908 protein-coding genes, 16 tRNA genes, 1 other RNA gene, 4 pseudogenes and 2 riboswitches (2 of these 931 cut by a window edge) are annotated in these 913776 nt (G+C 60.2%); of the genes and pseudogenes, 444 read left to right on the top strand and 485 right to left on the bottom strand.

The window, feature by feature from the left end; translation table 11 throughout:
- From GAL_RS08510 to GAL_RS08555, 11 genes are all read right to left on the bottom strand, one after another.
- A protein-coding gene (locus GAL_RS08510) for a hypothetical protein (RefSeq protein ID WP_024097177.1) crosses the window boundary here: on the bottom strand, positions 1–716 show its 5' portion. 16 nt of this gene lie to the left of the window's left edge; 716 of the gene's 732 nt are visible here — the first part of the coding sequence; it begins with the start codon at positions 714–716; its stop codon lies beyond the left edge, outside the window.
- A 40-nt stretch (positions 717–756) separates the two neighbouring features.
- Positions 757–903: a hypothetical protein gene (locus GAL_RS22475; protein WP_024097178.1), complete on the bottom strand. Its 147-nt coding sequence runs from the start codon at positions 901–903 to the stop codon at positions 757–759.
- Between the two features lie 56 nt (positions 904–959).
- The gene (locus GAL_RS08515) at positions 960–1349 is read right to left on the bottom strand and encodes a hypothetical protein (RefSeq protein WP_024097179.1); all 390 of its coding nucleotides are present in this window, start codon (positions 1347–1349) and stop codon (positions 960–962) included.
- A gap of 24 nt (positions 1350–1373) precedes the next feature.
- The gene (locus GAL_RS08520; protein ID WP_024097180.1) at positions 1374–2108 is read right to left on the bottom strand and encodes a DNA-methyltransferase; all 735 of its coding nucleotides are present in this window, start codon (positions 2106–2108) and stop codon (positions 1374–1376) included.
- Between the two features lie 42 nt (positions 2109–2150).
- On the bottom strand, positions 2151–2924 hold the full coding sequence (locus tag GAL_RS08525; protein WP_024097181.1) for a hypothetical protein: 774 nt from the start codon (positions 2922–2924) through the stop codon (positions 2151–2153).
- 148 nt (positions 2925–3072) lie between these two features.
- The gene (locus GAL_RS21930; RefSeq protein WP_024097182.1) at positions 3073–3402 is read right to left on the bottom strand and encodes a hypothetical protein; all 330 of its coding nucleotides are present in this window, start codon (positions 3400–3402) and stop codon (positions 3073–3075) included.
- A complete protein-coding gene (locus GAL_RS08535) occupies positions 3402–3641 on the bottom strand; it encodes a hypothetical protein (RefSeq protein ID WP_024097183.1) in 240 nt (79 codons plus the stop codon). The genes GAL_RS21930 and GAL_RS08535 overlap by 1 nt, the downstream gene beginning before the upstream one ends.
- Entirely contained in the window at positions 3638–3952 is a 315-nt protein-coding gene (locus GAL_RS08540; RefSeq protein ID WP_024097184.1) for a hypothetical protein, read from the bottom strand. Before GAL_RS08540 ends, GAL_RS08535 begins: the two co-directional genes overlap by 4 nt.
- A 196-nt stretch (positions 3953–4148) precedes the next feature.
- Positions 4149–4634 carry an ABC-2 family transporter protein gene (locus GAL_RS08545; protein ID WP_024097185.1) on the bottom strand — a complete coding sequence of 162 codons (486 nt, stop codon included), beginning with the start codon at positions 4632–4634 and terminating at the stop codon, positions 4149–4151.
- A 9-nt stretch (positions 4635–4643) separates the two neighbouring features.
- Positions 4644–5561, bottom strand: coding sequence for a hypothetical protein (locus GAL_RS08550; RefSeq protein WP_145958761.1), 918 nt, complete (start codon positions 5559–5561; stop codon positions 4644–4646).
- A gap of 84 nt (positions 5562–5645) precedes the next feature.
- Complete coding sequence (locus GAL_RS08555; RefSeq protein WP_024097187.1) at positions 5646–6467, bottom strand: XRE family transcriptional regulator; 822 nt, start codon at positions 6465–6467, stop codon at positions 5646–5648.
- Between the two features lie 254 nt (positions 6468–6721).
- Between GAL_RS08555 and GAL_RS08565 the strand changes: the two genes are divergently transcribed.
- Together GAL_RS08565 and GAL_RS22480 are read left to right on the top strand one after the other, a co-directional pair.
- Complete coding sequence (locus tag GAL_RS08565) at positions 6722–7162, top strand: hypothetical protein (protein WP_024097189.1); 441 nt, start codon at positions 6722–6724, stop codon at positions 7160–7162.
- Positions 7159–7326 carry a winged helix-turn-helix transcriptional regulator gene (locus GAL_RS22480; protein ID WP_024097190.1) on the top strand — a complete coding sequence of 56 codons (168 nt, stop codon included), beginning with the start codon at positions 7159–7161 and terminating at the stop codon, positions 7324–7326. The genes GAL_RS08565 and GAL_RS22480 overlap by 4 nt, the downstream gene beginning before the upstream one ends.
- Before the next feature lie 43 nt (positions 7327–7369).
- Here the strand turns inward: GAL_RS22480 and GAL_RS08570 are convergent, their stop codons facing one another.
- Positions 7370–7696, bottom strand: coding sequence for a hypothetical protein (locus tag GAL_RS08570; protein ID WP_043939781.1), 327 nt, complete (start codon positions 7694–7696; stop codon positions 7370–7372).
- Between the two features lie 278 nt (positions 7697–7974).
- On the opposite strand from GAL_RS08570, the gene GAL_RS08575 reads away from it, so the two are divergent.
- The 9 genes and pseudogenes from GAL_RS08575 (at position 7975) to nusG (GAL_RS08610) (ending at position 13576) form a co-directional block, all read left to right on the top strand.
- Positions 7975–8568: an SAM-dependent methyltransferase gene (locus GAL_RS08575; RefSeq protein ID WP_024097192.1), complete on the top strand. Its 594-nt coding sequence runs from the start codon at positions 7975–7977 to the stop codon at positions 8566–8568.
- The gene (locus GAL_RS22200) at positions 8565–9476 is read left to right on the top strand and encodes a helix-turn-helix domain-containing protein (RefSeq protein WP_024097193.1); all 912 of its coding nucleotides are present in this window, start codon (positions 8565–8567) and stop codon (positions 9474–9476) included. Before GAL_RS08575 ends, GAL_RS22200 begins: the two co-directional genes overlap by 4 nt.
- Positions 9476–9790 carry a hypothetical protein gene (locus tag GAL_RS08585; RefSeq protein ID WP_024097194.1) on the top strand — a complete coding sequence of 105 codons (315 nt, stop codon included), beginning with the start codon at positions 9476–9478 and terminating at the stop codon, positions 9788–9790. The genes GAL_RS22200 and GAL_RS08585 overlap by 1 nt, the downstream gene beginning before the upstream one ends.
- Positions 9783–9992, top strand: a pseudogene (locus tag GAL_RS22890) (DNA translocase FtsK); the annotation flags it as partial. The gene GAL_RS08585 and the pseudogene GAL_RS22890, both read left to right, overlap by 8 nt.
- A 177-nt stretch (positions 9993–10169) precedes the next feature.
- Positions 10170–10445 (top strand): DUF2312 domain-containing protein, encoded by a 276-nt coding sequence (locus tag GAL_RS22655; protein ID WP_040104037.1) that lies wholly within the window; start codon positions 10170–10172, stop codon positions 10443–10445.
- 9 nt (positions 10446–10454) lie between these two features.
- On the top strand, positions 10455–10871 hold the full coding sequence (locus tag GAL_RS08595) for a DUF1064 domain-containing protein (protein WP_024097196.1): 417 nt from the start codon (positions 10455–10457) through the stop codon (positions 10869–10871).
- A gap of 68 nt (positions 10872–10939) precedes the next feature.
- Positions 10940–11320 carry a hypothetical protein gene (locus tag GAL_RS08600; protein WP_024097197.1) on the top strand — a complete coding sequence of 127 codons (381 nt, stop codon included), beginning with the start codon at positions 10940–10942 and terminating at the stop codon, positions 11318–11320.
- A complete protein-coding gene (locus GAL_RS08605) occupies positions 11320–13008 on the top strand; it encodes an SNF2-related protein (RefSeq protein WP_024097198.1) in 1689 nt (562 codons plus the stop codon). Before GAL_RS08600 ends, GAL_RS08605 begins: the two co-directional genes overlap by 1 nt.
- The gene (gene nusG / locus GAL_RS08610) at positions 12998–13576 is read left to right on the top strand and encodes a transcription termination/antitermination protein NusG (RefSeq protein ID WP_024097199.1); all 579 of its coding nucleotides are present in this window, start codon (positions 12998–13000) and stop codon (positions 13574–13576) included. The genes GAL_RS08605 and nusG (GAL_RS08610) overlap by 11 nt, the downstream gene beginning before the upstream one ends.
- Before the next feature lie 157 nt (positions 13577–13733).
- On the opposite strand, the gene GAL_RS23040 is transcribed toward nusG (GAL_RS08610), so the two are convergent.
- Positions 13734–14201, bottom strand: a complete 468-nt coding sequence (locus GAL_RS23040; RefSeq protein WP_244462747.1) for a hypothetical protein — start codon at positions 14199–14201, stop codon at positions 13734–13736.
- A 77-nt stretch (positions 14202–14278) separates the two neighbouring features.
- Here GAL_RS23040 and GAL_RS22985 point away from each other — a divergent pair, with 77 nt between their 5' ends.
- The 27 genes from GAL_RS22985 to GAL_RS08745 all read left to right on the top strand — a co-directional run bounded on the left by GAL_RS22985 (position 14279) and on the right by GAL_RS08745 (position 33740).
- Positions 14279–14512, top strand: a complete 234-nt coding sequence (locus GAL_RS22985) for an HNH endonuclease (RefSeq protein ID WP_024097201.1) — start codon at positions 14279–14281, stop codon at positions 14510–14512.
- A 175-nt stretch (positions 14513–14687) separates the two neighbouring features.
- Entirely contained in the window at positions 14688–15095 is a 408-nt protein-coding gene (locus GAL_RS08625) for a P27 family phage terminase small subunit (protein WP_024097202.1), read from the top strand.
- Positions 15073–16851: a terminase large subunit gene (locus tag GAL_RS08630; RefSeq protein WP_024097203.1), complete on the top strand. Its 1779-nt coding sequence runs from the start codon at positions 15073–15075 to the stop codon at positions 16849–16851. Before GAL_RS08625 ends, GAL_RS08630 begins: the two co-directional genes overlap by 23 nt.
- A gap of 7 nt (positions 16852–16858) precedes the next feature.
- Positions 16859–18109 (top strand): phage portal protein, encoded by a 1251-nt coding sequence (locus tag GAL_RS08635; protein ID WP_024097204.1) that lies wholly within the window; start codon positions 16859–16861, stop codon positions 18107–18109.
- Positions 18087–18923 carry a head maturation protease, ClpP-related gene (locus GAL_RS08640; RefSeq protein WP_024097205.1) on the top strand — a complete coding sequence of 279 codons (837 nt, stop codon included), beginning with the start codon at positions 18087–18089 and terminating at the stop codon, positions 18921–18923. Before GAL_RS08635 ends, GAL_RS08640 begins: the two co-directional genes overlap by 23 nt.
- 16 nt (positions 18924–18939) lie before the next feature.
- Positions 18940–20178, top strand: a complete 1239-nt coding sequence (locus GAL_RS08645; RefSeq protein WP_024097206.1) for a phage major capsid protein — start codon at positions 18940–18942, stop codon at positions 20176–20178.
- Positions 20179–20238: 60 nt separating this feature from the next.
- Entirely contained in the window at positions 20239–20379 is a 141-nt protein-coding gene (locus tag GAL_RS22485) for a hypothetical protein (protein WP_024097207.1), read from the top strand.
- Between the two features lie 6 nt (positions 20380–20385).
- Positions 20386–20955 carry a head-tail connector protein gene (locus tag GAL_RS08650; RefSeq protein WP_024097208.1) on the top strand — a complete coding sequence of 190 codons (570 nt, stop codon included), beginning with the start codon at positions 20386–20388 and terminating at the stop codon, positions 20953–20955.
- Positions 20955–21281 carry a head-tail adaptor protein gene (locus tag GAL_RS08655; protein ID WP_024097209.1) on the top strand — a complete coding sequence of 109 codons (327 nt, stop codon included), beginning with the start codon at positions 20955–20957 and terminating at the stop codon, positions 21279–21281. The genes GAL_RS08650 and GAL_RS08655 overlap by 1 nt, the downstream gene beginning before the upstream one ends.
- Entirely contained in the window at positions 21278–21733 is a 456-nt protein-coding gene (locus GAL_RS08660) for a hypothetical protein (RefSeq protein WP_024097210.1), read from the top strand. Before GAL_RS08655 ends, GAL_RS08660 begins: the two co-directional genes overlap by 4 nt.
- Positions 21733–22086, top strand: a complete 354-nt coding sequence (locus GAL_RS21935; RefSeq protein WP_024097211.1) for a tail completion protein gp17 — start codon at positions 21733–21735, stop codon at positions 22084–22086. Before GAL_RS08660 ends, GAL_RS21935 begins: the two co-directional genes overlap by 1 nt.
- Positions 22087–22130: 44 nt before the next feature.
- Positions 22131–22418: a hypothetical protein gene (locus GAL_RS08670; RefSeq protein ID WP_024097212.1), complete on the top strand. Its 288-nt coding sequence runs from the start codon at positions 22131–22133 to the stop codon at positions 22416–22418.
- A 60-nt stretch (positions 22419–22478) separates the two neighbouring features.
- On the top strand, positions 22479–22925 hold the full coding sequence (locus tag GAL_RS08675) for a hypothetical protein (RefSeq protein WP_024097213.1): 447 nt from the start codon (positions 22479–22481) through the stop codon (positions 22923–22925).
- A 96-nt stretch (positions 22926–23021) separates the two neighbouring features.
- Entirely contained in the window at positions 23022–23483 is a 462-nt protein-coding gene (locus tag GAL_RS08680) for a hypothetical protein (RefSeq protein ID WP_024097214.1), read from the top strand.
- Between the two features lie 116 nt (positions 23484–23599).
- A complete protein-coding gene (locus tag GAL_RS08685) occupies positions 23600–23917 on the top strand; it encodes a hypothetical protein (protein ID WP_244462749.1) in 318 nt (105 codons plus the stop codon).
- A 396-nt stretch (positions 23918–24313) separates the two neighbouring features.
- Positions 24314–28639, top strand: coding sequence for a coiled-coil domain-containing protein (locus tag GAL_RS08690; protein WP_024097216.1), 4326 nt, complete (start codon positions 24314–24316; stop codon positions 28637–28639).
- Positions 28636–29520, top strand: coding sequence for a hypothetical protein (locus GAL_RS08695; RefSeq protein ID WP_024097217.1), 885 nt, complete (start codon positions 28636–28638; stop codon positions 29518–29520). Before GAL_RS08690 ends, GAL_RS08695 begins: the two co-directional genes overlap by 4 nt.
- Positions 29520–29948: a hypothetical protein gene (locus tag GAL_RS08700; RefSeq protein ID WP_024097218.1), complete on the top strand. Its 429-nt coding sequence runs from the start codon at positions 29520–29522 to the stop codon at positions 29946–29948. The genes GAL_RS08695 and GAL_RS08700 overlap by 1 nt, the downstream gene beginning before the upstream one ends.
- Before the next feature lie 3 nt (positions 29949–29951).
- Positions 29952–30278 (top strand): hypothetical protein, encoded by a 327-nt coding sequence (locus GAL_RS08705; RefSeq protein WP_024097219.1) that lies wholly within the window; start codon positions 29952–29954, stop codon positions 30276–30278.
- Positions 30278–31096, top strand: coding sequence for a hypothetical protein (locus GAL_RS08710; RefSeq protein WP_024097220.1), 819 nt, complete (start codon positions 30278–30280; stop codon positions 31094–31096). Before GAL_RS08705 ends, GAL_RS08710 begins: the two co-directional genes overlap by 1 nt.
- Positions 31093–31566 carry a hypothetical protein gene (locus GAL_RS21940; RefSeq protein WP_024097221.1) on the top strand — a complete coding sequence of 158 codons (474 nt, stop codon included), beginning with the start codon at positions 31093–31095 and terminating at the stop codon, positions 31564–31566. Before GAL_RS08710 ends, GAL_RS21940 begins: the two co-directional genes overlap by 4 nt.
- The gene (locus tag GAL_RS08720) at positions 31547–31891 is read left to right on the top strand and encodes a DUF1353 domain-containing protein (protein WP_024097222.1); all 345 of its coding nucleotides are present in this window, start codon (positions 31547–31549) and stop codon (positions 31889–31891) included. Before GAL_RS21940 ends, GAL_RS08720 begins: the two co-directional genes overlap by 20 nt.
- A gap of 9 nt (positions 31892–31900) precedes the next feature.
- The gene (locus GAL_RS08725; protein WP_024097223.1) at positions 31901–32197 is read left to right on the top strand and encodes a hypothetical protein; all 297 of its coding nucleotides are present in this window, start codon (positions 31901–31903) and stop codon (positions 32195–32197) included.
- Positions 32194–32628, top strand: coding sequence for a hypothetical protein (locus GAL_RS08730; protein WP_024097224.1), 435 nt, complete (start codon positions 32194–32196; stop codon positions 32626–32628). The genes GAL_RS08725 and GAL_RS08730 overlap by 4 nt, the downstream gene beginning before the upstream one ends.
- The gene (locus GAL_RS08735) at positions 32625–33302 is read left to right on the top strand and encodes an NlpC/P60 family protein (protein ID WP_024097225.1); all 678 of its coding nucleotides are present in this window, start codon (positions 32625–32627) and stop codon (positions 33300–33302) included. The genes GAL_RS08730 and GAL_RS08735 overlap by 4 nt, the downstream gene beginning before the upstream one ends.
- A 1-nt stretch (position 33303) precedes the next feature.
- Positions 33304–33516, top strand: coding sequence for a hypothetical protein (locus tag GAL_RS08740; RefSeq protein WP_024097226.1), 213 nt, complete (start codon positions 33304–33306; stop codon positions 33514–33516).
- Positions 33513–33740, top strand: a complete 228-nt coding sequence (locus tag GAL_RS08745) for a hypothetical protein (RefSeq protein WP_024097227.1) — start codon at positions 33513–33515, stop codon at positions 33738–33740. Before GAL_RS08740 ends, GAL_RS08745 begins: the two co-directional genes overlap by 4 nt.
- Positions 33741–34087: 347 nt before the next feature.
- Here GAL_RS08745 and GAL_RS21945 read toward each other — a convergent pair whose 3' ends face one another.
- Positions 34088–35122, bottom strand: a complete 1035-nt coding sequence (locus GAL_RS21945; protein ID WP_052331594.1) for a restriction endonuclease — start codon at positions 35120–35122, stop codon at positions 34088–34090.
- Positions 35123–35165: 43 nt separating this feature from the next.
- Between GAL_RS21945 and GAL_RS22215 the strand changes: the two are divergent.
- Positions 35166–35407, top strand: a pseudogene (locus tag GAL_RS22215) (transposase); the annotation flags it as partial.
- A 44-nt stretch (positions 35408–35451) separates the two neighbouring features.
- Here the strand turns inward: GAL_RS22215 and GAL_RS08760 are convergent.
- The 4 genes from GAL_RS08760 to GAL_RS08780 form a co-directional block, all read right to left on the bottom strand.
- Positions 35452–36177 (bottom strand): hypothetical protein, encoded by a 726-nt coding sequence (locus GAL_RS08760; RefSeq protein WP_145957932.1) that lies wholly within the window; start codon positions 36175–36177, stop codon positions 35452–35454.
- 642 nt (positions 36178–36819) lie between these two features.
- Positions 36820–37512, bottom strand: a complete 693-nt coding sequence (locus GAL_RS08770; RefSeq protein WP_024097231.1) for an SOS response-associated peptidase — start codon at positions 37510–37512, stop codon at positions 36820–36822.
- A gap of 251 nt (positions 37513–37763) precedes the next feature.
- A tRNA-Arg gene (locus GAL_RS08775) sits at positions 37764–37840 on the bottom strand.
- Positions 37841–38080: 240 nt separating this feature from the next.
- Positions 38081–38650 (bottom strand): YcbK family protein, encoded by a 570-nt coding sequence (locus GAL_RS08780; RefSeq protein ID WP_024097232.1) that lies wholly within the window; start codon positions 38648–38650, stop codon positions 38081–38083.
- 374 nt (positions 38651–39024) lie between these two features.
- Between GAL_RS08780 and GAL_RS08785 the strand changes: the two genes are divergently transcribed.
- The 4 genes from GAL_RS08785 to GAL_RS08800 are packed head-to-tail and all read left to right on the top strand — an operon-like array spanning position 39025 to position 43311.
- Positions 39025–40659: a L,D-transpeptidase family protein gene (locus tag GAL_RS08785; RefSeq protein WP_024097233.1), complete on the top strand. Its 1635-nt coding sequence runs from the start codon at positions 39025–39027 to the stop codon at positions 40657–40659.
- Positions 40660–40697: 38 nt separating this feature from the next.
- On the top strand, positions 40698–41771 hold the full coding sequence (gene lpxD / locus GAL_RS08790; RefSeq protein WP_024097234.1) for a UDP-3-O-(3-hydroxymyristoyl)glucosamine N-acyltransferase: 1074 nt from the start codon (positions 40698–40700) through the stop codon (positions 41769–41771).
- A gap of 48 nt (positions 41772–41819) precedes the next feature.
- Positions 41820–42074 carry an acyl carrier protein gene (locus GAL_RS08795; protein ID WP_024097235.1) on the top strand — a complete coding sequence of 85 codons (255 nt, stop codon included), beginning with the start codon at positions 41820–41822 and terminating at the stop codon, positions 42072–42074.
- A 28-nt stretch (positions 42075–42102) separates the two neighbouring features.
- A complete protein-coding gene (locus GAL_RS08800; RefSeq protein ID WP_024097236.1) occupies positions 42103–43311 on the top strand; it encodes a beta-ketoacyl-[acyl-carrier-protein] synthase family protein in 1209 nt (402 codons plus the stop codon).
- Positions 43312–43406: 95 nt separating this feature from the next.
- Here the strand turns inward: GAL_RS08800 and GAL_RS08805 are convergent, their stop codons facing one another.
- Positions 43407–44048: an invasion associated locus B family protein gene (locus GAL_RS08805; RefSeq protein WP_024097237.1), complete on the bottom strand. Its 642-nt coding sequence runs from the start codon at positions 44046–44048 to the stop codon at positions 43407–43409.
- A gap of 543 nt (positions 44049–44591) precedes the next feature.
- On the opposite strand from GAL_RS08805, the gene GAL_RS08810 reads away from it, so the two are divergent.
- Entirely contained in the window at positions 44592–46136 is a 1545-nt protein-coding gene (locus GAL_RS08810) for a helicase HerA-like domain-containing protein (protein WP_024097238.1), read from the top strand.
- Between the two features lie 104 nt (positions 46137–46240).
- On the opposite strand, the gene GAL_RS08815 is transcribed toward GAL_RS08810, so the two are convergent.
- The 6 genes from GAL_RS08815 to GAL_RS08840 form a co-directional block, all read right to left on the bottom strand.
- A complete protein-coding gene (locus GAL_RS08815) occupies positions 46241–47563 on the bottom strand; it encodes a branched-chain amino acid ABC transporter permease (RefSeq protein ID WP_024097239.1) in 1323 nt (440 codons plus the stop codon).
- Positions 47560–48570: a branched-chain amino acid ABC transporter permease gene (locus tag GAL_RS08820; RefSeq protein ID WP_024097240.1), complete on the bottom strand. Its 1011-nt coding sequence runs from the start codon at positions 48568–48570 to the stop codon at positions 47560–47562. Before GAL_RS08820 ends, GAL_RS08815 begins: the two co-directional genes overlap by 4 nt.
- Positions 48570–48842, bottom strand: coding sequence for a hypothetical protein (locus tag GAL_RS08825; protein ID WP_040104026.1), 273 nt, complete (start codon positions 48840–48842; stop codon positions 48570–48572). The genes GAL_RS08820 and GAL_RS08825 overlap by 1 nt, the downstream gene beginning before the upstream one ends.
- Before the next feature lie 216 nt (positions 48843–49058).
- Entirely contained in the window at positions 49059–49889 is an 831-nt protein-coding gene (locus GAL_RS08830) for an ABC transporter ATP-binding protein (protein ID WP_024097242.1), read from the bottom strand.
- Entirely contained in the window at positions 49886–50674 is a 789-nt protein-coding gene (locus tag GAL_RS08835; RefSeq protein ID WP_024097243.1) for an ABC transporter ATP-binding protein, read from the bottom strand. The genes GAL_RS08830 and GAL_RS08835 overlap by 4 nt, the downstream gene beginning before the upstream one ends.
- Positions 50675–50773: 99 nt before the next feature.
- Entirely contained in the window at positions 50774–51967 is a 1194-nt protein-coding gene (locus GAL_RS08840; RefSeq protein WP_024097244.1) for an ABC transporter substrate-binding protein, read from the bottom strand.
- Positions 51968–52447: 480 nt separating this feature from the next.
- On the opposite strand from GAL_RS08840, the gene GAL_RS08845 reads away from it, so the two are divergent.
- Positions 52448–53551 carry a PQQ-dependent sugar dehydrogenase gene (locus GAL_RS08845; RefSeq protein WP_040104027.1) on the top strand — a complete coding sequence of 368 codons (1104 nt, stop codon included), beginning with the start codon at positions 52448–52450 and terminating at the stop codon, positions 53549–53551.
- Between the two features lie 31 nt (positions 53552–53582).
- Here GAL_RS08845 and GAL_RS08850 read toward each other — a convergent pair whose 3' ends face one another.
- Entirely contained in the window at positions 53583–54587 is a 1005-nt protein-coding gene (locus tag GAL_RS08850) for a GlxA family transcriptional regulator (RefSeq protein WP_024097246.1), read from the bottom strand.
- A gap of 180 nt (positions 54588–54767) precedes the next feature.
- Between GAL_RS08850 and GAL_RS08855 the strand changes: the two genes are divergently transcribed.
- A complete protein-coding gene (locus GAL_RS08855; protein WP_024097247.1) occupies positions 54768–56138 on the top strand; it encodes a class II 3-deoxy-7-phosphoheptulonate synthase in 1371 nt (456 codons plus the stop codon).
- A 294-nt stretch (positions 56139–56432) separates the two neighbouring features.
- On the opposite strand, the gene GAL_RS08860 is transcribed toward GAL_RS08855, so the two are convergent.
- Positions 56433–57302, bottom strand: coding sequence for a PAS domain-containing protein (locus tag GAL_RS08860; RefSeq protein WP_024097248.1), 870 nt, complete (start codon positions 57300–57302; stop codon positions 56433–56435).
- Between the two features lie 245 nt (positions 57303–57547).
- Here GAL_RS08860 and GAL_RS08865 point away from each other — a divergent pair, with 245 nt between their 5' ends.
- The 11 genes from GAL_RS08865 (at position 57548) to phoB (ending at position 68455) form a co-directional block, all read left to right on the top strand.
- Positions 57548–58444: a YicC/YloC family endoribonuclease gene (locus GAL_RS08865; RefSeq protein ID WP_024097249.1), complete on the top strand. Its 897-nt coding sequence runs from the start codon at positions 57548–57550 to the stop codon at positions 58442–58444.
- Between the two features lie 41 nt (positions 58445–58485).
- Positions 58486–59127 carry a guanylate kinase gene (gmk, locus tag GAL_RS08870; protein WP_024097250.1) on the top strand — a complete coding sequence of 214 codons (642 nt, stop codon included), beginning with the start codon at positions 58486–58488 and terminating at the stop codon, positions 59125–59127.
- The gene (locus tag GAL_RS08875; protein ID WP_024097251.1) at positions 59124–59645 is read left to right on the top strand and encodes a gamma carbonic anhydrase family protein; all 522 of its coding nucleotides are present in this window, start codon (positions 59124–59126) and stop codon (positions 59643–59645) included. Before gmk ends, GAL_RS08875 begins: the two co-directional genes overlap by 4 nt.
- A gap of 27 nt (positions 59646–59672) precedes the next feature.
- Positions 59673–60830: a trans-sulfuration enzyme family protein gene (locus tag GAL_RS08880; RefSeq protein WP_040104028.1), complete on the top strand. Its 1158-nt coding sequence runs from the start codon at positions 59673–59675 to the stop codon at positions 60828–60830.
- Between the two features lie 49 nt (positions 60831–60879).
- A complete protein-coding gene (locus GAL_RS08885; RefSeq protein ID WP_024097253.1) occupies positions 60880–61920 on the top strand; it encodes a sensor histidine kinase in 1041 nt (346 codons plus the stop codon).
- A 259-nt stretch (positions 61921–62179) separates the two neighbouring features.
- Positions 62180–63235 (top strand): substrate-binding domain-containing protein, encoded by a 1056-nt coding sequence (locus GAL_RS08890; RefSeq protein WP_024097254.1) that lies wholly within the window; start codon positions 62180–62182, stop codon positions 63233–63235.
- A 143-nt stretch (positions 63236–63378) separates the two neighbouring features.
- Positions 63379–64857 (top strand): phosphate ABC transporter permease subunit PstC, encoded by a 1479-nt coding sequence (gene pstC / locus GAL_RS08895; protein WP_024097255.1) that lies wholly within the window; start codon positions 63379–63381, stop codon positions 64855–64857.
- Positions 64857–66227, top strand: a complete 1371-nt coding sequence (pstA, locus tag GAL_RS08900) for a phosphate ABC transporter permease PstA (protein WP_024097256.1) — start codon at positions 64857–64859, stop codon at positions 66225–66227. Before pstC ends, pstA begins: the two co-directional genes overlap by 1 nt.
- Before the next feature lie 13 nt (positions 66228–66240).
- A complete protein-coding gene (gene pstB, locus GAL_RS08905; protein WP_024097257.1) occupies positions 66241–67038 on the top strand; it encodes a phosphate ABC transporter ATP-binding protein PstB in 798 nt (265 codons plus the stop codon).
- 14 nt (positions 67039–67052) lie between these two features.
- A complete protein-coding gene (gene phoU, locus GAL_RS08910; protein ID WP_014874683.1) occupies positions 67053–67763 on the top strand; it encodes a phosphate signaling complex protein PhoU in 711 nt (236 codons plus the stop codon).
- 2 nt (positions 67764–67765) lie between these two features.
- A complete protein-coding gene (phoB, locus tag GAL_RS08915) occupies positions 67766–68455 on the top strand; it encodes a phosphate regulon transcriptional regulator PhoB (RefSeq protein WP_024097258.1) in 690 nt (229 codons plus the stop codon).
- A gap of 61 nt (positions 68456–68516) precedes the next feature.
- Here phoB and GAL_RS08920 read toward each other — a convergent pair whose 3' ends face one another.
- A complete protein-coding gene (locus GAL_RS08920; RefSeq protein ID WP_024097259.1) occupies positions 68517–69428 on the bottom strand; it encodes a LysR substrate-binding domain-containing protein in 912 nt (303 codons plus the stop codon).
- A gap of 101 nt (positions 69429–69529) precedes the next feature.
- Between GAL_RS08920 and GAL_RS08925 the strand changes: the two genes are divergently transcribed.
- Entirely contained in the window at positions 69530–70750 is a 1221-nt protein-coding gene (locus tag GAL_RS08925) for an acyl-CoA dehydrogenase (protein WP_024097260.1), read from the top strand.
- 761 nt (positions 70751–71511) lie between these two features.
- Positions 71512–72288: an SDR family NAD(P)-dependent oxidoreductase gene (locus GAL_RS08930; RefSeq protein ID WP_024097261.1), complete on the top strand. Its 777-nt coding sequence runs from the start codon at positions 71512–71514 to the stop codon at positions 72286–72288.
- 36 nt (positions 72289–72324) lie between these two features.
- Here the strand turns inward: GAL_RS08930 and GAL_RS08935 are convergent, their stop codons facing one another.
- The 6 genes from GAL_RS08935 to GAL_RS08960 all read right to left on the bottom strand — a co-directional run bounded on the left by GAL_RS08935 (position 72325) and on the right by GAL_RS08960 (position 78344).
- Positions 72325–73191, bottom strand: coding sequence for an acyl-CoA thioesterase (locus GAL_RS08935; RefSeq protein ID WP_024097262.1), 867 nt, complete (start codon positions 73189–73191; stop codon positions 72325–72327).
- Positions 73192–73291: 100 nt separating this feature from the next.
- On the bottom strand, positions 73292–74503 hold the full coding sequence (locus tag GAL_RS08940; protein ID WP_024097263.1) for a serine hydrolase domain-containing protein: 1212 nt from the start codon (positions 74501–74503) through the stop codon (positions 73292–73294).
- Positions 74504–74533: 30 nt separating this feature from the next.
- Complete coding sequence (locus GAL_RS08945) at positions 74534–75286, bottom strand: enoyl-CoA hydratase/isomerase family protein (protein ID WP_024097264.1); 753 nt, start codon at positions 75284–75286, stop codon at positions 74534–74536.
- 140 nt (positions 75287–75426) lie between these two features.
- A complete protein-coding gene (locus tag GAL_RS08950) occupies positions 75427–76221 on the bottom strand; it encodes an IclR family transcriptional regulator (protein ID WP_024097265.1) in 795 nt (264 codons plus the stop codon).
- A 24-nt stretch (positions 76222–76245) separates the two neighbouring features.
- Positions 76246–77322, bottom strand: coding sequence for a phosphotransferase family protein (locus tag GAL_RS08955; protein ID WP_024097266.1), 1077 nt, complete (start codon positions 77320–77322; stop codon positions 76246–76248).
- Positions 77322–78344 carry an NAD(P)H-dependent flavin oxidoreductase gene (locus tag GAL_RS08960; protein ID WP_024097267.1) on the bottom strand — a complete coding sequence of 341 codons (1023 nt, stop codon included), beginning with the start codon at positions 78342–78344 and terminating at the stop codon, positions 77322–77324. Before GAL_RS08960 ends, GAL_RS08955 begins: the two co-directional genes overlap by 1 nt.
- 163 nt (positions 78345–78507) lie before the next feature.
- Here GAL_RS08960 and GAL_RS08965 point away from each other — a divergent pair, with 163 nt between their 5' ends.
- From GAL_RS08965 to GAL_RS08975, 3 genes are all read left to right on the top strand, one after another.
- Positions 78508–79509 (top strand): NADPH:quinone oxidoreductase family protein, encoded by a 1002-nt coding sequence (locus GAL_RS08965; RefSeq protein ID WP_024097268.1) that lies wholly within the window; start codon positions 78508–78510, stop codon positions 79507–79509.
- A 243-nt stretch (positions 79510–79752) separates the two neighbouring features.
- Entirely contained in the window at positions 79753–80202 is a 450-nt protein-coding gene (aroQ, locus tag GAL_RS08970; protein ID WP_024097269.1) for a type II 3-dehydroquinate dehydratase, read from the top strand.
- The gene (locus GAL_RS08975; protein ID WP_024097270.1) at positions 80199–80954 is read left to right on the top strand and encodes a LuxR family transcriptional regulator; all 756 of its coding nucleotides are present in this window, start codon (positions 80199–80201) and stop codon (positions 80952–80954) included. Before aroQ ends, GAL_RS08975 begins: the two co-directional genes overlap by 4 nt.
- 452 nt (positions 80955–81406) lie before the next feature.
- Here GAL_RS08975 and tsf read toward each other — a convergent pair whose 3' ends face one another.
- The 5 genes from tsf to GAL_RS09000 form a co-directional block, all read right to left on the bottom strand.
- Positions 81407–82282, bottom strand: a complete 876-nt coding sequence (gene tsf, locus GAL_RS08980; protein WP_024097271.1) for a translation elongation factor Ts — start codon at positions 82280–82282, stop codon at positions 81407–81409.
- A gap of 79 nt (positions 82283–82361) precedes the next feature.
- A complete protein-coding gene (rpsB, locus tag GAL_RS08985; protein ID WP_024097272.1) occupies positions 82362–83135 on the bottom strand; it encodes a 30S ribosomal protein S2 in 774 nt (257 codons plus the stop codon).
- 185 nt (positions 83136–83320) lie between these two features.
- Positions 83321–84184: a lysophospholipid acyltransferase family protein gene (locus tag GAL_RS08990; protein ID WP_024097273.1), complete on the bottom strand. Its 864-nt coding sequence runs from the start codon at positions 84182–84184 to the stop codon at positions 83321–83323.
- Entirely contained in the window at positions 84181–84942 is a 762-nt protein-coding gene (locus GAL_RS08995; protein WP_024097274.1) for a GNAT family N-acetyltransferase, read from the bottom strand. The genes GAL_RS08990 and GAL_RS08995 overlap by 4 nt, the downstream gene beginning before the upstream one ends.
- 105 nt (positions 84943–85047) lie before the next feature.
- The gene (locus tag GAL_RS09000; RefSeq protein ID WP_024097275.1) at positions 85048–85233 is read right to left on the bottom strand and encodes a DUF3553 domain-containing protein; all 186 of its coding nucleotides are present in this window, start codon (positions 85231–85233) and stop codon (positions 85048–85050) included.
- A 28-nt stretch (positions 85234–85261) separates the two neighbouring features.
- Between GAL_RS09000 and GAL_RS09005 the strand changes: the two genes are divergently transcribed.
- A complete protein-coding gene (locus GAL_RS09005; protein WP_024097276.1) occupies positions 85262–85858 on the top strand; it encodes a histidine phosphotransferase family protein in 597 nt (198 codons plus the stop codon).
- Positions 85859–85948: 90 nt separating this feature from the next.
- On the opposite strand, the gene GAL_RS09010 is transcribed toward GAL_RS09005, so the two are convergent.
- From GAL_RS09010 to GAL_RS09040, 7 genes and pseudogenes are all read right to left on the bottom strand, one after another.
- On the bottom strand, positions 85949–87214 hold the full coding sequence (locus GAL_RS09010; RefSeq protein ID WP_024097277.1) for a glutamate-5-semialdehyde dehydrogenase: 1266 nt from the start codon (positions 87212–87214) through the stop codon (positions 85949–85951).
- A gap of 74 nt (positions 87215–87288) precedes the next feature.
- Positions 87289–88395 (bottom strand): glutamate 5-kinase, encoded by a 1107-nt coding sequence (gene proB, locus GAL_RS09015; protein WP_024097278.1) that lies wholly within the window; start codon positions 88393–88395, stop codon positions 87289–87291.
- Positions 88383–89417: a GTPase ObgE gene (gene obgE / locus GAL_RS09020; protein WP_024097279.1), complete on the bottom strand. Its 1035-nt coding sequence runs from the start codon at positions 89415–89417 to the stop codon at positions 88383–88385. Before obgE ends, proB begins: the two co-directional genes overlap by 13 nt.
- A 110-nt stretch (positions 89418–89527) precedes the next feature.
- Positions 89528–90067, bottom strand: a complete 540-nt coding sequence (locus GAL_RS09025; protein ID WP_024097280.1) for a GNAT family N-acetyltransferase — start codon at positions 90065–90067, stop codon at positions 89528–89530.
- Between the two features lie 194 nt (positions 90068–90261).
- Complete coding sequence (gene rpmA / locus GAL_RS09030; RefSeq protein WP_014874659.1) at positions 90262–90531, bottom strand: 50S ribosomal protein L27; 270 nt, start codon at positions 90529–90531, stop codon at positions 90262–90264.
- 11 nt (positions 90532–90542) lie between these two features.
- Positions 90543–91134, bottom strand: a pseudogene (locus GAL_RS09035) (50S ribosomal protein L21).
- A gap of 252 nt (positions 91135–91386) precedes the next feature.
- On the bottom strand, positions 91387–92238 hold the full coding sequence (locus tag GAL_RS09040) for a DUF2059 domain-containing protein (protein ID WP_024097283.1): 852 nt from the start codon (positions 92236–92238) through the stop codon (positions 91387–91389).
- Between the two features lie 120 nt (positions 92239–92358).
- Here GAL_RS09040 and GAL_RS09045 point away from each other — a divergent pair.
- Both GAL_RS09045 and GAL_RS09050 read left to right on the top strand, forming a co-directional pair.
- Positions 92359–92448: transfer RNA gene (locus GAL_RS09045), tRNA-Ser, on the top strand.
- A 169-nt stretch (positions 92449–92617) separates the two neighbouring features.
- The gene (locus tag GAL_RS09050) at positions 92618–94276 is read left to right on the top strand and encodes an O-linked N-acetylglucosamine transferase, SPINDLY family protein (protein WP_024097284.1); all 1659 of its coding nucleotides are present in this window, start codon (positions 92618–92620) and stop codon (positions 94274–94276) included.
- Between the two features lie 158 nt (positions 94277–94434).
- Here GAL_RS09050 and GAL_RS09055 read toward each other — a convergent pair whose 3' ends face one another.
- The 10 genes from GAL_RS09055 to iscR form a co-directional block, all read right to left on the bottom strand.
- A complete protein-coding gene (locus tag GAL_RS09055; protein ID WP_024097285.1) occupies positions 94435–95655 on the bottom strand; it encodes a cysteine desulfurase in 1221 nt (406 codons plus the stop codon).
- On the bottom strand, positions 95648–96229 hold the full coding sequence (locus GAL_RS09060) for a YIP1 family protein (RefSeq protein ID WP_024097286.1): 582 nt from the start codon (positions 96227–96229) through the stop codon (positions 95648–95650). Before GAL_RS09060 ends, GAL_RS09055 begins: the two co-directional genes overlap by 8 nt.
- Entirely contained in the window at positions 96226–96711 is a 486-nt protein-coding gene (locus GAL_RS09065; protein ID WP_024097287.1) for a hypothetical protein, read from the bottom strand. The genes GAL_RS09060 and GAL_RS09065 overlap by 4 nt, the downstream gene beginning before the upstream one ends.
- Positions 96711–97991, bottom strand: coding sequence for a SufB/SufD family protein (locus tag GAL_RS09070; protein ID WP_024097288.1), 1281 nt, complete (start codon positions 97989–97991; stop codon positions 96711–96713). The genes GAL_RS09065 and GAL_RS09070 overlap by 1 nt, the downstream gene beginning before the upstream one ends.
- Entirely contained in the window at positions 97992–98747 is a 756-nt protein-coding gene (gene sufC / locus GAL_RS09075) for a Fe-S cluster assembly ATPase SufC (protein WP_024097289.1), read from the bottom strand.
- A 66-nt stretch (positions 98748–98813) separates the two neighbouring features.
- Positions 98814–99128, bottom strand: a complete 315-nt coding sequence (locus GAL_RS09080) for a heavy metal-binding domain-containing protein (protein ID WP_014879981.1) — start codon at positions 99126–99128, stop codon at positions 98814–98816.
- Positions 99125–99499, bottom strand: a complete 375-nt coding sequence (locus GAL_RS09085; RefSeq protein ID WP_040104029.1) for a hypothetical protein — start codon at positions 99497–99499, stop codon at positions 99125–99127. Before GAL_RS09085 ends, GAL_RS09080 begins: the two co-directional genes overlap by 4 nt.
- Before the next feature lie 8 nt (positions 99500–99507).
- On the bottom strand, positions 99508–101031 hold the full coding sequence (sufB, locus tag GAL_RS09090) for a Fe-S cluster assembly protein SufB (RefSeq protein ID WP_024097291.1): 1524 nt from the start codon (positions 101029–101031) through the stop codon (positions 99508–99510).
- A 15-nt stretch (positions 101032–101046) separates the two neighbouring features.
- Positions 101047–102090 carry a cysteine desulfurase family protein gene (locus tag GAL_RS09095; RefSeq protein ID WP_024097292.1) on the bottom strand — a complete coding sequence of 348 codons (1044 nt, stop codon included), beginning with the start codon at positions 102088–102090 and terminating at the stop codon, positions 101047–101049.
- Positions 102091–102207: 117 nt separating this feature from the next.
- Entirely contained in the window at positions 102208–102666 is a 459-nt protein-coding gene (gene iscR, locus GAL_RS09100) for a Fe-S cluster assembly transcriptional regulator IscR (protein WP_024097293.1), read from the bottom strand.
- A gap of 188 nt (positions 102667–102854) precedes the next feature.
- Here iscR and GAL_RS09105 point away from each other — a divergent pair, with 188 nt between their 5' ends.
- The 5 genes from GAL_RS09105 (at position 102855) to typA (ending at position 107271) form a co-directional block, all read left to right on the top strand.
- Positions 102855–103508, top strand: coding sequence for an alpha/beta hydrolase (locus tag GAL_RS09105; RefSeq protein ID WP_024097294.1), 654 nt, complete (start codon positions 102855–102857; stop codon positions 103506–103508).
- Positions 103508–103756 (top strand): hypothetical protein, encoded by a 249-nt coding sequence (locus GAL_RS09110; RefSeq protein ID WP_024097295.1) that lies wholly within the window; start codon positions 103508–103510, stop codon positions 103754–103756. The genes GAL_RS09105 and GAL_RS09110 overlap by 1 nt, the downstream gene beginning before the upstream one ends.
- Positions 103749–104921, top strand: coding sequence for an HD domain-containing protein (locus GAL_RS09115; protein WP_024097296.1), 1173 nt, complete (start codon positions 103749–103751; stop codon positions 104919–104921). The genes GAL_RS09110 and GAL_RS09115 overlap by 8 nt, the downstream gene beginning before the upstream one ends.
- Before the next feature lie 45 nt (positions 104922–104966).
- Positions 104967–105302 (top strand): DMT family transporter, encoded by a 336-nt coding sequence (locus GAL_RS09120; protein WP_024097297.1) that lies wholly within the window; start codon positions 104967–104969, stop codon positions 105300–105302.
- 148 nt (positions 105303–105450) lie between these two features.
- Entirely contained in the window at positions 105451–107271 is a 1821-nt protein-coding gene (gene typA, locus GAL_RS09125) for a translational GTPase TypA (RefSeq protein ID WP_024097298.1), read from the top strand.
- 54 nt (positions 107272–107325) lie between these two features.
- Here typA and GAL_RS09130 read toward each other — a convergent pair whose 3' ends face one another.
- The 4 genes from GAL_RS09130 to recA form a co-directional block, all read right to left on the bottom strand.
- A complete protein-coding gene (locus GAL_RS09130; RefSeq protein WP_040104030.1) occupies positions 107326–107586 on the bottom strand; it encodes a hypothetical protein in 261 nt (86 codons plus the stop codon).
- 359 nt (positions 107587–107945) lie between these two features.
- The gene (locus GAL_RS09135; protein ID WP_024097300.1) at positions 107946–108233 is read right to left on the bottom strand and encodes a DUF1330 domain-containing protein; all 288 of its coding nucleotides are present in this window, start codon (positions 108231–108233) and stop codon (positions 107946–107948) included.
- 78 nt (positions 108234–108311) lie between these two features.
- Positions 108312–110963, bottom strand: a complete 2652-nt coding sequence (gene alaS, locus GAL_RS09140; RefSeq protein WP_024097301.1) for an alanine--tRNA ligase — start codon at positions 110961–110963, stop codon at positions 108312–108314.
- 224 nt (positions 110964–111187) lie between these two features.
- Positions 111188–112255, bottom strand: a complete 1068-nt coding sequence (gene recA / locus GAL_RS09145) for a recombinase RecA (RefSeq protein ID WP_024097302.1) — start codon at positions 112253–112255, stop codon at positions 111188–111190.
- 204 nt (positions 112256–112459) lie between these two features.
- Here recA and GAL_RS09150 point away from each other — a divergent pair, with 204 nt between their 5' ends.
- Positions 112460–113053 (top strand): hypothetical protein, encoded by a 594-nt coding sequence (locus GAL_RS09150; RefSeq protein WP_024097303.1) that lies wholly within the window; start codon positions 112460–112462, stop codon positions 113051–113053.
- 63 nt (positions 113054–113116) lie between these two features.
- Here the strand turns inward: GAL_RS09150 and GAL_RS09155 are convergent, their stop codons facing one another.
- From GAL_RS09155 to guaB, 3 genes are all read right to left on the bottom strand, one after another.
- Positions 113117–115432 (bottom strand): ATP-binding response regulator, encoded by a 2316-nt coding sequence (locus GAL_RS09155; protein ID WP_024097304.1) that lies wholly within the window; start codon positions 115430–115432, stop codon positions 113117–113119.
- A gap of 93 nt (positions 115433–115525) precedes the next feature.
- Positions 115526–116737 carry an RsmB/NOP family class I SAM-dependent RNA methyltransferase gene (locus GAL_RS09160; protein ID WP_024097305.1) on the bottom strand — a complete coding sequence of 404 codons (1212 nt, stop codon included), beginning with the start codon at positions 116735–116737 and terminating at the stop codon, positions 115526–115528.
- 50 nt (positions 116738–116787) lie between these two features.
- Complete coding sequence (guaB, locus tag GAL_RS09165; RefSeq protein WP_024097306.1) at positions 116788–118236, bottom strand: IMP dehydrogenase; 1449 nt, start codon at positions 118234–118236, stop codon at positions 116788–116790.
- Positions 118237–118499: 263 nt separating this feature from the next.
- Between guaB and GAL_RS09170 the strand changes: the two genes are divergently transcribed.
- The 4 genes from GAL_RS09170 to GAL_RS09185 all read left to right on the top strand — a co-directional run bounded on the left by GAL_RS09170 (position 118500) and on the right by GAL_RS09185 (position 122706).
- Positions 118500–119675 carry a CaiB/BaiF CoA transferase family protein gene (locus GAL_RS09170; RefSeq protein WP_024097307.1) on the top strand — a complete coding sequence of 392 codons (1176 nt, stop codon included), beginning with the start codon at positions 118500–118502 and terminating at the stop codon, positions 119673–119675.
- 161 nt (positions 119676–119836) lie between these two features.
- Complete coding sequence (locus GAL_RS09175; RefSeq protein ID WP_024097308.1) at positions 119837–121933, top strand: ASKHA domain-containing protein; 2097 nt, start codon at positions 119837–119839, stop codon at positions 121931–121933.
- Positions 121934–122008: 75 nt separating this feature from the next.
- Positions 122009–122082: transfer RNA gene (locus GAL_RS09180), tRNA-Gly, on the top strand.
- Positions 122083–122229: 147 nt separating this feature from the next.
- A complete protein-coding gene (locus GAL_RS09185) occupies positions 122230–122706 on the top strand; it encodes an acyl-CoA thioesterase (protein ID WP_040104031.1) in 477 nt (158 codons plus the stop codon).
- A 21-nt stretch (positions 122707–122727) separates the two neighbouring features.
- Here GAL_RS09185 and pgl read toward each other — a convergent pair whose 3' ends face one another.
- The 3 genes from pgl to GAL_RS09200 form a co-directional block, all read right to left on the bottom strand.
- A complete protein-coding gene (pgl, locus tag GAL_RS09190) occupies positions 122728–123399 on the bottom strand; it encodes a 6-phosphogluconolactonase (RefSeq protein ID WP_024097310.1) in 672 nt (223 codons plus the stop codon).
- On the bottom strand, positions 123396–124880 hold the full coding sequence (gene zwf, locus GAL_RS09195) for a glucose-6-phosphate dehydrogenase (RefSeq protein ID WP_024097311.1): 1485 nt from the start codon (positions 124878–124880) through the stop codon (positions 123396–123398). Before zwf ends, pgl begins: the two co-directional genes overlap by 4 nt.
- 292 nt (positions 124881–125172) lie before the next feature.
- The gene (locus GAL_RS09200; protein WP_024097312.1) at positions 125173–125442 is read right to left on the bottom strand and encodes an usg protein; all 270 of its coding nucleotides are present in this window, start codon (positions 125440–125442) and stop codon (positions 125173–125175) included.
- Between the two features lie 193 nt (positions 125443–125635).
- Here GAL_RS09200 and gyrA point away from each other — a divergent pair, with 193 nt between their 5' ends.
- Together gyrA and GAL_RS09210 are read left to right on the top strand one after the other, a co-directional pair.
- Positions 125636–128386 (top strand): DNA gyrase subunit A, encoded by a 2751-nt coding sequence (gene gyrA, locus GAL_RS09205; protein ID WP_040104032.1) that lies wholly within the window; start codon positions 125636–125638, stop codon positions 128384–128386.
- Between the two features lie 129 nt (positions 128387–128515).
- Positions 128516–128866, top strand: a complete 351-nt coding sequence (locus tag GAL_RS09210; protein WP_014874626.1) for a DUF6614 family protein — start codon at positions 128516–128518, stop codon at positions 128864–128866.
- Between the two features lie 93 nt (positions 128867–128959).
- On the opposite strand, the gene GAL_RS09215 is transcribed toward GAL_RS09210, so the two are convergent.
- The 3 genes from GAL_RS09215 to GAL_RS09225 form a co-directional block, all read right to left on the bottom strand.
- Entirely contained in the window at positions 128960–130429 is a 1470-nt protein-coding gene (locus GAL_RS09215; RefSeq protein WP_024097314.1) for a carboxypeptidase M32, read from the bottom strand.
- Between the two features lie 2 nt (positions 130430–130431).
- A complete protein-coding gene (gene ctaA, locus GAL_RS09220) occupies positions 130432–131580 on the bottom strand; it encodes a heme A synthase (protein ID WP_024097315.1) in 1149 nt (382 codons plus the stop codon).
- A 91-nt stretch (positions 131581–131671) separates the two neighbouring features.
- Entirely contained in the window at positions 131672–132418 is a 747-nt protein-coding gene (locus GAL_RS09225) for an RNA methyltransferase (protein ID WP_024097316.1), read from the bottom strand.
- A gap of 207 nt (positions 132419–132625) precedes the next feature.
- Between GAL_RS09225 and GAL_RS09230 the strand changes: the two genes are divergently transcribed.
- On the top strand, positions 132626–133261 hold the full coding sequence (locus GAL_RS09230; RefSeq protein WP_024097317.1) for a thiamine phosphate synthase: 636 nt from the start codon (positions 132626–132628) through the stop codon (positions 133259–133261).
- A gap of 70 nt (positions 133262–133331) precedes the next feature.
- On the opposite strand, the gene GAL_RS09235 is transcribed toward GAL_RS09230, so the two are convergent.
- A complete protein-coding gene (locus GAL_RS09235; RefSeq protein WP_040104033.1) occupies positions 133332–134540 on the bottom strand; it encodes a HupE/UreJ family protein in 1209 nt (402 codons plus the stop codon).
- Here GAL_RS09235 and GAL_RS09240 point away from each other — a divergent pair.
- The 4 genes from GAL_RS09240 (at position 134539) to GAL_RS09255 (ending at position 138079) form a co-directional block, all read left to right on the top strand.
- Positions 134539–135384 (top strand): DUF4198 domain-containing protein, encoded by an 846-nt coding sequence (locus GAL_RS09240; RefSeq protein ID WP_024097319.1) that lies wholly within the window; start codon positions 134539–134541, stop codon positions 135382–135384. The two genes, GAL_RS09235 and GAL_RS09240, sit on opposite strands and share 2 nt — an antisense overlap.
- A gap of 48 nt (positions 135385–135432) precedes the next feature.
- Positions 135433–136392 carry a PfkB family carbohydrate kinase gene (locus tag GAL_RS09245; protein WP_024097320.1) on the top strand — a complete coding sequence of 320 codons (960 nt, stop codon included), beginning with the start codon at positions 135433–135435 and terminating at the stop codon, positions 136390–136392.
- A complete protein-coding gene (locus GAL_RS09250; protein WP_024097321.1) occupies positions 136389–137303 on the top strand; it encodes a pseudouridine-5'-phosphate glycosidase in 915 nt (304 codons plus the stop codon). The genes GAL_RS09245 and GAL_RS09250 overlap by 4 nt, the downstream gene beginning before the upstream one ends.
- Before the next feature lie 83 nt (positions 137304–137386).
- Positions 137387–138079 carry a DUF502 domain-containing protein gene (locus tag GAL_RS09255; RefSeq protein WP_024097322.1) on the top strand — a complete coding sequence of 231 codons (693 nt, stop codon included), beginning with the start codon at positions 137387–137389 and terminating at the stop codon, positions 138077–138079.
- A gap of 46 nt (positions 138080–138125) precedes the next feature.
- Here GAL_RS09255 and GAL_RS09260 read toward each other — a convergent pair whose 3' ends face one another.
- Together GAL_RS09260 and GAL_RS09265 are read right to left on the bottom strand one after the other, a co-directional pair.
- A complete protein-coding gene (locus tag GAL_RS09260; protein WP_024097323.1) occupies positions 138126–139154 on the bottom strand; it encodes a patatin-like phospholipase family protein in 1029 nt (342 codons plus the stop codon).
- 134 nt (positions 139155–139288) lie between these two features.
- Positions 139289–140062 (bottom strand): 3-hydroxybutyrate dehydrogenase, encoded by a 774-nt coding sequence (locus GAL_RS09265; protein ID WP_040104045.1) that lies wholly within the window; start codon positions 140060–140062, stop codon positions 139289–139291.
- 392 nt (positions 140063–140454) lie between these two features.
- Between GAL_RS09265 and GAL_RS09270 the strand changes: the two genes are divergently transcribed.
- The 5 genes from GAL_RS09270 to GAL_RS09290 all read left to right on the top strand — a co-directional run bounded on the left by GAL_RS09270 (position 140455) and on the right by GAL_RS09290 (position 144742).
- Complete coding sequence (locus tag GAL_RS09270; protein ID WP_040104046.1) at positions 140455–142281, top strand: extracellular solute-binding protein; 1827 nt, start codon at positions 140455–140457, stop codon at positions 142279–142281.
- Positions 142282–142392: 111 nt separating this feature from the next.
- Positions 142393–143226, top strand: coding sequence for an arsenate reductase/protein-tyrosine-phosphatase family protein (locus tag GAL_RS09275; protein WP_024097326.1), 834 nt, complete (start codon positions 142393–142395; stop codon positions 143224–143226).
- 20 nt (positions 143227–143246) lie between these two features.
- Positions 143247–143723: an arsenate reductase ArsC gene (locus GAL_RS09280; RefSeq protein ID WP_024097327.1), complete on the top strand. Its 477-nt coding sequence runs from the start codon at positions 143247–143249 to the stop codon at positions 143721–143723.
- Positions 143720–144376: an aquaporin gene (locus GAL_RS09285; protein WP_024097328.1), complete on the top strand. Its 657-nt coding sequence runs from the start codon at positions 143720–143722 to the stop codon at positions 144374–144376. The genes GAL_RS09280 and GAL_RS09285 overlap by 4 nt, the downstream gene beginning before the upstream one ends.
- 135 nt (positions 144377–144511) lie before the next feature.
- Entirely contained in the window at positions 144512–144742 is a 231-nt protein-coding gene (locus GAL_RS09290) for a hypothetical protein (protein WP_014874610.1), read from the top strand.
- Between the two features lie 148 nt (positions 144743–144890).
- Here GAL_RS09290 and GAL_RS09295 read toward each other — a convergent pair whose 3' ends face one another.
- On the bottom strand, positions 144891–145514 hold the full coding sequence (locus GAL_RS09295; RefSeq protein WP_024097329.1) for a helix-turn-helix domain-containing protein: 624 nt from the start codon (positions 145512–145514) through the stop codon (positions 144891–144893).
- A 65-nt stretch (positions 145515–145579) separates the two neighbouring features.
- Here GAL_RS09295 and GAL_RS09300 point away from each other — a divergent pair, with 65 nt between their 5' ends.
- The 3 genes from GAL_RS09300 (at position 145580) to GAL_RS09310 (ending at position 149292) form a co-directional block, all read left to right on the top strand.
- Positions 145580–147187 carry a class I adenylate-forming enzyme family protein gene (locus GAL_RS09300; RefSeq protein WP_024097330.1) on the top strand — a complete coding sequence of 536 codons (1608 nt, stop codon included), beginning with the start codon at positions 145580–145582 and terminating at the stop codon, positions 147185–147187.
- Entirely contained in the window at positions 147184–147855 is a 672-nt protein-coding gene (locus GAL_RS09305) for a DsbA family oxidoreductase (RefSeq protein WP_024097331.1), read from the top strand. The genes GAL_RS09300 and GAL_RS09305 overlap by 4 nt, the downstream gene beginning before the upstream one ends.
- 213 nt (positions 147856–148068) lie before the next feature.
- Positions 148069–149292, top strand: coding sequence for an MFS transporter (locus GAL_RS09310; protein WP_024097332.1), 1224 nt, complete (start codon positions 148069–148071; stop codon positions 149290–149292).
- A gap of 80 nt (positions 149293–149372) precedes the next feature.
- On the opposite strand, the gene mfd is transcribed toward GAL_RS09310, so the two are convergent.
- Both mfd and GAL_RS09320 read right to left on the bottom strand, forming a co-directional pair.
- Positions 149373–152840 (bottom strand): transcription-repair coupling factor, encoded by a 3468-nt coding sequence (gene mfd / locus GAL_RS09315; protein WP_024097333.1) that lies wholly within the window; start codon positions 152838–152840, stop codon positions 149373–149375.
- A gap of 34 nt (positions 152841–152874) precedes the next feature.
- On the bottom strand, positions 152875–153399 hold the full coding sequence (locus tag GAL_RS09320) for a hypothetical protein (protein ID WP_024097334.1): 525 nt from the start codon (positions 153397–153399) through the stop codon (positions 152875–152877).
- Positions 153400–153597: 198 nt separating this feature from the next.
- Here GAL_RS09320 and hemB point away from each other — a divergent pair, with 198 nt between their 5' ends.
- Together hemB and GAL_RS09335 are read left to right on the top strand one after the other, a co-directional pair.
- On the top strand, positions 153598–154596 hold the full coding sequence (hemB, locus tag GAL_RS09325) for a porphobilinogen synthase (protein ID WP_024097335.1): 999 nt from the start codon (positions 153598–153600) through the stop codon (positions 154594–154596).
- A 210-nt stretch (positions 154597–154806) separates the two neighbouring features.
- Positions 154807–155382, top strand: coding sequence for a lipid-binding SYLF domain-containing protein (locus tag GAL_RS09335; RefSeq protein WP_024097336.1), 576 nt, complete (start codon positions 154807–154809; stop codon positions 155380–155382).
- A gap of 111 nt (positions 155383–155493) precedes the next feature.
- On the opposite strand, the gene GAL_RS09340 is transcribed toward GAL_RS09335, so the two are convergent.
- Positions 155494–156366 (bottom strand): NAD(P)-dependent oxidoreductase, encoded by an 873-nt coding sequence (locus tag GAL_RS09340; protein WP_024097337.1) that lies wholly within the window; start codon positions 156364–156366, stop codon positions 155494–155496.
- Between the two features lie 136 nt (positions 156367–156502).
- Between GAL_RS09340 and GAL_RS09345 the strand changes: the two genes are divergently transcribed.
- Positions 156503–158992, top strand: a complete 2490-nt coding sequence (locus tag GAL_RS09345) for a penicillin acylase family protein (protein ID WP_024097338.1) — start codon at positions 156503–156505, stop codon at positions 158990–158992.
- A 97-nt stretch (positions 158993–159089) separates the two neighbouring features.
- Here GAL_RS09345 and hflX read toward each other — a convergent pair whose 3' ends face one another.
- The 4 genes from hflX to trkA all read right to left on the bottom strand — a co-directional run bounded on the left by hflX (position 159090) and on the right by trkA (position 163654).
- On the bottom strand, positions 159090–160361 hold the full coding sequence (gene hflX / locus GAL_RS09350) for a GTPase HflX (protein ID WP_024097339.1): 1272 nt from the start codon (positions 160359–160361) through the stop codon (positions 159090–159092).
- Positions 160361–160600 carry an RNA chaperone Hfq gene (gene hfq, locus GAL_RS09355; RefSeq protein WP_008204623.1) on the bottom strand — a complete coding sequence of 80 codons (240 nt, stop codon included), beginning with the start codon at positions 160598–160600 and terminating at the stop codon, positions 160361–160363. The genes hflX and hfq overlap by 1 nt, the downstream gene beginning before the upstream one ends.
- 128 nt (positions 160601–160728) lie before the next feature.
- Positions 160729–162276 carry a TrkH family potassium uptake protein gene (locus GAL_RS09360; RefSeq protein ID WP_024097340.1) on the bottom strand — a complete coding sequence of 516 codons (1548 nt, stop codon included), beginning with the start codon at positions 162274–162276 and terminating at the stop codon, positions 160729–160731.
- 1 nt (position 162277) lies between these two features.
- Positions 162278–163654: a Trk system potassium transporter TrkA gene (gene trkA, locus GAL_RS09365; protein WP_024097341.1), complete on the bottom strand. Its 1377-nt coding sequence runs from the start codon at positions 163652–163654 to the stop codon at positions 162278–162280.
- 111 nt (positions 163655–163765) lie between these two features.
- Here trkA and GAL_RS09370 point away from each other — a divergent pair, with 111 nt between their 5' ends.
- Positions 163766–164245 (top strand): hypothetical protein, encoded by a 480-nt coding sequence (locus GAL_RS09370; RefSeq protein WP_244462752.1) that lies wholly within the window; start codon positions 163766–163768, stop codon positions 164243–164245.
- Positions 164246–164313: 68 nt separating this feature from the next.
- On the opposite strand, the gene ntrX is transcribed toward GAL_RS09370, so the two are convergent.
- The 5 genes from ntrX to dusB form a co-directional block, all read right to left on the bottom strand.
- Complete coding sequence (gene ntrX / locus GAL_RS09375) at positions 164314–165729, bottom strand: nitrogen assimilation response regulator NtrX (RefSeq protein WP_024097343.1); 1416 nt, start codon at positions 165727–165729, stop codon at positions 164314–164316.
- Entirely contained in the window at positions 165726–168005 is a 2280-nt protein-coding gene (locus GAL_RS09380; protein WP_024097344.1) for a sensor histidine kinase NtrY-like, read from the bottom strand. Before GAL_RS09380 ends, ntrX begins: the two co-directional genes overlap by 4 nt.
- Before the next feature lie 99 nt (positions 168006–168104).
- The gene (locus tag GAL_RS09385) at positions 168105–169517 is read right to left on the bottom strand and encodes a sigma-54-dependent Fis family transcriptional regulator (protein WP_024097345.1); all 1413 of its coding nucleotides are present in this window, start codon (positions 169515–169517) and stop codon (positions 168105–168107) included.
- 6 nt (positions 169518–169523) lie between these two features.
- Complete coding sequence (locus tag GAL_RS09390; protein WP_024097346.1) at positions 169524–170669, bottom strand: two-component system sensor histidine kinase NtrB; 1146 nt, start codon at positions 170667–170669, stop codon at positions 169524–169526.
- Positions 170666–171679 (bottom strand): tRNA dihydrouridine synthase DusB, encoded by a 1014-nt coding sequence (gene dusB / locus GAL_RS09395; RefSeq protein WP_024097347.1) that lies wholly within the window; start codon positions 171677–171679, stop codon positions 170666–170668. Before dusB ends, GAL_RS09390 begins: the two co-directional genes overlap by 4 nt.
- A 190-nt stretch (positions 171680–171869) precedes the next feature.
- Between dusB and GAL_RS09400 the strand changes: the two genes are divergently transcribed.
- The 4 genes from GAL_RS09400 (at position 171870) to GAL_RS09415 (ending at position 175453) form a co-directional block, all read left to right on the top strand.
- Complete coding sequence (locus GAL_RS09400; RefSeq protein ID WP_024097348.1) at positions 171870–173063, top strand: bifunctional 2-C-methyl-D-erythritol 4-phosphate cytidylyltransferase/2-C-methyl-D-erythritol 2,4-cyclodiphosphate synthase; 1194 nt, start codon at positions 171870–171872, stop codon at positions 173061–173063.
- Positions 173060–173566 carry a phosphatidylglycerophosphatase A family protein gene (locus GAL_RS09405; protein ID WP_024097349.1) on the top strand — a complete coding sequence of 169 codons (507 nt, stop codon included), beginning with the start codon at positions 173060–173062 and terminating at the stop codon, positions 173564–173566. The genes GAL_RS09400 and GAL_RS09405 overlap by 4 nt, the downstream gene beginning before the upstream one ends.
- A 17-nt stretch (positions 173567–173583) precedes the next feature.
- On the top strand, positions 173584–174066 hold the full coding sequence (locus GAL_RS09410; protein ID WP_024097350.1) for a CinA family protein: 483 nt from the start codon (positions 173584–173586) through the stop codon (positions 174064–174066).
- A gap of 205 nt (positions 174067–174271) precedes the next feature.
- A complete protein-coding gene (locus tag GAL_RS09415) occupies positions 174272–175453 on the top strand; it encodes an ammonium transporter (RefSeq protein ID WP_024097351.1) in 1182 nt (393 codons plus the stop codon).
- Positions 175454–175531: 78 nt separating this feature from the next.
- On the opposite strand, the gene GAL_RS09420 is transcribed toward GAL_RS09415, so the two are convergent.
- A complete protein-coding gene (locus tag GAL_RS09420; protein ID WP_024097352.1) occupies positions 175532–175978 on the bottom strand; it encodes a type II toxin-antitoxin system RatA family toxin in 447 nt (148 codons plus the stop codon).
- Between the two features lie 73 nt (positions 175979–176051).
- On the opposite strand from GAL_RS09420, the gene hpt reads away from it, so the two are divergent.
- Both hpt and GAL_RS09430 read left to right on the top strand, forming a co-directional pair.
- Positions 176052–176597, top strand: coding sequence for a hypoxanthine phosphoribosyltransferase (hpt, locus tag GAL_RS09425; RefSeq protein WP_024097353.1), 546 nt, complete (start codon positions 176052–176054; stop codon positions 176595–176597).
- 214 nt (positions 176598–176811) lie between these two features.
- Complete coding sequence (locus GAL_RS09430; RefSeq protein WP_024097354.1) at positions 176812–177138, top strand: hypothetical protein; 327 nt, start codon at positions 176812–176814, stop codon at positions 177136–177138.
- A 47-nt stretch (positions 177139–177185) separates the two neighbouring features.
- Here GAL_RS09430 and GAL_RS09435 read toward each other — a convergent pair whose 3' ends face one another.
- A complete protein-coding gene (locus GAL_RS09435) occupies positions 177186–178328 on the bottom strand; it encodes an amidohydrolase (protein ID WP_024097355.1) in 1143 nt (380 codons plus the stop codon).
- Entirely contained in the window at positions 178325–179275 is a 951-nt protein-coding gene (gene lipA / locus GAL_RS09440; RefSeq protein WP_040104125.1) for a lipoyl synthase, read from the bottom strand. The genes GAL_RS09435 and lipA overlap by 4 nt, the downstream gene beginning before the upstream one ends.
- Before the next feature lie 393 nt (positions 179276–179668).
- Between lipA and GAL_RS09445 the strand changes: the two genes are divergently transcribed.
- A complete protein-coding gene (locus GAL_RS09445) occupies positions 179669–180217 on the top strand; it encodes a peroxiredoxin (RefSeq protein WP_014874581.1) in 549 nt (182 codons plus the stop codon).
- 116 nt (positions 180218–180333) lie between these two features.
- Here GAL_RS09445 and GAL_RS09450 read toward each other — a convergent pair whose 3' ends face one another.
- Positions 180334–181407, bottom strand: coding sequence for a DUF6456 domain-containing protein (locus tag GAL_RS09450; RefSeq protein WP_024097357.1), 1074 nt, complete (start codon positions 181405–181407; stop codon positions 180334–180336).
- A 239-nt stretch (positions 181408–181646) separates the two neighbouring features.
- Here GAL_RS09450 and GAL_RS09455 point away from each other — a divergent pair, with 239 nt between their 5' ends.
- A complete protein-coding gene (locus tag GAL_RS09455) occupies positions 181647–181943 on the top strand; it encodes a DUF6477 family protein (RefSeq protein ID WP_024097358.1) in 297 nt (98 codons plus the stop codon).
- Between the two features lie 101 nt (positions 181944–182044).
- Here GAL_RS09455 and GAL_RS09460 read toward each other — a convergent pair whose 3' ends face one another.
- Positions 182045–183598 carry a trimethylamine--corrinoid methyltransferase gene (locus tag GAL_RS09460; protein WP_024097359.1) on the bottom strand — a complete coding sequence of 518 codons (1554 nt, stop codon included), beginning with the start codon at positions 183596–183598 and terminating at the stop codon, positions 182045–182047.
- 239 nt (positions 183599–183837) lie between these two features.
- Here GAL_RS09460 and guaA point away from each other — a divergent pair, with 239 nt between their 5' ends.
- The 9 genes from guaA to GAL_RS09505 all read left to right on the top strand — a co-directional run bounded on the left by guaA (position 183838) and on the right by GAL_RS09505 (position 193977).
- Positions 183838–185406 carry a glutamine-hydrolyzing GMP synthase gene (gene guaA / locus GAL_RS09465; protein ID WP_024097360.1) on the top strand — a complete coding sequence of 523 codons (1569 nt, stop codon included), beginning with the start codon at positions 183838–183840 and terminating at the stop codon, positions 185404–185406.
- 144 nt (positions 185407–185550) lie between these two features.
- Entirely contained in the window at positions 185551–187131 is a 1581-nt protein-coding gene (locus tag GAL_RS09470; RefSeq protein ID WP_024097361.1) for a sulfotransferase family protein, read from the top strand.
- 108 nt (positions 187132–187239) lie between these two features.
- Complete coding sequence (locus tag GAL_RS09475; protein ID WP_024097362.1) at positions 187240–188142, top strand: DMT family transporter; 903 nt, start codon at positions 187240–187242, stop codon at positions 188140–188142.
- Positions 188143–188249: 107 nt separating this feature from the next.
- Positions 188250–189377: an OmpP1/FadL family transporter gene (locus GAL_RS09480; RefSeq protein ID WP_024097363.1), complete on the top strand. Its 1128-nt coding sequence runs from the start codon at positions 188250–188252 to the stop codon at positions 189375–189377.
- Between the two features lie 199 nt (positions 189378–189576).
- A complete protein-coding gene (locus tag GAL_RS09485) occupies positions 189577–190440 on the top strand; it encodes a hypothetical protein (protein ID WP_024097364.1) in 864 nt (287 codons plus the stop codon).
- Between the two features lie 96 nt (positions 190441–190536).
- Positions 190537–191454 (top strand): homoserine O-acetyltransferase MetA, encoded by a 918-nt coding sequence (metA, locus tag GAL_RS09490; RefSeq protein ID WP_024097365.1) that lies wholly within the window; start codon positions 190537–190539, stop codon positions 191452–191454.
- Entirely contained in the window at positions 191405–192436 is a 1032-nt protein-coding gene (locus tag GAL_RS09495; RefSeq protein WP_024097366.1) for an alpha/beta fold hydrolase, read from the top strand. The genes metA and GAL_RS09495 overlap by 50 nt, the downstream gene beginning before the upstream one ends.
- A gap of 61 nt (positions 192437–192497) precedes the next feature.
- Positions 192498–193367 (top strand): polyphosphate kinase 2, encoded by an 870-nt coding sequence (ppk2, locus tag GAL_RS09500; protein ID WP_024097367.1) that lies wholly within the window; start codon positions 192498–192500, stop codon positions 193365–193367.
- Positions 193360–193977 (top strand): TetR/AcrR family transcriptional regulator, encoded by a 618-nt coding sequence (locus GAL_RS09505; RefSeq protein WP_024097368.1) that lies wholly within the window; start codon positions 193360–193362, stop codon positions 193975–193977. The genes ppk2 and GAL_RS09505 overlap by 8 nt, the downstream gene beginning before the upstream one ends.
- A 111-nt stretch (positions 193978–194088) precedes the next feature.
- Here GAL_RS09505 and rpsI read toward each other — a convergent pair whose 3' ends face one another.
- Complete coding sequence (gene rpsI / locus GAL_RS09510) at positions 194089–194574, bottom strand: 30S ribosomal protein S9 (RefSeq protein WP_024097369.1); 486 nt, start codon at positions 194572–194574, stop codon at positions 194089–194091.
- A 5-nt stretch (positions 194575–194579) separates the two neighbouring features.
- Entirely contained in the window at positions 194580–195038 is a 459-nt protein-coding gene (rplM, locus tag GAL_RS09515) for a 50S ribosomal protein L13 (RefSeq protein ID WP_014874569.1), read from the bottom strand.
- 296 nt (positions 195039–195334) lie between these two features.
- Between rplM and GAL_RS09520 the strand changes: the two genes are divergently transcribed.
- Entirely contained in the window at positions 195335–195859 is a 525-nt protein-coding gene (locus tag GAL_RS09520) for a hypothetical protein (protein WP_024097370.1), read from the top strand.
- A 95-nt stretch (positions 195860–195954) separates the two neighbouring features.
- Here GAL_RS09520 and GAL_RS09525 read toward each other — a convergent pair whose 3' ends face one another.
- On the bottom strand, positions 195955–197370 hold the full coding sequence (locus GAL_RS09525) for an aminotransferase-like domain-containing protein (protein ID WP_024097371.1): 1416 nt from the start codon (positions 197368–197370) through the stop codon (positions 195955–195957).
- Between the two features lie 91 nt (positions 197371–197461).
- Here GAL_RS09525 and GAL_RS09530 point away from each other — a divergent pair, with 91 nt between their 5' ends.
- From GAL_RS09530 to asd, 4 genes are all read left to right on the top strand, one after another.
- Positions 197462–197695: a DUF1127 domain-containing protein gene (locus GAL_RS09530; protein WP_024097372.1), complete on the top strand. Its 234-nt coding sequence runs from the start codon at positions 197462–197464 to the stop codon at positions 197693–197695.
- A gap of 212 nt (positions 197696–197907) precedes the next feature.
- Entirely contained in the window at positions 197908–198429 is a 522-nt protein-coding gene (gene speD, locus GAL_RS09535) for an adenosylmethionine decarboxylase (RefSeq protein WP_024097373.1), read from the top strand.
- On the top strand, positions 198426–199280 hold the full coding sequence (gene speE, locus GAL_RS09540; protein ID WP_024097374.1) for a polyamine aminopropyltransferase: 855 nt from the start codon (positions 198426–198428) through the stop codon (positions 199278–199280). Before speD ends, speE begins: the two co-directional genes overlap by 4 nt.
- 240 nt (positions 199281–199520) lie before the next feature.
- Positions 199521–200411, top strand: coding sequence for an archaetidylserine decarboxylase (gene asd / locus GAL_RS09545; RefSeq protein ID WP_024097375.1), 891 nt, complete (start codon positions 199521–199523; stop codon positions 200409–200411).
- A gap of 18 nt (positions 200412–200429) precedes the next feature.
- On the opposite strand, the gene GAL_RS09550 is transcribed toward asd, so the two are convergent.
- A complete protein-coding gene (locus GAL_RS09550) occupies positions 200430–200852 on the bottom strand; it encodes a PaaI family thioesterase (RefSeq protein WP_024097376.1) in 423 nt (140 codons plus the stop codon).
- 135 nt (positions 200853–200987) lie between these two features.
- Here GAL_RS09550 and GAL_RS09555 point away from each other — a divergent pair, with 135 nt between their 5' ends.
- From GAL_RS09555 to gluQRS, 4 genes are all read left to right on the top strand, one after another.
- Complete coding sequence (locus GAL_RS09555) at positions 200988–201776, top strand: enoyl-CoA hydratase (protein ID WP_024097377.1); 789 nt, start codon at positions 200988–200990, stop codon at positions 201774–201776.
- Between the two features lie 367 nt (positions 201777–202143).
- On the top strand, positions 202144–203487 hold the full coding sequence (trmFO, locus tag GAL_RS09560) for a methylenetetrahydrofolate--tRNA-(uracil(54)-C(5))-methyltransferase (FADH(2)-oxidizing) TrmFO (RefSeq protein ID WP_040104049.1): 1344 nt from the start codon (positions 202144–202146) through the stop codon (positions 203485–203487).
- Positions 203488–203520: 33 nt separating this feature from the next.
- On the top strand, positions 203521–204135 hold the full coding sequence (locus GAL_RS09565; protein WP_024097379.1) for a class I SAM-dependent DNA methyltransferase: 615 nt from the start codon (positions 203521–203523) through the stop codon (positions 204133–204135).
- A complete protein-coding gene (gluQRS, locus tag GAL_RS09570) occupies positions 204132–205007 on the top strand; it encodes a tRNA glutamyl-Q(34) synthetase GluQRS (protein WP_040104050.1) in 876 nt (291 codons plus the stop codon). Before GAL_RS09565 ends, gluQRS begins: the two co-directional genes overlap by 4 nt.
- A 68-nt stretch (positions 205008–205075) precedes the next feature.
- On the opposite strand, the gene hisI is transcribed toward gluQRS, so the two are convergent.
- On the bottom strand, positions 205076–205453 hold the full coding sequence (gene hisI, locus GAL_RS09575) for a phosphoribosyl-AMP cyclohydrolase (protein WP_024097381.1): 378 nt from the start codon (positions 205451–205453) through the stop codon (positions 205076–205078).
- Between the two features lie 59 nt (positions 205454–205512).
- Between hisI and GAL_RS09580 the strand changes: the two genes are divergently transcribed.
- On the top strand, positions 205513–205965 hold the full coding sequence (locus tag GAL_RS09580) for an iron-sulfur cluster assembly scaffold protein (RefSeq protein WP_024097382.1): 453 nt from the start codon (positions 205513–205515) through the stop codon (positions 205963–205965).
- Positions 205966–206271: 306 nt separating this feature from the next.
- On the opposite strand, the gene GAL_RS22895 is transcribed toward GAL_RS09580, so the two are convergent.
- The 5 genes from GAL_RS22895 to sciP form a co-directional block, all read right to left on the bottom strand.
- A complete protein-coding gene (locus tag GAL_RS22895) occupies positions 206272–206394 on the bottom strand; it encodes a hypothetical protein (protein WP_024097384.1) in 123 nt (40 codons plus the stop codon).
- A 191-nt stretch (positions 206395–206585) separates the two neighbouring features.
- Positions 206586–208676: an ATP-dependent DNA helicase RecG gene (gene recG, locus GAL_RS09585; protein ID WP_024097385.1), complete on the bottom strand. Its 2091-nt coding sequence runs from the start codon at positions 208674–208676 to the stop codon at positions 206586–206588.
- Positions 208673–210931 carry an NAD-dependent DNA ligase LigA gene (gene ligA, locus GAL_RS09590; protein WP_024097386.1) on the bottom strand — a complete coding sequence of 753 codons (2259 nt, stop codon included), beginning with the start codon at positions 210929–210931 and terminating at the stop codon, positions 208673–208675. Before ligA ends, recG begins: the two co-directional genes overlap by 4 nt.
- Positions 210932–211070: 139 nt before the next feature.
- On the bottom strand, positions 211071–211790 hold the full coding sequence (gene ctrA, locus GAL_RS09595; protein ID WP_014874550.1) for a response regulator transcription factor CtrA: 720 nt from the start codon (positions 211788–211790) through the stop codon (positions 211071–211073).
- A 125-nt stretch (positions 211791–211915) separates the two neighbouring features.
- A complete protein-coding gene (gene sciP, locus GAL_RS09600; RefSeq protein WP_040104126.1) occupies positions 211916–212194 on the bottom strand; it encodes a CtrA inhibitor SciP in 279 nt (92 codons plus the stop codon).
- A 147-nt stretch (positions 212195–212341) separates the two neighbouring features.
- On the opposite strand from sciP, the gene mnmA reads away from it, so the two are divergent.
- Positions 212342–213487, top strand: a complete 1146-nt coding sequence (mnmA, locus tag GAL_RS09605) for a tRNA 2-thiouridine(34) synthase MnmA (RefSeq protein WP_024097388.1) — start codon at positions 212342–212344, stop codon at positions 213485–213487.
- Between the two features lie 155 nt (positions 213488–213642).
- On the opposite strand, the gene lpxB is transcribed toward mnmA, so the two are convergent.
- The 13 genes from lpxB to pyrH form a co-directional block, all read right to left on the bottom strand.
- Positions 213643–214806 carry a lipid-A-disaccharide synthase gene (gene lpxB, locus GAL_RS09610; protein WP_024097389.1) on the bottom strand — a complete coding sequence of 388 codons (1164 nt, stop codon included), beginning with the start codon at positions 214804–214806 and terminating at the stop codon, positions 213643–213645.
- Complete coding sequence (locus GAL_RS09615) at positions 214803–215591, bottom strand: LpxI family protein (RefSeq protein ID WP_024097390.1); 789 nt, start codon at positions 215589–215591, stop codon at positions 214803–214805. The genes lpxB and GAL_RS09615 overlap by 4 nt, the downstream gene beginning before the upstream one ends.
- 4 nt (positions 215592–215595) lie before the next feature.
- Complete coding sequence (gene lpxA / locus GAL_RS09620) at positions 215596–216381, bottom strand: acyl-ACP--UDP-N-acetylglucosamine O-acyltransferase (RefSeq protein WP_024097391.1); 786 nt, start codon at positions 216379–216381, stop codon at positions 215596–215598.
- A gap of 5 nt (positions 216382–216386) precedes the next feature.
- Positions 216387–216851, bottom strand: a complete 465-nt coding sequence (gene fabZ, locus GAL_RS09625) for a 3-hydroxyacyl-ACP dehydratase FabZ (RefSeq protein ID WP_024097392.1) — start codon at positions 216849–216851, stop codon at positions 216387–216389.
- Between the two features lie 114 nt (positions 216852–216965).
- A complete protein-coding gene (locus GAL_RS09630; RefSeq protein ID WP_024097393.1) occupies positions 216966–217616 on the bottom strand; it encodes an OmpH family outer membrane protein in 651 nt (216 codons plus the stop codon).
- A 5-nt stretch (positions 217617–217621) separates the two neighbouring features.
- Positions 217622–220018, bottom strand: a complete 2397-nt coding sequence (gene bamA / locus GAL_RS09635) for an outer membrane protein assembly factor BamA (protein WP_024097394.1) — start codon at positions 220016–220018, stop codon at positions 217622–217624.
- Between the two features lie 125 nt (positions 220019–220143).
- Positions 220144–220269 carry a hypothetical protein gene (locus GAL_RS22900; protein WP_024097395.1) on the bottom strand — a complete coding sequence of 42 codons (126 nt, stop codon included), beginning with the start codon at positions 220267–220269 and terminating at the stop codon, positions 220144–220146.
- A 188-nt stretch (positions 220270–220457) separates the two neighbouring features.
- Positions 220458–221807 carry an RIP metalloprotease RseP gene (gene rseP / locus GAL_RS09640; protein ID WP_024097396.1) on the bottom strand — a complete coding sequence of 450 codons (1350 nt, stop codon included), beginning with the start codon at positions 221805–221807 and terminating at the stop codon, positions 220458–220460.
- Between the two features lie 4 nt (positions 221808–221811).
- On the bottom strand, positions 221812–222984 hold the full coding sequence (dxr, locus tag GAL_RS09645; protein ID WP_024097397.1) for a 1-deoxy-D-xylulose-5-phosphate reductoisomerase: 1173 nt from the start codon (positions 222982–222984) through the stop codon (positions 221812–221814).
- The gene (locus GAL_RS09650; RefSeq protein ID WP_024097398.1) at positions 222984–223775 is read right to left on the bottom strand and encodes a phosphatidate cytidylyltransferase; all 792 of its coding nucleotides are present in this window, start codon (positions 223773–223775) and stop codon (positions 222984–222986) included. The genes dxr and GAL_RS09650 overlap by 1 nt, the downstream gene beginning before the upstream one ends.
- Positions 223772–224530: an isoprenyl transferase gene (locus GAL_RS09655; protein ID WP_024097399.1), complete on the bottom strand. Its 759-nt coding sequence runs from the start codon at positions 224528–224530 to the stop codon at positions 223772–223774. Before GAL_RS09655 ends, GAL_RS09650 begins: the two co-directional genes overlap by 4 nt.
- Positions 224531–224539: 9 nt before the next feature.
- Entirely contained in the window at positions 224540–225103 is a 564-nt protein-coding gene (gene frr / locus GAL_RS09660) for a ribosome recycling factor (protein ID WP_014874537.1), read from the bottom strand.
- A gap of 266 nt (positions 225104–225369) precedes the next feature.
- The gene (gene pyrH / locus GAL_RS09665; RefSeq protein WP_024097400.1) at positions 225370–226119 is read right to left on the bottom strand and encodes a UMP kinase; all 750 of its coding nucleotides are present in this window, start codon (positions 226117–226119) and stop codon (positions 225370–225372) included.
- 147 nt (positions 226120–226266) lie between these two features.
- On the opposite strand from pyrH, the gene miaA reads away from it, so the two are divergent.
- From miaA to GAL_RS09695, 6 genes are all read left to right on the top strand, one after another.
- Entirely contained in the window at positions 226267–227139 is an 873-nt protein-coding gene (gene miaA / locus GAL_RS09670; protein WP_024097401.1) for a tRNA (adenosine(37)-N6)-dimethylallyltransferase MiaA, read from the top strand.
- A gap of 287 nt (positions 227140–227426) precedes the next feature.
- Positions 227427–228251, top strand: coding sequence for an AraC family transcriptional regulator (locus GAL_RS09675; protein ID WP_024097402.1), 825 nt, complete (start codon positions 227427–227429; stop codon positions 228249–228251).
- A 423-nt stretch (positions 228252–228674) separates the two neighbouring features.
- Positions 228675–230339, top strand: coding sequence for an ABC transporter substrate-binding protein (locus GAL_RS09680; RefSeq protein WP_024097403.1), 1665 nt, complete (start codon positions 228675–228677; stop codon positions 230337–230339).
- Positions 230340–230495: 156 nt separating this feature from the next.
- Positions 230496–231548, top strand: coding sequence for an ABC transporter permease (locus GAL_RS09685; RefSeq protein WP_024097404.1), 1053 nt, complete (start codon positions 230496–230498; stop codon positions 231546–231548).
- A 14-nt stretch (positions 231549–231562) separates the two neighbouring features.
- Positions 231563–233005, top strand: a complete 1443-nt coding sequence (locus GAL_RS09690) for an ABC transporter permease (RefSeq protein ID WP_024097405.1) — start codon at positions 231563–231565, stop codon at positions 233003–233005.
- A gap of 96 nt (positions 233006–233101) precedes the next feature.
- Positions 233102–235189 (top strand): dipeptide ABC transporter ATP-binding protein, encoded by a 2088-nt coding sequence (locus tag GAL_RS09695; protein WP_024097406.1) that lies wholly within the window; start codon positions 233102–233104, stop codon positions 235187–235189.
- Positions 235190–235235: 46 nt separating this feature from the next.
- On the opposite strand, the gene GAL_RS09700 is transcribed toward GAL_RS09695, so the two are convergent.
- Positions 235236–235610, bottom strand: a complete 375-nt coding sequence (locus GAL_RS09700) for a hypothetical protein (protein ID WP_024097407.1) — start codon at positions 235608–235610, stop codon at positions 235236–235238.
- 284 nt (positions 235611–235894) lie between these two features.
- Positions 235895–236479 (bottom strand): lytic transglycosylase domain-containing protein, encoded by a 585-nt coding sequence (locus tag GAL_RS09705; RefSeq protein ID WP_024097408.1) that lies wholly within the window; start codon positions 236477–236479, stop codon positions 235895–235897.
- Positions 236480–236823: 344 nt separating this feature from the next.
- On the opposite strand from GAL_RS09705, the gene ssb (GAL_RS09710) reads away from it, so the two are divergent.
- Positions 236824–237354, top strand: coding sequence for a single-stranded DNA-binding protein (gene ssb, locus GAL_RS09710; protein ID WP_024097409.1), 531 nt, complete (start codon positions 236824–236826; stop codon positions 237352–237354).
- Between the two features lie 274 nt (positions 237355–237628).
- Positions 237629–239860, top strand: a complete 2232-nt coding sequence (locus GAL_RS09715) for a methyl-accepting chemotaxis protein (protein ID WP_024097410.1) — start codon at positions 237629–237631, stop codon at positions 239858–239860.
- Positions 239861–240007: 147 nt separating this feature from the next.
- On the opposite strand, the gene aroB is transcribed toward GAL_RS09715, so the two are convergent.
- Together aroB and GAL_RS09725 are read right to left on the bottom strand one after the other, a co-directional pair.
- Positions 240008–241120, bottom strand: a complete 1113-nt coding sequence (aroB, locus tag GAL_RS09720; protein WP_040104128.1) for a 3-dehydroquinate synthase — start codon at positions 241118–241120, stop codon at positions 240008–240010.
- 28 nt (positions 241121–241148) lie between these two features.
- Positions 241149–241739 (bottom strand): shikimate kinase, encoded by a 591-nt coding sequence (locus GAL_RS09725; RefSeq protein WP_024097412.1) that lies wholly within the window; start codon positions 241737–241739, stop codon positions 241149–241151.
- A gap of 81 nt (positions 241740–241820) precedes the next feature.
- On the opposite strand from GAL_RS09725, the gene GAL_RS22660 reads away from it, so the two are divergent.
- The 6 genes from GAL_RS22660 to GAL_RS09750 all read left to right on the top strand — a co-directional run bounded on the left by GAL_RS22660 (position 241821) and on the right by GAL_RS09750 (position 249632).
- Positions 241821–241970 carry a hypothetical protein gene (locus GAL_RS22660; protein ID WP_024097413.1) on the top strand — a complete coding sequence of 50 codons (150 nt, stop codon included), beginning with the start codon at positions 241821–241823 and terminating at the stop codon, positions 241968–241970.
- Positions 241960–243693, top strand: a complete 1734-nt coding sequence (locus GAL_RS09730; protein WP_024097414.1) for a hypothetical protein — start codon at positions 241960–241962, stop codon at positions 243691–243693. The genes GAL_RS22660 and GAL_RS09730 overlap by 11 nt, the downstream gene beginning before the upstream one ends.
- Positions 243694–243721: 28 nt before the next feature.
- Positions 243722–244735: a site-specific tyrosine recombinase XerD gene (locus tag GAL_RS09735; RefSeq protein WP_024097415.1), complete on the top strand. Its 1014-nt coding sequence runs from the start codon at positions 243722–243724 to the stop codon at positions 244733–244735.
- A gap of 109 nt (positions 244736–244844) precedes the next feature.
- On the top strand, positions 244845–246155 hold the full coding sequence (locus GAL_RS09740; protein ID WP_024097416.1) for an HlyC/CorC family transporter: 1311 nt from the start codon (positions 244845–244847) through the stop codon (positions 246153–246155).
- A gap of 186 nt (positions 246156–246341) precedes the next feature.
- Complete coding sequence (locus GAL_RS09745) at positions 246342–248759, top strand: GcvT family protein (protein WP_024097417.1); 2418 nt, start codon at positions 246342–246344, stop codon at positions 248757–248759.
- 246 nt (positions 248760–249005) lie between these two features.
- Positions 249006–249632, top strand: coding sequence for a nucleotidyltransferase family protein (locus GAL_RS09750; protein WP_024097418.1), 627 nt, complete (start codon positions 249006–249008; stop codon positions 249630–249632).
- A 13-nt stretch (positions 249633–249645) separates the two neighbouring features.
- On the opposite strand, the gene GAL_RS09755 is transcribed toward GAL_RS09750, so the two are convergent.
- From GAL_RS09755 to GAL_RS09815, 13 genes are all read right to left on the bottom strand, one after another.
- A complete protein-coding gene (locus GAL_RS09755) occupies positions 249646–250233 on the bottom strand; it encodes a Hint domain-containing protein (protein WP_244462753.1) in 588 nt (195 codons plus the stop codon).
- Between the two features lie 524 nt (positions 250234–250757).
- On the bottom strand, positions 250758–252200 hold the full coding sequence (gene xylB / locus GAL_RS09760; protein ID WP_024097420.1) for a xylulokinase: 1443 nt from the start codon (positions 252198–252200) through the stop codon (positions 250758–250760).
- 41 nt (positions 252201–252241) lie between these two features.
- Complete coding sequence (xylA, locus tag GAL_RS09765) at positions 252242–253546, bottom strand: xylose isomerase (protein WP_024097421.1); 1305 nt, start codon at positions 253544–253546, stop codon at positions 252242–252244.
- Positions 253547–253548: 2 nt separating this feature from the next.
- The gene (locus tag GAL_RS09770; protein WP_024097422.1) at positions 253549–254613 is read right to left on the bottom strand and encodes a LacI family DNA-binding transcriptional regulator; all 1065 of its coding nucleotides are present in this window, start codon (positions 254611–254613) and stop codon (positions 253549–253551) included.
- A 195-nt stretch (positions 254614–254808) separates the two neighbouring features.
- Positions 254809–254898 (bottom strand) — tRNA-Ser (locus GAL_RS09775).
- A 92-nt stretch (positions 254899–254990) separates the two neighbouring features.
- A complete protein-coding gene (locus GAL_RS09780) occupies positions 254991–255722 on the bottom strand; it encodes an alanyl-tRNA editing protein (RefSeq protein ID WP_024097423.1) in 732 nt (243 codons plus the stop codon).
- A complete protein-coding gene (locus tag GAL_RS09785; protein WP_024097424.1) occupies positions 255719–258214 on the bottom strand; it encodes a DUF3772 domain-containing protein in 2496 nt (831 codons plus the stop codon). Before GAL_RS09785 ends, GAL_RS09780 begins: the two co-directional genes overlap by 4 nt.
- Positions 258211–259245, bottom strand: a complete 1035-nt coding sequence (locus GAL_RS09790) for a cysteine synthase A (RefSeq protein WP_024097425.1) — start codon at positions 259243–259245, stop codon at positions 258211–258213. The genes GAL_RS09785 and GAL_RS09790 overlap by 4 nt, the downstream gene beginning before the upstream one ends.
- A 93-nt stretch (positions 259246–259338) precedes the next feature.
- Positions 259339–260466 (bottom strand): NUDIX domain-containing protein, encoded by a 1128-nt coding sequence (locus GAL_RS09795; RefSeq protein ID WP_024097426.1) that lies wholly within the window; start codon positions 260464–260466, stop codon positions 259339–259341.
- A 29-nt stretch (positions 260467–260495) separates the two neighbouring features.
- Positions 260496–260936 carry a TrgA family protein gene (locus GAL_RS09800; RefSeq protein ID WP_024097427.1) on the bottom strand — a complete coding sequence of 147 codons (441 nt, stop codon included), beginning with the start codon at positions 260934–260936 and terminating at the stop codon, positions 260496–260498.
- Positions 260937–260951: 15 nt separating this feature from the next.
- Positions 260952–262157 (bottom strand): SAM-dependent methyltransferase, encoded by a 1206-nt coding sequence (locus tag GAL_RS09805; protein WP_024097428.1) that lies wholly within the window; start codon positions 262155–262157, stop codon positions 260952–260954.
- 68 nt (positions 262158–262225) lie between these two features.
- The gene (locus tag GAL_RS09810) at positions 262226–263665 is read right to left on the bottom strand and encodes a cryptochrome/photolyase family protein (RefSeq protein WP_024097429.1); all 1440 of its coding nucleotides are present in this window, start codon (positions 263663–263665) and stop codon (positions 262226–262228) included.
- Between the two features lie 24 nt (positions 263666–263689).
- Positions 263690–264919: an aminotransferase class V-fold PLP-dependent enzyme gene (locus GAL_RS09815; RefSeq protein WP_024097430.1), complete on the bottom strand. Its 1230-nt coding sequence runs from the start codon at positions 264917–264919 to the stop codon at positions 263690–263692.
- 160 nt (positions 264920–265079) lie between these two features.
- On the opposite strand from GAL_RS09815, the gene GAL_RS09820 reads away from it, so the two are divergent.
- Positions 265080–265463 (top strand): VOC family protein, encoded by a 384-nt coding sequence (locus GAL_RS09820; protein ID WP_024097431.1) that lies wholly within the window; start codon positions 265080–265082, stop codon positions 265461–265463.
- A gap of 81 nt (positions 265464–265544) precedes the next feature.
- Here GAL_RS09820 and GAL_RS09825 read toward each other — a convergent pair whose 3' ends face one another.
- Together GAL_RS09825 and acuI are read right to left on the bottom strand one after the other, a co-directional pair.
- Positions 265545–267182, bottom strand: coding sequence for a BCCT family transporter (locus GAL_RS09825; protein ID WP_024097432.1), 1638 nt, complete (start codon positions 267180–267182; stop codon positions 265545–265547).
- 380 nt (positions 267183–267562) lie between these two features.
- The gene (gene acuI, locus GAL_RS09830) at positions 267563–268555 is read right to left on the bottom strand and encodes an acrylyl-CoA reductase (NADPH) (protein WP_024097433.1); all 993 of its coding nucleotides are present in this window, start codon (positions 268553–268555) and stop codon (positions 267563–267565) included.
- Between the two features lie 173 nt (positions 268556–268728).
- Between acuI and GAL_RS09835 the strand changes: the two genes are divergently transcribed.
- The 3 genes from GAL_RS09835 to ssrA all read left to right on the top strand — a co-directional run bounded on the left by GAL_RS09835 (position 268729) and on the right by ssrA (position 270668).
- The gene (locus GAL_RS09835) at positions 268729–269463 is read left to right on the top strand and encodes a FadR/GntR family transcriptional regulator (protein WP_024097434.1); all 735 of its coding nucleotides are present in this window, start codon (positions 268729–268731) and stop codon (positions 269461–269463) included.
- A 411-nt stretch (positions 269464–269874) separates the two neighbouring features.
- On the top strand, positions 269875–270309 hold the full coding sequence (locus tag GAL_RS09840) for an ester cyclase (RefSeq protein ID WP_040104051.1): 435 nt from the start codon (positions 269875–269877) through the stop codon (positions 270307–270309).
- An 8-nt stretch (positions 270310–270317) separates the two neighbouring features.
- Positions 270318–270668, top strand: a transfer-messenger RNA (tmRNA) gene (gene ssrA / locus GAL_RS21875).
- Between the two features lie 146 nt (positions 270669–270814).
- On the opposite strand, the gene GAL_RS09845 is transcribed toward ssrA, so the two are convergent.
- The 26 genes from GAL_RS09845 to GAL_RS09975 all read right to left on the bottom strand — a co-directional run bounded on the left by GAL_RS09845 (position 270815) and on the right by GAL_RS09975 (position 299273).
- Entirely contained in the window at positions 270815–271879 is a 1065-nt protein-coding gene (locus GAL_RS09845; protein WP_024097436.1) for a helix-turn-helix domain-containing protein, read from the bottom strand.
- 554 nt (positions 271880–272433) lie between these two features.
- Positions 272434–273024 carry a hypothetical protein gene (locus tag GAL_RS09855; RefSeq protein ID WP_024097438.1) on the bottom strand — a complete coding sequence of 197 codons (591 nt, stop codon included), beginning with the start codon at positions 273022–273024 and terminating at the stop codon, positions 272434–272436.
- A gap of 212 nt (positions 273025–273236) precedes the next feature.
- Positions 273237–273947, bottom strand: coding sequence for a 4'-phosphopantetheinyl transferase family protein (locus tag GAL_RS09860; protein WP_244462754.1), 711 nt, complete (start codon positions 273945–273947; stop codon positions 273237–273239).
- A gap of 8 nt (positions 273948–273955) precedes the next feature.
- Positions 273956–275137 (bottom strand): acyl-CoA dehydrogenase family protein, encoded by a 1182-nt coding sequence (locus GAL_RS09865; protein ID WP_024097440.1) that lies wholly within the window; start codon positions 275135–275137, stop codon positions 273956–273958.
- Positions 275138–275146: 9 nt separating this feature from the next.
- The gene (locus tag GAL_RS09870; protein WP_024097441.1) at positions 275147–276139 is read right to left on the bottom strand and encodes an LLM class flavin-dependent oxidoreductase; all 993 of its coding nucleotides are present in this window, start codon (positions 276137–276139) and stop codon (positions 275147–275149) included.
- A 35-nt stretch (positions 276140–276174) separates the two neighbouring features.
- A complete protein-coding gene (locus tag GAL_RS09875) occupies positions 276175–277584 on the bottom strand; it encodes a hypothetical protein (RefSeq protein ID WP_024097442.1) in 1410 nt (469 codons plus the stop codon).
- Positions 277581–279152: an AMP-binding protein gene (locus tag GAL_RS09880; protein WP_024097443.1), complete on the bottom strand. Its 1572-nt coding sequence runs from the start codon at positions 279150–279152 to the stop codon at positions 277581–277583. Before GAL_RS09880 ends, GAL_RS09875 begins: the two co-directional genes overlap by 4 nt.
- Before the next feature lie 41 nt (positions 279153–279193).
- Positions 279194–280552 (bottom strand): cytochrome P450, encoded by a 1359-nt coding sequence (locus GAL_RS09885; RefSeq protein ID WP_024097444.1) that lies wholly within the window; start codon positions 280550–280552, stop codon positions 279194–279196.
- A complete protein-coding gene (locus GAL_RS09890; RefSeq protein ID WP_024097445.1) occupies positions 280549–282150 on the bottom strand; it encodes an AMP-binding protein in 1602 nt (533 codons plus the stop codon). The genes GAL_RS09885 and GAL_RS09890 overlap by 4 nt, the downstream gene beginning before the upstream one ends.
- On the bottom strand, positions 282147–282410 hold the full coding sequence (locus GAL_RS09895; RefSeq protein WP_024097446.1) for an acyl carrier protein: 264 nt from the start codon (positions 282408–282410) through the stop codon (positions 282147–282149). Before GAL_RS09895 ends, GAL_RS09890 begins: the two co-directional genes overlap by 4 nt.
- A 69-nt stretch (positions 282411–282479) precedes the next feature.
- Positions 282480–284087, bottom strand: a complete 1608-nt coding sequence (locus GAL_RS09900) for a class I adenylate-forming enzyme family protein (RefSeq protein WP_024097447.1) — start codon at positions 284085–284087, stop codon at positions 282480–282482.
- A complete protein-coding gene (locus tag GAL_RS09905) occupies positions 284071–285084 on the bottom strand; it encodes a beta-ketoacyl-[acyl-carrier-protein] synthase family protein (protein ID WP_024097448.1) in 1014 nt (337 codons plus the stop codon). The genes GAL_RS09900 and GAL_RS09905 overlap by 17 nt, the downstream gene beginning before the upstream one ends.
- On the bottom strand, positions 285081–285962 hold the full coding sequence (locus tag GAL_RS09910) for a hypothetical protein (protein ID WP_024097449.1): 882 nt from the start codon (positions 285960–285962) through the stop codon (positions 285081–285083). The genes GAL_RS09905 and GAL_RS09910 overlap by 4 nt, the downstream gene beginning before the upstream one ends.
- The gene (locus tag GAL_RS09915; protein WP_024097450.1) at positions 285959–288427 is read right to left on the bottom strand and encodes an acyl-CoA dehydrogenase family protein; all 2469 of its coding nucleotides are present in this window, start codon (positions 288425–288427) and stop codon (positions 285959–285961) included. Before GAL_RS09915 ends, GAL_RS09910 begins: the two co-directional genes overlap by 4 nt.
- Before the next feature lie 3 nt (positions 288428–288430).
- Positions 288431–288712 (bottom strand): hypothetical protein, encoded by a 282-nt coding sequence (locus GAL_RS09920; RefSeq protein ID WP_024097451.1) that lies wholly within the window; start codon positions 288710–288712, stop codon positions 288431–288433.
- Between the two features lie 33 nt (positions 288713–288745).
- The gene (locus GAL_RS09925) at positions 288746–289672 is read right to left on the bottom strand and encodes a 3-oxoacyl-[acyl-carrier-protein] synthase III C-terminal domain-containing protein (RefSeq protein WP_024097452.1); all 927 of its coding nucleotides are present in this window, start codon (positions 289670–289672) and stop codon (positions 288746–288748) included.
- Positions 289656–290642 carry an alpha/beta fold hydrolase gene (locus GAL_RS09930; RefSeq protein WP_024097453.1) on the bottom strand — a complete coding sequence of 329 codons (987 nt, stop codon included), beginning with the start codon at positions 290640–290642 and terminating at the stop codon, positions 289656–289658. The genes GAL_RS09925 and GAL_RS09930 overlap by 17 nt, the downstream gene beginning before the upstream one ends.
- Positions 290632–292008: an MATE family efflux transporter gene (locus GAL_RS09935; RefSeq protein WP_024097454.1), complete on the bottom strand. Its 1377-nt coding sequence runs from the start codon at positions 292006–292008 to the stop codon at positions 290632–290634. The genes GAL_RS09930 and GAL_RS09935 overlap by 11 nt, the downstream gene beginning before the upstream one ends.
- A gap of 15 nt (positions 292009–292023) precedes the next feature.
- Entirely contained in the window at positions 292024–292506 is a 483-nt protein-coding gene (locus GAL_RS09940) for a hypothetical protein (RefSeq protein ID WP_024097455.1), read from the bottom strand.
- 5 nt (positions 292507–292511) lie between these two features.
- On the bottom strand, positions 292512–293204 hold the full coding sequence (locus GAL_RS09945) for a hypothetical protein (protein ID WP_024097456.1): 693 nt from the start codon (positions 293202–293204) through the stop codon (positions 292512–292514).
- On the bottom strand, positions 293197–293457 hold the full coding sequence (locus tag GAL_RS09950) for a phosphopantetheine-binding protein (protein ID WP_024097457.1): 261 nt from the start codon (positions 293455–293457) through the stop codon (positions 293197–293199). Before GAL_RS09950 ends, GAL_RS09945 begins: the two co-directional genes overlap by 8 nt.
- Before the next feature lie 24 nt (positions 293458–293481).
- Complete coding sequence (locus GAL_RS09955) at positions 293482–294417, bottom strand: 3-Oxoacyl-[acyl-carrier-protein (ACP)] synthase III (protein WP_024097458.1); 936 nt, start codon at positions 294415–294417, stop codon at positions 293482–293484.
- A gap of 650 nt (positions 294418–295067) precedes the next feature.
- A complete protein-coding gene (locus tag GAL_RS09960) occupies positions 295068–296258 on the bottom strand; it encodes an ABC transporter permease (protein ID WP_244462755.1) in 1191 nt (396 codons plus the stop codon).
- A 16-nt stretch (positions 296259–296274) separates the two neighbouring features.
- On the bottom strand, positions 296275–297417 hold the full coding sequence (locus GAL_RS09965; RefSeq protein WP_024097460.1) for an ABC transporter permease: 1143 nt from the start codon (positions 297415–297417) through the stop codon (positions 296275–296277).
- Positions 297414–298121, bottom strand: a complete 708-nt coding sequence (locus GAL_RS09970; protein WP_024097461.1) for an ABC transporter ATP-binding protein — start codon at positions 298119–298121, stop codon at positions 297414–297416. Before GAL_RS09970 ends, GAL_RS09965 begins: the two co-directional genes overlap by 4 nt.
- Before the next feature lie 27 nt (positions 298122–298148).
- Positions 298149–299273: an efflux RND transporter periplasmic adaptor subunit gene (locus tag GAL_RS09975; protein WP_024097462.1), complete on the bottom strand. Its 1125-nt coding sequence runs from the start codon at positions 299271–299273 to the stop codon at positions 298149–298151.
- 363 nt (positions 299274–299636) lie between these two features.
- On the opposite strand from GAL_RS09975, the gene GAL_RS09980 reads away from it, so the two are divergent.
- The 3 genes from GAL_RS09980 (at position 299637) to GAL_RS09990 (ending at position 302134) form a co-directional block, all read left to right on the top strand.
- Positions 299637–300077, top strand: coding sequence for a nuclear transport factor 2 family protein (locus GAL_RS09980; protein ID WP_024097463.1), 441 nt, complete (start codon positions 299637–299639; stop codon positions 300075–300077).
- 146 nt (positions 300078–300223) lie between these two features.
- On the top strand, positions 300224–301522 hold the full coding sequence (gene chrA, locus GAL_RS09985; RefSeq protein WP_024097464.1) for a chromate efflux transporter: 1299 nt from the start codon (positions 300224–300226) through the stop codon (positions 301520–301522).
- Positions 301523–301657: 135 nt separating this feature from the next.
- Positions 301658–302134 (top strand): SspB family protein, encoded by a 477-nt coding sequence (locus tag GAL_RS09990; protein WP_024097465.1) that lies wholly within the window; start codon positions 301658–301660, stop codon positions 302132–302134.
- Positions 302135–302286: 152 nt separating this feature from the next.
- On the opposite strand, the gene GAL_RS09995 is transcribed toward GAL_RS09990, so the two are convergent.
- Entirely contained in the window at positions 302287–302928 is a 642-nt protein-coding gene (locus GAL_RS09995; RefSeq protein ID WP_024097466.1) for a hypothetical protein, read from the bottom strand.
- A gap of 215 nt (positions 302929–303143) precedes the next feature.
- On the opposite strand from GAL_RS09995, the gene fumC reads away from it, so the two are divergent.
- Genes fumC through GAL_RS10010 form a run of 3 tightly spaced genes read left to right on the top strand, consistent with a single transcriptional unit; the run spans position 303144 to position 304955 of the window.
- On the top strand, positions 303144–304538 hold the full coding sequence (gene fumC, locus GAL_RS10000) for a class II fumarate hydratase (RefSeq protein ID WP_024097467.1): 1395 nt from the start codon (positions 303144–303146) through the stop codon (positions 304536–304538).
- Positions 304538–304744, top strand: a complete 207-nt coding sequence (locus tag GAL_RS10005) for a DUF4169 family protein (RefSeq protein ID WP_024097468.1) — start codon at positions 304538–304540, stop codon at positions 304742–304744. Before fumC ends, GAL_RS10005 begins: the two co-directional genes overlap by 1 nt.
- Complete coding sequence (locus tag GAL_RS10010) at positions 304737–304955, top strand: ribbon-helix-helix domain-containing protein (RefSeq protein WP_024097469.1); 219 nt, start codon at positions 304737–304739, stop codon at positions 304953–304955. Before GAL_RS10005 ends, GAL_RS10010 begins: the two co-directional genes overlap by 8 nt.
- 140 nt (positions 304956–305095) lie before the next feature.
- Here the strand turns inward: GAL_RS10010 and GAL_RS10015 are convergent, their stop codons facing one another.
- From GAL_RS10015 to GAL_RS10025, 3 genes are all read right to left on the bottom strand, one after another.
- Positions 305096–306526, bottom strand: a complete 1431-nt coding sequence (locus GAL_RS10015; protein ID WP_081731445.1) for a cytochrome P450 — start codon at positions 306524–306526, stop codon at positions 305096–305098.
- Positions 306526–307860, bottom strand: a complete 1335-nt coding sequence (locus GAL_RS10020) for a hypothetical protein (RefSeq protein ID WP_244462756.1) — start codon at positions 307858–307860, stop codon at positions 306526–306528. Before GAL_RS10020 ends, GAL_RS10015 begins: the two co-directional genes overlap by 1 nt.
- A 131-nt stretch (positions 307861–307991) precedes the next feature.
- Positions 307992–308744: a cytochrome c biogenesis CcdA family protein gene (locus GAL_RS10025; RefSeq protein ID WP_024097472.1), complete on the bottom strand. Its 753-nt coding sequence runs from the start codon at positions 308742–308744 to the stop codon at positions 307992–307994.
- 66 nt (positions 308745–308810) lie between these two features.
- On the opposite strand from GAL_RS10025, the gene GAL_RS10030 reads away from it, so the two are divergent.
- The gene (locus GAL_RS10030; protein ID WP_024097473.1) at positions 308811–309071 is read left to right on the top strand and encodes a sulfurtransferase TusA family protein; all 261 of its coding nucleotides are present in this window, start codon (positions 308811–308813) and stop codon (positions 309069–309071) included.
- A 2-nt stretch (positions 309072–309073) separates the two neighbouring features.
- Here the strand turns inward: GAL_RS10030 and GAL_RS10035 are convergent, their stop codons facing one another.
- The 7 genes from GAL_RS10035 to purC all read right to left on the bottom strand — a co-directional run bounded on the left by GAL_RS10035 (position 309074) and on the right by purC (position 318012).
- Positions 309074–309511 (bottom strand): nuclear transport factor 2 family protein, encoded by a 438-nt coding sequence (locus GAL_RS10035; protein WP_024097474.1) that lies wholly within the window; start codon positions 309509–309511, stop codon positions 309074–309076.
- 76 nt (positions 309512–309587) lie between these two features.
- Positions 309588–312512, bottom strand: a complete 2925-nt coding sequence (locus tag GAL_RS10040) for an Rne/Rng family ribonuclease (protein WP_040104055.1) — start codon at positions 312510–312512, stop codon at positions 309588–309590.
- A 563-nt stretch (positions 312513–313075) separates the two neighbouring features.
- Positions 313076–314413, bottom strand: coding sequence for a sigma-54-dependent transcriptional regulator (locus tag GAL_RS10045; protein WP_014879832.1), 1338 nt, complete (start codon positions 314411–314413; stop codon positions 313076–313078).
- A 29-nt stretch (positions 314414–314442) separates the two neighbouring features.
- Complete coding sequence (locus GAL_RS10050) at positions 314443–316212, bottom strand: ATP-binding protein (RefSeq protein WP_024097476.1); 1770 nt, start codon at positions 316210–316212, stop codon at positions 314443–314445.
- Between the two features lie 37 nt (positions 316213–316249).
- Entirely contained in the window at positions 316250–316918 is a 669-nt protein-coding gene (purQ, locus tag GAL_RS10055) for a phosphoribosylformylglycinamidine synthase subunit PurQ (protein ID WP_024097477.1), read from the bottom strand.
- Entirely contained in the window at positions 316915–317148 is a 234-nt protein-coding gene (gene purS, locus GAL_RS10060; protein ID WP_024097478.1) for a phosphoribosylformylglycinamidine synthase subunit PurS, read from the bottom strand. The genes purQ and purS overlap by 4 nt, the downstream gene beginning before the upstream one ends.
- A gap of 102 nt (positions 317149–317250) precedes the next feature.
- Entirely contained in the window at positions 317251–318012 is a 762-nt protein-coding gene (gene purC, locus GAL_RS10065) for a phosphoribosylaminoimidazolesuccinocarboxamide synthase (RefSeq protein WP_024097479.1), read from the bottom strand.
- Between the two features lie 339 nt (positions 318013–318351).
- On the opposite strand from purC, the gene GAL_RS10070 reads away from it, so the two are divergent.
- The 3 genes from GAL_RS10070 to bmt all read left to right on the top strand — a co-directional run bounded on the left by GAL_RS10070 (position 318352) and on the right by bmt (position 322043).
- Positions 318352–318669, top strand: a complete 318-nt coding sequence (locus GAL_RS10070) for a DUF1476 domain-containing protein (protein WP_024097480.1) — start codon at positions 318352–318354, stop codon at positions 318667–318669.
- A 125-nt stretch (positions 318670–318794) separates the two neighbouring features.
- On the top strand, positions 318795–320936 hold the full coding sequence (locus GAL_RS10075; RefSeq protein ID WP_024097481.1) for a phosphatidylglycerol lysyltransferase domain-containing protein: 2142 nt from the start codon (positions 318795–318797) through the stop codon (positions 320934–320936).
- A 90-nt stretch (positions 320937–321026) separates the two neighbouring features.
- Complete coding sequence (bmt, locus tag GAL_RS10080) at positions 321027–322043, top strand: betaine--homocysteine S-methyltransferase (RefSeq protein ID WP_024097482.1); 1017 nt, start codon at positions 321027–321029, stop codon at positions 322041–322043.
- Between the two features lie 76 nt (positions 322044–322119).
- On the opposite strand, the gene GAL_RS10085 is transcribed toward bmt, so the two are convergent.
- Entirely contained in the window at positions 322120–323226 is a 1107-nt protein-coding gene (locus GAL_RS10085) for a PA0069 family radical SAM protein (RefSeq protein ID WP_024097483.1), read from the bottom strand.
- Positions 323227–323447: 221 nt separating this feature from the next.
- On the opposite strand from GAL_RS10085, the gene GAL_RS10090 reads away from it, so the two are divergent.
- Complete coding sequence (locus GAL_RS10090) at positions 323448–324149, top strand: corrinoid protein (RefSeq protein WP_024097484.1); 702 nt, start codon at positions 323448–323450, stop codon at positions 324147–324149.
- A gap of 1 nt (position 324150) precedes the next feature.
- Positions 324151–324873 carry a DUF1638 domain-containing protein gene (locus tag GAL_RS10095; RefSeq protein WP_024097485.1) on the top strand — a complete coding sequence of 241 codons (723 nt, stop codon included), beginning with the start codon at positions 324151–324153 and terminating at the stop codon, positions 324871–324873.
- A 30-nt stretch (positions 324874–324903) separates the two neighbouring features.
- Here the strand turns inward: GAL_RS10095 and GAL_RS10100 are convergent, their stop codons facing one another.
- Positions 324904–325533 (bottom strand): glutathione S-transferase family protein, encoded by a 630-nt coding sequence (locus tag GAL_RS10100; protein ID WP_024097486.1) that lies wholly within the window; start codon positions 325531–325533, stop codon positions 324904–324906.
- A gap of 95 nt (positions 325534–325628) precedes the next feature.
- On the opposite strand from GAL_RS10100, the gene GAL_RS10105 reads away from it, so the two are divergent.
- The gene (locus GAL_RS10105; RefSeq protein WP_040104056.1) at positions 325629–326339 is read left to right on the top strand and encodes a helix-turn-helix transcriptional regulator; all 711 of its coding nucleotides are present in this window, start codon (positions 325629–325631) and stop codon (positions 326337–326339) included.
- A gap of 12 nt (positions 326340–326351) precedes the next feature.
- Here GAL_RS10105 and GAL_RS10110 read toward each other — a convergent pair whose 3' ends face one another.
- Positions 326352–326765, bottom strand: a complete 414-nt coding sequence (locus GAL_RS10110) for a SufE family protein (protein WP_024097488.1) — start codon at positions 326763–326765, stop codon at positions 326352–326354.
- A 136-nt stretch (positions 326766–326901) separates the two neighbouring features.
- On the opposite strand from GAL_RS10110, the gene GAL_RS10115 reads away from it, so the two are divergent.
- Positions 326902–327429, top strand: coding sequence for a hypothetical protein (locus GAL_RS10115; protein ID WP_024097489.1), 528 nt, complete (start codon positions 326902–326904; stop codon positions 327427–327429).
- A gap of 93 nt (positions 327430–327522) precedes the next feature.
- Here the strand turns inward: GAL_RS10115 and rnd are convergent, their stop codons facing one another.
- Complete coding sequence (gene rnd / locus GAL_RS10120; RefSeq protein ID WP_024097490.1) at positions 327523–328680, bottom strand: ribonuclease D; 1158 nt, start codon at positions 328678–328680, stop codon at positions 327523–327525.
- 229 nt (positions 328681–328909) lie between these two features.
- Here rnd and GAL_RS10125 point away from each other — a divergent pair, with 229 nt between their 5' ends.
- Entirely contained in the window at positions 328910–329095 is a 186-nt protein-coding gene (locus tag GAL_RS10125; protein WP_024097491.1) for a hypothetical protein, read from the top strand.
- A 10-nt stretch (positions 329096–329105) separates the two neighbouring features.
- Here the strand turns inward: GAL_RS10125 and purN are convergent, their stop codons facing one another.
- The 3 genes from purN to GAL_RS10140 all read right to left on the bottom strand — a co-directional run bounded on the left by purN (position 329106) and on the right by GAL_RS10140 (position 331869).
- Positions 329106–329702, bottom strand: a complete 597-nt coding sequence (gene purN, locus GAL_RS10130) for a phosphoribosylglycinamide formyltransferase (protein WP_024097492.1) — start codon at positions 329700–329702, stop codon at positions 329106–329108.
- On the bottom strand, positions 329699–330745 hold the full coding sequence (purM, locus tag GAL_RS10135; protein ID WP_024097493.1) for a phosphoribosylformylglycinamidine cyclo-ligase: 1047 nt from the start codon (positions 330743–330745) through the stop codon (positions 329699–329701). Before purM ends, purN begins: the two co-directional genes overlap by 4 nt.
- A gap of 137 nt (positions 330746–330882) precedes the next feature.
- The gene (locus GAL_RS10140; RefSeq protein WP_024097494.1) at positions 330883–331869 is read right to left on the bottom strand and encodes an MBL fold metallo-hydrolase; all 987 of its coding nucleotides are present in this window, start codon (positions 331867–331869) and stop codon (positions 330883–330885) included.
- Positions 331870–331992: 123 nt separating this feature from the next.
- Between GAL_RS10140 and GAL_RS10145 the strand changes: the two genes are divergently transcribed.
- The 9 genes from GAL_RS10145 to GAL_RS10185 all read left to right on the top strand — a co-directional run bounded on the left by GAL_RS10145 (position 331993) and on the right by GAL_RS10185 (position 340738).
- Positions 331993–332952 carry a LysR family transcriptional regulator gene (locus GAL_RS10145; protein ID WP_024097495.1) on the top strand — a complete coding sequence of 320 codons (960 nt, stop codon included), beginning with the start codon at positions 331993–331995 and terminating at the stop codon, positions 332950–332952.
- A gap of 12 nt (positions 332953–332964) precedes the next feature.
- Positions 332965–333040, top strand: a tRNA-Ile gene (locus GAL_RS10150).
- 145 nt (positions 333041–333185) lie between these two features.
- Positions 333186–334217, top strand: coding sequence for a LacI family DNA-binding transcriptional regulator (locus tag GAL_RS10155; RefSeq protein WP_024097496.1), 1032 nt, complete (start codon positions 333186–333188; stop codon positions 334215–334217).
- Positions 334218–334331: 114 nt separating this feature from the next.
- Complete coding sequence (locus tag GAL_RS10160) at positions 334332–335633, top strand: ABC transporter substrate-binding protein (protein ID WP_024097497.1); 1302 nt, start codon at positions 334332–334334, stop codon at positions 335631–335633.
- A gap of 116 nt (positions 335634–335749) precedes the next feature.
- Entirely contained in the window at positions 335750–336616 is an 867-nt protein-coding gene (locus GAL_RS10165) for a carbohydrate ABC transporter permease (protein WP_014874442.1), read from the top strand.
- A 9-nt stretch (positions 336617–336625) separates the two neighbouring features.
- Positions 336626–337456 carry a carbohydrate ABC transporter permease gene (locus tag GAL_RS10170; protein ID WP_024097498.1) on the top strand — a complete coding sequence of 277 codons (831 nt, stop codon included), beginning with the start codon at positions 336626–336628 and terminating at the stop codon, positions 337454–337456.
- Between the two features lie 11 nt (positions 337457–337467).
- Complete coding sequence (locus tag GAL_RS10175; protein ID WP_024097499.1) at positions 337468–338472, top strand: ABC transporter ATP-binding protein; 1005 nt, start codon at positions 337468–337470, stop codon at positions 338470–338472.
- On the top strand, positions 338469–339242 hold the full coding sequence (locus GAL_RS10180) for an L-iditol 2-dehydrogenase (protein ID WP_024097500.1): 774 nt from the start codon (positions 338469–338471) through the stop codon (positions 339240–339242). Before GAL_RS10175 ends, GAL_RS10180 begins: the two co-directional genes overlap by 4 nt.
- Positions 339243–339271: 29 nt before the next feature.
- Positions 339272–340738 (top strand): mannitol dehydrogenase family protein, encoded by a 1467-nt coding sequence (locus GAL_RS10185; RefSeq protein ID WP_024097501.1) that lies wholly within the window; start codon positions 339272–339274, stop codon positions 340736–340738.
- A 51-nt stretch (positions 340739–340789) separates the two neighbouring features.
- Here the strand turns inward: GAL_RS10185 and GAL_RS10190 are convergent, their stop codons facing one another.
- The gene (locus tag GAL_RS10190) at positions 340790–342109 is read right to left on the bottom strand and encodes a cytochrome-c peroxidase (RefSeq protein WP_024097502.1); all 1320 of its coding nucleotides are present in this window, start codon (positions 342107–342109) and stop codon (positions 340790–340792) included.
- A gap of 63 nt (positions 342110–342172) precedes the next feature.
- On the opposite strand from GAL_RS10190, the gene GAL_RS10195 reads away from it, so the two are divergent.
- Complete coding sequence (locus tag GAL_RS10195) at positions 342173–342634, top strand: tetratricopeptide repeat protein (protein ID WP_040104133.1); 462 nt, start codon at positions 342173–342175, stop codon at positions 342632–342634.
- A gap of 58 nt (positions 342635–342692) precedes the next feature.
- Here GAL_RS10195 and GAL_RS10200 read toward each other — a convergent pair whose 3' ends face one another.
- From GAL_RS10200 to GAL_RS10225, 6 genes are read right to left on the bottom strand one after another with little or no spacing between them, the layout of a single operon-like run.
- Positions 342693–343751 (bottom strand): TRAP transporter substrate-binding protein, encoded by a 1059-nt coding sequence (locus tag GAL_RS10200; RefSeq protein WP_024097504.1) that lies wholly within the window; start codon positions 343749–343751, stop codon positions 342693–342695.
- Between the two features lie 47 nt (positions 343752–343798).
- On the bottom strand, positions 343799–345274 hold the full coding sequence (locus GAL_RS10205) for a TRAP transporter large permease (protein ID WP_024097505.1): 1476 nt from the start codon (positions 345272–345274) through the stop codon (positions 343799–343801).
- The gene (locus tag GAL_RS10210) at positions 345274–345864 is read right to left on the bottom strand and encodes a TRAP transporter small permease (RefSeq protein WP_024097506.1); all 591 of its coding nucleotides are present in this window, start codon (positions 345862–345864) and stop codon (positions 345274–345276) included. Before GAL_RS10210 ends, GAL_RS10205 begins: the two co-directional genes overlap by 1 nt.
- Positions 345865–345922: 58 nt before the next feature.
- Positions 345923–346444: a flavin reductase family protein gene (locus GAL_RS10215; protein ID WP_024097507.1), complete on the bottom strand. Its 522-nt coding sequence runs from the start codon at positions 346442–346444 to the stop codon at positions 345923–345925.
- Positions 346444–347334: an aldo/keto reductase gene (locus tag GAL_RS10220; protein WP_024097508.1), complete on the bottom strand. Its 891-nt coding sequence runs from the start codon at positions 347332–347334 to the stop codon at positions 346444–346446. Before GAL_RS10220 ends, GAL_RS10215 begins: the two co-directional genes overlap by 1 nt.
- The gene (locus tag GAL_RS10225; protein ID WP_024097509.1) at positions 347334–348488 is read right to left on the bottom strand and encodes an LLM class flavin-dependent oxidoreductase; all 1155 of its coding nucleotides are present in this window, start codon (positions 348486–348488) and stop codon (positions 347334–347336) included. The genes GAL_RS10220 and GAL_RS10225 overlap by 1 nt, the downstream gene beginning before the upstream one ends.
- 101 nt (positions 348489–348589) lie before the next feature.
- Here GAL_RS10225 and GAL_RS10230 point away from each other — a divergent pair, with 101 nt between their 5' ends.
- Together GAL_RS10230 and GAL_RS10235 are read left to right on the top strand one after the other, a co-directional pair.
- The gene (locus tag GAL_RS10230; protein ID WP_024097510.1) at positions 348590–349300 is read left to right on the top strand and encodes a GntR family transcriptional regulator; all 711 of its coding nucleotides are present in this window, start codon (positions 348590–348592) and stop codon (positions 349298–349300) included.
- An 8-nt stretch (positions 349301–349308) separates the two neighbouring features.
- A complete protein-coding gene (locus tag GAL_RS10235; RefSeq protein WP_024097511.1) occupies positions 349309–350415 on the top strand; it encodes a Gfo/Idh/MocA family protein in 1107 nt (368 codons plus the stop codon).
- A 21-nt stretch (positions 350416–350436) separates the two neighbouring features.
- Here GAL_RS10235 and GAL_RS10240 read toward each other — a convergent pair whose 3' ends face one another.
- Positions 350437–351756: an ATP-binding protein gene (locus GAL_RS10240; RefSeq protein ID WP_024097512.1), complete on the bottom strand. Its 1320-nt coding sequence runs from the start codon at positions 351754–351756 to the stop codon at positions 350437–350439.
- A gap of 84 nt (positions 351757–351840) precedes the next feature.
- Here GAL_RS10240 and GAL_RS10245 point away from each other — a divergent pair, with 84 nt between their 5' ends.
- Positions 351841–352755: an MBL fold metallo-hydrolase gene (locus GAL_RS10245; RefSeq protein ID WP_024097513.1), complete on the top strand. Its 915-nt coding sequence runs from the start codon at positions 351841–351843 to the stop codon at positions 352753–352755.
- An 87-nt stretch (positions 352756–352842) separates the two neighbouring features.
- Positions 352843–352917, top strand: a tRNA-Asn gene (locus tag GAL_RS10250).
- 175 nt (positions 352918–353092) lie between these two features.
- On the opposite strand, the gene GAL_RS10255 is transcribed toward GAL_RS10250, so the two are convergent.
- From GAL_RS10255 to GAL_RS10290, 8 genes are all read right to left on the bottom strand, one after another.
- Complete coding sequence (locus GAL_RS10255) at positions 353093–354307, bottom strand: tetracycline resistance MFS efflux pump (protein ID WP_024097514.1); 1215 nt, start codon at positions 354305–354307, stop codon at positions 353093–353095.
- Between the two features lie 167 nt (positions 354308–354474).
- Positions 354475–355905, bottom strand: a complete 1431-nt coding sequence (locus GAL_RS10260) for a sensor histidine kinase (protein WP_024097515.1) — start codon at positions 355903–355905, stop codon at positions 354475–354477.
- A gap of 25 nt (positions 355906–355930) precedes the next feature.
- On the bottom strand, positions 355931–356608 hold the full coding sequence (locus GAL_RS10265; protein WP_024097516.1) for a response regulator transcription factor: 678 nt from the start codon (positions 356606–356608) through the stop codon (positions 355931–355933).
- 151 nt (positions 356609–356759) lie between these two features.
- On the bottom strand, positions 356760–357128 hold the full coding sequence (locus tag GAL_RS10270) for a glycine zipper domain-containing protein (protein ID WP_014874423.1): 369 nt from the start codon (positions 357126–357128) through the stop codon (positions 356760–356762).
- A 186-nt stretch (positions 357129–357314) separates the two neighbouring features.
- Positions 357315–357785, bottom strand: coding sequence for a PepSY domain-containing protein (locus GAL_RS10275; RefSeq protein ID WP_024097517.1), 471 nt, complete (start codon positions 357783–357785; stop codon positions 357315–357317).
- A gap of 123 nt (positions 357786–357908) precedes the next feature.
- Positions 357909–359309, bottom strand: coding sequence for a TRAP transporter large permease (locus GAL_RS10280; protein ID WP_024097518.1), 1401 nt, complete (start codon positions 359307–359309; stop codon positions 357909–357911).
- An 11-nt stretch (positions 359310–359320) separates the two neighbouring features.
- The gene (locus tag GAL_RS10285) at positions 359321–359971 is read right to left on the bottom strand and encodes a TRAP transporter small permease subunit (protein ID WP_024097519.1); all 651 of its coding nucleotides are present in this window, start codon (positions 359969–359971) and stop codon (positions 359321–359323) included.
- 86 nt (positions 359972–360057) lie between these two features.
- The gene (locus GAL_RS10290) at positions 360058–361074 is read right to left on the bottom strand and encodes a C4-dicarboxylate TRAP transporter substrate-binding protein (protein ID WP_024097520.1); all 1017 of its coding nucleotides are present in this window, start codon (positions 361072–361074) and stop codon (positions 360058–360060) included.
- A gap of 600 nt (positions 361075–361674) precedes the next feature.
- Between GAL_RS10290 and acs the strand changes: the two genes are divergently transcribed.
- From acs to GAL_RS10305, 3 genes are all read left to right on the top strand, one after another.
- Entirely contained in the window at positions 361675–363636 is a 1962-nt protein-coding gene (acs, locus tag GAL_RS10295) for an acetate--CoA ligase (protein ID WP_024097521.1), read from the top strand.
- An 8-nt stretch (positions 363637–363644) separates the two neighbouring features.
- Positions 363645–364328 (top strand): adenylate kinase, encoded by a 684-nt coding sequence (locus tag GAL_RS10300; RefSeq protein ID WP_024097522.1) that lies wholly within the window; start codon positions 363645–363647, stop codon positions 364326–364328.
- A 200-nt stretch (positions 364329–364528) separates the two neighbouring features.
- On the top strand, positions 364529–365029 hold the full coding sequence (locus tag GAL_RS10305) for a flavin reductase family protein (RefSeq protein ID WP_024097523.1): 501 nt from the start codon (positions 364529–364531) through the stop codon (positions 365027–365029).
- A gap of 33 nt (positions 365030–365062) precedes the next feature.
- Here GAL_RS10305 and GAL_RS10310 read toward each other — a convergent pair whose 3' ends face one another.
- From GAL_RS10310 to GAL_RS10345, 8 genes are all read right to left on the bottom strand, one after another.
- Positions 365063–366301, bottom strand: coding sequence for a 4Fe-4S dicluster domain-containing protein (locus tag GAL_RS10310; protein WP_024097524.1), 1239 nt, complete (start codon positions 366299–366301; stop codon positions 365063–365065).
- Positions 366302–366589: 288 nt separating this feature from the next.
- Positions 366590–366808 (bottom strand): DUF6500 family protein, encoded by a 219-nt coding sequence (locus GAL_RS10315; protein WP_024097525.1) that lies wholly within the window; start codon positions 366806–366808, stop codon positions 366590–366592.
- Positions 366809–366943: 135 nt separating this feature from the next.
- The gene (locus GAL_RS10320; protein ID WP_024097526.1) at positions 366944–367930 is read right to left on the bottom strand and encodes an ABC transporter substrate-binding protein; all 987 of its coding nucleotides are present in this window, start codon (positions 367928–367930) and stop codon (positions 366944–366946) included.
- 120 nt (positions 367931–368050) lie between these two features.
- On the bottom strand, positions 368051–368896 hold the full coding sequence (locus tag GAL_RS10325) for an ABC transporter permease (protein ID WP_024097527.1): 846 nt from the start codon (positions 368894–368896) through the stop codon (positions 368051–368053).
- Between the two features lie 85 nt (positions 368897–368981).
- Positions 368982–369899, bottom strand: coding sequence for an ABC transporter permease (locus GAL_RS10330; RefSeq protein WP_024097528.1), 918 nt, complete (start codon positions 369897–369899; stop codon positions 368982–368984).
- Positions 369900–370004: 105 nt separating this feature from the next.
- Positions 370005–370844 carry an ABC transporter ATP-binding protein gene (locus GAL_RS10335; RefSeq protein ID WP_024097529.1) on the bottom strand — a complete coding sequence of 280 codons (840 nt, stop codon included), beginning with the start codon at positions 370842–370844 and terminating at the stop codon, positions 370005–370007.
- A gap of 60 nt (positions 370845–370904) precedes the next feature.
- Positions 370905–372359 (bottom strand): dihydropyrimidinase, encoded by a 1455-nt coding sequence (hydA, locus tag GAL_RS10340; RefSeq protein ID WP_024097530.1) that lies wholly within the window; start codon positions 372357–372359, stop codon positions 370905–370907.
- Between the two features lie 125 nt (positions 372360–372484).
- A complete protein-coding gene (locus tag GAL_RS10345; RefSeq protein WP_024097531.1) occupies positions 372485–373735 on the bottom strand; it encodes a Zn-dependent hydrolase in 1251 nt (416 codons plus the stop codon).
- A 240-nt stretch (positions 373736–373975) separates the two neighbouring features.
- Here GAL_RS10345 and GAL_RS10350 point away from each other — a divergent pair, with 240 nt between their 5' ends.
- The gene (locus GAL_RS10350) at positions 373976–374596 is read left to right on the top strand and encodes a TetR family transcriptional regulator C-terminal domain-containing protein (RefSeq protein ID WP_040104058.1); all 621 of its coding nucleotides are present in this window, start codon (positions 373976–373978) and stop codon (positions 374594–374596) included.
- Positions 374597–374717: 121 nt separating this feature from the next.
- Here the strand turns inward: GAL_RS10350 and preA are convergent, their stop codons facing one another.
- The 4 genes from preA to GAL_RS10370 all read right to left on the bottom strand — a co-directional run bounded on the left by preA (position 374718) and on the right by GAL_RS10370 (position 378566).
- Positions 374718–376022: an NAD-dependent dihydropyrimidine dehydrogenase subunit PreA gene (preA, locus tag GAL_RS10355; RefSeq protein WP_024097533.1), complete on the bottom strand. Its 1305-nt coding sequence runs from the start codon at positions 376020–376022 to the stop codon at positions 374718–374720.
- Positions 376023–376075: 53 nt separating this feature from the next.
- Positions 376076–377410 carry an NAD(P)-dependent oxidoreductase gene (locus GAL_RS10360; protein ID WP_024097534.1) on the bottom strand — a complete coding sequence of 445 codons (1335 nt, stop codon included), beginning with the start codon at positions 377408–377410 and terminating at the stop codon, positions 376076–376078.
- A gap of 325 nt (positions 377411–377735) precedes the next feature.
- Entirely contained in the window at positions 377736–378131 is a 396-nt protein-coding gene (locus GAL_RS10365; RefSeq protein ID WP_024097535.1) for a RidA family protein, read from the bottom strand.
- A gap of 171 nt (positions 378132–378302) precedes the next feature.
- Positions 378303–378566, bottom strand: coding sequence for a DUF2312 domain-containing protein (locus GAL_RS10370; protein WP_014874404.1), 264 nt, complete (start codon positions 378564–378566; stop codon positions 378303–378305).
- A gap of 232 nt (positions 378567–378798) precedes the next feature.
- Here GAL_RS10370 and GAL_RS10375 point away from each other — a divergent pair, with 232 nt between their 5' ends.
- Positions 378799–379020 carry a hypothetical protein gene (locus GAL_RS10375; protein ID WP_024097537.1) on the top strand — a complete coding sequence of 74 codons (222 nt, stop codon included), beginning with the start codon at positions 378799–378801 and terminating at the stop codon, positions 379018–379020.
- Positions 379021–379132: 112 nt separating this feature from the next.
- Here GAL_RS10375 and GAL_RS10380 read toward each other — a convergent pair whose 3' ends face one another.
- Complete coding sequence (locus tag GAL_RS10380; RefSeq protein ID WP_024097538.1) at positions 379133–379363, bottom strand: hypothetical protein; 231 nt, start codon at positions 379361–379363, stop codon at positions 379133–379135.
- A gap of 346 nt (positions 379364–379709) precedes the next feature.
- Between GAL_RS10380 and GAL_RS10385 the strand changes: the two genes are divergently transcribed.
- The 4 genes from GAL_RS10385 (at position 379710) to GAL_RS10400 (ending at position 382022) form a co-directional block, all read left to right on the top strand.
- A complete protein-coding gene (locus tag GAL_RS10385; RefSeq protein WP_024097539.1) occupies positions 379710–380573 on the top strand; it encodes an MBL fold metallo-hydrolase in 864 nt (287 codons plus the stop codon).
- Positions 380574–380692: 119 nt separating this feature from the next.
- On the top strand, positions 380693–381121 hold the full coding sequence (locus GAL_RS10390) for a YeeE/YedE family protein (RefSeq protein WP_024097540.1): 429 nt from the start codon (positions 380693–380695) through the stop codon (positions 381119–381121).
- Complete coding sequence (locus GAL_RS10395) at positions 381121–381552, top strand: DUF6691 family protein (RefSeq protein WP_024097541.1); 432 nt, start codon at positions 381121–381123, stop codon at positions 381550–381552. Before GAL_RS10390 ends, GAL_RS10395 begins: the two co-directional genes overlap by 1 nt.
- An 11-nt stretch (positions 381553–381563) precedes the next feature.
- Positions 381564–382022, top strand: coding sequence for a TIGR01244 family sulfur transferase (locus tag GAL_RS10400; RefSeq protein WP_024097542.1), 459 nt, complete (start codon positions 381564–381566; stop codon positions 382020–382022).
- A gap of 116 nt (positions 382023–382138) precedes the next feature.
- On the opposite strand, the gene GAL_RS10405 is transcribed toward GAL_RS10400, so the two are convergent.
- The 5 genes from GAL_RS10405 to GAL_RS10425 form a co-directional block, all read right to left on the bottom strand.
- Positions 382139–383524, bottom strand: coding sequence for a FliM/FliN family flagellar motor switch protein (locus GAL_RS10405; protein WP_024097543.1), 1386 nt, complete (start codon positions 383522–383524; stop codon positions 382139–382141).
- An 80-nt stretch (positions 383525–383604) separates the two neighbouring features.
- Positions 383605–386283 (bottom strand): ATP-binding protein, encoded by a 2679-nt coding sequence (locus GAL_RS10410; RefSeq protein WP_024097544.1) that lies wholly within the window; start codon positions 386281–386283, stop codon positions 383605–383607.
- Positions 386283–386618 (bottom strand): hypothetical protein, encoded by a 336-nt coding sequence (locus tag GAL_RS10415; RefSeq protein WP_024097545.1) that lies wholly within the window; start codon positions 386616–386618, stop codon positions 386283–386285. Before GAL_RS10415 ends, GAL_RS10410 begins: the two co-directional genes overlap by 1 nt.
- Positions 386615–387058: a response regulator transcription factor gene (locus GAL_RS10420; RefSeq protein ID WP_024097546.1), complete on the bottom strand. Its 444-nt coding sequence runs from the start codon at positions 387056–387058 to the stop codon at positions 386615–386617. The genes GAL_RS10415 and GAL_RS10420 overlap by 4 nt, the downstream gene beginning before the upstream one ends.
- Before the next feature lie 99 nt (positions 387059–387157).
- Complete coding sequence (locus GAL_RS10425; RefSeq protein WP_024097547.1) at positions 387158–388471, bottom strand: XRE family transcriptional regulator; 1314 nt, start codon at positions 388469–388471, stop codon at positions 387158–387160.
- Between the two features lie 232 nt (positions 388472–388703).
- On the opposite strand from GAL_RS10425, the gene GAL_RS10430 reads away from it, so the two are divergent.
- The 9 genes from GAL_RS10430 (at position 388704) to aat (ending at position 397476) form a co-directional block, all read left to right on the top strand.
- Positions 388704–390050, top strand: a complete 1347-nt coding sequence (locus tag GAL_RS10430) for a substrate-binding protein (protein WP_014874393.1) — start codon at positions 388704–388706, stop codon at positions 390048–390050.
- Between the two features lie 152 nt (positions 390051–390202).
- Positions 390203–391225, top strand: coding sequence for a branched-chain amino acid ABC transporter permease (locus GAL_RS10435; RefSeq protein WP_024097548.1), 1023 nt, complete (start codon positions 390203–390205; stop codon positions 391223–391225).
- Positions 391226–391229: 4 nt separating this feature from the next.
- Positions 391230–392432, top strand: a complete 1203-nt coding sequence (locus GAL_RS10440) for a branched-chain amino acid ABC transporter permease (RefSeq protein WP_024097549.1) — start codon at positions 391230–391232, stop codon at positions 392430–392432.
- Positions 392433–392444: 12 nt separating this feature from the next.
- Positions 392445–393200, top strand: coding sequence for an ABC transporter ATP-binding protein (locus GAL_RS10445; RefSeq protein ID WP_024097550.1), 756 nt, complete (start codon positions 392445–392447; stop codon positions 393198–393200).
- A gap of 12 nt (positions 393201–393212) precedes the next feature.
- Positions 393213–393968 carry an ABC transporter ATP-binding protein gene (locus tag GAL_RS10450; RefSeq protein WP_024097551.1) on the top strand — a complete coding sequence of 252 codons (756 nt, stop codon included), beginning with the start codon at positions 393213–393215 and terminating at the stop codon, positions 393966–393968.
- A 195-nt stretch (positions 393969–394163) separates the two neighbouring features.
- On the top strand, positions 394164–394700 hold the full coding sequence (locus GAL_RS10455) for a LuxR C-terminal-related transcriptional regulator (protein WP_024097552.1): 537 nt from the start codon (positions 394164–394166) through the stop codon (positions 394698–394700).
- A gap of 160 nt (positions 394701–394860) precedes the next feature.
- The gene (gene accB / locus GAL_RS10460) at positions 394861–395364 is read left to right on the top strand and encodes an acetyl-CoA carboxylase biotin carboxyl carrier protein (RefSeq protein WP_024097553.1); all 504 of its coding nucleotides are present in this window, start codon (positions 394861–394863) and stop codon (positions 395362–395364) included.
- Between the two features lie 9 nt (positions 395365–395373).
- Positions 395374–396726 (top strand): acetyl-CoA carboxylase biotin carboxylase subunit, encoded by a 1353-nt coding sequence (accC, locus tag GAL_RS10465; protein WP_024097554.1) that lies wholly within the window; start codon positions 395374–395376, stop codon positions 396724–396726.
- A gap of 117 nt (positions 396727–396843) precedes the next feature.
- Positions 396844–397476, top strand: coding sequence for a leucyl/phenylalanyl-tRNA--protein transferase (gene aat, locus GAL_RS10470; protein ID WP_024097555.1), 633 nt, complete (start codon positions 396844–396846; stop codon positions 397474–397476).
- Here the strand turns inward: aat and GAL_RS10475 are convergent.
- From GAL_RS10475 to GAL_RS10485, 3 genes are all read right to left on the bottom strand, one after another.
- The gene (locus GAL_RS10475; RefSeq protein ID WP_024097556.1) at positions 397440–397802 is read right to left on the bottom strand and encodes a DUF2155 domain-containing protein; all 363 of its coding nucleotides are present in this window, start codon (positions 397800–397802) and stop codon (positions 397440–397442) included. The two genes, aat and GAL_RS10475, sit on opposite strands and share 37 nt — an antisense overlap.
- Positions 397802–398254 carry an outer membrane lipid asymmetry maintenance protein MlaD gene (gene mlaD / locus GAL_RS10480; RefSeq protein WP_014874383.1) on the bottom strand — a complete coding sequence of 151 codons (453 nt, stop codon included), beginning with the start codon at positions 398252–398254 and terminating at the stop codon, positions 397802–397804. The genes GAL_RS10475 and mlaD overlap by 1 nt, the downstream gene beginning before the upstream one ends.
- Before the next feature lie 94 nt (positions 398255–398348).
- A complete protein-coding gene (locus GAL_RS10485) occupies positions 398349–398735 on the bottom strand; it encodes an NADH:ubiquinone oxidoreductase subunit NDUFA12 (RefSeq protein ID WP_014874382.1) in 387 nt (128 codons plus the stop codon).
- A gap of 172 nt (positions 398736–398907) precedes the next feature.
- On the opposite strand from GAL_RS10485, the gene GAL_RS10490 reads away from it, so the two are divergent.
- Positions 398908–399195, top strand: coding sequence for a hypothetical protein (locus GAL_RS10490; protein ID WP_024097558.1), 288 nt, complete (start codon positions 398908–398910; stop codon positions 399193–399195).
- A 27-nt stretch (positions 399196–399222) separates the two neighbouring features.
- Here GAL_RS10490 and GAL_RS10495 read toward each other — a convergent pair whose 3' ends face one another.
- The 3 genes from GAL_RS10495 to GAL_RS10505 all read right to left on the bottom strand — a co-directional run bounded on the left by GAL_RS10495 (position 399223) and on the right by GAL_RS10505 (position 401716).
- The gene (locus GAL_RS10495) at positions 399223–399582 is read right to left on the bottom strand and encodes a RidA family protein (protein WP_024097559.1); all 360 of its coding nucleotides are present in this window, start codon (positions 399580–399582) and stop codon (positions 399223–399225) included.
- A gap of 92 nt (positions 399583–399674) precedes the next feature.
- Positions 399675–400943: an ATP-dependent Clp protease ATP-binding subunit ClpX gene (gene clpX, locus GAL_RS10500; protein ID WP_024097560.1), complete on the bottom strand. Its 1269-nt coding sequence runs from the start codon at positions 400941–400943 to the stop codon at positions 399675–399677.
- Between the two features lie 140 nt (positions 400944–401083).
- Positions 401084–401716 (bottom strand): ATP-dependent Clp protease proteolytic subunit, encoded by a 633-nt coding sequence (locus GAL_RS10505; protein WP_024097561.1) that lies wholly within the window; start codon positions 401714–401716, stop codon positions 401084–401086.
- 274 nt (positions 401717–401990) lie between these two features.
- On the opposite strand from GAL_RS10505, the gene GAL_RS10510 reads away from it, so the two are divergent.
- Complete coding sequence (locus GAL_RS10510) at positions 401991–402998, top strand: GlxA family transcriptional regulator (RefSeq protein ID WP_024097562.1); 1008 nt, start codon at positions 401991–401993, stop codon at positions 402996–402998.
- Between the two features lie 35 nt (positions 402999–403033).
- Here GAL_RS10510 and GAL_RS10515 read toward each other — a convergent pair whose 3' ends face one another.
- The 11 genes from GAL_RS10515 to GAL_RS10565 all read right to left on the bottom strand — a co-directional run bounded on the left by GAL_RS10515 (position 403034) and on the right by GAL_RS10565 (position 413444).
- On the bottom strand, positions 403034–403774 hold the full coding sequence (locus GAL_RS10515) for a lytic murein transglycosylase (RefSeq protein WP_244462757.1): 741 nt from the start codon (positions 403772–403774) through the stop codon (positions 403034–403036).
- Positions 403775–404029: 255 nt separating this feature from the next.
- Positions 404030–405280: an Hsp70 family protein gene (locus GAL_RS10520; RefSeq protein ID WP_024097564.1), complete on the bottom strand. Its 1251-nt coding sequence runs from the start codon at positions 405278–405280 to the stop codon at positions 404030–404032.
- Between the two features lie 169 nt (positions 405281–405449).
- On the bottom strand, positions 405450–406499 hold the full coding sequence (locus GAL_RS10525; RefSeq protein WP_024097565.1) for a c-type cytochrome: 1050 nt from the start codon (positions 406497–406499) through the stop codon (positions 405450–405452).
- Positions 406483–407754, bottom strand: a complete 1272-nt coding sequence (gene soxC, locus GAL_RS10530) for a sulfite dehydrogenase (protein ID WP_024097566.1) — start codon at positions 407752–407754, stop codon at positions 406483–406485. Before soxC ends, GAL_RS10525 begins: the two co-directional genes overlap by 17 nt.
- Positions 407755–407829: 75 nt before the next feature.
- Positions 407830–409527 carry a thiosulfohydrolase SoxB gene (soxB, locus tag GAL_RS10535; RefSeq protein ID WP_024097567.1) on the bottom strand — a complete coding sequence of 566 codons (1698 nt, stop codon included), beginning with the start codon at positions 409525–409527 and terminating at the stop codon, positions 407830–407832.
- A gap of 98 nt (positions 409528–409625) precedes the next feature.
- Positions 409626–410477: a sulfur oxidation c-type cytochrome SoxA gene (gene soxA, locus GAL_RS10540; protein ID WP_024097568.1), complete on the bottom strand. Its 852-nt coding sequence runs from the start codon at positions 410475–410477 to the stop codon at positions 409626–409628.
- A gap of 73 nt (positions 410478–410550) precedes the next feature.
- Complete coding sequence (soxZ, locus tag GAL_RS10545; RefSeq protein WP_014874370.1) at positions 410551–410880, bottom strand: thiosulfate oxidation carrier complex protein SoxZ; 330 nt, start codon at positions 410878–410880, stop codon at positions 410551–410553.
- 49 nt (positions 410881–410929) lie between these two features.
- Positions 410930–411346: a thiosulfate oxidation carrier protein SoxY gene (soxY, locus tag GAL_RS10550; protein ID WP_024097569.1), complete on the bottom strand. Its 417-nt coding sequence runs from the start codon at positions 411344–411346 to the stop codon at positions 410930–410932.
- 50 nt (positions 411347–411396) lie between these two features.
- Positions 411397–411873 carry a sulfur oxidation c-type cytochrome SoxX gene (gene soxX, locus GAL_RS10555; RefSeq protein ID WP_024097570.1) on the bottom strand — a complete coding sequence of 159 codons (477 nt, stop codon included), beginning with the start codon at positions 411871–411873 and terminating at the stop codon, positions 411397–411399.
- A gap of 208 nt (positions 411874–412081) precedes the next feature.
- Positions 412082–412657, bottom strand: a complete 576-nt coding sequence (locus GAL_RS10560; protein ID WP_024097571.1) for a thioredoxin family protein — start codon at positions 412655–412657, stop codon at positions 412082–412084.
- A 49-nt stretch (positions 412658–412706) separates the two neighbouring features.
- Positions 412707–413444, bottom strand: a complete 738-nt coding sequence (locus GAL_RS10565; RefSeq protein ID WP_024097572.1) for a cytochrome c biogenesis CcdA family protein — start codon at positions 413442–413444, stop codon at positions 412707–412709.
- A gap of 314 nt (positions 413445–413758) precedes the next feature.
- On the opposite strand from GAL_RS10565, the gene GAL_RS10570 reads away from it, so the two are divergent.
- From GAL_RS10570 to mdoH, 10 genes are all read left to right on the top strand, one after another.
- Positions 413759–414226: a thioredoxin domain-containing protein gene (locus tag GAL_RS10570; protein WP_024097573.1), complete on the top strand. Its 468-nt coding sequence runs from the start codon at positions 413759–413761 to the stop codon at positions 414224–414226.
- Positions 414227–414245: 19 nt separating this feature from the next.
- A complete protein-coding gene (locus GAL_RS10575) occupies positions 414246–414581 on the top strand; it encodes an ArsR/SmtB family transcription factor (RefSeq protein ID WP_014874364.1) in 336 nt (111 codons plus the stop codon).
- Between the two features lie 88 nt (positions 414582–414669).
- Positions 414670–415740 carry a YeeE/YedE family protein gene (locus GAL_RS10580; protein WP_024097574.1) on the top strand — a complete coding sequence of 357 codons (1071 nt, stop codon included), beginning with the start codon at positions 414670–414672 and terminating at the stop codon, positions 415738–415740.
- A 101-nt stretch (positions 415741–415841) separates the two neighbouring features.
- Complete coding sequence (locus GAL_RS10585; protein WP_024097575.1) at positions 415842–416369, top strand: DUF302 domain-containing protein; 528 nt, start codon at positions 415842–415844, stop codon at positions 416367–416369.
- An 81-nt stretch (positions 416370–416450) separates the two neighbouring features.
- Positions 416451–418109, top strand: a complete 1659-nt coding sequence (locus GAL_RS10590) for a thiamine pyrophosphate-binding protein (protein ID WP_024097576.1) — start codon at positions 416451–416453, stop codon at positions 418107–418109.
- Positions 418096–419316, top strand: coding sequence for a CaiB/BaiF CoA transferase family protein (locus GAL_RS10595; protein WP_024097577.1), 1221 nt, complete (start codon positions 418096–418098; stop codon positions 419314–419316). The genes GAL_RS10590 and GAL_RS10595 overlap by 14 nt, the downstream gene beginning before the upstream one ends.
- Before the next feature lie 374 nt (positions 419317–419690).
- Positions 419691–421055, top strand: coding sequence for a tetratricopeptide repeat protein (locus GAL_RS10600; protein WP_024097579.1), 1365 nt, complete (start codon positions 419691–419693; stop codon positions 421053–421055).
- A 23-nt stretch (positions 421056–421078) separates the two neighbouring features.
- Entirely contained in the window at positions 421079–422350 is a 1272-nt protein-coding gene (locus GAL_RS10605; RefSeq protein WP_024097580.1) for an OpgC family protein, read from the top strand.
- Complete coding sequence (locus tag GAL_RS10610) at positions 422347–423870, top strand: glucan biosynthesis protein (protein WP_024097581.1); 1524 nt, start codon at positions 422347–422349, stop codon at positions 423868–423870. The genes GAL_RS10605 and GAL_RS10610 overlap by 4 nt, the downstream gene beginning before the upstream one ends.
- A complete protein-coding gene (gene mdoH / locus GAL_RS10615) occupies positions 423867–425777 on the top strand; it encodes a glucans biosynthesis glucosyltransferase MdoH (RefSeq protein WP_024097582.1) in 1911 nt (636 codons plus the stop codon). The genes GAL_RS10610 and mdoH overlap by 4 nt, the downstream gene beginning before the upstream one ends.
- A 106-nt stretch (positions 425778–425883) precedes the next feature.
- On the opposite strand, the gene GAL_RS10620 is transcribed toward mdoH, so the two are convergent.
- Positions 425884–426744: an alpha/beta hydrolase family esterase gene (locus GAL_RS10620; protein WP_024097583.1), complete on the bottom strand. Its 861-nt coding sequence runs from the start codon at positions 426742–426744 to the stop codon at positions 425884–425886.
- On the bottom strand, positions 426744–427307 hold the full coding sequence (locus GAL_RS10625; RefSeq protein WP_024097584.1) for a rhodanese-like domain-containing protein: 564 nt from the start codon (positions 427305–427307) through the stop codon (positions 426744–426746). The genes GAL_RS10620 and GAL_RS10625 overlap by 1 nt, the downstream gene beginning before the upstream one ends.
- A gap of 264 nt (positions 427308–427571) precedes the next feature.
- Between GAL_RS10625 and GAL_RS10630 the strand changes: the two genes are divergently transcribed.
- The 8 genes and pseudogenes from GAL_RS10630 to selD all read left to right on the top strand — a co-directional run bounded on the left by GAL_RS10630 (position 427572) and on the right by selD (position 435741).
- Complete coding sequence (locus GAL_RS10630) at positions 427572–430433, top strand: monovalent cation/H+ antiporter subunit A (protein ID WP_024097585.1); 2862 nt, start codon at positions 427572–427574, stop codon at positions 430431–430433.
- A 2-nt stretch (positions 430434–430435) separates the two neighbouring features.
- Complete coding sequence (locus GAL_RS10635) at positions 430436–430789, top strand: Na+/H+ antiporter subunit C (RefSeq protein ID WP_024097586.1); 354 nt, start codon at positions 430436–430438, stop codon at positions 430787–430789.
- Positions 430786–432342 carry a monovalent cation/H+ antiporter subunit D gene (locus GAL_RS10640; RefSeq protein WP_024097587.1) on the top strand — a complete coding sequence of 519 codons (1557 nt, stop codon included), beginning with the start codon at positions 430786–430788 and terminating at the stop codon, positions 432340–432342. Before GAL_RS10635 ends, GAL_RS10640 begins: the two co-directional genes overlap by 4 nt.
- Positions 432339–432836 carry a Na+/H+ antiporter subunit E gene (locus tag GAL_RS10645; RefSeq protein ID WP_014879732.1) on the top strand — a complete coding sequence of 166 codons (498 nt, stop codon included), beginning with the start codon at positions 432339–432341 and terminating at the stop codon, positions 432834–432836. Before GAL_RS10640 ends, GAL_RS10645 begins: the two co-directional genes overlap by 4 nt.
- Positions 432833–433102, top strand: coding sequence for a K+/H+ antiporter subunit F (locus GAL_RS10650; RefSeq protein ID WP_014874349.1), 270 nt, complete (start codon positions 432833–432835; stop codon positions 433100–433102). The genes GAL_RS10645 and GAL_RS10650 overlap by 4 nt, the downstream gene beginning before the upstream one ends.
- Before the next feature lie 9 nt (positions 433103–433111).
- Positions 433112–433492 (top strand): Na+/H+ antiporter subunit G, encoded by a 381-nt coding sequence (locus GAL_RS10655; protein ID WP_024097588.1) that lies wholly within the window; start codon positions 433112–433114, stop codon positions 433490–433492.
- Positions 433493–433581: 89 nt separating this feature from the next.
- Positions 433582–434673, top strand: a pseudogene (locus tag GAL_RS23045) (FAD-dependent oxidoreductase); the annotation flags it as partial.
- Positions 434674–434766: 93 nt separating this feature from the next.
- Positions 434767–435741: a selenide, water dikinase SelD gene (gene selD, locus GAL_RS23050; RefSeq protein ID WP_456153953.1), complete on the top strand. Its 975-nt coding sequence runs from the start codon at positions 434767–434769 to the stop codon at positions 435739–435741.
- Between the two features lie 36 nt (positions 435742–435777).
- Here selD and mnmH read toward each other — a convergent pair whose 3' ends face one another.
- A complete protein-coding gene (gene mnmH, locus GAL_RS10665) occupies positions 435778–436839 on the bottom strand; it encodes a tRNA 2-selenouridine(34) synthase MnmH (RefSeq protein WP_040104059.1) in 1062 nt (353 codons plus the stop codon).
- Between the two features lie 166 nt (positions 436840–437005).
- Between mnmH and GAL_RS10670 the strand changes: the two genes are divergently transcribed.
- On the top strand, positions 437006–437497 hold the full coding sequence (locus tag GAL_RS10670; protein WP_024097591.1) for a MarR family winged helix-turn-helix transcriptional regulator: 492 nt from the start codon (positions 437006–437008) through the stop codon (positions 437495–437497).
- A 101-nt stretch (positions 437498–437598) separates the two neighbouring features.
- Here GAL_RS10670 and GAL_RS10675 read toward each other — a convergent pair whose 3' ends face one another.
- Together GAL_RS10675 and GAL_RS10680 are read right to left on the bottom strand one after the other, a co-directional pair.
- The gene (locus GAL_RS10675) at positions 437599–437907 is read right to left on the bottom strand and encodes a DnaJ family domain-containing protein (RefSeq protein WP_024097592.1); all 309 of its coding nucleotides are present in this window, start codon (positions 437905–437907) and stop codon (positions 437599–437601) included.
- Between the two features lie 99 nt (positions 437908–438006).
- Positions 438007–439584, bottom strand: a complete 1578-nt coding sequence (locus GAL_RS10680) for a bifunctional metallophosphatase/5'-nucleotidase (RefSeq protein ID WP_024097593.1) — start codon at positions 439582–439584, stop codon at positions 438007–438009.
- A 152-nt stretch (positions 439585–439736) separates the two neighbouring features.
- On the opposite strand from GAL_RS10680, the gene GAL_RS10685 reads away from it, so the two are divergent.
- The 3 genes from GAL_RS10685 to arsC are packed head-to-tail and all read left to right on the top strand — an operon-like array spanning position 439737 to position 441468.
- Positions 439737–440075 carry a DUF952 domain-containing protein gene (locus GAL_RS10685; RefSeq protein ID WP_024097594.1) on the top strand — a complete coding sequence of 113 codons (339 nt, stop codon included), beginning with the start codon at positions 439737–439739 and terminating at the stop codon, positions 440073–440075.
- Positions 440072–441130 carry a quinone-dependent dihydroorotate dehydrogenase gene (locus tag GAL_RS10690; RefSeq protein WP_024097595.1) on the top strand — a complete coding sequence of 353 codons (1059 nt, stop codon included), beginning with the start codon at positions 440072–440074 and terminating at the stop codon, positions 441128–441130. The genes GAL_RS10685 and GAL_RS10690 overlap by 4 nt, the downstream gene beginning before the upstream one ends.
- Positions 441127–441468 carry an arsenate reductase (glutaredoxin) gene (arsC, locus tag GAL_RS10695; RefSeq protein WP_024097596.1) on the top strand — a complete coding sequence of 114 codons (342 nt, stop codon included), beginning with the start codon at positions 441127–441129 and terminating at the stop codon, positions 441466–441468. Before GAL_RS10690 ends, arsC begins: the two co-directional genes overlap by 4 nt.
- Positions 441469–441502: 34 nt before the next feature.
- On the opposite strand, the gene GAL_RS10700 is transcribed toward arsC, so the two are convergent.
- Genes GAL_RS10700 through GAL_RS10710 form a run of 3 tightly spaced genes read right to left on the bottom strand, consistent with a single transcriptional unit; the run spans position 441503 to position 443825 of the window.
- Positions 441503–442834 (bottom strand): MATE family efflux transporter, encoded by a 1332-nt coding sequence (locus GAL_RS10700; protein ID WP_024097597.1) that lies wholly within the window; start codon positions 442832–442834, stop codon positions 441503–441505.
- A 5-nt stretch (positions 442835–442839) separates the two neighbouring features.
- The gene (locus GAL_RS10705; RefSeq protein ID WP_024097598.1) at positions 442840–443406 is read right to left on the bottom strand and encodes a PaaI family thioesterase; all 567 of its coding nucleotides are present in this window, start codon (positions 443404–443406) and stop codon (positions 442840–442842) included.
- Positions 443403–443825 carry a PaaI family thioesterase gene (locus tag GAL_RS10710; protein ID WP_024097599.1) on the bottom strand — a complete coding sequence of 141 codons (423 nt, stop codon included), beginning with the start codon at positions 443823–443825 and terminating at the stop codon, positions 443403–443405. The genes GAL_RS10705 and GAL_RS10710 overlap by 4 nt, the downstream gene beginning before the upstream one ends.
- A gap of 116 nt (positions 443826–443941) precedes the next feature.
- Between GAL_RS10710 and GAL_RS10715 the strand changes: the two genes are divergently transcribed.
- The 8 genes from GAL_RS10715 (at position 443942) to GAL_RS10750 (ending at position 452890) form a co-directional block, all read left to right on the top strand.
- On the top strand, positions 443942–444319 hold the full coding sequence (locus tag GAL_RS10715; RefSeq protein ID WP_024097600.1) for a MerR family transcriptional regulator: 378 nt from the start codon (positions 443942–443944) through the stop codon (positions 444317–444319).
- 373 nt (positions 444320–444692) lie between these two features.
- Positions 444693–445094, top strand: coding sequence for a MerR family transcriptional regulator (locus tag GAL_RS10720; RefSeq protein ID WP_014874336.1), 402 nt, complete (start codon positions 444693–444695; stop codon positions 445092–445094).
- 80 nt (positions 445095–445174) lie between these two features.
- On the top strand, positions 445175–446956 hold the full coding sequence (locus GAL_RS10725; RefSeq protein WP_024097601.1) for an acyl-CoA dehydrogenase C-terminal domain-containing protein: 1782 nt from the start codon (positions 445175–445177) through the stop codon (positions 446954–446956).
- Between the two features lie 136 nt (positions 446957–447092).
- Positions 447093–447305, top strand: a complete 213-nt coding sequence (locus GAL_RS10730) for a hypothetical protein (RefSeq protein WP_014874334.1) — start codon at positions 447093–447095, stop codon at positions 447303–447305.
- A gap of 66 nt (positions 447306–447371) precedes the next feature.
- Positions 447372–448523 (top strand): acyl-CoA dehydrogenase family protein, encoded by a 1152-nt coding sequence (locus tag GAL_RS10735; protein ID WP_024097602.1) that lies wholly within the window; start codon positions 447372–447374, stop codon positions 448521–448523.
- Positions 448524–448804: 281 nt separating this feature from the next.
- On the top strand, positions 448805–449443 hold the full coding sequence (locus GAL_RS10740) for a glutathione S-transferase family protein (RefSeq protein WP_024097603.1): 639 nt from the start codon (positions 448805–448807) through the stop codon (positions 449441–449443).
- Positions 449444–449453: 10 nt separating this feature from the next.
- On the top strand, positions 449454–450665 hold the full coding sequence (locus GAL_RS10745) for an acetyl-CoA C-acetyltransferase (RefSeq protein ID WP_024097604.1): 1212 nt from the start codon (positions 449454–449456) through the stop codon (positions 450663–450665).
- 23 nt (positions 450666–450688) lie between these two features.
- Positions 450689–452890, top strand: coding sequence for a 3-hydroxyacyl-CoA dehydrogenase NAD-binding domain-containing protein (locus GAL_RS10750; RefSeq protein ID WP_024097605.1), 2202 nt, complete (start codon positions 450689–450691; stop codon positions 452888–452890).
- A gap of 150 nt (positions 452891–453040) precedes the next feature.
- Here GAL_RS10750 and GAL_RS10755 read toward each other — a convergent pair whose 3' ends face one another.
- Positions 453041–453730, bottom strand: a complete 690-nt coding sequence (locus tag GAL_RS10755; protein WP_024097606.1) for a Hint domain-containing protein — start codon at positions 453728–453730, stop codon at positions 453041–453043.
- Between the two features lie 164 nt (positions 453731–453894).
- The gene (locus GAL_RS10760) at positions 453895–454560 is read right to left on the bottom strand and encodes a sulfotransferase family 2 domain-containing protein (RefSeq protein WP_040104060.1); all 666 of its coding nucleotides are present in this window, start codon (positions 454558–454560) and stop codon (positions 453895–453897) included.
- Between the two features lie 138 nt (positions 454561–454698).
- Between GAL_RS10760 and GAL_RS10765 the strand changes: the two genes are divergently transcribed.
- Together GAL_RS10765 and GAL_RS10770 are read left to right on the top strand one after the other, a co-directional pair.
- The gene (locus GAL_RS10765; protein ID WP_024097608.1) at positions 454699–456327 is read left to right on the top strand and encodes an AMP-binding protein; all 1629 of its coding nucleotides are present in this window, start codon (positions 454699–454701) and stop codon (positions 456325–456327) included.
- Between the two features lie 113 nt (positions 456328–456440).
- Positions 456441–457451 (top strand): hypothetical protein, encoded by a 1011-nt coding sequence (locus GAL_RS10770; RefSeq protein WP_024097609.1) that lies wholly within the window; start codon positions 456441–456443, stop codon positions 457449–457451.
- Between the two features lie 89 nt (positions 457452–457540).
- Here the strand turns inward: GAL_RS10770 and GAL_RS10775 are convergent, their stop codons facing one another.
- The 6 genes from GAL_RS10775 to GAL_RS10800 form a co-directional block, all read right to left on the bottom strand.
- The gene (locus GAL_RS10775; protein WP_024097610.1) at positions 457541–458863 is read right to left on the bottom strand and encodes an SPOR domain-containing protein; all 1323 of its coding nucleotides are present in this window, start codon (positions 458861–458863) and stop codon (positions 457541–457543) included.
- A 207-nt stretch (positions 458864–459070) separates the two neighbouring features.
- Entirely contained in the window at positions 459071–459703 is a 633-nt protein-coding gene (upp, locus tag GAL_RS10780; protein ID WP_014874324.1) for a uracil phosphoribosyltransferase, read from the bottom strand.
- 142 nt (positions 459704–459845) lie between these two features.
- The gene (locus GAL_RS10785) at positions 459846–461066 is read right to left on the bottom strand and encodes a phosphopentomutase (protein ID WP_024097611.1); all 1221 of its coding nucleotides are present in this window, start codon (positions 461064–461066) and stop codon (positions 459846–459848) included.
- Positions 461066–462376 (bottom strand): thymidine phosphorylase, encoded by a 1311-nt coding sequence (locus tag GAL_RS10790; protein WP_024097612.1) that lies wholly within the window; start codon positions 462374–462376, stop codon positions 461066–461068. The genes GAL_RS10785 and GAL_RS10790 overlap by 1 nt, the downstream gene beginning before the upstream one ends.
- A 3-nt stretch (positions 462377–462379) precedes the next feature.
- Positions 462380–462772 (bottom strand): cytidine deaminase, encoded by a 393-nt coding sequence (locus GAL_RS10795; protein ID WP_024097613.1) that lies wholly within the window; start codon positions 462770–462772, stop codon positions 462380–462382.
- A gap of 138 nt (positions 462773–462910) precedes the next feature.
- Positions 462911–464008, bottom strand: a complete 1098-nt coding sequence (locus GAL_RS10800) for a cupin domain-containing protein (RefSeq protein ID WP_024097614.1) — start codon at positions 464006–464008, stop codon at positions 462911–462913.
- Positions 464009–464158: 150 nt separating this feature from the next.
- Between GAL_RS10800 and GAL_RS10805 the strand changes: the two genes are divergently transcribed.
- The 3 genes from GAL_RS10805 to GAL_RS10815 all read left to right on the top strand — a co-directional run bounded on the left by GAL_RS10805 (position 464159) and on the right by GAL_RS10815 (position 470235).
- Positions 464159–466447: an NADP-dependent malic enzyme gene (locus tag GAL_RS10805; protein WP_024097615.1), complete on the top strand. Its 2289-nt coding sequence runs from the start codon at positions 464159–464161 to the stop codon at positions 466445–466447.
- Positions 466448–466759: 312 nt separating this feature from the next.
- Positions 466760–468649 (top strand): propionate-CoA ligase PrpE, encoded by a 1890-nt coding sequence (prpE, locus tag GAL_RS10810; protein ID WP_024097616.1) that lies wholly within the window; start codon positions 466760–466762, stop codon positions 468647–468649.
- Between the two features lie 143 nt (positions 468650–468792).
- Positions 468793–470235 (top strand): amidase family protein, encoded by a 1443-nt coding sequence (locus GAL_RS10815; RefSeq protein WP_024097617.1) that lies wholly within the window; start codon positions 468793–468795, stop codon positions 470233–470235.
- Positions 470236–470593: 358 nt separating this feature from the next.
- On the opposite strand, the gene GAL_RS10820 is transcribed toward GAL_RS10815, so the two are convergent.
- Positions 470594–471355 (bottom strand): NAD kinase, encoded by a 762-nt coding sequence (locus GAL_RS10820; protein ID WP_024097618.1) that lies wholly within the window; start codon positions 471353–471355, stop codon positions 470594–470596.
- Between the two features lie 170 nt (positions 471356–471525).
- Here GAL_RS10820 and glyA point away from each other — a divergent pair, with 170 nt between their 5' ends.
- On the top strand, positions 471526–472824 hold the full coding sequence (glyA, locus tag GAL_RS10825) for a serine hydroxymethyltransferase (protein ID WP_024097619.1): 1299 nt from the start codon (positions 471526–471528) through the stop codon (positions 472822–472824).
- A gap of 78 nt (positions 472825–472902) precedes the next feature.
- Here the strand turns inward: glyA and GAL_RS10830 are convergent, their stop codons facing one another.
- The 4 genes from GAL_RS10830 to GAL_RS10845 all read right to left on the bottom strand — a co-directional run bounded on the left by GAL_RS10830 (position 472903) and on the right by GAL_RS10845 (position 475060).
- Complete coding sequence (locus GAL_RS10830) at positions 472903–473187, bottom strand: hypothetical protein (RefSeq protein ID WP_024097620.1); 285 nt, start codon at positions 473185–473187, stop codon at positions 472903–472905.
- Between the two features lie 77 nt (positions 473188–473264).
- Positions 473265–473942 carry a PspA/IM30 family protein gene (locus GAL_RS10835; RefSeq protein WP_024097621.1) on the bottom strand — a complete coding sequence of 226 codons (678 nt, stop codon included), beginning with the start codon at positions 473940–473942 and terminating at the stop codon, positions 473265–473267.
- Between the two features lie 93 nt (positions 473943–474035).
- Positions 474036–474623, bottom strand: a complete 588-nt coding sequence (locus GAL_RS10840) for a TetR/AcrR family transcriptional regulator (RefSeq protein WP_024097622.1) — start codon at positions 474621–474623, stop codon at positions 474036–474038.
- Positions 474624–474694: 71 nt separating this feature from the next.
- Positions 474695–475060 carry a hypothetical protein gene (locus tag GAL_RS10845; RefSeq protein ID WP_024097623.1) on the bottom strand — a complete coding sequence of 122 codons (366 nt, stop codon included), beginning with the start codon at positions 475058–475060 and terminating at the stop codon, positions 474695–474697.
- A gap of 144 nt (positions 475061–475204) precedes the next feature.
- Here GAL_RS10845 and GAL_RS10850 point away from each other — a divergent pair, with 144 nt between their 5' ends.
- On the top strand, positions 475205–475963 hold the full coding sequence (locus GAL_RS10850; RefSeq protein ID WP_024097624.1) for an alpha/beta fold hydrolase: 759 nt from the start codon (positions 475205–475207) through the stop codon (positions 475961–475963).
- Positions 475964–475990: 27 nt separating this feature from the next.
- Here GAL_RS10850 and GAL_RS10855 read toward each other — a convergent pair whose 3' ends face one another.
- A complete protein-coding gene (locus tag GAL_RS10855) occupies positions 475991–476173 on the bottom strand; it encodes a hypothetical protein (protein ID WP_014874309.1) in 183 nt (60 codons plus the stop codon).
- 283 nt (positions 476174–476456) lie between these two features.
- Positions 476457–477830, bottom strand: a complete 1374-nt coding sequence (locus GAL_RS10860; protein ID WP_024097625.1) for a methyl-accepting chemotaxis protein — start codon at positions 477828–477830, stop codon at positions 476457–476459.
- A 454-nt stretch (positions 477831–478284) separates the two neighbouring features.
- Between GAL_RS10860 and GAL_RS10870 the strand changes: the two genes are divergently transcribed.
- Positions 478285–480813, top strand: coding sequence for an ATP-binding protein (locus GAL_RS10870; RefSeq protein ID WP_024097626.1), 2529 nt, complete (start codon positions 478285–478287; stop codon positions 480811–480813).
- Positions 480814–480842: 29 nt separating this feature from the next.
- On the opposite strand, the gene GAL_RS10875 is transcribed toward GAL_RS10870, so the two are convergent.
- Entirely contained in the window at positions 480843–481823 is a 981-nt protein-coding gene (locus GAL_RS10875) for a glycosyltransferase family 2 protein (protein ID WP_024097627.1), read from the bottom strand.
- A gap of 189 nt (positions 481824–482012) precedes the next feature.
- On the opposite strand from GAL_RS10875, the gene GAL_RS10880 reads away from it, so the two are divergent.
- Positions 482013–483215, top strand: a complete 1203-nt coding sequence (locus GAL_RS10880) for a tyrosine-type recombinase/integrase (protein ID WP_024097628.1) — start codon at positions 482013–482015, stop codon at positions 483213–483215.
- 245 nt (positions 483216–483460) lie between these two features.
- Here the strand turns inward: GAL_RS10880 and GAL_RS10885 are convergent, their stop codons facing one another.
- Entirely contained in the window at positions 483461–483688 is a 228-nt protein-coding gene (locus GAL_RS10885; RefSeq protein WP_024097630.1) for a hypothetical protein, read from the bottom strand.
- 133 nt (positions 483689–483821) lie between these two features.
- On the opposite strand from GAL_RS10885, the gene GAL_RS10890 reads away from it, so the two are divergent.
- The 7 genes from GAL_RS10890 to GAL_RS22905 all read left to right on the top strand — a co-directional run bounded on the left by GAL_RS10890 (position 483822) and on the right by GAL_RS22905 (position 486397).
- Positions 483822–484541: a DNA cytosine methyltransferase gene (locus tag GAL_RS10890; protein WP_081731446.1), complete on the top strand. Its 720-nt coding sequence runs from the start codon at positions 483822–483824 to the stop codon at positions 484539–484541.
- A gap of 33 nt (positions 484542–484574) precedes the next feature.
- On the top strand, positions 484575–485210 hold the full coding sequence (locus GAL_RS10895) for a hypothetical protein (protein WP_024097632.1): 636 nt from the start codon (positions 484575–484577) through the stop codon (positions 485208–485210).
- A 38-nt stretch (positions 485211–485248) separates the two neighbouring features.
- Positions 485249–485458, top strand: coding sequence for a hypothetical protein (locus GAL_RS10900; protein WP_024097633.1), 210 nt, complete (start codon positions 485249–485251; stop codon positions 485456–485458).
- Positions 485459–485471: 13 nt separating this feature from the next.
- Entirely contained in the window at positions 485472–485705 is a 234-nt protein-coding gene (locus GAL_RS10905) for a hypothetical protein (RefSeq protein WP_024097634.1), read from the top strand.
- 8 nt (positions 485706–485713) lie between these two features.
- Positions 485714–485790 (top strand) — tRNA-Arg (locus GAL_RS10910).
- A gap of 29 nt (positions 485791–485819) precedes the next feature.
- Positions 485820–486104 (top strand): hypothetical protein, encoded by a 285-nt coding sequence (locus GAL_RS10915; RefSeq protein WP_024097635.1) that lies wholly within the window; start codon positions 485820–485822, stop codon positions 486102–486104.
- A gap of 161 nt (positions 486105–486265) precedes the next feature.
- Positions 486266–486397, top strand: a complete 132-nt coding sequence (locus GAL_RS22905) for a hypothetical protein (protein ID WP_275541792.1) — start codon at positions 486266–486268, stop codon at positions 486395–486397.
- Between the two features lie 177 nt (positions 486398–486574).
- On the opposite strand, the gene GAL_RS10920 is transcribed toward GAL_RS22905, so the two are convergent.
- The 13 genes from GAL_RS10920 to GAL_RS22990 form a co-directional block, all read right to left on the bottom strand.
- Positions 486575–486814, bottom strand: coding sequence for a hypothetical protein (locus tag GAL_RS10920; RefSeq protein ID WP_024097637.1), 240 nt, complete (start codon positions 486812–486814; stop codon positions 486575–486577).
- Positions 486811–486999, bottom strand: a complete 189-nt coding sequence (locus tag GAL_RS10925) for a hypothetical protein (protein WP_024097638.1) — start codon at positions 486997–486999, stop codon at positions 486811–486813. The genes GAL_RS10920 and GAL_RS10925 overlap by 4 nt, the downstream gene beginning before the upstream one ends.
- Positions 486996–487514 carry an N-acetylmuramoyl-L-alanine amidase gene (locus tag GAL_RS10930; RefSeq protein WP_024097639.1) on the bottom strand — a complete coding sequence of 173 codons (519 nt, stop codon included), beginning with the start codon at positions 487512–487514 and terminating at the stop codon, positions 486996–486998. The genes GAL_RS10925 and GAL_RS10930 overlap by 4 nt, the downstream gene beginning before the upstream one ends.
- Positions 487515–487573: 59 nt before the next feature.
- Complete coding sequence (locus tag GAL_RS10935; RefSeq protein WP_024097640.1) at positions 487574–487990, bottom strand: hypothetical protein; 417 nt, start codon at positions 487988–487990, stop codon at positions 487574–487576.
- The gene (locus GAL_RS22490; protein WP_024097641.1) at positions 487983–488153 is read right to left on the bottom strand and encodes a hypothetical protein; all 171 of its coding nucleotides are present in this window, start codon (positions 488151–488153) and stop codon (positions 487983–487985) included. Before GAL_RS22490 ends, GAL_RS10935 begins: the two co-directional genes overlap by 8 nt.
- Positions 488150–488353, bottom strand: a complete 204-nt coding sequence (locus GAL_RS10940) for a hypothetical protein (protein ID WP_024097642.1) — start codon at positions 488351–488353, stop codon at positions 488150–488152. Before GAL_RS10940 ends, GAL_RS22490 begins: the two co-directional genes overlap by 4 nt.
- Positions 488354–488762: 409 nt before the next feature.
- A complete protein-coding gene (locus tag GAL_RS10945; protein WP_024097644.1) occupies positions 488763–490979 on the bottom strand; it encodes a hypothetical protein in 2217 nt (738 codons plus the stop codon).
- 21 nt (positions 490980–491000) lie between these two features.
- Positions 491001–491351, bottom strand: coding sequence for a hypothetical protein (locus GAL_RS10950; protein WP_024097645.1), 351 nt, complete (start codon positions 491349–491351; stop codon positions 491001–491003).
- A 10-nt stretch (positions 491352–491361) separates the two neighbouring features.
- Entirely contained in the window at positions 491362–492198 is an 837-nt protein-coding gene (locus GAL_RS10955; RefSeq protein ID WP_024097646.1) for a hypothetical protein, read from the bottom strand.
- An 86-nt stretch (positions 492199–492284) separates the two neighbouring features.
- On the bottom strand, positions 492285–492647 hold the full coding sequence (locus GAL_RS10960; RefSeq protein ID WP_024097647.1) for a hypothetical protein: 363 nt from the start codon (positions 492645–492647) through the stop codon (positions 492285–492287).
- A complete protein-coding gene (locus GAL_RS10965; RefSeq protein WP_024097648.1) occupies positions 492644–493162 on the bottom strand; it encodes a hypothetical protein in 519 nt (172 codons plus the stop codon). Before GAL_RS10965 ends, GAL_RS10960 begins: the two co-directional genes overlap by 4 nt.
- Entirely contained in the window at positions 493159–493932 is a 774-nt protein-coding gene (locus GAL_RS10970) for a KilA-N domain-containing protein (RefSeq protein WP_024097649.1), read from the bottom strand. The genes GAL_RS10965 and GAL_RS10970 overlap by 4 nt, the downstream gene beginning before the upstream one ends.
- 29 nt (positions 493933–493961) lie before the next feature.
- On the bottom strand, positions 493962–494180 hold the full coding sequence (locus GAL_RS22990) for an Arc family DNA-binding protein (protein ID WP_040104063.1): 219 nt from the start codon (positions 494178–494180) through the stop codon (positions 493962–493964).
- A gap of 103 nt (positions 494181–494283) precedes the next feature.
- Between GAL_RS22990 and GAL_RS21950 the strand changes: the two genes are divergently transcribed.
- The 3 genes from GAL_RS21950 to GAL_RS10990 are packed head-to-tail and all read left to right on the top strand — an operon-like array spanning position 494284 to position 494975.
- A complete protein-coding gene (locus GAL_RS21950) occupies positions 494284–494577 on the top strand; it encodes an Arc family DNA-binding protein (RefSeq protein ID WP_024097650.1) in 294 nt (97 codons plus the stop codon).
- Between the two features lie 32 nt (positions 494578–494609).
- A complete protein-coding gene (locus GAL_RS10985) occupies positions 494610–494792 on the top strand; it encodes a hypothetical protein (RefSeq protein ID WP_024097651.1) in 183 nt (60 codons plus the stop codon).
- The gene (locus GAL_RS10990; RefSeq protein WP_040104064.1) at positions 494793–494975 is read left to right on the top strand and encodes a hypothetical protein; all 183 of its coding nucleotides are present in this window, start codon (positions 494793–494795) and stop codon (positions 494973–494975) included. It abuts the gene before it with no gap.
- Here GAL_RS10990 and GAL_RS10995 read toward each other — a convergent pair.
- From GAL_RS10995 to GAL_RS22225, 27 genes are all read right to left on the bottom strand, one after another.
- Positions 494947–496467 carry a hypothetical protein gene (locus GAL_RS10995; RefSeq protein ID WP_024097652.1) on the bottom strand — a complete coding sequence of 507 codons (1521 nt, stop codon included), beginning with the start codon at positions 496465–496467 and terminating at the stop codon, positions 494947–494949. The two genes, GAL_RS10990 and GAL_RS10995, sit on opposite strands and share 29 nt — an antisense overlap.
- A 2-nt stretch (positions 496468–496469) precedes the next feature.
- Entirely contained in the window at positions 496470–497729 is a 1260-nt protein-coding gene (locus tag GAL_RS11000) for a hypothetical protein (protein ID WP_024097653.1), read from the bottom strand.
- A gap of 9 nt (positions 497730–497738) precedes the next feature.
- A complete protein-coding gene (locus tag GAL_RS11005) occupies positions 497739–498332 on the bottom strand; it encodes a phage tail tip lysozyme (protein ID WP_024097654.1) in 594 nt (197 codons plus the stop codon).
- Between the two features lie 3 nt (positions 498333–498335).
- Complete coding sequence (locus GAL_RS21955; RefSeq protein ID WP_024097655.1) at positions 498336–499220, bottom strand: hypothetical protein; 885 nt, start codon at positions 499218–499220, stop codon at positions 498336–498338.
- Positions 499220–499648, bottom strand: coding sequence for a hypothetical protein (locus GAL_RS11015; protein ID WP_024097656.1), 429 nt, complete (start codon positions 499646–499648; stop codon positions 499220–499222). The genes GAL_RS21955 and GAL_RS11015 overlap by 1 nt, the downstream gene beginning before the upstream one ends.
- On the bottom strand, positions 499645–499797 hold the full coding sequence (locus GAL_RS22495) for a hypothetical protein (RefSeq protein ID WP_024097657.1): 153 nt from the start codon (positions 499795–499797) through the stop codon (positions 499645–499647). Before GAL_RS22495 ends, GAL_RS11015 begins: the two co-directional genes overlap by 4 nt.
- Positions 499794–501230, bottom strand: coding sequence for a hypothetical protein (locus GAL_RS11020; RefSeq protein ID WP_024097658.1), 1437 nt, complete (start codon positions 501228–501230; stop codon positions 499794–499796). Before GAL_RS11020 ends, GAL_RS22495 begins: the two co-directional genes overlap by 4 nt.
- Positions 501231–501234: 4 nt before the next feature.
- On the bottom strand, positions 501235–501633 hold the full coding sequence (locus GAL_RS11025; protein WP_145957931.1) for a hypothetical protein: 399 nt from the start codon (positions 501631–501633) through the stop codon (positions 501235–501237).
- Positions 501630–501773 (bottom strand): hypothetical protein, encoded by a 144-nt coding sequence (locus GAL_RS11030; protein ID WP_024097660.1) that lies wholly within the window; start codon positions 501771–501773, stop codon positions 501630–501632. Before GAL_RS11030 ends, GAL_RS11025 begins: the two co-directional genes overlap by 4 nt.
- 56 nt (positions 501774–501829) lie before the next feature.
- The gene (locus tag GAL_RS11035) at positions 501830–503071 is read right to left on the bottom strand and encodes a P22 phage major capsid protein family protein (protein WP_024097661.1); all 1242 of its coding nucleotides are present in this window, start codon (positions 503069–503071) and stop codon (positions 501830–501832) included.
- 12 nt (positions 503072–503083) lie between these two features.
- Positions 503084–503926, bottom strand: a complete 843-nt coding sequence (locus GAL_RS11040) for an AAA family ATPase (RefSeq protein WP_024097662.1) — start codon at positions 503924–503926, stop codon at positions 503084–503086.
- Between the two features lie 13 nt (positions 503927–503939).
- Complete coding sequence (locus GAL_RS11045; RefSeq protein WP_024097663.1) at positions 503940–505931, bottom strand: portal protein; 1992 nt, start codon at positions 505929–505931, stop codon at positions 503940–503942.
- On the bottom strand, positions 505928–507265 hold the full coding sequence (locus tag GAL_RS11050) for a phage terminase large subunit (RefSeq protein WP_024097664.1): 1338 nt from the start codon (positions 507263–507265) through the stop codon (positions 505928–505930). Before GAL_RS11050 ends, GAL_RS11045 begins: the two co-directional genes overlap by 4 nt.
- Positions 507246–507548, bottom strand: a complete 303-nt coding sequence (locus tag GAL_RS11055; protein ID WP_024097665.1) for a hypothetical protein — start codon at positions 507546–507548, stop codon at positions 507246–507248. The genes GAL_RS11050 and GAL_RS11055 overlap by 20 nt, the downstream gene beginning before the upstream one ends.
- A gap of 627 nt (positions 507549–508175) precedes the next feature.
- A complete protein-coding gene (gene nusG / locus GAL_RS11060; protein WP_024097666.1) occupies positions 508176–508766 on the bottom strand; it encodes a transcription termination/antitermination protein NusG in 591 nt (196 codons plus the stop codon).
- 268 nt (positions 508767–509034) lie between these two features.
- Positions 509035–509421, bottom strand: coding sequence for a hypothetical protein (locus tag GAL_RS11065; protein WP_040104067.1), 387 nt, complete (start codon positions 509419–509421; stop codon positions 509035–509037).
- Between the two features lie 11 nt (positions 509422–509432).
- Positions 509433–509855 carry an HNH endonuclease signature motif containing protein gene (locus GAL_RS11070; protein WP_040104068.1) on the bottom strand — a complete coding sequence of 141 codons (423 nt, stop codon included), beginning with the start codon at positions 509853–509855 and terminating at the stop codon, positions 509433–509435.
- A complete protein-coding gene (ssb, locus tag GAL_RS11075; RefSeq protein WP_024097670.1) occupies positions 509855–510325 on the bottom strand; it encodes a single-stranded DNA-binding protein in 471 nt (156 codons plus the stop codon). Before ssb (GAL_RS11075) ends, GAL_RS11070 begins: the two co-directional genes overlap by 1 nt.
- On the bottom strand, positions 510325–510693 hold the full coding sequence (locus GAL_RS11080) for a helix-turn-helix domain-containing protein (RefSeq protein WP_024097671.1): 369 nt from the start codon (positions 510691–510693) through the stop codon (positions 510325–510327). Before GAL_RS11080 ends, ssb (GAL_RS11075) begins: the two co-directional genes overlap by 1 nt.
- Positions 510690–511058 (bottom strand): hypothetical protein, encoded by a 369-nt coding sequence (locus GAL_RS11085; protein WP_024097672.1) that lies wholly within the window; start codon positions 511056–511058, stop codon positions 510690–510692. Before GAL_RS11085 ends, GAL_RS11080 begins: the two co-directional genes overlap by 4 nt.
- Positions 511045–511755 (bottom strand): hypothetical protein, encoded by a 711-nt coding sequence (locus tag GAL_RS11090; protein ID WP_043939784.1) that lies wholly within the window; start codon positions 511753–511755, stop codon positions 511045–511047. The genes GAL_RS11085 and GAL_RS11090 overlap by 14 nt, the downstream gene beginning before the upstream one ends.
- A gap of 83 nt (positions 511756–511838) precedes the next feature.
- Positions 511839–512372 (bottom strand): GIY-YIG nuclease family protein, encoded by a 534-nt coding sequence (locus tag GAL_RS22220; protein WP_024097674.1) that lies wholly within the window; start codon positions 512370–512372, stop codon positions 511839–511841.
- A complete protein-coding gene (locus GAL_RS11100; protein ID WP_024097675.1) occupies positions 512369–512677 on the bottom strand; it encodes a VRR-NUC domain protein in 309 nt (102 codons plus the stop codon). The genes GAL_RS22220 and GAL_RS11100 overlap by 4 nt, the downstream gene beginning before the upstream one ends.
- A complete protein-coding gene (locus GAL_RS11105; RefSeq protein WP_024097676.1) occupies positions 512677–512979 on the bottom strand; it encodes a hypothetical protein in 303 nt (100 codons plus the stop codon). The genes GAL_RS11100 and GAL_RS11105 overlap by 1 nt, the downstream gene beginning before the upstream one ends.
- Positions 512980–513021: 42 nt before the next feature.
- Complete coding sequence (locus tag GAL_RS11110; RefSeq protein WP_024097677.1) at positions 513022–513204, bottom strand: hypothetical protein; 183 nt, start codon at positions 513202–513204, stop codon at positions 513022–513024.
- A gap of 118 nt (positions 513205–513322) precedes the next feature.
- Complete coding sequence (locus GAL_RS11115) at positions 513323–513646, bottom strand: hypothetical protein (protein ID WP_145957930.1); 324 nt, start codon at positions 513644–513646, stop codon at positions 513323–513325.
- A gap of 33 nt (positions 513647–513679) precedes the next feature.
- Positions 513680–513895 (bottom strand): hypothetical protein, encoded by a 216-nt coding sequence (locus GAL_RS22225; RefSeq protein WP_102892808.1) that lies wholly within the window; start codon positions 513893–513895, stop codon positions 513680–513682.
- Between the two features lie 77 nt (positions 513896–513972).
- On the opposite strand from GAL_RS22225, the gene GAL_RS11125 reads away from it, so the two are divergent.
- The 18 genes from GAL_RS11125 to GAL_RS11210 all read left to right on the top strand — a co-directional run bounded on the left by GAL_RS11125 (position 513973) and on the right by GAL_RS11210 (position 521436).
- Positions 513973–514608 (top strand): XRE family transcriptional regulator, encoded by a 636-nt coding sequence (locus tag GAL_RS11125; RefSeq protein WP_024097681.1) that lies wholly within the window; start codon positions 513973–513975, stop codon positions 514606–514608.
- Entirely contained in the window at positions 514605–514865 is a 261-nt protein-coding gene (locus GAL_RS11130; protein WP_024097682.1) for a hypothetical protein, read from the top strand. The genes GAL_RS11125 and GAL_RS11130 overlap by 4 nt, the downstream gene beginning before the upstream one ends.
- Positions 514858–515142, top strand: coding sequence for a hypothetical protein (locus GAL_RS11135; RefSeq protein WP_024097683.1), 285 nt, complete (start codon positions 514858–514860; stop codon positions 515140–515142). The genes GAL_RS11130 and GAL_RS11135 overlap by 8 nt, the downstream gene beginning before the upstream one ends.
- Before the next feature lie 205 nt (positions 515143–515347).
- Positions 515348–515692, top strand: a complete 345-nt coding sequence (locus GAL_RS11140; RefSeq protein WP_024097684.1) for a hypothetical protein — start codon at positions 515348–515350, stop codon at positions 515690–515692.
- Between the two features lie 5 nt (positions 515693–515697).
- Positions 515698–515994, top strand: coding sequence for a hypothetical protein (locus GAL_RS11145; protein ID WP_024097685.1), 297 nt, complete (start codon positions 515698–515700; stop codon positions 515992–515994).
- Positions 515991–516320 carry a hypothetical protein gene (locus GAL_RS11150; RefSeq protein WP_024097686.1) on the top strand — a complete coding sequence of 110 codons (330 nt, stop codon included), beginning with the start codon at positions 515991–515993 and terminating at the stop codon, positions 516318–516320. The genes GAL_RS11145 and GAL_RS11150 overlap by 4 nt, the downstream gene beginning before the upstream one ends.
- 96 nt (positions 516321–516416) lie before the next feature.
- The gene (locus GAL_RS21960) at positions 516417–517085 is read left to right on the top strand and encodes an ERF family protein (protein ID WP_024097687.1); all 669 of its coding nucleotides are present in this window, start codon (positions 516417–516419) and stop codon (positions 517083–517085) included.
- A complete protein-coding gene (locus tag GAL_RS11160; protein WP_024097688.1) occupies positions 517075–517779 on the top strand; it encodes a 3'-5' exonuclease in 705 nt (234 codons plus the stop codon). Before GAL_RS21960 ends, GAL_RS11160 begins: the two co-directional genes overlap by 11 nt.
- Positions 517779–517967, top strand: coding sequence for a hypothetical protein (locus GAL_RS11165; RefSeq protein WP_024097689.1), 189 nt, complete (start codon positions 517779–517781; stop codon positions 517965–517967). Before GAL_RS11160 ends, GAL_RS11165 begins: the two co-directional genes overlap by 1 nt.
- The gene (locus GAL_RS11170) at positions 517967–518257 is read left to right on the top strand and encodes a hypothetical protein (protein ID WP_024097690.1); all 291 of its coding nucleotides are present in this window, start codon (positions 517967–517969) and stop codon (positions 518255–518257) included. Before GAL_RS11165 ends, GAL_RS11170 begins: the two co-directional genes overlap by 1 nt.
- A gap of 13 nt (positions 518258–518270) precedes the next feature.
- Positions 518271–518726, top strand: coding sequence for a hypothetical protein (locus GAL_RS11175; RefSeq protein ID WP_024097691.1), 456 nt, complete (start codon positions 518271–518273; stop codon positions 518724–518726).
- Complete coding sequence (locus GAL_RS11180) at positions 518723–519100, top strand: DUF1364 domain-containing protein (protein ID WP_024097692.1); 378 nt, start codon at positions 518723–518725, stop codon at positions 519098–519100. Before GAL_RS11175 ends, GAL_RS11180 begins: the two co-directional genes overlap by 4 nt.
- Positions 519101–519121: 21 nt before the next feature.
- Positions 519122–519703, top strand: coding sequence for a hypothetical protein (locus GAL_RS22500; protein ID WP_024097693.1), 582 nt, complete (start codon positions 519122–519124; stop codon positions 519701–519703).
- Positions 519696–520013 (top strand): hypothetical protein, encoded by a 318-nt coding sequence (locus GAL_RS11190; RefSeq protein ID WP_024097694.1) that lies wholly within the window; start codon positions 519696–519698, stop codon positions 520011–520013. The genes GAL_RS22500 and GAL_RS11190 overlap by 8 nt, the downstream gene beginning before the upstream one ends.
- Positions 520013–520252 (top strand): DUF551 domain-containing protein, encoded by a 240-nt coding sequence (locus tag GAL_RS22995; protein ID WP_024097695.1) that lies wholly within the window; start codon positions 520013–520015, stop codon positions 520250–520252. The genes GAL_RS11190 and GAL_RS22995 overlap by 1 nt, the downstream gene beginning before the upstream one ends.
- A complete protein-coding gene (locus tag GAL_RS11195) occupies positions 520249–520713 on the top strand; it encodes a hypothetical protein (protein WP_024097696.1) in 465 nt (154 codons plus the stop codon). The genes GAL_RS22995 and GAL_RS11195 overlap by 4 nt, the downstream gene beginning before the upstream one ends.
- A 214-nt stretch (positions 520714–520927) precedes the next feature.
- Positions 520928–521230, top strand: coding sequence for a hypothetical protein (locus GAL_RS11205; RefSeq protein ID WP_024097698.1), 303 nt, complete (start codon positions 520928–520930; stop codon positions 521228–521230).
- Positions 521230–521436, top strand: a complete 207-nt coding sequence (locus tag GAL_RS11210) for a hypothetical protein (protein ID WP_043939785.1) — start codon at positions 521230–521232, stop codon at positions 521434–521436. The genes GAL_RS11205 and GAL_RS11210 overlap by 1 nt, the downstream gene beginning before the upstream one ends.
- Positions 521437–521503: 67 nt before the next feature.
- Here the strand turns inward: GAL_RS11210 and GAL_RS11215 are convergent.
- From GAL_RS11215 to GAL_RS11225, 3 genes are all read right to left on the bottom strand, one after another.
- Positions 521504–521589, bottom strand: a tRNA-Leu gene (locus tag GAL_RS11215).
- 107 nt (positions 521590–521696) lie between these two features.
- Complete coding sequence (locus GAL_RS11220) at positions 521697–522329, bottom strand: tetratricopeptide repeat protein (RefSeq protein WP_024097700.1); 633 nt, start codon at positions 522327–522329, stop codon at positions 521697–521699.
- A 69-nt stretch (positions 522330–522398) separates the two neighbouring features.
- The gene (locus GAL_RS11225; RefSeq protein ID WP_024097701.1) at positions 522399–522872 is read right to left on the bottom strand and encodes an Lrp/AsnC family transcriptional regulator; all 474 of its coding nucleotides are present in this window, start codon (positions 522870–522872) and stop codon (positions 522399–522401) included.
- A gap of 168 nt (positions 522873–523040) precedes the next feature.
- Between GAL_RS11225 and putA the strand changes: the two genes are divergently transcribed.
- The 3 genes from putA (at position 523041) to GAL_RS11240 (ending at position 527793) form a co-directional block, all read left to right on the top strand.
- Entirely contained in the window at positions 523041–526484 is a 3444-nt protein-coding gene (putA, locus tag GAL_RS11230; protein WP_040104147.1) for a bifunctional proline dehydrogenase/L-glutamate gamma-semialdehyde dehydrogenase PutA, read from the top strand.
- A gap of 63 nt (positions 526485–526547) precedes the next feature.
- Positions 526548–527336, top strand: coding sequence for a rhomboid family intramembrane serine protease (locus tag GAL_RS11235; protein WP_024097703.1), 789 nt, complete (start codon positions 526548–526550; stop codon positions 527334–527336).
- Positions 527337–527376: 40 nt separating this feature from the next.
- The gene (locus GAL_RS11240; RefSeq protein WP_024097704.1) at positions 527377–527793 is read left to right on the top strand and encodes a GFA family protein; all 417 of its coding nucleotides are present in this window, start codon (positions 527377–527379) and stop codon (positions 527791–527793) included.
- A gap of 92 nt (positions 527794–527885) precedes the next feature.
- Here the strand turns inward: GAL_RS11240 and GAL_RS11245 are convergent, their stop codons facing one another.
- Both GAL_RS11245 and GAL_RS11250 read right to left on the bottom strand, forming a co-directional pair.
- Positions 527886–528671, bottom strand: a complete 786-nt coding sequence (locus GAL_RS11245; RefSeq protein WP_024097705.1) for an inositol monophosphatase family protein — start codon at positions 528669–528671, stop codon at positions 527886–527888.
- Between the two features lie 214 nt (positions 528672–528885).
- On the bottom strand, positions 528886–529791 hold the full coding sequence (locus GAL_RS11250; protein WP_024097706.1) for a LysR family transcriptional regulator: 906 nt from the start codon (positions 529789–529791) through the stop codon (positions 528886–528888).
- Positions 529792–529887: 96 nt separating this feature from the next.
- On the opposite strand from GAL_RS11250, the gene metF reads away from it, so the two are divergent.
- Both metF and GAL_RS11260 read left to right on the top strand, forming a co-directional pair.
- Positions 529888–530757: a methylenetetrahydrofolate reductase [NAD(P)H] gene (gene metF / locus GAL_RS11255; protein ID WP_024097707.1), complete on the top strand. Its 870-nt coding sequence runs from the start codon at positions 529888–529890 to the stop codon at positions 530755–530757.
- A gap of 99 nt (positions 530758–530856) precedes the next feature.
- Positions 530857–531390 carry a PaaI family thioesterase gene (locus GAL_RS11260; RefSeq protein ID WP_024097708.1) on the top strand — a complete coding sequence of 178 codons (534 nt, stop codon included), beginning with the start codon at positions 530857–530859 and terminating at the stop codon, positions 531388–531390.
- A gap of 650 nt (positions 531391–532040) precedes the next feature.
- On the opposite strand, the gene GAL_RS11270 is transcribed toward GAL_RS11260, so the two are convergent.
- Positions 532041–533252, bottom strand: coding sequence for an aminomethyltransferase family protein (locus GAL_RS11270; protein WP_024097710.1), 1212 nt, complete (start codon positions 533250–533252; stop codon positions 532041–532043).
- 153 nt (positions 533253–533405) lie between these two features.
- On the opposite strand from GAL_RS11270, the gene GAL_RS11275 reads away from it, so the two are divergent.
- Positions 533406–534290: a LysR substrate-binding domain-containing protein gene (locus tag GAL_RS11275; protein ID WP_024097711.1), complete on the top strand. Its 885-nt coding sequence runs from the start codon at positions 533406–533408 to the stop codon at positions 534288–534290.
- A 52-nt stretch (positions 534291–534342) separates the two neighbouring features.
- Here the strand turns inward: GAL_RS11275 and GAL_RS11280 are convergent, their stop codons facing one another.
- Positions 534343–534945: a hypothetical protein gene (locus GAL_RS11280; RefSeq protein ID WP_024097712.1), complete on the bottom strand. Its 603-nt coding sequence runs from the start codon at positions 534943–534945 to the stop codon at positions 534343–534345.
- Positions 534946–535151: 206 nt separating this feature from the next.
- Between GAL_RS11280 and GAL_RS11285 the strand changes: the two genes are divergently transcribed.
- Positions 535152–536186, top strand: coding sequence for an AraC family transcriptional regulator (locus GAL_RS11285; RefSeq protein WP_024097713.1), 1035 nt, complete (start codon positions 535152–535154; stop codon positions 536184–536186).
- 164 nt (positions 536187–536350) lie between these two features.
- Here GAL_RS11285 and GAL_RS11290 read toward each other — a convergent pair whose 3' ends face one another.
- From GAL_RS11290 to GAL_RS11305, 4 genes are all read right to left on the bottom strand, one after another.
- Positions 536351–536680 (bottom strand): hypothetical protein, encoded by a 330-nt coding sequence (locus tag GAL_RS11290; protein WP_024097714.1) that lies wholly within the window; start codon positions 536678–536680, stop codon positions 536351–536353.
- A gap of 268 nt (positions 536681–536948) precedes the next feature.
- On the bottom strand, positions 536949–537302 hold the full coding sequence (locus tag GAL_RS11295; RefSeq protein WP_024097715.1) for a hypothetical protein: 354 nt from the start codon (positions 537300–537302) through the stop codon (positions 536949–536951).
- Positions 537303–537456: 154 nt separating this feature from the next.
- Positions 537457–538287, bottom strand: a complete 831-nt coding sequence (locus tag GAL_RS11300) for an autotransporter domain-containing protein (protein WP_024097716.1) — start codon at positions 538285–538287, stop codon at positions 537457–537459.
- 401 nt (positions 538288–538688) lie between these two features.
- Entirely contained in the window at positions 538689–539114 is a 426-nt protein-coding gene (locus tag GAL_RS11305; RefSeq protein WP_024097717.1) for a hypothetical protein, read from the bottom strand.
- Between the two features lie 401 nt (positions 539115–539515).
- Here GAL_RS11305 and GAL_RS22800 point away from each other — a divergent pair, with 401 nt between their 5' ends.
- Positions 539516–539986 carry a hypothetical protein gene (locus tag GAL_RS22800; RefSeq protein ID WP_244462758.1) on the top strand — a complete coding sequence of 157 codons (471 nt, stop codon included), beginning with the start codon at positions 539516–539518 and terminating at the stop codon, positions 539984–539986.
- A gap of 481 nt (positions 539987–540467) precedes the next feature.
- On the opposite strand, the gene GAL_RS11320 is transcribed toward GAL_RS22800, so the two are convergent.
- The 3 genes from GAL_RS11320 to GAL_RS11330 form a co-directional block, all read right to left on the bottom strand.
- A complete protein-coding gene (locus GAL_RS11320) occupies positions 540468–541655 on the bottom strand; it encodes a DUF2235 domain-containing protein (protein WP_024097719.1) in 1188 nt (395 codons plus the stop codon).
- Positions 541633–543930: a xanthine dehydrogenase family protein molybdopterin-binding subunit gene (locus tag GAL_RS11325; RefSeq protein WP_024097720.1), complete on the bottom strand. Its 2298-nt coding sequence runs from the start codon at positions 543928–543930 to the stop codon at positions 541633–541635. Before GAL_RS11325 ends, GAL_RS11320 begins: the two co-directional genes overlap by 23 nt.
- Before the next feature lie 122 nt (positions 543931–544052).
- Positions 544053–545204: a type III PLP-dependent enzyme gene (locus GAL_RS11330; protein WP_024097721.1), complete on the bottom strand. Its 1152-nt coding sequence runs from the start codon at positions 545202–545204 to the stop codon at positions 544053–544055.
- Positions 545205–545314: 110 nt separating this feature from the next.
- Here GAL_RS11330 and GAL_RS11335 point away from each other — a divergent pair, with 110 nt between their 5' ends.
- The 19 genes from GAL_RS11335 to GAL_RS11430 all read left to right on the top strand — a co-directional run bounded on the left by GAL_RS11335 (position 545315) and on the right by GAL_RS11430 (position 564714).
- Positions 545315–545752 (top strand): Lrp/AsnC family transcriptional regulator, encoded by a 438-nt coding sequence (locus tag GAL_RS11335; RefSeq protein WP_024097722.1) that lies wholly within the window; start codon positions 545315–545317, stop codon positions 545750–545752.
- 408 nt (positions 545753–546160) lie between these two features.
- The gene (locus GAL_RS11340) at positions 546161–549313 is read left to right on the top strand and encodes a valine--tRNA ligase (RefSeq protein WP_024097723.1); all 3153 of its coding nucleotides are present in this window, start codon (positions 546161–546163) and stop codon (positions 549311–549313) included.
- 216 nt (positions 549314–549529) lie between these two features.
- Positions 549530–549823, top strand: coding sequence for a DUF1330 domain-containing protein (locus GAL_RS11345; RefSeq protein ID WP_024097724.1), 294 nt, complete (start codon positions 549530–549532; stop codon positions 549821–549823).
- 43 nt (positions 549824–549866) lie between these two features.
- Positions 549867–550418: a tellurite resistance TerB family protein gene (locus tag GAL_RS11350; protein ID WP_024097725.1), complete on the top strand. Its 552-nt coding sequence runs from the start codon at positions 549867–549869 to the stop codon at positions 550416–550418.
- The gene (locus GAL_RS11355) at positions 550415–550855 is read left to right on the top strand and encodes a tellurite resistance TerB family protein (RefSeq protein ID WP_024097726.1); all 441 of its coding nucleotides are present in this window, start codon (positions 550415–550417) and stop codon (positions 550853–550855) included. The genes GAL_RS11350 and GAL_RS11355 overlap by 4 nt, the downstream gene beginning before the upstream one ends.
- Positions 550852–551637 carry a phosphate/phosphite/phosphonate ABC transporter substrate-binding protein gene (locus tag GAL_RS11360; RefSeq protein WP_024097727.1) on the top strand — a complete coding sequence of 262 codons (786 nt, stop codon included), beginning with the start codon at positions 550852–550854 and terminating at the stop codon, positions 551635–551637. Before GAL_RS11355 ends, GAL_RS11360 begins: the two co-directional genes overlap by 4 nt.
- 268 nt (positions 551638–551905) lie before the next feature.
- The gene (locus tag GAL_RS11365; protein WP_024097728.1) at positions 551906–552685 is read left to right on the top strand and encodes an ABC transporter ATP-binding protein; all 780 of its coding nucleotides are present in this window, start codon (positions 551906–551908) and stop codon (positions 552683–552685) included.
- A gap of 37 nt (positions 552686–552722) precedes the next feature.
- The gene (locus GAL_RS11370) at positions 552723–553433 is read left to right on the top strand and encodes a transporter substrate-binding domain-containing protein (RefSeq protein WP_024097729.1); all 711 of its coding nucleotides are present in this window, start codon (positions 552723–552725) and stop codon (positions 553431–553433) included.
- A gap of 113 nt (positions 553434–553546) precedes the next feature.
- Positions 553547–554428, top strand: coding sequence for an ABC transporter permease (locus GAL_RS11375; protein ID WP_081731420.1), 882 nt, complete (start codon positions 553547–553549; stop codon positions 554426–554428).
- The gene (locus GAL_RS11380; RefSeq protein ID WP_024097731.1) at positions 554425–555231 is read left to right on the top strand and encodes an ABC transporter permease; all 807 of its coding nucleotides are present in this window, start codon (positions 554425–554427) and stop codon (positions 555229–555231) included. Before GAL_RS11375 ends, GAL_RS11380 begins: the two co-directional genes overlap by 4 nt.
- 160 nt (positions 555232–555391) lie before the next feature.
- Positions 555392–556711 (top strand): glutamine synthetase family protein, encoded by a 1320-nt coding sequence (locus GAL_RS11385; protein WP_024097732.1) that lies wholly within the window; start codon positions 555392–555394, stop codon positions 556709–556711.
- Positions 556712–556804: 93 nt separating this feature from the next.
- On the top strand, positions 556805–557485 hold the full coding sequence (locus GAL_RS11390) for a type 1 glutamine amidotransferase (protein WP_024097733.1): 681 nt from the start codon (positions 556805–556807) through the stop codon (positions 557483–557485).
- A complete protein-coding gene (locus GAL_RS11395; protein ID WP_024097734.1) occupies positions 557485–558843 on the top strand; it encodes a glutamine synthetase family protein in 1359 nt (452 codons plus the stop codon). Before GAL_RS11390 ends, GAL_RS11395 begins: the two co-directional genes overlap by 1 nt.
- 114 nt (positions 558844–558957) lie before the next feature.
- The gene (locus GAL_RS11400; protein ID WP_024097735.1) at positions 558958–560268 is read left to right on the top strand and encodes an NAD(P)/FAD-dependent oxidoreductase; all 1311 of its coding nucleotides are present in this window, start codon (positions 558958–558960) and stop codon (positions 560266–560268) included.
- Positions 560269–560438: 170 nt separating this feature from the next.
- Positions 560439–561659 carry a DegT/DnrJ/EryC1/StrS family aminotransferase gene (locus GAL_RS11405; protein ID WP_024097736.1) on the top strand — a complete coding sequence of 407 codons (1221 nt, stop codon included), beginning with the start codon at positions 560439–560441 and terminating at the stop codon, positions 561657–561659.
- 166 nt (positions 561660–561825) lie between these two features.
- Positions 561826–562767: a nucleoside hydrolase gene (locus GAL_RS11410; protein WP_024097737.1), complete on the top strand. Its 942-nt coding sequence runs from the start codon at positions 561826–561828 to the stop codon at positions 562765–562767.
- A complete protein-coding gene (locus GAL_RS11415) occupies positions 562764–563291 on the top strand; it encodes a GrpB family protein (RefSeq protein ID WP_024097738.1) in 528 nt (175 codons plus the stop codon). The genes GAL_RS11410 and GAL_RS11415 overlap by 4 nt, the downstream gene beginning before the upstream one ends.
- The gene (locus GAL_RS11420) at positions 563288–563737 is read left to right on the top strand and encodes a GNAT family N-acetyltransferase (protein WP_024097739.1); all 450 of its coding nucleotides are present in this window, start codon (positions 563288–563290) and stop codon (positions 563735–563737) included. The genes GAL_RS11415 and GAL_RS11420 overlap by 4 nt, the downstream gene beginning before the upstream one ends.
- A gap of 701 nt (positions 563738–564438) precedes the next feature.
- Entirely contained in the window at positions 564439–564714 is a 276-nt protein-coding gene (locus GAL_RS11430; protein ID WP_024097740.1) for a glycine zipper 2TM domain-containing protein, read from the top strand.
- A 207-nt stretch (positions 564715–564921) separates the two neighbouring features.
- Here the strand turns inward: GAL_RS11430 and GAL_RS11435 are convergent, their stop codons facing one another.
- The 5 genes from GAL_RS11435 to GAL_RS11455 form a co-directional block, all read right to left on the bottom strand.
- Positions 564922–565179 carry a hypothetical protein gene (locus tag GAL_RS11435; protein ID WP_024097741.1) on the bottom strand — a complete coding sequence of 86 codons (258 nt, stop codon included), beginning with the start codon at positions 565177–565179 and terminating at the stop codon, positions 564922–564924.
- 253 nt (positions 565180–565432) lie between these two features.
- Positions 565433–565948 (bottom strand): carboxymuconolactone decarboxylase family protein, encoded by a 516-nt coding sequence (locus GAL_RS11440; protein WP_024097742.1) that lies wholly within the window; start codon positions 565946–565948, stop codon positions 565433–565435.
- 64 nt (positions 565949–566012) lie between these two features.
- Complete coding sequence (gene eno, locus GAL_RS11445; protein ID WP_024097743.1) at positions 566013–567287, bottom strand: phosphopyruvate hydratase; 1275 nt, start codon at positions 567285–567287, stop codon at positions 566013–566015.
- A 174-nt stretch (positions 567288–567461) separates the two neighbouring features.
- Positions 567462–568358 (bottom strand): DMT family transporter, encoded by an 897-nt coding sequence (locus tag GAL_RS11450; RefSeq protein WP_024097744.1) that lies wholly within the window; start codon positions 568356–568358, stop codon positions 567462–567464.
- 258 nt (positions 568359–568616) lie between these two features.
- Positions 568617–569030 (bottom strand): Fur family transcriptional regulator, encoded by a 414-nt coding sequence (locus GAL_RS11455; protein WP_014874254.1) that lies wholly within the window; start codon positions 569028–569030, stop codon positions 568617–568619.
- A gap of 378 nt (positions 569031–569408) precedes the next feature.
- Between GAL_RS11455 and GAL_RS11460 the strand changes: the two genes are divergently transcribed.
- On the top strand, positions 569409–570728 hold the full coding sequence (locus GAL_RS11460) for a DEAD/DEAH box helicase (protein WP_040104151.1): 1320 nt from the start codon (positions 569409–569411) through the stop codon (positions 570726–570728).
- Between the two features lie 155 nt (positions 570729–570883).
- Here the strand turns inward: GAL_RS11460 and GAL_RS11465 are convergent, their stop codons facing one another.
- Positions 570884–571603 (bottom strand): endonuclease/exonuclease/phosphatase family protein, encoded by a 720-nt coding sequence (locus GAL_RS11465; protein WP_040104152.1) that lies wholly within the window; start codon positions 571601–571603, stop codon positions 570884–570886.
- Positions 571604–571762: 159 nt separating this feature from the next.
- Between GAL_RS11465 and GAL_RS11470 the strand changes: the two genes are divergently transcribed.
- Positions 571763–572674, top strand: a complete 912-nt coding sequence (locus tag GAL_RS11470; protein ID WP_024097747.1) for a DMT family transporter — start codon at positions 571763–571765, stop codon at positions 572672–572674.
- A 10-nt stretch (positions 572675–572684) separates the two neighbouring features.
- On the opposite strand, the gene GAL_RS11475 is transcribed toward GAL_RS11470, so the two are convergent.
- The gene (locus GAL_RS11475; protein WP_024097748.1) at positions 572685–574124 is read right to left on the bottom strand and encodes a protein adenylyltransferase SelO; all 1440 of its coding nucleotides are present in this window, start codon (positions 574122–574124) and stop codon (positions 572685–572687) included.
- Positions 574125–574202: 78 nt separating this feature from the next.
- Here GAL_RS11475 and GAL_RS11480 point away from each other — a divergent pair, with 78 nt between their 5' ends.
- Complete coding sequence (locus tag GAL_RS11480) at positions 574203–574634, top strand: cupin domain-containing protein (protein WP_024097749.1); 432 nt, start codon at positions 574203–574205, stop codon at positions 574632–574634.
- A gap of 59 nt (positions 574635–574693) precedes the next feature.
- On the opposite strand, the gene GAL_RS11485 is transcribed toward GAL_RS11480, so the two are convergent.
- A complete protein-coding gene (locus tag GAL_RS11485) occupies positions 574694–575860 on the bottom strand; it encodes an anhydro-N-acetylmuramic acid kinase (protein ID WP_024097750.1) in 1167 nt (388 codons plus the stop codon).
- Positions 575861–576013: 153 nt separating this feature from the next.
- Between GAL_RS11485 and tyrS the strand changes: the two genes are divergently transcribed.
- Positions 576014–577270, top strand: a complete 1257-nt coding sequence (gene tyrS, locus GAL_RS11490; RefSeq protein WP_024097751.1) for a tyrosine--tRNA ligase — start codon at positions 576014–576016, stop codon at positions 577268–577270.
- A 94-nt stretch (positions 577271–577364) separates the two neighbouring features.
- Here tyrS and GAL_RS22665 read toward each other — a convergent pair whose 3' ends face one another.
- Positions 577365–577502: a hypothetical protein gene (locus GAL_RS22665; protein ID WP_162894047.1), complete on the bottom strand. Its 138-nt coding sequence runs from the start codon at positions 577500–577502 to the stop codon at positions 577365–577367.
- 45 nt (positions 577503–577547) lie between these two features.
- Between GAL_RS22665 and GAL_RS11495 the strand changes: the two genes are divergently transcribed.
- From GAL_RS11495 to GAL_RS11510, 4 genes are all read left to right on the top strand, one after another.
- Positions 577548–578492 (top strand): GNAT family N-acetyltransferase, encoded by a 945-nt coding sequence (locus GAL_RS11495; RefSeq protein WP_040104074.1) that lies wholly within the window; start codon positions 577548–577550, stop codon positions 578490–578492.
- A 72-nt stretch (positions 578493–578564) separates the two neighbouring features.
- Positions 578565–579320, top strand: coding sequence for an SDR family NAD(P)-dependent oxidoreductase (locus tag GAL_RS11500; RefSeq protein ID WP_024097753.1), 756 nt, complete (start codon positions 578565–578567; stop codon positions 579318–579320).
- Between the two features lie 157 nt (positions 579321–579477).
- Positions 579478–579972: a GFA family protein gene (locus GAL_RS11505; protein ID WP_024097754.1), complete on the top strand. Its 495-nt coding sequence runs from the start codon at positions 579478–579480 to the stop codon at positions 579970–579972.
- Positions 579969–580523: a sugar O-acetyltransferase gene (locus GAL_RS11510; protein ID WP_024097755.1), complete on the top strand. Its 555-nt coding sequence runs from the start codon at positions 579969–579971 to the stop codon at positions 580521–580523. Before GAL_RS11505 ends, GAL_RS11510 begins: the two co-directional genes overlap by 4 nt.
- A gap of 168 nt (positions 580524–580691) precedes the next feature.
- On the opposite strand, the gene GAL_RS11515 is transcribed toward GAL_RS11510, so the two are convergent.
- From GAL_RS11515 to GAL_RS11525, 3 genes are all read right to left on the bottom strand, one after another.
- Positions 580692–582503: an ATP-binding cassette domain-containing protein gene (locus tag GAL_RS11515; RefSeq protein ID WP_169731156.1), complete on the bottom strand. Its 1812-nt coding sequence runs from the start codon at positions 582501–582503 to the stop codon at positions 580692–580694.
- Positions 582504–582544: 41 nt separating this feature from the next.
- The gene (locus GAL_RS11520) at positions 582545–583363 is read right to left on the bottom strand and encodes a GNAT family N-acetyltransferase (protein ID WP_081731421.1); all 819 of its coding nucleotides are present in this window, start codon (positions 583361–583363) and stop codon (positions 582545–582547) included.
- A gap of 147 nt (positions 583364–583510) precedes the next feature.
- A complete protein-coding gene (locus GAL_RS11525) occupies positions 583511–583978 on the bottom strand; it encodes an outer membrane protein assembly factor BamE (RefSeq protein ID WP_024097758.1) in 468 nt (155 codons plus the stop codon).
- Between the two features lie 87 nt (positions 583979–584065).
- On the opposite strand from GAL_RS11525, the gene GAL_RS11530 reads away from it, so the two are divergent.
- From GAL_RS11530 to GAL_RS11565, 8 genes are all read left to right on the top strand, one after another.
- Positions 584066–584611, top strand: a complete 546-nt coding sequence (locus GAL_RS11530) for a YceD family protein (protein ID WP_024097759.1) — start codon at positions 584066–584068, stop codon at positions 584609–584611.
- A 219-nt stretch (positions 584612–584830) separates the two neighbouring features.
- Complete coding sequence (gene rpmF, locus GAL_RS11535; protein WP_014874239.1) at positions 584831–585037, top strand: 50S ribosomal protein L32; 207 nt, start codon at positions 584831–584833, stop codon at positions 585035–585037.
- A gap of 39 nt (positions 585038–585076) precedes the next feature.
- Positions 585077–586201 carry a phosphate acyltransferase PlsX gene (plsX, locus tag GAL_RS11540; protein ID WP_024097760.1) on the top strand — a complete coding sequence of 375 codons (1125 nt, stop codon included), beginning with the start codon at positions 585077–585079 and terminating at the stop codon, positions 586199–586201.
- A gap of 15 nt (positions 586202–586216) precedes the next feature.
- Positions 586217–587188: a beta-ketoacyl-ACP synthase III gene (locus GAL_RS11545; protein ID WP_024097761.1), complete on the top strand. Its 972-nt coding sequence runs from the start codon at positions 586217–586219 to the stop codon at positions 587186–587188.
- Between the two features lie 119 nt (positions 587189–587307).
- On the top strand, positions 587308–587610 hold the full coding sequence (gene ihfA, locus GAL_RS11550) for an integration host factor subunit alpha (protein WP_014874236.1): 303 nt from the start codon (positions 587308–587310) through the stop codon (positions 587608–587610).
- 29 nt (positions 587611–587639) lie between these two features.
- Complete coding sequence (locus GAL_RS11555; protein WP_024097762.1) at positions 587640–591167, top strand: MerR family transcriptional regulator; 3528 nt, start codon at positions 587640–587642, stop codon at positions 591165–591167.
- A gap of 75 nt (positions 591168–591242) precedes the next feature.
- Positions 591243–591319, top strand: a tRNA-Pro gene (locus GAL_RS11560).
- A 110-nt stretch (positions 591320–591429) separates the two neighbouring features.
- Positions 591430–592539, top strand: a complete 1110-nt coding sequence (locus GAL_RS11565; RefSeq protein ID WP_024097763.1) for a 2'-deoxycytidine 5'-triphosphate deaminase — start codon at positions 591430–591432, stop codon at positions 592537–592539.
- A 23-nt stretch (positions 592540–592562) separates the two neighbouring features.
- Here the strand turns inward: GAL_RS11565 and GAL_RS11570 are convergent, their stop codons facing one another.
- From GAL_RS11570 to GAL_RS11605, 8 genes are all read right to left on the bottom strand, one after another.
- A complete protein-coding gene (locus GAL_RS11570) occupies positions 592563–592781 on the bottom strand; it encodes a hypothetical protein (RefSeq protein WP_024097764.1) in 219 nt (72 codons plus the stop codon).
- Between the two features lie 106 nt (positions 592782–592887).
- The gene (scpB, locus tag GAL_RS11575) at positions 592888–593550 is read right to left on the bottom strand and encodes an SMC-Scp complex subunit ScpB (RefSeq protein WP_024097765.1); all 663 of its coding nucleotides are present in this window, start codon (positions 593548–593550) and stop codon (positions 592888–592890) included.
- Complete coding sequence (locus tag GAL_RS11580; protein WP_024097766.1) at positions 593550–594341, bottom strand: segregation and condensation protein A; 792 nt, start codon at positions 594339–594341, stop codon at positions 593550–593552. The genes scpB and GAL_RS11580 overlap by 1 nt, the downstream gene beginning before the upstream one ends.
- Complete coding sequence (gene nagZ, locus GAL_RS11585; protein WP_024097767.1) at positions 594334–595338, bottom strand: beta-N-acetylhexosaminidase; 1005 nt, start codon at positions 595336–595338, stop codon at positions 594334–594336. Before nagZ ends, GAL_RS11580 begins: the two co-directional genes overlap by 8 nt.
- Before the next feature lie 163 nt (positions 595339–595501).
- Positions 595502–596884, bottom strand: a complete 1383-nt coding sequence (locus tag GAL_RS11590; RefSeq protein ID WP_024097768.1) for an SPOR domain-containing protein — start codon at positions 596882–596884, stop codon at positions 595502–595504.
- A gap of 92 nt (positions 596885–596976) precedes the next feature.
- The gene (argS, locus tag GAL_RS11595; RefSeq protein WP_024097769.1) at positions 596977–598722 is read right to left on the bottom strand and encodes an arginine--tRNA ligase; all 1746 of its coding nucleotides are present in this window, start codon (positions 598720–598722) and stop codon (positions 596977–596979) included.
- Between the two features lie 205 nt (positions 598723–598927).
- Entirely contained in the window at positions 598928–599257 is a 330-nt protein-coding gene (locus tag GAL_RS11600) for a YciI family protein (protein ID WP_024097770.1), read from the bottom strand.
- 112 nt (positions 599258–599369) lie between these two features.
- A complete protein-coding gene (locus GAL_RS11605; protein WP_024097771.1) occupies positions 599370–600551 on the bottom strand; it encodes a deoxyguanosinetriphosphate triphosphohydrolase in 1182 nt (393 codons plus the stop codon).
- Positions 600552–600650: 99 nt separating this feature from the next.
- Between GAL_RS11605 and GAL_RS11610 the strand changes: the two genes are divergently transcribed.
- Positions 600651–600974 carry a HesB/IscA family protein gene (locus GAL_RS11610; RefSeq protein ID WP_014874225.1) on the top strand — a complete coding sequence of 108 codons (324 nt, stop codon included), beginning with the start codon at positions 600651–600653 and terminating at the stop codon, positions 600972–600974.
- Between the two features lie 218 nt (positions 600975–601192).
- The gene (locus tag GAL_RS11615; protein WP_024097772.1) at positions 601193–601711 is read left to right on the top strand and encodes a DUF421 domain-containing protein; all 519 of its coding nucleotides are present in this window, start codon (positions 601193–601195) and stop codon (positions 601709–601711) included.
- Between the two features lie 8 nt (positions 601712–601719).
- Here the strand turns inward: GAL_RS11615 and GAL_RS11620 are convergent, their stop codons facing one another.
- Positions 601720–602982: a DUF6902 family protein gene (locus GAL_RS11620; protein ID WP_024097773.1), complete on the bottom strand. Its 1263-nt coding sequence runs from the start codon at positions 602980–602982 to the stop codon at positions 601720–601722.
- 70 nt (positions 602983–603052) lie between these two features.
- The gene (locus GAL_RS11625) at positions 603053–603289 is read right to left on the bottom strand and encodes a DUF6749 family protein (protein WP_024097774.1); all 237 of its coding nucleotides are present in this window, start codon (positions 603287–603289) and stop codon (positions 603053–603055) included.
- A 386-nt stretch (positions 603290–603675) separates the two neighbouring features.
- On the opposite strand from GAL_RS11625, the gene xth reads away from it, so the two are divergent.
- Positions 603676–604482, top strand: coding sequence for an exodeoxyribonuclease III (gene xth, locus GAL_RS11630; protein ID WP_024097775.1), 807 nt, complete (start codon positions 603676–603678; stop codon positions 604480–604482).
- An 80-nt stretch (positions 604483–604562) separates the two neighbouring features.
- Positions 604563–605384, top strand: a complete 822-nt coding sequence (locus GAL_RS21965; protein WP_024097776.1) for a class I SAM-dependent methyltransferase — start codon at positions 604563–604565, stop codon at positions 605382–605384.
- Between the two features lie 90 nt (positions 605385–605474).
- On the opposite strand, the gene GAL_RS11640 is transcribed toward GAL_RS21965, so the two are convergent.
- On the bottom strand, positions 605475–606701 hold the full coding sequence (locus tag GAL_RS11640; protein ID WP_024097777.1) for an FAD-dependent monooxygenase: 1227 nt from the start codon (positions 606699–606701) through the stop codon (positions 605475–605477).
- Between the two features lie 119 nt (positions 606702–606820).
- The gene (dksA, locus tag GAL_RS11645) at positions 606821–607243 is read right to left on the bottom strand and encodes an RNA polymerase-binding protein DksA (RefSeq protein WP_036767290.1); all 423 of its coding nucleotides are present in this window, start codon (positions 607241–607243) and stop codon (positions 606821–606823) included.
- Between the two features lie 193 nt (positions 607244–607436).
- Between dksA and GAL_RS11650 the strand changes: the two genes are divergently transcribed.
- Positions 607437–608276: an AAA family ATPase gene (locus GAL_RS11650; protein ID WP_024097778.1), complete on the top strand. Its 840-nt coding sequence runs from the start codon at positions 607437–607439 to the stop codon at positions 608274–608276.
- An 86-nt stretch (positions 608277–608362) separates the two neighbouring features.
- On the opposite strand, the gene GAL_RS11655 is transcribed toward GAL_RS11650, so the two are convergent.
- Positions 608363–608965, bottom strand: a complete 603-nt coding sequence (locus tag GAL_RS11655; RefSeq protein WP_024097779.1) for a helix-turn-helix transcriptional regulator — start codon at positions 608963–608965, stop codon at positions 608363–608365.
- 154 nt (positions 608966–609119) lie between these two features.
- Here GAL_RS11655 and GAL_RS11660 point away from each other — a divergent pair, with 154 nt between their 5' ends.
- On the top strand, positions 609120–609905 hold the full coding sequence (locus tag GAL_RS11660; RefSeq protein ID WP_024097780.1) for a MipA/OmpV family protein: 786 nt from the start codon (positions 609120–609122) through the stop codon (positions 609903–609905).
- Between the two features lie 237 nt (positions 609906–610142).
- Here the strand turns inward: GAL_RS11660 and GAL_RS11665 are convergent, their stop codons facing one another.
- Both GAL_RS11665 and GAL_RS11670 read right to left on the bottom strand, forming a co-directional pair.
- Positions 610143–610493, bottom strand: a complete 351-nt coding sequence (locus GAL_RS11665; protein WP_024097781.1) for a helix-turn-helix domain-containing protein — start codon at positions 610491–610493, stop codon at positions 610143–610145.
- 1 nt (position 610494) lies between these two features.
- Positions 610495–610872 carry a hypothetical protein gene (locus GAL_RS11670; protein WP_024097782.1) on the bottom strand — a complete coding sequence of 126 codons (378 nt, stop codon included), beginning with the start codon at positions 610870–610872 and terminating at the stop codon, positions 610495–610497.
- 216 nt (positions 610873–611088) lie between these two features.
- Here GAL_RS11670 and GAL_RS11675 point away from each other — a divergent pair, with 216 nt between their 5' ends.
- The 4 genes from GAL_RS11675 (at position 611089) to rsgA (ending at position 615603) form a co-directional block, all read left to right on the top strand.
- Positions 611089–612504, top strand: a complete 1416-nt coding sequence (locus tag GAL_RS11675; protein ID WP_040104156.1) for a DUF2927 domain-containing protein — start codon at positions 611089–611091, stop codon at positions 612502–612504.
- Between the two features lie 95 nt (positions 612505–612599).
- Positions 612600–612767 (top strand): hypothetical protein, encoded by a 168-nt coding sequence (locus tag GAL_RS22670; protein ID WP_024097784.1) that lies wholly within the window; start codon positions 612600–612602, stop codon positions 612765–612767.
- 53 nt (positions 612768–612820) lie between these two features.
- The gene (locus tag GAL_RS11685; RefSeq protein ID WP_024097785.1) at positions 612821–614005 is read left to right on the top strand and encodes a vWA domain-containing protein; all 1185 of its coding nucleotides are present in this window, start codon (positions 612821–612823) and stop codon (positions 614003–614005) included.
- Between the two features lie 506 nt (positions 614006–614511).
- Positions 614512–615603: a ribosome small subunit-dependent GTPase A gene (gene rsgA / locus GAL_RS11690; RefSeq protein ID WP_024097786.1), complete on the top strand. Its 1092-nt coding sequence runs from the start codon at positions 614512–614514 to the stop codon at positions 615601–615603.
- A gap of 93 nt (positions 615604–615696) precedes the next feature.
- On the opposite strand, the gene GAL_RS11695 is transcribed toward rsgA, so the two are convergent.
- The 3 genes from GAL_RS11695 to GAL_RS11705 form a co-directional block, all read right to left on the bottom strand.
- Positions 615697–617562 (bottom strand): OmpA family protein, encoded by a 1866-nt coding sequence (locus GAL_RS11695; protein ID WP_024097787.1) that lies wholly within the window; start codon positions 617560–617562, stop codon positions 615697–615699.
- Positions 617563–617685: 123 nt separating this feature from the next.
- Complete coding sequence (locus tag GAL_RS11700; RefSeq protein ID WP_024097788.1) at positions 617686–618951, bottom strand: vWA domain-containing protein; 1266 nt, start codon at positions 618949–618951, stop codon at positions 617686–617688.
- 21 nt (positions 618952–618972) lie between these two features.
- On the bottom strand, positions 618973–619962 hold the full coding sequence (locus GAL_RS11705; protein WP_024097789.1) for an AAA family ATPase: 990 nt from the start codon (positions 619960–619962) through the stop codon (positions 618973–618975).
- Positions 619963–620165: 203 nt separating this feature from the next.
- Here GAL_RS11705 and GAL_RS11710 point away from each other — a divergent pair, with 203 nt between their 5' ends.
- The 20 genes from GAL_RS11710 (at position 620166) to GAL_RS11805 (ending at position 640359) form a co-directional block, all read left to right on the top strand.
- Complete coding sequence (locus tag GAL_RS11710; protein WP_024097790.1) at positions 620166–621233, top strand: glycosyltransferase family 2 protein; 1068 nt, start codon at positions 620166–620168, stop codon at positions 621231–621233.
- Between the two features lie 213 nt (positions 621234–621446).
- Positions 621447–622406 carry a hypothetical protein gene (locus tag GAL_RS11715; RefSeq protein WP_024097791.1) on the top strand — a complete coding sequence of 320 codons (960 nt, stop codon included), beginning with the start codon at positions 621447–621449 and terminating at the stop codon, positions 622404–622406.
- Between the two features lie 102 nt (positions 622407–622508).
- Positions 622509–623549 (top strand): dihydroorotase, encoded by a 1041-nt coding sequence (pyrC, locus tag GAL_RS11720; RefSeq protein WP_024097792.1) that lies wholly within the window; start codon positions 622509–622511, stop codon positions 623547–623549.
- Between the two features lie 77 nt (positions 623550–623626).
- Complete coding sequence (locus GAL_RS11725) at positions 623627–624307, top strand: orotate phosphoribosyltransferase (protein ID WP_024097793.1); 681 nt, start codon at positions 623627–623629, stop codon at positions 624305–624307.
- A gap of 277 nt (positions 624308–624584) precedes the next feature.
- On the top strand, positions 624585–626105 hold the full coding sequence (locus GAL_RS11730; RefSeq protein ID WP_024097794.1) for a replicative DNA helicase: 1521 nt from the start codon (positions 624585–624587) through the stop codon (positions 626103–626105).
- Positions 626106–626404: 299 nt separating this feature from the next.
- A complete protein-coding gene (gene alr / locus GAL_RS11735) occupies positions 626405–627442 on the top strand; it encodes an alanine racemase (RefSeq protein WP_024097795.1) in 1038 nt (345 codons plus the stop codon).
- Positions 627439–628239, top strand: coding sequence for an MlaE family ABC transporter permease (locus tag GAL_RS11740; protein WP_024097796.1), 801 nt, complete (start codon positions 627439–627441; stop codon positions 628237–628239). Before alr ends, GAL_RS11740 begins: the two co-directional genes overlap by 4 nt.
- Positions 628236–628982, top strand: coding sequence for an ABC transporter ATP-binding protein (locus GAL_RS11745; RefSeq protein ID WP_024097797.1), 747 nt, complete (start codon positions 628236–628238; stop codon positions 628980–628982). Before GAL_RS11740 ends, GAL_RS11745 begins: the two co-directional genes overlap by 4 nt.
- A gap of 17 nt (positions 628983–628999) precedes the next feature.
- On the top strand, positions 629000–629623 hold the full coding sequence (locus GAL_RS11750; protein WP_024097798.1) for a hypothetical protein: 624 nt from the start codon (positions 629000–629002) through the stop codon (positions 629621–629623).
- Positions 629624–629801: 178 nt separating this feature from the next.
- Positions 629802–630248, top strand: coding sequence for a paraquat-inducible protein A (locus GAL_RS11755; RefSeq protein ID WP_024097799.1), 447 nt, complete (start codon positions 629802–629804; stop codon positions 630246–630248).
- Between the two features lie 175 nt (positions 630249–630423).
- A complete protein-coding gene (gene radA / locus GAL_RS11760) occupies positions 630424–631788 on the top strand; it encodes a DNA repair protein RadA (RefSeq protein ID WP_024097800.1) in 1365 nt (454 codons plus the stop codon).
- A 40-nt stretch (positions 631789–631828) separates the two neighbouring features.
- Positions 631829–632383: a CvpA family protein gene (locus GAL_RS11765; RefSeq protein ID WP_014874198.1), complete on the top strand. Its 555-nt coding sequence runs from the start codon at positions 631829–631831 to the stop codon at positions 632381–632383.
- Between the two features lie 559 nt (positions 632384–632942).
- Entirely contained in the window at positions 632943–633647 is a 705-nt protein-coding gene (locus tag GAL_RS11770) for a Hint domain-containing protein (RefSeq protein WP_024097801.1), read from the top strand.
- Positions 633648–633896: 249 nt separating this feature from the next.
- Entirely contained in the window at positions 633897–635354 is a 1458-nt protein-coding gene (gene purF, locus GAL_RS11775) for an amidophosphoribosyltransferase (protein ID WP_040104158.1), read from the top strand.
- Positions 635355–635477: 123 nt separating this feature from the next.
- A complete protein-coding gene (locus tag GAL_RS11780) occupies positions 635478–636020 on the top strand; it encodes a DUF2199 domain-containing protein (RefSeq protein ID WP_040104076.1) in 543 nt (180 codons plus the stop codon).
- 232 nt (positions 636021–636252) lie between these two features.
- Complete coding sequence (locus tag GAL_RS11785) at positions 636253–636522, top strand: type IV pilus biogenesis protein (protein ID WP_024097804.1); 270 nt, start codon at positions 636253–636255, stop codon at positions 636520–636522.
- Positions 636523–636633: 111 nt separating this feature from the next.
- Positions 636634–637287, top strand: a complete 654-nt coding sequence (locus GAL_RS11790) for an SDR family NAD(P)-dependent oxidoreductase (RefSeq protein WP_024097805.1) — start codon at positions 636634–636636, stop codon at positions 637285–637287.
- Positions 637288–637568: 281 nt separating this feature from the next.
- Positions 637569–638351 (top strand): 5'/3'-nucleotidase SurE, encoded by a 783-nt coding sequence (surE, locus tag GAL_RS11795; protein WP_024097806.1) that lies wholly within the window; start codon positions 637569–637571, stop codon positions 638349–638351.
- Complete coding sequence (locus tag GAL_RS11800; protein WP_024097807.1) at positions 638348–638995, top strand: protein-L-isoaspartate(D-aspartate) O-methyltransferase; 648 nt, start codon at positions 638348–638350, stop codon at positions 638993–638995. Before surE ends, GAL_RS11800 begins: the two co-directional genes overlap by 4 nt.
- Before the next feature lie 137 nt (positions 638996–639132).
- A complete protein-coding gene (locus GAL_RS11805) occupies positions 639133–640359 on the top strand; it encodes a LysM peptidoglycan-binding domain-containing protein (RefSeq protein ID WP_024097808.1) in 1227 nt (408 codons plus the stop codon).
- A 107-nt stretch (positions 640360–640466) separates the two neighbouring features.
- Here GAL_RS11805 and GAL_RS11810 read toward each other — a convergent pair whose 3' ends face one another.
- The 5 genes from GAL_RS11810 to tatA all read right to left on the bottom strand — a co-directional run bounded on the left by GAL_RS11810 (position 640467) and on the right by tatA (position 643612).
- Positions 640467–641309: an ATP-binding protein gene (locus tag GAL_RS11810; RefSeq protein ID WP_024097809.1), complete on the bottom strand. Its 843-nt coding sequence runs from the start codon at positions 641307–641309 to the stop codon at positions 640467–640469.
- A gap of 46 nt (positions 641310–641355) precedes the next feature.
- Positions 641356–641811, bottom strand: coding sequence for a ribose 5-phosphate isomerase B (gene rpiB / locus GAL_RS11815; RefSeq protein ID WP_024097810.1), 456 nt, complete (start codon positions 641809–641811; stop codon positions 641356–641358).
- Positions 641812–641936: 125 nt separating this feature from the next.
- Positions 641937–642905, bottom strand: coding sequence for a twin-arginine translocase subunit TatC (gene tatC / locus GAL_RS11820; protein ID WP_024097811.1), 969 nt, complete (start codon positions 642903–642905; stop codon positions 641937–641939).
- Positions 642902–643387 carry a Sec-independent protein translocase protein TatB gene (gene tatB, locus GAL_RS11825; protein ID WP_024097812.1) on the bottom strand — a complete coding sequence of 162 codons (486 nt, stop codon included), beginning with the start codon at positions 643385–643387 and terminating at the stop codon, positions 642902–642904. Before tatB ends, tatC begins: the two co-directional genes overlap by 4 nt.
- A 6-nt stretch (positions 643388–643393) precedes the next feature.
- Entirely contained in the window at positions 643394–643612 is a 219-nt protein-coding gene (gene tatA / locus GAL_RS11830; RefSeq protein ID WP_024097813.1) for a twin-arginine translocase TatA/TatE family subunit, read from the bottom strand.
- Positions 643613–643834: 222 nt separating this feature from the next.
- Between tatA and GAL_RS11835 the strand changes: the two genes are divergently transcribed.
- Both GAL_RS11835 and GAL_RS11840 read left to right on the top strand, forming a co-directional pair.
- A complete protein-coding gene (locus GAL_RS11835; protein WP_024097814.1) occupies positions 643835–644143 on the top strand; it encodes a hypothetical protein in 309 nt (102 codons plus the stop codon).
- 67 nt (positions 644144–644210) lie between these two features.
- Positions 644211–644900 carry a helix-turn-helix transcriptional regulator gene (locus GAL_RS11840; protein WP_024097815.1) on the top strand — a complete coding sequence of 230 codons (690 nt, stop codon included), beginning with the start codon at positions 644211–644213 and terminating at the stop codon, positions 644898–644900.
- A gap of 9 nt (positions 644901–644909) precedes the next feature.
- Here GAL_RS11840 and GAL_RS11845 read toward each other — a convergent pair whose 3' ends face one another.
- From GAL_RS11845 to GAL_RS11855, 3 genes are all read right to left on the bottom strand, one after another.
- Positions 644910–646037 (bottom strand): ABC transporter ATP-binding protein, encoded by a 1128-nt coding sequence (locus tag GAL_RS11845; RefSeq protein ID WP_024097816.1) that lies wholly within the window; start codon positions 646035–646037, stop codon positions 644910–644912.
- 122 nt (positions 646038–646159) lie between these two features.
- A complete protein-coding gene (locus tag GAL_RS11850; protein ID WP_024097817.1) occupies positions 646160–647284 on the bottom strand; it encodes a DNA alkylation repair enzyme in 1125 nt (374 codons plus the stop codon).
- A gap of 12 nt (positions 647285–647296) precedes the next feature.
- Positions 647297–648076 (bottom strand): SDR family oxidoreductase, encoded by a 780-nt coding sequence (locus GAL_RS11855; RefSeq protein ID WP_024097818.1) that lies wholly within the window; start codon positions 648074–648076, stop codon positions 647297–647299.
- 294 nt (positions 648077–648370) lie between these two features.
- Here GAL_RS11855 and GAL_RS11860 point away from each other — a divergent pair, with 294 nt between their 5' ends.
- The 7 genes from GAL_RS11860 to GAL_RS22675 all read left to right on the top strand — a co-directional run bounded on the left by GAL_RS11860 (position 648371) and on the right by GAL_RS22675 (position 655578).
- A complete protein-coding gene (locus GAL_RS11860; RefSeq protein ID WP_024097819.1) occupies positions 648371–649387 on the top strand; it encodes a Hint domain-containing protein in 1017 nt (338 codons plus the stop codon).
- Between the two features lie 191 nt (positions 649388–649578).
- A complete protein-coding gene (locus tag GAL_RS11865; RefSeq protein ID WP_145957944.1) occupies positions 649579–650010 on the top strand; it encodes a nuclear transport factor 2 family protein in 432 nt (143 codons plus the stop codon).
- Between the two features lie 87 nt (positions 650011–650097).
- Complete coding sequence (locus GAL_RS11870; protein ID WP_024097821.1) at positions 650098–651705, top strand: peptide chain release factor 3; 1608 nt, start codon at positions 650098–650100, stop codon at positions 651703–651705.
- Positions 651706–651743: 38 nt separating this feature from the next.
- Positions 651744–652490, top strand: a complete 747-nt coding sequence (locus GAL_RS11875; protein ID WP_024097822.1) for a hypothetical protein — start codon at positions 651744–651746, stop codon at positions 652488–652490.
- The gene (locus tag GAL_RS11880) at positions 652487–653452 is read left to right on the top strand and encodes a glycosyltransferase family 2 protein (RefSeq protein WP_024097823.1); all 966 of its coding nucleotides are present in this window, start codon (positions 652487–652489) and stop codon (positions 653450–653452) included. Before GAL_RS11875 ends, GAL_RS11880 begins: the two co-directional genes overlap by 4 nt.
- A 180-nt stretch (positions 653453–653632) precedes the next feature.
- Positions 653633–655180, top strand: a complete 1548-nt coding sequence (locus GAL_RS11885) for a DEAD/DEAH box helicase (protein WP_024097824.1) — start codon at positions 653633–653635, stop codon at positions 655178–655180.
- A 224-nt stretch (positions 655181–655404) separates the two neighbouring features.
- Positions 655405–655578 (top strand): RSP_7527 family protein, encoded by a 174-nt coding sequence (locus tag GAL_RS22675; RefSeq protein ID WP_024097825.1) that lies wholly within the window; start codon positions 655405–655407, stop codon positions 655576–655578.
- Between the two features lie 194 nt (positions 655579–655772).
- Here GAL_RS22675 and GAL_RS11890 read toward each other — a convergent pair whose 3' ends face one another.
- From GAL_RS11890 to GAL_RS12025, 28 genes are all read right to left on the bottom strand, one after another.
- Positions 655773–657440, bottom strand: a complete 1668-nt coding sequence (locus GAL_RS11890; RefSeq protein WP_024097826.1) for a ribonuclease J — start codon at positions 657438–657440, stop codon at positions 655773–655775.
- The gene (locus GAL_RS11895; RefSeq protein WP_024097827.1) at positions 657430–658218 is read right to left on the bottom strand and encodes a type III pantothenate kinase; all 789 of its coding nucleotides are present in this window, start codon (positions 658216–658218) and stop codon (positions 657430–657432) included. Before GAL_RS11895 ends, GAL_RS11890 begins: the two co-directional genes overlap by 11 nt.
- 21 nt (positions 658219–658239) lie before the next feature.
- Positions 658240–658989, bottom strand: coding sequence for a biotin--[acetyl-CoA-carboxylase] ligase (locus GAL_RS11900; protein ID WP_024097828.1), 750 nt, complete (start codon positions 658987–658989; stop codon positions 658240–658242).
- A 70-nt stretch (positions 658990–659059) separates the two neighbouring features.
- Entirely contained in the window at positions 659060–660499 is a 1440-nt protein-coding gene (gene nuoN, locus GAL_RS11905; protein WP_024097829.1) for an NADH-quinone oxidoreductase subunit NuoN, read from the bottom strand.
- Between the two features lie 13 nt (positions 660500–660512).
- On the bottom strand, positions 660513–662060 hold the full coding sequence (locus GAL_RS11910; RefSeq protein WP_024097830.1) for an NADH-quinone oxidoreductase subunit M: 1548 nt from the start codon (positions 662058–662060) through the stop codon (positions 660513–660515).
- On the bottom strand, positions 662060–664174 hold the full coding sequence (gene nuoL, locus GAL_RS11915; RefSeq protein WP_024097831.1) for an NADH-quinone oxidoreductase subunit L: 2115 nt from the start codon (positions 664172–664174) through the stop codon (positions 662060–662062). The genes GAL_RS11910 and nuoL overlap by 1 nt, the downstream gene beginning before the upstream one ends.
- Before the next feature lie 6 nt (positions 664175–664180).
- Positions 664181–664486: an NADH-quinone oxidoreductase subunit NuoK gene (nuoK, locus tag GAL_RS11920; protein WP_024097832.1), complete on the bottom strand. Its 306-nt coding sequence runs from the start codon at positions 664484–664486 to the stop codon at positions 664181–664183.
- Positions 664487–664490: 4 nt separating this feature from the next.
- Positions 664491–665093 carry an NADH-quinone oxidoreductase subunit J gene (locus tag GAL_RS11925; RefSeq protein WP_024097833.1) on the bottom strand — a complete coding sequence of 201 codons (603 nt, stop codon included), beginning with the start codon at positions 665091–665093 and terminating at the stop codon, positions 664491–664493.
- Positions 665090–665509, bottom strand: coding sequence for a carboxymuconolactone decarboxylase family protein (locus GAL_RS11930; RefSeq protein WP_024097834.1), 420 nt, complete (start codon positions 665507–665509; stop codon positions 665090–665092). Before GAL_RS11930 ends, GAL_RS11925 begins: the two co-directional genes overlap by 4 nt.
- Positions 665506–666000: an NADH-quinone oxidoreductase subunit NuoI gene (nuoI, locus tag GAL_RS11935; RefSeq protein WP_014879596.1), complete on the bottom strand. Its 495-nt coding sequence runs from the start codon at positions 665998–666000 to the stop codon at positions 665506–665508. Before nuoI ends, GAL_RS11930 begins: the two co-directional genes overlap by 4 nt.
- 3 nt (positions 666001–666003) lie before the next feature.
- On the bottom strand, positions 666004–667041 hold the full coding sequence (nuoH, locus tag GAL_RS11940) for an NADH-quinone oxidoreductase subunit NuoH (RefSeq protein WP_024097835.1): 1038 nt from the start codon (positions 667039–667041) through the stop codon (positions 666004–666006).
- 6 nt (positions 667042–667047) lie between these two features.
- Entirely contained in the window at positions 667048–667434 is a 387-nt protein-coding gene (locus GAL_RS11945) for a hypothetical protein (RefSeq protein ID WP_024097836.1), read from the bottom strand.
- Positions 667431–669449: an NADH-quinone oxidoreductase subunit NuoG gene (gene nuoG, locus GAL_RS11950; protein WP_024097837.1), complete on the bottom strand. Its 2019-nt coding sequence runs from the start codon at positions 669447–669449 to the stop codon at positions 667431–667433. Before nuoG ends, GAL_RS11945 begins: the two co-directional genes overlap by 4 nt.
- Positions 669450–669452: 3 nt before the next feature.
- Positions 669453–669857: a DUF5333 domain-containing protein gene (locus tag GAL_RS11955; RefSeq protein ID WP_024097838.1), complete on the bottom strand. Its 405-nt coding sequence runs from the start codon at positions 669855–669857 to the stop codon at positions 669453–669455.
- 113 nt (positions 669858–669970) lie between these two features.
- Complete coding sequence (locus GAL_RS11960; RefSeq protein WP_024097839.1) at positions 669971–670321, bottom strand: hypothetical protein; 351 nt, start codon at positions 670319–670321, stop codon at positions 669971–669973.
- A gap of 18 nt (positions 670322–670339) precedes the next feature.
- Positions 670340–671638 carry an NADH-quinone oxidoreductase subunit NuoF gene (gene nuoF, locus GAL_RS11965; protein WP_024097840.1) on the bottom strand — a complete coding sequence of 433 codons (1299 nt, stop codon included), beginning with the start codon at positions 671636–671638 and terminating at the stop codon, positions 670340–670342.
- A 6-nt stretch (positions 671639–671644) separates the two neighbouring features.
- Complete coding sequence (locus tag GAL_RS11970) at positions 671645–671872, bottom strand: DUF5337 domain-containing protein (RefSeq protein WP_014874156.1); 228 nt, start codon at positions 671870–671872, stop codon at positions 671645–671647.
- A 52-nt stretch (positions 671873–671924) separates the two neighbouring features.
- On the bottom strand, positions 671925–673118 hold the full coding sequence (locus GAL_RS11975; RefSeq protein ID WP_024097841.1) for an NADH-quinone oxidoreductase subunit E: 1194 nt from the start codon (positions 673116–673118) through the stop codon (positions 671925–671927).
- Positions 673118–674329 (bottom strand): NADH-quinone oxidoreductase subunit D, encoded by a 1212-nt coding sequence (locus GAL_RS11980; RefSeq protein WP_040104077.1) that lies wholly within the window; start codon positions 674327–674329, stop codon positions 673118–673120. Before GAL_RS11980 ends, GAL_RS11975 begins: the two co-directional genes overlap by 1 nt.
- Positions 674329–674934: an NADH-quinone oxidoreductase subunit C gene (locus GAL_RS11985; protein WP_024097843.1), complete on the bottom strand. Its 606-nt coding sequence runs from the start codon at positions 674932–674934 to the stop codon at positions 674329–674331. Before GAL_RS11985 ends, GAL_RS11980 begins: the two co-directional genes overlap by 1 nt.
- 24 nt (positions 674935–674958) lie before the next feature.
- A complete protein-coding gene (locus GAL_RS11990; protein WP_014874152.1) occupies positions 674959–675492 on the bottom strand; it encodes a NuoB/complex I 20 kDa subunit family protein in 534 nt (177 codons plus the stop codon).
- A complete protein-coding gene (locus GAL_RS11995) occupies positions 675483–675848 on the bottom strand; it encodes an NADH-quinone oxidoreductase subunit A (RefSeq protein ID WP_014874151.1) in 366 nt (121 codons plus the stop codon). The genes GAL_RS11990 and GAL_RS11995 overlap by 10 nt, the downstream gene beginning before the upstream one ends.
- A 238-nt stretch (positions 675849–676086) precedes the next feature.
- On the bottom strand, positions 676087–676869 hold the full coding sequence (locus GAL_RS12000; RefSeq protein WP_024097844.1) for a crotonase/enoyl-CoA hydratase family protein: 783 nt from the start codon (positions 676867–676869) through the stop codon (positions 676087–676089).
- 82 nt (positions 676870–676951) lie between these two features.
- Positions 676952–677812, bottom strand: a complete 861-nt coding sequence (locus GAL_RS12005) for a hydroxymethylglutaryl-CoA lyase (protein WP_024097845.1) — start codon at positions 677810–677812, stop codon at positions 676952–676954.
- A gap of 102 nt (positions 677813–677914) precedes the next feature.
- Positions 677915–679852, bottom strand: coding sequence for an acetyl-CoA carboxylase biotin carboxylase subunit (locus tag GAL_RS12010; RefSeq protein ID WP_024097846.1), 1938 nt, complete (start codon positions 679850–679852; stop codon positions 677915–677917).
- A 9-nt stretch (positions 679853–679861) separates the two neighbouring features.
- Entirely contained in the window at positions 679862–681466 is a 1605-nt protein-coding gene (locus tag GAL_RS12015) for a carboxyl transferase domain-containing protein (RefSeq protein ID WP_024097847.1), read from the bottom strand.
- 76 nt (positions 681467–681542) lie between these two features.
- Positions 681543–682046, bottom strand: a complete 504-nt coding sequence (locus GAL_RS12020; RefSeq protein WP_024097848.1) for a hypothetical protein — start codon at positions 682044–682046, stop codon at positions 681543–681545.
- A complete protein-coding gene (locus tag GAL_RS12025) occupies positions 682043–683596 on the bottom strand; it encodes an AMP-binding protein (protein ID WP_024097849.1) in 1554 nt (517 codons plus the stop codon). Before GAL_RS12025 ends, GAL_RS12020 begins: the two co-directional genes overlap by 4 nt.
- A gap of 164 nt (positions 683597–683760) precedes the next feature.
- Between GAL_RS12025 and GAL_RS12030 the strand changes: the two genes are divergently transcribed.
- Positions 683761–684363 (top strand): OmpW/AlkL family protein, encoded by a 603-nt coding sequence (locus GAL_RS12030; RefSeq protein WP_024097850.1) that lies wholly within the window; start codon positions 683761–683763, stop codon positions 684361–684363.
- A gap of 142 nt (positions 684364–684505) precedes the next feature.
- Here GAL_RS12030 and GAL_RS12035 read toward each other — a convergent pair whose 3' ends face one another.
- Positions 684506–685666, bottom strand: a complete 1161-nt coding sequence (locus tag GAL_RS12035; protein WP_024097851.1) for an isovaleryl-CoA dehydrogenase — start codon at positions 685664–685666, stop codon at positions 684506–684508.
- Between the two features lie 202 nt (positions 685667–685868).
- Here GAL_RS12035 and GAL_RS12040 point away from each other — a divergent pair, with 202 nt between their 5' ends.
- A complete protein-coding gene (locus tag GAL_RS12040) occupies positions 685869–686933 on the top strand; it encodes a Hint domain-containing protein (protein ID WP_024097852.1) in 1065 nt (354 codons plus the stop codon).
- Between the two features lie 50 nt (positions 686934–686983).
- Here the strand turns inward: GAL_RS12040 and GAL_RS12045 are convergent, their stop codons facing one another.
- Positions 686984–688192, bottom strand: coding sequence for a DegT/DnrJ/EryC1/StrS family aminotransferase (locus GAL_RS12045; protein WP_024097853.1), 1209 nt, complete (start codon positions 688190–688192; stop codon positions 686984–686986).
- 61 nt (positions 688193–688253) lie between these two features.
- Positions 688254–688919 (bottom strand): HAD-IA family hydrolase, encoded by a 666-nt coding sequence (locus tag GAL_RS12050; protein WP_024097854.1) that lies wholly within the window; start codon positions 688917–688919, stop codon positions 688254–688256.
- A gap of 132 nt (positions 688920–689051) precedes the next feature.
- On the opposite strand from GAL_RS12050, the gene glmU reads away from it, so the two are divergent.
- The 3 genes from glmU to GAL_RS12065 are packed head-to-tail and all read left to right on the top strand — an operon-like array spanning position 689052 to position 692952.
- Positions 689052–690407 (top strand): bifunctional UDP-N-acetylglucosamine diphosphorylase/glucosamine-1-phosphate N-acetyltransferase GlmU, encoded by a 1356-nt coding sequence (glmU, locus tag GAL_RS12055; protein ID WP_024097855.1) that lies wholly within the window; start codon positions 689052–689054, stop codon positions 690405–690407.
- Positions 690407–692215 carry a glutamine--fructose-6-phosphate transaminase (isomerizing) gene (glmS, locus tag GAL_RS12060; protein ID WP_024097856.1) on the top strand — a complete coding sequence of 603 codons (1809 nt, stop codon included), beginning with the start codon at positions 690407–690409 and terminating at the stop codon, positions 692213–692215. The genes glmU and glmS overlap by 1 nt, the downstream gene beginning before the upstream one ends.
- Positions 692212–692952 (top strand): DNA alkylation repair protein, encoded by a 741-nt coding sequence (locus GAL_RS12065; RefSeq protein ID WP_024097857.1) that lies wholly within the window; start codon positions 692212–692214, stop codon positions 692950–692952. The genes glmS and GAL_RS12065 overlap by 4 nt, the downstream gene beginning before the upstream one ends.
- 82 nt (positions 692953–693034) lie before the next feature.
- On the opposite strand, the gene GAL_RS12070 is transcribed toward GAL_RS12065, so the two are convergent.
- Positions 693035–693508: a hypothetical protein gene (locus tag GAL_RS12070; RefSeq protein ID WP_024097858.1), complete on the bottom strand. Its 474-nt coding sequence runs from the start codon at positions 693506–693508 to the stop codon at positions 693035–693037.
- A 102-nt stretch (positions 693509–693610) separates the two neighbouring features.
- On the opposite strand from GAL_RS12070, the gene moaA reads away from it, so the two are divergent.
- From moaA to GAL_RS12085, 3 genes are read left to right on the top strand one after another with little or no spacing between them, the layout of a single operon-like run.
- Entirely contained in the window at positions 693611–694618 is a 1008-nt protein-coding gene (gene moaA / locus GAL_RS12075) for a GTP 3',8-cyclase MoaA (protein WP_024097859.1), read from the top strand.
- Position 694619: 1 nt separating this feature from the next.
- Positions 694620–695963 (top strand): 3-deoxy-D-manno-octulosonic acid transferase, encoded by a 1344-nt coding sequence (locus tag GAL_RS12080; RefSeq protein ID WP_024097860.1) that lies wholly within the window; start codon positions 694620–694622, stop codon positions 695961–695963.
- 13 nt (positions 695964–695976) lie between these two features.
- The gene (locus GAL_RS12085; protein WP_024097861.1) at positions 695977–697020 is read left to right on the top strand and encodes a glycosyltransferase family 4 protein; all 1044 of its coding nucleotides are present in this window, start codon (positions 695977–695979) and stop codon (positions 697018–697020) included.
- Positions 697021–697113: 93 nt separating this feature from the next.
- On the opposite strand, the gene GAL_RS12090 is transcribed toward GAL_RS12085, so the two are convergent.
- The 5 genes from GAL_RS12090 to GAL_RS12110 all read right to left on the bottom strand — a co-directional run bounded on the left by GAL_RS12090 (position 697114) and on the right by GAL_RS12110 (position 703918).
- The gene (locus GAL_RS12090) at positions 697114–698277 is read right to left on the bottom strand and encodes a M20 aminoacylase family protein (protein ID WP_024097862.1); all 1164 of its coding nucleotides are present in this window, start codon (positions 698275–698277) and stop codon (positions 697114–697116) included.
- A gap of 91 nt (positions 698278–698368) precedes the next feature.
- Positions 698369–699532 carry a M20 aminoacylase family protein gene (locus GAL_RS12095; RefSeq protein ID WP_024097863.1) on the bottom strand — a complete coding sequence of 388 codons (1164 nt, stop codon included), beginning with the start codon at positions 699530–699532 and terminating at the stop codon, positions 698369–698371.
- Between the two features lie 10 nt (positions 699533–699542).
- Entirely contained in the window at positions 699543–700709 is a 1167-nt protein-coding gene (locus GAL_RS12100) for a M20 aminoacylase family protein (RefSeq protein WP_024097864.1), read from the bottom strand.
- A gap of 217 nt (positions 700710–700926) precedes the next feature.
- Positions 700927–702093, bottom strand: coding sequence for an acetylornithine deacetylase (argE, locus tag GAL_RS12105; protein ID WP_024097865.1), 1167 nt, complete (start codon positions 702091–702093; stop codon positions 700927–700929).
- Between the two features lie 4 nt (positions 702094–702097).
- Positions 702098–703918 carry an ABC transporter ATP-binding protein gene (locus GAL_RS12110; protein ID WP_040104161.1) on the bottom strand — a complete coding sequence of 607 codons (1821 nt, stop codon included), beginning with the start codon at positions 703916–703918 and terminating at the stop codon, positions 702098–702100.
- Positions 703919–704247: 329 nt separating this feature from the next.
- On the opposite strand from GAL_RS12110, the gene GAL_RS12115 reads away from it, so the two are divergent.
- The 4 genes from GAL_RS12115 to GAL_RS12130 all read left to right on the top strand — a co-directional run bounded on the left by GAL_RS12115 (position 704248) and on the right by GAL_RS12130 (position 709421).
- Complete coding sequence (locus GAL_RS12115) at positions 704248–705948, top strand: peptide ABC transporter substrate-binding protein (RefSeq protein WP_024097867.1); 1701 nt, start codon at positions 704248–704250, stop codon at positions 705946–705948.
- Positions 705949–706097: 149 nt separating this feature from the next.
- On the top strand, positions 706098–707105 hold the full coding sequence (locus tag GAL_RS12120; protein WP_024097868.1) for an ABC transporter permease: 1008 nt from the start codon (positions 706098–706100) through the stop codon (positions 707103–707105).
- Entirely contained in the window at positions 707098–708069 is a 972-nt protein-coding gene (locus GAL_RS12125) for an ABC transporter permease (RefSeq protein WP_024097869.1), read from the top strand. The genes GAL_RS12120 and GAL_RS12125 overlap by 8 nt, the downstream gene beginning before the upstream one ends.
- 278 nt (positions 708070–708347) lie before the next feature.
- Positions 708348–709421, top strand: a complete 1074-nt coding sequence (locus tag GAL_RS12130; protein ID WP_024097870.1) for a YeeE/YedE family protein — start codon at positions 708348–708350, stop codon at positions 709419–709421.
- Here the strand turns inward: GAL_RS12130 and GAL_RS12135 are convergent.
- The 8 genes from GAL_RS12135 to GAL_RS12170 form a co-directional block, all read right to left on the bottom strand.
- Entirely contained in the window at positions 709357–710637 is a 1281-nt protein-coding gene (locus GAL_RS12135) for a DUF3422 family protein (RefSeq protein WP_024097871.1), read from the bottom strand. The two genes, GAL_RS12130 and GAL_RS12135, sit on opposite strands and share 65 nt — an antisense overlap.
- A gap of 131 nt (positions 710638–710768) precedes the next feature.
- Positions 710769–711140 carry a carboxymuconolactone decarboxylase family protein gene (locus GAL_RS12140; protein WP_024097872.1) on the bottom strand — a complete coding sequence of 124 codons (372 nt, stop codon included), beginning with the start codon at positions 711138–711140 and terminating at the stop codon, positions 710769–710771.
- Positions 711133–711501, bottom strand: coding sequence for a MerR family transcriptional regulator (locus GAL_RS12145; protein ID WP_024097873.1), 369 nt, complete (start codon positions 711499–711501; stop codon positions 711133–711135). Before GAL_RS12145 ends, GAL_RS12140 begins: the two co-directional genes overlap by 8 nt.
- 70 nt (positions 711502–711571) lie before the next feature.
- The gene (locus GAL_RS12150; protein ID WP_024097874.1) at positions 711572–711946 is read right to left on the bottom strand and encodes a VOC family protein; all 375 of its coding nucleotides are present in this window, start codon (positions 711944–711946) and stop codon (positions 711572–711574) included.
- A gap of 112 nt (positions 711947–712058) precedes the next feature.
- On the bottom strand, positions 712059–713492 hold the full coding sequence (locus tag GAL_RS12155; protein ID WP_024097875.1) for an NAD(P)(+) transhydrogenase (Re/Si-specific) subunit beta: 1434 nt from the start codon (positions 713490–713492) through the stop codon (positions 712059–712061).
- Positions 713493–713505: 13 nt separating this feature from the next.
- A complete protein-coding gene (locus tag GAL_RS12160) occupies positions 713506–715077 on the bottom strand; it encodes a Re/Si-specific NAD(P)(+) transhydrogenase subunit alpha (protein WP_024097876.1) in 1572 nt (523 codons plus the stop codon).
- Positions 715078–715214: 137 nt separating this feature from the next.
- Positions 715215–715676, bottom strand: a complete 462-nt coding sequence (locus GAL_RS12165; protein WP_024097877.1) for a methyltransferase family protein — start codon at positions 715674–715676, stop codon at positions 715215–715217.
- Between the two features lie 288 nt (positions 715677–715964).
- Positions 715965–716918, bottom strand: a complete 954-nt coding sequence (locus tag GAL_RS12170; protein WP_024097878.1) for an MBL fold metallo-hydrolase — start codon at positions 716916–716918, stop codon at positions 715965–715967.
- Between the two features lie 239 nt (positions 716919–717157).
- Between GAL_RS12170 and GAL_RS12175 the strand changes: the two genes are divergently transcribed.
- From GAL_RS12175 to kynA, 4 genes are all read left to right on the top strand, one after another.
- Positions 717158–717910 (top strand): SDR family NAD(P)-dependent oxidoreductase, encoded by a 753-nt coding sequence (locus GAL_RS12175; RefSeq protein ID WP_024097879.1) that lies wholly within the window; start codon positions 717158–717160, stop codon positions 717908–717910.
- Positions 717910–718308, top strand: coding sequence for an MmcQ/YjbR family DNA-binding protein (locus GAL_RS12180; RefSeq protein ID WP_024097880.1), 399 nt, complete (start codon positions 717910–717912; stop codon positions 718306–718308). Before GAL_RS12175 ends, GAL_RS12180 begins: the two co-directional genes overlap by 1 nt.
- Positions 718309–718407: 99 nt before the next feature.
- Positions 718408–719601, top strand: a complete 1194-nt coding sequence (kynU, locus tag GAL_RS12185) for a kynureninase (protein WP_024097881.1) — start codon at positions 718408–718410, stop codon at positions 719599–719601.
- 152 nt (positions 719602–719753) lie between these two features.
- Positions 719754–720587 (top strand): tryptophan 2,3-dioxygenase, encoded by an 834-nt coding sequence (gene kynA / locus GAL_RS12190; protein ID WP_024097882.1) that lies wholly within the window; start codon positions 719754–719756, stop codon positions 720585–720587.
- Positions 720588–720625: 38 nt separating this feature from the next.
- Here kynA and GAL_RS12195 read toward each other — a convergent pair whose 3' ends face one another.
- Positions 720626–721207 carry a TetR/AcrR family transcriptional regulator gene (locus GAL_RS12195; protein WP_024097883.1) on the bottom strand — a complete coding sequence of 194 codons (582 nt, stop codon included), beginning with the start codon at positions 721205–721207 and terminating at the stop codon, positions 720626–720628.
- Positions 721208–721306: 99 nt separating this feature from the next.
- Here GAL_RS12195 and GAL_RS12200 point away from each other — a divergent pair, with 99 nt between their 5' ends.
- Positions 721307–721771: a (2Fe-2S)-binding protein gene (locus GAL_RS12200; protein ID WP_024097884.1), complete on the top strand. Its 465-nt coding sequence runs from the start codon at positions 721307–721309 to the stop codon at positions 721769–721771.
- 3 nt (positions 721772–721774) lie between these two features.
- On the top strand, positions 721775–724015 hold the full coding sequence (locus tag GAL_RS12205; RefSeq protein WP_024097885.1) for a xanthine dehydrogenase family protein molybdopterin-binding subunit: 2241 nt from the start codon (positions 721775–721777) through the stop codon (positions 724013–724015).
- Between the two features lie 76 nt (positions 724016–724091).
- Here the strand turns inward: GAL_RS12205 and GAL_RS12210 are convergent, their stop codons facing one another.
- The 4 genes from GAL_RS12210 to GAL_RS12225 all read right to left on the bottom strand — a co-directional run bounded on the left by GAL_RS12210 (position 724092) and on the right by GAL_RS12225 (position 728157).
- On the bottom strand, positions 724092–724871 hold the full coding sequence (locus GAL_RS12210) for a gamma-glutamyl-gamma-aminobutyrate hydrolase family protein (RefSeq protein ID WP_024097886.1): 780 nt from the start codon (positions 724869–724871) through the stop codon (positions 724092–724094).
- A 219-nt stretch (positions 724872–725090) separates the two neighbouring features.
- Complete coding sequence (locus tag GAL_RS12215; RefSeq protein WP_024097887.1) at positions 725091–725516, bottom strand: GlcG/HbpS family heme-binding protein; 426 nt, start codon at positions 725514–725516, stop codon at positions 725091–725093.
- Between the two features lie 73 nt (positions 725517–725589).
- Positions 725590–727722, bottom strand: coding sequence for a malate synthase G (locus GAL_RS12220; RefSeq protein WP_024097888.1), 2133 nt, complete (start codon positions 727720–727722; stop codon positions 725590–725592).
- Positions 727723–727956: 234 nt separating this feature from the next.
- Positions 727957–728157: a hypothetical protein gene (locus tag GAL_RS12225; RefSeq protein ID WP_024097889.1), complete on the bottom strand. Its 201-nt coding sequence runs from the start codon at positions 728155–728157 to the stop codon at positions 727957–727959.
- Between the two features lie 121 nt (positions 728158–728278).
- On the opposite strand from GAL_RS12225, the gene pepN reads away from it, so the two are divergent.
- The 3 genes from pepN (at position 728279) to GAL_RS12240 (ending at position 732920) form a co-directional block, all read left to right on the top strand.
- Positions 728279–730843, top strand: a complete 2565-nt coding sequence (gene pepN, locus GAL_RS12230; protein WP_024097890.1) for an aminopeptidase N — start codon at positions 728279–728281, stop codon at positions 730841–730843.
- A 123-nt stretch (positions 730844–730966) separates the two neighbouring features.
- The gene (locus GAL_RS12235) at positions 730967–731419 is read left to right on the top strand and encodes a hypothetical protein (RefSeq protein ID WP_024097891.1); all 453 of its coding nucleotides are present in this window, start codon (positions 730967–730969) and stop codon (positions 731417–731419) included.
- A gap of 166 nt (positions 731420–731585) precedes the next feature.
- The gene (locus GAL_RS12240; RefSeq protein WP_024097892.1) at positions 731586–732920 is read left to right on the top strand and encodes a hypothetical protein; all 1335 of its coding nucleotides are present in this window, start codon (positions 731586–731588) and stop codon (positions 732918–732920) included.
- A 47-nt stretch (positions 732921–732967) separates the two neighbouring features.
- Here the strand turns inward: GAL_RS12240 and GAL_RS12245 are convergent, their stop codons facing one another.
- A complete protein-coding gene (locus GAL_RS12245; RefSeq protein WP_024097893.1) occupies positions 732968–735370 on the bottom strand; it encodes a Tex family protein in 2403 nt (800 codons plus the stop codon).
- A gap of 292 nt (positions 735371–735662) precedes the next feature.
- On the opposite strand from GAL_RS12245, the gene gatB reads away from it, so the two are divergent.
- Positions 735663–737177 carry an Asp-tRNA(Asn)/Glu-tRNA(Gln) amidotransferase subunit GatB gene (gene gatB, locus GAL_RS12250; protein WP_024097894.1) on the top strand — a complete coding sequence of 505 codons (1515 nt, stop codon included), beginning with the start codon at positions 735663–735665 and terminating at the stop codon, positions 737175–737177.
- Between the two features lie 279 nt (positions 737178–737456).
- Positions 737457–738155 (top strand): DUF4177 domain-containing protein, encoded by a 699-nt coding sequence (locus tag GAL_RS12255; RefSeq protein WP_024097895.1) that lies wholly within the window; start codon positions 737457–737459, stop codon positions 738153–738155.
- A 74-nt stretch (positions 738156–738229) separates the two neighbouring features.
- On the opposite strand, the gene GAL_RS12260 is transcribed toward GAL_RS12255, so the two are convergent.
- A complete protein-coding gene (locus GAL_RS12260) occupies positions 738230–738484 on the bottom strand; it encodes a BolA family protein (protein WP_024097896.1) in 255 nt (84 codons plus the stop codon).
- Between the two features lie 118 nt (positions 738485–738602).
- Between GAL_RS12260 and GAL_RS12265 the strand changes: the two genes are divergently transcribed.
- Positions 738603–739226 (top strand): DnaJ domain-containing protein, encoded by a 624-nt coding sequence (locus GAL_RS12265; RefSeq protein ID WP_024097897.1) that lies wholly within the window; start codon positions 738603–738605, stop codon positions 739224–739226.
- Between the two features lie 332 nt (positions 739227–739558).
- Positions 739559–740452, top strand: coding sequence for a class A beta-lactamase (gene bla / locus GAL_RS12270; RefSeq protein WP_024097898.1), 894 nt, complete (start codon positions 739559–739561; stop codon positions 740450–740452).
- Between the two features lie 89 nt (positions 740453–740541).
- Here the strand turns inward: bla and GAL_RS12275 are convergent, their stop codons facing one another.
- Positions 740542–742683 (bottom strand): DEAD/DEAH box helicase, encoded by a 2142-nt coding sequence (locus GAL_RS12275; RefSeq protein WP_040104079.1) that lies wholly within the window; start codon positions 742681–742683, stop codon positions 740542–740544.
- A gap of 426 nt (positions 742684–743109) precedes the next feature.
- Between GAL_RS12275 and cobS the strand changes: the two genes are divergently transcribed.
- From cobS to GAL_RS12295, 4 genes are all read left to right on the top strand, one after another.
- Positions 743110–744096 carry a cobaltochelatase subunit CobS gene (cobS, locus tag GAL_RS12280; protein WP_014879537.1) on the top strand — a complete coding sequence of 329 codons (987 nt, stop codon included), beginning with the start codon at positions 743110–743112 and terminating at the stop codon, positions 744094–744096.
- A 192-nt stretch (positions 744097–744288) separates the two neighbouring features.
- The gene (gene cobT / locus GAL_RS12285) at positions 744289–746166 is read left to right on the top strand and encodes a cobaltochelatase subunit CobT (protein WP_024097900.1); all 1878 of its coding nucleotides are present in this window, start codon (positions 744289–744291) and stop codon (positions 746164–746166) included.
- Positions 746167–746400: 234 nt separating this feature from the next.
- On the top strand, positions 746401–748203 hold the full coding sequence (locus GAL_RS12290) for an aminopeptidase P family protein (RefSeq protein WP_024097901.1): 1803 nt from the start codon (positions 746401–746403) through the stop codon (positions 748201–748203).
- Between the two features lie 62 nt (positions 748204–748265).
- On the top strand, positions 748266–748607 hold the full coding sequence (locus tag GAL_RS12295) for a DUF427 domain-containing protein (protein ID WP_024097902.1): 342 nt from the start codon (positions 748266–748268) through the stop codon (positions 748605–748607).
- A gap of 382 nt (positions 748608–748989) precedes the next feature.
- Here the strand turns inward: GAL_RS12295 and GAL_RS12300 are convergent, their stop codons facing one another.
- The 15 genes from GAL_RS12300 to ftsW form a co-directional block, all read right to left on the bottom strand.
- On the bottom strand, positions 748990–749181 hold the full coding sequence (locus GAL_RS12300; protein WP_014879533.1) for a hypothetical protein: 192 nt from the start codon (positions 749179–749181) through the stop codon (positions 748990–748992).
- A 216-nt stretch (positions 749182–749397) separates the two neighbouring features.
- Complete coding sequence (locus tag GAL_RS12305) at positions 749398–751089, bottom strand: chloride channel protein (RefSeq protein WP_024097903.1); 1692 nt, start codon at positions 751087–751089, stop codon at positions 749398–749400.
- 114 nt (positions 751090–751203) lie between these two features.
- The gene (gene recN / locus GAL_RS12310; protein ID WP_024097904.1) at positions 751204–752850 is read right to left on the bottom strand and encodes a DNA repair protein RecN; all 1647 of its coding nucleotides are present in this window, start codon (positions 752848–752850) and stop codon (positions 751204–751206) included.
- 27 nt (positions 752851–752877) lie between these two features.
- Positions 752878–753726: an outer membrane protein assembly factor BamD gene (locus GAL_RS12315; protein WP_024097905.1), complete on the bottom strand. Its 849-nt coding sequence runs from the start codon at positions 753724–753726 to the stop codon at positions 752878–752880.
- A gap of 574 nt (positions 753727–754300) precedes the next feature.
- On the bottom strand, positions 754301–755236 hold the full coding sequence (gene lpxC / locus GAL_RS12320) for a UDP-3-O-acyl-N-acetylglucosamine deacetylase (protein ID WP_024097906.1): 936 nt from the start codon (positions 755234–755236) through the stop codon (positions 754301–754303).
- 214 nt (positions 755237–755450) lie between these two features.
- Complete coding sequence (gene ftsZ, locus GAL_RS12325) at positions 755451–757250, bottom strand: cell division protein FtsZ (RefSeq protein ID WP_024097907.1); 1800 nt, start codon at positions 757248–757250, stop codon at positions 755451–755453.
- Between the two features lie 449 nt (positions 757251–757699).
- Entirely contained in the window at positions 757700–759034 is a 1335-nt protein-coding gene (gene ftsA / locus GAL_RS12330) for a cell division protein FtsA (RefSeq protein ID WP_024097908.1), read from the bottom strand.
- A 1-nt stretch (position 759035) separates the two neighbouring features.
- Positions 759036–759929: a cell division protein FtsQ/DivIB gene (locus GAL_RS12335; RefSeq protein WP_024097909.1), complete on the bottom strand. Its 894-nt coding sequence runs from the start codon at positions 759927–759929 to the stop codon at positions 759036–759038.
- Positions 759917–760837: a D-alanine--D-alanine ligase gene (locus GAL_RS12340; RefSeq protein ID WP_024097910.1), complete on the bottom strand. Its 921-nt coding sequence runs from the start codon at positions 760835–760837 to the stop codon at positions 759917–759919. Before GAL_RS12340 ends, GAL_RS12335 begins: the two co-directional genes overlap by 13 nt.
- A 286-nt stretch (positions 760838–761123) precedes the next feature.
- Complete coding sequence (murB, locus tag GAL_RS12345) at positions 761124–762047, bottom strand: UDP-N-acetylmuramate dehydrogenase (protein ID WP_024097911.1); 924 nt, start codon at positions 762045–762047, stop codon at positions 761124–761126.
- Between the two features lie 183 nt (positions 762048–762230).
- A complete protein-coding gene (locus GAL_RS12350; RefSeq protein ID WP_024097912.1) occupies positions 762231–762482 on the bottom strand; it encodes a DUF2484 family protein in 252 nt (83 codons plus the stop codon).
- The gene (locus GAL_RS12355) at positions 762479–762733 is read right to left on the bottom strand and encodes a DUF2484 family protein (RefSeq protein WP_024097913.1); all 255 of its coding nucleotides are present in this window, start codon (positions 762731–762733) and stop codon (positions 762479–762481) included. Before GAL_RS12355 ends, GAL_RS12350 begins: the two co-directional genes overlap by 4 nt.
- Before the next feature lie 58 nt (positions 762734–762791).
- Positions 762792–764189, bottom strand: a complete 1398-nt coding sequence (murC, locus tag GAL_RS12360) for a UDP-N-acetylmuramate--L-alanine ligase (RefSeq protein ID WP_024097914.1) — start codon at positions 764187–764189, stop codon at positions 762792–762794.
- A complete protein-coding gene (locus GAL_RS12365; protein ID WP_024097915.1) occupies positions 764186–765283 on the bottom strand; it encodes a UDP-N-acetylglucosamine--N-acetylmuramyl-(pentapeptide) pyrophosphoryl-undecaprenol N-acetylglucosamine transferase in 1098 nt (365 codons plus the stop codon). The genes murC and GAL_RS12365 overlap by 4 nt, the downstream gene beginning before the upstream one ends.
- 19 nt (positions 765284–765302) lie before the next feature.
- Positions 765303–766514, bottom strand: coding sequence for a putative lipid II flippase FtsW (ftsW, locus tag GAL_RS12370; protein WP_024097916.1), 1212 nt, complete (start codon positions 766512–766514; stop codon positions 765303–765305).
- Between the two features lie 132 nt (positions 766515–766646).
- On the opposite strand from ftsW, the gene GAL_RS12375 reads away from it, so the two are divergent.
- The 3 genes from GAL_RS12375 (at position 766647) to GAL_RS12385 (ending at position 768651) form a co-directional block, all read left to right on the top strand.
- On the top strand, positions 766647–767828 hold the full coding sequence (locus tag GAL_RS12375; RefSeq protein ID WP_024097917.1) for a BaiN/RdsA family NAD(P)/FAD-dependent oxidoreductase: 1182 nt from the start codon (positions 766647–766649) through the stop codon (positions 767826–767828).
- 81 nt (positions 767829–767909) lie between these two features.
- Positions 767910–768203 carry a putative quinol monooxygenase gene (locus tag GAL_RS12380; protein ID WP_024097918.1) on the top strand — a complete coding sequence of 98 codons (294 nt, stop codon included), beginning with the start codon at positions 767910–767912 and terminating at the stop codon, positions 768201–768203.
- A gap of 4 nt (positions 768204–768207) precedes the next feature.
- Positions 768208–768651, top strand: a complete 444-nt coding sequence (locus GAL_RS12385; protein ID WP_024097919.1) for a MarR family winged helix-turn-helix transcriptional regulator — start codon at positions 768208–768210, stop codon at positions 768649–768651.
- Positions 768652–768654: 3 nt separating this feature from the next.
- Here the strand turns inward: GAL_RS12385 and murD are convergent, their stop codons facing one another.
- Positions 768655–770052 (bottom strand): UDP-N-acetylmuramoyl-L-alanine--D-glutamate ligase, encoded by a 1398-nt coding sequence (gene murD, locus GAL_RS12390; RefSeq protein ID WP_024097920.1) that lies wholly within the window; start codon positions 770050–770052, stop codon positions 768655–768657.
- Positions 770053–770176: 124 nt separating this feature from the next.
- Here murD and GAL_RS12395 point away from each other — a divergent pair, with 124 nt between their 5' ends.
- Positions 770177–771091 carry a glutaminase gene (locus GAL_RS12395; protein ID WP_024097921.1) on the top strand — a complete coding sequence of 305 codons (915 nt, stop codon included), beginning with the start codon at positions 770177–770179 and terminating at the stop codon, positions 771089–771091.
- A gap of 317 nt (positions 771092–771408) precedes the next feature.
- Here the strand turns inward: GAL_RS12395 and mraY are convergent, their stop codons facing one another.
- The 8 genes from mraY to GAL_RS12435 form a co-directional block, all read right to left on the bottom strand.
- Positions 771409–772491: a phospho-N-acetylmuramoyl-pentapeptide-transferase gene (gene mraY, locus GAL_RS12400; RefSeq protein ID WP_024097922.1), complete on the bottom strand. Its 1083-nt coding sequence runs from the start codon at positions 772489–772491 to the stop codon at positions 771409–771411.
- Positions 772492–772518: 27 nt separating this feature from the next.
- A complete protein-coding gene (locus tag GAL_RS12405; protein ID WP_024097923.1) occupies positions 772519–773931 on the bottom strand; it encodes a UDP-N-acetylmuramoyl-tripeptide--D-alanyl-D-alanine ligase in 1413 nt (470 codons plus the stop codon).
- Positions 773928–775412 carry a UDP-N-acetylmuramoyl-L-alanyl-D-glutamate--2,6-diaminopimelate ligase gene (locus GAL_RS12410; protein WP_024097924.1) on the bottom strand — a complete coding sequence of 495 codons (1485 nt, stop codon included), beginning with the start codon at positions 775410–775412 and terminating at the stop codon, positions 773928–773930. Before GAL_RS12410 ends, GAL_RS12405 begins: the two co-directional genes overlap by 4 nt.
- A gap of 15 nt (positions 775413–775427) precedes the next feature.
- Positions 775428–777215 carry a peptidoglycan D,D-transpeptidase FtsI family protein gene (locus GAL_RS12415; RefSeq protein ID WP_024097925.1) on the bottom strand — a complete coding sequence of 596 codons (1788 nt, stop codon included), beginning with the start codon at positions 777213–777215 and terminating at the stop codon, positions 775428–775430.
- Positions 777212–777586: a cell division protein FtsL gene (gene ftsL, locus GAL_RS12420; RefSeq protein ID WP_014874069.1), complete on the bottom strand. Its 375-nt coding sequence runs from the start codon at positions 777584–777586 to the stop codon at positions 777212–777214. The genes GAL_RS12415 and ftsL overlap by 4 nt, the downstream gene beginning before the upstream one ends.
- Positions 777583–778590, bottom strand: a complete 1008-nt coding sequence (gene rsmH, locus GAL_RS12425) for a 16S rRNA (cytosine(1402)-N(4))-methyltransferase RsmH (RefSeq protein ID WP_024097926.1) — start codon at positions 778588–778590, stop codon at positions 777583–777585. The genes ftsL and rsmH overlap by 4 nt, the downstream gene beginning before the upstream one ends.
- Before the next feature lie 3 nt (positions 778591–778593).
- Positions 778594–779097 carry a division/cell wall cluster transcriptional repressor MraZ gene (gene mraZ / locus GAL_RS12430; RefSeq protein ID WP_024097927.1) on the bottom strand — a complete coding sequence of 168 codons (504 nt, stop codon included), beginning with the start codon at positions 779095–779097 and terminating at the stop codon, positions 778594–778596.
- 788 nt (positions 779098–779885) lie between these two features.
- A complete protein-coding gene (locus tag GAL_RS12435) occupies positions 779886–780956 on the bottom strand; it encodes an Mrp/NBP35 family ATP-binding protein (protein ID WP_024097928.1) in 1071 nt (356 codons plus the stop codon).
- Between the two features lie 319 nt (positions 780957–781275).
- On the opposite strand from GAL_RS12435, the gene GAL_RS12440 reads away from it, so the two are divergent.
- Complete coding sequence (locus GAL_RS12440; protein WP_024097929.1) at positions 781276–781494, top strand: DUF1127 domain-containing protein; 219 nt, start codon at positions 781276–781278, stop codon at positions 781492–781494.
- A gap of 345 nt (positions 781495–781839) precedes the next feature.
- On the opposite strand, the gene GAL_RS12445 is transcribed toward GAL_RS12440, so the two are convergent.
- On the bottom strand, positions 781840–784203 hold the full coding sequence (locus GAL_RS12445; protein ID WP_040104081.1) for an ATP-dependent helicase: 2364 nt from the start codon (positions 784201–784203) through the stop codon (positions 781840–781842).
- Between the two features lie 271 nt (positions 784204–784474).
- On the opposite strand from GAL_RS12445, the gene GAL_RS12450 reads away from it, so the two are divergent.
- From GAL_RS12450 to GAL_RS12460, 3 genes are all read left to right on the top strand, one after another.
- Positions 784475–786271, top strand: a complete 1797-nt coding sequence (locus tag GAL_RS12450) for a sensor domain-containing diguanylate cyclase (RefSeq protein WP_024097931.1) — start codon at positions 784475–784477, stop codon at positions 786269–786271.
- Between the two features lie 469 nt (positions 786272–786740).
- On the top strand, positions 786741–787946 hold the full coding sequence (locus GAL_RS12455) for an alpha-hydroxy acid oxidase (RefSeq protein ID WP_024097932.1): 1206 nt from the start codon (positions 786741–786743) through the stop codon (positions 787944–787946).
- 126 nt (positions 787947–788072) lie between these two features.
- Complete coding sequence (locus tag GAL_RS12460; protein WP_024097933.1) at positions 788073–791513, top strand: pyruvate carboxylase; 3441 nt, start codon at positions 788073–788075, stop codon at positions 791511–791513.
- Positions 791514–791627: 114 nt separating this feature from the next.
- Here the strand turns inward: GAL_RS12460 and GAL_RS12465 are convergent, their stop codons facing one another.
- The gene (locus GAL_RS12465; protein WP_024097934.1) at positions 791628–791834 is read right to left on the bottom strand and encodes a hypothetical protein; all 207 of its coding nucleotides are present in this window, start codon (positions 791832–791834) and stop codon (positions 791628–791630) included.
- Positions 791835–792069: 235 nt separating this feature from the next.
- Here GAL_RS12465 and GAL_RS12470 point away from each other — a divergent pair.
- The 6 genes from GAL_RS12470 to GAL_RS12495 all read left to right on the top strand — a co-directional run bounded on the left by GAL_RS12470 (position 792070) and on the right by GAL_RS12495 (position 796291).
- Positions 792070–792144, top strand: a tRNA-Gly gene (locus GAL_RS12470).
- Positions 792145–792301: 157 nt separating this feature from the next.
- Positions 792302–793276, top strand: a complete 975-nt coding sequence (locus tag GAL_RS12475) for a DNA cytosine methyltransferase (RefSeq protein ID WP_024097935.1) — start codon at positions 792302–792304, stop codon at positions 793274–793276.
- Between the two features lie 102 nt (positions 793277–793378).
- The gene (locus GAL_RS12480; protein WP_024097936.1) at positions 793379–794290 is read left to right on the top strand and encodes a NaeI family type II restriction endonuclease; all 912 of its coding nucleotides are present in this window, start codon (positions 793379–793381) and stop codon (positions 794288–794290) included.
- Positions 794291–794357: 67 nt separating this feature from the next.
- A tRNA-Gly gene (locus GAL_RS12485) sits at positions 794358–794432 on the top strand.
- A 215-nt stretch (positions 794433–794647) separates the two neighbouring features.
- A tRNA-Gly gene (locus GAL_RS12490) sits at positions 794648–794722 on the top strand.
- A gap of 216 nt (positions 794723–794938) precedes the next feature.
- The gene (locus tag GAL_RS12495) at positions 794939–796291 is read left to right on the top strand and encodes an aminotransferase (RefSeq protein ID WP_024097937.1); all 1353 of its coding nucleotides are present in this window, start codon (positions 794939–794941) and stop codon (positions 796289–796291) included.
- Positions 796292–796704: 413 nt separating this feature from the next.
- Here the strand turns inward: GAL_RS12495 and GAL_RS12500 are convergent, their stop codons facing one another.
- On the bottom strand, positions 796705–796944 hold the full coding sequence (locus GAL_RS12500) for an Lrp/AsnC family transcriptional regulator (protein ID WP_024097938.1): 240 nt from the start codon (positions 796942–796944) through the stop codon (positions 796705–796707).
- Between the two features lie 202 nt (positions 796945–797146).
- On the opposite strand from GAL_RS12500, the gene hisB reads away from it, so the two are divergent.
- On the top strand, positions 797147–797734 hold the full coding sequence (hisB, locus tag GAL_RS12505; RefSeq protein ID WP_024097939.1) for an imidazoleglycerol-phosphate dehydratase HisB: 588 nt from the start codon (positions 797147–797149) through the stop codon (positions 797732–797734).
- Between the two features lies 1 nt (position 797735).
- A complete protein-coding gene (hisH, locus tag GAL_RS12510) occupies positions 797736–798374 on the top strand; it encodes an imidazole glycerol phosphate synthase subunit HisH (RefSeq protein WP_024097940.1) in 639 nt (212 codons plus the stop codon).
- Between the two features lie 97 nt (positions 798375–798471).
- Here the strand turns inward: hisH and GAL_RS12515 are convergent, their stop codons facing one another.
- A complete protein-coding gene (locus tag GAL_RS12515) occupies positions 798472–799203 on the bottom strand; it encodes an AraC family transcriptional regulator (RefSeq protein ID WP_024097941.1) in 732 nt (243 codons plus the stop codon).
- 102 nt (positions 799204–799305) lie between these two features.
- Here GAL_RS12515 and GAL_RS12520 point away from each other — a divergent pair, with 102 nt between their 5' ends.
- Both GAL_RS12520 and GAL_RS22805 read left to right on the top strand, forming a co-directional pair.
- Complete coding sequence (locus GAL_RS12520) at positions 799306–799842, top strand: peroxiredoxin-like family protein (RefSeq protein WP_024097942.1); 537 nt, start codon at positions 799306–799308, stop codon at positions 799840–799842.
- A 17-nt stretch (positions 799843–799859) separates the two neighbouring features.
- Positions 799860–800270: a WGR domain-containing protein gene (locus tag GAL_RS22805; RefSeq protein WP_244462759.1), complete on the top strand. Its 411-nt coding sequence runs from the start codon at positions 799860–799862 to the stop codon at positions 800268–800270.
- A 102-nt stretch (positions 800271–800372) separates the two neighbouring features.
- Here the strand turns inward: GAL_RS22805 and GAL_RS12530 are convergent, their stop codons facing one another.
- Entirely contained in the window at positions 800373–800759 is a 387-nt protein-coding gene (locus tag GAL_RS12530) for a DUF2147 domain-containing protein (protein WP_014874050.1), read from the bottom strand.
- A 132-nt stretch (positions 800760–800891) separates the two neighbouring features.
- Here GAL_RS12530 and hisA point away from each other — a divergent pair, with 132 nt between their 5' ends.
- Positions 800892–801614: a 1-(5-phosphoribosyl)-5-[(5-phosphoribosylamino)methylideneamino]imidazole-4-carboxamide isomerase gene (gene hisA / locus GAL_RS12535; protein WP_024097943.1), complete on the top strand. Its 723-nt coding sequence runs from the start codon at positions 800892–800894 to the stop codon at positions 801612–801614.
- A gap of 94 nt (positions 801615–801708) precedes the next feature.
- Here hisA and GAL_RS12540 read toward each other — a convergent pair whose 3' ends face one another.
- Entirely contained in the window at positions 801709–802155 is a 447-nt protein-coding gene (locus GAL_RS12540) for a DUF302 domain-containing protein (RefSeq protein WP_024097944.1), read from the bottom strand.
- A gap of 270 nt (positions 802156–802425) precedes the next feature.
- Here GAL_RS12540 and GAL_RS12545 point away from each other — a divergent pair, with 270 nt between their 5' ends.
- The 3 genes from GAL_RS12545 to GAL_RS12555 are packed head-to-tail and all read left to right on the top strand — an operon-like array spanning position 802426 to position 804018.
- Positions 802426–802908 carry a DUF2867 domain-containing protein gene (locus GAL_RS12545; protein WP_024097945.1) on the top strand — a complete coding sequence of 161 codons (483 nt, stop codon included), beginning with the start codon at positions 802426–802428 and terminating at the stop codon, positions 802906–802908.
- Between the two features lie 34 nt (positions 802909–802942).
- The gene (gene hisF, locus GAL_RS12550; RefSeq protein WP_024097946.1) at positions 802943–803704 is read left to right on the top strand and encodes an imidazole glycerol phosphate synthase subunit HisF; all 762 of its coding nucleotides are present in this window, start codon (positions 802943–802945) and stop codon (positions 803702–803704) included.
- Positions 803701–804018 carry a phosphoribosyl-ATP diphosphatase gene (locus GAL_RS12555; RefSeq protein WP_024097947.1) on the top strand — a complete coding sequence of 106 codons (318 nt, stop codon included), beginning with the start codon at positions 803701–803703 and terminating at the stop codon, positions 804016–804018. Before hisF ends, GAL_RS12555 begins: the two co-directional genes overlap by 4 nt.
- A gap of 131 nt (positions 804019–804149) precedes the next feature.
- Here the strand turns inward: GAL_RS12555 and GAL_RS12560 are convergent, their stop codons facing one another.
- The 3 genes from GAL_RS12560 to rlmB all read right to left on the bottom strand — a co-directional run bounded on the left by GAL_RS12560 (position 804150) and on the right by rlmB (position 806537).
- Complete coding sequence (locus GAL_RS12560) at positions 804150–804620, bottom strand: CoA-binding protein (RefSeq protein WP_024097948.1); 471 nt, start codon at positions 804618–804620, stop codon at positions 804150–804152.
- Positions 804621–805000: 380 nt separating this feature from the next.
- A complete protein-coding gene (locus tag GAL_RS12565) occupies positions 805001–805564 on the bottom strand; it encodes a YHS domain-containing (seleno)protein (protein ID WP_081731424.1) in 564 nt (187 codons plus the stop codon).
- A 196-nt stretch (positions 805565–805760) separates the two neighbouring features.
- Entirely contained in the window at positions 805761–806537 is a 777-nt protein-coding gene (gene rlmB, locus GAL_RS12570) for a 23S rRNA (guanosine(2251)-2'-O)-methyltransferase RlmB (RefSeq protein ID WP_024097950.1), read from the bottom strand.
- 120 nt (positions 806538–806657) lie between these two features.
- On the opposite strand from rlmB, the gene GAL_RS22510 reads away from it, so the two are divergent.
- A tRNA-Tyr gene (locus tag GAL_RS22510) sits at positions 806658–806741 on the top strand.
- A gap of 219 nt (positions 806742–806960) precedes the next feature.
- Here the strand turns inward: GAL_RS22510 and GAL_RS12575 are convergent.
- The 7 genes from GAL_RS12575 to bioB form a co-directional block, all read right to left on the bottom strand.
- Positions 806961–807491 carry a DUF2478 domain-containing protein gene (locus tag GAL_RS12575; RefSeq protein ID WP_024097951.1) on the bottom strand — a complete coding sequence of 177 codons (531 nt, stop codon included), beginning with the start codon at positions 807489–807491 and terminating at the stop codon, positions 806961–806963.
- A gap of 105 nt (positions 807492–807596) precedes the next feature.
- On the bottom strand, positions 807597–808385 hold the full coding sequence (locus GAL_RS12580) for a methyltransferase (RefSeq protein ID WP_024097952.1): 789 nt from the start codon (positions 808383–808385) through the stop codon (positions 807597–807599).
- Positions 808382–809002, bottom strand: a complete 621-nt coding sequence (locus tag GAL_RS12585) for a pimeloyl-ACP methyl esterase BioG family protein (protein WP_024097953.1) — start codon at positions 809000–809002, stop codon at positions 808382–808384. The genes GAL_RS12580 and GAL_RS12585 overlap by 4 nt, the downstream gene beginning before the upstream one ends.
- A gap of 3 nt (positions 809003–809005) precedes the next feature.
- Positions 809006–810304: an adenosylmethionine--8-amino-7-oxononanoate transaminase gene (bioA, locus tag GAL_RS12590; protein WP_024097954.1), complete on the bottom strand. Its 1299-nt coding sequence runs from the start codon at positions 810302–810304 to the stop codon at positions 809006–809008.
- Positions 810301–810942 (bottom strand): dethiobiotin synthase, encoded by a 642-nt coding sequence (gene bioD, locus GAL_RS12595; protein WP_024097955.1) that lies wholly within the window; start codon positions 810940–810942, stop codon positions 810301–810303. Before bioD ends, bioA begins: the two co-directional genes overlap by 4 nt.
- Positions 810939–812078 (bottom strand): 8-amino-7-oxononanoate synthase, encoded by a 1140-nt coding sequence (locus GAL_RS12600; protein WP_024097956.1) that lies wholly within the window; start codon positions 812076–812078, stop codon positions 810939–810941. Before GAL_RS12600 ends, bioD begins: the two co-directional genes overlap by 4 nt.
- Complete coding sequence (gene bioB, locus GAL_RS12605; RefSeq protein WP_024097957.1) at positions 812078–813055, bottom strand: biotin synthase BioB; 978 nt, start codon at positions 813053–813055, stop codon at positions 812078–812080. The genes GAL_RS12600 and bioB overlap by 1 nt, the downstream gene beginning before the upstream one ends.
- Before the next feature lie 209 nt (positions 813056–813264).
- Positions 813265–813394, top strand: a riboswitch (TPP riboswitch).
- A 122-nt stretch (positions 813395–813516) separates the two neighbouring features.
- Between bioB and thiC the strand changes: the two genes are divergently transcribed.
- From thiC to thiD, 7 genes are read left to right on the top strand one after another with little or no spacing between them, the layout of a single operon-like run.
- Positions 813517–815325, top strand: a complete 1809-nt coding sequence (gene thiC, locus GAL_RS12610; protein WP_024097958.1) for a phosphomethylpyrimidine synthase ThiC — start codon at positions 813517–813519, stop codon at positions 815323–815325.
- Complete coding sequence (locus tag GAL_RS12615) at positions 815322–816290, top strand: FAD-dependent oxidoreductase (RefSeq protein WP_024097959.1); 969 nt, start codon at positions 815322–815324, stop codon at positions 816288–816290. The genes thiC and GAL_RS12615 overlap by 4 nt, the downstream gene beginning before the upstream one ends.
- Entirely contained in the window at positions 816259–816456 is a 198-nt protein-coding gene (thiS, locus tag GAL_RS12620; RefSeq protein WP_024097960.1) for a sulfur carrier protein ThiS, read from the top strand. The genes GAL_RS12615 and thiS overlap by 32 nt, the downstream gene beginning before the upstream one ends.
- A gap of 3 nt (positions 816457–816459) precedes the next feature.
- A complete protein-coding gene (locus tag GAL_RS12625) occupies positions 816460–817227 on the top strand; it encodes a thiazole synthase (RefSeq protein ID WP_024097961.1) in 768 nt (255 codons plus the stop codon).
- 23 nt (positions 817228–817250) lie between these two features.
- On the top strand, positions 817251–817844 hold the full coding sequence (locus GAL_RS12630; protein WP_024097962.1) for a thiamine phosphate synthase: 594 nt from the start codon (positions 817251–817253) through the stop codon (positions 817842–817844).
- Entirely contained in the window at positions 817820–818809 is a 990-nt protein-coding gene (locus GAL_RS12635; RefSeq protein ID WP_040104082.1) for a HesA/MoeB/ThiF family protein, read from the top strand. Before GAL_RS12630 ends, GAL_RS12635 begins: the two co-directional genes overlap by 25 nt.
- Positions 818806–819603, top strand: coding sequence for a bifunctional hydroxymethylpyrimidine kinase/phosphomethylpyrimidine kinase (gene thiD, locus GAL_RS12640; protein ID WP_024097964.1), 798 nt, complete (start codon positions 818806–818808; stop codon positions 819601–819603). Before GAL_RS12635 ends, thiD begins: the two co-directional genes overlap by 4 nt.
- Positions 819604–819860: 257 nt before the next feature.
- Here thiD and GAL_RS12645 read toward each other — a convergent pair whose 3' ends face one another.
- The 3 genes from GAL_RS12645 to GAL_RS12655 form a co-directional block, all read right to left on the bottom strand.
- Complete coding sequence (locus GAL_RS12645; protein WP_024097965.1) at positions 819861–821804, bottom strand: methyl-accepting chemotaxis protein; 1944 nt, start codon at positions 821802–821804, stop codon at positions 819861–819863.
- A gap of 260 nt (positions 821805–822064) precedes the next feature.
- The gene (rpoH, locus tag GAL_RS12650) at positions 822065–822961 is read right to left on the bottom strand and encodes an RNA polymerase sigma factor RpoH (RefSeq protein WP_014874008.1); all 897 of its coding nucleotides are present in this window, start codon (positions 822959–822961) and stop codon (positions 822065–822067) included.
- A gap of 221 nt (positions 822962–823182) precedes the next feature.
- Positions 823183–824217, bottom strand: coding sequence for an RluA family pseudouridine synthase (locus GAL_RS12655; RefSeq protein WP_024097966.1), 1035 nt, complete (start codon positions 824215–824217; stop codon positions 823183–823185).
- On the opposite strand from GAL_RS12655, the gene GAL_RS12660 reads away from it, so the two are divergent.
- Positions 824216–824530, top strand: coding sequence for a DUF6476 family protein (locus tag GAL_RS12660; protein ID WP_040104083.1), 315 nt, complete (start codon positions 824216–824218; stop codon positions 824528–824530). The two genes, GAL_RS12655 and GAL_RS12660, sit on opposite strands and share 2 nt — an antisense overlap.
- 119 nt (positions 824531–824649) lie before the next feature.
- Here GAL_RS12660 and GAL_RS12665 read toward each other — a convergent pair.
- Positions 824650–824726 (bottom strand) — tRNA-His (locus tag GAL_RS12665).
- A gap of 206 nt (positions 824727–824932) precedes the next feature.
- On the opposite strand from GAL_RS12665, the gene GAL_RS12670 reads away from it, so the two are divergent.
- Complete coding sequence (locus GAL_RS12670; RefSeq protein ID WP_024097968.1) at positions 824933–825121, top strand: DUF6324 family protein; 189 nt, start codon at positions 824933–824935, stop codon at positions 825119–825121.
- A 21-nt stretch (positions 825122–825142) separates the two neighbouring features.
- Here GAL_RS12670 and GAL_RS12675 read toward each other — a convergent pair whose 3' ends face one another.
- The 6 genes from GAL_RS12675 to GAL_RS12700 all read right to left on the bottom strand — a co-directional run bounded on the left by GAL_RS12675 (position 825143) and on the right by GAL_RS12700 (position 829657).
- On the bottom strand, positions 825143–825598 hold the full coding sequence (locus GAL_RS12675) for an MmcB family DNA repair protein (protein ID WP_024097969.1): 456 nt from the start codon (positions 825596–825598) through the stop codon (positions 825143–825145).
- A gap of 429 nt (positions 825599–826027) precedes the next feature.
- On the bottom strand, positions 826028–826357 hold the full coding sequence (locus GAL_RS12680) for a hypothetical protein (protein ID WP_024097970.1): 330 nt from the start codon (positions 826355–826357) through the stop codon (positions 826028–826030).
- A gap of 235 nt (positions 826358–826592) precedes the next feature.
- Positions 826593–827084, bottom strand: a complete 492-nt coding sequence (gene nusB / locus GAL_RS12685; protein ID WP_024097971.1) for a transcription antitermination factor NusB — start codon at positions 827082–827084, stop codon at positions 826593–826595.
- Positions 827081–827632 carry a 6,7-dimethyl-8-ribityllumazine synthase gene (locus GAL_RS12690; protein WP_024097972.1) on the bottom strand — a complete coding sequence of 184 codons (552 nt, stop codon included), beginning with the start codon at positions 827630–827632 and terminating at the stop codon, positions 827081–827083. Before GAL_RS12690 ends, nusB begins: the two co-directional genes overlap by 4 nt.
- Before the next feature lies 1 nt (position 827633).
- Positions 827634–828755 carry a 3,4-dihydroxy-2-butanone-4-phosphate synthase gene (ribB, locus tag GAL_RS12695; RefSeq protein ID WP_024097973.1) on the bottom strand — a complete coding sequence of 374 codons (1122 nt, stop codon included), beginning with the start codon at positions 828753–828755 and terminating at the stop codon, positions 827634–827636.
- A gap of 308 nt (positions 828756–829063) precedes the next feature.
- Positions 829064–829657: a riboflavin synthase gene (locus GAL_RS12700; protein ID WP_024097974.1), complete on the bottom strand. Its 594-nt coding sequence runs from the start codon at positions 829655–829657 to the stop codon at positions 829064–829066.
- A 245-nt stretch (positions 829658–829902) separates the two neighbouring features.
- Here GAL_RS12700 and GAL_RS12705 point away from each other — a divergent pair, with 245 nt between their 5' ends.
- The 3 genes from GAL_RS12705 to GAL_RS12715 all read left to right on the top strand — a co-directional run bounded on the left by GAL_RS12705 (position 829903) and on the right by GAL_RS12715 (position 834463).
- Positions 829903–831195: a capsule biosynthesis protein gene (locus GAL_RS12705; protein ID WP_024097975.1), complete on the top strand. Its 1293-nt coding sequence runs from the start codon at positions 829903–829905 to the stop codon at positions 831193–831195.
- Positions 831196–831291: 96 nt separating this feature from the next.
- Positions 831292–832428 carry a polysaccharide biosynthesis/export family protein gene (locus tag GAL_RS12710; protein WP_024097976.1) on the top strand — a complete coding sequence of 379 codons (1137 nt, stop codon included), beginning with the start codon at positions 831292–831294 and terminating at the stop codon, positions 832426–832428.
- A 4-nt stretch (positions 832429–832432) separates the two neighbouring features.
- Positions 832433–834463, top strand: a complete 2031-nt coding sequence (locus GAL_RS12715; RefSeq protein WP_024097977.1) for a capsular polysaccharide biosynthesis protein — start codon at positions 832433–832435, stop codon at positions 834461–834463.
- Positions 834464–834497: 34 nt separating this feature from the next.
- Here the strand turns inward: GAL_RS12715 and ribD are convergent, their stop codons facing one another.
- The 5 genes from ribD to GAL_RS12740 all read right to left on the bottom strand — a co-directional run bounded on the left by ribD (position 834498) and on the right by GAL_RS12740 (position 837592).
- A complete protein-coding gene (ribD, locus tag GAL_RS12720) occupies positions 834498–835616 on the bottom strand; it encodes a bifunctional diaminohydroxyphosphoribosylaminopyrimidine deaminase/5-amino-6-(5-phosphoribosylamino)uracil reductase RibD (RefSeq protein ID WP_338107285.1) in 1119 nt (372 codons plus the stop codon).
- Positions 835613–836080 (bottom strand): transcriptional regulator NrdR, encoded by a 468-nt coding sequence (gene nrdR / locus GAL_RS12725; RefSeq protein WP_014873994.1) that lies wholly within the window; start codon positions 836078–836080, stop codon positions 835613–835615. The genes ribD and nrdR overlap by 4 nt, the downstream gene beginning before the upstream one ends.
- Positions 836081–836200: 120 nt before the next feature.
- Positions 836201–836617, bottom strand: a complete 417-nt coding sequence (locus GAL_RS12730; RefSeq protein WP_024097979.1) for a secondary thiamine-phosphate synthase enzyme YjbQ — start codon at positions 836615–836617, stop codon at positions 836201–836203.
- 40 nt (positions 836618–836657) lie between these two features.
- On the bottom strand, positions 836658–837149 hold the full coding sequence (locus GAL_RS12735; protein WP_024097980.1) for a hypothetical protein: 492 nt from the start codon (positions 837147–837149) through the stop codon (positions 836658–836660).
- Between the two features lie 32 nt (positions 837150–837181).
- The gene (locus GAL_RS12740) at positions 837182–837592 is read right to left on the bottom strand and encodes a hypothetical protein (RefSeq protein WP_024097981.1); all 411 of its coding nucleotides are present in this window, start codon (positions 837590–837592) and stop codon (positions 837182–837184) included.
- Between the two features lie 260 nt (positions 837593–837852).
- Here GAL_RS12740 and GAL_RS12745 point away from each other — a divergent pair, with 260 nt between their 5' ends.
- Complete coding sequence (locus GAL_RS12745; RefSeq protein ID WP_024097982.1) at positions 837853–838527, top strand: SDR family oxidoreductase; 675 nt, start codon at positions 837853–837855, stop codon at positions 838525–838527.
- A gap of 106 nt (positions 838528–838633) precedes the next feature.
- Here the strand turns inward: GAL_RS12745 and GAL_RS12750 are convergent, their stop codons facing one another.
- The 9 genes from GAL_RS12750 to GAL_RS12790 form a co-directional block, all read right to left on the bottom strand.
- The gene (locus GAL_RS12750) at positions 838634–838933 is read right to left on the bottom strand and encodes a hypothetical protein (protein WP_024097983.1); all 300 of its coding nucleotides are present in this window, start codon (positions 838931–838933) and stop codon (positions 838634–838636) included.
- A 230-nt stretch (positions 838934–839163) separates the two neighbouring features.
- Positions 839164–841152 (bottom strand): RNA polymerase sigma factor RpoD, encoded by a 1989-nt coding sequence (gene rpoD / locus GAL_RS12755; RefSeq protein ID WP_024097984.1) that lies wholly within the window; start codon positions 841150–841152, stop codon positions 839164–839166.
- Between the two features lie 131 nt (positions 841153–841283).
- Positions 841284–843521: a DNA primase gene (gene dnaG / locus GAL_RS12760; RefSeq protein WP_024097985.1), complete on the bottom strand. Its 2238-nt coding sequence runs from the start codon at positions 843519–843521 to the stop codon at positions 841284–841286.
- Position 843522: 1 nt separating this feature from the next.
- On the bottom strand, positions 843523–843861 hold the full coding sequence (locus GAL_RS12765; protein WP_024097986.1) for a hypothetical protein: 339 nt from the start codon (positions 843859–843861) through the stop codon (positions 843523–843525).
- Between the two features lie 38 nt (positions 843862–843899).
- Positions 843900–844445: a sarcosine oxidase subunit gamma gene (locus tag GAL_RS12770; RefSeq protein WP_024097987.1), complete on the bottom strand. Its 546-nt coding sequence runs from the start codon at positions 844443–844445 to the stop codon at positions 843900–843902.
- On the bottom strand, positions 844438–847359 hold the full coding sequence (locus GAL_RS12775) for a sarcosine oxidase subunit alpha family protein (protein WP_024097988.1): 2922 nt from the start codon (positions 847357–847359) through the stop codon (positions 844438–844440). Before GAL_RS12775 ends, GAL_RS12770 begins: the two co-directional genes overlap by 8 nt.
- Positions 847359–847619, bottom strand: coding sequence for a sarcosine oxidase subunit delta (locus tag GAL_RS12780; protein ID WP_024097989.1), 261 nt, complete (start codon positions 847617–847619; stop codon positions 847359–847361). Before GAL_RS12780 ends, GAL_RS12775 begins: the two co-directional genes overlap by 1 nt.
- A gap of 81 nt (positions 847620–847700) precedes the next feature.
- Positions 847701–848954 (bottom strand): sarcosine oxidase subunit beta family protein, encoded by a 1254-nt coding sequence (locus tag GAL_RS12785; protein WP_024097990.1) that lies wholly within the window; start codon positions 848952–848954, stop codon positions 847701–847703.
- Positions 848955–849260: 306 nt separating this feature from the next.
- Positions 849261–850691, bottom strand: coding sequence for a Glu/Leu/Phe/Val family dehydrogenase (locus GAL_RS12790; protein ID WP_024097991.1), 1431 nt, complete (start codon positions 850689–850691; stop codon positions 849261–849263).
- 357 nt (positions 850692–851048) lie between these two features.
- On the opposite strand from GAL_RS12790, the gene GAL_RS12795 reads away from it, so the two are divergent.
- Genes GAL_RS12795 through GAL_RS12805 form a run of 3 tightly spaced genes read left to right on the top strand, consistent with a single transcriptional unit; the run spans position 851049 to position 853891 of the window.
- On the top strand, positions 851049–852731 hold the full coding sequence (locus GAL_RS12795) for a TadE/TadG family type IV pilus assembly protein (RefSeq protein WP_024097992.1): 1683 nt from the start codon (positions 851049–851051) through the stop codon (positions 852729–852731).
- A complete protein-coding gene (locus GAL_RS12800; RefSeq protein ID WP_024097993.1) occupies positions 852728–853288 on the top strand; it encodes a TadE/TadG family type IV pilus assembly protein in 561 nt (186 codons plus the stop codon). The genes GAL_RS12795 and GAL_RS12800 overlap by 4 nt, the downstream gene beginning before the upstream one ends.
- Positions 853289–853291: 3 nt before the next feature.
- The gene (locus GAL_RS12805; RefSeq protein ID WP_024097994.1) at positions 853292–853891 is read left to right on the top strand and encodes a TadE/TadG family type IV pilus assembly protein; all 600 of its coding nucleotides are present in this window, start codon (positions 853292–853294) and stop codon (positions 853889–853891) included.
- A 101-nt stretch (positions 853892–853992) separates the two neighbouring features.
- Here GAL_RS12805 and GAL_RS12810 read toward each other — a convergent pair whose 3' ends face one another.
- Positions 853993–854508 carry a hypothetical protein gene (locus tag GAL_RS12810; RefSeq protein ID WP_024097995.1) on the bottom strand — a complete coding sequence of 172 codons (516 nt, stop codon included), beginning with the start codon at positions 854506–854508 and terminating at the stop codon, positions 853993–853995.
- Between the two features lie 222 nt (positions 854509–854730).
- Between GAL_RS12810 and GAL_RS12815 the strand changes: the two genes are divergently transcribed.
- Entirely contained in the window at positions 854731–855642 is a 912-nt protein-coding gene (locus GAL_RS12815) for a pirin family protein (RefSeq protein ID WP_024097996.1), read from the top strand.
- An 80-nt stretch (positions 855643–855722) separates the two neighbouring features.
- Here GAL_RS12815 and GAL_RS12820 read toward each other — a convergent pair whose 3' ends face one another.
- Positions 855723–856340, bottom strand: coding sequence for a TetR/AcrR family transcriptional regulator (locus GAL_RS12820; protein WP_024097997.1), 618 nt, complete (start codon positions 856338–856340; stop codon positions 855723–855725).
- Between the two features lie 97 nt (positions 856341–856437).
- Here GAL_RS12820 and GAL_RS12825 point away from each other — a divergent pair, with 97 nt between their 5' ends.
- The 6 genes from GAL_RS12825 (at position 856438) to GAL_RS12850 (ending at position 861876) form a co-directional block, all read left to right on the top strand.
- Complete coding sequence (locus GAL_RS12825) at positions 856438–856767, top strand: hypothetical protein (protein ID WP_024097998.1); 330 nt, start codon at positions 856438–856440, stop codon at positions 856765–856767.
- 200 nt (positions 856768–856967) lie between these two features.
- Positions 856968–858254: a homoserine dehydrogenase gene (locus GAL_RS12830; protein WP_024097999.1), complete on the top strand. Its 1287-nt coding sequence runs from the start codon at positions 856968–856970 to the stop codon at positions 858252–858254.
- 133 nt (positions 858255–858387) lie between these two features.
- Entirely contained in the window at positions 858388–859371 is a 984-nt protein-coding gene (glpX, locus tag GAL_RS12835; RefSeq protein ID WP_024098000.1) for a class II fructose-bisphosphatase, read from the top strand.
- A gap of 134 nt (positions 859372–859505) precedes the next feature.
- Positions 859506–861248: a single-stranded-DNA-specific exonuclease RecJ gene (gene recJ, locus GAL_RS12840; protein WP_024098001.1), complete on the top strand. Its 1743-nt coding sequence runs from the start codon at positions 859506–859508 to the stop codon at positions 861246–861248.
- A gap of 144 nt (positions 861249–861392) precedes the next feature.
- Positions 861393–861467 (top strand) — tRNA-Glu (locus GAL_RS12845).
- A gap of 334 nt (positions 861468–861801) precedes the next feature.
- Positions 861802–861876: transfer RNA gene (locus GAL_RS12850), tRNA-Glu, on the top strand.
- A gap of 248 nt (positions 861877–862124) precedes the next feature.
- Here the strand turns inward: GAL_RS12850 and GAL_RS12855 are convergent.
- The 6 genes from GAL_RS12855 to GAL_RS12880 all read right to left on the bottom strand — a co-directional run bounded on the left by GAL_RS12855 (position 862125) and on the right by GAL_RS12880 (position 868688).
- On the bottom strand, positions 862125–863129 hold the full coding sequence (locus GAL_RS12855; RefSeq protein ID WP_040104164.1) for a GGDEF domain-containing protein: 1005 nt from the start codon (positions 863127–863129) through the stop codon (positions 862125–862127).
- Positions 863129–863716: a heme NO-binding domain-containing protein gene (locus tag GAL_RS12860; protein ID WP_024098003.1), complete on the bottom strand. Its 588-nt coding sequence runs from the start codon at positions 863714–863716 to the stop codon at positions 863129–863131. Before GAL_RS12860 ends, GAL_RS12855 begins: the two co-directional genes overlap by 1 nt.
- Before the next feature lie 94 nt (positions 863717–863810).
- Positions 863811–865601 carry a DUF4153 domain-containing protein gene (locus GAL_RS12865; RefSeq protein ID WP_024098004.1) on the bottom strand — a complete coding sequence of 597 codons (1791 nt, stop codon included), beginning with the start codon at positions 865599–865601 and terminating at the stop codon, positions 863811–863813.
- 93 nt (positions 865602–865694) lie between these two features.
- On the bottom strand, positions 865695–867254 hold the full coding sequence (locus GAL_RS12870; RefSeq protein WP_024098005.1) for a trimethylamine--corrinoid methyltransferase: 1560 nt from the start codon (positions 867252–867254) through the stop codon (positions 865695–865697).
- A 221-nt stretch (positions 867255–867475) separates the two neighbouring features.
- Positions 867476–868165 carry an HAD family hydrolase gene (locus tag GAL_RS12875; RefSeq protein WP_024098006.1) on the bottom strand — a complete coding sequence of 230 codons (690 nt, stop codon included), beginning with the start codon at positions 868163–868165 and terminating at the stop codon, positions 867476–867478.
- Positions 868166–868403: 238 nt separating this feature from the next.
- Complete coding sequence (locus tag GAL_RS12880) at positions 868404–868688, bottom strand: DUF3572 domain-containing protein (protein WP_024098007.1); 285 nt, start codon at positions 868686–868688, stop codon at positions 868404–868406.
- 115 nt (positions 868689–868803) lie between these two features.
- Between GAL_RS12880 and GAL_RS12885 the strand changes: the two genes are divergently transcribed.
- Positions 868804–870234, top strand: coding sequence for a diguanylate cyclase domain-containing protein (locus GAL_RS12885; protein WP_024098008.1), 1431 nt, complete (start codon positions 868804–868806; stop codon positions 870232–870234).
- 258 nt (positions 870235–870492) lie between these two features.
- Here the strand turns inward: GAL_RS12885 and GAL_RS12890 are convergent, their stop codons facing one another.
- The 4 genes from GAL_RS12890 to GAL_RS12905 form a co-directional block, all read right to left on the bottom strand.
- On the bottom strand, positions 870493–870972 hold the full coding sequence (locus GAL_RS12890; protein WP_024098009.1) for a periplasmic heavy metal sensor: 480 nt from the start codon (positions 870970–870972) through the stop codon (positions 870493–870495).
- Entirely contained in the window at positions 870969–871445 is a 477-nt protein-coding gene (locus GAL_RS12895) for a hypothetical protein (protein WP_040104084.1), read from the bottom strand. Before GAL_RS12895 ends, GAL_RS12890 begins: the two co-directional genes overlap by 4 nt.
- A complete protein-coding gene (locus GAL_RS12900; protein WP_024098011.1) occupies positions 871438–872046 on the bottom strand; it encodes an RNA polymerase sigma factor in 609 nt (202 codons plus the stop codon). Before GAL_RS12900 ends, GAL_RS12895 begins: the two co-directional genes overlap by 8 nt.
- Before the next feature lie 64 nt (positions 872047–872110).
- Entirely contained in the window at positions 872111–872614 is a 504-nt protein-coding gene (locus tag GAL_RS12905; protein ID WP_024098012.1) for an EF-hand domain-containing protein, read from the bottom strand.
- Positions 872615–872850: 236 nt separating this feature from the next.
- Here GAL_RS12905 and GAL_RS12910 point away from each other — a divergent pair, with 236 nt between their 5' ends.
- Both GAL_RS12910 and GAL_RS12915 read left to right on the top strand, forming a co-directional pair.
- Positions 872851–873267 carry a DUF983 domain-containing protein gene (locus GAL_RS12910; protein ID WP_024098013.1) on the top strand — a complete coding sequence of 139 codons (417 nt, stop codon included), beginning with the start codon at positions 872851–872853 and terminating at the stop codon, positions 873265–873267.
- A gap of 27 nt (positions 873268–873294) precedes the next feature.
- Positions 873295–874065: an NUDIX hydrolase gene (locus GAL_RS12915; protein WP_024098014.1), complete on the top strand. Its 771-nt coding sequence runs from the start codon at positions 873295–873297 to the stop codon at positions 874063–874065.
- A 29-nt stretch (positions 874066–874094) separates the two neighbouring features.
- On the opposite strand, the gene GAL_RS12920 is transcribed toward GAL_RS12915, so the two are convergent.
- From GAL_RS12920 to GAL_RS12930, 3 genes are read right to left on the bottom strand one after another with little or no spacing between them, the layout of a single operon-like run.
- The gene (locus GAL_RS12920; RefSeq protein WP_024098015.1) at positions 874095–874997 is read right to left on the bottom strand and encodes a DMT family transporter; all 903 of its coding nucleotides are present in this window, start codon (positions 874995–874997) and stop codon (positions 874095–874097) included.
- A 17-nt stretch (positions 874998–875014) separates the two neighbouring features.
- The gene (locus GAL_RS12925; RefSeq protein ID WP_024098016.1) at positions 875015–875971 is read right to left on the bottom strand and encodes a fatty acid desaturase; all 957 of its coding nucleotides are present in this window, start codon (positions 875969–875971) and stop codon (positions 875015–875017) included.
- Positions 875964–876170, bottom strand: a complete 207-nt coding sequence (locus GAL_RS12930; protein WP_014873956.1) for a DUF2061 domain-containing protein — start codon at positions 876168–876170, stop codon at positions 875964–875966. The genes GAL_RS12925 and GAL_RS12930 overlap by 8 nt, the downstream gene beginning before the upstream one ends.
- 109 nt (positions 876171–876279) lie before the next feature.
- Between GAL_RS12930 and GAL_RS12935 the strand changes: the two genes are divergently transcribed.
- Entirely contained in the window at positions 876280–877140 is an 861-nt protein-coding gene (locus tag GAL_RS12935; protein WP_024098017.1) for a helix-turn-helix domain-containing protein, read from the top strand.
- Positions 877141–877288: 148 nt separating this feature from the next.
- Here the strand turns inward: GAL_RS12935 and GAL_RS12940 are convergent, their stop codons facing one another.
- The 4 genes from GAL_RS12940 to GAL_RS12955 form a co-directional block, all read right to left on the bottom strand.
- Positions 877289–877999, bottom strand: a complete 711-nt coding sequence (locus GAL_RS12940; protein WP_024098018.1) for an SDR family oxidoreductase — start codon at positions 877997–877999, stop codon at positions 877289–877291.
- A gap of 59 nt (positions 878000–878058) precedes the next feature.
- Positions 878059–879534: a carnitine 3-dehydrogenase gene (locus tag GAL_RS12945; RefSeq protein WP_024098019.1), complete on the bottom strand. Its 1476-nt coding sequence runs from the start codon at positions 879532–879534 to the stop codon at positions 878059–878061.
- 150 nt (positions 879535–879684) lie between these two features.
- Positions 879685–880017 (bottom strand): hypothetical protein, encoded by a 333-nt coding sequence (locus GAL_RS12950; protein WP_014879437.1) that lies wholly within the window; start codon positions 880015–880017, stop codon positions 879685–879687.
- Positions 880018–880115: 98 nt separating this feature from the next.
- The gene (locus GAL_RS12955; protein ID WP_024098020.1) at positions 880116–881033 is read right to left on the bottom strand and encodes a BKACE family enzyme; all 918 of its coding nucleotides are present in this window, start codon (positions 881031–881033) and stop codon (positions 880116–880118) included.
- Between the two features lie 132 nt (positions 881034–881165).
- On the opposite strand from GAL_RS12955, the gene GAL_RS12960 reads away from it, so the two are divergent.
- Positions 881166–882257, top strand: a complete 1092-nt coding sequence (locus tag GAL_RS12960) for a GlxA family transcriptional regulator (RefSeq protein WP_024098021.1) — start codon at positions 881166–881168, stop codon at positions 882255–882257.
- 97 nt (positions 882258–882354) lie between these two features.
- Here GAL_RS12960 and GAL_RS12965 read toward each other — a convergent pair whose 3' ends face one another.
- Positions 882355–883398, bottom strand: coding sequence for an aldo/keto reductase (locus GAL_RS12965; protein ID WP_024098022.1), 1044 nt, complete (start codon positions 883396–883398; stop codon positions 882355–882357).
- A 206-nt stretch (positions 883399–883604) separates the two neighbouring features.
- Between GAL_RS12965 and GAL_RS12970 the strand changes: the two genes are divergently transcribed.
- From GAL_RS12970 to metG, 3 genes are all read left to right on the top strand, one after another.
- Positions 883605–884006, top strand: coding sequence for a rhodanese-like domain-containing protein (locus tag GAL_RS12970; protein WP_024098023.1), 402 nt, complete (start codon positions 883605–883607; stop codon positions 884004–884006).
- 144 nt (positions 884007–884150) lie between these two features.
- The gene (locus GAL_RS12975; RefSeq protein ID WP_024098024.1) at positions 884151–885374 is read left to right on the top strand and encodes an MFS transporter; all 1224 of its coding nucleotides are present in this window, start codon (positions 884151–884153) and stop codon (positions 885372–885374) included.
- A 114-nt stretch (positions 885375–885488) separates the two neighbouring features.
- Complete coding sequence (metG, locus tag GAL_RS12980; RefSeq protein WP_024098025.1) at positions 885489–887207, top strand: methionine--tRNA ligase; 1719 nt, start codon at positions 885489–885491, stop codon at positions 887205–887207.
- 63 nt (positions 887208–887270) lie between these two features.
- Here metG and GAL_RS12985 read toward each other — a convergent pair whose 3' ends face one another.
- A complete protein-coding gene (locus tag GAL_RS12985; protein ID WP_024098026.1) occupies positions 887271–888182 on the bottom strand; it encodes an MBL fold metallo-hydrolase in 912 nt (303 codons plus the stop codon).
- Between the two features lie 93 nt (positions 888183–888275).
- Between GAL_RS12985 and GAL_RS12990 the strand changes: the two genes are divergently transcribed.
- The 9 genes from GAL_RS12990 to glpD all read left to right on the top strand — a co-directional run bounded on the left by GAL_RS12990 (position 888276) and on the right by glpD (position 897996).
- Entirely contained in the window at positions 888276–889097 is an 822-nt protein-coding gene (locus GAL_RS12990) for a LysR family transcriptional regulator (protein WP_024098027.1), read from the top strand.
- Positions 889098–889431: 334 nt separating this feature from the next.
- Entirely contained in the window at positions 889432–889596 is a 165-nt protein-coding gene (gene hemP / locus GAL_RS12995; RefSeq protein WP_407674850.1) for a hemin uptake protein HemP, read from the top strand.
- A complete protein-coding gene (locus GAL_RS13000; RefSeq protein ID WP_024098029.1) occupies positions 889593–890099 on the top strand; it encodes a hypothetical protein in 507 nt (168 codons plus the stop codon). Before hemP ends, GAL_RS13000 begins: the two co-directional genes overlap by 4 nt.
- An 82-nt stretch (positions 890100–890181) precedes the next feature.
- Entirely contained in the window at positions 890182–891450 is a 1269-nt protein-coding gene (locus GAL_RS13005) for an imelysin family protein (RefSeq protein WP_024098030.1), read from the top strand.
- 226 nt (positions 891451–891676) lie between these two features.
- A complete protein-coding gene (locus tag GAL_RS13010; RefSeq protein WP_024098031.1) occupies positions 891677–893317 on the top strand; it encodes a di-heme oxidoreductase family protein in 1641 nt (546 codons plus the stop codon).
- Complete coding sequence (locus GAL_RS13015) at positions 893317–894435, top strand: imelysin family protein (RefSeq protein WP_024098032.1); 1119 nt, start codon at positions 893317–893319, stop codon at positions 894433–894435. The genes GAL_RS13010 and GAL_RS13015 overlap by 1 nt, the downstream gene beginning before the upstream one ends.
- Before the next feature lie 4 nt (positions 894436–894439).
- Positions 894440–895534, top strand: coding sequence for a DUF1513 domain-containing protein (locus GAL_RS13020; protein WP_024098033.1), 1095 nt, complete (start codon positions 894440–894442; stop codon positions 895532–895534).
- Positions 895535–895628: 94 nt separating this feature from the next.
- The gene (locus tag GAL_RS13025) at positions 895629–896414 is read left to right on the top strand and encodes a DeoR/GlpR family DNA-binding transcription regulator (RefSeq protein ID WP_024098034.1); all 786 of its coding nucleotides are present in this window, start codon (positions 895629–895631) and stop codon (positions 896412–896414) included.
- Positions 896407–897996, top strand: coding sequence for a glycerol-3-phosphate dehydrogenase (gene glpD / locus GAL_RS13030; RefSeq protein WP_024098035.1), 1590 nt, complete (start codon positions 896407–896409; stop codon positions 897994–897996). The genes GAL_RS13025 and glpD overlap by 8 nt, the downstream gene beginning before the upstream one ends.
- Positions 897997–898238: 242 nt before the next feature.
- On the opposite strand, the gene GAL_RS13035 is transcribed toward glpD, so the two are convergent.
- Complete coding sequence (locus tag GAL_RS13035) at positions 898239–898784, bottom strand: winged helix-turn-helix transcriptional regulator (protein WP_024098036.1); 546 nt, start codon at positions 898782–898784, stop codon at positions 898239–898241.
- Positions 898785–898823: 39 nt separating this feature from the next.
- Between GAL_RS13035 and GAL_RS13040 the strand changes: the two genes are divergently transcribed.
- Both GAL_RS13040 and GAL_RS13045 read left to right on the top strand, forming a co-directional pair.
- Positions 898824–899201, top strand: coding sequence for a VOC family protein (locus tag GAL_RS13040; RefSeq protein WP_024098037.1), 378 nt, complete (start codon positions 898824–898826; stop codon positions 899199–899201).
- The gene (locus tag GAL_RS13045) at positions 899198–899611 is read left to right on the top strand and encodes a VOC family protein (RefSeq protein ID WP_024098038.1); all 414 of its coding nucleotides are present in this window, start codon (positions 899198–899200) and stop codon (positions 899609–899611) included. Before GAL_RS13040 ends, GAL_RS13045 begins: the two co-directional genes overlap by 4 nt.
- A 98-nt stretch (positions 899612–899709) precedes the next feature.
- Here the strand turns inward: GAL_RS13045 and cobO are convergent, their stop codons facing one another.
- Positions 899710–900345, bottom strand: a complete 636-nt coding sequence (cobO, locus tag GAL_RS13050; RefSeq protein ID WP_024098039.1) for a cob(I)yrinic acid a,c-diamide adenosyltransferase — start codon at positions 900343–900345, stop codon at positions 899710–899712.
- A gap of 50 nt (positions 900346–900395) precedes the next feature.
- Positions 900396–900610: riboswitch (cobalamin riboswitch) on the top strand.
- Between the two features lie 99 nt (positions 900611–900709).
- Here cobO and GAL_RS13060 point away from each other — a divergent pair.
- From GAL_RS13060 to cobJ, 7 genes are all read left to right on the top strand, one after another.
- Positions 900710–901111: a DUF1636 family protein gene (locus tag GAL_RS13060; protein ID WP_024098041.1), complete on the top strand. Its 402-nt coding sequence runs from the start codon at positions 900710–900712 to the stop codon at positions 901109–901111.
- A 4-nt stretch (positions 901112–901115) separates the two neighbouring features.
- Positions 901116–902186 carry a cobalamin biosynthesis protein CobW gene (cobW, locus tag GAL_RS13065; protein ID WP_024098042.1) on the top strand — a complete coding sequence of 357 codons (1071 nt, stop codon included), beginning with the start codon at positions 901116–901118 and terminating at the stop codon, positions 902184–902186.
- Positions 902187–902367: 181 nt separating this feature from the next.
- The gene (gene cobN, locus GAL_RS13070; protein WP_024098043.1) at positions 902368–905613 is read left to right on the top strand and encodes a cobaltochelatase subunit CobN; all 3246 of its coding nucleotides are present in this window, start codon (positions 902368–902370) and stop codon (positions 905611–905613) included.
- A complete protein-coding gene (gene cobG / locus GAL_RS13075) occupies positions 905610–906794 on the top strand; it encodes a precorrin-3B synthase (protein WP_024098044.1) in 1185 nt (394 codons plus the stop codon). Before cobN ends, cobG begins: the two co-directional genes overlap by 4 nt.
- Position 906795: 1 nt before the next feature.
- A complete protein-coding gene (locus tag GAL_RS13080; protein WP_024098045.1) occupies positions 906796–907425 on the top strand; it encodes a precorrin-8X methylmutase in 630 nt (209 codons plus the stop codon).
- A gap of 2 nt (positions 907426–907427) precedes the next feature.
- Positions 907428–908144 carry a precorrin-2 C(20)-methyltransferase gene (cobI, locus tag GAL_RS13085; protein WP_024098046.1) on the top strand — a complete coding sequence of 239 codons (717 nt, stop codon included), beginning with the start codon at positions 907428–907430 and terminating at the stop codon, positions 908142–908144.
- Positions 908141–908905, top strand: coding sequence for a precorrin-3B C(17)-methyltransferase (gene cobJ / locus GAL_RS13090; protein ID WP_024098047.1), 765 nt, complete (start codon positions 908141–908143; stop codon positions 908903–908905). The genes cobI and cobJ overlap by 4 nt, the downstream gene beginning before the upstream one ends.
- On the opposite strand, the gene GAL_RS13095 is transcribed toward cobJ, so the two are convergent.
- Positions 908887–909630: a cobalt-precorrin-6A reductase gene (locus GAL_RS13095; protein ID WP_040104089.1), complete on the bottom strand. Its 744-nt coding sequence runs from the start codon at positions 909628–909630 to the stop codon at positions 908887–908889. The genes cobJ and GAL_RS13095 overlap by 19 nt on opposite strands.
- On the opposite strand from GAL_RS13095, the gene GAL_RS13100 reads away from it, so the two are divergent.
- The 5 genes in view from GAL_RS13100 to cobA are tightly spaced (at most 4 nt apart) and all read left to right on the top strand, a layout consistent with a single transcriptional unit that may run on beyond the window.
- Positions 909629–910828 carry a bifunctional cobalt-precorrin-7 (C(5))-methyltransferase/cobalt-precorrin-6B (C(15))-methyltransferase gene (locus tag GAL_RS13100; protein ID WP_024098049.1) on the top strand — a complete coding sequence of 400 codons (1200 nt, stop codon included), beginning with the start codon at positions 909629–909631 and terminating at the stop codon, positions 910826–910828. The two genes, GAL_RS13095 and GAL_RS13100, sit on opposite strands and share 2 nt — an antisense overlap.
- Complete coding sequence (locus GAL_RS13105) at positions 910825–911202, top strand: cobalamin biosynthesis protein (RefSeq protein WP_024098050.1); 378 nt, start codon at positions 910825–910827, stop codon at positions 911200–911202. Before GAL_RS13100 ends, GAL_RS13105 begins: the two co-directional genes overlap by 4 nt.
- The gene (gene cobM / locus GAL_RS13110; protein WP_024098051.1) at positions 911199–911993 is read left to right on the top strand and encodes a precorrin-4 C(11)-methyltransferase; all 795 of its coding nucleotides are present in this window, start codon (positions 911199–911201) and stop codon (positions 911991–911993) included. The genes GAL_RS13105 and cobM overlap by 4 nt, the downstream gene beginning before the upstream one ends.
- A gap of 4 nt (positions 911994–911997) precedes the next feature.
- Entirely contained in the window at positions 911998–913317 is a 1320-nt protein-coding gene (locus tag GAL_RS13115) for a cobyrinate a,c-diamide synthase (protein ID WP_040104168.1), read from the top strand.
- Positions 913314–913776, top strand: partial view of a uroporphyrinogen-III C-methyltransferase gene (gene cobA / locus GAL_RS13120; RefSeq protein ID WP_024098053.1) — the 5' portion only. It continues 302 nt past the right edge of the window; only the first 463 of its 765 coding nucleotides appear in the window; its start codon is at positions 913314–913316; its stop codon lies off the right edge, out of view. The genes GAL_RS13115 and cobA overlap by 4 nt, the downstream gene beginning before the upstream one ends.

Consider the following 913776-nt stretch of genomic DNA (forward strand, 5'->3'; position numbering starts at 1 on the left):
ATCTGGTCGATGTTGCAGAAATAGGGAGTGAAGGTGATGGCCATCACCCAGGGGTTTGACGCCCAGCTTATGTCTGCGCCGCCCGGCTTGCGTGGAGTGCCGTTGATGCTATCCCAAAGTTCACTAAACTTCCTGACCAAGGTTTTGTTGTCGGCTTCCACACCTCGGTCAAATTCTGGATACACTCCAGTGATCCAGTGGTTTAGCTGGCATCCCTCGTTAGCCGAGTCCGGTCCGTCTATGTCCTGGAGGCGCTGAACCCGCACCTCGGTCACGTCCAGTGTGATGCGGCTGGCCCATCGGGGCATGTGCATTGATTGTCGATGCTTGCCCGGTTTGATCATCATGCAGCCGAGTTCGCGAACCATGCTGTCGGCCAGATAGAATACTGGTTCCCCCTTGCTCATGTTTCTGGGCGCAATTCCGTCCATCTGTGAGCAGGCTTTCCAATGCTCTCTTACGAAAAGTCTGTCACCAGACTGCACCGGTAGAAGCTTCATTAGGTCATCGTGCCGGAAGTCTTCCCAGACGTGATCCTTGCGACGAAACGTCCAATCATAACCTCGCGTGTCACTTACGCCGAATTGAAAGAAGCCGGGTTTACCTTTGATCTTTAGGAGGCGGCGGGTCTGGGTCTTTCCGGCCCCAGGGGTGCGGATCTCGCGAAGAATGGCATTCACCATAGGGGCGCTGAAAAGGATAGGGCGGTCGGCCATGGTTCTCTCCATCAAAAGGGTGGGGTTCGGGGTTGGGAGGTTATTCTTCGCCGCGCTCGTGGTGGTAAGCGCTCACAATGGCAAAGCGCAGAGTGTCTCTCAGCTCGCATCGGGGCATTACATCCATGGATTTTCTCAACATCCATTCGCCGAACTTGAAGCGAGCCATCAGGTAGAAATCGATCACGTCGGTCTCCATCAAAGGGGTGTGTTTCGGGGTTGGGGTGGGGTTAGGTGGATTGTTCAAATCTCGACGCTGAAGCCGTGGTGCAGGAACGGGTGGCCGTGATCGGTCATGATCCCGTTCAAGATCAGTTCCCCGCCCTCTGGCCGGTGCAGCGTGACGTGATAAATGCGATCTGATGGCTTGAGGTGGGCGTCGGTTGTCTCAACAGACCACCGGATTTTGTCATCAACCAAGGCAGAGAACCCCGACTCCTCGATCTGTCTTTGCGCGAACCGCACCAGCCGCTTGGCTAGTCCTGCGGTGATCTGCTCCGAGGTCTCAACAAGATGCTTGTTGTAGGCGTTCTTGATCCAGTTGTAGCCGCGTGTCTCGACATTGAAGACGGTCGTGGTGATCATATCAACCTCCGGCGCTACTTCGACCTGTTGGGTGCTTGTGATGTGCATATCTACTCCGGGGATTGTTGGAATTCAGGCTCGCGCGAAGAGGTCGCCGGAAAGGCGTTCTTGCATTGTCGCAAAGTGCTGGTTGTCTGCTTCGATTAAGACGGCTTTTCGTCCTAGGCGGCGGGCAACGTAACCGGTGGTTCCTGAGCCTGCGAATGGATCCAGCACAATCCCGCCTTCGGGGCAGGCATTGCGTATCAGGGGTTCAATGATAGCTTCTGGCTTTTGTGTTGGATGCACGGCTGTGCCGTGCTGTGAGCGTGCATAGATAACGCTCCGCATAATCCGTGGGCCACCCTCTTCGCTTTGGTACTGTGTTTGATTTCGTGCGCCATGAAAGTGGGTTGGTTTAGATTGTCGTGAGACAGATCGCTTTTGGGCGTCCAGTGTGACCACCTTACCTTTGTAAACGTCACTCCATTTGCCGTTATAGAATTGAGCAGCCATTTCGTGTACGCGGCGAAAGCGATCACTTTGGAAACCGGAACCATTGTGCTTTTCCCAAACGATATCTTGTGACAGGTTCCAGCCTTCAAAGTCTGCCCAGTGTTTGGTGAACATGCGAAATGTCCCAAAAACCCACATGGATCCAGTTGGCTTCAAGATGCGGGCCATTTCGGAAGGCCAACCCTTTACCCAATGGTCCCAGTCAAAAGCGGTCTCGCCGTATGGTGGGTCGGTAACGATTGCATCCACGCTATTGTCGGGCAAGCAGTGAATGGCTTTTAGACAGTCGCCGTGGATCAGTTTGCAGGTCATTCTAGGTTCCATCAAAGGGGTGCTAATTCGGGGCTGGTGGGATCAGTAGTCACCGACTGAGGCGCAGACCTCGTCCCCATCGACCTCGATCACGGTCTCGGCGGCGTACATAGCCAAGAGGCGCTGGGCGAGGCCGTAGGGCTTATTGGTGGTGAAACCCTCCCGGCCGCCCTTGCTGGCAATGACGCCGGTGTAATCTCGGATACTGCTGATGGTGCCGGTGTGCAGCTCATCGCTGTCTTGGTTGAAGTCGGCCTTCAAACCATGGCGGATGCGCAGAGTGACGTCGCAGGAGGTCTTTTCCCGGTGTTCATAGTACGCGCTGTCATCAAGGTAGATTGTCCACTCAGGGCCGAAACAGGTGCTGTCACGCGGATCCTCTCGCTCAATGATGCAGGTCACCACCTCACCGTATCCGCCGTCGCTCTCATGCGGCGCTCGCATCTCGTCCACGATCTCAGAGAGCTTTACCGATTTCGGCGCGATCTTGAGCATCTGACCGATGTCTTCTTTCAGGCGCCCCTCAATCAGTTCCGACGCGATGGTCTCCACCTGTTTCAGAACCATGCCGCTAATCAGCGTGTTGTAGCTGGGCAGGTTCAGATCGTAGATTTTGAGGGCCTCAGAAATCTTGCGCTCTAGCTCCTGGCCAAAGGGTGAAAAGCTGCGTGTTGCCTGTTCAATGGCATTTTCGACCGTCTTCGCGATTTGCTTATCCACGATCTCTTTCACTCGCTCTGGCGCCGTGGCACTGGCCAGCGCCTGGGCGGCCAGCTGTGCAATGTCTGTGGTTGGGGTGTCGACTTGGTCTTTCATGATGGCACCTATGATTTGCGATTTCAGCGCTGGGCGCGGCCGGTTTCCGTGAGTGGGATTGCCGCGCCCGGGTGGAGCGGGCGCCACCCCGCATGCGTTGGAAAAGGACCGGGACCGTGGCCCCGGCCAGTTTGTGCCTCAGCAGGTTTCAGGCCTCGGCAACAGGGAGTGAGGGTGGCAACGGCGCTTGCCCGTTGTAGGGGCAGTCAGGTCGCCAATCAGTGGCGCGGCGGGCCGGTGTCAGTCGGCAGGACATGCGGGCGGCGCGGGTCCACGCAGACAACGCGCTGGGCAGGTCAATGCCGTCCACGCTGATGCCCAGAAGATCCACGCGCCAATGCGCCTCATGGGCCGGAACGTCGGGCGTGATCGGGCGCGCTGTGCCGCCAAGCGCGCGCAACAGGGTTGCCCGCCCGAACACGCCGCGATGTTCCATCGCCTGCGCTGCGGCATAGATTTCTTGCACGCTTGCGGGCATCACGCGGCAACCTCGTGAGGCGACACCTTGGCAATCCAATTGCTGATCGCCTCATCCTCGCCGATGCCAGTCGCGCAGACGCCGTGCAGCTGGATCTCCACCAACGCGCGCTTTGGAAAGGGGAATGGGTAGAGGCCACCGGTTTCGATCACCGCGCAGGCCACAGCATCGCGGCGTTCACGGCCCTGCAGCTGGGCAATGGTCTGCGCAAAGCGGGCTGCAGTGGTTGCGGCGCTCATGCTATCGATCCCGCCTTGACGGTTACACCTGCGCGCCCCGCGAGAATGCGGGTCAAGCCATTGGCGAAACGGTGCCGCGCCGGAGCTACCTCGGCAGACCCTGCCAACGCCGCGAGGCGATGGCCCAGCAGCTCACCCGCCATATCGGGGAGCAGATGGCGCGCCATCGCGGCTAGTTCCTCATCGGACAAAGTCGCCAGCGCCGTGGTGGGGGCCATCGATGCGAGGGCACGGAGCTGGCTTGTAGACACGAGGTCGTTGCCGATGGCTGCTGTCTGGTCTGCGCGTTGCTGACGGTGCGAATGCTGCATGTTGATCTCCCTTTGTTGGGAACAACATGTATGCGGTAATATTACCGCTGTCAACACGTTTGCGGTAATATTACCGCAATTCTAATGCTGGTGTATCAGTCTACAGTGCACCTAAATACCAGCGGTATCAGCCTATCGCTGAGGGAGAATTTTTCACGAGAGTTGGAAAATAAGTCTATCGCCATTGAAATCATCACTAGCCCTCAAGGCGAAGCTCGGCATCTCTTTCAAGCTGCGCTGCTACTACAAATGGGAGAAAGCAGGCCAAGAGCAGTGATAGTGTTGACAAGAAGGTGAATACATAGCTTGCGATCTTGGTTGACTGCGAACACGACTGAAAATCAAAAATCACCATAAAAAAAACACCAGAAATCACTGCCGACATGATTAACAAAATTAGATACTTCTGGCGTAGGATAGTACGCCTGTCGTCTTTGGCAGTATTGCGAGCGATCTCATATTTGTCACCTTTTTTGTAAGCAGCACTATTAGAAATTGGAGAAAAAGCTGCGACTATTGCTAAGGTGGAAAGTGACAGCCCAAAGATCACACTTAATGCCGTGATTGTTGTAGGTGCGACTTTCAATATAGTTTGAGGGGCGTTGTAGGCAAAGTGAGCAGAACCCAATGAAAGGCAAACACAAACTAAGAGCAGTGCTATATTTCTAACTATATCTGGCATCACGAATTCCTAGTGCTCCTGCACGACGGACCGGTAAAATTCTAACATTTTCTGATGTGCATCGTCTGCGTTGTAACTGCTGCCACTAGCGGCCACTGATACGACTTCCTCAATAAGAAGACTGCCACTTTTTATGGACTGATTGTTATTGAGGATAATTGTGTAGTTATCGATATCATCATCATCTAACACCGCTTTAGCTACGCTGTCCAGCCAAATGTTCTTATCTTGTTCCTCCAGAGCCACCCCAGGCTTGTAGTGAGTCTGAAACTTCTTGCTCGTCTTTACTGTCAGGGTTGCCGTGTTCTGTCGCTGTCTCTTGAGGGTTTCCGCCTTGCTACTTGATCCAAACAGTCGAGATAACGTCGTATCACCCAGTGCTTTCTCTGCGTCTCCGAGCAGCATTGTCGCATCGATTCTTATTTTCTTAACGCCCCACTTTACAATTTGCTCCCAGGTGTCCTTCCTTGGTATGTGGACGAAGTTGAACGATTGACTGGTGGGCAGAACTCCAGATCTCAAAGCAAGAGAGTGAAGCACGGCAGAAATATAATTCTGTTTTCCGTTGAATGAGCAGCCTATGACAAAATCGTCAATTGCAAGAAGGGAGAAATCTCTGTCAAGAAATTCAGTCCCATCCTGGGCCGGTTGTTGGCTATGGTTGACGCTTTCCGTTGACCCTAGAAAGTTCAACGCGCTGATGCTTGCCCCTGGTTCAAAAGCAGACAAAATAGCCCCTACGCCAGTATTGTTAGGGTGTTGAAGAAATCTAGATAGGATCACATTTTTCGAGGCAGCAGACGGTGCGTGAACCCTATCCTCGTGTCGAGGCAGCTTGTGAGCTATGGCATTTAAAACTTGTTCAAATGTAACATCTGTCTGTTCGCGAAACACCACTCGAAATGCTGTTAGGCGGATATTTCTCATGTCGCTAGGCATTTTAATAGACCTGTTAAAATCGTTTCTAATATCGGTATTTAAAGCGCATATCGTTAGTTCGCTGGCTTTTTTTCACTTATTCCGAACTAAGTCAGCAGGCCAATGCAACCTTACGCGTCCAGCCCATTTTAACTGAACGCCGTACATGGGCGGGACAGTAGTGTTGAGGCTGTGAAGATCGTATGTGCCAATGTCGCGCCCTTCCTTGATCAACTTTACCCACCCCATGCCGTCAACGTCTTCACAAACGCAACGATGGCCAATGACATCAACTGGTACGGTTTCGTGCCCATCGCGTCTATAAAACAGCAGATCCCCGGCTGAATACACCGGCTCCATACTGTCACCCTCGACCTCAACGGCAACAATGCCGTGCGGAGATAGGCCGGGTGGGCACTCAACCTGTGGCCCGCCACCCTTTTCGTAGGCGTCAAACACTGGAACTTGAGCCCCAGCACCGACCTTGCCAGCAATCGAGATGGTCGGATGAGAGGCTTCGCCTATTCCGTGCAGGAGCCACAACTCGGATACGCCGAGTGTAGTTGCGACTTTGCTTATTGAGCTGACGTTAGCACCAGCGTTTTCGTCTCCTGCTTCATGTCGGCGCCGCCAGTTGCGAATTCCATCTTTAGACATGCCAGACTGAACCGCCAGAGCTTGCTCTGACAGTTTGAGGCTCTCACGCCGCTCGGTAATCCGAGCCAGAATTTCACCCATATCCATAGGGGTAATTTTACCGCAGTCGTAGTCGACCTGTGAGCGGTAAGATGACCGTTGACGATGCGGTAAAATAACCGCATATTGCAAATCATGATGACAATTGGATCTCTCTTGCTTGTCGCCGACGCCTACAAGGTCGCGGCTTCGGTTGATCGTGACCGAACTGTGTCTCATCGGGTTTTTGGGGATAGCAAAAAACTATCAGCTCTCCGCTCTGGGGCGGGGATCGACGTCCGCCGTTTCAATAATGCGTTGCGGTGGTTTCTCGACAACTGGCCCGAGGGCCACGAAGCGCCGAAGGATCTTTGCGAGCACGTGAAAGCGGTGACACATGACACTGCCGCCTGATCCTCCATCGGTGAGAGTTTCCACTTCCATAACAACAACCTGAAGGCTGAGCAGCCAAAACCCAAGGAAAAGCCGTTTCCATGTGTGAAACCTACGAGACGCCCGCGCTGCGCAAGACCTTTGCCAGCCTGGTCAAAAAAGCAGGCGGCGGGCCTTCTGTCTGCATGGCCATCAAGGAAACCACCGGGCGCAGTCTGGCCCCCGGCACGCTGTCCAAGATCGCCGATGGGTCCATGCGCTTTGATTGGCAGTTGGCGTTTCAGATTGAGGATATCGCGGAGCAGTTCCCCATCACCGGACGGCTAAAGGCTCGGGTTGATGCGTCCCCGGCGCAGAGTGACCTGCAGCGGCTGGCCTACACCGCGCTAAAGGAGATCGGCGAGGTGCCAGCTGCAGTCTGCAGCTGGGTCGCCACAGGTGAACTGAGCGCGCTGGAAAAGGAGGGGCCCGAGGGATTGGCTGCGCTGGAGGCTTTCCTACAAGCGGTGCGTGTGGTCAAGCAGGGCGAGGGCCAATCATGACCCCTCAGCAAGAGCATGATCGCGACAGCCGTGATCTGAAAATCCTTCGGTTGCTGGATGAGGGGTTATCGCAGCAGCAGGTTGCTGATGCCTGCGGTGTTACGCGCGGACCAATCGCAAAACTTGTGCGTGATATTCGCAAAGATGAGGCCGAGAATGCCTGACCAAGCGCCATTCACCGGAGCTTATGGGCAACCACGCGTCCTGTCAGAGGCCGAACTCCGATCCATCAATGTGGACAACAAAGGCGTGCGTTTTCTTATGTCGTGTCTGGCCTGTGAACTTCAGGAAGCTTCTACCTTTGGCGACGTCACGCATTTGACGGTTAAGGACCAGTTGTCCCTCGTCTTTGGCGAACTCAATCGCAACCTTGGCGACCTGCTTGATATCCGCAGTGTTAGCACAGGAGACGCAGCCAGCCTCGCCAGTCTCAGTATCCGGTTCTCCTATCCACTCTATAGGCTTGTGGCAGAGGCCGCAAAGAACCGGGCGGCTGACATCGTTGACGGTGATTGAAATGTCGTTGTCGCTCATTGATAAATTCCCTTTCGTCCAAATGGTTCGCACCACGGACGATGCAGGCAATCGGAGAGGCGTACAATCTCCGATTGCCAGCCACCCACAAGAACATGCGCTGGGAGACTTCGCCGCTGAACATCACGGGACAGCGGAACACCAAAATCGTGCTGGCATCAGGACCCGGCGCATTCTGAAGGTACATACACGCCTGAGAAGCACGATCACCGGGGCGCGGGCGGGCGCCAGAGGCGGGTTTTCCCGTCACCGTCAGCCATTCCGGAGGTGCGCAGCCCATGGGTAAGCGCAGCACCTTCAAACGCCGCAAGAACGACCTGTACCGCACGCCATGGGATCCGGTGCCGCTGCTGGCGCCCCATCTGCCCACACGGTTCCGATATGCTGAGCCATGCGCCGGAAACGGGCGGCTGATTGATCACCTTCGATGTATCGGCGGCACCTGTACTGAGGCGGTCGATATCAATCCGGGGCGAGGGGACGTCACGCAGGGCAACGCACTGCACTGGACTCCAACGGCTAAGGTAGGCCGTCCGCTCGATTACATCATCACAAACCCGCCCTGGTCGCGGGAAATCCTGCACCCGCTGATCTTGCGCCTGTCAGGTCTGTGCCCGACGTGGCTGCTGTTTGATGCGGACTGGTGCCACACGCTGCAGGCACAGCCGTACCTGCGTCACTGCCGCAAGATCGTCTCGGTCGGGCGGGTGAAGTGGATCGAGGGCAGCAAGCACACCGGAAAAGACAACTGCGCCTGGCATCTGTTCACAGCAGGGAGCCACGGGCGCACCGAGTTCGTCGGCAGGTCAGATGCAGCCAAAAAGACAACGCCCAGCGCTGGGCGCACTACGAGCAGTAGGAGCCAATCATGAGCCACAAGGCAGTCAGCTGGGCGCTTGAGCAACGCCACCTGAAACCGGGGCCATGGATCGTATTGATTCAACTGGCTGACCGGCACAACAAAGACACCCTGCAGTGTGATCCGGATCAGAAGCTGATCGCGGCCGACTGCAATATGTCTCGCGCCACGGTCAACCGACACCTTGAGGACCTTGAACACACGGGGTTGATCCGCCGTATCCCGCGGGTAAATCCTCGCACGAACAAGGCGCTTTCGACATTCTACATATTGGGCCTGAATTTCGACAACCCACCAGAGGTCGAATTTGCTGTGTCTCAAAATGAGACACGGAAACCGAAGGGGCAAAAAGAGAACAAAGGCGCATCCCGTGTCTCAAATTGCGACACGGCCCCGAGTCTCAAAAATGCGGATTCCCGAGTCTCAAAAATCGCGATTCCCGAGTCTCAAATTGAGACACAAACCTTAGTAAATAAACCCGTAAGGGAACATTGCGCGGCTGACGCCCCGCACAATCCTGAGTTTGATTTTGATGGTTTCATGGCTGAGTTCTCGGCTGCCTATCCTCGGATGGGTCTGCCAGAGGCGACCGAGGACGCACTGCGCGCGGCGCTGGGCGAGGGGGCAGACCCGGCGGAGATCCTGGCTGGTGCCCGGGCCTATGCGGTCGAGCAGGATGGCAATGCCCCGCGGTATATGAAGCTCTCCGAGAACTGGATCGCTGAGAAACGCTGGCGCCAGCACGTGACCGCCCCCAAGGCGCAGGCCGATCAATCCGAGGTGCTGGCCTACTGGGCGAAAGAGATCCTTGAGGCCAAGCCCCACATGCACGGTCGTGTGTCGCCGTCCATGGCCCGGGAATGCCTGAGCGCGGGACTGGTGACCGAGCAGGATTGCCGACAGGTCGGGGTGTCGCTGTGATGTCGCCGCATTCGGACCCTGAAACCCACGGCGTGCAGTTTGGCCGGGTGGTGGTGACCGTCGACGCCGCACTGGGCGATTGCATCGTCATCGCCCCGCAGCCCGGCCCGATCTGCACCAGCCCCAAGCGCATGCGCCTGAACAGCCTTGATGAGATCCGTGGGGCCTACCGCACCCAAAGCCGCCTCGCTGCGCGCGTACCGGATCAGCACCCCCACGCCAAAGACATCGCGGCAGCGCTGGAGTTCGCAGGAAAGACGCTGAGCGCCGCACAGGGCGCAAAACACCAACCCAAAGGGCAGAGCAATGCTTGATCAACAGGAACCGTCCAACGCGCAGATAAAGTCCGATGGCGATGCGCTCTATTTTCGCGCTGCGGCAGTTGTCGTCAGTGAAGGGAACGCCAGCACCAGCTTTGTGCAGCGCAAGCTCGCAATTGGGTACAACAAGGCCGCGCGTCTGATCGAACGCATGGAAGAGGCGGGAATCGTTTCTGCACCCAACCATGTGGGTAAGCGCGAGGTGGCGACGATTGAAACGATCCGCACCGCCCTGTCCCTGCAATCCGCCATCCCCGATGACGCAGACCGCGAAACCGTTGTGAAGATGCTGACAGCAGCCTGTGACGATATCGGTGGCCAGCAACTCAAAGCCAAGCACGCGGAGCAACGCAAGGCCTCTGGAAAGCCCCCCATGAAGGCGGACCCGGATTTCGACAATGCCGCAGATACCACATACCGGGTGACAGCGGGTGAGTTGCGCCAGTTCATTGAACGGTTCGAACGCCTGGACGCTGAGAAGAAAGAGCTGGCGGATCAACAGAAAGAGGTCATGGCAGAGGCCAAGGCTCGCGGCTACGACACCAAGGTCATCCGAAAGGTGATCGCCCTGCGTAAGCGCGACAAGGACGATATCGCCGAGGAAGAGGCCGTCCTAGAAATGTACAAAGAAGCGCTGGGCATGGGGTGAGGCAGACACATGGAACGCATGACAGCTGCAGACTACAATAAAGCCCAGCGCGATGAGAAGGGGCAGGGGGAAGACCGGCGCCGGGTGCGCGGCACCAAGCGCACCACGACCGCTGACGGCATCACCCACGACAGCAAGACAGAGGCGGATCGCTGGGAAGAGCTGAAGCTGTTGCAGGCGAGCGGCGCTATCTGCGGTCTGCGTCGGCAGGCCCCGATCCCGCTCATCGGCCGGGATGGTCCGATCATGACGGACAGCGGCAACCAGCAGCGGGTTTACAAGGCGGATTTCGTCTATGTCGACAACGCGCTGGGCGTCACCGTCGTTGAGGATCGCAAGGGGCATGAGACCGACAAATTCAAACTAGTGAAATCAGTTCTGGCGGCTCAGGGCATTGAGCTGCTGATCACCCGCGCAAAGGGGTGATGGATCAAATCTTGCTTCGCGCCAATCAATAGCGCGCAGACCGGAAAACAACATCGGGGGAACCGATAGTGAGCAGAAAATCAAAGCCAATCGACCTGGGGTCCAAGATTGTCCGGATTATTGAAAGCACCCGGATCAGCGTCACATGTGAGGAGGTTGCACAGGACAGCATTCATGTGGCGCTGCGTGATGCTGTTCCGGGCGTGCAAAGGGAGGTGCGGCTGAGCGACCGTGACCGCGTTGACCTTATGGCTGGTCCGGTGGCCATAGAGGTGAAGGTCAAGAAGCGCCAGAGCCGAGCCCAGATCCTGAAGCAGCTGGAACGCTACGCCGAGCACGACGAGGTCAAGGCGGTCATCTTGGCGACTGCCGACGCATGGCCCGGCACGATCTCTGACCTCAACGGCAAGCCCCTCTTGGTTGCCTCTCTGACCAAGGGATGGTTGTGATGAACGGCTTTGTCGATTTTCATGAGGGCAAATGGCGCGTCTCTGATCTGAAACCCCATGTCTCACTCCGGTTCAAGGACGTATTCAAGGGGATACAGTTCGGTGCCACGCCGCCGTTTGACCTGCGTGATCGCCCCAGCTTCGCCGCGGATCTCGACTGGTTTATGCAGCGTTATCCGCTCAGCCTCACAGAGGATGCGCAATCTCGGCTGTCAGATCAGCTGAAAACCTATGCATATCTGCAGGATCGTGTCGCAGAGTTGAAGCGACCGGACTACCGGCCCAGCATCAAGCCCGGGTTCAAGGCCCCAGAGGAGGCCGAGGACTATCAGATCAGGGCGGCGGAGATGCTGCGCAGCACCGGCAGCCTGTTGCTGTTAGATGATGTGGGTCTCGGCAAGACGGTTTCTTTCCTCGCCTCTGTTGCCGATGGTTGGGGGCTGCCTGCCGCGGTTGTGGTGCAGCCGCACCTATCATCGCAGTGGGTTAAGGAATACATTGAGCGCTTCACCCATCTGACAGCGTTCGAGGTCAAGGATCGCAAGGTGCGCGACTTGCCGCCTGCCGATATCTACCTCTTCCGCTATTCCAACATCGCAGCATGGGCAGACTACGCCGCAACGCTGGGCATTAAGACCGTTTGTTTCGATGAAATCCAAGAGTTACGCCATGGTACGGGCAGGCAGCACGGGTCAGGTACGGCAAAGGGACTCGGCGCTCAGGCTTTCTGCGACGCCGCACAGTACCGTATCGGCCTGACCGCAACGCCGATCTACAACTATGGATCTGAGATCTGGAACGTGGTCGAGTTTATCGCCCCCGGATCATTGGGCAGCTGGTATGAGTTCGTGATCAACTGGTGTACTTCGCACGGGACCCATTGGATTGTTAAAGACCCCGCCGCGTTGGGCGCCTTCCTCGTGGATGAGGGCATCGCTCTGCGGCGGACCAATGACGATCCGGAGGTGTCGCGCACCTTGCCGCCTCTGTCCAAGGTGATCACGCAAGTTGGCTGGAATGAGGGTGACGCAGACACAAATCGGGAATTGCAGCAGCGCCTTGCCCAACGGATCCTGGCCGGGTCGTTCCATGAGCGCGGGCAGGCGGCACGCGAGCTGGACGTCATGCTGCGCCAAGAAACCGGCATCGCCAAGGCAAGGGCCGTGGCCGCATATGTGCGGACGCTGGTAGAGGCAGGGGAGCCGGTTCTATTGGCTGGCTGGCATCGTGGCGTTTATGAGATTTGGCAGGACACCTTAAGCGATCTGAACCCGGTCATGTTCACAGGCTCCGAGAGTCAGCCACAGAAACGTTGCGCGAAAGAGGCCTTCCTGACGGGCCAAAGCCCGTTGATGATCATGTCACTGCGTTCAGGCGCCGGTCTGGATGGTCTTCAGCATGTCTGTCGCCACGTCGTCTACGGCGAGCTTGATTGGTCGCCACAGGTCCATACTCAGTTCACCGGCCGGGTGAGGCGCCGGGGGCAGCAGCACCCGGTCACTGCGCACTTCCTGCATGTGGATGGCGGATCAGACCCGGTGGTTATGTCGACACTTGGCCTGAAGGCCTCGCAGTCGCACGGGATCCTGAACCCCTTCGCTGACATGGAAGCCGCCACACCGCTTGATGATACACGAATGCGGAAGCTGGCGAAGGCAGTCTTGGAGGGTAGTCACGATGCACAATGAGTGGAATATCGGCGACCCTTGGCCGTTCAGATCATCGCGCGGGATCGTGGGGAACCCCTGCGAGCCAGTATGGCACGCGCTGATCACGCCCCCACAGAAGGAAGCGGAGACCGCACGCAAGCTTGAGAATGCAGGGTGCGAGGTTCAGTATCCAACCGAGGAGCGCGTACGGCACGTGGCGGGCAAGAAACATGTCCGAATAGCGCCAATCCTCCCCGGCATTATTTATGTAAAATTCAGCTATGAGCCTCATTGGGATGTGATGCGTAGGCGTAAGGTAGTCATCGGCGTTTTCTCTCGCTATGGGCGCCCGGTTGCGTTGAGCGATGATGATGTCATGGGGGTAATGGGCTTACCCACGCAGGCGGAGAAACAACGCGCGGAGGCTTTGGCTGCTGTAATGCCCGCGCCAGGTGGCAGAGCTGTACTGACCTCAGGGCCGTTCAGCGGGTTCATGGTGGATGTGGTAGCTGTCGAGAAAGGCCGTGTCTGGTACGAAATGATCACTGCCATTGGCGTTGTGCGCGGCGAGGATGACAGTGGCATGGTACAACGAGTTGCGCAGTAATACTGCATATGGTATTGCTCACCCATCCGGTCATACGCCGGTGACCCTCCGAGCGTCGTTGAGCGTTAGAGGCGAGCGTACCGCGAGACGGGAAACCGGTGGCCCTCGCGGTGCTGCTGCATTGGCGGGGATGTTTCAGGGAAGTGGCGGCGGTACATCAGTTGCATAAGGCTGTCATTCCGTAGGGGTAGCTTATGAACAGACGTGGATTTCTGAAGACAACGGCCGCCACTGCTTTGGTTTCGTTGCTTCCGTTGCCTACAGTTTCACGCGCATCGGCGCTATCGAATGTTTGTATTTCGATAGCGCCCACGCCGACCGTGTCGGACTTCGCCGGGCTTGATTGGGTGGAGGTCGGCGCTGTCTCGCCAGTGCCCGACCTGATCCACCAGGCGCGGCCATCCATTGGAGATGCATAGGCATGGCAATTCAGATCACTGCGGAAGACTTGGCGCAGGCGTTTTTGCAGGCAGATGATGAACTTCATGGATCGCAGCAGGGCTACTTCGACTTTGACAATCCATCTAGTTGCGCCATCGATGGCGGTTATATCGATCTGGTTCGGATCGCGGATATTTTGAATCAGAAGGTTGCGCAGCGCGAGGGCCAGTGACCCGACACCCATTCTCAGGCCGCAAGGGCAGCGCCGCCCGCGACCGCTTTGCAACTACGCTCTACGCTCAGCAGCGCGGAAAATGCCGGATGTGCTGCCAGCCGATACCGGCAAGCCTCCGGGGTAAGACAGGCAAGCGCGCCGCCGTGGTGGATCACCTCCGCCCATGGCGCCTCCGCCCGGATCTGGCGTTCCAACTTACGAACCTCGCGCTGGTTTGCTCCGGTTGCCACCTCACTCATTGCGCATCAATCGAAGCTGCCCACGCAGGCGATGCTGAGCTGATCGCTCAGGCCAAGGAGCGTATCGGGCAGGAGTGGTGACCGGTAAGGAGTTTTGCCCCCGTGCCGCCCTGTTTTCGGCCTCCCGGCTCTGATCTGAGGCAGGGGGGAGGTCAAAAGTTCAGGCCTCCCTGCTGGAAACCTATCGCCCCTCCTGCGTGCGCAATATCTGCTCGCAAAAAGGGGGGTGTCCCCGTCGTAGGCTGGAGACTGCCCAATGGCCCAAATTCCGCGCCCTCGATACGGTGATATTTTCGCTGGCCACGACGAGGGTGGCAGTATCGCCGAACAGGCTTGCGTTCTCTGGGAGGAGTACAAAGCTGATCTTGAGGCTAGAGGCCTGTGGAATCGGGCGCGGGCTCGTACGCTTGACCGTCTGGTCCGGATGACTGCCGAGTATTTGCACTATCAACCCCTGGCGGTCGCGAACGGGCCGGTTCGCGATAGTAAGGATGGCGGGCAGTATGCCGACATGCTTTGGTCTCAGGTAAAAAATATGGCTGACCAAATCGCCAAGCTGGAAAAATCTTTGACCCTCACGCCTGAGAGCGTCGGCGCAAAGACAGAGGCTCCGTTGAAACCTGCAGCAAAGACACCGGCGGATGAGTTCCTCGGAGCGCATTGATCAGACAACGCAATATGCGCGTGACGTTATTGCAGGAAAAGTCATCGCTGGAGAGTTTGTCAGAGCACAGTGCAAGCGCCATCTAGATGATCTAAAGCAAGCACATAGGCGTGAATTGACTTGGGATGTCGACCAGGCTGAGCGGGCCATTCGTTTTTTCCCGGCGATGCTATCGATCACTGAGGGTGCAAAGGAGGGCGAACCGTTCACCCTGTTGCCGTGGCACCTGTTTGTTGTCGGGTCGATCTTCGGGTGGCGAACGGCGGATGGCTTTATTCGGTTCAGATTTGTGTGGTTAGAGACCGGCAAGGGGCAGGCCAAGTCGCCGTTGATGGCGGCGATTGGAATCTATCTCAGCGGGTTTTATGGGCGCAAGCGCGCTGAGGTTTATTGCATCGGAGAGACCAAAGACACCGCTCGGGTCATGTTTCGCGATGCTGTGGCGATGCTGCGGGCACCAATACCAGGCAAGGAGGGCATGACGCTTGAAGACGCGGCCTACGTGATCCGTGGAACTGGAGATCTCGCCTATAGCGTGGAGCACGCAAAGAGCGGATCCTTCATGCGGCCTATCGCAAACAACGACAGCGTTTCTGGACCAAAGCCGATACTCGTGGCCGGTGACGAAATCCACGAGATGAAGACCAACAAGGCCATCGAGATGTGGCGGGCGGCCGTTACGAAGAAGCACGGCGACAGCATCTTGATGCTTGGCACCAATACCCCAAGTGCAGATCAGCAGGTCGGTACAGACTACAGCGAGTTTTGCCAAAAGGTTGTAACCGGCGATTTCACAGATGACAGTGTCTTCGCATATATCGCCAGAGTCGATGAAGGCGATGACCCTTTGAACGACGAAAGCTGCTGGATTAAGGCGCTGCCAGCTCTGGGCCTGACATACCCCATCGACAATGTGCGCAAGCTGGTCGTTACAGCCAAGCAGCAGATCAGCACGCAACTGACGACCAAGCGCCTTTATTTCGGGATCCCTGTTGGCACGGCAGGATTCTGGACGTCTGAGCAGGCATGGAAGGAAGTTCAAGGCGCCGTTGATGAGAAGGCCATGCGAGGTCGCAAAGCGCATCTGGCGCTTGATCTGTCAGAGAAAAACGACCTGACCGCGCTAACAGCCGCGTGGGAGGGGGAAAAGATCGAGGTCAAGAACTGGTATTGGACGCGTGAATTTGAGGTCGAAGAGCGTTCCACTGCCGATGCAATTCCTTACCGTGAACTGGAAGAAGCGAACCTGATCGAAATCACGCCAGGACGCGTGATTGATTACAGCTTCATCGCGGCCAAGATCATTGAATTCTGTGGCCGCCATGATGTGGTGCAGATGGCAATCGACAGCGCACATATGGAAAAGCTCTGCGAAGCCTTCGACACCGCCGGATTTAGCTACTGGATCGAAGAGGGTGACGACAAGACGGGCTCCGGCCTCAAGGTCGTGCGCCATAAACAGGGTCACAGCGTGAGCTTTGACGCCAAATTTCTCTGCATGCCAACCTCGATCACACAGCTTGAAGACCACATGCTCAAAGGCACAGTAGTCATCGACCGGAACAAATTGACCAGCATTTGCGCCCGCAACGCAATCATCCGCGAAGACGGGTTCAGCAACCGCATGTTCGACAAATCGAGATCGCGGGGCCGGATCGATGGGGTTGTCACCTTGGCAATGGCAGTCGGATCGGCAACGGCGGCGATGAAAGACAAGACCAGCGTCTATGAGGCGCGCGGCATTTTGAGTTTCTGAGGCATATATGGGCATCTTTGACCGTTTCCGCCTCAAGGGCCGGGATCAAGAACGCGGGTTGGACACAAAGGCGATGACAGGCGACGGTATGTCGTTCTCTGGCCTCAATGACCCCGCGTTATACGAGTTCATCCGTGGTGGAACAACTTCGGCTACGGCATCTGGTGTGTCCGTTTCAGCGAAGACGGCTCTCAAAAATACCGCAGTGCTACGGTCCGTTTCTCTTTTGTCGTTCTCCATCGGGATGCTGCCTTTACACCTTAAAGACAAGGTGACCAAGGAAAACGCAGTTCACCCTGTCCACCAGTTATTACACCGCAGGCCGAATGCGTGGCAAACGGCCTATGAGTTTCGAGCGGTTATGCAGCAACGTGCGCTAACCGAGGGCGATGCATTTGCGCTCAAAGTGCGCAGCGGTCGCCGTATTATCCAACTCGTTCCGCTTGTGAACTGCAAACCCACGCAAAACTCTGACTGGTCACTGTCTTACACCGTAACGCGCAAGGATGGCGGGAAGGTCACCTATTCACAGGATGACATTCTACACCTTCGATATGGGCTCTCTGATGACGGCTTCACTGGTCTATCACTGGTCAAGCAGGCGGCAGAGGCAATCGGGCTGGCGCTATCCGCTGAGCGGGCTGCCGCACGGATGTTCAGTAAAGGTATGATCGTTGACGGGGTATTGCGGCACCCGAACCAAATCTCGCCTGAGGTTTTTGAGCGCTTGAAGGCAAGCATGCAGGAAGCTGAAGGTGCCGAGAACGCTCACAAGTGGAAGATCCTGGAAGAAGGCATGGATATGACGCCGTTTCAGGCGCCAGGTCGTGACGCTCAAGGTTTAGAGCAGCGCCAGCACCAGATCGAAGAAATCGCGCGGGTTTTTGGTGTTCCGCGCCCTCTTCTGATGATGGACGAAACCTCATGGGGGTCTGGCATCGATGTTTTGGGTCAGTTCTTCGTCCGTTATTCGCTCAATCCGTGGTTCGAGGCTTGGCAGCAGGCAATTGAGCGCGATCTTCTGACCGAAGCAGAAGCTGATCGATACGAGGCGAAATTCAACGCTGGCGGTCTGCTGCGCGGATCAATGAAAGATCAGGCTGACTTCTTCGCTAAGGGTCTGGGGTCTGGCGGGCATCAGCCCTGGCTGCACCCTGACGAGCCGCGGGCATGGATGGACTTACCGCAACGACACGATTTGCCCGAGCCGATGGGCGCAAAGAAAGGGGCGAGCAATGAGCATTCGCAAACTTCCTGACATCCAGGCCGGTCGTCTACCTAGCGTTTGCGCCTTCGAACCTGACGCAGATGCACTTGAACGCTGGAACGCTGGGCTTTCACCGCAAGCGGCATCGGACAACACAATCACAATCCTCGACGTGATTGGAGAGGATTTTTGGACCGGTGGCGGCGTCACCTCCAAGCGGATTTCGGCGGCCCTGCGGGCAATCGGATCACAAGACGTTGTTGTCGAGATCAACAGCCCAGGTGGCGACTTCTTCGAGGGTGTTGCGATCTACAACGCCCTGCGAGCGCACCCGCACAAGGTCACGGTGCGCATCCTCGGGTTGGCCGCGTCGGCGGCGTCAGTCATTGCCATGGCTGGAGATGAAATCGAGATCGGCAAAGCTGGGTTCCTCATGGTGCATAACGCCTGGGTCGTGGCGATGGGTAACCGTCACGATCTCAAGGAAGCGGCAGAAACCATGGAGCCTTTTGATGACGCTATGGCCACGCTCTATTCTGACCGGGCCGGGGTCGAAAAAACCAAAGCTGCGGAATGGATGGACAATGAAACGTGGTTCAACGGTGAGCAGGCGGTAGATGCTGGCCTCGCTACCGGGTTCCTGCCTGCGGATTCTGTGTCAGAAGACAAGACAAAGGCAGAGGCTGCGAAGGGCGTGAACGCAACGCGCCGCATTGACGCCCGCCTCGCCAAAACTGGAATGCCTCGCTCAGAACGCCGCGCGCTTCTAGCTGATGCAAAGGGGGGCACGCACGACGCTGCCTCGACCGTCACGCACGACGCTGACGAACTAGCGACCCTCGTTTCGGGTCTTTTCAAAGTCTAAAATCAGGAGACTACTCATGTCTAAGCACATGATCCCCGCGAAAGCTCGCGGGATCGTCGCCGTTCGTGCAGATGCAGGCGGTGACGTGACCAAAATTCTTGCCGACCTTCAGCGTGACTGGAAGGCGTTTAAGGACACTCAAGCGGAAAAAGACAAAGAGGTCAAAGCCAAGTTCGATGACGTGGTGACGACAGAGAAAATGGCGCGGATCGACGCCAGCGTCTCTGATATGCAAGCTGCTGTCGATCAGGCAAATGCCAAGCTGGCGGCGATGACTGCGAATGGATCTGGCCCTGTTCAGGTGAAAGATCCGGAGTATTCCGAGGCATTCCGCGCGCACTTCCGCAAGGGCGACGTTCAGGCGAATCTGAACAAAGGCGCCTCCGACGAGGGCGGCTACTTGGCTCCGGTCGAATGGGATCGCACCATCACCGACAAGCTGATCGAAGTTTCAGCCATGCGTCAGATCGCCAGTACACAGTCGATTTCCGGTAACGGCTTCACCAAACTGTTCAACCTGCGCGGCACCGCGTCGGGCTGGGTCGGCGAAACCGCTGCACGCGGCGAGACCGGTACCGCAACCTTTGGCTCCATGACTTTCACTACAGGCGAAATCTACGCCAACCCTGCGGCAACCCAACAGATGCTGGATGATTCCGAGGTGGATCTTGAAGCCTGGATCGCTGGCGAGGTCGAAACCGAGTTCTCCTATCAGGAGGGGTTGGCGTTCATTTCCGGCAACGGCTCCAACAAGCCGAACGGATTCCTTACTTATGTGACCGGCGCTGCCAACGCCGCGGCAAACCCTCTGGGCTCGATTGAGAAGAAATCGGCCGCTGCTGTTGCCATGGTAACTGAAGATGAATTGCTGGATCTAATCTACTCTGTGCCTTCGGCCTACACTGGCAATTGCCGCTTCACGATGAACCGCACCAGTATGGGCATTGTGCGTAAGCTGCGTGACACCGATGGCCGCCAGCTATGGCAGCCTTCCTCTCAGGCCGGTCAGCCGTCGCAGCTGCTCAACTATCCGGTCACCGAAATGCCGGGTATGCCTGATATGGCTGCATCAGCTCTGCCCATCGCCTTCGGTGACTTCCGTCGCGGCTACCTGATTGTTGACCGGACCGGCGTCCGTGTGCTGCGCGACCCGTTCACCAACAAGCCTTATGTGCACTTCTATACCACCAAACGCGTTGGTGGCGGCGTGGTGAACCCGGAGTGCATCAAGGTTATGGAAATGGCCGCTTCCTAAGCGGTGATCTCCTCGGCGGGCTATAATGGCCCGCCTGCAACCCTCTCAGGAGAGAACACTATGGCTGAAAACAAGAATACTGAGACCAAGCAGGTCAAATCGGCGGATGCGAAGCCCGCATCCCGCCAATCGATGACGCCTGAATTGGCAAAAGAGTTGGGGTTGGACCCCGGCCCCTATGGCAAACCGACTAAGAAGTAAGAGCTGATGTTCCGCCCCATTCGCATTGCCGCCCCTGCCGAAAGTCCCGTCACACTCGATGAGGTAAAAGAGCAGGCAATGGTCGATTTTGACGCCGATGATGATCTGCTGACAGGCATGCGCGATGCCGCTGTTGTTCATCTAGATGGATTTCGGGGTGTCTTGGGTCGGGCCATGGTTGCGCAGACGTGGCAATTGCATCGCGCGAATTGGGCGCGGGACATTCGATTGCCGGTGCCTGACGTTGCATCTGTAGTTCTGACCTACCTCGATGAAGATGGCATGGAGCAAAGCGTTGCAGCAGAACACATCTCGATTTTGCCTGTTGTCACTGGCACGCTGGTTTCGTTGGCAGATGCGTTCACCTTTCCTGCGCTGCAGGAGGGTAATCACGCGCCAATCGCAGTGCAGTTCACATGCGGCTTTGGCGCCGCAGTCGATGTACCTGCCAACTTGAAACTAGCTGTAAAGGCGCTTGCTGCGACCTGGTATGAAAACCGGACAGCGCAGCCGGGTGAGGCCCTCCCGATGGGGGTCTCCGCCCTGATCAAGCCCTACCGTTGGATGGCAGTCTGATGCTGCTGACCGAACGCGTGGCTTTCGAAGAACTGGTCGGCACCGATGATGGTTTCGGAGGCAAAGACTGGACTCCTGTCGAGCGCCTCCGGGCTCGCGCTTTTTTTCAGTTCCTGCGCGGCGGTGAGAGTGTTCAAGCAGCGCGTTTGACAGGTCGGCAGACAATTGTTGCGACGATCCGCCAATCACCCCCTGCACTAGCCATAAAAACCAAATGGCAAATGCGAGATATCGGAAAAGGCATCACGTACGACATCCGAGCAATAGAGCCAAACCGGGACAAGCCGCGGCAATATCTGGACATTGTTTGCGAGAGCCTTTCGTGAAAACCCTGCTGAAAATGGAGGGTTTGCGCGAACTCGACAATGATCTCGCCGCATTGCCGAAAGCTGTATCAAAGCCGGTTGTTCGGCGCGCTCTGGCCAAGCAGCTGCAGCCAGTTGCGGAAATGGCGAATTACCTTTGGCCCGGGGCGGACGATAGTGCATTCGCGGTTTCATCGAGGCTCAAAAACGGCCAGCCGCAACCAGATGTCGGTTCCAGCGCGGTCACCATGTTCGTTGGCGCGACCAGATCCGCCCCGCATGCGCATCTACGCGAGTGGGGCACTGAGCCTCGCTACCACAAAAGCGGCAAATATGTGGGTGCTGTGGCCCCGACACCGTCGCTCACCCCGTCGTGGGAGGCCTACAAGGGCGACATCCTTCAGGGCTTGGCCGCTGAGATACGGGGCGAGTTGGAGGCGACACTGTCGCGCCGCGCCAAGAGGGGGCTGTGATGGAGGAGTATCTTCAGAACTTGCTTGAGGCAGCAGTGAGTTGTCCGGTGAAATGGGGCTACTTCGAAGATGGCGAAACCATGCCGTTGGTGTCGATGTCGCGCATGTCTGGCAGGCGATACCACACCCTCAACAGCAAAGGCCTCATGCAAGGCTCGATACAGATCGACTGCTGGGGCCAATCCTACCGTCAGGCGATGAATGCCAGCCGCGAGGTGCGCACCGTGCTCGAAGGCTATAGCGGCGGGACTATTGTCAGCGCGCGTCTGACGGCCGTACGAGACAGTAACAGCACCGATGCCAGTGCTGCCCACAGAGTCTCACTCACGTTTGCGATCACTTATGGCGAATAGCCGCAAATCTGCGGCGGCACACCCCACCTCAAAGGACACACATCATGACCAGCCACAAACCTGCTGTGACGGGCCAAAGATCTGCGGCTAAATCCAACCCGGAACCCGTTGTCGCGACGGGCGTCAAGCTGATCCGCTTGCCGATGGAGCCGAACAAGGAGTCACACCCGGCCGCGCTGTACCGGGGCCCTGAGCCAAAGCCCGGCGAGCTGCTGGAGTTCACTTTGGACAATGGCGTGACCTACCAGGGCAAGGTGGCCGAGGCGACCGAGGCTGATGGCGAAGTGCTGGCCGAGTTCACGGGGCCGCTGAAGGTGATCGCCACGAAATAGGCCAAGGCCTATCTACCCGCGCCCCAAGGCGCTTTCTCTCTATACTGAAAGGAAACAGATATGGCGCACCAGACCGCCTCTGGGGTGACGCTCGGCATTTCTGCCGCCGCGCCCGCAACCCATGACACCGCAGGGTTTGACGCCCTGACCTTCATCCCGGTTGGTGAGATCACCGAAGTGGGCGAATTCGGTAAAGAATGGGCCCTCGTTACCCACAACCCGCTGTCAACCCGGGGCACCAAGAAGGGCAAGGGGAGCTATAACAATGGCAACCTGAACCCGAGCCTTGCACTCGATCCCGACGACGCCGGGCAAACTGCGATGGAAACCGCGCTTGAAAGCGATGATCCGGTTTACATGGCGATCACCCTTCAGGATGGAACGGTCTTCTATCTTGTGGGTTTGGTGATGTCGTTCAAGGCAGGCATCCGCGGCGTGGATGATGTGGTTACGGCCACCACCTCAATTGAGCTGACCCCTGAGCAGATCCTCAAAAAGGCCGCGTAAGAGCTGATCAAGATCCGCTCATTTGAGCGGCAGGGCCGGGTGGAAAGTGGTTCGATCCCCCGGCCCGAATGAACCACGAACTGATAGGATAAGATCATGGATTTCAACCAGTTTGATAGCGTGTCAGCCGCTGAAAGGGGCGCCGACTGCCACCTGAAGCATCCGGCAACCTTGAGGCCGCTGTTTGACAACCCCGATGACCCCACAGTCGATAACGGTAAACCTTGCTTGGTCGTTGTATTGGGGGCCGAGGCGCCATCAGTCCGGGCTGCCTCGCGCGCTCGCCAAAAGGCACGGGCTGAAGCTGACGATGAGAAAGCCGATGACGAGAATACCCTTGAAGCCGTGCATGAGCGCATGGTCGAGGCTATGGTGCCACGTGTTCTCGGTTTCAAAAACGTTCGCAAGGGCAAGGCTCCGGCGACCAAGGCTGATGCGGCCTGGCTTTTTGGCTTGAATCGTATGAACGCACAGGAAGGTGAGATGTCCTTTGCTGAGCAGGTCGCCGCGTTCTCTGCCAAGCGCGGTAACTACTTGGGAAACGCCTCCGCCGACTGACGCTCTATGCCGAGCAGGCCGGGTTTCTATCTGCGCGCCCCGATGAGTGGAAGTCCAACCGGCTGAAGATCTGGCAGAAAGAGGGTATTGACCTTGCTCTGCCAGATGTCGGCGGTGTGGAATACCTGCTCGATATGATGATGCCCGAGGCTCTCGGCTGGTGCAGCTTAGATCAGATGGGCGGCGCCGCACCAATCGCCTGGACGGAGATCAACGCCTTTTCACTGGCAGCAGGGCTGGATCTTGAGCCGTGGGAAGTAAAGCAGCTCCGGGCGATGAGCGCGGCCTATGTGCAGGGTCTAGTGCGCGGTCGAGAGCCGATGAAGGTCTCACCCGCATTTGATGATCGGCCAGATGAGGATCCAGGTGTCAAGATGGAACGTCAGCGGTTGTCTGACAACTTGAACGCCAGCCTGTCAGCGTTGGCAGGGTGACAATCGGTTTTGCAGCACGGACAAGGGGCCGGTGTCATCGGTTGTAGCAGGGCAGCCGCTCCAATTGCCCTGCATACATTCCAGCCACATACTTCGCGTTATCTCGAATAACACTCGCGCTATTCCCAAACTCCCTGCGCAAATCGTTCAGGTTGGAGTTTGCTCGGCTTTTAGAGACTTGAAGTTGCCTCAATAGCTTTCGAGCCTCCGCTTCGCACGAAGGATCATACCGCGCAGGTTCTATAGCTTTTTTAGTGCTCCTGTACGGCCAGTACGCACCAAATCCAAGCACCAAAAGTGCCAAAATTATTGTTGCTGACCTCACGATAGCCCCCCCCAGAGAAAACCCGCCCAACGCTAGTTGGACGGATCAGAACAAGCAATAGGTTTGTCATTATGGCCATTGAAGTTGGGGCGCTGCGGGCGTCTGCATCGCTGGACGCTGCATCGTTCGATACGGGTGCGAAGAAAGCGCGAGCAGCTCTCAAAATGTTGGGGGGCGGGTTTGAAGAAACCTCTCGCGATGCTGTGCGATCAGCTGAGGCGATGGCGCGGGCATATGACATTGGATTTGAAAAAACTGCCACCGCAGCGCAGAAGCAACTTGATGCCCTTCTTGGTGTTGACAAGGCATCGAGGACAGCCTCTGCATCTGCAAAAGCGTGGGTTGGCCAGTTGGATCGGCAATCGCAAGCTTATGACCGATTGAAAGCATCTATTGACCCAGCTTATGCGGCCACCAGGCAGCTTGATGCCGCCACTGAAACGTTGAATGCCACCCACAGAGCTGGACTGATCTCCGACAAGGAAAGGGCCAGCACCCTGCAAATGCTCAAAGATCAGATGCAGGGCATTGGTGGCGCTTCTGCTCGGGCGGGCAAGGGTATGTCGAAATTCGGTCTCGTTGCAAATCAGGTCGGCTTTCAAATCCAAGACGTTTTTGTTTCTGGCCCGATGATTGGTTGGTTTCGCGCAATTTCACAGCAGGCTCCTCAAGCCGCAGGCGCTTTCAGTATGCTCGGCGGCAGCATTGGCACAATACTTCCATGGCTTGGGACAGCGGTGGCGGTTGGTGGGGCGCTGGTGCCAATTTTGTTCGATTTGGGGAGCGCATCGCTTTCGCTGGAAGAAAGATCAAAGCTAAATACCCAGGCCCTCGACAACCTCGTAGGGGCGTTGGATGACTACAGCCGGTACGCTGACGGTGCTCGGGCCAGCACTATGGATCTTGTTGAAGAATTCGGGGCTTTTGCACAAGATGTGAAGGAAACCTACGAATACCTCAGCGGGGTTTCTGTCCGGCGTGCTCTGGATGCTCTTCAAACTGACAACTTTGATCTGTTTGTGGACCTTGGCGAGGCCTCGTCTGCTATTTCTGCGATGGAAGATGCGCTTGATGCGCTCGAGCGGAATACCGCGATGAAGGCCACTTCTGAGCAAATTCAGACGTTTCGCGAGAACTTTGAGAACCTGGAAGATGATGCTTATGCCGCGTCACAAGCCGTGGGCTTGCTGCCCGAACAGGTTACACTCATCAAGAAGGGGTTTGACGAGCTTCGGGGTGCCCAGAGTTTGGAGGATATCCAGCGTGAAGCGAAGGATGCCTTGGATGTCATCCGCGAATTCTATCCCGAAGGTCAAAAGCTACCCTCGGCGCTGGCGGATGCGGTTGTGCAACTCGAAGCGATCATCACCTCATCAAGTCGCTCTGTAGCGAATACGGAGGAAGCGACTTCACAGGCATACATCTGGGCCGGTGCGATGGCCGGTGTGAATGCAGAGATCCAAGCCATCATGTCCTCACTATCTGCCATTGGCGGGGGGTTGATTTCAAATGCTGCTAAGCAAGCTGAGGTCGACGCACTTAAAGCGGGCAAGTCTATCCGTGGAGCAGCTATTGAAGCAGAGCGATTTCGGAAAGAGCTGGAATTTGATGCGCGGCGTGAGGGGGCCACATGGCTGGAACGCCAGGCCATTGATGCAGAGCAGTATCAGTTTGAGCATGGCATTGCCCTAGATGCTGTCTTGGACAAAGAGCGCGAGGCCGCACGCAGTCGTGAGCGCAATCTGAAAAAGACCGGGTCTGCAAGCCGCAAAGCCACCAACCAGCTGAAGAAAGAAGCTGATGCGGTACGCGCGTCCCTAGACCCAATGGCGGCATACAACCATGAGCTGGCAGAATTGGCTAAGCTGCAGGGGCTTTTGTCCAAAGATGAAATGGCCAAAGCTGTTGCGAATTTGAATGTTGAGCTGGCGGATTCCCTGCCTTTAGTGGGTGATTTAACGGACACCCTGACCGAGGGGCTGTTCAACGGTTTTGAAGGCACACTCAAAGATATCGGTCAAACCTTCAAAAATTGGTTGATCCAGATGATCAGCACGGCAGCCAAAAATCGGATCATGCTTTCACTTGGCTTCGGCGGCTCGCTTGCTGGAACCGCCGCCTCAGCCGCAGGCGGGCTTGGTGGTGGCAGTGGCATTCTCGGTGGGGGTGGCGGGGGCCTTATCAACATTGGCGCAAATCTGCTCGGGGGCGGTCAGATCGCGCAGGGTATTATGTCTGGACTTGGTGGCGTCTTCACCGGCGGCGGCCTCACGTCCAGTTTCGCCAATCTCGGCGGGCTGGTCAGCGGGGCTTCCAGCGGTCTCGGCGCATTCGGTGCAGCTCTACCCGCTCTCGGCATTATCGCAGGCGGTATCGCCATTCTGTCCAAAGGCCTCTCGCGTGAATATGACGGCCGCGCTGTCCGAGGCTCTCTGGGTCCGGATGGATTTGACGGTTTTGAATTCGACTTCTGGGACGGTGGCTTTCTGAGAGGAGACAAACAGGTCAACCACACCGCGCGGCCTGAGATCCAAAATATGCTGGATGACGGTGCGTTGGCAGTTCGCAGCAGCGTTGAGGAAATGGCGGCAGCGCTAGGGTTGGCCTCGACAGCTATCGATGACTTCACAGCAGATGGTTTCACGATCTGGCTGACCGGCCCGAATGCAGGGAGTGAAGAACAGATCGCGAAGGCCTTCGAGGACCAGCTGACCCGCCTGGGCGACGGCATGGCGGATCTGGTTCTGGAAACAGAGGATTACGCGAAGGCAGGCGAGGGTGCTTATGACACACTGACACGACTTGGCGGTTCACTGATCACGGCCAATGAGGGCTTTGGCCTGCTGAACCAATCACTGTTCGAGGGCAGCCTCAAGGCGGCTGAAAGCGCATCAGCGCTCATGGATGCCTTTGGCGGAGTGGAGCAATTCACTGTCAGTGTCGGCAGCTACTTCGAGCTTATGTTCACAGATGTCGAGCGGCTGGCCAAGCAGCAGCAGTACGCACAGGAAGCGCTGGACGAAGCTGCGGAAAAATTGAACCTGACCCTGCCAACAACCCATGAGGCCTTTCGCAATTTGGTGGCAGGTCTGGACCGCACGACCGAGGAAGGTCGCGAGGCTTACGTGACGCTGATTGGCCTGTCTGATGAATTTTCCGTTGTCCATGGGACTGCGCAACAGGCAGCAGATGCACTCAACGGGGTTGGCGATGCCCTCTCACAGGCAGAGGCCGAGGCGCGCAGGCTCAAAGAGCAGAACATCCGTGATGCGCTGGCAGAGCTGACAGGGGCCATCAAAGAGGCCGTCGATGAAATGCAGGATCGATTGGGCATTATCAGCGACCGGCTTAAGCTTCGTCTCAAGCGCCTGCAAATCTCGGTCGGCGCTGAGCGGGATTCCATTACCGCCAGCCATACCGCCCTGATGGATCAGTTGGAGGGGCGCCTGGGCACATTGGAGGGCGCGGCAGAGAAATCCCGACAACTGTTCGAAACTCTGGATGATGCCATCCGCGACCGCCGCCGCATCGATGTGGAAGGGCGTGAGGTGGAACGCCGCCGCGCACTGATGTATGTGCAAAACGGCGGTTCTGATCCAGAGCGCCTGTCTGATGCGCTTAGCGTGTTGGGCGAAGATAATTCTGCTGATTTCTCCAACTATGCCGACTATCTGGCAGACTACTATCGCACCTCAAACATTGTATCGGAGCGCGGTGACGCAGCGCAGACCGAAATGACAGCTGCTGACATGGCAGTCAGCGCGCTGGAACAACAGATCACGCTCGCCCAATCGCAGCATGAGGCGGAAATGCAGCGCCTTGACCAAATCCTGGCAGAAGGGCAGCGCACTTATGAACTGGCAATGGGCGAATACATTGCAGCCATCAATGTCGAAAATGCGGTCACGCAGCTCAATCACACCGCGGAGCGATACACGCTCGTGTCTGAGCGGATCGAAACGCGCATGGAAGAGCTGGAAACCATTCGTCTCAATATGGAGCAGATGGTCGCGGCGACCTTGGATCCATCCGCTGGTCTGCCCAGCATCAGCGAAGGTGTTTTTAACGTCGTCGGCGCCGTGAATGCGCTGGGTGGATCCATTGGACAGATGGCAGCTGGTGTGGCCGCGGTTGCCAGCGCGCAAAAGGAGGCCAATCGCATCGCGCAAATCAAGGCGTTGGAGCGCACTCAGATTGTCAACAGTCGCCCGGGTGCAGCACGCGCGGCCGGAGAAAACGGCACAATTGGTGGCGCCCTTGAGGCCGTTGGCGAGATCCGGGCCATGCGTGAAGAGATGGCTGGCTATCTCGGACCAATTTCCAAGGCGACTGGCGCAACTGAACGTTCGCTGAAGCGTGTTGAGCGGGATGGCCTGGCCACCAAGGGGGCAGCATGATCATCATCCAACCAATTGACGTCACCGACGCGAACCTGACCACGAATGTCCCGCTGCCCGAGATCGAATGGACAGCGGGCACCACGCCAGAGGGTGAAGAACGACGCATCGGCAATGACCTCTATCGCGCGGTGATCGAGACCGCTGATGGTCCCGTCACAGGCGTTAATGCGGATCCGCCAACATGGATCCGCATTGGCGTGGTCAATCGGTTTCAGATGTTTGATGAGTTCTACCACTCGCAGACGGTGGCAACTGAGCGGATTGAAGTCACTGTGCAGCCCTCAGAGGTCGTGAATTCAGTCACCTTGCTTAACCTCGACGCGCTGTCCGCACGGGTGACCGTGGATGATGGGGCAGGCGGCACACTCTACGACGAAACCAAGAGCCTGCTGGATAACAGCCAGGTGGTCGACTACTGGGAATACTTCTTCTCGCCTATTCTGAGACGGCGGGATGTGACCTTCATTGATTTGCCGTCGTACTCTCAAGCTGTCACGATCACCGTAACCGGTGCGGCCGGAGCGGAGGTCAGTGTCGGCGGCGCGTTCATCGGGCGTCAGCGCATTATCGGCGAAGCAGTCTATGGGACCCGCCGCGATCTGCTGAATTTCTCCACTAAAGAGCGTGACCAGTTCGGCAGGTTCAACATTGTCTCGCGCAATAAGGCCAAGCTGGTCACCTATGAGGTCGCGGTCGAGACCCGCAACAACGATTACGTTGCAGATTTTCTAGAAGATGTCGCCGACGTGCCATGCATCTACATCGGTGATCCGACGCGCGGCGGCACCATCACCTATGGCTACCCGCGCGACTTCGGTTTTCCGTATGAGACCCCGTCGATTTCCAAACTTTCACTAGAAGTGGAGAGCGTCACCTGATGCCTGTCACCCAAGTTCCCGCATTCACCAAGGTTCCAAGCCGGTCTGACACTCCGGATACCTTTTCCGCCGACGTTGACAGCTTCCTGAGCGAGATCCCGGACCGCGCGCTTGCGAGCAATCAGCAGGCGCAGGAGGTCAACGCTGCGGCAGAGCAGGTGGCCACGCAAGCCGCAACCGTTGCAGAGGCCAGCGCCGCGTTTGAAAGTGGCGTGAACGCGGATCGCTGGGCCGCTGGCGATTACAGCGATGGCGATGCGGTCTGGTCGCCCACGGATGGGCTGACCTACCGCGCCAAGGCCGATTTCACCTCGGTCCTCGATCCCGCCTCAGATCCCGCCAACTGGCACAACCTTAACCCCGTTGAAGAAGCTGGAAAGCTGATATCGGCCCGCGCGCGCCGCTTCGCAACATGGATTGGAGCATAAGACATGACCGACACCGTAGGGCAGGCACTCACCACCAGCTCAGCTGATGTATTCACCGTTCCAGCAGGCAAGGTTCGCCACGTCACCTTGATCCAGGTCTGCAACGTGGACGGCACCAACGCAGCAGACGCCACCATCCAGTGGACCGACGCCAGCAATTCCGACGCTGTAACCCGGCTGGCCTATCAGGTCACAGTTGAGGCGCAGGACAGCCGCACAATGTCCGTTGGCGCCTTGGCTCTCGCGGCTGGCGACAAGCTGCAAGCATTGGCGTCGGCGGCAAGCGATTTGGAGATGACGGTGACCTACTACGACGAGGACGCCGCCTGATGCGCGGGGTTCGTCATCTGGGCGGGCTGGCTTCTGCTGGCGCCAGTCTAAAGGGTGTCGGGAAGGGAGGCGGATCGGACGCTGGAATTGTCAGCCTTCCAACAGGGAGCGGGCAATATACTTGCCCCACGTTCAGCACCCCTTCCAGCAACCCAAGGTCCATTACGGTGGATCCCGCGGGTGGCAATCTGGTCTCCTATGATTTTGCGACCGGCTTGATCTATGTGCACGATGGCCTGACCGGAACCGTGCTGTCGTCATTTGCCTCGCCTGACCCCAGTGCAACCATTGAAGACATGGAGATTGATCCGGCTACCGGAAACCTTCTGCTTATGGGGGGCGGGAATTTACAAATTCAAGACGGAGTTTCCGAGACGGCCCTGACGGAAATCGCAGGTGTTGGCGGCAGCGGGTTCACCGTCCTGAGCGGTAACTTTGTCACCACTTCCGGCCGCACAATTCGAACGCATGACGGCTTCAGTAGCACCGTGACCTCCAGCGTGACAGTTGACAGCAACTTGCCAACACTGGTCGGCCTGACCGTGGACCCAACCGGTCAGTTCCTAGTCTGTGCAGGAAACAACAACACCCATCCTTCGCTGATCTATGTCACCCCAGAAACAGGATCATTCGCGGCAGGTTTCAGAACCTGTCCATCTTGCCATGGCGTTGCCTTCGATCAGGAAGGTCGTGTCGTCACAATGACCCGAACTGGCGATAAGTTCTATGTCCCGGTTATGGAGAATGGGTTTACCGCAGACGGGGTGATCTACGCGGCTCGACCTGAACAATACAGAAGGGATGACAACTACTCATGACCCAGCTTTACCACACCGCCACCACCGCCCCGGCACCTCTGCCGCACCGCATTCGTCTGAGCGACGGGCGCAGCCGCACCGATCCGGCCAGCTTCACAGCCGAGGAAATCGCGGATGCCGGTTACATCGCATCACCGCCGCAGCCTGATCATGATCCTGCAACCCAGCGCCTGACGTGGGACGGGGCCGCTTGGGGCGTTGAGGATATCCCGGTGCCGGATCCGGTCTATCGGGATCTGGATAGCGCTGCGCTCATTTCCCTTCTGGAGACCGCCGGTGGCATGACGCCGGAGCAGGTGGTGCAGTCCAGCAATGATCCGAACCTGACCTACTTCTGGTTGTTGCTGAAAGTTTCGCCGTTCACGAGCCGGGCAAATCCGAAGCTACCCGGCGCCTTGGCAGGGCTTGACGCTCTGGGATACCTGCCCAACGGATCCCAGGCCGTTCTGGATGGCTGGCCAACCGCCTGATTGGTGCGCCCGCAGCGGGACGGGCTATCGCACCACCAAAGCAATCAAATGGGAGATCGGAACCAAGGGGTCCGGTCTCTTTTTGTACGTGCCGGAGGGGTTCCCCTTCGATGTCTCAATTCCCCGCTGGGCCGGGTGGATCTTTGACCGGCACAACCCGCGATACCTGAAAGCCGCAGCGCTGCATGACTACGCCATTCACGTCCTTGGCTGGGGCCGGGTCAGCGCGGCCGCACCGTTTTCCGAAGCCCTCCGCGCCGATGGCGTGGGGCGCATCCGCAGGCTGGCAATGGTGCTGGCCGTCACCATCCACAAATGGAGCTGACATAGGCACATGCGAGACCTGTTGTTTTCACCGGAGTTCTGGCTGGCGATGATCGCAGCCATTCTTCTCAAGCTGCGGGCGTCACCGCAGATTACGATCTTCGGTGCCATCACCACCACGGCGTCAGCGATCAGCTGCGCTTTGGTGTTCACGGAACCGCTGATGGATTGGTTGGAGTTGGACGGGGAGATCTACACCTATGCCGTCTGCGCGCTGATCGCGCTGACGGGTGAGCATATCGCCCGGCAGGTGCTCTCCCTCGGCATTGAGGATGCGGTCCGACTGTTGCGGGGGAATAAGAAATGACTTGGGGCAAGTTCATCATCGCGGCATGGGGGGTGGTGCTTGCGCTGAGCCTCATGACCAGTGCGCTACCGGCCAGCTGGTGGTTTGAACCTGGTGCGGTCAGGGTCTCCGACGCACGACGGGGTGTCTGTGCCAAGATGGATTTTGACCGTGAGATCAACCGGCCCTTCTTCGGGACGTGGAAGGTCACGGTCATGCGAAAATCTAGCGGCGGCAGTTGGTACACCTTCCGCATCTTCTCTGAGGAAAATGACTACCGCCCAGACAACAGCCTTCCCGAGGATTTGAACATCTGCTGGTGGATCTGGGAAGACAGCATTGACCTCCCCCCTGGCGAATATCGCATCAACACGCTTTGGCGGATCTTTCCAACAGCCGGAGGTGTGCGCGAGGTCAGGCGCACCAGCAACACATTTGAGGTGACACCATGAACGCGGAGACACTCTGGCTGCAGGAGCGGCTTTCTCAGCTGGGATTCGACCCCGGCCCGATTGATGGCCTGCGCGGTCCCCGCACAGACGCTGCGGTTGTCGCGTTCAAGCGGTCGGTTGGCCTGCGCGCGCGGCCCTATGTTGGCCCGCTGACCCGCGCGGCGCTGATGCCTGCGGTGCAAGAGCGGTCAGAACTGCCTTGGATGGCCGAAGCGGCCAAGATGCGCGGCCTGCATGAACAGCGCAACACCGCAGCCCTGCGGCGCTGGTTTGACGCCTCTGTGTCGTGGATCGACCCGCGCGACATCCCTTGGTGTGGTGCATTCGTTGCAACCTGTCACCGGGCGGTGGATCCAGACATTGATCTGCCTGGGAACCCGTTGGGTGCCCGCAACTGGCACCCTTGGGGCGATAAGTGCGATCCCGTCTTCGGGGCTACCTTGGTATTCTGGCGGATCAGTCCGAACCATTGGGCCGGTCACGTCGGGTTCTATCACGGCGAAGACGACACGCATTATCACGTTCTCGGCGGCAATCAGGCGAATGCTGTCACCGTCACCCGGATCGCCAAATCCCGCCTGCTGTCGGCGCGCTGGCCGATTGGCGTCCCGGTCACTGGTCGTCGCATTCTTCTGACCCCCGGCGGCACTCCAATTTCCACAAATGAGGCATGACATGAGCAAGCTACGAAACCCCAAGGTGCAGGGGCAGCTGCGCCACCTTCTGACGGCCATCGGGCCGGTGCTTGCTGTGATCCTGGCATCCGATGATCCGGCTGCGTTGGTGCGTTCTCTCATCGGCGGCGCGGGCTGGCCTGCGCTGGTCGCGTTGCTGATGGCCGTGCTGGGGTTCTGGGCGTCATGGGTGGCCCCGGAGAAGGGTAAATGATCTCCGCGATCCTGTCTCGCTTCTGGGGCTATCTGGTGGCCGCTGGGGCGTTCCTCGCGGCTATCTGGGCTTATGGGCGGTCACAGAAAGCAGAGGGCCGCAAGGAAACGTATATTGAGGCAAAGGAGCGAGACCATGCCAAAGCTGATTCCATTCGTGATCGGGTTGAGCGCGCTGATGATGACCAGCTGCGGGAATTCGATGACGCGGGCTATCGAGACTGAGACGGCTGCTGAGGCTGAGATATGCCGGACCATCGGTCAAAAGTTGCCCACGCGATCCCGCCAAGATACGCAGCAGACCAGGGATGAAATTCAAGAAGCGTATCTGAACTTCAAGCTGACCTGCCCACGATGGGCGCACCTAATACCCGCATGACTGCAACGTGTGAGCCCCGCCAGTGAGCGGGTTTTTTGTTTTTTGAAGCTGTAGCTGCGAAGCGCAGAAAGCGGGATTTGCAAAGTCGTGTTCATCTGTACACGGTGAAGGGGCTGCCCAATCGCTAAACCGCGTTTGGCATACCTTTCACAGAGGCTGCGGGGTAAGTCCGTTAAATAACGGGGAAGTTCGCTCAGACCGCGATTTGTGCTGTGCCAATAGACACAACGACGTCAGTGAGTTTTCCCTCCCCTGAGATGGTTCCGTGCAAACTCAAGCTTTGCAGCACCATCGGCTGATTGAGCTTTGCCGTGATACTACCGGAGAAGAAGCTGTTTGGTTCCGCTCTGATACTATTCAGATCTATATGCCAGTGGAATTTGTCTTCGTGGCTTATAATCTCGCCACCAACCTGATCAAAGATAGTCAAATCGGCATTGGGATTGTTGGGCCGTTCAAGAGCACCACGAAATTCGCAATATCCTGTTGGTGAATGTGGAATGTCGATTTGCTGAATTAGCCCGGTGATATCGAATAGGCCAATAGCGTAGCTCTCGCCAGTCGAAGTAAAAATGGGAGGTGGGGCCGCTAGGCTGACGTAAAACTCGCACTCGCCTTTCTGTGCGATTTCGTCGTGTCTCGTGTTCGCAATATAGCGAAGGGCATTTTCTATAGTGCCGTTTTGCGCAAGCTGATTGAGGATTTCTGTTTCACTTATCAAGGGGCGGGTTTCAACCATCAGCCCGACGTTGAATCTTAACTTTGAAAATCGAGCAAACCGGAAGAGCAATTCACATCGAACGCCCCAAGTCAGAACCTCTTGCTCCGAAACCTGTTCAAGTTCCCTAAGTAAAATGCCATGCTTTTCGGCTTTAATCTTCGCCGTATTTGTGTATCCACTTGAAGAGACGGCAATCATCAAGTCGGCTCCAAGACTCACTCGCCTTCCAATCAGCTCCTCCACCCACATTACATCCTGGGGCTGTCTCCGATGCCTGCACTCGACATGGACCAGAGCGTCTGGCCGTCGAATTTCGATGTCAATTTGACGCTGTTGAGTTGGTGCGTCCGGGTCAGGGATGTGTTTGTCCCAAGTGACGGATTTGGCTTTCGCCTCTAGTAGTTGATAAATGCGTGCCACGCGCTGCTCGAACTGTCGCGATGAAATCAAAGTTCGGCTCCTCTTCGCCTCAGAACACATATATATGGTTTTGTCGCACAGATACATTGAAGAGATTCATTTTGGGAATCCAACCTGATAGCCTGGATGCATGAGTAGCTGGATCTCACGAAGTTCAAGGCCACGAAATGGTCGTCCTACGATGACAGCTTGATGCGACGTGGATCGCTGTCGAACTGGTTTGATCTTGATATGGTTAGGACACCCCCTCCGAACTGCCTGCACGGACGACAGTTCCAGATCAGCGACACTGCGATCCAGACTTGCCCAACCATACAGGCGCTGATCAGCATGCTGCTGCGGCAGACTACTGGGTTCGTTGAGAGCCTACTGTGACTTATCGGATTGGGCTGAAAGTAAGTCTTTAAGATGGCTCTCTAACCCCTCAAATACTTCTCTTTGGTGCGTTGTAAAATGAGTGCGAGCCTAGTGGAGAATTTTCGGCCGTCTTTTATCTCAGCAACACAATAGCCTCGCAACATTCCGCTTAGCGGCAGGATAACCCGTGCGGCCTCCTGTATACACTGAATAAATGTGTCCCGCTGTTTGAACGGCCCACTGCGGATTGATTTGGTGCCGTCCCTTTTTAGTTCCAGCCCCCCAGGAGATGGATGGGTTCCAAGTACAGAAAGTGCTTTGTAGTTTTGCTCACGCTTTCGCTCCGTGAAACCATCACGATTATCCAAGTACTTGCGAATGACCACAGGTTTGTACTCTTCCGGGCTTTTCTTAGGGTCCGATAACAACCATGCTTCCGGTCGGCCTCGCTCATCCAAAAGATAACTCAGTAGGAATTGAGTTTCTAGAATATCACGAGCATACATTGCGCTTCCGGTATAGTTGCCCGACATGGCACTGCGCAGACAGTAAGACGCAGCATCGAAAGTACGAAGAAATAGTCCCACTAATGCGACATGTCGATCGCCAGAAGGCCTCATCCTGCGAACAGTTTCAACGCAGTCCATGTAAGCCTCTATCAGTTCAAGATGGTCTTGGAGGTGTTCTTCTGATGCCATCACTTTAGTGGCCCACACCATCATCTCATCTTCTGCAGCCCAGAGACGCGAAAGATTTTCTGGAACTATATAGGTCACTTTCGACAATTAACTTACCTTCGCAGCCGTCTTCCAGCCACATTGCATGCACCGAATTGCCGAGACAATACCCTAAGAGTAAATGACCGCTTCGGGCTGACTGGCGCCATCCGGGTTCGGGTGCCAGGGGGCGAATTTGCCGTGCGTCAGCAGTAGTACCTCGGCAAGGCAGCTTGGAGGCCAAACTACATCATGCTGAACCACGCGCGAACGTCAGATGTCTACCGCAGGCCGTTTCGCTTCTCTCGCAGCTTGACGCACTCGAAATGTTCCCTATTTGTTCGATTCATGTGGGCCATGCGAAAAACGGTAATCGGCGGCGAAGTCAGCGAAGATGATTGGGTGATTGTCTGGAACGGCCGTTCGGTGGGCCGGATAAGTCTGGATGCATTTCCATATAATGATGCCAAGTCCTGGACGTGGGCGACATGGGTCCATCCAGCAGAGCACGGTCGGGTCGACACTATGGAAGAGGCCAGAGAGAAAGTACGAAAGGTAGTATTGCGCGTGTTGGCCAGCGAAGACTAACGCCGCTCCAATTCTAGACCTCTATCGAACCGTATCCGTGCGGAGAACATCTTCCAGACGCTCTGCAGCAGATCGTGGCGCGCCACAGTTGGGGCAGCGGTCTTGGCTGAAACCGGACGCCTGCTAGAACAGCGTTCCGAATGGCTCGATCAGATCCGGCCCATCGTCGTCGCGTCCAAAGGGGGCAACCTTCTGCGCCCTCATGCGTCCGTTCCAAGAGGTCCCTAGGTCTTGTTCTTCGCTGCTCTCTAGGTCTCCTGAGAGCCAAGATATGATCTGATCATCCGCAAGGATCACCGGAGAGCGTGCGTGTATCTCACTGATCTGCGGCAATGCTGATCGCGTCAAAATAGTGCATGTGTGCAGATCATCGCTTAGGCGTGAATAGAGCCCAGCAAAGAACAGGGCGGGGGCGTTGCTATCGGTGGTGATCCACCAGGGTTGTTTGTTGCCCTTCGGTCCTGTCCATTCGTAGTAACCAGCTGCCGGGATGATGCATCGTTGTGACTTCCATGCATTGCGAAAACTTGGCAGGTTGGCAGCGGTCTCAATCTTCGCGTTGAAGGTGGTGCGTTTCCAGGCCTTTACATCGCCGCGATGCCAGCTTGGCACGAACCACCAGCGGGCTGTCGTGCTGAACAGCTTGTCGGCATTCAGATAGGCGATGTCCACCAGTTGGGTGGGCTTTACATTCCAGCTCGCAGATAGCTCAACAGCATTAGGATCGCGCACTGGTATAGGTGGGCCGACGAAACGGCGCTCCATCTCGTATAGCTGTCTCCACGTAAGATCTGGCCTGCCCAATCTCCCGCACATGGTTGATCTACCTCTTACCAAATGGGTCCGGTACCGCACGATAGGCCAACGCTTGAATTTTGCAATTCGTTCTCTCTATGTCTCATCTCGAAGGGGGGGGGAAGGTGAGGTGCCATGCGGGCAAGAAAAGCTCATCAATGGGAATGGGATGAACCTGAAAATCCGAAAAGGCATGAGATGTGAAATAGCCAGGTTTCTGTTACTAGTAACAGAAACAGCAGATCTCAAGAAAATCTAAGTGATTGATTTAATGGCGCACCTGAGAGGATTCGAACCTCTGGCCTCTGCCTTCGGAGGGCAGCGCTCTATCCAGCTGAGCTACAGGTGCCTATACGCGTCGTATAGCCGTCGCAGGGTGGGTCTGCAATGGCAAAAAACACCGGAACCATAATTCAATTCAGGCGTTTGTCATCTGTATGCAGTTGCTTTGGACTATCCATGACACGCCGCGAGTTCTGCAGAAAAATTGCCTTTCGGGCGCCGCGTTCTCGCGCAGCAAAAAACCCATGTTGCGTCACAACATGGGTTTGCAGAGCCTCGGGACAGGCGGTCAGAAATGGTCGCGGTATCAGCCGTTCCAGCTGCGAACGACACCACAGTCCATGTGGACAAAGTTCGACCCACGGTATTTACCGACGCCACCCGCACGGCACGCTTTTGCTGCGTTGGCCATCTGCGTCACCGAGCGAGAGGATAGGCGCAGATCTGCTGCCTGACCACGCATGTGAAGGGAATTCTTCGCAACCCCACGTGACCGGCTGCGCAACATGGCGTTGGTTTTCGGACTGCGATAGCCCGACAGCATCATATAGGGTTCGTTCACATCAAGGAGGTTGTGCGATGCAGCCATAATATCAATGGTGCGCAGATCAATATCCTTGACCTGATCATTGCGCCAATCGCGCATGAAGTGGTTCACTTCTTTCACCGCATCCTTGATGTATTTGCCGTCGATCCAATACACCATATCGATCCGCTCACCGGTGCGGCCTGAGAACATTCGGATCCGCCGAATGTCACCCGCGCCGCGCAAGAATCCCGCTGCATTGGAGAAGGTCGGAGCGGCGACCAAAGTTGTTGCCGCAAACGCACCCAGTAGGGCACGACGGGAGAAACCCGATTTTTCAGTATTAGCCATTGTCACTGCGCTGTCCCGTACGCCTGATGTCTCTGCCTGTGCCCGATGTTACGGACATGGTGTGGTCCTGTTTCCACGCGAGAACTGTATTGCACATACAGAATCGCGCGCCAAGTTTTGAATGTTGCAGCTCGACATGAACTGTGAATTTCGGCAATTTTTTGCGCAAAAGGGAAATAAATGGTTAATTTCCCCTCAATGTGTCGTGGCCGCCACGGGCCGTATGCGTCTTATTGCGGCCCATAAGACGCAGGTGCCTGTTGCCTGTTTGCGCTGATCAAAATGTGAATGGACAGCGAGGGCTGGCGTTTACCAGGATTTCATGTAGGCAACCGCAGACTGTGAAAAGCAATTCATTTGAGGACCGTACCCATATGTCGCCTGTCATTGTGACCCGTGCCATTTCGACTGTTGGCCCGACGCTGAAGGCGGGGCTGTTTGCGCTTGCGCTTGGCGGCTTTGTATTCGGTGCACCGGATGGTGCAACCGCACAGGTGACCGCATTTAAGCAAGCGGTTGCGGAGGCGGCCTCGGCGAGCGATCCGGTGGCACAGTTCTACCGCGAGACGGGGTACACCGCGATCTGGACCGGGAGTGATGATGCCGCCCGTGCCCGTCGCGCCGCACTGTTCCGCGCTCTGGGAGAGGCGCCGATGCACGGGCTTCCGGATCGGACATCGGAAATCAACGCATTGATGGACGTCCTGCGCACAGTCCAGACCACCCGTGATCTGGGTCGGGCGGAGGTGGCGATGAGCCGCGCGTTGGTCGGTTATGCCAGTGACTTGCAAACCGGGCTCCTACAGCCGCGCCAAATTGATGATGGTATCGTCCGCAAGAAGCATCAGCCTGATTTTGCCGCCTATCTCGCTGGCATCCGCGATCAAGCACCGGTTGCCTATCTGCGCAGCCTCGCTCCGCAGAGCGCCCAATATCAGGCGTTGCTGCGTGAAAAGATGCGGCTGGAAGGGCTGCAACGGGCGGGTGGCTGGGGCCCACGGGTCGCTGCCAAGAAACTGGAAAGCGGAGATCAGGGGCCCGCGGTCATCGCGCTGCGCAATCGCCTTATCGCCATGGGCTATCTGCCGCGCAGTGCGGCGCGCAGTTACGACGGCGCGCTGGAACGCGCGGTTCAGGCGTTTCAATCCGATCACGGTCTGACCGCTGATGGGGTTGCCGGTGGCGGCACTCTGGCCGAAATCAACAAACCGGTGTCGGCGCGGCTGAAGTCTGTGCTGGTCGCCATGGAGCGTGAACGCTGGCTGACGCCGGAGCGCGGAACCCGCCATGTTCTGGTAAACCAGACCGACTTCACCGCCAAGATTATCGACAATGGCGAAGTGACCTTTGTGACGCGCTCCGTCATTGGCAAAGACAATGCCGATCGACGCTCGCCGGAGTTCTCCGACGAGATGGAGCATATGGTCATCAACCCCAGCTGGTACGTCCCACGCTCCATCGTGACGAAGGAATACCTGCCCAAGCTGCGCAACAACCCAAATGCGGTCGGCCACATCGAGATCACCGACAGCCGCGGTCGCAAAGTGAATCGCGCCACCGCTGATTTTTCAAAATATACCGCGCGAACCTTCCCTTTTGCGATGCGCCAGCCTCCGAGCCGCAAAAACGCGCTAGGGCTGGTGAAATTCATGTTCCCGAACAAATATAACATCTATCTGCATGACACCCCGCAAAAGAGCCTGTTCCAACGGGAGGTCCGCGCCTTCTCGCATGGCTGTATCCGCCTCGCACAACCCTTTGAATTTGCGTATGCTTTGCTGGCGCGCCAGACCGAGAACCCCAAGGATTTCTTTCACCGCATCCTAAACAGCGGCAAGGAAACCAAGGTCGTTCTCGACCAAAAGGTGCCGGTTCACATCATTTACCGGACGGCGTTTGTGACCCCCAAAGGTCAGCCTGAGTATCGTCGTGACATTTACGGCCGTGACGCCAAGGTATGGGCCGCGCTGGAACGGGCAGGGGTGGTGTTGCCGGGCGTACAAGGGTAATCCTCGGGCCCAAAGGCAACAGACCGGAAGGGCCCGACATGTTTACAGTCCGCGAAATCGCCGCCTCACTCCAGGCAGAGGCCGAGGGAGATCTGGATCTGGTGGTGCAGCGGGCCGCTGAACCTCAGGATGCCGGGCCCGATGATCTCGCCATGGCGATGGCTCCCAAATATGCTGAGAGCCTAGACGAGGGCAGCGCCCGTGCGGCGTTGGTCTGGGAAGGCGCCGACTGGCAAGCCATGGGCCTTCAGGCAGCCATCTTTGCACCGCGCCCCCGCCTGGCCATGGGCGGCATTACCCGGCTTCTGGATCCCGGACAGGGCTTTGGCACGGGTATCCATCCCAGCGCGGTCATCGATCCTGATGCTGATCTGGGCGAGGGCGTTTCGGTTGGCCCGCTGGCGGTGATCGCTGCAGGCGCGCGCATTGGCGCAGGATCTGTCATTGGCCCGCAATGCTATATCGGTACAGATGTCACTATTGGCACTGACGCCCGCCTGCGCGAGGCCGTGAGCATTGGGGCCCGCGCCATCATCGGCGACCGGTTCCGCGCACAACCCGGCGCACGGGTTGGCGGCGACGGGTTTTCTTATGTCACCCCGGAGGTGTCGGGCGTGGAAACCGCCCGCAAAACAATGGGCGATCAGGGCGAAAGCAAAGCGCAAAGCTGGCTGCGTATTCACTCCCTTGGAGCCGTAGAAATTGGTGATGACGTGGAACTTGGCACCAATTGCACCATCGACAACGGCACTATCCGCAGCACCGTGATCGGCAGCGGCAGCAAACTGGATAACCTCGTTCATATCGGCCACAACACCCGTGTCGGCAAGGATTGTCTGTTGTGTGGGCAGACCGGAATTTCCGGCTCCGTCGATATCGGCAACAATGTGGTTCTCGGCGGTCAGACCGGGGTGGCGGACAACCTCTTTATCGGCAACGGAGCGATTGCCGGCGGCGGCACCAAGATCCTGTCCAATGTTCCCGCAGGCCGCGTGGTGATGGGATATCCGGCTGTCAAAATGGAGACACATACCGAGATGTATAAGGGGCAGCGGCGCCTTGGTCGTCTGATGCGCGACATCGAAGCGTTGAAGAAGGCAGTTTTCAAATAACGGCGCAGCCACTACATGACGCAAAATACCATTGATCAGGGGTCCCTTATGAGCACGCAGGACAAGGTCATCGCCATCATTGCCGAACAGGCTGTGCTGGAACCATCGGATGTGACACTCGATAGCACACTGGAGGATCTGGGGATCGACAGCCTCGGCCTCGTTGAGAGCATCTTCGCCATTGAAGAAGAGTTTGATATCACCATTCCCTTCAATGCCAATGAACCGGAGAAAAGCGATTTCGACATCTCCAACGTGGCGGCGATCATCGCGGGTATCGACACGCTGATTTCAGAAAAATGACGATGCGGGATCGGGTTGGAGACGACGGATGAACCGGGTTGTCATCACCGGGATGGGCACGATCAATGCGCTTGGCCATAATGTTGCCGACACACTGTCCTCCATGGCTGAGGGCCGTTGCGGCATCGGCGATCTGGAGTTCCAGGACGTTGATCGCTTGTCCATTCGCATCGGCGGACAGGTGCGCGGGTTTGAGGCCGAAGGACGTTTTAACCGGCAGCAGATGAGCCTCTATGACCGGTTTACCCAGTTCACATTGACCGCCGCCAAAGAGGCGATAGACCAGTCGGGTTTGGAGTTTCACGGCGAGTTGTCGCAGAAATCAGGTGTGGTCCTTGGCACGGCTGGCGGCGGCGTATCGACCTGGGACGATAACTATCGGTCTGTCTATGAGGCGGGGAAGAACCGTGTCCACCCCTTCGTCGTGCCGAAACTGATGAACAACGCCGCAGCCAGCCATGTCTCCATGGAACACAATCTGAAGGGGCCAAGCTTCACGGTATCCACCGCCTGTGCCTCCTCCAATCATGCGATGGCACAGGCGTTCCAGATGGTTCGCTCCGGTATGGCACCCGTGATGATCACAGGTGGATCTGAGTCGATGCTGTGCTTTGGCGGGGTAAAGGCCTGGGAGGGGCTTCGGGTAATGTCGCGCGATGCCTGTCGTCCTTTTAGCGCCAATCGGAACGGTATGGTGCAGGGCGAGGGAGCTGGGGTCTTTGTCTTCGAAGACTACGAACATGCCCGCGCCCGCAGTGCCGATATCATCTGCGAGGTTATCGGCTTTGCCATGTCATCAGATGCCGCCGATATCGTGATGCCCAGCAAACAAGGCGCGGCGCGGGCCATTGCAGGCGCCTTGCAGGATGCAGGACTGAACCCGGAGGATGTCGGCTATGTCAACGCCCATGGCACGGGGACTGCGGCCAACGACAAAACCGAATGCGCGGCCGTGGCCGATGTCTTTGGTCCGCACGCTGATAATCTGATGATCTCCTCCACCAAATCCATGCACGGCCACCTGATTGGCGGTACGGGCGCGGTGGAACTGCTGGCCTGCATCATGGCTCTGCGCGACGGGGTGGTGGCCCCCACCATCGGCTATGAGGAACCTGATCCGGAATGCGCGCTTGATGTGGTCCCGAATGAGGCGCGGCAAGCTGATGTGACTGTCGCACTCAGCAATGCCTTTGCCTTCGGTGGGTTGAACGCTGTGCTGGCTCTGCGAAAGATCTGAGCGCTCAATCAACACCCAGCAATAGAATATGAAAAACCGCCGCAATCTGACCTTGGATGCGGCGGTTTTCGGTTTAAACGACTTCGCTGGGCGACTTACTGTTCCACCACATCGACAACGTTATAGCCTGCGGTAAAGCCACTCAGTGACAATTCCATATTGATCACCTGATCCGGGGCAGGTGCCGGTCGCAGGCTCAATGTCGCTTTCTTGCCTTTCTTGAAGGCTGAGATATCGGTCTCGGTAAGGCCAATCTGTGCTACACAGCCCATCGGGTTGCAGAACGAGTAGTTATACCGTTTGCCCGGCGCACCATCGATCGAAATGGTCAATGCTGCGGGCAGCAGCGTTTCCAGCGGAACGATGACCGTGGCGCCGGCAACGGCCTGGCTGCCTTCCTGCTTGATCCGGAACATCGAAAACTCCGCCATAGGGTTTCCTGACGTATCGGTCATGATCTGCAGCAGTGAGCAGGGGTCGCTTTCGCCTTCGGTCTTGACGCAGGCCAAGTCCCAATCACCGTGAGTTTCTTTGGAATAGCGCTGGCCCAGTTGCGGGCCATCCTGCACGGGCTGGCCCAGATCCAAGACGTCATCGGCCTTCGGGGCCTCCGTCGTGGCCTCTGCGGCGGGCTGGCTCTCTTCGGTCTCGGCCGCCCCAGCGGTGTCCTGCGCCATCAGGGGCAGCGGCAACGCCATCAGCGCGGCCAGGGTCATCGGGGTCAGGGACTTGATCATGATTGCCTCATCTATCCTGTGTTATTGGCCCGATGTAGCATGCCCTAAACCCGGTGTCAGTCCCATAACCAACTGAGGCCCCAGCACTGGCGGGGAATTGATCGGATTACACGTCAGAGATGGAAGCAGCTGGATTAAAACAAAAAAGGGAGCAAAAATGCCCCCTTTTTCGTATTTTTTCTCCCCGTCGGACTGGCCGACTTAGTTATTGGGAGGACGTTACGAAAGGGTCGGCCATCGGTCAACATGCAAAGAGAAAAAAATGTCGCAGTTGGCAGATTAATTGACGCCTTCGCATAACGCGCGCGCAATGGGCACGCAACATGCCTGATATACGAACCACAGCCACTAGAATGCCTGAAAGCAAGGCACAAAAAAAGGCCGTGCGCGAAGCACGGCCCAGTCTGACAGGGAGGAAATGTCCGCCGAACCAACCGCATGATGGTCGACGGGCAATTATCACTCTCGCATTCAAAGGTTAATTTTGTATTTTCATTTCAGAGAAACCGCAGTGTGCGGGATGACAACAGCCGGGGGCAGATCATGCAGGACAAGTTATTTATCGGGGGCGGGGGTGAAAACTATGCGGATCCACAGGCGCTGACGCTGAAATACGCCAATCGTCACGGGTTGATTGCCGGGGCTACTGGCACCGGCAAAACCGTAACCCTGCAGATCCTGGCCGAGAGTTTCTCCAATGCCGGAGTGCCGGTTATTCTGTCGGATGTAAAAGGGGATCTCTCCGGCCTTGCGAAGTCCGGCAGCGTTACGCACAAACTGCACGACGCCTTTACCAGCCGGGCAGAAAAAATCGGATTTGACGATTACAGCTACCACGCCTGTCCGGTCACCTTCTGGGATCTCTACGGCCAACAGGGGCATCCGGTGCGCACTAATGTCGCAGAAATGGGGCCGCTGCTTCTGGCGCGTTTGCTGGAGCTGAGCGAGGCACAGGAAGGCATTCTGAACATTGCCTTCCGTTTAGCGGATGAGGAAGGGCTGGCGCTGTTGGATCTGAAGGACCTGCAGGCGCTGCTGGTTTGGGTCGGCGAAAACCGTGCCGATCTCTCGCTGCGCTACGGCAATGTCTCCACCGCCTCCATCGGGGCAATCCAGCGTCGATTGCTGGTGCTGGAGAACCAAGGTGGTGCACAGCTCTTTGGCGAACCTGCGCTGGACCTCGCCGATCTGATGCGCTGCACGGCGGACGGGCGGGGTATGGTCAATATTCTCGCCGCTGACAAGCTGATGGCCGCTCCGGGGCTGTATGCGACCTTTCTTTTGTGGCTACTGAGCGAGTTGTTTGAGGAGCTGCCAGAGGTTGGCGATCCTGACAAACCGAAGTTGGTCTTCTTCTTTGACGAGGCGCATCTGCTGTTTGATGACGCCCCCGAGGCACTGATCGACAAGGTGGAGCAAGTGGCCCGTCTGATCCGCTCCAAAGGGGTCGGGATCTACTTTATCACTCAGAACCCGGCTGACGTGCCGGAAGACATCCTTGGCCAGCTTGGCAATCGTATCCAGCACGCCTTGCGTGCCTTCACCGCGCGGGACCGCAAGAACCTGCGGATGGCGGCAGAGACCTATCGCGAGAACCCGCGTTTTTCGACCGAAGAGGCCATCCGCGAGGTCGGCGTCGGCGAGGCGGTGACCTCCATGTTGCAAAAGAAGGGTATTCCCGGTGTCGTCGAACGCACGCTGATCCGCCCGCCCAGTTCTCAGCTGGGACCGATCACTGCAGCGGAGCGGGCGGCGTTCCTGCAGACCTCGGATATGGCTGGGAAGTACGACCAGACCAGCGACCGGCGTTCCGCCTATGAGATCCTCGCCGAACGCGCCGCCAAAGCCGCAGCCGAGGCTGAGGCCGCAGAGGTGGCCGCCGAAGCCGCACCAGAACCGATGGCGCGTGAGTATAACGCCGGGCGGCGCTACTCCGGCAGCCGCGTCAGCCGGTCGTCATCGCGACGGATGAAACCCCGCGACAGCTTTGCATCCGCCATGTCCGAAGCCGTGATCAAGGAGCTGAAAGGCACCACTGGGCGGCGCCTTGTGCGCGGTATCCTTGGTGGGTTGTTCAAGGGACGCTAAGCGCTCATACAACTTACGCATAGAAAACGCCGCCCGGAATATCTCCGGGCGGCGTTCTGGTTTTCTCAAGGCCCGATTGTCAGACCCGCTACGCATCTTCGGCGTTACCGTTCCGGGATCAGTCCACGTGGGCTGAACCGCAAGACCAGCAACAGGATCAGACCCATGGTCAGCAAACGCATATGCGACGCGCTTTCCAGCAGATGCGCCTTAAGCGCGCTGGTGTCCGCCATGCCAGCCGTCAGGGTCTCGATCAGCAGGATGCCCATCGGCTCCACCTTGATCCAGAGGAACCAGATCAGCAGGCCACCCAGCACCGCGCCAAAGTTGTTGCCGGACCCGCCAACAATCACCATCACCCAGATCAGGAAGGTAAAGCGCAAGGGGTTGTAGGTGCCCGGCGTCAGCTGGCTGTCCAGCGTAGTCATCATCGCCCCGGCAATACCGCAGATCGCAGAGCCGAGAATGAAGATCTGAAGATGGCGGCGGGTTACATCCTTGCCCATTGCTTCGGCGGCCACTTCATTGTCGCGGATGGCGCGCATCATTCGGCCCCATGGGCTCTTCAGCGCCATCTGCGCCATCCATAGCAGCGCCAGCAGGACAACAGTGAACAGCAGAGAATAGCCCAGCTTCACATAAAGCGTGGAGGCCAGAACCGGATCCAGGCCATAGTCCGCTGCCTTGGCAACAAAACCGGCGTCGTTCTGCAAATCGACCTCATAGGGCAGGGGCCGGGGCAGGCCGACAACGTTCTTCACGCCGCGCGACAGCCAGTCCTCGTTCTTCAGAACCGAAATGATGATCTCCGCAATCCCCAGCGTCGCAATCGCCAGATAATCCGAGCGCAGACCCAGCGCCGTCTTGCCGATCAGCCAGGCCACGCCAGCGGCCAGCAGGCCACCTGCGGGCCATGCCAACAGCACCGGTAGGCCAAGCCCGCCGAGGTTCCCTTCAAGCGCGGGATTGATCGCTTCGACACCCGCAACCGCCGGATCGAAAATCGCGCGGTAGACCACAAAGCCAAGGATCAGCACCGCCAGCAGCACCGCAATACGCAGCTTGCTAGCAGGCACCATCCGCATGGTGGCAACCGCCGCAACCAGTGTCATCGCCCCCATGGCCAGCGCCATGATTATCCCAACGCCGCCCTGGCTCCAGGCGCCCGGTGTTGGTGCTGTGGATACCAGCACAACTGCCAGACCACCCAGCGCGACAAACCCCATGATGCCAACGTTGAACAGGCCGGCAAAGCCCCACTGAAGGTTGACGCCAATCGCCATGATGGCGGACACCAATCCCATATTGAGGATCACCAGAGCCGAGTTCCAAGACCCGGAGAAGAAGAGGAAGTTGGTGCCGCCCTCAAGCAGGATCAGCACACCAACAAACAGAAACAGCAGGGATGTTTTGACTGTCTCGCTCATACCACTTTTCCTTTGAAAAGGCCCGTGGGCTTGAACAGAAGCACGACCACAAGGATCGCAAAGGACACGGCAAATTTGTAATCCGTGCTCAGAAGCTGGACGAGGCCATCGGGTTTCATCGTCTCAGGCAGGACATAGGTCAGCACCTTTTTCCACGCATAGGTGATTGTCACCTCGGAAAAGGCGATGATGAACCCGCCGGCAATGGCGCCAACGGGGCTGCCCAGACCGCCCACAATCGCCGCCGCAAAAATCGGCAGCAACAGCTGGAAGTAGGTGAAGGGTTTGAAGGATTTGTCCAAACCATACAGCACACCCGCAATGGTCGCGAGGGTCGCAACGATCAGCCAAGTGTACATCACCACACGCTCCGGGTTGATGCCGGACAGCAACGCCAGATCCTCATTATCGGAATAGGCGCGCATCGACTTACCGGTGCGGGTTTTGTTCAGGAACCAGAACAGCAGCGCCACAACCACAACCGCAGTGATCACGGTGATGCCTTGGGTCGTCTTGATCGCCAGCCCTTCACGCAACCCGGTCAGAGCCTTGAAATCCCGTGCGGAAATGATGAACCGCTCGCCATCGGAAAACCGCTGATCCCCCGGCCCGATGATAAATCGCACAAGGCCGTTCATCATGAACATCACGCCAAGGGAGACCATGACAAAGATCACTGGCTTGGCCTTCTGCGCGCGATAAAACCGATAGACGGTGCGATCGGTGACCAGCATCAGCAGCATACATGCCGCAATGCCAAGCGGAAGCGCCAGCAGCGCGGTCGGTAGGGGACCAAAGCTGATGCCCATCGACTGGAACCACCAGGTCACCAGAATGGTGATCATGGTGCCAAAGGCCATGGTGTCACCATGGGCGAAGTTCGAAAACCGCAGTACTGAATAGATCAGTGTCACGCCAAGCGCACCAAGCGCAAGCTGGCTGCCATAGGCGATTGCCGGAACCCCGACAAAATTGGTAAGCGCCACAAGGGCGTTGAGGAAGTCCATTATTTGTCCTCTTGGCAGGTGCCAGTATATTTCACTTGCGAGGGATACCCCGTGGCGCTTCGCTCATCCAGTGAGACATTGTTGCCGGTCATCAGCAGCATCCAGCTGTCGATAGATGTGTCCGCAGGCGGAACTTTCGCAAACATCACGGACGAAGCAAGCCCCACAAACGGAGCAACCGACACGAACTCTTCCGAGTCTCCTTGTGTCCAGGTAAATCGAGCCATGCCGGCACTCGCTTCTTGTGAGAGCATTGCCAGGGTGATTTTCATGTCAATGGGCTCGGCCGGACATCTTTGAACTGTCTTGCAATCAGCGGCATCGTTGGTGGTGCATTCCTGAACGGAAATACACTCAGGTTCCAGGTAACAGCTGAGAGTCGTCTCACCTTGGTCAGAGAGAGCTGCAACAGGGCTAACCGCAATACAAATAGCGAGAACCACACTACGGTTCGTTGCGGCCGTTTTTTTTAACAGAGGCATGTTCTGTCACCCTCCCAGGAAGGATTTGCGCACTTCGGGATCGGCGAGCAGCTCCTGACCGGTGCCGGTATAGGCATTGCGCCCCTGCACCAGCACATAGCCTTTGTCTGCGATCTCAAGCGCTTGTTTGGCGTTTTGTTCAACCATCAGGATCGGCAGCCCGGTACGGGCAACCTCGATAATGCGGTCAAACAACTCATCCATCACGATGGGTGACACACCTGCGGTCGGCTCATCCAGCATCAAAACCTTCGGCTTGGTCATCAGCGCGCGGCCCACGGCCACCTGTTGGCGCTGGCCACCGGACAGTTCACCAGCCGGCTGATTGCGTTTCTCACGCAGGATCGGGAACAGCTCATAGACCTGCTCCATCGTGTCACAGAAATCATCCGTGCGGATGAAGGCGCCCATTTCCAGGTTTTCCTCGACCGTCATCGAGGTGAAGATATTGCTGGTCTGGGGGACAAACCCCATGCCCTTGACCACCCGGTCCTGCGGGGTGAGCTGGGTGATATCTTCACCGTCCAGACGGACAGCGCCAGACCGCACATCCAGCATGCCAAACACCGCTTTCATCGCGGTCGATTTGCCGGCACCGTTGGGCCCCACGATTACTGCGATCTCGCCCTTGTCGACCGCAATCGTGCAGTCGTGCAGGATGTCCGGACCCTTGCCGTAGCCGCCAGTCATGGTGTCGCCAATCAGGAACGGGCCGCCATCGACCTTCGTTGTTGGCCCACTTTTGCTATGCGCTGGTTGCATTGTCCCGGCGCCATGCGGGTTGGTGATCGATGCGTCACGATTGCCATGATCGTTCTGGTAGGGGTTGTCGCTCATGCGCCCGCCTCCAGTTTGTCTTTGTTTTTCAGCCCGGTACCGAGGTAGGCTTCGATCACCTGCTCATTCGCCTTGATCTCGTCCAGAGTGCCCTCGGCCAGTTTCTTGCCTTCAGCCATGCAGATCACCGGATCGCAGAGGCGGCCGATGAATTCCATGTCATGTTCGATCACGACGAAGGTATAGCCGCGCTCCTCGTTGAGGCGCTTGATCGCATCGGCAATGGTATAAAGCAGGGTGCGGTTCACACCGGCACCGACCTCATCCAGAAACACGATCTTGGCGTCCACCATCATGGTACGCCCCAGTTCCAAAAGCTTCTTCTGGCCGCCTGAAACCTGCCCGGCTTTCAGATCCGCGATATGGCTGATGGTCAGGAACTCCAGCACCTCATCCGCCTTGGCCCGCAGCGCGCGTTCCTCGTCAGCGATGCGTTTGCGGCCAAACCAGGTGTTCCACAGGCTTTCCCCCGACTGGGCGCCCGGCACCATCATCAGGTTCTCGCGGCAGGTCATCGAGGCAAACTCATGCGCAATCTGGAACGTGCGCAGCAGTCCTTTATGGAACAGCTCATGCGGCGGCAGGCCGGTGATATCTTCACCATCCATTGTCACCCGTCCAGAGGTGGGTGGCAGAACGCCGGCGATCACATTGAAAAGAGTGGTTTTTCCAGCACCGTTCGGGCCGATCAAACCGGTTATGGAGCCCTTTGCGATTTCCAGCGATGCGCCATCAACCGCATGGAACCCGCCGAAGTGCTTGTGCAAGTCCTCGACGACGATCATGTCATTTTATCCCCCACCGCCTTTTTGACGGCTTTTGAATTTGGAACAGCCCGGGCGGAACCCGGGCTGATCATCTTGGTTTGATCCGGTGTTAAGGGATCAGCGGAATTTCACGGTAGCGTTGGCGCCGTCCTTGACTTCGATTTCACGGTAGGAACCTGCGCTCTCACCCGGGCCAATCAGTTCCACGCCGGTGGCACCCTCATAGTCGATGTCGCCGCCATTCGCGAGGATCTCAAGCGCCTTGCCCAGCTCACCGGGGTTGATTTTCTCACCGGGGGCATTGGCTACCTCAAGGATCTTGGAGCCATAGTCGGCCGGATCTTTGGAGTTTGCCGCCTGCATCGCCAGCATGAACAGCGCTGCTGCATCATAGCTTTCGGGCGCATAAGCGGATGTACCATCGAAACCGGCTTCCTTTGCCATCTCGGCAAAGATCGCAGCGCCTTCGCTGTCGGAGCCTGCAATCTGGCCGAAGGAGCCGTCAAGATCCGAACCGATGTTCTTGGGCAGGGAGTCACCGATCATGCCGCCGGGCAGACCAAAGGTGTCATACGCGCCAGAGTCGAGCGAGGCCTGAATGATTCCCAGACCGCCCTGGTCCAGATAACCAGCCACAACCAGAATATCGCCACCCGCGGAAGCCAGTGCTGCAACCTCTGCGGAGTAGTCGCCTTTGCCATCTTCATGCGCGGTCACGATGGTGACTTCACCACCGACACCCTCGAAGGAGGACTTGATCGCATCGGCCAGACCCTTGCCATAGTCGTTGTTGGTATAGGTCAGAGCGATGGAGTTGATGCCACGCTCTTGCAGGATTTCTGCCATCACTTGACCTTCGCGCGCATCCGAGGGCGAGGTGCGGAAGAACAGATCATTGTCTTCCATTGTGGACAGACCCGGCGAGGTCGCGGACGGCGAGATCATCACCATGCCATTTGGCACAGCAACGTTTTGCAGGATCGCGCCGGTGACGCCGGAGCAGTCACCACCAACGATGCCGTTCACACCATCTGCGACCAGTTTTTCACCGTTGGCGGTGGACAGGCCGTTGTCGATGCAACCGGTGTCAGCACGTACCGAAACGACGGTCGCCGCGTCGAGCAGCTTGCCGGATTTGGTAACCTCTTCCATCGCCAGTTCAGCGCCAGCGCCCATGGCAGGGGCCAGGGATTCAATCGGACCGGTAAAGCCGAGAAGCACACCCAGCTTCACTTCCTTGGCGTGGCCACCCGCAAACGCGGTGCCAGCAGTCAGGGCAGCGGCCGCTGTGGCCATCATCAGTTTTTTCATTTTTGAAACTCCCATTTGTTGGAACTTATTTGTTCAAATCGGACCCTAGGCAAGCACGCCAAAAAAGGAAAGGCCTCTAGCGCCAACACTCGGCAGGTTTTTTGTGTGTTCGGTGACAATAGAATGTTCCCAGCCACATAGGCGGTACAGCGGCTGCGCAGTGCTGTTTGATAGGGCATCAGCCCAGTTTCAGTGATGTCGCAAGTACCTGCGTCAGCGTCGTTTTCCACGCTTGGGCCGCCCGAAATTGGGCCGACTGCAAATCCGTGCTAGTCTTTGTTAGGGCGCCCATTATCAGAATAGCAAGGGCGCGTGCCCGATGGTTTAAACGAGAGGCGACTGAAGATGATAAGGCCCGCTATTCGAATAATCCAAATCTGTCATTCATATTTATATCCCGGGCGGCCTTCTCCAGTCAGGCTGGAGCGTCCATCAATTGCGCTTACCGCACGCAGAGTGCCCAGTTGCGCTGCGGGCGGCATGTCGTGGCTTGCCAAGCTCACCTCTGGTACGGCAGTTCTACTGATGCTTGCAGCAGGGGCATCAGCGGAGGCGCTCAGCAGCAGTCAGGGCGCGCTGCGCATCGAGAAGATGGCGCAAGGACTGGATATTCCTTGGGCTTTTGACTTTCTGCCAGATGGTTCGGTGCTGATCACGGAGCGGGCAGGCAATCTTCTCCTCCTAAGCGACGGCCGCTTAACGCGGATCAAGGGAACCCCGAAGGTGACCGATCAGGGGCAGGGGGGATTGCTTGATGTGATGGTGCCCAGAACCTTCGCCAAAACTCGGCGGATCTATCTCACTTATGCAAAACGGGTTGGTCGCGGTTCCGCCACTGCGGTGGCCACCGGCCAACTGGCCCGGCGCAACACGCAATTGCAGGGGCTGCGGGATATCTTTGTCGCCGCGCCAGCCGCCAGCAGTGGTCGGCATTTTGGATCGCGACTGGCCGATGGGCCCGATGGGCATATCTATGTCACCCTTGGCGATCGCGGTGACCGTCAATCGGCGCAGGTTTTGGCATCACATCAGGGCAGTATTCTGCGGCTAACACCCGAAGGCTCCGTGCCACGCAGCAATCCCCTAATCAAACGCCGCGGCGCCCAACCCGAGATCTGGTCGTATGGACACCGCAATCCGCAGGGCTTGACCTTTGCCGCCGATGGCAGCCTTTGGTCGGTCGAACACGGCGCCCGTGGCGGCGATGAGGTCAACCGTGTCGAAAAGGGAGCCAATTACGGCTGGCCGATTATTTCATACGGGCGTCATTATTCCGGGCTGAAAATCGGCGAAGGCACCGAGAAACCCGGTTTGAAACAGCCAGAGCATTACTGGGACCCTTCAATCGCGCCCTCCAATCTGCTGGTCTACTCCGGCAAGATGTGGCCAGATTGGCGCGGCGACGTCTTCGTTGGTTCGCTCAAATTCGACTACATCGCGCGCCTGTCCGGCGCCCCGCTGAAAGAGGTCGAGCAGATCAAAGGTGAGCAAACTGGCCGTATCCGCGACCTGCGCGAGGCACCGGACGGCAGTATCTGGTTTGCCTCGGAAACCGATGGCGCGATTTACCGCCTGTCACGCTGATAGTCGGCGCCGCGCTAGACACATGGGAGGATCACATGGCAGGCGGTGCTGACTTGCTACCCCGCTCGCGGTATGGCGTAGTATCATAGTGGGCACGATAGCATTTTGAAAAATGCGACGGTGAGGCAAATCCGCAGGCAAGTGCCACGTTGATCACACTCATATCGGTCTGCATCAGCAGGTTGCGTGCCTTTTGCAACCGCAGCTCCATGTAATACCGCTTCGGTGAGCGGTTCAGGTAGCGACGGAACAGCCGCTCAAGCTGACGCGTCGACATGCCCACATTCTGCGCCAGAATCGATGGGCTGATCGGCTCCTCAATATTGGCCTCCATCATCTGGATCACCATGGAGAGTTTGGGGTGCCGCACACCGATCCGCGTGGGAATCGACAGACGCTGCGTGTCTTGATCGGTGCGAATCGACGAATAGATCAGCTGGTCCGCGACGGAATTGGCGATATCCTCCCCATGATCGCTGGCAATCAGCTTCAGCATTAGATCGATGGAGGAGGTCCCGCCCGCCGTGGACATCCGATTGCCATCAATGACAAACACCGACTTCGTCAGCTCAACCTCATCGAATTCCTCATTGAAACTATCGGCATTTTCCCAGTGAATCGTCGCCCGCTTGCCATCCAGCAATCCCGCGCGCGCCAGAGAGTAAGAGGCGGTACACAGCCCCCCGATCTTCAACCCCTTGCGGGCCTCGCGGCGCAGCCAGGACAACAGCTTTTTCGTGGTGGCCTCCTGCACCGAAATGCCGGAACACAACAGAATTGTGTCATCGCGCTGCAACTCCACCAGATCATCATCAACCTGAAAGGAGGTTCCTGCCGAACAACTCACCGTGCGACCTCCCTCAGCCAGCAAAGTCCAGGTGTAGACTTCACGCCCCATCATCCGGTTCGCGATCCGCAGGCATTCCAGCGCGGAGGCAAACGACAGCATGGAAAAACTATCCAGCAAAACAAAGGCGTAGCGCCGGGTGTGAGGGCCAGTGGCCGGGCTTGTCGTGGGCTTGCTTTGCGTCCGCATGGCCAGCGTCCTTATTCAAAATCTCTGTTTTTCGCAAAGCCGGTTTTTGCGAAATTCGGGCACCGTGTTCACAGCTTCGCGGTGTCGTCAAGACTTTGCAAATCTAAACTGGTCAGCGCGGGTGCGATTTCGTATAGATGTCCTTCTTTAACCTAAGACCTCTTATGCGGAGACACAGCTATGAGTGAGTGGCAAAAATCGACCTGGCGCCAGAAACCGCGGGTGCAAATGCCAGAATATACCAACGCCGACGCGCTGTCGGCTGTTGAGGCTCAGCTGTCGAAGTATCCGCCCTTGGTATTTGCGGGTGAGGCACGACGGCTGAAACAGCACCTTGGCGCTGCGGGCCGGGGTGAGGCGTTCCTGCTGCAAGGCGGCGATTGCGCCGAGAGCTTTGATCAATTCAGCGCCGACGCGATCCGCGATACCTTCAAGGTGATGCTGCAGATGGCGATGGTGCTGACCTATGGCGCCAAGGTGCCGGTTATCAAAGTGGGCCGCATGGCGGGCCAGTTCGCCAAGCCGCGCAGTGCCCCCACGGAAACCGTGAACGGTGTGGAACTGCCCAGCTACCGCGGCGATATCATCAACGATCTGGCTTTCACCGAAGCATCGCGCGTGCCTGATCCGCAGCGCATGTTGCAGGCCTATACCCAGGCCGCCGCAACCGTGAACCTGATCCGGGCCTTTTCGACCGGCGGCTATGCGGATGTGAACCAGGTCCACGCATGGACCCTGGGCTTCACCGAGGGCGAGAAGGCCGAAAGCTACCGTGAAATGGCGAATCGGATCACCGATACGCTCGACTTCATGAAGGCCGCGGGCATCAACAATGACACCGCCCACACCTTGCAGTCGGTGGAATTCTACACCAGCCACGAAGGTCTGCTGTTGGAGTATGAAGAGGCGCTGACCCGTCTGGATTCCACCTCCGGCAAATGGCTGGCCGGTTCCGGCCACATGCTGTGGATTGGCGACCGCACCCGTCAGCCTGACGGCGCCCATGTTGAATTCTGTAGCGGCGTTCAGAATCCGATTGGCCTGAAATGTGGCCCGACCACCACCGCCGAAGATCTGAAGGTGCTGATGGCCAAGCTGAACCCCGAAAACGAAGAGGGGCGTCTGACCCTGATCGCGCGGTTCGGTGCAGGCAAGGCCGGTGAACACCTGCCGCGCTTGATCAAGGCGGTTCAGGAGGAGGGCGCCAAGGTAACTTGGGTCTGCGACCCGATGCATGGCAACACCATCAAATCCTCCTCTGGCTACAAGACCCGGCCGTTTGAAAGCGTGCTGCGTGAGGTCCGCGACTTCTTTGCGATCCACACCGCAGAGGGCACAATCCCGGGCGGCGTGCATTTCGAGATGACCGGTCAGGATGTCACTGAATGCACCGGCGGCGTGCGCGCCGTGACCGATGAGGATCTGAGCGATCGCTACCATACCGCCTGCGATCCACGCCTGAACGCCAGCCAGTCCTTGGAACTGGCCTTCCTGGTGGCTGAAGAAGTGTCTCAGCTGCGTGCCCGCACCTCTGAGCGTCAGGCAGGATGATCCTGTAGCTGGCGACAGTCAACGACACAGATCGCCAGTATATGGCGACTATCCCTCATCCCAGTTCGGGGTGAGGGATTTTTTACTTTCAATCACTTACTTCATATACCTCATCTTCACCGCAAGCGTTGGGTGAGATCCAGCAGGCAAAACCAAGGGCGATTCACGGGGCGATTACAGCTCCCCCACAAAACGGGAAACGCCCCGGACTTTCTGTCGCGGGGCGATCGCTTTCTAGCTATGTCCAGTAGCGCGAAAGGAATTCGGAATAAATGTGCTTGGTGCGGACGGACCTCAGTCCTTGCTGACAACCAAACGCAGGTGGCCGCCGCGTTTCTTGGTCTTTTCCTCGGCCTGCTCTGCCGCAGGCGCTGCCGGTGTCTCAGTCGACATCTGCCGACTGCGCTCGATTAGGGCGCGGGCCTCGGTCATAACAGTAGATTCACGTTCAAACCGCGCCTGAGTTTCGGCAAAGCCGGGGTTCGGCGTGTTAACGTCCTTCGCTGCCGGTGCAGGTGTCGGGATCGGGGCCGCAGGTTTCGCGGGTGCAGTCTGATCTGCCACGCGCGGCTTCGCCTTGAAGGGCGCATTGCCGGTCGGGCTGACCTGACGGATCTGCGTTTCTGTCACCGAGAACCGCTGCGAGGTCCCTGTCGGGTTGCCTTCGGAGATGAAGACCCCAAGCGCCCGGCTGACATCGCCCAGATCACTGCGTAGCGGCAGCAGCAACATGCGCGCCTCGCGGGCACCGCGCAGGCGATTGTTCTCGGTCTGCAAGGTCAGCTCGATGATGGCAGGGGTGTCGAACATGGTCTCCAGTGCCGCGCTGACCTGCTTGCGGGCTGCCGGGGTGAAGAAAGCGGTGATGGGCATGCCGCGCACTTCCATACCCGCCATTTCATTAACCCGCTGACCAGCCAGACGGAAACGGGCGATGCCGGGAGCGATACGCTCCAGAATGAAGGTCTGGGGCAGGATGTTTTCCAGCCCGCGCGGATCGATCTGCGACCGGCTGGGAATATCGTCGCCACGGCGCAGAGCGGTCCAATAGGCCTCCGCCTGTCGCATGGGCGACAGCGATCCCGCTGCGCGGAAGCGATCCATTGCCACAACCTTGGTTTGACCTTCGGTCTGATTGTTATCTTTGCGGCCGCCAAAAAACATCGCTGTCATCCTCGCTGGATCCGGCTGGGTCATGCGCCAAGCTAAAGTTGGTTGCCTAACGATTAATGCCGAATTGGTTATCCTGAAGTTAACATGCCACAATCTTATTCAATTTTGGACTATTTCTTTAATCAATGGTTAACACTTTAGGATAGGTCTCCGCGCTTATGGACTTGTCCGCTGGCCGTTTGTAAACCTGTGGCGAGGCGAAACAGCGCCTTCAGTGCTCCGGGAGGCCGCAGACAATGACCATCCATTCCATGACGGGCTTTGCCGCAGGGCAGGGCAGCATAGGGGCGCATAGCTGGTCGTGCGAATTGCGCTCGGTAAATGCCAAGGGGCTGGACCTTCGCTTGCGCATCCCCGACTGGCTGGACGGGCTTGAAACCAACCTGCGCGGGCAATTGAGCAAGGCGCTGTCGCGCGGCAATGTCTCCATGACACTGCGGATCAACCGCAGCGAGGAGGCTGCCGCCGCCCTTCAGATCAACCAAGGGGCCCTGGCAACGCTGCTGACAGCCGTGGCTGAGGTGGAACGACAGGCCGCTGCTGCGGGGATCACCTTGGCTCAGACCTCTGCCACGGATCTTCTGACGCAACGGGGCGTGCTGGAGCAGGCCAGCGGCAGCGACGACCCCGCGCCCATCGTGGCGGCGCTCAGCACTGATTTCGCCGCAATCCTGTCCGACTTCGTTAACATGCGCGCCAGCGAAGGGGCCGCGTTGAAGGCCGTGCTGCTGGATCAGCTCGAACAAATCAGCACCCTGCGCGAGGAAGCCGCGCGCCGCGCAGAGGCCCGCAAACCGGACGTCGCCGCAACCCTGCGCAGCAATCTGGCGTGGGTGCTGGAGAACAGTGAAGGTGTGGATGAAACGCGGCTGGCACAGGAACTGGCACTTCTAGCGGTGAAAGCGGATGTCACCGAGGAGCTGGATCGTCTGACCGCCCATGTTGCAGCTGCGCGGGAATTGCTGTCCAAGGGTGGCGCCGTCGGGCGCAAATTGGATTTTCTGATGCAGGAATTCAACCGAGAGGCCAATACGCTCTGCGCCAAGGCGCAAAACAGCGACCTGACAGCGGTTGGGCTTGAGCTGAAAGCGGTGATCGACCAGATGCGCGAGCAGGTTCAGAACATCGAATAGAAACCAGAATAACAACAAATATAATATAAGGAGAGCATGCCATGGCAGATCGGCGCGGCCTGTTGATTATCCTTTCTTCGCCCTCTGGGGCCGGGAAATCCACATTGGCGAAACGGTTGCGGTCCTGGGATCCCAGCATTGAATTTTCCGTCTCTGCCACCACGCGCAACCCGCGCCCCGGCGAGACGGATGGGCAGGATTACCATTTCATCACCACTGACGCCTTCAAGACCGCCGTGAGTGAAGGCAATATGCTGGAACACGCCCATGTCTTCGGCAATTTCTATGGCTCCCCCAAAGGGCCGGTGAAGGCGGCGATTGATGGCGGGCGCGACGTGCTATTCGATATCGACTGGCAGGGCGCACAGCAGATCCGCAACTCAGACCTGGGTCAGCACACGCTGTCGATCTTCCTTCTGCCGCCCTCGATCGGAGAGTTGCGCCGCCGACTGGAGACCCGCGCACAGGATGATGCCGCGACGATCACCCGCCGAATGGAGAAAAGCTGGGATGAGATCAGCCACTGGGGCAGCTATGATCATGTGCTGATCAATGATGATCTGGATGCCACCGAACTGCAGCTGAAGACCATCATCACCGCGACCCGTCTGCGCCGCATCCAGCAGCCCCATCTGGTGGATCATGTGCGCGGTCTGCAAAGCGAATTTGAGGAGCTGTCATGACCCTTTATGCCCTTGGTGACAAAACCCCTGAACTCCACGCCGATACATGGGTTGCGCCGGATGCCAATCTCATCGGCCTTGTGGTGCTGGAGGAGGGGGCTTCGGTCTGGTTCGGCAGCACCATCCGTGCGGATCACGAGGAGATCCGCATCGGGCGTGGTTCAAACGTGCAGGAAAACTGCGTCATGCATATTGATGCAGGCTATCCGCTCACCATTGGCGAGAATTGCACCATCGGCCACAAGGTTATGCTGCATGGCTGCACCATCGGCGACAACTCCCTGATCGGGATGGGGGCCACGGTGCTGAACGGGGCCAAGATCGGTAAGAACTGCCTGATCGGTGCGGGCGCTCTGATCACAGAGAATAAAGACATCCCAGATAACTCTCTGGTCATGGGCGCACCCGGCAAAATCGTGCGTGATGTGGATGAGGCGCTGGTTCAATCCCTGCGCCAAAGCGCCGAACACTATCAAGAAAACATGCGTCGTTTTCGCGACGAACTGACAGAGGTCTGACACGTGAGAAATTCCAAAGGGTCGCTGATGCGGCCAGATCCCTTGCCCTTCAGCGCGAGCCATCCAGTGGTGACACCGCTCAGCCCTTCGGTTGTCTATGCCAGCGAAACGCCAGATGCGCTGGATGACCAGTATGAGGGTCGGGTGCATGGCTACACCTACTCGCGCGAAGGGCACCCAAATGCCGACGTGGTTGCCAAGCGGCTTGATGCGATGGAAGGCATGCCCGGCGGGGTCGTGACCGGCTCTGGCATGGCGGCGGTTTCGGCTGTACTGTTAGGGCTGCTGAAAACCGGCGATCACGTGATTGGTGGCAATCAACTGTATGGCCGCTCCATGCGCTTGATGGCCGAGGATCTGCCACGTCTGGGCATTGCAACAACGCTGGCCGATCCCGGCGATGTGGCTGCAGTTGAGGCCGCGATCCGCCCCGAAACCAAGATGATCCTGGTCGAGGCCGTCTCAAACCCGACGCTGGCCGTGGCCGATATCGACGGGCTGGCGCAGCTCTGCAAGGATCGCGATATCCTGTTGGTGGTCGACAACACCTTCACCACGCCACGGGGCTTTCGCCCCTTTGATCATGGCGCGGATATCGTCATCCATTCCATTACCAAGCTTTTGGCAGGGCATTCCGATGTGATGCTGGGCTATGTCGTGGCCAAGGATCCTGAGATCAACACGCGTCTCAGCATCTATGTGGTGACCACCGGGATGACCCCCAGCCCGTTTGATTGCTGGCTGGCAGAACGCGGCATGTTGTCGTTTGAGCTGCGGTTTGAGCGCGCGCAGGCCACCGCGGTGATGCTGGCTGATCATCTGGCCGGACTACCCGGGGTGAAGCGGGTGATCTACCCGACCCGCAAGGACCATCCCGACCACGACCGCGCAATGGCGCTGTTGGACGGGAAAGGATGCAATATGGTCAGCTTTGAGCTGGAAGGCGGGCGCGCTGCGGCCAATGCCTTCACCCGTGGGGCCGATGGGCTGAACTTTGCCCCGACACTTGGGGATGTGGGCACCACGCTGTCACATCCCGCTTCCTCCTCACACCGTGCCCTCAGCGCGGAAGATCGCGCCAAACTTGGGTTGAGCGAAGGGTTCTTCCGGATCTCGGTCGGGCTTGAGGATCCGGACACACTCTGCGCTGTCTTCACCGAAGCGGTCGCGGCTGCCACGTCATAGTTACAATCGGTTTGTAACACGGCCGGCACAGCAACAAGGCGAGGGGCAAATGACGCAGGATCTGATTGACGGTTTCATGGAGGCCATCCCCTTGCCAGCGGTACTGGTTGATCAAAGCGAAAGGTTCATCGCCGCAAATGCGGCGGCGACCACTCTGCTGGGCAATAATCTGGTCGGGCGTCATTTCGCCACCATCCTGCGCCAGCCCAATGTGGCGACTGCGATTGAGCGCTGTCTTTATGAACGCAGCGCCAAAACCGCGCGTCACCTGTCCAACGACGGCGCACAGGACACCACATTTGAGGTCGCCTTGCGTTATATTCCCGGCATTGGCGCGGTAAATGGTGGGGCGGCGCTGATCAGCCTCACCGATATCACAGAACGCGAGCAGGCCAGCCAGATGAGGCGTGATTTTGTCGCCAACGTCAGCCATGAGTTGCGCACGCCGCTGACAGCCCTCATGGGGTTCATCGAAACGCTGCGTGGCCCTGCACGTGACGATGCCGCAGCACGGGACAGATTTCTGCAGATCATGCAGGATGAGGCCAATCGCATGAACCGCTTGGTCGGCGATCTCTTGTCGCTGAACCGGGTCGAGAGCGAAGAGCGTGTGCGCCCGCGCGCGCAGCTGGATCTGGGCGCACATCTGGCCTCTACGCTGAAGTCGCTGGAACCGGTGGCCGAGGCTGCGGATGTAGACCTCACACTGGAAATCCCGGAGGAGCCGACGCTGGTGACCGGCGATCCGGATCAGCTGCAGCAGGTCTTCACCAATCTTGTTGAGAATGCCATCAAATATGGTGGCGATCAGGTCACGCTGCGGCTCAGAACCCGCGACCGCGACCCCGCCGTACGTGCCGCCGCCGTCCGGGTTGAGGTGATCGACAATGGCGCAGGGATTGATCCCGTGCATCTGCCCCGGCTTACGGAACGGTTCTACCGCGTCGATACGCACAGATCGCGTGAGCAGGGCGGCACAGGGCTGGGGCTGGCGATCGTCAAACATATCATCAACCGCCATCGTGGCCGGATGCGGGTGGAAAGCGCTGCTGGGACGGGCACGGTGTTCACCGTGATCCTGCCGCGCTGATACGCCGATGAGATTTGGCGCGCTGTATGTGACGACAAGCTGTATGTGACAACAAACTGAGCGCGCGCTGCAAAGTTTGTCGCGAAACGTTAAGAAAACACGCCGCCGCCCAGCTGATTTGTCACAAAAAACGGGGCAACAACCGGGTTTGTCATACAGCTGTTACATAGCCGTCACAAAAGGCACATGCGCCGCCCTTAGGTGAGGGCGCAAGATCATCACGGGATGATCCGGAAAATTGACACCCAAGGAGACACAGATGTCCTTTGTGAAACTCACCGCTTCCGCCCTGGCCATTTCGGCTGTTTCTGCGACTGCTGCGGCAGCGCGCGATCAGGTTCAGGTGGCCGGTTCTTCGACCGTTCTGCCCTATGCCTCAATCGTGGCCGAAGCCTTTGGCGAGAACTTCGACTTCCCGACACCGGTCGTTGAATCCGGTGGCTCCTCTGCCGGTCTTAAGCGGTTCTGCGAAGGTGTGGGTGAAAACACCATCGACGTCGCCAACGCATCGCGCCGCATCAAGGAAAAGGAAATCAAAGCCTGCGCCGAAAACGGCGTGACTGACATCATCGAAGTCCAGATCGGCTATGATGGCATCGTGTTCGCCAATGACATCAAGGGCAACGCCTTTGAATACACACCGACCGACTGGTTCCTGGCCCTGTCCGACGAAATCCTGGTTGATGGCAAAATGGCTGCCAACCCGAACAAGACCTGGGCCGATGTGAACAGCGCGTTTCCGGCACAAGATATCCAGGCCTTCATCCCCGGTACCAAGCACGGCACCCGCGAAGTGTTCGAAGACAAGGTGATCCTGGCAGGCTGCGAAGCCACCGGCGCATTTGAGCACCTGCTGGAACACGCCGAAGGCGACAGCGACAAAGCCAAGAAGAAAGCCGCAGAGAAAGCCTGTATCTCCCTGCGCACTGACGGCAAATCTGTCGACATCGACGGCGATTATACCGAGACCCTCGCCCGCATTGAGAGCAACAAGGACGGCATCGGCGTCTTCGGTCTGGCGTTCTACGAGAACAACACCGACAAGCTGCAGGTTGCGACCATGTCCGGCGTTGTGCCCACCACCGAAAGCATCGCCGAAGGTGAATACCCGGTATCGCGCCCGCTGTTCTTCTATGTGAAGAAAGCCCATATCGGCGTGATCCCTGGCCTCAAAGAATATGCTGAATTCTTCGTCGCAGACGAAGTGGCCGGCCCCGATGGCCCGCTGGCAGAATACGGTCTGGTTGCCGACCCCGAGTTGACCAAGACCCAGGCTGTGGTCTCCGAAGAAGAGGTCATCGGCGGCAACTCCTGATCGCCCGGCCAAAATGACACTGCGGGCCGGGGCATATGAAATTGCCCCGGCCCAATTTATGACCACCCAAGACCCCCTTTGCAATCCGGCATGGTCGGCTCTTGCAGAACCGGATCTCTGATCACACTCAAACGGAGTAGCTGATGCCGACAGTTTGGCTCGTGATTGCCCTTCTTGCCCTCTCCGGGCTGGGCTTTGTGCTGGGGCGCAAGCGCGCGCTTGCCTCGGCAGGAGGGAACGCCAAGGCGTTGCACTCGCTGCCCGCTTACTACGGTCACAACGTGGCCTTCAGCGCGCTGGTGCCGTCATTGGCGGTGCTCGCCATCTGGTCGCTGGCCCAACCGATGGTCATTGAAAACCGGGTTTCTGCAATGATCCCGGCAGAGCTGGTGCCGGAGAACTCCACGCTTGGCCTTGTGATGAGCGACGTGCGCCGTCTTGCCGAAGGGCTCGATCAGGCGGTAGAGCAGGGGGTTCTTTCCCCAGCAGACGCCCGCAACCTCGACAGTGGTGAAACCGATATTCGCGCCCGTCTGGGCGAGATTGGCGTTGCACTTGGCTCCGAGGTGCGCCCGGAGGTGCTGAACGCGGCGCAGAGTTATCGCAGCCTTTCCAACAAGGGTCAGATCATCATGTCGGTGATTGTCGGCCTCTTGGCGATGGTTGGATTTGCCTGGGCTTATGGCCGCACGCATAAGGATTTCCGCGCCCGTAATGTGGTGGAACAGGGGATCATGGCACTGCTCATTCTGGCAGCCAGTCTCGCGATCCTCACCACCGTTGGCATCGTCTTCTCGATGCTGTTTGAAAGCATCAACTTCTTCGGGCTGCACGCCTGGAGCGATTTCTTCTTTGGCACCACATGGGCGCCGAACTTCCGCGGGGACAGCGATCTGTCGATCCTGCCACTGCTGTGGGGGACGCTCTATATCTCAGCCATCGCGTTGCTGGTTGCGGTGCCAGTCGGGCTTTTTGCCGCGATCTACCTCTCTGAATACGCCAGCGGTACAACCCGCGCCTTTGCCAAACCGCTCCTGGAAATCCTCGCCGGGATCCCGACCATTGTTTACGGTCTCTTTGCGCTGCTGACGGTTGGCCCGCTGTTGGTGAAAGTCTTCGGTCAGGGTGAAGACGGCGTCTTGGGAGTTGAATGGATGAGCGGCGCCACCTCAGTCCTGACGGCTGGACTGGTGATGGGCATCATGCTGATCCCCTTTGTGTCATCGCTGTCCGATGACATCATCAACGCGGTGCCACAGTCGATGCGCGATGGTTCACTCGGACTGGGAGCCACCAAATCCGAAACCATCCGTCAGGTGGTGATGCCCGCAGCGCTGCCGGGTATCGTGGGCGCTGTGCTGCTGGCCGCCTCGCGCGCCATTGGTGAGACGATGATTGTGGTGATGGGGGCAGGGGCCATTGCCAAATTCTCTGCCAATCCACTGGAATCGATGACAACGATCACCACACGGATCGTCAGCCAGCTGACCGGCGACACCGACTTTGCCAGCCCCGAGACGCTGGTTGCCTTTGCCCTTGGTCTGACGCTGTTTGTCCTGACCCTCGGGCTTAATGTCCTGGCGCTTTATATCGTGCGCAAATACCGGGAGCAGTACGACTAATGACCGATATCAGCCAAAACACCCCGGGTCCGAACGCCGCCAGATCCGGCGCCCGGCACGCAGGTTCGCTGCTGCAACAATCGGATCGCACGCGCAAACGCAATGCCGCCGAGCGCCGGTTTCGTGGCTACGGTATTGCCGCCATTACGGTTGGCCTTTTGATGCTCGCTGTGCTGGTCTTCACCATTGTGAGCCGGGGCACCGGTGCGTTTCAGCAGACCTTCATCACGCTTGAAGTGGAGCTTCTGGAAAGCAAGCTGGACAAATCCGGCACCCGCGACCTTGAGGCGATCAAGAAGGTGACCACATTCGGCTATGCGCCGCTGATCAAAAACGCGGTGCAGGCGAAGGTTGCGGAGCTGGGGATCGAAACAGATCTGAAGGCCAAGGCGATGGCAGGCATCCTGTCAAAGAACGCCGCCGCGCAGCTGCGGGCCTATGTACTGGAGAACCCGGATCAGATTGGGGAGACAGTAACCTTCCGCTTCCTCGCCTCCAGCCGGGTAGACGGCTACCTGAAGGGCCGGGTGACTCGCGACAGTATCGCCAATGACAAGAACATCTCACCTGACCAGCTGGATCTGGTGGATGCACTGGTTGCGGCGGGCGTCGCGGCGAAGACGTTCAACCTGGACTTCATCACCGGCGCCGATGCATCGGATGCGCGCCCGGAAGCTGCGGGCATGGGCGTCTCGATGATGGGATCGCTCTTCATGATGCTGGTGGTACTGGCGCTGGCGCTGCCCATCGGTGTTGCCGCCTCGATCTATCTCGAGGAATTTGCCCCGAAGAACTGGCTCACTGATGTGATCGAGGTGAATATCTCCAATCTCGCCGCAGTCCCTTCCATCGTGTTTGGTATCCTTGGCCTTGCGGTGTTCATCAACTACATGCACCTACCGATGTCGGCGCCGCTGGTGGGCGGGCTGGTGCTGACGCTGATGACCCTGCCGACAGTGATCATCTCTACCCGCGCCTCGCTCAAATCCGTGCCGCCATCGATCCGCGATGCCGCACTCGGGGTCGGGGCCTCGCGGATGCAGGCGGTGTTTCACCATGTGCTGCCACTGGCCGCGCCTGGCATCCTGACCGGCACCATCATCGGACTGGCGCAGGCATTGGGGGAGACCGCACCGCTGTTGCTGATCGGCATGGTTGGCTTCATCGCCTCCAACGCGCCGGACACCCTGGCTGATGGCCTCCTGGCACCGAACTCAGCCATGCCCGCACAGATCTACGAATGGGCCAAACGTGCCGATCCGGCATTTTACGAACGCGCCTGGGGCGGTATCATCATCTTGTTGATCTTCCTCGTCACCATGAACACAGTGGCCGTGATCCTGCGCCGCCGCTTTGAACGCCGCTGGTAAGAGGGCTGCCGATATGAACCTGATGACTGCATTGGACAAAGACGTGCAAACACAGAAAACCAAAATCGCCGCAAAGAATGTGAATGTCTACTACGGCGAGTCCCACGCGATCAAAGACGTCAACGTCGAGATCGAAGACAATACCGTCACCGCCTTCATCGGCCCGTCGGGCTGTGGCAAATCCACGTTTCTGCGCTGTCTCAATCGGATGAATGACACGATTGATATCTGCCGGGTGACCGGGGATATCTCAATCGATGGGGAAGACATCTATGACAGCCGCGTGGACCCGGTGCAGCTGCGCGCCAAGGTGGGCATGGTGTTTCAGAAGCCCAACCCTTTCCCCAAGTCGATCTATGACAATGTCGCCTATGGCCCACGTATTCACGGCCTTGCCGCCAATAAGGCGGAGCTGGATGAGATCGTCGAGAAATCCCTGCGCCGTGGCGCCATCTGGGATGAGGTGAAGGATCGGCTTGATGCGCCCGGCACTGGCCTATCGGGTGGTCAGCAACAACGCCTGTGCATCGCCCGCGCCGTCGCGACCGAACCAGAAGTGCTGTTGATGGATGAACCCTGTTCCGCACTTGACCCGATCGCCACTGCCCAGATCGAAGAGTTGATCGACGAACTGCGCAACAGCTATTCGGTGGTGATCGTCACCCACTCAATGCAGCAGGCCGCACGTGTGAGCCAGAAAACAGCCTTCTTCCACCTTGGCAATCTGGTGGAATTTGGCGCAACCGGCCAGATCTTCACCAACCCTGAGGATCCGCGCACCGAAAGCTATATCACCGGCCGTATCGGCTGATCGAGGACAGACCCATGGTAGAACAACATATTGCATCCGCATTTGACCGCGACCTCGAAGCCATTCAGGCGCAGATCATGAAAATGGGCGGTCTGGTTGAGGCCGCCATCATGGACGCCGCCCGCGCGCTGGAAACCCGCGATGAGGAACTGGCTCAGCAGGTGCGTCAGGGCGACAAGGCCATCGACGGCCTTGAAGAACTGATCAACGAAGAGGCCGCCCGCGTCATCGCCATCCGTGCGCCCGCTGCTGTTGACCTGAGGCTGGTGCTCTCGGTGATGAAGATCTCCGGCAATCTGGAACGCATCGGCGACTACGCCAAGAATATCGCCAAGCGGACGGCTGTGCTGGCGCAAGGGCCGAATGTCTCCGAGAGCGCGGCTGCCATGCGCCGCATGGCACGTGAAGTGGAACTGATGCTGAAGGACGCGCTGGATTCCTACATTCAGCGCGACGTGGAACTTGCGCAGGATGTGATCGCCCGTGACCGTGATGTCGATCAGATGTACAACGCGCTGTTCCGCGAATTCCTCACCTTCATGATGGAAGATCCCCGCAATATCACCCCCTGTATGCACCTGCATTTCATCGCCAAAAACGTCGAACGTATGGGCGATCATGTGACCTCCATTGCCGAACAGGTGGTCTACTTGGTGACCGGCGACAAGCCCGAGGATGACCGGCAGAAAGCCGACACCACATCGTCCGTGCCGCAGGAGGTCTGACCATGGCTGCCGACCAACCCACCGTTTTGGTGGTCGAGGACGAATTGGCCCAACGCGAGGTGCTGGCCTATAATCTGGAGGCCGACGGCTTTCGCGTGCTGCGCGCCGAACATGGTGAGGAAGCGCTGCTGATCGTCGAAGAGGACATGCCGGATATCATCGTTTTGGACTGGATGATGCCGAACCTCAGCGGGATCGAAGTCTGCCGCCGCCTAAAAACCAGAACCGAAACCCGCAATATCCCGATCATCATGCTCTCGGCTCGCTCCGAGGAGGTGGACAAGGTGCGCGGGCTGGAAACCGGTGCGGATGACTATGTGGTCAAACCCTATTCCGTGATTGAGCTGATGGCCCGTGTGCGGACCCAGCTGCGGCGCGTGCGCCCCTCAACCGTTGGGGTGCGGCTTGAATTCGACGACATCGTCCTGGATGCTGAAACCCATAAAGTCAGCCGGGGCGAGGCGCCGTTGAAGCTTGGGCCAACCGAATTTCGCCTGCTGTCGACCTTTATGGAAAAACCCGGTCGAGTCTGGAGCCGGGAGCAGCTGCTGGACCGCGTCTGGGGGCGGGACATCTATGTCGACACCCGCACTGTGGACGTCCACATCGGTCGTTTGCGCAAGGCGCTGACCCAACACGGCGGATCGGATCCTGTGCGGACAGTTCGCGGTGCAGGGTACGCTTTAGGGTAGGTCTCTACCACATTAATAAAGCTATGAAATTTTGGAAAAGCGAAATCCAACCACCTGAGAGCTACCGTGGCAGCGGATCTTCTGGCTGCGCCTGACCCGCCAACCAACTGCGGAACTTGATCAGGGCAGGGTCCTTGGAGCGGGCCTCAGGCCAGACAAGGTAATAAGCGCCCGGGCTCTCCGTCGCGGTCGGGTGCAAAGCCACCAAACGCCCGGTGGCGAGGTCCTGCTCCACCAGATAGTCCGGCATCAGGGCGACCCCCAACCCGTGCAATGCCGCCTGCGTGATGGTTGCGAACTGATCATACATGGTCCCGGATGATCCATCCGCCATTTTGATATCATGGCTCGCGAACCACTGCTCCCAGGCGCGCGGGCGGGTCTGGATGTGCAACAGGGGCAGAGCGGCAATATCTGCCGCGGTTGTGATCTCTCGGCCCGTCAACAGATCTGGTGCGCAAACCGGCAACATTTGCTCATGCTTCAGCAAAAGTGCCGCCGTCCCGGGCCAATCAGCGGTGCCGAAATGTATCGCAGCATCAAACCCTTCGCTGAGGAAGTTGAACGGCTCAAGTCGCGTCGACATATTGATCGTCACATCCGGATGCAATCGCGCAAATTCCGGCAGCCGTGGCATCAGCCAGCGCATTCCAAAGGCCGGCAGAATGGCCAGATTGAGGCTTCCGGCCAAAGGCGCCGCCTGCACACGCAACGTCGATTGTGCAATCTGGTTCAAGGCCTGCCGGATGTCAGCAGCATAGGTCTGCGCCTCAGATGAGAGAGTTAGCCGTTTCTGATCCCGCCGAACCAAATCCACGCCCAACTGGCGCTCGAGTGCCTGCAATTGGCGGCTGACAGCCCCTTGGGTCAGCGCCAGCTCATCCGCCGCCGCTGAGGCGCTGCCCAAACGGTCCAGCGCTTCCAGCGCGCGCAGCGCCGCAATTGAGGGGAGAAAGCGTCTGGGCGTGGCCATCTATGAGCTATTGTAATGTTTTCTTGTGGTTCTGTCGCTGTCCATCTCCTTACCGCAAGGTTAAGGTCGGCGGCAAGTTTTAGATCAGAAGGTGACGAAAAATGACCGATAAACCTGCATTGCGCGCCAAGGATGCCCCGGATCTGGGTCAGTTCAACTGGGAAGATCCGCTACGGTTGGATGATCAGTTGACTGAGGATGAGCGGATGATTGCGGCATCTGCACGGTCTTATGCCCAGGAAAAACTTCAATCTCGCGTTCTAACTGCTTACGAAAATGAAGAAACAGACCCAGAGATTTTCCGTGAAATGGGTGAGATGGGCCTCCTTGGGACGACCATTCCGGAACAATACGGCGGTCTCGGCGCGGGCTATGTGTCCTATGGGCTGGTTGCGCGTGAGGTCGAGCGCGTCGACAGCGGCTACCGCTCGATGATGTCGGTGCAAAGCTCGCTCGTCATGTATCCCATTTACGCATATGGCAGCGAAGAGCAGCGCCAAAAATACCTGCCGAAACTCTCCTCGGGTGAGTGGATCGGATGTTTCGGCCTCACCGAACCCGATGCGGGATCCGACCCGGCGGGCATGAAAACCCGCGCGGAAAAGACCGAAGGCGGCTACCGATTGACCGGGTCGAAAATGTGGATCTCCAACGCGCCAATCGCAGATGTGTTTGTCGTCTGGGCCAAATCCGAAGCTCATGGTGGCAAGATCCGCGGTTTCATCCTCGACAAAGGCATGAAGGGGCTGTCTGCGCCCAAAATCGCCAATAAGGCTTCGCTACGCGCCTCCATCACCGGTGAGATCGTCATGGACGGCGTTGAGGTCGGCGATGACGCGCTGCTGCCCCATGTGGAAGGTTTGAAAGGCCCGTTCGGCTGCCTGAACCGCGCGCGCTATGGCATCAGCTGGGGCGCGATGGGCGCCGCAGAAGCCTGCTGGCATGCCGCTCGCCAATATGGCCTCGATCGCAAACAATTTGGTCGCCCCCTAGCCAACACCCAGTTGTTCCAGCTGAAGCTCGCCAATATGCAGACCGAAATCACGCTCGGCCTACAGGCCTCCTTGCGCGTGGGGCGTCTGATGGACGACGCCAATGCCGCGCCGGAGATGATCTCCATCGTGAAGCGTAACAACTGCGGCAAGGCGCTGGAGATCGCGCGTAATGCTCGCGATATGCACGGCGGCAACGGCATCAGCCTGGAGTTCGGCGTCATCCGGCACATGGTTAACCTGGAAACTGTGAACACTTATGAGGGGACTCATGATGTTCACGCACTGATCCTCGGGCGCGCGCAGACGGGTCTGCAAGCCTTTTTCTAAGCGCACCCGACCAACAACTGATCAATAAAACCATTAAAAATCGCACTGTTGCCAGACAACGGTGCGATTTTTTGTTAAGATCGTAACCGAGATGTAAATCCATGTGGGGGTTAACACTCCTGACGCCCTCCTCATTTACGCAGATCTGAATTGCATTTTTGCAAAATGCAGTCGCGCCCACAGCGGTGCAAAGAGAAACAGGTAGATCTGACGAGGTTTTCTGTTCCCTTTGGCGGAAAATAGTTAAGGGCGTAAATCTGGACATTCGTGCATTCATTGGAGCGCAGAGGGCGAAGCAAAGCGACATGGTTAATGCCCACATGATCCGGCGCAGCACCGATAGTAGAATGACTGTTCCATACAGAGAGTTCTGCAAAAGGCGCATGCTCACCGCTGAATCTTCCGCTGAGCTGCTAGTTTGCAAAAGAGCGCGAGCCAGGTGCAATCAAATGGCCGAAATGACAGGTTAACCCTGCTGCACAGATGCAAACTACGGCAGCTGAAGCCAACCAAATCATGCGAATTCCCCAAAGCGCAGGCGAACTCCTGCAGGATCGCCGAGGTGTTTTTGCCAGACACATCAACCTCAATAAATGAAAGGTAAATGCGCAAAGGAGCTTATTTAGCTTGGTGGATCTACCTTACGCAAAATTACCTGTAATCAGTATTATGTATAATATTTGTGATGTAGCGTCACTATTGCAGGTCCAGCCTGTACCCGAAACAGTATCATAAATACATCGTCATCAGTTGAGGCCCACATGGATCTGCAAGGCAAAACAATTGTCATAACCGGTGCCGCAACAGGTATCGGGCGTGCATTGGCGATCGCAATGGCTGGGTATAGTCCAAAACATATCGTCTGCGCGGATTTGGACGGACTGGGCGCGCAGTGCACTGCTGATGAAACCGGTGGTCGTGCCTATACCTTGGACGTCGGATCGGACCGCGCCATCGCTGAGATGATTGATGTGATCGAGGATGAAATCGCACCGATCGATGTGTTCTGCTCCAATGCTGGGATCCTTCGGATCGGCGGACTTGAGACCTCGCTCACAGACTGGCAGCAAAGCTGGGATATCAACGTGATGGCCCATGTCTCGGCCGCGCGTCACCTGGTACCGCGAATGATCAAGCGCGGTGGCGGTTACTTTCTCAACATCGCCTCGGCGGCTGGACTGTTGAACCAGATTGGGGCTGCGAGCTATGGGGTGAGCAAACACGCCGCTGTCGGGTTTTCTGAGTGGCTTGCGATTACCCATGGCGATCAAGGGATCGGCGTATCCGTGGCCTGCCCGCAGGCGGTGAAAACCGCCATGACCGAAGGTATGGAGCACAGCGCCGCGGCGGTGGACGGCATGATCTCGGCCGAGGATGTTGCCAATAGCTGCATTGAAGCGATTGAAAGCAATCGATTTCTTGTTCTGCCTCATGCGAAAGTCGAAGGGTATATTCAGGCCAAGGCTGCAGACTATGACCGCTGGATCACTGGCATGCAGAGGCTGCGCGACAAATTCGAGCTTCCAAAAGCTGACTGAATGACTACAGAGCTTTCGGTGCTGCTACAGAGTGTGTCAGGGCTTGGAGATCGGGCGCATCAGCCCTTCCTGTGCAACACTTGCAACCAGCTGGCCGTCCTGTGTGAAGATTGAGCCACGGTTGAACCCGCGCCCGCCACCAGCGAAGGGCGAGTCCATCGTGTACAGATGCCAATTGTCAAATTGCACCGGCGCGTGGAACCACATCGCATGATCAAGGCTGGCGGTCATTGCCTGACCTTTCACAAAACTCAGACCGTGCGGACGCAGCGCTGACCCCAATAGCCCATAGTCGGACACATAGGCCATCAGCACATGCTGCAGCTGCGGCGCAGCGCCTTTTGCCGCTTTCATTCTGACCCACATGTGATTGATGTCGCTACATTCATCCGGATTTATCGGATCGCGTGGCTCGACATCTCGGATTTCGAAAGGACGCTCTCGCGTGAATTCGACGCGCAAACGACCATCCAGTTTCGGAGCAAGCTGGCGTAGAAGAACATCGCGAGACACCAATGTGTCTGGCGCTTGGACCTCGGGGATCTCATGTTGATGCTGCCACCCCGGTTCATCAATATGGAAGGACGCCGCTAAATTGAGGATTTGTTTGCCGTTTTGCAAAGCTGTCACGCGCCGGGTTGTGAAACTGCCGCCGTCGCGCGCAGGATCAACCGCGTAGATCACTGGTTTTGACGGATCACCGGGGCGGATGAAATAGGCGTGCAGCGAATGGCACAGCCTGTCCTCAACTGTGGAATATGCCGCCATCAAAGCCTGCGCAATCACTTGGCCGCCGTAGATCCGTGTCGGAGTTTCACCGCCAGACCCAATCCCGCGATAGAGATTACGATCAAGCTCTTCCAAATCAAGTAAATTGAGCAAAATCTCAGCTGCGTCAGGCATCTATCAATTCCTGTTGATGTGGCATCAGGCGGGTGATGTGGCATCAGGCGGGCCACTGCGGTCAACCGCCCTGCCCTGATGGTCTAGCTGGACAGCAGCCTTAACGAGTTACAGCGCCGTGAACCAGCGCCTTCAGCTCAGCCCGCGATGGATAAGAACTGGATGGGGCAAGCTGAGTAAAAAAGACCACACTCACATCCAGAACCGGATCGACCCAGAAGAAGGTTGAGGCCATCCCCCCCCAGCTGAAATCGCCAACGGATCCAGGACATCTCGCCCGCGCGGGATCCAGAACAACCGCGCCGCCAAGGCCAAACCCCATCCCGTCCATCGGCTGTTCCGCAAAACTTTGCGGTCCCATGGATGCAATGTCACCGGGCAGATGATTTTGGCACATAAAATCAACGATCTGCGGGCTGATCAAATGGTCCTTACCCAATGATCCCCGCAGCCGGATCAGCTCAGCAAAGCGCATATAATCGTCAATCGTGCTCAGAAGACCGCCGCCGCCCGAGTGCATCTCGGCGGTGTCGAAGGGGGTGTCGTCGTACGAGTCAATCAGACGCAGGCTGTCAGCGCCCTGTTGCGCATCATTCAGCGCCATCGCGTCACCGCTCAGCGGAGAATAGAGCGATGCCAATAAGTTGCCGGTTGTTTCCAAACTGCGAAATCCGGTTCTGTCCATGCCCAGAGGATCAAAGATCTCCCGCTTCAGCATGGTGCCAAGACTCTCTCCGGTCACGACTTCAATTACTCGGCCAATCACATCGATACCAACGGAGTATTCCCACCGCTGACCGGGTTCAAAGGCAAGCGGCAGCGCTGCCAGCTCCAGCACCTGTGCCGCAAGCGGGCCTTGGCTGGGCTTAAACATCAAATCCGTCTTCGACATATCTTCAGGCAAAATGCCGGGATTGAACGGATAGCTCAGCCCACTGGTATGGGTCAGCAGTTCATGCAGGGTTGGCGGCCGACAGGGTCTGGTCTGCGCAATATCGGCTGCACCATTAATAAGGCATCGCATACCGTTGAATTCAGGAAGAAATTCAGAAACAGGCATGTCCAGGTGCAACAGGCCACGTTCCAACAACATCATCAAAGCCAGCGAGGTCACCGGCTTGGTCATTGAGTAGATGCGCGTCACGGTATCACGGGTGAACGGCAGGTTTTCCGCAATGTTTCGCTGGCCCGCAGCGTGAAAATAGTGCTCCTCACCGTTGCGATTGATCAGCAGCGAACTGCCGGCATATTTGCGTTGATCCACATAGCGGTGTTGCCATGTCCTGATGTGCTCAAGGCGCGCAGCGTCCATGGAGGCTCCTGTTGTCGGTGATCTGGCAGTTTAGCCGATGATCCTTGTCATCGCCGGGACGGTCTCTTCAGTGAACCAAGGCTGATCCTCAGTCTCTGCGTCCATTGCGGACCTGATCTTTGCTATTGTTTCACCGCGCAGTTGCTGTTTGATCGCTGCATAGGTCCCGGATGGCAGCTCTGCCAGCGCGCGCGCTTCTTTCAGCGCATAGCCCAGCAGATCTTCTGCATCATCCGCAATGATATCCACAATATTGAAGTTCCGCGCCGCGATGGGACCGATGGTTTGCCCCGTCATCATCAGCCGTCGCTGGATGTTCGGGTTCAGCGTCGCGCGGGCGATCTCCAGCGGCGCAATCGGGAAATCAACTCCGGCCTGCACTTCTGCAAGACCAAACTTGGATTTCACCTGGGCAACCCGCACATCACTGCAAAGGACAAAGAACAGCCCACCTGCAATTGCCGCGCCATTCACAGCGGCGACAACCGGTTTTGGGCAGGCATAGAGCCCTAGAAAGGCCTCGTTCAGCCCCCGCACCGCGGCGCGCTGACCGGCCAGATCCAAGTCCCGCGCCACCTTCAGGTCTAGGCCAGCGGAAAACACCTTAAAGGCGCTGGTCAGCAGCAGCGCTCGCACAGTAGAATCTTCGCCTATCCCATTGATAACATGCGCGAAATCCATGAGGAACTCTGGTGATAGCGCATTGACCGGTGCGCGCGCCAGTTTGATTTCGACAACCCCGTCGCCATGTGCGTGCCGGATCAGCCAATCACTCTCAGTCATCTGTGGTCTTCCCTTAGACGCTGACACAGCTGCCAGCCGTTTCGATTATCATGCGCGGTTTGCCCATCAAGGTCGAGTATTTTGACCTACGTAGAACCACGCATGACACCTAACATCGCAGCTTTGGCAAAGCGTTACCGCTACGGTCGCATGCTCAGGGTTTCTGCAGCAGACATCAGCTGATCCGCATAAACCGTCTCCAGCACATCCGGGCTCACATGGAAGGACGGGCCACCAACGTTCAGCCCATAAACGCGCATCCCGTTCAGCGACACCACCGGAACCGCGATCCCGTTCACATCCGGCCGCCAATCTCCGTAGCCGGTACAGAATCCACGGGCAGCATATTCGTCCTGCGCCCGGCCCAGACTGTCCTGACGTGAGAGGCTGTCAGCAGGATCAAGCGCATCCGCAATCCGCAAGCTTTCGGCCCGTTGGTCCGGTGACATACCGGCAAGGATCGCGCGACCCACGGCCGAGTAAAACAGCGGCAACCGCATCCCAACATGCGCCGCCAGCGAGACGTCCTCGCGAGAGCGATGCACCGCAATATAGATAACATCCGCATGATGTGCCTCTCCCAAGGCACTGGTGATATATGAGTTTTCGCCATTTCGCAGATCCCGGAGGATCTGTGACGCGCGGTCGCTGATATCCATCCCGGCCAAGACGCCATAGCCCAGACGCAACACCCCTGCCCCCAAACGGTAATTGCCGGACTGCCCGTCCTGAACAAGATACCCAAGCTGGCACAGCGTATAGGTCAGCCGTGAAACGGTCGGTTTTGGCAGTCCCGTGCGTTCAGCCAGATCGGTGTTGGTCAGCTCCAGCTCATTGCGGCGAAACGCGCGCAGCACATCGAGGCCCCGCGCCAGGGCGGTGACAAAATTTCGATCTTTTTCGCCATCCGCTGACGCTGTGTTGTCACTGTCCATATCAGGTTCCGTCTCAGATGAAGTTCAGTCGAAACTCCGGGACAAGGCCGCGAGCCCGGCGCGCGCGAAGTCCGGCACAAACGCGCCAAGGCGCGCCGCATGTTCGGGGTTTGAGGCGTTGCCATCAAGCCCTCTTTTGCGCACCCCCTGAAGGATTGCCGCCATCCGGAAGAAGCTGAAAGAGAGGTAATAGCCGAAGTTTTCCACGCCCGACAAATTTCTGCGTTGACAATAGCTTGCGATAAATTCCTGATCTGACGGGAGGCCAAGATCGCGCCGGTTGACACCGGCCAACCCACGCCCCTCACGCCCGGGTGGCATCTGCCATTGCATGATCACCCCAGCAAGGTCTGCATAGGGGTGGCCGATGGTGGACAGCTCCCAATCCAGAACCGCCCGACAGTTTGTCCCCTCGGCTGCGTAGATCATATTGTCGATGCGGTAGTCACCATGCACCAACCCGCGCTGACCGTCCTCTGCGGGCATCTGTGCGCCCAATGCCGCGATCAGCTCATCCATCTCTGCATTGGTTTCAACCTCGCTGGCGCGGTATTGCTTGCTCCAGCGACCGTGCTGGCGCTCGAAATAGTTGCCCTCGGGCCCGTAGTCGGCCAGCCCCGCGGTGGCGGCATCCACATCGTGCAGCGCCGCCAGAACACGGCTCATCTCATCCATCACCGCAGCGCGATCACTCGCGGCAAGACCGGGTAATGTCGGATCTGAGAAGTTTCTCCCAACCACATGTTCCATAACATAAAATGGTGATCCGATCACGGTATCATCCTCGCAGAGATGATGCATCTTCGCGACCGGAACCCCGGTTTCCTGTAACGCCATCTGCACGCGAAACTCGCGTTCCACCGCATGGGCTGATTTCAGCAGAATGCCCGGCGGCTTGCGTCGCAGAACATAGGCGCCCGCCTCAGTCTGTAGGAGATAAGTCGGGTTTGACTGGCCGTTCTGAAACTTCCGGGCGGTGATCTCCGTGTCGAACCCGGGCAGACGCCCTTGCATGTACCGCTGAACAGCTCCCAGATTGAGCGCTAGAGGATCCGCCATACCGCTGTCATCTGGGGTTCCGGGGGATGTCTGCGATGCCATCAGCGCGCCCCAGCCAACGTGAACTCAGCAGCCAACCGTCGCCCGGCAGCATCATAATCTGCGGCAATCTCATCTACCAGCGCACCCGCCGGGCGCACATCCCTGATGGCGCCAATGCCCTGACCGGAACCCCAGATTTCCTTCCATGCCTTGGGCTTGGAAGAGCCGCCAGCAAAATTCATCGCGCTTGCGTCCGCACTCTCCAAATTGTCAGGATCAAGTCCTGCGTTCTGGATTGATCCGCGCAGATAGTTCCCAGAAACCCCTGTAAACAAGGATGAATAGACAATGTCATCCGCAGCACTATCGACAATCATCTGCTTGTAGCCCTGCTGTGCATTCGCCTCTTCCGTGGCGATAAACGGGGAGCCCACATAACCGAAATCAGCCCCCAACGCCCGCGCCGCAAGAAGTGACGGACCATTGGCAATCGCGCCGGAAAGCGCAAGCGGCCCCTTAAACCAGCTGCGAATTTCGCTGATCAGTGCAAGCGGAGATTGCTGACCCGCATGGCCACCCGCCCCGGCAGCGACCGCGATCAGACCATCGGCGCCTTTTTCAATCGCCTTCCGGGCAAAACGGTTGTTGATCACATCATGCAGCACAACGCCACCGCAACCATGGGCGGCCTCATTCACCTCGGGCCGCGCCCCGAGTGACGTGATCCAGAGCGGCACCTTCCAGCGGTGACAGATCTCAAGATCCCGCTCCAACCGCGTGTTGGAGCGATGGACGATCTGGTTTACCGCAAACGGTGCCGCAGGACGCTCCGGGTTGTCTTGGTTGTGCCTGTCCAATTCCTCGGTGATCTGCTGTAGCCAGACCTCCAGCAGCGGTGGCTCTCCCTCTGCCTCACGCGCGTTCAATGCGGGAAAAGATCCAACGATGCCGGCCTTGCATTGCGCAATGACCAGCTCTGGTACCGATATGATAAACAGCGGCGCACCGATCATCGGCAGGCGCAGTCTCTGCAGGGCATCAGGCATAGGCTGCCCACCCAATGTGAGGCGAGTCTCTTTCATTTCCAATCCTTTATCCAGCATATTTCACGCCGCTTCCCGGTCGGAAAACAGATCTATCGCAGAGCAGAATTGCATTTCGCAATTTCATTGACAACGTAAGATCCGCACAGAAGACTTGACGTCACAACGCGCCCATTGGGGCATCATGACAGGACACTCAGTTATGCACGCCATGCTTTCAACCGCCCCGGGCGGCCCCGAAACCTTGCAGTGGAGTGCGCAGGAGTGCCCCGAACCCGGCTCGCAGGAGGTGTTGGTCAAAATCCATGCCGCCAGCGTGAACTACCCGGATACGCTGATGATCCAGGATCTATACCAGATCAAACCACCCCGTCCGTTCGCGCCAGGTGGAGAGATCGCGGGGGAGATCATCGCGCTTGGTCATGAGGTTCAGGGCCACAAGATCGGAGATCGGGTGCTGGCACTGACCGGTTATGGCGGCTTCGCCACTCATATTGCGATCCCATCCACCAGCGCGATCCGCATTCCAGATCAGATGCCCTATCTGGACGCCGCCGGGTTCGTTTTCACCTATGGCACCTCTCATCATGCCCTAAAGGACCGTGCCAATCTGCAATCGGGCGAAACCGTGCTGGTCCTCGGCGCCGCCGGTGGCGTTGGATCTGCTGCGGTAGAGCTTGCCAAAGCTGCCGGCGCCCGCGTTATTGCCGCTGTGTCCTCCGCCGAAAAGGCTGCGTTTTGTCAGGAGATTGGTGCAGATGCCACAGTGATCTACGGCCATGCGCCGGATCAGGAAGATCAGATTAGTTTTGGGAAAAATATCAAAGCTCTGGCGGGGAAAGCGGGTGTAGATGTGGTCTATGACGCGGTGGGTGGTTCCTATGCGGAACCAGCGCTTCGTGCCATGGGTTGGCAGGGGCGTTATCTTGTTGTCGGCTTTGCGGCAGGCATCCCGAAAATCCCAATGAATCTGCCGTTGCTGAAAGGGTGCCAGATCGTTGGTGTCTTTTGGGGCGCAGCTGTACAACGGAATCCAGCGCAGCACCTGCGCAATGTGGGAGAGCTGTTCGAGCTTTATGGCAGTGGCAAGATCCGGCCACGTGTTCATGCGTCATATCCGATGGACCAAGCGCCAGCGGCCCTGATGGAGATGCAAAACCGTAATGTGCTGGGAAAGATCATCCTAACAAACACGCCTGAGTGACACAGGAAAACCCATGCAACGTTAGCGATAGCTGGCTTGCATATCATTCTGAAAGATATATGAATATGAGCCAATTACAGGAACCTAACCGCTAGTTATGGATGCTGCCGCCAGTCGCTGTAGACCAGCAGCCTGCTGATCAATCTGAGGCAACGCTGCCAACCCGTCCGTCAGTTCCTGTTAGAGCCGGTACCATGGCGGCCCGCAAAGCCAGGGCATCATTAAGAGCAAGTGGATATCAATATGCACAACATCCTGGTTTTGAACGGACCCAATCTCAACCTCCTTGGAACCCGTCAACCGGAGGTCTATGGCCGCGAGACACTCGCCATGATCGAACAGCGTTGTATCGAACACGGGCAGTCTATTGATCTCACCGTGAGGTGCGAACAATCGAACCACGAAGGAGCGCTGCTAGACGCGTTGCACGGCGCGCGGGGCGTTTACGGCGGTGTAGTCCTCAATGCAGGGGCCTACACACACACCTCTATCGCGCTGATGGATGCAATTTTCTCTATCGAGCTGCCTGTTGTTGAGGTCCACCTATCCAATATTCATGCGCGTGAAGATTTTCGCCACCGCTCCTATCTGTCACGCGCGGCCTTGGGGCAGATCTGCGGGTTTGGCGCTCAGGGTTATATTATGGCACTGGACGCGCTGCGCGCCCACCTGAATAAAGACAGCGCAGGATGAAACTTCGGGCCTATCTCAATTTTCTGTGCGGCGCACGGACACTTGAGGAGCTGTGGCTGGAACATGTCAAACAGATGAAAACCTATCGGTTTGACAGGCTGATCTACGGCTATACGCGCCACAAAACCAAAACATCGCTGGGCGATCCGGAAGATTTCGTCATTCTCTCCAATCACTGCACGGAATACGTGCAGGGGTTCGTCAATTCCGGGCTCTATTTCGACGCCCCCATGCTGCAATGGGCATTAAATAACGAAGGAGCCGGCAGCTGGCGAATGGTGCAGGAGCAGCTGGAACAGCAGACGTTGGCACCTCAAGCGCAGAAAGTTATAGATTTTAACAAGGCTATGGGCGTGCGCGCTGGCTATACGGTAAGTTTCTATTCAACCTCTCAGCGCTTTAAGGGAGCCATTTCACTCGCAGCTGAGGAAGATCTGAGCCAGGATGACGTTGATGAAATCTGGGCGAAAGACGGACATGACATCATATTGATGAACAATGTCGCGCATCTGAAAATCCTGACCATGCCCTACAATCCACCGAACCGCAGTCTGACGAAACGTCAGCGTGAAGCACTACAATGGGTTGGCGACGGCAAAACCACCCAGGACATCGCGTTGCTGATGGGGCTGACGCCCGCAACCGTAGAAAAGCACCTGCGCCTCGCACGCGAGGCCCTCGCCGTCGAAACAACAGCTCATGCGGTCCTCAAAGCCGCCCTTCACAACCAGATGTACGTTATGGAAAATTGATAAAGTCCAAATATACATTCCATGGATTGTTTATGACATAATTTAGCAAGGCCATTAACTTAGTCTTCATAATTGGGTATGGAATTCACTACTTCCAGAATGCGTGAATTACATGCAGAGTTCTACTGTTCCGTGAGTGGGGCTTTGGCCTGGGACGGCGCAGGGCATGACCCTTGGGATTTCAAGGCTCTCTAACCTGTCCGGTTGCTGCGTGTATTGTTCCGCGCCAGCGCCGGGATATTCTGAGGGGCACTGCAACGACAGCAGCGCCCCTCAACACTCTCAACTTCAGATACGTATCAGGATGTTACAGGCCAGATATAGCGGGCTGTGCAGCCCCTCCCCTTAATCGGAAACCGACGACTTGCCTGCGCTTTCGCAAACGAAAAAGCCGATGAAGCGACAACTTCATCGGCCTTTCCATTATTCACAAGAGCAAAGCTCGGACAGGATTAGCCCTGTGCGGCCTTGGCAACCTCAGCGGCGAAGTCTTCTTTTTCGACTTCAATGCCTTCGCCCACTTCCAGACGAACAAAACCAGTGATGGTCGCGCCTGCTTCCTTGGCCGCTTCTTCAACGGTCAGGTCAGGGTTCACAACAAACTGCTGGTTCAACAGGGTTGCTTCAGCGACGAATTTCTTCATCCGGCCGACGATCATCTTCTCAATCACCTGCTCCGGCTTGCCGGATTCGCGGGCGATGTCCATCTGGACCTGCTTTTCTTTCTCGACAACCGAGGCGTCCAGCTCAGCTTCGCTCAGCGCGGCGGGGTTCACAGCGGCGATGTGCATCGCAACCTGTTTGCCAATCGTTTCGTCACCACCGTTCATGGCAACCAGAACACCGATTTTGCCCATGCCAGCGGTCGCAGCGTTGTGCACGTAGGACACAACGGTGTCACCTTCGAGCGACGCCATACGGCGGACGTTCATGTTCTCGCCAATGGTGGCGATTTTGTCGGTCAACGTGTCAGCAACGGTCTTGCCGCCCATGTCAGCCGCGAGCAGTGCGTCAACATCAGCAACGTTCAGAGCCGTCTTGGCGATGCCGGAGACCATTTCCTGGAATTCAGCGTTTTTACCAACAAAGTCGGTTTCCGAGTTCACTTCGACAGCAACACCTTTGTTGCCTTCGACGACCACGGCGACCAGGCCTTCTGCAGCGGTACGGCCGGATTTCTTGGCCGCTTTGGCCAGACCCTTGGTGCGCAGCCAGTCAACGGCGGCTTCCATGTCGCCATTGGTTTCGGTCAACGCCTTCTTGGCGTCCATCATGCCTGCGCCGGTGCTGTCGCGCAGTTCCTTAACCATGGATGCAGTAATTGCCATCTTAGGCTCTCCTCAATTCAAAAACGGATTTGGGGCAGGTGATACCCTGCCCCTCATGTCAGTTCCGTGACGGGACGGATCAGGCTTCGGCAGCAGCTTCTTCAGCAACGGCTTCTTCAACCGGTGCGTCTTCCAGTGCGCCGAGGTCAACGCCTGCCGCACCCAGCTGAGCGGACATGCCGTCCAGAGCTGCGCGCGCAACCAGATCACAGTAGAGCGCAATTGCGCGGGCTGCGTCGTCGTTGCCGGGGATGATGTAATCCACACCATCGGGCGAGCAGTTGGTGTCGACGATGGCCACAACCGGAATACCCAGTTTGTTGGCTTCAGCGATGGCCAGTGCTTCTTTTTTCACGTCGATAACGAACAGCAGGTCAGGAACGCCACCCATTTCACGGATACCGCCGAGCGACGCTTCCAGTTTCAGCTGGTCACGCTCCATGCCCAGACGCTCTTTCTTGGTCAGGCCTTCGGCGCCGGACGCCATTTTCTCGTCGATTTCCTTCAGACGGTTGATCGACTGGGAAACGGTTTTCCAGTTGGTCAGCGTGCCGCCGAGCCAGCGGTGGTTCATGAAGTACTGAGCGGATTTCTCAGCTGCATCTGCGATCGGCTGAGCCGCCTGACGCTTGGTGCCGACGAACAGAACGCGGCCGCCTTTTGCGACAGTGTCACGAACAGCATTCAGAGCTGCGTCGAGCATGGGAACGGTCTGGGTCAGGTCCAGAATGTGGATGCCATTGCGCGAGCCGTAGATGAACGGCGACATGCGCGGGTTCCAGCGCTGGGTTTGGTGACCAAAGTGTACGCCTGCCTCAAGCAGCTGACGCATGGAGAACTCGGGAAGAGCCATGTATCTTTTCCTTTTCCGGTTTCGTGCCTCGGCGGGGGTCTCAGAGCGGATGCTCCAACCGGCGGTCTGCCGGGGATGTCTCCCCCGGTCAGGCCAATCCCCACCTGCGGATTGAATGGCGCGCGTATATGCCAGCCCTGTGGAATGCGCAAGAGCAAAAGTCCGCACGAGGATCCATGCACCGCCTAGGTCGCAGCGGTATCCTGTCCGTTTGCGGGCACGCCACCCGACCGCAGCATAGTATGTCCCGCCCTGACCTGCGCCTCGCAGGCGGCAGCCAATGCCTTGCGATCGGGATAGTCGGACACCCGAAGCGGTTCATGATAGCGCAGTACAACCTCGCCCTGACGCCGCGCCGCAAGGGTTTTTAGCAGATGCGGCCCAAATTCCATATCTCCCCACCAACCGTAGAAACGTGGCTCTTCACCTTTGGGCGGAAGAAACACGACGGACACCGGCTGGATCGAAATATGATCGCGCAGTTCTGGATGGAAAAACGCCGCGAAAAGCGTGGTTTTGAACGGCAAGACCCGCAAACCGTCCGTCGATGTACCCTCCGGGAAGAACAACAGCTTATGCCCCAGAAGCAGTCGTTTTTGAAACAAAGCCGTCTGTTTTTGCGCCTGCCTTGCATCTCGTTTGATAAAGACGGTGCCGGTTGCGCGCGCCAGCCAGCCGATACCAGGCCAGCCAGCGACCTCCGCCTTGGAGACAAAATAGATCCGCTTACGCGCATTCAGGGCGAAGATGTCCAGCCATGATGTGTGGTTTGCCACCACTGCACCTCGATCCGTCATCAAGGCGCCCTTGGTGCGAAATCTCATGCCGAGGACGCGGAATGCATTGCGGCAAACCCATTGCGTGATGAAGGGCGTGACCGGCCGGTTCAAGCCGCAGAGAGGACGTTCGACCAGACGAGCCAACAGCAGGATCAGCAACCCGCCAAAAACCAACATCCCCAGCGCCAATCCACGTGCGGCCACCCGCACCCACCCCATGGTAGTGATCTCAATCGGAGCGGCGGCCTCTCCACCCTTCCAGGTGCTCATGTGGTGCTCCGCCCCGCGCCATAAATCCGTTTTTGCCGCGCATTCATCCGCGCGGTGTCAAGCACGAGGCAGACATCCGTTGTGTTGAACGCATGATCAACAAACGCACCATCTCCGACGCAGCCCCCAAGGCGCAGATAGGCTTTGATCAGGGCTGGGGTGTCCAGCATCGCCTGACGGCGGTCCAAATCATCTACTGCGATCAGCTCCATCGACTGATACTCCCGCGCGACGGGGCGCAACGCCTCAGGCGCCAGATGATTGTGATGGAGCATCGACAGCGCATTGGCCAGCGGCGCGGTATCGGTCCCGTGAAAGCTGGCAACACCAAACAGGATCTCAATCTCATGTGCCGCCACATAGTCTGCCAGAGCGGACCACAGATGGAACATGGCGGTGCCACCGCGGTAATCCGGATGCAGGCAGGATCGCCCCAGTTCCAACAGCTTACGACCCGATGCTGTCAGTTTGGAGAGATCATATTCGCCCTCGGAATAAAATTGCCCCGCCCGCAGGGCCTGATCGCTCTGCAGCAGACGATAGGCACCCACCACCTCATCGCGCTCCAGATCCCAGAGCAACAGGTGGTCACAAAACGCATCAAAATGATCCCGCTCCAAACCGGCATCATGGTCCACCAAAGCACCACCACCGCCCAGTTCGCTGACAAAGACGTCGTACCGAAGCGCCTGCGCCGCGCGTAAATCCGCCGATGTCTGTGCCAGTTTGACCTGAAACGCAGGAGAACTGCCGCCCATGACCTTGCTCAACAATGGTTTGCCTTGCGTGCAGCTAGCCTATAAGGCACGGCATGTGCAAGTTTCGTTCAAATTGGTGAACAGGCGTTAACCGTTCATCAACGCTTATGACGGATCAAAGACTGGAATAAGGGCCGCCTGAGCGCCGTTGAACACCACCTTACCCTGATCGGGGAAATTCACGGTGATCTTGCCGGCAGCATTGGACTGAACCTGCCCGGTGCCCCACTCGGGGTGGTCGGGATGGGTCACGAACATGCCGGGGGCAAGTATAGCGTTAAGGTCGTTCATGTGTGAGGGCCCACTTCGGAGGAAAGATATGTCAGTAGATAACGCTAATCTCGCGGCTTTGATAGGGTCGCGCATTTGCCACGACCTGATCAGCCCGATCGGCGCGATCAACAACGGGCTGGAACTGCTTGGAATGTCTGGAGATATGTCCGGTCCCGAGCTGGAGTTGATCTCCGACAGTGTGGCCAATGCCAATGCCCGCATCCGGTTCTTCCGGATTGCCTTTGGCGCAGCCAGCGATCAGCAGATTAGCCGGGCCGAAGTAGTCTCCGTGCTTGAAGATATCGGCAAAGGGGGCCGGTTGAAATATCAATGGGCTCCACAGGAGGCCTCCAGCCGGACGGAGGTGCGGCTGGCCTTCCTCGCGGCGCTGTGCCTGGAAACCGGCCTGCCCTATGGCGGTACGGTCAAGATCCTCTGTGCCGACGGGAAATGGACCGTCATCGGTGAGGGCAGCAAGCTGAATATTGATGATGAACTCTGGGCGCGCGTCAGCGGCGGCACCTCCTCGGCAACCGTGACACCCGCATTGGTTCAATTCGCCATGCTGCCAGAGGCTGCAAAAGACCTAGGCCGCACAGTCCGTGTGGAACAGACCTTGGAACGAGTCACGGTCCATTTCTAAGCTGTCCATATGTAAGCTGGATCGAATGTCGGATATAATGAAAGCGCTGCAATCACTTGCAGCGCTTTTTTAATGTATGCTCGCCCGCAGTTAGCTGCGTACGGCACCATGGCCACGCACCAGATATTTGAAGCTGGTCAGCTGCGCTGCCCCGACAGGCCCACGTGCGTGCATCTTGCCCGTCGCAATGCCGATCTCCGCTCCCATACCAAATTCGCCGCCATCAGCAAACTGTGTTGAGGCGTTGTGCATCAGGATCGCGCTGTCCAGCTCAGCGAAGAACTGCGCCACAGCACTATCGTTTTCGGTGATGATGCAATCGGTGTGTTGCGAATGATGCGCCCGAATATGAGCAATCGCACCATTGATATCATCAACCTGCTTGGCCGCGATAATCGCATCCAGATATTCGCAGCCCCAATCAGCGCTGGTGGCAGCTGTCATCCCATCTGGCCCCGGCAGACCAGCCTCAGCCCGGATTTCCACCCCTGCTGTCGCCAACGCAGTCAGCACATCCCGGCCGATTGTCTCGGCGATATCGCGGTGGATTAGCAGACATTCTGCCGCGCCACAGATGCCAGTCCTGCGGGTTTTTGCGTTCAGTACGATCTCCAGAGCCTTTTGCGGATCTGCATGTTTGTCGAGGTAGATGTGCACGATTCCCTCCAAATGTGCAAAGACTGGCACCCGGGCCTCCTGCTGCACCAAACCGACCAAGCCCTTACCGCCACGCGGAACAATCACATCAACCGTATCGGTCATGGTGAGCAGTTCCTGCACCGCAGCACGGTCACGCGTCGGCACCAGTTGAACGGCGTCCTCAGGCAGGTTGGCGGCACGCAGACCCGCGGCCAAACAGCCATGAATGGCCTGACTGGAATGAAAACTCTCCGATCCACCTCGCAGGATCACCGCGTTGCCGGACTTGAGGCACAGCGCGCCGGCATCTGCGGTCACATTCGGGCGGCTTTCGTAGATCACGCCGATCACCCCAAGTGGAGTGCGCACACGCTGAATGTCCAACCCGGAGGGTTGCGACCATTCGGCCAAGACCTCTCCAACGGGATCGGGTTGTGCGGCAACCGCGCGCAGCCCAGCGACGATCCCCGAAATCCGGTCTTCATCAAGCGCCAGCCGGTCCATCATCGCAGGCGACAGCCCTTTATTGCGACCAAAATCGAGATCTTTGGCGTTGGCAGCCATGATCTCCACCCGAGCATCCCAAACCGCATCTGCAGCAGCATTCAACGCTGCCGTTTTGCGTTCGGCAGTGGCTGTCGCGAGAATCGTAGCAGCTTGCTTTGCACGTTTGCCAATGTCAGCCATCAGCGTGGCAATATCTTGCGTCTCATTCATCACTGGAAACCCTTTATGGACCCTCTTTGACACATCTGGTGGTCAGGCGGGGTCAGCCCTAACATGGATCACGGTCACAGCGCCATATCATCACGGTGAATGACGGCAGCGCGGCCCGCATAGCCAAGGATTGCCTCAATCTCGACCGATTGGCACCCCTTGATGGCAGAGGCCTCCTCAGCTGTATAGCGGCTGAGCCCCTGCCCCAGTTTGCGCCCGTCTGGGCCGAGGATGGCCAACGGATCACCGCGGCCAAAGTCTCCTTCGATATGTCGAATGCCCGCGGGCAAGAGGCTCTTACCGGAGCCGAGCGCGCGAGCCGCGCCTTCGTCCACAGAAATAACACCGCGCGTCTTCATTGCCGCGATCCAGCGCTTGCGCGCAACCTGCGGATCATCCTGCGCGGTGAACCACGTCGAGGCTGCGCCATTTTCAAGCAACTTCAGTGGATTATCAGGCGAACCTTCGGTAATCGCCATAGCGCAACCCGCCGCCGTCGCCATTTTGGCCGCCAGCAATTTGGTGATCATACCGCCCTTGGAGAGGCCAGAGACACCGTCGCCGGCCATGGCCTCAATCTCAGGTGTGATCTGGTCGATGATATCATAGCGTCGGGCCGCCGCATCCAAAGCCGGGTTGGCAGTGTAGAACCCATCGACATCCGACAGCAGGATGAGGGCATCCGCGCCAACCGTGACCGCCACCTGCGCCGCCAGCCGGTCGTTGTCGCCATAGCGGATCTCATCGGTGGCGATGGTGTCATTTTCGTTGACGATAGGTACCACGCCAAGGCCAATGAGCGTCTCCAACGTCGCGCGGGAATTCAGATACCGACGCCGATCCGCACTGTCTTCCAATGTGACCAACACCTGCGCCGTGGTGATCTGATGCGGGGTCAGCGCCTCCTCATAAGCACCTGCGAGCCGGATTTGGCCGACGGCCGCCGCGGCCTGCGACTGCTCCAACGGCAGCTCCTGTGCCGCCAGCCCCAGCACCCGACGCCCCAACGCGATAGAGCCGGATGAGACAAGGATCACATCCTTGCCCATGGATTTCAGCCAGGCGACATCCGCCGCCAAGGCCCGCAACCAATCCGCCCGCAATGCACCGCTTGTCCGGTCCACCAACAAGGCGGACCCGATTTTGACAACGATACGCTGGGCGTCGGTCAGGGTTGCCACGTGTCCTGCTCCTCTTGGGGTTTCTGGCGCAGGCGATCTTCGTCGATCTGGGTCCGCATGGACCGCAGCACCTCGTTCAGACCTTCACGGCTGACACCTGACATCATGAACACAGGTCCACCCACCGCAGCCTCCAGCGCGGCCTTGGCCTCGGCGCGTTCTTCATCATCAAGGGAGTCGATTTTGTTCAGCGCCGTGATACGGGGCTTCTCCGCCAACTCACCACCATAGGCTTCCAACTCATTGATGATGGTCTGGTAATCTTCAGCGATGGTGTCCGAGGTGCCATCGACCAGATGCAAAAGCACCGCACAGCGCTCGACATGCCCCAGGAACCGGTCGCCAATGCCACGCCCTTCATGAGCGCCAGCAATCAGACCGGGAATATCAGCAACCACAAATTCAACCCCATCAATGCCCACAACGCCGAGGTTGGGATGCAACGTGGTAAAGGGGTAATCAGCAATCTTTGGTCGCGCATTAGAGGTTGCGGACAGGAATGTGGATTTGCCTGCATTCGGCAGGCCCAGCAAGCCAACATCAGCAATCAGCTTCAGACGCAGCCAGATGGTGCGTTCGATCCCGTCCTGACCGGAATTGGCCCGACGCGGTGCCTGATTGGTCGCGCTTTTGAAATGCAGGTTGCCAAAACCGCCATTGCCGCCTTTGGCCAATAGGAAACGCTCGCCCACCTCAGTGAGGTCGGCCAGTACGGTCTCCTGATCTTCATCCATGATCTCGGTACCGACAGGAACCCGCAGCACGATATCATCGCCGTCCTTGCCCGTGCGCTGACGGCCCATGCCAGACTGGCCATTCTTGGCAAAGAAGTGCTGCTGATAGCGGAAGTCAATCAGCGTGTTCAGCCCTTCGGTCACCTCAACCCAGACGGAGCCACCGCGACCACCGTCGCCACCGTCGGGACCGCCGTATTCCATAAACTTTTCACGGCGAAAGCTGACGCAGCCGTTCCCGCCCGCGCCGGAGCGAATGTAGACTTTGGCCAGATCGAGGAATTTCATGTCAGCTCCTTGCTGATAACCTGCCGCCAGGGGCGCAGGAATGAGATGGGGCGTACCGACGGTGCCGGGGCTTGCTGCCCCGACTTAACGCAAACCGCGCAGCGCGCCAATCAGAGTTTTCGGCTGTAGGTCCAGGTTGGCACGGTTGCATCACGTGCCACGGAGAAGGTCTCGGCATCGCCAAGATACTCGAACCCGCAATGGGTCAGCACACGTGCGGAGGCCGGATTGTCCTGAAACGCGCTAGCAAAGAGCGCGTTGCACCCTTGCGGATTGGTCTCGACCAAAGCGCGCAACGCGTCTGAGGCCAGCCCATTATTCCAAAATACCGGGGCAATCCAATAGCCGACTTCGCTCTGGTCGCGATCAAGCCGCTTGAGGCTGATAATGCCCTTCAGCTCCTCGCCACCGTCTGCGGTGCCGTCAATGGCCCAGACATCTTCCTCACGGTCTTCGTCCTGGGCGCGAGCGACAAAGGCCTCAATGGCACCGGGCGGCAGCGGGTGAGGAATAGCGGTGGTCATGCGCGCAACACGTTCGTCGCTGACGTAATGTGCGATCAACCCTTCGTCAGATTTGCGCAACGGGCGCAGAACAAAACGCCCTGTATCGATCACGGGCTGTTCTGCTCTTTTATGATCCAAACTCATGCCCTTGCTCCTCTCGAAGAATACCAACACTCATCTTGCTGCCGGATGAAACCGCGGGGCCTTAACAATCTGTTGCGCCCTGCCCTAACGCAAAGCCGTTGAGAACTGGTTAGGTTTTGCCATAGGGACAAAAATAAAAAAGGGACCGGCGATGTCGCCGATCCCCTGATTGTGTCTCACCTTTCAGGTTCGGCTTATTCAGCGGCCTCCGCCACTGGCAGAACCGAAATAAAGGTGCGGCCCTTGAGGCCTTTGTGGAAGGTCACAGCACCGTCCGTGGTTGCAAAGATCGTGTGATCTTTGCCCAGGCCAACGCCTTCGCCCGGCCAAAACTTGGTGCCGCGCTGACGTACGATGATGTTGCCAGAGATGGCCGCTTGGCCACCATAGAGTTTCACGCCAAGGCGGCGACCGGCTGAGTCGCGGCCGTTACGTGAGGAACCACCAGCTTTCTTATGTGCCATTGTCTATCTCCTTAGCCTTTAGCCAATTCTTTGGCCTGTTCAACCCATTCGGGCTTCACTTTGACCGCGTCGATAGCAGCAATGTCAGCATCCGACAAGGCCGCGATCTGGGCAAAGCTGGTCAGGCCGGCTTCTTCCAGCTTCTTGGCAGCGGCGGGACCAACACCTGTCAGCTCGGTGAGGTTGTCACCGGTGGCAGCAGGCGCAGCCTTTTTTTGCAGCCGGAGCGGCTTTAGCAGCAGGCGCATCGCCCTGACCGCTGGCAGCTTTCACGCCGGACTTGTCAGCGCCGGAGGCCAGGATCTCGGTGATCTTGACCAGAGTCAGCTTCTGACGGTGACCCTTGGTGCGCTTGGAAGAGTGCTTACGACGGCGCTTCACAAAGTGAATGACCTTCTCGCCTTTGATCTGATCGACGACTTCGGCCTGAACCGCAGCACCGTCAACAAAGGGCGCACCCACAACCGGTGCATCACCACCGAGCATCAGGACGTCGTTGAACTGGATTGTTTCGCCAGCATCAGCAGCCAATTTTTCCACGCGCAGCATATCGCCGGCCTGAACTTTGTACTGCTTGCCGCCGGTTTTGAGGACCGCAAACATATGCGTCTTTCCTTTTCTACCCGCGTCCTACGGTCCCTTTCGCATCAGATGCGTCCAGCGTTTCGACCCGAAGGCCACCTCGAACAGCGCGCCCCGTGGGGGCGTATGACAAATAAACCCCGGCACAGAGAATCCGGGCCGGGATGCGGGCTTATGCGGCGAAACGAGGAAGCTGTCAACCCTAGGCGATTATCGCCAACGCAGCGGGAACAGACTTGCGGGCCGATACAGATCGCCGCGGAATAATCGGCCTCAGAGATCCTGCGCCGGTTCCAGATCTTTCAGCCGGTAGGCCAGCACTTCGAAACGGTTGGCCGTGATTTCGAATGTCACCGCATTGAGCAACTCATAGACCCGCTGCATCAACGGATGCTCCAGCGCCACAATATACTCTTCCAGCTCATCATTACTAAAGGCCTGATAGGTATAGGCGTTTGCGGCCATATTTGCCGCCTGCATTGCCATCTGGACTGAGGCTCGCTGATCCTTCATTAAAGCGCGTAACCCATCTGCATCCAGCTGCAGATCAATGACGTCGGCAGCACTGGCCGCCATCAGGAACCGAAACTGGATTTCCTGCACCGCCTTCACACCTGTACCATCGGCGTCGATTGCCTGCCCCATGCGCTGGAACAGCTGCGGGCGCTCACTGCCTTCAGCCACCAAATCAGATATGATGCGCAGCCCTGCCTGCTGCTTGGTTTCATCATCCTCGACCATATGAGAGGCATTCTCCGCCTGCACCAAACGCGCGCCCAGCGGGCTGGCGTAGAACTTAGCAGCGTGGGCCAGCGCATCCTCCTCCAGTGTTTCCTCCAAGATACCAAGGGCAATCTCGCGCATTTCCTGCCGGTCGAAAACATCCTGCGACAACCGCACCCAGGCAGCGCCAAAGTCTCCGGCATCCACCCCCAGCATATCCGGCGCCATCTCTGCCGAGAGGGCTATACTGTCGAGGGCTACATCAAACCCGGTGGTTTCAAGAAAGGCGATCACCCTGTCCCGCTCCGCGCCTTGCGCAGCACTGATTGCGAATAATGATGCAAGAACAAGGCTCAAGAGCGTTTGCATCACGCGGGTTCGGAACGACATAAGCTGTATCATAATCCAAAACCTAAGCGTTTTCCTACGGGAGACAATGAAAAATCCATTTTCCTGCGCAATGCGCCAAATCCCCCCTTGCGCGCCTGCGAATTCCACATTAAACGGCCTCTCACCCCCCGCGGAGAGGTGCCGGAGTGGTCGAACGGGGCGGTCTCGAAAACCGTTGAGCCTTCACGGGTTCCCAGGGTTCGAATCCCTGTCTCTCCGCCATTACTTCCTGAAATTCTGATCACTCCTGACGTCGCCACGCGAATGATTGCGCTGGGTTTTGCCGTTATCTCGGTGACACCGGAGGCAATACCCGCCAAACTAGGCCGATCATCACCTGTCATTAAACAATTTCTGCAAAAACGAGACCGCGCTGATCAGGAGTTGCGGTTTGACTATTGCGTTCCCAAACGGATTTAATTGCCCGCTCTATACGCGCGCGGTTCTTCTTATGCGAAACCGTGACTTCGCAGATGCTGAGCGGGTGATGCGCAGCTCTCTCGCGTATGAGGGTGAGACCGCGCTCAGCTATCATTATCTGGCTGAAATCGTCGCCTCTCTTCCCGGCCGCATTGGCGAGGCAATCGCCCTTCAGGAAACGGCCCTATCCCTGGCCCCGTCAAATTCGGTATTTATTGCCGCTCTGGGGTCGCGACTCAAAGATGGCGGATTTGACAGGCAAGCGCTCATGGCCCTTGAAACCGCTTTATCGATTGATGAGAACAATCCGATCGCACTCCCTCTTATCATGAGACTTCGGCGCAAATTTCTGACATGGGAGAGTACGGCACAAGAACAGCGCTGCCTGGAGAGGATGAAGCAAGCCGGACACATCCCAGACCCGCTGGCGTTGCTGACCTATCTTGACGATCCGCAGATCCAGCTCGACAATGCGCGACTGCGGGCTCCCAAGCCCAAACGAGCCAAACCTTCCCCCCATAATCCTTGCGCCAAAATTAGAATTGGATATTTCTCCAGCGATTTCTATGAACATCCAACGATGCATCTGTTCAGAGGTGCGCTGAAGGCGCATGATAGAGAGACATTCGAATTCTTCGTCTACGATCTGCTGCCAAAAGAACAGTCAGAAGAAAGCGCTTTCGTGCGCGAATTCGCAGACCACTACAGGGATGTCTCAGACCTGACAGCTGAAGCGATTGCTGACTTATCTGTCCGCGACAAGGTCGATATTGCCGTCGACCTCAAAGGCGATACATTCGCCTCAAAGCAAGAGATCTTCGCCCATGGTGCAGCCCCTGCTCAGGTCTCTTTTCTTGGCTTTCCCGGGACAACCGGCATGGACATGATGGACTATATGATCGCCGATCATGTCACCATCCCGGAAGGCTCCGAGCGGTATTACAGCGAAACGATCCTCAGACTGCCCAACTGCTATCAGCCGAACAGCAATTGCCGCCATGTCGCTGAGGACCGCAACACAAGATCTGACTACAACCTGCCACAGGACAAGTTCATTTTTGCCAATCTGAACAACACCTACAAGGTCGGTCCGCGAGAGTTCGCGACATGGATGAAAATACTCAAGAGCACCCCGGACACGGTGCTCCTTTTCTACATGGGCAATGACGATATCTCTGATGTCATCGCTCAAAAGGCCGAAGCCCATGGCGTGGATCCGGGTCGGATCATACCCTGCCGGGCGCTACCACAGGCTGACCACCTGGACCGGATAGCACAGGTCGACCTGTGCTTAGATTGTTTCAGCTATAATGCCCATACGACAGCGTCAGACGCCCTATGGGCCGGGGTTCCGATATTGACACTTGCTGGAAAACAATTCGCTGCCCGTGTCGCCAGCAGCATCCTTAGCGCGGCGCATCTGCCAGAGCTCTCTGTGGAGTCGGAAAACCTCTTCATCGACAAGGCTGTCAGTCTGGCGAAAAACCCCGATGAGATGATGCGGATCAAACACCATCTGAGAGTGCAGCGATCTACGCTGCCGCTATTTGATACCAAATCCTGGACGAAAGATTTCGAGAACGCGCTGCAAAAGATCTATCACGAAACTCAGTCTGTAACTGAAAGCTGAGATCACTGCTCAAACGACAATACTCGAAAACGCACCGATCACAGCCCCCGTGGCACATATGAAGTGGCTTCTGTCAGCACAGCGAAACACTGGCGCCGTGCTGACAGATGATACGTAGGATCAACAACGGCCGAAATTAAGACGTCTACTAGCGCGTGTTAGCCAAACAGCTCGTGGGCCAGCTCCAGCGCATCAATCAGAACATCCACTTCTTCCTTGGTGTTGTACAATCCAAAAGAGGCCCGACAGGTGGCGGCTACGCCGAGATGGTCCATCAAAGGCCCCGCACAGTGCTGACCAGCGCGTACAGCCACGCCCTTTTTATCAAGGATGGTGGAAATATCATGCGCATGGGCGGCGCCCTCAAGGGTGAAGCTGAAAATCGCAGCCTTGTCAGCGGCTTGCCCCTGGACATTCACCCAGTTTAAACCGCTTAACCGCTCGTTGGCATAGGTCGTGATGGCCGTCTCATGGGCGGCGATATTCTCCATGCCGATGTCCATCATGTATTCAAGCGCCACGCCCAGACCGATCATCTGCACGATCCCCGGCGTGCCCGCCTCAAACTTCATCGGCGCATCATTGTAGAGCACCTGATCACGGGCGACTTCCTTGATCATGTCGCCGCCGCCCATGAAGGGGCGCATCTCTGCCATACGCTCGGGCCGAATATAGATCGCACCTGATGAGGACGGCCCGTAGAGTTTGTGACCTGTAATCGCATAGAAATCACAACCGATATCCTGCACATCCACTGGCATATGGACCGCACCTTGCGAGCCGTCGACCAATACCGCAACGCCCTGGTCACGCGCTTCACGGCAGATGGTTTTCACATCCACAATGGTTCCCAACACATTGGAACATTGGGTAATTGCGATCAGCTTGGTCTTGGGGCCGATGGCGTCCAGTACTGCCTGCGGATCAAGACTGCCATCAGCGGCGGTCTCAACCCACTTCAGCACCACGCCCTGACGTTCGCGCAGGAAATGCCAGGGCACAATGTTGGCGTGGTGCTCCATCACGCTCAGAATGATCTCATCCCCGGCTTCCAGCTGCGGCATCGCCCAACCATAGGCCACGGTGTTGATGCCCTCCGTGGTGCCGGAATTCATCACAATCGTATTCTCATCGCCAGCATTCAGGAAACGGGAGATCGTACCGCGCACACTCTCATACTTCTCGGTCGCAAGGTTGGATAGATAATGCAACCCCCTGTGAACATTAGAGTATTCCTCTGAGTATGCGCGGGTAATGGCGTCAATCACCACCTGAGGTTTCTGCGCCGACGCGCCATTGTCCAGGTAGGTTAGCGGCTTACCGTTCACCTGACGGGACAGGATCGGAAAATCAGCGCGAATTTTTTGGACGTCATACATGGTCGGGAAGTCCCAATAGTGCCGGGGCATGCGCCCCCAAAAGCAGAGAGAGAAGGATGACGATCAAAATCGCCGACATCAGAACCGAGCCGATGGCCCGCCAGACAGATGTAAACTGATGCGCTTCTTTGATGAACAGCAGAAAGATCGCCAACATGACGAAATTTGTCACCAGCGCAATCAGCGATGCGGCCAGAGGCAGCACCAAATGGAGCAGTATCACCGCTACCAGAAGCACAATCTGCACCGCATTCAGCCAGACGTTGACCGCAAGTATATCAGTAAAACGTGCCTGCCCACCGATCCATCGACCGGTCCAGGTCAGCAGCGCGGTAATGCACAGATGAAGGGCAAAAACCGCACCAGCATAGGGCAGCGGAGACATACTGGGCAGGAGACTGTTGTCGTTAGGCAGCATCGCATCCGCGACTTCAAGCACCAGAGTGTTCAGCACCGCTGTCAGCAACAAAGCCAGAATGAGCGCCTGACGGGGCCAATCCACCGACAGAAGCACCCGTGCCGCCGCGGTTGGCGCACTGAAGGTCAGGCTTGCAAGTGTCTGGTACCGTATCATTTTCCACCCCAGTAAGACTGCGCCATACCGCTAACCCAGAACCAGAGAAACAGAAGAAACCAGATCCCGCCGACCAGTGTCAGTTCAAGGCCCGACCCTATGAACCCAGCAACGAGCCCGTTTAGAAGCATCAGCGGGCTGGCCGCGAGAAAGGCCCAGAACAACGCCAGACGGGCCTGTGCGCTGCCGCCTGAGCCGCCGACCATCCTGGCCAGCCCATGGGCCAGAAACGCCAGCGCATATAACAGCAGCGGCGCCATAAACAGCAGTGCAAGCAGCGATCCGCCCAGCAGCATGTTCAACTCCTGCCCGGTCAGATGTGCCTCCCGCGCCCGCACTGGCATTTGCGCAATGAACGCAATGGCGCAGCCAGCCATCAGAATGGCAAGCAGCCGGTCTTCATGCAGCCCCATGGCAAGACGCCGCGCAAAAACTCTGCGCGGCCCCTTGTAGGTGGCAACAATGTCCTGACTGACGGACATCAGCGGCGCCGGGCCAACCAGCCTTCCAGCCGGTCCACAACGTTCGCCGCAATATCAGCATCCTCGATCTCGTCCACCGCCTCGGCGAGAAACGCAAGCGTCATGAGATCGGTCGCTTCGGCATGCGGTACACCACGGGAGCGCAGATAGAACAGCCCCTCTTCGTCAATCGCACCTGAGGTTGAACCATGCGAACAGGCCACGTCATCGGCATAGATTTCCAGCTCAGGCTTGGCGAGGAACTGGCTGTCATCATCCAATAGCAGAGACTGTGAAATCTGATATCCATCAGTCTTTTGCGCGCCTTCCTTCACCAGGATCTTGCCTTGGAACACACCGGTCGCCCCGTTGCGCAGAACCTTCTTGAAGACCTGACGGCTCTCACAGTTCACAGCGTCATGAGTGATGAACACAGTGTCGTCGTGATGGAAATCGCCATCACCGACACACGCACCAGCGATATGGGCCACGGCATCATCACCGGTCAGCTCGATCACCGCCTCATTCCGGGTCAGCACGCCATTCACGGTCAGGGTGAAGGATTTGAAAACGGATTCAGTGCCAAGACGCGCAAACAGATGTGTTGCCGCGCGACGCTCGTGGTCGCGGCCTTGTGCACGCACCAAGTGCAGAGAACCGCCGTCGGCGACGTCAATTTCCATGCATTTGTTGAACCGTGAGGCAGCAGGCCCGTTTTCCAGAATGGTCGCGGTGGCCCCGCTTTCGACACGGATCACGTGATGCAGGATCGCATCCGAGTCCTCTGACGCGTGGCGATAGATCAGGCTGACAGGTTTCGAAGGCGTCCCAGTGACGCGGATCGCGACACCATCCCGCGCAAATGCAGTATTAAGTGCGGCCAGTGGCCGCGCAACAGGTGTCTGGCCACGCGCTTCAAGAACACCGTACAAGTCTTTGGCCCAATGGATATCTTTAGCGCAGATATCGGCAATGCGATCAATGCTGATCCCTTCCATCGCCAGTTCATCCGAGGCATCGGCGTCGAAAACACCATCCACGAATACGATCTTGATACGATCAAATTCGCTGAACATCGGAGCCTCACCCGCATCAAATACAGCTGCTGCCGGCGCCTCGGCAGAGGTCAGCGTATCCGGGCGGGTATATTTCCAGTATTCATCGCGACGACCAGGCAGGCCCAGAGTCTGAACGCGGGACAGCGCAGCTTTACGCGCCTCCGCCAGACAACCGCCCTCCGGCATGGTCAGCGTGGCCAGACGCGCCTCTGTTTCACTTTGTTTCCTGTCAGCAAGCGCCATTTACACACCCTCTGCCAGAATATCGGCATAGCCGTTGTTCTCAACTTCCAGCGCCAGCTCAGGACCACCAGTTTTGACGATGCGACCATCTGCCATGATGTGAACCACGTCGGGTTTGATGTGGTCCAGCAGGCGCTGATAGTGGGTGATCACGAGGAAACCGCGGCCTTCGTCGCGCAGGGCATTCACGCCTTCGGAAACCAGTTTCATTGCATCCACATCCAGACCGGAATCGGTCTCATCCAGGATGCACATTTTCGGCTCGAGCATTGCCATCTGGAGGATTTCGTTACGCTTTTTCTCACCACCGGAGAAGCCCACATTGACCGGGCGCTTCAGCATGTCGGCGTCGATCTTCAGCGTCTTCGCCTTGGCGCGGACCTCTTTCAGGAAGTCAGAGGCGCTCAGCTCTTCTTCGCCACGGGCTTTGCGCTGTGCGTTCACTGCAGTGCGCAGGAAGGTCATGTTGCCCACACCGGGGATCTCAACCGGATATTGGAACGCCAGGAAGACGCCTGCGGCGGCGCGCTCTTCCGGTTCCATCTCCAGCAGATCTTCGCTCGCCAGCGAGGCCTCACCATCGGTCACCTCATAGCCATCGCGACCGGACAGCACGTAGGACAGTGTCGATTTACCAGAACCGTTCGGCCCCATGATGGCGTGCACTTTGCCAGCTTCAACGGTGAGGTTGACGCCTTTGAGGATCTGCTTGTCCTCTTCTTCAAGTTTGACGTGCAGGTTTTTGATTTCGAGCATTTTTTCCTCGTTTATATCTCTTCGGGGACAGGCCCCGGTTGTTCCTGTGCCCCGAGGGGCGAATTCTTAGCCGAGCACCACTGCGGTGCCGCTGGCCGACACCATCAGCATGGATTGACCGACCACTTCGTAATCCAGATCAACGCCCACAACGGCGTTTGCGCCCTTGGCGCGGGCGCGATCTTCCAGCTCTGCCAGCGCGGTTTCGCGCGCGTCCTGCAGCTTGCTTTCATAAGCGCCGGAGCGGCCGCCAACGATGTCGGTGATGGAGGCGAAGACATCGCGCACCACATTGGCGCCCATGATGGCCTCGCCCACCACGATGCCTTTGTAGTCGGATATCTGGTAGCCTTCGACGTTTGGTGTGGTTGTGATGATCATGAACGTGCCTCTTGTTGTTTGGGGTACCCTTTACTTTCAAGGTCTTCCGCTCTTTTGCCTGCGTAAGAATAAAGAAAAGCGGCATCTAGCTCTTTGGCGCTTTTCACTTTTTTCTTCAGCCTCAGGCCGTGCAAAAGAGCACAACTAATACTCGTTCCGAACGCGAGAACGAGACCAGTCGCGGAAATGGTCATTCCGAGAGCGCTGGCGACAGGAAAAACCACATAGGGTCCAAACCAGAAAAGCGTGATGAACAAAACCGCACCCCCGAAGGTTGCAACAAGAGCAACTTCAGCACCCACACGGCGCCTCGCCGTGCGAGCAATTTCCTGGCGCTCCCTTAAGGAATATGTCCGTCCGTCAATCATCATTGGTAGGTTCAGCCCACAGACCCTTCCAGCGAGATCGCAACCAGCTGCTGCGCTTCCATGGCGAACTCCATCGGCAGCGCCTGCAGCACGTCCTTGCAGAAGCCATTCACAACCAGAGCAACCGCTTCTTCCTCGTCCATGCCGCGCTGGCGGCAGTAAAACAGCTGGTCGTCATCGACCTTGGAGGTGGTAGCCTCATGCTCCACGCGGGAGGAGTTGTTCTTGACCTCGATGTAGGGAACCGTGTGGGCGCCGCATTTGTCGCCGATCAGCAGGCTGTCGCACTGGGTGTAATTGCGGCTGTCCTTGGCCTTGGGATGCATCGACACCAGACCGCGGTAGGTGTTCTGCGCCTTGCCGGCGGAGATACCTTTGGACACGATGCGCGATTTGGAGTTCTTGCCCAGGTGCACCATTTTGGTTCCGGTGTCGGCCTGCTGCATGTTGTTCGCAATCGCGATCGAGTAAAACTCGCCCTGGCTTTCCTCGCCGCGCAGGATGCAGGAGGGGTACTTCCAGGTGACGGCAGAGCCGGTTTCCACCTGCGTCCACATCACCTTGGAGCGGTCGCCACGGCAATCCGCGCGTTTGGTCACGAAGTTATAGATGCCGCCCTTGCCGTTTTCATCACCCGGATACCAGTTCTGAACGGTGGAATATTTCACCTCGGCGTCTTCTTCGATGATGATTTCCACGACCGCCGCGTGCAGCTGAGCGATATCACGCGCTGGTGCAGTACAACCTTCCAAGTAGCTGACATAGCTGCCTTTATCAGCGATGATCAGGGTGCGTTCGAACTGGCCGGTGTTCTCCGCATTGATGCGGAAATAGGTCGACAGCTCCATCGGGCAGCGCACGCCCGGTGGCACATAGACAAACGAACCATCCGAGAACACAGCCGAGTTCAGCGTTGCGTAGAAATTATCAGACACCGGCACGACAGAACCGAGGTATTTCTTCACAAGTTCGGGGTGCTCGCGGATCGCCTCAGAGATCGAACAGAATATCACGCCCGCTTTTTTCAGCTCTTCCTGGAAGGTTGTGCCAACAGAGACGGAGTCGAACACCGCATCAACCGCGACCTTGCGGCCCTCCGCTGGCATATTCTCCGCGCCTTCTACACCGGCCAGAATCATCTGTTCTTTCAGAGGGATACCCAGCTTTTCGTAGGTCGCCAGCAGCTTGGGATCGACCTCATCCAGCGACTTTGGCTTGACCTCCATCGATTTGGGACGGGCATAGTAGTACTGGTCCTGGAAATCGATTTCCGGATAGTCGACCATCGCCCAAGTCGGTTCTTCCTTCTGCAGCCAGCGGTCATAGGCTTCCAGACGCCAGTTCAGCATCCATTCCGGTTCTTCGTTTTTCTCCGAAATCAGCCGTACGATATCGGTGGTCAGGCCTTTGGGGGCGTATTCCATCTCGATATCGGTTTCCCAGCCGTACTTATAGGCGCCGCCAACCTCGCGGACAGCATCAACCGTTTCCTGGTCAACGCCTTCTTTTACCTGAACATCATCCAATGCTGTCATGGTCATCTCCTGCACTCACGCCACCCGGGCGCGATGTTTCTTCTGTTTGGCGCACCAGCTTTCGGCAAAGCGCAGCACATCCGTTTCTGTTGTGTCCGGCCCAAGCGAAACGCGCACGGCGCTCTGGGCGGTTAACTCGTCATATCCCATGGCGGTCAGCACCGCGCTGGCGCGCACTTTGCCGCTGGAGCAAGCACTGCCTGCGCTGATCGCAAAACCCGAGAGGTCCATTTGCATGACCTGGGTTTCGCCCTTCCAGCCCGGGGTCGCAAAACAGCTGGTGTTGGGAAGGCGTGATGCCGATGTCCCAACAAAAATAGTATCGGCACTGCCAGCTGCAAGGGCCGCTTCCATTGTGTCGCGCAGCATCGCAACGCGCTCCCACACACCATTGGCCAGCGCCTGTGCTGCGGCTTCGGCAGCGGCGCCGAAGCCGGCGATTCCGACAACATTCTCGGTGCCGGACCGACGGCCCATTTCCTGACCGCCCCCTTTGATCTGCGCCGCCAGATCGGTGCCGCGTTTCAGAACAACCGCGCCGATCCCTTTTGGGCCGCCCAACTTATGCGCCGAAATCAGCGCCATGGTTGCGCCCATCCAGTTGAAGGCCACAGGCAGCTTGCCAAAGGCCTGTGTAGCATCAGTCACCGCCAGCCCCTGCGGCAAGGTCTGGACCACACCGGTTTCGGAATTGGCCAGCTGCAGTGCAGAGGCCGCCGGGTCATTCACAAGGACACCGCCCTCAGACGAAACCTGTAAATCCTCAATAGCCCAAGCCCTTACCGCATCATGTTCAACCGATGCGGCATGAAGATTGCGACCACTCATTGCCAAGGCAGCCCCCTCAGTCGACCCGGAGGTGAAGACGATATCGGCACCATCCGCCCCAAAGGCCGAGGCGATTTGCGCCCGCGCCTTCTCAACCAGCGCCTTGGCCGCCCGACCTTCGGCATGTACCGAAGACGGGTTTCCGCAAATCTCCATCGCAGAGATCATCGCAGCCTTCGCAGCATCGCAAAGCGGCGTGGTAGCGTTGTGATCAAGATAGACGCGCAACATATGCAGAGTTGATCCTTGGCTTGGCCCCTCGCGGCCGCTCAATGCAGGCGCGCGATGGTTGATTTCGTCGATACAGCGCACCAGCGCCCGTGTAGATTTCCAAACTTGCGGGTCGGATCAGTCATCCACCACGGAAAACAAGGTCGGAACCGCCGGACAGGGAACCAGATCATTTTCGATCACATCCGACAGGCGGGTCTGATGCAGGAAAACATACACATGCGCGCTCAGCCCTTCCCAAAGACGGTTGGTCAGCGATTGCGCGCGGCTTCCAGATAGCCCGCCAGAGGCGCCTGCGCCCTTGTGCATGGCGTCAACGGTTTCATCCACCGCACTGAGCACATCCACCACCCGTATGTCCGAGGGCTGCTGCGCCAGCCTGTACCCCCCACCGGGGCCACGCACTGACACCACGAGGCCGCTACGGCGCAGCTTCACGAACAGCTGCTCAAGGTACGGGAGCGAGATATCCTGACGTTTGGAGATGTCGCCCAACACCACCAAACTATCCTCCGGCTGCAAGGCAATATCCGCCAAGGCCACCATCGCATACCGCCCTTTGGTCGAAAGTTTCATATTTTCAAATCCTCAGACCGTGACGGCATAGCGAAAAGATTGACCTCGAACGCTGCAATGCGTATCTCAGCGGGACGGCAGCGAAACTTGGCCTCTGCCACCAATTAGAACCGTTCTAAGGTGCCCTACGGAATTCGTCAAGTATTCCCGGCGGCATCCCCGAAAATAAGAGTAGGATTCACCCAAACATGCCTGAGGTCATTTTTCCCGGACCCGAAGGCCGCCTGGAAGGCCGCTATCACCCGCAAAAAGAAAAAGACGCGCCCATCGCCATCGTACTGCATCCGCATCCGCAGTTCGGTGGGACGATGAACAACAAGGTCGTCTACAATCTGCATTATGCGTTCTACAACATGGGCTTCACGGTTCTGCGGTTCAATTTCCGCGGCGTTGGACGGTCCCAGGGCGAATATGATCAGGGCGTTGGCGAATTGTCCGATGCCGCATCGGCACTGGATTACCTTCAGTCGATGAACAACAATTCCAAGCATTGCTGGGTTGCCGGTTTCTCCTTTGGGGCGTGGATCGGTATGCAGCTGCTGATGCGCCGTCCTGAGATCACCGGTTTCATCTCGGTCGCGCCGCCTGCCAATATGTATGATTTCTCGTTCCTAGCGCCCTGCCCCTCCTCCGGTTTGATCATCAACGGGACCGCCGACCGCGTGGCACCGCCTGCGGATACGGTCAATCTGGTGAACAAACTGCATGAGCAGAAGGGCATCACCATCACCCATACCGAAGTCGAAGGCGCAGATCACTTCTTCCAGGATCCTCATATGGACCCGATGATCGACAATGTGTCCGACTACGTCAAACGGCGGCTCACCGAAAGCTCCCGCTAATGGGCACGATTGAGACGCTGGCCCAGAAACTGGCCGCCGACACGCTGAAGGTACAGGACGCCACCGGCGAAGAGCGCCTCTATATGGAGGTGAGCGAGGTTCTGGGGGCGGCGTCTCAATCCCTTGAGGAAGCCTTCCTCACTGAAATGCGGGTGCGCCTTGCCGAGCGTAAGGCGCGCGCCTTCCTCAACAGCAAAATCAGCGCCGCCAAGGCCAAGATTGCATCCAAGGCCCCTGACCATGACTGACACCCCATCGCGGCTTGAAAGCCAGTTCCGTTTCTTGCTGGAGGCGGACAAGCTGCGCCGCGTGGATCGTCAGAACCTGATCCTGGATGGCTCTCGGTGTGAAAACTCTGCTGAGCACAGCTGGCATCTGGCGCTTTATGCACTGGTCCTGGCCCCGTTTGCACCAGCTGACGTTTCGATTGAACGGGTGGTGCAGATGTTGCTGCTGCATGATCTGGTTGAGATCGATGCAGGCGACCATCCGATTGACGGTGATGTGGACTGGGAGGCAGTTGCCAGCGCCGAAGCGGTTGCCGCGACCCGGCTGTTCTCGCTGCTTCCGGCGGATCAATCTGCCTTTCTGCATGGTCTGTGGCGCGAGTTCGAAGCGAGCACAACGCCGGACGCCCAATGGGCCAAGCGCATTGATCACTGTCAGCCAATCTTTCAGACGCTTTACAATGCGGATGTGCCTGCGGCGCATATTGAGGTGGTCCGAGGCAATCTCTATGGCGGGCGTGCTGCAGCACTGAAAGAGGCCTTTCCCGAGGTTTACACCCATGCAGTCACGAAGCTTGAGGGGGGCGACCCACAGGATGTGCTGACCGCGCCCCTTGCCTTCCTCAATGAGGTCGACGCGTTGAAGACCGTTCTGCGCGCAACCACCCTCGGCGATGGCAGCCGCCATGAAAATTCCGCCGAACACAGCTGGCACATTATGCTTTACGCCTGGGTGCTAGCACAGCACAGTCACGCGCCGGTAGACATGGCCAAAGTGCTGCAAATGCTGATGCTGCATGACATTGTCGAAATTGATGCTGGCGATGTGCCGATCCATTCGACCCTGTCGGAGGCCGATCACGCCGCCATCGCCGCAAGTGAACAGGCCGCAGCAGAACGGATTTTCGGACTTTTGCCAGAAGATCAGGGTCAAGCGTTCCGCAGCATCTGGGAAGAATTCGAAGCCGCCGAAAGCGCCGAAGCGGTCTATGCTAAGGCCATTGATCGCGTGCAGCCGGTCTTGCTGAACCTGATGTCCGGGGGCGGCAGCTGGCGGGAATATAACGTCACTCTGGCTCAGCTGGAGGCCCGCGTTGGCCAGAAGGTTGCGCGCGGCGCACCTGCGGTCTGGGAGTATGTCCGGGCCACTGTTGCCCCTTGGTTTGCCGAAAACACCAGCGCCTGATCCTGGCGCTGCGTGGACAAGCAGATCCCTACTGGAAGTCTGAACATGCCGCTTCACTATCTCTATCTGGTCCTGGCAGTTGTCGCAGAGACCGTTGGCACCACCGCCTTGCAGGCCAGCCAGCAATTTACCCGGCTTGGCCCGTCAGTTCTCGTAGTGGTTGGCTATGGGCTGGCATTTTACCTCATGGCGCTCACCCTGCGGCATATGCCTGTGGGGATTGTCTATGCGATCTGGTCCGGCCTTGGCATTTTCCTCATCGCGATCATTGGTTGGGTCGTGTTCGGACAGCGGCTTGATTTACCTGCAGTCCTTGGATTGTTGCTGATCCTGGCAGGCATTCTGGTGATCCATCTGTTTTCCAACACCACCGGACATTGATTGCAATCAGTATGCCCTTGAGACTGGTGTTCCAAACGCCAGAACTCAGGCTTGATCGACGCCACGCGGGCAAAAAGATGCATTTCCTCTGGCCTTTGGTGGCCTATCACGCTATGCGCGCGTCAACTTCCTTACAAAGGCTGACGTCATGGACCTGCGCAACATTGCGATCATTGCTCACGTGGACCACGGGAAAACCACCCTGGTTGACGAGCTTCTGAAACAATCCGGCGCCTTCCGCGAAAACCAGGCTGTGGCGGAACGCGCCATGGACAGCAACGATCTGGAACGCGAGCGGGGCATCACCATTCTGGCCAAGGCCACTTCGGTTGAATGGAACGGCACCCGGATCAATATCGTCGACACCCCCGGCCACGCCGATTTCGGCGGCGAGGTGGAGCGGATCCTCTCCATGGTGGACGGTGTTGTGCTGCTGGTTGACGCTGCAGAAGGCCCGATGCCGCAGACCAAATTCGTGACCTCCAAAGCGCTGGCACTGGGTCTGCGCCCGATTGTGGTCGTGAACAAGGTCGATAAACCCGATGGTGAGCCTGATCGCGCGCTGGACCAGTGTTTTGACCTCTTCGCCAATCTCGGCGCCGATGATGATCAGCTGGACTTCCCGTCCATGTATGCCTCCGGTCGCTCCGGTTGGGCTGATATGGAGCTGGACGGCCCCCGCAAGGATCTCTCTGCCCTGTTCGACCTCATTGTGGATCACGTCCCTGCGCCGAAGCAGATTGAGCACAAAGACGAGCCCTTCCGCATGCTGGCCACCACGCTGGGCGCCGACCCTTTCATGGGGCGCATCCTGACCGGCCGTGTTGAATCCGGTACGCTGAAGGCAGGCGACAATCTCAAAGCGCTGAGCCGCGAGGGTGACCTGATCGAAAACTTCCGCTGCACCAAGGTTCTGGCGTTCCGTGGTCTTGGTCAGCAGGCCATCGACGTGGCAGAGGCCGGCGATATCGTCTCCATCGCGGGGATGACGAAGGCAACCGTGGCCGACTCGCTGGTGAATACCTCCGTCAATGACGCCCTGCCCGCGCAGCCGATTGACCCGCCCACCATCACCGTCACCTTTGGCATCAATGACAGCCCGCTGGCGGGTCGCGATGGCAAGAAAGTTCAGTCCCGCGTCATTCGGGATCGCCTGATGAAGGAAGCCGAATCCAACGTCGCGATTCAGATCTCCGACACTCCCGGCGGCGAAGCCTTCGAGGTTGCAGGTCGCGGCGAACTCCAGATGGGTGTTTTGATCGAGAATATGCGCCGCGAAGGGTTCGAACTGTCGATTTCCCGCCCGCAGGTTCTGTTCAAAGAAGAAGACGGCGTCCGCATGGAGCCGGTTGAGGAAGCCACCATCGACGTCGATGATGAATATTCCGGCGTTGTCATTGAGAAGCTAACCGGTCACCGCAAGGGTGAGCTGGTCGAGATGAAGCCCGCAGGCGTTGGCAAGACCCGCATCATCGCGCATGTCCCCTCCCGTGGCCTGATCGGCTATCACGGCGAGTTCCTGACAGACACCCGCGGCACCGGCGTTCTGAACCGCGTGTTCCACGGCTGGACCCCGCACAAGGGCTCCATTCCCGGCCGTCGCGCGGGTGTTCTCATCTCTATGGAGAACGGCACCTCCGTGGCCTATGCGCTGTGGAACCTCGAAGAGCGCGGCAAGATGATGATCGGCGCCCAGGAAGACGTCTACACCGGCATGATCATTGGCGAGCACAGCCGTGACAATGATCTGGAAGTGAACCCGCTGAAGGGTAAGAAACTGACCAACGTTCGGGCCTCCGGCACCGATGACGCGGTCCGCCTGACCACGCCGATGAAGCTCTCTCTGGAAGAGGCGATCGCCTATATCGACGATGACGAGCTGGTGGAGGTGACTCCGAACTCCGTGCGTCTGCGCAAGCGCTACCTCGATCCGCACGAGCGCAAACGAATGGCCCGCGCCAACGCATAAAACAATAAAGGCCGCTCAACCGAGCGGCCTTTATCTTACCAAGCAACCGGATTCTCAGACCCGGATATCCATCATCGGCTTTGACGCATCATGCCCGGCCTCAGTCAATTGCCGGTTCAGTTCCGTGCGGAACTCATCACTTGAAGATGTGCTGCTCAGAACATCCTCAAGGATTTTGACCGCCTCCTCATTGACGCCAGCTGTTCCTCCCTTTTTGGGTTGCCGGTTCAGTTCAGACTGAAGATCCGTGTTACGGCCCGCCCCGGCGTCCGGCACGGCCAGAACGACCATGGACGCAGCGGAATTGCTGGGCATTTGAGAGGCAGGCTGCGCAGACGACAGCCTCTCCTCAGCACGTTGTGCCTGCTGTGGTTGCTCGGATTGAGGGCCTGGTTGTGGACCCGTCGATAGGTGAATAATCATGACACCGCTTTCATCTTGGGCGGCACGGGCTTTCCTTGGTCGAGGACGCGTCCGCCAGAATTTCACAGAGGAATACTTCCCCTTTGAGCTGGCCATTCTGGTCATCAAACTTCAACATCGATGCGCGCACATCGCCTGGATGCACGAGCTCGAAGCTACTTTCGTTAACAATACCATAAAACCCCCAAACGGCAGAGCGCCGGATGGGGGCAATTTGTTTAAAACTAGGGGTAGATCTCTGCGCTCAGCGTCTACTCGCTGATTTCGACAACCATCAATTCGCGTTCGGAGGCATCGCGGGCGTGGCTCAGCGCTTCCTGATATTCGGGGCTGTTGTAGCAATCAACGGCCGCATCGACGCTGGGAAACCGCGCGACCACATTGCGCGGACGTTCCTTGCCCTCAAGCTGGACAAACCGACCGCCACGGGCAATGAACTGCCCCCCGTGTTTGGCAACTGCGGGACCGGCAAGCTCGGCATATTTGCCGTAGGCTTCGGCATCGGTGACGGTGACATGTGCAATCCAGAGTGCGGGCATCTGAGCCTCCTTTGGGGATGGTCTTTCCGGCAGCTTAGGCAGATCGCCGGAAAGACCAAGTCTTTTTTGACCAAGTGGTCAGCTGGCGAGCAGCGCCTCGGCGGCTTTGATCGCCTCATCCGCACCGGAGAAGTCTTTACCGCCCCCCTGCGCCATATCAGGGCGGCCACCGCCCCCCTTGCCGCCAACAGCCGGAACCGCCGCCTTCAGAACATCCACGGCTGAAATTTCGCCTGTCAGATCATCGGTCACGCCAGCGGCAATAGCGACCTTGCCGTCGTCATTGGCAATCAACAGGATCACACCGGACCCGATCTTCTGCTTATGGGCATCGATCAGACCGCGCAGATCCTTGCCAGAAACACCTTCCAGCGCCTGACCAAGGAAGGTCTTGCCACCAATTTCTTTGGTCTCGGATCCGCCACCAGCGCCGCCGCCCATAGCAACCTGCTGTTTCAGCTGAGAAACCTCGTTTTGAAGCGCCTTCCGCTCGTCCATCATGGCCTTGAGACGATCCATCACCTCGGCTGGCTGAGCCTTCAGAGCGCCTGCAACCTCGGCCATACGGCCTGCTTCACGCTCCAGATGTTCCACCGCAGCCGCACCGGTCAGCGCCTCGATCCGGCGCACACCGGCAGAGGAGGCGCTGTCGCCCAGAATGACAAAAGTGCCGATATCACCGGTTTGCTTCACATGGGTGCCACCACAGAGTTCGATGGAGTAGGTGTCACCATCCTGACCCTTGCCAGTGGCGGCGCGCCCCATGGAAACAACGCGGACCTCTTCGCCATACTTCTCGCCGAACAGCGCCTGAGCGCCCAGTTCACGCGCGTCATCCGGTGTCATGATCCGGGTGGAGACGGGCGTGTTCTGCCGGATGAACTCATTGACTTCCGCGCCGACCGTAGTCAGCTCATCCGCGCTCATCGCCTTGTTATGGCTGAAATCGAAGCGCAGGCGATCTTCTGCATTGAGCGAGCCCTTCTGCGCGACATGTTTCCCAAGGGCATTACGCAAGGCTTCGTGCAGCAGGTGGGTGGCCGAATGATTGGCGCGGATCTTGCTGCGGCGGGAGTGATCCACCTCCATCGCAGCCCCTTTGCCCACGGCAATCTCGCCGTCGGTCACCTCAGCAATGTGCAGAAACAAGCCTTCAACCTTCTTGGTGTCGGTGATGCGGGCCGCGCCACCTTCGACGGTCAAAACGCCGCTATCACCAACCTGACCACCGCTTTCACCATAGAACGGCGTCTGGTTCAGGATGATCTGAACGCTGTCACCCTTGGCCGCAGTCTGCAGCTGAGCGCCATCCTTGACGAGGGCCATGATCTGACCTTCCGCCTTCTCGGTTTCATAGCCGAGGAAGTCTGTCGTTCCCACGGCATCAACGATGTCGAAGTAGATCTTCACATCCGCCGCTTCACCCAGTCCGATGCCGCCTGCACGAGATTTCTCTTTCTGCTCTTTCATCGCGGCATCGAAGCCGTCGGTGTCGACCTCAATCTCCTTGGCGCGCAAAGCGTCCTGCGTCAGATCAAGCGGGAACCCATAAGTGTCATACAGCTTGAATGCGGTCCCACCGGGCAGCACGTCGCCCTGCCCCAGATCGGCAGAGGCATCATCCAGCAGTTTCAAACCACGATCCAGAGTCTTGAGGAACCGGGTTTCCTCCTGCTCGAAGGTCTCTTCGATCAAGGCTTGCCCCTGGCCAAGCTCAGGATAGGCCGCACCCATTTTCTGGACCAGCGACGGCACCAACTTGTGCATCACCGGATCTGTGGCCCCCAAAAGCGAAGCATGGCGCATCGCGCGGCGCATGATCCGGCGCAACACGTAACCGCGCCCTTCGTTCGAGGGCAGCACGCCCTCGGCAATCAGGAAAGAACAGGAGCGCAGATGATCCGCAATCACCCGATGATGTACGTTCTGATCGCCGAAGGGCTCCGTGTTGGTTACCGTTGCCGAGGCTTCGATCAGCGATTTGAAGAGATCGGTTTCATAGTTGTCATGGGTGCCTTGCAGCAGCGCCGCGATCCGCTCCAGCCCCATACCCGTGTCGATGGACTGCATGTCCAGATCGACCATCGAGCCATCCGCGAACTTCTCGTTCTGCATGAAGACGAGGTTCCAGATCTCGATGAACCGGTCACCGTCTTCCTCGGGAGAGCCAGGAGGGCCACCCCAGATATGCTCACCGTGGTCATAAAAGATTTCGGTGCAGGGGCCACAGGGGCCAGTGTCACCCATCTGCCAGAAATTGTCAGAGGTGGCGATGCGGATGATCCGCTCCTCTGGCACGCCCAGTTTTTTCCAGATTTCAAAGGCTTCATCGTCTGTGTGATAGACGGTCGTATAAAGGCGATCCTTCGGAATATCGAATTCCTTGGTGATCAATTCCCAGGCGAAGGGGATCGCCTCATGTTTGAAGTAGTCGCCAAAAGAGAAGTTGCCGAGCATCTCGAAAAACGTGTGGTGACGGGCAGTATAGCCGACGTTATCGAGGTCGTTGTGTTTGCCACCTGCGCGCACACATTTCTGCGAGGAGGTGGCACGTTTGTAGTCGCGGGTCTCCACGCCGGTGAAGCAGTTTTTGAACTGCACCATGCCCGAGTTGGTAAACATCAAGGTCGGGTCGTTGCGCGGCACCAGCGGGCTGGAATCGACCACCTCATGCCCCTGTTTGGCAAAGTAGTTCAGAAAGGTGGAGCGGATATCATTGAGCGTCGGCATAATCGGGATCTCTCGGCTGGTTGTCTCAGCGGTTCGGGAAGATGTATCCGCCCCTCGTCAGCCTGTCCAGCGCTGCGGTGCGGAAAGCCCCTGTGAAACCGACACGAAAAAGGGCGCGGAAAGGTCCGCGCCCTGATTTGATCAGATTTTCCCGGTTTTTTCAGCGTTTATCCTGCAACCTTCCGGGCTCAGCCCCGCAACCAGCATTCGGGTCCGCCTGAATTTCAGGCCTCCAAGATGTCGTCGTCCGCGCCTTCGGGTCGGTCAAACTCAAGCCCATGAGCCGCGCGGATCTTATCTTCGATATCATAGGCGATATGGGCGTTTTCGCGCAGATAGGTCTTGGCGTTTTCACGCCCCTGCCCGATACGCTCATCCCCGTAGGAGAACCAGGCCCCGGATTTTGCAACGACACCCGCCGCTACACCGAGATCCAGAAGCTCACCCATCTTGGAGATGCCTTCACCATACATAATGTCGAACTCCACCTGTTTGAACGGTGGGGCCACCTTGTTCTTGACGACCTTCACGCGGGTAGCGTTGCCGACAACCTCATCCCGATCCTTGATCGCGCCGATGCGGCGAATGTCCAAACGCACGGAAGAATAGAATTTCAACGCGTTACCGCCGGTGGTGGTTTCGGGCGAGCCGAACATGACGCCGATCTTCATCCGGATCTGGTTGATGAAAATCACCATGCAGTTGGAACGGCTGATGGAGCCGGTCAGTTTGCGCATGGCCTGGCTCATCAGACGCGCCTGCACACCAACATTGCTGTCGCCCATGTCGCCTTCCAGCTCCGACTTTGGAGTGAGGGCCGCAACAGAGTCCACGATCACCATGTTCACTGCGCCGGAGCGCACCAGCGTATCGGTGATTTCCAACGCTTGCTCACCGGTATCGGGCTGCGAAATCAGCAACTCGTCCAGATCGACACCCAGCTTGGCCGCATACTGCGGGTCCAGCGCATGTTCCGCATCCACAAAGGCGCAAACGCCGCCTTTTTTCTGCTGCTCCGCAATACAATGCAGCGTCAGCGTGGTCTTACCCGAGCTTTCCGGCCCGTAGATTTCAACGATACGCCCCATCGGCAGGCCACCAATACCAAGTGCGATGTCTAGCCCCAGTGACCCGGTCGAGGAGGCCTCGATCTCGTTCAGGGGGTTGCCATCGCCCAGTTTCATAATGGAGCCCTTGCCGAACTGCCGTTCGATCTGCGCCAGAGCGCTATCCAGCGCTTTTTGTTTGTCGCCGCTCTTCTTATTGTCTTTCATGGTCAAAAGATCCGCCATAGTCCCTTGTCCCTTTCTATGTGTCACACCCGCGAGCGGGCGGCAATCACTGCTTTGTTCGCCTCTTGTTCTATATGAGATCAAAAAGAGAACATTGCAATGAAAATCTGACTTGGCCACTCCTGCCCTGATCTGGTGGCCAAGAGGGTTAAGAGAGTGTTATCCAAGAAAGACCCTTCGTCTTAGTCGCGGATTTTTCACGCTATGCTGATCTTTTTCAAGGAACGACTGGCACTGCTGAGCGTGCCCAAAACCGGCACCACAGCCTATCAGGCGGCACTCAGTGCCCGCGCCGATATGGTCTTTGCCAACCCGCCACAGCTGAAACATGCCCCTGTCTATCGCTATAACCGCTGGATTCGGCCCATGCTGGCGAAGGTCTGCGATGCCGAGATGGAACTGGTCGCGGTTATGCGCGAACCGGTCAGTTGGCTGGGCAGCTGGTATCGGTTTCGTCAGCGCGATGATCTGCGCGGACATGCCAACAGTACGTTAGGGATCAGCTTTGACGACTTTTTGCGGGATGCCTGCAAAGGGAAACCGCCGCTCCATGCCAATGTTGGCAGTCAGGTCAAATTTCTGGAACCCCAACCCAATGGCTGCGCCGTCAGTCATTTATTCCGCTATGAGGATCCAGATGCGCTTCACGGGTTCCTTCAGGAGCGGCTCCAGACTGCCATCGACCTGCCCCGCCTCAACGTCAGCCCACAGGCTGACCTTACTCCCAGCAGCGCTGCGCTGGAGGTTGTCAGACGCAAGCGGGCGGATGAGTTCACACTTTATGCCAGTCTGAGCTGACGCCTGCAGGGTCGCTATCCACCCGGACCGTAGGCGCAACCGTCCCGAGGATCCTGCTGCCTGTTAGTGCAGCTGCTCGTGAACCGTCTCTGTCAGTTGGTTAAGCGAGAAAGGTTTCGGCAGGAACACCGAATTCGGAACCGATGGTTCAGCCTCGCCAAAGGCGCCCTCGGCATAGCCAGAGACGAATACCACGCGCGTATCTGGACGCGTCTTCAACGCCTCACGTACCCAACTCGGCCCATCCATGCCGGGCATCACCACATCAGTGACGAAAACATCAACTGTCAGACCAGGATCTTCGAGCGTGCGCAGCGCATCCTCGGCAGATTCCGCCTCAAGCACCGTATACCCACGCATCCGCAACGCCCGCGACGCAAAGGCCCGTACCGGCGCTTCGTCCTCTACCAGCAGGACAACCCCTTCACCATGCTGAGCGGCAACCGGCTTTGCGGCTGCATCGACGGTGATCGCAGCAGCAGCCTCTGCCTCCACCTGAGTGTTCACCGGGAAGAACAGGGTGAACTGAGTGCCTTGATCCTTGATCGAGTCGACAAAGATATAGCCGCCCGTCTGCTTGATTATGCCATAGGCCGTTGAAAGGCCAAGGCCGGTGCCCTCTCCGGTGCGTTTTGTGGTGTAGAAAGGTTCAAACACCTTCTGCAGCTTATCTGGAGATATCCCGACACCTTCATCGGAAACCTTGACGGTGACCCAGTCACCAGCAGGTACAACCGCGCGATTGCGTTCCAGCGGTTGATCCAGCACCACGGCCTCGGTCTCGATGCGGATCTCTCCGCCCTGCGGCATCGCATCGCGCGCATTCACCACCAGATTCATCAACACCTGTTCCAGCTGACGTTTGTCTGCCCGGATTGACCGCATCACCGGATCATGGCTCAGCGTCAGCGTTACTTTCTCCCCGACCAGTCGGTTCAACAAATGGGTGAGGTCAGACAGGGTGTCGCGCACATCCAGAACTTCAGGCTGCAAAGTCTGCTTGCGCGAGAATGCCAGCAGCTGACTGACAAGAGCCGCCGCGCGGTTGGCGTTCTCATGGATCTGGATCAGATCGCCGAAGTCCTGATCGCCCTGGTCATGGCGCAACAACAGCAGATCGCAATGCCCGGAAATGGCCGTTAGCAGGTTGTTGAAATCATGCGCCACACCGCCCGCCAGCTGACCAATCGCCTGCATCTTCTGGCTCTGCACAAATTGTGCCTCAAGCGTCTTCAGCTCGGTGGCATCGTTCAGCACCGCGATGAGGACGGTTTCGCCCTCCTCAATAACCCGGGTCAGGGTGACCTGCACAAACACTTCCTTGTCACGACGCGTCAGGCGCAGGAACTCGGATTTATGCGAGGCCTGCCCGTCAACGGTGTCGCGCAGCCAGTCCGACATCGGTCGACCAAGACCATCCATCAACTGGCCGATATTGAGGTTGCCGCAGGAACTGATGCCAAGCAGGTGCATCCCCAGCTTGTTGGCCGAGATCAGCGCCCCTTTCGGATCAACCTTAACAAACGGCACCGGCAGACTTTCAAGTGAAGCCTGTCCAACTGAGGTTTCATTGTCATCTAGCTGCAGAAAATACAGCTCGCTCCGACCCTGACTGCGGTTCTTCTCGCAGACCAGAACCTCAACCAGCCCGTCCTTGGTGCTCATGGTGTTGATCTGCCCCGAGAGCACCGGCAATGACGTAAAGAGGCGGTCGGTGGACTTCACCCGTTCGCCAATCAACCCGCGGGCCGCCTCGTTCATGAACAGGACTGCCCCGGTGCGCCCCACCGTCAGCATCGGAATTGGGACTGCATCGGCGCCACGGCTGCTGGTGGGGCGATCCGTGACCTCCTCCACCCGCCACAGAAAGCTACCGCCCTGCATCTGATGCACTGCCAGTCGCACATGGCCACGACGGGTCACGATATCTTCACGCGCAGCACCGTCGACACGGGCGCGGCTTTGCAGGCGGAACAGAACAGCCGAAGGGTTGGCGAGGATGGATCGCAACGTGCCCGCAAGTGTCTCGGTATCGGCATCCGCAAATCGTTTCAGCGCCGCCCCGTTAGAGGCGTGGATCATCCCGTCATCATCGCAGACGAATGTCGCGGTCGCATCCTTGTCGATGAAGCCACTGAGCAGGTCCGCCGCCATTGACCGGGCCCGTAGTCGGGTACGCGCCTGCACCAACATCATCAACGCCACGGCAACCAGTGTCAGGCCGACAGCCACCAGCCCGCGTGTGATCCACTCTGGTGTCTGGAACAGCCACGGCGCAGTGATCACCATGGCCGACAAAAGCAAAACCGCCGCCAGGCGAGCATGTTCCGGCGTGTAGACACGCAACTGAGGAACGGGTGAAGCATGGCGACCGTTCATTGCGGCTCCCTCGATGAATTAATACGCTTATATCGAGACGAATTAGGTTAAAACTGCGTTAAGACTGCAGGATCCGAATTGCCTTAAAGTCAATCAATCGTCGCCGAAACGGGACAGAACAGCAACATAGAAACCATCGGTTCCATCCTGGACCTGCCAGCCGTGATCCTGTTGCAACTGCCACTCCGGGTTCGCAGCGAGGAATGCCGCCACCTGATCACCATTTTCTACATTCAGCATCGAGCAAGTCGCATAGGCCAGCGTTCCACCGGGTCCCACCAACTGACTGGCGTCCTGCAGGATCTGCGCCTGTGTCTGGCACAACTCATCCAACCGCGCCTGCGTCAGGCGCCATTTGCCTTCGGGCGCACGTCGCCAGGAACCAGAGCCGGAACAGGGCGCGTCGCATAGAACCAGATCAAAGGGTGCCTTGGCAGCGACATCATCGGGGGCCAGCACTGTGATGGCAGCCCCTGCCCGATCTGCGCGTGTGGGCAGGTCTTTCATCCTTTGCGGCGCGATATCATGGGCGAAAACTGCAAGCTTGGCGCGCGCCGCAATGGCGAGGCTCTTGCCACCGCCACCGGCACAGTAATCAAGCACCCGCTGGCCATCAGCCAAGGGCAGCGCCTCGATCACCGCCTGACTGGCAGCGTCCTGCAATTCGACCAATCCCGTCAGATAGGCCGAGCTGTTGCGTATCTTACGCGCCCCTTCCGTCACCGACAAAGCCGTGTCTGCTGCGGGGTGCGTCTCGGCAAGGATCCCCTCCTCCGCCAGCGCCGCGATTGCAGTATCGCGGTCTGCTGCGCTGCGGTTCACTCTTAGATGCACCGGTGCGCGTTGCTGCAACGCGCGTGCTGCCACCTCTGCGGCCTCGCCAAGGCTGGCCGCAAACGCAGGCCAGAGCCAGTCCGGCATATCAACGGATTCGGCTTGTGCCATCTCCGGACGGGTTGTCAGCAGCTCCTGCTCCGCAGTCTCAAGCGGTTTCGGCGCATGCCCTACGCCGGTAAAGATATCAGCCGGATCAATATCTTCCGCCCGCAACGCCCCCAACGTCAACTGCCGACCCGTTGTATTGGCATCAGTGACCTTGTTGTCGCCACCACCGCCACCAAGAGCCGCAAAGGACCGCAGACACCGCAAAGCGTCAAAGACGTGATCCCGCACCGCGGCCCGATCCTTGGACCCGGCAAAGCGGCTGCGCCGTGCCCAGGCTGTCAGCTCCTTTTCCGCAGGCTGCCCGGTCAGGATCTGATCCAGGATTTCGATAGCGGCCTGACGCCGGGCAGCCGGGGTCATACCCCGGCCTCATGGTGATGCGTCACAGTCATCCGGCAGCGCTCCTGTCTTTAGCCGATACGGTAATTCGGGCTTTCGCGGGTGATCTGCACATCGTGAACGTGGCTTTCCTTCAAGCCCGCCCCGGTGATGCGGACGAAGTCGCAATTCTTGCGCATCTCATCAACCGTGGCACAGCCGGTGTAGCCCATGGCCGCACGCAGACCGCCAACCAACTGGTGGATCACCGCGCCGGCCGAGCCTTTGTAGGCGACCTGACCTTCGATCCCCTCAGGCACCAGTTTATCGCTGGCGGCGTCTTTCTGGAAATAGCGATCTGCGGAACCGCGCGCCATTGCGCCCAGCGATCCCATGCCGCGATAGGATTTGAACGAACGCCCCTGATAGAGGATCACCTCGCCCGGGCTTTCATCAGTACCGGCAATCATCGAGCCTACCATCGCACAGGAGGCACCCGCTGCGATGGCCTTGGCGAAATCGCCGGAGAATTTGATCCCGCCATCCGCGATGATCGGGATATCATCCGCAGCAGAAGCGCAATCCATAATCGCGGTGAGCTGTGGTACGCCAACACCGGCCACCATACGAGTCGTGCAGATCGACCCCGGACCGATCCCGACCTTCACCGCATCGGCGCCCGCATCGATCAAGGCTTTGGTTGCTGCAGCGGTTGCGACATTGCCCGCCACAACCTGCACACCGGACGACCGCGCCTTGATGCGTTTGACCGCCTCGATCACGCCTTCGGAATGCCCATGAGCGGTGTCCACGACCACGATATCAACACCGGCATCAATCAGCGCTTCGGAGCGGGCAAAGCCGCTGTCCCCAACAGAGCTGGCCGCCGCGACCCGCAAGCGGCCCAGATCATCCTTACAAGCCGTCGGGTTCAGCACCGCCTGTTCGGTATCTTTCAGAGTCAGCAGGCCAGTCAGTTTCCCGTCACCATCGGTCACCAGCAGCTTTTCGATGCGGCGCGCCTTCATCATCGACTTGGCCTCTTCCAGCTCCGCCGGTTCATGCAGCAGTGCGAGATTGTCGGAGGTCATCATCACCGACACAGGCGTGTTGTCATCGGTGGCAAATCGCATGTCGCGGTTGGTCACGATGCCAACCACGCGCCCGTCGGTATCAACAACGGGAAAACCGGTGACGCGGTAGCGCTCTTGCAGGGCCTTGGCATCGGCCAAGGTCTGATCGGCGGTCAGAGTGATCGGGTTATAGACTATGCCGCTCTCAAAGCGTTTGACCCGTCGCACCTGACGGGCCTGCTCTTCCAGATCCAGGTTCTTGTGAATGACCCCCATGCCGCCGGCCTGCGCCATTGCGATGGCCATCCGCGATTCCGTCACCGTGTCCATCGCTGAGCTGAGCAAAGGAATGTTCAGAGAGATGCCACCCGTGACGCGCGTGCGCGTATCAGCGGTGTTCGGCAGAACGCTGGACGCTGCCGGAACCAGAAGAACATCATCGAATGTGAGAGCCTCACGAATCTGCATTTGTCATCCCCATGCATAACCCCGTTTGGCGATGACCCTATGGCACAGAAGCCGAAGGGGGAAAAGAGGTGGCGCCGGAAAAACGGGAGAATTGCGACGGTTTCTCAACCGGTGATGTGATGCGCGCGTCCCCGCCTGCGACACTGGCTATGGACACCACTGCTGACAGCCCGCCCAGCAACACCGAGCTGATCTGCATCAAGGCAGGCCGCCAAGCATTCCGCCACCAAGAGACCGCGAACAGATCAGACAGGAGTCACACCATGATCCGCCCCCTTAGCGATATTGTCGTCCTCGACCTCACCCATGTGCTGGCAGGGCCTTATGCCTCCATGACGTTGCGCGATCTTGGCGCGCGGGTGATCAAGGTCGAACGACCGGGTCTCGGTGATGACACCCGTGCCTTCCCACCCTTCAAAGACGGCGATAGCGCCTATTTCGCCACCATCAACCATGGGAAGGAAAGCATCACACTGGATCTGCGCGCCGAAGAGGATCGCGCCATCTTCGAACAGCTGCTGACGCAGGCCGACGTCATCCTTGAGAATTTTCGCCCCGGCGTGATGGAGCGGCTGGGTTACGGCTGGGAAGCGCTGCACGCACGCTTTCCCAAACTGGTCTACGGCGCGGTCTCAGGCTTTGGTCACACCGGACCCGACCGGTTGCGCCCTGCTTATGACATGGTGGTGCAGGCCCGTGGCGGGGTGATGTCGATTACGGGAGAACGCGACCGCGAACCGGTGCGCGTCGGCGCCTCGATCGGTGATATCGCCGCGGGCATGTTTCTCTGTCAGGGCGTTTTGGCGGCGCTCTATGCTGTGCAAGGTGGCGCGCCGGGTCAAAAGGTGGATATCGCCATGCTCGACAGCCAATTGGCGCTGTTGGAGCACGCGGTGGCGATCACCTCGGTAACGGGCGAACCCCCGCGCCCGTCAGGGGCGCGCCACCCGTCGATCACCCCGTTTGAGACGTTCCACGCCAGCGACGGATTGTTTGTGATCGCGGCCGGTAATGACGCGCTGTTTACGACGCTGTGTACCGCGCTGGACCTGCCGCTGGCCACAGATGCGCGCTTTGCCAGCAATCAGGCCCGCTGCGAAAACGCTCGCCTTCTAAAACGGTTGATTGAGGCTGTGACGCTGGACAAACCCGCATCCTATTGGATCGACCGGCTGCAGCGCGCCGGTGTGCCGACCGGTTCGATCCAGTCTGTCGCCGAGGTGATGCAAGATCCCCAGATCCTCGCCCGCAACATGCTGGTGGATGTCTGTGACCAAGACGGCGCGCCACGGTTCAAGGCGGCAGGCAATCCTGTCAAACTCTCCGCGCTGCCTGACGAGACAACGCGGCCGCCTGCGCCGATGCTCGACGAACACCGCGCTCAAATCCTCCTATGGCTGGGCGAAATAGCGTCAGGATCACCAGACAATGACACTTGAGACGGGCCAAATTTCATCACCGAACCATCACCCGAAGCAGTCTTTTTCTAAAACCGCGCAGAAATGACGCCACGAGACCGCAAAATGACGCGCGCCGCCTTTCCTTGCGCCCAAAACGCCATATGCTCCGCCCAAACCGCGCAAGCAAGATAGGTACAGGAATGGCAAACGATCCCGTCACTGAGATCCCCAGCGAGACCGCGACTGAGTCCACATCCCATCCGCTGGTGGTGTTTACCCCGTCGGGCAAGCGTGGCCGGTTTCCGGTCGGCACACCGGTACTAACTGCGGCACGCCAGCTGGGGGTCGATCTGGATTCCGTCTGCGGCGGGCGTGGCATCTGTTCGAAATGTCAGATCACACCATCCTATGGTGAGTTCTCCAAACATGGCGTAACCGTCGCTGATGACGCCCTGACCGAGTGGAACAAAGTCGAACAGCGCTACAAGGACAAGCGCGGCCTGATCGACGGACGGCGCCTGGGCTGTCAGGCGCAGGTGCAGGGCGATGTGGTGATCGACGTGCCACCGGAAAGCCAGGTTCATCGCCAGGTGGTCCGCAAACGCGCCGAGGCGCGCGACATCACCATGAACCCCTCCACCCGCCTTTATTATGTCGAGGTGGAAGAACCCGACATGCACAAACCCACAGGCGATTTGGAGCGGCTGATCGAGGCGCTGGATGCGCAGTGGGACCTGAAAGATGTCAAAACCGATTTGCACATCCTGAGCGTGCTTCAACCGGCCCTGCGCAAGGGCGGCTGGAAAGTCACCGTGGCCGTGCATCTGGGCGATGAAAACCATCCGCCCAAGATCATGCACATCTGGCCCGGTTTCTACGAAGGCTCGATCTACGGCCTCGCAGTTGACCTCGGCTCCACCACCATCGCCGCGCATCTCTGCGACCTGAAAACCGGCGAGGTTGTGGCCTCCTCTGGCATCATGAACCCGCAGATCCGCTTTGGCGAAGATCTGATGAGCCGGGTGTCCTATTCGATGATGAACAAGGGCGGCGATCAGGAGATGACCCGCGCTGTGCGCGAAGGCATGAATGCGCTGTTCACCCAAATTGCGACAGAAGCAGAAATCGACAAGGCGCTGATCGTGGACGCGGTGTTCGTCTGCAACCCGGTGATGCACCACCTGTTCCTTGGCATTGATCCGTTTGAACTGGGTCAGGCGCCCTTCGCGCTGGCGACCTCCAACGCACTGGCATTGCGCGCCGTAGAGCTGGACCTCAATATTCACCCGGCCGCCCGTGTCTACCTGCTGCCCTGCATTGCCGGCCATGTCGGTGCCGATGCCGCCGCAGTGGCACTGTCGGAAGCACCCGACAAATCCGAGGATCTGGTGCTGGTCGTGGATGTGGGCACCAATGCGGAAATCCTGCTGGGCAACAAAGAAAAGGTGCTGGCCTGTTCCTCCCCCACCGGCCCAGCGTTTGAGGGCGCGCAGATCTCCAGCGGTCAACGGGCGGCCCCCGGTGCCATTGAACGGGTTGAGATCAACCCGGAGACCAAGGAACCGCGCTTTCGGGTGATCGGCTCCGACGTTTGGTCGGATGAAGAAGGTTTTGCCGCCGCAGTCGCCACCACGGGCATCACCGGTATCTGCGGTTCCGGCATTATCGAGGCGATTGCCGAGATGCGGCTTGCTGGTGTGCTGGATGCCTCCGGGCTGATTGGCTCAGCCGAACAGACCGGCAGTGCACGTTGCATCCAGGACGGGCGCACCAATGCCTATCTTCTGTGGAATGGTTCTGCCGAGGGCGGCCCGACCATCACCGTGACCAACCCCGATATCCGCGCGATCCAGATGGCAAAGGCAGCCCTTTATTCTGGGGCGCGCCTCCTGATGGACAAATTTGGCATCGACACCGTCGATCGTGTGGTGCTCGCCGGCGCCTTTGGTGCGCATATCTCCGCGAAACACGCGATGGTCCTTGGGATGATCCCGGATTGTCCGCTCGACAAGGTGACCAGCGCGGGCAATGCCGCAGGCACCGGTGCCCGTATTGCGCTGCTCAACACAAAGGCCCGCACCGAGATTGAAGCCACCGTGCAGCAAATTGAGAAGATCGAAACCGCAGTGGAATCACGGTTTCAGGAGCATTTCGTCAATGCCTCTGCCATCCCGAACTCCGCCGAACCCTTCCCGATCCTCAACAGCATCGTCACCCTGCCGGAGGCGAATTTCAACACAGGAGGCGGCGACGGCAATGAAGAGGGAGGACGCCGTCGGCGGCGGCGGCGCGGATAAGGCATTTTTGCCGTTAGCGGGGGTGGTTGGGCGCTTGACCCTCCCCCTCGAAACCGGTAATCACCCCCTATTGGCGCGGGTATGGTGAAAAGGTATCACGGCAGCTTCCCAAGCTTTAGTTACGAGTTCGATTCTCGTTACCCGCTCCAAAATTCCCAACATTAAAATAACACCGAAATTCATTGAATTTACTGTGTTATTACGCATTCACCTTACGTTGCGAATGCGCCTTGTGAGATATCTTGTTGCGGCGTCCTGACTTGCACCTTGCCGTTAAGTTCTCTACCGACTGCTTTATGGATCTGATCTTTCACACCCCGCTCAGCCCGGATGCCCAACGCCGTCACGGGCTGGAGGTACCGCAACCGCTGGCGATGGCAGATCGGGTGCGGTTTTCCGAGCTGGACATTCTTCACCACGTCAACAACAAAGCCTATCTGAGCTGGTTCGAAACCCTGCGCGTGGCCTACTACGACCGTGTTTTCGCCCCTCATTTCAAAGGCCTGTGCGCACCGCGCAACGTACTGCGAAACGCCAATGTACATTACATGAAAGAGATGGTTCTGGATGAGGACTATATCACCACCGCCCGTGTGGTGTCCTTCCGCCGGACCTCATATGTGATGGAACAACAGATCTGGTCCGGTGACCTGCGCGCGACAATGACTGGCGTCATGGTGTTGCGCACACCGGACGGCCAGTCAGGCTACCCGCTGCCGGACAGTCTGCGCGCCACCCTGATCGAACAGGATGGCGCGGTTGCAGAAGGCTAACAAAAGCCCCAATCACATCATCTATGGCGCCCAATGCACTGTCATTTCAGACAAAACAGCCTGAATGGGCGCGTCCTCAGGTGGCAGGGATTTGGCGATCTCCAATGCCTCGCGCTTGGCATCCCCATAGATCACCAGATGTTTTGCAATGGCCGCATCCAGTACCCGCGCCGAAAGGCTGACGCGTGGCTCCGGCTGACTGTCGGGCCGCATCACGGCCAACACCGGCGCATCCGCCGCCAGCGCTTCAGTCAAACCATCGACGCCGGGAAACAGCGAGGCGGTATGCATATCTTCGCCCATGCCAAGCAGCACCACCGACAGAGGCAACTCAGGCTGGACCTGGCTTTCCACCTCGGCCAGCACATCCTCTGGCGCACGCGCAGGCACATGAAACGGCAGGAACGTCGCCGCCGCCGCACGGTTGACCAGCAGCCGCTCGCGGATCATGCGCGCATTGGAGCGATCACTGTCGACAGGCACCCAGCGTTCATCCGTCGCCATCAGGCGCACCCGCGCCCAGTCGATATCCGCGGCGCAAAGATCGTCAAAAATCGGCGCCGGGGTGGTGCCGCCTGCGACGGCAAAGGACGCGCTGTCATGGTGCAGCAAATGAGTCTTGAGATCGCCGGCCAGTTGATTGGCCACATCGATCGCAAGCATGTCCCGATCTGCATATTCGATAATATTCATGGGTTGATCCCCCGCCATTCCCGTTCGTCGCGCCGCATCAGGAGATCTGCATCTCCCGGTCCGGTGCTACCGCTATCATAGGGTTTTGGCACATCTCCGCGCGATGTCCAGCCCGCAATGATCGGATCCGTCCAGGCCCAGGCGGCCTCCACCTCATCACCCCGCATGAACAGCGTCTGATTGCCCCGGATCACATCGGTGATCAGCCGCTCATAAGCATCGGGCGCACCGTCAATATCCGCACCGAGCGCCTGCGCAAAGCTCATATCCAGCGGCACATCGATCAACCGCATACCGCCGGGTCCGGGCTCCTTGATGGTCACCTTGAGGGTGATCCCCTCATCCGGTTGCAGACGAATGGTCAGAAGATTGGCATGGCGCCCGGCATCGGCGCCAAAGATCGAATGGGGCGCGTCCTTGAAGAAGATATTGATCACAGAGGAGCGTGCCACCAGACGCTTGCCGGTCCTCAGGTAGAAGGGTGTACCCGCCCAACGCCAATTGCTGATATGCGCTTTCAGTGCCACATAGCTTTCGGTGGTGGAGCGCGGATCGCCAACGGTTTCGCGGTAGGATTGATCCTCACCCGGTTCCGCGCCTTCTGCCGCAGAATACTGCCCACGCACGATATGGTGGGGTTCCACTGGCTCCAATGCCCGGATCACCTTCAGTTTTTCATCGCGCACGGCATCCGGATCAAACTTCGCCGGGGGCTCCATCGCAATCAGGCAAAGCAGCTGCATCAGGTGGTTCTGCATCATATCGCGCATTGCACCGGACCTGTCATAATACGATGCCCTGCCGTCAACACCCACCGATTCAGCCACTGTAATTTGGATATGATCCACATACTGACTGTTCCAGAGCGGTTCAAACAGCATATTGCCAAACCGGATCGCCATAAGGTTCTGAACGGTCTCTTTGCCCAGATAGTGGTCGATCCGGTAGATCTGGCTTTCGTCGAAATGACTGGCAAGCGTCCGGTTGAGCGCCTTGGCCGATGCCAGATCGTGACCGAAGGGTTTTTCAACCACAATCCGGGTTTGATCATCCGCCAGATGGTACCTCCAGATCTGTTCCGCAAGCGGAGCAAACAGCGCCGGGCCGACGGAGAAATAAAACACCCGCACTCGATCCGGCATCGGGGTGCCAAGCATCTGCTTAAGCGCGGTCCAGCCATCGCCTGCTTGCGCATCAATCGCCTGATACTCCAGCCGCGCCAGAAACCGCTCTAATTCCGCACCACGCGCAGCAATCTCCGTTCCGCTTAGCTCATTTTGCAAGGCAGCGCGGATCAGATCCCGATAGCCATCGCTGCCAAGCGCCCTCCGCGCCACGCCCACGATCCGCGCATCCTGCGGCAACTGGCCTGCACAATGGCGCCGGAACAGCGCAGGCAGGATTTTGCGCCGCGCCAGATCCCCCGTGCCACCAAATATCACAAGATCAAAGGCCTGAACCGGAATAACGCGGGAAACCATGATGTCTTTCTCTCAGCCAAGAGGGGTCACGTCCCGAGCATATGCGCATCGAACACGTCGTTTCAGGTCAGAAAAAATCACTGCAGCAACATCCCACGCGAGACAGGCCAAACCGCCAACAGATCAATTTGGCAGCAGTATAAGAAGTTGTCGCGGAAAGAAAACCGCTGTCCGGATTCTTGCCGTCCCGCCCTTCCCGATGGAGATACCATCACCACATGGGCGGCTTGTCATCCCCGCTTGCCACCGTTTGGCATTGCCATGCGCCCCATCTGCGATCTGGTCCGCAGGCTCAATGCATATGAAGCACACCCTTTACGTTGCGCCATTCGCCAGGGCTGATCATCTTGCGATGGGTAAATCGGACCGAATGCAACGGGCCGTCTATCTCACGATGCCAGAAATCAATGAATTCAAACAATCGCGGATGGTCTGGCGCCAGATCATACTCCTGCCAGACGAAAGTGTTTAGAACATGGGTGTGATCCGGCATGTGATAGGTCATCTCAGCCGTGGTCAGACCGTAGCCCTTCAGCATCAATTCGGTTTCGCGTGTCTCCATTTCAGGTCTCCCTTACGGATCCCCCCAAAGTAGCTTACCACGGAAAGGGTTAATTCCGAACAAATACAGCCCTTTGGCAGAAAACCTCCGGCACGGGGGCGCTCCGCCGCCCTGCTTGCTTGCGCCTTATATGCCCTGTCTGTTATGGTGCAGACACAATATATAGACCCAATAATAACAACGGGCAGACAACGTGAACGATACGCCGGAAACTCCTGAAAACATGGACGAAAGCAAACCTGAACGGCCCCAATATGACGGCCCAACGGTGTCCATCGAATCCGAGATGCGCACATCGTATCTCGATTATGCGATGTCGGTTATTGTCAGCCGCGCCATTCCTGACCTGCGTGACGGTCTGAAACCGGTTCACCGCCGGATTCTCTACGCCATGCATGAGGTCGGAAACTCGCATGACAAACCCTACCGCAAATCGGCGCGTCCGGTTGGCGATGTCATGGGTAAATACCACCCTCATGGCGACTCCGCGATTTATGACGCCTTGGTGCGGATGGCGCAGGATTTCTCCATGTCGCTGCCGCTGTTGGATGGGCAAGGCAACTTTGGCTCCATGGATGGCGATAACCCAGCCGCCATGCGCTATACCGAGGTGCGGATGGACAAGCCCGCCGCCTCTATCCTCGCCGACATTGAAAAAGACACCGTTGATTTTCAGGACAACTATGATGGCAAGGACCGCGAACCCACGGTTCTGCCCGCCCGTTTCCCGAATATGCTCGTCAATGGCGCGGGCGGTATTGCGGTTGGCATGGCCACCAATATTCCGCCCCATAACTTGGGCGAGGTGATTGATGCCACGCTCGCGCTGATTGAGGACCCGGATCTGACCAGCGAACAGCTGATCGACTTTGTGCCCGGCCCGGACTTTCCGACCGGCGGCGTGATGCTGGGTCGTTCCGGGGCGCGCAAGGCCTATCTGGAAGGACGCGGCAGCGTCGTTATTCGCGCCAAGACCCGCGTTGAGGAGATCCGCAAAGACCGCTACGCCATCGTGGTCGAAGAAATCCCCTATCAGGTCAACAAGGCCGCGATGATCGAAAAGATCGCCGAACAGGTGCGCGAGAAAAAGATTGAGGGTGTCAGCCACGTTCAGGATGAATCCGATCGCAACGGCGTGCGGGTTGTTGTGGAGCTGAAACGCGATGCCACGGCTGAGGTGGTACTGAACCAGCTCTATCGTTTCTCGCCCATGCAGACCCATTTTGGCTGCAACATGCTGGCCCTGAACGGCGGTCGCCCCGAGCAGCTGACGCTGCGCCGGTTCCTGACCTCCTTCCTTGATTTCCGCGAAGACGTGATTGCGCGGCGCACCGCCTATGACCTGCGTAAGGCGCGGGAACGCAGCCATATTCTGTGCGGCTTGGCCGTCGCGGTTTCTAATGTGGACGAGGTGGTCGCGACCATCCGTGCCTCTGCGGATGCAGCCGAAGCCAGACATAAGCTGATGACCCGGCGCTGGCCCGCAACCGACATCGCACCTTATATCCGTCTGATCGACGATCCGACCCACACCATGAATGACGACGGCACCTACAATCTCTCCGAGATTCAGGCCCGCGCCATTCTGGAACTGCGCCTGCAACGTCTCACCCAGATTGGTGTCAAGGAAGTCACCGACGAGCTGGAAGAACTGGCAGGTAAGATCAAGGAATACCTTGAGATCCTGTCCTCGCGCGAGCGGATCCTTGGCATCATATCGGACGAGTTGCGCGAAGTGCGTGATAATTTCGCCGTTCCCCGTCGTACACAGATTGTCGACTGGTCCGGTGACATGGAAGACGAAGACCTGATCGAGCGCGAAGACATGGTCGTGACGATCACCAGCGGCGGCTACATCAAGCGGACCCCGCTGGCCGACTTCCGGGCGCAGAAGCGTGGCGGTAAGGGGCTGTCGGGCATGCAGACGAAGGAAGAGGATGTTGTCACCAACCTCTTTGTGGCCAATACCCATACCCAGCTGTTGTTCTTCACCACTGACGGGATGGTCTACAAGCTGAAGACCTGGCGCCTGCCGCAAGGTGGCCGCACCTCGAAGGGTAAGGCGATTGTCAACATTCTGCCGATCCCGCCGGGCGTCTCCATCGCGGCGATCATGCCGGTCGATGTGCCGGATGACGAATGGGAAAACCTGCAGGTGGTCTTTGCCACCTCGGGCGGGGATGTCCGTCGCAACCGCCTGTCGGATTTCACCAATGTGCGCCGCAACGGCAAGATCGCCATGAAACTGCCGGAAGATGGCTCCGTCAGGCTGGTCAATGCCCGCATCTGCTCCGAAGAGGACGATGTGATGCTGGTGACCAATTCCGGGCGGGCGATCCGGTTCCGTTCGACCGACGTCCGCGTCTTCAACTCCCGTGAATCGACCGGGGTGCGTGGGATCCGGCTGGTGAGCGACGGGGATGAAGTCGTCTCAATGTCGGTGATCCGCCACTTCAGCGCAGAGCCCTGGGAACGCAATGCCTTTATCAAGCGCTTCCGCTCTGAGCTTGGTGGGGATGTTACCGAAGAAGAAAATGGTGAAGAAACCGAAGGGTCGCTTTCCGAGGAGCGGTATCAGGAAATGCTGGCGGCCAATGATCTTCTGGTGACCATCAACCGCACTGGTGTGGGCAATTTGACTTCGGCCCATGACTACCGTGTCAGCGGGCGTGGTGGTCAGGGTGTGGGCGCGATGAAAGGCGGTGCCATCGTCGCGACCTTCCCGGTCGAGCTTGAGGATCAGATCATGCTGGCGACCTCCAAAGGCCAGTCGATCCGTTGCCCTGTCAATGGCATCTCGTTCCGTTCCCGCAGCGCCGGTGGCGTTCGCGTCTTCAACACCGCCAAGGGCGAAGAGGTCGTCTCGGTCGCGTGGATTGCGGAGCGCGACGACGAAGAGGTCCCCGCGTCTGAGGATACCAGCGAAACTGCCGAGGCAACCTGATCTCATCGCGCTATCGCGCTACGACCAACGATAAAACGCCGCCCCTGGGGTGGCGTTTTTTGTTAATCGAAACCTAAGCAGTTTCTGCCAGCCTGAGAGCGATACACGCATCGCCTAGGGAGGCCTCGCATGAACCTCTATCACTGCTCAATCGATCTGCATCACGAGGCGAAGGCCATTGCCTTTGCCAATGCCGTGGACCAATGGATGTCCTACCTGCGCGAGCGGGATGTCATTCAGGGCTGGCGACTGCTGCGCCGCAAACTGAACCTGGCCAGTGACAAGCATCGCGATTTCCTGCTGGAGATCGAGTTTGCGAATATGACTCAGCTGGATCAGGCTTTCCGGGTGCTTGGTGAAATGGACGAAAATGTCGAGCGGCTCTATGCCAATGTGAATGCGCTGATCGCTTCTGCCGATTTCGGCCTGTACCGCCCCTTCCCCGATCCTGAGCGGGCCGAGCGTATGGCGCTGATCTGAACGGACCCGCACCAGCGAGACGCGCGCGGCACCGGAACGGAAAACCCCCGCCAGTGACTGACGCGGGTTTCGTTGATTGTGCGGCGTGACGTCTTACAGACCATATAGCGCGCCGAACTTCTCTTCCAGATAGCTGAGCAGCGGCTCCGGGCTGGGCGCCATCCCGGCGGCATGGGTGATGGTCTCAACCGGGCTGCGCAGCCCCCCATGGGTTTGCAGATTATCGCGCAGCCAGTTGGTTGCGGCGACCGTATCCCCCGCCGCCAGTTGCTTATCCAGATCCGGCACCGCCTGACGCAGCGCCTGATAGAGGCAGCCGGCATAGACATTGCCCAGCGAATAGGTTGGGAAATAGCCAAACAGCCCCACCGACCAATGCACGTCCTGAAGGCAACCATTGGACGGTTTATCGACGCCATAGCCAAAATCAGCTGCAAAACGGTCATTCCAGGCAGCTTCCAGATCCTGCACCTGCAAATCGCCCGACATCAGCGCACGTTCCAGATCAAAGCGCATCATGACATGCAGGTTATACTGCAACTCGTCCGCTTCGGTCCGGATGTAGCCGTTGTGGACCGCGTTCACTGCTGCATAGAAGGCGTCCGCATCCGCAATGCCAAAGTCACCGAACTGCGGCACCATCTGATCGAACAGCCAGCCGGTAAAGGCACGACTGCGGCCCAGCTGGTTCTCATAGATCCGGCTTTGGCTTTCATGCACACCCATCGAGACGCCGCGCCCCAGTGGGGTCAGCAGATAGGCCTGATCAATGTTCTGCTCATAGGCAGCATGGCCGACCTCGTGAATGGTGGAATAGAAACAGTTGAAGGGATCATCGTCGCTGGTCCGCGTGGTCACGCGCACATCCAGACCGCTGCCGGAACAGAAAGGATGCACCGCCTTGTCGACCCGGCCATGGCGCATCTGGTAGCCAAAGGTCTCCGCCAAAGTGGTGGTCAGGGCCATCTGCTTGTCAGCATCGAAATGCCCGCTGACGCCCTTCGGCGCGGGTTTGTCCAAAACGCGCGCCCGCAGATCAACCAGACGCGGGCGCATGGCATCAAACAGGGCTGCGATCTCGGCAGCGGTGGTGCCATGTTCATAGTCGGCGATCATCGCGTCATAGACGTCGCCCCCCGCAGCCAGTGCCTGACCCTCTTCGCGTTTCAGCGCGACCACTTCCTCCAGCACCGGCAGGAAGGCTGCGACGTCCTCAGCGGCACGGGCGGCGGCCCATTTTCCCTGCGCCTCGGAGGTGACGCGGGCGATGCGTTTCGCCAGATCACCCGGCACCTTGACGGCACGCTCATGACTGCGACGGATCTCACGCAGCTGCGCCGCGCTCACCTCATCCGGGGCCTCGGCCCGTGCCAGCCAATCAGCCACCTGCGGGTCGCAGCGACGGGCATGTAGAACAGCCTCAATCGCCGCCATTTCCTCACCCCTCTGGGGGGCGGCACCGCGTGGCATCATGGTTTCCTGATCCCAGCCCAAACGGCCCGCAATCTGGCCAAGCGCCTGGGTGTCCCGCTCATAGGCCATCAAGTCGTCAAATGCGCTCATTCTCAGTGATCCTTAATCGAAGTTGCAATGGGATAACCCGACAGATACCGCGCCCTGAGGATCAGGACCCAGAGGCCGACAGCCATCAATTGGTGCAGGATTGCGACCTGCCAGGGCGCCGCATAAAGCACGGTGACAATACCCAGCAGCATTTGCAACAACAGTGCTGCAAAGACCGCGTTAAAGGCGAAGCGCGTGCGTAGATGGGCGCTGTTACGCCCGCGCAACCAGACCACCACACCAAAGGCCAACAACAGATAACCGCTAATCCGGTGAATGAACTGTACAAGGCCCGGGTTTTCAAAGAAATTGGTCCAAAGTGGTTCTAGCATGAACGGCTCAGGCGGCAGGATCTGCCCGCCCATCAACGGCCAGTCGGTGTAAGACCGGCCTGCATCAATACCCGCAACCAGCGCGCCAAGAATGATCTGCAAAAAGCTGAAGTGCAGCAGACCGGTAGAGAGACCAAACAGCTTGGTCTCCTTAGCCCGGCGCGCCTGCATCAGATCGCGCTCTTCGCGCCCTAGCAGAAACATATACCAGGCGATGAATCCCAAGATGACAAAGGCCAACCCCAGATGGGTCGCCAAGCGATAAGACGCAACCGAAGTCATCCCCTCGCCCTGCGTTACACCGGAGGCCACCATCCACCCGCCGATAGCCCCCTGGACAGCGCCCAGAAGGCCGGGCAATGCCAGCCGCCCGGCCCAACCAACCGGGATCTGCCGTGTGACAGCAAAGCCGAGGAACCCCAGCGCCCAGACCAGGCCGATGAACCGACCCAGCTGACGGTGCCCCCATTCCCACCAATAGATTTCTTTGAAATCCGCCAGCTCCATCCATTGGTTTTCAATGCGCCACTGGTCGATTTCTTTGTACTTGTCGAACTCTGCCTGCCAGTCTGCCTCGCTCAGCGGTGGCATGGCACCGGTCACAGGCCGCCATTCGGTGATCGACAACCCACTGTCGGTCAGCCGGGTCAGCCCACCGACAACAATCATCGCCACCACCAGCGCAAACAGCACTGCCAGCCACGCACGAATTGCGCCCCTTGCGCCACGGCGGGTGCGATCAATACCGCCAGGTGTCGCCTGTGGGCGTTCTTGCGGCTCGTTGCCGGAGACCTCTTCGAAAATGCTGCGCTTGCTCATGCTTGCCTCTTCCAATTTCCCGTCAAGCTAGGCCGCCTGTTCGGCCCCGTCCAGTGGGCGACTGTGGTGCAAAGTCGCCCGAAGTCGCGCCTCAGTCGCGTTTTTCTTTCCAGCGGACCATCTGTCGCATGATCCCATGCAGCATCTGCACATCGGCGCGAGTCAGCGGCATCCGGCTGAACATATTGCGGAACACAGTTTTCATGCTGGGCGCCTTGTCCGGCGGAAAGAAGAACCCGGCCTCGTCCAACCGGTCCTCATAGTGGTTAACCAGCGCATCAACATCCGCATGGCTGGCCCAGTCGGATTTGCCAAGATCGGTCACGACGGGCGCGACCTCAGCCACTTGGCGACGCCATTCATAGGCGGTCAGCAGGACACATTGGCCAAGGTTTAGCGACGCAAACTCAGGATTTACGGGGACCGAGATAATGGCATTGGCCCGGGCGATGTCCTCATTTTCAAGACCCGCACGTTCAGGGCCGAACATCACGGCCACCTTTTGACCGGCGCCAATCTTCTCTGCTGCCAAATTCATCGCCGCTTCGGGGCTGTAGACAGGTTTGGTCAGTTCCCGCGGGCGCGCCGTGGTGGCAAAGACGAAATCGCAATCCTCAAGCGCGCTGGCCAGATCCTCTGCCAGCCGCGCCTCATCCAGCAACCGCCCCGCGCCTGAGGCCATGGCAACGGCCTTGGGGTTGGGCCAGCCATCGCGCGGCGCCACGATGCGCATCCGGTCCAGCCCAAAGTTCCACATCGCGCGGGCGGCGGCGCCGATGTTCTCGCCCATCTGCGGGCGCACGAGGACAAAAGCGGGTTGAGGGGTGTCGCTGGGCATCCGTTTCTCCAAAAAAGCTGCTCTGCTCTAGTCGGCACAGGCGTGATGGGCAAGGCCGCGCGGGGCGACTTCTGCGGGAAACCCGCTATATTCCTGATATATCAGCGCAGCATCACACGGAAATATCCCACTTGGGATGTCGCCAAATCCTTGCGTCCAGTGGCAGATGCGCTAAACACCGACAACCACTGAACAGGAGCCCTCCCCATGGACAGCCCCGCTGATGCCCCCGAAACGCCGCAGATTTATCTGACGACGCCCCCCAGTTTTGAGCTCGGCCGCTTTCCCGACCAACTGGCACGGGTGTTGGATTCGGTGGAAATTGCCTGCGTCCGTCTTGAGCTGGCCAGCCGCGATGAGGATACGCTGAGCCGGGCGGGTGATGCCCTGCGGGCTGTGGCCCACGCCCGCGATGTGGCCATCGTGATTGCCGACCATCAGATCCTGGCAGAGCGTCTGGGTCTTGACGGGGTGCATCTGTCGGACGCGGCCCGCCCGGTTCGAGCAGCGCGCAAGGCGCTTGGCGCCGATGCGATTGTTGGCAGTTTCTGCGCGGCGTCACGTCACGATGGTTTGACCGCCGCCGAAGCGGGTGCCGATTATGTCAGTTTCGGCCCCGTTGGGACCTCCGGTCTGGGCGATGGCAATCAGGCCCAGAAAGAACTCTTTGAGTGGTGGTCCCAGATGATCGAAGTGCCGGTGGTGGCAGAGGGCGGCCTTACACCTGAGCTGATCCGCGATCTGACGCCTTATACGGATTTCTTCGGCATCGGAGATGAAATCTGGCGCGAAGAGGACCCGCTCATGCGCCTACGCAGCCTGCTGGCGGCGATGGAGGGATAAGGTCGTTTGGGGCGCTATGCAAACCTGTGGCAGAACGCCTGAATAGCCCCCTGACCAACCACAATGCCGGTCAGAGAAACAGCCGCTCAACGCACCAGTAGCCACCGATCAGCGCGATGGTGAAACTGGCCGGGATGGCGACCCGGCCCCGATATTTCGGATGCCGCCAGAACCAGAACCCGAGGAGCGCATAGGCCGCCCCGACAACGCTCAGCTGCCCCAGTTCCACGCCAACATTGAACCCTAGCAACGCAGGCAGGAACTGCGCATCCGGCAGGCCAAACTCGGCCAACACCGAGGCGAACCCCAGCCCGTGCAGCAATCCAAAGCCAAAAATCACCAGCGTTCGCCAGCTGTGCAGCTTCCGGGCAAAGATATTCTCAACCGCGACGAATACAATTGATCCGGCAATCAGCGGTTCCACAATGGCAGGGTTGATCTGCACCAGCCCCAGAGCGCCAAGCGCAAGGGTGATGGTATGTGCCACCGTGAAGGCGCTGATCTGCCAGATCAAAGGCCGCAGCCGGGTGCTGAAGAAGAATAAGCCCAGCACAAACAGGATATGATCCAGACCCTTTGGCAGGATGTGGGTGTAGCCCACCGGGATATAGTCGATAAACGCCTCACTCGGCGTCTGCGCCAGCCCGCCTGACAGGGGAATGGTCGGGGTGGTTTCACCGCCCTGTAGATAGCCGGTGTAGGGACCTTCGACACCGTTTTGGCGCAGAACCACACCGCCCGACCCTTTTGGCCAGCCCAGTTTCAGCCCACGTGCGCCGTCCGGGATTGCGCCCGAGAGCCGCAGCAAGGTGCTGCGCGGCAGGGCAATATCCCCCGGCTCAGGGATCTCAATCGCGGTTACCTCCATCGCGATAGCACCGCGTGCCTCCACCTGAAGGCTCTGCAACCAATCTTCGGCAAAGAGCTGCACCATCGGCGCCAGCTCATCCGGGCCAAGCGCGCGCAGGTCGTCATAGTCCTGCGCCTGATCAGCCGTATCAGTATCGACCATGCCATCCAGATCAATACCCGCCACAAAAGCCTCGGCGTTGATCCGCAGATCCATGGTCAGCTGATCGCCGGAAATTTCAAAATCCGCAATCGTCGGCGTGACTTCATGGGCGAAACCGCTAGAGTGTGAGACGCTCCAGAAGAGCAAGACCAGCAGCAGACGCCTCAGGTGATGCCGCCAGCGGGTCAGTCCTCCGCGCGGCATCTGTACCGCGCTCTGCCAACGTCTGCCACTCACCGTCCCAGCCAGAGGTCTCATCTGCGCCATGCGTTTTACCCGCCCTGTTGCTTTTATCCTGCTCGCGCTTGCCGTGAACACCGTCGGTCGCGCTGCCCTTGCCCACGAGTTTTGGATTGCGCCAGAAAAATATCAAGTAAAATTAGGCGCCTCGGTTCAGGCAGATCTGCGCAACGGACAGGTTTTCAGCGGGGCGCGGCTGGCATATTTCGACCGAAACATCGCCCGGTTCGAGATCTGGGATCAGGCGGAGGCCCACCCCTATGGAGGACGCATGGGCGACCTGCCTGCGCTTCAGCTGGAGGCGCCTGCAGAGGGGCTGCTGGTGGTGGCTCACGAGACCACACCGGACCATCTGACCTATGACAGCTGGGAGGATTTCGTAAAATTCGCGGCCCATAAGGACTTCCCTGATATCGAACAGCGCCACAGCGCCCGCAACCTTCCCCGCACAGGGTTTGCCGAGCGTTACACCCGCCACGCAAAATCGCTGATCGCTGTTGGCAGCGGTACGGGGTCGGATCGCGCGATTGGTATGCTCACTGAATTTGTCGCGTTGGCCAACCCCTACAGCGATGATCTGAGCACCGGCCTGCCGGTCGAACTGCGGTTTCAGGACCGCCCGCGCGCCGACGCTCAGGTGGAGGTCTTCGAACGAGCCCCGGATGACACTGTGTCGATCACATTGATCCGCACTGATGCTGATGGCCGCGCCGTGGTGCCTGTGAAATCAGGCCACGTCTATCTCCTGGACGCCGTGGTCCTGCGCCCCGTGAATCCTGAAGCTGCATCCCGGAATGATAGCGCGACCAAAGGCCAGCCTGCGCCGGTCTGGCAGACACACTGGGCTGCCCTGACTTTCGCCGTTCCCTAAGTCTGTTGCCGCTTGCGGGGGGCGAAAAAACGCGGCAATACGGGATTTATGACACAGCCTCCGCATGTTCCCGCCTCGCATCAATCTGACGCCACGCCCTCCTCCGGCGGCACTGCCTCAGCGCAGCCTGATATCCTCTGCATCGGATCGGTGCTCTGGGACATCATTGGGCGTTGCACCGCAGAAATGCAGCGCGGGTCGGATATGCCGGGGCGGATCACCCGCCTACCCGGCGGTGTGGCGATGAACATCGCGATGACCCTGGCCCGTTTTGGCCTGCGCCCTGCCCTCCTGAGCGCGATCGGTCGCGACCCAGAGGGCGACGAACTGGTCCATGCCTGCGCCCATCTTGGCCTGATCACAGACCACCTCTATCGCTCTGAGGATCTGCCTACCGATCGCTATATGGCCGTCGAAGGTGCCAATGGTCTGATTGCCGCCATCGCAGACGCCCATTCGCTGGAAGCCGCAGGTGCGAAGATCCTGCGCCCGCTGATCGATGGCGCCCTTGGCAGCGAGGATGCACCATATAGCGGCCCGGTGGCGCTGGACGGCAATCTGACCTTGTCGCTGCTGGATGACATCACCGCCAATCCAGCCTTTGCGAAGGCAGATCTGCGCGTCGCCCCTGCCTCACCCGGCAAGGCGGAGCGTCTGCGCCCCTTCCTGCTGCGCAGCTGTGGCACGCTTTATGTGAACCTTGAGGAAGCGGGCCTGCTCTGCCAGGACGAATTCACCGACAGCCCCACCGCCGCGCGCGCCATGCTGGATCGCGGTGCCGCACGGGTGTTGGTCACCGATGGCGGCAGCTCCGCCACCGAAGCGGACCACAAGGGGCTGATCACTCAGGCCCCGCCGCGCGTGACCGTCGCGCGCGTGACGGGCGCTGGCGATACCTTCATGGCTGCACATATCGCAGCCGAGGCCCGCGGCGAAGACCGCGAAACCTCCCTTGCATCGGCGCTGAAGGCCGCTGCAACCTATGTTTCAGGAGAACCACCCCTTTGATCGACATGACATTTTCCGCCGAAGTTGCCGCTGCCCGCGCCTCCGGCCAGGCCATCGTTGCGCTTGAAAGCACCATCATCACCCACGGGATGCCCTATCCCCAGAATGTCGAGGTGGCCGCACAGGTCGAGGATGATATCCGCGCCGCGGGCGCCGTTCCGGCCACCATGGCCGTGATCGGCGGCGTGCTGCACATCGGGCTTGAGGCGGACCAACTAAAAGCGCTCGGCCAAGCCAAAGGCGTTGCCAAGATCTCCCGCGCTGATATGCCCGCCTGTATCGCCACCGGCGGCACTGGCGCCACCACCGTGGCCGCCACTATGATCGCAGCGCGACTGGCTGGGATCAGCGTTTTTGCCACTGGCGGCATCGGCGGCGTCCATAAGGGCGCGGAAACCAGCTTTGACATTTCTGCCGACCTTCTGGAACTGGCGCAAACCCCGGTCACCGTGGTAGCCGCAGGCGCTAAGGCGATCCTAGATATCCCCAAAACGCTTGAGGTGCTGGAAACCCAAGGGGTGCCGGTTATCGCCTATGGGCAGGACAGCATTCCGGCGTTCTGGTCGGCGACCTCTGACTTGGCCGCACCCCTGCGCATGGACAGCGCCGCAGAGATCGCCCGTGCCCATGCCACCCGTCAGGCCATGGATCTGCCCGGCGGACAACTGATCGCCAACCCGATCCCAGCGGCAGATCAGATCGCTGCCGAAGATCTGGCACCGGTTCTGGCGCAGGCCCAGTCCGAAGCGGATGCACAGGGCGTCGCGGGCAAAGCGGTAACCCCCTTCCTGCTGCAACGCATCTTCGAGCTGACAGAGGGCCGATCGCTGACCGCCAATATTGCGCTTGTGCGCAACAATGCCCGTCTGGCGGCCGAAATCGCCAAGGAATTGGTCAACTTGAAGCAATAACGGCTTTTTCTGCGCAGCTGCCCATTGCGGTTGCGCAGCTCCCTGCCTAGCTTTCTTACGTTCCTCACCGGTGAAACGCACAGATGACCACGCCTTTTGACGACGAAAACACGCCCCGCCGCCCTGGCCTTTTTGCCCGGCTGCGGTCGTCCTTCTTTACCGGCATCGTGGTCATTGCACCGGTCGGGCTGACCATCTGGCTGTTGTGGACAGTGATGGGCTGGATCGACGGTGTGGTGCTGCCGCTGGTGCCGCATACCGTACGGCCCGAGCAATATATCGGGATCAACCTGCGTGGCGTCGGCCTGATCATCTTCCTGCTGTTCACAATTGTGGTGGGCTGGATCGCCAAAGGCATCATCGGCCGTTCGCTCATCGGCTTTGCCGAAAGCCTGGTGGACCGCATGCCGGTGGTGCGCTCGATCTATTCCGGGATCAAACAGATCTCGGAAACCGTGTTTGCCCAGACCGAACGCAGTTTCGACACCGCCTGCCTGATCCAGTATCCGCGCCGCGGAATCTGGGCCATTGGTTTTGTTTCGACGACTGCTAAGGGAGAAGTGGCAGCACGGGCCGAGACGGGTGGCAACCTGCTGTCGATTTTTGTGCCAACCACGCCGAACCCCACATCCGGGTTTCTGCTTTTCTTTCCTGAGGAAGATGTGATTCCACTGGACATGACTGTGGAAGAGGCTGCCAAACTGGTGATCTCCGCCGGACTGGTCTATCCCAATGCGAAGGATCCGACGAAACCTGCCGAGCTCGTTTCAGACTGAATTCCGGCGCCCTATTTTGGGGCACCATCAGGCCGGGGTTCTTCGCTCAGCCAAACATCTCCGCCAGATCCACCGTCGACCGGAGGCCGATGGCGTCGCTGTCCTGCTCCAGAAACTGTTCCGCAGCTGCACGTCCGGCGGTTTTCAGCTTCGCCAGAATCTGTGGGATCGGGATCAGCTTGGTATTAACGGACAGCTCCCGCATCAGATCGTCATCGGCGATCATATGCACCAACACCCGTTTCATCTCTCCCGCCTCCAGCTGTCCCTCCGCCAGCAAGCGCTGAACAAAGGAAATCGCCCGCAGCTCACGCAGGAGCGATGAGTTGAAGCTGATTTCATTGACCCGGTTCTGGATTTGCTGCGGCGTGCGCGGCAGCTCATCGCGTTCCAAGGGGTTGATGCTCACAATCACCACATCCGATGGCAATTCAGGCCGGTACAGCGGGAACAAGGCTGGGTTGCCGGTATAACCGCCATCCCAATAGGGCTCCAACCGTCCGGACTTCGGGTCCTCAATCTCGATCGCCTGAAACAGATTCGGCAGACAGGCCGAGGCCAGGATCGCGTCCGTTGTGACCTCCTCACCGGAAAACACCCGCACCTTGCCGCTGCGTACTGATGTGGCGCAGATGAACAACTGCGGCCCCTGATCTGCGCAAACCTCAGCAAAGTTGAACCCCTCCACTACGGGTCTGAGCGGATTGCGATAGAACGGCCCATAACTATAAGGCGACAGGATCTGGCCCATGGCCTCACGCGGGGAAAACGGCGCGATCCAGTCCAATGCGCCCAGCAGCGGTGCGGCGTCAAGCCCAGCCAACCAATGGGCAAACCGCATGTCACCCACCGCCCCCATCCGCTGCCAGAGATGATCAAGGCAGGCCCGCGCCCCTGCACGTCCACCCTGCACCAGCCCGGATTTCAGCGCCGCGCCGTTCAGCGCCCCGGCAGAAGTGCCGGTGATGGCGGCAATCTCCAGATCCTCACACTCCAAGAGCCGGTCCAGAACACCCCAGGTAAACGCCCCATGCGCGCCGCCGCCCTGCAGGGCCAGATTGATCCGCTTTGTCACACTCTATCTCCTGACCGGCGGCGCAGATCGGGGCCTGCGCATTTCGCTTTTCACCTTTCCCAAAATACTCCGGGGGTGAATTGTCCCTGATGGGGCAAGAGGGGGCTGGCCCCCTCTCCGTCTCCGCATCGCAATTACAACGCAGTCCAGCCACCGTCGACGCTCAGAGTGGTGCCTCTCATCTGTGCCGCCGCATCAGAACAGAGGAACACCGCCGTGCCGCCCAATTGTTCAACCGTTGCAAACTCGCGCGAGGGCTGGCGCTCCAGCATCACCTTCTTGATCACCTCTTCCCGGCCCATATTGTATTTTTCCATCGTGTCGGGAATCTGCGCCTCCACCAGCGGGGTCAGCACATAGCCCGGGCAGATTGCATTGGCGGTGATCGGCTCCTCTGCGGTTTCAAGGGCCAGCGTCTTGGTCAACCCCACCACGCCATGTTTGGCCGCGACATAGGCCGACTTGTAAGGGGACGCCGTCAAACCATGCGCCGAAGCGATATTGATCACCCGGCCCCAACCTGCGCTGCGCATCATCGGCAGCGCTGCGGCGGCGGTGTGAAAGGCCGACGACAGGTTGATGGCAAGGATCGCATTCCACTTGTCGACCGGGAACTCATCCACTGGCGCGACATGCTGAATGCCCGCATTGTTGATCAAGATATCGCAGCGGCCGGATTTGGTGATCAGGGCGCGACAGGCCTCCGCATCGGACATATCGGCCTGAATATAGCATGCCTCAACACCGAATTCGGCGGCGATCTCGGCGGCCAGCGCATGATCCTCGTCCCGGTCGGTAAAGGAATTCAGAACCACATCTGCCCCGGCACGCGCCATCTCCCGTGCAACCCCAAGACCGATCCCAGAATTCGACCCGGTAATCACCGCACATTTGCCGCTCAACGTCATCTTACTCTTCCCTTCCTCTGCAAAACCTGATTGGTGCAACTGTGGCATGCTGCACCTGCAAAGGAAACGGCAATCACCGCGTGAAAGTTGCAAGAAACCGGTCAGAAAAGAGCACCACCGCAGACTGCTTGCTCGGATCGGGTGACATCCGGGACGATGCCCTGTGGATCTGCACGCGGCAGGAACTTAGATTTATAAGCCAAAAAAAACGCCCGCACGAAGCGGGCGTTAAGTTATTGAGGCAGGTTTCATACAGGCAAGAAACCTATCGAGCAGTGAGACCTTTATAAGCAATTTCCCCCGCTCATCCAAGCTAAAAGTTTGAATTGACCCGACAGCGCCGTTAGCGTTGGTGTTCATGAAAATAAGGCCAGAGCGGGATTGTTGCAAAAGTGCGTCCAGATTTTTTCTTTAGAGTTCGACCGGTCTTGGCCGGAATCATCCTCAGCGCAAGCGCTAATTTTGCACAAGCAGAATCAGCGCATGGCATAGCTATGTATGGAGACCCGACCCTACCACCGGATTTTGTGTCTTTACCCTATGCAAACCCCGATGCGCCCAAAGGCGGTAAGGTGGTCTTTGGCAACACTGGTGGCTTCGATACACTGAACCCTTTTGCTCAGAAAGGCACCCCGCCCTGGCAGATGCGCTTCTGGGGATATGAGAGCCTGATGGGGCGGTCTGCGGACGAGGCGTTCACGCTCTATGGGCTGCTCGCCGAATCGATTGAAGTGCCGGACAATCGCGCATGGGTTGAATTCACGCTGCGCCCGGAGGCCCGATTCTCCGATGGATCACCGGTCACCGTCGCTGATGTCATCTGGTCTTACGAAACCCTCGGACAGGAGGGGCATATCCGCTACCGGCGGTTCTGGAACCAGATCGACAGCATCGAACAAACGGGCGAGCGCAGCCTGCGTATCACGTTTAATGAGGACAATCGTGAACTGGCATTGATTGCTGGCCTGCGCCCGATCCTGAAAAAAGGACAGTGGGAGGGCAAGGACTTTGCCGCCTCCGGCCTTGATGAGGCACCGATCGGCTCCGGGCCCTATACCGTCGCTGATTTCGAGCCCGGACGGTTCATCCGGTTTTCCCGCAATCCTGACTACTGGGGCCGCGATCTGCCCCTCAGACGCGGCACCAATAACTTCGATGAGATCCAACTCGACTTCTACGGCGACCAAACCGTCCTGCTGGAGGCGTTCAAGGCCGGGGAAATTTCTGCAATCCGCGAATTCAACGCCGCCAAATGGGACAAGGCCTATGACTTTCCTGCGATCACCAGTGGCGACGTCATCAAGACTGTGATCCCCAACGGCAAACCCTCCGGCATGACCGGTATCGCGATGAACACCCGCCGGGCGCCCTTCGACGACTGGCGCGTGCGCGAAGCACTGATCCGGGCGTTCAATTTCGAATATATGAACGAGGCTCTGACCGGTGGCAGCCAGCCGCGCATCTCGTCCTATTTCTCCAATTCCTATCTGGCTATGCAGCCCGGCCCCGCCGAGGGTAAGGTACGCACGCTGCTGGCCCCATTTGCAGATAGCCTGCTCCCTGATGTGCTGGACGGCTACAGCCTGCCCGTGAGCGATGGCACTGAGCGCAACCGCAAAAATCTGCGCGCGGCAACCAAACTTCTCGCCGAAGCAGGTTGGACCGTACAGGACGGCATCATGAGCAATGCCAAGGGTGAGCCGCTGGAGTTGCAGGTCCTGCTAACCCCAGGCAATCTCGGTGAAGGGGAAATGCGCTCCGTCGTAGAAATCTACGCCCGCGCTTTGGAGCGCCTTGGTATCTCTCTATCATCGGACATCGTTGACAGCGCCCAGTTTGTGCAGCGTCAGCAGGCATTTGATTATGACATGACCTTCTTCCGCCGGGCGATGTCACTGAGCCCCGGCAACGAACAATATCTCTATTGGGGCAGTGCTGCGGCACAACAGCAAGGGTCGCGCAATCTGATCGGGATTGAGGACCCGGCGGTGGATGCCATGATCGACGCGATGCTGGTCTCGACCAGCAAGGAGGATTTCACCGCTGCGGCACATGCATTGGACCGCCTGTTGACGGCCGGTCGCTATGTGATCCCGGTCTGGCAATATGCCGAGGGGCGCATCGCTCATGTGAAGGAGCTGAAGTTCCCGGACCGGCTGCCAGTCAGCGGTGATGGGATCACCTACATGCCTGAGGTCTGGTGGTATCAGGCCGACTGACGCCACCAACCAACCAGATAATCCTGGCCCGCTCCGTTGTCTCGGGGCCGGCCTTTTCGTGGCCAGATCTGATCATTGACTCCAAGCTATTCATTCTGTTATTCATGAATTATGGAAATAGAAATAACATCGCAACTTGCTGCGTTAGCTCACCCAAATCGGCTGGCACTGTTCCGCCTGCTGATGCGCCGCTATCCTGATGCTGTTCCCGCTGGTGAGATCGCCGGTGCCTTAGCACAGAAGGCCAACACTGTTTCCAGTTACCTCTCAACGCTCAGCTCCGCCGGCTTGATCCGCGCGGAGCGGCAAGGCACGTCGCTGCTCTACCGCGCGCAATTAGACGGGTTGCGAAGTCTGTTCGACGATCTGTTGTCTGACTACTGCCACAATCGTCCGGATATTTGCCCACTAGGCGTGGCGCAAAACCCTTTGCTGCCCGGCCACGACCGCCCCCTCAATGTACTGTTCATCTGCACCGGAAACTCCGCCCGTTCCATCATGGCCGAGGCAATCCTGCAGCGGGAGGGCGATGGACGGTTTCACGCCTATTCTGCAGGCAGTCACCCCTCTCCCGCGCCACGTCCGGAGGTTCTGAGCCTGTTGCGCGCAAACGGACATGAGACCGGCGGGCTTCGCTCAAAGGATCTTAGCGAATTTTCTGGAGATGATGCACCGCCAATGGATTTCATCTTCACCGTTTGCGACCACGCCGCAAATGAAAACTGTCCAAGCTGGCCCGGCCAACCCATGAGCGCTCATTGGGGGCTTCCCGATCCCGTCAAAGCCAAAGGACGAGAGGCCGAAAGACGTCTGGCATATCAACAGACCTATGAGGCGCTGCGCAACCGCATCCGTAACTTTGCCGCGCTCCCCTATGAAACACTTGACCGAATATCATTGCAGCACCGGCTGGATGACATCGGCCGTCATACATCCTCTGAATAACCATCAAACGAGTTCATTAAATGAATATTCTGGTCCTGTGCACTGGCAACTCAGCGCGCTCTATCCTGCTGGAAACTCTCTTGAATAACCATGGAAACGGGCGCGTCAAAGCCTATTCCGCAGGCTCCAAACCGGTTGGGGCTGTTCACCCGCAGTCGCTCGCACTTCTGGCAGAGAAAGGCCACGACACCAGCGCTGTACGGTCTAAAAGTTGGGATGAATTTGCCACCGAGGGCGCACCTCAGATGGATCTGGTGATCACCGTATGTGCCTCCGCCGCGGGCGAAACCTGCCCGATCTGGCCCGGCACCCCGTTGCGCGCCCACTGGGGTGTCGAAGATCCGGCGGCAGCCGCGAAGCCTGACTGGGATGCGGCCTTTCGCCTTGCCTATGACCGGCTGGAGCGACGCGCGCAGGCGTTTCTGGACCTGCCACTAGAAGACCGCGATACCGACACACTACGCCAAGACCTGATCCGGATCGGAGAGCTGCCATGACCACGCAAAAACTGATCGCCGAAGCACTCGGTACAGGTTTTCTGCTGATCGGCGTTGTGGGGTCGGGCATCATGGCCGAAGCCCTGTCAGGTGGAAACATCGCCTTGGCGCTGTTGGCCAATGCGGTGGCGACGGGCGCCATGCTCTATGTGATCATCACGACGCTGGGGCCGATCTCAGGCGCACATTTCAACCCGGCAGTCACGCTGGCCTTTGCATTGCGCGGCGATCACAGCTGGGCTGCGGTACCGCCCTATGTGGCCGCGCAGATCATCGGCGGCATCCTCGGCGTCTGGGCCAGCCATGTGATGTTTGATCTGACCATTCTGCAGACCTCGACCACCATGCACCGGACCGGGGGCGCCCAATGGTTCTCGGAAATCCTCGCAACCTTTGGTCTGTTGTTTGTGATCTTTGGCGGGCTACGCTCCCGTCCTGAGGCTGTTCCTGCCCTTGTCGCCTTTTATATCACCGGGGCCTACTGGTTCACTGCGTCGACCAGTTTTGCCAATCCCGCGGTGACCATTGCGCGCGGGTTCAGCGATACATTTGCGGGCATCTACCCCGGCCATATTCTGATGTTCATTGTCATGCAGTTCATCGGTGTTGGTCTGGCGCATCTGATCCTGCCGCGCCTATTTCGACCCGATTGACTGCGGCCCGACACAGGAGAAATCTCAACCGGACGCCAGGGCCGGGGGCGCTCAGCGTGACGCAGACTTTCTTTTTTTGCAAAAAATGCTAGCATCAATATCCACGCGCAATTCTGACCCGGAGGGAGCCCCCCCATGCCTGTTCAAACAGCCCGCGCCAGCTGGTTCGACAGGATGCCCCGTCTCAAGCAACGGTTTCCGCATCTGCAGACCCGCTCGGCCCCATCCCTGTTCGACGACAAGGATAAGTTTGTCGCCTATCTTGCCCGGACCCATCATCTGACGCTGACCGAGGCCCGCGAGGAAGTGGATGATTTCCTTTATACAGAGAGCCTCCACCGGGAACTGGAGCATCAGCTAAACTGATCATAGGTATCTCTACCACGGTCCTTCCTTCGTTAAGGAGGGCCTTTAGCGATTTCAGAACGATGGTAGGTCGAAAACTGCCCCGTTACGGGCTGTGACTTCGCAGCTAACATTGGACCATAAGAGCTGTCTCGCAAGGCGACCCCCCTCATGACAGGGACGTCACCCAGAGAATGGTCGCATCTTCATCGCTCAGCGAGATCACATTATGCCCCATGGCGGCGTCGTAATAGGCACTGTCGCCACGCCGCATTTCGATCGGTTCGTAGAACTCGGTATAAAGCCGTACCACCCCCGTCAGCACGTAGAGGAATTCCTCACCGTCATGACGCACCCAGCCCTCAAATTCATCCATCGACCTGGCCCGAACGCGGGCGCGATAGGGCAACATCTGTTTGCGCGTCAGGCTGTCAGCCAGAAGTTCATGCTCATAGGTCGTGGTGGCATGGGCAGACCCTTGCCCGGTCTTGGTCACCGTCAGCCGACCATTGACCTGATCCCGTTGCGGCTGGGTAAACAGCTGCGGAACCGAGATCTGCAGCCCCACTGCCAGCTTCTTCAACGCCTCGTAAGTCGGTGACATCTGGCCATTTTCAATCTTTGACAGGGTCGAACGCGCAAGGCCTGCCTGATTGGCAGCATGTTCCAGCGTCCAGTCTCGCGCCTTGCGCAACTCGCGCACCCGAGCGCCCAGATCCAGTGGCTCGGTTTCGGCAGCCTCACCCGATGCACGGGCAATAGTGATAAGCGATTTGGGATCACGAGCGGTCATGCTTTTTCCTATAGGGCGGGGCGCGCCATCTTGCAACGCGTGGTTTGCCCAGTTAGCCAATCAACATGCAATCTGTGTCTGACAGCGGGCTCTTCCCGCCCTGCCCCGCGCCGTTCAATCTGGCCGACCATGTGCTCTACCAGCGCGCACCTGGCTGTACCGCCGATGTGGAGGCGCTGGCGCTTTGCGTGCTTGCGCCGCATGTTCAGCCCAATGACGCGACGCCAGACGATCTGAGGGAGCCACAATCACGGGAGCTGACCTATGGCGCCCTGCGCGCTGCGGTACGTGGGGTCGGTACGGGCCTGCTTGCACAGGGGCTGACCCCCGGTGACCGGGTGCTGCTGCGCCTCGGCAATACGCCGATTTTTCCGATTGCCTATCTGGCCGCGATTGCTGTCGGGCTGGTGCCGGTTCCCACCTCCGCGCAGCTGACCGAGCCTGAGGTGGCACGCATCATAGATGACCTGTCGCCCGCTGCCATCCTGCGCGATCCCGGGATCGCCTCAGCACCACACCCACGCGAGATTGAGCGCGACTCACTTGAGGCCATGCAGCGCTCCGCACCGCCGGAAAACCAGTTTCAAATGCAGCTCGGCGATCCTGATCGACCGGCCTATATCGTCTACACCTCCGGAACCGGCGGAAATCCGCGCGCAGTGGTACATGCTCACCGGGCGATCTGGGCGCGCCAAATGATGATCCGTCATTGGTATGATCTGCGCCCCACAGATCGCCTCCTCCATGCCGGTGCGTTCAACTGGACCTTCACGCTGGGCACCGGGCTGATGGACCCCTGGAGCCTCGGCGCAACCGCACTCATCCCCGAAGACGGCACCCCAATCGCTGCGCTACCCGACCTCTTGCGGCAGTATGATGCCAGCCTCTTTGCCGCAGCGCCCGGCGTCTATCGCAAACTGCTGCAACAGGATCAGACACTCCACCTGCCCGCTCTGCGCTACGGTCTCTGCGCTGGTGAGAAACTCTCCAGCCAGGTGGCGCGGGATTGGCGGACAGCCACCGGTACCGCGCTCTATGAGGCCTTTGGCATGTCGGAATGTTCGACCTTCATCTCGGCCGATCCGGCGCGCCGCCGTGACCCTGAGCAAACAGGCGACACACTGGGCTGGCCGCAGCCGGGACGCCGGTTGGCGATCCTTGATTCCGACGGCAGTCCGGTGCCGCGCAACACCTCCGGCGTCATCGCCATTGATCGCCGCGACCCGGGGTTGATGCTCGGCTATTACAACGCCGCAACCGCCACTGAGGATCGCTATCAGGGGGCGTGGTTTCTAACCGGTGATCTCGGTGAGATGACCGAGGATGGTCAGATCCGCTATCTTGGCCGCAACGACGACATGATGAATGCAGGCGGCTATCGCGTCTCCCCGCTTGAGGTGGAAGCAGCGTTGGCAACCCACCCCGATCTGGAGCAGGTGGCGGTCGCCTCTGTCGAGGTGAAACCCGATACCCATATCATTGTCGCTTTCTATACCAGTGCCAAAGACGTGACCGATGAGGCGCTTTCGGCTTTTGCCAAGGACCGGCTGGCGCGCTACAAACAGCCGCGCGCTTATTTGCGTCTCGACGCGCTGCCCAGTGGTGCCAATGGCAAACTGCTGCGCCGCGCCCTGCCCGATTGCTACATCCGACACCAAAGGACCCCGTCATGAGCCTTGTAAAGCTTGATATCCTGTCCGATCCGATCTGCCCCTGGTGCTATATCGGCAAAACCCATCTGGACAAGGCGCTGGCCGAGGTCGGCGATCACCCGTTTGTCATTGAATGGCACCCGTTCCAGCTCAACCCCGATATGCCGCGCGATGGCATGGACCGGCGCAGCTATCTGGAAGCGAAATTCGGCGGCAAGGACGGCGCAGTAAAAGCCTATGCCCCGGTTGTCGAACACGCCAGCGCCGCCGGGCTTGAGATCAATTTCGAAGCCATGAAGCGCACGCCGAACACGCTGGACGCGCACCGCCTGATCCACTGGGCCGGGATTGAGGGCAAGCAAAGCGCAGTGGTCGATGCGCTGTTTGATGCCTATTTCGTGCAGGCCAAGGATATTGGCGACGCGGAGATCCTCGCCGATATTGCGGAGGCTGCGGGAATGGACCGCGCCGTTACTCTGCGGCTGTTGTCAGGCGACACCGACGCCGAGGAAATCCGCAACCGTGATGCCCATTCGCGCAAGATGGGCGTCACATCGGTGCCAACATTTGTGGTCGCGAACCAACACGCGGTTCCAGGTGCCCAGCAACCGGAACTCTGGAAACAGGTGATTGCCGACATCCAGAGACAGCTGCAGGAAGGTGACGTGGCCGAGACCGACAAAGCCTGAACGCGCGCCTCAGTACGCCTAGCCTTATATTGAAAGTCTGGATCTGCGGCACAGAGCAGTCAGACCTTTGCGGCAGGACCAGACACAAAGATGCACATGAATCTGTGCGTCTAGGCTGCTGGTCCAATCCCGAGAGATATGTTAGCGCGGACAGAGCGCCGCCCAGACAGTACCCGATTACCGGGGCTCCTGATGTGTCGCCTGAGGTTTCAAATGACAAAAGATATACAGATCAGCATGTCCAAAGCTGAGTTCATTGCCCTGATTGCGATGATGTTCGCAACTGTTGCATTTTCCATCGACGCGATGCTGCCTGCGCTGCCTGAAATAGGTCAGACGCTCAGCTCCGACAACCCCAACCGCGCACAGCTGGTCATTGCGACCTTTGCGCTTGGCATGGGGGTCGGCACGTTTTTTACCGGGCCGCTCTCCGACGCCTTTGGCCGCCGGTCGGTCATTTTTGCCGCTGCGGGCCTTTATATCGCAGCTGCGCTGGTGGCCTATGCCAGCTCCTCCATCGAAATGCTGCTATTGAGCCGTGTGGTGATGGGGCTTGGTGCTGCCGGACCGCGCGTCGTGGCACTGGCGATTGTGCGCGACCTCTATTCTGGCCGCGAAATGGCTAGGATGATGTCTATCGCCATGCTGATTTTCACCCTCGTGCCAGCCATCGCTCCGATGATGGGCGCAGGCATTATCCTGCTGACCAGCTGGCGCGGCATCTTCCTGGCCTTTGCGCTGTTTGCCGTCGTCATCGTCCTCTGGATGGGGCTGCGCTTGCCTGAACCATTGCCGATCGAGAACCGCCGCCCGTTCCGCCTGCCAAGCCTCCTTGCAGCTGTGCTTGAGATGTTTCGACATCCGACCGTACGGCTGTCGATGATAGTACAATGCCTGTGTCTGGCGATGCTATTTTGCATGATCACGCTGGTGCAGCCGATCTATGATGTGGTCTTTGATCGCGCTGCCAGCTTTCCGTTCTGGTTTGGCTTCATTGCCATCATGTCAGGCAGCAGCAGCCTGATCAACGCGTCGCTTGTGGTCCGCTTGGGCATGCGGCGCATGGTGACATGGGCGCTGGCCGGACAAATCATCTTCTCCACGCTGATGCTGGGCCTTGAGGTGCTGCCGCTCTCCCGTGATCTTATGTTTGCGTTGTTCGTGGCCTGGCAGACCAGCGTGTTTTTCATGGCCGGTCTGACGCTTGGCAACCTCAATGCAATGGCGATGGAGCCGATGGGCCATATCGCAGGCATGGCCGCCTCCATCGTCGGCGGTGTGTCCACGGTGTTCGCCGCCGCAGCTGCCGCGACGGTGGGGCTGCTGTTTGATGGCTCCATTGCGCCACTCACCGGTGCGATCCTGCTGATGGTGGTCGCAGGCTACGCAACCATGCTTCATATGGCACGGGTCGAAAACCGGGTGGCGGCGGAATAACCCCCCGACATATCGCGATACAAAACAAAGCCCCTCCAAGCAGTTGGAGGGGCTTTTTCATGTCCAGCGCGTCAGCTTGTTCAACCAGATTTCGCCTTTGCCTTGGCTTTCTTCTTTTCGGCAACAACCTTCTCAGCCAGATCCCGCGCGATGGCGAAGGCACCTTTGATCTTGTCGCTGTCTTTCTTCCAATCCCGGCGCACGACAATCTTGTTGTCCTTCACCTTGGCCAGACCATCCTGCGCCTGAATGAACTCCACAAGCCCCTGAGGCGAGGCGAATTTATCATTGTGGAACTGAATGGTTGCGCCTTTTGGTCCACCGTCCAACTTGGCAATCCCGGCCCGTTTGCACATCGCCTTGATCCGCACCACCAGCATCAAAGTGTTGACCTCTTTGGGCAGCGGCCCAAAACGGTCGATCAGTTCTGCGGCAAAACCTTCCAGCTCCACCTTGGTGCTCAGATCCGAGAGCCGACGATAAAGACCCAGACGCACATCCAGATCCGGCACGTAATTCTCCGGGATCAACACTGGTACGCCAAGGTTGATCTGCGGCGCCCATTGGTCATCGCCACCGGTCAGGCCTTCAAGTTCACCGGATTTGATCTTAGCAATCGCCTCTTCCAGCATGGATTGATAAAGCTCATAGCCCACATCACGCATCTGGCCGGATTGCTCTTCACCAAGGAGATTGCCCGCGCCGCGAATATCCAGGTCCTGCGAAGCCAGCGAGAACCCCGCCCCCAGCGTATCCAGCGATCCCAGAACCCGCAGGCGTTTTTCCGCGCCGGGCGTCAGGCGCACACGGGGCTTGGTGGTGAGATAGGCATAAGCGCGCGTCTTTGACCGCCCCACGCGGCCGCGGATCTGATAAAGCTGCGCCAGACCAAACATATCGGCCCGATGCACCACCATCGTGTTGGCAGTTGGAATATCCAAACCGGATTCGACAATTGTTGTCGCCAGCAGCACGTCGAATTTACCATCGTAAAAGGCATTCATCCGGTCATCCAGATCACCCGCCGCCAATTGACCATGCGCCACGACATAAGACAGCTCCGGCAACTGCTCCTTCAAAAAAGCTTCAACGTCCGGCAGATCGGTGATGCGCGGCACCACATAGAAACTCTGCCCACCGCGATAGTGCTCTCGCAGCAGCGCTTCGCGGATGGTGACGGCATCGAACTCGCTCACATATGTGCGGATGGCCAGACGGTCCACCGGCGGGGTGCCGATGATGGAGAGATCGCGCACGCCAGTCAGGCTCAATTGCAGCGTTCGCGGGATCGGCGTTGCGGTCAGCGTCAGCACGTGGATGTCACTGCGCATCTGCTTTAGCCGCTCTTTATGGGCGACACCGAAATGCTGTTCCTCGTCGATGATCAGCAGGCCGAGGTTCTGGAACCGCACGGATTTTGCCAGCAAAGCATGGGTGCCGACGACAATATCAACGGTGCCTTTGGCCATACCCTCGCGGGTTTTGGCGGCGTCCTTTGCAGTAACAAACCGCGACAACTGCCTGACTTCCAAAGGAAACCCGCGAAACCGCTGCGCGAAGGCCGCCGCATGCTGGCGCGCCAGCAACGTGGTGGGCGCAACAATCGCCACCTGCACACCGGACATCGCCGCAATGAAGGCCGCGCGCATCGCAACCTCGGTCTTGCCGAAGCCGACATCGCCGCAGATCAACCGGTCCATGGGAGAGCCGGATTGAAGATCTTCCATCACTTCGCCAATCGCGCGCAGCTGATCATCGGTTTCCTGATAGGGGAAGCGGGCGGAGAACTCTTCCCAGGCATGCGGCGGCGGATCCATCATCGGCGCCTTGCGCAACGCGCGCTCCGCTGCGACCCGGATCAGACGATCCGCCATCTCGCGGATCCGTTCCTTCAGCTTGGCCTTCTTCGCTTGCCACGCCCCGCCTCCTAGCCGATCCAGCAGCCCCTCGTCATGACCGTATTTCGACAGGAGCTCGATATTCTCAACCGGCAGGTACAGCTTCGACTGCTCTGCATATTCCAGCAGAATGCACTCATGCGCAGCGCCTGCGGCGGTGACAACTTCAAGCCCCTTATAGCGACCTATCCCATGGTCCACATGCACCACCAGATCGCCAGGGCTGAGGGATTGTGTCTCGGTCAGGAAATTCTCTGCCTTGCGGCGTTTCTTTGGCGCGCGGATCAGCCGGTCCCCCAGCACATCCTGTTCGGAAATCACCGTCAGATCATCGGTCTCAAACCCATGTTCCAGCGCCCAGACCGCCAAATGCAGACCGGATTTGCCAATTCGGGTGCCGTCGTTGATCGCGATAACCTCCGACAGACCTTCGTCCTCGATCAACCCGGTCAAACGCTCCCGCGCACCCTCGGAATAGGAGGCGACCACAACCGGTCCCACCTGCATCCGCGCTTTAATATGATCCGCCAATGTTTTGAAAAGGCTGACACTCTCCAACTGTCGCTCAGGGGAGAAGTTGCGACCAATCCGGCCACCAGCATCAATCACCCCAGGTCCGCTGGCCTGCGGCAGCGGATGGAACTGGATCACCCGATGATCCTCAATTGCCGCCTCCCAAGACGCATCATCAAGATAAAGCAGACCCGGCGGCACAGGTTTGTAGACCGTGTCCATCCGCCCCTTTTGTGCCATCGCAATCTTGCGGGTCTCATATTGGTCCACGATGCTGTCCCAGCGGGCCAATCGGGCGGGTGTCACCTGATCGTCCAACGTTACCGTTGCACTCGGCAGGTAATCAAACAGGGTCTCCAGCCGATCATGGAAAAACGGCAACCAATGTTCGATCCCTTGGTATTTCCGCCCTGCAGACACCGCCTCATAGAGCGGATCATCCGTGCCCGCCGCACCAAACTCGATCCGGTAATTCTGCCGAAACCTGGTTACAGCGGCCTCATCAAGGATCACCTCGGAAACTGGCGCCAGCTCGACAATCGACAGCTTCTCCGTAGTCCGCTGGGTCGCTGGATCAAAACGGCGCGCCCCATCCAGCACATCGCCAAAGAGATCCAGCCGCACCGGGCCGCTCTGCCCGGGAGGAAAGATATCAATGATCCCGCCCCGCACCGCAAAATCCCCCGGCTCCATCACCGTCGGGCTCTTGGTGAAGCCCATGCGCGTCAGGTAGCCCCGCAGGGCCTCCTCATCGATGCGCCGATCCACCTCGGCAACAAAGGCGGCATCCTTCAGAACCTGTCTGGCAGGAACCCGCTGGGTCGCAGCATTCAGCGTGGTCAGCAGCACAAACTGCCCCGGCATCTGATGCACCAGCGCCGCCAGCGTGGCCATCCGCGCCGCAGCAATGTCCGCATTGGGCGACACCCGGTCATAGGGCAGGCAATCCCAGCCCGGAAAACTGATGACGGGCATATCTGGCGCGAAGAAAGCCAGCGCCGCCCGCGTTGCCTCCATCCGCTTGTCATCGCGCGCAACATGCACCACCGGCGCATTGCTGCTGGCGGCTTCCTTCAGGATCAGCCGCGCATCAAAGCCTTCTGGTGCGCCGCCTGCGGTGATTGCCCGTTGCGCCATCTCTGTCTCTCTTTCGTCGTCTGCCCGCAGGCAATTAGCCTAGGAACCCGATCTGCAGGTTCTGATACATGCCCCAAAGCGCGGTCACAAAGATCGCGACCATACCCACCAGCTGAATGAACAACCGGGTAATGGTCAGTTGCCGGGCCAGGGCTTCCCCCGCCAGCCCCTCACGATTGATCCGGCGCGCCGAGTTCCAGTTAATTAGGCCAACAATTGCCATGGGAAAGGCCAGAAGAAACACCGCTTGGGCAAATTCCACCCCGTAGTAGAATCCCAGCATCCCCAGCATCGCGAGCACAAAGCAGGTCATCCCCAGAACCCAATGGCCCGACACCTCAGTAATATACAACATCCGGTTCACATTGACGCGGGTGATGGCCTCCAGATCCAGCGCCGCCTGCCCGCCCTGCTTGCGCGCGCGGTAAACCATATCAAACGGCACTCCCATCACCCAATGGCTGGCGGAGGACCAGACTACGGCCAGCGCGATCCAGTACCACAGGTTGGAAAAGGACCGCAGATCAATCAGCTCGGTCAAGGTATGAAACAGATCCACTGCGCGGCCCTTCTCTCGTCCAGTCGTTGCGCCCCTATATCCCTCGCGCGGCACTCTGGCACAAGGGGTGGTCCCACTGGCCACAGGATAGGCAGGCTGGCGCGGCGAATCTGTCACTTGTCGCCGCCGCCATTCCATGCGACCCAAGGGATAAACTGCGACCGCTTGCCGGATTGCACCCTGATCTGCGAGGACCCGATGAAGCCGACCGTCGCCCCTTTTCCCGCTGCCCGCCCGCGTCGTTTGCGCAGCGCCCCTGCCCTGCGTAATCTGGTGCGCGAGACCACACTGACCAGCGATGATCTGATCTGGCCGGTGTTTGTACGCGATGGCGACGGGATCGAGGAGCCGATCCCCTCCATGCCCGGCGTTACCCGGCGCAGCATTGACAAGGTGGTGGAGGCCGCGATTGAGGCGCAGGCGCTTGGCATCCCGGCGATCTGCCTGTTTCCCTATACCGACCCCAGTCTCAAAACCGAGGATTGCGCCGAGGCCTGGAGCCCGGACAATCTGGTCAACCGTGCCATCCGTGCCATTAAATCCGCCGCGCCGGATATTGCCGTGATGACCGATGTGGCGCTGGATCCTTATAATATCAATGGTCACGACGGCTATGTGGTTGAGGGTGAGATCATCAATGACGAGACGGTCGAGGCGCTGGTCAAAATGACCGTGGCCCAGGCCGACTCAGGCGCGGATATCATCGGTCCCTCCGATATGATGGATGGCCGGATCGGAGCCATGCGACGCGCGCTGGAGGCCGCAGGCCACCGCAATGTCACTATCCTCTCTTATGCCGCGAAATACGCCTCTGCCTATTATGGCCCGTTCCGCGACGCCGTCGGTGCCTCCGGAGCGCTCAAGGGAGACAAGAAAACCTATCAGATGGACCCCGGCAATACCGATGAGGCCCTGCGCATGATCGAACGCGATCTGGCTGAAGGCGCCGATATGGTGATGATCAAACCCGGTCTTGCCTATCTCGACATCTGCCAGCGGGTGAAATCCACTTTTGGCGCACCTACGTTTGCCTATCAGGTTTCCGGCGAATACGCGATGATCGAGGCCGCCGCCCAAAACGGCTGGATCGACGGCGAGCGCATCATGATGGAGAGTCTCATGGCCTTCAAACGCGCAGGCTGTGATGGGGTGTTGACCTATTACGCACCCGCAGCTGCACGACTGTTGAATGGCTAGGTGACATAGGCGGTACCGCCGGACCCGCGGCGTGAATGATCGCGCAAAATTGCCGGCAGGAAGCCGCTGATTGCGCCTGTCTCAGTGATGACAGGCGGCAGCTTTCCGCGTATACCTTGCCGCAGAGCCAGAAAACTGGCCACAATTGAACAGTGACAGGCCGAGACGACAGCCCCGCGCGGCCCCGGCCCCAGATAACAGGCAAACAAGATGAGCAGTTCTAATTCTTCCCGTTTGACCCGGCGTGGCTTTGCGCTTGGCACGCTGGCTGGTGCTGGTGTCACCGCCGCATGTGGCAATGGTATCGGAAACAGCAACGCCTCCACCATCGATGCCCGCGTCGATGCAACCCTGAGCCAGATGTACAGCCAGTACCCCGGCGCTGTCACCCTGGCTGAGAAATCAACCGGCATGCTGGTGATGCCGCTGGTGACAGAGGCTGGCTTCTTCGTTGGCGGTGCCTTTGGTCGTGGCGCCCTGCGCATTGATGGCGTGACGGTCGACTATTATTCCACGGTAAAGGGCAACGCAGGTCTGCAGATCGGCGCCCAGCAATATGCCCATGTGCTGTTCTTCATGACACAGGACGCACTCTCCAACTTCCGCCGCTCCTCCGGCTGGGCCGCTGGCGCCGATCTGGAGTATGTCATCCGCGACGAGGGCGACTCGTTGGCCGCTGACACCAATACGCTGAACAGCCCGGTTCTTGCCGCTGTCTTCGGTCAGGCGGGCCTGCGCCTGGGGGCCACGCTGGAAGGAACCAAATATACCCGGATCATCCCCTGATCCGCCCTGGCTGCGTGCGGTAATATCCGACTTATCTTCTGGCTGAAAATATCCCCGCCGGAGGCTATGGCCTTTCCAATTGGAAAGGCCATTGTTATTTCTCGCTTCTGCTTACTCAAACGCCTTCAAACGTTTGAACAGGCTGGAAGTATCCCAGCGCCCGCCGCCCAGTTTCTGCACATCCTTGTAGAACTGATCGACCAGTGCGGTCACCGGCAGACTGGCGCCCGTCTCCTCCGCCGCATCAAGGCAGATGCCCAGATCCTTGCGCATCCAGTCAACCGCAAACCCGTGCTCAAAATGGTCATCCAGCATCGTCTCATGCCGGTTGCTCATCTGCCAGCTTCCCGCAGCGCCTTGGCTGATCACCTCGACGACCGCGCGGCCATCCAGCCCGGCCTTGTCTGCAAAATGCAGGGCCTCGCTGAGCCCCTGAACCAACCCGGCAATCGCAATCTGATTGCACATCTTGGTCATCTGACCGGCGCCGCTTTCGCCGATCCGGCGGCAGATCCGTGCGTAAGCTGCGATAATCGGCTCGGCCTTGTCATAGGCCGCCTGATCACCGCCGCACATAACTGAGAGTACACCATTCTCAGCCCCGGCCTGACCGCCGGAAATCGGCGCATCAACGAAGGACAGCCCCAGATCCACAGCGGCGGTGTTCAATTCGCGGGTCACCTTCGCCGACACCGTTGTGTGGTCCACGAAAACCGCGCCCGCAGCCATGTCAGCAAAGGCGCCAGTGTCGCCGAGGCACACGCTGCGCAAATCATCGTCATTGCCGACGCAGGCCATCACGAACTCCGCGCCCGCCACCGCCTCGCGCGGTGTCGCAGCGGCGGCGCCTTCATGCTCCTTTGCCCAGGCTTCCGCCTTTGCTGCGGTGCGGTTGTAGACGGTCACCTCATGTCCAGCCGCAGCCAGATGACCCGCCATCGGATAGCCCATCACTCCCAAACCCAAGAATGCAACCTTCGCCATCTGCTTTCCCCCTGAAGCGTCTTGTCCTATGTTGGCGCCACCCTAACAGCCGCGCCGCCCGGTGCAATCTGCGAGGGCGAGAAACTGCGCCGTAACCGGGCCAATAACGTCAAAAATCTGAGGAAACGCACCACCGATGGGACTTCTCTTTCGCTGGCTCCTGCGCCTTGCCGCCGCTTTGATTCTACTCCTGGTGATGGGACTTGGCCTGGTCTATTTCCTCGCGGCGCAATCACTACCGGACTACAATAAGGAAATCACCCTTCCCGGCCTGCTCGCGCCGGTGGAGATTGTGCGTGATAACGCCAATGTGCCGCATATCTTCGGCAGCTATGGCGCCAGCGATGAAGACGTCTATTTTGGCCTCGGCTATGCCCATGCGCAGGATCGCCTGTGGCAGATGACCACGATGCGACGTACCGCCATGGGCCGCCTGTCAGAGATCTTCGGCAGCCGCACGGTGCAGGTCGACACGCTGATCCGCCGCCTCGATATCTACCGTCTGGCGCAGCAATCCGTCGCCGCCCAGACCCCCGAAACCATGACCGCACTGCGCGCCTATTCCGCTGGGGTCAACGCACGCCTGCAGGAAATCAACGAGGACGCACTGGGGCGCGGCGCGCCGGAGATGTTCCTCTTTAACGTCCCAATGGCGCCATGGCAGCCTGCTGACAGCATCGCGGTGATGAAGCTGATGGGGCTCAAACTCTCTGGTCATATGCAGGAAGAAATCCTGCGCGCCCGTACCTCTCTGGCGTTGCCCGATTCCGACCGGTTGAAGGATATTCTGCCGGATGCGCCAGGCAACGGCGTTGCCGCGCTGCCGGAATATGCGGCGCTGTTTCCAGACCTGCCGCGCCATGCCGGCGCCAGCACGGACATCAGCCAGACCCTGCCCTTCATGCCCATCGCCCCCCGTGGGCTGGCAGGCGCGTCCAATGCCTGGGCCGCCGCCCCCAGCCGGTCTGCGGCGGGGGGGACCCTGTTGGCCAACGATCCGCATCTGGAGCTGACCGCCCCCGGCGTGTGGTATCTGGCGCGGCTGGAACTGGGCACCGGCGGTGTCATCGGCGCCACCATTCCCGGCATCCCCGCCGTCATCTCCGGCCGTTCGGACCTGCTGGGCTGGGGCGTGACCTCCTCTTATATGGATGATCAGGATCTGTTCATCGAACAACTGAACCCCGACAATGCCGAGGAATACAAAACCGCTGATGGATACAAGCGCTTCACCAGCCGCCCCTCGATCATCAATATCAAGGACGAAACCCCGGTCACCCTAACCCTGCGCTGGACCGACAATGGCCCCGTACTACCGCGATCCCTGTTCGATCTTGCAGCCATTACGCCGCCGGGTCACGTTGTCAGCCTTGGCTGGACGGGCCTCAGCGCCGACGATACCTCCATAAGCGCCGCACTGGAGCTGATGCGTGCGAACTCCGTGGCTCAGGCGATTGAGATCAGCGAAGGCTATATCGCCCCCTCGCAGAACCTGACCCTTGCCGACAAGACAACCATCGCCCTGAAAACTGTCGGCGCCATCCCGCAGCGTGACGCCCGCCATCAGAGCCAGGGCCGGATGCCCAGCCAAGGTTGGCGGAGCGAGAACCAATGGCAGGGCCGCGCGCCTTATGCTGCCAACCCTGAGTTTGTCTCCCCTATCGGAGGCATCCTCGGAAACACCAACAACAAGCTCTTGGACCGCCCGTTCCCCAATCACGTCTCTTACACCTGGGGGGATACTCAGCGGATCAATCGCTGGAAGAAGCTGATGCAGGACCGGCAAGTCCACACTCGTGACAGCTTCATCGAGGCACAGCTGGATACCGTGTCTTATACCGCCCGCACGCTCCTGCCTTTGATCGGTGCCGATCTATGGTTCACAGGTGAGGCCGCCGCCGAAGGCACACGCGAGCGTCAGCGCCAGATCGCCCTGTCTCTGTTGTCAGAGTGGAACGGCGAGATGAACGAACATCTGCCAGAGCCCCTGATCTATGCCGCCTGGGTCCGGGCTTTGCAAAAACGTCTGATCACGGACGACCTTGGGCCGCTGACCGCTGAATTCACGCAAGTAGACCCCCTGTTCCTTGAGCGGGTGTTCCGCAATGTTGAGGGCGCATCGGCCTGGTGCGACATCCGCCAAAGCGCGCCCTCAGAAACCTGTAGCGAACTGGCCCGCCTGGCGCTGGACGATGCGCTGATCTGGATCGAAGAGACCTATGGTAACGCCTTGGAATCATTGCGTTGGGGCGATGCGCATCAGGCGACACAGAACCACGAGGTGCTCGGGGATGTACCGCTGCTGCGGGTATTCGTGAACATCCGCCAGTCCACCAGCGGAGGTGACAATACGCTGCAACGGGGGCGCACGTCTGGTGAAGGGAAACACCCGTTCCGCAATGTGCACGCCGCAGGCTATCGCGGAGTCTATGATTTTGCCGATCCCGACAGTTCTGTCTTCATCATCGCCAGCGGACAATCAGGGCACTTCCTGTCACGCTATTACGACGACATGTCCCAGCTCTGGCGGCGAGGAGAATATATCCCGATGTCACTGGATGAGGATCTGGCCCGTGCGGCCTCCGTTGGTGTCACGCGCCTGATCCCGGCAACCGCCACCGAGTGACCGCAGCAGAGACCGCCCCTAACCGCCTGCCGTAAACCAAAAACCCCGCTACCGAATGGGCTGCGGGGGTTTCTTTATGACCTGTCAGAAACGTTGATTAGAGCGCAGCGAAACGATTTTTCTGGGTCTCGGTCCACAGAACCGTCAATTCGAACCCGGTCTCTGTCTGGGTTTCGCTTTGCACCACATCCTGCTCAAATAGCCAGGCACGCTGTTTTCCTTGCGCAAATGTCAGGGTGATCTCATCCTCATGGCGGACCAAGCGCAGCTTGGCGGTGATATCCGCAAGCAGATCCTCCAGCCCCTCGCCACTGATCGCTGAGATCGCGTGGATACCCTCTTCCCGCTCCGCGCGCTGGCGGCGGGCCTCGGCCTGTTCATCGTCCAGCAGATCCAGCTTGTTCCAGACCTCCAGCCGCGCGCGACTGTCATCCACCCCAAGAGAGGTCAGAATGCTCTCGACATCTGCAGCCTGGTTTTGGGTCTCGTCATGGCTGATGTCGCGTACATGCACGACCACATCCGCGGCCAACACCTCTTCCAGCGTGGCGCGGAAGGCCGCGACCAGCTCTGTCGGCAGATCCGAGATAAAACCAACCGTATCCGACAGGATGATTTCCGGCCCATCAGGCAGCTGCACCCGGCGCATGGTTGGGTCCAAAGTGGCAAAGAGCATATCCTTCGCCATCACCTCAGCCCCGGTCAACCGATTGAACAACGTGGACTTTCCGGCGTTGGTATAGCCGACCAGCGCCACAATCGGATAGGGGACCTTCGCCCGTGCCGCACGATGCAGCGTTCGGGTTTTGACCACCTTGTCCAGCTGACGGCGCAAGCGCACCAGCTGTTCGTCGATGGCACGCCGGTCCGCCTCGATCTGGGTTTCGCCGGGACCACCGACAAAGCCAAGTCCGCCCCGCTGACGCTCCAAGTGGGTCCAGGCCCGCACCAATCGCGTCCGCTGATAGCTGAGCGCCGCCATCTCGACCTGCAGCACGCCTTCACGGGTGCGCGCCCGATCCGAGAAAATCTCAAGGATCAGCCCGGTCCGATCCAGGATCTTGACCTTCCAGGCCTTTTCCAGATTGCGCTGCTGCACCGGTGAGACCGGGCCATCAATCAACACCAGTTCCACCTCTTCATCGTGGAACAGCGTTTTCAACTCATCGATTTTACCCGATCCAAACAACATACCCGCATGCGCCTTAGGCAGGCGCACCACATCGGAACCGATCACCTCAATGTCGGGCAGGGCCTCGGCCAAGGACACGCCCTCCGCAAGGGCGGACACCGGGTCACGGCGGTCGCGGTCTGATTTGATATCGGGATGCACCACCCAAGCACGGGTGGGCGTCCTATCATGCTCCATCAAGAGGCGTCTTCACCTTCATAAAGGCTGATCGGCTGGGCAGGCATGATCGTGGAGATCGCATGTTTGTAAACCAGTTGCGACTGCCCGTCCCGACGCAGCAGGACACAGAAATTGTCAAACCATGTGATCACACCCTGCAACTTTACACCGTTGATCAGAAAGATGGTGACCGGAACCTTGGTTTTACGAACGTGGTTCAGGAAGGCATCCTGAAGATTCTGTCTGTCCGAAGCCATTATTATTATCTCGCCTTTGTTCTTGTCGCGCTGCGGACCAGCGCCCTGTTAATGAATACTATGAACGCAGATAGTCGGAGTTTCCACCCGAAAATTACTCATATGACATTCACGGTAACCATGATTGATCAACTGCGCCAGAGGTTTGGTGTCATCAGCGCGATGATCGCCAGAGTTTCCAACCGCCCCAGCACCATGGCAAAGCACAGGATCAGCTTTGCAGTGGCCGTCAGATGGATAAGCGCGATGGGTTCTGACCCCGCGATTTCCGTCAGCGGCCCTGTGGTTGAGAGTGTTGCAATGGTCAGAATCAGCGCCTGTTCAAAATCCGACCCCACAGCGGCCAGGCTGATGCTGATCACTGCCAGCGACAGCGCAAACAGCATAAAAAACACCCAAGCCACGAAGGCGCCATTGCGTTGTAGCCGTCGGTTGCCCTTGCCCTCATTGCTGACAGACGATGGGTGAACCAACCGTTCCATCTCCCGCAACCCATTGAGGTAGAGCGCATAAACGCGCAGCAGCTTCACACCGCCCGCCGTGGTTGCCACGCCACCACCAATCACCGCCAGCCCCAGAAGGATCATGCCGGGCGTATTCAACCCCGACCATTGCCGCGCAGTTTCCCAATCAGCACTTTCAAACCCGGTGGTCGACAGGAATGACAGAACGGTAAACGTCGCCCCCCACCAGGAATGTAGCCCCTGCATCAGATCGCTGGTGGTCGCGACATCAAAACTGGCGATCCAATGGCGCAGGAACAGCAGCAACGGCACGCCAAAAACAATCAGAAGACCAATGCGAAACTCAGGGTCCCTGTCCAGCCGACTATGGCCGCTGGTCACCGTATCAGCGGAAAAAGTCAGCCGCGACAGGGCAAAGAACATGAACAGAAACATCACCATTTCGCCGCCAAGCCCACTGGCACCATTCTCCACCCCGCCAACGGCCGAAATACCGGAGGTGGCCAGAACCGACATCGCATGGCCGAGCGCGACCAAGGCCGTCTCGCCGGTGATAATCAGCAAAATCCACAGCACCAGTGTCAGCCCGGCATAAAGCGGCGCGAGGGTTTTGGTTACCACCACCAACTTGCGACGCGGATCCGCGCGCTGCATGTGCAGGGGTGTTTCGGTACCCCGCCCCGGCTCGCCCCGTGCGGTCACCTCAAACCCGCCCAGCGACAGCGGTGCGAGAATGGCCGAGGCCGCCACCCACATCAGCAGCCCCCCAAGCCAGCCGACCATCGCGCGCCACAAATGTACGCTGGGCGGCAACCGGTTCGGGTCGGCAAATACATCCGCACCCGTTGTTGTTATGGCGCTGACCATGTCGAAATAGGCGTTAAGGTAACTGGTATTTCCCAGCGCATCCTGCACCGGAACCGCCAGAAATGCAGGCAGTACAGCAAAGCTGGCCAGCAGTGAGGTCAACTGTCCGGGCATACTATAGCGCGGCACGCGGTTGCCCATCGACAGCCCGACAAGCACAACCACCATTAGCCCTACGACACCAGAGTAGAAAAAGCTGCGCGAGGTCTGATGATCATCCAGGATCAGCGCATGGATGGCCGGCACCCACATCGCTAGCGCCGCTACCAATAGGATCAGCAGAAACAGCGGCAGGCGCAGGAGGCCCCGTGTCCTCTCCTGCGAGGGTTTGCGGTGCCGCGACATCTTAGAAGAAGTCAATCGAGACCTGCATCAGGCGCTCGACCTCGGGCACATCCGCAGCCATAGCAAAGAGGGCTATCACATCGCCCTCCTCAATCCGCATGCCGCCGGTTGGGCGCATCACCACGCCGTTTTTGCTGACGGCGCCGACCAGCACGCCTTCAGGGAAATCGATATCACGGATCATCTGCCCCGCCATCGGAGAGGTCGACATAACCTCCGCCTCGATCACCTCAGCCTCGGCATCCCCAATGGAATAAACCTGCCGCACCCGGCCATAGCGGATGTGGCGCAAGATTGAGCTTACGGTGGTGGCCCGCGGGTTGATGTAGGCATCAATGCCCAAGGGCGCCATCAGCGGCACCAGTGTCGGGTCATTGATCAGCGCAATGGCCAGTGGGCAGCCCTCGGCCTTCGCGCGCACCGCTGCAAGCATATTGACCTTATCATCGTCGGTCACCGCCAACATGGCGTCAGCGCGGTCGATCCCCGCCTCAATCATCAGACTGCGATCAAGGCCATCGCCATTCAGAACGATCGTTCGTTCCAGTGTCTCCGCAGCACGTTCGGCGCATTTGCGGTTCCGCTCAATCATCTTGGCGCGGGTGCGTCCGGTACGGGATTCCAGCGCCTTCGCCACTTCCAGACCGACATTACCGCCGCCAACGATGACCACGCGGTCCTGACGTTTCTGTTGTTTGCCAAAGACTTCAATCGTGCGGCTCACGTCATCCACATGGGCAAACACATAAGCACTGTCACCGACGAAAAGCTGGTCGCCCGGCTCGGGCGCAAACAGGCTGCCGTCCCGGCGAATACCCACAACGATCGCCCGCAGGGTCGAAAACAGGTCGGTCAACTGACGCAGCGGCGTGTTTACGACAGGACAATCCTCATCGATCTGCACCCCAAGAAGCTGCGCGCCACCCTCCATGAACATCTCAGTATCAAAAGCAGCCGGCGCAGACAGGCGTTGCATCGCTGCGGCGGCCACCTCGCGCTCGGGGCTGATCACCACATCAATCGGCAGATGGTCACGGCGATACAAATCCGAGTAAATCGCTTCCAGATAGCTCTTGGAGCGCAGCCGCGCGATCTTGCGCTGGATGGAAAACACCGAATGCGCCACCTGACAGGTGACCATATTCACTTCATCCGAATGGGTGGCCGCGATGATCATATCCGCGTCCCGCGCGCCCGCCCGGGTCAACACATCCGGATAGGAGGCAAAGCCCGCAATCCCCTGAACATCCAGCGTATCCGTCGCACGTCGCACCAGATCGGGGTTGTTGTCCACCACCGTCACGTCGTTGTGCTCACCCGACAGGTGGCGGGCGATCTGCCAGCCGACCTGACCTGCGCCACAAATAATTACTTTCATGTGCTTGTCCCTCGGGGCGCTGATACGCGCAATCGCCGGTTTTGAATGACAGAAGCCGCAGTAACGGTCAATTCAATTGTCTTGCCGAGGAATTTGCAGCACAATCACAGGATGTTCTTCGCAAAACATACCTTTGTCGCACTCATCCTGGTCTCGGGGCTGGCGGCCTGCGGACCGGTTCCAGTCTATTACCGCGCGGGTGCCGATGTAGCCCGACGCGACGCGGATCTGCTGTCCTGCGAGGTTAGCGCCCTGCGGGATGCGCCTGTCGCGACCCAGATCCGACAGCACCCGCCCATCTATCGCCCTGGCGGTGAAATCTGCCGGAATGGGCGCTGCTATCACCGTGCGGGCTATTGGGAGGATGGCGGCATCTATACCGTCGACGTCAACGCAGATCTGCGCGAGCGGGTGGAGCAGTCCTGCATGGCGTCCAAAGGCTATCAAAGCATCGCCCTAAAACGCTGCCCGCAATCGGTGGCAGATGCAGTGGGCACCCGCCGCGCGTCGTCCCTTCCGGTGCTAACCGAAACGTCCTGTGCAATTGCGCGGCGCGGGCAGCCCCCTCAGATCGTCGCCACGGCTCCCTGACCCCAACCCACATGATTTGCGGGCAGCAAGCCCCTGATATAAAAACTTCTGTAAGGATACGGCCCGGATCAGGCCATATCCTCCTCAGTTTCTTTCTCCACATGAGCAATCCGCGCGCCCGCTTTGTTCGAGGTCACCACCCCCAGCGATTTTAGTTTGCGGTGCAACGCAGACCGTTCCATCCCGACAAAGGACGCGGTGCGGCTGATATTGCCACCAAAGCGGTTGATCTGTGTGAGCAGATACTCCCGCTCAAACGCCTCACGTGCCTCCCGCAATGGCAGGGTTGCAAGCGCGCCGGACAGCACGACACGGCTCTGATCCTCCACCGCTTCTTCTTCACGCGGCAGATCTTTCGGCTCAATCGGGCCGCTGTTTTCACCAAGGATCAGAACACGTTCCACCATGTTCTTCAACTGGCGTACATTGCCCGGCCACAGCATGGTCTGCATCAGCGCGACCGCATCTTCGCTCAGCCTGCGCAGCGGCAGGCCCTGACTCTGGTTGAACTGCGCGATGAAATGATCCGCCAGCAGCGGGATATCCTCGCGCCGGTCCGCCAGTGACGGAACCGGGATCGGCACGACATTCAGGCGATGATAAAGCTCCTGACGGAAGCGATCCGCCTCAATCTCACGCTCAAGATCCTTATTGGTCGCTGAAATAACCCGCAGATCCACCCGCACCTTGTCAGAGCCGCCAACCCTCTGGAACTGCTGGTCAACCAGCACGCGCAGGATCTTTGATTGGGTGCCAAGCGGCATATCCGCAACCTCATCAAAGAACACAACGCCGCCATGTGCCTGCTCCAAGAGGCCCGGCTCAACCCCGCGCTCGGCACTTTCGCGGCCAAACAGCACCTCTTCCATCCGGTCCGGCTCAATGCTGGCGCAGTTCACCGTCACAAAGGGCGCTGAGGCGCGGTTCGACTGGGTATGGATATACCGCGCGGCGATTTCCTTGCCGCTGCCCGCAGGCCCGGTCAGCATCACCCGCCCGTTGGATTTGGTGACCTTGTCCAGTTGGCTGACCAAGGCGCGATAGGCCGCTGATGCACCGATCATCTCGCTGGCGCCGGAGTCCTGACGCTTCAGATCCGTGTTCTCGCGACGCAGCTTTGACGTTTCCATCGCGCGGCGAATAACGACCAGCAACTGATCAATATTAAATGGCTTTTCAATAAAGTCGTAGGCGCCCTGCTTGATCGCCGCGACCGCGATCTCGATGTTGCCATGGCCTGAAATGATCACCACGGGGATTTCCGGATTGTCTCGTTTCACCACTTTCAGAATGTCGATACCGTCCATCTGGCTGTCCTTTAGCCAGATATCCAGCACCATGAGCGCCGGCGGCGCCTCATTCAGCGCGGCCATGCATTCCTCGGAGCTGCCGGCCTTGCGCGTGGCGTAGCCTTCATCCTCCAGGATATCAGAAACCAGCTCACGGATGTCGCGTTCATCGTCAACAATCAGAATGTCACTCATGTCAGACCTGCTTTCACTGTACTCTTAGGATGGTCTGCTGCCTCATGTGCAGCAGGTAGGCGGATCACAGCCATGGCCCCATAGTGGGCCTGACCGTCGAATACTGGTGCATCTTCCAGCGTCAGTGTTCCGCCGTGTTCTTCGATAATTTTCTTGACGATCGGCAGGCCAAGCCCTGTGCCTTCGTCGCGGGTGGTCACATAGGGTTCAAACAACCGGGCGCGGTCTTCTGGCAGACCGATACCATTGTCGGCGATGGTGACCTCATAGCCGGATTTCGTCGGACTTACAGCAATGCGGATTTCCGGATCAAGATCCGCAACAGTACCTTTTTGTTTCAGTGTTTCAACGGCTTCGCCCGCATTCTTGATTAGGTTGGTCAAAGCCTGACCAACCATCGTCGCGTCCAGATCTGTCAGCATCGGTTGCGTTGGCAGATCCGCGACAATGCGCAGATCGGGCTGACCTGCCTTTTGCAGCGTCACCGCCTCGCGCAGCAGCTTCACCAGATCTTCCTCGCGCCGCTCGGGTTCCGGCATGCGGGCAAATTTGGAAAATTCATCAACAATCCGGCGCAAGTCATTGGTTTGACGCACAATCACATCTGTCATGGATTGTAGGAGGTCACTGTTTTCCTCGCCCAATTTCGGCGCAAATTTGCGTTTGATGCGCTCCGCGCTCAACTGGATCGGTGTCAGCGGGTTCTTGATCTCATGGGCGATCCGGCGTGCGACATCGCCCCAGGCCGCCATCCGCTGCGCACTGACCAGATCCGTGACATCGTCAAAGGCCACCACATAGCCCTCAAGCCGGTCTTCCTCGCTCCGCCGGGGGGACATCCGCACCAGGAGGTTCTCCAGCTGCCCTTGACGGGTCACTTTGATCTCGCCCTGCACCACATCAGCGCCAGTTTCGGTTAATTCCTGAAACAACGGTCCGAACTCTGGCACGGCCACTGCCAGAGCCAGCGACTGGCGATCACCGCTCCAGCCCAGCAGCCGCTCCGCAGATCGGTTTACAAAGGTGACGCGCCCCTCGGAATCCAGCCCAACCACGCCAGAGGTCACCGACATCAGCACGGAATCAAACAACCGTCGGCGGCGTTCAATCTGATGGGTGTTTTCCAGCAGCGTGTCGCGTTGTTCTCGCAGCTCCAGCGTCATCTGGTTGAAGTAGCGGCCCAGTTGCGAAATCTCGTCATCGCCATCGTCCTCTGGCACCTGCACATTCAGGTTGCCTGCCCCGACGCGCCGCGCCGCAATGGTCAGACGACCGACCGGGCGTGACAGCCGCTCAGCAAACCACATGCCCAGCCACATCGCCGCCAGGATCAGGATCACAGCAAAGCCAAGATACAGCAGGACAAAGTCAAACAGCACCCGCCCCCGCTCGCTCTCCAGCTGCTGGTAGAGATGCGCAGTTTCCTTGGTGTCATCCAGGAGGCTCAGCAATTCGCCGTCCACATCCCGGCTGACATAGAGAAACCGATCGACAAACGCATCCAGCCGCACCAGTGCGCGCAGTTCGCTGTTGTCCCAGTCCTGGATCAGGGTGGCCCCTTCAAACGAGGCCTGGCTGATATCTGCCGCACGCGGTTCCTCAAAGTCGAACTCATATGACCGTTCACCACGCGCCCGGATGGTACCGGCGCCATCCACCACATAAGCCTCCTGCAAGCCACGCTGGATCTGCAATTGCCCCTGTGTCAGCACCTGGCGCAGCTGCCCGTCACTAATGAAAAAATTGCGGTTGCGGCTGTTGTCGATATAGCGCGCCAGCGCCACAGCATCTTCCGACAGGTCACGCTGCTGCTGCTCCTGATAGGCCTCCGCCGCCGCCAGAGAGCTGCCCACAACCTGCCGCACCCGGTCAGAAAACCAGCCTTCAAGGCCAACATTAACCGTCAGCCCAGCAAAGAGCGCCACAATCACGGTGGGCGTCAGCGCCAGAAAGGCGAAGGCCCCGATCAAACGCAGGTGCAATCTGGAGCCAGCAGATTTGGCCCGGCGCGCCGCGATCAGACGCCCCACCTGCGTCAGCACAAGCGCCGCGACAGCCAGCACATAAATCAGATCCGCAAGCAGGATCAGCCGCAGCGACAGCGACGCCACCCCTTGCGAAAACGGGCCGATGATCAAAAACGTCGAAAGCGCCAGCACCGGGCCCAGAACAACAAGCCCGAGCGCGCCAACATTGCGTGCCCTGCGCGTTCTGCGCCACCGGTCAAGGGCCGCGAATGGCCCATATGCCGAGCGAAGATGTGACCTCTGCGCCACGTACTGCCCTCATCCTAATGTGCGACCCTTCTGGTCGACCGCCATATATCGTGATCATCACCAGCCCAAACGCCGATCTGCCACGGTTCTGTGGCGATATTACATCAGTTTGCGACGGCGTGTCACCTCAATATCAAGATCTGTGATCTTCTTGCGCAGCGTATTGCGGTTAATACCAAGTAAATCCGCACATTTTGCCTGATTTCCACCAGTCATTGCGAGCGATATTTCAATCAACGGGGTCTCCACCTCGCGCATCAGGCGAGCATATAGTCCCGGCGGCGGCAGCATATCGCCGTGCAAATCAAAATAACGCTGGAGATGGCGCGCCACTGATTCCGACAGTTTTTCACTGCTGAGTGCGCCGCCTGCCGCCGCCATCGGCTCACCGCCCGATTGTGCGCCCAGCGCGGCGGTGACTTCATCGAGGCTGATCTCTTCACTGCGGGCTGTCAGCGCCAGACGGCGCACCACGTTTTCCAACTGGCGGACATTGCCCGGCCATGGAAACTGCCGCAGGGGCTCACGTGCGGCCTCGCTCAGCCGTCGGTGCGGCGCGCCCTCGTTCTCAGCACGCGTCAGGAAATGCGCGCACAGCAGAGAAATATCATCAACGCGGGCACGTAGCGCAGGCACTGGCAGCTCGGTTCCGCTGATCCGGTAGTAGAGGTCCTGTCGCAGCGTGCCAGCCTCCATCGCCGCAGTGAGATTCTGCTGACTGGTGGCAATGAACCGGGGCTGATGATCCCCTGGCGCATCCATCATCCGCACCACGCGGGCCTGCGCCTCCTCCGACAGGTCCGCCAGCTCATCCAGCAAAAGCGTCCCTCCACGGACCTCAGCCAGCAACTGTGCCGGACCTTCAAGTGACGCGAGATCGGCCGCCTCCGCCCGGACAAATGGCAAAGTGCGGCGGTCTGACAGATCATGCATCGACCGGGCGATCAGTGATTTTCCGGTGCCGCTTTCACCTGTGATTAGCAAAGGTATATCAGTGTTCATCACCCGGGCGATCAGCCGGTAGAGCGTTTGCATCACCTCAGTGCGCCCGACCAGCGGCAGGTCCTCATGGCTCTCGTTCGCCGTCTCCGCCCCATCCGGCGTGACGCCAGTCTGTGTAACTGCGCGCAATGCCCCCTGCCCGCTCCGCCTTTCGGTCAGCGCCTTCGCCGTTCGCTTCATCAGCTCCGGCAGATCAAAGGGTTTCGGCAAATAATCATAAGCCTCAGCTTCAGCGGCCTTGATCGCGGTCATGATGGTGTTCTGCGCCGAAATCACAATCACCGGCAGCCCGGGCCGGTCATCGGCAATCTTCGGCAGCATTTCCAGCCCGTTGCCATCCGGCATCATCACATCGGAGATCACGACATCGCCTTTGCCCTCTCCCACCCAGCGCATCAGCGTCGTCAGGGAGGAGGTCGCATGAACCTTACATCCGGCGCGCGTCAGAGCCTGGGTCAAGACCGTGCGAATTGTGCGATCGTCATCTGCGACCAGAACGGTGCCGTCCATGATGTGCTACTCCTGCTGTGGGGCGTTTGGGATGGGTACGGGACGCGGTGCGGTCGGCACGCGCGACAGTGACAGTCGAAAAACCGTCTGGCCAGGTTCAGAATTGACTGAGATCCAGCCCTGGTGATCGGCAATGATCTTACTGACCAGCGCCAACCCCAATCCAGTGCCATTCTCCCGCCCAGAGACAAAGGGATCAAAGATATCATCGCGGATCGCGTCAGGCAGGCCGGGGCCATCATCTGAAATCTCAATCTGCAGCGGCAACAGCTTGCCGGACCCGTCACTGCGGCGCAGTCGGAAGGAATGCTCGTAAAACGTACGGATCCGAATGGTTCCGCCCCCCGGATCCGCAGCCTCTGCTGCGTTCTTCAGAAGGTTCAGTACCACCTGCAACAGCTGGTCCCCATCCCCCCAGGCCATCGGGAGGGAGGGATCATAATCCTCGATAATTGTCATCTGCGCGCCAAAACCCAAAAGCGCCGAGCGGCGCGCGCGGTCCAGCACATCGTGAAGATTGACCTCCTGAAAGGCCGGGATGGAGAGATTGCCGAATTGCTCCACCTGCTCCAACAGCTTCACAATACGTCGGCTTTCGCTGACGATCAGATCGGTCAGCTCCAGATCATCGCCCGACAGCCCCATCGACAACAGCTGCGCAGCCCCGGTGATCCCTGCCAGCGGGTTCTTGATCTCATGGGCCAGCATCTCTGCCATACCGATGGCAGATTGCGCGGCGGATTTGGCGGAGTGGTTCTGCGTCAGCCGCCCGGCCAGTTCACGCGGGGAGAGCAGGATCAGCATCCGCCCCTCAACGCCCTGCACCCGCGCCACCTGTACATTGCATTGCAGCGGCGCGCGCCCTGGCGCACCAACATCGATGTCATTGACAAACAGGGGCGTGCCATTGTCGCGGGCACGCGCAACCGCCTCGTCGATGGCGGGGGCAATGATCACATGTTGCCAGATCGTCTTCCCCAGCAGCGCCTTGCGCGAGGTATTGAGAAACCCTTCACCGGCGGAATTCACATCTTCGATCCGGGCCTCCGGATCAATCACAAAGGCCGGCACAGGCAACGAGGCCCAAAGTGCACTATCGGCCCCGGTCCACCCTGTTGCCCCCTCCGGTGTCCCACCCAGATGCCCGGTCATGCTGCCTGCCCTCCCGCAAGGTCGGGGCTGCAATCCGGCCCAGCGCCACCGGCCAGCGCATCAGGCAATAGCTTCAGCACCGCCTTAGGGTCTTTGGCCGTGAGCACCTCGCGGCGCAGCGGCGCCGGAGTGGCCGCTTCATCCATATACCAGCCCAGATGCTTGCGGGCGACCCGCAGACCCAGATCAGTACCATAGAACGCGATCATCGCCTCATAGTGGGCGCTGACCATCTGAACCAGATCCGCACCGGAGGGAATATCGGGGGCGGCGCTGCCCCAGAGGTCATGTGCCACTTCGGCCAGCAGCCAGGGTTTACCCTGCGCGCCACGACCGATCATCACACCATCCGCGCCGGACTGGGCCAGCGCGCGACGTGCGCTTGCCGTATCGACAATATCGCCATTGGCCAGCAGCGGCACGGTCAGCGCCGCCTTCACCCCAGAAATCGCCTCCCAGTCCGCGCTTCCCTTGTAGAACTGACAGCGGGTGCGGCCATGAATGGTGACCATCTGCACGCCCGCATCCTGCGCACGGCGGGCCACATCAGCGGCGTTGAGGCTATCGTCGTCCCAGCCAAGCCGAGTCTTCAGCGTGACCGGCACCGAAACCGCAGTCACCACCGCCTCAATCAGCGACAGCGCGTGGTCTGGCGTCTTCAGCAGGGCAGAACCGGAATAGCCATTGGTCACCTTCTTGGCGGGGCAGCCCATATTGATATCGATGACTTTGGCACCGCGGCTCTCCACCTGCCGCGCGGCCTCAGCCATCCAATAGGCATCGCGCCCGGCAATCTGCACGGCGGTATTCTCAACATCGGCGCTCAGTTCTGCCCGTTCGCGTACGCCGGGCTTGGCCTGTACCATCTCCTGACTGGCGACCATTTCGCTCACCATCAGCCCAACACCAAAGCTGCGCACCAGATCTCGAAAGGGACGATCCGTGATTCCGGCCATCGGCGCGAGCGCGATGGGAGGTGTCAGAGAAGTGGAACCGAGAGTAAAGGACAACTGCCTAATCCTTGTGCATATGAAGCGTTTCTAACCGAAGCGGCCTCTATGCGACAATGAAACCCCCGACGGCAAGGCTGCATCTTTTGGCATATGCCTAAATTTTAGGCACATTATCCAGGGTGATCTGTGTCCATTGCCTCCCCTTGCATCACCTCCTAAACAATTGCGACCCAAGAAAGAGCCGCCCATGCCATCTGATCTGCCCTCTTCAGCCACCGCCCCATCTTCAGGCACCCCTCGGATCGCGGCGCTGATTGTCGCCGCAGGCAAGGGGCTGCGTGCAGGCGGCGGGTTAGCAAAGCAATGGCGCCCGCTGGCGGGGCGCCGGGTGATCGACTGGACATTGGATGCGTTTCTGAGTGCAGGGGTTGACCGGATCGCCCTCGTACTCTCGCCGGAAGACCAGGACCGCTGGCAGGAGTTTTCCAACCGCGATGGGATATTGCTCACCGCCGGTGGGTCCACACGGGCGCAATCGGTGGCCAATGGGCTAGACTTGCTAAGAGATCACAACATCGACCGGGTGCTGATCCATGACGCCGCGCGCCCCTGTGTCTCTGCACGCGTGATCGGTGAGGTGGTGGCCGCGCTTGACACCCATCTGGCCGCCGCCCCGGCGCTGGCCGTGACGGATGCGCTCTGGCGTGGGGGCGATGGCTATGTCACCGGCACAGAAGACCGCAATGGGCTGTTTGCCGCGCAGACACCGCAGGGGTTCCACCTGTCCCATATCCACGCCGCCCATCAGCAGCTTGCGGCAAATGGCGGTGACGCCGCCGATGATGTGGAGGTTGCCCGCCAAGCAGGGATTGACGTTGCCATCATTCCGGGCGACCCAGACAATATCAAAATCACCCGCCCGGAGGATTTCGACCGGGCTGCGCGCAATTTAGGGGGCGACATGGATGTAAGGCTTGGCAATGGCTATGATGTTCACCGGTTTGGGCCGGGGGATGAGGTCGTGCTCTGCGGGGTGCCGGTGGCCCATGATCGCGGCCTTCAGGGCCATTCCGACGCCGATGTCGGGCTGCATGCCATTACCGACGCCCTCTATGGGGCGCTGGCAGAGGGCGACATTGGCCGCCACTTCCCCCCGTCTGACCCGCAGTGGAAAGGCGCGGCCAGCGATATCTTCCTGCGCCACGCCGCAGAGCTGACGCGTTCCAAGGGCTATCAGATTTCCAATGTGGACTGCACGCTGGTCTGCGAATTCCCCAAGATCACCCCCCACGCCCCCGCCATGCGCGCCGCCGTGGCGGAGATCCTGTCGATTGATCTCTCGCGCGTCTCGATCAAGGCGACCACGTCCGAACGGCTCGGATTCACCGGGCGCGGCGAAGGCATTGCCGCCATTGCCACGGCCTGCGTGGTGAAACCATGAAACGGTCGCGCCTCGCCTTTCTGATCGGCACCGTCGGCGGCGTCGGCTACCTGCGCCCTGCCCCCGGCACCTGGGGTTCTCTGGCAGCCCTTCCCTTGGCGTTTGTCCTGCACCAGCTGGGCGGCTTTCTCCTGCTGGCGCTGGCCACTGTCATCTGCATGGTCGTCGGCGTCTGGGCCGCCGAGGCAATGACCCGCAACCGTGACAACATGGACCCCTCCGAATTTGTACTGGATGAGGTCGCAGGCCAATTCGTCGCCCTTTGGGCGATCTCTTACCCCGCTTGGGCCCATGATATTGCGATCACCGCGCTCTGGCCGGGCTGGATTGCGGCCTTTGTGCTGTTCCGGCTGTTCGACATCTGGAAGCCCGGCCCCGTCGGCTGGGCCGACCGCCAGAAGGGCGCCACTGGCGTAATGATGGACGACATTATCGCCGGTATCCTTGCGGCAATCGGCGTGGCCGCCCTTGCAGGCTTTTCTCATGGCGTGCTTGGTCTCTAACCTGAGGAGAGGGTGATTTGGACACGACAGACATTATCCGCAAGGCCAGCGCCAAAGGGCACACCCTTGCCACCGCCGAAAGCTGTACCGCCGGCATGATCGCTGCGGCCCTCACCGATGTGCCCGGATCCTCCGCGGTGGTGGACCGGGGCTATGTCACCTATTCAAATCAGGCCAAGATGGACATGCTGGGGGTCTCCGCCGCCACTCTGGATGCCGTGGGCGCCGTCAGCGAGGAAGTCGCTGTCGAGATGGCCGAAGGTGCGCTGAGCCGCGCGGGCACATCTTTCGCCGTCGCAGTAACCGGCATTGCTGGCCCCGGCGGATCAGAGCACAAGCCCGAAGGCCGCGTCTGTTTTGCCCTCGCAGGCAGAGGCCGCAAAACCCATGTGGAAACCATCGACTTTGGCCCCCTTGGGCGCGACGGTGTGCGCTGTGCCACACGCGACCATGCGCTCAACCTGATCGGACAGGCGCTCTCAGCCCCCCTGTGCGCGTGACGCAAACCACAGCCCAACTGCCGCTATTTCATAGAGCGGGCGGGAATTGAGCAACGCGCCCGCAGGATCGATCATTTTTTCAGCACTTCAATAAAAGCCCGCTTTTCTGGCGCCAAAATGAAAACTGCCGCTTTTTTCAACGCCAGAGTTCCGCTTTGTCAGGATTCAGATCAACACTCAGCCTGAGACGCGGAAGGAACGGCGGATGAACGCAGCCGATACAGCTTGGATTATCGTGGCCACGGCCCTTGTCCTCTTTATGACATTGCCGGGGCTTGCCCTGTTTTACGGCGGCCTTGTCCGTGCCCGAAATGTGCTCAGCGTGTTTATGCAATGTTATGCCATTGCCTGTTTGATGAGCGTTCTGTGGCTCGCCTTTGGCTATTCCATTGCCTTTGGTGGCGGCACTTCAGGTATCTGGGGCGGCCTGGGCAAGATGTTCATGTCCGGCGTCACCGCCGACAGCCTCTCCGGCACACTGCCTGAAGTCCTGTTCTTTGCCTTCCAGATGACCTTCGCCATCATCACGCCCGCGCTGATCGTCGGTGCCTATGTCGAACGGGTCGGCTTTGGCTTTGTGCTGGTGTTCTCCGGTCTCTGGATGCTCCTGTGCTACGCACCCGTCGTACATTGGATCTGGGGCGGCGGCATGCTGGCCGATGGCGGTATCTTTGGTGAAGTCGGCGTGCGCGACTTTGCCGGTGGCATCGTGGTGCATGAAACCGCAGGTCTGGCCGCGCTGATCATCGCGGTCTTCCTTGGCCCACGCAAGAACCGCACCACCCCGCCGCATAACCCCGGCTATGTCTTCATCGGGGCGGCTATGCTCTGGGTTGGGTGGTTCGGCTTCAACGGTGGCTCGCAGCTGGCCGCAGACGGTGGCGCGGCGATGGCGCTGACCGTCACCCATATCTCTGCCGCCACCGCCTCGCTGACCTGGGCGCTGTGGGAGAAGATCAAATACGGCAAGGCGTCCATGGTCGGCCTCGTCACCGGCACCATTGCGGGCCTTGCCTCCATCACGCCAGCCTCCGGTTTTGTCGGCCCGGTCGAGGCGCTGGTGATCGGCGCCGTTGCAGGCATCCTCTGCCAGGAGGCCGTGAACCTTGTGCGCAATGTTCTGAAGATCGACGACACGCTGGATGTCTTTGCGGTGCACGGCGTCGGTGGCATCTTTGGTACCATCATGATCGCGGTCTTTGGTGCAGGTAGCTGGTTCGCACAGCTTGGCGGCCTCGCGATTGTCGGCATCTTTACCGCCGTCGTGACCGTCGTTCTGGTCAAGATCACCGCCGCGATCACCCCGCTGCGCGTCGACCTGGAGACCGAGACGAACGGTCTGGATATCACCGTCCACGGCGAACGCGCCTATGACATGACCAGTTGAGACCACATCATCAGCATCAAAAAAACGGGCCTGCATCGCGGGCCCGTTTGCATTCGACTACTTAGATCTCTGTGTTGATCAGGTATATAGCTCCGCCGCGCGACGTTCAAAGGCACGCACGATCCGCTGCATCGCCTCGTTGAAAACAACACCAATGATGCCCTGCAATACCGCGTTCTTGAATTCAAAATCAACAAAGAACGACACATCACATCCGCCGTCCTCGCGGTCAGCAAAGGCCCAATTGGACTTCATGTAGCGAAACGGACCATCCAGATATTCCGTGTCGATTTTCTTCTCTTCGGCGAACAGCGTAACACGGCTGCCGAAACGTTCACGAAACACCTTGAAGGAGATCACCAGATCCGCCTCCATCACCTCCGCCGCCCCCTGCGGCACCCGGCTGCGAATACGCGCGGCCGCACACCAGGGCAGAAACTTAGGGTAATCCCCGACATCAGCCACCAGATCATACATCTGCTGAGCCGTGTAAGGCATTGGCCGGGTTTCTGAATGGGTAGGCATAAGAGGCGCATTTCCTGCTATGATCGTCTCGCGTCATGTCATATGAACGCGCGGGAAATTCAAGGGGGCACCCATGACACAGCGGCCATATGTCATCGATGTGATGATCTCAGCCAAGGCTATTGCAGCCCGGATCGAAGAGCTTTGCGCCGAGATCCAGAAGGAATTTGAAGGCACCGACAAACTAGTGGTGGTGGGGCTCTTGCGCGGCAGCTTCGTCTTTATCGCCGACCTTGTGCGGGAACTGGATCTGCCGATCGAAGTCGATTTCCTTGAGGCTTCCTCCTACGGGGATGCGATGGAAAGCAGTCGGGAGGTCCGCATTCTCAAAGACTTGCGCGGCGCTATTGAAGGGCGCGACGTGCTGGTGGTTGAGGATATCGTCGACACTGGCCATACGCTGAACCACGTGACGCATCTGTTGCGCAGCCGCCAACCAGCACGGTTGAAATCCATCGCCCTGCTGGACAAACCATCGCGCCGTGAAGTGGATTTCCGCTCTGACTGGATTGGCTTTGAGATCCCGGATGAATTTGTCGTCGGCTATGGAATCGATTACGCGCAGCGCAACCGCAACCTGCCCTTTATCGGCAAGGTCCGCTTTACCGAAGACAGCTGAACCTGCGCCCGGTCCCTCCGGGTCGCTAATATCCGCCGAACAATCCGGCGTCGGGCGCAAACATCCGCGCCCTGCGCCCTGAGGGTTTCAAAACCGGCACCAGCCCGCCGATGACCCGCTGTTGCGTCAGCGTCTTTCAGCGCAGTCCATTTGCCAAATCCCCCGATCCCCGCCAAGCCTCATCCAAGTGTTGAGATCAAGAAGGAGATCGCCGATGAGACTGGCCTATATCGCTGCAGCCTCGCTCGCCCTTTCCCCCGTCGCAGGGGGCGCCGCGCCCCCGAAATGGGCCCCCGGCCACAAAAGCACTGCCGCCCACCATGCCCCCGGTCAGATCAAGAAACAGCACAAACCGCGCCACAAGGGCTTTCAGCAGCTGCGCGGCGACTGGGACTATATTGACGACCACGCCCGTTGGGGGCTAGCGCCGCCTGCACCGGGTCACCGCTATATCCGCAAGGATGACCAAATTTACGAAGTGGTGCGGGACACACTGGCGATTGTCGGTGCAGTGGCACTGGTGGATGCGCTCATCGACTGACGGCAGCCAGCATTAGCTCATTCCGGTAATCACCTCTGAAATCATGGTTATCCCAGAATTTCCTTGAGGGTGGATGCAAAAATGGACACGCCAACCGGGATCGCGTCATCGGGAAAATCATAGTCAGGATTATGAAGTTGCGGCTGCATTTCACCTGATCCGAGCCAGACCATCGCGGCCCGTGCGCTCTTCCCAAACTGGCCAAAATCCTCGGACCAGCGCTGCGGTTGATCACGCAGGGCAACGGGATGCCCTGCCGCGCGGCAGGCCGTCTGCAGGATCGCAACAGCCTCTCCATCATTGGTACAGGCCTCGAACACATCATCAAAGCTGATCTCAACACCCAGGCCACACTCCGCGCAGATCTGACGTATCAGATCATCGGCCTCGGCAATCAGCCTCTCCATCCGCGCATCATTGACGGTGCGCAAGGTCGCCCAGACCTCGCCCTCACCGGGCGCGATGCCAAAAGTTGCCTCGCCCAAGCGCGCATGGGTCAACGTGACCAGCGCATAGTCTGCGCCGAGATCACCCCCGCCGCCAAGCGCCACCAGCCCCGACAGCAGCTGCGCCATGGCCCCCGCCGGTGAAATCCCGTCCTGCGGGGCCGCCGCATGGGACGTCTTTCCCGTTAGTCGGATGCGCATCCCGCGAGACGCACAATTGGCCGCCCCGGAACATAAGGCCACATCGCCAACCCGCCGGCCCGGAAGATTGTGCAAAGAAAACGCATAATCCGGTGCAATCTGAGCAAACCGGGAATCCGCAAGCACCGCCCGTGCGCCCTGCCCCGTCTCTTCCGCCGGCTGGAACAACAGCACCGCACGGCCCCGTGCCGGTCGCCGTGCCGCCAGTTCCTCTGCCAGCGCGGCAACGATGGTCATATGCCCGTCATGCCCACAGAGATGCCCGCGCCCGGCATGGGTAGAGCGATAGGGTTGGTCAGAAATCTCTTCAATCGGCAGTCCGTCCAGCTCACAGCGGATCATCACGGTCGGCCCTTCCGCCACGCCGTCATAGACGGCCGCAACACCGTGCCCACCCAGGCCCGTCAGCAGCTGGTCAGGATCATACCCGCGCAGATAGCCAGTGATGAAGGCCGCAGTCTTTTCCTCGGCGCCCGACACTTCCGGGATCTGGTGCAACGCGTGGCGCAGCTGCATCAGCTGCGCCAGACGGTCCGGCGTCATGCCAGGCCGAGCTTCTTATTGCGGGCGGCGCGCAGCTGGGCGAAATCATCCCCCGCATGGTAGGACGACCGGGTCAGCGGCGTTGCCGAAACCATCAGAAAGCCCTTACCATAGGCGGCTTTCTCATAGCTTTCAAACTCTTCCGGCGTGACGAAGCGATCAACTGCGTGATGCTTGGGCGTTGGCTGGAGATACTGGCCAATGGTCAGGAAATCGATGTCCGCCGCGCGCATGTCGTCCATCACCTGCTTCACCTCCTGCGCATTCTCGCCAAGGCCGACCATGATGCCGGATTTGGTAAAGATCGCCGGCTCCATCTCCTTCACCCGTTGCAGCAACCGCAGCGAGTGGAAATACCGCGCGCCGGGCCGCACACCGGGATAAAGTCCCGGAACAGTTTCCAGATTATGGTTGAAGACATCAGGACGCGCCTCAACCACGGTTTCCAGCACCTCAGGCGCGCATTTCAGGAAGTCCGGCGTCAGGATCTCAATCGTGGTCTTCGGGCTGCGGTGACGCACCGCGCGAATGGTCTGGGCGAAATGCTCCGCGCCGCCATCTTCAAGATCATCGCGATCCACGGAGGTGATCACCACGTGATTCAGCCCCAGCTTCTGCACCGCATGGGCCACCCGCCCCGGCTCAAACGCATCCAAAGTGTCCGGACGCCCGGTGGCGATATTGCAAAAAGTACAACCACGAGTACAGATTTCGCCCATGATCATCATGGTGGCATGACCCTGGCTCCAGCATTCGCCAACATTGGGACAGCCGGCCTCCTCGCAGACGGTAACGAGGTTGTTCTCACGCATGATCTTATGCGTTTCGGCGTAGCCCTTGCCCCCTGGCGCCTTGACCCGGATCCAGCTTGGCTTTTTCGGCTGAGCGTTGTCAGGACGATGGGCCTTTTCCGGGTGGCGTTGCTCGGGGATTTTCAGATCTCGCACGTCGATGTTCCCTTGCGGCAATTGTCTTTTGGTGTTCGTAACATAGTTGCATTCGCTTGACACGACCAGTTCTGCATCCAAACGGGAGGCAGCCTGCGCCAACTTAATACGGCAATATCCTGTTTAAATTAATATATTTACTCAGATTGCAGAAACTGCAACCCCGCCAACCGTTGACATACCATCCATGCGCTATGGCCCGGTCCCGCCGCCGAGTCGCGCGACCGCACGCCGCATATCAATGCACAAATGACGCATCTTCGACCTTATCCCAGCTTCATCCAAACTCACCCTGCAGGATGCGGCATTGCGCCCATGAAATCCCCATTGCGAGTGATTTAGAACTATTATAAGTCCTCGCCCGACGACGTATTTATTACCAAGGAGCTGACGATGAAAGCTGGCGTAAAACTGCCCGACGTGACCTTCCGCACCCGTGTTCGTGACGAGTCTGTAGGCGGTCCGAATCCGTTCCGCTGGGAAGACAAAACCACCGCCGACTATTTTGCCGGCAAGCGCGTTGTGCTGTTCTCCCTGCCAGGCGCCTTCACCCCCACCTGCTCGACCTATCAGTTGCCCGGCTTTGAAAAAGGCTTTGCCGACTTCCAGGCCGAAGGCATTGATGCAATCTACTGCATGTCGGTGAACGACAGCTTTGTGATGAACAAATGGGCCGAATCCCAGAACCTCAAAAACGTCGGCGTGATCCCCGATGGTTCCGGCGAATTCACCCGCCGCATTGGCATGCTGGTGGCCAAGGACAACCTGGGCTTTGGCAATCGCTCCTGGCGCTATGCGGCCATCGTCGACAATGGTGTGGTCGAAGCATGGTTCGAAGAGCCGGGCCTCTGCGACAACCATGGCGAAGACCCATATGGTGTGTCCTCGCCGGAAACTGTTCTGGAGCACCTGAAGACCGCCAAGGCCGAGGTCGCGGCCTGATCCGCAGGAGCTCAGAGACCGGCTGATCCGCTGGATTCCGGTATCAGATAGACTGACGAAGAAGACCAACCCGGTGCCCGATGGCGCCGGGTTTTTTTGCTGCACTCACAATGAGTTCAACCGATTAGCTCATCCTGCGCCTGCTGCGCATCATAGTGTAGTTTCAACTGCTGCAGAGCGATGCGCAGCACCACCTTGCCGGAGCGGGCAGACCAGCCCAGCTGGCGCTCAGCGGCTTCCAGGCCTTCCAGATGGCAACAACAGCGCATCACGATATCACTTAGCCCTTCGCCAAGCGCATTCAGCGCGGCGGCAGCTCGCTTTTTGGCCGCCGATGCGGCCTGTCCCGGCCGTCGGCGCCGGGGCATTGTGGGACCGCAATCGCCCTCGCGGGCCTGGGCCGAGGTCTGCGCCAGATGTTCTGCCACCTGCGCCAGTTCGAAATCCTCGCGCAGGCGCTCTCCCGCGCGCACCAGATCGGTTGTCAGAAACGGTGTGCCATCGCGATCTGTCAGCCGTGCCAACATATGCAGCGGCGTCTCCCCCAAACCGTAGCGGGCACGCCGGGGGCGCCGCCGGTTGCGGTTGGTTTTACGCGTCGCCAGACTGGTGCTTTCCAGCCGCGATCGGGCCCGGTTTTCACGGCTGGCCACAAACTGGCTGAGCGCACTGCGCCCCTCCGGCGTGATGTGATAGCGGCTGAGCCGCCCGGGTGCCGGACAGGCAATCCAGTCGCGCAACGCCAACGCCTCCGCCAGAGTGCGGTCAACGACGACCTTCTTGTCGCCAGCCGCTGCCTCGCGCACCACCACCGCCTTCTCCAGCCCGTCCGCCACGGCAAGGACTGCGCCCTGCGGGTTGAGACAGGTCAGAACTTCGACAGCCTCGCTCTCAAAAGCCTCGGCGCAGGTCGGCACGGTCCCCAGCGCCAGCGCACGGGCTGACATCGGCTGCGGGCCCGGCATGTCTCCGGCATAGTGACAGGCCGCAAGCGACGCCAAGGCCGCATCAACCAGCGGATCATCGCGACGGGTTTCAACACGTCGGACTTGTCGCAGCACAGTAGACGGGTGGCAGCCCGCCTGTTTCGCAAGATTGCGGATCGATCGGCCCGCTTCGGTATGTTCAAGATATCGGCACGCCTCCTCAGGCACCCATTCCGGCAAGCCGGATACAGCCATAGTTTGCATTTTATCACCCCACATGTGATCGTTCGAAACTATCCTTCCACGGGCCATCTACGTGTTATTCACAGACAAAATTCACTCTACTAGCCTGATTTTTCTGAATAGTCTCAGTTTGAACATCATTGGTTTCAAATTTTCATCAATCAATATCGAATAGACCGTTCGCCGAACCACCCCCTTCGGCAACACCCGCATTGGTTGTGTTAAACAGCGCTATCAACAGAGCTGGAAAGGACATGACGATGCAGGATATCTTTGGTCATCTGGCCGCTTTGCGCCGCCCTCGGCTTTTGGTACGGACAGCGAGGATCGGGGCTGGCGACTATAGCCGACAGCGTGATCTGAAAAGGGTGCTCGGGTATGGTACATTGCCCAAACCTGCGGCAGCCGTGATGCGGCTTCTGGACCTGGAACGCGATCACAATCGCAGGCGTGAAGCGGGAGATTCCGGGTATTCGCTGACACGTCACGTCGACGTGTTGATTGCTCTGATGGGCGAAGCAGACGGGCTGCGCCGCCCCGGTCTGAACCTAACCTGACCGACGCGCGCGATGAACACGCAAAACGGCGGCCCGATAGGACCGCCGTCTGTAGCCGACCTATGCCGACCGGTACTCTATGCAGCTAAGGACCACCGCTCCTACATGAACGCGTCAGGCATGGAGGCTTTCTTCTCCGCAACATAGGCTTCAAGCTTGCTCAGGACCTCAGGATCCAGCGGCGGGGCCTCATAGGCGTTCAGCAGTGTCTCCACCCGATTGCTGGCCAGAGCAACCGTATCGCGCGCGCCTTCCTCTTCCCAGGTCTCAAATGGCTTGTAGTCCAGGAGATCGGATTTCCAGAACGCGGTTTTGAAATTGGCCTGCGTGTGTTCGCAGCCCAGATAGTGACCACCCGGACCAACCTCGCGGATCGCGCCCATGGCCAGCGTGTCGTCGTCAACCACGACACCTTTGGCCAGACCATGCAGTGCACCCAGCTGATCGGCGTCCATCACGAATTTCTCGAAGTCCGCAACCAGACCGCCCTCAAGCCAACCACAGGAGTGCAGCTGGAAATTCACGCCGGCCAGCAGACCCATATTGAGCGAGTTGGCCGTTTCATAAGCCGCCTGCGCGTCCGGCAGTTTGGAGCCGCAGAAGGAGCCGGCGGACCGGAACGGCAGGCCCAGACGGCGGGCCAGCTGGCCTGCACCATAAGTGATCTGAGAGGCTTCGGGCGTGCCAAAGGTGGGCGCACCGGAATTCATGTCGATCGAGGTCACCATCGCACCAAAGATCACCGGCGCACCGGGACGGATCAACTGGCTGTAGGCGACACCGGCCAGAACTTCGGCCAGAACCTGCACCAGCGTGCCGGCAACCGACACCGGCGCCATCGCGCCACCGACGATGAAGGGCGAAATAATGCAGGCCTGATTATGCGCCGCATACACCTCCAGCGCGCCCATCATCACATCGTCAAATGTCATCGGTGAGTTGATGTTGATCAGCGAGGTCATCACGGTGTTGTCACGCACGAAGTCCTTACCAAACAGGATTTCGCACATCTCAATCGAATCCTGCGCCCGGCTCGGTTCGGTCACCGACCCCATGAACGGCTTGTCGCTCAGGGTCATATGGGCCATCAGCATGTCGAGGTGACGCTTGTTCACCGGCACATCGGTGGGCTCGCAAACGGTGCCACCAGAGTGGTGCAGCCACTTCGACATATAACCCAGCTTCACGAACTTCTGGAAATCATCCAGCGTCGCGTAACGGCGGCCGCCTTTTGCATCGCGTACAAACGGCGGGCCATAGACTGGTGCCAGAACCATGTTCTTGCCGCCGACAACAACAGATTTTTCCGGGTTGCGCGCATGCTGGGTGAATTCAGACGGGGCGGTTTTGCACAGCTCACGCGCCAGACCACGCGGGATGCGAACCCGTTCCCCATCAATGATGGCGCCAGCTTCACGCCAGCGCTCCAGCGCGGCGGGGTTGTTCACGAAATTGACGCCCACCTCTTCGAGGATGGTTTCGGCGTTGGCTTCGATTGCCTGCAGGGCCTCTTCGCCCAGCACTTCAAAGTTCGGGATGTTCCGCTCAATGTATTTTGCGGTGTCGATCTTGACGCCGGTACGTTCTGCGCGACGGGCGGCACCACCGCCTCCACGTGCGCGGCGGCGCGGTGCTGCTGGAGCTGCTTCTGTCATGGTTTTTCCTCACCACAGGCATTTCGTTGCAGCTGTGATTATATCGCTCAGGCAAAAGGCCGCCGCAGGATTACGGCCATTGAAGTTGAAAAGCGACATTCCCGACAGGTTTCTCGCGAATACGGGCAAGATTTTCACTCTGCCACCGGTGCATTGAGGGCGCGCGGCAGATCGCGCAAACGCGCTCCGAGGCGCGAAAATCCCTTGCGAAATCTGCGCCACTGCCCTATGGCGCGTGCATGACAGAGACATCCCACGACAGCCTTCTCATCATCGACTTTGGCAGCCAGGTGACGCAGCTGATCGCGCGCCGCCTCCGCGAGCTGAATGTCTATTGTGAAATCCATCCCTACCAGAATGTCACTATGGACTTTGTGCGCGAGATGGCGCCCAAGGCGGTGATTTTCTCCGGTGGCCCCGACAGCGTGACCCGCGACGGCAGCCCCCGCGCCCCGCAGGAGATCTTTGATCTTGGCGTGCCGATCCTGGGCATTTGTTACGGCCAGCAAGTGATGATGCATCAGCTGGGCGGCAAGGTGCTGTCCGGCCATGGCACCGCCGAGTTTGGTCGCGCCTATGTGACCCCAACAGTCAGCAGCCTGCCTCTGCTGGATGGTTGGTTTGCCGACGACAGCGACCGTGAACAGGTCTGGATGAGCCACGGCGACCACGTCAGTGAGATTGCACCCGGGTTTGAGGTCTACGGCACCTCCCCCAACGCGCCCTTCGCGATCACCGCAGATGTCAGCCGCAATTTCTACGCGGTGCAATTCCACCCGGAGGTGCACCATACCCCGAATGGTGCCAAGCTCTACGAGAACTTCGTGAAGATCGCTGGCTTCACCGGCGACTGGACGATGGGCGCCTACCGTGAGCAGGCAATCCAGGCAATCCGCGATCAGGTGGGCGACAAGAAGGTCATCTGCGGCCTGTCCGGCGGCGTCGACAGTTCGGTGGCTGCGATCCTCATCCATGAGGCAATCGGCGATCAGCTGACCTGTGTATTTGTGGACCATGGCCTGCTGCGCAAGAATGAGGCAGAAGAGGTCGTCACGATGTTCCGTGACAATTACAACATTCAGCTGATCCACGCGGATGAGCAGGAGTTGTTCCTGGGCGAGCTGGACGGTCAGTCGGACCCCGAAACCAAGCGAAAGATCATCGGCAAGCTGTTCATCGACGTGTTCCAGAAACACGCAAATACTATCGAAGGCGCCGAATTCCTGGCACAGGGCACCCTGTACCCTGATGTGATTGAATCGGTGTCCTTTTCCGGCGGCCCGTCAGTCACCATCAAGAGCCACCACAATGTCGGCGGCCTGCCGGAGAAGATGGGTCTCAGGCTGGTCGAACCGCTGCGCGAGCTGTTCAAGGACGAGGTCCGTGCGCTCGGTCGCGAACTAGGCCTGCCGCAGAGTTTCATCGGTCGCCACCCCTTCCCCGGACCGGGTCTTGCCATCCGCTGTCCCGGTGAGATCACCCGCGAGAAGCTGGAAATCCTGCGCGAAGCCGATGCGATCTATATCGACCAGATTCGCAAGCATGGTCTCTATGATGAGATCTGGCAGGCCTTCGTTGCGATCCTGCCGGTCCGCACCGTGGGTGTGATGGGCGACGGGCGCACCTATGATTATGCCTGCGCCCTGCGCGCGGTGACATCAGTCGACGGCATGACCGCGGATTACTATCCGTTCAGCCACGACTTCCTCGGTGAAACCGCCACCCGGATCATCAACGAGGTGAAGGGCATCAATCGGTGCACCTATGACATCACATCGAAGCCTCCGGGCACCATTGAGTGGGAATAATTCAACATACATGACCCCGGCCAGCGGCCGGGGTTTTTCTTTTCTAGAAAGCCCCGATTTAGCTGTATTTTCGCTCATATTTTAACGATTTAAACAACTCTCTTTGCGAGGTTTCTGTGAACCTCAACCCGGAGCATCTTCAGAATGATCATCTGCCATCCGCTCAAACTTATTTTCATCAAGACAAAGAAGGTTGGCGGAACCTCATTTGAGATCGCACTGTCTAGCTATTGCGACGAAAGCAGCATCATCACACCAATCAGCCCAAAGGATGAAGAGAGCCGGAGGGAGTTGGGCTATCCTGGGCCTCAGAACCATCAATCGCAAATCTGGCCGGATGGAAATGAGGGCAGGCAAGCATTTTTCAACCACATGACCGCCGGGCAGATCCGCGCGGCTGTTCCGCAGGGTATCTGGGAGAGTTACACAAAGATCACGATCTGGCGTGACCCCTGTGATGCGATCATCTCGCGCTATTACTCGGAGGGGATGGACAAGCGCAATATTCCATTCGACCAGTTTGTCGGGCACTTCCGCAGCGTCTTAAGCGAGAACCGTCGCATCGCGCCGCTGAATGGCCCGAACAGCCCCGACATCTTTCTGCGTTACGAGCATCTTGAGGAGGATATCAACGCGCTGGGTATCGACGACCTATGGACGCGGTTCTCAAGCCTGAGCGCGAAGGGCGCGCTTCGTCCCCCAAGCGGCGCCGATCCGGCAACCGTCTTTGCCGCACATCCTGATGCCGCTGATCTGATTGAGCAGGAAGCCGCGGATGAAATTGCCCGCTTCGGCTACGCCCGTCCGGTGGCAACGCCAGATCCAGCGGCACTCAAGCGCACAACGGCCTCTGCATCTGGTGCCATACCCTCAGGCAGCGACACCTCCTCTGATCCTCGGCCTGATTTCATCTTCACCCTCTCTGCCGGGCGCACCGGCACGGCCTGGCTCGCGCGTTTTCTCGGCGAGAACATGAATATTCCATCGGTGCATGAACCCTTTGGCCTAGATGATTATGGCACTCGCCTGCCTAGTATCGGCCATATGCGGCGTTTCAATACCTACGGCATGAACGGACCTGTCTGCAATTTTTGGGAGGGCAGGCTTGGCGAGCTTCAAGCCCCCTACGCCGAAAGCAATCACACCTTGGGAAAATGCGGGCTCATTGAGGCCCTTGTTGACCACGGTCTTGCACCGCGTACAACCATCATCATCCTGCGCCGCAACCTTGCCAAACAAATCGCGAGCTACATCAATCGCAATGATTTTTTCAACATTACAGTGCCTTGGCAATGGTACCTGCATCCGACCTATCCCAACAAAATTGTGGATCCGACCTCTCTGAAACATCTGGGAGACGTTGGCTCAGCGATCTGGTATGCCTTGGAGATGGAGGCGCGATATGCCTACTATAAAAATATTTACGGCAGTCAACTCCACTTTTTGGAAACGACATTAGAAGAAGCCACCACTCCAGATGGCGCGGCGCATTTACTTCGGGCGCTGGGGCATACACGACGCGCAAAACTGCCGCCTAAAACGAATGTATCACCGCAAAGCAATCATATAACTGATACACTTATTGCTGAGGTGGAAACGCTGCTTGCACGGATAAATTTCAACGCGGAAGAGGCTGCCAAGGACTTTATCCAACGCGGGAACCGGCTTGATGTACCAGCCCTGCCAGTCCAAGATGGGACGGCCGGGACGGTTGCTGCCGAATAGCTGTCCCGTCATATTGCTGCTCCAGCACCGGGCCGCACCGCGAACATGGCTTGACCTAAGGAAAAAACTGCCTCCTTCTGCCCCGTAGAATGGCATGTGGGGGCAGCAATGGGACAGAACGACCAACGGATAGGAACAGCTGCGATCTGGATGATCGGGGCGATTGTCTCCTTCTCCTCGATGGCGATTGCCGGACGGGAAGCCGGTTTGAGCCTCGACACATTTGAGATCATGACCTACCGCAGTGCTGTCGGCCTGGTGATCGTCGTCGTGGTTCTGACCGCCACGGGCAGCTGGCGACAGGTGCGCCGCGACCGGCTGGGCCTGCATATCATCCGCAATGCCGCCCATTTCACCGGGCAAAATCTGTGGTTCTTTGCTGTGACCCTGATCCCGCTGGCACAGGTTTTTGCGCTGGAATTCACCTCCCCGCTCTGGGTGCTGATGCTGTCGCCGCTGCTTCTGGGCGAAGCGCTGACAAAACCCCGCGTGCTCGCGGCCGCTCTTGGTTTCATCGGTATCCTGATTGTTGCACGTCCAAGCCCGGAGACCCTGAACCTCGGCGTGATCGCCGCGGCCAGCTCCGCTGTCTTCTTCGCGCTCACCATCATGTTCACCAAGCGGCTGACCCGGCATGAGCCGATCAGCTCGATCCTGCTATGGCTGACCTTGATGCAGCTGGCTATGGGTCTGGCGATATCTGGCTGGGACGGGGCGATTGCAATCCCAAATGCCGCAACGGCACTTTGGTTGCTGGTCATCGGCTGCGCCGGGTTGGCCGCGCATTTTTGCGTGACCAAGGCGCTCGCGATCGCCCCTGCCACCGTTGTTGTGCCCATCGATTTCGCCCGCCTGCCCACCATCGCTGTAGCCGGAATGTTGATTTATGGAGAAGCGCTTAACCTGTGGATCTTGTTGGGCGCGGTAGTGATCTTCTGCGCCAATTACATCAATATTCTCGATGCGGCCGGGCGTTTGCGTGCGCATTCAGAACACGGACGATCAGCCTGATTTTCTTGCCGTTGATTGCCTTTGCGTCAACATTGACCGAAAAATTCCCCCTTGCTAGCGTTTTCCAATGTTAAAACCAGACGCTCAAGTCTGGACAGGGAGGAACAATGAAACGCTATCTTGCAACGTCAGCGGCGCTGGCGCTGGCTTCCGGCTCAGCCATGGCCAGCGGTCTTGACCGGACCGGCCAGCCGATTGGCATCATCTTCGAAGAAGGCACCTACGCCGAGTTTTCCATCGCCACGACGTCGGCTGATGTCTCGGGCAACGATCTGACAACTCTCAATCCTTTCGGGTCTGCGACCGGCGACGTTGGTGACCGCTTCAACATGTTCGGTGCCGGTTACAAGCGGGATATCAACGACCAGCTGTCCTTTGCAGTTGTCTTAGATCAGCCGTGGGGCGTAGACGTGAATTACCCGGTTGGAAGCTCGCTCCTTTTGGGCGGCACCACGGCAGTAGCCGATTCCAACGCAATCACTGCACTTGTTCGTTACAAATTTAACGACAACTTCAGCGTTCATGGCGGCATTCGTTACCAAGAGATCGACGGCGCGATTAACCTAGCGGGCGGCGCCTATTCCTCTATCGGCAGCCAATATAACGTGAAGGTCAACAAGGACGGTGCTTTTGGCTGGGTCGCGGGCGTAGCCTATGAGATCCCAGAAATCGCCCTGCGCGCGGCACTGACCTACAGCTCCGAAATCGAACATGATTTCGACCTGAACGAAACCTTTGCCAACGGCGTCTCAGTAGGAACATCGACGAAGACCAAGACACCGCAGTCGGTCAACCTGGACCTGCAAACAGGTATCGCAGAAGACACGCTGCTGTTTGGTAGCATTCGCTGGGCAGAGCACAGCGTCACCAACTTGGTTGTGCCGGGCCTCAGCGGTCAGGCCGGTCGTTCCGTAGACCTGATCGACCTTGATGACTCGGTCACCTACACGCTTGGCGTAGGTCGCAAATTCAACGAGAACTGGTCTGGTTCGCTTGCAGTAATCTATGCAGATGTTGATGGCGACAACCTCGTGTCACCGCTCGCGCCCACGCACGGCTATGAGGCAATCCGCCTTGGCGTGCAGTACACTCAGGATAAGATGAAGATCTCTGCCGGTATCCGCTATACCAAACTGGGGGACGCAATTGCCGCGCCCGGTGGTGCTGTGGGAGTCGCGAACTTTCGCGACAATGATGCGGTCAGCTTTGGCCTGAAGGTCGGCTACAGCTTCTGATCCTGCGTAAAACCTGCGTGCGCTTACAGGCCGCGCTATAACAAAGACAGGGCCAGGACCAGCTTCGCCCCCGCACCCATGGTGCGGGGGTTTTTCGTGTCACGACTACATCTGAGCAGGTCACCTTCGGGCGCTGCCGATTGACCCACGCGCCATTGGTCAGTAGCAAGGCAAGGAACCAACAGGGACCGGATTTCAAATGCTCTATTCGTCTGCCGAGGCGTGGCGTAAGGCGCCGCATAAACGGGTTTTGTTCTTTGGCATGTCCGGTCTGGGCAAGACCTATATCAGCAATATCCTGCGCGGTGCGGGCAGCTGGTTTCACTATTCCATCGATTACCGCATCGGCACCCGCTACATGGGCGAATATATCGCTGACAACGCCAAAGCCGAGGCCATGAAAGTGCCGTTCTTGCGGGATCTGCTGTTGTCGGATTCGATCTATATCGGCTCCAATATCAGCTTTGAGAACCTGACACCGGTGGCGTCCTATCTGGGCAAACCCGGCAACCCGGCCAAGGGCGGGCTGGCTATGGCGGAATATACCCGCCGTCAGGACCAGTTTCGCACTGCTGAGTTGAACGCGCTGCGTGATACCGGCTATTTCATTGACCGGGCTGAGCGGCTTTATGACTATCCAAACTTCATCTGTGACACCGGCGGCAGCATCTGCGAATGGGTCGACGCAAGCGACCCCAACGACCCGCTGCTGACGGAGCTATCGCAGCATACGCTGATGGTCTGGATCAAGGGCGATGAAGCCCATACCCAAGAGCTGATCCGCCGCTTTGATCGCGCGCCGAAACCCATGGCTTATGAACCAGCGTTCCTTGCACGTGTCTGGCAAGAGTATCTAAAGGAAAACGCCCTATCAGAGGCAGAGGTGGAACCTGACAGTTTCATCCGCTGGACCTATGCGCAGGCGCTGGCCCATCGCCAGCCGCGCTATGCCGCCATGGCACAGAACTGGGGCGTCACGGTGACAGCCGATCAGATATCAGGCATCCGCAGCGAGGCTGATTTCACAGATGTGATCGCAGATGCCCTTGAGGCACGCGGCTAGGCCTTCTACATCACGAGAGCCAGATCCGGGCCATCTCCCGGACGGGCGAATTCCCGACCAGTACGGGCGGGACAAATAGCACCAAAGGACACGGACATGCCGATCAAGATCCCTTCAGACCTCCCCGCCTATGACGTTCTCACGAACGAAGGCGTGATGGTCATGTCGCCGGATCAGGCGGCCCGTCAGGACATTCGCCCCCTACGCATCGGCCTCTTGAACCTGATGCCAAAGAAAATCCAGACCGAGAACCAGTTTGCCCGGCTGATCGGCGCGACGCCCTTGCAGATCGACCTGTCGCTGATCCGCATGACGGAGCATCAGACCCGCAACACCGCCGCTGAACATATGGCCGAGTTCTACCGTCCCTTTCAGGAGATCAAGGACCAGCGCTTTGACGGGTTGATCATCACCGGCGCACCGATTGAGCATCTTGAGTTCGAGGACGTCACCTATTGGGATGAGCTGTGCGAGGTCTTTGACTGGACCCAGACCAATGTGCATTCCACCTTTGGCGTCTGCTGGGGTGGCATGGCGATGATCAACTACTTCCACGGCGTGAAAAAGCACCTCCTGGATCACAAAGTCTTTGGCTGTTTCCGGCATCAGAACCTCGACCCTGCCTCGCCCTATCTGCGAGGGTTTTCGGATGATTGCGTCATTCCGGTTTCACGCTGGACCGAAATTCTCCAGTCCGAAATTGACGCGCGCCCCGGCCTGCGCAGCCTTCTGGGCAGTCAGGATGCGGGCCCCTGCCTGATTGAGGATCCGAGCCACCGGGCACTCTATATCTTCAACCACTTTGAATATGACAGTGATACGTTGAAGCAGGAATATGACCGCGACGTGGCCAGCGGGACGCCGATCAACGTGCCGATGAACTACTACCCGGATGATGATCCCAGCCGCAAACCTCAGAACAGATGGCGCAGCCATGCGCATCTTCTTTATGGTAACTGGATCAATGACATCTACCAATCCACCCCCTTCGACATGGCTGAGATTGGTCGTTAAGGGCATGGTGACCGCCGGGCTGGCTCTGGCGCTTGGCGTTGGCGTGACGCTGTGGCGGGCGAACGCGCGCGAGGCGGAGGCGGTGTCAGCTTACCCGCCGCAGGGCACATTTGTGACCGTTGAAGGGCAGCAGATGCACCTGCTGGATCTGGGACAGCCCGCCGCCCTGCCCGCAGGCACACGCGCGCCGGATCTGGTGCTGATCCACGGCGCCAGCGGTCACATCCGTGATATGAGCTTCCGCCTCGCCCCGGCCCTCAGCGACCGCTACCGGGTGATCATCGTTGACCGGCCCGGATTGGGCTACAGTGACCGCACCCGCGGCAAACAAGCCTCCCTGAGCAAGCAAGCCGCCCTGATCCGTAGTGCCGTTGATGACCTAGGGGCAACGCGCCCCATCGTCTTGGGGCAAAGCTATGGCGGCGGGGTTGCGCTGGCCTGGGCGCTGGATGATCCCGACAGTCTCTCTGCGCTGGTCACCGTGGGTGCGGTCTCTCACCCCTGGCCGACACCGCTCAGCACCTTCTACAAGGTCACCTCCTCACCCTTGGGTCAGCGGCTGGCGGTGCCCCTGCTGACAGCCTATGTTCCGGAGACCACCATTCGCGACACGCTGACAGAGGTTTTTGCCCCGCAGCCTGTCCCAGACGGGTATTTCGAACATTTCGGACCCGGCCTGACCCTGCGCCGCTCCGCGTTGCGGGCCAATGCGCGCCAACGGGCCGATCTGCTAGCTGAAATCAAGACGATGGCCCCGCGCTACGGTGAACTTACCTTACCGATTGAGGCGATACACGGCAGTGCCGACACCACCGTTGGGCTGGATCTGCACGCCCGACAGTTGGCCCGCGATGTGCCCACGCTCAATCTCACGGTGCTGGACGGCATCGGCCATATGCCGCATCAGGTCGCCACCGATGCGGTTGTTGCGGCGGTAGACAGGGCAGCCGCGCGGGCGGCTACGGCAGAGAATTTACGTTAAAACGATTCACATTTCGCTGCAAAGCCCCATATAAGGGACAGAAGACAGAAGGAATTTTCGAATGCCCCTGCCCTTTGACGGTGCCATCAGCGCGTTTTACGAGACCGAAGCCCCGGATGAGATCCGCGCTGCCCTCAAAGGCTCGGACAAGGACGATGTGCTGGATCCGGGCTTTCCCTATGACAAACGGATGAGCCGCAAGCGCTATGACAAAGAGATGAAGCGGCTGCAGATCGAACTGGTGAAAATGCAGTCCTGGGTGCGCGCAACCGGCGCGCGGATTGCCATCATCTTCGAAGGCCGCGATGCGGCTGGTAAAGGCGGCACCATCAAGCGGTTCCGGGAAAACCTGAACCCACGCGGTGCCCGCATTGTGGCCCTGTCCAAACCCAGCGAACGCGAACAGACGCAATGGTATTTCCAGCGCTACATCACCCATCTGCCTGCAGCCGGTGAAATCGTTTTCTTTGATCGCAGCTGGTACAATCGCGGCGTGGTCGAGCCGGTCTTCGGCTTTTGCACCGACGGCCAGCGAGAACGCTTCTTTGATCAGGTCAACGGATTCGAGGAGGCACTGGTTGAGGATGGCATTCAGGTCTTCAAGATCTGGCTCAACGTTGGGCGCGCCGAGCAGCTGCGCCGGTTCCTGTCGCGCGAAACCGATCCTTTGAAGCAATGGAAGCTGAGCCCGATCGACGTAAAGGGGCTAAGCCTCTGGCAGGAATACTCCACCGCGATCGCAGACACATTGACACGCAGCCATTCGGACCATGCGCCTTGGACCATCGTACGCTCAGATGACAAGCGGCGTGCACGGCTGGCCGCCATCCGTCGGGTGCTGCACGCGGTTGATTATGCCAACAAGGATCCCAAGGCGCTTGGCGATCTGGACGGTGCGATCTGTGGCGGACCGGATCTTTGGGATGCCTAAACGCGGATACCACCACGGCAACCTGCGTCAGGCGCTGGTCGAGGCCGCATTGCACCTGGTCGAGGCGAAGGGACCGACCGGGTTTACCCTGTCGGAGGCCGCCAAAAAGGCAGGCGTCACCCCAGCTGCGGTCTACCGTCACTTCGACGGGCGAGAGGATCTGATTGCCGAGGCGGGCCGACAGGGCTACGTCATGTTTGCCGACCTGATGCAGCACGCCTATGAAAAATATCAGCCCTCTGCCCTGGCCGCGTTTGAGGCGACAGGCCGGGCCTATCTCGCCTTTGCGCGCAAACATCCCGGCCATTACATCGCCATGTTTGAAAGCGGCATTTCCGTGAACCGAACGCCAGAGCTGGCCGAGGCCGCCAACCGCGCACGGGCCATTCTGGAACGCGCTGCGGCAGACCTCAGCCAGCATATCCCCGTTGAAAAACGCCCGCCCGCCTCAATGTTTTCAGCCCATATCTTGGCGATGAGCCATGGGGTGGTTGAACTTTACGCGCGGAACTCTCCCGGTGCTGTCTCTCCCTTTCCGCCTGAGGATCTGCTGGAAAGCGGCATTGGCATCTATCTGCGCGGACTAGGTCTGATTGAGCCGGATAGCTGAGACTGATGGCCGGTGGTATCTGCCCTGACTGACGTCGCCTCTAAACAGTCCAAACAACGAAAAAGGCCGCAGATTTCTCTGCGGCCTTTTCCAATCCATCTGATCCAGCGATTAACGCTTGGAGAACTGGAACGAACGACGCGCTTTGCGGCGACCGAATTTCTTACGCTCAACCACACGGCTGTCGCGGGTCAGGAAGCCAGCAGCTTTCAACGCGCCACGCAGGGACGGGTTGTACAGCTGCAGCGCCTTGGAGATGCCGTGCTTGACCGCACCGGCCTGACCGGAGAGGCCACCGCCCTTGACGGTTGCGTAGACGTCGAATTCACCTTCGACACCGGCAACCTGGAACGGCTGGCGCAGGATCATCTGCAGCACAGGGCGTGCAAAATATGCGTTCAGCTCTTTACCGTTGACGGAGACCTTGCCGGAACCCGGCTTGATCCAGACGCGGGCAACCGCGTCCTTCCGCTTACCGGTGGCATAGGCACGGCCCAGCTCGTCACGAACGGGTTCGCGCACGATGGTTTCTTCTGCTACGGTTTCTACGCCTGCAACGGCGCCGAGCTCTTCGAGAGTGTTGATCTGATCAGCCATCGGTCTCAGCTCCGGGTGTTTTTCTTGTTCATGGATTTGACATCCAGAACCTCGGGGGACTGGGCTTCATGCGGGTGCTCGGCACTTGCATAGATGCGCAGGTTGGTCATCTGCTGGCGCGACAGGCGGTTGCCGGGCAGCATGCGCTTCACAGCCTGGTAGACCACGCGCTCAGGGTGCGCGCCTTCCAGAATTTGCTGTTTGGTGCGGGATTTGATGCCACCGGGGTGACCGGTGTGCCAGTAGAAGTGCTCTTCGCGCTTCTTGCCGGTCATCTGGATTTTATCAGCGTTGATCACGATGACATTGTCGCCCATATCCATGTGAGGAGTGAAGGACGGCTTGTGCTTACCACGCAGGCGCATGGCGACGATCGAGGCAAGACGGCCCAGCACCACGCCTTCGGCGTCGATGATGATCCACTTCTTCTCGATGTCTGCCGGAGTAGCAGAGAAGGTTTTCATATCAGGTCAATCCTGTTTGACGTGAAGGGCACACCAAAGCGGTACGCCCGAATTCGATGGACGGGGTTTACGGCAGCCCAATGCGCAGGTCAACACCCGTAAATCAGATTTAATTGTTCAAAAACAATATCTTAAAAAATAGGTATAATAATACCCCAAATTTCAACGCCGCCCGATGCGCTGCTGCCCCGATCAAAAACCGCAACTGCCGACACGGAACAGGCTTACACGTCTTTTCACCCGTTATGTCACACGTTAAAGCTGCATCGGAAAGACGAATTATAGGATCTCATTACATGTTTCGAAAACTTGCTCTGGCTGGCGCCCTGCCGTTGGCCCTTGGTGCCTGCATGCAAAATGCCGAAGTTACCACCCCCCCGGTAACGGTGGCGCTCAAGAATCAAAGTGCGACAGCGCCGCGCATTCAGGGTTATAAAGAACTGACCTTCCGCACGCATATCGTGCTGGACAAGGAGAAGATGAAGGCGACGGGCGGTCAACCCAGCAGCGCCAATATGCGCGAGGTTGTTGGCGCCAGGTGCACAGTCGAAAGCACCGAATTCAAAGCGACATTCATCACCCCGGCAAAAGTCAACGTTCCGGTGCTCAAACGCCGTCCGACCCCGGCTTATGTGCAATGCAACGCAGGCGAACAGTCCGGCCGGACCACGCTTAAGCCGGAGCTGAATGGCACAGTGGTAGGCGGCGCCTCGGCTGCCGGTCTTCTGGCCGCGGCCATTACTGCAGGTATCGCTGCTGGTCGCGACAACTGGTCGTTTATCGGTAACCACGCCTCAGGCGTGTCGGTCATGGTCGAGTAACCGACCCCGTCGATCATCATATCACATATTAAAGGGGCCTGACAGTTCAGGCCCCTTTTCCTTTTCCGGACAGTCCTCCCAGAGCTGACCAACAGTCAAACGCTGATTTGCTCCGGTGGGTTATCCAAGAGGGCGCGCAGACGCAGCATGGCATCTTCAAACTGCTTCGGCGTGACGTGACCGTTCACGGCAATCCGCACCGCATTGGGCGCGCGGCCATCTCGCAGGGCAAACTCATCGGCAGACCGGATCTGCACACCCTCAGCCTCTGCCGCGCGAGTAAAGGCGGCAGCGCGCCAGCCCGAGGGCAGTTTTAGCCATAGAAACGGCACGCTCTGCGACCAGATCAGATCAAACCCACCCAGAGTGTTGACTGCGATCCGTATATAACTGTCCATTTCCCGGCGCACATCGGCGACCAGCTTTCTGGTGCGCGGATCAGACAGCAGGATACGCGTCAGCTCGGCAACCGGCTGCGCAATCCCGAAGTAACTGTATTCCGCCATCCGCCGCAGATCCCGGCCACGCCCCTTGGGGGCCAGCGCAAACCCAACTCGCAGCGATGGTGTCAGGGTCTTGGAAATCGACGAAACATGCCAGGAGAGATCCGGCGCCAGCGCACGGTAGCTTGGCGCGCGGGCTTCACCCATCCGATAACAGTCATCCTCGATGATCTGCACCTCATGGCGGCGCAGCACTTCAAGGATCTGCTGGCGGCGTTCCAGCGGCGTGTAAAGCCCGGTTGGATTATGTACCTCGGGACTGGTGCAGAGCACCATGGCGCCGGTTTTGCGGATGGCCAGTTCCAGAGAGTCGGGCAGAATGCCATGCTCATCCATCGCAACACCCACAACCCGCGCGCGCACCAGTTCCGCCGCGCGCCGGAACCCGGCGTACGAAAGATCTTCGACCAGCACGGTCGGTTGCGGCCCCTTCAGAATGGCCTGCATTACCGTCAGGATGCCGTTCTGCCCACCATGGGTCAGCACCACGTCACGCTCATCCAGTGGGCCCAACGGGTCCTGCGACAACCAATTGACCACAGCTTCGCGGAGCGGGCGATAGGCATCCCTCGTCGGGTAATTCAGGAGTTGCAACGGATCGCCTTGCGAAATCTTGACCAGCGCCTCCCGGATCGCCGCCACCTGCCCAACATCCGCCAACCGAGGGCTGAACAGGCTGACATGACTTGGGTCCTTGGTCTCCTTCAAATGCAGCTGACGCGACCAGACATCATCCTGAACCTTGGTTTCCGGTTCCGCCACGAAAGTGCCGCGCCCCACCTCTGCCTGCAGCAACCCTGCATCCGTCAGCAGAGAGTACGCCCGCGCGACGGTGCCAGGGGTGATTTTCAGCTGGTAAGCCAGCTCCCGCACCGGTGGCAGCTTTGTACCAACACAAAGTGTGCCATCCTCAACCGCGTTTCGGATTGTATCGGCGACCCGCTGATATTTGGGGCCGGATCGGCCAGAAATATCAGTTGGCAGCTCATCTGGCCAAATTGTACCCATTACAATCCTTCCTTGGACATGATGCCTCACAAATTGTACCCAAGCATTGTGATATTAACACAGGATTGTATCAATACAATAGGAAAATGCCATGACACAGAACGCAACACCCCCCTCGCCGGATATGCTCTATCTCTCCAGCCGCCCCGCCCTGCCGGTGCTGGCGGAGGTTGCAGTCTCCTTTGCGGTTCTGGTCACCAAATGGACAGTGCGCCAGCGCACCCGCCAGGCATTGCGCCAATTGCCTCCGGAACTGCTCAAAGATGTTGGGCTGACCCGTGAAGAGGCACGGCATCAAGGAACTCTTCCGTTCTGGCGCCCATGATCCCCGGGCAACGGAACCACCTGACGGCCGGGGCTTGCCCCGGCCTTTTTTATGGGCGGACCACATCCATTTTACAAAAAACCTCTTGATCGAATCCCGCCCCCACCATAGATGCCGCTTCACTTTCGGTACCGATCCCAACCCCGGACTCTTATCCGGGGGGGCGCTAAGGGCCGGCTGGATTGTCATCTACTGGAACGAAGGGGAGTGTCATGACGGACGCCAACCTCTTCCAACTGGGGATCGGTCTGGAGACAGGCGCCCAAGAGGAAGATACCGCCCGCAGTGCAACCACTGCGATCGTAAACTCACTTGTGGATTCGGATCGCGAAGACCATTTCATCCGTCGGGATGGAAAGGTGTTTGCCGGAACCCATCTTATTATCGAGGTCATGAACGGCAGCGGTCTGGATTGCGAAACCCGCATTCAGAACGCCTTCCGCAAATGTGTCGAGGTCTGCGGCGCCACGCTGCTGCATATCCACACGCATAAGTTCTCACCGCAGGGCGTGTCCGGTGTCGCGGTTCTCGCCGAGAGCCATATCTCCGTCCACACTTGGCCCGAGATCGGCTATGGCGCCTTTGACGTCTTCATGTGTGGCGACGCCGAACCATGGAAAGCTGTCGACGTGCTGAAAGAGGCCTTTGACACGCCCACCGTTGAGGTCCGTGAACTGCTGCGCGGTGAGGAATTCCTCGCCAAGGGCATCCCGTCGAAGGAGGCCGCAGCATGAGCGATCAGACCTGGAACACGGAGCGCCTGCACGCGCATTACGCGCAATCCCTACGCGTTGACGAGATGCTCTATGACAGCAACACCGAACATCAGCGCCTGAAGGTGTTTCAGAACGGCCAGTTCGGCCGCATTCTGACACTGGATGACGTGGTGCAGACCACCGAAGGCGACAATTTCATTTATCATGAAATGCTGACTCATGTGCCGATCATGGCGCATGGCAACGCAAAGCGCGTGCTGATCATTGGCGGCGGCGACGGCGGCATGGCCCGCGAGGCGCTGCGCCACACCTCGGTCGAGCATGTGACCATGGTGGAAATTGATGCAGGCGTGGTGGATTTCTCCAAAGAATACCTGCCGATGCTGAGCGACGGCGCCTTTGATGACCCGCGCCTCAATCTGGTGATCAATGACGGCGCGCTCTTCATGAAAGAGAACACCGAGAAGTTCGATGTGATCATCGTCGATTCCACCGATCCGATTGGACCCGGTGAAGTGCTGTTCACCGACACTTTCTATGGCCACGCGGCTCGTTCACTCACTGAGGATGGCATCATCGTCACGCAGAACGGCGTGCCCTTCATGCAGGGCGATGAACTGACCGGCACCCTGCGCGCGTTCCAGGCGCTGTTTGCCGATGCCTCCTGCTATCTGGCAACCGTGCCCACTTATGCTGGTGGACCGATGGCCTTTGGTTGGGGCAGCCACTCGGACAAGGCCCGCAATGTGCGTCTTGAGGATCTTGAGGCGCGCTTCGCCGCGGCTGGGATCGAGACCGGGTACTACAACCCCGAGGTTCACAAGGCGGCATTCGCCTTGCCGAACTACGTGAAAAAACTGTTCCCCTAACGGGCAGCAATCAGGGGGCTTCGGCCCCCTTTTTCTTGGACTGAGTACCAATCCAGCCCGGAGGGCGGGCACGCTTCGCGTACCCGACGCTGCCGCACCCTACGGCCTCAAAAGCTCCACTGGAGCTTTTGCAAAACGGCCTTCGGCCCCTGGACGGTCCCAGGTCATTCAAATCCCCCTTGGCCCGGACCGCGCTTCTTGCTAGGCGCGACAGGAGCGAAACCAAACCGGGCAGATCCCATGCAGCGCGACCCTATCCTAGTTGTTGACCGCGACACCGGCGAAACCTTTGAGGAGGTGGTGCTGGGCGAAAAATGGATCCGCTGGGCCTATCAGAACGCCAGCGCGAAACCGGTGGAAAAACTGCTGTTCCGCTCGGCCCTGATCAGCCGGTTGATGGGCGCGTGGTTCGACTCGCGGTTCTCCAGGGGCAAGATCAGCGCCGTGATCGAGGATCTTTCCATCGACATGAGCGAAGCTACGCGACAGGCTGATAAATATAATACATTCAATGACTTTTTCGCACGCAACCTGAGACCTGAGGCGCGGCCTTTTGATCCTTCCCCCAGCGTGATTGCCAGCCCCGCAGACGGCCGCGTGTTGGTGTTTCCCGAACTGACGGAGGACGTCTTTGTCCCCATAAAGGGTCATCCGATGTCCATTCGCACCATGCTGCCCGGCATCGCGGATCGGTTCATCGGTGGCGCGCTGGCCATCGTGCGGCTCTGTCCTGCGGATTATCACCGCTATCATTTCCCCGCCTCCGGTCGGATCAGCGCCGCAAAGGACCTGCCCGGCGCGCTCCATTCGGTGAACCCGATTGCACTGGGCGCCGGGCCGGATGTCTTTGGCGAGAACAAACGCAGCTGGACCCTGATCGACACGGACACCATTGGCAGCTACGCCTTTGTCGAAGTGGGCGCCTTTGGCGTCGGCTCCATCATCAACACCCGCACCTCAGGCGCGGTCGAGAAGATGGACGAAAAGGGCTACTTCAAATTTGGCGGCTCCACGGTCGTGGTGGTGTTCGAACCGGGCCGCGTGCAGTTCAGCGACGATCTGGTCGCCAACAGCGCCAAGGGTCGCGAGACATTGGTGAAAGTCGGCCAGCCGCTGGCCACAGCTATCTGACGTCTATCGCTCAAGTGCCTATCGTTCTGGCGGGATCGCATAGGTCATGGTGGAGCGTGCCACCGGCCGCGGGTCCCCTTCCGAAAACAACAGCACATCGCCCACCGCAAGCTGGCGACCCAATTTCAACAGCTTGCCCTCCGCCACCAGAGGGATGCCGCCAACCGGCTTGCGCATGAAATCAAAAGAGGCATTGGTGGTTACTGCCAGCGCCTTGCGTCCCAGCCGCGACAGAACCAGCGCATAAACCGTGACATCCGCGAGTCCAAACATTGATGGGCCGGAGATTGTCCCGCCTGGGCGCAGGTGGCGTTCATCCACCAGAAGCCGCATGGTGATACCCTCTTCATCCAACCGGTCGATTGCAAAGTCATTGGCCACCTCTGCAAAGACCTCATGCAGATAGGCATCCAATCCTTCAGCATCAAAAGCCAGCCCCATGCTCGTCCCTCTCCGTCGTTGTCCGCGTTCTTAACAGCCCCTGCGAGCCGATGTCGCATGGGACGATGGCGCAAACCGGCTCCCCCCTTTGTGCAACTTGGTCTAACGTGGCCTCAATCCGGGGAGGGACACAAGATGACAATTTTGGAACGTCACGACAGCAACGGCATCGCCACGCTCTATCTCAACGCGCCTGAGCGGCTGAATGCGCTCTCTGATGCGATGCTGGCCGCCTTGCAGGCGCAGATCGACAGCCTGCGAAACGACCGCGAAACCCGCGTGGTGATCATCGCCGGGCGGGGTAAGGCATTTTGCGCCGGTCATGATCTGCGCGAGATGACCGCGGGCCGTCAGGCAGAAGATGGCGGGCAGGCCTATTTTGCCGATCTCTTCAATCGCTGCACCAAGGTCATGCTGGGATTGCAACAGATCCCGCAGCCAGTGATCGCACAGGTCCACGGCATCGCCACCGCAGCTGGCTGCCAACTGGTCGCCTCCTGCGACATGGCAGTGGCAGCCGAGGATACGCGGTTCGGGGTTAATGGCGTCAATATCGGCCTGTTTTGTTCCACTCCGATGGTGGCGCTGACCCGGAATATCAGCCGCAAACACGCGTTTGAGATGCTGACCACCGGGGACTTCATCAACGCGGCGCGCGCCGAGGAGCTGGGGCTGATCAACCGTGTCGCCGCGCCTGAGGATCTGGAACAGACCACAGATGTCCTCGCCCAAACCGTTGCCGACAAGCTCGGCGCCGCCGTCAAGATCGGCAAACGCGCGTTTTATGACCAGGTTCAGCTGTCCACCGCCGAGGCCTACGCCCATACCGGCGCGGTCATGGTCGAAAATCTGATGCTGGGTGACACCATCGAAGGCATTGATGCCTTCCTCGAAAAACGCGACCCGAACTGGAAAAATCGCTGATCCGCTTAAAAAGTTTAAAAGACGTCGAAAATTTTAGTCTTTGTTTACGATTGGCGATTTATTGTTTCCATGTCGGGTCTTTCAAACAAGGCAAGATCATGGCAAAGATTGGGCAGGGCTTGTGAGACACGGTCACAAACCCCGGCACAATTAGGGTCGCTGATGCGGACCGTCCCTCCACCGGGTCTCTCCCCCGGCCAGACAGTTCCCCAGCGACCCCAATACTCCTCCCGCTTAGACCAATCGACATTGCGACTGATGGCGTTGGGCTAACACAGACCCCCAAAACGCCAGTTTTTCGCACCGATCAGCACAAGCCGCACCGCGCAATATTGCGTGACGGCCCCAGCTGCCCTATGTGGCGGGCATGACAAAAACATTGCATATCGTGGGCGGCGGCATGGCCGGCTCAGAGGCCGCATGGCAGGCCGCACATATGGGCGTAGACGTGGTGCTGCATGAAATGCGCCCCAAGGTGGAGACTTTTGCCCATCAAACCGGCAATCTGGGGGAGATGGTCTGTTCCAACTCCTTCCGTTCGGACGATGATGAGCAGAACGCCGTAGGCCTGTTGCATTGGGAGATGCGGGCGGCAAACGGCCTGATCATGTCCACCGCAGAGCAGCATCGCCTGCCCGCCGGGGGCGCATTGGCTGTGGACCGTGAACCCTTTGCCGAAACCGTGACGGCCCGGCTGAAAGCCCTGCCGAATGTCACCGTTTCCTACGAGGAAATCACTGACCTGCCCACGGACGGCCACTGGATCTTTGCCACCGGTCCGCTGACCTCCGCCAGCCTGGGTCAGGCCATTCAACGGGAAACCGGCGCTGAGGCACTGGCCTTCTTCGATGCCATCGCGCCGATCATCTACGCTGAGAGCATCGACATGTCGAAGGCCTGGATGCAGTCGCGCTATGACAAGGGCGAGACCGAGGAAGAGCGCACAGCCTATCTCAACTGCCCGATGGACAAGGATCAGTACGAGGCCTTCATCGACGCGTTGTTGGCTGCTGATAAAACCGAGTTCCACGAGGGCGAGACCGTCGGCTATTTCGACGGCTGCCTGCCGATCGAGGTGATGGCTGAACGCGGCCGCGAAACCCTGCGTCACGGCCCGATGAAGCCCGTCGGCCTGACCAATCCGCATCAGCCAGAGGTCAAGGCCCATGCCGTTGTCCAGCTGCGTCGCGACAATGCGCTGGGGACGCTGTTCAACATCGTCGGCTTCCAGACCAAAATGAAATACGGCGCTCAAACAGAGGTGCTGCGGATGATTCCGGGGCTGGAAAACGCCAGCTTTGCCCGCCTCGGCGGTATTCACCGCAACACGTTCCTCAACTCGCCCACGCTTCTGGACAATCAGATGCGGCTGAAATCGAAACCCCATTTGCGCTTTGCCGGTCAGATCACCGGGGTTGAGGGCTATGTCGAAAGTGCTGCGATGGGTTTGCTAGCGGGGCGGATGGCAGCGGCAGAGATCCTCGGCCAGGATCTGCCAGAGGTGCCACAAGAAAGCGCCATGGGTGCCCTGATCCACCACATCACCGGCGGGGCTGAGGCGAAGACTTTCCAGCCGATGAACGTGAACTTCGGCCTGTTCCAACCGGTCGACGGCCTCAAGGGCGGCCGCCGTGGCCGCAAGGACCGTTACAAGGCCTATACCGACCGTGCCAAAGTCGCCTGGCAGGAATGGCTGGCAAACTTTTCCTAGACGGGTCGCAGCCGCTGCGCCTAAGCTGATGCCATGAGCGACAAATTTCTCGACAAGGCCTATGGCCTTGAAACCCCGGAAGCGACCCTGGATCACTACAACCAATGGGCCGCTTCCTATGACGCCGAGATTGCTGACAATGGCTATGCAACCCCGGGACGGATTGCCGCAGCACTGGCAGAGGTCCAGCCGGACATGAGCGAACCGGTGCTGGATTTCGGCTGCGGCACGGGCCTTTCGGGGCTCGCACTGCGGCGTCAGGGGTTTGAGATTGTCGACGGGATGGACCCCTCTGCCGATATGCTGGATCAGGCCCGCAGCAAGTCGGCCTATCGCAAGCTCACAGCCATCAGCGTAAGTGACAGCGCGCCGATCCCGCGCGGCAGCTACCGGCGGATCACCGGCTGCGGCGTGCTAGGCACCGGTGCCGCCCCGCCGGAGGTTTTCGACATGATCCTCCACGCTCTGCCTCGCGGCGGATTATTTGCGTTTTCTTATAATGATCACGCATTGGCGGATCCCGCCTATACCGGAAAACTCATCGAATGGGTTGACGTTGGTGCTGCAAGATTGCTCTTTCAGGAACATGGCGACCACCTCCCCGGTATCAACCTTAAGTCTACCGTATATGTGATTGAGAAAGCGTGACATTCACCACCCGTTTTGCGCCCTCGCCAACCGGACCACTGCACCTCGGCCACGCCTATTCCGCGCTATTGGCGCAGGATATGGCTGCTATGGCAGGCGGCAAATTCCTGTTGCGGATCGAGGATATCGACATCTCTCGGTCACGGTCCGAGTGGGAACAGCAGATCTATGATGATCTGCGCTGGCTGGGCCTTAGCTGGCCTGAACCTGTCCTGCGCCAGTCAGAGCGACTGCCCCGCTACCGGGCCGCCTTGGACCAACTCACCGCCATGGGTCTCACCTACCCCTGCCGCTGCAATCGCCGCGACATAGAGGCCGCCGTCGGCGCTCCGCAAGAGGGCGTGCCGCAATTCGGCCCCGACGGACGTATCTACCCCGGCACCTGCAGGAGCCGCCCGATGACGGACGCGGGTCCCAATGATGTGATCCGCCTCAATATGGGAAAAGCCCTCGCTGCCACGCCCCTCCGGTCCTTTATTGAGACAGGCAAGACCTATGAAGGTCTGCATCCGCTGGACCCCGATCAACTGCGCCAAGCGGTCGGCGACATCATTCTGGTGCGCCGCGGCATGGGCAGCGCCTATCACCTTTCCGTGGTGGTGGATGACGCCGATCAAGCCATCAGCCATGTGGTCCGGGGCGAAGACCTATTCGAAGCGACACAGATACATGTGCTGCTACAGGCGCTGCTTGGCCTGCCTACGCCAACATATCACCACCACCATCTGATCCGTGATGATCAAGGCAAGCGCCTTGCCAAGCGTGATGATGCCCGCGCCATCGCCAAATACCGCGCCGAAGGCGTAACAGCGCAAGAGATCCGCGCCATGGTTGGCCTCGGCCACGCCAGCCCTGCCCCATCTTCTGGCTAAAAATATCCCCGCCGGAGGCACGGCCCCTCGGGGCCGTCCACAGCGCGTGGCGCCACGCAGGCCAGTATTCAGGCCATAGGCTTCATCAGCTCGATCTCTTCCCCGTCCCGCACCGCAGTATAGAAACAGGTCCGTCGGTTGGTGTGGCAGGCCGCTCCGGTCTGACGCACCACCGCCAATAGGCAATCGCGGTCGCAATCCACCCGCAGGTCCACCAGTTCCTGGACATGGCCGGAGCTTTCTCCCTTGATCCAGAAGGACTGACGCGAGCGTGACCAATAGGTAACCCTGCCACTCTCCAGCGTCTTCATCACCGCCTCAGCATTCATCCAGGCCATCATCAGGACCTCGCCGCTGTCTTCCTCCTGCGCAATGCAGGGGATCAGACCGGCCTCATTATACTTTAGGCTAAGAGGATCAAACGACATGGCAAAAACCTTTTGCATCTGGGAACTGGCCCCCTATGTATTGGGAACAGCGCGTAAGGGAAAGCCCGAGGTACCCAATGTCCGGCGAGACCGATCTGATAAAACTCTACTCCGCACGGATCTTGGCGCTGGCCGCCGATATTCCGCATCTGGAGCGCCTTGAATCCCCGGATGTGACGGTGAAAAAACGCTCCCCCCTCTGTGGCTCGACGGTGACGGTGGATCTTCAGATCAAGGATGGCGCAATTGCCGCCTTCGGTCAGGACGTCAAAGCCTGCGCACTGGGTCAGGCCTCCGCCGCGGTGGTCGGCGAGGTCATCCTTGGCCGTACCCTGCCTGAGGTCGAGTGCGCGCGTCAGCAACTGAAGGCAATGCTAACGGAGGATGGCCTGGTCCCGGATGCGCCCTTCGACGGGTTTGAGGTACTGATCCCCGCGCGGGAGTTCAAGAACCGCCACGCCTCGATCCTGCTGGCGCTGGATGCCACCTATGAGGCGATGCAGACCCATCAGGAACAGACCTGCGCCTAAGCGGTCTGCGCTCAAGCCTGACCACTGCTGACCCGCAAGTATGCTACGTGGCGCCGACGGTCCCGACATCCGCGCGCGGCTGTCGTCGTATCCATAGTCCACGAACCACACCAAAAAACCGCCGCACACCCAAAGGGTGGCGGCGGCAGTATGCTCTCTCATGCGGGACCCGAACGGGACCTGTTGACCTGAGGCAGGTCGGCCAGACCGGCAGGCAAACCGGGCAGGCTTGGGACAGGCGGCCCCGTCCGGCATAAAGAGTGCGATCAGGAAATCTAAAAACTCACAGCTGGCCGGTCGGTCACATCACAGCAGGCCGGGCAGGTGCAAACCCGCCACCAGCATCACAACCAGAGCCGCCGCGCCGATGGCGTCCTGCAGCAGTGTCGATTGGGCATTCTGAACAGTCGTCTTGATTTGGGTCATCATGGTACGTCCTCCTGTCTGTCTTGCTATCGCTCTCTGGCGTTTTGTTGCTTATTTGTTCTCACATTCAGCGGAACCTGTAAAGAACTTTATAAGAACATTTGCGAACAAGAGGGAACAGAAGACAGAGCAAAGCCACAGAACGCCAGCCGCAAGCCCTACGTTTGCGGCCGTTTCCAGCTCAAAAACAGGTGCTAACCCACCGAAATCAAACGAATGGCCTGATCCTGCTTCATCAGCCACAACAGAACACGCGCCGCCTGCCCTCGTGGACTGGACAGATCAGGGTCAGAGGCCAGCAACGCCCGCGCATCACTTTGCGCCACTGCCATCAGACCGGCCTGCCGATCCAGATCAGCGATACGGAATCGCGGCAAACCCGATTGCGCGGTGCCGATAACGTCCCCCGCACCGCGCATCTCCAGATCGGTCTCAGCAATGCGAAAGCCATCCTCGGTCTCCCGCAAGATCTCCAGGCGTTTCTGCCCGCCCTTGCTGAGCGGCGCTTGGTAGAGCAGAAGGCAGGTCGAGGCCGCCTCCCCGCGTCCGACACGTCCACGCAGCTGGTGCAGCTGCGCCAAGCCAAAGATCTCTGCCCGCTCAATCACCATGATCGAGGCATTGGGCACATTGACCCCCACCTCAATCACCGTGGTCGCGACCAGCACCTTGGTCTCCCCGGCCTGAAACGCCGCCATGGCCGCGTCTTTCTCTGCCGCTGGCATCTGTCCGTGAACCAAGCCCACCACGCCATCACCCAGCACCGCACGCAGTTGCTTGAACCGTTCCTCGGCAGCGGTCAGATCCATCACTTCGGATTCTTCGACCAGAGGGCAGACCCAATAGCATTGCCGCTCTTCGTCAATGGCCCCGCGCAGATGGCTGACAACCTCCTGCATGCGCTCTGTACTGATGACAGCGGTTTTCACCGGCTTGCGCCCGGGTGGCTTTTCATCCAGCACCGACACATCCATATCGCCGTACTGCGTCAGCGCCAACGACCGCGGGATCGGCGTTGCGGTCATCACCAGCACATCCGCGCCCTTGCCCTTCTCCGCCAGTTCCATTCGCTGGCGCACACCGAACCGGTGCTGTTCATCGACAATCGCCAAGCGCAGATCCTGAAACACGACATCTGGCTGGAATACCGCATGGGTGCCCACCAGGATTTGGATATCACCCCGCGCCAGCGCCGCGCATTTTGCGGCCCGTTCCCGGCCTTTGTCACGGCCCGTCAAAATCTCCAGCACCACGCCTGCGGTCTCTGCCAGCGGGCGCAGTGCCTCCAGATGCTGACGGGCCAGAATTTCCGTCGGTGCCATCATCACGCCCTGCCCACCTGCCTCAACTGCGACCAGCAAGGCCATGAAAGCAACCAGAGTTTTCCCGGCACCGACGTCGCCCTGCAACAGCCGGTTCATCCGCGCATCTCGCGCCATATCGGCGCTGATCTCCTCAATCGCGCGGGCCTGCGCGCCGGTGGGGCGATACGGTAAGGCAGCCAATACCCGCGATTGCAGACGGCCATTGCCCAGACTGCTGCGCCCAGGCAGTCCACGATCCCGTAGCCGTGCCAGCGCCAACGTCAGCTGATGGGCAAACAGCTCATCATAGGCCAGTCGCGTCCGCCCCGGCGATTCAGCCGCCAGTGCATCCAGCCCATCAGGGGTATGTGCAGCGACCAAGGCCTCCTGCCACGTCGGCCAGTCCTCCTGTCGGATCTGCGAGGGGTCAGCCCATTCCTGAAGCTCTGGCAGCCGCGACAGCGCGCTTTGCGCCGCCTTGAACATCGTCTTTTGCGAGACCCCATGGGTCAGATGATAGACTGGCTCAAACTCGGGAATATCCCCCGCCTCAGCCACCGGCACCATATGATCGGGATGCACCATCTGGGCGATGCCATCAAACAGCTCCAGCTTGCCCGACACCACCCGGCGCGCGCCCTCCGGCAGCTGCGCCTCAAGGTAGCGGCTACGCCCGTGGAAGAACACCAGCTGGAATTCTTCCTCCGCATCGCTCACATGGATCCGGTAGGCGCCGCCCTTGTTGCGCGCAGGCCGATGTGCACCGATGGTGACCTCCACCGTGGCAACAGTGGGGTAATCAAGCCCACGAATACTGTCGCGACGACGTCGATCCACAATCGAATAAGGCAGCGAATACAACAGGTCGCGCGGCGTCTCTATATCGATCTGCCCGAAATGCTGCGCCGTCTTCGGGCCGATTCCCTGTAGTGTTTCCAACCCGGCAAACAGCGGAAACAGGATCTCTGGTCTGCCGCTCATGTGCCTGCAATCAGCTCCAGCCAGCCGTCCTCATCCAGGATCCGCACCCCCAAATCGCGGGCTTTCTGCTCCTTTGACCCAGCACCCGGGCCTGCCACCAGAATATCGGTTTTCTTCGACACCGATCCGGCGACCTTCGCGCCCAACCCTTCGGCGCGGGCCTTGGCCTCTGCGCGGGTCATCTTCTCCAATGTGCCTGTGAAAACCACCGTCAGCCCGGTGACCGGACTGTCATTCTGAGGCGCCTCTGGCGGGATGATGTTCAGATGGCCGCGCAAGTCATCAAAGGCCGCCCGCTCATCCGCATTGGCAAAGGCATCGGACAGCGACAACCCAAGCGTGGCGCCAATGCCATCAATACCCGTCAGGTCGTCCCAGGCCGCGCGCGCATCAAGCGGCACGTTCAGCGCGGCGATGGCGCGGTCGCGTGCTTCCTTGATCCGGGCGCGGCGCCCCTCCTGCGCGGCAGAGATCCGTTCACGGTCCTCCGCCTCATCCGCCGCCCGCTGCGCCAGCGCCGCTGGGCGCGCTGTGTCCACCGCGGCCGCCATCGCGTCCCAGTCGCCATAATGCAGGGCCAGATCGCGCGCGCCAACCTCGCCCACATGACGAATCCCAAGGCCAAAGATCAGTCGTGCCAGTTCAATCCTGCGCTTTTCCTCGATCGCCGCAAACAGATTGGCGGCGGATGTGTCCCCCCAGCCATCGCGGTTCTTCAACTTGGCCAGCGTCTTTGCATCCCGCGCCTGAAGGGTGAAGATATCGGCAGGGGTTTTGATCGCCAGCACCTCGTCACCGTAGAAGGCTTCGATCTGCTTGGCCCCCAGACCATCGATATCAAAGGCCTTGCGCGAGACGAAATGCTTCAGTTTTTCAACTGCTTGTGCCGGACAAATCAGACCTCCGGTGCAACGGCGCACCGCGTCCCCCTCCTCGCGGACCGCATCACTCCCGCATTCGGGACAAACCCCAGGGAAGGCAAAAGGCACGGCTTCCTCGGGGCGTTTGGAGAGATCGACATCGGCAATCTTGGGAATCACATCGCCCGCGCGATAGACCTGAACCCAATCACCGATCCGGATATCCTTGCCCTCGCGGATTTCTTCGCCTTTGGAATCCAGCCCGGCGATATAATCCTCATTGTGTAGGGTCGCATTCGAGACAACGACGCCGCCCACGGTGACCGGCTGCAACCGGGCCACCGGGCTCAGCGCGCCGGTCCGTCCCACCTGAATGTCGATGCCCTCCAGCCGCGTCCAGGCCAGCTCCGCCGGGAATTTATGCGCGATGGCCCATCGCGGTGTGGTTGAGCGAAAGCCGAGACGCGCCTGCAACGCCAGCGCATCCACCTTGTAGACCACACCGTCGATATCATACCCCAGCGTCGCGCGCTGCGCCTCGATCAGGCGGTACTGCGCAATCAGCGCGTCCGTCGTAGCGCAGTGTTTGGTAAGGGGATTGGTCTGAAATCCCATATCCCGCAGTCGCGCAAGCGCATCAAACTGAGTCTCGGCCAAAGGTTCTGACAACTCACCCCAGCTATAGGCAAAGAAACGCAGGGGCCGCGACCGGGTGATCTCCGCATTCAGCTGGCGCAACGATCCCGCCGCCGCATTACGCGGATTGGCAAATGTCTTGCCGCCCTGCGCAGCGTGGCGATCGTTGAGTGCCGCGAAATCCTCGTGGCTCATATAGACTTCGCCGCGCACCTCCAGCACCGCCGGGGCCGCGTCGATCTGTTGCGGTATATCAGCAATGGTGCGGGCATTCTCGGTCACATTCTCGCCCACGGCCCCGTCACCACGGGTGGCCGCATGGATCAACGTGCCGTTTTCATAGCGCAGCGACAGGGACAACCCGTCGATCTTTGGTTCTGCGGTATAGGCAAGCGGCTCCGAGGCACCAAGACCAAGGTATTTCCGCAGCCCCTTGTCAAAGTCGCGCACATCCTCATCGTCAAAGGCGTTGCCCAGTGACATCATCCGCTGCGCATGGGTGATTTTGCCAAAGCCAGAGGCCACCGGCGCACCAACCGTCTCCAGTTCGGTCGCACTGTCGGCCAGCTCCGGGAATTGCGCAGCAAGCGCGCGATATTCACGTTTCTTGGCATCATAGTCGGCGTCACTGATCTCTGGATCATCGGCCTGATGATAGGCAAGATCGGCCGCGCGCAACTCATCCTGCAGCACCAAAAACCGATTGCGGGCGTCTTCGCTGGTCAAACCGTTAAGATCGTTCTTGCCTGACTGTGTCACGTTTCTCGCCTCGCTTTGTCTTAGCTAGGTGATAGGACGGTGACGCCATCGCGTCCAGCCGCAGCACGGCCTGCAGATGTGAAAAATCCCGCCGCAGCGGGATCGTTCGGGTGTCAGTTTAGAGTCGTCGGGTGCCCTCTCAGGCCCCGACCGCCATCCGGTGGCCACCGGACATCTGGTCGTCCTGCGGATCGCGCAGCACATAGCCCCGGCCCCAGACTGTCTCAATGTAGTTGTCACCACCTGTTGCAGTGCTCAGCTTCTTGCGCAGTTTACAGATGAAGACGTCGATGATTTTCAGCTCTGGTTCATCCATACCGCCATAGAGATGGTTGAGGAACATTTCCTTTGTCAGGGTCGTTCCCTTCCGCAGGCTCAGCAGCTCCAGCATCTGATATTCCTTGCCGGTCAGATGTACGGCTTTGCCGCCCACCTCAACCGTCTTGGCGTCCAGATTAACGGAAATCTTGCCGGTATTGATGATTGATTGCGAATGCCCCTTGGAGCGGCGGATGATGGCGTGAATACGGGCCACCAGTTCCTCGCGATGGAAGGGTTTCGTCAGATAGTCATCCGCCCCAAAGCCAAAGCCCTTGATCTTATTCTCGGTGTCATCGGCACCGGACAGGATCAAGATCGGTGTCTCGATCCGAGCCATCCGCAGCTGCCGCAGCACCTCGTGGCCGTTCATATCGGGCAAATTAAGATCCAGCAAAATCAAATCGTAATCATAAAGCTTGGCCAGATCGATCCCCTCTTCGCCGAGATCGGTCGAATAAACGTTGAGGTTCGCATGAGTCAGCATCAACTCAATGCTCTTCGCCGTTGTTGGATCATCCTCAACAAGAAGAATGCGCATATTATTTTCTCCGCCTGTACACTGTTTCCCTCAGGTCGAATTAACCTTGCTGGAAAAAAGTTAATGGCCCGTTACCATGATGGTTAATTTGCGCGATCACCTCAAGTGTGAATGATTTTTTTGTGTCAGGATTTGCGATAGTCTTTAAGACGGGTGGCTTTCAGGGCGTCCTCGCCAAAGTCTGCGACAGCGGAAACCCAGCTGCGAAACTCCTCCTCGCTCAGGCTGTAGCGGCGCAATGCCTCGCTCTGCGGGATCAAGCCGTAGAGCACACCGCGCACAACTGCCGCCTTGCGCGATGCCACCCAGCGCCGTGTGGTCTTTGGCGGCAGATCCGCGCGTGTCATCACCGTACCATCGGGCAGGGTCACAGCGCGGGGGCCATCGACTTTCTTCAAGAACATCTTCTCTTCCTTCGTTGGATCATCGAAATTGGTCCGTCCCCACATTTCGCGCAAACGCCTTAATGAGGGATGAACCTGCCCCTTGAGGATCATTAGGATTTTCCTATATTCTGCGGTGTCTTTCCTACATATCCGAGGAGTCGCCTGATGGCGCAGGATGCACATCCCCAACTGAATTCGCTTGGCTTTGCCAAACCACCCGCCGAAACTCGGGTGGTCGTGGCCATGTCCGGCGGCGTCGACAGCTCTGTTGTTGCTGCACATTTGGCCGATGAGGGCTATGATGTGGTGGGTGTGACCCTGCAACTTTATGATCACGGTGCGGCGCTTGCAAAGAAGGGCGCCTGCTGTGCCGGCATCGATATTCACGACGCGCGCCGCGTTGCGGAGGAGCGGGGCTTTCCTCATTACGTGCTGGATTATGAGAACATTTTTAAGGATGCGGTCATTGATGAGTTCGCGGACAGCTATTTGGCTGGCGCAACCCCGGTGCCCTGTATCCGCTGTAACGAACGGGTGAAGTTCAAGGATCTGCTGGAAACCGCGAAGGATCTGGAGGCCGACTGCATGGCCACCGGCCATTATATCCAGCGCAAGGACGGGCCAAACGGGGCCGAGCTACACTCCGCCGAGGACGCCAATCGCGACCAGAGCTACTTCCTGTTCTCCACCACCCCGGAGCAGCTGGACTACCTGCGCTTCCCGCTCGGCCATCTGCCGTCCAAGGATGCCACCCGCGAGATGGCGTCTCAATACGGTCTGGCGGTCGCGGACAAGCCCGACAGTCAGGACATTTGCTTTGTCCCGAATGGCGATTACGCCAGCGTGATCGAAAAACTGCGCCCCGGTGCGGCAGACCCCGGCCAGATTGTCCATGCCGATGGGCGCGTGCTGGGCAGCCACGACGGCGTCATTCACTATACCATCGGACAGCGTCGCGGTCTTGGCATCGGCGGGCTGAGCGAACCTCTTTACGTGGTGAAGCTGGATGTTGACACCAAACAGGTCGTGGTCGGCCCCAAGGAGATGCTGGCCACCCGAACCATCCCGGTGCGTGAAATCAACTGGCTGGGGGATGAGGCGTTCACCAGCCGCAAAGAATGGCACCTGAAGGTCAAGGTTCGCTCGACCCGTCCCCCGCGTGACGCCATCATCCGCCCGATTTCAGAGACCGAAGCTGAAGTCGAACTGCTGACCCCCGAGGAAGGCATCTCCCCCGGTCAGGCCTGTGTGTTCTACGCCGGTGAGGGCAGTCGTATTTTCGGCGGCGGCTGGATCTGGCGCGGTTACTGACACGGCGCGCCTGTCAAGGACGGTGCAGCCTCCGCGCGGGACGCACGGCCTGTCCTTGACAGACACCCCAAAAAGCAAACTCGAAATAGCACCTGAGGGCAGACCTGCCCTTAGGCGCGGCTCTGCGTCCGGCACGCGTCGGACCGGGCGGAGGGTTACGTCTGCAGACGATCCAGCACGGCGCGGGCCGCGCGCAGGCCCGGATCTTCGCCGCCCTCACCCAGCCGCTCCATCGTCGTCGCCATGGCAGAGGATTGCGCGGTCGGCTCCGCCTTCACTTTGATCAGCGCCTTTGCGATAGCCTCCGGCGTACACTCTGGGCCAAGGCATTCCGGCACCACACGGGTGTCGCTGACCAGATTGACCAGAGTCACCGTATCAATCAGTGCCATCCGCCGCATGATGTGCCAGGTGAGCCACTGGAATTTATAGGCGATCACCATTGGGGTGTGCGCCGCTGCCAGCTCCAGCGAGACAGTGCCAGAGGCTGCCAATGCCAGATCCGCCGCCGCAAAAGCCGCGCGTTTATGCGCCTTCGCCACCTCAGGCTCCAGCGTATTGGGGTCAATCACCACCGCCGTATCCGACCATTCCGCCAGATGGCTCCGGACCAGATCGGCAACCGGCGCCGCAGCAGGCACCACGATCCGGTATTCTGGATGGCTGTCCTGAAACTGTTTGAGCGCGGCGCCAAACACCGGCGCCAGACGTGTCACCTCAGAGCGACGCGACCCCGGCAGCGCCAGAACAATTGGCGTATCGTCAAGCTGGTAAGCGCTGCGAAAACCGGCAATCTCCTCCGCCGATGCCTGTGGTTCGCCCACAACGGGGTGGCCAACAAAGTCGCACTCCATGCCAGCCGCCTGCATATAGGGCGGCTCAAACGGCAACAGCGCCAGCACATGGTCGATGACCTTGGCCATCTTCTCTGCCCGTTTGGGACGCCAGGCCCAGACCGAGGGCGCCACATAATGTACCGTGCGGATATCACTGGCCTCTTTCACCAAGGCGGCGACCCGCAGGGAGAAATCCGGGCTGTCGATGGTGATCATCACATCCGGCTGCATATCCAGCACAGCCTCCGCGGTTTCGCGAATGCGGCGTTTCAGGTGGCGGTACTTCGGCAGTACCTCCGCCAGCCCCATCACCGAGAGTTCCGACATATCGAAGCGCGAGGCCAGCCCTTGCTCAGCCATCAGCGCGCCGCCCACCCCCTCGAAACTGACATCCGGGCGCAGCTGCCGCAGGCCTTCCATCAAGGCCCCTCCCAGCCGGTCCCCCGAAGGTTCCCCAGCAAGGATGAACACCCGCAGGCTCATGCGTTGCGCAGCCAGAGAAACAGACCAAGGCGATTGCAGGCCGCAACCACCTCATCCTGATTCAGGACAATAACGCCGCCAGCTTCCAGCACGATACCGGAGAGCCCTGCCTTCGCCGCCAGCTCAACCGTCTGCACGCCGATGGTGGGCAGATCCGCGCGACGGTCTTGCCCCGGTTTGGGCGCCTTGAACAACAACCCACCGGTGCCATCCGGGCGTTTTTGTAGTGCGCTCAGCATCCAGTCTGTACCAAAGAGGTTTTCCACCGCAATCGCCTGCCCTCGACGCACGGCGCAGGACTGGCCCACGTCGGCGCGGCTCATGGCGTCAACAACCTCGGCGCCACGCTCTGCATCAGGCTTGTCCAGCTCTCCCGGTTTGACCTCGGTCGGAATGCCCTCTGCCATCAACAGATCCGGCGCCACCTCATGGGCAGCGCGCACGGTCATACCTGCCTGCTCAAAGATGCCGATGATGGCTCGCAGCGCGCCGTCATCGCCGGCGGCCAAAGCGCCCTGAAGCACCGGCACCAGCGGCAGGGTCTCGGCGTCAATCTCGCCGGGTTCAATCGCCGGACGACGCACGGCCCCGGCAAGGCAAATCTCCGCCACACCTGAGGCTGCCAACCGCGCGATAAAGCTGCCGAGTTGCTCCAGACGAAAGGTCAGTTCCGGCTCAATGTGATCCGGTTCCGATCCGCGCATGGCGCAGATCAGAGGTCGATCAGACAAGCGCGCGGCCAGTTCGGCAGGCAAGGCGCCCTGCCCTGCAATCAATGCCAGCATGTGATCAGCCCCCCGGCGTCAGGAAAGAGCGGTCGCTCTCACCGGTGATGAATTCGACGATTTCCTGCACATAGGTGCTGTCGCTTTCGGCGCCCAGACGGCGGGCACGCTCCTGAAAGGTGCCTTCGCCCTGAGCCAGCATCTGAAACGCGGCCCGCAGCGCGGTGATATCAGAGCGTTGCACACCCCGGCGTTTCAGTCCAACCAGGTTCAGCCCGTCCAGCTCCCCGCGCGGAGCCTGCACCAACCCATAGGGAATGACATCATTGGTGACCATGGTGACGGCCCCGACGATGGCGCCATGACCAATACGTACCCACTGGTGGATGCCTGACAGACCGCCGATGATCACATCATCTTCCAGCACGCAATGGCCCGCCACCGCGGCCGAGTTCACAACGATCACCCGGTCCCCAACCTGCGCGTCATGAGCGATGTGACAGCCGGCCATGAACAACCCGTCATCGCCGATTTTAGTGACGCCACCGCCGCCTTCGGTTCCGGCGTTCACCGTCACATGTTCGCGGATGCGGTTGCGCTTGCCGATCACGGTCTTGCAGCGCTCGCCCTTGAACTTCAGATCCTGCGGGATCTCCCCCAGGACGGCGAAGGAAAAGACAACAGTGTCCTCGCCGATCTCGGTATCTCCGGTCACCACAACGTGGGATTTCAGTTCCACCCGATCGCCAAGCACGACATCAGAGCCAATCAGGCAGAACGGGCCAATGATGCAATCCGCACCGATCTTGGCCCCCTCTTCAATCACCGCGCTGGGGTGGATCCGGCTCATCTGGGTCAATCCTTTTGCACGTCGACCATGGCGGAGAATTCCGCCTCCGCCGCCGTTTCACCATCAACAGTCGCGACGCCCTTGAACTTGAAGATCTTGCCGCCGGGCTTGCCACGGGTGGTTTCCACGCGCATTTCCAGTACGTCGCCGGGGATCACCTTGCGGCGGAATTTGCATTTGTCGATGTTCATGAAATAGATCAGCAGCTCGGTGTCGATCATATCCATGCCAACGCCCAGCATCACCCCGGCGGTCTGCGCCATCGCCTCGACGATGGTGACACCCGGCATGATCGGTGTGCCCGGGAAATGGCCCTGAAAATGTGGCTCATTCATGGTGACATTCTTGATGCCACAGGCCGAAGAATAGCCATCGATTTCGACGACCTTATCGACCAGCAAAAACGGGTAACGGTGCGGCAGAATCCGCTGGATCAGGTGAATGTCGGCGCTTTTCAGCTCGGTTGTCATTGCGGTTTTCCCGTTTTCTGAATGTCAGGTATGTCCTAGCAACTGCCTGCAACTTCGGCAAGCCGCCGGGCAGATCCGGGCAGATCTGGCCTCTGCCAGACCCGCGTTCTCAGATCACTCGCTGTCGGCCTCAGACTGACTGTCGCGACCATCACCAAGGACTTCGTTGACCCGCGCAATCGCCAGGTCCGTCACATCAGCGGCATCTGCACTGAGAAACACGCTGGCGTGCTCCAGAATGGCACCGGCGCCTGCTTCCAACATGATCTGCTGTAGCACGGGCAAGGACGCGGTGAAGAAATCGCGCCGCGCATCTTCGCCCATCTGGTTGATATCACGCAGTTTCTGATCCTGATTGCGGCGGGTTTCCTGCACCTTCTTGTCAAAGGCATCTGCCAATGCGCGAAAAGCCTCAGGATCCATACTGCTGCGCCGCTCCGTCAGATCCAGCTCCTCCGCACGCAGCTCTGCCTCAATCTTGCGGTTCTCCGCCGTCAACACCGCGCCTTCGGCGTCCAGCTCCCGCGTGACCCGCTGGCCAAAGGCGCTCTCGGCATAGAGCCGCTCGGAATGGATGGTCAACAGCCCCGTCTGTGGCGCGCCCAGCTGTAGTGTCTCTCCGATGGGAAACCCCGCCGCAGGCACCGTCGCCTCCTGCGCAGAACTGGGCAGGCTCATCAGCGGCAGTACGACAAGAGCGCGCAGAAAAGGCGCCAGCCAATCAGCCAGCGCCCCCCTGTGCCGTGTGTCCACAGCTTGTGTCATTGCGATCAGAACCGCGCCTGAAGTGTCAGGTCAAAGCTCTGCTCCTGGTCGAAGTCTTCTTTCTTCAGCGCCTTGGAGAAGTTGAACCGCAGGGGGCCGAAACCTGTCGTCCAGAGCAGCGAGAAGCCAATAACGTGACGATAAGAACCACCGCGCCCGACGATATTGCCACCGGCTGCGCCGGTATCAGCATTGTTCAAACCCCAGAGGTTGCCAACGTCGTAGAACAAACCACCGCGCAGACCGATCTCTTCGGGCAGGCCCAGCGGGAATTCCGCATCAAAGCGCGCAGCTGCGTAATAGTTGCCGCCGAGGAAGTCGTTGTAATTTCCGCCGCTTCCATTTGGTGACTGATCCCGTGGACCAATGCCGCCGGGCTCAAAACCGCGCAGGATGCTGGGCGACAGAACAAACCGGTCGATGGAGCGGCTGAACCCGTCCCCCTGCCAGCTGAATGCGCCAGCCTCGATTGTCGCTCTAAGCGTTACCTCTTCGTTGAAGACGCGCCGCTGTGCGATGAACTTCGCAGTGCTGCGCAGATATTCGGAATCTCCGCCAAGCCCTGCATAGTCAGCGCCAACCTGAATCAAATACCCTGAATTCGGGTCCAGACCGTTCAACCGGCTGTCCACTGTATAGGTAAAGCCAATGGTGCTGGCGTTGATCGCGCCCTGATTGATCTCGCTTCGGACAACGGGTCCAGCCAGCGGGAAGCCGGAGGAATCGTCGCCGCGGCTGATCATCTCGTCCTGATCCCAAGTATAGCGCACCTGAAGATTGCTATTCTCAGAGGTCTGGAAGGTCAGCGCAGGTGAGAAGAACGCCCGTTTGGTATCATACAGCGCAAAGCTGGAATCCGTCTCCGAAAAGCCCAGATCCAGATCAAACCGCAAGTCTCGGCCCAGAAGATAGGGTTCGGTGAAGCCAAGGGTATATTCCTCAGCATCCTGTGCCGTCGAAATATTGAAAGACAGACGCTGACCACGGCCAAGGAAGTTGTTCTCCGAAAGGCCCAGACTGATACCGAAACCATCGTTAACCGAATACGCCCCGCCAAGGCTCAGCGCGCCTGTTGGTTTCTCCTCGACGTCCACATCGACAACCACCTCACCGGCGCTGCCGCCTTCACGAACATCCACTTCTGCGGTCTCAAAGAACCCAAGCGCCCGGATGCGTTCCGCACTCTCACGGATTTCACGCGGGTTGAACGGGTCGCCTTCCACAGTGCGGAACTGCTGGCGGATCACCCGGTCCAGCGTCGTGGTGTTGCCCTCAATGTCGATCCGCTCAACAAACACGCGCGGTCCGCGCGTCAGAACAAAATCGACATCCAGGGTCAGATCCCGATCATTGCGGCTGATGCGTGGTTCCACCCGCAGGAAATCGATCCCCTTGCGGATGGCAAGGGTTTCAAGTCGCCGGATCGCATTTTCAACAACGCTAGGGGAATAGGTCACGCCGGGGCGTACCTTCAGCACCTTGCGGAACTCATCAGCGTCGGCTTCCGACATTTCGCTGGTGACCGAAATCTCACCGAACTCAAATTGCTGGCCCTCGGTGATATCCACCACCAGGAAGGCGGCATCGCGCTCTTCGGTAACTTCGGCGTTGGTGCTGTTGATACGCACATCCACATAGCCGCGCGAGAGGTAGAAATCGCGCAGAACCTGCTTGTCGAACTCCAGACGGTCTTCAATCAGCGTATCCGCCCGAATGAAAGTTCGCAGCAGGCCCGCCTGTTTGGTTTCCAGCACCCGACGCAGGCGGCGGTCGGAATAGACCCGGTTGCCCACGAAAGACACGCGCTCCACCTCAATGGTGTCGCCTTCGGAAATTTCGAACACCAGATCGACACGGTTGTCACTGCGCCGGATGATGCGCGGTGTCACGGTCGAGGCCAGACGTCCCTGCGCGCCATAAGCTTCCGCAAGGTTGGAGGCATCGCGTTCGGCAACGGTCGGATTGAACACCCGGCGTGGCGCCGATTCGATCAGCGCCAGCATCGCGTCATCCTTGATGCGGCGATTGCCTTCAAAGCTGATCTTGTTAATGGTCGGGAACTCGGTGACCTTGATCACCAGCGTATTGCCCTGCGGCACGATCTCGACGGTTTCAAAAACACCGCTGTCGAGAATACGCTGATAGGCATCATTGAGCTGACCGGCGCTGACGGATTTGCCCCGTTCAATGCCCGTGTAAGCCACAATTGTTGAGGTCTGGATGCGTTGATTGCCCTCGACCTGAACGTTTGTGAAACTGTAACTCTGTGCCACTGCGATCTCTGGCGTCAGGACAAATCCCAAAGCAATTGCCAGCGCCGCGGCAGATACGTTTCTATACAAAATATGGGCACCCAATTTGCGCCCCCCACAGGATATACCCGTGTGCTTCCCCCGAACCATCAGTCAAAACCCGATTTTTTTACAGCTTAATCCGTGCGTATCGGGTTTATCGACGCTTGTCAAAAACAACAAAAAGGCGCGCGGGATCACCCCACGCGCCAGATCGCTTGCAACAGCTTGAAAACTCAGAGACTGCCGATCCAGGCACCAGCAGCAAGCGCGCCCAAAATCGTCGCCACAGACATGGCGCGATCCCAGTTGAGGCGCATAAATAGACCAAATCCAGTATTGGTAATCTGCAGGGTGCTCATGGCTCCACTCTCCCACTATCAATAATGATCCCACATCCGCCGCCGCAACCGCGCCGCGACCCGCGACGCCGCTGCCCACCGGCGGCTTACCAAAGGATTAACAAGGGAATGTGGCGACAGTTGGGCGCAAGCCCTCAAGTGGCAGATCAGCCCACCGACCGGGTCACACCCGGTCGGCAAAAAAGCGCCTAGCAGAAGATGTCGTTAAAGAGTGCAAACATCATCAGGCTGAGAATAGCCGCAATCCCCACGCTCATCAGGATCCGCATCACCATGTCATTGGGAGGCTTCCCGGTGACGGCCTCATAGGCGTAGAACACCAGATGCCCACCATCCAGCGCCGGGATCGGAAACAGGTTCAGCAGCCCGACGGCGGTGGAGAGCACCGCGATAAACCGGATGAAGCTCTCAGCCCCTTGGCTTGCCATCGCGCCTGAGGTTTCAGCAATGCCAATCGGACCAGAGAGGTTACAAGTGCTGATCGCGCCGGTGATCATGTGCCCCAGTCCAGAGAGCGACATTTCAACCACGCCCCAGACCTGCGCTGCACCGCCGCCGAGGGCCTCGCCGACACGAACTGTCTCCGTCGCCGGGTCAAAGGCAAGACCACCGGCAATCCCCATGCGCCAGCGCGTGGCGAATCCGCCCTCGGGCTGTGGCTCATCCACACGCCGTGGTGCCAGCGCCATCTCAAACTCTTCTCCCGCGCGCCAGACCTCCAGCAGCAGGACCTTGCCTTCCGCGCTTTCGACCGCGCGTTTCAGCTGATCGAAGGCAAATATCGGCGTACCATCAACGGCGGTGATCACATCCCCCGGCTGCAGATCGATATCCGCAGCGGCACTGCGCGGCGCCACACCGCGCACATGCGGGGGCCAGGGATACGGGCCTTCGACCTCGACCTCCTGCTCATCCCGCAGCACGGTATAGGTCAGCGGCTGCTGCTCCGGCACCGCATCGCGGAAGGCGGTAAAGGCGGCACTGTCCTCCAGTGAGGGCACATCGACCCCTTCGATCTGCAACAGCGCATCGCCTTCACGCAGCTCCGTTTGCAGCCCCGGCAGCGGCACCAGCCGCTCCACGGTCAGCGGATCGCGCATGGTGCCTTGCAGCATGAACACACCCGCAAAGATCAGCGCCGACATGATAAAGTTGAACACAGGCCCCGCCGCAACCGTTGCCGACCGCGCCCAAAGCGGCGCGCCATGCATGGTCCGGCGCAGGGCGACCGGATCCGCAGCAGCCTCTGCCATCGCATCCGCATCCTTGCCCGAAGCTGCATCGGCATCCCCAAGGAACTTCACGTAACCGCCAAATGGCAGCAGCGCCACCTGCCAGCGGGTGCCGCGTTTGTCGACGCGGGAGAACAACACCGGGCCAAACCCCAGCGAGAACACCTCAGCGTGGATCCCGGACCAGCGGCCAACGATATAGTGGCCATACTCATGCACTGCCACAATCACCGAAAGCGCCACCACAAAGCTGGCAATCACATAGAGATACCCGCCAAGCTGCGGAAGAAAGGAGACGAAATCCAAGGGCTTACCTTACATAGTCTAAAATTGCGTTGTCGGCTTCCATACGGGCGAGATGGTCGGTCCGGCTCACCGTATCAAGGGTCATTGCCTCATCTAGCCCGCGATCCGCACTGTCAAACTGCGCCAGCACCCGCGCGACCACCGCCGCCATATCCAGAAACCCGATGCGTCCGGCGATGAAATGATCCAGCGCGCGTTCCTTGGCGGCGTTGAACACCGCCCCCATCAGGCCGCCCCGGTCCATCACGTCATAGGCCAGTTGCAAGGCCGGATAGCGTGCGGGATCGGGCGCACGGAATGTCAGCTGTGCCAACCGCGCCAGGTCCAGCCGCTCAACCGGCAGCTCCCGCCGCTCCGGCCAGTGCAGCGCATAGCCGATAGCATGGCGCATATCCGGCGCGCCGAGATGCGCCATCAGCGCCCCGTCGCGAAACCCGACCAGCGCGTGCACAATGGATTCAGGATGCACCACGACCTCGATCTGCTCTGGCGCCACGCCAAAGAATTCACGGGTTTCAATAACTTCCAGCGCCTTGTTGAACATGGACGCGCTGTCGATGGTGATCCGCTGCCCCATGTCCCAATTGGGATGGGAGGAGGCCTGCGCCACCGTGGCTGTCTTCAGCTGCTCCTGCGGCCAATCCCGAAATGCCCCGCCAGAGGCGGTGATCACCACCCGCTCCACAGCGGAGATATCCTCACCCACCAGCCCCTGAAATACCGCCGAATGCTCACTATCGACCGGCAACAGCCGCGCGTTGTGGCGCCGCGCTGTCTCCAGCAGCAACGCCCCTGCGCAGACCAGCGATTCCTTGTTGGCCAGCGCCAGTGTGGCACCCTGTTTCAGCGCCTCCAGCCCCGGTGCCAGCCCCGCTGCGCCCACAATCGCAGACATCACCCAATCTGCAGGCCGCGCCGCCGCCTCAGCCAGGGCCGCCTGCCCTGCGGCAGCGGCCACACCTGACCCGGCCAAAGCGGCCTCAAGCGCAGGCAGCTGGTCATCATATGCGGTGACAGCAACATCCGCATTCAGCGCTATCGCATCCTGCGCCAGCCGGGCGATATTGGCCCCGCCACTCAACGCCACCACGTCATAATCGCCGGGCGCCCGCCGGATCAGGTCAATCGTGTTCTGACCAATGGATCCGGTGGCCCCGAAAATCGAGATCTTCCGCATTACATCGTCCCGCCGGGCAGACCCCAAAGGCTGAGCACCAGAAGCACCATCGCCGCCGCCCCCAGCATCCCGTCAAACCGGTCGAACAAGCCGCCGTGACCGGGGATCAGCGCGCTGGAATCCTTGACGCTCATCTTGCGTTTCAGCGCGCTCTCGGCCACATCACCGGCCTGGCTCGCCATGGAGACCAGAACCGACAACACCACCACGCCAACGCCCAGCCCCGCCTGCGCCGCAAAAATCGCGCCTACAAGCGCCGCAGCGATCCAGCCGGCAGAGGTACCGGACCAGGTTTTCTTGGGGCTGACACGGGGCCAGAATTTCGGCCCGCCAAAGGTTTTGCCTGCAAAGTAACCCGCGACATCCGTGGCGACCACCACCGAGATCAGCCAGACCATCCAGTCCAGCCCCAATGTGCTGCGCATCCAGATAAATGCATAGGCCGCAAACAGCACCCAGAGCGCAAAACCCAGATAGAGCCCCCGACGAATATCCAGCACCGCCGCCCCAAGGAGCGCCGGGACCAACAACAGGCTCAGCGCCCAGCTACCCGTCATCAGCGCTGCCGCCAGAACCGCACCCATGGACAACACGCCCAGCGGCAGGGCCAACCCCTGACGGTCGGGCACAACCATGCGCAACAGCTCCCAGATCATGCCGCCGCCCGCCGCCGCGATCAGCAGATCAAAGACCACACCCCCGCGCCAGACGGCCCAGCCGCCCACAAGGATCATCACCACGGCCGAGATCAGCCGTGGCATCAAATCACCCCAACGTCCTCCCCCGCTCATGTTTTCACCGCGCCAAATCGCCGGTCGCGCTGACCGTAGCTGCGGCAGAGCCGCTCCATCTCAGCCGCCGTGAAATCCGGCCAGAGCGTGTCGATGAACTCATATTCGGCATAGGCCGACTGCCAGAGCAGGAAGTTGGAGATCCGTGCCTCACCGCTGGTGCGAATGACCAGATCAGGATCCGGCAGCACATGGGTATCGAGATAACGCGGCAGGGTTTCCTCATCCACATCCGCAGGATCCAGCCGCCCGGCGGCCACATCCTCGGCCAGGCGTTTGGTGGCGCGGGCCACCTCATCTCGGCTGCCATAGTTCAGCGCGATGGTCAGATGGGTGCCATCATTGCTGGCTGTTTCCTGCTCCAGCTGATCCATCAGCGTGACCAGTTTCTTGTCCAGCCGGACCCGGTCGCCGATGAAGCGCACCCGCACATTGCGCTGCGACAGCGCCTTCATCTCCTTGGAGATATAGCGGCGAAACAGGCTCATGAGGCCTGCGACCTCCACCTGCGTGCGCTTCCAGTTCTCGGTCGAGAAGGCAAAGATGGTGAGGTATTTCACCCCCAGCGCCGGGCAGCATTCCACCACCTCGCGCACGCGTTTGGCGCCCGCATGGTGGCCGAACAGCCGCGGACGCCCCCGCGCCTGCGCCCAGCGGCCATTGCCATCCATGATGATGGCCACATGTTTGGGTCCACGCTGAGGTGCGGACCCGCACGCATCCGGCGCCAAGGCGGTGTCTGTGCTCTGTGACATAAGCAGGTGTCAGACCTGCATAATTTCGGCTTGTTTCGTTTCCAGCGCCGCATCGACGACCTTGATCATCTTGTCGGTCAGCTCCTGGACTTCACCTTCCCAGAGCTTCTGGTCGTCCTCGGACATGCCATCAGCCTTGGCTTTCTTGATCTGGTCCATACCGTCGCGACGCACGTTGCGGATCGAGACGCGGGCATGTTCGGCATATTGGCCGGCCACTTTGGTCAGATCCCGGCGGCGCTCCTCGTTCAACTCAGGGATCGGCAGCATGATGATGGTGCCGTTGAGCTGAGGGTTGATCCCCAGACCGGACTCGCGGATCGCTTTTTCGACCTTGCCAACCAGACCCTTGTCCCAGACGTTGATGGTGACCATGCGCGGCTCAGGCACGTTGACGGTGCCCACCTGATTGATCGGCGTCATGGAGCCATAGGCATCCACCATCACAGGCTCCAGCATCGACGCGGAGGCGCGACCGGTCCGCAATGACGCGAATTCGGTCTTGAGGTTGGCCATGGCGCCATCCATGCGGCGCTGTAGATCATCGGTATCGAGAATAAAATCGTCAGACATTCTGCTCTCCCCTGACTTGAGGCGGTGTTTGCATTGCTCATAAGACATTGGCGGGGCGTTGTATAGCGATCTTGCCGCAGTTTTGAAGCGCCGGCCTGCCCCTCTGCATGGCCCGCCGTACTCAGGGATCCGCCATCAAACAGGCCCCCGACGCCAGATCTCAGCCCCCCGGCACAAAAAAGCCGCACGCTGGAGTGGATCCAAACGCACGGCCCATTTATGTCCCAGCCGCAGGCTGTAGAACGCCCTCAAAAAGGGATCAGCGATCAGCCATGCACCTTGGTATAGGTGCCCTGACCCGCCAGAATGCCCTTGAACCCGCCGGGTTCATCCAAGGGGAATACCATCAGCGGCAGGTTATTGTCCCGCGCCAGCGCAATGGCCGAGGCATCCATCACCTTCAGACGCTTGGCAAGCACCTCATCATAGGTGATATCATCATAGCGCACCGCATCATCATGCTGCGCCGGATCCTTGTCGTAGACGCCATCGACGCCGTTCTTGCCCATGAAGATCGCCTCACAGGCCATCTCATTGGCGCGCAGAGTCGCGGCGGTGTCGGTGGTGAAATAGGGGTTGCCGGTCCCGGCGGCAAAGATGCAGACCCGTTTTTTCTCAAGGTGACGCACTGCGCGGCGGCGAATGTAAGGCTCAGCCACCTCATCCATGCGAATGGCGGAAATCACGCGGGTAAACACACCCAGACCTTCCAGCGCCGATTGCATCGCCAGCGCGTTCATCACCGTGGCCAGCATCCCCATGTAATCCGCCGTGGTCCGCTCCATCCCCTGGGCAGAGCCGGACAGACCGCGGAAGATATTGCCGCCGCCGATCACCATGCAGATTTCCACCCCCATATCGCGCACGGATTTCACTTCCTGGGCTATGCGCTGGACGGTGGGCGGATGCAGACCAAACCCCTGGTCCCCCATCAGCGCTTCGCCTGAAATTTTCAGCATGACACGTTTATAGGTTGCCGCCGGCGTGGCCTCCGGCTGATCGTTGGTAAGGGGCATGTTGCGCTCCGGAATATGACGGGGTTACTTTGCGCGCAAAATGAAGCAAATCGGCGGCAGGATCAATGCGGCCTGACATGTTTTTCGGCGCCGCTTTGCTGCTCTGCCCTGCGCGCCGGGGAACATCCGAAGAACAGGACACCCAGCATGACCGATCTGACCGCGCTGCCAGAGATCCCGCCCCATCAGCCGGTGCTGATTGCAGGGCCGACCGCCTCCGGCAAATCCGCACTGGCCCTGCGGATCGCCGAGACACAGGGCGGGGTGATCGTCAATGCCGATGCCAGTCAGGTCTATGACTGCTGGCGGGTGATCACCGCCCGTCCCTCCGCCGAGGAGGAGGCGATGGCGCCGCATCTGCTCTATGGTCACCAGCCCTACGATGCCGACTACTCCGTCGGCCACTGGCTGCGCGAGGTGCTGCCGCTGCTCAGCGACGGCCCGCGCCCGATTATTGTCGGTGGCACCGGGCTGTACTTCGCCGCACTGACACAGGGGCTGGCGGAAATACCCGCCACCCCGGCAGAGGTCCGCCAGCAGGCCGACACGCTGTCGCTTGAGGAAATGCGTGCGGCGCTGGACGCGACCACCGCCGCCCGGATCGACCTGCAAAACCGCGCCCGTGTGCAGCGCGCGTATGAGGTGCTGACCGCAACCGGGCGCGGGTTGGCCGACTGGCAGGCAGACACGCCGCCGCCGCCGCTGCCGCTGGACCACTGCACCGGGATTGTCTTTGACACCGACAAAGACTGGCTCGAGGCCCGCATCCGCCGCCGCTTCGATGCAATGATGGATATGGGGGCCATGGCGGAGATCGCTGCCATGTGGGATCGCTATGATCCCGCCCTGCCCTCCTGCCGCGCCATCGGGGTGCCGGAACTGATGGCCCATCACCTTGGCGACCTGACCGAAGCAGAGGCCAGAGAGCGTGCCGCAGTTGCCACCCGGCAATTTGCCAAACGTCAGCGCACCTGGTTCCGCGCCCGCATGAAGGGCTGGCACTGCCATCGCCCCGGCTAGCGGCCACTCCATGCGCGATACGGTGCCATATCTGATGCCGGTCTGGACTGAGGATCCGGTCGATTGGTGCCAACGGACAAATTGACAGCACCACGCAGATCAACTCTCCGGGCTGAACATATCGCCCGCTGACCGTGCGGTATGCGCGCATTGTTGCTCAAAACCCATGCATAATCTGCAATTCGATTAAATCTCTACGCATTTTTCGGCAAAAACTTGCCAGAATCAGTTTTTCATGGCCATTTGCGCGCACGGAAAATACGAGCAGCACATACCATATCCATCTTATGCCATTTGACCCCACCCATATCGGCGAGATCACTGTCGCACCGCTGTCGCAGCTGACCCCCGATGGACCTTGGCAGGTCGAATTGGCGCATGACCTAGACGAAAACCTACTGATCTGGATCACTCGCGGTCAGGGGCGGGTCTTTCTGAACGGTCAGCAGCGGGGATTTGGTCCCAACAGCGCGATCTTCGTACCAGCAGGCACGTTGTGGTCACTGGAACTGGGCCGTCAGTGTATCGGGCAAGTGATGACAGTTCCGGCTTCGACACCTATGGATTTCCCGGACAGTGCCGACACGCTGCGCATTCCGGACGCGCAGGATCAGGCAGTAATCAACGGCATGTTTCAGGCCATGCAGGCTGAACAGCAGGATCGCCCGGCGCTGTGGTACCGCGCGATGCAGGCGCATGGCGCGCTGATCGCAATCCACGTGCGTCGTCTGATGGCGGCACGCAGCAGCACCATCAGCAAACCCACTGCAGCCCAGAGACTGGCACAGGGCTACTGCGGCCGGATTGTCGAATGCTACGCCCAGCACGCCAGCATGGCGGATCACGCGGCAGCATTGAATGTCACGCCCACCCATCTGACCCGTGTCTGCAAATCCGAAACCGGCAAGACCGCAGGCGCCCTGCTGACTGAGCGTCAATTACATGCCGCGCGCAGCCTGCTGATTACCTCAGAGTTGCCGATGCGCGATATCGCTGCAACTCTTGGCTTTGGCAGCGCGGCCTATTTCACGCGGTTTATCACCCAGCACACTGGTGAAACACCGAGCCGACTGCGCAAACAGGCCCGTGACAAGGTGAAACGCAGCGCCTGATCCGGCTTTTCTTCCGCTGATGATCCAATCCGCACCTGCCCCATCTCATCATCAGGCGCGACAGAAGATCATCTCGGGCCTGCGCTATGCAAAGGGTCGCGGCCAACGGCAAGGCAGACGGCAAGGCAGACGGCGAGTCACCCTGACAACCGAGTCGTGGTGCATGCGCATTACTGGGCACTCATGCCCAGTACTAATCCCTTCGAACCAGTCATTCCGCCCTGAAAATACAAAAACGACATCAAAAATGTCGCAAAATACACACGAAAGGTCGATATCCTACATTGACCTACCCCTCGTTCTGGGGCCGAATGGCCAAACGGGGAAACAATCGTTGAACACAGCACCACAAACGGCATCCGTCGGAAAGACTGACCCGCCATCCCAGAAGAAAAGATCTTGCGGTGCAACAGGGAGAGCCACATGACAAAAGACACCATCACCGGGACCGATCTGCACCCGGCGGCAAAGATGTATGCGACAGAAACCCTTGCTGGGAAGATGGACCGACGCGAATTCATGACCCGCGCCACCGCGCTCGGCGTCAGCGCCTCCGCCGCTTACGGGCTGATCGGTCTCGAAAGCCCGGTCCAGGCCGCAGGTCACATGAAAGAAGGCGGCACCATTCGCTGCCAGATGGAAGTCCGCCCACTGAAAGATCCGCGCACCTATGACTGGTCGCAGATGGGCAACCTGACCCGTGGCACCATGGAGTATTTGGTCGAATACAACAACGATGGCTCCATGCGGGGCATGCTGCTTGACAGCTGGGAAATCAACGATGATGCCACCGTCTACACCCTCAATGTCCGCAAGGGCGTGAAGTGGAACAACGGCGATGACTTCACCGCCGAAGATGTCGCGCGCAATATCGCAGGCTGGTGCGAGAAAGACATGGAAGGCAACTCCATGGCCGGTCGTTTCGGCACACTTGTGGACGGGAACACCAACAAGGCCATTGAGGGCGCAATCGAAGTCGTCGACAGCCACACCGTGCGCCTGAACCTGCCAACCTCCGATATTTCACTGATCCCTGGCATGGCAGACTACCCGGCGGCGATTGTTCACTCCAGCTTCCAAACCGATGACTTCACTGCCAATGTGGGCACCGGTCCCTATGTTCTGAGCGAACTTGAGGTTGGCGTTAAGGCCGCGCTGGATCGCAATCCCGATCACACTTGGTGGGGCGAAGAGGTCTTTGGCCGCCCTGCCCTAGATCGTATCGAATACACCGACTTTGGCACAGATTCTTCCTCCTGGCTGGCCGCGCTGGAATCGGATGAAGTCGACATGCTGTATGAATCGGTTGGTGAATTCATCGACGTGATGGACGGCCTAGGGTATGTGAAGTCCGAAGTGGTCACCATGTCCACCATCGTGGTTCGCCCCAACCAACTGGCGGAAGTGGACGGCAAAAAGCCCTATGCCGACAAGCGCGTGCGCCAGGCCATCGCTATGGCGGTTGACAATAACGTCTGTCTGGAGCTCGGCTATGGCGGTCGCGGCCAGCCTGCGGAAAACCATCACGTTGGTCCGATCCATCCCGAATACGCCGAACTGCCCGCACGTAAGGTCGATGCTGCCGCGGCAAAGGCATTGATGGAAGAAGCCGGCATGATGGATTTCGAGCATGAAATCATCTCCATCGATGATGACTGGCGCAAGAACACCACCGACGCCGTGGCCGCACAGCTGCGCGACGCCGGTTTCAAGGTGAAACGCACCGTTCTGCCCGGCTCCACCTTCTGGAACGATTGGGTGAAATACCCGTTCAGCTCCACCAACTGGAACCACCGCCCTCTGGGCGTGCAGATCCACGCGCTGGCCTATCGCACCGGTGAGGCCTGGAACGAATTCGGCTGGTCCAACGAGGAATTCGACGGGCTGCTGGCCGAAGCACTGTCCATTGCCGATGCCGACAAACGGCGCGAGGTCATGAGCAAGATGGAAGCCATCATCCAGGATGAAGGTGTCACCATCCAGCCCTACTGGCGCTCGCTCTATCGCCACATGCGCGAAGGTGTCAGCGGTGCGGACATGCACATCTCCTTTGAGCATCACCACTACAAATGGGGTTGGTCCGCCTGATCTGTCCGGGTCAAATCAGCCACCGGCCTGCCCCCTTCGGGGCAGGCTGTCAGCCCAAACGCACAGCTGGCCGATAGGGCCAAATCGGCCAAGCAGGCGCAGTATATCTGACTCTCCGCGGCCTTCGCTCTGCGTGACAGACCAACAGGACATTTCATGGGACTCTTCATTCTGCGCCGCACGGGCGTGATGATCCTGACGGCGCTCTGCCTCACCTTCATCGTGTTCACTCTGACCAATCTCTATCCGAACCTCGAAAAACTGGCGAAGACGGAAGGCAACTTCCGTATGTCGGACGAAGCCGTCGCCAGCTGGCTCGACAAGAACGGCTACCTGCAACCGATGCCAGTGAAATACGGCCAGTGGCTGGGCGTGCTGCCGGGCTGGACCACCGTCACCGATGAGGGGATCACCGGGCGCTGCATCACCGGTGCTGCATCCGCTGAGGAGGCCGCCGCCGCTCCGCGTTTCTGTGGCGTGCTGCAAGGGGATTGGGGCTATTCCACCCGGTTCAAGGATGAGGTCTGGAGCATCATCGAAACCCGGCTGGGCAATACCGGCTTCCTGATGATGTGGGTGCTGATCCTGATGGTGCCCTCGGCGCTGCTGATCGGTGTTCTGGCAGGTATGCGCGAAGGCTCTGTCACCGACCGATCCCTTTCCACCGCCTCCATCCTGACCACCGCAACCCCAGAATATGTATCTGGTGTGATCTTCATCGCGGTGTTCACCTCCTCAGCGGTTGGCTTGAAATGGTTCAAGGGCACGGCGACCTCTGCGATGAACGATGCCAATTTTGAGAATTTCTTCCTGCCGGTGCTGACCATCGCCCTTTATGGGATCGGCTATATCGCCCGGATGACCCGCGCCTCCATGACCGAGGTGATGACTGCGCAATATATCCGCACTGCCCGGCTGAAGGGCGTGAGCTTTCCGAAAATTGTCATGCGCCACGCCCTGCGCAACGCATTGATTGCCCCCTTCACCGTGATCATGCTGCAGTTCCCATGGCTGCTGAATGGCGTGGTGATCGTGGAGACGCTGTTCAACTACAAAGGCTTCGGCTGGGCCCTGGTCGAGGCGGCAGGCAACAATGACATCGAACTTCTCCTCGGCATTTCCGTGGTCTCCGTGGTCGTGGTGCTGCTCACTCAGCTGATCTCCGATATCGGCTATGTCTATCTCAACCCCCGTATCCGGATTTCCTGAAGGAGGAACGCACTATGGACCCTCTCAGCTGGACCGGGAGCCTCTCTTTTCTCACCCCTGTGTTGATGCTTGCCCTGGTGGCGCTTGCCGCCTCTGTGGTCGCCTGGCTTGTGCTCAGTATTGTGACCACAAGTCCCACCATGGCAGTGAATGCTCACCGCAGCGCCAGTCTCGCCGCCACGCCCGATGTGCTGGCCGGTGTCGCCGTACGTTACAGTTTTTTCGCGGTGATCGGACTGGTTCTCATCTACATTGTATTTGGCATCGTGTTCGGCGCGTCTGGGGGCATCGTCGGAGCCATGGCGCAGTTGCTATTGCCTGTCTGGATCGCATTGGTCGCGCTTTTTGCCGTCTCTATCACTTACAAGCGGCGGCTTGGTCTCTACGGGAAACTGTTTGACAGCCCCATCGGCATGATCGGCTTTGCGCTGGTGATGTTCTGGGTCTTTACCGGAGTGCTTGGCGCGATGGATCTGATTGCACCACATGACCCGTTGGCGCAGGTTTCCGGCCTCAAGAACAAGCTGCCCGGCACCCCGCTACCCGGCGCCGAGGCCGATGCAGGTATCGCGGCCTGGTATCTTCTGGGTGGCGACAACCTGGCACGTGATGTGTTCAGCCGCCTGATTGATGGCGCCTGGGTGGTGGTGCAGATCGCGCCGCTGGCGACGCTCTTTGCCTTCATGGTGGGGATCACCCTGGGGCTGCCTGCGGGCTACTATGGCGGCCTATGGGACACGGTTCTGTCTTTCCTTGCCAACCTGATCCTGGCCTTCCCGGTGATCCTGCTGTTCTACCTACTGGTCACACCGGAGATCATTGAAACCGGGCTGCCGCAATATATTGCTGTGGTGCTCTTTGCCTTCCCGCTGATCTTCATCGCGGTGCTGATCCATTCGCGCTTTCGCACCCGACCACAGCACAATGTCATCTGGCTAGCCATTGTGCTGGTCCCCGGTCTCCTCGCCTATCTGTCGCTGATCAATGAGGCCGGGTCAAAGATCACCTTCTGGCCACTGGACCTCTTTGACGTGCCGGGCGGTATTCTGGTGGTCTTTGTCTCTGTGGTCTTTGTGAATTCACCGACAGTGTTCCGCATCGTGCGCGGCCTGACCATGGATATCAAAACCCGCGACTATGTCGCCGCCGCCCAGACCCGGGGCGAACGCCCCTGGTACATCATGCTGTGGGAGATCCTGCCCAATGCCCGTGGCCCGCTGATCGTCGATTTCTGCCTGCGCATCGGCTACACCACGATCCTCCTTGGGACCTTGGGGTTCTTCGGGCTGGGGCTGCCGCCGGAAAGCCCGGACTGGGGCAGCACGATCAATGACGGGCGCAAGCTGTTGTCGATCTATCTGCATCCGCCGCTGCCACCGGCGCTGGCGCTGCTGAGCCTCGTTCTGGGCCTCAACCTGCTGGCGGATGGCCTGCGCGAAGAAAGCCTGCGCGACTGATATGACCCTCTCCGGGGGCGCTGCCCCCGGACCCCCGAGATATTTGGAGCCAGAAGATGCCTCTTTGGCATCAACCAGCCCTCCAGGGAGACCAAGATGACCAAACTCGCAGAGTATGACGGCCCGATTCTGGAAATCGACAAACTGTCGATCTCCTTCTTTACCCGGCTGCGGGAAATTCCTGCGGTGATGGATTTCTCCGTCTCGGTGATGCCCGGTGAGGCCGTAGGGCTGGTCGGTGAAAGCGGCTGCGGCAAATCCACCGTGGCGCTGGGTGTGATGCAGGATCTGGGCAAGAACGGCCGCATTGTTGGTGGCTCAATCAAGTTCAAGGGCCGCGATTTGGCGGAGATGTCCGCGGATGAGCTACGCGATGTGCGCGGCAATGAAATCGCGATGATCTATCAGGAGCCGATGGCCTCGCTCAACCCGGCGATGAAGATCGGCAAACAGCTGATGGAAGTGCCGATGATCCATGAGGGTGTCAGCAAGGAAGAGGCCTACCGACGCGCCCTTGAGGTGGTCACCGATGTGCGCCTGCCTGATCCCGAACGGATGCTCAATTCCTTCCCGCATCAGCTGTCCGGCGGCCAACAGCAGCGCATCGTGATCGCCATGGCGCTGATGTCGAAACCCGCTCTGCTGATCCTGGATGAGCCGACCACCGCGCTGGATGTGACAGTCGAGGCCGCCGTGGTCGAGCTGGTCAAGGATCTGGGCAAGAAATACGGCACGTCGATGCTGTTCATCTCCCATAACCTTGGTCTGGTGCTGGAGACCTGCGACCGGCTTTGCGTGATGTATTCTGGTGAAGCGGTGGAACGTGGCTCCATCCATGATGTGTTTGACGAGATGCAGCACCCCTACACACAGGCGCTGTTCCGATCCATCCCCCTGCCTGGCGCGGATAAGAACGCGCGCCCACTGGTTGCAATCCCGGGCAATTTTCCGCTCCCGCATGAGCGCCCACCCGGCTGCAACTTCGGCCCGCGCTGCGATTATTTCGAGGCCGGGCGTTGCGACGCGCAGGACATCCCGATGGTGCCCGTGCATGGCAATGACCGCCATCACACCCGCTGTCTGCGCCATGATGAAGTCGACTGGAACGCGCCAATCACAGCCGGTGAGCAGAAGGAAAAACCCGAGGTTGGCGAGGTTGTTCTTAAAATCGACGATCTGCGCAAATATTATGAGGTCTCGGCCAATGCGCTGTTTGACAGCGGCGCGCGCAAAGTGGTGAAGGCCAATGAAACCCTGAGTTTTGAGGCCCGCGAGAGCGAGACACTCGCCATTGTCGGCGAGTCGGGCTGCGGCAAATCCACCTTCGCCAAGGTGTTGATGGGGCTGGAAACCGCAACCGCCGGTGCCATCCAGCTGGATGGCAAGAACATCGAGGCCACCCCGATTGAGCAGCGCGACACCCGCACCGTCTCTGATGTGCAGATGGTGTTCCAGAACCCGTTTGACACGCTAAATCCGTCGATGACCGTGGGTCGGCAGATCATGCGCGCGCTGGAGATCTTCGGCATCGGTGACAGCACCGCCGCGCGCAAGGAGCGCATGCTGGAGCTGCTGGATCTGGTGAAACTGCCCCGCGCTTTTGCCGACCGGATGCCACGGCAGCTGTCCGGCGGGCAGAAGCAGCGCGTGGGCATTGCCCGCGCCTTTGCCGGTGGCGCGCGCATCGTGGTCGCCGACGAACCCGTCTCGGCGCTGGATGTGTCGGTTCAGGCAGCGGTCACCGATCTGTTGATGGAAATCCAGCGCAAGGAGAAGACAACGCTCCTGTTCATCTCCCATGACCTCAGCATCGTGCGCTACCTGTCAGATCGGGTAATGGTGATGTATCTGGGCCATGTGGTCGAGCTGGGCACCACCGATCAGGTCTTCGCCCCGCCCTATCACCCCTATACCGAGGCGCTGCTGAGCGCGGTGCCGATCGCCGATACCAAGGTGGAGAAACGCCATATCGTTCTGGAGGGCGATATCCCTTCGGCAATGAACCCGCCCTCAGGTTGCCCGTTCCAGACCCGCTGTCGCTGGAAATCCAAAGTGGCAGGTGGACTGTGTGAGCGGGAGGTGCCCCCGGTGCGCACCCTGGAGGGCGGCCATCAGGTGAAATGCCACCTCAGCGATGCCGATCTCGGCCAAATGGAGCCGGTCATTAAAATTGCCGCCGAGTGATCGGCGGCGCGGTTTGACCTGTCATCAATTGTGGGCTGCTCGCGGGTTATCCCAAGAGCAGCATCACGATGATCAGCAGGTTCATTGACGCAAACTGCATCAGGCGCGGCATGTCGTGACGGCGCAGCACGGCATAGGCGGCCAGCGCCAGTGACAGGCCCGCGCCAGCCATGGAGGCGCCGCCAATCAGCAGACCTGTCAGGCCGGTGTTCGGCCCCCAGGGCGCGCCGGGGGTATAAATCCCCTTCAGGCCAACCCCGATCAGGATTCCCAGGATGGCACCGGCCAAGGTGAACTCCACCCCTCGCACCGCCAGTGGCGGACGGTCGGCCATCACACTGTCAACGATCTGTGGCGACGGCCCGGACTGGGGTTGCCACTGCATCTGGGTAAGACGTTCGTCAAAGCGTTTGAAAGACACCGGGATATTCCTCTTCTGAAGCTTCCCACTAGGTGCCAAGAGATTAAGGCAACTTTCTGGCAGACAGGCGGAGTTAACGCGGCATTAAGGAAGATTATCAGCAGATTAACGCCGATCCCCGGCGCAATCGGCAATCTGTCGCCAAAACGACGGTAAAAGATCAGGGATGATCAGAAGAAATACCCGCCACATCAGGACAGATTGCACCGCAGACCGCGTCGCAAGGGATCATATCCTACCCACGAACCATGGTCATGTTTTCGCGACGGTCTCAAGCGCAGATATCAGCTGCCCCAGATCTTCTTCACGTAATTCTGGGTTTCGCGGTAGGGCGGCACGCCGCCGTGTTTACGCACCGCCTCAGGGCCTGCGTTATAGGCCGCCAGCGCCAGACGCCAGGAACCGAACTTGCGATATTGCCGCGCCAGATAGCGCGCGCCACCTTCCAGGTTCTGCTTGGGATCGGAGGCATCCACCCCCAGCGCCTTGGCGGTGGCAGGCATCAGCTGCGCCAGACCCAAAGCCCCCTTGTGAGATTTGGCCGTCGGGTTCCAGCCGCTTTCCTGCTGCACCAATCGCAGGAACAGATCTTCGGGCACGCCATGTTTCTGAGCTGCCGCCCGCGCGACATTCAGATATTTGCCCCGGTATTTGCCACTATAGGGAAGGCTACCGTATTTCGACGGTGTGTGAATGGTCGGCGGCTGCAGGCGGATTGAGTTTTTATACTGCCCAGACGCCCGTTCATCGAGCACCCGCGCCTGCGAGGCAAACAGCTTGCGCTGGCTCTTTGTGCTGAACATATCTGCCGTTGCAACCTGACCCGACAGAACCCCGGTCACCGCAACCCCCACCAACAGTTTACGCATTAAAAACGCCTTGCCCCGTCCCCGGTTTCCCTGTCCTTGATTGCGCGAAACTATAGCCGGATTGGCTAAAAAGAAAAGCACCTTCGCATATTCTCGTCCGCCACCGCCCTGCCCCACGGCGCGCCTGCGCAAAATCTGTGGATGATCCCAGATATCCGGGCCAGCCGACTTTCATGTGGCGACCTTGGGCGGTACTGTGGCCGCCAACCCGGCGCCACCAGATTCGGACCGGAGAGAGTTCATACCCCAACGGGGCACGCTGAAACCGCGGTATGGGATGTCTGGCACCTCCCGCACTGCGGAATTTCGCGCCTCAGTAAAGACCAGACCAAGAGGACAGACCCATGGCAGGCTCAGTCAACAAAGTAATCCTGATCGGCAACCTCGGCCGTGATCCCGAGGTGCGCAGCTTCCAGAACGGCGGCAAGGTCTGCAACCTGCGGATCGCCACCTCGGAAACCTGGAAAGACCGCAACACCGGCGAGCGGCGCGAAAAAACCGAATGGCATTCGGTTGCGATCTTCTCCGAAGGTCTGGTCCGCGTCGCCGAGCAATATCTGCGCAAAGGCTCCAAGGTCTACATCGAAGGCCAGTTGCAGACCCGGAAATGGCAGGACCAGAGTGGCCAGGACCGCTATTCAACCGAAGTCGTCCTGCAGGGAATCGGCGGCACGCTGACCATGCTTGACGGGCGCAATGACGGCGGCCAGGGCGGCGGCGGTGGCAGCTACGGTGGTGGCAGCGGCGGCGGCTATGGTGGCGGCGGTGGTGGCTACGACAGCGGCCAGGGCGGCGGTAATCAGGGCGGTGGATTTGGCGGTGGCAGTCAGGGCGGCGCCTCGCACAACATTGACGATGACGAGATCCCGTTCTAACCGCGAATCGTCTTTTCATCCGGGCAGTAACGCTCCGATACAAACACATCAAAAAAAGTGCAGGACCGCCAGGACCTGCACTTTTTTGATGTAAAGCCCTGTTTTCTAAGAAGGATAGACCCAGCACCTCCCGCTGCGTCACTTACCTTTAAAATAGTCGTATTTTGAATGCATCTTCTATTTTAAACGCTCAAGACTGCTTCAAATACACATTCTATTAGCATCTCAAACTTAGCGTTTTGCGGAGTAATAACGTTACCCCGGAGCTACGAGTATGATCACCCGCCTGTTACAGCAGATGTCCATCCGGACCAAAATCCTGACCCTTGTTGGAGTTCCCCTTCTGATCATCATCGGGATGTCCGGAGCCGTTTTGTACACGCTGAATAAACGCGCCAGCTTTGACACCAGTCTGACGCAGGACATCATGATCACTGTAGAAGAACTCGTCCACAACCTGCAGCTCGAACGCGGCATGTCCTCGGCGTTTCTAACCGGTGATGCGTCTGCCTTCCCGCAGGCGCTGACCGATCAGCGCCAAAAGGCACAGGATCTGCGCATCCACATGCTTGAGGTGATGGAAACCGCAGACCTTTCACAACTGCATGAGAACACCCGTATCTTCGTCGACCTCGCCCATGAGGAGCTGGAAGCCTTGGACGGCGTCCGCACCCAGATCGAAAACCGCAGCATCAGCGCGCCCGAAATGATCGATTTCTACACCGATCTGAACATACATCTTCTGGAAACCGCCCTCGCGTTCGAAGTGCTCGTCCCGGATACTGAGCTGGCAGAGCGCGCAATGGCCTTCACCTATTTTCAGATGGCCAAGGATGCCTATGGCATTCAACGCGCCGTCGGTGCCGAGGGATTTGCGAATGGTTGGAGCGAACAGCTGCGCACCCGCATGACCATATCGTATCTGCAGTCAAAAGAGAGAATGCGCGTGTTCCACGAACTCTCGGACAGCAAGAGCGTACACCTCTTCGATGAACGCGCTGAAGGTGAGATCTATCAAACCTTCGCCAAGATCCGCGAGAAAATCTTCGCCAATGCTGCGCCTGAAAACATCACTTCGGAGCAGTGGTTCAAGATCGCCACTGACGCAATTGCCGTCGTCAAAGACGTCGAGACCCATATCCGCGACGAACTCATAGCCGATTTCCAGGCCTTCGATGCCTACAATAACAACGCTTTCTACCAGACATTGACCGGCCTCTCTGTGGTTCTTGTATTGGTCAGCCTTGCCGCGATGGCAATCGCCCGCGATATCGCCGGCGGTGTACGAATGGTGACGGGCGCGCTGGAGCAGATCAGCTCCGGTGATCTGGACGTCGATATCTCCGGAAAATCCCGCAAGGATGCGATCGGCAATATCGCCCGGCAGGCGGACATCCTGCGCGGGCATGCTGTTGAAAAACGCGCCGCCGACGATCAGCTGGATCGCGCCATGACCGAGCAGAAACAGGTCTCCGACGCCATCGCCAATGCCCTCAACCAGCTCAGTCACAAGGTGCTCATCTACCGACTGGACGATGAATTCCCCGAAGATTTCAAAAGCCTGCGGATGGACTTCAACGATCTAGCTCAATCACTGCAGGACGCGATGGACACCGTGCGCAGCGCTGCCTTGTCGGTGGGGGATGACAGCCAGACGATTGCCGCCAATATGGATGACCTGTCCCGCCGAACGGAATCGCAGGCCGCCGCGCTGGAACGCTCCACCCATGCAATGAATGAAATCACCACCAGCGTCGGCGAATCCGCCCGCAACGCCAAGGACGCCGAGACCATCGCAGGCACCACCCAGGACAAGGTCAACGATTGTGAAGAGATCGTGCAGAAAACAGTGACCGCGATGCAGGAGATCCGCACCTCCTCGGATGAGATTTCCCAGATCACCAAGGTGATTGAGGACATCGCCTTCCAGACCAATCTCCTGGCGCTCAATGCCGGGGTCGAGGCCGCCCGCGCAGGAGAGGCCGGTCGTGGCTTCGCCGTTGTCGCCAGCGAGGTGCAGAGACTGGCGCAGCGCTGCTCCGATGCGGTGTCGCAGATTGACGAAATTACCGCCCGCAGCTCGTCGCAGGTGAATACCGGTTCCACCCTTGTTGGCTCTGCGGGGACGGCAATGGCTGATGTCAGCACCCAGGTGAGCGCGATTTCCGAGCTGATCGTCTCTATCGCCAAGGGTCTGGATGCGCAGTCGTCACAGCTGAGCGAAGTCAATCATGCCGTCGGCGAGATGGAACAGATGACCCAGACAAATGCTGCCATGACCGAAGAAACCACCGCCTCCGCGACCCAGCTGTTCCAGCAGGCACGCGAGCTGAACACCATGATCGGCGCCTTCCAGTTGGACGGTCCCCCCACCTCCTCGACACCGGAAGCGATGGCCAGCGATGCCGAAATGGCCGCACAGATGGCGGGCACCGACGAGGGCGCATCGGATTTCTCCGATGCGGGTAGATTCGACGATCCGGACGACGAATCCTGGGTGGCGTAAAGCCCTCTCATCCCGACCACGATAAACGACAGGAGCCCTCGCATTCTGCGGGGGCTCCTGCCATGTCACGGGGTATAAACTGCTGGCTTGGAAAGACCTTGGCTCCGTCGCTTTCTCAAACTGCGGGGAGCGCTACGGGGTAAGCGACTATTTCACAGCCAATGCGTCCCGCAGCACATCCAGCACCGCCGTCCCCGGCACGTCACCGGTGACAAAGGCCTGACCGATCCCCCGCGCGAGGATAAAGCGCAGCTGACCATCGACCACCTTCTTGTCCTGCCCCATCAGCGCCAGCAGCGCCTCGGCATCCGGCAGCTCACCGGGAATATCGGCCAGATCGGTTTTCATGCCCATCGCCTTCAGATGGGCCCGCACCCGGCTCGGATCTTCCTGACTGCACAGCCCCAGCCGCGCCGACAGCTCAAACGCCAGCGCGCAGCCAATCGCAACGCCCTCGCCATGCAGCAGCCGGTCGCTATAGCCCGTTGCCGCCTCCAGCGCATGACAGAAGGTATGGCCAAGGTTCAAGAGCGCGCGATCCCCCTGCTCGGTCTCATCGCGCACGACAATATCCGCCTTCATCTGCACCGAGCGTGTCACCGCCTCGACCCGTGCAGCCATGTCACCCGCCGCCAGCGCCGGGCCTTGCGCCTCCAGCCAGTCAAAGAAGTCCGCATCGCCAAGCAGCCCGTATTTCACCACCTCGCCGTAGCCAGCGAGAAAATCGCGCGGGGTCAGCGTGCCCAGCAGCGCTGTGTCTGCCAGCACCAGCGAGGGCTGGTGAAAGGCGCCGATCAGGTTCTTGCCCTGCGGCGCATTGATGCCGGTTTTGCCGCCTACGGAACTGTCCACCTGCGCCAGCAGCGACGTCGGGATCTGTACAAACCGCACCCCGCGCCGCAGCACCGCCGCCGCAAAACCTGCAAGATCACCAATCACACCACCGCCAAAGGCGATGACAATATCGCCGCGCTCCACTTTCTGCTCCAGCAGCCATTCCACCGCGCGGCTGAACTGCGGCCAGGCCTTGGTGCTCTCTCCCGGCGGCAGCGCCAGCGCATCCATCTCGATCCCGGCAGTAGCCAGACCTGCGCGCAACCCCTCAAGGTGGTGCGCTGCGACGGTTTCATCGGTCAGCACCGCCACCTTCGGACGGCGCAGCATCGGTTTCAGGCGCGCGCCCGCATCCGCCAACAGATCCGGCCCGATCACCACATCATAGGCGCGCTCTCCCAGCGCCACATGCACGCTGCGTTCCAGCATTGCCTGCTCCATTACACCCACTCCGTCACACCCACTCAAGGACATCCGGGCGGGCGCGCAGCGCCTCGACCACCCGGTCTACCATTTCATCAATCGACGCCTGACCGTCCGACTGCACCGTCAAATCCGCCTGCGCATAATAGGGCACCCGATCATGATAAAGCGCCGACAGCGTTGCGTGGGGATCCTCGGTGCGCAGCAACGGCCGAGTGTCGCGATGTTTCACCCGGTTCCACAGCACTTCAAGGTCGGCATTCAACCAGATCGCCACACCGCGCTCCGAGATGATCTGACGGTTTTCCGCCGCCAGAAACGCGCCGCCGCCCGTAGACAGCACACCGCGTTCCTCATCCAGCAGCCGCCGGATCACCTGACGCTCCTTCTGTCGAAAGAACGGCTCGCCATCGCGGGCAAAGATTTCGGGAATCGTGCGGTTGGCCGCAGCCTCGATTTCATGGTCACTGTCCAGAAACGGGGCCTTCAGACGGGCCGCCAAGGCACGGCCCACCGCCGTCTTCCCTGCCCCCATCATGCCCACCATCACGATGGTTTTTTTCAGCGCACCGGGCACCCGGCGGTCACCCGCGCCACTGAGTGTTTGCTCTTTTTCGCTCATTCTTCAGTGAATGACGTGATATTGCTAAAAAGGCCATATATAACTTGCACAAAAGCCAAAGAAGCAGTGAGCGGGACACCCATGGGGCGATTGATCAAATACTTACTTTATTTAGTTGTTCTGGCAGCGATCGGTCTGGTGATCTATGCCTATGTGGGGCCGTGGTTCGGGGCAGATTTCGACGCACCCACTGCGGAAGTCCGCAAACCGGTGGTTCTGAATGCCGACTAAACAGCGGTGTGGTGAGTCGGCTTGGGCGGCTCCTTCGGCGGATAGCGCCTCTGTCGGCGCAACCTTCTGGCCAAATCGCCTGCTGAAACAAATGCTGGTGCTGGTGCTGGGGCTTGGTGTCGCGACATCCGGCCTTTCTGCTGCAGCCACCGCCCAGACGCCCGCCGCTCCTGCGGCCTCGCCTGTGGTGCAATCCGCGCCGCCCGGCACGGCGACCACCCGCGGCACCCCGCGCGCGGGCAGCGGTGCAGCCAAACCCGACGACCCGCTTGCCGCCATCGACTGGCTGGCCACACCGGCGCCCGATGCAGGGCTGCCCGGCACCGTCCTGCTGGAACCGCCCGTCGCAGGCTCCGCCCGCCGCCCGGAGGTGACCGTCACGCCGCTGGCCAGCCTTGTGGCGCCCATCGGTCTGGTCAAACCAGCCTCCACCGGCCTGCCCGTCGATCTCTGGCGTGGCAGCAACGCCGAGGCGCTCGCCACGCTGCTGGCCTCCGTCCCGGTGCGCAAATCCCCCGCGATGCAGTCGCTGATGTTCACCTTGCTGCTGTCGGAGACCCGCCCACCGGTTGAGGGCGGCGAAACACTGTTGCTGGCGCGGCTGGACCGGCTGATGGATCTGGGCGCGCCGGATCCTGCACAGGCGCTGGCCGAACAGGCCGGCCCCACCCGCAGCAAAGCACGATTCAAACGCTGGTTTGACGCCACCCTGCTGACCGGCGACGAGCAGCAGGCCTGCAGTGCGCTGCAGGATCGGCCGCATCTGGCGCCGGATTATGCCTCCCGGATTTTTTGCGCCGCCCGGCTTGGCGATTGGCCCACCGCCGCGCTGCTGCTGGAGGCCGCTCACGCGCTGGAGCTGGTGGACAGCCGCCAGCTCGACCTTCTCGACCGGTTCCTGAACCCCGATGTGTTTGAGGACGCACCACCGCTGCGCGCGCCAAAATCCCCGGACCCGCTGACCTTCCGCCTCTATGAAACCATCGGAGAGCGCCGCCCGACCAGCAACCTGCCGCGCGCCTTTGCGGCGGCAGATCTGCGCGACATCGCGGGCTGGAAGGCCCAGCTTGAAGCCGCCGAGCGGCTGACCCGGATCGGTGCGCTGAACCCCAATCACCTTCTGGGGCTTTACACCGAACGCAGCCCCGCGGCCTCCGGTGGCATCTGGGACCGGGTTGCAGCACTGCAACGTTTTGAAACTGCACTGGAAACCGGCAGCGCCGAGGCGGTTAGCAAGACCCTGCCCAAAGTCTGGCGTGCCATGCAGAGGGCGCAGATCGAAACCGCCTTTGCCGATCTCTTTGCCGATCAGCTGGCGCGCATCCCGCTGGAGGGTCAGGCGGCCAATCTGGCCTGGCGCGTTCGCCTGCTCGCCCCAACCTATGAAACCGCCTCTCACAGCCCGCCCCCGTCGCACGGCCGCAGCGCCTTTGTTGCCGCCGTGGCGCAGGGGGTACCCACTGCAGAGCTGGCCCGGAACGGTGTCGAACAGGCCATCGCCGCCGCCTTTGCTGCCGACAGTGCTGCTCCGCGCAAATTGCAACGGCTGCTCGACAACGGCCAGCTGGGTGAGTCAATCCTGCGCTCGATGCAGCTCTTTGCGCAGGGGGCGGACGGCAATCTTGGTGATCTGACCGATGCGCTGGCCACTTTCCGCGCCGTCGGGCTGGAAGACACCGCCCGCCGCGCCGCCCTCCAGCTGTTGCTGCTGGACCATCGCTGACGGTCCCCGGTATGAAACGCGCCCAGCCATGACCCCACCCGCCGCCCAGCCAACCAACGGCCCGCAGGATGATCTGCAATGGATTGCCAACTTTCTGGATGCGCAGGCCGCCGACCTTGGTGCGGCGCGCAACACGCTGCTCGCCTATGGTCGCGACCTGAAGGATGTGGCGAACTGGCTTGGGCATAAATCGCTTAGCTTCGGCAGCGCCTCCCGCGACGATATCGAGGCCTATCTGATCGCCTGCGACGCCGAAGGACTGGCCCGCGCCACCCGCGCCCGTCGTCTTTCCGCGATCAAACAGATCTACCGTTTTGCCTTCGACGAGGGTTGGCGCAGCGACAACCCCGCCATCCAGATCAAGGGACCGGGCCGCCAGAAGGCGCTGCCCAAAACGCTGGAAGTGATCGAGGTCGACCGGCTTCTGGATGCGGCCCGTCAATCCGGGCGCAGCACCGCTGACCGTCTGCGCAACACCTGTCTGATGGAGCTGCTCTATGCCACCGGCATGCGGGTGAGCGAACTGGTCGGCCTGCCCGTCGCTGCCGCGCGGGGGGATCCCCGTATGCTGCTGGTGCTGGGCAAGGGCGGCAAGGAACGGATGGTGCCGCTCTCTCCCCCGGCCCGCGATGCGCTGGCAGCCTGGCTCACCACACGCGACGCCGCCGAGGAGGCCGCTGTGGCCAAAGGCGCCGCGCCCTCACGCTTCCTGTTTCCCTCACGCGGGAAATCCGGCCATCTGACCCGGCACCGCTTTTATCTGCTGATCAAAGAATTCGCGGTCACCGGCGGTCTCCCGCCAGAGGCCGTCTCGCCGCACACCCTGCGCCACGCCTTTGCCACGCATCTGCTGACCAACGGCGCTGATCTGCGCGCCATTCAGACGCTGCTCGGCCATGCCGACATCGCCACGACGGAGATCTACACCCATGTACTGGACGCCCGCCTGAGTGAATTGGTGCTGGAACATCACCCGCTGGCCCGCAAAGACATCGGATCAGACAAGCCACCGCAGCCGGGTGACGACGACGCCACGGATTAATTGCCCCCAATAATCGCCTCAAGGTGCGACAGCTCGGCACCTCCCTCTTGCGACAGTGCGACAGGCACCCCATAACCATGGGGATCTCAACATTTCTTTCGGGACTCTGATGGACAGCACCACGACCTTTGTCGATTCTACCTTCTGGACCACCGCCGGCGCGATTGTCTTCCTGCTGGTGCTCTCCGGTTGCTTCTCCGGCTCTGAAACCGCGCTCACCGCCGCCTCACGCGGCAAGCTGCGCAGCCAGGCCGACAAGGGCTCCAACGGCGCCAAACGCGCGCTTGCGGTCACCGAAGACAGCGAACGGCTGATCGGCTCGATCCTTCTGGGCAACAACCTGGTCAATATCCTCGCAACCTCGCTCGCCACGGCGCTGTTCACCCGTGCCCTCGGCGAAAGCGGCGTGGCGCTGGCGACGCTGGTGATGACCCTTCTGGTGCTGATCTTCGCCGAGGTGCTGCCCAAAACCTACGCCATTTCCAACGCCGAAAAAGCCGCCGCTGCGGTTGCGCCTCCGATTGGCATTCTGGTGACAGTGCTGGCACCGGTGGTGGGCGCTGTCCGTCTGCTGGTGCGCGGCGTCCTGCGCCTCTTCGGTGTGCGGATTGACCCCGACAGCCACATCATGGCCGTACGCGAGGAAATTGCCGGTGCGCTGCATCTTGGCCACTCCGAAGGCGTGGTCGAGAAGGAAGACCGGGACCGCATCCTCGGTGCGCTTGATCTCTCCGACCGCTTTGTTGAGGAAATCATGCTGCACCGCTCCAATATCGAGATGATCGACGCAAATCTGGATCCGCAGAAGATCCTCGAACAATGCCTCACCTCGCCCCACACCCGCTTGCCGGTCTACCGGGATGAGCCGGAGAACATCATCGGCGTGCTCCATGCCAAGGATCTCCTGCGTGAGATGTATGCCCAGATCGGCGGCCCCGATGGTGATGCCTCCTTGCTGCGCAACTTCAATATCACCACGGTCACCAAACCGCCCTACTTCGTGCCGGAAACCACCACGCTGGATGATCAGATGCGCCAGTTCCTGCGCGCCCGCACTCATTTTGCGTTGGTGGTTGACGAGTATGGCACCTTGCAGGGGTTGATCACGCTGGAGGACATCCTTGAAGAAATCGTCGGCGAGATCACCGATGAATTCGACCCGGATGAAGAAACCGTGGTCAAGAAGACCAGCGATGGTAACTACCTCATTGATGGCGCCACCACCATTCGCGACCTCAACCGTGCCACTGACTGGTCACTGCCCGATGATGAGGCCAATACGATTGCCGGTCTGGTCATCCACGAGGCCCAGACCATCCCTATCGTCGGACAGGTGTTCTCCTTCCACAACTTCCGCTTTGAGGTCACCGCCCGCGAGGGCAACCGCGTGACCGAGCTGAAAATCCGCCCGCTGCACTGATCCTGCCTCAGCGCCGGACAGATCAAAGGCCGCTGCCCCGCTGGGCGGCGGCCCTGTTGTATTTGCCTCTCGCAATGCGAATTCACCGCCAGAGCACCCATTCCCGACCCTGCGTGTCGCAATTTTACTGGACTACTGAACACATATGTCCAGAATGAAGCGAGATAGCCAGTGAGGGATGAAAAGATGAAGACGACAACACGGGTAGCAGTGATCGGCGGCGGCGTTGTGGGCTGTTCGGTGCTCTATCACCTGACCAAGCTGGGTTGGTCCGATGTGATGCTGCTGGAGCGCTCCGAACTCACTTCTGGCTCCACTTGGCACGCGGCAGGCGGCTTCCATACCCTCAATGGTGACACCAACATGGCCGCCCTTCAGGGCTATACCATCAAGTTATATAAAGAGCTGGAACAGATCACCGGCATGTCCTGCGGCCTCCACCACGTCGGCGGCGTCACCCTGGCCGAAACCCAGGAACGTTTCGATATGCTGAAGGCAGAGCGCGCCAAGCATCGCTTCATGGGGCTGGAAACCGAAATCGTCTCCCCCGAGGAAATCAAGAAGATCGCCCCCGTGACCAATATCGACGGCATTGTCGGCGGTCTGTATGACCCGCTCGACGGTCACCTTGACCCCTCCGGCACCACCCACGCCTATGCCAAGGCCGCGCGCATGGGCGGCGCCACGATTGAAACCCATTGCAAGGTGGTAGAGACCAATCAGCGCCCCGACGGCACCTGGGATGTGGTGACGAACAAGGGCACCGTGCACGCCGAACATGTGGTCAACGCAGGCGGCCTCTGGGCGCGCGAGGTCGGCGCCATGGCGGGCGTCTACTTCCCCCTGCACCCGATGGAACACCAGTATATCGTCACCGATGAGGTGCCGGAGATTGCCGAGATCATCGACGCAGGTGGTGAGCACCCGCATGTGATGGACCCGGCTGGCGAAAGCTACTTGCGGCAAGAGGGGCGCGGCCTCTGCATCGGGTTCTACGAACAGCCCTGCAAGCCTTGGGCCGTCGATGGCACGCCGTGGGAGTTCGGCCATGAACTCCTGCCCGATGACTTTGACAAGATCGAGGACAGCATCGCCTTCGCCTACAACCGTTTCCCGGCACTGGAACGCGCAGGTGTGAAATCGGTGATCCATGGCCCCTTCACCTTCGCCCCGGATGGCAACCCGCTGGTCGGCCCGGTGCCCGGCATGCGCAACTACTGGTCCGCTTGCGCCGTCATGGCCGGCTTCTCCCAGGGCGGCGGCGTCGGGTTGATGCTTGCGCAGTGGATGGTCGAGGGCGAATGCGAACGCGACACCTTCGCGATGGACACCGCCCGCTTCGGCGATTGGATCACCCCGGGCTATACCCGCCCGAAAGTCATAGAAAACTACCAGAAACGCTTTTCCATCGCCTACCCGAACGAGGAGCTGCCCGCGGCCCGCCCGTTCCGAACCACGCCGATGTATGACATCTTCGATGGCATGGGGGCCGTTTGGGGCGCGCAATATGGGCTTGAGGTTCCGAACTACTTCGCGACAGGAGACGAGCCGCGCTATGAGACCCCCTCGTTCCGCCGCTCCAATGCCTTTGACGCCACCGCGCGCGAGGTCAAAGCGGTGCGCGAAAACGTCGGCATCAATGAGGTCCACAATTTCGGCAAATATCTGGTCAAGGGTGCGGGTGCGCGCCAATGGCTCGACCGCATCATGGCCGGCCGGGTGCCCCAGCCAGGCCGCCTGTCGCTGACCCCGATGCTGTCGCCCAAGGGCCGCCTGATCGGGGATTTCACCATTTCCTGCCTCTCTGAGGATGAATTCCAGCTCACCGCCTCCTACGGATCGCAGGCCTACCACATGCGCTGGTTCCTGCAGAATATGGACGACGGCGTCAGCCTTGAAAACATCTCCGACACCCGCAACGGCTTCCAGATCGCAGGCCCCAAGGCGCGGGAGGTGCTGCAGACCTGCACCCGTCAGGACATCTCCGACATGCGGTTCATGGATGTGCGCCGCCTGACGGTGGGCATGGCCGACTGCATCGTGCAGCGCGTCAGCTACACGGGCGATCTGGGCTATGAAATCTACTGCGACCTGCCAAGCCAGCGGTCCCTATGGGACAGCCTTTGGTCTGCGGGCCAAGCGTACGGCATGAAGCCCTTCGGTATGCGGGCGATGATGTCGCTGCGGCTGGATAAATTCTTCGGCTCCTGGCTCAGCGAATTTTCACCAGATTACACCGCCGCCGAAACCGGCCTTGATCGCTTCATTTCCTTCAAGAAAGACGTCGATTTCATCGGCCGCGCCGCAGCCGAGGCCGAGCGCGACGCAGGCCCCGCCCGCACGCTCTGCGCCTTTGAGGTCGCGGCAGAGGACGCCGATGTGGTCGCCTATGAACCCATCTGGCACGCGGGCGCCGTGGTCGGATTCTGCGCCTCCGGCGGCTATTCCCATCACGCGCAGAAATCCATCGCCCTCGCCCTGATCCCCCGCGATCTTGCGCAGGACGGGCTGGAGGTGGAGATCGAAATCCTCGGAAAAATGCGCGCCGCACGGCTGATCACCACGCCGCTGTTTGACTCCGACGGTGCACGGATGCGCGGCTAACGCCCATAGGTGGGTCAGATGAGCTGACCCACCTCACCCCCTGTTGCGCGCCCGGCGCGCGCTGATCCACTGATATCACGCAACACTTAGGGCATATATCGGCCCCAATGTTTCGCACGCGAAACATCCCGTCAGCCTCTCTGACCTTTTGCCACCGCTTTTGCTGGACCCGCCCCCTCTTCTGGCTCAAAATATCCCCGCCGGAGGCATCCAACAGCTTGGGCAAACGCCGGGGAGGCGACAGATATGACCGCCATCGCCATTCTCATCCTCGCCGCCGGGGCTGCCAGACGCATGCGCGGGCGCGACAAGCTGCTGGAACAGATCAACGGCAGACCTCTTCTGGCCCAGATCTGCGCCGCCGCGATCAGCACCGGGCAAGAGGTCCATGTCACCCTGCCAAGCCCCGACCACCCCCGCGCCGAGGTGCTCCGCGACCACTGCAAGGACGCCACACCTGTCTATGTGCCAGACGCCGCTGAGGGCATGGCCGCCTCCATCCGCGCGGGCGTCGGCGCGCTCTCTCGGGATTATGATGCGGTGATGATCATGCCCGCCGACATGCCGGAACTGACAGCTAAAGACCTCATGCAAGTGCTGGCGCGGATCAGGACCTCCCCGGATCAGATCCTGCGCGCCACCGGCGCCGACGGGACATTTGGTCATCCGGTGGTGTTCCCGCGCCGATACTTCACCGCACTCAGCCAATTGACCGGCGATCAGGGCGCGCGCGCAATCCTAAAGGCGGCGCAGCATCAGGGGGAAGTCATCTGCCCAGTCCCCTTGCCCGCGTCCCATGCACTCACCGATCTGGACACCCCAGAGGCCTGGGCCGCCTGGCGCCAAGCCCAGAAATCAACTCCGGCAGGGTAAGAGAGGGTCAGCCTCAGTGGATAAACCACTGCACCCCGCCCTTGCGGTCGCGCTGTGAGTGGGGTGTCGGGCTGGGCATTGATGGCTGCGCCTGCAACTCGGGAAACAGCATCAGCACCTCTTCCCGCTGGGCCCGGTCCAACCCACGCTGAGATTGATCGGCCGGCTGAAAGCACTCGATCCACGCCCCGTCAGCACAAACCACCTCATGGCCCGCGCAGACAAAATGGATGTAATCGATAGACGACGTCTCCACCGCATCCACCCCGGACAGCCCGGTCAGATGTTTCGCTGCGACCAGAATTTCGCGATCCTCAAAATAGAACGCTGTCTTGTCATTGGTGATCAGCACGCGGTGGTTAGGGCTAAGCAGCAGATCCCGCTCCGGCATCCCATTGCCAAGCGCCCCCTCAGCAACCAGAACCGGCTGCAAATGCGCCGCCCCTTGCAAGGCGGTGCGGTCCAGCTGCCGCTGACCAATCCAACGAATAGGCTGCAGACCATTGTCGCGGGTCATCACCCGGTCCCCGACGCTCAGATCCTCGACGGCGCAGGCCCCATAAGGGGTAGCAATGGTTGTTCCGGGCGTCAAGCAGGGCACGTTGCAGTCTCCGTTCCAAAGCGGCACCACCCCGGTCGCAAACTTCGTGCAACCGGCCATCAGCCTGCTTTGGTGTATTTAAAGGGCCGTGCCTATCGGCACAGCGTGGAAGAGAGTGCCACTCATTCTGTGGCAGCATTGAAAGCATCCTACGCAGAGCCCTCTGCCCAAAAAAGAACAAAATCTTAATCAGCATCCGGTCGCCGATCTGCCCAGCACGGGGCACGCAGAGACCTCATGCGTGCAAGGGCACGATTGTTTCCAAGTTAAACCTTGAGTTTGTCCGGATCCGGTCGAAATTGGCCAAGCAAGCTGATGAACACCCGCTCTTTGTTGCATCAATGCGAACAATTAAACAGCAGCAGGTCCAACAGATCGCGGCACAGGTTTTGCACAGCCCGTCAGTTTGGGCCACAGGTTGTCCCGCGACGCGCAACAATATGGAAAATTTAAGGCAACTTATCGTGAAGCGCACCAACGGGTGCGATTCGCTACGATCCAGGCGGTTCGGTCAGCCCGCTAAGCTACCGCAAGGTCAACTCCGCCGCGGATTTGCGAAACGCTGCATAGCCTGCCTCATAGCTGTCGCGCAGCTGCGGATCAGGCGGGACGGTCATCGCACGCTCCGGTGCGGTCAACACCTCGGCCGGGTCCCCGCCGGTGACGGCCAGTCGCGCCAGTCGGGCCGCGCCAAGGGCCGCGCCAAATTCACCATCCTTGGGCAATTGCAGCGGCAGATCCAATATGGTGGCCAGCAGTTTCACCCAATAGGCGGATTTGCTCCCCCCACCGATGACCAGACAGTTGTTGATTTTCGCACCGGTCTCGCGCAATGCCTCAAGACAGTCCCGCAACCCGTATGAAACACCTTCCATCACCGCTATGGCCAAATCCTCAGCCGTGGTGGCGATGGACAGCCCGTCAAACCCGCCGCGCAGGGTCGCTGAATTATGCGGCGTTCGCTCCCCTGACAGATACGGCAGGAAGGTCACCTCGCCCGGTTGGCGCAGCTGATCGCCAAGGTCGGCGGTCAGATCGGCAGGGCTACGCCCGGTGATACGGCCCAGCCAGTTCATGCAATCGGTCGCCGACAGCATAACACCCATCTGATACCAACGCTCTGGGATCGCATGGCAGAAGGTATGCACAGCCGTTGCAGGGTCCGGGTGAAACCCATTGCGCGCCGCCAGCACCACGCCGGAAGTGCCAAGCGAGACAAACCCCTGCCCCTCTGCCATCACCCCCGTGCCGCAGGCGGCAGCCGCGTTATCACCTGCGCCCCCTGCAATCGTGACAGGTCCGGTCAGCCCCCAGCGAGCCGCCAGTTCAGGACGCAAGCGCCCCGCTGCGACACTGCCCTCCACCAGATTTGGCATCTGATCGCGCCGCATCTGTCCGCTGCTGAGCAGATGTTCGGACCAGTCCCGCGCGCCCACATCCAGCCAGGACGTCCCCGCGCTATCTGACATATCCGCCACATATCGCCCCGTGAGATGCAGGTTCAGGTAGGCCGCAGGCAGAAGAACCTTGGCGGTTCTGGCAAAAATATCCGGCTCATGACGCTGCACCCACAGGAGCTTTGGCGCGGTGAAACCGGGGAAGACGATATTGCCGCTGAGGTCACGGACCTGAGCTGTTTCGTCCAGTTCTGCGGCCTCCTCCGCCGAACGGGTATCGTTCCACAGGATGCAAGGCCGCAGCACCTGATCGGCGCCATCCAGCAACACCGCACCATGCATATGACCCGCAACCGCGATGCCGCGAATATCGCTGTATCCGGGGCTGCCCTGCAACTGTGCCACCGCCTGATCCAGCGCGGCGATCCAGGTGCCGGGATCCTGCTCCGACCAACCGGGATGCGGGGTCTGCACATCATACTGCGCCTCTGCCGATGCAACGGGCGTTCCCGTGTCATCCGTCAGCAGGGCGCGCAGCCCCGATGTGCCAAGATCGATACCAAGATACATATCTGTCCCCTCTCCCGTTAGGTACTGCCCGCTCTGCTGCCTCAGACGAAGCGGTTGACCAGCGCCTCCAGCTGTTCCTGTCGGCCAGAGACCGGCTGCGGATTGAGCGCCTTGGCTTCAGCCTGATCGGCGATGGCGTCGAGCGTGGCCCCCTCAGCCAGATAGGCCTGCGCCTCGGCGCCGCTCCAACCGGCATAGCGTTCGCGGCGCTTCATCTCCAGGCTGTCGCTCTCCAGCATGGCGGCAGCAGCGCGCAGGCCGCGCGCACAGACATCCATCGCCCCAACATGGGCGGCAATCAGATCCTCGGCATCCAGTGACTGACGGCGCAGCTTGGCGTCAAAGTTGGTGCCACCCGTCTTCAGCCCGCCACCGCGCAGGATTTCGTAATAGGCCAGCGCCACCTCCGGCACATTGTTGGGGAACTGATCCGTGTCCCAGCCAGACTGATAGTCGTTGCGGTTCATGTCGATGGAGCCAAAGATCCCCAGCGCATTGGCCATGGCAATCTCATGTTCAAAGCTGTGACCGGCCAGGATCGCATGGCCCTGTTCGATGTTGACCTTCACCTCATCCTCAAGACCAAAGCGTTTGAGGAAGCCGTAAACTGTGGCCACGTCGTAGTCATATTGGTGTTTGGTCGGCTCCTGCGGTTTGGGTTCAATCAGGATCGCGCCTTTGAAGCCGATTTTATGTTTATACTCGACCACCATCGACAGGAAACGGCCCATCTGCTCCAGCTCCCGCGACAGATCGGTGTTAAGCAGGGTTTCATAACCCTCGCGCCCGCCCCAGAGCACGTAATTCTCACCGTTCAGACGATGGGTCAGATCCATGCAAGCCCGCACGGTGGAGGCGCAATAGGCAAAGACATCCGGGTCCGGGTTGGTGCTGGCGCCGGACATATAGCGGCGATTGGAGAACATATTTGCCGTCCCCCACAGGAGTTTCGGGCCGCCATCGGCCATCTTCTGTTCCAGCACGTCGCCCATGGTGTTGAGGCGTTTGTGGCTCTCGGCGAGACTGTCGCCCTCTGGCCGGATATCGTGGTCATGGAAACAGTAATACGGCACGCCAAGGATGCGGAACATGTCAAAGGCGGCATCGGCCTTCATACGCGCCAGATCCATCGTGTCGGCGGGGAACCACGGGCGCTGAAACGTCTGGCCGCCAAAGGGGTCGTTCCCCTCCCAGACGAAGTTGTGCCAGTAGCAAACAGCAAAGCGCAGGTGATCCTCCATCCGCTTGCCCATGACGATCTCATCGGGGTTGTAGTGGCGGTAGGCCAGCCCGTCGCTCTCCGGGTTGTAGGTAATTGCCGCAATGTCGTCGAAATAGCCAGCCATGGTCAGGCCCCCTCTTCTGGCCCGACCGCAGACTGCGGGGGCATGTTGTGTTTGAAATGAACGGCCGGGGTGATTTGCCCCGCCAGTGGATCAACAGGCTGCCCGTCACTGAGGGCGACAAGGGCGGCAAGGGCGGCGGTGATTTCCTGCGCCGGTTTCTGATCAATCACCGCATCAATGAGGCCGTTTGCCACCGCATCGCGGGTGGCCGCGCAGAGTTCGTGGCTGATCACCACCGGCTTGTCGCCCGGTTGTGTCGTCGCAAGCGCAGAAATCAGCCCCGGAATACCCGCCCCCAGATTGTAGATGCCGGTGATATCGGGATTGGCGCGCAGGGCGCGGCGCAAGGCCTGTTCGAGGATCTCCGGGTCGTCACCGGTTTCCAGCCGCGGCAGGATGTGCAGATCCGCTGAAACCACATCGCAAAAGCCCGCGTAGCGGTCGGCATGGTCACGGGCATTGAGACTGCCGGTGATGGGCAGGATCTGTCCCAGAGAGGCTGCACCACCGCCGCGATGGGCCAGCCTCATAAGATCCCCAGCCGTGCGCCCGGCACTGCGGTTATCAATGCCCACATAGGCATCGCGAGCCTGTGAGGCGCTGTCGGCAACCAATGTCACCACGGCAACCCCCTGCGCCCGCAATCGGGTCAGGGCGGCTTCAACGCCCGGATCCTCAACCGCGACGAGGCAAATCCCGTCGTAGCCTTCTGCGGCGCAGCTTTCGATGGCGCGGGTCAGCGCTGCCGCATCGAAGGGCGGCACGCGAGTGATCGCGATCTGCTGGCGGCTCCGGGAGCGGGCAGCCACCTCCTGCTCCAGATCACCGTGCAACCGGGCAAAGAAACCTTCGCTGGCGGCAGGCAGCAGAACGGCAAAGCGGTACTGGCGACGGCGTGACAGATTGGCAGCGGTGATATCGCGCTGGTAGCCCAGATCAGCGATCGCCGAGCGCACCCGGTCCTGAGATTTCTTGGCAACCCCGCCCCGGTTGTTCAGCACTCGGTCCGCCGTCGCGTAGCTGACCCCCGCCGCAGCCGCGACATCATGTAATGTGGGTTTTCCCATCCTTGCGGCCCCTCTGCTCCCGTGACTTTTGATAGACGTATATCATTTTTTGATATACGTCTATCATTTTATTGCGCAGGTATCGGCCATCACGATTTTACCGGCGGCATGACGGATCGCAGATCAACGGTGAAAACGCAAAAAGCCACCACATGCGGTGGCGGCTGTCACAAAATCATCTTGGTCTAGATGTTATGGCGGAGAGACAGGGATTCGAACCCTGGAGACGGTCTCCCGCCTACACACTTTCCAGGCGTGCGCCTTCGACCACTCGGCCACCTCTCCGTTGGGCGGACTTTTGACGGATCACGGGGGCAATTGCAAGAGCGAAAACAGCAAAAAACTCACTCTTGCCCAAACTTATTTTCGCGCCCCGTTCAGCCCCCCAAATGCAGGTAGACGCGGCGGTTCTGTTTTCCCTTTTTTTCAACCTTTCCAAGGCGGATAGGCCCAATCTCGGCGGTGCTGCGCACATGGGTCCCACCGCAGGGTTGCAGGTCAATCTGCTCATCAGCGCTGCCAATCCTCACCAGACGGATGCGACCATTGCCCCTAGGCGGCGCCACCGACATGGTTTTCACCAATTCGGGGTTTGCATCCAGCTCCGCCTCGGTGATCCAACGCTCGCTGACCTCAAGGTCGCGGGCGATCAGCGCATTGAGGGCATCTTCCAGCGCTTGCTTGTCCTCAGGCGCCTCCGGCATGTTGAAATCAAGTCGGCCCTTCTCGGCACCGATGGAGCCGCCGGAGACCGGCAGCGGGATCACCACCGACAGAAGATGCAGCGCGGTGTGGACGCGCATATGGCCAAAGCGGCGGTCCCAGTCGAGGGTCTGCACCACCTCTTGACCAACAGCTGGCAGAGGTTGCCCCTCGGCGGGGATCAGGACAATGCGGCCCGCCTCCCCCTTCACCGTGTTGATGATGGGCAGGTCGTGCTCCCCTGCCCCATCCGACCAGCTGAGGCGGCCGGTATCGCCCGGTTGCCCGCCCCCAGTTGCGTAAAAGACGGACTGGTTCAGAACCAGCCCGCCTTCTGTTGTGTGTTCGGTGATTTCTGCCGGGGCCTCTTGTGCATAGGCGTCGGTCAGGAACAATTGTTCGGTCATCGATCGGCGTCTCCGTCTCCGTCTTCGCTGCCTTCCCCGTCGTCGTCGCTGGACAGATCATCAAGATCAGGACGATCCGGGCGTTTCCTGGCCGGGGATGGGGGGGGATTTGAGGCTGTCACCGGGGCCTCAGGGGCCGCGACACCCTGCGCGGCCTCGGTTGCGGCGGTGGCAAGCGCATCGGGATTGCGGATCCAGATATCGCGCTGGGCGAAGGGGATCTCGATCCCGGCCTCCTCAAAGCGGCGGGCAATGTCGTAGTTCATGTCGGATTTCACCGACAAGACCCAGTTCACATCCCGCAGGATGGCACGGATCTCAAAGTCGAGACTATCAGCGCCAAAGCCCTGGAACACCACCGAGGGCGCCGGGTTCATCAGCACCATCGGATGCGCCTTGGCGACCTCCATCAGGATTTCCTCGACCTTGCGCGGGTCGGTGCCGTAGGCCACCCCCACGGGCACAATCACCCGACCAACCGTATTGCCGCGGGTGTAGTTGGTGACGGTGCCGGTGATCAGATCGGAGTTCGGCACGATCACATCGGTGCGATCGAAGGTCTCAATCCGGGTGGAGCGCACGGAGATATCGCGCACATAGCCCATCAGGCCGCCGACCTCGATCCAGTCACCTTTGGACACCGGGCGTTCGACGAGGAGGATAATACCGGAGACGAAGTTCGACACGATGGTTTGCAGACCAAAGCCGATCCCCACAGAGAGTGCGCCAGCGACGATGGCGAGGGAGGACAGGTCCAGTCCCGCCATCGAGATCGCCACCAGCGCCGCCAGGAAGATCCCGACATAGCCCATCCCCGAGGCAATAGCGTTCTGACCACCTACATCAATGCGTGTCTTCGGCAGAAGCGCATTGCGCAAGCTGCCCTGCACCAACCGGGTGAGACCGTAGCCCACGGCAAAAATCGCCACAAAGGTGATGAATGCGGTGGGTGAAATCCGGGTATCCCCGACCTGGAAACCTTCGAGGAAGTTTGACCAGAGTTCTGTCAGGTCGGCGACCCGCGCGCCCCAGATCAGCGCCAGCAACGGCAGCGCCAATAGTGCCAATGCAAAGCCGATCAGCGCAGCAAAGAGCGAGTCGCGCGCGGCCATGCCCTTGCCGCTGACAAACCCATAGAGATCGCTGAGGAACCGGTGCAATACAAACAGCCCAGCCAGCACCGCCAGCGTCAGCATCGACGGGTAAATCACCGACTCGGCCGCATTGAGATAGCCGATGGCAGCCAGCACCGGACCAGCAAAACCAAGCAGATAAATGCTGCGTCGCACCACCGCGATAATCTTGTTCGCACCGGCGGCAATCGCGCCTTCATCGCCGTCTTCGTCGCTCTGTGCCTGACGCTGTTTGGCACCGATCCGATGCAGGCGCAGCAGGATAAGCGCGGCACAACTGATCAGCGGGAAGGCGTATACGGCGGAGCTGCTCTCGGGGATGTTCTCAATCTGCTCAACACTGTCGAAGATGTCCTGAAGCACCAGGACCACCGCCATCATATCGATCAGGAAACGGGTCTCAGCCTGGTTGCCCTCCTGCACCGGCAGCAAATCGTTTTCGATCTGGTTGGCATAGAGCTGCTCGCCCAGCCAGTGAAAGGAGAGAATAATAAAAGCCCAGGCAGGAACGGAATCCAGAATGATACTGCCACGCACGCCAAGAATGCCTGAAAGATCAACTGCTGCCACGACAAAGATCACACCGATCAGTGGCAGAAGCACCTGCAGAAGCGAGACCACGAAGGTCCAGACCCCGGTCCCACGCGCGCCGTAGCGGCGCAGATAATCGCCAGCCCGGTGAGCCCATGACCGGCCGCGCGTGATCAGCAGCAAACCAATGAGCAATACGGCAATCAGCCCAACAAGATCACCGCTGATACGTTCGCTGGTGGTGTCATTGCGCAACTGCGATAAGGTTTCGTTGCCAAGCGCGCGACTGGCGTGGACCAGATCCCGCATCGCACTAGGCCAGTACTCCGGATTGAGCGGTGAAGTGCCACGTTCGAACAAACGTTTGGTCAGGCGCTCACGGACAATCTTGTCAATCTCATTGATGAGACCATCAGCACGGCTATAGGCCTCCTCTGCGACGATACGCGGAACCTTGAGCTGATTGAGCTGCTGGGTCAGGGCCGCACGCAGCTGGGCGATATCTTCCGGTTCTTCCTCGCCCTCACCAGGGGCTGCACCTAACGCATCGAGCTGGCCCTGGAGGGTTTGAATACGCTCGCCATTTTCACCCCGCTTGACCTGAAAGGTCTGCCGGAAATCAGTCAGTTCGCTACGCAACTGTTCCAGCGCGATATTGGACGCGCGGCTGGCGTCGATGACATTCTCAGCCCGATTGGCGGTTCGGAGCCAATCTTGATAATAGGATTTTGCACGCGCATCGAGCTGCGCCAAAGCGGGAAAGGCCAGGCTGATCAGAAGAACCAGCCCGGCCAGACATCTCATAAAACCACGCATGAAGGGGATCATACGTCCTCGAACACGCCGGGGATAGAGGCCGGTGTGTGGGTCATCCAGTCCGGGACCGGCAGGTCTTTTTCACGCAGGAAGTCGGGGTTAAACAGCTTTGACTGGTAGCGGGTGCCATAGTCACAGAGCACGGTGACAATGGTTTTGCCCGGTCCCATTTCTTTGGCCATACGCACGGCACCAGCGATATTGATCGCCGAAGACCCGCCCAGAACCAGACCTTCTTCGTGCAGCAGATCGAAGACATACGGCAGCGCGTCCCGGTCCTGAATCTGATAGCAGAAATCAGGTTTGAACCCTCCGAGGTTCTTGGTGATACGCACCTGCCCGATGCCTTCGGCGATGGAGCCGCCTTCGGTCGCGATCTCACCGGTGGTGTAATAAGAATAAAGCGCGGCGCCCATCGGGTCGGCGAGACCGATCTTCACGCCCTTGGGCTGGAGCGCATCGGCAACACCGGCCAGTGTACCGCCAGAGCCGACAGCGCAGACGAAGCCGTCAACCTTGCCCTCGGTCTGTTCCCAGATCTCCGGTGCTGTTGTCTCAACATGGGCCTGACGGTTGGCCACATTGTCGAACTGATTGGCCCAGATCGCGCCATTGGGTTCGGTCTTGGCCAGCTCCTTGGCCAGACGTTCCGAATAGCGCACGAAGTTGTTGGGATTGCGATAGGGCGCTGCGGGCACCTGCACCAGCTGAGCGCCAGCCAGCCGCAACATGTCCTTTTTCTCTTCGGACTGGGTTTCGGGGATGACGATCACCGTCTTGAACCCCATCGAAGCGCCAACCAGCGCCAGACCGATCCCGGTGTTGCCGGCGGTGCCTTCGACAATGGTGCCGCCCGGTTTCAGATCCCCACGGGCAATCGCATCCTTGATGATATAAAGTGCCGCGCGGTCCTTGACCGACTGGCCGGGGTTCATGAACTCGGCCTTCCCCAGAATCTCACATCCGGTTTCATCGCTGACGCGGTTCAGGCGGATCAGAGGCGTGTGGCCGATCGCGTCGGCCAAGTCATGTGCAATGCGCATGGTATCCCTTTCGATCATTCCCGTTGAGGTGTAGCCAAGGCATTGGACAACCACAAGCCGAGATGCAGATCACATGCCAGGTTGGCTGCCACCTTAGTCCGGTTCGCCTTGCCGCAGCCGTTCACGATGACGTGACAGCCAGAGTGCGGCGGTGACCAGCGGCATGTCCTGATAACTGTGATCATCAACACCGCGCATCAGATCATTATAGGGGATGATCTGGCTGCGAATATCCTCATTCTCGCTCTCCAGCCCGCCGCCGCCTGCAATGTTTTCAAAGTCGCAAACACCGACGAAGATGTGCAAAAACTCGCCCGACGCGCCGCTGGACGGATAGACCCGTGTTACGGTTTCGAGCTGGTCGATGGTGAGACCGGCCTCCTCCATCGCCTCGCGGTGGGCCGCCTGTTCGGGCGTCTCTCCGGGATCGATCAGCCCCGCCACCGGCTCCCACATCCACGGGCGGCGGTTGCCTGCGATATAGGTGGCCGCGCGAAACTGTTCGATCAGCAGCACCGCATCGCGGCGAGGGTCATAAGGCAGGACCACCGCCGCCTGCCCCACCAGCGCCGCGCCCCGGTTCACCACCGGGCTGAGGCTGCCGTCGTAGCGGCGGAATTGCAGGTCCATCTCTTCCATGGCGAAGAAATTCACATAAGCGCGCTTATGCTCATGCACGACGACATCGCGGGTCAGATCGTGATCGGGATCCTCGGGCCGGTTCTGCGCCGCCACCCACGCGGCGGCGCGAATACGGATCGGGCGAAAGCGGGCTGCGACCTCAGCCGGTGTCAGTCGGCCACGGTAGGCCATGACCTCCTCTGCGGCGCGCAGGGACAAGGCGCCCCAGTCAGCCTGCCAAGCGGCCAGATCCCATGGCGCGCCGGTTTGCCAGAGACCGGGGTCCGGAAAGTAGACATCCGCCGGGGCGGTGCCGCCTGCCTCCAGCTCCACCGTGACGCGGCGCAGCGTATAGTCGAACCCACCTTCATAGAAATTCAGCGCGTCGATATCTTCCTGCGTGAGGCCCCGCAACAAGAGCCCCGGTGCGCGATGCCCGGCGCGGGCCTCAATCGCGGGAAAGGGCTGGTCCACCACCGCAAAGGCACCGTGATCCGGCAGATGCGCCGGTGTGGCATCCAGCGCGGCACCCGACCGCCCCAACACCAGTTCAAGCAACGGCAGATGGCGCAGCGTGCCATAGACGAAAAGATCAACCACGGTCTGTATCCTGTTGGAAATATGTCGTTTCAGCGCCAACGTCTTGCGGCGTTCTCGGTCACCAGGCCCGAGAAGATGCCGCCAATCACCAGCGCCAGCAACACATGTGGCACCGCCATCACAAAAAAGAAATCCAATCCGATGACAAAAATAGCCGAAAGCGCCTCAAACGGGCCGTCGTAGCGATTGCGCATGGCAAGGCGGAACATCTCCCATGCGCCCTGAAAGAACAGCCCCCACAGCACCAGAAGCGCGGCACCGGTCAGGCCGTTGTTGATGGCATTGACCACCCCGCGCCCCACATGGCGCCCCACCCAAACCCAACCGATCAGCACGCCAAGGGCAGCATTGAGCGGCACGAAATAGCCAAAATCCGTACCCTCTGGCATCAGCGGCATGATCAGGAAGGAGACGGCGATGGCAACAAGAGCCATGCTGAGGGCGGCAATCAATCGGGCAGCGGTGGGCATGATCGGGGCTTTCGGTCAGCGGTGAGCAAGCGTGATCTGGGTGACGTCACAGGTTTCAGCCTTGAACGCGGCGGCACAGGAGGTGAGGTAGAAATTCCACATTTTCCTGAAGCGATCATCAAATCCCATGGCGGCAATCTCGTCCCAGCGGTTGTTGAATGTGGCGTGCCAGCGCCGCAACGTCTGATCGTAGCTATCACCGAATTCGAGCGATTTCATGACCTGAAGCCCGGCAAGTTCCACCTGTTGCCGCAGGATCTTTGGCGCGGGCAGCATCCCGCCCGGAAAGATATGTTTCTGGATGAAATCGACGCCGCGCTTGTAGACAGTCCAGCGCCGGTCCGCGACGGTGATAATTTGTAAGGTCGCCTGCCCGCCGGGGCGCAGCCGATCGTGGATCATGTTGAAATAGGCGGGCCAGTATTTTTCGCCCACTGCCTCGAACATCTCGATTGAGGCGATGCCGTCGAAGGTGCCCTTGCAGTCGCGGTAGTCCTGCATCCTGAGCTCGACCTGATCAGAAAGCCCTGCCTTTTCAATGCGCTCACGGGCGTATTTCAACTGCTCTGCGCTGATGGTGAGGCTGGTCACCCGCAAGCCCCGTTCGCGGGCGGCATATTCGGCAAAGCCGCCCCAGCCGCAGCCGACCTCCAGCACGTGATCGCCGGGCTGCACTCCCATCTGATCCACCATGGAGGCGTATTTGGCGGTTTGCGCGGCCTCGAGACTTTCCTGTCCGGTTTTGAACAGCGCACTGGAATAGGTCATCGTGTCGTCCAGCCACAACCCGTAGAAAGCATTGCCGAGGTCATAGTGGTAAGAAATATTCGCCTTGGCCTGCGCGCGGTGGTTGCGTTGCAGCCAAAAACGGAACTGCTCATAGGCGCGGATCAGCCCGCGCCCCGGAAAGCCATCGTAGACGGTTTCAGACCCAAGATGGATCAGATCCATGAAGGCCTGCAAATCCGATGTGCTCCACCAGCCATCAAGATAGGCGTCGGAAAATCCCAGATCGCCCTCGCGGATCAGCCGGGCAAAGCAATCAGGATTGTGGATGCGCAGATCCGCCACCGGACCGGGCCTTTGGCCACTGACGCGAAACACCCGCCCGTCTGGCAGGTGGATGTCCAGCTGCCCGACCTCCAGGGCCTGCAACTGGTCAAAAATTGCTGCGAAGTAGCGCGGCAGATCGGCCTGTCCGTCGGTCGTTGTGAGCGCCATTATCTCCTCCCCAAGACGTGCCCGCCCAAAAGGCTAGGCCAAATCAGGCGCTTCTGGCAAGGGATCTGTCAGTCGTCGGGCAGTTCCCGCTGGCCGTAGACCTCCAGCGCGCGGGCGCGGCCCTCCTTCAGATCAAGGAACGGCTCAGCACGTTTGTCCTGCGGGGACAGTTCCCACGACAGGGGTGTGGCGCGGTAGAAATCCAGCGCGGTCTGCGGCGGATTGGGCTGTCCTTCGGCGATCCAGGCGGATTGGTAATGGCCCTTGGCGTCGAATTTCTCCAGCTGACCATCGGGGTTGAAAATCCGAAAGAACGGCGAGGCATCGGGGCCGGAGCCTGCCACCCATTGCCAGCCCATGGCGTTGGAGGCCGGATCCCAGTCCACCAGGCACTCCTCAAACCACTGCTGGCCAATGCGCCAATGGGTGAGCATATGTTTGGTCAGAAAGCTGGCCACGATCATCCGGGCGCGGTTGTGCATCTTGCCGGTCACATAGAGTTCGCGCATGGCGGCATCGACGAAATTATACCCCGTCTGACCGCGTCGCCATGCCTCGACCTTGTCGTCGTCACGCTCCGACCAGTTGAAATGCTCCCACTCCGGCCGCCAGTTGCGGGTCAGGATGTGGGGTGTGTGGAACATCAGGTGATAGGCAAATTCGCGCCAGACAATTTCCTTGAGGAAATGTTCAGCGCCGGATTTTCCTGCGCGGCGCGCCTCCAGCCCATGGTGCCACATGCGGCGCGGACTGATCTCCCCCCAAGCGAGGTTTTCAGACAGGCCCGAGGTGGCATCCATGGCGGGAAAATCGCGATCCTGTTTGTAGTCGGCGACGCGGCTGTCGAGGAACTCTGCCAGCCGCTCCTGCGCTGCATCTTCACCGACGCGGCAGTATTGCGCCACCACATCTGCGCCACGGCGCATCGCGGCAGCCATCTGCCAGTTGTCCAGATCATCAGAGGCCGGCCAGTGCTCCGGCGCCGTGATCCGTGAGGGGGCGGCGATCAGCCCGTCAACATGACGGTCGCGCACTGCCTTCCAATAGGGCGAATAGACCCGGTACATGCCGCCGGTCTTGGTCTCGACTGTCCAGGGTTCAAACAGGAGATGACCACCAAAGGATTTGGCCGCAATCCCCTGCTGTTTCAACTGATCCTTGATGGCAGTGTCGCGCGCGATGGCCTGCGGATCGTAGGCGCGGGTCCAGTGAACTGCGCCCGCACCGGTGTCCGTGATCAGCTGCGTCAGCACCTCCTGCGCAGGTCCGCGGCGCAGGATCAGCTGCGCGCCACGCCGCTCCAGCTCCTTGGCCAGATGCGCCAGCCCCAGCCCCAGTCGGAACCTTGGCGCGGCACCCAGATCCTCATCCAGCGTATCAAGGATAAAGACAGGGATAACCGGAACATCCGCAGCGACAGCCGCCGCCAGCGCCGGGTTATCAGCAAGACGCAGGTCGCGCCGCACCCACCAGATGATCGGGGCGTTGCTCGGTTTCTCGTCGGTCATGAAGGGCCTGTCCTTTGGATCTCGTCACTTGCTCAAGACGCGATCTAGGGCCTCCATCAGCTGTGTCATCTCCTTTTTCGAGGTGTAATGCGTAAAACTGAGCCGCAGCACCCCGTCGCTGGTCGACACGCCCATCGCGTTGAGCGCGCGCAGGGCGTAGAAATCGCCTCCCCCCGCCATGATGCCGTACTCTGCCAGCTCTGCCGCGACCGCCTCGCCGGGGCGGTTCAGCTCCAGTGCTACGGTGGGCGCGCGTCGGGTCGCATCCGAGGGGCCGATCAGGCGCAGGTCATTGCGATCCTTTACCATGTCCAGCAGCGGTTGCAGCAGCTCCACCTCATGGGCGCGCATCAGATCATGGACAAAGGCGCCCTGCGCGGCGCCTTCGGTCAGCGGGCCGCCGTGGTGATGGGCGAGGGTCGCGATATAATCCGCCATCCCGGCACAGGCGGCGACCTGCGCATGGTCAGGGCCTGCGGGGGTGAAACGTTTGTAAAGCGTATCACCATTGAAGAAATGACCCTGATTGGGCAGCAGCTCCCCGAGCGCGCGGCGGATCACCATTAGCCCCTGATGAGGCCCGTAGGTTTTATAGGCGGAGAACAGATAGATGTCGGGCCCCAGCTCACCGACATTGGGCAGGCCATGGGGCGCATAAGAAACCCCATCGACACAGACAAAGGCCCCTGCCGCATGGGCGAGTGCGGTGATCTCGGTGACCGGGTTCAGTTCCCCAACCACGTTGGAGCAATGGGGGAAACAAACCAGGCGGACCTTTTCATCCAGCAGATTTTCCAGATCGCCTGGATCCAGATGGCCGGTCTGAGGGTCGATCTGCCATTCGCGGACCTCAATCCCCGCATCGGCCAGACGCCGCCACGGGCCACTGTTGGCCTCATGGTCCTGATTGGTGACGATAATCGCCTCCCCCGGAGACAGAAAGTCACGAAAAGCCTGCGCCAGCACATAGGTATTCTGGGTGGTAGAGGGACCAAAGCTCAGCTCATCGCGGTCGACCCCGAGAATACCCGCGATCCGGTGGCGCGCCTCGTCCATCTCGGCGCCGGCCAGTGTCGAGGCCTCATAAGGCGCATAGGGCTGTACCTTGCGTTCGGTATAAAACCGGGTGAGCCGGTTGATCACCGGCTGACAGGTATAGGAGCCGCCGGCATTCTCGAAAAACGCCTGACCTTGCAAATTCGCTGCTGCAAATGCCGGAAACTGGCTGCGGACGAAGTCGATATCGAGGGCCATGGTCTCTCCTTATGTCTGTCTTCGAAAGGAGTGCCGATGATGCTGCACGAGGTCAAGCACCGATGGCTATTCCTGTCCGCAACTGCCGCCGCTGCACTGATGACATTTTCTGGCCACAGGAGCGGATAGCAAAGGGCCACATCAGCAGGAAAGGACGCAGATGATGGCATATACTCCGCAGGATTTTCTGGTCTGGGGCGAACTCCCCGTAACCGACATGGACGCCGCGACCCGGTTTTATGAGCATGTGACAGGGGCAGAACTGGAGCTGGTCACTGACGGGCCGAACCCGATGCTGGTGTTTCGCCCCAAGGATCCGGCCACCGGCGTTGCACTGAGTATTTATCCCGGCACGCCCGCCCCCGATGGCATCGGTCCCACCCTGCATCTGGCCGCCGAAGGCGCGCTGGCGGAGGTGATGGCGCGGGTGACGAAGGCCGGAGGACAGGTGGTCTCAGAGGCGATCACACTGCCAAGCGGGCAGTTTTTCTACGCCAAGGATCCCGATGGCAATTCGGTCGGGTTCTATGAGGCGAAGGGCTAAGCGCAAAACCACCGTCCCAAATCGCGAAACGCCCCGGATACTCTCCGGGGCGTTTTGTTGTTTCGTTTGCAGCTGTACGTCTTAGCGCGGCTCGCTTTGCAATCCGCGCAGGATTGCCCAGCACATCAGGAGCAAGACCACCGTGAACGGCAGACCGGTTGAGATCACCATCGCCTGCAGGGCGACCAGACCGCCGCCAAGCAGCAGCACAATCGCGACGGCGCCTTCGAACACGCACCAGAACACCCGCTGCGGCATCGGGGCGTCGACCTTGCCGCCTGCCGTAATGGTATCGATCACCAGCGAGCCGGAGTCCGAGGAGGTGACAAAAAACACAATCACCAGCAGTATCCCGACAAAGGAGGTGATGGACGCCAGCGGCAGCTGGTCCAGCATCTTGAACAGTTTCAGTTCAAGCGCCGCCTCCTGCGCACCGGTGTAGCCATCCGCCACCACCTGATGGATCGCGGTGCCGCCAAAGACGCTCATCCATAGAACACAGACCAGGCTGGGGATCAGCAGGACGCAGATGATGAATTCACGCACCGTGCGGCCCCGGCTGACGCGGGCGATGAACATGCCGACAAAAGGCGACCAGCTGATCCACCACGCCCAGTAAAAGGCGGTCCAGCCTTGGCTGTAGTTGGCATCCTCTCGCCCGAAGGGCATCGAAAGCGCCGGCAGATATTGCACATAGGCCATCAGACTGTCGAAGAACCCGGTGATGATCAGAAGGGTTGGCCCAACCAGCAGCACGAAGATCAGCAGCAGGAAGGCCAGCCCCATATTCAGCTCACTCAGCACCTTCACGCCGCCATCCAGGCCACGCACCACCGACACCAGCGCCACGGCGGTGATCGCGGAAATCAGGATCACTTCGGTGGTGGAGCCAACGGGCACGCCGAAGAGTTCGTTCAGCCCCGCGTTGGCCTGCGTCGCACCGAAACCAAGGGAGGTCGCGAGCCCAAAGAGCGTGGCAAAGACCGCCAGAATATCAATCACATGGCCCGTCCAGCCCCAGACCCGTTCGCCGAAGATCGGATAGAAGGCAGAGCGAATGGTGAGCGGCAACCCCTTATTGTAGGAGAAGAGCGCCAGCGACAGTGCTACGATGGCGTAGATCGCCCAAGGGTGCAGGCCCCAGTGATAGATCGTCGCCGCCATGCCAAGGCGCACGGATTCCGCACTATCCCCGGCAGCGCCACCCAGCGGTGCCCAATCGGTGCGGGCGCCGTTTTCCCCCATGCTCACGCCGCCGAAGGATGTGGAATAGTGGCTCATCGGCTCACTGACGCCATAGAACATCAGGCCGATTCCCATGCCTGCGGCGAACAACATCGCGAACCAGCCGGTATAGGTGTAATCGGGTGCTGCATCCGCCCCGCCCAGGCGTACCTTGCCCCAGGGGGAGACAATGAGGAAGAAACAAAACAGCACGAAGATATTGCCCGCGCTGAGGAAAAACCAATCAAAGGAGCTGGTCACCGCCGGGCGCAGCCAGCCGAAGAAGGCAGCGGCCTGTTCGGGAAGAACCAGCGCGTAGAAGACAAACAGCATGATGCTGATGCCGGAGACCATGAACACGGGGTTGTGGATGTCAAATCCGATCGGCCCCACCGATCCCTCTAAATTATCCTGTCCAATTTCATATTCGGTGTCGATGACGGCGGCCTCACCGTCGGGGGCGGGTATGCCCTGATTGGCCGTTTCGTCTGTCATGCGCGTCCCTGCTTCGTTTTTATGAACGTCCACAGACCCAACCACCCCATGGCTGCGCAGGTTCCCGCCGATTGCAAAAATAAGCAACAAACGGCCTGCGCGCTGTGATCAGCCCTGCTGTGATCCCGTCCTGGCCTGTCCTGCGTGCTGTCCTCCCGCAATGACCGCGGCGGCACCTAGCGCTGAGCCCACGACGCAGCAGCGGCTACGCAGCGATGGATCTATGCCCAGTGTAGCAGAAAACTGCGAAATTGTCGCGTCCCATGGATCCCAGCCCAAGGACCGCGTGAAGGGGCACTGGCGAAACGCAAAAACGCGCAGACCGGCTGCGCGTTTTCTCGTTGGTCGCCGCTAGCTGTCGCAACCACCACGCAAAGTTTTCAGGCATTTACATCCACAACAACGCGGCCCTTTACCTGACCCTTCAGAATGTCAGCGCCAAGCTCTGGCAGATCCGACAGGGAGGCCGGTTCGACCATCGCCTCCAGCTTCTCCATCGGAAGATCAGTGGCAATACGCTGCCAGGCCCGCAGGCGGTTGTCGTAGGGCTGCATCACGCTGTCGATGCCAAGGAGGTTCACCCCGCGCAACAGGAACGGGATCACTGTGGCAGGAAGCCCTGCCCCGCCAGCAAGTCCGACCGCCGCAACCGAGCCGCCGTATTTCATCTGGCCGAGAACGCGCGCCAACATCGCGCCACCCACAGCATCAATACAGCCCGCCCAGTTTTCGCTCTCCAGCGGGCGTTTGACGGTTTCGTTCAGCTCCTCGCGCGGCACGATCTGTGAGGCCCCAAGCGCGGTCAGATAGTCAGAGGTCTCTGGTCGCCCGGTAACCGCTGCCACCTCATAGCCAAGGTTCGACAGGATGGCAGTGGCCACAGAGCCAACACCGCCCGCAGCCCCGGTGACCAGAACCGGACCATGGCCGGGTGTCAGCCCGTGATCCTCCAGCGCCATCACCGACAGCATTGCGGTAAAGCCTGCGGTGCCCACCGCCATAGCCTGCCGCGTGTCGATCCCCTCTGGCAGCGGCACCAACCAATCCGCGCGCACGCGGGCCTTTTGCGCATAGCCGCCCCAATGGGCCTCACCCACACGCCAGCCGGTCAGGACCACCTTGTCGCCGGGCTTGTAGCGGTCATCGTCGGAAGCCTCGACCGTGCCTGCAAAATCGATACCCGGCACATGGGGGTATTTGCGGACCAGTCCGCCGCCCGGGCCGATGCACAACCCGTCTTTATAGTTCACTGTGGAGTAGTCCACCGCCACCGTTACCTCTGCGTCGGGCAGCTGATCCAGGCTGAGCGTCTCAACGGCGGCTGATGTTTTACCGCTGTCTTCGTCCTTGTTCACGACCAAAGCTTTGAACATGATCTGTCCTCCTCTGACATTCATCGGCGCACCGGCGCGCCTAGGTGCGTTGGCTGAGCGAAGATGCCGACGGGCCTCTTCTTCCTCGGCGACGGCGACTCAGCTCTTGCCAATCAAATGTCAGACTTTTAAATGTCTGACAAATGATTTCTCCCGATAGGCGGCGCCAGAGCATGAAGTTGACCCCACGCAGTACAGCGGATCTGTCCGCTCAGATCGCCGAAGCCATTCGTGATGCCATCATCAGTGGGGCGCTGATCGTCGATCAACGGCTGCCCTCCGAGGCGGAGATGGCAGAGCAGTTTCAGGTCTCGCGCCCGACCGTGCGCGAAGCGCTGAAGCGGCTGGCGGCACAATCGCTGATCCGTACCCAGCGCGGGGCCACCGGCGGGGCCTTTGTCAATCGGCTGAGCTTTGAGGAGGCTTATGCGCAGCAGATCACCACATCAACGCTGCTGCTGAGCATGAATGCCGTCAGTTTTGACACCGCCTGTGAGGCCCGCTACGCGTTGGAGCGCGCTTGCGCCCCGCTGGCGGCCACCCGGCGCACGGCGGATCACCTTGCTACCATGCGCGCCGAAATTTTTCGACAGGGCCAGCCCGGTCTCTCCGACGAAGCGTTTTGTGCATCCGATGTGACTTTTCACCGGGCACTGGTGGATGCGGCGGACAATCCGGTTTTGTCCTATCAACTAGCTGGCGCCGTAGAGGCAATGCAGCCCCTGATGAATATGATCACCTTCACCGCGCGGGATCGGGCAGTGATCACTGCACTGCACAGCAATATCGTCGAGGCCATTGAGGCCGGGGATCCAATTGCGACGGCTGAGGGTCTGACACAGCTTGAAAGTGAAACGCTTAAGTTGTCACAAACAGTGTTTTTGAAACGTGCGGAACAGGTCAAATAACCGTTCACGCGCAATCAATAACCGTCCGTAGGGTCAGGACCCATTAATCCTGCACCTCTGGTTTGACTGATTTTGTCTCTGACAAGGAACAGATTCACAGGAATAGTGGTTCTATTTCAAGAAGATGTGACGCAGCTCAGAGGCAAAATCAGCCAAATCCCCGGACGTGCGAACCGCTGCAAAGCAGCGGCTTTGAACGCTTGGAATTGACACCGCCAGTCCCGGCGCGCTCAAAACCACTGCTTTTTTGCCGTTCGCGCGCCAGCGATGCAGGATTAATGGGTCCTGACCCTAGTTCGGCGCGACCGACTGTTTTGCTCTGATAAAAAGCTTGCCCAATATCAAAGCGACCGTAATAACATCATAAATGACGAGTATTGGAGAGTTGCAGTGTACCCCACGCCCAAAGAGATGTTGAATCGCTGGTTTCAGGGCCTCTGGGTGAATGGTGATACGACTGTTCTTGACGAGTTATTTGCAGAGGATACCGAAGCAGTCGGCCTGATCCCGGACATCGCGATGAAAAAGCCGGAATTTGTTGTTCTGGCTGAGGCCGTGCGCGAACTCTGCACCGATATCCAAGTCGAGATCAGCCATGCGGTCGAGGCAGGAGACTGGATTGCCGTACGCATCCAGGTAGAGGCCGTCAGCATAATGCATAACCGGCCCTTCCAGGTGTCCGGGCATATCATGGCGCGCGCTTCTGAGGGAAAGTTCATCGAAATGATCAGTCAGTTCGACTTTCTCACACTTTTTGAGAACCTCGGCCAGATGCCTGAGAACACCCTGCCCGTCTGCCTGACAGGTCAGCAACTGGTCTGGGCTTCAACCGCGTTGGAGTCTTGAGCATTTTCCCCCTTTAACTCTCCCCGTCCCGACCATATATTGGGTCTGTTCTTCGGAACTATGGACATAAACGCGCTCGTAATAAGCGGATCGGACCCGGGGGCGGTACCCGGCGACTCCACCAAACATCCTTCATTTGGGGATCATGGGGTCGAAACAGGATCGACGAACGTCTAAAGGGGTTAGCTTTGTCTCGGCTGTCTGCCACCGTTATCGGCGAAACTTGTACAATTGCAAATGACAATCGTGCTCCGGCAATGGCAGTAGCAGCGTAAGCTGTTAATGTCGCCGAAACTAAGTCCTTGCGCCTAGCCGCGTAAGGCGGGGTTCGCAGGTACCTGGCAACAGAAACCTGCACTTCCTCCCCTGCATTTGTTTTTAAATTCTCGCAACATGGCTGGAGTGCGCTTGTGGCGGGCGTTCATGCGGCCGGGCGATGGGCAGCCATGTCCTGCCACCACCGCCCAATCATGTTGAGCACCATCACGGTTGCTGTAGCATGCCGTCATAGCGGCACGCTATCCGCGTCAGCCACGATTGAGCCACCATCCTCAGCCGGCGTGTATTTCGTGCGCCAGGCCTGCGGCGTCATGCCAGTCACTCGGCGGAACTCCCGGTTGAAGTTGGATTTGGTCTGAAAACCGACATCGAACATGATATCCGTCACCGATCGGCGGGTCGCCTGAAGCAGGTCGCAGGCCTCCGCAATCCGATAGCCGTTGACGTATTGGGAGACATTCATTCCGACCGAACGGTTGATCGCCTGCGAGATCTGTCGGGATGGGATAAGTGCCTTGCGCGCCAGCCGTTCGAGATTGAGGTTTGCATCTCGGTAGACATGGTCGTCATTCATCAGCTCCTCAATCCTCTGGATCGTGGCGGATCCGCTCAGCTCTTCCTCTTCCAGCCGACGCGGCTGCGGCGTTTCCGAGGGCGGCGTTTTACTGGTGCTGGCAAGGGTGGCTGCCAGGCCCAGCATCACCAGTGCTGCAAAATTCGCAAACAGGATCACCGAGGGCACATGTTCGACATGCTGCCAGAAGAAGCTGAGGAACAAAATGGTGTCGATCAGGGCAAAGGACAGCAGCGACAGAGCCGCGAAAAAAATCGCCCGATAGGTGGAATCGGCCCCGTCCAGAGGCGTGATCCCCAAAGCGTCCGTACCAGGCAAAAGCAGGCGCAGAATAACCACCGCATAGGCGAGGAATGTAATGACAACGACAATATCCACCGCCTCGCGCCAGAGAAATGTCAGCCCGATCACCAGCACGGTCGGCATATAATAGACCGCCAGCCGCTGCGCCATCGGCCAGCGGTCACGTTCGATCACGTTCAGAACCCCTGCATAGACCAGAGCCGGTATTAAGGTTGCAAGCACCGGCACGATGTAAGACGTCGCCTCAACATCATACCCCCAGCGCAGCCCCAGCAAGAAGGACTGGATCGCGCTCAGCACGATGAGCAGCAGAAACGGCTTGTTCTTGTTTGCGGTGTCGTCGTTTCTGACAACATGAATGAACAGGAACATCATCTGTGCTGAGAACATAAATTCGATTGGTATGAATATCATTCGTCTAGTGCCTTAGTGGAAACGGTCATCCTGAATCATTGCGGCACAGGCGACAGCGGATGCCACTGCCTGCATTTGTGTCTGCGTCTGACATCCGACCATGTCCGGTTTTGATGACACGATCGTGTCGCTGTCTGTTGCTGGCGTTGCAGGGGCGAGCCATTGGAAGGCAAACCGAGCGGTCTGCCGGTCCTGCGCCTGTCTAAGGGTGGGGTCGCCCTGCGCCTTCAGCCTGCCACTCTCGGGGAAAAGCAATCGGCATGAACACATCGGGCGCTCTTGGATCAGCCGGATCGATATAGGTTGATCTGCGCGCCAGTCGCACCCGTGGGTCATCTTAGGTCCGTGTCGTTCCCTCATGGGCTGCCAAACCACCCATAAGTATATTAATGCCTTTTCAACTCTATAACAGGTTGTGAAGCTCCTGCACAATTAAGTTTGCCGTTTTTTGCGCCTACCCCGAGCAAAGTGATGAGAACAGGGGCCAGACGCAGAACGTCTTTGGCGTATTTTCAGCACAGGCCGTGGTCGCGGCAGGCGGCTGCGCGCCGGTGTTACTTGGCGCGAAATGAGATATGCGACAGGTTCAAGGGCACCTTCACATCCACGTTCTCACGTTTGGTGCCCGGGCCAAAGTCTAGGCGAGAAATCGCCTTTCCACCTGTCAGTTTGAACTCTGATGCATCCCCGGTGAAATTCACAACCGAGTTTTCCGAGGCGATATCGACAGCACCAAAGGTTCCGGTGATATCTGCTACCAGTTTGATCACCTCCACCTTGAGGCCCAGATCCGGCGGCATAGCGATATGCAGTTCCGGCTCACACCACCAGCTGGTTTTCAGACCGGAGCGTGTCAGATGAACTTCGAGCGTGTCGCCATTCTGAGTCACCTGTGCATCCAGCCCGCATCCCACAGCCGTCCCGGTCGAGATTTCGAGCGCCTGCGCCGGACCTGTGCCATTGCTAAGCTTGAGGGTGGTTTCGTCGCCAATCAGTCGCAGGGTAGTGATTGGGGCGGCAAGTTCGGGGATCGGCACGTTTTTGGCAGATACCGCGCTACTGCCAAACCCGAGAGCCGCTATGCAGGCGGCGATGAAACGGGTGAACGATGACCGAAACGGGGGGCGCGTGCGATGGGCAACCATGGGGACCTCTTTGTTGTTCTGTCAGGTCGCAGCCAGTGATGCCACGACCGGTTGATACAAGACATGTCCGAGCCCTGACCGTATCGACCTTGGCTTGAGCATGGCTTTACCCTGCCAGTTCTGAAGAGGGCGCGCGTCCTCAATGGGGATTAAGGACGGACAGAATGCGGTTTACAGGAAAGAGAACCTGATAAGCCCTTGAAATTATTCACTCACAAATCAAGATGACAGATCTGATCGATGGGGGATTTCACGGCCAGCGCCGCGCGATATCCCGGTGCGGGGGTCCAGCCGGACATGCTCCAGTCCGCCGGCGTTTCGTTCTCACAGCGCAATAGCGTCGCCTGCCCGGCCTGAAAGCGGACCGCAAATGCAGTGAGAGGTAGAGCCAACCCCTGCCCGCGTGCCTTGACATAGGCCTCTTTCAGCGCCCAGATCTGGGCGAACTGCGCCGGTCTTGAGCCATCAGAGCAAGCCGCAAGGGCCTCGTTTTCCTCAGGTGCAAAATAGCGCCGGGCCACCGCGTCTGACCGTCGCCCCTGTCGCACCGCTTCGATATCGACGCCAATCGGGTTGCACCGGGTCACTGCGATCAACCACATCCGGTCGGAATGCGAGAGATTGAATTCCAACCCGCCCGCATCAACCAGCGCTGGCTTGCCTCCCGCAACGGTCTTGAAGATAAGCGCCGCGCCCGGACAGCCTGTATAGGTTGCGAGAACCCGGCGCAGCGCCACATGCGAGGCAGCATAGAGCACGCGCGCCTCAGGCCGTGACAGATCGTTCAGGCGCAGATGTTCACTGTGGGACAATAGCGACAGATCGAGATCCGAGATATCGCTGCGACCCAACGCACCCTGCCAGAGATGAACCTCACCGGGCCGTATTGCTGATCGCCGGGCACCGGGGCGATGCGTGCTCACATCCCGCTTCACAGCATATTGGCAAGGCTGCTGCCCACCACATTGCGCAGCACCTCGCTGCTGCCGCCCCAGACGGTTTGGACCGCACTGTCGAGCACATCCTGTGTCGCCCGATCCGGCCCATCCGAACCATCCGAACCATCGTCGCAAAAACCTCGGGCACCGGACAGTTGCAGCTTCGCCGCTGCTGCGGCAGTCAGCAGCTCGGTGCTGCGAAGCTTGGCAATACAGGCATTGCGGTTGTCCAGACGGCCGGCGGTGTGATCGACGATGCAGCTATCGACAAAGGACCGGCTGGTGGCCGCCTCACTGTAAAGATCGGCCAGCCGGAACTGCGTGGCCTGATAGTCCAGCGTGGTTCCCTCTGCCGTGCGGCGTGTGGCACAGAACCGGACTGTTTCGCGAAGCAGCGTTTCCGCCATCGCCTGTGCATAGGTTGCCAGCACCAGCCGTTCGATGCTGAGAAAGCTGACAAGATAGAAAAATCCCATGCCACTGGCCCCCAGACGGTTGCCCTCCGGTACGCGGCAGTTGTCGAAGGTCAGATGGCCGGTGTCCAAGGCAGGCATCCCGGTCTTGTTGATGCGGCGGCGGGTCAACCCCGGCGTTCCTGCCTCCACCAGCAGCATGTCGAACCCTGCTGAGGATGCACCATCACAGCCGGTGGGGCCGGTGCGGGCGGCGACAATGATCAAATCCGCTTCCGAACCGTTTGAAATATGCGTCTTCTCGCCGGTCAGGATGATCTCATCCTGGTTCCGTATGGCCGTGGAGCGCAGCCCGTGCAGATCGGATCCCCCTTGCGGTTCGGTCAGGGCAATGGCCCCGATACGCCGCCCAGAGCACAGGTCGGGCAGATACTCCTGTCGCTGAATATCATTGCCAAGACGATGCAGATAGGGGGCAACAATATCGCTTTGCAGGAAGGTGAGGAGCCCGCAGAGCCGCCGCTTGGCCAGCTCTTCTATGATGACGACTGACTGGCGAAAATCGCCTCCGTGACCGCCGTGGTCCTCCGGGATCGTGCGGCACAAGAGACCAGCCTCCCCCGCCTGCTGCCAAATTCTGCGGGGGGCCTGCCGATTTTCCATCCATTGCGGGTGGTGCGGCACCACCTCGGCGTCCAGAAATTCAGCCACCTGCTGTCGCAGGCATTCATGGTCCGGTTCAAATAAACTGCGCTTGAACATCAGACCCGCTCAGACTGCTGGCTGCTGGCACAGATCAAAGGCGCGCATGGTATGGGCCAGATCCTCCTGCCCCGTTGGCACGTCGAGGATCAGGGTTTCAAACCCGAGCGAGATATAGCTCTGGATATAGTCGGCTACCTCCTCGTAGCTGCCGACAATATACGGGCAGAAGGTTTTGTAATTCTTGATCGGGAACAGCCAATAGGCGCCGGAGCGGGCGTCTTCCAGTTCTTCGGCCACTGCTGAAATCTGCTGATGCCAGATTGAATCCGAGGTGCCCTGCGCCATGCGATGGGCCAGCTGCCCGCGCCGGTCCGCCGGGAAGCGCGCGCGCGCCTCCTCCCAGGCATCGGCGCTGTTGGGGCGGGCAATCACTCCAAAACGCACGCCTAGGTTCTTGCCCGCAACCGCCGCCTGATCGAGCTGTTCACGCGGTTTCGTATAGCTCAGCCGGGTGGCACCTAGCGTGGCCGCCGTGGCCTGACAAGCAGGCGACATGCCGGACACAAACAGGTCCGGCATCAGCGCCGGGTCCAGAGCGGGCTCCAACCGCAGCCCTTCGACCTGATAGTAGTCGCCGCTCAGCGTCACGGTTTCGCCGTGCAAAAGCGCCATCAGGATCTGGCTGTATTCAGTGAGGCGATCATAGCGGGGATCGTGATCTGCCTGATCGCCAAGCTGTTTCAGATCCCGCACAAATCCGCCCGCAACCATATTCAGCGCCAGCTTGCGCCCGTAGAGAAAGCCCAGCGAGGACAGTTTGCGCGCCGCCGCGAGCGGATGCATATAGAGCGGCTGCGTTGCCACCAGCGGCACGAACCGCGAGGTGCGTTCGATGGTGGCCTGGGCGACAGTCCAGGGGTCCATCAGCGAATTGTCGGTATAGATCAACATGCCTTCGACGCCGGCGTCTTCGTGCCAGCGGGCAATATCAGCGATCTGGCTGAGATAGCTACCCGCGCTGAAACGGACAGAGGGCGGAGCCGTGGTGTAGAGTTTCATCGGGCAATTCCTTTCTTCAGGTCAACGCGGGGTGGTCAGGTCAAGGCGGGGGTGGTCTGGCCGGGATCTGCGATTGCCGCCTCCCGCGCGGAGGGCGGAGCGCGGCGGTCCGGCGCGGCGAGAGATGAGAGCGGATCCAGCAGATGCAGTACACGGTCGATCCGGCGCATCCGTTCGGGGCGACCGATTGAGGTGGCAAAGGCCCGGCGCAGGTCCCGGTTCAGCGCCACCGCCGCCTCTGAGGGCTGCCCACGATAGGCCGGATATTCCATATCGTTGGCCTGACCGATCAGCCAGGCCGCCTCCGCTGGTAGAGACGCGCGGGCCAGATAGGGCGCGGCAAGGGCCTGCCGCCAATCGCAGGCGGGATCGGCTGTCATGACCTGCCCAAGCACATCCGAGAGCGCTTGACACTGGAGCGCTGCCACCGACATGCCCTGACCATAAAGCGGGTTAAAGGTAGCGATCCGGTCGCCGAGCGGCAGATACCCCTTCGGCAATGGGCGGGTGGCCTGATCAAACCGATTGAAACGCACGGCGGCGATCCGGTAGCTCTTCAGTTCGCGCACCAAGGTTTCGCCGGTCAGCAGGCTGCTAATTTTGTCATCCGGTAATGCGTCCAGAAACGCCCGAAACTCGGCCTCGGTTGCGGGGGCTTGCATGTCAAAGCGGCAGGTTGCCGTCGCCATCCAGCGCCCGTTCTCCACCGGCGCCAGAACCGCGCCACGCGTCATCGGGGCGGAGGCAAAGTTGAGCCACCCCGCGAGATCTTCTCCTGCTGTGATCCGGCGGGAGAACAGCCCCGAGACATAGCGCACCTCAGGATAGGCGGTTTCAACCGGTGGCGGGGCATACCCCAAGTCGGCCAGCCACTGCGCGCCCTGTTCGGCACGACCTCCGGCATCGACCACCAGATCAGCGGGCAAGTCGCGTTCGCGCCCCTCCTGCAACAGGCGCAGGCCGGTAACCGCGCCGGGGTCCGTCGCATCACTGAGCAGGCCGGTGACCCGGGCCAGCAGCGGACGGATCACCGCATTACCGGCGATCTGCTGTTTGATCAGGTGATCAAGGGCCGGACGGGTCTGCGACAGCACCTGCACCCCGGTATCAACAGGCGGCAACCAACGTCCGGCGCTGAAACTGCGCCAACCGGAACGAACCTTCAGCGGCAGGCTGCCCTGAGCGGTAGCCTCGCGTTCGAAACCGGGAAAGAGGCTCTCCAGCACCGTTTGACCGGAGTGTAGCAGCGCATGGACATGGGCGGCCTGCGGCACGGATTTGCGCAACGCGGGCTTATCCGGGTGGGCGTCGCGGTCGATCAGCCAGACGGTGCCAAAGGTGCGCGCCAGAGCAGCAGCAGCCACCATGCCGGCAAAGCCGGATCCGATCACGGCCGCCGTCTTGTCCGGCCAGAACTGGCGCTTTGCATCATGAGACCGGGTCATTTGACGGCCTCCTTGATGGCTGTCGCCGCAGGGTGCTGCGCCGGTGACATCGACCGATCCGGCTGAGCCCGATCCCCGCCCCCTGCCAGGAGCGCCTGCGTATCCAGTTTGCCATTAGTAGTGACCGGAAACTGCGACACAAAATGCAGCTCACGCGGCAGAACTTGGGCGGCCAGATGTTTGCCCATATGCGCCAGCAGCGCCTGCCGTTCACAGAGCTGTCCCTCCAGCGGCTCCACAAAGAGCTGTAGCCCGGTCACGCGACCGGTTGCATCTTTCTGCGGCAGGCAAACCGCCTTGCGCACCCAAATGCTGCCTTCGGCGATCCGTTCGATCTCGTTCAGCTCAATCCGGTTGCCCAGAAGTTTGACCTGCCGGTCGATCCGCCCGAGCAGCACCAGATGGCCCGCCGCATCAAGCCGGGCAAGATCACCGGTGCGGTAGGTATTGACCCCGTCCGGCTGGCTCAGCGCCGCATTTGCGGGATGGTCTGCGGGCAGATAATGCGTGATGACCTGCGGGCCAGAGAGCACCAGTTCGCCCGCCTCTCCCGCCCCGACCTCTTGCCCGTCGGGGCCAATGATCTGCATCCGGTTTTCCCCGACACAGGCGCCGATTTTCATCGGGCCGGAGGCGAGTGTATCAGCCGCGCTGACCGGGTAGAGATGGGTGGCACAGGTTGCCTCCGACGGGCCGTAGCCATTGAAGATCCGGGCCTTGGGAAAGCGTTGTTGCAGCTCCTGCACCAGCGCTCCTGGCAACATCTCGCCCCCCACTACAAAGAACCGCAGATCCGGCAGCGTTTCGGCGCTGAACTGCGGATCGGTACACATCAGCTGCAACAGCGATGGCGTCGATGCCCAGGAGGCAGGGGTGGTGGCGGCATCCCGCGTCAGATGGCGGATATTGTTGCGTGGCATGATGTTGTTCACATGGTTAAGGAGCTGCACGGGACGCCCCAGTGATAACGTCGGCCAGAGGTCGAACATGCCCATATCAAAGGCCATGCTGGCGTGGTTGACATGGGCACCTTCGGGTCGAACCGCGCCCAGCAAGGGAGCGTACCAGCGGTGCAGCGCCATATAGTTGCCACGGGAAATCGGCACTCCCTTTGGTGTGCCGGTGCTGCCGGAGGTGAAGATCACATAGAACGTGTCCTGTTCCGACAGGTGCGGGGCGATCTCTAACCGAGGCGAGCGTGCGGGTAGGTCTTTCAACATCAGGACCGGCAGCCCCTCAGGCAGCACCTCCTCACCATAGGCGAGAATATGGCTTGCCTCTGCCGTGGCGGCGATCTGCTGCATACGGTCCATCGGGGTTGCGCGATCCGCAAAGGCAAAGGCACGGCCCGAGAACGCGCAGGCGATCATCGCAGCAATACAGGCCGGTTCCTTGTGGCCGACAATCAGGCTCAGGCCCGGCGGCATCTCCGTCAGCGCCTGCAAGATCCCCTCCACCTGCGCGGCCAAGTCAGCGAAGCTGATCACCTGTTCCGATGTGACCAAGGCGGGGTTATCGGCACCCTTCAACAGGGTCTCGCGGAGGTCTGTCATGAATGTCTCAAACATCTGCGGTCTTCCTTTTGTGATTGAACTTGAATGGCCGCGTGTCATTGGGCGGCGTCAGCAAGGGCGCGATCCCCGGTGGTTGCGTCTGCCTGCGCACGAGGGTGGAACACCACCGGCACCGCCCCACGCGGGATCAATGCGGAGCGGAGCAAGGGACGGATATTGCCGCGCGGACAGTCCGGTGCCAGCGCAAATGTCTGTGCGGCGCAGATGGCACGCGCGGCCAGCGTCAGTTGATGCAGCATGAAATTGGCACGCGAGCGGATGCGCGCGCCGACCCCAAAGGGGAAATAATGCGCCCGGTGTCTGCCCTCGTCCAAGAAGCGATCCCCCTGGAAGCGTTTGGGATTGTCCCAGAACCGCGGATCGCGTTGCACCAGCCAGGGTGCAAAAACAACGGTTGCCCCGGATGGAATCACGTAATCGCCAATCGGGACCGCCTCGCTGGTGATGCGGTAGATGAACGGAAGTTCCGGGAACAGCCGCAGCCCTTCCTTCACCGTGGAGAGGGCCAGCGGGCTCTCGGCATCGCGCAGCGTCATTGGATCGCTGCCGTGACATTCAGTGGCGATATCTGCGGCCAGCTGCGGATCCTGCGCCAGCTGCACCAGCGTCCACAGCAGGCTCAGACCGCCGATGTTCAACTTCTCGGTGATCACATGGCCGACGGTGGGCCGCAGAAGATTGAGCCGGTCTGCCTCTGACACGTCCGGCGGAATGACCGTGGCGATCTGCGCAATCAAATTGCGGTCGGATGCGGAACTGTCGTTCAGGGCAGCGGTGATTGCCTTGTCGAGAAAACCACGGGCGGCCTGAAATTCCGGCATCATCTCGTGATCTGCGGTCTCGGACGCGTCTTTGGTGCTCATGGCGAAGTAGAAACCTTCGACATCGGCCACCCCTTGAGCGATTTCAGCCACATCGATATCGGCGCCGAAGATGGCCGGGCAGACGGCGCGGATTGACCAGTCGCGACAGAGATCGCGCAGGTCAACCGCGCTGCCGTCCTGTGGAAGGTCGCGGATCAGCGTTTGCGTGGCCTCTGCCAGTGCGGTTTCGAGCCAACCGTCGAAATCGCGCGCGATGGCCGACATACGGTTGGCGGTGAGCACCCAGATATCGCTCCAGCGCGGGTCCTGAAGTTCATCTCCAAGCAACATGCGGGTGATCGCCTGATTGCTGGCAATATCGCCCAGATCTGTCTGAAAATGCCCTTGATGGCCACGCCAGTAATGAAAACACTCAGGGCTACCCGCAATATAGAGATCGCGGGTCTCGCTGACGCGGATGGCAACGATATCGCCGTGCTGGCGGGTTGCTGTCTCTGCCACTTTCAACAGGCCGATGTTCTGGAACATGGTTGAATTGGCATCGAAGATCGGGATCTCCTTCTGGGTCATGCGGGTTCCTCCTGGGATATCTGGGCGACGCTTGATGGCATATGGATATGGCGCAGACGGGCGTCGGCCGCTGCATTCGCCAGTTTCGAGCGATCAAATTTGGAATTCTGGTTCAGGCCTGCCGGGAAATCGGCGTACCAGTAGCGCGGCACCAGATAGGGCGGTAGCTCAGCCGTCAGCCGCGCCGCCAGATCCGTAAGACCGGTAAGCTGGCGGGGGCCCAGAACATAGGCCGACAAGGCATGCGGCACCCCACGAAGCATCTGCGCCTCGACCACCGCGTCTTCGACCCCCGGTAGGTTGCGCAGATGGGTTTCGATGTCATTGAGGTTGACACGGACGCCCTGAATTTTCACCTCGCGGTCAATGCGCCCGACGAAATGCCACAGCCCGTCAGGGGCCAGATAGCCGCGATCCCCGGTGCGATAGAGGGCAGGTTCAGGAAAAGCCGCCCTGGTCTTCTCCGGCAGGCCAACATAACCGGCCCCCACGCTGGCACCACGGATCAATAGTTCACCTCCCGGCTGCCCGGCCTGCGCAATCCCGCGCTCCAACCGGGTCCCCGGGCGCGGCGCGCCGATGGGCAGATCCCGCTCCGACTGTATATGTTCATCGGTGATGTCGACGGATGTCACCGCAACGGTGCATTCGGTCGGCCCGTAGGTGTTGGTGATCCGGCAGCCCGGGAACCGGTCAAACAAGGCTGCCGCGATTTTCTTGGTCAAGACCTCGCCGCAGAATACGAAGTTGCGCAGATGCGGCAGCTGATCCCCGTTGAAGCGCCGGTTCTTGAGAAACAGCCGTGTGATCGAGGGGGTCGAAACCCAGAGGCTCACCTCATGCTCAGCCAAACGCTCAAGGTAGGTGGTCGAATTGGCAAACTCGGCATGATCAAGCGCCACCAGAGGGCGGCGGCGTGTCCAGGACATCCACAATTCAAACAACGACACATCAAAGCAATGGCGGATCACGCCAGACACAGCGGTCATCGGCATCGCGGACGGGTAGAGCACATCAAGCCAGTCGATAAAATCGACGAGATTAGCATAGGTGATGCCAATACCCTTGGGCTGGCCCAGCGTGCCGGATGAAAACATCAGATAGGCCAGGTCCTGATCTGTGATCACCGGGGCTTCGGAGGGATCGGGCGTGATCTGCGCACAGGGGCTGGATGGATCGGGAACCGGCAGGCAGGCGAGTTGTGCACCCTTCAGCGCGTCGGTGATTTCCCCACTCAGCAGACCTGCGCCGAGCAGCAGCCTCGCCCCGCAGGTTTCCGCAATCTGGCGGATCCGCGCCACCGGCGTTTCCGGCTCCACCGGGATCAGGGCGCGCCCAGCCAGCAGACAGGCCCAATAGGCCACCGGGTAGCGGATATCCTTGTGCCCATAGATCAGCACCGGCCTGCGCAGACTGTCGCCGTGCTGCTGCAACTGATACGCCAACGCACTGGCATGATCGAACAGGGCCGCAAAGCTCAGCTCAGTTTCGGGCGTGCAATAGGCCGGGCGGGTGTCGCCCTCAAAAGCGGCAAAGATCTCTCGCAGCCGTACGTGTGCGCTGATGCTGTCGGCCAGATCGCCGGCAGGTCGGGTCATGCCGTGGCCTCCTCGACCATGCTGTCGCGGACCATCCCGACAAAGCTGCCAACCGTGGTGATGTCATCCGGCTTCATCACCGCCGGATCGAGCACCGCCTGAGGCAGGCTTTCCTCCACCGCCATGAACAGCTCCAGAAGCAGGCCACTGTCGACGCCAAGATCCTCTTGCAGGCGGCTGTCGGTGGAGATCTGGCTGTTATCGGGCATATCCAGCAGCTCGATAAGCGCGTCGGTAATGATCTGTTCGATATTTTGCATGTTGGTACCTCGCTATGGGTCGTGTCAGGACAGGTGTCAGCGCATTGTCTGGGATCAGGACGGGTTTGATCAGGAAGGCAGCGGATCCGCCTCTGGCGATGGCGCGCGCAGTGATGACCTTGCGGGCGGCAGATCCGCTTCGAGCCAATCACGGAGCTGGTGGCGGTCAATCTTGCCATTGCCGTTGCGCGCCAGCGCCTCCACCACCAGAATACGGGCGGGCACCACATGGGCTTCCAGCCGCTCGGCGCACCAGGCTTTGAGCGCCTGCGCCACTTCTTTACTGTTGAGCGCAGGGCCGCTCACCACGGCACAGCATTGCTGGCCATAAACCGGGTGTTCAACGCCCAGCGCGCAGACTTCGCCAACATCCGGGTGCGCGATCAGTGCGGTTTCGACCTCGCTCGGCGCGACCTTTTCACCGGCCACCTTCAGAATGTCGTCAGAGCGGCTGATGAAATAGACAAAACCGTCCTCATCCAGGCGACAGGTATCCCCGGTATAAAGAACCTGCTCCCCCGGCATCGGACCCGAGCGCAGCTTCTCTGCGGTTTTCTCAGGATTGTTCAGATAGCCCTTCATCACGGTTGCCCCGCGAATGACCAACTCTCCAGTGGCATTGCGCCGATGCGGCGTGCCTTCTGCGTCCACCACCCAAAGTTCGGTATTGGGAATTGCCTTGCCGACACTGGTGCGGCGGCGTGTCAGCTCTCCCGGATCAAGATAAGTGCAGCGGTGACATTCAGTGAGCCCATACATGGAAAATACCGTCGCATTCGGAAAAATCGCTTCGAGCTGATCAATGAAGGGCGCGTGGAGGGCTGCGGCTGTGCTGGAAATGCAGCGGACGGAGGAGAAGTCATAGCGCGCGGCAAGAGGCGCGATCAGCGGCACCATGGTTGGCACCACGGGGAAGACGGTTGCCGCACTTTTGGCCAATCGTTGCAGGGCAAAGAGCGGTCGTGCAAAGGAGGGTTCAACCAGCAGACAGGCCCCGGTAAGCGCGGCCATGGTCAGTTGATGCAGCCCATAATCGAAGGTCATGGGAATGGCGCAGAAAATGCGGTCGGAGGCGCGATAGCCGAGGTATTCGGCAACCGAGCGCGCAGCGCTGGTCATATTGAGATGCGACAGCATCACCCCTTTTGGATGTCCCGTGGAGCCGGATGTATAGATGATCGCCGCCAGATCCTGATCCAGTACCGTCGCAGGCTGGGCTGTGCCCGCTCCAAGCTCCCCCGCCCCTTGCAAAGCATCTGCAAAGGCTGTTTCGGCACCTGTGCTGATCAGGGCTGCGTCGCTCTTTGCCTGTTGCCGGGCGGCAGCGGTTTTCTCTGTCTGATCCGTGTCCTGGATGACAGCGGTCGCAGCGCAATCCGCAAGCACGAAGGCCAATTTGGGGAGTTTGGTATCGGTATTGAGGGGCACGGCAACCGCGCCCGCATAAAGCGTGCCCCAGAAGGCGGCGCAGAACCCGATCGAATTGCCCATACACAGAACAACATGATCACCCCGCGCAACCCCCTGCTGTTTCAGCAGCTGTGCCACCCGCAGGGCACGGTCGCGCAGCTTAGCATAGCTGAGCTGGCCGCTGGCGTCTTCAACCGCGGTCGATTGCGGGTGGGTCACGACGGCTTGTTCAAGGAAACTGGTCAATAGATTATGCCGAGAGAGCATGGCTGCTGCTCCTTTGACTGCAAGTGGAAAGAGAGGATGGGACAGCTCTGCGCATCTGGCATCCGGCGGCGTAGCCTCCCATGCCAACAGAGAGCAGCGTGGCAGGTGTGCCCGGATCTCGATTGAGGTTGGAGTCTGGGTCACTAAGTTCCTGCTTCAGCAGCAGAAAGGGGTCGACGGTGTAACAGTGCCCGATATCCGGCAGCAGACCGAGACGAATGCGATCCGTCGCCAGTCCGGTCTCGGTGCAAAAACTTTGCCAGGCCAGCCGGTTGACATTGTGCGGAAGAAGCGGCGAACCGCTGGTCCAGTCAAAGCCGAGGTCCCGCAGCGTTCTGGACACGATCTGCCCATGTGCGGCAAAGAATCTGCCCATCTGCGCAGAACTCCCCTTGTAGCCAAAGGCAAACCGCGGATGGCAGGTCAGCGAGATCCGCCCGACGCGCAGGCCGGTATCTGCGGGCGCATCCGCGTCCGGCACCAGGATAAGCCCGCAAAAGGCATCCCCCATCAGCGTACTGCCGGGCACATAGCGATCCGCCAGACGCAGCCGGTCGTGACCGTCGCCCGCAATCACTGCAACCACCCGGGCCTGCCCCGCCTTCATCAGCGTGCGGGCCAGTTCAAGCGCCCAGATCAACCCAGCACAATTGGTCTGGTCGAGATCGAATTTCTGCCTGACATGCGAGAGAAAAGCGAAATCCCGGCGCAGACGTGGGGCGACAGCTCCCGGCGCACAATCGCGCATCGGCAGACCGCGCACATGGATCAGCGTATCCGGACGTGGGATATCTCCACTCTTTGCTTGCAGATCCTCGATGATGCGGGCGAATTGGTCGTAGCGCGTCTCGCTCTTTGCGCAGCTGGAAACCTGCCCCAGCCCGAACAGCCGCTCAAAGACGCGCGCCTCCGACGGGGAGCCGCCCGCATCGCGAATGATCTGCTCCGCCGCAATGCGCTCTTCGGGGATATGGGTTGTGAGCGCGGTCAGTCTCATGCGGCCAGCCTCGCCTTCTGGTCGGCTCGGAGCATGACCGCAGACAGCGCCTTACGCTCCTGCGTCACCAACAGAAAGGCACGCCCTGCCCCCTCTGCCTCCGCCTGTTGCAAGGCAGCAAAGGGCGCAGCGCTCAGCAACTGTGTGGATTGCGCCAGGACCCGCCCCTTGTGGTCAACCCTGGTCAGCAGATCCGGTGCGGCGATCAGGCAGACACTCTCCGGCGCCTCGCCGAAGTCTGCGCAGAGATTGTGAACGGCCGCTGTCAGGTCGCCCTCATCCCCGGTCAGGGTGACCCGTCGGTAGCCCTCATAGGAGGCGCCGTTTCGGACATCGCGTTCCAGCACCATAGCGGCAGCACTATTGCCGGGGTTCAGCGCTTCGACCACGGGTGAGCGATAGAGCAGATGTTTCTGATCCATCGACAGGATCAGCGCCTTGCGCCGGTCAGCCGTCAGGTAACGCGCAGCGCAGTGCATAGCAAAAAGTGGCGCGGTGAGGCCGCGATCCGAGATCGCAAAGCCAAACCCATCTCTCACTCCAAGATGATGCAGCGCAAAATTGGTGACGGAGGTGCCAAGGTGAATATCCGGCAGCCAATGTGCCATCAACACCAGATCAATGTCCGACAGATCCATCCGGGCCGTCAGCTCATCCAGCAGTTCCCGAGCCATCGCCGCATAGGGCGCGCGGTCGTCAGCGGTCAGCCAGGTCTGCACATTGCTGTCGCCGGGTTGATAGGTCTTGCCATTGGCGCGGAAGAACCGGGTGTTGTAGTCCTCCCAGTAGTCCACCTCCCGAAGCCAGTTCGGATCCGCCGCTTCCAAGCCGCCAAATTCCCGACAGATCAGGCTGCCCGGTACGACACGCAGGGTCATTGGCTCACCCCCGCCGCATAAGAGCGATAGGCGTTCAGCAGGTGAATATTGCTGGTGCCTTCCATATATTCAAAGGCTTTGACGTCTCGGCAGCGACGGCGCAGCTCCGCATCGCAGAGGAACCGCATCGGATCCTGATCAGTGATCCGGCGCACCACCTCGTCAACGAAGCTGACCGCCTGCATCTTGACCCGGCTGATATCCTGAACACGGGGGCGACCGCTTACCTGTGCCTGGATCACCCCGACCAGCTGGACCAGCAAGGCCGTGTGACGGGCCAGCAGATCCTGGTAAGACGGGAGCCGCGCTGGGTCCTCCAACATCAGCTCAATCAGGCCACGGCCCGAGCCCAGCGCCATCGCGGCAACCATGGGGCGGTTGCGTTCGAAGACACCGTTGATGGCCATGAACCCATCACGAAGCGACCGCCCGCCACTGCCGAGGATCATATCCCGTGTCACCGGGAAATCCCGCAGGGTCATCTGGCAGAGATCTGCGCCGCGCAACCCGTTGGTCGAAAGCCGTTCGATCTTCACACACTCCGGCGCATCCGAGGGGCGGATCATCACCAGCCCCATGCGACCGGTCTCTTCGATATGGGCGAAGAACAAGCCGATATCGGCGCGGGCAATGCCACCAACCAGCGTCTTGACGCCATTCAGAACCAGCTGGCCGTTTTTCATGCCCAGCGTGCTGCGCCCGTTGGACGCATCGGACCCCGCATTGGGTTCCGTCACAGCAAAGAATGTTCCCTGCGGGCCAAACCGATACCCATCGAAAAAGCGCGCGATCTGCGCTTCGGTGCCTGTGGCCAGCACAGCGCCACCGGACAATGACGGGCCGGGTAGCGCCAGAATGCAATTGGCATCAAACCGGGCGAGACGTTCGACCATGGCGACATGCAGCCCATAGGGGCAATCGGAGATCCCAAGACCACTGTCGCGCAGAGCAAAGCCGTTGAACTCCTCCGGTACACCAATGGTTGTCAGCGCCCGCACGGTCGGGTTCTCCCAAAGGGCCGTCCAGCTTTCGGGATCGCGGTCCAGCCGCGCCCCGGTTTCACGGAATAGCGGTTGTAAACCGCTGAGCCGCTCCAGACAGGGATGCGCAAAGGCTGTCCCCTCCAGACCGTTCCCCGGCGCTGTGGAATAAAGATCGGCAAGCACGGCAGGGTTTGAGCAGGAGTCGGCGCGCAGGTCCTGTGGGTGCTGGACGGCCAGCCGCGCATCAACCGTGTCCCGGCCACGCACCAGCGTCAGCGATGCCCCGTCGATCATGACCTCCGCCGGGGCGCCAAAACCAAGGAAGTTCACCGGCGAGGCGGTAGGCCCATAGGCGCCGGATTGCCCGATGGAAATCAGGTCACCAACTTTCGGTGCCGCCATCGGGACCGATTTTCCAATCACGTCCTGCGGCGTGCAAAGCGGGCCGGTCAGGGTCCAGGGCTGCACGGCCTCTTCTTGGGGCGTAATCTGCCCATCCCGCAGCAGCCTGATCGGGAAATTCTTGCGCAGGAACCCCTGCCCGGCAGCGGCCACATGCACGTTGGAGCCTCCATCGCAGACCGCAAAGCTCTCGCCCTTGCTATGCTTGATCTGCTGCACGCGTGTCACGAACTGACCGGATGGGCCGGATAGGTAGCGCCCCAGCTCAATCACCACACGGGTTTGCGGATGGCTGGCGGCGAAGCTTTGAACAAGCGGGGTGACCTCCCGGCCCAGAGCGTCCAGATCCAGCTCTTCCTCGCCGTCGTAATACGGGATGCCGAATCCGCCGCCAACATCAACAAAATCCAGCTGGTCCTGAAGGCTCGGCATCAGCTCAGCGGCGAGGTCAAGAATGTTGCGGACATTTGCAACCACGGTGTCATGGGACAGGATCCGCGTCCCCATATAAGCGTGCAGCCCGCATAGCCGCAGATGCGAGCAGTTCTCAACCTGTGTCAGGGCAGCGGGCAGCTCAGCCTGATCAATGCCAAACTGGGTTGGACGGCCGCTCATGTTCAGCTTGGCCCCGCCGGCGTGGAAATCCGGGTTCACCCGCAGTGCAATATCCTGCACGCAACCGCGATCGCCTGCGAGCTGGTTGATCTGGGTGAGCTCATGCGCGGATTCCACAACGATGGCCTTGATCCCAAGTTCGACCGCGCGCCCCAGTTCTGTCTTCGATTTGCCCGGTCCGACCATCAGGATCCGATCCGGGGTGGCCCCGGCCCTCAGGCTGGTCTCAAGCTCAAGCAGCGACGACACTTCGCAGCCCGCACCATGATCATGCAGTACGCCTGCCACCGAAAGGTTCGGGTTAGACTTTAACGAGTAGAAAAAATCGACCGCTGGCAGCGCTGCTCTGAGCGCGTCCAGCCGGGCGCGCAGCACCGAGGCGTCATAAAGATAGAAAGGGGTGCCGACCGACGCCGCGACCTCGTTGAGATGGCGCAGGTCGGTATCTGGGAACAGGTCAGTCATCCCTCATACCCCTTCCGACAGGCACATGCGGCTTTCCAGGAACCCGCAAAGGGAGGTGATGCCGGCAACAACCGTATTGATTTCGCTGCCGCCCGCCGACAGGAATTCAGTGGGATCAATCCGGGTCACCTCGCCCAACGCAGTGACGAACTGGACCAGTTCGAGCGAGTTCAACAGGCCGGAGACCCCGTAGATAGGACTGCCGTTCAGGGCCGCCTCGACACGTTCCGGCCCTAGGCCGATGCCTTGCAGCGCGTCGCGAACAATGGACTGGTGATCTGTCATGGGTCTTCTCCAATACGCGGAATAAAAGGGGGGTCAGTTGACCTGAACCAATGTGCAGGTCGCTGTGGCGCCGAGGCCGATGCTGAACAGAAGCAACCGATCGCCGGAGGCCAGTTTATCCTCCTGGATAAGCTGCATCAGGTTGATGAAGGGATCCGCACCGAAACAATGGCCAAACCGGCCAATGGTTGAGAGACAGATCTTGTGGCGATCAAAGCCAAGGATCTTCGCCAGCATGATCCAGGAGGCCATGTTGACGTTGTGTGGCAGGATGAAACGGACATCCTCCATTCCGATACCAAACTGTTGCAGGGCCTCGCTCAGGGTTCGGCAGGCAAAATCCAGATACATATCCTCGAACCCCTCCAAATAGGGTTCGTCGAGATGCCCGGTGTTCTGCCAGAAACGTGGTTCGTGCTCGGTGTGGCTGTTCAGGATACGCAGGCGGCTTTCCTCGCGGCGGACCAGAACGGCGGCGGCACATTCGCCCATAATGGTGGTGTTTTCGATCAACCGCACATCCGGGTGAAACGCCTTCTCCGCAATCAGCACAAGGCCGGCGTCCTGATCGCCCAGCAGCTGCTCCATCGCCCAAAGCATTGACAGCCCGGTTGCACAATGGTTCATCGTGGCGCTGAAGACCTCCAATCCCCGCTCGGCAAAAGGCGCCAGGATCGAGGAGTGCTCCCCCTCGAAACAGGTGATGGCCGGCAGGGTATGGCAGTGGGAAACGTGGCTCAGTGCCGCCGCGCTTTGCGGATTGCGTGCCAGCAGCCGGTCGATGGCTCCTGACGTCATCTGGTCAAGCGGGGCCTGTTCATCGTAGTGGAAGCTTTCGAACCCGAAGAAACGCGAGAACATCCGCTGCTGGTTGCGGCTCAACGAGAGCTGATCCGACACCGCCTCGAGGGTCTCGGTCCGTTCGGGATGATCCAATTCAAAATCAACGATGTGCAGCATTGCCCACCTCCCGGTCCGAGGTTTGATCAAAAAAGCGCTGCAACAGACCGATCAAATCAGAGTGGCGAAGCACGGTGCGATGATTGCAATTGCGCAGATACTGCGGCGTTAGCCCCTCTTGCGCGGCGCAGATAAGCGGTGCTTCTGAGGCGGGCACCTGCCAATCATGCTGGGCGTGGATCACCAGCATGGGGACATTGGCGGACCGGCATTCGGCAGGGCCGATATCGATCAGCGATCGACCGCATGTGGCCTCATAGCGGCGCATCAGGGCGGTGGCCGTGCGCGTCGGTTGGTCAGTGAAGCGCAGATACAGCGTCATCAACCGGCCGAGGGACGACGGAGAGGAGATCGTCACCAGCCGCTCCGCCTGCAGTCCCAGTCCAAGCGCGATCATGGCGATCAACCCACCTGCGGAATGGCCAATCATCAGATCATAAGGTTTGCCTCGGGACATCGCCCGGCACAAACGGGACGCAACCCCCACGAAACTGCGCACAGACGCAAGCCCTGCCACGCGCGAGTGCCCGGTTCCCGGCAGATCCGGCACCTCCACGCAAAACCCCTGCTTCGCCAACTCCTGCGCCAGCGGCATCATCATGCGACCATCGGCGTTCCAGCCATGAAGCAGCAGGACCCGAGGCCCCTGTGAGGGTCCGATCTGGCGCAGATACAGACCCGCCAGCCGGTGGGATCGGTGGCTCTGGTCTGACTGATCAGCAAAGGGTTCATGGGCGCGCGAAACCGGCTGCGGGGTCTCCGCCTGATTGCGGTGAAACCGGCGCAGGAGCAGCCGCGCAGCCAGCCCAGGCGACAGGCGATCCAGCAGCGCAATTTCGAGGCGGCGCATTCGGCCACGGGCGGCCCTCAGGCGCAATACTGGTTCCTGCGGCGTTGCACGGCGCGCGCTGCGCAGCCAGCGGTAACCGCCCTGAAGCAACAGGCCCGGCAAGGCAAGCTCATACAGCATCGTGACGCCCCTGTTGACGCAGGAGAAAACCGAACTGGACGAGGAACAGGGCAAAGGTCAGCCCGCTGATCACTGACAGCAGCAGGATCGCCATATCCAGATCATGGCCGACATACTGCGCATAAAACACCGCCGCCCCTGTGATGATTTCCGTAACAATGGCGATGACAAGAACCTGCGTCGCCCGGCCCAGCTGCTCCATCACCACCTGAAGCATCGCAGCCCCGGAAACGAAGAAGAACGTCAGTTGCAAGCCCTGCATCACCAGATCGGTCGCGGCGCGCAATTCGCTGGTGTTCTGGCTGGGCGAGACCAGGAGGTTGATCATGTGATTATCCCAGAACGGCAACAGCGCTGTCAGCAGCCCGTAAAAGCCCAGCATCACCGGTACACCAATGCCCAGATATTGCAGTCGCGTGGTCGGATTGCTGTTTTCTGACAGCTGGTTCACAAGAATTGCGATCACCGATCCAATGGCAATGGCCGGGATCATGAAGGACACCCTGAGACGCATGACAACCAGGAAGGCAGAGGCGTATTCGCTACCGAAATCCGCAAGCACTGGAAAGATCACCGCCGCGCTGAGCGAGCTCACCAGGATCGTCAGAGCAATCGGTGTGCCAACAAACATCAACAGCTGTGTTGTCCGCGCCTTGACCTGTTCCTTGAGGTGAGTGACCGCCGCCCCCGCTTCATGCTTGAGCAGCAGAACCATGACCGGAAGCATCGCGAGAGGGCCCGCGAGATTGCCGATCAGCACCGCATCAAAACCCATGTCGTATGCGACAAGAAGCACATAGGTGGTCGACAGGTCGATCAACGCCAGCCCAAGGAATGGCAACAGACTGCGCGCGAGCTTCCCCTGCCCCCGCATGGCCGCATAAAAGATATCAAAGACGACAAATGCGCTGAGGGAGAGAATATAGAGCGGTAGATAGTCGAGGGTCCGACGAAACAACGCGTCCTCTACCGGCACATAAAGCGCGGCCACATAGGCAATTGCGGCAAACAGGCTCAGCCCTGCAACCGCATAGGCCGACATCCGCCAGGACGCAGGAAAGATGGCCGAACGCGGCCAGTTGTTCTTGGATCTGGCGCTGAACACCTGATTGGAGATTGCCAACCCCTCCATCAGGGCGAGAACCAGCAGGAAGGCCGGTTGCAGCATGGATTGCAGTTCCAGCGGTTCCGCCTGAGGTGCGCGTGCAAGAACCGCAACCTTTCCCAGATGGAGCCCTGAAACGATGATCGCCCCGGCCGCAAAAGGGATCGCCATGACAATAATTTCGGAAAGAACCGACCAGACCGAACGGCGCGGCGGCGGCAGCGCATCATCGGCGACGGCTGGAAAGGTAGCTGGTTGCATTATGCGAACTCCGCGCTAGGGGGAAAGGGTGCCAAGTAGGGGCAGACGGGCGGTTAGTGGCGCCGGTTCAAGCTGTTGTTCCTGAGGTGAAACCTCCGGCTCAGCTGAGAGAACACAGATCCTCCGGTCGCCGCCCTGCGCGCCGTCCTCCAGAACAACAATGGTGGGGAATTGCGCCAGCAGCGCCTCGACGAATATGCGTGCAGATCTTAGGGTGGTCACACTGCTGATGCGCAGCGCATGAACCGGGCCGCCATGGTGCCACTCACCAAGAATATCGAGCAGTTTCGGCGAACGCTCGTCCGCGTGGTAGTCCCGATGGAGATAAACCAGTGGAACCTGGCTGTTTGGACCGATTGCCGGAATGGAGCTGCGCTTGGTGGCAATAAGCTGCGCTGAGACATCACACGGAGGAACGCCGGTAGCCCCTGTGGGTAAGACGCCTTTATAAACGACCGTCATTCCATTGATATCGAACAGATAACTACTCGTACACATGGTGCTCAGCCCTGTCCAAATCCGTTAAGATCATCCGCTGTCGCAGCCAGTGCCGGACGGATCAGTGCAAAGAGCACGGCATCTAGCAGTTCCAAACCATGGCACTGCCCTGCAAGTAGGCCGCGCCCGCCCATCAGCTTGGCCGCTTTGCCGAACAGATGGCCAATCTCGCGGTGGGTAGAGCGGTTCATTGCTGCCGTGGTCTGACCCGGCAACTGGTTCTCGGTCAGCAGGCGATCAACGGTGGCGTTGATCTCAGAGAATTGCGCCTTGATCAGCGGCTGATGCAGCAATTGCATGCCAAAACTCTCCCGGCCCTCAAGATAGCCAAAGGCAAGATCAAGGCAGCGCAGCACCCAGCCCAGCCGCAGCGCCACGAATGCACGGTTCATCTCGCCCAGATCTGTCAGCATTCCGGCGTCGCAAGAGGACAGTTGCAGGTCAAAGGCCTGAAGCCCGACGTCCTCCTGCGCCGGGGCGGTCAAGCAAGGTTTGTGGCTGGGTCGGCTCAGGTCGATGATCGCAACACCGGTATCTGCACCATGATCCGTGGCATGAAGCGCCATACCATTCAGAGCCGGATAGGCGGGTACCCCGGTAAGCAGGCGTCCCAACTCAGCCAAGGCCTTTTTTGGGGCATTCCTGCGTGCTGCAACCGTCAGCGACGACAGATCGTTCGATGGGTCCAGATCAAACATGTTCGACCTGCCGTGCGCCAATGCGGTCTTCGATGTGGCTGACAAGGGAGGCCGCGCGGTTGAACTCCTGCTGGCCGATTGCGTCGGGGTCAAACTGCAACCCCTCAATCTGATCTTCCAACGCCAGCAGGAACTGGACGAACATGTAGGAATCCAGATCAAATGCCTTGTCCAGTTCGGTTTCCGGTGTCAGCCCGCTGACCTGCCGTTCCGTTACTTCGGACAGCGCAGTTTCGATCGCCTTGAAAATCATTGCAGTCAATGTTCCATACCTCTGTTAGTTGAAATCTGTTCGTTCCAGCAGACAGGTCGCGAAGGTCACGCCTGTTCCGGCGGCCAGGACGAACAACTGGGTGCCGGGGGAAATCTGATCGGGCTGCGACATCTCGTGAGTGGTCAGATTGACAAAGATATCGGAGCAGTAACCGTGACCAAGGCCCTGAACGTCACCCTGAATACACCGATCCTCCCAGTCGAAGTGACGCAGCAGCGCCCGTGTTACCGGGAGGTTGAGGTTGTGGGGCAAAATGCGGAAATCAGGGCGCAGCGCGTCTGAATAGTCGCGCAGGCAATCCTCGACAAAACCGATCATCCCATCCAGGTAATCGTCCTGAAGCGCACGCCGGTCCTCCGCCGCCATGGCATCCGGGTTCTGGTAGTAACGCGGCATATGCCGCACGCGGGTGTCCAGCAGCATCCATTTGCCCGGGCCAGCATTGAACAGCGCTGCGGTTGGCAGTTCGCCCAAAAGACCCACCGGCAAGCGGGCAACATTGTAGTGAAACGCCTTCTCACCTGTCAGAACGATAACCGGGCCATCTGCATCGCAGGCCTGAATGAACCGCATCGCTGCCAGAGCCGAGGCACAGCTGGTCATGGTCAGGGAATTGACATCCCATCCTTCAAGACCATGTTCATCGGCAAGACAGCGGAGCCAGTCTTCATCTGCAAACCCGTGATGGGTCTGCGTCCGGCAATAGAACAACGTGCCATATTGCGATTTGAGGTCAGGATGATGGGCAAGCACGCCGTCAAGCGCCGCCGCCAGCATGCCATTCAGATCTGCACGGTGCAGGCCCACGCTCTCAAGTTCGAAAAAACGTTGGTACATTTTCACGGCACCTGCGGTCAGGCCATGGCTGGGACCAAGATCCTTGAGCGGGATGCGCGTGATTTCGTCACTTGGAAAACAGATGTGATTGAGCGGCAGCATAACGTGTCCTTTTTGCTGACGCCCCTGTCAAAAACAGGAATTAATCAGCGATTTCACGTTGTAGTCTGTGAATTCCGCACAACCTCAGAACGACCTTTTTCACGATAGTGTACCCTTCAGAACGTATATTCGAACCTTAACCTTCCGTTAGGACAGCTTAAGGAAGCCATTGGGCCGAGCGATGGCACGGTCGCCTCTGCGCGTCCGTGTCACTCCATCAATCATTGGACCGTACAATCCTTGAGCACGAACGACAGGTCGACATAAGACAATCTGAGGTTGTGCATTCAGGTGGCAAATAGCTGGTACATACTCAACCGATTCGTGAATATGCGTGATCTGTGTGCTGCTATACTAAGAAGAGAATAACCTAGCCTGACGGGCGCAGACGATACAGCGCTTGAGCAGCGTGAAAGCGATTCACGATGGCAGCAATCGCTGGCCCGTCGGGTCACGTCAGCTATTGAATTTCGCTGAGGTGGAACCGTCCGAAGAACACTGGTGTTAGAATTTCATCCATGACCGCAAAGGCTGAGAAGATGGTCTGAATCTCCCCAGAGGGGCGACATCCCAGCCAGAAACACATAGTAAAATGCCGACCCCAATCATGGGGCCGGCATGTTCTTTACCGGTCGTGGCGCGTGAGAAGACTAGCCGGCAGATCGCAGAGCAGTTGCCAGTTTTACCCGCGTCGCCGCCAAAGCTGGTAGAGCTCCGCCAATCATCCCGATTGCAACGCCCAGAAGCGCGCCGTCGCGGAGGACATTCATACTCACTTCCAGTTGAAATGCGGTGGTGGTGTTATTCGGTCCAACCGTGCTCGCCTGCCAGCCATGAAATACCAACCAGGAGGCCACCGCGCCGAGGATCGCCCCGAAAATCGACAGCGCAACCGCCTCGACCCAGGTTCCGGCAAAGGCAGACAACCGCGAAAACCCCAGGGTGCGCACCGTGGCAATCTCCATCGCGCGATTGGCGACCGAGGTCATCATTGTGTTGATGGCCCCGATTGTGGCCCCAATCGACATCAGAATAGCCAGCGGCCAACCGAACATGCGGATCAGGGTCGAGGTGCGCGCGGATTGTGCTGACAATAGCTCTACCTCAGTCACTGCGGTCAGCGGTGTTTGCGACAGCGCGGGCAAGGTGGCCTGCAATTGTTCCAACCCGGTTCCGCCCTCCAGCGCTGCGCGCAGAATTTGTACCTGTCCCATCTGGTCAAACGCAGCCTGCACGGCCTCTAACTCGCCCCAGATTTCGGATTCCATGGCACCACCACCGGCCGTGAAATGACCAACCACCTGCCAGTCAACCGCCCCGAGGCGAACACGTTCTCCGATGCCAAACACCCCTGCCCGCGCGGCAAGATCGCGGCCCACTATGATCTCTCGTGTGCCGGGCGCAAAACTGCGACCCACCGCGATGGCCGCATTTGGGCGCAGTGCAATGCCGGTGGCATCCATGCCCCGCAACGCTAGGGTCTGAAGAGACCCGTCGTCGGCAGACTGGATTTCGACCGGTACGACAGTCTCACGGGAGAAAATGACCGCACCGGCGGCGTCGCGTTTAAGACCAAGATCCGCGGAGGTTGCCTGAAGACTGCGGATCACCCCGGCGGGAATATCCGAACTGGTTTCCTGATTGGTTCCCCCGCCGAGGATGACGGCAATCTCGGACGAGCCATTGCCGGCCAGAGCGGTCTCAAACCCCTTGGCCATCGCAAGGAACCCGGTCAGCACCGCAACGACAAGCGCCACGGAAAGCACCATGGACAGTGAAATCCAGATCCGCTGCGGCAAGCTGCGAAGATTGGCGGAAATCATCACCATGACTTGTTTCATCTGTAAAACCATCGGCTTACCTCGCTTTAAACGCGTTGGAGACTGTGGTGCGCATTGCAAGGACAGAAGGCAGTAACCCCGTAACAAGTCCAAGCAGCACGGTGATCACCAGGGATTTCCCAAGAACCGCCCCCGTCAGAACCAGGCCGAGCGCAGGCCCTGCGACCTGAGTTGCAAGCTTTGTCAGAGCGATTCCGATGGCCCCGCCAACGAGAAAGATCAGCAAGGTTTCACAGAGAATGAGAAGGACGATGAACCCGTTCTTGAATCCCAGGGTTTTCAGCACGCCGATTTCAAAGGTCCGTTCCCGCACCGCAAACAACATCGTATTGATAACGATCATCAAAATGGTCACGAAAGCAGCGCCGACGACCAGCGAAACGATCAACTCGACATCTGCAAACTGGCGCAGAAAGGCCTCAAGGAACTGTTTTTCCGTCTGCGTTCGTGTCGGCGCACCGGTGTTTGCAAACTCCGCGTCAATGCGCGAGGCCAGCACACTGGCCGACACATCGGGGTCAGGCTGCACAACAAACCCGTCCACGGTATCCACATTCCGGATGCGCAGGGCGTTTACATACTCATAGTTCGCCAACATGAAATAGGTGTCCGTACTCGCGCTAGCGCCTTCAAAGATGCCGCCGACTTCGAACCGCCAATTCCGGTTACCGCCCTCTTGCATGATATTAAAGGAGGTGACCTCAATCCGCTGCCCGGCCTGCCACCCCTGCGCATCCGCCAGCGCGCGGCCGACCAGAACGCGGTCTCGTCCCTGTTTTAGCGCGGCCAAAAGATCCGGCGTCAGCCCCAGGCTGGTACCGTTGATCCGGGCAAGATCCTCCGGCGACACAGCATTGGCGACCACGACATTGCGCTCAACCTCGCTGAAGCCACGCAGGCGTGACATATAGGTGACCTCTGCCACCCCCTCTACTGAGGCGATCCGGCGCAGGTACGCAATCGGCAACGTCTGGTCCCGACCCGATTTGTTCATCACACCAAGCACATCGTCATTGGCGCCAGCCGATCCCTGGGTGCCGGACAGGAAGCTTGCCGTCAGGCCATAGATCAAAAAGGCCACCGCAATGCAGAAGATCAACAGCAATGTGCGCATCGGTTTACGCCAGGCATTGCGCCTGGCCAGTGTCAGAAAGGTCATGCGGCGGCCTCTTGTCTCTCCATGAACTGCCCCTTGTTCAGATGCAGGGTGCGGCTGGCATGGGTGGCGGCTTCGGGATCATGGGTGACCATGACGATGGTCTTCTTCAATTCGCGATTGAGGAAGCCCAGAACTTCCAGCACTTCATCGGCCGAACGCCTGTCCAGATCCCCCGTCGGTTCGTCACAAAGCAACAGCGGCGGGTCGCTGACAATTGCACGCGCAATCCCGACACGCTGCTGTTGACCCCCGGACATGCTGGAGGGCAGCTGCTTGCCACGCCCGGAGAGTCCCACGAGGTCGATAATCTTCTCCACTCGTGCCCGGCGTTCTGCCCGGCCGATGGGTTTCAGCAGCAGCGGCAGTTCGATGTTTTCTGCGACATTCAGCGTTGGCAGGAGGTTGTAGAACTGAAAGACGATGCCGACATTATGGGCGCGCCAATTGGATTTCTTAGCCTCTCCCATCTGCTCGAGTTTAGAATTACCGATGCGGATGCTGCCGCTGTCCGGTGCGTCGATGCCACTCAACAAGTTGAGCATGGTCGATTTTCCAGACCCTGACGGCCCCATCACCGCGACGAACTCACCTGTATCAATGGACAGGTTCAGGTCCGAGAAGATCTGGATCTTCTCCTTGCTAAAGGAAAACCCTTTTGAGACAGCGTCAAACTGAATGAAGGGCGTGTTCTGGGATGGGGGCATGGAATTACTCCTCTAACGGTAGGATGATCAGGTATCACCAAGGGCGATACGAATGCGGGCGGCCATATTGGGGCGCATGCCCTCAGGCGGGGTATCAAGCGCCAGACGCAGCGAAATCGTGCCTCTTTCGGCGGACACGACCGGTGAGATCCCTGTCACGTGAACCGCGAAGGGCTGATCGGGAAAACCGTCCAAGACGGCCTCTCCGCTAAGACCTACCCGCAGTCGCGAGACATTGGTTTCGGCCACCTCCGCATCGAGATAGACAGAGGTCGTATCGGTAATGACCATCAGGTTGTCGGTGTCTCGAATGGTATCCACCCGTGCCAGAACACTATTGCCAACCCGTGCTGACAGCTGCGTAACAATCCCTGAAACCGGCGCACGAATTATCAGCTCATCCACATGTTCCTGAGCGATCTGAACCTTCAGATCTGCCATGCGCATATCCTGTTCGGCTTGTTTCAGGGCCGTTCTAGCCAGCTCCAATGCCGTGGCGGCGTCCTGTGTCGCACGCTCAGTGACGGTTTCCTTAGCCAACAAGGAATTGATCCTGTCAAAGTCGCGGCTGGTTTGCTCAAGCTCAATACGCCGGGTCTCGAACCGCAGTTCTGCCAGCCCCTGATCAATGAGAGCCGTCTGAAGTGCGAACTGCGCGCCGGGGTCGCTGACCTCCACCAGGATCTGGCCGGTTTGAACGTGATCACCCAATTCGACAAAGAGCTGCGTTATCGTGCCTTCGTATTTGGCAAATACAGACGCGTAGTCCTGTACCGTGACATAGCCGGAGCCGGTAATCTCTGCCGGTCGGGAGAAAACAGGCAGGGCCGCGGGGCTGACGGTCGATGTGGTTGACACAGGCGCAGGGCTAACAGCTGCGGCACTGTTTGCCTGGGACCCAGCGGTTGACGCCTCCGCGTCCAGCAGCCTCCCGGCCCACGTGCTCAGGGCGGCTAGATCTGGCAGATCCGCGCGCCAGTAAACCAGCCCGCCGACAGCCAGCAGCCCGCTCAGCAACAGGATGCGCAGCATTGAAGAACTGCCGCGCTGCCGCTGCCCCTCTTCAGGTGAGTGAACATCCGAAGCGGGCCCGGCAGGAAGCGGGGTCAGTGCCTCGGCAAGATTGCGGTGGGTATCGGTGTGAATGTTCATGATCCATGGATCGACCATTTTCGCCGGGTATCGCGACCTAGAAGCCGCGCGAAACGTACCAAATCGTCATTTGACACCGTATTTTCCTGAAATGAGACCTAAAGATGTGGAAAAGGCCCACACCAATGAGGATCCAAACGCCTGCAAATGATGTGATCAGGCGCATTGGCGACAATTTGTTTTCGCGCGATCCAGAGTATCGGCCAGAATGTCCATTGTAATCTTGTTAAGACCTGTGCTTCAGTTTCATCTCTGAGTGCGATTGTCGCCCATCTCTGGTGTCTTATCTTCTCGAGCCCCGAAGTCGGGAACGGTCGATGGCACCAAGCGAGCCGATGTCTGCTTCCGAAGCTTTGAGGATCTATGAAAAACAGCGAGCGGCTCTTTCAGTGGTTTCATGATGTCTGGGTCAATGGGAACCTGGATCTGGTTGAGCCGATGTTTCACCCCGATTTGGAGGTCAACGGCCCCCTTCACGGCGCAATTGCAATCGCCGCGGATTACCGGGAGGTGGTCGGCACCATTGGCAACGTCATTCACGACCTCGAGCTAACGCTGACCCATGCACTGGACGATGGCGACTTCGCCGCGATACGAATACAGGTAAGAGGCTACGGTCGTAGTGAGGAATATGCACTGGACTACGCAGGTCAGCTGATTGTCCGCATGCAGGACGGCCAGATCCGGGAGTTTCTGTCGAATTTCGATTATATGACGATGTTCGAGCAACTTGGCCAGCTACCGCCGGATTGCCTGCCGATCTGCATGACGGGAGAGCGGCTCATCTGGGCTGATGATACCTGAGGAGCGCGGCAACTGATCAGCCCATCTGATCGCTGCACTATGACATATCTGTAGGTTCAGCGGGTTTCTGTGCCAGCTGGGCAGCTGACCACTGGCGCTGCGCGCACGGGATGATAGAAGGTCATCGACCAGTCAATAGGACGCCTATGACCGAGATATCAGCAAATCGCGAAACCTCATCGAACGGCGACGCGATCGCTATGGCTGATTTGATCCGGGTCTTCGGGCGGATCGGGCTGATGTCCTTTGGTGGGCCGGCGGCGCAGATTGCGCTTATGCATAAGGAGCTGGTCGAGGACCGCCCCTGGCTCAGCGAGGCGGGATTTCTGCGCGCGCTGTCGTTCTGCATGATGCTGCCGGGCCCTGAGGCGATGCAATTGGCCACCTATGCAGGTTGGCGGTTGCGCGGAATGCTTGGCGGTGTTCTGGCCGGACTGTTGTTTGTATTGCCCGGGGCGTTGGTGATTGCGGCTCTGGTGTTTCTTTACGTGAATTTTGGCACACAACCGATTGTGCAGGCTGGATTTCTCGGCATCAAAGCCGCAGTTGTTGCCATTGTTTTGCAGGCCCTCCAGCGGCTGGGTAAGAAGGCGTTGCATGGGGGGACGGATCTGGCACTGGCTGCGTTTGGCTTCCTCGCGTTGTTTCTCTTTGATCTGCCGTTTCCGCTGGTCCTGCTGACCGCTGCGCTTCTCGGCAGTCTGCGTGGGGTTTCGGCGAAGACCGAGCCCGCGGCGCTGACACCCGCAACCGCGGGACCTGTCTGGGTGACGCTGGTGCTCTGGGGCAGCTTGTGGCTCCTGCCCCTCGGCGCGCTGAGCCTGTTTGGTCCACAGCTGCTGGCGGATATTGGCTGGTTTTTTGCCAAGCTGGCCGTGGTCACCTTTGGCGGGGCCTATGCGGTACTGGCCTATATGTCCCAGACCGTGGTCGCGCAGTACCAGTGGATCGAAACCGGTCAGATGATCGATGCACTGGGGCTGGCCGAGACAACACCGGGACCGCTGATCCTGGTGACGCAATTTGTGGCGATGCTCGCTGGCGCGCTGGCCTCTGGCATGTGGATGGCGCTGGCGGCCGGGGTGGTGGCGCTCTGGGCCACATTCATGCCCTGCTTTCTCTGGATTTTTCTCGCCGCCCCTCATGTGGAGCGGATTGCTAGCCATCCCCGGCTGGGCGCCGCATTGCGGGCGATTACCGCCGTTGTGGTGGGGGTTATCCTGAACCTTTCGGTCTGGTTTTTGCTGCATGTGCTGTTTCGCGAGACTGTCACGCTGGAGCTGCCTGCGATTTCGCTGATGCTGCCGGTCATGGCCAGCCTTGATATCTCTACCGCCCTGCTGGTGCTGGCAGCGCCGGTTGTGGCGCTGGCGTGCGGCGGCCGACTGGCCTTGATTTTGCCCGCCATGGCAGGGCTTGGGATCGCGATGGCGCAGATCATCTGAGCCGCGCAATCGCAGCGTAAATGCCACGCGTGATCCCGCTAGTGTCAGAAATTATTTACGAATCCCTAACGAGCAACCCTTTAGTTTCCGGTAGAAATCCGTATTCTGAAATCAAAGAGACTTAAGGGTATCGGAATGTCCCGCGAAATTGACTATGGAAATCTGATGCATTCGGCCATGCGTGGCCTGATCCGTTCGGTTCTGGATGGGGTTGCGGAGCACGGGCTGCCCGGCAACCACCATTTCTTCATCACCTTTGACACCTCACACCCTGATGCGGAGCTAGCCGACTGGCTTTCGGACCGTTACCCTGGCGAAATGACCGTGGTCATGCAGCACTGGTTCGACAATCTGGATGTCGGCGAGGACGGGTTTGCCATCACGCTGAATTTCGGCGACGCACCTGAGCCGCTCTATATTCCTTACGACGCGATCAAGACCTTTGTAGATCCGTCTGTGGAGTTTGGCCTGCGCTTTGAATCCCCAGAGGATGACGACGAGGTTGAGGAAATGGTCGCCGAACTCGACGATGATATCGAGATTGAGGTGGAGGAAGATCCGGCGGACAAGAAACCCGCTGACGTCGTCTCTCTCGACAGTTTCCGCAAGTAACAGAATGTCCAGCTTGGCTGGGTGGGTGCCCACTCAGACAGATGCGCTGCATAGCCTATGCGGCGCATTTTTACATCTGGGGTGATGGCAAGATGAGGTTCACCCCTTAATGCGCTGTTAATAAGCATATTTACAGGCTTCAGACCACGGCATTAACGGCGCTCAAGAAAGGTCTTCAACTCCTTGCGCGGGAAACCGTTGCGATGCGAGGAATAAACAAGATCCAATCCGCCCTCCGCCAATGTGCGATCATACTGCTGCATCTCGTAGTCGCCATTGGGGCCGATAAACATCGAAAACACCGTCAGCGTGTCCCCGATAATCCGGCCCCAGACGTAAGGCTCCCCCTTCATCGGGTCGAGCTGCACAGTATGCCCGAAGACATTGCGCTTCATCGCGGCGGCAAAGATATCAGCCCGTTCGGTTGGCTGGAATTCTACATTGTAAGATTTGGTTTTGCGGCGACCGTCCTTTTTCAGCGAGGTCGTGGTCCATTGAACAAAAAACCCGTCATCACTGTTGGCGAGGGGACCGATCCGAACGGTCGCATCACGCTGTTCCTTGCTACCATCGGGATTAGGCACCTCTAACGAACCCTGATAGCGCCCGAAGAACGGGCGCACATCGGCCGCAATCGCCTGCCCCGCCAGCGTCATGATCATCAACAGCGTTAGAAAACCCGCCTGGACCTGCCACTGTAGCCGCGCCAGAGACAGCACCCTGCCCCGCGCAGGACGCCGATGCCTGCCCTTGGTCGCGGCCTGCTGTGGCGGTTTGGCTTGATATGTCAGCACGGGCAGATCCTTTGGATTGTTGTCTGTCGCGGGTGTATCTGCGCTTAATCTAGCGGTCTTCTGATCTCGTGCAATAACTCATCCTGCAATGGCCCCTATACCTTGGGTTCGGAATGGCTATGCTGCGCGAAACTGCGCAATTGCCTCGTGGCCCGGACCGGGGTAGACGGCATACCGACGCATACATTTAGTCATCATCAGACGGAGAGAGACTTATGTCCGATACCCGCACCGAAACCGACAGCTTCGGTCCGCTTGAGGTCCCCGCCAACAAATACTGGGGCGCCCAGACCCAGCGGTCGATCATGAACTTCCCAATTGGCTGGGAAAAACAGCCCGTCGCCATCGTGCGTGCGCTCGGCGTGATCAAACAGGCCTGCGCCATGGCCAACAAGGCGTCGGGCAAGCTGGACGCCAAGATCGCGGATGCAGTCATCGCAGCGGCGGGCGAGGTGATCGAGGGCAAGTTCGACGACAACTTCCCGCTGGTGGTGTGGCAGACCGGCTCCGGCACCCAGTCCAACATGAACTCCAACGAAGTGATCGCCAACCGCGCGATTGAGATTCTCGGCGGCGTGATCGGCTCCAAGGATCCGGTGCATCCGAATGATCACTGCAACATGGGCCAGTCTTCCAACGACACCTTCCCGACCGCGATGCATATCGCCACCGCCATGTCCGTGCGCGACGTGCTGGTGCCGGGCCTGACCAAACTGGCCGAAGGGCTGGAAGCCAAAGCCGAGGCCTTCAAGGACATCATCAAGATTGGCCGCACCCATACCCAAGACGCCACCCCGCTGACACTGGGACAGGAGTTCGGCGGCTACGCCCATCAGATCCGTCAGGGCCTGGCGCGGGTCGAGGCGGCGATGCCCGGTATCTATGAGCTGGCACAGGGTGGCACCGCTGTTGGCACCGGCCTTAATACCCAAAAAGGCTGGGGTGAAGAAGTCGCAGCCAATATGGCCGAAATCACCGGCCTGCCCTTTGTCACCGCGCCGAACAAGTTCGAAGCGCTGGCGGCACATGACGCCATGGTGTTCCTGTCCGGTGCGCTCGCGACTATTGCGGGCAGCTGCTACAAGATCGCCAATGACATCCGCTTCCTCGGTTCCGGGCCTCGTTCCGGTCTGGGTGAGCTGATCCTGCCGGAGAACGAGCCGGGCTCCTCCATCATGCCGGGCAAGGTGAACCCGACACAGGCAGAGGCGCTGACCCAGGTCGCGGCTCACGTCATGGGCAATGACGCAGCGATCAAATTTGCAGGCTCGCAGGGGCATTTTGAGTTGAACGTCTACAACCCGATGATGTCCTACAACCTGCTTCAGTCGATCCAGCTCTTGGGTGATGCGGCGGACAGCTTCACCGAGCGGATGCTGAACGGCATTGAGGCCAATGAGCCGCGCATCGACAAGCTGATGAAAGAGTCGCTGATGCTGGTCACCGCGCTGGCCCCCACAATCGGCTATGACAATGCCACCAAGGTTGCCAAAACCGCGCATAAGAACGGCACCACGCTGAAGGAAGAGGCCATCGCGCTTGGCTTCGTGGATGAGGCGACGTTTGACGCCGTTGTCCGCCCTGAGCAGATGATCGGCCCGAAAGACTGATGGCTGGTTCCGGTTCAGGCCCGGTTAATCTGAACCGGTATCGCAAGGAAAAGGCGCGGGCCGAGAAAAAGGCCCGCGCTGACCAGAATGCCGTGACCTATGGCCGGACCAAGGCTGAAAAGGATCTGGACAAAGCCCGTAACGCGCAAGACGTCCGGCGACTGGATGGCACGAAGCGCGACGATCCCAAGACCGAAGATGACTAATCGCCCCCGAAAACACTCGCTGACTTTGCGCGGTCATCGGACCTCGGTCTCGCTGGAGGATGAGTTCTGGGAGGCCTTCCGTGAGATTGCGGCTGAAGACGGGCGCGCCATCAATGATCTGGCCGCCGAAATTGACGAGACCAGAGGCGTGGACTGCGGTTTGGCCTCAGCCATTCGTCTGCATGTTCTGCGACACTTAAAGTCACGTTAACCAAGTTTGGCATCTTAGAGAGATGCCGGTCCCTGCCCCCTCACCGCTGATGCCAGGTTGCTGCAATTGTTTCAGTCACAAGCAGCTGCAAGGGACAGCGTTGTGCGTCGTAAATAGCGGAACATTGAACGGCTGCTGGGTTAGCGCGGGATGAGCTGCAACCAGATCCCGTTTTTTGACCGAACTGTCAGATGGGCGACCGGGATTGGCTGTTGGTCTGCAACAGGCTCCACACGAAACCGCTCCAGGATCATCGACAGGATCAGCGGTCCCTCAATCATTGCAAAGCCAGCACCGGTACAGACACGTGGCCCGGCCGAGAACGGAATATAGGCCTCGCGCTGGCAGGTCTTGCCGTTCTCCGTCTGCCACCGCCCCGGATCAAACCCGTCCGGGTTCTCCCAAAGCCGTTCGTGACGGTGCAGGTGCCACGGACTCAGCACCACCTGCGCGCCCTTCGGAACAGCCCGGCCGCGAAACTGCTGTGGGCAGCTGGCCTCGCGGACCATCATCGGCACCGGCGGGTAAAGGCGCAGCGCTTCGCGGAAGACATCGCGGCTGATCCGCAACCTGCCCGCCGCGGCGAACTGGTCGAGCGACAGCGCCGCCGCCTCCGCTGCGATTTTTTCCTGCCAGTCGGGGGCCAAAGCCACCAGATAGAGCGCCCAGGCGAGTGCAGACGCGCTGGTCTCATGCCCGGCCAGAAAGAAGATCGCCACCTGATCAACCATCTCATCCGTCGTGAACAGCTCACCGGTTTCGGGATCTTGCATGGTCATGACCTTCGTGGCGAGATCATCCGGTGCATGACCAGCGTCGATGGCCGCCATCCGCTGCTCTGTGAGACCCTTGATCAGCCCCCGGATCCGGGCCGCATTTCGCCGCGTGGCGGGTCGGTGGAAGCGGGGCAGCCAGCGTGGCAGCGGCACAAAGGCCGCGAGATTGAGAATAGGCTGGCCCTGCTGATAGGCACGAAACCGGTGAAACACCTCTTGTGCTGTTTCGTGATCAATCGGGATTGAGAACAGCGTGCGAAAGATCACGTCCGCCGCAGCGTGGGAGGTTTCCGCTTCAATCTCAATGGGGCGGTCCGGTTGCTGCTCCAATTGAGTCGATAGCCGTGCCACAGCCGCCTCCGCAGCGGCATACATTGCCGGATAGATCTGTCGCAGCCGGCCTCCTTCAAACGCGGGGTCGATGATCCGGCGCTGCCGTTTCCAGACCTCACCATTGGTGAGAAAGACCGAATTCCCAAGCAGCGGGCGCAGCCCCTCACCAATGCGGTTCGATTTCGGAAACAGCTCCGGGCGGTCCTTTAGCACTGTGCGCACCAGATCCGGTTGATTGACCAGAAAAGACCGAAAGAAGGGTGTGCGAAACTCTGCCATCCAGGCACGATAAAGCTTGGCCGGCTGCGCCGAGAGAAGATCCGCGCGAAACAACCTCAGATAACGCCAGAGCGAGACCTTGGCGGCGCGGGAGGCAGGTTTTGGCGGTATGACCGGAGTTCCCTCAGCAGGCGTGACAGGCACGCTGTCAGGCGGACGTTTGGGGTGCGGCAGATCTGTCATCATCCACCAACCGAGGTATATTTAGACGCGGTCACATCAATGCGCGAGCGCGACGGATTGCGGGTGCGATAGCGGCTTTCCAATGTGCGTGGACCTGCCGTGATCTGAAAATAGTCATAGTCTCCCGGCTGATCAAAGGCGCAGAGATACTGGAAATGCAGCCGGAAGAAGCGCCAGCGCAGCGCCGCCCATCGTGCCGGGCTGAGGGTCTGGGTAAAGGCCGCCGAGACGACCAGCGGCCAGCGTTTCTGCGGTGGGGACACCCCCGTGACCGCGACCGGATCACACAGTGCAAAGGCGCAGCCATCCCCCGGTGCGGTGACATCGACCCAACAAAGATCTCCCCGCCCGGAGAGGTCGCGCAGATCACGGCGCAGGCGATGCGCCTCAGGCAGGAAGGAAACCATCGGCACCACCTGCCCCAGGCTCAAAAAACCCAGCACCGCATGGCGCGCCGCCAGCCCGCTGCGCTGCACGTCAGCCAGAACGCTGACACCGACATGCGCCCCGGAAGAATGGCCGACCACTAGCACCTCATCATAGTTTGGATCGCTGAGCGCCACAGCGATTTCCCCTGCGAACTGCGCGATGCGTTCTTCCAGTTCTGGCGCGTAGGCGCCGCGCAACGCCGCCGAATGGGCGTAGTCATGCATCAAGTAGTAGGCAAACAAGCGCCCGTCCTGACGCCGAAACCAGCGCATCAGAGCCGCAGCTGCGACCAAGCCAGCGGCCCAGAACACCAGTGTTGCGAGCGCGGCTCCCCAGCTAGAAGTCAAGCCAAGCCGGGCAAAACCTCCCTGCCCCAGACGTGCAATGACCAGCGCCACGATGAAAGCCAGCATCGCCTGCAGCAACAGCATCCCCACAGGGTACAGGGCGGCAATGACCGGCCCCTTGCGCAGCCACATCAGCCGTCGCAGCGTTCCGGTGGAGATATAGATCCAGGCGGTGCGAAGCATCTGCCAATAGGTCTCGGCAATGGATGGATCCATACTGTCCTGAACGATGTCGGACCAGACCAGCACTTCAATATCGGTGTTGATCTCCTGCCCCTCAATCTCTGCGCGGACCTGCCAGCCAAAACCGCCTGCACCGTCGGTCCCGGTGGCGGTGGCGGTCTGGGGACGCGGCACCAGTGACAGCTGATAGCCAGAAATCTCGGCCTGTGCTGCGCCCTCACTGCGATACAGCTCTCGGTAGCGGCGCGGCGGCATGGGGTCGTAGCCGGGGATATAGAAGACCTTGCGACGACGCACCGGCGGATCCTGCGGCGCGGCGTCCGGATCCGGGTGCAGCCTTCTGGCTGCAGGTGTGTGATTGGTCTGCTCTTGCACGGATTACGCGGTCCGATTTGCCTGTTGTTCTCTGCTCAGCTTAGCCGCGCTGCACCAAAAGCGTAAGCCCCGCCGGTGATTTGCCGAGCGGGGCTTTTGATCCGTGCAAAAGCCGCAGTAGGTCGCGCGGATCAGCCGAGGGTCGCCAGCGCCGGGAAGGTTTCCAACAGCCAGAAAGAGAACTCAGAGAACAGGCCAGTGACAAGCATCACACCGACAAAGATCAGCAGCCCGCCCATGAATTTTTCGATCACACCCATGTAAGGTTTGATCCGGTTCATCAGCACCATGGAGCGGGTGAGGAAGATCGCGGCCAAGAGAAACGGTACCCCCAGCCCCAACGCGTAGATCCCCAGCAGTAAGGTGCCCCGCGCTACCGAGGCTTCGGTTGCGGCCAACGACAAGATTGCGCCGAGTTGAGGGCCGATGCAGGGGGTCCAGCCGAAGGCAAAGGCCAGGCCAAGAATATAGGCGCCAACCGCCGAGCCGCCGGATTGATCGGTTTCCATCCGCGCCTCACGGTCAAGCAACGGAATACGAAACACGGAAAGGAAATGCAGTCCGAAGATAATCACCACAACGCCGGAGACCTGTGCAAAAAGTTCCTGATTCTGCAGCACAAACGCGCCAAAGGCCGAAGCGGTAAAGCCCAGCAGCAGAAACACCGTAGACAGCCCCATGATGAAGAAGAGCGCGGCCACAATTGCCTTCCGCCTGGCCTGCGCCGTGCCTTGGATCTCTCCAATGGATACGCCGCTCATATAGGCCAGATAGGGCGGCACGATGGGCAGCACACAGGGCGACAGAAAACTGACCAATCCAGCCGTCAGCGCCACCAGCATGGCAGGGATCAGCCCTGCGTCGATGATTTCAATTCCAAACATGCCCAACCCTTAGACCAGCCTCTGACAAAGGTCACGGGGGGAGCTGGTCACAACCTTGTGGACAGGATGAAACAACCGGATTATCTGCAAGGTATGACCAATGAGAACGAGATCCTCGACGCCCTCGGGCTGCTCTGCCCTCTGCCCGTACTGAAGGCACGTAAACGTCTGAAACCATTGGCCTCTGGCAAGGTTTTGGAGGTGCATGCCGATGACCCGGCTGCGGTGGTGGACATCCCGCACTTCTGCCAGGAAGCGGGCCATGAGCTACTGGAAATCCGCGACAATCCGCAGCATCAGATCTATCTGATCCGCAAGGGTGGCTGAGATCAGGGGAGCGGATTTTCCACCCCTTCTGGCAGGGCTTCGGTGTCCTGACTGAAGATATTGATCCAGCCGCCATCCTGACGCTGCCAAATCGAACTGACATACATTGCAGCGCCTTCAACCTCTCCCTCTGCCTGCCCCTCTGCCTGCCCCGGACGGGTGTAGCTGGCGCGGTACGCCAGCAGCGCTGTTTCGGGTCCAAGCGGTAGAACGCGCGCATCCTCGATGCTGAACTCTGCCACCGTTGGTCCCTGTGACAGCTGATCGGTATGTTCGTCCCGCCCGGCAAAGCCGCTTGGATAGACGCCCAGAAACTGCGGATGCAATGCCGCGCGGTCCGCTGCCACATCCCCCTGTTGCAATGCAGTCCAGACAGCGGTTTCAGCTGCCAGCAACTCTTGCAACAGCATCTCCGACTGAGAGGTGTTTTCAGTTTGCATCGGTCCTCACATAGCTCCCAGATGGTCCTGACATGAAAAAGGCGGGCCAGATGCCCGCCTTTTCATTCTTTTGCAATCAGCTGCCAACCGACCACCAGCCGCGCCGTTTCGGCTTCGGCGGGCTCGCCGGTTCGGCTTCGGCCGTGGCCAGCTCCGGTTCCGGGGCTGTCTCCACCTCTTCCGTCGGAGCCTCTGCGGCCTGTGGCTCGGCAGCCTCTGGCGCTGTTTCCTCAGCAGCAGGGGTGTCCTGATCTGCGACAACATCCCCAGCGGTGGCCTCATCCGCCACGATCTGGCTCGGTGCGGCCTCCTCTGCCATGGCTGTCTCCGCTTCGGCGGCAGTCGGCACCTCTGTGGCGGCGTCACCATTCAGCGCTGCGGGTTCCGCAGAAGCCTCGGCGGGCGTATCTGCGCTCTCAACAACCGGAACCTCGGCAGGTTTGCTGTCCTCCGCCTTTGCGTCCTCAACCACCTCTTTGACCTCAGCCACAGGCTCTGCCTTGACGTCCGTCTCCGCCGGGGTGTCGGCCTCAGCTGTGACTGTCTCGTCAGTCTTCTTCTTGCGGCTGCGCGAGCGGGTCCGGGTGCGGGTGCGTTTCTTCACCTCACCGTCGCCCTCTTTGGCATCGGTGCTCTCTGCTGGCTCAGCCTTAGCGTCGGCCTCGTTCGCAGCGGCGTCATCCGACGCTGTCTGGTCATCCGCGTTTGCATCAGCCTGCGCCGCATTGCTGCTGTCATCACCGTCCCCACCGGAGGATTTCCGACGACGACGACGGCGACGCTTGCGCTTGGGTTTATTGTCGCCCTCGCCCTCATCACCTGCGGTCCGCACCTCTGCGACGTCGGCGTCATTGGTTTCAGCCTCGGCCTCATCCGCCTCATCGCTCGCCTCATCCGCATCAACCTGATCCATGATCGAGGTATCGACGGAAACCACAGGCGCGGCGGCAACAGGCACCACGCGAGACGCGGTCTTGAACTTCTCAAGCGAGAAATCGGGGCTGACCAGATGCGGGTCCCCTTCGATCCGCACGGAAAGACCGTAGCGGGTTTCGATCTGGGCAATGTGCTCGCGCTTCTGGTTCATCAGATAGTTGGCAATGCTGACCGGGCAACGCACCAGCACCTCGCGGGAGCGACGGCGGGTGCCCTCTTCCTCAATCTGGCGCAGAATCGACAGTGCCAGCGAGTCATCTGAACGGATCAGACCAGTGCCATGGCAATGCGGACAGGGCGCGGTGGTCGCCTCGATCATGCCGGGACGCAAACGCTGACGTGACATTTCCATCAGGCCAAAGCCAGAGATCCGGCCCACCTGAATGCGGGCGCGGTCGGTCTTCAGCTTATCCTTCATCCGCTTCTCGACGGCGGCGTTGTTCTTACGCTCATCCATGTCGATGAAGTCGATAACGATTAGACCAGCAAGGTCGCGCAGACGCAGCTGGCGGGCCACCTCTTCGGCGGCCTCCAGATTGGTCTTCAGCGCGGTTTCCTCGATCGAGCCTTCCTTGGTGGCGCGGCCGGAGTTCACGTCGATGGCCACCAGTGCCTCGGTGACGCCGATCACGATATAGCCACCGGATTTCAGCTGCACCGTCGGGTTGAACATCGCGCCGAGGTAGCTTTCGACCTGAAAGCGCGCGAACAGCGGCAGCTGATCCTGGTAGTTTTTCACGTTCTTGGCGTGGGACGGCATGATCATCTTCATGAAGTCCTTGGCGATGCGGTAGCCGCGTTCGCCCTCAACCAGAACCTCATCAATCTCGCGGCTATAAAGGTCGCGGATCGAACGTTTGATCAGATCGCCTTCTTCATAGATCTTGGCAGGCGCGATAGATTTCAGCGTCAGCTCGCGGATCTGCTCCCACAGGCGCTGCAGATATTCATAATCGCGCTTGATCTCGGACTTGGTACGTTTGGCACCTGCGGTGCGGACAATCAGCCCGGCGCCAGTTGGCACGTCCAGTTCGGTTGCGATGTCCTTCAGCTTCTTACGGTCGGCGGCATTGGTGATCTTGCGGGAGATGCCACCACCACGCGCGGTGTTGGGCATCAGCACGCAGTAGCGGCCAGCCAGCGACAGGTACGTGGTGAGGGCAGCACCTTTGTTGCCGCGTTCCTCTTTCACGACCTGCACAAGCAGGACCTGACGAACCTTGATCACTTCCTGAATTTTGTAGCGACGTGGACGGGGTTTGCGTACCGGGCGAATATCTTCGCTGTCATCCTCATCGGCGACGGATTCGATATTCTCATCCTTCGCCGTCGCATCTGCGCCGGTGTCCTTATCGGCACTGTCATCAGACTCCGCGTCATCTGCGGCCTCGTCCGCCTCAGGTGTCGCCACATCTGCCGCGCCCTCGGCCTCGCCGGATGCGTCCTGCGCCTCAGGGGTGCCCGAGGCCTCTTTGACGGCCTCTTCCACAACCGGCTCGGCGACGGTCGCGTCATCGGCGGCAGCCGCCTCAGTTTGAGCGGTTTCGGGAACCTCCGCCAGCTTGGTATCAGCGGCTGCGACCTCATCGGTCAGGTCGATGGTTTCCATACCCGCGATATCAGCGCCGTTTTCAGCGGTTTCGGGGCTGACGTCCTTGGTCTCGACCACGTCCGCGGATTTTACCTCCGCCGCTTTGGTCCGGCCACGACGCGACCGCGACTGCCGCTTGGCAGGTTTGGCATCCTCTTCGTCATCACGCGCGCGCTGTGCCTCGGCATAAGCGCGCTCCTCCTCCATCAGCTCCTCACGGTCAGCGACCGGGATCTGATAATAGTCGGGATGAATTTCCGAAAAGGCGAGGAAGCCATGGCGATTGCCGCCATAGTCCACAAAAGCTGCCTGCAACGACGGTTCGACGCGGGTTACTTTCGCGAGGTAGATATTGCCAGCAAGCTGGCGTTTGTTTTCAGATTCAAAGTCAAATTCCTCAACCTTGTTTCCATCGACCACCACGACGCGGGTCTCTTCCGCGTGGGTGGCATCAATAAGCATCTTCTTTGCCATGTGTCCTTGGTGCACCTGCCGCGCACGCGCGCATCTGGCCCGTTACCGGGCGGACGTGAACGATCGGGGTGGTGTCTTGTCTGGGCGATGTCTTGTGACGTGCGATTGGCCCATGCAGTACAGCGGTTAGCCCCGGAACATCTGTCCGGCCCTCCTGCCTGTCTGCTGTTCTCTCTCGCGCGCGTCATCGCGTTTCTTCTCCGACAGGTGGGAATATCCGCGCCCTGCCCTGATTATATCCCTGCTGAGAAACCTCAGTCAGGTGCTAAACTGCCCCGGAATACTGCGGGGCCAATCGGTCTGACTTTGCTTTCTCGGATCTTGCCGGACAAAAACAAAGGCAGCGAATCTCATCAAGAGGGGCAGGATCACGAGGGTCCCATCCCCATTTGGACAGCATAAGACCTGTGGATAGGTAATGACAATGGTCATTCGTCACAGCCGCAATCTAAATACTATCTGCTTGGTTCTTAGACGAAAATTGGTGAATAATTCGTTAGCAAGCAGCAAGGGCCGCACTCCGGAGAATGCGGCCCTGCCTGTGAATGCGTGTGGATCTGCGCTCAGGACAGATAGTCGGAGCGTTGCAGGCCGTATTTGGCCATTTTTTCATTCAGCGTCCGGCGCGGCAGGCACAGTTCATCCATGACACTGGCGATGGAGCCTTTGTGGCGGCGCATGGTGTTGTCGATCAGCATCCGTTCGAACGCCTCGACATATTCCTTCAGAGGTTTGCCCTCAGTGGTCATCACCGGTTGCATATCCTCATGATCGGACATCAGGAGCGAGGCAATGGTGCCAGAGCCGCGACGCGACTGAAGCACGGCCCGTTCGGCGATGTTGATCAGCTGACGCACATTGCCCGGCCAGGGCGCCTGCAACAGCTGGGCCGCCTCCTGCGCGCTGACCTGAGGCGCGTCGCAGCCGTATTCCTCGGAGAACTGTTCGCTAAGGCGGGTGAACAGGGTCAGGATATCCTCACCGCGCTGACGTAGCGGTGGCACGGTGATGCGCAGCGCCGCCAGCCGGTAAAACAGGTCCGGGCGCAGCGCGTCCTCGCAGGTCTTACCTGCCTCCTGCAGATTTGAAATCGCCACAATGCGGGTCTCACCGGGGATGCCCTGCTCATTGATCACGCTCAGCAGCTTGGCCTGTAGCGTCTCACTCAGCGCGTCGATGTCTTCCAGCACCAGCGTGCCGCCGCGGGCCTCCTCAATGGCGGGAAGCATGCTGTCTTCGGGCAACATCGGGCCAAACAGGCGTTTGGACAGCGCCTCCTCCTCCAGTGCCGCGCAGGAGACCAGCACGAATTTCTTGCCCGCCCGGCTGCCCACTGCATGTAGCGCGTGCGCCACCAGCGTCTTGCCGGTGCCGGTCTCGCCGTCGATCAGAACATGGCCGTCGGCCTGCCCCAGATCGAGGATATCTTCGCGCAGGCGCTCCATCACCGGGCTGGAGCCGATGAGCTTTTTCATGATGGTGCTGCCATCGGACAGCTCGCGGCGCAGCACCCGGTTGTCCAATGTCAGGCGGCGCGCGCCCGTGGCCCGCTTGGCCAGCTCTGACATACGATCCGGGTTGAAGGGTTTTTCGAGAAAATCGAAGGCCCCGACCCGCATCGCCTCAACCGCCATCGGCACATCGCCGTGACCAGTGATCATGATCACCGGCAGCGCTGAATCGCTGCCCATCAGTTTCTTGAGGAACTGCATCCCGTCCATGCCGGGCATTTTGATATCCGAGATGACGATGCCGGGATAATCCGGCCCCAGCACCTTCAGCGCATCCTCGGCGCTGGCAAAGGTCTCGGTGTCATAGCCAGACAGTGCCAGCCATTGGCTGATCGACTGTCTCATATCCTGTTCATCATCGACGATCGCGATTTTCATGGCCTGTGCCATTCGCGTGCCCTCCATCCAGTGATACCGCGCTATTCTGCGGCCTCGATGCCGTCCACAAGGATCGGCAATTGCATTTCAAATACGGCGCCACCGTTCTGTCCGTTGCGGGCAGTCAGCCGACCGCCTAGGTCGTTCACGATACCGGAGGAGATGGCAAGCCCCAACCCAACCCCGTCGCCCGGCTGCTTGGTGGTGTAGAAGGGCTCAAACAGGCTGCCAAAATCCTTGATCCCCATCCCGTTGTCACGCACCGACAGGGTCGCGGTCTCGCCTGCGGCAAGCAGGATTTCGACCTCAGGATCTGCAACTGACTTTGTAGCATCTAGCGCGTTTCGCAGCAGGTTCACCATAACCTGTTCAATGCGCATCCGGTCCCCCATCACATAGACCGGTTGTTCGGGCAGGATGCGGGCGATTTTAACATGCCGCTGACGCAGCTGCGGCTCCATCATCGACAGCGATGAGGCGAGCGCATCGCCCATATTTACCGGGCTAAACGCGTCACCGCCCTTGCGTGCGTAGGATTTCAGCTGGCGGGTAATGGCGCCCATCCGTTCAATCAGATCATCGATCCGGCCAAAGGAGGCCAGCGCCTCCTCCGGGCGGTTGCGATTGAGCAGCAGACGCGCGCCGGCAAGATAGGTTTTCATAGCGGCCAACGGCTGGTTCAACTCGTGGCTGACGGCTGCCGACATCTCGCCAAGCGCCGCCAGTTTCGAGCTCTGCGCAAGGCTCTGTTCGGCGACCGCAAGCGTCTCCTGCATGCGTTCCCGTTCGGCAATTTCCCGCTGTAGCCGGGCGTTCAATACGCGAAGCTCTGCCGACTCCCGCTGGAACAGGGCCATGCGCAGCGCGGTGCGGCGGCTCAGCGCATAGAAGGCCAGCGCCAGCAGAATGGCGAATCCCATGATTTCCAACGCCAATACCGTGTTCACCCGCTCTCGGATCGACGCATAGGTGGTGAAGGACGTCAGTCGCCAGCCCTGAAACGGGATGCGGGATTCCAGTCGCATCACCGCCTCACCTTGCAGGTAGGCATCCGCTGGCAGGGCGGTCCAGTCGGTGGTGGCGCGGATTGCCCGCTGGATTGCGCCCTCCGGCGTCTGCAGTTGCAGTGCATCCGCCTCCGACAGGCCGCGCCAGCGCGACTCCGTTGCCAGCAGAATGGTGCCGGTGCTGTCGCTGACCATGACCGCATCGGAAATGCCCGCCCAGGCGCGCTCGAATTTCTGAAGATCGACCTCAACCACAATCACCCCAAGGATGCCAGAGGTGTCCACAATGCGGCGCGAATAGGTGAAGCGATAACTGCCCACCTCGGTGCGGATGGCGGAAAATACCGTCGTCTTGGACCGCAACGCATCCACGAAATAGGCCGCATTGCGGTGGGTTTCCCCCAACCGGTTGCGATCCGTCGCAGCAACAGTGCGCCCGTCCTGTGCCATCAGCATGATGGAGGCGGCGCCGATTTCCTCGACAAACGAGATCAACCGCTGGGTGGAGAGCGAGAAGTCGTTGGACTGCAGCGCAGAGATCAGCGCCTGATCCCGCGCCAGGAGCTGTGGCACGATGGCATGGCGCCCCAGCTCACTCACCAGGTTGCCAGAATAAAGCGCCAGACGCAGCTCAGCGCGGTTTCGAGTGCTTTCTGTAAAGCGGTCGGTGAGGGCCCGGTTGGTGACCCAGACCGTCACGGCAGCGACAGACATGAGCACCAGCAACGCAAGACGCACCCGCCACGAGGTCGTGCGGGAACGCGGTTTTTCAGAAGTTGTTGTTGCGTCACGCGCGGCAGTCATAGGCAAAACCTAACGCATGCCGCCGCGCCTTCACAAGTCACGCCGCAGTGACAAGCCCGGCCAATGCGCGGAACACTGCCGCCCCATCGGTACCGCCATGACCCGCATCTGCCGCCCGTTCGGGGTGTGGCATCATGCCCAGAACCCGACGATTTTCCGACAGGATGCCTGCGATATCGGCAACCGACCCATTGGGGTTGTCGACATAGCGGAAGGCGACACGGTCCTGATCCTGCAGCGCTGCCACGGTCTCGGCATCAGCGAAGTAGTTGCCGTCATGATGCGCGATCGGAACGCCGATCACGTCGCCCGCCGTGTAAGCTTCAGTAAAGACACTGTCGGCGGTGGCCACTTGCAGATCCACGGTGCGGCAGATGTATTTCAGACCGGCGTTGCGCAGCAGCGCCCCCGGCAGAACACCGGTTTCGGTCAAGATCTGAAAACCGTTGCACACACCAATCGCATAGCCGCCACGGTTGGCATGATCGACAACCGCCTGGCAGATCGGTGACTGTGCAGCAATGGCACCGCAGCGCAGGTAATCACCATAGGAAAACCCACCCGGCACGCCAACGATATCGATGCCCTCAGGCAACGCGCTGTCCTTGTGCCAGACCATGGAAACCTCACAGCCCGCTTGCTCAAATGCCACCGCCAGATCGCGGTCGCAGTTGGAGCCGGGGAAGACTACAACAGCCGCCTTCATCCCTGCATCTCGATGCTGTAGGATTCGATGACAGTGTTGGCCAGCAGCTTCTCGCACATCGCGGTGACATCGGACTCGGTGGCGTCATCGGCCAGATCGAGGTCGATCACCTTGCCCTGACGCACGCCGTCCACCTTGTCAAAGCCCATCGCGCCAAGCGCGTGGCGCACGGCCTCGCCCTGCGGATCCAAAACCCCGTTTTTCAGCATTACATGCACGCGTGCCTTCATCGCATTTTCCCTCAGGTTTCGATGGCAAAGCCCAAATTTGGGGCCGCTTCGTTAGATAGTCAAAATCCCGCCCCTTTGTCAGGACGGGATCCATGGATCAGATCAGTTCACCAGCGTCGGCTTGCCGCCCGCAGGCGGGTTGTTGGGCATGACGCCCAGACGCCGCGCCACCTCAGTGTAGGCGTCGGTCAGGTTGCCAAGGTCGCGGCGGAACACGTCCTTATCGAGCTTCTGTCCGGTTTTCTGATCCCACAGGCGGCAGCTGTCTGGGCTGATCTCATCAGCAACCACCAGACGCTGGAAATCGCCGTCATAGATGCGACCGATTTCGATCTTGAAATCCACCAGCTTGATCCCGACCGCCAGCATCACGCCGGACAGGAAATCATTGACCCGCAGTGCGAGGCTGAGGATATCATCCATGTCCTGCTGGCTGGCCCAGCCGAAGGCTGCGATATGTTCTTCGGTGACCAGCGGATCACCAAGGCCGTCATCCTTGTAGCAATATTCAACGATCGGGCGCGGCAGCTGGGTGCCCTCGTCAATGCCAAGGCGTTTGGAGATCGACCCAGCGGCATAGTTGCGCACGATCACTTCCAGCGGAATGATCTCACAGCTGCGGACCAGCTGTTCACGCATGTTGATCCGTTTCAGGAAATGCGTCGGCACACCGATCTGGCCCAGACCTTGCATAAAGAATTCGCTCAGCAGGTTGTTGAGCACGCCCTTGCCCTCAATGACATCGCGCTTTTCAGCGTTGAAAGCGGTGGCATCGTCTTTGAAGTACTGAACGATGGTGCCCGGTTCGGGCCCTTCATAAAGTGTCTTCGCCTTGCCTTCGTAAATCTTCTTGCGACGTGCCATGCGGAGCCTTTCGGGATAAAAACGGGAATCTCAAGCCCGGGAACTGCCGCCCTCATAAGGCAAGGGGGGCGCTGCCGCAAGCTTGGTCCCTGCCCGCCGTCCCTTGGCTGGGTTAACGTCTGTGATAAGCTGGAAATACCAAGGTAAAACCGAGGTCGGCGCCGAAGCCGGGGCCGAGGTTCGCCAATGTGCGCCAAACCATTGTGCCAGGATGCCCCAGACCGCAGGCAAAGTGATCACCGCGACAGACCGACAAACCCGCGCTTGGCACTTGCGGGGGCGGTCCTGCGTCCACATATCGTATTGAGAAATAACTATTGTCACGTCAAAGGAGGCCCCATGACCACATTCGACGACCGCGAACACGCGTTTGAGGCAAAATATGCCCATGATGAAGAAATGCAGTTCAAGGCGCAGGCGCGCTGTAACAAGCTGCTGGGGCTTTGGGCAGCAGGCCTGATGGGCAAAACCGGCGCCGATGCCGAAGCTTATGCGCTGGAGGTCATCAAGTCCGATTTTGAGGAAGCCGGGTTCGAAGACGTGCTGCGTAAGGTCAGTGGCGATCTTCAAGGGCGCGCCAGCGCGGATGAAGTGCGGGAAAAGCGCGCCGCTTTTCTGCCAGAAGCCAAGGCGCAGGTCCTAAGCGACAACGGCTGATTTGCGGCTGATTTCGCGACGCCTTCATAGATCGCGAGTTAAGGTGCTGTCGCCGTTAACCCCGTGACAATGCATCGGGCGTAGGATCCGCAGACCGCGACACGCTGTTTGCAACAAGGATCCGAATGCCCCGACGCCCGTCCATCGCCGCCCGCGCCTTAACGCGGGCCGCCACGCGCGCCGCGCGTCTTCTGCTGCCCCTGGTGGTTATGATCGGCTGTCTGGCGCTGTTACAGGCCCATGTTGCGCTGCCTGATCTGGCTCAGGTGCGCAGCATTCTGAGTGACCTCTCTGGCTGGCAATGGGCCGGTGCGCTGATTGCCACGGGGGTCAGTTTCTGGGCGCTCGGACGCTATGACAGTGTTGCGCATCGCCATCTTGGAACCGGGCTGGACGGGCCTCAGGCGCGCCGCGCGGGGATCGTGGCCATCGCGATCTCCCAGACCCTAGGGTTTGGCCTCATTACCGGTGCCTTTGCCCGCTGGCGCATGTTGAAGGGGCTGCGCCCTCTGCGAGCCGCCCAGCTCACCGGTATGGTTGCCATCACGTTCCTGATTGCCCTGGCCGGGATCTGCGGTGCAGCCCTGCTGCTCAGCCCTCCGCCTGTTTCCAGCCCCTGGCTGGGCTTTACCATCCTTCTGGCCACATGTGCGATGATCGCAGCCATGGTGGCTGTGCCGGTGGTGCGTATTGGTCGGATGACCCTGCGCTGGCCCTCGCTGACGGCTATTGCGGCGCTGGGATTCTGGGCAATGATTGACGTGGTCGCCGCAGGCAGCGCCCTGTGGCTTTTGCTGCCCACGGGTGTTGATCTATCGCTCGCTGTACTGCTGCCTGCCTATTTCCTGGCCCTCGGCGTGGCTATACTCTCCTCTGCCCCCGGCGGCGCTGGGGCATTTGAACTGGCGCTCTGTGCAATGCTGCCCACACATGCCACAGCCGAAATTATTGCCGCGATCCTTGCCTTTCGGCTGGTTTATTACCTTCTTCCGGCTGTGCTGGCCGGCCTGTGCCTGTGTTGGCCGGTGCTGACATGTCTGGCGCTAAACGCCACCAAAACAGCCCCCCGCGCTGATGATCCGCAGGCGCTGAGTGGCAGTGCCATGCGACCAGCCTCACATCTGCCGCAGAACCGCCCAATCGCGGAAGCCGCTGTGATCCGGCAGAACGGCGGGCATATCCATGCCTTTGGCCTCAATCAGGTGGCGCTGGTAGACAGTCCGCAGGCCTCAATCGCACTCTTTGGCGTAGTGAGCGGTCATTTGGCGGAGGTGCTGCCGGGGCTGCGTCAGCATGCCAAGCTCCGCAACGCTGTGGCTTGCCTTTATAAATGCACCGCCCGCGATGCAGCCGTCTGCCGTCGTGCCCGCTGGCGGGTGCTGCGGATCGCACAGGAGGCGGTGCTACAGCCTGAAAAATTCAGCGAGAGCGGCTCCAGCCGCCGACAGCTACGCCGCAAACTGAGGCAGGCAGAGAAAGCTGAGGTCCGTGTCCTGCCCGCAGCTCCTGAATTACCGATTGAACAGATGGCTCAGATTGATGCGGCCTGGCAGGCGGCGCATGGAGGCGCCAAGGGCACGACGATGGGGCGGTTTCAGGCAGAATATCTGGCTCAACAACAGGTGTTTATCGCTTGGCACCGGGAGCGCATGATCGGATTTGTCAGCTTTCACGCCATCGCCCATGAATGGTGCCTTGATCTGGTGCGCTTGCTGCCGGATGCCCCGGATGGCACCGGTCATGCTCTGATCCGCGCTGCAATCGCCGAAGCCGCCACACTGCAGGTCCCGCGCCTGTCGCTTGCGGCGGTGCCTGATCACCGCTTCGCCAAACGTCTCGACCCTGGCCTGCGCCGTTTCAAAACCTGTTTTGCTCCGAAGTGGGAGGACCGGTATGTCGCCGCACCCTCTGTTCTGCATTTGGCTATCGCCTTGGGAGAGCTGCTGCGGCTGGTGCATCACCCGGCGCCGCTGCCGCACTGGCCAACACCTGAGGAAAGCAGCCCTGAGGACGACAATCCAGCCACCGACGGGGCAGACACAGCAACAGCTGAAGGCGTTACGCTGACCATTGACAACCCCGGAAGCGCAACCGAAGAGAGTCTGTGGCGAACCTTTGAACGGCGCGCCGCAGCAGCACGTAAACGGCGCAAAGCCACTGCTGACCAGCGTCTGAACAGCGGCGATGACGGCAGCCCCCTGTATCAGCGTGATCTGCCTCATAATGAAGATGAAGAAAATGAAATTGCCCTCACCCGCCGTGCATGACAGACCGGGCCATTACTGATCGCTGATCCGCCCCGCCATAACAGGCAGGTCTCAGCGCAAACACCGACATCACCCCCACAGGAACATCCCATGACCAATACATTCACCACCCTGCTGGAGACCAAGGACGCCCTGCTTGCAGATGGGGCCACCGGTACCAATCTGTTCAACATGGGCCTGCAGTCCGGTGATGCGCCGGAACTTTGGAACGTGGATGAACCAAAGAAAATTACCGCGCTCTATCAGGGGTCGGTTGATGCGGGCAGTGATCTGTTCCTGACCAATACTTTTGGCGGGACAGCTGCGCGGCTGAAGCTGCACGATGCCCACCGCCGCGTCCGTGAGTTGAACGTCGCGGGAGCCGAGTTGGGCCGCAATGTCGCGGACCGATCCGAGCGCAAGATCGCAGTGGCCGGCTCCGTTGGCCCGACCGGCGAAATCATGCAGCCCGTGGGTGAGCTGAGCCACGCGCTTGCCGTGGAAATGTTCCATGAGCAGGCCGAAGCGCTGAAAGAGGGCGGCGTTGATGTTTTGTGGTTGGAGACGATCTCCGCCCCGGAAGAGTACCGCGCCGCCGCCGAAGCGTTCAAGCTTGCGGATATGCCCTGGTGCGGCACCATGAGTTTTGACACCGCCGGACGCACCATGATGGGCGTCACCTCCGCCGATATGGCGCAGCTGGTTGAGGAGTTTGACCCCGCACCGCTGGCCTTTGGCGCCAATTGCGGCACCGGGGCGTCGGACATTCTGCGCACTGTCCTTGGGTTCGCGGCACAAGGGACAACCCGCCCGATAATTTCCAAAGGCAATGCCGGCATCCCGAAATATGTCGATGGCCATATCCACTATGACGGCACGCCGGCCCTGATGGGTGAATATGCGGCCATGGCACGGGATTGCGGCGCCAAGATCATTGGCGGCTGCTGTGGCACCATGCCCGATCACCTGCGCGCCATGCGCGAAGCGCTCGACACCCGCCCCCGTGGCGAGCAGCCAACACTGGAGCAGATCGTCGAGGTTCTTGGACCGTTCACCTCTGACAGTGACGGCACCGGTGAGGACACGGCCCCTGAACGCCGCAGCCGTCGCGGTCGCCGTCGCGGCTGATCGCAGGCGTAACGCCTGGCCAAAGCGATGTGATCGTCGCTTCGGCCGTCGTTTCGCTGGATGCCAGTATCGCGTATTAAAACAGCGCGAGCTGATCCCCGGCCTGGGCCGGTTTTGCAAAGAGATCACAGCGCAAATCAGGTGATTTCTGAAGCAATCCCAGCCGCTTGCACGCTGCCTTGAACCGATTGGCGATAACTTCGGCATAGGGCCCCTCACCGCGCATGCGGTGCCCCCAGCGCGGATCATAGTCCCGCCCGCCGTGCATCTCGCGCAGCCGAGCCATCACTTTCTCGGCGCGCAGCGGCACATGTTCCGCAAGCCATTCCTGCCACAGCTCCGACACCTCACGTGGCAGTCGCAACATGATCCAGCTGGCCGCATCCGCGCCCGCCTCTGCTCCGGCGGCCAGCAGAGCTTCCAGCTCATGATCTGTCAATCCAGGCACAATGGGCGATGTCATGATCCGCACGGGGACACCCGCATCAGACAGGCGGCGAATGGTGGCAAGCCGTCGCGCCGGTGATGGCGCGCGAGGCTCCATCCGGCGTGACAGATCCGCATCCAGCGTGGTGACTGAGATCCCGACCCGCATCAAACCCCGCGTCGCCATGGCCGACAGAATATCCAGATCCCGCTCGATCAGCGTGCCCTTGGTGACGATGGCGACCGGGTGGGAAAAGGCCTCCAGCACCTCAAGACAGGCGCGCGTCAGCCCCAAATCCCGTTCGCAAGGCTGATACGGGTCGGTATTGGTGCCAATGGCAATCGGCGCCACCCGGTAGCGCGGCTGCGACAGCTCACGGCGCAGCACCTCAGCAGCGTTGGGGCGCGCGATCAGCCGGGTTTCAAAATCCAACCCCGGTGACAGACCCAGATAGGCATGGCTGGGCCGAGCGAAACAATAAATGCAGCCATGTTCGCAGCCACGGTAGGTATTGATGGAACGGTCAAACGGCAAATCAGGCGATTTATTGTAGGAAATCAGTGACCGGGCCACCTCATGGCGAATGTCGGTTTCTATCCGGGGGAGGCCCACGCCCTCCTGATCCGGCACCGAATCCCGCAGGGCGCCCCAGCCGTCGTCGATGGCATCGCGAGTCATATCAAACCGCCCTGCCGCATTGCTGAGGCTGGCGCGGGCTTTGCGACGTTGTGGCGGAGGCGTCAAAATCTCGGTCATGGCTCATTCTGCCGCAAGCAGGAGAACAAATAAAGAACAAACGCAAGAAACCGAAGATTTCCATGCGAAATCTTCATTATTATTCCGCTATTTTTGCCCCTATAGGTCGGTTCGGACCAAGGCAATGTCGCAAACATTGCAGTCTCGTAGGGGCAATCTGGACCAATACGAATAAAACAAGGCCAAACCGGGGTCACCCCGCCCAGTCAAGGAATACACCCATGTCGGAAGACGCAGATGACATCATCTTGGCAGACCTCAATGACGAGGATCTCGTGCAGCAGATGTTCGATGACCTCTATGACGGCCTCAAGGAAGAGATCGAAGAGAGCGTAAACATCCTGCTGGAACGTGGTTGGGCGCCTTACAAGATCCTGACCGAAGCGCTGGTGGGCGGTATGACCATTGTTGGCGCCGACTTCCGCGACGGCATCCTGTTCGTCCCTGAAGTGCTGCTGGCGGCCAACGCAATGAAGGGCGGCATGGCCATCCTGAAACCGCTGCTGGCCGAAACCGGCGCTCCGCGCATGGGCTCCATGGTGATCGGCACCGTAAAAGGTGACATCCACGACATCGGCAAGAACCTTGTCTCCATGATGATGGAAGGCGCCGGTTTTGAGGTTGTCGACATTGGCATCAACAACCCCGTGGAAAACTATCTGGAGGCTCTGGAAGAGCATCAGCCGGATATCCTCGGCATGTCGGCGCTGCTGACCACCACCATGCCCTACATGAAGGTCGTGATCGACACGATGGTCGAGCAGGGCAAACGTGATGATTACATCGTCCTGGTCGGCGGCGCGCCGCTGAATGAGGAATTTGGCAAGGCAATCGGCGCTGACGGCTATTGCCGTGACGCCGCTGTGGCGGTGGAAATGGCCAAGGACTTCGTTGCGCGTAAGCACAACCAGATGAGCGCCTGATTTGGCACGCAAAGGACGCGCCGCCCGCCTGACTGAGCGGGCGGCGTTCCAACCGCCCACGGGGCGTACGCTTGAGGAAACCTCCCTCACAGAACGGGGTCTGGCTGCCCCGGAGAAAAAGACCGGCCGTATCCTGTTGATTGCCTGTGGCGCGCTGGCCCGTGAGATCCTGGCGATCAAGGACATCAATAGACTGGATCATATTGATCTGACCTGCCTGCCCGCCAAGCTGCATCTCTATCCTGAACAGATCACCGAAGCGGTTGAAGGTGCCGTTGCCAAACATTCGGCAACCTATGACACCATCCATGTGGTTTATGCGGACTGCGGGACCGGTGGCATCTTGGAGCGCAAATGCGCCGAACTGGGCGTTGAGATGATTGCAGGGCCGCATTGCTATTCGTTTTTCGAAGGCAACGAAACCTTCGCCCGCCATACCGATGGGGGCGAAATCACCGCCTTCTATCTGACGGATTTCCTGGTGAAACAGTTTGATGCTTTTGTCTGGCGTCCGATGGGGCTGGATAAGCATCCGGAGCTGCGCGACATGGTGTTCGGGAATTACACCAAACTGGTCTACCAGTCCCAGATCGATGATCCTGCCTTGGTGGCCAAGGCACGAGACTGCGCCGACCGCATGGGACTGGCGTTTGAGCATCGCCATACCGGCTATGGCGATCTGCAGAGCGCCATGATGCGCTGGGGCGGCGGCGCACGGGACTGACCCCCGCACGCGACCTGTCATTCATAGGGCTCAGGCGTCTTCCAACGTCTTCAGCGTGCTGAGCGCCCGCGCTTCAAACGCGGCAATCGCGTCACCGTCCAGACGGCGCCCCACACGCTCCACCCAGGATTTGATCACCACATTGTCGGGCATAAGATGCGGCGCCCACTGGAAGGGCGACGCCAACAGGATATCCGCGACGCTGAGCGTTGCACCAAGCAGGAAATCCCCCTCGCTCAGCGCGGTTTCGAGCGCTGCGCAGACCTCATCCATGCCACGGTAGGCCCCGGCAAGGGCCGGATGCTCCAACCCTGAAAACGCGGCCACCAGAACCGGGTCCAGGACACCGCCCGAATAGACCATCCAGCTAAGGTAGGCGCCGCGGTCCGGAGCCCCAATCGCAGGGCTCAGCGGTTGGCCGAACAGCTCATCCAGATACATCATGATCGCGGCGCTTTCGCGGATGCCCTGCCCCTCATCGATGACCAGATATGGCACCTTCCCCTCGGGGTGAGGGTTGCGTGGATCGGCACCGCCGCTGCCATCATGGCGCTGCACGTCGACGATCACGATATCAACATCGTCCAGTTTGCCCATCAACATCAGCTGAGCAATGATGCGAGAGGAGCGGCTATTGGGAGAATGATATAGGGTTGGCATATCAATGACCTTTCTGCTTTTTGAGTTGCTGATGGGGAGGATATGCCGCTACACTCCTGCCAATTCCTGTCAGGATGTTGCGGGTATAAATCCTCATGCCAAAAACAGATCGTCTTTTCCGCCTGCTCCACCTCATTCGAGGATTGCGCCCGCCTGTGACCGCCGCGCGGCTTGCCACGGCGATGGAGGTTTCAGAGCGGACTATCTACCGCGACATTGACAGTCTGCGTGCCGCCGGTGCGCGGATCGAGGGGGAGGCAGGTCTGGGATACACAATGATCGAAGACCCGGCGCTGCCACCGCAGACCTTCACCCAGATTGAGCTGGAAGCCCTGACGCTGGGGCTGGCGGATGTGAACCAGCGCGGCGATGCCGATCTGGCGCAGGCCGCCAATGATGCGCTGGTGAAGATCCTCGCCACGCTACCGGAACGTCAGCAAAGACAGGCCATGCATGCCGTCAATCTGGTCCATCGCTTCTACACGCCTGCCACACCCACCATCGACATGACCCTGCTGCGCGAGGCGATGTGGGCGGAGGAGGCTCTGGACATCGGCTACCGTGATCTGAAGGACGCCCGGACGGAGCGACGTATCTACCCGCTGGCGCTGTCATACCACGACCGCAGCGTGATGCTGCTGGCCTGGTGCTGTAAACGGGGAGATTTCCGCAGTTTTCATGTCACGCGGATCGACGGCTACCGCAACACCGGCGAGAGTTTTCGCCCCCGCCGCGTGGCCCTGCTGCGCGCCTTCATCGGGCACCTGGAGTCCAGAGACCGGGCCGCCGAGGTGGCGTCGGTCTGAGATCACATCAGATCACGCGGCCGCCGCTGCTGCGGTCTCGCGAATGCGTTGTACCATCGCGGTCAGCCCGTTGGAGCGCTGCGCAGACAGGTGATCATTGAGACCCAGCCGCGCCAGCTCTACCCGCGCGTCCACCGCCAGCACCTCAGCCACGGTCAGACCATTGTAAAGCGCGCGCAGAACCGCGATCAGCCCCCGCACGATCATGGCGTCACTTTCCCCGTCGAAGTGAAAGACGCCATTCTCGATGGTGGAATGTAGCCAGACCTGACTGGCGCAGCCATCCACCTTCGTGGCCGGCACCTTTAGGGCGTCCTCCAGCGGGTCCATCGCCTTGCCCTGCTCGATGACATGGCGGTAGCGATCTTCCCAATCTTCAAGAAACTCGAAATCCTCGACGATCTCTTCAAAGGCGGCACTGGCCATGACGGTTTTTCCTCATTTGGTTTCTGCCCGGCGTCACAGCTGGACCTAAGCCGCAAACAATGGCTTTTCAACTGCTTTTCAAGTGGCTTGCAATCGGGTAACCACATGCGAGGACTTATCGAACGGGTGGACCATCATGCAAAGATCTCTCGCACTCCTTCTGGTGGGGGCCGTGGCACTGTCTGGCTGCGGGTTTCGTGACTCGCGGGTAAACCCGCTGAACTGGTTTGGCGGCTCCGACGAGGTTGAAGTGGTTGATGAATCCAATGGCGAGCCAGTCAACCCTCTGATCCCGGTCCGGAACCGCGTCAGCGTCTTTGCCCGTCCCGATGCCGTCGACGAAACCGTGCTGGTGCAGAGCGTCACCGACATGCGGGTCGAGCGTACGCCCACGGGCGCCATTGTCTACGCCACCGGCATTGCCGCACGTCAGGGTGCCTATGGGGTAGAGCTTCGTCTTGATGAGGCTGACCGCGACGCTCGCACCCGTGATGCAACGCTCGATTTCACCTTCCGCGCCATTTACCCGGAGAATCCCACCGCCCTCGGCAGTGAGCGGACCCGAACCCTGCGCGCAGCGGCAAGCCTCAGCCAGCAGCAGCTGGCCAGCGTGCGCAGCATTCGCATCGTTGCCGCCCAAAACGCCCGCGAAAGCCGCCGCTGATCGGCGCCGGACAATACCCTCGCAGAATAGAAAAAGGCGCCGGATCTGGCGCCTTTTGTCATTTGTGCAGCCTTTATCCAGACCCGCAGCCAGTCAGAGCGTGACAACCTTCACGTCCTGCCCCTTTGCTGCCAGGGCGATCTCACCATTGCACAGGCGCAGCGCATCAGCGCCGAAGACCTCAAGACGCCAGCCTTTGAGCGCGGGAACATTCCGTTGGCCCGCGGCAATCGCGTCGAGATCCGAGCTGGGCGCAATCAGTTTCGCAGCGACGCCGGAGGCTTCGGTCTTGGCCTTCAACAGCACCCGCAGCAAATCGGCCAGCGCCGGGTTCACCTGTAGCTTTTCACGGCTGCGATCCGGCTGCGGCTGTGATCCCGCTGGGCACTCCACGCCTTTGGCCACGGCCTGAAGGATCCCTTCGGCGATGGCCCCCTTGCGGGCTTCGCGCAGCAGCAGCCGCGAATTTCCAAGATCTGAAGCGTTTTTGGGCTTGGTCGAGGCCAGTTCAACCAGCGCGTCATCCTTGAACACCCGGTTACGTGGCACATTGTTGGTCTTGGCATAGGTTTCGCGGAACGCAGCCAATTCACGCACAACGGCCAGAAACTTGCCAGAGTTGGTGCGGGTTTTCACCCGCCGCCAGGCCTCCTGAGGGTCGACATCGTAAGTCGCCGGATCGGTAAGCACCTGCAATTCTTCCTCAACCCAACGGGCGCGACCCGTGCGCTCCAGCTCGGCGGCGAGATATTCGTAGATCTGGCGCAGATGGGTCACATCCGCCAGCGCATAGGTTTTCTGCGCATCACTCAGCGGGCGACGGGACCAGTCGGTGAAGCGCGACGTCTTGTCCAGCCCCTGTTTGACGATCTTACGCACCAAGGTTTCATAGCCGACCTGCTCACCAAAGCCGCAGACCATGGCCGCAACCTGTGTGTCAAACAGCGGTTTTGGGAAGACCTGTGCATCAACCCAGAAGATTTCCAGATCCTGCCGCGCAGCATGAAAGACCTTCACTACGGTCTCATTGCGAAACAGATCATATAGAGGTTCCAGCGATAGCCCGTCCGCAAGCGGATCCACCAGCACCGCGTTTTCATTTCCGGCGCCAGGATAGGCCAGCTGCACCAGACAGAGTTTGGAATAATATGTCCGTTCTCGCAGAAACTCGGTATCCACCGTGACATAATCATGCTGCGCTGCAGCTTCGCAAAAGGCCTGCAGGTCTTCGGTAGAGGTCAGAGTTTTCATCAATTACGGCTTTTTGGTTATCTGAATTGTTGCGCTGTGATACGCGCTTGTCCCGCTTATTGCAAACACGTGCCGGCGGTGTCAGAGGAAATCAGCTGCGGCGTGGTCCTCAGAGCGCAATGCCGTCACAAGTCATCACATCCTGTGATTTATAAAATATCAAACATTCATTTTGGGAATATTTAAAGCCAGCCTAGGTTGGTGTCATACCTTGATAGGAGACACTGACATGACCATGCTCGATCTCAACCCGACATTCTGCACGCCTGCCGCAGGACGCGGCCCACTGGCATCCATTCTGGTCGCCGCCGCCCTGATCGTTGTTCTCGGTGTGCCTGCCCTGATGGCCCCCGGATCACAGGCGCCGCTGACGGAGTGGCATGGCAACAGCGCCAGCCCAAGCAGCATCCGTTAAAGACCGCGCCTTAGGACAGGTAGACAGGTGTCTTATCACCCGCCGCATAGCGGCGCAGCACGGCGGGATAAAGTTTATGCTCCTCCACCAACACCTTGGCTGCGAGCGTCTCAGGGGTATCTGCGGCATCGACATCGACCCGCGCCTGCCCCAGAATTGGGCCGTCGTCGAGCACGGCCGTCACCTCGTGCACGGTGCAGCCATGCTGGTGGTCGCCCGCCTCCAATGCCCGCGCATGGGTGTTGAGTCCGGTATATTTCGGCAGCAGTGAGGGGTGGATGTTCAGCATCCGCCCCTGAAACTGCGATACGAACCCGTCTGTCAGAACCCGCATGAACCCGGCGAGGCAGACGATATCTGCGCCAGCCTCAAGGATCGGCTTCACCAGCTCAGCCTCAAAAGCCGCGCGATCCTTGCCGTAGGGCTTGTGGTCCACCACGGCGGTCGGGATTCCTGCGGCGGCGGCCTTTGTCAGGCCACCTGCACTGGCAATGTTTGACAACACCAGACAGGGCCGCGCCGGATGATCGCCCGTCATGCTGTCGACCAGCGACACCATATTGGAGCCGCCGCCCGAAATCAGGATCGCGACGCGCTTGTGGCTCACAGCAGCTTGCCCGCGTAGCGCATCCCCGCACCCGCAGTCACAGTGCCCAGACGGGAGACTGTTTCGCCTTCCTCTTCCAGCACCTTGACCAAGTCTTCCGCGCGGTCCGCAGAGACAGAGAGGATCATGCCGATGCCGCAGTTGAAGGTCTTCAGCATTTCCGCCTCAGCGATACCGCCGGTTTCTGCCATCCATTTGAAGACGGGCGGCAGGTCCCATGCGCTCAGGTCAATATCTGCGCCGAGATCTTCGGGCAGAACCCGCGGCAGGTTCTCGGTCAGACCGCCGCCCGTGATATGGGCCAGCGCATGCACGCCCCCAGCCCGCACGGCTGCAAGACATTGTTTGACATAAAGACGGGTTGGCGTCAGCAGCGCCTCCCCGAGGGTGCCCTCGCCGAACGGGCAATCTGCGTCCCAGCCAAGGCCGGAGACCTCAACCAGTTTGCGCACCAAAGAATAACCGTTGGAGTGCACACCATCGGAAGCGAGCCCTAGCAGCACGTCCCCTTCCTGCACATCTGCAGGCAGTGCGGTGCCCCGCTCCATTGCGCCCACGGCAAAGCCCGCGAGATCAAAATCCCCCTTGGGGTACATCCCGGGCATCTCAGCCGTCTCCCCACCGATCAGCGCGCAGCCGGAGCGCACGCAGCCCTCGGCAATGCCTTCGATGATGCGGGCGGCGGTTTCGGTTTCCAGTTTGCCGGTGGCGAAATAGTCGAGGAAGAACAGCGGCTCTGCCCCCTGACAGACCAGATCGTTGACGCACATCGCAACCAGATCGATGCCCACGCCGTCCACGACGCCGGTGTCGATGGCAATGCGCAGCTTGGTACCAACGCCATCGGTGGCCCCAACCAAGATCGGGTCGCTATAGCCTGCGTCCTTCAGATCGAACAACGCGCCAAAGCCTCCAAGGCCACTCATCACACCAGAACGGTTGGTCCGTTTCGCCGCGGGTTTGATGCGGTCCACCAAAGCGTTGCCTGCATCAATATCCACCCCCGCATCCGCGTAGGTCAAACCGTTCTTGCCGCTGGTCATCACAGTGCTCCTTCAAAGACGTTGCGCAGCCTTTAGCGCAAGGCACGACAGAAAGAAACAAAGGAATCTGCCGCACCCCGGAGACCGGGGTGCGACCGCTGGATCCGGGCGTGTTCAGAGCCCGGAATTCGGTGGCTTCAGAGTGAGAACTGCCAGGGGGCCTGATCAAAGCCATAGGCATCGCCATCCCGCTCCACCCGGCCCAGACCGGGGAAATCAAGGTGCATGCCGGTGACCAGCAGCCCTTCGCTGGCGGCACGGTCCAGCATCATGGTGCGGCTCTTCACGGTCTGCTCCGGATCCATGTCAAAGGCCAGTGTCCAGTCGGGGCGGGCAAATTGCAGCGCTGTGCTGTGGATCAGGTCGCCCCAGATCAGCAGCGGAGCCGCGCCGGTCTCCAGCAGGAAACCGCAGTGTCCCGGCGTGTGGCCCGGCAGCGGCACCGAGCGCAGCCCGTTCATAACATCTGCCTCACCCTCGAACATCTTCAGGCGATCCTGATAGGGCGCAACTGCCGCCCGCGCGATATCAAAGAAGCCGCGCGAGTCCTGCGGAACCCCCGCATAGACCGCATCATCATGCCAGAAGTCATACTCGCCCTGCCCCACGATGATCTCAGCATTGGGGAACCGCGCGGTGCCGTCACCCTTCAGCAGGCCGCCGATGTGATCCGGGTGCAGGTGCGTGACGACAACGCTGGTGATCTCTTCCGGTGCGCGGCCAGCCGCACGCAGGGCCGCCTCCAACCCGCCCAGGATCGACCCGAAGAGGTCGGCGGTACCTGCATCAATCAAAGTCACGGCCTCCCCCTGTTCGACCAGATAGCCGTTCACCGGCAGCGACATCTGATCGTCCTTGATGCGATAGAATGTGCCGTCCAGAACCGCGTCAGCCTCGGCCTGATCAAACCCGTTGATCTGGCTGATGTTCAACAGGAAATGCCCGTCCAGCAGCGCCGTCACCTTGGCAGAGCCGATCTGAAAACTGTGATAAGCCACAGGCAACTGGGGCGCGGCGGTTTCGGCGGCGCTATGGCTGGCGGCCTGCAACAGGGTGGGACTGGCAAGGGTTGCCACCGGGGCGGCGACGAGGCCACCAAGAAGATGTCTGCGAGAAAGGGTCATAAGGAACTCCGGTATCCAGTTCAGCAAATATAGCGTGATACAGAACTTAGCGCCCGAATGTCTCTGGCAACAGGCGCCCGCGCGCGATATGAGGTATCAGCCGTGCTTATAAGGATCCTGACAATGGACCGTCTGACGCTTCTGGAGACCTTTGCTATTGCGCTGGACGAAGGCAGCATCAACCGCGCCGCACAGCGCCGGGGTCTGACCCAATCCGCCGCCAGCCAGCAGATCAAATCGCTTGAAACGCTGCTGGGGCACGCGCTGATGCTGCGTACGCCGCGCGGCGTGCGGGCCACCCGCGCCGGGGAACTGGTTTATGCCCATGCGCAAAACCTGCTTGGCGGCTATGATCGCTTAACAGCTGAGTTGGACGCCCAGAGTGATCAGGTCTCAGGGCGGTTCAAGGTGAGCACAAGCCGCTTTATGGCGCAGGCCGTGCTGGGCCCCATGCTGATGGATCTCGATACGCCTTATCCCGACCTCAATATTGTGATGCGGATTGAGGACCGTCTGGTGGATGTGGTGCGCGAGAACTACGATCTTGCCATCCGGACGGGATCGCTTGGTGATACGGATGGCGTCGGACGCAAGATCGCCGAACTGGAAACCGTGCTGTTTGCGACACCGGCCTATCTGGATCGTATCGGTCGCCCCAGTTGCCCGCAGGACATGCAGCGGCTGAAGTATATTCAGCACCACGAAGACCACACGATGGGGTATTTTCCCCTCACCCGTGACGGTGCTGTCCATCAGGCCCCGATCCGGGTTGGCTTCACCGCCGATGATACGGATCTGATCATGCGCGCGGTCAGCAAGGGATCAGGCTATACCCGCGCGCCCCGACTGCTGGTCGAAGAGGCGCTGAGCGCAGGCAAGTTTGAAGAAATCCTGCCGGGCTACACCGCGCCAAACAAAGACATCTTTGCGGTCTACCCCTCGCGCCACGCGCTGGACCGGCGCCACGAAGTTGTGATTGAGGGGTTTCTCGACCATCTGCGCTGCCGCACTTCCGCACAGACGAATGTCGGCGCACCTGATCCGACACGATCACCGCTTGACCTCCTGCCCGCGATTTCCTAACCAACCTGTGGCGGGCCTGTAGCTCAACGGTTAGAGCAGAGCGCTCATAACGCTTTGGTTGCAGGTTCGAATCCTGCCGGGCCTACCATTTTCTGCCACCTTTGCCGGAATGCGCGCTTCACGTTATGTGACCGCCAAATTTGACGCGCGTCAACTATCGTGACACAGTCCGTCTCCCATCTCCCGCTCAAGGGACCGGTTTCCAAGGCCACGGACGACAAGGACATCCCGCGATGAGTGACCCCAAAATTAGGAACATGGATGAATTTGCCTCGGTGAGCGGGATTTCACGACCGACGCTTTCCAAGTTCTTCAATGATCCGGACAGCGTGCGCAAATCAACCCGAGAGCGGATTGAAGAGGCTCTGGAAAAATTCGACTACCGGCCGAATCTCTATGCGATGAATCAGAACCGGCGGCTGACCAAGACCATCGGTATCGTGGTTCCGAACCTCACCGACCCGTTCTTTGCCAAGATCGCCCGCCATATTGAAGACCATGTGATTGCTGCCGGCTACAGGCCGGTGTTACTGGGATCCAATGGCACCCCGGCACAGGAGCTGGAGAACCTCAACAACCTGCGTCTGCTGAAACCGGCCGGCACGTTGCTGGCCCCGTTGGGTCGGGTCTCAGAGACGCCGCAGATCCGGGAATTCTGCAACGAGGTGCCAACAGTGCTGTTTGATGCCAATCTGGACGACACTGGCGAGGCCTTCATCGGCTCCAACAATCAACAAAGCGTCACCACTATCGTAGAGTATCTGTGTCGCACCGGTGACGCCCCAGCCTTCTTTGAAATGAGAACGCCAACCAACCCGAATGCCGTCAAACGGCGCAACGCTTACATCTCCTCTATGGAAAGACTGGGGCACCGGCCCGAACTTATTCAGGTCGATGGCGATGGTTGGGACTTTGAAGAGATTGGGTTTCGCGAAGGCACCCGATTGCTGTCGGGGCCACGCCCCGCGACCAATACGATCCTGTGCAGCAACGACCGCCTTGCCATCGGGCTTCTGTCAGCGGCCTATCAGCTTGGCTTTCGCGTCGGCCTTGGGGATGGATGCGCGTTGCGGGTGGCGGGACACGATGACCATCCGTTCTCCCGTTACACCTGTCCGACCCTGACCACGGTCTCGCAGGATTACACCGCGATTGCCCGCACCAGCGCAGAGACGCTTGTGGCCCGAATCGAGGGCAATGCTCTGGCTGATTCTCGCAGGAACATACTGTTCGACGGGCAACTGGTCATGCGCGGCTCCGCTTAAATCATTCCAGGTATACGATTTTCTTTAAACTTTACGCGCGTTAATTTTAATTTGACGCGCGATGCCATCCTCCGCTATCTTTCCAGAGCAACATCCAATCATGGGAGGATAAGGATGTACCTTAAGAGCGCATTGCGTGCAGCAACGGCATTGACCGTATTTGCCAGCACCGCCGCCTTTGCCGAAACGATCACCATCGCGACCGTGAACAACGGCGATATGATCCGGATGCAGGGCCTGACAGAAGATTTCACGGCTAAAACCGGCCATGAAGTGGAATGGGTCACCCTAGAGGAAAACGTGCTGCGTCAGCGCGTCACCACCGATATTTCGGCCAAAGGTGGTCAGTTCGACATCATGACCATCGGCATGTATGAAACGCCGATCTGGGGCAAAAACGGCTGGCTGGTCCCGCTGAATGATCTGCCTGCCGACTATGATGTGGACGACATTCTGCCTGCGATGCGCGGTGGCCTGTCGCATGACGGCACACTTTTCGCCGCGCCATTCTATGGCGAAAGCTCGATGATCATGTATCGCACCGACCTGATGGAGAAGGCCGGTCTGGAGATGCCCAGCGCCCCGACATGGGAATTTGTCGCGGATGCCGCGCGCCAGATGACCGACAAGGACAATGAAGTCTATGGGATCTGCCTGCGCGGCAAAGCCGGCTGGGGCGAAAACGCAGCCTTCATCACAGCCATGTCCAATTCGTTTGGCGCACGCTGGTTTGATGAAAACTGGGCACCTCAGTTCGACAGTGAAGCCTGGTCGAACACGCTCAACTTCTACATTGATCTGCTGAACGACGCGGGCCCCCCGGGTGCCTCCAACAACGGGTTTAACGAGAATCTGTCGCTGTTCCAGCAGGGCAAATGCGGCATGTGGATCGACGCAACCGTTGCGGCATCGTTCGTGACCAACCCCAATGACTCCACTGTCGCTGACAAGGTCGGCTTCGCACTGGCCCCTGACACCGGCCTCGGCAAGCGCAGCAACTGGCTCTGGGCCTGGGCTCTCGCGATCCCTGCAGGCACCCAGAAAGAGGCTGCTGCGAAGGAGTTCATCCAGTGGGCCACTTCGAAAGACTACATCGAGCTGGTTGCAGAGAACGAAGGCTGGGCGAATGTGCCTCCGGGTGCGCGGACCTCTCTCTATGAGAACGCGAACTACAAGGACATTCCTTTTGCCAAGATGACCCTTGAGAGCATCCTGTCAGCGGACCCGAACAACCCGACGGTTGATCCGGTGCCCTATGTCGGCATCCAGTTTGCCGCCATCCCGGAATTTGCAGGTATTGCAACCCAGGTTGGTCAGGAATTCTCGGCGGCACTCGCCGGACAGCAAACCGCAGAAGAAGCCCTCGCAAAGGCGCAGGCGCTGACAGCGGACGAAATGGAAGCGGCAGGGTACTGACGCCTCCTCCCTCCCAGAGGGCGGTCCGTTAATTCGGCTGCCCTCTGGCCCCTTCTCCCCGAACAAGCCAATATTTGTCACGACGGCTCAAGAACCGGCGACAATGGAGATTTGCCATGGCGACCCAACATTCCCGGTCGGCAGCACGCATCATGATGGCCCCCGCAGTGATCCTGCTTTTGGGTTGGATGCTGGTCCCGCTGACGATGACGCTCTACTTTTCTTTTAAGAAATATTTGCCCCTACGTGGTGGCGACCTAGGCTGGGTGGGCTTTGATAACTACGCCCGCTTCCTGTCCTCCAGCGCCTTCTGGCCAAGTGTACAAGCAACTCTGGTCATCGTTGGTGGCGTCCTTGCGATCACTGTGATCCTCGGTGTGTTTCTTGCCCTGCTGCTCAATCAGCCGATGTGGGGACAGGGGATTGTCCGCATTCTGGTAATCGCGCCGTTCTTCGTGATGCCGACGGTATCCGCGCTGGTCTGGAAAAATATGTTCATGGACCCTGTGAATGGTCTCTTCGCGCACCTGTGGAAAGCCTTCGGCGCGGAACCCGTTTCATGGCTGTCTGAGGCCTCGTTGCAGTCGATCATCCTGATTGTAAGCTGGCAGTGGCTGCCCTTTGCAACGCTGATCCTGCTGACCGCCATTCAGTCGCTGGACAGTGAGCAGTTGGAAGCCGCTGAGATGGACGGCGCGCCGCCGGTGGCACGCTTTGGCTACATCACTCTTCCGCACCTGAGCCGCGCCATCACCGTGGTGGTTCTGATCCAGACGATTTTCCTGCTGTCGATCTTTGCTGAGATCTTCGTCACCACCCAAGGCTCGTTTGGCACCAAGACCCTCACCTACCTGATCTATCAGCGCGTTCTGGAGAGCCAGAACGTCGGATTGGGATCCGCCGGTGGTGTCTACGCCATCATCCTCGCCAATATCGTTGCCATCTTCCTGATGCGCATCGTTGGCAAAAACCTCGACGCATAGGAGGCCACCATGGCACGAGCCGTTACACCAAGACGCAAAGCCATCAACACGGCGCTGGCCTGGGCTGTCGGGATGCTGATCTTCTTTCCGATCCTCTGGACCATTCTCACAAGTTTCAAAACCGAAGCTCAGGCGATCAGTGATCCCCCGGTGTTCCTGTTCTTTGACTGGACATTGGAAAACTACAGTGTCGTGCAGGAACGCTCCGACTATATGCGGTTTCTTTGGAATTCCGTGATCATTGCCGGTGGCTCGACCATTCTTGGTATTATCATCGCGGTGCCTGCTGCTTGGTCGATGGCCTTTGTGCCCTCCAAGCGAACAAAGGATATCCTGCTGTGGATGCTGTCGACCAAGATGCTACCAGCTGTCGGCGTCCTCTACCCGATCTACATCCTGTTCATCAAAATGGGCCTGCTGGACAATCGCTTTGGTCTGGTTGTGGTGCTGATGCTGATCAACCTGCCGATCATTGTCTGGATGCTTTACACCTACTTCAAGGAAATCCCTGGTGAGATCCTTGAGGCGGCGCGCATGGATGGTGCCACGCTAAAGGAAGAGATCCTCTATGTGCTGACCCCAATGGCCATCCCCGGAATCGCCTCCACCCTCCTGCTGAACATCATTCTCGCCTGGAACGAAGCCTTCTGGACACTGAACCTGACCGCAGCCAAGGCCGCACCGCTGACCGCATTCATCGCCAGCTATTCCAGCCCCGAAGGCCTGTTCTACGCCAAGCTGTCAGCAGCTTCGACAATGGCCATCGCGCCGATCCTCATCCTTGGCTGGTTCAGCCAGAAACAACTTGTCAGCGGCCTGACTTTCGGCGCCGTGAAATAAGGAAGACACCCATGGGACAGATCAAACTTGAAAGCGTGACCAAGAATTTTGGCCCCGTTGAGGTCATCCCGCCGCTGGACCTGACCATTGAAGATGGCGAATTCACCGTCTTTGTCGGCCCGTCCGGTTGTGGCAAATCCACGTTGCTGCGCCTGATCGCGGGTCTGGAGGACATCACCTCCGGCACCATCCGCATTGACGGGCAGGATGCAACCGACATCCCCCCGGCGAAACGGGGGCTGGCGATGGTATTTCAATCCTATGCGCTCTATCCGCATATGTCGGTGCGCAAGAACATCGCCTTTCCGATGAAAATGGCCGGTATCCCCGCGGATGAACAGAAACGCAGGATTGATAATGCTGCCGCTGCGCTGAACCTCACCGATTACTTGGATCGCCGCCCGGGCCAGCTGTCGGGTGGCCAGCGCCAGCGGGTCGCAATCGGTCGGGCCATTGTGCGTGAGCCAGCGGCATTCCTGTTTGACGAGCCCCTCTCGAATCTGGATGCCGCCCTGCGCGTTGGAATGCGGCTGGAGATCTCCGAACTGCACAAGCGCCTTGCCACCACCATGATCTACGTGACCCATGATCAGGTCGAGGCGATGACCATGGCGGACAAAATCGTCGTCTTGCAGGCTGGCGTGATCGAACAGGTCGGCAGCCCGATGGAGCTGTATCGCGCGCCACGTAACGTATTTGTCGCGGGCTTTATCGGATCGCCGAAGATGAACCTTCTGACCGGTCCGCAGGCCGCGCAGCACGGCGCGACCACCATCGGCATCCGGCCCGAACATCTCAGCATCTCAGAAACGGACGGCATGTGGGCGGGCACCATTGGTGTCTCCGAACATCTGGGATCCGATACATTTTTCCATGTGCAATGTGACGCCTTTGAGGACCCGCTGACCGTGCGGGCCAGCGGGGAGTTGGATCTGGGCTACGGCGCGCGGGTATTCCTAACGCCCGACATGACACATCTGCATAGGTTTGGTTCCGACGGGCTGCGGATCGAATGAAACGGCTGAATGGAAAACGCGCCCTGATCACAGGCGCCGCCCGAGGTATCGGGGCGGCCTTTGCCGAAGTCTATGCGAATGAGGGCGCACGCGTGGTCATCGCCGATATCGATAGTGCCCGTGCTGAGGCAACTGCGGCGCAAATCGGCGCGGCGGCGATAGCCATAGAGCTGGATGTCACGGATCAGACCAGCATTGACCGCGCCCTCTCCCGCACCGTTGAAAGCTATGGCGGCCTCGACATTCTGATCAACAACGCTGCTGTATTCACGGCTGCGCCACTGGTAGAGGTGACCCGAGGGGACTATCAGCGCACCTTTGATATCAATGTGTCCGGTACGTTGTTCATGATGCAGGCCGCAGCGCAACAGATGATCACGCAGGGCACTGGCGGCAAGATTATCAACATGGCCAGTCAGGCCGGGCGCCGGGGTGAACCGCTGGTGTCCGTCTACTGCGCGACAAAGGCGGCGGTGATCAGCCTCACGCAATCTGCCGGACTGAACCTGATCTCACATGGCATCAATGTGAACGCCATCGCGCCCGGTGTCGTCGACGGTGAACATTGGGACGGCGTCGATGCTTTTTTTGCCAAATATGAGGGCAAAGCCCCTGGCCAGAAAAAGGCAGAGGTCGCGCAATCTGTTCCTTACGGACGAATGGGCACCGCAGCAGATCTGACCGGAATGGCCGTCTTTCTGGCCAGCGACGACGCCGATTATGTTGTGGCTCAGACCTACAACGTCGATGGCGGCCAATGGATGAGCTGATGCGGGAACACAGGTGGGAGGCAGCAGCCATGAAACTCTCGAATGACACATTGAGCCAGCTGCCCCAGACCATTGGGCGGCCCAGCTATGACCGCGCCGAAATCAGCCCCGGCATCGTCCATATCGGGCTTGGCAATTTCCACCGCGCCCATCAGGCATGGTATCTGCATGAGCTGATGCAGCAGGGTCTGGCAATGGACTGGGGCATTATCGGAGCCGGGGTGCGCGCGGCCGATGCAGGAATGCGGGATCGGCTACTGGCGCAGGATTGCCTGACAACCCTAATCGAACTGGACCCCACCGGCCGGTCCGCCGAGGTGATCGGGCCGATGATAGATTTCCTGCCGGTCGAGGATGGCAATGCCAGCCTGATCCGCACCATGGCCAGCCCAGCCATCCGTATCGTTTCGCTGACTGTGACAGAAGGTGGCTATTATCAGGACGCACAGCACAAGGGGCTGGACCTCAACCATGATGATATCCAGCATGACATTACCCGGCCCGACCGCCCGCGCACCGTATTCGGTGCCATTGTGGAGGCGCTAAGGTTGCGCCGGGGTCGTGGCCTGCCCGCCTTTACCGTGCAAAGCTGCGACAACCTTCAGGGTAACGGTAAGATCACCCGCGCTGCAGTGGTGACATTGGCCCAGCAAACCGACCCGGAGCTTGCCGCATGGATTGATCGAACCGGAGCCTTTCCAAATTCCATGGTGGATTGCATTGTGCCCGCCACCGGTCCTGCTGAGATTGCTCTGGCCCAGGGTTACGGGATTGAGGACACCGCCCCCGTGACGCATGAGAACTACCGCCATTGGGTCATCGAGGATGAATTTTGCGCCGGACGCCCTCCTTGGAATCTGGCCGGGGCTATCTTCACCGACAATGTTCACGGCTACGAAAGCATGAAAATCCGCGTGCTGAATGCGGGTCATCAGGTGCTGGCCAACGCGGGGGAGCTTCTGTCGATCGCAACCATCGCCGATTGTATGAAAGACCCCTTGCTGGCCGATTTTTTCCGCAAGGTTCAGACGGCGGAAATTCTACCACATGTGACGGCAGTACCCGAAATGGCGTCGGGAGATTACCTCACCTTGATTGAGGCGCGCTTCTCCAATCCGGAAATCCGCGACACCACGCGACGTGTCGCCTATGACGGCTCATCGCGCCATCCGGGGTTTGTGCTGCCAATCCTGCGCGATGCTGTGCGAAGCAAGGGTGCAATTGACGGGCTTTGCCTTGTGGAGGCCCTCTGGGCGCAGATGTGTACCGGGCAGCGAGAGGATGGCAGCGATATCGCGCCAAACGACCCGGATTGGGAGGCCCGCAATTCCGCAGCGGAGCGCGCCCGGAAAACCCCTGAGACCTGGGTGCAGCAAAGCCAGATCTACGGCGATCTATCAGAGCAGCAAGACGTGGTTGCCCGGTTTTCTCACTGGCTGTCGATGATCCAAGCGCAGGGTTGCCGCGCGGCGCTTCGTGAATATCTAGGGCACTAACAGCCCTATTTCGCCGACGGGCAGCGCGCAGAGTCGCGGCTCATCCAATGTTCAGCGCGTTGCCCCGTCGACCGGCAGGCCGCTGGGAACCGTGGGAGGAACGAACGAGGCCCGCGCGCGTGCTTTTTCGCCTGTCAGCGCCGTGAGAAATGCGACCAGAGCAGCGATATCCTGATCGCTCAGGTCCTGACGCAGATAGATATCGCGGGCCCGCGCCTGACGCGCCATCTCAAACCGGTCCTGCTGCACCACAAAGTCGGTTTTCGCCAGCCATGGCGCCTCGGGCAGTTTCAGATCCTCCCGCGACCACGCTGCACGGCTCGCAGCAGGATCAAGATGATGCCGGATCATCCGTTCAAGCGTCGGGAACGCTCCGTTGTGACCATATGGGCCGGTCAGTTCCACATTCCGCAACATAGGCGTGCGAAACCGGTAGGCGTCCGACAGATCATCGCTTTCTCCCATACGCCCCACATCGCGTGCGTAAGGATCAAACCGACGCGCCCGCCCGGGTCCAAAAGCAGGCAAGCCAAGCGCATAAAACCGCTGATCCGAAAACAGCGCGCCTGCATGGCACCCGCTACATCCAGCAGAGCCAAAGAACAGATCCGCCCCGGCTTTCTGCTGCGCAGTCAGGGCTGCGTCATTCCCTGCCAGATAGGCATCAAACGGGCTGTCGATGGATGTGAAATCCTGCACCATGAACTGGGCCAGCGCCTCGGCAATATCGATGATCTGCACATCTTCGGGCGTGGCAATATGGTCGAAGGCGGCAACGAACGCCTCTCCGTAAGCCCGTACCCCGCGCACCCGTTTTGCGATGATGGGCCAGGCCAGATCAATCCGGTCGCGGGTGGCCCCTATCACCTCATTCTCACCAACATTACCTGCCATTTCCACGCTGGAGGTCATGGGAAATAAGGACTGCGCAGCCAGCAGCGATTGCAACCCTTTGGGCAACCATTCCTCCGCCGGGGTGTTGAAACGATTGCCATAGATAGGATCTTGACTGATCCGCCCGTCATGCATCAGCACACGGAGAGATTTTGCTCCGAGGTTCCAGAGCGCCGGGGCATTGCGCGGCACACGTTTCTGCACCCGGTTTGCGCCGCTACCGGAGAAACGCGCAGGTCCCAGCCCCTCCGCCCCCTCGCCCAATCCCAGTGACAACCCATCGGAGGTGCCGTGACGCGGATGATGACAGGTGCCACAGCTGATATTTCTGTTCCCCGACAGGATCTTGTCATAAAAGAGAAAACGCCCCAGTTCCGCCTTCGCCGGATCTACGGGCAAAAAATCACCAGGTCCGAGAGATGGCGGCAGCTGCGGTTCCTCTGCCAGGGCCGCCCCCGTACAAAGGCCAATGGTCATCACGACACAGGAGAGCACATGCGCAAGAGATGGAAACCGGTTCTGGTCGCAGTGGCGCTGTGCATGACCAGCCTGACGATGACTGCGCCCCTGCCAGCCTGGGCTGAAATCGAACAGGCCCGCGATCTGATGGAGGCCGGGCAGTTTGCGGCGGCGCATGATGCGCTCTGGCCTGCGGCACGATCCGGCAATGCAGATGCGGAAGAGTTGATCGGCGTGATGTACGCCATGGGACTGGGCGTTGAGCAAGACGATGTCCGGGCCTTTGAGTGGTACCTGCGCAGTGCCATGAAGGGACATCCGGGGGCGCAGTCTGGTATCGGGTGGTATTACGAAATCGGCCGTGGCATGCCCGCCCCCGATCTGGTGCGCGCCTATATGTGGTACACGCTGTCGGCCATCGGCGGTGACCCCGATGCGGCCATCAGCCTGGAAGAGGTGGTCAAGAAGATGACCCCGGCAGAGATCGATAAGGCGCATGTTCTGGTCGAGGATTACAAGGTCTGGATGTACCCGTTTCGCTAACCAACGGGGCAGCGGCGCGAGGGGAGCCCGCGCCGCGCTTTGATATCTCAGGATGAACTCAATTCAGATCTGCCGCGCGCGCCGCGTTGACGTCGGCTTCTGCTTCGGCCACGGCCTCCGTCAATGCAGTGAAGATTTCATCACCACGGGTTACATTGGATTTGAACCAGTCGTAGACCGGCGCGGCGGCGGATTTGAAGGCGGCTTTCTGATCAGGCGTCGGCACATAGAGATCGCCGCCACCCGCGACAAAATCCTCATAGGCCTGGATCGACTTGCGCTTGGGTGAAGCAAACGTCGCCTGCTGCAGCGCATAGAACCCGTCCACGACGACCTGACGCATATCCTCCGGCATATCCATGAAGGTCTTGTTCGACATCCACCACAGCGCGCCCATATAGGCATGGCCATCCAGCGTCACATATTGCAGGCCAGCATCCGGGAACTTCATCCCCATGATATCGGTGATTCCGTTTTTGGAGCCTTCCACCACCCCGGTCTGGAATGAGGTGAACAGCTCAGGCCATGGGATCGGGGTTGGGGAGGCCCCAAGCGCTTTCACCAGTTCCTGCGGCAGGTCGGCAACCACGGTACGGATCTTCAGACCTTCCATGTCGGCAGGTTCCGCCACCCGCCGCTTAGTATTCGCAAAGTTCCGCCAGCCGCCGGTGTTGCCGATGGTCATCAGACGGATCGCATCGCCGGAATCCTCCAGCGCCATCTGGCGCATGGCACGGGTAAAATCACCCGAAAGAACGTGTTCGGCGATCCGGTCGTCGGCCATCAGATAGGGCAGATCGAGCACCTGAACATAGGGAAACAGCCCCGATGCCCCGCCAGAGGTAGAGATATAGACGTCAATCGAGCCGTCGGCGACGCCCTGTAAACATTCCGCCCCGTTGGAGCAAAGCTGGGTGCCGATGAACAGCTCAACTTCGATTGCGCCATTGGAGGCGGCCTCGACGTAGTTCTTGAACACCACCAGACCGTCGTAGTCTTCATCGTTCTCGTTGGAATTCGCGGTTGCACGGATCTTGTAGTCTGCCGCATAAGCCGACAGGGCTGTCCCTGCCATCAGGGCTGACAGGGCCACTGTCTTTGCCAATTTCCTGAGCATTCGTTTCTCCTCCTGTTGCTCTTTTTATTCTGGGTATTTGGTAGTCCTTAGTTCAGAAATCCGGTCAATCGCGGAATGGTCAGCGAGATGGCCGGAACAAAGGTGATCAGAAAGATCACCGCTATTTCAATCGCCAGAAACGGCAGGATCGCCTTGGCAATGGTGGTGACACGCTCCTGCGAGACGGCAGCGGCCACAAATAACACCAATCCCATGGGTGGGGTCGCAAGACCGACCGTCAGGTTCACACACATGATGATGGCAAAATGCACCGATTCAACGCCGAGATCCGTGAACACCGGCCCAAGGATTGGACCAAGGATGATGATCGCAGGTCCTGCATCCAGAAACATGCCAACAACAAACAGAAGCAGATTGATCAGGAACAGCAGGATCAGCGGGTTTTCCGACAGCGTCAGAATGAAATCCGCCAGTTGCTCCGGCGCGTGGCTGAGGCTGACGACGGTCTTGAACGACATCGCAGCGCCAACCAGCAGCAGTACCACCGCCGAGGTGAACCCGGCGCGCGAAAACACCTGTGGCAGGTCTGCCAGGCGCATTGATCCTAGTACCAGAAAGCTGATCAACAGCGCGTAAGCGACCGCTACAGCGGCGGCCTCTGTCGGGGTGAAGACGCCCGCGAGAATGCCGCCAAGGATCAGGACTGGCGTTTGTAATGGCACCACGGCCCGTTTGCAGATGGTGCGAAACGCAGGGCTGACAACGCGGCGCAACCCCAGCATCAGCCCATGGGCAAACAGCACCGCCCCAAGGAAGGCAAGCCATTTCATCTGCGCCCCGGCCCCCTCGCCCAGTGGCACAAACTGCATCAGCAGCAGACCAAGGTTCAGCCGCACCAGCCCAAAAGAGAACCAGCGCTCCATCGCCCCAATCTCGACCGTGTCAAACACCACCCGCCGCGCAGCGGGCAGCTCATAGCGATCCGCCATGGCGCGGACCATAACCATCAAGCCAACGCCCACCAGAATACCCGGCACGATGCCCGCCAGGAAAAGCGCCGCGACGCTTTCGCCCATCACATAGGCATAGATGATCATAATGCCTGAGGGTGGAATGATCGGCCCAATCACCGAGCTAGCAGCGGTCACGGCCGCCGCGAATTTCCGGCTGTAGCCCTCGCGCTCCATCGCAGGGATCAGCATTGAGCCAAGCGCCGAGGTATCAGCAACTGCCGACCCTGAAAGTCCGGCAAAAAGGATCGAGGACAGAATATTAACCTGCGCCAGCCCGCCGCGCAGATGCCCCATCAGGGCCTGCGAGAACTCAACCAGCCGTAGAGTGATGCCGCCCCGGTTCATCAGCTCCCCCGCGAGCATGAAGAACGGAATTGCCATCAGGGGAAAGCTGTCCATCCCGTTGTAAAGATTGCGATACAGCAGCGTCAGATCGCGTTCTTGCCCATTCAGCCACAGGAGAGCGCCAGGGGCTGCCAAAAGGCAGAAAAAGACCGGTAAACCAATCAGGAGAAGGAACAGAAACAGCGGCAGGAACCAGATCAACATCACTCAGCCCCTCCGATGCTCATCCCCGGACGCTCCGGCAGGCGATCCCCGTGGCCGAACAACCGCACGATGCGTTCCAGGATCAATTCGATATTGACCAGAATCAGCAGTCCAAGACCCACCAGCAGGGACAACATCATCCAGCTGCGCGGCACCCGGAACCAACTGTCGAGTCCAAGTGAGGTCGGCAGGTAGAGTGAGGCCGTGGCAAAGCGCCCGCCAAGCCCCGTGACCTCCTTGTAGCCGATCTGGAGCCCCACGATCAGCACGGTCAGGCCAATCAGCAATAGCAGCAGCTGCAAGAGATGAAACAGCCAGCCGCGCAAGAGCGAGTCGACAACGTCAATCGCAACAAAGCCGCCGCTGCGCAATGCAGTAGGCGCCATCAGGCCTGTCATCCACAACATGCAGAACCGCGCCGCTTCGTCCGGCCAAGGCAAGGCACTGCCCAGAACATAGCGAAAGAACACTTGAATAAGGATCGCCAGAACCATCAGGCCAATGGCAAAAACGCCCACCCAACGACCGGCTGCAAGCAGGCCGGTGTTGAGCGGGCGCAGTATATTCAGGACAGATAAAACTGCCGTCATCGCGTCTCTCTCCTCCCCTTGTGCCGCCCCGACCTCCCTCGGCGCGGACAACCTACCGCTAGCTTGAGGCGGCGATCTGGCCCATCTGACCCTTGTAGAATGTCAGCGCATCCCCTTCTTCGCGCATGGTTGCGCGGTCCACATGTCCCAGCACGATGGCGTGGTCCCCTCCATCATGGATGGCTGAGCGGGTGCATTCGAAACGCGCCAGACAGTTCTCCAACAGCGGCACACCATCCTCGTTCTGCGAAAGCTGCAAATGGTTCAGCCCAAAAGCATCTTTTGCGACCTGCCAACACAAATCATCCTGATCCGCCGCCAATACATGGATGGCGTAATGGCGGGCTTCCTCAAAATAGGGAAAGCGGCGCGAGTTGCGGTCCGGCGACCACAGCACCAGCGGCGGCGTCAGCGAAACCGAGGTAAAACTGTTGGCGGTGATCGCCACCACGCCCTGCTCGCAGGCTGCCGTCACAATGGTCACGCCCGTCGCGAAGCGACCGAAGGCATCGCGCAGCAGCCGGGTATTGTCAGCCGCCGGGACAAAGCTGTGTTTGCCCTGCCCCGCATGCACAGACATCATGCAACCTCCCGGCCCAATGCCGCCTCATAGAGTTTGAACCAGGTCGGGCGATCCAGCTCGACCTTCAGCGCGTCGGAGGCCTGCTTGATCCGCTCCAGATTATTGGTGCCCAGCACCGGCAGGATTTGCGCCGGATGCCGCAGTAGGAAGGCTATGGCAACCGCGGCGCGGTCCACGCCCTGCGCTGCGGCAATTGCATCCAGCCGTTCGGCCAGTTGGCCACTACCGGTCATTAAGCCTCCGCCACCAAGCGGCGACCAGGCCATCAGCGGATGGCCGTGCCGTTGATGAAACGCCAGGTCCCCATTGGTGAAGGGGTTGATTTCGGACAAAGACAGTTCGATCTGATTGGTCGCCAGCGGCGTCGTCATCGCTGATTGCAGCAACTCCCAATCCCTGGGGCGGAAGTTCGACACCCCCACCGCGCGCAGTTTGCCTGCGGCGACCAGATCATCCAACACTCGACCCGTTTCAACGTGATCCATCAACGGATCCGGGCGGTGGATCAACAGCAGGTCGATGTGGTCAATGCCCATCTCAGACAGCGAGGTTTCCACCGACCGGGTGATATGCGCCGCGGATGTGTCATAGTGTTTGACCTTCGCATCCGCATAGCGCCCCACGGGCGCAACGATATCGCATTTGGTCACGATCTCCATCTGATCCAGCAGTGCCGGATTGGCCTTCAGCGCCTGTCCCAAAATCCCCTCAGCCGTGTACCCGCCATAGATATCCGCCTGATCAAAGGTGGTGATGCCCTGCGCCAGACAGGCCTCGATCTTGGCCTCAACATGAGCGGTCGATGTATCGCTGTCATCGCCCAGACGCCACATGCCATAGACCAGACGGCTGAAATCCAGCCCTTCTGCGATCTTGATACGTTCCATCAACGACGTTCTCCATTCCCTAAGGGTGTTGCCGGGGTCGATTGCGGCACCCGGCCATATTCATGCGGCAGTGAGCAGGTTTTCAGATGTGGCATCACCCGCGCCCCGAAATGCCGCGCTTCCTCCAGATGCGGGTAGCCGGACAAGACAAAGGCGCGAATGCCCATTTTCTGATAGGCTTCCAGCTTGGACATCACCTGATCCGTCGACCCAACCAGAGCCGCACCGCAACCAGACCGCGCACGTCCCACTCCTGTCCAGAGGTTTGGCTCGATAAACCCGAATTCATCGGCGATATCGCGATTCTTCGCCTGATGTGCGACACCCAGAGAGGTGGCATCCAGCGCGCGATCCCGGATGGCCTTGCCCTGCGCATCATCCAGTTTTGAGACGATATGATCAGCATATTCATAGGCCTCAGCCTCGGTGTCGCGCACGATGACATGCACCCGCAGCCCATAGTCCAACGTGCGCCCGTAACGCTCCGCAACACTGTGAACAGCCTGCATCCGACCGGCCAGATCTTCCATCTTTTCCGGCCACATCAGATAAACGTCGCAGTGTTCACCGCAAAGCTCCAGCGCCGACGGAGAGTACCCTCCGAAATACAACAGTGGCCCGCCAGTCTGATAGGGTTTTGCGGGGTCCGTGGTCAGCCCCTCGAACTGATAGACCTCGCCCTTGTGGTTGATGTCATCCCGGGTCCAGGCTTGTTTCAGGATCTCCACCACCTCGCGCGATCTCTGATATCGGAACGCGCTGTCCGCTTTCTCGCCTGGAAAATCAGAGGAGATGATATTCACCGTCAACCGCCCCTCCAGCATGTGGTCCAGTGTCGCCAGGGTGCGTGCCAGCATGATCGGCTGCATCTCACCGCAGCGTACCGCTGCCAGCATATTGATCCTGTCGGTAATCGGAGCGCAGCCCGCCACAAAACTGAGGGTATCCTGTCCCACCTGATAAGACGATGGACAGAGGATGTTGCGAAACCCCTGTGCCTCGGCCTCTTTCACGATATCGGAGCAATGCGCCCAGGACGATCGCAGCCCCCCATCCGGCACGCCAAGAAACTGGTAGTCATCGGAGCAGAGCGCAGCAAACCAAGACACTTCCACCGCATCAAGATCTGCAGATGTTACCGGAACAACGCTCATCACCCTCGCCCTCGCTCTTTGCAACTTAACTCTTGCATAGCTCGCGCCTTGATGTAGATCAATGGTGTATCAATTTTTTCCGCATCGTGACGATTGGCCTCATGCCCACCCCTCGCACCTCAGGCACTGCACTGCCCCTTTACCTCCAGATCAGCGAGGCGCTGACCCGTGAGATTGCGGCTGGGAGGCTCGCGGATGGGGAGCGACTGGCACCAGAACGCCAGTTGGCGCAAACCTATGGAACGACCGTAAGAACTCTGCGCAAATCGCTGTCAGAACTGGAAAAACAAGGAATGCTGGAGCGGATTCAGGGATCTGGAAACTATGTTCGCACAGCCCAAACCACCCCCAGCGTCTATTCCATGTTTCGCCTGGAACTGCCGACAGGTGGCGGACTGCCAACTGCGGATATTCTGTCAGTCACGGAATGCGACAAACCCACGGACCTGCCGACCTTCGGCAGCAGCATGCGCGGCACCCGCATCCGCAGACTGCGCTATCTGGACAGCACGATCATCGCCGTTGAGGAGATCTGGCTGGATGCCGCAGCGGGTCATGTGGATCCCGCGCAACTGTCTGATTCCCTTTACCGCTATTACCGCCTGCAGCTGGGGTTCTGGATCAGTCGCGCCGAGGATCGGGTCTCGCTTGGGACAGTCCCCGACTGGGCGCCGGCGCAGTTTACCAAGCCCCCCGGCACCACGGTTGGGTACATTGAGCGGCTCAGCTGGGCGCAGGATCTGGCCCCGGTTGAGTTTTCACGCACATGGTTTGACACGGAAAGGGCGCTCTACGTACAGCGTCTCACTTAGGAGGAAACATGTCCGGACCCACCACCTATGGAATCATCGGCTGCGGCATGATGGGGCAGGAACATCTTCGCAATATTGCCCTGCTGGACAACACGGCAGTTGGCGCGATCTATGAACCGAACGCCGCCATGCGGGAGATTTCGGCTGAACTGGCGCCAGAGGCCGTGTTCATGGACAGCCTTGAAGCGCTGCTCAACCATCCAGACCTTGATTGCCTGCTGATTGCCAGCCCCAACTTCCGCCACCTGGAACAGCTGGAAGCGCTGGCCGAACGCCGCCCCCTACCGGTATTGGTGGAAAAACCACTGTTCACCAACCTCGCCGATCTTGGGCGGCTGGACGCCTTTGCCACGCGTTATAAGGCGCCGGTCTGGGTGGCGATGGAGTATCGCTACATGCCGCCAATTGCCGCCTTCCTGCGTGATGTCGAAGCAGCCACCGGCGGAATTAAAATGCTAAGCATCCGCGAACATCGGTTCCCATTTCTGGAAAAGGTTGATGACTGGAACCGCTTCGACGCCAAATCCGGCGGCACCTTTGTTGAGAAATGCTGCCATTTCTTCGATCTGATGCGGTTGGCCCTGGGATCAGAGCCAGTCCGAGTGATAGCCAGCGGGGGGCAGGACGTGAACCATCTGGATGAACGCTACAGCGATGGCACCCCCGATATTCTCGACAATGGTTATGTGATTGTGGACTTTAGCTGTGGCGCGCGCGCCATGCTGGAACTCTGCATGTTTGCCGAAGGGGCGGAGTACCAGGAGGAGGTCGCAGCCATTGGCCCACGTGGCAAGATCGAAGCCTTCGTACCCGGCCCGGGCCGGTTCTGGCCCGCCCATCTGGGCGCGCCGCCGCTGCCGAAGCTGGTGACCTCGCCACGCAGCCCCAAAGGTCCCGAAACACAAAAAATCCCGGTTGATCCCACGCTTCTTGAGGCCGGAGATCACAATGGATCCACCTTCTATCAGCATCAGAAGTTTCTTCAGTTGGTGCGCAGGGAACGCAGCTCTGCCGAGGTCAGCCTTCATGACGGGAGAATGGCAGTTCTGATGGGAATCGCGGCACAGATCTCCATCAATGAGCGACGCAGCGTAGAGATATCAGAGCTGATCTGAGCGCGCACCGGTGACAGTGTATTACAGGCCGATCACGATGTCGGCCTGTAACCCTCCCAAGGCAGCACTTTGCTCCAACCGCAGCGTGCCTCCGTGGGCGCGGGCAATATCCGTCACGATAGCAAGGCCAAGACCTACGCCACTGCCCAGATCCTGATTGCGCGCCGGATCCAGCCGGGTGAAGGGACGCGTCGCCTCAGTGCGGTCCGCCTCAGCAATACCGGGGCCATCATCCTCAACCCGGATACGCAGAAATTTCTCGGTCATGGCCACGGATACCCGCGCCCGCGTACCGTAGCGTACTGCGTTGGAGATCAGGTTCTGGACCGCGCGCCGTATCGCAGACCCGCGCAGCATCACCTTGCCCTTGCCGCTCATCTCACCCAGCATCACATCCTTACCCTGACGGCGCCAGCCATCCACAAGTAGCGTGATCATCACATAGGGATCGACCTCCTCAGGCTCACTGGTCGAAACCCCACGCGAAAAATCAAGGAACGCGTCTAAGAGCGCCTGCATCTCATCCACATCCTGCCGCAGTGGCTCGGCCTCCTCATCGTCCAGCATCGAAAGGCCCAGCTTCATCCTTGTGAGCGGTGTGCGCAAGTCATGGCTCACCCCCGAGAGCATCAAAGTCCGCTGCTCCATCTGCCGTTCAATCCGCGCGCGCATGTCCAGAAATGCGCTGCCAGCCGCCCGCACCTCATTCGCGCCGCGCGGCGAGTATGGCTCCGTCCGCCCCCGTCCAAAGGCCTGCGCCGCATCAGCGAGCTGTTTGATAGGGCGCAGCTGATTGCGCATGTAGACAAAAGCGATGATCGTCATCAGAAAACCAAAGGCAATCACTGTCACGATCAGCTGGTGCGGTGCCGCCGCGGTCACCCGGCGACGATCAAACACCAACGCCATCGGACCGTGATCACTCGCAAGGACCAACTGGACCCGACGGGTGTTGGGGAACTGGGCCGAAATGAACTGCGGCGCTGTGGCCTGCAACGTATTACGCACCACCCGCCCGGAAAACTCCAGCAGCCCCATCTGATCCAACGGCACCGGCTCCTCCGGTTCCAGAAACCGGATCTGCATCTGCAGCGGCTGCAACAAAGGCTCTGCCAGCAACAACGCCTCCTGCTGACTGGCAGCCGGTGCCATGGTCTGCTCCAGCAGTCGCAATTCCCGCAGCATTGTCAGCGTCATCTGGACCGTCAGATCCTCAAGATCGCGTTTGATGAACACAACCGAAACCACCAATTGCAGCGTCACGATCGGCACCAGCAGAATAAGCGCCGCCCGCCCGTAGAGGCTGCGCGGCATATAGTGTTTGAGCCATTGAAAGAACATGCGTTACACCTACCCCGCGACCCCGCTGCTGAAAAGCAAAACGCGCATACCTTGCGCCCCGTTTGTCACCAAGGATCAGACCCGATGCAGGCACCCGATGACTTCAATCCCCCCGCCGGGATCGCCGAAACGCTAGAACCAGGGCTGCGCCGGATCCTGGCCCCGAACCCGTCGCCGATGACCTATCGAGGGACCAATACCTATCTGATCGGCACGGCGGATGTTGCGGTGATTGATCCCGGTCCGGCGAGTGAGGCACATCTGCAGGCAGTTCTCGCAGCCCTGGGGCCGGGTCAGCGTATCAGTCACATTCTGGTCAGTCATAGCCATCTGGACCACTCCCCTCTTGCCCGCCCGCTGGCAGAGGCAACCGGCGCACCGGTTTATGCCTTTGGCGACTCCACGGCCGGACGCAGCGCAGTGATGACATCGCTCGCCGAAGCCGGGCTGGCCGGTGGTGGCGAGGGCATTGATATTGGTTTCGCGCCGGACATCTCTTTGCGGGATGGCGAAACCATAACCGGACCCGACTGGCAGCTGGAGGTGATCCATACCCCTGGCCATCTCGGCAACCATGTCGCGTTTGCGTGGCGGGATGCTTGTTTCACCGCCGATCACGTGATGGGCTGGGCCAGCTCTCTGGTCTCGCCTCCTGATGGTGATCTGACCGATTTCATGGCCTCCTGCCAGCGACTGGCCGCCCGCGACTGGCGGGTGTTTTACCCCGGCCATGGGGCCCCGGTGACAGCCCCCGCCGCCCGCCTCGCGTGGCTGATTGAGCATCGCACTGGGCGAGAAGCCGCAATCCTTGCCGAACTCACTGCCGGTCCCGCCACCGTCACCGAGCTGACAGCGCGGATATACACCGAAACTCCGCCCTCCCTGCTTGTTGCGGCTGAACGCAATGTCTTTGCACACCTTGTTGATCTTGCGGGAAAATCCCGGGTTGCAACGGATGGCCCGCTGTCCTTCGGTGCGCGTTTCAGAACTCTGCGCTGACCTTGCCGAAGCCAGGTAATTTTTTTCCAAAAACCGCAAAACGGCTCTGGACGCCACCAGATCGCACCGCTATACGGCACAGACCGTTCCGGCGTAGCTCAGCGGTAGAGCAGTTGACTGTTAATCAATTGGTCGTAGGTTCGATCCCTACCGCCGGAGCCAAAAAATTCAAGGGGTTAGAGGGATTTCTCTCTAACCCCTTTTCTTTTGCCAAATGGCGCTGCGTACTTTTTGACGCGGACATCAGCGCGCCCATACATATTGCAAGCCACAATCTTTGGCCCGCTGATTGCATCACCATGTGCCAAAAAACACCTCAGCCTCAGGCCGAGGATGCTCAGTTTGACGACCGGCTATCATGATCCCTAAGACGCAAAACCAACGGTGCCAATGCCAGAACCAGCACTGCCGCGACCAAGAATGGCGCGCCCGGAAGGTACCATTCGGCTTCACCGACAAATCGTTCGAAGACCCCCGTCAGCACGAGCGGCGCCACAACGGCTGCGACGGATGACAGCGACGCAATCACCCCCTGCACCACCCCTTGCTGGTCTTCACCTACCCGGTTGGCGGCAAAGGCGGTGATCAGCGGTGGCGCCATATCAGACAGGGCCGCAATCGGCAGAAAGACCACCACAACCCAGATTGCGCTGGCGAAACCGAAGCCGACCATAGCGATCACCGCCGCCACCATCGCGATGATCAGGGTTTTAAAATCTCCCAGACGTTTGGTCATCTGCGGCAGGATTCCAGCCTGCACCGCTGCGATCAGGACGCCATAGGCAGACAGCGTCACCCCAATGGTAAACCCATCCCAGCCAAACACCTCACGGCCCCAGAAAGACCAGAGCGTCGGGTAGACCAGATTGGCGAACTCAAAGACGAAGATGCAGATCAATGGGATCGCCAACCCCGGAATAACAAAGGCGCGGATCAGCGTACCAAAGGGGTTGAGATCGCGTTTGCCAAACGGGCGACGGTTTTCAGGTTTCAGGGACTCCGGCAGGATAACAATCCCAAACACCACGTTGAGAGCGGAGAGACCGGCCGCAATCCAGAACGGCGCGCTGATATGCAGGCCCGATGCCAGCCCTCCAAGCGCTGGTCCCAGCACAAACCCAATGCCAAACGCCGCGCCGATCATGCCAAACGCCGCGCTGCGTTCTGTTGGCTTGGCAATGTCGGAAATATAGGCGGTTGCCGTAATATAGGTCGCGCCTGCCATCCCCGCGATGACGCGCCCGACCAGCAGCATCCAGTAGGTCTGCGCCAGCGCCATGATCACATAGTCGATAGTGAGCGTCACAAGTGCAAGGATCAGGACCGGCCTGCGCCCATAGGAATCCGACAGGCTGCCCACAATCGGGCCAAACAGAAACATCGCGGCAGCATAGGCTGACATCATGATACCGCTCCACAAGGCGCCTTCTGCGGTGCTTTGCGCGCCAACCCGCAGCATCAGGTCTGGCATGATCGGGAACACGATGCCAACGCCGATGGCATCGATCATCAAAGTGGCCAGAATAAACAGGAAAGGGCCGGTTAACTTCATATGGGCAGTCTTTATCAATCAGGATTGGTGCGGGCAGCGCCCCTTGGCGCGTTGGTAGCAATGCAAGGCAAGCACCGATAACGCTATTTGCATCGTCCGGTTCGTTTTTTCCGCAATGATACAAAAACACCCCTGCCGAGACGCAAGGCACCGAACCTCCTTCCCCTTCAAGGCTGAGGAAACCGCACCGCAATGCGTAATCCGCGTGCCCCCTGGCCGGATGTCAGCTCCAGTTCAGCCTCGTGGAGTTCAGCGATGGCTTTCACCATCGCCAACCCCAAACCCGCCCCGGCGGTGTTGCGGCTGCGGTCGAGTCGATAGAGCGGGTCCAGCACGCGCCCGCGCTCAGCCTCCGGAATGCCGGGGCCATCGTCCGTCACCGCCAGCCGACTGCCGGACAGATCAATGGCAACCCTCGCCCCCTCCCCTGCGTGGCGAATGGCGTTTTCGATCAGATTGGCCAGCAACTGCATGATAAGGCTACGGTCGGCCTGGATAGTGGCGGCGTCGGTAATCCGACAGGACAGGCTTTGTCCTGCGTCCTGTGCCACCGCCTCATAGATCTCATGCACCTGCTCGACCACCACGCCCAGATCTAATTCCGCAAATCCATCGCGCCGTCCCTGGCTCTGCATTCGGGCAATCCGCTGGATCGCGCCAAAGATGGCTATGATATCATCCATCTGCGCAATTGCCGCCTCCCGGTGCGCAGTCTGGTCCACAGCCTCATCGGCCTGATCCAGATGCAGCCTCAGACGGGTCAGTGGTGTGCGCAGATCATGGGCAATATTGGCCGAGAAATCAGACATCTGCCGAATGGAAGCCTGCAGACGCTCCGTCGCGCCATCAATACGCGCGGCCAGCTCATCAATGTCGTCGCGGATCACCTTTGGTGCCAGTCGCAGGTCCAGCTCACCATCCGCGATACGGTCAAACCCGGCGCCGATCCGATTCAACCGGCGCTGTGCCCGGATGCCAAAGATCAACCCAATAATAAGCGCAGGCAGCGACAGGATGACCACAAAAATCAGGATTACACTGGTCAGATCCGACCCAAAGGCACTGACGCCCGGTGCATAAACGACAAGGCGGCCATCCAGCACCGCGCCGCTGTATATCCGCCAGCCCAGATCCGCCTCACTCTCAAACGCCACATCAAATCCAAGCTGCCCCGCAGCAGCCTCCTCAGCTTCTGGTCCGCTGTCGGTGGCCTGTTCCTCCTCATCCTCGTCGATCAGATCGAAGATCCGGTCGAGCGTCTCAAGCGCCTTGGGTTGAAACAGAGCTTCGGCCTCAAGGATATCAAAACCCTGGCTGTCGAAGGCACCACGCAATACCGGCCCCAGCACTTTGCCATCAGCCCGCAGCACCGCATATCCGACACCACTGTCCGAAAATACTTCGGCGGTCACGACTTCTTCGGGAAACTGCCCCTCCCGCGTCAGTCGGTCGCTGATACGCTGATATTCTTCGCGCAGCGCCTCTTCGGTCTCGGCACGGAATTCTTCGGTGATGACGTCATCCAGAAGCAGCCCGCCAAGCGTCAACAGAACCAAAAAGGCCAGCGACAAGGCAATCGCCTGACGTAGCGCGCTCATCCGAAAAAGGCGCCTGATAAAAGATCTAATCAATGAACATATACCCCGACCCGCGCACGGTTTTGATGAATTCCAGCCCGAACGGTTTTTCGATCTTGTTACGCAGGCGGCTCATATGGGTTTCCACAACACTGGTGGACGGGTCGAAATTGATATCCCAGACCCGCTCCAACAGCATCGCCCGAGTCTGAATCCGTCCCTTGGAGCGCATCAGGACCTCTAGCAGGCGAAATTCCTTGGGGTTCAGCAACACAGTTGTTCCATTGCAGGCGCAGGTCTGACTGAGCAGATCCAGATCAAGCCCGCGATGCGAGAGCCGGGTCGCTGTCTCCGCGGCCTCGCCCCGACCACGACGACAAAGGGCGGTGATCCGGGCTAGAAGCTCGGTCATGGCAAAGGGCTTGCTGAGATAGTCATCCGCGCCAGCCTCTAGCCCCTCGACCCGATCCTCCACAGCACCAAGGGCCGTGAGCAGGATCAGGGGCGTGGTAATCCGCGCCGAGCGCAATGTCTTCAACGCTGACAGCCCGTCCAGATCCGGCGTCATCCGATCGAAAACCAACACATCGTAGTCCCGCGTCGTCGCTGTCAACAGCGCCTCACGACCGTTTTCAATCCAATCAACCACATGGCCTGCAGCCGTGAGGCCCTTGACCGTCCAGGTCCCGATTTCGGGATCATCTTCCAGCAAGAGTATTCGCATCAAGCCACCGCCAGTTTCGGGAGAGCGACCAGAGGGCCGCCGAAACGACCTCCTGGTGCTGAAGTCGGGTCATGCCCGATTTTGACTGATCGCATCCGACCATATGCCCCCCGGCGCCGCAAGCCATACCGGAGCAGCCCGGGACTTGGCGTCATGCCAGAACGCGATGTCCACGTCCCTGCATGCAGCGGATCAGAATGGTGCGCCGCTGTTCATCCCGCTCGCTCTGTCCCTCAAGGGCGCCGACGCCACCGCCAAGAACCGCGCCCACCAGCGCATCATCCGCGCGGTCGCCATCCTTGCTGTCCACGGCACCGATAATACCGCCAATCACCGCACCCGTGACAGCACCGGATTGCAGCGTCTTCTCCGTATGCCCTTCCGCCAAGGCCCGGCATGCCCCCAGATCTGCCTCATATCCCACCTGTTTGGGGCCGTCTGTCAGGAGCGGCTCATCAAAGCTGTTGCTACACGCAGCAACAGTCACAAGCATCGCACAACCTGCAAAAATCATCTTCATCGTCGTCTCTCTCCATCATCGGATTGCCGCACCTCTGAGTGCCTCGGGTATTGGGCAAGTCACTGAGACCGCATCCATCGCGGTCTGAAATCGCATGTCTTATTAAGTCGCTTCTGCCGTCCGGTCGCACCGTCTATCGGGCGCCAAATCTTGCAGCCCGGACAGCAGCTATTTCAGAGCGGTGGCTTAGCCCTTGTCATCCTGCGCAGCGCAGTGGCCGTCGTCGTCGTCATCGTCGTGACGGTCACTGCTGAACAATTCACCATCAATCAAGGCTGCGAATTCCATCACGTCTTCGATGTCTTCTTCGATCAACTGCTGCATCAATTCCGGGGTCGCCGCAGTCTGACGCGCGGTGCTGAGAACAGCCCCATCGTCGGCGCTGATAGTGACTTCCGTCAGGCTGGTGGGCGCGGCGATAGTGGCCTGATAGACCGGCTTGCTGTTAAACTCTTCCATGCTGAGCTCGATCACACGCCCTTTTGCCTGTTCCTTGGCAATAGACATGGCCTGCTCAACGCCGATGGGGGCGTTCAGCATCTGCTCATAGGTCAGATCCGGTTCAAAAATCGTCTCGGCGCGCGCTGTCTGTGCTGCAAAGCCAAAGGCGATCAGCGTAGCCGTCATGACGATACCGGTGGTGGTATTGGTAACCATGGGATGTCCTCTCTTGGTAGGACCGGGGCGATCACTGCGCCCCGGTTGATGAGAGGAACTTGGTGGTTCAGACTTACATGGTCTCTTCCGCTGCCTTACAAATTTGTAAGATAGGTAAAAACGTCAGGCGAGGCTGGGCAGCCACAGCACAATTGACGGGAAGGCCACCAGCAGCGCGATGGTGATCCCATCCGCGATGAAAAACGGCGTCACGCCTTTGAACACATCCTGCACCGTCAGGTCATCGCGCACCCCCGCCACAACAAAACAGTTAAGGCCAATGGGTGGTGTGATCAGACAGAATTCGGCCATTTTGACCACCAGAATACCAAACCAGATCGCGCACATCGGACCCGACATGCCAAAGGTGCTCTCCGCCGCTGAAACATATTCGCCACCGTTGAGCGCCATCACAGCCGGGTAGACCACCGGCAGAGTGAGCAGCAGCATGCCGATGGCATCCATGAACATGCCAAGAACGGCATAGGCCAACAGGATGCAGATCAGGATCAGCATGGGAGAGAGCGTCAGCGAAGTGATCCAGTCGGAAAACGCCGCAGGCAGCTCAGCAAAGCCAAGGAAGCGCACGTAAATCAGCACCCCCCAGATAATGGTGAAGATCATCACCGACAGTTTTGCCGTCTCCAACAGCGCGTCTTTCAGCTCTGCCCACCGCATGCCGCGATAAAGCGCCATCAGAAACACCACAAAGGCCCCGATTGCGCCTCCTTCGGTTGGCGTGCCCCAGGCATCGCCACCAAAGGGATTATAGACAAACAGGATAATGGTCGCGACGACGAAAAGGATCGGCAGCGCAGGCGGCAGGCAAACCAGCCGCTCGCGCCAGGTGAAACCGGTGACCGCAGGGCCGAACCCCTTGATGGTCATCGCCATCCCGATGATCAGCAAACCGTAAACCACCGCTGAGAAGGCACCGGGGATAAAGCCTGCAAGCAGCAGTTTGCCCACGTCCTGCTCAACAATGATCGCATAAATCACCAGAATGGCCGAGGGTGGAATAAGCGAGGCCAACGTGCCCCCTGCCGCAACCACACCCGCCGCAAAGCGTTTGTCATAGCCGATTTTCAGCATCTCCGGGATGGCGATACGCGCAAACACGGCGGAGGTCGCAACCGACGCGCCGGAGACAGCGGCAAAGCCTGCGGTGGCAAAAACGGTAGACACCGCCAGCCCCCCCGGCACCCATGCCAACCAGCGTTTTGCAGCTTCAAACAGCGCCCTGGTGAGGCCCGCGTAATAGGCAAGATAACCGATCAGGATAAAGGTCGGGATAAGGCTGAGCGCCTGACTGGAGACCTTGGAATGCGGGACCTGCCCGGCGGTCTTCACGGCGATTGTCAGCGCCTTGGTAAAACGCTCGGGATCATAGCCAAACTTGGCCCAGAAAATCCACACAAGGCCAACCAGACCGGCAAGACCCGCAGCAAAGGCGACCCGCATCCCCAATAGTACCGTCGCCAGAAGAAAGCCGCTAACCCAGAGGCCGATTTCGATAGGTTCCATTGCCTGCCCCCTTAGTCGCGGTCGCTGACGGAGGTTGACACTCCGCCCAGATGTTCAGCTTCGGCCGCGGCCTGTTCTGCGGCGCTTTGCACCAATGGCACTGCAGCGGGGCGTGCCAGCCCCAGGATCAGCGCCCGGCCGTAGCCCCAAACCTGCAGCAGCAGACGCAGGCACAGCACTGCAAACGCCACCGGCGCCAGCAATTTGGCAGGCCAGATCGGCAAGCCGATATCGATTGAACTGTCGCGGCTCCACAGGGGGGCCGCGAAATCAAAGGAGCGCAGAAAGTGCGACCAACTGCCCCAAAGCAACGCCAGCATGAGCGCAAGGATCAGCAGGACAGAAATAAGTTCAAACAGCCAAAGGGCCCGCCCGCGCAGGGAAGAGATCACCAGATCCATCCGGATATGGCTGCCATCCCGCTGCACAAAAGAAATACCCATGAAAGCAATCAGTGGCATCACCTGCTCGATCCAGTCGACATATCCGGGCAAGGGAGCGTTGAACGCGTTGCGCCCGCCAACCGAGACCACCGCCAGCACCATCAGTGAAAACACTGCAAGGCCACTGATCAACGCCATCACGCGTTCCAACCGCAGCAGTTGCCTATCCCATCTGCTGATCAGGCTGCCATCTTCCAGCACCGCCGCACTGCCCGCCATGCCCTGCTCCCGTTATTTCTACTTCGCATTCACGCAAGAAAGGGCCGGCGCAGAACTGCCCGGCCCCCTTTGCAACTATATAAAGATCAGCTGCCTGACCGCTGATCGCTCAGGGTTTTTTGCACCAGATCATAAAGCTCCTGTGCAGGCAGGCCTTGCGCGCTCATGTCTGCAATCCACTGTTCGCGGATCGGGTCGGCAGCCACTTTGCGGAACTCTGCCAGCTGGTCTTCCGAAATGGTGACCTTTTCGACGCCTTTCTCAGCCAGCACACTGTCCCATTTCTCAAGCAAGGCACCGTAGTTGGCGAGATAATGAGCAATCGCCTCGTCAACAGAACTGTCAAGCGCCTCGCGCTCAGCATCGCTCAGCGCCTCATAGGCATCGGTGTTCACAACAACCGGGCAGTTCACGGTGCCGGGGTTGAGGTTCTCAGTCCACCAGTCAGCCTTGTTGATGGTGCCAAAGCTCAGATGCGCATGCTGGGCGAAGGCGACGGTGTCAACCACGCCGGATTCCATCGCATTATACGCCTCAGTCGCGGTCACCGAGGTTGGCACGGCCCCAACGGCGGAGAAGGCCTTGCCGATGCCGCCCGTGGCGCGCACCCGCATATCCTTGAACTCGCCCAGCTCATCACGGGCCTCACCCGTGCCGACGATATTGTACTGCGGCATGGGCGAGGTCATCAGCAGCTTTGCGTTCCAGCGCGCCAGATCTTTTTGCACCGCGGGATGTGCATAAACCGCATGGCTGACCGCCACCTCTTCCTCAAGGTTCGCAACACCCAGGAATGGCAATTCCAGCACGGTGATTGTCGGGTTCTTGTCCCGGTGATACCCGGCGCAAAACTGCGCCATCTCAAAGGCGCCGATGGAGATCCCGTCGAGATTCTCCTTATTCTTCGACAGGCCACCATAGCTGATGTTCATGGTGAATTCACCGCCGGTCTTCTCTGAGACCAGCTCCGCCAGTTTTTCAACATGTTCGGTAAAGGCGCGCCGTTTCCCCCAGACGGAGACATTCCATTCGGTGGCGGCCGCACTGCCTGCAATGGACAGGCCCGCAATCGCCGCAGTTGCGGCGGTCAGATAAGTGTTCATGAGTTCCTCCCAGTTTGTACTCTTGCCCCGTTACCCCTTGCCAGCCTCTCAATCGCCTGAGCGCTGGCCTGACCACAATCGTCAGATTGAGGCCCGTTATAGGTGCAAAGTGACGAGCATCTGGCACCACGCTAGCGCCAAGCCACGGCGCTGCCAACCCCACACGACCGCCGTGTGGCATGGGCACAAAACCTGCTCACATGATGGGTGTATGGATACTTCTTGACTGCCATGAACGCTCAAACAACGGTCTGACGCCCGACCGCCTGTCACAGTTTGCCGCAGGCGATGGGGCCAGTCGCCACAGGCTGATAGCGCCAGCACTGCGCTGCGCCCGGAATAGCAGCCCCGAAACCCAGGCCAATATTTTACAGCTAACGTCATGATAAATATTATATTACTTCCACACCAACCCATGTGATTTACAGTTGTGCCACCTATGGGGAAATACCTTTACAGGTAAACCCTTATTCCACGGACACTTATTTCCTTATTTTCAAGCTTGGGTATTATCGCTGCGGAGGACGGAAAAAGTTTGACACATCCCGCCGTGCGCTGTGGTGTGCCATTCCGAGAACAGACTGGAGGGAGGGACACAAGATGACCCAGGAGAGCGACAGCAAAGCCTATGCGCCGTCGGAGGAGACGGTAGCACGCGCCCATGTCAACGCCGCACAATATGACGAAATGTACACCGCTTCAATGCAGGATCCAGAAGGGTTCTGGCGTCAGCAGGCGGAGCGGATCGACTGGATCAAACCCTTTACTCAAGTGAAGGACGTGGACTTCACGCTCGGCAATGTCTCAATCAACTGGTACACAGATGGCACGCTGAATGTAGCCGCCAACTGCATCGACCGCCACCTTGACACCCGCGGCAATCAGACCGCAATCATCTGGGAGCCCGACAGCCCGGATGAGGCTGCGCAGCACATCTCTTACAAGCAACTCCACACCCGCGTCTGCCGTATGGCCAATGTGTTGGAAACCATGGGCGTGCGCAAAGGGGACCGGGTGGTGATCTATCTGCCGATGATCCCCGAAGCCGCCTATGCCATGCTGGCCTGCGCCCGGATCGGCGCAATTCACTCCATTGTCTTTGCGGGTTTCTCCCCCGATGCGCTTGCCGCGCGGATCAATGGCTGCGATGCCAAGGTCCTCATCACCGCAGATGAGGCCCCTCGTGGTGGCCGCAAGACACCGCTGAAATCCAACGCCGACGCCGCGCTCCTGCACACCAAGGACACTGTGAAATGTTTGGTGGTGAAACGCACCGGCGGCCAGACGACCTGGGTGGACGGGCGCGACCACGACTACAACGAGATGGCGTTGGAGGCGAATGACTACTCCAAACCCGCAGAGATGAACGCAGAAGATCCGCTGTTCATCCTCTATACCTCCGGCTCCACCGGTCAGCCCAAGGGCGTTGTCCATACCACCGGCGGCTACCTGACCTATGCGGCAATGACACATGAGGTCACCTTTGATTACCATGACGGTGATATCTACTGGTGCACGGCAGATGTCGGCTGGGTGACCGGTCATAGCTATATCGTCTATGGGCCGCTGGCCAATGGTGCCACCACGCTGATGTTTGAAGGCGTGCCAACCTACCCCGATGCGAGCCGGTTCTGGCAGGTCTGCGACAAGCATAAGGTGACGCAGTTCTACACCGCCCCTACTGCGCTGCGCGCCTTGATGGGTCAGGGTAATGAATGGGTCGAAAAATGCGACCTGTCTTCCCTGCGCACCCTTGGCACCGTGGGCGAGCCGATCAATCCCGAGGCTTGGACCTGGTACAATGATGTCATCGGCAAAGGGAAATGCCCGATTGTCGACACTTGGTGGCAGACCGAAACCGGTGGTCACCTGATGACACCCCTGCCCGGTGCCCATGCGACAAAACCCGGTGCGGCGATGAAGCCCTTCTTCGGTGTGGCCCCTGTTGTGCTTGACCCCCAATCAGGCGAAGAGATTGCGGGCAATGGTGTTGAGGGCGTTCTCTGCATCAAGGACAGCTGGCCCGGCCAGATGCGCACCGTCTGGGGCGACCATGAGCGGTTCGAGAAAACCTATTTCTCCGACTACAAGGGCTACTACTTCACCGGCGATGGCTGCCGTCGTGACGCCGATGGCGACTATTGGATCACCGGTCGCGTTGATGATGTGATCAATGTCTCGGGTCACCGGATGGGCACCGCCGAGGTCGAAAGCGCCCTTGTGGCCCACGCCGCCGTGGCCGAAGCCGCTGTGGTCGGATACCCGCATGACATCAAAGGTCAGGGCATTTATTGCTATGTCACCCTGATGAACGACCGCGAACCGTCGGACGAATTGCTAAAGGAGTTGCGCACCTGGGTCCGCACCGAGATTGGCCCGATTGCCTCCCCCGATGTGATCCAATGGGCGCCGGGCCTGCCGAAAACCCGTTCCGGCAAGATCATGCGCCGCATTCTGCGCAAGATTGCGGAGAATGATTTTGGCAGCCTTGGCGACACCTCAACCCTCGCCGATCCGTCGGTGGTGGATGATCTCATCTCAAATCGGGCCAACAAAGGATGACTGCTGACATGGAGACTGCCGTACTCACCCGCCCCGCTGTCTTGATCCTGCTCGGCCCTCCTGGCGCGGGTAAAGGGACGCAAGCGCGCAAACTGGAACAAGGGTTCGGCCTGGTGCAACTGTCGACCGGCGACCTATTGCGGGCGGCCGTAGCTGCTGGCACCCCTGCAGGTCTTGCAGCGAAGGCAGTGATGGAGGCCGGGGAGCTGGTCAGCGATGAGATTGTCATCGACATCCTGCGCGACCGGCTGGCCGAACCAGACTGCGCCAAGGGAGTGATCCTCGACGGGTTCCCCCGCACCACGGTGCAGGCCGAGGCGCTGGACCGGCTGCTGGCGGAATCGGGTCAGCGGATCAATGCCGCCGTCAGCCTTGAGGTGGATGACGCCGCGATGGTGGCCCGCGTGGCCGGGCGCTACACCTGTGGCGGTTGCGGTGAAGGCTATCATGACCAGTTCAAACAGCCACGCGTGGCTGGCACCTGCGATGCGTGTGGCAGCACAGATATGACGCGTCGTGCTGATGACAATGCCGAGACGGTCACCAGTCGGCTGGCCGCCTATCATGCGCAGACGGCCCCGCTGATCAGCTACTATGACAGCAAGGGCGTGTTGAATCGAATCGATGCCATGGGCGAAATCAACCAGATTGCCACCGCGCTGACTGCCGTGGTCAAATCAGCAACCGCCTAAGCGACATACTGAACACCCGAGCCGTCAAGGCGCCACCACAGCGCCCGGCCAGCAACCTATTGAACAGGCCCGCATAAAAATGTGGGCCTGTTTTCAATCCGCTCTGGCTTTTGTCGATGCACGTGCCACATTGGAAGCGGGTAGACATGGGCACCTTCCCATGGCACCCAGCACAGACCTGAAGTGAAAGCGCGCGCGATATGTCCGAAACCAGCTTTATTCCCGGCCCCGACAGCCTGCGGGCCTATCGCGATGCTCTGGGATGCTTCGGCACCGGTGTCACTGTTGTGACCACCCGCACAGACCGGGGTCCGTTGGCGATCACAGCCAACAGTTTCACATCTGTCTCCATGGATCCGCCGCTGTTGCTATGGTGTCCCGCACGGCAGTCCAAGCGTCACGATCCCTTTGTCGCGACCTCCCATTTTGCCATTCATGTGATGGCAGAGGATCAGTTGGACATGGCAATGCATTTTGCCCGCAACGGTGAAGATTTCTCCTGCGTGCCGGAGAACCAGAACGACAATGGTGTGCCCGTGCTGCCCAATGTCATTGCCCGTTTCGATTGCCGCAAGCACGCCTGCCACGATGGCGGTGATCACAGCATCCTGGTGGGGGCTGTTCTGCGCACCACCAGCCGCCCCGGCAAGGGTCTGATTTTCAAACGAGGTCAATATGGTGGGTTTCTGGAACAGGGCTAGCCGCGTGACCTATAATAACGGCCCGATCGCGCCCTAGGACAACTTATCCGCCCGATCAGCTCCAAAGAATGCCAAAATGCGCGCCAGATCCGGCCATGGCCCGCGCCGAAGGTCTGAAATCTGTCGCAGTGTTGGCCGTGTCGCTGGTGCCCGGTCTGTAACTTCCGCCGCCTCTCCTGCCCTACTGCCGGTGCCGCCATTTGGCCAATCATCTGGCCCGTGTTGGTCTTCATCATCCCGGAGAGGATGGTTTTCCGGCGCAGGCGCAATTAGGGGGCCACCCGTTGTCTGCAGGCATTGTTCCTGCACCGGGTCGGCGGCAACAGCATCTGCAGCATTGGGGCCGGACACCCCATCCGACCAGAAAAAATCCTGATGTGTCAGCGATACTGGCATCCGGTTCCGTGACAGCTCCAGCCGTGGCACAAGCCGGATCGCGTTTTGGCGACACACCGACACACATAACCCGCATTGCATGCAATCAGCCTCGAGGAAGTCCAGCCCGCCGCCATTCTCCGCCCCGATCAGTGCATTGGTCGGACACACCCAGGTGCAGGCCTGACAAAAGGTGCAATCACCCGTCAGCTCAATCCCGCCGTAGGGCGCATCCTGCGGCAAGGCGATCACATTCATCTCTGCAGACAGGGTCACGCTTGCAAATAACTGCAAAGCCTCGCGCCGACGGGTTGGTTTGGCCCGGTTCTCATTGTCTATATAGCGGTGTTCCAGGACCGGAAGCTGTGAAATACCTTCGGTTAGCAATTGTTCCAGATGCTCCACAGACTGAAACAGGACAACACGGTCTTCCAGTCCAAGGCAAGCCGCCAGCTCCATCTCACGCAGCTGAGCGAGACGCGCATTCTCTTCTGATGCAGCTTCCAGAAGAACCCAGTCGAAACCGTCGGAGATCGCGTGCAACAAATCCGCATGACCTGCGCGCTCCAGCCCCCGAGTCGACGCTGCAGTGACATCCATGCTGCTCAGCGACACTCGATCTTTCAACCATGCCAATCCAGTCTCGCGCCCCGCATCATACATCACCAGCACTTGATCAGCGCCCCGCATGGACCCGGTGCCCGTGCAAGGCTGCCCCCTGCGCTGCGCCGCCGCCTCACAAAGGTCGGCCAGTGGCCAACGGACGTGGCTCTCCGGATTATAACGCCGGTAGGAGGATCCAGGATGCGACACCCGGACCGTAGTTTTGCGCTCAGCCATATCCTGCAGATCGGGCTGAGAGCGCAGACACAGTTGGACATTTTCCCAGACAGTCATGGTCTCTCCCTTCGGATTGAGAACCAAACCACGGCCAAAACGCTCCATCGTTTGATGAGACGAGGCTACCACGGAATGCCCAGCAGTAACGAGTAATCGAAAATAAGACTCAACTTTTAACTGTCATTTATTCCTAAACACCCACATGCCCGGCGCATACAGTCGAGATCTCTTCAACAAAAGAGAGTGTTTTGCCCGGTCAGACCGCGCCCCGCCGAGTACTCGCCAAACGGCCCTGCATTCAGGACATCAGGCCAAATAACGATGCACACGCGATCGCTGTCCCAGTCAAAGACCGGCTTTCACCATGTCCCTAATCTTTACGGCCTTTTCGAAATGATCCAACTGATGTCGTTTGATCCACCAATCTGCCGCCTCCATCAGCCGCACCGGATCGTCATTCCGATTGGCAAAAAACGCATAAAAAGACAGCCCCACATTTTCTCCCTTTTTGGCTATCTTCTCGTCGCAAACCGTGACGATCTTCCGCCGCAAACTGTCTCTCATCTTACTAACCCATTAAATTTCTGACAATTTCAGTGTCATCAATACGTAAAAAATCAGCACGTTAAACGCATATCTCACGGCAAATAAAAATCCCGCCCGCAGAGGCGGACGGGATGAATTCCACATACGCGAAGCTTAGTTCAGCGCAGCGTCAGTAATCACATGCGTCCAGGCGCCCTCAGGCTCTTTGGTGATCACAGGGCTTGAACCGCCATTCAGAAGCGTCTTCACCGTGCGCTGATAGTCCGCCTCATCCAGCGCACCATTGCTGCCAGCCGTGAGCTTGGCCACCTCAGACATCATCCGCTTCTGGTGCTCCTCGGTCTGGGCGCCGGAAGCATCATTGTCCAGGACAATCTCCGCCGCGTTATCCGGATTTTCCTCGGCCCATTTCCAGCCCTTCATCGAGGCGCGCACGAAACGCTGCATCTTGTCGACAAAGGCCGGATCATTCAGGTTTTCTTCCAGCACATAAAGACCATCTTCAAGCGTTGCCACGCCCTGATCCTCATATTTGAAGGTAATCAGTTCATCCGGGGCCACGCCCGCATCAATCACCTGCCAATATTCATTGTAGGTCATGGTCGAAATGCAATCCGCCTGACGCTGCAACAGCGGGTCGACATTGAAGCCCTGCTTCAGAACCTCGACACCTTTTTCGCCTTTCCCTTCAGTCGAAATACCCAGCTGGCTCATCCAGCTCATGAAAGGGAATTCATTGCCGAAAAACCAGACGCCAAGGGTTCGGTTGGCCAGATCTTCAGGCGCAGCAATACCGGTATCTTTCCAACAGGTCAGCATCATGCCGGAACTCTTGTACGGCTGGGCGATATTGACCAGCGGCAGACCTTTCTCCCGCGCAGCCAACGCCGCAGGCATCCATTCGACGGTTACATCGGCACCACCGCCGGCAATCACCTGGGTCGGCGCAATATCCGGACCACCAGGCAGAATGGTGACATCCAGATCCTCGGCCTCATAGAACCCCTGATCCAACGCGACATAATAGCCTGCAAACTGGGCCTGTGTGACCCATTTCAGCTGCAACTTCACCTCATCGGCGGCTTGCGCCACCGACGCAGCCCCCAGCGCCATGGCGGCGGCGGTCAGCAGTGTTTTCATCTGTCTTCTCCCTGTTGTTATATCTGGTTGTAGTCCTGAATTCTGCGCGAGTTACCCCGCTGTCTCCAAAGGTTTTCTTCCAGTTGGCGCCAACGTCCAAACCGCAGGTCGCATAGCTGCCTATCCCCGTTGCGACGGGTGCCAGAAGGTGAGCGTTTTCTCAATCAGCGCCATCATGCCATAAAATGCCGACCCGGCCAGTGCTGCCACAAGAATCTCGGCCCAGACCATATCCAGTGCCAGCTGCCCAACCGAGGTCGAGATCCGAAACCCCATGCCCACGGTTGGTGAACCGAAAAACTCCGCCACGATGGCCCCAACCAGCGCCAGCGTTGTGGAGATCTTCAGCCCGTTAAAGATAAACGGCAGGGCAGCCGGCAGGCGCAGCTTGAAGAAGCTTTGCCAATAACTGGCCGCATAGGTCTGCATCAGATCGCGTTGCATCGCTGAGGTTTCGCGCAGCCCCGCCACCGTATTCACAAGGACCGGGAAGAACACCATCACCACAACAACCGCCGCTTTGGACTGCCAGTCAAATCCGAACCACATCACGAGAATAGGGGCTGTGCCGACAATGGGCAGCGCGGCAACAAAATTCCCTACTGGCAACAGCCCACGACGTAGGAAACCGCTGCGATCCACCGCAATTGCCATCAGCAACGCAGCACCGCAGCCCATGACATAGCCGGACAGCGCGCCCTTCAGGATTGTCTGCTGAAAGTCCTGCCACAGAACCGGCACGCTTGTGGCAAAGCGCGCAGCGATGACGCTGGGGGCTGGCAGGATTACCAGCGAGACCTCAAGCCCGCGCACCAGCAACTCCCAGACAATCAGCAGGGTTACACCAAAGATGGCCGGAACCAGTAGCTTCACTGCAGAGGTATTTGATGCCGGACTATTGGCCAGTCGGCCATTCAGCCACCAACCGCCACACCAAACAAGCAGTGCCATAGATACCATCACCATTGGCCACGCCTTCCGTTCTTCTGGGCCGGAATATCCCGGCTGAGCCGCAAAACGGCAAAGGCAGCGTCCTCAATCCGACCAATACTCATGCCTGCACCCCCATCCGTTTCAGAACCAGCCGCTCAATCACGCCCAGCAGGGCAACCAATGCGGCGGCCAGAATTGCAGCGGCAAACAGCGCTGACCAGATCTGTACGGTCTGCCCATAGTAGCTGCCTGCCAGAAGCCTTGCGCCCAGCCCCGCGACGGCACCGGTCGGCAACTCCCCGACGATGGCCCCCACCAGCGAAGCTGCGATACCAATTTTCAAAGAGGCAAACAGATAGGGCATCGATGCCGGCAGGCGCAGCTTCCAGAACCCCTGCCCCAGGCTCGCATTATAGGTCTTCAGCAAATCCAGCTGCATCTGATCAGGGCTGCGCAGCCCCTTGACCATACCAACAACAACCGGAAAGAAACTGAGATAGGCCGAAATCACCGCCTTCGGCAGGATCCCCTGCACGCCGATGGAGTACAAAACCACGATGATCATCGGGGCCAGAGCGATAATCGGAATGGTCTGGCTGACAATCGCCCAGGGCATCACCGACATATCCATAACTCGGCTATGCACGATGCCAACCGCGAGCAAAATGCCAAGCCCGGTGCCAATAACAAACCCGAGCAATGTCGCAGAAAGCGTCACCTGCCCGTGGTAGATCAGGCTCCGCTTGGAGGTGAGCTTCTTCTCCACCGTCGTCTCCCACAACTCCGCTGCGACCTGATGCGGCGCTGGCAGTCGGGGCCGGTCCTGTGACCAGACATCACCTATGGCAAAGGAGTTGGCCGCCGCCAAACCAAACGAACCCATGTCCCGACGGTCGCGGGCGGTGGCTGGAACCACCTCTGCACCCCCACGCTCCGCGGCATCCAGGACCCCCTTGATGTTCATCGGAACGCAGGCCGCATACCAGATCACGGCAATTGCCGCGAGGACGCTTAAGACAGCAAGCGCTGTTTTCATGATCCTGCCCCTTTCCACACGATCACATGCGACGCCAATTTTCTCTGAAGAAAACTCACCGGAAAATTCGAATTTTCCGGTGGCGTATCTCTGCCGCTTCGCCGATCAGTCATCCGCATGCCCCGCGCGCAGACCGTCACGGACGCGATGCGCGATCTCGATAAACTCAGCGCTGTCGCGAATGTCCAAAGGCCGTTCTTTCGGCAGCGGGCTGTCGATCACATCGTGAATGCGCCCCGGACGCGGTGACATCACTACGATCTTCGTGGACAGGTAAACCGCCTCCGGAATGGAGTGTGTGACAAAACCGATGGTCTTATTGGTCCGCGCCCACAACTTCAGCAACTGTTCATTCAGGTGATCCCGGACAATCTCATCCAGCGCCCCAAAGGGCTCATCCATCAACAGGATATCCGCATCAAACGCCAATGCCCGCGCAATGCTGGCCCGCTGCTGCATTCCCCCCGACAGCTGCCAGGGGTATTTTCCACCAAACCCCGCCAGTTCCACCAGCTCCAGCACCTGCTCGACCCGCGCGGCCTGCTCAGCCTTGGAATAGCCCATGATTTCAAGCGGCAGTTTGATGTTCTTGGCGATCGTCCGCCAGGGATATAGCCCGGCAGCCTGAAACACATAGCCGTAGGCGCGTTGCCTGCGGGCCTCATCCGGCGTCATTCCATTGACCGTCAGCGCGCCGCCAGTGGGTTGTTCCAACGCCGCGATGCAGCGCAAGAACGTGGTCTTGCCACACCCAGACGGGCCGATGAAGGAGACAAAATCGCCTTTGTTGATCTCTAGGCTCACGTCCTTCAGCGCATGCACCGGGCCGTCACTGGTCTGAAAGGTCAGGTCCAGATTGCGCGCCTCGATAACCGGCGCCTGCGGGGTGATATCGGAAGCGGCGGCCTGGGAATTGAGCGCCTGGGTGGTCGTTTCCATATTCATCTATTCGCCTTGATTTCATACAGGAAAACGGGCCGCCAATACTGGCAGCCCGTCCCTGAATTACACACCTGTCACCGGAATACCCGACCGTTCCACCGGACGCGGCGCCGTCAGATCTTTCCAGGTCGACAACGCCTTGTTCACCGTCGCATTGGCCTCGCGCTCAACGAAGGTGCCATGGCCCTCCTGACAGCGGATCTCACCATCATGAACCGCCACATGGCCACGGGTCAGGGTAAAGCGCGGCAACCCCTTCACCTCATGCCCCTCAAAGACGTTATAGTCGATCGCCGACTGCTGGCTCGCCGCCGAGATTACCTTGGTCTTTTCAGGATCCCAGACCACCAGATCCGCATCCGCCCCGACAAGAACCGCACCTTTCTTGGGGTAGCAATTCAGGATCTTGGCAATATTGGTCGATGTCACGGCAACAAACTCATTCGGTGTCAGCCGGCCTGTGGCCACCCCATGCGTCCACAGCATCGGCATCCGGTCTTCCAACCCGCCGGTGCCATTGGGTATCTTGGTGAAATCACCCACACCAGTGCGTTTCTGCGCCGTGGTAAAGGCACAGTGATCTGTTGCCACAACCGACAGCGAGCCAGATTGCAACCCGTTCCAAAGACTGTCCTGATGCTGCTTGTTGCGGAACGGCGGCGACATCACCCGACGCGCCGCATGATCCCAGTCCTGATTGAAATACTCACTTTCATCCAGCGTCAGATGCTGGATCAACGGCTCACCCCAAACACGTTTGCCCTGCATACGCGCACGTCGGATGGCCTCGTGACTGTCTTCGCAGGACGTATGCACCACATAAAGCGGCACGCCTGCCATATCGGCGATCATGATGGCGCGATTGGTGGCCTCGCCCTCCACCTGCGGCGGACGGGAATAGGCATGCGCCTCGGGACCATTGTTGCCCTCCGCCAAGAGCTTGGCCGACAATTCGGCTACCACATCTCCGTTTTCGGCATGTACCATGGCAATGCCGCCCAGCTCCGACAGCCGCTGAAACGAGGCATAGAGCTCATCATCATTCACCATCAACGCGCCCTTATAGGCCATGAAGTGTTTGAAGGTGTTGATGCCCCGCGTTTCAATGACGGTTTTCATATCGTCAAAGACTTGCTCTCCCCACCAGGTCACCGCCATATGGAACGAGTAGTCGCAGTTGGCACGGGTCGACTTATTGTCCCAGCGCTTCAGCGCGTCCAGCAGGCTTTCACCCGGGTTGGGCAGCGCAAAATCCACCACCATGGTGGTGCCGCCAGCAAGCCCCGCCCGCGTCCCACTCTCAAAATCATCGCTGGAGTATGTCCCCATAAAGGGCATCTCCAAATGCGTATGCGGATCAATGCCGCCCGGCATCACGTAGCAGCCGGTTGCGTCCAGCTCCTCGTCCCCTTTCAGCCCCTGACCAATCTCGGTGATTATACCATTCTCGATCAGCACATCCGCCTTATAGGTCAGATCCGCCGTCACGATGGTGCCGTTCTTGATGACTTTCGCCATGGTCTATCTCCCTGTGAGAGCGCGGTCATTGCCGCATCTTTCTTGTTACCCCCAACGGCACAGGCATCTTCTGGCCCGAAATATCCCGGGGGAGCCGCGCTGGCGCGGCGGGGGCAGCGCCCCCCCTATGCGACGATTTCAGCAGTCTCCAGAACTGCGTGCAACATGACATCTGTGCCAGCTGCCGCCCAGTCCTTGGAGATATCCTCCGCCTCATTGTGACTCAGCCCGTCAACGCAGGGGCACATGATCATTGCGGTCGGGGCCAGATCGTTGATCCAGCAGGCATCATGCCCGGCGCCGGAGACGATATCCATATGGCTATAGCCCAGCCGCTCAGCAGCGGAACGCACAGCACTCACGCAGCCCTCGTCAAAGGTTACGGGATCAAAATGCCCGACCGGCTCGATCTCAAGTCCAAGACCAAGCTCATCAGCAATTTCCTTCGCCTTCACCTCATATTGTGCCCGCATTGAGGTCAGTTTCTCCAGATCAGGCGAGCGAAAATCGACCGTAAACACCACTTTGCCGGGGATCACATTGCGAGAGTTTGGATAGACATCACAGTGACCAACGGCGCCCACCGCATGGGGCTGGTGTGCCATGGCGATCTGATGCGCGGCTTCTGTCATGCGCGCCATACCTAAGCCCGCATTGACCCGCATATTCATCGGAGTGGAGCCGGTATGCGCATCCTTGCCAGTGACGGTGCATTGCAGCCACCACAACCCCTGACCATGAGTGACAACGCCGATATCCTTGTTTTCCGCTTCAAGGATCGGCCCCTGTTCAATGTGCAGCTCAAACATCGCGTGCATCTTGCGGGCGCCGACCTCCTCGTCGCCGATCCAGCCAATACGCTTCAGTTCATCGCCGAATGTTTTACCGTCCGCATCCTCGCGGGAATAGGCCCAATCCTGCGTGTGCTTTCCGGCAAACACACCAGAGGCCAGCATCGCAGGTGCAAACCGCGTGCCCTCCTCATTGGTCCAGTTTGTCACGACAATCGGATGTTTGGTCTTGATGCCAAGATCATTAAGCGTGCGGACAACTTCCAATCCGCCCAGCACCCCAAGCACACCATCGTATTTGCCGCCTGTGGGCTGCGTATCCAGATGCGATCCCATATAGACCGGCAGCGCATCGGGGTCGGTCCCTTCGCGCCGGGCAAACATATTGCCCATCGTGTCCAGCCCCATGGTGCAGCCTGCTGCCTCGCACCACGTCTGAAACAGCGCGCGTCCCTCGGCGTCTGCATCGGTCAGGGTCTGACGGTTGTTACCGCCTGCGACACCGGGGCCGATTTTTGCCATTTCCATCAGGCTGTCCCACAGCCTGTCGCCATTGATCTTCAGATTCTGTCCAAGCGACGTCATCTCAGCTTCCTTCCCTGTTGCCCTGCTTTTTCGCAGGGACGTGCGGCTTTGCGCCTTGTCGGTGGCTTTGAAACGCTGGTCATGATTTGACCAACTGGTCAAACTCAGGCTATCACGGGTGGACATTCAGTCAAGAAATTGCGTCTAACGAAGCAAGAAAACTCCGGCAGGCAGAGCCGGTTGAGTGAAAATCAGGCGCGCAGCGGTGTTGCGGCCCCCAGGAAGAGCCCGAACAGCCCGATGCCCAAGGATCGCAGCCCGACCCGTATTCAGAAAAAGAATCGCGCCACCATTCTGGAAGCCGCCCTTGAGGTGTTTTCCAACAGCGGCTTTCGCGGTGCCACCGTCGACCAGATTGCCCGCGCCGCCGGGTTAAGCAAGCCCAATCTGCTTTATTACTTCCCCTCGAAGGAGGCGATTTTTACCGAACTGCTGTCGGGCCTTCTCGACACATGGCTGGATCCGCTACGCGCCATTGATCCCGAGGGCGATCCGCTGGAAGAATTCTTGGCCTATGTGCAGCGCAAATTGCAGATGAGCCGGGATTTCCCGCGCGAAAGTCGGCTGTTTGCCAATGAAATTGTGCAGGGTGCGCCGCGGATGCTGGAGACCCTATCCAAGGATCTGAAACCTCTGCTGGAAGAAAAAGCGGATCTGATCGAAGGCTGGATGAACGCAGGCAAGCTGAACCCGACCCATCCGAAACACTTGCTGTTCTCGGTCTGGTCACTGACCCAGCATTATGCGGATTTTGATGTTCAGGTGCGAACGTTGATGGGGGATGAGGATCCTTTTGGTGCGGCGCCAGAGCATCTGGATCGAATGTTCAGGCGCATGCTGACACCCGCCAATACCCACTGACACCAGCACTGGCTGAGTGTCGCTCTCTTTATTGATAAGACAAATAAAAAACGGCGCGCCGATCAGGGCGCGCCGTTTCTTATGTCACTCCATCCGACCATGGCAGGCCGGTGACCTCCGCTTACTCCGCAGCGGTCACTGAGGGGTTGTTCGGATGGGTTGTCCAATTGGCATAATCGTCGGAAACAACCTCGCCCGTGCGTTCATCGATCTGCCCGGCGGGCACCTCCTCCATGGTGATGCAGCCTTCGACCGGGCAAACATTGACGCAGAGGTTACAGGCCACGCATTCGTCATCTTTCACGGTGAAGACGCGATCCTCGCTCATGGCGATGGCCTGATGTGACGTGTCCTCGCAGGCGGCAAAGCAGCGGCCACATTTGATGCAATCATCCTGATTGATCTTGGCCTTGGCGACGTAGTTCAGATCCAGATATTGCCAGTCGGTGACATTTGGCACAGCCTTGCCAACAAAATCATCCAGCCGGTCATAGCCTTTGTCGTCCATCCACTGGTTCAGGCCAGAGATCATCTCCTTCACCACATTGAACCCATAGGTCATGGCGGCGGTGCAGACCTGCACATTGCCAGCGCCCATGGTCATGAACTCAGCCGCATCGCGCCAGGTTGTGACGCCACCGATCGCTGAAATCGGCAGACCATGAGTTTGCGGGCAACGGGCAATTTCGGCCACCATATTCAGCGCAATCGGCTTCACCGCTGGGCCGCAATACCCGCCATGTGTACCTTTGTCGCCAATGGTCGGCTCCGGCGCCATGGCATCAAGATTTACTGACACAATGGAGTTAATGGTGTTGATGAGGCTGACCGCATCTGCCCCGCCAGCCTTCGCCGCACGTGCAGGGTGACGAATATCAGTGATATTCGGCGTCAGCTTCACGATCACCGGTTTGGAGTAGTATTTCTTGCACCACTCCGTGACCATCTGGATGTATTCCGGCACCTGCCCCACGGCAGACCCCATGCCGCGCTCCGCCATCCCATGCGGGCAGCCGAAGTTCAGTTCAATGCCATCCGCACCCGTTGCCTCAACGCGCGGGAGGATATCTTTCCACGCCTGCTCCTCGCAGGGCACCATCAGCGATACGATGATGGCACGATCTGGATAGTCCTTCTTCACACGGGTGATTTCTTCGAGGTTCACCTCAAGCGGGCGATCCGTGATCAGCTCAATATTGTTGAGGCCGAGAAGCCGACGATCCGCGCCCCAGATGGCACCATAGCGCGGTCCGTTCACATTGACGACCGGCGGCCCTTCGGAACCAAGGGTCTTCCAGACCACCCCGCCCCAGCCGGCCTCAAAGGCACGGCGCACGTTATATTCTTTGTCCGTTGGCGGCGCAGAGGCGAGCCAGAACGGGTTCGGAGATTTGATCCCCAGGAAATCTGCTGTCAGATCAGCCATTTGTCTGTTCCTTACACTGGCAACACAGGGCCGGGTCTGGCCCCGTGGCTGGCTTAGCCCATCAGGCTGGCGTGGATATCCATAGCGGCGTCGCGACCTTCGGCGACGGCTGTCACGGTGAGATCTTCTCCACCAGAGGCGCAATCCCCCCCGGCCCAGACCCCGGCAAGCGACGTGCGGCCCCGCCCGTCCACCTTGATCTTGCGCCCTTCAAGCGCCAGCGCATCAGGCTGATCCTCCAGCGTCTGTCCAATCGCCTTGTAGATCTGATCCGCTGCTATCCGCACCGTCTCTCCGGTGCCGCTCAACTGGCCGCCCTCGCTTTTGGTATATTCCAGCTCGATTTCAGCACAGGCACCGTTGCCATGCACCGCGACAGGTTGAACATTGAACAACAGGCGCACCCCTTTGGTTGCAGCCAGATCCTGCTCAAAGCGGCTTGCGCCCATGGCGTCACGGCCCCGGCGATAGGCGATGGTCACAGTCTCTGAACCAAGAAGCTTGGATTGCACCGCTGCATCCACTGCCGTCATCCCGCCGCCGATCACAACCACATTGCGCCCAACCGGCAGATTGGTCAGATCCTCGGCCTGGCGCAGCTCCGCGATAAAGTCGACCGCGTCACGCACACCATCCTTGTCCTCGCCCTCCGCACGCAGCGCATTGACGCCGCCAAGACCGATCGACAGGAACACCGCATCATAATCGGCTTTGAGCGCGTCCAAGCTCAGCTCAGCTCCGAGCTTCTTGCCGTATTCCACGGTGATCCCACCGATTTGAAGCAGCCAATCCACTTCACGGCTGGCGAAATTCTCGGTCGATTTATAGGCGGCAATCCCAAATTCGTTGAGGCCACCCGCCTTGGGCCGGGCCTCATAGATGACTACATCATTGCCCAGCATTGCCAGACGGTGCGCCGCTGCCAATCCTGCAGGGCCCGCGCCTACCACAGCGACCCGCTTGCCCGTTGCCGCTGCGCGCGTGAAGGGATGCACGCCCTTCTCCATCAACGTGTCGGTGGCATGGCGCTGCAGGCGACCGATCTCAACCGGCTTGCCCTCAGCCGCCTCGCGGACGCAGGCTTCCTCACAGAGTGTCTCGGTCGGACACACCCGGGCGCACATGCCGCCAAGGATGTTCTGTTCCAGAATAGTCTTCGCTGCCGCTTCCGGATGGCCGGTCTGAATCTCGCGAATGAACTGAGGAATGTCGATGGTGGTGGGACATGCCGTCATGCAGGGCGCATCGTAGCAGAAATAACAGCGATCCGCTGCCACTGCCGCCTCATGCGCCTCATATTGTGGATGCAGGTCTCCAAAGTTATCGGCAATTTCGGAGGCGGACAAACGCCCTGCCTGGATGCCGGATGCCTGATGGCTGGTCGCCATTGGGTGTCTCCCTGGATTTGGTTTTTATGCAAATCAGAGTGCCACAGTTTGATTTTTTATCAACTGGTAAAATTTTTAACCCGTCGATTTTCTAAATCACCCTCTTGAAGGAAGAGCAGCAACACATTGCGATCAAATAATAATACTCCCCTGCTCAAAAGTTGAGCAGCAAAGGGAAAGCCCCCCAATCGGCAGATTTATGCAGATAGCGCACTCGAAATAGGGTCAGCACAGTTGCCCCAAACAAGACAAAAGACGCCCCTCCGCCCGAAACAATCGAACAGAAAGCCGCCTCAACAAGATCTGATTAGATGCGCGGTCCTGGTTAGGCGAGCATCGCGGTGGCTTCAATCTCGATCTTGGCGCGATCTTCTACAAGCCCCGCAACCACCACCATCGTCATTGCAGGAAAATGGTAACCCATGACAGCCCGATAGGCCGCCCCGACCTCACGCTGATGCGCCAGATACTCGGCCTTGTCGGTCACATACCAGGTCAGCCGGGTGATGTCGCTGGCGCTGCCACCAGCTTCCTGCACGACTGCCAGAATATTCTCCAGCGCCTGGCTCATCTGACCGATGAAATCGTCCGTCTCAAAGACCTGATCCGCAGTCCAGCCAATCTGGCCGCCAACAAACAGCACCCGCCCCTCGCCGATCATGCCGTTGGCATAGCCTTTGGCAGGTTTCCAGCCTTCGGGGTGCACATTCACTGTCGGCATGTTTGGCTCCTGTCCTGAGCGCGACGATCCGCGCAACCACTTTCAGGTCCCAATATCCACTAGGATGAAATTTACTTCAAGCTTAAAATATGCAAACTTAAAGAACAAAAAAGCCCTCCGCGAACACGAAGGGCCAAACAGGCTTGCGCCATCATGTAAGGCCATATCGGCTCACATACCGAGCGCTTCCTTGTACATTTCAAGAACCGCTTCTTCTTCGGCGATATCGTCTTTGTCGCGCTTGCGCAGCGCGATCACCTTACGGATCACCTTGGTGTCGTAACCGCGCGCTTTGGCTTCGGCCATGATCTCTTTCTGCTGCTCAGCAAGATCTTTTTTCTCAGCGTCCAGACGCTCAAACCGTTCAATAAACTGGCGCAATTCACCAGCGGTCACACGGTAGCTGTCGCTTTTTTCGTCTTCGGTCATATCCATCGTGGGCTCCGTCGGCAAAGGGTGGAAACTCGGGTCAGCCCTCCAGATACAATCGCGCCCCTTGCTCCGCAAGCGGTGATAGGGAGATCCGACACTCGACCTGCCCGAATAGGCTAAAACGACCACAGTCAGTATACGCACCCGACCACGGCTGGCTTGCCCTGCCTCGGGCAATCAGGTAGGCGCAGGCCGAACACGATCGGCGCAGCGATGCGCGCCACTGGAGAGTGCCATGTACGAGATTATGGTTTGGGCCGGAGCGGCCGTATCTGTAGCAGGTCTGATCGGGCTGATGTGGAGCGTTGTGCGCGTAATGCAAGCCAAACGGCAAAAACTGGACGACGACGCCCTGCGCACGGTGGTTCAGAAGGTGCTACCCTATAATCTTGGCGCGTTATTTCTGTCGGTCATTGGGCTGATGCTCGTCATGCTGGGGCTGACACTGGGCGGCTGATCGCTAACGCAAAACGGCCATGGCTATCGCAGCCGACGACACCTAGATGTGGCCGTCCCAAGACACCTACATCTAGGTCTATCTCCCCATGCAAAACGAGGTCGGCGCGGCTTCAGACGGGCATGTTGTCGAACATTTCCTCGGCCGCTTCCTCACTGAGCATCTGCTCCAACCGCTGCATGCGGCTTGGAACGCGGCCACCCGCGACCCGCAAACGGGTCAGTGTTCGGCTGAACTCAGAATATAAAACTAGCCGATCCAGCCGATGCGCAGCCAGTATTCTGCGTTCCAGCCCTTGTGCTTGCTGCATAAGATTGTCGATCTTCCCGTTATCACTGGTCATTCTGCACTCCTCCCTTGGACCTGCATGTCGGGCCGCATCAGCGACATAGCCCGGATGCTCAGCAGGATTGCCGGAGACTGCACAACAGCCTTCCAACTCCATACCGGCACCCGAATTTTAACGCAGTTCATCGTGGCTCATCACACCGCTGTCGCAATGATAGCAGGAATCCCGCTATCCGACCTTGAGCAAGATCAACCATAGCGGGAAATCACAATCATGCAAGTCAGCGAACCGAACATGGCCGTCTCTTTCGACGGGCTATAGCCATGCAAGTTTTATCGCCTGCGCCCTTGTACATATTCACATTTTAATATATGTAATAAGAAGCAGCAGGAGGTCCCCCATGAAGCCGATCGTCAAAGCGTTTTTTGATGAACAGACAAACACCGTATCTTACGTCGTGCGCGAGCCGGATGGCACCGCCTGCGCCCTGATCGATTCCGTTCTGGATTTCGATCACGCAGCCGGTCGCACCGACACCCGGTCTGCCGATGAGATGATCGCCTGGGTGAAGGCCGAGGGTCTGCGCGTTGAGTGGATCCTTGAAAGCCACGTCCACGCCGACCACCTCTCAGCCGCCCCCTACCTTCAGGAGCATCTGGGGGGTAAAATCGGCATCGGGGCCAATATCACCCTGGTGCAGGATACCTTTGGCAAGGTTTTCAACGAAGGCACGGAATTTCAACGCGATGGCAGCCAGTTTGATGCGCTGTTCCGCGAGGGCGACAGTTTCCACATCGGACAACTGCGCGGTGATGTACTTCACACACCAGGCCACACACCCGCCTGTCTTACCTATGTGATCGGGGATGCTGCATTTGTGGGCGACACACTGTTTATGCCCGACTTTGGCACCGCCCGCTGCGATTTCCCCGGTGGCTCCTCCGAAGCCCTGTTTCAGTCGATCCAGAAAATCCTGACGCTCCCCGATGAGACCCGTATTTTTGTCGGCCATGACTACAAGGCACCGGGTCGAGACGATTATGCCTGGGAAACCACGGTGGGTGAGCAGAAAGCGCTCAACATCCACATTGGTCGGGGCCGCCCGATAGAGGACTTCGTCGCTATGCGGGATGCTCGCGATGCAACACTGTCCATGCCGCGTCTGATCCTGCCATCTCTGCAGGTCAATATGCGCGCAGGCCAGATGCCGGACGCAGATGCAGACGGGAATGTCTACCTGAAGGTGCCGATCAACAAACTCTGATTTCAGAACTTCCGGATGGGGCCGCCCTAACGCCACCCATTTCGCAGACGGCTGCCAGATCCGGTGCGACAAGGGCCCGAGTTCCCAGCCATAGATTGATAGATCACAAGGATTTCACCATGAATATAGACTGGATCTGGGGGCTGATTGGTGGCGTGCTGATCGGCACGGGCGGTGCGGTGTACCTGCTCGGCAATGGGCGTATCATGGGGGCTAGCGGCATTCTTGGCGGCCTGATTGACGGCAGCGGTCGCAACAACGCGGCTGAACGGCTGGCCTTCATTGCAGGCGTAGTTCTGGTCCCGCTGGTCATGTGGCTGACCGTCGCCGAAGCGCCGGATACGCATCTCACCCCGAACACAGCGGTGATTGTCGCCGCCGGACTTCTGGTAGGACTTGGCACGCGGATTGCCAATGGCTGCACGTCCGGTCACGGCGTCTGTGGCATCTCCCGGCTGTCCCTGCGCGGGTTGATCGCAACCATCATCTACATTCTAGCCGGTGCTCTGACACTGGCTCTGTTCCGCCATGTCTGGAGCCTGATCTGATGCGTCTTCTTCTGTCTTTCTTAGCTGGCGGGCTGTTTGGTCTCGGCCTGTTTCTCTCTGGCATGACCGACACGCAAAAGGTTCAGGGCTGGCTTGATATATTCGGCGCGTGGGATCCGACGCTGGCCTTTGTGATGGGCGGGGCCATACTGCCGATGGCGCTGGCCTGGCAATTGACCCGCGGTCGTGCGCCACTGGTCGGCGGCCACTTTCCGTCTCCCCCACGGCAGGAACTGGACCGACGGCTGATCATCGGATCTATCCTGTTTGGCATTGGCTGGGGGCTGGCTGGCCTCTGCCCCGGACCGGCGATTGCCTCTCTCAGCTATGGCGGCACCGGCGGCATCATTTTCATCGCAGCAATGCTCCTCGGTATGATCGCGGCGCCTGCAGTCGCCCTGCGACTGGACCGCGCGGCTGCAAGCGCGTAAAAGGCAGGATCATGGACCCACGCACGTTGACCCCCCGCTACTCCGTCTCGCCGCAAATTTCGGTTGAGGACCTGCCGCAGCTGGCCGCCGCCGGATTCACCATGGTAATCTGCAACCGCCCTGATGCTGAGGTTCCGCCCAGCCATCAGGCCGATGCCATCCGCACCGCTGCCGAGGCGCAGGGATTGCGGTTCAAGGTGCTGCCATTGACCCACCAGACCATGACACCAGAGAATGTCGCCAAGCAGCAAGCGTTTGTTGAGGCTTCGGATGGTCCGGTACTGGCTTATTGCGCATCCGGCACCCGCTGCTCGGTTGTCTGGGCATTGGGCCAAGCGCCGCTTATGCCGGTGGACGAGATCCTCGCCACCACTGCAGAGGCCGGTTATCAGCTTGATGGGCTGCGCCCGACGTTGATGGCGGTGGCCACTCAGGCAGCACAGGCAGCCCCTGCTGAAAACGACATCTGACACGTCAGCTGAAACTCTAGCTGTAGATGAGCTTCACACTGTAAGACGCGGAAATATAATGGCAGTCCGGGTCACGCACTGCCATTAATTCTTCTCGGGTTCTCAGCCTTAAGGGTTCACCCGGTGCCACTGTTCAGCCCGGCAAGATCAGAGATTTCCACCGCAGCGGCGTCCGCGCTGAAATCGCCAAGGCCGTCACCTAGGCCATCCCCGAGGTCATCGCCCATCGGCATCGCACCAAGGTCTGGCAGATCTCCAAGATCGGGTAGATCGCCGGACATGGCGTCACCAAGCCCATCACCCAAACCGTCGCCAAGGCCATCAGGAAGGTCGCCCGCCATCGGCATGCCCGCCAGATCACCACCAAGGTCGCCGCCCAGATCACCTCCGAGGTCACCGCCCAGATCGCCGCCAAAGCCGCCTAGATCGCCCCCGAGATCACCGATCCCATCGCCAAGGCCTCCGGCCATGCCGCCCATGGGATCCTGTAACCCATCAGCCGCGACAGAGAGATCCAAGGTTGGTGGTTCATGTTCCAGCGCACCGGCACCACCGCCCATGTGGGACGAAAACGCACCCTCGTCGGCGGCATTGTCGTTCACCAGTTTCGTACGAGGATCAGTTAGCCTGACAGCGCGGGCGCCATTCATCTGGCCCAGACGCCCCTGAGCGATGGCCTGACCGCTGATAGATATCATTTCCGTCTCATAGAGGTAGGCCTGATCTAGCGGCAGAAGATCTCCTTCCTCAAGCGAGGAAAATTCGTTCGCGGGGACCTTCATCTTGCACAGAACAGCGCGCAGCTCGGCCCGCATGGATCCCATATTGCTTCCCAGCGATGGGCCGGCCTGATGGGCGTTTTGGCCGGCCTCGCCCAGATCCTCGGGCGAAGGCTCAGGCAGGATCAAGGTCAGCCCGCCTTGCATCGCCCCACAGGCAAGATCCAGCGTCAGCTCAATCACCCGGTAGTCTTCCGCCTCAAGCCCCAGAACAAGGCTGCGCACATCCTCGACCTGTGCTCCGAAACGATAGCCGGAGAAAATCGCCTCATCTTTCTGCTGGACCAGCATGGAGACCACCTTGGCAAAGGTGCGCTCAAGAAAATCGGCAACCATGGCGGCGTCTGTCGGGGTGTAGTTCCGCTCGCTCGGCGCCTTACCCAGAACCTGCCCCATGGTCTGCTGTTGAATAAGGGCGGTTACGGTCGGTGCATCCAGCGTGGCGGCCCCAATTCGCCCGTGCGGCCCATCCAACACCACCAACAGATGCTTGTCCGACAAATGTGGTGGCAGGTCTTCGGGAATGCGGTTGGCCTGACGCGCGGCCAGCACCGCCACGGGAAGATCACACAGATCCGCTGCCGCCCGCGCAATCGAACGGCGCAAGGCCTTAAGGGTCAGGGAACTGGTTAGCCCGCCCTTGCCCTCCTTGGTGGCTGCCAGTTTGCGGGCCAAGACCCCGCCGCCACCAGTCGCTGCTGATTCCGATTTCGTTTCAGACATAGGTTGTAAACCTGCCCCTCTCGCACCGCTTTGCCCTAGGTTTATCCAAGAGTGGTTACCAATAACTTTACGCTAAACAGTTAAACCGGGTTTTCCTGACGAAGAGGTAACGAAACCTGAAAGGCACCACCGACCTCCCCCGAAAGATAGGCCACATCGCCGCCAAGACGCTGCATGATCTCACGGCAGATCGCCAAACCGAGGCCCGCGCCGCCTGCCCGTTCCGGGCTAACCCTCGAAAATTTCTCAAAAATAGTGGTCCGAAACTCTGGCGGGATCCCGCTACCATTGTCGATGAAATCTATAAACAACCGATGATCGCTTTGACGGGCGGTGATGCGTAATTCCGGATCCGCTGCCGTACAGTATTTGTCGGCGTTTGCGATCAGATTAATGAACACCTGCGCCAACCGGTCTAGGTCGGAGGAGAGCCGCATATCATCCGTCGCTGCGCTGCGCTCCACCCGCAACCGCGCCGATCCATCGGCCAGCGCAGTGGCCACCGCATGATCCAACACATCCCCCAAACGTCCTGCACTGATGTTGAGGCTCACCTGACCATTTTCCAGCACGCTGAGGTCCAGCAAATCGTTCAGCAGACGGGTCAGCCGCTGCGCCTCATCGTGGATAATGCCCGCATAGCGGCTGTGATCCTGTGACGCGAGGTTTTCGGTATCACGCAAGATTTCGGAAAACGCTCGGATGGAGGTCATCGGCGTGCGCAATTCATGGCTCACCTGGCTGAGGAACGCATCCTTCTGTTGCGACAACTGCGTCAGTTTTTCATTTGTTTCCTGAAGCTTGCGCGCCGTTCTTGACAGTTCTTCGGACTGTGTTTCAAGCCGATTGGAATACTCAAGGATCTGCGCCGTTTCATCCGCCACCGCCAATAGATCCTGCACGGAAACCGATGACCCGCCGACAATCTGCCCGACCATCGCATGGGCCGCCGCCGCCCCGATAGAGGCGCTGAGTTCGCGTTCCAGACGCTCCAGAAACGCTGGGGTCGGCTCGGGCAGCGGGCCACGACCGCCCTGACGCGCCAATTCGCTCTGAAAGAACGTCTGTGCCTCACCCGCCCCCAGGATGCGCTGAGACATGACCATCAGATCCTCGCTCTGCGCCACAGATCCGGTCCAGCCGCGCGGACCCGAAGAATGGTCGAATACATGCACAAATTGCGCGCCCTGAAGGCGCTCCATCGGACTGGGGAAGGTCAGCAGAGATCCAATCAGGAACGCCGCGGTGTTCAATGCCATCGACCACAGGACCGCATGGACCGTAGGATCCAGTCCTTCAATCCCGAAAAGCGCATGAGGGCGCAGCCACGACAGGCCCATCAGCCCATCCGTCAGTACACGCGCAGGCAGCAGTCCGCCGCCCAGTTCTGGCAACAGCATCGTGTAAAGCCAGATTGCAAACCCAACGGACAAGCCCGCAAGTGCGCCGCTTCGGGTCGCGCCACGCCAGAACAGCCCGCCCACAAGACTTGGCAGCATCTGTGAAATACCGGTAAACGAAATCAAACCAATAGCAGCCAGCGCAGCTCCGCCGCCAGACAGCGTGTAGTAGAAATACCCCAGTGCCATGATGCCCGCGATAGACAGCCGCCGTGACAGCAGCACGACGTGTCGCACATCGCCAGAGACGGAGGCACCCACCTCCTGCCAGCGCAGCCAGATCGGCATGACGATATGGTTGGACACCATGGTGGACAGCGCCATCGCCGCAACAATCGCCATGGATGTTGCAGAGGAAAATCCTCCCAGAAAAGACAGCATCGCCAGCCCCTGCTGGCCCTCGGCCAGAGGTAGGGTCAGGACAAACAGATCCGGGTTCGACCCGACCGGCAACAGCTCCAGCCCAATGGCGGCAATCGGCACCACAAAGATCGAGATCAGCAGCAGATAGAGTGGAAAAGCCCAGGCCGCGATGCGCAGATGGCGTTCGTCCTCATTCTCGACCACCATAACCTGAAACATACGCGGCAGGCAGACAAAGGCCGCTGCCGACAGGAAGGTGATCGTCGCCCAGCGTCCGCCATCGACCTGCCATTGACCTATCGCAGAGGCATCAATCCGCGCCATGGTCTCGCCCACGCCGCCTGCAATCCCCCAGACAACGAAGATACCAACCGCCAGCAGCGACACCAGCTTCACCACGGCTTCAAGCGCCACCGCCGTCACCACGCCGTGGTGCCGCTCATTTGCGTTGAGATTGCGCGTGCCGAAGAGAATGGCAAAAGCCGCAAGCCCCGCTGCAACCCAGAACACCGTCTGCGTCTCATTGATACTGCGCAGGGGGTCAGCCTTGGCAAAGATCGAGAAAGACAGGGTAATCGACTGCAATTGCAGCGAGATATATGGCGTCGTGCCAATCACAGCGAGGATCGTGACCCCGATCGCCAGAAGGTTGGATTTCCCATATCGCGCCGACAAAAGATCCGCGATGGAGGTGATCCGCTGGCTGCGACCGATACGGACCAGCTTGCGCAGCCCCCACCACCAGCCGACCATGACCAGCGTCGGGCCAAGATAGATGGTGATATATTCCAACCCCGAACGCGCCGCGTAACCCACCGCCCCGTAAAAGGTCCAGGCTGTGCAATAGATCGACAGCGACAGCGTATAGATCAACGGTGACCGCATCCAGCGAGCAGCGCGCCCATGACTGGCGTGACGGTCCGCGGCGAAAGCCACGATGAACAACAGCGCAACATAGCTCAGACAAACCAGCGCCAAAACATTGAGCGACGCCATCAGTCCGCGTCCCCGCCTCGGCGCGGCTCGCCACCTTCGGTCCAGTGCTCCGCCCAGCGCCTGACCGCCAGCGCGAAGCCAAAGCTCGCCAGAATCAGCCCCGCCCAGACCACGAGGATATAGATCATCGCCTGTGACAGCGGCATGCCTGACATGCTGTCCGGTGCAGGATAGGGGTCTGGGTCGGGCCACATCAGTGGCACAAGCAGCAACAGTGCGCCCAAGACAGGCAACAGGCGCGCTACATCCATCAAACGGCGGCGGCGATAGGTCCGGCGTTCAACAAACGGCGCGCCGGTTTCGCCCTCGCTCTCCGCGCCGTCGCCACGGATCATCCCTGGCGGGCCTGTTCAGTCAGATCAGCAGCCGCACCGCCAGCCTCAGACATACCTGCGCGGTTCTGCGCCGCCTGCGCATGAAGGTCACGGACTGCGGTCAGAACCTCGTTGTTGGAAAACGGTTTGGTCATGAACCGGGTTACCCCGGCCTGCTCTGCCATTTCGCGGTCGCGCAGCTGTCCCCTTGCGGTCAACATCAAAACCGGCAAATCCGGCAGCTGCCCGCTGTCGCGCAATTCACGAATGATCTCCAGCCCGCTTTTGCCGGGCAACATCAGATCCAGGATCACCAGATCCGGCTTCGCCGTGCAGATCACCTCAACCGCATCGCTGCCATCGGCGTGGCTGTCGACCCGCCAGCCGTCGCGGGTCAGCAGAAATCGGATCGCCTCGGTGATATTCGGCTCGTCTTCGACCAGAACAACATGCCTGCCCATTGTGTGGATATTCCTCCCCTACGCCCGATCCTTCGCGAGGTCATTCCCTCAAGGCGTCTCCGTCCCTGCCGCAACAGTAGCGTTGCGGTTGCGCTGCTGTCAAAACTCTTCCTTCAGGATCGACGGTTCACGCCGCGCCACACAGTCGCGGCGCGAACAGATCCGGCAGCTGGCCCCAACCGGCTGTGCCGTTTCAACCACGTCGCCCTTTGGCAGGATCAGCATCACCGCATGATAGAGAGGGTCGCTGTCAAACCCCGGCCTCTGGTGAGGCCAGGACACCGCCAGACAATCAAATCCGACGGCACTCCGCCCCTGCTGCACCACATCCCGGCGCACTGGCTCCTGTGGACGCGACAAAGCCGTATATAGCGGCCAGAGCGGGCATGATGCGCCAAAGCGTGGCAGAGCGAACCCCGTCACGGGCTTGCGAAACAGGATGGAGCCAGAGGCGTCACAGATCACCAGCCCCGCCTCCTGCCCCAGAACCGCAGGCGGCAGCGCCCCAAGACGACGCAGCACAACGGGCAGATCGCATTGAAACGCGCGCGCCAACGCGTCCGGCGCGACCCCCTCGCGGGCGAGCTGTTCGCTCAACGGCTCCAACGGAATCACCTCGGCATCGGCGCAATATTGTTGCAGGGTGGAGCGCGCAATCAGCCCCCCGGCCTCGCTCACCAGATCATCGGCCCCAGCAACCAGCGCATCAATCATTGCCGGGCGTGCAGAGGCCTCAGCGACTTCAAGCTCAGGGAAATGATGTTCATGGGCCGCAAAGAACTGCTCCACCTCCTCCTGCGGGACGCCGCGACGCTCGGCTGAGGTATTGCTCTCGTCCAGAAAATTCACCAGCGCACGGCTGCTCTCTGCCAGACGGAAGGAATCCTCATTGAGGTTCTTGTGGAACCGATCACGCCATTCCGCTTCCAGTTCGCCGGTTTCCGCCAGAATCGACGCAGTGGAACGGATCGCAGCAGCTGTCGACAGCACCTCATGAAGCGAGGCCGCCAGTAACGGATCGTGGGTCAGCCGGTCCGACAGGGTTTGTACCGTGCGCTCCAGACTGGCAATCCGCTGCTGGCTCTGCGCCAGAACCTCGGCCCAGCCCGGGAACCTGCCTGCAAATTCATCCACCCGGTCCAGTTCAGCAACAGGTCTGCGAAGTTCCGCAGCAGCCTCACGCAGGGTCGACAGCAGCGCCACCTCCGCCCCTTCGGTCAACATGGACGGTTCAACCGCCAGCACACGTGCCAGATCAACCAGCAGCTTGCCGCCGATTCTGCGCCGGTTGTGTTCAATCAGGTTCAGATAGGAGGCCGAGATATCGACCTGCCGCGCCAGTTCGGCCTGACGCAGCCCCAGCATCAACCGCCGCTCGCGGATACGACTCCCTGTCAGCGTGTCACGCCCCATGGCGGCATTCCCTTTCAAAAGCATGACGGATCAAGGGCTTTCTGCACCGCAACATAAGTTTCTTTACAGAAAACCCTTAACACCTGTTCATTTGTTTACAGAATAAACCAGCATTTCAAGGGTTTTATTGCGTGATTTTACAAGCCACGCCCATACTGGTTTTGCACGAAAACGTGCAGACGTCAGCGGAAGTGAGGAGCTGTTGCCGTCGTTACACATAAGGGAGGAATACATGTCCAAGACTGACGTATCGCGTCGCGGAGTCCTGAAGACCGGTGCCATCGCGGGTGCCGGCGTGGCGCTTCCGACGATCTTTACCGCATCGTCTGCAGCCGCGTTTACAAATGAGCCAACTGGCAGCACCGTGACGCTGGGCTTCAACGTACCCCAGACTGGCCCCTACGCAGATGAGGGCGCAGACGAACTGCGGGCTTATCAGCTGGCCGTTGAACATCTGAATGGCGGCGGCGACGGCGGCATGATGAACACCTTCTCGTCCAAAGCCCTGCAGGGCAACGGGATCATGGGCAAGGAAGTCAAATTCGTAACCGGCGACACCCAGACAAAATCCGACGCGGCCCGTGCCTCGGCCAAGTCGATGATCGAAAAAGACGGCGCCGTGATGATCACCGGCGGCTCTTCTTCCGGTGTGGCGATTGCTGTACAGGGTCTCTGCCAGGAAGCTGGCGTGATCTTCATGGCGGGCCTTACCCATTCCAACGACACCACTGGCAAAGATAAAAAAGCCAACGGTTTCCGCCACTTCTTCAATGGCTACATGTCTGGTGCTGCACTGGCACCGGTGCTGAAGAACCTCTATGGCACCGACCGTAACGCCTATCACCTGACGGCGGACTACACTTGGGGTTGGACACAGGAAGAATCCATCGCCGCCGCCACTGAGGCGCTGGGCTGGAACACCGTAAACAAGGTTCGCACGCCGCTGGCCGCCACCGACTTCTCGTCCTATATCGCGCCTGTTCTGAACTCCGGTGCCGACGTGCTGGTGCTGAACCACTACGGTGGCAACATGGTGAACTCGCTGACCAACGCAGTGCAGTTTGGCCTGCGTGAGAAGGTCGTTAACGGCAAGAACTTCGAAATCGTTGTTCCGCTGTACTCCCGCCTGATGGCCAAGGGTGCGGGCGCCAACGTGAAGGGCATCCACGGCTCCACCAACTGGCATTGGTCGCTGCAGGACGAAGGCTCACAAGCCTTCGTTCGCTCCTTCGGCTCCAAATATGGCTTCCCGCCGAGCCAGGCGGCACACACCGTTTATTGTCAGACCCTGCTGTATGCAGATGCAGTCGAACGCGCAGGCTCCTTCAACCCCTGCGCTGTTGTTGAGGCCCTCGAAGGGTTTGAATTCGACGGTCTGGGCAACGGCAAGACGCTGTACCGTGCCGAAGATCACCAGTGCTTCAAAGACGTGCTGGTCGTGCGCGGCAAGGAAAACCCGACCTCGGAGTTCGACCTGCTTGAAGTTGTCGAAGTGACCCCGGCGGAACAGGTGACCTACGCGCCGGATCATCCGATGTTCGCAGGCGGTGCCCTTGGCACCTGCAACAGCGGCGCCTAATCACAGACTTAGGGCGGGCGCAAATCATGTGCCCGCCCTGCTAATCTCCCGGCGCCAACCTGCCTGACAATTCACGACGACAGGACCAGCGCCGATGGCGCTGAACAGCCGACTTATGCCAATTCCAGACGGACCAACCGAAGGTGGGGACAATGGACGCAATCCTATTGCAAATCTTAAACGGGCTCGACAAGGGCTCTGCCTATGCGCTGATCGCGCTGGGTCTGACACTCATCTTTGGCACGCTGGGCGTGGTGAACTTTGCCCATGGGGCGCTGTTCATGATCGGCGCCTTCTGTGCGGTCACCGTGCAACGGGTCCTGAGCCTCAGCTTTGAAACCGTAGATGAAACCCAGAAGGATTTTCTGGGCAATCCCCTCAAAGTCAAAACTCCCTATGTCGAAAGTTGGTTCGGCCCCGAGGTGGGCGGCGCCATCATAGACTGGGCGGTGCCACTGGCGATCCTTTTTGCCATCCCGATCATGATCGCGGTTGGCTATGTCATGGAACGCGGGCTGATCAAACATTTCTACAAACGCCCCCACGCGGACCAGATCCTGGTGACCTTTGGCCTCGCCATCGTATTGCAGGAGGTGGTGAAATACTTCTACGGCGCCAACCCGATCCAGACCCCTGCCCCGGATGCCCTGAACGGTGTCGTCAACCTAGGCTCCGTTATCGGGATGGACATCGTCTATCCGGTCTGGCGTGTGGTCTATTTCTTCTTCGCAGTAGTCATCATCGGCGGCATCTTCTCATTCCTGCAATTCACCACATTCGGCATGGTGGTGCGCGCAGGCATGGCGGACCGTGAGACTGTGGGCCTTCTGGGCATCAACATCGACCGCCGCTTCACCATCATGTTTGGTATCGCCGCCGCCGTCGCCGGTCTGGCTGGTGTGATGTACACCCCGATCAACTCACCCAACTATCACATGGGCATGGATTTTCTGGTGCTGAGCTTTGTGGTTGTTGTTGTTGGCGGCATGGGGTCCCTACCCGGCGCCGTGCTAGCTGGCTTTCTTCTCGGCGTGCTCGAAAGCTTCGCGTCGATGAATGAAATCAAATCCCTGATCCCCGGCATCGACCAGATCATCATCTATGTGGTCGCAATCATCATTCTGCTCACCCGCCCGCGGGGCCTGATGGGCCGCAAAGGTGTGATGGAGGACTAAGCACATGTTCGCACTCAACAAAAAAGATAGGACGCTGCTGCTGGTCGTTGCCATCCTGACCCTGTTCGCACCGTTCATCCTGAACCCCTTCCCAACGGGCAGCGCGCTGGCGCAGTTCAACGCGGGCTACCCCGACCTAATGCAACGGTTTGTGATCTTCGGCATCTTTGCCATCGGCTTCAACATCCTCTTTGGCCTCACCGGTTACCTGTCCTTTGGCCATGCGGCCTTCCTCGGTGTAGGGTCCTATTCAGCTGTCTGGATGTTCAAACTGCTGAGCATGAACGTCGTACCGGCGATTGTTTTGTCGGTGATCGTCGCGGGCCTGTTCGCTTTGGTCATTGGCTATGTCAGCCTGCGCCGCTCCGGCATCTACTTTTCAATCCTGACGCTGGCCTTTGCACAGATGTCCTTCAACCTCGCCTATTCGGTGCTGACCCCGATCACCAATGGCGAAACGGGTCTGCAGCTGACACTGGATGATCCTCGTGTTCTGGGTGCCTCTGCCACCGCCGATGGCTCCATCCCGGTAACCAACCTCTTTGGTATGGAGATGCGCTCAACCTTTGAGATGGCCGTCGGCCCTTGGGCATTCCAGTTCAACGCGGGCTACTATCTCTGCGCGCTGATCCTGCTGGCCGCCTTTTACCTCTCGATCCGCATCTTCCGCTCGCCCTTTGGCCTGATGCTGAAGGCCGTGAAGTCGAACCAGCAGCGGATGAACTACACGGGTCTGAACACCCGTCCCTACACGCTGGCGGCCTTTGTTATCTCCGGCATGTATGCCGGTCTGGCTGGCGGCTTGATGGCCTCCATGGACCCGCTGGCTGGTGCTGAGCGGATGCAGTGGACCGCCTCCGGCGAAGTTGTCCTGATGACCATCCTCGGCGGTGCCGGCACGCTGATCGGCCCGGTTCTGGGCGCAGGTTTCATCAAATACTTCGAGAACATCTTCTCCAAGATCAACGACAATGTGCTGCACAGCTGGTTCAGCTTCATGCCCGACGGGATCGAGGACGCGATGGTCTTCATCGTGCACCCCTTCATCGGCAAGGGCTGGCATCTGACCCTCGGCATCCTGTTCATGCTGGTGGTGATCTTCCTGCCCGGCGGCCTGGTCGAAGGCGGACAGAAGCTGCGTGGCTGGATCCAGGGGCGCAAAGCCAAAAAAGACGGCCCCTCGGGCAAAACTGAACCTGCGGAATAAGGAGCAAGACCAATGGGTATCCTTGAAGTTAAAAACGTAGGCAAGCGGTTCGGTGGCCTTCAGGCCCTGTCCGAGGTGAACCTCAGCGTGCGCGAAAACACGGTCCACGCCATCATCGGCCCCAATGGGGCGGGCAAGTCCACGCTGCTGAACTGTCTGGTGGGCAAGCTGATCCCGGACACCGGATCGGTGATGTTCGATGGCAAATCCGTCCTCGGCCGCGCGCCCTATGAGATCAACCAGATGGGCATTTCCCGTGTGTTCCAGACGCCTGAGATCTTTGGCGATCTGTCGGTGCTGGAAAACATGATGATCCCCTGCTTTGCCAAGCGCGACGGCGCCTTTGAAATGAATGCAATCAGCGCCGTCTCCGGCCAACGTGACATTCTGGAGAAGGCAGAGCACATGCTGGAGGAGATGAACATGGCCGACAAACGGCACATGAACGCCGCCTCCATGTCACGTGGGGACAAAAGGCGGCTTGAGATTGGCATGTGCCTTAGCCAGGAACCGCGCCTTCTGCTGCTTGATGAGCCCACGGCGGGCATGGCGCGCGCCGATACCAACAACACCATCGATCTGCTGAAACAGATCAAATCCGAGCGCGATATTACCATCGCGATCATCGAACACGACATGCACGTGGTGTTCTCTCTGGCGGATCGGATCACTGTTCTGGCGCAGGGCACCCCGCTGGTGGAAGACGATCCGCAGAACATCAAAGGCAACCCGAAGGTGCGCGAAGCCTACCTCGGCGAGTCGGCGTAAGGAGATCACAAGATGAACGTCAAACCCGACTTTTCCAAACACGCCAACCATGCGACCACGGCACCGGCCTTTCTGTCGGTCTGGGACATGCATGCCTACTACGGCGAGAGCTATATCGTGCAGGGCATTTCCTTCAACGTGCATGAGGGCGAGATCCTCGCGCTTCTGGGCCGCAACGGTGCCGGCAAAACCTCAACCCTGCGCTCCATCGCGCGCACAGGCTCACCTATGGTGACCAAGGGTGAGATCTGGTTGGACCATCAGCCCCTGCACAAGATGTCCTCGCATGAGGCGTCCGCCGCGGGTCTGGGTCTTGTCCCAGAAGATCGCCGCATCATCCCCGGCCTCACCGTTGAGGAAAACCTGCAGCTGGCGCAGATCGCCCCGCCCATCGGCTGGTCTCTTGAGAGACTCTACGAGCTGTTCCCGCGTCTTGGCGAACGCCGCAAGCAGGAGGGCGTCACGCTTTCCGGTGGCGAACAGCAGATGCTGGCGATTGCCCGCGCATTGGCCCGTGACATCAAGGTGCTGCTGCTGGATGAACCCTATGAAGGCTTGGCCCCCGTTATCGTGGATGAGATCGAAAAGACCCTTGTCCACATCAAACAGCAGGGCATCACCACCGTCATCGTCGAACAGAACGCGGTACGCGCGCTGGAGTTGGCGGATCGCGCGGTGATCCTTGATACCGGTGGTATCGTCTTCGATGGCTCCGCCGCAGAAGTTCTCGAAAACGAAGAACTGCGCGCCGAATACCTGGCCATCTAACCCCAACACTCCCCGTCGGGCCGGTTCATGTGCCGGCCTTGGCACCTCGGGGCTGATGCAGTGGCATCAGCCCCTTTTTTACCCCCTCTGCCGCGGAGGGCCCCGACAGTTTTTAAGGCGCTGCTCAGTACACAGCTATTGATTTGAACACTGAATTCGCTTTGCTTTGCGTCGGAACAGCGGTTATCTGCCCCCATGACCGATCTCGCCTTTGAATTTGCGCCGGTTGGGCTGGCTCTGCTCGACCAACGGGTGATCCAGCGTTGTAACCAGCAGTTTGCCGAAACCTTTGGGGGTGACAGCGGCAGTTATGTCGGCCTGCCCATCGCAGAGCTTTACCCCAGTCAGGAAGACTTCCAGCGGATTGGCGACCGGCTGCAACAGCCCGACGCCCAGTCGGGGCATTATAACGACGAACGGATCATGCGCCGCCGCACCGGAGATCTGTTCTGGTGCCGGGTGCGCGGTCGCTCCCTGACGCCGGATCAGCATTTTCGCAGCGGTGTCTGGAGTTTCGCCGACATCTCGGACGACCGGCCTGTGGTCAGCCTGACGCCACGCGAGCGTGATGTGGCAATTCTGACCTGTCGCGGACTTTCAGCCAAAGAAATCGGCGCTGAGCTGAACCTGTCCTATCGCACAATCGAAACCCACCGGGCGCATCTTCTGGTCAAATTCTCCGCCCGCAAACTGCCCGAACTGGTGGCGAAACTGACCGGAATGCCGCTCTGAACACAGATCCGCACCGCAAGATTGCAAATCAGCTCAAGGGCGCCCATGTTAGCGTCCATATTGTCAGCGCTTTCCTTGTGGTAAAGCATACCCTATAAGCGCCTTCAAATCTTATGCCCGCAGGGTTTTGCGGGCCTGTCGGAACCGGCTGAGGACAAAAATGACAAATAAGACCCACGAAGCAGACGTATCCTTCATCAAAGCGCTGGCGGAACTGCTGCGCGACAATGATCTGACCGAATTGCAGGTGAAGCGTGACTACGGCGAGGATGACAGCCTGAATGTGCGTGTGTCACGCCAGATGATGGCCGCACCTGCCCCCGTGCAGGCATATGCAGCCCCGGCGCCTGTTGCTGCCGCTCCCGCAGCTCCAGCGGCGGCGGCTCCCGCCGCAGCACCTGCCGCCGCCAACGAAGACCCGGCAAGCCATCCCGGCGCCGTGCCCTCCCCGATGGTCGGCACCGTTTACACCCAGCCCGAACCCGGCGCGCCAACCTTTGTAAAGGTAGGTGATCAGGTGGCCGAAGGCGATACGTTGCTGATCGTCGAAGCCATGAAGACCATGAACCACATTCCGGCACCCAAGGCCGGTACCATCAAGCGTATCCTCGTCGAAGACGGCGCAGCGGTCGAATTCGGAACACCGCTGGTCATCATCGAGTAAGGGTCCACCATGTTTGACAAGATCCTGATTGCCAACCGCGGTGAGATCGCCCTGCGCGTGATCCGTGCCTGCCGGGAAATGGGCATCCAGTCGGTTGCCGTACATTCCACCGCAGACGCTGATGCCATGCATGTGCGCATGGCCGACGAATCCGTCTGTATCGGCCCTCCCTCCGGGACACAAAGCTACCTGTCGATCCCCGCGATTATCTCCGCCTGTGAGATCACCGGCGCGCAGGCGATCCACCCCGGCTATGGCTTCCTGTCGGAAAACGCCAACTTCGTGCAGATCGTGGAGGATCACGGCCTCACCTTTATCGGTCCGACCGCCGAACACATCCGCATCATGGGTGACAAGATCACCGCGAAGGACACGATGAAGGATCTGGGCGTCCCTTGTGTACCCGGTTCTGACGGCGGTGTGCCAGATCTGGATACCGCCAAGAAGATTGGCGAAGAGATCGGCTATCCGGTCATCATCAAGGCGACAGCTGGTGGTGGCGGACGCGGCATGAAGGTGGCGAAAACCGCTGCAGACATGGAGCAGGCCTTCATGACCGCGCGCGCCGAGGGCAAGGCTGCCTTTGGCAACGATGAGGTCTATATCGAAAAGTACCTGACCACGCCGCGTCACATCGAGATTCAGGTCTTCGGCGATGGCAAGGGCAAGGCCGTGCATCTGGGGGAACGGGATTGTTCGCTTCAGCGCCGCCATCAGAAGGTGTTCGAGGAGGCCCCCGGCCCCTGCATCACCCCTGAGGAACGTGCACGTATCGGCAAGACCTGCGCCGATGCTGTGGCCAAGATCAACTATATCGGCGCCGGCACCATTGAGTTCCTCTATGAAAACGGTGAGTTCTATTTCATCGAGATGAACACCCGCCTTCAGGTGGAACATCCGGTGACCGAAGGTATCTTTGGTGTCGATCTGGTGCGCGAGCAGATCCGCGTGGCCGAGGGGCTGCCTATGTCCTTCAGCCAGGACGACCTGGAGATCAACGGTCACTCCATCGAAGTGCGGATCAACGCAGAAAAACTGCCGAACTTCGCACCCTGCCCCGGTAAAATCACCCAGTATCACGCCCCCGGCGGGCTGGGCGTGCGCATGGATTCGGCGCTTTACGATGGCTATTCGATCCCGCCCTATTACGACAGCCTGATCGGCAAGCTGATCGTGCATGGTCGCGACCGGCCTGAGGCCTTGGCGCGTCTGAGCCGGGCTCTGGGTGAGCTGATCGTGGATGGTGTCGACACCACCGTACCGCTGTTCCACGCGCTGCTTGAGGAAAAAGACATCCACACCGGTGAGTATAATATTCACTGGTTAGAGCACTGGTTGGAAACCAACCTCGGCAACGCCTAAGAGATCGGGGCGGTCCAATCGGGCCGCCCTCTTTGACTGTTTTTGTCACTGGTCAAACCACGACGCGATGCTTTTTTCCAGTTCCGCCACTGCCCACTCCCGTTTTAGATTAACGCCATGACCCTCACGCCAGACCTGCTGCTGCACGCCTATTCTGTCGGCGTCTTTCCCATGGCTGAAAGCCGGGATGACCCGGAGGTGTTCTGGGTGGATCCCAAGCGGCGTGGCGTCTTCCCCATTGGCGGCTTTCACCTATCACGATCCCTGACCAAAACCCTGCGTCGGGGCGGGTATCAGATCGCAGTAAACCGGGATTTTGCAGCTGTGCTGGACGCTTGCGCAGACCGCGAAGAAACCTGGATCAACCCTGAAATCCGCGCCAGGTACATTGACCTTCACAATCAGAGCAACGCCCATTCGCTTGAGGTCTACCATGCTGGCGTGCTGACGGGCGGCGTTTATGGTGTGGTCCTGGGTGGCGCGTTTTTTGGTGAGAGTATGTTCTCACGGCGGCGGGACGCATCCAAAATCGCACTGGCATATCTGATGGACCGTTTGCAACAGACCGGGTTCATGCTCTGCGATACGCAATTTCTAACGCCACACCTGGCTTCGCTCGGGGCGATCGAAATCACCAGGGCAAGCTACCGCCGTCAATTGCGCGACGCACTGGATATCGCGGCAGACTTCACTGACGCTGAGCTGCCCGATCCTCAGGTGCTGGTGCAGCGCATGACCCAAACGTCATAACGGCTGTGGTCCAGCGCATTCAGCGCCGGGCTTGAGGCGATCATCCAACCGTCAAAATACACTGTGGCATCATTGGGGTTGCGCACGGTCAGATAAGCATAGGCATCACCCGTCGGGTTGTCCGCAGGATAGCGGCATTCCCGCAGACTGACGATCACACCAAAAATTTCCGCGCTGCCACCGACAGGAATTTCCAGATCCTGTGTCTGACCGTTGACCTTGTCGAGACCACGCAGAACAGCCGAACTGCCGGTCTCCGCAGCACCCTGCGCCGAGGCGGTGCCAATGCACAATCCGCATGCCAAGACTGCCGAGAGGAGACGCATCAGCCTTCGTCCCCGCCACCTGCAACGAACTTCACCAGAAGCGAGATCAGACTGACCGCGCCTTGAGTATCTTCCACCGCATCACCTGCTTCAAAGGCAAACGGCGATCCGCCCGGCATTACCTCGACAAAATTGCCACCCAACAGACCTTCGGAAGAAATCACCACCGCGCTGTCATCCGGGATCTCAATCCCATCCTTCACCGAAAACCGCGTGTCCGCACGGAAGGTTTGTGGGTTCAGATCAACCCCGGTCACGGTGCCAATCTTGACACCTGCAAGGCGCACATCAGTGCCGATGCTGACGCCCTCCAGTGAGCGGAAGGAGGCGTTGAGTTCATAGCTTGATCCGGCTCGAGACAGACCCGCAGCCTGCCCCGCATAGACGGCAAATCCGATTGCTGCGGCCAGAACCAGCCCACCTGCCAGAACCTCTGTAGTGTTATGCGACATGCTGTTTCAGCCCCTGCCCTTGGATGGGTCGGCGTTCCTGCCAACCGATCAGCGCCATCTCCCGGCGCTGCTGTCTCACATGGATAGGCCGGACTTATTCCGGCGACCACGCCTCATAGTCGCTGCGTTCCTTCGGGGCGCCTGCGGCCCGGATCGACCCGGCCGGCGCATAGGCCAGCATGGTGCCGGTCAGGTTTTCCTGATGCGGCTTTTCCCAGGATTTATGCGCAAGCGGTTTTTCCGACGGGACTTCGTCAAAGGTGCGGTGTAGCCAGCCGTGCCAATCCGCGCCAATACGGGAGGCCTCAACCTCACCGTTGAACATCACCCAGCGCTTGCTGTCATCGGCATTGCGGTAAAACACGTTGCCCTGATCGTCTTCGCCCACCTTGAGCCCCTTACGGGCGGTGAAAATACGCGTATTCAAGGTCGAGCCGTTCCACCAGGTTACGGCCCGCAAGAGAGAGTTCAGGATTCCCATCGGTTCCTCCGAAAATTTCGCTTCTGATATGGCGCAATTTGCCGCCAAGGTCCAGACACGCCGCACCCGCCCGTGGGGATTGTCGCAAAACTTCTTGGACAATTGCACACTCGGGCCACAATTGCGGCTCATGTTGACCTCGAAATCTTAACATCCGATAGCGAGGCCGCGCGTGCGTTTCATCCTTTCTCTTGTCGCGACCCTTATCGTCACTGTTGCGGTTCTGGATCTCTTGCAAGTGACCAACCTGATGACCCTCGGCAACCGCGTCCACCGGGGGGCAAAGACGATCAGCGTTGCCAAACCCGAAGGAGGAGACTGGCAGCAGATGAGAGACAAAACACTGAAAGCCGCGAAACACATGCTGGGGCTGGATACCGAGCCGGAGAAAAGCGAATTGGAGCAGTTGATGGAGCGACGGCGCAAGGAAACCGCACCGATGCAGACATTTCAATTCTAACACCCCGCTCGCGTGTCAGAGTTCCCCTCAGCCCCGCGCCAGCGCTGTCACTTCGATCTCGATCCGAAATTTGGGGTCGATCAACCCGCATTCAATCATCGTGGCCGCCGGCGGATTGTCACCAAAGGTCTGCGCCAACAACGGCCAGCAGGGTTCGAATTCTGCCCGGTCCGGCAGGTAGTAATTCACCCGCACCACATCGGCGAAACTGCTGCCGGTCTCAGCCAAGGCAGCAGCAACGGTGTCGAGCGCCGATTTGCATTGCGCGACCACGTCATCCCCCTGCCCCACGGTCCCAGCGACATGCACAAACCCGCCCGCGACCACCGCGCGGCAGTAACCAATCTTGGCCTCAAATTCACCACCTGAGGAGATACGTTTGATCATCAAAACTGCCCTTCGACATAGAAAGACGACGCAGGTTTCCCTGCGCCGCCTGAAATCAATCGTCACGTGTTAAACACGTGTCGCCTTTAAGTTCAGCCCGCTGTGGCCGGCTCTTTTTCAGCGTCTGCGTGGATCATCAGCGGCTGCGCATCGGAGGTCACGGCCTCTTCATTCACGACCACTTTTTCGACGCTGTCCATTCCTGGCAACTCAAACATGGTGTTGAGCAGGATATCTTCCAGAATTGAGCGCAGACCGCGCGCACCGGTTTTACGTTCAATCGCTTTGTTCGCAATCGCGCTCAGGGCTTCCTCGGTGAAGTCCAACTCGGTGTCTTCCAGCTCGAACAGACGTTGATACTGTTTGACCAGAGCATTCTTCGGCTTGGTCAAAATGGTGATCAGCGCGTCCTCATCCAGATCTTCCAGCGTTGCCAGTACCGGCAGGCGGCCGACGAATTCCGGGATCAGACCGAATTTCAGCAGATCTTCCGGCTCCAGATCCTTGAAGGTCTCACCAACGCCCGCGTCGCTGTCATCCCGCACATCCGCACCAAAGCCCATAGCAGAGCCTTTACCGCGCTGTTTGATGATCTTGTCCAGACCGGCAAAAGCGCCACCACAGATGAACAAGATATTGGTGGTGTCAACTTGCAGGAATTCCTGCTGCGGATGCTTGCGCCCGCCCTGTGGCGGCACGGAGGCAACGGTGCCCTCCATCAGTTTCAGCAGGGCTTGCTGTACACCCTCGCCCGACACATCGCGGGTGATAGAGGGGTTTTCTGACTTGCGGGTGATCTTGTCGACCTCGTCAATATAGACAATGCCGCGCTGTGCGCGCTCGACGTTATATTCCGACGCCTGCAACAGCTTCAGAATGATGTTCTCCACGTCTTCACCGACATACCCCGCCTCAGTGAGGGTGGTGGCATCGGCCATCGTGAAGGGCACATCCAGGATCCGCGCCAGCGTCTGCGCCAGCAGCGTCTTGCCGCAACCAGTAGGACCGATCAACAAGATATTGGATTTCGACAATTCGATATCCGAACCGGCTTTCTGTGCGTGATTCAGGCGTTTGTAGTGGTTGTGCACCGCAACCGACAGCACCCGCTTGGCCATGGCCTGACCGATCACATAGTCGTCCAGAACTTCGCAGATGTCTTTTGGCGTGGGCACACCGTCGGTGGATTTCAGGCCAGAGGCCTTCGTCTCTTCGCGGATGATGTCCATGCACAATTCGACGCATTCGTCGCAGATGAACACGGTTGGGCCCGCAATTAGCTTGCGCACCTCATGCTGGCTCTTGCCGCAGAAGCTGCAATATAGCGTGTTCTTGCTGTCGCCGCTTGAGTTCGTTGCCATGGTCTACCTTTCCGTCCGGGGCGTGCATGCGCCTCCTGCGCCACCCGTAATATTGGCAGCTTATGCCACCGGCACAGCCGCCACAATCGCAAAGTGTGCCCCGATGATGACAGGGCACACTTGTCAGCTCACACCGTGGATCAGCTGTCCTCTTGGTCCAGCTTGCTGCGGTTTTCGACAATTTCGTCGATCAGACCGAAGTCTTTTGCATCCTCAGGCGACATGAAGTTGTCACGCTCCAGCGCGTCAACGATCTTGTCATATTCCTGACCGGTGTGCTTGACGTAGATCTCATTCAGGCGCTTCTTCAGCTTCAGCGTCTCCTCGGCGTGGATCATTATATCCGTCGCCTGTCCCTGAAAGCCACCTGAGGGCTGGTGTACCATCACGCGGCTGTTGGGCAGCGAGAAGCGCATCCCGGCCTCGCCAGCGGTCAAAAGGAGCGATCCCATGGAGGCCGCCTGACCAATCACCAGCGTCGAAACCTTCGGCTTGATGTACTGCATTGTGTCATAGATCGACAGGCCGGAGGTCACAACGCCGCCGGGGCTGTTGATATACATCGAAATCTCTTTCGACGGGTTTTCCGCTTCAAGGTGCAGCAGCTGTGCAACGATGAGCGAGCTCATCCCGTCGTGGACCGGACCATTCAGAAAAATGATCCGCTCCTTCAGCAGGCGGGAAAAGATATCATAGGCGCGTTCGCCGCGGCTGGTCTGTTCCACCACCATCGGCACCAGCGTGTTCATGTATGTTTCTCTTGGATCGACCATATTGACCTGCCTGCTTTGGATTGTGTCGGCATCATAGCCGACTGAGTATTACCTGAGTCTTAGTGCCGGCACATTTGGGCTGCAAGGGGCGGCGATTGTTTTTGCTTTCCGCTGTGGTCACCCCTGGACGGGCGGCGGCGATGGCGCAAACAGTCCTGTCGGCGTCGAAAACCGCTGTCTCGCCGTCGCAAACCGTTGGATGCAAACCGTAGATCGGAGTTAACTAGCATAGATCACAGACCCAACCGAAACCGGCGTGTTACAGGTTCCCCACATGATCGATGATTATTTTGTGCAAAAAGGGGCTTCGGCCAATCTGACCATCCCTTTTGACGGGGAGCCTCAGGATTTCTATTTCCTGTTGTTACCTAAGGCGACCATGTTGCCCATTGCGGCTGCTGTTGAACCACTGCGCATTGCCAATCAGGTCACCAACACACAGCTCTATCGCTGGTATGTGATGACGCCCGACGGCGCGCCAATCCAATGTTCCAATGGGATGACCATCACCCCCGATCTGCCGATGGGACCGCTGCCGGGGGACGCCCTGGCCTTTGTCTGCTCCGGTGTGGAGCCGCAAAATGCCGCTAGCGACGCGGTGCTGAACTGGCTCAGACGCGAACGCCGTTTTGGCCGCTCCATCGGCGGGATCTGCACCGGCGCCTTTGCTCTGGCGCAGGCTGGACTTCTGGGCGAGCATCGCTTCACCCTCCATTGGGAAAACCAGCCCGGGTTTGTCGAACGCTACCCGGATTTACTGCCCTCCCCACGTATCTTTGAGATCAGCGATACGCTGATGACCTGTGGCGGCGGCAATGCAGCCACGGATATGATGCTGAACCTGATCGAAGACCGCCACGGCAAGCAGTTGGCGATCATCGTGGCCGATATGTGCCTGCATGTGCGCACCGGCGGTCAGAGTACGCCGCAGAAATCCAACTATGCTGTTGCCATTGGCAGCCGCAATCAGCGCTTGTTGAATGCGCTGCAACTGATGCAGGAATCGATTGAGGAACCGCTGTCCATCGGGGAGCTGTGTGATCGGCTGGACATTTCGCGCCGCCAGCTGGAACGGCTGTTTGCCCGTTATCTGGATCAAAGTCCGATGCATGTCTATTTTGACATGCGCCTCAGCCATGCGTTTGCGCTGATGAATGAAACATCGATGTCCGTCACGGAGATCGCGCTGGCGTCCGGGTTCAACAGTGCCACGCATTTTTCGCGCCAGTTCAAACGCAAATTCGGCGCCAGCCCACATTTCTTCCGCAAAGGCTGGAACTAAACAGACCTTGCGGTAACAGCTATTATTTGGCCCAGTCAGCCGTCGATCTTGCGCCCCATGATTGCCAAGGACTGCTGGTAGACCGTCGCCGCATTCCATTGTTTCAGGACCTTATAATTCGGCTCGCCCTGCTGATAGCCACGTCCCGGCTTCCAGCCTTTCTTGCGCAGAAAATAGGCAGTTGAAGCCAGCGCATCGCCCATGTTGTAGAAATCCACACGCCCGTTGCCGTCCCAGTCGACACCATAGTTCAGCGCATTGCCGGGCAAAAACTGAGTATGGCCCAGCTCGCCATGTTTGGCCCCTTTGGTCGCGCCGGTGATCGCGCCACGATCCACCAGTTTCAGCGCGCCAATCGCATGGGGCTTGAAGAACTCGGAGCGGCGGCAATCATAGGTCAGTGTCACGATGGCAGAGACCACCTGACTGTCCCCCATGTAGTTGCCAAAGGCGGTTTCCATACCGTGGATGGCAATCAGAATTCCAGCAGGCACCCCGTATTTGCGTTCCAGTGCGGCAAAGAACTCAGCATTGCGCGCCTTACGCTTGCGCCCCTGCGCGATGATCGTATTGGCACCCCGGATCTGCATGAATTTCTCAAGAGAATACCGAAAGCTCTTCTGGTTGCGGTCGGCGGCGATGGTGCGACGGGCATAGGTTGTGTTGGCCAGCGCGTTCAGCCCGGCTTGGCGCACGCCTGCCCGCTTGGCCTCAACGGCGAAGTCGCGTTTCCAGCTGTCAAATCCGGCAGAGGTATTGCCGCAGGTCGCGGCCATAGCGGTGTACGGCAAACCACACAGTAGCGCCGCAGATAGAGTAGCGGCTAACCGTCGCCCTACCCGCCGCTGCACTGTTTCTTTGCCGGTATTAGCCCTGGCAGAATGTGAGAGAGATCTACGAAACAACTGGAAAATCATAAAAACCGGGGTCCAACGCTTGGGAACTGGGTTTTCAGTCTAGCGGATTTCCGCATCAAAACCAGTCACAGGATTTGCGTTTTTCCCCTTGCGCGTTGATGGCCTTCTCGTCGCTCAGACAAAGGCACTGCCTGCAGCCAGCGCCAGACCATCCGCCACCGCCGTCATCGCATTCTCGGTGTAGAGCTCAGCCTCAGGGCAAAGCTGCTGCATCTGCTGCTGAACCCCTCTCAACAGGGCTGAGCCGCCCACCAGCACCACCCGCGAAACCTGATCTGCGCGTAGATCCGCACGCTGCAGGGTTTCGCGCGCGCAGGCCGCAACCTCGGCAATATCACCGCTCAGGCTTTGCTCAAGATCACTGGTGTTCAACGGCACCGACAGGCCCCGTTCGAGCACTTTCAGATCAATCACTGCGCTGCGCTCACCCGGCTGGTTGACCGCAATCTTGCCCCGCTCGACGGCGAAGGCGAGGTCGTGGCCCAGTTCATCCTCCAGCACAGATACCAAGCGCGCCAGTTTTTCCGGCTCCTCGGCATTGCGCGCCAGATCCTGTGCGGCGCGACGGCTATCCGCAGCATAGAGGAATGGGATCATCTGCCAGGTTGCCAGATCGTTGAACAACCGATTGGGTGCAGGCAGGCTGCCACCGCCGAAGCTGTTGCGAATAGCGCTGCCCCGCCCCAAAAGCGGCATAACGTAATCAATGCTCAGTTGTCGGTCAAAATCTGTTCCCCCAAGGCGCACACCATGGGAGGCCAGAATGCGGGTCGTGCCCTCGGTGGTTTGCTCAAACGCGGTGAAATCCGAGGTGCCGCCGCCGATATCGACAATCAGCCCGATGCCGGATTGTGCGCGGGCCGACCTCAAGGCCGCCTCGGGTTCCAGCATGAAGCGCACATCCTCAAACCCCGCCGCCAGATAACAGGCGCGCAGATCCACCTCTGCCTGCGCGTTGCGGCCCGCATCCTTGCTGTGGAACAACACCGGGCGGCCAGAGAGCGCATGGGTGAAGGTCTGACCGGTGGCGGACTCTGCCCGTGTTTTCAGCTCCGCCAGAAAACGCGCGATCACGGTCACGAAATCGACCAGCTCACCGTTCAGCCGCCGTTTTTCATGCATTAATGGGGTGCCCAGCAGGCTTTTGAGGGCGCGCATGAATCGCCCCTCCTCCCCATTGATCAAGGCGCGCGTGGCCGGACGGCCAATGGTCATCCGGCGTTTGTCGAGGTCAAAGAACACCGCCGTCGGCAGCGTGGTTTCCCCAGGCTCCACCTCAACCAGCCAGGGCCGCCCGTTGACAGCAACGCCCGCCGCCGAATTGGAGGTGCCAAAGTCAATGCCAAGAGTATTTGGATGGGTCATGTCGGGCACCTGTCGCTCAGAAAGAACCGGCGTGAGTATCCGAAAGCAGATCTCAAAACAAGGGCATAGCCGCGGGCAATGGCAATCCTTACCTACCAGACAAGAAAACACCCCCGCACCATCCGGTCGCGGGGGTGTCCATGTCAGGGCGTAGATCCACCCATACGGGTTACTCAGCAGCTGCCGATTTCAGATAGGCAATCACCGCTTCAATCTCGGCCTCTTTCTTCAGGCCGGCAAAGGACATCTTGGTGCCCTTCATGTATTTCTTCGGCTTGGCAAGAAACGCGGCGAGTTCCGCCTCGTCCCAGACCAAGCCATCCTCGGCAGCGGCTTTCATCGCTTTTGAGTAGCGGAACCCCTCAACATGGGCCGCCGGCGCGCCAATGATCCCGTTCAGGATCGGACCGGTTTTCGATTTCGCGCCCTCCCCGATCTGGTGGCAGGACTTGCATTTACGAAAGGTCTTCTCGCCCTTGGCGACCAGTTCCGGGTCCAAGGCAACAACGACTTCGGCAGGGACTTCTGCGGGTTGCTCGGCTGCGGTGTCCTCAACCGGTTCGACGTCGGCGAGTGCTTCGGCCCGATCTTCCTCGGGCGTTACATCCAGCACCATGGCGCGCATGGTGATTTCGACGCTGTCCTTGCAGTTCTCCATGCAAGGCTCCGGGTTCCAGAAATGCTTCTCCGCCTCCAGCCGGTCATCCAAGATGAAGCCCTCCACATTGGGAAGCTCCACATCGGCGAAGGTCGCATCCGACAGCACAAATTCATCATCCACCAGATCGTTGGAATAGAGGATATAGGCCACGATGGCATAGACCTCATCCGGGGTCAGCGACTGCGCATCGCCAAACGGCATAGACCGGTTCACATAGTCCCAGGTGGTCGACAGATAGGGCCAGTAGCTGCCCACGGTTTTCAGCGGGTCATCATGATCAAGGGTGTCCTGCCCACCCGCCAGTTTGGGCCAATTGCCGACACCTTCGGCAAAGTCGCCATGGCAGACCGCGCATTTCTCGGCAAAGACCTCCTCGCCGGTGAAGACATCACCTGAGCCTTTGGGCAGGCCGGTGCCATCGGGCGAGACATCCAGATCCCAGGCCGCGATTTCTTCCGGCAAAGCCGGACGGCCAAGGCCGAATTTTTCCGCAGCAGCAGGGACCGCCAGCGCCAACGCAACCGATGTTGCCGCAATAAACTTAGGAAACTTCGACATTTTCCGCCTCCCCACTTGCCTTGACCCACCAGGTCTGGATGGCATTGTTGTGATAGATTGAATTGAGACCGCGTACCTCGCGCAGCTGCGCCTTGGTCGGCTGCACATAGCCCGACGCATCGCGCGCCCGGCTTTGCAGCAGCATTTCAGAGCCGTCCCAATTGGTATCGAGATAAAACCGCGTCAGCGCCTTGTCAGTGCCGGGAGCCGCCAGACGTGCCTCCTGCCAGCTCTTGCCGCCATCTACCGACACATCAACCCCGGTGATCGCACCACGGCCAGACCAGGCCAGACCAGTGATCACCAGCGGTCCCTTACCGTGTGTAATGGGCGATTGCGGGCTGGGGCTGGTGACAACGGATTTCGCATCCATCTCCCAGGTCCATTTACGGCTGGTACCATCGGCAAGCGTATCGGTGTATTTCGAGGTCTCTTCTCGGCTTTCAACCGGTCCCTCCATCACCTCAATCCGGCGCAGCCATTTGATCCACATATTGCCTTCCCAGCCCGGTACCACGAGGCGGACAGGGTAGCCATGTTCCTTGCGCAGCGCCTCGCCATTGGCCTTGAATGCCACCAACACGTCGTCCATCGCCTTTTCCAGCGGGATGGAACGCCCGTTTGAGGAGGCATCCGCCCCCTCCACATAGACCCATTTGCCCTTTGGATTGACCCCGGCCTCCTCCAACAGGGTGCGCAGAGACACGCCGGAATACTCCATATTGTGGATCATACCGTGGGTGAACTGCGCGCCATTGAGCTGCGCCCCGGCCCATTCCATGCCCGAGTTCGCCGCACACTCACAGAAGTAGACCCGGTTTTCGCGCGGGAACCGTTCGAGATCCGCATAGGTGAACACCAAAGGGGTATCGACCAGCCCATTGATCATCAGCCGGTAGTCTTCCTTGTGCAACTCAATCGCGCCGGAGTGGTGGCGTTCAAAAGCGCAGCCCTGCGGCGTAATCGTGCCGTCCAGCGCGTGAATGGGCGTAAAATTGATTGACGAGATGGTATCCGCTGTCAGCCATTCCACATTGCGGCGCACAACGTCGCTTTCATATTCGATCGGCAGCCCATAGGCGGTGGCATCCACCCCATCGCCCAGCCCGGACGCCCAGTCCTGAACCTCGGTGATCAGCGGATCCGGCGTCACAGCCTCAGCAGGGCGCCCTGCCACAGCCCCTGCCCCAACCGCCGCAGCACCGGCCAGAAACTGGCGACGCGAGGGGCTGGCTTGCTTGGGTTTGTCAGTCATATCTGGTTTCTCCTTACATCGAAAAATTCACTTTCGTGAATTCATCAGCGCAAAAAATTTTGGCGGATGCCGGGCTTAAGCGCCCGACACCTGCACGGATGTATTCGGGGACAAGGTAACGGTGCCCATCTTGCGAATATGGTTTTCAACCACATCCCAGATCTGCGGGCCTTCGGTGCCCTCATTCACACTGGCCCAACCAGCAACGATGTAGGTCTTGGCCGGATCAATCGCCTCGCCGGTTTTCAGCAGCGTCATATTGCTGATCCGCTCGCCCTGGGGCTTGGTAATATCAATGTGGTAGCCCATGCCGCCAACCCGCACCATATCGCCGCCCTGCTGGTAATAGGGATCAGGGTTGAAGATGTTGTCGGCCACGTCTTCCATCACCACCTTGAGGAATTCGCCAGTCATCTCATTGCGATAGGCCGCACCGTAACTCATGGAGGTGACGTTCCAGATATCCTCGCGGGTGATATCATCGCCCGGCAACAAGGACGGCCCCCAGCGCACACCGGGCGACAGGGCGATATCGGCCTCCCGCTCGCTCAACAGGGCATCACAGATCAGATCATCCCATGTGCCGTTGAAGTTGCCGCGCCGATACAAAAGCTCATCAGTCTGGCCGACCACTTCTGCCAGCTCTGACGCATAGGGCGCGCGCTGATCGTCAATCAGCTGGCTGATCACCGGATCGGGCGCAATCACGTCGGAGAACACCGGGATCAGCTTATGCCGCAGCCCCATCAACTGACCGTCACGCACGTCAAGATCAACGCGAGAAACAAATTTCCCGTTGGAGCCAGAGGCGATGATATGGGTCTGACCAATCAGCACCGGCTCCGGCAGCGCATCATGGGTATGACCCGACAGGATCACGTCGATGCCGCTAACCACGCCGGCCATTTTCTTATCTACGTCAAACCCGTTGTGGGACAGCACCACGACAACATCCGCACCTGCGGCACGCACCTCGTCCACCATCTCCTGCATATGCTCATCACGGATCCCGAAGGAGTATTCCGGGAACATCCAGCCGGGGTTTGCAATCGGCATATAGGGGAAGGCCTGACCGATCACGGCGACCTTCGCACCACCACGGTCGAAGAACTTATAAGGTTTGAACAGCTCAGCCGGTTCATCCCATTCCGCATCAAAGATATTCTGGCCAAGGGCCGCGAATGGCAGTCCCTCAACAATCTCATTCACCCGGTCCGAACCCAGCGTGAATTCCCAGTGGAAAGTCATCGCGTCCGGCTTCAGCGCGTTCATCACATTGACCATATCCTGGCCTTCGGTGTGATGACAGGTATAGGAACCATGCCAGGTATCGCCACCATCCAGCAGCAGCGCATCGGGGCGGTCGGCGCGGATCGCATTGATGATGGTGGCCACCCGGTCCAGCCCACCGACCCGGCCATAGCCCTGCGCAAGCGACGCAAAATCATTGTAGGTCAGCGCGTAGGCCGAGGGGCTGCCATCGGCGATCCCATAAACCTTGCGGAAGTCCGCACCAGTGATGTGAGGCACATGGCCCTTGTTCTCGCCAACGCCCAGATTGATCGACGGTTCGCGGAAATAGATCGGCTTCAGCTGCGCATGAATATCGGTGACATGGATCAGGCTGATATTGCCATAGGTGTCAAACTGCAAAAGCTGATCCTGTGTCAGCTTCTGCTGGGCGGCCAACCGCCCCCAATGGCCAAAACCGGAGGCACCAACCAGCGCAGAGGCTGCCATCGAGACCTGCAAGAAATCACGCCGCGAGATCATAGGTTCATCTTCCTACTGAGACATACGACATATTCGCATGTTTGAATAAAATAAGTGAAACCGCGCCCCGTATCATCTCTGACACGGGGCGACGGGGATCAGTTCCGAACGGAAGGCGCCTCAACCGACAGCCCATTGCCACGCGACGCAACATAAAGTTCCAGCGCAACAAATTCCGCTGAGCCCGGCTTGTAAGTCTCGGCGCGGGTATCACGCACACAGCCTTTGAAGCGAGCATGGGCGGTGTTCAACTTGGTGTTCTTCAGGCGGTACACCGGGAAACCATTGATCTGCCCCTGGCTCAAGTGGTCGGCGCGGATCATGTTGCCATAGTTGTCCTCATGGCAATTGGCGCAGGAGAGTTCCAGCTGACCCGTGCGGGTGTAGTAGAGCTCTTTGCCCTGCTCCCAGGTGGACTGGGCGGGACCGTCTATGGCCACATTCACCGGCATGCCACGCGATTGCACTGAAATCAGAGCCTCCATGGCCGCCATTTTACCACCAGTGTATTTCCACGTCTCGGCGCCCATCTGGTTTTCACGGCAGTCATTGATCTGCATCGCAAGGGTGCGGATCTCGCCTGCGTCCTCGTTCCATTTGGGATAGACCGCGCGGACACCCGCCATGCTTTCCTCGACGTCGTCGTGACAGGATGCGCAGGATTTCTCCGCAGTGCCCTCAACCTTGGACCAAGTGTCCATGGCCTGATCGACAAACACCATCGCGGGGTTGTCAAAATCATCCATTTGCAGCGCCTGCGTCTCGTCAGAGCGGAAATGCCAGCCCGACATCACCTCGTCCAACGCGTCAGAGACATGGGCAGGTGCAGCGGCCTTGGTGACCATTTCGATCTCTTCGTTGACGACCAGCGTGTCCTCGTCTGCCTCGGCATAAGCCGCGACAGGCAGCGCCATCACCATGGCAATTGCGGTGATTGCCTTGTTGTTCATGTTGTTTCCTCCCTTGGGTGGTCGTCCCGCCCGGCATCCCGGACGGGGCGTTTGCCTATGGATCCGGAAGGGATCAGCCGATCGCGATCGACTTTTGCTCCGTGTAGACCGACCCGTCGTCGTCATACCAGGTGAAGACGAAATCGCCCGCTTCGGGGACGGTCGCATCAAACTGGAAATACGGGTTGGTGGAAATGGCAGGTTCCATGGTCACATCAACAACACTCTCGCCGTTGAATTCGCAGGTAAAGCGATTGATGATCGACCGTGGAATGACATTGCCTTCCTTGTCTTTGCGCTGGCCACTTTCCATTTTGTGGCTGATCAGCGTCTTGATGGTCACCGCTTCGCCTGCGGCTGCTTTCTTGGGGACTTTGACGCGGGGTTTTACACCGGATGCCATGTCGTAAACTCCTGATATCTATGGGGCGAGCCTGAATGACAGGTCGCGCTTAGCCGCCGCAGCCGCCAATGGTCACCTTGACGGTGGAACTGGCCTTGGCAAAGCTGCCGTCTGCCATCTTGGCCACAGCTACGATGTCCTGCGTGCCTGCAAGGCGGATCCGTGTGGAGGCAGACTGGCTGGCAGCCAGCGGGCCAAAGGCGAAGGTCGCAACGCCCGGTGTGGGGTTACCGGTCGCCAGGATCATGATGGCGGTGGCACCGGGGGCGTCGACCGCAATCGGTACCGTGTTACCATTTTCAGCGATTTCCGGCGCGGTCAGTGTCAGGCCCGTATCGGCCATATCCGCGCCACCGGTGAACTCTGCAATCCGATCCTCGGCTGCAGCTACGACACGCAGGGGCAGCATGGTCATAGCAGCGGCCCCAAGGCCAAGACCAAGTGTGTCGCGACGTGAGAACTCCATCGTATGTCTCCTTTGACGTTGATGGCGCAAAAAGATCCCGGTCTTTTGCGTCAGTCTTCTTTCAGGGTCGCAAGGAATGCGACCACATCTTCGATTTCCTGAGCGGTCAGGATGGGCGGCAGTGGTTCCGCCCCGGCCTTGCCCGTATAGGCGTCGCCTGGACGGGTGAAGCCGTCGACCTTATAGAAGGCCGGCATCATCGTGCCGTCGAATGTCATCTTGGCATTTGCCACAAGGCCACGCAGCTCCGCTTCGCTCCAGCGGCTGCCGGCACCATCAAGCGCGGGGCCGATTTCGCCGTGGAATGGCACATCGGACAGCGCGGTCACCTGATGGCAGGCCACGCAATTGCCCTTGGATTTATCGCCAACCAGCAATGCGCCACTGGCAGCATCCCCGGCAACACCGCTCAGCGATGCGGCAACGGCGCCATCTTCGTCGTAGCCGACGTCTTTCGGCGCGATCTCAGCGGCAAACGCAACTGTCCCGGCCAGACAAGCTGCCAGTGTCAGAGATATTTGCTTCATGTTTCCTCCCATTGGCTCCCACGCGCTTTTGGCGTGCTTCGCTAGCGGTTACCCTAGGCGACCTCACCCCCTTTACGCAACATCAAATTCAGTAATTTGAATTTTATTATGTCGTTTCATATCGCCCGCCCAAGAGAGGCCATAACTCGCACCTGACACGCACCTGCTGCAGGTTGCCTGACATGTCAGGCACAGGGCACGCAGCACCTCAATCGGCAGAGCCGTTATCGCGCTCCTGAATGCGACGGGCATGATAGCGCTGAAAATCCTCTCCATTATCAAGCTCGTAACGCTCTTCCTTAACCCAAGTGAACATATCCAGCGTGGTCCCAACGCCAAAGGCCCCCGGCATGATCGATACAGCCGCCTGAGGGGCCGGAACCGCGGGCACCTCTTGGGGCAAGAACATCATAGTCGGCGTAAAAAGGATGCCCCATTTGCGCGCCATATCCTTCTCGGACAGGGTTTCGCCGTCGAAATCCGTCACTTCCACATCACCATAAAGATTGAGCTGCACAACGAAGAAATTGTCTGCGATGTAGCTGCTGATCTCAGGTTTAGGAAACACCTCCTCGTGCATTTTGGTACAGTAGATGCAGCCTCTCTGCTCAAAGAACAGAACCAGCCGTTTTCCTTCGGCGTTGGCCTCTTCCAGATCCTCGCGCAGATCCTTGAAGGTCTCACGCATCCACGGGGCTTTGTGCAGGCCATCATCGCCCAACTCTGCTGCTACAACGGGCCCGGCGCAGAGCAACCACAGCACGGCAATCCACAATCGTCTCATCTCTCATCCTCCCGTTTAAGTTCACAATAGGCGCCCGGCGCACCGCTGATCAGCCAATGTTCGTAAAGGCCGGAAACCAGCGGATCATCGCCTCGGCAATATAGCGCACGCTGCCGGTCGCGATCAGCACCGCGAAAACGATCAACATGACCCCCATCCCCTTTTCCACCCAGGCAAAGGCCGCCCGGTGGCGCGCCACAAACCCAAGAAAGGGGCGCGCAAACAGGGCTGCGATCACAAAAGGTGCGGTCATCGCGGCACCGTAAACCAGCAGCAAAAGCCCACCACGCCAGATATCCCCCATCCCAGAAGCGATCATCAGGATTGAGGCCAAAGCAGGCCCCACACAGGGCGTCCAGCCAAAGCCGAAAGCCAGCCCCATCAGATAGGCCCCGGCGAAGGTGGCAGGCGATGCACTACTTTCAACGCGGGCCTCGCGGTAGAGCAGCGGAATGCGCACAACCCCCAGGAAATGCAGGCCAAACACCAGCAGCAGGGCCGCCGCCCCATAGGCAAGGATATCAAGATACTGCCCGAACAGCTGCCCCAACGCCGTGGCGCCCATGCCCATCAGCACAAACACGGTGGTCACGCCAGCAGCAAAACAGATCGACGCCAACACCAGCCGGCGCTGCGCGCCCGGCGCGATGTCACCTTCGCTGCGCAACTCGGCCATGGAGAGCCCGCCCATGTAGGACAGGTAAAACGGCACCATTGGCAGCACACAGGGGGTAAAGAAGGACAAAAGCCCAGCAATCACAGCCCCAAACAGGGATATCTCCAGCATATTTTCGGGCCCCTTGCGACCTTATGTGTTCGAGCAGTTCAGACCGCGATCACCGATCTGCGCCCACAGCGATACCCGGCCAGTTACGGACACAAACGAAATCGTCGCAGGTGTCTGGCACACGAGGCGGCGCCCAGTGACGTTATCCAGTGACATTGTCAGGGCACCGTCTGCTCTGTGAAACTTGTACTATTCACATATTCAAATTACGTAGTACATATAGACACCGACCAGACGGGGCCGTCAATGGCCCGACTTTGGCCCATCCACACCGCATCACGGACCCACAGCAGACTGTTGAGACCCATCACATCATGGCCCTCCCCTCTCTGATATCCTTACCGCGCCGCGTTTGCCGCGCTGCTTGCGCGCCTCTGGCGGCGCTGGCTTTTCTGGTGACGACGGGTATTGCGGCCAAGACGGCCGATGCTGCAGAACTGGTGATGGTCGAACAACCCGGCTGTGCCTGGTGCGCGCGTTGGGATGCCGAGATTGCACCGATCTATCCCAAGACCGCCGAAGGTCGCTTTGCCCCGCTGCGCCGCGCTGATCTGCGCGCGATGCCGGAGGATCTGACCCTGTCACGCCGGGTCACATTCACGCCAACCTTCTTGATCGTTGAAGACGGGCATGAGATGGCCAGACTGGAAGGTTATCCGGGAGAGGATTTCTTCTGGCCGTTGATCACTGGGCTCTTGCAAGAACATGCCGGCTTCATACCGACAGGCTCCGCGCCCAGCGCCCCCGACCAGACCACAGCCCCCTTGGCTACCAATGGTTGAACCAGGAGAGAACACCGACATGGCCCTGCCACAGTTTTCCGCCGATATGGATCCCGAAGATCTAGACACGATGGTGGACAATGCCACCCGTGCCTCGAATTTTCTGAAGGCCATCAGCCATGAGGGGCGCCTGATGATCCTGTGTCATCTGGTATCGGGTGAGAAATCGGTCACTGAACTGGAGGAACTGCTGTCCGCGCGGCAAGCGGCTGTCTCACAGCAGTTGTCGCGCCTGCGCCTCGAAGGTCTGGTCATTCCGCGTCGAGAGGGCAAGGCCATCTACTACCGGCTGGCGGATGACCGCCCGCGCCGCATTCTCGAAGTGGTCTATGAACTGTTCTGCAAAGACGACTGACCGCAGCGACCGGCCACTCCGGTTTCGTTTGCGGAGCCGTCGTGACCGGCCATCCCCGCAGACCTGAAACCGGCGGAGCCCGCCTCTGATGCCCGAAGCCCTGACTGATCTCATCAGCGATACCCATCTGACTGCCCTTCTGGGGCTCTTGGGTGGCGTTCTTTTGGGGCTGACTGCGCGGCTGGGTCGTTTCTGCACCTTGGGCGCGATTGAGGATCTGCTCTATGGCGGCTCCTCCTTGCGTATGCGAATGTGGGGCATGGCCATCGGCATGGCAATCCTTGGCAGCTTCGGATTGATTGCACTGGGCTGGCTTGATCCGGTGCAATCGCAATACCTCGCTATCCGCTGGATGCCTCTGGCCTCAATAACGGGCGGGCTCCTCTTTGGCTATGGGATGGCGCTCAGCGGAATGTGTGGGTATGGCGCCATTGCACGTCTCGGCGGCGGCGATCTGCGCAGCTTTGTCATTGTTCTGGTGATGGGGGTATCCACTTTTGTCGTGTTATCAGGCCCCCTCGCCCCCTTTCGCAACCTGATCTTTTTTCAGGACCCCATCACCGACGACCTGCCTGCGGGAATTGCGCATCATCTGGCCGATCAGCTCGGGCTGGCTCTCACGCCCATCGGCTTTGCCATTGGTGGGGCAATCCTGCTGTTGTCCATCTTGGGGCGGGAGGTGCGCGAGACCCCTGCCACCATTGGCTGGGCGGCGCTGGTGGCGCTTGCCATTGTCAGCGGCTGGGCGGGCAGCAGCTATATCGCGCGAACAGGTTTTGACGCGGTTCCAATTGTCTCGCATTCGTTTTCAGCACCGCTGGGAGAGACCATCATGTGGACCATGACCGGCAGCCTGCGCCCAATTAGTTTCGCAGTCGGGTCGGTCAGCGGTGTCTGGCTCGGAGCATTCATCGGCTCCCTGATCAAAGGGCATTTCCGCTGGGAAGCCTGCGATGATCCAAGAGAGCTGCGCCGCCAGATCATCGGTGCCGCAATTATGGGGATTGGCGCCGTGCTGGCCATGGGCTGCACTATTGGTCAGGGGCTGAGCGCGTTCTCCCTGTTGTCGCTGTCGGCGCCGGTGACCTTCCTGTCGATCTTCGCCGGAGCAGCCGTGGGGCTACGCCAGTTGATCACCGGGTTTCGCCGCGCGGCGTGATCTCCGACGCGCTTCGGCACGGGGCGTTGACCCACGACAATGTGACCGAGAGAACGCCTGCAGACGTCATAAGCTGTCAGCAACAGAGGGAGTTCATGGCAATGATTAGGGATCTGATCCGGCTCAGCAGGATGTCTCTGCAGCGCGCTACTGCCGTTCTCATCCTGACAGGCCTCGCACTGCTGCAGACGGCTGTCGTCGCAGCAGGCCCGCTCACCGACCGTCCTGGCTGGGCCGTACATCACACCACCAAACCTTATGCGCAGCTGGTCCGCGACGTGATCACGGCCACTAAGTCACAGGGCCTGACTGTTGTCACCCAAGCAGGCCCGACCAAGGCCGCTGCCGCGCGCGGCATCACCATTCCCGGCAATCGGGTGATCGGTGTCTTCAACAACGATTACGCGGTGCGGGTTCTGCGCCGCTCGACCGCCGCAATGATCGAGGCACCGATCCGCCTGTACGTCACAGAGGACACAGATGCCACGGCAACCCTCTCCTACAAAACCGCCACCCATGTCTTTGCTCCCTACCTGACAGAGGGCGGGCAAGAGCTCGCAGACATCGCGGCGGAGCTGGACCAACATCTTGAGGCCATTGCGCAAAACGCTGTGCAGTCGGCACCTTGACGCTCACACCCCCGTGAGGAGGCTTGCAACCTTGCCCGGTTCCGGCAATTTGGCGAGACAGGTTCACGAAGGGCAGATTTCATGACTGAAACCAATACCGCAGCTGCTGCGACCCCACTGCGTGCAGCGGATGTGCTGGCACAGCGGCTATATGCTGCCGGATGCCGTCATGCCTTTGGCATGCCAGGCGGTGAGGTTCTGACCCTTGTCGACGCGCTGATCAAGGCAGGGATCAGCTTTCACCTCGCCAAGCATGAAAACAGTGCCGGCTTCATGGGCGAAGGTGTGCATCACAGCGATGGCGCGCCGGTTATTCTGGTCGCCACCCTTGGCCCCGGTGCCCTGAACGGGGTGAATGTGGTGGCAAATGCCCATCAGGACCGCGTGCCGATGCTGGTGCTGACCGGCTGCGTCGATGCGGTTGAGGCTGCGACCTATACCCATCAGGTATTGGATCATCAGGCGGTGTTTGCCCCGATCACCAAAGCCAGCTACCGCCTTGATGCCGAGGCCGCCGGAGTGATTGCAGACAAGGCCGTGCGCGTTGCCACTCAGCCACGCAACGGGCCGGTGCATATCGACGTGCCGATTTCTGTCGCTGATGCCCCTGCCGGCACTCACCGCCCCTGCCTCGCGCCTGCCAGAGCCACGCAGCCTCAGCCCGCTGACCTGGCGCAGGCGCGCGCATGGCTGGCGGAGGCAGACCGCCCTCTGGCAGTGATCGGCCTCGATGCCGTTGCCGAAGATGCCGGGACAAGCCTGCAGGCATTTCTTGAACACCACCAGATCCCTTTTGTGACCAGCTACAAAGCGAAGGGCATCCTGCCCGAAGATCATCCTCTGTGTCTTGGCGGTGCCGGATTGTCGCCTCTGGCGGATCGCCACCTGCTACCACTGGTGCAAGAAGCCGACCTGATCCTGGCTCTGGGCTATGACCCGATTGAGATGCGCCCAGGCTGGCGCAATGCCTGGGATTGCAGCCGCCAGCGGGTGATCGACATCTGCGCCGAAGACAACACCCATTACATGCACAGCGCCAACCTGACTGTTGTGGCAGGCCTCGCCCCCAGCCTGCGGGCACTGACCATCGGCGCGCAGCTAACGGATGATGCGGCCCAAGCACACGCGCACTGGCCTGACGGACAGCCGGAGGCCGCTCGCGGCGCCCTTGCTGCGGCATTTGCGGCAGATGCCGACTGGGGGCCCGCCGCGATCATCGCAGAATGTCAGGCCGCCCTGCCCGTCAATACGCTTGCCACGGCGGACAGCGGCGCACATCGGATTTTGCTCTCGCAGATGTGGCGCTGCCATGAACCCCGCGCGCTGATCCAATCCTCAGGTCTTTGCACCATGGGCTGCGCAGTGCCGATGGCCATCGGCCGCAAACTGGCCGAGCCGCAGCGCACGGTTGTCAGCTTCTCCGGCGATGCCGGCTTCCTCATGGTCGCGGGGGAGTTGTCTACTGCTGCTGAACTCGGCGTGGCGCCGATTTTCGTGGTTTTTGTCGATGCGAGTCTGGCGCTCATTGATCTCAAACAACGCCAGCGCCGCCTCGACAATGCCGGTGTTGATTTTGGCCTGCATGATTTTGCCGCCATGGGCCGGGCCTTTGGTGGGAACGGTGCGCGCGTTCGCGACCGAGAGGGCCTGCGCGCCGCCCTGAATGAGGCACAGCAGGCCAAACATTTCACCGTGATCGCCGCAGAATTTGACAGGGAGGCCTATGATGGGCTCATCTGATCCGACCACCGATGGCAAACTGCCCCACGGCCCCCTCACAGGCATCAAGGTGCTGGACCTCTCCCGCATTTTGGCGGGACCAACCTGCACCCAAATGCTGGGCGATCTCGGCGCCAGCGTGCTGAAAGTGGAAAATCCGCAGAGCGGCGGCGATGACACCCGCCAGTGGGGACCGCCCTATGTGGTCGATGCGGAGGGTCAGCAATCCGATCTTTCAGCTTATTTCATGGCCGCAAACCGCAACAAGCGTTCCGTCGAGGTGGATATCTCCACCCCCGAGGGGCAACAGATGATCCGCCGCCTCGCCGCAGACGCCGATATTCTGCTAGAGAACTTCAAACCCGGCGGGCTGGCCAAATACGGGCTTGATTACGACAGCCTGCATGCGGAGTTTCCGCATCTCGTCTATGGGTCCATCTCAGGCTATGGGCAGACCGGCCCCAACGCGCAGAAGCCCGGCTATGATCTGATGGCACAGGGCTACGGCGGGATCATGTCACTGACCGGTGAACCGGAGGGGCGGCCAATGAAGGTCGGTGTCGGCATCGCCGATGTGATGTGCGGCATGTATGCCTGCGTCGGCATATTGGCTGCACTGCGCCACAAGGAGCAGACCGGCGAGGGCCAGCAGGTTGATATCGCGCTTGTTGATGCACAGATCGCCTGGCTGATCAACGAAGGTGTTGCGACCCTCAATACAGGGACCGCCCCGAAACGGCGCGGCAATGAGCATCCGAGCATCGTGCCATATGGACTCTATGAAACCTCCGATGGCCATGTGATCCTGGCGGTGGGCAATGACGCACAATTTGGCCGGTTCTTGTCCTTTCTCGGGCTGGATGGACTGGCGCGGGATCCACGTTTTTCCACCAATCCGGCGCGGTTGCAGAACCGCGATGCGCTGGCTGATATTCTGGTGCCTGCTCTCCGCCAATACAGCACCAACGCAGTGATCGCCGCGATGGAGGCCCGCAAGGTGCCTGCCGGGCCGGTACAAACGCTGGATCAGGTTTTTGCCAGCGATCAGGTTGCGGCGCGCGAGATGACAATTGAGATGACCTCTGCTGCCGGGCCTGTCAGGCTTCTCGGCAACCCGCTGAAATTCTCACGCACCCCGGTCACCTATCGCCACGCGCCACCGACCTGTGGCGACAGCACCGACCTTCTTGCACCGGGGGCGGACCCCTTTGCCGAAGAGAGCCGCTGACACCGATTTAAGCGAGACAGTACCTCTCCACCCTTCATCTGCCTGCGGTGACGCAGGCGGATTCGCGGTGACCTCCGCTCCTATCCCCTTAAGAAACCGCAGAAAACAGTCTCCTCTGGGATTTGCAACCGGCAGGATCTGGCCGAGTGTTACAGAAACTGGCGGTCTTCGGCCAAAGTCTGGCAACGCGGGCTTGCCAGATAGGTAAAAATGCGGGAAATCGCTGCCAATCGACATGGTTGGCTCCTTATTCCTGCGAGATTGCACACGCCACTTCACCAAACCGCGAGCGGGCATCGCGGGACGCGATAGCGTGCTTTAGGCTCGACGACAAAGCGCCACTGCTTTCGTTTTTGACACGGATCGGACAAACGATGATGCAAGATATTTTTGGCCAGGACACCAGCCTGACAGACCCCGCAGCCCTTGAGAACTGGAACGCCGTGCAGATGGGGGTTCTGTCGCATGCCGCCGCTGCGCCGCAACATCTTGGCGCCCTGCTGGAGGCTGCACCCGAATTTGCACTGGCGCAGGCTGCCAAGGGCATGTTCGTATTGTTGCTGGGCCGGGCAGAGCTGATGCAGGCCGCCCATGACGCCTATGCCGCCGCCAAATCCACCGAAGACGGCGCCCTCCCGCGCGAGCGTCACTACATTTCAGCACTCGGAGCGTGGCTGGAGGGACGCCCTTCCGCTGCAATTGCCGAGATGGAGACGGTGCTACGCAGCCATCCGGAGGATGCGCTGGCGATGAAACTGAGCCATGCGATCCGCTTCATCCTGGGTGACAGCACGGGCATGCGCCGGTCCATCGAACGCGTGTTGCCCGCTTATGCGCCTGATCATGCCGGGCGGGGATATCTGCTTGGCTGTCACGCCTTCTCGCTTGAGGAGACGGGCGCTTACGATCTGGCCGAGGCGACTGGTCGACAGGCACTCTGGATGGCCCCGGACGATGCCTGGGGCCTGCACGCCGTGGCCCATGTGCATGACATGACAGGCAATTCGCGCGCCGGGCTGGACTGGCTCACCGGGCGCGAGGAGGCTTGGGCACATTGCAACAATTTCCGCTACCATGTCTGGTGGCACAAAGCGCTAATGCACTTGGACCAAGGCCAAACCGAGCAGGTTCTGGCACTCTATGATCATGAGATCCGCAAAGACAAAACGGATGATTACCGCGATATCTCCAACGCCACCTCACTGCTGATGCGGCTGGAACTGGAAGGCGTAGCCATTGGCGATCGCTGGGAAGAATTGGCCGAGCTTTGCGCCAACAGAACCGAGGATGGCTGTCTGATCTTTGCTGACCTGCATTATCTGCTGGCGCTGGTTGGGGATGATCGCAAACTGGAGACCGACCAGCTGGTGCAACGCATTCATGCCGACGCCCGCCGCGGCGCAAGTGAGAGCGATGCCCGGATGGCAACGCCCGGATGCGGTTTGGCGCTGGGACTGGAGGCGTTTGGTGAAGGCAACTACAGCGAAGCCTTTGGATATCTGGCGACGGGCCGTGGTTCGCTGCAACTGGCCGGTGGCAGCCATGCCCAGCGGGACGTCTTTGAACGCGTAACCATTGATGCAGGCCTCCGGGCGGGCCGGCTGGATGCAGTGGAAGCCATCCTCAATGAACGGCGGGCCCTGCGAGGCGGCGCCGAAGACAGCTATGCCCAGGCGCGCCGCACCCTGATTGCTGCCGGACGTGGTGCGCCAGGCGCACAAAGCGTCCCGGCAGAATAACCGAAGTAAGGACACGACAACCTATGGCGACCATCTCGCCCTTTCCCGGTGCCAAGGGCACCGAGACCACTCCAGTGGCCAATCGCCCGGTTGCCCCGCAATCGGACGTGCAGCCGCGTGCGCCCCGTGATCCACGTCTGGATTTCTACCGGGGCATTGCGATGTTCATCATCCTTTGCGCCCATATCCCCGGCAACCGCTGGACAGGATGGATCCCGGCACGGTTTGGCTTCTCCGACGCAACAGAGATCTTTGTCTTCTGTTCCGGCATGGCCTCAGCCATCGCCTTTGGCGGGACTTTCGGTCGTCAGGGATGGCTGATTGGTAGCGCACGGGTTCTGTTTCGTTGCTGGCAGGTGTTCTGGGCGCATATCGGACTGTTTGTGTTTATCGCGACCAGCATGGCTGCGCTGGATCTCTATGGCAGCTTCGACAAAAGCTATATCGCCTCACTCAATCTGCGCCCGTTCTTTGAAAACCCGGTGCCACAGCTGGTCGGGCTGATGACGCTCAGCTACGTGCCGAACTATTTCGACATCCTGCCGATGTATCTGGTTGTTCTGGCACTGATGCCCCTGATGATGGGACTGGAACGTATCGGGATCTGGGCCGTTGCTGCCGCTTCAATCGGGATCTGGCTGCTCGCCAACCCCTATATGGTTGGTCTCGGGCCTGATGGGCTGTCGCTCTCAGCTGAACCTTGGTCCAGCCGGGAATGGTTCTTCAATCCGTTTGGCTGGCAGCTTTTGTTCTTTACCGGCTTTGCCTTCATGAAGGGCTGGCTGCCTGCACCGCCCGTCTCCCGCGTGCTGATGGTCGTGGCCGCATCCTACCTCATCCTACTGGCCCCCTTCGGGTCCTGGAAGGTCTTTCTCTGGGTCGAGGCCTGGAACCAGGACCTTGCCGACCTCATCCGTCCCACCTGGAAGCAGACGGCGCAATGGCGGGAGAAAACCGACTTTGGCCTGCTGCGCTTTGGGCACTTCCTGTCGCTGGCCTATCTCGGTTGGGTGATCGCAGGTGAAGGCGGTCGACGCCTGATCGCATCGGGCCAGTCAACAGCGGCCCGCGTCTGGGCCGTGCTCCTGTCGCTGATCACCAAGGTCGGTCAGCAATCGCTTGCGGTCTTTGTCTTCTCGATGGCACTGGCACGGCTCCTTGGCTTTGCCATGGATCTGACCGACCGGTCTGTCCTGACAACCGCATTTTTCAACCTCACAGGGTTTGGCCTGATCATTGGCTGCGCCTATATCGCTGCCTGGTTCAAATCGCATCCATGGAAAACCAAGAGATGAGAGCATTTTCGCGACGCACCTTTCTGGCAAAGGCCTTGTCCAGCGCTGCACCCTTTGCGCTTGGAGCGCTGACATCGCCCGCATTGGCGACGGGTGGTCCGGCCTTTTCGCGCGAAACCGTGGTGTCCCTTGCCCGCGATCTCGCAGCCGCCCCCTATGCGCCCCGCGCCAGCGTTCCGCAGGATTGGCAGGAACAAAGCTATGAGGACTATCAGACCCGCTGGTTCCGCAGCCGTGACGCGCTCTGGTCCAAAACGCCGCGCAGCTACAATGTCGATTTTTTCCTGCCGGGGCTTTACTTCCCCCGCCCGGTAGAGATTTTCACCGTTGAAAATGGCCTGGCACAGCCAGTGGCCTTTGATCTGTCGCTGTTTGATAAAACGGATAAGGCGCCTGATCTCAGCATTGACGACAGTCTTGGTTATTCCGGCTTTCGCCTGCGCACCGATCTGAAAGAACCGGGCAAGAAAACCGAGTTCTGCGTCTTTCAGGGGGCGAGCTATTTCCGCGCCATCGGGGCCGTGCACACCTACGGGCTGTCGGCCCGAGGGCTGGCCGTGAACACGGCCACCGCAAAAGGCGAAGAGTTCCCTGAATTCATATCGTTCTGGCTCGAAGCTCCAGTACCGGGCCAGAAAAACATGGTGGTTCACGCACTGATGGATTCCCCATCAGTCACTGGCGCCTACCGGTTCGATATCTTGCCCGGCCAGAACACCGTGATGGAGGTCGAGGCGCGCCTCTTTGCTCGCGAAGAACTGGATAATATCGGGCTTGGACCACTCACGTCGATGTTCCTGTTCGATCAGACCAACCGCAACCGGTTTGATGATTTCCGCCCCGCAGTCCATGACAGCGACGGGTTGCTGGTGGTCAACGGAAATGGCGAAACCCTATGGCGACCGCTGGCCAATCCGAAAACGCTGCAACTGTCTTCCTTTGTCGATGAAAACCCGCGTGGCTTTGGCCTGATGCAACGCCCAAGGCTGCTGTCGGACTACGAGGATCTTGAGGCGCACTATCACCAGCGCCCCGCGCTCTGGGTCGAACCGCAGGGCGATTGGGGCAAAGGCGCCGTCACATTGGTGGAAATCCCGGCCGACAAAGAAATCTACGACAATATCGTCGCCTACTGGCGCCCACGCGAGAGTTACACACCCGGTTCAGAAATCAATATCGACTATCGCCTGACCTGGGGCGATGGACCGGACCTATCTGTGCCACAGGTGATCAACACAGCGGCTGGCGCGCGGATCTTTGGGGATCCCGGTCGCATCATGACCATCGATTTTGCCGCCCATCCAATGTTTGCGGGCGGTGTGGATGACCTTGAGGCGCATATCACCTCTCCCCATGTCACCCCAACCGAAGGCGTATTGCAGGAAAATCCAGAAACCGGGGGGCTGCGGCTGGCGTTTGCCTTTGATCCGGGCGAGCGCGATCATGTCGAACTGCGCGCAGAGTTGCGGAAAGACGGTCAGCCCGCATCGGAAGTCTGGCTATACCGGTGGACCAAATGACCAATTTTTCGCTGACCCCTCCGGAACAGCCACTGGCCATGCCGGAGCAGAACTTCGGTGCCTATTTTCAGGATCAGGCCTGCCCTGCCCTTGGTAACATGGCAGCCAGATCCGCAACGAAAGGCGAGGCCACACAAGGTCAGGTCGCGCTCTGGCGGGTGCTGGCCTTTTCCCCGGCGATGGCGGCAACAGGCTTGCTGACCTGGGGGATGAAGGACTGGTTTTCGGCCGATGGGTTTTCCATCCTGGAAATCGCGCTTCTGGTACTGATTTCTTTCAACTTTTTCTGGATTTGCTTTTCGGTCTCGACTGTTCTTCTAGGCCTTTGGGGTCTTGCGCAACGGCCGCGCGCGCTGGGTCGGGGCCGCCCGCAGCAGATGAAGGTCGCGCTCTTGATGCCGATCTACAATGAGGTGCCCTGGTATGTGCTGGGCAATGCCCAGTCGATGCTGGAAGAACTGCATGCCCGTGGCGGGGTTCATGACTATGCAATGTTCATCCTGTCGGACACCCGCGATGATGCCATCGCCGCCCAGGAACGCGCCAGCGTTGAGACCCTGCGTGCGATGCTGCCTGCCGGAACTCAACTTTACTATCGTCGCCGCGAAGATAACGCCGGCCGCAAGGTTGGCAATATCGCCGATTGGGTGCGCCGCTGGGGCGCGGGCTGGGACGCCATGCTGGTGCTGGATGCCGATAGCCTAATGACAGGACGCGCCATCGCCCATCTGGCGGACGCGCTGGCCCGCGACCCCGGCGCGGGACTGATCCAGAGCTATCCACAGCTGATCGGTGCGCAGTCTGTCTTTGGCCGGATGCAGCAATTTGCCAACGGGGTCTACGGTCTCGCACTCGCCGAAGGGTTGGCCCGCTGGGCCGGGCACGAGGGCAATTATTGGGGTCATAACGCGATCATCCGCACCCGTGCCTTTGCCGCCTGCGCCGGGCTGCCGCCGCTGCGCTCGGTCTTTGGCGGTGAGAAGCTGATCATGAGCCATGACTTCGTCGAAGCGGGCCTTCTGCGGCGCGCAGGCTGGAGTGTTCAGTTCCTGCCGCGTATCCGTGGCTCCTACGAGGAAACACCGCAGACGTTGATCGACCACGTATTACGTGACCGGCGCTGGTGTCAGGGCAACCTGCAGCACCTGAACCTCTTGAATGCCAAAGGCTTTCGCGCGCTGTCGCGGTTTCATCTGCTGCATGGGGCCATCGGCTATCTGATGGCACCGGTCTGGTTCGCGTTGCTGGTGATCTGGGCACTGATCGGACGCGGCGAAGAAGCCTCTGTCCTCACCTACTTCAGCGAAACAAACCCGCTGATGCCGTCTTGGCCTGACATGTCAGAGCCACGCCATGTGCTGGTGATCCTGCTGATCTATGCCATGTTGCTGGCGCCCAAGCTGCTGGCTGTTGTCGCCCTGCCGATGACCGGCAGCCGGTTCTCAGACTATGGTGGCGCGGGCCGGTTTACCCTGTCGCTGTTCGTAGAAATCCTACTTGCGATCCTTTACGCGCCAATCCTGATGGTGCAGCAGATGATTGCTGTGCTCCGCACCACTTTCGGCCTGCAAAAAGGCTGGTCGCCCCAAGCGCGCGACGGTGGCCGCTATTCCTGGCGGACGCTGATAACCTGCCATGCGCTGGAAACTGTCAGTGGCGTTGCCCTCTGGAGCGGTATTCTGGCGGGTGTGGTCTCTGTCTGGCTGTTGCCGATCGCACTGTCGCTGGTGCTTGCGGTGCCGCTGTCAGCGCTCTCTGGTGTGCCGTTGCAGCGCTTTGCCAAGGCCCTTCTGGCAACACGCGAAGTCCACAAAGAACCCCGTATCACCCGCATCGCCCGCGCCCGGCGCAATCGGCTACGCATGGCACTGGAGACCGTGCCGGCACATCGAACTGCAGCTGAGTGAAATCACCGAAATTATGTGGATACGTAAACCCTGAGGAATTTTAAGAAATTTCTCAGGGTATTTTTATTGAAAATAAACAATCAAGTCAGGCGTGAAATCTGTTGCCTCATTGCGACAGTGCGCTGTTCTCGACCCAATCCACCAGCCAATTAGCCCAATCCCGTGGCACCCGGTGACCGCCCGCAAACAGAACCAATTCGATATCGGCGTCCAGTCCACAGTCCCAGCGACGCCGCAGTTGATCTCCATCGGACCAACTGCGGCTCGGCGCATGTGTGTCACATCCATTGGTATCCCGCCACAACTCCAACCCGGCAAAGATATCGCCCTGCTGGAAGCGCCGATTTCCGAGGTAGCGCCCTTCCAACGGCACCACCTCATCCGCCCATCCATGGGTATGCATCAGGCGGATCGGGCCCGCGCAGCTCTCTGGTTGAGGCCGCCAGAAACTGCCCGACACCGTTGCATAGGCAAGGAACTGATCAGGTGACGCACACGCGAGATAGCTGACCATGAAGGCCCCTGCAGAAAATCCTGATAATACAACCGCCTCTCGCTCGATGTTAAACTTCTTTTCAGCATCTTCCAGAACTGCGTCGAAGAAGGCAGATTCGTCACGGCCACCGAAATCTGGCAAAAACGCCCAGGAGCGCGGGCCGCCGGGATTGCGGGGCAGCGCTGTGGGCGCGATGACCGCATAGCCACGCCCGGTCAGCCCATCGACCATCGCCCGATTGCGCAATGCGGCTTCGCCCGAGCCACCATAGCCGTGCAGAAACATCACTGCCGGGATTGCCTCATCCCGTTGCGTGTCAGGCAGGGCGATATGGTAATCCCCTCCCTTGATCTGGCAGGCGTCGGCCTCTGCCCCACATCCAGCCAACGCCACGGGCGCAAGTGAGATCCCAGACAGCGCCATGCCGATACCGAGACACCAGCGACCAACGCGCACAATCGCGGGCCGCATCAGCCCTGCCCCGTCCAGCGGGCGACGGGGAGATTGCTGCGCAGCCAGCCCGGACCGGCGGCAGAACCAAGCATGCCCTCCGGCACATCGGCCACGTTGGAGTAACCCGCCGCATCCAATGCCAGCGTCACACGGGCCGAACGCACACCGCGCGCACAGATCAGCGCCAGAGCCGCATTGCGATTGCCACCGGTCACCTGATCAAGCGCCTCCAGAAAATCCTCGCGCCTCATATCAATCTGATGGCTGCCAACGGGTACGCCACTGGCCCGCCATTCGCGCGGGGTGCGGATATCCACCAGGATCAGCCCATCAGCCTTGGCCTTAGCAAAGGCCTCCTCAACCGTCAGACGCGGCAAATCATGATCTGGAGGCTGGCGGCGCCACCAGACGTATCCACCGACACCCGCAACGGTCAGCCCGCCAAAAGCCAGACCGGCACGCAGAAAATTACGCCGCGAGATCACCGAACCGCCCAGCCCCGACGTGATATGTGGGGTATCGTCTCTGCCTTCGGACTGAGGGTCGGAATTATCTGACCATTTTGATTGAGAATGCGACATCTGGCCTCTCCCCTCACTGAAGGCGCCGTCCTACATGATCCAAGACCTAGCAGGTTCCTGCATAGTGTTCAGCATGAGACATCCCGCATGGTGATCAAGTTCTTGTCAACCTGACACCAGATCGCATCAAACCGGTGCGGTGCGCAAAAAACTAACCTGATCGCCGCTTTTGCAGGGTTTGCAGGCGCGGTCGGGGCTGGCACAGTTGCGAAAAATTGCTTAGGCACCAAACGATCTGGCCCTGTGCATGGAGGAGAACCGCACGTGTCCCTGTTCCTGATTGCAGCCCTGCCCTTTCTGGGCGCGGTTTTCCCCGCGCTATTGATCCGTGCCGGGCGCAATGCCTCGGCATCGGCGGCAGGCCTGACAACATTGCTCGCGTTTGTCGGACTGATGCTGCACGCCCCGGCGGTGATGCGCGGCGAAGTCATTCAGGCGCAATTCGACTGGCTGCCCGCTCTGGGCCTGAACGCCAACTTCTTCCTTGATGGGTTGGGCTTCCTCTTTGCGGGGCTGATCCTGGGTATTGGCCTGCTGATTATCCTCTATGCGCGGTTCTACCTGTCGCGCGAAGATCCAATGGGCAATTTCTACACCTACCTGCTGCTGTTTCAGGGCGCGATGGTGGGGATTGTCACATCCGACAACATCCTTTTGCTGCTGATTTTCTGGGAGCTCACCTCGCTCAGTTCCTTCTTGCTGATCGGCTATTGGAAGCATCTGCCGGAGGGGCGACAGGGCGCACGCATGGCGCTGACCGTTACCGGCGCCGGTGGCCTTGCCATGATTGGGGGGATGCTGATCCTCGGCAATATCGTTGGCTCCTATGATCTAACCGTAATCCTTGGGGCGAAGGAGGTCATTCAGGCCTCGCCGCTTTATCTGCCCGCCTTGATCCTGATCCTGATCGGCGCTTTCACCAAGTCAGCCCAGTTCCCGTTTCATTTCTGGCTGCCGCACGCAATGGCGGCACCCACGCCGGTATCGGCCTATCTGCACTCCGCCACGATGGTGAAGGCAGGTCTGTTCCTGATGGCGCGGATGTGGCCCGTTCTGGCAGGCACGCCTGAGTGGTTCTATATCGTCGCGACAACCGGCCTGATCACCATGGTGCTGGGTGCGATCATTGCCCTGTTCAAGGATGATCTGAAGGCGCTTCTGGCGTTTTCCACCGTCAGCCATCTTGGGTTGATCACCATGCTCTTGGGCTTTGGTACCAAGTTTGCGGCGGTGGCCGCAGTATTCCACATCATCAACCACGCGACCTTCAAGGCCGCGTTGTTTATGAGTGCCGGCATTGTCGACCACGAGGCCCATACCCGTGACATCAAGCGTCTTGGCGGCCTGCGGCATCTGATGCCGATCACTTTTGCCATTGCGACGGTCGCGGCGCTGTCGATGGCCGGTATTCCGCCCTTTAACGGCTTCCTGTCCAAGGAAATGATGCTTGAGGAGACGGTGCATACCGCCTGGGCTGGCTCACATTATCTGGTACCTGGCCTGGCTCTTCTTGGGGCGCTGTTTTCTGCAGCGTATTCGTTCCGGTTTATCGCCCATGTGTTCCTCGGTCCGAAACGAGATGATTATCCGGCGACCCCGCATGATCCGGGTGCCGGTATGTGGTTGGCGCCCGCGTTCCTCGTTGGTCTTGTGATCCTGATCGGCCTGTTCTCGGCTAAAATCGTTGGGCCGCTTGTGGCCACTGCGGCCTCTGCGGTGATTGGTGGCGAGAAGCTGCCCTATTACTCTCTGAAACTCTGGCACGGGTTTACCCCGGCGCTTTATATGTCGATGGCGGCGATTGTCGGCGGTGTGGTGCTGTTGATGCTGCATAAACCGCTCATGCGTCTCTGGGATGCGGCTCCGCGGCCCGAAGCAAAAGTGATTTTCGAGGCGCTGATTGCTGCCCTGACCCGTCTCGCACGCGGAATCACCGACGGGATGCACAATGGTTCCATGCCGCGGTATGGCGGGATCATGATCACCTTCACGGCGGCGCTGTCTTACTACGCCTATCAATCTGGCACATTGGCCGCGCCGACACGAACCATTCAGGATGTGGGCCTAATACCGATCCTCGGTTGGGCCAGCCTGTTGATCGCTACTGGTTTCCTTGTTGCGATGCACCGCAACCGCCTGCTGGCGCTGGTGCTGATCGGGGTCGTGGGCCTCGTGGTTTCCATGGGCTTTAACTACATGTCGGCCCCGGATCTCGCTCTGACACAGATTTCGGTCGAAGTGGTCACCATCATCCTGATGCTGCTGGCGTTGAACTTCATGCCCAAGGAAACCCCGGTCGAAAGCTCCGGCGGTGCCCGTCTGCGCGATATCTCCATCGCGAGCATCTCAGGTCTGGGCGTCGGCGGGTTGATCTACGCCCTCATGACACGTGATTTCATCGGCGAGACGATTTCCGGCTTCCACCTTGAGAACTCCTACAAGGGCGGTGGCGGCACCAATGTGGTCAATGTGATCCTGGTGGATTTCCGGGGCTTTGACACCTTTGGCGAGATCATCGTTTTGGGGATTGCCGCACTGGTGATCTTTGCCCTGACCGAAGCAGTTCTGGGCACCCGCGTGCGGGCCTATCTGCTGAACCGAAAACCGGACCTGCCGCAAGCAGGGGACTCCCATCCGATGATGATGGTGGTGGCGACCCGCGTGATGATGCCACTGGCACTGATGGTGGCGGCCTATATCTTCTTCCGCGGGCACAACCTGCCGGGAGGTGGCTTCATCGCCGGTCTGATCGCAGCGATTGCTGTCATCATGCAATATATGGCGTCGGGCTTTGCCTGGGCGACCGAGCGGCAGCGCTACCCCTATCATGGCATCATCGGATCCGGGGTGCTCATCGCCGCCGCAACTGGGATGGGATCCTGGTTTGGTGGTAAACCGTTCCTGACCAGTGCCTTTGGCTACCTCCATTGGGCACCGCTGGAGGAATTCGAATGGGCCACTGCGGCGCTGTTTGATCTGGGCGTGTTCCTGGCTGTCGTCGGCGCGGTTCTGCTGGCGCTGGAGAGCCTGTCCCGCTTTGCCTGGCAGCCGGGTACCGACAGCACCCATGCGATGGATATCAACCCGGCCCGCGATGATGTGGCCAAGACCGAGAACGAGGGCTGATTATGGAAATTCTAGTCGCTTCGGCCGTGGGTGTTCTGACCGCGGCCGGCATCTACCTGATCCTGCGCCGTCGCAGCTTTCCCGTCATTCTTGGGCTGTCACTGGTGTCCTATGCAGTGAACGTGTTTCTGTTTGCCACGGGCCGCCTGATGACCAACGCGCCTGCGATCCTCAACAAATACGAAGAGGTGCCCTATACCGATCCGCTGCCGCAGGCGCTGGTGCTCACCGCGATTGTGATCTCCTTTGGCATGACTGCCGTTGTCGTGATGATCGCGCTTGGGGCCTATCTGTCGTCGCAGGATGACCGGATCAACCTCAGTGACGACGATGCGACAGCAGGAGAAGACGCATGAACCACCTTGTGATTGCGCCGATTGTCCTGCCGGCCCTTGTCGCGCCCTTCATTATCATGGTCCTGCGCTACCATCTGGACCTGCAACGGATTTTCTCCGTTGCCAGCAGCGTGCTGGTGCTGTGCCTGACGCTGGCACTGGCCGCACAAGCGGCGGACGGCACCGTACAAGTCTATGAATTGGGCGATTGGCCTGCCCCCTTTGGGATCGTCCTGGTGCTGGATCGGTTGTCGGCGATGATGATCGTCCTCACCTCGGTGCTGGCACTGGCGGTTGTACTCTATGCCATTGGCACCGGCTGGGACTCCCGTGGCGCCAATTTCCACGCGCTGTTCCAGTTCCAGATCATGGGCATTCTGGGCGCCTTCATGACCGGCGATGCCTTCAACCTCTTTGTCTTCTTCGAGGTGCTGCTGATTGCCTCCTACGGGCTGATGATCCACGCAGGCGGTGCCAAGCGATTTCAGGCCGGTGTGCAATATGTGGTCTATAACCTCTTGGGCTCCACGCTGTTTCTGTTTGCCCTTGGCACCATCTATGCTGTCACCGGCACGCTCAACATGGCGGATCTGGCGGTCCGTGTGGCCGAGATGTCGGGTGAGGAAACGGCGCTTCTGAGGGTGGGCGCAGTGATGCTGCTTTTGGTCTTTGCGATCAAGGCTGCGGTGCTGCCGCTGCATTTCTGGTTGCCGGCCTCCTACAGCCATGCGCCCCTGCCTGTTGCTGCCCTGTTTGCCATCATGACAAAAGTCGGCGCCTATTCGATCCTGCGTGTCTACACCCTGATCTTCGGCCCGGATGTGGCAATCACCGAAGGTCTGGTCGGCGATTGGCTGCTGCCCGCAGCGCTTTTGACACTGGCGGTCGGGGCGATTGGTGTCCTCGGCTCCCGCGAGATCGGACGTCTGGTTGCCTTTGGCGCGATCACATCGATGGGCACGCTGTTGATTGCCATCGCACTGTTTACCCCAGCCGCCACTGGCGCCGCGCTCTACTATATTGTTCATTCGACGCTGGCGACAGCACTGATGTTCCTGATTGCCGATCAGGTGATGGAGCGTCAGGGCGGCGCGGTTGCCGCGATGGGGTTGATGCCGCAGAGCGGTCTTCTGTCGGTGATGTTCTTTGTTGCCGCAATTGCGCTGGCGGGGATGCCGCCGCTCTCCGGCTTCATCGGCAAGCTGCTGGTGATGGATGCGGCGCGAGATCATGATCTGGTCTGGTGGATCTGGGCGGTGATCCTGATTGGTTCTCTGGTGACGATCATAGGCCTCGCCCGTGCTGGCACACTGATTTTTTGGAAAAGCCATGGCTTGCCGGACAGCGACGCAGACAAAGAGGCTGACAGTGAGGACGTGCTTGCCGGAGAGGCAACCGCCGCCCCTGCCGCAGCGCCGGTGCTCCCGCTTGTGGTCTGTTTTGGTCTGATGGGGGCGATTGTGCTGCTCACCATCTTTGCCGGGCCGATGACTCGCTATGCTGATGCGACGGCTGCCCAGCTCTTTACGCCAACCGCCTATATAGAAACCGTCCTCGGGGGGGGCTCAAAATGAAGCTGATGCGCCGCATACTGCCGCACCCGATCCTGACGCTGGTGCTGACTGTGACCTGGCTCCTGCTGGTCAACGGCTGGTCACTGAACTCCTTGGTCTTTGGCTTCATGCTGGGGGTTTTGATCCCCTTCCTGACGCAACCCTACTGGCCGCAACAGCTGAAGATGAAAGGCCCGATGAAGATCATCGGCTATGTCCTCATCGTGCTCTACGACATCGTGGTTGCAAATCTGGTGGTTGCCAAGATCGTGCTGTTCAAACCCAATTCCCGCCGTCACCCCAATTGGGTGACTGTGCCGCTGGAGCTGCGCACACCTGAAGCGATCACGGTATTGGCCGCAACAATCACCATGACCCCTGGCACCGTGTCAGCCGACCTTTCGGCTGAAGGCCATGCGCTGCTGGTCCACTGCCTTGACGCGCCTGATCCAGAGGCGGTGCGCGACGACATCAAGGACCGCTACGAACGTCGCCTGAAGGAGATTTTCGAATGATCGAAACTGCTGCAATCTTTGCGTTTGTCTGCTTTGCGCTGTCGTTGCTGATGAACCTGTGGAAGGTCGTCTCGGCCGAGGATGTCGCGGACCGGATCCTCGCCCTCGACACCATGTTCATCAACGCCATCGCGCTTATGGTGCTTTATGGCTTGGCGCTTGGAACTGAGATCTTCTTTGAGGCGGCGATGATCATCGCCATGCTCGGCTTCGTCTCTACTGTGGCCTATGCGCGGTTCATCCTGCGCGGCAATATCATTGAGTGAGGAGAGACCATGGACCAATTCTTTGACATCGTCATTGCCGGGTTTCTCATGATCGGCGGGGTATTCGGTATCGTCGGCTCCTTTGGCCTGCTGAAACTCAACGACCGCATGTCGCGACTGCACGCGCCAACGAAGGCTACGACGCTGGGCGTCGGCGGTGTGCTGCTGGCCTCAATGACCCATGCAGCGGTTTATGAGCACCACCTGTCTGTGCATGAGCTGATGATCACGCTGTTCCTGTTTCTGACCGCCCCGATCACGGCAAATTTCATTGCCAAGGTGCATATCCACCGCCATGACACCCCGGAGAGCCTGCCGGACGCGGGCGAGGATAAGATCTGGGCGACCCATAAGAAGCCCGAGAACGAAGTGATCGGCCCAGAGGTCTGACCAAACATCCCCCGCCCCTTTCGGCGGGGGTCTTTCATCCGGAACGCAGCTCGCCCGGGTGATCCTGCGCAGCCCGGTGGACGACAACAATGCATACAGCCCCCCTCCCCCTGACCAAAGACGTGGTATTGATCGGCGGCGGACACACCCATGCATTGGTCCTGCGAAAATGGGGAATGCGCCCGCTCGCCGGGGCACGGCTGACCGTCATTAACCCCGGTCCCACCGCCCCCTACTCCGGGATGCTGCCCGGCTTCGTCGCCGGTCACTATGATCGGGGCGCGCTGGACATTGATCTGGTAAAGCTTGCACGCTTTGCAGGCGCACGGCTGATCCTCGGGGCTGCGGAACATATCGATACAGATGCCCGGCAGGTACATGTCGCAGGCCGCCCGCCTATTGACTACGACGTTGCTGCGATCAATCTGGGCATCACTTCCGCGATGCCGGATATGGCCGGGTTCAACGACCACGCGATCCCGGCCAAACCGCTTGGCCGGTTTGCCTCCAGCTGGGCTACGTATCTGGCGGGCGATGGTCCGGCCCATGTTGCGGTGATCGGCGGTGGCGTGGCCGGGGTGGAACTGATCCTCGCCATGGCCCATGCCCTGCGCCAAGGCGAGCGTTCGATGCAGGCGACGCTGATTGACCGTGGTACCATCCTCAAAGACGCAGGCAACAAAGCCCAGACCCAGCTACGCAAAGCCCTGCATGATTTGGGAGTGACCGTGGTTGAGCAAGCCACAATCACCCAGATTGAAGCCGCCCATGTGGTGCTCGAAGATGGCCGGGCCATCCGCTCCGATTTTACAACAGGCGCGGCGGGCGCCCGCCCGTATTCCTGGCTTTCCAATAGCGGTTTGGACCTGCACCACGGTTTTGTCCGCGTCGACAGCACCCTGCAGACCAGCCAGACTGGTGTTTTTGCCACCGGTGACTGCGCCCATTTCAGCAGGGATCCACGTCCCAAGGCCGGGGTCTACGCGGTGCGTCAGGCGCCGGTGCTTTATCACAATCTGCGCGCCAGCCTGACCAAGGATCCGCTGCGCCAGTATCAACCGCAAAAGGACTATCTAAAACTGATCTCCATGGGCGACAAAAGTGCCGTGGGCGAACGGTTCGGCCAGACCTTCTCTGGCAGTTGGATCTGGCGGTGGAAAGACCACATTGATCAGACCTTCATGGCGCAGTTCCGCGACCTTCCACAGATGGAAACCCCGGATTTGCCTCCCGAACACACCTACGACCTGCCCGAGGTACTAGGAGAAAAACCGATGTGTGGCGGCTGCGGGGCGAAGGTTGGCGCCCGCGCGCTGAAGGCCACGCTCAGTTCAGCACCAGAGGTGCAGCGCGCGGATATCACACCCCTGCCCGGTGATGATGCGGCGCTGTTGATGACCGGCGGGCAACGACAGGTCCTTAGCACCGATCACCTGCGGGCTTTTACTGCGGACCCTGTTGTGATGGCGCGGATCGCGGCGGTACATGCACTTGGCGATATCTGGGCCATGGGCGCCGCCCCTCAGGCCGCCACCGCCAATCTGATCCTGCCGAAACTGTCACCGGAGCTGCAGGCCCGGACCCTGCGCGAAATCATGGTCGCCGCCGGTAAGATCATTCGCGACGCGGGGGCCGATATCGTCGGTGGCCACACCTCTGTCGGGGATGAGTTGACCATCGGGTTTAGTGTCACCGGGCTCTGTCACAGGCAACCCATCACCCTGGCCGGGGCGCAGCCCGGAGATGCGCTGATCCTGACCAAACCGCTTGGCACCGGCGTGATTATGGCCGCCGAAATGACCGGGGCTGCTGATGGGGCGTTCGTGGCGGGGGCTTTGACCTCCATGAGCCAGTTGCAAGGCCAGGCCGCTGAGCTGCTGTGCGGTGCCCATGCGATGACGGATGTGACCGGGTTCGGGCTGCTGGGGCACCTCCTTGGGATATGTGAGGCATCCAAACTCGGCGCTGAGATTCGTCTTGATGCAATCCCCTATCTGACCGGTGCCGCTACTCTAGCAACGCAAGGGATCCGATCCTCTCTGTTTGCGGAAAACGCCGCCCAGCTGCCGGAGATTTCGACCGGTGGCGTGCAGGATCTGTTGTTTGATCCGCAAACGGCCGGCGGCCTGTTGGCAGCACTCCCCATGAGGCAGGCAGAAGCCTTGTTGCCGCAACTGCGCACCCATGCCCCGAATGCCGCCATCATTGGCCGAATGTCAGAGACGGCAGGCGCAATTACTCTCGTCTAAGATGGATGTAGTGTTGCAGGCCTCCCGCACGGGAGGTTACCCGAGCAACAACCGATTAAGTTCATCAAGCAGATTTGCCGCCAGCCGGTCCAGATCTGCCTCTCCAAGATCCCCGGCTCGAAGCGTCGCGACAACATCGGCACCAATGCTCCGGCGCGCAGTCTCATAGGCCGGATCGTAGTGCTGCACCATCAACGCCTCCGTCAGCGCTGGTTTGTCGCCTGCCTCAATCAACTGCAACCAGCCATCAACCACCGCATTGGAGCGATGCGCCCGCAAGCCATCCAGCCGGACACGCAGCATATCACCGTTGGACAGGATATCGTCGTACCCCTCCAACAGGTAACGGCAGCGCGCTGCAATGGAGGCCTCGACCTCAATCCGCGGGGCGCGTTTCATTCCGGACCACAGCCTTGGCGGAATAATCCGCGCACCAATCTTGCTGGACTCCGCCTCCACCAATACAGGGCGATCCGGTGTCATCCGCGCCAACTGTCCGGCGATTTCGGACTCAAACGCCTTCTGGCTCGGCTGCGGCGTCGGATGATCACCCAGCAGTGAGCCACGATGATGCGCCAGCCCCTCCAGATCCAAAACCTGCCCACCAAGGGACTTAACCCGTTTCAGAATTTCAGTTTTCGCGGTGCCAGTATAGCCATCAAGCGCCACGAAACGATGCGGCAGTTCGGTATTGTAGAGATAGTCATTCACCAGGCGGCGGTAGCTTTGATAGCCGCCCTCAACCACATCGGCGCGCCAACCGATCTGTTGTAGCAACCAGGTGAAGCTGCCCGAGCGCTGACCACCCCGCCAGCAATAAACCAGTGGCCGCCAGGAGCCGGGGTGATGGCTGAGGCTTTGCTCGACATGATCAGCGGCATTGCGGAACACTTTGGCCGCACCCACCTTGCGCGCCAAAAACGGGCTCTGCTGAACGTAGATCGTGCCGACTTCCGCGCGTTCCTCATTGTCCAGAACCGGCAGGTTGATGGCACCTGGCCAGTGATCTTCGGCGAATTCGGCGGGACTCCGCACGTCAATGACACAATCGTAGTCCTGATCGAGGATATCGGATAGCGATGTAAAACGAATGGTCATATCTGATGATCTACAGCGCCACGGACGCAAGGAAAAGTCGCATTCCCTTCGCCCTGTAAACATTTTATTATGGCTCAAAGATTCGTTTGAAATTCTATCTATTGTTTCACCGCACCCGGCTCTGTCGGATGTGCAGGGGATTCTTTTGTCCAACGGGAGATAGGACATGTCAGAGCCACCGGTAGATACCTTGCAGTTCCCGGCCCATCTGATCCGGCGATTGCACCAAATTTCTGTAGCGCTGTTTGCGGACCATATGGCGCGTAATGACATTGACCTGACACCTGTTCAGTTTGCCGCCATCGAAGCGGTGGCCCATGAACCCGGTGTAGATCAGGCGACGATTGCCGCCCGCATAGCCTATGATCGCGCGACGCTTGGCAAGGTGATCGACCGGCTGGAAGCCAAGGCGCTGATCCAGCGCGATGTCTCCACGACGGATCGGCGCGCTCGGGTGGTTACGTTGACCGACAGCGGGCACTCTCTGCTGCGCCGCGCCCTACCGATAGTTGAGGAATTGCAGGCCGATATACTGACCGGCCTCACCCCCGCCGAGCAGGTGCAGATGACCTCGCTGCTGACGAAGGCGACGCAGGTCGGCGACCGTTTGCGCCGCGCACCGCACCGTGCCCCGGCAGCCCCGCTGAAAGACGATTAACCGAACTCCCAGAACGCCCAAGGGGCCGAATAATATCGGCCAGTCACGAACGACTGAATGGCCCGACGGGCCCCTACCAGCAAACATCCACCGATGGGGCGCTATTTTCCATATGCCTTACGTGCCAGATCAATGCGGGCCTCAAGCATCGACACCTCTTTCATGATGTCCTGACGCTTTGTCCGGTCGCCTGTGTCGATCAGCTGCTGTCGCAGATCGGCCAGCGTCCGGGACAGGCTGACAAATTCCGGCATCCCGCCACTCTCCTGAACCAAGCGATTGACCAGCGCGTTCTCCGGGTCATCGACGTGGCGCAGCGGTTTGCCTGCTCCTGACAAATTGTCAAAAGCGCCATCTGCCTCCGCTTTCTCGATGCGGGCATTGATAAGGTCAATCAGCGGGTGGTCCATAACCGCCTTATGACCCAACAAAGGCAAAAAACAAAGACCGCGCCATATATATGGCGCGGTCCAGCTTACTTTGATCAGCAGCGCAGCCGCTGCCGCCACTCACTTCTGGCTGATACGGCCGTCGGTGTAGGGTTTATAGGGCGAGTTTTCGACCAGATACTCTGCCATCACGTCAGCGAGATCCGGACCGAAGTCATAGGCGTTCTTGTCATCCCCTGCGAAGACCTTATAGCCGTCACCGCCATTGCGAACATAGTTGTTGGTCACAACCACATAGGTCTTGGCCGGATCAATCGGTGCGAAACTGTCACCTTCGCCAACCATGACATCCTGAATGCGGCCCTCATTAGGGGCAACCGAGGGATCCCAAGTGAACTTCAGACCCGCAACCTGCGGAAAGCGGCCCTTGATCTCTTCAACCTGACTTACCCCGTTCTCCAGCGCCGCAATCACCTCCTCTCCGGTGATTTCAAAGGTCGAGAGCGTGTTCTGGAACGGCAGCACCGTCAGGACTTCGCCCATGGTCACCTCGCCCGGCTCCAGGCTGGCGCGAATGCCGCCAGAGTTGGCGATGGCAATGCTGACGCCCTGATCCTTCACCCGATCAAGCATGGCATCGGCCACCAGATTGCCCATCTGGCATTCCTGAACGCGGCAATTGTTGCGGTCACCGTCAACGGCTTCAGCACTCTCTGCAACAACCTTGTTGCGGATCTCATCCAGCGGTTTAGCCAGTTCAGCGATACGGGCAACGGTGCCTTCGTCTTCCGCGACGGTGCCATCCATCACCAAAGGTTCGCCAACCGCCTCAATGACATTGCCATCATCATCAAAGGTCACGTTCAGCTCACCCAGGAACTTACCATAGGCATAAGCCTGTACGATGGCGACATCATTCACCACGGTCGGATAGGGACCGGCAGCTTTGTCTGAAACATTGGAGAGATAGGTGTTGCTGTGCCCGCCAACGATCACATCCACGCCGGTGGTACCCGCAGCAACCCGCTGGTCCACACCGTAACCAGAATGGCTGAGCACGATGATCTTGTTCACGCCTTCGGCCGTCAGCCTATCGACCTCCCCCTGCACCGCATCTACCGGATTGGTGAAGGTGATATTCTTGCCCGGGCTGGCCAGGTCCGGCGTGTCCTCAGGTGTGAGGCCAATCAGGCCAATTTTCTCACCACCGCGTTCAATCACCGTGGATTTGCGCAGCACATCCGCCAGCACAGGCTCACCGCTGACATCGGCATTGGACATCAGAACCGGGAACTGAACTGAGTCCATGAAACCACGCAGCACTTCGGGGCCATCGTCAAACTCGTGGTTGCCGACAGTCATGCCGTCATAACCCAGCTTGTTCATCATCTCGGCGGCAACTTTGCCCTTGTAGTAGGTATAATAGAGTGAGCCCTGAAACTGATCGCCCCCATCCACAAGAATACTGTTGTTGCTGCGCGCGCGCGCATCGGCAAGCGCAGTCACCAGACGCGCGGATCCCCCAAAGCATTTGCCTTCGGCATTGTCGCCGTCGCGGCAGCCGCTGTCATATTTGCTGATTGGCTCGAACCGCGAGTGGAAGTCATTGGTGTGCAGAATGGTCAGCTTGTAATCCGCTGCGGCGACCCCCGCCATCAGGCCAAGCGCGGCAACAGACGTCAAAAAACGCGTCATCATGATAACATACTCCCTTATTGTTCTATTGGGCGAATGGTGCGGGGAAATGCGGGCGCAGTCAAAGGGGAAAAATCCACCACCCCACTGCCCTTGCGTCAACAGGCAGCATATTCGGCCTTGATTCAGCCGGGCACGCAGGGCATCACCGCGCCATGCTCATCTATAAAATCTTCCGCACCGACGAATGGACCACCCTGCAGACGGAGGGCGAGACCCTCGGCGCTCCGATCGATCTCAGCGATGGCTACATTCACTTCTCCACCGCCGATCAATCCCAGGAGACCGCCGCCAAACATTTTGCAGGAGTGGAGGGGCTGTGGCTTATCGCCGTTGACACCGACAAGCTGGGCGATGACCTGCGCTGGGAAGTCTCGCGCGGCGGGGCCGAGTTCCCGCATCTCTATCGCAAGATGACTATGGAGGACGTGCTCTCGGCCAAGCCGCTGCCGCTGGTCGATGGCACCCATCAATTCCCGGAGGACATGGCGTGAGCCTGACCGAACGTCTCGCCCTTGCGGCGCTGCACCGCTGCGACCCGGAGACTGCCCATAGCCTGTCGATCAAAGCCTTGAAACTGGGGCTGACGCCAACGCCCGGCCCGGTGACCTCTCCCCGGCTTGCCACGCGGATCGCGGGCCTTGATCTGCCCAACCCCGTTGGATTGGCCGCTGGCTTTGACAAAAACGCCGAGGCCCTGCGCCCGCTCAGCCAGGCCGGTTTCGGGTTCATCGAAGTAGGCGCTGCCACACCCCGGCCCCAACCCGGCAACCCCAAGCCCAGATTGTTCCGCCTGACCGAAGATCAGGCCGCGATCAACCGGTTCGGCTTCAACAATGAGGGCATGGCGGTGATCGGCCAGCGCCTTGCGGCCCGTCCGCAGGACGCGGTGATCGGCCTCAACCTTGGCGCCAACAAGGACAGCAGCGACCGCGCGGCAGATTTTGCCAAGGTGCTGGCCCATTGTGGCGCGCATCTGGATTTCGCCACTGTCAATGTCTCCTCGCCCAACACCGAAAAACTGCGTGACCTTCAGGGCAAGGCTGCGCTCTCGGCCCTGCTCACTGGTGTGATTGAAACCCGCGACGGGTTGGATCGGAGGGTTCCTGTGTTTCTGAAAATCGCCCCAGATCTGGATCGCGCCGGGATCGAAGACATTGCCGAGGTGGCGATTGAAACCGGGATTGATGCGGTGATCGCCACCAATACCACCCTTGAGCGGTCAGGGCTGAACAGCGCCCATCGCGATGAAGCGGGCGGGCTGTCTGGTGCACCGCTGTTTGAGAAATCCACCCGCACCCTCGCGCAGCTGTCCGAGCTGCTCGACAGTCGTGTGCCGCTGGTGGGCGTTGGCGGCATCTCCAATGCCGAGCAGGCCTATGCCAAGATCTGCGCCGGCGCCACGGCGGTGCAATTCTATACCGCCATGGTCTATGCGGGCCTGTCACTGGCCGGTGACATTGCGCGCGGATTGGATCACCTGCTGGCGCAGGATGGATTTGCCAATGTCGCTGAGGCCGTTGGCAGCAAAAGAGGAGACTGGCTATGATCACCTATTGGCACAATCCGCGTTGCTCCAAATCCCGCGCGGGCCTTGCCCTGCTGGAAGAGCGCGGCGCAACAGTGACCGTGCGGCTCTATCTCAAAGATGCTCCGTCAGAGGCCGAGTTGACTGCGGTTCAGGCAAAACTTGGTGTTCGCGCAGCCGACATGATGCGCAAGGGTGAGAAGATCTTCAAAGAGCTGAACCTCAGCCCCTCGGATGATGACTCCCGCCTGATTGCAGCGATGGCGACCCACCCGATCCTGATTGAGCGTCCCATTGCAATCACCGAGGAGACCGCAATCATCGGTCGTCCAACCGAGGCCCTGACTGCGATCCTCTGACCACCTGTTGGAGTTGTGAGACAGGTCCGCCGCCCTAGCTGCCGACCTGCGCCTCCAGTCGTGGATAGCGCAGACCAAGCGTGGTACCGCGCGCCAAGTTGAGCACCATCAGCGCCGCCCAGAGCCCGTGATTGCCCAGCATCGGCACCAGTACAACAAGGGCAACGGCATAAATCGCCACCGATTGCAGCATCGCGATCCGCATATCGCGGGTCCAGGTGGCGCCAATGTAGATGCCGTCAAACATATAGCTGGCGACGCTAATCAGCGGCAGAATGGCCGCCCAGATCAAATAATCACGCCCCGCCGCGCGTACCTCCTCAGACGTGGACATAACGTCAATCAACCACCCACCGCCAAGCCAGAAAAGCAGCCCCAGCGCAATTGCGCCGCCAACGCCCCATTGGCTGGCCACAACCGCCGCGCGCCGCAGCTGCATCCGCGCCTTGGCCCCCACTGCGCTGCCGACAAGTGCCTCTGCGGAGAAGGCAAAGCCGTCTAGCGCGAAAGCCGTGATCTCAACAAATTGCAGCAGAACCTGATTGGCCGCCAGCGTGACATCGCCCAGATCGGCCCCGATGAACAGGAAGGTGGTGAAAGACCCCGTCAGCAAGACGGAGCGGATCATAATGTCGCCATTCACCTGCATCATTCGCTTCAGCCGCACCGGGTCAAACACCCGCGCCCAGTTGCGCCACTGGCTGCCTGCAAACGCATCCCGACACAGCCAGAGCCCCAGCGCCAGACCGGTCCATTCCGCAATCAGAGTAGCAACTGCCACCCCCTCAACGCCCCAGCCAAGCGCCAGCACAAACCAAAGATCCAACAGGATATTGAGACCATTCATCCAGATCTGAAGCAGAAAGACACCACGCGTGCGCTCGACCGCGATCAGCCACCCCGTGACGGCATAAAGTGCAATGGTCGCAGGCGCCCCCCAGATGCGGATCTCCAGATAATCGCGCGCCAGCCCCTCGACCTCGGCACTGGCGGGCGCCAGCGCAAAGGCCCCCCAGAACACCGCAACCTGGCCAATGATAAACACCGCACCCGCAGCGAAGGCGAGAAGAATGCCACGTGTCAGCAACGCGCCCGTCTCCGCCGAGTCGCCAGCACCCCGCGCCTGTGCGGCAAGGCCGGTGGTGCCCATCCGCAGAAATCCGAATATCCAATAGATTGTGGCCAGAATGACCGCACCGATGCCCACCGCCCCAATTGGGGCAGCCTGCCCCATCTGGCCAACCACGCCGGTATCAACCGCGCCAAGGATAGGCACGGTGGCATTCGACAGCACGATCGGCAGCGCGATTTTCAACACGCGCCTATGGGTGATCGGTTCCGCCACGTTCTGGCTGGCCACAGACATACCGCTTAGTCCTTGCTGCCCGGCGGAACCTCAGTCACGAATTCGGGCGAAGCCGCAGCCTGCGCCGCAGCCTCCTGCGGCATCAGGAAATGGCCCGTCGCCTGGGCAAACAGCTTGTCCTTGTGATCCTGCCAAGCTGCCACATGGACCGACGCATAACGCCGTCCTGACCGCGAGATCGTGGCGCGTGCATAGGCATCGCGCGGCAGGCCTGACCGCAGGTAGTCGACTGTGAAATCAATGGTCTTGGGCTGGCGGGGCAGCTTGCCAGCAGCCAACTCCTCGACGTCAAGACTGCCGCTTTCGATGCGTTCCCAAAGGTTTGCCCAGGTGAGCGTCATGACCGCCGTCACCTCCAGAAACGCGGCCGTCACGCCACCGTGAATGGCAGGCAGAAATGGGTTCCCAATCAGTTTGTGATCAAAATTCAACTGAGCCGTCAGCTCATCACCCCGGCGGTCAAACGTGATGTTGAGAAAGCGCGCATAAGGCACGGAAGTCACAAGGGCTGCGAGAGCTGCATCGCGGCGCTGTTTCACCACTTGGACGGGTTCGGGACGGGGGCGGCTCAAAACTTGCTCTCCACTGTAAAGGCGCCAACAGCCGTCGCGACTGGGTTTGCCTCGTCCTCATCCATCGCGGTGGCTCGCACAAAGGCAACATTGCGGGTCATATGATGGCAGGTGGCGCGGGTCACGATCCGCTGCCCAGGCGTCGCTGCCCGCATGTAGTCAATGCGCAGATCAATGGTTGCAGTCCCCCCTGGCCCCGAAGGATGGCACATCACAGCAGCGCCGCAACAGGTATCCATCAGCGCCGAAACGGCCCCGCCATGGATCACCCCGGTTTCCGGGTCGCCAATCAGTTTCTCATCATAGGGCATGACAATCTCAGCCGTCCCGTCCCCCAGATCCGTGAGCGTCATCCCCAATTCCTGCGCATGCGGGATGGCTTCGATGAACTGTCGCGCCAGCTGCGTCTTGTCGACCATGGGCTTCCCCGTTTCCTTGTTTTCCTCTTTATCAGCCATACCTTGGCCCAAGAGCAACCCCAGCGGTTGAACCCCCTGCCGGTTGCGCTTAGTTTGCGGGTAAGGGAGAATTGGGAATGACCGAACAAAAATTGTCATTCAAGGAGATGTGCAGCGAATTCGACGTGACCCCGCGCACGCTTCGCTACTACGAGTACATCGAATTGTTGCAACCCGACCGCGAAGGTCGTTCGCGGTTTTATGGTGCCCGTGAGCGCGCCCGGATGAAGCTGATCATGCGCGGACGTAAGTTCGGCTTTCAGTTGGAAGAGATCCGCCAGTGGCTGCTGATCTATGAAAATGAGGGCGATGAGGCGCAAAACCGCGCGTTTGTTGAGATGGCTGATCGCCAGATGGGCGAACTGCGCAAGCAGCGCGAACAGCTGGACGAGGCCTTGCAAGAGCTTCATGACCTGCGCGCCACGACGCTGAGCCTGCTGTCGCAAGACGCCTGACCTTTGCCCCAGTGGGGGAACTTATCATCGAATTTCTACTCGAAACGCCCTGCCAATTTGGTGGGGCGTTTGTTGATTCCCCCCCTACTCACCCCCCTTTTTTACGATTGCAGCGCGACGACTTCAGTCAAATTAATCGAACATAATGGACGTAAAATCCGCGCTAATTATGTTCTTAAATTTTAAAAGACCCTTATTTCTCAGGGCAACCCATCGCAACGAAATCAAGATAACGCTGCGTCACTCGACCGGATCCTACGTCACCCCAAGAAGTGACGCAGCGTTCAACTTACGTCAACGTCAACTAACTGTTGTAAACGCCGGGCAAGCTGCTCACCTTAGTCTCACAACCCAGCAGTTATGAGTTACGACGATGACCGATGAAACCAAGACCATCCGCCAGATGTGCGATGAGTTCGGCGTGACGCCGCGTACATTGCGGTTTTACGAAGCCAAAGAGCTGTTGTTTCCGATCCGCGAGGGTCAAAAACGCCTCTTCACCAAACGCGACCAGGCCCGGCTGAAGCTGATCCTGCGGGGCAAGCGCTTTGGCTTCAGCCTCGAGGAAATCCGGCAACTTCTGAACCTCTATCATATGGGCGACCAGCAGCTGACACAGCTGACCCGCACCTATGACATCGCCTGCGAGCGTCTCGCCGATATGGAGCGTCAGCGCGATGAACTGAACGAGGCGATTGACGACTTGAAAGAGCAACTGCGTTGGGGGGATCGCGTGATCGCCTCAATGACCGCCAAACAAGAAGCCGCGGAATAGATCCCGGCCCCATGCTTGCCTATCCCGATTGCGGGAGAGGCGATCCAGACAGACACCGCAGAACCACAGCGAGGACCGCGATGCCCAGTTATACCGCCCCGATCAAAGACACCCAGTTCATTCTGCACAATGTGCTGAAGATCTCTGAAACCGCCATTCCCGGCTACGACGAGCTGGATGCTGATTTCACCAACGCCGTTCTGGAAGAGGCCGGCAAGATCTCCAGCGAAGTGCTGCACCCGCTGAACACCGTGGGCGATACTGAGGGCTGCCGTCTCGAGAATGGCGTGGTCTATACCCCCACCGGGTTCAAGGCCGCGTTTGAGCAAGTGAAAGAAGGTGGCTGGACCGGCCTCGACATGCCGGAACAATACGGTGGCCAGAACATGCCCTATATCATGGGGACCGCGGTGGGTGAGATGTTCTCTGCCGCAAACCAGGCCTTCACCATGTATCAGGGCCTGACCCATGGAGCGGCGTCCGCAATCCTCGCCCATGGCACCGACGCGCAGAAAGACACCTATCTGCCGAAGATGGTGTCCTGCGAGTGGACCGGCACCATGAACCTGACCGAACCGCATTGCGGCACCGATCTGGGCCTGATGCGCACCAAGGCAGAACCGCAGGATGATGGCAGCTTCAAGATCACCGGCCAGAAGATTTTCATCTCCTCCGGCGATCACGATATGGCCGATAACATCATCCATCTGGTGCTGGCCAAGATCCCCGGCGGCCCCGACGGCATCAAGGGCGTATCCCTGTTCATCGTACCAAAATTCATCGTGAACGAAGACGGCTCGCTGGGTGAGCGGAACGGCGTCTCGGTTGGCAAGATCGAAGAGAAAATGGGCATCCACGGCAACTCGACCTGTGTGATGAACTATGACAGCGCCACCGGTTACCTGCTCGGCACTGAGCATAAAGGCATGCGCGCCATGTTCACCATGATGAACGAGGCCCGTCTCGGCGTAGGCATGCAGGGTCTGGCACAGGCCGAGGCCGCTTACCAGAATGCCTTGGAATACGCCAAGGACCGTCTGCAGGGGCGCGATGTCACCGGCGTGAAAAACCCGGATGGCCCGGCCGATCCGCTGATCGTGCACCCGGACATTCGCCGCAACCTGATGGATCAGAAAAGCTTCGCCGAAGGCGCCCGTGCCTTCATCCTTTGGGGCGCGCAGATGATCGATCAGGCGCACCGTGCCGAGGACAAGGACGCAGATGGGCTGATCTCGCTGCTCACGCCGGTGATCAAAGGTTTCCTGACCGATCAGGGTTACGACATGACCGTTCAGGCCCAGCAGATCTACGGTGGCCACGGCTATATCGAAGAATGGGGTATGTCCCAGTACACCCGCGACGCCCGTATCGCGATGATCTATGAGGGCGCCAATGGTGTTCAGGCACTGGATCTGGTTGGCCGTAAACTGGCGCAGGATGGTGGCAAGCACGTCATGGCGTTCTTTGAAATGGTCAAGGGGTTCTGCAAGGAAAACGGCGATATCTCCGAGACTTACAGCAAGGAGTTCATTGAACCTCTGAAAGCTGCGTCGAAGGATCTGCAGGCCGCTGGCATGTATTTCATGCAAAATGGCATGACCAATCCGAACAACGCGCTCTCCGGCTCTTATGACTTCATGCATATGTTCGGCCATGTCTGCCTCGGTCTGATGTGGGCTGAGATGGCGAAGGCTGCGCAGGCTGAGCTTGACGCCGGGTCTTCTGACGCCGCGTTCTACGAGACAAAAATCGCGACCGGACGCTATTACATGGCACGCCGACTGCCTGCGACCGCGCTGCACCTCAGCCGCATCCAGACCGGTGGCGACACCGTTATGGCGCTGAACGCAGACCAGTTCTGAGCCACGATTTACGCAGATCGGAACCCCTTTTGTCACAGGGGGCTCCGTGAGCCGCCCCGGATATCTGACATCGGGGCCGACATAGCAGACTGGCGCTCCGGACACGTTTCGGGGTGCCGCAATCGGAGGAGAGACCATGCCAAAACGCTTTCGCCTCACACGCCGCCTGCCGGTCGCCATGACCGAAGACGGCTACCGCCGGTTGCGAAAATTCTCGCAGGAGGCTGGCCTCGACGAAGGTGAGGCCCTCTCCTTTCTGTTTGAGAATTTCGACAGTGTGACAGACAGCGACAACCTCACCCATCGGCTGCGGCTCTTCAATGCCGAGCTTGAGGACCGCAAACGATAGGTGGGCATGCACCACCAGCAGACAACAGATGCCACAAGGCACGATACAGACACCAAGGGGAGCCCCATGAGCGCAGAGCAACACTCCAGCTGGATGACCGACGAGCACCAGATGCTGGCTGATATGACAGCGCAGTTCATCACTCGTGAATGGGCGCCAAAATTCGAGACCTGGCGCAAGCAGGGCATGATGGATCGCTCCACCTGGACTGAAGCCGGCGCGCTAGGCCTGCTTTGCCCCTCGGTACCGGAAGAATACGGCGGTGTCGGCGGTGACTTCGGCCATGAGGCCGCAATCCTGATCGAAGGCAGCCGTGCCAATCTTGCCAGTTGGGGACATGGTATCCACTCAGGCATCGTTGCGCATTATGTGCTGGCCTATGGCACCGAAGAGCAAAAACAGCGCTGGCTTCCAAAGATGATCACCGGTGAGCTGGTCGGTGCTTTGGCAATGACAGAACCCTCCACCGGGTCGGATGTTCAGCGCATCAAGACAAAGGCCGTCAAAGACGGCAACGCCTATCGGCTGAGCGGTCAGAAAACCTTCATCACCAATGGCCAGCACGCCAACCTGATCCTGGTTGCCGCCAAAACCGACCCCTCGCAAGGTTCCAAAGGCATCTCCCTGGTGGCTGTGGAAACCGACGGCGCCGATGGCTTCAGCCGTGGCCGCAACCTCGATAAAATCGGCTGCCATGCAGCCGATACCTCGGAATTGTTCTTCGACAACGTGGAAATTGCGCCGGAGAATATTCTGGGCGGGACCGAGGGCCAGGGCTTCTACCAGATGATGCAGCAACTGCCCCAGGAACGGCTGATCATTGCCTGCGGCGCGGTCGGCGCCATGGAAGGTGCGGTGGAACGGACCATCGCCTATTGCAAGGAGCGCGAAGCCTTCGGCGGCCCGCTTACGCAATTTCAGAACACCCGGTTCAAACTGGTCGAATGCCAGACCAAAACCAAGATCGCGCGGGCCTTCTTGGACGAATGTATGGTCGAACATCTTCAGGGTAAGCTGACGGTCGAGAAGGCGGCGATGGCAAAATACTGGATCACCGACACACAGGGCGAAGTACTCGATGAATGCGTTCAGCTGCACGGCGGCTATGGCTTCATGCAGGAATATGCTGTGGCAGAGATGTGGGCAGATGCCCGCGTCCAGCGGATCTATGGCGGCACCAATGAGATCATGAAGGAACTGATTGCGAGGTCCCTGTGACAGTGCTGACGGCATCAAGCGCCGCATCTGAGGGAGGCCTCCGGCGGGAGTATTTGGGGAAAGGTGACAGGATGAGACGCGCCTCCCCCCGAGCTCTCCGCCTAATGGGTCGGCGCGCCGTCACCTTTCACGAGCATCGGCTCTCCAGCCTGTCCCGCACTGCCATCGTCGCGTCACCACTGTTAATGCGGAGTGAACACTCCGTCATCTTTCCACAAATACTCCACGGGGGTGTGGGGGTGTGAAACCCCCATGCGCTCCGGCAACCGGAAGGACATGTCATGAGCATCAAACTCTACTGTTTCGGCGAAAGCGGCCATTCCTACAAGGCAGCACTCGCGCTTGAACTGGGCGGGATCGTCTGGGAACCGGTCTTTGTCGATTTCTTCAGCGGCACCACACGCGGCGAGACCTTTCGCAGCGACGTAAATGACATGGGAGAATGCCCGGTTCTGGTCGACGGTGATCTGACGCTCAGCCAATCGGGTGTCATACAACAGTATCTTTCCGACACTTATGGCAAGTTCGGGGGCACCACCCCCGAAGAAAAGCGCGAGATATTGCGCTGGCAACTGTGGGACAATCACAAACTGTCCTCCAACGCAGGGCTTTGCCGCTTCCTGATGAATTTCCTGCCTGAAGACAAACGCCCGCAGGAGGTAATCGCCTTCCTGCAAGGGCGGCTGAAGGCGGCTTATGCGATCCTGGACAAACACCTTGAGGGACGCAACTGGATCGTGGGCGACGGCCTCACCAACGCCGATCTGACCTGCTGTTCCTACCTCTACTATCCTGAACCCTTCGGCTTCGAACGAGCCGAGTGGCCGAATATCGACGCTTGGCTCTCACGGCTGAGCGCGCAACCGGGCTGGAAAGCCCCCTACGATCTAATGCCCGGCAACCCGTCGGACCGAGCCTGAGGAGACAGATATGACCGAAGCCTATATCTATGACGCCGTGCGCACCCCGCGCGGCAAGGGGCGCAAGGATGGGTCCTTGCATGAAGTGACAGCCGCGCGGCTGTCCGCAGTGGCACTCAACGCTCTGAAAGACCGCAATAACCTCGAAGGCCACGCGGTTGAAGATGTGATCTGGGGCAACGTCACCCAGATTGGTGAGCAAGGCGCCTGCCTAGCGCGGACTGCAGTTCTGGCGTCTGACTTGGATGAATCGATCCCCGGCGTCTCCATCAACCGCTTCTGCGCCTCCGGTCTGGAAGCGGTGAACATGGCCGCCAACCAGGTCCGTGGCCGCGCCGGTCACGCCTATATCGCGGGCGGGGTGGAATCCATGAGCCGCGTGCCTATGGGCATGGACGGTGGCGCCATCGCGGTTGATCCCGCTATCGCGATCGAGAACTATTTTGTCCCACAGGGGATTTCAGCGGATATCATTGCCACCGAGTATGGGTTCTCGCGTGATGACGCTGACGCAATGGCAATGGAATCCCAGCGCCGGGCCAAGGCTGCCTGGGACGACAACCGGTTTGCTGGCAGCGTCGTACCTGTGCGTGACATCAACGGGCTGACCATCCTGGACCACGACGAATACATGCGCCCCGGCACCGATATGCAGTCGCTGGGCGGTCTGAACCCCGCGTTCCAGATGATGGGCGAGCAGATGCCCGGCTTCGACAAGATCGCAATGCTGAAGTATCCGCATCTGGAGCGGATCAATCACATTCACCACGCCGGTAACTCCTCCGGTATCGTGGATGGCGCTGCCGCCGTGCTGATCGGCGATAAGGAATTTGGCGAGGCGATGGGTCTGAAACCCCGTGCCCGCATCAAAGCAACAGCTAAAATCGGCACCGACCCCACCATCATGCTGACCGGCCCCGTGCCCGTCACAGAAAAGATCCTGCGCGACAATGGGATGGAGATCGGCGACATCGACCTGTTTGAGGTCAATGAGGCCTTCGCCAGTGTTGTGATGCGGTTTGAGCAGGCCTTTGGCGTGGATCATGACAAGGTGAACGTCAACGGCGGCTCCATCGCGATGGGCCATCCGCTGGGAGCCACCGGCGCAATGATCCTCGGCGCGCTGCTGGATGAGCTGGAGCGCAGCGACCGGGAAACCGGCCTTGCCACGCTCTGCATCGGGTCCGGCATGGGCGCGGCCACCATCATTGAACGCGTGTAACCCAGGCGGCAGGAGAAGAAGATATGTCTGATTTCACAATGAAAAAAGACGCCGACGGCGTCGCCATCATCACCTGGGACTGCCCCGGCAAGACTATGAACGTGCTGAACGGCCAGGCGATGATCGACCTCGACGGCTTGGTCGACGATGCGCTGGCAGACGACGCGGTCAAGGGCATCGTGATCACCTCTGGCAAGAAAGACTTTGCCGGTGGCATGGACCTCAATGTGCTGGCCAAGATGAAAGAGGATGCCGGTGACGAGCCCGCGCGGGGTCTGTTCGAAGGCATCATGAAAATGCACGAAGGTCTGCGCAAGATCGAACGTGCTGGCATGGATCCCAAGACCAACAAAGGTGGCAAGCCGGTCGCAGCGGCCCTGCCCGGTACTGCCGTTGGCATCGGTCTGGAACTGCCGCTGTCCACGCACCGCATCTTTGCCGCCGATAATCCGAAGGCCAAGATCGGCCTGCCGGAAATCATGGTTGGCATCTTCCCCGGTGCTGGCGGCACCACCCGTCTGGTGCGCAAGATGGGTGCCATGGCGGCGGCCCCTTTCCTGCTGGAAGGCAAGCTGGTTGATCCCAAGAAAGCCAAGGGCGCTGGCATCATCGACGACGTTGTCGAAGATCCGCTGGCCGCTGCGCGCGCCTGGGTTCTGGAGGCAAAAGACGCCGATATCGTCAAACCCTGGGATGCGAAGGGCTACAAGATGCCCGGTGGCGCGCCCTATCACCCTGCGGGCTTCATGACCTTCCTTGGTGCGGCAGCCATGGTACATGGCAAAACCTTTGGTGCCTTCCCGGCGGCCAAGGCTCTGCTGAGTGCCGTCTATGAGGGGGCGCTCGTGCCCTTTGACACCGCGCTGAAGATCGAGGCGCGTTGGTTCACCCATGTTCTGATGAACCCCTCCTCCGAGGCGATGATCCGTTCGCTCTTCCTCAATAAGGAAGCGCTGGAAAAAGGCGCGGTGCGCCCGGCGGGTATCGAGGATCAGTCGGTCAAAAAAATCGGCGTTCTGGGCGCTGGCATGATGGGGGCAGGTATCGCGCTGGTCTCCGCTCAGGCTGGCATGGAGGTTGTGCTGATCGACCGTGATCAGGACGCTGCTGACAAGGGAAAGGCCTATACAGAGAGCTATCTCGACAAGGGCATCAAGCGCGGCAAAGTCACCGCCGAGAAGAAAGAGGCGATGCTATCGCGCATCACCGCAACGCCGGATCTGGACACGCTCAAGGGCTGTGATCTGATCATTGAGGCGGTGTTTGAAGATCCCGGTGTCAAAGCCGAGATGACCAAAAAGGTCGAGGCGATCATTCCTGAGGATTGCATTTTCGCCTCCAACACCTCGACCCTGCCGATCACCGATCTGGCAGAGGCCTCGGTGCGGCCGGAACAGTTCATCGGCATTCACTTCTTCTCACCGGTGGAAAAAATGTTCCTGGTGGAGATCATCAAAGGTGAGAAAACCGGTGATCGCGCGGTGGCCAAAGCGCTGGATTACGTGCGTCAGATCCGCAAAACACCGATCGTGGTCAATGATGCGCGGTTCTTCTACTGCAACCGCTGCATCATCCCTTACGTGAACGAAGGCGCACGGATGATCACCGAGGGCGTTGCCCCGGCGCTGATCGACAATGCCGCACGTCAGCTGGGTTTCCCTGTGGGGCCGATCCAACTGACCGATGAGACCTCGATCGATCTGGGCGCCAAAATTGCCCGCGCCACCAAAGCGGCGATGGGCGATGCTTACCCTGAAAGCGCTGCGGATGATCTGATCTTCTGGATGGAAGAACAGGGGCGTCTGGGCCGCAAATCCAACGCTGGTTTCTTTGACTATGACGACAAGGGTAAGCGTCAGGGCTACTGGAAGGGGATGCAGGAGAAATACCCGCAGGCCGAGGAACAGCCCGATCTGATCGAAGTGCAGGAACGCCTGATGTTTGCGCAGGTTCTGGAAGCTGTGCGGGCGCTGGAAGAGGGGGTTCTGATGGACATCCGCGAAGGCGACGTAGGCGCTATTCTGGCCTGGGGCTTTGCGCCTTGGTCCGGTGGTCCGCTGAGCTGGCTCGACATTATCGGCACGCCCTATGCGGCTGAGCGCTGCGATCAGTTGACCGCGAAATACGGTGAGCGCTTCACCTGCCCGCCGCTGCTGCGCGAGATGGCGGAGAAGGGTCAGACCTTCTACGGTCGCTTTAACCCTGAGGCCGAGAAAGCCGCCTGATCAGGCAACAACAATCCAAACACATCTGAAAGCGGCGCCCTTGGGTGCCGCTTTTTCACGTCAAGGCATCTGATGAAGCATATGTAAACACAACAAAAGCCGCCTCCGGATTGGATGGCGGCTTTGATTTGGTCCTGTGGTTTCCTAAAGTTAGATCACCGCAGCATATTCCGCCGCGCCATGGCCACCGGGCCCGATCGGTAGGGTATTGGCCCAGGCGCTTTCCTCAGTGATCATATCGATCACCAATTCTCGGGCTGTCTCGGGCTGCAGCACGCGATACAGATCCGGCTGCGCGCTTGTGTCGAACGACAGCAGGTCACGCGGTGAGACGCTGAATCCCAGCAGACCCGCCTCCAGATAGATGACTTCGTCCTGTGCGAAGCGCGGCACGACGATCTCCAGCCGGGTCTCTGGTTCCGCGCGGCGGATCCCGCGATAGCCTTCCAGCGCGCAGGCTGGCACCACGACAAAGGGATCACCCTGCCCGTCACAGGCCAGATCGCTTTCGATCAGAATTCCCTGGTTCGGCATCACCCAAAGCGGCGCTCGATTGTTCAGCGCATCCTGCGGAATATAGACCGGACATGTCAGTGGATTGGGGGCACCGCTGGTCAGCAATAGCGTCTCGCGGTGGATATCGACGATGGGCTGCATCCCATGGTCAAAGGTAAGGGCCATATCGCCCACGGCCAGGGCCTCAACCGGGCGCCAACCTAGATGTGAGGCCACATGCGTGCCCGACAGGATCCCACCCTGTCCGGTTGCGACCAACGGGTACTCTGTCGCCAGAGCCTCGGCCATCGGAGAGAGCTTGCGTTTCAGCAGCCAATCCAGCATCGGTTTTCCCTTTCACCAAGGCAGCCATACGTTCTGCATGACCCGTCACGTTACCCGTCCGTCAGGCGACATGAGCCGACCTGCGGGAGAGTTGATCAAAAGCACGGATCGAAGATACCCCGCTTTGGCGAAGGCTTCGGACCACAAATGATTCCATCTCTCGACTACTGGTCTATCGGTGAATCGTTAAAAGAGTATTCAAACTGGGCAAGATCCTCCGCACAGGCCTCTGTCACTGCTCTGCGGGATGCGTCCGTATAGGATTCCTGCCAACTGCGCGGACGATCAGAGATATTGGCCACAGGCAGGTGCAACTCAAACCCCAGATGATCAAACAGAGGTGCAGCGTCCCGCGCGAAATGTTCCAGCCGGATATAGCAGGCGCATTGTTCCACCCCGTCCGCACGCCGCATGTAGGCGCACGCCGGGTTTGCGCGAAACGCTGTCAGCATCTGCGGATGACAGGCAAAATCCTCAAAATTCAGCGCTTTCGCCAGCGGCACGGACGGATGATCAAAACTCTGCATCCGAAGCCAGTGATAAAGGCTCAGCACCCGATCAAAGGGGTTGCGCACCAATGTGAAGGCAAAGAGACGCCGCAGCTGGTCATCCGGCAGCAGACCGTCGATATCGGCCAATGTTGAATGTTTCCACAACCGTCCCCGGGTTTTGACCCCTTGCAAACGCCGCCTGCGTTTGCGCGCTTTGGGCGTATCCCCGAGCATCAGATCATCCGCCATCGCCCGCGCTTCCAGCGCCAGCGACAACGCGGTGCCCCCGGTCTTGGGGATATGCACAAAGACATAGGAACGGCCAGGCGACAGGATCATGCCCGGCAGGCTAAGCACTTTGCAGTACAAAGAAAACCTAAGCGACGCACACAAAAATGTCTTATCTCTTCCCTTGACTGCAACTTTGCGCAATATCTTTTTGCAAAAGCGCATGAATAATCTTGGGAGGAGGCAAGTATGGGCTGGATGTCGGACGAGTCGGGACTGGAGAAAACCGCCGCCAATTATGTGCCACTGACGCCGCTGTCGCATCTGCGCCGCGCCGCCCATGTGTTTGCGGATGTGCCCGCCGTGGTCTACGGCACTCATCGCAAAACCTATGCGGCCTACTATGATCGCTGCACGCGGCTGGCTTCGGCCCTTGCCGGAATGGGAGTCCGACCGGGCGACGTCGTGGCAACACTGATCCCCAATCTTCCCGCTCAGGCCGAGGCGCATTTTGGTGTTCCCGCCTGTGGTGCTGTTCTCAACACCATCAACACCCGCCTTGATGTCAGCACAGTTGCCTATATTTTCGACCATGGCGAGGCCAAGGTGGTGCTGGCGGATAGCCAGTTTCTGCCCCTCGCAGAAGCGGCAAAGGCCGCTTGTGACGGGCCCGGCCCGCTGATCATCGAGGTACCGGATGATCAGGCCGGCCATCCAGCATCAGGCCGCCATCCGATCTATGAGGATATTCTGGCCGCTGCCGCCCATGATTTCGACTGGATCATGCCCCGGGACGAATGGGAAAGCCTTGCGCTGAATTATACTTCCGGCACCACGGGTCGGCCCAAGGGCGTTGTCTATCATCATCGCGGCGCGTACCTCATGACCATGGGTACCGTGATTTCCTGGCGCATGGTGATGCAGCCGAAATATCTCGCCATTGTGCCCCTGTTTCATTGCAACGGCTGGAACCACAGCTGGATGATGCCGGTTCTGGGGGGCACGCTGATCTGTTGTCGTGATATCACCGCGCCTGCAATCTATGATGCCATCGCCGACGAAGGTGTAACCCATTTCGGAGGTGCTCCGATTGTGCTGAACATGCTGGTCAATGCGCCCGAAGAGGAGCGCCGCAGCTTTGATCACACGGTAGAAGTCTTCACCGCAGGCGCCCCGCCCGCGCCCGCAACGCTGGAGAAAATCGAAGCGCTCGGCTTTCATGTCACACAGGTCTACGGGCTTACGGAAACCTACGGCCATGTCACCGAATGCCTGTGGAAAGGCGACAGCTGGGATACGCTGGACCAACAGGGGCGCGCCGCGATCAAAGCCCGTCAGGGCGTCGCCTTCCCGATGATGGATCATATCACGGTCATGTCCGATGAGATGCAGCAGATCGCGATGAACGGGCAAGATCAGGGCGAAATCGTGATGCGCGGCAACTCGGTCATGAAAGGCTATCTGAAGAACCCCGAGGCCACCGCCGAAGCATTCCAAGGCGGATATTTCCACTCAGGCGATATCGCCGTGCAGCACCCGGATGGCTACATCCAGATCGCGGATCGCGCGAAGGATATCATCATCTCCGGCGGCGAGAATATCTCTTCGGTTGAGGTGGAGGGCGTGTTGATGGGGCACCCGGATGTAAACCTTGCAGCTGTGGTTGCCAAACCAGACGAGAAATGGGGCGAGGTGCCCTGCGCCTTTGTCGAACTGAAACCCGGAGCAACCGTGGCCCCCGCCGATCTGATCCGTTTTGCACGCGAAACGCTGGCAGGTTTCAAGGCGCCAAAACAGGTGATCTTTCAAGAACTTCCCAAAACCTCGACCGGGAAAATCCAGAAATTCGAACTGCGCCAACAGGCCAAGTCACTCTGATATGGGTTCATAAAGCACGCGCGGGCGGAACGGTCGCAAAGTCAATTGCTGACGCCCGGATCGCCGTGCTATTTGATCTGTGAACAATTATCAGAAAAGGTGCATCGTTTTTCATGACGGCATTGCGGGAATATCAACGGCTTGAGGCTGCAGCCCTGTGGCGGGCCGCCCCTGATGCGCAGCGGCGCGATGTTATCGTTTCGGTCGGGGACGCGACCCTGACCATCGCCGATATGAACGACCGGCCGCTGGCGCATTGGTCGCTGGCGGCACTCGAGCGTCAGAACCCCGGCGGCTTCCCTGCCCTGTTTCACCCCTTTGGCGACCCCGGTGAAACGCTGGAGATTGCCGAAGATGAAACGGCCATGCTGGATGCGATCAACCGGTTGCAATCCGCCCTCACCCGTGCCCGTGCCCGCCCGGGTCGCCTGCGCGCTGTTACACTGCTCTCGACACTGGCCGTTGCCGCCGGGCTTGCCGTATTCTGGCTGCCGAATGCGCTGCTGTCCCATACGGTCGACGTGGTGCCGGATATCAAGCGCAAGGCGCTGGGGCAGGCCTTGCTCGGCCGGATTGAGCGGGTGTCGGGTCAGGCCTGCAGCACGCTGGAGACCGCGCCCATTCTGGACCGGCTGGCGGAGCGGCTGGATGTACGCCAACTGGTGATCCTGCGCAGCGGTGTGGCCAGCAGCCTCTATCTGCCCGGCGGTATCGTCCTGCTGAACCGTGATCTGGTCGAGGATCACGAAGATCCGGCTGTCGCAGCTGGCGCCGTTCTGGTTGAACGCGCCCGCGCTGTGGAACAGGATCCGCTGGCTGAACTGCTGGCCGCCGGGGGCATCCGGGCGACCTTCAGGATGCTGACAACCGGTGAACTGACCCGCGCGACCTTGGACCGCTATGCCGAAACCGTCATCAGCGCGCCGCGCCCGACCCCGGATGAGACCACGACGCTGGCGGAGTTCGCACGCGCAGCAGTGCCCTCCAGCCCCTACGCCTATGCGCAGGACATCACCGGTGAAACCGTGCTTGGCCTGATTGAGGCTGACCCGATGGCCGGGCGCGAGTTACAGCCTGTGCTGAATGATCGTGACTGGGTTCAATTGCAGAGCATCTGTGGCTGAGCCGACCCAAATTTCTCTCAGGGGCAACCCTTAGACGTCGCAAACCACGCGCCCTTAGCATGCCCTATGCCGGTCTTCTCGCCTTCTGACTAGTTGCTCAACCGCGCTCCGGCAAAGCCTGCTGCGCGTACTTTGGATAGGGCCGACTGCGCAGCCTCCCCACCAACGAAAGGCCCAGCCAGCACCACCTGCAAAGTTTGTCCCTTGCGGTTCACACGTCCCAGACGCACCGGCAGTCCCTTTTGACGCAACCGCTGCGCCACCGCTTCCGCCTGCGTCACATCAGCAAGGGTGGCGGCCCGTACATAGCGAGACTGCGCAACAGGCGCAGACAAGACCGCAGAAGGGTTGCTGCGCGAGGTGGTTCCCGCCGATGGTTGCGAGCGCGTAGACAGACGGGTGACGAGAATATCATCCTCCGCGATATCCGCTGCGGCATCGGCCCGCTGTCTTGCAGAGAGGGTCACAACAGGCCTGTCTACCGGGCGGCGGATCCCCTCGCGCGGGACCGTGCGTGTCCAGATTGCGGTCCCCTGCGGCCCCCGGTTCGGATTGTAACGATCCTGATGGGTAATTCGCACGTACCCTGCTGGCACACCGCCATTGGCGCGCGCCAGAACGCCGCCAAGTGACATTTCGGCACGGCGCGGGTTAAGACGATCATCGCCCCAGGCCCGACGATAGCCCTCAGGCACCTTCAGACCACGGCTCAGCGCGCGTTCCTGATAGACATGTTTGGGAACCACGCGGGTGTTGGGGTCCAGAACCGATGACAAACGGCTGCTGCCCCCCTGCGGTCCACAGCGTACATCGCCGGTCTGGTTGATATATTGCTGGCTCAGCGCCGAAGCACCTGCACAGCGACCATATCCCTGACCGATGATTGTGGGCGCAGCGGCGGGCGGGCGATAGGCGTCATCCAGCAGCGGGCGCGGTCGTGGCGCACGGCCGGTAGAGGCCGCAGTCCGCACCGGCTTGGCCTGCCGAACGGGGCTGCGCTGCGGCTTAGTGGTCGTGACAGTGCGCGGTGCGGTGGATGCGGCGACCGGGGCTGCGCTCTCGTCAGCGACGGTGATCTCAGCGCCATTCGCGCGTTGGTCCGCTGGCAACGTGATCAACTCAGGCGCCGGTGCGGAGGCCGCTTTCGGCGCGCTTGGTGCGGCAGCCACTTGTGTCGGTTCAAAACCACACAGCTGCTTGCGGCTTCGGGTCACGCGCGGCACCCATGTGACATTGCCATCAATACCCGCCCGGATGAAAACACACCCGCGACTGTCGACATATTGCTTGCCCTCAAAGGAGGCAGGCGGAAACTCAGCCGGGGCTTCGGTCGTCCGGGCTGACTGCGCCTCCGCCCCGCCAAAGCTGGCCGCCGCAATCAAGGCACTTGCAATAATTCTAGTAAGCGTCATCCGAAAGCCCCACAAGATATGGCGGTAGGATGCCTGAAAAGCGAATCTGAGTAAAGCAGGGTTTCCGCAAATTAACGAAAGTTCCCAGAGACATCAGACCGCCCGACACGCCCCAGATTGGGCAGGCCCTCTCCCGGAACGCAACAGGGACGCCCGCTATCGGACGCCCCTGTTTCTACGCGCAGCACATGCCGAAAAGGCACGTGCTTACTTGGTCCCGAACATCCGGTCGCCCGCGTCACCTAGTCCCGGCAGGATATACCCCTTCTCATTCAGCTGACGATCAAGAGAGGCCGTCACGATCGGCACATCCGGATGCTTCTCCTTCATCAGTTCCACCCCTTCGGGCGAAGCCAGCAGGCAAAGAAAGCGGATGTCATTGGCACCGGCCTCTTTCAGCAGATCAATCGCCGCTGCAGAGCTGTTGCCAGTGGCGAGCATCGGGTCCACCGCGATCACCAAACGATCCTTCAGCCCCTCCGGTGCCTTGAAGTAATATTGAACCGGCTGCAGGGTTTCCTCATCCCGGTAGAGACCGACAAAGCCGACCCGCGCCGAGGGGATCAGCTCCAGAACGCCATCCAGCATCCCGTTGCCCGCCCGCAGGATTGACACAAGTGCCAGTTTCTTACCCGCAAGGATCGGCGCTTCCATTTCTTCCATCGGTGTGTCGATGGTGGTGGTGGTCAGCGGCATCTCGCGGGTGATCTCATAGGCAAGCAGCTGGGTGATCTCACGCAGCAGGCGCCGGAACCCGGCAGTTGAGGTGCCCTTGTCGCGCATCAGAGTCAGCTTGTGCTGCACCAGCGGGTGATCGACAACGGTCAGGTGATCGGACATTGGGCACTCCTTTCAGGAAAATTCAAACTCTCTTAGTCCTTGCACCGCAGGACAGGCAAGGCGGATTTGGCGCGCATTGGCGCAAATCCCTGCAAACATCGCGGTGGAACAAGGGTACCGGATCCTTCACCGGCCCGCTGCGCTATACCGCAAGTGCTGGCTTACCCGGCCCTTGCGCAGGTACGTTCAGATGCGCGGCAACCGTGGCCGCAACATCCGCGAAACCAATGGTGCCCATAGGGCCGATCCCGGCCCCAGCGATCAGCACCGGCACCTGTTCACGCGTGTGATCGGTCCCCGGCCAGCTGGGATCGTTGCCGTGGTCCGCAGTCAGGATCAGCAGGTCCCCGTCCCGCAGCTGTGACAGCAATCGGCCGATTTCGCCATCGAACCATTCCAGCGCCCTCGCATAGCCCGAGATATCGCGCCGGTGCCCATAGAGACTGTCAAATTCCACAAAATTGGCGAAGGTGAGGCTCCCCTCCTCGGCCTCTGCCACCGCATCGTGTAGATGCTGCATCAGGGTCGCATCGTCGCCTTTCTTCAGTGTATCAATCCCCTGCATAGAGAAAATATCACCAATCTTACCAATGGCATGCACCGGCTGGCCTGCGTCCTGCACCCAATTGGTCAGGATCGGCGCAGGTGGCATGATGGCATAGTCGCGCCTGTTGGTGGTACGCTGGAACCCAACTTCCGGTGTCCCGGTAAAGGGCCGCGCAATGACCCGGCCCACTTTCATCTGATGCAGATAAGGCGCCACCGCCTCGCAGAGCGACAGCAATCTCTCTAGGCCGAAAGTCTCCTCATGCGCCGCGATCTGGAACACGCTGTCAGCAGAGGTATAGCAGATCGGCAAACCCGACTGCATATGCGCGGCGCCATGTTGGGCTATGATCGCAGTGCCCGATGCATGACAATTGCCAAGGATTGCCTCGGTTCCTGCCGCTGCGCAGACATGTGCAACCAGGTCGTCCGGAAAGGCCGGTGTCTGATCCGGGAAGTAACACCAATCCCATGGCACCGGCAGCCCGGCCAGTTCCCAATGGCCCGACGGCGTATCCTTGCCCCGGCTGATCTCACGAGCTGCGCCCCAGCGCCCGGTGATCCCGGCGCCCCCGAGATCAGGACAGGGCACAGCGGACGCCAGCACCACCGCAGCCCCCAAGCCCAACTGATCCAGATTGGGCAGGTGCAGGGGGCCACTGCGCCCCTCCTCCGCCTGTCCCGCAGCGCAGGCCTGGGCGATATGGGCCAGCGTGTTGGCGCCCAGATCAGGCAGATCACCGTTGAAATAGGCCCCGGCATCCGGTGCTCCGCCGATCCCGACCGAGTCCATCACCACAAGAAAGGCGCGCGGCATTATGAAATCCTCTTGTAGATCAGAGGCGGCACCTCCGGTGCGGCCTTCGACAGCTGATAGGCTGCGCGCAGGCGTGCTTCGGCCACATCCGCCGCCGCCTCATTCGCCGCGTGAATGATCCCCAGCTGGTCGCCCACAGATAGTTTCTGGCCCAGCGGCGCCAGTTCCGACAGCCCGACCGCAGGGTCCACCACATCGCTTTCGATCATGCGCCCGCCGCCCAGCTGGACCACCGCCAAACCTAGCGCTTCGCCATCAATGGCACTGACGTAGCCCGCCTGCTCCACCTTTATAACGCGTTGCACCGACGCGGTCGGCAGGGTGCTTTGCCAGCTTTCGGCAAAATCACCCGGTCCGCCCATAGCAGCCACCATCCGGGCAAAGCGCTCAGCGACGGCTCCGCTGGCAATCGCCTTGCGGATCATCTCGGTCCCCGCCTCGGCATCCGCTGCGAGCCCACCATGGGCCAGCAACACACCGCCCTGCGCCGCCGTCAGATCCGCCAATGCACCCTCTTCACCTGACACGCCGGTGAGCACCCGCATGACCTCCGCCACCTCCAGCGCATTGCCCAAGGCAGGCGCCAACGGCTGGTTCATATCGGTGATCAAAGCCGAAGTTCGGCACCCTGCCGCATTGGCAGTCTCACTGAGACTGCGCGCCAGCGCCTCCGCCTCATCAAGCGTTTTCATAAAGGCGCCGGAGCCGATCTTCACATCCAGCACCAGCGCATCTGTGCTGGCCGCCAGTTTCTTCGACAGGATCGACGCGGTGATCAGATCGAGACTGTCCACTGTGGCCGTCACATCGCGGATCGCATATAGCCGCTTGTCCGCCGGAGCGATCTTCGCGGTCGCCCCAACGATGGCACAGCCCACACCCTGCATCATGGCCACCAGATCCTGCTCGGACACCTGGGTGCTGACGCCCGGAATGGCTTCCATCTTGTCGAGCGTGCCGCCGGTATGGCCCAGCCCTCGCCCCGAAATCATCGGAACATACGCCCCGCATTCCGCCAGAGCCGGAGCCAGTAGCAGCGACACACAATCGCCGACGCCGCCGGTGGAGTGTTTATCCAACACCGGCCCGTCCAGATCCCAGCGCAGCACATCACCGCTGTCCCGCATCGCAAGCGTCAGCGCCCGGCGGGCCTCCACGCCCAATCCCTGCAGACACACCACCATGGCAAAGGCGCCGGCCTGCGCGTCGGACACGGTGCCATTGGCCAGCCCTTCAGCGAACCAGCGTAAATCTGCGTCGCTTGGGGTGTTCCCCCGGCGCAGGCTGGCAATAATTGCGCGCGCATCCATATCTTAGCTCCGCTCCATGTGATCCGCGCCAAACGCCCCCGGAAGCAGGTCACCAATGGTGGTTTCACGTTCCAGACCGTCGGTTGTGGCAAGCGTCACCTGAACGTCGGCCGCGCCAAACTCGGCCAGTTTCTGACGGCACCCCCCGCAGGGTGGAATCGGTGCCGGGCAGTCGGCAATCACATAAGCAGCTTCCAGCCGCGTCTCACCGGCGGCCACCATGGCCGCAATTGCGCCCGCCTCAGCGCAGGTCCCCTCAGGGTAGGCAACATTTTCGACATTGCAGCCAACATAGACGGTTCCGGACGCCGCTCTGATCGCCGCGCCGACCTTGAAATTGGAATAGGGCGCGTGTGCGTTTTCACGAACGGCGGTGGCAGCGTCTTTGAGGTTCATGGCGATTCCCTGATTTTTTTGATCACTTGGTCAGAATTGGTGACCCTAGCGGATTTTGCCGAGGGAGTGAAAGCCCCCGGCATCTGCTGGCAAGTGTATCACATCATCCGACCCAAGCCGCCATCCGCAGATCGCGCCTTAGGCCGATGGATCGTCCAATGTGGTGTTGAACACCCCGGGCAGGGTCACTTCAAGCAGCTCCACATCGGCCGACGGCGCGCTCAACCGGGTCTTCATGCCCGGCGGAATGACGAATGCGTCGCCCTGTTCCAGCTGAAACGGCTCTCGCCCCTGCCCTTCAAGCGTCAGCGTGCCATTCATCACAAAGGTGAAGTGAATATCGGTGTCATGGGCCGCCCATTGGGGCGCGCCCTCCCCTCGGCGCACGACCTGCACCCCGGCCACGCCCTTTGTGTTTTCGGCAATTGTGGTGTCGCGGCAGATATATCCTGGCAGGCGGAACGGCACCCATTCGGCCCCCTCGGCCGTGTTGTAGACAAACCGCTGGCCCTGCCATTCGCGCTCTGGCCTCAGATGTGGCGTCGGCAGCGTCATCTCATGATCAATCTCGGTCACATGCTCGGCGGGCACGCCAATTTCGATCACCTGCACATTGTCGCTGGCTTCCAGCACCCGGTGACGGATCTCCGGCGGCTGAATGAAGCAATCGCCCGCCGTCAGCCGCATCTTCTCGCCTTGATCCTCGTAGACCACATCAACCCAGCCATGGATGCAGAAGATCAGCTGAAAGCCGACCTTGTGAAAATGGACCATATCCGGAACCGGGCCCCCATCAGGGATGCGAATATGGCTGGCAATGATTGATCCGCCCAACCGGTCCGGCACCAGATCGCGGTAGTGCATGCCAGCACGGCCAATGATCCAGGGGGCCTGATCCTTTAGTCGGCGCACCACAAAACTGTGAACAGTTTCCGGCATCACCAGTGGCGGATTGCGCTCCTCAATCTCGATTTTGGTGCCATTGGGTGCTGTCAAACGGCGGGCTCCTTCTGCAAACCCGTCAGGATCGTCTGTCAGAATACGAATGGTGCCAGGCGCTTCACTCGCGCCCCGTTCGATCCGCAGCCGCAAACCATGGCCGGAGAACACCCCGATCGCCGGATCATCTGCCGGATAGATGGAATCAAGCTTCATCCCAAGTGTTTTCGTATAAAATGGAATGTCGTCCCGCAGCTCCTGCGTAGGCAATCGCAGCTCCGCAATCGTATCGGTCATTGGTTGCTCCCTTGTCGTCTTTTGCACCACAGTGAGACGAACCGTGTTCAGGTGCAAGCACTTGCCCACCCTGCTGCGGAAGCCATGAATAGCCTGTTTCCCTGACGTCAAAAGTCGTTTAACACTAAACTATAGTCTCTGGAGCGCCTGATGACCAAAAATCCGAAATCCGACACCCAAACCCTGCGCGACGCCGCATTGCATTACCATGCCTATCCCAATCCGGGGAAGCTGGAGATCCGCGCGACCAAGCCGATGGCCAATGGCCGGGATCTGGCGCGCGCATATTCCCCCGGCGTGGCTGAGGCCTGTATCGAGATCAAATCCGATCCGGCGGATGCGGCAAAATACACCTCACGCGGCAATCTGGTTGCAGTGGTTACCAATGGCACGGCGGTTCTGGGTCTGGGCAATATCGGTGCGCTGGCCTCCAAACCGGTGATGGAGGGCAAGGCCGTCCTGTTCAAAAAATTCGCCAGCATCGACTGTTTCGATATTGAGGTGAACGAGAGCGATCCAGAGAAGCTCGCCGATATTGTGTGTGCGCTGGAACCAACCTTCGGCGCTATCAATCTTGAGGACATCAAGGCGCCGGATTGCTTCATCGTTGAGAAGATCTGCCGCGAGCGGATGAACATCCCGGTTTTCCACGACGACCAGCATGGCACAGCGATTGTCGTGGGCGCTGCGGCCAAGAATGCGCTGCATGTGGCTGGGAAGCGGTTTGAGGATATCAAGATCGTATCGACCGGTGGCGGCGCTGCCGGAATTGCCTGCCTCAACATGCTGGTGAAACTCGGCGTCAAGCGCGAGAATATCTGGCTCTGCGATCTGCACGGTCTGGTCTATGAGGGCCGCACCGAGGATATGAACCCGCATAAATCCGCCTTCGCCCAGAAAACCGATCTGCGCACATTGGATCAGGTCATTCACGGCGCCGACCTCTTCCTCGGCCTCTCTGGCCCGAATGTGCTGAAGCCAGAGATGGTCGCCAAGATGACCGATCGGCCGATCATTTTTGCCCTCGCCAACCCCAACCCGGAAATCCTGCCGGATGTGGCACGCGAGGTCTCGCCGAATGCGATCATCGCTACGGGCCGCAGCGACTTTCCCAATCAGGTCAACAACGTCCTTTGCTTTCCCTTCATCTTTCGGGGCGCGTTGGATGTCGGCGCAACAGAGATCAACGACGCCATGCAGATCGCCTGCGTCGAGGGCATTGCTGAAATGGCCCGTATGACCACCTCTGCCGAAGCCGCCGCCGCCTATCAGGGCGAACAGCTGACCTTTGGCGCCGACTATCTTATTCCCAAACCGTTCGATCCACGTCTCGTCGGGGTAGTGTCCTCCGCCGTGGCCAAGGCCGCGATGGAAAGTGGCGTGGCACAGCGGCCCATAGACGATCTTGCAGCCTATCGGGCGAAGCTAAATCAGACCGTGTTCAAATCCGCTCTGTTGATGAAACCCGTATTTGAGGCTGCAAAGGCCGCTGCCCGCCGCATCGTCTTCACCGAGGGCGAAGATGAACGTGTCTTGCGCACCGCCCAGGGCATTCTGGAAGAAACCACCGAAACACCGATCTTGATCGGTCGCCCAGAGGTGATCGAAACCCGCTGCGAACGCCTTGGCCTGCACATTCGGCCCGGCACCGATTTCCAGATCGTGAACCCGGAAAACGATCCGCGCTACTATGATTACTGGACCAGCTATCACCGTGTCATGCAGCGCGAAGGTGTGACCCCTGATCTCGCGAAGGCGATCATGCGCACCAACACCACCGCAATTGGTGCCATCATGGTTCATCGGGGCGAAGCGGACAGCATGATCTGTGGTACCTTTGGTGAGTATCGCTGGCATATGAACTATGTGAACCAGGTCCTTGGTGGCGGCACCTACGAGCCTCATGGTGCGTTGTCACTGGTGATCCTAGAGGACGGGCCACTGTTCATCGGGGACACCCATGTGCGGATTGAACCCACCCCCGAACAGATTGCGCAGACCGTTATCGGTGCCGCGCGCCATGTCCGCCGCTTTGGCCTGGAACCGAAAATTGCACTCTGTTCGCAATCCCAGTTTGGCAACACCCGTTGCGATTCCGGTGCCCGCCTGCGCGCTGCAATCGAGATTTTGGACGAGACGCCCCGCGATTTCATCTACGAGGGCGAGATGAACATCGACACCGCGCTGGATCCCGAGCTGCGCGCCCGCATTTTCCCGAACTCACGGCTGGAGGGCGAGGCCAATGTGCTGATCTTTGCCCATGCCGATGCCGCCAGCGGCGTGCGCAATATCCTGAAGATGCGCGCCGGTGGGCTGGAGGTCGGGCCAATCCTGATGGGCATGGGCAACCGGGCACATATCGTCTCCCCGTCAATCACCGCGCGGGGACTGCTGAACATGGCCGCCATCGCGGGCACCCCGGTCACCCACTACAGCTGACAGCAGATATCCGAGCTGCCGGTCACTTGTCAGCAACAGGCGAAAGGCCCGCAGGCGCACGCATAGAATCACTGCGCCTGCGACCTGATCTCTGCCAGGGGTCCAACGCGCGGTCACCGGCTAAACTTTGCAAACTCACCGCCATCTTGCTGTTAATTCCGCGAACAAGCTCTGTTTGCAAAACTTTGCAACATCGAATTGGCAAAAAATGCAAATTTCTTGCGCCAATCTGACGCGACGTCGCGCAGCACGCTTGCCCGGTGGCGATCCATGCGCCTAACTCACTGCCAAGGATGAGTGAGGAGAAACCGCATGTCGTATTCAGAGGTCTATGAAGGCTGGAAAGCCAATCCGGAACAGTTCTGGATGGAGGCAGCTGAGGCGATCAGCTGGGACCGCGCCCCAACCAAGGCCCTGACCGACAAGGGCGATGACCTTTATGAATGGTTCGCCGATGCCAAGGTGAACACCTGCTACAACGCCGTCGACCGCCATGTTGAGCAGGGGCGTGGCGAGCAAACAGCGATCATCTACGACAGCCCGATCACCCATACGAAGCGCGAAATCTCCTATGTCGAGCTGCGCAACCGTGTCGCCACATTGGCCGGCGCCCTGCGCGCCAAAGGCGTAGAGAAAGGCGACCGCGTCATCATCTACATGCCGATGATCCCCGAGGCACTGGAGGCCATGCTGGCCTGTGCCCGTCTGGGGGCTGTGCATTCCGTGGTCTTTGGTGGATTTGCGGCCAACGAATTGGCCGTGCGCATCGACGACGCCACGCCGAAGGCGATCATCGCTGCCTCCTGCGGGCTGGAGCCGGGCCGCACAGTGCATTACAAACCCCTTCTGGACGGCGCGATTGAGTTGGCCACCCACAAACCGGACTTCTGCGTGATCTTCCAGCGCGAGCAGGAGGTGGCCGAGCTGGTCGAAGGCCGCGATGTGAACTGGCACGGGTTCCAATATGGCGTCGAACCCGCAGACTGCGTCCCGGTTGAGGGCAACCATCCGGCCTACATCCTTTATACTTCCGGCACCACCGGCCAGCCCAAGGGCGTGATCCGCCACACCGCCGGACAGCTGGTTGCGCTCAATTGGACGATGAAGAACATCTACAACGTCGATCCCGGCGATGTGTTCTGGGCGGCCTCAGATGTGGGTTGGGTCGTGGGCCATAGCTACATCTGCTATGCGCCACTCATCCATGGCAACACCACCATCGTGTTTGAGGGCAAACCCATCGGCACACCGGATGCGGGCACGTTCTGGCGGGTGATTTCCGAACATAAGGTCAAGAGCTTCTTCACCGCCCCCACCGCGTTCCGCGCGGTGAAGCGAGAGGACCCCAAGGGCGAATACGTCAAGAAATACGACCTCAGCGGCCTCAAGCAGGTCTATCTGGCCGGTGAGCGCGCCGACCCTGACACCATTACCTGGGCGCAAGAGCAGCTGAACGTTCCGGTAATTGACCACTGGTGGCAGACGGAGACCGGCTGGTCGATTGCCGCCAACCCGCTGGGGATTGAAGAGCTGCCAACCAAACTCGGCTCGCCCGCCGTGCCGATGCCGGGCTATGAGGTCGATATCCTTGACGAGGGCGGCCACCCTGTAGCGCCGGGCGAGCTGGGTGCCATTGCAGTTAAGCTGCCGCTACCGCCGGGCACGTTGCCGACGCTCTGGAATGCGGAAGACCGGTTCAGAAAAAGCTACCTCACCACCTTTCCCGGATATTATGAAACCGGTGATGCAGGCATGAAGGATGAGGATGGCTATCTCTACATCATGGCGCGCACCGATGATGTCATCAATGTCGCGGGCCACCGCCTGTCCACTGGCGCGATGGAGGAGGTTCTGGCAAGCCACCCGGATGTCGCGGAATGCGCGGTGATTGGCGTCGGCGACAGTCTGAAGGGGCAGATGCCCCTCGGCTTCCTCTGCCTCAATTCAGGCTGTGAGACCGCGCATGACGAGGTCGTCGCGCAGGTGGTCAAGCTGGTGCGCGAGAAAATCGGACCCGTTGCCGCCTTTAAGCTGGCCTGTGTGGTGGACCGGCTGCCGAAGACCCGCTCCGGCAAGATCCTTCGTGGCACCATGGTGAACATCGCCGATGGCACCGATTGGAAAATGCCCGCAACCATCGATGATCCCGCTATTCTGGATGAAATCACCACTGCATTGCAGGGGCTTGGCTACGCGAAGTAGCCCGCACCCCGCCGTACTAGGCACCACCATTGTTCTGATACTGAACAGTTGCCGGAAACCTGAACAGGTTTTCGGCTTTTTGCCGTGCGGTTTCCCTTGCAACTCGGATGCCCCCGCCTACCCTGCAGCAAGGAGGCATCGATATGACACAGAGCGACATCTGGCGATTGAGCGCAACAGAACTGAGCCAACGCACCATAGCAGGCGACCTCACGGCGGAGGCGGCGGTCACGGCCTCGCTCGTGCGCATGGCTGCTGTAAACCCTGATCTGAATGCGGTGGTGGAGGATCTGGGCAGCGACGCCCTTGATCGCGCACAACAGCTGGATAAAGCACGCGCTGGCGGCGCGCCCTGTGGCCCGCTGCATGGTGTCCCTGTCACGATCAAGATCAACGTCGATCAGGCGGGTCATGCGACCTCCAATGGGGTCAGCGCGCTGAAGGATCTGATTGCACCGGATGATGCCCCGGTGGTGAAGAATCTGCAGGATGCAGGTGCAGTGGTGATTGGGCGCACCAACACGCCTGAGTTCTCCTTTCGCGCCGATACAGATAACCCGCTACATGGCCGCACGCATAATCCCTGGGGACGGCATATCTCGCCGGGCGGCTCCTCCGGTGGAGCGGGCGCCGCCGTCATGGCCGGGATCGGCGCGCTGGCCCATGGCAATGATATTGGCGGCAGCTTGCGCTTCCCCGCCGCCGCCAATGGCGCGGTGACCGTGAAGCCGGGTCTGGGCCGGGTGCCAGCCTGGAATCCCAGCCAATCGGCAGAACGGGGCATTCTGGCGCAGAGCATGTCCGTCCAGGGGTTGATAACCCGCAGCGCCCGCGACCTGCACCTGTCGATGCCCAGCCTGATTGCGCCAGATCCACGCGACCCGTTCCATGTGCCCATGCCCTGGCGTGGCGACACACCGGACGGCCCGACCCGCGTCGCCTTCTCCAAGGAGACTTACGGCTATGATCTGCACCCCGAGGTCGACGCCGCATTGGAAGAGGCCCGTGTAGCCCTGTTGGATGCGGGATATCAGGTCGAAGAAGTCACCCTGCCTGATGTCTTCGACGCAGGCCGCACCGGCTATCGCGCCCTGATGGGGGAGGTCTATGCCCTCATGAAGGGGGATGTTGATGCCGCTGGTTCAAAGACCGTACGCGATATTTTTTTTGTGTATTTTGAGGAGTTCCCCCCTTTCGCCGGAGCGGAACTCTTGCAGATGATGGCCAAACGCACCCAATACGCGCGGGAGTGGTCACTGTTCATGCAGCGCTACCCGCTTGTCCTGACCCCTTTCCTGCCACAGCCCTTCTTCAAACCGGATCGTGACACGGAAGGTGCCGCGGGTGTGCATGAGGTGCTGGGTTGTGCAGTCTATTCCTATGCGATGAATTTTCTGGGCCTGCCCGCCGCCTCAGTGCCAAGCCGCCTTGCCGAGTTGCCATCCGGGCCACAGCCCATCAATGTGCAGATCGCAGCCCCCCGGTGGCGCGAGGATATGGCCGTGGACGCCTGTATCGCAATCGAGGATCGCCTTGGCCGCATGTGCGACCCGCTGTGGCAACGGATCTCGAATACGAGTGGGTGATGCAAAGAAATCCGGGGCTCGGTATGCGCCGACCCCCGGATATTCCGATACCACCGGATACTCGTTCACGAAAATCATCACACGAAGGATGCGGGACCATCGCCCCGGCGTTTCCCGCCTTCGAGGACCCAAACGCGCGCAGATGGCAACCACCGCACAGTCCGGCTAACGCAAAGTTTAGGTGCTTAAATAAGGGGCCGATGGCCATCCCGGTAGATCGTGCGTCCCTCTTCGGGTACGCTATGCCCCTTGGCTGTCACCGCTGGCATCGGCCTTATGTAGAGTTCGATTATCGCACAAAATCGCGAGATTTGCGTTCACAAACGCGTGATACAACCCTAGGGTGCCACCCCTTTCGTCAGGTGAACTGCTCCGAGATCAACCGCTCCTCCAGTCCATGGCCGGGATCAAACAGGATCTTGTGGCGGATCTTGGTCTGGGTTGCGATCTCCACCCAACGGATATTGGCAAAGGAGACAGAGTCCGCATCGGCCATCACTGGTCGCTTCTCCGGCTCCAGCACGTCAAACCGGACTATGGCATTGCTGGGCAACAACGCGCCACGCCAACGGCGCGGGCGGAACGCTGCGATGGCGGTCAGCGCCAGCACGTCGGATCCGATCGGCAGGATCGGCCCATGGGCGGAATAGTTATAGGCGGTGGACCCCGCAGGTGTTGAGACCAGCGCCCCATCACAGACCAGCTCCGCCATACGTTGCCGCCCGTCGACAGAGATTTTCAGCTTCGCCGCCTGCGGTCCAGCCCGCAGCAAGGACACTTCGTTGATGGCGAGCGCCCGGTGGCTGCGCCCCTCACCATCCATGGCCACCATGGACAGAGGGTTGATGATCTCTTCTTCGGCGGCCTCAAGCCGCGCCAGCAGCCCGCTTGCACTAAATTCATTCATCAAGAAACCAATCGTGCCCCGGTTCATGCCATAGACCGGGGCTGGCAGATCAATCGTTTCATGCAGGGTGTCCAGCATGAAGCCATCACCGCCTAGGGCGACAATCACATCCGCCTCTTCCTTTGGCACATTGCCGTACCGTCTTACCATCTCGGTCTGTGCTGACTGCGCCACCGGAGCCCGGCTGGCCAGAAAGGCGATTCTCATGGTCATCAAATCTGTTTCCGGTGTTACGCAATTCGTTCCGAAACAATCACAGCTTTCCCAAGATTGCCAGTCTTGCCGCTCTCAGCGAGGAATTCGTCGTATTCCGGGCTTTCAGGGCTGTGGTGTTTCCGATAGGAAATCTCTCAAATGGAATGCCAACTCATGGAGCCAGCAACATGACTGAGACCACCTCCCGCGACCCCGGTTTTTTCACCCAATCCCTCGCCGAGCGCGATCCGGAGCTGTTCGGCTCGGTCACGGACGAACTTGGCCGTCAGCGCGACGAGATCGAACTGATCGCATCGGAAAACATCGTCTCCGCCGCCGTGATGGAGGCGCAAGGCAGTGTTCTGACCAACAAATACGCCGAGGGCTACCCCGGTCGTCGTTACTACGGCGGCTGCCAATATGTTGATGTTGCAGAGAACCTTGCCATCGACCGTGCCAAGCAACTGTTTGGTTGTGAGTTCGCCAATGTACAGCCCAATTCCGGCTCGCAGGCGAACCAGGGTGTGTTCCAGGCGCTGATCCAGCCCGGCGACACCATCCTCGGTATGGATCTGGCCTCCGGCGGTCACCTCACTCACGGTGCGCGCCCCAACCAGTCCGGCAAATGGTTCAACGCCGTTCACTACGGTGTGCGCGAAGACGACTGCCTGATTGACTACGATCAGGTCGAGGCCCTCGCGGTCGAACATCAGCCCAAGCTGATCATCGCCGGTGGCTCCGCCATTCCGCGCGTCATCGACTTTGCTCGTTTCCGCGCAATCGCGGATAAGGTTGGCGCCTACCTGCATGTCGACATGGCCCATTTCGCTGGTCTAGTTGCTGCGGGTGAGCACCCCTCACCCTTCCCGCACGCCCATGTGGCCACCACCACCACCCATAAAACCCTGCGCGGCCCGCGCGGTGGCATGATCCTGACCAACGATGCCGATATCGCAAAGAAAGTGAACTCCGCGATCTTCCCCGGTATTCAGGGTGGCCCGCTGATGCATGTGATCGCCGCCAAGGCCGTGGCTTTTGGGGAAGCACTGCGTCCGGAGTTCAAAGACTACCAGAAGCAGGTGCGCGCCAATGCCGTGGCCCTCGCGGATCAGCTGATCAAGGGCGGTCTGGATATCGTCACCGGTGGCACCGATACCCATGTCATGCTGGTCGACCTGCGCCCCAAAGGCGTGACCGGCAACATCGTGGACAAGGCTCTGGGCCGCGCCCATATCACCACCAACAAGAACGGCATCCCGTTCGACCCGGAAAAGCCGACTGTGACCTCGGGCATCCGTCTTGGCACCCCTGCCGGCACCACCCGCGGCTTTGGAGAAGCCGAATTCCGCGAGATCGCGGATCTGATCATCGAAGTTGTCGACGGTCTGGCCGCCAATGGCGAAGATGGCAACGCTGCGGTCGAGGCTTCGGTACGTGAGAAAGTGGCCGCCCTCTGCGCCCGCTTCCCGCTTTACCCAAACCACTAAGCCGTTCGAATTAAAAAAGAACCGCCGCGCACCCTTCGTGCGCGGCGGTTTTCTTATGGGCTGTAACTGCCTGCCGGATCAGAGCTGTTTGGTCTCAGCCAAGGCCTCTTCCAACATCTTCTCATTGCGCGCCTCTTCGATGCGGCGGATACGATCCTCGCTTGAACGGATGTCAAAGCGGTATTTCACAACGTTGATCAGGCTCAGTGTCAGCAGCATGATGCCCATGCCCCAGAAGCCTTTGGTTGCCAGCGGCACCTCGGTCGAAAGCCAGAGCGAAATCCCCAGCATCCCGTAGGCCACGGCCACACCGGCCACATTGAGGGTGATGATCAGGTTGTTGTCGTTGCGTGCATTGGTCATTGGGTCTCTCCCAGTTGGTCGATTTATTGTTCAGATAGTTAAGAAAGTTGCGCCGATTTACAGGCGCGCGTGTTGTGTCAGCGCTTCGCTGAGAGCCGCGCCAGAACATCGGCGGCGGTGCTACGTGTCGGAGCGCCAAACCCTGCGTCCGCCAGATCATCGGCTACCGAGCCATGGCTCAGACCGGTTTCGATCTCCTTCAGGATCTCGCTCTGTTCAAAAGGATCTTCGGCAGACATCACCCGATTGATCAGCGCCTCTGCCTCCCCCAGCGTGTCGCTCGGGCCGGTGTTGCGCGCCATGCCGCTATGTGCCGTTTGTACCTTACGAGTGGCCCGTGCCGCAATCGCACCCTGCTTCAGATCCATCAGACGACGATGACTGGCTTCTACTGACTGGCGTAATTGCAGGCTACGCTGTTCCAGCATATCAACCGTCCGGCGGCGCGTGCCCTCCTCATTCTCAAGCTCGGCAATGGCGGACGCGGCAGTCTGGGCCAGATCTTCACGGCCATCAGCCAAAGCCGCCTGCGCCCGCTCAATCAAATCGGCGATCCGCACAGACACCGCATCCAGTTGCCGCGTCTCCATACGGGATTTCTGGATCAACCCAGCCAGCGCCTGTTTGGCACGGGTCAGATCGGCCTCACTGCTGCGGATCTTCTGATCAATCAGCTCAATCGCATAGGTATCGCTCAACCGCTCTTCTGCACGGGCGTCGGCACCGCGGATCAAGGTCTTTATCGTTGCAAACATGGCTTCCTCCAGATCGCGAACGTTGTTCATGAATCTGGTATAGAAAATTCCTGAACGTCGTTCAAGTAATTTTTTGAACACCGTTCAAAAAAATTACTTGAGCCGCGATAATACTTCAGAAATCATCTTCTCGATCTGGTCGGTCGGCACACCTGAGATCCGGTTTTCCAAACCCAGCAAAACGATTCCATGCACTGCCGAGAACAGCGCCCGCACCATCAGGGCCAGATCCTGGGGAGTTTTGTCGGGAAAAATCTCCGCAACCGGCGCTGCAATATTTGAAAACAGATTCTCCAGCGCAGCGCGGTACCAGTCAGGGACCGCCTCCTCCTCCGCCTGCACATCGAACAACGCGCGCCACAGCCGCGTATTCTCTGCCGCGAATCCCAGATACGCATTGCTCATCAAGATCAGCCGCTCAGTCGGCGCAGCCCCCTCCGCGCCATCGAGAGACTGCCGCACAGCCTGCCCCAACGCCTGAAAAGTCTGCCCGTTCACCGCCATCACAATGGCATTCATATCTTCAAAGGCATTGTAGATAGCACCCACCGCGCACCCCGCATCCGTCGCCAGATCGCGTGCACGCAGCGCCCCTGCCCCATCACGGCGAATACGGATCTCAGCTGCTGCCACCAGTTTTTCACGCAACTCTTGCTTGCGGATTTCGGCCTTACTTGCCATCTGCTCTGCCCTTCAATCTTGAACCACGTTCAAGATACCGGGCCGCGCCCAAAAGTGAAAGGGGTCAAGCCTTAGACAAACCCCCGCCAGCGCAGCACCACCACGAGCAAGATCGCAACCACAATTAACGAGAAGGCCATTGTGGCGACGATATCCAATAGCCGTCCGCGGCGGCGGTCTGCCAGATCAATGGACTTCAGGTGCTTGATCACCTCACGTGCTGCGCGCTGCAACGGTGGCTGTTCTACTGTCAGCCGCAGTTTCGGGTGCGCCAGCAAATGCTGTGCTTCGGCAAGCCGCATGCCCTGTCGATAGATCCGGCGCGGCAACCGGCGTCGCGCATGTTTCAGCGCAGAGGCAAGATCACCGCCAGCCTGTTCGCGGTCTTTCAGCAGCTCCTGAACCTGTTCGATATCGCTGAGAAGTGTATCTGCCATGGATGGTCCGGGATCTGAAAAACTAACGGCACATTAACGACGCTTTGCGGTGCGCTCAATGGCCAGCCGGAGATATAAAAAAGAACAGCAACCCTTCGCGCAAAGGGGCTGGCGAGTGGACGATGCCGACGTTATCACGGGGATATGCTGAACACGATCCGCCATGGCGCCCCGACCGACAAGCCCACCTTGATGATCGCGCATGGGCTCTACGGCTCTGCCCGCAATTGGGGCGCAATTGCCAAGCGGATTTGCGATGACCGTGAGGTCATCGCAATCGATATGCGCAACCATGGCAACAGCCCCTGGACCGAAACACATAGCTACCGCGATCTGGCTGATGATCTGGCCGAGGTGATCCAGTCCCATGGTGCCCCCGTCGATCTGATCGGTCATTCGATGGGCGGTAAAGCGGCGATGACGCTGGCCCTCACTCACCCCCAAACGCTGCGCCGTCTGCTAGTCGCTGATATCGCACCGGTGGCCTACAAGCACAGCCAGATCCAGTACATCCACGCGATGCGTCAGGTTGATCTTGCCAAGGTCGAACGCCGCTCGGACGCTGAAGCGCAGTTGGCCGACCTCGGTGTCGAGAAAGCCCTACAGAGTTTCTTCACGCAGTCCCTTGACCTGCCCAACGGACGCTGGCGCCTGAACTTGGACACTCTGGAACGCGACATGCCCCACATCATGGGCTTTCCCGAGATCGAAGCGCAATGGGACGGCAGCACACTGTTTCTGTCCGGCGCGGCATCGGATTATGTCCTGCCGGAGCATCGCCCCCTGATCAAGGCGCGGTTCAGCCGGTCACATTTTGCCAAACTTCCCGATTGCGGACATTGGCTACATGCCGAAAACCCGCGCGCCTTTGTGGCGACGGCCCGAGGGTTCTTCGACGCCTGAACGGCCCCAGCCCGGGACACGAGGTGATCAGCCCTGATATAGGCGTCGCGCCACCAGATAGGACACCGGCAACCCTGCAACCGCACCAACAGCAGCCGCCATCAGAATAGCAGGAACAGAGACATGCCCGGCCACCAGAACCGCGATCACAGCGGCCCCCGCAAGGCTGCTGCCAATCAGGGAATAGAGGATGGATGCTAGGCGGATCATGGCGGTCACTCCGGTCACGGGTTGGCAAGAATTGGTTATCTGTCACCATAAATCATGGTGTCGGAAGACCGGTCTTTGATCCTGATCAGTTCCATGGCAGCACAGCGCCGAAATGGCCCTTGGTCAGCCCCCTGAAAACGTGGCGATCAAAATACCAACCGCCGCAGCTGCTGGTGCAGTGCGGCGGCCATGTGCTGAGGACATTTCGTACAGATGTTTCCCCAGATCGTTCTTCTGACTGGGAGAGACGGCGCCTCAGATGGACCGCCTTTTGACGCCCCATTCAGCCGGTTGCACGGACACCATAGCCCTGCGCTCCAGTGCCGCCGCTTCCAAATGACACGATGTTCTGGGTGCCTGATCCGGTCTTGAAGATGGAAATCTGGCGGGTCAGTTCGTTGGCGTCATTGGAGAGCGTCTGGCTGGCCGCGGTTGCTTCCTCAACCATGGCTGCATTGTGTTGGGTCACCTGATCCAGCTGGCTGACACCGGTGTTGATCTCCACCAGAGTCACAGATTGTTCTGCAGCGCCGGTTGCAATCTGGCTGACATGCCCAGAAATGGTGCTGACGCTGCCAATGATTTTCTGCAGCTCCTCACCCGCTCGGCTCACCAGTTTCACGCCGTTGCCGACATATTGCGAACTCTCGTTGATCAACTGCTTGATCTCACCCGCCGCGTCAGAGGAGCGCTGCGCTAACGCGCGCACTTCAGAGGCCACAACTGCAAAACCGCGTCCGGCCTCGCCTGCCCGCGCGGCCTCAACACCTGCGTTCAACGCCAGCAGATTGGTCTGAAAGGCGATATCATCGATCACCGAAATAATCTGCGAGATCTTGCCTGAGGATTCTTCGATCTGCGACATGGCGGTCACCGCGCTACTCACAACTTCACCGCTTTCCTCAGCAGTTGTGCGCGCGTTGCTGACGATGTTCTCGACCTCGCGGGCCCCATCAGCGGCAGAGCGCACGGTTGAGGTCAGCTGCTCGATTGCAGCTGCGGTTTCTTCCAGTGTGGCGGCCTGGGTTTCGGTACGATGCGACAGCTCGCTAGAGGATTGGCTGATTTCGGATGCCGTGCTGCCAACCGCCTCGGCGACCACCTTCACCGTTTCAACGGCGCCATTCAGTGTATCCTGCGCATTGTTGAATGCTTCACAGAGAACCTGCATGTCCGGCAGCTCGCATGGTTGCACGCGGTAGCTGAGGTCACCCTTGCTCAAGGCTTCCAACCCGCTTGAGATATCGGTGACACTGTTTTGACGGGCCGTGATATCAGTTGCCAGCTTGATCACCCGAACGGTCTGCCCCTCACTGTCCAGAACCGGGGCATAGGTCGCTTGGATCCAGATCGTCTGGCCTGCCTTGGTGACACGTGGAAACTGGTCCGTAAAAAACTTCCCCGATGCAAGATCCTGCCAGAACGCTTTATACTCCGCGCTGCTTGCGTATTCAGGGTCTACGAACATCGAATGATGGTTGCCCTGGATCTCATTCAGCGCATAGCCAACCGCGCCCAGAAAATTTGCATTGGCTTCTAGAATCGTTCCGTCGGGTTCGAATTGGATCATGGCCTGCGTTCGATCAATCATATCCATGATCGACCGTTCCATTGTCGATTCAGCTTGCTGCTTTTTTGCATCACGTTTGAAAAACATCGTTACCCTCGGCCATACATTGAAAGTTCATAGAAAAATCAATACCGGATGTTCGTTGCCCAAACATTAACCTCGAAGGTGGCCGTGAGCCGAGGTTCGAGCGCGCGCGCTCACCTTTTTCAGAGGGAGTTTCATATTATAATATAGTTACTTACAACCCAGCTATTGCGCCCAGACACGTTCAAAAAACACGCTTTAGGAATGCAGGTTGTTAACACGCTCAACTTAAGATGGCAGATCGACAGCTGGCGGATATCTAAAATCCCACTCATTTTGAGGCTAATAAAAGAGATTATTCTCCTCCAACCCTCACTCACCCCCCCCTTACGTGAGTCGATATCGAGAAAACCCCTCAAAGTGGAAAAATTTGAGCATCGTTAATATTGGTTGAACAGTTTTGCGCCAGGAATGACTGTATATTTACAGTAGACGATAATCACCGGTGTACCCCTTCATGAGATTTCGGCCCAAAGCGTGGATCCAGGCGCTGAACAATCGGACCTATCTGCCAACGCTGGTCGCCTTGATAGTGATCGTCGCCGCGGGCATATCTGCCGAATCCCAGAATGACACCATCTATGAACAAAAGCTGCGAGCCGATGTCCAATACGAGGCGGGGTTAATTCGTGCCCGGATCGAGGGCAACCTGGCGGCTGACATTCAACTGGTCCGCGGACTGCAGGCAGTGCTGTCAACAGAACCCGATATGACACAAAGCCGTTTTGCTGAACTGGCAGCCCATCTGCTTGAAGCCGAAGATAGTCTGCGCAATATCGCTGCAGCGCCCGACCTTGTCATCAAACTGATGCACCCGATTGAAGGCAACGAGGCCGCGATTGGATTGGATTATAACAAAAACGACGCTCAACGCGCCGCCGCCCTCCTGGCACGCGACAGCGGCGAGCTTGTACTGGCAGGACCTGTCGATCTGCTGCAGGGAGGGCGTGGCATGATTGCGCGTTTCCCAATCTTTATTGGGCCACAGGGAGACAAAACCTTCTGGGGCATCCTCTCCTCCGTGATCGATATTGACGCGGTCTACTCAAAAGGAGGGCTGACGGATCCTGATCTGATGATCGACGTTGCCCTCATCGGCAAGGATGGCAAAGGCGCCAGTGGCGCACAGTTTTACGGCGATCCGAGTATTCTACAGGACCGCCCCGTTTTGATGGACATTGTTCTGCCTGTGGGCACCTGGCAGCTTGCCGCGCGCCCGAAGGAGGGTTGGCCCACCCGCGCCGACAACAAATGGCAACTGCGGTTCACAATCCTTCTGGCCGGTGCCTTCATTCTCTTTCCGACCGCGCTGGCGGGTCGGTTGTCTGCGGCCCGACGCTCGGTAATCCAGACACTCAAACGGCGTGAGCGTGAGCTCGAGGCATTGTCACGACGTTTGGAAATGGCGGTTGAAACCTCAAAGATCGGCATCTGGGAAATTGAGGACAACTCAGATATTGCCATCTGGGACCACAGAATGCGGGAACTTTATGGAGATCCGGCCGGTTCAGGCGAGGTGCCGCTGACCGTCTGGAGGTCCTTTTTGCATCCCAATGACCGTGATCGCGTCATCAACGGTTTTCAAGACGCGCTGCGCCAAGTGCGCAGCCACTCTATTGATTTTCGGGTCCGGCTGGAAAACGGCACCCACAAGAATATCCGCGCAATGGGCTGTTCCTTTCGCGACTCGCGGGGACGCAACCGGATGATCGGCGTCGAATGGGATGTGACCCGCGACGTAGACCTCAACAATGAACTGAAACACACCAATCAGCAGCTGACCCACCGCAACGCCCAGCTGACCTACGCAAAACAAGCCGCCGAAAAGGCTGATCAGGCCAAGACAGAGTTTCTTGCCAATATGAGCCATGAGATCCGTACACCTATGAACGGTATCATCGGGATGTCCGATATCCTCGCCGAAAGCTCACTTTCTGCGGAACAGGAGCAATGCGTTGACACGATACGGGACTCCTCTGTCGCTCTGTTGAAAATCATCAATGACATTCTGGATCTGTCCCGTCTGGAGGCGGGTAAGATGGAGATCAGCGCCGTTGATTTCAATCTCCGTAAATGTGTCGATGGAGCCGTCGATGTGCTGCGTCCGAAGCTGCGCGAAAAGGGCCTCACCTTTACCCAGACCTTCGCCCATGAGTTGCCAGAACAGGTTCATGGCGACGACGGTCGGCTGCGCCAGATCCTCGTCAACCTACTCAGCAATGCGGTGAAATTCACCCAGGATGGTAGCGTTTCCCTGCATGTCAGTCACGATGCGCAAGACCCCTATCACTTGTTCATTGATGTTGTGGACACCGGTATAGGTATCTCAGAAGATCAAGCCAGACATGTGTTCGAGCGGTTCTCGCAGGCGGATGCAGCTACGACGCGTCACTATGGCGGCACCGGACTGGGGCTGACCATTTCCAATATTTTGGCACAGCGCATGGGCGGCGGCATCAGCTTGAACTCAATTCAGGGTCAGGGCTCCTGTTTCCGGCTCGAAATTCGGCTGTCTGCCGCCCACACTGCGCCCACCGCCCCGGCACAGATCAGCCCGGAGGCCGCGCAAAGGAAGCTTGGCCCCGGTGTTCTCCTTCTGGCTGATGACAACCGGACCAACCGCCTGCTGATCCGAAAATTTCTTGCCGACACCCCGCTCAAAGTGATCGAGGCTGAAAACGGACGCGAAGCGGTAGATATGTGCCGCGACCATCAGCCCGCCATCATCCTGATGGACATGTCCATGCCAGAGGTCGACGGCCTGACCGCGACCCGCCAGATCCGGGCCAGCGACATGGCTCAGCCCGCAATCATCGCCCTGACGGCCAACGCCTTCGAAAGCGACCGGCGCGCCTGTCTTGACGCCGGGATGGATCGCTTTTTGCAAAAACCCATCCGGAAACCGCTACTACTGGAGACCCTCGCCTCGGTTCAGGCCGAACGTGCCGCGCCGCCGGATCAAACAAAAGACGGCACCAATTCCTGATCTCCTAAGGGGCCAGTCACCGGGCACAATCAGTCTCTTGTGGCCAGACCGGGATTTTCCAGACAATAAGTATAGAGGTCACGGTACGCAGTAGCAGGATCTTCCATCAGCGCGTCAAACCGGCTGCGGTGCAATTCGATCGCCTGGTGCCGCAGGTCAAGCAATCGCCCGCCCGACGCCGCATCCAGTTCCTGCATCCGATCACGAATTGCATCGGTTCTTGCGGCCAGATGCAGATCTTCCTGACTATTGTGGTTGCGCCGCGTCCAGTATTTTCGATCGATGGCGCGATTGGCCTGATGCGCGCTGCCACGGTACGACTTCAGAACAAAACTCGCCGCGTCCTTCGTGATATAGTGATTAATCTGCGCCAAAGCCCGCTGGCCTGGATCTTTGGCCCGAAAATTACGATGCTCGTAGGCGCTGAGCGGCAGGCCGGAGCCGTTGCAGATGCGGATCTGCTCTTCCGGGATTAGTTGCCCCTGCGGCCGGTGGATACCGCAACGCGTATATGCATTTGGATCAAACATTGTCTTGAATGGCGTCAGGCGCGTTTTGACCCGCGCCTCATCCTCGGCCAGCGTGAAGGTTTCAACCACCAGATCCTGCGAGATCCGCGTCTTGCCTGAACCTCCAAAGTGCTTCCAGTTCAACATGATCTGATTGCACTCTGGCATCGCGTCAATGAGGTCCTGCACGGTTCCGCCATCCGCATGGACGACCAGAAACTCGTCAAGATCCAGCGCCAATACCCAGTGTGCATCACGAAACGCGGCCTGACGTGCGGCGCGTTTATAGGCCTTCACCTGATGCCGCCCGCGCTCTGCACGGTTGTAAAAATAAGCAATCTCGCCCATGTCCCTTAGGGTTTTCAAGATCTCATGGGTAAAGTCATCTGAATCGTTCTGATAGATGATGATGGTCTCAAAACCGATCATCTTGTGATAGGCGACCCACTCCAGAATGGTCGGCCCCTCGTTCTTGGCAGTTGCCACCAATGTGTAGCGCATTCACTGTTTCCGATACGACGCCTTCCAAAACTGGTGCGGACGGCGCGCACCAACATTCCGTCCGACTATATCCGTTTTTATTTGCCCGTCCACTGATATCAGGCCATAAATTCCACAGGCTGTCGCATTCTGTACGCCCCTGTCCGATTGCAGCGGGGGCCAGTTTGGGGGCCAGAGTGGGGGCCAAGCATGGCGAGAAACAAGCTGAAGGCGGTAGAAGTCAAAAACGGCAATGGCAAGCTGTTCGACGGCGCAGGTCTGTATTTGCTGAAAAGAGATGCCGACAAAGGCCGCTGGATCTACCGCTACAAGCACCAAGGGCGCAGCCGTGAAATGGGTCTTGGCCCCTACCCTGCCGTCAGTCTCGCGGAGGCGCGCAAGTCTCGTGACACCTGGGAGGCGGCGCTAAGGTCCGGGGAAGACCCGATTGCGACCCGTGACCGGCAGCGGGCGGATCAGCGCGCAGAAGCCAGTCGATCAGACCCGACATTCGCAGAAGCCGCAGAAACCACGTTTGAAGCGAAGAAGGCGGGGCTGCGGCGAGATGGTGCAAGCGGGCGCTGGCTAAGCCCGATCAAGCTTTACATGGTGCCGGCCATCGGGGGCATGAGAATGTCCCAGATCCACCAGACGGACATTCACCGGGCGCTGGCGCCGATCTGGCGGAAAAAGCACCCGACCGCAGAAAAGGCCATTCAGCGCACCAAGATCATATTTGAGCATATGCGGTTCTCAGGCGTGGAATGTGACCCGTTTACGGTGGACATGGCAAAGCACATGCTGGGCGAGGTGCGGCACCAGATCAAGAAAACCCCAGCATCAGCATGGCAGGACATTCCCCGGATCTATGCAGCCTTGAACCGAGATGACGCCTCCCACCTCTGCCTCCGCTTCAAGATCCTGACGCTTGTTCGATCTGCCGGGGTCCGAGATGCACGGTTTGCCGAGATAGACGGCGACGTGTGGACGGTGCCAGAGGATCGAATGAAGGGCAGCGAGGGAAAGGTGTCCGATTTCCGCGTCCCGCTATCATCAGCAGCGCTTGAGGTGGTTGCAAGGGCTGAGAAATGGAAGCGCAGCGCCTATATGTTCCCCGGCGGGCGATCCGGCGGTATATCTGACGTTGCTATCGGGAAGGTGTTCAGGAAGATCGACCCGAACGGGACACCCCATGGCCTGCGCACCAGCTTCAGAACATGGGTTCAGGATACCGACGCCGCGCATTATGACGTTGCTGAGACTGCGCTATCCCACATCATCGGCGGGAAAGTCGAAAGGGCCTATGCCCGATCTGATATGCTGGAACGTCGCCGCTCGCTTATGGAGGCATGGGCGCAGTTCGTGACAGGGGCGAAAGAAAACGTGGTGCCTATTCGGGGCGGGGCGGTGTGATATCCGCCCAATGGGTGGGCTGGAAGGTGCGAGAGAAGCCAGAGGCGGCGCGGCCTGAGAAATTCCACCTGCGGTCGCGATCTGACCAGTAGATAGGGACACACCTGCACCAATCCCCTCCCAACCCATCCAGCGGGAACCAGGCCAAGAAGTTGCTCCCATCGCGAGGTGCTTTTTCCATATCTGAGCGCCATACTATGCCGCTGGTACCTAGGTGCGCCGTCACTTGCTGCATCGCCCCTCTCCTATTCCGGTTTGTCGGTGTCTGACTGGTCAGCTTCATCGCGATCCAGCTTTTCACTGATGGCAGCGCGGACGAACTCCATCCAATGCAGCTCTTGCGCGGCGAGGTGATCGTTCACGCGATCCCACTGCCCCGGCGTAAGCGTAACCTGTTTGGGGCTGCCGAACTTATCCTGCGCTCTCTTAGGTGGTCTGCCCACTGTGGCGGCCTCAACATTTGCTGCGATCATTCGTCCACCTCGCTTTTAGTTTCCGCACGATTTTTTATCCATACAAAAACGCCTCAGTTACAATATGTATATTTACACATGTTTCTATATATGTAAATATAAGTTTGCAAACACCCCTTTGATGGAGAAGGCAATGGTCGCCTACTACAACGAGCACAACTCCACCTCCGCTAAGTGGCTTAGGTTGCTGATTGAGAACGACTTAATTGCGCCTGGCGAGGTGGACGATAGGAGCATTGAAGATGTTACTCCATCAGAACTTTCTGGATATTCTCAACACCATTTCTTTGCCGGTATCGGTGGCTGGTCTCTCGCACTCAGGCTTGCCGGGTGGCCCGATAGTCGCCCAGTCTGGACCGGATCCTGCCCATGCCAACCTTTCAGCGCGGCAGGCAAAAGCCTTGGGTTTGACGACGAGCGCCACCTCTGGCCATCTTTCGAATGGCTCATTCGCCAGTGTCACCCTGCAACTGTCTATGGAGAACAGGTTGCGCGAAAGGCTGGGCGAGAATGGCTCGCCGTGGTGCGGTCTGATCTGGAAGCGACAGGATATGCCATGGGGGCCGCCGATCTCCCGGCTTGCGCGGTCGGGGCGTGGCACGAACGCCCCCGGCATTACTGGGTTGCCCACTCCCTCAGGGTGCAGCAACGGCGGCAAAAACCATGTCGTCGGACGGCTGGACGAATGGGGCGGCTCATCAAATCCGTTTCGTGGGACAGAGGTTGGCAAGAGGCGCTGCGGGAGCTTCGAAGCCTGGATGATGGGCTATCCTATGGTGTGGGCCTCACTGATGGCTTTCGAAATGCAATCGTCCCACCGCTCGCGCAAGCGTACGTAGAATGCACGATGTAAATTCCAACAATCCCCCCCTTGATGGAGAGAGAGATGCCAGTCGTAGACTTCGAACCAAAGAGGCCCAAGGCCGCAATCGAACTAGCGCGATATCTGCGCACGCTGTCTGATCTTATTGAGGCAGGCGAGACAGAAACTGACCCAAGAGCTGCGCTTGTCGTCCTGACAGGGCCGCTACAGCACGAGGTTCTTCATGTCGGTCATGATGCTGATCCAGGGTTTATTCTCGGCGCCCTAAGCGCAGCTGAGGCCGTCTATCGGACAAATTACAAAACGATTGGCGAAAATATTCGCCCTAGAAGCCACCAATATACAGGCGGGAAAAAGCGCAGTGACGTGGTGTCAATCTGTCGCAAGGACCAATCCACCTACCCCCCCAACCCCACCCCTTTGATGGAGAGACCGATGAAGTACGTCGTGACGATGAGAGTAGAGACTAAAGCCGCTCTGGTGATTGAAGCCGACAATGAAGAACACGCCCACGAGGAAGCAATGAAGATTGCGAAAGCTGGTGGCGAAGAAACACTGGATGCCTTTGTCGATCCTCGCGACTTCGTTGAATTTGATTGGTCATCAGATGTCGATGAAATTCAGACTGCCGAGAGCGTGGGCTGGGACAAGCCAAACGTGCAAGCCGTCAACGTGCCGCTTGCACCCCTTAATCCATAATCCCCAACCCCGAAACGCACCAATCACCGGAGGGTGAAATGACCGAAGCCGCCACCTCGATACGCCACCACATCAAGGGACTGGTTCACGCCCAGTCAGAGCTTATCCAGATGCTCGATCACCTTGACCAGCACGGCAAAGTGCTGCGCGGCAAAGGCGGACGGGTGGCCGAAAGTTTGCGTGAAATTGCCGCCGATCTTGATCTCGACATGGCGGCGGCTCCCGCCGTCACTGACGAATCCACCTAACCTCGGAGGCATCATGAGTGCATACAACCAAAGCGAAATCTGGCAACACGTCAAAAGCGGCGGCCTCTACACCGTGATCGGACGCGGGATGATCGAGGCCGATCTAACCCCAGTGACCATTTACCGGAGCCTATGGGATGGCGCGGTGTGGGTCAGTCCGACCGCAGAATTTGAGGATGGAAGGTTCCGAAACATCGCCGTCGATGACGTCGCCGACTGTCGCCCTCAGTCGGATTATTCCACCTAACCCTCTCTCTGCGCGTAGCCCAACAGGACAAGGCACGGAACTTCTATTTCTGAGATTGCGGGTTCGAATCCCGCCGCGAAGTCCAACCCCGAAACGCACCGATCAGGAACAGCAATGACAAAACCTAAATTCACCTTGATGCAGCGCCTGCTAAGGCCGGTGATCAATTGGCTTGTGGAGGGCTGGTTCCCGAAGGGGTGTTTCTACGGGCGCAACTACCTAAACGACTTCAAAGTGCTCGACCAAGGCAAGGATGTCGTCGGCAAGACCGCGGCCATGTACCTGCAGTCGATCATGAGAAAAGCCGACGCAACCTCAATCATCTATGAAATGACAGAGGTCACCGAACGGAACGTTCCAGTCGGCAGCTACAAGCTGACCCTTGAAAAGATCGACTGATCGCCCACCCTGAAACGCACTGGAGATTAAAAGTGGCCCCTTTAACGTTTCGCATCATCGACAGCAGACACAAACACGTTCCACTTTGGCTTGGAGTGCTTAGATGGTCGATTTTCGCATCCATAGTTTTCGCTCCTGGCTTGCTGGTGGAAAGCGACGCAATGCAATGGGCTGGATTTGTTGTGATCCTCGGCGGCGTGCAGATCGCTGTGCTTGGGAGTACCAGCGAGGAGCTTACAATCGAACAGGCCCGCCTGCGCCTGGATGAAATTGAAGCCAAGACTTCCACCTAGCCCCAACCCAACAATCCCCAACCCCGAAACGCAAAAAGCCCCGCTCACTGGCGGGGCTTACACGTTGCTGTCATGCGGGTATCTGTTCGCGTCACCCATGACAGCCAGTTATCCGGTAACACCTCAGGATCACCGGGCATTGTCGCCCGCGCCTCCCCATAGGAACCACATCCCGCATCACCAGCGATCAGAGTTTCGCCGCAGCTGCTCAATGTCATCAGGGCGGCTATTCCCGCGCAGATCTTCCACTGCTTCACGACCGGCCTCCTTTCGTTTTGCGCTGTCTGTCAGCGTCTCGATGTACGTTTCCTTGCGTCCCTCTGCCTTCTGTGACCGCCCATAAGCCCAGATAGCCGCGAGGAACGCCCCAGCGGCCACCAGATAGCCCCAGAAGCGGGACAGGAGGGCCGAGATCACAGGTGCCACCCTTTGCGCTTGGCGAGGGCATATGACGCCTCAACCAGCGCGCCGATCAGCAGCGCGCACACTGCCACGATATCGGGGTCTGCTGCCAGCTGCGCGCCGATCTGGTCCGAACCGAATAACAAGGCCCCCACGACATAGCGCAGGGCGATCCGGGCAAGCGGAGAGAAGTTCATCATTTGCGAAAACCTTTCAGCAGGGAATTGATCAGGGTGAGCCACCAAGGGCGGGCATTGCGCTTGCGCTGGACTTCATCCCACCAACCGGCCGCATCAAATCCGGGGCATTGCGTTGCGGCTCCGGGCATATCCCGATGGCCCCGAACAACTGCGCCGGGGAAGCGTTCCAGCATCTTGTCGATAATCTCGATCATTGCGCGCGTTTGCGCCGGGGTACGGCTGTCAAACCCGGTGTTCATCGCGGCCTTGCGGACCCCGCCTTCAAAGCAGATCCCAACGCTTATGCTGTTCTCGCCTTTGCTGTGGGCGCCTGCCTCAAACCGCCCCGGCTGGCTCATATCGCGGCCCATTTCGATTGAACCGCTCTTGCGGATATACCAGTGGTAGCCGATTTCACGGAACCCGCGCCGCTTGTGCATCCGGTCGATATCCTCAGCGGAAACATCGTCCTCGACCGCCGTAGCTGAATAATGGATCACGATATACTTGACCTGTCCGTCAGGCTTATATGACATGCGTTATCTCCATGCGAAGAAAGCCCGCTGGCGGGCCGTCTGGTTCGATTGTTGGTGGTTTATTTCCGCCGGGACGTAATCCGGGCCAGCACCCTCAGGCATAGCCGCCTGTTGGGGTAGAACGCCATTTCAGTCACAGACCACCGGGCCTGCTCCTCGTCACTCAGGGACTTGTGCATGGCCTTGAGGTGCAGGTATGCCGCCAGAGCGCCGCCGCCCTTGAACAGCAGGTCAAGCCAGTTGCCGACGCCCCTTATTTGCGACACGCTGAGCAAGCCGAAGTTTACAATCGGCTGCCCCAACACCTGCCAGAAAAGCGTGTTGCCAACTGCGGCCATGAAGCCGAAGAAGATTGCGGCCTGTAGCCAGCCGGGCGCGTCGGGATCGGTCCAGCGCGTCGGCCTATAGGCCCACATCACCAGCGAGCCATAGAACAACAGGGCGACACCCGCGCCCCAAGAAACCCAATCACCCATCTGTCTGCTTCGCCCTTTTGCTCTGTTCGATTGTCTTGCGCAGAAGGTCGTGACGGCGCTGCGCCATTTTTTCGCGCAGCTTGTCCGTGCGAAGCTCAGCCCGCGCGAGGGCGGCTTTCTTTGCGGCGGCATCAGCCCCGCGTAGGAACTGGGGCCACTTCATTGCCTCCGCTCCCTGTCGTACTGGTCGATTGTGCGGATCGTCTCCACCAGTTCGGCGCTATGCTCACGCTCCCGGTCCAGCGCCCTATCGGTCTGGTCATTACCCCTACGCCAGAGGTGCCAGACAGCCAGAGAAAGCACGGCAATGACTGCCGCAGGAAGCCCGCCACCGATTTCCTTGATGATTGCTGTGAGGTCCATGGTTAGCGCAGCTCGCAGGCATAGGTTTGGCCTATAGTATATTGAGGCCACGTATCTGGGTTAGGCCATACATCCCAATAGGTGCGCTGGCCCATAAAGACCAATCCGCTTAATGCATATGAAGTGCCATCGACGACAAATGTCGTATAAGATGAAACCAGTGGCCTTACATCGCCTGAAAAGCTAAGCCTCGCATCATTAGTATGGGCACCACTCGTACGGCTGAGCTGCGCATGCAGCACAGCTCCCGGCACAGGCTCATTACTCAATGAGCCGTTATTTGACCTATTTATGAAATAGCCCGGCTCCCCGGGGTACGGCTCCCCCGCCGTCATGCTCCATGTCACGCCTCCCCCGCCTTGGTTCGCCGCCACATAAGCGCGCATGGCATTTGCAAAGAGGCTTCCCATTACGAAACCTCCAAGCCAACGGCATGGGTATTAGAAGACCCAATCCTGTGGAAAGCGAAATCCAGCGTTGCAGTGCCGCTTGCGGGCTGACCGGACCCAGCCCATTTAACGCCACCGCCGGGGATAGTGAAATTGATCATCTGTGAGTTCGGCTCTGCTACAACTACCCGGACATCCTCAGATACAACCAATGCAGACAAATCAATTGTTAGCGTCCCGGTCAGAGGACCGCCAGTAACATTCAGCCCTTGGCCTTTAGTCCGGTCCCACACCACGGTCCCAGAGGTATCATTCACCGAGTGCATCCGGGTGTAGTGTCCGATATCCGCCCCAGCGTTTGATGAAGTATCCCCGGGTGTACCATCGCGGAGGGAGCCATTTTGGGCGCGGAAAAGTTCAAGCTCCGCCGCATCTCCTGCCGCCCCTGTATTCGTGCGCGGCTCAAGCACCAGCCCGCGCACCGGGTTCGCGGCATTGCCAAGTGTCCCCGCCGTTGTCGGCACGAGGTTGTTACCGCTCTCCGACCAGTTTGCCAAGCCAGAGCTGCCCCCATCCAGCGCTGACAGATCCACCGTCAGATCACCACCGACCGACCGTGTGAGCGTTAGAATGTTGGTGCTGCTGTTGAAAGAAACGCCAGTCACAACCCCGTCAGCTGACCCGCCACCGCCCACGGCATAGCTCTGAATGCCGACATACTTGCCGAGGAAGTCAACCCAAAGGAATTCCGTGATCTGGAACGCCCCGCCACCGATCCGGGTACTCCCCACGCAAAGTGAGTTGTTCACCACGTCGATGTATGTGCCGGCATCGGAGCTGAGACAGGCCAGCCAGAACCGGCGCGCTTCCATTTTCTCGACAGTCAAGGTGCAGGCATATCCGGCGGTGTTGACGTAGTAGACGCAGCTTTGTTGAGGGGTAAAGTCGTGCGGCTCGTCAGGCAAGCGAATGCACTCATCGACGCCCACAGGGTACTCCCCGGCAAAGGACGTGGCAGCATCGAGCAAGGACCGCATTGCGCGCGGGTCAGGCTCAAGAGCGACATTCACGATATCGCCATTGCGCATTGAATGGCTGTTGTTCACGTCCTGCGCCGCGCCATATGGCCCCTCAGGCCCGCCGGTACTGACGAACTCGACCGGAACCCCGCGCAGCTCGTTGTCGCCGTTGCGGTTGTTGGCGGCATGGACACGATATTTCAGGGTTCGCGCGCCCGTGGTAGCATCCTTGTAGACTTGGCGGACCCAGATTGACCCCTCAAGGCTATTCAAGGTGCCGTCCAGATCAAGAGTGGTGACAGACGACCATGCGCCGCCGATGGGGTCAGTGGCGGAATGGATCTCAATATTGCGGTTCGCGCTGTTCTTGATGCACATGTACCACGTGTCGTCATCAGCCTGCGTAAGGTCAGGCTCAAGCATCGCAGTCGTGGTGGTGCCAACATTCATCGCGACCGGCGGGCCGAATGTCATCGCGTCGATATCAAGGCACTCAGCAATATATGGCCGGAACGTCGGGGACTGATTGCCGAACCCGTCAGTGTAATCGTCCTGCGTCCGAATGCTGATGGTCAGGTAGACCTTATCCCCGATGTTGTGGAAGCGCGGACCCCACAGCAGATCCGCCGCGCGGGTGGCCCCTGGTAGTGTGGTGCCGCGCACCCCGCCGAAAGCGTTGCTGCCTTGGAGCTGGCATTTGATGTTCACCGGGGTGCCAAGAGCGCTCAGGACATAGACCGAAAAGTCGTATTCCAGGCCCTCGCCTGCGGTTACGGGCATCAACCACGGGTCCATGCGGCGACGGCGCGCCCAGAATGGTTGACTGTCACGCCCGCCGGTTGTCGCATCGCCCGCGCCCCGGATAACAGGGAACTGGTTCAACCGCTTGAGGGTTACGCCATCATTGGACAGGTGAAAATACTGCGCGGTCACATCTTGGTTTTTGAAGGCAGACATCAGAAACAGGTTGTCAAGCTGCCCGCCTTCGCGCCGCAGACCGTCAACGCCGAACCCCCACAGTGCGCTGTCCAGACCTGTTGCGGTACTGTCCACGGTATAGCCCGCACCATTACAGAACACCCGCTGACCGTCGCGTAGGTCGCCGCGCTGGATCGCGCCGCGCAGCTTGTAGATATCGGAAAACTCAGGGCCGATCTCGAACGCCTTAACCCCGCCGATGGTGGTAAGATCTGGGTCAGCTTCAGACGCATCGGTCACGATGTACCGGGTGTTTTCCGTCTAAGCGCTGAGAATAGTCCCGACCGGGTAACTATCTGTCGCGTCCGCGCGCAAATCGGTCCCGTTGGCGAATGACTTGATATCGCCCGCGCCGCCGGTTCCATCAGGCAGGGTCACGGTCGCAAGGTTCCCGGTCAGCTCCACATCGCCGCCAACAACATCGATCGCTGTCGCGGTGCCCAGCGGGTTGCCATCGCTGCGGATCGCAACGCCCTGAACCGCCGACGTGCTGAGAGCGCTGGCCGGAGCGCGGGAGATATCGCCATCAACCTCGACCAGAACAGTGTTCTCAGGGCCAAGCGTATCGACCTGTGGGAGTTCGTTCGCGTTTTTCTGCGGTGTTCTTGTCATGCTCTATCCCTCAGCGAAGCTCAGACCAGTTTGTAAAGCCGCCGGTTGTCCGGTAGAAATGATCCGGCGGAATTGTTACGGAGGCTGCGGTCTCAAACGAACCCGGCGCGCCAAGGGTGGCGATGGGCACCCATGCGCTCCCGTCAGCTGAAACCTGCGCGATGCCACCGCTGGAGCCGTGGACCATCCACTGAATGGGGCGACCAGCGTCGTTCTGATAGGAGATGTTGGCGGTGCGTGATCCGTTCAGGTTCTGCCAATACTGCCCCACCCCCAGCGCTTTACCGTCCACCTCAGTGCCCACAAACGCCTTGACCGACTGCTGGCTGGGCGCGGCGGTTGCGCTGTCGCTTGCCATGTCGTCCTCATCGAGAAAACCGCGTGTGGCCACAGCCCCCAGGCCAAGGGTGGTTCGGGCCGACGCCGCATCAGACGCTGCAATGAGCGACTTCCCATAGGCCGTTACCGCGTTCCAAAGCCCGGTAAGGTTCGCAATCGCCGCCTGCACGTTGGTCGCGCTGTTCCCGGTGATCGGGGTGAACTTCACCAGCCCCGCGCCCGTCTCATCCGTGGTGGTGACGTGCCAATTGTCCGACGGGAACCCCGGCAAGCTGGTGTTCGTTTCAGGATCGCGGATATCCAGTTTCAGAACCTTGTCCGTGAACACGGCAGTGAAGTTGCCCGCGCTGTCCGCCACCAGAGGCGGAGGGACAACAACCGTTCCGGCCTTGTCCGAATAGACCGTCAGAGGGGAAACCGTGCCCTCCTTGTAGAAATACGCCATTGCGCCGGGGACAATGTTGCCATTGCCATCCAGCGCACGGGGCATAAGAACCCTGTTCGCCATGGTGTTCGCCTCTATGTGGGGAATTGGAACGCAAGAGACCCCGCCGAAGCGGGGTTGTGCCTTGCTATTGAAATCAGTGATTTAGATTACGCCGCTGCGTCCAGGGTTGCGGCTATGTTGCGGAACATGCGCTCATCAAGACCGTCGAAAACCCCACCTCTGTAGACTTCCCCAACAAGCCTGTCCTCAAGCGCAAACTGGATCTGCGCGGCAATGCCAGCCAGCGTGGCGGGCATTGTTTCCATTAGATTGCGTTCCAACTCGTCTCCACGCTCAAGGATGCGCTCGGCGGCGTCACTGCCATCTTCATGCAGCAACCAATCCGCCCGCAAGGCCCGCCACTGGTCCAGCCATTCGGGATGTGGGTCCTTTGCGGCAGCGCCTGCGGCGATCCCCACGCCGAGAGCGGGGATGGTGATAGACCCGGTGAGAAAGGAACGGCGCTTCATGCTGCGCCTCCTTTCGGAGGGAAAGGGCCACCAGATTTTGTAGTTTGCGCCACCGTGGCGCAAACCTCCCCGAACTCGGAAAGAGCGCTAAGATGCCGGTCGATTGCGGAGCGTAACTTGCGGCGGGAATAATAGACCTTCTCTTTAGCTTTCATCTTAGCAGTGTATTCACCCTTGGTGGAAGCCATCATCGCCTCATAGTCTGCGCTTCCAGTTTCGATACTGTCCAATCCGTTCATGCGGCGAAAGTCTGCATACGCCTCTGTCAACGTGCGGCTTTCGTTGTTCGCCGCAATCTCAGCACGGCGCAATTGGATAGCGAGGTCGGCAATCAAAACCGCATCAGCGGTCTTTTCGCCCTCAGTCTTTTCGGCAATCCTCGCTGGAGGATGGGGAAAGCCCAGTTTTTCTGACAGCTGCCGAGCGGCCAAAATGCCAAAGGTTTCCCGGCACTCATCGACCATAGCAGTTTTCCAGCCCATTTCTTCGGCGGTCCATTCGCTGAACGGCTTCATTTCGCACCCCCGATCAGCTTGAGTTTGCTTTGACCCATCCGCTCCGAAGCATAGACCTTTGCTTTATGCAGAAGGCCGTTTTTCATGCAGGCGGACGCTTTATCCGGGTCGAACATCCGCGCCCCACGCATCCCAAGCTGGGCCGTGCGGCAGTGCTCGATCTGGCAGCCCATTTCTGCAAGGCGGTTGCCGAGCCAGCGCGGCGCGTTCTTGAGCGGCGGCAGGTTGTGAGAACTCCAGATTTGACCAGAGGTCTTTCCCTCGACGTAAACTCCCGGTGATGACGGCTGAACAACAGTGGCGATTGCGGTAACTGCTGTGGCCATTGTGGCGATCTGCCCCTCAATCGCGGTGACCTTGCCCGAAAGCATCCGAGCAATGCCATTGGTTCGGACGATCTGCTCCAAAACGTCCGCCGGAAGGTGCTGCACTACACCCTCCATTTTCTCGCGAATTGCCTGGTTCCCCCACATATGAAAATCATGGCTCAGATACTTGGCGTAGGCGATCCCGATCTGCCAGTGCGCGAAAGTGCCCCCGTTCTTCCCCCGCTTGGAGGTCAAAACCTGTGCCTCACTCAGGTTTTGGGAAACGGCGACAGCGTCAATGAAGGCCCTACCCTCGAAGCGCGCCCAATTGTACGGCTCCTTGTTCTCAGTCGAGCCTGCCGCCTTCCACATATCGGTGAGCGATAGCATTTCGCCCTTCTCACGAATTGCCACGCCACCGTAGACAAGTTCGCTTCCAGTGATTATCTCATGCTTAGTCATTCAGATGTCCTTTCATCTGCTTGGTTAGACTAACCGCGCGCTAACGCGGTGCTGTTGTCTTCAGCAGCGGGGGCTGTTCCGCCAAGATCGCCCCCCGCTGCCTCTCCCACCACACTCTCAAGCGCGGCGAGAACTTCACTGTTCATAGAGCGGCGGTTTTGTGCTGCTCGGGCTTTGATTGCGTCACGCCATCCATTCGGCAGGCGAATATTGATGCAATCAGCAAGTTGGCTGGGATATTTTTTCAAATTCCTTCTCCATAGTTGCGACTAGCACCTACGTAGCAACTTAAAACCATGATTGCAAGTCGCACCCATTGCTTTTTTGGGTGCAAGTCGCAATTACCTAAATATGAGCGATAATGATTCCAAATACCCGAGCGAGCTTGCCGAGCGTTTTCAGGTACGGCTCCCAGAAGGGATGCGCGACCGCATCAAGGCTGCTGCGGCAGAGAACAACCGTTCCATGAACGCCGAAATTGTTCATGCGCTTCAGCTCTACCTAGACTTCGACTTTGAAAAACACCCATCTGCCACGATGACAGAGGAGCAGAAGGAAGAGATTTCCGAGACCTACCATAGAATTCTCCAAGAGCGTCTGATGGAGAAAATGGTCCAAGCGGGCTGGAAGCAGCCCGAAGACTAGACCCCGCCCCCTTTCGTGATTAGGTTGAGCAGATGGACGATTTCACCACGATTGCTGTAGGTGCTTTCTTTGGCAACGGCTTGTTCGTCGTTTTCCTTTGGGGCTGTCGGCGCTGGATGAGTGATGAGGCGCGAGGGGTGGAACGCATCAGCACAATGGCTCTAGTCGCCATACCGATGGTGCTTTTGATGGCCTATCTCGTCGTGGCAGGGTGAATGTCTGAGGTGTTAGATATCGCCATGGCTGTTTTCTTTGGAAACGGTATGCTTGCCATCTTCCTGTGCGGGTGCAGCCTCTGGCTCAAAGGCGGCGAGAGAGGGGTGGAACGGATCAGCACTTTAGCGATGATCGCTGCTCCCCTGCTGATTGTCATGGCTCATTTGGCGACAATGAACTAACCGCCTCCCCGCCCCTGCCAGCCATCTTTGTCAACAGATCATCAATCGCGTGACGGCGGGCGGCCTCAAGCAACGGGTCTTGGATCTGCGCGCCTGATGCAACCAGCGCCCTCGCAATCTCCGCGTTCTTCACAGTCGCCCGCTCCCCCAGGCGCTGGACTGCGGTTCCGATAACTGGCGCGGCGATCCCGAACTCCTTGAGCGCAAGCATTGCCATCAGGCCGTTGCTCTGCGCGCCCTGACCCACCCCGAACTTGCCCGCCTTCTTGAGCGCGTTTGAGGCGCTGGTCCCTTGGACAACGGCCTCCATCGCCTTCACTTCCTCATCGCCGAACAGACGGCGCTGTTTAGGGTTGTTCAGGATACGGCGAACCTGCACCCGGATACCGTTCTCAAAGCCAGAGGCTGCGTTCTGGGCACGGTACACAGCATCGTCAATAAGCTCTGTGCGCCGCAATTGACCCCACATGCGGCGGGCCAAATCCACCTCACTCGCGGTGTCTGGCGCTGCTTGGCGCAATACATCGTCCAGCCCTTCGACCATCTGAGAGCCGATTGCAGCCTCAACGCGGTTTGAAGCATTGCCAGCCGGGACTTGTGCCTGCCTGCGCAGAATATCCAGATCACGGAAACCCATTTCCGCTCGCGGGTCAGTGGCGGCGTCCATTATGCGGTCATTTGCACGGCTAGCCTGCGGCGTCAGTACGTCGTCCATACCCTGCCGGATCGCCCTGTCCTGCATTGCAGGCGCCGCTTTGGTCAGCGCGCGCCGGTCGAGGTTGGCCTGAGCGTCCGCGCGCTCGAAAATGGCGCTGGCTTTCGTTCTGAGTTCTTCAAGAGAGGGGGCCGACTTGACCATCTCACGGACTTTCCGACCTCTCATCGCCCGACGTGCAACTGTCCCCATCATGCGGCCAACGAGAGGAACGCCAACCCCAAATGCGCCGGACCATTTCGCACCCTCCACTGCATTTTTTCTGCGGCTTGTGAAATCTCCTTCCCCTTCCATGAAGCCATATACGCCACCTGAAACCGCCGCCACACCACCGGCCTTAGCCGCCCTTAGAACCCCACTGCCGGTCCTAAGCGCAGAGAATGCGCCAAGTCCGGGGATTGCTGCGGGTGCCAGTTCGGAAACTATGCTTGAGGCTCGGTTTTCCTTTGCGAATTGCTCTTGCTGCCCGCGATAGTGCTGCAGACGTTCGTCATACCCTCCGCGCCCCAGTGCCGCGTCCGTGGCGGCGGCTGCCTCATCACCAACAAGGCCGAGTGTCAGGCTTTCACCAGCGTTGTTCAGGAAGGTGCCAACCTTTTCGCCAAAATTCTGTGTCGTCGGGTCGTCGTCACCTAGCAGGTTTTCTTTGATGACTTGCCCCACGCCCTTCGGCGTTTTCTGCTCTTTTGCGAGCTGAAGAAAGCGCTTGGCTGCGTGGGTGTCGCCCGCGCCATCCGCACGGCGGGCAGCGTCCATCAGTTGCTCATAGTTTGCCATGTTCACTCCAAGCCATATTTGCGGAATAGCTCGTCATCTGTTGCTGGGGCCGCACGGGATTGCTCGTAAATCTTGTCACCAGCGCTCTTGCCGTGGATGACCCTCAGCAGTGTTTGCTCATAGTTCTCCAAATCCCTTTGGAAATTCGGGCTGGTCGGGTCGAGCGCGCCAGACATATCTTGCAAGAGCTTCAGTTCTTTCTCGGTGACGTTGCCGAGCGCGCCGCCTGTTTTAGACTGCCGACGCATTGCATTCAGGTTCTCAGCGGCTGCCAGCGACTTAAGGGTGTCGGTTTGGCGGATAACCTCTGCGCTATCGGTCCATGGCGCAAGCGCAGCGATGCGCGTACCAGCAGGCCCGAAGTCTTGATTGGACGCCGCTTCACGCGCAAGTGTGGCGGCATTCAAAACAATATCCGTTGCGGTGTCCTTGGCGCTTTGCTGGGCCGCCTCCTGAATGCTTGTGTCCTTTGGGCCGCCAGCAACCGGCGCAGCCATCGGGCGCCCTTGATCGTCCAGCTTGATCGTGCCGTCTGGATTGTACAGGTAGGTGAAACCCTCTCCTAGCTTGCTAAGGCCAGGGACAGGGTTTTGGGAGCCGCTGCTGACATTGACGGTAGTCTGCGGACTGTTGCTAAGCGGGGTGCCTTCCGGCAGCAGCCCAGCAGCGATATCAGCCTGAACCTTGCCGGGGCCTGACATGGGCTTCGGCGGTGCATTCAGTTCCTGAACCGCTTTCAGCTTGTCCAGAACATCGCCATACATCGCGGCAACTGTCGGGAATTCATCAAGGCTTTGCAATGGCTCCTCGCCAACGGTGCCCAGAAGCTGGTTCAGGCCGTCAAGATCCCCACGCTGATAGAACTGCATCCCCTGAGCGATACCCTGTTCCACCCGCGCCGCCTCTGCGGCCCGTTCTTGTGCGCCAAGAGACGCGGCGTAGGCTTCGGCCTCTCGGCCCATTGCAATCCGGCGCTGTTCCATCATCTGCGCGCGCGACTGCATGTTCTGCTGTGCGCTCTGCATCTGAACCGCCTGCATCGGGTCCAGCTGGGCCAGCGCATTCAACGCCTGCGGCTGACCAGCTGCGATATCCGCGCCCTGCGTCTGGAAGAGGTTGCGCAGCGCGTTCTGGCTCTGCACTTGGTTCGCCTGCTTGCGCGCTTGGTGGGTCTGCTGCGCTGCCATCGCAGACTGAGACAGCGCGTTCACGATATCCGGCTGTTGGGCCATAAGGGGCAAGCGGGTGTCGAGTTGGGCCATGTGCTGTCCTCAGGTAAATTTGAGTTTGGCGCGCGGTGCGACCTGCGTCAGGAAGTTGCGCGGGTCAATCTGCTGCATTTGCGGCGGCTGCGGTGGCTGTTGCTGGGCGAGGGCATTCACAGGCGCGCCCTGCTGTCCCATAGGGGCCGAAAGCGCGTTCTGCGGGGGCTGCCCCCCGAAATCACCGCCAGCCAGCGCGTTGGCCGCCTCTATGCGCCGGTCAAGGTGCGGAATACCGGGGCGGAGGAACTGCTGGCTGTAGATCCGCGCCGCCTCTGCCGGGGTTTGGGCTTGGGAAAGTGCCGTCCCCGCCCGTTTCTCGGTGTTTGCCAGCTCCCACATCGTGAAATCAAGCTGAGCGTCCAGATCGTCCAGCGCCACCCCGCGATCTGCGGCGTAGCTCTCGAACTGACGGCGGCGCGGCCCGGTCCACTGGTTCAGCCCATAGCCGCCACGCGATCCGGGCACAACGGGGGCATATTCGTTCACGCCGGTCTGAAACCCGTCGCTCTCTATCTGCATATTCCCGGCAACACCGATTGCGATATGGCGCGGCAACCCCCGCGCGATCAGACCGTTGACGACTTCCTGAGCGCTTGCCATAGCCTACCCCCAGAACCCGCCAGAGGCCCACGGGGCGCTGAGAGCGTTCGCAGGCTGAGGCGTGGCACCGCTGGTCTGGTTCTGGTAGTTCCAGATCCCGACAGTTTGATCCACGCCCTTCGCGAAGGCGTTGCCGACGCCGATTGCGCCTGCCGCCTGCGCGTTACCTATGGCTGAAAGTGCATTTGCACCGCCGCTGGCATAGTTTGCCCCGGCATTGGCCAGATTTGCAGCAGCAGCCTGACCTTGCGCAGCCTGCCCCGTCAGACGGTCAATATAATTTCCATAGAATGCACCAGAAAGGTCATTCGCTCGATCCTGTTGCGCCTTGATGGTCGCGCCGCTGAACAGGCTCCCTTGGCTTGCTGCGCTGCCGTCGATCTGGTCCTGAGACGTCTGGAGGACGTATTTTTGATACGGGGTGGCTTCAAAGCCTCCGTATTCAGTCCCGCCAGTCGGGTTCGCCTTGGCATAGGCATCAGCCGCAGCCCGGTCGCCGAATGTTTGGTCGCCGACCCGATATCGCGTCACATCTCGCGGGCCGTAGTCTCGCACCTGCTCGGTGTATTCGTCCGACCACCCGGCATTATGCACAACGTCCTTCATGGAACCGTCGCCATAGACCTGATCGGTGAACTCAACCACCCTCTGAGGATCGCCACCGACCATGGGCCGATCACCGCCCAGTAGTTCGAAGTTCAGGACGTTCTGATAGTTCAGGCCGCTGTCGTAAAAAGGCTGGAACCGCTCCTTCGTCTCATCGTAAATGCGGCCTTCAAGCTCAAGCTGGCTGTTTGCTGCCCGCTCTTGAGATTTCGCCGCCTTGCGCGATGAGGACGCGCCCAGAAGGGCCGACCCACCGCCGATTGCTGCTGCTGGTCCTGGCATCAGTTCATTTCCTTCCAGAGTTCTTCGGGGGTCTCGGCATACATCCGGTAGATTTCAGGTCCGACCTGAGCCGCCCAGTCATCGCCACCGACAATCCACGCGATGTTGTGGAAGACGCCGTAAATCGCAGCCCTCAGCATATAGGCCTTCGCGACGTCATTCCGGTCGCCGCGCTCCAGCACATTGGCCGCGCGCCATTGCAGATACATATTGAGCATGGCCGGGCGCAGGATGTGGGCGTGATCTGCAAAGAAGGGCGTGTATTCCTTGCCGAACGCCAGCCATGACAGAAGCGCATTATGGTTCGCGCATTTGCCTTCGTCTTCCAAATCGTCCCACTCTTGGGTCGCATGCCAGAGGTGCTCGGCAAAATCGACGGCGGCAGTATCACCCCTGAACCAGCGCGCGAAATGATCCTCAAGCGTCACGGCTGCTGCGCCTCCAACGCCTCGACCTTCGCTTGCAGCTCCCGGATCGCCTGCGCCATCTTCTCAAGCGTGATCTGTGTTTCTATCGTGCTGTGGCCGTCCGGCTTGACCAACGGGACGTTTGCCTGTGGTGTCTCAACGGTAATCATGCCAGCTCAATCTCCCCCACAGCCTCAATCGTCATATCGGTGTTGTCGCTGAGGGTGATTTCAAAATTGGCGTTGCGGAACTGGCCCAGGGATCGCCAGCGCACCACCTTGTCGTATTCGCCCGCGCGGCCCATCGACCGCACCTTGTCCCGCGACCACGTTTTGCCCCGATCCTTTGATGTCCGCAGTGAAACCTTGCTGTCCGTGCTGACTGTGACGTCGTCGCCAGTGGCAAGGGCGGTGTAACCATCCGTCGCCATCATGTACCCGCCGCCGATATGCAGCCCCGGTGAACGCTGCGCCGTTAGCGTGGAATTGCCTACCGCCCCGACCAGCGTCAAACGAGGCACACGGAACCGATTGCCGTTGTTGCGGATCGTGCGAGATACGGCCTTGCCGATCAGCGGCTGGCCATCGTCGCTAGGAATGCGATCAAGGCTGAACATCCGGCCAAAGGCTGAGCCGACAAAATCAGCACCAAAGGCCCGCACCGAATGCGTGGCCGACCACGGCGTCAGGCTTCCACCCTCGGCGCGCTCGTGCCATTCATCCATGACCATGTCATAAACCCACGCCTCGCGGTCAGCGAAGCGGATGACACAGAACTTGTGGCCCTCATCTTGGTAGTAGAGGCAATGGGTGGCGTCCTTCTGCTCCAGCGCCGTCTCAACGCCGCGCGTCGATACAGGCCGCATGGACCCGCCGGAAACCAGATAGGCGATGCCATCGTTGCCGACAAAGAAAGCGCCGTTCGGGAACTTGATAAACAGGCCAAACCGCAACAGTCCGGTGTCCATGTCGCCGCCGCTCATGGGGGCAAGGAAATTCTCCCCGCCGGTCTGGTACCAGCGTTCGATGGACTGTTCTTTGAAGATCCAGTAAATGCCCTGGATCACGGCCCCGCGAATAATGTTGTCGTCCGTGCTTTCTGCCGTCGCAAAGCTAAGCCCGTCGAATGTCTCCGGCTCGGTCACGTCGGACCAGCCGAAGCGCCGGCCATTCAGTTCTGTGACCACAGTGCGCTGGCCAAGAAACTCAACAGAGCCAACGTCGGAGAATGCCCCAGTGTCGGGCTGCGTCAGCGTTTCACCGTCCCAAACGTAGTAATCCCCGCCCGCAGACACGACAGCAGACCCATTGTTGCCTGAAATGGAAACATCCCCGTCAGCGGACACCCGCCCCAGCTGTGAAACCGTGCCGTTGCCGTCGATGCAGGACAGATCCGCGCCGGATACCGCAAACACCTTGCCCGCTTCCTGCTCCATCGCCCGCAGGGGAGCCGATGCCAGATCGACAAAGGGAACCATGCCGGGAACCCGTTTCAGGATGGGCTTATCGCCCGCCTTCTCGCGGTAGATGTTGATCAGCCGCGCCGGATCCGCCTGCTGGTTGTCGCCGTCCTGTCGGCTGCGCCCGATCCACTCAACGCGCATCAGATCAGCTGTCCAAGATGCTGCTGGAATTGCGGCGAGCGGCCTTGCTCGGCACCTCAGTCAGGCCGCGCTCAAAGGAAACGGTGTCGATGACCATATATGCCGCCTGGATTGACCGGAAAAAGTCGTCAGCGTCGAACGATGGCGGCACCACAAAATCCGGTGACAGCCGGGTTGCCAGCATGTAGACCACGCCGTCGTGATACTCCGGCCCCAGTGGGAACACATCCGACAGGCCAGCGTCCGTATGCTCGATATCCACGCTACGGAGCTTCCATTCATGGAGCATGCCGTTCAGCGCCTCAATACCAACTGCGGCTTCGTCGCCGGTCGCCTCGTCATCAAGGGCAACCACGCCGATCTTGCGATACGCGCGGTTGATGATTTCCGCCATTGTGGTCACGCTTTTGCGCCCTTGAGATTGGCGGGGCTATCCACCCAACCCTTGGGCAGCTTCCCATCGGGGAAAATCTCGCCAACAGGTTCACCGTCGGGGCCAGCCTTATAACCCCAGGTCGGGCCTTTTTTCGCCTCATCTGTCATGGTTTTCGCCTCATCTGTCATGGGAAAGGCCGAGGCCATAAGCCCCGGCCAGTCTGTTAGCTAGTCAGGCGCGCACCGAGGCGAGCATCAACGGTTTCGGCCTTGTAAAGGATGTCAAAACGGAAGGTCTGGGCCAGAGTGTTACCGTCAACAAATTCCGTGCAGGAGATTGTGACCTTTTCGCCCGACTTGGTCGTGGTTTTGACACCGGAGCCGTTGGGGATGTCCAAAGGCCGCGTGACAAGCGCAATCGCCTTAGGGTTCAGAAGCATGGACTGCTTGTGGACGCCATTGGCAGAGCCGGTCTTGACGGTAATCGCGGCGTTGTCCGCCGGAGCGGCAGAAACGGTCTGATACGCACCGGAAGTCACAAGGGGCGGTGACAGTTGAACTGTCGCATTGCCAGAGCCGTCAGAGTTCACATCGGCTTTCACCACGAAGGTCTGAAGGCGTCCGGTGTCCTCTTTCGAGACCGGGTTGACCGCGTTCACGCCAGCGATAGTGATGATATCGCCCTTCTTGAGAAGACCTGTGCGAGACGCCGCCCATCCATCAGTGACCAGAGGAGACGAAAAGCTCTGTTTCGCAGCTGCATAAGTCACGTTTTGGGACGCACCGTTCACCAGCGGGGTGCCGCCATGGTTGCCAACAGTGTGCGTCGGCGCGTAGACGGTCTGATAGTTGGTAAAACCGCCGTAACGTCCGATGGTTGCCTCTTCAAAGGCGGTCTTGGCCTTGCCTTGGACATAGACACCCTTCAGCCCATCGGCCAGCTCAAGAGACGCGTCCGTGCCGTGGAACGCAACGCGGCCAGAGTTCGAGACCGCGCCATCGGTGAGGATTGCCCCAACTCGGCCCAAATCCTTAAATGTGGACGGGACGGTGCCAGGAGTGCCGGAGAAGTGATAGAAGTCGGAGTATTTCGACGCGATATGCGCTTCCACCCGATCTTTCATCGTGATCATAGCTGGTTTCAGGATATCCTCAGAAAACCGGTTGAAGTCAAAGGTCCGCTCAAGCGCCCCGATCTGGACCGGGACGGTGTGCGTCTTGTCCAGGGTAATCGGGATCGTGGCCTGCTCGATATCTTCGCGGTAGCCTGTGATGTCGATATCATCCGCTTGGCCCTGGTACTGTGTCGGGCGGCGAATGCTGATCGTGTTGCCGACCTTCTCCGCGCCTCCGGGAGCCTGCCCTTGCAAGTCGGTGTGGACAGCGTTGCCCATGACCAGCTCATTCTCAAGGAGCATGATCGCTTCCTTAAGGATCTTGTCGGTAGTGTAGAAGTCGTTTGCCATTTTTCAGGGTCCTTAGTGGGTTCCACCGGCCTCACGCCAAGCGCGGTACTCCGCTGCCGACATTTTTGAGGGGTCTTTGCTGACACCCGCACCGCCTTTCAGGGGCGTAACCGGGTCCGGTGCTGTGGTTGTGGTGCGGGGCTTTGGCGTCTGCGCCTTCACGGTGCGTTCAAGCATCCGCATGGCCCCTGCGAGTTCGGGCGCTGGCATAGCTGCAAGATCAGCCGCCAATTCCTTGTTGCTGCCAAGGTAATAGGCAACGTCAGCGCCATTGTCGGATAGGCCCATGAAATAGGCCATGTCCTGACTGATCGGCACACTGTTGTCGCGGGCCACGGCGTCAAAGTCTGCATAGCGGGTGCGGGCGTCATCGAATTGGGCAGCCAGATTTCCAAAGGCTTCCTCAACTTGCTTTTGATGCAGTGCCTGCGTCTGCTTTGTGCTTTCCTCGGTCTCGCGCTCAAGATCCTTGACTTGACGGTCTTTCAAGCGTTGCTCAGCCTTGTAGGCCGACAATTCCGCAAGATATTCGTCGTGGTCCTGGAAGTCTTCAGCGTTGGGCCGGTTGCTCTCAACACCTCTGACGCGGTCAAGCTCTGCCTGCAATTTGGCGGCTCGGTCCTGCGCGTCTTTGGCCTCCTGCTTCACGCGGTCCATCTGTGCCTTTCGGCGCTGGTTCCGCGTTGTGCGATCACTCTTATCCTCGGGTTCCGGCTCTGCGCCTTCCACCTCGGCGGGCTGACCCTCAGTCTGCCCTTCTGTGTTTCCCGTCGCTTCCGACGCCTGATCTGCCTCAGGGGTCACGGCTTCTGGGGCTGCCTCCGCTTCGGGGGCAACCTGCGCTTCTTCCGTCATCGCTCATTTTTCCTTAGAAAATGGGGGCTGGCCCCTGCTGCTGTTGCGCCGCCATCATCGACAGCGCCCGCGCGACCTCCGCTTGCACAAGCTGGGATACCGCTGCGTTCAGTTGACCGTTCTTGGCGGCCAATTCGAGTTGTTCGTTCATGACTTCAAACTGCGCTTTCTGAGCGTCGGCCTCAGCCTCGGTGGCCTCGGCTCCCGCCTTGCGCATTTCGATCTGCATCGCGGCCTGTTGAGCCTGCGCCTGTTGCGCTTGTTGCTGCATGGCCGCCTGCATTTGCTGCTGTTCTTCTGGCGTCATATCGTCAGGGTCGCGGAACTGGGGCGGCAGACCCTTCTTCAGGCGCTCGGCAAACTGATCAGCGTTCGGCCAATCCATGGCGTCCGCGATAAGATCCCCTGTGACCTGAGCTGCGCCCGGAACAACGCGGATGAACTCCAGCATGCCCTCAGCGGTTTCCTGACGCTTGGTGGCGTAGTTTGGCCCGACATTGACGCGGATGTCATACTTGCCGACCGTCAAATCATTCACCGGCACTGCGACGGCCTGCCCGTCTGGCGAAAGCGCAATCTGCTGGTCGTTGATTGTCGTCATCTTCTCAGCGTCATCCTTGCCGAGAATACGAACGTTGCGCTTGGTGTCGTAGATCTTGGGGATCATATCGACCAGAATACGACCGGCGGTGGCGATGGCCTCTGCCATGTTGTCGGAATAAATCGAGGTCGAAACGTCGCTTTCCATCTGTCGCTGACGAATTGCGACACCTGATTTCTCGTTGCTCGACTGGCCCAAGGCGCTGTCATAGATACCCGTCGTGGCCTTCATATCCTCAGCCGCGCCCATGACCTGCTCAAGCATGGCCTGAGAGCTGATAGGAGGCGTAGCGCGCTGCGGTGCGCCAGGGGCCTTCTCGTCGGGATTGTAAGGGAGGTATGGCCGGTTCCTTGAATTGGCCTCATTCCAGAACTGTTCAAGGCCTGCAATCTGCTTTGCAGTGACCAGATACGGCGCCTTAGGTTGCATCCCGGCGAACTCTGTTTGAGCTGAACGCCAGTAGTTGTACATCTGCTGCGCGTCTTTGGCGTAGCGGATCACGCTGGACCGGTGAACGCGGTCACCGACGTGCCATTCCTCACCAGTGACGGCGACGACAGGAATGAACCGGGACGGCATCTCCTGCGGCCCCTCTAGGACGTCCTGACCGCTTATCTTGGACCACATGACCTTGTGGGTGTTGACCTTGCGGCGCTTAATTGCGGGCATGGGTGCAACGAAGTCCTCGGCATCAACAACTGAACCATCAGCCAAAAGCACGATCTCGCGGCTGACCGGCTCTTTCCAGAAGTACTCAGCGACGACTACCTTGTCGCCTTCCTGCCAGTGCTCAAGGCCGTCTGTGGTGCCATCGACCTCAACATCAGACGCAGACTTGCCGGGGTATGCCTCGTCAAACTCATCGCGCGCGATCTGCTCTGTGATAAACAGGTAACCGGCATCCTCGCGGGTTGGCAGCTCAGCCTTGGGGTCGCAATAGACGCTGAGGGAGTTGCGAATTCCCTTCAGCTTGATCTCTTGCAGAAAGCTTTCGTCGCTCTCGTATTCCGTCAAGATGCGGAACCAACCGATGGAAGACCCGGCCGCCAGTTCTGCCGACCGTTCATAGATGCGGCTGGCGTTGCTGGCATATTCGATTTGCCGGATCAGGCCTTCGTAGATCTCGGCGGTTTCGCTGCTGGCACCCTCATCGGCGGGCATCACATTGATTGCCGGGTTCATCCGGCGGATATCGCCTGTGACTTGGCGCACAAACTGAGGCATGCGGTTCATGGTCAAACAAGGCTTGCCCTCGGCCTCGCGCTCTTTGCGGATATCATCCGGCCACTGTTTGCCAACCAGCTTTTCCAGATCGTCAAGCGCTTCCTCGCGGTTCTCTCGATCTGCTTCAATCGCCTCGGCCATCCGGCTCCGCGCCAGCTTCAAGATCTTGTCGTTTGTCATGTTGCCAAGAACCCTTTGCCGCCTGCGCTGCTGTAGAATTTGGACACATCAGGCGCAGGGGCCGTATGCTCCTCGTAGGCTATCGCCATCAGGCCGAACGCGTCGGCAGCGTGCGAAGACCAGTCGTGTTCGGGTCCAAGGCCGATATTCCGCGCCTCGTCCCGCTTCTCGTGATACCAGCCGAGCGCGTCCAAGCCGGCTTCGGTGGCTTCTGCGTTGAAGTAGCAGTTGGGCAGAAGGCGACGAACGGCCTCGACCCGCTTGCTTGCGGCACCCTTGCCTTGGTTTGGGATCACTAGGGTTTCAAACTCAGCGTCCTGCAGCGCCTTTTCGTAGGAGGCGTCATGCACTTTGTCCTGCGCGCTGCCATCATGCGGCAAGACGCACATGCAGCCGCCATATCCGTTGTCCCGCAACCAGTTGACATGTGTTGCAAGAGGCTGGCCTTGCGCCTCGTAGTAGTTCAGCACCCTGATTTCACGCCCCACGAACTGAACAATCCAGATCGAGGTCGCGTCCGCCTTTGCCCCGGTGCCACCAATGTCCCAATATGCCCGGACACTCAGCAGCGGATCTGCGTTCACCCGGCCAATACGGCGGTCTGCGCGGGCTTGACTGAGAAGGTGCGCGAAATAGGCGCCGCTGAACACGGTCGCATACCCGCCCCCCCAGATGTGGTCGTATTGATCTGGTGTGTCCCTCAGGCAGTCTTGACGCTCAGCCTCAAGGACGCTGGGAAACCACGGGTTGTGCTTCCAGTTCGCCTGAACCACTGCTGCGCCGGTCGGGAGCGCGGCACCGCGCAGGAGCTGGTCTACAGGGTCAATCTTGCGCCGAGGGTTCCAGCCGAACCAGAGTTCCGATTTCAACCCCCGGCCCGGATCTTCCCAACGGATCGTAGGTCGCAGAAGGCTCATCGAGAACGCAGAAAGAGTTTGCGCCTCCTCCACCCATGCGCGGTGAAATCCCTCAAGGGACTTGATGCTGTCCGCTGTGTGGTCTTGCATCCCCTGAAAGATGATCAGGCCGTCTTTGGGGGTTTTGATTACGTCGTTGTAGGCTTTGAAGCCTTGGCTTTCGTCAAGTCCGTGTTCCCGCAGTTTGCTTTCAATCAGGCTCTTGGCCGAATGCTTTAGTGACTTCTGGACCTCGCGGATGCATACCATCCGAAGCCCCTCGCCCATGTCACCAGGCGCCGCGACTGCATCCTCGACTGCCAGGCCGCCAAAGAACTGCGATTTGCCAGAGCCTCGCCCGCCGTGCGCGCCCTTGTATCGGGCTGCCTCCAGAAGCGGGGTAAAGACCTCCGCCGTGTCAATTGTCAGCTTTGACAATGCGGCGCTCAATCAGAGCAACAGGGATCGGATTGTCACCCTCACCCTTCACCTGCAGCGGCAGGAGCTTGGTGTAAATCTGGCTCCAGAAGATCCGCTCGTTGCCGGGATCTTCCTTGGCCCATGAAACAAGGCGCTCCGTGCCGCCGAGCTTTTCCGCTGCGGCCTCGATAGCGTCCTTGACGGCTACCGTTACCTTGTTTGGGGTGCCTTTCTTGCGCCCGCCTGTCTTCTTGCGCCTTCCAGATCCGTCTACTTTAGAAGTCGCGTTATCGCCGCTCATAGGGGCAACCTCCGCTGATATTGTTGATTTATGGGTATCGAAACGCGCCCAAGCGTGTATTCACCACCGGGCGGCATGTTCCATTTGTGATATTATAAGCCCCGCCGCCCCACATTCAGCACCGTAATGAAAGCTCTCGCTTCCCCGCACATGCCGTTTACGCCTTAGCGCATGATGGGTTCTGACCGGTGACGGGGAGCGCCAGTGACAGAAGCGGTGCAGGAGGTTTTGATATCCGACGCGTACCCAAAGGCAGAGGCGCCGGACAGGTCTGGGACGCATTGCGAACCAGGACTAGCAAGTTGAGCGCGGGCCGGGATCGTCTACGGACATAATGCCCGGTCTTTGCCGCCGCGCTCAGAAAGACGAACCTGCTGACTGATTGCGGCCCCGGCCAGCGTCGGATGCAAATAGGCCTTCGGTTCGTCCGCCAGAAAGCGGCTGTGCGGGTCTTTCCCCGCCTGTCAGCCCTGCGCTGGACCTGCGAAAGGGGCGCGACCCCAATATGCTCTGTATTGCAGTAGCACCCAAGGCCGCTGGGGCTTTGGGTTGCGCTCGCACCTACCGTCTCACCGGGTCTGGCGGTCACCGGCTGGGCCGGATACGGAAAATATACCACCCGAAGTGTCACCCGGCAACCCTTTGCACAAGCCCTTGCGTATCTTCACCAGATACACGCCGGTCACCAAATGTCATCTCATACCAAACCCGACCGGCCTCAACTTTTTTCACATCCACAAAGAAGCCCTTGAACGGCCCGCCGATCAGTTTGGCCGGCTCTCCCGCGCACGGCATGAATGCGCGGATGCGCTCTTGCTCTTGCCGCTCCTGTTCAGTCGGCAGGCCCATTGCTTGATCAACGTCGTCTTGCGTCAACCGTACAGGCTTGTCAGCTATCGAGAACACGCCAGACACGATGCGGCGCTGACGCATAACGTCCCAATGGGGTTCGTAACTGAACTTGGCATAGATGATGCGGGCTATCATCGGCGACACGAATTCCCTATCCTGGCCGTTCACCTTGCGGAACTTGGATACCTCCGGGTAAACGACCTGCACCCCCGCGCCATCAAGGACACGCCCTAGCACCTCCTTGGTGTGGGCCTCTTTCTGCGGGGCGGTGATAAGGGCATGCCATACGGGTTCGCAGGGCTTGCCCACGATGCCGCGTGATGACCGGAACGGCCACGGGTCGCCTTCTTTCAGGTTTAGCGTCATTGGCGCGGCCCCATCAGCCGTGAAATCACGCGATTTGGCCAGCAGAAAAACCGGCAGAGAACCACCCAAGCGCGAGACAGCCCCGCATCAGCGACTGCATTAGGTATTTCGGCATATATCCAATAGACCTCAATACCGTCGTCCTCCAAATTACGGCCTAGCCCTAGGTCAACCTTAACGCACCACTCATGGCGATGGCCTCTGACCCTTATCTCTCCATGCGCTGGATAGTAATCAAGCTGGCTGAATTTCATTGGCTTAACTCTCGTCATTGCTTTCCCCCTGCCTGCTTACGGTGCAGCGAAATGCCCGAACTGATGGTCGTCGCGCTCCTGTTCCCAAACACCTGCGCTATGATCCGTTGCGGGACGCTGTGGTCCTCGGTAAGCACTCGCCAGCACTCGCGGCGCAACGATGTAAGGCCGCAGGAAGGGCTCGCACCGCCGCTGCTGGCGCCTGCGAGGAACTCAGACAGATCAACGCCCCGACAAGCGGCAAACTCTTCGGCGACTTCCATAACCTGCTTTTCGTGCTGCCGATCAGAGATGGCCTGTTTCTTCGGCTTGGTGCGCGACCTGACGCGAACCGGCTCCGCTCCGGAGGCTCGCCAACTCCTGTGCATTGCCAAGTTTTCAGCGCGGGCAAGCTCAATCATTCTGTGCATGCTCATAAGTTAGGCCCTCGATAATCGTCATGCCTATGGGTCAAGGTGGCGCCGAGGTCTCGGGTCTCTCTGTACTTCTTGAAGCCCGGCGCATTGAGGTTCTCTTTTTGTGTTCCCCAAGCGAGATTGTCAGGGCGGTTGTTTGCAGGGTTTTCGTCAAGGTGCATTACCACTGACTTTTCAGATGGGCTCGGGCCGTGGAACGCCTCGCATACAAGCCGATGGACTTTGAAAGTCTTGCCCTTGTAGACGGCGATAAATCGGCAATCCTGCTTGTTCCAAACGCCGAAGTGGGGCTGCCCGCCATATTGACGTTTGCCCCCACGCGGCATCCGCGCCGAGTACGGTTTGACCATTATGCGGCCCTCACTTGAAACAAGATATTGGGGTGCGCTCTCCGGGATTTTCCAAACTTCGCCCATCATTAGAAAGGTATCTCCGTATCATCAATGTTGTGCGAAGACCCGCCCTGGCTCCCGTAGCCGGACCCCTGATCCCCGCAGCCGCCGCTATCCCCGCCACCGCCGGAGCTACTGCCGCCCTGAGCGCTGTCCAGCATGGTCAGCGTCCCGCCGATGCCCTGCAATACGACCTCAGTTGAGTACCGGTCCTGGCCGCTCTGGTCCTGCCATTTTCGGGTCTGCAACTGGCCTTCGATGTAGACCTTGGAGCCTTTGCGAAGGTATTGCTCTGCCACGCGAACCAAGCCCTCGGAGAAGATCGAGACAGAATGCCACTCCGTCTTTTCGCGGCGTTCGCCCGTGTTGCGGTCTTTCCACGTCTCAGAAGTTGCCAAACGCAGGTTGCAGACCTTGCCGCCGTTCTGGAAGCTGCGGACTTCGGGGTCACGGCCCAAATTTCCGATCAACTGGACCTTGTTCAAACTGCCTGCCATCAGCTGGCCTCCAATTCTGCTTTGTGTTTCTGGATGCCTGAAAGGATCGTGGTGTGATGCCGCCCAAAGTGCTGGCCGATCTGCTCAAGGCTGTAACCTCGGCCATGAAGCTCGGCCCAGATCTTCCGACGGGGGATCTTGAAGTGATCGAACCGCGAGGGGCCGCGAAGCTCACTCGGCAAGACCTTGTGCGCCATGGCAACGGTCTCCGTGACCTGCTCCATCAGGCTTGATGGGGTTGCGACGGAACCGGGCTTCATCCGGTCGTGCAGCCCAGCGGTGTAGGCGTCCTGACGGATCTTTTCCACCAGTTCTGCGCGCTCTTTGGCGTGGCGCAGCTCCATTTCTATGAGGCTCTCGGTGGTCATTCTGCGGCCCCCTGCGAAGAGGCTCCAAAGCGGCGAGGCTTGAAACCGATATCGCGCATGATCTGATCCGCGTTGGCCGGATCCCCGCGCCGGGCGCTCGGCTCAGGCTCAGGGCGCGGAAGGCTCTGCACCGCCTTGGCACGGGCCTTGATGATCTCTGCGCGGATATGCCCCTCGTTGGGCATCTTGTTCGGGTTGCTGAGAACAGCGGCGCGGCAAGCGGCCTGAACCTCGGTGAGCGGGAAATCTTGCAGGGCGTTCATCCAGTCGACCAGCATCCGGTCGTGCGCTGCTGATCCTCGGTCGCGCTCCCAGCCGAAACGGTCGAACTTCTTGGCGAGAACTTCAAGCTCAACCGCCACCATAGCCCGATGTTTCGCCAAGTCCTGCGAGCCGAGCGATCTGCTCAAGGGCAGGGTCAGGCCGGTTTTCGGGTCGGCGGGAAGCTGGTGCGTTGCGGGGGTGGACATGGTTTTCGCCTTTCAGAACTTCGGTGATGTAAGGGATCGGGTCGTGGGTTCCGGCCTGCTGCGCGGCCTCAATTGCAAAGAGGACGGCGGGCGGCCCGGCCTCCTTGATCCACTTTCCGATCATCCGGCCGGGGTCTTTGACGCCCATCGCCGCAAGGATTGGCTTGCCAACTTTCCAGACGGCTTGCGTGGATGCGGAAACAACAACGATCTCGCCGCTAGGCTCAGTCGGCGGCGCAGCCGCGCGCTCTCCGTCAGGAGAGGTTGTTTTATTGTTTAATTGTTCTTTATTGGGTTGCTGGCGGGTTGCTGGTGGGTTGGCGCTTGGGTTTCCGGGCGTTTCCTTAGCCTGATATTCCTCATAATTACATATGGTTATGATGGTGCGCCTTTGGGTTGCCTTGCCGGTTACGATTTGGGTTATCGCGCCTTCGGCCTCCAGCAGCCCCAAGAACGTGCGGAGCGCCTGCCGTCCCATGCCGGTTTCAGCTTCCATCTGACGCTGAGAAACGCAGAGTTGCCCGCGCTTCACGTCGATCATCTTGCCGCCGACGTTGAACCGGGTATCCTTCCATGCAGCCTTGTGCAGCATCCAGTGCCACGCGCCGACTCGGTGCGCGGATCCAGAGAAAATGGGGTGGTCCCAAATCTTGCGGTAACTACAGATCCAGCCACTCATGACGCACCCACAATGCGAAGGCTCTTTGCCTCTTGCTGGCGTTTCCTGGCAGCCTCTGCCTGCCTCTCTACAGCTGGGAGGATATCGGCACCTTCGACGTGATAGAGAACATCCACGACCTCCGATGGGTGGAAAGCATCTCTCATGACCTCATACACGGATGGCCTGAGGGCGGAGATGTCCACAAAGTAGTCGGTATCGACAATCGTTTGGTCTGGGATGAACTCGCCCACCAGGCACTCGACCTGCCACCTCAGGTCATTATCCAGGTGCTGCATTACCTCTGAAACCTCGACGCGAAAGAACTCACGGGAGGCATTGACGCGCTGATCATGAAACTTCTCATGTGCGCGCAACTCCATCTCAACGCAATTGGGCGAAAAAACCTCGTATGCGACCTGAAATGGTGTAGGCACTCCCGTCTGCCATAGCTCGTTGGCTCGCTGCGCGACGGACCTTTCCGTCCGGCCTATTTTCAGGATCCCGGGCATGCTCGGGTTTCTCAAAACATAGACGTATCCCTTGCTCATGAGATCTCACCTCGATATTCCACGCCAATCACCGCGAGGGCCTCAGCGACAGTCGATGCCACCGCTTTCTGCCCGCGCCATGTGGCGTGCCATTTCTGTTGATCAGGGGTCAGCTTGCGGGCGCTTGGCGGCTTGCTGCCGTCCTTCACCTCGATCAGGAAGCTTTGCCCGCGAAAGCCGACGGCGAGGTCAGGAAAGCCATCACCAGCGGCGTGTGTGGGTGTGACAGTGGCCCCAGCGGCGCGAAGGGCTGCGACGACCTCACCCTGATTGGCGTCCACCTTGGCTGCGTATCGTCTTGCCATCAGTTCTGCCCCCTTGCGCGGCGCATACGGCGAATGCAGCGGTTCATGATCTTGGTGCGCTCCGCGATGGTGTCTGAGAGGATCTTCTGGCGGCGCATGATACGAGGAGCCAGTTTGGCCAGACGCGCCAGCTCCGCCTCATTGGCGTGTTCCATCCATGGGGCGCCAAGGCCGAATAGGTCGTCCAGAGGCGGCCCGCCGTTGTCGCCAATCGCGGCAGCCCATTCAGCGGCCATGCGGTCTTCTGCGGCCTCTTGCGCTTCAACGAGGCGCAGCAGTCGATCAAGTCCATCATCAAGCATGGCTTATTGCCTCTCTGTGTGTAGTGCAGGTCGGTGTACTGCTCAGCGTGAAATCAGCCGCCCCAGCGCCTTTGACAGGCGGTTGCGAATGCTCTTGGTGGAATTGGATTTGACTGCGCGGCACGGGCACTCAGCCAGCGCCACCATCAGTCCATGAGCCTCTGAGCGCGGCAGGCGGATGACGATTTCGTCACCCTCAGCCCTGACGGTTGGCGCGGCACTCATACCCGCCACCCCATGTGTGTGCGGATGCGCTCTGCGCGGGCTTTGAGGGCTTGATACCTGCGATATGCACGGCGGGATCTGGCCTCGTACCAACGGGCCAAGAGGTGCAAGCGGACACTCATTTCGGCCCCTCTATCTGCTGGAAGACGATCTCAGCGCCAGCGATCAGAAGCACTTTGAGAACAATCGGCCCCGGCGCGTCATTGTGGCAGTTCAGCCAGTTGTTGACCGTGCGGGCGTTGACCTCCAATGCCACCGCCGCGCGCTTGCAGAGGTCATGATCCGAGGTGGCCGGGAACGCGACCCAGAGCATATCCGAGAAAAACCGGCGGGCCGTTTTACGGTTGCTTTGCGGTTTTGCAAGATTTTTCCAGCCGTCGCGCATACGTCTGATGCGTGAGGATGAAACGGGTGTAGCCAAGGAGGATCGTGAATGGGTCATGTGAAGTCCCAAATTCTGATTTTACAGGGAGGGTTAGGCGGCGGAGAGCTGCATGGCTTTACGAAGCTCTTGCATCTTCTCGCGAACCTTGGAGCGCGTCCCTTCGCGCGGCTCCATGCCGCTCCGAAGCCCAGACACAAAGCCTGGATCATTCAGTGCTTCTCGACCCAAACGAGAAGGGGCGACCCCAGTTTCGCTCAGGAACTTTTCAACTTCGGATTTGAACTCAGGTAGCATCATGATTGGCATGATGTAGGATTTATCCCTCACTGTAAAGAGGATTTATCCCATTTGCGGCCATCTGCTGCATGTAGGATAGTCCCTACATGGACACTGGACAGATGATCGCAGAACGAATTGAGAACTTGGTGCAAGCAAAGGGCACCAACCCAAGGGCAGTGTCCTTGGCCGCAGGCATGAGCCCGACCGGTGTTCGTGACATTATCATCCGCAAAACGAAGAACCCAACCTTCGCCAACATACTAAAAATTGCTGAAGTATTGGAGGTGGATGTCACGGAGATTATCGGTGGCAAAGCGCCTCAACGTGACACCATCGCCATAGCCGGTAAAGTCGGCGCCGGGGCGCAGGTTCCTGTATTCGACGTCTACGAAAAGGGCGACGGCCCGCAGGTTGAGTGTCCACCCGGCCTATCACCGCACGGCATTGTTGCTGTTGAGGTCGAAGGCGACAGCATGGAGCCGGTATATTCTGCCGGAGACCTGCTGTTTTACACGCGGGATAGCTCGGAGGGTGTCCCCGGAGACGTCATCGGCCACCGCTGCGTTTGTGAGGATGCTGACGGAATGGGCTGGGTAAAACAGGTCAAGGCTGGGGATGAGCCTGGGCTCTTTCATCTTATTTCATTGAACCCTACAGGTGCAAATATGTGGAATGTGCACCTCAAGTGGGCTGCGCGGGTCAGGCTGCATTGGCCGGTGGAGTTTGTGAGGAAAAAATGACTGAAATCAGCACCGAAACTGAGGCCGGAAGTATTAGCGAACTGGTAGCAAGAGTTGAAGCTCTTGAGCTGGAAACTGCATACCTGAAATCAGCTATCGTTATATTAGCAACCGCCGATCTAAACGCCGCAGCGGTTTCTACGGAGCGATCTTCAAGTTCGAACGGAAAAAGTGAATCATACGACAAAATGCTGGAGCTGCATGAGCGGATGTTTGATCTTCTCTCTATAAAGCCAAAGGACAGCGGCGATGAATAGCACAGTTTCCGATCTGGCCGACTATAAGAAAACCTTGAAATCCAGCGGCGGAGGGGGCACTTATGACCCTATGGAAGTACGCGTTGCAAAGCTTGAGGCTGAACTGCACTCCATCGACAGAAGGCTCGATGGGATTGATCGCCGCCTTGACCGCATTGAGGATAAGATCCCCTCTAAGTGGGACATGGCGCAGGTTATTTTCTACGTAGTTGGGGCCCTGATGGCTGCTGCCATCTTTGGCCCGCGACTACTGGGGTTGATATCCGCAGCAACCTAATTGTAGCTCTATTGTAAATCGACAACCCCGCTTCGGCGGGGTTTTTCTTTGCGCGCTATGCAGTGAGTTTTGAGCTGAGGGGTGGCATCACCCTTGTAGCATCTATGGCGATGGGTGAAAATAAATTGTAGGATTTATCCTCTTTATTTATTGACGTAGGATTTTTCCTACATTATGTTGGTTCTCAAGCAACGGGAGAGCCAACATGCAAGACCGCGTATTCAAGACCATCTACCTCGGCGACGATATCGAGTGCATGGCGCAGGTGTTTTTCACCACCGATTACGACGCGCCTGACGCCTCTGTTGGCTGCGCTGGCGGTCATGGTGTTTACGCCTCAATCGCTGATGCAGTTGTTGAGGACGTCCTGCACTCCCGCGATGAGCTGGCCGAGATCTTCGGCAAGGCGGACGTGACCCGCGCAGAGCAGATCATTGAGGCGCAGCTCACCGAAGCACTGAACGACGGCGAGAGCATCATTGACGATGACGGCGCTGAGTTCGACCCGGCGGATTACGCCGCCCCTATCCATCAAATCGCAGCGGAGTGAGCGCTATGACCATTCACCCTATCCACGTCATTCCTAGCGATGACGGCATTTACAAGACGATAGGCGGCGACCTTGACGTGACCGCACCTCTTGGCACTGGCTTTAGCGACATCTCATCGCTTTCAGATGCTGTGCGGAACTGCTTTGAGGATGCGCACCCTGCGCTGCCTGACCTGATCATCAAGCTTTTTGAGACGGAGGCCGCAGCGATGGAGAAAAAGGCGAAGGGCGAGATCACTCAATTCCACAAGGCTCAAGGCCTCCGCTTTGCAGCCAAGACAATCGCGCAGTCAACGCCATGAATAGCGCCTGCAACGTCCACCGGATCGGCAAGACCATCGAAAAGCTGCGCACTGACTACGCTGCAGCCTCCACCCCGGCGGGGCCTCTGCCCCCGGACCACTCACGGGAGCCCCGCCGGGGGCTGGATACTGGCAATCCCGGCTGTGTCGCTGACGCCTGCGAAACGCTCAATAGCGAAGCTGACCAAGAGCGCTTTCGGGAGAGCCTGAGCGACGCCTTTATCTGGGGCGTCTGGTTCCTCGCGTTCCTCTGTGCAGCTGGCGCGTATCTCGCCGCTGGCCCCATTCTTCGCCTCATCGCGTGGATGGCCGGCGCTGCAATCTGATCCTCCCTGAGCCGCGCACCAAGACGCGCGGCCAACTCTCCCCCGGCGCATCCTGTCCCATACTCGCGCCGGGGGTCTTTTCCGAAAGGTGAGACAATGACCAAACATGAAGCGATCCCCGCTCTAGATACCGCAGTAGGGCACAAGTCAATTGCCTCTGCCCTGTCTGCCGCTCAGATGGAAATGGGCAAGGCCCTCAAGCAAGCGAACAATCCGCATTTCCGCAGCAAATACGCCGACCTCGGCAACGTTATGGATGCCTGCCTTCCTGCCTTGAATAAGAACGGCATCGCGGTTGTGCAGCCGACCACTGACGACGACACCGGGCGTTATGTCAAAACCATACTGATCCACGGCGAGACCGGCGAAACACTGGAATGCCGGGTGCCTCTGATCGTCAGCAAGAACGACATGCAGGGATACGGATCTGCCGTCACCTATGCGCGCCGCTATGGCCTGATGGCGATGGCTGGGATTGCCCCGGAGGACGACGACGGGAACGCTGCCGCGAAGGCAGCCCCGCAAGTGCAGACCGTCTCCGCTGGACAATACACCAAGCTACGGGATCTGGCGCAGGCTGCGGGCGTCACCGAGCAGGATATCTGCGCCAAGGTCGGTGCCCCCAGCCTTGAACAGTTCCCCGCCAACCGGTTCGACGCTGTTGCGAAGGGCTTGCAAAGCAAGATTGACGCGGCCAACCCAAGCCCCGCCGAGCAAATCACAGGCGACGAAATCCCGCATAAGGAGCCTCCACATGCCCCTTGATATGTCCATCATACAAGAAGCCTACGCCGCGCAGCGGTTCGTCTATTTCGACATCGAAACCATCCCCTGCCAGGATGAAAGCTACCTGCATGACCTCGAACGTAAAGTGAAGCCTCCTGCCAACTTGAAAAAGCCGGAAAGCATTGAAAAGTGGTTGGCTGAGAATCGCAAGAGCGCCGCTATTGACGCGCTTGCGAAGACCAGCTTCGACGGCGGGCGCGGCCGTGTTTGCACCATCGCATGGGCGAAAAACGACAGCCCTATCAGTGTGCGTCACGCCAAAACCACCGCTGACGAGCGCGATATTCTCGCAGATTTCTTTGCGGACCTCGACCCGTACCACAGCGAAACACTGGTGGGCCACAATATCGCGGGGTTTGATATCGGCTTTCTCCGCAAGCGGGCGGTTTATCTTGGGGTGCGGATGCCTGCTCCGAACAGCTTCCCCCGTGATCCGAAGCCGTGGGACCGGTCAATCGTGGACACCATGACGGCATGGGCTGGAGGAACCGGCTGGATCAGCATGGACGAACTGTGCCAGATCCTCGGCATTCAGGGTAAAGACGGTTTTGACGGCTCTCAGGTTGCCGCAGCATGGGCGGCAGGCGAACACGACAAGATTGCGGAATACTGCCGCGATGACGTCCACCGCACTCGCGAGATCCACAAGCGCTTTTTGCAGGCCGGTTTCTAATGGCCACTCCAAAGCAAATCCGCAAAACCTATGAGCAGGTAGAAGACGAGGCCAGACGGCTGGTGTCATTTCTCTGCGAGGACACGGTCCAAACGTGTCTTGAGGAAACCGCCACGCGCACTGGTGAGAGCCTGGAACAGGTCAAAGAGGTCATGGCCGCTGAGTGGTCGATGGCGGGGAGTGGGTAATGGGGCGATATGAGCTGCCTGTCAACTATGATCGCCTGCACTGGATGGAGCGCCGCGAAGTCCGCGAGCAGTATGCTCAGGAGCAGGGGGGCAAGTGCCAGCATTGCGGCGCCGACTTGGCCGGACAGCCGGCGAAGCGCATCCTGCGCAAGCGGATCAACTGGGGCCTGTTCCCCAAGAATTTCCGGAAATACCCGGTTCACCTTCATCACAGCCACGAAACCGGAATGACCATTGGTGCAGTGCATAATTACTGCAACGCAGTTCTTTGGCAGTACCACGGCGAATAGGGAGGCGGAACAAATGGCAACGCGCGTCTTAAATTCAAAGGAGGGTATTGGGCCGCTCGCGGACTTTCTTGGCGCGCGAGACAAGTTCCCGCTCACCATTACGATCACGAAGGGGGCCGCTCGGCGGGGCAGGCAGAACCGTCTGGCTCAGCGTTGGTTCACGGACGTTTCACGCCAGAAAGAGGACGAAACCCATGAGGAGGTGCGCGCATACTGCAAGCTGCACTTTGGGGTTCCCATCCTGCGGGCGGAGAACGAGGCGTTCCGGCAAAGTTATGACCGCACCATGCGCCCGCTCGATTACGAAACCAAACTTGCTGCGATGAAGAACCTGGACATTCCCGTAACCCGGCTGATGACCGTGAAGCAAATGACCGCCTTTATGGACGAAATGCAGCGGCACTGGTCCGGCTTGGGCTTTCGACTGACGGACCCGGAAGCGCTTAAGTACGAGGAAGAGTTTGCATGACCGACCTCATGGGACGCGGCCCACTCGGCCTGAAAGGCGCCAAGCCTCCGAAGCCACCCCGCAAGCCGATGAAGGCAAGCGGCCCGAAGACGACCAAGCTGCGCACCGCCGCTAAAGGTCAACCCTGCACACTGCGCCTGCCCTGCTGCAACAGCAACCCTGAGACCACCAGCCTTTCCCACATACGCGCATTTGGCTGGGCCGGGACCGCAGAGAAGCCGATGGATTTCCTCGCGGTCTTCGCCTGCTCTGACTGCCACGACGCGCTGGATCGGCGCAGAAACGGCGAACTCTGGGGCTGGGATGATGTGACCCGCGCCCTTGGGGAAACCCTTATCGCACAACACCGCATGGGCAACCTGATCGTTGCTTGAGCGCCTGAACGGAGAACACACATGACTGAATTGAAATACAACAGCACAACCACGCTCAAGCGCATTCGCGAGGGTAGCCCTGGAAGTGGGCGGGCTTGCGAGGAGGGTTACGCCAAGCTGCTCAAGACCCTCGGCAAGACCAAGGCCGATGATGAGCCGGTCACGCTGCTGCAGGTGCTGGACAGCAATGGCTTTGACGACGCACTTTGGGTTCTGTCCTACGCGATGCCTGACGACCGCCTAGCGCGTCATTTCCAAGCGTGGTGCGCTGAGCAGGTTTTGCATTTGTTTGAGGCCGAGTTCCCGAACGACACGCGTGTGCGCGATCAGATCGCCATGCTGCGGAACGACGACGCCACCGAAGCAGAACGGGCCGCCGCACGGGACGCCGCACGGGACGCCGCACGGGCCGCCGCACGGGACGCCGCATGGGCCGCCGCCGGAGCTGCCGCACGGGACGCCGCATGGGCCGCCGCCGGAGCTGCCACACGGGACGCCGCACGGGACGCCGCACGGGCCGCCGCACGGGACGCCGCATGGGCCGCCGCACGGGCCGCCCAAGAAGCACAGCTGCGCAAGATGCTGGAGAACGCACATGACTGATGCAGGCAAAGAGGCGGTGGCAGGTGGCGACCGCTTGACCCAAATTGAACAGCTTATGCTTTGCGTTGAGAGCGATCTTTCTGAACCGTGCCTAGACACGCTCTGGGAAGAGACCAAACGCCTCCTATCCGAAAACGAAACTCTCCGCGCCCAACTGCAGGCAGGAAGAGCGGATTACGGCTGCCCTGACGATGAGACCGCGCTGAATTACATCGAATCCACATACGGGGATGACATGCGTTGCGCAGTGTCGTGCATGTTTGATGCCATCCGCGCCCTCAAGTCCACCAGCACTGAGGGGGAGGGGTGATGGACTGGCAACCGATTGAGACAGCGCCGAAGGATGGGACGGAAATACTAGCCGTGTATGTTCCTAGTGGTAAATTCTCACCAGATTTTTCTATCGTTGAATGGGATGGAAAATCTTGGGTAGGGAAGTGCGACGGATATAGGTCGATTGAGGCGCAGAGCGATTTTCATACAAATTACCATGAGCCGTTTCTGACCCACTGGATGCCCCTACCTGAACCACCAAAGGACCCCCAATGACCGACCTGATTAAAGCAGCGGATGCGCTGGCGGAGTGCCAAGACGCTAAAGATCTACTGGCCGCTTGCAAAGTAGATCTAGAGAAAGCCGTCGTTGGAAGAACCGCTCAGTCGCAGCTGATGACTATTCATAGGGTGCTGGGATATGTTGAAGAAAATTTATCAGTGATCCACCACACCCTCACCACCTACCGCCAAGCCCGTGAAAGCGCGGATGGGGTGAAGGTCAAGCCGTTGGTGTGGTCAGAGGATGAAGAACATGCGATGGGGTACAGAGAGAACTCTCTTACCCTGATCGGACCCTATTGGGTTGAAGATCACGAAAACAGCGGCGAATGGCGAACTTATTTCGATAGCTTCGCAGGTGATGTCTTCATCTCAGGATCAGATAGTGAGGAAGACGCCAAAGCCGCAGCCCAAGCCGACTACGAAGCCCGCATTAAAGCAGCACTGGAGGACTGAGGATGGAAGCACCTGAACTGAAGCCGTGTCCGTTTTGCGGCTGTGTGGATCTTGAGGAATTGGACCGGCACCAAGTATGCATGAGGTGTGGGGCGAAAGGCCCAAGGATGCCACTTTACCCTGATGATAAGGCTTTTACATGGAACACCCGCTCCGCCACCGACGTGGCAGTGAAGCCGTTGACGGTGGACGCGCTGGCTAAGGGGGACACCTGATGGAACTCCCAGACAGAATTTGGGTTTACTGCAACGGCGGAGAACATGGCGACTGGGGCGTAACGGACGATCCAGAAAACGCGAAGTTCGGAGATATTGAGTATATTCAATTCCCGCGATTCTATGAACTGCTGAACGAAATCGAAGTAAACAGGAGCAGGCACTACGAAGATTGCCTTGAACTGTTGAGAAAAGCCGAGAAGAGAAGAAGTGAAGCCCTAAGGATAATGGCTTTCGCGGGCGCACTCATCATAACAGCCGGTATAATCTTTGCGCTAGATATCATGATTGGGGGCACATGATGGCAGATCAGATCATCACCGACGAAGTGAAGTATGTGACCGCAACGCAGGCCATCAACTCCCCGCGCTGGCCTTTTGGCCGCGACAAGTTCTATCGCATGGTGCAACGGGGCAAGATCACGCCCAGCATTCCGTTTGAAGGGTCACGCAAGGTTTACTCTGTGGCCCAGATCGACGGGCTATTTCAGGCCCCCAGCGAACAATAAAGTGGGGGCCAGAGTGGGGGCCAGAACCCCGAAGCTGGAAAATTATCCAGCAATATCAAAGGGTGATTGGTGCGGACGGCGGGACTCGAACCCGCACGGCCATACGGCCAGGAGATTTTAAGTCTCCGGTGTCTACCATTCCACCACGTCCGCACAGCAGGCAAACCTACTGGTACCACAGACCTACCTAGGACGCCGCAGCGGTACAATGGGGTATCTTACGGATTTGATGAATATTCCGAGCGCAGCGGTGCTAGAGCTTACAGTTCAACCTCCGGCGTGGTGGGGTCTGCCCCTTCAGGAGCCAGTGGTCCACCCGGCGCCACCAGGTGCCGCTCCGGCAGCCAGGGGTTCAACGACAGCGCCTGCTCCAGCGCCACACGCGCCTCGCCCAGACGGGACAACCCATATAGCGACAGCGCGCGACCACTCATCGCCGCCACATGGCGCGGCGACAGCGCAAGCGCCCGATCCAGATCCGTCAGGGCCGCCGCGAAATCCCGCCGCAGATAGTGGACAAAGGCGCGCTGGTTGTAGCCCTCGGCATATTCCGGACAATAGGCGACCAGCCGGTCGAAGGCCTCCAACGCGCCGAGAAAATCAAAGGCTGAGCGCCGGGTCATCCCACGGTCCAGCAGGGCCTGCGCCTGCGCATTGGGCGCATCTGCCCAATATTGCCAGAACTGGTTGGAAATCTGCTGCGCCGACGCCTCATCCCGGGCAGCCTGCACACGACCAATCAACTGGTCGACCGCGCCCTGATGATCCGGAGCCGCCGGGCAGCTTGCAATATCGCCGGATGGCGGCGGCAGCCCTGCCCCCTCCGCCTGCGCGAGGGACGCAGCCGTAGCGAAACCAAAACCAAGAATCGGGGCAATCCAGAACTGTCGCATTCCCCAATCTTGGCGCAAAGCCCTTGCAGGACAAATCACGATTTCGCGCGCATCCGCCCGGCAAAGCAATCACGGCAGCAGGGCGCTGTCCTCAATTACCGCCTGCATCGCCACATAGGTGGAGGTCGACGCCACATGCGGCAACGCCGATATCTTCTCGCCCAGCACCGCGCGATAGGCCGACATCGAACGGGTCCGCACCTTCAGCAAATAGTCGAAATGTGAGGCCATTAAATGCGCCTGCTCGATCTCGGGCACCCGCGCAAGGGCCGCGTTGAATTTTGCCAGGGCTGCCTCGCGGGTGTCCGTCAGCTTCACTTCGACGAACGCCACATGATCCAGCCCCAGCCGAATGGGATCGATCAACGCCCGATAACCGGTGATGATCCCCTCAGCCTCCAGTCGCCGCAACCGCGCCTGTGTCGGGGTCTTTGACAAGCCGATGCGCCGCGCAAGATCCGCAATCGACATGCGCCCGTCCTCGCCCAAGGCGACCAGAATCGCCTGATCGAACCGATCCATTCCCGGAAAGTCCATTTGCATCGAAAAACCGTCTCTTTTTGGCCCATTACACTTCATATTCCACATTTTTGGCCGTTTGTCCCACACGATTCACGATATCATGTGTGAAACGACCAACCTTGGCATCGCCCACGGTTTTTTCGGAGAGTTCCCAACATGACCGCGCCCCAATCCCAGACCACGCCCGCAATGCCTTCCGCGCCGACTCCGGCGCACAGCAACGCCCTGCGCTATCGCATTGATGCAGGCACCTACGCCGATCAGGCCCAGATGCGGGACCAGCTGTTCGCGCTTGCCAATCTGGACGCAACGGACCGCAGCACCATCAGCGCCAATGCCGCGGCACTGGTGCGCGACATCCGCGGCCATTCCTCCCCCGGTCTGATGGAGGTGTTTCTCGCCGAATACGGTCTCTCCACCGATGAAGGCGTTGCCCTGATGTGCCTTGCGGAGGCGCTGCTTCGGGTGCCTGACGCGGACACCATTGACGCCCTGATCGAGGATAAGATCGCGCCGTCGGAATGGGGCAAGCACTTGGGCAAATCCACCTCCTCACTGGTCAATGCTTCCACCTGGGCACTGATGCTGACGGGCAAGGTGCTGGACGAGAAGCGCAGCCCCGTCTCCGCCTTGCGCGGTGCCATCAAACGTCTGGGCGAGCCGGTGATCCGCACCGCTGTCAGCCGCGCGATGAAGGAAATGGGTCGCCAGTTCGTGCTGGGAGAAACCATCGAAAGCGCGATGAAACGCGCCGCCAGCATGGAGGCCAAGGGCTATACCTACTCCTACGACATGCTGGGAGAGGCCGCCCGCACGGAAGCGGACGCCGCCCGCTATCATCTGGCCTATTCACGGGCGATTTCAGCCATCGCGGCAGCCTGCAACAGCGAGGACATTCGCCAGAACCCCGGTATTTCTGTGAAACTCTCGGCCCTGCACCCGCGCTATGAGCTGGCGCAGGAAACCCGCGTCATGGAAGAGCTGGTCCCGCGCCTGCAGGCGCTGGCGCTTCTGGCCAAAGCGGCAGGCATGGGCCTCAATGTTGACGCCGAAGAGGCCGATCGCCTGTCGCTCTCGCTTGAGGTCATTGAGGAGGTGATCTCCGATCCGGCCCTTGCAGGCTGGGACGGCTTCGGTGTGGTGGTTCAGGCCTATGGTCCGCGCACTCGAGCAGCGCTGGATGCGCTTTATGACATGGCGGACCGCTATGACCGCCGCTTGATGGTGCGGCTAGTGAAAGGCGCCTATTGGGACACGGAGGTGAAGCGCGCCCAGGTTGAAGGGGTCGATGGCTTCCCCGTCTACACCCACAAATCGCTGACCGATGTGTCCTACATCGCCAATGCCCGCAAGCTCCTGTCGATGACCGACCGGATCTATCCGCAGTTCGCCACCCATAACGCCCACACCGTCTCCGCGATTCTGCATATGGCGAAGGAGACCGATAATGGCGCCTATGAATTCCAGCGGCTGCATGGCATGGGCGAGACCCTGCATCAGATGGTGCTGGAGCAGAACCGCACCCATTGCCGGATCTATGCGCCGGTTGGGGCGCATCGCGATCTGCTGGCATATCTGGTGCGTCGCCTGCTGGAAAACGGGGCCAATAGCTCCTTTGTGAACCAGATCGTGGACGAGACTGTCCCACCCGAGGTCGTCGCCGCCGATCCCTTTGCACAAGTCGAGGATCTGACCGCAAACCTGCGCAAGGGGCCTGATCTGTTCCAACCGGAGCGGCCCAATTCGATGGGGTTTGATCTGGGCCACGCGCCCACCCTTGCGGCCATCGACGCCGCCCGCACGCCTTGGAAGAGCAACAACTGGACCGCAGAGCCACTGTTGGCCGAGGCGCCCGCGACCACAACCACCACAGATGAGCCAGTGCGCAACCCCGCCGACCTGACCACCGTGGGCCATGTGAAGACGGCCGGTGAGGCCGAGATTGACGCCGCACTCAGCGCCGCAACCCCTTGGAACGCCGGCGCTGAGACCCGCGCGGAGATCCTGAACCGGGCTGCCGACCTCTATGAGAAAAACTACGGTGAGCTGTTCGCGCTGCTGACCCGCGAGGCGGGCAAAAGCCTACCCGATTGCGTGGCCGAACTGCGCGAAGCGGTGGATTTCCTGCGCTACTACGCCGCGCGCATCCCGGCGGAACCGCCGGTTGGTGTCTTCACCTGTATTTCACCCTGGAACTTCCCGCTGGCGATTTTCTCAGGTCAGATTGCCGCCGCACTGGCCGTGGGTAATGCGGTTCTGGCCAAACCCGCCGAACAGACACCATTGATTGCTCACCGTGCCATCTCGCTGTTGCATGAGGCGGGCGTGCCGCGCAGCGCGCTGCAACTGCTGCCGGGCGGAGGCTCCGTTGGTGGCGCCCTCACCTCCGATGCACGTGTCGGCGGCGTGGCCTTTACCGGCTCAACCGCAACCGCGCTCAAGATCCGCGCCGCCATGGCCGAACATCTGCGCCCCGGCGCGCCGCTGATTGCCGAAACAGGTGGGCTGAACGCGATGATCGTGGACAGCACCGCCCTGCCAGAACAGGCTGTGCAATCGGTGATCGAAAGCGCCTTTCAATCCGCAGGTCAGCGCTGCTCAGCTCTGCGCTGCCTCTATCTTCAGGACGACATCGCCGACAATGTGCTGAAAATGCTGAAGGGCGCGATGGATGCGCTGCGGCTTGGCGATCCCTGGAACCTGTCCACCGACAGTGGTCCGGTCATTGACGAGACAGCCCGCAAAGGCATCCTCGCCCATATCGATACCGCCCGCGCCGAGGGTCGGGTGCTGAAGGAAATGACGGCACCGCAGGGCGGTACCTTCGTGGCCCCAACCCTGATCGAAATCACCGGCATTCAGGCACTGGAACAGGAGATCTTTGGCCCGGTTCTGCATGTGGTGCGCTTCAAATCGCAGGATCTGGACCAGATCATCAGTGATATCAACGCCACGGGCTATGGGCTGACCTTTGGCCTGCACACGCGGATTGATGACCGGGTGCAATACATCTGTGACCGGATTCACGCGGGCAACCTCTATGTGAACCGCAACCAGATCGGTGCGATCGTCGGCAGTCAGCCCTTTGGCGGCGAAGGCCTCTCCGGTACCGGACCCAAGGCAGGCGGCCCTTTCTACATGGCGCGCTTCTGCGCGCCGGACCGGCAGTCAGCCGCAACGGATTGGCCGAGTGAGACCGCACCTATGACCAGCCTGCCTGCCCCAACGGGCCAGCCCATGCAGGAGGTCACCACCAGCCTGCCCGGCCCCACCGGTGAATCCAACCGGCTGTCACAGCTCTCCCGCCCGCCCCTCCTGTGCCTTGGGCCGGGACCGGAGGCTGTTGCAGCGCAGGCCCGTGCAGTTCACGCCTTGGGTGGTACCGCGATTGAGGCCACAGGCCCGCTGGACATGGCGTTTCTTCAGACGATGGTGGACACCGGCGGCGTGATCTGGTGGGGGGATGAACCCACCGCCCGCGAGATTGAGCATCAGCTAGCCAAGCACGACGGCCCAATTCTGCCGCTGATCCCCGGCCTGCCGGATATCGCACGGGTACAGGCAGAACGGCATGTCTGTGTCGACACTACCGCTGCGGGCGGCAACGCGGCCCTTCTGGGCGGCATGTCCTGACTGGCACAGGCGACGCGCGGGTAAGCTCTTGACGCTGGGCCATATTCGGCCCAGCGTTCCCCCATGTTTCCGATCCGTGACCACAACCCGTCCGGGCGCACGCCCTATGTCACCTATGCGCTGATGGTGGCGAATATCGCGATTTTTGCGCTGATCTATTTTGGCTATGACAGCCCGCGCCGCCTGACCGCGCTTTACAACGCCTACGCCCTGCTCCCGGCAGAGGTCACATCAGGCTACGACTGGAAAACGCTGCTGACCTCGACCTTCCTACATGGCAGCTGGATGCACCTTGGCGGCAACATGCTGTTTCTGTGGATCTTTGGCGACAACATGGAAGATGAGATGGGCCATTTCACCTTCCTCGCCTTCTACCTTGTCTCCGGCGTCGGCGCCGGGCTGATCCATGTGGCCAGCGCCCCTTATTCACTGGTGCCGCTGGTCGGCGCCTCTGGCGCCATTGCCGGGGTCATGGGCGGCTATCTGTTGCTCTTTCCGCGGGCGCGCGTCGATATCCTGCTGATCCTGATCATCTATTTCCGCGTCTTCTCAATTCCCGCCTTTGTGATGCTGGGTGTGTGGCTGGGCATGCAATTTCTGGGCGGCATCGGCTCTGATCCTCAGGCGGGCGGTGTGGCCTATTGGGCCCATGCGGGCGGTTTTGGCGTCGGGCTGGTGCTGACGATCCCGCTCTGGCTGCGACGGGGCGGACCGACCTATTGGGGCAAGACCCATGGACAGCCGCCCCACCCCAAGGTCAGCTACTCTGCCAGTCGTATCCCCCGCGTGGCACGCAAATCCCCGCGTGATGCCCACAGGAACAGCCGCCGAGATAGCCCGTGGGGCCGATAATGACGCGCCATCTCACATCCCTTAGAAAAGGCCCGCCTCAATGACCTCAGGCACTCCCACAGCCACTACCACTGACGGCCCAACAACCTGCCGTGCCAGCTGCCACTGTGGCGCGGTTGAGATCAGCGCCGACCTACCCCGCGGCCTTGCCTCAGCCAGCCGCTGCAATTGTTCCTTCTGCATCCGCAGGGGCGCCGCCGCTGTCACCGCCCGCACCGACAGCCTGCGCATCCTCAAAGGGGCGGAGAACCTCAGCCTCTACACCTGGGGCAGCCATACGGCGAAGCATTATTTCTGCAAGACCTGCGGCATCTATGTCTATCACCAACGCCGCTCCGACCCGGCGGAATGCGGGATCAACCTCGGTTGCATCGACGGGGGCAACCCGCGCGCACATGCCGAAACCTATGGTGAGATCCCCTGGCACGATGGCGTGAACCACCCGTCGGACCAATAGGCAAAAGCGAAACCGCCAGCTCTCTCAACCAGAGCCGTCAAACAAAAAACGCGACCCAAGGGCCGCGTTTCAAAACCTGCTATCAGACCCGATCAGTCCCGGATCACCTTGGCAAAGGTCTCAAAAATCGCCTCATTGGCGCAGAGCACTTCGCCCGATGACAGGATATCATCCTCTGGGTTCACCGCTTCAATCAGCCCACCGGCCTCCTGCACGATGATGATACCAGCCGCCAGATCCCAGGCATTCAGGCGGCGTTCCCAATACCCTTCGTAGCGGCCTGCCGCCACATAGGCCAGGTCCAGCGCCGCAGCGCCCCAGCGACGCACACCGGCACAGGCAGGCATCAACCGCGCCAGATCCTGCAAGGTTGCAGGCAGATCCGAGCGTCCGGCAAAGGGCAGACCGGTAGCAAAAATCGATTCAATCATGCGGTGACGACCCGAGACACGGATACGGGTGTCATTCATCCAGGCGCCGGCGCCTTTTTCGGCAAAGAACATCTCATCCTTGGCCGCATCATAGACCACACCGGCCACAACTTTGCCCTTGTGCTCCAGCGCGATGGAGATCGCCCAATGCGGCAGACCGTGCAAGAAGTTGGTGGTGCCATCCAGCGGGTCCACAATCCAGCGACGGGTCGGATCTGCGCCTTCCTCTTCGCCACCCTCTTCGGCCAGCCAGCCATAAGTCGGGCGCGCGCCCATCAGTTCCTCTTTCAGGATCTTTTCCGCAGCTATATCGGCCTTGGAGACAAAGTCGCCCGCACCCTTTCTCGACACCTGAAGGTTTTCAACTTCGCGAAAATCCTTGACCAGCGACCGCCCCGCCTTGCGGGCAGCTTTGATCATGATGTTGAGGTTTGCGCTGCCAATCATGCGAAAGACTCCTGAGCAAATAGGGGGAGATGTCGGTCAAACCGTGCCTATACGCGCCTCATTGCCGCTTGCCAAGGCCCAATAGGGGCAGAACCACTCCCCAACGCACATGAGAGCTATGCCGCAGACGCATGTGTGTGGCGGCGGCCCGCAACCGGAACCTGACAGACCAAGGCCAGACACCGGACGGTGGGGCCAATCAATGGCCCGCGCCCTACTGCTGCTGCAGCCTGCGCGCCTCAACCTTGGCCAGTCGGATCAGTTCCTGCATATAAGGTTTTTCCCGGTCCTCAGCGCGGATCGCCGCATAAAGCCTGCGGGTAATCCCCTTGGATGTCAGGGGCCGTGTCACATAGTCAGAGGAGTATTTCACCTCCCGCACCACCCAGTCGGGCAGTACCGAGATGCCCCGGTTCGACGCCACCAGCAGCAGGATCACCGCCGTCAGCTCCACCTGCCGGATATGCGCAGGCTCAACCCCCGCCGGGGTCAGCAACTGGCTGAAAATATCCAAGCGCGACTTCTCCACCGGATAGGTGATCAGGGTCTGGCCGCGAAAATCCTCGGCCTCGATATGAGGCTTCTCAGCCAGCGGATGCAACGCAGAGGCCACAAAAACCGGTTTATAATCAAACAGCTCAATGAACTCGATCCCCGGCAGCACCTCCGGGTCGGAGGAAATCACCAGATCAACCTCCTCCTTTTGCAATGCCGGCAGCGCATCAAAGGCAAGGCCCGGACGAATATCCACATCCACATCGGCCCAATTCTTGCGCAAGCCCTCCAGCACCGGGAACAGCCATTCAAAACAGGCGTGACACTCAATCGCGATATACATCCGCCCGGTGTTGCCATCCCGCAGTGCCGAAAACTCCGCCTGCATCGCCTCCACCTGCGGCAACACCTGATCTGCCAGCCGCAACAGCCGCAGACCCGCCGCCGACAGCTTCATCGGTTTGGAGCGTCGCAGGAACAGCTCGACCCCTGCCTGATCCTCCAGCCCCTTGATCTGATGGCTGAGCGCACTCTGGGTGATATTCAGCTGATCCGCCGCCCGCGCCAACCCGCCTTCCTGGTGAATGGCCTTAATCGTGCGCAGGTGTCGAAATTCGATGTGCATCTATCGCGTCGCTCATGTTGTTCTTGAGTATTATGAAATTGTTTCACAATGGGCGCTATGCAACAAGAGATGAAATCATGCGGAGCGCTTTTTAAAATGACGACCCCTGACATCTCTTTTGAATTCTTCCCGCCGCAGTCTCTGGAGGCCTCATTTCGGCTTTGGGACACGGTGCAGACTCTGGCCCCACTGGCGCCGCGGTTTGTCTCGGTCACCTATGGTGCCGGCGGCACCACCCGTGACCTCACGCGGGAGGCCGTGGCAACCTTGCACAACGCCTCCGGCCTTAATGTCGCCGCGCATCTGACCTGCGTCAACGCCACCAAAGCAGAGACCATGACAATAGCCGATCAGTTTGCCGAAGCAGGCGTGCGCGAAATCGTGGCCCTGCGTGGTGACCCGCCAAAGGGCTCCGCCGGGTTTGAACCCCACCCCGAGGGCTACGCCAATTCGGTTGAGCTGATCGCCGCACTGGCTGAACGCGATCAATTCTCCATCCGCGTCGGCGCCTACCCCGATCGCCATCCCGAAGCCACCAGTGCCCGCGCAGATGTCGAGTGGCTCAAACGCAAGCTGGACGCCGGTGCGGATGAAGCCCTGACTCAGTTCTTCTTTGAGGCCGATACCTTCCTGCGCTTCCGCGATGACTGCGCCAAGGCCGGGATCGACACCAGCCGCATCACCCCCGGCATCCTGCCGATTGAAAACTGGAAGGGCGCGCGCAACTTCGCCAAGCGCTGCGGCACCACCATTCCGGCCTGGATCGACGATGCCTTTGACAAGGCGATCCGCGACGGACGCGAAGATCTGCTCGCCACAGCCCTGTGCACCGAACTTTGCTCCGACCTGATGGACAATGGCGTCGACAAGCTGCATTTCTACACGCTGAACCGCCCAGAGCTGACCCGTGATGTCTGCTTTGCGCTTGGCATCACGCCTGATGTCTCGCTGGAGAACGTGGCGTAGCGCTTGCCCTGCGACCTGCGCGCTCCTAGCCTCCGATCCTGACGCCCCTGCTGTTTCCGGCGGGGGCGTTTTGTTCAGAACTAAGATCAGGATTGCCGCATGACCTCACCGTCGCCCTCATCCATCGCGCCCTCTGCCGCCGCTCACCAACGCCGCGCCACGGGTCCTGCCGATCTGATGAAGCCTGAGGAGATTTCGCGGATTTCCGGGCTGGAGTTCATGCAGTCCATCCTTGACGGCCGCCTGCCCGGTCCGCCCATTGGGGAAACCCTCGGCTACCATCTGCATAGCGTCGAGCCGGGCAAGGTGATGTTCCGTGGCACCCCTGAATTTGCGGTCACCAACCCACTGGGCACCGTTCACGGCGGCTGGTATGGCACCCTGCTGGACAGCGCCATGGCCTGTGCCGTGATGACCCGCGTGCCCAAGGGATCCGTCTATACAACGCTGGAATTCAAGGTGAATATCCTACGATCTATCCCGCTGGGCACCGAAATCGAATGTATTGGCCTCACCGATCACGTCGGGCGCTCCACCGGCGTTGCCCATGGCGAGTTGCGCGGTGTTGCCGACGGCCGTCTCTACGCCACCGGCTCCACCACCTGCATCGTCATGCAGATCTCTGCCAGCTAAGGTTCAAACAGTTTCTCCATCCGGTGCAGGCGCCAGGTGCTGGTTCGAGTTTGGAAAACTCCTTTACAACGATCACCCATACACTGGCACATGACTGACCTTGCTCTCACGTGCGCAGACCACCCAATAACAGCCCTCCGGATCCTCGCGACGAGAGCTAGAAAGCCCTTTCTGCACGAAACGGCGAAAGCAGGCGACGGGCCTAGCAAAGTTGTGCAGGAGATGCCTTGGGCATCCAATGCAGGATTGCCCATTTATGCGGGCGAAAACGCAGGCTTTCATGTCGCTCTTTCGCGCGATGAAACCAGTTATCTGCAAGGTACCTGGATTTGCCGTTGTTGACGGGTCAGGCATCGCGCTCCGCGCGAATCTTGCGAAAACGCAAGACACAGTGCAAATCGGCTAGACCCCCACCCGTGCATCGGGCTGTCCGACGACTGCTATGTGAGTGCACCGACACGGGTCTGATTAGGCCAGGCGCATGATGTTCATGTTCGAGCCTCAATTGTCTGTAGAACGCTTCTATGCTTGTGGACAGAAGTGCTTTGAGAAGACCTTCAGCGATAAAATGTGAGGTGGTTAGAGGCGGCGCCGACCGCCTCTAAGTTGCAGACCTCGGTACTTGTTAACCAAATACCGAGGCATAAGGGTCATTCCGCCGCGATTGGGTTGGTCGGGATATCCAACAGCTTGCCGCGTGGAATGAGCCGGTCCGCATCATACATTGGAAGGGTGCAAAGTTCGCCGCATTGAGTGGTGCCATCGGAGCAAAGCACATCGACATGCGTACCTGGGCCTTGCGCAGGGTCATCCATGCGTACGATGCAGACACCGCAGCCTTGATAGGGCGAGTAACCCGACGAGCAGACCTTGCCCACCACCTTGCCCCCGACGGTCATAACATGACCAAGCCGGGCCACACCGCCAGAGACGCGCATGCCCCAGGTGCGGCAGGATTTATCGGCGGCTTCGAGCGCCTTGTGGCCAATAAAGTCACGGTCATCGAACTCCACAAAAGCCCCCAGGCCCGCCTCGAACGGTGTGGTTTCCGCTCCGAAATCAGACCCGGCGTTGAGCAATCCAGCCTCGATCCGCCGGGCGCGAAATACCGGCGTTCCTGTCAGCAGAATGTCGAAATCCGCGCCGATCTCCATGATCCTGTCGCCAATGGCCGCAACGTCAGTGTCAGGCAGCAGATAGACTTCCCAGCCCAGTTCATTGGTGAAGCCTGAGCGGCTGATCCAACAGGTCTGCCCCGCGATGGAAACTTCGGCACAGTCGAAATAATGGAAGGGATCGGGCATTGGCCCGTCCAGAACAGCGGCCAACAGCTCCAAAGACCGTGGCCCCTGAATTTGGCTTACCCAGACGTTGGGGTCATGGATTTTGACATCCAACCCCTCAGCATGAGCCTTGTACCAGCTGAACAGATCGCCGTCAGCTTGCGCCATCCAGAACCTATCCTGCGACAGCCTCAGCAGCACGCCATCAGTGATCATGCCACCATCGTGATAGCAGGCAAACTGGTAGGAACAGCGACCGGGCTTCACCTTGCTGACGCTGCGGGTGAACACTTTGTTCAGCAGCGTTTCAGCGTCCGGTCCGCTGATCTCAATTGGCAGTTCCCCGGTGTGACGAAAGATGACATTGGTACGCACTGCCCAATACATCTCGTCATCTGTAGCCGTGTCGAGTTTCTCTGGCGTCAGGCGAGAGTTGTAGAGCGTGTATTCGGGGTTATAGGGCAGCTCCATGTAGCTCAGTGGATGCGGTGGCATCGTGCGTGTCAGTTCGCGCGGGCGCTCGCCGTTGTTCTGGAAGGCTTTGACCGCGAAACGCGTATTGGAGAGGTCGGTTGTCATGTGTTTTTACCGTTCAGAGTTGTTAGACGCCTGCGGGTGATCTTCGACAAGAACAGATGAGCGCCACGCATTGACCCGTAGATAGGAGGACATCTGCGCTTGGCGCAAATCTAATGATTTGCACAAGCCGTTCGAAAAAATTAGACAATAGCTATGCGCTTTCGTTCTTATGATACTCTAAAGACTTTTGATGCCGTTGCCCGAAATCTGTCGATGACCAAGGCGGCGGACGAGTTGCATCAGTCGAAAGGGTCGATCAGTTACCAAGTGGGCAAGCTTGAAGCCGAGCTCGGCTTTCGCCTGTTCGAGCGCGCGCACGCAAAACTGGAACTGACGGAAGAAGGGCGCAGGTTGTGGCACGTCTCCCAAACGGCACTGAGCCAGATAGACCGTGAAATCGAAGACCTACGTGGCACAGCCTCAGATGCCGTGACCATTGGCGCATTGACCTATTTCTCCTCGCGCTGGCTGTCGCCAAGGCTCACCCGCTTTTTCGAGGCCAATCCCGGTATCAGCTTGCGGATCGAGCCGATCAACTCCGTAGAAATGTTACGATCTGTCAAAGTCGACATGGCCATACTTTGGGGCATTGGCGGCTGGAGAGGCCATGAAAGTGAGCTTCTGTTGCCCTTACCAGCTGTTCCAACCGCAAATCGCGCAGTTGCCGAGCAGGCCAGGCGGCTTGGATTACCCGATGCGGTCAGGACGCTTCCGCTCTTGGGGGACAGTTCCGGCGATGCCGGTTGGCGGGCCTGGCACAAAACTGCAGGACTGCCTTACGCACCCTGCCGGTCCAACCTGACGATTCCCGACTCAAACAGCCGCGTCCAGGCCGTCGTTGATGGCCAGGTGCTCGCCCTTTGGGATGATCTGGTCGCGCCTGAAATCAATGACGGAACGCTTGTCAGACTGTCTGACATCAAAGTTGAAAACGCGGGTTACTATGTCGTTTTCACAGATCGGCCGATGTCTCAGGGTGCGGAGGCTTTTCTAGATTGGTTGCGGGCTGAAAAAAATCACAACGAGAGGCCTGGCTGAAATCCTGCGGGGGTGCAGTTCATGAACGGCGGGCCCCAACGATGCATACGGCTCAGTCGCTCTGACTTTTCCAGAGTTGGGCAACGTGTGCCGCTGTGACAACTCCGATATGGGTTCCGATCGGCATGTCGGTGGGGTTATCCTGCCATTGCTTGAACTTCAAAACTGCGCCCACGGAAAAAGCAACCACGTTCAAGTAAGGAATTGCAGGCGTTTCTTGAACTTTCTGCTCTGCGCCCCGTTTGATCGTTCCATCACTTTCGCCAGTCAGTGTGCTCGTATCAGTGAAACCGTTGGCATAACTCGTACGGGCAGACAGCAGGTAAGGCACGCCATCAAGATAGGCGTCGTTGTCGGTTCTCGATAACCCGAGCGATTTCGCATTTGCTTCGAGAACTATGTTGCTACCATTCTGCGTCGTACCAAGCGATGAAGTGTTTGTCGTATGGCTCGCCATTTCCCCGGCAACAGTTGTTCCAATATGCGCTGCTTGGCGTGCCGTGGTCCGGGGCATCTCAGGGCGGCCGATCTTGACGCCATGATGAGCAGTGCCGCCAGAGTGTTGTCCCGGCCCAGCCATGACCGATCCTGCGGTCAGTGCGATCACGAGTGCCGGTGCGACGATGAGGTTTTTGATTGTGTTGAAGCGTTGCATTTTTTGTTTCCTTTGTCTTACGGTGATCTCTCCAACCTAGGACCGTGATCCTTTTGAGTATTGTCAGAAGGGGTCAGTCTTTTGTCATTTGCCACCACGCCCCCCTTGATGCGGCTTGGCACGGCTTCATCACCCAGCCTATTGTTGTCTTGAATAGAAAACGACCCAACTCAGGAAGGCGCGCCCATCTCGGGCGATAGATCGGCATGAAAGAAACCCAATCAAATTCGGATGGCGATATTTGGAACGTCCCAGGGTTTGGCGTCCATCACATCGCCAAGCTTCTCGAAAACCGTGGTCTGGATATTGTTGCGCTTCTAAGATCGGCCAACCTACCTGTCGACATTCACGAAACCCCGCCAAATTTTGTTGATGTCCGCAACGAGCTGAGGCTCTTGGAGCTTGCTATCCAGGAAACCGGCGACCCCTTGTTTGCGATCTCAGCTGGAAAAACGTTCAACCCCAGAAAGACGACCCTTCTCAGCTATGTCGTGTTGAACTCTCCGACCGTGGGCGAAGCCATTGAGAAGGCTGTGACCTACGCGCGCTTGGCGCGGGGCTTTGCCAAGCTGTCATTCTATGAGGAAGAACGCGGTATGTTCTTGGAGATCGATTCCGCAGCCCAGCTGGTGCGTGCTGATGGCGCGCATAATGAGTTTCGAACGTCTGCTTTTCTGACCAGTCTTCAAATTGCAGCCGAGACGCCATTGCCGGTCCTCGAGATACGTTTCCCGCATGATTTGACCGAAGAGCTGCAAATACAGATCGCTGATGCTTTGTCGATCAAAATCAAACTAAGGCAACGCGTTCCGGGCATCCTGTTTGACTGGGCAGTGATGGATGTTCCGATCAGAGATGCGGACCCCGCCCTACTGTTGCACCTTGAAACACATGTGCAAACGCTGATGAAGGATCTTCCGCCAGACATCGGTGAAACAAGTTCCTTGGTGCAAAACGAGATCACCTCGCGACTGTCCTTTAGTGCGCCGACACAGGATGACATCGCAAAGACGCTCGGGATGAGTATCAGCACGCTTGGCCGTAAACTGACCAAGGAAGGCACAACCTATAAGCAGCTGCTCAAGGACATCCGAAAACGGCTCGCGGAGCAGTATCTTGATGACCCCAAACTCAGCCTTTCCGAGATAGCTTTTGCGCTGGGGTATTCTGATCAGGCGGCGTTTACCAATGCCTACAAAAACTGGACGGGTCACTCTCCGGGAAGTGTTCGCACTGCGTAGCTGATCTCGGCGTTTACAGATCTGTTAACAAGATGCTGCCGGACCCCGGAGTTGATATCCGGGGCCCGGCATTCGGTGGTGGCACATCGCGATGTCTCAAATTTGATTATATCCGGATTCCCGTATTCGATCACTCGAATAGCGACGCCTCATCCTGGCGAATTTCAGATGCATACATCCCAAGGTTTGACTAGAGGTCTTGGTCCACCACTGTAACCACATGTCCAGCTGGTCCAAGTTTTTTGACCGGTAGAAAGGTGGGGAGACTCGCCGAGTTTGCCGACGGACAGGTTGTCTTGATCCTGACCAAAGCCTTTGTCGGCGTGGTAGGTATGGGCCATCTGGTCCGCGTTATTGAGTGCTTGCGAAACGGTCGAGCGCACATCATGGGCTTTCCCGCTGAAACCGTGGCCATTCAACGGCCCGGCCATGGAGGCTCCGGCGCTCATGAACAGGGCGAATACGGTGGTGGCGGTGATCATTGTCTTTTGCATCTGTCTTCTCCTTTTGGGGGTGAGCGTCTGTCACGCTGTCTGTGCACTCAATCTGGCAGTTTCGGGCACGGGATTATTGCGCTGGCAGGTCAGGGTTTTGCGAAAAGCCATCAAATTGGAGGCCATGCGCCACGTGGTTTGCAAATGGAAGGTGTCAGGTCGGAGCTGGCTTCCTCCCAGGACCCTGAAAGGGGCAGCAGCCAAACGAAACCGGACCCCGGAGTTGATATCCGGGGCCCGGCAGTAGGTGGTGGCACATCGCGATGTCTCAGCGGTGGTGACTCGTTATTTGCGGGAGTGTTTTTAGGATTTTCTGATGATCACCCGTAACCCAATCACTGAGCTTTTTCCCTTCCTGAGGGCGGTTTACCGGAAATGTAATCTTAGCGCTTGAGGATGTCGATTGGGTCGAGGTCAGGTTGTTTTGATCCTGACCAAAGCCAATGTCGGTGCGGTAGGTATGGGCCATCTGATCCGCGTTGCCGATCGCTTGCGATACGGATGAGCGCACAGCATGGGCTTTCCCGCTGAAACCGTGGCCATTCAAAGGTCCCGCCATGGAGGCTCCGGCGCTCATGAACAGGGCGAATACGGTGGTGGCGGTGATCATTGTCTTTTGCATCTGTCTTCTCCTTTTGGGGGGTGAGCGTGTCTTTCACGCTGTCTGTGCATTCAATTTGGCAGTTTGCGGCCTGGGATTATTGCGCTGGCGGGTCAGGGTTTTGCGAAAAGCCATCAAATTGGTGCCGACCTCTCCCTCGCTTCAGCGACCGGCCCTAGAACTGTACCTCAAAGCCGATGTTCCAGCTGAAGGTGTCGTCGCCCGAACTGCTTCCCAATTCGGTCTCGCTGGTAACCTCAGCATAGAGTTGCGAGTGATCTGTCAGGGAGACATTACCACCTATGCTCAGGGCGGCTGTGTTCTGACCAGCGACCAGTGAGGTGTCGCTGTCAAAGGCGTGATAGACATCGATTTGACCATACAGCATCGTATTGCTCTGAAAGGCACGTTCGGCACGCAGTCCGAACCTGGTCATCAACGTATCACCATCCAGCAAGGATCCGATCCGACTGCTCCCGACCCGATCTGCGGCATCATCCATATGGATGTCGCTATATGTGAATTCCATTTGCGGGATGAGCGTCAAACCGTTCTGCAGTGACAAGGGCTTGCCTACTTCAACAGAGACCTCATACCCGCTGCCGCTGACGTCGGCCACGTTCTGACCATTCAGACTAATGCTGCTGTCAAAATGCCCGTAGCGAAGTTGTCCGTCGATATATAGCGCACTGTCCGCAACCCAACGTGCGCCAAGGGTTACATCGTAAGCGTCGGATGAGATATCCGCGCTGATCAAGCGGGTGTTGACGATGGATGAGAGATTGCTGACGCCAAACTCAAGCGTTCCGAACACCTCCCCGCCAGCAAGCTCGCCCAAAGAGAAATCGGTGGAGTATTGCTGGTCATCGCGGTTCGTCGTCAGGTTGAGATCGCCACCTGTATGACTGCCGCACTGGCGCTGGCTACACAGTGGGCCGGCCGAGGACGTTCCTGCACTTGCGACCAGCGCGAACACTGTAGCGAATGTAATGAGTGCTTTTTCCATCTTTGAGCGCCTTTCAACTGAGCGTGTTCGTTACGCTGTGTGTGAAACAAGCATGGCACCCTGCCGCACGGATTTATTGCGCCGGCGCATCATGGTTTTGCGAAAAGACATCAGGTGAACACCCGTTCCCGGCGCATCATGCAGCTGGGCATTCCCTGTCGGGTAAACATGGGTTTTGCGACAATCGCGCTGATACTCTGGCCCGGACCGACATTGATTTCGGGTCACTCTGGACGCAGCGAGAACGTACAGTCTGCTTTCCTCCAGAGACGAGCGCGCCGGGCCCCGGAGTTAGTGGCCGGAACCCACGTCAGATTGTGGCATGTCCTGTATTCTGAGAGGCGGTCAACCGGGGTCAACACCAGGTGCCGCCAAACACCACAGGGTGATCATCTTGGTGTTTATTGTTCCACAGGAATAATTTTGTTTTCTTCGGAACTTGTCAAAGTTGGGTGGATCCACAGGTCGTCGCCAGAATTCTTCATATTTTTGATAGCATCGGAGTCGACATTAATGTCCAGGTGGTATGCAGTTTCGTCGGAGCCGTACAACCCAGTTTGCTGCGAAGTTGCGAGATTCGTTCCACTCAGTGATTGCTTTGATGACAGGAACGGGAACCCCTCACCGACGGCAACACCTTCAGGCCTGATTGTGATTTGTTGGGTATGGGCCATCTGGTCCGCGTTGTTGAGCGCTTGCGATGCGGAGGCGCGCGCACCATGGGCTTTCCCGCCGAAGCCGTGGCCACTCAAGGGCCCGGCCATGGAGGCTCCGGCGCTCATGAGCAGGGCGAATACGGTGGTGGCGGTGATCATTGTCTTTTGCATCTGTCTTCTCCTCTGGGGGGTTGAGCGTGTGTTCCGCTGTCTGTGCAATCAATCTGGCAGTTCACGGCCCGGATTTATTGCGCTGGCAATTCAAGGTTTTGCGAAAAAGCGCCAAGTGACCACCCGTTCGCAACGCCACCTGCACCGGGCCAGCTTCAGTCAAGCCAACACTGGTTTGACGGCAGGTCCCCGCAAAACTGAACTGATCTGCGTTACTTCCGGCAACACGCTGCCCTTGATGCCCAAAGCCAAGGTTCGGCTCGCTGTCGGTGAAACATAGGTGAAAGCCTAAACTATCGTGTGCCGCACGTTGCATGAATGGCAGTATTCTCGATTGGCATCTGGTTTACGGGATGCGATGGCTGAGCTACCCGGATGAGTGTAAACCTGAAGGAGAGGCAGTGCAGTCACGCATGACATTTTGTTGTTTAGGGATACTGGTTCTCTGCGTTACTGTAGCTGGGTCAGCAACATCCGCACAAAACCAGAAACCGATCCACAACGTATTTTTCGGGTTCGACTTTGTTCTGCAACCTTTGACCGTCAAGTGGGCTTGCGGAGGCCAAAAAGATCGAGACTTATCCCAAATTGAAACGCTGGTTATTGCTTTTCCTGAAGATGCGGAACGAGCGGGATTAACATCTATGGTCGCCGCGCTGAGCAAAATGGAAACTGGACCGGAAAGCCTGCAACAGGTTCTTGGCGCTGAGTTGAACGGTCAGCAAGTCGATCAGTTGTGCGCGGTGGCACTGCCGTTGAATATCGATTGGGTTACCCCAGAGCAATTCATCATGGGCGACGAAAGCGATATTCCTGACGCACAAAAAGCGGCATGGGTCGACTTTTTTTCGGTAGTTGAAGGTTTTCAGTAGTTTCTGTTCATATGCCCGGACGGGCATTCAAATTGCTAAAGCCAAAACCCATTTCGTCAGCCCTGTGGACCATTCTACACCCGTAGTGAAGGTCTGGTCTGGACCTGAAACGCTTTTGTGGTTTGGGTCAGGGCTTCATGATGCCGCTTTTGACAGGATGCAGAAAACCCGCCGTATCGGATGGACCTGCGCGGCAGTCCGCATTCCTCCTGTCGACATTCCCAGGCTACCACAATCATAGCCTACCTATGTGCCACAGATAGGATTGGCGGGTGACACAGTTCCCCAGTTACGCACGGGTCCTCCTGCCCGGGGAGCGCGTTAAGCAGCGGCCTATCCGCAGTCCCTGCACTCCGCTCGGTCCAATGGAATAGATATCGGCACACGCAGGTTTAAGGTCCAAGGATTTAGGGCGCGCGCAGCTCGTCGGCAGGTCTGCCATCCCAGTTTTTCAGAGCCCATGGTACGTCGGCCTGCCCCGCTAACGAACCACTTTGGACAGTTCCGATTGCCAATGAGCCTGCCGCTTATCAGTCATATTGGCCCCCACGCTGCTGTGCAGCCGCTCGCTGCTGTCCAACCCGACCCGGCGTTTGCCGCGCAGCAGGAAAATCTTGCCCCAGCCGCGCCACGTTCCGACCGAGGGGGCGGTCGGATCGACCGAAAATCGCATGCGCCAGTCACGCGGCAGCGGTAGCCCGCAGTTTTCCGCCCGTTCCAACATCCAGACCAGCGAGACATTGGACAACGGCCTAGCCTCTTCAAATCCGCCCAGCTGCCCGCCCACATCGCCGTGGCTGCCGCGAAACCAGACCTGTTCAACCTTGCCATCGTGCCCATCAGGGCATTCCCAGAGGACCGGTGCAAAAACCTGCCGGGTCTCATCCAGCGCCAGCGCGTGAAAACCGTTTTTTACGTGTTTGCCCAGCTGATGGTTGTGAAACCCGTGTCGCCGCTCTGCCCAGCGCCACAACAGTGGCAGCCGCAGGCCCAGCGCCTTCACCGTGTCCCAGACGCCAACCATCTCAATCTCTACATCCCGGTGGCAATAACGCTCCGTGAAAGTGGAGGCAACACAGCCCCCGGTTTGCGCTGCCGCCTGCGCGGTGGCGCCCGCGTCATTCGTCTCGCCCGTGTCCGGTCTCTCCGGCGTCAGCCGCGCCTGCGCCGTGCCCGGCCCGCTGGCCGAAGCACCACCGCATTGATAGTGCCGATAGGCGGTGCGGATATTGCGCACGGTCGCATGTTCTGCCTTCAGCAGGCCGACCTCGTCAATAACCCCGGCGAGCGAGCGCACCGCATAGGCGCCCCGCGAATAGCCCATGAGATAAATCCGGTCCCCCGGGCGGTAGCGCGAGGCGAGATAGCCATAGGCGCGACGGATCTGGCGGTTGATGCCCCGCCCGATCATCACATCCGCCGTCTTGCGCCAGCTCTGCCACTGCACCCCCGCCTCATAGAAGACAGAGACCTGCGGCCCGACCTCCTGACACAGCCGGTAGACCATGCCAGCGTGGGTTTCATGCCCCGGTTCCAATGTCGACATGGTGCCATCAAGGATGATCAGATGGGCCTGCGGCCCGCGCAGCTTGGTCTCGGCAGAATGCTCGGAGCGCAGCGGGCGCCCAAGCCATCCCAGGATCCTCTTACTCAGCTGCGTCAGCGACATTCCTCAATGCTTCCCATAGTCTAAGTGGTGTGTACGGCATCTCGATCTGCCTCACGCCGCGCGGATGCACCGCATCCTGAACGGCATTGGCGACCGCTGCCAGCGCCCCCACGGTCCCGGCCTCGCCGCAGCCTTTCATACCCATCGGGTTCTGGGTCGATGGCACCGGCGCAAAGCCTACGTCAATCATCGGCACATCGGCCGCACGCGGCAAGGCGTAGTCCATAAACGATGCTGTGAGCAGTTGCCCATCGGCATCATAGACCACCCGCTCCAGCAGCGCCTGCCCCATCCCCTGCACCACCCCGCCATGCACCTGACCTTCGGCCAGCAGCGGGTTGATCAGGTTACCAAAATCATCGACCACCGTATAGCGGTCCACATGGCTGACGCCTGTTTCGGGGTCGATCACGATCTCGGCAACATGGGCGCCGTTCGGAAACGAGCGCCCCGGCAATTTGGCCCGTGCCGTGTGACGCAGCAACCCGTGACACCCCTGCGCACGGGCCATCTCAGCGGCCTCCACCAGGGTCGGCCGCTGGTTGCTTCCCGGCGCGCTGAACTGCTCACCATCAAAGCTGACAGACTCAGGCTCCACGCCCAATTGCTCCGCCAAAAAGGGAGTGAAGGCGTCGATCATCACATCTACTGTGGCGAGCGTGGCATTGGCCTGAGTGGTCACTGACCGCGATCCACCGGTACCGCCCCCCTGGGCGATGCGGTCGCTATCGCCTTGGATTACCGTGATATCTTCCGCCGGGATGCCGGTCTGGTCCGCCAGAAACTGCGCATAGACCGTCTCATGGCCCTGCCCGTTGCTTTGCGTCCCGACATAGATGCTCACCCGACCCTCCTCTTCAAAGGCGACTTCCGCGCTTTCTGAAGGATCGCCCAAAATACTTTCGATATAGTAACACAGGCCAACGCCCCGTAAATTTCCCTGCAACGCATCAGCCTCACGTCGGGCCGCAAACCCCGCCAGATCCGCCGCCGCTTCGGTGCGGGCCAGCAGCTGATGGAAATCGCCGACATCATAGGTCTCATCCGTTGCGGTCTTGTACGGGAACTGATCCGCACGGATGAAATTCCGCCGCCTCAGCTCCCACGGGTCAACCCCCAGCTCGCGCGCGGCATGATCCATCGCCCGCTCCAGCACATAGATCGCCTCAGGACGTCCAGCCCCGCGATAGGCATCCACCTGCGCGGTATTGGTATAAATCCCCTCCACCCGCAGCCAGGTGGTGTCGATATCATAGACCCCCGCCAGCACCCGGCTGAACAGCTGCGTCTGCACCGGCTGGCCGAAATGGGAATTATACGCCCCCAGATTACACTGTGAGTGAACCCGGTAGCCGGTAATGCGCAGGTCCGCGTCAAAAGCCAGTTCCGCGAGTGAAGTCAGATCCCGCCCGGCATTGTCGCTCAGCATCGCCTCGCTGCGATCCGACATCCACAGCACGGGCCGCCCCAGCAGACGCGCAGCCTGGGCCACGACAAAATACTCAGGATACGGCATCGCCTTCATGCCAAAGCCGCCGCCGACGTCCGGCGTGGTGACATGCACATCCTCGGATGCCAGTCCCAGCTTGTCGCTGAGCTGCTTTTTCATCGCCCAGACGCCCTGCCCGCCATAGGTGAACTGCAAACGGCCCTCGGCCCAATTGGCAAAACAGCCGCGCGGTTCCATCGTGTTGACGATGATCCGGTTGTCCTCAACCTGAAGCGCCACGCGATGCGCCGCCGACGCGAAGGCCGCCTCGGTTGCCGCCTCATCGCCGATGCCCCAGTCAAAGGCCCGGTTGTCCGGCGCCTCCGCGTGCAGCTGTTCGCCGCCCACTGCCAGATCCACCTTGGCCGGCAGGTCGTCGATATCCAACTCAATCATCTCACCCGTATCACGGGCCTGTTCCAGCGTCTGCGCGATCACCACGGCGATTGGTTCCCCCACGAAGCGCACGCGGTCACGGGCCAGCATCGGGCGTTCCGGCGCAGCGGCTTTGCTGCCATCGCGGTTGTCCACCAATGCGCCATCCATACCCACACTGATGCCAGCGGCCTCAAGATCAGCCAGTGTCAGAATGGCCTGCACGCCCTCGGCCTCGCGGGCCATCTCAAGATCCAGATGAGTGATGGTGCCATGGGCCACCGGGCTGCGCAGGACCCAGGCCCGCAATGCCCCTGCCGGAGCAATATCCTCAAGATAACGTCCCTGACCGGTCAGGAACCGCATATCCTCAACCCGCCGCACCGGTTGGCTTTTGCCGAATTTATCCATCTCTGCCCCTGCCCTCACTGATATGCCGGACCTGTTTTGCCGATGGCAAACGCAGAAACGCGGCGCGCAGGTATATGCCCTGCGCACCGCGCCAATTGATCCCGTCAGGAGCGACAGTAGCCTTACGGGCGCGCTTGTCCAGACAGCTCGATCACCGTCGCCACGTCAGACAGACCATAGCCGTTGAACTGCGTGCTCATAGCCGAGGAATAGGCGCCAAGACCGGGGAACAGCACATAGTCACCAATCTGCGTATCGCTTGGCAGCGGCAGCCCATCCGGCAGCCGGTCCAAACTGTCGCAAGTGGGGCCAAAAACCACGCGCGGCTGGGCGTCTGCCTCCCGGCGGGTGCCATCAGCGGCGACCACTTCGACCCGCCCCGGCAGTCCCATGTCACGGATATCCACCAGACCGCCATAGATCCCGTCGTTGAGGAACACCACCTCACCGGCTTTGCGCATTCCCTTGATCCGCGCCGCCAGCGTAAAGCTCTCCGACACCATAGCGCGGCCCGGCTCGCAGATCAGCACCGGTTGCTCAGCACCAAAGGCTGCCTCAGCCGCCGCTGAAATCGCGCCAAAAACCTTCTCCAGATCCGGCGCCACACCATCACGGTTCGCCGCAAAACCACCGCCGACATTCAGCCGCGCGATCTTCACGCCTGCTGCGTCGATAATGCGCTTGGCAGCGTGAACATATTCGACCCAGGCGCTCTCTTCCTCGCACTGCGTTCCGGGGTGGAAGCACAGCGCAGGCGTCCAGCCTTCTGCCGCCACCCGCTTCAGCAACTCCACCGCCAGATCCGGCTCTGCACCGAATTTGCTGCCAAAATCATAGGCCGCGCCCGCCACCGGCAGGGCAAAGCGCACAGCGATTTCACAGCTTTTGGGCACATCGGCCAGCTTGTCCAGCTCGCTCGGCTCATCCACCGACCAGCTGGCCACCCCATGGGCGATACCCGCCGCAATCTCCACGTCCGAGCGGACCGGGTTGTTGTAGTGCATCACCGCATCCGGGCTGGCGGCACGCACCGCATCCATTTCCGCAGGCGAGGCCACATCAAAACCAGTGATCCCCGCCGCCACCAGATTGGACAGCACCGCCGGATGCGGGTTGGCCTTCACCGCGTAGGTCACCAGCCCCGGAAATCCGCGCTGAAACCGGTTGGCCACCTCATGCAGCACCCGCGGCGAAAAATACAGGATCGGGTGATCCGGTGTGCTGCGCGCCAAATGGGTTTCAGGGGAAAGCCAGAGAGGAGGGATCTGCTGCATGGATATCGGCCTTAATTGGATGTTTTTCCCAGTTTCTGCCACTGCGCCGTCGATTTCGTCCGTCACATTGCCTATAGTGACGAAAAATAACGTCATATCGTAGGCTATATATGCAAACCGACGAAATCGACCAAAACCTCCTGACGCTCCTGCGGGAAAACGCCCGCCGCCCGGTGGCCGATCTGGCACGCCGTCTGGGCCTTGCGCGCACCACAGTGCAGGCGCGGATCGAACGATTGGAAACCTCCGGCGTGATCAGCGGCTACACGCTGCGCATCTCGGCACAAGCGCGCCCGCCCTTACAGGCCACCGTGCTGATCTCGATTGAGCCACGCTCCGGCCCTGAGGTTCTGGCCCGACTGCGGGGATTGCCGGGCGTCGAGGTGGTGCATACCACCTCAGGCCGGTTTGATCTCCTGGCGCAGGTGGTCGCGCAGACCACCACCGAACTGGACGAGACGATTGATCGCATCGGCGAGGCACGCGGCGTGCGCTCCTCCGAAAGCCTGATCCATCTGGCCACAAAACTGGACCGCACCGGCCAGTAGATCGCCCGCGCAAGGCGAACCAGCTGCCGCAAAAATCATGTCGCAAAACTCGTGCGCCCGGCCACCCCTGCGGTATCCGCATCAAGGGTGCCCGGGCGGCTTGAAACCAGAGGCATCGGCAAACGGGACCCGAGGGAGATCCCGGTGAAAAAGGCGGCTTGGAACTCCACCCCGGTTGATCAGGTGCGACATCACTCACTGTCATCTGCATCCCGATCCCCCCACCACTTACCGTGCCGGATTAACCTTAAAACGCCGTTATCGCCGGGATCGTTCCCTAATATTTTTGATATTCTCAGGATCCTTGACGCTCCCCCCTTGGCAGGCCCGCCTATGGAGACTTTCCCTTTGCCGCACCATTCGGTATGGGATGAGCCGATCAGACAGATACGCAGGCAGGACATTCCGATGGCGATGGACAAGACATTTAACGCAGCCGAAGCTGAAGCCCGGCTTTCCGAGGCCTGGGAGACAGCAGGCTGTTTCCGCGCAGGCGCAAATGCCAAGCGCAGCGAAACCTACAGCGTTATGATCCCGCCCCCGAATGTCACCGGCGTCCTGCATATGGGCCATGCCTTCAACAACACGCTTCAAGACATCCTGATCCGCTGGAAACGGATGCAGGGCTATGACACGCTCTGGCAGCCCGGCACCGACCACGCCGGCATCGCCACCCAGATGGTGGTGGAGCGTGAGCTGGCAAAAACCCAGCAGCCCTCCCGTGGTGAGCTGGGCCGCGAGAAATTTCTGGAGAAAATCTGGGAATGGAAAGAGCAATCCGGCGGCACCATCATCAATCAGCTAAAACGCCTTGGTGCCTCCTGTGATTATGACCGCACCGCCTTCACCATGGCGGGTGCGCAGGGCGACACCCGCACGGGCCATGAGAATTCCCCCAACTTCCACGACGCCGTGATCAAGGTCTTCGTGGAGATGTACAACAAGGGGCTGATCTACCGCGGCAAACGGCTGGTGAACTGGGACCCGCATTTTGAAACCGCGATCTCCGACCTTGAGGTGGAGAATATCGAGGTTGCGGGCCACATGTGGCACTTCAAATACCCGCTCGCCGGTGGCGCCACCTACACCTATGTCGAGAAGGACGAGGACGGCAACGTCACGCTGGAGGAAGAGCGCGATTATATCTCCATCGCCACCACCCGGCCTGAGACCATGCTGGGCGACGGCGCGGTGGCTGTGCATCCTTCGGACGAACGCTACGCCCCCATCGTGGGCAAGCTGGTCGAAATTCCGGTCGGCCCCAAGGAACACCGCCGCCTGATCCCGATCATCACGGATGAATACCCGGACAAGGATTTCGGCTCTGGTGCCGTGAAGATCACCGGCGCCCATGATTTCAACGACTATCAGGTCGCCAAACGCGGTGGCATTCCGATGTACCGCCTGATGGACACCAAAGGCGCCATGCGCTCAGACGGGGACGCCTATGAGGCCGCCGCGACCATCGCCATGGCTGTCGCCAAAGGGGAGCGCAGCCTGACCGAGGCTGAGACCGACGCCATCAACCTTGTGCCCGATGACCTGCGCGGTCTGGACCGGTTCGAGGCGCGCAAACTGGTGGTCGATCAGATCACCAGCGAAGGTCTTGCCGTGATGACCACCGTTACCACCAAGATAAAGGATGAAGACGGCAACGAGAGCGACATCTCCGAAACCGTGCCCATGGTCGAGAACAAGCCAATCATGCAGCCCTTTGGCGACCGTTCCAAAGTGGTGATCGAGCCGATGCTGACCGACCAGTGGTTCGTGGACGCCGCCAAGATCGTCGGCCCGGCGCTGGACGCCGTGAAAGACGGCACCGTCAAGATCCTGCCGGAGTCGGGCGAGAAGACCTATTACCACTGGCTGGAAAACATCGAACCCTGGTGCATCTCGCGTCAGCTGTGGTGGGGCCACCAGATTCCGGTTTGGTACGGGCCTGTCAAAGAAGATCTACAAGAGATACCCCGAAATACCGGACGGACAGCTCACAACACCAGAACGCCCCGTGAGTTTGTCGGTGCCTCTTTGTCGGAGGTCCGAAAGCAAGCCGCAGAATACTATGGGGCGAACGTCGCAGTCGGCTTTTACTTTGACGGTGTTGACGAATCTCGTGAGGCATCTGATAACATTCCGGCATTCCGATACGGTCGAGGAACGTATCCACTCTACGATGAGAACCGCGATAAGTTCTTTTCCAGCGGCGACCACTATGTTCAACTCACCCGCGACCCAGACGTGCTGGACACCTGGTTCTCCTCCGGTCTCTGGCCGATCGGCACACTCGGCTGGCCGGAGCAGACCGAGGAACTGGCAAAATACTTCCCGACCTCAACCCTGGTCACCGGTCAGGACATTCTGTTCTTCTGGGTTGCCCGGATGATGATGATGCAGCTGGCGGTTCTGGATCAGGATCTGCCGGTTGAAAAACGCATCCCGTTTGACACGGTTTACCTCCATGGCCTCGTCCGCGACGCCAAGGGCAAGAAGATGTCGAAATCCACCGGCAACGTGGTCGATCCGCTGGAGATCATCGACGAATACGGCGCCGATGCGCTGCGCTTCACCAATGCGGCGATGGCCAGCCTTGGTGGCGTGCTGAAGCTCGACATGCAGCGCATTGCAGGCTACCGCAACTTTGGCACCAAACTGTGGAATGCGGTGAACTTCGCCCATTTCAACAACGTCTATGATGCCGAAACCCCGGCCTATGCCTGCCCCGACGCAAAGGCTGCCGTGAACCAATGGATCATCGGTGAGACCGCCAAGGTCCGCGTGGACGTGGACGCCGCTCTTGAGGCCTTCCGTTTCAACGACGCGGCCCTCGGCCTCTACGCCTTTGTCTGGGGTAAGGTCTGCGATTGGTACATCGAACTCAGCAAACCGCTGTTCAACTCCGAGGATGAAGCGGTGATCGCCGAGACCCGCCAGACGCTGGGCTGGGTGCTGGATCAGTGCATGATCCTCCTGCATCCGATCATGCCCTTCATCACCGAGGAACTCTGGGGCAACACGGCCAAGCGCGACACTATGCTGGTGCATGAAGACTGGCCGACCTATGGCACCGAGTTGGTCAACGCCGATGCGGACGCCGAAATGAACTGGGTGATCACCGCCATTGAAAACATCCGCTCCACCCGCGCGCAGATGCATGTGCCCGCCGGAGCCAAGATCCCGATGGTGGTGACAGAATTCTCCGATCAGGCCCGCAATGCCTGGGAGAAGAACGAGGCGATGATCCAGAAACTCGCCCGGATCACCACGCTGGAACAGGTCGAGAGCTTCCCCAGAGGCTGCGCCTCCGTGGCGGCCCCCGGTGCCTCCTTCGGCCTGCCGCTGGCGGATGTGATCGACGTGGACGCTGAAAAGGCGCGTCTGGAGAAAACCCTCGGCAAGCTGGCCAAGGAGCTGGGTGGCCTGCGCGGGCGTCTGAACAACCCCAAATTCGCCGCCTCCGCCCCGGAAGAGGTCGTCGCCGAAGCCCGCGAAAACCTACGCCTGCGCGAGGAAGAAGAAGCCAAGGTCAAAGAGGCGCTGGCGCGTCTGGCCGAAATCGGCTGATCAAACGCAAACGGGGCAAGCCATTGGAAATCAACCCGGCTTGCCCCTCATCTGCGCAGTTCTGGGAAATCCCAACCCTGCGCCGCACACATTGCGAAACGATCCGTCAAATCTTCCGCATAAGGGGAAAAACCGCGCAATGCGGTCATTGCCTTTGGCCCGGTTCTGTATCAGCCTGTGGCAACAGCTTGATATCCGCGCCAGAAAGGACCCCCCATGCCCAAAGGATACTGGGTCGCCCATGTCGACGTTGATGATATGGACCGCTACAAGGACTATGTTGCGGCCAACGCGGCCCCCTTTGCCGAATACGGCGCGAAGTTCCTGATCCGTGGCGGCCCCAAAGAGGTCCGCGAAGGCCAGACCCGCGCCCGCACTGTGGTGATCGAATTCAAGGATTTTGCAACCGCCAAGGCCTGTTACGATTCCGTTGCCTATCAGCAGGCCAAGGCGCTGCGTGATCCGGTTTCAACCGGCGATATGGAAATCATCGAAGGCTACGACGACTAAAGGCCCGCTTGGTCCTGGACGCGCTCAAGGGTAGAATAGTGCCATGCTGAAAAAACTGTTTCAGGTCTTTCGACCTAAAAAGACCCCCGCCCAGCCAGATCCCGATGCCGAGCTGGCGCTCGGCGCGCTTCTTGTGCGGGTGGCGCAATCGGATCGTGACTATCAGCTGGAAGAGATCAGCCTGATCGACCGCATTCTGGCTCGGCTTTATCAGCACGACGCAATTGAGGCCGCAAAGGTCCGCGCCGCCTGCGAAAAACTGCACGCCGCCGCGCCGGAAACCGACACGTTCGGTCGCCTGATCCGCGAAACCACCGGGCTTGAGGAACGGCTCGCAGCGCTGGATGCGCTCTGGGAGGTGGTGCTGGCGGACGGCCATGAACACCCCGGCGAGATGAAGATCGTAGAGGACGCGCGCAAGGCGATGGGCCTCTCCAGGGCCGACAGCGACACGGCCCGCGCCCGCGCGCAGGGCAAACTCCTTGGCCCGGAGCAGGGCGTGGCCGCAGGCCAGCCAACTGCCGAGCGCGCGTTTGCAGGCGCTACCACGGTATCGCCCACCCCCGACCCGTCAGATAAGGAGCCGCAGCCATGATCAAGGAACTGCTTGGACGCCTGCTGGCCCCCGCGCCGGAGCCGCTGGATGATGGCGACGCGCGCCTCGCCCTTTGCGCCCTTCTGGTGCGGATTGCGCGGTCTGATCACAATTATTCCGACGATGAGCGGGACCGGATCGACCGGATTCTGCGGGCGCGCTACGATCTCGATCTGGGCGGCGCCATCCTGCTGCGCGAACAGGCCGAGGCGCTGGAGGCCGAGGCCCCCGACACCGTCCGCTTCACCCGCGCGATCAAGGACGCCGTTGCTTATGAAAACCGCATGGCCGTGATCGAAGCCCTGTGGCAGGTGGTGCTGGCCGATGGCAAGCGTGATGCGGCCGAGGACGCGCTCCTGCGTCTGTCTGCCAGCCTGCTGGGGGTAAGCGATGTCGACAGCGCCCGCGCCCGCCAACGTGCGGAGGCCAGTTCATGATCGCCAGCCTGGCGATGTATGACCGCCCCGAAACCGCCCCTGCCCTTGACGCGCTGTGGCAGGCGATCCGCACTGAGCTGGCCGCTGCTTCCATCGACGCGCCAGAAACCCTCAGCCGCGGCGGCGATCTCTGGTCGATCTGGTCCGATTCGGAGCTGCTGCTGGCGCAGACCTGCGGCCTGCCCTACCGCACCCGTCTCTATGAACAGGTCAATTTGGTCACAACACTGGATCACGGCGTCGCGGATTGCCTGCCGGGGCACTACACCAGCGTCTTCATCGCCCATCGCGACCGCGCAGGGCATAGCCTGCGAGAGATCGCTGGCGGCAGCTTTGCCTATAATGAGGCGCTGTCGCAATCCGGCTGGGCCGCACCGATGCTGCATCTGCGCGACCTATCGCTCCTCCCCGGCAGCCTGTTTCAATCCGGCAGCCACGTCGCCTCCGCCCGTGCGGTGGCTGAAGGAACTGCCGATTTCGCCGCTCTGGACGCTGTCAGCTGGGCCTTGATGCAGGAGCATGACGATTGGGCAAAAGATCTGGTCGAAGTGGCGCGGACACCGCCAACCCCGGGTCTGCCGCTGATCACCGCCAGTACCCGTGATCCGGCCCCCCTCCGTACCGCTGTCGCCCAGGCGGTCGCCAATCTGGATGATGACCACCGAAAAACCCTGCATCTGAAAGGCGTGAGCGAGATCCCTCCGGGCGCCTATCTGGCGGTACCGACACCGCTAGGCCCGGTGCTGACCGAACAATCCATTCGCCAGCAGGCCGCAGGCTGACATGACAGAGGCTTCCGCTCCGGCTGGCCCCGGAGCGGAAACCCCACACATACAACCGCACCACGACCTGGCCGACGCCGATACCCTAACGACAGCACCGGCCCAAAGACCGACAGATGCCCCGCCCGTTAACAGCCCAAGGACAATTTGATCAGATTATCTGCCAAAATGCCAATTTCCTCGCGTGCCTTCTCGGTTTGCACGTTGCATCCGCGCTTTTTTTCGGTCCAATAAGGACGAATTCAACGACAATTGGACGAGAGACACCTTGACCGACACAACGCCAGTTCTGGAAATCCGCGGCCTGCACAAGTCATATGGCGAGCTGGAAGTGATCAAAGGTGTCGATATCACCGCCCACCGCGGCGATGTGGTTTCCCTCATCGGATCCTCCGGGTCGGGCAAGTCCACTCTGCTGCGCTGCTGCAACCTTTTGGAAGACAGCCAGGAGGGGGATATCCTCTTCAAGGGTGAGCCGATCAACTGGTCTGGAACCGGCCTTGCCCGGCGTCCTTCGGATGCAAAACAGGTGCTGCGCATCCGCACCAACCTGTCCATGGTATTCCAGCAGTTCAATCTCTGGGCGCATATGACCATTCTGCAAAACGTGATGGAAGCACCGCTGACCGTGCTCGGCCGCGACCGCGCCGAGGTGGAGGAGGCCGCCCGCAAATACCTGACCAAGGTGGGGATCGGCGACAAATGTGATGCCTATCCTGCGCAGCTCTCCGGCGGCCAGCAGCAGCGCGCAGCCATCGCGCGCGCCCTCTGTATGGAACCTGAGGCACTGCTCTTTGATGAGCCCACCTCCGCCCTCGACCCCGAGCTGGAGCAGGAGGTGGTCAAGGTGATCAAGGATCTCGCCGCTGAAGGCCGCACCATGATCATCGTGACCCACGACATGAACATGGCCGCAGATGTCTCCAGCCACATCGTGTTTCTGCACAAAGGCCTGATCGAAGAAGAAGGCTGCCCGGACGAAGTCTTCGGCAGCACCCGATCCGAGCGACTGCGCGGCTTCCTTGCCTCCACACGGCACGGCAAATAACCACCAACAAAAAACCTAACCAAACGGGAGTAACCTCATGAAATCTCTTATCCTTAGCACCGCTGCACTGGCCCTGACTGCGGGCATCGCGATGGCAGACACCGTGCGTCTGGGCACCGAAGGCGCCTACCCTCCGTACAACTTCCTGAACGATGACGGTCAGGTTGACGGTTTTGAGCGTGAGCTGGGCGATGAGCTGTGCAAACGCGCTGAGCTGGACTGCGAGTGGGTCACCAACGACTGGGATTCGATCATCCCCAACCTGCTGTCCGGCAACTACGACACCATCATCGCCGGCATGTCGATCACGGCCGAACGTAAGGAAGTCGTGAACTTCACCACCGGCTACACCCGCCCGTCGCCCTCCGCTTATGCCGCGATGTCGGCTGATGTGGATGTGAATAGCGCGGTTGTTGCGGCTCAGGCCTCGACCATTCAGGCGGCACATGTTGCCTCCACCGGTGCCACCCTGGTTGAATTCCCCACCCCGGATGAAACCGTCGCCGCTGTGAAAGCAGGCGAAGTGGACGCAGTGATGGCCGACAAGGACTTCCTGATCCCGATCGTGGGCGAAACAGAGATGGAATTCGTCGCAGATGACGTCCTCTTGGGCGACGGCATCGGCATGGCGTTCCGCAAATCCGATGACGAGCTGCGCGGCAAGTTCGACGTGGCCATCGAATCGATGAAAGCAGACGGCTCCCTGAACGCCCTGCTGGAAAAATGGGAAATCGAAGGCCAGTTCTGAGCCCTCGCATCATCCTGATATCAAGGAAGGGGGGCGCCATGCCCCCTTTCGCCCTAGACCGGTCCCGGCCCCGTAGCTGCGCCTGACCCGTCCTTGTCCGAACGAGGCCCACCATTTTCTCCTTTTGCTCTGATCCGGCCAGCCTGGAGGGTTTCCAGTGGCTGAGCTGTTACCTGACCACCGGCAAGCATTTTGCTTTCTACGCCTCCTTTGGGACGGTGCTGCTGCTTCTGGCCGTCACCGCACCGGCAGCACTGGCGTTTGGCTTCGGCGGCGCCATGGCCGCCCGGTCGCATTTCACACCGCTCTCCTGGCTCGGGAAGGCCTATATCGCTGTGGTGCGCGGCGTGCCGGACATCGCATTTTTCCTGTTTTTCGTGATCGCATTGGATCAGGGCATTGAATATCTGCGCCATCAGGTGAAATGCCCCGACTGGGACGCGCCCGTACGGCAGGGCAATGACTTCGTTGTCTGTGACATCGCCAAGATGCCGCTCAGCTCCTCCGATCAGTGGATCCACGAGGTCTACGGCTTCTCGCTTGCGGTCATCACCTTTGCCATCGTGTTCGGCGCCTTTGCAGCCAACGTGCTGTTTGGCGCGATGCGGGCCGTGCCCCGTGCCCAGATTGAGACCGCCGAAGCCTATGGCATGACCCATCGTCAGGCCTTCTGGCGCATTCTGGTGCCGCAGATGTGGACCTATGCGCTGCCCGGCCTGTCCAACCTGTGGATGGTGCTGATCAAGGCCACGCCGCTGCTGTTCCTGCTGGGAGTGGAGGATATCGTCTACTGGGCGCGTGAGCTTGGCGGCTCCAAAACCGCCCGTTTCACCGATTACCCCCATGGCGACTGGCGGATGTGGTATTTCCTCGGCCTGCTGGTGTTCTACCTCGCCTTTACCAAACTCTCCGAAGTCGTGCTCGAACGCATCCGCACCCGGCTCGCCCATGGTCAGGCCACCCTCGCAGGTGAAGCGCAAAGGAAAGCGTCATGAGCTGTATTCAGACCCTTCAGGACTACGGCCTGCGCGCGCTCGGCCTCGGCGAACGCATGTTGCCCCGCAGCGATTTCACCCTCTGCGATCAGTTTGTCCTCATTGGCTCGGGGATGCTGTGGAACATCTACTTTGGCGCCATCGCCGTCGTCATCGGCTTTGTCATCGCCAATGGCGTGGCGCTGGCCAAAAACTCCACCTCCACGCCGCTGCGCAAAACCGCTGAGTGGTTCATCTTCATCTTTCGCGGCTCGCCGCTGTTCATCCAGTTCTTCTTTGCCTACTTCCTGTTCCTGCAACTGAAGTCGGTCTCGCCAATCTTCGACCCGCTGTCGGCGGCCTGGCTTGGCGCGCTGATCGTGCTGATCCTCAATACCGCGGCCTATTCCGCCGAGATCTTCTACGGCGCGCTGCGCTCGATCCCCAAGGGCGATATCGAGGCCGCAGATGCCTATGGGCTGTCCGGCTGGACCCGGTTTCGCCGAATCATGTGGCCAACAATGATGCGGCTGGCCTGGCCCTCCTACACGAACGAGGCGATCTTTCTGTTCCATGCCACCACTCTGGTGTTCTTCTCCGGTTTCCCGGCCTGGCAACAGCGCGGCGATGCACTCTACTACGCCAGCTATTTCGCGGATAAGACGTTCAACCCCTTCGTGCCCTACCCGATCCTGGCCTTCTATTTCATCCTGCTGACACTGGTGGTGATTGGCATCTTTGGCCTCATCAACACCCGGCTGAACGCCCATCTGCCGCAGGAGAAGCGCCGCAAGATCCGCTATAAACCAAATCTGATCCGCTGATCAGATCTCCGGAACCCTGCAACCAAAAGGCGCCCTCAACGGCGCCTTTTTCTTTGCCCTGCCGGTGCCTCTGATCGGGCCAACAAAACTTTTGATCAAATTTTCTTTGCGTCTTGCGGATCCTGCTTTAGTAATGGGGCAATCAACTAGGGAGCCTCCGATGGATCTGTCTCATCTGCGCACTATCCGCATTGCCGCCTGTGACCTGAACGGCCAAATGCGTGGCAAGCGTATGCCCGTGGGGCTGGCAGACAAGCTGGCAGATGGTGCCGCACGGATGCCGATCTCCACTCTCAACGTCGATCTCTGGGGCCGCGATGTGGAAGACAACCCTCTGGTGTTTGAAACGGGCGATGCCGATGGCGTGATGTTCCCGACCGAACGGGGCGCTGTGCCGATGCCCTGGCTGACAAACCCATCAGCGCTGGTTCCGATGGCAATGTACTGGGAAGACGGTCGCCCCTTCATGGGGGATCCGCGCCATGTGCTGGCCGATGTGCTGGCGCGCTACGCAGCGCGCGGCTGGCGCGTTGTCGCCGCCACCGAGATGGAGTTTAGCCTGCTCGATGACAGCGGCGCACAGCCCGCCCCACCCATCGACCCGCTCACAGGCCGGGAGCTGGATCAGCAGTCGGTCCTGTCGGTCGCGGAACTAGATGCCTTCGATGCGTTTTTCACCGACCTCTACGAAGGATCAGAGGCGATGGGCATTCCCGCTCAATCCGCCATCTCGGAGGCGGGTCTGGGCCAGTTCGAAATCAACCTCAACCATCAGGACGCCATGCGCGCCGCTGATGATGCCTGGCTGTTCAAGGCCTTGGTTAAAGGTCTGGCCCGCAAGCATGGGTTTGCCGCGACATTCATGGCAAAACCCTATGCCGAGGAGGCCGGCAATGGCATGCATGTGCATTTCTCGGTCGAGGATGAGGACGGCAACAATATCTTCAACGATGGCACCGAGCGCGGCTCTGATCTGCTGATGAACGCGGTGGCCGGCTGCCTCAAAGCGATGCCCGCCAGCACGCTGATCCTGGCGCCACATGGCAATTCCTACGACCGGCTGGTACCCGGCGCCCATGCCCCCGTCAGCGCCGCCTGGGCCTATGAAAACCGCACCGCCGCGATCCGTATCCCCGGCGGCAGCCCCAAGGCGCGCCGCATCGAACACCGGGTCGCTGGCGGCGACATCAACCCCTATCTGATGCTCTCCGTGGTGCTCGGCGCGGCCCTCGCCGGGATCGAGGACGCCGCCACACCGCCTGCCCCATCCGAAGGCAACATCTATGAGATTGACGGGTTGCCACAGCTGGCCCCCAACTGGAAAGCCGCGGTTGACCTCTTCGACAGCGATCCCCTGATCGCCCGTATTCTCCCGGATCGCGTGATCCGCAATCTGGTGATGATGAAACGCCAAGAGCTGGCAGGCTTCGCCGAGCGTCCAGCGGAGAGCCATTGGCTGTCCTGGCTTGAGGCGGTATGACATCAGCCAATCAAAGCCTACAACGCTCCGCATCAAGCGCTTGCCTGAGTTGCGGTCCTCGGCTAGGCTTAATTTGATCAAATTTGGTGACCCATGAAAATTGGTATTCTGCAAACCGGCCACGCGCCCGAAAACCTGATCGACAGCGCAGGCAACTATGACCAGATGTTCCGCAACCTGCTGGCCGACGGCGAATTTGACTTTGACACCTACGCGGTGGTCGACAACGTCTTTCCCAGCGGTGCCGACGCAGCAGATGGCTGGCTGATCACCGGCTCCAAACACGGCGCCTACGAGGATCATGACTGGATCCCGCCGCTAGAAGACCTGATCCGCGAGATCCACGCCAGCAAACAGCCCTTGGTCGGGATCTGCTTTGGCCACCAGATCATCGCGCAGGCACTTGGCGGCAAGGTTGAGAAATTTGGCGGCGGCTGGGCCGTGGGTCCGGTCACCTATCAGATGGATGGCAAGCCGTTGCGCCTCAATGCGTGGCATCAGGACCAGGTCACCGCCCTGCCCGAGGGCGCGCGGGTGCTGGCCGGCAATGACCACTGCAAGAACGGCATCCTCGCCTATGGCGATCACATCTGGACCCTGCAGCCGCATCCCGAATTCGCCAGCAGCTTTGTCGGTGGCCTGATCGACAGCCGCGGACGCGGCGTGGTGCCGGATGCGATCCTGGATGCCGCCAGCACAGAATTACACCACCCGGTCCAATCGGGTGAAATCGCAACCTTCCTCAACGCCTTCTTCAAGAAAGAGAGGACCTGATGTCAGCCTGGCTCGACACGCTTCCCGATGCAGCAAAAACCTATCTGGAGGGCCGTCGTCTCGACGAGGTTGAATGCATCATCTCGGACCTGCCGGGCATCGCCCGGGGCAAGGCGGTGCCAGCATCCAAATTTGCCAAGCAGGACTATTTCCACCTGCCCGACAGCATCTTCTATCAAACCATCACCGGCGACTGGGCCGAGGCAGCGGACGACGATGGCTGGATCGAAAAGGACATGATCCTGAAACCGGACATGTCCACCGCCACCGCCGCCCCCTGGACCGGTGACTGGACGCTGCAAGTCATTCACGACGCCTATGACCGTGACCACAAGCCAATCCCCTTCAGCCCGCGCAACGTGCTGAAACGGGTGGTGCAGCTCTATCATGATCGCGGCTGGGATCCGGTTGTGGCCCCAGAGATGGAGTTCTTTCTGGTCGCCCGTAACACCGATCCTGCCCGTGGGATCGAACCGATGATGGGCCGCTCCGGCCGTCCTGCCGCCGCCCGACAGGCCTATTCCATGACCGCAGTGGATGAATTCGGGCCAGTGATCGACGATATCTATGATTTCGCCGAACATCAGGGGTTTGAGATTGACGGCATCACCCAGGAAGGCGGCGCCGGGCAGTTGGAAATCAACCTGCGCCACGGCGATCCGGTGAAACTGGCCGATGAGGTCTTCTACTTCAAACGGCTGATCCGCGAGGCCGCGCTGCGCCACGATTGTTTTGCCACTTTCATGGCCAAGCCCATTGCCGACGAACCCGGCTCTGCCATGCATATCCACCATTCGATCATCGACATGGAGAGCGGCGACAATATCTTCTCCGGTCCGCAGGGTGGTGAGACGGATGCGTTTTATCACTTCATCGGCGGGTTGCAGAACCACCTGCCCGCCGGTCTCGCGGTGATGGCGCCTTATGTGAATTCCTATCGCCGCTACGTGAAGGAACAGGCCGCCCCGATCAATCTGGAATGGGCCCGCGACAATCGCACCACCGGCATCCGGGTCCCCCTCTCCGGCCCCGAAGCACGGCGCGTGGAAAACCGCATCGCAGGCATGGACTGCAACCCCTATCTGGGCATCGCGCTGTCCCTGGCCTGTGGTTATCTCGGTCTCACCCGTGAGGAACGCCCCCGCAAGCAATTCAAGGGAGACGCCTACGCCGGCGACGGCGATATCCCACAGGTCATGGGTCAGGCGCTGGATCTCTTTGAGGAAGCCACAGACCTGCATGAGGTGCTGGGGCCGGAGTTCGCCCGCGTCTATTCCATCGTGAAACGCGCCGAATATGACGAGTTCCTGCAGGTGATCTCCCCCTGGGAGCGTGAGCACCTGCTACTCAACGTCTAAACCTGCCAGCGCTGGCGTCCTCAGCGACCTCAGCGCTGGTGAGTATTTATGGAAAGATGACAGGCAGTTGCGCTTCGCCTCATAGGCGGCGCCTGCCGGGGATTGAGGTGTGCCATGGGCCTGAACCTGCTCTATTCGAATGACCAGAAGGGGACCTATCCCAACAGCTGGTATGCGGCCACCGCTACACCGCTTGCGCCCTTTGCCCCCTTGCAAGGAGAGGCCCGCGCCGATGTCTGCGTTGTTGGCGGCGGCTACACCGGCCTCTCCGCCGCATTGCATCTGGCGGAAGCCGGGCGCTCGGTCATCCTGCTGGAGGCAAACCGCGTCGGCTTTGGTGCCTCGGGCCGCAACGGGGGGCAACTGGGCAGTGGCCAGCGCATGGAGCAGGATGGGCTGGAAAAGCTCATGGGGGACGGCGACGCCGCCAAACTCTGGACCCTGGCTCAGGAAGCCAAGGATCTGGTGAAATCTCTGATCACCCGTCACGACATCAATTGCCACCTGAAACCAGGCATCGCCCATGCCTGTTTCTCCAAAGGAGAAGTCGACGACGAACATCGCTATGTGGCGCATCTGCAGGACCGCTATGGCTACGGCGAGATTGAAGCGCTGGATCATGCTGGTTTGCAGGCCGTCTGCCCCTCGCCTGCCTATGTTGGCGGCTCGCTCGATATGGGGGCGGCCCATCTGCATCCGCTGGCCTATGCCCTCGGCCTTGCCCGTGCGGCGGCGGCAGCCGGGGTTCGGATCTGTGAGGGCAGCGAGGTTCTGGATATCGAAGACGGCACGCAGATCCGCCTGCGCACCGCCGAAGGGCAAGTCACCGCCGATCAGCTGGTTCTGGCCTGCAACGGCTATCTCGGCGGCCTCAACCGGCAGGTGGCCACGCGGGTGATGCCAATCAACAATTTCATCGCCGCCACCGAACCCTTGGGCGCCGACGCCGCACGCGTCTTGGCCCGCGATGTGGCGGTGGCTGACAGCAAATTCGTGGTGAACTATTTCCGGCTCAGCCATGACGGGCGGCTACTGTTTGGCGGCGGTGAGAGCTATGGCTATCGCTTCCCCAGCGATATCGCCGCCACCGTGCGCAAGCCAATGACCGAGATTTTCCCACATCTGCGTGATGTAAAAATCGACTACGCCTGGGGCGGCACTTTGGCCATCACCATGAAACGTATGCCCTATCTGGCCCGGCTTGCCCCGAATGTTCTCAGCGCGTCTGGCTATTCCGGCCATGGTGTCGGCACTGCCACACACGCCGGTCAGCTGATGGCGCGCGCCATCGCCGGTGACAGCGACGGGTTTGACACGATGTCCCGCGTGCCCGCCCCCGCCTTCCCCGGCGGCGCGGCCATGCGCAGCCCGCTGCTGGCCTTGGCCATGACCTGGTATTCGCTGCGGGACAGGCTGGGTATCTAAGATCCGGCGAGGCGCCCGCCAACACGGCGCGCCGACCCTGTCCTCGGAGAGGCCCAAAGCAACAGTTTCGTGAAATTCGTCGCCAAAACCCGCCAGTCTGGCCGGGGGTGCTTGGCATTTGCTCACATACCTTTTATATTTTTGAAAAGGTAATTTCAGGATTTTGAAATATGAGCCAGACATCCCCGTCGCAGGTCCCGAATGTCCATCAGGCAGAACCCATCCCGGAGGCCGCGCGCGCCGCGATTGAGGCGCTGATGCAGTCTGGCGATCTGTTTCGCTATACCGCGCGGCAGGATGCGCCCGTCGCCCTGCTGGAAGAAGAATTTGCCCAACTCCTTGGCAGCAAATACGCGCTGGCGGTGTCATCTTGCTCGGCGGCGCTGTTCCTGTCGCTGAAGGCGCTGGACCTGCCCCGTGATGCGCGCGTGCTGATCCCCGGTTTTACCTTTGCAGCGGTCCCCTCCTCCATCGTGCATGCCGATTGCGTAACGGTGCTCTGCGAGGTGGGCGCGAACTACCGCATCGACATGGCCGATTTTGAGGCCAAGCTGGACGATGTGCAGGCGGTGATCATCAGCCATATGCGCGGTCATACCTCCGATATGGATGCGATCATGGCGCTTTGTCAGGCGCGTGACATTCCGGTGATTGAAGACGCCGCCCATTCGCTCGGCACCACCTGGCATGGCCGCAATATCGGCACGCTGGGCGCCATCGGCTGTTTCTCCTTCCAGTCCTACAAGATGATCAACGCCGGCGAAGGGGGCATTCTGGTCACTGATGATGCCGATCTGGTGGCCCGCGCGGTGATCATGTCAGGCGCTTATGAGCATAACTGGAAGAAACACAAAGCCGCTCCCGGCGACAATACCGGCGCACTGGAACAGGCCTTTGCAAAATGGCAAAACCAACTGCCGCTTTATAATCTGCGGATGAGCAACCTTTCCGCCGTGGTGATCCGCCCGCAACTGCCGGAACTGGCCCGCCGGGTCCGTGACGGGCTGAAGAACCACGACTACGTGGCCGATCAGCTGAACCGCTCGCCGCATATCGACGTGCCCGCACCGCTGGCACCGGAGCAGCGCGCCCCGGATTCGATCCAGTTCAATCTGGTTGACATGAGCCATGATGAGATCACCCGCTTTGCCGCCGCAACCGAGGCACGAGGCGTCAAGGTACAGATCTTTGGCCGTTCAGCAGACAATGCCCGCGCCTTCTGGAACTGGCAGTTCCTGCGCGATATCCCGGAGCTGCCACGGACCCGTGCCATGCTGATGCAGGCCTGCGATGTCCGGCTGCCTGTGCGCCTCAGCCGCGACGAACTGGATGTGATCGCGGGTATTCTGCTCTCTGCGATGGATGACACCATGGGCGCAGCTGCCGCCTGATCCTGCTGCACAGGCAGACACACCACTAAGGCGCGCCATATCCGGCGCGCCTTTTCGATCTGCGGGTGGAAGGAAACCGGCGAATTCCCGACCGCAGCCCGCGCCACCGCTGGACATTGCCCGCCACCCTTGCGAGGGTCGGCGCGACGACCAGAAGGACAGCCCCATGAGCGCGCGCAAGATCATCATCGACACCGACCCCGGACAGGACGACGCAGTCGCCATTCTTCTGGCACTGGCCAGCCCTGAAGAGGTTGATCTTCTTGGCATAACCTGTGTTGCTGGCAATGTGCCTCTGGCCCTGACACAGACCAACGCGCGCCGCGTCTGCGAGGTGGCAGGCCGCCCGGATGTCGCCGTGCACGCAGGCTGTGACGCCCCTCTGCAACGGCCCCTGATCACCGCCGAACATGTGCATGGAAAAACCGGTCTGGACGGACCCGAGCTGTGGGAACCGACCATGCCGCTGGCGGAGGCCCACGGCGTTGATTTCATCATCGACACCCTCCGCCACGAAGAACCCGGCACCGTCACACTCTGCCCACTGGGACCGCTGACCAATATCGCCGCCGCCTTTCAGAAGGCCCCCGATATCGTGGACCGCGTGCAGGAAATCGTGTTGATGGGTGGCGCCTATTTCGAGGTCGGCAACATCACCCCGGCGGCAGAATTCAACATCTATGTCGACCCGGAGGCCGCCGCCGCAGTGCTCACATCAGGCGTGCCGGTCACCATGATGCCGCTGGACGTCACCCATAAGGCGCTCGCCACTCGCGCACGTGTCGAAAAGATCCGTGCCCTCGATACCAAAGTGGCGCGTTTCACCGCCGAGATGCTCGATTTCTTTGAACGCTTCGATGTGGAAAAATACGGCTCCGAAGGCGGCCCGCTGCATGACCCTTGCGTCATTGCCTATCTGATCCGGCCAGAACTGTTCTCGGGCCGGAATATCAACGTGGTGGTGGAAACCACGTCGGAGCTGACGCTGGGCATGACCGTGGCCGATTGGTGGGGGGTCACAGACCGCCCGGCCAATGCGCTGTTCATCGGCGATCTAGATGCCGACGGCTTCTTTGATCTCATCACAAGCCGATTGGCACAACTATGAGCCTGGTTGTTGCTCCCGACCCCAACTGGCCGGCACAGGCCAAAGCCGAAGCAGACCGTTGGTGCCACAGCGGGGTATCTGGCTTGGTAACGGTTCATCATATCGGGTCGACCTCGGTGCCTGATCTACCCGCCAAACCCATCATTGACCTCATACCTGTCTTTGAGAGCGAAGCCGCTATGGATGCCGCCCGCTCGAAAATTGAGGCACTTGGCTTCGAATGGCTGGGTGAGTTCGGCCTGCCCGGACGGCGCTACTGCCGCTACGATGATCCAGAAACCGGAAAACGCCGGGTGCAGGCGCATTGTTATGTCGACGGTTCTGACGAGATCACACGCCATATCGCCTTTCGCGATGCTCTGCGAGCCGACCCGGCACTGCGGGCAGGCTATGCCGCGATCAAGGACAAATGCGCCGCGCTGCATCCCGGTGACATGCATGGGTATGGTGACTGCAAATCAGACTGGGTGCAAAAGGCAGAAGCGCACGCGATCAACGCGCTGGCAACAAAGGAAACCTCATGAGTGCCGCATTGCACCTCGCCCGCCCCGAAGATCTGGACCGGGTTCTGGATCTCGCCGCCGCCTTCCACAGCGAAATGGGGATCACCTCTGACGATACGCTGCGCCGCGCCGCGATTGAACCGCTGCTGGAAGGCTTGCCTTATGGCGCGGTCTATCTGATCGGCCCCGCCCGCGCGCCTGTGGGCTATATCGTCGTGACCTTCAGCTGGTCGGTGGAATTCGGCGGCATGGACGGCTTTGTGGATGAGCTGTTCATCCGTCCCCCGGTGCGCGGTCGCGGCATCGCCACAGAGGTGCTGTTTGCGCTGCCCCGCACCCTCGCAGAGGCTGGCATCAAGGCGCTGCACCTGGAGGTGGACAAGACCGATGACACCGCCCGCAACCTCTATGCCCGCGCCCGGTTCGAGCCGCGCGAGAAATACATGCTGATGAGCCGCAAGCTCTGATCCGATCGCAGGGCAAACGGTCCCGACGGGTACAACATGACGGCCAAACCAACAGGTCCAGTCGCCCTGCGCTGCGCCCGCAGCAATTTTTCCACATGTTTTTTTTCACGCGGAGGGAACCCATACACAGGTTGCGCGTTCCTTCTCAGACAGCGCATGGCAGAACCTGACAATGTTCCGCACCGCTGACCGGCATTGAACACACCGTGGGACGTGTGGGAGCGCGCCGCCAGAGAGAGCTTTGGCAGCGCAACTGAGACAGCGGCAGAAGCCGCAGCGCATGATCGCCCACCGGGGCGGTCGCCGTGGCAAAGCCAACGGCATAAACACCAGCACGGGTCCGGCGCATTCCGATGGGATATGCCCCCTCAATAACGGCTTAGGGGAGCCGAGAGGGACCAGATCCAGACTGCTGCGGCCACATCAATGGCCAAACCGGCCGGGGATCAGGGGTGAGACCCGGCCAGCAGACCAGAGCCGCCCCAGGGGTGAGGTGGCTCTGGTCTGCCACAGAATTCAACCGGATCTACCGCGCCCCCCGCGCGGCGTGGCCCCCTGTCTCAGCTCGGACGGGGCCACCCCCAGATCACGCAGCGACCACTCAATATACGGTCGCTCCACGGCGCAAGAATATCATGACCGCAACGACCCTTGCGCGTCCGGATCAACAGAACCGCATATAAGACAGGAAAGGAAACCTCATGAAAACGCATATTCTCGCCGGGCTAAGCGCCGCAACTCTGGCCCTCTCCGCCTGCTCCGACCTCACGCCGGAACAACGCACCGTCGCCGGGGTGGCTGGTGGTGCCGCCGCCGGTCTGATCGCCGCCGATGCGCTCAAGGCAGATGACGACTGGCGCCTCATCGCCGCCCTTGGTGGCGCGGCTGCGGGCACCGTGGTGGCCCAGAACAACCAATCCCGCCAATGCGCCTATTCGCGCGGCGATGGCACCTATTACACAGCGGCCTGCCCCTAAGGCCCAGGTAAACCAGCCACCCCACGTCTGACCGCGATCCAAACGGTCCAAGATGATATCATACAGACGAAAAAGACCCTGAGAGCCAATCGCCCTCAGGGTCTTTCCCATTCGCCAACGGCTGAAAAAGCCGCGCCCCCCGTCGGCGCAGGCCCCCCGGAACAGAGAGAGGGCCCAGATGCTGTCGATCCCCCTTGGCAGCGCGCGTCAAAGCCCCCCGGCAACAGTCGCGCCCTGTGTCATCGACAGGCTAAGAACCGGATCACTCATCCCAACAGTCTGCCCGCTCAGCGGATAGCGCCCAGGCCCCGCGCACCCCGCCAGCAGCGCCACCGCAACAACAACCCCGATCGGCAGCCAGCTTCCTGCACCGGCCGTCGCAAGAGCAGCGCCAACCGGCATTGTTGCGTCAGCCTTGGTTACCGAAACGGTTCGCCGGGGCTTCGGATGTGGTCTTACACGCATGGTCTTCCCCCTCCTCAGCCAGCGCCACCCCCGTAGCGCCTGATCCAGAGACTGCCACAGCCGTTCTCACGCGTCTGTGAACAAAGCCACATACGCGCGCTATTCGCACATATTGGAAAAATGAGCCTTGATTGACACTGGCCAGATGACGGGCCCTTCGCCAGAGCCTCTGCCGACTTGGGTCTTACCTGGGACGAGATTTCGGGAAGGCGCAGACTGAGATCACCGCCCCCACACGAGGGGCGGCCGCGCCTCAGGCCAAGCGGCGCATCAGTTGCAGATCACAGGCTGTGGCATAGCCCATCGCGCGTTTGATACCGGGCAGCATGGCTGCACCGTTCATCGCAAAACTCAACTCAATCAGCCCCGCCTCGCCATAAGCCGCGCGCACCAACTCCCGCGCCTCAGGGTCATCCGTTCGCGCTCCGGCCACGGCCCCGGAGAGCCGCACAACCGCCTCCAGATCTGGCTCAAGCGCGCCTCCTGTCAGGATCGACTGGATCAGCTCCGGCGTCAGCCCTGCGGCTTTTGCGAGGTTGATTTCAGCTTCAACACAGGTGCCACAATCCGCACTCAACGCCCCGGTCAGCCGTGCCGCATGATAGGCAGCCGCCGGCACATGACGGTTGGGATCCAGAAACCCGAAGACCCGATTGTAACGCGTCAGCAGGCCAAAATCGGCATCCGCAATCGCATGAGAGTAATCCAGAGAAACGCCAACCCGGCGCTCCGCTCTGCGAATAAGGAAATGCGCAATCTTCTTAAGCATGGTCAAACACCACAGATACAAACACCAGGTAAAAAGGCCGGAGCAAACGCCCCGGCCTTTTCTCTCATTTCAGGATTGAGCGGCCCGCATATTCGGCCACTTCACCCAGCAGTTCCTCAATCCGGATCAGCTGGTTGTATTTCGCGAGCCGGTCCGACCGCGCCAGCGACCCGGTCTTGATCTGACCGCAGTTGGTGGCGACTGCCAGATCGGCGATAGTGGCGTCCTCGGTCTCCCCCGAACGATGCGACATCACGTTGGTGTAGCGCGCGCGATGCGCCATATCGACCGCCTTCAGCGTCTCGGTCAGGGTGCCGATCTGGTTCACCTTGACCAACATGGAGTTGGCGCAACCGCGTGCAATGCCGTCGGCCAGACGTGCAGGATTGGTCACGAACAGATCGTCGCCAACCAGCTGCACCTTATCGCCCAGCTCGTTCGTCAGCGCTTTCCAGCCATCCCAGTCGTCCTCGCCCATGCCGTCTTCGATAGAGATGATCGGATAGTCCTTCACCAGCGCCGCCAAATAGGCCACGTTCTCATCAGACGACAGGGTCTTCCCCTCGCCGGACAGAACGTATTTGCCGTCCTTGTAGTATTCGGTCGCCGCACAATCGAGCGCCAGATAGATCTCCTCACCGGGCTTATAGCCCGCTTTCTCGATGGACTTCAGAACAAAATCCAGTGCTTCGCGGGTGGAGGCGATATTGGGGGCAAAACCGCCTTCATCGCCGATACCAGTGGAGAGACCCGCCGCCGACAGCTCTTTCTTCAGGGTGTGGAACACTTCGGAGCCCATGCGCACCGCGTCACGGATGTTCTCCGCAGCCACCGGCATGATCATGAATTCCTGGATGTCGATCGGATTGTCGGCGTGCTCGCCGCCATTGATGATATTCATCATCGGCACCGGCAGCATCCGCGCCGAGGTGCCGCCGATATAGCGATAGAGCGGCTGGGTGGTGAAATCAGCGGCGGCTTTGGCAACAGCCATCGACACGCCCAGAATAGCATTCGCACCCAGGCGGCCCTTGTTCTCGGTGCCGTCCAGCTCAATCATCGCCATGTCGACAGCAACCTGCTCAGTCGCGTCAAAGCCGACCAGCTCTTCGGCAATCTCGCCATTCACCGCAGCCACGGCTTCCAGCACGCCTTTGCCCATGTAGCGGGATTTGTCACCGTCGCGCTTTTCCACCGCCTCATAGGCCCCGGTCGAGGCGCCAGATGGCACAGCTGCGCGGCCCATGGTGCCGTCTTCCAGCATGACATCAACCTCGACGGTCGGGTTACCCCGGCTGTCCAGAATTTCACGGGCGTGGATATCGATAATAGTGCTCATCACTCGGGTCCCTGATCTTGGCAAATGGTTGCGGCAATTCTTGCCAGCGTCATAGCATCCACAGGGCAAAAGTAAACCACAGGCGTTATCGCTAACGTGACTTATTTTACGGGGTTAGGGCTAACAGGCACCTGTTTGCGCAACCAATTACCGCGGGTTTTCGCCGCTTACGCTTCAGGCCGCAACTGCCCCCTTCGCCCGCGCCGCCCGTCGCGCCAGACGTCGCTCCCGCAAGAAGGTATACAGCCCCGAGCCAATGATCAGCGCGGACCCCATCAGCGTCATGGCATCCGGTGCCTCGGCAAAGACCACCACGCCGATGAGAGTCGAAAAAACCAGCCGGGAGTAGCGAAACGGCGTGATCACAGCGGCGTTGCCAATCCGGGTCGCAGTAACGATGCCATAGTAACCGAGCACGCCAAAGATCACACCACCCAGCAGCATGCCCCACTGGCCGCCCTGCAGGGCCACAGGCTCTCCGGGCAGGATCAGCAGCATCACCAACCCCGCCGGGATCACCGACCCAAAGGCCTGCGAGCTGACCACGGCAGAGGGCACAGCGCTGTCCATCACCCGCGTCATCAGGTCGCGCGCCGCAACCGCTACCACCGAGATCAGCACCAACAACACACCCGGCTCAAATCCGGCCAGCCCCGGCCGCACGATCATCAACACACCCGCAAAGCCGACAAGGATCGCACTCCAGCGCCGCCATCCGACGTCCTCGCCCAGAAACAGCGCCGCTCCGACCGTGACCGCCAGCGGCATCGCCTGAAACACGGCCGCCACGGTGGAGATATCCACCACCGCAAGGGCCGAGGCAAAGCTGACCGCTGCCAATGCCTCCAGTGAGGCGCGCAATACCGGCTGCCAGCGCCAGTTGCGTGGCGCTAGAACCCGGTGTCCCTGCAACTTGGCCCAGATCACAAACACCGTGCCGCTGCCAAGACCCAGCATCATCAGGATCTGACCGACGGGCACCGATTTGGCGAGCTGTTTGATGAACATATCTTCCAGCGAGAACCCCGCCATCGCGAGGATCACCAACAAAATTCCTGTGACATTGTTCATCGTGATCGTCCCGTGATGGCGGTTTGTGCCCATGATGGTGATTTGTGAACGACCGCGAGGCAGCGGCGCCGACCAATCCGGCCAACAAACATCAGCCAGCGACACCGAACTACTCCGTTTGCGACGTCGCCCCATGACTTCATGTGACCTCTGCCATCACACCCGGTGATGGGCAACCCGCACCAGCCCGGTCGCGCAGCGGAATTTTCCGCAAAATTCCGTCCCGTTTTCTTTGGAAAAGATAACGACCTGCGCCGCTCAGTCCCGCTTACGAGGCACGCCGTAAAGCTCCAGCTTATGCCCCCGCAGTTCATAGCCCAGTTTTTCGGCGATCTTTTCCTGCAAAGCCTCAATCTCAGGGTCGCAGAACTCAATTACTGCGCCGGTGGTCATATCGATCAGGTGGTCATGATGCTCCCGGTCGGCATCTTCATAGCGCGCGCGCCCGTCGCCAAACTCCAGCCGCTCCAGAATGCCTGCCTCGTCAAACAGCTTCACCGTGCGATAGACCGTCGCCAGAGAAATCGCCCCATCCAGGGCACTGGCGCGGGCATAGAGCTCCTCGACATCCGGGTGATCGGCGCTCTCTTGCAGCACGCGGGCAATCACCCGTCGCTGGCCTGTCATCCGCAGACCTATGGCTTCGCAGCGTGCGATAATCGTCTCGCTCATGACCGTCCTCTATGCAGCGTGGCGTCCCTGTTTATACAAAGACGCGGGCCACGCAAACCGGGTTTTTACATTCTTTGGCGCAGAATAAGCCGCAATTGACCATTGACTTTCTTCGCCGACAGGCCCATCTCCCGCTGCAGGCATCCCTCCCTGCCGCGTGAGCAGAGGACGTCGGGCCGCGCCAGATGCGTGCGCAGGCCGCTGAACCGACCCTAAGGATATGCCACCGTTCCCAATATCACGCGTGGGGCACTCGCAGCGACCAGCGGTCTGGCATGATGCCCGTCCGCCCGAGGTCCCTGCCCCAACGACACTCCGCCCGGCATTCGCATGGGCGGCACCGGCCGTGGTATCCGCCCGGCTGTGAAAGGACGAGACGTGACAGAATTTTCAACCATGGGGCTGCCTGAAAAGCTCCTGACCCGCATTGCAGAGCTGGGTTACACAGATCCCACCCCGATTCAGGCGCGCGCCATCCCGCATGCGCTGAACGGCAAGGATGTACTGGGTTTGGCGCAGACCGGCACCGGCAAAACCGCCGCTTTCGGCGTGCCCCTGATTGCCCAGATGATGCAATACGGCCGCAAGCCTGCCGCCAAGACCGTGCGCGGTCTGGTGCTGGCGCCGACCCGCGAGCTGGCCAACCAGATCGCCGCCAACCTCAAGGGCCTGACCGAAGGCACCCCGATCAAAACCGGCCTGGTTGTCGGCGGCGTGTCGATCAACCCGCAGATCAGCCGCCTGTCGCGCGGCACCGATATCCTGATCGCCACGCCCGGCCGTCTTCTCGACATCCTTGACCGTGGCGCGCTGGACCTTGGCTCCTGCGACTTCCTCGTCCTGGACGAGGCGGATCAGATGCTGGACCTCGGCTTCATCCACGCCCTGCGCAAAATCGCAGCACTGCTGCCCGAACAGCGCCAGACCATGCTGTTCTCGGCCACCATGCCCAAGCAGATGAACGAGATCGCCAACTCCTACCTGCAAAGCCCGGTCCGGATTGAGGTGAACCCTCCCGGCAAAGCTGCAGACAAAATCACCCAATCGGTGCATTTCATCGCCAAGGCTGAAAAGCTGTCGCTCCTGAAGGAGCTGCTGGGCGCCCATAAGGATGAGCGTACATTGGTGTTTGGCCGCACCAAACACGGTATGGAAAAACTGATGAAGACGCTGTCCGCAGCAGGCTTCTCAGTGGCGGCAATCCACGGCAACAAATCGCAAGGCCAGCGCGAACGCGCGCTTGCCTCGTTCAAATCCGGCGAGGTGAAGATCCTCGTGGCCACCGATGTGGCGGCCCGTGGTCTGGACATCCCCGACGTGAAATACGTCTACAACTACGAGTTGCCCAACGTCCCGGACGCCTATGTGCACCGCATCGGCCGGACCGCACGCGCTGGCAAGGATGGTCAGGCCGTAGCCTTCTGCGCCCCCGATGAGATGGTCGAGCTGAAGGCCATTCAGAAGACCATGAACCTCAATATCCCGGTGGCTTCTGGCCGTCCGTGGGAGGTGCTGCCCGATGCCAAGGCTCCGACAGGACGTCGCGGTGGCGGCAAACCCGGTGGCGGCAAACCCGGCGGTCATCGTCGGCGGCGCAGCGGTGGCGGCGGCCAGGGCGGCGCGCGCAGCGGTGGTCAGGGTGCAGGCCAAGGTGGCGGACAGGGCAAACCCGGCGGTCAGCGCCGCCGCGCCCAGTAAGCCCGACCGGGTGACCTCAGCGGCCCTCTTCAGGGCCGCACCTGAAACCAGATTGAAAGCCGGGGTCGCAATCCGCGTCTCCGGCTTTTTCTATCCATTCGGCTGTTCTACGTGCCCGTCACCCGCCAATGGCACCGCAATTGCGGATCGACGGCCTAATCCGCTGCCACCAGATCTGCCCAGACCGGCAGATGGTCGGAGGCAATATGCGCGGGCCGCGTCCGGTAAACGCCGCTGTCCACCACCTCCAGCCCCGCGCTCACCGCCATCCGGTCCAGCGCGCCCATGGGGCGCAGCGCCGGAAAACTGGCGCGCGGCGGCACAAACCGCAGCTGCGGGGCCAGATGCTCCAGCACCGGCTGGCGCGACCACTCGTTGAAATCTCCGGCAAAGACCGTCGGCAACTCAGGCTGCTCGGCAATCACCTCGGCCAGATGATGTACCTGCTCATGGCGCGCTCTGGTGGTCAGCCCCAAATGCGCTCCCACCACCCTGAGCGGTCCAAGCCCGGTCTGAAACAGCGCCCAGACCGCGCCGCGCGGCTCCAGCCCCGGCAAGGGGATATGGCCATGGTCCTGTAGTGCGATCCCATCGCCCCGCCAGATCACCGCATTGCCATGCCAGCCCAAGGACCCGGCTCCGCCCAGATCCACGATCTGCCAACCGGCCTCATCCAGAACGAAATGCGGCAAGGCAGCCGGGCGCGGCGGCAACCGCTTGTCCGCCTCCTGCAACAGCACCAGATCAGCGCCCGTCCCCTCGATCACCTGCAAGGTCCGGCGTGGGCGGCGGCGCAGATCTAACCCGACAGACTTCTGGATATTGTAGCTCGCCAAGCGCAGCCGACCTGACTGCGTGCTCCGTTCCTGCGTCATTCCGCCTGCCTTATCTGCTGCCAATCTGATGCGCGATACGCCCCGCAGCATGACCCAAAACCAGATGGCAGGCCAGAGCCCAGCGAGGCACACCCGCAGTGACCTAAACATCTGTTTTGCCACCTTGACTCTGTGATCCCCCGCCCCTCCTCTGGCGCCATGAGTGAAAAACGCACAATGGACGGCCTTGGGGCCGCGATGCTGATCGGCTTCAGCGGGCTAATGGGCTTCAATCAAGTGGTGATCAAGGTCTCCAACGGCGGCTTTGGCCCGGTGTTTCAGGCAGGCTTGCGCTCCCTGATCGGCCTCGGCGTGCTGCTTGCATGGCTCGCCTTTCGCGGCCAGTTGAAACGCGCAAGCCCCCCAGCCCCTGTGCAGACCCCAACACATTGGACCCGCTCCGTCCATCTCTGGGGGCTGGTGTCCGGTCTGTTGTTCACCGCTGAATTTGTCTGTCTTTACATCGCGCTGGACCTGTCATCAGTGTCCCGCGTCACCATTATCTTCAACTCCATGCCGGTCTGGCTGGCGCTGGCAGGCCATCTGCTCCTGCCCGGAGAGCGGCTCAATACCCTGCGCATGCTCGGCCTTGTGCTGGCCATGGGAGGTGTGGTGCTGGCAGTCCTGCACCGGGGCAGCGGCGATGCCTCATTGCTCGGTGATGTCCTGGCACTTGCGGCCACGCTGGCCTGGGCCGGGATCGCCCTGTGCGCGCGCCTCTCGCCCCTGTCCGCAGTGCCGCCCATCCGCCAACTGACCTATCAGCTGGCCACCTCGGCCCTGGTGCTGCTGGCGATCTCGCCGCTGTTCGGTCCGCTTCTGCGCGATCCCAGCGCTCTGCATATTTTCGGTGTGGTCTTTCAGGCCGTGGCCATTGCCAGCCTCGGCTATCTGCTGTGGCTCTGGCTGATCAGCATCTACCGCGCCAATGCGGTCGCCTCCTTCAGCTTCCTATCACCGGTGATCGCCGCCATTCTCGGCTGGCTCCTGCTGGATGAGGTGATCTACCCACAGGTCTGGGCCGCACTGGCACTGGTCGCCGTCGGCATCGTGCTGATCAATCGCAAGTAGCCACGCAGCATCAGGTGCCGCAGAAGGTCGCCTTCACCACCTCGCTCGCCGCCGGAGGGCGGCGCAGATCCTCTGCCCCCTCCTGCACAACATACGGATCCGACAGCACCGTATTCAGCCGCTCAAACGGGGCGAAATCCCCCGCCACAGCCGAGGCGATCATCGCCTCAATCCGGTGATTGCGCGGGATGTAGACCGGGTTTGCCGCTGCCATCACCGCCACAGGGTCTGCCTCCTGCGCCAGTCGTGCGCGCCAGTCTTCTGCCCAGCTGTCAAAACTCTCAGGCGCCAGAAACTGATCCCGTGCCGCGCCAGTGCCCGGCTCAACCTCCTCCAGCAAAGCCCGGAGTGTATTGGTGAAATCCGCCTGCCCTTCCGCCATGCGCGTCAGCAGACCGGTGATCAGCGCCATATCCTCTGGCATTGCCTCAGCAATACCGATCTTGGCTCCGAACCGTCGCAGCCAGGCAGCCTCGGTCAGTGCGGGCATCGCATGAACGATCTCCGTGGCTTCCTCCACCATCGCCTGCGGATCCTCGCTCTGCTGGATCAACGCGGTCGCCAGCTGCGCCAGATTCCAGACCGCAATATCGGGCTGATTGGAATAGGCATAGCGCCCCATGCGGTCGATGGAACTGAACACCGTGCTGGGGTGGTACACATCCATGAAGGCGCACGGCCCATAGTCGATCGTCTCACCGGATATCGACGAATTATCGGTGTTCATCACCCCGTGAATGAACCCCACCGACATCCAGGCCGCTATCAATTCTGCCTGACGATCCCGCACCGCCCGTAACAGCCCCATCGGTCCATCCGCGTCAGGATAGTGGCGCTGGATCGCATATTCCGTCAGCTGACCCAGCGCCGTCTGCTCGCCGCGCGCCGCAAAGACCTGGAACGTCCCAACCCGCAAATGGCTGGAGGCCACCCGCGTCAGCACAGCCCCTGGCAGGCCGCCCTCTTCGCGCCAAACCGTCTCGCCCGATGCCACCGCCGCCAGCGCCCGCGTCGTGGGAATGCCTAAGCTGTGCATTGCTTCACTCACAACATATTCCCGCAGGACCGGCCCCAGCCAGGCCCGCCCGTCACCCCCGCGTGAATAGGGCGTGCGCCCAGATCCCTTCAGCTGGATATCGCGCCGCTTACCCTCCGGACCAACAGCCTCGCCCAGCAGGATCGCGCGCCCGTCGCCCAGCTGCGGATTGTAATTGCCAAACTGATGCCCGGCATAAAGCTGCGCCAGCGGCTCGGCCCCATCGGGAACACGATTGCCAGCAAAGACCTCCGCCATTTCAGCCGTCTCGCCTGCGGTGATACCCAGCTCCGTCCCAAGCGCGGCATTATAGACCAGCAGCTCCGGTGCCTTCACCGGCACAGGGGCCTGTTTCGTGTAGAACACCGGCGGCAGCGCGGCATATGTATTGTCAAAGGGAATGTGCAATGTCATGGCCCAAACATATGCGGCAAATGTCAAATTGCCAGAGCCAAACCTACCCTGTGCCACCAGACCAAACGGAGCAGAGATATGACCGCCGATGAGATCATCGCCAAGCTGAACCTCCAGCCCCATCCCGAAGGCGGCTATTATCGCCAGACATGGATTGCCGAGAACGCCGATAGCCACAACGGCCGCGCCACCGGCACCTGCATCTATTTCCTGCTGAAGGCGGGTGAAAGCAGCCATTGGCACAAGGTCGATGCCACCGAAATCTGGCTCTACCACGCCGGCGCGCCGCTGGTACTGTCACTCTCGGCCAGCGACGATGGCCCGGCACAGGACCACCTGCTGACCCCTGATCTGACAGCGGGCGAACCCCAGCTGATCGTCCCCGAGGGCCACTGGCAGGCCGCCCGCACCACCGGAGACTATACGCTGGTCAGCTGCACCGTCTCGCCGGGGTTCCAGTTCGAAGGCTTTGAACTGGCCGCACCTAGCTTTGACATCCCGCGCGGCTAACGCCCAATTTCTACGCAAAAATTTACCAAGAAACTTCATAGTTTCTTAGCTGCCAAACTTCAGCCATCGCCGCCAGGCACACTCACCACACCACCTCCCACGCAGGCGCGCACGCCGGTGGTGCCGGGACAGGACGTCGGCAGCCCCCGCGCCACCCGCACCGCCAGATGGGCAAAGGCCTGCGCCTCCAGCATATCACCATCCAGCCCGACGCTCTCAATCGGGGCGACCGGGCAATCCAGCGACACCCGCAGCATCTCCATCAGCACCGGATTATGCCGCCCGCCACCGGTGATTAACACAACCTCCGGCGGCTCCGGGCAATGCTCCATTCCTTGTGCTACCGCAGCCGCACACATGCCCGTCAGCGTGGCCGTCGCATCGCTATCGGTCAGCTCGGACACCAGCGTGATCATCTCAGCGAAATCATTCCGGTCCAAAGACTTCGGTGGCATCCGGGCAAAATAAGGCTCCGCCAGAAACAGCTCCAGCGCGCCGGTCTCCACCACACCGCCCCGGGCGATCGCGCCGCCTTCGTCCATCATCTGACCGCAGCGCGCCTGCACCAGATCATTGATCGGCGCATTCGCAGGCCCAGTATCAAACGCCAGCAGCGCACCGGGATCCTCCGCTGCCTCAAACCGTGGATCGACATAGGTGAGGTTGCCCACCCCGCCCAGATTCAGAAAACACAAAGGCCTGTCACGCTTCAGATATTTCGCGCAGGCGAAGTGAAAGAACGGCGCCAGCGGCGCGCCCTCACCGCCCAATCGCACATCATCGCTGCGGAAATCCCAGACCACAGGCGTTGCCAGCTCAGCCGCCAGCGCCGCGCCATCCCCCACCTGCAAAGTGCCCTGCATTCGCGGCGCATGGGCCAGCGTCTGACCGTGAAAGCCGATGACATCTACCGCCCCCTGATCCGTACCCACCTGATCAGACAAAACCTGCGCCAGCAGATCCGCATGGGCGCGGGTGACAATCTCTGCCGCAGCCTCCACCTGCGGCCCCTGCCAGTGCCCCAGCGCGGCGGCCAGCTGCGCGCGCTCCACCGGTTCATAGGCGCGATACGCACTGGCCCCAAAGCCATGAATCGCCACGCCATCCGTCTCGACAATGGCCGCATCCACCCCGTCCAGCGAGGTGCCGCTCATGGTGCCAAGGGCGCGCAACACGCCGGTTTTGGGGATCGCGGAGGACCGCGCCGAAGGATGGGATCTGGTCATGCTGATAAGGCCTGCTGAGATATTGGGCGCATCGCGCCGATTTGACCGCAAGGATACAGCAGCGAATTTCTTCCGCAAAGCCGTTCACACTGCTTTCCCCCGTGCAAATTGCGTTTTATACAGCAGCGCGCAATTCAAAAGCCGAGGCACATCATGACCTACCACCCAAAATCGGATTTCATCGCAGTTATGATGGAACGCGGCTATCTGTCCGACTGTACCGATTATCAGGGCCTGGACGAGGCGCTGATGACCCCCGGCCAATCCGCCTACATCGGCTTTGACGCCACCGCGACCTCACTGCATGTGGGCTCACTCATCCAGATTATGATGCTGCGCTGGTTCCAGAAGACTGGCCACAAACCGATCACCCTGATGGGCGGCGGCACCACCAAGGTGGGCGATCCCTCCTTCCGCGCTGATGAGCGCCCGTTGCTGACCGACGTCCAGATCGACGACAATATCGCGGGCATCAAAAAGGTGTTCGACGCCTATATCGACTATGACAGCGGCGCGGGTAACGCGGCGATGATGCTGAACAATGCCGAATGGCTGGACGATCTGAACTATCTCGCGTTCCTGCGCGACATCGGCCGCCACTTTTCGGTGAACCGAATGCTGTCGTTTGAGAGCGTGAAATCGCGTCTCGACCGCGAACAGTCGCTGTCCTTCCTCGAATTCAACTACATGATCCTTCAGGCCTATGACTTCCTTGAGCTGAACCGCCGCTATGGCTGCGTGTTGCAGATGGGCGGGTCGGACCAATGGGGCAATATCGTTAACGGCATCGATCTGACGCGCCGGGTGCTGGACCATGAAATCTATGGCCTCACCTCGCCGCTGCTGACCACCTCAGACGGCAAGAAGATGGGTAAATCCCAGAACGGCGCGATCTGGCTCAATGGCGATCTGCTCTCTCCGTATGAGTTCTGGCAATTCTGGCGCAACACCACCGACGCCGATGTGGGCCGCTTCCTCAAGCTCTACACCGAGCTGCCCGTGGATGAATGCAACCGTCTCGGCGCGCTCGAAGGCTCTGAGGTGAATGCCGCCAAGGTGATCCTCGCCAATGAGGTGACCACCCTGCTGCACGGCGCAGAGGCCGCTGCCGCCGCCGAGGCCACCGCCCGCGAGGTGTTTGAAAAAGGCGGCATTGGCGACGATCTGCCCACACTCTCGCTGTCATCTTCGGATCTGGGCGATGGCATCTCCATCGTGCAGCTGATCGTGAAATCCGGGCTGGCCAAATCCGGCAAAGACGCAAAGCGCCTGATCTCGGAAAACGGTGCCAAGATCGATGACAAACCGCTGACCGACGCGGGCCTGATGATCGACGCCGCCGCGCTCGCCTCGCCGATCAAACTCTCGGCCGGCAAAAAACGCCACGCGCTGGTGCAGCTAGACGGCTGACCCCGCGCGCATAGATCAAGACGATAATTCAAGGGGGCCAATCGGCCCCCTTTTTCGTCTCAGCCACGGGTCCCACCGCAGCCAACCCGCGCCCTCACAACAGCAGCAGATCCACCAGCAACAGCACCAGCCCAACCGGCAAGGACACGGCCAGCGCTGCCAACAAAGCGGCAGCTTTGGTGATCCTCGGCCCCGGCGCGTGATGATTTCGAATTTTATTCGTATTTTTCATACCACCATTAACCATCATTTAGGTTTCGCTGCGGTTAATGGCGCCATGTTCGATTTCACACCAGCAGATGTCATGCCCCGCCCCATTCTTCGCGACGAAACCATCTCTGCCCTGCCACAATCGGCAGAATTTGCCCGCGCACTTCAGGCCACCGGCAAGGATCCTCTGGTGCTTGGCCAGATGAAGGACACCGTCGTGATGCGCCGCAAACTCTGGGGCCGCATCGATGTTGCCATGGTGAACCGTGCCCGCATCGACAAACCACTGCGTCTGCTGGAACACCTGCAGGAAAATGGCCTGCGCCGCACGCCGGTGATCCTCTCGCCGGAAACCCCCACGCCTGCGCTGGCCCGCCACGGCGCCGTAGCGCTGGTCAGCCCGGCCCATGTCGGGCTGGTGGACCTGACGACTGACCCTGATCAGCGGCGCGCCAACCTGCATCAGAAATGGCGCAACCGGCTGGTCCACGGCGAACAGCAAGGCTTGCGCATCACCCGACAGTCGCTGCCGCAGACACCGGCGCATTGGATCTTTGCCGCCGATGCCGCGCAGCAATCCAGCCGTGGTTATCGCAGCTGGCCCGTGGATCTTACGCTGGCCTACGCCCGTGAAAACAAAGGCATGGCCAAGATTTTCGAGGCCCATGACGGAAAAGACATCGTCGCGGGCATTCTTGTTCTGCGCCATGGGCGCGGCGCGACCTACCACATCGCCCACACCACCGACCGGGGCAAGGCGCTGTCCGCCCATAACCTCCTGATGTGGGAAGCGATGTCCTGGCTTGCCAAACAGGGCTGCGAGCAGCTGGATCTGGGGGTGATCAACACCGAAGACGCCGCAGGTCTGGCCCGGTTCAAACTGGGCACCGGCGCGCGGCTGCACCAGTTGGGCGGCACCTGGGCCTATTGGCCGCCGCTGGGTCGCGTGCTGCGCCCCTTGGCCGCGCTTGACAAACGGCTGATGAATCCCGGGCTCTCTGGACACTGCTAGGGGGACGTGATTATCTGAACGAATGTTCAGATATGAACTCGATAGCACAGACCCCCGGGAGGAGCCCTGCTCATGAAACTGTCGCAAACCGCCGCCGTCATCACCGGCGGCGCCTCTGGCCTTGGTGAGGCCACCGCCCGTCATTTCGCCGCCAATGGCGCCCAGGTCACCCTGTTGGACCGGGACGCCGAACGCGGCGCCGCCGTGGCCGCCGAAATCGGAGGGCATTTTGCCGAAACCGATGTCACCAGCGAAACCTCAGTTGCCGCTGCCATGGCGCTCGCCAGCGAGAAGATGGGCAAGATCAACGCCTGTGTGAACTGCGCGGGCATCGCCCTTGGCATCAAAACCGTGGGCCGTGATGGCGCACATCCCCTTGATGCCTACCAGCGCACCATCGACATCAACCTCGTCGGCACCTTCAACGTGGCCCGGCTGGCGGCTATGGAGATCGCCAAATGTGACGCGGCCGAAGATGGCGGTCGCGGCGTGATCATCAACACCGCTTCCATCGCGGCCTTTGACGGTCAAAAAGGTCAGGCCGCCTATGCCGCCTCCAAAGGCGGTGTTGTGGGCATGTGCCTGCCGATGGCCCGCGATCTGGCCTCTTCGGGCGTGCGGGTGATGACCATCGCGCCGGGGATCTTCATGACCCCAATGCTCGCGGGCCTGCCGGAAGAGGTGCAGCAGCAACTCGCCGCCGATGTGCCCAACCCCGCGCGCCTGGGCGATCCTGCCGAATATGGCCGTCTGGCCGGGTTTATCGTCGAGATGGGGTACCTCAACGGCGAAGTGATCCGCCTCGACGGCGCGCTGCGGATGCGCTGACGCGTCCACGGTTGCACACATTGATACTGACACCTCAAGGGGCACTCCCCCTTGAGGCACCCCCTCCCCCTGACCGACGCGGCACGCGATTGAGCAGCGACAGCCCCCGGAAACTCCGCTAGCCTGTTGCAAAGCCTTACCGATGGGGAGCAGACCCATGACCCAGCCCACCCTGCCGCTGACTGGCGCCTGTCTCTGCGGTGCTGTGCAGCTGCATGTCACCGCCGCCCCGCTGCTGACGCTGGCCTGCCATTGCCGTGATTGTCAGAAACTTGCCGCCAGCGCCTATTCCCTGACCGTCATGTTCCCGGCAGGGGCCGTCACCACCACGGGAGAGCTGGTGCTGGGAGGCCTCCACAGCGCAGAACGCAAGCATTATTACTGCCTGAGCTGCCTCAGCTTCGTCCTCTCCCGCCTGCAGGCGGCACCGGAGCGGGTAAATCTGCGTGCCTCCCTGCTGGATGATCTGACGTGGTTTACTCCCTTCGTCGAGATCATGACGGAGGAGAAACAGCCCTGGGCGCAGGTGCCAGCCACCCACAGCTATGCCCGTTTTCCAACCACGGCGGAGGAGCTGGCAGAGCTCATGGCCGATTACGCCAAAACCATCGCACCACCCCCGCCGCCCTCAACCGGAACAGGCCCGGCATGAGCAGATCCGAACGACAAAAGATGCAGGCAGGCGACTGGTACTGTTGCCTAGACGGCGAACTCTCGGCGTTGCGTCATCAGGCCCGTCTGGCGGTGCATCAGCACAATCACCGCGCCCCGGATCCAAGCGAACCCCTCAGCCCGCCGCTGGCTACGCTCTTTGCAGGCCATGGACAAAACTGCCTGATCGAGGCCCCGTTTCACTGCGCCTATGGACTCAATATCCACCTCGGCGATCAGGTCTACATGAACGCGGGCTGCACCATTCTGGATAGCGCCCCTGTGCGGATTGGAGACCGCACCATGCTGGGGCCAAATGTGCAGATCTACTGCGCCCAACATCACAAAGACAAAGACTTGCGCGCCAAGGGGTTGGAGATCGCCCATCCGGTTACGCTGGGGTGCGATGTCTGGATCGGCGGCGGCGCGATCATCCTGCCCGGTGTCAGCATCGGCGATGGCGCCATCGTCGGCGCTGGTGCGGTGGTGACACGGGATGTGGAAGCCGGGGTGACGGTTGTCGGCAATCCGGCGCGGGCGCTGCCCGGCTGACACCCGCACTGCCAAGACACGGAGCTGTTGCGCAGCAGGCGCGCGCCGCCTTAGTCTTCAATCAGGAAAAGTTTATATTTTACAAACGACTACGGCAGCGTCTTTGACCCAATGTTTCGCACGCGAAACATTGGGTCAATATGACTTACCCAAAAAACCAGACTGGCCTCAGCCCGCAGATTTCTCTTCCAGCTCCAGCCATTCCTCTTCAGCGGCGGAGAGTTTTTCCTGCCGCTCCACCAGCGCATCGGTGGCCTTCTGGAACTTCACCGGCTCGCGGGTGAACAGATCAGGATCGGCCATCAGCTGCTGCAATTTGGCGATCTCCGCCTCCAGCCGCTCGATCTCTCCGGGCAAGGCCTCCAGCCGATGTTTTTCCTTGAAGCTCAGACCGTCCTTCGGCTGCGCTTCCTGCTTGGGTTTCGGCTTGGCTGCCTTGGCTTTCTCCGCCTTTTCCTCCGCCCCGGCCACCGGGCCACGCTGGGCCAGATAATCGCTCCACCCGCCGGCATAGGCCGTGGCCCCGCCACCGCCCTCCATGGCGATGGTGGTGGTGGCCACACGGTCCAGAAAATCCCGGTCGTGGCTCACCAGCAAAACCGTGCCGTCATAGCTGTCCAAAAGCTCCTGCAACAGATCCAGTGTTTCGACATCCAGATCGTTGGTTGGTTCATCCAGCACCAGCAGATTGCTCTGCCGGGCCATCAGCCGGGCCAGCAGCAACCGCGCCTTCTCCCCCCCGGACAGGGACCGCACCGGCGCGCGGGCCTGTGCCTCATCGAACAGGAATTCTTTCAGATAGCCCACCACATGTTTCGGCTGCCCCCGCACCATCACCTGATCCGCCTTGCCGGAAATCCCGAGCAGCGGATCAGAGGTCAGGTTTTCCCAGAGACTGGCATCGCCATCCAGCTGATCGCGGGTCTGATCAAACAGCGCCAGCTCCAGATTGGTGCCCAGCTGTACCGTCCCCGCGTCAGGCTGTTCCAGCCCCAGCAGCATCTTCAGCAGCGTCGTCTTGCCTGCACCATTCGGCCCGACAAAGGCAACCCGATCCCCGCGCTGCACCTTCAGGGAGAAGTCCCGCACAATCGCCTTGTCGCCATAGGATTTCGTCAGCCCTTCGGCCTCGATCACCTTGCGGCCCGATTTCGGGCCGGCGTCCAGTGCCAGTTCAGCGGTGCCTTGCCGTTTGATCTGGCTCGACCGCTCCGCCTTCAGATCCTGAAGCGCGCGCACCCGGCCCATATTGCGTTTGCGCCGGGCCGAGATGCCCTCAACCGCCCAGCGGCTTTCGGATTTGATCAGCCTGTTCAGCTTGTGGCGCTGCTGGTCTTCTTCTTCCCAGATCTTGTCGCGCCAGGCCTCAAAGGCATCAAACCCCTTTTCCTGACGGCGCACCTGCCCCCGGTCCACCCAAAGTGTCGCCCGGGTCAGCGCCCGCAGAAACGCCCGGTCGTGCGAGATCAGCACGAAGGCGGCGCGGGTTGATTTCAGCTCATTCTCAAGCCAGGTGATCGCTTCAATGTCCAGATGGTTGGTCGGCTCATCCAGCAGCATCAGATCCGGTGCCTCGGCCATCAGCTTGGCCAGCGCCGCGCGGCGTTTTTCACCGCCAGAGGCCGTCGCCACCGGGCGGGCCGGGTCGAACTTCAGCCCCTCGCCTGCGCGCTCCACCTTGTACATATCGCCGGGATCCAACTCGGAGGCCGCGAAATCCCCCAGCGTGGCAAAACCCGTCATCTGCGGGTCTTGCTCCATATAACCCACGGATTTTCCAGGCGGCACCACCAGCGAGCCTGTGTCGGCCTCGACCAGACCGGCCATCACCTTCATCAGGGTGGATTTGCCGGAGCCATTGCGCCCGACCAGCGCCACCCGGTCGCCGGGCTGCACCACCAGATCAAGATCCGCGAACACCGGATCGCCCCCAAAGGTGAGGGAGATACCGGACATCTGTAAAAGAGGAATACGTGCCATAGGAGCCAGCTAAACCGGGGCGCGGGGCAGGTCAACGGCTGTCAGCCCCCATCACTGGCGAAGCCACCGGCAACAGCGCGCAGCAGACGTTTGCGCGCTGCGGGAATGGCGGCGATTTCAACACCCGTAAACAGATGCAGCGTGTCGAGATCACGGTCAATCACCACATGGTCACTGACCCATCCCCCCATCATCAGATAGCTGCGCAGCAGCGGCGGCATTTGCTGCAAGGCCTGTTTGCCATCCACGCGGGGCAGATCCATCGCGGCCAGTTCCAGCACCTCTGCCGCACGCACCCCGACCCCCTGCCCCAATGGTGCCTGATGACGCAGGAGCAGCAGGGCCAGTGCCTGAGAGTAAGGTGCCGGATCCGTGCCCCGGAACGACGAACAGCCAAACAGCAGCTCCACGCCATTCTGGTCCACAAATGCCGTCAGAGCGCCCCAGGCCAGTCGCAGGATATCCGCATCCTGCCAATCCGGGTGGATGCAGAACCGCCCCAGCTCCAGCAGCGGGCCACTACGAGACTGCAATGGGGTCAAATCATAGCGCTGAGCTGCGTAGCTGACCCCAAGATGCCCACCATCCGGCAACAGCAGCAACCGGCAGCAACAGACCAAGCGGCCACTGGCCTGATCCTCGACCAACAGATGCCGGCAGCGCGTGTCCAGTGCCTCCGCATCCAGCCCGGGTCGTCCAAAACACAAGCCCCGCAAGCGCTGCGCCTGTTGCAGATCTGCATGGGCCAGCGCCCCCTCCACCCCATCAATGACACGGACACGGTAGCGGCCGCCGTGCAAAACCGTCTCAGGCTCTGCATCACCGGTCATTCCGACCGGATTGATCACATCACGCAACACAGATCTTTCACCAACCAAAGGCTCTCGCACAGCAAACAACTCAGGTCTGCCTAACATGGATCACATCTCAGCCAAATGACGAAAGCCACCCCGGATCGGGATGGCTTTTCAAACATTTCGATATGCAGGCCGATCAGACCAACCCTATCATTCGATCAGACCACCGGGGCCAAAGTTGCCAAGGCTGCCCAGAAGCTGGCGCAGGAATGTCTTGTCCTGAACGTTGGAACTGGTCACGCGGCGTTGCAAGGGAATCACCCGACCCTGTTCCAGACCATAACGTTCAATCCCTGTGACCACCCCCTGATCGTTGAAATTGATCGCCACCAATTCGCGTGAGACCGGCTTTGACGCTGACGGGCCGCGGCGGCGCATCAGGGTGGAAACGTAGTAATACCCGCCATCGGTCAGCACGCCCTCTGCCGCCGGTACACCAACGGTTTCAGCCACGCTATCCTTGGTATCAACGCCTACAACCACCTCGGAGAGCAGCTCCTCGCTGGGAACATATCCATGTTTGCGATACATCGCGCAGCCACTGACCGCGAGCCCCGCAACCAAGAGAACCGTGACCCTCGTCGCCGCCTTCAGCGACCTCATGCGTTTGGATGTCATGCTACTCTCTTGCCCCCCGGCTTGAATACGCCTTTGAACCGGATTACCTAAACCGAGCCTCCGGTTCAAGAAACGAAAGTCCCCCAAATGTCTGAGAGCACCGCTTTTCGGGTCGCTGACCTACCGCAAAACCGCGCAACCACCTTTGAACTGCGCCCTGATGTCGATGTTCTGAAAGCTCTGGCGCAGGACCTCGGCGTCGACGATCTGCGCAAACTGCGCTTTGCCGGAGAGATCCGCGCCCTGGGCAAACGCGACTGGGAGCTGGTGGCAGATCTCGGTGCAACCGTGGTGCAGCCCTGCGTGGTGACACTGGATCCTGTCACCACCCGCATTGATCAGAAGGTGCGCCGCAGCTTTATCGCCGGGATGGTGCATCCCGACAGCGAGGAAGAAGTGGAGATGCCGGAAGATGACAGCAGCGAACCGCTTGGCAGCCATATCTCACCGCAGGAGGTGATGGTGGAGGCGCTGGCTCTGGCGCTGCCGCAATACCCCCGTAAAGATGGCGCCGAACTGGGAGAATCGGTGCATGCCGAACCGGGCGTCGCCCCAATGCGCGATGAGGATACCAAGCCGTTTGCCGGGCTGGCGGCCCTGCGCGATCAGCTTGACGGCGGCGGCGAAGACTGAAAAGAGAGCGACCAGACGATTCCGATTGGTGTTCCTGCGCTGACCGGCCAAAAAACCACTTGCGCCAGCGTCAATTCGCAGTATTTTCGCGCGCTCATCGGAATTTTGGTTGGACATCGGCAAGGCTGAGGCCTAAACGCACGGCAGACCGATCGAAACATTGAATGTGAAACGCGCCGCGGGGACAGCCCCAAGGCCCCAAGTGACAAAGGTTGAGACATGGCTGTCCAACAGAACAAAGTATCCAAGTCGCGTCGCAACAACCGCCGCGCGCACGATGCACTGGTTGCTGCGAACCCGAACGAATGCGGCAACTGCGGCGAGCTGAAGCGCCCGCACCACGTTTGCCCCTCCTGCGGCCACTACGACGAGAAAGAAATCGTCGCAGCCGCTGACGAGATCGACATGGACGAAGACGCGGCCTAAGCCGCGTCTGACCCAGACTTATGTCAGGCAGGCCTTTTCATGGCGGGTAAACCCGATCAGATGCAGAAGAATGCCGGCCGCATAGTCATTTCGGTTGACGCCATGGGCGGAGATGCCGGCCCCGCAGTTGTGGTGGCCGGCATTGCTATGTCCGCCGACAAGAACCCCGATCTGGGGTTCATTCTGCATGGCCCCGAAGACCAGCTGAAACCGCTGGTCGCCAAGAAACGCATTCTCAACGGACGCGTGGAATTTCGCGACGCCCGCGATGTGGTCACCATGGCGGACAAACCCTCCCAGGTGATGCGCAACGGCAAGGGCACCTCCATGTGGTCGGCGCTGGACTCGGTCAAGCAGGGCGAAGCCGCCGGCGCCGTCTCCTGCGGCAACACCGGCGCGCTGATGGCGCTGTCGATGCTGCGCCTGCGCAAACTGCCCGGCGTGAACCGTCCGGCGATTGCGATTCTCTGGCCGTCACGCAATCCGCAGGGCTTCAATGTGATGCTGGATGTCGGCGCTGATGTGCGTGCCGATGCGCAGGATCTGCTGCAATACGCCTTGATGGGCACCTCTTATGTGCGCAATTCGATGGATATTCCCCGCCCCCGCGTGGGCCTGCTGAATGTCGGCACCGAAGAACACAAGGGCCACGCCGATCTGAAAGAAGCCTACGGGCTGATCTCCGATCATTCCGAAAACGGCAGCTTTGATTTTGTCGGCTTTGTTGAGGGCAGCGATATCCCCGGTGATGTGGCCGATGTGATTGTCACCGACGGCTTCACCGGCAATGTGGCGATCAAAACCGGCGAAGGCACTGCCAGCCTGATGCGTGTCGCCCTGCGCGAGGCGTTTGAATACTCCTTCCTGTCGAAGATCGCCGCGCTCTTGGCGATGACCTCGCTGAAGCGGTTGTCCAAACGGCTGGATCCGCGCCGGGTCAATGGCGGCGTGTTCCTTGGCCTCAATGGCACCGTGGTGAAATCCCACGGCGGCGCCGATGCCACCGGGGTTTCGGCTGCGGTCAAACTGGCGTTCCGTCTTGCCCAGCAGGGGTTTGCAGAAAAACTGGCGGCACGGGTTGCATCCTCTGTGGCGCTTACCCAAGATAAAGCAGCGCAAATGGACGAGACAAAAACCGACCAGGCGCCCACCCAAAAAGACTAAAAGGCAGGCCATAGAATGACGCGACGCGCAGTAATTGTCGGGACCGGGCATTATCTCCCTGAACGCGTGGTCGAAAACGCGGAATTCGAAGCAACGCTAGACACCACCGACGAATGGATTCGCAGCCGCTCCGGGATTGAGCGCCGCCATTTCGCCGCCGAGGGTGAGACCACCTCCATGATGGCCACCAAGGCCGCGCAAAATGCACTCGCCGATGCCGGTCTGACGGCCGAAGATATCGACGCCATCGTCGTGGCCACTTCCACCGCCGATCTGACCTTCCCCTCTGCTGCCACTATGGTGCAGGCGCAGCTGGGTATGACGCGTGGCTTTGCCTTTGATGTGCAGGCCGTCTGCGCCGGGTTCGTTTACGCGCTGAGCAATGCCAATGCGTTGGTTTCCTCTGGTCAGGCGGAAAAGGTGCTGGTGATCGGGGCCGAGACCTTTAGCAGAATCATGGACTGGACCGACCGCTCCACCTGTGTGCTGTTTGGTGATGGCGCCGGGGCGCTGGTGTTGGAGGCGCAGGACGGCGCCGGCAGCAGCGAGGATCGCGGCATTCTGGCAACCGATCTCAATTCCGACGGACGCTACAAGGATCTGCTTTACGTGGATGGCGGTGTGTCCACCCAGAACACCGGCCATCTGCGCATGCAAGGCAATCAGGTGTTCCGCCACGCGGTTGAGAAACTGGCCTCCACCGCCCATACCGCGCTGGAGCGTGCCGGTCTTGGTGCGGATGACGTGGACTGGATCGTGCCGCATCAGGCCAATATCCGCATCATTCAGGGCACCGCCAAGAAGATGGGCCTGCCAATGGAGAAGGTTGTCGTGACCGTGCAGGACCACGGCAATACCTCCGCCGCCTCGATCCCGCTGGCGCTGTCCGTGGGCAAATCGCGCGGCCAGATCAAACAGGGCGATCTGGTGGTCACCGAGGCCATTGGCGGCGGTTTGGCCTGGGGATCAGTGGTGCTGCGCTGGTAAGCGGCAAGGCAACGCTCAGATTGCGCGCGATTTTACCGGTCCAACTCCCCGATGCAATTCATTGATATTGACAGGGAAATTCCCCCCGCCCTATGCTTCGACAAACAGCGGGGATAGTCATGGGCGAAAAAACACTAACACGAATGGATTTGAGTGAAGCAGTCTTCCGCGAGGTTGGCCTGTCGCGCAACGAAAGCGCGCAGCTGGTGGAAAGCCTGCTTCAGCATATGTCTGACGCCCTGGTCCGTGGGGAACAGGTCAAAATTTCTTCCTTCGGGACCTTCAGCGTGCGCGATAAATCCGCTCGCGTGGGGCGCAACCCGAAGACTGGCGAAGAGGTGCCCATTCAGCCTCGCCGGGTTTTGACCTTTCGACCATCGCATTTGATGAAGGACCGGGTGGCAGACGGGAACCGTAAATAACGGTCAGTAACCACGGGACACACCACGCGATGTCAAAATCACCAGACGCCTTCCGCACCATCAGCGAAGTTGCGGAGTGGCTGGGGATCCAGGCGCATGTCTTGCGTTTCTGGGAAAGTAAGTTCACCCAGATCAAACCGGTCAAACGCGCAGGCGGACGCCGGTACTATCGGCCTGCCGATGTCGAATTGCTCGGTAGTATCAAGACGTTGCTGCACGACAAGGGGCTGTCCATCAAGGATGTACAGGCGCTGTTGCGCGAACATGGCCCCGCCCATGTTGCCGCCATGGGCGCCGGAGATATCCCTGCCGCTGAGGCAGAGGACGTTAGTCCCGCCCCCTCAACGGGTGAGATGGTGATCGAGGGAGAGGTGAGCCCGCCCGAGGAAGTTGCCGAGGTTCAGGCTCAGGTTCAGGCTGAGCCCCCTGTCGAGGCGGATGGTCCAGCAGATGCACCCCCGCAAGAGGCCCCCGCCGCCACCGAACCGCCGTTGACCGCACCGGCAGAGGCAGAGGCAGCGCAGGTGACAGAGGCACCGGCACAATCCCTGCAAACCGCACAGGCGGAGCCGGTACAGACTCAACCGGGACAGGTCCAACCCGAACCGGTCCAATCCGCGCAGGTTCAACAGGTGCAGACCCAACCGCCGCAGATCCAACCGGCGCAGGCGCAACCGGGACTGGCGGATCCAACACCCGGCGCACCATCTGTCAGCGCCGCTCCCGCTGCGGCCTCCCCCCCGACGAGCACCCCTATTCCTGCGGCTCCTGCGACCCCCAGTGTGGCTGTATCTGCGGCTGTCCCTGCTGCCGACTCAGGTGCCTCTAGCACTCCCGGTGCTGCGGCCGCTGCGCCCGCACCTACCCCAGCTGCGTCAGCACCACTGGCCCCAGCGGACCCGACACCTCTGGTGCCGCCGCAGGGTGAGACGCCTGTTGCAGCGCAGACAGAAACCGCACCCGTGGCCCCGGCAACGCCCGCTGCTGAGGACGAGACCTCTGCCGCCGTGGAACCCGCGTTCGGCGCTACGCCGACATCTCCCTCCATGCCCGCCCCCTCCATGCCCGCCACAGCGCCTCCCGATGGCGGTGTACCTACAGCTGCCGATCCGATGGATACTGCGGTGTCTCAGACCGGGTCTCTCCACCCGCCAGTCGCACCCACCAGCGAAACGGCGATCCCTGCCGCGCCAGTGCCAACGGGCGAGATGACAAGCGAGGTGGTTGGGGAAACACCGATTGGGATGACAGGTGGCACCCCCGGTGATGCGGCGGGCGCGCCTGCCGCGCCACCAGCGACACCAATGGCAACGCCTGCCGCCTCCCCGCCGGAACCATCGCCCCCGCCTTCCACTGCGATGGGTGCTCCCGTGGCCGATACGGCTGCGCCCGCGCCAGAGGCCCCGCCTGAAAGCCCCGCAATGGCAGCCCAGCCGGGTCTGCCGCTGGATGTCGCGGATCAGACGCCCGATGCTGCGGTCACCGCAGGCGAGGATCATGCCACCGCCCCGGCTGAAATCGACCAAGGCCTTGATACAACAACAGATCTTGATGCGCCCACGCCGGAACAGGGACAGTTGTGGGATGCAACACCTGAGGTGTCTGAGGTCGGGGGTGCCGACCCAGTCGCGGCCGTGCCGACTGAGACAGAGCCGGCGGCAGAGGACGTTGATGTTCCCCTCGACGCGGCGGAGCTGATGGCCCCGGCTGCGGAGACCGTCGCCTCGGTCGCTTCCTTGGAAGTTGACGCTGTTGAAGGTGGCGCCGTGGAGGTTGAGGCTGATCCGACGCCCACCGCTCAGCCGAGCCTTGGGCCGGTGGAAGCGGGAACAGACGTGGAGACTGTGGCCGCAGTCAATGAGACCGACGCCGAGAGTGCCTCTCCCTGGAGCGATGAAGATGCCCCGGACCAGCCTGTTATTGATGAGCAGGTGCGTGCTTTGGAGGCTGTTGCATCGCAAGCGCCGGATCTGATCACAGCCCCTGAAACAGCTTCCGCACCTGCTGCGCCCTTGCATGAAGCGCCCCTGCATGATGCGACAGAAACGGTCGAGGCGACAGCACCGGAGACTACGGAACCGGAAATTGCCGATCTTGAGACTGCTGACCCGGAGACGTCGGCTCCTGATGCCGCCTCCGAAGGTAACGTGCCGGACCCGGTGGTTTTTGATCAGGGCGACAGCCCAGCCCCGGTGGTCGAGGCGCTGGACAGTGACCCTGCCCTTGCCGATGTGGTGGCGCCGGAACAGGTTACGGCGGTTGAGGCCGAGCCCCTTGCCGAACCCCCCTCCGATCTGGGAGATACCCTTGCGGAGGCCGAGCCGCTGGACTCAGGCATGGAGGTGCCAGCCGCAGAAGACGAGCAGTTGGCGGATGCCACGGATGCGATGGATGCACAGGCCGACCATCTGGCGGACGACGACGAAGCCCCCTCCCCCGAGGACAATCCGCTGGCCTTTGCCGATGAGGCGGAAGCGGAGACGGAGACGGAGACGCTGGAGCTGCATGCCGAGGTCCCGATGCAAGCGGCAGAGGCACCAGAGCTGCATGCCGAGGAACCGGATCTCGTTGAAACGGTTGGTTTGCCGGGGCCGGATGAGGCCAGCACAGTGGCAGCTGACGATTCGGATCTGGATGCGCCGACGCTGGACGACACCGTGGTCAGCGACCCGGTCCTGAGCGCGCCTGCGGTCTCCGATGATCTTCTGGAGACGCCATTGGCGGAGGACGCCGCGCTGCAGGAACCGGAGCAGGTTGTGGCAGATCTTGCGGATGCAGAAGACGCGCCCCTGCCCGAGCCTGCTGCCGCACCAGCCGCAGAAGAGACGCCGGATGTCATGCCTGAAACGCTGGAACTGGCCGCTCCGGCGGAGCTGGGAGAACCGGCGGAACTGACGGCGCCTGCGGAGATTGGAGCGCCTGCGGAACTGACCGAGACGGCCCCGGACATCACACCACAGGCGGACATTCCGGAGGTCGCGACGGAGGTCACTGCTGAAGAGACGACAACCGCGTTGCAGAGCGATCTGCCAGAGGATGCGGCGCCAGATCCTGAGCTGTCCGCGCTTGGCGTACAGGATGCAGCGACCCCTCAGGTCGCACCGGCAGCGGCAGCTGACATGCCCGAACCGGAACAGGATGTTTCTGAGCTGGACGGTCCCGTATCGGCGGAGGCCGACCTGGGTGACGTGGATGTGTCCGAAGTGGACCTGACGGAACCTGCCCTGGTTGTGGCCGATACGCTGGATCAGGAGAGCGTTGACACGGGCGAGGACCAGGGCGACGCTGATCTGGGCACCCCGGACCTCATCGATCCGGAACTGGTCGCGACGGATCCGGCGGAGGCAGAGCCCCCGATCCCAGATGAGGTTGAACAAAGCCCGGCACCGGAGCCGAAACCGCTGGTGATTGACATCCCAGATGAGGCGGATCTGCACACCCCAAAGGCGTCGGGCGTGCTGGCGCGACTGGCCGGGGTGGACCATCTTCCTGCCGATCACATCGCGGAGGCGCGGGCCTGCATCGAGAGATTGCGCGCGCATCAGGGGGCGGCCTAGAAACTTGCCAGCGGGGCGAAAGAAACTGGTTTTTTCGCTTGCCCCTGCCGGAAAAACGGGTAGAAACCAGCGCAACGGGCTATAGCGCAGCCTGGTAGCGCGTCCGTCTGGGGGACGGAAGGTCGCAGGTTCGAGTCCTGCTAGCCCGACCAAAATACCCCGCCTCGCAAGGGGCTAAAAAACGCCCGCCCCTTTCTGGGGTGGGTGTTTTTGTATCTGCCTTTCGTGCAAGGTGTTGATAATAAAGCGTTGGGAGAATGGGATGACATCTGAGGGACAGACGCGCAGCAGCCTGACACAGGGTGTGCTGTCGGACCGGCAGATCCGGCAGATGATCACTGAGGGCGCGATTGCGGCCTCCTCTCCGATCCTCAACGATCAGATCCAGCCTGCGAGCCTTGATCTGCGGCTGAGCGATTGCGCCTACCGGGTGCGTGCCTCGTTCCTGCCCGGTCTGGGGCGCACTGTAGCGGAGCGGCTGGAAGATCTGACCATGCACCGCGTGGCGCTGACCGGCGGCGCGGTGCTGGAAAAGGGCTGCGTCTATGTAGTGCCGCTGATGGAGCGCATTCGCCTGCCGGAAGGAATGACGGCGGCGGCCAGTGCCAAATCCTCCATCGGGCGGCTGGATGTGATGACGCGGGTGATCACCGATCAGGGCGTGGAGTTCGACCGGGTGCCGGATGGCTATGACGGGCCGCTTTATGCCGAGATCTGCCCGCAGAGCTTCTCAGTCGTGGTGCAGCCGGGGCAGTTGCTGACGCAGATCATCTTTCGTCAGGGGCGTACCTTCCTCAGCGATGCTGATCTGCGGGCCGTGCATGAGGCGACGCCAATTGTCTCTGGTGATCCGGTGATCTCCGACGGGTTGGGCTTCTCCGTCGACCTGCGCCCGGAGAGCGGCGATCTGGTGGGCTACCGTGCCAAACACCATACCGGCGTGGTCGATCTGTCGAAGCTGGGACACTATGATCCCGCCGACTACTGGGAAGAGGTCCGCACCACCAAAGGGCAGATCATTCTGGACCCCGGTGCGTTTTACATTCTGGTGAGCCGCGAGGCGATTGCCATTCCACCAGACTATGCTGCCGAGATGGCGCCCTATTTGGCGATGGTGGGCGAATTCCGGGTGCATTATGCGGGATTCTTCGATCCCGGATTTGGCTATGCTGCTGCTGGCGGTGCTGGATCACGCGGCGTGTTGGAAGTGCGCTGCCATGATGCGCCCTTTGTGCTGGAGCATGGGCAGGTTGTCGGGCGGCTGGTCTATGAGCGGATGTCCGAAGTGCCAGAGCAGCTCTATGGTGTTGATATCGCGTCAAACTACCAGGGTCAGGGGCTGAAGCTGTCAAAGCATTTCAAAACCGCCTGATCCCTGCGCCAAAGGGACGGCCGTTAGAACCGGGGTGGCCGGGTGTTGCGGCGCATCAGGCGGGCCTTCTGGGCTGTGGCCCCGTCCTGAGGAAGTGGGCGGGTGTCCTTATCAGCACCCTTGCCTGCGCCCTGCCCTTTGCCACGTTTTGAGACAGCCTTGATCCCGGCATTAACGCCTGCATTGACCGCGCGGCCCACAAGGCGGCGCAGGATCATATTGATCACGCGTTCAATGTTCATCTGCCTGTCTCCTTCACAGCAAATCGGGATCGCCGGACCACCAGCCCAGCCGTGTTAGTCTGGCACCTCTATGCGGCGGATTTAGGGCGTCTGCCTCCGGTGGCAATCAATCGCCAAAGAGTTCCGGCTGTTCCTCCACCTCGTCGCTGTCGCCGCGTCCGCCCAGGGGCAAGCTGCCCGGTGGCGGGCGGTTTTCCAACAGGCCTGCGGCGCGCAGCTCCTTGAGGCCGGGCAGATCGCGCGCACTTTCCAACCCGAAGTGATCAAGGAACACCGGCGTCACCACAAATGTCACCGGACGGCCCGGCGTCATCTTGCGGCGACCAAGCCGGATCCAGTCCATCTCCAACAGCTGATCAATGGTGCCGCGCGAGACAGAGACGCCGCGCACCTCCTCGATTTCGGCGCGTGTCACGGGCTGATGGTAGGCGATGATAGCAAGGGTTTCGATGGCGGCACGCGAGAGTTTGCGGGTTTCCACCGTTTCCTTCTGCATCAGAAAGCCGAGATCGGAAGCGGTGCGCAGCGCCCAGGCATCGCCGACACGCACGATATTGACGCCGCGCCCCTCGTAGCGTTTGCGCAGGTGCTCCATCGCGGTGCCCGGCTCACAACCATGCGGCATCCGTGCCTCAAGATCGCGCACGGTGACCGGTTCGGCACTGGCAAACAGCACGGCCTCGACCATGCGTTCCTGTTCCGCCATCGGCGGCGCCTCAAACAGGGTTTGGGTTTCCTCCGCAACGGTGTTCTGGCTGTGGTCGTCCATCAGGTATCCTTGTCACGAATGCGCAGCTGAATGGGCGCATAGGTCTCGCTCTGGCGCAGTTCCAGATGGCCTTCCTTTACCAGTTGCAGCGAAGCCGCAAAGGTGGAGGCCGTGGCGGAGCGGCGTTTCATCGGGTCGGAGTGCCAGCCCTCAGGCAGATAGGTGATCATATCGGTCCAGCTGCCGGTGTAGCCGATCAGGTGGCGCATCCGCTCCAGCGCCTCCTCCATGGTAAAGATCGCTTCGCGGTCCAGCACGAAGGGGCGGAAATCATCCCGCGTGCGGATGCGGGCATAGGCCTGCATCAGATCCAGGAGGTTCGCCGAGTAGCTGACGGTGCGGATGCGGGTGACATCCTCGCTCTGGCCACGGGCAAAGAAGTTACGCCCCAGTTGGTCGCGCGCCATCAACCGTGCGGCGCTGTCGCGCATCGCCTGCAACCGCTCCAGCTGGAACGCCAGATGCGCGGCGAGTTCCTCACCGGAGGGGCCTTCTTCGGTCGGGTCCGGGGGCAGCAGCAGGCGGGATTTCAGATAGGCCAGCCAGGCCGCCATCACCAGATAATCCGCAGCCAGTTCGATGCGCAGCTCATGCGCCTTTTCCACAAAGCTGAGATATTGGCGGGCCAGTTCCAGCACCGAAATGCGGCGCAGATCGACCTTTTGCGTGCGCGAGAGCGACAGGAGCACGTCAAGCGGCCCCTCGTAGCCGTCAACGTCCACGATCAATGCTTCGGCCGCAAGCCGGTCCTCGACGCTGAGCGCGTCGTCGTCAAACAGAGTGTCAGCCATATACCTGTCCGCCCATAAGGGCTGATAGTTCGGCCTCAGCCGCCGCTGTGTCAAGCGTGGTGGGCGCATGGCGGGCCGCTTCGGCGCGCGCGGCGCGCGCCTGTGCAGCGTCGGTCATCTCGCCTGCGGCCTCGGCCACGGCAGCGCGCTCATCCAGCGGGGCATTGCAGAACAGGACCACATCGCAGCCGGCAGCGATGGTGTCGCGGGCAATATCCGCGGGGGCGCCGTTCAGCGCCTTCATCGAGATATCGTCGCTCATGATCAGCCCGTCAAAGCCGATGTCGGAACGGATCATCTGCATCACGCGGGGGGACAATGTGGCGGGTTGGCTGTCGAGGGCCTCATAGACCAGATGCGCCGTCATCCCCATCGGCAGGTCGTTCAGCGCAGCAAATGCGGCGAAATCCTCCCGCGCCAGATCGGCGAGCGAGGCGGTGATCCGGGGCAGATCATGGTGGCTGTCCATGCTGGCGCGGCCATGGCCGGGGATGTGTTTCACCACCGGCACCACGCCGCCGTCCAGCAGGCCGTCAGCGGTGGCGCGGGCGCGGTTGACCACAGTGGCGAGGTCGCTGCCATAGCAGCGGTTTTTGAGGAACGGATGCGTCCCCTCGGCTGCCACATCCGCCAGCGGCGCGCAGTTGCTGTCAATGCCGAGATCGCGCAATTCTTCTGCGATCAGCCGCGCGCGCAGATACATGGCACGGTTTGCGCCCTCCCTTGCCGCCTGCGCGTGATCCAATGCGGGCTGCCATTGCCGCGCCAGTGGCGGGCGCAGACGCTGCACCCGGCCTCCCTCCTGATCGATGGTGATCAGACAATCACGGCCCACCGCCTCGCGCAGGTCATTGCAAAGTGCCCGGGTTTGCTCGGCAGTGTCGATATTGCGGGCAAACAGGATGAAGCCAAACGGATTGACCCGCTGAAACAGCGCCTTTTCCGCCGCGCTGAGACGCAGACCTTCGGCATCTAATATGGTGGCTCCGTAACGCATTGCGATCCTCTTTGTGCTGGGGCGCTGATACACCAGTGTCGCGGGCGGCGCCATGGTCCGATGGGGCAAACTGGCAGCAGTTTGCCGGATGATAAACGACGAACGCCCGGCAGGGCCGGGCGCTGAGGTGTCGGGGGAGACCCCATGTCCGGCGAGTGGTGCCCTAGCGGGTGGTCACAGGGATACAATCCGCGTTGCCTGCCACCAGAGCGGAGCAGAACCGACGCGCATCCGACAGATCGGCAAAGCCCATGGCCCGCAGGCGATAGAAGGTGCGCCCGCCGCTTTCGGCCTTCTGGATCACGCGTTTCTTGCCTTCCAGATAATCCGCAAAACGACCGTGAATGCGGTCCCATTCGGCGCGGGCGACTTCGGCGCTTTCATAAGCGCCAAGCTGGGCCAGCCGGGTGCCTGCAGGCAGGCTGTCGGGCGAGACGTCCTGGGTTGTGCGTGCCGCCGGGGTAGCCGCAACCGCACGGGTTGGAGAGAAGCGGGCCGGGCGCGCTGCGGGTCGCAGCGAGACGCGCACGCCGGGGGCATTGCGCAGGGCCGCGTTCGGTGCCGGGGCGACGGCGGCAATGCTCACGGGCTGCAGGGGTTCCGGCTGCACAATCGCTGGGGCAGTGTTTGGCGCGGCAGCTGCGGCGGACAGCTGCTCAGCCCCGTTCAGCGCATCCTGTCCCAGTGGGGTGACGCCGTCAGTCAGCTCTGCCACAAGCGCGTCGATGTCGCCGCCCTGATAGGCGGCCACCGCCTCAGTCGAAAGATCGGAGGTGTCAGTCGCGGAGGCGCGATCCCGCCCGGCGCCAGAGGTGTCGGTTGTCAGGGCCGCCTGCATGGGCTGATCATCTTCGGTCAGCGCCACATCTTCGGGGGCCAAAGTCAGACGGTCGGCGGGGCTTTCAACATTGCCGTTGGCGGCAACCGCGTTGACCGCAAGGCCCTGATGATCGGCTGGCAGACCGCCGGGGTTATCCGGCTGCACCCGCAGCGGGCCTTCGACAGCGCGCACCACGGGCACACCGCTTACGTCGCGAGAAATCAGCTGATAGCCCCAGAGACCAATACCTGCGACCAGCGCCAGCGACGCCACCGCGCCAAAGGCGCTAAACGCCTTCGCCAGCCCGGCACGGCCTGTGCCGGCGGGTTCGGGGGTAAATCCATAGTCGTCGTAGCGGTGCCCCTGATCGGTACCCGGACCGCTATAAGCGTCCTCTGCCGGGTTGCCATAGGTAGCGGCTGCCTGCTGATAGGGGCTGTAGCCCTGCGCGGGCGCCTGCGGCTGATGCTGTGCAAAATACCCACCCGCTTGTGGCTCTTGCCTATGGCCCGCTACAGATTGCGGGCGCGGGGCGGGTGTCTGCGGATCATAGCCGAAAGGGTGTTCCGGCTGCGGATAGGGCGATTGGGCAACGGGATCGCGCAAATGCGCATCAGCGAAAGACGGCTCCTGCCGGATCCCTTGCGATTCTGTGGCAGGGTCCGAAGAACGGTCCCCTCCATTGGAATACGACTGGCCGTGACCTGCCTGCGTAAAATACGCCATTTCCGCCTCACTGCCCGCATACGGTGCGCGATGCGCCGCCCCGGGTTTCTACTTGATGATCTGCCTCGATCCGGCGGCCTGGGCGATTTTAGTTATCGCATCTCCTGCGCCGGTGTGACCCCAAGAATACCAAGACCGGCGGAAATGACAATGGAAACGGCTTTGGCCAGCGCCATTTTCGCATGTGTTGCAGATGGGTTGCTCTCGTTAACAAAACGTAAACCTTCGTTGGTTTTGCCGAGATGGTAGAGTCCGTGCAGCTCAGACGCGAGATCATAGAGGTAGAAGGCGACGCGATGCGGCTCATTGGTGCGGGCAGCAATTTCCACCAGACGCGGCCATTCCGCCAGCTTCTTGGCGACGGTCAACTGGGCGTCGTCCTGCAACAGCGTCAGATCCGCAGCGGCCAGCGTGGCGTCGTCGGTGGCGATCCCCGCCTCCGCCGCCTTGCGCAGGGTCGAGCAGATCCGCGCATTGGCGTATTGTACATAAAAGACCGGGTTGTCCTTGGACTGTTCCAGCGCCTTATCAAGGTCAAAGTCAAAGCCCTGATCGTTCTTGCGGGTGAGCAGCATGAAGCGGGTCACATCCGGCCCCACCGCATCCACCACGTCGCGCAGGGTGACAAAGGTCCCTGCCCGTTTGGACATTTTGAATTCCTGACCGTCCTTGAACAGCTTCACCAGCTGGCAGAGCTTGATATCCAAGGGCACCTTGCCATCAGACAGGGCTGAGACGGCTGCTTTCATCCGCTTCACATAGCCGCCGTGGTCGGCGCCGAAGATGTCGATCAGCATGTCAAAGCCGCGTTCGACCTTGTCATAGTGATAGGCGATATCCGGTGCGAAATAGGTCCAGGCGCCATCGGATTTTTTCACCGGGCGGTCGACGTCATCACCATGTTCGGTGGATTTGAACAGGGTCTGTTCGCGTGGCTCCCAATCGGCAGGCTTCTTGCCCTTCGGCGGCTCTAGCACGCCCTCATAGATCAGGCCCTTATCATCCAGGCTTTTGAGCGCGGATTCGATCAGCCCGGTGCCGTAGAGGGATTTTTCCGAGAAGAACTTGTCCATCTGGATGCCGAGCGAGGCCAGATCGGCGCGGATCAGATCCATCATCGCATCAGTGGCGAAATTGCGGATCTCTTCCAGCCAGACATCCTCCGGCTGGTCCACATAGGCATCGCCAACCTTGTCCTTCAGCGCCTGACCAACCGGGACGAGATAGTCACCGGGGTATGTGCCATCGACAAAAGCGACCTCTTGGCCGTGGGCCTCGAGGTAGCGCAGGTAGACCGAGCGCGCCAACACATCGACCTGACCGCCGCCATCGTTGATGTAATATTCGCGGGTGACGTCATAGCCGACAAAATCCAGCAGGCTGGCCAGCGCATCGCCAAACACGGCACCACGGGTGTGGCCGACATGCAGGGGGCCGGTGGGGTTGGCGGAGACATATTCCACATTGACCCGCTTGCCCGCACCCATGTCGGAGCGGCCGAATTTGATATCCTCCGCCAGAACCGCCCCCAGCACCGATTGCCAGCTGCTGCGATCGAGACGTAGATTGAGGAAACCGGGGCCAGCCACCTCAGCCGAGGTGACGCGCGCGTCCGCGGCCAGTTTCCCTGCCAGCGCATCGGCGATATCGCGCGGCTTCATCTTGGCAGGTTTGGCCAGCACCATCGCCGCATTGGTTGCCATATCCCCATGCGCCGCATCGCGCGGCGGCTCTACCGCGACATTGGCAAAATCGAGCCCTTCGGGCAGCGCGCCTTCAGCAACCATTGCAGCAAGGCAATCAAGCACGAGAGAGCGGATATCGGTAAAGAGGTTCATGTCTGGCGTCCCATCTGTTCACCGTTGCGGATACCGAGGGGCAGCGGCAGGGTCAACAGGCTTGCGGGATGCGGAAGGGTCGCGGGATGTGCCTGTGCGGAAAATTTCAATTTTCCGGTCAATTTTCTGGGTAAGAAAATTGGGCGCGGCAGGCGGATGTGTGCCCGCTGTCCCCTAGGTCAGTAAGGCCCTGCAAGCTGCCGGATCAGGCCACCGGCGCGTCACGCACCGGTAGGCGGCCCCAGCGGGTGATCTGGTAGCGGCGCAGGGAGGCCACGTAGTAGGGATCTTGCAGGATCAACCGTTCAACATCACCGCGCGTTTCAGCCTCCACGTTCCAGATTGCGCCGGGGAAATCCTGCTCGGGCCGCATCGCCAGCGCGCCGCCAATCTGCAACTCGGGATGGGCGCGCACAAAGGCGATATGGGCATCCCGGCGCAGCCGGTCCGCGCGGATCCGCGCCATCTCCGGCGCATCCTGAAAGGTGACGGTCCAATGTGTCAGGCCACTGGTTGTGGTGCCCGTGGGGATCATGGCGCCCTCTTGCGGTTTGCGGCTGTGTCCTGCCTATCAAACCGCATCGCGCCCGCCCGACGATAGTGCCAGTTGGCATCAGCGATACCGCCAGTCGCAGCGCAGCCCGTGCCTATTCCCCCGCGCGCAGGTCGGCAGCAGCGGCGGCGGCCTCAGCCGGGAACAGGCGGCGGTGTTCCTGCAACGCAAAACGGTCGGTCATGCCCGCGATATAATCCGACACGATCCGGGCCAGCGCGGTTTCATCTGCGGCGGCAGCGATATCGCCCTGCCAGCGGGCGGGCATCTCCTCAGGGTGGTTGAGGAAATGAGGAAACAGCGCCTCGACCACCTTGGAGACCTCGGCGCGTTTGCGCATCACGCTGGGCGCGCGATACATGCGGGTAAAGAGGAAGGCGCGGATGTCCTTCAGATCGGCCCAGAGCGCATCGGAGAATACCACCACAGGTGCTCCGAGGGAGCGCACATCCTCGACACTGCGGGCACCACTGGCAGCCAGGCGACGTCGTGCGCCGTCGATCACGTCGCTGACCATCACGCCAAAGACCCGGCGCAGCGCCTCATGCCGGCGGCGGCGCGTATCCAGACCGGGATAGCGACTGTCCACCGCATGATAGGCGGCCCCGATCACCGGCAGGTCCATGATATCCGCATCGGTGAACAATCCGGCGCGCAACCCGTCGTGCAGATCGTGGTTGTTATAGGCGATGTCATCGGCCAGTGCCGCCACCTGTGCCTCCGCACTCGCATGGGTGTGCAGTTCCAGATCCACCGCCGCATTGCATTCGGCCAGCGCCCAAGGCAGATCGCCCACCACCGGGCCATTGTGTTTGGCGATGGCTTCCAGCGTCTCCCAGGTGAGGTTCAGCCCGTCGAACTCAGCATAGTGCCGTTCCAGCGAGGTGACGATGCGAATGGCCTGCGCGTTGTGATCAAAGCCGCCATAGGGCGCCATCAGCGCATGCAGCGCATCCTCACCGGTGTGGCCAAAGGGCGTGTGCCCCAGATCATGGGCCAGCGCCACCGCTTCGGTCAGCTCCTGATTGAGGCCAAGCGCGCCCGCGATGGTGCGGGCCACCTGCCCCACCTCAATGGAATGAGTGAGCCGGGTGCGATAATTGTCGCCCTCATGTTCGACAAAGACCTGTGTCTTGTGTTTCAGCCTGCGAAAGGCGCTGGCGTGGATGATCCGGTCACGGTCGCGCTGGTAAGGGGAGCGGAAGTTGCTTTCCTCTTCCGGGATCTGGCGACCACGGCTGCGGTCCGGCATGGTCGCGTAAGGCGCGTAGGTCACTAATCTTTTCCCCGGTCAATCTTGTCCCTTTGGCGTCACCTTTCTATATTATGGTCTCTGCTGCAACACGGCAGTGATCACCTCATTGGGAGACCAGAGATGCAATTGCCCCCGAAAGTGACTGAGCGTGCCTTTGCCCGGCTGGCCGAGATTGGCGCCGCTGACCAAGGTCAGGCGCTGCGCGTGGCTGTCGAAGGTGGTGGCTGTTCCGGCTTTCAATATGAGATCGCGCTGGATGCCCCGCAGGCCGATGATCTGATCCTTGAAGGTCAGGGCCAGAAAGTTGTGGTGGATGAAGTCTCATTGCCGTTTCTGGAGAACGCAGTGATTGACTTCACCGAAGAGCTGATCGGCGCGCGGTTTGTGATCAACAACCCCAACGCCACCTCCAGCTGCGGCTGCGGCACCTCATTTTCGATGTAGCTTCGATGTAGCGAAACAGACGCTGCAAGGGCGGTGTGCACCCGCTAATGCAACCATCTAACTGTCCGTCAATTGGGAACTTTCTCAGAGATGCGCGCGTTCTTTTGGTGAGCGGGCGTCCACAGATACTATCCGCCCTTCGTCGATCCGGTCCCGCCGTTTCACGATAGCGGCGGGCGCGCCGATCCTGATTGAAGCTCTATCTGGCGAGGTGCGCAGTGTTTGTCGAAGATATTCTGAGTGATTTTCTATTAAGATCGGCGCTCTTGTCGTCCATCGGGATCGTATGGGTGATTGTGGTCGTGAGGCTGGTGGGTCTGCGTGCCTTCTCAAAAATGACTGCGTTTGATTTTGTCGTGACCGTGGCCATCGGTTCCCTTCTGGCCGGGGCGAGCCAGGCGACCTCCTGGACCTCTTTTGGGCAATCGGCACTGTCCATCGGAACGCTGCTTTGCGTGCAATACGTCGTGGCGCGGCTGCGACAATCCTCCGAGAGATTTAAGGCCGCAGTGCAGAACACGCCTGTCATGCTGATGCGCGACGGCGACATCTTATATGGCGCGCTTGCGGCGACACGTGTCTCTGAAGATGATTTGATGGCCAAGCTTCGCGAGGCGAATGTTCTGTCGTTTTCGCAGGTGCGTGCGGTGGTTTTGGAAACCACGGGTGACATTTCAGTTCTGCATGGCGACGCCCTCGAGTCACGGCTGATTGCGGGGGTTGAAGTGCCCTCCTGAGAGCCCTCCTATTGGGCGTGACGCGTCAGGCTGATACCATCGGGCCTGATGCGGCGAGCCGGGTCCGTGGCTTCTCCCCGCCTGCTGAAGATACGCCAGAATGACTCAAACTCAGGCGTGCTCAACTTTAGCTTGAGCAACTGGTCCGCCGCCTCCTGCCCCCAGCACTCCGCTATATGCCTGACAGCGGCCTCCCAATGACCTGCAGCTGATCGATGAGCATCGCTACCATTCTCTATCAACCAAAGAGACAGGGGGCGCAGCAGGCTCTGCACTGGCGGGGCGGCGATATGGATTGCGCCCCCAGCCCCGGCCTGCAAGCTGGCAGTACCCGCTGTCAGCGGCTGCGCTGCTGATGCGCGTATCTGCCACCACCATACTGCGACAAAATACGCATGATAGTCATCCATATGCCCGTAAAACCCATCCGGCGTAGTGACGAAGCCCTCCGAGGCGCGCGTCAGGGCCTGCTCCCACAGGGATGGCGGCGCGACACCGCAATAGCGCAGCGCGATGCAGATTTCAGACAGGAGATCCAGATCCTGATCCAGGCAGGCCAGAAGCCCCGCGTAAGTCAGGCTGCGCTGCACCGCGCCGTCCAGCCCCGGATCGCGGCGACCATAGTCGGAGAGGTAGAACACGATATGGGTCAGCTCATAAGCGGCCTTGCGATTGGGAATAGCGAAGGTCTGGCTACGACGGGCAAACCGGCGCAGCCTGTCATCAAGCCCCGGATCCATCGGCAGCGCAATACCGCGCCGCGCCAAGAGCTGCCGTGCCTCGGCCCGTTGCAGGTCCGACATTTCTGCCTCGACCAGCCCCTGATGGGCCACCCAATGGGTCAGTTCCGCCGCACGTATGTTGGACTCTATGTGACCGGTCCCGATCAGGTCCTCGTAATCGAGACAGATCGACAGGATAAACCGATAGTATTGCGGGAAAAACCGCAGCTGCCGTGCGGCGCGGTCGTAAAACGGGCGCAGGGGAGACAGGGTTGCCTCATCCCAAAAATCCCCTGCGCTCGCGCCTCCCCCGGCCTGCTGCTGCATCACTCGAAGGAGGCTCAACAGCTCCGCATTCTCTTTCAGCCAATAGACATCCTGAGGCTGCCGCCGGTGGCGGGCAAAACTTTCTACCCAGGGGGCAACTGCACCAGCCGCAGAAAGCCCCGGTCCAGTTGGGGGCTGATGTCTGGGGTGCGTGCCAATGCCGGCGCGACGGGCTTTGCTACGGCCCGCTCCGGGATGTGTGAAAGGCAGGATGACAGTCATGGATCTTGCACCAATGCGGGGTTTGCGCCCCGGTCGCAGGGCGCAATCTGGAAGGTCGGTTCGTCGAAGATCAGCTGCCGGAGGAGAACAGCCCGGTTGCAGCACCGCTGGTCATGGCGCGATCCGCGCGGGGCGCTGAGCCGGAGGAAAACAGCGAGGCTCCGGCGCCTTCGATCATGTCACCGCGGCTGTCGTGATTGAGCGAGCCAGAGGAAAACAGCTCGGCCCCATGACCGCTGTGAACGTCGGTCTCTGGCATTGTCAGTTGCGGTGCCACGGTCTGGCGGCGCTGTGTGGATGTGGTCATGGATCGTCTCCCGTTTCTGGTGAAAAACACCCGCCGACGATTGACACGGAAAGCCTGCTCCACAACACGAAAGCACGCCTTTTAGTTGTTTTTACGATGGCGAAACCGATGAGCTTTGCGCGGCAGCCACCTGATCAGGAAGCAAATAAGCCGCTTCTGCACAGGATAACCACAGAGCTGTCCACACCCCCAGCCATACAAAGCCCGGACAGATCGCTTGTCTGTCTCCTTGCAACGCTGCAAACCGGGTGTCGCGCGGCTTTGCGATATGCCGCTTTTCGATGGTGATGATTCGGCAAGACGTCCCGGCGCGCCCTTGCCCCCTCGCCCGGATTGGGCGATAGATCAGGCACCCCACCCCGGGTCACAGAGGCAGGAGACCGGATATGAAAATCGCCACCTTCAACATCAACGGCATCAAGGCCCGTATCAACGCGTTGCCGGAGTGGCTGGATGAGGCGCAGCCTGATGTGGTGGTGCTCCAGGAGATCAAATCCGTTGATGAGGCCTTCCCACGCGAGCTGTTCGAGGACCGGGGGTATAATGTCGAAACCCACGGTCAGAAGAGCTTTAACGGGGTGGCAATCCTGTCGAAACTGCCGCTGGAGGACGTGCGGCGCGGGCTGCCCGGTGATGACAACGACGAACAGGCCCGCTGGATCGAGGCCACGGTGGTGGGAAAGCAGGCAATCCGCATCTGCGGGCTGTACCTGCCCAATGGCAACCCGGTTGAGCTGGACACGGAGGGCCAGCCGGTCGAAGGCGGCAAATACGCCTATAAACTGGCCTGGATGGAGCGGCTGCGGCAGCGGGCAAAAGATCTGCTGGCCGAGGAAATGCCCGCGCTGATGGCCGGGGATTACAACATCATCCCACAGGCCGAAGATGCCAAGACCCCGGAGGCCTGGAAAGACGATGCGCTGCACCGCCCCGAAAGCCGAGCGGCGTTTCAGCGGATCATGGCGCTCGGTTTTACCGAGGCGTTTCGTGCGCGGCATCAGGGGCCGGGGCATTATTCATTCTGGGACTATCAGGCCGGCGCCTGGAATCGCAACAATGGCATCCGCATCGACCATTTCCTGCTCAGCCCGCAGGCCGCCGACCTGCTGCGTGACTGCCAGATCGACAAGGATGTGCGCGGTCGTGACAAGCCATCAGACCACGTGCCGGTCTGGGTCGATCTGGATCTGTGAGGCGCTGGGCAGCATCTCGGCGCTAACAGTTGCCAGACTGCCGGAATTCGTGTTCGCTTACATCATGTAGGGAGATCACGATGGATTACGCGGCTTTCAGGACGGGCGAACGTGATGGCTGGTCATCACGCGCCGGGTTTTACGCGGATGCGACGGCCCGGGCGACGCTTCAGACCATTCCCAAGCTTCTCGACCATGCGCAACTGTTTCCCGGTGCGCGCGTCCTCGATGCGGGCTGCGGCCCTGGCTATGTCGCGGCCAGCGCGAAATTACTAGGTGCAAGAGTAGAGGGCATCGACTTCTCAGAGGGTATGGTTCAGCAGGCCAAAACCCAGTTCCCGGATATTCAATTCTCACTCGCGGATGTAGAGAATTTACCGGCACCAGACGGCAGTTTCGACGCGGTGCTGAGCAATATTGTACTGTTCCATGTTACTGATCCAGCGCGGGCAATGTCCGAGGCCCGGCGAGTTCTCGTACCCGGTGGCCGGTTTGTCTTCAGCCAGTGGCTGGGGCCGGATCGCTCGGAATGCTACCGGCTTTTGTTCGACGTGCTGAGCCGTCATGCCGATATGTCGCGCGCCGATCCCGCCCCAAACGCATATGTTTTATCGGACAAAACACAGGTCACCGAGATGATGGAACAGGCAGGATTTACGGACATCAGAGCCGATGTTGTGCAGAATGTTCTGCATGCCCCCGGCCCCAGTTTCTTTGATTTCTTCATGCGGTTTGGAGTGCGCGTTCCGCTTATATTGGAGCGTCAAGAGCCTGCAATCCAGACCGCAATCCGGCAGGAGATCGACGAGGCGACGGCCCCATACCTAAAGGGCGAAACCTATAAGATACCGATGCCAAGCATCGTATTCTCCGCTCAGACCGGAGCCCTATCTGGGGTTTGACAGACATCAATCCACGGGCTGTGTCTCAGCGAGTATTGCTGACAGTTCCGCCATGGCCTTGCCATAGGTCGCCACCTCAGCGTTGGTATTCTAGGCCAGGGTCTTGATTGATCCGCCTGCGCCGGGGCCCTTGGGGGCTGGGGAGGTTGTGTCGGTGGTGACGTCGTGGCCGTAGATCCAGTCGAACTGCTGCACCATGCGCTGGGGCGCGAGCCGTCCGCTGAGGCGCAGGATCTGATGCGCGGGCCATGCGAGCGGCTGGCGCAGATGGTATTTCCAGGCATTGCCGGTCGCGGCAGCCACCACTTTGGCGGCGCGGTTGCGGCGGCGGCTCTGATAGGTGGCGAGCCCCTCTTCGTCACTGGTAGCGGTGCGCAGAGCATCGACCAGAACCCAGGCATCCTCAAGCGCGAGATTTGCGCCCTGCGCCATGAACGGCAGGGTTGGATGTGCGGCATCGCCCATGATCGCGAGGTTGCCCTGATGCCAGACCTCGGCAACCGGATGGCGAAATAGCCCCCAGAGGGCCACCTGATCGACCTGCGCCAGCAGGTCCGCGGCAGCGCCACCAAACCCTGTGAAAGCGCGGCGCAGTGCCTCCGGGTCATCACGATGATGCCAGCCTTCCTCAGCCCAGGTCTTGCGTTCCTGCACCGCGACGATGTTCATCAGACTGCTGTCGCGCAGCGGATAGGTCACCAGATGGCGACCCGGCCCCATGAAGACCTGTGCCTCCGCCGGGTGATTGTGCAGATTGGCGACAGTCGCGCGCCAGGCCACCTGCCCGGTAAAACGGGGTGTCGCACCCCCATTCAGCGCCGTTCGTGCCTTGGAATGCAGCCCGTCGGCACCAATAACCAGATCCCCGCCACACTGTGCGCCATTGGCCAGATGGACCACCGGGCGGGCACCGCTCGTGATGCGGTCGACCTTTTGCAGCAGGCGCACCTTGACGCCCGATTTGCGCGCAGCATCGGCAAGGAGGTTGATCAGGTCAGCGCGGTGTACGAAGTAGAAATTCTGCCCCGACGCATATTGGTCGAGATCAAGCCGCAGAACCTCGCGGCCCTGCCGGTGGCTGCGCAGGACCACGGCGCGGGCGCGCGGCGCGCTCCAGGCCAGATCATCCGCAAGCCCCAGCGCCCGCAGAACCGCAACGCCGTTGGGGCTGATCTGAATACCAGCGCCAACCTCGGTGATGGCTTCTGCCTGTTCGAGGACCGTGACCTTTGCGCCCTGTCGGCTGAAGGCAAGCGCTGCCGCCAGCCCGCCAATGCCCGCACCGATGATGGTGATTTTCCGGTCTGTCAGTCTCATCTTGTCCCGCTATCTGCGCGCAGGCCGGTCCGCTCTGGCCGCGCGATACCCCCAGATAAACGAAAAACGCCGGAGCAACAGGCCCCGGCGTTATGATTTTTTTCACAAATGCAAGAAAATCAGTCGTCGCGGTGCACTTTTTCCCGGCGCTCGTGGCGTTCCTGTGCCTCAAGGCTCATCGTGGCGATGGGTCGGGCGTCCAGACGCTTGAGCGAGATGGGTTCACCGGTGACTTCGCAGTAGCCATATTCGCCTTCGTCGATGCGGCGGATGGCCGAGTCGATCTTGGCGACCAGTTTACGCTGGCGGTCCCGGGTGCGCAGCTCAAGCGCGCGATCAGTTTCTTCACTGGCACGGTCAGCGACATCGGGGATATTGCGGGTATTGTCCTGCAATCCCTCAATCGTGTCGCGGCTTTCGGCCAGAAGCTCTTGCTTCCATTCATGCAGCTTGCGACGGAAATATTCCTGCTGCCGGTCATTCATGAAGGGTTCATCTTCAGCTGGACGATAATCATCCGGCAGAAACACTTCTTGCTTCATTTCGGTACCTTTGGTTTGCCCCATACTGCCGGTCTTCCTCGGTATTGTTTACAAACACAGCGGCTCCCCCCGCATGCCGCAGCGTTTATCCCCTGCGTCAGCGATTGTCACTACACAATAGTACGCACAAAGGGTTAAAACCTGCATAAGAGCGCCCCCAAGGGTTGCGCAGAGGCAGCAAGGCAGGAAAGAGATGCAGTTTCAGGGCACTAAGGATTACGTCGCGACCGAGGATCTGAAAATTGCGGTCAACGCCGCGGTTACGCTGGAACGGCCGCTGTTGGTCAAAGGCGAGCCGGGCACCGGCAAGACCGAGCTGGCGCGGCAGGTGGCTGATGCGCTGGGGCTGCGAATGATCGAGTGGAATGTGAAATCCACCACCCGCGCCCAGCAGGGGCTTTATGAATACGATGCGGTCAGCCGGTTGCGCGACAGCCAGCTCGGTGATGAGCGGGTGCATGACGTCAAAAACTATATCAAACGCGGCAAGCTCTGGGAGGCCTTTGAGGCGGACGAGAAGGTGGTGCTGCTGATTGACGAGATCGACAAGGCCGATATCGAGTTCCCCAACGACCTGTTACAGGAGCTCGATAAGATGGAGTTCCACGTCTATGAGACCGGTGAGACGATCCGGGCCAAGCAGCGCCCGATCATGATCATCACCTCCAACAATGAAAAGGAACTGCCGGATGCATTTCTGCGCCGCTGTTTCTTTCACTACATCCAGTTCCCCGATGCGGAAACTATGCGCAAGATCGTCGAGGTGCACCACCCCGGCATCAAGGACAGCCTGCTGACCACGGCGCTGACGCAGTTCTACGAAATCCGTGACACGGCCGGGCTGAAGAAGAAACCGTCGACGTCAGAGGTGCTGGATTGGCTGAAGCTGCTGCTGGCAGAGGATCTGAGTGCCGAGGATCTGAAGCGTGACGGTGCCGATGCGCTGCCGAAACTGCATGGTGCATTGTTGAAGAACGAACAGGATGTGCATCTGTTTGAACGGCTCGCCTTCATGGCGCGGGGCCGCCGCTGAGAGCGACAACGTGAAAAGTGAAGAGGCCCGCTCCCCCTGCGGGTCTTCTTCGCGCTGCGATGTATGTCTTAGATAGCCAGCCAACATTAGGAGTTCGCTGGCTGTAACCGATCATTGGTATCGCTGGTCTTCGTCATTAATTCAGCGTCGCCATCTCTCGTGGCTCTGCTGCCTTGCCGATTAGGCGGTAGCAGGTCTTCGAGAAAAAAGGCCGACAAGGCGGTACGACCATTTACATCTGCTTTGGCATAAACGGTCGTGGCTTGCTGGCGTGCGGTTCGTTCGGAGATATGCCGCAGGTCTGCGATCTCCCGCATTGAAAACCCTTTCAACAGCAACAGGGCCACATCCGTTTCAGCGGGTGTGAGGCTCCATTGCTCAAACTGTGCGTCAATATGAATACTCAAGCCGTTCAGTTGTTTGCGCGCGATGTCAGACCAGTATCTGACGTCCGCACTTTTACGCTTTGCTTGCGCGGCCAATCGGTAACTCGCGCGCCAGGCGGTGATTGGCTGAAAATACCAAATGTAAAGAAGCGGTATCGTCTGAAGCAGAAATCCCAGCAGATCAACGAAAAGCATGATCGGACTGTCGCCATTCTGGGCATCTACAACCGTATCTCCCAACGTAAAAACCAATAGTATCAACAAGGCAAGCGATACAAAAATACGCTCGAGTGACTGAAACATAGCTGAGCCTCCATTCAAGCAATAAGGTCATACATCGCGTATTTTGTCATATGTCATATGCCGGATACGCAGAAATATCGCCGTCATCCGCCACATGTCGCATGCGTCGCGCATCGGTTTCGGGTTCTCAGTCGATGGAGAAAAGGAGAACTCTATGAACTACTACTCGGCGATCATCACATCATTATCCGCAGCAACCACACTGACGGCTGCGATGCCTGCAAGCGGCCAAGACAAACCCTGGGAATTTGACATTGAAATCGGCGTCGACCGTGAACCGAGCTATGTAGGTTCGGACGAATACACCACAGAAGCTGATTTTGGGATCCAAGCAACATATACCGCGCCCAACGAAACGCAGTGGTATGTGTCGACAGGCGGTCTTGGCGTTCTTGTTCCCATGGCGCGCGACTATGAACTTACCCTTGAGCTGGAATACGAACCTGGCCGGAGCAATTCGGATGATCCAATCCTGGCTGGTTTCCCCAAAATGGAAAACACCTGGGAGTTTCAAACCATTCTGACGCGCCAGTTCGGGGATTTTACTGTTGGAGCCGGTCTTCAGCAGGATATTCTCGGTAACGGGAAAGGCCTTGTTGGGTTCATCGGCGCCGGATACTCCCGGCAGCTCACCGAACGTTTGCGCGTTAAAACTGCTTTGGATATCAGTTTTGCCAACGCCGAACATATGAACACCGAGGTGGGGATTTCCACCGCGACATCGCAGGCCACGGGTCTGGCCGCGTACAAACCATCGGGAGGATACAAAGGAACATCGCTTTCACTTGGCTTTGATTATGCGGTCTCCCGCAAAACAGCCTTATACGCTGATTTTTCCGTAGAACGCTACGGCTCGGAAATCGCCGATAGCCCATTGGTCAGCACTCATGGAAGCAAAGTAACAACTGAATTGGCTGCCGGGGTTCGCTTCAATTTCTAACGCCTGTGCCTGTCGGGCCCTCTGCTACGCAGATCCATCTGTATGACAGGGGGCCATTCAGAACATAGTGTCGCCCCCGAGGTATCTAGAATGCAAATTTCATGCATATGGTAGCCATTCAGATGGGCAGGTTGAGTGACGGTTTCGTGCGCGATCGCCATTCGGGCATGGCCCGGAGAGCGTATTAACGGGGGGCTGCCGTACAAATCGTATGACGCCTTTAAGCTCCGAAGTTCGTCAATAAGCCTCGCGCAGGAAGCGCTCGACACGCTCGGGGTCGTCTTCGATCATGCGCAGGAGAATGCGGGCGGGGCGTTCCGGCAGGCGGCGGCCCTGCTCCCAGTTGCGCACCGAGCCGAGGCGAAAGCCGAAGTGGCTGCAGAACCGTTCCTGGGACATGCCGAGGGTTTTGCGCAGGCGCACGACATCCACCATCGGCACCTCGCGGCTGGCCATGGTCTCCAGTGGCGTTTTGCCGGAGATATCATCCTGCATCTGCTGCAGCGCCATGGCATCACGCTCCGCCTCGCTTTGCTGGCGGATACGGCCGGTGCCCCTGGCCTGATGGTTTGCCTTATGCTCTGCCATATCAATTATCCTCCTTCAGCAGCGCCTTGATCCGGGATTTCACCACATCCAGCGCCAGATTTCCCACCGCCCGTGCGCCCTGCGCCATCAGGCCGGACAGCCGGGCGTCCTGCTGGCGGCGATAGATCCGAAGCACATAGACCATCATCAGATCAGGACTGGCCTGATGGATGCGGTAGCGTAGCCGCAGATCCCCGGCGATATGGTCGTAATCTTCACCCGTCTTGCGCCCGATGGTGGGGTCGCGCACCAGGGTGGCGATCAGCCGGGCCAGCTCATCCTCGTCGAGATAGGCGTGGATGGCATCTTCGATCGCGACCGGGGTGATGCGATAATCCACCCGCAGGCATTTCTGTGTCTCTTTGCGTATATACGCCATTGGCGTATCCTTTTCAACCGGTCTCTGCGTTTGTCCCTGACCCGGGACGGATGATGCAGCCTCGCCCCACGGCAGGAGAGATGTTGCCGGGGCGCCCTTCTCTTTGCGGCGCTGCTGCGCTATGGCCAGCCATAACATTGATTTTTAACCCTGTCTTGGCACAAGCTGGGGCTGTCCTGTCGCAGGAGAGATCGCTTGTTCACAATCTGGCCCCGTCTGTCGCCCGCTGGCCCCATCGCGAGGCAGCTGCCCATTTTGCGGTGCTGGCGCCGGTTTGCGGCGCTGACGATGGCGGCGGCGCTGGCTGCATGCGGGGCTGAGACGCGGCATACGCCCCCGAGCCGCACCGCTGCAGCACTGGCGCCGTTGGCCCCGGCCAAGAGCTTTGCCCGCGCGCATCCGGTGGCCCCGAAGCGGGCCAATAGCGATATTGCGCGGGACTTCCTTGATCTGCATTTTCAGCTGGAGAGCGGCACCGCCCTGCCCGTCTTTACCCGGTTTGAACACCCGATCACACTGCGCCTGATCGGCCAGCCTACCAAAAGCCTGAACCGGGATCTGGCAGCTTTGCTTCAGCGGTTGCAGCGCGAGGCAGGGCTGGATCTGCGACTGCTGAGCGGGGAGGCAGCAAGCCCTGCTGCCAATATCACCATTGAGGCTGTGCCGCGTAAAGCCATCCGCCGCGCCTCGCCGCGTGCGGCCTGTTTCGTGGTGCCCAACGTCAGTTCGCTGGCGGAATACCGACGCTCCAAGCGAAAACCCCGGACCAATTGGACCAATCTGCGCGCGCGGCAGAGACTGGCGATTTTTGTCCCCAATGATGTGAGCCCGCAGGAAACCCGCGACTGCCTGCACGAGGAGCTGGCACAGGCCATCGGGCCGCTCAACGATCTCTACCGGCTGTCGGATTCGGTGTTCAACGACGACAACGTGCATACGGTGCTGACCGGGTTCGATATGTTGATCCTGCGAGTGGGCTATGCGCCCGAGCTGCGCAGTGGCATGACACGGGCCGAAGTTGCCGCCCGTCTGCCAGCCATTCTGGCGCGGCTGAATCCCGGTGGGGCTGGTCGGGCGGCCCAGCCACTGCCCGCCACATCACGCGACTGGATACAGGCGACGGAGGCGGCATTGACACCGGGCAGCAGCCGGGCAAATCGCCTCAGAGCCGCGCATCGTGGGGCGGCGATTGCCCGTGATCTGGGGTGGCGGGATCATCGGCGGGCCTTCAACCACTATGTGCTGGGGCGCATTCTGCAACGGGACGATCCGAAGCTGGCGCAGCAGCATTTCGAAACTGCGTTGGTCTATTTGCAGGGGCGCTATGACAGCCCGCTACTGCGCGCACAGATTGCCAGTCGCATGGCGGCTTTTGATATCATTCGCGGCGATGGCGCCACGGCACTGGCACGCATACGGCCTGCCCTGCCGATTGCCGCACGGGGCGAAAACGCGGTGTTGCTGTCGAGCCTGATGCTGCTGGAGGCTGAGGCGCTGCTGTTGCAGGGCCAAACTGACGCGGCCTATGTGGTGAGACTGGACAGTCAGGGATGGGCGCGATACGGGTTTGGCCCGGATTGGGCCGTGCGGGGTGCCATGCGCGAAATTGCGGCCTTGGCCCCGCCGCGTTGATCTTGGCTCTGGGCAGGGCCAGCAGCGTCTGAGCTTGACCCGAAACTGAGCGGCCCCACCTGAGACATGAACATTCTTAACAAACGGACATCGGCATGATCGTACTCGGCGCATTGCTTCTTGGCGCACTTCTGGGGGCCCGCACGGCTCAAAAACGCGGCGGCAGCCTGGCAGATAAGCTGCAATATGGCGCTGCATACGCCATGGTTTTTGCTATTCTGGGGCTGTTTGCGACCATTCTTGTCGACCGCATGTGGCTCTGACGCAGCACGCGGAGTGCGAAATCGCCACCTGACCAGCCCTGACGGAGACCCAGATGTTTCAGCCTTTCTTTGAAAACCTGCGCAAGGCGGCGGTTCCGGTGTCCTTGCGGGAATATCTGACCTTTCTTGAGGGGATGAAGGCGGGGCTTGCGACCTATGACATCGACGCGTTCTATTATCTGGCGCGCGCCGCCATGGTGAAGGATGAGCGCAATATCGACAAATTCGACCGCGCCTTTGCTGCGACATTCTCCGGGCTGGAGGCGATCCCCGCTGAGGCGGTGATGGAGGCCGTGGATATCCCCGAAGAGTGGATCCGCAAGATGGCGGAGAAGCACCTCAGCGAGGAAGAGCGCCGCGAAATCGAGGCGCTTGGCGGGTTTGAAAAACTGATGGAGACCCTGAAGGAGCGGCTGAAGGATCAGGAAAGCCGCCATCAGGGGGGCAACAAATGGATCGGTACGGCAGGCACCTCGCCCTTTGGCGCCTATGGCTACAACCCCGAAGGCGTGCGCATCGGCCAGAAGGAAAGCCGCCATCAGCGCGCGGTCAAGGTCTGGGACAAGCGCGAGTTCAAGAACCTGGATGGTGATGTCGAACTGGGCACGCGCAACATCAAGGTGGCGCTGAAACGTCTGCGCCGCTGGGTGCGAGAGGGGGCATCCGAGGAACTGGACCTCTCCGGCACCATCCGCGCCACTGCGGAACACGGCTATCTGGACGTGAAAACCCGCCCCGAACGCCACAATGCAGTGAAGGTGCTGTTGTTTCTGGATGTGGGTGGGTCAATGGATCCGCATATCAAAGTGGTGGAAGAGCTGTTCTCGGCGGCGCGCAGTGAGTTCAAGCATCTGGAGTATTTCTACTTCCACAATTGCCTCTATGAAGGGGTCTGGCGCGACAACCGCCGTCGCTGGGATGCACAAATCCCCACCCATGAGGTGCTGCGCACCTATGGGCCGGACTATAAGTGCATTTTTGTCGGCGATGCGTCGATGTCCCCCTACGAGATTGCCTATCCCGGCGGCGCCAATGAGCACTGGAACCCGGAGGCCGGTCAGGTCTGGCTGGAGCGGGCGCGGGCGCAATGGGCCTCGCACCTGTGGATCAACCCGGTGCCGGAGGCCTATTGGGGGCATACCCATTCGATCCAGATGATCCGGGAGATCTTTGCCGATCAGATGGTGCCGATGACGCTGGCGGGGCTGGAACGCGGGATGCGGGAGTTGACGCGCTAGGGTCAGGACCCATTAATCCTGCATCGCTGGCGCGCGAACGGCAAAAAAGCAGTGGTTTTGAGCGCGCCGGGACTGGCGGTGTCAATTCCAAGCGTTCAAAGCCGCTGCTTTGCAGCGGTTCGCACGTACGGGGATTTGGCTGATTTTGCCTCTGAGCTGCGTCACATCTTCTTGAAATAGAACCACTATTCCTGTGAATCTGTTCCTTGTCAGAAACAAAATCAGTCAAACCAGAGGTGCAGGATTAATGGGTCCTGACCCTAGGCCGGACAGCGCCGCGCGGCGAAAGCTTGCCAAGTCACCCTGCCTCGGGTAGACCAAGCGCCAGAGAATTGGAGAGTTTATGTCCTGGTGAAGAAGGGGCGGCAGAGGCCACCCCGGTTTGCAGATTGCCCCGGAGAATGCCGCCTGCCCCTATTGGCAGGTGTCAGGGAAGATTTGCGCGACATTCATCAGACATACAGATCCGGGCCGACCCCGAGATCGCACCAAGAAAGACATTCCCAATGACAAGGGACTATTCCCAATTCCTGAGCACCCCTGCGCCTAACGATAGCGTCGACAGCACGCGCCCTTTGAGCGCGCTGGAGCACCTCGGCTGGCAGGGATTTTTCTCACAGCAGACCGATCTGGACGAGATGGCCAGTCACCCGCCGGTCCGCATCACCGAAGTAAACCGCAACGGGCTGCGCGCCATGGGCGACAGCATTGATCTGGTGATCCCCCCCGGCCCCGAAGCCACGGTGGGCGATTGGCTGATGCTAGACCGGGAGCTGCCAACGCATAGCCGGGTGCTGGAGCGAAAAAGCCTGATCCGCCGCCGCGCACCGGGCAAGGATCGCAAGATCCAGCTGATTGCCGCCAATATCGACACGATGTTTGTGGTCACCTCCTGCAATGCGGATTTCAATGTCGCGCGACTGGAACGGTTTATTGCCATGGCGTTTGACGCTGAGGTGACGCCGGTGATCCTGCTGACAAAAATCGATCTCTGCGATGATCCGTCCGACTATGTGGCGCAGGCCAAAACCATTTCCGATCTGGTGGAGGTGGTGCCGCTGAACGCCAAAAGTGGGGCTGCGCGCGAGGCGCTGGCACCCTGGGTGCGGGCCGGTCAGACCATTGCCTTCCTCGGCACCTCGGGCGTCGGCAAATCGACGCTGACCAAGGCGCTTGGCGAGGATCTCGATATCGCGACACAGGGCATCCGCGAGGATGACGCGCGGGGACGTCACACCACCACCCGTCGGCAGCTTTATTTCATCGACGGCGGCTGCGGTGTGCTGGATACGCCGGGCATGCGGGAATTGCAGCTGACGGATGCGGCCGAGGGTGTAAGTGATGTCTTTGCCGATCTCGAAGAGCTGGCAACGCAATGCCGGTTCCGCAATTGCGCCCATGAAGGCGAGCCGGGCTGCGCGGTGCAGGCGGGCATTGCCGCCGGTGAGGTTGACGCCAGCCGGTTGGACCGCTGGCGCAAACTGGCCGCCGAAGAAGCCTTCAATTCCGCCTCACTGGCGCAGCGACGCGCCAAGGACAAGAGCTTTGGCAAGATGGTGAAAACGGCGAAAACCATCAAAAAGCGCAGCCGCAAATAGCAGCTATTGCAGAGGTTTTAGATAGGACAGAAGGGCGCCCGATCTGGGCGCCCTTTGATGTGTTGTTCCGGCTTGGATCCGCAAGCAGACCAATCAGCTGCCGCCTTGCAGAAGCGGCGTGATCCGGCGCACGGCGGCGCGGCGATTGGCGCGCTCGGCGCGTTGCGTCACCACCGCCAGATCGGTCTCACCATAGCCCTGGACCACCATATTTTCGGGCGGCACCTTGAAATACTCGGTCAGAGCCAATGCGACACTTTCGGCGCGGCGATCTGACAGTGCGAGGTTAAAGGGGGCGGCACCGACCGCATCCGTGTGGCCTTCGATCAGGAACACCTCCTGCGGGTTCTGCGCGATCATCTCGCGCAGCGCATTGCCCAGCGCCGCCAGTTCTTCGGCCTCTGCTGCGCGGATCACAGACGATCCGGTTTCAAAGTTGATCGACTGCACAGTGATTTCCGGGACCAGTTGGCGCACCGCGTCGATATTGCGGATCTGGCGCAGGGAGAAGCGGCGGCTGATGGCGGGGGCTTCCTTGGCGGCGAGCGCCAGCGCCAGCTCATCTGTGTCAATCGTATCGCTGCTGAAGGCGGACCTGCGCGGGGCGGCGGTGGGCAGTTCGGAGACTACCACATTGTCGGCGCGCTGGGTGTCATCGAACAGCACAACGCTGCTGCCATCGGTGAGCGTGCGGGTGCGGCGCAAGACGCGGCCATCGCGGGCGCGGATGGTTTCAACCTCCGCCCCGTCTTCGCGCACGACAACGGTGCGGGTGGAACCGTCCTTGAACTTATACGTGGTGACATTGCTGCCGGGCTGGCGCAGCAGGGCGTCGTCATTCTTGATCACCCGGTACTGGCCGTTTTGTTCCACCACCGCACGGTCACCGGAGTTGGTCACCACGGTTTCGCCCTGCTTCAGCAGCTGGCCAATGGCAACGGCACCAAGCCCCAGAAGCGCGGCCTTCTGCAGCTTGCTGAGGCCGTCGTCCTCCTCTGCGGCCGGGGCCGCAGCTGCGCTATTCTCCGTCGGCGCAACAGTTTCAGCCTCTGCGGTGGTTTCAGCCTCGGCAGCGGGCGTGTTGACGGCGGTCTCAAACTCCTCATCGGAGCTGCGTGCGGTGTCTTCTGTCACGGTTTCTTCCACCACCTCAGCCTCTCCGGTGGTGTCAGCGCTCGCGGCGGCGGCGGCGCTGTCATCATCGGCCTCATCTTCCGCCAGCGCATCGGCCTGCGCCTGACTGTCGAGCGGTTCGACCTCGGGTTCAGGTTCAGGCTCGGACGCAGGTGCAGCGTCGGTCCCGGCCTCTGCCTCTGCCAGCGCTGCGGCCAGTTCGGTGTCGGAGGTGGTTTCGGCCTCAGTCGTATCCTCTGGCGCGGCGGCGCCTGCCTCGGCGTTGGCCGCTGTGTTCACCCCATCATTGGCGACCGACTCCACCGGAGTCTCTGCCTCTGCGGTGGTTTCATCTGCGTTCTGTTCAGCGGCTGTCTCTGACGTCTCGGCCGGAGCTTCGGTCTGCGCGGTCTGAGATGGGGCAGCCTCTGTGGCGGGTTCTGGGGCCGGGTCAACCGGAGTGGCGGCCTGCTCAGCCTCGGTCGGGGCTGCTGGCTCGGCCTGTTCGCCCGCCGCAGGTGCGGCCTCAGCCTGTTCAGCGCCTGCCATCAGTGCGGAGGACGCAAGGGCAGGATCCAAATCCGCGTCCAATTCACCGGTGACATAGGCTTGGCAGAACTTGGCTTTCGCCCCTTTTCCTTTGCCCTTCAGGATCTCCCCTTCGGGGCTGATGCGCCCATTCTTGAGCCATCGCAGGCAGCGTTGCACCGCCTGGGTGATTTCCTCAGGGGCCATCTGGCTGAGGTCGGTCGGACCCGATTTCGACTGCGCGGGGGCAGCAATCGGAAGACTGAGAGAGATGATGACCGCCAGCGCGGTCGAGGATCTGAGAAGCTGCGAAACCATGCGGTGTTCCTTTCGCTGTGCGGTGCAAAGCCTAGGAACATAACTCGCGCCGGAGCAAATAAGTTGCCTGTGAGCGATGGTTTTCGGCCAGAGCCTGCCGATCAGAGGCCGCCCCTGTATCCGTTATTCACTCGCCAACATCTGCATCAGCCGCCGTTTTTCGCCGCTGTCCTCCGCGCGGGTGAGGACATCCGCCAGATCCTGCAGAGCCGCAATCGAATGGCCCGCGCGAAAGCTGTCCACATGGGGCAACATCGCGCGGATTCCGCGTGCCCTAGGCGCAAACCCGTCGAAGCGCAGTAAGGGGTTTAGCCAGATCAGACGGCGCGCGGAGAGATGCAGCCGCTGCATTTCGGCGCTGAGCTGGTCGGTATCGTCGCGGTCCAGCCCATCGGTGATCAGCAGCACCACCGCGCCCTGCCCCATCACCCGGCGCGACCAGTCGCGGTTGAAATCGTGCAGGCAGGCGCCGATCCTGGTGCCGCCTTCCCAGTCCTGCGCCTCTGCCCCGGCGGCTGCAAGGGCGGCATCAACATCGCGTTGCGCCAGATGGCGGGTGATATTGGTGAGCCTCGTGCCGAAGGTAAAGCCATGCACACGCGCCCAGCCCGGCCCCTTGCGATTGGCGACCGCATGCAGGAAGTGCAGGATCAGGCGGGAATATTGGCTCATTGAGCCGGAGATATCGCAGATCACCACCAGGTTGGGCCAGCGCACCCGGCGCTGAGCCCGCGCGAGAGTGGTCACCTCGCCGCCCTGACGAGCGGCCTGCGCCATGGTGCGTCGCCAGTTGATGCGGTTGCCAGTGGCGGAGGCGATCAGGCGGCGGGACTGGATCGGGCGGATGGGCAGCTGCATCTTGGCCAGCATCCGCTTCGCCTCGGCCACTTCGGCGGTGCTCATCTGCTCAAAGTCGAGCTGCCGCAGCCGTTCCTCTCGCGACATGGTAAGTTCGGCGCTCAGCTCCAGCTGCTCGGGCTGATCCTGATCCGGGGGTGGTTCCGGACGATCTGGGGCCTCGGCCCCGTCCAGCAGGGCTTCAGCGGCGCGTTTCTGGGCGGGTTTGGCGGCGGTCTCTTCCTGCGTGCCCCGGATCGCGGGCAACATCGCCGCCATCATGTGCTCCAGAAAGCGCGGATCGCGCCAATAAAGGCGAAAAATCTGCGCAAAGACCTGACGATGTTCAGGTTTGGAGACAAAGCAAGCGTGCAGTGTCCAGTAGAAATCCTGCTTTGAGGTGAAGCCTGCCGCCGCAACCGCCGCAACCGCTTCGGCCACCCTGCCGGGGCCGATGGGCAGCCCGGCACGGCGTAAGGCACGCGCAAAATGGGTGATATTCTGCGCCAGCCGTGGTGTTTCCGGCAAGGGCAACGGCGGGTATTCAGGCATCAGCGCAGGCCTGCCGCCACATCACGCAGGACCCAGCGTCGCGCGCGCCTGATCCAGAATGCGCTTCGCCTCAGAGCCCTGCAGACGGCTGATATCATCCTGATATTTCAGAATGGCCCCAAGCGTGTCGGCAATCACCTCAGGCGACAGATCAATGACATCCAACGCCAATAGGCAATTGGCCCAATCAATTGTCTCGGCAATGCCGGGATGTTTGAAGAGATCTTCGGTGCGCAAGGCCTGCACGAAGGCCACGACCTCCTGCGACAGCCGCGGTGCCAGACCGGGGGCGCGGGCGGTCAGGATCTCCATCTCGCGGTCGAAATCCGGGTAGTCGACCCAGTGATAGAGGCAGCGCCGTTTCAGCGCGTCATGCACCTCGCGGGTGCGGTTGGAGGTCAGGATCACAATGGGGGGTTCCGGCGCCTTGATGGTGCCGAGTTCGGGGATGGTGACCTGGAAATCGCTGAGCGCCTCCAGCAGGAACGCCTCGAACGGTTCATCGGTACGGTCCAACTCATCAATAAGAAGGATTGGCGCGCCAGCGGGATCGGGCTGCATCGCCTCCAGCAGAGGGCGGCGGATGAGATAGTCATCGCTGAAGAGCTCCGCCTGAAGGGCGGCGCGGTCACGGGGGGCGTCACTACCGGCCTCGGCGGCGCGGATGGCGATCATCTGGGCGGCGAAGTTCCATTCATAGACCGCGCTTGACGCATCCAGCCCTTCGTAGCACTGCAACCGGATCAAGCGACGGCCCAGCGCGGCGGCGAGGGTCTTGGCGATCTCGGTCTTACCCACCCCGGCCTCACCCTCAAGAAACAGGGGCCGACCAAGTCGCAGCGACAGAAATACCACCGTCGCCAGCCCCCGATCCGCAACATACCCGGCCTCCGTCAGTAGCGTTTCCACTGCATCGATGGAGCCAGGTAGATCCCGCGCACCTTCCTGCACATGGGATCTGACAGAGTGACTGGCGATCTCCGGCTGGCTCGTCTTCGTCTGCTGCGACATCTGGCTCCCCTTCGGTTCCGCCCAAGAGGCCACGGCGATGTAAGCGGGTCAAGCGGCTGGTCATGCCACTTTGGTCCCATAGGTCACCCGTGAACGATACTGTGCCCTGTTTCCGGACACATTGACCGGCCTGCGCAGCAATGCGATGACAGAGACACGCCATCGGCCCAGGTGGGTCCGGTACAGACGTGGCAGGAGACAGCATGCGAACACTGGCCGTGACATGTGTGAAGAACGAAGGCGCTTTCCTGCTCGAATGGATTGCCCATCATAAGGCGGTGGGCTTCAGCGATATCCTCGTCCTCTCCAACGACTGCACGGATGGCACCGACCGGATGTTGGACCGTCTGGATGAGCTAGGCCATGTCACCCACCTGCGCAACGATGGCCCCTATGACAAGGGCGGCATCCAGTTCACCGGGCTGAAGAAGGCCGACAAACACCGTCTGATGCGCAAGGCGGACTGGGTGATGGCGCTGGATGTGGATGAGTTTGTCAATATCCATGCAGGCGAGGGTCGGCTGGCGGATCTTCACGCAGCGCTGCCCGATGCGGATGCCATCACCCTGACCTGGCGGTTGTTCGGCAATGGCGAGACGGTGCGCTATCAGGACCAGCCGGTGACGAACAGCTTCACCCGCTGCGCGCCGGAGGTGATCCACTGGCCGTGGCGCGCGGCCATGTTCAAGACGCTCTATCGCAACGATGGCACCTATCGCAAACTGGGGGTGCATCGCCCGCGCAGCCCCGACGACGGCGCCACCCTAGAGGGGTTTCGCTGGTTCGATGGTTCCGGGCGGGAACTGGATCAGGGGTTCAAGACGCAGCGGATCTATTCCGACTACGGGCAGCCGAATTTCGATCTGGTGCAGCTGAACCACTATCCGCTGGGATCAATGGAAAGCTATGTGCTGAAGGCCGAGCGGGGGCGGGTCAACCGTCCGGGTGATCTGGGTATGGATTACTGGGTCGAACGCAATTTCAACACCGATGAAGATGAGAGTATTGCCCGCTATCGCCCTGCCCGCGAGGCCATTGCCGATCTGCTGCGCGAAGATGCCAAACTGTCGAAACTGCATGAGCGCGCCGTGCAGTGGCGTCACGACCGGTTTCGCAGGCTGATGCAGCAGGAAGACTATCGCACGCTGTTCTCGCGCCTGCTGATGACACCGCCCTCACGGCTGATCAGCCCCGGCACCGCGCGCACGCTCACCGGGTTTGCCACGCTGGGTCGCCATGGCGCACCGCAGGGCGGCGGCAAGAGCGACTGATCCAGCGCACTCTGGCGATCAGCCCTACAGGCTAGCCAGTCAGACGGCGGCGCATGGGCCGTGACACTGCCCCTGACAGGCATCTTTTTCAACGAAACCCGCGCCGATGGCCGATAAACCGGCCTTACAATTTCCAATTTTAGCCTTATTTCGCCCTTAGATGTTGCCAGACGCAAATCCGTCCAAACGCGGGCGGGACAAGAGGACGACGCAATGCAGCAGGATACATTGGACACGCTGGACGAGGACCTGTCCGGGCTGAAGCCCGCGCAGTGGCAGGCCCGTATGGCCGCCCTTGCCGAGGAAAACGGCATGTATCAGCCACTGGGCAATCGTCACTTTGCCAGTTTCATTGATCAGGGCAATACGCTGCTGGTCAGTTTTGAGACCATCCAAGGCATCCACAACCTGTCTGATGTGGCGCAGCCACTGGGGTTTGACCTGGTGAAGAACCTCGGCTGGTCGCATCTGTGCATTATCTCCAATGGTGACACCTGGTTCCGCAACGAGCGCATCTACGGGTTCTTCGACCAGCTGGTTGACGACGGGTTCTTTGATGAATTCGACAAGGTGGTGTTCTATGGTGCGGGCCCCTGCGGCTATGCGGCGGCGGCCTTCTCCGTTGCCGCTCCCGGCGCCACTGTCGTGGCGGTGCAACCACAGGCGACGCTGGATCCGCGGCTGACGGATTGGGATGATCGGTTCAGCGAGATGCGCCGCGTTGATTTCACCGACCGTTACGGCTTCGCCCCGGATATGATGGACGCGGCCAAGCAGGGTTTTGTGATCTACGACCCGCGTGAGCGGCTGGATTCGATGCATGCCGCCCTGTTTGCGCGTAAGAATGTGCTGCGGCTGCGCACGCCGCATCTGGGCGACACCGTTCAGACGCGGCTGATCGAGATGGAAATCCTCTATAATATTCTCGCTCTGGCTGGGGCGGACCGGCTGACCGAGCAGCAGTTCTACAAGCTCTATCGGGCCCGACGCAGCAATGGCCCGTACCTGCGCAAGTTGATGGCCCGTCTGGAACAGGATGAACGCCCCTATCTGATGGCGCTGCTGTGCCGCAATGTGACCAGCAGGCTGCGCGCGCCCCGCTTCCGCCGCCGCCTGGAAGCACTGCGTAAAAGCGCCGCTGAAGGCCAGATCAAACTGCCCCCCGAACGGTAAGAGCAGCGCTGCAGCATAAGGTACATAAGCCGGTGTCGCCAATTGCTGTCGCAGGTGATGCCGTTGCTTCCCCTGCGCGCGCCCCTGTGCTAGGCGGGCGCCATGACCGTTCAGCTCACCATCCCCCGCCCCGATGACTGGCATCTGCATCTGCGCGATGGCGCAATGCTAAAGGCCGTTCTGCCTGAAACCGCCCGCGATTTTGCCCGCGCCATCATCATGCCGAATCTGGTGCCGCCGGTGGTGACAGGGGATCAGGCCGCAGCCTACCGCGACCGCATTCTGGCCGCCCTGCCCGATGGCATGGAATTTGAGCCGCTGATGACGCTCTACCTGACTGAGGACACCGACCCGGAGGATGTGGCGGCAGCTCATGCCAGCGGTCTGATCAAAGCCGTGAAGCTCTACCCGGCCGGGGCCACCACCAACTCCGCCTCCGGCGTCAGCAATTTTGACAAGGTGCGCGGCGTGCTGGAAACCATGGCCGACATCGGCCTGCCGCTTTGCACCCATGGTGAGGTGACGGACCACGACATCGACATCTTCGATCGCGAGGCAGTGTTTATCGACCGGGTGCTGGATCCGATCCGCCGCGCAACCCCCAGCCTGCGCGTGGTGATGGAACATATCACCACCAAGAATGCTGCCGATTATGTGAGCAGTCAGGAGCAGGACCTCGGCGCGACGATCACGACCCATCACCTGATCATCAACCGCAATCACATTCTGGCTGGCGGCATCAAGCCGCACTACTATTGCCTGCCTGTGGCCAAGCGCGAGGAGCACCGTCTGGCCCTGCGCGCGGCTGCGACCTCTGGCGACAAGCGGTTCTTCCTCGGGACAGATTCTGCGCCACATACCGACCCCAACAAGCTCAGCGCCTGCGGCTGTGCCGGCTGTTTCACCGCTACCAACACCATGCCGCTGCTGGCGCATGTGTTTGAAGAAGACAGCGCGCTGGACAAGCTGGCAGGCTTTGCCTCTGAAAACGGACCGGAATTCTACCGTCTGCCCGTCAACACCGAGAGCCTCACTCTGAAGAAACAGGACAGCCCGGTTGCCTTCCCCGCACAAATCGAGACCGAAGATGGCCCGGTTACCGTCTTTGATCCCGGTTTTGATGTGTTCTGGAAGGTCGCCTGACCGTATCTTCTGGCCCCAAATATCCCCGCCGGAGGCGTCTGCCGCCGGCGGCTCGCGCCGACCAAAAGGATGATAGAATGATCCCCTCCTCCTACCCCTCCCGCGAAGAAATCGCCCGTCTCTCTGCCCGCATGTTGCTGGAAATCGGCGCGGTGAATTTCAACACCGACACGCCGTATACGCTGGCCTCCGGCCTGCCCTCGCCCAGCTATATCGACTGCCGCAAGCTGATCTCCTTTCCGCGCATCCGCACCACGCTGATGGATTTTCTGACTGTCACGGTGATGCGCAACGCGGGTTTTGAGGCGTTTGACAATATCGCGGGCGGCGAAACCGCAGGCATCCCCTTTGGCGCATTGGTGGCGGAACGCATGGCGCTGCCGATGACCTATGTGCGCAAAAAACCAAAGGGCTATGGCCGCAATGCCCGCATTGAAGGCGTGATGACCGAGGATCAGCGGGTTCTGCTGGTAGAAGACATGACCACCGATGGTGGCTCCAAACTGTCCTTCGTGGACGCGATCCGCGAGACCGGCGCCACCTGCGGCCATACCGCGGTAATCTTCTATTACGACATCTTCCCCGAAACCACCCAGCGCCTCGGCGACCACGGTGTTGAACTGCATTACCTGTGCACCTGGTGGGATGTCCTGGCCGAAGCCAAGGCGCAGAAAAGCTTCAGCGCCGAAACGCTGGATGAGGTGGAAAACTTCCTGAAAGATCCACGGGCCTGGCAGGAAGCGCATAAATCCGCCTGATCACCCTCTAGGTGACGCGCATCTTATCTGGGGCGGCCTGTGGACGGGGCCGCCCCGAATCAACTTGGAAGCAAGCAGATCAGCGCAGATATAGACAGCTTTCCAGAATGCACCGCATCATATAGACTACCCAGACCCCAACCCGGCTTCTGTAGAAACGACACACAGGTCAGCCTGCGGATATCCACAGGCTGTTCACCGCTTATCCTCAGAGTTTTCCAGATAGCCAGACCCGGGTTCGCCCCCCTATAACGCGGGGCCAATGACGAGAGCAGCGATGAACGATATTACGCCATTTGACCCGAACCTACCGGCCGCACCGGAGCCTTCCACCAATGGCGAGGCGACGGGCGACGACGCCAGCATCCTGCCGCACTCCGTTGAGGCTGAACAGCAGCTGCTGGGCGCCATCCTGACCAACAATGATGTCTATGATCGCATCGCCTCGATCATCACCTCGGCGCATTTCTACGACCCGGTACATGCCCGCATCTATGAGATTGCCGCCGCGCGGATTTCCAAGAATGCGCTGGCCTCACCCGTCACGCTGAAGGCCTTCATGGAGGATGACGAAGGCCTGAAGGAGTTGGGCGGCCCGGCCTATCTGGCAAAACTCGCCGGGGCCTCGATCTCGGCCTTTGCGGTGCGCGACTATGCGCAGATGATCTATGATCTGGCGATCCGGCGCGAGCTGATCGCGTTGGGGCGCAGCATTGCGGACAAGGCGCGCCGGGTCGATGTGGCCTCTGAGCCCAAGGAACAGATCGTCGAGGCAGAACAGTCGCTTTATAAACTGGCAGAACAGGGCCAGACCGAAAGCGGTTTTAAATCCTTCCTCAAGGCCGTCACCGAAGCGGTCAATGTCACCAATGAGGCCTATCAGCGTGGCGGCGGCATGGCCGGGATTTCCACCGGGCTGGCCGATCTCGACAAACAGCTGGGCGGTCTGCACCCGTCGGACCTGTTGATCCTGGCGGGGCGTCCCTCGATGGGGAAAACCTCGCTTGCGACCAATATCGCCTTCAACGTCGCCAAAGCCTATAAGCGCGGGCAGAAACCCGATGGCACCGAAGGGGCCGTGGATGGCGGCGTCGTTGGCTTCTTCTCTCTGGAAATGAGTGCCGAGCAGCTGGCAGGTCGTATTCTGGCCGAAGCCTCCGAGATTTCCTCCCATAAGATCCGCCAAGGCGACATGACCGAGGAAGAGTTCCGCCGCTTTGTTCAGGCCGCCAAGGATCTTGAGAGCTGCCCGCTGTTCATCGACGACACCCCCGCCCTGCCAATCTCGCAGCTGGCGGCCCGCGCGCGTCGCCTGAAACGGACCCATGGGCTGGATCTGCTGGTCATCGACTATCTCCAGCTCTGCCGCGGTATGGCCGATAACAGGGTGAATGAAATCGCGGAGATTTCCATGGGGATGAAAGCCATCGCCAAGGAGTTGAACATCCCGGTGGTCGCCCTTTCCCAGCTGTCGCGTCAGGTCGAAAGCCGCGAAGACAAACGCCCGCAGCTGTCGGACCTGCGGGAATCCGGCTCGATCGAGCAGGACGCCGACGTCGTGATGTTCGTATTCCGCGAGGAATACTACAAAGAGCGGGAAAAACCCGGTGATCACGAGCTGGACAAGATGGAAGAGTGGAAGCAGGCGATGGAACGGCTGCACGCCAAGGCCGAGGTTATCGTCGGCAAGCAGCGTCACGGCCCCATCGGCACGGTTGAGCTGGCCTTTGAGGCGCAGTTCACCCGCTTTGGCAACCTCGCCAAGGCGTGGCAGCAGGATCACGCGCCGGAGTATTGATCTGCGTATTGATCTGCGCAGCCGAGCACAGATTGCAGCGCGCCGCCTGAGACACCCGCCAATTGATCCGGCGACTGTATCCGGCGGAGCGCCTTTGAACGCCCCCTAGGGCCTGTCACCTTTCCTTAAATACTCAAAATTCCCGCGTTTGCCCCGCAGACTCATGCTTACAGGGGCTGGCCACGTCGCCCCCTGCCGCAAACGCAAGCCAAGGCGCAAAATCCGCCAACCACCTCCTCGCCGGGGCCAGAATGCGGTTTCCCCCTTGACCCCTGTGCCCCCCGTGTCATGAACAGCGCATGACGACTGCTAGACTGACACTGAACCTGGATGCGCTGGTGACCAACTGGCGCAATCTCGATGCGCTGACCAATTGCGAAACCGCCGCAGTGGTCAAGGCCAACGGCTATGGGCTGGACGCAGGCCGCGTCGGCAAGGCGCTGGCCAAGGCGGGCGCGCGCAATTTCTTCGTGGCGATGGCAGAGGAAGGCGTGGCGCTGCGCCGCGCCATTGGCCCCGGCCCCGGCATTTCGGTGTTTGCCGGCCACATGGAGGGCGACGCAAAGCTGCTGCGCGATTTCCAGCTGACGCCGATGCTGAATTCACTCGACCAGATGCTGCGCCATTTCGAGAGCCTGCCGGGCCATCCCTTTGGAGTGCAGCTTGATACCGGGATGAACCGTCTCGGCATGGAGGCTGCCGAATGGGCCGCTGTCCGCGACATTGCCCTCAGCCAGGGTCCGGTTCTGTTGATGTCGCATCTGGCCTGCGCCGATGAGGCCTCGCACCCGATGAACGCCCAGCAGCTCCAGACATTTGTCCAGATGACCGACGGGCTGGAGCTGCCCCGTTCCCTCGCCGCCACCGGCGGTTTGCTGCTGGGGCGCAACTATCACTTTGACCTCTGTCGTCCGGGCATCGGTCTTTATGGCGGGCAGCCCTATGGCGATGCGCTGCCGGTGGCCACGCTCGACCTGCCGGTGATCCAGATCCGCAGCCTCGATCCCGGTGAAACCGTAGGCTATGGCAACAGCTGGACGGCGCAGCGCCCCAGCCGCATTGCAACCGTCGCCGCAGGCTATGCCGATGGTCTGCACCGCGCACTGGGCAGCGGCCAGATCCAGGTCTACGCAGGCGACACGCCCTGCCCGGTGGTCGGCCGCGTTTCGATGGATCTGATCACCGTCGATGTCACCGACCTTGGCGACGACCCCAGCCACCTCAGCATCCTCAACGAGCGCCAGACCGTGGATACGCTGGCACAGGCTGCGGGCACCATCGGCTATGAAATTCTCACCTCCCTCGGCAGCCGCTACGCACGGAGCTATACCGGATGAGCATGTCCTCGCGTCTTTCGCCCCTCAGCCTGATTGCGCGGCTGGGACAACTGGTGCTGGGGGGACTCGGCGCTGTGGGGCGGGTGACGCTCTTCGGCCTGTCGACATTCAGCCATATGCTGCGCCCCCCCTACTATCCGCGCGAGCTGCTCACTGCGCTGTTGCAGGTGGGCTGGCTGTCGCTGCCGGTGGTGGGCCTCACCGCGATTTTTACAGGTGCCGCACTCGCCTTGCAGATCTATGCGGGCGGCGCACGTTTCAACGCCGAGGCTGTGGTGCCGCAGATCGTCGCCATTGGCATGGTGCGCGAACTCGGGCCGGTGCTGGTCGGTCTGATGATTGCCGCGCGCGTCACCTCCTCCATCGCGGCTGAAATCGCCACTATGAAAGTCACCGAACAGATTGACGCGCTGGTCACACTTTCCACGCATCCGATGAAATACCTGGTGGCGCCCCGCGTTCTGGCCGCGCTGATCACGGTGCCGGTGCTGGTGGCCGTTGGCGACATTATCGGCATCATGGGCGGCTATGTGGTTGCGACGCAGAACCTGGGCTTCAATCCGGCGGCTTACCTGAAGAACACCGTCGATTTCCTTGAGCTGCGCGATATCGTCTCCTCGCTGGTCAAGGGGGCGGCCTTCGGTACCATCGCCGCCACCATGGGCTGCTACTATGGCATGCAATCAGGACGCGGCGCGCAAGGCGTGGGCCGCGCCACCAAAGGGTCGGTTGAGGCCGCAGCCGTCCTGATCCTTGCCGCCAATTTCGTCCTCACAGGGATTTTCTTCTCGCTATGATCCAGATGAATGACGTCCATAAGGCCTTTGGCGACAACCAGGTCCTGCAAGGCATGACGCTTGAGATTCCCAAGGGCAGCTCCATGGTGATCATCGGTGGCTCCGGCACCGGGAAATCGGTCGCACTCAAGAGCATTCTGGGCCTGATCAAGCCGGACAGCGGCGAGATCCTGGTTGATGGCAAGCCCGCTGACAGTGGCGACCGCGATAAGTTTCTTGCACGGTTTGGCATGTTGTTTCAGGGGGCTGCACTGTTTGACTCGCTGCCGGTCTGGCAGAATGTCGCCTTCCGCCTGCTGCGCGGATCATTGAAGCGCCCGGTGGATGAGGCGCGCGAGATCGCTATTGAAAAACTGCGCCGGGTGGGCCTGAAGGCCGATGTGGCGGATCGCCTGCCCGCAGAACTTTCTGGCGGCATGCAGAAACGTGTCGGGCTTGCCCGCGCCATTGCCGCCGAACCTGAAATCATCTTTTTCGACGAGCCGACCACCGGTCTCGACCCGATCATGTCTGGCGTCATCAACGATCTGATCCGCGAGATCGTGGTCGAAATGGGCGCGACGGCCATGACCATCACCCACGATATGACCTCTGTCCGGGCGATTGCCGACAATGTGGCGATGCTGCATGGCGGGGTGATCCAATGGACCGGCCCCGTGGCAGATATGGATGCGTCGGGCGACCCCTATATGGAGCAATTCATCCACGGCCGCGCTGAGGGGCCGATCGAAGCGGTGAGGTGATAAACTAGGAGAGTAATTTGAAAGAAGATTTGCTAAACGAGTTCGAGGCCAGTGTTCAAGCGATGATAGAGGGGGAACTCTCAGTTCGCAAACTAACTGCTTTGCACGCTTACAAATTCGTTTTCGATGATGATCTCTATGACATCTTCGATGATTGTGCGACAAAGCTTCCCAATGCTCGCGCTACTGGTAGCAAGTACAACTATTTGGAAATGCTCCTTGGTATTGCCGACGCACAGAGGATCAGGAATCGAACAAATAATGTTTCTCATGACGTACTTCAGACTTTTGAGCTAAACTCGGACGATAAGTCGAAATTGTTAGCTCTGTGCAGTGAAATGCGAGAACTCAACAATTCAACGCTCGAACTAGACGACAAAACCAAGAACCGTATTGCAAAGCGGATCACAGCAATTGAAGCACAAGTTAGATCGGGACTCGGCATCTTAGATGTTGTCCTTAGCGGTATGGCTGAGGTTGGCGAGGCGGCGGGAAAATTTGGCAGCGATGTAAAGCCACTTGTGGACCGGATGCGTGAAGTTGCTCAAATTGCACGATCAGGCAGCAACGACCAAGACGCGCTTCCTCCACCAGAGGAAGTCAAAAAGCTCCCTAGACCGGAAGGCAAAGAGGAAAGCTAGGTTCGTCTTTTCCAAATACTCCCGCCGTTTTGCCGGAGGCAAACCTGCAGTTTGACGGGGGCGGACGGGCGCTGGCCGGACCGCAAGCGAGCCGGCTGGTGCGCGCGCATCTGTTTTCCCCCTTTCAATCTCCGCGCTGAACGCACATGTCTCAGCGAACCCGAATAATTGAGCCGCCATGACCCTCCGCCTCCTCACCCTGTCGCTGCTGATCCTGTACCCCGTCGCGTGGTTCGCGCCGCTGATGCGGGCGGGGTTGTTGCCGATCTTTGGCCTCAGCGAAATTTCGGTGATCACTGGCCTCCAGAGCCTTTGGGGCAGCGACGTGATCCTTGCGCTGACGGTCACGGCTTTTGCGATCTTTGCGCCGTACCTCAAAACCATCGGGCTGGCGCTGGTGCAATGGGGCCTGCTGGACGCGCGGGTGCAACCGGTGCTGCATGTTTTGGGCAAGCTGGCGATGGCGGATGTGTTCCTCATCGCGCTTTATATCACGCTGGCCAAGGGGATTGGTTACGCGACCATTGAGACCGCCTGGGGGCTTTATCTGTTTACGGGCTGTATTCTGGCGTCAATTGTCCTGTCCCTTCTGACCGCGCGCCATCTTCGCCAGCAGGACGACTAGAAACGGGGCGCTGCCCCCGGCCTTTGGCCTCCCCCGAGATATTTGTCACCAGAAGATGTTCTATGCACCCATCTTCTGACCCTAAATATCCCGGAGCGCGAGGCAGAGCCTCGCATGCCCGGTCTGAGGTGCCGCAACGCTTGAACAAACCAGAAACATCTGCCACAGCTAATGCATGGCTAAGACATCATATTCCTGCTCTGCCTGCGGAGCTTCCTTCTCAAAATGGTCCGGGCGCTGCGATGGCTGCGGCGAGTGGAATTCCATCACCGAAGACAAGGGCCTGTCCAAGGGCGGGCCTGCGTCGAAATCCCTCGGCATGCGGCGGGGCAAGACGATCCCGCTGAGCGATCTGGCAACGGAGGAGACGCCGCCGCCGCGCACCTGCTGTGGTGTGGGAGAGCTGGACCGTGTGTTGGGCGGCGGGCTGGTGCCTGCCTCTGCCATTCTGGTCGGCGGGGATCCGGGGATCGGGAAATCGACGCTGTTGTTGCAGGCGGCGGCGCAATTTGCCCGTTCTGGGTTGAAGACGATCTATGTCAGCGGTGAGGAAGCCAGCGCCCAGGTGCGCATGCGGGCCCAGCGGCTGGGATTGGCCGAGGCACCGGTGAAGCTGGCGGCAGAGACCAACCTGCGCGATATCCTGACCACGCTGGAGGCGGAACGTCCGCAGCTGGCCATTATCGATTCCATCCAGACCATGTGGGCCGATCATGTCGACAGCGCGCCGGGATCCGTGAGCCAGGTGCGCGCCGCAGCGCATGAGCTGACCACATTCGCCAAGACCAATGGTATCTCCATCATCATGGTGGGCCATGTCACCAAGGAAGGGCAGATTGCGGGTCCCCGCGTGGTCGAACATATGGTTGATACCGTGCTGTATTTTGAGGGCGAGCGCGGCCATCAGTTCCGCATCCTGCGCGCTGTCAAAAACCGCTTTGGTCCGGCAGATGAGATCGGCGTTTTTGAGATGACCGGCGGCGGGTTGAGCGAGGTTCGTAACCCCTCTGCCTTGTTTCTGTCAGAGCGCGGCACCCCCTCGCCCGGGTCGGTCGTGTTTTCCGGCATCGAAGGCACTCGCCCGGTTCTGGTGGAGATGCAGGCGCTGGTCGCGCCCTCGCCGCATTCGCAGCCGCGCCGGGCCGTGGTGGGCTGGGACTCCTCGCGTCTGGCGATGATCCTGGCCGTTCTGGAGGCGCGCTGCGGCATCCCGTTTGCGGGGCTTGATGTCTATCTCAATGTTGCGGGCGGGATGAAGATCTCGGAACCGGCGGCGGATCTAGCGGTGGCGGCAGCGCTGCTGAGCGCGCGCGAAGACACCGCTCTGCCCGCCGATACGGTGGTATTTGGAGAAATATCGCTCTCTGGCGCCCTGCGACCGGCCCCTCAGACCGAAAACCGGTTGAAAGAAGCGCAAAAACTTGGTTTCACCGCAGCGATAGCTCCAAGTGGTGGCAAATCCGTCGCGGTCCCCGGACTTGCGGTGCGACAGGCCTCTGATCTCGCCGGTTTTGTTGGCGAATACTTTGGGGCTGGCTAAAGTCGCAAGAATTCTAATCGCAGGTTAACGGGCGAGGGACATGGAAGGTTTCACCATTATCGACGGGGTCGTGGCCCTTGTCATTGTTGTATCAGCGTTGCTGGCCTATTCGCGCGGGTTCGTGCGTGAGGCGATGGCCATCGCTGGTTGGATCGCCGCCGCCATCTTGGCCTTTTTGTTTGCACCGCAGGTCGAGCCGCTAATGGCTGAAATCCCGGTGATCGGGGAGTTCATCGCGGACAGCTGCGAATTGTCGATCATCGCCGCCTTTGCTGCGGTGTTTGCATTGGCGCTGATTGTGGTGTCATTCTTTACGCCGCTATTTTCCTCGCTGGTGCAGCGCTCTGCGCTTGGCGGGCTGGATCAGGGCATCGGGTTCTTCTTTGGGGTGCTGCGCGGTATCCTGTTGGTGGCGATTGCCTTCTTCCTCTACAATGTGGTGATGACCGGTCAGAGCTTCACCATGGTGGATGAGAGCCGCTCTGCCGTGGTGTTTGAGCGGATGATTGGCAAGATCGAGGACCGCAACCCCGAGCAGGCGCTTGGCTGGGTCACCACGCAGTATGAAAGCCTGATCGGCTCCTGCGAGAAGTAAGCGTGTACCGCCACCGCTGATCGCGTATCTGCGGCGGCGGGACATATATCAGTGATTGGAACGGGGCGCCGCTGGCGCCCTTTTTCGTGGCCGGATTGGATCGGTGATCGGTTAAGGTTTGGCAGGGTTGCAAAGCCTGGGATTGACCATCGGACCCCTCGCCATGTGACCGCTCGCGGTGATGGCTATGGCAGAGTTTCCGCACAGACCATTTGTCCAATGACGACATTTCAAGATACAGGCACGTTTACCTTTCCTAACATCAAAAACACCGATTAACACTCTGTTAACCAATTAGAATCGCTGTTTTGAGGCATTCAAACCGGCACCAATCCTTCGGTCACATCAGAACGCAGGCCGATAAAAGTTAACAAATCCTGTGATCCGAGGTGTTTTCGGGCAACAATTCGGTGAATGAGGCAGGATTGACGGCCAAAAACCCCTGAGTTGTCCCAATCGGCCCGATCCTTGCCCCATTTCCGTCCAATTTCGCAGCGCACATTGGTGTCAACAAGACGCCGGACAGAATGTCAGGCATATCGCTCAGAAGGACGACACCATGCTGCTGGACCACTCGACATCGTTTGCTGACTGTCAGCCCGTTGGTCTTCTGCTGGATTTCCCGGCAGCTGTCTCCCCCGCCGCTCCCAGCCGTGCCCGGCCCCGGCCGCGCACTGGTGGTCTGCTGCCGCATGTGATGGTGGAAACGGATCGCGGCTTTGTTCAGGCCCGCGATGTAAAGCCCGGTGACAAGATCTACACGCTGGACGGTGGCGCGCAGGAAGTGACCGGCGTCAAACATGCGGTGCCACGCCTGACCTCCTTGGTGCATGTCCCCGCCGGTGCGCTGGGGAATGATAATGATCTCACCCTGCCTGCGGATCAGAAGGTTGGTCTGGAACTGGCCGCAGTGGAGCGCCTGTTCGACATCCCCACTGCGATGACCAAAGTGGTCTCTCTGATCGGTTACAACGGTATCTCTGCCGCCATGCCGGAGAAGATGGCGCGTATCTATCTCTCCTTTGTTGAGGAAGAAATGATCTGGGCCGAATGTGGCATGCTGGTGCATGTGGCAGGTGAGACCGGTGCAGACGACGACGGCGCGTTTCGCATGCTGACACTGACCGAGACCCGTCAGATCCTGGCCAGCGAAGACGGCCGCGCACTTGCCGATGCAGGCAAAGGCGACGCGAATGAGCGGGATGAGGAAAGCGATGACGTGCTCTCCGCCTTTGATATGCTGCGCGGTCTGCTGGCGGCCTGAGGGCGCGATCACGATCTGCTTCAGCCAAGCTGAGACCCTACACTTCCAAGCCCCTATCGTGCCAAGACACCCGACCTGCGACCGCTCGCAGGTCTTTGTCGTTGTGGAGAGCAATAGCAGCCGAGCGGGGTTTTTCACCCCAACTGTCGTGAAACCGTGATCCTTTGGTGACATGGGCGGGCGGACCCTCTATGTGGGGGGCATCCTGACAACCGGATTCGGAGCCACACCGCCTTGCCGATGCCGCAGATGCCCCCCGCCCACCCGTTTGACGATGACAAGCTGCGCGAAGAATGCGGCATCTTTGGCGTCGTCGGCGTCCAGGACGCCTCCAATTTCGTTGCTCTTGGCCTGCACGCCCTGCAACACCGAGGACAGGAGGCCGGCGGCATTGTCACCCATGATCCTGTCGAAGGGTTCCAGAGTGCCCGCCGGTTTGGCTATGTTCGCGACAACTTCACCTCGCAGGACGTGATGTCCACCCTGCCCGGCCCGATTGGGATTGGCCATGTGCGCTACTCCACCGCCGGGTCCAAAGGTCAGACTGCGATCCGCGACGTGCAGCCGTTTTTTGGCGAGTTTGCCATGGGCGGCGCAGCTATTGCCCACAATGGCAACATCACCAACGCCGATTCCCTGCGCAAAGAGCTGATCGAACGTGGTTCGATCTTCCAGAGCTCATCCGATAGCGAATGTATCATCCACCTGATGGCGCGCTCCCTGCAGCGCAACATCCCCGAGCGGATGGAAGATGCGCTGCGCCGGGTCGAAGGGGCGTTTTCCGTTGTCGCAATGACCCGCACCAAACTGATTGGCGTGCGGGATCCGCTGGGCGTGCGCCCGCTGGTGCTCGGCAAGATCGGCGATGGCTATGCGCTCAGTTCGGAAACCTGCGCACTGGACATCATCGGCGCAGAATTCCTCCGTGAAATCGAGCCGGGCGAGATGGTGGTGATCACCGACAAGGGCGTCGAGAGCCATTTCCCGTTCCGCCGCCAAGCGTCCAAATTCTGCATCTTTGAACATGTCTATTTCTCCCGCCCTGATTCGATCCTTGGCGGGCGTTCTGTTTATGAGACCCGCGAAGCCATTGGTCGCGAGCTGGCCAAAGAAAACCCGGTCGAGGCGGATCTGGTCTGCCCTGTGCCCGACAGCGGCACCCCGGCGGCGATTGGCTATTCGCTAGAATCGGGCATTCCCTATGCGATGGGGATCATCCGCAATCAGTACATGGGCCGGACCTTCATCGAGCCGACCGAACAGATCCGCAACATGGGTGTGCGTCTGAAGCTAAACGTGAACCGCGCACTGATCGAAGGTAAGCGTGTGATCCTGGTGGACGATTCTGTTGTGCGCGGCACAACATCGCGCAAAATCAAGGAGATGATCCTGGATGCCGGGGCCAGTGAGGTGCATTTCCGCATCGCCTCTCCGCCGACCGCCTGGCCCTGTTTCTACGGCGTGGACACACCGGATCGTGACAAGTTGCTGGCGGCAAACATGTCCGAAGATGAGATGGCCAAGCATCTTGCCGTGGACAGCCTTAAGTTCATTTCACTGGACGGGCTTTACCGCGCCGTCGGTCAGGATCAGGGGCGCAACAGCGCCTGCCCGCAGTATTGCGACGCCTGTTTCTCTGGCGAATATCCGGTTGTTCCCACCGATATGGTGGAACGGGGGTTTGAAATGAAAGCCGCAGCAGAGTAAGAGCGCAGCCGATATCAGTTCGACTCATGAGGCGCTGATCACCGGATCGGCGCCTCTTGCCGTTTTGCGACCACCACCGCCCGCCACCGAAAGGCCGACCCTTTGGATCCACATCTCGCCCGCATGCTTGGCTCACAGCGCCAGTGCCGCTGTTGCGGGGCGACCTTTGCCCAGCTCTTGAGCCTCAGCTGTGACCGGCCCGATGTCTGCCCGGAAGATATGTTCGTGCATGACAACAGCGCGATCTCTGCTCAGGCCGGTGATGTGCTGACCGAGGATTTCTGCCGCCTTGGCAAACTGCGCTTCATACGTGCGGTACTGGCGGTGCCATTGGCGGATACCCGTGGTGAGGAGTTCATTCTGGGCACCTGGGCGCGGCTGAGCCAAGAGGATTTCGAGGCCTATCTCGACCGGTTCGAGATGCAGGAGACCGAGGATCTGGGCAGCAAACGCGCCTGGCTGGCCAATGCCATCCCACCGGATGGCAGCGATTCGGTTGAGGCAATGTTGCATATGCGACCTGAGGGGCAATATCCGGAGTTGCAGATCTCCGAGCCGGATCATCCGCTCTACAATTTGCAGATGGTAGGTGCGCAGCTGGAAGAGTTGCTGGGCCTACTTTATGCCTATGGTCACGATCTGCCGTCGCTGATCTACGACGCCTGACCCTAGTGAAGTCCCCCACCTTCGTAGCCTGCTTTCCCCCGCAAACGTTCAAGGGCCTGCGCGCAATTGCGCAGCGTCAGCACGGGCAATGCGCAAGGGCTTGCGCACCAATGGGCGGCCCACCGGCAGTCGCTTGCCACCGCGCGCCGCCCCCTCTGTTCGGCGGAAAGTGAAGCTGATAGCCGACCGGCATCCGCCCTGAGCGCCTCAGAGAAAGAACCAAGTTACCAGAATGGCAAATCGTGATAGCGGCAAGACCCCAGCGAATGTTGCAGGTCATGCCACCCAGAAAGACGCCTTGCGCCGCAACCGCCTCAGCCTGTTGGGACTGTTCGGCGCCAGTAATAACCTCAGCGCCATGGTGCGCATGCCCAGTGGCCGCATGCAGGTGGTGACCCGTGGCAGCCGGCTGTCTGGCGGTGAGGTCATTGCCATTGATGCCGAAGGCCTGATCCTGCAGAAAAACGGCAAGGCTGCGCGGATCGAGATGCCCGGCAGCTGACCCGCCTTGGTGCCTGTCAGAGGACTGACGGAAGGCTGACGGGGAACTGAGACGGAGGCTGCGCCGCTTTGGCCCCTTGACCCGCGCCACGCTGCGCCGCACAAGGCGCCCATGACACAGAAACTTGCTCTCATCACCGGGGCCTCTCGGGGTCTGGGCGCCGCCCTCGCAGAGGCACTGGCGCCGACGCATCACATCGTTGCAGTGGCCCGCACCACGGGCGCGTTGGAAGAGCTGGACGACCGGATCAAATCCGTCGGCGGTTCTGCCACATTGGCGCCGATGGATATCACTGTCCCCGATGCTATGGCCACGCTCTGCCGCGGCATCCATGACCGCTGGGGGCAGCTGGATCTCTGGCTGCACACCGCGATCCATGCTGCGCCGCTAAGCCCTGCCAACTTCGTCGCTGCGAAGGATTGGCAAAAATCCATGGCGATCAATGCCACGGCGACCTCCGTGCTGATCCCCTATGTGGCGCCGCTGCTGGGGCAGACCGGTCAGGCCGTGTTTTTTGACGACCCGCGCGCCGGAGAGAAGTTCTTTGGGGCCTATGGTGCCACCAAAGCGGCCCAGATGTCGCTGGCCAACAGCTGGCAGGTTGAGACCGCAAAGACCGGCCCCAAGGTGCAGGTCCTGACGCCGCAGCCCATGGCAACCGCCGTCCGTGCCCGTTTTTTCCCGGGCGAGGATCGCGACGCGCTGGCCAGTCCGCAGCAGGAAGCGGCCCGGCTGTTGCCCCAGATACTGACCGCCGCCGACTGACCACCGATTGCCCATCGGCTGCATGACGCCTAACCGCAACGCAGACGCGCGATATTCCGCCGACCGGTGTCCGACAGGGGTGCCGGTCGCGTTGGTTTCTAGGTCCGGCAACAAACCTGTGACCTCTGTGCCGCAGGGGCCGCCACCGGGCAGCTTGCGCGCGGTCACAGTGGGGAAACTCTTGCCCCCTTTTGCCCCACATCTTATTCAGGTCGGACACGCGGATCGGCGTGACCGCACCCAAGATACAGCCCGCCAGAGCCAGACGAGAGGCCCAGTTCATGCGAATTCTGATCACCAACGACGATGGCATCAGCGCCCCCGGTCTGGCTGTTCTGGAACAAATCGCCCGCGAGGTGGCAGGCCCCGACGGCGAGGTCTGGACCGTTGCCCCTGCCTTTGAGCAATCAGGCGTCGGCCATTGCATCAGCTACACCCGCCCCTTCATGCTCAGCCAGCTGGGCGAGCGCCGCTTTGCCGCCGAAGGATCCCCTGCGGACTGCGTGCTTGCCGGGCTCCATGTGGTGATGAAGGATCAGCTGCCGGATCTGGTGTTGTCGGGCGTGAACCGGGGCAACAATTCGGCTGAGAACGCGCTCTATTCCGGTACACTGGGTGGCGCGATGGAGGCAGCGTTGCAAGGCATCCCCGCGATGGGGCTTTCGCAGTACTTCGGACCAGAAAACAACCAGCTGGACAACCCGTTTGAAGCCGCCGCCCAACACGGCGCCGATCTCATCCGCTCAATCCTTGACACACAACCCAAGGAAGACGCGGATTACCGCTTGTTTTACAACATAAATTTCCCGCCCGTCCCCGCGGAGAGTGTGAAAGGGCGACGGATCGCACCGCAGGGATTTCGGCGTGGCAGCCATTTCTCCGTCGAGGAACAGACCTCCCCCAACGGGCGACGCTACCTGTGGATCCGGGGCGGCAATCAGCATATCGCTACCGCCGAGGGCACCGATGCGGCGCAGAACCTGGCGGGCTATATCTCGGTCACGCCGATGCGGGCTGATCTGACGGCGACGGACGCGCTGGAGCGCCTGAAGGGCATTGAATGAGCGAGCCGACTGCCGAAACCAAGATGCAGTTTCTGTTTGCCCTGCGCTCACGCGGGGTGACGGATGCGCAGGTGCTGGACGCGATGGAACAGATCGATCGCGGCCCCTTTGTGCGGGGGCTGTTTTCGGCGCGCGCCTATGAGGACATGCCGCTGCCGATTGCCTGCGGTCAGACCATTTCGCAGCCCTCGGTCGTCGGGCTTATGACGCAGGCCTTGCAGGTTTCGCCCCGCGACACGGTTCTGGAGGTCGGCACCGGCTCGGGTTATCAGGCTGCGATCCTGAGCAAGCTGGCGCGGCGTGTCTATACCGTGGACCGCCATGCCCGACTGGTGCGCGAGGCGCGGCAGATCTTTGACCAGCTGCATCTTTCCAATATCACCTCGCTGGTGGGGGATGGCAGTCACGGGCTGCCGGAGCAGGCCCCGTTCGATCGAATCATTGTGACCGCTGCCGCCGAGGATCCGCCCGGCCCGCTCTTGGCCCAGCTCAAGACCGGCGGTATCATGGTGGTGCCCGTGGGGCAGTCGGACACCGTACAGACCCTGATCCGTGTTCAAAAAACCGCCAGCGGTCTGGAATACGACGAATTGCGCCCGGTGCGTTTTGTTCCCCTGCTTGAGGGGATCGGCAAAGACACGTAAGGGAGAGGCAAGACCTGCCCTCCCCCAAAGTTCGGGAAGATCCCGAGCCGGATCACGTGGCTGGCCGACGGACTATTGGCAAGCCCCAGGGATAATGGGGGCCCGCAAGACGGGAACGGCGTTCTGAGGAGAGCGAAATGACAGTGACTGACCCCACCCGCCGCGATCGTGCGACAGGCCGCAAGGTGCTGATGGCGTTGCCTCTGGTGGCCGTGCTGGCCGCTTGCGAGGCGCCGCTAGACTATGATCTGCGCGGCCAGATCGGTGCTTTCAACACCACCAAAGCCGCCCAAACCGCCACCACCAGCCGTCCGAAACCGGATTCCAATGGGCTGATCACCTACCCGTCTTATCAAGTGGCCGTGGCTCGGCGCGGTGATACGCTGAATGACGTGGCTGGGCGCATCGGTCTGCCCGCCAGCGAATTGGCCCGCTTCAACGGCATGAAGACGGACGATCCGCTGCGCCAGGGCGAAATCATCGCCCTGCCCCGTCGTGCGCCTGGCACCGCTTCAAACAGCGCAGGCGGTGTGGATATCGCCTCGCTGGCGGGAGATGCCATCGACAGCGCGCCCTCTACCACGCCAAATGCAGCAAGCACCGTCAACACCACGCCGTTGGCGCCGCAGCCCCCTGCGAGTAAGCCGCAGGTGCAGAGCGGGCCGGAGCCTGTGCGCCACAAGGTGAAACGTGGCGAGACCGCCTATACCGTGTCGCGGCTCTATCAGGTGCCAGTAAAGGCACTGGCGGAATGGAACGGTCTGGGCAGCGATTTTGCCATTCGCGAAGGCCAGTTCCTGCTGATCCCGCTGAAGGACCGCCCGGCACCGCGCAAGGAGGCCTCAGCAGCAACTGTACCTGCGGTCGCAACCGTCACGGCCCCCGGTGAGGGCACCAGCACGCCCACCCCACCCAGCGCCACCAAGCCGCTGCCGCAAGAAACCGTTGCCCCCGCCGCCGAAGCTCCCAAGGATCTGCCAAAGGTCGAAGTTCCCGCCCCCACCCGCAGCTCCAGCAGCGCGATGAGTTATCCAGTCAAAGGCAAGATCACCCGCACCTATGCCAAGGGCAAAAACGACGGCATTGATATCGCGGGGGCTGCGGGCGCGCCGGTGCAGGCCGCCGATGGCGGCACGGTCGCGGCGATCACCAAGGATTCCAACAATATCCCGATTATCGTGATCCGCCATGACGCCAAGCTGCTGACAGTTTACGCCAATGTCGACAAGATTGAGGTGAACAAGGGAGATACCGTATCACGCGGCCAGACGATTGCTGCTCTGCGTGACGGGCCATCCGCCTATGTGCACTTCGAGGTCCGCAATGGTTTCGAAAGCGTCGATCCCCTGCCCTATCTGCAATAAGATCGACCTCACATCACCAGATCAGAAAACGGCGCCCGGGAGATTTTGCGAGCGCCGTTTTTACGTTTTGCCTGCATGATTGTCGGAGAGCTGCACTCACCCGCTGATCAGCTGACTTTTACCCCGTGCCGCCCCGCCAGATCGGTGAAGAACTGCCAGGCGACCCGGCCCGAACGTGCGCCGCGTGTGGCTTGCCATTCGATCGCCTCGGCGCGCAGCTCCTGCTCCGCAACCTCTACGCCGTAAGCCGCGCAATAGCCTGAAATCATGGCGAGATATTCGTCCTGATCACAAGGATGAAAGCCGAGCCACAGCCCGAACCGATCCGAGAGCGAGACCTTTTCCTCAACCGCTTCGGACGGGTTGATGGCGCTGGAGCGCTCATTCTCGATCATGTCGCGCGGCATCAGGTGGCGACGGTTGGAGGTGGCGTAGAACAGCACATTGTCTGGCCGCCCTTCGATGCCGCCATCCAGCACCGCCTTCAGGCTTTTGTAGTGCTGATCATCATGGCCAAAGGAGAGATCATCACAGAACAAGATGAAGCGCTCCGGCGCGGCGCGCAGATGGTTCAGAAGACGTGCCACCGAGGGCAGATCCTCGCGTTGCAATTCCACCAGTTTGAGCGCCGGAAATTCCGGTGACAGCTGGCCATGGATCGCCTTCACCAGACTGGATTTGCCCATGCCACGGGCGCCCCATAGAAGCGCGTTATTGGCCCCGAACCCGGCGGCAAAACGGCGGGTGTTGTCCAACAGGGTATCCCGCGCACGATCGATCCCCAGAAGCAGTTGCAGATCAACGCGATTTACGATGTCCACTGCCTCTAGCCGGTCCGGCACGACATGCCAGACAAACGCGGACGCGGCGGCAAAATCGGGCGCCTCCAAAGGCGCAGGCGCCATCCGCTCCAGCGCATCAGCGATGCGGTTCAGACTTGTCTCATCCATACTGTGGGCCTCCGGTTCCGTGATGGCTGGTCACGGTGTCTCGCGCTTAGCTGTCCTGCGCTTCGATCATGTCCACACGGGTGGCGTGACGGCCGCCCTCGAACTCAGCATTGAGGAAGGCATCGACAATTTCGATGGCGAGGCTGTCGCCCACCACACGCGCCCCGATGGAGAGCATATTGGCGTTGTTGTGCTGGCGGATCATCTTGGCGGAGAAGGTTTCGGAGCAGACCCCGCAGCGGATGCCCTTCACCTTGTTTGCCGCCATCATGATGCCCTGACCGGTTCCGCAAAGGATGATCCCGAGATCGCAGTCGCCCGAGGCCACACGCTCCGCCGCTGCTGCGCCGTGCTTGGGGTAATGGGTGCTTTCGGGGGTGGTGGGGCCAATGTCGACGACCTCCCAGCCGTTTGCGGCGATATGCTCCGCGATGGCCTGACGCAGCTCGATTGCGGCGTGATCGCTGGAAAGCACAACGCGGGTGGGTTTGTTCTGGTCCATGGGGGTCTCCGTCGGTGAGTTACCGGGGTCAAAGCATGTTCCGGCGACGCGGGCAAGAGGGCAGCCGCCAAAGCAAAAAGGCGCGCCGTTGCCAGCGCGCCCGTTCTCATTATTTCCGGTAAGGATTACTTGGCCTTACCGTCGCTATCCTCGTCCTCGTCGAACTCAGCCAGCAGAGGATCGTCTTCGGGATGCATATCCATCTCGTCGTCAAGATCATCCTCGTCGTCATAGTAACCTTCGGCGCGCAGCTTTGCCTCGCGGGTTTTCTCGACCCGGCGCACCAGAAGGATCGACACCTCATAGAGGCCATAAACCACCGAGAAGAGGATGCCTTGCGTGATCACATCCGGCGGGGTCACCAGCGCGGCCAGCACAAGGATCGCGACAACCGCATATTTGCGCACGCTGCCCAGCCCGTCAGCGCTGACCAAACCGGCCTTGCCCATCAGGGTCAGCAGCACTGGCAACTGAAAGCACAGGCCAAAGGCCATGATGAATTTCAGCGTGATATCCAGCGACTCGTTCACCTTGCCAAAGAAGGTAATCCGCACCCCATCTGTGGTTTCCGGCACCACGGCGGCATCGGCAGGCAGGCTGCTGACCGCACCAGACAGGAGGTTGGCAAAGATCGACGACACATCGGCAAAGCCAAGGAAGAAGGCCATCGCCAGCGGTGTCACCACGAAATGCGCAAAGCTCGCCCCCAAGAGGAACATCACCGGCGAGGCAATGAGGAAGGGCAAAAACGCGTTCTTCTCAGTCTTGTATAGACCCGGCGCCACAAAGCGCCAGAGCTGGAAGCCAATGACCGGGAAGGACAGCGCAAAGCCAAATACCATGGAGATGCGGAACAGCGTGAACAGGTATTCCTGCGGGCTGGTGTATTGCAGTGTCGGTGCGGGATCGCCCAGATTGCGCAGGGTTTCCTCAATCGGGCCGAGCAGGAATTGCAGGATCGGTTCCGCCACGGTGAAGGCCAGCACAATCCCCACGATGAACGCGCCCACCGCCCGGATCAGGCGGGTGCGCAGTTCGGCCAGATGCTCAATCAGCGGCGCTGTGCTGTCGTCGATATCTTCTGACGCGCTCATGTTTTGCTCTCACTTTCCGGCGTGTCTGGCGCATCACTGGCCGCGAGTGCTGCCTCCGCCTCAGCCGCCTTGGTCTGGGCCTCTGCCGCCTCGCGCGCCTTGCGGTCTGCCGCCGCACGGGCGGTGGCTGCCTGGATCTTCTTGGCATCTTCCGCCCGTTCAGCCGCCAGTTTCCCGGTTTCGCTGTCAGGGTCGAATTTGGTCGGGTCAATCGACTTAGCCATATCCTGCGCCGCCTGTTTGACGCCATCCATAGCGGTGTTCATCGGATTGGTTGCCGCCTTCAGCCCCTTGGCCATGTCATTGACGCCGGCTTCATCGGCGGCATCATTCATGGCCCGGCTGAATTCGCGCGCCATGCCCTTGGCCTTGCCCACGAACCGCCCGACATTGCGGAACAAAACCGGCAGGTCCTTGGGGCCGACAACAATCAGCGCCACGACGCCGATGACCATGAGTTCGGTCCACCCAAGATCAAACATCGCCGCTTAGACCTTGTCTTTTTCGGTCTCGGGGGTCACGTCGCGCGCGGCCTCAGCGGTGTTGTCTTCTTCCAGTTCCTTGGTGCTGTCATTCACGCCTTTCTTGAAGGCGGTGATGCCTTTGCCCACTTCGCCCATCAGCGAAGAAATTTTACCGCGACCAAACAGGACCAGCACGACAACGGCGATGAGCAGCAGGCCCGGAAGGCCAATATTGTTAAGCATGAAAGGGTCTCCTTCTGCGTGCGGACCGGGGAATGGCCCGCAGATGTCATTTGATGACGGTTTTACGCCCCCGCCCCGGCAGCGCAAAGATCTGAGCCGTATGAGCGACATCGGAAACTGACAAAAAAGCAGATTTATCCGAGGTGACGCCATCCAACTGACAGGTTTATGTCAGTTGGATGGCGCTATTGCCAGAGCATCACACCGAAAAGGAGACAAGTGATGCAAAGACATGTGGCAGAGATCGTAACCTTTCAGCTGAATGACGGGCAGAAGGAGGCGGATTTCATCGCGCTGATGCAGCGCACGGAAGCGTTTGTGCGCGCCCAATCCGGGTTCATGCACCGGCAACTGACCAAAGGCGCAGATGGCAGCTGGACGGATTATGTGGTCTGGCAGGACATGGCGACCGCCCAAGAGGTGGCGCAAAGCTTCATGCAGCAAGAATTCGCGGCAGAGGTGATGGCGGCAATCGCGTCCGATACGGCCAAGATGCGCCATGAGGAAGTGCTCTGGTCCATGGTCAGCTAGGGTCAGGCTCCATACAGGCTCAATGGGTGGTCTTGACCTCATGCCCGCCGCGTATCAAGGCTAGCACATGCGCCGCACCGACCGCCTCTTTGATATTATCCAGATCCTGCGCGATGGAAAACTGCACCGCGCGCAGGACATTGCGGACCGGCTGGAGGTCTCGACCCGCACAATTTACCGCGACATGGACACGTTGGTCGCCAGCGGTGTGCCGGTCGAGGGCGCGCGTGGTGTGGGCTATATGGTGCGCGAGGCGATCACGCTGCCGCCGCTCACCCTCACCAGCGAGGAGCTGGAGGCGCTGAACCTCGGCATGGCGATTGTCGCCGAGGCTGCCGATCCGGACCTGAAAGCTGCCGCCGAAAGTCTTGCTGCGAAGGTGGATGCGGTTCTGCCAGAGGGCACCATTGCCGAAGCTGATGCCTGGAAATTTGCAGTCTACCCCTTCGCCGACGCAGCGCGAGGGTTTACCCAGATGCCGACACTCCGCGCCGCGATCAAGGCGCGTCAGAAGCTACATCTGACCTATCGCCGCATCGATGAGACCCTGACCGAGCGTATCATCCGCCCCTTGCATATGGAGTATTGGGGGCGGGTCTGGACCCTCACGGCCTGGTGCGAGACTCGCGAGGACTTTCGGGTGTTTCGGGTAGACCTGATCGAGGCGGCCGAACCCTTGCCGGAGCTATTCGTGGATGAACCGGGCAAGCGCCTGATGGATTATCAACCTTATGCCGACACGTCCGCACCGGATTGATCCGCCGCGTCAGCCGCCGGTTGGAAAGACGAAACAACGGTTGCGGCGCACAGTCAGCCACATCACCCGCCCGGCGTCCGGCAGGAAGACATTGGGGACCGTCGCCTTCAACACGCTGCCATCGAAATCCATGCGGAACTCAACCAGACTCTCATGCCCGAGGAAGCGGGCCCGTTTGACGACGCCGCGGGCGGCAACCCCGTCGCTGGGCGTCGGGTGCGGGCCGCGCCCGTTGCGGTCAAAATCAATGCGCAGGTGCTGCGGGCGGAACACGATATCCACTGCCGTGCCATCCGGTACGCCCGGTGCCAGAAACTGGCCAAAGGGGGTTTCGGCAAGCGCTCCGTTCACCTCCGCCTGCAGAACGTTGGTATCACTGAAAAAACCAACCGCCGCGCGATCCACCGGCCGGGTGTAGACGTTATAAGGCGCGCCCTGCTGCACGATCTTGCCAGAACGCATCAAAGCGATCTCATCAGCCATCCGCATTGCCTCTTCCGGCTCATGCGTGACCAGCAGGACGGCTGCGTCCTCTTCTTTCAGCAGTGTCAGGGTCTCATCACGAATGCCGTCGCGCAGGCGATTATCGAGCCCGGAAAACGGCTCATCCATCAGCATGATCCGGGGGCGTGGCGCCAGCGCGCGGGCCAAAGCCACGCGCTGCTGTTCACCGCCGGACAGTTGGTGGGGGAATTCGTCGATATATTGCGCGAGCGAGACCTTTTGCAGCAATTCTTCAACGCGGGCGCGTTTCTCGTCTTTGCTGCCCTTCAGCCCGAAGGCAACATTGTCGGCCACGCTCAGATGCGGAAACAGGGCAAAGTCCTGAAACATCAGCCCGATTTCACGGCGTTCTGGCGGCACACGAAACACGGTGTCGCAGATCAGCTTGCCATCGACGTAGATTTCGCCGCTGTCCTGCATCTCCACCCCGGCGATCATCCGCAACGTTGTGGATTTGCCGCATCCCGACGGGCCAAGCAGACAGGTCACCTGCCCGGCCTGGATCTGCAAGGACACATCATCCACCACCGCACGCCCGTCGAAGAATCGCCGCAGATTGCGGATTTCGAGACGCGGCGCAGGCGCCGAGACGCTATCGGTGCCAAGCATCGGATCAGGGGGGGCAGATGTCATGCGACCTCGTTCTTCGTGTCCGACCTAAATGATCGGGATTGGCCTGCAGATATCAACGCCAATGTCTCCATGCAAGGGAGCGCACCAGAGCGCGACATCAAGGGTTGTCAGTGGCAGCATGATCACTGCGGTGGCAACAAAACAAAACTCAACTCAGCGCGCACGCGCCCGTTGACCAGCAGCTCAAGCCGATGGGTTCCCGGCACCAGAGTAAAGGTGCTCGCCCCGGCTTTCAGCGGATGGCGTTTGCTGAGACGCGTGCTACCGCCGTTCAGGACAGTTTGTTTCAGCTTAAAGACCTTGGCCGACACCTTGCCGCCGGGGCGTTGAAAATGCAGGCGATAGTCCACCAGCACCGGGGCGTCCGCTGCTCCATCCAGCTGGCACTCGAACTGCAGGGCGCCGCCAATATGCACAGGATCGTCGCGCAGTGTGATCGTCGCGGCGAGAGGCATGTCCGGGTCATACCCCAGCATCTCCATCGCGCCGCTGTGCCCGGCCTTCACCAACCCACGCAGTGCATGGGAGGTCATCCAGACCAGCTCCTTGCGGCGCTGCTGGCCTGCCGCCTGCCAGCTGCGCAGCCGATCCAGGACCAGCTCCGGATCCTTTTTTGAGATGTCGTTGAGGTGATTGGCCACTGAACGTGTCACATAGCGGGTCGGGTCAGCGTGGAGCTGATCCAGCAAGGGCAAGGGCTGCGCCAATGCGAGGGGAACCGACTGGCCCCAGGGCAGCCTTGGCCGGGTGCCTTCGCTGACCAGCCGCCGAACGTGATAGTTGTCACTTGTCGCCCACCCCTGCATCGCGGCCAATGTCTGATCGGTCCAGCGGGTCAGAAACGGGCGAATGGCCCATTCCATCGAAAACCGCTGGGTGATTTCGGACAGGAGGTCCAGCGACAGTTCCGGGGCCGCCTCCAGCCCGCGCAGTACCGCGAATTCTCCCAAGGGTGCAAAGATGAAGTCGCCGAAGTCATCATCCGACAGGCTGGGGTCCAGAGGCGGCGGCAGCGCCCGTCGTAGAACGGGTGCGGCGGCCTCCAGATCCGCAGGCAGATGGCGGGCCAGCACCTCTGCGATCAAGGTAATGCGCTCCTTCAGCTCCAGATCCGGCAGCTGAGCCATCACCTCAGCCTCAAACGCCGCAGCATCAAATCCGGGGTCCGCCGCCGCGAAAAGGCCCGCAAGGTAGCGGGTCTTCTCCTGATTAAACAGTTGATCCTTAAGCGAGAACCCGGATGCCATCTGCCCGCCCCGTTAAATGGTCATATTGGTGGCGCCACCATCCAGCAGGATGTTCTGACCGATGATGAAACCCGCGTGCTGCGAACAGAGGAAGGCGCAGGTGGCCCCGAACTCCTGCCGCGTGCCATAGCGACCGGCGGGAATGCTGGCGGCGCGCTGCTCGGCAGCCTGCTCAAGGGAAATCCCCTGTTGCTGGGCAACGCCGGTGTCCAATGACACCGCCCGATCCGTGGCGTGGATGCCGGGCAGCAGGTTGTTGATGGTCACGCCTTTCGCGGCAACCTGACGGGAGGTGCCTGCCACATAGCCAGTCAGCCCGGTGCGCGCCGCATTCGAAAGGCCCAGAACCGGGATTGGCGCCTTCACCGATTGTGACGTGATGTTGACCACCCGCCCCCAGCCCCGTTCCATCATTCCCGGCACCAGCGCCTTGATCAGCACAATCGGGGTCAGCATGTTGGCGTCCAGCGCCTTGATAAAATCCTCACGCTCCCAGTCAGACCATAGCCCCGGCGGCGGCCCCCCTGCGTTGGTCACCAGAATATCCACCCCCTCAGCTGCGGCGACGACCTTGGCCTGCCCTTCCTCAGTCGTGACATCAGCCGCGATGGTTTCCACATTAACGCCACAAGCATCGCGGATTGACTGGGCCGAGGCCAGAAGCGCCTCCGCCCCCCGCGCGTTCATCACCAGATCCACCCCGGCCTCAGCCAAGGCCTCTGCGCAACCAAGACCCAGCCCCTTGCTGCTGGCACAGACCAATGCCCGCTTTCCTGCCAATCCCAAATCCATGACATATCTCCTTGTTGCGCCGCGATATATTGCTGCGACCATTCCGTCACAGGCCGCAATCATGCGTCGTTTCTGTCGAAGCGGAGCTTGCACTCTCCTCCCGGTGTTGACCAGCCCAAACACTGCCCGCAGGTCCCGATGCTAACGCAAGACAGCCAGCCCGCTGCACCTCGTCGCCTTCCGGCTCTACTGGCTTCGCAAAACGACCCCCGTCTGGTCCGCATGTCGCCACATTTCCCGCCAAAATGGGAGATCACACGCGCAGGACGCGCGCCGCTATTGGTTAGGTTACCCATGTTGACACAGCTGCATCAGATCCCCGTTGCTGCCCAAACGCTCCCGGTGTTCGCGGCGGCTGATTTCTGCGTCGAAATGGGAGCGAACATGGGGGACAGCCTTGGCGTCTATGATGATCTGCAACTGGACGATGTCTATCAACTGACCCGCAATACCCCGCTCCTCCAGATCGGCCTGACAGCGCGTCCGAACGGGCGCCTTACGCTGGATGAAGGAACCGCGACCGGCACCCCGGGTGCGCGCCTGCATCTGGATTGCCTGCTGACACTGATGCCCGATCTCGGGGCCAATGTTGAGGCTCTGGTTTTGGTCGAGGTGGACGACGACGGGTTGATTGCAGCGATCTATTTGCTTCCGCTTGCGCCACTGCGCCCGCAGACCGGCTATACACTGGTGCGCAAAACGCGCGAGGGCACACGTCAGCGGCTTGCGCAGCTGGCCTGCGTCTCCTTCACGCGCGGCACCCATATTACCCTCGACACTGGCGCGCAGCGGCCGATTGAGGATCTTGTGGTCGGGGATCGGGTTCTGACGCGCGATGACGGCGCCCAGGAGGTACGCTGGATTGGCCAATGCACAAGCCGCGCGGTTGGTGAAATGGCTCCGATCCTGATCCGGGCCGGTGCGCTCAATAACGAAAATGATCTCCTGGTCAGCCCGGACCACCGGTTGTTGGTGCATCCCCGCCGCGACATCCGCCGCAGGGGTCGCCCTGATCACCTGGTTCGGGCGCGAGAGCTGGTGAACGGGATTGATATCTTTGAACAAAGTGGCGGCTTTGTGGATTATTTCCAGCTGCTGTTTGATCGCCATCAGATCATATTCGCCGAAGGAATTGCGGCAGAGAGCCTTCTGCTAAACCCGCTAACCCGTGCTGCTCTGCCACAGGACAACCTGAGCCGGACGCCCGGCCTGTTGCTGGGCCATCAGCGGGTGGCCTCTGGCCTTGATATCCGACCGGCACTTCTGGAACGCAGTCAAGCCGTGGCCGGGTTGAAGCGCCGCGTCATGTGACCGAGCACGTCTGATCTACACGACTCGCAGAAGGCCACCGACACAACGACAGATGTGCATCGGCTCAACAGATGCTGAAAAATTCAGCATCCACGGGTCAGAATTTACGATTTCTGGTGGAAATCCTTGTGATAATTCCAACACATGGGCCGAACGACCCCGATTTGGAATTTATGGAACTTTGCGTGACTATGACGAAACAAGACCTTGTGCAGCGCTGGTTTTCCGAGGTTTGGGAAAATCGCGACATGTCCATATTTGCCCAGATGCTTGCCCCCTCACTGGAGAATACCGAACTGCTGGATGGGCTGACCAACCCCCGCAAGGATTATCCTGTCCTGATTGACGTTGTTCACAAGCTGGCGGGTGAGTTGCGGGTGCAGATGCTGCACTACATGGAAGACGGCGATTGGACCTCGACGCGCTACCTGCTGACGGCGGACGGCCCGGACGGGGTCACACCTGTTCATGCTGAGGGGATCATGATGATTCGTTTTGAAGGCGACAAGATTGCGGAACTGGCGTCCCGCTTTGACGCCTTTACCTTCTTTGAACAGCTGGGGCAGCTGCCCGCAGATGCAATGCCTGCCTGTCTCGCCGGGCAGGCTCTGGTCTGGGATTAAAAAGTCGGCCCCGGTTGTCCGTAAGGCGTAGGGGGCCTGCCCCCTGTTTTTCTTGCCTCGGCGCACCATCCTGATATACGCGCGCTCATGCTCGATACCGTCCCAAACCGCCCCGACCTGCCGGCAGAAATCGCCCGGCGCCGCACCTTTGCGATCATCTCGCATCCGGATGCTGGCAAAACCACGCTGACTGAGAAGTTCCTGCTCTATGGTGGTGCGATCCAGATGGCCGGTCAGGTGCGCGCCAAGGGTGAGGCCCGGCGGACCCGCTCAGACTTCATGCAGATGGAGAAGGATCGCGGCATTTCCGTTTCGGCCTCCGCGATGTCGTTTGACTACGCCAGCTACCGCTTCAACCTGGTGGATACGCCCGGTCACTCCGACTTTTCGGAAGACACCTATCGCACGCTGACCGCCGTTGATGCGGCGGTCATGGTGATTGATGGCGCAAAGGGTGTGGAAAGCCAGACCCAGAAACTGTTTGAGGTCTGTCGTCTGCGGGATTTGCCGATCCTGACCTTCTGTAACAAGATGGACCGCGAAAGCCGCGACACCTTTGAAATTATTGACGAGATCCAGCAGAACCTTGCGATTGATGTGACACCGGCCAGCTGGCCGATCGGCGTCGGTCGCGATTTTATTGGCTGTTACGACATGCTGCGCGACCGTCTGGAACTGATGGACCGGGCTGACCGCAACAAGATCGCCGAGAGCATCGAAATCAACGGTCTGGACGACCCGAAACTGGCGGAGCACGTCCCGGAACATCTGCTGGAGAAGCTGCTGGAAGAAGTCGAGATGGCGCGCGAGCTGCTGCCGACACTTGATCCGCAGTCGGTTCTGGAAGGGCATATGACCCCGATCTGGTTCGGCTCTGCGATCAACTCCTTCGGGGTGAAGGAGTTGATGGACGGCATCAGCACCTATGGCCCCGAACCCCAGCCGCAGACCGCCCAACCGCGCCAGATTGCGCCGGACGAAAAGAAGGTCGCCGGTTTTGTATTTAAGGTGCAGGCCAATATGGATCCCAAGCACCGCGACCGCGTGGCCTTTGTCCGGCTGGCCTCGGGCCATTTCAAACGCGGCATGAAGCTCACCCATGTGCGGTCCAAGAAACCGATGGCGATCTCCAACCCGGTGCTGTTCCTGGCGTCGGACCGCGAATTGGCGGAGGAGGCCTGGGCTGGCGATATCATCGGCATTCCGAACCACGGCCAGCTGCGCATCGGTGATACGCTGACCGAGGGTGAAGCGCTCCGCGTGAGCGGCATCCCGTCCTTCGCACCGGAACTTTTGCAAGGTGTGCGCGCGGGCGACCCGATGAAGGCCAAGCATCTGGAAAAGGCTTTGATGCAGTTCGCCGAAGAAGGTGCCGCCAAGGTGTTCAAACCCTCCATCGGCTCCGGCTTCATTGTTGGCGTGGTGGGGCAGTTGCAATTCGAGGTGCTTGCCAGCCGTATCGAGATGGAATACGGCCTGCCCGTCCGGTTTGAGGCCTCGCAATTCACGTCTGCCCGCTGGGTCAGCGGCGACAAAACCGCGCTCGACAAGTTCATCAACACCAACAAGCAGCACATTGCCCATGATCATGATGGCGATGTGGTCTATCTGACGCGCCTTCAGTGGGACATCGACCGGGTTGAGCGAGACTATCCGGACTTGAAACTGACCGCGACCAAGGAGATGATGGTCTAAGACCCATTTCCCAGATCACCGGTGACACCAGACCCGCCATGGATATCGACAACGAAAACTATCCTGGCGGGTTCTATAAACTGCTGCGGCAGCTCGAAAAGAAAGAGGTGCCGTTTGCGGAGCCGCTGTCGGCCTTGCCGGCAGCGGATGCCGATTTGGCCAGTCTCTTTGGTCCGCTGACAGATCCCGGCCTTATGCCCGCGACGCAGAAGGATCTGCCGATCCATCATATCGCGCATAAATGGCAGTCCCTGCGGGAAGAGTTTGCAGGCGATCCTGAAATCTGGGCGATCCATGCGCTCTGTATTGCGATCTTGCGCCGCCGGGATGCGCCACCGGAAGCGCGAGCGCTATTCCTGCGGATCTGGGCGGAGCATGGGGGCGCACTGGCGGCAGGTCTGCCGACGCGCTGGTTGATTTCAGCGGCGCTTACCTTTGCGGATCATGGGGAAACAATAGACCAGCGGCTTGGCGGGCAAGGGCTACAGATGCTGTTCCACCTGATCAAGCTGCACGACAGTGAACGCAGATTGTCAGGGCGACCGACCGACAGTGGCCTGCCCCGTGTGAAGGGCAAGGAACTCGACGATATCGGCCTTGGCATGACCCCATACCACCTACCCTACGGGGATCTGGACAGGCACATGCTGGCACGGTTGTGGCGGTATGGCGAACAGGATCCGGTACTGCGGCCGCTCGCCGTTAGAATGCTGCGTATGGTGATGGAAGATCCCCGCAGCATTTTCGGGCGCATTCAGCGATACAAGGCGCATCACAAGTCATGACCACGCCGAGTCACCCTAAATGGGGTATTGTCAGCACCATCAAGGCCGACGCCAAATCTATCCTGAACTTTGCCGCCTATCATCTGGATCTGGGCGCGCATCGTTTGCATCTTTATCTTGATGAGAAAAATCCAGAGGCCTATCCGCATCTTAAGGCACATCCGAAGATCCGGGTGACGACCTGCGACGATCGCTACTGGAAGCAGCACAAGGCGTCGCGCCCGAAGATGCATCAGCCCCGCCAGACGATGAACGCGACCCATGCCTACGAGCGCATCCAGACCGACTGGATCGCCCATATCGATGTGGATGAGTTTCTCTGGCCTCATGGTACCGCCGATGATCAAAGCCGGGCAATCACAGAAACGCTCGCCGCCCTGCCGGCTGAGACGGATGTGCTGAGGATGCGCCCGCTGGAAGCGCTGGCCGGGTATACGGATCATTACAAGGCAATGGTCCCCTCTGGTGCTGAGCGTGAGCATGAGGTCAGGGCAATCTATCCGGAGTTTGGTGTTTTTCTCAAAGGCGGCTTTCTCAGCCATACGGCGGGTAAGCTGTTTGCGCGCACCGGGCTGCGCGATATTCAGTACCGAATCCACAATCTGTTCCAGTATGGGGAGAAAAACACCCGCGAGACGGAGCAGGAGGGATTGCAGATCTGTCATCGCCACGCCGCCAACTGGGATGACTGGCAAGGCAGCTACCGCTTCCGACTGACGCGTGGCTCCTACCGGCCGGGTCTGGGTGCAGGCTTTACCGCCAGTCTGGGCGGGTTAAATAAGCATAAGCTGCTGACCATGATCGAACAGGAGCATGGCAAAGATGGGCTGCGACGCTTCTTTGGCGAAATCAATGCGGAGCTGCCTGAGGTCTATGATGCGCTACGCCTGCGGGGTATGATCCATCATTGCCCACTGGATTTAACAGCCAAACGGCGTCAACATTTCCCGCAATTTAACTAAACTGTTTCGGGTTTACCCGCTCCTAGAGCAATAACCCGCGAAAACCCGGCTTTGTTTGACGATTGCAGCGGATTTTGCTATCTCCCGCCGCAAGCCGACCAAGACAGGACGCAAGACCATGCGGAATCGGCCCTGACATACACGCGCGGGCCAGGTCAGTGTCCGCAAAAACGGACGCATATGACAAAATTTTCAGATCTGAACCTGAACCCCAAAGTTCTCAAAGCGATTGAGGAAGCGGGTTACGAATCCCCTACCCCCATTCAGGCAGGGGCAATTCCGCCTGCTCTGGAAGGTCGCGATGTGCTGGGGATCGCACAGACGGGCACCGGCAAAACCGCCTCTTTCACCTTGCCGATGATCACCCTGCTCGCGCGCGGTCGTGCCCGCGCCCGCATGCCGCGCAGTTTGGTACTTTGCCCTACGCGCGAGCTGGCGGCACAGGTGGCGGAGAACTTCGACACCTACACCAAACACCTGAAACTGACTAAGGCGCTGCTGATTGGTGGCGTTTCGTTCAAGGAACAGGACACGCTGATCGACAAAGGTGTGGACGTGCTGATCGCCACGCCTGGTCGTCTGCTCGACCATTTCGAGCGTGGCAAGCTGATCCTCTCTGACGTCAAGGTGATGGTGGTGGACGAAGCCGACCGGATGCTCGACATGGGGTTCATTCCCGATATCGAACGTATCTTTGGCCTTACCCCCTTCACCCGCCAGACGCTGTTTTTCTCCGCCACTATGGCGCCGGAAATTGAGCGGATCACCAATACCTTCCTTTCCGCACCCGAGCGTGTGGAAGTGGCCCGTCAGGCAACGACGTCTGAGAACATCACCCAAGGCGTGGTGCTGTTCAAAGCCTCCCGCCGGGACCGTGAGGGCAGCGAGAAACGCAAGTTGCTGCGCCACCTGATTGATCAGGAAGGTGAGAAATGCACCAATGCGATCATCTTCTGCAATCGTAAGACGGATGTGGATATCGTCGCCAAATCGCTGAAGAAATACGGCTATGATGCGGCTCCGATCCATGGTGACCTTGATCAGAGCCAGCGCACCAAAACGCTTGAGGGCTTCCGCGAAGGGTCATTGCGGTTCCTCGTTGCTTCCGATGTGGCAGCGCGCGGCCTTGATGTGCCCAGCGTCAGCCATGTGTTCAACTTCGATGTGCCCAGCCACGCAGAGGACTATGTCCACCGCATCGGTCGGACTGGTCGTGCGGGGCGTGACGGCACCGCGATGATGATCTGCGTCCCCAAGGACGAGAAGAACCTCGAAGACATCGAACGTCTGGTCCAGAACGAGATCCCCCGCATCGAAAACCCGCTGAAGAAAGCCAAGGCCGAGCCGAAGGCAAAAGACAGCAAGGACGATGCAAGCGGCGAGGCGCCTGAGCGTAAGACCCGCAGCCGCCGCTCCTCCTCCCGCAACTCCACTGCCAAGGGTGTGAACGAGGCGGCAGACGCCCAGCAGGCAAACGATGCTGCGACCGCTGAGGCCGATGCAACTGCGCAGGAGCAGAAGGCCCCTGAGCAGGAAAAGCGTGCGTCTGGCCGTGGCAAATCTGCCGAGAACAAACCCTCCGGACAAAAATCCGGGCAGAAGGGCAACCAGAAGTCAGGTCGTGGCCGTGGCGGCAACGACCGCGGCAATGATCGCAACGTGGTTGGCATGGGCGACCATATGCCCAGCTTTATCGCGCTCAGCTTTGCCGAGCGCCGCGCCGGGTAACATCCTCGGCGACCAATTAGAGAACATCAGGGCTGCCTCTTGGGGCAGCCCTTTTTTATTGCCCCGTGCCGCAGTTCAACAGAAGCTATGCGCCAGCCGTTGGCGCCCCACCTCTGAGCTTTGCACTTGCAGCATGGCGGGATTGCCGATTTTTGCGGATGTAACGCGATCCCGAAAAGCCTATCTGAGGGTCAACAAGACATAAGACATCCATGAGGCCTGCCATGAACAATCTGGAGTTTCCAACCGTGACCGCCGACGAAATCCGCGCCATCGAAGCCCGCGCGCATGAACTGCGTGCCGAGGCAATGGCCTCCTTCCTGCGCAGCCTCGGCCGGGGCATTGCCAGCCTGCCGGGCAAGTTGGCCGCGCTGATCTCGCGCCCCCGTCACGCCTGATCCGGCGCCTGCGCGCGGGCAGTTTAGAACAGACGGTAAGGTCAATCCCTTACCACAGATGAAAGCCCCGGCGCGCTGCTGGGGCTTTTTTCGTTCCAACCCGTCGAAGGTGGGGATACGACCGAAACAACGGATCAAAAAAGCCCGCCACATCAGGTGCAGCGGGCCCTTAAATCAGGTCAAACTGGCCTGGCTCAGCGCATCCGGCTGACCACCACGGTCACCTCGGGTTTCTTGCCGATCTCGTTCTGCGCGGTCTGGCGGGCGACACGGCGAAGGTTTTCTTCCAGCTTGTCATCGTCGCGCAGGGTCTTCGCACCGGCCCGCATGATAAACTGGTTCAGATCCTCTTCCATCACCTCAACCAGTGCGGCATTGGAGCGACCGGTTTCTGCCAAACCTTTGATATCGCACCAGGGTTCGCCGAGTGGTTCGTCTTCTTCATCCAAGATGACGGTGACAACCACATGACCGTTGAGCGCCATGCGGATCCGATCACGGACAACGCCATCCAGCGCGCCATATTTGACCGACCCATCCAGATAGGTACGCCCGGTGTCGACGTAGTCCACCACCTTTGGCGCATCCCCTGTCAGATCAATCATCATACCGTTCACGGCCACTGCACTGGCGATGCCCTTCGCCTCGCCCAGACGGGCGTGCTGGCGCAGATGGCGGTGTTCGCCATGCATCGGAATCAGCATCTGCGGCTTGATAATATCGTGCATCCGCTCAAGATCGGGGCGGTTGGCATGGCCGGACACGTGGTAAAGACCGGAGCTGTCATCCACCACATCCACGCCCTTTTCGGAGAACTGGTTGATGATGCGAATGACGCCGCGTTCATTGCCAGGGATCGTCTTGGAGGAGAACAGGAACAGGTCGCCATCCTTCACCTCGATGCCGCGGTACTTGCCGCGTGCCAATTGGGCAGAGGCCGCGCGGCGCTCCCCCTGGCTGCCGGTCACAACCAACATCAGGTTTTCGCGCGGCAGCTCCTGAGCTGCCTCAACGCTGACCACCTTGGGGAAGTCCTTCAGGACCCCGGTTTCAGTGGCAGCCTCCACCATGCGCTGCATCGCACGCCCCAGCAGGACAACCGAACGCCCGGCGCGCTCACCTGCCTCCGCCAGTGTTTTGACCCGTGCGACGTTGGAGGCAAAAGTGGTGGCAACCACCATGCCCTGCGCCTCGCCCACCAGACGGGTGATCTCCGGGCCGACGTCGATCTCTGAGCGACCGGGGTGCAGGGAGAAGATGTTGGTGGAATCACAAACCAGCGCCTTAACGCCATCCTTGGCGATCTCCGACCACATTTCCGGGTCAAACGCCTCGCCCACAATGGGGGTCGGATCGGTTTTGAAATCACCGGTGTGCACGATACGGCCCGCAGGCGTGTCGATCACCAGACCGCCACTTTCCGGGATGGAATGCGAGATCGGGGCGACACCGATGGTGAAGGGGCCAAGCTTTGTCACCTCAGGCCAAGCGGAAACGGTTTTCACCTCTTCGCTGTCGAGACCAGCCTCATCCATCTTGCGGCGCGCCAGATTGGCGGTGAAGGCACGGGCGTAGATCGGCACGTTCAAATCGCGGTAAAGATGCGCGACCGCGCCGATGTGATCCTCATGGGCATGGGTGATGAACACCCCCTCCAGCTGATCCGCGCGCGCTTTCAGCCAGCGGATATCCGGCATGATCAGATCCACGCCGGGGCTGCTGTCCATGTCCGGGAATGTGACGCCCAGATCCACCAGGATCAGGCGTTCCTTACCCGGCTTGCCGTAGCCATAGACATAGGCGTTCATACCAATTTCGCCCGCCCCACCCAGGGGCAGGTAGATTAAACGTTCAGTGCTCATCCTCGAGACCGTTATCCTTATTATATTTGTGTATGATCTGTAGCCCGTGCATCGTGAGATCATCCTCAAATGCGTCAAACAGATCCGCTGTTTGCTGGAACAAAGGCGCCAGCCCGCCTGTCGAGATTACTTTCATCGGCACGTCACGCTCCGCCTTGATGCGGGCGCAGATTTCACGCACCAGTCCTACGTACCCCCAGAACACACCTGACTGCATACATGCAACCGTATTGGTGCCGATGACAGACTGGGGTTTGGAGATATCCACATGAGGCAAGGCGGCGGCGGCCTGATGCAGGGCTTCAAGACTGAGGTTCACCCCCGGCGCGATCACCCCACCGATATAGGCGCCATCCTCGGCCACCACGTCAAAGGTTGTTGCCGTGCCAAAATCGACCACGATCAGATTGCCACCATATTTGTCAAAGCCAGAGACTGTATTGACCAAACGGTCAGGACCGACATTGGTTCCTTGATCCACGCGCACGGAAACCGGCAGCAGGCAATCGGGCTTCCCCACCACAAGGGGGCGCGTGTTGTAATAGCGATCCGCCAGAACGCGCAGGTTGAAGACCACACGCGGCACGGTGGACGAGATGATCATATCAGTGATATCTGCCTCAATCCCCTGCAACCGCATCAGGGTATCGAGCCAGACATAGTACTGATCTGCCGTGCGCCGCCAATCGGTGGCAGTCCGCCAGGTACCGATGAAATTCTCCCCGTCCCAGATTGAGAAGACGGTGTTGGTATTGCCGCAATCCACTGCCAGAAGCATGACCTGCCCCCTCTCCTATTCCTAGAAAAAGATGTCCGCCGCCGGGATATTCACGCGGCCTTTGGCGGTCTTGAGGACAAGGTTGCCATTGGCGTCCACTGTTTCAAAGGTGCCCTCGGTTTCGGAATTGGAAGTTCGCGCGATGATCACCTCGCCCAGTCGGGCTGCGCGGGCCAGCCAGGCCGTACGGATCGGCTCAAACCCATAAGTGACGAATTGCGTTTCGTAGCGATCATAGGCTGCAGCCAGCTCGGTCAGGAAGTCCTCCGGCGTGACGTGGATCCCGGTTTCCGATAGTAGTGAGACAGGCCAGACAGCACCCGGCTCCAGCCACTCCTGCATCGGTGTCTCGATCAGATTGACCCCGATCCCAATAGACAGATGTGTGACGCCGCCGACCGCCCCTGCGCTCTCCAGAAGAATGCCCGCCAGCTTACCACCATTCAAAAGCACATCATTGGGCCATTTCAATGCCAGACCCGCAGTTTCCCCGCAGAGTGCGACGCAGGCCTCATGCAGGGCCAGGGCCGCAACGAAGCTCCGCAGCGCCACTTGCTCAGGTGCGCCGTCCGGCCGCATCACCAGGGTTGCTGCAAAATTGCCTTTTGGTTCCTTCCACGCACGCCCTCTGCGGCCACGACCCTTGGTCTGGCGCTTGGCCATGATCCATTCCGGGCCGGTCAGCGTCGGCGCGCGGCGCGCGGCTTCATCCAGGGTGCTGTCCACTTCCTCAAGTAGGCTGCGTCCGTATCCCACTGGCCAATCACTCATGATCCTGTCCCTTCAAGGCAAAAAGGCCCGATCCGCAGACCAGGCCTTCGTGTGTTCTGTGTCAGAGCGGTCAGTTGACCAGCGTGGCAGCCGCTGATGCCGCTGCACCTTCGACGCCGAACATGTTGATAATTCCCAGAAGCATCACCGCGGCTGATGCCATCAGGAAACCCCAGAGGATTGGCGAGCGATTGGTTTCCAGCTCCTCGCCTTCTTCGCCGAAATACATGTAGTAGACGATGCGCAGATAGTAGAAAGCCCCGATAACAGAGGCAATCACGCCAGCAATCGCCAGCCATGCCAGACCGGCTTGATAGGCCGCGTTCAGCACGTATAGCTTGCCGAAGAAGCCCAGCATCGGCGGCACGCCTGCCAGCGAGAACAACAGGATCAGCATCGCAAGCGCCTTGCCCGGCTCACGACGGGAATAGAGGTTCAGCGCGCGGATATCGGTGATTGGCTTGCCGTCCTTCTCCATCATCAGGATGAAGGCAAAGGTGCCGATGTTCATCGAGACGTAGATCGCCATATAGACCAGCAGTGCCTGCACACCGTAGGCCGTACCTGCTGCAAGACCCATCAACGCGTAGCCCATGTGGGCGATGGAGGAATAGGCCATCAGACGTTTGATATCGCGCTGACCAATCGCAGCGACAGCACCGACGAACATGGAGAGCAGCGACAGCAGCGCAATGACCTGGCTCCAGTCCTGCACCGCATGGCCGAATGCGTCATGCAGCACGCGGGCGAACAGGCCCATAGCCGCAACCTTCGGCGCCGAGGCGAAGAAGGCTGTGACCGGGGTCGGTGCGCCCTCATAAACGTCAGGCGTCCACATGTGGAACGGAACCGCCGAAACCTTGAACGCCATGCCGGAGATCAGGAAGACGAGACCAAACAGCAGGCCGACCGACACTTCACCGTGCTGAGCAACGGCATAGATACCGGCAAAATCTGTCGTACCGGCAAAGCCATAGACCAACGACGCGCCATACAGGAGCAAACCGGAGGACAGCGCGCCAAGAACGAAATACTTCAGGCCGGCTTCGGTCGATTTCACGCTGTCACGACGCAGGGACGCCACGACATAAAGCGCCAGCGACTGCAATTCGAGGCCCATGTAAAGCGACATCAGGTTGCCGGCGGAGACCATCACCATCATGCCCACCGCGCTGAGCGCGACAAGGATGGGATATTCGAACCGCAGCATACCACGGCGCGACATGTAATCCTGCCCCATGACCAGCACAGCAGACGCTGACAACAGGATTGCGACCTTGGCGAAGCGGGCGAACCCGTCATCGACGAACATGCCGTTGAACGCCTCGCGGCTACCAGACGCGCCTGTCCCGATCCAGATCGCCAGCGCCGACATCAGACCGGCCATCAGCCAGATCAGAGCCGGGGCCAGTTTGTCCTTGCCCGTGTAGACACCCACGAGGAGCGCCGCCATTGCGCTGAGCGCCAGAACAATCTCTGGCAGGATAACGGTGAGATCAGCTGGGATCATCGCCCACGCCCCCTTAGTGCGAAGCCATCTGGGTCGCCGGGGACAGATCCGCAGCGGCCAGAGATTGGTTGAAGTTAGCAATCAGCGCCTCAGTCGACGGGCTGATGATATCGGTGACAACCGCCGGATAGACGCCCAGCAGGATGGTCATGACGACAAGCGGTGCAAAGATAAACCGCTCACGTGCAGTCATATCCTTGATGGTTTTGAGGCTGCCCTTGATGAGGTCGCCAAAGACCACGCGGCGATAAAGCCACAGCGCATATCCCGCCGAGAAGATGACGCCGGTCGCAGCAACGGCTGCCACCCAGGTATTCTTCTGGAACGTGCCCATCAGGGTCAGGAATTCACCGATGAAGCCCGACGTGCCCGGCAGGCCAACATTGCCCATGGTGAAGAACATAAACACCAGTGCATAGGCAGGCATGCGGATGACAAGGCCACCGTAGGCGTCGATGTCACGGGTGTGCATGCGGTCATAGATCACGCCCACGCAGAGGAACAGCGCCGCCGAGATGAAGCCGTGGCTCAGCATCTGAAAGATCGCGCCATCAATACCCTGCTGGTTGGCCGCAAAGATCCCCATGGTCACAAAGCCCATATGCGCCACGGACGAATAAGCGATCAGCTTCTTCATGTCCGACTGCACCAGCGCCACAAGAGAGGTGTAGACCACCGCGATTGCGGACATCCACAGGATCACGTCGGTCATCACATCTGCGCCAACCGGGAACATCGGCAGGGAGAACCGCAGGAAGCCATAGCCGCCCATCTTCAACAGGATCGCCGCCAGGACAACAGAGCCAGCCGTCGGCGCCTGAACGTGCGCATCGGGCAGCCATGTATGGACAGGCCACATCGGCATTTTCACCGCGAAAGAGGCAAAGAAGGCCAGGAACAGCAGCGTCTGCATGCCGCCCACAACATGGATGCCCAGAAGATCGAAGCTACCCGCAGAGAAGCTATGCGTCAGCAGCTGCGCGATATCTGTGGTGCCCGCATCTGCATACATCGCCACCATAGCCACCAGCATCAGCACCGAGCCGAAGAAGGTATAGAGGAAGAATTTGAATGAAGCGTAGATCCGTTCCTTACCGCCCCAGATGCCGATGATCAGGAACATCGGGATCAGGCCTGCCTCAAAGAACAGGTAGAACAGTACCAGGTCCAGCGCCATGAACACGCCCAGCATCAGCGTTTCCAGCAGCAGGAAGGCAATCATATATTCCTTGACCCGCGTGCTGACACCCCAGCTGGCCAGAATGGTCAGCGGCATCACAAAGGTGGTGAGCATCACGAAGAGCACCGAAATGCCGTCCACGCCCATCTTATACTTCAGGCCAAAGATCCACTCGGCCTCTTCGACGAACTGAAAGCCCGTGTTGGAAGGATCGAACTGAAAGTAGATGCCAAGGCTGACCAGGAAGGTGATCGTGGTGGCAAAGAGCGCAACAGATTTGGCGTTGCGTTGCGCCGCCTCATCCTCGCCGCGCAGGAACAGGGCCAGAATGGCCGCCGCAAGCGCCGGGATAAAGGTGACAATAGAAAGGAGATTGTCCATCAGTGCGTTCCTCCGCCGATCGACATCCAGGTAACCAGAGCAGCAATGCCCAGCACCATCCAGAAAGCATAAGTGAAGATGTAACCCGACTGTGCGCGACCGGCGAGGCGGGTGAAGAAGGGAATGATACCCATGGCGATACCGTTCAGGGCACCATCAATGGTCTTGCCATCACCACGCTTCCAGAAGAAGCGGCCGATCATCAGGGCCGGTTTGACAAAGATCGCGTCATAGAGCTCGTCAAAGTACCACTTGTTCTTAAGGAACAGATAAAGCGGCTGCTGCTGCTTGGCCAGGCGGCCTGGCAGGCTCGGGTTCACGATGTAGAACAGGATCGCCAGACTAAGGCCGAGCAGCATCGCGATGAACGGCGACACCTTGACCCATTTCGGGGCAGCGTGGGCGTCGTCCAGCACAGTGTTGTCGGGACCAAAGTACAGCGCCCCCTCACCCGGCTTGCCGGTGAATACATAGTGATGCTCGCCCATGGCCCCTTCACCGTGATCATCTTTGGCTTCGCCGTGGCTGTCTGCACCATGTGCATCGTCGCCATGTGCTTCGCCGTGGCCTTCTGCTGAGGCTTCCGCATAGGGAATGCCATAGAACTTGCCCACTGTATCGGTGTGACCAAAGAAGCTGTTGTACCAGATCATACCGGAGAAGACTGCACCGAGTGCCAGAACACCCAGCGGGATCAGCATGACCATCGGGCTTTCATGCGCGTGATCATGCGTGTGCTTGTCACCGCGCGGCTTGCCGTAGAAGGTCAGGAAAATCAGGCGCCAGCTGTAGAATGAGGTCATCGCGGCAGCAATCACCAGCAGCCAGAACCCGTAGGAGGATCCGCCGGCATAGGCGCTTTCAATGATGGCATCCTTGGACAGGAAACCAGCGAAGCCGAAATGGGTGAGCGGAATACCGACACCGGTGATGGCGAGTGTACCGATCATCATCGCGGCAAAGGTGTAAGGGATCTTTTTGCGCAGACCGCCGTAGTTCATCATGTCCTGCTCGTGGTGCATCGCGTGGATCACGGAGCCCGCGCCAAGGAACAGCATCGCCTTGAAGAAGGCGTGTGTGAACAGGTGGAACATGGCTGCCGAGTACATGCCAACACCAGCAGCAACGAACATGTAACCAAGCTGAGAACAGGTCGAATAGGCGATCACGCGTTTGATGTCAGTCTGAACCAGACCCACGGTCGCAGCGAAGAACGCCGTGGTCGCACCCAGCACGGTGATGAACGTCGTCGCCTCGGGCGCAAATTCCATCAGCGGCGACATGCGGCAAACGAGGAAAACACCTGCGGTCACCATGGTTGCCGCGTGGATCAGGGCTGACACCGGGGTCGGACCTTCCATCGCGTCCGGAAGCCATGTGTGCAGGATCAGCTGGGCCGATTTGCCCATCGCGCCGATGAACAGCAGAACAGCAATCAGGTTGGCTGCGTTCCATTCAGTCCACAGGAAGCTCAGCTGGGTTTCCGCCAGTTGCGGCGCAGCTGCAAAAATATCGTCAAAGTTGATGCTGTCAGTTAGGAAGAACAGCGCAAAGATGCCAAGCGAAAAGCCAAAGTCACCAACACGGTTGACGATGAAGGCTTTCATCGCCGCCGCATTTGCCGAAGGCTTGCGATAGTAGAAGCCGATCAGCAAGTACGAGGCAACGCCCACACCTTCCCAGCCAAAGAACATCTGGACCAGATTGTCGGAGGTCACCAGCATCAGCATGGCGAAGGTAAAGAACGACAGATAGGCAAAGAAGCGCGGCTTGTAGCTCTCGCCGTCTTTCCACTGCGGATCATGGGCCATGTAGCCAAAGGAATAGAGATGCACCAGCGAGGACACGGTGGTCACAACGATCAGCATGATCGCAGTCATCCGGTCCAGACGGATCGCCCAGGATGTCGAGAGCGAACCGCTTTCGATCCAGCGCAGGATCTCAATCGACTGGGTCACCCCGTCAAAGCTGAGGAAGACGATCCACGACAGAAGTGCCGACAGGAACAAAAGCCCCGTCGCAGTCCAGGTCGCTGCGGTCTCGCCGATGAATTTCCAGCCAAAGCCACAGATGATGGCCCCGACCAGAGGGGCAAAGAGAAGGATAGTTTCCATGACGCTTTAGCCCTTCATCAAGTTGATGTCTTCCACGGCGATGGTGCCGCGGTTGCGGAAGAAGCAAACCAGGATCGCAAGGCCGATGGCAGCCTCAGCGGCGGCCACGGTCAGCACGAACAGGGTAAAGACCTGCCCGACCAGATCGCCGAGGAACGACGAGAAGGCCACGAGGTTGATATTCACCGCGAGGAGCATCAGTTCGATGCTCATCAGGAGGATGATGACATTCTTGCGGTTCAGGAAGAGCCCGAAGATGCCGATGACGAACAGCGTCGCCGCGACGGTTAGATAATGCTCGAGTGTGATCATTGTCTCAAAGCCCCTGCCCCGGTTTCACATCCTTGAGTTCCATCGCAGTCGCCGGGTCACGCATCATCTGCGCGACGATGTCCTGACGTTTCACGTCCTGACGATGGCGCAGCGTCAGCACAATCGCGCCGATCATCGCGACCAGCAGGATCAGGCCGGAGAGTTGGAACAGAAGGAAGTATTGATCATAGATGATGAGGCCAAGCGCCTCGGTGTTATGTTGGTCGGCGGGGATCGGCTGGGCCAGCTGCGTGGCAGCCGCTGGTGCGGTTTCCCAAACGCCAAAGGCCATGACGAACTGCATCAGGATGACCAGACCGATGAGCAACGCCAGCGGCATGTAGCGCGCCATCTCGGCCTTCAGCTCGGCAAAGTCCACATCCAGCATCATCACCACAAAAAGGAACAGCACCGCAACCGCGCCCACGTAGACGATGATCAGCAGCATGGCGACAAATTCAGCCCCCAGCAGGACGAACAGCCCGGCCGAGGAAATGAAGGCCAGGATCAGCCACAGCACCGAATGCACCGGCTGACGGCTGATCACCGTGAACAGCCCGCCGGTGATGGCGCTGATGGCAAAGAGGTAAAAGGCAAAAACGCTCATGTTTCATCGTCCCCTTTGGCGTCCATCACCTCTTGCGCCAGCTCCAGCGCGCGGGTCATGGCCGGGATGCCGGCAAAGACCGACATCTGTCCGATCGTTTCAACGATCTCTTGTTTCTTCGCGCCGGCCTCTAGGGCATGGCGCACGGTCTGGCGCACGGCGGAATCTGCCTGTGCGCCCTGCATTGTCAGCCCCGCCAGCGTCAGCAACAGGCGGGTTTTGGCATCCAGACCGCCGGTGTTGACTGTATTGCCGAACATCATTTCCATGACGTCCTTCGGCATTGTCGGCCACAGCGACTCAAACTCCTTGAACGCACCGGTGGGAGAGAAGCTCTCCAACGCGGGGTTCAGGGCTTTGGCCATGTCCTGAGCCTGGGCCATCATGGCCTCAAATGGATTCTTGGCGTCGCTCATCTGTAAGGCGCGTCCAGTTCGAGGTTGCGGGCAATCTCAGCTTCCCAGCGTTCGCCGTTCGACAGCAGTTTATCCTTGTCGTAGAACAGCTCCTCACGGGTCTCGGTGGCGAATTCGAAATTCGGCCCTTCGACAATGGCATCCACCGGGCAGGCTTCCTGGCAGAAACCGCAGTAGATGCATTTGGTCATGTCGATGTCATAGCGCGTGGTGCGGCGGCTGCCGTCTTCGCGCGGTTCCGCGTCGATGGTGATCGCCTGCGCCGGGCAGACCGCCTCGCAGAGTTTACAGGCGATGCAGCGCTCCTCACCGTTGGGGTAACGGCGCAGGGCGTGTTCGCCGCGGAAACGGGGCGACAGCGGGCCCTTCTCATGCGGGTAGTTCAGGGTTGCCTTGGGGGCAAAGAAATACTTCAGCCCCAGTTTGAAGCCGACCCAGAAATCCTGCAGCAGGAAGTATTTGGCGGCGCGGGTGTAGTCGATGTTCGCCATCAGTTAGCCTCCCACGGTCCAGCGGGCGAAGATGCCCCAGAACCAGTCAAATTTTGCAGCAAAGGACACGAAGACCACCCAGGCCAGCGAGAACGGCAGGAACACTTTCCAGCCCAGACGCATCAGCTGATCGTAGCGGTAGCGCGGGGTGATCGCCTTCACCATCGCGAAGAGGAAGAAGAAGAATGCCATTTTGGCAACCATCCACAGCACCCCATCCGGCAGGCCCGGGATCGGGGACAGCCAGCCGCCAAAGAACAGCAGGGTTGTCAGCGAGCACATCAGGAAGATGGCAATATATTCACCAGCCATGAACAAGAGGAACGGGGTTGCCGAGTATTCCACCTGATAGCCCGCAACCAGTTCCGATTCCGCTTCCGGCAGGTCAAACGGCGGGCGGTTGGTTTCTGCCAGCGCCGAGATGAAGAACAGGAAGACCATCGGGAAGTGCGGGATCCAGTACCAGTTCAAGAGACCCAGATCGCCATCCTGCGCGCGCACGATATCGCCAAAGTTCATTGAGCCGGTGGAGATGATCACACCAACGATGATCAAACCGATAGAGACCTCATAGGAGATCATCTGTGCCGCAGAGCGCAAGGAGCCGAGGAACGGGTATTTCGAGTTCGACGCCCAGCCCCCCATGATCACGCCGTAAACCTCAAGCGAGGAGACCGCGAACACATAGAGGATGGCGACGTTGATATCCGAGAGCACCCAGCCGTCGTTGAAGGGGATCACCGCCCAGGCGATCATCGCCAGAACAAAACTGGTCAGCGGTGCCAGAATGAAGACCGCCCGGTCAGAACCGGCCGGGATCACAACTTCCTTGACCACATATTTGAGCGCATCCGCCACCGATTGCAGCAGGCCGTAAACGCCCACCACATTGGGGCCTCTGCGCATCTGGACTGCCGCCCAGATCTTGCGATCCCCGTAAACGAGGAACAGAAGCGAAATCATGACAAAGGCAACAACTGCAAGCACTTGCGCCAGGATCAGTACAGCAATGCCGCCTGGGGTGTTAAAGAATTCAGCCATAGGTCCTCACACCGTGGGTATTCCGTTAGCCTCGCAATCCGCGACCACGACTTCGGCGTCGATGGTGCGCAGTCCGCGCGGGAGGGAAGGCGAGATGGTGTAGACAGCATCTGCGATCTGAACGCCACCCTCTTGTTTCATTTTTGTGCGCACATGACGTGCAAATCCATAACCGCGGATCAGCGCATATTGCGCGGCCGCGCATTCAGCATAATTATCCAGATCGGCACCGTTTCTTGCGCCGGTCATGGCAACGCGGAACTGCACCAGATCCCCGTCCAACAGCCGCGTCTCCACCCCTTTGTAGCCAGGGTTGAAAGGCGTCTGCGATGTCTGCGGGGCCTGCACGCAGGCCGCCAGCAACAACGGCGATATGATGCCCGCCCGGATCACTCCGCCGCGATCTTCTCGGCGCCGCGCGCCTTTGCACCCGCCGACAGTTCTGCCATCAGCTGCGAAGACCGCGCAATCGGGTTGGTCAGGTAGAAATCCTTGACCGCCGGCAGGAAGGCGGCCTTGCCCATTGCCTCAACCTCAAGTGCCGGACCCTCGTTGTCGGCCACCTCGTCGATGCGGGCCAGATGAGGCACCTCTGCGACCAGCGCACTGCGCAGCTGTGCCAGCGAGTCATAGGAAAGCTTGGCGTCCAGCTCAGCACTCAGCGCGCGCAGGATAGCCCAGTTTTCCTTCGCTTCGCCCGGCGCAAAGCTTGCGCGCATAGCCAACTGCGGGCGACCTTCGGTGTTCACGAACAGGCCGTTCTCTTCGGTATAAGCCGCACCCGGGAGAATGATGTCGGCACGATGCGCACCGCGATCCCCATGCGAACCTTGGTAGATCACCGTAGTGCCAGCATCGATTTCGACCTCATCCGCGCCAAGGTTGTAGATCACCTCAGCCCCGTCAATGGCGGCTTCGACGCCGCCTTCGGTGACGGCATTCACATCCATTGCGCCAACACGGGCCGCAGCGGTGTGCAGCACCATCAGCTTGCTTTCGGTCAGCGCCGCATATTTCTGTGCTTGTGCCAGCACCGCCAGGCCATCAGCCTCACGCAGGGCGCCCTGCCCGACGATGACCAGCGTGTCCTTGCCAATCGCGCCTTCGGTTTCACCATTGACCAGCGCCTCAAGTGCTGCGCGGTCGCTGCCGAGATGGGCATAGTCATAGGTGAGATCGACGGGCTGACCAATCAGGCCGATGTTGGCGCCATTGATCCAGGCTTTGCGCAGGCGCGCGTTCAGTACCGGTGCTTCATTGCGCGAGTCGGTGCCGATCAGCATGATTGCCTTGGCGCTGTCGATATCTTCGATGGTTGCGGTGCCAACATAGGCCGCGCGGTTGCCGATGGGCAAACGGGCCTTGTCGGTCCGGCATTCCACCTTGCCGCCCTGCCCTTCGACCAGCTGCTTCAGAGCAAAAGCCGCCTCAACCGGGGCCAGATCACCGATCAGACCGGCAATTTTCTTGCCCTTCATCGCGGTGGCGGCTGCCTCCAGCGCTTCCGGCCAGGTGGCGGGCTTCAACTTGCCATCAACACGCACGTAAGGGCGATCCAAACGCTGGCGGCGCAGCCCGTCCCAGACAAAGCGGGTCTTGTCGCTGATCCACTCCTCGTTCACGCCGTCATGGTTGCGCGGCAGGATCCGCATCACTTCGCGGCCTTTGGTGTCCACGCGGATGTTGGAGCCAAGCGCGTCCATCACGTCGATGGTCTCGGTCTTGGTCAGTTCCCACGGACGCGCGGTGAAGGCGTAGGGTTTCGACGTCAGCGCCCCAACCGGGCAAAGATCGATGATGTTGCCTTGCAGGTTCGAGTCCAGTGTCTCGTTCAGATAGGAGGTGATCTCGCTGTCCTCACCCCGGCCGGTCTGGCCCATCTGGGTGATGCCTGCCACCTCGGTGGTGAAGCGGACGCAGCGGGTGCAGGAAATGCAGCGGGTCATTGCGGTGCCGACCAGCGGCCCCAGATCCAGATCATCAACCGCACGCTTGGCTTCGCGGAAACGCGAGAAGTCCACGCCATAGGCCATAGCCTGATCCTGAAGATCACACTCGCCGCCCTGATCGCAAATCGGGCAGTCCAGCGGGTGGTTGATGAGCAGGAACTCCATCACCCCTTCGCGGGCCTTTTTCACCATGGGTGAATTGGTCTTCACCTGCGGTGCCTGCCCCTCAGGACCGGGGCGCAAATCGCGAACCTGCATCGCACAGGACGCGGCAGGTTTTGGCGGACCGCCAACGACCTCAACCAGGCACATACGGCAATTGCCGGCGATGGACAGACGCTCATGATAGCAGAACCGGGGAATTTCCACCCCGGCCTCTTCACAGGCCTGGATCAGGGTCATCGCCCCATCCACCTCAATCTCGGTTCCGTCAATGTTGATCTTGCGGAGGTCAGACATGGTCTATTTCGCCCTCAGTAAAACGCCGATCGCGCTGTTTTTCTTGATTTCCGCACGACCAAACGCACAGAATGTTTCCGTTTTCTCGTAAGAGACCCCGTTTTGCGCCAGGAAGCGTTCTCCCTTGGCCCGCATCCGGGCTTTTTCCGTGTCCGAGCCGATGTAGGCGCGGATTTCACTATCCGTATAGCCGAGGGCATTGGCGCGCGTGCGCAGGCGGCGCAGCTCTGTCAGCCCTTTGAAATAACGCGCGGATATGCTGTCGCAGTGGTCCGATACTTCCTTAGCCAGCGCGACCGCAAACAGTGGGTCTTCAATCTCCTGCACGTCGCGCAGAGATGGCTTCGCCGCCGCTATAGAAGGCAATACCATCAGGCAGGTGGCACAGGTTGCAATCAGGGTTCGCATGGTTGAACGCTCCTTGGTGGGAAAGCGTTCAGCACGCGCGCAGACAGCGGCGTTATGCAATAACACCGCCGCTGGCGCATCATGCGCAGCCACAGGATATGCGGACGTCATGCTCACGGGGTGCAGGTTCCGCCATAGACCGCAGTGTCGCCATCCAATGGGACCGCGACATCCGTATCAAGCGGGTTGACCTGCCACGCGATGCGCGAGGATCCAAAATTCTCGATGCAGTAGCGGGTGCCTTCGTGGTGCGCAGCCAGCCGCGCGCCCTCAAGCGAACGCGGCGCCTTGGATACCGCAGTGGTGAACACCGCCAGCGTCTCTTTCTTGTTCACAGCCTTCGACTTCGCCTTGAACGGGACACCTGCGTAGGTTGGGCGATCGTTGACGATCCCGTCACACCCCACCAGAACGCCGCCGCAGAGTGCCAGCACGGCCATGGTTTTGCTCACACCTGTGATCATCAACTGCTCCCCCGGACCTTATTCAGCCGCCATGGCGCCCATGCGCCCGGACTTTTGTGCCTTGATGCGATCTTCAATTTCCTCTCGGAAGTTGCGGATCAAACCCTGAATTGGCCAGGCTGCCGCATCACCAAGCGCACAGATAGTGTGGCCCTCAACCTGCTTGGTCACGTCCCACAGCATGTCAATTTCTTCCAGCTCGGCCTCGCCTTTTACCAGGCGATCCATCACCCGCATCATCCAGCCGGTGCCTTCGCGGCAGGGCGTACACTGGCCACAGCTCTCGTGTTTGTAGAACTTGGACAGACGCCAGATCGCCTTGATGATGTCGGTCTGTTTGTCCATCACGATGACCGCTGCGGTGCCAAGACCGGAGCCCAGTTCGCCGCGCAGATAGTCAAAGTCCATGATGGCGTCTTTCATCTTTTCGCCGCGTACGCAGGGAACAGAGGAGCCACCGGGAATGACCGCCAGCAAGTTGTCCCAACCGCCGCGAATACCGCCACAGTGCTTCTCGATCAGCTCCTCAAAGGAGATGCTCATGGCTTCCTCGACAACACAGGGGTTGTTGACGTGGCCAGAGATCGCAAAGAGTTTGGTGCCCGCGTTGTTCTGACGGCCAAAGCCTGCAAACCAATCCGGGCCACGGCGCAGAATGGTCGGTACCACGGCGATGGATTCCACGTTGTTCACCGTGGTCGGGCAGCCATAGAGGCCCGCGCCCGCCGGGAACGGCGGCTTCATCCGTGGCATGCCCTTCTTGCCCTCAAGGCTTTCAATCAGGGCGGTTTCCTCGCCGCAGATATAGGCCCCTGCCCCGTGGTGCAGGAAGACGTCAAAATCCCAGCCGGATCCGGCTGCATTGCGCCCCAGCAGCCCCTGATCATAGCATTCGTCAATCGCGGCCTGCAGCGCCTCGCGCTCACGGACGTATTCGCCGCGCAGGTAGATGTAGCAGGTATGCGCATTCATCGCGAAGGACGCGATCAGCGCCCCCTCGATCAGCGTATGCGGATCATGGCGCATGATCTCGCGGTCTTTGCAGGTGCCCGGTTCGGATTCATCGGCGTTGATGACCAGATAGGAGGGGCGACCGTCGCTCTCCTTCGGCATGAAAGACCATTTCAGGCCGGTCGGGAAGCCCGCACCACCGCGTCCGCGCAGGCCGGAATCCTTCATGTTCTGAATGATCCAGTCCCGCCCTTTTTCGATGATGCCCGCAGTGCCATCCCAATGGCCCCGCTGTTTTGCGCCCGCCAATGTGCGCTCATGCATCCCGTAAAGGTTGGTAAAGATCCGGTCCTGGTCCTTCAGCATGTCTGCCTACCTTTGGCTGTCCTGGCGCATCCGCCAGAGTTGAAAAATGTTGACCGCTGCATAGATGAAGCCCGCAAGGGCCGCGAAATCAAACAGCAGAGCGTAGCGTCCGGCGAGCCCCAGTGCGGGTCCGATGAATAGCGACATCGCCAACCAACCAAGCATGGTTGCGGCAATCACCAACGCGATGTGCCGCCCCTTTGCTGCCAGTGCTTTGTCGTGTTCTACGCTCATATGGTCCTGAATTTTGGCCCCTGCCCCTATGGGCAGCGGCGGTTATCTTGTTTCAGTCGTCTTTGTAGCGATCGTCGGCCTTGGCCTTCTTGGCGAAGTCCGTTTCTTCACCTGCCGCAAGCTGCCGGGACTGTTCGATCCAGCCATCGCGGACGATGCGTCCCTTGAACTTCAACCGGCTGTCGACCCAGGCGACCTGCTCGTCGGTCCAGGCTGCGATCTGGTCGAAGTGGAAGAACCCGAGATCGTTCAGGGTCTGCTCCAGCTTGGGACCGACACCTTTCAACATCTTCAGATCATCTGCACCGCCATCGCGGGCTGCAGTCAGCGTTTCTGGCTTTTCCTCAACACCGGCAGCCGCCTCGGTCGCGGCCCCTTCAGGAGAAGACGGCTCACCAACACCCGCTTTTTTCGGTGCGGCCTTCTTCGGCGCGGCAGGTTTCGCCTTGGCGACCTCAGCCTGCTTCACAGCGGGAAGCGGTGTCTTTGGCGCAGGCGGCGGGGTATCGGCGCTGTCGCGACCTGCCACCTTGCCATCCTTGCCGATCCACGGCGTCAGGATCGGTACTTCAGTACCGTCGATACGCTTGACGGTATCACCGATGTCAGCTGCCAGCTGCACAGAGGCATTGTACTGTGTCTTGCCGCTCTCATATTCGGTCAGCGAGGTCAGTCCAGACTTCGGCTCTGCCGCGTAGCGTCCGTTCTGCGGACCCGGCAGTGGCACCTGGCCAGCCGCCAGATCATCAAGCAGTTTCGCAAAACCTTCGGCGGTCAGATCTTCGTAGTAATCCTTACCAATCTGAGCCATGGGCGCGTTGGTGCAAGCGCCAAGGCATTCGACCTCTTCCCATGTGAACTTGCCATCTGCCGACAAGGTGAAGGGCTTGTTCGCGATCTTCTCCTGACAGACCGCAATCAGATCCTCCGCCCCGCAGATCATGCAGGAGGTGGTGCCGCAAATCTGGACATGTGCAATCGAACCAGTCGGTTGCAGCTGGAACATGAAGTAAAACGACGCCACCTCAAGTGCACGAATATAGGCCATGCCCAACATATCCGCGACATATTCAATCGCAGGCTTGGTCAACCAGCCTTCCTGCTCCTGAGCGCGCCACAGCAGCGGAATGATCGCGCTGGCCTGACGGCCATCGGGGAATTTGGTAATCTGTGCCTCGGCCCACGTCTGGTTGTCAGGCGTGAAAGCAAAGCTCTCGGGTTGTTCGGAATGCAGACGACGAAGCATTAGCGGTCAATCTCTCCAAATACGACGTCCATGGTGCCGATAATGGCAGCGACGTCGGCGAGTTGGTGGCCCTTGGCCACATAATCCATGGCCTGCAGATGCAGGAAGCCAGGCGCGCGCAGCTTGGCGCGGTAGGGTTTGTTGGTACCATCTGCAACCAGATAGACCCCGAATTCCCCCTTAGGCGCCTCAACAGCGGCATAGACCTCACCAGCGGGGACGTGGAACCCTTCGGTGTAGAGCTTGAAGTGGTGGATCAGGCTCTCCATCGAGGTTTTCATATCGCCGCGTTTCGGCGGGGTCAGTTTACCACGGGCCAGAATGTCACCGGGTGTTTCCCGCAGTTTGCCGATACACTGGCGGATGATCGACAGGGACTGGCGCATCTCTTCCATACGGACAAGGTAGCGATCATAGCAGTCACCGTTCTTGCCGACCGGGATCTGGAAATCGAACTCATCATAGCATTCATAAGGCTGCGAACGACGCAGATCCCATGCCAGGCCAGAGCCCCGCACCATGACACCGGAGAAGCCGTAGTTGAGGATATCTTCTTCGGTCACGATACCGATATCGGCGTTACGCTGCTTGAAGATCCGGTTTTCGGTCAACAACCCGTCGATATCATCCATCACCGCCGGGAACGTATGCGTCCAGGCCTCAATATCGTCGATCAGCGCGTCAGGCAGGTCCTGATGAACACCGCCGGGGCGGAAATAGGCCGCGTGCAAGCGCGCGCCACAGGCCCGCTCGTAGAAGATCATCAGCTTTTCGCGCTCTTCAAAGCCCCAGAGCGGCGGGGTCAGCGCGCCAACGTCCATCGCCTGCGTGGTCACGTTCAGCAGATGATTAAGAATCCGGCCAATCTCAGAATAGAGCACACGGATGAGTGACGCGCGACGCGGCACTTCCACGCCGGTCAGCTTTTCAATGGCCAGACACCAGGCATGTTCCTGGTTCATCGGCGCCACATAATCGAGGCGGTCGAAATACGGCAGGTTCTGCAGGTAGGTCCGGCTTTCCATCAGCTTTTCGGTGCCGCGATGCAGCAGGCCGATATGCGGATCACAGCGCTCAACAATCTCGCCGTCCAGCTCCAGCACCAGACGCAAAACACCATGTGCAGCTGGGTGTTGCGGGCCGAAGTTGATGTTGAAGTTACGGATCTTCTGTTCGCCGGTCAAGGCGTCATCCATTTTGGAGCCGTCCATCATTTCGCCCCCTCTCTCTCGTCACCGGGCAGGATGTACTCGGCACCCTCCCACGGGCTCATGAAGTCAAACTGGCGGTATTCCTGCACCAGGCTGACCGGCTCATAGACAACGCGCTTCTGCGCCTCATCATAGCGCACTTCGGTGTAGCCAGTGGTCGGGAAATCCTTGCGTAGCGGATAGCCGCGGAAGCCATAGTCGGTCAGGATGCGGCGCAGATCCGGGTGGCCGGTGAACAGGATGCCGAACATGTCGAACACCTCCCGTTCGAACCAATTGGCCGAGGGGTGAATGCCGACGATCGACGGCAGCATCTCATCCTCGCGGATCGACACACGCAGGCGGATCCGTTGGTTCTGATACATCGACAGAAAATGATAAACCACGTCGAACCGCTTGGGGCGATCCGGGTAGTCGACAGCGGTAATATCAACCAGCGACGAGAACTTGCAGGTCGCGTCCGCTTTCAGAAACTCAACAAAACCAGCGAGGTTTGATGGCGCAACATCCACGTTAAGCTCACCAAAGCTGACATCCCAGCCGATAACGCAATCTGGGCGCTTGGCCGCGATCTGGGTGCCGAGTTCGTTCAGGGCTTCAGTCATATTTGTCTCTCCAACCAAAGCCACTTAGCGCACAAGGGTGCCGGTGCGGCGGATTTTACGCTGCAATTGCATCAGACCGTAAAGCAGAGCCTCCGCCGTGGGCGGACAACCAGGCACATAGACATCCACGGGGACAACCCGGTCACAGCCACGCACCACAGAATAGCTGTAGTGGTAGTAGCCACCGCCGTTGGCGCAGGATCCCATAGAGATCACATAGCGCGGCTCGGGCATCTGGTCATAGACCTTGCGCAAAGCGGGGGCCATCTTGTTGGTCAGCGTGCCTGCCACGATCATCACATCCGACTGACGCGGGGAGGCGCGTGGCGCAATGCCGAAACGTTCCGCATCATAGCGCGGCATCGAGGTGTGCATCATCTCAACCGCGCAGCACGCCAGACCAAAGGTCATCCAGTGCAGTGAACCGGTGCGCGCCCAGTTGATGATGTCTTCGGCAGAGGTCAGCAGAAACCCTTTGTCCTGCAGCTCTGCATTCAGGGCCTGGGTGACAACTTCCTTGTCGACGCCAGCCGTATTGGCTCCGGTCATCACTCCCATTCCAGGGCCCCTTTCTTCCACTCATAGGCAAAACCAATGGTCAGCACAGCGAGGAACACCATCATCGACCAGAAGCCCGCATCGCTCATATCCTTAAAGCCGACGGCCCAAGGGAACAGGAATGCAATTTCCAAATCAAAAATGATGAACAGAATCGACACCAGGTAAAACCGGACATCAAACTTCATCCGCGCGTCGTCGAATGCGTTGAACCCGCATTCGTAAGCGCTGACCTTCTCAGGGTCCGGATTGCGGACGGCCAGCACAACTGCCGCCAAAATAAGAACAATTCCAAGCCCGACCGCTACGGCCAGAAACACCAGAATCGGGAGGTATTCCCGCAACATCTCTTCCACGAGTGGCTCCTTTCCGTGCGCGCGGATTTCTGCGCGCCGTCAATTGGCGTGTTGACTTGGGGCTGTGTCTACTCCCCTGCCCCCTCACCGTCAACCAACGCATCGTTAATGGATAAACCTTCTGTAACCGACGCGGCAGATCAACATCACGGCAGGTAAACCCTATTGTTTTCATAGGATAAGGCGCGCCTCGCAAAAGGCACGCCCTGGTGAATGAAATCCGACATTTTTGACGGAATTACCGCTGCCAGCTGGGCTTTTCCTTGGCAAAAAACGCGGCGATCCCTTCAGGCGCCTCGCTGCCCTCCCAACGGTCCACCAATGCGGCGATGGTCTGGTCAATCACCGCATCGTCGATTTTGGGTCCCAAATCACGGACCAGCGCCTTAGCCGCACCCACCGCTTCGGGCGCACAGCTAAGATATGGGATCACTTCCGCCTCGATTGCGGTGTCCAAATCTGCTGCAGGAACCGACCGCGCGAGAATCCCCAGCTCCACCGCTTCCTGAGCGCCAAACAGCCGCGCCGACATAAAGACACGCCGCGCCCGCGCTTCCCCCATGCGGGCCACCACATAGGGACCGATGGTGGCTGGGATCAGGCCAAGCCGGGTCTCAGTAAGGCCCATCTTGATATGGTCTGCGCCGATCGCGACATCACAGACCGAGGCCATACCGACCCCGCCACCAAAGGCGTTGCCCTGGATGGCGCCGATCACCGGCTGCGGCAGGGTGTTGATCGCCATCAGCATCTCCGCCAGAACCCGCGCCTCGCGCCCACGGGTTTCGGCATCTGCCTCCATCTGCGCCTGCATCCAGCCCAGATCCCCACCGGCACAGAAACTCTTGCCCGCCCCCGTGAGGACGACAACACGAACGGTGCGATCCTTGGCCAGCCCGGCTGCGGCGGTTTTCAGCTCCTGCAACATCTCACCGGACATCGCGTTGTGTTTTTCCGGTCGGTTCAGCGTCAGCGTCGCGACGCCGCGCTCATCCGTCGTGAGCGTGATGGTCTGATACATATCGGGTCTTTCTGCCTGTCGAAGTGGCAGCCCGAAGGCCACGGGCTGTCTATAGTATGATGATGAAGACGACCGCCGAGGCTCAGCTGCCGTCGCTGCGCATCCCCCGCGCCATAGCTGCGGCATCGGTCAGCACATCCCCATCAAGGCCAGTTTCATAGCCCAAACGCGTCAGGTGCTCATGTACCGCCTCGGTCGCAACATTGCCCGCAGCTCCCGGTGCATAGGGGCAGCCCCCCAACCCGCCAACAGCGGCATCAAAGACCCGGACACCCAGCGACAAAGACGCATCAATATTGTCAATCGCCCGCCCGGCCGTGTCGTGGTAATGCCCCGCCAGACGGGTGACCGGCACGCGCTCCCGCACCGCGAGCAACATCCGCGCAATCGAATCCGGTGTCGCCTGACCGACGGTATCGCCCAGCGAGATCTCATAGCAGCCCATGGAGAACAGACGATCCGCCAGCGCCGCAACTGCGTCCGGGTCGGTCGGCCCGTCAAAGGGACACTCAGTCACGCAGGAAATATAGCCCCGGACCGGCATATCGATATGGCGCGCCGCCTCGATGATTGGCGTAAAACGCTCAATCGATTCGGCCACGCTCGCGTTGATATTGGCCTTGGAGAAACCTTCGGAGGCGGAGGCAAAAATCGCGATCTCATCCGCCTTTGCGGTCAGGGCATCCTCATAGCCCCGCATATTGGGCGTGAGCGCAGCATAGCGCACATCAGAACTGCGACGGATCCCTGCGAGCACGTCCCCCGACCCCGCCATTTGCGGCACCCATTTAGGGGAGACAAAGCTCGCCACCTCGATCCGGCGGAACCCGGCATCGGTCAGCCGATCAATAAGGGCGATCTTTTCAGCGACGGGAATGTCGCGCTTTTCATTCTGTAGCCCGTCGCGCGGACCTACTTCGAAAATTTCAACGCTTTCGCTCATGATGCACTTCTCCCCAGGGCTATTTCAGACATCGCTCAATCCACAGACGTTGCTGCGGCGGCAGATGGGGCGCACCTATGGCACCGCCCGATCTGATGCTGTTCAGCTGTCCGCCTCTTCCAGACGGACCAGCGCAGCTCCGGCCTCAACCTGATCACCGGCAGAGGCCAGAACCTCGGCCACCACGCCATCGCGGGCCGCCAGGAGAGAGTGTTCCATTTTCATCGCCTCAAGGATAGCCAGTCTGTCACCTTCTTTGACCTCGGCACCCGCCTCCGCAAACACGGCCTTGACCAAACCTGGCATCGGCGCCTCGATCACGTTGGTATCACCACCGGCGGTTCCGGCCCGATCCAGCGGATCAATGCAGTCAAAAATGCTGCTGATCCGACCAAACACCGTCAGCCGACCACCCGCTTCAGCCACATTCGGCAGGGGATCTCCATTGTGCCGCCAGATCGCGCCATCAAAGGTCACCTCATGACTGCTATCCTCCAGCTGCCAACGCTGCGCCTGCGGCCCGAGAACCTCAACCGAGATATCAAGACACGCCTCGCCATGGCTTAGTTGCACCGCCCGATGGAGCGGCGCCCAGAGGGTAAACCCGCTGTCCTCAGCTGGTTGATGCAGGCCCAACGCCCGCTGGGCGGCAGCAATCCAATGGGCCACAGGAACCTCACCAACCGCCGTCAACGCCTCAAGATCACGGGCGATCAGGCCGGTGTCGACCTCACCTCGGCCAAACCCCTCATGGGCAGCAAGTGCGCCCAGAAAGGCAAGGTTGGTGACGGTGCCTGCAACCTCTGTCCGTTCCAGCGCCCGGCGCAGCTTCGAGAGGGCCACTGCACGGGTGGCACCATGCACGATCACCTTTGAGATCATCGGGTCATACCACGGGCTGATGGTATCGCCTGCCCGCACACCGCTGTCGGCGCGACACTCAGCCGGGAAGGAGAGATGCGTCAGCGTGCCAGTTGCAGGCAGAAACCCCTTCGGCACGTCCTCGGCATAAAGCCGCGCCTCAAACGCGTGGCCAGTGATCGTGAGGTCGTCCTGCTGGGCAGGGAGGCTCTTGCCGGAGGCAACGCGCAGCTGCCAGTCCACCAGATCGACGCCGGTGATCAGTTCCGTCACCGGATGCTCCACCTGCAAGCGGGTGTTCATTTCCATGAACCAGAAGCCATCCGTGCGCAGCCCGTCTGAGCCGTCAACGATGAATTCCACCGTGCCCGCACCCTTGTAACCGATGGCTTCAGCCGCACGCACACCCGCCTGCCCCATGGCCTCGCGCATGTCCGCAGTCATGCCAGGTGCGGGGGCCTCTTCGATCACCTTCTGATGGCGACGCTGCAGAGAACAATCGCGTTCGAACAGATGTACCGCGTGGGTCCCATCACCGAAAACCTGCACCTCGATGTGGCGCGGCTGTTGGATGTATTTCTCAATCAGAACATCCGGGTTACCGAAGGCCGTGGTCGCCTCGCCTTGCGCGCTTTTCAGGGCGTCTGCAAAATCTCCAGGCGCCTCTACCAGTCGCATCCCTTTGCCGCCGCCGCCGGCAACCGCCTTGATCAACACCGGATAGCCGATCTTTTCCGCCTCCCCGGCCAAAAACCCCGGACCCTGATTGGCGCCGTGATAGCCCGGCACGACCGGCACGCCGGCCTCTTCCATCAGCGCCTTGGCGGCGTCTTTCAGACCCATTTTGCGGATCGCATCTGCAGACGGCCCGATAAAGGTGAGGCCTGCGGCCTCGACCGCGTCCACAAACCCTGGGTTTTCCGACAGGAAGCCATAGCCGGGGTGGATCGCCTGCGCGCCACTTTCCTGCGCGACACGGATGATCACATCCCCCTTCAGATAGCTGTCCGCCGGGGCCGGGCCGCCGATGTGCACGGCCTCATCCGCCATCTGCACATGTTTTGCAGCCGCATCGGCGTCGGAATAAACGGCTACAGTCCGCACCCCCATGGCACGGGCGGTTTCCATCACACGGCAGGCGATTTCGCCACGGTTTGCAATCAGGATTTTATCAAACATGGGGGATCCTCACATCCGGAAGACGCCGAAGCGCGTGTCTTCGATCGGGGCATTCAGGGCAGCGCTGAGCGACAGGGCCAGCACGTCGCGGGATTTGCGCGGGTCGATGATGCCGTCATCCCAAAGCCGCGCGGAGGCATAAAGCGGGTGACTCTGCTCCTCGAACATGTCGATGGTTGGCTGCTTGAAGGAGGCTTCCTCCTCCGTGCTCCAGCTGCCGCCCTGACGTTCGATGGCATCGCGTTTCACTGTCGCCAGCACGCCCGCCGCCTGTTCGCCGCCCATCACCGAAATGCGGGAGTTGGGCCAGGTCCACAGGAAGCGCGGGGAATACGCACGCCCCGACATGCCGTAGTTGCCCGCCCCAAAGGAGCCGCCGACCAGCATGGTCACCTTCGGTACGTTGGTGGTCGCCACCGCCGTCACCATCTTGGCGCCATGGCGTGCGATGCCTTCGTTTTCGTATTTGCGGCCGACCATGAAGCCGGTGATATTCTGCAGGAACACCAGCGGAATCTTACGCTGGCTGCACAGTTCGACAAAATGCGCGCCTTTCTGGGCGGCTTCGGAGAACAGCACACCGTTGTTGGCGATAATGCCGATCGGACAGCCCTTGAGGTGGGCAAAGCCAGTGACCAGGGTCTCGCCAAACCGTGGCTTGAACTCGTCGAACCGCGAGCCGTCCACCAAACGCGCGATCACCTCGCGGATGTCATAGGGCGTGCGCAAATCACCCGGCACCACGCCGAGGATTTCCTCCGGGTCATAGGCGGGTTCTTCCGGGCTGGCCCAGTTCACCGTCAGCGGCTTGGTGATGTTCAGCGACTGCACCGCGCGCCGCGCCAGCGCCAGCGCGTGGGCATCATCTTCGGCCAGATAGTCGGCCACGCCAGACAGCCGCGTGTGCACATCACCGCCACCCAGATCCTCGGCGCTGACAACCTCGCCGGTAGCGGCCTTCACCAGCGGCGGGCCGGCCAGGAAGATGGTGCCCTGCTCCTTCACGATGATGGTCACATCCGACATTGCAGGCACATAGGCGCCGCCCGCAGTGCAGGAGCCCATGACCACCGCGATTTGTGGGATGCCCTTGGCTGACATCCGGGCCTGATTGTAGAAGATCCGCCCGAAATGGTCGCGGTCGGGGAAGACCTCATCCTGATTGGGCAAGTTGGCACCGCCTGAGTCGACCAGATAGATGCAGGGAAGGTGGTTTTCCTCGGCAACTTCCTGCGCGCGCAGGTGTTTCTTCACCGTCATCGGGTAGTAGGTGCCACCTTTCACGGTGGCATCGTTGCAGACTACCATGACCTCCTGCCCGTGCACCCGGCCGATGCCCGCGATGACACCCGCCGCAGGCGCAGCACCGTCATACATGGCATGCGCCGCAGTGGCGCCGATCTCCAAAAACGGAGAGCCGGGATCCAAGAGGTTCGCCACCCGGCGGCGCGGCAGCATCTTGCCGCGGCTTTCGTGCCGGGCGCGGGATTTCTCGCCGCCGCCCATGCGCGCGGCCTCCGCCGCCTCGCTGATCTCGGCCAGAGCCTCCAGATGGGCCTTGGTGTTTTGTTTGAAGCCCTCGGAGGAAGGCATTGCCTTGGATGTGAGTTTCATGTCCACTCTCCCGTTATAGGGTTGAGATCTATATTCGCGTTTGGGGCCGCGTGCGCCGGGTAAGCAACACTTTGGATCATTGGCTTGCCTCCCCGATCATATCCTCACTGCGCATCAGAACTCTTAGTTTGAGCCATTCTGAAAGTGCCTCCGAATAGCGGCACACTACTTCGGAAGGCAAATTGGGGTCCGAAATCTTGGTACAATCGGGAGCGTCACCCATAGCAGGCATGGGCAGAGACAGACCTGCAGGCCCGTTGCCATCAAGAACACTTTTGTCGAAGTCGGGCATCTGGCTAACGATGCGCGCTCCATCCGCCTCCAACCACGCCGCGGCGCTTTCAACACAATACTGTAAAGCCTTGTTTTCTTGGCTCATGTTGCACATGCGGACGGCCTGCGAGACGCATTGAGTGTCCATGGGCACCGCAAAGCCAACATCGGGGACAAATCCAGAGCAAGCGCTCAGAAAACCGGCTGTATCAAAAATGGGGGTCTCCTCACCTGCCGCAGTAAGAGGAAAGGACGCGCCCAAAGCGCAAGCACAGGCTGCAAGAACGGAAAGGACCGGCTGTTTCATCCTTCCTCCTCCCCCGCAGCCCGCGCCTTCAATTCCTTGCGGATCACCTTGCCGGTCACGGTCATCGGCAGCGCCTCAACGAACGCCACTTCACGCGGATAGGAATAGCTGGCAAGGCGCTGTTTGACGTGATCCTGAAGCTCTTTCTCGGTGGCCGTGGCGCCGGCTTTCAGCACCACATAGGCTTTCACGATCTCGGTCCGCAACGCGTCGGGTTTGCCGACAACCCCCACCGTCGCCACTGCCGGATGCGTCATCAGGCAGTCTTCGATCTCCGCCGGGCCGATGCGGTAGCCGGCGGAGGTAATAACGTCATCCTCGCGCCCGACAAAACGCAGATAGTCCCCCTCCCAGATGCCACGATCTCCGGTGACCAGCCAATCGCCGCGAAATTTCTCAGCCGTCGCCTCGGGGCGGTTCCAATATTCCAGCATCATCGACGCCGCCCCCCGGCGCACGGCGACATCGCCCTCACCTTTTGTGGGGGTGCCGTCGGTGTCTATCACCTCGACCACACATCCCGGAACCGGCTTGCCGATGCAGCCCGGCCGCACCGGAAAATCTGCGGCACAGGAGGACACCGTCATGTTGCATTCGGTCTGGCCGTAGAACTCGTTGATGGTCACGCCCAGGTGACGCTGGCCCCAGGCGAGCATCTCTGCGCCCAGGGACTCTCCACCGCTGGCAACGGAGCGCAGACCGTCGAGCCCCTGCCCCGCCGCCTTCAGCAGGCGCAACGCGGTGGGCGGGAAAAACACATTGCGCACGTCGCCCCGTGCAACAACCTCGGCGCAGGCTTCCGGCGTGAATTTGTCCAGCCGTGCGGCAACCACCGGCACGCCCAGCGCGAGACCCGGCATCAGCACATCGAACAGGCCGCCGATCCATGCCCAATCCGCAGGGGTCCACAGGCAATCACCCGGCTGGCCCAGATGATCATGGCTGATGGCCACGCCGGGCAAATGGCCAGAAAGCACACGGTGACCATGCAGCGCGCCCTTGGCGCTGCCGGTGGTGCCGGACGTGTAGATGAGCACTGCCGGGGTCTCTGGTGTGGTTTCCGCATAAGGCAGGAGATGGCCGCTGTGATCTGCGCTTGCCGATAGGATATCCGCCACCAGCAGCGGGCGCGCCAGAACTCCCAGTTGCTCCGCGCCTGCGCCATCCGTCAGCACCAGCTCAAGCCCCGCATCGCCAATACGCGAGGCCAGCGCATCGTGTTGGAACAGCTTGAACAACGGCACGGAAATGGCACCGATTTTCCAGATCGCGAGATGTGCCACTGCGCAATCCACAGATTGGCTGAGCAACACACCGACACGGTCGCCGGGCTGCACCCGCCGCATCAGATCGCGCGCTACCATATCGACCATCTGCCGCAACTCACCATAGCGGACGTCGCGCCGGGCCCCAGAGGTCAGATCAATGAGGGCGACCTGCTCCTCCGGATGATCCAGCGCCTGCGCTGCCATGTTCAGACAGGCGGGAAACTGCCAGCCGCCGTCGGCGCGCAATCCAGGATACACTGTATGTCCAGCAACGCCACTCATGCCAAGCCTTTCGCAGAATGCATATCAGATATGCAGTTTTTCCCTGCATTCCCAAAGGGAAAGCACGCCACTTCTTGATCCAGATCAGTGTTCCGTCGCTGCCTGAGGCGCATACGTTCTTTGCAAACAAACGACCCGACCACGATAGAAGAGGGATAGTCCCAATGACCCGTATGGTTTCCGCCCTGGCTCTTAGCACTGCACTGGCAGCACTGGCCGGCCCCGCTCTTGCCCAGTCCCAAGGGGACTGGACCCTTGGCGTCGGTATCGCCAACGTCAATCCGAAGTCCGACAACGGCACCGTTGCCGGCGCGGCGGCGACAATTGACGACGATACCGCTCTGACTTTCACTGCGGAGTATTTCATCCGCGACAACATCGGCATCGAACTTCTGGCCGCCAGCCCGTTCGAACATGATATCTCCTTGAACGGCGCCTACACCGCGACCACCAAGCATCTGCCGCCGACCCTGTCGGTGAACTATCACTTTCCGACCCAGACCAAGTTCAAACCCTTTGTCGGCATCGGCATCAACTACACGACCTTTTTTGAGGAAAGCTCCCCCGCGGGCGTGATCTCGCTTGATGACAGTGTCGGACTGGCGCTGAACCTTGGTGCAGACTGGCAGATCTCTGATCGCGGCGCGTTGCGGGTGAATGTCCGCTACATGGACATCGAAACCGATGTGACCCTCAACGGCACCAAAATCGGCACCGCCGAGATCGATCCGGTCACTGTTGGCTTTGGCTACGTTCACCGCTTCTGATCCTTTTGACGAGTAAAAGACTGAGACGAGTACTTCAGGGAGGGGCGGCGCGCTGGGAGGCGCGCCGCTTTCTCGTTTTGCAGATAATCCGCGCATCATACGCGCAGGCCGCCCTACGGACCCGCCCTAGGCACGAGCGTCGTTACATCTGGCCCATCAATTCGCGGCCAATCAGCATCCGGCGGATTTCCGAAGTACCGGCCCCAATCTCCATCAGTTTGGCATCGCGGAAAATCCGGCCCACCGGGTTGTCCGAGAGATAGCCCGCACCGCCAAAGGCCTGCACCGCCTGATGCGCCTGGGTCATGGCGACCTCAGATGCATAAAGACAGCAAGCGGCAGCATCCTGACGGGTTACCGTGCCCTTGTCGCAAGCCTTCGCGACCTCATAAACATAGGAACGGGCCGTGTTCATCGCAGTGTACATATCGGCGATTTTGCCCTGCATCAGCTGGAAGTTCCCGATGGGCTGACCGAACTGCTTGCGCTCTTTCATATAGGGCATCATCTCATCCATGCAGGCCGCCATGATACCGGTGCCGATCCCGGCCAGCACCACGCGCTCATAGTCTAGACCGGACATAAGGACACGCACGCCCTTACCCTCTTCGCCCAGCACATTTTCAAAGGGGACTTCCACGTCTTCGAAAACCAGCTCGGCGGTGTTGGAGCCACGCATCCCCAGCTTGTCGAAATGCTGCGAGGTGGAGAAGCCCTTCATCTCTTTCTCGATCAGGAAGGCCGTGATCCCTTTTGACCCCGCCTCCGGATCTGTCTTGGCGTAGACCACCAGCGTGTCAGCATCAGGGCCGTTGGTGATCCAATATTTATTGCCATTGAGGCGGTAGTGGTCATTGCGCTTTTCCGCGCGCAACGACATCGAGACGACGTCAGAACCGGCGCCCGCCTCCGACATTGCCAGCGCGCCAACATGCTCACCAGACACCAGGCGCGGTAGATATTTGGCTTTCTGCTCTGCATTGCCGTTCAGTTTGATCTGGTTAACGCAGAGATTCGAATGCGCGCCATAGGAAAGCGATACCGAGGCACTGGCCCGCGCGATTTCCTCAACCGCGACGGTATGGGCCAGATAAGACATGCCAGCGCCGCCGAATTCCTCGGGCACGGTGATACCGAGCAGACCCAGTTCCCCCATCTCCTGCCAGAGTTCTGCCGGAAATTCGTTTTTCTGATCAATCTCCTGCGCCATCGGGCGGACGCGTTCTTGCGCCCAGCGGTGCACCATGTCGCGCAGGGCGTTCACATCTTCGCCCAGATCAAAGGTCATGCTTGCGTTGAACATCGTTTTCTCCCGAAGCCGTCAGTTATTGAACAGTTGTTCATTAACTGACATATCCCTCGCTCACAGTCAACAACGCCGCGTTGCAGACCAAGAATTCTTCGCCACCCGGTCCGCTATCAACAAGCAGCACTAGCAACCGCCACACTCCTGCCTTAGTCAGACGTTAGTAAATCGTTTAGCTTTGAAAGACATGAGACCCCCAATGCGTGACCTGATCATCAACGGCACATTCGACAGTGGCTCCGCAAATTGGGACGGGACCGACCTCGAAACCAGCTACACCGAGAACGCCTATCTCGGGAACGGGTCGTCCAATCGTGTTGCCGAGATGGACGGACAATCCGGTCAGACCACGGTCATGGAGCAATCTTTCACCGTCAACAATCCGATCCAGACCTCACTGACACTGGATGCCGCCCTACGCACGGCATCGCTGAACCAGGCCGGAACCGAAGGGTTCACCGTTGAAATTCTGGATGCCGGCGGGGCCGTTATCGCGTCGATGTCGGTGCTGCCAACCGCCAACAGCTTCACCCAGGCCAGCCTGAATGTCGATTTCCCCAGCGCAGGCCAATACACGCTGCGCCTGACAGAACTGGGCAGCGACAACAGCCTGGGCGCAATCGTCGACAATATTTCGCTGATGGTCTGCTTCTGCAATGGCACGCTGATCGAAACAGCCAGCGGCCCCCGCATGATAGAGACATTGGCGGCAGGCGACATCATCCTGACCGAAAACGGACCGAGGCCGCTGCGCTGGATCGGCAAGCGCAGCGTGTCGCCAGCACAGATGGCAGACAACGCCAAGCTCTGCCCGGTTCGGATCGAAGCAGGCGCGCTTGGCCCCGGACTGCCAAGTCAGCCGCTACAGGTCTCACGCCAGCACCGCATGCTGATCCGCTCGCGCGTGGCGCAACGCATGTTTGGTCAATTCGAAGTGCTGATCCCAGCCATTCGCCTGACCGCCTTGCCCGGTATCTACGTTAACGAAGACCGCGCAGCTGTCACCTACTATCATATGCTGTTTGACAACCACGAGATTGTGTTTGCCAATGGCGCGCCAAGTGAAAGCTTGCTGGTCACCGAACAGTCGCTCGCGGCCTTGTCACCTGGCGCACAAGAAGAACTGACACTGCTTTTCCCAGATCTAATCTGCGGCTCGATGCATGGTACTGCAAGCGCCAGACCCATCCCGCCGCGTGCCAGACAAAAGCAGCTTGTTGCGCGGATCGGCAAGAACAATCGCGCCGCGCTGGATGCCATCTGAGCGGCAACTCTGCGCAGCCAGACCAACCTAAATCTGTCCGTGTTGGGCCTTTAGTTAGGCTTTGCCTGAAACACCGTCGCCACCTCCGCGCGGATGATGCGGGCAATCTGCGCGCAGTCCTCCAGCGAGAATGTCAGCGGAACACGCATATCGATGACGCCGTGCAACACCCGGTCACTTGCGGGCATCTCTGGTGCTTCCGCATAGCGCCAGCTGTCATAGCGAGAGGTAAAGGCCACAGGTTCCGGCGCGCCAAACCACTTCAGCTCAACTCCCCGCGCCGCGCAACGGCTGAGCAGCTCGGTGATTTTCTGCGCCGACCAGTCCAGCAGCAGAAACTGAATGGAAGAGCCGACATAGTGCTCCTGCTGCGGGCGCTCCACCAGTTGCAAACCCGGCGTATCGCGCAGACCAGCCTCGATCTGCTGATATCGGTCGTTCCAGCGCTGCACCTGTTGATCAAGATCCCGCAGCTGCGGGCGCAGGATGGCCGCACGCAGATTGTCCATCCGCCCGGAGATATTCGGGGTTTCGTATTTTATCCGCTCAAACACCTCTGGCCCCGGCGCTGCGCGATGCCGCTCATAGAGCATATACGACCCAGATAGCATGATCGCGCGCGCGGCGATGTCCGGGTCCGAGGTCACCAGCAGACCACCCTCGCCTGAGTTCACATGCTTATACGTCTGGCAGGAGTAGCAACCAACCGCACCATGGCGGCCCGACAGCACCCCATTCCAGCGCGCGCCCATGGTGTGGGCGCAATCCTCGATCACGGTGACTCCAGCGGCGTCGCAGATCACCATCAACCGGTCCATATCACAGAGATGCCCGCGCATATGCGACAGCATCAAAACGCGCGGGTGCCCGTCAACCGAAAGCTGTCGCTCCAGATCCTCCAGATCCAGCGTCAGCGCCTCAGTGACGCCGACATAAACCGGATCTGCGCCCACAGCCGCAATTGACCCCGGCACCGGCGCAAGGGTGAAGGCGTTGGTGAGGACCTTGTCGCCCGGCTTCACCCCGACCGCACGCAGCGCTGTCGCCAGCGCATAGCCACCAGAGGCCACCGCAAGCGCATAGGGCACACCCATCTGTGCTGCGAATTCCTCCTCCAGCAGGGTCACTTCCCCCGCCTCGCCATCAGCCACGTTGTAGCGATGCAATCGCCCGTGGCGCATCACCTCGACGGCGGCGGCGATGGCCTCTTCCGGGATGGGTTCCTGCTGGGTAAAGCTGCCGCTGAAAATCTCTGTCATACTGCGTTTGTCTGCGTCCGACTGCCCAAGGTCAAGCCCCGGCCAGTGGCATACTTCGCGACTAAAGCGGCAATAGACGTGCAGCCAGCGCCGGAAGATCCTCGAACCGCTGCAACAGCGCTTCCGGGCGCAGCGCCTCAAGGTCGCCGCCGGACGGACCAAAGGTGACCAACACCGAGGCAACACCGGCAGCAGCGGAGGTTTTGCGGTCCGTTTCGGTATCACCAATCAGAATGGTCCGCTCCGGGTCGCCGCCAGCCCGGCGCGCGGCCTCGCGCAGGGGCGCGGGATCAGGTTTGCGCACAGGCAGAGTATCGGCCCCGACAAGCGAATGAAACGCATCGCGCACGCCAAGGCTCCGGGTCAGTTTCTCGGCCAAGGCTTCGGGCTTGTTGGTGCAGATGCCCACACGAAACCCGTCCACCTTCAACTGTTCGACCGCCTCCATAGCGCCCGGATACATAAAAGTATGAAGATCAATCGCGTCCCGATACTGCTTCAGCAACACAGGATAATATTCCTCAACCAGATCTTCGCTGTAGCGATCAACCCGCTTCAGCCCCGTCGTCAGCATGCTCTTGCCGCCGCGAAGCGCTACCCCGGCATCCTGCGGCAGGGTGAGCAGATCACCGAGCCCCATCTGACGAAAGCAAGCATTGGCAGCCGCCAACAGATCCCCGGATGTATCCGCCAAAGTGCCATCAAGATCGAAGATAACCGTTCGCATATCTGCCCCCTCTCGGCGCGTTTTCGCCACCGCTTGTTGCAAGCCGCAACCTTGTTTGATGGCGCTTTGCCTTGCGCGCCTGCTGTTAGCGGATAAAACGGGGGCGCTGAAAAGACAAAGAGAAAACATCACATGAGCACCGCCCTCGTCATTCTGGCCGCAGGCAAAGGCACCCGGATGAACTCCGACCTGCCCAAGGTTTTGCATCCCATTGCCCACGCCCCAATGCTGGAACACGCGCTGTCCGCAGGGCGCACGCTTGCCCCGGAGCGCACGATTGTTGTGGCCGGTCACGGGGCAGACTACGTGCGCGCCGTGATGGCCGAAATCGACGAAGAGGCTGAAATTGTTGTTCAGGAAGAACAGCTTGGCACCGCACATGCGGTTGCGCAAGCCCGTGACGCCTTGTCCGATTTCGAGGGTGATATCGTCGTGCTTTATGGCGACACGCCCTTCGTCAGCGCTGAGACACTGCAGCGGATGCTGGCCGCACGACAGAACGCCGATCTGGTGGTGCTTGGCTTCACTGCGGCTGATCCCGCGCGCTACGGCCGATTGGTCATGGAGGGCGACAGCCTTGAGCGGATTGTCGAATATAAAGACGCAACCGAGGCAGAGCGGGCGATTGATTTCTGCAACTCAGGCCTGATGGCAGGCAATGCGGCGCAGATGTTTGCGCTGATCGACCGGGTTGATAGCGCCAATGCCTCGGGTGAATATTATCTCACCGATCTGGTGGAACTGGCACGCACCGATGGGCTGCGGGTCACAGCCGTGTCCTGTGACGAGGGTGAGACTCTTGGCATCAACTCCCGCGCTGATCTGGCCCGTGCGGATCGCGTTTTCCAACAGCGCAAACGCGCCGAGCTGATGGCCGATGGTGTTACGCTGATGGACCCTGAGACCGTCTACCTGGCCTTCGACACGGTTATCGGTCGCGACACGATCATCGAACCCAATGTCGTATTCGGCCCAGAGGTCACGGTGGAAAGCGGTGTGTTTATCCGGGCCTTCTCCCATTTTGAGGGCTGCCATATCTCGCGCGGCTCCAAGGTGGGTCCCTACGCCCGCCTGCGTCCTGGTGCGGAGCTGGCCGAGAACACCCACATCGGCAATTTCGTGGAAATCAAAAACGCCGAAATCGCCGAGGGAGCAAAGGTCAATCACCTGAGTTACATTGGCGATGCCAGCGTGGGCGCAGCGACCAACATCGGCGCGGGCACCATTACCTGCAACTACGACGGCGTGATGAAACATCGCACCGAAATCGGCGCCGGGACCTTTATCGGCTCCAACACCATGCTGGTCGCCCCGGTCCGCATTGGCAATGAAGCCATGACCGCGACAGGTGCTGTCGTCACCAAATCAGTTGAGGACGGCGCGTTGGCCATTGCCCGCACGGAACAACAGAACAAACCCGGCCGCGCGCGCAAGCTGATGGATATGCTGCGCGCCAAGAAAGCCCGCCTGAGCAAAGGAGCCGAATAATGTGTGGCATCGTCGGCGTTCTTGGCAATCACGAAGCAGCCCCCATTCTGGTTGAGGCGCTGAAGCGGCTTGAATATCGCGGCTATGACAGCGCGGGCATCGCCACGGTCAACGGTGGCGCGCTGGACCGTCGCCGCGCCGTTGGCAAACTGGTGAACCTCTCCGATCTGCTGGTGCATGAACCTCTGCCCGGCAAATCCGGCATTGGTCACACCCGCTGGGCCACCCATGGTGCGCCAACAGTCGGCAATGCCCACCCCCACCGGGCCGGTGACGTCGCGGTTGTCCACAATGGCATCATCGAGAATTTCAAGGATCTGCGCGACGAGTTGGCTCAGAAAGGCATCACCTTTCAGACAGATACGGATACCGAAACGGTTGCCCTCCTTTGCGAGGCCCTGATCCGCGATGGCAGGTCTCCGGTGGAGGCCGCGCGTGAAACCGTCGCGCGGCTGGAGGGGGCCTTCGCGCTGGCTTTCCTCTTTGAGGGCGAAGAGGATCTGATGATCGCCACCCGCAAGGGATCGCCCCTGGCAATCGGCCATGGTGACGGTGAGATGTTTGTTGGCTCCGACGCCATTGCGCTCGCGCCCTTCACCGATCAGATCACCTATCTGGAGGAAGGCGATTTTGCCGTCCTGACGCGCCGCAGCCTTGAGATCCGGGATCAGCGCGGCGCCATTGCCAACCGCGAGAAACGCCAGATACAGCTGGCCAATGCCCGCGTCGACAAGGACGGCCACAAGCACTTCATGGCCAAGGAAATCGCCGAGCAGCCGGTGGCCATTGACCGCGCGCTGAAGGCCTACCTGAGCGATGACGGACAGCTGGCGCTCCCGGCAGAACTTGATTTCACCAAGATCGAGCGATTGACAATGGTGGCCTGCGGCACCGCGTTTTATGCCTGCATGGTTGCGAAATACTGGTTCGAACAAATCGCCCGGATGCCGGTTGAGGTCGATGTCGCCTCCGAATTCCGCTACCGCGAGCCTCCCGTTTCAGAGAAGACGCTGGCCCTGTTTGTCTCGCAGTCGGGCGAGACCGCCGACACGCTGGCGGCGCTGCGTTACATGGACGGCAAAGCACAGCAGATCGTCGGGCTGGTCAACGTCCCCGAAAGCTCCATCGCGCGCGAAAGCGATGTGGTGCTGCCGCTGCACGCGGGCCCTGAGATTTCCGTTGCTTCGACCAAGGCGTTCACCTGTCAGCTGTCGATCCTTCTGCTGCTGGCCTTGCGCGCGGCTGAGCAACGTGGCCTACCCCTGCCGGAGGGCATGCCTGCCGATCTGCGCGCCCTGCCCGGGCTGATTCACCAATCGCTGGCAGGAGAGAAGCAAATCACCGCCTCAGCCCGCGGGCTGGCCAAGGCGCAGGACATTATCTTCCTGGGGCGCGGGCAGCTCTATCCGCTGGCGCTGGAAGGCGCGCTGAAACTCAAAGAGCTGAGCTATATCCACGCAGAAGGCTATGCCAGTGGCGAGTTGAAACACGGGCCTATCGCCCTCATCGACGAAAAGGTGCCGGTGGTGGTCCTCGCCCCCCGCGACGCCCTGTTCGACAAGACCGTCTCCAACATGCAGGAGGTGATGGCGCGCGGCGGTAAGGTGATCCTCGTGACGGATGCCGAAGGGGCTAAAATCGCGGGCGATGGCACCCATGAGGTGATCGTAATGCCGCAAGTGCCCGACACGCTGGCGCCGATCCTCTACGCCGTACCGGCACAGCAGATCGCCTATTACACCGCAATAGCCAAGGGCACGGATGTCGACCAGCCACGCAACCTTGCCAAATCGGTGACCGTGGAATGAGCCGGCTGACGATCGAGGTGGCCTTGGCCGCGCTAGAGAACGCCGCAGAGCCTGCGCGCGCAGCCCAGATGACGAGCTACCACAAGCAAAAGCGACGGGTGCTGGGGGTTCCAAATCCCGTCATCAACAGCCTCAGCCAGGAGTGGCGCCAGCAACTGACCGCAGAAGGAGACGGCGTAGCAGCCCGCTGCGCGCTGGCGCAGGAGCTCTGGGCCAGCGATGTGTTCGAAGCCCGGATCGCAGCGGCGAAGCTGCTCACCCAGGCGCGGATCAAGGAAGACGCGGAGGTCTGGGAACTTCTGCAAAGCTGGCTAGCGGATTTTGACAGCTGGGCCATTGCCGACCACGCTGCCTCGGCCATCCAGAAACGGCTTCAGGCGCAGCCTGAGCGGCTGGACACAGTTGAGGGCTGGACGGCCAGCGATCATATGTGGACCCGCCGCGCCGCATTGGTTTCGACCCTGCCATGGGCGAAACTGCCAAACCCGAAAGCCGAAGAACTGGCCACGCGTGAGCGGATCCTCGGCTGGGCAGCGACCTATGTGCCGGATCGCAACTGGTTCATTCAGAAAGCCATCGCCTGGTGGCTCCGTGACCTCAGCAAACATGACGCTGACCGCAGCAGCGCGTTTCTGGCCGAACATGGCGCTGCGATGAAACCCTTTGCCCGCAAGGAAGCTGCGAAATACCTGCCTGCCTCCGAAAGCGATCCAACAGGGGCGCGAGCCGCACAGTAGTTAGCCATACAAGACGGCGACACACAAAACAAAAGGCGCGAGGGCAGACCATCGCGCCTTTTGTTTGCATCCATGCGGTCCGTCAGGCTGCCGGCAGCACCTGCACCTCGACCAGCTCAGTCAGCGGCAATCCAAGCGCCCGCATGGCATCAATCGACAACCGGCTGCCCGCGCCGGTATCGCCACCGATGGGCCGCAGGGTCAGCGTAACTTCAGTGCCGCGCGGCGAACGCACGCGGGCAACCTGCGGGCTATCAACCAGCGGCGTCTCCATCCAGAGCCCCGATTGCGACGGATCGCCGAGGCTGGCAACGGTTGAGGCACGCCCGGTATAGCCAGAGGCGGTCCCCGCAGAGGCCACCTGCTGGCCACCCGTGCCGTCCAACGGGGTTTGCTCGACACCCGGGGCCAGCGGTACGCTCCCCGCCGTATCATCGACCGGATCAGCAACCGGAGCGGCGGAGCGTTGCCCACCCAAGACGGAGGAATTCCACTGCAACGGGCCGCAGGCCCCAAGCAGCACGACAGAAGACAGGATCAAAACAGAATAACGCATAGCGTGACACTAGCTCTGGCCTCACAGCTTTGCCAGCGGCAATCCGACCCTCAGCCAAACTCAGCCCTTGCCGCAAGCCCGCCCCCGCTTTACCTAGTAAGGATGACTGCTCCGCTTATCGATCCCTTCGCCCGCGCCATCACCTACCTGCGTGTCTCGGTCACCGACCGCTGCGATTTTCGCTGCGTTTACTGCATGTCCGAGAACATGACCTTCTTACCTAAGAAGGAGCTGCTGACGCTGGAAGAGCTGGACCGGATGTGCTCAACCTTCGTCAATCTGGGTGTTGAGAAACTGCGCATTACCGGGGGCGAACCGCTGGTGCGTCGGGGCATCATGACCTTCTTCCGCTCCATGACACGCCATCTCGAAAGTGGCGCGCTGAAGGAGCTGACGCTGACCACCAATGGCTCCCAGCTGGAGAAATATGCCCAAGACCTCTACGACGCAGGTGTCCGACGGGTGAATGTTTCGCTTGATACCATTGATGAGGGAAAGTTCGCCGACATCACCCGCTGGGGCCGCCTGCCGCAGGTGCTGCGCGGGATTGATGCCGCCCAAAAGGCCGGTCTGCGGATCAAGATCAACGCCGTCGCCCTTAAAGGCTTCAACGAAGACGAGTTGTCCGCCATTACTCGCTGGTGCGCAGAACGAGATATGGATCTCACCTGGATTGAGGTCATGCCGATGGGCGATATCGGCAATGAAAACCGTCTCGGGCAGTATTGGTCTCTGAAAGATGTGCGCCGCGCCTATGACGACCACTACAACGTCACCGATCTGGCGGAGCGCACGGGCGGACCGGCACGCTATGTCCGGTTGGAAGAAACCGGCCAGAAAATCGGCTTCATCACACCGCTGTCCCATAACTTCTGCGAAAGCTGTAACCGGGTGCGCCTCACCTGCACGGGGGAGCTGTACATGTGTCTGGGCCAGGAAGACATGGCAGACCTGCGTGCCCCGCTGCGCGATCATCCCAAAAATGACCAGGCGCTGGAAGATGCGATCCGTGCCGCGATCACCCTGAAACCCAAAGGTCATGATTTCGACTATTCGCGGCAGAAACTCGACGGGCAAATGCCCCGTCACATGAGCCATACCGGCGGCTGAGATGACCAGCCCCAGGACCAGCGCTCCGTCGCTGCTGTTTCACCTCTATCGCGGCATCACCGCGGCGGTGACGCCTTTTGCCTATCGCAAGGTGGCGGGAAAGCTCGCCAATCACGGTGTCTCACCCGCACGCCAGCGCGAACGGCTGGGCTATGCGAGCCAGCCGCGCCCAACACCACAGACCCCGGATGGCCACCCTGCTCCGCTGATCTGGTTTCACGGGGCCTCCGTCGGCGAAAGCCTCGCAGCGCTGAGCCTGATCGACAAACTGAGCCCACGCTTGCCCGGGGCCGAATTCCTGCTCACGTCTGGCACGGCCAGCTCGGCTGAGATGATGGCGAAACGGATGCCCGGACATTGCCGCCACCAGTTTGCGCCGCTGGACGCCACCGCACCGGTGCGCCGGTTCCTGCGTCACTGGCAGCCCGATGCGGCGCTCTTTGTCGAAAGCGAGCTGTGGCCGGTAACGCTGGACGCGGCCAAACGTTCCGGCGTGCGGCTGGCACTGGTCAATGCCCGGCTTTCGGCCCGCTCCATCGCGCGGTGGAAATCCAAACCGGCAACCGCAGCCTTTGTCATGCAGCATTTCGATGTGTTGCTCAGCCAGAACCCGCAAATGGGCCAGAGCCTGACCGACCTTGGCGCCCCAGCTGATCGCGTTCATCCCAGCGGCAACCTGAAGGCCGGCTCCGCACCGCTGCCTGTCGATCAGACCGTCCTCGCCTCAGTTCAGGCCGAGCTGGGAGCGCGCCCGGTCTGGATCGCAAGCTCCACCCACCGTGGCGAAGAGGAGACCGTGATTGCGGCTCATAAGGCATTGCTGGCCGAGACCCCCAATCTCTGCCTGCTGCTGGCTCCGCGTCACCCGGAGCGCGCTGACGAGATTGCCGCGCTGATCGAAGAGGCCGACCTCAGCGTTGCCCGTCGCAGCGCAGGCGACGCCCTCACCCCTGACACGCAGGTCTATCTGGCCGACACGCTGGGCGAAGTCGGGACTTGGTATGCGCTATCGCCAATCGTGTTTCTAGGCGGCTCTCTTGCCCCCATCGGCGGGCATAATCCCTTTGAAGTGGCGCAGGCCGGCGCCGCCGTGATCACCGGGCCGGGCTATTCCAACTTTGCCGAGACCTACCCGCCGCTGATCGACGCCGGTGGCGCGGTTGAGGTTAGCGACGCCCCAACGTTGGCAGGGGCAGTCCAGCATTGGTTGACGGATGACACCGCCCTTAACACGGCTCGCACTGCTGCGCGCGGGGTGGTCGAGGCACAGGCGGCAGCGCTTGATGGCGTGGTTGATCTGTTGATCAGTCAACTGGCCCTTGCACCGACGCCGCGAGACAACTGATTGGAACCCTCGGATGGCTGACCTCCTTGTCACCAATTTCAATCGCAATTTCACCGGTGTCTCGGCGACCGCTGCAAATGTGATCCGCCAGCAGGCACAGCGCTATGACATGGCGCTGGTCGGACGTCCCCTGCCTGGTTGCCCGGATCCGATCAGCATCTCCGCCGCCCGCGCCGCATCACGCCTACATGACCCGTCCCGCCCTTTTGCCATCTGGCATGTGCGCCGCAACACCGAAATGCGCGCCGCGATCTGGGCGCGCGACGTCCTGCGCCTGCCGGTGCGGATTGTCTTCACCTCGGCGGCGCAACGGCGGCATTCTGCCTTTCCGCGCTGGCTGATCTCGCGCATGGATGCGGTGATTGCCACCACCGAAGCCGCCGCAACCTATGTCCCCCATGTGCGTGCTGTGGTGCCGCATGGGGTCGACACCGATCTCTTTACACCGGCGGAGAACCGCAGCTCGGCGTGGGCCGCACTTGGCTACGGCGGCCAGCAGGGGATTGCCACCGTCGGGCGTATTCGCCCGGAGAAAGGCACCGACCTGTTCGTCGACGCCATGCTGCGCCTCTTGCCGAAACACCCCGGCGCGGTCGCACTGGTGATCGGGCGTGCCGCGCGGGAGCATCAGGGATTTATGAAAGGCTTGCAGGCAAAGATCGCCGCAGCGGGCCTTAGCGAACGCATTCTCTTTCCTGGTGAAATCCCCGCAAGCGATCTGCCACGCGTGATGCGGGCGCTGTCGCTGGTGATGCAGCTGCCCCGCTACGAAGGCTACGGCATGGCCCCGCTGGAGGGGTTGGCCAGTGCTGTGCCCTTTGTCGGCTCGGACACCGGATATTACCGCGCATTTTCAGCGCAGGGCACCGTCGGTACCGTAGTGCCGCTGGAGGCCGCAGAAGCAGCAGCTGACGCCGCTGGTCAGTTTCTGTCGACGCCGGAGAGGCTGTTCCAACAGGGAAAAGCTGGCCGCGATCTGGCGGTCCACGCCTTCAGCGCCCGTGCGGAGGCCGATGGAATCGACGCCGTCTATCAGGACCTCTGGTCCGCAAGCTAAGCGCGAGCAGGCTTTCCCCTAGATAACGCCAAAAAAAATCGCCTGCCCACACCAGGACAGGCGATCCTCTTAACTGGTCTCTCGCCTCAGTGATCAGGCGGCGGGCATCCGCTGTTCGACAATTTCGGCCCACCAGCTGCACCCAGCAGGAATGGCCTCATCGTTGAAGTTGTACTCCGGGTGGTGAACGGCAGCGGTATCGCCATTGCCGACCAGGATATAGGCGCCGGGACGCTCTTCCAGCATGAAGGCGAAATCTTCGCCGCCCATCACAAGGGGCGCATCATCGCAGCCACCAGAGATATCCCGCGCCACCTTTGCGGCAAACTCGGTCTGTTCGTCATGGTTCACCATCACCGGATATCCACGATGATAGGTGACATCCGCCGTGCCGCCAAAGGTCGCGGCAATGCCATCGCAAATCTCATTGATCCGCTTCTCCGCGAGATCACGCATTTCACCCGACATGGTGCGCACAGTTCCCTTGATCTGAACACTCTGCGGGATGACGTTGAACGCCTTGGAGGAGGTCTCAAATGAGGTCACCGAGACAACGATCTGATGCACGGGGTCGGCGTTACGCGAGGCGATGGTCTGCAGTGCAAGTACGGCCTGCGCCGACATCACGGTGGTGTCGATGGTTTCCTGAGGCTTCGCCGCGTGACCGCCGCGTCCTTCAAAGGTGATATCAAACTGATCGGTCGCCGCAAAAAACGCGCCCGGACGGATTGCGAAGGAGCCAACCGGACGGCCCGGCCAGTTGTGCATGCCGTAGACTTCCTGGATGTTCCAGCGATCCATCATACCGTCGTCACACATTTCCTTGCCGCCACCGCCGCCTTCTTCAGCGGGCTGGAAAATCACCACCACGGTGCCATCAAAGTTGCGGGTCTCGGACAGGTATTTGGCCGCCCCCAACAGCATTGCAGTATGGCCATCGTGGCCACAGGCGTGCATCGCGCCATCGGTCTTGGAGGCATAGTCCAGACCGGTCTGTTCGTGGATCGGCAGCGCGTCCATATCGGCGCGCAGGCCGATCACCTTGCCGGAACTGTCAGACTTGCCCTTGATCACCCCCACAACGCCGGTGCGGCCGATGCCGGTGACAATCTCGTCGCAGCCAAACTCTCTCAGCTTCTCCGCAACCAGCGCGCTGGTGCGATGGGTCTCAAACAGAATTTCAGGGTTCTCGTGGATATCACGGCGCCAGGCGGTGACTTCGCCTTGCAGTTCGGCAAAACGGTTTTTCACAGGCATGGTAAGGTCCTTTTTCTCTATCAATGCGCTGACGATCTTGGTCCGCGCTGTTTTCAGTTGAATGACGGTTGATGCAGACAACACTTTCCAATCAGGGCATTGGTAGCCGCTGTTCGATCAGGGTGACGAACCAGCTGCATCCGGCCGGGATGGCATCGTCGTTGAAGTCATAGGCCGGGTGATGCAGACCGGCTGAGGAGCCATTGCCCACGCGGATCATGGCACCGGGGCGTTCCTCCAGCATGAAGGAGAAATCCTCTCCGCCCATGGCAAGTGCCACCTCCTCACAGTCGCCCGCCACCGCCACGGCTGCCTCATGGGCATAATCAGTCGCCGCTGCATCATTGATGGTCACGGGAACCCCGTTCACAAACTCTACCTCCGCAGAGCCGCCAAAACTCTGCGCGATCCCCGCAGTGACCGCACGCAGCCGCTCCGGGATCTGTGCACGAACCTGCGGCGAGTGGGTGCGAATGGTGCCTTTCACCTCCGCCCGGTCTGGGATGACATTATAGGCCTTTGACGATGTCTCAGCCGAGGTTATCGACAAAACGCCCTGCATCACGGGATCGACATTGCGCGACACGATGGTTTGTAGCGCGGTGATCAGTTGGCACATCATCACCGTGGTATCGGCGGTTTCCTGTGGTTTGGCCGCATGGCCACCGCGCCCTTGCAGACGAATGATGAACTCATCAACGGAAGCCAGGATCGGCCCGGAGCGCAGAGCGAATTTGCCGATATCAAGCCCCGGAGAATTGTGGATGGCATAGACCTCGTCAATACCGAAGCGGTCCATCAGACCATCCTTACACATGGCCTCAGCGCCATTGCCGCCCTCTTCGGCGGGCTGAAAAATCACCACCGCCGCGCCGTCAAAGTTGCGGGTCTCTGCCAGGTATTTGGCCGCCCCCAGAAGCATCGCGGTATGGCCGTCATGACCGCAGGCGTGCATCGCCCCCTCATTCTGCGAGGCATGCGGCAGGCCGGTATCCTCTGCCATGGGAAGCGCGTCCATATCCGCACGCAGACCAATCACCCGGTTCTGTGTGTCGCTGCGCCCTCGGATCACCCCGACGACACCGGTCCGGCCGATCCTCGTCACCACCTCGTCACAGCCGAAGGCACGCAGTTTCTCGGCCACCAGCGCGCTGGTGCGATGGGTCTCGTAGAGGATTTCCGGGTGCTGATGGATGTCCCGACGCCAGGCGGTGATTTCAGCGTGCATGTCAGCAAAGCGGTTCTTCACGGGCATCGGCTAATCCTCAGGCTGCGGGCATACGTCGTTCGACCAGTTCGGCGAACCAGCTGCATCCCAGCGGGATCGCCTCATCGTCGAAATCATAGGCCGGGTGGTGGCACATGGCAGTGTCCCCATTGCCAAGGAAGATATAGGCGCCCGGACGCTCTTCCAGCATATAGGCGAAATCCTCTGACGGCATGATCGGGTCAGTATTATCGCTAACCTTCGCCGCCACCGCGCGGGCCGCCTCAACCGCATAGCCGGTCTCGGCCTCGGTATTCACGGTCACCGGATAGCCCGGCGTCCAGGTCACCTCAGCCTGCGCGCCGTAGGCCGACGCGATATCCTGCGCAATACGGCGTACGCGGGTCTCGGCCTGGCTTCGGCATTCCGTGTCGAGGGTGCGCACTGTTCCTTGCAGCCGGGCTGTATGCGCAATCACATTGGAGGCGGTGCTGTCGGTTTCAAAGGTGCCAACAGTCAGGACCACACGTTTCAGCGGATCGATATTGCGCGACACGATAGATTGTAAAGATACCACGATCTGAGATGCCACCAATGTGGTATCAATGGCTTCATGCGGGGTCGCCGCATGTCCCCCCACACCGGTTACCAGAATCTCGAATTCATCGGAGGACGCCAGCAATGGACCGGAGCGGATGGCAAATTCCCCAACCGGAATGCCCGGCGCATTATGAAGGCCATAAACCTCCTCAATACCCCAACGCTCCATCATGCCGTCGTCACACATCGCCTTGCCGCCGGCGCCGCCTTCTTCTGCGGGTTGAAAGATCAACACCGCCCGGCCATCAAAATTGCGGGTCTCAGCAAGATATTTTGCGGTGCCGAGCAGAATAGAAGTGTGGCCATCATGGCCGCAGGCATGCATCAGCCCCGGCGTCTGGGAGGCATAATCCAGCCCCGTCGCCTCAGTAATTGGCAGCGCATCCATATCGGCACGCAGGCCTATCACACGACCAGAGGTGTTGGTCCTACCCTCAATGACAGCGACAACCCCGGTGCGACCGACACCGGTGGTGATATCGCTGATACCAAAACTGCGCAGCTTCTCCTCAACAAATGCCGCCGTCTTGTGCACCTCATACAGCAGCTCCGGCATCTGATGCAGGTGACGCCGCCAGCCGGTGATCTCAGCGTGCATCTCGGACAGGCGGTTTTTGATCGGCATGGGTGTTTCCTCCAAATGGTCCGTCACAACCCCGCCCTTCTATGTGCAATGGTGCAAGGCAGCACAGCAGGGAGATCGTCAGGCGGCAGCGCGAACAGGGGTATCCGCGAGCACTCTCTGACAGAAAACTTGCCTTATCAAGTAACCAGGTGCAAGCAGATCGCCATCGGCCATGATCAGCCCAGGCAGGGCGTCCCAAAACCGCGCCGCCCGGTTCTCAGGTCGCAAGCCGCTCAATCAGCTGCTGCATGAAACGGTGGCCTGCGTTGAACTGCGCCACCTCAACATACTCATTCGGCTGATGCGCCTGCGCGATATCACCGGGACCGCAGATCACAGCGGAATAGCCCGCCTCCTGAAACTGCCCGGCCTCGGTGCCATAGCTCACCACATGAGTGCCGTTGTCCCCGGTGAGCGCACGCACCAGAGTTTCAGCCTCGCCCTCCACCTCAGGAACCAGACCCGGCACGTTGAACTTCTTGCTAACGTCGATACGGGTGTCGGGATGGACCGCCTGCATCTCCGCTTCGACCTCACGCACCTTGGCCAGATAGGCGCTCTCCCACTCCGCCGCAGATTCGCCGGGGACAACCCTGAAATCCATTACGAAACGACAGTCCTTTGCCGTGATATTATGCGCTGTGCCGCCATTGATCATACCGACATGGCAGGTGGTGAAGGGCGGCGTGAATAGCGACGCAACGTCATCTGGCGTCTTGGCCATATTCTCCGCATTGCGCGCATTGGCCCAATCAATCAGTCGCGCACCTTGCATGATAGCACTGACACCCGTGTGCATGAGCGAGCTGTGCACCTCAAAACCCACCAGATGGGTGCTGTAGCCGATACCGCCCTTGTGCCCGGTCACCGGGCGCATCACCGAAGGCTCACCAACGATAACACAAGATCCCTTGGGCAGAACCTCCTGCATCGCGACAATCATCGGAGGCGCGCCGGTGCAGCCCACCTCCTCATCAAAGCTGAGCGCAAGCTGCAAAGGCCGCGCGACACCTCGGTGGTGCGCGGCGACCAATGCCCAGATCGCCAAGGCGTCAAAGCCTTTCATATCGCAGGTGCCGCGCCCAAAATACTTTCCGTCCCGCTCCACCACCGTGAAAGGATCACTGTCCCAGGGCTGCCCCTCAATCGGCACAACATCCGTATGCCCGGACAGGACCACCGCCCCTTCCACATCAGGGCCGACATGGGCAAAAACCGCCGCTTTATGTGGCTGATCCGGATCCACCCATCGGTGCGCAGTGATGCCGTGACTGGCCAGATAGCCCTCAACCCAATCCACCAGCGGCAGGTTGGTTTCGCTGCTGACGGTAGGAAAAGAGATCAGCTTGGTCATGATCTCCAGCGGGCTGAGCTGTTCTGTCATGCGCTTAGTAACCGCTATCAGTGGTCAGAACAAAATGCCCCGGTTCCACCTCAATATACTGCGAGGGCTCGGGCTCGTAGTTCAGATCGTGGATCGGCGACGGAATCGGTTTGAAGTTCAGATCCTTCTCCGATTTGCGCTGGTTGGGGTCAGCGATCGGAACCGCCTTCATCAAGGCCTGTGTATATGCGTGCTGCGGGTTCTCAAACACGCGCGCCCTCGGTCCGAGTTCGACAATGCGGCCCAGATACATCACACCGACCTGATGGCTGACACGTTCAACAACGGCCATATCATGGCTGATAAACAGGAACGACAACCCCAGTTCGGCCTGAAGTTCCATCATCAGGTTCAAGACCTGCGCCTGCACCGACACGTCCAGCGCCGACACCGCCTCATCCGCGACGATCAGTTTCGGATTGAGTGCGAGGGCGCGGGCAATGGCGATACGCTGGCGCTGACCGCCGGACATCTCATGCGGATAGCGGCGCATGAAGCTGCGCGGCAGATGCACCCGGTCAAACAGGTTGGCGACCCGGTCCTGCAGTTCTGAACCAGAAGCCAGACCGTAGTTGCGCATCGGCTCCGCCACCTGGTCCAGCAGCTGCATCTGCGGATTGAGAGAGGCAAAAGGATCCTGAAAGATCATCTGCATATCAAGCCGCGCCTTGTGCAGCTCGCTCTGGTTCAGGCCAAGGATATCGCGGCCTTCGAATTCCACCGCGCCGGATTGCGGCTCCACCAGTCGCAGGATCGACCGCCCAGCAGAGGATTTGCCGCATCCAGATTCACCGACCAGCGACAGGGTCTGCCCTTTGAACACCTTGAAAGACACATCTTCGACCGCATGCACATTGGCCACGGTACGGCGCAGGATGCCCCCCTTCACCGGGAAACGGGTCACCAGGTTGCGCACGTCCAGCAGCACCTCATCGCTGCCCTTGATCGGTGCGATTTCCTGCTGCTCCACGCCCATCAGCTTCATCGGCTCCGGGTAGTCCTTGCCGCGCATCTCGCCCAGCTTGGGAACCGCCGCCAATAGGGCTTTGGTATAGTCATGCTGCGGGTTTTCGAAGATCTCCTTGACGGTGCCTTCTTCGACCTTGTTACCACGGAACATGACAACCACACGGTCTGCCATCTGCGCGACCACCGCCATATCATGGGTGATGAACATCACCGCGGTGCCGGTTTCCCGCTTCAGCCGGTCCATCAGCGCAAGGATTTCGGCCTGAATGGTGACATCCAGCGCGGTTGTTGGTTCGTCCGCGATCAGCAGACGCGGCTCGCAGGCCATCGCCATCGCGATCACCACGCGCTGACGCATTCCGCCCGACAATTCATGCGGGTATTGCTTCAGGCGGCGTTCCGGCTCTGGGATACGGACCTCCCGCAGCAGTTCCAGCGCGCGTGCTTCGGCGTCTTTCTTGCTGAGTTTTTTGTGGATCCGCAACCCTTCGGTCAGCTGACGCCCGACGGTGAACACCGGGTTCAGCGCGGTCATCGGCTCCTGAAAGATCATTCCGATCTCATTGCCGCGAATCTGTTTCATCAGCGCCTGATCGGTTTTGCCGAGATCAACTTCGCCCCCGTCGCGGCGGTCAAACAGCAGCTGCCCCGACGTAATATCGCCGCCACCAAACTCAACCAGACGCATCAGTGACAGCGAGGACACCGATTTACCAGACCCGGATTCGCCAACAATGCAAACGGTTTCGCCGGGATTAACATCAAAGGAGACATCCTTGACGCCCACCACCGGGCCGTCTTTGGTCTGAAACTCCACCCGGAGCCCTTTGATTTGCGCGATTGGTTGATCCAGCACCGTGACGTCCCCTTCGTATTTTTCTTTTTTCGATGGCGTTAACAGAAAGGTGTACGCACCTGCGCTGACCCCGTCAAACCCACGGCCAGAGCCTGCCCAATTTTTTCTCGGCTGCAAGTCTTGCAATTTGGCAGGAGTCTGTATTCGATACTCGCAGTGCAGCCACGCCTGCCTCCGGTTGCAAGCCATGATCGCGGTAACGTGATCGCAGCCACAACCCGGCAGAGACCGCGTGCTCAACCGCACAGACCACAGCGATGTGGCAAATCTCCGGGGTGCAACAAACCCGGTCAAAAGAAGGCACATACGTGTCCGACAAGGAGTGAATTATGAAAATTAAGACCCTTTTGCTGGGTGCAATTGCGTCAGCCGCGCTTGCCCCCGCAGCCTTTGCCGAACGGGGATCGGACGGCCAGGTTAACATTATTTATTGGCAAGCCCCCTCCATCCTGAACCCGTTCCTGTCGGGCGGCACCAAGGATGTGGAATCGGCGTCACTGGTGATCGAACCGCTGGCACGCTACGACCCACAGGGCGAAATGGTTCCGTATCTGGTTGAAGAGATCCCCACTGTCGACAATGGCGGCGTGAGCGAAGATCTCACCTCGATCACCTGGAAGATCAAGCCTGGCCTTCTTTGGTCTGATGGCACGCCTTTCACCTCCAAGGATGTGAAATTCACCGCTGACTACTGTATGCACCCCGAAGGCGGCTGCGCACAGGTCACCAAATTCGAAGGCGTCACCAGCGTCGAAGCGGTCGACGATCTGACCGTCAAGGTCACTTTCGACAAGCCGACCCCCTTCCCCTACGGCCCCTTTGTCGGCGGCGAAAGCCCGATCATCCAGGCTGCGCAGTTTGCTGATTGCGTCGGTGCCAAGGCACCCGAATGCACCACCGCCAACTTCGCCCCCATCGGCACTGGCCCGTTTGTCGTCGATGAGTTCAAGCCTAACGACGTGATCACCATGTCGGCCAACACCAACTACCGTGACCCGGCGAAGCCTGCCTTTGCCAAGGTTCTGTTCAAAGGTGGCGGCGACGCAACCGCAGCAGGTCGTGCCGTTATGGAAACCGGCGAGTTCGACTATGCTTGGAATCTCCAGCTGGCCCCCGAAGTCATCGCGCAGATGGAAACTGGCGGCAAAGGCGTGCCAGTCGCGGGCTTTGGCCCTCTGGTTGAGCGTATCATGCTGAACAACACCAACCCTGATCCGGCGCTTGGCCCGGATGAGCGTTCGGTGATCCGCCCGCATCCGTTCCTCAGCGATCCTGCGGTCTACAAAGCTATGTCACTGGCCATCGACCGTCCGCTGTTGGTGGAAATCGGCTATGGCAAGGCAGGCAAAGTCGGCTGTAACTGGGTTCCTGCCCCTGCAGCCTTTGCGTCGGATACCTTCGATTGCTCCACTCAGGATCTCGCCGCCGCTAACGCGATGCTGGACGAAGCCGGCTACAAGGACACCAACGGTGATGGCGTGCGGGAAACACCCGACGGCAAGCCAATGAAAATCCTGTACCAGACCTCGACCAACGCCGTGCGTCAGGATTTCCAGGCGCTGATCAAACAGTGGTGGAGCGAAATCGGCATTGAGACCGAGTTGCGCAACATCAACTCTTCGGTCTTCTTCGGTGGTGATCCGGGTTCCCCCGACACCTTCCAGAAGTTCTATGCTGACGTCGAAATGTACGCAAACACCTTCAATGGCACCGACCCGCAATCCTATCTGGGCAACGGTCTGTGCGACAAGGCACCGCGTCCTGACAGCCAGTGGCAGGGTGAGAACATCTCCCGCTTCTGCGATGAGGAATTCGACAAGCTGCACGCCGAACTGTCCCAAACGGCTGGTCTGGAAGCGCGCGCGGAAATCGCCAAGCGCCTGAACGATATCATCGTCGAAAAAGGTGGCATGATTCCGCTGGTGCACCGTGGTCGTCTGTCCGCGCGCTCCAACACCCTAGGTGGCGTGGATCTGAACGTCTGGGACACCGAGCTGTGGAACGCAGCTGACTGGTACCGCACCGAGTAAGCGTCTAACGCCTGCAGTGGCCCCGGTAACGCGCCGGGGCCTCTTGCCATTTACGTCCGAATGACGTCATTGCATCGGCCAGAAATGGATCTCAGGCAAAAGACCGCCCAGTTCCACCCCATTCTTCCAATTGCAAAGGCGCCTACTGGATGCTGACCTTTACAATCAGACGCCTTGTTCTGTCGGTTCCGACGCTTCTGTTCATCAGCCTGGTAATTTTCCTGCTGCTTGAACTCGCGCCCGGTGACCCGATGGCTCAGGTTCCTCTGACCGTCCCCCCCGAAGTCAAAGAAAAGATGCGTGAGGCGCTTGGCCTTGGCCAACCCGCGCATATCCGATTCTGGAAATGGATCGTACAGTTCTTCTGGATCGAACCTCAGGTTCTGATCGACCATTATTTAGGCACCAGCTTTTCAGCCGGTGACCTGCGCGTGATCTCCTGGCAGACCCGCTCGCCGGTGATGGACATCGTTGTCCAGCGCATTCCGCAGACCCTGTGGGTCGTGGGCACCGCCTATCTGGTGGCCATTGCCATCGCCCTGCCCATTGGCATCTATTCAGCTTATCGCCAGTACAGCTGGTTCGACCAGGTCGGCACCTTTGTGTCGATGGTCGGCTTTTCGGTGCCGCCGTTCTTCTCAGGCGTTTTGGTGATCGTGATCTTCTCGGTGCAGCTTGGCTGGTTCCCCTCGATCTATGACACCACGCATGTAGTGAATAGTTGGGACTCCTTCGTCAAACAGCTGCAACAGATGGTCATGCCGGTCATGGTTCTGGCGCTGCAAATTACCGCACAGCTCAGCCGGTTCATGCGCGCTTCGATGCTGGACAACCTCAATCAGGATTACGTTCGCACTGCCCGCGCAAAGGGGCTGAGCGAATATGTGGTCGTGATGGTCCATGTGCTGCGCAATTCAATGATCCCCGTGGTTACCGTGATTGCGCTTGGTATTCCTGCCATTTTCGGCGGTGCGATTATCACGGAACAGGTGTTCAAGGTAAATGGTATTGGCCAGCTGCTGATCGGGGCGATTGAGGCCAATGACCTGCCGATGGTGCAGACACTGACCTTTATCTTTGCTGTGCTCATCGTATTGTTCAACCTGATCGCAGACGTGCTCTATGGCATTCTAGACCCGAGGATCCGCTATGACTGATAAGGACCGTCTGGTTCCCGACGAAGGGATTGCGCCTGCCTCCACCGCCCTGCCCGCCGCAGGTGTGATGGAAGAGCTGGACCAACCGCCCCGCAGCCAGTGGTTGGATGTGTGGGATCAGTTCAAATCGCACAAAGGTGCCATGCTTGGCGGCGCGCTGTTTCTGCTGATCGTGTTGACGGTCTATCTTGGACCGTTTTTCTGGGACATTGATGCCACCCGCATCGACATCCGCGCCCGCAATCAGGGTCCCACCTGGGCACATCCCTTTGGGACCGATCAGCTGGGCCGTGACATGCTGGCTCGGATGATGGCGGGCGGGGCGACGTCCGTTTCCGTTGGCTTGACTGCGATGCTGCTGGCGCTGTTCCTCGGCTCGCTGGTGGGTGTATTGGCTGGGTTCTTCAAGCGCCTCGATGGGCCGCTGATGCGGCTGACCGATCTGTTCCTGGCGCTGCCTCTGCTGCCGCTCCTTCTGGTGATGATGCTGCTGTTCCGCGAGCCGCTGAACGCGGCCTTCGGGCCGGAACAGGGGATTTTTATCCTGATCGTGGCCTCCATCGGGATCACCAGCTGGATGCCAACCGCGCGCATCGTGCGCGGCGATGTCCTCGCAATCAAGGAACGTGAATTCGTGTTGGCGGCACGCTCCATCGGGACCACCAACAGCAAGCTGATTTCGCGCCACATCCTGCCCAATGTGCTGTCACCGATCATGGTGTCGGCCACGCTGGGCATTGCGACCGCGATTATCACCGAGTCGGCTTTGTCCTTCCTCGGCCTCGGCTTCCCGCCAGATTTCCCGACTTGGGGACGGCTGCTTTATGATGCGACGGATTATCTGCAGCAGTATCCTGAGCGGGTATTCTGGCCTGGTATGGCGATCTCTCTCACCGTGCTGAGCGTCAACTACCTCGGCGACGGCCTGCGCGACGCGCTGGACCCTCGGATCCGGGGGCGCTGATAGCGAAGACACAGTACGGGGCAAAACACCCCTACACATTCAAATAAAAACATATCAACCGGCCACCTCCTCAGAGTGGCCGGTTTGTTTTTGTCCACTGCAAGCGCGGAGGGACGCATGGTCCAAGCAGATCACCTCTGACGGAATAATTTTCCACTCACAGCGCAATCTCATCTGGGCCTAAAGCTTGCCGACCTCCTGAAAAACCGTCATTTCGGGAAAATATTCCAGAAGCGACGGATCCCGCCGCACCCCTATCGCAGTCATGGAGACCGCATATGTTCGAAACACTTGGCTTTGAAGACACCACCGCCCGTGCGGTTTCGGTCCTGTTTGCCCTGGGTGTCGGGGTCCTCTTTGGCGGGCTGGCGCAGCTGACCCGGTTTTGTTTTCGCCGGGCCCTTGTTGGCGAGGACCGCCGTCAAGCCGCCGGTGTCTGGGCCATGGCGCTCGCGGTTGCAGTTCTCGGCACTCAAGCCGCAGTGGCGCTTGGCTGGATCAACTTTGGTGAACACCGCCTGATGGTGGCCGACCTGCCCATTGCAGCGGTGATCCTTGGCGGTCTGATGTTCGGTGCGGGCATGGTCCTGACGCGCGGCTGTGTCTCCCGGCTGATGGTGCTGACCGGCAGCGGCAATCTGCGCGCGCTGGTTGTTATCGTGACCTTTGCCATCGTCGCTCATGCCACACTCAAGGGCGTACTGGCCCCGCTGCGCGTCTGGATCGGCAGCGCGACAGTGCCCATGGGCGATTACACCTCTCTTGCGGCCTTGGCAGGAGGGCCGCTGGTCGTGGCTGCGCTGATCGCCCTTGCCGCTGTCGCCGTCGCCCTAAAATCCGGGAACCGTGCTCTGCCCCTCCTTGGTGGGGCACTGATCGGCGCACTCGTGCCGTTGGCCTGGGTGGGTACCGGTTATGTACTGTTCGACGAATTTGACCCCATCACGATGGAGAGCCTCTCCTTCACGTCCCCCTCCGCCGAGACTCTGTTCTACACGCTGGCCTCCAGCGCCGTACCGGCTGGCTTTGGTACGGGCCTGGTCGGTGGTGTGCTGATTGGCGCGCTGGCCGCCGCCCTGCTGAGTGGCAGCTTTCAGTGGCAGAGTTTTGAGAGCCCGCGCCAGACCGGCCGCTACCTCAGCGGCGCAGTGCTGATGGGCGTTGGCGGTGTTCTGGCAGGCGGCTGCACAGTTGGCGCAGGCCTTGCCGGTATTCCGACACTCAGCCTTGCTGCAGTGCTGGCGCTGGTGTCAATTGCATCCGGTGGCCTTCTGACCAATGCCTGGCTCAATGCAGCCGCTTCCGGATCTGGCGCAGAGCGAGCCACACCATCAGTACAACCGGCAGAGTAAGTGCTGCCGTCATCATCCCCTTGCTGAGGCCGAGAACCGCGGCAAGGGGGTAGAGCGCGTATGACGCCAGCGACACCGCATAGTAGCTGATCGCGACCACAGACAGCCCCTCCACCGTATGTTGCAGCCGCAGTGCCATATCAGCGCGGCGATCCATGCTTTCCAGCAAGGCCTGGTTCTGTGCGGAGCGTTCTACATCGACGCGGGTCCGCAACAGCTCCCCTGCCCGCCGCGCCCGATCCGCCAACGTGGCCAACCGCGCCTCAGTCGATTTTACGGTCCGCATGGCCGGTTCAAAGCGGCGCAGCATGAATTCGGCAAAGGTCTGATAGCCTTCAAATCGTGCCTCCCGCAGCAGTGCAATGCGCTGATTGACCAGCGCATCATAAGCACCTGTGGCCCCAAAACGGAATGCCGCCTGCGCTGCCATCGCTTCCAACTCAGCCGAGACGATCAACAGCTGTGACAGCGTCTGTTCGGCAGGCATGCGGTCGCCGGTCATCTCCACCATCATCTCACTCAAATGCGTATCAAGCGCCCCGATGGTGGGGCTAAGACCCCGCGCCCGCGAGAACCCCAGCATCGACATGGCGCGGTATGTTTCGATCTCGCAGAGACGCTGCACCACACGGCCAATCCGCTGGGCGCCTGTCTCCTTGTTCGGGAAGACGGCAAACCGCATGTGACCTGCCGGATCGATACGGAAATCCCCAGCCACCACGCAGCTGTCATCTAGCACCCGCGACACAGCGAGGCTTTCAGGCACAAACCAATCAGTCAGCGCCCGGCGCACTTCCGCAACATCGCCGCGCGGCAGGACCCGCAACATCAGTGAGGTGATGCGCTGACCCGGCGCCTCTGACAGCCAATCAGACGGGAACACATCGAAATCCGCAGGATCATAGGGCCGCTCGCTGATGCCATCGAAATACAGCGTGTAGGACACGAACTCGGTATGCTGTTCCCATTTCAAGGTATGGCGCCCCAGCTGCGCGGAATGATGTGTCGCGCCCGGTTTAGGATGCGGTACCCCGTGCCGGTCCAGCAAGACCACCAGATGCGCAAGGTCCAGGCTGCGATCACGATGCACGGCCTCCTGCGGCTGCTTGATCGCAAGATAGATCACCGTCGACGGATTGCTCATGGTCGGGAACGGGCGGGCGTGCAACTCATTCGCCAACTGGTAGCGCAACGGGTGGTCTTGGATCGGCGGCATCTGTGGTCTCCCTGAGCAGCAGACCACAGGTTATCGGAGACGGTCGAACCTGTAAAGAATTACGTTATTTCAATGCCTTAAATGAATACAACCGTATACAATCACGGCCGATCCGACACCAGACCTCGACACTATGCCGCCTCAAACACCTCAATCGCCGCATTCAAACCATTGATGGCCGCAGGCATCCCGCCATAGACCGCCATCTGCCAGATCACCTCAAGAATCTCGGCTTCCGTTGCACCTGCCGCCAGGGTGTGGGTGATGTTTACCTTTAACTGCGGCGCCGTCTGACCGCCCAGCGCCGTCAGCGCGGCAATCGTACACAGCTGGCGGGTTTTGAGGTCCAGCCCCTCGCGCGCGTAGTGGCGCCCATAGGCCCATTCGACCAGGCTCTCCGCCATTCCCGGCAGATGGGCGTCGTAACGCTCGGCCAGTATTGCTTCAAGATTCGGGTTCATCTCTGCCAGCAGCTTGCGACCTTTGGTCAATGCATCAGACATCTGTGCTTTCCTTTTCCAACTCATGGTAGATCGCGACCTTGCGATCCATCAGGGCAAGCGTGTCATGAAGCTGCTCCAGCTGGCGGCGGATCACCTCGCGGTGGGCCTCCAGCATTTCGCGCCGTTCCGCCAGTGTTTCACTCCCCTTTGCGCGCAATCTGGCATAGCGGACGCGGTCCGCCTGCTTCATGCCGGTGGCGTTCAACTGACTCAAGAAACGGATCCAGCCGAGGATCTCACGGTCATAGACCCTCCGCCCAGCCGCATCGCGCGCAGGCGGATCGATCAATCCGATCTTCTCGTAAAACCGCAGGGTATCCACTGTCAGGCCGGTGGCCATGGCCACTTCTGAAATCTTCATGCACGTCTCTCTTGCTGCCCACCCACCATGGGTGAGTCGGAACATCCTAGCGGTTGGAGTACACTCCAGCTCAAGCGGTATCTGCAGCCCGCCCAATCGGTTGCCATAGTTCTATCGGATTGCCTTCCGGGTCATGCAACCGCGCGAAATAGCCAATCTCACCGTCCCACTCCGGCCGCGTCTCAACAGCAATGTCTGCGGCGGTCAGTTGCGCAATCATCGCCGCCAGATCCGTTACCCGGAAATTGATCATCCACTGTTTGCTTGTGTCCCCGAAATAATCGGTGTCCTCAGCAAACGGAGCAAAGACAGTATAGCCGCCTCCCTGCATCCAGGGTGTGCCCCCAACGGGATCAATTCCCAGATGATCATTGTACCATCGGCTGAGCGCTGCGGGGTCTTTGGCGCGGAAAAACACGCCACCTATACCTTGGGCCTTTTCCATATCATCCTCCTCGGCTGCCCTATAATAGCACAGCCCCCAGTCCGTATTGGCCAATAAAAAAGAGCGCCCCGTCTGGAGCGCTCTTTCGGTGTTTGCAGCATCAGGCGAACACTTAGCTGATCATGGTCAGCAGCTTGTCGAGGCTGGCCTTCGCATCGCCATAGAACATCCGCGTGTTTTCCTTAAAGAACAGCGGGTTCTCGATCCCGGAATAGCCGGTGCCCTGACCGCGTTTGGAGACAAAGACCTGCTTTGCCTTCCAGCATTCCAGCACGGGCATACCAGCGATCGGCGAATTGGGGTCTTCCTGTGCCGCCGGGTTCACGATGTCATTGGAACCGATGACGATCGCCACATCCGTTTCCGGGAAGTCCTCGTTGATCTCGTCCATCTCCAGCACGATATCATACGGCACCTTCGCCTCCGCCAAGAGCACGTTCATGTGCCCCGGCAGACGCCCTGCAACCGGGTGGATGGCGAAGCGGACGTTTTTGCCCTTGGCCCGCAGACGACGGGTCAGTTCCGCCACATTCTGCTGCGCCTGCGCAACCGCCATGCCGTAACCTGGGATGATCACTACAGAGTCAGCCTCATCCAGAGCGGTTGCCACGCCGTCGGCTTCGATTGCGATCTGTTCGCCGTCGATTTCCATCGCCGGACCTGCAGTGCCACCAAAGCCACCAAGGATCACCGAGATAAAGCTGCGGTTCATCGCCTTACACATGATGTACGACAGGATCGCACCGGAGGAGCCAACCAGCGCGCCGACCACGATCAACAGATCGTTGCCAAGCGAGAAGCCAATCGCCGCCGCGGCCCAGCCCGAGTAGCTGTTCAGCATCGAGACAACCACCGGCATGTCGGCGCCGCCAATGCCCATGATCAGATGGTAGCCAATAAACAGTGCCGCCAGTGTCATCAGGAACAGCGGGAAGAAACCGCCGGTATTGAAATACCAGATCAGGCAGATCAGCGAGAGCCCGGCCGCACCGGCGTTCAACATATGGCCGCCCGGCAGTTTGGTCGCCGCCGAGGACACTTTACCCGCCAGCTTGCCATAGGCAATCACCGACCCGGTAAAGGTCACAGCCCCGATGAAGACACCAAGAAACAGCTCGCCCCGCAGGATTGCGATCTCAACACCGTCTTTCTTGGCCAGTAGCGCGCCAAAACCTTCAAGCGCCTTCTTGACGGTGTCATCCATCGCCAGAACGCGACCCAGCTCAATATGGGCGATGAAGCCCACAAAAACCGCTGCAAGACCCACCAGCGAGTGCATCGCCGCCACCAACTGGGGCATTTCGGTCATCTGCACGCGTTTGGCGACATAGTAGCCGATGAGGCCGCCTGCGGCGATCAAGACGATCGACAACAGCCACAGACCAGCACCCGGGCCAATCAGGGTTGCCAGTACCGCCAGCGCCATACCCGCAATGCCATACCAGACCGCGCGTTTTGCGCTTTCCTGCCCGCTCAGGCCGCCCAGCGACAGGATGAAAAGAACAGCCGCAACCACATAGGCGGCAGTTGTAAAGCCAAAGTCCATAATCCCGGCCTCCTTAAGATTTCTGGAACATGGCAAGCATGCGCCGGGTGACGAGGAAACCGCCGAAGATATTGATCCCGGCCATGAACACTGACAGCGCCGCAAGGAAGATCACCAGGAACGACCCGGACCCGATCTGCATCAACGCCCCGAGAATGATGATCGAGGAAATCGCGTTGGTGACAGCCATCAGCGGCGTATGCAGTGAGTGGGCAACGCCCCAGATCACCTGGAAGCCCACGAAACAGGCCAGCGCGAAAACGATGAAATGCTGCATGAAGCTGGCAGGCGCAAACAGCCCGACCAGGAGCACCAGCGCACCGCCGACCCCCAGCAAAGTCACCTGCTGTTTGGTCTGCTGTTTGAAGGCTTCGATTTCCTGCTCCCGCTTTTCTTCGGGCGTCAGCTCCTTCACCTCTTTCTTCGGCTGGGCCGCGATGGCCTGCACCTTGGGCGGTGGCGGCGGGAAGGTGATTTCTTTCTCGAAGGTCACGGTCGCGCCACGGATCACGTCGTCTTCCATGTCGTGATTGATCTGACCGTCCTTTTCGGGCGTCAGGTCAGTCATCATGTGGCGAATGTTCGTTGCATAAAGCGTCGAAGCCTGCGCCGCCATGCGGCTGGGGAAATCTGTATAGCCGATGATGGTCACGCCGTTTTCGGTCACGACCTTCTCGTCCATCACCGTGCCTTCGACATTGCCGCCTTTTTCAGCCGCAAGGTCGATGATGACAGACCCAGGCTTCATTGCCGCGACCATATCCGCAAGCCACAGCTTGGGGGCTTCGCGGTTGGGGATCAGCGCGGTGGTGATGACGATATCAACATCAGGGGCCAATTCGCGGAACTTGGCCAGTTGGGCTTCGCGGAACTCGGGGCTGGAGACAGCTGCGTAGCCACCGGTTGCCGCACCGTCTTGCTGGCTTTCCTCAAAATCGAGATAAACGAACTCTGCGCCCATGCTTTCGACCTGCTCGGCCACTTCAGGACGCACGTCAAAGGCATAGGTGATCGCGCCAAGGCTGGTGGAGGCCCCGATGGCGGCCAGACCGGCAACGCCAGCCCCAACAACCAGAACCTTGGCCGGGGGCACCTTGCCCGCCGCCGTAATCTGCCCGGTAAAGAACCGGCCAAAGTTGTTGCCCGCCTCGATCACCGCGCGGTAGCCCGCAATATTGGCCATGGAGGACAGCGCGTCCATCTTCTGAGCGCGGGAAATCCGCGGCACCATTTCCATCGCGATCACATTGGCACCCTTGGAGCGCGCGAGCTCCATACCGGCCTCATTGCCACCCGGGTTAAAGAAGGAAATCAGCGTCTTGCCCGCCGTCATCCGCTTCAGTTCCGTCTCGGTTGGCTGGCGCACCTTGGCGACAATATCGCTGGCCTTCCATAGCGCGGCCGGTGTTTTGACGATCTCGACGCCAACGGCCTCATATGTGGCATCTGCAAATCCCGCCGCTGCCCCTGCGCCGGTCTCAATCGCACAGGTATAGCCCAGCTTTTGCAGCTGAACCGCAGAGTCCGGGGTCATCGCAACCCGCGCCTCGCCCTCAAACACTTCTTTTGGCGTGCCTATTTTCACCTTATCGGTCCCCCTCTTTGTCGCCGCCCCAGATTTACTGAGCACGTATCGCAAATATTTTGACTACATTGCGCAACATTTTTGCGCAACAGTTTCGCTGCGTCGCCGCAACTGATTGCCGCGGTGCCGCAAATCCATCACAACCACCGCCGTGTCTTCTGTTCATACCGCGCCCAGTCCGCGCGGAACTGCCTGCGCAACCGATTTTCTTCCGGCAGAATGAACCGCCACTCCAGCACCCAGACAAAAATTGGCAGCAGCGCCAGCGACAGCACCGCGTCGAACCGCAGGATCAGCCCCAGCAGAAGCAGGCAATCGCCCAGGTAGATTGGATTGCGGCTGCGTTTGAATATACCGGATTGCACCAACTGGCTCGGATCCCCATGGGGGTGAAGCGTCGTGTTCTGGCGCCGCATCTCCACAACGGCCAGCAGCATCAGAACGACACCGGCGCCAATCAACAGCCCGCTGTAAAGCCCGATCACGGCCCCAACTCCGCCATGCGACAACTCCAGCCCCAATGGCAGAAACCGTGCCTGACACCAGGCCAGCACAGCAAAGCCCAGCAACCACACAGGAGGCACGTCGATCCATTTCATTGCAGACGCCACTCCGGGTGATCTTTGTCAGTCTTGATGCGCATCAGCGGCAGTTTTCCCTCAAGCGGACAGAAGGTCCACCCTTCGGAGCGGTGTTCCAAAGGATAAGGACAGATTGCCCAAAATGGTCGTGAAACGGCGAATCCGTTCCGTTTGCGGCATGATCCTGCATAAAATGTTGCGAATGACCACGTATACTTTGGCATGCCAGCATCTTGGTCCGCCCCTCATCCCCCCTCAAGGATCACAATCACGTGCCAGCCGCACAGGAAGGCCGCAAAAGAAGCGTTATTCCCACTCCATCTCCTCATAGACCCGACCTGCATTTTTCGTCGCCAGCTCCTCGAACGTGTCCAGCCCCTTCCAGCGCGCCTGATCCACGTAGTAAGCCGAAGCCAGATCGCCGCCCTCTTCGATATGGGCGCCAATCTTGCTGCGCAGATCCACGAGGTAATCCAGCGTGTAGCGCCGCACTTGATCGAAATTGGTCGGATGGCCATGACCGGGGATCACATAGGTTGGATCCAGTGGTTCCAACTTTTCCTGCCAGGTCTCGATCCAGCAGCTGGTGCAGGTATGTTCAAAAATCGGCAACATCCGCTCATGGAAGGCGATATCTCCGGCAATCAACATGCCCCACTGCGGAATCCAGACCTGAGTATCACCGGGATCATGGGCCGGGCCCAAATGCAGGATCTGGAAATCGACGCCCCCCAGCGACAGATCATAGCGCTCTTCAAAACTGAGGTTGGCAGCCTCCACCCGTGTTTCGCCTGCGCGGTCCTTATTGTAGCTCTGCATGCCCTGCAGGATGAAATGGCCGTTTTCCGTCACCTCTGCCGTGGCGTCCACATGGGCCAGAACATCCACGCCCCGATCGCGCCAATAGCCATTGCCCAGCATCGCATGGCCCTGACCGTTTTCATTGATCACCAGCACCACCGGCTGATCGGTGACTGTCTTGATCTCCGCATGCAGCGCGGCCGCCAGCGCATCCGAGGCCCCCGCGTTGATCACCACCACCCCGGCATCGGTCACTACAAAACTCAGGTTGTTGTTGTGACCTGCGTTTTCATAGGTCGGCGGCGCAGTGGCACCGATGGCGGAAAACACCTGCGGGATCACCTCAACAGGTTTGGCATAAAGCTCGGACTGGGGATATTGATCGGCGATATCCTCGCTTGCCAGCGCAGCTGCGGGCGATATCAGCGCGACCAACAGGCCAAGGGCAAAAGTTCTCATATCATCCTCCATCTGCACGATGACCTATCGCCACCTTCCGTGTGACATTCACACATTGGAATATTTATGTAAACAACCTCTCCGACGTGATCCCAAACGGCAAAATTTCCCTGCCCCTGAAATGCCCGGCAAAGTGACGGGACGGAGATCTTGTCTGCCATCGTGCGCTGGTTAGGCTCCTTGAATAACCGGGTGACAGCCCGGCCAAAAACATCAACACCCAACAGCGGAGCAAGGCCATGACACTCAAGGGAAAACACGCATTGATCACCGGCGGCGGTACCGGCATCGGCCTTGCGATGGCACAGGCGCTTGCCGCAGAAGGTGCAGAGGTCACCATCACCGGCCGTCGCCAAGAGGTTCTGGAGGAGGTCGCAACCGACAGGCTGCACCCTTTGGCCATGGATGTGCGAGACGAAGCCGATGTCATCGCTAAAATTGACGCCGCTACGGCTGCTCGTGGGCCAATCCAGATCTGTGTGCCGAACGCTGGCATCGCCGAGGGCAAGGCCCTGCACAAGATGTCGATGGAGTTCTGGCGCAATATGATGGCGACCAATCTGGACGGCGCCTTCCTGACCATCCGCGAATCCATGAGATCCATGCGCCAGACCGATTGGGGCCGCGTTGTCACCGTCTCCTCCATTGCGGGCCTGCGTGGCCTGCAAGGCGCGCCCTGCTATTCAGCCAGCAAACATGGGCTTATCGGCCTGACCCGATCGCTGAGCGAGGATTATCTGGGCACGCCTTACACGTTCAACGCGCTCTGCCCCGGCTATGTCGATACCCCGATCATCGACCGCAACGTGACGTCCATCTCCCAGCGCGCAGGCGTCAGTGAGGAAGACGCGCTGAAGATCATGGTTTCCGCCAATCGCCACAAACGCCTGATTCTGCCCGATGAGGTGGCCGCAGCGCTGCTGTGGCTCTGCGGTCCCGGCTCGCAGTCGATCAACGGGCAGACCGTAGAAATCGCAGGTGGGCAAACCTGATGAACCGGGAGGAATTCAACAACTTCTGCGCTGGGTTTCCCGCCACCTCCCATGTGGTCCAATGGGGCAATGCCGACGTGTGGAAGGCAGGTGGCAAGGTTTTTGCCATCTGCGGCTGGGCCGATGGCAAGGACGCCTTTACCTTCAAGACCGGCGATATCGCTTTTGAGGTTCTGCAAGAACGCTCAGGGGTCCGCCCCGCTCCCTATCTGGCGTCACGCGGGATGAAATGGCTCCAGCATTTCAGGGATCCCGGCCTGACTGATGCCGAACTGAAAGATCAGATTACCCTTTCCTACAGCCTGGTGACCGCTGGATTGTCAAAACGCAAGCGCACAGAGCTCGGCATTCCTGAACCGCAACTGGATCACAATCCCAACAGGGATCCTGGATCCTAAACTCTGGACAGCCGTGGTGGGATGCGGTAGCACTCCAGAAGCTTTAAGCCTAAAGCAATCTGCAAAAGGTCGCAGATCATCCATTATCACGAGGTTCAGATGACTGATTTTGCCGCAACCAAGGCCATGTTCTCCCTGCCCGAAGGGATGATCTACCTCGATGGCAACTCTCTCGGGCCGATGCCCCGCGCCACTGCCGAACGGGTGCGCGGCACGATTGAGGACGAATGGGGCGAGATGCTGATCACCGGCTGGAACAAGGCCGGGTGGATGCAGAAACCCACCGCCATCGGCGACCGGATTGCTCGTCTGATCGGCGCCGAACCCGGCCATGTCGTGATGGGAGACACCCTGTCGATCAAGGTCTATCAAGCCGTAGCTTCGGCGTTGGAGCTGAACCCAACCCGCAAGGTGATCCTGTCCGACAGCGGCAACTTCCCTTCCGACCTCTATATGGTTGAGGGGCTGGTGAAATCGCTTGGCCCAGACTATGCCCTGCGCGTCGTCGCGCCGGAAGAGGTCAGCGCCCATATCACCGACGACATTGCCGTGTTGATGCTGACCGAAGTGGACTATCGCACCGGGCGCAAACACGACATGAAGGCGCTGACAGAACAGGCCCATGCCGCAGGGGTCGTGACGGTTTGGGATCTGGCCCATTCCGCAGGTGCGCTGCCGGTGGATCTGGCAGGTTGCAAGGCGGATTTTGCCGTTGGCTGCACCTATAAATACCTCAACAGTGGCCCCGGCGGTCCCGCCTTCATCTATGTTGCCCCCCGCCACGCAGATACCGCCCGCCCCGCCCTGTCCGGCTGGCTGGGGCACGCCGCGCCGTTTGAATTTGACCTGAACTACGAACCCGGCACCGGGATTGAACGCATGCGGGTCGGCACCCCGCCTGTCCTGCAACTCGCCGCACTTGAGGCGTCGATGGATATCTGGGACATGGCCGATATGGCCGATGTGCGCGCCAAATCAATCGAACTTTGCGATCTGTTCATCGCCGAAGTCGAAGCCCGCTGCCCCGACCTCACCCTTGCCTCCCCCCGCGATGGGCAGGGCCGTGGCAGTCAGGTCTCATTCCGCTTCCACGAAGGCTACGCCGCCATGCAGGCGCTGATTGCCCGTGGCGTGGTCGGGGACTTCCGCGCGCCTGATATCATGCGCTTCGGCTTTACCCCGCTCTACATCGACGAGGGAGACGTGCGCGCTGCGGTTGATATCATCGAGGACGTGATGACCAACGCCCTCTGGGACCGCCCGGAATACAAAACCCGCAACGCTGTCACCTGATGGGGGCTCTGCCCGCATATCACGTGCCACTGTGCCGTCCGGCCGGCTGGGTCGCCCTGTGGCGGCGGCTGGCCCAATGTGGCACGCTCAATTCGAGAAAGGCTCCTGTTTCCGCAATCTGATACACTTCCGGAACACCAAGGAGCCTTTCCATGTCTACCCCCTATGACCCCGCCAAAGAAGGCGCGCAGATGTCGTTTGATGGACGTATGTCCTATGGCGACTACCTGTCGCTCGACACGTTGCTGACCGCGCAGAAGACCTGGACCAACACCCATGACGAGATGCTGTTCATCATCCAGCATCAGACCTCGGAACTATGGATGCGCCTCGCCATCCATGAGCTGACCGCCGCCCGCGCGCGGCTGCTGGCGGATAAACCGCATGAGGCTTTCAAGATGCTTGCCCGCGTTGCCCGTATCTTTGAGCAGCTCAATTCCGCCTGGGACGTGCTGCGCACCATGACGCCCTCCGATTACACCGCCTTTCGTGATGAGCTGGGGCAAAGCTCCGGCTTTCAGTCGCACCAATACCGCCAGATCGAATTCATGCTCGGCAATCGGAACAAGGCGATGCTGCGCCCCCATGCTCACCGGCCCGACGTTCTGGCCCTTCTGGAGGACGAGCTCAGCCAGCCCTCGCTCTACGATGTGGCGCTACGAACCCTTGGCCAGCGCTTTGACCTGCCGGATGAGGTGCTGAACCGCGACCTGTCAGAGGCCTATACCCCCCATCCGGCGGTTGAGGCCGCCTGGAGCGAAGTCTATCGCAACACTGAGGCCCATTGGGATCTCTATGAGCTGGCCGAAAAACTGGTGGATTTTGAAGATTACTTCCGCCGCTGGCGGTTCAATCACGTAACCACGGTAGAACGCGTCATCGGCTTTAAACGCGGCACAGGCGGCACCGGTGGCGTGAGCTACCTGAAACGGATGCTCGAGGTGGAGCTGTTCCCCGAGCTCTGGCACCTGCGCACTACGCTCTGACATGCGACGCGCTGAGGCAGGCCTGTGCTGGGTCTGTCTCAGCGCGGGGAAAGTCCCGCCGCAAACAGCTGTGCCAGCTGGCCCACCCCGGCCCTATAGGCATCATAATCCGTCGAGGTATGTTTGACCCCTTTCATGGCGCTGCCAAAGACCCGGGCCACCTCCTGCGCCGGACCACTCAGCCGTATCGCACCATCGCGCGCCATCTCATCCAGCCACGCTGCATAGATGTCACGCAAGGCGGCTTCGCCTGCCTCAATATGATCTCCGGCGCTGCTCATACTGGCTTCCAGCACCTCCATGCCATGGGGGGTGTTCAACATCGCCTCGATGGCCGCACCACCCTGCGCCTCAAACGCCGCCAGCAACCGCGCGCGAAGTTCACCATCCGCCGATAGCGCCTCCTGCACCTGTCTGGTGACCTCAGCATAATGCACGTCAATCAACGCCTTCAGAATCGCATCCTTGTTTCTGAAATGCAGGTAGAGCGCAGGCCGTGACATACCTGCCCGCTTGGCAATGTCATCCATTGAGGTCTTGCGATACCCGTAGGTCGCAAATCCCCCCCAGGCCGCTTCAAGAATGGCGCGTTGTTTCGGATCGCTGGCAGAACTGATCATATAACCGCTTCTGACAGTTTGCCTCTATTATGTCAATTGACACTATGACAAAATAATATATTTATGTCAGTACGTCAGTCAGCCAAGAAAGAGCCAGCCATGTCGACCACACTTCGCATCAATGGAACCTCCCATCAGGTGGATCTGCCTGACGACGTGCCGCTTCTCTGGGTGTTGCGCGATGAAGTGGGCCTGACCGGCACCAAATTCGGTTGCGGTGTTGCGGCCTGTGGGGCCTGCACCGTTCATATCGATGGCGAGGCCGTGCGCTCCTGCCAGGTGGCGCTCTCCGACGTCTGGGGCGAGGTCACCACAATCGAAGGGATCGGAACACCCGACACAATGGCCGCCGTGCAAAAAGCCTGGGTCGCCCATCAGGTCGCGCAATGCGGATACTGTCAGTCGGGCCAGATCATGCAGGCCGCCAGCCTCCTCGCTGAAAACCCCTCCCCCAGCGACGCAGATATCGATGACGCAATGCAGGGAAATCTCTGCCGCTGCGGCACCTACCCCCGTATCCGCGCCGCCATCCATGACGCCGCCAAAATGATGAAGGAGGCCTGATCCATGGCCAGCCTCAAGAAAATCGCCCGCCGCAGCTTTCTCATCGGCTCTGCCGCCATCGTCGGCGGGGTGGCCTTTGGCACCTATAAATACCATCAGCCCGCCCCCAACCCGCTCGAAGAAAAAGCCGGGCGTGCGGTGCTCAACCCCTTTGTCTTTGTGGATCAATCCGGCGTCACGCTGATCGCACCACGGGCCGAGATGGGACAGGGGGTGAAATCCACTTGGGCCAGCCTGATCGCCGAGGAGCTGGATGTGGATCCGGCCAAGGTCACGGTCCTGCACGGGCCCGCCGCCAAGGCCTATTACAACAGCGCCATGATGTCCGAAGCCTTGCCCGGTCGCGGCTATGACGCCTCGGAGTTCCAGCACTCTCTGGGTGAAATCGTCGGCCATATGTCGAAGTTTCTTGATCTGCAGGTCACCGGCGGTTCCTCCTCCATGCGCGACGGGTTTGAACGGATGCGCCATGCCGGGGCCAGCGCCCGCGAGACCCTGAAGCAGGCAGCTGCGGATGAACTGGGGTTCAGCCGCGACCAACTCGGCACGCAAGACGGCCATGTGACTGCCCCCGACGGCACCCGCCTGCCCTATGGCGCGCTGGCAGCTGCCGCCGCCACGATTGAGCCGGTGGAGGCAGATCTCCGCCCGGCCTCCAGCTGGCGGCTGATCGGCAAGGAGGTTCCCCGCATCGACATCCTGGCCAAATCCACCGGCACCGCCGAGTTCGGCGTCGATGTCCGTCTGCCGGGCATGAAATTCGCCGCCATCCGTCAAAGCCCCCATTTCGGGGTTGGCAAATCCGCCTTTGACGCCAGTGCAGCCGAGGGGATGCCCGGTGTCGAAAAGGTTCTGGACCTCGGCGATGCCGTCGCAGTTGTGGCCAGCAATACCTGGCTGGCCCAACAGGCTGTAGACGCCATTGATGTGACATGGGAAGTGGCCTCCTACCCGGAAACCACCGATGCCCTGTTTGAGGAGATCGCCCGCAGTTTCAACGATGCACCGAACTCCACAATGCGCGATGATGGTGACGTTGACGCCCTGCCCGATGGCGCCACCGTGATCGAGGCTGAATACCGGCTGCCTTACCTTGCCCATGCCACGATGGAGCCGATGAATGCCACCGCGCTCTACTCCGGTGACGCCTTGCAGATCTGGGCGCCGAACCAGGGCCCGACCATCGTGCAGAAAAAAGCTGCAGCCCTCGCAGGGCTTGAGACCGAGGCGGTTGAGGTCAACACCACCTATCTGGGGGGCGGCTTCGGACGACGGATCGAAACCGACTATACCGACCGCGCAGTGCAGATCGCGCTTCAGATGCAGGGCACGCCCGTGCAACTGACCTGGAGCCGCGAAGAAGACATGTCCCACGATGCCTATCGTCCCGGTGCCATCGCGCGCTACCGCGCCGCCGTCAAGGATGGCAAAGCGGTGATGGTCCACGGCAAAATCGCGGCCCAATCCACCACGGTTGAAGGCGCAGGCCGAATGCTTGGCCTACCAATGAGCGGTCCCGACAAGGGGCATGTGGACGCCGCCTTCAATCAGCCATTCGCGATCCCCAACTTCCGGGTTGAGGGTTATCTGAGCAAACCGATGCTTCCGGTGGGGTTCTGGCGCTCGGTCGGGGCGTCCTTCAACGGATTCTTCTCCGACAGTATCATTGATGAGATGGCCCATGCGGCGGGCCGTGATCCGCTGGACTTCCGGCTGGAACTGGCCCGCGCCGAATGGGACCCCGCCGCCAAAGTGCTGGAGGCAGTGCGTGACATGTCGGGCTGGACTGGCAAAACGCCTGACGGCATCGGGCGCGGAGTGGCCATGGTCTACAGCTTTGGCACGCCGGTCGCTCAAGTGATTGAAGTGGCAGATCAGGATGGTCAGATCCGCATGACAAAGGCCTGGATTGCCGCCGATCTGGGCCGTGTCATCGACCCGCAGAACACCCGTGCGCAGATGTTCGGCGGCATGGTCTACGGCCTGTCAGCCGCCTGTTTTGGCGAGATCACCATTGATGGCGGCGCGGTCGAGCAGGAGAACTTCCCCGACTATGACGCGCTGCGCATGCACACCATGCCAGAGGTTCAGGTGCAGCTGCTGGAAAACCAGCCGCGTATGGGCGGTGCGGGGGAACCCGGCACACCGCCTGCCGCGCCAGCATTGGCCAATGCGCTGTTTGACCTGACCGGCAAACGCGCCCGTCAATTGCCCTTGATGCATGAGTTTGATCTGCTGGTCTGAGAAGGCTTTTCTTAAACGACAATAGGCACCGTCACGGCGGTGCCTATTGATATGAAATTAAGCCGATACAGCGTCTTCAGGCGCTTTGACGATGGCCCCGCGCAGCCGTCCCCTCCGCCCATTCCCGCACCGCATCCCCGAAGGCTGTGAACAAGGGACGTGACACCGGATCATTGGCCGCGTCCCACTCCGGGTGCCACTGCACCGCAAGGGTGAAACCTGGCGCATCTTTCACATAGATCGCCTCAGGCGTGCCGTCAGGGGCGGTACCATCAATCACGATCCGGCTGCCCGCAGCCTTGATGCCCTGCCCATGCAGCGAATTGGTCATCACCTCCGGCGCCCCGAACAATCGGTGGAACACACCACCCTCGCTCAGCTCCACGATATGGCGCATGGCGAATTTCTCCTCCAGCGTACCATCGGGCGGCATCCGGTGGTTCATGCGCCCCGGCAGGTCACGGATCTCCGGGTACAGCGTGCCGCCCATGGCCACATTCACCTCCTGAAACCCCCGGCAGATGCCAAGGAAGGGCTGCCCCCGCTCCACACAGGCCCGCACCAGCGGCAGGGCGATGGCATCACGCGCCCGGTCAAAAGCGCCATGCGCATCGGTTTCCGCTTCGCCATATTCATTTGGATGCACGTTCGGTCGCCCGCCGGTCAGCAGGAAGCCGTCGAAACTCTCCAGCAGCTCCTCAACCGAGAGGAACCGGGGATCGGAGGGGATCAGCAGCGGCATGCAGCCCGCCACCTCGGCCACCGCCTCGGAGTTCATGGTCCCACCGGCATGGGCCGGGTATTCATCGTTGATCAGATAGGAATTGCCAATAATGCCGACTTTGGGGCGTGTCATTCTGTCCTCAGCGGTTTGGGCATCGGTCGCGCGCCCTAACGGGCATCACAACCGGATCGGGACAATCCTACAGCCACGCTAAGGCGAGTGGCAATTCCCCTAAGGGGCGCGACCCGCCGTCAGCCCGTAAAAAGCGGCATATGCGCCGCAGCTTTCACATCTTTCATGTCGTCTTCGGCCTGTTTCCCCGCCCGCCCCCGCTTGGTGGCGGGCGGCCGATTACGCCTCGCCGGTCAACCCGGTGGCCCGAATACCGGCCATCGCGGCCTCCGCGTCATTGTCGGAGGTATCCCCAGTCACGCCCACGGCACCGATCACAGCCCCCGCCTCACTGCGCAGCAAAACGCCGCCCGGAACCGGCACGACCTGCCCGCCGTAGACACCATTCACCGCCGCCATGAAATAGGCCTGTTGCTCAGCCCGCGCCATCTGGGCTGTGCCCGCCATGCCCAGCATCACCGCGCCATACGCCTTCCCATGCGCAATGGCAAAACGCCCCGGAGCAGCACCATCTTCACGTTCAAACGCCAGCACATGGCCACCCGCGTCCAGAACAACGACAGACAAAGGCTTGAGCGTCATCTCGCGGCCCTTCGCTCGGGTATGTTCAATGATGCTGCGGGCCTGATCCAATGTAAGGGTCATTTCAGTGTCCTTGATATGCTTCGCTTTATTCAAAAAAAGAGGCCGGACACAGCGCCCGACCCTATCTGTTCTCTTAGCCTTGCGCCTTCAGCTCAAGGCGACGCGCATGCAGCACCGGCTCGGTATAGCCGGAGGGCTGAATCCGCCCACGAAACACCAGATCGCAGGCCGCCTGAAAGGCAATACCATCAAAGCCGGGTGCCATCGGCGTATAGCTCGGGTCGCTCGCATTCTGTCCGTCCACGACTGCGGCCATTTTCTGCATCGCGGCCATGACCTGCGCCTCATCCACAATGCCGTGATGCAGCCAGTTGGCCAGCGCCTGGCTGGAAATCCGGCAGGTCGCACGATCTTCCATCAGGCCCACATTGTGGATGTCTGGCACTTTGGAACAGCCTACGCCCTGATCGACCCAGCGCACCACATAGCCCAGAATGCCCTGCGCGTTGTTCTCGATCTCCTGCGCGATGTCGGCCTCCGACAGGTTTTCACCCTGCATCACCGGGATGGTCAGCAGATCATCCAACGTGCCTCGCGCGCCGCCCGCTTTCAGCTGATCCTGCACCTGATGAACGTTTACGCGGTGGTAATGCGTGGCATGCAGTGTCGCGGCGGTCGGCGACGGCACCCAAGCGCAGGTCGCACCGGACTTCGGATGGCCGATCTTCGCTTCCAGCATCTCGCCCATACGGTCCGGCATCGCCCACATGCCCTTGCCGATCTGTGCGCGTCCTTTCAGACCACAGGCCAGACCAATATCGACATTGCGATCCTCGTAGGACGCAATCCAGGGCGTCGCTTTCATCTCGCCCTTGCGCATCATCGCGCCCGCTTCCATCGAGGTGTGGATCTCGTCACCGGTGCGATCAAGGAAGCCGGTATTGATGAAGGCAACCCGATTTTTTGCGGCCCGGATACAGGATTTGAGGTTCACCGAGGTGCGACGCTCCTCATCCATGATGCCGATTTTGACGGTGTGGCGCGGCAGGCCCAGCGCGTCTTCAACATGGGCGAAAATCCGGTCTGTAAAGGCCACTTCCTCAGGCCCGTGCATCTTTGGCTTCACCACGTAGACGGATCCATGCAGCGAGTTGCCGCCCTCAGATTGAATGTCATGCATCGCACAGAGAACAGTGACCATCGCGTCGATGAAGCCCTCACCTGCCTCGCGCCCCTCGTTGTCACGCACCGCCGGGTTGGTCATCAGATGGCCGACATTACGCACCAGCAGCAGCGAGCGCCCTTTCAGCACCAGATCCGAGCCATCCGGTGCGGTGAATGCCAGATCGTCATTCAGCACGCGGGTAAAGGTCTTGCCGCCTTTGCTCACCTCCTCCGCAAGATCACGCTTCATCAGGCCCAGCCAATTCGAATAGGCGGTGACCTTTTCCTCGCCATCAACGCAGGCCACGGAATCCTCGCAGTCCATAATGGTGGAGAGCGCCGACTCGAGGACAATATCGTTGATCCCAGCCTGATCGCCCGTGCCGATATTCCCGTTGGCGTCCACCACGATCACCGCGTGCAGGCCATTGTTCCTCAATAGGATCTTTCTTGGCGTGGCCGCGTCGCCCTCATAACCTGCAAACTGCCCGGCATCCTTGAGCGTTGGCACCAGCGCGCCGCCTTCCACAGCCAGACCGGTACAGTCGCTCCACGACCCCTCAGCCAGCGGGAAGGTCTGATCAAGGAACCCGCGACCCCAGGCGATCACCCGCGCGCCGCGCCCGGCATCATAGCCTTTACCCTCAGGAAGATCGCCCATGGCATCAGTGCCATAGAGCGCATCATAGAGGCTTCCCCAACGGGCGTTGGCCGCATTCAGAGCAAAGCGCGCATTGGTGATCGGCACCACCAGCTGCGGCCCCGGCACATTGGCGATCTCATCGTCGACATTCTGCGTCTCGATCTCGAAATCATCGCCCTCAGGCAGCAGATAGCCGATATCGCGCAGAAACGCCTCATAGGCGGTGGCATCATGGGCCTGCCCTTTGCGTTCGATGTGCCAGGCATCAATCTGCCCCTGAAGATCCGCGCGTTTGGCCAGAAGGGCGCGGTTCTCATCGCCCATCCCGTTGACCAGCCCGGACAGACCGGCCCAGAACGCATCCGCTGTCACCCCAGTACCGGGCAGCGCTTTGTCCTCGACAAAGGACACCAGCGTGTCGGCCACCTGCATATCATGACGTTCCTGCATCTCGCTCATGGGGTGATCCTCCTAATAAATGCGCGTGTTACCGACCCGGATACATCAAAAGTTTCCTATCGGCAACGCTGGTGGTAATATTAGTTTACCAATTATCGCGAAGCTGCTTCAAATATTCCCTACAGATATAGTTCATCGCCTACGCCCGGCTCCGACACCCCCGCAAACAAAAAAAACCGGCAGAGCGCTGCCGGGTCCAGTCGGGGAGGAATTTCAAATATTTGGGGGATCGGGTCAGTTGTCCGCGATTGTGGCCTGCACCTCCGCAGCCGTCTGCGGTGCGTCAACGACGTCCTGCTTGCCACCCTTGTTGAACACCCAAAATAGGAAAACGGCGAACATTAGCAGAACCGCCACTACGACGCCCCGGATACCCAGCAGGGCCGGTTTGTGTAGCTTCTCTTCGCGTTCAACATTGGTGTCAGGTGCCGACATGGGTCGCTCCTTTATCTACAAGTTTGCGCGGTTGCTGGCGCGGGGCCGCAGCCGCTGGTACACAGGCTTGTAATAGATACGCTGACCGACCCGCCTGGGTTCCACGGAACAGGAAGAAACCATGAAAGATGCCGCGCCAACCACCGCACCGGAGACATTTTATCTGAAGGATTACAAACCTTTCGGGTTTGAGGTGGAGGCGGTAGAGCTGACGTTTAAACTGGCGCCGAATTCGACCCGCGTGCTGAGTAAGATCCGCTTTTCCCCAAAGAAAAACGCTGCCGATCCCCGGCTTTTCCTGCACGGTGAAGCTCTGAAACTGATCTCTGCCAAAATCGACGGCGCACCAGTGACACCGGATCTGGTTGAAGGCGGTCTGAGCTGCGAGACACCGGACACCCCCTTCACCTGGGAAGCGGAGGTTGAGATTGACCCGGCCGCCAATACCGCGCTGGAGGGGCTTTATATGTCCAGCGGCATGTATTGCACCCAATGTGAGGCGGAAGGCTTCCGCAAGATCACCTATTACCCGGACCGCCCCGATGTGATGTCAACCTTCTCGGTTCGCATCGAAGGCAATGAGACGGTTCTCCTGTCCAATGGTAATCCCACCGGCGCGGGAGAAGGCTGGGCGGAATGGCACGATCCTTGGCCGAAACCAGCCTACCTCTTTGCGCTCGTGGCCGGTGATCTGGTGAACCATCCCGACCGCTTCACCACCCGGTCCGGCAAGGATGTCGAACTCAACATCTGGGTCCGCCCGGGCGATGAGGGCAAATGCGCCTTTGGCATGGAAGCCCTGAAGAAGTCGATGAAATGGGACGAGGATGTCTACGGCCGCGAATATGATCTGGATATTTTCAACATCGTCGCGGTGGATGACTTCAACATGGGCGCGATGGAGAATAAGGGGCTGAACATTTTCAACTCTTCCTGCGTTCTGGCCTCGCCCGAGACCTCCACGGATGCCAATTTCGAACGGATCGAGGCGATCATCGCCCATGAATATTTCCACAACTGGACCGGCAACCGCATCACCTGCCGCGACTGGTTCCAGCTGTGCCTGAAGGAAGGCCTGACTGTCTTCCGCGATGCCCAGTTCACCGCCGACATGCGGTCAGAGCCGGTAAAGCGGATTGAGGATGTGATTGCGCTCCGCGCACGCCAGTTCCCAGAGGATAATGGCCCCCTCGCCCATCCGCCGCGCCCGGAACAGTTCCAAGAGATCAACAACTTCTACACCGCCACCGTCTATGAAAAAGGGGCCGAGGTGATCGGCATGCTGAAGCGCGTTGTGGGCGATGATAATTACGCCGCGGCGCTGGATCTCTATTTTGACCGGCATGATGGTCAGGCCTGTACCATTGAGGACTGGTTGAAGGTGTTCGAGGATGCCACCGGGCGCGACCTCAGCCAGTTCAAACTGTGGTACAGTCAGGCAGGCACCCCGCGGGTTCAGGTCTCCGAGGAATACGCGGACGGCACCTATACCCTCACCTTTGAGCAATCGACGCCGCCCACCCCCGGCCAGCCCGACAAGGCGCCCCGTGTCATCCCACTCGCGGTGGGGCTCCTTTCCCCCAACGGCGATGAGGTGCGGGCAACGGAGGTGCTGGAGCTGACCGAAGCCAAGCAGAGCTTCACCTTTGATGGCCTCGCTGCGAAACCCGTGCCCTCGATCCTGCGCGAATTTTCCGCCCCGGTGATCCTGAAGCGTGAGACCTCCAACGCAGAACGCGCTTTCCTGCTGGCTCATGACACTGATCCCTTCAACCGCTGGGAAGCAGGCAACGCTCTGGCCACCGAAACCCGCGTCACGATGGTGATCGAGGGCGCCGCGCCCGATGCCGCCTATCTGGATGCGTTGGAGACACTGGTGCGCGATGACACGCTTGATCCGGCCTTCCGCGCGCTGGTGCTGTCTCCCCCCAGCCAGTCCGAGATTGCCCAGACCCTGCACGACCGGGATGTCACCCCCGATCCACAGAAAATCTACGACGCGGCGGAGACCTTCGCCCAAACGCTGGCCCAACAATTGGAGACCAGCCTGCCGCGGCTATATGCAGCTACCACTGTAGATGGCCCCTATCAGCCCGATGCCCATGGTGCCGGCCTGCGGGCGTTGAACGGTCGGATTCTGTCCCTGCTGACCCGGCTTGATGGCGGCGAACAGGCGGCACGCCAGTATCAGACCGCTGACAATATGACCCAGCAATATGCCGCCCTCGCCGCGCTGATGAAGGCGGAGAATGGCGAGAGCCAAAGCCAGGCCTTCTTCGATCAATGGCAGGGCGACCGTCTGGTCATGGACAAATGGTTTGCCTTGCAGGTTGCCTGCGCCGCCCCGGAGACCGCCGCCGCTGTGGCCTCGAAACTCACCGATCATGCGCTCTTTGACATGAAGAACCCCAACCGCTTCCGCGCCGTCATGAGCGCGCTCGCAGGCAATCACGCGGGCTTCCACCATACCAGCGGCGCGGGCTATCAGTTACTGGCCGAAAATCTGATCGCATTGGACAGCCTCAATCCGCAGACCACCGCGCGGATGTGCGCAGCCTTCCAGACCTGGAAACGCTACGACAGTGCCAGACAGGCATTGATCCAGGTTGAGCTGGAGCGCATTCTCGCCACAGAGGATCTCAGCCGCGACACCCATGAGATGGTTAGCCGGATCCTGCAGGGATGACGCCAGCCACACGCAGAAAGAGCGGGCGGCCTGACTGCCCGTTCACCTCGATAGCGCCCGAAATTGAGTCGCTCTGCTGTCGGCCTGATTTCTACGACCACCATGTCGCCATAGGCGTGACAGATGCCTGACGGCGAGGCCTCCCCAGCGGTCTATCGCTACAGCCGGGCTGCCCGCACACCGCACCTTGTCATTGCGCTTACCCTATGGGCGGCCGGTATCCTGATCATATCCCTTTATGTCTCCGCAGCCGTCTGGATCGCCGTGGTTCTAGCGCTGCCTCTGCTCCCCGGTCTGTGGGAGCTATGGCGCAACCCTACTGCGATGCTGGCGCTGGACAATAAGGGCCTCAGCTGGCGCAACGCCGCCTCCGGCAGCACAGATATCCCCCTGGATCGGATCAGCCACATCCGGCTCGACAGGCGCTGGGATTTCTCCCATCGTGCCACGGTTTTCACAGACAGCGGCAAACGCCTGCGTATCCCGCCGGATTGCCTGCCGCCGCATCAGCGCTTTGAGCAGGCTCTGATTGCCGCCAACCTGCGGGTTGAGCGACATCATTTTCAGATTCTTTAGCGGTCTGAGCAGCATCTCCACTGCAAACCCAACTCTTAACGCGCGTTAACTGGTCACCGGAATATCCCAATCGTCCTTTTCAATGGCCCGCGCCCGCCATGATTGCGCCCCAAAGCCGGGGCAGTCTGTTTGCAGTGATTTAAGCTGCCAGCACGCGGACATAGATATGCTCAACAAAAACACCCCAGCGCGCCACCTTTTCAGACAGGTTTTTTCTTCGTTTTTATCCGGTGACAGCCGCGCAGCGGCAGCCTCAAGCACAGGGCTACAACCCGGCCAACTGACCTTTCAGGACACCGCATCTCGGCACCAGACGCAGTCCAGCGGCCTCTCCGCAAAAGACGCGACCAAAAACCAGCTGATCGTGCCAATCTGCGAACCGGCACAGGACACCAACAGCGGAGCCTTGCAGGATCAGGGGCAATTCCTCGCCCGTCAGGACCGATGGGGCGAGCTGTCCGCACATATCGCCGAGGCCGACAAGGCCCGCCACAACACGCCCCATGGCCTGCCCGTGGCCGAGCTGCTGGCCCATGGCGCGCGCAGCGATGTGGTCAATGCGGTCGAACATGCTCTCAGCCTTGGCCACGCCGGTGACCGACGCAAGATGATCGAAGGCGTTATGGGGCTTGAGGCGATGTGCGTCGAACACCGAGACGATCCCTATCTGCGCACCCTTGTGGCCCTTGCGCATATTGATGTGGCCTGGATCTGGCGCGGCTATTCCGATGTCCTGTCAATCACCGTCGCCAATGGCCAGCGCTGCGCCGCACATTTCGACCGCGCCGCTGCCCTGCTGCATCCGCTGGATGGTATTGCGCTCGACAGCCCCTTCATTGCCGCCGCCAAAACCGCCCTTCTGGCCGGACAACGCTCTGCCGGAACCACGCAGGTTGCCGATGATTTTGCAGCGCTCATTGATCTTGATCCCGACAACCACCGCCACATGCGCAGTCTGGGCACCCATATGCTGCCGCGCTGGTTCGGCAGCTATACCGCGCTCGAACTGGAGGCCCGCCGCACTGCTGTCCGAACTCAAGCGATCTGGGGCGATGGCGGCTATACTTGGGTCTACTTTGACGCAATTGCACTGGATCCCGAGGCCTGCGCCCGTGTCGACATTGATTTCTTCATGGACGGGCTGCGCGATATCGTTTCCCGCCAGCCGGACCAGGAAATGATCAACCTTCTCGCCTCCTATTGCGCCGTGGCGCTGCGCTACGGCGAAGATACGCCGGAAAACGCCACCCCGCAGCGCGCCGAAATCGTAGACGCCGCAGAATGGCTGATCCGCGATCACCTGCGCGAAATACATCCGCTGATCTGGGCCCATGCAGCCCAGCGATTTGACAACAACCTGCGTGTCACCTCCGCCCGCCGCTTTGCCGACCACGGCCGTCGCGACGCGCTGCGCTTCATCGCCGGCCTGTTTCGCCACGAGATCGAGGCCGGTCAGCGGGTTGAGTTCTCGGCGAAGGGACTGCGTGTCTCACCCGACTGACTGCGAGGTCACCCCCGCAGCCCTGCTCTTCAATGATACTCCACAATTCAGGTCTTCTTGAAGGCATCCATCAGGGCCGCGCCCAGCGCGCCAGTACTCTGGCCTGAGCCCTGATCTCGGCCCTGCCCGCCTTTGGGGCCTGACGTCATCGGCCCCTTGCCACCTTTGCCCTGCCCACGATGAGCGCCCTGGCGACCACCCTGATGGCCTCCCGGCTTGGCGCCACGCTGCGGCCCGCCTCCCTTGGCCGGTCCGCGTGCGTTACGCTCCTCTTTGGCAGAGGCTCCGCCGTCCTTCTTCATGGTCAGCGCGATCCGCTTGCGCGGGACATCCACCTCCGTAACGGTGACCTTGACCACCTGACCGGTCTTCACCACCTCATGCGGGTCTTTCACAAACCGGTCGGCCAGCTGGCTCACATGCACCAGCCCGTCCTGATGCACGCCGATATCCACAAAGGCGCCAAAGGCTGCCACATTGGTCACGGTGCCCTCCAGCACCATCCCCGGCTTCAGATCGGTAATCGTCTCAACCCCATCCTTGAACGAGGCCGTCACAAACGAAGGGCGTGGATCGCGGCCCGGCTTTTCCAATTCCTCGAAAATGTCGCGCACGGTTGGAAGACCCACCTCGCCGCCGACAAACTCTTCCGCCCGCAAGGACTTCAGCGCTGCCCCGTCGCCCATGATCTGCCGGATATCGCGCCCGCAGGCCGCGACGATCTTGCGCGCCACAGCATAGCTTTCGGGGTGAACCGAGGACGCATCCAGCGGCTCCTTGCCGTCGCGGATGCGCAGGAAGCCCGCGCATTGCTCAAACGCCTTGGGGCCAAGACGTGCCACCTTCAGCAGCTCGCGGCGCGAGGCAAACGCCCCGTTCACATCACGGTGCGCCACAATTGCCTCCGCAAGACCCGGACCAAGGCCCGAGACATGGGAGAGCAGCGGCGCCGACGCCATGTTGAGATCCACGCCCACGGCGTTCACCACATCTTCAATCACCGCTTCCAGCGATTTTGACAGTTTGTGCTGGTCCACATCATGCTGGTACTGACCGACGCCAATGCTCTTGGGTTCGATTTTCACCAGTTCCGCCAACGGGTCCTGCAAGCGCCGGGCAATCGACACCGCCCCACGCAAGCTTACGTCCAGATCCGGGAACTCCCGCGCTGCCAGTTCCGACGCGGAATAGACCGAGGCCCCCGCCTCACTCACCACCACCTTGGTCGGAACCTTCACCTTCGCAGGCAGATGTTTCAGCACCTCCGCCACCATCCGCTCGGTTTCGCGGCTGGCGGTGCCATTGCCGATGGCAATCAGTTCCACCCCGTGTTCAGCGATCAATTTTACAATCGACACCTGCGCGCCGCGCAGATCATTCTTCGGCTGAAACGGATACAACGTCTCGGTGGCCACCAATTTCCCGGTGGCATCAACCACCGCCGCCTTGACGCCGGTGCGAATGCCCGGGTCCAGCCCGAGGGTCGGTCGCGCACCGGCTGGCGCGGCAAACAGCAGGTCCTTGAGGTTGCGGGCAAAAACCTGAATGGCATCCTCCTGCGCGCGGCCACGCAGATCACCCATCAGCTCCAGCATCATCGAGAGCGACAGCTTCACCCGCCAGGTCCAGCCGGCGACCTTGCGCAGCCATGTATCGCCGGGACCGTTGCCGCCCGCGCCCAACTCTGCCGCCACCATGCCTTCCGCCCGGGCCACGCCCTGTTCCGGTTCCGGCCCGACGTCTAACGTCAACACGCCTTCGTTCGACCCCCGCAGCATCGCCAGCGCGCGGTGCGAGGGCACATCGGCCCAGCGCTCGGTATGTGCAAAATAGTCGGAAAACTTCGCGCCTTCCTGCTCCTTGCCCTCGACCACCTTGGCGGTGACCACCGCCTCCTTTTGCAGGAACGCCCGCAACCGCCCCAACAGAACGGCATTTTCCGTCAACCGCTCGGTCAGGATATCGCGCGCGCCATTCAGCGCATCCTTCACCGTTTCCACAGCCTCGGTAATATACCCTTCCGCCAGCTTTTCCGGGTCTATGCGGCGGTCGGCCAAAATCGCATCTGCCAGTGGCTCCAACCCGTTTTCGCGCGCAATCATCGCCTTGGTGCGCCGCTTTGGCTTGTAGGGCAGATAGATATCTTCCAGCTGCGCCTTGGTCTCTGCCTTGGCGATTGAAGCCGCCAGACCATCGGTCAGCTTGTCCTGCGATTTCACCGACTCAAGGATCGCCGCCCGCCGCTTCTCCAGCTCACGCAGATATTCCAGCCGCTCCGCCAGGGTCCGCAGCTGGCTGTCATCCAAGCCCCCTGTCGCCTCCTTGCGGTAGCGCGCGACGAAGGGCACGGTGGCCCCGTCGTCCAGCAGCGCGACAGCGGCGCTTACCTGTTTCGCACTGGCGCTGATTTCACCGGCGATGGTCTGGCTGATGCGGGCGGATGTGTCCAAGGCGGCCTCCTGTTGAACTGCTCGGGCTGCCAGTTCTAGCCCTCCTGATGCACCCCGCCAAGAGGCTGAATCAACCCCAGGCAAACCATTGCAAAGGGCAGCGTCCGTCCGAGGGTGGACGCGAAGCGCCCGCCCATGGGTGCGGACGGGCGCTGCCGGGGCTTGCAGCCCGAGCAATTTAAGTGCCTTCCTCGCCGTTCACAGCTTTCCGCGCGACCTGCCCTCTTGCCCCTGCCCGCGCAGACGCCTAGAACGCTTGCCAACTATAGACATTCGGATACGGCGGAAAACCATGCTCGACCTGACATATGAACTCCCCAAGCCCAAAGTGATCGCGGGCGCCAAGCATGACTGGGAACTGGTCATCGGCATGGAGGTGCATGCCCAGGTCAGCTCCAATGCAAAGCTGTTCTCCGGCGCCTCCACCAAGTTTGGGGCTGAGCCAAACTCAAACGTGGCCTTTGTGGACGCGGCGATGCCCGGCATGCTGCCGGTGATCAACGACTATTGCGTTGAACAGGCCGTGCGCACCGGTCTGGGTCTCAAGGCCGATATCAACCTGTGGTCGGCCTTTGACCGCAAGAATTATTTCTACCCCGACCTGCCGCAGGGTTACCAGATTTCTCAGCTTTATCACCCCATCGTGGGCGAAGGCGAAGTGCTGGTGGAACTGGGCGACGGCACCGCACGCAACGTGCGGGTGGAACGCATCCACATGGAGCAGGACGCGGGCAAATCCATCCATGACATGGACCCCAATATGTCTTTCGTGGACCTCAACCGCACCGGCGTCTGCCTGATGGAGATCGTTTCGCGCCCCGACATTCGCGGGCCCGAGGAAGCCGCCGCCTATATCGCCAAACTGCGCCAGATCATGCAGTATCTGGGCACCTGCGATGGCAATATGCAGAACGGCAACCTGCGCGCCGATGTGAACGTCTCGGTCTGCCGTCCGGGTCAGTATGAGAAGTACCAGGAAACCCAGGACTTCTCCCATCTCGGCACCCGCTGCGAGATCAAGAACATGAACTCCATGCGCTTTATCCAGCAGGCCATCGACGTGGAGGCCCGCCGCCAGATCGCCATCATCGAGGCCGGCGGCACCATCGACCAGGAAACCCGGCTCTACGATCCAGACAAGGGCGAAACCCGTTCCATGCGCTCCAAGGAAGAGGCGCATGACTACCGCTATTTCCCTGATCCCGACCTTCTGCCGCTGGAAATCGAACAGGCTTGGGTGGATGATATCGCCGCCAACCTGCCGGAACTGCCAGATGAGAAAAAGGGACGTTTCATCAAGGATTTCGGTCTGTCCGATTATGACGCGTCGGTCCTGACCGCCGACGTGGAATCGGCCACCTTCTTTGAGGAAACCGCCAAGGGTCGCAGCGGTAAGCTGGCCGCCAACTGGGTGATCAACGAACTCTTCGGACGCCTGAAGAAGGATGAGGACAAACAGATCACCGACAGCCCGGTTTCCCCGGCGCAGCTCGGCGGCATCATTGACCTGATTTCTTCGGACGCCATCTCGGGCAAAATCGCCAAGGATCTGTTTGAGATCGTCTATACCGAAGGTGGCGACCCGGCGCAGATCGTCGAAGAACGCGGCATGAAACAGGTCACCGATACTGGCGCCATCGAGGCCGCGCTAGACGAGATCATCGCCGCCAACCCCGCGCAGGTCGAAAAAGCCAAGGTGAACCCCAAACTCGCGGGCTGGTTTGTCGGCCAGGTGATGAAAGCCACCGGCGGCAAGGCCAACCCCAAGGCCGTGAATGAGCTGGTAGCCAAGAAACTGGGCGAGTGAGCGCAACCTACCAATCGCAGATCAAACCCAATTGCAGATTGACCAAGGGCGCCCCGGTGGCGCCCTTTCTTGTGCCTGTTCAGAGTGCACCTCACGCACGCCTGACCGCTTCGTTCTGACATCAGAGCACCTCCTCGCGTCATCAAACTGGAATTCCGCAGTGTAATCTGGTTATACTGCGGGTCGATTTCTCAACGACAGGTCCCCGCCCATGGGGAACGCGGACGCTTGACCCCCCGCACGCTTGCGCTAAACCTGCCGCCGACACAGGAGACGTTTATGCAAGCTTTTGAGTACAAAGTTGTTCCCGCCCCCGCCAAGGGCACCAAGGCCAAAGGGGTCAAAACTGCCGAGGCCCGGTTCGCCAACTCCATCGATATTCTGCTTAATGAGATGGCGGCAGAGGGTTGGGAATATCAGCGCGCGGAGCTTCTGCCATCAGAAGAACGCAGTGGGCTGACCGGCTCGACCACCAACTGGCGCAATGTGCTGATTTTCCGCCGCGCCTTGCCGGCAGCGGCTGAAGCCTCTCAGTCCACAGCCGTCGCCCAACTGGCAGCTCAGCTCAGCGCCCAGATTGCCGCGCAGGGCGCCGCCATCGGTGCCGACACATCGGATGGTGAAACATCTCCCCCTACGGCCGCCGGTTCCGAAACGGAGTCCAAAACCACGTCAGAAATCGCAGCTGTGCCAACACTTGGTCCCGCCACAACCAGCCCCATCGCCCCGCCGACCGCGATTGCTGGCGACCCGGAAGCCCCAGAGGGTGCCGTCGCGGTTCCCGGACGTGGCGCACGCGCGATGATGGCCGATGACGGTGTTGAAGAACTGAGCCCGGTTTCCGGCGTGACCGCCGCACTGAAGGCCCGAGCGACCCTGGCCGCAATTCCAAAAGATGCTGCGGCCAAGCCTACACCGAAGGCCGAGCCAAAGCTGATGAAAGCACAAGTCCCTTCCAAGGATCCGGCAGGGAGCTGACCAGCCCCTTACCGGAATTCCCCGCCGACGTTGCCGCTTGGTCACATAGGCGGGGCTTTGCCTGACTTGCCGCGCTAGGCGCCAATATCCAGCGCCAGCGCGTGGATGCGCGGCACGATATCGCCGAGCGCTCTATGCACCGCACGATGCTGCGCGACGCGGCTCATATCCGCAAAGGCCGCAGCCCGGATATGCACGTTGAAATGGCTCTCGCCGCGCCCGTCGTGACCCGCGTGGCCAATGTGTTGATCGCTCTCATCCTCGACCCGCAGCACGCTTGGCGCAAATTCTGCGCGCAGGCGCGCCTCAATTTCCTCACGAATGCTCATTCTGTCGTGTCCTGCATAAAAATCCCCTTATAAATTTTCCCTGCCCCCTTCAATCTGCCGCCCCTTAGACTAAACTGCTGCCTCCGAGTCGAACAGTTGCGTCTAGAAGGTGCGCCCCATGACCAAGTCAGATCCCTTTGGTTTCGATATGTCCATCCGGTCAGCGAAGAAAAAGAACCCCCGCGGGCGGCGGGCCGCCACCGGCGCGTCCGAGACCTCCCAACGCGTTTGCGACAAGGAAGGCTGCAATGAGCCCGGCAAGTTTCGCGCGCCCAAGGCTCCCGATGTGCTGGATGATTTCTACTGGTTCTGCCAGGAGCACGTGCGCGAATATAACAACAAGTGGAACTTCTTCGAAGGCACCACCGAGGCTGAGTTGAACGCCCAGCAGTCCAAGGACAAGGTCTGGGAACGCCAGACCAAACCCATGGGCGATCCAGAGGCACGCGCTTGGGCGCGGCTTGGCATTGAGGACCCGCATCAGGTGCTGGGCCAGAACGCCACCCGCAATCCCGGCCGCTCCGCCCCTGCCGGGCGCCGCCTGCCGCCGACCGAACGTCGCGCGCTTGAGGTGCTGGAGGCAAAGGACGACTGGAGCAAGGCCGACATTCGCAAGGCCTACAAAAAGCTGATCAAAGTGCTGCACCCCGATATGAACGGGGGCGACCGCAGCCAGGAAGAACAGCTGCAAGAGGTGGTCTGGGCCTGGGATCAGATCAAGGACAGCCGCAGCTTCAAGTAAGCAGCAGCATCTACGTCCCTTCGACTCACCGGCCTCTTAGCCGTTTCGAAACACCGGAAAGCGTCGCGCAAGCGGCGCTTTTTCTTTGTCCTCTGCGCCGCCTCCCGCAGGTTTTCGCCTATCAGCCGGGCGCCCGTTGAACATCGGCTACGGGACTGGCTTCATGCGCGACGTTGGGCGGCCGCATGCAGACCCAGTCCCCGATTGCCAGTCAGGCCCCCATACGGGTCAAATCTACAGGTCAATTCTACTAGCAGACATATAGGGCAGATATTTCACGCCCCCGGCCCAGACAAACCAGATTATTTATCAAGCATAGAAAGCAAAAGACCATGTTTTCGTTTCACCGACAGATTCGCCACGCCGTCAGCGCTCTTGCCTGTGTGGCACTCCTCTCGACCCAAGCGCTCGCCTCAGATCTTGCTGAGACCATCCGCAGTTGGGAGACGGCGCTTGATGCCCGGCTAGGGGTGTTGCTGATTCACCCTGCCACTGGCTGGGAAATCGCCCATAGTGCTGATGACCGATTTCCGCTCAACAGCACATTCAAACCGCTGCTCTGCGCGGCGATCCTGTCGCAGGTCGATCAGGGCACGGAGGATCTCACCGCCCGTGTAGAGATCCGCCGTAAGGATCTGGTCAGCCACTCGCCGGTGACCGAGCGCTATATCGGCACCACGCGCAGTCTTGCCCAACTCTGCGAAGCCACGATCACCCGCAGTGACAACACCGCTGCAAATCTGCTTCTGGAGCGGATTGGCGGGCCGGAGGGGTTCACCGAGTTTATGCAGATCAGCGGCGATCTGATCACCCGTCTGGACCGTTGGGAAACCGGCCTCAACAGCGCCACGCCGGACGACCACCGTGACACCACGACCCCGCGCAGTGTGCTATCCACTTTGCATGTAGCGCTATCGGGAACCATGCTCAGCGGACCCTCGTCCGCGCAGCTGGCCGATTGGATGCAGCGGGATCAGCTCGCCGACGATCTGATCCGCGCCCATCTGCCCGAGGGCTGGACCATCGGCGACAAAACCGGCGCCGGCGGCCACGGCTCGCGTGGGATCATCGCGTTTCTACGGGTTCCGCAGGGCAGCGAATATCTTGCTGCAATCTATATTACAGAAACCGACGCGAATTTCGCTAGGCGCAATCAAGCGATCTCTGACATCGGACGGGCCATGGTTGCCGAAATCCGCCTACACCGGGGATCAGCAGGCGAATGACTAAGAGGGCCGCTCAGCACGCAACATGAAAACTAAAAAAGCCACGGCACATTGGCGCCGTGGCTTCTTCTTTTACAATGATGAGCAGTTCAGCTGCCCTTGCGCTGAGGCCGCGCGTTGCCACCGGCTTTCCCGGCAACGGCTGCACGTGCCTTGTTTTTCTTGCTGTTGGGCTTCCCCTTCGGCGGAGGCGGTCCTTTACGACCCGATTTTCCCGGATTGGACCAATCGCCCTTGGGCTTACCCGGAACCGCAGGTTTGGCAGGCGCCGACGGCGCTGCCCCCCGGTCCGACGATCCGCGTGCGGTCACCGTGGCTTTCCCGCCCTCACCTGTGCGCTTGGGCTTATCGAAACGGGGCTTGTCGCCATAGGCCGGTTTGTCACTGCGCGGTTTATCGCCATAGGGTTTGCTGGCCCGCGGCTTGTCGCCATATGGTTTTTCACCACGTGGCTTGTCACCGTAAGCAGGCTTGTCGCCGCGCGGTTTGTCAAAGCGGGGCTTGTCGCCATAGGGCTTACGCTCCCCCCGTTCGCCACCGCGATCTCCACGATCTCCGCGATCTCCGCGATCTCCGCGATCCTGTCCACGATGGCCGCGTTTGTCATCGCGGAAACCACCGCCTTCACGGCCCTGCGGGCGTGGGGATTTGGGCAGATCCGGCGCTTTATCCAGACGGGTGACATTTGCCCCCTCTTCCAGACCGTCATGTTTCACCGCGCCCCAGAAGCTTTCGGCGCTGCCCTCGCGCACTTCCACGTAGCTTTGGTCAAACTGAACCCGGATCGCGCCGATATCATCCTTGGTTAGCCCTCCGGCATTGCACAGTGCAGGCAGCAGTCGGCGCGGCTCGGCACCGGCCTTGCGGCCACCGCTGACGGCGAACCACACGGACGGACCAAAGGGCGCGCGTTCTTGGCGCTCACGTTTGTCGTGCTGCGGATCGCTCAGCTCCTCAGGCGCGCTGTGGCGATCGTGGAACAGACGCAGATAGGCGGCGGCCAGCTGCTCGGGCGAGAACCGCTCAACCAGCTCTGCCACAGGGGCGGTCTCGTTTTCGCTGACCGGTTCGCTCCAGGCCTTGTCGCCTAGTAGGCGCTCAAAGTCGCGGCTGCGGACATCATCGGCACTGGGGGCCGGGCTGGTCTCTGCCGTGATCTTGGCCGAGCGCAGCAGGCGCAGGGCCTTGCCCTTTGCCTTTGGCGGCACGATCAGCGCGGACACGCCCTGACGCCCGGCACGGCCAGTACGGCCCGACCGGTGCAACAGCGTCTCATGGCTGGATGGCAGATCCGCGTGAATGACCAGATCCAGCTTCGGCAGGTCGATCCCGCGCGCCGCCACATCCGTTGCCACGCAGACACGGGCCCGCCCGTCCCGCAGGGACTGCAGCGCGTTGGACCGCTCCGCCTGGGACAGCTCACCGGACAGGGCAACCACGGAAAACCCGCGATTGCTCAGCCGCGTGGTCATCCGGTTCACCACCGCACGGGTGTTGCAGAACACAATCGCATTGGGCGACTCGTGGAAGCGAAGAACGTTAATGACCGCGTTCTCGACATCCCGCTGCGCCACGGCCAGCATCTGATATTCAATATCCGCATGCTGCGAGGCTTCTGCCACGGTTTTGATCCGCTGGTGATCCTTCAAATAGGTCTCCGCCAGCCGCGCAATGCCCGCAGGCACGGTGGCCGAGAACATCAATGTGCGGCGCTCTTCCGGGGACTCGCCCAGAATGAATTCAAGATCTTCGCGGAAGCCCAGATCGAGCATCTCATCGGCTTCGTCCAACACCACGGCGCGGACCTGCGACAGGTTGAGGGAGCCGCGCATGATGTGGTCGCGCAGCCGGCCCGGTGTCGCCACAACGATATGGGCGCCACGTTCCAGTGCACGCCGCTCATCGCGCATGTCCATACCACCAACGGTAGAGACCACATGTGCCCCGGCTTCGGCATAAAGCCAGCCAAGTTCGCGTTTGACCTGCAACGCCAGTTCACGGGTCGGCGCAATGACCAGTGCCAGCGGCAGATCGGCACGGTCCAGTTTCTCGGCGTCGCCCAACAATGTGGGGGCCATCGCCAGGCCAAAGCCTACGGTTTTGCCGGAACCGGTCTGGGCCGACACCAGAAGGTCGGACTGGTCCAGCTCGGCTGCAGTGACGGCCTCTTGCACGGGTGTCAAATGCTCGTAGCCGCGCGCCTGAAGCGCTTGTTCGAGTGCTGTTTTCAAGATTTCATTTCGCTTGCTGCGGGGCGCGCCACCTTGGCCACGCCGATATCGGGAATGTCCCCGACTGCGCAGGAACGCGGATGTCCTCATCCAAGTGCGCGCTGATATCGGCTTTGGCCCCTTTTGTACAGGGTTCATTTGCCCACCAAGGCGCCACAGACCGCTGACGAACGCAACCCCGCTATGCGTTTGCTGCCGCATCCCATCGCGCTGCAGCCCCCCCGCCGCGACATTAACTGAGCGGATGAAAGATAGTGCATCCACTGGCCGCGACAGCCCCCATAGGGCCAGTTTTGATCCAAACGTCACGACAGCTGGTTAAACCCGACCATGGCCCCTTGCGATTGCAGACAAGATCAGGCACCAATCCAGCGGATTGCCCGCAGCCGACGGACGCTGCGCGGATGAGGATAAGGATCGACTGCGATGACCGACGGTTTGCTGGATATGAACGCGAAACCCACCGAGACCTTTTCGGTGCGCGATGTGTTCGGAATTGATACGGATATGACCGTTAAGGGCTTCGCCGAAGGCTCTGACCGGGTTCCGGCTTTGGACCCCACCTATAAATTCGATCCTGAGACCACACTGGCCATCCTCGCAGGCTTCAGCCACAACCGCCGCGTGATGATCCAGGGATATCACGGCACGGGTAAATCGACCCACATCGAACAGGTTGCCGCCCGTTTGAACTGGCCCTCTGTGCGGGTGAACCTCGACAGCCACATCTCCCGGATCGACCTCATCGGCAAGGACGCGATCAAGCTGCGCGACGGCAAGCAGGTCACCGAATTCCACGAAGGCATCCTGCCCTGGGCGCTGCGCAACCCGGTTGCGATCGTGTTCGACGAATACGACGCAGGCCGCGCCGACGTGATGTTCGTGATCCAGCGTGTTCTGGAACATGACGGCAAGCTGACGCTGCTGGACCAGAATGAGATCATCACGCCGAACCCCTATTTCCGCCTGTTTGCCACCGCCAACACCGTGGGCCTCGGTGATACAACCGGGCTGTATCACGGCACTCAGCAGATCAACCAGGCCCAGATGGACCGCTGGTCGCTGGTGGCGACGCTGAACTACCTCAGCCATGATGCAGAAGCGGCCATCGTGCTGTCCAAGGCGCCGCATTACAACACCGCCGAGGGGCGCAAGACCATCTCCCAGATGGTGACCGTCGCCGACCTCACCCGGACCGCGTTTATGAACGGCGATCTGTCCACCGTGATGTCGCCCCGGACCGTGATCAACTGGGCACAGAACGTCGAGATTTTCCGCGATGTGGGCTATGCTTTCCGCTTGTCGTTCCTGAACAAATGCGACGAGCTGGAGCGCCAGACCGTGGCCGAATTCTACCAGCGCTGCTTTGACGAAGAGCTGCCCGAAAGCGCTGCCAGCGTTTCGCTGGGCTAACTGGTAAACTGCCGCCCGGCCGCAGGCCGGGCAGCGCCCGACCCGCCCCCGTCAAAGCGACGGTTTGCCACCGGCAAAATGGGCGGGCGCGTCTCGCCCACTCCGCCGGGACAGCCGCTGCTTTATCCGCAGCACATGCGCTGGACTTTCAATCGGGCAAGGGCGATGCTGACTAGCGGAAAAGGTGCGACCATGAATAAGCCCAACGACAACCCCGCCGATCCGTTCAAGAAGGCGCTGGCCGAAGCCACCAAGGTGATGGCTGACGATTCTGAGCTGAACGTCTCCTATTCCGTCGACCCCGCAGGGCTCACGGGCGACAATATGCGGCTGCCGCAGGTCTCCCGCCGGATGAGCCGCGAGGAAGTGCTGCTGGCCCGTGGCACCGCCGACGCACTGGCGTTGCGCCACAAATTCCACGACACCGCCACCCATGCCCGCTACGCCCCACCCGGCGATATGGCGCGGGATCTCTACGAGGCGCTGGAGTCCGCCCGCTGCGAGGCGATGGGCGCGCGGCACATGCCCGGCACCGCTTCCAACATTGACGTAAAGATCCAGAACGAGGCCCTGCGCAAGGGCTACGACCAGATCAAATCCGCAACCGAGGCGCCGCTGGCGGTCTCGGCTGGCTATCTGATCCGCCATCTGGCCACTGGCCGCCCAATGCCTGAAGCTGCTGCCAATGTCATGGAACTCTGGCGCGGTTTCATTGAGCAGCAGGCCGGTGAAACACTGGCGAACCTTGATGACACTATCGAGGATCAGGCGACCTTTGCCAAATTTGCCCGTCAGGTGATCACCGATCTTGGCTATGGCGATCAGCTGGGTGAGGACCCGGACCAGCTCGACGATGAGCAGGAAAACGACGCTGAAGAGGACACTGAGGAGCAGCAGGACCCCGACAGCAACGGTCAGGACGATTCTGACGAGGAAGAAGCTGACGCGAACCCCGAGCAGGCTCAGGAGCAGCAGCAGGACGAAAGTCAGGCGCAGGTCTCCATGGATGAGATGGCCGACGAGGAACTGGCCGAAGACACCGAGATGCCCGATGGTGAAGCGCCGCTTGATCCGCCGCCCCCGCCCGCAGTCTCCGAAGCTGATCCTGACTACCAGGTCTTCAACGATGCCCATGACGAGGAAATCGCCGCCGAAGATCTCGCCGAACCGGCCGAGCTGGAGCGTCTGCGCGCCTATCTCGACCAGCAGCTGGAACCCTTGAAGGGGGCCGTCTCGCGGCTGGCCAACAAGTTGCAGCGCCGCCTTCAGGCGCAACAGAACCGCTCTTGGGAGTTTGATCTGGAAGAGGGCATTCTGGATGCCGGTCGTCTGGCCCGTGTGGTCGCGAACCCCACCACGCCCCTGTCCTTCAAACGCGAGAAAGACACCGAATTCCGCGACACTGTGGTGACACTGCTCCTGGATAACTCAGGCTCCATGCGGGGCCGCCCGATCTCTATCGCTGCGATCTGCGCCGATGTTCTGGCCCGCACGCTGGAACGCTGCAACGTGAAGGTCGAAATCCTCGGCTTTACCACCCGCGCCTGGAAAGGCGGCCTGGCCCGCGAAGCCTGGCTCAATGAGGGCCGCCCGCAATTGCCGGGACGCCTGAACGACCTGCGCCACATCATCTACAAAGGTGCCGATGCGCCGATGCGCCGGACCCGTGACAACCTCGGCCTGATGATGAAAGAGGGCCTCCTGAAGGAAAACATCGACGGTGAGGCGCTGGAATGGGCGCATCGTCGCATGGTCGCACGGCAAGAAGCCCGCAAGATCCTGATGGTGATTTCCGACGGCGCGCCGGTGGATGACAGCACCCTGTCGGTGAACCCGGCCAACTATCTGGAAAAACACTTGCGCGATGTGATCGCCATGGTGGAGCGGCGCAAACAGGTGGAACTGCTGGCCATCGGCATCGGCCATGATGTGACCCGCTACTATGATCGCGCCGTCACCATCACCGATGTCGAACAGCTGGCAGGTGCCATGACCGAACAGCTGGCGGCCCTGTTTGACAGTGACCCACGCGCCCGTGCCCGTGTGATGGGCATCAAACGCGCAAGCTGAGAAACTCAGCCGCACTGCTCTGTTCAAAGCCTCGCGCCGCTTCGGTGCGGGGCTTTGTGCTACAGGGGTTGCGGGAAGCCGCCGGATTTGGAACAAGTGTTCGGGACAGAGCGCGCCATGACTGCCGCGTCATTTCCTTGTTCCTGCCGACGTCGCGCAACACCCTCCCAGAAGGGCCGGTCGCTGCGCCCTGACCGACCGTCGCGGACCACCCGAAACAGATGGAGGGAGCCGATGTTCCAGACCTTTGACGTAGCGACCCGCCCGGACCAGGGTCCGCCCCGGCTCAACGCGCTGCGCGCAGAGATGCAACAGGAGGCGCTGGACGGTTTTCTGGTGCCCCGCGCAGATGCCCATCAAGGCGAATATGTTGCCCCCGGCGATGAGCGGCTGGCCTGGCTCACCGGCTTCACCGGCTCAGCCGGCTTCTGCGCCGTGCTGCGGGACATCGCAGGTGTCTTCATCGACGGGCGGTATCGTACGCAGGTGAAACAGCAGGTGGCGGAGGTCTACACCCCGGTCCATTGGCCGGAGGTGCAGCTCGCCGACTGGCTGAAAGAACAGCTGCCAGAGGGCGGACGCATCGGATATGATCCTTGGCTGCATTCCGCCAGCCAGATCAAGACGCTGAAAATATCACTGGGCGACCATGGTTTTGACTTTGTGCAATGCGGCAATCTCGTGGACCGCATCTGGCCTGATCAGCCCGCCCCGCCCATGCAGCCCGTTATCGCCCATCCTGTTGAATACGCAGGCACAACGGCCCTTGCGAAAATCGCCTCTCTGGCCGAGGGGCTGCGCAACGCGGGGCAGAGTGCCGCAGTAATCACCCTGCCTGACAGCATCATGTGGCTGCTGAACATCCGTGGCAGCGATATCGCCCACAACCCCGTCGCCCACGGCTTTGCCATTCTGCAGGCCGACGCGCGGGTGGATCTGTTCATGGCCGCAGAAAAGCTGGCTGACGTCGCCGCACATCTCGGCCCGGACGTGTCAGTGCAGGCGCCTACGGCCTTCCTCCCGGCGGTGGCGGACCTTGCTCAGGGCCAGAACGCAGCCGTCGCCGCTGACCCGACCACCCTGCCCCAGATCGTCGCCGATCAGCTCGGTGATGCGCTGGTCGCAGCCGGTGACCCCTGCGCCTTGCCCAAGGCCCGCAAATGCGCCGCCGAGGTCGAGGGCAGCGCCGCCGCTCATCTGCGCGACGGGGCGGCGGTCGTCGAAACCCTTGCCTGGCTGGACGCTCAGCCCCCCGGTACGGTCACCGAAATCGACGTGGTCAAACGCCTCGAAGCGGAGCGCCGCAAGGATCCCAAACTGCGCGACATCAGCTTTGAGTCCATCTCCGGCACCGGCCCCAATGGCGCCATCATCCACTATCGCGTCAGCGAGGACAGCAATGCCACGCTGGAAAACGGCCACCTCCTGGTGCTGGACAGTGGCGGGCAATATCTGGATGGCACCACAGACATCACCCGTACCCTCGCCGTCGGCACCCCACCGCAGGAGGCCCGAGAGGCCTATACCCGCGTCCTTCAGGGCATGATTGCCATGTCCCGGCTGCGCTGGCCCAAAGGCCTCGCCGGGCGCGACATCGAAGCGGTGGGTCGAATGCCGCTCTGGCTCGCCGGACAGGATTTCAATCATGGGCTGGGGCATGGCGTTGGTGCCTTCCTCAGCGTTCATGAAGGGCCGCAGAGGCTCAGCCGCGCTGGTACCGTTCCGCTGGACCCCGGGATGATCCTCTCCAATGAGCCGGGATATTACCGCGAAGGCGCATTTGGCATTCGCATTGAAAACCTGTTGGTGGTAGAACCGGCGTCTGAGCTGGACAGCGCTGACGCAGACCGTGACATGCTGAGCTGGCGCACCCTGACCTATGCCCCGCTGGACCGGCGACTGATCGTCGCAGAGATGCTCACAACGGCAGAGCGGGACTGGTTGAACATCTATCATGCGGCTGTGGCCGACAAGATTGGACCCAACGTAACAGCCCCGGCGCGACGCTGGCTGGATGCCGCTACGGCACCGCTGTGATACCGCAGTGTTACAACCAAAGACGATATTGATCCGTGACGAACGACGTGAAGGAAAAGACCATGACTAAGATCCAAATTCGCAAGGCAGCAGGCACCTGGGTGGTGCGCTCTGGTGGCGCAGTGCTTGGCGAGAGCAGCAACGCGCTTGAGCTGAGCGAGGGCGATCTGGCGCCCGTCATCTATTTTCCCCGCGGAGACATCGCAACAGCCTTCCTGGACCGCAGTGACAAGACCACCTATTGCGCGGGTAAGGGCGACGCCAGCTACTACTCCATCGTGAACAAATCCTCGGTGACTGAAAACGCCGTCTGGAGCTATGAAGCTCCGCTCGACGCCGTGGCTGAGATCAAGGACCACCTCGCCTTTGTCACCGGGGACTCAGTCAAGGTCGAACAGATCTGAGATCCGAAAATCATCGGCAAGAATACGCCATTCACACTTCACAGGCGCTCCATTCGGGGCGCCTTGTCTATGGATAAGCAAGCTTTCGCCCAGACCTACAAGCCTTCAGAAGCCTCGCACATCAAGTGGCTCCGGGTCTCTGTGAGACCGTGAAAGATCAGGAATGCGCTGGCAAGCTGGGTCTGAAAACGACCCAAAACCACGGGCACAGCCAGCGACACTAGCAACCCCAACGACAGCAAGGCGCACGTATAACGATCAATTCGATCGTTTTATGCTATGCATTACCAGGGCCGTTTATTAGATCCCGTGAAGCGGATCTGAAGAAATAGATAAATACCAATTAAGAAACCAATATAGGCCGACTGAAACGCCGTGACTGTCAGCTGAGGATCGTTTGGCACAGATGCTCACGCGCCGCCTCTACAGACTCGCCTGTGCAGAACATCTGCGCATCCCGTGCGCTTTGAACAACATAGTCGATCAACGCCTCATAAGACGCGCGTTCGTTTTCCTGCTCTACTGCCTTCGCCACGTGTTCAGCCTCTGTTGGGCTGATTTTATTGTGTTGCATGTTTTCACTTCCGAAGAATGATCACCATTACTCTTATGTTAACCATAATTAAACGGCTCCGCCGATAAAGGTTAAAATTACTTAAGGAAAAAACCGAACACCCGTTTCAGAAATATCACATATTCGAGATCGTCTTTTGCGGGTAAACATGTCTTTTAGCGACGCCTTTGTCGGAAATGTCGCAAACTGGCGTTGGGTTGCCGCAGTTTTTAGCAGTCAGCTGTGCTCTTCCGCGGCCGCCGCGGCCAATGCGCGGTTGTAGGCCTTGAGCGAATCAATGTGGTAAAGAGCTCCGATGAGATTCGGCGGATTGTCGCCACCCTCCATCTCGGCCAGCACCGGGAGATACATCAGTTCCGCCCGATCAAAGATCGGCATCGCCGCCTCCAGTGAGGCGGAGGCCCGGATCGACAACCCCTGTTCAATCAGATCCGCGCAATCTTCGGCGCTGGCACAACGCGGATCTCCCATCGGCCGCATCACAGCGCCTGCACGCAACATCGACAGAAGATAGGCCTGCGGGCCTGCAGCACAGTGAATATTGCGCCGCTCCAGCTGGGTGAGGAAAAACGACCGATCCACAATGCGCGAGGCCAGCGCCGTCGACATCGACACCGCCACCATCACCGCCAGGCCAATTTGCCAGTCGCCAGTCAGCTCAAACACAATCAACGTGGTGGAAATCGGCGCGCCCAGAACAGCGGCGGCCACCGCTCCCATTCCGGCAAAGGCATAAAGCGTATGTGTCCCCGAGACATCCGGCAGCACCGCCGTTGCAATCAGCCCGAATGCCAATCCGGTCAGCGCGCCCACCATCAGCGAGGGGGAAAACACCCCGCCCCCCATACGCCCGCCCATGGTGATCGCCACAGCGGCGGTTTTGACCATCGCAAACAGGATTGTCTGATGCAACACCAGCGCGCCTGTCAGCGCGAGAACCGTGGTTTCATAGCCGACACCGATAATATGGGGGAACCAAACCGCAATCACGCCCAGCAGCAGACCCGACGCCGCAGGCCGCAGCCAGCGCGGCAGCTTTAGCCGATCCTGCAGCGCATTACCGAGCTGTTCGGCAAAAAAGATCGAGCGCATCAGCACAACCGCCACCAGCCCACAAATCAGCCCAAGCATCAGAAAGGCCGGCAGTTCGACATAAAACTGCAGCGCACCCGGCGTGATCAGATCAAATTCGGTCACATCGCCGTATTCCAACCGATTGATCACTGTCCCAGCAACCGAGGCAATCACAATTGGCGCAAAGGCATGGACCGCAAAATGCCGCAGCACCACCTCAAGCGCAAACAGCGCCCCGGCGATGGGTGCGTTAAAACTGGCAGAGACCGCAGCCGCCACCGCACACCCAAGCAGGTCACGCCCGGTGATCCCATCCGCCTGAATGCGGTTGCTGACCCAGGTTGAGATGACACCAGCCATATGCACCACCGGCCCCTCTCGCCCGGTTGAGCCTCCGGTGCTCAGCGTCAGGAAGGACGCACAGGCCGATGCCAGTCCCGCGCGCATCTCAACCCGGCCATCCCCCAGGGCTGCCCCTTCAATCACATCGGCAACGGAGCGGACGCGGGCATCAGGGGTAAACCGGTGCAGGATCAGCCCCACCACCAGCCCCCCCAGCGTCGGAATCGCCACCAGCCAATACCACGGCATGCCCTGCGCAAAACTATGCAGAAAATTCACATCCTCCGCGCCGTAGACCCAGGCCTGAAACGCCGTGATCCCCTTGCGAAAGAACAGCGCCGCAAATCCGGCGGCGATCCCAATCAGCAGGGCGATAAACCAGAATTGGATCTGGCTTGGGCCGCGATGCCGCAGAACCCGCCAGACATCCCGCGCTCCGGCAACGCCCTGAGTGAACTGGGCAGAAATAACGGAGCGAATGGTCTGTGGCATGAACCCGATTGTCCCGGTGTCGTTCTTGTCTCTTTCAGCGGCAGACTATCGACAGGGTGGTTAAACCATCGTGAAAACCCAACCGCTTACGGTCGCCAGAGCGACAGTTCTACATCAGCCGGCCAACAGCGCCTTGGCAGCGGCGCGGGCCTCTGGGGTAATTGTATCACCAGAAACCATCCGCGCCAGCTCATCAACGCGTTCGCCCTCATCCAAGGGCACCACCTGCGACAGGGTCTGGCCATCGATCACCTGTTTCTGGACCCGCCAGTGATGCGCACCCTGAGCGGCAACCTGCGGTGAATGTGTCACCACCAGAACCTGACTGCCCTCTGCCAGTGATTTCAGCCGCCGTCCGACAGCATCGGCGGTTGCACCGCCAACACCGCGGTCGATCTCATCGAAGATCATCGTCTGATTGCCGGTCTCACCGCGCAAACACACCTTCAGCGCCAGCAGGAAGCGGCTCAACTCACCGCCTGAGGCGATCTTGTTCAGTGGCCCCGCCGGCGCGCCCGGATTGGTTGCCACGGTAAAGGCAACGGCGTCCTTGCCCTCCGGCCCCGGTTCCGTATCGGTGAGCCGCGTCTCAAACACGGCCCGCTCCATTTTCAGCGGAGCGAGTTCCGCCATCACCGCCGTGTCCAGTGCAGCAGCTGTTTCTCGGCGCGCGGCTGACAGTTGCGCGGCTGCGCCGGCATAGACGGCCTCAGCCTCGGCCAATGCGGCCTCCTGATTGGCCATATCTTGATCGCCCGCATCAACAGCCGCCAGTTTCTGGCGCAACGTCTCGGCATATCCACCCAGATCATCCGGCAGCACATCATGTTTGCGCGCCAATGCCCGGATCGCAAAGAGCCGCTCCTCGCTCTCCTCCAACTCACCTGGGTTGAAATCCAAACCTTCCAGCACCCGCGCCACACCGTCCTGCGCCTCACCCAGCTCAATCATCGCCCTGAGCAGCGCGGCAATTGGCGCATCCAGCGCGTTTTCTGCCTGATCCGAGACCCCTTCCAGCCACCGCTGCGCATCACCCAGTGCCGCCTCGGCGCCTTCTGACAGAATACCCTGCGCGCGCTGAATATCACCGCGAATACGTTCGGCAGACTGCATCTCACGCCGCCGCTGATCCAGCGCGGCATCCTCGCCGGGCTGTGGATCCAGCGCGTCCAGCTCCGCCACCGCATGGCGCAGGAAGTCCTCTTCGGCGCGGATGGCCTCCAGCGCGACACGGGTTTCCTCTACAGCCTTTCGTGCCCGGCTGGCCGTGGCCCAGCGATCACGCACGGTGGCCAACATGTCGCCCAGCCCCGCAAATTCATCCAGCATGGCGCGATGGCCGCGCGGGTTCAGCAGCCCCCGGTCATCATGTTGGCCATGCAACTCCAGCAGAGTCTCCGACAGCGCCCGCAAGACCTCACCGGAACAGCGCCGGTCGTTGACCCAGGCGGTCTTGCGCCCCTCAGCGGTGTTCACACGGCGCAAGAGCAGCGTGTCGCCACCGGGCAACCCGGCCTCAGCCAGTACCGCGTGGGCGGGATGGTCAGGGGGCAGGTCGAACTCGGCCAGAACCTCGCCCTGTTTGGCGCCCTGACGCACCAGTTCCGCACGGCCCCGCCAGCCCAGAACAAACCCAAGCGAATCCAGCAGGATGGACTTACCGGCGCCGGTTTCCCCGGTCAGCACGTTCAATCCCGGCTGAAAATTCAGCTCAAGATGGTCGATAATCAGGATATCGCGGATATCAAGCGCGCGCAGCATGGCCCGGCCCCATTGCGGACGTGGCGATTAAAGCCACTGCCCCTTGATGGACTGACGGTAGATCTGGCTCAGCCAGTTGTTGCCGACATCGCGCATTTTCAGCCCGTTGTCTGTCAGCAGCTTGAAGCTGTCCTCATACCATTCGGTCGATTGATAGTTATGGCCCAGAATAGCACCGGCGGTCTGCGCCTCATTCACCAGTCCCAGCGACAGATAGGCCTCCACCAGACGGTGCAACGCTTCTGCGGTATGGGTGGTGGTCTGGAAATCCTCGACCACGACGCGGAATCGATTCACAGCAGAGGTGTAATGCCCCTTGCGCAGGTAGTAGCGACCGATCTCCATCTCCTTGCCCGCCAGATGGTCAAAGGCGAGGTCGAATTTCAGGATCGCTGAACTGGCATATTCGCTGTCGGGATAGACCTCGATCACGGTGCGCAGCGATTGCAGCGCCTGAAAGGTCAGCCCCTGATCGCGGCCCACTTCGTCGATCTGGTCATAGTAGCTCAATGCCAGCAGATACTGCGCATAAGCGGCATCTTCTTCGGTTGGATAGAAGTCGATATAGCGCTGCGCGGCGGCGCGGCTGTCCTCATAGTCCCGGCCCAGATGGTAGGCGTAGGCCTGCATGATCAGGGCCTGTTTAGCCCAGGACGAATAGGGATAGAGACGTTCAATCTCGGAGAAATAGAAGGCCGCATCCTCGGTCCGGTTGCGCTCCATCTCGAACTCACCACGTTCGTAGATCTGCTCCGGCGTAAAGCCTTCAAGCGGTTGCGAACTCTTGGCCGCGCCCCCATCTCCGCCGCACCCCGAAAGCGCAGCTACGAGTAGAACCGCGCCGATGGTTTTGGCTGCCGCCCCCATGCCGATCATGTCCGCCTAACCTCACCGTCATTTACTTACGGGTGTGAACCCCGGTTCTGCCCGGTCTAGCACATTCAATTGACGCACAAAACGTCTTTAACCGATTTCCAGCCCACTTGGCAGAGAAAGCGCGGCGGGGTCAAGGGTATGAAGCACCCCGACCCCAGCCCTGTCGCAGTAAGACACGGCAAAACAAAGGCCTGTTACTCGGTCAAAATCAGGTGAAACGGACCCGGCACAGCCGCATGTCATGCCCGCCATCGGCCGCGTGTGCCGGTGTGATCTTCGAACCGCCCCGCCCCTCAAGGGTCTGTGCCTAAGAACGGCTCGAAGATCTCCCCCCGGTGCCCTCGGCGCAATATGCTCCGGTCGGGCTGCGCCAACGCATGGGCCTGTATAGAAGCGGACCGAGGTGCAGCCTGTGCCCGGCACGCCTGCTGCTTCGCTCTGTCCGAAAATGACCGAAGTGCTGTCGTTGCAGCGCGCGGTCCGGTTGGCGCCGGGTGCGCCCCGTTTGCCGGGGGAACCCAGATCAAACGTCAGGCCCCCCAGCCGACGTTTCCACCCGATAGCCTCAATTCAGTTACGCAACGCGGCGCGCGTCGGTCGGGATCTCGGCCCAGACCAACCCCTGCCCGGGCAGGCGCGCTGTCATCGCGGTATCGCAGGTCACCTGACGCACGGCGCCGGGCGTTGCAAACACGGCCCGCAGCAACGTGTTGGTCAATGAATGACCGGCACGGTCACCGATATAGTGGCCAAACACAGGGCCACCGGCCAGCGACAGATCACCAAGCGCATCCAGCATCTTGTGGCGTACCGGCTCATCCGCGTGGCGCAGGCCCAGACCGCTTTGGACTTCGTGACCGTCAAACACCACAGCGTTTTCACCGGGAACACCTCCCAGCGCCAGACCATTGGCCTGCATGCTTTCGACGTCGACGCGACGGCAGAAGGTACGGCTGTCACAAAGCTCACGCGCGAAAGCGCCATTGCGCAGATCCAGAGTCTTGCTCTGACGGCCAATCGCCGCCTCGGCAAAATCAATGTGGAATTCAATGGTGAGACGACTGCTGGGCATCAGCGTCGCAGTGGCCCCGTCATGGGTGACGCTGACCGTCTTCAGCACTTGATAGGCGGTGACCGGCGCGGCAAGACGTTGAATACCCGTCTGCATGATGCCGCGGACAAAATGCGCTGACGACCCGTCCATGATCGGCACTTCGGGGCCATCAATATCGATCATCACGTTGTGGATGCCACAGCCTGCCAGCGCTGCCATGATGTGCTCCACGGTGGAGACCGCAACACCGGAGGCATTGACCAGACGTGTGCAGAGCGGCGTCCGCTCGACCCGGTCCCAAAGCGCGGGTACCAGCGTGTTGCCCAAAGCAATGTCAGTGCGCCGGAAGCAGATGCCGTGCCCTGCCGCAGCAGGCTTCAGGATCATGCGAACAGGTTTGCCAGAGTGGAGGCCCACCCCGTCAAATGTCACTGATGCTTTAAGCGTATTCTGCACGTTGGCCTCATTCCGTATGGGAGGGCCGCAGTCTTGGCCCTTGTTGCGGAACAGAGGTAAGGTGTCACTCCGTCAGGCTCAACTCAATCTTTGTAACGGAATGAAACATCCCTGTAACAGATAGGCAAAACACTGCCCAACCGGCAATAAACATCTGATACAAAATGAAAAAAGGCCGCCAGATGGCGACCTTTTTATCTTATATGTGATCAGCTCAGTTGGCTTGACGGCGCAGGAATGCCGGAATTTCGATCCGCTCCTGCTCCGGGTTGGCCTGACGCTGCGGCTGAGCAGCTGGGGCCGCCTGCTGACCCTGATGCGCAACTTGGGGCTGATGCATCGGCGCCTGTTGAACCGGGGACTGCTGCACCGGCGGCTGCTGGCGCGTCGGCTGCTGCGGCTTGGCAGGCTGGCCTTCTGCGGCGCTGCCGGTCATGCGGTGGATCAAGGAGTTGAGGCCAAACCGGCGCTGTTCCTGACCCGCCGCAGCGGGCTGCTGCTGAGGCTGTTGCTGCTGCACCTGCTGAGGCTGCGGCGCACGCGGCTGAACCGCATCAATCGAGGGGCGCTGCTGCATCTGCGGCTGCTGGACCTGTTGCTGCATCGGCTGTTGCGGCTGCGCACGCTGTGCCGCGGCCTGAAGACGCACGATGGCTTCCGGCGAGGGCGTGCCCGGTGCAGGGGCCTTAGGCGCAACAAAGCTCTCGGCCTGAGTGCTGGCCACATCCGCCTGCGGCTGGAATTCCGGCGCGGCTGTACCCTGATATGCAGGTGCCGGCAGGCCATCAGCCCCCAACTGTTCGCTCGCCTCTTCCAGAACCTCTTCGTACTGACCTTCGGCTGCGGTCTGACCGTCGTCGAATTCCGAGAACAGCGACGGTTCTTCCTGCGCTGCGGCAACCGGCTCTGCGGTGGCGGCAGGTGCCTGCTGCTCAACCGGTGTGCTCAGCTCCAGCGGGGCTGCGCTGCGGGTCTCTTCAACGCTCACGGTCTGTTTCAGCGGCGCGGACATCGGACGACGCGGCACCGGAATGTCGGAGTGGACGTCAACCGCATCAATACCGGTGGCAACCACGGAGACGCGCATCTTGCCTTCCATCTCAGTGTCGAGGGTGGAGCCAACGATGATGTTTGCGTTCGGGTCGACCTCTTCGCGAATGCGGTTGGCCGCTTCGTCCAATTCAAACAGGGTCAGATCGTGGGCGCCGGTAATGTTGATCAGAACACCCTTCGCACCCTTGAGGCTGATTTCATCGAGAAGCGGGTTGGCAATGGCTTTCTCGGCAGCCTGCACCGCGCGATCTTCGCCCTCGGCCTCGCCGGTACCCATCATCGCCTTGCCCATCTCGTCCATCACGGCGCGCACATCCGCAAAGTCGAGATTGATAAGACCAGGACGGACCATCAGGTCAGTCACACCCTTAACACCCTGATAAAGAACGTCATCCGCCATGGAGAACGCCTCGGTGAAGGTGGTTTTCTCATTGGCCAGACGGAACAGGTTCTGGTTCGGAATGATGATCAGCGTATCGACAACCTTCTGAAGGGCTTCGACGCCCTCCTCCGCCTGACGCATCCGCTTGTTGCCTTCGAACTGGAACGGCTTGGTGACAACACCAACGGTCAGAACACCCAGTTCACGGGCGGCCTGTGCGATGATCGGCGCAGCCCCAGTGCCGGTGCCGCCGCCCATACCTGCGGTGATGAAGCACATATGCGCCCCCGCGAGGTGATCCACGATCTGTTCGATGCTTTCTTCCGCGGCCGCAGACCCGACCGAAGGGCGCGCGCCCGCACCCAGACCTTCGGTCACTTTGATCCCCAGCTGAACCCGGCTCTTGGAGGCGCTTTGCTGCAGCGCCTGCGCGTCGGTGTTGGCGACGACAAAGTCCACGCCATCCAGCTGTTTGTCGATCATGTTGTTGACGGCATTGCCGCCTGCCCCGCCGACGCCAAACACGGTAATCCGGGGCTTCAGCTCTTCCTGGCCGGGCATCGAAAGGTTCAAGGTCATGCTCGTTCCGCCTGTGTTTATCAGCCCTCCCGCAAGGGCCTATTCCTGTCCATCTTTGCGACAATCCTACCGCGCAGCACGAGTCGCGTCATCCAAAAAAGCGCTATTTTCCACAAAATATAGACATAGTATTGTCTAATTTCGCGACATTTCGCCGATTTTGGCAAATGCTGTGGAAACCCAAGCAAAACACCACAACATGACGTCAGCCCCCGAAAACAAAAGCCCTCGAAAGCACATCTCGTCACTGATACTGGTGGCCACTGCTCGGCCTACATGCGCCGCATGATGCGGTCGTTATCGGAACATTAACGCGGCGGGATTCCGCTGTCACCCGCGAAACCGCCCTGCCAGCGAAGTTTTTCGTTAACATTTGATTAATGAAAGCCCTGCAGCCACAGGTCCCGAGGTGACGGCAGGCCTTTGTCAGCCCTGCCGGACGCCGCCGCCTACCAGTTGTCGCGGAACCATTTCACCGCCCGCTTCAGCGTGCCGCTGGCGTTGCGATCAACCGGCATCTCAAAATCCCACCACTCATCCTGCGGATGGGCAGCAAAGAGGCTGAGACCAACGGCGGAGGCGAAACCGGGACCGGTCGCCGATTGCGGCAGGCCGTGCACGCGCAAAGGCCGGCCAAGCCGCACCTGCTGGCCCAGCACCCGGCTCGCCAGCCCGTCCAGCCCCATGATCTGGCTGGACCCACCGGTCAGCACGATCTGCTGGCTCGGCAGGCTGTCAAACCCCGCTGCATCCAAACGCGCACGGACCTCTTCAAGGATTTCCTCAACACGCGGACGCATGATTCCGATCAACTCGGCCCGGCTGACAGTGCGGCGATCATGTTCCCAATCACCGGTGTCGGCATGGATGTCGATCATCTCGCGATCATCGGCGCCGGTCGCATGCACCCCGCCATGGAAGGTCTTGATCCGCTCCGCATTGGCGGTCGGAACCCCCAGACCCATGGAGATATCGCTGGTGATGTGATCGCCCCCCATGCGCACCGCATCGGCATAGATCATATGTTTCTTCATAAAGACCGAAATCGAAGTCGAGCCGCCGCCCATATCGATACAGGCCGCACCCAATTCCTGCTCATCCTCAACCAGTGCCGCAAAGCCGGAGGCATAGGCAGAGGAAGCAATCCCGGCCAGTTCCAGATCACAGCGCTGGATACAGCGCACGAGGTTCTGCACCGTCAGCGCATCCACCGTCAGCATGTGCATATCTGCCGCCAGCGTCTGCCCCATCTGGCCACGCGGATCGCTCAGCCCCGACCGATTGTCCAACGCAAAATTCACCGGCTGGGCATGCAGCACCTCGCGGCCGGCGCCATATTCCGGCACTTCGCAGGCCGCCAACACACGGGCGATTTCATTCTCGGTCACCACCTGGCCTTCCAGATCGACCTGTGCATCCAGCCCGTAGGAACGCGGATTGGCCCCGGAGAAACAGGCGATCACGTGATCCACCCGCACCTCAGCCATCTTCTGTGCCGCCTGAACCGCGGTGCGAATGGCGCGCTCGGTTTCCTGCATGGCGGTGATTTCGCCAAACTGCACCCCGCGAGAGCGGGTGGTGGCCGCCCCGATCACCCGGAACCCCGACTGTCCGGCCAGCGAACCGATGGAATTGTCATCACTCAGCCGCCCGGTGCCGTCAAAGCGCAGCACCAGACAGGCAATCTTCGAGCTGCCTACATCCAGAATGGCCACAACACCGCGCTGCATGGCCTGACGTCGCATCTGCCGCATCGCGCGCTGGGATTGGTAAAGATCGGTCATATCATAGCCCGCCTGCGTTCAACTGTCGGATCCGCCACCAGTCCTCGACGGCGTTTTCGGTCATTCTTACGGTCGGACGCGCCGCCAGGCGCATGTCCACAGCCGCCACGTCGCGCTCCAGGAGGTCGCGAACTTCGCTGACGGCAATCACCCGCTCCAGCGCGGGCACAGGGTTTTCGGCCGGCAACATGATCCGCTGACCACGGTCCAGAACCAGATCCCAGCGCCGCTCGCCAATACGCACCAACCCGCGCATCCGCGGCCCCAAGGGCTTGGCCACAGCAAACAGCCGCAGCGCTTCCACAATGGCATCATCCGCACTGCGCCCTGCCACCAGCGGCAGGTCCGGGTGCATATTGCGCGCCCCCAGCTCAGCCACATGCACGCCATTGGCATCCAGCAGCGCCAACCCTTCGCGGCTGCGCCAAACAACAGCGGGCTGGCGTTCTTCCACCGTGACCTGAAGCACACCACCAGGACGGATCCGCACATCCGCTGTCTGTACCGGGTCCAGCCCGGTGATCTCATCGCGGATCTGCGTTAGATCCAAGTCAAAGGAGCTGATCGGAAAATCAATTGGCACCACTTCGCGGATATCTTCGGCAACGCTGCGCCCGGCCCCATCAATGGCCATCACATTGACCATGAATTCCGGCCGTTCCTCGATCGACGCCCGCAGGTCGCTGATCATCACCTGCAACCGGTCGCGCCGCGCATCATCCGCCATAAAGGCGGCCCCGGCGACAAAAACCAGACAGAAGGGAATGCCAAACCGCACACCAAAGCGGATGCCCGGCGTCAGCATCCAGCGCTGAATGCGATAGGTCAGCCGCGATGGCGCCGGATCAGGGCGCCCCTCGCGGGGTTTACGGAAACGGTCGATCAACGAGGACATGTCGCATCCTCAACCAGCCAAGAACAAAGCTGCCCGAATGTCATGCCGACATGTTCCGCCTGCTCCGGCGTCAGAGAGGTCGGAGTCATGCCGGGCTGGGTGTTGGTCTCCAGCAGGATCAGCCCCTCAACCCCTCGCGCCTCATCCCAGCGGAAATCGGTCCGACTGATGCCCCGGCACCCCAGCGCATCATGGGCCTTCACCGCATAGTCGAGGCAAAGCGCAAAAATCTCCTCGGGGACATCAGCCGGCAACACATGCCGCGAACCGCCGGGTTTGTATTTCGCATCATAGTCATACCAGCCGTCGGTCAGGATATCGGTCACCGTCAATGGCCGGTCACCCAGTACCGTGGTGGTCAACTCCCGTCCGGGAGCGAAGCTTTCGACCATCACCTCATCGGGCATATCTTCCGACAGCTGCGGCGGGCCATTTGCCACCTCATTCACCAGATAGACGCCAACGCTGGAGCCTTCGTTGTTGGGCTTGACCACATAGGGCGGCACCATCACATGGTCCGCCATCACCTCAGCCTTGGAGTAAATCCCGCTCTCAACAACCGGCAGGCCCGCGGCACGGTAGATGGATTTGGCGCGCTGCTTGTCCATCGCCAACGCCGAAGCCAGCACGCCGGAATGGGTGTAGGGGATGCCGAGCCATTCCAGCAGCCCCTGCACGCAGCCGTCCTCGCCCCAGCGTCCATGCAGCGCGTTGAACACCACGTCCGGGCGATCTGCCTGCAAACGCGCAGCAAGATCCGGACCCGCGTCCAGTTCCGTAACCTGATATCCCTCGCCCCGAAGCGCGGTGGCGCATTCACGCCCAGTGGACAAAGACACCTCGCGCTCAGCCGAGGGGCCACCCATCAATACCGCCACTTTCGGGAGTGTCCTGCTCGACTTACTCACGACAAGCGCCTCAAATGTTCCGGGGCTTTTCGCCCCTTGTTGTGCGATCCCAAATTGACCGCAAATGCTACAGGTCAAAACCTGCTTTTTGATATCGCGAGGCGTGTTCCCCGCACTGCACAGACCTTCGTGGCTCGCTGTCCCCACATTAACGTCACAAACGTTACCGGCCCGTTAACAGTGCCTTTACCAAGATCGCGCTTTTCCAGTTTGCCAGCCGCTGCGATTCCTAAAGCGGCGCCTTGCCGATCAGGAGTAACCTCCTGAAAAACATGGCCTTTGTCGGCTATTTGGAAAGCGGATCCCCCACCCGCATGATTTCCCACTCTAGCGTTATGCCAGAATTGGCGTAAACCTTTTTTCTGACATCTTCCCCCAATCCCTCAAGATCTGCGGCAGATGCGCCACCCGTGTTAATCAAGAAATTGGAATGCTTCTCACTCATCTGCGCGGCCCCGCGCCGCGCGCCGCGCATTCCGGCATCATCAATGACCTTCCAAGCCTTCAGATCATGAACGTCATCCGCTTGCCCGGTGGAGGAAAATCCCGCCGGATTGCGAAAGGTGGATCCGGCAGACCGGTCCTTGGTTGGCTGTGTCGCATCGCGCTTGGCCAGCTGATCCTCCATCCGCGCATGCAGCGCTTCCGGATCACCTTTGGGCCCAAGAAGGGTCGCCGACACCAGCACTGCCCCCTCGGGCAGATCGCTCTGTCGGTAGGCAAAATTCAGGTCTTCCCCGTTCAACGTCACCACCTCACCACTGCGCAGCACCACGGTGGCCGACTGAAACACATCCGCGACATAGCTGCCGTAACAGCCCGCATTCATCCGCACAGCGCCGCCGATGGAACCAGGAATGGTGCGCAGAAATGTCAGATCAATGCCCGCGTCTGCCGCCTTACGCGCCACATGGCTATCCAGCGCGGCAGCCCCCACCACAACCGTGTCGCCCTCAATCTCAATCGAATTGAACCCGCGCCCCAGCCGGACCACCAGCGCCCGCATACCGCCGTCCCGCACGATCAGGTTTGAGCCGACTCCCATCGGAAACACCGGCACCTCTGGATCGAGACTGCGCAGCATATGGCTCAGATCCTCGATATCGGCAGGCTGAAACAGATAATCCGCCGGACCACCAACCTGCAGCCAGGTTAACCCGGATAGATCGCGATTGGGATGAAGCTTGCCACGCAGCCCGTCGATATTCATATGCCCTGCCCCTGCCTGTCGCACCGATGCCCACCGGCGCCATTATGGCCGCCCGGACGCAGAAAGAGACTCACGCGCGTCGGACCAGCCTTGCGTTTACTCCGGTTTTGGTCGGGCACACAATGGCCCAACCCGGTGCCGGTTGCCAAAGGAAGTTCACGAGACAGAAAGAATCGGCAGGGTTCAGCCGCGGCTCAACCGGCTGCGCAGCCAGCGGCCCAGATAGATCACCGGCCAGCGCAGCATCGACATGCCGGCGAACAGCACGCCCAACCCCCACCAGGGGCCGTTTTCATAGGTCACATAACCGACGAGCGGGATACCTGCCACGATCAGCAGATAGGCGCGCGACCAGTGATTGTCGCGGCTGGGCACCATCGCCAACACATTGGCCACCACCACCCAAAGACAGGCAAGGATCAGCGACAGCGTCATTCCTTCACCTCCGGCGCCGGGGCGCGTCGCAGGCGCGACAGCACGTGCAACAACGGGCGGCGGAACATCGACACCAGCGCAAATGTTCCAAAAGCGGCGGCAAACCAGCCGTGATCCCGTCCCAGCAGATAGATCAGGACCGGCGCCACGGCGATCAGTGCAATCCCCGGCCCCCGCTGCCAGCGCAACGGCAATGCGGCCACGCCGGTGGCCACGAACACCCAAAGGATGGCAGCAAGCAAGCTCAGCATGGCGTCACCTCAGCCACCGGGCCAACCGCCCGCGGATATGAGATCACGCCTGTCACCCTCAGCCCCGCAACCGCTCGGGCAGGCCATTGGCCCAGGCGCTGATGGTACCCGCACCGAGGCAGACAACCATATCGCCAGGGCGGGCCTGTTCGCGCACCAGGCGTTCCAGATCCGATTCGTCCAGCAGGGCGCGCGCGTGTCGGTGGCCGTGGCGGATCAGACCGGCCACCAGATCATCGCGACCAGCGCCCTCGATCGGGTCTTCGCCGGCGGCAAAGACCTCGGCGATGGCGACCACATCGGCTTCATTGAAACAGGCGCAGAAATCTTCAAAAAGGCTGGACAGGCGCGAATAGCGGTGCGGCTGATGCACGGCAATTACGCGGCCATCGCAGGCCTGACGCGCCGCTTTCAAAACGGCGGTGATCTCAACCGGGTGGTGGCCGTAATCGTCAATGATGGTCACACCATCCACTTCGCCCACCTTAGTGAAGCGGCGGTTCACCCCGCCAAAGGCGGCCAGCGCGTCGCGAATCTCACTGCTCTTCATGCCCAGATGGCGCGCGACGGCCACTGCGGACAAAGCGTTGGAGACATTGTGATCCCCCGGCATCGGCAGAGTGCAGCCCTCGATCACGCGGTCTTCGGCCTGCAAATGAATGTCGAAATGCGCCACGCCCGCCTTGTAGGTCAGGTTGACCGCCCGCACATCCGCCTGCGCATTGAACCCATAGGTCACAACCCGGCGGTCGGTGATCCGGCCTACCAGCGCTTGTACCTCAGGATGATCGGTGCAGCAGACCGCGACGCCATAAAACGGGATGTTGGAGACAAAGTCATAAAACCCGTCGCGCAGCGTGTCGAAATCCCCCCAATGCTCCATATGCTCCGGGTCGATATTGGTGACAACCGCGATGGTCGCAGGCAGGCGGTTGAATGTGCCGTCGCTCTCATCGGCTTCAACCACCATCCATTCGCCCTGCCCCATCCGCGCGTTGGAGCCATAGGCGTGAATGATCCCGCCATTCACAATGGTCGGATCGAAATGCCCGGCCACCATCAGCTCTGCCATCATGGTGGTGGTCGTCGTCTTGCCGTGGGTGCCCGCAATGGCGATGTTCGATTTCAGGCGCATCAACTCGGCCAGCATCTCCGCCCGGCGCACCACCGGCAGGCCGCGCTGGCGCGCCTCGTCCAGCTCGGGGTTGCCCGGTTTGATCGCCGAGGAAATAACCACAACTGCTGCGTCTTCTAGGTTTTCCGCCGCCTGCCCGACAAAGATCCGCGCCCCCAGCTCTTCCAGCCGGTTGGTGATCTTTGACCCCTTCAGATCCGAGCCCTGCACCACATAGCCGAGATTGAGCAGCACTTCGGCAATCCCGGACATGCCAATGCCGCCGATGCCAACAAAGTGGATCGGGCCGACGTCGCCAGGGAGTTTGGTTGCAGGGGTCATGTCATTCCTTCCTCGGACAGCTGTTCAACAAGTCCCACCAGCCGCTCGGTCGCATCGGGAATGCCCACCTGCAAGGCGGCCCGCGCCATCTGGGTGGCACCATCGGGATTGCTGAGAACCGCGCTCATTTGCTCTGTCAGCGCGGAAACGTCAAGGGCGCTCTCCGGGATCAGGATCGCTGCACCGGCATCCACCAGCCCGCGGGCATTGGCGCTTTGATGATCGCCAGCCGCCGCCGCAAAGGGGATCAGGATCGACGGGCGGCCAATCACTGCGATATCCGCCACCGAAGAGGCACCGGAACGCGAGATCACCAACTGGGCTTCCGACATCCGTGCGGGCACGTCGGTGAAGAAGGGCTGAACATCCGCCGCAATCCCATGTTCGGCATAGAATTGCGTCACCCGCGCAGCATCCTCGTCGCGGGCCTGATGGGACACGCGCAACCGGCTGCGCAGCGCTTCCGGCAGGGCTGCGATTGCACCGGGCACCACATCCGACAGGATCCGGGCGCCCTGGCTGCCCCCCATCACCAACACCGACATCGGGTAATCGCCGGGTGGGATATAACCGGCCCCTGCGCGCTCAAGAACAGCGCCGCGCACCGGGTTGCCGACATGCACGCCATCTACCCCTTCCGGCAGATCCGTGGGCCAGACACCGCAGGCCACCCCGGCCACGCGGGTCGCAAACAGCTGATTGACCCGGCCCAGCACGCCGTTTTGTTCATGGATCATGCGCGGCAGCTTCAGCAGGGTCGCAGCCCCAAGCGCCGGAATCGAGGGGTAGCCGCCAAAGCCGATCACCACATCAGGCCGGTCCCGGCGCATCTGCCGCGCCATGCTCAGCACCCCAGCGGCAATCTTCGGTGCCACCATCGCCTTGGCCAGCAGCCCGCCACGGGCAAAGGTGGCCGAGGACACCTCGGTGATCTCGGTCGTATGGGGATACCCGCCGGTATAGCGCGCCCCGCGCGCATCGGTGGACAGTTTCACCCGCCAGCCACGTCTCAGCATCGCCTCGGCCAGGGCCTGCGCGGGGAACATATGCCCCCCGGTGCCACCTGCCGCCATCAAGAGCAATTTTTGCGCCATCTTAATTCAGGTCTTTCTTCTATCCGCGCCCGTGACCGCGCGCAGGCCCAGTCTGAGGCCCGTGACCCCGTCCGTGCCCACGCAGGAAATCCGCGATCTCCCCCTGCGGACGCGAGCGCGAAAACGCCAGCAGCATACCAACTGCAATGCCGCCCGCAATGAGGGAGGAACCACCATAGCTCACAAACGGCAGGGTCATGCCCTTGGCCGGCAAGAGCCGGACTGCCACGCCCATGTTGATCATCGCCTGCACCCCGAAGGTACAAACCAGACCGGTGCCTGCAAGGCGGATGAACGTGTCGCGCTCCCGCATCAGGCGAAAAAGGGTCCGCGCCACCACAGCGGTGTAGAGCAGGATCAGGATCACCACGAGCACCAGCCCATATTCCTCAGCCGCGACGGCAATGATGAAATCGGTGTGCGCATCCGGCAGCGACCATTTCACTTCGCCTTCGCCGACACCGACCCCAAACAGACCGCCCTCGCGGATGGCGTTGGTGGCATAGCCCATCTGGGTCGTGGGGTCGATTTCAGGGTTCAGGAAGCCATCGATGCGGCGGGCAAAATGCTCTGAGCTGGAATAGGCGACAACGCCCCCCATCACCACCACCGCCGCCATGATCACCAACAGCAGCATCGGCGCGCCGGCTACGAAATACATCACGCCCCAGCCAAACAGCACCAGACAGGCCTGACCAAAGTCAGGCTGCATCACAAGCATCAAGACCACCGTCAGACACAGACCAAAGGACATCAGCGTGCCCGGTGGGCCGTTGATCTGCTGGCTCGCCGCGATCATCCAGGCTGCGACAACGATAAATCCGGGCTTCAGGAATTCTGACGGCTGAAGCGAGGCGAAGCCAAGGCTGTACCAGCGCGTCGCGCCCTTGCCAAAGTCGGTGCCAAACACCGGCAGCAGGGCCAGCGCCACAAAGGCGCAGATAAACCCGACAACCGCCAGCCGCCGCACCAGCGTCGGCGACATCATCGAGGTGATCACCATCGCGACCAGTGCCGTGATGCCAAAAATCGCTTGCCGCTCGACATAGTGGAAGTTGTCAAAACCGTTACGCTCTGCCAGCGGAACCGAGGCCGCAAGCCCCAGCAAAAGCCCGATGACAAACAGCATCAGGACACAGGACATCGTCCATTTGTCCAGCGTCCGCCACCATTTGGGTAGGATCGGCTCTCCCGCCTGTACGGGGAGCGCGCCATAGACCATTTCAGTCATGGATAAACCGCCACTATCTGCCTCGTGATCCGTCCCGTTTTCGGGATCGTTAGGCGAACAGTAACCGGAATCTTTGCATCAGACCACCCTCTTCCTCTTGCCTTTGGCAGTTATCCGCGCCTATGGCCGGGCATGGCTTATGAAACCCTGATCCTTGGCGCTGGCGCGGCTGGCATGATGTGTGCAACGCGTTCCGGCCCCGGCACGCTGGTGATTGATCACGCCAAGGCACCGGGGGAAAAAATCCGCATCTCCGGTGGCGGACGCTGCAATTTCACCAATATGTACGCAAGCCCGGAAAACTACCTGTCGCAGAACCCGCATTTCTGCAAATCCGCCATGGCCCGCTATACCCAGTGGGATTTCATTGAGCTGGTGGACCGTCACGGCATCGCCTGGCACGAGAAGACCCTGGGCCAACTGTTCTGCGATGGCTCCGCCAAGCAGATTGTCGCGATGCTGGTGGAGGAGATGAAATCAGCGGGCGCTGATCTCTGGCTGCAAACCAGCGTAAACTCCGTGACGCGCACCGCCGATGGGTTCCGCGTCGATGTCGCGCGCGAGGGTAAGACGCAGGTGCTGACAGCCCGCAATCTGGTGATCGCAACTGGCGGCAAATCCATCCCCAAGATGGGGGCCACCGGCCTCGCCTATGATCTGGCACGCCAGTTTGATCTGCCTCTGACGGACACCCGCCCCGGTCTGGTGCCTTTCACCTTTTCCGAAGAGCGTTTCAAACCTCTCGCAGGCGTTGCCCTGCCCGCGCGGCTGTCGAATGAGCGCACCAGTTTTGACGAAGCACTGTTGTTCACCCATCGTGGCCTGTCTGGCCCGTCGGTGCTGCAACTGTCATCCTACTGGCGCGAGGGGGAGCAGATCAGCGTCAATCTGATCCCTGAAACACCACTATTTGACCTGTTGCGCAGCCAACGTCAGGAGGCCGGGCGCAAGGCTCTGACCACCGAACTCGCCCGCCACCTGCCCGGTCGGCTGGTCGATTTCCTCGCCCCGGAATTCGGCCTCAACGGACGTCTGGCAGATCAATCCGACGCCGCCTTGCGCGATCTCAGCGACCGTTTGGAAAACTGGCACCTTACCCCCTCCGGCAGCGAAGGGTACCGCACGGCAGAGGTCACGCTGGGCGGCATCGACACCGATGCGCTGTCGTCAAAAACCATGGAAGCCAAAACCGTTCCCGGCCTTTATGCCATTGGTGAAGCGGTTGATGTGACCGGCTGGCTTGGCGGCTATAATTTCCAATGGGCCTGGGCCTCTGGGGTGGCTGCAGGCAGCGCCATCACAGCCCGCAGCTGAGCCAAGCCGCCCGCCTGCGGCTTGACATTCGCGCACGCAAATCTATTTAGTTACTATGATAACTTATTAAGGAGCTTTTTCATGACAACGCAATTTCAACTGATCGCCAAAATCACCCCGAAGCCTGAGCATATGCAGGACGTCCGCGAGAGCCTCACCAACATCCTGGCCCCTACCCGCGCCGAACCCGGCTGCCTGAAGTTCAACCTGCTTGAAGGCCGCAGCGGCGATTGTTTCTATCTAGATGAGGAATGGACCTGCGACGGGGCCCTCGCCGCCCATTACGAGATGGACTACATCAAGCCGATCTTTGCCAAATATGAAAACTGGCTGGCCGCACCGGCTGAGATCCACAAGATGACCGCGCTGGCCTGACCACATGTTCTTCCTCAAGGAACTGCCCTCTCGCCAGATGGTTGAACGCTACGTGGAGGCCTATGGCAGCGACCCGGCGCTTATCAGCGATGCCCTGTTGATGATGCGCCGGGCCAGCCTGCTGATCCGCAAGTTGGAAACCTATTTTGCGGGCCACGGCCTGTCGCAGCTACGGTTTCTGGTGCTGATCGTCATCGACCGGGAACCGGATCGCCAATGGCTCAGCCCAAATGAGATCGCGCAGCGGATTGATGTCTCGAAACCGGTCATGACCCGAACGCTGCAAGCGCTGCAGGCAGACGGGCTGGTTCGCATCACCGCAAGCGAGACCGATGGCCGCTCCAAGGAGGTGACACTGACCCCCGACGGCCATGCCCGGCTACAGGCCACCCTGCCCGAATACTACCAGATCCTATCCAGGGAGATGGCGCAATCCGCACCTCTATAGACCTCAACTCTGCAGCTTCGCCACCTCGGCAATGAAGTCCTCACCGCGCTGTTCGAAGTTGTCGTATTGATCAAAGCTCGCCGCCGCAGGCGCCAGCAGAACGGTATCGCCCACCTCGGCCTCGGCGCTGGCGCGGGCGACGGCCTCGGCCATGGTGATACAGACCTCAGCCTCAACATCCAGCTGCATGGCAAACCCCGCCGCCTCGCGTCCGATTACATAGGCTTTACGCACCTTGCCAGTCTGGCCGCGCAGGGCCTCCAGACCGCCGTCTTTCTCAAGCCCGCCACAGATCCAGCGGATATTGTCGAAGGCGCTCAACGCCTTTGCCGCGCTGTCCAGATTGGTGGCCTTGCTGTCATTCACATAGCGCACGCCTGCTTGGGTCGCGATGGTCTGGCTGCGGTGCGGCAGCCCCGGATAGCTCGCCAGCGCGTCCTCGATCAGACGAGGCGCCAGCCCCAGCGCACGCGCCGCGGCATAGGCCGCACAGGCGTTCTGATGGTTATGCGCGCCGGGCAGCCCCTGCATCTGGCGCAGGTCAATGGACGCCGCCTGCCGCCCCTTGCGGTATTCACTGAGGAACCCCTTGCGGGCAAAGACCTGCCAGCCCGGCCCGGTCAGTTTCCGGCTTGCCGAGATGCGGATCACCCGGTCGTCGCTGGCGGCCTCAGACAGTTGCCCCGCCAGATACAGCCCCTCATCCTCATCTACGCCAATGATGGCCCGGTCCGGTCCGCCTTCGGCAAACAGCCGTCGCTTGGCTGCGAAATAGCCCCCCATACCGGCGTGCCGATCCAGATGATCGAGGCTGAGGTTGGTGAACACCGCCACATCCGGCGTCAGCGCGCGGGCCAGATCGGTCTGATAGCTCGACAGCTCCAGCACCACGATGCCGCCCGATCCCGGCGGATCAATGTCCAGCACGCCCCGACCAATATTGCCCGCCAACTGGCTTTCGCGTCCGGCCTCTTGCAGAATATGATGCAGCAACGCAACCGTGGTGGACTTACCGTTAGAGCCAGTGACCGCCACAATGCGTGGCGCTTGATCGAAACGCTCCCAACCCCGTGTCGCGACCGAGCGGAAGAACAGCCCGATGTCATTGTCCACTGGCACGCCCGCGACCATCGCCGCGCGGATCACCGGGTTGGGTTTGGGGTAGAGATGCGGGATCCCCGGCGAGACAATCAGCGATGCGACATCATCAAAGGCCCCTGATTTCAGCAGATCGCGACAGGTGAACCCTTCGACCTCCGCCCGCGCCCGCGCGCCGGGATTATCGTCCCAGCAGATCGGCTCTGCTCCGCCTTCGCGCAGCGCCCGTGCGGTGGCAAATCCCGACCGGCCCAGCCCCAAAACGGCAACCTTTGCGCCCTCAAAACCTGTGACAGGGATCATCGCCCAACCTCCCGCAAAACCTTTGATCAAATCGCTACCCGATCCATGGAACCAATGCCAGTCCCGTCGCGTTGACAATTGGTCCGGCACGTCTGAAACCTCTGCCAAAGGAAGGGAATATCCGATGGCTACAAAGTTACAGAGCGTTCTTGACGAGATCAGCCAGCAGATGCGGGCCAGCACCGACTGGGGCGAGGTTGCCAGCTATATCCCCGAACTGGGCGAGGTGCGCCCCGATCAATTTGCTATCAGCGTGGCAACGGCGGATGGCGCGCTGTTCAGCGCTGGTGACTTTCAGACACGGTTTTCGGCCCAAAGCATCACCAAAGTGTTCACCCTTGCCATCGCTCTGGGACGTGCGGGGGATCAGCTTTGGCAGCGGGTTGGCCGCGAACCGTCCGGCACGGCCTTCAACTCCATCGTACAGCTGGAACATGAGCAGGGCCGCCCGCGCAACCCCTTCGTCAATGCGGGCGCTATTGTCACCACCGATGAGGTGCTGGCAGGCCGCGAACCCCGCGAGGCGCTGGCGGAATTCCTCGGCTTTGTACGTGCCGCGGCAGAAGATGACGACATTCATATCAACGCCGATGTGGCGCGTTCCGAAACCGCTCATGGGCACCGAAACGCAGCCCATGCCCATTTTCTGGCGTCCTTTGGCAACCTCAAAAACCCGCCGGAAAAGGTGCTGGGCACCTATTTTCATCATTGCGCCACCGAGATGACAACCCAGCAGCTTGCCAAGGCAGGACGTTTCCTGATCGGCACCGGCAGTTACCCCCGGATGGTGTCGCTGGACCGAGTGCGGCGGCTCAATGCGCTGATGCTGACCTGCGGGCATTATGACGGGTCAGGTGAATTTGCCTACCGCGTGGGCCTACCCGCCAAAAGCGGCGTGGGCGGCGGCATCCTCGGTGTTGTGCCGGGACAGGCGAGCATCGCCGTCTGGTCCCCAGGACTAAACCGCAACGGCAATTCCAAATTGGGCACCGAAGCGATGGAGCAACTGGCCCGTGAAATGGACTGGTCAGTCTTCTAGGGGCGCGTTGCCATCCCTGCGTTCGCAGCGCTTATCCTCCGTTCAGGTGACACCGCTAACCTAGCCCCGTTGCAACACCAAGATCAGGAGAGCGTCCCCCATTCCCAGTCCCACCAAGGCTGCGGGGGATCCGCACAGGCCGACAGACGGAGATGATCCCTAGCAAAGGTCATCCACCCTCCGCCTCTCCGGCGGCGCCGCCTTCTTCGCACTGAAAAACCGCCCAAGGCATCCCTGCCCCGAGCGGTTCCATATATCAGACCAGACCGGATCACCCGCCCCGCAAAATAGCCTGCGCGGCGGCAATCCGGTGTGACTTAGCGCACTTTCAGGGTCGCCAGACCAATCATCGCGAGGATCAGCGAGATGATCCAGAAGCGGATCACGATGGTCGGCTCCGCCCAGCCTTTTTTCTCGTAGTGGTGATGGATCGGGGCCATCAGGAACACCCGCTTGCCGGTGCGTTTAAAATAAAGCACCTGAATGATCACCGACAGCGCCTCCACCACAAAGAGGCCGCCAACAATCGCCAGCACCAGTTCGTGTTTGGTGACCACCGCGATGGCCCCTAGTGCGCCACCCAGCGCCAATGAGCCGGTATCCCCCATGAATACCGCTGCTGGCGGAGCGTTGTACCACAGGAAGCCCAGACCACCGCCAAACAGCGCAGCGGCGAAGATCAGGATTTCGCCGGTGCCGGGAACGTAATGCACATCCAGATATTCGGTGAAGTCAACGCGCCCCACCGCATAGGCGATCACGCCCAGCGTGGAGGTGGCAATCATCACCGGCATAATCGCCAGACCATCCAGACCATCAGTCAGGTTCACCGCATTGGCCGCACCGACGATCACGCAGATCGAAAACGGCACATAGAACAGGCCGAGATTGATCAACGTATCCTTGAAGACCGGCAGCGCCAGCTGGTTCTGCAACTCCACCGGATGATAGGCCGAGGCCCAGAGGGCGGCGATCACCGCGATAGTGATCCCCAGCGCCAGCCGCAGCTTGCCCGGCACGCCCGCAGTGTTCTGTTTGGACACCTTGGCATAATCATCCGCGAAACCGATCAGCGCAAAGGACAGCGTCACAAACAGCACCAACCAGACAAAGGGATTGTCCCAACGCGCCCACAAAAGCGTCGCGGTTACCAGCGCGCCGACAATCAGCAAGCCCCCCATCGTCGGGGTGCCGGCCTTCGCCAGATGCCCCTCAGGTCCGTCATCGCGGATCGGCTGGCCCTTGCCCTGCTTGCGGCGCAGCACGTTGATCAGCGGTGGCCCAAACAGGAACCCAAACAGAAGCGCCGTCAGAAACGCCCCGCCCGCGCGGAAGGTGATGTAGCGGAAGAGGTTGAAGAGATCCCCCCCATCCGACAGCGCGGTTAACCAATAGAGCATGTCAGCCGGTCCTCAGTTCATCAAAGTTCAGAAAGTGGTGTCGCCATGACTCAATTCACGGATGCCGTCAACGATCTTGGCCAATGCCATGCTGAGCGACCCCTTGGCCAGCACCACGTCCCCCGCACCGATCTGACCCGCCAGATCCGGCTGCACCTCGGCGCTGGTGGCATAGTGCTCGCCGCGTTTGTCCTCTGGCAGCGCTGCATGGAGCGTGCCCATCAAGGGACCAATGCAATGCACCGCATCCAGATCTGCCATTGCCGGCAGCTCAGCCAGCGCTGCATGCAACTCAACCTCCTGCGGGCCGAGTTCCTTCATATCGCCAAGATAGGCGATGCGGCGTCCTTCGCAGGGGGTTGCCGCCAGCACCGTCAGCGCCGCAGCCACAGACGTGGGGTTGGCGTTGTAGCTATCATCCAGCAGCAGGATCTCGCCCTTACCTTCGCCCAGCGACACTGTTTCCCGCGCCCCCCGACCGGTGACCGGCGACCAGAGCGACAGGCTCTGCACCGCCTTGGTCAGATCCAGTTTCAGCGCCGCGAGACAAGCCAGCGCCCCAAGCGCGTTCATGGCAAAATGGGCGCCAAGCGACTGGATATGCAGACGATGCGTCTGTCCATCCGGCAGCGTGACGTCAGCCTCGGTCTCATCGCCACGCAGGGTCGTTGCGGTCAGCCGCCACGCAGGCGCAATCGGCCCCTCGCCGGTGCCAAACCAGAGCACTTCGCCCGCCTTACCCTGCGCGACCGATTGCAGGATCAGCGCCTCGTCAATATCGGCGTTCAGAACCGCGACACCATCGGGTTCAAGCCCCTCCATGATAGCGGCCTTCTCCGCAGCGATGCCTTCAATGCCGTCAAAAGCCTCAAGATGCACAGGCGCCACCGTTGTCACCATCGCCACATGCGGACACGCCTGTTTTGCCAGAGGGCTGATTTCACCGGGATGGTTCATGCCGATCTCGATCACGGCAAATTCAGTGTCACGCGGCATCCGCGCCAATGTCAGCGGCACGCCCCAATGGTTGTTGTAGCTAGCCACCGCCGCATGGGTACGGCCCTGATCGGACAGCATCCGGGCCAGCATTTCCTTGGTTGAGGTCTTCCCCACAGAGCCGGTGACCGCAATCACTCGCGCATCTGTCCGCGCGCGGCCTGCCCGGCCCAGGGCCTCGAGCCCGGTCTGCACATCGTCAACCAGCAACAGCGGCGCATCCTCGGCGATGCCCTCGGGCCTGCGCGAGACCAGCGCGGCACCGGCGCCTTTCTCCAGAGCTTGCGCCACAAAGTCATGGCCATCACGCGCGGCCTTTAGCGCCACAAACAAATCGCCCTTGGCGATGCTGCGGGTGTCGATGGAAATACCGTTCACCTGCCAGTTGCCAATGGCCTGACCACCGGTGGCGGCGGCGGCCTCCTCAGCTGTCCAAAGGCTCATACCAGCCTCCCGTCAAGCGCTGCGACGGCCATGCTGGCCTGTTCCACATCGTCAAAAGGCAGAACATCACTACCGACAATCTGACCGGTCTCATGTCCCTTGCCGCAGATCAGCAGGGCATCGCCCGCCCCCAGCGCATCAACGCCGCGCAGGATCGCCTCAGCCCGGTCGCCGACCTCCTTTGCGTCCGGCGCACCGCCTTTGACGGCCGCGCGGATCACCGCCGGATCCTCACTGCGGGGGTTGTCGTCGGTGACGATCACCAGATCGGCGTTATCCTGCGCCGCCTGCCCCATCAGCGGGCGTTTGGCGGCATCACGGTCCCCCCCCGCGCCGACAATGGCCACCAAGCGGCCCAGCACATGCGGGCGCAGCGCCCTGATCGCCGTGGCCACCGCATCGGGGGTATGGGCATAATCGACAAAGACCGTCGCGCCGTTTTCCCGCGTGGCCGCCAGTTGCATCCGCCCCCGCACAGTCTGAAGATGCGGCAGCGTCTCAAACACCGCCTGCGGATCCTCGCCGCTGGCAATCACCAGACCGCAGGCCAGCAGAATGTTTTCCGCCTGGAAACCCCCGATGAGGTTCAGCCGCGCCTGATAGGGTTTGTCGTGCCAGGTGAAGCGCATGTCCTGCCCGGAGGCATCATAGCGGGCACCCACAAGGCTCAGATCACCCACACCACGCCCAACGGAGATCACCTCCTGCCCGCGTGCGGCGGCAACTGCGCGCATTTCCGCACCGCGCGGATCGTCGAGATTGATCACCGCAACGCCATCATCTGGCAGCACCCGGCGAAACAAACCTGCCTTGGCGGAAAAATAGGCCTCGAAACTCTCGTGATAATCAAGATGATCCTGGGTGAAATTGGTGAACCCTGCGGCAGCCAGATGCACGCCGTCCAGACGCCGCTGATCCAGCCCGTGAGACGAGGCCTCCATCGCGGCATGGGTGACCCCCGCAACCGCCGCCTGCGACAGCGCATCATGCAGGGTGACCGGTTCCGGTGTGGTGTGATTGAGCGGGTGGCTCCAGACGCCTTCCACGCCGGTGGTGCCAAGGTTCACCGCCTTATGGCCCAGTTCGACCCAGATCTGACGCACAAAGCTCGCTACCGAAGTCTTCCCATTGGTGCCGGTAACCGCCACCATGGTTTCCGGCTGCGCACCGAACCACAGGGCGGCCGCATAGGCCAGCGCCTGACGCGGATCTTCGACCACCACCAGCGCCACGGTCGACTCGCGCAACAGCTCCGCCACGATCTGCGCCCCGGCTGCATCGGTCAGGATCGCCGCCGCCCCATTGCCAAGCGCGGCCGGTGTGAATTTCGCCCCATGCACCTGACTGCCCGGAAGGGCCGCAAACAGCCCGCCTTCGGTGACCTTGCGACTGTCCACGGCGATGCCATGGATCATCGGATCAACCCCACCACGGGCGGTCAGACCCAGCTGGCTCAGAGGACGGTTTTCAATGGTGCTCATAGCAACCCCACCTGTTCAGTTTGAGGTGAGCGTTATAGCAGCAAGCCCATCGGGTTCAACTTGTGGCCTGAGCCCCAAAAGCGGCGCCACGCGACCGATCATTTCACCCGCGACAGGCACGGCTGTCCAGCCTGCGGTACGGCGCTCCTCACCATGAGCGATGACAGAGGGTTCATCCAGCGTCACCACCAGTACATATTTGGGATCATGGGCCGGGAACATGGCAGCAAAGGTGGCGATGACCTTGCTCTCGTAGTAACCGCCACGGGGTTTGGGCTTGTCAGCGGTGCCGGTTTTGCCGCCCACCTGATAGCCGGGCACCTCGCCAAAGCTGGCGGTCCCGCTGGTCACCACCTTGCGCAGCATGGCGCGGGCCTGGCTTGCGGCCTCCGGTGACATGACCCTGTGGCCCAGTTGTGGTCCCTTCTGGCGCAGGATGGTCGGAGCGACATATTGGCCACCATTGGCAATCGCCGCATAGCCCGCCGCCAAATGCATCGGGCTGGTGGACAGCCCATGCCCATAGGAAATCGTGACCGTGCTCAGCTCCCCCCATTTGCGGGGTTTCAGCGGTTTGCCGCCTGCCGCCTCGGCGATCTCAATCGGGGTGGGTTCGAACATGCCCATCGCGCGCAGGAAATCCTGCTGACGCTGCGCGCCGATCTGCAAGGCCAGACGCCCGGTGCCCCGGTTGGAGCTGTTGACGATAATGTCAGCAACACTCAGCTTGCCGTAGTTCTTGTTGTGAAACTCACCAATCGGGAAACGTCCGATCCGCATTGGACCGGAGGTGTCGATAATGGTCTCCGAATTTACAATCCCCAGATTAACCGCCTGTGCTGCCGTGAAAATCTTGAAGGTCGAGCCGAGTTCATAGACCCCCTGCACCGCGCGGTTGAACAGCGGGCTTGTGGAGGGATCAAAGCCGGAGGTGGGCGGACGCGGGCGATCATTGGGATCGAAATCCGGCAGCGACACGACGGAGATCACCTCGCCGGTGTGGACGTCCATCAGGATCGAGGTCGCCCCCTTGGCGTTCATCAGCTTCATGCCACCATAGAGCACCCGTTCGGAGGCAGCCTGTACCGTGAGGTCCAGCGACAATTGAAGGGGACGCCCACCGTTGGCCGGATCGCGCAGGTAATCGTCAAACTGCTTCTCGACACCTGCCACGCCGATCACCTCGGCGGCGCTGACGCCTTCCTTGCCGAAACCGGCCCCACCCAGCACATGCGCCGCGACGCTGCCATTGGGATAAAGCCGCATCTCGCGGGGGCCAAACAGCAGGCCGGGATCACCGATATCATGCACCGCCTGTTTCTGCTCGGGGCTGATTTTCTTCTTGATCCAGACAAACTTACGCTTACCGGTGAAGTCACTGACCAGCCGCTCCAGCTCCAGATCGGGGAAGATTTCAACCAGACGCTGCGCGGCCCCTTCCGGGTCCACCATCTGCGGCGGTTGGGCATAGAGCGAATGGGTTTCGAAGTTGGTCGCCAGAATGCGGCCTTTGCGGTCGACGATATCGGCGCGTTGCATGGCGATGGCGCTGCCCGGCGCGCTGGCGACTGGCTCGACCGGTTCGGAGGTGGCCAGCGTCGCCATACGCGCACCAATCGCGGTGAAGGCACAGAGGAAAAACATGCCCAGCACCAGCAGGCGCCCCTCAGCGCGCTGGCGGGATTGTGTCTGCATCTCCGCATGGCGCTGGCGCAGGTTTTCCCGTTCAATGGCGTCCGGGTTCTCCCCCCGCGCGCGCGCGGTCAGGATCCGGGCCAAGGGGCGCAGTGGCGTGCGGATCATGGCTGCGTCCCTGTTGCGGTCTGTCCATTGGCGCCGAGTGAGGAGACCTCAACCCCGTTGGTGAAATCCAGCAGCTCATCCTCCTGCGGGGGATAGGCGACCTCATCCACACGGCCAAATTGTTCCGGGCGCAGCGGCAGCAGGCTGAGACGATCAAAGTTCAGCTCCGCCAGTTCGCGCAGCCGGTCCGGGCGGTTAAGATAGGCCCATTCGGCGCGCAACACACTGAGCCGGACCTGCGACGCACCGATCTGGCGTTGCAGGCTGCGGGTCTCCTTCAGCACCTGCTGGGTGGTGTAATTCTCGCGGTAAGCCCAGAACGCCAACCCAAAGACAGCCAGGCAGGTGGCGATATAAAGCAGCGTCTTCATGAGCGTTTGTCTCTCCCCTGTGCCTGCTTCAGTTGGGGCATGCCGATATCTTTGGCGCTAATCGCAATCGGCGCCGCCTCGGTGCGGCGTCCGACCCGCAGACGGGCGGAGCGGGAGCGCGGGTTTTCGGCCAGTTCCTCATCATCCGGGCCCACCGCCTTGCGGGTGACCAGTGTGAATTGCGAGGGGGTTTCCTCTACCTCAGGCGCGTAGCGATTGGCGCGGCCTGTCTTACCCGCACGATGCTGGAAGAAGCGCTTAACCATCCGGTCTTCAATGGAATGGAAGGTGACCACGGCCAACAGCCCACCGGGCTTCAGCGCGCGTTCCGCCGCCAGAAGCCCCTCGAACAGCTCTTCATATTCGGCGTTCACCGCGATGCGCAGCCCCTGGAAGCTGCGGGTGGCGGGGTGTGACTGACCGGGTTTGGAGCGCGGCAGGCAACCCTCGATGATGCCAGCCAGTTGCAGCGTGGTGGTGATCGGCGCCTCAGTGCGGGCCTTCACGATGGCGCGGGCGATACGGCGGCTGGCGCGTTCCTCTCCAAAGAGGAACAGGATATCCGCCAGAGCGGCCTCGTCCAGCTCCGCAACCAGATCGGCGGCTGAGGGGCCATCCTGCGACATCCGCATATCCAGCGGTCCATCGCGCATGAAAGAAAAACCGCGTTCGGCCAGATCCAGCTGCATGGAGGAGACGCCAAGGTCTAGCACCACGCCATCGAGATCCTGCGCATAGTCATCCATACGGGAGAAAACACCCTGTTGCAGGCTCAGGCGGCCCGCGTAATCGCCGATCCAGCCTTCGGCCATTTCAAAGGCCAGCGGATCGCGGTCAACGCCAATGACATGATCCGCGCCCGCCTCCAGCAGGCCACGGCTGTAGCCCCCGGCCCCGAAGGTGCCATCAAGCCAGCGCCCGGTGACCGGCGCCACCGCTTTCAACAGCGGACGCAGAAGAACCGGTACGTGAGGACCGGTTGAGGTTGGGCGGTCCGTTGTCATGGATCAAGCGCCTCCGGCGCCGTCGAGGAGTTCCATCGGGTCGAAGTCCTCAGGCAGATCATCCATCCACTCCTCAGATTTCGCCAGCTCTTCCTCTTCATAGGTTTCAGGCTTCCAGATCTGGAAGGTATCGCCAGCGGCAATGAAGAATGCCTCAGCCTCCAGATCGATCTTGTTGCGCAGTTTGGCAGGCAGCACCAGGCGCCCGGTCTCATCCACATTTGTCGGGAAGGACTGACCATGGAACATGCGCTGCAACATTTTGCGCGGCATTGAGCCTCGCGGCAAGGCATCGATTTTGGCGTCTACTTCCTCGATCGCCTCCATCGTGTAACATTCCAGGAAATTGCGGCGCTGGTCGCCATAGACGATGACCAGTTCGGGGTTGCTGCCGGATTGCCAGTTGGGATCGCCCGCTTCCAGAACACGGCGAAAGGAGGCCGGAATCGAGACCCGCCCCTTTGTATCCACCTTGTGGTGGCTTTCACCTCTGAACCTACGGCCCAATCTATCGTCCCTTTTTCAGCGTCCCTCGTGCCGAAGCTACCCCCAGAAGCAAAAGGGGCGGGCTGATCTGCTGCCACTGATCAACCCGCCTCCCTAATCCCGACATGCGGGGTGTCCGACTGCGCGCGCCACCTGGGGGGATGTCTGCTCGCTCGCGCGCCGGATCTCTCTATTTTCGATGAAAGCGAAGGCCTGTATGAAACCTGCTTCTTAGTAGTCTTGGTTGGGGTCGTTTGGTGCCCCTGCTCTTCGTCTCATTCGATGAATTAGGGATACTATGGGAATACATGGGCGACAACTGTTTTTTATAGACCCTCCTGCCGCATATCGATAATGCCGCGCCGATTCTACGGACAAGAATCGATGATATCCCCAGAAGTAGATTAAGATAGCGCAAAACCCACTACATATAGGTGCAATTTTGCACTCCAAAAAAGTACCATGATTTCCCAAAAATTTTGGAAGCGCACCTGAAGAAACAATGCGTTCCCTCTCCGTTCGCGCAACTCTATCCGTGCCGGACATTCAAAACGGCCTGATTTGGCCGATATCACCGAATAACCACACCGTGAGGGCACAGTGATTCGGAACAGCGGTGGCTAAGCGTGCTCACGCTCGCCCATAAACTCCCACAGGCCCCATGAATTCCCATGGCTCCCATAATTTCCCAGACAACCCATGAGCGCCCAACGCCAGCCCGACGATCGGGCTGATGTGAGACCCGACAAAAAGACTTGCGGGTGAAACCGGCCTTCGGCAGGCCGGTCGCTGGGCGGTCAGGTACAGTGTCAGGCCATACCGCCCCGGATCAGCCCTTCGGCCATTTTGGCATAGGCCTGCGCTATGGGCCCCTCACCGGCTGCAATGGGCGTACCATTGTCGCCCGCCAACCGGGTCTCTAGATCAATCGGCAACGCCCCCAACAACGGCACGCCAAGGCGCTCAGCCTCAGCCGCGACGCCACCATGACCGAAGATGTGGTGCTCGCCACCGCAGTCCGGGCAGGCAAAGAAGGACATATTCTCAATGAGACCCAGGACGGGGGTCTTGAGAGTGTTGAACATGTCGAGCGCTTTGCGCGCATCCAGGAGCGCCACATCCTGCGGCGTGGAGACCACGATGGCACCGGACAGTTCTGCCTTGGTGCAGAGGGTCAGCTGCACATCGCCGGTGCCGGGTGGAAGATCCACGATCAGCACGTCGAGTTCACCCCAGTTCACCTGCCCCAGCATCTGCTGCAACGCGCCCATCAGCATCGGGCCGCGCCAGACCACGGCCTTGGCTTCATCCACCATAAACCCAATCGACATCAAGGTGACGCCATGGGCATGCAACGGTTCAATGACTTTGCCGTCGGGGCTGGCGGGGCGGCCACTGGCGCCCATCATGCGCGGCTGGCTCGGTCCATATATATCCGCATCCAGCAGCCCCACCTTGCGGCCCTGCCGCGTCAGGGCCACGGCGAGATTGGCGCTGACTGTGGATTTGCCCACGCCGCCCTTGCCGGAACCGACCGCGAGGATGCGTTTGACACCGCTGGGTTTCAGCGGCCCCTGTTGCGGTTTTGGATGACCGCCCAGCTTCAGGGTCGGTGCCGGTTTGGCTGCCGCATCAGCATGGGCGGTCAGTGCCGCAGAGACACTGTCTACCCCCGGCAAGGCCAGAACAGTGGCCTCAGCCGCGCGGCGCAGCGGCTCCATCTGAGCGGCGATCTGCGGATTGGGGGCCTCGATCACGAAACTGACCCGCCCGCCATCAACCATCACCGCGCGCAGCATGTCGCGCGAGACCAGCGTGCCGCCATCGGGCAGCTGCAGCCGCGCAAGGGCGTCGCGAATCTCTTCCTGGGTGGGGGGCATGGCCGGTCTCCTCATGGTTTCCAGCCATATAAGACCTGCGGCGACCAAGCCCAAGGCCACATTGCGCTGTCAGGCAGAGCCGATTCCGAAAGATGCCACGGCGCGCTGGTTCATTCCTCGCCCGATTTTTCAGCGCCCGGCCCCTCCATGATGCATAACTCAGCAGGATCAACCCCGTTTCCCTTAGGAAACCCATGCATTTGCTGCATAGCAGAAATGCCCCTTTCAGGGATTGTGCGCTCGCAGCATTATCATATTTATGGGGTCAAGCGAGGCCGGGAACGGCCAGACACACACATAGACGTTAAGGACAACACCGATGGCCGCTGTTGATAATATGACAACCCGTAAAGGCGCTCTGGCCTTCAGCCCGCGCGCCGTGTTTGACGAACTGAAAGGCAAGATTGCACGCTACCGCCTGTACCGCCAGACCATCAATGAGCTGTCGACGCTCTCTGGTCGCGAGCTGGCGGATCTGGGGCTGAGCCGCTCCATGCTGCGCAGCGTTGCCTATGAGGCCGCTTACGGCACGAAATAAAGAGTTCAGGCTCTCTTCTCCTCCTCCCTTGAGGGCCTGTAATCGCGGTGACATCCTCCTCCTCCCTGATGTCACCGCACCCTATACCGGCGTTATAGCCGGATCCTGATACACCATGCCTCCTCCTCCCTGATGGTATGGTGTTGCACAGAACGGCGGTGCCCTCCTCCTCCCTGGCACCGCCGTTTTTTGTGCCTGATGCTCTACGCCGCAGTCCCTTCCACTGATCACCGGACGCAAAAAGGGCGCCGACAGAGTGTCGACGCCTGATCTGCTAGTCAGCCCACTCCTGAGGGCGACATATATGTGTGCCCTATGGCTGTAACGGCGCCCCAAATGACCGGGTTAAAAGGGGACATCCTCTGCTGCGGTGACAAAGCGGGCCACGACTTTCTTGGTGCCAGCCTTCTCGAAATCAACCTCCAGCTTGTCCCCCTCTATGCCGCTGATCGCGCCATAGCCAAATTTCTGATGAAACACCCGCTCCCCGACCATGAAGGCGGATGTCGCGGTGAGATCAATGACGCTGGATTTACTTTCCTTGGGCTGTGACAGACCACGCTCACCGGCGCGGGACTGCATGCGCTTCCAGCCGGGTGAGTTATACCCGTCGGCGGCCGCCATGCGATCCTCGATCGTGGAGCGCACCGCCCCACCGCCGCCGCCGGGGGCCGCAGCCCCGTAGCCGCCACCATAAAGACCGGGCGGGGTCAGCACCTCGACATGTTCTTCCGGCAGCTCATCGATAAACCGCGACGGCAGCTGTGATTGCCATTGCCCGAAGACACGGCGGTTGCCGGCAAAGGAGATGGTGCAGATTTCCTCGGCCCGTGTGATGCCGACATAGGCCAGACGGCGCTCCTCCTCGAGGCCCTTCAGGCCGCTTTCGTCCATGGAGCGCTGCGACGGGAACAGGCCATCCTCCCACCCCGGCAGGAACACGGCCGGAAATTCCAACCCTTTGGCGGCGTGCAGCGTCATGATCGACACCTTTTGGGCGGCGTCCTGTTTGTCATTATCCATGATCAGACTGACATGTTCGAGGAAGCCTTGCAGGTTTTCAAACGCCTCCAGCGCTTTCACCAGTTCCTTGAGGTTTTCCAGACGCCCCGGCGAATCCGGGTTTTTGTCGGTCTGCCACATGCTGGTGTAGCCGCTTTCATCCAGAATGGTTTCGGCCAGCTCCATATGGGTCATATCGGCGTCGCCCGCCAGACGCCCCCAGCGGGCAAGGTCAGTGACCAGCTGGCGCAGCGCATTGCCACCCTTGCCCTTGATCTGGCCGGATTCGACCGCAAGCCGCGCGCCTTCTACCAGGGAGACGCCATTGCTGCGCGCCATGGTCTGAATGGTCTGCTGCGCCTTGTCGCCAAGGCCGCGCTTCGGCGTGTTAACGATCCGCTCAAAAGCCAGGTCATCGTCAACACTGACCACCAGCCGGAAATAGGCCATGGCATCGCGAATTTCGAGTCGCTCATAAAAGCGCGGACCACCAATGACCCGGTACGGCAGGCCAATCGTCAGGAACCGATCCTCAAAGGCGCGCATCTGATGGGAGGCCCGGACCAGAATCGCCATATTGTTGAGGTCAACCGGCGCCAGACCACGGGTACCGCGCTGCATCGCCTCGATCTCCTCGCCGATCCAGCGGGCCTCTTCCTCGCCATCCCAATGACCGATCAGGCGCACCTTCTCGCCACCGCGCGCCTCGGTCCACAGTTCCTTGCCCAGACGACCGGAATTGCCACGGATCACACCGGAGGCGGCGCTGAGAATATGTTCGGTCGAGCGGTAGTTCTGTTCCAGACGCACCACATTGGCGCCGGGGAAATCCTTTTCAAACCGCAGGATATTGCCGACCTCCGCGCCGCGCCAGCCATAGATCGACTGATCATCGTCACCGACGCAGCAGATGTTCTTATGCGCGCCCGCCAGCAACCGCAGCCAGAGATACTGCGCCACATTGGTATCCTGATATTCGTCCACCATGATGAAGCGGAACCAGCGTTGGTACTGCTCCAGTACATCCGGGTTATCCTGAAAGATGGTGACCATATGCAGCAGCAGGTCGCCAAAATCGACCGCGTTCAGATCCTTTAGCCGCGCCTGATACTGGGCGTAGAAATCCACGCCGCGATGGTTGTAGGCGCTGGCATCGGAGACCGGCACCTTAGACGGCGTCAGCGCCCGGTTTTTCCAATCGTCAATGACGCCTGCCAGCATGCGCGCAGGCCAGCGTTTGTCATCAATGCCTTCAGCCTTGATCAGCTGTTTCAGCAGGCGGATCTGATCATCAGTATCCAGAATGGTGAAATTGGATTTGAGGCCGACCAGTTCCGCATGGCGGCGCAGCAGTTTCACGCAGATGGAGTGGAAAGTGCCAAGCCAGGGCATCCCCTCAACCGCCTGCCCCAACATGCCTGCAACCCGCTCTTTCATCTCGCGTGCGGCCTTATTGGTAAAGGTCACGGCGAGGATCTCGTTCGGTTTGGCGGTGCCCGTGGTCAGAAGATGCACGATGCGCGCAGTCAGCGCCTTCGTCTTGCCGGTGCCGGCCCCTGCCAGCATCAGCACAGGCCCCTCCAGGCATTCAACTGCGGCCCGCTGTGCCGGGTTCAACCCGTCGAGATAGGGCATCGGCCGCGCAGCCATGGCGCGCGCGGACAGCGAGATCCCCTCATAGGGGTCGATATCGTCAAAACTGCTCATGGGCGCGACATTAGCGCGTTTCAATCCCGGCGAAAAGAGGGCGTTCACAGTCTGTTCCACCCTCGTTGACAGCAAGTCAACTGCATAAACTCCGAAAATCTTCAATAGTTTAAGCTTAGAAAATCGTCAAAATAGCTTACCGGTTAATAGAATTGAAAACTCGATAGGTCACCGTAAGTCTGTTGCCAGGCCAATGTGGATCCGATCCCGACCCAGCCAAGATACAATTCTGGCACATCACAGGCATTATTAATTTGATGGTTACGGCATTATGAAATCCGATCTCAAAACCAGCGTCGCTGAAAAAATTCGCAGCATGTCCCTCCTCTTCGTGCTGTTTGTAGCCGCGGCGGCCTCGGTCTGGGCGGTATTCTCGGTGCCCGCTCCAATCGTGGATCACATGCTTGAGGCAGACGTGCGCAAGCAGGCAGAGCTCTGGCAGCGCCGTATCGTTCTGCATATGCAGGAACCGGGAGAATCATTCGAGGAGGGCGTCATTCAACCCCATGACGCGCATATGCTGTCTCTTTTCACAGAAGAAACCGACGTCTACCGATATCGCCTGCTGACCGCATCGGGGGAGATCTTCTGGTCCTCGCGAAGCGATGAGATCGGCGAGTTTGAAGCAAATGTATTTTTCACCACGCATGTTGCCAAAGGTGAAACTTATTACATGCATGAGACGCTGCCCGCCTATGATGTGGATGGCCTGACCCTGCAAACGGGCACATATGACAGCGACGTCACCCGCGAAGTCGCACAAGTTTACGTCCCCCTCATCCACAATGGACATTTTGACGGGGCGATTGATTTCTACACGGATATCACAGAGTTGCGGGATACCTTTATCAACCGGGTGCAACTGTCACTATTGGTCCTGACCTCCATCGCGCTGCTGGCCATGACGATTGCGGTCTATGTCGTGTTCAAAACAAACCGGTTCCGCATGAACCAGCTGCGCCAACGTAACGAAACTGAACGTGAGATCCTGGATGAGCAACTGCGGCTCGCCCGGGAGGTCCAGTTGCTGGGAGAGCTGAACGAATGGCTGCAATCCAGCCGCTCGCTGGATGAGCTGTTCGACATGGTCGCCCGCTTCATGACACATATTTTACCGACGGCCGAGGGCAGCGTCTATGTCTACTCGAACTCTCGCGATGTGCTGGACGGTTGTGCCAGTTGGAATGGCGGCACTCATAGGGATCACATCCACCCGGAAGAATGCTGGGGGCTGCGCCGGGGCCGCACCTATGAATTCGGCTCTTCGGAGATTGATTTTGTCTGCGAACATGCAGAGCCGCATGACGGTCGCGCCTACTACTGCTTCCCGATTTTGGCCCATGGCGAAACCGTCGGCCTGATGCATCTGCGTGCGCTGAGCGACGCCACTGAAGAGTTTACCCAAAGCAAGAAACTGGCCCAGATGTGTGCGGAGCAAATCTCAATGGCGATCGCCAATGTGCGGATGCGCGACCAGTTGCATGATCAGTCTGTGCGTGACCCGCTGACTGGCCTGTTCAATCGTCGCCATATGACCGAGACCCTGCGAAAGAGCATCGGCAATAGTCAGAAGTCCGGGACCCCGCTCAGCATCATTGCGGTTGATGTGGATCACTTCAAGAAATTCAATGACAACCATGGTCATGATGCCGGGGATATGGTGTTGCGCGCCGTCGGCTCGGTGCTGGAACAGGCCTGCGACGGCGACGAGGTTGCCTGCCGCCCCGGTGGCGAGGAATTCACCCTGATTCTGCCCGGGGCCAGCCAGGAAGATGTCATGACCAAGGCTGAGCTGCTGCGCCAGGCGGTGGAGGCTATCGTGGTGCGCTACGGGGAAAAGGCACTGCCGGGGATTTCGATCTCACTTGGGGTGGCGCACTACCCGCGTCACGGCACCATGCCACAGGATCTGCTTCGGGCATCGGATGAGGCATTGTACGATGCAAAAGCAAAAGGCCGCAATCAGGTCTGTGTCGCCTCGTCAGCCGAACAGGCCCCCCGCGATCCGGGCGCGCAGAAGGGCCCATCTACACTCCACAAGCCCGACGGTCCGATCGCCGCCGAATGAGGCGGCTGCGCGTGGCTCAGAATGCAGGCCATCCCGTCGCCTGAGCCGCAACCCAGTCCCTACCGCCCGATATTCGCGGCGGTCATGTCCACGTCCTGCGCCTCGGACACGAACGCCGCCATAGAGGGATATTTTGGCAGCGGGCAAAAATCCGCGGTGGACGGGAGGTCGCCGAAGCAAAGGGGGCGGCCTGCGATACCCAGATGGCCTCCTTGCACAGGCCCACCTGCCCTCCGCAAGTACACATGTCAGCATGCCCACCGCCCCGCTCCGGCACCTAGCTACATGCAACCAGTATCATGTAAGAATGCCGGAATAGAGGTGCCGACGAACCCGGTGGATTGCACTGTCGCGTGGCCTCGCGCAGCCGCGTGCAGGGGAACCAGACGGAACAGGTCCAGCACGAATAGTTACAAAATTGTTTCAAACCTACACTCCGCACTAGACTTTTGCTGCAAGGCAGCAACAAATGCGCAGCATGGATTTGCATCAGCGTTATCCCGCTCTCAGTGACCTTCGCCAGCGCGCCCGGCGGCGCCTGCCGCGTTTTGTTTGGGAGTATCTGGACAGCGGCACGGGACGGGAGATCACCAAGGCCCGCAACCGTGCTGCGCTGGATTCCGTGGGCTTTGCGCCGTCCATTCTGCATGGTCCGCAGACGCCGGATCTGAGCCGTCGCTTTCTGGGCATTGACCGGCCGCTGCCCTTTGGTGTGGCACCGGTTGGCATGTCGGGGCTGATCTGGCCGGACGCAGAACGCCAGCTCGCACGCTGCGCTGCGGCACATGACATCCCTTATTGTCTCTCCACCGTGGCCAGCCAGTCGCCCGAAGATCTGGCCGGTGATCTGGGGGCCGCGCCGTGGTTCCAGCTCTACCCGCCGAAGGACCCTGACATCCGCCACGATCTGCTGGCGCGCGCCAAGGCCGCCGGCTTTGCCGGGCTGGTACTGACCGTGGATGTGCCCGTCGCCTCCCGGCGGGAACGGCAGACCCGCTCCGGGCTGACGCAGCCGCCGCGGCTCACCCCCCGGCTGCTGGCACAGGTGGCCATGCGACCGACCTGGGCCATGGGCATGGCGCAGCGTGGCCTGCCGCATATGCGGACATTGGACAAATACACCGCTGGCCAGACCGACAGCCTGTCGTCGACCGCCCATGTCGGCTACCTGCTGCGCACCTCGCCCGACTGGGACTATGTGAAATGGTTGCGGGACCATTGGGATGGCCCGTTGATCATCAAGGGCGTTATGCGCGCCGAAGATGCTGCGCCACTGGAGGCCCTTGGCGTAGATGCGCTCTGGGTATCCAATCACGCCGGGCGGCAGTTTGATGCGGCCCTGTCAACGATTGAGACCTTGCCCGGCATTCGCGCCGCCACCCGCCTGCCGCTGATTTTCGACAGCGGAATCGAGGGCGGGCTGGATATCCTGCGGGCGCTGGCATTGGGAGCTGACTTCGTGATGCTAGGCCGCGCCTTCCATTTTGCGCTCGCCGCGCTTGGACCACGGGGACCGGCGCATCTGATCGACATACTGCGTAAGGACCTGGAGGCAAACATGGGCCAACTCGGGATCCCCGATTTGACCAACTTGCCGCAACCGTTGACCCTTCCGCCCCTTAACCCGCCATTCGCGACAAATAGGACCGATACGGACATAAATACACCGCCGTAATCGCAATTTTTGCCGGTTTCTGGCCTCAGGTCAGCGCTATCACGCTGGCCATACCCAGAACTACGTCTATACCGGACCCTAATTTGCGCTTATCACTTCGCCAAACTGCACGACCCCGAGGAAGCCATGACCGACTTCAAGAAAATCCTGATCGCCAACCGCGGCGAGATCGCCATCCGCGTCATGCGGGCAGCCAATGAGATGGGCAAGAAGACGGTGGCCGTCTATGCCGAGGAGGACAAGCTGGGCCTGCACCGGTTCAAGGCGGATGAAGCCTATCGGATCGGCGAAGGGATGGGGCCAGTCGCCGCCTATCTGTCGATTGATGAAATCATTCGTGTCGCGAAGGAATGCGGCGCCGATGCGATTCACCCCGGATACGGCCTGTTGTCCGAGAACCCGGACTTCGTGGATGCCTGCGCGCGCAATGGCATCACCTTCATCGGTCCAAAGGCGGAAACCATGCGCGCCCTTGGCGACAAGGCAAGCGCCCGCCGCGTCGCCATTGAGGCCGATGTGCCCGTGATCCCGGCAACCGAGGTGCTGGGCAATGATATGGACGCGATCCGCAAGGAAGCCGCAGACGTGGGTTACCCGCTGATGCTGAAAGCCTCCTGGGGTGGCGGCGGTCGCGGCATGCGCCCGATCCACAGCGAAGATGAGCTGGAAGAAAAAGTACTGGAAGGCCGCCGCGAAGCGGAAGCCGCCTTTGGCAATGGCGAGGGGTATCTGGAGAAGATGATCACCCGCGCCCGGCACGTTGAGGTTCAGATCCTTGGCGACAAGCACGGCGAGATCTACCATCTCTATGAGCGGGACTGCTCCGTCCAGCGCCGCAATCAGAAAGTGGTCGAACGCGCGCCTGCCCCCTATCTGACAGAGGAGCAGCGCACCGAGATCTGCGATCTGGGCCGCAAGATCTGCCAGCATGTGAACTATGAATGCGCAGGCACCGTCGAATTCCTGATGGATATGAACGACGGCAAATTCTACTTCATCGAGGTGAACCCGCGCGTTCAGGTGGAACATACCGTCACCGAGGAAGTCACCGGTATCGACATCGTGCAGGCGCAAATCCTGATCGCCGAGGGCAAGACCATTGCCGAGGCCACCGGCAAGGCGTCACAGGATGAAATCCGCCTCAATGGCCATGCCTTGCAGACACGGGTGACCACTGAGGACCCCCTGAACAACTTCATTCCCGACTATGGCCGCATCACCGCCTATCGCTCGGCCACCGGCATGGGGATCCGTCTGGATGGTGGCACGGCCTATGCAGGCGGGGTGATCACGCGATACTACGATTCGCTGCTGACCAAGGTGACAGCCAAGGCCCCCACCCCGGAAAAGGCGATTGCGCGGATGGACCGCGCCCTGCGCGAATTCCGGGTGCGCGGTGTCAGCACCAATATCGCCTTTGTCGAGAACCTGCTGAAACACCCGACCTTCCTGTCGAATGAATATACCACCAAATTCATCGACGAGACGCCGGAGCTGTTCCAATTTGCCAAGCGCCGCGACCGCGGCACCAAGGTGCTGACCTATATCGCCGATATTTCGGTCAATGGTCACCCGGAGACCGAAGGCCGCCCGGAACCACATGCAGATCTGAAAGAACCGCGCGCGCCGAAAGCGGATGCCGCAACGCAGCCCTATGGCACCCGGAACCTGCTGGAACAAAAGGGCGCGCAGGCGGTTGCCGACTGGATGAAGGCGCAGCGCCAGCTGTTGCTGACCGATACCACCATGCGCGATGGTCACCAGTCGCTGCTGGCCACCCGGATGCGCAGCCATGACATGATCAAAGTGGCCCCGGCCTATGCGCAGAACCTCAGCCAGCTGTTCTCGGTCGAGTGCTGGGGCGGTGCGACATTCGACGTGGCCTACCGCTTCTTGCAAGAATGCCCTTGGCAGCGCCTGCGTGATCTGCGCGAGCGGATGCCGAACCTGATGACCCAGATGCTGCTGCGCGCCTCCAACGGGGTTGGCTATACCAACTACCCCGACAATGTGGTGCAGAGCTTTGTGAAACAGGCCGCCACGGGCGTTGATGTGTTCCGCGTGTTCGACAGCCTGAACTGGGTTGAAAACATGCGCGTTGCGATGGACGCCGTCGTCGAGAGCGGCAAGATCTGCGAAGGCACCATCTGCTACACCGGTGACATCCTTGATCCGAGCCGGGCCAAATACGACCTCAAGTATTATGTCGGCATGGCTAAGGAGCTGGAAGCCGCAGGCGCGCATATCCTCGGCCTCAAAGATATGGCTGGCCTGTTGAAGCCTGCCGCCGCCCGCCAGTTGGTCAAGGCGCTGAAGGAAGAGGTCGGCCTCCCGGTCCACTTCCACACCCATGATACCTCTGGTGTGGCTGGCGCCACCATTCTGGCGGCAGCGGATGCCGGCGTGGATGCTGTGGATGCGGCGATGGATGCCTTCAGTGGTGGCACCTCGCAGCCTTGCCTCGGCTCCATCGTCGAATCGCTGCGCAACACCGACCGCGACACCGGCATCGACATCGCCGCGGTGCGCGAGATCTCCGGTTACTGGGAGCAGGTGCGGGCGCACTACGTGGCCTTCGAGAGCGGGCTCGCCGCGCCTGCATCCGAGGTTTACCTGCACGAGATGCCCGGTGGTCAGTTCACCAACCTGAAAGCACAGGCCCGGTCGCTGGGTCTGGAAGAGAAATGGTCGGATGTGGCGCAGACCTATGCCGATGTGAACCAGATGTTTGGCGACATTGTGAAGGTGACGCCATCGTCCAAGGTGGTTGGCGACATGGCGCTGATGATGGTCTCCCAAGGCCTGACCCGCGATGATGTCGAGGACCCGAAGAGTGATGTGGCCTTCCCCGACTCGGTGGTGGACATGATGCGCGGCAATCTGGGCCAGCCGCCGGGTGGCTTCCCTGAAGGGATCGTCTCCAAGGTGCTGAAAGGCGATGCCCCCAATCTGGAACGCCCCGGCGCCCATCTGGCGCCTGTGGATCTGGAAGCGACCCGCGCCGAAGTCTCCAAAGAGCTGGAAGGCAAAGAGGTCGATGATGAGGATCTGAACGGCTACCTGATGTATCCCAAGGTGTTCCTCGACTACATGGGTCGCCATCGTCAGTATGGTCCGGTGCGCAGCCTGCCCACCCGCACCTTCTTCTACGGGATGGAACCCGGCGAAGAAATCACTGCCGAAATCGATCCCGGCAAGACGCTGGAAATCCGGCTGCAGGCGATTGGCGACACCGACGACAAGGGTGAGGTCAAAGTCTTCTTTGAACTGAACGGTCAGCCCCGCGTCATTCGCGTCCCGAACCGTCTGGTCAAAGCCACCACCCAAGCCAACCCGAAGGCCGAGCAGGGCAACCCCAACCACATCGGCGCGCCGATGCCGGGTGTTGTGGCCTCCGTTGCGGTGCAGGTTGGTCAGCCGGTGCATGAGGGCGACATGCTCCTGACCATTGAGGCGATGAAGATGGAGACCGGCATCCACGCCGAACGTGATGCGGTGGTGAAAGCCGTGCATGTCCAACCGGGTGGTCAGATCGACGCCAAGGACCTGCTGATCGAGCTGGAGTGATCCTGTCCAAAGCCTGTCACGGATGGCAGGCACCACTAATATAATCTGAAGGCGTCCCTGCAGATCGGGGGCGCCTTTTTCGTCAGATGGAACGTGCTGCCAGATGCGCGGCGGTCAGATCAGCGCCTGTGTCTCAATCGCTGGCGGCAGCATCACCGGGGCCTCGGCGGAATGAAGACCCGCGGCCTGTCCACCGGCGGTGAGTTTGACGCCAATTGCCAGACCAATGGCAACGGTCAGACCAAAAATACGCAAGGCGTCCAGGCGGTCGTCCAAGGATGTGCCCAGCCGGTCGCGCAGCGGTGTGCTTAGCAGTGTCATCAAGCGGCTCCCTCTTTGGTTTCGCAGATCTTTCTGCGGGTTGGCCTGGCTCATTGGTGCACTGTGCTCAGTATAATTTCGACCAGGCTCATGGTGTCATCATAGAGGTAAAACGCAGCAACCAGCGGGTTCCGTCGCTCAAATCGCCGTGACGGTCATTTTTTGCCGACCGCTTTGCGTTTTTCGCTTGCAGCCCCGCCAGTGAATGACTAAATCCCCCTCACCGAATGGCAGCGCGGGCGTAGCTCAGGGGTAGAGCATAACCTTGCCAAGGTTAGGGTCGGGCGTTCGAATCGCCTCGCCCGCTCCATTTGGACAGCAAAAAGGCCACCGCTTGCAGACGCAACGGTGGCCTTTTGTGTTTCTGAAATCCGGCGTAGCCTCTGGCTTGCGCGGAATCACTTCAGCGCCTAAGAACAGAGCAGGAACAGCTGCAACAGCAGCACGAGAACAGGTAATACGGCAGCATGCTCACATCGGTAGAACTCTGCGCAGGGGCAGGCGGTCAGGCGCTCGGGCTTGAGAAGGCCGGATTTGACCACACCGCGCTGGTTGAAATCGACAAACACTGCTGCGCCACCCTGCGCCACAATCGCCCCCAGTGGAACGTGCTTGAGGAAGATGTCCGCGCTTTCAAGGAGGACGCCGACGCCTATCGCGGTATTGATCTGCTGGCTGGCGGACTGCCCTGCCCACCATTTTCCGTCGCTGGCAAACAGCTCGGTGAGAAAGACGAGCGCAATCTCTTTGATGACGCCATCGAAATTGTTGCCGCCACCCGCCCCCGTGCGGTGATGATCGAAAACGTGCGCGGCTTTCTTGATGCGGTCTTCCATGATTACCGCGAGAAGCTGAAGAAGCAGCTCGCCAAGCTTGGCTATGAGACCGACTGGCGGCTCCTGAATGCCTCCGACTACGGCGTACCGCAGCTGCGCCCACGGGTAGCGATTGTTGCCCTGCGCAAGGAATTTTCCGGTCAGTTCAACTGGCCCGATCCCCTGCCGCATAATCCGCGCACCGTGGGTGAGACGCTGCTCGACCTGATGAAGGAACGCGGCTGGCGCGGGGCGGACGACTGGGCCGCCAAGGCCGATGAAATCGCCCCGACCATTGTCGGCGGCTCCAAGAAACACGGCGGGCCGGATCTGGGTCCGACACGGGCGCGGCGCGCCTGGGCAGCCCTGGGCGTTGAGGGGCGCACGATCGCCTATGAGGCGCCAGACCCCTTCCACAACGATATGCCGCGCCTCACGGTGCGGATGGTGGCGCGCATTCAGGGCTTTCCTGACAGCTGGCATTTCACAGGTGCCAAGACCAACGCCTATCGCCAGGTCGGCAATGCTTTCCCGCCCCCGGTGGCGGAGGCGGTCGCGCGGCAAATCCGTCAGGCCATCGCACGCCCCAACCTGACGGTGGTGCGCAGCCCCGCCAGCGGGCGCTGACCGGGGCGTCGTGATGGCGCGGCCCGCATATCTGGCAACCCCTGCCCTGTCACCTTTCCCAAAATACTCACAGCGCCGCCGCATCAAGGCGCCAGTCCCGCGATGAAACAGAAACTGCCGCCCAGCCAGGTCAGCCCCGGTCACGCCGATTACGCCCTACTGTCTGCATTGGCGCAGGACATCACCACCCGCGCGGGCGGGCTGATGGAGTTGACCCGCAGCGTCCCCGCAATGCTGCGCGACTGCATTGACGATGTGATCCTGACTGCCAAAACTGGGCGGCGCGCCTATGAGGATCTGGAAAAGACCGAAAAGACCTATATCGGCACGCGGGTGGAGATTGAGCTGCGCGCGCTGCTGCGGCTGCCGAAGGGGCGGCTGGACACCGAAATCCTCGGCCATGACGTGGATATCAAACACACCATGGGCAGCAATTGGATGATCCCGACCGAAGCGGTGGATCAGCCCTGCATTCTGGTGGCCGCTGATGAGCCACGGGCGCACTGTTATCTGGGGCTGATTGTGGCGCGGCGCGATTATCTGACCGCTGGGCAGAACAAGGACGCCAAACGGTCGATCTCGGCGCAGGGGTTTGAGCATATCCTCTGGCTGCTGTCCGATCAGCCTTACCCGGCTAATTTCTGGCGCCTGCTGCCAGAGGTCACCGTGGAGAACATCTTTGCAGGAGACAGTGGTAATGCGCGGATGGCGACGCTGTTCCGGGAGGTGCAGCGTCAGCCCATTCCGCGGGACGTTGTGGAGGCGGTGGCGGCGCAGAAGGATTTCATGCGGCGGATCCGTTCGGACGGCGGCCATGGCACCCGCGACCTTCTGGCGCGCGATGGCATCGTCATCCTTGAGGGGCGTAAGGATGCGCAGCTGATCCGCGCGCTCGACCTGCCTCATTGCAGTGGATCCGAATTCATCTCCGCGCAGCTGACCACCCTGGCGGAGGCCCGGCTGGTGGCGAGCGCCGGCCACGCGGGCTGCGAAGATTTTTTCGACAAGGCGTAAAAAGCCACCGTTTTCCTATTGCAGCCCTGCGCGCAATTGCCTATTCACCGCATCACCGGATGGCAGCGCGGGCGTAGCTCAGGGGTAGAGCATAACCTTGCCAAGGTTAGGGTCGGGCGTTCGAATCGCCTCGCCCGCTCCATCAGGACAGAAAGGCCGCTCATCTGAGCGGCTTTTTCTTTGTCCAATAAAAACATTACACTAGAAGATAATCGCCGGATCAGCTCAGGCGTCGAAGCGCGAATCTGTCAGCGCCTATGCTGCGCGTGGTTTTTGCTATTTTCTGCCATTGCGGGTCATTTTCCCTCTTGCGGGGGCTGCGGCAATTTCCTAAATACCGCCTCACCAAATGGCAGCGCGGGCGTAGCTCAGGGGTAGAGCATAACCTTGCCAAGGTTAGGGTCGGGCGTTCGAATCGCCTCGCCCGCTCCATTTGGATTGCAAAGGCCGCTCTTCGGAGCGGCCTTTTGCGTTTCTGCCTTTTGCGACGCCCCACATCCGACCTGTGCGGAATTGCTCCGAAGATTTGATCAAATTCCTTTGACCCGACTCTCAAAACCCGCCAATGCTGTGGCCAAAGGGGCTCAAGCCCCATCGCCGACAAGCCGCCGTCACTGCGGCGCGCCAACTCAGGAAGGACAACAGCCCATGGCCCCGGTCATCTATCCCACCACCAATTTCACCGCCACTGAACAGCTTTGCCTTGAGCGGGGCGAAGGCATCTATGTGTTCGACAGCGACGGGCGCAAATATATCGAAGGGCTGGCGGGTCTCTGGTGTACCTCGCTGGGCTACAGCAACACGGAGGTGATGGATGCGATCACCGAGCAACTCCATAGGCTGCCGTTCTCCCATACCTTTGGTGGAAAGACGCATCAGCCGATCCAGGATCTGGCGGATAAGCTGGCGGCAATGGTGCCGGTGGAGGATCCCTATATCTTCTTCGGAAACTCCGGCTCGGATGCCAATGACACCCATTACAAGATGCTGCGCTATTACTTCAACGCCATCGGCAAGCCGGAAAAACGCAAGATCATCACCCGTGAGCGTGGCTATCACGGCGTCACCGTGGCCGCAGGTTCACTGACCTCCCTGCCCGCGAACCTGGCGCATTTTGACGCGCCGCTGGAGGCACTGCATATCCTGCGCGCCGACTCGCCGCATTACTACACCGCCCGGAAGGGCAATGAGACCGAAGCGCAGTTTGTTGAGCGGATCCTGAAAAACCTTGAGGATCAAATCCTTGCTGAGGATCCCGACACGATTGCCGCGATGATCGTGGAGCCGATCACCGGTGCCTCGGGCGTGATCGTGCCGCCGGAGGGGTATTATGAGGGGCTGCAGGCACTGCTGCGCAAATATGGCATCTTGGTCTGGGCGGATGAGGTGATCTGTGGCTTTGGTCGCACCGGTGCGGATTTCGGCTGCACCACCATGGGCATCACGCCGGATCTGATGACCTTCGCCAAGCAGCTGTCGTCCGCCTATTTCCCGATCTCTGCCTCGGTCATTCCGGGCTGGATGTATGAGGCGATGGTGGATCAGACCAATGAGGTGGGCGTGTTTGGGCACGGCTATACCTATTCCGGTCACCCCGCCGCCTGTGCGGCAGCACTGAAGACGCTGGAGATTTACGAGCGCGACAACCTGTTTGACCATGCCGCCGAGGTGGGCGGCTACATGCAGGCGCAGCTGCGGGAGATTTTCACCGATCATCCGCTGGTGGGCGAGGTGCGCGGCAAGGGATTGATCGCGGCGCTGGAGCTGGTGTCGAATAAAACCACCGGCGCGAGCTTTGAAAAAGGTCCCGCGGGGGCAACCGCGCAGCGGTTGTGTCAGGACAATGGGCTGATCCTGCGGGCGGTGGCTGGCAATGCCGTGGCGCTGTGCCCGCCGCTGATCATCACCCGCGAAGAAGTTGACGAGATGCTGACCCGTCTGAAGACTGCGATTGACGCCAGTTACGAGGAGCTGAAGACCGGTGGTCACCTGGCGCATTAATGCGAAGAAACGCGGGACTTAACAGTGTGAGATCCAAGGCAGCGGCGTCAGATTATGGCGCCGCTTTTTCGTGGTCAGCAGGTCTGTTGCAGTGGGTCGGCAGAAGACCCGCGAGATCAGCAATGTCACAATCCTGCGGTTTTTCCCCGTGAATGTACCGTAAATTGCTGCGAGGCTTTGCCTATTCCAAAGGTGTTCCAAACCAGTATTTCAGCACCAGTTGATTATGTGATCCCGCATGGCGCTGCGGTCAGATGGTTTCGGGGGGAACCAGACGGTCGGGGACCTGTGGGATACAGAGCGCCAGTGGATCCGGGGACCACTGTATCCGGTAGGTCGGGGAAACCGGGGCAAGGGAGGTGGCGTGGCATGGACCCGCGCCGCTCCCCCGCTGTCCCGAAGATTGTGGCGGATCAGAACACCTTGAAGGTCATTGTGGTGAGCGATCGCTCAATCCCGGCGATGTCCAGCAGATGATCATTGATATATTTGCCAACATCCTGATCGCTGGGAATGTAGAGCTTCATCAACAGGTCATAGTCGCCGCTGGTGGAGTACAGTTCGGAGTGGATTTCTCGCAAAGCAATCTCTTCGGCGACCTTGTAGGTGGTGCCGGGTTTGCAGCGGATCTGGATAAAAACGCAGGTGGACATGGTGCCCCTCAACTGTTTGGGAATGCGGTATTTGGCCGCCAAGCTGACACGCAGGCGCGGCGGAGGCAATCCCCGGCGCGGCCTCCCGTGGGGGCTGCGCGGTCGAATGGCGCAACAGTTTTGCGCCAATTGCGGCGGCAGGCTTGAGCGCCCCCCCACCCTGCCCCTATAAGCGGCGCAGGATATCAAGGACATGCCGACCATGCGTAGCGCTCAGATCACCCGCAAGACCGCCGAAACCGAGATCACTGTCGAGATCAACCTCGACGGCACCGGTGCCTATGACAACCAGACCGGCGTCGGCTTTTTCGACCATATGCTGGACCAACTGTCGCGTCATTCGCTGATCGATATGACCATCCGCGCCAAGGGGGATTATCACATTGATGATCACCACACCGTCGAGGATACCGGCATCGCGCTGGGTCAGGCTATGGTTGCGGCCCTTGGCGACAAGAAAGGCATCAACCGCTATGGCGAATGCCACCTGCCGATGGATGATGCGCAGGTGCGCTGTGCGCTGGATCTGTCGGCGCGCCCGTTCCTGATCTGGAATGTAGATCTGCCCACCCAGAAAATCGGCACTTTCGACACCGAACTGGTGCGCGAGTTCTTTCAGGCGCTGAGCACGCACGGCGGCATCACCCTGCACATTGATCAGTTGCATGGGTTCAACAGCCACCACATCGCCGAAGCGGCGTTTAAGGCCGTGGCCCGCGCCCTGCGCACGGCGGTAGAAACCGATCCGCGCAAAGGCGATGCCATCCCGTCGACCAAAGGTGCGCTCTAATATGCTGACCGCAATCATCGACTACGAATCCGGGAATCTGCACTCCGCCGAAAAAGCCTTTCAACGCATGGCGCGGGAGGTGGATGGCGGCGAGGTTGTGGTAACTTCGGATGCGGATGTCGTGGCACAGGCCGATCGGCTGGTGCTGCCGGGCGATGGCGCCTTCCCGGCCTGCGCGGAGGAGTTGCGCGGCCATCGCGGCATCTATGAGGCCATGGTGGAAGCCGTCGAACAGAACGGTCGCCCCTTTCTGGGGATCTGTGTCGGCATGCAGTTGATGGCCACCACCGGTCACGAATACCGCGACACCCCCGGCCTTGGCTGGGTTGCGGGTGACGTGGTCAAGATCACGCCCAGCGACAGCACCCTGAAGGTGCCGCATATGGGCTGGAACAATCTGGTGATCGACCATGACCACGCGATCTTTGACGGCATCACGTCCGGCGATCACACGTATTTCGTGCATTCCTATCATTTCCGGGTGACCGACCCCTCCGAACGGCTGGCGCATGTGGAGTACGGCGGCGATGTCACCGCTGTCATTGGCCGGGAGACCATAGTGGGGATGCAGTTCCATCCGGAGAAAAGCCAGGACATTGGCCTGCGGATGATCGGGAATTTCCTGACCTGGGCGCCATAACCCAAGGGTTGGCATATCATGACATCTGAAAGCCATCTGCTGCGCAGATGGCTTTTGTATTTGAGTATTTATGGAAAGATGACAGGCGCGGAGGCGATCAGGCAGCCGCCATACGCAAGGACAGCGGCGCCACGCCATAGGCTTTGCGGAAGGCACGACTGAAACCTTCGGGGCTGCTGTAGGCGTAGCGCCGGGCCACGGCATCAACCCGATCCCCGCGCGACAGATCCTGATGTGCAAGGATCAGCCGCCAGCGGCGCAGGTATCCGATTGGGGTTTCTCCTACCTCCGCAGCGAAAACTTCGGCAAAACGCGACAGGGATAGTCCGGCTATTTCGGCCAGATCGGCATTGCTCCAGATGCGGCCTGGATGATCATGCATAGCGACAATCGCCCGGCTCAGCCGTGGATCCGCCAGCCCGGCAAGCAGCCCCGGCTCGGTCGCACCATTCTGAAGCTGATTGCGCAGAAGATGCACCATCAGCACTTCGCCCAGCCGATTGATCACCGATTGTGCGCCACAGCGACCGGCCTCAGCCTCCCCCCGCATCGCACGCACCAGAGCCTGCACCTCTGGGGCATCGGAGATGTCATAATCGACCTGCGCCGGCAGAGCCGCCAGAAACGGGTTGCGGCGTCCAGACCACTCCACCCGCGCCGCCCACAGCACCGCAGCAGAGGTGCGCATCGGTGAACTCTCAGTCGTATAGTAGCGGATACGCACAGGCTCCCGCTCGGGGCCCGCAAGGGCAACAAGATTCGCCTCCCCCGGCCCTGCAGCGCGCACGCAGAGCTGGAAGCGATCCATCAATGTGGTCAAACGATCCATAAAATCGGATTTTCCATCATATTTTTCGGATTTACGTGATCATAATATGAGGAAAGATGGAAAACAAGTCACCAACACTGCTAGCTGACAAGGACCCTGCTCATGCTGATGCCACGCCAAAAGACACCTGATCTGACCCTGCCGACACTGGACCACGGCACCTTTGACCTCTCCTCAGAGGATGCGACACGGGGCACGGTGATCTGCTTTTACCGCGGATTACACTGCCCGATCTGTGCCAACTACCTGACCGAACTGGAGAAGCGGGTTGCCGATTTTGCCAGCCGCGGCGTGGCCTGTATCGCTGTCAGCAGTGATGGCGAGGAACGGACCCGCGCGATGGCCGATAAGATTGGCGCCGAGGCGCTGCGGTTCGGCTATGACCTGCCGCTGAATGTCGCGTGCCAGTGGGGGCTTTACCTGTCCACCTCGCGCGGGAAGACCTCAATCGGGATCGAGGAACCGGCGCTGTTTTCCGAACCCGGCCTGTTCATGGTGACACCTGAGCAGACGCTTTACTACGGATCGGTGCAGACCATGCCTTTCGTGCGCCCGCATTTCTCGGAACTGGTCTCGGCGCTGGATTTTGCCATCGCCAATGACTACCCCGCGCGCGGCGAATACGACGGCGACGTCTGATCAAGGGCCTCAGGCTGATGACATTGAGGCGTCTGGCCGCAGGGTGCTGTGGCCAGATGGCAACCGGGCGCAGCTTGGGAATGCGAAATCCGGGCGAGAATGGATGGACAGCGGAGACGCACACGGGCATACACCGCAAACCCAGATATCCCCAGTCTTTTGCAGGTCGCCGCCCGGTGCAGATCCGTCTCGAAAAATTCGACTATATTGAAGGTCAGCACCGCTATTGCGTGCTGAACCTGAGCCAGACCCTGTTCGGGGAGTGGTGTGTCGAACAGACCAACGGCCCATTGGGAGAGGCCGGCGGTCAACAGCGGCGCAGCTACTACACATCCCAGGAAACCGCCTTGGCCGCTGCCGAGAAGCATCGCGACCGCCAGATCAAACGCGGCTTTGTGCCGATCCCGGTGCAGTTGGGACTGTTCTAGGGCCCAGGCCCAGTCTCCGCACACCCATCAAAAAAGGGCGCCGACCTGATGCCGCCGCCCCCTTGAGGTACTGATCCACTCACCTGACCTTGAAGGGCGCGCCTACTTCACCCGGCTCCAGGTCTGTTTGGAGCAGATCAATCCACCCGCCACGCAGCCGCGCAGGGCCAGCGATTTACCGGACAGGTTCATCTTGCCGGTATAGATCTTGTTGTTCGAGGGGCGCCAGACCTTGCCCGCGTAAGAGCCATCGCCATTTGCCACCATATCGATCACCAGCGTTTTGCCGATATTGGGCGACTTATACTCGCCCTCGGCATTGAACGTCCGGCTGATCTTGCCACAGACGGCGGCACCGCAGGGCGCCATGGTGACATGCGCATATGAGCCGTCATCAGGCTGGGTTTTCCAGGTACCCAGCACCGGATCAGCCGAGGCCATGCCCGCCAGACCCAATGCACAGGCGATACCAAGTGCCAGTTTTTTCATGTGTCATCCTCCCTTTTGCAGCCAGTCTGGCCGCCAAGGGGCAATTCAGGCAAGCTTGACCTCGGGTCGCGTTGCAATCCGGCGCGGCCTTGTGCAAAAGAGGCCAGCTTAGTTTTATGAAGGACCGGCCGGATGATCCTCTACCCCGCAATCGACCTCAAGGATGGCCAGGCCGTTCGCCTGTTGCATGGCGATATGGAGAAGACCACGGTCTTCAACGACGACCCGGCAGCCCAGGCGCTGGAGTTTGTCGAGGCAGGCTGCGACTGGCTGCATCTCGTGGATCTGAACGGGGCCTTTGCGGGTGAGCCGGTCAATGCCGCGCCGGTCGAAGAGATCCTGAAGCGCTGCAAGGTCCCCGCCCAGCTGGGCGGCGGCATTCGCGACATGGCCACCATCGAACGCTGGATCGACAAAGGTCTGGCGCGGGTGATCCTCGGCACCGTCGCGGTGGAGAACCCCGATCTGGTCCGCGAAGCGGCGCGCGCCTTCCCCGGCAAGGTCGCCGTCGGCATTGATGCCCGCAATGGCCGCGTCGCCACCAAGGGCTGGGCCGAAGAGACCGATGTCATGGTGACCGATCTGGCAAAATCTTTTGAGGATGCCGGTGTGGCCGCGATTATCTACACTGATATTCTGCGCGATGGCGCCATGAAAGGTCCGAACGTTGAGGCCACAGCCGCGCTGGCCAATGCCGTGAGCATTCCGGTGATTGCCTCGGGCGGTGTTTCTTCGCTGGACGATCTGCGGGCGCTCAAGTCCTGCGGCGCGCCTTTGAATGGCGCCATCTCCGGTCGCGCGCTTTATGATGGCGCGATCGACCTTGCCGAGGCGCTGAAGATCCTCAAGAGCTGATCGCCCCTCTTCTGGCTGGAAATATCCCCGGGGTGAATGGGCCGGAGGCCCAGAGGGGGCAGCGCCCCCTCCGCCTGTGCTGAAACCGCCCGCGTTACTTGACCGCGGCACTCGTCAGCTTGCCAAGCGCGCCCTGCATCTTGGCAACAGCCTCCGCATCGGCGGGAACACCCAACCCTGAGAGCATCTCAGCCGGATCTTCATAGGTCAGCCAGACCTGCCCCTCCGCGTCCTGATACGCGAGGATTTTCAGGGGCAGGAACAACCCCGCGCGCGGATCCGCCTGCATCACCGGGGTGCCCAGTTTCGGATTGCCAAAGATCAGCAGCTGCGCGTCACCAAGGGACAGATCCACCTTCTGCGCCCCGGCGGCGTGATCCACACGGGCAAATACCGTGGCGCCTGCCCCCTCAACCGCGGCCTGCAGCGCATCCATGGTCTCAGCCACGGGTTTTTGGCTTGGTATTTTGATCAGGTCAGCAGCGGCAGGAAAGGCAGACATAACAGCAATAGCTCCGGCGAGGGCAAGGGATTTGATCATAACGGCAGCTCCGAATTTGGGAAGGAATGCGCTAAGAACAAGCCAGCACAGCTCTGTGTACAATTCACATTTTTGGCATCGGCAAACCCGTGCCACAGGGCCGGGTCCAACCATTTGCCCACAGTAAGCTCAGTCAGAAATGGCGCCGAGGCCGGCGCCCCGGCCCCTGCGGCACCGCGCCCGCTTCCCATCTGTCGCAAATTTACGTTTATTGCGCCGCAATAGTGCCGTTGATCTCCCCGGTGCGAAGACAGAAATGGAATTCAGCCCATGCCCCGCGTCCGCAAGACCCGCCTCCCCGACAGTGCCCGTTTGTGGCAGATGGTCTCGCCCGGCGATTTCGTCGATGGCTATGCGGTCGAAAGCCCGCTGTCCCCGCGGGAAGCTGCCGATATTGGCCTGTCGATGCCGGGATGGGCCTCCGCGCTTTTGCGCCTGCGCAACGCGATTGTGCGCCCGTTAGGACTGAAAACCGAGGTGAGTGACACCGGCGAAGGCGCGATCTTTCCCGTCACCTTTGAGGACAATCGCGAATTGATCTTGGGCGCAGATGACAGTCATCTGGATTTCCGCATCACCGTTTTACGCCACGACGGGCAGATTTACATGGCCACCTGGGTTCATCGGCATAACCTTCTGGGGCGGATCTATCTAGCGCTGGTGATGCCGTTTCATATCCTGATTGTCCGGGACAGCATGCGCCGCATCGCGCGGCACAGCCCCGCGATTGCATCCCAACCACCCGCGCAGTAAGACAGGGCCATCCGCAGCGGCAAAGGGATCCTCCATGCTGAAAACCCGCATTATCCCCTGTCTCGACGTGGCCGATGGCCGCGTGGTCAAAGGAGTGAACTTCGTTGGCCTGCGCGACGCTGGCGATCCCGTTGAAGCGGCCAAAGCCTATGATGCGGCCGGCGCGGACGAGATCTGCTTTCTCGACATTCATGCGACCCATGAAAACCGTGGCACCATGTTCGATATGGTGCGGCGCACTGCGGAACAGTGTTTTGTGCCGCTCACCGTTGGCGGCGGGGTCCGCACCAGGGAAGATGTGCGTGCCTTGCTCTTGGCCGGGGCCGATAAGGTCTCGTTCAATTCCGCAGCGGTAGCCAACCCGGATGTCATTCGCGAGGCTGCGGACCAGTTCGGCAGCCAGTGCATCGTCTGCGCCATTGACGCCAAAATGGTGGCGCCTGGCAAATGGGAAATCTTCACCCATGGCGGTCGCCGCGAAACCGGCATTGATGCGGTTGAATTTGCCCAGCTTGTGGTGGCCAAAGGTGCGGGAGAGATCCTGCTGACCTCAATGGACCGCGACGGCACCAAATCAGGCTTCAACCTGCCGCTGACCCGCGCGATATCCGATGCCGTTGATGTGCCGGTGATCGCCTCCGGTGGCGTGGGCACGCTGGATCATCTGGCGGAAGGCGTCACCAAAGGCGGTGCCAGCGCGGTTCTGGCGGCCTCCATTTTTCACTTTGGCGAATTCACTGTGCAGGAAGCCAAACAACATATGGCCGCTGCTGGTATTCCGATGAGGCTGACATGACCCTGCTGCACGATCTTGAGAGCACCATACTGTCCCGCAAAGGGGCTGACCCGGACAGCAGCTGGACCGCCAAACTGCTCGACAAGGGGCCTGAAAAATGTGCCGAGAAATTCGGCGAGGAAGCCATTGAAGCCATCATTGAGGCTGTGAAGGACAACAAGACCGGGCTCGCCTCCGAAGGCGCGGATGTGCTCTATCACTTTCTGGTGATGCTGGCGGCGCGTGATGTGGCACTAGACGATGTGCTTCAAGTGCTGGCCGATCGTCAGGGTCTGAGCGGCATTGCCGAGAAGGCCGCCCGGCCCAAGGGCTGAAGACCGAACCGCACCGCGTAGCGGTGCCACCCCCAACTGTGAAAGACGCCCAATGGGCGGCTGAAACGGGCGGGAGCGCCCCGCCTTCTGCAGTGGATAGCACTCCCGACGACAAATCTCAGATGCAAGCGTCAAAGCTTTGACGAAATGATCCCGGTGGCAAATCCGCCCATGCGCAGCTCTCCGAACAGGCGCTGATATTCGATCTTCGGGCAGCGGTTCTGGATCACTGTGACACCGCGCGCCTCCGCTTTTGCGGCGGCCTCGGCATGCTCTACGCCGATCTGCATCCAGATCGTCTGCACCCCTTCGCAGACCTCCAGCGCCTCCTCCACGATGGCGGGCACCGCCTCGGAGCGGCGAAAGATGTCGACCATATCGACCGGCTCGCGAATATCGCTGAGGCTGGCATGAATGGTTTGACCAAACAGGGACTTCCCCGCATGGCCCGGGTTCACCGGCAGCACGCGATAGCCCTTGAGGCCGAGATACCGCGCCACGTAGTAGCTGGGACGGACCGAATTCGTGGAGACGCCAACCACCGCGATGGTTTTGGTGCGTGTCAGCACATCTTTCAGATGCTGGTCGGTATATTCTGGCATCGCTCCCCCGTCTGCGCTGGTCTCACATCGCCCTGCCAAAGTCGTCTGATGAGCGTTGCGTCAATCCTGACCGTATCGTTTGGCGCATTGCGTGCAAGGTCAATTGCGCTCTGCTGCCCTGTCAGAAATCGCACGTTCCCGACAGCGCAAGAAAAAAGCGCCCGGGATCAAGCCCGGGCGCAAGGTATGGAACGAGGGACAGTGAAAAAGATCTGCGAAGGTTCCAATTCGCAGTCTGATAATAATATGGGGTGGGCTGTCGATTTTGAAAGGGAACCTCTCAAATTCGTGACATTTCTCTCGTGCGGCCAGTCACATAGGGATCTGCAAGAAACGCAATTCCGAGCCGACAGCTCTTACAACAGCTCGGTGCTTGCCGATCACTTCCGCAGGATCTTGGGCCAGCGCCCTTCGGCGGCGGAAATCAGCGCCTGCCGCTCGGCCTGCCAGGCGGCCAGCGCAGTTGGATTGTTCAGCAGATAGAGCCGACCGTCAGCAATCACCCAGAGCGCCGGATTGCCGGGCGCCAGATATCCTTTGGAGAGCGCATAAGCGCAATAGCCCCCAAATCGGGGCGCATAGGCACGGGGATTGAGCTCAAACCGCTCCTGATTCTGCGAGGTGGCAAAGCGCCAGACGGCCCCATGCCACAGGATCGCATGAGTCTGCTGGCCCAGCACGGCCGTCCCGTCTTGAAAAAACGCCACCACATCATGGCCACCAACGGCCACCCCTCTCGGTGCGGAAACCAGCGCTGGGTCGGCGCGGGCCGTTTCAGGTGTCAGCACCGCCGCCAATGCAACCACACTGCCGACCCCCAGCACGGCCATTGTAGACCTGACAAATGCAGCCAGACGCCGGACGATCCCTTCCCGCACGCGCGGAATGCGCGGCGTCGAGATCGGGCGGTATTTCTGACTGGGCATGGCAGAGCGGCGGGTCACGGGCAGGCGGTGTCCTTCATGGAGTGGTTCAGTTTTAGGGCGCAGACGGGCACATGCCCGCGACGGTGTCACGATAAGTCTGCCCGGTAGACCGGCACCTGCAAAGAGAGGATACGCATTTGTGATAGACCTGTGAGGGTGCTCTGACATTGTCAGGAGAGCGCCTCACAGGCCTGATCAGGGTCGCTGGCACAGATTAGCGTGGCAGCGAAGCGTAGAGCGCAATCGCCGCCGCATTGGAGACATTCAGCGAGCCAAAGCCACCGGCGGCATCAATCTTGACCAGATGATCTACGGTTTCCTTCGTCTTTTGACGCAGGCCCGGCCCTTCTGCCCCGAGGACCAGAGCAACCGGATCCCCCTTGCGCCCGTCCAGAACTGTTTCGATGGTTTGCTCCGCCTCGCCATCAAGGCCCAGCACCAGAAAGCCCATCCGTTGCAGTTCGACGATTGTGTCCGCAAGGTTGCGCATCCGCAGATAAGGTTGCCGCTCCAGCGCACCGCTCGCGGTTTTAGCAAGCGCTCCGGTCTCTGGCGCGGAGTTGTGTCGCGTGCCAATGACCGCGCTGGCGCCCAGCACCTCTGCCGAGCGCAGGATTGCGCCAACGTTGTGGGGATCCGTCACCCGGTCCAGCAGCAATACGCGCGGAACCTCCGCGCCGATGCAGTTCTCGTCCAACCCGCCCCAGTTCAGCGGCTTCACTTCGAGAGCGGCGCCCTGATGGACCGACTGCTTGTCAATCGGCGGGTTGAATTTGCGCGGGTCAATCACCTCAGCCTCAACCCCCGACTGGGCTATGGCATCGGCCAGCTTTGCCTCGGCGTTCTGGGTCACCATCAAACGCAGTTTTTCACGCTCAGGATTGAGCAGCGCATCGCGCACCGCATGCAGGCCAAACAGCCATACGGTCTCCGCGGAAGCCGCCTTCTTGGCCTGCTCTTTTTCGACGACCCACTTGGGTTTTTTGGACATATTGCTCTCCAGCAGAAAGAAATCAGGACCCGCGTGAAAAACTTGCGTTTTTCCGGTTGACGCCCCTTTGGCCTGCTTGTAATCACGCCTCCACATCAGGTGCAACACGCAACTGATTGTGGGCGACAGGCCGCAAGGTGTGGCAGGGGACTGTAACTCCCTCGCGGAGACGCACGCCTGGTTCGATTCCAGGGTCGCCCACCATCTTCTCTCTTTCAGCAGTGTGAAGCAAGAAGATGGTGGCAGCCGCCGCCGGCGAACACCTGAATTCAACCATTTGATTTATATCATTATTCCCGACTTCGCGTACCGACCGTCTGTTAGTATGGCCCCGGCTCTCTGACATTACCTACAGCACGCACACAAAAAAACCGGCGCGATATCCCGCACCGGTTTGTTAGATCAGTCGTGCGACTGCGGGGATTATCCCCCCTCCTTCGCAGCCTCTTCAACGGCGGAATGGACCCAGTTTACGAGCGCATCAAGATCCGGTTCAGCCTCCTGCGCCAACCCGTCAGAAAAGTTCTGAAACGCCTCGACATTCATCCGGTTGACGCCGGAAACCACCACCGCTCCGCGCGCCAGCGCCTCGCCGATGACGGGGCGCATTCCGCGCCCGTCCGCCTCGTGCTTGCCAAATTTATTCACCAGCAGAACCTGCGGTGCTGGATCCTGCCCCAGCGCCGCCGTGACCTGCCCCACCGCACGCTCTAGTGCTTCGGGATTCAATCGACAACCGCGTGCCTCTGGGCCGAGGGATTGCGAAATACGGATGGTTTCACCGGCCGGCAACACCCGCACATCCATGTCACACAGCGCGTTATCGTAGCATTCAGTATTGGTCTGGACGATCCCGGCCAGTCGCAGCCCATCGGCTTGCAGCCGCTCGGCAAGAGCAGTCAGCAGTTTGTCGGTGGCGCCGCGTTCCTGGGTCATGACATAGGACAGATGCATCGTGGCCTCTTATTCGATGGTTTCGGGCCAAAGGCTAGCGCCAAACCTGCACGACGGCCAGAGGCGCAATCGTCGCGCGACCTGCGACTTTGGCCGCAGGCGTATTCAGACCCGTCGCGCCAGCATCAGCACCGGATCATAGGTAAGACGTACACCGCCCTGATGGGAAAAACGGCTGCAATAAGCGTCTTCAAACGCCTGCAGCCTGCCACGGCTCCAACCGCCGCGCGCCTGGCCGTTCACGCCGGTATCACGCAGGTGGCGCAACACCGCGCGCGGAGTGTCAAACCTGAGGACGATCGGCGCCTGTCGCAGTTCGATCAGCTGCAGACCTTGAGGCAGCACCCCCGCCCATTGGTGATGATCCATATAGTTTGGTGCTGCAGCGTCAGAGCCGAGCGCGACCAATTCGTTAAAATGCGCCGAGCCGAAACCGGAGAGCGCAAGCCAGCCACCGGGGCACAGCGCGGCCTCAAATCGGCGCAGCAGGCCTGGCAGGTCGCTGACCCACTGCACAACAGAAGCCGCTGCGATCAGGTCTAGCCGCTCGGGCAGGCAGATGTCCTCAATCCGGCCTGGCACAAAACTTGCGGATTGGCCGTGGTCTTTCAGGATTGGCAACAGCCCGGCCTCCGCCTCAGGCACCAGATCGTTGAGCGTGAGGCGCGCGACCGAGAGATCCTGCAGCAGCGCGGCGGTCAGATGGCCGGTCCCGGCCCCAAATTCAAACAGATGCGAAAACGGTGTCTGACCCACGTGTTTGGCCAAAAGCGCCGAAAGTTCGGCGGCAATCTGCGCCTGCGCAGACGCCGCACCGTGATAGCTGCCAAGCCCCCGGCGAAAGGCGCGCGCCACGCGGGCAGCATCAACAGCTGGGTGTGTGAGGTCCTTCATGAGATCAGGGCCTGCCAGCTGTCGAAGTGATCAAAGGGAGCATGGGCCACTGTGGGCAGCTCCCGTATTGTCGTGCCTTCCCAGGCCCGGTGCTGATTGGCCGACGGAAAAATTCGATCCCGCCCAGAAATCCAGGCCTGATCGAAGACGACGGCGGGGGCCGCGCCGCGCGCGGCAACCGCATGCAGTTCAGCGCGGCGGGCATCTATGTCGATCACCCGAGGGGGTTGCGGCGCATTGAAGGTCCGGCGCAGGAATTGCACAAAGCTCGCCTCGCTCAACCCTTCCGCCGTTTTGGCCATCACGTCTGGCGGGATACCGTGCGCCGCATCCACCGGCGCAAGGGTTCCGTTGACTGCAACCTTGCGGTCAAAGGGATCGGCGTGCCCCTCCTGCCAATGAGCATAGGCTGCAACGCCAAAGGACCACGCCAGCAGGGTGACATGGTCGCAACCGCTGAGATCCGGCAGATCCGTATCAAGGTTGCGGTAGTCGCTTACAAACAGGACGTCCTGAGGGCCTTTAAGATGATCAAACACATCCGGCCCCACGGCCCAGCCGCCAAAGACCACGATGGCCTCGGCTGCATTGGTCTGCTTGAGCCAGCGGAACTCCATGACTTACAGCTCCTGCCCCAGCCGAAGCATGCCTGCGCTGATCTGGCTCAGCTGATCCGGCGTCGTGATGAAGGGCGGCATCGTGTAGATGTTGGTACCAAACGGGCGCAGGAACACGCCCATTTCATGCGCCCGCGCATGCGCTTCGTCCGCCGATACCCGGTGTGTCATTTCAATGACGCCAATGGCGCCCAAGACCCGCACATCCGCCACATTCGGCAGGTCACGCGCCGGGGCCAGTTCCGCCGCCATCTGCTCACCAATGGCCGCCACCGTCCCGCGCCAGTCCTCCCCAGTCAGCAAGTCCAGCGAGGCCTTGGCCGCAGCACAGGCCAGCGGGTTGGCCATATAGGTCGGCCCGTGCATGAACAGGCCGGGATTGCCGCCGCCGATACCTTCGGCCACGCGGTCATTGGTCATGGTGCAGGCAAAGGAGATATGCCCGCCGGTCAACCCTTTGCCGAGGCAGATTATGTCGGGCTCCACGGAGCAGAAACCGGTGGCAAACAGCTCGCCGGTACGGCCAAAACCGGTGGCGATTTCGTCGAAGATCAGCAGGACACCCAGCTCATCACACAGTGCGCGCGCTTGGTTCAGATACTCCGGGTGATAGAAATACATCCCGCCTGTGCCCTGCACCACGGGCTCCAGGATAAACGCGGCGATCTTGCCGGCGTTGGCCTCCAACACCGCGCGCAATTCCCCCAATCCGTTCTGCGCCGGGTCGTCCACCCACTCCTCATGGATGCGGATCGGCGGGCGGGAGACGAAATGCTGCACGCTCAGCGCGCCCTGGAACAGGTGATGCATGCCGGTGTCCGGGTCGCAGACGCTCATCGCCTTCCAGGTGTCGCCATGATAGCCGGAGCGGATGGTGGCAAACTCCTGGCGGTCCGGCTGGCCGATCGCGTGCTGATACTGCACCGCCATTTTCATCGCCACCTCGACCGAAACAGAACCGCTGTCGCAGTAGAAGATGCGGGTGAGGCTTTCGGGCGTGATCTCCAAGAGCTTGCGGCCCAGGTCGATCGCCGGATCATGGGTCAGCCCGCCGAACATCACATGCGGCAGGGTGTCGAGCTGGTCGTGAATGGCCTTGGTGATCGCCGGGTTTTTATGCCCATGCATCATGCACCACCACGACGACATGGCGTCGATCAGCCGTGTGCCGTCGTCTAGAGTGATGTGGACACCCTCGCTTTCCTTCACCACGAAGGTCGGGCCGGGGTTAGCGACATTGGTGTAAGGGTGCCAGAGGTGCAGCTGATCGAACTCCAGCGGGGTGAGGTCTGCGGCGCTCATGCCGTCTCTCCTTGGGCCAGCGCCTGCTTGATCAGGTCCACCCGGATGCTGGCCTGGAAGGCGACGGCCAGCGCGTCGGAAGTCAGCTCGCCCAGCACCGGCAACCGGCCCAGATGTGCCATCTGCCCGAACTGGCAGATGGTTTCCTCCACTTTCGGCTCGGGGTCGCCGATGAAGGCAACACCAGCGACGCTGCAGCCTGCATCGCGCAAGGCTTTCAGCGACAGGAGCGTGTGGTTGATCGTCCCCAGCTGGGTCCGCGCGCACAGGATCACCGGTGCGCCCCAGCGGGCGAAGAGGTCAAGATACAGCACCTCGCGGTTCAAAGGCACCATCAACCCGCCCGCGCCTTCGACTACCAGCACGCCGTCAACCTCAGGCAAAGACAGCGTATCGGGGTCGATCTCCGCGCCCTCCGCCTCTGCCGACAGATGCGGCGAGGCGGGCTGTTGCAGCAGGTAGCCCTCGGGCAGCGCCGGGCGGCCCGACAAGCGGCAGACGATCTGGCTGTCGGTCTCCTCCTCCAGCCCCGATTGCACCGGTTTCCAATAGGTTGCGCCCAGCGCCTGCACCAGCCCGGCTGAAAAAATGGTCTTGCCGATGCCGGTATCGGTTCCGGTGACGATCAGCGCGCTCATGGGGTAGTCTCCATTTCCCGGGCGAGATCTTCGAACATCGCTGTGATGACCTCTGCCCCCGTATTCAGTGTGATCGACAACCGCAGCCGCGAGGTGCCGCGCGGCACTGTCGGTGGGCGGATGCCGCGGATGTCATAGCCATGGGCCTGCATGGCGGAAGCCAGTGCCATGGTGCGTTTGTCGTCGCCGATCACCACAGGCAGGATCTGGCTTTGGAAGCCCTCCAGCCCGCAGAGCCGTCTGGCCTCGCCTTGGGCATGGGTGATCCCCTGCCATGCTTGTTCACGGCGGGTCGGGTTCTGCTGCAGCTCCCGCAAGGCCGCCCGTACAAGGGCCGCATTCAGCGGCGACGGGGCGGTGGCAAAGATAAATCCGCGCGCTTTGTTGATCAGCGTCTCGATCAGCGCCCGCTGGCCGCAGATCAGCGCGCCTGAGGCCCCCAAAGCCTTGCCGCAGGTGTGCAAGGAAAGAACGTTAGGGCGGTGCGCGATGCCGTGCGCCAGCCCCCGGCCCAGATCACCGAACACTCCAGAGGAATGCGCCTCATCCACAACCAGCACGGCGCGCTCTGCATCCGCCAGCGTCATCAGCGCATCCAGCGGCGCCAAGTCGCCATCCATGGAGTAGACAGCCTCGACAGCAATCCAGACCTGGCCGTCACCGCCTGCCGAGCGCCAGTCTTTCAGCACCCTTGCGGCGTCTTCTGCATCGCTGTGGGCAAAACTGCAGGTCTCGGCCCGGCCCAGCCGCATCCCATCATGGGTGCTGGCATGGATCAGAGCGTCATACAGCACCAGGTCGCCCTGCTGCGGCAGGGTGGAGAAGATCGCCTGATTGGCATTGAAGCCGCCGCCCATGAGCAGTGCCGCCTCAGTGCCGAAGAACTCCGCGGCCTCCGCCTCCAGAAGCTGATGCTCCGCATCATTGCCGCGCAAGAGGCGTGAACCGCCCGCCCCCACCGGCACCCCACGCGCCAGCGCATCAGCAGCGGCGGCGCGCAGCACATCGCTGCCCGCCAGCCCAAGATAGTCGTTGGAGGCAAAGTCATGCCCGTCCCGCGGCATCAGTTGCCGGTAGCGCCCGCGTGTGCGCAGCGCTTCCAGCGATTTCTCGTGCCTCGGGAAGGCGCCCGCCATCAGCGGCTGCCGTCACATCCCACCGCCATCGCGGTGATGCCCAGACGGTCGAACAGCTGCTGGTCCTTGTCCTCCTCGGGGTTGTCAGCCGTCAGCAGCGTGTCGCCCACAAAGATCGAGTTGGCCCCGGCAAAGAAGCACATCGCCTGCATCTCGTCCGACATGTCGGTGCGGCCTGCGGACAGGCGCACATGCGATTTCGGCATCAGGATGCGGGCCAGCGCCACGGAGCGGACAAATTCGATCGGGTCCAGTTTTTCGACATCAGCCAGCGGCGTGTCGGCAATCGGAATCAGCATGTTGACCGGTACCGAATCCGGGTGCACCTCCAGCGTGGCCAGCGCCAGCATCATGTCGATGCGGTCCATCTGCTTCTCACCCATGCCGACAATGCCGCCCGAGCAGACCTTGATTCCCGCTTCGCGCACCCGGTTCAGGGTGTCAATCCGATCAGCAAAGGTGCGGGTGGTGATGATCTCGGAGTAGTAGCGCTCTGAGGTGTCGATGTTGTGGTTGTAATAGTCCAGACCAGCATCGCGCAGGCGGAACACCTGATCCTCGTCCAGCATGCCTAGGGTCATGCAGGTCTCCATTCCGAGATCCTTGACGCCCTGCACCATCGCCTCCAGCGCCGCCATGTCGCGGTCCTTGGGCGAGCGCCAGGCAGCCCCCATGCAATAGCGGGTCGCGCCGCCTTCCTTGGCCTTGCGCGCCTCAGCAATCACCCGCTGCACCTCGATCAGCTTGGAGGCCGATAGCTGCGCGCCGTTGCGGGCCGACTGCGAGCAATAGGCGCAATCCTCGACACAGCCGCCGGTCTTGATGCTGAGGAGCTTGGATTTCTGCACCTGATTGGGATCAAAATACTGCCGGTGCACGCTATGCGCCTGAAACAGCAGATCCATGAACGGTGTGTTATAAATTGCCTCCGCTTCCTCGCGGGTCCAATCGGTGCGGATGGGTGCAGCGTCCAGCATGCTGTCTCCTGTTCTCTCTACCAGATGGCCATACGCGGATGGCGATATGTTTTTATAGATAACTTACCCTTCTGCGATCAAGCACAAAGCTGAGATGCAGAAATATCTCGTAAAGATCATCCGAAATCCAAGTCATATAATTGTTTTTAAACATAAAAAATAATCTATAAAAATATCAATTGACGGCAAGACCCCATCTCCCCTACCCCTAAAGCACGCAGGGGAGTCCCGCCAAGGGGACTGAGAGGCGTTTAGGTGCGGGGTATTCCCGGACCGGCGGCGCGACCCTTTGAACCTGACCCAGTTGATACTGGCGTAGGAAGCTAGGCGCGCATGGCTGCGGGACTTCTACACTCCCGGACGTCTTGCGATGACTGAACAAGGGGGCCCTACGCCCTCTGTTTCCCGAGCCAAACCTCATCTGGTGTCTTTTCCAAGTCTAGGCTTCGAGGAGCACCAAAATGAACGTCCCCAATCCCAAGATCACCACAGGCGCACTGCCTGCCTCGCGCAAGATCTATGTCAGCGGCGAAGTCCACCCGGACATCCGCGTGCCCATGCGCGAAATCGCCACCCACCCCACCGCGGGCGAGGCGCCACTGCCGGTCTATGACAGCTCCGGCCCCTACACCGACCCCGATGTGCTGACCGATATTCGCCAGGGTCTGCCGCAGTTGCGCCGTCAGTGGATCGAAGACCGCGGCGACGTCGAAAGCTATCAAGGCCGTGATGTGAAGCCCGAGGACAACGGATTTGTCGAGGGTGACCGTCTGACCCCGGAATTCCCGGTGAAGCCCGCCCCCTTGCGCGGCAAGAACGGCAAGGCACCAACCCAGCTGGCCTATGCCCGCGCTGGTGTCATCACGCCGGAGATGGAATATGTTGCGATCCGCGAAAACCAGCTGCGCGATCTGTCCCCCTGTCACCGCGACGGCCATGACTGGGGCGCCAATATCCCTGACTATGTGACGCCGGAGTTTGTCCGGTCCGAGATCGCAGCTGGCCGCGCCATCATCCCCGCAAACATCAACCACCCGGAAATCGAACCGATGATCATCGGTCGCAATTTTCTGGTGAAGATCAACGCCAATATGGGCACCTCTGCCGTAACCTCCTCGATGGAGGAAGAGGTGGACAAGCTTGTCTGGGCCATCCGCTGGGGCGCCGACACGGTGATGGACCTGTCGACGGGGCGCAACATCCACAACACCCGCGAATGGATCGTGCGCAATTCGCCCGTCCCGATCGGCACCGTGCCGATCTACCAGGCGTTGGAGAAGGTGAACGGCATCGCCGAGGACCTGACCTGGGAAGTGTTCCGCGACACGCTGATCGAACAGGCGGAACAAGGCGTCGATTATTTCACCATCCACGCGGGCGTGCGACTGCATATGGTGCCGATGACCGTGGAGCGCGTGACCGGCATCGTGTCGCGCGGCGGCTCGATCATGGCGAAGTGGTGCCTGCACCACCACAAGGAAAGCTTCCTGTATGAGCATTTCGAGGATATCTGCGACATCTGCCGTCAGTACGATGTTTCGTTCTCGCTGGGCGACGGGCTTCGCCCCGGCTCCATCGCCGACGCCAATGACGAGGCGCAGTTCGCCGAGCTGGAAACTTTGGGCGAGCTGACCAAAATCGCCTGGGCAAAGGATTGCCAGGTGATGATCGAAGGGCCCGGCCATGTCGCCATGCACAAGATCAAGGAGAATATGGACAAGCAGCTGGAGTGCTGCCACGAGGCGCCGTTTTACACGCTGGGGCCGCTGACCACCGATATTGCGCCGGGTTATGACCACATCACCAGCGGTATCGGGGCAGCGATGATCGGCTGGTTCGGCTGCGCCATGCTGTGCTACGTCACGCCGAAGGAGCACTTGGGCCTACCAGATCGCGACGACGTGAAAACAGGCGTGATCACCTATAAGATCGCCGCCCATGCAGCCGATCTGGCCAAGGGTCTGCCGGGTGCCCAGCGCCGTGACGATGCGCTGAGCCGTGCGCGGTTCGAATTCCGTTGGGAGGATCAGTTCAACCTCTCGCTGGACCCGGATACTGCGCGCGAGTTCCACGACCAGACCCTGCCGAAACAGGCCCATAAGGTCGCGCATTTCTGCTCCATGTGCGGACCGAAGTTCTGCTCCATGCGGATCAGCCACGATATCCGCGCCGAGGCGCAGAAGGAAGGCATGGAGGCGATGGCCGCCAAGTTTCGCGAAGGCGGCGAACTCTATGTGCCAGCGCCCGAGGCTGCGGAACCGGCGGAATGATCACCATCGCAGGGGCAGGCCTCGCGGGCCTCGCCTGCGCCTATGAACTGGCGCAGCGCGGGGCTGCGGTGCGGGTCTATGAGCGCGCGACAAAGATCGGCGCGGGCAGTGTTTCGCGCTATGCAGGCGGCATGCTGGCGCCATGGTGTGAACGCGAAAGCGCCGAGGAGGAGGTGATCACCCTCGGTGGCCGCGCCATCGACTGGTGGGCCAAGATCACGCCCGTCCACAGGCGCGGCACGCTGGTGGTGGTGCCTGCCCGCGACCGGGCAGAGCTGACCCGCTTTGCCCGTCGCACCAGCGGATACAGGCTGGTGGACGGGGCAGAGATCGCGGCGCTGGAACCAGCCCTCAAGGGACGCTTTGCCCAAGGTTTGTTCTTTGAACAGGAGGCGCATCTGGACCCCCGCCGCGCGATCCGGGATCTGGCGGCTGCGGCCGAAGGGCTGGGAGCGGAAATCTGTCTTGGCACGGAGGCCCGGGACCGCGTCACGCTTGATTGCACAGGCATGGCGGCGCCGCTGCCAGATCTGCGCCCCGTGCGCGGCGAGATGGCGATCCTGCATTGCCCGGAGGTGGAGATCAGTCGCACGCTGCGGCTGCTCCATCCACGCCTGCCGCTCTACCTTGTGCCGCGGGGCGACAGCCTCTTCATGATCGGCGGCACGATGATCGAGAGCACATCGGCGCGCGCAATCACACTGCGCTCGCTCAGTGAGTTGCTGAATGCCGCCTTCACGCTACACCCTGCCTTTGCCGAGGCCAGCGTGGTGGAAACCGGCGCAGGCCTGCGCCCCGCCTTCCCCGACAATCTGCCCCGCCTTCATCAGGACGGCGGAGCGCTATTCCTCAATGGGCTGTACCGCCACGGATTTCTGCTGGCGCCCGCCATGGCGCAGCAGGTGGCAAACCGCCTGAGACCGGAGACACAGGATGAAAATCACTGTCAACGCCAAACCGCATGAGGTCCGCGCGGGCACCCTCGACGAGGCTCTGCAACAGCTCGGCTATGCCCAGTCCACAGTTGCAACCGCCGTCAACGGACACTTCGTTGCCCGCCATGCCCGCCCGGAAACTCAACTGGCGGAGGGGGATCGACTGGAGATCCTAACGCCAATGCAAGGGGGCTGAACCATGCAACTCTATGGACAGGACATCACTTCACGTTTGCTGCTGGGAACCGCGCAATACCCGTCTCCCAGTATTTTGAATGCCGCCATCAAAAACAGCGCCAGCGAGATCATCACGGTATCGCTGCGGCGGGAAACGGCGGATGGCACCGGCGCCGGGTTTTGGGATCAGCTACGCACATCAGAGTGTCGTATCCTGCCTAACACAGCCGGGTGCCATTCTGTGCAGGAGGCTTTGACCACCGCCCATATGGCGCGCGAGCTGTTTGACACCCCGTGGATCAAACTGGAGGTGATCGGCCATTCCGACACGCTGCAGCCGGATGTGTTTGCGCTGGTGGAAGCCGCGCGCGTGCTGTCTGATGACGGGTTTCAGGTCTTTCCCTACACGACCGACGATCTGGTGGTGGGAGAGAAGCTATTGGAAGCAGGCTGCGAGGTGTTGATGCCCTGGGGCGCGCCAATTGGATCCGGTCAGGGCCTGCGCAACCCCGATGCGCTGCGCGCAATGCGGGCGCATTTTCCAGACGTGCCGTTGATCGTGGATGCGGGCATCGGCTGCCCGTCTGACGCCACCCAGGCAATGGAACTGGGAATGGACGCGGTGCTGCTGAATACGGCAGTGGCAAAGGCCGGAGACCCTGCCGGCATGGCCCGTGCCATCGCACTTGCGATTGAGGCCGGCCGTGAAGGGTATCTGGCTGACCCCATGGAACGCCGCGATATGGCCGTGCCCTCCACCCCTGTTCTTGGCCTCGCCGCGCTGAGCTGAGCCGCTTCAATCTGGAGACGACAATGGAGCGTTTTTACCTGATCGTTGGCCATGTCAGCCAACTGGAACTGCTGGTGCCCCATGGGGTCCGACTGGTGCAGCTGCGACTGAAGGACCTGCCAGAGCAGGAGGTCCGTCGCCAGATCGCACGGGCGCGGGATTTCTGCGCCGTGCATGGCGCACAGCTGGTGGTCAATGACCATTGGCAAACCGCGCTGGATCTGAATTGCAGGTTTGTACATCTGGGGCAGGAAGATATGGACAGTGCCGACTTTGTCGCGCTGCGTCGTAAGGGCGTACGGTTTGGCCTGTCGACCCATGATGAGGCGGAGCTGGAGCGCGCCCTGTCTCACACGCCGGACTATATCGCCCTTGGCCCGGTCTATGAGACCCTGCTGAAGAAGATGAAATGGGCGCCACAAGGATTGGATCGCCTGCGGCGCTGGAAGGAAATGGCGAGCAACACGCCTCTGGTCGCCATTGGCGGGCTGACGCCCGAACGCCTGCCCGGTGTCTTTGCCGCGGGCGCCGACAGCGCCGCCGTGGTCACCGATATTCTCCAGGCCCCTGATCCGGAGGCGCGCACCCGCGAATGGATCAAGGCCTGCGCCTCATGAGCCGTTTTGACCGCCAGATTGCCCTGCCCGATGTGGGGGCGGAAGGACAGGCAAAGCTCGCTGCCGCCCATGTTCTGGTGGTCGGGGCCGGCGGGTTAGGCAGCCCCGTCCTGCAATATCTCGCCGGGGCTGGACTGGGTGAAATCACGGTGATGGATGGCGACAGTGTGGAGGCCACGAACCTGCCGCGCCAACCCCTGTATACGCCCGCAGATATCGGCCGCTACAAAGTTGACGCCGCCCGCGAAAGGCTGCGCGCCATGGCGCCCGAATTACGCCTGCATCCCCATGCGCGAGATCTCACCCCCGATAATGTCGCTGCTGCGGTGGCACCAGTGGACCTGGTGATCGATGCCGCCGACAGCCACGCGGTGTCTTATACGCTGTCAGATTGTTGCCAGCGGTTGGAGCGGGATCTGATCTCTGCCTCGGCGCTGGCGCAATCGGGCTATGTCGGCGCGTTCTGCGGCGGCGGCCCGTCGCTGCGCGCGGTATTCCCTGACCCGCCCAGCAGTGCCGCCACCTGCGCCAGTTCCGGCATTATGGGGCCGGTTGTCGGCGTGATTGGCGCCTGGCAGGCGCAGCTGGCGCTGAAACTGTTGCTCGACCACCAGCCGACTCCGCGCGGGCGCCTCTTCAGCGTGGACTTCTCAGGGCTGCAGATGGGTGGTTTTGATTTCAGCACTGCAGAGGAGCCATCCCGCCCCCTCCCCTTCATCGGACGGAACGCGATCACCGATGAGGACTACGTTGTTGAGTTGCGCCCCAAGCAAGAAGCCCCGACACCCGCCGTCCGCACGGCTGTCCGTATCCTGCCGGAGGCCTTGCGCGCAAGCGATCTGCCCCGTGATCGCCGCGTGGTGCTGGCCTGTTACAGTGGCCTGCGCGCTTGGCGCATCGCGGCTCAGATTGCCCCGGAGTTTGCCGGAGAACTTGTCCTGCTGGCTGCGGGTCGGCGCGGATGAGCGCGCTTCTGATCATCGCTGGAACCGACAGCAGCGGCGGTGCGGGATTGACCCGAGACATCGCTGCCGCCACTACAATGGCGCAAATGTTGCCGCTGTTTGCACAGCGATCACTCTCGTTGCGGCCGGTGGTGACGGCGATCACAGTCCAGACAGACACGGCGCTGGAGGAAATCCGCCCGACGCCCCCCGAGGTCATCAAGAGCCAGATACGCGCCGCCGCCGCGACCGGGCCGATTTCTGCGGTAAAAATCGGTATGGTCGGCAGCGCAATGGCCGCCGAAGTCATCGCCAAGGCGCTGGCCCACTCCGTGCCCGAAACATGCCCGGTTGTGCTGGATCCCGTGCTGCGCAGCAGTTCCGGTGGCCAGTTGATGCAGGCCGCAGACCTCAAACCGCTAATTGCGCGCGCCACTCTCATCACCCCCAATCTGCAAGAAGTCGCTCAGCTTGCCCCCTGCCCCATCGACCCGCAGCCCGGCAGTTCTGAAAACTGCGATATCGCATCCCAGGCCCGCCAGTTGCAGCAAGCCCATCAGCTGCAGAAGGCGGGCGCCGATGCGGTGCTGATCAAAGGCGGGCATGGCGATGGAGCTATGTCGGTTGACCAGCTCTTTTTTGGCGACACGCATGTTCGCTACGACAGACCACGGCTGCCACGCGGCAGGCGTGGCACCGGCTGCACCCTTGCGACGGCAATTGCCGTTCAACTGATGGCCGGTCAGAATTTAGATCAAGCCTGCGCCCGTGCCGGTGATTGTGTGCATGAATGGCTGAAGGAGGTCGCGACCTGAACAGCCCCGCTCAGGCAGAGCAGATCAGCGCAGCCAATTCTCGCCTTGGGTGCGCCGCGAAAACGGGCTGTGGTCGCGTGCCATCTCGCGCGTCATGGCCTCGGCCTGCTCTTGCGGCTTGGACAACGCCACTCACTGCCGGAGGGCATCTCAGCCGGAACGGGCGGCACGGAAACACCGCGCCGGACTGAACCGGCGCGGTGTTTCAGATGTACGGGCCTCCCAGCCCTGAATTGGGGCTGGGGGCGTTGGCGGGATCAGAAATCCTGCCAGATGTCCTTGGCCGCATTGCCGCTGGTGCTGGCCGCTGCGGAGGCCGGCTGTGGCGTGACGGCCTCGATGTCCCAATCATCGCCATGGGCGCTGGGAGCCGCTGGAGCGGGTTCCTGAACCGCAACTGCTCTTTGGGGTTGGGCTGCTGGAGCCGCTGCAGGTTTGCGGGCCGGGGCCGCAGCCTGCCCACCGCCTGCTGCGACACGGAAATGGGCAACCAGGTCGGCCAGCTTGCTGGCATCCGCATTCAGCATGTGACCGGCGGCGGTGGCCTCCTCAACCATGGCGGCATTCTGCTGGGTGACTTGATCCAGCTGGGTCACGCCGGTGTTGATCTCATGCAGGCCAGTGGATTGCTCGCTCGCCCCGGTTGCGATGCCGGACACCAGTTGCGAGATGTGGCTGACCCGTTCGACAATGCCCTGAAGCGCATCGCCGGTTTTGCCAACCAGATCCACGCCACGCTCCACCTGTTTGGTGCTGTCGCCGATCAGGGTCTTGATCTCCATCGCGGCATCCGAGGAGCGCTGCGCCAAAGCGCGCACTTCGCTGGCGACCACGGCAAAGCCCTTGCCCGCCTCACCGGCGCGTGCGGCTTCCACCCCGGCATTGAGCGCCAGGAGGTTGGTCTGGAAGGCGATATCATCAATCACACTGATGATCTGCGAGATATGGGTCGAGGATTGTTCAATCTCGGTCATGGCGGAAACCGCGCTCTGGACGACTTCACCGCTGGTCTCGGCCTCCTGTTTGGCCTCCTGCATGATGGTTTCGACGCTGCGCGCGCCTTCGGCGGCGGATTTCACGCTGGCCGTCATCTCATCCAGCGCGGCGGCGGTTTCCTCCAGCGTGGCGGCCTGGCTTTCGGTGCGGTTGGACAGATCGTCAGAGGCCTGGCTGATCTCATTTGCGCCACTGCGAATGCTCTCGGCCGTGTCTATCACCTGGGTGACCGTGGAGCCCAAAGTCTCCGCCGTGCGGTTGAAATCACGCTGCAGCTGGGCGTAATCCTCCGGCAGGTTTTCATTGATACGAACAGTCAGGTCCCCCTGCGACAGCGTCGCCAGGCGACTGGAGATAACCTGCACCACATCAGCACGCTCCGCATCGCGGGCCTGCTGATGGCCTTTCATCGCCTCCTGTTGTTCTAGTTTCTCGCGGAACGCTTCCAGCGTGCGGGCCATTTCACCGATTTCGCTACGGGCCTGCGTATAGGGAACATCCGCATGGGTTTCGCCCTCCGCCATGGAGGCCATACGCGCCTTCAGCCCATTGATCGGCCCCGTAACACTGCGCAACAGGACGGTCGAAGCAATCATCAGCAGAACCAGACTTACACCAAGGGTGATCATCGATTCGATCCGCATCTGAGCGAGGTCCGCCTGGATGTCAGACACATAAGACCCGGTGCCGATGATCCAACCCCAGGGTTCAAACGCCTGCACATAGCCGATTTTCTGTTCTGGCGTGGTCTGCCCTGGTTTCTGGAACCAGTAGCGGACAGATCCAGCACCGTCGCTGGCGGCAACCTTGCCGAGTTCCTGGAAAACCTTCATGCCCTTCACGTCTTCGAAACCGGACCGGTCGGTGCCCACCCAATCGGGCACCATCGGATGCGCCCGCACAACCAAGTCCTGGTCGAAGGCAAAGAGATACCCGGACGTCTCAAAGCGAATTTTTTCAATCACTTCACGCCCTTGGGCGCGCGCCTCATCGGCGGTGAGATCACCCGACTGAACTTGCGCCTCAAGATCGGCGAGCAGGCTGATCGACGTGTCGATGATGTTATTCAGCTCACGGTCGCGCATGGCATAGGCGTTATCAACAGCGCGCGACAGCAGCAGGACGGTCAACAGCACGGAAAGTGCAAGCGCCATCGCCACCACTGCGTAGATACGGATGGGAAGACGAAAGAATATGGACGGCATCGGTCACTTGGTCCTTTGAGGAATTACATCCCTCAACACTATGCCGCGGCCCCCTAACAAAGCGTTAGGTCAATGTCCTCAATTGCCCGTTTCGCAACATTATTACGTAGAGTTTCGATTTGTTTTATTAAGGCGTTTTAAACCGCCAAGGCTAGGGCCCTGCCCCGGTGTAACTGCGAATCCGCGCGCCCTGCCAAGCGATGAAAAACGGCCCCAAAGCGGGGCCGTTTCATCACATTTGCAGCGCAGATATGCTGGCGTCACTGGACTGACAACATACCCTTCTCAGACGCCAATTCGCGCATTTTCTTCTGCAATTTTTCAAAGGCGCGCACCTCGATCTGGCGGATTCGCTCGCGGCTGACGCCATATTGCGTGCTGAGATCCTCCAGCGTCTTCGCCTGATCGGCCAGACGGCGCTGGGTCAGAATATCCTTCTCACGGTCATTCAGCACCTCAAGCGCACTGGCCAGAAGTTCACGCCGCGCCTCAAGCTCGTCGCGTGCTTCATAGTCACCGGCCTGATCTGCGTCTTCATCTTCCAGCCAGTCCTGCCACTGCATGGTACCTTCGCCCTCACTGCCAACAGTGGCATTGAGGGAGGCGTCCCCGCCGGACATACGCCGATTCATGGAGATCACCTCGGTCTCGGTCACCCCGAGGTCGGTGGCGATTTTCTTGACGCTGTCCGGGTGCAGATCGCCCTCTTCAAGTGCGCCGATACGGGCCTTGGCCTTGCGCAGGTTAAAGAACAGTTTCTTCTGCGCCGAGGTCGTGCCCAGCTTCACCAGCGACCAAGAGCGCAGGATATATTCCTGAATAGACGCACGGATCCACCACATGGCATAGGTCGCAAGGCGAAAGCCCTTCTCGGGGTCAAACCGTTTGACCGCCTGCATCAGGCCGACATTGGCTTCAGAGATCACCTCGGCCTGCGGCAGGCCGTAGCCGCGATATCCCATCGCGATTTTTGCTGCCAGCCGCAGGTGCGACGTCACCATCTTATGGGCAGAGGCACTGTCCTGCTCTTCTACCCAGCGCTTGGCCAGCATGTATTCTTCTTCCGGTTCCAGCAGCGGAAACTTGCGGATTTCCTGAAGGTACCGATTCAGCCCGCCTTCGGGTGTTGGTGCGGGCAGGTTTGCATAATTCGCCATTCTTTGTGTCCCTCCCAATGTATAAGGACTTAACATCTTGTCATATGGGTTAACGCATAGCCCCGTTCAAGAGTTGCCAAGTTTATCTCTTATAGGAATCGTAAGAAAAGCAGTCTGTGAGAAAGTTCACAGGAATTTGCACATGAGGGAGCCGCGCATCCGAACCGAGCGGGCAGGAATTTACCTATAAAATTCAACGTATTAAAAATAAAGAAGCAAAATTATGCGCCCGCGCTTCCCAGTTTTTGCAGCAAATGCGCCATGTCTTCCGGCAAAGGTGCCTCAAACCGCATGGCGTCGCCTGTGACCGGGTGGAGAAACCCCAGAACCGCGGCATGCAGCGCCTGACGCGGAAAGGTCTGGATGGCAGAAGCGGTGTCTTCCGGCAGCGATTTCGCTGCCAGTTTGCGCTTCCCGCCATAAACCGGATCCCCGACCAGCCCATGGCCCGCATGGGCCATATGCACGCGAATCTGATGGGTGCGCCCGGTTTCCAGCCAGCATTCGATCAAGGCCACCACAGGCGGTGTGCCATAGCTGTCGACGATGCGCGCGCGGGTTATGGCATGGCGCCCGCCCTGAAACAGAACCGCCTGCCGCTGGCGGTCGGTCTTGTGACGGGCCAACTGGGTGGTGAGTTTCAGGATGTTGCCGGGTTCGAAACTGGTGCCTTTGACGCCCCGCAGGCGCGGATCGTTGGCATCAGGCACTCCGTAGCAGATCGCGCGGTAGTAGCGTTCCACTGTGTGTTTCTCAAACTGTGCCGCCAACCCCTGATGGGCAACATCGGATTTGGCCACCACCAGGAGGCCGCTGGTCTCCTTGTCGATGCGATGCACAATGCCGGGACGTTTGACACCGCCCACACCGGAGAGATTATCACCGCAGTGATGCAACAGCGCGTTGACCAAGGTGCCGGAGGGCGTGCCGGGCGCCGGATGTACCACCATACCTGCGGGTTTGTTTATGACGATCAGATCGTCATCTTCATAGATGACCTCAAGCGGGATATCCTCGGGGCCTATGTGGCTGTCTTCGGCCTCCTCCACGGTGATCTCGATCAGCGCGTCAGCCTCGACCTTGGCCTTGGGGTCGCTTACAACCACACCGTTGACCTGTACCTGCCCTGCCTCAATCAGGCGGGCCAGTCGGGTGCGCGACAGGGTGGCTTCCTCTGGCACATCACGCGAAACCGCTTTATCAAGCCGTTTAGGCGGGTTTTCCGCAATGACAAACTCGATCCGGCGGCGGGCCATGACACATCCTTCTGAGACAGATAATCAAAGTGAACCGCCCCAGCTGGTGTTCCTGCGACGGATGGTGACCACATTGACGGTGATCATGATTTGCGGGTTCTTAGTGGTTCTGACACTGCTTGTCATCCGTTTGTCTGCATCCGGTCCTAACCTGCCGGAAACGGTGTCCCTGCCAGATGGGGTCAGCGCCCGCGCCGTGACCTTTGGCGACGGCTGGATTGCGGTGGTGACCGATGAGGATGAAATTCTGATCCTGAACAACCTAAGCGGCACAATCGAACAGCGCGTGACGATCAAGCCCGTCGCCGACTGAGCCTGCCGCCCACCCACGGCATTGGACACCATCAGCATAAACCACTGTATTAACAGTAAAGAACCCAAGACGCGCCGTGCATACACCGGGCCATTCAAACAGCAATCTTTGATGAAGGGTGGTACCACCTCCCCGGCTCGAACGGGGGACCTCCTGATCCACAATCAGGCGCTCTAACCAACTGAGCTAAGGCGGCACTGAGGGCGATTTAATACAGGGGCGATGAGAGCGCAAGAGGAAAGCCGCAAGTTTTTTGCTCTCAATGTCCAGAGATGTACCATCAATCGAACCGGTCGTGTACACGCCCTGAGATGCTCCATCTGGCAGCGGCGCGTCCTTGCCTTTAGAGTGGCAGCAGGCTAGCAGAACCCGTCAACGCCAGCCCTACGACAGGAGTGCCGCATGAGCATCAACACAGAGCGCGACATCGAAGCCAATATGCAGATCGGCCCCACCGATGCTGGCATGGTGCGCATTTTCATCGAAGCGGACGGTATCGAGATCCCGATGGATTTCGACCCGGAAGAGGCCACTGAAATCGCCGAAGAGATCATGGCAGCCGCTCAGGCCGCGCGCAGCCTCAACACCTGAGGACCGGGACCGAACCGGCCCTCAGATACCCCAGCTCCCAGCCGCACCCGGCTGGGGATCACGCAACCGATGCAGGCGGCTGGCCGCATCCATGGCGAATTTCTGGATCAGCTTCTTGCGTCTTGCGGCGGGCAGCTTCTGCTCCGGCGCCATGCGGATGATCTCCGCGTCGTAGTCATCTGCAATGATCAGCCCGCTATCATCCGGCAACAGCTCATTCGGGAACGCCAGATCCACGGCCCAGAAATAGCGGTCACACCATTCCAGATAGCCCTGCCATTTGCTGTCGGACTGAAAATCGGCGCGGCTGGATTTGCATTCAACGACCCACAGCTCCCCCTTGGGGCCAAGCGCCATAACATCAACCCGGAGGCCGCGCACCGGGACGAATTCCTCAACCGTAACAAAGCCAAGCGCCGCCATATGGCGTGCGACACCGCGTGCAAGCCGCTGTCCGGGAGTGAGTTCATGTATCATGCACCCAATGTGAACAATACATGAACAAATAGCAAGCAGCCTGCCTACCGGCGTGTGGGCAAAGGGATGGCCAGACCCTGCGCTGACCTCGCTTCGGTATCTCCACCGAAAAGAGTTTTACCAAGCCCCTTGTCTCCACCCGACCCGCCCCCTAGTTAGAGCGGAGGCGGGTTCTGCCCTTCTCGTGACAGGTAGCATTCCAGTGGCCTTAAGCAATTCCGAGGGAGCTGGCTCTGTTCGGACCCTGGTCCTTTTATCTGGCGCCCACCTGTACATACAGGTCCTCGGGAATCAAAACCGCACGGTTGACTGGTGGTCCCGCCGCATTCCACCACCGCTCTCGCTGACAGAAGAAAAGCCGCGCCTGAGAGAGGCACGGCTGGTCGATTGGGTTACGAGCCCAAGCCACATCGCACTGTGGACAAAGGGTCAGCGATGGGGCAGCTGCCGGGAGGCTTTCTTGGCGGGGACCCGCACCGGGATCATCTCACGTTTCACATCCGGCGTGATGCGCATTCCACCCCGCGGTCCATCGTCCTTCCCTGCCAGTGACATCACCGCATAGCCGAACTGCACCCCGGCAAAAACGATCCCGTTCATGAACCACAGGATGCCAACCGCCAGAAGGCCGCTGTCCGATGTGCTGACCAGATGCCAAAGGTTCATCACATTGAACCACAACAGCATCCCGACAAAGGCCCCAGCGATGGCAAAGCCGATCGCCACATTCTGAATATAGAGTTTCACCAGCTTCGGCATAAAACGCCCTCCTGCTACAGCAAAAACGGTAGCATTCTTTGCAGGGGCGTCCAGCGGCAAATAGCGGATCGGCGGAATTTGACGCATGTTGCCCGGTCTTTGACGGTCGCCTTCAGAAGCAGAAACAAAAAAACGCGCCACTGAGGCACGCTTTCCGACTGTCTTCAGATAACGTTCTATCTTCATCTGGCTTTTTACGTACCGTTATCGAGGGACGCAGTCTGCCAAGCTGGCCTCAAAAGGCTTCAGGCGCTGCCTCGCGGGCCATGTGGTCCAGCACAGCGTTCACGAATTTCGGCTCTTTGCCCTCCGGGAAGAAGGCACGTGCAATATCGACAAACTCGTTGATCACCACCTTGGGCGGGGTTTTACCCGACAGAAACTCCGCACCAGCGGCACGGAACAGGGCACGCAGCGTAGGGTCGATCCGGGCAATCGGCCATTTGGCCACCAGCGCACGGTCGGTCATCTGGTCAATCTTGGCCTGGTCGTTGACTGCGCCCTCGATCAGCTTGCGAAAGCTCTTGGAGTCGCCCTCAGCCATTTCATCACCGTCATAGACTGCACCAAACCGGTGATCCTCAAACTCGACGATGACCTTGTCGAAGGTCAGATTGCTATGTTCCATCTGAAACAGCGCCTGCACGGCATAAAGCCGGGACGCTGATTTCATCTTGTGCTTGTCACTGCCCTTACGAGCGGCGCCCTGGCTGTCCGAAGTGGTCATGCGGTGGTGGGTCCATTATCTGAGTCGGCCAGTCTGATGGCCTCGGAAGGGGCCTTGAAGCCGACTCCCTTGGTTTGGGCGCCCCATTTACGCGTCAGCGCGATCAGATGCAAGGCCGCAGCCGCAGCGCCACCCCCCTTGTTCTGATCCTTGGTATCTGCGCGGACCTCTGCCTGTTTGCGATTTTCCACGGTCAGGATGCCATTGCCGATGCACAGCCCCTGCAAACCCATCAGTTGGATGGCCCGGCTGCTGTCATTGCAGACGGTCTCATAATGGGTGGTTTCGCCCCGGATCACGCAGCCCAACGCCACATAGCCATCAAAGTTCGAACTGCGATCGGCGATTGCAATGGCCGTAGGCACTTCCAACGCACCGGGCACCTCGATCAACTCGCAGGTGCCGCCTGCGGCCTCGATTTCTGCCTGCGCCCCGGCGACCAGATTGTCGGCGATGTCCTTGTAGTAGGGGGCTACGACGATGAGCAGCTTGACCGGTTTGTCGAAGGTCGGGCGGTCAAGTGTGTAGTGGGATTCATGTGCAGCCATATCAAGCGTCCTTCAGCAGAGGTTTGGTGCCAACAATGGTCAGCCCATAGGCATCCAACCCAACATAGGTGGTGGAGGGCGAATCTGTCAGCAGCACGAGCTCCTGCAGCCCCATTTTCGAGAGGATCTGCGCGCCCAGACCGGTCTGTTTGATGGTGCGCGGACCTTCGTCATCCTGCGCATAGAGCGCGCTGCGCGGCTCGCGGAACAGGCAGACCACGCCGCGCCCTTCCGCGGCGATCAACTCCATCGCGCGGGGCAACTGGCGGGCCGACTTGGGACCCAGCCCCAGCAGATCGGTCGCCTCATGCAGCGCGTGGGTGCGGGTCAGCACAGGCTCCGGCGTGGTGATATCGCCCTTGATCATCACCACATGTTCGATGCCATGGGTCTGATCGGTAAAGATCCGCATCTGCCAATCACCACCAATCTCGGCCGTCACAGTTTCGCGCGAGGTTTCCACCACCAGATTGTCATTGCGCGCACGGTAAGCGATCAGATCACTGATCGTGCCAATCTTCAGCCCATGTGTCTTGCCAAAGGTGACCAGCTCCGGCAGGCGTGACATGGTGCCATCGTCGTTCATAATTTCACAGATCACCCCAGACGGGTTCAGCCCAGCAAGCCGCGAGATATCAACCGCAGCCTCGGTATGGCCTGCCCGCACCAGGACCCCGCCCCGCTTGGCCCGCAGCGGAAAGACATGGCCCGGTGTGGCCAGCGATGCCATTGTATTATCTTCATTGATGGCCTCTGCCACGGTGAGGGCGCGATCAGCTGCCGAAATCCCGGTCGAGACGCCTTCGCGCGCTTCAATCGACACGGTGAAGGCCGTCTCATGACGTGAAGAGTTGTTCACAGCCATCATGGGCAGCCCCAGGGTATCAACCCGCTCTGCGGTCATCGGCAAGCAAATCAGACCCCGCCCATGGGTCGCCATAAAGTTGATTGCAGCCGCATCGGCAAATTCAGCTGCGATGACCAGATCACCTTCATTTTCACGATCCTCGTGATCCACGAGGATGAACATCCGCCCCTGGCGGGCCTCTTCGATGATCTCTTCAATAGGGCTGATTGCATCGCGCAGCTGGGCTTCAATCGGCCCCGGTGTTTCAAAGCTCATTCAGGCAACCTTTCGGTGGGCAGTCGTGGACAGCGGTCTATGCGACCTCCACAGCCCCGAGCAAGGCTGTGGATACCAAAGCGGGATAGACCAGCCGCCCCGCAAATACCAGCCCCGCATGCGGCAGACCATAGCCCGGACGCGGCGTCGCCGTCAGCAGTAGGCCTGTCAGCTGGGGTTTGGTTCGCCAGTGCGACAGCGTCCCGATCTGCCAGTCGCTCCGCAGTCAAGCGCTGACGCGCGCCGCATTGGCGGGAACCGTTCGCTTTGCCCAGATGACCATTTCCATTCGGGAGAGTTGATCAGACCTAGCCGACGTCATTCAACCGCGCGACGTAGCGGGCCAATGTGTCGATCTCCAGATTTACCGCATCACCAACCGCAACATCCCCCCAGGTTGTAACCTCTTTGGTGTGCGGGATGAAATTGATGCCGAAATCACAGCCCTGCACATCATTCACCGTCAGCGAGGTCCCGTTGAGCGCAACCGACCCTTTTGGTGCGATGAAGCGTGCCAAATCCTGTGGCGCGCGCAGGGTGACACGGGTGCTGTCACCCTCCTCACGAATATCTACCACTTCGGCGACGCCATCGACGTGGCCCGATACAATATGGCCCCCAAGCTCATCGCCAACCTTTAGCGCACGTTCCAGATTGACCCGCTTGCCAACGGCCCAGCCATTGCCGCCGATATTGGTCTTGGACACGGTCTCGGCCGAGATCTGCACGTCATACCAATCGTCCCCCAGTGCGATCACTGTCAGGCAGACGCCGTCGGAGGCAATGGAGGCGCCAATATCGATGGTCGCGGTATCATAACCGGTCTTAATCCGCGCCCGCAGGTCGCCCTGCTGCTCCAGCTCGGTGATGATGCCGATATCGGTGACGATGCCTGTGAACATGGGCGGGCTCCTGCAAATGCGGTTGTGGCCGTGTTGATCGGCCGGCGCCTCTCTGGTAGCCATTGGACCGCCGCGCGGCAAGCCCCGCTGTTGCCGGATGAACCCGCCCCGCCCTGCAATCGCCCGACACTGATGGCCGCTCTTGCCTTGTGCCACGCCTACGCCCTACCCTAGAGCGTAGATATGGTTAAGCTGAATTAGCGGTTAAGCCATTGTTTGTACAATCGGGATATATTTGACCCATTATGCACAAGACCGACGATCCACAGCGCGCTTTCCTGTTTCTGCAAGGGCCCCACGGGCCGTTCTTTGCCAGCCTGGCAGAGATGCTGCAGGCGGCTGGCTGTGCTGTCTGGCGCGTCGGCTTCAACGCCGGCGACCAGGCATTCTGGCGCGACAAGACCAGCTACCTGCCCTATCGCGGCACACCGGAGGACTGGCCTGCACATCTCGAACAGGTGCTGGGGGATCGTCAGATTACCGATTTGGTGCTTTACGGCGACACCCGACCGATCCACGCGACAGCTGTGTCCGCAGCGCGCGCGCGCGGAATCCGGGTGCATGTGTTTGAGGAAGGCTACCTGCGGCCGTACTGGGTCACTTATGAACGGGAAGGCTCCAACGGGCATTCTCGGCTGATGGACATGCCGGTCACGCAGATGACTGCGGCCCTTGCCCTGTCCGACATGGAGGCCCCGCTGCCACCATCCCATTGGGGCGATACCCGGCAGCATGTCTTCTACGGTGCAGTCTATCATGGCTTTGTCATGCTGCTCAATCGTGGCTACCGCCAGTTCCGCCCCCATCGCGCGCTACCGGTCACCCGCGAATTTCAACTTTATCTGCGCCGCCTGCTGCTGATGCCATTTCAGGCGCTTGAGCGTCGACGCGCCACAAGACGCATCCGCAACGGCGGCTTCCCTTATCACCTGGCCCTTCTACAATTGGAACATGACAGCGCCTTTCAGGAGCATTCGCCATTTGCCAGCCTGACGGACTTCCTGACCGAAGTGTTTCAAGGTTTCGCCGAGGGCGCACCACGTCATCACCACCTCGTCGTCAAGGCGCATCCGCTTGAGGACGGCCGGGTTCCGATCCGGCGCACTGTCCGTCAGCTCGCCAAACGCTATGGGCTGGAACATCGCGTGCATTACGTCCGCGGCGGCAAACTGGCCGCCCTGCTGAACGAGGCCCGCACGGCCGTTACTGTGAATTCAACCGCAGGTCAGCAGGTGCTCTGGCGCGGCATCCCGCTGAAGGTGTTCGGCAAGGCTGTCTATGACAAGCCAGAGTTTGTTTCGACCCAGCCGCTGGCGGACTTCTTTGCCGCACCCGCAAGACCGGACAACCGCGCCTACAAGGACTATCGCCGCTATCTTCTGGAAACCTCGCAACTCCCCGGTGGCTTCTATTCCCGCAAGGGTCGCCGCCAATTGCTGCGGCAGGTGGTAGATATGATGCTCGCGGCAGAAGACCCCTATCAGGCGCTGATGCAGGGGACAGCGGCACCGCGGCAACAGTTGCGTGTGGTGAGCTGAGGCGCCACATCTCTAAGGCTGGATTTTTTCAAGACACTGCGCTAGCTTGGCCCCAAAACTTGAGGCAAAACAATAATAGGTCGAGGAGACCGAGCAGTGAAAACCGTTCCCTTTCAATGGGCGCGACCGGTTGCGATTCTGGCCGCAGTCTCGCTGGCAGCATCCTGTGGCCTTCCCCAGGTCGGCCCGAACAAGCGTCAGATCTACGCCGGTTCCGTGCAAAAAGAAGGCGATGCCTTCATCGTCTCGGTCAATGACCGTGTCACCCGTGCCACCGCTGTTGTGCCCGCGCTTGGATTTTCCGACAGTTTCCGCAGCGCCGGTCGGCTGACCTCCGATGTGATCCGCCCCGGCGATGTTCTTGGCCTTACGGTTTGGGAAAACGTCGACGACGGGTTGCTGGCAGCTGAAACAACCAATGCCACCGTTCTGGAAGAGGTGCAGGTCGATAGTGCTGGCTTCATCTTCGTGCCCTATGCCGGGCGGCTGCGCGCCTCGGGGAATACGCCGGATCAGCTGCGCCGCACCATCACCAAGAAACTGGAAGACCAGACCCCGGACCCGCAGGTTCAGGTGCGCCGCCTTGCGGGCGATGGCGCAACTGTCAGCCTGACCGGGGCGGTAGGTGGACAGGGGGTCTACCCGATTGAACGCCCCACCCGGACGTTGGCGACGATGCTGGCCCGTGCTGGCGGCGTTGCGATTGAGCCTGAAAACGCTCAGATCACCGTCATTCGCGGCGCCGAGCGTGGCACGATCTGGTTCCAGGATCTCTTCAAACATCCAGAGCTGGACATTGCCCTGCGCGGCGGTGACAAAATCCTGGTAGAAGAGGACAGCCGGTCCTTCACCGCACTGGGCGCCACCAGCGCGCAGGCCCGCGTCCCGTTCGAAAGCCAGAACCTCTCCGCGCTTGAAGCGATCGCGCAGGTCGGCGGTCTGGTCTCTACCGCATCGGACCCTACTGGCGTCTTTGTCCTGCGCAATGAACCTGCGGAAATCGCCAATCAGGTCTTGGGGCGCAACGATCTGATCGGCGCGCAGCGGTTGGTCTATGTGCTGAACCTGACCAAACCCAACGGACTGTTTGTGGCGCGCGACTTCGTGATCCGCGATTCCGATACGCTCTACGTTACAGAGGCGCCCTACGCCCAGTGGACCAAGACGATTTCCCTGCTGGCCAGCCCCCTGGCCCCCATCGCCAGCGTCGAAAGTTTGGCCAGCGGCGGCTGATGACATGACGGGACAATACCCGACAACCAAGGCCGGGGGCGCGCGCTCCCGGCTTTTTTATTACAACGCCGGCTTCCTGCGTCAAAAGCGGCTGCGGCGCATCCTGTCGCTGGCAGGGTATGACCTGCGCCTGGGCAAACCAACCGCCGATGATCTGGTCGCGGTCTGGGGCAATGCAGATACCGCCCATCGCGGCCAGGCTGTGGCAGAGGCGCAGGGCTGTGAGCTGTTGCGGGTCGAGGACGCTTTCCTTCGCTCGATCCATCCCGGCCGCGCGGGGGAGCCGCCATTGGGGCTGTTGCTGGACCGCTCCGGGTTGCATTTTGACCCTGCAACCCCCTCCGATCTGGAGCAGCTGCTGGCCTCGCACCCACTGGATGACAGCGCGTTGATGCGACGCGCCCGCCGCGCCATCGCGCGACTGCAGGACGCCCATCTAAGCAAATACAACGCCTATTCGCCGCAGGCACCGGTCCCCGACCCCGGTTACGTGCTCGTAATTGATCAGGCCCGTGGCGATGCCTCTGTCCGCGCCTCGACTCCGTTTGAAGGCACCGATCACGCTCGGTTTCAGGAGATGCTGTATTACGCCCAGGACGAACATCCCGGCGCCCGCACCATCATCAAATCCCACCCGGAAGACCGCGCAGGCCACCGCCCCGGCTACTACAGCGCAGCAGACGCGCAGGGCCGGGTTGAGATCCTTGACGCGCCGGTGTCGCCCTGGGCGCTGCTGGAGGGCGCAATTGCCGTCTATACTGTATCGTCGCAAATGGGGTTTGAGGCGATCCTTTGCGGCCACAAACCCCGTATCTTTGGCCAGCCTTTCTATGCCGGTTGGGGCCTCAGCGAAGATGAATTCCCCGTCACCCGACGCCAGCGCCGCCTGACCCGGGCTCAACTGTTTGCAGCCGCGATGATCCTGTATCCCAAATGGTACAGCCCACACCACGACCGCCTTTGCGAGCTGGAGGAGGTGATCGACGCGCTGGAGGCAGAGACCCGCGCCTGGCAGCAGGACCGCGCTGGCTGGATTGCCTCTGGCATGCGGCTCTGGAAACGTCACCCGCTACAGAATTTCTTTGGCCGCTACCGGCGCCTGCGGTTCAGCAACAGCGCCAAAACGGCAAAGTCCAGCGGGCGCAACTGGATGATCTGGGCCGGGCGCACCAGCACCGGGCAATCTCCGGGCGCTCATCGTGTCGAGGATGGGTTCCTGCGGTCGCGCGGCTTGGGCGCGGATCTGATCCCGCCGCTGTCACTGGTGGTGGACCGGCAGGGGATCTACTACGACCCCCACCAACCCAGCGATCTGGAGGATCTGATCGCGGCCCGCACCATGCTGACGCCGGAGCAGCAGCAGCGCGCAGAGGACCTGACCCAGCGACTGGTGCAAGACAGCCTGTCGAAATACAACCTTGGCGGCACGGTGCCGGACCTGCCGGAAGGACACCGGGTGCTGGTGGTGGGACAGGTGGCCGATGATGCCTCGGTTCGGCTGGGCTGTGAGAAAATCGCCACCAACGCCGATCTTTTGCGCGCCGCCCGTAAGGCAAACCCAGGCGCGGTGCTGATCTACAAACCCCACCCCGATGTGGAGGCCGGACTGCGTGATGGCAGCATCGCCGCAGAGCAGCTGGCGGATGTGGTGGTTCCAGACAGCGATCCGATGGCGCTGTTGGATATGGTGCATGAGGTCTGGACGATGACGTCGCTCATGGGGTTTGAGGCCCTGCTGCGCGGGGTGAAGGTCACGACGGTTGGCGCGCCCTTCTATGCCGGTTGGGGGTTGACCACGGATCTGGGAGCCGTCCCGGTGGCCCGACGCCGTGCACGCCCCGCGCTGATGGGTCTGGTTCATGCCGCACTCATCGACTATCCGCGCTATGTGGATCCTGTCAGCGGCTTGCCCTGTCAGGTGGAACTGGTGGTCGAGCGTCTGGCCAAAGGGGACATCCCCGCACCCGGCACCGCCAACAGAACCCTTGCCAAGCTTCAGGGCCTGCTGGCCACCTACGCCCACCTGTGGCGCTGATCTGCGCGCGCTGCGACCCCGTGGGGCTGTGGCCCTAACGCAGGGAGCGCGTCCAGCGGTGTTGGATATCAGCCCCAACCGGTCGAACATCAAGCAAATCAAAGCGCGGCGCCTCGGCCAATGCGTCCAGCCCGAGACTGCCGATCGAAGACAAGCCATCGCCGCCGATACCCAATCCTGCGGTGAACCCGATCAGCTCATCCACCAAATCCTGCGCCAGAAGCGAGGCCGCAAGCGCACTGCCCCCCTCGCAGAAGACCCGTGTCAGCCCCGCCTGCCCCAGTTGCTGCAACACGTCGCCCGCGTCCAGTTGCAACCCATCCGCCGCGCAGGGCAGCAAGACCGCCCCCAACCCTTCCCAGGCGCGCAGGCGTTCGGTGTCGGCCCCGGCACCGTGGCAGATCCAGACCGGAATGTCGCGCGCGCTGCGCGCCAACTGTCCCATCAATGGCAGATCCAGATGGCGTGAGATCACCACTCGCACCGGCTGATGGGTCACGCCAAGGTCCCGTACAGTCAACGAGGGATCATCTGCCCGCGCGGTGCCGCCGCCCACCATCACCGCATCGTGGCGCGCCCGCATGGCATGTACGGCCCGCCGCGCCTCCGCCCCCGTGATCCATTTGCTTTCACCTGCAGCGGTGGCAATGCGCCCGTCGAAACTGCTTGCCAGTTTCAGGGTCACAAAGGGACGCCCCTGTTCAGTCTTCAGGAAGAACCCGGCATGATCCCGCGCTGCCGCATCGGAACACACCCCGGTGGTGACCGAGATCCCTGAGTCACGCAACATCGCAAACCCATGGCCTGAGACACGCGGATCGCTATCCTCAATCGCGGCGACGACACGCGCCACACCCGCGTCGATCAAGGCCTGCGCGCAGGGCGGTGTCTTGCCGGTGTGAGAGCAAGGTTCAAGCGAGACATAAGCCGTTGCACCGCGCGCCAAGTCTCCGGCCTGCTGCAACGCCTGTGGTTCAGCATGGGGACGCCCACCCGGTTGGGTCCATCCGCGGCCAACAATGCGTCCGTCGCGTACGATCACGCAGCCCACCGCAGGGTTCGGCCAGCAATTCCCCTGCCCGCGCCGCCCCAACGACAATGCCAGCGACATGAACCTCGCATCCTCGGGCCGCGCCCGTTCTGCGGGACTCACTCTTCCGGCGCCACCGGAGGGCGCAGCTCGTGAACGAAATCCTCGAAATCATCCGCCGCCTGGAAATTTTTGTAAACGCTGGCAAAGCGCACATAGGCAACGGTATCGATCCGGGCCAACGCCTCCATCACGATCTCACCAATCTTGCTGGACTGAATATCAGTCTCGCCCATGCTCTCCAGCCGCCGCACGATACCCGAAATCATCTGGTCAATGCGTTCCGGCTCAATCGGGCGTTTCTGCATGGAAATACGGATCGAGCGCTCCAGCTTGTCCCGGTCGAAATCTTCGCGTTTTCCGTTGGTCTTAATCACAACAAGATCACGCAGCTGCACCCGCTCGTAGGTGGTAAAGCGACCGCCGCAAGCCGGACAGAACCGACGTCGGCGGATCGAGACATGATCCTCAGCAGGGCGCGAGTCTTTTACTTGGGTGTCGATATTTCCGCAAAACGGGCAGCGCATCTGCTGTCCCCCCTGTTCCAGTCCGCCGGTGAACGGGACGCCGCTGCGCCCTTATCCACAACTATATGGCAGCCTCTAGGGTTTGGGTAGAGGTGAATTGCCACCACAAGATGCCGGGGCCTAAACCAGATGCGCGATCACCCTGCGGCTGTGTGGCGCGTCGCGATGCTCGAACAGGTAGATACCCTGCCAGATGCCCAAAGCAGGGCGACCACCGGTCACCGGAATAGACAGGCTAACCGGCAACAACGCTGCCTTGATATGGGCGGGCATGTCGTCCGGCCCCTCATAGGTGTGACGCAGATAAGCCATCGACGGATCGGAGGCCGGTGGCACCAAAAGGCACAGATAGGCCAGCAGATCGCCCTGCACTTCCGGGTCAGCGTTCTCCTGTATCAACAGCGAACAGGATGTATGCTGCAAAAAGAGCGTCAGCAGCCCTTGGCTGCGCCCGCTATCCTGCACCCACCCGACGATCTGATCGGTTATCTCATACAGCGCCTGGCCACGGGTTGTGACGGTGAACTCTGCCTGCATAACCTCTGCCCCTGGTCCTGATTGCACTGATCTGGGCGCCTTAGTTGCGACTGCGGAAGGGGAAAATCCAGTCCTCGCATTTTCCATAGGCGGCATTGGCGCGGAACGCATATCCCGGCGTCAGGATATCGCCGGTCCAATTGCCGGTAAAGGGAGTCACCCCGGCGACCGCCGGATCCAGCGTGAAGCGCACGGCAGAGCGGGCACCAGTGATGGTGCTGGCCCCGATACCGTCCACGGCGTAAATCTTCGTCTGCCAGGACAGCCCCAGGGATTTGCGTACATAGTCTCCGGCGGCACACCAATAGTCGGATTTGAGGGCACCGGCGCGGCCAATCACCTCAAACTGGCCCGTCCCGGCGGGCACCACCTCCAGCCGGTTGATGGCGCGAAAGGCGAAGGCCGGTGTCGACAGGGCGACCAGCACCAGCCCCACGCCCACTGTTCCCAGAATGCGCCGCCCACCTGAGGTGGGGATGGTACGACCCGCTACTCTAGTAAGGCGGGAGGTAAATCTGGAAATAAAACGCATGGTCAACCTCCTGGTTCAGGCCACTGTGATCCTCAGAAGCGGGTGAAAGCGGTTGCGCATTGGTGGTCGGCCTGCTGAACACTCAGCCGATCCCCGACGCGATAGGCATTGGTCCGCTTCAGCCAGCTGTCGCCACGCTCGCTCGCAACCGGTGTCAGGGTGAAATGCACGGTGGATTTGCGGTTCACCGCCACCCCGGCGCCCAGGCCACGGGCAACGTAGATGTCCTGCCCCCAGCCCGCGCCCAATGCACGGCGTGCGTAGTCCGCAGCCCCACACCAGAACGCCGAACGGACAGCGCCCTGCGGCGGGGCCACTTCGAATTGACCATCGGGCAGCGCAAAAACCCGCGCCTGATCAGGGGTGACATGGCCTGTCGGTGCGGCTTCGGCACAGGCCGAGAGCGCAAGCGTTGCTGCTAGAAGTAGTGAAGGTAGTCGCATGATGCCAATCCCTGAATAAGTTGAGCTGCCGCGCGTCCAGACAGAAACCCTCAGACCAACGGGGCCGGCGCTGCAATGCCTGTAAAATAGGTCTCTGTCTTGAGATAGGAGGCCACTGGCAGGATTCCAGATACCGAGCGGTGCAACCAGTCACAACTGATCACTTTCACCGGGGCAACGTCACTTTGCCGCGGCGGAGCAACCAAACACCTGGTCACCGCGTTGGGCAGGCAAATACCCGTCAGACAGAGGATACCTCCATGGCCCAGAAAACACTATTCATCACCGGCGCCTCCAGTGGCATTGGCGCTGCAACCGCTCGAGCTGCCCATAAGGCGGGCTGGAATGTCGGATTATTCGCCCGTTCCGAAGACAAATTGAACAGCCTCGCCACGGAACTGGATGATGGCGCCCTGGTCCTACCCGGCGATGCGACGAAATTCGAAGATCAGGTTGCCGCCCTGCAGCATCTTCGCGACAGTTTCGGACAGGTGGACGCCGCTTTTGCCAATGCGGGCACTGGTCTGAACACACCCGGCACGGAGAAGGGGGACCCAGCTGAATGGCACGATTTGGTGCATATCAATATCATGGCCCTGCTCTATACAGCCAAGGCGGCCCTCCCGCATCTGAAACGCCAGAAAGGCCACATGGTGTTGACCGGCTCAGCGGCCGGGCGGGTGCATATCCCCGGCTCAATCTACGGCGCCTCCAAATGGTTCGTCCATGGCTATGGTGGCAATCTTGCGGAGGAGATGAAGGAATGGGGCGGTCGCTGCACGGTGGTTGCACCGGGCATGGTGGACACCGCCTTCTTTGACGAGGCCAAGCCAGACAAGCTGAAACCCGAAGATGTGGCCGATGCCGTCGTCTTTGCGCTGGAGGCTGACCCGCGCAACGCCGTGCGTGAAGTCTTCCTAATGCCTACCGGATGAGCTGACTTTCGGCGGACTGGCTAGGTAGCAAATCATCCGGTCGGGGATTGCACCCCCTTCCGGGTGGTTACGGCGTGTCACTGATGCCCTTGAACTAAGCCGCTGGTCAGTGGCGGCGCTCGGTAGGAAAGGGTATGATTTCAGCGGTTTGCCCTTCGGTCAGGGCCGTTGCCAGCACATCCAGAACATCCGGATCGGCGGTCTCGCCAGCTTCTTCGCCGAAGGTGGCGCAAGCACGATCCATCAGCATTGCGCGGGCAGCCGGAGCCTCCAGTTCCTCCAGCAACGCGCGATCCTTGCGCATGATATCCACCAGAAACGCGTTCGCTTTTGTCAGCGTACTGAGCGATCTAAGCTTGTCATCCAACACGGTGAGTGCGTCCTTCAAATTCGAATAATGCGGCATTGGACCCCCTCCGATATCGCGAAATTAATATATTGGTAACTTAGGTGCTCGCGGGCCGAAAACAATTGTTGACCGTTAGGAATGGTTAACGCACCAACCTACCCGACACCTCAACCGGAGCCTCGTTCAGCACCTCGTATTTCGCTCTGCACCCAGCGCGATCCTAGACACGCGCAAGAAAAAAGGCGCCCCCGTGGGACGCCTTTTTCTTTGGTGCGATTGCTTCAATGTTACTGGTCCAGGAACGACCGCAGTTTGCGCGAGCGGCTCGGGTGCTTCAGCTTTCTGAGCGCCTTTGCCTCGATCTGGCGGATACGTTCGCGGGTCACGCTGAACTGCTGGCCAACTTCCTCCAGCGTGTGGTCGGTGTTCATACCGATACCAAAGCGCATCCGCAGAACCCGTTCCTCACGCGGCGTAAGGGACGCCAGAACCCGGGTGGTGGTTTCCTTGAGGTTTTCCTGAATGGCGCTGTCCAGCGGCAGCACGGCATTCTTGTCCTCGATGAAATCACCCAGCTGACTGTCTTCCTCGTCCCCGATCGGGGTTTCGAGGGAAATCGGCTCCTTGGCGATCTTCATCACCTTGCGGACCTTCTCCAGCGGCATTTGCAGCTTTTCAGCCAGTTCTTCCGGCGTTGGCTCCCGACCGATCTCGTGCAGCATCTGGCGACCGGTACGGACCAGCTTGTTGATGGTCTCGATCATATGGACCGGAATACGGATGGTCCGCGCCTGATCTGCGATGGAACGGGTGATCGCCTGACGGATCCACCAGGTCGCATAGGTCGAGAATTTATAACCGCGACGGTATTCGAACTTATCGACCGCCTTCATCAGGCCGATGTTGCCTTCCTGAATGAGGTCAAGGAACTGCAAACCGCGGTTGGTGTATTTCTTCGCGATGGAGATAACCAGACGCAGGTTCGCCTCGACCATTTCCTTCTTGGCCTGACGGGCTTCTTTCTCACCCTTCTGAACCTGCTGCACGATGCGGCGGAATTCAGAGATATCAAGACCAACATATTGACCAACCTGGGCCATGTCGGCGCGCAGCTCTTCAACCTTCTCGGTCGAGCGTTCGACAAACATCTGCCAGCCGCGACCGGGCTTTTCGCCCATCTCAGCCAGCCAGTTCGGGTCCAGCTCGCGACCGCGATAGGCCTCGACGAACTCACGACGGTTGATACGGGCCTGATCAGCCAGCTTCACCATAGAACTGTCGATCGACATAACCCGACGGTTGATCCCGTAAAGCTGGTCGATCAGCGCTTCAATCCGGTTGTTGTGCAGGTGCAGCTCATTCACCAGCAGCACGATTTCTGCGCGCAGGGACTGGTAGACCTGCTCGTCCCGCTCGCTGAAGGAGCCATCCTCGTTCAGGGTGGCCGAAATCCGGCTGTCCTGCATCTCGCTCAACTGTGCGTAGTCAGAGGAGATCTGCTCCAGCGTGGTCAGCACCTTGTCCTTCAGCGCCGCTTCCATCGCAGCGAGGGACATATTGGCCTGATCGTCCTCGTCATCATCATCGTCCTGAGCAATCGGATTGCCGTCCGCATCCAGCTCTGGACCAGTGTCCTTGGCGGCGGGTTTGTTCGCAGCCACGGCGGAGGTATCCACCACCGGCTCGCTCACCTCACCATCCTCATCCAGCTGATTGCCGAATGTCGCCTCAAGGTCGATCACATCGCGCAGCAGAATGTCTTCAGACAGAAGTTCGTCGTGCCAGATGGTGATCGCCTGGAAGGTCAACGGGCTCTCGCAGAGGCCTGCGATCATCGTGTTGCGACCGGCCTCGATCCGCTTGGCGATGGCAATCTCGCCCTCGCGGCTCAGCAGCTCGACCGAGCCCATCTCGCGCAGGTACATCCGTACGGGATCATCGGTGCGGTCCAGCTTCTCAGCTGCCGCCCCGGCCACGGCCACTTCGCGATTGCTCTCGGTAGTCACCAGTTCGGTCGAGCCTTTCTGCTCTTCCTCTTCGGCTTCCTCATCCTCGATGATGTTGATGCCCATTTCGGAGAGCATCGACATCACATCCTCGATCTGCTCCGAACTCACCTGATCCGGCGGCAGGACCTGATTGAGCTGATCATAGGTGATGTAACCCTTCTCGCGCGCTTCGGCGATCATCTTCTTGACCTGAGCCTGGCTCATGTCGAGAGAGATTTCGGGCTCCTGATCGTCAGGTTTGCGGTCGTCGGTATCTTTGGCGGCCATTCAATGCTCCTCGTAGGGGCTGGGGCGATTCGGTTTCGCGAATCATTATCGCGATCCGCTGATTCGTCACCCGGTTTACCCGTTTTTCTTTCGCTCTTCCTTAGCAAAACGACCTGACTGCGGCGCAGCGGTCACTTCTTGGAGTAGCCAATTCGTTCCAACAGGGCTCCGAAAGCGTCGCGTTCCTCGCGGTTCAGACGCGCTCCGTTCTCCCCCACATCATATTGCGCACGGTCTTCGTTCTCGCTGCGCACCGCCTTGTTACGGGCCTCTGCCGCCTGTCCCAGTCGCCATGTCACGGCTTCATCTGCTAGCCCGTCAAAATCCTCTTCAGCTTCGGCCAGCTCGGCGTCCAGACCACGGCTCGCCTCCAGTTTGGCGAACTCCTCCGCCAGCGTCAGGCTGGCCACTTCCACGTCGCCGGGACGGCGCAGACAGGGGCTGATTGCCACATGGCGAAGCGCAAAGAGGTTTTCAAGGGCATGTGCCCCGGCAGCCTGCGCAATTTCATCTTTCAGTCGTTCGGGTGCATCAACCCCATGGCGCAGCACCAGATCGCGCAGCAGCGCGTGATCTGATCCGACACAGGCCATACGTTCCAGATTAACCTCATATTTGGTGATGACGGCAGGCGTAGTGATCACAGTGGCCAGAATCACCGCCTCGCGAACCCGCACAAGTGACTCCTCACTGCCACCGGCCAGCAGAGAGTTGCGCGTGGTTTCCAGCGGCTGTGGCGGGGCGTTCTTGCCCCGCCAGGGCATCCGCGTGCCATCACGAAACCCGCTGCCTTTGCGAGATTTTCCACCCGCGTAGCCGCTTTGTTTGCCTACATAGCCCTGACCGTCAGATGTGTCTGGCCGACCAGCAGGCGCCGTCCCCGCATCATAGGGTCCGGCGTCATAACCGGGATCAAACCCAGGATCGTAGCCCGCAGGGTCATACCCCGGATCATAGCCAGCGTCGTAATCTGCACTGAAACCGGGATCATCTGCCGGCATCCCTCCCGGATCTAGACCGGGATCAGGCGCGGCATCGAAGCCGAAATCCAGACCGGACCCTGCAGTATCCTCCCGCGGACGCCCCCCGCGAAACAGTTCCCAGCGCAGATCCTGCAAATCTTCGCCATAGTGGCGGCGGATCGACGGATCGCGGATCAGCCGGATTTTGTCGCGCAGCGCCTTGTCCAGTGCCGCCTTGCGTTCCGGGCTGTCAAACACCTTGCCGTCTGTCTCGCGCTGCCACAGCAGCCGCACCATTGGCATCGCTTGATCCAGCACCGCCTGCACCGCCTCACGCCCTTCGGCACGGATCAGATCATCCGGGTCCTTGCCCTCGGGCATCAGCGCAAAGCGCAGGGATTTCCCCGCTTCCAACAGCGGCAGGGCCAGATCGATCAGACGCATCGCTGCGCGCAGGCCCGCAGTATCGCCATCCAGCGCAATGATCGGCTCATCGGCGATCCGCCACAGCATTTGCAGCTGATTTTCGGTAATCGCCGTGCCCAAAGGTGCCACCGACGCCTCGAACCCACCTTCGGCGAGCGCGATCACATCCATGTACCCTTCGGCAACCAGCAGTTGGCCGGATTTCCCCGAGGCGGTGCGCGCAGGCCCGTGATTGTAAAGGCTGCGCCCCTTGTCAAACAGCGCCGTCTCCGGCGAGTTCAGATATTTGGCATTGTCGCGCGGATCCATCGCGCGCCCGCCAAAGGCAATCGCCCGCCCGCGCGCATCGCGGATCGGGAACATGATCCGATTACGGAAGGTGTCATAGGGTTTGCCGCCCTTGTTGGACGGTTTGGCAAGACCTGCCCCCATGATCAAATCTTCCGGCACTCCCTTGCCGCGCAGCGCATCCCAGAGGTTCTGCCACCCCTCAGGCGCAAAGCCAATTTCCCAACGTTCCAGCGCGGGGCCGCTCAGCCCGCGTCGCGCCAGATAGCTGCGCGCAGCCTCTCCTGCACGGGTATTCAGATGCAGACGGAAAAACCGTACGGCCTGTTCCATAACCTCAGCCAGCTGCGCGCGATGATCCTGTTTCTGCTGCGCCCTCGGGTCACGGGCGGGCATCTCCATCCCTGCCTCCTGCGCCAGGATCTGCACCGCCTCCATAAAGCCGACGTTCTCGGTTTCCTGCACAAACTTCAGCGCATCGCCTTTGGCGTGACAGCCAAAGCAGTAGTAAAACCCCTTGCGGTCATCGACATGGAAACTGGCGGATTTCTCGTGGTGAAACGGACAGGGCGCCCACATATCCCCCTTGCCCTGGTTTGATTTGCGCTGGTCCCACAGGACCTTGCGCCCGACAACCTGCGTGAGGCTGACGCGGGTGCGCAATTCGTCAAGGAAACCGGGGGGAAGCGACATCTCAGTTGCTCTGCAGCTGCTTTTTCATCTTCTGGATCTGATCCCAGTTTTCCAGGCACTGCTGTTCCATCAACGCGCCCAGATCCGTATTGCGCAGATCGCGCTTGCGCAGGCTGTAGACATGGGCCGTCAGTTGCGGAATGGCCTTGCTGTACTGGTCCGGCCAGCTGGGATCGCTGTCCAGAATCGTCTGGCTGACCTCCGCCTGCTTCACCCGGTCCAGCCGCGCCTGCTGCACCGCCGCCATGACCTGCCCTTGGTACTTGCAGCTTTTTTCTTTCTTTTCAGCCGCATAGACTGGCGTTGCCAGCAATGCCGCGACAAGGGCAAGACGGATCATACAGATGACTCCCGGAATCAGTTGGTGATCCAGAGAGATTACCCCCGTGCCGCGACAGCTTCCATCGCTGTTTTCAGATCATCCACAAGTGTCTCCGCCATGGAGCGGAACACCATGATCTGCAGGGTCTTTGGCCCGAGCCGCGTAATGGACGCCGCCATGTGTTTAAGCTCACAGCGAACCGTGTGGCCGCGTTTGAACACAGCTGGCCGCAGATCCACCGGGCAGAGCCGCGCCAGCACCGCATCTCCCTGCGCTCCCTCCAGCCGGACAACCGCCCAGCCGTCACTTTGATCAGTCAGTGCCGCATGCTCGACCAGGGCCGGATCCGGGCGGACCCCACTGAGCAGGGCCATCTCGCGCCCAAACCAGATAATCCGCGCGCCCGCCTTGGCATGGCTGCGGTTCGGCGCGGGCCAGCGCAGCCCATGTGCCGCCTCCAAGGCAGCCGACAGCGCATTCTCCTGCCCAGCATAGGGGGCTAGCGTCGTCATCTGTTCCGGCTCTGCCTCGCTCAGGGAGATCTCTCCCACCTGCAAGGCCAACAGCCCTGCGCAAGGCGTCTTTGCACTCAGCTCAACCACGGGCACGCTCCCCTTCCGGGTCAAAGAACACAGGCTCCACAATCTCGCAGAGCGCATCCAGCCCCGCCGTGTGATCCACCATACGGATGGGGTCACCAATCCTGTCCGGGCCCGATTTGATCAGCGCCAGCCCAATCATATGGCCCAATGTCGGCGAATAGCAGACCGAGGTCACATAGCCCTGATCGTGTACCCGCGTGACGGGATCCTCCGGGTCAAACAGATGCGCCCCGGCTGTCAGTTGCTGCACCGCACCGGTGGGTTTGATCCCCACCAGACGCATTCGGGTTTTGTCGACCAACCCTTCGCGCAATGCCATCTCGCGGCCAACGCAAGGCTTGCCGGAACGTAGCATTCCACCAAACCCCAGATCATGCAGCGTCGCTGTGCCATTGATCTCTGCATGGGTGAGAAAGCCCTTCTCAATCCGTAAGACATTCAGGGCTTCCAACCCGTAGGCGCCACCGCCCAGCGCCTCGGCCCGGCGCAGCAACTCGCCAAAGAGGCTCTCACCGTAGCGCGCCGGCACCGCCAGTTCATAAGCCTCCTCACCCGAGAAGGAGATCCGGAACAGCCGCGCCGTCACTCCGTCCAAGGCCACCTCGCCGCAGGCCATGAACGGCCAGTCCTCAGTCACAAAATCCGCGCCAAGCAGATCCTGCAACAACGCGCGCGCCTTGGGGCCCGCAATGGAAAACTGCGCCCATTGCTCGGTCACCGAATTGATCCGCACATCCCAATCGGGGTGCAATGCCTGGGTTACGAACTCCAGATGCGCCATGACCTGCCCGGCAGCGGCGGTGGTTGTGGTCATTACATAGTGGTTCTGCGCCAGGCAGGCGGTGGTGCCATCATCCATCACAAACCCATCTTCGCGCAGCATCAGACCGTAGCGCACCCGACCGGGTTTCAACCTGGCAAAGCCATTGGCATAGACATAATCCAGCAGCCGCGCCGCATCCGGCCCCTGAATATCGATTTTACCAAGCGTGGAGACATCCGCGACCCCAACCGCATTGCGCACATACCCGACCTCCCGGTCACAAGACTGCCGCCAATGGGTCTCGCCGGGTTTGGGGAAATAGCTGGCCCGATACCACAGCCCGACCTCCATCATATGGGCGCCCATATCCTCCGCCAGCCGGTGCGAGGTCAGCAGCCGCCGGGGCGCAAAGCCCTGATCCTCTGCCCCTGCCCCCATCACCCCAATCGGCACTGGCACATAAGGTGGACGGAACGTGGTGGTGCCGGTCTCGGGGATACTGCGCCCCGTGGCTTCTGCCAGAACCGCCAGCGCAACCACGTTTGAGCTTTTGCCCTGATCCGTGGCCATCCCTTGGGTGGTGTAGCGTTTCATATGCTCGACCGAGCGGAAGTTCTCACGGCCGGCCTGACAGATATCCTTGACCGTGACGTCGTTCTGAAAATCAACCCAGGCGCGCCCGCGCCCCGGCACCGACCATAGTGGCGAAACGCGATACTCCGCCTGCTCTGCCTCAGGCACCTCAGCCGCAACCGCCCGCTTGCCCAATGCCTCAAGCGCCCGCGCGCCCGCCTCAGCGCCATCTTGCAAGGCCGCCGCGGTGGAAAACCGCCCGCGACAGGCCCCCACGGGCTCCAACCCCGGGACCGCACCGTCCTGCGGCACAAAACACGCAAGGTCCCGCCGCCAACGGGGCCGCCCGTTCAGATGACAGGTCAGATGCAGTGTCGGATTCCAACCGCCTGACATGGCCAGACAATCGGTCTGCAACTTTTCCTCACCCGAAACCGAGCGCAGGGTCAGGCTCTCCAACCGTTGTCGCCCGGAGGCATTGCAGACCTGTGCCCCCCGGATCACCCGAAAATCAGAGCTCTGCGGGGCGTCATGGCGGCTGTCGATCACCGCTGCCACATGCACCCCCGCTGCCACCAGATCCTGTGCCGTGCGGTGCGCGTCATCGTTATTGGCAAACACGGCCACCCGTTCCCCCGGCGCCACCCCCCAACGATTGAGATAGCTGCGCACGGCCCCAGCCATCATGATCCCCGGCCGGTCATTATTGGCAAAAGCCACAGGCCGCTCCAACGCGCCCGCCGCCAGGATCGCCCGTTTGGCCACCAGCCGCCAGAAACAGGCCCGCGGCGCGGCTCCTGCCTGCGGCGGCGGTGTCTCAAGCGCCCCATATGTGCCCTGATCATAGACGCCGGTCACGGTGGTGCGGGTCATACGGCGGACATTGCCCAGACTGTCCAGCTCTGCCACCGCACTGGCGATCCACTCTCGCGCAGGCAGCCCCGCGATGGTTTCCCGCTCACTCAACAATCTTCCGCCCGGGGTGCTGTCCTCGTCACACAGGATCACATCCGCACCGCCCCGCGCCGCCGTCAGCGCCGCCATCAACCCCGCGGGCCCGGCCCCGATCACCAGAAGATCGCAGAAGCCATAGGCCTTCTCATAGGTCGCATCATCCGGCGCGCCAGACAATGCCCCCAGCCCGGCGGCACGGCGAATGATCGGCTCATAGATCTTTTCCCAGAACGCCGCCGGCCACATGAAGGTCTTGTAGTAGAACCCCGCGCCCAGAAACGGCGCTGCCAGATCATTGAGCGCTATGGCGTCAAAGCCAACCGACGGCCAGCAGTTCTGGCTACGCGCCGCCAGTCCCTCATATAAGGGCAGCGTCGTGGCCCGCAGATTGGGCTCCTGTGCGGCACCCTCCCCCACGGTGACCAGCGCATTCGGCTCCTCACTGCCAGCGGTCAGAATGCCGCGGGGGCGGTGATATTTGAACGACCGCCCCACCAGATGAATGTCGTTGGCCAGTAGCGCCGCCGCCAGCGGCTCCCCTGCGCGCCCCATCAGGCGCCGCCCGTTGAAGCTGAAACCAACCTCGCGCGCCTCCGCTGCGCCTCCCCATCCTGCGATCCGCATCAGCCCCTCTCCCCGGATGTGGTCAACTTGGCCGCGAGCATTTCGTGGCTGGCGGTGTCCCGCCGCACCCGGATCCAGCTACCGCAGCCCTGCTGGTGATACCACCATTCCTCAACCGGACCGGCGGGATTGTCCCGCAGATGAACATGGGCATGCCAGACCTCAGGACTGTCGTCCTCTGCAGGCGCCGCAAGCGCAGCCCCGCGGTAATAGAACTCGCGCCGGTCGCGCTCACCACATAGGGGGCAGGTAATCCTCATGGCTGACGCCCTTTCACCTTTCCAAAAATACTCATCCCCGCCTCTGCGGTGGCCACAGGTGTTCGTTCGGGAATGCTGGGATCAATGCAGATTATGCTGCGCACCGGTCGCCTCCTCATCCATCAGGCCACGGCCCGTTTCAAACCGGTCCAGCCGGAATGCCGCAGCGGCCTCATGAGGGCGATCCGTGGCAATCAGGCGGGCATAACACTGCCCGGAGGCAGGCGTCGCCTTGAAGCCGCCATAGCACCAGCCCGCATTGAGATAGAGCCCCTCAATCGCTGTCCGGTCGATGATGGGTGAGCCATCCGGAGTCATATCCATGATGCCGCCCCAGCTGCGCAGCAGCCGCGCCTTGCCGATGGCGGGCAACATCGCCATGCAGGCCTCCATCGTGTGTTCCACCATCGGCAGATTCCCCCGCGCCGTATAAGACGCATAGAGATCGAGATAGCTGCCAAAGACCAACCCGCCCTTGTCGGACTGACTGATATACAAATGCCCCTCCGCGAAGGTGAGCACATGATCAATGATCGGTTTCAGCCCCTCTGAGACAAACGCCTGCAAGACGTGGCTTTCAATCGGCAAGGTCAGGCCCGCCATCGCGGCCACCTGGCTGGACCGCCCGGCGGCGGCCATTGCCACCTTGCCCGCACGGATTAGCCCACGGGAGGTCTCGACCCCGATGACCTTGCCGCCTTCGGTCCGAATGCCGGTCACCTCACAGTTCTGAAGGATATCAACACCGCGCTGATCCGCGCCCCGCGCAAAGCCCCAGGCCACCGCATCATGGCGCGCCGTGCCCGCCCGGCGCTGCAACAGCGCCCCCTGAATGGGAAAGCGGTTGTTGGCATAGTTCAGCAACGGCACCATCTCGCGCAGCTGGTCGCGGGACAGGATCTCGGCATCATCACCCTGATTGATGATCGCATTCGCGCGCCGAACGGCGCTGTCACGCTGCGCATCATTGTGGAACACGTTCAAGATCCCACGCTGCGACATCATCGCATTGTAGTTCAGATCCTGTTCCAACCCCTCCCACAGCTTCAGGGAATGGGAGTAGAACTCAGAGTTGCCCGGCAGATAATAATTCGCCCGCACGATTGTGGTGTTGCGCCCCACATTGCCGCCGCCGATATAGCCGCGCTCCAGCACGGCGATGTTGGTCATGCCGTGATCCTTGGCCAGATAATAGGCGGTCGCCAGCCCATGGCCGCCGCCGCCGATGATCACCGCATCATACTGCGGCTTCGGATCCGGGTCGCGCCAATGGCTCTGCCAGCCCCGATTGCCTGTCAGCCCTTCGCGCAGCACACGCCAGCCAGAAAATCGCATCCCCGCCCCCTTCGGTCTTTTGCCAGGCGATCAGGCGCGGGCATTCACCGCGCCCTACTGCCAAGGTGTCATCGCTTGCCAGTTTGACCGGATCGCCGCTGGGATACCAGCCCCGTACAGATCAGCCACCCGCTATCAGCAGCACACTCAGAACACATATGTCTAGTACTGAAAACGACAGAGACCATCAGTACCGGGTCGCGTTCACCCTAATATCGCGCACGCAGGCTAGAAAAACGAAAAAAGAGGCGGGACAGGCCGCCTCTTTTCGCATTTCTGAACCACAAGGGCTGACTTATAAAAAGATCAAAGCCCCTTGGCGCGGTAGCTTTTGGCAACCTTGTCAATGGACACCAGATAGGCAGCAGTACGCAGATCAGTCACGTCATTACGGCCATGCCAGACCTCACGCATCGACTGATAGGCCGTGCGCATGGTGTCATCCAAACCCGAGCGTACCAGCTCCAGCTCATCCGCCCCGCGCAGATAGCGTTCGGTAAACTTGGGGTTCAGCGTCCAGGTCTTGCCCAGGCTTTCGGACAGAGCCTCCAGCTCATCCACGACCAGCTGGTGACGCGCCTCTTCCTGACGGCGCTGCATCCGGCCAAAGCGGATATGGCTGAGGTTCTTCACCCATTCGAAGTAGGACACCGTCACACCGCCGGCGTTGGCGTACATGTCGGGAATGATCACGGTCCCTTTGTCGCGCAGGATCTCATCCGCACCGGCAGTGACAGGGCCATTCGCCGCCTCGATGATCAGCCGCGCCTTGATGTTGGCCGCATTGGTGAGGTTGATCACCCCCTCCAGCGCCGCCGGGATCAGGATATCGCAGTCCTCCTCCAGGAGGAGCGGGCCATTTTCAACATACCGCGCATCTGGATAGCCTGTGACACCACCATTGCTGGCGATCCACTGGAACACCGCTTCGATATCAAGACCGTTCTCGTCGATCAGGCCACCGTCGCGTTCGATCACTGCGGTGATCTTGGCGCCGTCTTCCGACATCAGGAACTTCGCCGCGTGATAGCCCACATTGCCGAGGCCCTGAACGATCACTCGCTTGCCGTCCAGTTTGCCGTCCATATTGGCTGCCGCGACATCCTCCGGATTGCGGAAGAACTCACGCAGCGCATATTGCACCCCGCGGCCCGTCGCCTCGACCCGGCCAGCGATACCACCCGCATTCAGCGGTTTGCCGGTCACACAGGCCTTGGCGTTGATATCGGTGGTGTTCATCCGCGCGTATTGGTCAGCAATCCAGGCCATCTCACGCTCACCGGTGCCCATATCGGGGGCCGGTACGTTCTGGGAGGGGTTGATCAGATCGCGTTTGGCCAACTCATAAGCGAAACGGCGGGTGATCAGCTCCAGTTCATGCTCCTCATACTGGCGCGGATCAATGCAAAGCCCGCCTTTGGAGCCACCAAACGGCGCCTCAACCAGCGCACATTTATAGGTCATCAGCGCCGCCAGCGCCTCAACCTCATCCTGGTTCACGCCCATCGCGTAGCGAATGCCGCCCTTCACAGGCTCCATATGTTCGGAATGTACCGAACGATACCCGGTGAAGGTCTGGATCCCCCCCCGCAGCCGCACGCCGAAGCGCACAGTATAGGTCGCGTTGCAAACCCTGATCTTCTCCTCCAGGCCTGGTGGCAGGTCCATCAGGGACACCGCCCTGTTGAACATCAGGTCCACACTCTGGCGAAAACTGGGTTCTGTTGCACTGCTCATCGGCTGTACTCCGTGCTTCTGCGTCGACTCAGTGAGATAGTGTTCGGACACTATGACTCTTGGATTAAGAAGGTGCGACCTTTTTGACCATTTCCGCGCAAAAAGAATCAATTTTAGGCAAATTGAAAACATCGCATGTTTGACTGAGTCGCGCGAAATCGCAGCGACCCCGGATTTGTTCACGTCACTGGAACAACCCTAGCACATGCGCCGCATTACCCCTAAAACCCGCGACAATCCGCGTGATTTGGTCCGGTATACGCCCCAATTCCGCCACCTTCACAAAGCATTAATAAGTGTGAAATTCCATTTCTGATGGCGCTGTGCCGGGGGGTTAAGCGGCTGGGGGTTCGACACATGACTATACGTTTTGACAAGATATCCATCGCGGCACGACAAGCCTGCCTGACCGCCTGCATTCGTGGCGAGGCGCAATTGCGCGCATTTCGGCAGGATGAATCCGGCGTGCTGCTGAAACCCATGGTGGGTTTCCTGCTGTCCATGCTTGCCGTGGGTGGCATCGGCGTCGATCTGATGCGTATGGAACGCGACCGCACCATCCTGCAATATACCCTCGACCGTGCAGTTTTGGCTGCGGCTGATCTCGACCAGCCCCTGCCGCCTGCGGCGGTGGTTCAGGACTATCTCAGCAAGGCGGGGCTCAATAAATATTACACGCCCCCGGTGGCAGAAACCGGGCTCGGGTTCAAAAAGGTGCAAAGCACCATCGACACCACATTTGAAACCCACATGCTGAAATTCTCCAGCGGGCAGGACATGCCGCTTTATGCGACCTCGCGCGCAGAAGAGAGCATCGACGGGCTGGAAATCTCATTGGTGCTGGATGTCTCCGGATCGATGCGCAGCAACAGTCGTCTGGCCAACCTCAAGGTTGCGGCAAAAGATTTCGTCGATACGATGATCGCCAATACCATCGACAACAAGATGTCGATTTCCATCATCCCCTACGCCACACAGGTTAGCCTGCCGACCGAGTTGATGGATCAGTACAACACCACGGATGAGCACGCATATTCCAACTGTGTGAACTTCACCGGCAACCACTTCCAGTCCACGGCATTGTCCACGACGGAAGAACTGAAACGCACGATGCACTTCAGCGTCTGGTCCGGGAGCGATTATCGCGCCAGTTCAGGTCTGGTCGACAGCCCAATTTGTGAAGATCGTGCCGACCGTGAAATCCTACCGTTCCAAAAGGATGCGAACACGCTCAAAGGCTTCATCGATGGCTTGAGCGCAGAAGGCAACACATCGATTGATGTTGGCATGAAATGGGGCACCGCCCTGCTTGATCCAAGTGCGCGTCCTGCCATCAGCGCGCTGGCGTCAGGCGGTGGAGCCATGGTGCCTGCAACATTCAACAATCGCCCGGCAGCGTTCAATGATCACGAGACCGTAAAGGTTATCGTGCTGATGACCGACGGCAGGAATACCAGCCAGTACTATGTCGAATCCGATCACCGCGAAGGTGCCTCCGACGTCTGGTACAACTCTGCCGCCACCGGATCGAACCCGCGCTACTCGCTCTACGATCCGCAACGCGACAAATACTGGTGGGACCGCATGAACCGCTGGGAAGATCACGCCTATGGTCAGGGCAGCTATCGCAAATGTGGTAGCTACAGCTGCTGGTGGCAGGATGAGCAGGGAGAGCCTGCGAATGTCAAACGCTTGAGCTGGGGCGAACTGTTTGGTGAAACCTCGCTGAAGTATCTCTACAAGTACCTCTACGGTGACTGGATGGGCCAGTCATCGGCACGCAGCGTCTGGTACTACGGCGTCTATGACTACTGGAACACCAGCACCAAAAACGCCCGCACCCGCGCTGTCTGCGCCGCGGCCAAGAACCAGGGCATCGTTGTCTATACCATTGGTTTTGAGGCGCCTAGCAGCGGCACCGCGGTGCTGAAGGACTGCGCCAGCTCGGATGCCCATCACTTTGATGTGCGCGGGCTTGAGATCCGCGACGCCTTTGCCTCGATCGCAACGTCGATCCGCCAGCTGAGGCTGACCCAATGACACGCCGCAAGCAATATCGAAGAGCCAGTCGGCTGCGCCGCGCACTGCGCCTGTTTCGCAAGCGCGAGGATGGCAACGCAACAGTTGAGTTCGCCATCGTGATCCCCGCCTTTCTGTTTCTGCTGATGAACACAGTGGAACTGGGTATGATCACCATCCAGCAATCCATGCTGGAACGTGCGCTGGATCAGACCGTGCGGGGCTTGCGTCTCTCGACCGGCGTTCCAAAGCAACACAATGAGATCCGCGACGAGGTTTGCCGCCGCTCCGGCTTTATCCGCAACTGCGGCACGTCGCTGCGGCTCGAAATGGTACAGGTTGATCCCTATGCCTGGACCCCGGTTGACCCGGTTCCAGATTGCATCAACCGGGTTGAGGACGTGCAGCCCGTGCGGAACTTTGTCACCGGCGATTCCAACGAGCTGATGTTCATCCGCGCCTGCATGGCCATGAAACCAGTGTTCCCCCATTGGGGCCTGGCTGACGATATGGACAATGACGCCGACGGCCGGATCCGCCTTTATGCGACCTCAGCCTTTGTTCAGGAGCCTCGGTAAGCCATGTTGACCCGTATCCGCACCCTGTTCCGCCGCTACAAACAAGAGACCGACGGTTCTGTCTCGGTTGAATTCGCTTTCTATATGCCGCTACTGCTCGGTGTATTTGCAGCGATCTACACCTATTTCGACGCCTACCGTCAGGAGGGGGTCAACCTGAAGGCCGCCTACACGATCTCCGACCTCATCTCGCGCGAAACCTCGACCCTGAATGAGGATTACATCGACAGCATGCACGACCTGGCCAAGCTGCTGATCCGTGTCGACTCCTCCATTTCTCTCAGGATCTCGGTAATCCGCTGGGATGAGGATGATAACCGCTACTACGTGGACTGGTCCAAGGTACGTGGTGGCAAATTCACCGAATGGCAGGACGGCAACATTCAAGAGGTCAAGGATGATCTGCCGACCATGCCCGATCAGGAGCGGGTCATTCTGGTCGAGACCAAGAACGACATTGATCCGGCCTTCAACGTTGGCCTGCCCGAGATGGACATCCAGAATTTCGTCTTCACCCGCCCGCGTTTTGCGCCACAGGTGAAATTTGAAGGTCAGGACAGCGGTGGTGGCAGCCACGACGACAATAGCGGCCCCACAGACTAGGGCATTTCGCTTTAGGCCAGCGGCTTAATCAAAGAAGGCGCCTCCGGCATCGGTGGCGCCTTTTCTGTTCAATATTTCTGTTCGACTATACAGAAACCGCCTCAGCCCTGCGACTGCCCCGCCTCACGCCGTGCAATCATGATGGCGAGGATTTCTGCCATGGATTTGCTCTGCGCGCCCGGCGTGACACCCCCAATGCCAATCCGATGCCCCAGTCGCCACCAGAGACCCGGCTGCCAACTGCGCGCGCCTTTGGAGGCTGTTCGGATCAGAAAGCCATTCGACGGTTTGAACGCAAAAACCCCGCGATCCACCGCAACAACATCTGCCACCTTTGCAATCACCGTCCCGTCAGAACTGCGCAGCACCTGGTCGGTCAGTTCAATCCGCAACGCGGTGGCCTGCCACAGACGCATGGCCAGCCACAGGCAAAAGCCGCCGATGGCCAGCAGAAACACCAGCCAATGGGGGGCTGGTGGCGAGGCCAGCGCCACATAGATTGCCAGCGCACCGACCACGATCAGCATCGCCGTTGCCAGCACCCGCCGCGGCGCGGAGGCATCAACAGTTGCCAAAATCTCATCCGTCATTTCGCCCGATCCCGCCTTCTGGCCCATCACTTATGTCCTCACCCTAGTCTTCAGCCCCGTCTGCACCATGGGGCCGGTCCCGGCGGATGTAGCCTGATTGCGTCAAGGGGCATAGCCCCCTGTTGTGACGGTGTCCCGGAAAGACTGATATATGTGCGCCAACGCACACAGGAAGTGAGCAAGCGGGCCTTCCCGACACACTCGCACAGGTCTATCTATGAGGTCATACACAGCAACCGGAGACCCGCCATGTCGATCCGTCCCATCCTGGAAACCCGCCCCGCCACACCGGCGCTTGAAGGCGCAGGTGTCAAACTGCACCGCGCCTTTGGTTTTCACGACCCGAGCGAGCTGGACCCCTTCCTGCTGTTCGACGACTTCCGCAATGACCGCCCCGAAGATTTCGAGGCCGGCTTTCCCTGGCACCCTCACCGGGGGATTGAAACCATCACCTATGTGCTGGACGGGACCGTTCACCATGGCGATTCCTTGGGCAACAACGGCACCTTGGGCGCAGGAGATGTCCAGTGGATGACGGCAGGGTCCGGGATTCTGCATCAGGAAATGCCGAAAGGAAACGCCAACGGCCAGATGCATGGCTTCCAGCTCTGGGGCAACCTGCCCGCCAGCCAGAAGATGACAGCCCCGCGCTATCAGGACATCACCGCCAAGGATATTCCCGAGGTGATTGACGACGATGGTACCCGGGTGAAGGTCATCGTTGGTGATTTCTGGGGCAAACGCGGTCCTGTCGATGGCATCGCTGCTGACCCGCAATATCTGGATGTCTCCGTCCCGCCGGGAGTGAAAAAGACCTTTCGCATCGACACCTACCGGCGCGCCTTTGCCTATGTCTTTGCCGGTCAGGGCGCCTTTGTCGATGCCGCGACACCGCAGGGTGTACTGTTGGAGAAAGAGGTCGCGGGCGAGGAGCTGCAAATCCGCGATATGTCCGGGGATCGCACGCTGGTCCGATTTGGCAGCGGTGAAGAAATCACCGTACAGGCTGGCCCGGAGGGCGTTCGCTTCCTGCTGATCTCAGGCGCTCCGATCGAAGAGCCCGTGGCCTGGCATGGTCCGATTGTCATGAACACAAAGGATGAGTTGCGGCAGGCCTTCAGGGATCTGCGCAATGGTCAGTTCATCCGACCCGCCCATTAGATCCGCCTCAGACAACCTGTCGGCGCCGCGTTGCTGCGCGGCGCCGCCCCTCAACTGTACGGGTTCAGGCGGGCACGGGTTCAGGCCCGCACAGATTTCTGCACCATATCCCAGTAAATCGCCTCGACCTCGTCCAGCGACAGACGCCCCCCACTGCGATACCAAGTCATCACACCGTTTAGCATCGCAATCACTGCCAGAGTTGCGATTTTGGTGTCGGGGATATGAAACACGCCCAGCCGCACCCCATCCTTCAGGATCGTTTCCAGCGCATTCTCATATTCGCGACGCAGGGACTCGATCGCGGTGAAATTGTCTTCCGACAGGTTCCGCAACTCCATATAAGCGATGAAAACCGCGTCAGGTCGTTCCAGATGGAAGCGGATGTGAAACCGGGTAAAGGCCTCAAGCCGTGCCAGGACGTGATCTTCGACACTGCCAACTGATACAGTCTGATCCGGGGTCCGCAGATCCTGCCAGGCCTGCAACAACTCCGTCATATGACCTTCCATCAGGCTGAACAGCAGACTCTGCTTGTCAGGGGTATAGTTATAGAGCGCGCCAGCCTGGACCCCCACTTCGGAAGCGATCTGGCGCATTGAGACCGCCGCATACCCATGCTGGGCAAACAGCTTCAGCGCCGCAGCACGGATGCGCGGACCGGTGATATCGGAATGTGAACCTTGGGTACGTGCCATCTTTCGATTTTATATGAACATTTGTTCATATAAAAGCCCTGCTTGTGCCTTTTCAACAATATGTGCATCAAGGGAATAGTGAACAAGGATGGTTTTGATGCAATCGCCCGCACAGCCCAAAAACCGACCCCCGATGCCCAGCATTTGTGCGATTTCGGCATTGGGCTCCGTCCGTCGGTATTCCCGGCTTTTCCCTCTGTTGGCCGCCGCTGTGCTCGCCTCGGCCTGCGCCCGCGTGCCGGAGCTGGAGGACCAGCTCACACCCGATCTGCGCGGCGCCGACTACCCTGCCCTTGTGCCCTTGGAGGATGCGCTTCAGCCCAGCCCCCCCGCAGCGGAGGAGAGTAAAGCGCTGGAAGACACGCTGGATGCCCGCGCCGCCCGTTTGCAGGCCCGCGCTGATCGCCTGCGCGCCGCGCAACCCTGACGCCGGACGCCCCGCTTAGCAGCCCCGGCAGCCCCCGCAGCCCCCGCAGCCCCCGCAGCCATGAGCAAAGCCGCCTGAAATCGCAGCAACACACACCCTGCATTGGGATTTGTCGGCCACGTATCGCCGCCGCCGTTGCACCGCTGCGCCGAACCCGCTAAGGCGGGGAGACGTCTTTCGGAATTAAAGGATCCCCAGCTATGACAGAGCCGCTTCGCCTTGGTATTGCAGGTTTGGGCACGGTTGGCACCGGCGTGATCAAGATCATCCGCCGTCAGGCAGCCATGCTGGAGGCCCGCACCGGACGCCAGATCCAGATCACAGCGGTGTCCGCGCGGGACGCAAGCAAGGACCGTGGCGTGCCGCTTGGCGATTATGCCTGGGAAACCGACCCCGTGGCGCTGGCCACCCGCGATGACGTCGATGTTTTTGTCGAGCTGATGGGCGGTCATGAAGGCGCAGCCAAGGCTGCGACCGAGGCCGCATTGGAAGCAGGCAAGGACGTTGTCACCGCCAATAAGGCGCTGCTGGCGATCCATGGTCAGGCGCTGGCCGAACAGGCCGAAGCTGCAGGCCGTGTGATCCGCTTTGAAGCCGCTGTTGCCGGTGGCATCCCGGTGATCAAATCCCTGACTGAAGGTCTGGCAGGCAATGAAATCACCCGCGTCATGGGCGTGATGAACGGCACCTGCAACTATATTCTGACTCAGATGGAAGCCACCGGTCAGGGCTACAACGCCCTGTTCGAGGAATGTGGCCGCCTTGGCTATCTTGAGGCTGATCCCAATCTGGATGTGGGCGGCATCGACGCCGGGCACAAACTGGCGATCCTGTCCGCCATCGCCTTTGGCACCAAGCCCGCCTTTGACGATGTGCAGCTGGAAGGCATCCAGCGGATCAGTCTCGATGACATCCGTCACGCCGCCGATATGGGCTACCGGATCAAGCTTCTGGGCGTGGCGCAGCGCACCGGGCGTGGGCTGGAACAGCGCATGTCGCCCTGTCTGGTGCCTGCGAACTCGCCGCTCGGCCAGTTGGAAGGCGGCACCAATATGGTGGTGATCGAAGGCGACGCGGTAGAACAGATCGTCCTGCGCGGCCCCGGCGCCGGCGAAGGCCCGACTGCCAGTGCGGTCCTTGGTGACATCTGCGACCTGGCCCGCGGCAGCCGGTTCGCCACCTTCGGCCAGCCTGCCACCTCGCTTGAGGATGCGCCCGCCGCCCAGACCAGCCTTGCCGCGCCGCATTATCTGCGCCTTGCCCTGCTGGACAAACCCGGCGCATTGGCAAAGGTCGCCGCTGCGCTTGGCAATGCCGGAATCTCCATCGACCGGATGCGGCAGTACGGCCACTCCGAGCCGACCGCGCCAGTGCTGATCGTGACGCATAAATGCACCTCCAGCAGCTTGCAGACGGCGCTGGACGATCTGGCCAAGACCGATGTGGTGGCAGCGGATCCCGTTGCCCTGCGCATCGAAGAGGTCTGATCGCGCCCAGAACAGAAAAACACCGGTAACGGCGCCTGTTGCTAAGGCCCGTTACCGCCAACCGCCCTTGCCCGCGCTGCCAGATGCAGGGTATGCGACGGCACCGACCCGGGATTGAGATAGGACATTGGCTATGACTTCTGACACCAACGACGCCGCATTTAACGACCGCCTGCTGTCGCTCGGACTGGCCCGCGTGGCCGAACAGGCCGCTCTGGCCTCTGCACCGCTGATTGGTCGCGGCGACGAGAAAGCCGCCGATCAGGCCGCCGTCAACGCCATGCGCGAACAGCTGAATCTTCTGGATATCGCAGGCGTCGTGGTCATCGGCGAAGGGGAGCGGGACGAAGCGCCCATGCTCTTTATTGGTGAGGAAGTCGGCACCGGCAAAGGCCCCGGCGTTGATATCGCGCTGGACCCGCTGGAAGGCACCACGCTGACAGCCAAGGATATGCCGAACGCTCTCACCGTGATTGCAATGGGGCCGCGCGGCTCCATGCTGCATGCACCCGACACCTATATGGACAAGCTCGCGGTAGGCCCCGGCCTGCCCGATGGCGTGGTCTCGCTGGACATGAGCCCGCGCGAGCGGGTTGAGGCGCTGGCAAAGGCCAAGGGTTGCCTGCCCACCGACATCACCGTCTGCATTCTGGAACGTCCTCGTCATGAGGCGATGATTGCCGAGGTGCGCGAAACCGGCGCCGCCATCCGCCTGATCACCGATGGCGATGTCGCCGGCGTGATGCATTGCGCCGAATCTGAGATTACCGGCATCGACATGTATATGGGTCAGGGCGGCGCCCCTGAAGGGGTGCTGGCAGCTGCGGCATTGAAATGTATGGGGGGTCAGATCTTCGGCCGCCTGTTGTTCCGCAACGATGATGAGAAAGCCCGCGCTGCCAAGGCCGGCATCACCGATCTGGACCGCGTCTATGCCCGCGATGAGATGGTCACCAGCGATGTGATCTTTGCCGCCACCGGTGTGACCGGCGGCTCTCTGCTGCCAGCGATCAAGCGTCAGCCGGGCTGGGTTGAAACCACCACATTGCTGATGCGCTCCAAGACCGGATCGGTGCGCCGGATGAGCTACCGGACACCGCTCAGCGCCCATCAGTAGGCTCTGAGCGTGCAGCTTGCAGCACAGGTCGGAATTTGAGTATTTGAAGAAAGGTGAAAGGCCGGGTCCGCGCAGATCCGGCCTTTGCCATGACCGGGCCCTGTACAGGCCCCCTCAGGAATAAGGGCGCTGACATGAGTTTTCTGGGAGTTGAGACCTCACTCACCGGGCGTCGCTGGATTGGTCCCGATGTGGAGATCGCCCGCGCCGCCGAGATGATGGAACAGCAGACCGCCCTGCCCGCCGCCGTCTGTCAGGTGCTGGCGCGGCGCGGCGTCCCGGCGCATGAAGCCAGCGGCTTTCTGACCCCACAGCTGAAGGAGCTACTCCCCGATCCCCGGCGGATGAAGGATATGGAACCCGCCGCGGCCCGTTTCCTGCAAGCGGTGGAGCGCCGCGAACGGATCGCGGTCTTTGCCGATTATGATGTTGATGGCGGGTCTTCTGCGGCGTTGCTTCTGGTATGGCTTGATCAGGTCGGTCTTGGGGCCACGCTCTATGTGCCGGACCGTATCGATGAGGGCTATGGCCCTAATGATGCGGCGATGGCCGCTCTGGCCCGCGATCACGATCTGATCGTCTGCGTCGACTGTGGCACGCTGTCCCATGGTCCGATTGCCGCCGCCAAGGGCGCTGATGTGATCGTACTCGACCACCACCTCGGCGGAGAGACCCTGCCGGATTGTGTCGCAGTGGTGAACCCCAACCGCCAGGATGAGGACGGCGACCTGGGCTATTTCTGTGCCGCCGGTGTTGTGTTCCTGATGCTGGTAGAGCTGCGCCGCCAGATGCGGGACAAGGGGCTTGGCACCGGTCCCGACCTGATGGCTTTGCTGGATCTGGTTGCCCTGGCCACCGTCGCCGATGTGGCACCGCTGATTGAGGCCAACCGCGCACTGGTGCGTCAGGGGCTCAAGGTCATGGCCGCCCGGCAGCGGCCCGGACTGGTGGCACTGGCGGATGTGTCGCGCATGGATTCTGCCCCCTCCACCTATCACCTTGGCTTTCTGCTAGGACCACGGGTCAACGCGGGCGGGCGGATTGGCAAGGCCGATCTGGGCGCGCGCCTGTTGGCCACCACCAACCCGGCGGAAGCCGAGGCCATCGCCGCGCGTCTGGATGAGCTGAACAGCGAGCGCCGCGATATCGAAAACGCCGTTCGCGCCGCCGCGCTGGAACAGGCTGAGGCGCGCGGACTGGACGCTCCGCTGGTCTGGGCGGCTGGCGAAGGCTGGCACCCCGGCGTCGTCGGTATCGTGGCCTCCCGCCTGAAAGAAGCCGCAGGCCGCCCGGCGATTGTCATCGGTCTGGACGGGGATGAGGGCAAGGGATCAGGTCGCTCTGTCAGCGGCATTGACCTTGGCGCGTCGATCCAGAAAACCGCCGCCGAGGGCCTGCTGATCAAGGGCGGTGGTCACAAGATGGCCGCTGGTCTGACCGTGGCTCGCGACCAGCTGGAACCCGCTATGGCTCGGCTGAGCGAGTTGCTGGCCAAACAGGGAGCCGGCGACCTTGGCCCCAGCGACCTGAAGCTTGACGGAATGCTGATGCCCGGCGCCGCCACAGTACCGCTGATCGAACAGATCGAACAGGCAGGCCCGTTTGGGGCCGGCGCCCCTGCCCCGCGCTATGGGTTTCCGGATCTTCAGGTGCGCTTTGCCAAACGGGTTGGCGAGAGCCATCTGAAACTCTCGCTCAGTGACGGGTTGAGCAGCGGGATTGATGCCATCTGCTTTGGCGCTTTTGACACCGCTCTGGGAGCGCGCCTGCTGGATCACGGTGGCGCGCGGTTCCATTTTGCCGGTCGGCTTGAAATCAATACCTGGGGGGGGCGCCAGTCCGTACAACTGCGACTGGAGGACGCCGCTGAGGCCTGAGATCCGCCAGCAAAAGTACTGCAGACAAGGGGCCTGTCAGCTGAAAATAGACGCCACCTGCTCACGACAAAATAAATTGCAGTACTGTTGTTTTTTAGCTTGCGGGTTCCCGCCCGAAACACTAAATACCCGCTCACACCAAGTGGCCCGTTCGTCTATCGGTTAGGACGCCAGGTTTTCAACCTGGAAAGAGGGGTTCGATTCCCCTACGGGCTGCCACTTCTCCTCATAATCATGTCCGATTGAGTGTATGTGTCTTGCAGCTGCTGCTAGTGCATATCTGCAGAAGCCATTTCTTACAGCGCAGTTTCGACTGTCCGACGCCTGTTCCACCAAGGGCGCAGATCCGTGAACACCATGCTCCGCGGATTGAGCAGAGACAGGCAGCAATCGCAAAAACACGTCAGATACCACAGACAGAACACCTATTTATTATCATATTTTTCATAAGCTTGCGGGACATCTTGCGAGATTGAAAAAAACTCGCACCGATATCAAAATCCCTCTTGCGCCGGGGCGATGTACTCAGTAAACACGCCCTCACAGAGCAAGTGGCCCGTTCGTCTATCGGTTAGGACGCCAGGTTTTCAACCTGGAAAGAGGGGTTCGATTCCCCTACGGGCTGCCACTTTGTTTTCCCCGAATATTATGACACGCATACTATCGGAAACACCATTCGTGTATGCCTAACTGTGCAGGTATCCGACTGCTGCGGCTGATCCAATTCTGTCCGCTCTCAATAAGCAGCGCCCCTGCGATACGCATACCACATTTGGATCAGACCCGGTTCCATGTGCACACCAAGGATCAATGCACCCGCGTATCAGACTACGTCAAGACGCCAGCGGTACTGCAGAAGCACCGGATGGCTGAGCCCTAGGTCTCAGGATCCTGCTCTTCCATACCAGGTTGGTAGAAGAAGTGGCGCGCCCGGCCTGCGTTTTTCGCGGCATAAAGTGCCACATCCGCCTGATGAAGCAGTGTTACCGCATCCAGCCCTTGCGAAAAAGCTGCAGAAAGTGCGGTCCCGGCACTTGCCGAAATTTTGCAGGTCTTATCGCCGAAGGGGATTGGTTCCTCGATGCTGGAAATCAGTCGGCGAGCAATACCTGAGAGCTGTATCCGGTCAATAAGACCTTCAAATATAAGAACAAACTCATCCCCACCGACCCGCGCGACCGTGTCATTTTGACGGGTGCATTGCACCATCAGCTTGGCCACCCGCTGCAGAACGGTATCCCCCGCCGCATGGCCAAGCGTGTCGTTGACCTCTTTGAAGAAATCGAGATCCACATGCATCAGCGAGAAATCCCGACCCGAGGAGATCAGCCGATTCAAGATGTGATCCATCGCGCGGCGGTTTTTCACACCTGTCAGCGTATCTGTGAAGGCCTGTTCCTCCGCCGCAATTTTTGCCCCCTGCAAGCGCAGATTAAGCTGGCGTGACGCCTCCATTGCGGCGGATTTAGCCTCAACAAGATAGAGCATCTCAATGGTCAGATCCGTTGGGGAAAAATCAGCGCTTGTCAGATCATAGTCGCGCACCGCTTCAAGTACGGAAATGCCGAAAGACAGGTTGATAAAGCCACCCTTACCCTCCGGAAAAGGCGCCAGCACACCTTTCAGACCGGTTTGCGGAGCATCGCGAAAATTGAGGTGCAGTTTTGCGCCGGCTGTCTTGATCAAATCCTCAGTGGATCGGACCCGACGTGGCCGCGCGAGGTCAAAGATCCGAAAGAACCGGCTGCCAATCCAATCGGTATCCGGGCGCAGCTTGCGCAATGTCGGCCCAACCCCGGTGATCCGCCCTTCATGGTTAATGACCACATGCATCGGGCAGATTTCATTGGCGATGGAGGAGATTTCCCGCATGCTCAGCATCATAGTGAATGCGCCCCAAGATCGAAGGCCCGGCCTTCGGCAAATTCAGTTTCAACCAGAGTGATTGCAATCACCTCAGCGTTGTCCTGCGTGCCTGAGTGATCAAGGAAAACCAGATCGCCATAGTCATCTGCCATCGCCCTCAGCACCCCCATCAGAACATGAGCATACCCCGGCAGACCGGGCTGGCAATGCAGTTCAAATTGCCCGGGCGCCTGTTCAATCAGCTCCAGCCCCGGCAGGTTCAAATCGGCCACTGCCAGCCGCGCGCGATCCGGCAGATCATCCAGTGAATGCAGGAATTCCACATAATTGACCCCGCCAAAACGCAGCAATCGACGCAACGCCTCCAGCTGCGGATTCGACACCAAAAATGTGCCCATATCCTCCAGCATTTCTGGCAGCGGGCGTTTCAGAATATTTTCTGCAGTCCGCAACATGATCTGGGATTGCTCATCCGTATAGGTGAGCATCGCTTCGAACTCGCTAAAGCCGAGCTCTGCCGTATCCATGATTGCCTGCCAGCTGTCCTCCCCGAAGGTGGTGCTGACAAACGCCTGGAATGCCCTATTGATCAGACCGTGCATCACTGGCCCCTTGTTACGTGTCTCTACTTTTGGCCCAGCCTGGTTAATAAAGGGCCAACAATTAAAATTGCTACGGTTTTCCCGCAGTCGGATGTCAGGGCCTTACCAGGACCTCCAGCCCTCCCAGTTTCAGCGTATTCTGCCGCGCTGGAGATATCTCAAAACGGTCAGCCTGCGCTGCCGCCAAGGCGGCCTCCACCTGCTCTTTTGTCCATTCATCCACTGGCGTCCCGCGCTCCAGAATCACACGGCCTAGCATATCTGCACCATCCGGGCCAAATCGCAGGGCGAAACTCGCCAGCTTCGCCCCATCGCGACCTTCTCTGAAGAACAGCAACGCCACGTCCGCCGTCTCGTCTGAGGTCGCTCCCAACGCGCCGCGAATAAGCACACAGCCCGCGCTGCCATCCGGCAGCAACCGCTTGCACCCGCGGATCCAGCGCAGCAGCTGATAACGCTTCAGACCTCTGAAATCATCTGCTGTCGCTGTGGCTCCGACGGGCTGTACGGGCAGCAGCTCAATCAGCTCCTTGCGCTGATCATCGGTCACGTCCACCACGTCCTTCGTCATCTGCCAACGGCTCGTAGCGCTGCGCGCCAGTTGCAGGCGGTTGGAGAGATCTGTATCCCCGGTCTCTTCCGCGTGGGCATCCAGCCGCGTCAGCGCGTCAAGCCCGCCCTGACCCCAGTCATGGGCCATCTGCCATAGGGGCAGCTCTTCGGGCTCTGTCTCACCCGCCAGCACCCGCGCCACTTGGTTGTTGGCCGCAATCCGCCCCGCATCCACCAGCGGCGTCAGGGCCAGCGCCAATGCCGCACCAGTCATCAGCGCCAGACCGACACTGGCACGCCGCAACAGAGCCGGCCAATCCGCGCCTCCAATGGCCGCACAGCCGGCATAGACCAACCCGTGCAGCAGTAACGTCATCGCAAACAGCAGCGCATAGATGCGATCCGGCGTCCAACCATATTGCCAGACGCGCATCAGGACCGCCCAGGCTGCCAGACCAGTGACCAGCATCAGACCAATCGCCAGCAGCCGCGCAGCCATGCCGTTCACGCCCTTTGGCTGTTCCTGCCGGGTCAGTGCGACGCAGACCAGTGTCATCATCACCGCTGACATCGCCATCAGTGTCGCAGCCGAGGACAGATGACCAAAGGCGCTGGACAACCCCTGCAGCGGGATCGCGGCCAGAAACAGGCCAACCACCAGCAGCACAGGGATCAGCAGCAGGCTGAGCAATCGAAACAGAAGATGCGGCGCGCTACCGCCCCCCAACTCCTGCACCACCGCCAGGCCCAGACCAAAGACCGCGCCGCTCAGCGTCAGCGCCAGCCAATCCACCTCGGCAATGTCTTCCAGAATGGTGATATTGACCAGATCCAGCAGGGCATTGGACAATAAACCAAGTATCCAGAAGACCGCGACAAATCCGACCCCGCAGGCAAGGCGAAACACGATACCCCAGCTCGCCGCAGACAGTGCCGCAAACCGGGTCCAGTGATCGGACGCGGACAACCGCAGCAACACAAAAGGGCAGGCCATCGCGCCGAGCGTCAGCGCCATCAGCACCAACACCTCATTCTGTAAAAGGTCAGTCGCAACCGGGTAGCGCACCGCCGCCAGAAGCATCAGAGCAGTCATCGGCATCGCAATCCAAAGCGCCCCGCGCAACGCACGCAACAGCGACAGCGGCCCGATCAGGGCCAGTGATGCGCCGCAAAAACTGGACAGAAAGGCAAACATCGCCAAAAACAGGCTCTCAGAGAGACCCGGCTGGTCCCAGTCCCGCGCCAGCAGCCACATCGCGAATCCACTACCCGCGCCCAAAGCCACCATAGGCAGACGGGCGCGCAAAGCAGTTGCAGTATCCGGGTCAGTCATGGCAGCGATTCTCTCGTTAGATCGGCCTGACTTATACACTTGCGTAAAATAATGGCAGAGGTCTGAACGCGCGAAACTTCCCCTCAACTGGCGTTAGAAATCGGTTGGGGCGCCTCCCTCGGATTTGCGGCGCGCAACAAAGTCTGCCAGTTCCTCTTGTCGTGCCACATCCAGCGGTGGCGCTTCAAATCGGGCAATGATCTCCTTGAACAGATTATGCGCCCGTTCCGGTGTCCAGACAGCACCCGCCGCCTCCCAGGCCTCATAGTTGCGCCAATCGCTGAGGTAGGGTTGATAGAACGCGGTGCTATAGCGATCCTGCGTGTGCTGAATACCGAAGAAGTGACCGTCGTTTCCAACCTCGCGAATGGCCTCTAGCGCGATATCCTCGGGACCGGTGCCGATGACTTCCGGCTGCATGTAGCGCTGGATCTGCTGTAGAATCTCGCAATCCATGATGAATTTCTCGGGGCTGGCAATTAGCCCACCCTCCAGCCAGCCCGCCGCATGATAGACCATATTGGTCCCCGATTGCACCGCCGCCCAGAGTGAATTGGAGGTCTCCCACATCGCCTGCCCATCCGGCACATTGGCCGCGCAGACACCGGACGACCGCATCGGCAGCCCATAATAACGCGCCATTTGCCCGGTCATCTGGGTCGAGCGCATATACTCCGGGGTACCAAAGGCCGGCGCGCCGGACTTCATATCCACATTTGAGGTGAAGGTGCCGATCACACAGGGCGTGCCTGGGCGTACATATTGAAACAGCGCAATCGCGGAGAGGGATTCGGCAATAGACTGCGCCACTGCCCCGGACATGGTTACCGGAGCCATCGCCCCTGCCAGCGTGAAAGGCGTGACCACAATCGCCTGCCCCCGCCGTGCCAGCCGCAAACAGCCGTCAATCATCGGCTGGTCGTGTTTCAGCGGCGAGGTGGAGTTGATGTTGGTATACATATGCGGACGGGCCTCGAACTCCTCATGAGTAAGCCCTCCCGCAATCCTCACCATCTCCATCACATCCTCGACCCGCTCCTTGCCCAGCGAATAGGCATGCATCGCCTTATCCGTGAGCGTCAGCTTGTCATAGAGCACATCCAGATGGCGTACTGATGCGTGGATGTCCACCGGCTCCACCGGATAGCCGCCGGCAAAATGGATGCAGTTGAAATACTGGGTCAGCTTCAGCAGGTTCTGGCATTGCTCACGGGTGCCTGCGACCTTCGCATTCAGCGACATATCCCAGTAGTTTGGCGGCGAAGATACATTGCCAAACAGGATATGATCGCCCCCCACCGGCAGGGTACGCTCCGGGTTGCGCGGTGTGATGGTGAACTCCGATGGTGCCTTGGCAACCATCTCCATCACGAACTCCCGGTCCAGATGAACCCGCTCACCCACGACCTTGCAGCCCGCCTCCTTGAAGATCTCAAGCGCCTCATCGTTGAGGAACACGATGCCGATTTCTTCCAGGATCCGCATCGCCCCATCGTGAATGGCTGCCACGCCCTCGGGGCCAAGCGGCTCAATCGGGCGATCAATGTTGCGCGGCACAGACCATGGCATCTGCTCAATCACCGCGTCCCCGCGCCGGGCTGCGGCACCTGCGCGTCCGCCACCGCGTTTTCGGGTTCGTGTCTCGGTTGTCATGGCGGCCCTCCCTGCTGTCAGCTGATCGGTGCGCCCCCTCATGGGGTCGCCCGACCGTTGGCTCATAGCCTCAGCAGGCCCTGTTCGGGCGCAGTCCGAATGCCTGTTCCCGACAGGTTTGGTCGCTTTTCAGCGCCAACCCCGGCCAGATCGCACATTTCTGGGCATATGTGTCTAGTTCATCTGATCCGACAGCTGCCAAACCGCTGTCGGCGACACGGTCAGCGATCCAGCCAGCCGGGGATATGGCCGATATCGGGCAGAACCACATCCGCATGGGTTTCCAGTTCCTCTGCCTCGGCCAATCCGGTCAGCACCCCGATCCGGTGCATCCCAGCCGCCGATCCAGCCTCCAGATCATGCAGGCTGTCGCCCACCATGGCGGTGCGCTCTGGTGCGATACCGGTGGCGGCACAGAAGGCCAGCAGCGGATCGGCGTCCGGCTTGGCCCCGTGACCGCTGTCAAACCCGGCAACAAAGGCAAAGCGATCCAGAACGCCACTGCGGCTCAGCTGTGACTTGGCCGAATGCTCCGCATCATTGGTCATCACCCCCAGCACCTTGCCCCGCGCCAGCAGTTCATCAAGGAAGGCCGCCAGCGGCACCGCCTCGGCCAGGTCCGCCTCACCGGCGCTTTCGGCCATGTATAGTTCCAGCTGATCCAGATCCATCTGTGGCACATGCGGCGCCAGCGCCTCTGCCACCTGCCGGTTGGTGGAGGCAATCACCAAACTACTGGGTAGGATCTTGCCCGTCGCCAGATCAAAATCTATCGCCGCAGCCATCGCCTGCAACCGACCTGCATCACCCTCCGACAGCAGGTCTAGCATCCGGCCAGTCCAACGGTTCCAGGTCTCGGCAAAGTCAAACAGCGTTCCGTCCTTGTCAAAAAGCAGGGCATCAACGGGCATGGGCACTCCTAGATCAGTAATCCGCCCCAAAATAGCGCGCAGGCCGCAGGCGCAAGGGAGCAGACGTGGGGCTGTGGTCCTCGATCCACCGGGGACATCGCCCCGATACATAGGGGATTGAAGACCGCCACACCAGCCAGCCCAGTGCTTTGGGTCTTCAGTCCCAGTAAGGGAGGTTAATCACATCCCTTAACAGTGCCATGGCGCCCATCGATCAGCGCTGCCACATTCGCCAGCCTCAGGTCCAGTGAACCTGTGCCCCGCCCGGCAGCGCCATCCGCGCCTGCAACGGCTGATCATAGGCCAGCCCGGCACTGTCACAGAATTGCATGACCCAGGCGTCATCCATCGTCAGAAAGTCGAGAACCGAGCCCAGAAACTCAGGATTAGCCGCCTGCTCACGCAGATCTGACTCACTCGCGCCGGTTGCGCCTAGAAAAACTGGCAGCAACTCATCGTTGCCTGCCAGCCAGGCAAGCGCTTTTAAGCCCAAAGTCTCGGCTGCATCGGCGGAAAATAGCATATGCGCACACATTCCTGACACTTCACGGTCAAATTGGTGAAAATACGAAAGGGTTTATTAACCAGTCTCATTAAAACTTGAGGCAATTCGAACGCAAGGGGCGAAAGGGCACCACGTGCAGGGCACTATCCTAATTATCGACGGTGTTGCGACGAACCGGATCATGCTGAAGGTACAGCTATCCGCCGCCTATTACCGGGTGGTTCAGGCCGAAACTGTTGCCGATATTGCCAAGACCGCCCTGCGCTGCCGCCCCGATCTGATTCTCAGCGCCATGTCGCTGCCGGACGGCGACGCGGTTGCCGTGAAACAGGCGCTGGCCGCCGATGATCAGCTTGCCGATATTCCGATGATCGCCATTGATCACGACAGTGACGCCGACCGCCGCCTGGCGGCCCTGACTGCTGGGATCGACGATGTGTTGCTGCAGCCGTTGGATGACACCATGTTGCAGGCCCGGATCCGCAGCCTGCTGCGCGCCAGCAGCACTCAGGAAGAGCTCAATCTGCAGCGGGGCAACACTCATGGCTATGCCCTGCCTCTCTCTAGCCCACATATCAGCGCAGGGCTGAGTGGCGCACAGGTGGCTTTGGTCACTGAACAATCCGCCACCGGCGTCTACTGGCAGGCCCAGCTGGCTCCGCGCGTGCCCTACCGGCTGTGCAACCATCAGTTCAATGCGGTCCATCCCCTGATGCGCGAACCGGTGCCTGATGCCATTGTGATCGAACTGGGACGCCATACTCTGGCGCAGGGCCTGCGTCTTCTGGCGGATCTGCGTGCTCGTGCGAGTACCCGCAAATCCGTAGTTATCGCCGTGGTTCACCCCGCCGACCCCGCCATTGCCGCCGAAGCGCTGGATCGGGGGGCACATGATGTTCTTCAGTCCGGCTTCGACGTCGCCGAGCTGGCGCTACGTCTGGACACCCAGCTGCGCAACAAGGCCCGCATTGATCAGCTGCGCGACAACGTTCGTAACGGGCTGCGCGCCGCAGTTGAGGACCCGATGACCGGTCTATTCAACCGCCGCTATGCCAAACCCTTCCTTGAGCGGGTCGCCAGTAGTTCCGCCAAAACCGGCGAGACATTTGCAGTGATGCTTGCCGATCTTGACCACTTCAAACAGATCAATGACCTTTACGGCCACCCGGTCGGCGATGCGGTGCTGATCGAAGCGGCCAAACGCCTGCAAACCGCTCTGCGCCCGGTGGACCTTCTGGCCCGCGTCGGTGGCGAAGAATTCATGATCGTGATGCCCGCAATTGGCGAGGCGATGGCCGAAGCCGCTGCCAGTGATCTCTGCAATCGGATCAACAGCAAGCCGTTTCACATTCCCGGTGTCGACACGCCGATCTATGTGACCATCAGCATCGGTGTTGTCATCGGCGGGCGCGCCGCAACTGAGAACCAGCGCAAGGGTACCGATCTCGTGCCGCAGGATCACGACAGTGCGGTCAGCGCCCTGATCACCAATGCCGACCGCGCGCTCTATGCGGCCAAACATGCAGGCCGCAATCAGGTCTCTCTGGCAGACCTCGCTGCCTGACAAGCCCCCTGCGGCGCACCGTCAACGGCGCAGACAAAGACCACCAGACACGGGACAGTGTCACCGGGCACCAGCTGCCACAGATCGGGACAACCCGGCAGGCATCTGGCGCAACTACAGGCAGGACCGGCCGAGCAGCCATTAGGTCCAGAAACAAGAAACGGGGCAGCGATCCTCTCACTGCCCCGTTCGGTGTTCCAGATACCAATCGCCCCAACTCAGCAGCGATCAAAGCCGGGCCAGTGCCCTTTTCTCCGCTCAACGTCGCCAGTTGCGCCGCTTCGGGTGCTGGATACGCTGCTCAAGCTGGTCAGCATAGGCCGCCCGCTCGTCGGCAGTCATCGCAACGATCTGGTCCAGCCAAGCCGCCTGAACGGAACGCTGGAATTCATGTCGCCGTGTGGCTTGCGCCTCCAACATCCCCCCAAGCGCCGTCGCATCAAAGGGGCTGGCCCGCAGCAACTCAACCACCTTGCCGCCTTCCGCACGTCGCCGCCCCTTGTAGCTGCCATGCTCGCCCTCAGCTGTATTGCGAAGGCCGCGCCGGGTTTCGGCATCAAGATCCCGAAACAGCAGGGCGCCGACCGGAGGTGGCATTCCTGCGCCTCTCTTGTGGTCATTGAACCGCCAGGCCGCCCCGGCGACAACGCCCACCACCGCAAGGTTCAACGCCAGCGACGCCATCAGCAGCCAGCGCAAGCGGCGACCGGGTTTGGATGTGCGGGTTTCGTTGGTCATTCCATCTCCTCGCTCAGCACCATGGCCAAGTCGTAGCTGTCGTAGGGCAGGCTGTCTTCGCTCAGCTCAATCCCTGCAAGGCTTACCGGGTCAGGCAGAAACGCAGGTGGCGCCAACCCGATCCACAGCCCAGCAGCGCTGGCGGTGGCCAATCCGCCAAGGGCGGGCCATCCGCCCAGCCCGGCCATCAGGTCGCGCAACCCGGCAAAAATACCGCTGCCCGCTTCGGTTGACTGCGCGGCTCGATCTGAACCCGCCGCCTGACGCTCCAGGATCGCCGCTTGCATCGCTGCAGCCTCGCTCAGGATCGCCTGCTCCAAAGCCTCCGGGAGCGGAGCCGGGGCAGCGGTCCGCGCGCTGGCAAAAAGATCATCAAGCGCCAGCTCAGCCGCGGCAAGATCCGCCGGATCCAATATATCCTCAGCACCAGCGCCCGCCTGTGTGGGCGCGGTTTTTCCAGTTTTATCAACCATCACTATACCCCAGTTCGGCCCGACGCCCTGCGAGAATTGCGGCCAAGGCCCGCTTCCCCCGCGCGGTCAGACTTTCGACCGCCTCGACGCTGATGTCCATAATCCCGGCAATCTCCGGGTTTGCCAGATCCTCGATGTGGCGCAGCACCACCGCCTGTCGCTGACGCTCCGGCAATTGCATGAGTGCCGCCTGCAGCGCGTCCTGTCGCGCCCCGTCCTGCATCTGCTCCGCCGCAGATTTCGCAGGGTCCGGCGGATCGGGGATGGCGTCCAGATCCACATGCCCCCCCCGCAGCCGGCGCTTATGATCAATACAGAGATTCATCACCACCCGGTAGAGCCAGGTCGAAAGCCGGGCGCGCCCCGGCTCCCAATGTTCGGCCTGCCGCCACAGCCGCACCATCGCCTCCTGCGTGATGTCCTCGGCCTCGGCGCGATTGCCCAGAACCCGCATCGCAACACCCAGCGCCCGTGGCGCCAGCCGCGCCGTCAGCGCAGCCGCCGCCTCAGCATCGCCCGCCGCAAACCGCAGCAACAATGCCCCCTCCGGGTCGTCCACGACACCGCGATCCGGCACCGGCAGGCTGTCGGACGGCGCCATCAGCGGGCCCTGCTCTGGGGCCCGCTCGGCGGTATTGGCAGATATATGCACCTGTCGTATCGGATCAGTTCTGTTCCGTCTCGCTGTCTTGCGCCCCGGCGCGCGGTTTATGGCCGCCACCGAAACGACCCCGGAATTTCGCCCGTGCGCTTTCGAATTCTTCCTTGCTGATAGCACCATCGTCATTGGCATCCACGCGGTCAAACATCTTTCCTGCGCGGCGCGGTTTTGGCAGCTCATCCAGGCTCAACGCGCCATCCTTGTCGGCGTCCATCCGCTCCAACATGGCAGCCGCGCGGGTTTTGGCCCGAGCCTGCGCGGCAGCTTCCATTTCCGCCAATGTCAGCTTGCCATCGCCATTGGCATCCGCAGTGGCAAAACGCGCCTCGCGCAGCCCTTCCATCTCGGCCTTGGTCACCTGACCATCACCATTGGTGTCCATCTCTTCAAAGCTCATGCGCGGACCAAAACCGCCCTTGCCGCCGAACCCCGGCTTGGCAATTGCACCGGTTGCTCCGATGACAGCTCCAACAGCAATAACAGCGGCGATGAATTTGGTATGTTTCATGTCTGCGTTTCCTTTTGCACCAGGCAGCCCCTTGCTGCCAATCACAGAAACAAAACGCAGCCCCGGCAGAGTTCCGTCGCAAAAAAAATCAAAAGCTCAGAAGAAATTTTCGACCGCGCATTGCACCAAAGGTGCGGGCAGCGCACTCTTGCGGCATGCCGACGCACTCCCGCGGACTGCCCCTTTAAACTTGTCGCCAATGCGCTCAAATATGCGGGCAAAAGATAGGATTTGTTATGACCGATTCATCTGCGGCACTTTCAGCCGATCTCAAAACCGATACTCAGGAAGACCGCCCCACCATGCCCGCCGTACTACGCGGCTGGCGGTGCAAATGCCCCAATTGCGGCGAAGGCAAGCTGCTGCATTCATATCTGAAGGTCAACGACAACTGCTCCAACTGCGGTCTCGACCTCACCAGCGCCCGCGCTGATGACGGCCCGGCGTATCTGACCATTCTGCTGGTTGGCCACATTATGGCCCCGCTGCTGCATGTGGTCTATTTCACCTGGCGGCCTGAGCCTTTGGTCACCTTCACCGTGTTTTCGCTGGGTTGCCTGCTGTCTTCGCTGTTTCTCCTGCCCCGGATGAAGGGTATTGTGATCGCCTATCAATGGGCGCGTCGGATGCACGGCTTCGGCAAGGAGAGCTGACGCGCCAGAGTTAAGAAAGACCCAGACATGAGCAAATCGCCCACCCCGGCCAAGGCGGCCATCGACACCGGCTATGCCGATGCTGCCACCGCCCGTCGGGACACCACTCCGATCCGCAATGCAGCGACAATTATCGCGGTGCGCGACCGGATGGGGGACGATCCTCAGGTGCTGATGGGGCAGCGCGGCGCCCGCGCCGCCTTCATGCCCAACAAGGTGGTGTTTCCCGGCGGCGCTGTAGATCCCGGGGACGCCGATGTGCCGCTCGCCAGCCCGCTGCCGTCGCTCTGCCAGGACCGCCTGTCCGAACAATCGAACACAGATCTGCATCACGCCCTCGCTGTCGCTGCCATTCGCGAATTATGGGAGGAAACCGGCCTCATCCTCGGGCAGCCCGGAACATGGGTCACCACGCCTGAGGCAGACTGGGTCGATTTCGCCGCCACCGGCCACTTGCCTGCGGCCGAAACGCTGCAATTTGTCTTTCGCGCCATCACCCCACCGGGCCGCCCGCGCCGGTTCGACGCCCGGTTCTTCCTCGTGGATGCGGCGCATATCAGTAGCGATATCGATGATTTCTCCCGCGCCTCGGATGAGCTGTCGCATCTGCAATGGATCCCCCTCAGCCAGGTCCGCACCTACGATCTGCCGTTCATCACCGAGGTGGTCTTGGCCGAAGTCACCAGACGCATCCGCCAGGATGGCCCGCCGGAAAGCGTGCCGTTCTTTCGCAACGATGATGAATCGAGCCATTTCCTGCGGCTGAAGGGCTATCCGATGCCCACCGCCGACGACTGACCAGTCATCAAAACCGCAGCGCAGGCCACTCAGATTGCCAGCAGCAGCGCCAGGATCGACAGGATCAGCAAGCCCATACCGATAATCTCGCGCCGGGTGATCTGCTCCTTGAAGAACAACACCGACGCAAGCAGCGACAGCAGTAATTCAATCTGTCCCAGCGCCTTCACATAGGCGGCGTTCTGCAGAGTGAAGGCCCAGAACCAGCAGAAAGATCCCGCCATGCTGGTTAGCCCAACCCAGATCGCCACCCGTCGCGCCGCCCAGACCCGCGCGATCTCGCCGGGCTCCCGCCACTTCAGCCAGACCAGCATAAACAGCGTCTGCAAGCTTACGACGATGGCCAGCGTCACCCCGGCGCGAAACGCTGGCGCCAGCGCATCAAGCTCAAGCGACGCCGCGCGATAACTCACCGCTGAGAAGGCAAAAAGCACACCCGACCCCAGCCCCAACAGCGACGCCGGACTGGACAGATGCCGCCACCACGGCCCCTTGCTCTGCGGTGTCTTCGACAGCACCAGCACCGCGCATAGACCAATCACAATCGCCACCCAGCCAAGGGCGGTGATCTGATCCCCCAGCACCACCAGCCCGACCAGCGCGGTCTGGATCACCTCGGTTTTCTTGAACGTAATCCCGACCGCAAAATTGCGCTGCCGGAACAGCGCCACCACACAGACCGTCGCAAGGATCTGCGCGGTGCCGCCAATGGTGGCAAACATCCAGAACCGGGCACTCAGCGCGGGCAACGCCTGCCCCGACAGCGCCAGATAAGCCAGAAGCCCGGCCCAGATCAGTGGCGCGGAATAAACAAACCTCGAAAACGTCGCCCCCGCCGTCGACAGGGTGACGCTGCTCAACACCTTTTGCAGCATAAAGCGGACGGTCTGAAAACTGGCCGCCGCGATGGCGATGGGGATCCATAAGGTCATAGGCCCCTTATGAGGCGCTATTGCCGTTCTGACCAGATCGGATGTGCGACCGGGTCCTTTGCCCGCAACGCATAGCGGCGCAGGACCACACCATAGGAGGGGTAGGTATAGCCGTCATTGCGGGCCAGAAACTGCGCCCGCCGGTCCCGGTAGAGGCGTGGCAACGCGTGCCAGGGCACCCCCGGATGGCAGTGATGCACCACATGCAGGTGATTGTTCAGAAACAAAAATCCAAGGAGACCGCCACGCTCGATAATCACCGTGCGCGCCGCCGGGTCAAGATGGGCGCGATGCTCCAGGAAGGTGCGGATCTTCAAGATCGCCAACCCCAGATAGGCCGCCAAGAGATATGCCCAGAACGGCAGCGCACTCTGCACCACCAGCCACAGCGTCAGCCCCGCGCCAAGGAGATGCAGCAACCAGTCGCGCAGCACCGCCTCATCGCCGTCGCGGATCAGCTGCGCGTCCTCTATCATAAACCGGATCTGCCCCAGCAACGGCCCCAGCAGCACCCGCCCCGCCAGCGTATTGTTGACCCACAGAAGACCCCGCTGAACGGCTCCCATCCGGCGCCACTGCGCCGGATCAAGATAATTGGTCTCAGGGTCGTCGTAGGGGTCGGTCAGCCGCTCGTCATGGTGATGCGCCAGATGGGTGTCCCGAAACCGGCCATAGGGCACCGCCAGATTGAGCGGCAGGAACATCAAGGCCTCATTCAGGACGCGCGACCGGAACGGATGGCCATGCAACGCCTCATGGCTGAGCGAGGACTGTAACGTGATCAGACAGGCCAGAACCGGTACGGCCAGCCAGACAGATACCAACGGTAGCCAAGCCAACGCCGCCCCCCAGGCCGCATAGCACCCCAGCATCAGCGCCAGCGTGCCCCATTCGACACGCCCCAATTGCAGCTGCACCCGGTCCAGCATGGCGCGCTGGCTTGGCACCTGCGGGCTAGCCTGCGGATCAGACATGACGCCGCCCCCAGCGCACCCCGGCCCAGATCCGCTCATAAAGCAGGTAGCACAGAAAGCCGACGCAGGTATTGACCAGCGCCAGCGTCCCGCCAAGCGCAAGTGACCCGGTCAGCAACCAGCCAACCCCCGCCATCATCGCCAGTCCCAGCAGGTTCCAGATCACCGCCTTCACCACTGATCGCGCTCGCGTGTCCATCTGCAGCCTCCTGTTTTTCTTACCTTTCCTCCGGCCTACACGGATCCCACGCGATGCAGAATTCCGAATATGATTAACAAAATTCAGCAAACGTGATAAAAATCATCACATGATTGATATTATGGACAAACGTCTGCGCGCGGAGCAGTTTCGCACCCGTCTCAACCGCGCGCTCAGCGACAGTGGCCTCAGCCAAAGCGCGCTGGCCCGCGCCATTGGGGTGGATCGCTCGACGATCTCGCAGCTTCTGACTGATGCCGGGGCTCGGCTGCCCAACGCCCATGTGGTCGGCGCCTGCGCCGGAGCGCTTGGGGTTTCGGCCGACTGGCTCCTTAGCCTGTCGGACCGGCCAGAGAATGCGGCCGATCTGATCGCCGCCAGCCTGTCGATGACAAAGGCACCCCGCGCCTTGGTGGATGAACGGATTTTCGACTGGCATCAGGAGGCCGAAGGTTACAAGATCCGCCACGTCCCTGCCGCCCTGCCCGACATGCTGAAAACCCGCGCGCTGCTGGAATGGGAATATGCCCCGCATCTCGGGCGCACCGCTGATCAGGCCATCGGCGCCTCAGAGGATCGGCTCTCCTGGATACGCCAGTCGCCGTCGGACTATGAAATCGCACTGCCGCTTTATGAACTGGACAGCTTTGCCCAAGGCGCGGGCTATTACGAAGGCTTGCCGCTGGAAATCCGGTTGGAGCAGCTCGACCAGTTCGAACGTCTCGCCGAACAGCTTTACCCCCGCCTGCGTATCTATCTGTTTGATGCCAAGCGGCTCTATTCCTCACCGATCACCATCTTCGGCCCGCTTTTGTGCGTGTTTTATGCAGGCAGCAACTATCTGGCCTTTCGCGACAAGGAGCGGATCGCCACCTTCACCAGCCATTTCGACAATCTGGTGCGCGAGGCCGATATCACTGCGCGACAATTGCCCGGACGGCTCAGGGCGCTTCGGGCGGCCATATCGTAAACCGGTAGCGTCAAACGCTCAGGGCTGCGCCTGCCTGGGCTGGCGCGAATGCGCCTGCCGGGGGGCAGGCAGGCGCAGCCCGGCCTATCGGTTAGGCGGTACGTTTCATCTGAAGGCGGGCGTTTCCAGACGGTTTCCGAGACGGGCCTCACACCTTGGGATCCGGGTTTTCCGTATGGCCATCCACGGCAATCACCTGCCCTGACACCAGCCGCGCTGCGTCGGACCCGAGGAACACCGCCATATTGGCAATGTCTTTCGCCTCAACGAAGGACCGCATCGATGTTCCCGAGGCATAACCATCGTAAACCTGATCGCGGGTCATGCCCTTGGCCACTGCCTCGCGCGCAAGCACGCCCTCCATCCGCGGCCCCTCCACCGCACCGGGGCAGATCACATTCGCACGAATACCAAAGGGGCCAAGCTCCATCGCCAGCGTCTTCATCAGGCCAATCACTGCCCATTTCGCCGAAGCATAAGGCGCGCGGTTCGGATAGCCATATTGCCCCGCCGTTGATGACGTCACGATGATCGATCCAGCCTTGGCCGCCTTCATCATGGGGGCTGCGTATTTGGCGGCCAGAAAACAGCCCTCTAGATTGACGCTCACACATCTGCGCCAGTCCTCAAGCGCGATGTCCTCAATCCGCGCAGTCGGCCCCGCGATACCAGCATTGGCACAAAGCACATCCAAGCCGCCCCAGACCTCCGACACTTCAGTAAACAGCGCCCTGACCCCAGCCTCATCAGTGGCATCCACCGCCGTGCTGCGCCAGCCCTCCGGCATATCCGCCAGCGCCTCAGCGCTGACATCCGTGACCCAGACCTGATGCCCGGCGGCGGCAAAGCCCTCGGCCATGGCCCGGCCGATCCCTGACCCGCCGGCAGTGACCAGAACCCTGCTTACCCCTTCAGCGCTCACCGCGGCGCACCAATGGCGCGGCCCAGCCCCTCAGGCGCGGGCAGCGCCGCATGGGCCTCTGCCAGCTTCACCAGATTGGCCTCGATATGCGGTGCAGGCGGAGCGGAGCGGCGGGTCGCAAGATCCACATGCAGCAGCATATGTTCGCCAGTCGCCAGCAACCGCTCACCGGAATACATCTCGTGCCACAGATGCATTTTCTTGCCCTGCCCCATGATCACCCGTGTGCGCACCTGAATGGGATCGCCCGCATGGACCTCGTCGATATGGCGGATATGGGTCTCAGCGGTGAAATAGCTGCCGCCACTGGCGATATACTCTGCATCGCAGCCGATGATCATCATCAGCCGGTCGGTGGATTGCGCAAAGGCATCCAGATAGCGGCTCTCGGTCATGTGGCCGTTGTAGTCGGTCCAATCCAAGGGCACGATCCGGCTCTGGGTCAGCACCGGCTGGCTCAAGTCTTCCAGATCATCCAGCGACCGCACCAGCCCGGCATCCCCCTCGCGTCCGACGTCATGCGCATTCTGCAACGCGCCTGCCCCCCAGTCATTGGCGCCCAGCGCCCGCATCATCCCCACAAGGTTGTCATCGCGAATACGCTCCAGCTCGCGGATCGAATGCTGACCGGACTGGTCATCCGACTGGCCTGCAATCAGATCGACCAGCTCATCGGTGAATTCCGGTACGTCCATCAACTTGGTCCAAGGCCATTTCAGCGCCGGGCCAAACTGCGCCATGAAATGCTTCATGCCCGCTTCACCGCCCGCCACACGGTAGGTTTCAAACAGCCCCATCTGCGCCCAGCGGATGCCAAACCCATAGCGGATCGCATTGTCGATCTCTTCGGTGGTGGCGATCCCATCCTTGACCAGCCACAGCGCCTCGCGCCAGACGGCTTCCAGGAACCGGTCGGCCACATGGGCGTCGATTTCCTTCTTCAGATGCAGGGGATACATGCCGATCTCGGTGATGATTGCCTTGGCGCTGTCACTCACGCCTGCCGGGTTGGCCTCGGTCGTGACCAACTCCACCAGCGGCATCAGGTAGACCGGGTTGAACGGATGCGCGACCACGATCTGGGCGGCATTGCTGAACCCATCCTGCAATTGCGACGGTTTATAGCCAGAGGTAGACGAGCCGATAACAGCGTCCGCCGCAACATGCGCCTGCAACGTGCCATAGACCTTCTGTTTCAGCTCCAGCCGCTCCGGCACGCTTTCCTGAATCCAGATTGCCCCGGCTACCGCCTCCTCGATGGTGGCGTGATAGCTGAGGCGGCCCTCCGCAGGCAGCGCCACATTGCCGAGCCCCGGCAAGCTGCGCCGCGCATTGGCCAGAACCTCGCCAATCTTGCGCTCGGCCTCCGGGTCCGGGTCAAACACCCGCACGTTCCAGCCGTTCAGCAGGAACCGCGCGGCCCATCCGCCGCCAATAACCCCGCCACCGATGATTGCTGCTGTTTTTGTCATGACATTGTTCTCCAAAAGACATTGGCCCATGAACCACACGAGCACGTCGCGCGGGTTAAGCGCGCATGGCTTCCTTGCCCGCTGGCAAGCAGGCAGTTTTCATTTTCATTGAATTCAAATGCGCTGGCAGCGCGAAACTGGTGATCTGCTTTAGATGAGGAAAGGCAGAACACTGAAGAACGCAAAACCGCCAAGGAAGGCGGTCCCGGCGATCCGGCCCGGGGACAGGGACTTTCGCAAAATCAGAGCAAGAACTGCTCCCAGACCGATAACCCCGGCACCAAGCCACGCCCCGGCTGCGATCCCCATGGCAGGTGGGGCAATGCTGTTTTCCACTACAGCGTCGGACAGACCGACCGCGACCCCAAACCCGGCCAAAAACAGCACGAGCGCCGCAAGCGGCCCTTTCCACCAAGCGGCCTCGGACTGAAGGAAAGCGGTGAGGGACAGCATCGAGGCAGCGAAGAATGGAAGGAATATCATTCAACCAAGTAATCCAATTCCCTTTAGGGCTTCAACCCTGGATTGCCGCCGCCCTGTGTTACGGGGCACATTTGCCCCGTTTTTTTTTGAAACGCGGATTACTTCGCCACCGGCGCGCGTTTGACCAGCCCCAACTGCGCACGCACCTCATCCGGCCCCATCAGCTTGGCCCCCATATTTTCAATGATGGTGCCCGCGCGTTCGACCAGCTGCCAGTTTTCCGCCAGCTGCCCTTTGCCGAGCCACAGGTTGTCCTCAAGCCCCACCCGCACGTTGCCGCCCGCCAAGACGGAGGCCGCCACATAGGCCATCTGATCGCGTCCCAGCGAGAACGCCGACCAGTCCCAATCGTCCGGCACATTGTTCACCATCGCCATGAAGGTGTTGAGGTCATTGGGCGCGCCCCAAGGCACCCCCATGCACAGCTGCACCAAGGCGGGGCTGGCCAACACGCCTTCCTTCACCAGTTCCTTGGCGAACCACAGATGACCGGTATCAAAGGCCTCGATCTCAGGTTTCACGCCGAGATCCGTCATCATCTGACCCATCGCCCGCAACATGCCTGGCGTGTTGGTCATCACGTAATCTGCCTCGGCAAAGTTCATGGTGCCGCAATCCAGTGTGCAGATCTCCGGCAGGCATTCGGCCACATGCGCCATTCGAGCCGTGGCGCCGATCATGTCGGTGCCCGCCTCATTCAACGGCAGAGGATTTTCGGTATCGCCAAAAACCATGTCGCCGCCCATGCCGGCAGTGAGGTTCAGCACCACGTCAGTGTCGCTCTCGCGGATCCGGTCGGTCACTTCCCGGTAAAGCGCCAGATCGCGCGAGGGCGCGCCGGTCTCGGGGTCGCGCACATGGCAATGCACAATCGCCGCCCCGGCCTTGGCCGCCGCAATGGCGCTCTCGGCGATCGCCTTGGGCGAACGGGGCACATGCGGGCTGCGATCCTGAGTGCCGCCAGAGCCAGTGACAGCACAGGTGATGAAGACGTTTTTGGCCATATTCAGAGGCATTTTGGTTTTCCCCTCGATGTACAGGGTTGTGCCCGAGTTATCCCCAAGCCTGCCCCCAGATTCCTGTTTGTGTTGATCTCAACAGTGCCGCAGCCTTGATGCACCCACTAGTCAACATGCGAATCGAACTTGATGAAATCCGCAAAAAACATCCTCCAGCCCGAGAATCAGCCGCTAAAAACGGCTGTTCTGGTGCTTGATGAGAGCAACACCCTGTCCTTCGCCGCGGCTGTCGATCCCATGCGCGCAGCCAATCGGCTGGCCGGTCGTGGCGCCTTCGACTGGGACTATGTCACCGCCACCAGCGAACCTGCGATGCTGACCAGCGGCCTCAGCGTGCCGGGCATCCCGCTGGCGCGCCTGCAAAGCTGCGAATTACTGATCGTCATTGCCGGCTTCCAGCTCGCACGCCACGCCACCCCCAGCCTGCTGGCTGGCCTGCGCCGTCTGGCGGCGGGTGGGACGACCATTGCGGGCATCGACGGTGGCCCATGGCTGATGGCCGAGGCCGGCCTTCTGGACGATCACCCCGCCACCACCCATTGGGAAGATCTGGACAATTTCGCCAGCCGCTTCCCCGGTGTACAGTGCCGCAACGACCGCTTCACCCTCTCCGAGGGGCGCATGACCTCCGGCGGCGCAACGCCTGCAATTGAGATGATGCTGCACATCATCGGCAGCCGCCATGGCGCGGGCTTTGCCTCCCGCGTGGCAGGGCTGTTCCTCTACGATGGCCCCGGTTCCACCGCACGCCCGCAAAGCCGCCTTGGCAGCTCCAAACATTCGTCGCTCACCGCACGGGCCAATGCCCTGATGGAGGCCGCACTGGATGATCCGAAACCCCTCAGCGAGATTGCCGAGGAACTGGGCACCAGCACCCGCAGCCTGCAACAGCAGTTCCGCCTGCGCCTGAACACGACGCCGCAGGACCACTACCTGCAACTGCGTCTGGCCGAAGCCCGCAGGCTGGTCACTGATACCGACCTGCCGATCATGGAGGTGGCGCTGGCCACCGGCTTCAACTCGCAGTCCAGCTTTGCCCGCGCCTTCCGCACAGCCCATGACATCACCGCCCGTGAGCTGCGCCAGTCAAGCCTTGCAACCGCTGCGGCCAGTCGGCTTACGTCCAGCAAACCACTGTTCAATCAGGCCCCTCTGTCACAAGGGCAAAACACCCTGCGCCAGAGCGGCCCGTTGCCGCGACAGTCTACCGGCTCTTACTGAGCCCAAAGGCTGCAAGGCACATAATGAAAACGGGCGGCCCTTCTGGGTCGCCCGTCTTGCAATGATCACGCGGTCATCCCGTCCCAGATCGCCCTGATCAATAGGGCATCGGATGGGCGCGATGGGCCGCGTCAATCTCCTCCAGCACCTCCTGCGACAGGGTCAGATCCGCCCCCGCCAGCACATGCTCCAGCTGCGCCAGAGTGGTCGCCCCGAAAATGGCCGAGGCCATAAAGGGCCGCGTGTGACACCAGGCCAGCGCCATATGCACCGGATCCAGCCCGTGACGCGCGGCAATCTCCAGATAGGCCGCCACCGCCGGATAAACCCGATCCGTGTCACGCCCGCCCAGCTCCGGGCTCAGCGCCTTGCGCGAGGCCTCCGGCACCGCACCATCCTGATACTTTCCAGTGAGCAAACCAGTGGCCAGCGGCGAAAATGCCAGCAATCCGACGTCTTCGTAGAGGCTCAGCTCCGCCAGATCGGTGTCATAAAGCCTGCACAGCAGTGAATATTCATTCTGGATTGACGCCACCCGTGGCCCGCCATTCTCCTCCGCCAGCCGCAGCCACTGCGTCGTGCCCCAAGCGCTTTCGTTCGACAGCCCAAAGGCGCGGATATTGCCCCTGTCCACCTGCGCCTTCAGCGCCTCCAGACATTCGGCCATATTGTCCAACACCTCGGCCCGGTCATTGCCGCCCGGATCATACTGCCAGTTCTTGCGAAACATATAGCTGCCCCGGTTTGGCCAGTGAAACTGGTAGAGATCGATGTAATCCGTCTTCAGCCGCCTCAGTGATCCTTCGATCGTAGCGGGGATGGTCTTCGCCGTAATCGGCGCGCCCTCCCGCACCGCCTGCAACCCCTCGCCGGAATGTTTGGTGGCCAGGATATACTCTGCCCGCCGCCCCGTGCGCGCATTCCAATTGCCGATGATCGCCTCACTGTCGCCGACCGTCTCCGCGCTGATCGGGTTCACCGGGTACATTTCCGCCGTATCGAGGAAATTCACCCCCGCCGCTAGGGCCGCATCAATCTGCGCATGAGCATCGACCTCATCCGTCTGGGTGCCAAAGGTCATGGTGCCGAGGCAGATCTGCGACACCTCCATTCCGGTGCGGCCAAGCGGGTTCATCTTCATGATCGGGATCCTGTTGTTGCAGCTGCTGGGGGCGCCTGCGCCCCTGTCGGCGCAAACACTAGCGCAGGCCCGGCGTGATGCAACCGGATCGCCACGCCCCGGACCAGCATGACCTGCGCGCCTCTGCCCCCTTGCCAAGCGCTGCGCCCTGCCCCAGCCTGCCGCAGGAACCAGACGACCTCAGCCATCAAACACAGGATCCCGTCATGCCCCAGACCATCACCAAAGGTGTCAAAACCCTCCTTGAGGAGGCCAACGCGGTTATCGACACCATGTCCATCGACACCGCAAAAACCGCGATCCATGACGACGCCTACGCCTTCATCGACCTGCGCGATATCCGCGAGTTGCAAGCCAGCGGCATGATACCGGGCGCGTTTTCCTGCCCGCGCGGAATGCTGGAATTCTGGATCGATCCCGACAGCCCCTACCACAAGCCAGTGTTCAATCAGGACAAAACCTATGTGTTCTACTGCGCCAGCGCCTGGCGTTCTGCCCTTGCAGCCAAGGCTGCGATGGAGATGGGGCTGGGACCGGTGATGCATCTTGAGGGCGGGTTTACTGCCTGGAGCAAAGCAGGCGGCGAGATCGCGCAGCGCGACGACTGAGCCGCCCCCTCGTCCCGATCCATGGCTGGCGGCGCCGCAGATTTGCCGTGCCCGTGACACGCCGGGCACAATACGACACACCAATCGGGAAAATGTCGGAAACACCCGTGCAATCCTCGCGCCCAGCGGTCATCACTGGCCATTATGCGGATGATGATTTCCTTTGCGGCGCTGTTTCTCTCTGTGATCCTGTTGCAGCTTTCGACCGGCGGCGTTGGCCCGCTGGATGCGCTCTCCGGCATTACGCTGGGATTTGACAAGGAACAGATCGGCTTTCTCGGCTCTGCACATTTCGTCGGCTTCTTTCTGGGCTGCTGGTGGGTGCCGCGCCTGATGGGCAATGTCGGCCACAGCCGGGCCTTCGCCGTCTGCACCGCGCTGGGGGCCATGGGGCTGATCGGCCACACGCTGACAGAGGATCCGCTGGCCTGGGCCGCAATGCGGATCGCCTCCGGCCTCTGCGTGGCGGGCTGCTATACGGTGATCGAATCCTGGCTCAACGCCAAGGTCACCAATGAAACCCGTGGCCGCGCCATGGGATCATATCGGATCGTTGATCTCTCGGCCTCGCTGGTGGCGCAGCTGCTGATCGCAGTGCTGCCGCCTGCCGCCTATGTGTCCTATAACCTGTTGGCCATCCTCTGCTGCGCGGCGCTTTTGCCGCTCACCATGACCAAGGTCAGCCAGCCCGACATTCCCGATGCCCCCCGGCTGCGCCCGAAACTGGCCTGGGCCTGCTCACCTCTGGCGGTTGCCGGTGTGATTGTCGCCGCGCTTAGCTCCGCGTCATTCCGCATGGTTGGCCCGATCTACGGCCAGGAGGTCGGGCTGGAGGTCGGGCAGATCGCCTTCTTCTTGGCAACCTTCGTCCTCGGTGGCGCGCTGGCACAATACCCGCTCGGCTGGCTGGCCGACAAATACGACCGTCGCTGGGTGCTGATCTGGCTCTCGGTGGTGGCCATTCTGTCCTGTGGCATCACCATAGCCGCCAGCGGCATGGGAACGCTGGCGGTGATGGCCTCAGCCGCTTTCTTCGGCTTCACCACCATGCCGATCTTCTCGGTCTCCGCCGCCCACGCCAATGATTTTGCCACCTCGCAGCAGCGGATTGAGCTGGCCGCCGCGCTGATGTTCTTCTACGCCCTTGGCGCCATCGCCTCGCCACTGATCACCTCGGCGCTGATCGAAAACTACGGCCCCGGCGCGCTCTTTGCCTTTGTTGCTGTTGGCCACCTCGGACTGATCGTCTTTGGCCTGGCTCGGATGCGCGCCCGCCCCGCGCCCGAGGACCGCACCCGCTACGTCTATGCGCCGCGCACCTCCTTCACCATTGGCCGCCTGCTGAAACGTTCCCGCGAGCGCCGCTAGGCGATCTTCTGCACCGTCAAGGGCGGGGAAATTAGCCACAAGTCCCACAGCGGGGTTTCCGGCGGCAGCGCCATGCGCTAGACGGGCCAGCAAAGCTCTAGTTGGATGGATGATATGGCGCGCTTTCTCATTACCTCGGCGATCCCCTATATCAACGGGATCAAGCATCTGGGCAATCTGGTCGGCAGCCAGCTGCCCGCAGATCTCTATGCTCGCTACCAGCGCGCACGCGGCCATGAGGTGATGTTCCTCTGCGCCACCGATGAACATGGCACCCCTGCCGAGCTGGCCGCCGCCAAGGCAGGCAAGCCGGTGGCCGAATACTGCGCCGAAATGCACGAGGTCCAGGCCGGCATCGCCAAGGGGTTCGGTCTCAGCTTTGACCACTTCGGCCGCTCCTCCAGCCCGCAGAACCACGCGCTCACCCAGCATTTTGCAGGCAAGCTAGCCGAACAAGGGCTGATCCGCGAAGTCACCGAAAAACAGGTCTATTCCCACGCCGATGGCCGCTTTCTGCCCGACCGCTACATTGAGGGCACCTGCCCCAACTGCGGCTATGAGCGCGCCCGCGGCGACCAGTGCGAGGAATGCACCAAGCAGCTGGACCCCACCGATCTGATCGACCCACGCTCCGCGATTTCCGGCTCCACGGATCTGGAAGTGCGAGAGACCAAGCATCTCTACCTCTGCCAGTCGCAACTGAAAGACCAGCTGGACGCCTGGATCGACAGCAAATCCGACTGGCCGGTGCTGACCACCTCCATCGCTAAGAAATGGCTGCATGATGGCGACGGGCTTCAGGACCGGGGCATCACCCGTGATCTCGACTGGGGTGTCCCGGTCAAGAAGGGCGATGCGGACTGGCCCGGCATGGAAGGCAAGGTTTTCTACGTCTGGTTCGACGCCCCCATCGAATACATCGCCGCCTCTCGCGAATGGGCTGACGCCAACGGCAAATCCGACGCCGACTGGCAGCGCTGGTGGCGCACAGACAAGGGCGCCGATGATGTGAAATACGTCCAGTTCATGGGCAAGGATAACGTCCCCTTCCACACGCTCTCCTTCCCGGCCACCATCCTTGGTTCCGGCGAGCCGTGGAAGATGGTCGACCACCTGAAGAGCTTCAACTACCTGAACTATGACGGCGGCCAGTTCTCCACCTCGCAGGGGCGCGGCGTGTTCATGGATCAGGCGCTGGAGATCCTGCCAGCGGACTACTGGCGCTGGTGGCTGCTGTCCCACGCCCCCGAAAGCTCCGACTCCGAATTCACCTGGGAAAATTTCCAGCAATCGGTGAACAAGGATCTGGCGGACGTGCTGGGCAATTTCGTCAGCCGCATCACCAAATTCTGCCGCTCCAAATACGGCGAGGAAGTGCCAGCGGGCAATGACTACGGCGAGGCCGAACAGGCGCTGATTGATGAGATCAGCACCCGCGTCACCGCCTATGAGGGCCATATGGCCGCTATGGACGTGCGCAAATCCGCGCAGGAGCTGCGGGCGATCTGGGTTGCCGGCAATGAATACCTGCAATCCGTGGCACCGTGGTCCGTCTTCAAAACCGACCCCGATCAGGCCGCCGCTCAGGTGCGCCTGGGGCTAAACCTGATCCGCCTTTACGCGGTGCTGTCAGCCCCGTTCATCCCCGATGCGACCGAGCGTCTGCTGGCCGCCCTCCAGACCGAAGATCGCAGCTGGCCCGACGATGTGGCCGCCGCCCTCTCCGCGCTGCCCGCAGGTCACGGCTTCACCGTTCCGGAGGTGCTCTTTGCCAAGATCACCGACGAGCAGCGCGAGGAATGGCAGGAGCGCTTCTCCGGCACGCGCGACTGATTTCAGGGCTCGATCCTCTGACAACTACCAAGGCCGCTCCACCGGGAGCGGCCTTTTTTGCGTTCATAGGCGGATACGCTCCCCTTCCAGCGGTATCCGCAGCTGCCAGCGCGGGGCCAGCTCCGCATGGTGCTGCTGCAACACCTCTGGCCCCTCTTGGTAGAGCGCATAGGTGGAATGATGGATCGGCAGAACAGCCTTTGGCGCCAGCCGCTGCGCAAACTCCGCCGCCTGTGCCCCACCCATGGAGATCTGCCCCAGCGCGCCCTCCCCGCCAACCGCGCCCAGATGCGGGATGAAGACATCAAGCTGGCCTCCCCCTGTAACCTGCACGGCCTTCAGAGCCTGCCAAACCGGTGGCACCAGAAAACTGTCACCTGACCAATAGATTCGCGCTGCGCCAAAGCCGGTCTCCACCTCAATCAGATAGCCGTTGCCCACCCCCAGCAACCGCGCCACCTGCGGGTTTTCCGAATGAACCGCAGGCGTCGCGGTGATCCGCAGCACCCCCTCAGGCCCTTCGATCCGCCGCGTCTCGCCATGGGCCAGCGCGCTGGCGGCAAAGCCTTTCTGTCGCACCGCTGCAAGTTCATGCTGAGGCACCAGCATTGGCAGCTGCGGGTCCAGCCAAGCCTGCGCCGCCTGATCGAAATGATCCTCATGGGCATGGCTCAGCAGTACAAGATCATAGCGGTCGTGGCGCAGCCCCGGAAACGGCGTGAGCCGCGCATGTGGCTTTACGTTCGGCCCGCGCGCGAGGTCGAACATCTCATTCGGATCCCCCATGACAAAGGCCTCCGGCCCCTCTCCCAGACAGGGATCTGTCAGCACCCGAAGCCCCGCAGCCTCGATTTCCAGCATGGCCCCGCCCAACCAACGCAGCGACACACCCGGCTGGGCCGCCCGCGCCACAGCGGGCAAGCCGCTGCTCAGGGTCAGGGCGGCGCCGCTCTTCAACAATTGACGTCTGTTCATTGTGTTCTCCTGTGATATCCGACAGGAGTAAGCGCTCGCATACTGCGGGATAATCGGTTTAATACTGAAGACTTTGAACGGATATTTCGCTTAATGGATCGTCTCCAGAACATAGAAACCTTTGCCGAGGTTGCAGATCAGCTCAGCTTTGCCGCGGCTGCGCGCCGCCTGGGGCTGCCCGCCTCCACAGTCACCAGCCGCATTCGCAGCCTGGAACAAAGCCTGGGCGTGCGCCTGCTGGACCGCACCACCCGGCGCGTGGCGCTGACGCCGGCCGGCGCGCTGTTTCTGGACCGCTGCCGCCGCGCGCTGGACGAGATCGACGCCGCCCGCGATCTGGTTGCAGCGGAGGCCAAGGCCAGCGGTCTGCTGCGCCTCTCCGTGCCCACGGCGCTGCCGATGGCGCCGCTGGCGACGTTGACGTCGGACTTCCTGCGCGATTATCCGCAGATCTCAATCACCATCACCGTGGATGACACCCCGGCCGATTTCATGGCCGATGGCATCGATCTGGCGCTGCGCGGTAACCGTCCGGGCGGCGACAGCCTGATTGCCCGTGTACTGTCTCAGACGCCGGTGGTGCTGGCAGCGCCGCCGGGGCAGCTGGCGAATGAGGATCTGCCGATTCTCGGCCCGCTGGCGCGGCATCTGACGGACCAGCGCGCAGCGGGCCGCATTGCCTGTGAGTCCTTTGCCCTCGCACTAGAACTGGTGCGGTCCGGCGCCGCACGCGGCTGTTTTCCACGCCCGATGTGCGATGCCGACCATACGGCAGGGCAACTGGACCTTGCCCCGCCACCCGTCGGTGTCGAAACTCAGCTTGCGCTATATCTGGTCTACCCGGACCGCCGCCCGCTTCCCCAGCGGCTGCGGCTTTTCATCGATAGGCTGGTCGCCGCTTACACATCACCCTGATCGTCGCCGCCATCAGGCCACGAATAAAGGGCAATCGGCAAAAATCTTAATCTGACTAAAAAAGTCAGGTTGACGATTCTGATTAAATAAGTCAGGTTTAGGGCAGTTCAGCCAACCTGTGATTGTGCAGCCAGCCCGACTGATAGCAAATCAACCGAGATCGTCCAGTGTCGTTTCTTCTGCAATTCTTCTCCCTGCGCCACCGCCCAGCCGATGGCACCCGCACGCCGGTCAGCCTGCACGCCTATGGGCTGCCGCGCGGTGATCAGGGATTTTGCTTGGAATGGTACTTGGATCGGTCGGAAAACCGAAACGGGTGACCCTGATGAACCAGATGACCTTTGACCACGCCACCACTACAACCGCAGCCACTGAGGTCTTCCCGACCTATCACGCCGAGGAACTCGCCCGTGGCGGTAACCAGGCTCGCATCCTGCTGAATGGCCAGATCTACAGCCTGCGGATCACTCGCGCCGGAAAGCTGATCCTGACAAAATGATTTCCAACAGCACATCCGCCGCACCTGCGGCACCACGGGGCGGGGCCACTGTCGGCCTGCTGACAGATTTGCCCGCCCTGGAGGCTATGGCCGTACGCAACCTGCGCCACTGGTTCAATGGCCCGGACAGCCGCATTGCGCTGCGCCAAGACCTGCAAGCCGCTCTTGGTCCGGTGCTGGGCCGTCAGGCCTATGAAAATTTCGGTCGTCTGTGCAATTTCTGCGTTACCGAGGGTCGCCGCCCGCTGGTGCGTCACGGGATGACCTGCACCTGTCTTGGTGCCGATGAAAACTGCTTTGCCAATCTGGTCGGTGCAGCCGCGCATGGCGAATATGAGGATGCCAATCTCTTCGCCGCCCTGATCGTCCAACCACAACAGGCGCAACGCGCCACTGTCCTTGCTGCCAAAATAGGCCTGATTCTGGATCAGCTCAGCGACCACGCGACCAGCCCGGCCGCGCATCCGGCGCAGGTGCAGCCACTCTCAACCACCCTTCACTGACGGTCCCACTGCCAGACAGTCACCGTTCCCCTGTAACCCGTTCACATCACAACGTATCGACTAACCCTTAAGGAACGCTCTAATGACATCGCATTTTCTCGCAGGTACCGCTGTTGCAGCGCTCGCCACAGTTGCGGCTCCCGCTTTCGCGGCAGACAAAGCTGAGGTGCTGACCACCTACGCAAACATTGCGCACGCCAAATATCAGGACAGCCTGGAGACTGCCAAGACTCTGCAGACCGCCGTTGACGCGCTGATCGCTGAACCTTCGGCCGAGGCACTGGAAGCCGCGCGCAAGGCTTGGCTCGCAGCCCGCGTGCCCTATCAGCAGTCCGAAGTCTTCCGCTTTGGCAACGCCATCGTCGATGACTGGGAAGGCAAAGTGAACGCATGGCCGCTGGACGAGGGCCTGATCGATTATGTCGACGCCAGCTACGGTGGTCCGACCGATGAAAACACCCTTGCTGCGCTGAATATCGTTGCCAACCCCAGCTTTGAGCTGTCCGGCAAATCCATCGACGCCAACGCCATCACGCCTGAGCTGCTCGAGGGCACTCTGCACGAAGCCGACGGCGTCGAGGCCAATGTGGCAACCGGCTATCACGCCATCGAATTCCTGCTCTGGGGTCAGGATCTGAACGGCACCGACCACGGCGCCGGCAGCCGCGCTTGGACCGACTACGCAGCAGGGGAAGACTGCACCAATGGCAACTGCGACCGCCGCGGTGAATACCTGAAAGCGGCGACGGATCTGCTGATCTCCGATCTGGAGTGGATGACCGCACAATGGGGCACCGAAGGTGAAGCCCGCGGCACGCTTTTGTCGGATGAAAACGCAGGCATTACCGCCATGCTGACCGGCATGGGCTCGCTCTCCTACGGCGAAACCGCTGGTGAACGTATGCGCCTCGGCCTGATGTTGAACGATCCTGAGGAAGAGCATGATTGCTTCTCCGACAACACCCACAACAGCCATTACTACGATGGTCTGGGCGTGCAGAACGTCTATCTGGGCGAGTACATCCGCACCGACGGCAGCATGGTGTCCGGCGCGTCGCTCTCCGATCTGGTACAGGAGATCGACCCGGCATTGGACGGCGAGATGCGCAGCAAGCTCTCGACCACCATGCGCGCGCTGGGTCAGATCAAGACCGCAGCCGAGGCCGGTTTCTCCTACGATCAGATGCTGGAACAGGGCAATGAAGCAGGCGAAGCGCTGGTCATGGGCGGCGTCAACGGTCTGGTCGATCAGACCCGCTCCATCGAACGCGTGGTGACAGCGCTGGATCTGGAGGGCGTAGCCATCGAAGGCTCCGACTCGCTCGACAACCCGACGGCCGTTTTCCAGTAAGACGAGCCAAGGGCTGCCACGGCAGCAAATATACAGCAGGGGCGGCGCAATGCGTGGCCCCTGCTCTTGGCGTTCTGGTCCGGCCCGTTTGCAGCACCAATTCGCCCGAACAACTCGGACAACCCGGACAAATTGTCCACCCTGCAAGAGTTGATGCCAGCTCCGGATCCTCCTATCCAAGGTCAGGAGGCCCCGCGCCCCGCCAATAGAAGTGATCCCTGCCCACATGCGCGTTTCCCCATCGCCCCACCGCCCGCATCTATCCCAGCTGTTGATGGGCCTCAGCCTGATCACGCTGATCGCACCGGTCCCCACGCTGGCCAACCCGCAAATCACGGCGCTGTCGGAAACTCTGGCAGGGGACGCACCAGAGGGCGATACAGGCCGAGCGCAGACTGCGCCCCCGTATGAAAATCTTGGCGACCCGCATCTCGCGACCCTGCCCCGCACCGACGCGGAACAGACCCGCATCCGCGCGGTCACCCGCCCCGCCACGCAGTTCGCCCAGCCCGAACCTTATGAGGCCCTGCCCGCAGGCGCGGCCACCGTGCGCCCCCGAACCGATGACGAGGCGTTTTCGCAGCACAGTGACAACCTCAGCTTTGAGGAAGAGCTGGAATTCAAACTCGGCAATGGGCTGTTCAAGAAGATCTGGGTGTTCTCCCCCGCCTCCACCCTCGCCTCCGACGGGCTGGGGCCGCTCTATAATGCGCGTTCCTGCCAGCGCTGCCACCTGAAGGACGGGCGCGGCCATGTGCCGGATGGCCCGGATTATGCCTCGACCACGATGTTTCTGCGCGTCTCCATCCCCGGCCCGGTGCCGGACCAGATGCAGGCGATCACCGACTACATTGGCACCGTGCCAGACCCCACCTATGGCGGCCAGATGCAGGATTTCTCCGCCCCCGGTATCGCCCCAGAATACCGCCTTGGCGTCACCTATAGCGAAGAGATCATCGCGCTCGCAGGCGGCGAAACTGCCACCCTGCACCGCCCCAACTACAGCGCTAATACCCTCGGCTACGGCCCACTACACAAGGACGCTATGCTCTCGCCGCGCGTTGCCCCCAGCATGATTGGCCTCGGCCTGTTGGAGGCGATCCCCGCCGCTGATATTCTAGCAGGCGCGGATGAGGACGACCGCGACGGCGATGGCATCTCCGGGCGCGCCAATCTGGTCTGGTCCGTCGAACACGACCAGATCATGCTGGGCCGCTTTGGCTACAAAGCCGGCCAACCCACCGTCCACGAACAATCCGCCGCTGCCTTCTCCGGCGATATCGGCATCTCTACCCCGCTGTTTCCGGCCCATTCCGGCGATTGCACCGCCACCCAGACCGCCTGCAAGAGCGCGCCCCACGGCGGCGGCGATGTCCGCGAGACTGAAATCGACCAGCCCAATATGGATTTGGTCACCTTCTACAGCCGCAACCTCGGCGTGCCTGCCCGTCGCGACCCGGACACCCCCGCCGTTCTGCGCGGCAAGGCGCAGTTCTACGCCGCTGGCTGCACCAGCTGCCACACCCCGAAATTCGTCACCAACCGTCTGGAGGCGCAACCGGCGCAGAGCTTCCAGCTGATCTGGCCCTATAGCGACCTCTTGCTGCACGACATGGGCGACGGTCTTGCCGACAACCGCCCCGAAGCCCGCGCCACCGGGCGCGAATGGCGCACTGCGCCGCTCTGGGGGATCGGGCTGGTGCAGCAAGTGAACCCGCGCGCAGGTTTCCTGCATGATGGTCGCGCCCGCACCCTGCTCGAAGCCATCCTCTGGCATGGCGGCGAAGCCCAATCCGCCCGAGACACCGTGGTGGGCCTTGCGCCCGAAGACCGCGCCGATCTGATCCGCTTTCTGGAGTCGCTCTGATGCCCAATCCCGTTTCCCTGTCACGCCTGCGCCTGGCGCCTGCTGTTGCCCTGACTGTTGCGACCGCTTTGGTTTGCGCCACCCTGCCCCCTCAGGCGGCCCTTGCGCAGTCCGAAACCACGGCTGTTACCGCACCCAATGCACCGCCCCAAACTCTGGCCCCGGCACATCAGCTGGACTGGATTCTCACCAACCACATCCTTCCCGGCTTTGACAGGCTAGCGCAGAGCAGCGCCACCCTGGCTGAGGTTGCCGCCAGCCATTGCACCCCGGATGATCCGGCCCTGCGCGACGCTTTTGCCCGCGCCTTCGACGCTTGGATCTCTGTCAGCCACCTACGCTTTGGCCCAACCGAAACCGACAACCGCGCCTTTGCCCTCGCCTTCTGGCCTGACAGTCGCAACAAAATCCCCGGCACCCTGCGCCGCGCCCTTACCGAGGCCACCCGCGATAGCCTCACCGATGCAGACAGCTTCGCCAGCCAATCTGTGGCTCTGCGCGGCTTCTACGCGTTGGAATATCTCCTCTTCGATGCGGCGATCCAATCCGAAGGCACTGCAGACCAGCGCTGCGCCCTGGTTGCGGCCATCAGCGCCGACATCGCCCGCACCACTGCCGCAATCCGCGATGATTGGCACAACAGCTATGCCGTGACACTGGTGACCCCCGGGCCGGGGAACCGCTACCAATCAGAGGCCGAGATCCGGCAGGAGCTGTTCAAAACCCTGACCACCGGGTTTCAGGTGCTGGTCGATATGCGGCTGGGCCGGCCGCTGGGCCAGTTCGATGCCCCCCGCCCCAAACGCGCCGAGGCCCGCCGCTCCGCCCGCAGCCAGCACCACATCGTGCTGAGCCTCACCGCGATGGAACCGCTCGCCCTTGCCCTTGCGGCAGGCGATCCCGCGCTAGTGCAGGATATCCATGCAGGCTTTGCCAAGGCATTGAAACGCGCCAGCGCGCTGGACGATCCCTCCCTCGCCGGGGTGGCCGACCCCGCCCGCCGCTTCCGCATCGAAGCCGTGCAGCAGGACATCAACGATCTGCGCAGCCTGATCACCACCCGGCTTGGCCCGAAACTCGGCGTTACCGCCGGTTTCAACTCGCTCGACGGGGATTGACGCCATGGCTGGCCCCTCCCGCCGCGGTTTCCTCGCGGGGCTTCTCGCCGCAGGCATGGCCCCGCAGGCCAGTTGGGCGGACCTTGGCCACCCTGCCTATCTCTCGGCTGGCAAAGCCCCCGATGGCAGCTTCCTCCTCGCGGGTCTGGACCGCACCGGCGCCATCCTGTTTCGCCACCCGCTGCCCGCGCGTGGCCATGCCGCAACCGCGCACCCCAGCCGCCCCGAGGCGGTCGCCTTCGCCCGCCGCCCCGGACAGTTCGCGGATGTAATCGACTGCCGTCACGGCACAGCCCTGACCCGGCTGACGCCGCCCAAAGGTCACCATTTTTATGGCCATGGCGTCTTTTCCCCGGACGGTTCCCGCCTGTTCACCACCGAAAACGCCTTTGAAAGCGGCAACGGCCGGATCGGCATCTGGGACGCCAGCGACGGCTACCGCCGGATTGGCGATCATGCCTCCGGCGGCATTGGCCCGCATGATATCCGCCTGCGCACCAGCCCTGACGGCCAGCACAATCTGGTGGTGGCCAACGGCGGCATTCAGACCCATCCCGACAGCGGCCGTGCGAAACTGAACCTCGCCACGATGCAACCCAACCTGAGCTATCTCAGCCTTGAAGGCCCCCTACAGGATCAGCTGATCCTGAACGCCGACATGCGCCTGAACTCGATCCGCCACCTCGCCATCAGCACCACGGGGACCGTTGGTTTCGCAATGCAGTGGCAGGGCGACGCCGGTGCGGATCTGCCCATTATCGGCCTGCACAAGCCCGGCTCCGCCCCCCGCCTGATGGCCGAGGACGATCCCCGCCTGCGCAACCTCAACGGCTATGGCGGCTCCGTCGCCTTCTCCCGCGATGGAACACAGATCGCCGTCACCTCCCCGCGCGGCGGTGTGGTGCAGATCGCCGATTGCACCACCGGCGCGCTGCTGCATGAGATCCGAATGACAGATGTCTGCGGGCTGGCCAGTGATGACGCGGGCTTTATCGTAACAACCGGCGCCGGCCAGGTGAGCACAGTCCGCGACGGCACGCCCACCCATCTGGGCCGGGCCGATCTTGCCTGGGACAATCATCTGATCCCGATTGCTTGACCAGTCAGTCAAGAAAGCAAAACGAAAGCAAAACGAAAATACTCCGTGACTTTTCGCAATCGACGGCCTAGATAGGCCTGCGAAAGGATCCCCCATGGACGCAAGCGACAGACAGGCTGCCATTCTCGACCTCCTGACCCAACAGGACCGGGTGGAGGTCGAAGATCTCGCGCAGCGCTTTGGCGTCTCGCTGCAGACCATCCGCACCGATCTGCGCGATCTGGCCGCCCGTGGCGCGTTGTCCCGTGTCCATGGTGGTGCGGTGCGCAGCAGCAGCGGCGCCAGCCGAGACTATGCCGAACGGCGCAAGCTGAACGCCCGTGGCAAACGCGCCATGGCCGCGCTCGCCGCAGACCTGATCCCCGACAATTGCGCCGTCACCCTCAATATCGGCACCTCCACCGAACAGGTGGCCCGTGCCCTTTCTGGCCATCGCGGCCTCACCGTTCTGTCTAACAATATAAACATTATCAATATGATGATGGAGGATGAGAGTAAGGAGCTGGTGCTTGTCGGCGGGGCCATCCGGCAAAGTGACGGCGCCATCGTCGGCGAAGACGCGCTGGAGTTCATTGCCCGCTACAAGGTTGATATCGCGGTGATCGGTGCCTCGGCCATGGATGCCGACGGCGCCATTCTTGACCATGACCCGCGCGAAGTCTCCGTCGCCCGCGCCATCCTCAAAAACGCCCGAAAGCGCGTGCTCGTTTGCGATGGCAGCAAGTTCGAGCGCACCGCCCCGGTCCGTATCTGCGATATCTCCGATCTCGACGTGGTGGTCACCGACCGTCCCGTTCCGTCCGAATTTTCCCGCGCGGCAAAGGCCGCAGGCACGCAAATCCTCTGGGTTGGCGAAAACGAAAGTAGCGAAAATGTCTAACACAAACGCGCAAGAGCAGATCACCGATCTTTTCATCATCGGCGGCGGCATCAATGGCTGCGGCATCGCCCGTGACGCCGCCGGTCGCGGCCTGTCTGTTGCACTGGCTGAGATGAACGATCTCGCCTCCGCCACCTCCTCCGCCTCGACCAAATTGTTTCACGGCGGGTTGCGCTATCTTGAATACTTTGAGTTCCGGCTGGTGCGTGAGGCGCTGATCGAACGCGAGGTGCTGCTGACGGCGATGCCGCATATCTCCTGGCCGATGCGTTTTGTGCTGCCCTTCCACAAGGACATGCGCTTTGACAACACCACGCCAACCTCAAAACTGCTGACCACGATCATGCCGTGGATGAAGGGCCGACGCCCAGCCTGGCTGATCCGTCTTGGCCTGTTCATGTACGACAGTCTCGGCAAACGCGGCATCCTTCCCGGCACCTCCCAACTGGATCTCGCCAGCGATCCCGCAGGCCGCCCGCTCGACCCGAAGTTCAAGACCGCTTTTGAATACTCCGACTGCTGGATCGAAGATGCGCGGCTGGTGGTGCTGAATGCCCGCGACGCCGAGGCCCGCGGCGCCGAAATCATGACCCGCACCAAAGTGACCGGCGCCACCCGCAACGCGGACCACTGGCTGATTGACCTTGAAGACATCACCACGGGCGCAACCTCGCAGCGCCGTGCCAAGATGTTGGTCAATGCCGGTGGCCCCTGGGTGGCAGATGTTCTGCGTCAGAAACTGGGCCAGAACAGCCGCGAAAGCGTCCGTCTGGTGCGCGGCAGTCATATCGTGGTCCCGAAACTCTATGATCACGGGCGCTGCTACTTCTTTCAAGGCACCGACGGGCGCATCATCTTCGCCATCCCCTATGAGGAAGACTACACGCTGATCGGCACCACCGACGCCGACCACCCCGACCCGCAAACCGCCCCGACCTGCACGCCGGAGGAACAGGATTACCTGATCAATTTCGCCTCGCAGTATTTCGCCAATCCGCTCAGCCGCGACGATATCGTCTGGACCTATTCCGGCGTGCGCCCGCTCTATGACGATGGGGCCAGCTCTGCCACTGCCGCCACCCGCGAATATGTGCTGACCCTGAACGACAGCGCCGCGCCGCTGCTCAATGTCTTTGGCGGCAAGATCACCACCTATCGCAAACTGGCCGAGGCCGCGCTGGAGAAGATCGCCACCGTGTTCCCCGATCTGCCCGCCGACTGGACCGCAGGCGTTGCCCTGCCCGGCGGTGATTTCCCGGTTGGCGACGTGGCAAAACTGACCGCGAAACTGGCGCAGGACTATCCTTTCCTCAGCCCATACGCGACCCGCCGCTTGATCCGCGCCTATGGGACAGAGGCTTGGGACGTGCTGGGCACAGCCTCCACAGCTGCCGATCTCGGCCAGGCCTTCGGCGCCACCATCACCGCCCGTGAACTCGACTGGACCATCGCCCACGAATGGGTTCGCACCGGCGAGGATTACCTGTTGCGCCGCACCAAACTGGCCCTGCGCCTGAGCGAGGAAGAGCGCGCGGCGGTCGACGCATATATCCGCAGCAAGGCCCCAGATCTGGCCGCCTGAGTGCGGTCTCTGGGACGGGGGGTGCCGGGCCGTTTCAGGCCCCGACGCCTTAACCCCTCCGCAACACGTCCACTCCCTATGCGTCCGCCCCCTGCGCAACGCCCATAAAAAGTATCAACCTCCCTGCCCGATTGTTTCGCACGCGAAACATTTGGTCAGAAGGGCTGACATTGTCACCAGTGCTCTTCCGGCGGCCCTGCGGGGGCAACGCTGTCATTCATGATTTCGGAGTGCGGGCGAAGCTATCCGGCAAAGCTGATGTCGCTGGCCGCAACACGACTTATCAAACCACCGGTATTCACCGCATGATAAATTGAGCGTGGGGGCCGGGCAGCCTCATCCACGTGGCGATGCACCCATTGTCGGCCCTCCAGCGTTTTCAGCGACTGAGACAAGGCGCGATCCGTAATCCTGCGCAGATTGCGTTTTATGTCGTTGAAGTGGCTCGGCTCATGCAGAGCCGTCAGAATCGGCAACGTCCACGAGCGCCGCAGCAAATCCCGATCTTCCTCAGCTGTGACACTGTGGATTTTGTTGGCGGTGGCGGCGGCAGAAACGCCCAGCGCGGTCAGCCGAAACTCAGGCCGCAGCGGATGCCCATAGCCGGGATTTCGCTCCAGCAACCCGATCGAGATCAGGTGATCAACGCTTTGCGCAAACGCCGTCCTGCTTGCCCCGGTGGCCGTCAGCAGCGGCGCCTGCCGCCCGGCAACGCCTGCGTGCAGATGGGCCAGAATAGGGATCGCCCAGGCCCTTGAGGTGGTGTTGACAAACGTCTCAATGTCCATAAAGTATAGTTAGTATATTTTCGATCAAAAGGGAAGACCATGGCGCTTATTTCAGTGGAAGAAACCATCACAATCTCGTTTTCGGTCAAGGATCGCCACGCAACTGCGGATTGGTTCAAAACCATGCTTGGGTTTGACACGATCTACCACGCGGATGAGGCCGGGTGGTCGGAGATTCAGACCAAGACACCCGGCGTCACAATCGGTCTGGGTGAGCATACCAAACCCGCCCCCGGCAACTGCGTTCCCGTCTTCGGCATCTCCGATCTGGATACGGCGCGGCAGAAACTGGAACAGGCCAAGGTGAAATTTGACGGCGAAACCGATGTCGTCGAAGGCATGGTCAAAACAGCGACCTTCTACGATCCTGACGGCAACGCGATGATGCTGGCCGAAGATCTGACCGGTGGCGCATGACGATGCGCCGTGTCTGCACAGCATCTCTCGCCCTGCTGCTTGCGGCGGGTGTTGCCTCCGCTGAACCGTTCAAGGAGATCACCGTCGGCGTTCCGGTGGCCTCGATCACCGATGCAGAAGCGTGGTATCTCACCCTGTTTGGCCCTGAGGTTGAAGTGCTGAAGCCCGTTCCCGGTGTTGTCGAATTCAAGGTGGCGCCCGATACGTGGTATCAGATCTTCGAAACCGAAAATCCCCAGCCATCCGGGGCTGTCGTCCGATTTCTGGTGGAGGATATGGCCGCCTCTCAGGCCATATGGGCTGACGCTGGCATCGACACCGGTGAAGCAATCCAAATTCCAGACGTCGTGACCTATTCAGAGTTTACTGACCCTGACGGGAACGCCCTCGGGCTTTATGATCTGCCGTAAGCGCTCAGAACTTCGCGACCAGTCAGACCGGCGCAGTTTCGGCGGAACGCCCCCGCAATGGAGAGCGGGGGCGTTCCATCTCAGATCCTCACAAGAGATCAGAATTCCACGCCCTTCTGGGCTTTGATGCCGTCACGGAAGGGATGTTTGATCTGGCCCATCTCGGTGACCAGATCGGCGATTTCGATCAGCTCTTCCTTGGCGTTGCGGCCGGTCAGAACGACATGAGTCATCGGCGGTTTTTCGGTTTCCAGAAATTCCACCACATCGGCGATGTCGATATAGTCATAGCGCAGGGCGATGTTGATCTCATCCAAGAGCACCATGGTGTTGCGCTCGTCGCGGATCATCTCCTTGGCCTTTTCCCAGCCCTTTTGCGCGGCGGCGATATCGCGGGCCTTGTCCTGTGTTTCCCAGGTAAAGCCTTCGCCCATCGCATAAAACTGACACAAATCGCTGAAGTTTTCTTCGATCAGCGTGCGTTCGCCGGTCTGCCAGGCGCCCTTGATGAACTGCACCACAGCCGAGGGCATACCATGGGCGATGCAGCGCATGATCATGCCAAAGCCAGAGCTGGATTTGCCCTTGCCCGGACCGGTGTGGACGATGATCAGCCCTTTCTCGCCATCCTTGTTCTGCATCATGCGGTCGCGGGCGGCCTTCTTCTTGGCCATCTTCGCCGCGTGGCGTGCCGCTTCTGCTTCGGAAATGTCGGTCTCGGACTTATCGCTCATCGGGGCTCTCCTAGTGGTTCGCCCATGTCTTGACAAAGACAGGGGCAATGGCGCAAGGGGGTTTTGTTGGTTCCTGCCATTTGGCAGGCGAAGAGGGAATGTGACAGTTGGGCCATCCGGGCCAAACCAAGCACAGCCGCCCCCGCGACCGTGACCGGAGAGGTCTCCGATGCCACTGAGGAAACTCGGGAAGGCAGGATGACCGTCAAGGCCCCAGGCCTTGGCATCCGCAAGCCGGGAGACCTGCCAACAAAAGAAATGCAACGGGCGGACGGGGTGTTCCGCGACTGGCTGGGATTCCTGCGCGACCTTCGCGCCCCCGCTGGCCCGCAGCCCCCTCGCTGAAACCAAGTGAAGGGCGCTCATGGCCGAGGTAACACTGACGATCTGCACCACCTGCCGTCGCGGCGAGATCACCGACCCGGAGGCCCCTCGCCCCGGAGCCCGCATGCTCGCGGCCCTGCAAGACGCCGAGCTGCCCGAGGGCGTCAATGTGCGCGGTGTCGAATGCCTCTCCGCCTGCACCCGCGGCTGCTCCATGGTGCTGAGCGGCGGCGATGCACGCTGGAGCTACATCTATGGCGACCTGGACCCCGACGAACATGTGCCCGACATCCTGACCGGCGCTGCCGCCTATGCCGCCACCACGGATGGTCTGGTGCCCTGGCGCGAACGCCCGGTGGTGTTCCGCAAGCAATCCATTGCCCGCATCCCGCCCGCACCTGTGGCGGCGCCTTCCACTCCCCCATCGTTGACCAAGGATTAACCCCATGAGCGACCTGAATAAAATCCCCGTCACCGTCATCACCGGCTTCCTTGGCGCAGGGAAAACCACCCTGATCCGCCACCTGATGCAGAACCCGCAGGGCAAGCGTCTGGCCGTGGTGGTCAATGAGTTTGGCACCGCCGGGGTGGACGGCGAAATTCTGAAATCCTGCGCGGATGAAAACTGCCCGGCGGAAAACATCATGGAGCTGGCCAACGGCTGCATCTGCTGCACCGTGGCGGATGATTTCATCCCGACCATCGAACAGCTGATGGACCTGCCGGAAAAACCCGATCACATTGTGATCGAAACCTCTGGTCTGGCATTGCCGAAGCCCCTGCTGAAAGCCTTCGACTGGCCCGCCATTCGCTCACGCATCACCGTCGATGGCGTGGTTGCGCTGGCCGATGCCGAAGCCGTCGCCAAGGGTCAGTTCGCCACCGATCTGGAGGCGGTTCAGGCGCAGCGCGAGGCCGATGAAGGCATTGATCACGAAACTCCGCTGTCGGAGCTGTTCAAGGACCAGATCTCCTGCGCTGATATCATCCTGTTGTCCAAGGCCGATCTCGCCGGTGAGGACGGTCTGGACAAGGCTCGCAGCATGATCGAAGCGGAAGCGCCGCGCAAATTGCCGATCCTGTCCATGTCCGAAGGTGTGATCGACCCGCGCGTTATTCTGGGGCTTGAGGCCGCCGCCGAAGATGATCTGGACGCGCGCCCCTCGCACCACGAACACCACCATCATCACGACGATGATCATGACCACCATCATGATCATGACCACAGCCATGACGATTTTGATACAATCGTGGTCGAAATGGGCGAAGTCTCCGATCCCGAAACGTTGCAGAATGCCATCGTGAAACTGGCCCGCGAGCGCAATATCCTGCGCGTCAAAGGCTATGTTGCGGTGGAAGGAAAACCGATGCGTATGCTCGTTCAGGCCGTGGGGGAACGCCTGCGCGCACAGTATGACCAGCCCTGGGGCGCACAGGCGCGCAAGACGGTTCTCGTGGTCATCGCCGAGCATGACAATATCGACGCCGAGGCGATCCGCGCCGAGCTGGGGGCGTAAACCGAAATGATGACAGAGAAGCGTAAATTGGGATGCTTCGCCCGGCCGGCAGGCCGGGCAGCGCCCGTCCCGCCCCCGTCAAACCGAAGGTTTGCCTTCGGCAAAACGGGGCGGGCGCTTCTCGCCCTCCCCGCCAGGACGGGCGCCGCCCTTCGTGGCGATCCCAACAGGAACTAAGCCCATGCACGTCGTCTTCCGCGAAAGCCACGGCCTTGACGAGACCGATACCCCGCAGGACCTCGGGCAGACGCCTGCGGATCTGGTGGTGCTGTCGTTTTCCGACAGCGATCTCGGGGCCTTTGCGGCGGGCTGGCATCGCGGCAAGGACCGGCTGCCCTCGCTGCGGCTCGCCAATCTGGTGGCGCTGAAACATCCGCTCTCGGTGGACGTCTACGCCGCGCAGACACTAGAGGGCGCCAAAGGCGTCCTCGTGCGTCTTATCGGCGGTGAAAGCTACTGGTCTTACGGGCTTGCCACCCTGCAGGATCTGGCCCGCCGCAAAGGCATCGCGCTGGCGGTGCTGCCTGCGGACGGGCGCGAGGATCCGCGACTGGATGAGCTGTCGACCCTGCCGGTTTCAACCCTGCGCCGGCTACAACATCTCTGCGATACCGGCGGGGCTGTGGCCGCACAGGCCGCGCTGGCCCAGCTGTCGCTGGCGGCAGGTCTCTATGCCGGTCCGGTGACGGGTCTGAAATCCGTGCCGCAATATGGCTACTACGATCCCCAGAACGGTGTGGTGGCGGACCTGCCCGCGCAGGGCAAACCGCTGGTTCTGGTCAGCTTTTACCGTTCCTATCTGACCGCCGCCGACACCGCCCCCGTGGATGCTCTGATCGCGGAACTGCGTGAACGGGGTTATGCCGCCTATGGCGTCTTTGCCGCCAGCCTCAAGGCACCGGAGGCTGGCGACTGGCTGCGCGGTGCCTTGCCGGATCTGGCCCCGGCTGCGATCATCAACGCCACGGCATTTTCCGCGCAGGGCAGCGATGGCAGCGCCTCGCCGCTGTCGGCCACCGGCTGTCCGGTGTTTCAGGTGGCCCTGTCAACCGCGCGGCGCAGGGACTGGGCCGAGGCCGATCGCGGCCTGTCCCCCGCCGATCTGGCGATGCATGTGGTGCTGCCCGAAGTAGACGGGCGGATCTTTGCCGGGCTGGTCAGCTTCAAGGCGCCGAGCAAGAAAGACCCCGATCTGCAGTATTCCCGCTTTGCCCATCGCGCCGATATGGACCGGATCAAGGCGGCGGTGGACCGGATCGAGGGCTGGCTACATCTCTCCCGCCTGCCCAATCATGACAAACGTCTGGCGCTGGTGCTCTCGACCTATCCGGGACGGGATCATAATCTGGCCCATGCGGTGGGCCTGGACGCGCTAGCCTCCTGCGATGAAATCCTGCGCGAACTCTGGGATCAGGGCTATGCCGTGGAACCGCTGGAAAACACCGGCCTGCGTCTGATGGAGGAGGTGCAAAGCGTCTCCCTCGCCGATTATCATGCGGCTTTGTCTGCCCTACCGCAGGTATTGCAGCAAACATTGACTGAGGCCTGGGGCCAGCCGGAAGAGGATCCCGACTGCCATGAGGGGGCGTTTCATTTCAAGGCCTTGCGTGCTGGCAACGCGCTGATTGCTTTGCAGCCGGAGCGCGGCGAGGTTAAAACCCGCGTCGACGACTACCATGATCTCGACCGCACCCCACGCCATGCCTATGTGGCGTTTTACATGTGGCTGCGGGCGCAGGCCGATGCCCTTGTGCACATCGGCGCCCATGGCACGCTGGAATGGCTGCCCGGGAAATCGGTCGCGCTCTCCGAGGCCTGCTGGCCCGAGGTGCTGACCGGCCCGCTGCCGGTTGCCTATCCGTTTATCGTCAATGACCCCGGCGAGGCGGCCCAGGCCAAACGCCGCATCGGGGCCGTGACCATCGGCCATCTGCCACCGCCACTGGCGCAGACCAATCTGCCGGACGGTATGGCACGGCTGGAAAGCCTGCTGGATGAATATTCCACCGCCGACGGTCTGGACCCCGCCCGCCGCGACCGGCTGATCGACGACATCCGCGCCGAGGCACAGGGCACAGGCGTGGAGGCTGATCTGGGGTTGGCGCCGGACAGCTGCGCCGCCGAAGCGATCACCCGCATCGATGCCTTTGTCTGCGACATCAAGGAAAGCCAATATGGCGAGGGGCTGCATATCTTTGGCACCGGCCAATGTGGGGCGGACGAACGCGCCGGGCTGATCGCGGCCCTCAATGGCCAGATGGTCGCCCCCGGCCCCTCCGGCTCCCCCTTTCGGGGCCGCGCTGATGTGATCCCGACCGGGCGCAACCTTTTTACCACGGACCCCCGCGCGGTGCCGTCGCGGGCGGCGCAGGCCCAAGGTGTCAAACTGGCGGAAGAGCTGCTGCGCCGCCACCTTCAGGACCATGGCGACTGGCCCAAAGGGTTGGTGATTGATCTCTGGGGCTCTGCCACCATGCGCACCGCAGGTGAGGAATTTGCCATGGCGCTGCATCTTGCCGGGCTGGCTCCCAAATGGGATGAGAACTCCGAACGGGTTTCGGGGTTTGAGGTGCTGCCGCTCTCGATGCTGAACCGTCCGCGCATCGATGTGACGCTGCGCGTCTCCGGCCTGTTTCGCGATGTCTTTCCAGGTCTCGCCCAGATGTTCGAGGCCGCCGCAGGCGCGCTTGCTGCGCGTGAGGAAAGTGCTGCCGACAACCCCTATCTGACCGAGACGCCCCGTGTCTTTGGCCCCAAGCCGGGTCAGTACGGCCTGTCGATGAACCCGCATCTGGATGATTACACCGACGAAGCCCGGCAGGCGGCGGGCGAGGCCTGGCTCAATGCCTCTTCGCACGCGATCGACGCCATGGGAGATATCCGCGATGCCCGTGATGCGCTGGAGGCCAGGCTGCAGGGTGCGGATAGTTTCGTGCACCTGCAGGACCTGCCGGAGACCGATCTGCTGGTGGCCTCAGATTACGCCGCGCATGAGGCGGGATTTGCGGCGGCCATGGCGCGACTGGGGCAGTCTGCGCCCGCCCTCTACCATATGGATGCCACCCGCCCGGACAAACCGCAGGCGCGTAGCTTGGGCGAAGAAATCGCCCGTGTCACCCGCGCCCGCGCCGCCAACCGGGACTGGGCGACCTCAATGATGAACCACGGGTTTCGCGGCGCGGCCGAAATCGCGGCGACGCTGGATCACATGGCCGCCTTCGCGCATCTTGCGCAGGTGGTGCAGCCGCATCTCTTTGATCTCTACTTCGAGGCCACGTTGGGCCGCGACGATCTGGTTGAGTTCATGAGCCGTGAAAACCCCGAAGCGCTTCAGGCCATGCGCGACAGGTTTCAGGCCCTGATGGAAGCAGGTCTCTGGAGCACCCGGCGCAACTCCATCGTCGCCGAGCTGGGCGTCGTAGTATGACCTCCGCCCGCCCCACCCAACCTAAGGTCTATGGCTGGTGCCCCGGTGCGCTGCGCCCGATGATGTCGGGTGACGGGCTGGTGGTGCGGGTGCGCGCGCCTTTGGGGCGGCTTACGCCAGAACAGGCACGCGGTCTGGCCACTCTCTCGCAGGCGCATGGCTCTGGACTCGTGGATATCTCGGCGCGCGCCAACCTGCAGCTGCGCGGCATCCGCGAAGAGGCCCACGCAGCATTGATCGCCGGGCTGCGTGATCTTGGTCTGGTGGATGAGGATGCGAGTGCCGAGGCGCGGCGCAATATCACCCTGACGCCCTTCTGGCAGGTGGGGGATGACGGTCACCGGATTGCCAAGGCTCTGACGCAGGCGTTACGCCAGGCGGAGGATCTGGAATTGCCGGGCAAGTTCGGCTTTGCCATCGACTGCGGCACGATGCCGGTCCTGACGGATACCGCTGCCGATATCCGTATTGAGCGCGATCAGAGCAATGCGGATGGGCTGATCCTGCGCGCAGATGGCGCGCCAACCGGTCTGGCCGTGTCCGCAAAAACCGCAGCGCAGGAGGCCCTGAACCTCGCCCGCTGGTTTCTTGATCAAGGCGGCGCGTCCGAGGGGCGTGGCAGAATGCACCAGCTGATTGCGCGCCGCAGCGCGCCCCCGGCGCATGTGGCACTCCCTCCCAGCGCAAAGCATATTGCACCACCGCGACCGGGTGTGACCCCCTTTGGCCTGCTGGTGGCACTGGAGTTCGGCCAGATGCCTGCCCGCACGCTGGCCAAACTTGCCGATTACGGCGCGCTGCGTCTGACGCCCTGGCGGATGCTGCTGGTGGAAGGCATCGACAGCCTGCCGCCCCTGCCCGGTCTGATCCTGGACGCAACGGATCCCCGCCTGCGTGTGAGCGCCTGCACCGGCGCGCCCGGTTGCCCGCAGGCGCGCGCGGCAACGCGCGATCTGGCGCGTGATCTGGCCGCTGCGGTTCCCGTTGGTCAACATCTGCATATTTCAGGATGTGCCAAGGGCTGCGCCCACCCGCGTCCCGCCGATCTGGTTCTGACAGCGACCGGTACTGACCGATTTGATCTGATCTGCAATGGCACTGCCGCCGATCACCCGCTAAACACCTCCCTGAGCGCCGCCCGCTTGCGCGCCGCTCCCGACCTACTTACAGAGGGCAGCTGACATGCTCCACACCTATGAAACCAACGGCGCTGCGATCTACGCCGAAAGCTTTGCCACCATCCGCCGCGAGGCTGATCTGGCGCGCTTCAACAAGGACGAGGAAAGCGTCGTTGTCCGCATGATCCACGCCGCCGGCATGGTGGGGCTGGAAGAGCACGTGCGGTTTTCCGAGGGCATGGCCGAGACCGCCCGCGCGGCGCTGGCCAAGGGCGCGCCAATCCTCTGTGATGCCTATATGGTCAGCGAAGGCATCACCCGCCCGCGTTTGCCCGCAAACAACGAGGTGATCTGCACTCTGCGCGACCCAAAGGTGCCGGGGATGGCCAAGGAGATGTCCAACACGCGCTCTGCTGCGGCCCTCGAACTGTGGCGCCTGAAACTGGAGGGCGCCGTGGTCGCCATCGGCAACGCCCCCACCGCGCTGTTCCACCTGCTGAACATGCTGAAAGACCCTGATTGCCCCCGCCCCGCCGCGATCATCGGCTGCCCGGTGGGGTTTGTCGGCGCGATGGAATCCAAGGACGCGCTGATGGAGGACCTGCCGGTTCCCTCAATGATCGTCAAAGGGCGTTTGGGTGGCTCCGCCATCACCGTCGCGGCGGTGAACGCGCTGGCGAGCTGGAAAGAGTAACCATGGGTACAGTCTTCTGCGCAGGGCTTGGCCCCGGTGATCCTGACCTGATGAGCGTCCGGTCGCACCGGCTGATCTCAAACGCGCGCCACATCGCCTATTTCCGCAAGGTCGGCCGCAAAGGTCAGGCCCGCGCGATAGTGGACGGGATGCTGACCGAGGGCGTCACCGAGCACGCGATGGAATACCCGGTCACCACCGAGATCCATTTCTCGGACCCCGAGTACAACCGGATGCTGGCGGCGTTCTACGACCAATGGGCCGACACTCTGGCCGAGATCGCGCAGGACGAGGATGTGGTGGTACTCTGCGAGGGCGACCCGTTCCTTTATGGGTCTTACATGCATCTCTATACCCGCCTGCAGGGCCGTGCCGAACAGGAGATCATTCCCGGCATCACCGGCATGTCCGGCTGCTGGACCGCCTCCGGCCAGCCGATCACTTGGGGGGACGATGTGCTGACCGTGGCGATGGCCACCCTCAGCGAGGATGAGCTGGCCAAACGCGCCGCCGAGACGGACGCGCTGGTGGTGATGAAGATCGGCCGCAACCTGCCCAAGCTACGCCGTGCGCTGGAGCGTGCGGGCCGCGCCGATGACGCCTGGCTGGTCGAGCGCGGCACCATGCCCGGCCAGACCGTGCAGAAGCTGTCGGAGATCACGGGCGAGGTGCCCTATTTCTCCATCGTATTGGTTCACGGACAGGGGCGCCGACCATGAGCATCGCGGTAAATGGCTGGGTGGTGATTGCCGGTCTTGGCCCCGGCAATGAGGCGCTGGTGACCCAGGAGGTGCGTGACGCCATTGATGAGGCCACGGATATCGTTGGCTATATCCCCTATGTGAAGCGCATCGCGCCGCGCGAGGGCCTGACCCTGCACGCCACTGACAACCGGGTCGAAGTGGACCGCGCCACCCATGCGCTGGAAATGGCCGCCACGGGCAAGCGGGTTGTTGTGGTGTCCTCCGGCGATCCGGGGGTCTTCGCCATGGCCTCCGCCGTGTTTGAGGCGCTGGAAAACAGCGTTGAAAGCCACCCCGAGTGGCTGGATCTGGATATCAAAGTGCTGCCCGGCATCACCGCGATGCTGGCCGCTGCTGCGGCCACCGGCGCGCCCTTGGGGCATGACTTTGCCGCCATCAACCTCAGCGACAACCTGAAACCCTGGAGCCTGATCGAAAAGCGCCTGCAGCTGGTGGGTGAGGCCGGACTGGCGATGGCGTTCTACAACCCGCGCTCCAAGTCGCGGCCGCATCAGTTCGCCCGCGCGCTGGAGATCCTGCGCGACGCTTGCGGACAGGATACGCTGATCACCTTTGCCCGCGACGTGACCAAGCCGGGACAGGAGCTGCTGACCGTGCCACTGAAGGACGCAACGCCTGAGATGGCCGACATGCGCACCGTGGTGATTGTCGGCAACCGCGACACCCGCCGGATTGGCAGCTACGTCTACACCCCCCGTTACGCTGCCGAAGGATGAGCAATCCAGGCCATAACCTCTGCCACGCTGCCCATGACGGGCCGTTCGGGCACCTGCGGCCTGCCGATCATGATGACCGGCAGACTGAGGGTGCGCGCGGCAGTGAGTTTGGCCGCAGCACCCGCGCCGCCGGCGTTTTTAGCAACCACATGAGTGATGCCATGGCGCCGCATCAGCGCGGTATCGCCCGCCGCATCAAACGGCCCGCGGGCAATCTCGACCGTGGTGTGCGGCAGCGGCAAGGGGGCCTCCGGCGCGTCCACCAGCCGCAGCAGGTAGTGGTGCTGGGGTTTGGCTGCAAATTGGGTCAGGTTCTGTTTGCCAATCGCCAGAAACACGCGGGCGGGGGTATCCGGCAGCGCATCCACGGCCCCGTCAACACTGTCTGTGTGAACCCAAGTGTCGCCCTCGCCGGCCTGCCAGGCCGGGCGCTCAAAGGCGCAGAGGGGCACGCCTGCTGCCTCGCAGGCCTGAACCGTGTTGGTACTCATTTGCGCGGCGAAGGGATGGGTGGCATCGACGACATGGGTTATGTTTTCGGCTTGCAGATAGGCCGCCAGCCCGTCCACGCCGCCAAAGCCGCCAACACGGGTCGGCAAGGGCTGGCTGACCGGTTTAGCGGTGCGGCCCGCGTAGGAAAACACCGCATCCCTGCCCGCCTCGGCCAGGGTTCTGGCCAGTGTCGAGGCCTCGGTGGTGCCGCCCAGAAGGAGGATGCGTGTCATGTCTGATGGCCTCTCAAAACCCTGGCTGAAAATCATAGGTCTGGGCGAAAATGGACTGGAAGGCCTGAGTGATGCAAGCCGGAAGGCGCTGGCGGAGGCTGAGATAATCTTTGGCGGCCCGCGGCATCTGGAACTGGCGGGTGCGGGCAGCAAGGGCCAGCCCTGGCCAGTGCCGTTTTCCATCGAACCCGTGCTGGAGAAGAGAGGCCGCAACGTCGCTGTTCTGGCCTCCGGCGATCCGTTCTGGCATGGCGCCGGCGGCTCCTTGGCGCGGCATCTTGAGGCGGGCGAGTGGGTCTCTTACCCGGTCCCGTCGACCTTTGCGCTGGCGGCCAACCATCTGGCGTGGAAGTTGGAAGAGGTGCTGTGCCTTGGCCTGCACGCAGCGCCCTATGCGCGGCTGCGGCCCTTGCTGGGGAACGGCAGCCGCGTGATCTGCACCATGCGCGACGGTGAAGCCCCGGCAGAGCTAGCGGCATGGCTGACCGCTGAAGGGTTCGGAGCGTCAAAGCTCACCGTGATGGAATGCCTAGGTGGGCCGCGGCAGCGGGTGCGCCCTGCCATTGCCGAAGGGTTCGGGCTACAGGATATTCAGGCCCCCGTCGCCGTGGCGATTGAGGCCGCAGGCCACAAGGGCCTGCCTCAGGCGTCAGGGCTGGCGGATGCGCATTTTGCCAGCGACGGGCAGATCACCAAGCGGCCTATCCGCGCGTTGACCCTGTCGGCCCTAGCACCGCGCACAGGCGAGCTGTTGTGGGACATCGGCGGCGGCTCCGGCTCGGTCTCGGTCGAATGGTGTCTGGCGGCACGGGGCGCGCGGGCGATCACCTTTGAACCGCGCGAAGAGCGGTTGGAGAACATCCGCGCCAATGCTGCCGCGTTCGGGTTGGACCATCGGATGAAACCCGTGCTGGGCAAAGCTCCGGATGTGCTGGACGGATTTGAAAAGCCTGACTGCGTGTTCATCGGCGGCGGCGGCTCGCAAGAACTGCTGGACCATCTGTGGAACATCCTGCCCGAAGGCACCCGCCTCGTAGCCAATGGTGTGACGCTGGAAACCGAAACCCTGCTGATGCAGGCCCATGCGGCGCGCGGCGGCCATCTGCTGAAAGCGGAGATCGCCGAGGCTGGCCCCTTGGGATCCATGCGTGACTGGCAGCGGGCGCGGCCGGTTATCCAATGGAGCGTCACCCGATGAAAGTGGCCGGGATCGGATTTCGCGAGGCTGCAACAGCAGCGGATTTAGCGGCGGCGCTGGCGTTGTGCGATCAGAGCGTGGATGCCATCGCCTCCATCGCTGCAAAGGCCCATACCCCTGCCATGCAGGACTTTGCGCGCAGCATCGGCCTGCCTGTGATTGCCTTGCAGGAACAGGATATTGCCGGGGAGCAGACATTGACCTGCTCGCCAAGGATCAAGGCGCGGTTCGCCACCGGCTCGCTGGCGGAAGCCGCGGCGCTGGCGGGCGCGCGCCATGGGGTGGCGGGCGCCAAAGCGCGTCTTCTCGCCCCGAGAGTTGTCACCGCGGATGGGCTTGCCACCGCGGCCATAGCAGAAAGACTTGAGCCATGACCGTTCACTTCATTGGCGCCGGACCGGGCGCTGCCGACCTTCTGACCCTGCGCGGGCGCGATATCATCGCGTCCTGCCCGGTGTGCCTTTACGCCGGTTCGCTGGTGCCGAAGGAGATCCTGAGCCATTGCCCGGCAGACGCGAAGATCGTGAACACCGCAGCGATGGACCTGGAGGCCATCGTGGCCGAGATCAAGTCCGCGCATGAAGCTGGTCACGATGTCGCGCGGCTGCATTCCGGCGATCTGTCGGTGTGGTCGGCGATGGGCGAACAGTTGCGCCGACTAAAGGCCGAGGGCATCCCGGTATCCGTCACCCCCGGTGTGCCGTCCTTTGCTGCCGCCGCTGCCGCGCTTGGCACAGAGCTGACCCTGCCGGGTCTGGGCCAGTCGGTGGTGCTGACCCGCACGCCGGGACGCGCGTCGTCGATGCCGGAAGGTGAATCGCTGGAGAACTTTGCCAAAACCGGCTCCACGCTGGCCATTCACCTGTCGATCGGCAACCTAGACCATGTGGTGGACAGCCTGACTCCGCATTACGGCGCGGACTGCCCGGTGGCCGTGGTCTACCGCGCCAGCTGGCCGGATCAGCAGATCATCCGCGCCACCCTGGAGACACTCAAGGACTCGCTGGATGAAAAGATCTCCCGCACCGCGCTGATCCTGGTGGGGCCGGTGCTGAAGGGCGAGGGCTTTGACGAAAGCTGCCTCTATTCCACCGACTACGACCGCCGCTACCGGCCGCAAAGCGCCGACAGCCCGTGGTCGAGCTGGAGCCATGGGGACGATTGATCTGATGACAAACATGAACCCTCCCGGACTGATGATCTCGGCGCCCTCCTCGGGTACCGGCAAGACAACCGTGATGCTCGGCCTTTTGCGGGCGCTGGCAGAGGATGGGCTGACCGTCCAACCTTATAAGAGCGGGCCGGATTATATCGACCCGGCGTTCCATCTGGCGGCTGCCAAACGACCCAGCTTCAACCTCGATACCTGGGCGATGGACGCGGGCCTCTTGGATGCGGTCACAGCACAATCGGCAGGTGCAGAAATCTGCATCGGCGAAGGCTCCATGGGGCTTTATGACGGTGTGGCCACGCGCGGGCAGTCTGGCTTTGGTTCCTCTGCCGAGACCGCCAAACGCATGGGCTGGCCGGTGGTGCTGGTGGTCGATGTGGGCGGACAGGCGCAATCGGCGGCGGCCACGGCGCTGGGGTTCAAGAACTATGACACCGATGTGCCTTTTGCCGGCGTCATCCTGAACCGGGTTGCCAGCCCGCGCCATGAACGGCTGACGCGATTGGGCATGGAAAAGGCCGGGATCAAGGTGCTGGGTTCCCTGCCCCGGCGTGGTGATCTGGCGCTGCCGGAGCGGCATCTGGGCCTCATTCAGGCAGTTGAGCACCCCGATCTGGAAGCCGCCATCGCAGGCTATGCATCCTTCCTGCGTGAGCATGTGAATCTGGAGGCAATCAAATCGGCGGCACTGTCGGGGGCGGCCCCTGCGCCTGCCAGCCTGCCAACTCCGCCTGCCCAGCGGATTGCGCTGGCGCGCGATGCGGCGTTTTCCTTTACCTATCCGCATCTGCTGACCGGCTGGCGCGCGGCGGGCGCAGAAATCCTGCCGTTCTCGCCGCTGGCCGATGAGGCCCCCGCGGCAGATGCCGATCTGGTCTGGTTGCCCGGTGGCTATCCTGAGCTGCACGGCGGCACGCTGGCCGCAGCAGAGACCTTCCGTGCGGGCATCCGCAAACATGCCGAGACCAAACCGGTGCATGGCGAATGCGGCGGCTACATGGCCCTGGGCGAGGCCCTGATCGACAAGGCGGGCACCCGCCACCAGATGCTGGGGCTTCTGGGTCTTGTGACCTCTTACGAGAAGCGCAAATTCCACCTCGGCTACCGCCGGGCCGTGCTGCAAGCCGGGATGCCGGGATTTGGCGCGGGCACCGCCCTGCGCGGGCATGAGTTCCATTACTCCACCATTCTGGAAGAACCCGACGCGCCGCTGGCACATGTCATGGACGCCGACGGCAATCCGGTGCCGGAGACCGGCTCGATTAAGGGGCATGTGACCGGCACCTTCTTCCACCTGATCACGGGAGAACAGGCATGAGCGGCTTTGTCTCCTTTGTCTCCTCCGGCCCCGGCGACCCGGAGCTGCTGACGGTCAAGGCCGTCAAACGGCTGGAGGCGGCGGATGCAGTGCTGTTTGACGATCTGTCCTCCGGCCCGATCCTGAGCCATGCCCGCGCCGATGCGGATCTGGTGGGCGTCGGCAAACGCGCCGGCCGCCCCTCACCCAAGCAGGACCATGTGAGCCAGCTGCTGGTTGACTACGCCCAGAGTGGCCAGCATGTGGTCCGGCTGAAATCAGGGGATTCCGGTGTCTTCGGCCGGCTGGAGGAAGAAATCACCGCTTTGCGACAGGCGGGCATCGGGTTTGAGATCGTGCCCGGTGTTACGGCGGCGTCAGCAGCGGCGGCGGCGGCGAATATCCCGCTGACCCGGCGGCTAACCGCGCGGCGGTTGCAGTTCATCACCGGCCATGACGTCACCGGCGGGCTGCCCGATC

It is taken from the genome of Phaeobacter gallaeciensis DSM 26640, assembly GCF_000511385.1.
In the GTDB taxonomy this organism is placed as follows: domain Bacteria; phylum Pseudomonadota; class Alphaproteobacteria; order Rhodobacterales; family Rhodobacteraceae; genus Phaeobacter; species Phaeobacter gallaeciensis.

Coding starts and splice junctions, on each gene's coding strand:
- GAL_RS11665 (WP_024097781.1), bottom strand. CDS start 610,493: ATGGCAGAGCATAAGGCAAACCATCAGGCCAGGGGCACCGGCCGTATC.
- radA (WP_024097800.1), top strand. CDS start 630,424: ATGGCTAAGACATCATATTCCTGCTCTGCCTGCGGAGCTTCCTTCTCA.
- acuI (WP_024097433.1), bottom strand. CDS start 268,555: ATGTTCAAAGCTTTGGTCGTGAACAAGGACGAAGACAGCGGTAAAACA.
- GAL_RS11770 (WP_024097801.1), top strand. CDS start 632,943: ATGCTGCTGGACCACTCGACATCGTTTGCTGACTGTCAGCCCGTTGGT.
- GAL_RS10715 (WP_024097600.1), top strand. CDS start 443,942: ATGACCGAACAAAAATTGTCATTCAAGGAGATGTGCAGCGAATTCGAC.
- GAL_RS09905 (WP_024097448.1), bottom strand. CDS start 285,084: ATGAGACTGACCGCGCTCACAACCCATATCCCCGAAGAGCGCATTGCG.
- GAL_RS10575 (WP_014874364.1), top strand. CDS start 414,246: ATGGCCCTGCCACAGTTTTCCGCCGATATGGATCCCGAAGATCTAGAC.
- GAL_RS09890 (WP_024097445.1), bottom strand. CDS start 282,150: ATGACCCGACCTGCCGGCGATCTGGCCGACAGCATCAGCGCACACGTA.
- sufB (WP_024097291.1), bottom strand. CDS start 101,031: ATGACAGCATTGGATGATGTTCAGGTAAAAGAAGGCGTTGACCAGGAA.
- chrA (WP_024097464.1), top strand. CDS start 300,224: ATGACCGAGATATCAGCAAATCGCGAAACCTCATCGAACGGCGACGCG.
- GAL_RS09095 (WP_024097292.1), bottom strand. CDS start 102,090: ATGTTGCGCGTCTATCTTGATCACAACGCTACCACGCCGCTTTGCGAT.
- GAL_RS11055 (WP_024097665.1), bottom strand. CDS start 507,548: ATGAGCGGCGATAACGCGACTTCTAAAGTAGACGGATCTGGAAGGCGC.
- GAL_RS09805 (WP_024097428.1), bottom strand. CDS start 262,157: ATGGCGCTCACAACGACCGACGGACAGGCCGATCTGCCGCGCTACTTC.
- ftsZ (WP_024097907.1), bottom strand. CDS start 757,250: ATGACCTTGAACCTTTCGATGCCCGGCCAGGAAGAGCTGAAGCCCCGG.
- GAL_RS09980 (WP_024097463.1), top strand. CDS start 299,637: ATGAAAAACAGCGAGCGGCTCTTTCAGTGGTTTCATGATGTCTGGGTC.
- purM (WP_024097493.1), bottom strand. CDS start 330,745: ATGACCAGCGGCAAGAACGGTTTGACCTACGCGGATGCGGGGGTGGAT.
- GAL_RS12215 (WP_024097887.1), bottom strand. CDS start 725,516: ATGACCCTTACATTGGATCAGGCCCGCAGCATCATTGAACATACCCGA.
- gmk (WP_024097250.1), top strand. CDS start 58,486: ATGGCAGATCGGCGCGGCCTGTTGATTATCCTTTCTTCGCCCTCTGGG.
- GAL_RS11500 (WP_024097753.1), top strand. CDS start 578,565: ATGAAACTGTCGCAAACCGCCGCCGTCATCACCGGCGGCGCCTCTGGC.
- hydA (WP_024097530.1), bottom strand. CDS start 372,359: ATGGCGAAAGTCATCAAGAACGGCACCATCGTGACGGCGGATCTGACC.
- GAL_RS11390 (WP_024097733.1), top strand. CDS start 556,805: ATGAAAATTGGTATTCTGCAAACCGGCCACGCGCCCGAAAACCTGATC.
- GAL_RS09225 (WP_024097316.1), bottom strand. CDS start 132,418: ATGCCCAGCGACACCCCTCAACCCGCTTTTGTCCTCGTGCGCCCGCAG.
- GAL_RS11470 (WP_024097747.1), top strand. CDS start 571,763: ATGAGTGAAAAACGCACAATGGACGGCCTTGGGGCCGCGATGCTGATC.
- GAL_RS13105 (WP_024098050.1), top strand. CDS start 910,825: ATGAAAGTGGCCGGGATCGGATTTCGCGAGGCTGCAACAGCAGCGGAT.
- GAL_RS09235 (WP_040104033.1), bottom strand. CDS start 134,540: ATGGCGCAGATGAGACCTCTGGCTGGGACGGTGAGTGGCAGACGTTGG.
- GAL_RS08735 (WP_024097225.1), top strand. CDS start 32,625: ATGAACGCGGAGACACTCTGGCTGCAGGAGCGGCTTTCTCAGCTGGGA.
- GAL_RS09475 (WP_024097362.1), top strand. CDS start 187,240: ATGGGACAGAACGACCAACGGATAGGAACAGCTGCGATCTGGATGATC.
- GAL_RS12445 (WP_040104081.1), bottom strand. CDS start 784,203: ATGAGCAGTTTTGACGATATCGACCCCTATGAGGGGATCTCGCTGTCC.
- GAL_RS11875 (WP_024097822.1), top strand. CDS start 651,744: ATGGATATCGACAACGAAAACTATCCTGGCGGGTTCTATAAACTGCTG.
- obgE (WP_024097279.1), bottom strand. CDS start 89,417: ATGAAATTCCTCGATCTGGCCAAAGTCTACATTCGCTCCGGCGCGGGC.
- GAL_RS12035 (WP_024097851.1), bottom strand. CDS start 685,666: ATGTTCAACGCAAGCATGACCTTTGATCTGGGCGAAGATGTGAACGCC.
- GAL_RS08520 (WP_024097180.1), bottom strand. CDS start 2,108: ATGACCTGCAAACTGATCCACGGCGACTGTCTAAAAGCCATTCACTGC.
- GAL_RS12795 (WP_024097992.1), top strand. CDS start 851,049: ATGACTATACGTTTTGACAAGATATCCATCGCGGCACGACAAGCCTGC.
- GAL_RS12380 (WP_024097918.1), top strand. CDS start 767,910: ATGACAACGCAATTTCAACTGATCGCCAAAATCACCCCGAAGCCTGAG.
- GAL_RS11190 (WP_024097694.1), top strand. CDS start 519,696: ATGACTGATGCAGGCAAAGAGGCGGTGGCAGGTGGCGACCGCTTGACC.
- GAL_RS10395 (WP_024097541.1), top strand. CDS start 381,121: ATGCGTCTTCTTCTGTCTTTCTTAGCTGGCGGGCTGTTTGGTCTCGGC.
- GAL_RS10025 (WP_024097472.1), bottom strand. CDS start 308,744: ATGTTTGGAATTGAAATCATCGACGCAGGGCTGATCCCTGCCATGCTG.
- rpsB (WP_024097272.1), bottom strand. CDS start 83,135: ATGGCTCTTCCCGAGTTCTCCATGCGTCAGCTGCTTGAGGCAGGCGTA.
- GAL_RS09935 (WP_024097454.1), bottom strand. CDS start 292,008: ATGCAACCAGCTACCTTTCCAGCCGTCGCCGATGATGCGCTGCCGCCG.
- GAL_RS12200 (WP_024097884.1), top strand. CDS start 721,307: ATGTCGACCACACTTCGCATCAATGGAACCTCCCATCAGGTGGATCTG.
- GAL_RS12905 (WP_024098012.1), bottom strand. CDS start 872,614: ATGAAACATACCAAATTCATCGCCGCTGTTATTGCTGTTGGAGCTGTC.
- GAL_RS12690 (WP_024097972.1), bottom strand. CDS start 827,632: ATGGCTGCACATGAATCCCACTACACACTTGACCGCCCGACCTTCGAC.
- GAL_RS11245 (WP_024097705.1), bottom strand. CDS start 528,671: ATGATTGGCAGCGCAAACCTCAACATCATGATCAAAGCTGCCCGCAAG.
- GAL_RS10835 (WP_024097621.1), bottom strand. CDS start 473,942: ATGTTTGCAACGATAAAGACCTTGATCCGCGGTGCCGACGCCCGTGCA.
- GAL_RS08845 (WP_040104027.1), top strand. CDS start 52,448: ATGTCGTGGCTTGCCAAGCTCACCTCTGGTACGGCAGTTCTACTGATG.
- hemB (WP_024097335.1), top strand. CDS start 153,598: ATGAAGCCGACCGTCGCCCCTTTTCCCGCTGCCCGCCCGCGTCGTTTG.
- GAL_RS12965 (WP_024098022.1), bottom strand. CDS start 883,398: ATGAAGATGAACCCGCTTGGCCGCACCGGAATGGAGGTGTCGCAGATC.
- bioB (WP_024097957.1), bottom strand. CDS start 813,055: ATGCTGGACGCTGCACCCATCCGCACCGATTGGACCCGCGAGGAAGCG.
- GAL_RS12355 (WP_024097913.1), bottom strand. CDS start 762,733: ATGCTGAGCTTGCTTGCTGCCATCCTTTGGGTGTTCGTGGCCACCGGC.
- bla (WP_024097898.1), top strand. CDS start 739,559: ATGTTTTCGTTTCACCGACAGATTCGCCACGCCGTCAGCGCTCTTGCC.
- GAL_RS11275 (WP_024097711.1), top strand. CDS start 533,406: ATGCGCTTTCGTTCTTATGATACTCTAAAGACTTTTGATGCCGTTGCC.
- GAL_RS12290 (WP_024097901.1), top strand. CDS start 746,401: ATGTTCCAGACCTTTGACGTAGCGACCCGCCCGGACCAGGGTCCGCCC.
- GAL_RS10410 (WP_024097544.1), bottom strand. CDS start 386,283: ATGGCGTCGCTCAATGTTTTGGCGCTGGTTTGTCTGAGCTATGTTGCG.
- argE (WP_024097865.1), bottom strand. CDS start 702,093: ATGACAGAACAGCTCAGCCCGCTGGAGATCATGACCAAGCTGATCTCT.
- GAL_RS12050 (WP_024097854.1), bottom strand. CDS start 688,919: ATGCGAACGGTTATCTTCGATCTTGATGGCACTTTGGCGGATACATCC.
- GAL_RS08635 (WP_024097204.1), top strand. CDS start 16,859: ATGGGCATCTTTGACCGTTTCCGCCTCAAGGGCCGGGATCAAGAACGC.
- bamA (WP_024097394.1), bottom strand. CDS start 220,018: ATGGTTCGGGGGAAGCACACGGGTATATCCTGTGGGGGGCGCAAATTG.
- GAL_RS12945 (WP_024098019.1), bottom strand. CDS start 879,534: ATGACAAAAACAGCAGCAATCATCGGTGGCGGGGTTATTGGCGGCGGA.
- GAL_RS11870 (WP_024097821.1), top strand. CDS start 650,098: ATGCTCGATACCGTCCCAAACCGCCCCGACCTGCCGGCAGAAATCGCC.
- GAL_RS11355 (WP_024097726.1), top strand. CDS start 550,415: ATGATCAAGGAACTGCTTGGACGCCTGCTGGCCCCCGCGCCGGAGCCG.
- hisH (WP_024097940.1), top strand. CDS start 797,736: ATGCTGACCGCAATCATCGACTACGAATCCGGGAATCTGCACTCCGCC.
- hisA (WP_024097943.1), top strand. CDS start 800,892: ATGATCCTCTACCCCGCAATCGACCTCAAGGATGGCCAGGCCGTTCGC.
- rlmB (WP_024097950.1), bottom strand. CDS start 806,537: ATGTCCAAAAAACCCAAGTGGGTCGTCGAAAAAGAGCAGGCCAAGAAG.
- tatC (WP_024097811.1), bottom strand. CDS start 642,905: ATGAGCGCGTCAGAAGATATCGACGACAGCACAGCGCCGCTGATTGAG.
- GAL_RS08565 (WP_024097189.1), top strand. CDS start 6,722: ATGTGTGAAACCTACGAGACGCCCGCGCTGCGCAAGACCTTTGCCAGC.
- GAL_RS10750 (WP_024097605.1), top strand. CDS start 450,689: ATGTCTGATTTCACAATGAAAAAAGACGCCGACGGCGTCGCCATCATC.
- GAL_RS09175 (WP_024097308.1), top strand. CDS start 119,837: ATGGCAAACGATCCCGTCACTGAGATCCCCAGCGAGACCGCGACTGAG.
- GAL_RS11890 (WP_024097826.1), bottom strand. CDS start 657,440: ATGAGCACTGAACGTTTAATCTACCTGCCCCTGGGTGGGGCGGGCGAA.
- GAL_RS11380 (WP_024097731.1), top strand. CDS start 554,425: ATGAGCTGTATTCAGACCCTTCAGGACTACGGCCTGCGCGCGCTCGGC.
- GAL_RS08695 (WP_024097217.1), top strand. CDS start 28,636: ATGATCATCATCCAACCAATTGACGTCACCGACGCGAACCTGACCACG.
- GAL_RS12195 (WP_024097883.1), bottom strand. CDS start 721,207: ATGATCAGTTCTGCCAGCGATCCGAAACAACGCGCCATTCTTGAAGCG.
- GAL_RS12405 (WP_024097923.1), bottom strand. CDS start 773,931: ATGAGCCTTTGGACAGCTGAGGAGGCCGCCGCCGCCACCGGTGGTCAG.
- GAL_RS12025 (WP_024097849.1), bottom strand. CDS start 683,596: ATGAGTGGCGTTGCTGGACATACAGTGTATCCTGGATTGCGCGCCGAC.
- GAL_RS10955 (WP_024097646.1), bottom strand. CDS start 492,198: ATGGCGAACAGGGTTCTTATGCCCCGTGCGCTGGATGGCAATGGCAAC.
- pepN (WP_024097890.1), top strand. CDS start 728,279: ATGAAAGATGCCGCGCCAACCACCGCACCGGAGACATTTTATCTGAAG.
- GAL_RS10240 (WP_024097512.1), bottom strand. CDS start 351,756: ATGTTCTTTCAATGGCTCAAACACTATATGCCGCGCAGCCTCTACGGG.
- GAL_RS11475 (WP_024097748.1), bottom strand. CDS start 574,124: ATGACATTGCACATTCCCTTTGACAATACATATGCCGCGCTGCCGCCG.
- mnmA (WP_024097388.1), top strand. CDS start 212,342: ATGGCGCAGGATGCACATCCCCAACTGAATTCGCTTGGCTTTGCCAAA.
- alaS (WP_024097301.1), bottom strand. CDS start 110,963: ATGCCGACGCTCAATGATATCCGCTCCACCTTTCTGAACTACTTTGCC.
- GAL_RS22805 (WP_244462759.1), top strand. CDS start 799,860: ATGACATTGAGGCGTCTGGCCGCAGGGTGCTGTGGCCAGATGGCAACC.
- GAL_RS08700 (WP_024097218.1), top strand. CDS start 29,520: ATGCCTGTCACCCAAGTTCCCGCATTCACCAAGGTTCCAAGCCGGTCT.
- GAL_RS10315 (WP_024097525.1), bottom strand. CDS start 366,808: ATGAGAGACAGTTTGCGGCGGAAGATCGTCACGGTTTGCGACGAGAAG.
- metG (WP_024098025.1), top strand. CDS start 885,489: ATGGCGCGCTTTCTCATTACCTCGGCGATCCCCTATATCAACGGGATC.
- GAL_RS10035 (WP_024097474.1), bottom strand. CDS start 309,511: ATGCAAACTGAAAACACCTCTCAGTCGGAGATGCTGTTGCAAGAGTTG.
- GAL_RS12740 (WP_024097981.1), bottom strand. CDS start 837,592: ATGCGACTACCTTCACTACTTCTAGCAGCAACGCTTGCGCTCTCGGCC.
- GAL_RS10610 (WP_024097581.1), top strand. CDS start 422,347: ATGAGAGCATTTTCGCGACGCACCTTTCTGGCAAAGGCCTTGTCCAGC.
- GAL_RS12480 (WP_024097936.1), top strand. CDS start 793,379: ATGAAACAGAAACTGCCGCCCAGCCAGGTCAGCCCCGGTCACGCCGAT.
- GAL_RS12140 (WP_024097872.1), bottom strand. CDS start 711,140: ATGTCTGATGCATTGACCAAAGGTCGCAAGCTGCTGGCAGAGATGAAC.
- GAL_RS11685 (WP_024097785.1), top strand. CDS start 612,821: ATGTTTCAGCCTTTCTTTGAAAACCTGCGCAAGGCGGCGGTTCCGGTG.
- GAL_RS09990 (WP_024097465.1), top strand. CDS start 301,658: ATGTCCCGCGAAATTGACTATGGAAATCTGATGCATTCGGCCATGCGT.
- GAL_RS10600 (WP_024097579.1), top strand. CDS start 419,691: ATGATGCAAGATATTTTTGGCCAGGACACCAGCCTGACAGACCCCGCA.
- GAL_RS10335 (WP_024097529.1), bottom strand. CDS start 370,844: ATGAATATGGAAACGACCACCCAGGCGCTCAATTCCCAGGCCGCCGCT.
- GAL_RS09800 (WP_024097427.1), bottom strand. CDS start 260,936: ATGCCCACCGCTGCCCGATTGATTGCCGCCCTCAGCATGGCTCTTGTT.
- GAL_RS10430 (WP_014874393.1), top strand. CDS start 388,704: ATGTCCAAGACTGACGTATCGCGTCGCGGAGTCCTGAAGACCGGTGCC.
- GAL_RS09080 (WP_014879981.1), bottom strand. CDS start 99,128: ATGATCATCACAACCACACCAAACGTCGAAGGCTACCAGATATCCGAC.
- GAL_RS12985 (WP_024098026.1), bottom strand. CDS start 888,182: ATGAACAGACGTCAATTGTTGAAGAGCGGCGCCGCCCTGACCCTGAGC.
- GAL_RS11020 (WP_024097658.1), bottom strand. CDS start 501,230: ATGCGCGTTGAGTGGATCGGGCGCAGCCGACAGGACGGCGACAACCAG.
- GAL_RS11280 (WP_024097712.1), bottom strand. CDS start 534,945: ATGCAACGCTTCAACACAATCAAAAACCTCATCGTCGCACCGGCACTC.
- GAL_RS09460 (WP_024097359.1), bottom strand. CDS start 183,598: ATGACAGAAGCAGCTCCAGCAGCACCGCGCCGCCGCGCACGTGGAGGC.
- guaB (WP_024097306.1), bottom strand. CDS start 118,236: ATGCAGATTCGTGAGGCTCTCACATTCGATGATGTTCTTCTGGTTCCG.
- GAL_RS13095 (WP_040104089.1), bottom strand. CDS start 909,630: ATGACACGCATCCTCCTTCTGGGCGGCACCACCGAGGCCTCGACACTG.
- prpE (WP_024097616.1), top strand. CDS start 466,760: ATGTCGTATTCAGAGGTCTATGAAGGCTGGAAAGCCAATCCGGAACAG.
- thiD (WP_024097964.1), top strand. CDS start 818,806: ATGAGCGCGCTTCTGATCATCGCTGGAACCGACAGCAGCGGCGGTGCG.
- ctaA (WP_024097315.1), bottom strand. CDS start 131,580: ATGAGCAAGCGCAGCATTTTCGAAGAGGTCTCCGGCAACGAGCCGCAA.
- GAL_RS21960 (WP_024097687.1), top strand. CDS start 516,417: ATGACCAAACATGAAGCGATCCCCGCTCTAGATACCGCAGTAGGGCAC.
- GAL_RS11625 (WP_024097774.1), bottom strand. CDS start 603,289: ATGACCACATCCACACAGCGCCGCCAGACCGTGGCACCGCAACTGACA.
- GAL_RS10100 (WP_024097486.1), bottom strand. CDS start 325,533: ATGCCAACCCTATATCATTCTCCCAATAGCCGCTCCTCTCGCATCATT.
- GAL_RS08515 (WP_024097179.1), bottom strand. CDS start 1,349: ATGCACATCACAAGCACCCAACAGGTCGAAGTAGCGCCGGAGGTTGAT.
- GAL_RS08640 (WP_024097205.1), top strand. CDS start 18,087: ATGAGCATTCGCAAACTTCCTGACATCCAGGCCGGTCGTCTACCTAGC.
- GAL_RS09530 (WP_024097372.1), top strand. CDS start 197,462: ATGACACAGAACGCAACACCCCCCTCGCCGGATATGCTCTATCTCTCC.
- GAL_RS08805 (WP_024097237.1), bottom strand. CDS start 44,048: ATGATCAAGTCCCTGACCCCGATGACCCTGGCCGCGCTGATGGCGTTG.
- GAL_RS10445 (WP_024097550.1), top strand. CDS start 392,445: ATGGGTATCCTTGAAGTTAAAAACGTAGGCAAGCGGTTCGGTGGCCTT.
- ssb (WP_024097670.1), bottom strand. CDS start 510,325: ATGGCAGGCAGTTTGAACAAGGTCCAGTTGATCGGAAATTTGGGCCGT.
- metA (WP_024097365.1), top strand. CDS start 190,537: ATGCCGATCAAGATCCCTTCAGACCTCCCCGCCTATGACGTTCTCACG.
- soxC (WP_024097566.1), bottom strand. CDS start 407,754: ATGACTGACAAACCCAAGCAAGCCAGCCCCTCGCGTCGCCAGTTTCTG.
- GAL_RS12895 (WP_040104084.1), bottom strand. CDS start 871,445: ATGGTTGATAAAACTGGAAAAACCGCGCCCACACAGGCGGGCGCTGGT.
- GAL_RS10380 (WP_024097538.1), bottom strand. CDS start 379,363: ATGACCAGTGATAACGGGAAGATCGACAATCTTATGCAGCAAGCACAA.
- GAL_RS08605 (WP_024097198.1), top strand. CDS start 11,320: ATGAACGGCTTTGTCGATTTTCATGAGGGCAAATGGCGCGTCTCTGAT.
- GAL_RS11525 (WP_024097758.1), bottom strand. CDS start 583,978: ATGACATCCAAACGCATGAGGTCGCTGAAGGCGGCGACGAGGGTCACG.
- GAL_RS12915 (WP_024098014.1), top strand. CDS start 873,295: ATGAGCAAATCGCCCACCCCGGCCAAGGCGGCCATCGACACCGGCTAT.
- GAL_RS11090 (WP_043939784.1), bottom strand. CDS start 511,755: ATGCTGCACAAGGCTGCATGGAAGGATACCCGGTTCAACGTCGGCGGC.
- GAL_RS09025 (WP_024097280.1), bottom strand. CDS start 90,067: ATGAGTTTGGATCATAAAAGAGCAGAACAGCCCGTGATCGATACAGGG.
- GAL_RS08535 (WP_024097183.1), bottom strand. CDS start 3,641: ATGAGCGCCGCAACCACTGCAGCCCGCTTTGCGCAGACCATTGCCCAG.
- GAL_RS10700 (WP_024097597.1), bottom strand. CDS start 442,834: ATGTCTGTGGCCAGCCAGAACGTGGCGGAACCGATCACCCATAGGCGC.
- GAL_RS11285 (WP_024097713.1), top strand. CDS start 535,152: ATGAAAGAAACCCAATCAAATTCGGATGGCGATATTTGGAACGTCCCA.
- GAL_RS12680 (WP_024097970.1), bottom strand. CDS start 826,357: ATGCCGAAGCTGGTGAAACTCTATATTCAGAATGTGGCGATCGGCTTT.
- GAL_RS12935 (WP_024098017.1), top strand. CDS start 876,280: ATGATTGATATTATGGACAAACGTCTGCGCGCGGAGCAGTTTCGCACC.
- GAL_RS09300 (WP_024097330.1), top strand. CDS start 145,580: ATGCAATCTGTGTCTGACAGCGGGCTCTTCCCGCCCTGCCCCGCGCCG.
- GAL_RS09885 (WP_024097444.1), bottom strand. CDS start 280,552: ATGACCCAGAAGGAGATCCCGATCTTCGATGCCAATTCAACCATGTTC.
- GAL_RS10140 (WP_024097494.1), bottom strand. CDS start 331,869: ATGACCCTTTCTCGCAGACATCTTCTTGGTGGCCTCGTCGCCGCCCCG.
- GAL_RS10870 (WP_024097626.1), top strand. CDS start 478,285: ATGAGATTTCGGCCCAAAGCGTGGATCCAGGCGCTGAACAATCGGACC.
- GAL_RS12130 (WP_024097870.1), top strand. CDS start 708,348: ATGTTCGAAACACTTGGCTTTGAAGACACCACCGCCCGTGCGGTTTCG.
- nuoN (WP_024097829.1), bottom strand. CDS start 660,499: ATGATCCCAGCTGATCTCACCGTTATCCTGCCAGAGATTGTTCTGGCG.
- GAL_RS12630 (WP_024097962.1), top strand. CDS start 817,251: ATGGAGCGTTTTTACCTGATCGTTGGCCATGTCAGCCAACTGGAACTG.
- GAL_RS10905 (WP_024097634.1), top strand. CDS start 485,472: ATGAGTGCATACAACCAAAGCGAAATCTGGCAACACGTCAAAAGCGGC.
- GAL_RS12135 (WP_024097871.1), bottom strand. CDS start 710,637: ATGCCGCCGATCCAAGACCACCCGTTGCGCTACCAGTTGGCGAATGAG.
- speE (WP_024097374.1), top strand. CDS start 198,426: ATGAGCGATCAGACCTGGAACACGGAGCGCCTGCACGCGCATTACGCG.
- GAL_RS10185 (WP_024097501.1), top strand. CDS start 339,272: ATGAAACTCTCGAATGACACATTGAGCCAGCTGCCCCAGACCATTGGG.
- GAL_RS11895 (WP_024097827.1), bottom strand. CDS start 658,218: ATGCTTCTGGCAGTGGATTGCGGCAATACCAACACCGTCTTCTCAATC.
- nuoG (WP_024097837.1), bottom strand. CDS start 669,449: ATGTCTGACCTCCGCAAGATCAACATTGACGGAACCGAGATTGAGGTG.
- GAL_RS12365 (WP_024097915.1), bottom strand. CDS start 765,283: ATGGCGCAAAAATTGCTCTTGATGGCGGCAGGTGGCACCGGGGGGCAT.
- GAL_RS11225 (WP_024097701.1), bottom strand. CDS start 522,872: ATGCAAATGGACTTTCCGGGAATGGATCGGTTCGATCAGGCGATTCTG.
- GAL_RS08710 (WP_024097220.1), top strand. CDS start 30,278: ATGCGCGGGGTTCGTCATCTGGGCGGGCTGGCTTCTGCTGGCGCCAGT.
- GAL_RS10755 (WP_024097606.1), bottom strand. CDS start 453,730: ATGCTGGATTGGCTGCTGAAACGCAAGCTCTCTCCGATGGCCGAGGCT.
- argS (WP_024097769.1), bottom strand. CDS start 598,722: ATGAACCTCTTTACCGATATCCGCTCTCTCGTGCTTGATTGCCTTGCT.
- GAL_RS22665 (WP_162894047.1), bottom strand. CDS start 577,502: ATGAAAAATACGAATAAAATTCGAAATCATCACGCGCCGGGGCCGAGG.
- GAL_RS09785 (WP_024097424.1), bottom strand. CDS start 258,214: ATGATCCCCTTCATGCGTGGTTTTATGAGATGTCTGGCCGGGCTGGTT.
- GAL_RS08630 (WP_024097203.1), top strand. CDS start 15,073: ATGAGTTCCTCGGAGCGCATTGATCAGACAACGCAATATGCGCGTGAC.
- nusG (WP_024097199.1), top strand. CDS start 12,998: ATGCACAATGAGTGGAATATCGGCGACCCTTGGCCGTTCAGATCATCG.
- GAL_RS10200 (WP_024097504.1), bottom strand. CDS start 343,751: ATGCTCAGGAAATTGGCAAAGACAGTGGCCCTGTCAGCCCTGATGGCA.
- GAL_RS10290 (WP_024097520.1), bottom strand. CDS start 361,074: ATGAACACTTATCTGACCGCCGCAACTGCGGCGATTGCGGGCCTGTCC.
- GAL_RS09485 (WP_024097364.1), top strand. CDS start 189,577: ATGCTCTATTCGTCTGCCGAGGCGTGGCGTAAGGCGCCGCATAAACGG.
- GAL_RS10990 (WP_040104064.1), top strand. CDS start 494,793: ATGTCTGAGGTGTTAGATATCGCCATGGCTGTTTTCTTTGGAAACGGT.
- GAL_RS11270 (WP_024097710.1), bottom strand. CDS start 533,252: ATGACAACCGACCTCTCCAATACGCGTTTCGCGGTCAAAGCCTTCCAG.
- GAL_RS08690 (WP_024097216.1), top strand. CDS start 24,314: ATGGCCATTGAAGTTGGGGCGCTGCGGGCGTCTGCATCGCTGGACGCT.
- GAL_RS10085 (WP_024097483.1), bottom strand. CDS start 323,226: ATGACCGAGATTTTGACGCCTCCGCCACAACGTCGCAAAGCCCGCGCC.
- hisI (WP_024097381.1), bottom strand. CDS start 205,453: ATGCAAAAGGTTTTTGCCATGTCGTTTGATCCTCTTAGCCTAAAGTAT.
- GAL_RS09740 (WP_024097416.1), top strand. CDS start 244,845: ATGGACAGCACCACGACCTTTGTCGATTCTACCTTCTGGACCACCGCC.
- GAL_RS11655 (WP_024097779.1), bottom strand. CDS start 608,965: ATGTTTCAGTCACTCGAGCGTATTTTTGTATCGCTTGCCTTGTTGATA.
- accC (WP_024097554.1), top strand. CDS start 395,374: ATGTTTGACAAGATCCTGATTGCCAACCGCGGTGAGATCGCCCTGCGC.
- purC (WP_024097479.1), bottom strand. CDS start 318,012: ATGGCACGTCGCAAGAAGATTTACGAAGGCAAGGCGAAGACACTTTAT.
- GAL_RS12465 (WP_024097934.1), bottom strand. CDS start 791,834: ATGACACTGCTAAGCACACCGCTGCGCGACCGGCTGGGCACATCCTTG.
- iscR (WP_024097293.1), bottom strand. CDS start 102,666: ATGAAACTTTCGACCAAAGGGCGGTATGCGATGGTGGCCTTGGCGGAT.
- GAL_RS11580 (WP_024097766.1), bottom strand. CDS start 594,341: ATGGCTGACACTCTGTTTGACGACGACGCGCTCAGCGTCGAGGACCGG.
- GAL_RS10190 (WP_024097502.1), bottom strand. CDS start 342,109: ATGACCATTGGCCTTTGTACGGGGGCGGCCCTGGCAGAGGAACCGCAG.
- GAL_RS10860 (WP_024097625.1), bottom strand. CDS start 477,830: ATGTTTTTCAAACGTGATGCAAAAAAGCAGCAAGCTGAATCGACAATG.
- hfq (WP_008204623.1), bottom strand. CDS start 160,600: ATGGCTTCGGACAGACAGAATCTTCAGGATGCCTTCCTGAACCACGTT.
- GAL_RS12820 (WP_024097997.1), bottom strand. CDS start 856,340: ATGGCACGTACCCAAGGTTCACATTCCGATATCACCGGTCCGCGCATC.
- GAL_RS12750 (WP_024097983.1), bottom strand. CDS start 838,933: ATGCCGCATTATTCGAATTTGAAGGACGCACTCACCGTGTTGGATGAC.
- GAL_RS12990 (WP_024098027.1), top strand. CDS start 888,276: ATGGATCGTCTCCAGAACATAGAAACCTTTGCCGAGGTTGCAGATCAG.
- GAL_RS11415 (WP_024097738.1), top strand. CDS start 562,764: ATGAGCCTGGTTGTTGCTCCCGACCCCAACTGGCCGGCACAGGCCAAA.
- GAL_RS10300 (WP_024097522.1), top strand. CDS start 363,645: ATGGAGACTGCCGTACTCACCCGCCCCGCTGTCTTGATCCTGCTCGGC.
- GAL_RS09390 (WP_024097346.1), bottom strand. CDS start 170,669: ATGACCGGGCATCTGGGTGGGACACCGGAGGGGGCAACAGGGTGGACC.
- GAL_RS08955 (WP_024097266.1), bottom strand. CDS start 77,322: ATGGCATCGCAGACATCCCCCGGAACCCCAGATGACAGCGGTATGGCG.
- glmU (WP_024097855.1), top strand. CDS start 689,052: ATGAGCACCGCCCTCGTCATTCTGGCCGCAGGCAAAGGCACCCGGATG.
- GAL_RS10735 (WP_024097602.1), top strand. CDS start 447,372: ATGAGCGCAGAGCAACACTCCAGCTGGATGACCGACGAGCACCAGATG.
- GAL_RS09155 (WP_024097304.1), bottom strand. CDS start 115,432: ATGAACGGTCGCCATGCTTCACCCGTTCCTCAGTTGCGTGTCTACACG.
- GAL_RS09245 (WP_024097320.1), top strand. CDS start 135,433: ATGACACAGCCTCCGCATGTTCCCGCCTCGCATCAATCTGACGCCACG.
- GAL_RS23040 (WP_244462747.1), bottom strand. CDS start 14,201: ATGGGTGTCGGGTCACTGGCCCTCGCGCTGCGCAACCTTCTGATTCAA.
- GAL_RS10940 (WP_024097642.1), bottom strand. CDS start 488,353: ATGGACCTCACAGCAATCATCAAGGAAATCGGTGGCGGGCTTCCTGCG.
- kynA (WP_024097882.1), top strand. CDS start 719,754: ATGTCTACCCCCTATGACCCCGCCAAAGAAGGCGCGCAGATGTCGTTT.
- GAL_RS09450 (WP_024097357.1), bottom strand. CDS start 181,407: ATGCAAACTATGGCTGTATCCGGCTTGCCGGAATGGGTGCCTGAGGAG.
- GAL_RS11150 (WP_024097686.1), top strand. CDS start 515,991: ATGAATAGCGCCTGCAACGTCCACCGGATCGGCAAGACCATCGAAAAG.
- GAL_RS11435 (WP_024097741.1), bottom strand. CDS start 565,179: ATGCGTGTAAGACCACATCCGAAGCCCCGGCGAACCGTTTCGGTAACC.
- cobN (WP_024098043.1), top strand. CDS start 902,368: ATGCACGTCGTCTTCCGCGAAAGCCACGGCCTTGACGAGACCGATACC.
- GAL_RS10885 (WP_024097630.1), bottom strand. CDS start 483,688: ATGATCGCAGCAAATGTTGAGGCCGCCACAGTGGGCAGACCACCTAAG.
- GAL_RS12575 (WP_024097951.1), bottom strand. CDS start 807,491: ATGCATCTGTCCTATGTCATGACCCAGGAACGCGGCGCCACCGACAAA.
- GAL_RS22900 (WP_024097395.1), bottom strand. CDS start 220,269: ATGAGCACCCTGCAGATTACCAATACTGGATTTGGTCTATTTATGCGC.
- rpmA (WP_014874659.1), bottom strand. CDS start 90,531: ATGGCACATAAGAAAGCTGGTGGTTCCTCACGTAACGGCCGCGACTCA.
- GAL_RS12020 (WP_024097848.1), bottom strand. CDS start 682,046: ATGAAACAGCCGGTCCTTTCCGTTCTTGCAGCCTGTGCTTGCGCTTTG.
- moaA (WP_024097859.1), top strand. CDS start 693,611: ATGACTGCTCCGCTTATCGATCCCTTCGCCCGCGCCATCACCTACCTG.
- GAL_RS11080 (WP_024097671.1), bottom strand. CDS start 510,693: ATGACCACCGAGAGCCTCATAGAAATGGAGCTGCGCCACGCCAAAGAG.
- GAL_RS10675 (WP_024097592.1), bottom strand. CDS start 437,907: ATGGACCACCCGCTGATTGACCTTATCAATGCCCGCATCGAGAAAGCG.
- GAL_RS09770 (WP_024097422.1), bottom strand. CDS start 254,613: ATGGGAAAACCCACATTACATGATGTCGCGGCTGCGGCGGGGGTCAGC.
- GAL_RS11790 (WP_024097805.1), top strand. CDS start 636,634: ATGACACAGAAACTTGCTCTCATCACCGGGGCCTCTCGGGGTCTGGGC.
- hpt (WP_024097353.1), top strand. CDS start 176,052: ATGACACAGCGGCCATATGTCATCGATGTGATGATCTCAGCCAAGGCT.
- GAL_RS12870 (WP_024098005.1), bottom strand. CDS start 867,254: ATGACAACCGAGACACGAACCCGAAAACGCGGTGGCGGACGCGCAGGT.
- GAL_RS11495 (WP_040104074.1), top strand. CDS start 577,548: ATGTTCGATTTCACACCAGCAGATGTCATGCCCCGCCCCATTCTTCGC.
- GAL_RS09310 (WP_024097332.1), top strand. CDS start 148,069: ATGACAAAAGATATACAGATCAGCATGTCCAAAGCTGAGTTCATTGCC.
- GAL_RS12930 (WP_014873956.1), bottom strand. CDS start 876,170: ATGGACACGCGAGCGCGATCAGTGGTGAAGGCGGTGATCTGGAACCTG.
- GAL_RS09415 (WP_024097351.1), top strand. CDS start 174,272: ATGAACGCAGCCGATACAGCTTGGATTATCGTGGCCACGGCCCTTGTC.
- purS (WP_024097478.1), bottom strand. CDS start 317,148: ATGAAGGCACGCGTGCATGTAATGCTGAAAAACGGGGTTTTGGATCCG.
- GAL_RS08720 (WP_024097222.1), top strand. CDS start 31,547: ATGGCTGGCCAACCGCCTGATTGGTGCGCCCGCAGCGGGACGGGCTAT.
- GAL_RS12675 (WP_024097969.1), bottom strand. CDS start 825,598: ATGATACATGAACTCACTCCCGGACAGCGGCTTGCACGCGGTGTCGCA.
- GAL_RS08525 (WP_024097181.1), bottom strand. CDS start 2,924: ATGAAAGACCAAGTCGACACCCCAACCACAGACATTGCACAGCTGGCC.
- GAL_RS10260 (WP_024097515.1), bottom strand. CDS start 355,905: ATGAGCGCGCTACGTCAGGCGATTGCCTTGTCGCTGGCCTTTTTGGTT.
- GAL_RS09630 (WP_024097393.1), bottom strand. CDS start 217,616: ATGACACAAGCTGTGGACACACGGCACAGGGGGGCGCTGGCTGATTGG.
- GAL_RS12115 (WP_024097867.1), top strand. CDS start 704,248: ATGAAAATTAAGACCCTTTTGCTGGGTGCAATTGCGTCAGCCGCGCTT.
- eno (WP_024097743.1), bottom strand. CDS start 567,287: ATGAGCACTATTATCGATATCCACGCCCGTGAAATTCTGGACAGCCGG.
- GAL_RS21965 (WP_024097776.1), top strand. CDS start 604,563: ATGGATTACGCGGCTTTCAGGACGGGCGAACGTGATGGCTGGTCATCA.
- GAL_RS10495 (WP_024097559.1), bottom strand. CDS start 399,582: ATGATCAAACGTATCTCCTCAGGTGGTGAATTTGAGGCCAAGATTGGT.
- GAL_RS10590 (WP_024097576.1), top strand. CDS start 416,451: ATGACTGAAACCAATACCGCAGCTGCTGCGACCCCACTGCGTGCAGCG.
- GAL_RS08595 (WP_024097196.1), top strand. CDS start 10,455: ATGGAACGCATGACAGCTGCAGACTACAATAAAGCCCAGCGCGATGAG.
- GAL_RS22225 (WP_102892808.1), bottom strand. CDS start 513,895: ATGCCAATCATGATGCTACCTGAGTTCAAATCCGAAGTTGAAAAGTTC.
- xylA (WP_024097421.1), bottom strand. CDS start 253,546: ATGGCTGGCTATTTCGACGACATTGCGGCAATTACCTACAACCCGGAG.
- purQ (WP_024097477.1), bottom strand. CDS start 316,918: ATGAAGGCGGCTGTTGTAGTCTTCCCCGGCTCCAACTGCGACCGCGAT.
- GAL_RS12875 (WP_024098006.1), bottom strand. CDS start 868,165: ATGCCCGTTGATGCCCTGCTTTTTGACAAGGACGGAACGCTGTTTGAC.
- GAL_RS10570 (WP_024097573.1), top strand. CDS start 413,759: ATGGCCCTCCCCTCTCTGATATCCTTACCGCGCCGCGTTTGCCGCGCT.
- GAL_RS21930 (WP_024097182.1), bottom strand. CDS start 3,402: ATGCCCGCAAGCGTGCAAGAAATCTATGCCGCAGCGCAGGCGATGGAA.
- GAL_RS09865 (WP_024097440.1), bottom strand. CDS start 275,137: ATGTTCAAGCGCAGTTTATTTGAACCGGACCATGAATGCCTGCGACAG.
- GAL_RS12145 (WP_024097873.1), bottom strand. CDS start 711,501: ATGAAGATTTCAGAAGTGGCCATGGCCACCGGCCTGACAGTGGATACC.
- GAL_RS08655 (WP_024097209.1), top strand. CDS start 20,955: ATGCTGCTGACCGAACGCGTGGCTTTCGAAGAACTGGTCGGCACCGAT.
- GAL_RS12975 (WP_024098024.1), top strand. CDS start 884,151: ATGCGGATGATGATTTCCTTTGCGGCGCTGTTTCTCTCTGTGATCCTG.
- GAL_RS11715 (WP_024097791.1), top strand. CDS start 621,447: ATGCAGCAGGATACATTGGACACGCTGGACGAGGACCTGTCCGGGCTG.
- GAL_RS12625 (WP_024097961.1), top strand. CDS start 816,460: ATGCAACTCTATGGACAGGACATCACTTCACGTTTGCTGCTGGGAACC.
- GAL_RS08835 (WP_024097243.1), bottom strand. CDS start 50,674: ATGATCGTCGTCGAGGACTTGCACAAGCACTTCGGCGGGTTCCATGCG.
- GAL_RS11570 (WP_024097764.1), bottom strand. CDS start 592,781: ATGAACATTGAACGCGTGATCAATATGATCCTGCGCCGCCTTGTGGGC.
- GAL_RS09110 (WP_024097295.1), top strand. CDS start 103,508: ATGGGCACGATTGAGACGCTGGCCCAGAAACTGGCCGCCGACACGCTG.
- GAL_RS09735 (WP_024097415.1), top strand. CDS start 243,722: ATGACCCCACCCGCCGCCCAGCCAACCAACGGCCCGCAGGATGATCTG.
- GAL_RS12295 (WP_024097902.1), top strand. CDS start 748,266: ATGACTAAGATCCAAATTCGCAAGGCAGCAGGCACCTGGGTGGTGCGC.
- GAL_RS10770 (WP_024097609.1), top strand. CDS start 456,441: ATGACGGCATTGCGGGAATATCAACGGCTTGAGGCTGCAGCCCTGTGG.
- GAL_RS08800 (WP_024097236.1), top strand. CDS start 42,103: ATGAACCGGGTTGTCATCACCGGGATGGGCACGATCAATGCGCTTGGC.
- GAL_RS12780 (WP_024097989.1), bottom strand. CDS start 847,619: ATGAGGATTACCTGCCCCCTATGTGGTGAGCGCGACCGGCGCGAGTTC.
- GAL_RS12890 (WP_024098009.1), bottom strand. CDS start 870,972: ATGACCAACGAAACCCGCACATCCAAACCCGGTCGCCGCTTGCGCTGG.
- GAL_RS11195 (WP_024097696.1), top strand. CDS start 520,249: ATGACCGACCTGATTAAAGCAGCGGATGCGCTGGCGGAGTGCCAAGAC.
- GAL_RS09370 (WP_244462752.1), top strand. CDS start 163,766: ATGTTCTTCGCAAAACATACCTTTGTCGCACTCATCCTGGTCTCGGGG.
- preA (WP_024097533.1), bottom strand. CDS start 376,022: ATGGCTGATCTGACAGCAGATTTCCTGGGGATCAAATCTCCGAACCCG.
- GAL_RS11600 (WP_024097770.1), bottom strand. CDS start 599,257: ATGATCCCCACGGGCACCACAACCAGTGGCCTGACACATTGGACCGTC.
- GAL_RS13025 (WP_024098034.1), top strand. CDS start 895,629: ATGGACGCAAGCGACAGACAGGCTGCCATTCTCGACCTCCTGACCCAA.
- alr (WP_024097795.1), top strand. CDS start 626,405: ATGACGACTGCTAGACTGACACTGAACCTGGATGCGCTGGTGACCAAC.
- GAL_RS10640 (WP_024097587.1), top strand. CDS start 430,786: ATGAACCACCTTGTGATTGCGCCGATTGTCCTGCCGGCCCTTGTCGCG.
- GAL_RS12315 (WP_024097905.1), bottom strand. CDS start 753,726: ATGATCGGCATGGGGGCGGCAGCCAAAACCATCGGCGCGGTTCTACTC.
- GAL_RS09825 (WP_024097432.1), bottom strand. CDS start 267,182: ATGACAGACGAAACGGCCAATCAGGGCATACCCGCCCCCGACGGTGAG.
- GAL_RS09065 (WP_024097287.1), bottom strand. CDS start 96,711: ATGTCCGTCAGTCAGGACATTGTTGCCACCTACAAGGGGCCGCGCAGA.
- GAL_RS11850 (WP_024097817.1), bottom strand. CDS start 647,284: ATGGCATCCGGGTTCTCGCTTAAGGATCAACTGTTTAATCAGGAGAAG.
- GAL_RS12165 (WP_024097877.1), bottom strand. CDS start 715,676: ATGAAATGGATCGACGTGCCTCCTGTGTGGTTGCTGGGCTTTGCTGTG.
- recJ (WP_024098001.1), top strand. CDS start 859,506: ATGAGTTTTCTGGGAGTTGAGACCTCACTCACCGGGCGTCGCTGGATT.
- GAL_RS09120 (WP_024097297.1), top strand. CDS start 104,967: ATGCCGCTTCACTATCTCTATCTGGTCCTGGCAGTTGTCGCAGAGACC.
- GAL_RS08680 (WP_024097214.1), top strand. CDS start 23,022: ATGGATTTCAACCAGTTTGATAGCGTGTCAGCCGCTGAAAGGGGCGCC.
- GAL_RS09115 (WP_024097296.1), top strand. CDS start 103,749: ATGACTGACACCCCATCGCGGCTTGAAAGCCAGTTCCGTTTCTTGCTG.
- zwf (WP_024097311.1), bottom strand. CDS start 124,880: ATGGTTTCCCGCGTTATTCCGGTTCAGGCCTTTGATCTTGTGATATTT.
- GAL_RS11345 (WP_024097724.1), top strand. CDS start 549,530: ATGCCCAAAGGATACTGGGTCGCCCATGTCGACGTTGATGATATGGAC.
- GAL_RS11885 (WP_024097824.1), top strand. CDS start 653,633: ATGACAAAATTTTCAGATCTGAACCTGAACCCCAAAGTTCTCAAAGCG.
- GAL_RS08875 (WP_024097251.1), top strand. CDS start 59,124: ATGACCCTTTATGCCCTTGGTGACAAAACCCCTGAACTCCACGCCGAT.
- mnmH (WP_040104059.1), bottom strand. CDS start 436,839: ATGACCATTCGTTTTACATCGCTATCCGATATCCTCGATCAGGACTAC.
- GAL_RS10090 (WP_024097484.1), top strand. CDS start 323,448: ATGTCGGAAGACGCAGATGACATCATCTTGGCAGACCTCAATGACGAG.
- GAL_RS11860 (WP_024097819.1), top strand. CDS start 648,371: ATGTTGACACAGCTGCATCAGATCCCCGTTGCTGCCCAAACGCTCCCG.
- typA (WP_024097298.1), top strand. CDS start 105,451: ATGGACCTGCGCAACATTGCGATCATTGCTCACGTGGACCACGGGAAA.
- GAL_RS10765 (WP_024097608.1), top strand. CDS start 454,699: ATGGGCTGGATGTCGGACGAGTCGGGACTGGAGAAAACCGCCGCCAAT.
- GAL_RS08945 (WP_024097264.1), bottom strand. CDS start 75,286: ATGACTGAGAGTGATTGGCTGATCCGGCACGCACATGGCGACGGGGTT.
- GAL_RS12800 (WP_024097993.1), top strand. CDS start 852,728: ATGACACGCCGCAAGCAATATCGAAGAGCCAGTCGGCTGCGCCGCGCA.
- GAL_RS09750 (WP_024097418.1), top strand. CDS start 249,006: ATGACCGCCATCGCCATTCTCATCCTCGCCGCCGGGGCTGCCAGACGC.
- GAL_RS11035 (WP_024097661.1), bottom strand. CDS start 503,071: ATGGCAAACGACTTCTACACTACCGACAAGATCCTTAAGGAAGCGATC.
- GAL_RS11440 (WP_024097742.1), bottom strand. CDS start 565,948: ATGCTTAAGAAGATTGCGCATTTCCTTATTCGCAGAGCGGAGCGCCGG.
- GAL_RS08860 (WP_024097248.1), bottom strand. CDS start 57,302: ATGTTTTTTGGCGGCCGCAAAGATAACAATCAGACCGAAGGTCAAACC.
- GAL_RS08965 (WP_024097268.1), top strand. CDS start 78,508: ATGCACGCCATGCTTTCAACCGCCCCGGGCGGCCCCGAAACCTTGCAG.
- cobT (WP_024097900.1), top strand. CDS start 744,289: ATGAATAAGCCCAACGACAACCCCGCCGATCCGTTCAAGAAGGCGCTG.
- GAL_RS11925 (WP_024097833.1), bottom strand. CDS start 665,093: ATGAGCGTTTTTGCCTTTTACCTCTTTGCCATCAGCGCCATCACCGGC.
- GAL_RS22495 (WP_024097657.1), bottom strand. CDS start 499,797: ATGATTACCGTTGAGACACCACAGGCAAACGTCCCGTTGGTCAAGCCG.
- GAL_RS22675 (WP_024097825.1), top strand. CDS start 655,405: ATGAACAATCTGGAGTTTCCAACCGTGACCGCCGACGAAATCCGCGCC.
- GAL_RS11955 (WP_024097838.1), bottom strand. CDS start 669,857: ATGCGAACCCTGATTGCAACCTGTGCCACCTGCCTGATGGTATTGCCT.
- GAL_RS11695 (WP_024097787.1), bottom strand. CDS start 617,562: ATGGTTTCGCAGCTTCTCAGATCCTCGACCGCGCTGGCGGTCATCATC.
- nrdR (WP_014873994.1), bottom strand. CDS start 836,080: ATGCGCTGCCCGTTTTGCGGAAATATCGACACCCAAGTAAAAGACTCG.
- murC (WP_024097914.1), bottom strand. CDS start 764,189: ATGACCCCTGCAACCAAACTCCCTGGCGACGTCGGCCCGATCCACTTT.
- GAL_RS12300 (WP_014879533.1), bottom strand. CDS start 749,181: ATGCAACACAATAAAATCAGCCCAACAGAGGCTGAACACGTGGCGAAG.
- clpX (WP_024097560.1), bottom strand. CDS start 400,943: ATGGCAACGAACTCAAGCGGCGACAGCAAGAACACGCTATATTGCAGC.
- GAL_RS12010 (WP_024097846.1), bottom strand. CDS start 679,852: ATGTTTGATAAAATCCTGATTGCAAACCGTGGCGAAATCGCCTGCCGT.
- lpxA (WP_024097391.1), bottom strand. CDS start 216,381: ATGAGCCGGATCCACCCCAGCGCGGTGATTGAAGAGGGGGCCAAGATC.
- GAL_RS09085 (WP_040104029.1), bottom strand. CDS start 99,499: ATGATGATTGACGGACGGACATATTCCTTAAGGGAGCGCCAGGAAATT.
- GAL_RS12120 (WP_024097868.1), top strand. CDS start 706,098: ATGCTGACCTTTACAATCAGACGCCTTGTTCTGTCGGTTCCGACGCTT.
- GAL_RS12790 (WP_024097991.1), bottom strand. CDS start 850,691: ATGAGCAGTGCAACAGAACCCAGTTTTCGCCAGAGTGTGGACCTGATG.
- guaA (WP_024097360.1), top strand. CDS start 183,838: ATGACAGAGACATCCCACGACAGCCTTCTCATCATCGACTTTGGCAGC.
- GAL_RS09435 (WP_024097355.1), bottom strand. CDS start 178,328: ATGACGCCGGACCGTCTGGCGCAGCTGATGCAGCTGCGCCACGCGTTG.
- GAL_RS10805 (WP_024097615.1), top strand. CDS start 464,159: ATGACCAAAAATCCGAAATCCGACACCCAAACCCTGCGCGACGCCGCA.
- GAL_RS10620 (WP_024097583.1), bottom strand. CDS start 426,744: ATGCGGCCCGCGATTGTGCGCGTTGGTCGCTGGTGTCTCGGTATCGGC.
- GAL_RS12865 (WP_024098004.1), bottom strand. CDS start 865,601: ATGACTGACCCGGATACTGCAACTGCTTTGCGCGCCCGTCTGCCTATG.
- aat (WP_024097555.1), top strand. CDS start 396,844: ATGACCCTCACGCCAGACCTGCTGCTGCACGCCTATTCTGTCGGCGTC.
- cobJ (WP_024098047.1), top strand. CDS start 908,141: ATGAGCATCGCGGTAAATGGCTGGGTGGTGATTGCCGGTCTTGGCCCC.
- GAL_RS11970 (WP_014874156.1), bottom strand. CDS start 671,872: ATGAGCGTAGAACACGACAAAGCACTGGCAGCAAAGGGGCGGCACATC.
- aroQ (WP_024097269.1), top strand. CDS start 79,753: ATGCACAACATCCTGGTTTTGAACGGACCCAATCTCAACCTCCTTGGA.
- GAL_RS11045 (WP_024097663.1), bottom strand. CDS start 505,931: ATGACAAACGACAAGATCTTGAAGCTGGCGCGGAGCCGGATGGCCGAG.
- GAL_RS10070 (WP_024097480.1), top strand. CDS start 318,352: ATGACCACATTCGACGACCGCGAACACGCGTTTGAGGCAAAATATGCC.
- GAL_RS10760 (WP_040104060.1), bottom strand. CDS start 454,560: ATGATCCTGTCGCCTGGCCGTTCCTATGTCTTTGTGCATATCCCCAAG.
- GAL_RS09470 (WP_024097361.1), top strand. CDS start 185,551: ATGATCATCTGCCATCCGCTCAAACTTATTTTCATCAAGACAAAGAAG.
- GAL_RS12205 (WP_024097885.1), top strand. CDS start 721,775: ATGGCCAGCCTCAAGAAAATCGCCCGCCGCAGCTTTCTCATCGGCTCT.
- GAL_RS08810 (WP_024097238.1), top strand. CDS start 44,592: ATGCAGGACAAGTTATTTATCGGGGGCGGGGGTGAAAACTATGCGGAT.
- GAL_RS13060 (WP_024098041.1), top strand. CDS start 900,710: ATGGCCGAGGTAACACTGACGATCTGCACCACCTGCCGTCGCGGCGAG.
- GAL_RS12600 (WP_024097956.1), bottom strand. CDS start 812,078: ATGGCGGGCGCCTTCCCGAGGCACGAGAAATCGCTGGAAGCGCTGCGC.
- GAL_RS11000 (WP_024097653.1), bottom strand. CDS start 497,729: ATGGCCCAACTCGACACCCGCTTGCCCCTTATGGCCCAACAGCCGGAT.
- putA (WP_040104147.1), top strand. CDS start 523,041: ATGCCTTCCGCGCCGACTCCGGCGCACAGCAACGCCCTGCGCTATCGC.
- GAL_RS10280 (WP_024097518.1), bottom strand. CDS start 359,309: ATGGAACCTATCGAAATCGGCCTCTGGGTTAGCGGCTTTCTTCTGGCG.
- GAL_RS11855 (WP_024097818.1), bottom strand. CDS start 648,076: ATGGATTTGGGATTGGCAGGAAAGCGGGCATTGGTCTGTGCCAGCAGC.
- GAL_RS10125 (WP_024097491.1), top strand. CDS start 328,910: ATGACCATGCTCGATCTCAACCCGACATTCTGCACGCCTGCCGCAGGA.
- GAL_RS12180 (WP_024097880.1), top strand. CDS start 717,910: ATGAACCGGGAGGAATTCAACAACTTCTGCGCTGGGTTTCCCGCCACC.
- accB (WP_024097553.1), top strand. CDS start 394,861: ATGACAAATAAGACCCACGAAGCAGACGTATCCTTCATCAAAGCGCTG.
- recN (WP_024097904.1), bottom strand. CDS start 752,850: ATGCTGCGCGCGCTTGATATCCGCGATATCCTGATTATCGACCATCTT.
- GAL_RS09170 (WP_024097307.1), top strand. CDS start 118,500: ATGATCCGCCCCCTTAGCGATATTGTCGTCCTCGACCTCACCCATGTG.
- GAL_RS08625 (WP_024097202.1), top strand. CDS start 14,688: ATGGCCCAAATTCCGCGCCCTCGATACGGTGATATTTTCGCTGGCCAC.
- GAL_RS10210 (WP_024097506.1), bottom strand. CDS start 345,864: ATGACGGCAGTTTTATCTGTCCTGAATATACTGCGCCCGCTCAACACC.
- GAL_RS12855 (WP_040104164.1), bottom strand. CDS start 863,129: ATGCTGAGCATGCGGGAAATCTCCTCCATCGCCAATGAAATCTGCCCG.
- GAL_RS12635 (WP_040104082.1), top strand. CDS start 817,820: ATGGATCAAGGCCTGCGCCTCATGAGCCGTTTTGACCGCCAGATTGCC.
- GAL_RS09910 (WP_024097449.1), bottom strand. CDS start 285,962: ATGACCCTGCGTGTCGTACCGGGCAGCCTGATCTGTCGGGAATTTGGC.
- ppk2 (WP_024097367.1), top strand. CDS start 192,498: ATGCCCCTGCCCTTTGACGGTGCCATCAGCGCGTTTTACGAGACCGAA.
- GAL_RS09000 (WP_024097275.1), bottom strand. CDS start 85,233: ATGAACGACCTTAACGCTATACTTGCCCCCGGCATGTTCGTGACCCAT.
- GAL_RS10595 (WP_024097577.1), top strand. CDS start 418,096: ATGGGCTCATCTGATCCGACCACCGATGGCAAACTGCCCCACGGCCCC.
- sciP (WP_040104126.1), bottom strand. CDS start 212,194: ATGTTCTTGAAGAAAGTCGATGGCCCCCGCGCTGTGACCCTGCCCGAT.
- GAL_RS22200 (WP_024097193.1), top strand. CDS start 8,565: ATGAGCCACAAGGCAGTCAGCTGGGCGCTTGAGCAACGCCACCTGAAA.
- GAL_RS12065 (WP_024097857.1), top strand. CDS start 692,212: ATGAGCCGGCTGACGATCGAGGTGGCCTTGGCCGCGCTAGAGAACGCC.
- hisF (WP_024097946.1), top strand. CDS start 802,943: ATGCTGAAAACCCGCATTATCCCCTGTCTCGACGTGGCCGATGGCCGC.
- GAL_RS10400 (WP_024097542.1), top strand. CDS start 381,564: ATGGACCCACGCACGTTGACCCCCCGCTACTCCGTCTCGCCGCAAATT.
- GAL_RS08815 (WP_024097239.1), bottom strand. CDS start 47,563: ATGAGCGAGACAGTCAAAACATCCCTGCTGTTTCTGTTTGTTGGTGTG.
- GAL_RS10930 (WP_024097639.1), bottom strand. CDS start 487,514: ATGTCATATAAGCCTGACGGACAGGTCAAGTATATCGTGATCCATTAT.
- GAL_RS08995 (WP_024097274.1), bottom strand. CDS start 84,942: ATGGGCGGCAGTTCTCCTGCGTTTCAGGTCAAACTGGCACAGACATCG.
- GAL_RS10420 (WP_024097546.1), bottom strand. CDS start 387,058: ATGGGCAGGCATGTTGTTCTGGTCGAAGACGAGCCGAATATCACCGAG.
- GAL_RS10650 (WP_014874349.1), top strand. CDS start 432,833: ATGATCGAAACTGCTGCAATCTTTGCGTTTGTCTGCTTTGCGCTGTCG.
- rnd (WP_024097490.1), bottom strand. CDS start 328,680: ATGAAAACTCTGACCTCTACCGAAGACCTGCAGGCCTTTTGCGAAGCT.
- GAL_RS12520 (WP_024097942.1), top strand. CDS start 799,306: ATGCTGATGCCACGCCAAAAGACACCTGATCTGACCCTGCCGACACTG.
- GAL_RS08795 (WP_024097235.1), top strand. CDS start 41,820: ATGAGCACGCAGGACAAGGTCATCGCCATCATTGCCGAACAGGCTGTG.
- GAL_RS11555 (WP_024097762.1), top strand. CDS start 587,640: ATGTCAAAATCACCAGACGCCTTCCGCACCATCAGCGAAGTTGCGGAG.
- GAL_RS12825 (WP_024097998.1), top strand. CDS start 856,438: ATGCAATCGCCCGCACAGCCCAAAAACCGACCCCCGATGCCCAGCATT.
- GAL_RS12920 (WP_024098015.1), bottom strand. CDS start 874,997: ATGACCTTATGGATCCCCATCGCCATCGCGGCGGCCAGTTTTCAGACC.
- GAL_RS09915 (WP_024097450.1), bottom strand. CDS start 288,427: ATGACTGACCTGTTCCCAGATACCGACCTGCGCCATCTCAACGAGGTC.
- GAL_RS11005 (WP_024097654.1), bottom strand. CDS start 498,332: ATGGCAAGCGCTCAGGAAGTCGTCAACGGTCTGATCGCGCGGGGGTTG.
- GAL_RS11180 (WP_024097692.1), top strand. CDS start 518,723: ATGACCGACCTCATGGGACGCGGCCCACTCGGCCTGAAAGGCGCCAAG.
- surE (WP_024097806.1), top strand. CDS start 637,569: ATGCGAATTCTGATCACCAACGACGATGGCATCAGCGCCCCCGGTCTG.
- GAL_RS08935 (WP_024097262.1), bottom strand. CDS start 73,191: ATGCCTGACGCAGCTGAGATTTTGCTCAATTTACTTGATTTGGAAGAG.
- GAL_RS11325 (WP_024097720.1), bottom strand. CDS start 543,930: ATGGATAAATTCGGCAAAAGCCAACCGGTGCGGCGGGTTGAGGATATG.
- GAL_RS10655 (WP_024097588.1), top strand. CDS start 433,112: ATGGACCAATTCTTTGACATCGTCATTGCCGGGTTTCTCATGATCGGC.
- GAL_RS12475 (WP_024097935.1), top strand. CDS start 792,302: ATGCTCACATCGGTAGAACTCTGCGCAGGGGCAGGCGGTCAGGCGCTC.
- GAL_RS09105 (WP_024097294.1), top strand. CDS start 102,855: ATGCCTGAGGTCATTTTTCCCGGACCCGAAGGCCGCCTGGAAGGCCGC.
- GAL_RS11385 (WP_024097732.1), top strand. CDS start 555,392: ATGGATCTGTCTCATCTGCGCACTATCCGCATTGCCGCCTGTGACCTG.
- GAL_RS10155 (WP_024097496.1), top strand. CDS start 333,186: ATGAGTGACCCCAAAATTAGGAACATGGATGAATTTGCCTCGGTGAGC.
- GAL_RS11510 (WP_024097755.1), top strand. CDS start 579,969: ATGAGCAGATCCGAACGACAAAAGATGCAGGCAGGCGACTGGTACTGT.
- GAL_RS11240 (WP_024097704.1), top strand. CDS start 527,377: ATGACCTCAGGCACTCCCACAGCCACTACCACTGACGGCCCAACAACC.
- GAL_RS12705 (WP_024097975.1), top strand. CDS start 829,903: ATGCACAAGACCGACGATCCACAGCGCGCTTTCCTGTTTCTGCAAGGG.
- thiS (WP_024097960.1), top strand. CDS start 816,259: ATGAAAATCACTGTCAACGCCAAACCGCATGAGGTCCGCGCGGGCACC.
- GAL_RS09345 (WP_024097338.1), top strand. CDS start 156,503: ATGGGACTTCTCTTTCGCTGGCTCCTGCGCCTTGCCGCCGCTTTGATT.
- GAL_RS12645 (WP_024097965.1), bottom strand. CDS start 821,804: ATGCCGTCCATATTCTTTCGTCTTCCCATCCGTATCTACGCAGTGGTG.
- GAL_RS11260 (WP_024097708.1), top strand. CDS start 530,857: ATGACCTCACCGTCGCCCTCATCCATCGCGCCCTCTGCCGCCGCTCAC.
- GAL_RS12955 (WP_024098020.1), bottom strand. CDS start 881,033: ATGCCTCTGAATATGGCCAAAAACGTCTTCATCACCTGTGCTGTCACT.
- GAL_RS10370 (WP_014874404.1), bottom strand. CDS start 378,566: ATGGATATGACCGAAGACGAAAAAAGCGACAGCTACCGTGTGACCGCT.
- GAL_RS11450 (WP_024097744.1), bottom strand. CDS start 568,358: ATGAACAATGTCACAGGAATTTTGTTGGTGATCCTCGCGATGGCGGGG.
- pstC (WP_024097255.1), top strand. CDS start 63,379: ATGCCGACAGTTTGGCTCGTGATTGCCCTTCTTGCCCTCTCCGGGCTG.
- GAL_RS09965 (WP_024097460.1), bottom strand. CDS start 297,417: ATGACCTTTCTGACACTGGCCAGGCGCAATGCCTGGCGTAAACCGATG.
- GAL_RS11455 (WP_014874254.1), bottom strand. CDS start 569,030: ATGAGCGAGACGATTATCGCACGCTGCGAAGCCATAGGTCTGCGGATG.
- GAL_RS08675 (WP_024097213.1), top strand. CDS start 22,479: ATGGCGCACCAGACCGCCTCTGGGGTGACGCTCGGCATTTCTGCCGCC.
- GAL_RS12450 (WP_024097931.1), top strand. CDS start 784,475: ATGAAATCCGATCTCAAAACCAGCGTCGCTGAAAAAATTCGCAGCATG.
- GAL_RS10415 (WP_024097545.1), bottom strand. CDS start 386,618: ATGATCCGTGGCGACGGCGCGGAGAGCGAGGGCGAAACCGGCGCGCCG.
- GAL_RS09655 (WP_024097399.1), bottom strand. CDS start 224,530: ATGTCACAGAGCACAGACACCGCCTTGGCGCCGGATGCGTGCGGGTCC.
- GAL_RS10205 (WP_024097505.1), bottom strand. CDS start 345,274: ATGTTGATCTGGTTCCTGCCGCTGTTTCTGTTCCTTCTCCTGATTGGT.
- GAL_RS11210 (WP_043939785.1), top strand. CDS start 521,230: ATGGCAGATCAGATCATCACCGACGAAGTGAAGTATGTGACCGCAACG.
- fabZ (WP_024097392.1), bottom strand. CDS start 216,851: ATGACAACCGAGCTGAAAAGCGCCGACATTCACCTGATCCAGCGGATT.
- GAL_RS12375 (WP_024097917.1), top strand. CDS start 766,647: ATGGCTTATGAAACCCTGATCCTTGGCGCTGGCGCGGCTGGCATGATG.
- GAL_RS10050 (WP_024097476.1), bottom strand. CDS start 316,212: ATGACTGCCGCGCGTGACGCAACAACAACTTCTGAAAAACCGCGTTCC.
- glyA (WP_024097619.1), top strand. CDS start 471,526: ATGACTGAGACCACCTCCCGCGACCCCGGTTTTTTCACCCAATCCCTC.
- GAL_RS11085 (WP_024097672.1), bottom strand. CDS start 511,058: ATGGTGGCGGTTGAGCTTGAAGTTCTCGCCAAGAAGTTCGACCGTTTC.
- GAL_RS11975 (WP_024097841.1), bottom strand. CDS start 673,118: ATGCTTCGTCGTCTGCATTCCGAACAACCCGAGAGCTTTGCTTTCACG.
- acs (WP_024097521.1), top strand. CDS start 361,675: ATGACCCAGGAGAGCGACAGCAAAGCCTATGCGCCGTCGGAGGAGACG.
- GAL_RS12040 (WP_024097852.1), top strand. CDS start 685,869: ATGCGTGACCTGATCATCAACGGCACATTCGACAGTGGCTCCGCAAAT.
- GAL_RS10845 (WP_024097623.1), bottom strand. CDS start 475,060: ATGGCAGATACACTTCTCAGCGATATCGAACAGGTTCAGGAGCTGCTG.
- GAL_RS12735 (WP_024097980.1), bottom strand. CDS start 837,149: ATGCGTTTTATTTCCAGATTTACCTCCCGCCTTACTAGAGTAGCGGGT.
- GAL_RS09895 (WP_024097446.1), bottom strand. CDS start 282,410: ATGCAAAATATCGAACAGATCATTACCGACGCGCTTATCGAGCTGCTG.
- GAL_RS08820 (WP_024097240.1), bottom strand. CDS start 48,570: ATGGACTTCCTCAACGCCCTTGTGGCGCTTACCAATTTTGTCGGGGTT.
- cobM (WP_024098051.1), top strand. CDS start 911,199: ATGACCGTTCACTTCATTGGCGCCGGACCGGGCGCTGCCGACCTTCTG.
- GAL_RS12080 (WP_024097860.1), top strand. CDS start 694,620: ATGACCAGCCCCAGGACCAGCGCTCCGTCGCTGCTGTTTCACCTCTAT.
- GAL_RS08780 (WP_024097232.1), bottom strand. CDS start 38,650: ATGGCTAATACTGAAAAATCGGGTTTCTCCCGTCGTGCCCTACTGGGT.
- GAL_RS11740 (WP_024097796.1), top strand. CDS start 627,439: ATGAGCATGTCCTCGCGTCTTTCGCCCCTCAGCCTGATTGCGCGGCTG.
- GAL_RS09275 (WP_024097326.1), top strand. CDS start 142,393: ATGGAAATAGAAATAACATCGCAACTTGCTGCGTTAGCTCACCCAAAT.
- GAL_RS10175 (WP_024097499.1), top strand. CDS start 337,468: ATGGGACAGATCAAACTTGAAAGCGTGACCAAGAATTTTGGCCCCGTT.
- GAL_RS10685 (WP_024097594.1), top strand. CDS start 439,737: ATGCTCATCTATAAAATCTTCCGCACCGACGAATGGACCACCCTGCAG.
- GAL_RS10115 (WP_024097489.1), top strand. CDS start 326,902: ATGCAAAGATCTCTCGCACTCCTTCTGGTGGGGGCCGTGGCACTGTCT.
- GAL_RS11865 (WP_145957944.1), top strand. CDS start 649,579: ATGACGAAACAAGACCTTGTGCAGCGCTGGTTTTCCGAGGTTTGGGAA.
- GAL_RS11370 (WP_024097729.1), top strand. CDS start 552,723: ATGAAATCTCTTATCCTTAGCACCGCTGCACTGGCCCTGACTGCGGGC.
- glmS (WP_024097856.1), top strand. CDS start 690,407: ATGTGTGGCATCGTCGGCGTTCTTGGCAATCACGAAGCAGCCCCCATT.
- GAL_RS12460 (WP_024097933.1), top strand. CDS start 788,073: ATGACCGACTTCAAGAAAATCCTGATCGCCAACCGCGGCGAGATCGCC.
- GAL_RS09685 (WP_024097404.1), top strand. CDS start 230,496: ATGGGACTCTTCATTCTGCGCCGCACGGGCGTGATGATCCTGACGGCG.
- GAL_RS08645 (WP_024097206.1), top strand. CDS start 18,940: ATGTCTAAGCACATGATCCCCGCGAAAGCTCGCGGGATCGTCGCCGTT.
- GAL_RS11165 (WP_024097689.1), top strand. CDS start 517,779: ATGGCCACTCCAAAGCAAATCCGCAAAACCTATGAGCAGGTAGAAGAC.
- GAL_RS10560 (WP_024097571.1), bottom strand. CDS start 412,657: ATGAGACGATTGTGGATTGCCGTGCTGTGGTTGCTCTGCGCCGGGCCC.
- GAL_RS10740 (WP_024097603.1), top strand. CDS start 448,805: ATGAGCATCAAACTCTACTGTTTCGGCGAAAGCGGCCATTCCTACAAG.
- GAL_RS10815 (WP_024097617.1), top strand. CDS start 468,793: ATGACACAGAGCGACATCTGGCGATTGAGCGCAACAGAACTGAGCCAA.
- GAL_RS09550 (WP_024097376.1), bottom strand. CDS start 200,852: ATGGGGCTGGCTTTTGATGCTGAAGGATTGGATGCCTATCTGCATGAG.
- GAL_RS10225 (WP_024097509.1), bottom strand. CDS start 348,488: ATGAGCGTTGTTCCGGTAACATCTGCAGATCTTGATGCGGTGGAAGTG.
- GAL_RS11320 (WP_024097719.1), bottom strand. CDS start 541,655: ATGTCGCTGACGCAGCTGAGTAAGAGGATCCTGGGATGGCTTGGGCGC.
- GAL_RS09945 (WP_024097456.1), bottom strand. CDS start 293,204: ATGTTTGATCTGGACCCATCGAACGATCTGTCGTCGCTGACGGTTGCA.
- rpoD (WP_024097984.1), bottom strand. CDS start 841,152: ATGGCCGCCAAAGATACCGACGACCGCAAACCTGACGATCAGGAGCCC.
- GAL_RS12090 (WP_024097862.1), bottom strand. CDS start 698,277: ATGCCTGTGAAAAACCGTTTTGCCGAACTGCAAGGCGAAGTCACCGCC.
- GAL_RS10235 (WP_024097511.1), top strand. CDS start 349,309: ATGTCCGGACCCACCACCTATGGAATCATCGGCTGCGGCATGATGGGG.
- GAL_RS10720 (WP_014874336.1), top strand. CDS start 444,693: ATGACCGATGAAACCAAGACCATCCGCCAGATGTGCGATGAGTTCGGC.
- GAL_RS12150 (WP_024097874.1), bottom strand. CDS start 711,946: ATGGAAAAGGCCCAAGGTATAGGTGGCGTGTTTTTCCGCGCCAAAGAC.
- GAL_RS12765 (WP_024097986.1), bottom strand. CDS start 843,861: ATGATCCGTCTTGCCCTTGTCGCGGCATTGCTGGCAACGCCAGTCTAT.
- pgl (WP_024097310.1), bottom strand. CDS start 123,399: ATGAATATTATCGAATATGCAGATCGGGACATGCTTGCGATCGATGTG.
- GAL_RS13035 (WP_024098036.1), bottom strand. CDS start 898,784: ATGGACATTGAGACGTTTGTCAACACCACCTCAAGGGCCTGGGCGATC.
- GAL_RS22995 (WP_024097695.1), top strand. CDS start 520,013: ATGGACTGGCAACCGATTGAGACAGCGCCGAAGGATGGGACGGAAATA.
- GAL_RS11545 (WP_024097761.1), top strand. CDS start 586,217: ATGACGCGACGCGCAGTAATTGTCGGGACCGGGCATTATCTCCCTGAA.
- GAL_RS13100 (WP_024098049.1), top strand. CDS start 909,629: ATGTCTGATGGCCTCTCAAAACCCTGGCTGAAAATCATAGGTCTGGGC.
- GAL_RS11105 (WP_024097676.1), bottom strand. CDS start 512,979: ATGCTTGATGATGGACTTGATCGACTGCTGCGCCTCGTTGAAGCGCAA.
- GAL_RS09930 (WP_024097453.1), bottom strand. CDS start 290,642: ATGCTGTATGAGCTTGCCTTGCCGGGCCTGTTGCTTCAGGGCGGTTAC.
- GAL_RS12925 (WP_024098016.1), bottom strand. CDS start 875,971: ATGTCTGATCCGCAGGCTAGCCCGCAGGTGCCAAGCCAGCGCGCCATG.
- GAL_RS11170 (WP_024097690.1), top strand. CDS start 517,967: ATGGGGCGATATGAGCTGCCTGTCAACTATGATCGCCTGCACTGGATG.
- GAL_RS09295 (WP_024097329.1), bottom strand. CDS start 145,514: ATGACCGCTCGTGATCCCAAATCGCTTATCACTATTGCCCGTGCATCG.
- GAL_RS08785 (WP_024097233.1), top strand. CDS start 39,025: ATGTCGCCTGTCATTGTGACCCGTGCCATTTCGACTGTTGGCCCGACG.
- GAL_RS08950 (WP_024097265.1), bottom strand. CDS start 76,221: ATGGACAGTGACAACACAGCGTCAGCGGATGGCGAAAAAGATCGAAAT.
- nuoL (WP_024097831.1), bottom strand. CDS start 664,174: ATGGAAACTATCCTTCTCTTTGCCCCTCTGGTCGGGGCCATCATCTGT.
- gatB (WP_024097894.1), top strand. CDS start 735,663: ATGCTCGACCTGACATATGAACTCCCCAAGCCCAAAGTGATCGCGGGC.
- GAL_RS11485 (WP_024097750.1), bottom strand. CDS start 575,860: ATGACCAGATCCCATCCTTCGGCGCGGTCCTCCGCGATCCCCAAAACC.
- ribB (WP_024097973.1), bottom strand. CDS start 828,755: ATGAGCTTTGAAACACCGGGGCCGATTGAAGCCCAGCTGCGCGATGCA.
- GAL_RS11610 (WP_014874225.1), top strand. CDS start 600,651: ATGCAATTGCCCCCGAAAGTGACTGAGCGTGCCTTTGCCCGGCTGGCC.
- GAL_RS12700 (WP_024097974.1), bottom strand. CDS start 829,657: ATGTTCACAGGCATCGTCACCGATATCGGCATCATCACCGAGCTGGAG.
- tatA (WP_024097813.1), bottom strand. CDS start 643,612: ATGCTTAACAATATTGGCCTTCCGGGCCTGCTGCTCATCGCCGTTGTC.
- GAL_RS08990 (WP_024097273.1), bottom strand. CDS start 84,184: ATGAGCACCTGGAAGGGTGGAGAGGCCGCCGCTCCGATTGAGATCACT.
- GAL_RS22670 (WP_024097784.1), top strand. CDS start 612,600: ATGATCGTACTCGGCGCATTGCTTCTTGGCGCACTTCTGGGGGCCCGC.
- tatB (WP_024097812.1), bottom strand. CDS start 643,387: ATGTTTGATCTTGGGTGGACCGAACTCATGGTCATCGGCGTCGTGGCG.
- GAL_RS12070 (WP_024097858.1), bottom strand. CDS start 693,508: ATGCGTTATTCTGTTTTGATCCTGTCTTCTGTCGTGCTGCTTGGGGCC.
- scpB (WP_024097765.1), bottom strand. CDS start 593,550: ATGGACGACCACAGCCAGAACACCGTTGCGGAGGAAACCCAAACCCTG.
- GAL_RS08740 (WP_024097226.1), top strand. CDS start 33,304: ATGAGCAAGCTACGAAACCCCAAGGTGCAGGGGCAGCTGCGCCACCTT.
- glpX (WP_024098000.1), top strand. CDS start 858,388: ATGACTTCTGACACCAACGACGCCGCATTTAACGACCGCCTGCTGTCG.
- GAL_RS09925 (WP_024097452.1), bottom strand. CDS start 289,672: ATGCTGCACATCGTTGATTTTGAATTGGATCATCCCGAACGGACCGAG.
- GAL_RS12880 (WP_024098007.1), bottom strand. CDS start 868,688: ATGCTATTTTCCGCCGATGCAGCCGAGACTTTGGGCTTAAAAGCGCTT.
- GAL_RS11805 (WP_024097808.1), top strand. CDS start 639,133: ATGACAGTGACTGACCCCACCCGCCGCGATCGTGCGACAGGCCGCAAG.
- GAL_RS11910 (WP_024097830.1), bottom strand. CDS start 662,060: ATGGACAATCTCCTTTCTATTGTCACCTTTATCCCGGCGCTTGCGGCG.
- GAL_RS12305 (WP_024097903.1), bottom strand. CDS start 751,089: ATGCCACAGACCATTCGCTCCGTTATTTCTGCCCAGTTCACTCAGGGC.
- GAL_RS09615 (WP_024097390.1), bottom strand. CDS start 215,591: ATGCTGGCATTGATTGCAGGGCAGGGCGCCTTGCCTGCCGAACTGGCC.
- GAL_RS10170 (WP_024097498.1), top strand. CDS start 336,626: ATGGCACGAGCCGTTACACCAAGACGCAAAGCCATCAACACGGCGCTG.
- GAL_RS08865 (WP_024097249.1), top strand. CDS start 57,548: ATGACCATCCATTCCATGACGGGCTTTGCCGCAGGGCAGGGCAGCATA.
- GAL_RS11175 (WP_024097691.1), top strand. CDS start 518,271: ATGGCAACGCGCGTCTTAAATTCAAAGGAGGGTATTGGGCCGCTCGCG.
- GAL_RS13080 (WP_024098045.1), top strand. CDS start 906,796: ATGCTCCACACCTATGAAACCAACGGCGCTGCGATCTACGCCGAAAGC.
- GAL_RS09265 (WP_040104045.1), bottom strand. CDS start 140,062: ATGACGTTGAGCGGCAAATGTGCGGTGATTACCGGGTCGAATTCTGGG.
- GAL_RS10925 (WP_024097638.1), bottom strand. CDS start 486,999: ATGATGAACTTCTCTCCGCTTGCCCGGATCGCCCTGCGCTATGTCGTG.
- GAL_RS12815 (WP_024097996.1), top strand. CDS start 854,731: ATGTCGATCCGTCCCATCCTGGAAACCCGCCCCGCCACACCGGCGCTT.
- metF (WP_024097707.1), top strand. CDS start 529,888: ATGACGACCCCTGACATCTCTTTTGAATTCTTCCCGCCGCAGTCTCTG.
- GAL_RS09875 (WP_024097442.1), bottom strand. CDS start 277,584: ATGACCCGGTCTCATGATGCAAAGCGCCAGTTCTGGCCGGACAAGACG.
- rpiB (WP_024097810.1), bottom strand. CDS start 641,811: ATGGACCAGAACAAACCCACCCGCGTTGTGCTTTCCAGCGATCACGCC.
- GAL_RS11125 (WP_024097681.1), top strand. CDS start 513,973: ATGGACACTGGACAGATGATCGCAGAACGAATTGAGAACTTGGTGCAA.
- GAL_RS10345 (WP_024097531.1), bottom strand. CDS start 373,735: ATGACGTCGCTTGGACAGAATCTGAAGATCAATGGCGACAGGCTGTGG.
- GAL_RS10680 (WP_024097593.1), bottom strand. CDS start 439,584: ATGATGACGCGTTTTTTGACGTCTGTTGCCGCGCTTGGCCTGATGGCG.
- cobG (WP_024098044.1), top strand. CDS start 905,610: ATGACCTCCGCCCGCCCCACCCAACCTAAGGTCTATGGCTGGTGCCCC.
- GAL_RS11505 (WP_024097754.1), top strand. CDS start 579,478: ATGACCCAGCCCACCCTGCCGCTGACTGGCGCCTGTCTCTGCGGTGCT.
- GAL_RS12000 (WP_024097844.1), bottom strand. CDS start 676,869: ATGTATCAGACCATCACGCTCACGACGGATGAGCGCGGCGTCGCGACG.
- GAL_RS09950 (WP_024097457.1), bottom strand. CDS start 293,457: ATGATTTTCAAGGCGATCGAAACTGCGCTGTCCGAAGTAACGGAACGG.
- soxY (WP_024097569.1), bottom strand. CDS start 411,346: ATGGAGTTCTCACGTCGCGACACACTTGGTCTTGGCCTTGGGGCCGCT.
- GAL_RS12655 (WP_024097966.1), bottom strand. CDS start 824,217: ATGGCCCGCCGCCGGATCGAGTTTGTCATTGCGGAAAACCCGCCTAAA.
- GAL_RS09130 (WP_040104030.1), bottom strand. CDS start 107,586: ATGCCCAGCAATTCCGCTGCGTCCATGGTCGTTCTGGCCGTGCCGGAC.
- GAL_RS13020 (WP_024098033.1), top strand. CDS start 894,440: ATGGCTGGCCCCTCCCGCCGCGGTTTCCTCGCGGGGCTTCTCGCCGCA.
- ftsA (WP_024097908.1), bottom strand. CDS start 759,034: ATGACCGATCTTTACCAATCCCAGCGCGCGATGCGGCAGATGCGACGT.
- GAL_RS13000 (WP_024098029.1), top strand. CDS start 889,593: ATGATTTCCAACAGCACATCCGCCGCACCTGCGGCACCACGGGGCGGG.
- bioA (WP_024097954.1), bottom strand. CDS start 810,304: ATGAGCGCCGCAGACCTCACCCCGCTGGAGTTCGATCAGCTGCACCTC.
- GAL_RS09480 (WP_024097363.1), top strand. CDS start 188,250: ATGAAACGCTATCTTGCAACGTCAGCGGCGCTGGCGCTGGCTTCCGGC.
- soxZ (WP_014874370.1), bottom strand. CDS start 410,880: ATGGCATCCGGTGTAAAACCCCGCGTCAAAGTCCCCAAGAAAGCAGCC.
- GAL_RS12220 (WP_024097888.1), bottom strand. CDS start 727,722: ATGAGCGAGATGCAGGAACGTCATGATATGCAGGTGGCCGACACGCTG.
- ftsL (WP_014874069.1), bottom strand. CDS start 777,586: ATGAAGACGCTGCTTTATATCGCCACCTGCCTGGCTGTCTTTGGGTTG.
- GAL_RS09940 (WP_024097455.1), bottom strand. CDS start 292,506: ATGTGTACGAGTAGTTATCTGTTCGATATCAATGGAATGACGGTCGTT.
- GAL_RS10160 (WP_024097497.1), top strand. CDS start 334,332: ATGTACCTTAAGAGCGCATTGCGTGCAGCAACGGCATTGACCGTATTT.
- GAL_RS10645 (WP_014879732.1), top strand. CDS start 432,339: ATGAAGCTGATGCGCCGCATACTGCCGCACCCGATCCTGACGCTGGTG.
- GAL_RS12235 (WP_024097891.1), top strand. CDS start 730,967: ATGCCTGACGGCGAGGCCTCCCCAGCGGTCTATCGCTACAGCCGGGCT.
- phoU (WP_014874683.1), top strand. CDS start 67,053: ATGGTAGAACAACATATTGCATCCGCATTTGACCGCGACCTCGAAGCC.
- cobI (WP_024098046.1), top strand. CDS start 907,428: ATGGGTACAGTCTTCTGCGCAGGGCTTGGCCCCGGTGATCCTGACCTG.
- GAL_RS09420 (WP_024097352.1), bottom strand. CDS start 175,978: ATGCCTACCCATTCAGAAACCCGGCCAATGCCTTACACGGCTCAGCAG.
- GAL_RS09405 (WP_024097349.1), top strand. CDS start 173,060: ATGAAACGGTCGCGCCTCGCCTTTCTGATCGGCACCGTCGGCGGCGTC.
- upp (WP_014874324.1), bottom strand. CDS start 459,703: ATGTCCGATCACCTGACCGTTGTCGATCACCCGCTGGTGCAGCACAAG.
- GAL_RS22905 (WP_275541792.1), top strand. CDS start 486,266: ATGCAATGGGCTGGATTTGTTGTGATCCTCGGCGGCGTGCAGATCGCT.
- GAL_RS11480 (WP_024097749.1), top strand. CDS start 574,203: ATGACCGCCGATGAGATCATCGCCAAGCTGAACCTCCAGCCCCATCCC.
- GAL_RS13010 (WP_024098031.1), top strand. CDS start 891,677: ATGCGCGTTTCCCCATCGCCCCACCGCCCGCATCTATCCCAGCTGTTG.
- glpD (WP_024098035.1), top strand. CDS start 896,407: ATGTCTAACACAAACGCGCAAGAGCAGATCACCGATCTTTTCATCATC.
- soxB (WP_024097567.1), bottom strand. CDS start 409,527: ATGATCTCGCGGCGTGATTTCTTGCAGGTCTCGATGGCAGCCTCTGCG.
- soxX (WP_024097570.1), bottom strand. CDS start 411,873: ATGAAGCAAATATCTCTGACACTGGCAGCTTGTCTGGCCGGGACAGTT.
- GAL_RS08890 (WP_024097254.1), top strand. CDS start 62,180: ATGTCCTTTGTGAAACTCACCGCTTCCGCCCTGGCCATTTCGGCTGTT.
- nuoI (WP_014879596.1), bottom strand. CDS start 666,000: ATGGCGAACATCGACTACACCCGCGCCGCCAAATACTTCCTGCTGCAG.
- GAL_RS11670 (WP_024097782.1), bottom strand. CDS start 610,872: ATGGCGTATATACGCAAAGAGACACAGAAATGCCTGCGGGTGGATTAT.
- GAL_RS11305 (WP_024097717.1), bottom strand. CDS start 539,114: ATGCAAAAGACAATGATCACCGCCACCACCGTATTCGCCCTGCTCATG.
- GAL_RS10485 (WP_014874382.1), bottom strand. CDS start 398,735: ATGGGAATCCTGAACTCTCTCTTGCGGGCCGTAACCTGGTGGAACGGC.
- GAL_RS09430 (WP_024097354.1), top strand. CDS start 176,812: ATGAGACTGGCCTATATCGCTGCAGCCTCGCTCGCCCTTTCCCCCGTC.
- GAL_RS12085 (WP_024097861.1), top strand. CDS start 695,977: ATGGCTGACCTCCTTGTCACCAATTTCAATCGCAATTTCACCGGTGTC.
- GAL_RS12260 (WP_024097896.1), bottom strand. CDS start 738,484: ATGAGCATTCGTGAGGAAATTGAGGCGCGCCTGCGCGCAGAATTTGCG.
- GAL_RS11650 (WP_024097778.1), top strand. CDS start 607,437: ATGCAGTTTCAGGGCACTAAGGATTACGTCGCGACCGAGGATCTGAAA.
- GAL_RS10800 (WP_024097614.1), bottom strand. CDS start 464,008: ATGACCGATACGATTGCGGAGCTGCGATTGCCTACGCAGGAGCTGCGG.
- GAL_RS10440 (WP_024097549.1), top strand. CDS start 391,230: ATGTTCGCACTCAACAAAAAAGATAGGACGCTGCTGCTGGTCGTTGCC.
- rsgA (WP_024097786.1), top strand. CDS start 614,512: ATGACAAGGGACTATTCCCAATTCCTGAGCACCCCTGCGCCTAACGAT.
- GAL_RS10040 (WP_040104055.1), bottom strand. CDS start 312,512: ATGGCAAAGAAGATGCTTATTGATGCCACCCACGCGGAAGAGACCCGC.
- GAL_RS10390 (WP_024097540.1), top strand. CDS start 380,693: ATGAATATAGACTGGATCTGGGGGCTGATTGGTGGCGTGCTGATCGGC.
- GAL_RS12095 (WP_024097863.1), bottom strand. CDS start 699,532: ATGCCCGTGAAGAACCGCTTTGCTGACATGCACGCTGAAATCACCGCC.
- GAL_RS10385 (WP_024097539.1), top strand. CDS start 379,710: ATGAAGCCGATCGTCAAAGCGTTTTTTGATGAACAGACAAACACCGTA.
- GAL_RS09285 (WP_024097328.1), top strand. CDS start 143,720: ATGACCACGCAAAAACTGATCGCCGAAGCACTCGGTACAGGTTTTCTG.
- xth (WP_024097775.1), top strand. CDS start 603,676: ATGAAAATCGCCACCTTCAACATCAACGGCATCAAGGCCCGTATCAAC.
- tsf (WP_024097271.1), bottom strand. CDS start 82,282: ATGGCAATTACTGCATCCATGGTTAAGGAACTGCGCGACAGCACCGGC.
- GAL_RS10525 (WP_024097565.1), bottom strand. CDS start 406,499: ATGTCGAAGTTTCCTAAGTTTATTGCGGCAACATCGGTTGCGTTGGCG.
- GAL_RS10965 (WP_024097648.1), bottom strand. CDS start 493,162: ATGAAGCCGTTCAGCGAATGGACCGCCGAAGAAATGGGCTGGAAAACT.
- GAL_RS09135 (WP_024097300.1), bottom strand. CDS start 108,233: ATGCCCGCACTCTGGATTGCACATGTCACCGTCACCGATGCCGAAGCC.
- hemP (WP_407674850.1), top strand. CDS start 889,432: ATGACCTTTGACCACGCCACCACTACAACCGCAGCCACTGAGGTCTTC.
- GAL_RS11530 (WP_024097759.1), top strand. CDS start 584,066: ATGTCTGAGAGCACCGCTTTTCGGGTCGCTGACCTACCGCAAAACCGC.
- GAL_RS09505 (WP_024097368.1), top strand. CDS start 193,360: ATGCCTAAACGCGGATACCACCACGGCAACCTGCGTCAGGCGCTGGTC.
- GAL_RS10325 (WP_024097527.1), bottom strand. CDS start 368,896: ATGGTGATGGTATCTATGGCACTGCTTGTTTGGTGTGGCGGTTGGTGG.
- GAL_RS09040 (WP_024097283.1), bottom strand. CDS start 92,238: ATGATACAGCTTATGTCGTTCCGAACCCGCGTGATGCAAACGCTCTTG.
- GAL_RS11810 (WP_024097809.1), bottom strand. CDS start 641,309: ATGGATGAGACAAGTCTGAACCGCATCGCTGATGCGCTGGAGCGGATG.
- GAL_RS12900 (WP_024098011.1), bottom strand. CDS start 872,046: ATGGCGCCGTCCGACAGCCTGCCGGTGCCGGATCGCGGTGTCGTGGAC.
- GAL_RS09200 (WP_024097312.1), bottom strand. CDS start 125,442: ATGGAGACACGCGAAACCGAATTGATGCTGAAGGGCTACGGTCTGACC.
- GAL_RS09960 (WP_244462755.1), bottom strand. CDS start 296,258: ATGAAACAAGTCATGGTGATGATTTCCGCCAATCTTCGCAGCTTGCCG.
- thiC (WP_024097958.1), top strand. CDS start 813,517: ATGAACGTCCCCAATCCCAAGATCACCACAGGCGCACTGCCTGCCTCG.
- GAL_RS13040 (WP_024098037.1), top strand. CDS start 898,824: ATGGCGCTTATTTCAGTGGAAGAAACCATCACAATCTCGTTTTCGGTC.
- GAL_RS08825 (WP_040104026.1), bottom strand. CDS start 48,842: ATGAAAATCACCCTGGCAATGCTCTCACAAGAAGCGAGTGCCGGCATG.
- GAL_RS10195 (WP_040104133.1), top strand. CDS start 342,173: ATGACCAGCCTGACGATGACTGCGCCCCTGCCAGCCTGGGCTGAAATC.
- phoB (WP_024097258.1), top strand. CDS start 67,766: ATGGCTGCCGACCAACCCACCGTTTTGGTGGTCGAGGACGAATTGGCC.
- GAL_RS09840 (WP_040104051.1), top strand. CDS start 269,875: ATGTTGAATCGCTGGTTTCAGGGCCTCTGGGTGAATGGTGATACGACT.
- GAL_RS09555 (WP_024097377.1), top strand. CDS start 200,988: ATGACAATTTTGGAACGTCACGACAGCAACGGCATCGCCACGCTCTAT.
- GAL_RS11845 (WP_024097816.1), bottom strand. CDS start 646,037: ATGACATCTGCCCCCCCTGATCCGATGCTTGGCACCGATAGCGTCTCG.
- sufC (WP_024097289.1), bottom strand. CDS start 98,747: ATGCTCGAAATCAAAAACCTGCACGTCAAACTTGAAGAAGAGGACAAG.
- GAL_RS08545 (WP_024097185.1), bottom strand. CDS start 4,634: ATGCCAGATATAGTTAGAAATATAGCACTGCTCTTAGTTTGTGTTTGC.
- xylB (WP_024097420.1), bottom strand. CDS start 252,200: ATGTATCTTGGTATCGATCTTGGCACATCGGGGCTGCGCGCCCTGCTG.
- GAL_RS09790 (WP_024097425.1), bottom strand. CDS start 259,245: ATGCGCATTGCACATGACTTGGCCGACGCGATCGGCCACACGCCTCTG.
- GAL_RS11395 (WP_024097734.1), top strand. CDS start 557,485: ATGTCAGCCTGGCTCGACACGCTTCCCGATGCAGCAAAAACCTATCTG.
- GAL_RS10275 (WP_024097517.1), bottom strand. CDS start 357,785: ATGGTTACCAATACCACCACCGGTATCGTCATGACGGCTACGCTGATC.
- GAL_RS09675 (WP_024097402.1), top strand. CDS start 227,427: ATGCCATTTGACCCCACCCATATCGGCGAGATCACTGTCGCACCGCTG.
- GAL_RS10890 (WP_081731446.1), top strand. CDS start 483,822: ATGGTCGCCTACTACAACGAGCACAACTCCACCTCCGCTAAGTGGCTT.
- GAL_RS09280 (WP_024097327.1), top strand. CDS start 143,247: ATGAATATTCTGGTCCTGTGCACTGGCAACTCAGCGCGCTCTATCCTG.
- GAL_RS08650 (WP_024097208.1), top strand. CDS start 20,386: ATGTTCCGCCCCATTCGCATTGCCGCCCCTGCCGAAAGTCCCGTCACA.
- GAL_RS09920 (WP_024097451.1), bottom strand. CDS start 288,712: ATGACAGATCACCAGTCCATTGTTCGCGACGCGCTGCAAGGCATCGGC.
- GAL_RS10985 (WP_024097651.1), top strand. CDS start 494,610: ATGGACGATTTCACCACGATTGCTGTAGGTGCTTTCTTTGGCAACGGC.
- GAL_RS12555 (WP_024097947.1), top strand. CDS start 803,701: ATGACCCTGCTGCACGATCTTGAGAGCACCATACTGTCCCGCAAAGGG.
- GAL_RS11705 (WP_024097789.1), bottom strand. CDS start 619,962: ATGTCGCAGCAGACGAAGACGAGCCAGCCGGAGATCGCCAGTCACTCT.
- GAL_RS12100 (WP_024097864.1), bottom strand. CDS start 700,709: ATGCCGATCAAAAACCGCCTGTCCGAGATGCACGCTGAGATCACCGGC.
- GAL_RS12960 (WP_024098021.1), top strand. CDS start 881,166: ATGAAATCCGCAAAAAACATCCTCCAGCCCGAGAATCAGCCGCTAAAA.
- GAL_RS08550 (WP_145958761.1), bottom strand. CDS start 5,561: ATGAGAAATATCCGCCTAACAGCATTTCGAGTGGTGTTTCGCGAACAG.
- recA (WP_024097302.1), bottom strand. CDS start 112,255: ATGGCGGATCTTTTGACCATGAAAGACAATAAGAAGAGCGGCGACAAA.
- GAL_RS09210 (WP_014874626.1), top strand. CDS start 128,516: ATGAACCTCTATCACTGCTCAATCGATCTGCATCACGAGGCGAAGGCC.
- GAL_RS10285 (WP_024097519.1), bottom strand. CDS start 359,971: ATGGCGGGCAGTGCGGCGGTGCTGGAAGATGGCAGCCTGATCAGCAGA.
- GAL_RS08585 (WP_024097194.1), top strand. CDS start 9,476: ATGTCGCCGCATTCGGACCCTGAAACCCACGGCGTGCAGTTTGGCCGG.
- GAL_RS10045 (WP_014879832.1), bottom strand. CDS start 314,413: ATGGCACAGGCCATGAAAATCGCGATCGTCGATGATGAACAGGATATG.
- mfd (WP_024097333.1), bottom strand. CDS start 152,840: ATGGCGCAACGGGCAATCACCGCAGGCGGCGCACCAGAAGGCTTTGAT.
- GAL_RS09340 (WP_024097337.1), bottom strand. CDS start 156,366: ATGGCGAAGGTTGCATTCTTGGGTTTGGGAGTGATGGGCTATCCGATG.
- GAL_RS12030 (WP_024097850.1), top strand. CDS start 683,761: ATGACCCGTATGGTTTCCGCCCTGGCTCTTAGCACTGCACTGGCAGCA.
- GAL_RS11205 (WP_024097698.1), top strand. CDS start 520,928: ATGGAACTCCCAGACAGAATTTGGGTTTACTGCAACGGCGGAGAACAT.
- GAL_RS11070 (WP_040104068.1), bottom strand. CDS start 509,855: ATGATGGGCGAAGTTTGGAAAATCCCGGAGAGCGCACCCCAATATCTT.
- GAL_RS10505 (WP_024097561.1), bottom strand. CDS start 401,716: ATGGTCGATCCAAGAGAAACATACATGAACACGCTGGTGCCGATGGTG.
- GAL_RS12125 (WP_024097869.1), top strand. CDS start 707,098: ATGACTGATAAGGACCGTCTGGTTCCCGACGAAGGGATTGCGCCTGCC.
- ctrA (WP_014874550.1), bottom strand. CDS start 211,790: ATGCGCATTCTTCTTGTTGAGGATGATCCAACAACGGCGAAGAGCATT.
- GAL_RS09185 (WP_040104031.1), top strand. CDS start 122,230: ATGGATCTGATCTTTCACACCCCGCTCAGCCCGGATGCCCAACGCCGT.
- GAL_RS08770 (WP_024097231.1), bottom strand. CDS start 37,512: ATGTGCGGGAGATTGGGCAGGCCAGATCTTACGTGGAGACAGCTATAC.
- GAL_RS08725 (WP_024097223.1), top strand. CDS start 31,901: ATGCGAGACCTGTTGTTTTCACCGGAGTTCTGGCTGGCGATGATCGCA.
- GAL_RS11565 (WP_024097763.1), top strand. CDS start 591,430: ATGACATCTGAGGGACAGACGCGCAGCAGCCTGACACAGGGTGTGCTG.
- GAL_RS08705 (WP_024097219.1), top strand. CDS start 29,952: ATGACCGACACCGTAGGGCAGGCACTCACCACCAGCTCAGCTGATGTA.
- GAL_RS21935 (WP_024097211.1), top strand. CDS start 21,733: ATGGAGGAGTATCTTCAGAACTTGCTTGAGGCAGCAGTGAGTTGTCCG.
- GAL_RS10795 (WP_024097613.1), bottom strand. CDS start 462,772: ATGAACCTCAAAGACGCTGCCACCGCCGTTCGTGAAAACGCACACGCG.
- GAL_RS11745 (WP_024097797.1), top strand. CDS start 628,236: ATGATCCAGATGAATGACGTCCATAAGGCCTTTGGCGACAACCAGGTC.
- asd (WP_024097375.1), top strand. CDS start 199,521: ATGCAGCGCGACCCTATCCTAGTTGTTGACCGCGACACCGGCGAAACC.
- GAL_RS10625 (WP_024097584.1), bottom strand. CDS start 427,307: ATGTCGCATTCTCAATCAAAATGGTCAGATAATTCCGACCCTCAGTCC.
- GAL_RS09880 (WP_024097443.1), bottom strand. CDS start 279,152: ATGTTTGAGACATTCATGACAGACCTCCGCGAGACCCTGTTGAAGGGT.
- GAL_RS09835 (WP_024097434.1), top strand. CDS start 268,729: ATGAAGTTGACCCCACGCAGTACAGCGGATCTGTCCGCTCAGATCGCC.
- GAL_RS10215 (WP_024097507.1), bottom strand. CDS start 346,444: ATGTCTGTGCATGCGGGGCAGGGCAAACACAGCTTTGTCCCGGCGGCT.
- GAL_RS11515 (WP_169731156.1), bottom strand. CDS start 582,503: ATGGCACGTATTCCTCTTTTACAGATGTCCGGTATCTCCCTCACCTTT.
- GAL_RS10995 (WP_024097652.1), bottom strand. CDS start 496,467: ATGGCAAACTATGAGCAACTGATGGACGCTGCCCGCCGTGCGGATGGC.
- GAL_RS22500 (WP_024097693.1), top strand. CDS start 519,122: ATGACTGAATTGAAATACAACAGCACAACCACGCTCAAGCGCATTCGC.
- GAL_RS12560 (WP_024097948.1), bottom strand. CDS start 804,620: ATGCCAGAATATACCGACCAGCATCTGAAAGATGTGCTGACACGCACC.
- GAL_RS12210 (WP_024097886.1), bottom strand. CDS start 724,871: ATGACACGCCCCAAAGTCGGCATTATTGGCAATTCCTATCTGATCAAC.
- GAL_RS12970 (WP_024098023.1), top strand. CDS start 883,605: ATGCCCCAGACCATCACCAAAGGTGTCAAAACCCTCCTTGAGGAGGCC.
- GAL_RS10030 (WP_024097473.1), top strand. CDS start 308,811: ATGAAACAACCGGATTATCTGCAAGGTATGACCAATGAGAACGAGATC.
- GAL_RS10520 (WP_024097564.1), bottom strand. CDS start 405,280: ATGACCCATCCAAATACTCTTGGCATTGACTTTGGCACCTCCAATTCG.
- GAL_RS11065 (WP_040104067.1), bottom strand. CDS start 509,421: ATGATTGAGCTTGCCCGCGCTGAAAACTTGGCAATGCACAGGAGTTGG.
- nagZ (WP_024097767.1), bottom strand. CDS start 595,338: ATGCGTTACGGAGCCACCATATTAGATGCCGAAGGTCTGCGTCTCAGC.
- trkA (WP_024097341.1), bottom strand. CDS start 163,654: ATGAAAGTAATTATTTGTGGCGCAGGTCAGGTCGGCTGGCAGATCGCC.
- GAL_RS11590 (WP_024097768.1), bottom strand. CDS start 596,884: ATGGCGTATTTTACGCAGGCAGGTCACGGCCAGTCGTATTCCAATGGA.
- GAL_RS11290 (WP_024097714.1), bottom strand. CDS start 536,680: ATGCAAAAGACAATGATCACCGCCACCACCGTATTCGCCCTGTTCATG.
- GAL_RS10565 (WP_024097572.1), bottom strand. CDS start 413,444: ATGCTGGAGATATCCCTGTTTGGGGCTGTGATTGCTGGGCTTTTGTCC.
- GAL_RS09955 (WP_024097458.1), bottom strand. CDS start 294,417: ATGCTGCCGCTCAATCACATCTGTTTTCCAAGTGACGAAATCACGCGC.
- GAL_RS10585 (WP_024097575.1), top strand. CDS start 415,842: ATGATTAGGGATCTGATCCGGCTCAGCAGGATGTCTCTGCAGCGCGCT.
- GAL_RS10110 (WP_024097488.1), bottom strand. CDS start 326,765: ATGGCCAGTGCCGCCTTTGAAGAGATCGTCGAGGATTTCGAGTTTCTT.
- GAL_RS10220 (WP_024097508.1), bottom strand. CDS start 347,334: ATGGAACGTATCAAGATCGCAGAAGGGCTGGATTTCAGCCGTCTGGTC.
- GAL_RS09335 (WP_024097336.1), top strand. CDS start 154,807: ATGAGCAGTTCTAATTCTTCCCGTTTGACCCGGCGTGGCTTTGCGCTT.
- GAL_RS10455 (WP_024097552.1), top strand. CDS start 394,164: ATGACCGATCTCGCCTTTGAATTTGCGCCGGTTGGGCTGGCTCTGCTC.
- GAL_RS09650 (WP_024097398.1), bottom strand. CDS start 223,775: ATGAGCGGGGGAGGACGTTGGGGTGATTTGATGCCACGGCTGATCTCG.
- ssb (WP_024097409.1), top strand. CDS start 236,824: ATGGCAGGCTCAGTCAACAAAGTAATCCTGATCGGCAACCTCGGCCGT.
- GAL_RS11880 (WP_024097823.1), top strand. CDS start 652,487: ATGACCACGCCGAGTCACCCTAAATGGGGTATTGTCAGCACCATCAAG.
- GAL_RS11730 (WP_024097794.1), top strand. CDS start 624,585: ATGAACGATATTACGCCATTTGACCCGAACCTACCGGCCGCACCGGAG.
- GAL_RS10880 (WP_024097628.1), top strand. CDS start 482,013: ATGGCGAGAAACAAGCTGAAGGCGGTAGAAGTCAAAAACGGCAATGGC.
- GAL_RS08670 (WP_024097212.1), top strand. CDS start 22,131: ATGACCAGCCACAAACCTGCTGTGACGGGCCAAAGATCTGCGGCTAAA.
- GAL_RS11710 (WP_024097790.1), top strand. CDS start 620,166: ATGCGAACACTGGCCGTGACATGTGTGAAGAACGAAGGCGCTTTCCTG.
- GAL_RS08840 (WP_024097244.1), bottom strand. CDS start 51,967: ATGAAAAAACTGATGATGGCCACAGCGGCCGCTGCCCTGACTGCTGGC.
- GAL_RS12585 (WP_024097953.1), bottom strand. CDS start 809,002: ATGGAGTTCCGCTGGCTCAAGCAGACCAATGCAGCCGAGGCCATCGTG.
- soxA (WP_024097568.1), bottom strand. CDS start 410,477: ATGAACAACAAGGCAATCACCGCAATTGCCATGGTGATGGCGCTGCCT.
- GAL_RS11405 (WP_024097736.1), top strand. CDS start 560,439: ATGAGCCAGACATCCCCGTCGCAGGTCCCGAATGTCCATCAGGCAGAA.
- hisB (WP_024097939.1), top strand. CDS start 797,147: ATGCGTAGCGCTCAGATCACCCGCAAGACCGCCGAAACCGAGATCACT.
- frr (WP_014874537.1), bottom strand. CDS start 225,103: ATGTCTGACGATTTTATTCTCGATACCGATGATCTACAGCGCCGCATG.
- GAL_RS13115 (WP_040104168.1), top strand. CDS start 911,998: ATGACAAACATGAACCCTCCCGGACTGATGATCTCGGCGCCCTCCTCG.
- GAL_RS08920 (WP_024097259.1), bottom strand. CDS start 69,428: ATGGCCACGCCCAGACGCTTTCTCCCCTCAATTGCGGCGCTGCGCGCG.
- trmFO (WP_040104049.1), top strand. CDS start 202,144: ATGACAAAAACATTGCATATCGTGGGCGGCGGCATGGCCGGCTCAGAG.
- GAL_RS10970 (WP_024097649.1), bottom strand. CDS start 493,932: ATGACTAAGCATGAGATAATCACTGGAAGCGAACTTGTCTACGGTGGC.
- GAL_RS08885 (WP_024097253.1), top strand. CDS start 60,880: ATGACGCAGGATCTGATTGACGGTTTCATGGAGGCCATCCCCTTGCCA.
- GAL_RS08975 (WP_024097270.1), top strand. CDS start 80,199: ATGAAACTTCGGGCCTATCTCAATTTTCTGTGCGGCGCACGGACACTT.
- GAL_RS12395 (WP_024097921.1), top strand. CDS start 770,177: ATGGCTACAAAGTTACAGAGCGTTCTTGACGAGATCAGCCAGCAGATG.
- GAL_RS10360 (WP_024097534.1), bottom strand. CDS start 377,410: ATGGCGACCAGCCATCAGGCATCCGGCATCCAGGCAGGGCGTTTGTCC.
- GAL_RS12730 (WP_024097979.1), bottom strand. CDS start 836,617: ATGCAGGCAGAGTTCACCGTCACAACCCGTGGCCAGGCGCTGTATGAG.
- cobS (WP_014879537.1), top strand. CDS start 743,110: ATGACCGACGGTTTGCTGGATATGAACGCGAAACCCACCGAGACCTTT.
- GAL_RS10015 (WP_081731445.1), bottom strand. CDS start 306,526: ATGACAGATCTGCCGCACCCCAAACGTCCGCCTGACAGCGTGCCTGTC.
- GAL_RS12580 (WP_024097952.1), bottom strand. CDS start 808,385: ATGAAGGACCTCACACACCCAGCTGTTGATGCTGCCCGCGTGGCGCGC.
- GAL_RS09520 (WP_024097370.1), top strand. CDS start 195,335: ATGTTTCGAAAACTTGCTCTGGCTGGCGCCCTGCCGTTGGCCCTTGGT.
- GAL_RS11340 (WP_024097723.1), top strand. CDS start 546,161: ATGGCGATGGACAAGACATTTAACGCAGCCGAAGCTGAAGCCCGGCTT.
- GAL_RS10850 (WP_024097624.1), top strand. CDS start 475,205: ATGCTGAACACGATCCGCCATGGCGCCCCGACCGACAAGCCCACCTTG.
- GAL_RS21955 (WP_024097655.1), bottom strand. CDS start 499,220: ATGCCAGGACCAGCAGCAGCAATCGGCGGTGGGTCGGCCCTTCTGGGC.
- GAL_RS10960 (WP_024097647.1), bottom strand. CDS start 492,647: ATGAAGCGCCGTTCCTTTCTCACCGGGTCTATCACCATCCCCGCTCTC.
- GAL_RS11640 (WP_024097777.1), bottom strand. CDS start 606,701: ATGAGACTGACAGACCGGAAAATCACCATCATCGGTGCGGGCATTGGC.
- hflX (WP_024097339.1), bottom strand. CDS start 160,361: ATGGAGCATGATAGGACGCCCACCCGTGCTTGGGTGGTGCATCCCGAT.
- GAL_RS10320 (WP_024097526.1), bottom strand. CDS start 367,930: ATGAAAACACTGCTGACCGCCGCCGCCATGGCGCTGGGGGCTGCGTCG.
- GAL_RS09695 (WP_024097406.1), top strand. CDS start 233,102: ATGACCAAACTCGCAGAGTATGACGGCCCGATTCTGGAAATCGACAAA.
- murD (WP_024097920.1), bottom strand. CDS start 770,052: ATGATCCCTGTCACAGGTTTTGAGGGCGCAAAGGTTGCCGTTTTGGGG.
- GAL_RS09240 (WP_024097319.1), top strand. CDS start 134,539: ATGCGTTTTACCCGCCCTGTTGCTTTTATCCTGCTCGCGCTTGCCGTG.
- mraY (WP_024097922.1), bottom strand. CDS start 772,491: ATGCTCTATTGGTTAACCGCGCTGTCGGATGGGGGGGATCTCTTCAAC.
- GAL_RS09060 (WP_024097286.1), bottom strand. CDS start 96,229: ATGATACGGTACCAGACACTTGCAAGCCTGACCTTCAGTGCGCCAACC.
- cobW (WP_024098042.1), top strand. CDS start 901,116: ATGAGCGACCTGAATAAAATCCCCGTCACCGTCATCACCGGCTTCCTT.
- GAL_RS09780 (WP_024097423.1), bottom strand. CDS start 255,722: ATGACCGAACAATTGTTCCTGACCGACGCCTATGCACAAGAGGCCCCG.
- GAL_RS10180 (WP_024097500.1), top strand. CDS start 338,469: ATGAAACGGCTGAATGGAAAACGCGCCCTGATCACAGGCGCCGCCCGA.
- GAL_RS09815 (WP_024097430.1), bottom strand. CDS start 264,919: ATGGCCCTCGATATCGACTTCGTCCGCAGCCAGTTTCCGGCATTTGCA.
- GAL_RS21950 (WP_024097650.1), top strand. CDS start 494,284: ATGAGCGATAATGATTCCAAATACCCGAGCGAGCTTGCCGAGCGTTTT.
- GAL_RS10075 (WP_024097481.1), top strand. CDS start 318,795: ATGCCCCGACGCCCGTCCATCGCCGCCCGCGCCTTAACGCGGGCCGCC.
- GAL_RS12670 (WP_024097968.1), top strand. CDS start 824,933: ATGAGCATCAACACAGAGCGCGACATCGAAGCCAATATGCAGATCGGC.
- dksA (WP_036767290.1), bottom strand. CDS start 607,243: ATGAAGCAAGAAGTGTTTCTGCCGGATGATTATCGTCCAGCTGAAGAT.
- GAL_RS09690 (WP_024097405.1), top strand. CDS start 231,563: ATGGACCCTCTCAGCTGGACCGGGAGCCTCTCTTTTCTCACCCCTGTG.
- GAL_RS11725 (WP_024097793.1), top strand. CDS start 623,627: ATGATCCCCTCCTCCTACCCCTCCCGCGAAGAAATCGCCCGTCTCTCT.
- GAL_RS12455 (WP_024097932.1), top strand. CDS start 786,741: ATGCGCAGCATGGATTTGCATCAGCGTTATCCCGCTCTCAGTGACCTT.
- GAL_RS10230 (WP_024097510.1), top strand. CDS start 348,590: ATGCCCACCCCTCGCACCTCAGGCACTGCACTGCCCCTTTACCTCCAG.
- GAL_RS12170 (WP_024097878.1), bottom strand. CDS start 716,918: ATGAGAACTTTTGCCCTTGGCCTGTTGGTCGCGCTGATATCGCCCGCA.
- GAL_RS12385 (WP_024097919.1), top strand. CDS start 768,208: ATGTTCTTCCTCAAGGAACTGCCCTCTCGCCAGATGGTTGAACGCTAC.
- GAL_RS11335 (WP_024097722.1), top strand. CDS start 545,315: ATGCAAACCGACGAAATCGACCAAAACCTCCTGACGCTCCTGCGGGAA.
- GAL_RS11250 (WP_024097706.1), bottom strand. CDS start 529,791: ATGCACATCGAATTTCGACACCTGCGCACGATTAAGGCCATTCACCAG.
- GAL_RS09385 (WP_024097345.1), bottom strand. CDS start 169,517: ATGGACGGCACCGTTCTGGTCGCAGATGACGATCGCACAATTCGCACG.
- GAL_RS12830 (WP_024097999.1), top strand. CDS start 856,968: ATGACAGAGCCGCTTCGCCTTGGTATTGCAGGTTTGGGCACGGTTGGC.
- GAL_RS11135 (WP_024097683.1), top strand. CDS start 514,858: ATGAATAGCACAGTTTCCGATCTGGCCGACTATAAGAAAACCTTGAAA.
- GAL_RS11985 (WP_024097843.1), bottom strand. CDS start 674,934: ATGACTGAAGCCCTGAACGAACTCGGCACCCAGATCGCGGCCAAGCGC.
- GAL_RS10310 (WP_024097524.1), bottom strand. CDS start 366,301: ATGACTGTCTGGGAAAATGTCCAACTGTGTCTGCGCTCTCAGCCCGAT.
- GAL_RS09455 (WP_024097358.1), top strand. CDS start 181,647: ATGCAGGATATCTTTGGTCATCTGGCCGCTTTGCGCCGCCCTCGGCTT.
- GAL_RS11110 (WP_024097677.1), bottom strand. CDS start 513,204: ATGAGTGCCGCGCCAACCGTCAGGGCTGAGGGTGACGAAATCGTCATC.
- GAL_RS12810 (WP_024097995.1), bottom strand. CDS start 854,508: ATGGGCCAGAAGGCGGGATCGGGCGAAATGACGGATGAGATTTTGGCA.
- GAL_RS10515 (WP_244462757.1), bottom strand. CDS start 403,774: ATGGCCGCGACCTGCGGCAATACCTCTGCCGGATTTGACAGCTGGAAA.
- GAL_RS11930 (WP_024097834.1), bottom strand. CDS start 665,509: ATGAGCGACGCCAAGAATCCATTTGAGGCCATGATGGCCCAGGCTCAG.
- GAL_RS10330 (WP_024097528.1), bottom strand. CDS start 369,899: ATGAAAACAGCGCTTGCTGTCTTAAGCGTCCTCGCGGCAATTGCCGTG.
- GAL_RS11115 (WP_145957930.1), bottom strand. CDS start 513,646: ATGACCCATTCACGATCCTCCTTGGCTACACCCGTTTCATCCTCACGC.
- GAL_RS10305 (WP_024097523.1), top strand. CDS start 364,529: ATGTCCGAAACCAGCTTTATTCCCGGCCCCGACAGCCTGCGGGCCTAT.
- GAL_RS11145 (WP_024097685.1), top strand. CDS start 515,698: ATGACCATTCACCCTATCCACGTCATTCCTAGCGATGACGGCATTTAC.
- GAL_RS11040 (WP_024097662.1), bottom strand. CDS start 503,926: ATGACGGAAGAAGCGCAGGTTGCCCCCGAAGCGGAGGCAGCCCCAGAA.
- GAL_RS12860 (WP_024098003.1), bottom strand. CDS start 863,716: ATGCACGGTCTGATCAATAGGGCATTCCAGGCGTTTGTCAGCACCACC.
- GAL_RS13045 (WP_024098038.1), top strand. CDS start 899,198: ATGACGATGCGCCGTGTCTGCACAGCATCTCTCGCCCTGCTGCTTGCG.
- ntrX (WP_024097343.1), bottom strand. CDS start 165,729: ATGAGTGACATTCTGATTGTTGACGATGAACGCGACATCCGTGAGCTG.
- GAL_RS12950 (WP_014879437.1), bottom strand. CDS start 880,017: ATGATATTCCTTCCATTCTTCGCTGCCTCGATGCTGTCCCTCACCGCT.
- GAL_RS11130 (WP_024097682.1), top strand. CDS start 514,605: ATGACTGAAATCAGCACCGAAACTGAGGCCGGAAGTATTAGCGAACTG.
- selD (WP_456153953.1), top strand. CDS start 434,767: ATGTGTGGCGGCTGCGGGGCGAAGGTTGGCGCCCGCGCGCTGAAGGCC.
- GAL_RS10165 (WP_014874442.1), top strand. CDS start 335,750: ATGGCGACCCAACATTCCCGGTCGGCAGCACGCATCATGATGGCCCCC.
- GAL_RS09070 (WP_024097288.1), bottom strand. CDS start 97,991: ATGGCGCTTGCTGACAGGAAACAAAGTGAAACAGAGGCGCGTCTGGCC.
- GAL_RS11835 (WP_024097814.1), top strand. CDS start 643,835: ATGCAAAGACATGTGGCAGAGATCGTAACCTTTCAGCTGAATGACGGG.
- GAL_RS22985 (WP_024097201.1), top strand. CDS start 14,279: ATGTGCTGCCAGCCGATACCGGCAAGCCTCCGGGGTAAGACAGGCAAG.
- GAL_RS11160 (WP_024097688.1), top strand. CDS start 517,075: ATGCCCCTTGATATGTCCATCATACAAGAAGCCTACGCCGCGCAGCGG.
- GAL_RS09400 (WP_024097348.1), top strand. CDS start 171,870: ATGCCATCTGATCTGCCCTCTTCAGCCACCGCCCCATCTTCAGGCACC.
- GAL_RS10405 (WP_024097543.1), bottom strand. CDS start 383,524: ATGTCTGAAACGAAATCGGAATCAGCAGCGACTGGTGGCGGCGGGGTC.
- GAL_RS10365 (WP_024097535.1), bottom strand. CDS start 378,131: ATGCCGACAGTGAATGTGCACCCCGAAGGCTGGAAACCTGCCAAAGGC.
- ihfA (WP_014874236.1), top strand. CDS start 587,308: ATGGGCGAAAAAACACTAACACGAATGGATTTGAGTGAAGCAGTCTTC.
- GAL_RS11300 (WP_024097716.1), bottom strand. CDS start 538,287: ATGGAAAAAGCACTCATTACATTCGCTACAGTGTTCGCGCTGGTCGCA.
- GAL_RS11400 (WP_024097735.1), top strand. CDS start 558,958: ATGGGCCTGAACCTGCTCTATTCGAATGACCAGAAGGGGACCTATCCC.
- GAL_RS09525 (WP_024097371.1), bottom strand. CDS start 197,370: ATGGGTACAATTTGGCCAGATGAGCTGCCAACTGATATTTCTGGCCGA.
- GAL_RS09845 (WP_024097436.1), bottom strand. CDS start 271,879: ATGATATTCATACCAATCGAATTTATGTTCTCAGCACAGATGATGTTC.
- GAL_RS10010 (WP_024097469.1), top strand. CDS start 304,737: ATGACTAATCGCCCCCGAAAACACTCGCTGACTTTGCGCGGTCATCGG.
- rsmH (WP_024097926.1), bottom strand. CDS start 778,590: ATGACAACGGACCGCCCAACCTCAACCGGTCCTCACGTACCGGTTCTT.
- nusB (WP_024097971.1), bottom strand. CDS start 827,084: ATGACCACTTCGGACAGCCAGGGCGCCGCTCGTAAGGGCAGTGACAAG.
- bmt (WP_024097482.1), top strand. CDS start 321,027: ATGACCAATACATTCACCACCCTGCTGGAGACCAAGGACGCCCTGCTT.
- GAL_RS11410 (WP_024097737.1), top strand. CDS start 561,826: ATGAGCGCGCGCAAGATCATCATCGACACCGACCCCGGACAGGACGAC.
- nusG (WP_024097666.1), bottom strand. CDS start 508,766: ATGACGCTAAACCTGAAAGAAGGCGACCCGTGGCCGTTCCGGTCATCA.
- GAL_RS10785 (WP_024097611.1), bottom strand. CDS start 461,066: ATGCCGCGCGCCTTTCTTGTGGTGATGGACTCGGTCGGGATCGGCGGA.
- dnaG (WP_024097985.1), bottom strand. CDS start 843,521: ATGTCGCTTCCCCCCGGTTTCCTTGACGAATTGCGCACCCGCGTCAGC.
- GAL_RS08575 (WP_024097192.1), top strand. CDS start 7,975: ATGGGTAAGCGCAGCACCTTCAAACGCCGCAAGAACGACCTGTACCGC.
- GAL_RS12530 (WP_014874050.1), bottom strand. CDS start 800,759: ATGAAAAAACTGGCACTTGGTATCGCCTGTGCATTGGGTCTGGCGGGC.
- GAL_RS22480 (WP_024097190.1), top strand. CDS start 7,159: ATGACCCCTCAGCAAGAGCATGATCGCGACAGCCGTGATCTGAAAATC.
- GAL_RS10775 (WP_024097610.1), bottom strand. CDS start 458,863: ATGACGCTTACTAGAATTATTGCAAGTGCCTTGATTGCGGCGGCCAGC.
- GAL_RS10265 (WP_024097516.1), bottom strand. CDS start 356,608: ATGCGAATACTCTTGCTGGAAGATGATCCCGAAATCGGGACCTGGACG.
- GAL_RS09005 (WP_024097276.1), top strand. CDS start 85,262: ATGTCAGTAGATAACGCTAATCTCGCGGCTTTGATAGGGTCGCGCATT.
- miaA (WP_024097401.1), top strand. CDS start 226,267: ATGACCGATCTGACCGCGCTGCCAGAGATCCCGCCCCATCAGCCGGTG.
- GAL_RS11785 (WP_024097804.1), top strand. CDS start 636,253: ATGGCAAATCGTGATAGCGGCAAGACCCCAGCGAATGTTGCAGGTCAT.
- GAL_RS12805 (WP_024097994.1), top strand. CDS start 853,292: ATGTTGACCCGTATCCGCACCCTGTTCCGCCGCTACAAACAAGAGACC.
- bioD (WP_024097955.1), bottom strand. CDS start 810,942: ATGAGCGCGCTGATCGTCACCGGAACCGATACCGGCATCGGCAAGACC.
- GAL_RS12545 (WP_024097945.1), top strand. CDS start 802,426: ATGCCCCGCGTCCGCAAGACCCGCCTCCCCGACAGTGCCCGTTTGTGG.
- GAL_RS09680 (WP_024097403.1), top strand. CDS start 228,675: ATGACAAAAGACACCATCACCGGGACCGATCTGCACCCGGCGGCAAAG.
- GAL_RS09360 (WP_024097340.1), bottom strand. CDS start 162,276: ATGTCGCGGCACCGCAAACCCTCGCAGGAGAGGACACGGGGCCTCCTG.
- GAL_RS08880 (WP_040104028.1), top strand. CDS start 59,673: ATGCGGCCAGATCCCTTGCCCTTCAGCGCGAGCCATCCAGTGGTGACA.
- GAL_RS09445 (WP_014874581.1), top strand. CDS start 179,669: ATGAAAGCTGGCGTAAAACTGCCCGACGTGACCTTCCGCACCCGTGTT.
- GAL_RS09745 (WP_024097417.1), top strand. CDS start 246,342: ATGAAGACGACAACACGGGTAGCAGTGATCGGCGGCGGCGTTGTGGGC.
- GAL_RS11960 (WP_024097839.1), bottom strand. CDS start 670,321: ATGATCACAGGTGTGAGCAAAACCATGGCCGTGCTGGCACTCTGCGGC.
- GAL_RS11295 (WP_024097715.1), bottom strand. CDS start 537,302: ATGCAAAAGACAATGATCACCGCCACCACCGTATTCGCCCTGTTCATG.
- fumC (WP_024097467.1), top strand. CDS start 303,144: ATGTCCGATACCCGCACCGAAACCGACAGCTTCGGTCCGCTTGAGGTC.
- GAL_RS10145 (WP_024097495.1), top strand. CDS start 331,993: ATGGACCGTCTGACGCTTCTGGAGACCTTTGCTATTGCGCTGGACGAA.
- rplM (WP_014874569.1), bottom strand. CDS start 195,038: ATGAAAACCTTCTCTGCTACTCCGGCAGACATCGAGAAGAAGTGGATC.
- GAL_RS12350 (WP_024097912.1), bottom strand. CDS start 762,482: ATGACGCTGTCGCTGATCCTTGCCTGTCTTTGGGTGGTGGTGGCCAAT.
- GAL_RS12265 (WP_024097897.1), top strand. CDS start 738,603: ATGACCAAGTCAGATCCCTTTGGTTTCGATATGTCCATCCGGTCAGCG.
- GAL_RS08830 (WP_024097242.1), bottom strand. CDS start 49,889: ATGAGCGACAACCCCTACCAGAACGATCATGGCAATCGTGACGCATCG.
- murB (WP_024097911.1), bottom strand. CDS start 762,047: ATGAATATCGACGGGCTGCGTGGCAAGCTTCATCCCAATCGCGATCTA.
- GAL_RS10840 (WP_024097622.1), bottom strand. CDS start 474,623: ATGGCAAGTAAGGCCGAAATCCGCAAGCAAGAGTTGCGTGAAAAACTG.
- GAL_RS12715 (WP_024097977.1), top strand. CDS start 832,433: ATGACGGGACAATACCCGACAACCAAGGCCGGGGGCGCGCGCTCCCGG.
- GAL_RS11840 (WP_024097815.1), top strand. CDS start 644,211: ATGCGCCGCACCGACCGCCTCTTTGATATTATCCAGATCCTGCGCGAT.
- nuoF (WP_024097840.1), bottom strand. CDS start 671,638: ATGCTGAAGGACCAGGACCGGATCTTTACCAACCTTTACGGGATGCAT.
- GAL_RS10580 (WP_024097574.1), top strand. CDS start 414,670: ATGCCCGAAGCCCTGACTGATCTCATCAGCGATACCCATCTGACTGCC.
- lpxB (WP_024097389.1), bottom strand. CDS start 214,806: ATGAGCCTGCGGGTGTTCATCCTTGCTGGGGAACCTTCGGGGGACCGG.
- GAL_RS08730 (WP_024097224.1), top strand. CDS start 32,194: ATGACTTGGGGCAAGTTCATCATCGCGGCATGGGGGGTGGTGCTTGCG.
- GAL_RS09215 (WP_024097314.1), bottom strand. CDS start 130,429: ATGAGCGCATTTGACGACTTGATGGCCTATGAGCGGGACACCCAGGCG.
- GAL_RS10635 (WP_024097586.1), top strand. CDS start 430,436: ATGGAAATTCTAGTCGCTTCGGCCGTGGGTGTTCTGACCGCGGCCGGC.
- rpoH (WP_014874008.1), bottom strand. CDS start 822,961: ATGGCGAATTATGCAAACCTGCCCGCACCAACACCCGAAGGCGGGCTG.
- GAL_RS09725 (WP_024097412.1), bottom strand. CDS start 241,739: ATGAGCGAAAAAGAGCAAACACTCAGTGGCGCGGGTGACCGCCGGGTG.
- GAL_RS10105 (WP_040104056.1), top strand. CDS start 325,629: ATGCCAAAAACAGATCGTCTTTTCCGCCTGCTCCACCTCATTCGAGGA.
- GAL_RS10350 (WP_040104058.1), top strand. CDS start 373,976: ATGCCCAAGGATCGCAGCCCGACCCGTATTCAGAAAAAGAATCGCGCC.
- GAL_RS11330 (WP_024097721.1), bottom strand. CDS start 545,204: ATGCAGCAGATCCCTCCTCTCTGGCTTTCCCCTGAAACCCATTTGGCG.
- GAL_RS11780 (WP_040104076.1), top strand. CDS start 635,478: ATGCTTGGCTCACAGCGCCAGTGCCGCTGTTGCGGGGCGACCTTTGCC.
- GAL_RS12410 (WP_024097924.1), bottom strand. CDS start 775,412: ATGAGCACCATTGAAAACCGTCCTCTGAGCCAGCTGGGTCTGACCGCC.
- GAL_RS11900 (WP_024097828.1), bottom strand. CDS start 658,989: ATGAGTGATTGGCCAGTGGGATACGGACGCAGCCTACTTGAGGAAGTG.
- GAL_RS12775 (WP_024097988.1), bottom strand. CDS start 847,359: ATGCGGATCGCAGGATGGGGAGGCGCAGCGGAGGCGCGCGAGGTTGGT.
- GAL_RS09290 (WP_014874610.1), top strand. CDS start 144,512: ATGCCTGTTCAAACAGCCCGCGCCAGCTGGTTCGACAGGATGCCCCGT.
- GAL_RS11800 (WP_024097807.1), top strand. CDS start 638,348: ATGAGCGAGCCGACTGCCGAAACCAAGATGCAGTTTCTGTTTGCCCTG.
- GAL_RS09705 (WP_024097408.1), bottom strand. CDS start 236,479: ATGCGTAAACTGTTGGTGGGGGTTGCGGTGACCGGGGTTCTGTCGGGT.
- GAL_RS08930 (WP_024097261.1), top strand. CDS start 71,512: ATGGATCTGCAAGGCAAAACAATTGTCATAACCGGTGCCGCAACAGGT.
- GAL_RS12005 (WP_024097845.1), bottom strand. CDS start 677,812: ATGAGCGAAAGCGTTGAAATTTTCGAAGTAGGTCCGCGCGACGGGCTA.
- cobO (WP_024098039.1), bottom strand. CDS start 900,345: ATGAGCGATAAGTCCGAGACCGACATTTCCGAAGCAGAAGCGGCACGC.
- GAL_RS13015 (WP_024098032.1), top strand. CDS start 893,317: ATGCCCAATCCCGTTTCCCTGTCACGCCTGCGCCTGGCGCCTGCTGTT.
- GAL_RS09565 (WP_024097379.1), top strand. CDS start 203,521: ATGAGCGACAAATTTCTCGACAAGGCCTATGGCCTTGAAACCCCGGAA.
- GAL_RS10245 (WP_024097513.1), top strand. CDS start 351,841: ATGCAGGCACCCGATGACTTCAATCCCCCCGCCGGGATCGCCGAAACG.
- GAL_RS12335 (WP_024097909.1), bottom strand. CDS start 759,929: ATGTCCTCGTTGATCGACCGTTTCCGTAAACCCCGCGAGGGGCGCCCT.
- GAL_RS08925 (WP_024097260.1), top strand. CDS start 69,530: ATGACCGATAAACCTGCATTGCGCGCCAAGGATGCCCCGGATCTGGGT.
- GAL_RS10425 (WP_024097547.1), bottom strand. CDS start 388,471: ATGGGGCGTGACACGCTGACAGGGAGTCGTATCCGCGAGCGGCGGTTG.
- GAL_RS10895 (WP_024097632.1), top strand. CDS start 484,575: ATGCCAGTCGTAGACTTCGAACCAAAGAGGCCCAAGGCCGCAATCGAA.
- GAL_RS21945 (WP_052331594.1), bottom strand. CDS start 35,122: ATGTATCTGTGCGACAAAACCATATATATGTGTTCTGAGGCGAAGAGG.
- GAL_RS10935 (WP_024097640.1), bottom strand. CDS start 487,990: ATGGGTGATTGGGTTTCTTGGGGCGCGGGTGTCGCCCTGTTGTTCTAT.
- GAL_RS12495 (WP_024097937.1), top strand. CDS start 794,939: ATGGCCCCGGTCATCTATCCCACCACCAATTTCACCGCCACTGAACAG.
- GAL_RS09975 (WP_024097462.1), bottom strand. CDS start 299,273: ATGAACATTCACACCGATACCCACCGCAATCTTGCCGAGGCACTGACC.
- GAL_RS09855 (WP_024097438.1), bottom strand. CDS start 273,024: ATGGTTGCCCATCGCACGCGCCCCCCGTTTCGGTCATCGTTCACCCGT.
- nuoK (WP_024097832.1), bottom strand. CDS start 664,486: ATGATCACACTCGAGCATTATCTAACCGTCGCGGCGACGCTGTTCGTC.
- GAL_RS10725 (WP_024097601.1), top strand. CDS start 445,175: ATGCCCAGTTATACCGCCCCGATCAAAGACACCCAGTTCATTCTGCAC.
- GAL_RS09970 (WP_024097461.1), bottom strand. CDS start 298,121: ATGCCCCCATCCCAGAACACGCCCTTCATTCAGTTTGACGCTGTCTCA.
- speD (WP_024097373.1), top strand. CDS start 197,908: ATGACGGACGCCAACCTCTTCCAACTGGGGATCGGTCTGGAGACAGGC.
- GAL_RS09715 (WP_024097410.1), top strand. CDS start 237,629: ATGATCACCCGCCTGTTACAGCAGATGTCCATCCGGACCAAAATCCTG.
- GAL_RS10820 (WP_024097618.1), bottom strand. CDS start 471,355: ATGACCATGAGAATCGCCTTTCTGGCCAGCCGGGCTCCGGTGGCGCAG.
- GAL_RS12435 (WP_024097928.1), bottom strand. CDS start 780,956: ATGCCCCCCACCCAGGAAGAGATTCGCGACGCCCTTGCGCGGCTGCAG.
- GAL_RS10745 (WP_024097604.1), top strand. CDS start 449,454: ATGACCGAAGCCTATATCTATGACGCCGTGCGCACCCCGCGCGGCAAG.
- pstB (WP_024097257.1), top strand. CDS start 66,241: ATGAACCTGATGACTGCATTGGACAAAGACGTGCAAACACAGAAAACC.
- GAL_RS10875 (WP_024097627.1), bottom strand. CDS start 481,823: ATGCGCTACACATTGGTGGCAACTGCCAAGAACGAGGGGCCGACCATT.
- GAL_RS12440 (WP_024097929.1), top strand. CDS start 781,276: ATGGCCGCTGTTGATAATATGACAACCCGTAAAGGCGCTCTGGCCTTC.
- GAL_RS12015 (WP_024097847.1), bottom strand. CDS start 681,466: ATGAAACTCACATCCAAGGCAATGCCTTCCTCCGAGGGCTTCAAACAA.
- GAL_RS09580 (WP_024097382.1), top strand. CDS start 205,513: ATGTCCGGCGAGACCGATCTGATAAAACTCTACTCCGCACGGATCTTG.
- GAL_RS12540 (WP_024097944.1), bottom strand. CDS start 802,155: ATGATCAAATCCCTTGCCCTCGCCGGAGCTATTGCTGTTATGTCTGCC.
- GAL_RS12175 (WP_024097879.1), top strand. CDS start 717,158: ATGACACTCAAGGGAAAACACGCATTGATCACCGGCGGCGGTACCGGC.
- GAL_RS11755 (WP_024097799.1), top strand. CDS start 629,802: ATGACCCTCCGCCTCCTCACCCTGTCGCTGCTGATCCTGTACCCCGTC.
- GAL_RS22660 (WP_024097413.1), top strand. CDS start 241,821: ATGGGGCGATTGATCAAATACTTACTTTATTTAGTTGTTCTGGCAGCG.
- GAL_RS10475 (WP_024097556.1), bottom strand. CDS start 397,802: ATGCGTCTCCTCTCGGCAGTCTTGGCATGCGGATTGTGCATTGGCACC.
- GAL_RS12225 (WP_024097889.1), bottom strand. CDS start 728,157: ATGTCGGCACCTGACACCAATGTTGAACGCGAAGAGAAGCTACACAAA.
- GAL_RS22485 (WP_024097207.1), top strand. CDS start 20,239: ATGGCTGAAAACAAGAATACTGAGACCAAGCAGGTCAAATCGGCGGAT.
- GAL_RS10450 (WP_024097551.1), top strand. CDS start 393,213: ATGAACGTCAAACCCGACTTTTCCAAACACGCCAACCATGCGACCACG.
- pstA (WP_024097256.1), top strand. CDS start 64,857: ATGACCGATATCAGCCAAAACACCCCGGGTCCGAACGCCGCCAGATCC.
- GAL_RS12045 (WP_024097853.1), bottom strand. CDS start 688,192: ATGACAGAGATTTTCAGCGGCAGCTTTACCCAGCAGGAACCCATCCCG.
- tyrS (WP_024097751.1), top strand. CDS start 576,014: ATGACCTACCACCCAAAATCGGATTTCATCGCAGTTATGATGGAACGC.
- GAL_RS09150 (WP_024097303.1), top strand. CDS start 112,460: ATGCTGATCTTTTTCAAGGAACGACTGGCACTGCTGAGCGTGCCCAAA.
- GAL_RS11420 (WP_024097739.1), top strand. CDS start 563,288: ATGAGTGCCGCATTGCACCTCGCCCGCCCCGAAGATCTGGACCGGGTT.
- GAL_RS10915 (WP_024097635.1), top strand. CDS start 485,820: ATGACAAAACCTAAATTCACCTTGATGCAGCGCCTGCTAAGGCCGGTG.
- nuoH (WP_024097835.1), bottom strand. CDS start 667,041: ATGGCTGAATTCTTTAACACCCCAGGCGGCATTGCTGTACTGATCCTG.
- GAL_RS22220 (WP_024097674.1), bottom strand. CDS start 512,372: ATGAGCAAGGGATACGTCTATGTTTTGAGAAACCCGAGCATGCCCGGG.
- GAL_RS08855 (WP_024097247.1), top strand. CDS start 54,768: ATGAGTGAGTGGCAAAAATCGACCTGGCGCCAGAAACCGCGGGTGCAA.
- GAL_RS22895 (WP_024097384.1), bottom strand. CDS start 206,394: ATGATGACCCAAATCAAGACGACTGTTCAGAATGCCCAATCGACACTG.
- GAL_RS11765 (WP_014874198.1), top strand. CDS start 631,829: ATGGAAGGTTTCACCATTATCGACGGGGTCGTGGCCCTTGTCATTGTT.
- GAL_RS09820 (WP_024097431.1), top strand. CDS start 265,080: ATGATGGCATATACTCCGCAGGATTTTCTGGTCTGGGGCGAACTCCCC.
- dxr (WP_024097397.1), bottom strand. CDS start 222,984: ATGCGGAAGATCTCGATTTTCGGGGCCACCGGATCCATTGGTCAGAAC.
- rpmF (WP_014874239.1), top strand. CDS start 584,831: ATGGCTGTCCAACAGAACAAAGTATCCAAGTCGCGTCGCAACAACCGC.
- GAL_RS21940 (WP_024097221.1), top strand. CDS start 31,093: ATGACCCAGCTTTACCACACCGCCACCACCGCCCCGGCACCTCTGCCG.
- lpxD (WP_024097234.1), top strand. CDS start 40,698: ATGTTTACAGTCCGCGAAATCGCCGCCTCACTCCAGGCAGAGGCCGAG.
- GAL_RS11660 (WP_024097780.1), top strand. CDS start 609,120: ATGAACTACTACTCGGCGATCATCACATCATTATCCGCAGCAACCACA.
- GAL_RS09255 (WP_024097322.1), top strand. CDS start 137,387: ATGACCACGCCTTTTGACGACGAAAACACGCCCCGCCGCCCTGGCCTT.
- GAL_RS09730 (WP_024097414.1), top strand. CDS start 241,960: ATGCCGACTAAACAGCGGTGTGGTGAGTCGGCTTGGGCGGCTCCTTCG.
- GAL_RS11620 (WP_024097773.1), bottom strand. CDS start 602,982: ATGACTGTCATCCTGCCTTTCACACATCCCGGAGCGGGCCGTAGCAAA.
- GAL_RS22490 (WP_024097641.1), bottom strand. CDS start 488,153: ATGAAGTGGCCCCAGTTCCTACGCGGGGCTGATGCCGCCGCAAAGAAA.
- GAL_RS09870 (WP_024097441.1), bottom strand. CDS start 276,139: ATGAAACTCTACACCACGGCTCCGCCCTCTGTCCGTTTCAGCGCGGGT.
- GAL_RS12255 (WP_024097895.1), top strand. CDS start 737,457: ATGCAAGCTTTTGAGTACAAAGTTGTTCCCGCCCCCGCCAAGGGCACC.
- GAL_RS09010 (WP_024097277.1), bottom strand. CDS start 87,214: ATGAATGAGACGCAAGATATTGCCACGCTGATGGCTGACATTGGCAAA.
- GAL_RS11235 (WP_024097703.1), top strand. CDS start 526,548: ATGTTTCCGATCCGTGACCACAACCCGTCCGGGCGCACGCCCTATGTC.
- GAL_RS10855 (WP_014874309.1), bottom strand. CDS start 476,173: ATGATCCGCCTAGCATCCATCCTCTATTCCCTGATTGGCAGCAGCCTT.
- GAL_RS08540 (WP_024097184.1), bottom strand. CDS start 3,952: ATGCAGCATTCGCACCGTCAGCAACGCGCAGACCAGACAGCAGCCATC.
- GAL_RS12155 (WP_024097875.1), bottom strand. CDS start 713,492: ATGGACTTTGGCTTTACAACTGCCGCCTATGTGGTTGCGGCTGTTCTT.
- GAL_RS12500 (WP_024097938.1), bottom strand. CDS start 796,944: ATGTCCACCTGCGTTTTTATCCAGATCCGCTGCAAACCCGGCACCACC.
- ftsW (WP_024097916.1), bottom strand. CDS start 766,514: ATGACTGAAATGGTCTATGGCGCGCTCCCCGTACAGGCGGGAGAGCCG.
- purF (WP_040104158.1), top strand. CDS start 633,897: ATGCCCCCCGCCCACCCGTTTGACGATGACAAGCTGCGCGAAGAATGC.
- GAL_RS12660 (WP_040104083.1), top strand. CDS start 824,216: ATGACACATCCTTCTGAGACAGATAATCAAAGTGAACCGCCCCAGCTG.
- GAL_RS11030 (WP_024097660.1), bottom strand. CDS start 501,773: ATGACAGATGAGGCGAAAAAAGGCCCGACCTGGGGTTATAAGGCTGGC.
- GAL_RS12910 (WP_024098013.1), top strand. CDS start 872,851: ATGACCGATTCATCTGCGGCACTTTCAGCCGATCTCAAAACCGATACT.
- GAL_RS12515 (WP_024097941.1), bottom strand. CDS start 799,203: ATGGATCGTTTGACCACATTGATGGATCGCTTCCAGCTCTGCGTGCGC.
- GAL_RS11100 (WP_024097675.1), bottom strand. CDS start 512,677: ATGGCAAGACGATACGCAGCCAAGGTGGACGCCAATCAGGGTGAGGTC.
- GAL_RS11220 (WP_024097700.1), bottom strand. CDS start 522,329: ATGCGACAGTTCTGGATTGCCCCGATTCTTGGTTTTGGTTTCGCTACG.
- GAL_RS10790 (WP_024097612.1), bottom strand. CDS start 462,376: ATGGATGCGCGCGCAATTATTGCCAGCCTGCGCCGGGGGAACACCCCA.
- GAL_RS11700 (WP_024097788.1), bottom strand. CDS start 618,951: ATGCCTGAATACCCGCCGTTGCCCTTGCCGGAAACACCACGGCTGGCG.
- GAL_RS12415 (WP_024097925.1), bottom strand. CDS start 777,215: ATGATCCGCACGCCACTGCGCCCCTTGGCCCGGATCCTGACCGCGCGC.
- GAL_RS11980 (WP_040104077.1), bottom strand. CDS start 674,329: ATGGACGGCTCCAAAATGGATGACGCCTTGACCGGCGAACAGAAGATC.
- GAL_RS22655 (WP_040104037.1), top strand. CDS start 10,170: ATGAAGGCGGACCCGGATTTCGACAATGCCGCAGATACCACATACCGG.
- arsC (WP_024097596.1), top strand. CDS start 441,127: ATGATCACCTATTGGCACAATCCGCGTTGCTCCAAATCCCGCGCGGGC.
- mlaD (WP_014874383.1), bottom strand. CDS start 398,254: ATGTCGCATAACACTACAGAGGTTCTGGCAGGTGGGCTGGTTCTGGCC.
- GAL_RS08570 (WP_043939781.1), bottom strand. CDS start 7,696: ATGAGCGACAACGACATTTCAATCACCGTCAACGATGTCAGCCGCCCG.
- GAL_RS08960 (WP_024097267.1), bottom strand. CDS start 78,344: ATGAAAGAGACTCGCCTCACATTGGGTGGGCAGCCTATGCCTGATGCC.
- GAL_RS10710 (WP_024097599.1), bottom strand. CDS start 443,825: ATGGTCGACAAGACGCAGCTGGCGCGACAGTTCATCGAAGCCATCCCG.
- GAL_RS10900 (WP_024097633.1), top strand. CDS start 485,249: ATGACCGAAGCCGCCACCTCGATACGCCACCACATCAAGGGACTGGTT.
- GAL_RS11350 (WP_024097725.1), top strand. CDS start 549,867: ATGCTGAAAAAACTGTTTCAGGTCTTTCGACCTAAAAAGACCCCCGCC.
- GAL_RS12785 (WP_024097990.1), bottom strand. CDS start 848,954: ATGCGATTTTCTGGCTGGCGTGTGCTGCGCGAAGGGCTGACAGGCAAT.
- GAL_RS09495 (WP_024097366.1), top strand. CDS start 191,405: ATGACATCTACCAATCCACCCCCTTCGACATGGCTGAGATTGGTCGTT.
- GAL_RS10005 (WP_024097468.1), top strand. CDS start 304,538: ATGGCTGGTTCCGGTTCAGGCCCGGTTAATCTGAACCGGTATCGCAAG.
- GAL_RS11990 (WP_014874152.1), bottom strand. CDS start 675,492: ATGGGAGTGATGACCGGAGCCAATACGGCTGGCGTCGACAAGGAAGTT.
- GAL_RS10510 (WP_024097562.1), top strand. CDS start 401,991: ATGATCGATGATTATTTTGTGCAAAAAGGGGCTTCGGCCAATCTGACC.
- GAL_RS08940 (WP_024097263.1), bottom strand. CDS start 74,503: ATGGACGCTGCGCGCCTTGAGCACATCAGGACATGGCAACACCGCTAT.
- GAL_RS10255 (WP_024097514.1), bottom strand. CDS start 354,307: ATGAAGTTAACCGGCCCTTTCCTGTTTATTCTGGCCACTTTGATGATC.
- GAL_RS08850 (WP_024097246.1), bottom strand. CDS start 54,587: ATGCGGACGCAAAGCAAGCCCACGACAAGCCCGGCCACTGGCCCTCAC.
- GAL_RS08555 (WP_024097187.1), bottom strand. CDS start 6,467: ATGAGACACAGTTCGGTCACGATCAACCGAAGCCGCGACCTTGTAGGC.
- GAL_RS12240 (WP_024097892.1), top strand. CDS start 731,586: ATGCTCAACAAAAACACCCCAGCGCGCCACCTTTTCAGACAGGTTTTT.
- GAL_RS10605 (WP_024097580.1), top strand. CDS start 421,079: ATGGCGACCATCTCGCCCTTTCCCGGTGCCAAGGGCACCGAGACCACT.
- rpsI (WP_024097369.1), bottom strand. CDS start 194,574: ATGGCTGATCAGATCAACACTCTCGAAGAGCTCGGCGCCGTTGCAGGC.
- GAL_RS12745 (WP_024097982.1), top strand. CDS start 837,853: ATGGCCCAGAAAACACTATTCATCACCGGCGCCTCCAGTGGCATTGGC.
- GAL_RS11360 (WP_024097727.1), top strand. CDS start 550,852: ATGATCGCCAGCCTGGCGATGTATGACCGCCCCGAAACCGCCCCTGCC.
- GAL_RS08745 (WP_024097227.1), top strand. CDS start 33,513: ATGATCTCCGCGATCCTGTCTCGCTTCTGGGGCTATCTGGTGGCCGCT.
- GAL_RS13005 (WP_024098030.1), top strand. CDS start 890,182: ATGACATCGCATTTTCTCGCAGGTACCGCTGTTGCAGCGCTCGCCACA.
- kynU (WP_024097881.1), top strand. CDS start 718,408: ATGACTGATTTTGCCGCAACCAAGGCCATGTTCTCCCTGCCCGAAGGG.
- GAL_RS12615 (WP_024097959.1), top strand. CDS start 815,322: ATGATCACCATCGCAGGGGCAGGCCTCGCGGGCCTCGCCTGCGCCTAT.
- mdoH (WP_024097582.1), top strand. CDS start 423,867: ATGACCAATTTTTCGCTGACCCCTCCGGAACAGCCACTGGCCATGCCG.
- GAL_RS12940 (WP_024098018.1), bottom strand. CDS start 877,999: ATGGCCGAGGGCTTTGCCGCCGCCGGGCATCAGGTCTGGGTCACGGAT.
- GAL_RS10670 (WP_024097591.1), top strand. CDS start 437,006: ATGTCAGAGCCACCGGTAGATACCTTGCAGTTCCCGGCCCATCTGATC.
- GAL_RS11140 (WP_024097684.1), top strand. CDS start 515,348: ATGCAAGACCGCGTATTCAAGACCATCTACCTCGGCGACGATATCGAG.
- GAL_RS11465 (WP_040104152.1), bottom strand. CDS start 571,603: ATGACGCAGGAACGGAGCACGCAGTCAGGTCGGCTGCGCTTGGCGAGC.
- GAL_RS09160 (WP_024097305.1), bottom strand. CDS start 116,737: ATGACCCCGGCTGCCCGGCGTCAGGCCGCTATCGAAATCCTGGATCAG.
- GAL_RS10375 (WP_024097537.1), top strand. CDS start 378,799: ATGTACGAGATTATGGTTTGGGCCGGAGCGGCCGTATCTGTAGCAGGT.
- GAL_RS10830 (WP_024097620.1), bottom strand. CDS start 473,187: ATGACCAATGCACGCAACGACAACAACCTGATCATCACCCTCAATGTG.
- pyrC (WP_024097792.1), top strand. CDS start 622,509: ATGACCGTTCAGCTCACCATCCCCCGCCCCGATGACTGGCATCTGCAT.
- GAL_RS09055 (WP_024097285.1), bottom strand. CDS start 95,655: ATGTATGACGTCCAAAAAATTCGCGCTGATTTTCCGATCCTGTCCCGT.
- plsX (WP_024097760.1), top strand. CDS start 585,077: ATGGCGGGTAAACCCGATCAGATGCAGAAGAATGCCGGCCGCATAGTC.
- GAL_RS10730 (WP_014874334.1), top strand. CDS start 447,093: ATGCCAAAACGCTTTCGCCTCACACGCCGCCTGCCGGTCGCCATGACC.
- recG (WP_024097385.1), bottom strand. CDS start 208,676: ATGAGCGGCAGACCAGAGATCCTGTTTCCGCTGTTTGCCGGGTTGGAA.
- GAL_RS10435 (WP_024097548.1), top strand. CDS start 390,203: ATGGACGCAATCCTATTGCAAATCTTAAACGGGCTCGACAAGGGCTCT.
- pyrH (WP_024097400.1), bottom strand. CDS start 226,119: ATGCCCCTTACCAACGATCAGCCGGAGGCCACGCCGGCGGCAACCTAT.
- GAL_RS11430 (WP_024097740.1), top strand. CDS start 564,439: ATGAAAACGCATATTCTCGCCGGGCTAAGCGCCGCAACTCTGGCCCTC.
- GAL_RS09810 (WP_024097429.1), bottom strand. CDS start 263,665: ATGACCGACGAGAAACCGAGCAACGCCCCGATCATCTGGTGGGTGCGG.
- GAL_RS09900 (WP_024097447.1), bottom strand. CDS start 284,087: ATGCTCTCTCGGCATAATCTATTGACCAGTTTCCTTGAACAAGCCGTC.
- GAL_RS10950 (WP_024097645.1), bottom strand. CDS start 491,351: ATGACAAGAACACCGCAGAAAAACGCGAACGAACTCCCACAGGTCGAT.
- GAL_RS09230 (WP_024097317.1), top strand. CDS start 132,626: ATGGACAGCCCCGCTGATGCCCCCGAAACGCCGCAGATTTATCTGACG.
- GAL_RS09305 (WP_024097331.1), top strand. CDS start 147,184: ATGAGCCTTGTAAAGCTTGATATCCTGTCCGATCCGATCTGCCCCTGG.
- GAL_RS10270 (WP_014874423.1), bottom strand. CDS start 357,128: ATGAAGATGATTTTTGCAGGTTGTGCGATGCTTGTGACTGTTGCTGCG.